General features: G+C 63.1%; 693 protein-coding genes, 6 tRNA genes, 1 other RNA gene and 3 pseudogenes. 307 read left to right on the top strand and 396 right to left on the bottom strand.

The genetic code is table 11. The annotated features are described in order from the left end of the window. The 4 genes and pseudogenes from IC234_RS08485 to IC234_RS08470 form a co-directional block, all read right to left on the bottom strand. Positions 1-372, bottom strand: a pseudogene (locus IC234_RS08485) (hypothetical protein); the annotation flags it as partial. A 151-nt stretch (positions 373-523) separates the two neighbouring features. Beyond that, a complete protein-coding gene (locus IC234_RS08480; RefSeq protein ID WP_190923408.1) occupies positions 524-1,534 on the bottom strand; it encodes a glycosyltransferase family 2 protein in 1,011 nt (336 codons plus the stop codon). Between the two features lie 26 nt (positions 1,535-1,560). Then, a complete protein-coding gene (locus IC234_RS08475; RefSeq protein WP_190923407.1) occupies positions 1,561-2,802 on the bottom strand; it encodes a glycosyltransferase family 61 protein in 1,242 nt (413 codons plus the stop codon). 649 nt (positions 2,803-3,451) lie between these two features. Further along, entirely contained in the window at positions 3,452-4,198 is a 747-nt protein-coding gene (locus tag IC234_RS08470; RefSeq protein WP_190923406.1) for a LuxR C-terminal-related transcriptional regulator, read from the bottom strand. 318 nt (positions 4,199-4,516) lie between these two features. Between IC234_RS08470 and IC234_RS08465 the strand changes: the two genes are divergently transcribed. After that, positions 4,517-5,275: a universal stress protein gene (locus IC234_RS08465; protein ID WP_190923405.1), complete on the top strand. Its 759-nt coding sequence runs from the start codon at positions 4,517-4,519 to the stop codon at positions 5,273-5,275. A 2-nt stretch (positions 5,276-5,277) separates the two neighbouring features. Here the strand turns inward: IC234_RS08465 and IC234_RS08460 are convergent, their stop codons facing one another. From IC234_RS08460 to IC234_RS08440, 5 genes are all read right to left on the bottom strand, one after another. Continuing rightward, the gene (locus tag IC234_RS08460; protein ID WP_190923404.1) at positions 5,278-5,985 is read right to left on the bottom strand and encodes a Crp/Fnr family transcriptional regulator; all 708 of its coding nucleotides are present in this window, start codon (positions 5,983-5,985) and stop codon (positions 5,278-5,280) included. A 74-nt stretch (positions 5,986-6,059) separates the two neighbouring features. Beyond that, positions 6,060-6,293 carry a hypothetical protein gene (locus tag IC234_RS08455; RefSeq protein WP_190923403.1) on the bottom strand — a complete coding sequence of 78 codons (234 nt, stop codon included), beginning with the start codon at positions 6,291-6,293 and terminating at the stop codon, positions 6,060-6,062. 352 nt (positions 6,294-6,645) lie between these two features. Further along, the gene (locus IC234_RS08450; protein ID WP_190923402.1) at positions 6,646-7,116 is read right to left on the bottom strand and encodes a hypothetical protein; all 471 of its coding nucleotides are present in this window, start codon (positions 7,114-7,116) and stop codon (positions 6,646-6,648) included. Positions 7,117-7,505: 389 nt separating this feature from the next. Beyond that, the gene (gene gmd, locus IC234_RS08445) at positions 7,506-8,618 is read right to left on the bottom strand and encodes a GDP-mannose 4,6-dehydratase (protein ID WP_190923401.1); all 1,113 of its coding nucleotides are present in this window, start codon (positions 8,616-8,618) and stop codon (positions 7,506-7,508) included. A gap of 173 nt (positions 8,619-8,791) precedes the next feature. Beyond that, on the bottom strand, positions 8,792-10,471 hold the full coding sequence (locus tag IC234_RS08440; RefSeq protein WP_190923400.1) for a glycoside hydrolase family 43 protein: 1,680 nt from the start codon (positions 10,469-10,471) through the stop codon (positions 8,792-8,794). Between the two features lie 211 nt (positions 10,472-10,682). Here IC234_RS08440 and IC234_RS08435 point away from each other — a divergent pair, with 211 nt between their 5' ends. Next, positions 10,683-11,696 carry a pectinesterase family protein gene (locus IC234_RS08435; protein ID WP_190923399.1) on the top strand — a complete coding sequence of 338 codons (1,014 nt, stop codon included), beginning with the start codon at positions 10,683-10,685 and terminating at the stop codon, positions 11,694-11,696. Between the two features lie 23 nt (positions 11,697-11,719). Here IC234_RS08435 and IC234_RS08430 read toward each other — a convergent pair whose 3' ends face one another. Beyond that, on the bottom strand, positions 11,720-12,709 hold the full coding sequence (locus IC234_RS08430; RefSeq protein WP_190923398.1) for an alpha/beta hydrolase: 990 nt from the start codon (positions 12,707-12,709) through the stop codon (positions 11,720-11,722). A gap of 531 nt (positions 12,710-13,240) precedes the next feature. On the opposite strand from IC234_RS08430, the gene IC234_RS08425 reads away from it, so the two are divergent. The 14 genes from IC234_RS08425 (at position 13,241) to IC234_RS08355 (ending at position 40,808) form a co-directional block, all read left to right on the top strand. Next, positions 13,241-15,952, top strand: a complete 2,712-nt coding sequence (locus IC234_RS08425) for a family 78 glycoside hydrolase catalytic domain (RefSeq protein WP_317173345.1) — start codon at positions 13,241-13,243, stop codon at positions 15,950-15,952. A gap of 4 nt (positions 15,953-15,956) precedes the next feature. Continuing rightward, on the top strand, positions 15,957-17,090 hold the full coding sequence (locus tag IC234_RS08420; protein WP_190923396.1) for a glycoside hydrolase family protein: 1,134 nt from the start codon (positions 15,957-15,959) through the stop codon (positions 17,088-17,090). Between the two features lie 117 nt (positions 17,091-17,207). Next, complete coding sequence (galB, locus tag IC234_RS08415) at positions 17,208-19,634, top strand: beta-galactosidase GalB (RefSeq protein WP_190923395.1); 2,427 nt, start codon at positions 17,208-17,210, stop codon at positions 19,632-19,634. A 147-nt stretch (positions 19,635-19,781) separates the two neighbouring features. After that, positions 19,782-23,087 (top strand): glycoside hydrolase family 2 TIM barrel-domain containing protein, encoded by a 3,306-nt coding sequence (locus IC234_RS08410; RefSeq protein WP_190923394.1) that lies wholly within the window; start codon positions 19,782-19,784, stop codon positions 23,085-23,087. Between the two features lie 172 nt (positions 23,088-23,259). Continuing rightward, positions 23,260-24,417, top strand: coding sequence for an ABC transporter substrate-binding protein (locus IC234_RS08405; RefSeq protein ID WP_190923393.1), 1,158 nt, complete (start codon positions 23,260-23,262; stop codon positions 24,415-24,417). Between the two features lie 125 nt (positions 24,418-24,542). Then, a complete protein-coding gene (locus IC234_RS21755) occupies positions 24,543-26,924 on the top strand; it encodes a CaiB/BaiF CoA transferase family protein (protein WP_223827539.1) in 2,382 nt (793 codons plus the stop codon). Continuing rightward, positions 26,914-28,155, top strand: coding sequence for an extracellular solute-binding protein (locus IC234_RS08390; protein WP_190923392.1), 1,242 nt, complete (start codon positions 26,914-26,916; stop codon positions 28,153-28,155). Before IC234_RS21755 ends, IC234_RS08390 begins: the two co-directional genes overlap by 11 nt. Further along, positions 28,148-29,215: a Gfo/Idh/MocA family protein gene (locus tag IC234_RS08385; protein WP_190923391.1), complete on the top strand. Its 1,068-nt coding sequence runs from the start codon at positions 28,148-28,150 to the stop codon at positions 29,213-29,215. The genes IC234_RS08390 and IC234_RS08385 overlap by 8 nt, the downstream gene beginning before the upstream one ends. A 127-nt stretch (positions 29,216-29,342) precedes the next feature. After that, positions 29,343-29,786 (top strand): MaoC/PaaZ C-terminal domain-containing protein, encoded by a 444-nt coding sequence (locus IC234_RS08380; RefSeq protein WP_190923390.1) that lies wholly within the window; start codon positions 29,343-29,345, stop codon positions 29,784-29,786. 32 nt (positions 29,787-29,818) lie between these two features. Next, complete coding sequence (gene fucP, locus IC234_RS08375) at positions 29,819-31,123, top strand: L-fucose:H+ symporter permease (protein ID WP_190923389.1); 1,305 nt, start codon at positions 29,819-29,821, stop codon at positions 31,121-31,123. Between the two features lie 147 nt (positions 31,124-31,270). Further along, complete coding sequence (locus IC234_RS08370) at positions 31,271-34,762, top strand: glycosyl hydrolase (protein ID WP_223827538.1); 3,492 nt, start codon at positions 31,271-31,273, stop codon at positions 34,760-34,762. A 4-nt stretch (positions 34,763-34,766) separates the two neighbouring features. Next, entirely contained in the window at positions 34,767-36,812 is a 2,046-nt protein-coding gene (locus IC234_RS08365) for an aceric acid hydrolase (protein WP_190923388.1), read from the top strand. Positions 36,813-36,933: 121 nt separating this feature from the next. Further along, entirely contained in the window at positions 36,934-38,370 is a 1,437-nt protein-coding gene (locus IC234_RS08360; protein WP_190923387.1) for a sialate O-acetylesterase, read from the top strand. A 137-nt stretch (positions 38,371-38,507) separates the two neighbouring features. After that, complete coding sequence (locus IC234_RS08355) at positions 38,508-40,808, top strand: DUF5703 domain-containing protein (protein ID WP_190923386.1); 2,301 nt, start codon at positions 38,508-38,510, stop codon at positions 40,806-40,808. Positions 40,809-40,919: 111 nt separating this feature from the next. On the opposite strand, the gene IC234_RS08350 is transcribed toward IC234_RS08355, so the two are convergent. The 22 genes from IC234_RS08350 to IC234_RS08245 all read right to left on the bottom strand — a co-directional run bounded on the left by IC234_RS08350 (position 40,920) and on the right by IC234_RS08245 (position 75,293). After that, a complete protein-coding gene (locus tag IC234_RS08350; RefSeq protein WP_190923385.1) occupies positions 40,920-42,509 on the bottom strand; it encodes a sodium:solute symporter family transporter in 1,590 nt (529 codons plus the stop codon). A gap of 165 nt (positions 42,510-42,674) precedes the next feature. Beyond that, positions 42,675-43,742, bottom strand: a complete 1,068-nt coding sequence (locus tag IC234_RS08345) for a Gfo/Idh/MocA family protein (protein ID WP_190923384.1) — start codon at positions 43,740-43,742, stop codon at positions 42,675-42,677. Between the two features lie 154 nt (positions 43,743-43,896). After that, the gene (locus IC234_RS08340) at positions 43,897-44,730 is read right to left on the bottom strand and encodes an L-rhamnose mutarotase (RefSeq protein ID WP_190923383.1); all 834 of its coding nucleotides are present in this window, start codon (positions 44,728-44,730) and stop codon (positions 43,897-43,899) included. Next, positions 44,727-46,892: an alpha-L-rhamnosidase-related protein gene (locus tag IC234_RS08335; RefSeq protein WP_317173343.1), complete on the bottom strand. Its 2,166-nt coding sequence runs from the start codon at positions 46,890-46,892 to the stop codon at positions 44,727-44,729. Before IC234_RS08335 ends, IC234_RS08340 begins: the two co-directional genes overlap by 4 nt. 168 nt (positions 46,893-47,060) lie before the next feature. Next, positions 47,061-48,947 (bottom strand): right-handed parallel beta-helix repeat-containing protein, encoded by a 1,887-nt coding sequence (locus IC234_RS08330; RefSeq protein ID WP_190923381.1) that lies wholly within the window; start codon positions 48,945-48,947, stop codon positions 47,061-47,063. Positions 48,948-49,071: 124 nt separating this feature from the next. Beyond that, positions 49,072-50,469 carry an alpha/beta hydrolase family protein gene (locus IC234_RS08325; RefSeq protein WP_190923380.1) on the bottom strand — a complete coding sequence of 466 codons (1,398 nt, stop codon included), beginning with the start codon at positions 50,467-50,469 and terminating at the stop codon, positions 49,072-49,074. A 193-nt stretch (positions 50,470-50,662) separates the two neighbouring features. Beyond that, on the bottom strand, positions 50,663-51,793 hold the full coding sequence (locus tag IC234_RS08320; protein WP_190923379.1) for a sialidase family protein: 1,131 nt from the start codon (positions 51,791-51,793) through the stop codon (positions 50,663-50,665). 25 nt (positions 51,794-51,818) lie between these two features. Next, entirely contained in the window at positions 51,819-53,054 is a 1,236-nt protein-coding gene (locus IC234_RS08315) for a glycoside hydrolase family 88/105 protein (protein ID WP_190923378.1), read from the bottom strand. An 81-nt stretch (positions 53,055-53,135) separates the two neighbouring features. Then, a complete protein-coding gene (locus tag IC234_RS08310) occupies positions 53,136-53,474 on the bottom strand; it encodes a hypothetical protein (protein WP_190923377.1) in 339 nt (112 codons plus the stop codon). Between the two features lie 5 nt (positions 53,475-53,479). Next, positions 53,480-56,233: an alpha-L-rhamnosidase gene (locus tag IC234_RS08305; protein WP_190923376.1), complete on the bottom strand. Its 2,754-nt coding sequence runs from the start codon at positions 56,231-56,233 to the stop codon at positions 53,480-53,482. 223 nt (positions 56,234-56,456) lie between these two features. Beyond that, positions 56,457-57,311, bottom strand: a complete 855-nt coding sequence (locus IC234_RS08300) for a hypothetical protein (RefSeq protein ID WP_190923375.1) — start codon at positions 57,309-57,311, stop codon at positions 56,457-56,459. A 331-nt stretch (positions 57,312-57,642) separates the two neighbouring features. Beyond that, on the bottom strand, positions 57,643-58,800 hold the full coding sequence (locus IC234_RS08295) for an acyltransferase family protein (RefSeq protein ID WP_190923374.1): 1,158 nt from the start codon (positions 58,798-58,800) through the stop codon (positions 57,643-57,645). Positions 58,801-58,860: 60 nt separating this feature from the next. Continuing rightward, complete coding sequence (locus IC234_RS08290) at positions 58,861-59,367, bottom strand: hypothetical protein (protein ID WP_190923373.1); 507 nt, start codon at positions 59,365-59,367, stop codon at positions 58,861-58,863. Further along, positions 59,357-59,530: a hypothetical protein gene (locus IC234_RS08285; RefSeq protein WP_190923372.1), complete on the bottom strand. Its 174-nt coding sequence runs from the start codon at positions 59,528-59,530 to the stop codon at positions 59,357-59,359. Before IC234_RS08285 ends, IC234_RS08290 begins: the two co-directional genes overlap by 11 nt. Positions 59,531-59,651: 121 nt before the next feature. Next, on the bottom strand, positions 59,652-62,462 hold the full coding sequence (locus IC234_RS08280) for a glycoside hydrolase family 2 protein (protein ID WP_190923371.1): 2,811 nt from the start codon (positions 62,460-62,462) through the stop codon (positions 59,652-59,654). Between the two features lie 198 nt (positions 62,463-62,660). Continuing rightward, positions 62,661-64,496, bottom strand: coding sequence for a sialidase/neuraminidase family protein (locus IC234_RS08275; RefSeq protein WP_190923370.1), 1,836 nt, complete (start codon positions 64,494-64,496; stop codon positions 62,661-62,663). Between the two features lie 170 nt (positions 64,497-64,666). Beyond that, on the bottom strand, positions 64,667-65,629 hold the full coding sequence (locus IC234_RS08270) for a glycoside hydrolase family 43 protein (RefSeq protein WP_317173342.1): 963 nt from the start codon (positions 65,627-65,629) through the stop codon (positions 64,667-64,669). A 6-nt stretch (positions 65,630-65,635) separates the two neighbouring features. Beyond that, complete coding sequence (locus IC234_RS08265) at positions 65,636-67,027, bottom strand: glycoside hydrolase family 140 protein (RefSeq protein WP_190923369.1); 1,392 nt, start codon at positions 67,025-67,027, stop codon at positions 65,636-65,638. Between the two features lie 126 nt (positions 67,028-67,153). Next, positions 67,154-68,815, bottom strand: a complete 1,662-nt coding sequence (locus IC234_RS08260; protein WP_190923368.1) for a pectate lyase family protein — start codon at positions 68,813-68,815, stop codon at positions 67,154-67,156. Between the two features lie 32 nt (positions 68,816-68,847). Further along, entirely contained in the window at positions 68,848-70,575 is a 1,728-nt protein-coding gene (locus IC234_RS08255) for a RagB/SusD family nutrient uptake outer membrane protein (RefSeq protein ID WP_190923367.1), read from the bottom strand. Positions 70,576-70,589: 14 nt separating this feature from the next. Beyond that, positions 70,590-73,571, bottom strand: coding sequence for a SusC/RagA family TonB-linked outer membrane protein (locus IC234_RS08250; protein WP_190923366.1), 2,982 nt, complete (start codon positions 73,569-73,571; stop codon positions 70,590-70,592). Between the two features lie 60 nt (positions 73,572-73,631). Continuing rightward, positions 73,632-75,293: a fucose isomerase gene (locus IC234_RS08245; protein ID WP_190923365.1), complete on the bottom strand. Its 1,662-nt coding sequence runs from the start codon at positions 75,291-75,293 to the stop codon at positions 73,632-73,634. 501 nt (positions 75,294-75,794) lie between these two features. Between IC234_RS08245 and IC234_RS08240 the strand changes: the two genes are divergently transcribed. Next, entirely contained in the window at positions 75,795-76,691 is an 897-nt protein-coding gene (locus IC234_RS08240) for an AraC family transcriptional regulator (protein ID WP_190923364.1), read from the top strand. 203 nt (positions 76,692-76,894) lie between these two features. Here IC234_RS08240 and IC234_RS08235 read toward each other — a convergent pair whose 3' ends face one another. The 7 genes from IC234_RS08235 to IC234_RS08205 all read right to left on the bottom strand — a co-directional run bounded on the left by IC234_RS08235 (position 76,895) and on the right by IC234_RS08205 (position 92,398). Continuing rightward, a complete protein-coding gene (locus IC234_RS08235; RefSeq protein WP_190923363.1) occupies positions 76,895-77,821 on the bottom strand; it encodes a dihydrodipicolinate synthase family protein in 927 nt (308 codons plus the stop codon). Between the two features lie 64 nt (positions 77,822-77,885). After that, positions 77,886-79,481: a sodium:solute symporter gene (locus IC234_RS08230; RefSeq protein ID WP_190923362.1), complete on the bottom strand. Its 1,596-nt coding sequence runs from the start codon at positions 79,479-79,481 to the stop codon at positions 77,886-77,888. 134 nt (positions 79,482-79,615) lie between these two features. Further along, positions 79,616-83,155 (bottom strand): malectin domain-containing carbohydrate-binding protein, encoded by a 3,540-nt coding sequence (locus IC234_RS08225; protein ID WP_190923361.1) that lies wholly within the window; start codon positions 83,153-83,155, stop codon positions 79,616-79,618. 181 nt (positions 83,156-83,336) lie between these two features. Next, complete coding sequence (locus IC234_RS08220) at positions 83,337-86,126, bottom strand: glycoside hydrolase family 95 protein (protein ID WP_190923360.1); 2,790 nt, start codon at positions 86,124-86,126, stop codon at positions 83,337-83,339. 131 nt (positions 86,127-86,257) lie between these two features. Then, entirely contained in the window at positions 86,258-87,811 is a 1,554-nt protein-coding gene (locus IC234_RS08215; RefSeq protein ID WP_190923359.1) for a glycoside hydrolase family 28 protein, read from the bottom strand. A gap of 116 nt (positions 87,812-87,927) precedes the next feature. Then, entirely contained in the window at positions 87,928-89,472 is a 1,545-nt protein-coding gene (locus IC234_RS08210; protein WP_190923358.1) for an MGH1-like glycoside hydrolase domain-containing protein, read from the bottom strand. A gap of 166 nt (positions 89,473-89,638) precedes the next feature. Beyond that, positions 89,639-92,398: an alpha-d-galacturonidase gene (locus tag IC234_RS08205; protein WP_223827537.1), complete on the bottom strand. Its 2,760-nt coding sequence runs from the start codon at positions 92,396-92,398 to the stop codon at positions 89,639-89,641. A 628-nt stretch (positions 92,399-93,026) separates the two neighbouring features. Between IC234_RS08205 and IC234_RS08200 the strand changes: the two genes are divergently transcribed. From IC234_RS08200 to IC234_RS08095, 22 genes are all read left to right on the top strand, one after another. Further along, positions 93,027-94,658 carry a pectate lyase family protein gene (locus IC234_RS08200; protein ID WP_190923357.1) on the top strand — a complete coding sequence of 544 codons (1,632 nt, stop codon included), beginning with the start codon at positions 93,027-93,029 and terminating at the stop codon, positions 94,656-94,658. Positions 94,659-94,828: 170 nt separating this feature from the next. Further along, a complete protein-coding gene (locus IC234_RS08195; RefSeq protein WP_190923356.1) occupies positions 94,829-97,972 on the top strand; it encodes a DUF6298 domain-containing protein in 3,144 nt (1,047 codons plus the stop codon). A 71-nt stretch (positions 97,973-98,043) separates the two neighbouring features. Continuing rightward, positions 98,044-99,519, top strand: a complete 1,476-nt coding sequence (locus IC234_RS08190; protein ID WP_223827536.1) for a sialate O-acetylesterase — start codon at positions 98,044-98,046, stop codon at positions 99,517-99,519. A gap of 141 nt (positions 99,520-99,660) precedes the next feature. After that, on the top strand, positions 99,661-100,563 hold the full coding sequence (locus tag IC234_RS08185; protein ID WP_190923355.1) for a TIM barrel protein: 903 nt from the start codon (positions 99,661-99,663) through the stop codon (positions 100,561-100,563). A gap of 158 nt (positions 100,564-100,721) precedes the next feature. Continuing rightward, positions 100,722-101,966 (top strand): ribulose-bisphosphate carboxylase large subunit family protein, encoded by a 1,245-nt coding sequence (locus tag IC234_RS08180; RefSeq protein WP_190923354.1) that lies wholly within the window; start codon positions 100,722-100,724, stop codon positions 101,964-101,966. Next, positions 101,963-103,303 carry a four-carbon acid sugar kinase family protein gene (locus tag IC234_RS08175; RefSeq protein WP_190923353.1) on the top strand — a complete coding sequence of 447 codons (1,341 nt, stop codon included), beginning with the start codon at positions 101,963-101,965 and terminating at the stop codon, positions 103,301-103,303. The genes IC234_RS08180 and IC234_RS08175 overlap by 4 nt, the downstream gene beginning before the upstream one ends. Positions 103,304-103,488: 185 nt before the next feature. Next, complete coding sequence (locus IC234_RS08170; protein ID WP_190923352.1) at positions 103,489-104,151, top strand: aspartate/glutamate racemase family protein; 663 nt, start codon at positions 103,489-103,491, stop codon at positions 104,149-104,151. 41 nt (positions 104,152-104,192) lie between these two features. Beyond that, entirely contained in the window at positions 104,193-105,518 is a 1,326-nt protein-coding gene (locus IC234_RS08165; protein WP_190923351.1) for a bile acid:sodium symporter family protein, read from the top strand. A gap of 342 nt (positions 105,519-105,860) precedes the next feature. Further along, on the top strand, positions 105,861-106,493 hold the full coding sequence (locus IC234_RS08160) for a DUF3826 domain-containing protein (RefSeq protein WP_190923350.1): 633 nt from the start codon (positions 105,861-105,863) through the stop codon (positions 106,491-106,493). A 40-nt stretch (positions 106,494-106,533) separates the two neighbouring features. Beyond that, positions 106,534-109,761 carry a SusC/RagA family TonB-linked outer membrane protein gene (locus IC234_RS08155; protein ID WP_190923349.1) on the top strand — a complete coding sequence of 1,076 codons (3,228 nt, stop codon included), beginning with the start codon at positions 106,534-106,536 and terminating at the stop codon, positions 109,759-109,761. A gap of 19 nt (positions 109,762-109,780) precedes the next feature. Then, positions 109,781-111,589, top strand: a complete 1,809-nt coding sequence (locus IC234_RS08150) for a RagB/SusD family nutrient uptake outer membrane protein (RefSeq protein WP_190923348.1) — start codon at positions 109,781-109,783, stop codon at positions 111,587-111,589. 131 nt (positions 111,590-111,720) lie between these two features. Continuing rightward, the gene (locus IC234_RS08145; RefSeq protein ID WP_190923347.1) at positions 111,721-112,485 is read left to right on the top strand and encodes an SDR family NAD(P)-dependent oxidoreductase; all 765 of its coding nucleotides are present in this window, start codon (positions 111,721-111,723) and stop codon (positions 112,483-112,485) included. A 192-nt stretch (positions 112,486-112,677) separates the two neighbouring features. After that, on the top strand, positions 112,678-113,535 hold the full coding sequence (locus tag IC234_RS08140; protein WP_190923346.1) for a fumarylacetoacetate hydrolase family protein: 858 nt from the start codon (positions 112,678-112,680) through the stop codon (positions 113,533-113,535). Then, a complete protein-coding gene (locus IC234_RS08135) occupies positions 113,522-114,358 on the top strand; it encodes an amidohydrolase family protein (RefSeq protein WP_190923345.1) in 837 nt (278 codons plus the stop codon). The genes IC234_RS08140 and IC234_RS08135 overlap by 14 nt, the downstream gene beginning before the upstream one ends. A gap of 36 nt (positions 114,359-114,394) precedes the next feature. Further along, on the top strand, positions 114,395-115,183 hold the full coding sequence (locus tag IC234_RS08130; protein WP_190923344.1) for an L-fucose dehydrogenase: 789 nt from the start codon (positions 114,395-114,397) through the stop codon (positions 115,181-115,183). A 99-nt stretch (positions 115,184-115,282) separates the two neighbouring features. Then, positions 115,283-116,299 (top strand): zinc-binding alcohol dehydrogenase family protein, encoded by a 1,017-nt coding sequence (locus IC234_RS08125; RefSeq protein WP_190923343.1) that lies wholly within the window; start codon positions 115,283-115,285, stop codon positions 116,297-116,299. 266 nt (positions 116,300-116,565) lie between these two features. Continuing rightward, positions 116,566-117,261: a hypothetical protein gene (locus IC234_RS08120; protein ID WP_190923342.1), complete on the top strand. Its 696-nt coding sequence runs from the start codon at positions 116,566-116,568 to the stop codon at positions 117,259-117,261. Positions 117,262-117,299: 38 nt separating this feature from the next. Next, positions 117,300-117,962 (top strand): hypothetical protein, encoded by a 663-nt coding sequence (locus IC234_RS08115; RefSeq protein ID WP_190923341.1) that lies wholly within the window; start codon positions 117,300-117,302, stop codon positions 117,960-117,962. Further along, positions 117,941-118,759, top strand: a complete 819-nt coding sequence (locus IC234_RS08110; RefSeq protein WP_190923340.1) for a sensor histidine kinase — start codon at positions 117,941-117,943, stop codon at positions 118,757-118,759. The genes IC234_RS08115 and IC234_RS08110 overlap by 22 nt, the downstream gene beginning before the upstream one ends. A 70-nt stretch (positions 118,760-118,829) precedes the next feature. Next, positions 118,830-119,495: a response regulator transcription factor gene (locus IC234_RS08105; protein WP_190923339.1), complete on the top strand. Its 666-nt coding sequence runs from the start codon at positions 118,830-118,832 to the stop codon at positions 119,493-119,495. A 392-nt stretch (positions 119,496-119,887) separates the two neighbouring features. Then, on the top strand, positions 119,888-120,430 hold the full coding sequence (locus IC234_RS08100) for a phage tail protein (RefSeq protein ID WP_190923338.1): 543 nt from the start codon (positions 119,888-119,890) through the stop codon (positions 120,428-120,430). Positions 120,431-120,622: 192 nt separating this feature from the next. Then, positions 120,623-127,843 carry an Ig-like domain-containing protein gene (locus tag IC234_RS08095; RefSeq protein ID WP_190923337.1) on the top strand — a complete coding sequence of 2,407 codons (7,221 nt, stop codon included), beginning with the start codon at positions 120,623-120,625 and terminating at the stop codon, positions 127,841-127,843. A gap of 221 nt (positions 127,844-128,064) precedes the next feature. On the opposite strand, the gene IC234_RS08090 is transcribed toward IC234_RS08095, so the two are convergent. The 8 genes from IC234_RS08090 to IC234_RS08055 form a co-directional block, all read right to left on the bottom strand. Then, complete coding sequence (locus IC234_RS08090) at positions 128,065-131,268, bottom strand: fibronectin type III domain-containing protein (protein ID WP_190923336.1); 3,204 nt, start codon at positions 131,266-131,268, stop codon at positions 128,065-128,067. A gap of 443 nt (positions 131,269-131,711) precedes the next feature. Further along, positions 131,712-133,367: a glycoside hydrolase family 28 protein gene (locus IC234_RS08085; protein ID WP_190923335.1), complete on the bottom strand. Its 1,656-nt coding sequence runs from the start codon at positions 133,365-133,367 to the stop codon at positions 131,712-131,714. 95 nt (positions 133,368-133,462) lie between these two features. Further along, positions 133,463-135,604 (bottom strand): hypothetical protein, encoded by a 2,142-nt coding sequence (locus tag IC234_RS08080; protein WP_190923334.1) that lies wholly within the window; start codon positions 135,602-135,604, stop codon positions 133,463-133,465. Between the two features lie 11 nt (positions 135,605-135,615). Continuing rightward, positions 135,616-139,032, bottom strand: coding sequence for a DUF4450 domain-containing protein (locus IC234_RS08075; RefSeq protein WP_317173341.1), 3,417 nt, complete (start codon positions 139,030-139,032; stop codon positions 135,616-135,618). 164 nt (positions 139,033-139,196) lie between these two features. Further along, entirely contained in the window at positions 139,197-142,202 is a 3,006-nt protein-coding gene (locus IC234_RS08070) for a glycoside hydrolase family 2 protein (protein WP_190923332.1), read from the bottom strand. A 171-nt stretch (positions 142,203-142,373) separates the two neighbouring features. Then, a complete protein-coding gene (locus IC234_RS08065) occupies positions 142,374-143,939 on the bottom strand; it encodes a RagB/SusD family nutrient uptake outer membrane protein (protein WP_190923331.1) in 1,566 nt (521 codons plus the stop codon). 153 nt (positions 143,940-144,092) lie between these two features. Continuing rightward, entirely contained in the window at positions 144,093-147,248 is a 3,156-nt protein-coding gene (locus IC234_RS08060) for a SusC/RagA family TonB-linked outer membrane protein (RefSeq protein ID WP_190923330.1), read from the bottom strand. A 452-nt stretch (positions 147,249-147,700) separates the two neighbouring features. Then, positions 147,701-148,777: a glycoside hydrolase family protein gene (locus IC234_RS08055; RefSeq protein ID WP_190923329.1), complete on the bottom strand. Its 1,077-nt coding sequence runs from the start codon at positions 148,775-148,777 to the stop codon at positions 147,701-147,703. 163 nt (positions 148,778-148,940) lie between these two features. On the opposite strand from IC234_RS08055, the gene IC234_RS08050 reads away from it, so the two are divergent. The 3 genes from IC234_RS08050 to IC234_RS08040 all read left to right on the top strand — a co-directional run bounded on the left by IC234_RS08050 (position 148,941) and on the right by IC234_RS08040 (position 152,411). Continuing rightward, complete coding sequence (locus IC234_RS08050; protein ID WP_190923328.1) at positions 148,941-150,269, top strand: rhamnogalacturonan acetylesterase; 1,329 nt, start codon at positions 148,941-148,943, stop codon at positions 150,267-150,269. A 128-nt stretch (positions 150,270-150,397) separates the two neighbouring features. Continuing rightward, positions 150,398-151,339 (top strand): glycoside hydrolase family 43 protein, encoded by a 942-nt coding sequence (locus tag IC234_RS08045; protein WP_190923327.1) that lies wholly within the window; start codon positions 150,398-150,400, stop codon positions 151,337-151,339. A 58-nt stretch (positions 151,340-151,397) separates the two neighbouring features. After that, the gene (locus IC234_RS08040) at positions 151,398-152,411 is read left to right on the top strand and encodes a glycoside hydrolase family protein (RefSeq protein ID WP_190923326.1); all 1,014 of its coding nucleotides are present in this window, start codon (positions 151,398-151,400) and stop codon (positions 152,409-152,411) included. Here the strand turns inward: IC234_RS08040 and IC234_RS08035 are convergent, their stop codons facing one another. From IC234_RS08035 to rhaT, 9 genes are all read right to left on the bottom strand, one after another. Further along, positions 152,412-153,704 (bottom strand): hypothetical protein, encoded by a 1,293-nt coding sequence (locus tag IC234_RS08035; protein WP_190923325.1) that lies wholly within the window; start codon positions 153,702-153,704, stop codon positions 152,412-152,414. A 61-nt stretch (positions 153,705-153,765) separates the two neighbouring features. Continuing rightward, complete coding sequence (locus IC234_RS08030; protein ID WP_190923324.1) at positions 153,766-156,639, bottom strand: glycoside hydrolase family 2 protein; 2,874 nt, start codon at positions 156,637-156,639, stop codon at positions 153,766-153,768. Positions 156,640-156,758: 119 nt separating this feature from the next. Beyond that, complete coding sequence (locus IC234_RS08025) at positions 156,759-158,504, bottom strand: hypothetical protein (protein ID WP_190923323.1); 1,746 nt, start codon at positions 158,502-158,504, stop codon at positions 156,759-156,761. Between the two features lie 92 nt (positions 158,505-158,596). Beyond that, a complete protein-coding gene (locus tag IC234_RS08020) occupies positions 158,597-159,397 on the bottom strand; it encodes a rhamnogalacturonan acetylesterase (RefSeq protein WP_190923322.1) in 801 nt (266 codons plus the stop codon). Positions 159,398-159,463: 66 nt separating this feature from the next. Continuing rightward, a complete protein-coding gene (locus tag IC234_RS08015; RefSeq protein WP_190923321.1) occupies positions 159,464-160,267 on the bottom strand; it encodes a rhamnogalacturonan acetylesterase in 804 nt (267 codons plus the stop codon). 128 nt (positions 160,268-160,395) lie between these two features. Next, positions 160,396-162,357 (bottom strand): rhamnogalacturonan lyase, encoded by a 1,962-nt coding sequence (locus IC234_RS08010; RefSeq protein WP_190923320.1) that lies wholly within the window; start codon positions 162,355-162,357, stop codon positions 160,396-160,398. 176 nt (positions 162,358-162,533) lie between these two features. After that, positions 162,534-164,054: a RagB/SusD family nutrient uptake outer membrane protein gene (locus tag IC234_RS08005; RefSeq protein WP_190923319.1), complete on the bottom strand. Its 1,521-nt coding sequence runs from the start codon at positions 164,052-164,054 to the stop codon at positions 162,534-162,536. A 32-nt stretch (positions 164,055-164,086) separates the two neighbouring features. After that, a complete protein-coding gene (locus tag IC234_RS08000; RefSeq protein ID WP_190923318.1) occupies positions 164,087-167,209 on the bottom strand; it encodes a SusC/RagA family TonB-linked outer membrane protein in 3,123 nt (1,040 codons plus the stop codon). Positions 167,210-167,521: 312 nt separating this feature from the next. After that, the gene (gene rhaT, locus IC234_RS07995; protein ID WP_190923317.1) at positions 167,522-168,610 is read right to left on the bottom strand and encodes an L-rhamnose/proton symporter RhaT; all 1,089 of its coding nucleotides are present in this window, start codon (positions 168,608-168,610) and stop codon (positions 167,522-167,524) included. Between the two features lie 243 nt (positions 168,611-168,853). Here rhaT and IC234_RS07990 point away from each other — a divergent pair, with 243 nt between their 5' ends. From IC234_RS07990 to IC234_RS07960, 7 genes are all read left to right on the top strand, one after another. After that, the gene (locus IC234_RS07990) at positions 168,854-170,962 is read left to right on the top strand and encodes a bifunctional aldolase/short-chain dehydrogenase (RefSeq protein ID WP_190923316.1); all 2,109 of its coding nucleotides are present in this window, start codon (positions 168,854-168,856) and stop codon (positions 170,960-170,962) included. Positions 170,963-171,264: 302 nt separating this feature from the next. Next, entirely contained in the window at positions 171,265-172,275 is a 1,011-nt protein-coding gene (locus IC234_RS07985; RefSeq protein WP_190923315.1) for a GntR family transcriptional regulator, read from the top strand. A gap of 240 nt (positions 172,276-172,515) precedes the next feature. Continuing rightward, the gene (locus tag IC234_RS07980; protein WP_190923314.1) at positions 172,516-173,796 is read left to right on the top strand and encodes a TIM barrel protein; all 1,281 of its coding nucleotides are present in this window, start codon (positions 172,516-172,518) and stop codon (positions 173,794-173,796) included. Next, on the top strand, positions 173,793-175,178 hold the full coding sequence (locus IC234_RS07975) for an FGGY-family carbohydrate kinase (RefSeq protein WP_190923313.1): 1,386 nt from the start codon (positions 173,793-173,795) through the stop codon (positions 175,176-175,178). Before IC234_RS07980 ends, IC234_RS07975 begins: the two co-directional genes overlap by 4 nt. A gap of 163 nt (positions 175,179-175,341) precedes the next feature. Further along, positions 175,342-176,082: a (Fe-S)-binding protein gene (locus tag IC234_RS07970; RefSeq protein WP_190923312.1), complete on the top strand. Its 741-nt coding sequence runs from the start codon at positions 175,342-175,344 to the stop codon at positions 176,080-176,082. Then, a complete protein-coding gene (locus IC234_RS07965; protein WP_190923311.1) occupies positions 176,079-177,476 on the top strand; it encodes a lactate utilization protein B in 1,398 nt (465 codons plus the stop codon). The genes IC234_RS07970 and IC234_RS07965 overlap by 4 nt, the downstream gene beginning before the upstream one ends. Then, the gene (locus IC234_RS07960) at positions 177,473-178,039 is read left to right on the top strand and encodes a LutC/YkgG family protein (protein ID WP_190923310.1); all 567 of its coding nucleotides are present in this window, start codon (positions 177,473-177,475) and stop codon (positions 178,037-178,039) included. Before IC234_RS07965 ends, IC234_RS07960 begins: the two co-directional genes overlap by 4 nt. A gap of 416 nt (positions 178,040-178,455) precedes the next feature. Here the strand turns inward: IC234_RS07960 and rhaM are convergent, their stop codons facing one another. From rhaM to IC234_RS07925, 7 genes are all read right to left on the bottom strand, one after another. Beyond that, positions 178,456-178,770 (bottom strand): L-rhamnose mutarotase, encoded by a 315-nt coding sequence (gene rhaM / locus IC234_RS07955; RefSeq protein WP_190923309.1) that lies wholly within the window; start codon positions 178,768-178,770, stop codon positions 178,456-178,458. 7 nt (positions 178,771-178,777) lie between these two features. Continuing rightward, a complete protein-coding gene (locus tag IC234_RS07950) occupies positions 178,778-181,618 on the bottom strand; it encodes a glycosyl hydrolase (protein ID WP_190923308.1) in 2,841 nt (946 codons plus the stop codon). A gap of 30 nt (positions 181,619-181,648) precedes the next feature. Further along, a complete protein-coding gene (locus IC234_RS07945; RefSeq protein WP_223827535.1) occupies positions 181,649-182,998 on the bottom strand; it encodes a glycoside hydrolase family 88/105 protein in 1,350 nt (449 codons plus the stop codon). A gap of 30 nt (positions 182,999-183,028) precedes the next feature. Beyond that, positions 183,029-184,159 (bottom strand): glycoside hydrolase family 88/105 protein, encoded by a 1,131-nt coding sequence (locus IC234_RS07940; protein WP_190923307.1) that lies wholly within the window; start codon positions 184,157-184,159, stop codon positions 183,029-183,031. 46 nt (positions 184,160-184,205) lie between these two features. Continuing rightward, positions 184,206-185,432, bottom strand: a complete 1,227-nt coding sequence (locus IC234_RS07935) for an oligogalacturonate lyase family protein (RefSeq protein ID WP_190923306.1) — start codon at positions 185,430-185,432, stop codon at positions 184,206-184,208. Positions 185,433-185,459: 27 nt separating this feature from the next. Further along, positions 185,460-186,266: a polysaccharide deacetylase family protein gene (locus tag IC234_RS07930; protein WP_317173340.1), complete on the bottom strand. Its 807-nt coding sequence runs from the start codon at positions 186,264-186,266 to the stop codon at positions 185,460-185,462. Between the two features lie 141 nt (positions 186,267-186,407). Continuing rightward, positions 186,408-187,265: a hypothetical protein gene (locus IC234_RS07925; protein WP_190923305.1), complete on the bottom strand. Its 858-nt coding sequence runs from the start codon at positions 187,263-187,265 to the stop codon at positions 186,408-186,410. A gap of 71 nt (positions 187,266-187,336) precedes the next feature. Here IC234_RS07925 and IC234_RS07920 point away from each other — a divergent pair, with 71 nt between their 5' ends. Beyond that, on the top strand, positions 187,337-187,786 hold the full coding sequence (locus tag IC234_RS07920) for a DUF4174 domain-containing protein (RefSeq protein WP_190923304.1): 450 nt from the start codon (positions 187,337-187,339) through the stop codon (positions 187,784-187,786). Between the two features lie 41 nt (positions 187,787-187,827). On the opposite strand, the gene IC234_RS07915 is transcribed toward IC234_RS07920, so the two are convergent. The 5 genes from IC234_RS07915 to galK all read right to left on the bottom strand — a co-directional run bounded on the left by IC234_RS07915 (position 187,828) and on the right by galK (position 194,085). Then, positions 187,828-189,741, bottom strand: a complete 1,914-nt coding sequence (locus IC234_RS07915; RefSeq protein ID WP_190923303.1) for a DUF294 nucleotidyltransferase-like domain-containing protein — start codon at positions 189,739-189,741, stop codon at positions 187,828-187,830. Between the two features lie 21 nt (positions 189,742-189,762). After that, a complete protein-coding gene (locus IC234_RS07910; protein WP_190923302.1) occupies positions 189,763-190,488 on the bottom strand; it encodes a 3'-5' exonuclease in 726 nt (241 codons plus the stop codon). 77 nt (positions 190,489-190,565) lie between these two features. Then, positions 190,566-191,600 carry a LacI family DNA-binding transcriptional regulator gene (locus IC234_RS07905; protein ID WP_190923301.1) on the bottom strand — a complete coding sequence of 345 codons (1,035 nt, stop codon included), beginning with the start codon at positions 191,598-191,600 and terminating at the stop codon, positions 190,566-190,568. 95 nt (positions 191,601-191,695) lie between these two features. Further along, positions 191,696-192,748, bottom strand: a complete 1,053-nt coding sequence (locus tag IC234_RS07900; RefSeq protein ID WP_190923300.1) for a UDP-glucose--hexose-1-phosphate uridylyltransferase — start codon at positions 192,746-192,748, stop codon at positions 191,696-191,698. Positions 192,749-192,918: 170 nt separating this feature from the next. Next, positions 192,919-194,085, bottom strand: coding sequence for a galactokinase (galK, locus tag IC234_RS07895; protein WP_190923299.1), 1,167 nt, complete (start codon positions 194,083-194,085; stop codon positions 192,919-192,921). Positions 194,086-194,283: 198 nt separating this feature from the next. Between galK and IC234_RS07890 the strand changes: the two genes are divergently transcribed. From IC234_RS07890 to IC234_RS07880, 3 genes are all read left to right on the top strand, one after another. Next, a complete protein-coding gene (locus IC234_RS07890) occupies positions 194,284-196,866 on the top strand; it encodes a cellulase family glycosylhydrolase (protein ID WP_190923298.1) in 2,583 nt (860 codons plus the stop codon). 127 nt (positions 196,867-196,993) lie between these two features. Next, positions 196,994-198,742, top strand: coding sequence for a glycosyl hydrolase 53 family protein (locus IC234_RS07885; protein ID WP_190923297.1), 1,749 nt, complete (start codon positions 196,994-196,996; stop codon positions 198,740-198,742). A 72-nt stretch (positions 198,743-198,814) separates the two neighbouring features. After that, complete coding sequence (locus tag IC234_RS07880; protein WP_190923296.1) at positions 198,815-199,927, top strand: T9SS type A sorting domain-containing protein; 1,113 nt, start codon at positions 198,815-198,817, stop codon at positions 199,925-199,927. A gap of 69 nt (positions 199,928-199,996) precedes the next feature. Here IC234_RS07880 and IC234_RS07875 read toward each other — a convergent pair whose 3' ends face one another. From IC234_RS07875 to IC234_RS07850, 6 genes are all read right to left on the bottom strand, one after another. Beyond that, positions 199,997-200,212, bottom strand: coding sequence for a heavy-metal-associated domain-containing protein (locus IC234_RS07875; RefSeq protein WP_190923295.1), 216 nt, complete (start codon positions 200,210-200,212; stop codon positions 199,997-199,999). Between the two features lie 148 nt (positions 200,213-200,360). Beyond that, on the bottom strand, positions 200,361-200,597 hold the full coding sequence (locus IC234_RS07870; RefSeq protein WP_190923294.1) for a heavy metal-binding domain-containing protein: 237 nt from the start codon (positions 200,595-200,597) through the stop codon (positions 200,361-200,363). A gap of 92 nt (positions 200,598-200,689) precedes the next feature. Next, positions 200,690-201,805 (bottom strand): cytochrome-c peroxidase, encoded by a 1,116-nt coding sequence (locus IC234_RS07865; RefSeq protein ID WP_190923293.1) that lies wholly within the window; start codon positions 201,803-201,805, stop codon positions 200,690-200,692. A gap of 156 nt (positions 201,806-201,961) precedes the next feature. Beyond that, a complete protein-coding gene (locus IC234_RS07860; RefSeq protein ID WP_190923292.1) occupies positions 201,962-204,340 on the bottom strand; it encodes a PAS domain-containing sensor histidine kinase in 2,379 nt (792 codons plus the stop codon). Positions 204,341-204,547: 207 nt separating this feature from the next. Then, positions 204,548-204,949 carry a hypothetical protein gene (locus IC234_RS07855; protein ID WP_190923291.1) on the bottom strand — a complete coding sequence of 134 codons (402 nt, stop codon included), beginning with the start codon at positions 204,947-204,949 and terminating at the stop codon, positions 204,548-204,550. 81 nt (positions 204,950-205,030) lie between these two features. Then, the gene (locus IC234_RS07850; RefSeq protein ID WP_190923290.1) at positions 205,031-205,450 is read right to left on the bottom strand and encodes a hypothetical protein; all 420 of its coding nucleotides are present in this window, start codon (positions 205,448-205,450) and stop codon (positions 205,031-205,033) included. Between the two features lie 349 nt (positions 205,451-205,799). On the opposite strand from IC234_RS07850, the gene IC234_RS07845 reads away from it, so the two are divergent. Then, on the top strand, positions 205,800-205,997 hold the full coding sequence (locus tag IC234_RS07845; RefSeq protein WP_190923289.1) for a hypothetical protein: 198 nt from the start codon (positions 205,800-205,802) through the stop codon (positions 205,995-205,997). A 77-nt stretch (positions 205,998-206,074) separates the two neighbouring features. Beyond that, the gene (locus IC234_RS07840) at positions 206,075-206,281 is read left to right on the top strand and encodes a hypothetical protein (protein WP_190923288.1); all 207 of its coding nucleotides are present in this window, start codon (positions 206,075-206,077) and stop codon (positions 206,279-206,281) included. A gap of 7 nt (positions 206,282-206,288) precedes the next feature. Here IC234_RS07840 and IC234_RS07835 read toward each other — a convergent pair whose 3' ends face one another. Then, positions 206,289-209,342, bottom strand: coding sequence for a CheR family methyltransferase (locus tag IC234_RS07835; protein WP_190923287.1), 3,054 nt, complete (start codon positions 209,340-209,342; stop codon positions 206,289-206,291). Positions 209,343-209,502: 160 nt separating this feature from the next. Here IC234_RS07835 and IC234_RS07830 point away from each other — a divergent pair, with 160 nt between their 5' ends. After that, the gene (locus IC234_RS07830; protein WP_190923286.1) at positions 209,503-210,522 is read left to right on the top strand and encodes a chemotaxis protein CheB; all 1,020 of its coding nucleotides are present in this window, start codon (positions 209,503-209,505) and stop codon (positions 210,520-210,522) included. Between the two features lie 42 nt (positions 210,523-210,564). On the opposite strand, the gene IC234_RS07825 is transcribed toward IC234_RS07830, so the two are convergent. Both IC234_RS07825 and IC234_RS07820 read right to left on the bottom strand, forming a co-directional pair. Continuing rightward, positions 210,565-210,831, bottom strand: a complete 267-nt coding sequence (locus tag IC234_RS07825) for an antitoxin VbhA family protein (protein WP_190923285.1) — start codon at positions 210,829-210,831, stop codon at positions 210,565-210,567. 46 nt (positions 210,832-210,877) lie between these two features. Next, positions 210,878-211,240 carry an STAS domain-containing protein gene (locus IC234_RS07820; RefSeq protein ID WP_190923284.1) on the bottom strand — a complete coding sequence of 121 codons (363 nt, stop codon included), beginning with the start codon at positions 211,238-211,240 and terminating at the stop codon, positions 210,878-210,880. A gap of 352 nt (positions 211,241-211,592) precedes the next feature. On the opposite strand from IC234_RS07820, the gene IC234_RS07815 reads away from it, so the two are divergent. Together IC234_RS07815 and IC234_RS07810 are read left to right on the top strand one after the other, a co-directional pair. Next, a complete protein-coding gene (locus IC234_RS07815) occupies positions 211,593-211,964 on the top strand; it encodes a DoxX family protein (protein ID WP_190923283.1) in 372 nt (123 codons plus the stop codon). A gap of 84 nt (positions 211,965-212,048) precedes the next feature. Beyond that, positions 212,049-213,833 carry an ABC transporter ATP-binding protein gene (locus tag IC234_RS07810; RefSeq protein WP_190923282.1) on the top strand — a complete coding sequence of 595 codons (1,785 nt, stop codon included), beginning with the start codon at positions 212,049-212,051 and terminating at the stop codon, positions 213,831-213,833. Positions 213,834-213,953: 120 nt separating this feature from the next. Here IC234_RS07810 and IC234_RS07805 read toward each other — a convergent pair whose 3' ends face one another. Together IC234_RS07805 and IC234_RS07800 are read right to left on the bottom strand one after the other, a co-directional pair. Next, positions 213,954-214,784, bottom strand: a complete 831-nt coding sequence (locus tag IC234_RS07805; protein WP_190923281.1) for a polyphosphate kinase 2 family protein — start codon at positions 214,782-214,784, stop codon at positions 213,954-213,956. 58 nt (positions 214,785-214,842) lie between these two features. Beyond that, positions 214,843-215,571, bottom strand: coding sequence for a VIT1/CCC1 transporter family protein (locus IC234_RS07800; protein ID WP_190923280.1), 729 nt, complete (start codon positions 215,569-215,571; stop codon positions 214,843-214,845). Between the two features lie 117 nt (positions 215,572-215,688). Here IC234_RS07800 and IC234_RS07795 point away from each other — a divergent pair, with 117 nt between their 5' ends. Then, positions 215,689-216,357, top strand: a complete 669-nt coding sequence (locus tag IC234_RS07795; RefSeq protein WP_190923279.1) for a Dps family protein — start codon at positions 215,689-215,691, stop codon at positions 216,355-216,357. Between the two features lie 85 nt (positions 216,358-216,442). Here IC234_RS07795 and IC234_RS07790 read toward each other — a convergent pair whose 3' ends face one another. Beyond that, positions 216,443-216,907, bottom strand: a complete 465-nt coding sequence (locus tag IC234_RS07790; protein WP_190923278.1) for a low affinity iron permease family protein — start codon at positions 216,905-216,907, stop codon at positions 216,443-216,445. Between the two features lie 197 nt (positions 216,908-217,104). Here IC234_RS07790 and IC234_RS07785 point away from each other — a divergent pair. Continuing rightward, positions 217,105-217,186: transfer RNA gene (locus tag IC234_RS07785), tRNA-Leu, on the top strand. Positions 217,187-217,571: 385 nt separating this feature from the next. Then, the gene (locus IC234_RS07780; RefSeq protein WP_190923277.1) at positions 217,572-218,996 is read left to right on the top strand and encodes a T9SS type A sorting domain-containing protein; all 1,425 of its coding nucleotides are present in this window, start codon (positions 217,572-217,574) and stop codon (positions 218,994-218,996) included. Positions 218,997-219,008: 12 nt separating this feature from the next. Here IC234_RS07780 and IC234_RS07775 read toward each other — a convergent pair whose 3' ends face one another. The 4 genes from IC234_RS07775 to IC234_RS07760 form a co-directional block, all read right to left on the bottom strand. Next, positions 219,009-220,562 carry an NFACT RNA binding domain-containing protein gene (locus tag IC234_RS07775; protein WP_190923276.1) on the bottom strand — a complete coding sequence of 518 codons (1,554 nt, stop codon included), beginning with the start codon at positions 220,560-220,562 and terminating at the stop codon, positions 219,009-219,011. Positions 220,563-220,596: 34 nt separating this feature from the next. Then, entirely contained in the window at positions 220,597-221,364 is a 768-nt protein-coding gene (locus tag IC234_RS07770) for an MBL fold metallo-hydrolase (RefSeq protein ID WP_190923275.1), read from the bottom strand. Between the two features lie 87 nt (positions 221,365-221,451). Continuing rightward, positions 221,452-221,838: a response regulator gene (locus IC234_RS07765; protein ID WP_190923274.1), complete on the bottom strand. Its 387-nt coding sequence runs from the start codon at positions 221,836-221,838 to the stop codon at positions 221,452-221,454. A gap of 55 nt (positions 221,839-221,893) precedes the next feature. Continuing rightward, positions 221,894-225,592, bottom strand: coding sequence for a PAS domain S-box protein (locus tag IC234_RS07760; protein WP_190923273.1), 3,699 nt, complete (start codon positions 225,590-225,592; stop codon positions 221,894-221,896). 126 nt (positions 225,593-225,718) lie between these two features. Here IC234_RS07760 and IC234_RS07755 point away from each other — a divergent pair, with 126 nt between their 5' ends. Then, complete coding sequence (locus tag IC234_RS07755) at positions 225,719-226,894, top strand: glycosyltransferase (RefSeq protein WP_190923272.1); 1,176 nt, start codon at positions 225,719-225,721, stop codon at positions 226,892-226,894. A 37-nt stretch (positions 226,895-226,931) separates the two neighbouring features. Next, the gene (locus tag IC234_RS07750) at positions 226,932-227,648 is read left to right on the top strand and encodes a DUF2927 domain-containing protein (protein ID WP_190923271.1); all 717 of its coding nucleotides are present in this window, start codon (positions 226,932-226,934) and stop codon (positions 227,646-227,648) included. A gap of 161 nt (positions 227,649-227,809) precedes the next feature. On the opposite strand, the gene IC234_RS07745 is transcribed toward IC234_RS07750, so the two are convergent. Next, complete coding sequence (locus IC234_RS07745; protein WP_190923270.1) at positions 227,810-228,175, bottom strand: hypothetical protein; 366 nt, start codon at positions 228,173-228,175, stop codon at positions 227,810-227,812. Between the two features lie 207 nt (positions 228,176-228,382). Between IC234_RS07745 and IC234_RS07740 the strand changes: the two genes are divergently transcribed. Both IC234_RS07740 and miaA read left to right on the top strand, forming a co-directional pair. Next, positions 228,383-230,074: an amidase gene (locus IC234_RS07740; RefSeq protein WP_190923269.1), complete on the top strand. Its 1,692-nt coding sequence runs from the start codon at positions 228,383-228,385 to the stop codon at positions 230,072-230,074. Next, the gene (gene miaA, locus IC234_RS07735) at positions 230,075-230,998 is read left to right on the top strand and encodes a tRNA (adenosine(37)-N6)-dimethylallyltransferase MiaA (protein WP_190923268.1); all 924 of its coding nucleotides are present in this window, start codon (positions 230,075-230,077) and stop codon (positions 230,996-230,998) included. A gap of 86 nt (positions 230,999-231,084) precedes the next feature. On the opposite strand, the gene pfkA is transcribed toward miaA, so the two are convergent. Beyond that, positions 231,085-232,056: a 6-phosphofructokinase gene (gene pfkA / locus IC234_RS07730; protein ID WP_190923267.1), complete on the bottom strand. Its 972-nt coding sequence runs from the start codon at positions 232,054-232,056 to the stop codon at positions 231,085-231,087. A gap of 232 nt (positions 232,057-232,288) precedes the next feature. Between pfkA and IC234_RS07725 the strand changes: the two genes are divergently transcribed. After that, positions 232,289-232,747, top strand: a complete 459-nt coding sequence (locus tag IC234_RS07725) for a tellurite resistance TerB family protein (RefSeq protein ID WP_190923266.1) — start codon at positions 232,289-232,291, stop codon at positions 232,745-232,747. Between the two features lie 104 nt (positions 232,748-232,851). Here IC234_RS07725 and IC234_RS07720 read toward each other — a convergent pair whose 3' ends face one another. From IC234_RS07720 to IC234_RS07705, 4 genes are all read right to left on the bottom strand, one after another. Further along, positions 232,852-234,048, bottom strand: coding sequence for an aspartate aminotransferase family protein (locus IC234_RS07720; protein ID WP_190923443.1), 1,197 nt, complete (start codon positions 234,046-234,048; stop codon positions 232,852-232,854). 245 nt (positions 234,049-234,293) lie between these two features. After that, complete coding sequence (locus IC234_RS07715) at positions 234,294-234,791, bottom strand: hypothetical protein (RefSeq protein WP_190923265.1); 498 nt, start codon at positions 234,789-234,791, stop codon at positions 234,294-234,296. Between the two features lie 15 nt (positions 234,792-234,806). Continuing rightward, positions 234,807-235,262 carry a hypothetical protein gene (locus tag IC234_RS07710; protein ID WP_190923264.1) on the bottom strand — a complete coding sequence of 152 codons (456 nt, stop codon included), beginning with the start codon at positions 235,260-235,262 and terminating at the stop codon, positions 234,807-234,809. A 65-nt stretch (positions 235,263-235,327) separates the two neighbouring features. Continuing rightward, positions 235,328-235,876: an RNA polymerase sigma factor gene (locus IC234_RS07705; RefSeq protein ID WP_190923263.1), complete on the bottom strand. Its 549-nt coding sequence runs from the start codon at positions 235,874-235,876 to the stop codon at positions 235,328-235,330. A 158-nt stretch (positions 235,877-236,034) separates the two neighbouring features. Here IC234_RS07705 and IC234_RS07700 point away from each other — a divergent pair, with 158 nt between their 5' ends. Next, positions 236,035-236,847, top strand: coding sequence for a class I SAM-dependent methyltransferase (locus IC234_RS07700; RefSeq protein WP_190923262.1), 813 nt, complete (start codon positions 236,035-236,037; stop codon positions 236,845-236,847). A 74-nt stretch (positions 236,848-236,921) separates the two neighbouring features. Here IC234_RS07700 and IC234_RS07695 read toward each other — a convergent pair whose 3' ends face one another. The 8 genes from IC234_RS07695 to IC234_RS07660 all read right to left on the bottom strand — a co-directional run bounded on the left by IC234_RS07695 (position 236,922) and on the right by IC234_RS07660 (position 245,075). Then, entirely contained in the window at positions 236,922-237,302 is a 381-nt protein-coding gene (locus IC234_RS07695) for a hypothetical protein (protein ID WP_190923261.1), read from the bottom strand. A 169-nt stretch (positions 237,303-237,471) separates the two neighbouring features. Next, the gene (locus IC234_RS07690) at positions 237,472-238,428 is read right to left on the bottom strand and encodes a transketolase family protein (protein WP_190923260.1); all 957 of its coding nucleotides are present in this window, start codon (positions 238,426-238,428) and stop codon (positions 237,472-237,474) included. 107 nt (positions 238,429-238,535) lie between these two features. Continuing rightward, the gene (locus tag IC234_RS07685) at positions 238,536-238,928 is read right to left on the bottom strand and encodes an endonuclease domain-containing protein (RefSeq protein WP_223827534.1); all 393 of its coding nucleotides are present in this window, start codon (positions 238,926-238,928) and stop codon (positions 238,536-238,538) included. Between the two features lie 75 nt (positions 238,929-239,003). Beyond that, entirely contained in the window at positions 239,004-240,452 is a 1,449-nt protein-coding gene (locus tag IC234_RS07680) for a vWA domain-containing protein (protein WP_190923259.1), read from the bottom strand. A 97-nt stretch (positions 240,453-240,549) separates the two neighbouring features. Beyond that, positions 240,550-241,437, bottom strand: coding sequence for a transketolase (locus tag IC234_RS07675; RefSeq protein ID WP_190923258.1), 888 nt, complete (start codon positions 241,435-241,437; stop codon positions 240,550-240,552). A 212-nt stretch (positions 241,438-241,649) separates the two neighbouring features. Continuing rightward, positions 241,650-242,096 (bottom strand): thioredoxin-dependent thiol peroxidase, encoded by a 447-nt coding sequence (gene bcp, locus IC234_RS07670; RefSeq protein WP_190923257.1) that lies wholly within the window; start codon positions 242,094-242,096, stop codon positions 241,650-241,652. Between the two features lie 231 nt (positions 242,097-242,327). Then, a complete protein-coding gene (locus IC234_RS07665; RefSeq protein WP_223827533.1) occupies positions 242,328-244,328 on the bottom strand; it encodes a M23 family metallopeptidase in 2,001 nt (666 codons plus the stop codon). A gap of 132 nt (positions 244,329-244,460) precedes the next feature. Then, positions 244,461-245,075: a fumarylacetoacetate hydrolase family protein gene (locus tag IC234_RS07660; protein ID WP_190923255.1), complete on the bottom strand. Its 615-nt coding sequence runs from the start codon at positions 245,073-245,075 to the stop codon at positions 244,461-244,463. A 221-nt stretch (positions 245,076-245,296) separates the two neighbouring features. Here IC234_RS07660 and IC234_RS07655 point away from each other — a divergent pair, with 221 nt between their 5' ends. Both IC234_RS07655 and IC234_RS07650 read left to right on the top strand, forming a co-directional pair. Continuing rightward, positions 245,297-246,091, top strand: coding sequence for a M48 family metallopeptidase (locus tag IC234_RS07655; RefSeq protein ID WP_190923254.1), 795 nt, complete (start codon positions 245,297-245,299; stop codon positions 246,089-246,091). 65 nt (positions 246,092-246,156) lie between these two features. Beyond that, the gene (locus IC234_RS07650) at positions 246,157-246,717 is read left to right on the top strand and encodes a hypothetical protein (RefSeq protein WP_190923253.1); all 561 of its coding nucleotides are present in this window, start codon (positions 246,157-246,159) and stop codon (positions 246,715-246,717) included. 137 nt (positions 246,718-246,854) lie between these two features. Here the strand turns inward: IC234_RS07650 and IC234_RS07645 are convergent, their stop codons facing one another. Both IC234_RS07645 and IC234_RS07640 read right to left on the bottom strand, forming a co-directional pair. Further along, complete coding sequence (locus IC234_RS07645; RefSeq protein WP_190923252.1) at positions 246,855-247,559, bottom strand: alpha/beta fold hydrolase; 705 nt, start codon at positions 247,557-247,559, stop codon at positions 246,855-246,857. Further along, positions 247,559-248,956 (bottom strand): UDP-N-acetylmuramate--L-alanine ligase, encoded by a 1,398-nt coding sequence (locus tag IC234_RS07640; protein ID WP_223827532.1) that lies wholly within the window; start codon positions 248,954-248,956, stop codon positions 247,559-247,561. Before IC234_RS07640 ends, IC234_RS07645 begins: the two co-directional genes overlap by 1 nt. Before the next feature lie 199 nt (positions 248,957-249,155). Between IC234_RS07640 and dnaB the strand changes: the two genes are divergently transcribed. Then, entirely contained in the window at positions 249,156-250,769 is a 1,614-nt protein-coding gene (dnaB, locus tag IC234_RS07635) for a replicative DNA helicase (protein ID WP_223827531.1), read from the top strand. A 124-nt stretch (positions 250,770-250,893) separates the two neighbouring features. After that, entirely contained in the window at positions 250,894-251,685 is a 792-nt protein-coding gene (locus tag IC234_RS07630) for a sulfite exporter TauE/SafE family protein (RefSeq protein ID WP_190923250.1), read from the top strand. An 18-nt stretch (positions 251,686-251,703) separates the two neighbouring features. Here IC234_RS07630 and IC234_RS07625 read toward each other — a convergent pair whose 3' ends face one another. From IC234_RS07625 to IC234_RS07595, 7 genes are all read right to left on the bottom strand, one after another. Continuing rightward, positions 251,704-252,963, bottom strand: a complete 1,260-nt coding sequence (locus tag IC234_RS07625) for a PepSY-associated TM helix domain-containing protein (RefSeq protein WP_190923249.1) — start codon at positions 252,961-252,963, stop codon at positions 251,704-251,706. A gap of 20 nt (positions 252,964-252,983) precedes the next feature. After that, complete coding sequence (locus tag IC234_RS07620; protein ID WP_190923248.1) at positions 252,984-255,443, bottom strand: TonB-dependent receptor; 2,460 nt, start codon at positions 255,441-255,443, stop codon at positions 252,984-252,986. A 298-nt stretch (positions 255,444-255,741) separates the two neighbouring features. Beyond that, the gene (locus tag IC234_RS07615) at positions 255,742-258,150 is read right to left on the bottom strand and encodes a TonB-dependent receptor domain-containing protein (protein WP_223827530.1); all 2,409 of its coding nucleotides are present in this window, start codon (positions 258,148-258,150) and stop codon (positions 255,742-255,744) included. A 19-nt stretch (positions 258,151-258,169) separates the two neighbouring features. Then, entirely contained in the window at positions 258,170-259,525 is a 1,356-nt protein-coding gene (locus tag IC234_RS07610; RefSeq protein WP_394354869.1) for an HTTM domain-containing protein, read from the bottom strand. After that, complete coding sequence (locus tag IC234_RS07605) at positions 259,525-260,643, bottom strand: imelysin family protein (RefSeq protein WP_190923246.1); 1,119 nt, start codon at positions 260,641-260,643, stop codon at positions 259,525-259,527. The genes IC234_RS07610 and IC234_RS07605 overlap by 1 nt, the downstream gene beginning before the upstream one ends. A gap of 129 nt (positions 260,644-260,772) precedes the next feature. Then, entirely contained in the window at positions 260,773-261,939 is a 1,167-nt protein-coding gene (locus IC234_RS07600) for a DUF4856 domain-containing protein (protein ID WP_190923245.1), read from the bottom strand. A 140-nt stretch (positions 261,940-262,079) separates the two neighbouring features. Further along, on the bottom strand, positions 262,080-263,150 hold the full coding sequence (locus IC234_RS07595) for an LLM class flavin-dependent oxidoreductase (protein WP_190923244.1): 1,071 nt from the start codon (positions 263,148-263,150) through the stop codon (positions 262,080-262,082). A gap of 135 nt (positions 263,151-263,285) precedes the next feature. Between IC234_RS07595 and IC234_RS07590 the strand changes: the two genes are divergently transcribed. Beyond that, the gene (locus tag IC234_RS07590; RefSeq protein WP_190923243.1) at positions 263,286-263,999 is read left to right on the top strand and encodes a dienelactone hydrolase family protein; all 714 of its coding nucleotides are present in this window, start codon (positions 263,286-263,288) and stop codon (positions 263,997-263,999) included. Between the two features lie 72 nt (positions 264,000-264,071). On the opposite strand, the gene IC234_RS07585 is transcribed toward IC234_RS07590, so the two are convergent. Further along, complete coding sequence (locus IC234_RS07585) at positions 264,072-265,109, bottom strand: bile acid:sodium symporter family protein (protein ID WP_190923242.1); 1,038 nt, start codon at positions 265,107-265,109, stop codon at positions 264,072-264,074. Positions 265,110-265,218: 109 nt separating this feature from the next. Next, entirely contained in the window at positions 265,219-265,740 is a 522-nt protein-coding gene (locus IC234_RS07580; protein WP_190923241.1) for a hypothetical protein, read from the bottom strand. A gap of 189 nt (positions 265,741-265,929) precedes the next feature. On the opposite strand from IC234_RS07580, the gene IC234_RS07575 reads away from it, so the two are divergent. Then, the gene (locus IC234_RS07575) at positions 265,930-266,973 is read left to right on the top strand and encodes an SDR family NAD(P)-dependent oxidoreductase (protein WP_190923240.1); all 1,044 of its coding nucleotides are present in this window, start codon (positions 265,930-265,932) and stop codon (positions 266,971-266,973) included. Between the two features lie 155 nt (positions 266,974-267,128). Here IC234_RS07575 and IC234_RS07570 read toward each other — a convergent pair whose 3' ends face one another. The 4 genes from IC234_RS07570 to IC234_RS07555 form a co-directional block, all read right to left on the bottom strand. Then, a complete protein-coding gene (locus IC234_RS07570; protein WP_190923239.1) occupies positions 267,129-267,368 on the bottom strand; it encodes a hypothetical protein in 240 nt (79 codons plus the stop codon). Positions 267,369-267,687: 319 nt separating this feature from the next. Then, a complete protein-coding gene (locus IC234_RS07565; RefSeq protein ID WP_190923238.1) occupies positions 267,688-268,932 on the bottom strand; it encodes a radical SAM protein in 1,245 nt (414 codons plus the stop codon). Between the two features lie 5 nt (positions 268,933-268,937). Continuing rightward, entirely contained in the window at positions 268,938-270,629 is a 1,692-nt protein-coding gene (locus tag IC234_RS07560; protein WP_190923237.1) for a hypothetical protein, read from the bottom strand. A 181-nt stretch (positions 270,630-270,810) separates the two neighbouring features. After that, positions 270,811-271,344, bottom strand: coding sequence for a hypothetical protein (locus tag IC234_RS07555; RefSeq protein WP_223827529.1), 534 nt, complete (start codon positions 271,342-271,344; stop codon positions 270,811-270,813). Positions 271,345-271,421: 77 nt separating this feature from the next. Here IC234_RS07555 and IC234_RS07550 point away from each other — a divergent pair, with 77 nt between their 5' ends. From IC234_RS07550 to IC234_RS07535, 4 genes are all read left to right on the top strand, one after another. After that, positions 271,422-272,177, top strand: a complete 756-nt coding sequence (locus IC234_RS07550) for a prolipoprotein diacylglyceryl transferase (protein WP_190923235.1) — start codon at positions 271,422-271,424, stop codon at positions 272,175-272,177. A 4-nt stretch (positions 272,178-272,181) separates the two neighbouring features. Continuing rightward, positions 272,182-273,255, top strand: coding sequence for a Shedu anti-phage system protein SduA domain-containing protein (locus IC234_RS07545; RefSeq protein WP_190923234.1), 1,074 nt, complete (start codon positions 272,182-272,184; stop codon positions 273,253-273,255). Positions 273,256-273,265: 10 nt separating this feature from the next. Then, positions 273,266-274,672: a radical SAM protein gene (locus IC234_RS07540; RefSeq protein ID WP_190923233.1), complete on the top strand. Its 1,407-nt coding sequence runs from the start codon at positions 273,266-273,268 to the stop codon at positions 274,670-274,672. Between the two features lie 169 nt (positions 274,673-274,841). Continuing rightward, complete coding sequence (locus IC234_RS07535) at positions 274,842-275,141, top strand: hypothetical protein (RefSeq protein ID WP_190923232.1); 300 nt, start codon at positions 274,842-274,844, stop codon at positions 275,139-275,141. Here the strand turns inward: IC234_RS07535 and mutM are convergent. The 3 genes from mutM to IC234_RS07520 form a co-directional block, all read right to left on the bottom strand. Further along, positions 275,097-275,966: a DNA-formamidopyrimidine glycosylase gene (mutM, locus tag IC234_RS07530; RefSeq protein WP_190923231.1), complete on the bottom strand. Its 870-nt coding sequence runs from the start codon at positions 275,964-275,966 to the stop codon at positions 275,097-275,099. The genes IC234_RS07535 and mutM overlap by 45 nt on opposite strands. Before the next feature lie 117 nt (positions 275,967-276,083). Next, positions 276,084-276,992, bottom strand: a complete 909-nt coding sequence (locus IC234_RS07525; RefSeq protein WP_223827528.1) for a PhzF family phenazine biosynthesis protein — start codon at positions 276,990-276,992, stop codon at positions 276,084-276,086. 114 nt (positions 276,993-277,106) lie between these two features. Further along, entirely contained in the window at positions 277,107-278,075 is a 969-nt protein-coding gene (locus IC234_RS07520; protein ID WP_190923230.1) for a M48 family metalloprotease, read from the bottom strand. Positions 278,076-278,441: 366 nt separating this feature from the next. On the opposite strand from IC234_RS07520, the gene IC234_RS07515 reads away from it, so the two are divergent. From IC234_RS07515 to IC234_RS07505, 3 genes are all read left to right on the top strand, one after another. Beyond that, positions 278,442-278,906 (top strand): hypothetical protein, encoded by a 465-nt coding sequence (locus IC234_RS07515; protein ID WP_190923229.1) that lies wholly within the window; start codon positions 278,442-278,444, stop codon positions 278,904-278,906. 30 nt (positions 278,907-278,936) lie between these two features. Next, positions 278,937-279,452, top strand: a complete 516-nt coding sequence (locus IC234_RS07510; protein WP_190923228.1) for an MOSC domain-containing protein — start codon at positions 278,937-278,939, stop codon at positions 279,450-279,452. Between the two features lie 260 nt (positions 279,453-279,712). Next, a complete protein-coding gene (locus IC234_RS07505; protein WP_190923227.1) occupies positions 279,713-284,020 on the top strand; it encodes a DUF4394 domain-containing protein in 4,308 nt (1,435 codons plus the stop codon). A gap of 218 nt (positions 284,021-284,238) precedes the next feature. On the opposite strand, the gene IC234_RS07500 is transcribed toward IC234_RS07505, so the two are convergent. The 4 genes from IC234_RS07500 to IC234_RS07485 form a co-directional block, all read right to left on the bottom strand. Continuing rightward, a complete protein-coding gene (locus tag IC234_RS07500) occupies positions 284,239-284,397 on the bottom strand; it encodes a hypothetical protein (protein WP_190923226.1) in 159 nt (52 codons plus the stop codon). A 573-nt stretch (positions 284,398-284,970) separates the two neighbouring features. Next, a complete protein-coding gene (locus IC234_RS07495) occupies positions 284,971-286,371 on the bottom strand; it encodes an RtcB family protein (protein WP_190923225.1) in 1,401 nt (466 codons plus the stop codon). A gap of 1,222 nt (positions 286,372-287,593) precedes the next feature. Continuing rightward, entirely contained in the window at positions 287,594-289,120 is a 1,527-nt protein-coding gene (locus IC234_RS07490) for a TROVE domain-containing protein (RefSeq protein WP_190923224.1), read from the bottom strand. A gap of 102 nt (positions 289,121-289,222) precedes the next feature. Further along, a complete protein-coding gene (locus tag IC234_RS07485) occupies positions 289,223-290,398 on the bottom strand; it encodes a PcfJ domain-containing protein (protein WP_190923223.1) in 1,176 nt (391 codons plus the stop codon). A gap of 1,006 nt (positions 290,399-291,404) precedes the next feature. Here IC234_RS07485 and IC234_RS07480 point away from each other — a divergent pair. Both IC234_RS07480 and IC234_RS07475 read left to right on the top strand, forming a co-directional pair. Beyond that, on the top strand, positions 291,405-292,307 hold the full coding sequence (locus IC234_RS07480; protein ID WP_190923222.1) for a histone deacetylase family protein: 903 nt from the start codon (positions 291,405-291,407) through the stop codon (positions 292,305-292,307). 39 nt (positions 292,308-292,346) lie between these two features. Then, on the top strand, positions 292,347-293,363 hold the full coding sequence (locus IC234_RS07475; RefSeq protein WP_190923221.1) for a J domain-containing protein: 1,017 nt from the start codon (positions 292,347-292,349) through the stop codon (positions 293,361-293,363). Between the two features lie 23 nt (positions 293,364-293,386). Here the strand turns inward: IC234_RS07475 and IC234_RS07470 are convergent, their stop codons facing one another. The 5 genes from IC234_RS07470 to IC234_RS07450 all read right to left on the bottom strand — a co-directional run bounded on the left by IC234_RS07470 (position 293,387) and on the right by IC234_RS07450 (position 299,192). After that, positions 293,387-294,019, bottom strand: a complete 633-nt coding sequence (locus IC234_RS07470) for an MOSC domain-containing protein (protein ID WP_190923220.1) — start codon at positions 294,017-294,019, stop codon at positions 293,387-293,389. 111 nt (positions 294,020-294,130) lie between these two features. Next, positions 294,131-295,057 (bottom strand): alpha/beta fold hydrolase, encoded by a 927-nt coding sequence (locus tag IC234_RS07465; RefSeq protein ID WP_190923219.1) that lies wholly within the window; start codon positions 295,055-295,057, stop codon positions 294,131-294,133. A gap of 55 nt (positions 295,058-295,112) precedes the next feature. Then, positions 295,113-295,706, bottom strand: coding sequence for a TetR/AcrR family transcriptional regulator (locus IC234_RS07460; protein WP_190923218.1), 594 nt, complete (start codon positions 295,704-295,706; stop codon positions 295,113-295,115). A gap of 107 nt (positions 295,707-295,813) precedes the next feature. Continuing rightward, the gene (locus IC234_RS07455; protein ID WP_190923217.1) at positions 295,814-298,240 is read right to left on the bottom strand and encodes a T9SS type A sorting domain-containing protein; all 2,427 of its coding nucleotides are present in this window, start codon (positions 298,238-298,240) and stop codon (positions 295,814-295,816) included. A gap of 226 nt (positions 298,241-298,466) precedes the next feature. After that, on the bottom strand, positions 298,467-299,192 hold the full coding sequence (locus IC234_RS07450; protein ID WP_190923216.1) for a PD-(D/E)XK nuclease-like domain-containing protein: 726 nt from the start codon (positions 299,190-299,192) through the stop codon (positions 298,467-298,469). 137 nt (positions 299,193-299,329) lie between these two features. On the opposite strand from IC234_RS07450, the gene IC234_RS07445 reads away from it, so the two are divergent. Beyond that, a complete protein-coding gene (locus tag IC234_RS07445) occupies positions 299,330-299,752 on the top strand; it encodes an EamA family transporter (protein WP_190923215.1) in 423 nt (140 codons plus the stop codon). Position 299,753: 1 nt separating this feature from the next. Here the strand turns inward: IC234_RS07445 and IC234_RS07440 are convergent, their stop codons facing one another. The 4 genes from IC234_RS07440 to argB form a co-directional block, all read right to left on the bottom strand. Then, positions 299,754-301,997 (bottom strand): TonB-dependent receptor, encoded by a 2,244-nt coding sequence (locus IC234_RS07440; RefSeq protein ID WP_190923214.1) that lies wholly within the window; start codon positions 301,995-301,997, stop codon positions 299,754-299,756. Between the two features lie 33 nt (positions 301,998-302,030). Continuing rightward, positions 302,031-303,335 (bottom strand): argininosuccinate lyase, encoded by a 1,305-nt coding sequence (gene argH, locus IC234_RS07435; protein ID WP_190923213.1) that lies wholly within the window; start codon positions 303,333-303,335, stop codon positions 302,031-302,033. 114 nt (positions 303,336-303,449) lie between these two features. Beyond that, positions 303,450-304,517 carry a M20 family metallo-hydrolase gene (locus IC234_RS07430; protein WP_190923212.1) on the bottom strand — a complete coding sequence of 356 codons (1,068 nt, stop codon included), beginning with the start codon at positions 304,515-304,517 and terminating at the stop codon, positions 303,450-303,452. Then, entirely contained in the window at positions 304,505-305,287 is a 783-nt protein-coding gene (gene argB / locus IC234_RS07425; protein WP_190923211.1) for an acetylglutamate kinase, read from the bottom strand. The genes IC234_RS07430 and argB overlap by 13 nt, the downstream gene beginning before the upstream one ends. Before the next feature lie 418 nt (positions 305,288-305,705). Here argB and IC234_RS07420 point away from each other — a divergent pair, with 418 nt between their 5' ends. The 10 genes from IC234_RS07420 to IC234_RS07375 all read left to right on the top strand — a co-directional run bounded on the left by IC234_RS07420 (position 305,706) and on the right by IC234_RS07375 (position 316,989). Next, positions 305,706-306,338, top strand: coding sequence for a GNAT family N-acetyltransferase (locus IC234_RS07420; protein ID WP_190923210.1), 633 nt, complete (start codon positions 305,706-305,708; stop codon positions 306,336-306,338). A 2-nt stretch (positions 306,339-306,340) separates the two neighbouring features. Further along, positions 306,341-307,531, top strand: coding sequence for an argininosuccinate synthase (gene argG / locus IC234_RS07415; protein ID WP_190923209.1), 1,191 nt, complete (start codon positions 306,341-306,343; stop codon positions 307,529-307,531). Beyond that, on the top strand, positions 307,521-308,501 hold the full coding sequence (gene argC / locus IC234_RS07410) for an N-acetyl-gamma-glutamyl-phosphate reductase (RefSeq protein WP_190923208.1): 981 nt from the start codon (positions 307,521-307,523) through the stop codon (positions 308,499-308,501). The genes argG and argC overlap by 11 nt, the downstream gene beginning before the upstream one ends. A gap of 18 nt (positions 308,502-308,519) precedes the next feature. Beyond that, positions 308,520-309,074 (top strand): hypothetical protein, encoded by a 555-nt coding sequence (locus IC234_RS07405; RefSeq protein WP_190923207.1) that lies wholly within the window; start codon positions 308,520-308,522, stop codon positions 309,072-309,074. Between the two features lie 27 nt (positions 309,075-309,101). Then, a complete protein-coding gene (locus IC234_RS07400) occupies positions 309,102-310,265 on the top strand; it encodes an aspartate aminotransferase family protein (RefSeq protein WP_190923438.1) in 1,164 nt (387 codons plus the stop codon). A 62-nt stretch (positions 310,266-310,327) separates the two neighbouring features. Further along, positions 310,328-310,624, top strand: coding sequence for a hypothetical protein (locus tag IC234_RS07395; protein ID WP_190923206.1), 297 nt, complete (start codon positions 310,328-310,330; stop codon positions 310,622-310,624). A gap of 51 nt (positions 310,625-310,675) precedes the next feature. Next, positions 310,676-311,764, top strand: a complete 1,089-nt coding sequence (carA, locus tag IC234_RS07390; protein ID WP_190923205.1) for a glutamine-hydrolyzing carbamoyl-phosphate synthase small subunit — start codon at positions 310,676-310,678, stop codon at positions 311,762-311,764. A 140-nt stretch (positions 311,765-311,904) separates the two neighbouring features. Next, positions 311,905-315,135, top strand: a complete 3,231-nt coding sequence (carB, locus tag IC234_RS07385) for a carbamoyl-phosphate synthase (glutamine-hydrolyzing) large subunit (protein WP_190923204.1) — start codon at positions 311,905-311,907, stop codon at positions 315,133-315,135. Positions 315,136-315,246: 111 nt separating this feature from the next. Then, entirely contained in the window at positions 315,247-315,987 is a 741-nt protein-coding gene (locus tag IC234_RS07380) for a hypothetical protein (RefSeq protein WP_190923203.1), read from the top strand. A 57-nt stretch (positions 315,988-316,044) separates the two neighbouring features. After that, complete coding sequence (locus tag IC234_RS07375) at positions 316,045-316,989, top strand: Rossmann-fold NAD(P)-binding domain-containing protein (protein ID WP_190923202.1); 945 nt, start codon at positions 316,045-316,047, stop codon at positions 316,987-316,989. Between the two features lie 165 nt (positions 316,990-317,154). Here the strand turns inward: IC234_RS07375 and IC234_RS07370 are convergent. Beyond that, a tRNA-Lys gene (locus IC234_RS07370) sits at positions 317,155-317,227 on the bottom strand. A gap of 206 nt (positions 317,228-317,433) precedes the next feature. Here IC234_RS07370 and IC234_RS07365 point away from each other — a divergent pair. The 3 genes from IC234_RS07365 (at position 317,434) to IC234_RS07355 (ending at position 319,718) form a co-directional block, all read left to right on the top strand. Then, complete coding sequence (locus IC234_RS07365; protein ID WP_190923201.1) at positions 317,434-318,069, top strand: hypothetical protein; 636 nt, start codon at positions 317,434-317,436, stop codon at positions 318,067-318,069. A gap of 59 nt (positions 318,070-318,128) precedes the next feature. Next, positions 318,129-318,953, top strand: coding sequence for an MOSC domain-containing protein (locus tag IC234_RS07360; RefSeq protein WP_190923200.1), 825 nt, complete (start codon positions 318,129-318,131; stop codon positions 318,951-318,953). Positions 318,954-319,040: 87 nt separating this feature from the next. Beyond that, positions 319,041-319,718 (top strand): DUF2461 domain-containing protein, encoded by a 678-nt coding sequence (locus IC234_RS07355; protein WP_190923199.1) that lies wholly within the window; start codon positions 319,041-319,043, stop codon positions 319,716-319,718. Positions 319,719-319,857: 139 nt separating this feature from the next. Here the strand turns inward: IC234_RS07355 and IC234_RS07350 are convergent, their stop codons facing one another. Continuing rightward, entirely contained in the window at positions 319,858-320,481 is a 624-nt protein-coding gene (locus tag IC234_RS07350; RefSeq protein ID WP_190923198.1) for a deoxynucleoside kinase, read from the bottom strand. Between the two features lie 126 nt (positions 320,482-320,607). Between IC234_RS07350 and IC234_RS07345 the strand changes: the two genes are divergently transcribed. After that, entirely contained in the window at positions 320,608-321,060 is a 453-nt protein-coding gene (locus IC234_RS07345) for a hypothetical protein (protein WP_190923197.1), read from the top strand. Here IC234_RS07345 and IC234_RS07340 read toward each other — a convergent pair. Continuing rightward, a complete protein-coding gene (locus tag IC234_RS07340) occupies positions 321,057-321,515 on the bottom strand; it encodes a hypothetical protein (RefSeq protein WP_190923196.1) in 459 nt (152 codons plus the stop codon). The two genes, IC234_RS07345 and IC234_RS07340, sit on opposite strands and share 4 nt — an antisense overlap. 113 nt (positions 321,516-321,628) lie before the next feature. Between IC234_RS07340 and IC234_RS07335 the strand changes: the two genes are divergently transcribed. Both IC234_RS07335 and IC234_RS07330 read left to right on the top strand, forming a co-directional pair. Continuing rightward, the gene (locus IC234_RS07335; RefSeq protein ID WP_190923195.1) at positions 321,629-322,156 is read left to right on the top strand and encodes a GNAT family N-acetyltransferase; all 528 of its coding nucleotides are present in this window, start codon (positions 321,629-321,631) and stop codon (positions 322,154-322,156) included. Positions 322,157-322,181: 25 nt separating this feature from the next. Next, a complete protein-coding gene (locus tag IC234_RS07330) occupies positions 322,182-322,412 on the top strand; it encodes a CDGSH iron-sulfur domain-containing protein (protein ID WP_190923194.1) in 231 nt (76 codons plus the stop codon). A gap of 59 nt (positions 322,413-322,471) precedes the next feature. Here IC234_RS07330 and IC234_RS07325 read toward each other — a convergent pair whose 3' ends face one another. The 3 genes from IC234_RS07325 to IC234_RS07315 form a co-directional block, all read right to left on the bottom strand. Further along, a complete protein-coding gene (locus IC234_RS07325; RefSeq protein ID WP_190923193.1) occupies positions 322,472-322,963 on the bottom strand; it encodes a GNAT family N-acetyltransferase in 492 nt (163 codons plus the stop codon). A gap of 30 nt (positions 322,964-322,993) precedes the next feature. Continuing rightward, the gene (locus tag IC234_RS07320; protein WP_190923192.1) at positions 322,994-324,034 is read right to left on the bottom strand and encodes a hypothetical protein; all 1,041 of its coding nucleotides are present in this window, start codon (positions 324,032-324,034) and stop codon (positions 322,994-322,996) included. 139 nt (positions 324,035-324,173) lie between these two features. Next, a complete protein-coding gene (locus tag IC234_RS07315) occupies positions 324,174-324,428 on the bottom strand; it encodes an acyl-CoA-binding protein (RefSeq protein WP_190923191.1) in 255 nt (84 codons plus the stop codon). A gap of 74 nt (positions 324,429-324,502) precedes the next feature. Between IC234_RS07315 and IC234_RS07310 the strand changes: the two genes are divergently transcribed. Both IC234_RS07310 and IC234_RS07305 read left to right on the top strand, forming a co-directional pair. Continuing rightward, positions 324,503-325,801: a metal-dependent hydrolase family protein gene (locus tag IC234_RS07310; RefSeq protein WP_190923190.1), complete on the top strand. Its 1,299-nt coding sequence runs from the start codon at positions 324,503-324,505 to the stop codon at positions 325,799-325,801. Positions 325,802-325,946: 145 nt separating this feature from the next. Beyond that, positions 325,947-326,498 carry a CinA family protein gene (locus tag IC234_RS07305; RefSeq protein ID WP_190923189.1) on the top strand — a complete coding sequence of 184 codons (552 nt, stop codon included), beginning with the start codon at positions 325,947-325,949 and terminating at the stop codon, positions 326,496-326,498. On the opposite strand, the gene IC234_RS07300 is transcribed toward IC234_RS07305, so the two are convergent. Beyond that, a complete protein-coding gene (locus IC234_RS07300; protein ID WP_190923188.1) occupies positions 326,495-327,076 on the bottom strand; it encodes a hypothetical protein in 582 nt (193 codons plus the stop codon). The two genes, IC234_RS07305 and IC234_RS07300, sit on opposite strands and share 4 nt — an antisense overlap. 177 nt (positions 327,077-327,253) lie before the next feature. On the opposite strand from IC234_RS07300, the gene IC234_RS07295 reads away from it, so the two are divergent. Both IC234_RS07295 and IC234_RS07290 read left to right on the top strand, forming a co-directional pair. Then, positions 327,254-328,426, top strand: coding sequence for a zinc dependent phospholipase C family protein (locus IC234_RS07295; RefSeq protein WP_190923187.1), 1,173 nt, complete (start codon positions 327,254-327,256; stop codon positions 328,424-328,426). Positions 328,427-328,581: 155 nt separating this feature from the next. Further along, positions 328,582-329,307 carry a peptidylprolyl isomerase gene (locus IC234_RS07290; RefSeq protein WP_190923186.1) on the top strand — a complete coding sequence of 242 codons (726 nt, stop codon included), beginning with the start codon at positions 328,582-328,584 and terminating at the stop codon, positions 329,305-329,307. Positions 329,308-329,316: 9 nt separating this feature from the next. Here IC234_RS07290 and IC234_RS07285 read toward each other — a convergent pair whose 3' ends face one another. The 3 genes from IC234_RS07285 to IC234_RS07275 all read right to left on the bottom strand — a co-directional run bounded on the left by IC234_RS07285 (position 329,317) and on the right by IC234_RS07275 (position 334,208). Further along, a complete protein-coding gene (locus IC234_RS07285) occupies positions 329,317-329,709 on the bottom strand; it encodes a BLUF domain-containing protein (RefSeq protein WP_190923185.1) in 393 nt (130 codons plus the stop codon). 177 nt (positions 329,710-329,886) lie between these two features. Next, positions 329,887-331,989 (bottom strand): M13 family metallopeptidase, encoded by a 2,103-nt coding sequence (locus tag IC234_RS07280; RefSeq protein WP_190923184.1) that lies wholly within the window; start codon positions 331,987-331,989, stop codon positions 329,887-329,889. 152 nt (positions 331,990-332,141) lie between these two features. After that, complete coding sequence (locus tag IC234_RS07275) at positions 332,142-334,208, bottom strand: M13 family metallopeptidase (RefSeq protein WP_190923183.1); 2,067 nt, start codon at positions 334,206-334,208, stop codon at positions 332,142-332,144. 163 nt (positions 334,209-334,371) lie between these two features. Between IC234_RS07275 and xseA the strand changes: the two genes are divergently transcribed. The 6 genes from xseA (at position 334,372) to IC234_RS07245 (ending at position 338,593) form a co-directional block, all read left to right on the top strand. Further along, on the top strand, positions 334,372-335,745 hold the full coding sequence (gene xseA / locus IC234_RS07270) for an exodeoxyribonuclease VII large subunit (protein WP_190923182.1): 1,374 nt from the start codon (positions 334,372-334,374) through the stop codon (positions 335,743-335,745). A 13-nt stretch (positions 335,746-335,758) separates the two neighbouring features. Next, on the top strand, positions 335,759-336,064 hold the full coding sequence (gene xseB / locus IC234_RS07265; RefSeq protein WP_190923181.1) for an exodeoxyribonuclease VII small subunit: 306 nt from the start codon (positions 335,759-335,761) through the stop codon (positions 336,062-336,064). 99 nt (positions 336,065-336,163) lie between these two features. Next, a complete protein-coding gene (locus tag IC234_RS07260; RefSeq protein WP_190923180.1) occupies positions 336,164-336,475 on the top strand; it encodes a hypothetical protein in 312 nt (103 codons plus the stop codon). A 32-nt stretch (positions 336,476-336,507) separates the two neighbouring features. After that, the gene (locus tag IC234_RS07255; RefSeq protein ID WP_190923179.1) at positions 336,508-337,200 is read left to right on the top strand and encodes a hypothetical protein; all 693 of its coding nucleotides are present in this window, start codon (positions 336,508-336,510) and stop codon (positions 337,198-337,200) included. Between the two features lie 200 nt (positions 337,201-337,400). Further along, entirely contained in the window at positions 337,401-338,183 is a 783-nt protein-coding gene (locus tag IC234_RS07250; protein WP_190923178.1) for a sensor histidine kinase, read from the top strand. Beyond that, a complete protein-coding gene (locus tag IC234_RS07245; RefSeq protein ID WP_190923177.1) occupies positions 338,180-338,593 on the top strand; it encodes a response regulator in 414 nt (137 codons plus the stop codon). Before IC234_RS07250 ends, IC234_RS07245 begins: the two co-directional genes overlap by 4 nt. A gap of 84 nt (positions 338,594-338,677) precedes the next feature. On the opposite strand, the gene IC234_RS07240 is transcribed toward IC234_RS07245, so the two are convergent. After that, positions 338,678-341,329, bottom strand: coding sequence for a TonB-dependent receptor (locus tag IC234_RS07240; protein WP_190923176.1), 2,652 nt, complete (start codon positions 341,327-341,329; stop codon positions 338,678-338,680). 192 nt (positions 341,330-341,521) lie between these two features. On the opposite strand from IC234_RS07240, the gene IC234_RS07235 reads away from it, so the two are divergent. Both IC234_RS07235 and IC234_RS07230 read left to right on the top strand, forming a co-directional pair. Beyond that, a complete protein-coding gene (locus tag IC234_RS07235; RefSeq protein ID WP_190923175.1) occupies positions 341,522-342,970 on the top strand; it encodes a hypothetical protein in 1,449 nt (482 codons plus the stop codon). A gap of 39 nt (positions 342,971-343,009) precedes the next feature. Continuing rightward, positions 343,010-344,488, top strand: coding sequence for a hypothetical protein (locus IC234_RS07230; RefSeq protein WP_190923174.1), 1,479 nt, complete (start codon positions 343,010-343,012; stop codon positions 344,486-344,488). A 1-nt stretch (position 344,489) separates the two neighbouring features. Here the strand turns inward: IC234_RS07230 and IC234_RS07225 are convergent, their stop codons facing one another. After that, complete coding sequence (locus tag IC234_RS07225) at positions 344,490-344,846, bottom strand: MGMT family protein (protein ID WP_190923173.1); 357 nt, start codon at positions 344,844-344,846, stop codon at positions 344,490-344,492. A 181-nt stretch (positions 344,847-345,027) separates the two neighbouring features. Here IC234_RS07225 and IC234_RS07220 point away from each other — a divergent pair, with 181 nt between their 5' ends. From IC234_RS07220 to IC234_RS07210, 3 genes are all read left to right on the top strand, one after another. Further along, a complete protein-coding gene (locus IC234_RS07220) occupies positions 345,028-346,263 on the top strand; it encodes an efflux RND transporter periplasmic adaptor subunit (RefSeq protein ID WP_190923172.1) in 1,236 nt (411 codons plus the stop codon). A gap of 192 nt (positions 346,264-346,455) precedes the next feature. After that, a complete protein-coding gene (locus IC234_RS07215) occupies positions 346,456-349,560 on the top strand; it encodes an efflux RND transporter permease subunit (protein ID WP_190923171.1) in 3,105 nt (1,034 codons plus the stop codon). A 59-nt stretch (positions 349,561-349,619) separates the two neighbouring features. Beyond that, a complete protein-coding gene (locus IC234_RS07210; RefSeq protein ID WP_190923170.1) occupies positions 349,620-351,026 on the top strand; it encodes a TolC family protein in 1,407 nt (468 codons plus the stop codon). Between the two features lie 87 nt (positions 351,027-351,113). Here IC234_RS07210 and IC234_RS07205 read toward each other — a convergent pair whose 3' ends face one another. The 13 genes from IC234_RS07205 to mltG form a co-directional block, all read right to left on the bottom strand. Then, on the bottom strand, positions 351,114-351,992 hold the full coding sequence (locus IC234_RS07205) for a T9SS type A sorting domain-containing protein (protein ID WP_190923169.1): 879 nt from the start codon (positions 351,990-351,992) through the stop codon (positions 351,114-351,116). A 124-nt stretch (positions 351,993-352,116) separates the two neighbouring features. Beyond that, positions 352,117-352,578 (bottom strand): hypothetical protein, encoded by a 462-nt coding sequence (locus IC234_RS07200; protein ID WP_190923168.1) that lies wholly within the window; start codon positions 352,576-352,578, stop codon positions 352,117-352,119. An 89-nt stretch (positions 352,579-352,667) separates the two neighbouring features. Next, entirely contained in the window at positions 352,668-358,079 is a 5,412-nt protein-coding gene (locus IC234_RS07195; protein ID WP_190923167.1) for a beta strand repeat-containing protein, read from the bottom strand. 147 nt (positions 358,080-358,226) lie between these two features. After that, positions 358,227-359,489 carry a zinc dependent phospholipase C family protein gene (locus tag IC234_RS07190; protein ID WP_190923166.1) on the bottom strand — a complete coding sequence of 421 codons (1,263 nt, stop codon included), beginning with the start codon at positions 359,487-359,489 and terminating at the stop codon, positions 358,227-358,229. 71 nt (positions 359,490-359,560) lie between these two features. Beyond that, positions 359,561-360,286, bottom strand: coding sequence for a DUF92 domain-containing protein (locus tag IC234_RS07185; protein ID WP_223827527.1), 726 nt, complete (start codon positions 360,284-360,286; stop codon positions 359,561-359,563). A gap of 17 nt (positions 360,287-360,303) precedes the next feature. Continuing rightward, a complete protein-coding gene (locus tag IC234_RS07180; protein WP_190923165.1) occupies positions 360,304-360,768 on the bottom strand; it encodes a hypothetical protein in 465 nt (154 codons plus the stop codon). 86 nt (positions 360,769-360,854) lie between these two features. After that, the gene (locus IC234_RS07175) at positions 360,855-361,109 is read right to left on the bottom strand and encodes a hypothetical protein (RefSeq protein WP_190923164.1); all 255 of its coding nucleotides are present in this window, start codon (positions 361,107-361,109) and stop codon (positions 360,855-360,857) included. Positions 361,110-361,264: 155 nt separating this feature from the next. Then, positions 361,265-361,349, bottom strand: a tRNA-Ser gene (locus IC234_RS07170). Positions 361,350-361,425: 76 nt separating this feature from the next. After that, a tRNA-Ser gene (locus IC234_RS07165) sits at positions 361,426-361,512 on the bottom strand. Between the two features lie 113 nt (positions 361,513-361,625). Then, positions 361,626-362,606 (bottom strand): YihY/virulence factor BrkB family protein, encoded by a 981-nt coding sequence (locus IC234_RS07160; protein ID WP_190923163.1) that lies wholly within the window; start codon positions 362,604-362,606, stop codon positions 361,626-361,628. 84 nt (positions 362,607-362,690) lie between these two features. Then, on the bottom strand, positions 362,691-363,182 hold the full coding sequence (locus tag IC234_RS07155; protein WP_190923162.1) for an acyl-CoA thioesterase: 492 nt from the start codon (positions 363,180-363,182) through the stop codon (positions 362,691-362,693). Between the two features lie 4 nt (positions 363,183-363,186). Continuing rightward, positions 363,187-363,519: a hypothetical protein gene (locus IC234_RS07150; protein WP_190923161.1), complete on the bottom strand. Its 333-nt coding sequence runs from the start codon at positions 363,517-363,519 to the stop codon at positions 363,187-363,189. Positions 363,520-363,532: 13 nt separating this feature from the next. Beyond that, a complete protein-coding gene (gene mltG / locus IC234_RS07145; protein ID WP_190923160.1) occupies positions 363,533-364,621 on the bottom strand; it encodes an endolytic transglycosylase MltG in 1,089 nt (362 codons plus the stop codon). A gap of 204 nt (positions 364,622-364,825) precedes the next feature. On the opposite strand from mltG, the gene IC234_RS07140 reads away from it, so the two are divergent. Continuing rightward, on the top strand, positions 364,826-365,458 hold the full coding sequence (locus IC234_RS07140) for an L-threonylcarbamoyladenylate synthase (RefSeq protein ID WP_190923159.1): 633 nt from the start codon (positions 364,826-364,828) through the stop codon (positions 365,456-365,458). A 62-nt stretch (positions 365,459-365,520) separates the two neighbouring features. On the opposite strand, the gene IC234_RS07135 is transcribed toward IC234_RS07140, so the two are convergent. Together IC234_RS07135 and IC234_RS07130 are read right to left on the bottom strand one after the other, a co-directional pair. Next, entirely contained in the window at positions 365,521-366,441 is a 921-nt protein-coding gene (locus IC234_RS07135; RefSeq protein ID WP_223827526.1) for a lysophospholipid acyltransferase family protein, read from the bottom strand. Between the two features lie 2 nt (positions 366,442-366,443). Further along, on the bottom strand, positions 366,444-367,313 hold the full coding sequence (locus IC234_RS07130; RefSeq protein WP_190923158.1) for a hypothetical protein: 870 nt from the start codon (positions 367,311-367,313) through the stop codon (positions 366,444-366,446). 104 nt (positions 367,314-367,417) lie between these two features. Between IC234_RS07130 and IC234_RS07125 the strand changes: the two genes are divergently transcribed. The 9 genes from IC234_RS07125 to IC234_RS07085 all read left to right on the top strand — a co-directional run bounded on the left by IC234_RS07125 (position 367,418) and on the right by IC234_RS07085 (position 383,595). Next, a complete protein-coding gene (locus IC234_RS07125; RefSeq protein ID WP_190923157.1) occupies positions 367,418-367,834 on the top strand; it encodes a hypothetical protein in 417 nt (138 codons plus the stop codon). A 151-nt stretch (positions 367,835-367,985) separates the two neighbouring features. Beyond that, positions 367,986-372,401: a CusA/CzcA family heavy metal efflux RND transporter gene (locus IC234_RS07120; protein ID WP_190923156.1), complete on the top strand. Its 4,416-nt coding sequence runs from the start codon at positions 367,986-367,988 to the stop codon at positions 372,399-372,401. Between the two features lie 156 nt (positions 372,402-372,557). Beyond that, positions 372,558-373,742 carry an efflux RND transporter periplasmic adaptor subunit gene (locus tag IC234_RS07115; protein WP_190923155.1) on the top strand — a complete coding sequence of 395 codons (1,185 nt, stop codon included), beginning with the start codon at positions 372,558-372,560 and terminating at the stop codon, positions 373,740-373,742. A gap of 29 nt (positions 373,743-373,771) precedes the next feature. Next, positions 373,772-374,452 (top strand): WbqC family protein, encoded by a 681-nt coding sequence (locus tag IC234_RS07110; RefSeq protein WP_190923154.1) that lies wholly within the window; start codon positions 373,772-373,774, stop codon positions 374,450-374,452. A gap of 179 nt (positions 374,453-374,631) precedes the next feature. Continuing rightward, positions 374,632-377,241, top strand: a complete 2,610-nt coding sequence (locus IC234_RS07105) for an ATP-dependent Clp protease ATP-binding subunit (protein WP_190923153.1) — start codon at positions 374,632-374,634, stop codon at positions 377,239-377,241. Between the two features lie 205 nt (positions 377,242-377,446). Continuing rightward, positions 377,447-379,570: a S9 family peptidase gene (locus IC234_RS07100; RefSeq protein WP_190923152.1), complete on the top strand. Its 2,124-nt coding sequence runs from the start codon at positions 377,447-377,449 to the stop codon at positions 379,568-379,570. 202 nt (positions 379,571-379,772) lie between these two features. Then, the gene (locus tag IC234_RS07095) at positions 379,773-381,341 is read left to right on the top strand and encodes an acyl-CoA carboxylase subunit beta (protein WP_190923151.1); all 1,569 of its coding nucleotides are present in this window, start codon (positions 379,773-379,775) and stop codon (positions 381,339-381,341) included. A 251-nt stretch (positions 381,342-381,592) separates the two neighbouring features. Continuing rightward, positions 381,593-382,663, top strand: a complete 1,071-nt coding sequence (locus tag IC234_RS07090) for a M42 family metallopeptidase (protein ID WP_190923150.1) — start codon at positions 381,593-381,595, stop codon at positions 382,661-382,663. A 116-nt stretch (positions 382,664-382,779) separates the two neighbouring features. Next, positions 382,780-383,595, top strand: a complete 816-nt coding sequence (locus IC234_RS07085) for an ABC transporter substrate-binding protein (protein WP_223827525.1) — start codon at positions 382,780-382,782, stop codon at positions 383,593-383,595. Here IC234_RS07085 and IC234_RS07080 read toward each other — a convergent pair. Beyond that, positions 383,579-384,820 carry a 3-phosphoshikimate 1-carboxyvinyltransferase gene (locus IC234_RS07080; protein ID WP_190923149.1) on the bottom strand — a complete coding sequence of 414 codons (1,242 nt, stop codon included), beginning with the start codon at positions 384,818-384,820 and terminating at the stop codon, positions 383,579-383,581. The two genes, IC234_RS07085 and IC234_RS07080, sit on opposite strands and share 17 nt — an antisense overlap. 82 nt (positions 384,821-384,902) lie before the next feature. Then, positions 384,903-385,949 (bottom strand): 3-dehydroquinate synthase, encoded by a 1,047-nt coding sequence (gene aroB / locus IC234_RS07075; RefSeq protein WP_190923148.1) that lies wholly within the window; start codon positions 385,947-385,949, stop codon positions 384,903-384,905. A gap of 155 nt (positions 385,950-386,104) precedes the next feature. Here aroB and IC234_RS07070 point away from each other — a divergent pair, with 155 nt between their 5' ends. Next, positions 386,105-386,536 carry a hypothetical protein gene (locus IC234_RS07070; protein WP_190923147.1) on the top strand — a complete coding sequence of 144 codons (432 nt, stop codon included), beginning with the start codon at positions 386,105-386,107 and terminating at the stop codon, positions 386,534-386,536. Positions 386,537-386,564: 28 nt separating this feature from the next. Continuing rightward, a complete protein-coding gene (locus IC234_RS07065) occupies positions 386,565-386,993 on the top strand; it encodes a hypothetical protein (protein WP_190923146.1) in 429 nt (142 codons plus the stop codon). 3 nt (positions 386,994-386,996) lie between these two features. On the opposite strand, the gene IC234_RS07060 is transcribed toward IC234_RS07065, so the two are convergent. After that, positions 386,997-388,124 (bottom strand): chorismate mutase, encoded by a 1,128-nt coding sequence (locus tag IC234_RS07060; protein ID WP_190923145.1) that lies wholly within the window; start codon positions 388,122-388,124, stop codon positions 386,997-386,999. 146 nt (positions 388,125-388,270) lie between these two features. Between IC234_RS07060 and IC234_RS07055 the strand changes: the two genes are divergently transcribed. The 6 genes from IC234_RS07055 to lysS all read left to right on the top strand — a co-directional run bounded on the left by IC234_RS07055 (position 388,271) and on the right by lysS (position 396,650). After that, positions 388,271-389,470, top strand: coding sequence for a proline dehydrogenase family protein (locus IC234_RS07055; RefSeq protein WP_190923144.1), 1,200 nt, complete (start codon positions 388,271-388,273; stop codon positions 389,468-389,470). A 214-nt stretch (positions 389,471-389,684) separates the two neighbouring features. Then, a complete protein-coding gene (locus IC234_RS07050) occupies positions 389,685-390,071 on the top strand; it encodes a hypothetical protein (protein ID WP_190923143.1) in 387 nt (128 codons plus the stop codon). 138 nt (positions 390,072-390,209) lie between these two features. Beyond that, positions 390,210-391,076: a hypothetical protein gene (locus IC234_RS22165; RefSeq protein WP_317173339.1), complete on the top strand. Its 867-nt coding sequence runs from the start codon at positions 390,210-390,212 to the stop codon at positions 391,074-391,076. Between the two features lie 234 nt (positions 391,077-391,310). Then, the gene (locus tag IC234_RS07040) at positions 391,311-393,479 is read left to right on the top strand and encodes a carboxy terminal-processing peptidase (RefSeq protein ID WP_190923142.1); all 2,169 of its coding nucleotides are present in this window, start codon (positions 391,311-391,313) and stop codon (positions 393,477-393,479) included. A gap of 267 nt (positions 393,480-393,746) precedes the next feature. Then, positions 393,747-394,835: a hypothetical protein gene (locus tag IC234_RS07035; protein ID WP_223827524.1), complete on the top strand. Its 1,089-nt coding sequence runs from the start codon at positions 393,747-393,749 to the stop codon at positions 394,833-394,835. Between the two features lie 258 nt (positions 394,836-395,093). Further along, on the top strand, positions 395,094-396,650 hold the full coding sequence (lysS, locus tag IC234_RS07030; RefSeq protein ID WP_190923141.1) for a lysine--tRNA ligase: 1,557 nt from the start codon (positions 395,094-395,096) through the stop codon (positions 396,648-396,650). A 315-nt stretch (positions 396,651-396,965) separates the two neighbouring features. Here lysS and IC234_RS07025 read toward each other — a convergent pair whose 3' ends face one another. Both IC234_RS07025 and IC234_RS22160 read right to left on the bottom strand, forming a co-directional pair. After that, positions 396,966-397,307, bottom strand: coding sequence for a YtxH domain-containing protein (locus IC234_RS07025; protein ID WP_190923140.1), 342 nt, complete (start codon positions 397,305-397,307; stop codon positions 396,966-396,968). 182 nt (positions 397,308-397,489) lie between these two features. After that, positions 397,490-397,927, bottom strand: a complete 438-nt coding sequence (locus tag IC234_RS22160) for a CsbD family protein (protein ID WP_190923139.1) — start codon at positions 397,925-397,927, stop codon at positions 397,490-397,492. Positions 397,928-398,170: 243 nt separating this feature from the next. Here IC234_RS22160 and IC234_RS07015 point away from each other — a divergent pair, with 243 nt between their 5' ends. The 5 genes from IC234_RS07015 to IC234_RS06995 all read left to right on the top strand — a co-directional run bounded on the left by IC234_RS07015 (position 398,171) and on the right by IC234_RS06995 (position 401,099). After that, positions 398,171-398,419: a Kazal-type serine protease inhibitor family protein gene (locus IC234_RS07015; protein ID WP_190923138.1), complete on the top strand. Its 249-nt coding sequence runs from the start codon at positions 398,171-398,173 to the stop codon at positions 398,417-398,419. 14 nt (positions 398,420-398,433) lie between these two features. Continuing rightward, positions 398,434-399,375, top strand: a complete 942-nt coding sequence (locus tag IC234_RS07010) for a GNAT family N-acetyltransferase (RefSeq protein ID WP_190923137.1) — start codon at positions 398,434-398,436, stop codon at positions 399,373-399,375. A gap of 83 nt (positions 399,376-399,458) precedes the next feature. Continuing rightward, the gene (locus tag IC234_RS07005; RefSeq protein WP_190923136.1) at positions 399,459-399,830 is read left to right on the top strand and encodes a cupin domain-containing protein; all 372 of its coding nucleotides are present in this window, start codon (positions 399,459-399,461) and stop codon (positions 399,828-399,830) included. A gap of 40 nt (positions 399,831-399,870) precedes the next feature. Next, a complete protein-coding gene (locus IC234_RS07000) occupies positions 399,871-400,728 on the top strand; it encodes a dienelactone hydrolase family protein (protein ID WP_190923135.1) in 858 nt (285 codons plus the stop codon). Positions 400,729-400,781: 53 nt separating this feature from the next. Then, the gene (locus tag IC234_RS06995) at positions 400,782-401,099 is read left to right on the top strand and encodes a hypothetical protein (RefSeq protein ID WP_190923134.1); all 318 of its coding nucleotides are present in this window, start codon (positions 400,782-400,784) and stop codon (positions 401,097-401,099) included. A gap of 125 nt (positions 401,100-401,224) precedes the next feature. On the opposite strand, the gene IC234_RS06990 is transcribed toward IC234_RS06995, so the two are convergent. Then, positions 401,225-402,781 carry a M28 family metallopeptidase gene (locus tag IC234_RS06990; RefSeq protein ID WP_190923133.1) on the bottom strand — a complete coding sequence of 519 codons (1,557 nt, stop codon included), beginning with the start codon at positions 402,779-402,781 and terminating at the stop codon, positions 401,225-401,227. A gap of 325 nt (positions 402,782-403,106) precedes the next feature. Here IC234_RS06990 and IC234_RS06985 point away from each other — a divergent pair, with 325 nt between their 5' ends. Both IC234_RS06985 and IC234_RS06980 read left to right on the top strand, forming a co-directional pair. Then, the gene (locus tag IC234_RS06985) at positions 403,107-403,490 is read left to right on the top strand and encodes a hypothetical protein (RefSeq protein WP_190923132.1); all 384 of its coding nucleotides are present in this window, start codon (positions 403,107-403,109) and stop codon (positions 403,488-403,490) included. 117 nt (positions 403,491-403,607) lie between these two features. Further along, positions 403,608-404,183 (top strand): hypothetical protein, encoded by a 576-nt coding sequence (locus IC234_RS06980; protein ID WP_190923131.1) that lies wholly within the window; start codon positions 403,608-403,610, stop codon positions 404,181-404,183. Positions 404,184-404,269: 86 nt separating this feature from the next. Here the strand turns inward: IC234_RS06980 and uxuA are convergent, their stop codons facing one another. The 8 genes from uxuA to IC234_RS06940 form a co-directional block, all read right to left on the bottom strand. Continuing rightward, positions 404,270-405,439: a mannonate dehydratase gene (gene uxuA / locus IC234_RS06975; RefSeq protein WP_190923130.1), complete on the bottom strand. Its 1,170-nt coding sequence runs from the start codon at positions 405,437-405,439 to the stop codon at positions 404,270-404,272. Between the two features lie 153 nt (positions 405,440-405,592). Then, positions 405,593-406,414: an SDR family oxidoreductase gene (locus IC234_RS06970; protein WP_190923129.1), complete on the bottom strand. Its 822-nt coding sequence runs from the start codon at positions 406,412-406,414 to the stop codon at positions 405,593-405,595. Between the two features lie 101 nt (positions 406,415-406,515). After that, positions 406,516-408,771, bottom strand: coding sequence for a beta-glucosidase BglX (gene bglX / locus IC234_RS06965; RefSeq protein ID WP_190923128.1), 2,256 nt, complete (start codon positions 408,769-408,771; stop codon positions 406,516-406,518). Between the two features lie 217 nt (positions 408,772-408,988). Beyond that, entirely contained in the window at positions 408,989-409,858 is an 870-nt protein-coding gene (locus tag IC234_RS06960) for a sialate O-acetylesterase (protein ID WP_190923127.1), read from the bottom strand. A gap of 137 nt (positions 409,859-409,995) precedes the next feature. Next, the gene (locus IC234_RS06955; RefSeq protein ID WP_190923126.1) at positions 409,996-411,510 is read right to left on the bottom strand and encodes an agarase; all 1,515 of its coding nucleotides are present in this window, start codon (positions 411,508-411,510) and stop codon (positions 409,996-409,998) included. A 32-nt stretch (positions 411,511-411,542) separates the two neighbouring features. Further along, the gene (locus tag IC234_RS06950; RefSeq protein WP_223827523.1) at positions 411,543-413,408 is read right to left on the bottom strand and encodes a glycoside hydrolase family 2 protein; all 1,866 of its coding nucleotides are present in this window, start codon (positions 413,406-413,408) and stop codon (positions 411,543-411,545) included. 113 nt (positions 413,409-413,521) lie between these two features. Then, a complete protein-coding gene (locus tag IC234_RS06945) occupies positions 413,522-415,036 on the bottom strand; it encodes a RagB/SusD family nutrient uptake outer membrane protein (protein ID WP_190923125.1) in 1,515 nt (504 codons plus the stop codon). A 102-nt stretch (positions 415,037-415,138) separates the two neighbouring features. After that, the gene (locus IC234_RS06940; RefSeq protein ID WP_190923124.1) at positions 415,139-418,342 is read right to left on the bottom strand and encodes a SusC/RagA family TonB-linked outer membrane protein; all 3,204 of its coding nucleotides are present in this window, start codon (positions 418,340-418,342) and stop codon (positions 415,139-415,141) included. A 318-nt stretch (positions 418,343-418,660) separates the two neighbouring features. Here IC234_RS06940 and IC234_RS06935 point away from each other — a divergent pair, with 318 nt between their 5' ends. After that, complete coding sequence (locus tag IC234_RS06935) at positions 418,661-419,677, top strand: LacI family DNA-binding transcriptional regulator (protein WP_190923123.1); 1,017 nt, start codon at positions 418,661-418,663, stop codon at positions 419,675-419,677. A 91-nt stretch (positions 419,678-419,768) separates the two neighbouring features. Here the strand turns inward: IC234_RS06935 and IC234_RS06930 are convergent, their stop codons facing one another. The 4 genes from IC234_RS06930 to IC234_RS06915 form a co-directional block, all read right to left on the bottom strand. Continuing rightward, a complete protein-coding gene (locus IC234_RS06930; protein WP_190923122.1) occupies positions 419,769-425,177 on the bottom strand; it encodes a carbohydrate-binding protein in 5,409 nt (1,802 codons plus the stop codon). A gap of 339 nt (positions 425,178-425,516) precedes the next feature. Continuing rightward, entirely contained in the window at positions 425,517-426,146 is a 630-nt protein-coding gene (locus IC234_RS06925) for a class I SAM-dependent methyltransferase (RefSeq protein WP_190923121.1), read from the bottom strand. A gap of 17 nt (positions 426,147-426,163) precedes the next feature. Next, positions 426,164-428,401, bottom strand: a complete 2,238-nt coding sequence (locus tag IC234_RS06920) for a xanthine dehydrogenase family protein molybdopterin-binding subunit (RefSeq protein WP_190923120.1) — start codon at positions 428,399-428,401, stop codon at positions 426,164-426,166. A 154-nt stretch (positions 428,402-428,555) separates the two neighbouring features. Continuing rightward, positions 428,556-429,005 carry a hypothetical protein gene (locus IC234_RS06915; protein WP_190923119.1) on the bottom strand — a complete coding sequence of 150 codons (450 nt, stop codon included), beginning with the start codon at positions 429,003-429,005 and terminating at the stop codon, positions 428,556-428,558. 151 nt (positions 429,006-429,156) lie between these two features. On the opposite strand from IC234_RS06915, the gene IC234_RS06910 reads away from it, so the two are divergent. The 4 genes from IC234_RS06910 (at position 429,157) to IC234_RS06895 (ending at position 433,649) form a co-directional block, all read left to right on the top strand. Further along, positions 429,157-430,968 (top strand): ABC transporter ATP-binding protein, encoded by a 1,812-nt coding sequence (locus IC234_RS06910; protein ID WP_190923118.1) that lies wholly within the window; start codon positions 429,157-429,159, stop codon positions 430,966-430,968. A gap of 344 nt (positions 430,969-431,312) precedes the next feature. Further along, positions 431,313-431,663, top strand: a complete 351-nt coding sequence (locus IC234_RS06905) for an MmcQ/YjbR family DNA-binding protein (protein WP_190923117.1) — start codon at positions 431,313-431,315, stop codon at positions 431,661-431,663. An 85-nt stretch (positions 431,664-431,748) separates the two neighbouring features. Continuing rightward, entirely contained in the window at positions 431,749-432,552 is an 804-nt protein-coding gene (locus IC234_RS06900; protein WP_190923116.1) for an SDR family NAD(P)-dependent oxidoreductase, read from the top strand. A 158-nt stretch (positions 432,553-432,710) separates the two neighbouring features. Beyond that, complete coding sequence (locus tag IC234_RS06895) at positions 432,711-433,649, top strand: D-2-hydroxyacid dehydrogenase (RefSeq protein ID WP_190923115.1); 939 nt, start codon at positions 432,711-432,713, stop codon at positions 433,647-433,649. A gap of 68 nt (positions 433,650-433,717) precedes the next feature. On the opposite strand, the gene IC234_RS06890 is transcribed toward IC234_RS06895, so the two are convergent. Both IC234_RS06890 and IC234_RS06885 read right to left on the bottom strand, forming a co-directional pair. Continuing rightward, positions 433,718-434,677, bottom strand: a complete 960-nt coding sequence (locus IC234_RS06890) for a pectinesterase family protein (protein WP_190923114.1) — start codon at positions 434,675-434,677, stop codon at positions 433,718-433,720. 12 nt (positions 434,678-434,689) lie between these two features. Beyond that, on the bottom strand, positions 434,690-435,637 hold the full coding sequence (locus IC234_RS06885; protein ID WP_190923113.1) for a pectinesterase family protein: 948 nt from the start codon (positions 435,635-435,637) through the stop codon (positions 434,690-434,692). Between the two features lie 164 nt (positions 435,638-435,801). Between IC234_RS06885 and IC234_RS06880 the strand changes: the two genes are divergently transcribed. Further along, positions 435,802-436,716, top strand: a complete 915-nt coding sequence (locus IC234_RS06880) for a carboxypeptidase-like regulatory domain-containing protein (protein WP_190923112.1) — start codon at positions 435,802-435,804, stop codon at positions 436,714-436,716. A gap of 112 nt (positions 436,717-436,828) precedes the next feature. Here the strand turns inward: IC234_RS06880 and IC234_RS06875 are convergent, their stop codons facing one another. The 8 genes from IC234_RS06875 to IC234_RS06840 all read right to left on the bottom strand — a co-directional run bounded on the left by IC234_RS06875 (position 436,829) and on the right by IC234_RS06840 (position 445,226). After that, positions 436,829-437,659, bottom strand: a complete 831-nt coding sequence (locus IC234_RS06875; protein ID WP_190923111.1) for an enoyl-ACP reductase FabI — start codon at positions 437,657-437,659, stop codon at positions 436,829-436,831. Between the two features lie 114 nt (positions 437,660-437,773). Further along, positions 437,774-439,444 (bottom strand): DNA repair protein RecN, encoded by a 1,671-nt coding sequence (recN, locus tag IC234_RS06870; protein WP_190923110.1) that lies wholly within the window; start codon positions 439,442-439,444, stop codon positions 437,774-437,776. A gap of 150 nt (positions 439,445-439,594) precedes the next feature. Beyond that, positions 439,595-440,515: a type IX secretion system protein PorD gene (porD, locus tag IC234_RS06865; protein ID WP_190923109.1), complete on the bottom strand. Its 921-nt coding sequence runs from the start codon at positions 440,513-440,515 to the stop codon at positions 439,595-439,597. Between the two features lie 5 nt (positions 440,516-440,520). After that, entirely contained in the window at positions 440,521-441,171 is a 651-nt protein-coding gene (locus IC234_RS06860; protein ID WP_190923108.1) for a phosphopantothenoylcysteine decarboxylase domain-containing protein, read from the bottom strand. A gap of 122 nt (positions 441,172-441,293) precedes the next feature. Beyond that, positions 441,294-441,890, bottom strand: coding sequence for a flavoprotein (locus tag IC234_RS06855; RefSeq protein WP_190923107.1), 597 nt, complete (start codon positions 441,888-441,890; stop codon positions 441,294-441,296). Between the two features lie 140 nt (positions 441,891-442,030). Further along, entirely contained in the window at positions 442,031-442,378 is a 348-nt protein-coding gene (locus IC234_RS06850) for a DNA-directed RNA polymerase subunit omega (protein ID WP_190923106.1), read from the bottom strand. A gap of 101 nt (positions 442,379-442,479) precedes the next feature. Further along, positions 442,480-443,310, bottom strand: a complete 831-nt coding sequence (locus tag IC234_RS06845) for an outer membrane protein assembly factor BamD (RefSeq protein ID WP_190923105.1) — start codon at positions 443,308-443,310, stop codon at positions 442,480-442,482. Positions 443,311-443,414: 104 nt separating this feature from the next. Further along, a complete protein-coding gene (locus IC234_RS06840) occupies positions 443,415-445,226 on the bottom strand; it encodes an OstA-like protein (RefSeq protein WP_190923104.1) in 1,812 nt (603 codons plus the stop codon). Positions 445,227-445,314: 88 nt separating this feature from the next. On the opposite strand from IC234_RS06840, the gene tilS reads away from it, so the two are divergent. The 3 genes from tilS to IC234_RS06825 all read left to right on the top strand — a co-directional run bounded on the left by tilS (position 445,315) and on the right by IC234_RS06825 (position 448,278). After that, the gene (gene tilS / locus IC234_RS06835; RefSeq protein WP_190923103.1) at positions 445,315-446,646 is read left to right on the top strand and encodes a tRNA lysidine(34) synthetase TilS; all 1,332 of its coding nucleotides are present in this window, start codon (positions 445,315-445,317) and stop codon (positions 446,644-446,646) included. Between the two features lie 163 nt (positions 446,647-446,809). Beyond that, positions 446,810-447,754 (top strand): malate dehydrogenase, encoded by a 945-nt coding sequence (mdh, locus tag IC234_RS06830; protein WP_190923102.1) that lies wholly within the window; start codon positions 446,810-446,812, stop codon positions 447,752-447,754. A gap of 119 nt (positions 447,755-447,873) precedes the next feature. Then, positions 447,874-448,278 (top strand): hypothetical protein, encoded by a 405-nt coding sequence (locus IC234_RS06825; protein WP_190923101.1) that lies wholly within the window; start codon positions 447,874-447,876, stop codon positions 448,276-448,278. A gap of 19 nt (positions 448,279-448,297) precedes the next feature. On the opposite strand, the gene IC234_RS06820 is transcribed toward IC234_RS06825, so the two are convergent. From IC234_RS06820 to mutL, 3 genes are all read right to left on the bottom strand, one after another. Beyond that, positions 448,298-449,206, bottom strand: coding sequence for a rhomboid family protein (locus tag IC234_RS06820; RefSeq protein ID WP_190923100.1), 909 nt, complete (start codon positions 449,204-449,206; stop codon positions 448,298-448,300). Between the two features lie 82 nt (positions 449,207-449,288). Then, the gene (locus tag IC234_RS06815) at positions 449,289-450,083 is read right to left on the bottom strand and encodes a rhomboid family intramembrane serine protease (protein ID WP_190923099.1); all 795 of its coding nucleotides are present in this window, start codon (positions 450,081-450,083) and stop codon (positions 449,289-449,291) included. 41 nt (positions 450,084-450,124) lie between these two features. Then, on the bottom strand, positions 450,125-452,188 hold the full coding sequence (gene mutL / locus IC234_RS06810) for a DNA mismatch repair endonuclease MutL (RefSeq protein WP_190923098.1): 2,064 nt from the start codon (positions 452,186-452,188) through the stop codon (positions 450,125-450,127). A 309-nt stretch (positions 452,189-452,497) separates the two neighbouring features. Here mutL and IC234_RS06805 point away from each other — a divergent pair, with 309 nt between their 5' ends. Continuing rightward, on the top strand, positions 452,498-455,488 hold the full coding sequence (locus IC234_RS06805; RefSeq protein ID WP_223827522.1) for a glycoside hydrolase family 3 N-terminal domain-containing protein: 2,991 nt from the start codon (positions 452,498-452,500) through the stop codon (positions 455,486-455,488). Between the two features lie 114 nt (positions 455,489-455,602). Further along, positions 455,603-456,739: an N-acetyl-alpha-D-glucosaminyl L-malate synthase BshA gene (bshA, locus tag IC234_RS06800; protein WP_190923097.1), complete on the top strand. Its 1,137-nt coding sequence runs from the start codon at positions 455,603-455,605 to the stop codon at positions 456,737-456,739. A gap of 206 nt (positions 456,740-456,945) precedes the next feature. On the opposite strand, the gene IC234_RS06795 is transcribed toward bshA, so the two are convergent. Then, a complete protein-coding gene (locus IC234_RS06795; RefSeq protein ID WP_190923096.1) occupies positions 456,946-457,482 on the bottom strand; it encodes a DUF7935 family protein in 537 nt (178 codons plus the stop codon). A 266-nt stretch (positions 457,483-457,748) separates the two neighbouring features. On the opposite strand from IC234_RS06795, the gene IC234_RS06790 reads away from it, so the two are divergent. From IC234_RS06790 to IC234_RS06780, 3 genes are all read left to right on the top strand, one after another. Then, entirely contained in the window at positions 457,749-458,096 is a 348-nt protein-coding gene (locus IC234_RS06790; RefSeq protein ID WP_046243208.1) for a HesB/IscA family protein, read from the top strand. A 158-nt stretch (positions 458,097-458,254) separates the two neighbouring features. After that, positions 458,255-460,468 carry a penicillin acylase family protein gene (locus IC234_RS06785; RefSeq protein ID WP_190923095.1) on the top strand — a complete coding sequence of 738 codons (2,214 nt, stop codon included), beginning with the start codon at positions 458,255-458,257 and terminating at the stop codon, positions 460,466-460,468. A 41-nt stretch (positions 460,469-460,509) separates the two neighbouring features. After that, a complete protein-coding gene (locus IC234_RS06780; protein WP_190923094.1) occupies positions 460,510-460,692 on the top strand; it encodes a hypothetical protein in 183 nt (60 codons plus the stop codon). Between the two features lie 87 nt (positions 460,693-460,779). Here the strand turns inward: IC234_RS06780 and IC234_RS06775 are convergent, their stop codons facing one another. The 7 genes from IC234_RS06775 to IC234_RS06745 form a co-directional block, all read right to left on the bottom strand. Continuing rightward, positions 460,780-461,286: a cupin domain-containing protein gene (locus tag IC234_RS06775; RefSeq protein ID WP_190923093.1), complete on the bottom strand. Its 507-nt coding sequence runs from the start codon at positions 461,284-461,286 to the stop codon at positions 460,780-460,782. A 43-nt stretch (positions 461,287-461,329) separates the two neighbouring features. Then, the gene (locus IC234_RS06770) at positions 461,330-461,812 is read right to left on the bottom strand and encodes a hypothetical protein (RefSeq protein ID WP_190923092.1); all 483 of its coding nucleotides are present in this window, start codon (positions 461,810-461,812) and stop codon (positions 461,330-461,332) included. A gap of 27 nt (positions 461,813-461,839) precedes the next feature. Beyond that, on the bottom strand, positions 461,840-462,724 hold the full coding sequence (locus IC234_RS06765) for a ChaN family lipoprotein (protein ID WP_190923091.1): 885 nt from the start codon (positions 462,722-462,724) through the stop codon (positions 461,840-461,842). Between the two features lie 146 nt (positions 462,725-462,870). Then, positions 462,871-464,265 carry an ABC transporter permease gene (locus tag IC234_RS06760; protein WP_190923090.1) on the bottom strand — a complete coding sequence of 465 codons (1,395 nt, stop codon included), beginning with the start codon at positions 464,263-464,265 and terminating at the stop codon, positions 462,871-462,873. 24 nt (positions 464,266-464,289) lie between these two features. After that, positions 464,290-465,228 carry an ABC transporter ATP-binding protein gene (locus tag IC234_RS06755; RefSeq protein ID WP_190923089.1) on the bottom strand — a complete coding sequence of 313 codons (939 nt, stop codon included), beginning with the start codon at positions 465,226-465,228 and terminating at the stop codon, positions 464,290-464,292. Between the two features lie 155 nt (positions 465,229-465,383). Further along, the gene (locus tag IC234_RS06750; RefSeq protein ID WP_190923088.1) at positions 465,384-466,019 is read right to left on the bottom strand and encodes a hypothetical protein; all 636 of its coding nucleotides are present in this window, start codon (positions 466,017-466,019) and stop codon (positions 465,384-465,386) included. After that, entirely contained in the window at positions 466,013-466,528 is a 516-nt protein-coding gene (locus IC234_RS06745) for an RNA polymerase sigma factor (RefSeq protein WP_190923087.1), read from the bottom strand. The genes IC234_RS06750 and IC234_RS06745 overlap by 7 nt, the downstream gene beginning before the upstream one ends. Positions 466,529-466,682: 154 nt before the next feature. Here IC234_RS06745 and IC234_RS06740 point away from each other — a divergent pair, with 154 nt between their 5' ends. Beyond that, entirely contained in the window at positions 466,683-466,988 is a 306-nt protein-coding gene (locus tag IC234_RS06740) for a hypothetical protein (RefSeq protein WP_190923086.1), read from the top strand. A gap of 147 nt (positions 466,989-467,135) precedes the next feature. Here IC234_RS06740 and dnaJ read toward each other — a convergent pair whose 3' ends face one another. Further along, complete coding sequence (gene dnaJ / locus IC234_RS06735) at positions 467,136-468,272, bottom strand: molecular chaperone DnaJ (protein WP_190923085.1); 1,137 nt, start codon at positions 468,270-468,272, stop codon at positions 467,136-467,138. Between the two features lie 41 nt (positions 468,273-468,313). Next, positions 468,314-468,892 carry a nucleotide exchange factor GrpE gene (locus IC234_RS06730; protein ID WP_190923084.1) on the bottom strand — a complete coding sequence of 193 codons (579 nt, stop codon included), beginning with the start codon at positions 468,890-468,892 and terminating at the stop codon, positions 468,314-468,316. Between the two features lie 137 nt (positions 468,893-469,029). On the opposite strand from IC234_RS06730, the gene IC234_RS06725 reads away from it, so the two are divergent. Further along, a complete protein-coding gene (locus tag IC234_RS06725; protein WP_190923083.1) occupies positions 469,030-469,587 on the top strand; it encodes a HEAT repeat domain-containing protein in 558 nt (185 codons plus the stop codon). A gap of 13 nt (positions 469,588-469,600) precedes the next feature. Here IC234_RS06725 and obgE read toward each other — a convergent pair whose 3' ends face one another. From obgE to IC234_RS06685, 8 genes are all read right to left on the bottom strand, one after another. Further along, on the bottom strand, positions 469,601-470,665 hold the full coding sequence (obgE, locus tag IC234_RS06720) for a GTPase ObgE (RefSeq protein WP_190923082.1): 1,065 nt from the start codon (positions 470,663-470,665) through the stop codon (positions 469,601-469,603). Between the two features lie 178 nt (positions 470,666-470,843). Next, positions 470,844-471,470 carry an adenylate kinase gene (locus tag IC234_RS06715; protein WP_190923081.1) on the bottom strand — a complete coding sequence of 209 codons (627 nt, stop codon included), beginning with the start codon at positions 471,468-471,470 and terminating at the stop codon, positions 470,844-470,846. Positions 471,471-471,548: 78 nt separating this feature from the next. Next, positions 471,549-472,088 carry a phosphoribosyltransferase gene (locus IC234_RS06710; RefSeq protein ID WP_190923080.1) on the bottom strand — a complete coding sequence of 180 codons (540 nt, stop codon included), beginning with the start codon at positions 472,086-472,088 and terminating at the stop codon, positions 471,549-471,551. A gap of 224 nt (positions 472,089-472,312) precedes the next feature. After that, on the bottom strand, positions 472,313-474,550 hold the full coding sequence (locus IC234_RS06705) for a sodium-translocating pyrophosphatase (protein ID WP_190923079.1): 2,238 nt from the start codon (positions 474,548-474,550) through the stop codon (positions 472,313-472,315). A 236-nt stretch (positions 474,551-474,786) separates the two neighbouring features. Continuing rightward, positions 474,787-476,214 (bottom strand): hypothetical protein, encoded by a 1,428-nt coding sequence (locus IC234_RS06700; RefSeq protein WP_190923078.1) that lies wholly within the window; start codon positions 476,212-476,214, stop codon positions 474,787-474,789. Positions 476,215-476,277: 63 nt separating this feature from the next. After that, positions 476,278-477,024 carry a glycosyltransferase family 2 protein gene (locus IC234_RS06695; protein WP_190923431.1) on the bottom strand — a complete coding sequence of 249 codons (747 nt, stop codon included), beginning with the start codon at positions 477,022-477,024 and terminating at the stop codon, positions 476,278-476,280. Positions 477,025-477,032: 8 nt separating this feature from the next. Next, positions 477,033-478,112 (bottom strand): NAD-dependent epimerase/dehydratase family protein, encoded by a 1,080-nt coding sequence (locus IC234_RS06690; protein ID WP_190923077.1) that lies wholly within the window; start codon positions 478,110-478,112, stop codon positions 477,033-477,035. A 209-nt stretch (positions 478,113-478,321) separates the two neighbouring features. Beyond that, positions 478,322-479,236 (bottom strand): M20/M25/M40 family metallo-hydrolase, encoded by a 915-nt coding sequence (locus IC234_RS06685; protein WP_190923076.1) that lies wholly within the window; start codon positions 479,234-479,236, stop codon positions 478,322-478,324. Between the two features lie 114 nt (positions 479,237-479,350). On the opposite strand from IC234_RS06685, the gene IC234_RS06680 reads away from it, so the two are divergent. Together IC234_RS06680 and IC234_RS06675 are read left to right on the top strand one after the other, a co-directional pair. Beyond that, positions 479,351-480,604: a tetratricopeptide repeat protein gene (locus IC234_RS06680; protein WP_190923075.1), complete on the top strand. Its 1,254-nt coding sequence runs from the start codon at positions 479,351-479,353 to the stop codon at positions 480,602-480,604. A gap of 70 nt (positions 480,605-480,674) precedes the next feature. Next, positions 480,675-481,976 (top strand): hypothetical protein, encoded by a 1,302-nt coding sequence (locus IC234_RS06675; protein ID WP_190923074.1) that lies wholly within the window; start codon positions 480,675-480,677, stop codon positions 481,974-481,976. Here IC234_RS06675 and IC234_RS06670 read toward each other — a convergent pair. From IC234_RS06670 to IC234_RS06565, 22 genes are all read right to left on the bottom strand, one after another. Further along, positions 481,973-482,764: a formyl transferase gene (locus tag IC234_RS06670; protein WP_190923073.1), complete on the bottom strand. Its 792-nt coding sequence runs from the start codon at positions 482,762-482,764 to the stop codon at positions 481,973-481,975. The genes IC234_RS06675 and IC234_RS06670 overlap by 4 nt on opposite strands. Continuing rightward, on the bottom strand, positions 482,761-483,780 hold the full coding sequence (locus IC234_RS06665) for a polysaccharide deacetylase family protein (protein ID WP_190923072.1): 1,020 nt from the start codon (positions 483,778-483,780) through the stop codon (positions 482,761-482,763). Before IC234_RS06665 ends, IC234_RS06670 begins: the two co-directional genes overlap by 4 nt. 62 nt (positions 483,781-483,842) lie before the next feature. Continuing rightward, positions 483,843-485,075 carry a glycosyltransferase gene (locus tag IC234_RS06660; RefSeq protein WP_190923071.1) on the bottom strand — a complete coding sequence of 411 codons (1,233 nt, stop codon included), beginning with the start codon at positions 485,073-485,075 and terminating at the stop codon, positions 483,843-483,845. Between the two features lie 230 nt (positions 485,076-485,305). Continuing rightward, on the bottom strand, positions 485,306-486,496 hold the full coding sequence (locus IC234_RS06655; protein WP_190923070.1) for a glycosyltransferase: 1,191 nt from the start codon (positions 486,494-486,496) through the stop codon (positions 485,306-485,308). A gap of 67 nt (positions 486,497-486,563) precedes the next feature. Then, the gene (locus tag IC234_RS06650; protein WP_190923069.1) at positions 486,564-487,469 is read right to left on the bottom strand and encodes a glycosyltransferase family 2 protein; all 906 of its coding nucleotides are present in this window, start codon (positions 487,467-487,469) and stop codon (positions 486,564-486,566) included. Positions 487,470-487,478: 9 nt separating this feature from the next. After that, on the bottom strand, positions 487,479-488,354 hold the full coding sequence (locus IC234_RS06645) for a hypothetical protein (protein ID WP_190923068.1): 876 nt from the start codon (positions 488,352-488,354) through the stop codon (positions 487,479-487,481). 6 nt (positions 488,355-488,360) lie between these two features. Continuing rightward, positions 488,361-489,491: a glycosyltransferase family 61 protein gene (locus IC234_RS06640; protein WP_190923067.1), complete on the bottom strand. Its 1,131-nt coding sequence runs from the start codon at positions 489,489-489,491 to the stop codon at positions 488,361-488,363. A 3-nt stretch (positions 489,492-489,494) separates the two neighbouring features. Continuing rightward, entirely contained in the window at positions 489,495-490,877 is a 1,383-nt protein-coding gene (locus tag IC234_RS06635; RefSeq protein WP_190923066.1) for an oligosaccharide flippase family protein, read from the bottom strand. Between the two features lie 111 nt (positions 490,878-490,988). Beyond that, positions 490,989-492,113, bottom strand: coding sequence for a GDP-mannose 4,6-dehydratase (gene gmd / locus IC234_RS06630; protein ID WP_190923065.1), 1,125 nt, complete (start codon positions 492,111-492,113; stop codon positions 490,989-490,991). Positions 492,114-492,193: 80 nt separating this feature from the next. Beyond that, a complete protein-coding gene (locus tag IC234_RS06625; protein WP_190923064.1) occupies positions 492,194-493,126 on the bottom strand; it encodes an NAD-dependent epimerase/dehydratase family protein in 933 nt (310 codons plus the stop codon). 296 nt (positions 493,127-493,422) lie between these two features. Beyond that, complete coding sequence (locus IC234_RS06620) at positions 493,423-494,475, bottom strand: Gfo/Idh/MocA family oxidoreductase (RefSeq protein ID WP_190923063.1); 1,053 nt, start codon at positions 494,473-494,475, stop codon at positions 493,423-493,425. Positions 494,476-494,571: 96 nt separating this feature from the next. Next, positions 494,572-495,471 (bottom strand): glycosyltransferase family A protein, encoded by a 900-nt coding sequence (locus tag IC234_RS06615; protein ID WP_190923062.1) that lies wholly within the window; start codon positions 495,469-495,471, stop codon positions 494,572-494,574. A gap of 261 nt (positions 495,472-495,732) precedes the next feature. Next, positions 495,733-497,127, bottom strand: coding sequence for a lipopolysaccharide biosynthesis protein (locus IC234_RS06610; RefSeq protein ID WP_190923061.1), 1,395 nt, complete (start codon positions 497,125-497,127; stop codon positions 495,733-495,735). A gap of 95 nt (positions 497,128-497,222) precedes the next feature. Then, entirely contained in the window at positions 497,223-498,245 is a 1,023-nt protein-coding gene (locus IC234_RS06605; RefSeq protein ID WP_190923060.1) for a glycosyltransferase family 2 protein, read from the bottom strand. Positions 498,246-498,278: 33 nt separating this feature from the next. Further along, entirely contained in the window at positions 498,279-499,223 is a 945-nt protein-coding gene (gene fcl / locus IC234_RS06600; protein WP_190923059.1) for a GDP-L-fucose synthase, read from the bottom strand. 38 nt (positions 499,224-499,261) lie between these two features. Continuing rightward, the gene (locus tag IC234_RS06595; RefSeq protein WP_190923058.1) at positions 499,262-500,248 is read right to left on the bottom strand and encodes a glycosyltransferase family 2 protein; all 987 of its coding nucleotides are present in this window, start codon (positions 500,246-500,248) and stop codon (positions 499,262-499,264) included. Positions 500,249-500,258: 10 nt separating this feature from the next. After that, complete coding sequence (locus tag IC234_RS06590) at positions 500,259-501,257, bottom strand: STELLO glycosyltransferase family protein (RefSeq protein WP_190923057.1); 999 nt, start codon at positions 501,255-501,257, stop codon at positions 500,259-500,261. A 107-nt stretch (positions 501,258-501,364) separates the two neighbouring features. Next, positions 501,365-502,561: a glycosyltransferase gene (locus IC234_RS06585; RefSeq protein WP_190923056.1), complete on the bottom strand. Its 1,197-nt coding sequence runs from the start codon at positions 502,559-502,561 to the stop codon at positions 501,365-501,367. Between the two features lie 25 nt (positions 502,562-502,586). Continuing rightward, on the bottom strand, positions 502,587-503,576 hold the full coding sequence (locus tag IC234_RS06580) for a glycosyltransferase (RefSeq protein WP_190923055.1): 990 nt from the start codon (positions 503,574-503,576) through the stop codon (positions 502,587-502,589). Continuing rightward, positions 503,573-504,187, bottom strand: a complete 615-nt coding sequence (locus IC234_RS06575; protein ID WP_190923054.1) for an acyltransferase — start codon at positions 504,185-504,187, stop codon at positions 503,573-503,575. The genes IC234_RS06580 and IC234_RS06575 overlap by 4 nt, the downstream gene beginning before the upstream one ends. Then, positions 504,180-504,584 (bottom strand): sugar 3,4-ketoisomerase, encoded by a 405-nt coding sequence (locus IC234_RS06570; protein ID WP_190923053.1) that lies wholly within the window; start codon positions 504,582-504,584, stop codon positions 504,180-504,182. Before IC234_RS06570 ends, IC234_RS06575 begins: the two co-directional genes overlap by 8 nt. A 32-nt stretch (positions 504,585-504,616) precedes the next feature. Continuing rightward, positions 504,617-505,723 (bottom strand): DegT/DnrJ/EryC1/StrS family aminotransferase, encoded by a 1,107-nt coding sequence (locus IC234_RS06565; protein WP_190923052.1) that lies wholly within the window; start codon positions 505,721-505,723, stop codon positions 504,617-504,619. A 344-nt stretch (positions 505,724-506,067) separates the two neighbouring features. Here IC234_RS06565 and IC234_RS06560 point away from each other — a divergent pair, with 344 nt between their 5' ends. After that, on the top strand, positions 506,068-507,183 hold the full coding sequence (locus IC234_RS06560) for an acyltransferase family protein (RefSeq protein WP_190923051.1): 1,116 nt from the start codon (positions 506,068-506,070) through the stop codon (positions 507,181-507,183). Between the two features lie 240 nt (positions 507,184-507,423). Beyond that, a complete protein-coding gene (locus IC234_RS06555) occupies positions 507,424-508,872 on the top strand; it encodes an acyltransferase family protein (RefSeq protein WP_223827521.1) in 1,449 nt (482 codons plus the stop codon). 39 nt (positions 508,873-508,911) lie between these two features. Here IC234_RS06555 and IC234_RS06550 read toward each other — a convergent pair whose 3' ends face one another. The 7 genes from IC234_RS06550 to asnB form a co-directional block, all read right to left on the bottom strand. Continuing rightward, positions 508,912-510,867, bottom strand: a complete 1,956-nt coding sequence (locus IC234_RS06550) for a hypothetical protein (RefSeq protein WP_190923049.1) — start codon at positions 510,865-510,867, stop codon at positions 508,912-508,914. A gap of 12 nt (positions 510,868-510,879) precedes the next feature. Continuing rightward, on the bottom strand, positions 510,880-511,836 hold the full coding sequence (locus tag IC234_RS06545) for a glycosyltransferase family 2 protein (RefSeq protein WP_190923048.1): 957 nt from the start codon (positions 511,834-511,836) through the stop codon (positions 510,880-510,882). 71 nt (positions 511,837-511,907) lie between these two features. Continuing rightward, positions 511,908-512,861 carry a hypothetical protein gene (locus IC234_RS06540; RefSeq protein WP_190923047.1) on the bottom strand — a complete coding sequence of 318 codons (954 nt, stop codon included), beginning with the start codon at positions 512,859-512,861 and terminating at the stop codon, positions 511,908-511,910. Beyond that, positions 512,843-513,265, bottom strand: a complete 423-nt coding sequence (locus IC234_RS06535) for a sugar 3,4-ketoisomerase (RefSeq protein ID WP_190923046.1) — start codon at positions 513,263-513,265, stop codon at positions 512,843-512,845. Before IC234_RS06535 ends, IC234_RS06540 begins: the two co-directional genes overlap by 19 nt. Positions 513,266-513,345: 80 nt before the next feature. Then, positions 513,346-514,299, bottom strand: a complete 954-nt coding sequence (locus IC234_RS06530; RefSeq protein ID WP_190923045.1) for a UDP-glucuronic acid decarboxylase family protein — start codon at positions 514,297-514,299, stop codon at positions 513,346-513,348. A 128-nt stretch (positions 514,300-514,427) separates the two neighbouring features. After that, positions 514,428-515,771, bottom strand: coding sequence for a UDP-glucose dehydrogenase family protein (locus IC234_RS06525; RefSeq protein WP_190923044.1), 1,344 nt, complete (start codon positions 515,769-515,771; stop codon positions 514,428-514,430). An 82-nt stretch (positions 515,772-515,853) separates the two neighbouring features. Further along, the gene (asnB, locus tag IC234_RS06520) at positions 515,854-517,761 is read right to left on the bottom strand and encodes an asparagine synthase (glutamine-hydrolyzing) (protein WP_190923043.1); all 1,908 of its coding nucleotides are present in this window, start codon (positions 517,759-517,761) and stop codon (positions 515,854-515,856) included. Between the two features lie 186 nt (positions 517,762-517,947). Here asnB and IC234_RS06515 point away from each other — a divergent pair, with 186 nt between their 5' ends. Both IC234_RS06515 and IC234_RS06510 read left to right on the top strand, forming a co-directional pair. Further along, a complete protein-coding gene (locus IC234_RS06515) occupies positions 517,948-518,439 on the top strand; it encodes an acyl-CoA-binding protein (protein ID WP_190923042.1) in 492 nt (163 codons plus the stop codon). A 191-nt stretch (positions 518,440-518,630) separates the two neighbouring features. Continuing rightward, complete coding sequence (locus IC234_RS06510; protein ID WP_190923041.1) at positions 518,631-520,274, top strand: amidase; 1,644 nt, start codon at positions 518,631-518,633, stop codon at positions 520,272-520,274. A 130-nt stretch (positions 520,275-520,404) separates the two neighbouring features. Here IC234_RS06510 and IC234_RS06505 read toward each other — a convergent pair whose 3' ends face one another. Beyond that, entirely contained in the window at positions 520,405-521,826 is a 1,422-nt protein-coding gene (locus tag IC234_RS06505) for an FAD-binding oxidoreductase (protein WP_190923040.1), read from the bottom strand. A 74-nt stretch (positions 521,827-521,900) separates the two neighbouring features. Between IC234_RS06505 and IC234_RS06500 the strand changes: the two genes are divergently transcribed. The 4 genes from IC234_RS06500 (at position 521,901) to IC234_RS06480 (ending at position 530,010) form a co-directional block, all read left to right on the top strand. Continuing rightward, complete coding sequence (locus IC234_RS06500) at positions 521,901-522,503, top strand: C40 family peptidase (protein WP_317173338.1); 603 nt, start codon at positions 521,901-521,903, stop codon at positions 522,501-522,503. Between the two features lie 163 nt (positions 522,504-522,666). Beyond that, positions 522,667-526,035: a TonB-dependent receptor gene (locus IC234_RS06495; RefSeq protein WP_190923039.1), complete on the top strand. Its 3,369-nt coding sequence runs from the start codon at positions 522,667-522,669 to the stop codon at positions 526,033-526,035. 190 nt (positions 526,036-526,225) lie between these two features. After that, positions 526,226-529,750, top strand: coding sequence for a TonB-dependent receptor (locus IC234_RS06490; RefSeq protein ID WP_190923038.1), 3,525 nt, complete (start codon positions 526,226-526,228; stop codon positions 529,748-529,750). Between the two features lie 186 nt (positions 529,751-529,936). Then, positions 529,937-530,010: transfer RNA gene (locus IC234_RS06480), tRNA-Ala, on the top strand. Between the two features lie 85 nt (positions 530,011-530,095). On the opposite strand, the gene cysK is transcribed toward IC234_RS06480, so the two are convergent. Both cysK and IC234_RS06470 read right to left on the bottom strand, forming a co-directional pair. Further along, on the bottom strand, positions 530,096-531,019 hold the full coding sequence (cysK, locus tag IC234_RS06475) for a cysteine synthase A (RefSeq protein ID WP_190923036.1): 924 nt from the start codon (positions 531,017-531,019) through the stop codon (positions 530,096-530,098). 101 nt (positions 531,020-531,120) lie between these two features. Then, positions 531,121-531,954 (bottom strand): serine O-acetyltransferase, encoded by an 834-nt coding sequence (locus IC234_RS06470; protein WP_317173337.1) that lies wholly within the window; start codon positions 531,952-531,954, stop codon positions 531,121-531,123. A gap of 170 nt (positions 531,955-532,124) precedes the next feature. Here IC234_RS06470 and IC234_RS06465 point away from each other — a divergent pair, with 170 nt between their 5' ends. Continuing rightward, entirely contained in the window at positions 532,125-532,466 is a 342-nt protein-coding gene (locus tag IC234_RS06465) for a cupin domain-containing protein (protein ID WP_190923034.1), read from the top strand. Positions 532,467-532,575: 109 nt separating this feature from the next. Then, the gene (locus tag IC234_RS06460) at positions 532,576-533,556 is read left to right on the top strand and encodes an aldo/keto reductase (RefSeq protein ID WP_190923033.1); all 981 of its coding nucleotides are present in this window, start codon (positions 532,576-532,578) and stop codon (positions 533,554-533,556) included. Positions 533,557-533,601: 45 nt separating this feature from the next. On the opposite strand, the gene IC234_RS06455 is transcribed toward IC234_RS06460, so the two are convergent. The 7 genes from IC234_RS06455 to IC234_RS06425 all read right to left on the bottom strand — a co-directional run bounded on the left by IC234_RS06455 (position 533,602) and on the right by IC234_RS06425 (position 543,623). Further along, positions 533,602-536,820 carry a PAS domain S-box protein gene (locus IC234_RS06455; RefSeq protein WP_190923032.1) on the bottom strand — a complete coding sequence of 1,073 codons (3,219 nt, stop codon included), beginning with the start codon at positions 536,818-536,820 and terminating at the stop codon, positions 533,602-533,604. Positions 536,821-536,944: 124 nt separating this feature from the next. After that, the gene (locus tag IC234_RS06450) at positions 536,945-537,760 is read right to left on the bottom strand and encodes a mechanosensitive ion channel family protein (RefSeq protein ID WP_190923031.1); all 816 of its coding nucleotides are present in this window, start codon (positions 537,758-537,760) and stop codon (positions 536,945-536,947) included. A 35-nt stretch (positions 537,761-537,795) separates the two neighbouring features. Beyond that, positions 537,796-537,933, bottom strand: coding sequence for a hypothetical protein (locus IC234_RS06445; protein ID WP_190923030.1), 138 nt, complete (start codon positions 537,931-537,933; stop codon positions 537,796-537,798). Between the two features lie 35 nt (positions 537,934-537,968). Next, on the bottom strand, positions 537,969-539,993 hold the full coding sequence (locus IC234_RS06440; protein WP_190923029.1) for a peptidylprolyl isomerase: 2,025 nt from the start codon (positions 539,991-539,993) through the stop codon (positions 537,969-537,971). 132 nt (positions 539,994-540,125) lie between these two features. Further along, positions 540,126-541,235 (bottom strand): glycosyltransferase family protein, encoded by a 1,110-nt coding sequence (locus IC234_RS06435; RefSeq protein WP_190923028.1) that lies wholly within the window; start codon positions 541,233-541,235, stop codon positions 540,126-540,128. Between the two features lie 175 nt (positions 541,236-541,410). Beyond that, a complete protein-coding gene (locus IC234_RS06430) occupies positions 541,411-542,982 on the bottom strand; it encodes a T9SS type A sorting domain-containing protein (protein WP_190923027.1) in 1,572 nt (523 codons plus the stop codon). A gap of 146 nt (positions 542,983-543,128) precedes the next feature. Next, a complete protein-coding gene (locus tag IC234_RS06425) occupies positions 543,129-543,623 on the bottom strand; it encodes a redoxin domain-containing protein (protein ID WP_190923026.1) in 495 nt (164 codons plus the stop codon). Positions 543,624-543,813: 190 nt separating this feature from the next. On the opposite strand from IC234_RS06425, the gene IC234_RS06420 reads away from it, so the two are divergent. From IC234_RS06420 to IC234_RS06400, 5 genes are all read left to right on the top strand, one after another. Next, on the top strand, positions 543,814-544,683 hold the full coding sequence (locus IC234_RS06420) for a hypothetical protein (protein WP_190923025.1): 870 nt from the start codon (positions 543,814-543,816) through the stop codon (positions 544,681-544,683). Positions 544,684-544,836: 153 nt separating this feature from the next. Continuing rightward, positions 544,837-545,313, top strand: a complete 477-nt coding sequence (locus IC234_RS06415; RefSeq protein WP_190923024.1) for a nucleoside deaminase — start codon at positions 544,837-544,839, stop codon at positions 545,311-545,313. Between the two features lie 146 nt (positions 545,314-545,459). Beyond that, complete coding sequence (locus tag IC234_RS06410) at positions 545,460-547,004, top strand: FAD binding domain-containing protein (RefSeq protein ID WP_190923023.1); 1,545 nt, start codon at positions 545,460-545,462, stop codon at positions 547,002-547,004. A gap of 179 nt (positions 547,005-547,183) precedes the next feature. Beyond that, a complete protein-coding gene (locus IC234_RS06405) occupies positions 547,184-549,475 on the top strand; it encodes a xanthine dehydrogenase molybdopterin binding subunit (protein WP_190923022.1) in 2,292 nt (763 codons plus the stop codon). Between the two features lie 232 nt (positions 549,476-549,707). Further along, entirely contained in the window at positions 549,708-551,471 is a 1,764-nt protein-coding gene (locus IC234_RS06400; RefSeq protein WP_223827520.1) for an AIPR family protein, read from the top strand. A 102-nt stretch (positions 551,472-551,573) separates the two neighbouring features. Here the strand turns inward: IC234_RS06400 and IC234_RS06395 are convergent, their stop codons facing one another. Continuing rightward, positions 551,574-553,982 (bottom strand): glycoside hydrolase family 3 N-terminal domain-containing protein, encoded by a 2,409-nt coding sequence (locus tag IC234_RS06395; RefSeq protein ID WP_190923020.1) that lies wholly within the window; start codon positions 553,980-553,982, stop codon positions 551,574-551,576. Positions 553,983-554,173: 191 nt separating this feature from the next. On the opposite strand from IC234_RS06395, the gene IC234_RS06390 reads away from it, so the two are divergent. Next, positions 554,174-554,671 (top strand): hypothetical protein, encoded by a 498-nt coding sequence (locus IC234_RS06390; RefSeq protein ID WP_223827519.1) that lies wholly within the window; start codon positions 554,174-554,176, stop codon positions 554,669-554,671. Between the two features lie 138 nt (positions 554,672-554,809). Here the strand turns inward: IC234_RS06390 and IC234_RS06385 are convergent, their stop codons facing one another. From IC234_RS06385 to allB, 7 genes are all read right to left on the bottom strand, one after another. Further along, complete coding sequence (locus IC234_RS06385) at positions 554,810-556,240, bottom strand: DUF6986 family protein (protein ID WP_190923019.1); 1,431 nt, start codon at positions 556,238-556,240, stop codon at positions 554,810-554,812. 147 nt (positions 556,241-556,387) lie between these two features. Continuing rightward, entirely contained in the window at positions 556,388-556,726 is a 339-nt protein-coding gene (gene uraH, locus IC234_RS06380; protein ID WP_190923018.1) for a hydroxyisourate hydrolase, read from the bottom strand. Then, positions 556,723-557,232 carry a 2-oxo-4-hydroxy-4-carboxy-5-ureidoimidazoline decarboxylase gene (gene uraD, locus IC234_RS06375; RefSeq protein ID WP_190923017.1) on the bottom strand — a complete coding sequence of 170 codons (510 nt, stop codon included), beginning with the start codon at positions 557,230-557,232 and terminating at the stop codon, positions 556,723-556,725. Before uraD ends, uraH begins: the two co-directional genes overlap by 4 nt. Next, positions 557,210-557,494, bottom strand: coding sequence for a hypothetical protein (locus IC234_RS06370; RefSeq protein WP_190923016.1), 285 nt, complete (start codon positions 557,492-557,494; stop codon positions 557,210-557,212). The genes uraD and IC234_RS06370 overlap by 23 nt, the downstream gene beginning before the upstream one ends. Positions 557,495-557,567: 73 nt before the next feature. After that, complete coding sequence (allE, locus tag IC234_RS06365) at positions 557,568-558,314, bottom strand: (S)-ureidoglycine aminohydrolase (protein WP_190923015.1); 747 nt, start codon at positions 558,312-558,314, stop codon at positions 557,568-557,570. A gap of 61 nt (positions 558,315-558,375) precedes the next feature. After that, positions 558,376-559,638 (bottom strand): allantoate amidohydrolase, encoded by a 1,263-nt coding sequence (locus IC234_RS06360; RefSeq protein WP_190923014.1) that lies wholly within the window; start codon positions 559,636-559,638, stop codon positions 558,376-558,378. Between the two features lie 4 nt (positions 559,639-559,642). Further along, positions 559,643-560,980 carry an allantoinase AllB gene (gene allB / locus IC234_RS06355; RefSeq protein WP_190923013.1) on the bottom strand — a complete coding sequence of 446 codons (1,338 nt, stop codon included), beginning with the start codon at positions 560,978-560,980 and terminating at the stop codon, positions 559,643-559,645. Between the two features lie 223 nt (positions 560,981-561,203). Here allB and IC234_RS06350 point away from each other — a divergent pair, with 223 nt between their 5' ends. Both IC234_RS06350 and IC234_RS06345 read left to right on the top strand, forming a co-directional pair. After that, the gene (locus IC234_RS06350) at positions 561,204-562,628 is read left to right on the top strand and encodes a urate hydroxylase PuuD (RefSeq protein ID WP_223827518.1); all 1,425 of its coding nucleotides are present in this window, start codon (positions 561,204-561,206) and stop codon (positions 562,626-562,628) included. 3 nt (positions 562,629-562,631) lie between these two features. Beyond that, positions 562,632-563,642, top strand: a complete 1,011-nt coding sequence (locus IC234_RS06345) for an XdhC family protein (protein WP_190923012.1) — start codon at positions 562,632-562,634, stop codon at positions 563,640-563,642. A 209-nt stretch (positions 563,643-563,851) separates the two neighbouring features. On the opposite strand, the gene IC234_RS06340 is transcribed toward IC234_RS06345, so the two are convergent. After that, complete coding sequence (locus IC234_RS06340) at positions 563,852-564,466, bottom strand: DUF4136 domain-containing protein (RefSeq protein WP_190923011.1); 615 nt, start codon at positions 564,464-564,466, stop codon at positions 563,852-563,854. 117 nt (positions 564,467-564,583) lie between these two features. Then, a complete protein-coding gene (locus IC234_RS06335; RefSeq protein WP_190923010.1) occupies positions 564,584-566,467 on the bottom strand; it encodes an ABC transporter ATP-binding protein in 1,884 nt (627 codons plus the stop codon). A 221-nt stretch (positions 566,468-566,688) separates the two neighbouring features. Between IC234_RS06335 and IC234_RS06330 the strand changes: the two genes are divergently transcribed. The 3 genes from IC234_RS06330 to IC234_RS06320 all read left to right on the top strand — a co-directional run bounded on the left by IC234_RS06330 (position 566,689) and on the right by IC234_RS06320 (position 569,703). Continuing rightward, the gene (locus tag IC234_RS06330; RefSeq protein ID WP_190923009.1) at positions 566,689-568,218 is read left to right on the top strand and encodes a T9SS type A sorting domain-containing protein; all 1,530 of its coding nucleotides are present in this window, start codon (positions 566,689-566,691) and stop codon (positions 568,216-568,218) included. Positions 568,219-568,486: 268 nt separating this feature from the next. Continuing rightward, positions 568,487-569,113: a DUF1349 domain-containing protein gene (locus IC234_RS06325; RefSeq protein ID WP_223827517.1), complete on the top strand. Its 627-nt coding sequence runs from the start codon at positions 568,487-568,489 to the stop codon at positions 569,111-569,113. A gap of 11 nt (positions 569,114-569,124) precedes the next feature. Further along, on the top strand, positions 569,125-569,703 hold the full coding sequence (locus IC234_RS06320; protein ID WP_190923008.1) for a sugar O-acetyltransferase: 579 nt from the start codon (positions 569,125-569,127) through the stop codon (positions 569,701-569,703). Positions 569,704-569,964: 261 nt separating this feature from the next. Here the strand turns inward: IC234_RS06320 and IC234_RS06315 are convergent, their stop codons facing one another. Then, positions 569,965-570,243 carry a DUF1294 domain-containing protein gene (locus IC234_RS06315; RefSeq protein ID WP_190923007.1) on the bottom strand — a complete coding sequence of 93 codons (279 nt, stop codon included), beginning with the start codon at positions 570,241-570,243 and terminating at the stop codon, positions 569,965-569,967. A 341-nt stretch (positions 570,244-570,584) separates the two neighbouring features. On the opposite strand from IC234_RS06315, the gene IC234_RS06310 reads away from it, so the two are divergent. Together IC234_RS06310 and IC234_RS06305 are read left to right on the top strand one after the other, a co-directional pair. Beyond that, on the top strand, positions 570,585-570,905 hold the full coding sequence (locus IC234_RS06310) for a hypothetical protein (RefSeq protein WP_190923006.1): 321 nt from the start codon (positions 570,585-570,587) through the stop codon (positions 570,903-570,905). Between the two features lie 145 nt (positions 570,906-571,050). Beyond that, positions 571,051-574,332 (top strand): right-handed parallel beta-helix repeat-containing protein, encoded by a 3,282-nt coding sequence (locus IC234_RS06305; protein ID WP_190923005.1) that lies wholly within the window; start codon positions 571,051-571,053, stop codon positions 574,330-574,332. A 167-nt stretch (positions 574,333-574,499) separates the two neighbouring features. Here the strand turns inward: IC234_RS06305 and IC234_RS06300 are convergent, their stop codons facing one another. After that, entirely contained in the window at positions 574,500-574,766 is a 267-nt protein-coding gene (locus IC234_RS06300; RefSeq protein WP_190923004.1) for a hypothetical protein, read from the bottom strand. Between the two features lie 111 nt (positions 574,767-574,877). Here IC234_RS06300 and IC234_RS06295 point away from each other — a divergent pair, with 111 nt between their 5' ends. The 6 genes from IC234_RS06295 to IC234_RS06270 all read left to right on the top strand — a co-directional run bounded on the left by IC234_RS06295 (position 574,878) and on the right by IC234_RS06270 (position 585,815). After that, complete coding sequence (locus IC234_RS06295; RefSeq protein WP_190923003.1) at positions 574,878-576,113, top strand: MFS transporter; 1,236 nt, start codon at positions 574,878-574,880, stop codon at positions 576,111-576,113. Between the two features lie 121 nt (positions 576,114-576,234). Further along, a complete protein-coding gene (locus IC234_RS06290; RefSeq protein ID WP_190923002.1) occupies positions 576,235-578,172 on the top strand; it encodes a DUF3857 domain-containing protein in 1,938 nt (645 codons plus the stop codon). A gap of 56 nt (positions 578,173-578,228) precedes the next feature. After that, complete coding sequence (locus tag IC234_RS06285; protein ID WP_190923001.1) at positions 578,229-580,289, top strand: DUF3857 domain-containing protein; 2,061 nt, start codon at positions 578,229-578,231, stop codon at positions 580,287-580,289. A gap of 94 nt (positions 580,290-580,383) precedes the next feature. Continuing rightward, positions 580,384-582,435, top strand: coding sequence for a DUF3857 domain-containing protein (locus IC234_RS06280; protein WP_190923000.1), 2,052 nt, complete (start codon positions 580,384-580,386; stop codon positions 582,433-582,435). Between the two features lie 43 nt (positions 582,436-582,478). Next, positions 582,479-584,425, top strand: coding sequence for a DUF3857 domain-containing transglutaminase family protein (locus tag IC234_RS06275; protein WP_190922999.1), 1,947 nt, complete (start codon positions 582,479-582,481; stop codon positions 584,423-584,425). Positions 584,426-584,489: 64 nt separating this feature from the next. Then, on the top strand, positions 584,490-585,815 hold the full coding sequence (locus IC234_RS06270; protein ID WP_190922998.1) for a sialidase family protein: 1,326 nt from the start codon (positions 584,490-584,492) through the stop codon (positions 585,813-585,815). A gap of 35 nt (positions 585,816-585,850) precedes the next feature. On the opposite strand, the gene IC234_RS06265 is transcribed toward IC234_RS06270, so the two are convergent. Beyond that, positions 585,851-587,890 carry a helix-hairpin-helix domain-containing protein gene (locus tag IC234_RS06265; RefSeq protein ID WP_223827516.1) on the bottom strand — a complete coding sequence of 680 codons (2,040 nt, stop codon included), beginning with the start codon at positions 587,888-587,890 and terminating at the stop codon, positions 585,851-585,853. A gap of 233 nt (positions 587,891-588,123) precedes the next feature. Next, positions 588,124-589,047 carry a hypothetical protein gene (locus tag IC234_RS06260; protein WP_190922996.1) on the bottom strand — a complete coding sequence of 308 codons (924 nt, stop codon included), beginning with the start codon at positions 589,045-589,047 and terminating at the stop codon, positions 588,124-588,126. 107 nt (positions 589,048-589,154) lie between these two features. On the opposite strand from IC234_RS06260, the gene IC234_RS06255 reads away from it, so the two are divergent. The 4 genes from IC234_RS06255 to IC234_RS06240 all read left to right on the top strand — a co-directional run bounded on the left by IC234_RS06255 (position 589,155) and on the right by IC234_RS06240 (position 594,737). Next, positions 589,155-589,889 (top strand): M48 family metallopeptidase, encoded by a 735-nt coding sequence (locus IC234_RS06255; protein WP_190922995.1) that lies wholly within the window; start codon positions 589,155-589,157, stop codon positions 589,887-589,889. Positions 589,890-589,983: 94 nt separating this feature from the next. Continuing rightward, positions 589,984-590,205, top strand: coding sequence for a membrane protein insertion efficiency factor YidD (yidD, locus tag IC234_RS06250; RefSeq protein ID WP_190922994.1), 222 nt, complete (start codon positions 589,984-589,986; stop codon positions 590,203-590,205). 46 nt (positions 590,206-590,251) lie between these two features. Continuing rightward, a complete protein-coding gene (locus tag IC234_RS06245; RefSeq protein WP_190922993.1) occupies positions 590,252-591,151 on the top strand; it encodes a hypothetical protein in 900 nt (299 codons plus the stop codon). Between the two features lie 202 nt (positions 591,152-591,353). Next, positions 591,354-594,737: a PAS domain-containing protein gene (locus IC234_RS06240; RefSeq protein WP_190922992.1), complete on the top strand. Its 3,384-nt coding sequence runs from the start codon at positions 591,354-591,356 to the stop codon at positions 594,735-594,737. A gap of 6 nt (positions 594,738-594,743) precedes the next feature. Here IC234_RS06240 and IC234_RS06235 read toward each other — a convergent pair whose 3' ends face one another. The 8 genes from IC234_RS06235 to IC234_RS06200 form a co-directional block, all read right to left on the bottom strand. After that, positions 594,744-595,487, bottom strand: coding sequence for a LytR/AlgR family response regulator transcription factor (locus tag IC234_RS06235; RefSeq protein WP_190922991.1), 744 nt, complete (start codon positions 595,485-595,487; stop codon positions 594,744-594,746). Between the two features lie 187 nt (positions 595,488-595,674). Further along, entirely contained in the window at positions 595,675-596,673 is a 999-nt protein-coding gene (gene lgt / locus IC234_RS06230; protein WP_190922990.1) for a prolipoprotein diacylglyceryl transferase, read from the bottom strand. Positions 596,674-596,786: 113 nt separating this feature from the next. Continuing rightward, positions 596,787-597,065 carry a hypothetical protein gene (locus IC234_RS06225; protein ID WP_190922989.1) on the bottom strand — a complete coding sequence of 93 codons (279 nt, stop codon included), beginning with the start codon at positions 597,063-597,065 and terminating at the stop codon, positions 596,787-596,789. Beyond that, positions 597,058-597,699 (bottom strand): RNA polymerase sigma factor, encoded by a 642-nt coding sequence (locus IC234_RS06220; RefSeq protein WP_190922988.1) that lies wholly within the window; start codon positions 597,697-597,699, stop codon positions 597,058-597,060. The genes IC234_RS06225 and IC234_RS06220 overlap by 8 nt, the downstream gene beginning before the upstream one ends. Before the next feature lie 156 nt (positions 597,700-597,855). Then, entirely contained in the window at positions 597,856-599,769 is a 1,914-nt protein-coding gene (gene nadE, locus IC234_RS06215) for an NAD(+) synthase (protein ID WP_190922987.1), read from the bottom strand. A 100-nt stretch (positions 599,770-599,869) separates the two neighbouring features. After that, a complete protein-coding gene (rnc, locus tag IC234_RS06210; protein ID WP_190922986.1) occupies positions 599,870-600,592 on the bottom strand; it encodes a ribonuclease III in 723 nt (240 codons plus the stop codon). Positions 600,593-600,788: 196 nt separating this feature from the next. Further along, a complete protein-coding gene (fabF, locus tag IC234_RS06205) occupies positions 600,789-602,039 on the bottom strand; it encodes a beta-ketoacyl-ACP synthase II (RefSeq protein ID WP_190922985.1) in 1,251 nt (416 codons plus the stop codon). A gap of 167 nt (positions 602,040-602,206) precedes the next feature. Continuing rightward, positions 602,207-602,443 (bottom strand): acyl carrier protein, encoded by a 237-nt coding sequence (locus tag IC234_RS06200; RefSeq protein WP_019948606.1) that lies wholly within the window; start codon positions 602,441-602,443, stop codon positions 602,207-602,209. Positions 602,444-602,616: 173 nt separating this feature from the next. On the opposite strand from IC234_RS06200, the gene IC234_RS06195 reads away from it, so the two are divergent. Then, positions 602,617-603,045, top strand: a complete 429-nt coding sequence (locus IC234_RS06195) for an IPExxxVDY family protein (RefSeq protein WP_190922984.1) — start codon at positions 602,617-602,619, stop codon at positions 603,043-603,045. A gap of 311 nt (positions 603,046-603,356) precedes the next feature. Then, positions 603,357-604,796, top strand: a complete 1,440-nt coding sequence (gene pyk / locus IC234_RS06190) for a pyruvate kinase (protein ID WP_190922983.1) — start codon at positions 603,357-603,359, stop codon at positions 604,794-604,796. Positions 604,797-604,869: 73 nt separating this feature from the next. Here the strand turns inward: pyk and IC234_RS06185 are convergent, their stop codons facing one another. The 3 genes from IC234_RS06185 to rpsT form a co-directional block, all read right to left on the bottom strand. Next, positions 604,870-606,429 carry a T9SS type A sorting domain-containing protein gene (locus IC234_RS06185; RefSeq protein WP_190922982.1) on the bottom strand — a complete coding sequence of 520 codons (1,560 nt, stop codon included), beginning with the start codon at positions 606,427-606,429 and terminating at the stop codon, positions 604,870-604,872. 33 nt (positions 606,430-606,462) lie between these two features. Then, the gene (locus IC234_RS06180; protein WP_190922981.1) at positions 606,463-608,004 is read right to left on the bottom strand and encodes a T9SS type A sorting domain-containing protein; all 1,542 of its coding nucleotides are present in this window, start codon (positions 608,002-608,004) and stop codon (positions 606,463-606,465) included. Between the two features lie 178 nt (positions 608,005-608,182). Next, the gene (gene rpsT, locus IC234_RS06175; protein WP_190922980.1) at positions 608,183-608,434 is read right to left on the bottom strand and encodes a 30S ribosomal protein S20; all 252 of its coding nucleotides are present in this window, start codon (positions 608,432-608,434) and stop codon (positions 608,183-608,185) included. Between the two features lie 283 nt (positions 608,435-608,717). On the opposite strand from rpsT, the gene IC234_RS06170 reads away from it, so the two are divergent. Then, the gene (locus IC234_RS06170; protein WP_190922979.1) at positions 608,718-609,698 is read left to right on the top strand and encodes a YheT family hydrolase; all 981 of its coding nucleotides are present in this window, start codon (positions 608,718-608,720) and stop codon (positions 609,696-609,698) included. Between the two features lie 113 nt (positions 609,699-609,811). On the opposite strand, the gene rsmG is transcribed toward IC234_RS06170, so the two are convergent. From rsmG to IC234_RS06155, 3 genes are all read right to left on the bottom strand, one after another. Further along, complete coding sequence (gene rsmG, locus IC234_RS06165; protein WP_190922978.1) at positions 609,812-610,429, bottom strand: 16S rRNA (guanine(527)-N(7))-methyltransferase RsmG; 618 nt, start codon at positions 610,427-610,429, stop codon at positions 609,812-609,814. Between the two features lie 133 nt (positions 610,430-610,562). Next, entirely contained in the window at positions 610,563-611,186 is a 624-nt protein-coding gene (locus IC234_RS06160) for an RNA polymerase sigma factor (protein ID WP_190922977.1), read from the bottom strand. Further along, positions 611,177-612,322 (bottom strand): glycosyltransferase, encoded by a 1,146-nt coding sequence (locus IC234_RS06155; protein WP_190922976.1) that lies wholly within the window; start codon positions 612,320-612,322, stop codon positions 611,177-611,179. The genes IC234_RS06160 and IC234_RS06155 overlap by 10 nt, the downstream gene beginning before the upstream one ends. Positions 612,323-612,394: 72 nt before the next feature. Here IC234_RS06155 and tgt point away from each other — a divergent pair, with 72 nt between their 5' ends. The 3 genes from tgt (at position 612,395) to IC234_RS06140 (ending at position 615,780) form a co-directional block, all read left to right on the top strand. After that, positions 612,395-613,525, top strand: coding sequence for a tRNA guanosine(34) transglycosylase Tgt (gene tgt / locus IC234_RS06150; protein ID WP_190922975.1), 1,131 nt, complete (start codon positions 612,395-612,397; stop codon positions 613,523-613,525). Between the two features lie 84 nt (positions 613,526-613,609). Next, positions 613,610-614,689, top strand: a complete 1,080-nt coding sequence (locus tag IC234_RS06145; protein WP_190922974.1) for an LptF/LptG family permease — start codon at positions 613,610-613,612, stop codon at positions 614,687-614,689. A gap of 143 nt (positions 614,690-614,832) precedes the next feature. Beyond that, positions 614,833-615,780, top strand: coding sequence for a DMT family transporter (locus IC234_RS06140; RefSeq protein WP_190922973.1), 948 nt, complete (start codon positions 614,833-614,835; stop codon positions 615,778-615,780). Here IC234_RS06140 and ispE read toward each other — a convergent pair. Next, on the bottom strand, positions 615,777-616,601 hold the full coding sequence (gene ispE / locus IC234_RS06135) for a 4-(cytidine 5'-diphospho)-2-C-methyl-D-erythritol kinase (RefSeq protein ID WP_190922972.1): 825 nt from the start codon (positions 616,599-616,601) through the stop codon (positions 615,777-615,779). The two genes, IC234_RS06140 and ispE, sit on opposite strands and share 4 nt — an antisense overlap. A gap of 47 nt (positions 616,602-616,648) precedes the next feature. Between ispE and IC234_RS06130 the strand changes: the two genes are divergently transcribed. From IC234_RS06130 to IC234_RS06120, 3 genes are all read left to right on the top strand, one after another. Next, the gene (locus IC234_RS06130; protein ID WP_190922971.1) at positions 616,649-617,290 is read left to right on the top strand and encodes a sugar transferase; all 642 of its coding nucleotides are present in this window, start codon (positions 616,649-616,651) and stop codon (positions 617,288-617,290) included. Between the two features lie 10 nt (positions 617,291-617,300). Then, positions 617,301-617,993, top strand: a complete 693-nt coding sequence (locus IC234_RS06125; protein WP_190922970.1) for an acetyltransferase — start codon at positions 617,301-617,303, stop codon at positions 617,991-617,993. Between the two features lie 69 nt (positions 617,994-618,062). Beyond that, a complete protein-coding gene (locus IC234_RS06120; protein ID WP_190922969.1) occupies positions 618,063-619,229 on the top strand; it encodes a DegT/DnrJ/EryC1/StrS family aminotransferase in 1,167 nt (388 codons plus the stop codon). Positions 619,230-619,447: 218 nt separating this feature from the next. Here IC234_RS06120 and IC234_RS06115 read toward each other — a convergent pair whose 3' ends face one another. Beyond that, on the bottom strand, positions 619,448-620,092 hold the full coding sequence (locus IC234_RS06115; protein WP_190922968.1) for a hypothetical protein: 645 nt from the start codon (positions 620,090-620,092) through the stop codon (positions 619,448-619,450). 521 nt (positions 620,093-620,613) lie between these two features. Continuing rightward, entirely contained in the window at positions 620,614-621,312 is a 699-nt protein-coding gene (locus IC234_RS06110; RefSeq protein ID WP_190922967.1) for a hypothetical protein, read from the bottom strand. Positions 621,313-621,464: 152 nt separating this feature from the next. Here IC234_RS06110 and IC234_RS06105 point away from each other — a divergent pair, with 152 nt between their 5' ends. Then, positions 621,465-622,064: a hypothetical protein gene (locus IC234_RS06105; RefSeq protein WP_190922966.1), complete on the top strand. Its 600-nt coding sequence runs from the start codon at positions 621,465-621,467 to the stop codon at positions 622,062-622,064. 90 nt (positions 622,065-622,154) lie between these two features. Here IC234_RS06105 and IC234_RS06100 read toward each other — a convergent pair whose 3' ends face one another. From IC234_RS06100 to atpD, 7 genes are all read right to left on the bottom strand, one after another. Further along, positions 622,155-622,904, bottom strand: coding sequence for a fatty acid desaturase (locus tag IC234_RS06100; protein ID WP_190922965.1), 750 nt, complete (start codon positions 622,902-622,904; stop codon positions 622,155-622,157). A gap of 15 nt (positions 622,905-622,919) precedes the next feature. After that, positions 622,920-623,600, bottom strand: a complete 681-nt coding sequence (locus IC234_RS06095) for a DUF4166 domain-containing protein (protein ID WP_190922964.1) — start codon at positions 623,598-623,600, stop codon at positions 622,920-622,922. A gap of 20 nt (positions 623,601-623,620) precedes the next feature. Continuing rightward, complete coding sequence (locus tag IC234_RS06090) at positions 623,621-624,541, bottom strand: DoxX-like family protein (RefSeq protein ID WP_223827515.1); 921 nt, start codon at positions 624,539-624,541, stop codon at positions 623,621-623,623. A gap of 125 nt (positions 624,542-624,666) precedes the next feature. Further along, a complete protein-coding gene (locus IC234_RS06085) occupies positions 624,667-625,797 on the bottom strand; it encodes a trans-sulfuration enzyme family protein (protein WP_190922962.1) in 1,131 nt (376 codons plus the stop codon). Between the two features lie 48 nt (positions 625,798-625,845). Then, positions 625,846-626,910: an AI-2E family transporter gene (locus tag IC234_RS06080; RefSeq protein WP_190922961.1), complete on the bottom strand. Its 1,065-nt coding sequence runs from the start codon at positions 626,908-626,910 to the stop codon at positions 625,846-625,848. Between the two features lie 126 nt (positions 626,911-627,036). Then, positions 627,037-627,282 carry an ATP synthase F1 subunit epsilon gene (atpC, locus tag IC234_RS06075; RefSeq protein WP_190922960.1) on the bottom strand — a complete coding sequence of 82 codons (246 nt, stop codon included), beginning with the start codon at positions 627,280-627,282 and terminating at the stop codon, positions 627,037-627,039. 101 nt (positions 627,283-627,383) lie between these two features. Continuing rightward, positions 627,384-628,889, bottom strand: a complete 1,506-nt coding sequence (gene atpD, locus IC234_RS06070) for a F0F1 ATP synthase subunit beta (RefSeq protein WP_190922959.1) — start codon at positions 628,887-628,889, stop codon at positions 627,384-627,386. A 275-nt stretch (positions 628,890-629,164) separates the two neighbouring features. On the opposite strand from atpD, the gene IC234_RS06065 reads away from it, so the two are divergent. Together IC234_RS06065 and IC234_RS06060 are read left to right on the top strand one after the other, a co-directional pair. Then, a tRNA-Gln gene (locus IC234_RS06065) sits at positions 629,165-629,237 on the top strand. 147 nt (positions 629,238-629,384) lie between these two features. Next, positions 629,385-630,311 carry a ribose-phosphate pyrophosphokinase gene (locus IC234_RS06060; RefSeq protein WP_190922958.1) on the top strand — a complete coding sequence of 309 codons (927 nt, stop codon included), beginning with the start codon at positions 629,385-629,387 and terminating at the stop codon, positions 630,309-630,311. A gap of 73 nt (positions 630,312-630,384) precedes the next feature. On the opposite strand, the gene IC234_RS06055 is transcribed toward IC234_RS06060, so the two are convergent. Next, entirely contained in the window at positions 630,385-632,286 is a 1,902-nt protein-coding gene (locus IC234_RS06055) for a CocE/NonD family hydrolase (RefSeq protein WP_190922957.1), read from the bottom strand. 195 nt (positions 632,287-632,481) lie between these two features. Here IC234_RS06055 and IC234_RS06050 point away from each other — a divergent pair, with 195 nt between their 5' ends. Continuing rightward, positions 632,482-633,054, top strand: coding sequence for a 50S ribosomal protein L25/general stress protein Ctc (locus IC234_RS06050; RefSeq protein ID WP_190922956.1), 573 nt, complete (start codon positions 632,482-632,484; stop codon positions 633,052-633,054). A gap of 142 nt (positions 633,055-633,196) precedes the next feature. After that, positions 633,197-633,763, top strand: a complete 567-nt coding sequence (gene pth / locus IC234_RS06045; protein ID WP_190922955.1) for an aminoacyl-tRNA hydrolase — start codon at positions 633,197-633,199, stop codon at positions 633,761-633,763. 88 nt (positions 633,764-633,851) lie between these two features. On the opposite strand, the gene metG is transcribed toward pth, so the two are convergent. Continuing rightward, the gene (metG, locus tag IC234_RS06040) at positions 633,852-635,894 is read right to left on the bottom strand and encodes a methionine--tRNA ligase (protein WP_190922954.1); all 2,043 of its coding nucleotides are present in this window, start codon (positions 635,892-635,894) and stop codon (positions 633,852-633,854) included. A gap of 229 nt (positions 635,895-636,123) precedes the next feature. Here metG and IC234_RS06035 point away from each other — a divergent pair, with 229 nt between their 5' ends. Then, positions 636,124-636,786 carry a hypothetical protein gene (locus tag IC234_RS06035; RefSeq protein WP_190922953.1) on the top strand — a complete coding sequence of 221 codons (663 nt, stop codon included), beginning with the start codon at positions 636,124-636,126 and terminating at the stop codon, positions 636,784-636,786. 73 nt (positions 636,787-636,859) lie between these two features. Here IC234_RS06035 and IC234_RS06030 read toward each other — a convergent pair whose 3' ends face one another. From IC234_RS06030 to msrB, 3 genes are all read right to left on the bottom strand, one after another. Then, positions 636,860-637,207: a hypothetical protein gene (locus tag IC234_RS06030; protein ID WP_190922952.1), complete on the bottom strand. Its 348-nt coding sequence runs from the start codon at positions 637,205-637,207 to the stop codon at positions 636,860-636,862. 79 nt (positions 637,208-637,286) lie between these two features. Then, a complete protein-coding gene (locus tag IC234_RS06025; RefSeq protein ID WP_190922951.1) occupies positions 637,287-638,078 on the bottom strand; it encodes a DUF3050 domain-containing protein in 792 nt (263 codons plus the stop codon). Positions 638,079-638,234: 156 nt separating this feature from the next. Continuing rightward, on the bottom strand, positions 638,235-638,789 hold the full coding sequence (gene msrB, locus IC234_RS06020; protein WP_190922950.1) for a peptide-methionine (R)-S-oxide reductase MsrB: 555 nt from the start codon (positions 638,787-638,789) through the stop codon (positions 638,235-638,237). A 229-nt stretch (positions 638,790-639,018) separates the two neighbouring features. Between msrB and typA the strand changes: the two genes are divergently transcribed. Beyond that, positions 639,019-640,830, top strand: coding sequence for a translational GTPase TypA (typA, locus tag IC234_RS06015; protein ID WP_190922949.1), 1,812 nt, complete (start codon positions 639,019-639,021; stop codon positions 640,828-640,830). Between the two features lie 91 nt (positions 640,831-640,921). Continuing rightward, positions 640,922-641,437 (top strand): DUF6630 family protein, encoded by a 516-nt coding sequence (locus tag IC234_RS06010; protein ID WP_190922948.1) that lies wholly within the window; start codon positions 640,922-640,924, stop codon positions 641,435-641,437. A 10-nt stretch (positions 641,438-641,447) separates the two neighbouring features. Here IC234_RS06010 and IC234_RS06005 read toward each other — a convergent pair whose 3' ends face one another. Next, on the bottom strand, positions 641,448-642,269 hold the full coding sequence (locus IC234_RS06005; RefSeq protein ID WP_190922947.1) for a TrmH family RNA methyltransferase: 822 nt from the start codon (positions 642,267-642,269) through the stop codon (positions 641,448-641,450). Positions 642,270-642,351: 82 nt separating this feature from the next. Here IC234_RS06005 and IC234_RS06000 point away from each other — a divergent pair, with 82 nt between their 5' ends. From IC234_RS06000 to IC234_RS05960, 9 genes are all read left to right on the top strand, one after another. After that, positions 642,352-643,842 carry a sensor histidine kinase gene (locus IC234_RS06000; protein WP_190922946.1) on the top strand — a complete coding sequence of 497 codons (1,491 nt, stop codon included), beginning with the start codon at positions 642,352-642,354 and terminating at the stop codon, positions 643,840-643,842. A gap of 89 nt (positions 643,843-643,931) precedes the next feature. Further along, the gene (locus tag IC234_RS05995; RefSeq protein WP_190922945.1) at positions 643,932-644,342 is read left to right on the top strand and encodes a response regulator; all 411 of its coding nucleotides are present in this window, start codon (positions 643,932-643,934) and stop codon (positions 644,340-644,342) included. Between the two features lie 180 nt (positions 644,343-644,522). Further along, the gene (locus IC234_RS05990) at positions 644,523-645,488 is read left to right on the top strand and encodes a hypothetical protein (RefSeq protein WP_190922944.1); all 966 of its coding nucleotides are present in this window, start codon (positions 644,523-644,525) and stop codon (positions 645,486-645,488) included. Positions 645,489-645,609: 121 nt separating this feature from the next. After that, positions 645,610-646,347, top strand: a complete 738-nt coding sequence (locus IC234_RS05985; protein WP_190922943.1) for an endonuclease III domain-containing protein — start codon at positions 645,610-645,612, stop codon at positions 646,345-646,347. A gap of 169 nt (positions 646,348-646,516) precedes the next feature. Next, positions 646,517-646,783, top strand: coding sequence for a DUF167 domain-containing protein (locus tag IC234_RS05980; RefSeq protein WP_190922942.1), 267 nt, complete (start codon positions 646,517-646,519; stop codon positions 646,781-646,783). A gap of 74 nt (positions 646,784-646,857) precedes the next feature. Beyond that, complete coding sequence (locus IC234_RS05975) at positions 646,858-648,216, top strand: ATP-binding protein (RefSeq protein WP_190922941.1); 1,359 nt, start codon at positions 646,858-646,860, stop codon at positions 648,214-648,216. A 43-nt stretch (positions 648,217-648,259) separates the two neighbouring features. After that, positions 648,260-649,327, top strand: coding sequence for a tetratricopeptide repeat protein (locus IC234_RS05970; RefSeq protein ID WP_190922940.1), 1,068 nt, complete (start codon positions 648,260-648,262; stop codon positions 649,325-649,327). Positions 649,328-649,384: 57 nt separating this feature from the next. Then, positions 649,385-650,389 carry a tetratricopeptide repeat protein gene (locus tag IC234_RS05965; protein WP_190922939.1) on the top strand — a complete coding sequence of 335 codons (1,005 nt, stop codon included), beginning with the start codon at positions 649,385-649,387 and terminating at the stop codon, positions 650,387-650,389. A gap of 130 nt (positions 650,390-650,519) precedes the next feature. After that, the gene (locus IC234_RS05960; protein WP_190922938.1) at positions 650,520-651,728 is read left to right on the top strand and encodes a tetratricopeptide repeat protein; all 1,209 of its coding nucleotides are present in this window, start codon (positions 650,520-650,522) and stop codon (positions 651,726-651,728) included. 147 nt (positions 651,729-651,875) lie between these two features. On the opposite strand, the gene IC234_RS05955 is transcribed toward IC234_RS05960, so the two are convergent. From IC234_RS05955 to IC234_RS05940, 4 genes are all read right to left on the bottom strand, one after another. After that, the gene (locus IC234_RS05955) at positions 651,876-653,732 is read right to left on the bottom strand and encodes a polysaccharide deacetylase family protein (protein WP_190922937.1); all 1,857 of its coding nucleotides are present in this window, start codon (positions 653,730-653,732) and stop codon (positions 651,876-651,878) included. A gap of 117 nt (positions 653,733-653,849) precedes the next feature. Next, complete coding sequence (locus tag IC234_RS05950; RefSeq protein ID WP_223827514.1) at positions 653,850-655,052, bottom strand: threonine synthase; 1,203 nt, start codon at positions 655,050-655,052, stop codon at positions 653,850-653,852. 63 nt (positions 655,053-655,115) lie between these two features. Continuing rightward, on the bottom strand, positions 655,116-656,021 hold the full coding sequence (locus IC234_RS05945) for a LysR family transcriptional regulator (protein ID WP_190922936.1): 906 nt from the start codon (positions 656,019-656,021) through the stop codon (positions 655,116-655,118). Positions 656,022-656,082: 61 nt separating this feature from the next. Then, positions 656,083-657,540, bottom strand: a complete 1,458-nt coding sequence (locus IC234_RS05940; RefSeq protein WP_190922935.1) for a L,D-transpeptidase scaffold domain-containing protein — start codon at positions 657,538-657,540, stop codon at positions 656,083-656,085. Positions 657,541-657,774: 234 nt separating this feature from the next. Between IC234_RS05940 and IC234_RS05935 the strand changes: the two genes are divergently transcribed. The 3 genes from IC234_RS05935 (at position 657,775) to IC234_RS05925 (ending at position 665,336) form a co-directional block, all read left to right on the top strand. Further along, a complete protein-coding gene (locus IC234_RS05935) occupies positions 657,775-658,272 on the top strand; it encodes a hypothetical protein (RefSeq protein WP_190922934.1) in 498 nt (165 codons plus the stop codon). Positions 658,273-658,283: 11 nt separating this feature from the next. Next, positions 658,284-659,696, top strand: a complete 1,413-nt coding sequence (locus IC234_RS05930; RefSeq protein ID WP_190922933.1) for a M64 family metallopeptidase — start codon at positions 658,284-658,286, stop codon at positions 659,694-659,696. Between the two features lie 84 nt (positions 659,697-659,780). Next, positions 659,781-665,336: an alpha-2-macroglobulin family protein gene (locus tag IC234_RS05925; protein WP_190922932.1), complete on the top strand. Its 5,556-nt coding sequence runs from the start codon at positions 659,781-659,783 to the stop codon at positions 665,334-665,336. Positions 665,337-665,420: 84 nt separating this feature from the next. Here the strand turns inward: IC234_RS05925 and IC234_RS05920 are convergent, their stop codons facing one another. Continuing rightward, positions 665,421-666,038: a transposase gene (locus IC234_RS05920; protein ID WP_190922931.1), complete on the bottom strand. Its 618-nt coding sequence runs from the start codon at positions 666,036-666,038 to the stop codon at positions 665,421-665,423. Positions 666,039-666,125: 87 nt separating this feature from the next. On the opposite strand from IC234_RS05920, the gene pbpC reads away from it, so the two are divergent. Continuing rightward, a complete protein-coding gene (pbpC, locus tag IC234_RS05915) occupies positions 666,126-668,417 on the top strand; it encodes a penicillin-binding protein 1C (protein WP_223827513.1) in 2,292 nt (763 codons plus the stop codon). 19 nt (positions 668,418-668,436) lie between these two features. On the opposite strand, the gene IC234_RS05910 is transcribed toward pbpC, so the two are convergent. The 4 genes from IC234_RS05910 to IC234_RS05895 all read right to left on the bottom strand — a co-directional run bounded on the left by IC234_RS05910 (position 668,437) and on the right by IC234_RS05895 (position 672,405). Continuing rightward, the gene (locus IC234_RS05910) at positions 668,437-669,309 is read right to left on the bottom strand and encodes an SMP-30/gluconolactonase/LRE family protein (RefSeq protein WP_190922929.1); all 873 of its coding nucleotides are present in this window, start codon (positions 669,307-669,309) and stop codon (positions 668,437-668,439) included. Between the two features lie 6 nt (positions 669,310-669,315). Further along, a complete protein-coding gene (locus IC234_RS05905; protein ID WP_190922928.1) occupies positions 669,316-670,314 on the bottom strand; it encodes a 2-dehydro-3-deoxygalactonokinase in 999 nt (332 codons plus the stop codon). Positions 670,315-670,473: 159 nt separating this feature from the next. Continuing rightward, positions 670,474-671,622 (bottom strand): galactonate dehydratase, encoded by a 1,149-nt coding sequence (gene dgoD, locus IC234_RS05900; protein WP_190922927.1) that lies wholly within the window; start codon positions 671,620-671,622, stop codon positions 670,474-670,476. A 153-nt stretch (positions 671,623-671,775) separates the two neighbouring features. Continuing rightward, positions 671,776-672,405 (bottom strand): bifunctional 4-hydroxy-2-oxoglutarate aldolase/2-dehydro-3-deoxy-phosphogluconate aldolase, encoded by a 630-nt coding sequence (locus tag IC234_RS05895; protein ID WP_190922926.1) that lies wholly within the window; start codon positions 672,403-672,405, stop codon positions 671,776-671,778. Between the two features lie 215 nt (positions 672,406-672,620). Here IC234_RS05895 and IC234_RS05890 point away from each other — a divergent pair, with 215 nt between their 5' ends. The 5 genes from IC234_RS05890 (at position 672,621) to IC234_RS05870 (ending at position 678,458) form a co-directional block, all read left to right on the top strand. After that, positions 672,621-673,934 (top strand): family 1 glycosylhydrolase, encoded by a 1,314-nt coding sequence (locus tag IC234_RS05890; RefSeq protein WP_190922925.1) that lies wholly within the window; start codon positions 672,621-672,623, stop codon positions 673,932-673,934. A gap of 162 nt (positions 673,935-674,096) precedes the next feature. Continuing rightward, positions 674,097-674,840 (top strand): SDR family NAD(P)-dependent oxidoreductase, encoded by a 744-nt coding sequence (locus IC234_RS05885; RefSeq protein WP_190922924.1) that lies wholly within the window; start codon positions 674,097-674,099, stop codon positions 674,838-674,840. Positions 674,841-675,002: 162 nt separating this feature from the next. Continuing rightward, positions 675,003-675,767: a DUF4197 domain-containing protein gene (locus tag IC234_RS05880; protein ID WP_190922923.1), complete on the top strand. Its 765-nt coding sequence runs from the start codon at positions 675,003-675,005 to the stop codon at positions 675,765-675,767. Positions 675,768-675,834: 67 nt separating this feature from the next. Continuing rightward, positions 675,835-676,305: a MaoC family dehydratase gene (locus IC234_RS05875; protein WP_190922922.1), complete on the top strand. Its 471-nt coding sequence runs from the start codon at positions 675,835-675,837 to the stop codon at positions 676,303-676,305. 107 nt (positions 676,306-676,412) lie between these two features. Then, positions 676,413-678,458: a S9 family peptidase gene (locus IC234_RS05870; RefSeq protein WP_190922921.1), complete on the top strand. Its 2,046-nt coding sequence runs from the start codon at positions 676,413-676,415 to the stop codon at positions 678,456-678,458. A gap of 152 nt (positions 678,459-678,610) precedes the next feature. On the opposite strand, the gene IC234_RS05865 is transcribed toward IC234_RS05870, so the two are convergent. After that, positions 678,611-679,003, bottom strand: coding sequence for a DUF779 domain-containing protein (locus IC234_RS05865; protein WP_190922920.1), 393 nt, complete (start codon positions 679,001-679,003; stop codon positions 678,611-678,613). A gap of 97 nt (positions 679,004-679,100) precedes the next feature. Here IC234_RS05865 and IC234_RS05860 point away from each other — a divergent pair, with 97 nt between their 5' ends. Then, complete coding sequence (locus IC234_RS05860; protein WP_190922919.1) at positions 679,101-679,475, top strand: four helix bundle protein; 375 nt, start codon at positions 679,101-679,103, stop codon at positions 679,473-679,475. Positions 679,476-679,537: 62 nt separating this feature from the next. Here the strand turns inward: IC234_RS05860 and IC234_RS05855 are convergent, their stop codons facing one another. Beyond that, positions 679,538-681,067, bottom strand: a complete 1,530-nt coding sequence (locus IC234_RS05855) for an aldehyde dehydrogenase family protein (RefSeq protein ID WP_190922918.1) — start codon at positions 681,065-681,067, stop codon at positions 679,538-679,540. Between the two features lie 162 nt (positions 681,068-681,229). Between IC234_RS05855 and IC234_RS05850 the strand changes: the two genes are divergently transcribed. Both IC234_RS05850 and IC234_RS05845 read left to right on the top strand, forming a co-directional pair. After that, on the top strand, positions 681,230-682,159 hold the full coding sequence (locus tag IC234_RS05850; RefSeq protein ID WP_190922917.1) for an AraC family transcriptional regulator: 930 nt from the start codon (positions 681,230-681,232) through the stop codon (positions 682,157-682,159). A gap of 199 nt (positions 682,160-682,358) precedes the next feature. Further along, positions 682,359-683,036: a hypothetical protein gene (locus IC234_RS05845; protein WP_190922916.1), complete on the top strand. Its 678-nt coding sequence runs from the start codon at positions 682,359-682,361 to the stop codon at positions 683,034-683,036. A 33-nt stretch (positions 683,037-683,069) separates the two neighbouring features. On the opposite strand, the gene IC234_RS05840 is transcribed toward IC234_RS05845, so the two are convergent. Further along, a complete protein-coding gene (locus IC234_RS05840; RefSeq protein ID WP_190922915.1) occupies positions 683,070-683,996 on the bottom strand; it encodes a bestrophin family protein in 927 nt (308 codons plus the stop codon). 168 nt (positions 683,997-684,164) lie between these two features. On the opposite strand from IC234_RS05840, the gene IC234_RS05835 reads away from it, so the two are divergent. After that, complete coding sequence (locus IC234_RS05835) at positions 684,165-685,445, top strand: hypothetical protein (RefSeq protein WP_190922914.1); 1,281 nt, start codon at positions 684,165-684,167, stop codon at positions 685,443-685,445. Here the strand turns inward: IC234_RS05835 and IC234_RS05830 are convergent. After that, positions 685,442-685,960, bottom strand: a complete 519-nt coding sequence (locus IC234_RS05830) for a GreA/GreB family elongation factor (protein ID WP_190922913.1) — start codon at positions 685,958-685,960, stop codon at positions 685,442-685,444. The two genes, IC234_RS05835 and IC234_RS05830, sit on opposite strands and share 4 nt — an antisense overlap. 163 nt (positions 685,961-686,123) lie before the next feature. Between IC234_RS05830 and IC234_RS05825 the strand changes: the two genes are divergently transcribed. Then, the gene (locus IC234_RS05825; protein WP_223827512.1) at positions 686,124-687,359 is read left to right on the top strand and encodes an MFS transporter; all 1,236 of its coding nucleotides are present in this window, start codon (positions 686,124-686,126) and stop codon (positions 687,357-687,359) included. A 24-nt stretch (positions 687,360-687,383) separates the two neighbouring features. Here IC234_RS05825 and IC234_RS05820 read toward each other — a convergent pair whose 3' ends face one another. Beyond that, positions 687,384-689,198, bottom strand: a complete 1,815-nt coding sequence (locus IC234_RS05820) for a sensor histidine kinase (protein ID WP_190922912.1) — start codon at positions 689,196-689,198, stop codon at positions 687,384-687,386. Positions 689,199-689,370: 172 nt separating this feature from the next. Next, entirely contained in the window at positions 689,371-690,132 is a 762-nt protein-coding gene (locus tag IC234_RS05815) for a LytR/AlgR family response regulator transcription factor (RefSeq protein WP_190922911.1), read from the bottom strand. 200 nt (positions 690,133-690,332) lie between these two features. On the opposite strand from IC234_RS05815, the gene IC234_RS05810 reads away from it, so the two are divergent. The 9 genes from IC234_RS05810 to IC234_RS05770 all read left to right on the top strand — a co-directional run bounded on the left by IC234_RS05810 (position 690,333) and on the right by IC234_RS05770 (position 702,391). Then, positions 690,333-691,328 (top strand): hypothetical protein, encoded by a 996-nt coding sequence (locus IC234_RS05810; protein WP_190922910.1) that lies wholly within the window; start codon positions 690,333-690,335, stop codon positions 691,326-691,328. 34 nt (positions 691,329-691,362) lie between these two features. Continuing rightward, entirely contained in the window at positions 691,363-691,626 is a 264-nt protein-coding gene (locus tag IC234_RS05805; RefSeq protein ID WP_190922909.1) for a hypothetical protein, read from the top strand. Between the two features lie 68 nt (positions 691,627-691,694). Then, complete coding sequence (locus IC234_RS05800) at positions 691,695-693,140, top strand: T9SS type A sorting domain-containing protein (RefSeq protein ID WP_190922908.1); 1,446 nt, start codon at positions 691,695-691,697, stop codon at positions 693,138-693,140. 178 nt (positions 693,141-693,318) lie between these two features. Then, entirely contained in the window at positions 693,319-695,271 is a 1,953-nt protein-coding gene (locus IC234_RS05795; RefSeq protein ID WP_190922907.1) for a tetratricopeptide repeat-containing sensor histidine kinase, read from the top strand. A gap of 96 nt (positions 695,272-695,367) precedes the next feature. Further along, positions 695,368-695,994, top strand: coding sequence for a response regulator (locus IC234_RS05790; protein WP_190922906.1), 627 nt, complete (start codon positions 695,368-695,370; stop codon positions 695,992-695,994). 101 nt (positions 695,995-696,095) lie between these two features. Then, positions 696,096-698,051 (top strand): LVIVD repeat-containing protein, encoded by a 1,956-nt coding sequence (locus IC234_RS05785; RefSeq protein WP_190922905.1) that lies wholly within the window; start codon positions 696,096-696,098, stop codon positions 698,049-698,051. A 121-nt stretch (positions 698,052-698,172) separates the two neighbouring features. Further along, the gene (locus tag IC234_RS05780) at positions 698,173-700,470 is read left to right on the top strand and encodes a beta strand repeat-containing protein (RefSeq protein WP_190922904.1); all 2,298 of its coding nucleotides are present in this window, start codon (positions 698,173-698,175) and stop codon (positions 700,468-700,470) included. Positions 700,471-700,515: 45 nt separating this feature from the next. Continuing rightward, the gene (locus tag IC234_RS05775) at positions 700,516-701,973 is read left to right on the top strand and encodes a hypothetical protein (RefSeq protein WP_190922903.1); all 1,458 of its coding nucleotides are present in this window, start codon (positions 700,516-700,518) and stop codon (positions 701,971-701,973) included. Between the two features lie 217 nt (positions 701,974-702,190). Further along, positions 702,191-702,391 (top strand): hypothetical protein, encoded by a 201-nt coding sequence (locus IC234_RS05770; RefSeq protein WP_190922902.1) that lies wholly within the window; start codon positions 702,191-702,193, stop codon positions 702,389-702,391. Positions 702,392-702,441: 50 nt separating this feature from the next. Here the strand turns inward: IC234_RS05770 and IC234_RS05765 are convergent, their stop codons facing one another. The 3 genes from IC234_RS05765 to IC234_RS05755 all read right to left on the bottom strand — a co-directional run bounded on the left by IC234_RS05765 (position 702,442) and on the right by IC234_RS05755 (position 705,084). Next, on the bottom strand, positions 702,442-703,386 hold the full coding sequence (locus tag IC234_RS05765) for a TIGR03915 family putative DNA repair protein (protein ID WP_190922901.1): 945 nt from the start codon (positions 703,384-703,386) through the stop codon (positions 702,442-702,444). A gap of 154 nt (positions 703,387-703,540) precedes the next feature. Next, a complete protein-coding gene (locus tag IC234_RS05760; protein WP_190922900.1) occupies positions 703,541-703,720 on the bottom strand; it encodes a hypothetical protein in 180 nt (59 codons plus the stop codon). Positions 703,721-703,815: 95 nt separating this feature from the next. Further along, positions 703,816-705,084 (bottom strand): putative DNA modification/repair radical SAM protein, encoded by a 1,269-nt coding sequence (locus tag IC234_RS05755; protein WP_190922899.1) that lies wholly within the window; start codon positions 705,082-705,084, stop codon positions 703,816-703,818. A gap of 196 nt (positions 705,085-705,280) precedes the next feature. Between IC234_RS05755 and IC234_RS05750 the strand changes: the two genes are divergently transcribed. Beyond that, entirely contained in the window at positions 705,281-707,242 is a 1,962-nt protein-coding gene (locus IC234_RS05750; RefSeq protein WP_190922898.1) for a BamA/TamA family outer membrane protein, read from the top strand. A 220-nt stretch (positions 707,243-707,462) separates the two neighbouring features. Here IC234_RS05750 and IC234_RS05745 read toward each other — a convergent pair whose 3' ends face one another. Then, positions 707,463-707,960 carry an energy transducer TonB gene (locus tag IC234_RS05745; protein ID WP_223827548.1) on the bottom strand — a complete coding sequence of 166 codons (498 nt, stop codon included), beginning with the start codon at positions 707,958-707,960 and terminating at the stop codon, positions 707,463-707,465. Positions 707,961-708,334: 374 nt separating this feature from the next. Here IC234_RS05745 and IC234_RS05740 point away from each other — a divergent pair, with 374 nt between their 5' ends. The 5 genes from IC234_RS05740 to IC234_RS05720 all read left to right on the top strand — a co-directional run bounded on the left by IC234_RS05740 (position 708,335) and on the right by IC234_RS05720 (position 710,951). After that, on the top strand, positions 708,335-708,673 hold the full coding sequence (locus IC234_RS05740) for an ArsR/SmtB family transcription factor (protein WP_190922896.1): 339 nt from the start codon (positions 708,335-708,337) through the stop codon (positions 708,671-708,673). A gap of 63 nt (positions 708,674-708,736) precedes the next feature. Continuing rightward, complete coding sequence (locus IC234_RS05735; protein ID WP_190922895.1) at positions 708,737-709,195, top strand: DUF6428 family protein; 459 nt, start codon at positions 708,737-708,739, stop codon at positions 709,193-709,195. 31 nt (positions 709,196-709,226) lie between these two features. Next, positions 709,227-709,658, top strand: a complete 432-nt coding sequence (locus tag IC234_RS05730; protein WP_190922894.1) for an arsenate reductase ArsC — start codon at positions 709,227-709,229, stop codon at positions 709,656-709,658. Positions 709,659-709,767: 109 nt separating this feature from the next. After that, entirely contained in the window at positions 709,768-710,280 is a 513-nt protein-coding gene (locus IC234_RS05725) for a GNAT family N-acetyltransferase (protein ID WP_190922893.1), read from the top strand. Continuing rightward, positions 710,280-710,951 carry an MIP/aquaporin family protein gene (locus IC234_RS05720; RefSeq protein ID WP_190922892.1) on the top strand — a complete coding sequence of 224 codons (672 nt, stop codon included), beginning with the start codon at positions 710,280-710,282 and terminating at the stop codon, positions 710,949-710,951. Before IC234_RS05725 ends, IC234_RS05720 begins: the two co-directional genes overlap by 1 nt. Positions 710,952-711,003: 52 nt before the next feature. Here the strand turns inward: IC234_RS05720 and IC234_RS05715 are convergent, their stop codons facing one another. Then, complete coding sequence (locus tag IC234_RS05715) at positions 711,004-711,675, bottom strand: carboxypeptidase-like regulatory domain-containing protein (protein WP_190922891.1); 672 nt, start codon at positions 711,673-711,675, stop codon at positions 711,004-711,006. Positions 711,676-711,844: 169 nt separating this feature from the next. On the opposite strand from IC234_RS05715, the gene IC234_RS05710 reads away from it, so the two are divergent. From IC234_RS05710 to IC234_RS05695, 4 genes are all read left to right on the top strand, one after another. Then, entirely contained in the window at positions 711,845-712,681 is an 837-nt protein-coding gene (locus IC234_RS05710; RefSeq protein ID WP_190922890.1) for a CvfB family protein, read from the top strand. A 229-nt stretch (positions 712,682-712,910) separates the two neighbouring features. Continuing rightward, positions 712,911-713,570, top strand: a complete 660-nt coding sequence (locus IC234_RS05705) for an NAD-dependent epimerase/dehydratase family protein (RefSeq protein WP_190922889.1) — start codon at positions 712,911-712,913, stop codon at positions 713,568-713,570. Between the two features lie 376 nt (positions 713,571-713,946). Then, the gene (locus IC234_RS05700; protein ID WP_190922888.1) at positions 713,947-714,951 is read left to right on the top strand and encodes a hypothetical protein; all 1,005 of its coding nucleotides are present in this window, start codon (positions 713,947-713,949) and stop codon (positions 714,949-714,951) included. Positions 714,952-714,965: 14 nt separating this feature from the next. Beyond that, positions 714,966-723,941 (top strand): T9SS type A sorting domain-containing protein, encoded by an 8,976-nt coding sequence (locus tag IC234_RS05695; RefSeq protein WP_190922887.1) that lies wholly within the window; start codon positions 714,966-714,968, stop codon positions 723,939-723,941. 136 nt (positions 723,942-724,077) lie between these two features. Here IC234_RS05695 and IC234_RS05690 read toward each other — a convergent pair whose 3' ends face one another. Together IC234_RS05690 and IC234_RS05685 are read right to left on the bottom strand one after the other, a co-directional pair. Beyond that, positions 724,078-726,051 carry an NACHT domain-containing protein gene (locus IC234_RS05690; protein WP_190922886.1) on the bottom strand — a complete coding sequence of 658 codons (1,974 nt, stop codon included), beginning with the start codon at positions 726,049-726,051 and terminating at the stop codon, positions 724,078-724,080. 159 nt (positions 726,052-726,210) lie between these two features. Then, positions 726,211-726,918 carry a hypothetical protein gene (locus IC234_RS05685; protein WP_190922885.1) on the bottom strand — a complete coding sequence of 236 codons (708 nt, stop codon included), beginning with the start codon at positions 726,916-726,918 and terminating at the stop codon, positions 726,211-726,213. A gap of 532 nt (positions 726,919-727,450) precedes the next feature. Between IC234_RS05685 and IC234_RS05680 the strand changes: the two genes are divergently transcribed. Further along, positions 727,451-728,404 (top strand): hypothetical protein, encoded by a 954-nt coding sequence (locus tag IC234_RS05680; RefSeq protein ID WP_190922884.1) that lies wholly within the window; start codon positions 727,451-727,453, stop codon positions 728,402-728,404. Between the two features lie 159 nt (positions 728,405-728,563). Here IC234_RS05680 and IC234_RS05675 read toward each other — a convergent pair whose 3' ends face one another. Beyond that, complete coding sequence (locus tag IC234_RS05675; protein WP_190922883.1) at positions 728,564-729,937, bottom strand: hypothetical protein; 1,374 nt, start codon at positions 729,935-729,937, stop codon at positions 728,564-728,566. A gap of 467 nt (positions 729,938-730,404) precedes the next feature. On the opposite strand from IC234_RS05675, the gene IC234_RS05670 reads away from it, so the two are divergent. Further along, on the top strand, positions 730,405-730,614 hold the full coding sequence (locus IC234_RS05670; RefSeq protein WP_190922882.1) for a hypothetical protein: 210 nt from the start codon (positions 730,405-730,407) through the stop codon (positions 730,612-730,614). A 106-nt stretch (positions 730,615-730,720) separates the two neighbouring features. On the opposite strand, the gene IC234_RS05665 is transcribed toward IC234_RS05670, so the two are convergent. Next, positions 730,721-731,959 carry a T9SS type A sorting domain-containing protein gene (locus tag IC234_RS05665; protein WP_190922881.1) on the bottom strand — a complete coding sequence of 413 codons (1,239 nt, stop codon included), beginning with the start codon at positions 731,957-731,959 and terminating at the stop codon, positions 730,721-730,723. Positions 731,960-732,407: 448 nt separating this feature from the next. On the opposite strand from IC234_RS05665, the gene IC234_RS05660 reads away from it, so the two are divergent. From IC234_RS05660 to IC234_RS22240, 3 genes are read left to right on the top strand one after another with little or no spacing between them, the layout of a single operon-like run. Continuing rightward, on the top strand, positions 732,408-732,629 hold the full coding sequence (locus IC234_RS05660) for a hypothetical protein (protein ID WP_190922880.1): 222 nt from the start codon (positions 732,408-732,410) through the stop codon (positions 732,627-732,629). Further along, entirely contained in the window at positions 732,629-732,865 is a 237-nt protein-coding gene (locus IC234_RS21745; RefSeq protein ID WP_223827511.1) for a PIN domain-containing protein, read from the top strand. The genes IC234_RS05660 and IC234_RS21745 overlap by 1 nt, the downstream gene beginning before the upstream one ends. After that, a complete protein-coding gene (locus tag IC234_RS22240) occupies positions 732,783-733,040 on the top strand; it encodes a PIN domain-containing protein (RefSeq protein ID WP_394354870.1) in 258 nt (85 codons plus the stop codon). Before IC234_RS21745 ends, IC234_RS22240 begins: the two co-directional genes overlap by 83 nt. Before the next feature lie 261 nt (positions 733,041-733,301). Here the strand turns inward: IC234_RS22240 and IC234_RS05650 are convergent, their stop codons facing one another. Then, positions 733,302-733,775, bottom strand: coding sequence for a hypothetical protein (locus IC234_RS05650; RefSeq protein ID WP_190922879.1), 474 nt, complete (start codon positions 733,773-733,775; stop codon positions 733,302-733,304). A 331-nt stretch (positions 733,776-734,106) separates the two neighbouring features. Between IC234_RS05650 and IC234_RS05645 the strand changes: the two genes are divergently transcribed. From IC234_RS05645 to IC234_RS05635, 3 genes are all read left to right on the top strand, one after another. After that, the gene (locus IC234_RS05645; protein WP_190922878.1) at positions 734,107-734,970 is read left to right on the top strand and encodes an ETX/MTX2 family pore-forming toxin; all 864 of its coding nucleotides are present in this window, start codon (positions 734,107-734,109) and stop codon (positions 734,968-734,970) included. Positions 734,971-735,215: 245 nt separating this feature from the next. Then, entirely contained in the window at positions 735,216-735,902 is a 687-nt protein-coding gene (locus IC234_RS05640; RefSeq protein ID WP_190922877.1) for a spondin domain-containing protein, read from the top strand. Between the two features lie 111 nt (positions 735,903-736,013). Beyond that, on the top strand, positions 736,014-737,339 hold the full coding sequence (locus IC234_RS05635) for a glycoside hydrolase family 28 protein (protein WP_190922876.1): 1,326 nt from the start codon (positions 736,014-736,016) through the stop codon (positions 737,337-737,339). Between the two features lie 61 nt (positions 737,340-737,400). Here IC234_RS05635 and IC234_RS05630 read toward each other — a convergent pair whose 3' ends face one another. The 4 genes from IC234_RS05630 to IC234_RS05615 form a co-directional block, all read right to left on the bottom strand. Beyond that, positions 737,401-737,751: a DUF3140 domain-containing protein gene (locus IC234_RS05630; protein WP_190922875.1), complete on the bottom strand. Its 351-nt coding sequence runs from the start codon at positions 737,749-737,751 to the stop codon at positions 737,401-737,403. A gap of 92 nt (positions 737,752-737,843) precedes the next feature. Continuing rightward, positions 737,844-738,227 (bottom strand): hypothetical protein, encoded by a 384-nt coding sequence (locus IC234_RS05625; RefSeq protein ID WP_223827510.1) that lies wholly within the window; start codon positions 738,225-738,227, stop codon positions 737,844-737,846. A gap of 155 nt (positions 738,228-738,382) precedes the next feature. Continuing rightward, entirely contained in the window at positions 738,383-738,820 is a 438-nt protein-coding gene (locus IC234_RS05620; RefSeq protein ID WP_190922873.1) for an SRPBCC family protein, read from the bottom strand. 98 nt (positions 738,821-738,918) lie between these two features. Continuing rightward, positions 738,919-739,518 (bottom strand): Crp/Fnr family transcriptional regulator, encoded by a 600-nt coding sequence (locus IC234_RS05615; protein ID WP_223827509.1) that lies wholly within the window; start codon positions 739,516-739,518, stop codon positions 738,919-738,921. 139 nt (positions 739,519-739,657) lie between these two features. Here IC234_RS05615 and IC234_RS05610 point away from each other — a divergent pair, with 139 nt between their 5' ends. The 4 genes from IC234_RS05610 to IC234_RS05595 all read left to right on the top strand — a co-directional run bounded on the left by IC234_RS05610 (position 739,658) and on the right by IC234_RS05595 (position 743,793). Beyond that, positions 739,658-740,305 (top strand): zinc ribbon domain-containing protein, encoded by a 648-nt coding sequence (locus tag IC234_RS05610; RefSeq protein WP_190922872.1) that lies wholly within the window; start codon positions 739,658-739,660, stop codon positions 740,303-740,305. A 3-nt stretch (positions 740,306-740,308) separates the two neighbouring features. Continuing rightward, positions 740,309-740,671: a glyoxalase superfamily protein gene (locus tag IC234_RS05605; protein ID WP_190922871.1), complete on the top strand. Its 363-nt coding sequence runs from the start codon at positions 740,309-740,311 to the stop codon at positions 740,669-740,671. Positions 740,672-740,772: 101 nt separating this feature from the next. Next, on the top strand, positions 740,773-743,340 hold the full coding sequence (locus IC234_RS05600) for a PAS domain-containing protein (RefSeq protein ID WP_190922870.1): 2,568 nt from the start codon (positions 740,773-740,775) through the stop codon (positions 743,338-743,340). Between the two features lie 33 nt (positions 743,341-743,373). Further along, entirely contained in the window at positions 743,374-743,793 is a 420-nt protein-coding gene (locus IC234_RS05595; protein WP_190922869.1) for a response regulator, read from the top strand. Positions 743,794-743,931: 138 nt separating this feature from the next. Here IC234_RS05595 and IC234_RS05590 read toward each other — a convergent pair whose 3' ends face one another. Continuing rightward, positions 743,932-745,182: a serpin family protein gene (locus IC234_RS05590; RefSeq protein WP_190922868.1), complete on the bottom strand. Its 1,251-nt coding sequence runs from the start codon at positions 745,180-745,182 to the stop codon at positions 743,932-743,934. A 619-nt stretch (positions 745,183-745,801) separates the two neighbouring features. Here IC234_RS05590 and IC234_RS05585 point away from each other — a divergent pair. After that, a complete protein-coding gene (locus tag IC234_RS05585; RefSeq protein ID WP_190922867.1) occupies positions 745,802-746,281 on the top strand; it encodes a hypothetical protein in 480 nt (159 codons plus the stop codon). 117 nt (positions 746,282-746,398) lie between these two features. Here IC234_RS05585 and IC234_RS05580 read toward each other — a convergent pair whose 3' ends face one another. Then, complete coding sequence (locus tag IC234_RS05580; RefSeq protein WP_190922866.1) at positions 746,399-747,391, bottom strand: GlxA family transcriptional regulator; 993 nt, start codon at positions 747,389-747,391, stop codon at positions 746,399-746,401. A gap of 144 nt (positions 747,392-747,535) precedes the next feature. Here IC234_RS05580 and IC234_RS05575 point away from each other — a divergent pair, with 144 nt between their 5' ends. From IC234_RS05575 to IC234_RS05540, 8 genes are all read left to right on the top strand, one after another. Next, on the top strand, positions 747,536-747,967 hold the full coding sequence (locus IC234_RS05575) for a DoxX family protein (RefSeq protein ID WP_190922865.1): 432 nt from the start codon (positions 747,536-747,538) through the stop codon (positions 747,965-747,967). Between the two features lie 61 nt (positions 747,968-748,028). Next, the gene (locus tag IC234_RS05570) at positions 748,029-748,454 is read left to right on the top strand and encodes a VOC family protein (RefSeq protein WP_190922864.1); all 426 of its coding nucleotides are present in this window, start codon (positions 748,029-748,031) and stop codon (positions 748,452-748,454) included. Between the two features lie 22 nt (positions 748,455-748,476). Continuing rightward, positions 748,477-749,013, top strand: coding sequence for a dihydrofolate reductase family protein (locus tag IC234_RS05565; protein WP_190922863.1), 537 nt, complete (start codon positions 748,477-748,479; stop codon positions 749,011-749,013). 14 nt (positions 749,014-749,027) lie between these two features. Continuing rightward, positions 749,028-749,405, top strand: coding sequence for a VOC family protein (locus IC234_RS05560; RefSeq protein ID WP_190922862.1), 378 nt, complete (start codon positions 749,028-749,030; stop codon positions 749,403-749,405). Positions 749,406-750,036: 631 nt separating this feature from the next. After that, the gene (locus IC234_RS05555) at positions 750,037-750,669 is read left to right on the top strand and encodes a hypothetical protein (RefSeq protein ID WP_190922861.1); all 633 of its coding nucleotides are present in this window, start codon (positions 750,037-750,039) and stop codon (positions 750,667-750,669) included. A 66-nt stretch (positions 750,670-750,735) separates the two neighbouring features. Continuing rightward, entirely contained in the window at positions 750,736-752,904 is a 2,169-nt protein-coding gene (locus IC234_RS05550) for a flotillin family protein (protein WP_190922860.1), read from the top strand. Between the two features lie 190 nt (positions 752,905-753,094). Continuing rightward, complete coding sequence (locus tag IC234_RS05545; RefSeq protein ID WP_190922859.1) at positions 753,095-757,996, top strand: DNA repair ATPase; 4,902 nt, start codon at positions 753,095-753,097, stop codon at positions 757,994-757,996. A 17-nt stretch (positions 757,997-758,013) separates the two neighbouring features. Beyond that, positions 758,014-758,508, top strand: coding sequence for a hypothetical protein (locus IC234_RS05540; RefSeq protein WP_190922858.1), 495 nt, complete (start codon positions 758,014-758,016; stop codon positions 758,506-758,508). Positions 758,509-758,695: 187 nt separating this feature from the next. Here the strand turns inward: IC234_RS05540 and IC234_RS05535 are convergent, their stop codons facing one another. The 19 genes from IC234_RS05535 to IC234_RS05445 form a co-directional block, all read right to left on the bottom strand. Next, a complete protein-coding gene (locus tag IC234_RS05535; protein ID WP_190922857.1) occupies positions 758,696-759,823 on the bottom strand; it encodes a porin in 1,128 nt (375 codons plus the stop codon). 200 nt (positions 759,824-760,023) lie between these two features. After that, the gene (locus IC234_RS05530) at positions 760,024-760,398 is read right to left on the bottom strand and encodes a cupin domain-containing protein (RefSeq protein WP_190922856.1); all 375 of its coding nucleotides are present in this window, start codon (positions 760,396-760,398) and stop codon (positions 760,024-760,026) included. Positions 760,399-760,420: 22 nt separating this feature from the next. After that, positions 760,421-761,029 (bottom strand): hypothetical protein, encoded by a 609-nt coding sequence (locus IC234_RS05525; protein ID WP_190922855.1) that lies wholly within the window; start codon positions 761,027-761,029, stop codon positions 760,421-760,423. A 65-nt stretch (positions 761,030-761,094) separates the two neighbouring features. Continuing rightward, a complete protein-coding gene (locus IC234_RS05520) occupies positions 761,095-762,285 on the bottom strand; it encodes an MFS transporter (RefSeq protein ID WP_223827508.1) in 1,191 nt (396 codons plus the stop codon). Positions 762,286-762,403: 118 nt separating this feature from the next. Next, positions 762,404-762,688 carry a hypothetical protein gene (locus IC234_RS05515; protein WP_190922854.1) on the bottom strand — a complete coding sequence of 95 codons (285 nt, stop codon included), beginning with the start codon at positions 762,686-762,688 and terminating at the stop codon, positions 762,404-762,406. Between the two features lie 87 nt (positions 762,689-762,775). Beyond that, positions 762,776-763,771 carry a DUF4249 domain-containing protein gene (locus tag IC234_RS05510; protein ID WP_190922853.1) on the bottom strand — a complete coding sequence of 332 codons (996 nt, stop codon included), beginning with the start codon at positions 763,769-763,771 and terminating at the stop codon, positions 762,776-762,778. An 80-nt stretch (positions 763,772-763,851) separates the two neighbouring features. Continuing rightward, complete coding sequence (locus IC234_RS05505; protein WP_223827507.1) at positions 763,852-766,221, bottom strand: TonB-dependent receptor; 2,370 nt, start codon at positions 766,219-766,221, stop codon at positions 763,852-763,854. Between the two features lie 270 nt (positions 766,222-766,491). Then, on the bottom strand, positions 766,492-767,181 hold the full coding sequence (locus IC234_RS05500) for an OmpH family outer membrane protein (RefSeq protein ID WP_190922852.1): 690 nt from the start codon (positions 767,179-767,181) through the stop codon (positions 766,492-766,494). 87 nt (positions 767,182-767,268) lie between these two features. Next, entirely contained in the window at positions 767,269-768,228 is a 960-nt protein-coding gene (locus tag IC234_RS05495) for a succinylglutamate desuccinylase/aspartoacylase family protein (protein WP_190922851.1), read from the bottom strand. Positions 768,229-768,320: 92 nt separating this feature from the next. Then, on the bottom strand, positions 768,321-769,274 hold the full coding sequence (gene rimK, locus IC234_RS05490; RefSeq protein WP_190922850.1) for a 30S ribosomal protein S6--L-glutamate ligase: 954 nt from the start codon (positions 769,272-769,274) through the stop codon (positions 768,321-768,323). 79 nt (positions 769,275-769,353) lie between these two features. After that, positions 769,354-769,836 carry an ATP-dependent zinc protease family protein gene (locus IC234_RS05485; protein WP_190922849.1) on the bottom strand — a complete coding sequence of 161 codons (483 nt, stop codon included), beginning with the start codon at positions 769,834-769,836 and terminating at the stop codon, positions 769,354-769,356. A 230-nt stretch (positions 769,837-770,066) separates the two neighbouring features. Next, a complete protein-coding gene (locus IC234_RS05480; RefSeq protein ID WP_190922848.1) occupies positions 770,067-770,378 on the bottom strand; it encodes a 2TM domain-containing protein in 312 nt (103 codons plus the stop codon). 265 nt (positions 770,379-770,643) lie between these two features. After that, complete coding sequence (locus tag IC234_RS05475; protein WP_190922847.1) at positions 770,644-771,525, bottom strand: 4-hydroxy-3-methylbut-2-enyl diphosphate reductase; 882 nt, start codon at positions 771,523-771,525, stop codon at positions 770,644-770,646. 103 nt (positions 771,526-771,628) lie between these two features. After that, on the bottom strand, positions 771,629-772,321 hold the full coding sequence (cmk, locus tag IC234_RS05470; RefSeq protein ID WP_190922846.1) for a (d)CMP kinase: 693 nt from the start codon (positions 772,319-772,321) through the stop codon (positions 771,629-771,631). Positions 772,322-772,352: 31 nt separating this feature from the next. Then, positions 772,353-772,757: a hypothetical protein gene (locus IC234_RS05465; protein WP_190922845.1), complete on the bottom strand. Its 405-nt coding sequence runs from the start codon at positions 772,755-772,757 to the stop codon at positions 772,353-772,355. Between the two features lie 121 nt (positions 772,758-772,878). Next, complete coding sequence (locus IC234_RS05460; protein WP_190922844.1) at positions 772,879-773,598, bottom strand: hypothetical protein; 720 nt, start codon at positions 773,596-773,598, stop codon at positions 772,879-772,881. Between the two features lie 51 nt (positions 773,599-773,649). Continuing rightward, entirely contained in the window at positions 773,650-774,378 is a 729-nt protein-coding gene (locus IC234_RS05455; protein WP_190922843.1) for a hypothetical protein, read from the bottom strand. A 99-nt stretch (positions 774,379-774,477) separates the two neighbouring features. Further along, positions 774,478-775,221: a hypothetical protein gene (locus IC234_RS05450; RefSeq protein WP_190922842.1), complete on the bottom strand. Its 744-nt coding sequence runs from the start codon at positions 775,219-775,221 to the stop codon at positions 774,478-774,480. Positions 775,222-775,237: 16 nt separating this feature from the next. After that, entirely contained in the window at positions 775,238-775,399 is a 162-nt protein-coding gene (locus IC234_RS05445) for a hypothetical protein (RefSeq protein ID WP_190922841.1), read from the bottom strand. Positions 775,400-775,477: 78 nt separating this feature from the next. On the opposite strand from IC234_RS05445, the gene ade reads away from it, so the two are divergent. Together ade and IC234_RS05435 are read left to right on the top strand one after the other, a co-directional pair. Then, on the top strand, positions 775,478-777,136 hold the full coding sequence (ade, locus tag IC234_RS05440) for an adenine deaminase (RefSeq protein WP_190922840.1): 1,659 nt from the start codon (positions 775,478-775,480) through the stop codon (positions 777,134-777,136). Positions 777,137-777,238: 102 nt separating this feature from the next. Next, positions 777,239-777,748: a hypothetical protein gene (locus IC234_RS05435; protein WP_190922839.1), complete on the top strand. Its 510-nt coding sequence runs from the start codon at positions 777,239-777,241 to the stop codon at positions 777,746-777,748. A gap of 53 nt (positions 777,749-777,801) precedes the next feature. Here IC234_RS05435 and IC234_RS05430 read toward each other — a convergent pair whose 3' ends face one another. Together IC234_RS05430 and IC234_RS05425 are read right to left on the bottom strand one after the other, a co-directional pair. Beyond that, a complete protein-coding gene (locus IC234_RS05430; protein WP_190922838.1) occupies positions 777,802-778,212 on the bottom strand; it encodes a response regulator in 411 nt (136 codons plus the stop codon). 74 nt (positions 778,213-778,286) lie between these two features. Further along, positions 778,287-779,261: pseudogene (locus IC234_RS05425) on the bottom strand (PLP-dependent cysteine synthase family protein); the annotation flags it as partial. Between the two features lie 318 nt (positions 779,262-779,579). On the opposite strand from IC234_RS05425, the gene sucD reads away from it, so the two are divergent. The 3 genes from sucD (at position 779,580) to IC234_RS05410 (ending at position 782,430) form a co-directional block, all read left to right on the top strand. Beyond that, the gene (gene sucD / locus IC234_RS05420) at positions 779,580-780,461 is read left to right on the top strand and encodes a succinate--CoA ligase subunit alpha (protein ID WP_190922836.1); all 882 of its coding nucleotides are present in this window, start codon (positions 779,580-779,582) and stop codon (positions 780,459-780,461) included. Positions 780,462-780,550: 89 nt separating this feature from the next. Next, on the top strand, positions 780,551-781,513 hold the full coding sequence (locus IC234_RS05415) for a glycosyltransferase family 2 protein (protein WP_190922835.1): 963 nt from the start codon (positions 780,551-780,553) through the stop codon (positions 781,511-781,513). 149 nt (positions 781,514-781,662) lie between these two features. After that, positions 781,663-782,430: a hypothetical protein gene (locus IC234_RS05410; RefSeq protein ID WP_190922834.1), complete on the top strand. Its 768-nt coding sequence runs from the start codon at positions 781,663-781,665 to the stop codon at positions 782,428-782,430. 44 nt (positions 782,431-782,474) lie between these two features. Here IC234_RS05410 and IC234_RS05405 read toward each other — a convergent pair whose 3' ends face one another. Together IC234_RS05405 and rffA are read right to left on the bottom strand one after the other, a co-directional pair. Beyond that, complete coding sequence (locus IC234_RS05405; protein ID WP_190922833.1) at positions 782,475-783,884, bottom strand: glycosyltransferase family protein; 1,410 nt, start codon at positions 783,882-783,884, stop codon at positions 782,475-782,477. Between the two features lie 258 nt (positions 783,885-784,142). Further along, the gene (rffA, locus tag IC234_RS05400; protein WP_190922832.1) at positions 784,143-785,342 is read right to left on the bottom strand and encodes a dTDP-4-amino-4,6-dideoxygalactose transaminase; all 1,200 of its coding nucleotides are present in this window, start codon (positions 785,340-785,342) and stop codon (positions 784,143-784,145) included. Between the two features lie 218 nt (positions 785,343-785,560). Between rffA and IC234_RS21740 the strand changes: the two are divergent. Then, a pseudogene (locus IC234_RS21740) lies at positions 785,561-785,650 on the top strand (succinate--CoA ligase subunit alpha); the annotation flags it as partial. A gap of 111 nt (positions 785,651-785,761) precedes the next feature. Continuing rightward, complete coding sequence (locus tag IC234_RS05395; protein WP_223827506.1) at positions 785,762-787,447, top strand: IPT/TIG domain-containing protein; 1,686 nt, start codon at positions 785,762-785,764, stop codon at positions 787,445-787,447. A gap of 55 nt (positions 787,448-787,502) precedes the next feature. Here IC234_RS05395 and IC234_RS05390 read toward each other — a convergent pair whose 3' ends face one another. Then, positions 787,503-788,237 (bottom strand): hypothetical protein, encoded by a 735-nt coding sequence (locus IC234_RS05390; protein ID WP_190922830.1) that lies wholly within the window; start codon positions 788,235-788,237, stop codon positions 787,503-787,505. A 156-nt stretch (positions 788,238-788,393) separates the two neighbouring features. Between IC234_RS05390 and IC234_RS05385 the strand changes: the two genes are divergently transcribed. After that, positions 788,394-789,794 (top strand): mercuric reductase, encoded by a 1,401-nt coding sequence (locus IC234_RS05385; RefSeq protein ID WP_190922829.1) that lies wholly within the window; start codon positions 788,394-788,396, stop codon positions 789,792-789,794. Positions 789,795-789,939: 145 nt separating this feature from the next. Here IC234_RS05385 and IC234_RS05380 read toward each other — a convergent pair whose 3' ends face one another. The 6 genes from IC234_RS05380 to IC234_RS05355 form a co-directional block, all read right to left on the bottom strand. Further along, positions 789,940-790,308, bottom strand: a complete 369-nt coding sequence (locus IC234_RS05380; RefSeq protein ID WP_190922828.1) for a hypothetical protein — start codon at positions 790,306-790,308, stop codon at positions 789,940-789,942. Positions 790,309-790,369: 61 nt separating this feature from the next. After that, positions 790,370-790,576 carry a hypothetical protein gene (locus tag IC234_RS05375; RefSeq protein WP_190922827.1) on the bottom strand — a complete coding sequence of 69 codons (207 nt, stop codon included), beginning with the start codon at positions 790,574-790,576 and terminating at the stop codon, positions 790,370-790,372. 12 nt (positions 790,577-790,588) lie between these two features. Beyond that, positions 790,589-790,882, bottom strand: coding sequence for a type II toxin-antitoxin system HigB family toxin (locus IC234_RS05370; RefSeq protein ID WP_190922826.1), 294 nt, complete (start codon positions 790,880-790,882; stop codon positions 790,589-790,591). Positions 790,883-791,502: 620 nt separating this feature from the next. Beyond that, complete coding sequence (gene icd, locus IC234_RS05365; protein WP_190922825.1) at positions 791,503-792,768, bottom strand: NADP-dependent isocitrate dehydrogenase; 1,266 nt, start codon at positions 792,766-792,768, stop codon at positions 791,503-791,505. Positions 792,769-792,899: 131 nt separating this feature from the next. Continuing rightward, the gene (locus IC234_RS05360; RefSeq protein ID WP_317173334.1) at positions 792,900-795,941 is read right to left on the bottom strand and encodes a M16 family metallopeptidase; all 3,042 of its coding nucleotides are present in this window, start codon (positions 795,939-795,941) and stop codon (positions 792,900-792,902) included. A gap of 229 nt (positions 795,942-796,170) precedes the next feature. Continuing rightward, positions 796,171-798,273, bottom strand: coding sequence for a DNA polymerase III subunit gamma/tau (locus IC234_RS05355; RefSeq protein ID WP_190922824.1), 2,103 nt, complete (start codon positions 798,271-798,273; stop codon positions 796,171-796,173). 293 nt (positions 798,274-798,566) lie between these two features. Here IC234_RS05355 and ssrA point away from each other — a divergent pair. Continuing rightward, positions 798,567-798,938: a transfer-messenger RNA gene (gene ssrA, locus IC234_RS05350) on the top strand. A 55-nt stretch (positions 798,939-798,993) separates the two neighbouring features. Here ssrA and IC234_RS05345 read toward each other — a convergent pair. From IC234_RS05345 to IC234_RS05330, 4 genes are all read right to left on the bottom strand, one after another. After that, positions 798,994-799,653 carry a response regulator gene (locus tag IC234_RS05345; RefSeq protein WP_190922823.1) on the bottom strand — a complete coding sequence of 220 codons (660 nt, stop codon included), beginning with the start codon at positions 799,651-799,653 and terminating at the stop codon, positions 798,994-798,996. Between the two features lie 51 nt (positions 799,654-799,704). Continuing rightward, entirely contained in the window at positions 799,705-802,218 is a 2,514-nt protein-coding gene (locus IC234_RS05340) for a sensor histidine kinase (RefSeq protein ID WP_190922822.1), read from the bottom strand. A 248-nt stretch (positions 802,219-802,466) separates the two neighbouring features. Continuing rightward, on the bottom strand, positions 802,467-802,841 hold the full coding sequence (locus IC234_RS05335; RefSeq protein WP_190922821.1) for a DUF3037 domain-containing protein: 375 nt from the start codon (positions 802,839-802,841) through the stop codon (positions 802,467-802,469). Further along, positions 802,828-803,622 carry a HipA family kinase gene (locus tag IC234_RS05330; RefSeq protein WP_190922820.1) on the bottom strand — a complete coding sequence of 265 codons (795 nt, stop codon included), beginning with the start codon at positions 803,620-803,622 and terminating at the stop codon, positions 802,828-802,830. The genes IC234_RS05335 and IC234_RS05330 overlap by 14 nt, the downstream gene beginning before the upstream one ends. Positions 803,623-803,961: 339 nt before the next feature. On the opposite strand from IC234_RS05330, the gene IC234_RS05325 reads away from it, so the two are divergent. Continuing rightward, complete coding sequence (locus tag IC234_RS05325) at positions 803,962-806,652, top strand: putative Ig domain-containing protein (protein ID WP_190922819.1); 2,691 nt, start codon at positions 803,962-803,964, stop codon at positions 806,650-806,652. A gap of 74 nt (positions 806,653-806,726) precedes the next feature. Here the strand turns inward: IC234_RS05325 and IC234_RS05320 are convergent, their stop codons facing one another. The 5 genes from IC234_RS05320 to IC234_RS05300 form a co-directional block, all read right to left on the bottom strand. Beyond that, a complete protein-coding gene (locus tag IC234_RS05320) occupies positions 806,727-809,291 on the bottom strand; it encodes a DUF5916 domain-containing protein (RefSeq protein ID WP_190922818.1) in 2,565 nt (854 codons plus the stop codon). 288 nt (positions 809,292-809,579) lie between these two features. Continuing rightward, the gene (locus IC234_RS05315; protein ID WP_190922817.1) at positions 809,580-810,317 is read right to left on the bottom strand and encodes a DUF4097 family beta strand repeat-containing protein; all 738 of its coding nucleotides are present in this window, start codon (positions 810,315-810,317) and stop codon (positions 809,580-809,582) included. Positions 810,318-810,436: 119 nt separating this feature from the next. Beyond that, positions 810,437-811,204 (bottom strand): DUF4097 family beta strand repeat-containing protein, encoded by a 768-nt coding sequence (locus IC234_RS05310; protein WP_190922816.1) that lies wholly within the window; start codon positions 811,202-811,204, stop codon positions 810,437-810,439. Between the two features lie 101 nt (positions 811,205-811,305). Further along, positions 811,306-812,139: a zf-HC2 domain-containing protein gene (locus IC234_RS05305; RefSeq protein WP_190922815.1), complete on the bottom strand. Its 834-nt coding sequence runs from the start codon at positions 812,137-812,139 to the stop codon at positions 811,306-811,308. A 2-nt stretch (positions 812,140-812,141) separates the two neighbouring features. Next, positions 812,142-812,696, bottom strand: a complete 555-nt coding sequence (locus IC234_RS05300) for an RNA polymerase sigma factor (protein ID WP_190922814.1) — start codon at positions 812,694-812,696, stop codon at positions 812,142-812,144. Between the two features lie 180 nt (positions 812,697-812,876). On the opposite strand from IC234_RS05300, the gene IC234_RS05295 reads away from it, so the two are divergent. After that, on the top strand, positions 812,877-815,117 hold the full coding sequence (locus IC234_RS05295) for a choice-of-anchor I family protein (RefSeq protein WP_190922813.1): 2,241 nt from the start codon (positions 812,877-812,879) through the stop codon (positions 815,115-815,117). A 139-nt stretch (positions 815,118-815,256) separates the two neighbouring features. Here the strand turns inward: IC234_RS05295 and IC234_RS05290 are convergent, their stop codons facing one another. Genes IC234_RS05290 through IC234_RS05275 form a run of 4 tightly spaced genes read right to left on the bottom strand, consistent with a single transcriptional unit; the run spans position 815,257 to position 818,390 of the window. Continuing rightward, positions 815,257-816,114 (bottom strand): DUF4097 family beta strand repeat-containing protein, encoded by an 858-nt coding sequence (locus tag IC234_RS05290; RefSeq protein WP_190922812.1) that lies wholly within the window; start codon positions 816,112-816,114, stop codon positions 815,257-815,259. A 17-nt stretch (positions 816,115-816,131) separates the two neighbouring features. After that, on the bottom strand, positions 816,132-817,004 hold the full coding sequence (locus IC234_RS05285) for a DUF4097 family beta strand repeat-containing protein (RefSeq protein ID WP_223827504.1): 873 nt from the start codon (positions 817,002-817,004) through the stop codon (positions 816,132-816,134). Continuing rightward, on the bottom strand, positions 816,949-817,857 hold the full coding sequence (locus IC234_RS05280; RefSeq protein ID WP_190922811.1) for a HEAT repeat domain-containing protein: 909 nt from the start codon (positions 817,855-817,857) through the stop codon (positions 816,949-816,951). Before IC234_RS05280 ends, IC234_RS05285 begins: the two co-directional genes overlap by 56 nt. A gap of 8 nt (positions 817,858-817,865) precedes the next feature. Beyond that, on the bottom strand, positions 817,866-818,390 hold the full coding sequence (locus IC234_RS05275; protein ID WP_190923419.1) for an RNA polymerase sigma factor: 525 nt from the start codon (positions 818,388-818,390) through the stop codon (positions 817,866-817,868). A 294-nt stretch (positions 818,391-818,684) separates the two neighbouring features. On the opposite strand from IC234_RS05275, the gene IC234_RS05270 reads away from it, so the two are divergent. Beyond that, complete coding sequence (locus IC234_RS05270) at positions 818,685-819,113, top strand: hypothetical protein (RefSeq protein ID WP_190922810.1); 429 nt, start codon at positions 818,685-818,687, stop codon at positions 819,111-819,113. A 95-nt stretch (positions 819,114-819,208) separates the two neighbouring features. Beyond that, positions 819,209-819,592, top strand: a complete 384-nt coding sequence (locus tag IC234_RS05265; protein ID WP_190922809.1) for a hypothetical protein — start codon at positions 819,209-819,211, stop codon at positions 819,590-819,592. An 84-nt stretch (positions 819,593-819,676) separates the two neighbouring features. Here IC234_RS05265 and IC234_RS05260 read toward each other — a convergent pair whose 3' ends face one another. The 5 genes from IC234_RS05260 to IC234_RS05240 form a co-directional block, all read right to left on the bottom strand. Beyond that, on the bottom strand, positions 819,677-820,033 hold the full coding sequence (locus IC234_RS05260) for a hypothetical protein (protein WP_190922808.1): 357 nt from the start codon (positions 820,031-820,033) through the stop codon (positions 819,677-819,679). Between the two features lie 60 nt (positions 820,034-820,093). Next, positions 820,094-821,095 (bottom strand): UV DNA damage repair endonuclease UvsE, encoded by a 1,002-nt coding sequence (gene uvsE, locus IC234_RS05255; protein WP_190922807.1) that lies wholly within the window; start codon positions 821,093-821,095, stop codon positions 820,094-820,096. Positions 821,096-821,188: 93 nt separating this feature from the next. After that, positions 821,189-821,863, bottom strand: a complete 675-nt coding sequence (locus tag IC234_RS05250) for a carboxypeptidase-like regulatory domain-containing protein (RefSeq protein ID WP_190922806.1) — start codon at positions 821,861-821,863, stop codon at positions 821,189-821,191. A 177-nt stretch (positions 821,864-822,040) separates the two neighbouring features. Beyond that, entirely contained in the window at positions 822,041-822,730 is a 690-nt protein-coding gene (locus tag IC234_RS05245; RefSeq protein WP_190922805.1) for a hypothetical protein, read from the bottom strand. 240 nt (positions 822,731-822,970) lie between these two features. Beyond that, positions 822,971-824,218: a metallophosphoesterase gene (locus IC234_RS05240; RefSeq protein ID WP_190922804.1), complete on the bottom strand. Its 1,248-nt coding sequence runs from the start codon at positions 824,216-824,218 to the stop codon at positions 822,971-822,973. 127 nt (positions 824,219-824,345) lie between these two features. On the opposite strand from IC234_RS05240, the gene radC reads away from it, so the two are divergent. The 4 genes from radC (at position 824,346) to IC234_RS05220 (ending at position 827,414) form a co-directional block, all read left to right on the top strand. Next, the gene (gene radC / locus IC234_RS05235; RefSeq protein ID WP_190922803.1) at positions 824,346-825,080 is read left to right on the top strand and encodes a RadC family protein; all 735 of its coding nucleotides are present in this window, start codon (positions 824,346-824,348) and stop codon (positions 825,078-825,080) included. A 197-nt stretch (positions 825,081-825,277) separates the two neighbouring features. Next, a complete protein-coding gene (locus IC234_RS05230; RefSeq protein WP_190922802.1) occupies positions 825,278-825,694 on the top strand; it encodes a hypothetical protein in 417 nt (138 codons plus the stop codon). A gap of 300 nt (positions 825,695-825,994) precedes the next feature. Further along, positions 825,995-826,423: a DUF4279 domain-containing protein gene (locus tag IC234_RS05225; protein WP_190922801.1), complete on the top strand. Its 429-nt coding sequence runs from the start codon at positions 825,995-825,997 to the stop codon at positions 826,421-826,423. Between the two features lie 214 nt (positions 826,424-826,637). Then, positions 826,638-827,414, top strand: coding sequence for an MBL fold metallo-hydrolase (locus IC234_RS05220; protein WP_190922800.1), 777 nt, complete (start codon positions 826,638-826,640; stop codon positions 827,412-827,414). A gap of 82 nt (positions 827,415-827,496) precedes the next feature. On the opposite strand, the gene IC234_RS05215 is transcribed toward IC234_RS05220, so the two are convergent. Continuing rightward, positions 827,497-829,950 carry a M1 family metallopeptidase gene (locus IC234_RS05215; protein WP_190922799.1) on the bottom strand — a complete coding sequence of 818 codons (2,454 nt, stop codon included), beginning with the start codon at positions 829,948-829,950 and terminating at the stop codon, positions 827,497-827,499. 88 nt (positions 829,951-830,038) lie between these two features. On the opposite strand from IC234_RS05215, the gene IC234_RS05210 reads away from it, so the two are divergent. From IC234_RS05210 to rny, 7 genes are all read left to right on the top strand, one after another. Beyond that, the gene (locus tag IC234_RS05210) at positions 830,039-830,650 is read left to right on the top strand and encodes a DUF1684 domain-containing protein (protein WP_190922798.1); all 612 of its coding nucleotides are present in this window, start codon (positions 830,039-830,041) and stop codon (positions 830,648-830,650) included. A 133-nt stretch (positions 830,651-830,783) separates the two neighbouring features. Then, positions 830,784-833,225 (top strand): phenylalanine--tRNA ligase subunit beta, encoded by a 2,442-nt coding sequence (pheT, locus tag IC234_RS05205; protein ID WP_190922797.1) that lies wholly within the window; start codon positions 830,784-830,786, stop codon positions 833,223-833,225. Positions 833,226-833,451: 226 nt separating this feature from the next. Next, positions 833,452-836,454: a M16 family metallopeptidase gene (locus IC234_RS05200; protein WP_317173333.1), complete on the top strand. Its 3,003-nt coding sequence runs from the start codon at positions 833,452-833,454 to the stop codon at positions 836,452-836,454. Positions 836,455-836,665: 211 nt separating this feature from the next. Beyond that, the gene (locus tag IC234_RS05195) at positions 836,666-838,234 is read left to right on the top strand and encodes a hypothetical protein (RefSeq protein ID WP_190922796.1); all 1,569 of its coding nucleotides are present in this window, start codon (positions 836,666-836,668) and stop codon (positions 838,232-838,234) included. Positions 838,235-838,499: 265 nt separating this feature from the next. Continuing rightward, entirely contained in the window at positions 838,500-838,796 is a 297-nt protein-coding gene (locus IC234_RS05190; protein ID WP_190922795.1) for a hypothetical protein, read from the top strand. A gap of 40 nt (positions 838,797-838,836) precedes the next feature. Further along, positions 838,837-839,130, top strand: coding sequence for a cell division protein ZapA (locus IC234_RS05185; RefSeq protein WP_190922794.1), 294 nt, complete (start codon positions 838,837-838,839; stop codon positions 839,128-839,130). 134 nt (positions 839,131-839,264) lie between these two features. Continuing rightward, positions 839,265-840,953 (top strand): ribonuclease Y, encoded by a 1,689-nt coding sequence (rny, locus tag IC234_RS05180; protein ID WP_190922793.1) that lies wholly within the window; start codon positions 839,265-839,267, stop codon positions 840,951-840,953. Positions 840,954-841,089: 136 nt separating this feature from the next. Here rny and IC234_RS05175 read toward each other — a convergent pair whose 3' ends face one another. Beyond that, the gene (locus IC234_RS05175; protein WP_190922792.1) at positions 841,090-841,863 is read right to left on the bottom strand and encodes a hypothetical protein; all 774 of its coding nucleotides are present in this window, start codon (positions 841,861-841,863) and stop codon (positions 841,090-841,092) included. Positions 841,864-842,278: 415 nt separating this feature from the next. Here IC234_RS05175 and IC234_RS05170 point away from each other — a divergent pair, with 415 nt between their 5' ends. From IC234_RS05170 to IC234_RS05160, 3 genes are all read left to right on the top strand, one after another. Further along, on the top strand, positions 842,279-843,262 hold the full coding sequence (locus IC234_RS05170) for an N-acetylmuramoyl-L-alanine amidase (protein ID WP_190922791.1): 984 nt from the start codon (positions 842,279-842,281) through the stop codon (positions 843,260-843,262). 74 nt (positions 843,263-843,336) lie between these two features. Beyond that, a complete protein-coding gene (locus IC234_RS05165; protein WP_190922790.1) occupies positions 843,337-844,575 on the top strand; it encodes a pyridoxal phosphate-dependent aminotransferase in 1,239 nt (412 codons plus the stop codon). Between the two features lie 25 nt (positions 844,576-844,600). Continuing rightward, positions 844,601-845,263 carry a cytochrome b/b6 domain-containing protein gene (locus IC234_RS05160; protein ID WP_190922789.1) on the top strand — a complete coding sequence of 221 codons (663 nt, stop codon included), beginning with the start codon at positions 844,601-844,603 and terminating at the stop codon, positions 845,261-845,263. 68 nt (positions 845,264-845,331) lie between these two features. Here IC234_RS05160 and IC234_RS05155 read toward each other — a convergent pair whose 3' ends face one another. The 4 genes from IC234_RS05155 to IC234_RS05140 form a co-directional block, all read right to left on the bottom strand. Further along, positions 845,332-846,477, bottom strand: coding sequence for a Gfo/Idh/MocA family protein (locus IC234_RS05155; RefSeq protein ID WP_190922788.1), 1,146 nt, complete (start codon positions 846,475-846,477; stop codon positions 845,332-845,334). Between the two features lie 263 nt (positions 846,478-846,740). After that, complete coding sequence (locus tag IC234_RS05150) at positions 846,741-849,095, bottom strand: M1 family metallopeptidase (RefSeq protein WP_190922787.1); 2,355 nt, start codon at positions 849,093-849,095, stop codon at positions 846,741-846,743. Between the two features lie 123 nt (positions 849,096-849,218). Continuing rightward, entirely contained in the window at positions 849,219-849,812 is a 594-nt protein-coding gene (locus IC234_RS05145; RefSeq protein ID WP_190922786.1) for a HupE/UreJ family protein, read from the bottom strand. A gap of 114 nt (positions 849,813-849,926) precedes the next feature. Then, positions 849,927-854,855 (bottom strand): Ig-like domain-containing protein, encoded by a 4,929-nt coding sequence (locus IC234_RS05140; RefSeq protein WP_190922785.1) that lies wholly within the window; start codon positions 854,853-854,855, stop codon positions 849,927-849,929. Positions 854,856-855,379: 524 nt separating this feature from the next. Here IC234_RS05140 and IC234_RS05135 point away from each other — a divergent pair. Together IC234_RS05135 and IC234_RS05130 are read left to right on the top strand one after the other, a co-directional pair. Beyond that, positions 855,380-855,859 carry a hypothetical protein gene (locus IC234_RS05135; protein WP_190922784.1) on the top strand — a complete coding sequence of 160 codons (480 nt, stop codon included), beginning with the start codon at positions 855,380-855,382 and terminating at the stop codon, positions 855,857-855,859. A gap of 120 nt (positions 855,860-855,979) precedes the next feature. Next, positions 855,980-856,387 (top strand): hypothetical protein, encoded by a 408-nt coding sequence (locus IC234_RS05130; RefSeq protein WP_190922783.1) that lies wholly within the window; start codon positions 855,980-855,982, stop codon positions 856,385-856,387. A gap of 68 nt (positions 856,388-856,455) precedes the next feature. Here IC234_RS05130 and IC234_RS05125 read toward each other — a convergent pair whose 3' ends face one another. Both IC234_RS05125 and clpB read right to left on the bottom strand, forming a co-directional pair. Then, positions 856,456-858,135, bottom strand: a complete 1,680-nt coding sequence (locus IC234_RS05125; protein WP_190922782.1) for a hypothetical protein — start codon at positions 858,133-858,135, stop codon at positions 856,456-856,458. A 268-nt stretch (positions 858,136-858,403) separates the two neighbouring features. After that, on the bottom strand, positions 858,404-861,013 hold the full coding sequence (gene clpB, locus IC234_RS05120; protein ID WP_190922781.1) for an ATP-dependent chaperone ClpB: 2,610 nt from the start codon (positions 861,011-861,013) through the stop codon (positions 858,404-858,406). 200 nt (positions 861,014-861,213) lie between these two features. Here clpB and IC234_RS05115 point away from each other — a divergent pair, with 200 nt between their 5' ends. Next, a complete protein-coding gene (locus IC234_RS05115) occupies positions 861,214-862,119 on the top strand; it encodes a tetratricopeptide repeat protein (protein ID WP_190922780.1) in 906 nt (301 codons plus the stop codon). A 110-nt stretch (positions 862,120-862,229) separates the two neighbouring features. Here the strand turns inward: IC234_RS05115 and IC234_RS05110 are convergent, their stop codons facing one another. The 7 genes from IC234_RS05110 to IC234_RS05080 form a co-directional block, all read right to left on the bottom strand. Further along, entirely contained in the window at positions 862,230-862,490 is a 261-nt protein-coding gene (locus tag IC234_RS05110) for a Txe/YoeB family addiction module toxin (protein WP_190922779.1), read from the bottom strand. Continuing rightward, positions 862,490-862,708 carry a type II toxin-antitoxin system Phd/YefM family antitoxin gene (locus IC234_RS05105; RefSeq protein WP_190923451.1) on the bottom strand — a complete coding sequence of 73 codons (219 nt, stop codon included), beginning with the start codon at positions 862,706-862,708 and terminating at the stop codon, positions 862,490-862,492. The genes IC234_RS05110 and IC234_RS05105 overlap by 1 nt, the downstream gene beginning before the upstream one ends. 100 nt (positions 862,709-862,808) lie before the next feature. Continuing rightward, the gene (locus IC234_RS05100; protein ID WP_190922778.1) at positions 862,809-863,225 is read right to left on the bottom strand and encodes a type II toxin-antitoxin system VapC family toxin; all 417 of its coding nucleotides are present in this window, start codon (positions 863,223-863,225) and stop codon (positions 862,809-862,811) included. Further along, the gene (locus IC234_RS05095; RefSeq protein WP_190922777.1) at positions 863,222-863,464 is read right to left on the bottom strand and encodes a hypothetical protein; all 243 of its coding nucleotides are present in this window, start codon (positions 863,462-863,464) and stop codon (positions 863,222-863,224) included. The genes IC234_RS05100 and IC234_RS05095 overlap by 4 nt, the downstream gene beginning before the upstream one ends. Positions 863,465-863,750: 286 nt before the next feature. Next, a complete protein-coding gene (locus tag IC234_RS05090) occupies positions 863,751-864,593 on the bottom strand; it encodes a hypothetical protein (protein ID WP_190922776.1) in 843 nt (280 codons plus the stop codon). A 613-nt stretch (positions 864,594-865,206) separates the two neighbouring features. Next, positions 865,207-865,983 (bottom strand): NADPH-dependent F420 reductase, encoded by a 777-nt coding sequence (locus IC234_RS05085; protein ID WP_190922775.1) that lies wholly within the window; start codon positions 865,981-865,983, stop codon positions 865,207-865,209. Between the two features lie 167 nt (positions 865,984-866,150). After that, complete coding sequence (locus tag IC234_RS05080; RefSeq protein WP_190922774.1) at positions 866,151-867,665, bottom strand: TonB family protein; 1,515 nt, start codon at positions 867,663-867,665, stop codon at positions 866,151-866,153. A gap of 81 nt (positions 867,666-867,746) precedes the next feature. Here IC234_RS05080 and IC234_RS05075 point away from each other — a divergent pair, with 81 nt between their 5' ends. Beyond that, entirely contained in the window at positions 867,747-868,817 is a 1,071-nt protein-coding gene (locus IC234_RS05075) for a hypothetical protein (protein ID WP_190922773.1), read from the top strand. Positions 868,818-869,030: 213 nt separating this feature from the next. On the opposite strand, the gene IC234_RS05070 is transcribed toward IC234_RS05075, so the two are convergent. Then, a complete protein-coding gene (locus IC234_RS05070; RefSeq protein WP_190922772.1) occupies positions 869,031-869,609 on the bottom strand; it encodes a hypothetical protein in 579 nt (192 codons plus the stop codon). A 455-nt stretch (positions 869,610-870,064) separates the two neighbouring features. Here IC234_RS05070 and IC234_RS05065 point away from each other — a divergent pair, with 455 nt between their 5' ends. Then, positions 870,065-870,739 (top strand): T9SS type A sorting domain-containing protein, encoded by a 675-nt coding sequence (locus IC234_RS05065; RefSeq protein WP_190922771.1) that lies wholly within the window; start codon positions 870,065-870,067, stop codon positions 870,737-870,739. 153 nt (positions 870,740-870,892) lie between these two features. Here the strand turns inward: IC234_RS05065 and IC234_RS22055 are convergent, their stop codons facing one another. Next, a complete protein-coding gene (locus IC234_RS22055; RefSeq protein ID WP_190922770.1) occupies positions 870,893-871,531 on the bottom strand; it encodes a DUF4142 domain-containing protein in 639 nt (212 codons plus the stop codon). 144 nt (positions 871,532-871,675) lie between these two features. After that, entirely contained in the window at positions 871,676-872,596 is a 921-nt protein-coding gene (locus IC234_RS05055) for an NmrA family NAD(P)-binding protein (RefSeq protein ID WP_223827503.1), read from the bottom strand. Between the two features lie 84 nt (positions 872,597-872,680). Here IC234_RS05055 and IC234_RS05050 point away from each other — a divergent pair, with 84 nt between their 5' ends. Together IC234_RS05050 and IC234_RS05045 are read left to right on the top strand one after the other, a co-directional pair. Beyond that, entirely contained in the window at positions 872,681-874,663 is a 1,983-nt protein-coding gene (locus tag IC234_RS05050; RefSeq protein ID WP_190922769.1) for a T9SS type B sorting domain-containing protein, read from the top strand. Positions 874,664-874,708: 45 nt separating this feature from the next. Continuing rightward, positions 874,709-875,626 carry a pirin family protein gene (locus IC234_RS05045; protein ID WP_190922768.1) on the top strand — a complete coding sequence of 306 codons (918 nt, stop codon included), beginning with the start codon at positions 874,709-874,711 and terminating at the stop codon, positions 875,624-875,626. A 79-nt stretch (positions 875,627-875,705) separates the two neighbouring features. On the opposite strand, the gene IC234_RS05040 is transcribed toward IC234_RS05045, so the two are convergent. Continuing rightward, positions 875,706-877,832: a prolyl oligopeptidase family serine peptidase gene (locus IC234_RS05040; RefSeq protein ID WP_190922767.1), complete on the bottom strand. Its 2,127-nt coding sequence runs from the start codon at positions 877,830-877,832 to the stop codon at positions 875,706-875,708. A gap of 148 nt (positions 877,833-877,980) precedes the next feature. Between IC234_RS05040 and IC234_RS05035 the strand changes: the two genes are divergently transcribed. Further along, entirely contained in the window at positions 877,981-879,120 is a 1,140-nt protein-coding gene (locus IC234_RS05035; RefSeq protein WP_190922766.1) for a hypothetical protein, read from the top strand. Between the two features lie 16 nt (positions 879,121-879,136). Here IC234_RS05035 and IC234_RS05030 read toward each other — a convergent pair whose 3' ends face one another. From IC234_RS05030 to IC234_RS05010, 5 genes are all read right to left on the bottom strand, one after another. Then, positions 879,137-880,474, bottom strand: a complete 1,338-nt coding sequence (locus IC234_RS05030; protein ID WP_190922765.1) for a PQQ-dependent sugar dehydrogenase — start codon at positions 880,472-880,474, stop codon at positions 879,137-879,139. Positions 880,475-880,577: 103 nt separating this feature from the next. Further along, on the bottom strand, positions 880,578-880,979 hold the full coding sequence (locus tag IC234_RS05025; protein ID WP_190922764.1) for an NUDIX hydrolase: 402 nt from the start codon (positions 880,977-880,979) through the stop codon (positions 880,578-880,580). A gap of 38 nt (positions 880,980-881,017) precedes the next feature. Next, on the bottom strand, positions 881,018-882,148 hold the full coding sequence (locus IC234_RS05020; RefSeq protein ID WP_190922763.1) for an acyltransferase family protein: 1,131 nt from the start codon (positions 882,146-882,148) through the stop codon (positions 881,018-881,020). Between the two features lie 81 nt (positions 882,149-882,229). Further along, positions 882,230-884,692: a prolyl oligopeptidase family serine peptidase gene (locus tag IC234_RS05015; protein WP_190922762.1), complete on the bottom strand. Its 2,463-nt coding sequence runs from the start codon at positions 884,690-884,692 to the stop codon at positions 882,230-882,232. 319 nt (positions 884,693-885,011) lie between these two features. Further along, positions 885,012-886,091, bottom strand: coding sequence for an NAD(P)-dependent alcohol dehydrogenase (locus IC234_RS05010; RefSeq protein ID WP_190922761.1), 1,080 nt, complete (start codon positions 886,089-886,091; stop codon positions 885,012-885,014). Between the two features lie 223 nt (positions 886,092-886,314). On the opposite strand from IC234_RS05010, the gene IC234_RS05005 reads away from it, so the two are divergent. Both IC234_RS05005 and IC234_RS05000 read left to right on the top strand, forming a co-directional pair. Beyond that, positions 886,315-886,677 carry a winged helix-turn-helix domain-containing protein gene (locus tag IC234_RS05005; protein ID WP_190922760.1) on the top strand — a complete coding sequence of 121 codons (363 nt, stop codon included), beginning with the start codon at positions 886,315-886,317 and terminating at the stop codon, positions 886,675-886,677. Positions 886,678-886,732: 55 nt separating this feature from the next. Then, a complete protein-coding gene (locus IC234_RS05000; protein WP_223827502.1) occupies positions 886,733-889,405 on the top strand; it encodes a TonB-dependent receptor in 2,673 nt (890 codons plus the stop codon). Positions 889,406-889,462: 57 nt separating this feature from the next. Here IC234_RS05000 and IC234_RS04995 read toward each other — a convergent pair whose 3' ends face one another. The 5 genes from IC234_RS04995 to nuoK form a co-directional block, all read right to left on the bottom strand. After that, on the bottom strand, positions 889,463-890,674 hold the full coding sequence (locus IC234_RS04995; protein WP_190922759.1) for a hypothetical protein: 1,212 nt from the start codon (positions 890,672-890,674) through the stop codon (positions 889,463-889,465). Between the two features lie 140 nt (positions 890,675-890,814). After that, positions 890,815-892,341 (bottom strand): OmpA family protein, encoded by a 1,527-nt coding sequence (locus IC234_RS22155; protein WP_317173331.1) that lies wholly within the window; start codon positions 892,339-892,341, stop codon positions 890,815-890,817. A 260-nt stretch (positions 892,342-892,601) separates the two neighbouring features. After that, entirely contained in the window at positions 892,602-892,946 is a 345-nt protein-coding gene (locus IC234_RS04985; RefSeq protein WP_190922757.1) for a hypothetical protein, read from the bottom strand. A 29-nt stretch (positions 892,947-892,975) separates the two neighbouring features. Then, positions 892,976-894,928, bottom strand: coding sequence for an NADH-quinone oxidoreductase subunit L (gene nuoL / locus IC234_RS04980; RefSeq protein ID WP_190922756.1), 1,953 nt, complete (start codon positions 894,926-894,928; stop codon positions 892,976-892,978). 129 nt (positions 894,929-895,057) lie between these two features. Continuing rightward, positions 895,058-895,402 (bottom strand): NADH-quinone oxidoreductase subunit NuoK, encoded by a 345-nt coding sequence (nuoK, locus tag IC234_RS04975; protein ID WP_190922755.1) that lies wholly within the window; start codon positions 895,400-895,402, stop codon positions 895,058-895,060. Positions 895,403-895,440 lie beyond the last annotated feature (38 nt).

The raw sequence follows: 895,440 nt of genomic DNA, 5'->3' as shown, positions 1-895,440 counted from the left end.
GGGCGTGGCCGTGAGCGTGTAGCTGCCCGGCGTGGGAAACCAGGCAAAGTAGTCGCCCGCCACGTCGCTGAACAGCGCATAAGGCGGCACGTTTTCGGTGGCCGTCCAGGCATCCGCGCCGCTGAGCGCAAACGTGACGCTGCCCGCTGGGCTGGTGTCGACATCGGCCCGAATGTTCAGGTTGCGGGTGGGCAGCGTGTTCAAATCCAGCGTCATGCCCGGCGTGAGGGCAAAGATATCCAGGTCGGTGTCGGCGTTCACCAGCACAAAGCCCGTGACCGTGGCGGCCCGGGCGCTCCCGCCGGCAAACAGCAGCGCCGGGCCCCAGCAGGTGCCCAGCAACAAAAGCAGCGTGTAAAGCTTGGTTTTCATGACAATGGCTGATTTAGAAGTAAATAATTCGGTGAATTTTCCTTCAGCGCCCAGCCAACTACACTGCGCTCCCCGGGTGCGGGGCCGCGCGTTCTTCTCTCCTTGGCGCTCGTTGCAAGCCGGTGGTGTTCGCGCACGCGGCGCGCGGTTTTCAGGCCGTGAGTTCCGCTTCGGCGGGCCGCGGCACGGCGGCCGGGCGGGCGGCGCGGGCCAGCGGCCCCGGCCGCGCCGCCCGCGCCTGAATGAGCCGCCGGCTGGCCCAAATGGCCGCCCGGTGCTGCCACACAAAGCGGTAGGCCCGCAGCGAGGCCCGCTCCAGCAGCAGGGCGTAGAGCAAAATGCCCAGCTGCCGGGGCAGCGCCCGCAGCCAGTAGCCGGCCAGCTGCCGGTCGGTGGGGTTCTTGAGCAGCAGCAGCCATTGGTTTTTCACGGCATCGGCCTTGATGGCCCCGCTCAGGCGGCGGCGCAGGCGCCAGTCGGCGGGCCGGAACTGGCGCGGGTGCAGGGCCCGGCACGCGGGCTCAAACACGGTGCGCCAGCCGTAGAGCTGCCCGCGCCAGGCAATGTCCCAGTCTTCCTTGTGGGCAAAAAACCGCTCGTCGAAAAACTGTCCTTCCACCCGCAAGTCATCGATAAACGCCCGGCGGTACAGCGGCAGGGCACCGTCGGCGCCGTCCACGGGACCGGCGGCCAGCGGGGTTTCGTGCAGGTAGCGGCCGTGGTGGCGCAGGCCAAAGCGCCCGTCGGGCAGGCGCACCAGCCCGGCGCTGTCGATGCGCGGCCGCTCGTCGCGGCTTTGCAGCAGCAGGCCGCACACCGTGCCGATGGCCGGGTCGGACTCCAGGGTTTCCAGCGCCCGGGCCAGGTAGTCGGGGGCCATCTCGATGTCGGGGTTCACGAGCAGCACGGCCGCCGATTGGCTGCGGTCGAGGGCGTAATTGTGGCCGCCGCAGAAGCCGGTGTTGCGCGGCAGCGGGTGCAGCCGCACGCGGGCGTCGCGGGCGGCCACGGCGGCCACCCGGGCGCGGGTGTCGTCGGCCGAAGCGTTGTCGACCACCCACACCTCGAAGTCGGGGTAGGTTTGGGCCAGCACCGAAGCCAGGCACGCTTCGATGACTTCGGCGCTGTTCCAGGTCACAATTGAGAGCACCACGTGAGGCATAAGGCAGGAAGTTGGAGGGTGAAGGGTTACACCTTGCCGGCCTGGCGCAGCATGCGGCGCACGGCGTTCAGCAGCTGGCGGGGGTCCACGAACAGGTCGAGGTGGCGGGCGTGGTAGTAGGACGTGCTGCGCTCCGAACTGGGCCGGCACGTGAGCCAGTGGTAAGGCAGGCCCACGCGGTAGGCCGTGTCCATCGACTCGGGCTCGACGAAGGTGTGCGGGTGCAGCTCCAGCACCGGCGTGCCGGGCGTGGCAAACATGAGGTTGGCCATGCCCGCGCCCACCGTGGCCACGATGGCCTCGGCCCCGCTGAACAGCGCCACCTTCTCAATGAACGACAAGTCGCTGAGCATATAGGTCTTGAAGCCCAGCCCGGCCAGTATCTCCTCGGCTTGGGCCTCGTTGAGCACGCGCCGCATGCTGGCGTCGCGCCGGCTGATGTAGACCCGGGCCGCAAACCGCCGCGTGCCGGCCGGCACCGGCAGGTAGGCCTGCTGCAAAAACTGGCGCACCCACGGCGGCGAGTGCCGCCCCCCGGCGCGCACCGGCGAAGTCACCAGCAGGCGCTCGGCCTGCAGGTGCCGGTGGGTGGTCACGTCGATGATGCGCGCATCGGCAATGCCCAGGTGCAGGAGCGAGTCGAGCACGAACTGGTTCTTGCGGTCGTACACCAGAAAATAGTCGATTTCGTCGAACAAGCCCGCCTCGCGCAGCAGGTGCAGGCGCGGCAGCGAGTCGATGAGCCAGTGGTAGTAGTTGCCCATGGCCGCGCCCCCGCCCGAGAGCAGGCTCAGCACCGTGCCCGGCACCCGCACGGGCTCCAGGAAATAGCGCTGGGCGAAGATGTTGTTGGCCTCGGGCGCGGTCAGCGTCCAGCCCAGCCGGTTGTGCTGAAACGACACGTCGCCCACCAGGTAGTTGTCGGGCGCAATCACGGCCACGCTGTCCCAGTTGTCGGCGTAGAGGCGGCCGCCCTGCAGCTCCAGCACGAAGGCTTCGGGCATGGCCTCTTCGGCGCGGGGCTTGCCGTGGGCCGTGCTTTCGTATACCGACACGGCCTTGTAGAACCCTTCCGGGATGACCAGGCGCGAGGTAAAGGCCGGCACCACCGGCCGGTAGCGCACGGCGTCGGTGGTGGCGGCCAGGGCGCGGCTGCTGGCGTGCACGCCCAGGGGGCGGTAGTGGTCGTTGTGGGGCAGCAGCTCGCGCAGCAGGCGGCCGGCACGCCGCTGGGCGCGCCCCAGTATTTCGGGCATGGTCAGGAGCACAGGGAAAGGGGGGTTAAGGTGGGTAGATAAATCCGGAGCCGTCAAGCAGTCTGCCGAATCGTCTCCTGGGCCCCGGAAAGGGGCAATCCGCGCCATCAGGGCTTTGATTACCAATAGCTTGTTCAAATATTAAAGCCGGGGCCGGGGCCTGAAATGAGCAGCCTCACCGGCAAAATTGATATCGCTCATTTACCCAAGGTTGCCCCCCGCCTCACCTTTACCCCACGGCCCGCAGGCACCCCACCACCGGCCCCGGGTGCCGCCCCTCCCGCCATGAAATACCCGCTGTTTGCTTGCCGTTGCGGCTGGGCCGGCTGCACCCAGGGCAGCCGCCGGGGCGGGCGCACACGGGCGAGGCGCCTCCCACCCGCCGCCCGGCCGGGGCCGCGCTTTCGCCTTTGCGGGCGGCGCTTCCGCCGCCGCCCGCGCACCAAGCCCCACCACCGGCGCCCCGCGCCGGCCCCGTAAAGCAGGGCCCCGCCGCCTGCCCCCTCCCTGCGACCCCGCCCCTCCCCCGGCAACGCGCTTTTAGCCCGCCGGGCAGTGCCGCGGCGGCTCCTGCTTTTACCCCAAGCGGCCCCTGCCGAATGCAGGGGCCGCTTTTGTGTGCGCGTGGTATTGAAACGCTGGCGCTGGCGGCCAGTGCCCCCTACGCCAGCAGCTGCACAATGCCGGCATCGAGGTGGGCCAGCCGGCCGCCGTGCGCTTTCATCTTGCGCAGGATGTTGCGGCGGTGCGTTTTGACGGTGAAATAGCTGATGAACAAGCTGTCGGCAATGGCAGCGGTGCTTTCGCCGGCCAGCATGCGCGCCAGAATTTCCTGCTCCCGGATGCTGAGCTCGTCGCCGGTGCGCTCGCGTTCCCCTTTGCGGGTGCGCAGCCAGTGGGCAAAATCGGGGTGGTCGAGGCTGAAGCGGACGTCGAGGGTCGTTTTGTGGCCCGTGATGTCGGTGAAGAGGCTGCCCGTCACGAGCGGGTGCCCCGACTCGGAGTGGGCCAGCACGAAGTTGTGGCGCAGCACCCGCCGGTAGTGGCCGTTGCGGCAGCGCAGCCGGTAGTCGATGCTGAAACAGATGGTGACCGGCGACGGGGAAGCGCCCGCCGGCCCGCCGGCCCCCGGCTGCCCCGTGAGCTGCATAAACTCCATGGCCAGCTCCGAAGCGCGCGTCACGAGCGGCAGGTCGTCGGGGTGAATGGCGTCGTAGAGCAGGGCCAGGCTCATTTCCTGGTGCGGGTAGCCCAGCAGGGCTTCGGCCTGGGGGCTGGCGTAGCAGCAGCGCTGCTGCCACAGGTCGAAGGCCACCAGAAACTGGCTGGACAGCAGGCAGCCGGCCAGCCGCACGGCTTCCGGCGGCGCGGCCGTGTCGGGGGCAATGGTGTCGGCGGCAAGGGCCATGGCAAGTACAGCAGCTAAAACGAACAAACACCTGCGCCGGGCCGGCCCGGCCCGCAGCGCCGTAAAAGTGGCCGCGCGGCCGCCGGGCGCGCATTGACCCGCGTCATTCCGAAAAGTGAGCCCGGTCATGGCGCCGCGGGCCGGGCCTCTGCCCCACTCAGCCCACGAATTGACCAAGCTCATTTACAGCATTATGCCTAGTCATTTTGCTGCGTTAAGCGGCCGTATACTTTTGCCCGCATCCTGCCGCCGCCAGCCCCCCTACCGGCGGGCTGTGCCCGTGGCACCGGCTTTCACTCATCCGTTTCCACCCACCGCATGGATGCCTCCATCGTTATGCTCGGCAGCCCGCCCACCCACGACGCCACGCAGTACGCGGCCTCGCTGGCCCAGCTCCTGGCCGCGCGGCTCTTGCCAGCCACCCTCGCCGAGGGGCCCGCCGGCAGCGCCGCCCCGCCCCGGCTGGCCGTGCACTGCCCAGCCGCTTCGGCCGACGGCCTCCGCCCGCTGCCGGCCTGCGAGGCGTCTTCGGCCTCGGGGGCGCTGCTGGTGCTGCTGCCGCGCCCGCCGGCCGAGCAGCTGGCCCGCCAGGCCCAACGCACGCTGCAGGCCAGCCCCCTCCCGGTGCTGGTGGTGCCCTCGCCCGCCGCGGGGCGCATGCCGCCCCGCCGCATTGCGCTGGCGGCCGAGGGCGAGCCGTTTGTGGTGGCCCAGGGCCTGCGCACCATGCACGCCCTGCTGCTCACGCTGCCCACGCGCCTCACGGTGCTGCACGCGCAGCGGCCCCACGCCCTCTATTCCGGCGCCGATGCCCTACACGCGGTGCAGTCGTGCGGGCTCGCGCTGCGCCACCTCACCATCGACGCCTGCGACGTGCCCGCCCCCGACCCGGCCGCCGGCATTCTGGCGGGCGTGCAGCAGGTGGCCGCCGACCTGCTGGTGGTGCCCGTGCGGGCCCACAACCGGTGGGGTCCCGGCTTTGCCGGCAGCGTCACGGCACGCGTGCTGGCCCAGAGCCCCGTGCCGGTGCTGCTGCTGCCGGTGAACTCGGTGCACGAGGAGCGGCAAGTGGCGTAGCGTTAGTCGTAGAGGGTGGCGATTTCGACCAGCCGCACCGGCGACAGGATGGTGATGGCGCTGCCCCGGGTGGTCAGAATGCCTTCGTTTTTGAACTCGGAGAGCATGCGCGTGGTGGTTTCCTTGGTGGTGCCCATCAGGGCGCCCAGGTCGTCGCGCGAGATGGCCAGGGTGAAGGGCTGCAGGTCGCCTTCGGTGCGGAAGGTGCGCATGAGCAGCAGCAGGGCTTCGGCCAGGCGCTCGCGCACGGGCTTGTAGGCCAGGTGCAGCATGCGGCTTTCGGCTTCGCTCAGCACCGTGGCCAGGAGCTGGATGAGGGCCCCCGAGAAATTGGCGTTGGTGTTCAGCTGCTGAAAAAAGTCCTGCTTTGACACCAGGCACACGGTGCAATCGTCGAGCGCCACCGCCGAGGCCGAGTGCGGCGTGCCCGTGACCAGGCCGCGGTAGCCCAGCGTGTCGCCGCTTTTGGCCAGGCGAATAATCTGCTCCTTGCCGTCGCCGCCGGTTTTGGTGATTTTGATTTTGCCTTCGTGCACGCAGTAGAGGCCCAGCGAGCGGCTGCCTTCCTGAAAAATTACCTGCCCGGCCGAGTACTGGTGGCTGGTTTTGCCCAGCGACATCGTTTCCAGGTCGGCGTCGGAGCAGCAGCGCAGCAGCGAGTTGTGGCGGCTGGGGCAGCTCTGGCATTGCGGAGATACAAATCGGTTCATAATCAAAAGCATAAGAGGTGAAACAACCCGCTTTTTGAAAGCATAACCTAATTGTGCTAACAGAGCCTGCGGGCTCAGGCGGCGTCGTAAAACTCGCGGAATACTTCGGCGCGGGAGAGCTCCCCGTTGAGGTAGCGCTGCAGCAGTTCGTAGTCGCTGGGCAGCACCGCCCGGCCGCCAAACGCGCGGCATAACAGCTTGGTCTCTATTTCGTGCAGGCGCCGGGCGTAGGCCGCGGCTTCCTCCTGCGATTGGTGGGCGGCCGTCAAATCAACTTGTAGCGAGGACCGGAGAAAAGAAAGTGCCATAGCGTGATAGTGGTAAAAATGGAGAATGCGGGCGTGGGCAAGGCAACCGGCTTGGGGGCGAACCAAAGCGCCGCAGTAGCGTGGAATGTGCCGTCGACCGCGGGCAGCCCGAACCCCTATATGATGAAAGTTAAATTTTAGATATCCAAAATGCCATTCAATCTTAGCGAACGAGGCTTTTTGCTATCCGAATGCGCCACGGCAATAGCCGAACATATAGCAAAGTGAATATAATTGCGCCGAGGCTGGCGCCGGCCACGTGCGGCGGCGGCACCGCCTGCAAACAGAAAGGCCCGGCTTGTGCAAGCCGGGCCTTTCTGTTTGCGAACAGTTGGGCTGGGTATGAAACGGCTCAGTGGGAATACACCGAGGTGTAGGTGGAAACGGCGCCGTTCACGGCGGCGTCGGTGAAAGTCAGGCGCAAGCTGGTGGGGCTGAGCTCGGTCACGGCCAGCCGGCGCACTTGGCCGGGCAAGGTCACGATGACGGAGTCGCTGGCGGGGTTGAGCTGCCAGCGGCCCACGAGGGGACTGGCGGCGCCGCCTTTCAGCACCGTGTACACGCCGCCGGCCTGGAACGTAACCGACTGGTCGAGCGTGCCGGGGCTAACGTGCGAGAACAAATCGGCCGTCACGGCTTTGTCGCCGCTCACGGTGTTCACCGTGAGGCCGGTCTGGTGCCAGTCTTGGGCGGCCAGCTGGTCGGAGCGGCTGGCATTGGCGGCCACGGCTTGGGGGGTGGGGGTTTCTTCGAGGTCTTTTTGGCAAGCGGGCAGGCTGCATACGGCGGCTGCCAGGCCCAACATCAGGGGTACTTTCTTCATAAACACGTTTTGGGGGGGTTCAACTTCACGCACTATTGCGTAGTTCTTCTGCACTTTACTCCACTACACTACTACTTCGTCTCCAACTGCTCGCCACGACCCACTACCTGTCGTAGCGCACCTAACTGCAAGGTCAGGCACATGGTTCAGATTATCGAGAAAAAGTCCTATTATTATAATTTTAAAATAAAAAAGTACTGTTTTCAGATACAAATCAAGCGGTTTCGGATAAGCCCGCGGCTCGGGCAGTCCAATTGCGCTGCCGCAGTCCTGCTTCGCCGAACGTGCCGGGCACAAAGCCCAATGCCCCGCAGCCGGCTCAGAGAAAGCCGATTGCGGGGCATGGACGAAACGTGGCGGGCCGGGGCGCGGCCCGGAGCAAGGCGGGGCTACTCGTAGGTTTGGAGCACGGCGTGGCCGCCGGCCTGCAGGTAGGCGTCGCGCTGAAAGAGCAGCACGTCGGCCTGCACCATTTCCTGCACCAGGGCGGCCAGGTCGTAGCGGGGCGCCCAGCCAAGTTGGGTTTTGGCCTTGGAGGGGTCGCCGATGAGGAGTTCCACCTCGGTGGGGCGGAAATACCGCTCGTCGACCTGCACCACTTCCTGGCCCGTGGGCACCTGAAAATCGGGGTGGTGGCAGGCCACCACGATGCCTTTCTCCTCAATGCCCTCGCCGGTGAAGGCCACCTCGATGCCGAGCTCGGCGAAGGCCAAACGCACGAACTCGCGCACGGTGGTGGTGACGCCCGTGGCAATGACGTAGTCGTCGGGCGCGTCTTGCTGGAGCATGCGCCACATGGCCTCCACGTAGTCTTTGGCGTGGCCCCAGTCGCGCTTGGCGTCCAGGTTGCCCAGGGCAATGTTTTCGCGCATGCCCAGCACAATTTGCGCCACGCCGCGCGTGATTTTGCGGGTCACGAAAGTTTCGCCGCGCAGCGGGCTTTCGTGGTTGAACAGGATGCCGTTGCAGGCAAACATGCCGTAGGCTTCGCGGTAGTTCACCGTAATCCAGTAGCCGTAGAGCTTGGCCACGGCGTAGGGCGAGCGGGGGTAGAAGGGCGTGGTTTCACGCTGCGGCACTTCCTGCACCAAGCCATAGAGCTCCGAGGTGCTGGCCTGGTAGATGCGGGTTTTCTTGGCAAGGCCGAGGATGCGCACGGCTTCCAGAATGCGCAGGGTGCCCACGCCGTCCACGTCGGCCACGTACTCGGGCGTGTCGAACGACACCTTCACGTGCGACATGGCGCCGAGGTTGTAAATCTCGTCGGGCTGCACCTGCTGCACAATGCGAATCAGGTTGGTGGAGTCGGTCAGGTCGCCGTAGTGCAGCACCAAGCGCACGTTTTCGTCGTGGGGGTCCTGGTAGAGGTGGTCGATGCGGTCGGTGTTGATGAGCGACGAGCGGCGCTTGATGCCGTGCACCTCGTAGCCCTTGCTGAGCAGCAGTTCGGCCAGATACGCCCCGTCCTGCCCCGTGATTCCGGTAATGATTGCGCGCTTCATAAGCAGAAGATGTTGAAGTGGAACCTGAGAAAAGCCCGTGTTCGGACTGCGCGAAGCCCCCGGCACAATGCCGCTGCTTCGGCAAAGGGGAAAATTAGGCGGGCCCGGTTCTCTTCAAAAATGACGCAGGTCACGGGGCAGCTTGCTCTTGGTCAATTATTTGCACCCGCCGCCTACTCGATGCGGAACCAGTCGATGTCGGCGCTGCCGGCGTCGTTGAACTTGGCCGTGCGCGAGCAGAACAAGCCCACTTTGGCCCCAATCCACTTGCCCTCGCGGGCGGTGAACTCGGCGCCCAGCGGCTGGAAGGTGCGCCCGTCGAAGCTGTAGCTGAACTGGCATTTGGCGCCGGCTTTCACGGCCACGCGCAGGTAGATGGGCTGGGCGGCCTGCGCGGCGGGCACGTCTACGGGGGCGGAGGTCGTTTGGGGCGAAAGCTTGTCGGCGTCCTTGCACACCGTTTGGCTGAGCTGCAGCTTGCCGCCCTGGTTGGCCAGGGAGAGGTAGGCATAATCGAGCCCCATCATCATCAGACCCACTTTTTCGCCTTCCAGGCGGGAGCTGAAGGTGAGCTTGGCGGTGGCCGTGAATGCTTTGGCGGGCAGCTTTTGCAGGAGCAGGTTGGGCACCTGCCAGTAGTTTTTGAAGCCCTCGGGCAGCGGCACCGCATAGAGGCGCAGGCTGCCCTGGGCCGGGTACAGGTAGGCCCAGTAGTCTTGCGGGTTGGCGTGCCACTGCCACTGCCAGCCGAGCTGGCGGCCGCCAAACTCGTCGGAAGTGGGCGGCGTGGCCAGGGGCTGGGCGGGGCTCTTGATGCGGGGCTTGCGGTAGGTGCGCACGGGCTGGCCCTTGCCGTCGCCGTCGGGGTCTTCGCCGATGACGGGCCAGTCGTTTTGCCACCGCATGGGCTGCAGGTGCACCACGCGCCCGTAGGCGCCCTGGTCCTGGAAATGCAGGAACCAGTCTTCGCCGGTGTCGGTATCCACCCACGCGCCCTGGTGCGGGCCGTTGACGGCGGTTTTGCCCTGGTCCATCACAATTTTCTCCTCATACGGCCCGTACACGCTTTTGGAGCGCAGCACCAGCTGCCAGCCGGTGGGCACGCCGCCGGCCGGGGCAAAGAGGTAGTAGTAGCCGTTGCGCTTGTAAAACTTGGGGCCTTCCAGCGTGGGGTGGTTTTTGTGGCCATCAAACACCAGCACGTCGGGGCCGGTGAGGCGCTGGCCGTCGGCGCTCATGGGGCTCACCGCCAGAATGGTTTTGATGCCCGCGCGCGAGCCAGCAAAGCCGTGCACGAGGTAGGCCCGGCCGTCGGCGTCCCACAGCGGGCAGGGGTCTATCCAGCCCTTGGCTTCCTTCACGCACACGGGCTTCGACCAGGGGCCGGCAGGGTTTTTGGCCTTCGTCACGAAAATGCCCAGGTCGGGGTCGGGGTAGTAGATGCAGAACTCCTGGTGGTGGTAGCGAATGGCCGGGGCCCACACGCCGTTGCCGTGCTGGGGCAGGGCGTAGCGGGCCAGCGGCGGCTGCTCGTTGAATACGGCCCCGATAATGGACCAGTTCACGAGGTCCCGGGAGTGCAGAATCTGCAGGCCCGGCACGGCATTGAAGCTCGATGAGGTGAGGTAGAAGTCGCTGCCCACGCGCACCACGTCGGGGTCGGAATAATCGGCGTAGAGCACCGGGTTTTTGTAGGTGCCGTTGCCCAGGTCGGGCACCCACACCTTCGACACGCTGGTGCTCTGGGCCGCTGTTGGGCCCGCCGACAAACCGAGGGCAAGTGCCACCCACAGCGCACGCAAGACCGCAGGCACCGGCCGCGACGCCCCTAACAATTCAACAAATAGCTTCATAGAACAAAGGCAATGGAAAACCCGCCGGCAAACACCGCCAGGCAGGGTAAAGAACGACGGCGTAGCAGACAAGTCCTACCTGTACTTGCCGGTGCGGCCTTGCCAGGAGTGGTTTTTCGGGCAGAAACCATAGGTTCTGCTAAAACTTGTTGGCACCTTTACGGCCCACCCCGTTCACGACCTTTTCCGGGACTTCTCGATTCGTTGCCATATGGTTTTTCGCCCTCTATTACTTGCCAGCGGGCTGTTGCTGGCGTCTTCGGCCCTGCGCGCCCAAGTGACGCCGCCCGCCGCCTCTACCCCACCCCAAGCCAAGAAAGAAACCTTCCTCGTGCCCATTCGCCTGACCGTGGCGGCCGACGGCACCGGCGACTACCGCACCATTCAGGAAGCCGTGCTGGCCGTGCGCGACTTCATGCAGGTGACGGCCACCATCTTCGTCAAAAACGGCACCTACCACGAAAAGCTGCTGATACCAGCGCAGAAAACCAACATTACGCTGCTGGGCGAAAGCGCGGCGGGCACCGTCATCACCTTCGGCGACTATTCCGGCGATGCCGCCAAGCACAGCACCTACACCTCGGCCACGGTACGGGTGGAAGCCAACGACTTCACCGCCGAAAACATCACCTTCGAGAACTCGGCCGGGCGCGTGGGCCAGGCCGTGGCCCTGCACGTGGAAGGCGACCGCGCCACCTTCCGCCGCTGCCGGCTGCTGGGCAACCAGGACACGCTGTTTCTGGCCGTGGAAAACAGCCGGCAGTACTACCAGGACTGCTACATCGAAGGCACCACCGACTTCATTTTCGGGTCCAGCACGGCCGTGTTCGACGGCTGCACCATCCTCAGCAAGACCGATTCCTACATCACGGCCGCCTCTACCTGGCCGCGGCAGGCCTTCGGGCTGGTGTTTTTGAACTGCAAGCTCACGGCCGGCCCCGAAGCCACCAAAGTATTCCTGGGCCGGCCCTGGCGGCCCCACGCCCGCACGGTATTCCTCCATACCGAAATGGGCGCCCACATCCGGCCCGAAGGCTGGGACAACTGGCGCGCCCCCGACAACGAAAAAACGGCCTACTACGCCGAATTCAACTCCACCGGCCCCGGCGCCACGCCCACGGGCCGCGTGAAATGGTCGCGCCAGCTCACGGCCAAAGAAGCCAAGCAGTACACGCTCAGCACCATTTTCGCCGGCAGCACCGGCTGGGTTCCGGCGCGCAAGTAGGCTGGCCCCGCCACGGCGGCGGCCTAGTTGAAAACGCGCTTCAGGAAAGCCGCCGTGTAGTCCAGCGTGGGGTCAAACCACGGGTTAAAGAGCGGAAACGGGTGCGGAGCATCGGGGAAAGCGTGCGTTTCGTGGTAGATGTGGAAGGCATCGAGCTGCCGGCGCATGTCGTCGCGGCCGGCGTGCATGCGCGCCACCGAGCTGTTGAGAAACAGGATAGGCGGCGTTTGGGCCGTGACATGGCTGAGCGCGCCGGCCTGCAGCCACAGCTCCGGCTTCTCGGTTTTGGGCGCGCCAAACCAGTACGTGGCGGCCGAGGTGCCCTTGCGGTCATCGCCCTCGCCCGATTCGGGATGGATGAACGCGAGCGTGCCGTCGACGTCCACGATGGCCTGCACGCGGCTGGAGTAGCGGGTGTGGCAGGCGGTGCCTTCCAGCTGCGGGTCGCCGTTGGTGGTGCCCAGCAGGGCCGCCAGCTGCCCGCCGGCCGAAAAGCCCCACACGGCCACTTTGGCGGTATCTATATGGTAGGCAGTTGCGTTGGCGCGCAGCCACCGAATGGCGGCCTTGAGGTCGTGAACAGCCGCGGGGTAGAGCGCTTCGGTGGAGAGGCGGTACTCGGCCGTGGCCGTGACGTAGCCCCGGGCGGCCAACTGCTGGGCCATGGCCACGTGCTGCGACCGGTCGCCGGAGCGCCACCCGCCCCCGTGAATGAACAGCACCGCCGGGTAGCCGCGCTTGCGCCTGGCTTTGGGATAAAACACGTCCAGCTGCAGCGCCCGGCTGCCCAGGGTGCAATAGGTCTGGTTCAGGCGGGCCTCAATAGTGGCCGGTGCCGCCGGCCTGGCAATGCTGATGCCGGGGTTGGTTTTCAGGGCTTTGGCGAAGGCGCTGTGCACCGTGAACGACGTATCGCGCGGCACCGGTACTTGCTGGGCCATTGCCTGCGTCGCGGGCCAGCCCCCAAGCAGCGCCAGCAGGCTAAGCCGGCCTATTATGCGTCGAACAATCATCGGAAGTAGCAAAGAGAGTTGTAGAAACCTGAGCGTGTGGCGCTCTGCGCCCCTTGCGCCGGAGCGGCCACGGCGGCTCTCCAAAAGTAACGGATGAGAGGCGCCGCCTGCCTACACAGCCGCCGCCGCACAGGCGGTGTTTGGGGCTTGAAGGAAAGTTGGTCGATGGGTTATCTGCGCATCCGGGCTGGTTTAGGAAGGGCACGGAAGCTTGGCACCCTATGCTAAGATGCTACAGAAAGTTGCCAAAGTGTGGGACACGCGGCTGACCGTAAACTCTACATTTGTAAAGAGCCGGCCTGTTTTTTACGATGCATTTATTGCATTGACAATAAACAAATTACGTCGGCGCCATCACACGCAATCATTTTCTTTTAGCTCGCCTGGCAAGCCCCCGGGCCCGAGGCAGCTGGAAGGCCTGGCGCAATGGGCAGTACCAATTTTGTACGTTTTACGCTTTGCCTGGGAGCTGCGCTGCTGAGCGGCAGCGCGGCTTGGGGTAAGCCGTCCGTTTCGCCCCCGGCCCTTCGCGTGGCCAACCTAAAGTGCGAGTACCAGCCCCACCCGCAGGGCGTGCAAACCCGCACGCCAGCCCTGAGCTGGGAGCTGCGCGCCGAACGCCGCAACGTGCGGCAAACGGCCTACCAGATTCTGGTGGCCGACAGCCGCCAAAGCCTCGACCAAAACCGGGGCAACGTCTGGGACTCGGGCCACGTCCCGTCGCCGGCGTCCATTCAGGTGAGCTACGCGGGCGGCGCCCTGCAGCCGGCCAAAACCTACTTCTGGAAAGTGAGAACCTGGGACAACCAAGGCAACGCCTCCGAATGGTCGGCCCCGGCAGGGTGGCAAATGGGTCTGCTAACGCCGCAGGACTGGAAAGGCGCCACCTGGATAGCCTACGACCAACTGCCCGCCGACCGCGTGACCGCGCTGCCCGTTGATGGCAAGAAGGACACCTTCACCGACAACAACGTCCTGCCGCTGCTGCGCAAGCAGTTTGAAGCCAAGAAGCAGCCCACCCAGGCCACACTTTTTATCAGTGGCTTGGGCCAGTTCGAAGCCGTGTTGAACGGTCAGAAAGTGGGCAACCATTTCCTCGACCCGGGCTGGACGAAATACGACCGGCAGGCGCAGTACGTGACATTTGACGTGACCAGCCAGGTAAAAAGCGGCCCCAATGCGCTGGGCGTGATGCTCGGCAACGGCTTCTACTACGTGCCCCCGGTGAAGGAGCGGTACCGCAAGCTCAAGGCCGCTTTTGGCTACCCCAAGCTGATTTGCCGATTGGCCTTGACCTATGCCGACGGCTCGCGGCAGGACGTGGTGAGCGACCCAACCTGGCAAACCGCGGCGGGGCCCGTCACCTTCAGCAGCATCTACGGCGGCGAGGACTACAACGCCGCACTGGAGCAGCCGGGCTGGGCCACCGCCGGGTTCGACGCGCAACAGTGGCGGCCCGTCGTCACCGTGGATGGCCCGGCCGAGCTGCTGGCCCAGCAGCAGGAGCCGCTGCGGGTGTTCGACGCTTTTAAAGCCCAAAGCACCACCCAAGCCCAGCCCGGCAAGTGGGTATACGACTTCGGCCAGAACGCCTCGGGCATCGTGGAGCTGCAGGTGAAGGGCCGCCGCGGCGACACCGTGCGCATTGCGCCCGCCGAGCTGCTGGCCGCCGATAAAACCATCACGCAGAAGAACGTGGGGCGCGGCTTCTACTTCACTTACGTCCTGAAAGGCAACGGCCTCGAAACCTGGCGGCCGCGCTTCACCTACTACGGCTTCCGCTACGCGCAGGTGGAGGGCGGCGTGCCCCAGGGCGAACCCAACCCGCAACACCGGCCCGAAATCATCGGCCTTTCGGCCTTGCACACGCGCAACGCGGCGGCGCAGGTGGGCACGTTTTCGTGCTCCAACGGCCTGTTCAATCAGACCCACAAGCTGATTGACTGGTCCATTAAAAGCAACATCGCCAGCGTATTTACCGACTGCCCGCACCGCGAGAAGCTGGGCTGGCTGGAAGAAACCCACCTCATGGGCGCATCCATGCGCTACGGCTACGACATTGCCACGCTCGGCCGCAAAACCATTGCCGACATGCGCGCTTCGCAAACGGCCGAGGGACTGGTGCCGGAAATCGCGCCCGAATACGTGAAGTTTGAGTGGGGCGGCGACATGTTTCGCGACTCGCCGGAGTGGGGCAGCGCCAGCATCATCCTGCCCTGGTACGTGTACCAATGGTACGGCGACCGGCAGGTGCTGGCCGAGAATTACGAGATGATGCGCCGCTACGTGGCCTACCTCGGCGCCAAGGCGCAGGGCCACATCCTCGCCCAAGGCCTAGGCGACTGGTACGACCTCGGCCCCAAGCCGCCGGGCACCTCGCAGCTCACGCCCATGGGCGTAACCGGCACGGCTACCTACTATTACGACCTGACCATTCTGGCGAAAGTGGCCCGCCTGCTGGGCAAAGCCGACGACGCCGCGGCTTACGAGAAGCTGGGCACCGAAGTAAAAACCGCCTTCAACGCGCGGTTCTTCAATACCCAAACCAAACAATACGCCACCGGCAGCCAGACGGCCAACGCCATGGCCGTGTACATGGGCCTCGTAAGCCCAGCCGACAAAGCCGCGGTAGTCGAGAACATTGTGCAGGACATCCGCGGCCGCGACAACGCCCTGACGGCTGGCGACATCGGCTACCGCTACCTGCTGCGCGTGCTGGAAGAGGCCGGCCGTTCCGACGTCATTTTTGCCATGAACAACCGCGCCGACGTGCCCGGCTACGGCTACCAACTGGCCCACGGCGCCACGTCCCTCACCGAGTCGTGGGCCGCGCTGCCCACCGTGTCGAACAACCACCTCATGCTGGGGCATCTGCAGGAATGGCTGTACGGCGGCTTGGGCGGCATTCGGCCGGCCGAAGGCTCGGTGGCGTTCGATAACATCGACATCCGGCCCGAGCCCGTCGGCGACGTGACCAGTGCCCGCGCCACGCACCGCTCGCCCTACGGCCTGATTGCTACCGACTGGAAAAAGTCTGCCAATTCCTTCGAGTTGACGGTGACCATCCCCGCCAATACCAGCGCCACGATTTACCTGCCCGCACTGCCCCTGGCCAACATCACGGAAAGCCGTCAGCCCATCGACGCGGTGCGCGCACTGACTGTATTGGGCCGCGAGCAGGATAAAGTTCGCCTACGGGTCGGCTCCGGCACTTACCATTTCGTGGTCAGCTCACCCTTGTAATCGCATGAAAATCACCCTTGCCTCGCTTCTGCTAATCACCGGCCTTGGCCAATCGGCGTGGGCGCAAAAAGCGCTGCCCAAAGAAGTGCCCGCCGCTGCGATGCAGCGGGTGTACGAGGAAGTAAAGACCCCTTACAAGTACGGCCTGGTGCTCGTCACCGACGACAACCAGAAGAAGATGGACTGCCCCAGCGTATTCCGCAAAAACGGGCAGTGGTGGATGACCTACATCATCTTCGACGGGCGCGGCTACGAAACCTGGCTGGCCCAGAGCAAGGACCTACTGAAGTGGGAAACGAAAGGCAAAATCTTGTCCTTCACCGACTCGACCGACTGGGACACCAACCAGAAAGCCGGCTACGTGGCCCTGCAAGACCCCAAATGGGGCGGCAGCTACGAGTGGCAGCCCTACGCAGGCAAGTACTGGCTGTCGTACTTCGGCGGCAACTCGCGGGGGTATGAGAAGGGCGTGCTCTCCATCAGCCTGGCTTCTACCGACAAAGACCCCACCACCCTGCCCACCTGGCAGCGCCTGGCCAAGCCCGTGCTGCGCCCCGACGACCAAGACGTGCGCTGGTGGGAAAACCACACCATTTACAAAAGCTCGGTGGTGTGGGACAAGAGCAAGCGCACCGGCCACCCGTTCGTGATGTACTACAACGCCAACGGCGACAGCCTCAACGCCAAGCGCGGGGCCGAGCGCATTGGCATGGCCGTGAGCGACGACATGACGCACTGGACGCGCTACCTGCGCAACCCCGTGCTGAACCACCACACCGGCATCACCGGCGACGCCTACCTACAAAAGATGGACAACGGCCTGTGGACGATGTTCTACTTCGGCGCCTTCTACCCCGGCGTGAAGGGCGCCGTGAACCGCTTTGCCTGCTCCTACGACCTCACCCACTGGACCGACTGGACCGGCGCGAATTTAATTGAGCCCTCCGAGCCTTATGACGAGCTTTTCGCCCACAAGTCCTTCGTGCTGAAACACAAAGGCGTGGTGTACCACTACTACTGCGCCGTGAACAAGGCCGACCAACGCGGCATTGCGGTGGCCACCTCGAAGGACTTGGGTAAGAGCACAGTGGCCTTTATCGCGCCGCCGGTGAAGAAACCGAAAGAAGCCAAAAAATGAACGATGTAGAGACGCGACACTTCGCGTCTCCCGCCAGAACGACGCCGTCAATTTAAACAACCTCAGCAACGCCGAGACGCGAAGTGTCGCGTCTCTACACCCGCCAAATTTCACCTCATGCCCCGCCTGCTCATTCTGCTTCTCTTGCTGCTAAGCGCAACCAATGCGTCTTTCGGCGCGCAGCCGCCAGCGCGGGTGATAGCCAGCTTCAACAAAGGCTGGAAGTTCTACCTCGGCGACGAAGCCAGTGCCAAGGACGCGGCCTTCAACGACAACGCTTGGCGCCAGCTCACGCTGCCGCACGACTGGAGCATCGAAGGCAAATTCGATGAGAAGAACCCCGCCAAGCCCGAGGGCGGCGGCCTGCCCACCGGCATCGGCTGGTACCGGAAAACGTTTACGCTGCCCGGCACGGCCGGGCGCAATGTGTACATCGAGTTCGATGGCGTGTATAAGCGCAGCGAGGTATGGCTGAACGGGCATTCGCTGGGGCAGCGGCCCAACGGTTACATCTCCTTCCGCTACGAGCTGACGCGCTACTTGCAGCCGGCGGGCAAGGCCAACGTGCTGGCCGTGCGGGTCGATAACTCGGCCCAGCCGGATTCGCGCTGGTATACCGGCTCGGGCATTTACCGCAACGTGCGGCTGGTAACCACGCACCCGGTGGCCGTGGATGAGTGGGGCATCTTCGTGAGCACGCCCGCTGTGAGCGCGCAGGCCGCCACGGTGGCCGTGCAAACCCAGCTGCGCAACGCCACCAGCGCCACCAGCGCGCCCCACACGGTGAGCCTGCAAACGGCAGTGCTGGACCAAAGCGGCCGGGAAGTGGCGCGGCAACTAACCAGCGGCGTGAAACTGAGCAGCGCGGCGACTACGGTTTCGCAGAAACTTATCCTGAAGAACCCGCAGCTCTGGTCGGTAGCCAAACCTTATTTGTATCGAGTAAAAACCACGGTATTGGCTGGCCAGGCAATTGAGGACGAGTACGAAACGCCGCTGGGCGTGCGCACCTGCGTTTTCGACGGCCAGCGGGGCTTCCTGCTGAACGGCCAGCCGCTGCGCATCCAGGGCGTGTGCCAGCACCACGACCTGGGCGCGCTGGGTGCGGCCGTGAATGTGCGCGCCATGGAGCGGCAGCTGGAAATCCTGAAGGCGATGGGCTGCAACGCCATCCGCACCGCCCACAACCCGCCCGCGCCGCAGCTGCTGGACTTGTGCGACCGCATGGGCTTTCTGGTGCTGGATGAGGCCTTCGACATGTGGCAGAAAAAGAAGAACGGCCAGGACTACCACCTCGATTTTAAGCAGTGGCACCGGCGCGATTTGGAAGACCAGATTCGGCGCGACCGCAACCACCCGAGCGTGTTTCTGTGGAGCATTGGCAACGAAATCCGGGAGCAGTTCGACAGCACCGGCACGCGCCTGACCCGCGAGCTGACCACCACCGTGAAGCGCCTCGACCCTACCCGCCCCGTTACGTCGGCCCTCACGGAGCAGGAGCCAGCCAAGAACTTCATCAGCCAGGCCGGCGTGCTCGATGTATTGAGCTTCAACTACAAGCACGCCGACTACCCCGAGCTGCCCAAGCGTTTCCCCGGTCAGAAATTCCTGGCTACCGAAATCGCGGCGGCCTACGAAACGCGCGGCCATTACGACCTGCCCTCCGACAGCCTGCGCATCTGGCCCAAAGACGGCAAAACCAAGCTAACCAGCGGCAACGCCGACTTCACCGCTTCCAGCTACGACCACGCCGCGCCCTACTGGGGTGCCACGCACGAAGCCGCCTGGCGCGCCGTTCGTAACAGCCCGTTCATCAGCGGCGCCTTCGTGTGGAGCGGCTTCGACTACATGGGCGAGCCCCTGCCCTACCCCTGGCCGGCGCGCAGCTCCTACTTCGGCGTCATCGACCTGGCCGGATTCCCAAAGGATGCCTACTACCTCTACCAAAGCGAGTGGACGAGCAAGCCCGTGCTGCACCTGCTGCCGCACTGGAACTGGAAACCCGGCCAGACCGTGGACGTGTGGGCCTACTACAGCCAGGCCGATGAGGTAGAGCTGTTTCTGAATGGAAAATCGCTGGGCACGAAAAAGAAAGGTACTGATGACCTGCACGTGCTGTGGCGCGTGCCCTACGCCCCCGGCACCCTGCAGGCCATCTCGCGTCGCGCTGGGAAAACCGTCCTCACCAGCACCGTAAAAACCGCCGGCCCCGCCGCCAAAATTGAGCTTACGGCCGACCGGAGTCAATTGCAGGCTGATGGCAAGGACTTGTCCTTCATCACGGTGCGCGTGCTGGACGCGGCCGGCAATTTGGTACCCGATGCGGCCAACCTGGTGAAGCTTTCGGTGAGCGGGCCGGGGTTCATTGCTGGCGTGGATAACGGATACCAAGCCAGTATGGAGTCATTTAAGGCACCGGAGCGCAAGGCTTACAACGGGATGGCGCTGGCGATTATTCAAACGACGGATAAGGGCGGCACGATTACCCTCAAAGCCATGGCAGAAGGTCTAGCGCCAGGCACGCTGACGCTTACCAGTAATTAATTCAACACCATGCTTTTCCCTCAAATTATTTTACGTGAACGGGTAGAGTGTAGAGACGCGACACTTCGCGTATCGGCGTTGAACGGCCGGAACTGCACAACTCGAACAACATCAGCAACACGGAGACGCGAAGTGTCGCGTCTCTACATGGTTCTAGTTGGCTTTTTTATAACCTTCGCAGCCCACGCCCAGGAAGCCAGCGTGTACTTTTTCCCCGGCGTTTCCAACCCGCCCAAAATCTACGCCGGCCCAGAAGGCGATGCCTGGGAAATCCCCCAAATCACCGAACTGAACCGCGACAAATCCCGGGCCACGGCGTACTCTTTCGTTAGCGAAAAAGACGCGCTACTGGGCAACCGTACCATCTGTTCGCGGGTGATGTCGCTCAACGGCTTGTGGGATTTCAATTTTGCGATAAAGCCCGCCGACGCGCCCAAGGAGTTCTACAAAAGCCGCGTGAGTGGCTGGAAGCAGCTGGCCGTGCCGTCGAACTGGGAGATGAACGGCTACGACCTGCCCATTTACAAGAGCGCCAAGTACCCGTTCCGGCCCGTGAACCCGCCCTTTGTGCCGCAGGATTACAACGGCGTGGGCTCGTACCAGCGCACGTTTACGGTGCCGGCCGGCTGGCAGAATCAGAACGTGACGCTGCACTTCGGGGGCGTCAGCTCGGCGTTTAAGGTGTGGGTGAACGGGAAGTTTCTGGGCTACGGCGAGGACAGCTGCCTGCCGTCGGAGTTCAACGTGACGCCCTACGTGCAGGCCGGCGAAAACGTGGTATCGGTGCAGGTGATGCGCTGGTCGGATGGCAGCTACCTCGAAGACCAGGACCATTGGCGGCTGAGCGGCATCTTCCGCGAGGTAATGCTGCTGGCCGAACCCAAGCTGCGCATCGCCGATTTCCACTGGCAGGCCAAGCTCGATAAGCAGTATAAGGACGCGGTGCTGAGCATCCGCCCGCGCCTCGAAAACCTGACCGGCAACAACGACATTTCCGGCTACCAGGTGAAGGCCCAGCTCTTCGACCAAAGGGGCGCGGCCGTGCTGCCCCAACCCTTGCAGCGCACCGCCGAAAGTATCATCAACGAGCCCTACCCGCGCCTCGACAACGCCAAATTCGGCCTGCTCGAAACCACCGTCCGCAACCCGCTGAAGTGGAGCGACGAGGCCCCCAACCTCTACACACTGGTACTCACGCTGACCGACAAAACCGGCGTGGTACTCGAAGCCAAAAGCTGCCGCGTGGGCTTCCGCAGCATCGAGTTTTCGAAGGACAACGGCAAGCTGCTCATTAACGGCAAGCTCACCTACCTCTACGGCGTGAACCGCCACGACCACCACCCCACCAAGGGCATGGCCGTGAACCGCGACGACATTCGGCAGGACGTGCGCACGCTCAAGCAGTTCAATTTCAACTGCATCCGCACCAGCCACTACCCCAACGACCCGTATTTCTACGACCTTTGCGATGAGTACGGCATTCTGGTCATTGATGAGGCCAACCTCGAAACCCACGGCCTGGGCTCCAAGCTGAGCAACGACCCGGCCTGGACCACCGCCTACCAGGAGCGCAGCATGCGCATGGCCCTGCGCGACAAAAACCACCCCAGCATCATCTTCTGGAGCCTTGGCAACGAGAGCGGCCGCGGCCCGAACCACGCCGCGATGGCCGCCTGGCTGCACGATTTCGACATCACCCGGCCCATCCACTACGAGCCCGCCATGGGCGACCCGCACGTGGAAGGCTACATCGACCCCAACGACCCCAACTACCCCAAAAACCACGCCTACCGCATCCAGACGCCCCGCGACCAGGCCTATGTGGACATGGTGAGCCGCATGTACCCCGGCCTGTTTACCGGTGAGCTGCTGGCCAACCAGCAAAACGGCGACAACCGCCCGATTTTCTTTTGCGAATACGCCCACTCCATGGGCAACGCCACCGGCAACATGAAGGAATTCTGGGACGGTTGGCGGGCCACCAAGCGCGTCATCGGCGGCTGCATCTGGGAGTTTAAGGACCAGGGCCTATTGAAGAAAGATTCCACAGGCACTGCGTTTTACGCCTACGGCGGCGACTTCAAAGAGAAATATTACGACGACTTCACCATCAAAGGCATCGTGGCCTCGGATGGCCGGCCGCACGCGGCCATTTACGAGTGCAAGCGTGTGTACCAGCCCGCCGAATGCATGCTCACCGATGCCGGCCGGGGCTTGATTAAGGTTGAAAACCGCCACGCCAGCAAGTCGCTGGCCGACTACGTCGCGACGCTGGTGGTGCGCGAGGACGGCCGCGTTATTTCGACCAAGCTGCTGCCGCGCCTGCGACTGGCCGCCGGGCGCGATACGGTTATTTCGCTCAAGCCCTACCTGCCCAATATGAAGGCGGGCGCGGAGTATCTGGCCACTATTTCCTTCACTCTGCCCCAGCTTAGCACTTGGGCTCCGGCGGGCCACGAAGTCGCCAGCAACCAGTTTGCCCTAACCGGTTTGGCCGAAGCGCCGAAGCCGGCCAAAACCTCCCCGGTGGTGGCCATTCGGGAAGAGCCCACCTCCTACGTGCTCATTGGCAAGGACTTTCAGGTGAGCATTGCCAAAGCCACCGGCGCGCTCACCTCCTACCGCTACCAGGGCACCGAGCAGCTGGCGGCCCCGCTCCTGCCCCACTTCACCCGCCCCCTCACCGACAACGACCGCCGCGGCTGGAAGGCCGACAAGAAGCTGAAAGAGTGGTTTACGGCCGCGCCCAAGCTGCAAAGCCTGACGCTGGATAAGTCGCAGCCCAGCCGGCCCCGTCTCACCAGCATCTACTCGCTCATCGAGGACAAAACCACCGTGCGCGTGACCTATACCCTGAATGGTGACGGCACCCTGCGCGTAGCCTACGCCCTCACACCCGCCGCCGGCCTGCCCAACATCCCGCGGGTGGGCATGCAAATGGGCATTCGGCAGGCCGATACCCGCATCAGCTACTACGGCCGCGGGCCGCTGGAAAACTACATCGACCGCCGCTACGGCTTCGACGCGGCCATCTACAGCCAGCCGCTCAGCGAGTTTGCCGATTCCTACGTGGTACCCATGGAGTACGCCAACCGCACCGACGTGCGCTGGATGCAGCTCGCGGATAAGCAAAACGCCGGCCTGCTCGTCGTGGCCGACAGCCTGCTGAGCATGAGCGCCTGGCCCTACACCGAGCAGAACATCCAGTCGGCCCGCCACACCAACAAGCTGAAAGACGCCGGCTTCATCACCCTCAACATCGACCTCGCTCAAATGGGCGTCGGCGGCAACACCAGCTGGGACGCCCAGGCCGCCCCAATTGACAAGTACCAGTTGCCGGCCAAGCCCTACCGCTACAGTTTCTACCTGCTGCCCGTGAGCGGAAAAAAGGACGTGAGCAAGCTGGCGAAGAGCATTCGATTTGATAGCCAATTCAAACGCAATGCTCAATAAACAGAACGTCATGCTGAGCGCAGCCGAAGCATCTCTACCGCTTACGTTCGGCTCCCCTCTCCCTTGGGAGAGGGGCCGGGGGTGAGGCGCCAAGTCAGCACGTCAACGAAGCGGTAGAGATGCTTCGACTACGCTCAGCATGACCGTTCTAGCTATTAACAGACCTAAACAAATGCCCACCGAATCCATCCACCTCAAAGGCATCACCTGGAACCACAGCCGCGGCTTCGTGCCAATGGCCGCCACCGCCCAGCGCTTTTCGGAGCTTAATCCCAATGTGCACATCAGTTGGGAGAAACGCTCCCTGCAACAGTTTGCCGATGAGTCGATTCAGCAGCTGGCCGAGCGGTTCGATTTGCTGGTGATTGACCATCCCTGGGCCGGTTTCGCGGCCCGCACCGGCTCCATTTTGCCTTTGGATGAGTACTTGCCGGCCGATTTCCTGGCCGACCAGCAGGCCAACACCGTGGGCCATTCCTTCGAGAGCTACTCTTTCAACGACCACCAGTGGGCCCTGCCCATCGACGCGGCCACGCCCGTGGCCGCCAGCCGCCCCGACCTGCTGGCCCAGCACGGCCTGGCCCTGCCTGAAACCTTCGCCGACCTGCTGGCCCTGGCCGACCGCGGCCTGGTGGCCTTCTCGCTCATTCCCATCGACACGCTGATGAGCTTCTACATGTTCTGCTGCTCGCTGGGCGAAGACCCGTGCCAGCGCGAGGACGAGGTGGTGAGCGAAGCCGTGGGCATCCAGGCGCTCCAGTTGTTCCGCGAACTAGCCAGCAAAGTAGACCCGGCCTGCTTCCACCGCAACCCCATCCAAACCTACGAGGCCATGACGCAGACCGACGCGCTGGCCTACTGCCCCTTCGCCTACGGCTACTCCAACTACGCCCGCCGTGGCTACGCCCGCCGCCTGCTGCACTTCCACGACATGGTCAGCCTCACACCCGGCGCCCCCCGCCTGCGCAGCACCCTGGGCGGCACCGGCCTGGCCATTTCGGTCAAGTGCGCCGAGGTCGAAACCGCCGTGCGCTACGCCGAATTCGTGGCCTCGCCCGCCTGCCAGCAAACGTTGTATTTCGACAACGGCGGGCAGCCGGGCCACCTCACGGCCTGGCAGGATGAGCATGTCAACGCCCAGTCCAGCAACTACTTCACCGATACGCTCCCGGCTTTGCAGCGGGCGTTTCTGCGGCCACGCTACCACGGCCACATGTTCTTCCAGGACCACGCCGGCGAACCCGTGCGCCAGTACCTGATGAACGGCGACGACGAGCGGGCGCTGCTGGGTAAGCTGAACGAATTATATGTGAAATCCAGAACAATGTAGCGTGGACTCTGCGAGTCCGCGCCACGAGCGCAGCGAGTAGCTCGCGCTCGGTTCGTCATAACGTCCATACTCGCTACGCTCGTGGCGCGGACTCGCAGAGTCCACGCTACATCAATCCGCAACCCATGTCCCTCCCCTTATCCGGCCTTTTAATTATCGAGTTCAGCCAGTTTCTGGCCGCGCCTTCCGCGGGCCTACGGCTGGCCGACCTGGGCGCGCGCGTCATCAAAATTGAGCGGCCGGGCACCGGCGAGGCGGGCCGGCAGATTGCCATCAAAAACCTGTTTGTGGAAGGCAGCAGCCTGGTTTTTCACACCATCAACCGCAACAAGGAATCCTACGCGGCCGACCTGAAAAACCCGGACGATTTGGCGAAAGTGAAGCAGCTGCTGACCCGGGCCGACATCATGACCCACAACTTCCGGCCGGGCATCATGGAGAAAATCGGCCTCGACTACGACGCCGTGCGGGCCCTCAACCCGCGCATCGTGTACGGCGTGGTGACGGGCTACGGCCCCACCGGCCCCTGGGCCGCCAAGCCGGGGCAGGATTTGCTGATTCAATCCATGTCGGGTCTCACGTATTTGTCGGGCACGAAGGACGACGGACCGACGCCTTTCGGCATCGCCGTGGCCGACATCATTTGCGGCTCCCATTTCGCGCAGGGGCTGCTGGCGGCCGTGCTCAAGCGCGGCGAAACCGGCCAGAGCGTGCTGGTCGAAGTAAGCCTGCTCGAATCGGTGCTCGACATGCAGTTTGAGCTGCTGACCACCCACCTGAACGACGGCGGTCAGCTGCCCCAGCGCGGCGCGGCGCGCGGCACCGCCCACGCCTACCTCAGCGCGCCCTACGGCATCTACCAAACCCAGGACGGCCACCTGGCCCTCGCCATGGGCAATCTGGATAAGCTCGATACCACCCTGGAAACGGGCATCCTGGCCGACTACCCCACCGCCGGCTCCTGGTTCGACGGCCGCGACGACATCGCTGCCCGCCTCGCGGCCGCCCTCCGCGAAAAACCGACCGCCGCCTGGATAGCCACGCTGGAGCCGCTGGGCATCTGGTGCGCCGAGGTGCTGAACTACCAGCAGGCCACCGCCAGCCCTGGTTATCAGGCGCTGGGCATGCAGCAGCTTGTGACTTTGACTGATGGCCGGCAGTTACCAACCACGCGTTGCCCCATCCGCATTGATGGCGAGAAGCTGTATTCGGCCAAGGCCGCGCCAAAGCCGGGACAGGATACCGAGACCATTAACGAGGAGTTTGGCTTGAACGATTCCCGTTTAGAACCAACGCATAACGCCATGAAGCCGACCACCAACCCTTCAGGAACCCACTTCAATAAACCCCTTGAGAGCCTGCTGGTAGTCGATTTCAGTCAGTTCCTCTCCGGCCCTTCGGCCGCCCTGCGCCTGGCCGACCTCGGCGCGCGCGTCATCAAAATTGAGCGGCCCAAGACGGGCGACATCTGCCGGCACCTCTACACCTCGAACGTCATCATGAACGGCGAGTCGTCGGTGTTTCACGCCATCAACCGCAACAAGGAAAGCTTCGCGGCCGACCTCAAAAACGCCGCCGACCGTGAGCAAGTATGGGAACTGGTGCGCCGCGCCGACGTGGTGATGCACAACTACCGCCCCGGCGTGATGGAGCGCCTGGGCTTCGACTACGCCAGCGTGAAAGTGCAGAACCGCAACGTGGTATACGGCGAAATATCCGGCTACGGCCCCGAAGGCCCCTGGCGCGACAAGCCCGGCCAGGACCTGCTGCTGCAATCCGTATCGGGCCTGACCTGGCTGAGCGGCAACGCCGACGCCGGCCCCGTGCCCATGGGCCTGTCCATCGTGGACATGCTGGCCGGCGCGCACCTGGCGCAGGGCCTGCTGGCCTGCCTGGTGCGCCGGGGCCGCAGCGGCGAGGGCGGCCTGGTGCAGGTGAGCATGCTGGAATCGGCCTTCGATTTTCAGTTCGAAACCCTCACCACTTTCTTCAACGATGGCGGCGCGCTGCCCGAGCGCACCCGGCACAACAACGCCCACGCCTACCTCGGCGCGCCCTACGGCATCTACCAGACCAGCAACGGTTTCCTGGCCCTGGCCATGGGCTCGATTCCGAAGTTGGGCCAGCTGCTGAACTGCCCCGCACTGCTGGCCTACTCCGAACCTGCCCAGGCTTTCACCCAGCGCGACGCCATAAAAGCCACGCTCGCCGAGCACCTGCGCACCGACACGACCGAAGTCTGGCTGGCCATCCTGGAGCCCGCCGACATCTGGTGCGCCAACGTGCTGACCTGGGATAAGCTGCTGGCGCACGAGGGCTTCGCGGCGCTGAACATGGTACAGGAAGTGACGATGGCCGACGGCTACGCCTACCGCACCACCCGCTGCCCCATCCGCCTCGATGGCGAGCTGCTCACCTCATCCAAAGGCTCCCCGCAGCTGGGCCAGGACAACGCGGCCCTGCTGCGCGAAATCATTGACATTCAACCCACTCGCCATGACGCCTGAGTTGCCTCCGTTTCGGATTGCCGTGCGCCAGTTTGGCCCTTTCGAAAGCACCATGGCGAAGCTGTGGGTTAACTTTTGCGAGGAAACCGGCTGCGAACTAGCCGTTGAAATGGTGCCGATGGATTTGCACCAGCTCTACGCCAGCCTGCTCACCAATAAGGGCCTGCAGAATGGCCGCTGGGACGTGGCCCACATCAACACCGACTGGCTGCCCGAAGCCGCCAGCACCGGTGCCCTCGAAGACCTGACGCCCTACATCCGGCAAAATCCCCCAATGGATTTTCCCGCAGGTTGGAGTCCTTCGCTGCTCGGGATGCAGCAGGTTGGCGATGCCGTGATGGGCCTGCCATTTCATGATGGGCCAGAGTGCCTGATTTATCGCAAAGACCTGTTTGAGAGCCCGCAGGAGCAAGCCCGGTTTCGGGAATTACACGGCCGGCCGCTGCAAGTGCCAGAATCTTGGGAGGACTTCCAGACGGTTGCCCGCTTCTTCCAACGGCCGGCCGACAACCTGTTCGGCTTCGTCGCTGCCGGCTTCCCTGATGGCCACAATACGGTGTTCGATTTCTGCCTGCACCTCTGGACGCGCGGCGGCCAGTTGGTGGATGCTCAGGGCCGCGTTTGCATCGACAGCGCCGCGGCGGCTGAAGGCCTCGCGTTCTACCGCCAGCTGCTGCGCGACCAGGCGGCCGTGCACCCACACACCATGCAGTATGAGTCGGTGGCAGCGGGCCAGGCATTTGCGCGGGGCGAAGCGGTCATGATGGTGAACTGGTTCGGCTTTGCGGCCGTGTGCGACGTGGACGCCGCCTGCCCGGTGCGCGGCCGGGTCGACATTGCCCGCATCCCCCACGGCGCAGGTGGGCAGTCGGCTTCCCTGAACGTGTACTGGCTCTACACTATTGGGGCGGGCAGCCGGCACAAGGCCGTAGCGTATGAGTTTCTGCGCTACACCACGCGCCCCGAAAACGACAAGCTGCTGACCTTGGAAGGCGGCATCGGCTGCCGCCTCTCCACCTGGCACGACGCCGAAATCAACGCGCTGGTGCCCTACTACCACAAGCTGGAAATGCTGCACCAGCAGGCCCAAAGTCTCCCGCCCGAAGCCAACTGGGCGCAGATTGCCGGCATCATCGACGAGGTGGTGCTACAAGCCATCAACACCGATGCGCCTGTGGCCGAGTTGCTCGCCGCCGGTCAACAGAAAATTAACGCACTCGACCATGTTTAAGCTGGAAAACACCGAGATTCCCTACCTGCCCGTGCTGCCCCAGCGGCCGCTGCCCATCGTCATCATCGGGGCGGGCGGCATCGTGAACGACGCGCATTTGCCGGCCTACCGCAAGGCCGGTTTTGAGGTGGTGGGCATCACGAACCGCACCCGCGCCCGCGCCGAGAAGCTGGCCGCGGAGTGGGGCATCCCGCAGGTGTACGACTCGGTAGCCGAGGCCGTGGCCCACGCGCCCACCGATGCCGTGTACGACATCACCATCATGCCCGAGCAGTTTGTGGAAACGCTGGAGCAACTGCCCGACGGCGCGGGCGTCTTGATTCAGAAGCCGATGGGCGATTACTTCTGGCAAAGCCAAGAAATCTTGGAAGTCTGCCGCGGCAAAAACCTGGTGGCCGCCATCAACTGCCAGCTGCGGTTTGCACCCTATGTGGCCGCCACCCGCGAGATGCTGCGCCACGGCCTCATCGGCGAGCTGTATGACATGGAAGTGCGCGTGACGCTGGAAACTCCCTGGGAGCTGTTCCCGCACGTGATGGTGCACCCGCGCCTCGAAATTCAGTACCACAGCATCCATTACATCGACCTGATTCGCAGCTTCCTGGGCGAGCCCAACCGCGTACTGGCCAAGACGCTCAAGCACCCGGCCAAGGCGCTGTCGTCATCGCGCTCCACTATTTTATTCGACTACGGCGAGACGATGCACGCCGTCATCAACACCAACCACGACCACTCCTTCGGCCCCGAAAACCAGGAGAGCTTCATCAAGTGGGAAGGCACGAAAGGCGCCATCAAAGCCCGCATGGGCCTGCTGATGAACTACCCCCACGGCGTACCCGACAAGTTCGAATACTGCCTGGTGCGCGAGGGCGAAGCACCGGTCTGGCACACGGTGGCGCTGGAAGGCTCGTGGTTTCCGGATGCCTTCATGGGCACGATGGGCAGTTTGATGCGCTTCAAAAACGGAGAAACCGACGTGCTGCCGACCAGCGTGGAAGACGTGATAAAAACAATGGCCGTGGTGGAAGCGGCCTACGCATCGAGCGACGGAAAACAGTAGCTTGGACGCTGCGAGTCCGAGCGCGAGCGCAGCGAGCATCTGCGCCAGATTCGATTATTCATTCGCGGACGCCAGATGCTCGCTGCGCTCGCGCTCGGACTCGCAGCGTCCAAGCTACATTCTTCTTATGTATTTCAAATCGACCTTTTTCGAAGACTACACCATCGGCGAAAAGCGTGTGACCTTGGGCCGCACCATCACCGAAACCGACTTTGTGGTGCACGCCGGGCACACCGGCGACTTCTTCCCCCACCACCTCGACGCGGAGTGGTGCAAAACTCAGCCTTTTGGCCAGCGCATCGCGCACGGCACCATGATTTTCAGCATCGGCATCGGCCTCACCGCTTCCGAAATAAATCCCGAGGCCTTCTCCAAAGGCTACGACCGGCTGCGCTTCGTCAAGCCCGTTTTCATCGGCAGCACCATCCATTCGGAAGTCACGATTTCGGCCAAGGAAGAAGGCAAAAAGCCGGGCTACGGCACCGTGACCGAGCACGTGGAAGTCATCAACGAGCACGGCGAAGTGGTGCTGGCCTGCGACCATCTGCTGGTGGTGAAACTGCGCGCCTAACTCCTTGAATTAAATCTCTAAAATCCCACCCAATGGCCCTTGCTCCTGCTTCAATTCCGCCACCGGTCGCCACTGGCGGCCCCGTTAGTGCCCGCACTTATCTGCTGCCATTTAGCCTGGTGGTGGGCGTGTTTTTTCTGTGGGGCATGGCGCACAGCCTGGATTCGATTCTGATTCCGCACCTCCAGAAAGCCTGCCAGCTCAACAACCTGCAGTCTACCCTGGTGGATACGTCTGTGTTTCTGGCCTACTTCCTGATGGCCATTCCGGCGGGAATTCTGCTCAAGCGGCTGGGCTACAAATTCACGATTATTCTGGGGCTGCTGGCCTTCGCGGGCGGGGCCTTCCTGTTTGTGCCCGCCGCCGATGCACGCTCCTACGGCCTGTTCCTGACCGCGCTGTTCATCATCGGCTGCGGCCTGACCACGCTCGAAACCGCCGCCAACCCCTACGCCGCCGTGCTCGGCCCGCCCGAATCGGCAACGAGCCGGCTGAACCTGGCGGCCTCGTTTAACGGACTGGCGGTTTTCGTGGCCCCCATCATTGGCGCCAACCTGATTTTGTCGGGCAAAGAATACTCGAAGGCCCAGCTGGCCGCCATGCCCGATGCCATCCGCAGCACCTACCTCAACCACGAAGCCGCAGCCGTGAAGCTGCCCTACATCGTGCTGGGCGGCGTGCTGGTGGCCGTGGCGGTGCTGTTCTTTTTCAGCAAGCTGCCCGAGGTGCGGGCCGCCGAAGCCGAGCCGTCGGAAGGTGGCGGCTTCTTCGCGGTGCTGAAACACCGGCACCTCACCTGGGCCGTGGTGGCGCAGTTTTTCTACGTGGGGGCGCAGGTATGCGTCACGAGCTTCTTCATCCGAATGGCCAAGCAAGGCGCGGGGGTTGATGAGAAAACGGCCGGCTACTACCTGGCCGTGTACGGGCTGCTGTTTATGGTGGGGCGCTTCATTGGCACCGCCTTGCTGAAGTACATCGCCTCGCAGAAGCTGCTGTCGATTTATGCCGTGGTCGCCATGGCGCTGTGCGCGGTGGCCGTGTTCGGCGACGGGGCCTACGTCATCTATGCCCTGGGCGGACTGGGCTTTTTTATGAGCATTATGTTCCCCACCATCTTCGCCCTGGGCATTGCCGGCCTCGGCGACGACACCAAGCCCGGCTCTTCCTGGCTGGTGATGTCCATCGTGGGCGGCGCCATCATGCCGCCGCTCATGGGCACCCTCATCGACCTGCGCGGCGATAACATCCAGATTGGCTACCTCATACCGATGGTTTGCTACCTGGTGATTCTGCTGTTCGGCATGTATGGCTACCGGGTGAAGGGGCGGCTGGTGTAGCTCGTCTGCACAAACCAGCCCGTCATGCTGAGCGCAGTCGAAGCATCTCTACCGCGCAACTAACTCCTGACGTTCGCAACGAAGCGGTAGAGATGCTTCGACTGCGCTCAGCATGACCGCCTAAAGATTCAAATTCAACACGCATTCATGAACCCACGCTTGCTCCCCAAGGCTCTCCTGCTGCTCGCGCTGCCGACGCTCGGCATGCTGCCAGCACCCGTGTGCGCCCAGCAAGCACCCGAACTGGAATCCGTTTTCAAGAATCCGCCCGAGGCGGCGCGGCCGTGGGTATTTTGGTACTGGATGAATGGAGCCGTGACCCCGGCCGCCATCACTGCTGACTTGGAAGCCATGAAGGAGGCTGGCATCGGCGGGGCGTATCTGATGCCGATAAAGGATGTGGAGAACCCGCCAGCCATCTCGCCGCCGGCCCGGCAGCTGTCGCCGCAGTGGTGGGCCATGGTGAAGCATTCCATGCAGGAAGCCGACCGGCTGGGCCTGAAACTGGCCATGCACGTGAGCGACGGCTTCGCGCTAGCCGGCGGACCGTGGATTACGCCGGAGCTGTCGATGCAGCACGTGGTATCGGCCCAAACGCAGGTGACGGGCGGCAAAAAGCTGAGCCTGACGCTGCCCCGGCCGCCCGCGGTGCAGGGCTTCTACCGCGACATTGCCGTGTACGCCTACCCTACGCCCACGGGCAGCAGCGCTTCAACGGCTACTATTAAGCCGGTTATTACCAGCAGCCTTACCGGCGAAAACCTGGAGCTACTGGCGACGCCCGGCAACAAAAAAGGCTTCAAAACCAGCGAGCCGGGCTGGATTCAGTATGCCTTCGACCAACCGTTTATCTGCCGTAGCCTGCGCATCCGCTCCAACGGCTATAACTACCAGGCCAACCGCCTGCTGGTATCCGTGAGCGACGACGGCCGCAGCTTTCGGCCTCTCACGCGCCTGCAACCGCCCCGCAGCGGCTGGCAGGACAGCAGCGCCGTGACCCACGCGCTGCCCGCCACCACAGCCCGGTTTTTCCGCTTCTTGTACGACCCCACCGACTCAGAGCCGGGCGCGGAGGACCTCGACGCGGCGAAGTGGAAGCAGAGCCTGAAAGTGTCGGAAATCCAGCTTTCGGCCGAGGCGCGCATTCACCAGTTCGAGGGCAAAAACGGCGACGTGTGGCGCATGAGTCAGCGCACTACGTCCGCCCAACTGCCCGACGCGCAGTGCGTGCCGCTGGGCAAAGTCATCAACCTCACCGACAAGCTCGACGCCAACGGCCGCCTGACCTGGGCCGCACCGCCCGGCCGCTGGACCATCCTGCGCATGGGCCACACCAGCACCGGCCAAATCAACACCACCGGCGGCGGCGGGCGCGGGCTGGAATGCGACAAGTTCAACCCCGCTGCCGTGAGTTTGCAGTTTGACAAGTGGTTTGGCGAGGCCGTGCGGCAGGGTGGGCCGGAACTGGCGGCGCGGGTGCTCAAAGTCTTCCACGTTGATAGCTGGGAGTGCGGCTCACAGAACTGGTCGGCCAACTTTCCGGCCGAGTTCCGGACGCGGCGCGGCTACGATTTGTTGCCCTACCTGCCGGTGCTGGCGGGCGTGCCCCTGCAAAGCGCCGACGTGTCGGAGCGCGTGCTGTTCGATGTGCGCCAGACCATTGCGGAGCTGGTGAACGACAAATTCTACGTGACGCTGAAGGACCTGGCCCACGCCAAGGGCTGCACGTTTTCGGCCGAGGCCATCGCGCCCACCATGGTGAGCGACGGCCTGCTGCACTACCAGCACGCCGACGTGCCGATGGGCGAATTCTGGCTCCGCAGCCCCACCCACGACAAACCCAACGACATGCTCGACGCCGTGTCGGGCGCCCACATCTACGGCAAAAACATCGTGCAGGCCGAAGCCTTCACCGAGCTAAAACTGGCCTGGGACGAGCACCCCGGCATGCTCAAAGCCTTGCAGGACCGCAACTACGCGCTGGGCATCAACCGCCTGGTGTACCACGTATTCGTGCACAACCCCTGGCTCGACCGCCAGCCGGGCATGACGCTGAGCGGCATCGGCCTGTTCTTCCAGCGCGACCAAACCTGGTGGAAACCCGGCCGCGCCTGGGTCGACTACGCCCGCCGCTGCCAGGCGCTGCTGCAGCTCGGCCGCCCGGTGGTGGATGTGGCCGTGTTCACGGGCGAGGAAACCCCGCGCCGGGCCATTCTGCCCAATCATTTAGTGAATGACCTGCCCGGCATTTTCGGGCCGCAAGTCGTGGCCGCCGAGCAAAAGCGCCTCGCCAACGCGGGCCTGCCTATGCGCGAGCAGCCCGAGAAAGTCTCCGCCTCGGCCAACATGGAAACGGCCGATATGCTGGTGGACCCGCTGCACGGCTACCAGTACGATTCCTTCAACAAGGACGCGCTACTGCGCCTGGCGAAGGTGGAAAACGGCCGCATCGTGCTGCCGGGCGGGGCCAGCTACGGCCTGCTGGTGGTGCCGGGGGCATTGAAAATGAGTCCTGACAGCACCGCTATGTCGCCCGAAGTAGCGCAGCGACTGCGGGAGCTGGTGCAGGCCGGGGCTACGGTTTTGCTCAACCGCCAGCCCAGCCACTCGCCGGAGTTGCGCGGTTTTCCGGATGCTGACAAGACGGTTCGGCAACTGACGGCGGCGCTGAATCAGGCTGATAATTCGCAGGCTTCGGTAGCTGCTACGGCAACTGGTGAAGCGTCCGTTTCGGCCGCCAAGGGCCGGGTGTTGCGTGGGCCTTACCAAGCCGATTCTTTTGATGCGCTGGGCCTGACGCGCGACGTGATGGCCCACACCGCCAAGGGCCAGCGCGCCAACGGCATCGCCTGGACGCACCGTACCAATGCGCAGTTTGACATCTATTTCATCTCCAATCAGCTCGATTCGGCCCGCACCATTGAGTTGAGTCTGCGCGTGGCCGGGCGGCAGCCGGAGCTATGGGACGCGGTGACGGGCGAAACCCGCCCGGCTACCGATTGGAAACTCGAAAACGGTCGCACCCTGCTACCAATTCGCCTGGACCGCAACGGCTCCGTTTTCGTGGTATTTCGGGCGCCGGCCGCGCAGCCAGGCGCCCACGCCGGCCCCAACTGGCGTGAGGTGCAGCCCGTGCAAACGCTCACCGGCGCGTGGCAAGTCCGTTTCGACACGAAGGCAGGCGGGCCAGCCGAGCCCGTCCTCTTCTCCCAACTGACCGATTGGAGCAAAAACGCTGACGCCAGAATCAGCCATTATTCCGGCACCGCCGAATACCGTCAGTCCTTCAAGTGGAAGCCCGCGAAAGGCCCGCAGCAACGCGTTTTCCTCGACTTGGGACAAGTCGACAACCTCGCCGAAGTGCAGCTCAACGGCCAGCCCGTCGGCATTGCCTGGACGGCTCCCTACCGCCTCGACATCACCGAAGCCGTGAAAAAAGGCGCCAACCAGCTCAGCATTCGCGTCACCAACACCTGGGCCAACCGCCTCATCGGCGACCAAGCCCTGCCCGCCGACCAGCGCCAGACGTGGACGCCCGCGCCGTCGCCGGCCACCGGCAAGCCGCTGCTGCCGGCCGGACTTCTGGGACCGGTGATGCTCAGTGTCAGTAAACAAGCCATTCCCACCATTACGAAATAGCTTTATGAACGTGCAACTTAAGAAACTTCGCTTCGGCCTGTTGGCGGTGGCAGCAGCGACCGGCCAGCCCGCTTTTGCTCAGCAAAAGGCCCTCGTCAACACCTCCGCCAGCGCCCACGCCAAGCTCAGCAGCGTGGATATGGGCAGCGTGCAGTGGACCAACGGCTTCTGGGCCGAGCGCTTCGACGTGTGCCAGAAGTCGATGATTCCGACCATGTGGGCGCTCTACCATTCCGACCGCAACCACGCCTACAAGAACTTTGAGATTGCCGCCGGGCTGGAGCAAGGCGCGCACAAGGGCCCGCCCTTCCACGACGGCGACTTCTTCAAATTGCTGGAAGCGCTGTCGGCCACCTATGCGGTAAACCACGACCCCAAGCTGGACCAGCAGCTTGACGAAGCCATTGCCTTGATTGTGAAGGTGCAGCGGCCCGATGGATACCTGAGCACCCAAAGCACCATTGCGGAGCTGAACACCCCCGGGCAGAAGGCGGCATTCAAGAACCGGCTGAATTTTGAAACCTACAACCTCGGCCACCTCATGACGGCCGGCTGCGTGCACTACCGCGCCACGGGCAAAACCACGCTGCTGAACGCGGCGAAGAAAGCCACTGATTACCTGTACAATTTCTACAAAACGGCCTCGCCCGAGCTGGCGCGCAACGCCATCTGCCCGGCGCACTACATGGGCGTAGTGGAAATGTACCGCACCACCCGCGACCCGCGCTACCTGGAGCTGGCCGAGAGCCTCATCAACATCCGCGGGCTGGCGGCCGACATCGGCACCGACGACAACCAGGACCGCCTGCCGTTCCGCCAGATGCAGAAGGCCGGCGGCCACGCCGTGCGGGCCAACTACCTCTTTGCCGGCGCGGCCGACGTGTACGCCGAAACCGGCGACGCCACCCTGCTCACGACCCTCAACAAAATGTGGGACGACGTGACCCAGCACAAAATGTACGTCACCGGTGCCTGCGGGGCCCTTTACGACGGCGTGTCGCCCGACGGCACGGCCTACAAGCCCGACACGGTGCAGAAAATCCACCAGGCCTACGGGCGCGACTACCAGCTGCCCAACCTCACAGCCCACGGCGAAACCTGCGCCAACATCGGCAACGTGCTTTGGAACTGGCGGATGCTGCAAATCACGGGCGACGCCAAGTACGCCGACGTGATGGAAACGGCGCTCTACAACAGCGTGTTATCCGGCATCAGCCTCGATGGGCAACGCTTCCTCTACACCAACCCGCTGGCCTATTCCGCCGACCTGCCGTTTTCGCAGCGCTGGTCGAAGGAGCGGGTCGACTACATCAGCCTCTCCAACTGCTGCCCGCCCAACGTGGTGCGCACCATCGCGGAGGTAAATAACTACATGTATAACACGTCGGACAAAGGCCTGTGGCTGAACCTCTACGGCGGCAATAACTTAAACACCAAGCTCAAAGACGGCTCGCCTCTCAAGCTGACGCAGGAAACGAATTACCCCTGGGATGGCAGCGTAAAAGTGACCCTGCAAACCGCCCCGAAGAAGCCGTTTTCAATGTTTTTCCGGGTGCCCGGCTGGAGCGAAGGCGCGGCGCTGCTCGTGAACGGCCAGCCCGTGGCCGCCACCCTAACGCCCGGCCAATACGCCGAAATCAACCGCCGCTGGAAGGCCGGCGACAAGGTGGAGCTGCAGCTCCCGATGCCCGCGCAGCTGCTGGAAGCCAACGCCCTGGTCGAGGAAACCCGCAACCAGGTGGCCGTGCGGCGCGGCCCGGTGGTCTACTGCCTCGAAGCCCGTGACCTGCCCGTCGGCAAGCCCCTCAGCGGCCTGATTGTGAATGCCAACACCGTTTTCACGCCCCGCCACGCCACCATCGCCGGCTCCGACGTGGTGTGGCTGGAAGGCCAGACCGCCTTCGCCGATAACTCGGCCTGGAAAGGCCAGCTCTACCATCCCCTTTCCCGGGAAAAGCCCGCCACCGTGCCGTTTAAGCTGATTCCGTACTACGCCTGGGGCAACCGGGGCAGCAACGACATGGAGGTGTGGCTGCCAGTGAGCCGGTAATTTTCAGAACGATGTAGAGACGCGACACTTCGCGTCTCGGCGTCCACGCCGTCGTGCCGATTCCGCCCAACGCCGAGACGCGAAGTGTCGCGTCTCTACAATCAATCTGCTAACTCGAAGAATGAAAACCCAGTCCCTTTTTCTCTTCTGTCTCACGCTGTTTTTCCCGCTGCTGAGCCACGCCCAGCTGCGCCTGGCCTCGCTCTTCACCGACAACATGGTGATGCAACAACAGGCCGAGTGCGCCGTGTGGGGCTGGGCCAAAGCCGGCAGCACCATCACCGTGAACCCGAGCTGGGGCAAGCAGAAGTACACCGCCCAGGCCGACGCGGCCGGCAAGTGGCGGCTAAAGGTGAAGACGCTGGCCGCTAGCAGCACGTCTTACGAGTTAACCATCAGCGGCGACGGCCCGGCCATGAAGCTGAAAAACGTATTAGTGGGCGAAGTCTGGCTTTGCGGTGGGCAGTCGAACATGGAGATGCCGATGAAGGGCTTCAAAGGCCAGCCGGTGCTGGGCTCGAACGAGGGCATTCTGCACTCGCGCAACGACCAGCTGCGTCTCTACACCGTGCCCCGCTCGTCCGTCACGGAGCCGCAGGACAACAGCAAGCCGTCGCCCTGGCGCGTGGCCGAGCCCGAGGCCGTGAGCAATTTCAGCGCCACGGCCTACTACTTCGGACGCCTGTTGCAGGAGCAGCTGCGCGTGCCCGTGGGGCTGCTGCATTGCAGCTACAGCGGCTCTTTCATCGAGGCCTGGATGGACGCCGAGAACCTGCGGCAGTTTACCGGGGTGAAGATTCCGGCCAAGGGCGACACTATCAAACTGCAAAGCCGCACGGCCACCACGCTCTACAACGGCATGCTGCATCCCATTGAGGGATACGGCATTAAAGGCGCAATCTGGTACCAGGGCGAATCGAATTACGACCGGCCCGATGAGTACGCGCAGTTGTTTGCCGCCATGGTGAAGCAGTGGCGCACGAAGTGGGGCATGGGCGACTTTCCCTTCTACTACGCCCAAATTGCGCCCTTCGACTACACCCGCACCTCCAAAAACAAGGGAGGCAAGTACAACTCCGCCTTCCTGCGCGACGCCCAGCGCAAGCTGCAGGACCAGGTGCCCAACACCGGTATGGCCGTGCTGCTCGACGTGGGCGAGGAAACCAGCATCCACCCCATGCGCAAGGAGCCCGGCGGCACCCGTCTGGCCCTGCTGGCCCTGGCCCAGACCTACGGCCTGAAAGGCGTTGGCGCCCTGAGCCCCACCTATGAGTCGCTGACGGTGAAGGACAACACGGTGGCGGTGCGCTTCAAGAACTCGCCGATGGGCATGACCACGTTTGGGCAGGAGCTTACCGGCTTCGAAATAGCCGGGGCTGACCAGAAGTGGTACCCGGCCAAAGCCACCATCGCAGGCAGCGTCATCAACGTTTCGGCCGATGCGGTGAAGGCGCCGGTGGCGGTGCGCTATGCGTTTAAGGACTTCACACGGGCTACTTTATTCAGCAATGAAGGGCTGCCGGTATCGTCGTTCCGGACGGATGAGTGGGAGCAATGAGCAAGGCCGCAAGCAAAGATTTGAACGTCATGCTGAGCTGGTCGAAGCATCTCAACCGTGGAGGTAAATCAATTACTCTCGCGGTAGAGATGCTTCGGCAGGCTCAGCATGACGTTCTGCCGTTTCACTCGAAACTGATGCGGCAGGTGCTTCTGCTGTTTCTTGCCATTCTCCCCTGCTTCGCCCACGCCCAAACCGAGCTAGCCACCAACAACATCACCTGGACCACGCCCAGCCGCAACGCCGGCGAATCGATGCCCTGCGGCGGCGGCGACATCGGCCTGAACGTGTGGGCTGAGAATGGCAACGTGCTATTCTACATCGCCCGTAGCGGCACGTTTGATGAGAATAACTCGCTGTTGAAACTCGGCCGCGTGCGCCTGCACCTCACGCCTAACCCGTTCGAGAAAGGCACCTTCAAGCAGCAGCTAACCTTGCAATCTGGCGATGTGACACTGACGGGCACCGGGGGCAAAACAACGGCACAGGTGCACATTTGGGTCGATGTTTTTAACCCCGTGGTGCACGTTGAAATCAGCAGCACTGCCAAGCTCTCTGCCGAAGCCACTTACGAAAGCTGGCGCTTCGCCGACCGCACGCTGAAGGGCAAGGAAAACAACCAGAATTCCTACAAATGGGCCCCGCAGGGCGAGGTCAAAACCCGCCGCGACAGCATCAGTTTCCGCAGCCAGGGCATCGAATTTTTCCATCAGAACCAGTCCCAAACCGTGTTTGACGTGGCAGTAAAGCAGCAGGGGTTGGCGGGCATTAAAGACCGGCTCTACAACCCGCTCAACCAGCTGATTTTTGGCGGCGCAATGCAGGGCTCGAACATGCGACCGGCCGGCACCACCACCGGCCAATACCTCAACACGACCTACCACGGCCGGAAGCTCAAAAGCCGCGCCCCGAGCCGCACGCACGCTTTAGTGGTGGCGCTGCACACGGCCACGGCGCCCAGCGCGCAGCAGTGGCAACAAGGGCTGCAACAGACGCTAACCGCCGCCCGGCAAAACCCTAAAGCCGCCCGCCAGCGCACGGTGGCCTGGTGGCGCGACTACTGGCAGCGCAGCTTCATCTACATTCAGCCGGATAAAGCCTTGGGGAACACCCCGGAATGGCAGGCGGCCCGCAACTACCAGCTCATGCGCTACCTGCTGGGCTGCAATGCCTTCGGCCAGTGGCCCACCAAGTTCAACGGCGGCCTGTTCACCTACGACCCGGTGCTGACGGACTCCACGCTCAAGTTCACGCCTGATTTCCGCAATTGGGGCGGCGGCACCCACACCGCCCAAAACCAGCGTCTCGTGTACTGGCCCATGCTGAAAAGCGGCGACGCGGCACTGATGAAGCCGCAGTTTGATTTTTACCTGCGCCTGCTGCGCAACGCCGAATTGCGCAGCCAAACCTACTGGCAGCACCCCGGCGCCTGCTTCACCGAGCAGCTCGAAAATTTCGGCCTGCCCAACCCCGCCGAATACAACTGGAAGCGCCCCGCCGACTTCGACAAGGGCCTGGAATACAACGCCTGGCTGGAATATGAGTGGGACACGGTGCTGGAATTCTGCCTGATGATGCTGGAAACCGAGCGCTACGCCGGCCACGACGTGGCCGCCTACCTGCCCTTCGTGGAAAGCTGCCTCACCTTCTTCGACGAGCATTACCAGTACTTGGCCCGGCAGCGCGGCGCCAGGGCGCTCGACGGCGCCGGCCATTTGGTGCTCTACCCCGGCTCGGGGGCCGAGACGTACAAGATGGCCTACAATTCTGCCGCCTCCATTGCGGGGCTGCGCACGGTGCTCACGCGCTTGCTGGAGTTGCCGCCGGCCTACGGCACTGCCGCCCAACGTCAGAAATGGAGCGCCATGCTGGGCCGCATCCCAGCCATCAGCTTCCGCGAAATCGGCGGTCACACCCTGTTGGCCCCGGCCAAATCCTGGGAGCGCCTCAACAACACGGAGAGCCCGCAGCTCTACCCGGTTTTTCCGTGGGGCGTCTACGGTGTGGGCAAACCCGGCCTCGACACGGCCCGCAACACGTACTTATACGATGCGGACGTGCAGAAATTCCGCAGCCACGTGGGCTGGAAGCAGCACAACATCTTCGCCGCCCGCCTCGGCCTCATCGCCGAAGCCGCCGAACTGACGGTGAAGAAGCTGCAGGATTCCGGCCGCCGCTTTCCGGCCTTCTGGGGCCCCGGCTACGACTGGGCCCCCGACCACAACTGGGGCGGCTCGGGCATGATTGGCCTGCAGGAAATGCTGCTGCAAACCGACGGGCGAAAGATTATTCTGCTGCCCGCCTGGCCCAGGAATTGGGACGTGCATTTCAAGCTGCACGCGCCTTACCAAACGACGGTGGAGGCCGTAGTAAAGGATGGGAAAGTGCAGGTGCTGAAGGTGTGGCCGGAGGCACGGCGGGCGGATGTGGTGATGTAGAACGTCATGTAGAGACGCGACACTTCGCGTCTCCACGTTGAACGATTGGAACCGCGCGGCATAAATAACATCCGCGACGATTGAGACGCGAAGTGTCGCGTCTCTACAGCCCTAATGCCCGTTGAACACCACGTACAGCCCCACCATCACCACGGCCAGCGCGGCCCACAGCAGCTGCACCCGCCGTGTGGGACGGGCCAGCACCCCGTAGTCCACCGCCTGGCGCCGTGCCTGGCCAGCCGGGTCGGTGAGGGAGAGCAGCACGGCCGCCACAAACAGCACGGCGAAAATGAGGAACGACAGCACCAGGTAGTGCGGCCAGAAGCTGTATTTCGCCGAAGGCAGCACCCACAGATACACCACGCCCACCCCCAGGCTGAACGCCGAACCCAAGGACAAAATCCCGTTCACCGCGCGCTGCGTGGTGCGCCGCCAAAACACCGATAGCAGGAACACCACCGCCAGCGACGGCGCGATGAAGCCGAGCACGGCCTGGAAAATATCGAACAGATTCAGGCCCTTTACGCTGTCGATGGCCAGCGCCACCAGCACGGCAAAGCCGCAGCCGACGAGGATGGTGACGCGGCCCACCGACTTGATTTGCTGGTTGCTGGCGTGGGGGTTGATGTTGCGGGCGTACACATCCATCGTAAACACGGTGCTCAGCGAGTTGAGCGACGAGCTGATGGTGCCCACCAGCACGGCAATGAGCACCACGATGACAAGGCCTTTCATGCCCTCTGGAAAAAGGCTGGTAACCATGGTCATGTAGGCCTCGCTGGGGTCTTTGAGGTGCGGGAATAGAATGAAGCACAAAATGCCGGTGCCGATGAACAGCGGCAGCGACAGGATTTTCAGCCAGCCGATGAAATTCACGCCCAGCTGGCCCTGTTCCAGGTTTTTGGCCCCGAGCACCGACTGCACCATGGCCTGGTCGGTGCAGAAAAATGCTACCGCCGACACCGGGTAGCCCAGCAGGATGGCATACCACGGGTACTTGGGGTCGGAAGCCGGATGCAGCAGGTTCCAGTAATGACCGGGCACGCTGTGGTACACTTTGCTCAGTCCGCCCACTTTCAGCACGCCAATGACGGTGAGCGTGAGCGACACTGCGATGAGCAAAATCATCTGAAAAACGTTGACCTTGGCAATGGCCTTGAGGCCGCCCACGAAGGCGAAAAACCCCGCAAACAGCACCAGCACAATCACCGACTGCCACATGGGAATTCCCAGAATTTGCCGCACCAGAAAGCCGCCCGCAAACAGGCCCAGCGACAGCCACGAAATCAGGATTTTAATCAGCGCGTACCAGGCCAGAATGTTCTGCGTGGAATCGCCGTATTGCCGGCCCATAAAGCCAGGCATGGTGCTCACGTTGGCCGCCAGGTAGCGCGGCGCAAACACCACCGCCAGCAGAAACAAAAACACGAAAGCGTACCACTCAAAATTCACCGCCACGATGCCCGTGCTGTACCCGATGCTGGCAAAAGCCAGCAGCATCGACGGCCCCACATTCGTGCCCCACATATTGAACCCGATGCTGGCCCAGCCCAACGATTTATTGGCCAGAAAGATGGATTCATCGGGCTTGTTGCGCTGTGAGGCGCTGGCCCGAAAGCCGATGACCACGAGGATGACGACATAGGCCACGACAATGGCGTAGTCCCAGGCAGTGAGATGGCCGAGTAGGTTGTTGCCCATGCGGGTAAGGGTGGGTTTGGGGTGGGAATGATTTAAGAGCAGCCTCACGCGGGTCACCTCACCCCCGGCCCCTCTCCCGCGGAGAGGGGAGCCGGACGAAGCAGACGTTCGCGCCGCCGTGGCTCCCCTCTCCGCGGGAGAGGGGCCGGGGGTGAGGTAAAGACGTCAGAGCGAAACGCCGTGCTCCGCCAGCAAGTCGCGCACTTTCACCGGCTGGCCGGTGCTCAGCGAGCGGTCCATGGCCTGCAGCAGCGCGATGGTACCGATGCCCTCTTTCAGGTCCGGGTAAGCTGTGAAATTCTGCTCGATGGAATCGGCGAAATACTCCAGGTAATTCTGGTATTCGCCGGCGTGGTGGCTCTTGCCCTCGAAGCGGAAATAGTGCTTCAGCTTGTGCTCCCAAGTGAAGATTTTTTCCTCGCCAGTTTTGTCGGTGATGGCGTAGCGCAGGTCCATGTAGTCGCCTTGGCTGGCGCCCTCGGTGCCGCGCAGGATGCAGCTCATCTCCGAATCGCGGGTCACGGGCTGCACGGGGCCGGTGTAGCAGCCGCTCACGCGGGCCACGCGGCCATCGGTGCTTTTGAAGATGAAGTGCATGGTGTCCTGGTGCTTGAGGCCGCCTTTGGCGCCGTTGCTGCTGAGCATGCCGTAGCCCATCACCTCCTCAATGTTGGGCAGGTACCAGCGAATAAAATCTACCGGGTGGCTGAGGCCGCCGTAGAGCCATTTGAAGGCGTTTTCCAAGGACCAGCCTTTCTCCAGAAACCAGCGGTGGTCGGCGTGGTAGTAGGCTTCGATGGTGATGAGCTCGCCAATCAGTCCGGCTTCGTAGTCGGCGCGCTGGCGCTTCATGGGCTCGAAAAACCGGGAGCTTTGGCCCACGAAAAGCTTTTTGCCCGAGGTGCGGCTCAGCTCCAGCAGCTCGTTGGCCTTGCTGAGGTCGTCGATAAACGGCTTGGTGCAGACGACGTGCTTGCCGGCCCGTAGGGCCTGGGCCACGTGCTCGGCGTGCAGGTGGTCGGGGGTGTAGATGGCCACGGCGTCGATTTCCGGGTCATCGAGCAGGTCCTGGTACTGCGTGGTGTAGTGCGGGAAGTTGAATTCTTCGGCGCGGTGGCGGCACAGGTCTTCGTTGCGGTCGCAGATGGTTTTGAGCGTCCATTTCGGGCTGTTCAGGGCGGCCGACATGGTGCTGCGGCCTTCGCCGAGGCCCAGAATTCCTAAGGTGAGCATTTTGGGGGTAAGTAGGAGTTTTGAGTTGTCAATAGAATCCAAACCTGGCCGTCATGCTGAGCGCAGTCGAAGCATCTCTACCGGGCAAGTAATTTCTGATGCTCGCAACGAAGCGGTAGAGATGCTTCGACTGCGCTCAGCATGACGGGTGTTTTTATTTCTTTAGCAGCACTTGTTGCTTCAGTGCCACTGCGGGTTTCAGAAACACCCACACCTCGCCCGGTTTGGTACCGGGCAGGCCTTCCTGGTACTGCTTCATCAGCGCGTTCCAGTCGTTCACGCGCGGGTTATTCAGCGAAGTTTTCGGGTTCAATTCATCTAGGCTGGCACCGTGCGGAATGCTGATAACCAGCATCAGCTGCCGCCCCTGCCGAAACACCAGCAGCTGCTGGAAGCTGGCCCGGCAGAAGCCCTGCGCCACTTCCGGCCACTGCTGAAACTGGGTGGCGTGGTGGTTCAGGTACTCCTGCTGCTTTTTCGAATCTTTGACCAGATTCGCCGTCAGGATGATGTTGTCCCATTGCTTGGCGGTGGTTTTATCGGTGCAGTGCTGACGGTCAAATTTGTAAAAGGGCACGGCATAGAGCTTCACCTCACTGCCAGTGTAAACGGCGGCCAGATTCTTCTGCAGCGCCTGAATGCTCGCAGTTTTGCCGTAGGCAATGAGGTGGTTTTGCCAGCGGTATATGCCTGAGGTCGGCACCTTATATTTCCGACAAAGCGCCACCAAATTGCGGGCTGAGACCGGTGCTTTTCCGGGACCGATAATTTCAATCACCGACATCTTTTCACCGGCTTGCGCGAAGGCGGAAATGGCCAGCAACAGCAGCAAAAGCAGTACTAAAAAGCGGCTGCTTCGGCGGATTCTGGCCCGATGTAGAGACGCATCCTTGCGTCTCGTCGTTGAACGGAATCGACCAAACAGCGCGGACAACGAGACGCAACGATGCGTCGCTACATCTACCAGGTTTTCAGGCGAAATGCTCATTTGCTCACGGCCTGATAACTCACCACGTACTCGCGCCCTTTCTCCAGCGTCAGCTCATATTCCCCGCTGCCTTTCGACACGATTTTACCGCCTTTGCAGCTCGGTTTCGACTTGCTTTTGAAACGCAGCGTGCCAGTGCCGCTGGCGCCTTTCACCTTGAGCTGCTTGGGGCTAGCGGCCACCGTAATGTCGCCCTGCGGGGTGGGCACGGTGCCTTCCATCCACTGCAGGCCGCCGAGGTTGGGCACGATTTCGTAGGTGGCGTAGCCGGGAGTGAGCGGTTTTACGCCGAGGTAGTACTTACCGAGCAGGTAAATCGGGCTGGCGCCCCAGGCGTGGCACAAGCTCTTGCCGAAGGGCCGGCCGTACATGGCCAGGTGCTCGGTGCCTTTTTTGGTGGGGTCGTACTCCTCCCAAAACGAGGTAGCGCCTTCGTTCAGCATCCCGCCCCAGTACGACTTCATTTCTTTGAGCACGTACGGCTGCTCACCCATCGCGCACAGGGCTTCCAGCTCGTAGAAGCGCATGTAGGGCGTCGTGATTTTGGGTACCTGCGGGTTCAGCAGCACCGATTTTTTCACCTGCTGCTCCTGCGCGGGGCTTAGGTAGTCGAAGAAGATGGCAAACATGTTGGCGTAGCGCGTCACGTTGTCGGTGGGCTGGCCGTTCCCGCGGCTGTGCACCAGCGCGCCCTTGCCGGCATTCCAGTAGGTGGCGAAGATTTTGGCCTTGAGGTCGGTGGCCAGCTGCTGGTATTTCTGCGCGCCGGCCTGGTCGCCCACCAGATTCGCGCACAAGGCCATGCTTTCGAGGCTGCGGCAAAGCAGCAACTGCTCGAAGCTCACTTCGCCCTTCTTGCTCAGCCCGTCGGCCCAGTCGATAAATACCCAGTCGCCGGCTAGGCCTTCCATCAGGCCGTCCTTGTTGCGGCGGCCGAGGCAGTAGTCCATCAGGCTTTGCATGCGCGGATACAGTTGCTGCACCTGCGCCTTGTCGCCCGTATACTGGTAGGCATCGTACACGCTGATGAACCAGTAGAAACTGTAGTCCATGATGGTGTTGATGTGGCTGGTCACCGGGTCTTTGCCGCGCAGGGCAAACTGTGTGCGGTTCACCGTCGGCGTGTCGAAGTAGAGGTAGTAGTTCATCAAATAGCTCTGGTAGGCGTCGCCCGACCACACCCACCGGTCGCGCTTGATGCCATCGATGAAAAACTCCCGCGTGTTGAGGTGCATGGTGTAGGCCGCCACGTCCCAGATTTTATTCAACTGGTCATCGGAACAGCGGAATTTGCCCCGCTCCGCCACCGGCGCATACTCGTAGAGCAGCGACACCGAATCGAGACTCACACCCGCCTCCGGCCGGATGTTCACGTAGCGAAACGCCTTCGATAAGCTCGTCACCGTGTCGCCTTTCTGCGGCTGGTCCACGGCCAGGAATTCCAGCGTTTCGCAGGTTTCAGTGGCCAACGCTTCCTCCTTCGACTCGCCAAAATACACCGCCACCTGTCCTTTGCCTTTCAAGCCATGCAGCTTGATGTAGCCGAAGGTTTCGCGCCCAAAATCGACCACCATTCCCTGCGGCGTACGCTCCACCCGGGCCGCCCGGCGCGCCTCCGTCGGCAGCTTGAAAGCCGAGGGCAGCGACTCGGGCGCATCGAAGTTCCAGGCGCCCGCTTGCAGCCAGGTCGTGCCCGACTGGTCCGAGGTTTTGCCCGAGGCATCAATCCATTCCTTGTCCTCGTAGGTAACCAGCCACGAGGCATCGGAAGCAATGGTTTTGCCGCGCACGAACACGGCCGGCGGTGTGGCCTGGTTGTATACCTTGATGTTGATGCGGTGCTTGCCGGCCGGCACGGTCAGGCGCGTGGGCGCGCCCAACGGCTTGCCATCGAGCTTCACGTTGTACTGGCCCTCGGCGCGCAGCTCCACTTCTTCGGGCTGCGCGAGGTCGAAGTCCTTGTGGAAATCGATGAGGACGTAGTGGCTGTCCATCCGCCAGAACACCGGGAAGAACGTGCCGCGCTCGGTGCGCCGGTTCTGCATCTGGTTGCCCAGCCAGATTTCGTAGTCGCCGGGGTACCAAATCCAGGTGGCTTTAGGGGCGGCGGTTTGGGCTTGGGCGGAAGCTGCTAGCAGAAACAGGAGCAACGCAGTTGCCACTCGTTGCAAGTATGGTTTTATCATCAGGTGGGTTGATGTGTTTTTTGGTAGTGTGTTGTGCCGAGCGCAGCGAAGCATCTCGCTCGCTTCGTTGGGATACCATTGATTACTGCGGCACGCGAAACGCTTCGCTGCGCTCTGCATGACGTTCTTTCATTCTTTTATTATTCATTTCTGGAGCGAAATTTTTCGCAAATCCTGATACCCCGCCTCCAGCCCCGCCGCTTGCTTGATGGCTTCGCTTACCATTGGCCCGTTGTTTTTCCACACGTTCCCCGGCCCGTTGGCATTGGCCAGGAACTTCTCGGCCGGGCACCAGTTGTCCTGCACCGTTATATTAGACGAGCCTTCGTCGAGGTAGAGGTAGAACCAGTGGTCAGGGTCATGCACGTAAGGGGCGCGGCCAATTTCATCCACACGGTTTTCGCTGATGACTGTGCCCGGTTGGGCCGAAAGCGTGTACACGCCGGCCACGTCGTAGGTGTGCTGGGCGTAGTGATGAATGTAGTTGGCCAGCACGCGGTTGTCGCGCATGGCATTGGTGGTTTTGGTCCAGCCCCAGCCCAGACTGATGCCGGTGTAGGGCACCTGCGCCACCTCGTTGTGCCGAATGGTAGTGCCCCGCACGAAGCCCGCGGCAATGCCCACCGCGCCCCAGTCCTCGTTGCCGCAGTCAGTGACGAGGTTGTTTTCCAGCAACTCGTTGGTGCAGATTTCCCGCTCGTCTTTTGGGTTGTATGGCAGGTGCGTTTCCACGCTCTCGTCGGAGAATTTGCCCAGCTGCACCCCGTTCACAGCCACATCGCGCACGGTGCAGCCGGTGATGACGTCGTCGTGAGTGCCGCTTTGGTAATCCAGCGCTGTCGCGCCCATATGCAGGAACTGACAGCGCTCGAAGCGGGTATGGTGCGCGTTTTGCATCTCCACCCCGGCTGGCGGCCTACCAATCCAGGCTTGGTTTTCGAGGCCGGCTTTGTCGGGCGTGCCGGGCTTGGCCAGCGAGTAGCCATCCAGCAGGTACATGCCGGCCTGCAAGGGCACATGGCCCTGCTCCGAGGGCCGCAGCCAGGTGGTGTAGGCGAACGTCAGCCCTTTGAACTGCACGTAGCCTACCGGCTGGTCGAGGGTGCCGGCTACCCGAATCACCGTTTCCAGAGCCGGCGCTATTACCTGGGCGGTGACCAGGTTTTCGCCAGCGCGGGGCCAGTAATACACCTGCCCGTGCGGCGCGTCATAAAACCATTCGCCGGGCTGGTCGAGCAGTTCGATGGCGTTGGTAAAGTAGAAGGCCGAGCTACCGTTTTTGCCGTTGATGATGGGCCGCGGCCAAGGATGCTCGAACTGGATACGGCTTTCGGGCTCCTGAAACGTCACGCGGGCTTTGTCGCCCTGCACGGCCAAGGATTTCACGCGTAGCACGTTCACGGCCCACATCTGGTGCAGCACCATTTCCAGTTGGCCGGGCTGTTTCACCGAGGCCAGGGCGGCGGTTGGCACCAGCGTTTCCCGCTTATCGGTGTCCCAGGTGAGTAGACGGGGCAGGTTGTCGTTGTTGGGCGTGCGGGCGCGGGTGGCTTTGCGGCCATTCACCCACAGCTGGCGAAAGTTGAGGGCGCGGCCCGATAGCAGCGGCGCGGCGGCCACCCACACCTGCCCCTGCGCGGCAGCTGGCAGACCCGGGATTTTGCCAAGGGCTTTTTGCCAGCCCGTTACCACTACGCCGCCACTGAGTACCGGCTGCTCGCCGGGCGCAGCCTCAATTATGGTGGGGCTCGTGGCGGTACCGGCATCTTCCGGCCGCAGGAAAAGGGGTTCAGTCAGTCGGTATTCCCCACCGCGCACCCAGATGTGCGCGCCGGCTTCTACGGCCGGGTCGTGCAGGCGGCGCAGGTCTCGCACCTGGCGCAGGGCAGCGGCAACGGTAGCTAGCGGCTTCTCGGCAGTACCCGGGTTGCGGTCGGAGCCGGTGGGCGCCACCCAGATGTCGGCAGCGTGAGCTGGTGCGGCACCTAGCAGGCTGAGGGCAAACAGATTTAGAATAAAGGTCCGTGTCATGCCTATCTGGCGTCCGCGAAGCGGAGCGTAGCCGAAGCATCTCTACTGCTTCGTTGAAATCATTGAGATTAGTATTTAGGTAGAGATGCTTAGACTTCGCTCAGCATGACGACCTTTTTTGCATTTACCGGGCAGCTGTTGACTTCGCAAACACCGCCTGCAAGTCCTCGAAGCTGTGCAGCGCATTCGCCGGCAGCCCCTCCCCTTTCGGCCCAAAAACGTGCTGCGCTTCCTCCTTCTCAATGGTCACTTTCGACTCGTCCAGCTTGCCGGTTTTATGCTCAGCGGCCGCCAAATTCAGCCCTAGGTTTTTGGCTAGAAACTCGTACATGGCCTGCCGTTTCGAAGGACCGTAATCGTGCCCCTCCTTGGGCAAATGGGCATTTTGCACAAGGTCGGCTTTGCCGTAGTAACCGTAGATTTTTTGCAGGTATGGAAAAGCGACTTCAGGCGTCTGGGCGGTCCAGTCGCCACCGTCAGTAATGGCGAGTTGGGGGCGCGGGGCGGCCATAGCGGCGATTTCGGCGTTGTTGGTGCCGTTGCCGCAGAGGTGCACGGGCTGGCCGCTTTCGCAGGGGCAGCCGCCGCTATGGTAAGTCGAGAGCATCACCACCGGCACGCTCACTTTGATACGGTCGTCGAGCGCCGTGAGCAGCATGGTTTGGCTGCCGCCACCCGAACCACCGGTGATGGCCACGCGGGTTTTGTCAGCCTCTTTCAAGGACAGTAAATAGTCGAGCGCCCGCTCGCCGTTCAGGGCCTGCACCGTCATCGCGAGGCTGCGGCGGTGGTCTTCGCCCTTGAATTGCAGCAGCGACTCGCCCCAGGCAAACAGGTCGTAGCTGTACACCATCGCGCCCATGCGAGCCAGCGTGGCACAACGCAATTGCGCATCAGCCCGGTAGCGGCCGTCGCCGAAGTGCCCGTCGGGACTAATGATAACCGGGATTTTGCCCTTGGCCTTGGTGGGTTTATAAATCGAGCCGGTCATGTAGTAGCCCGGCAGCGTTTCGATAGCCACGTTCTCCACGGTGTAGCCGTCGAACTGCCGCTTGTTGGTGATAATGGGCTTGCTGGCGGGTTTGGCCGGCATGGGCGACAGCCGCAGTGCCGCCCACATGCAGCTGCGCAGCTCGGCCTTGCGCTTTTCCCAGGTGGCCGCGTCGTGGTACTGGCTGGCTAGCTGCGCCAACTGGGCGGCACCTTCATCGGGCGTTTTGAGGTGGTACTGGAAGGTCTTAAGCTTGTAAGTTTTGTCGCCGGTTTTCGCCGCCTGGTAGTCGAACGGGGCGAGCACGCTACGCAAGGTTTCGTCCACGTCGGGGCGGAAGCGCCACTCGGCGTAGGTCACGTATTTGTCCTTCACCATCGCGGCGTCGGGCCGAATTTTTACTCCGTAGCGCTGCTGAATCTCCTCAAGCACCTGCTGCAATGGCTTTTGGTACTGGTCATCGGAGTTTTGCGCTTGGGCGGCGGCGGTGAGGAACAGGGAACCTAGAAGCAGGCGGAAAAATCTGGACATGGGTGGGAATGCGGTTGGTGTTTTAGGGTGCCGCGCTAACGGGGCGCCTCACCCCCTAGTCCCCTCTCCGAAAAGGAGAGGGGGAACTAGCTTCTAGTTTTAATCTTAGTTCTAGTTAGGAAGTCGTCAGGCTCCCCCTCTCCTTTTCGGAGAGGGGGCCGGGGGGTGAGGCGCCACGTTGAACGAGCCAAGCTCAATCTTTCGTAATCTCCGCCTCACCCACCGGCGCCTTATAGCCTTTCACTGCCGGCCACACGCCGTTTTCAATTTTCACCAGCTTCATCTTTTTCGGGTCGAGCACGGCGTGCTTGATGCGCTGGCGGCGCCAGGTGTACACGAAATGCACCAGCCCGTCTTTGGTCTGAATCACCGAGGGGTACGAGTACTGGCTGATGGGCGAGTCTTCCAGAATGGCCACCGCGTACCACTCTTTGCCATCCTTCGATACGGCCACGTTGAGGGGGGTGCGGGGGCCTTTGGCGAGGGTACCGGGGGGTAGCACGTGGTTGTAGACCAGCAGCTGGCGGCCGTCTTTCAGAGTCACGGCGTCGGTGCCGGAGTTGTTGTTGGGCAGGGTGGTTTTGGCGAGGGGCGACCAGGTTTTGCCTTGGTCCGTGGACCACGTTTCGAGGATGGCGCGGTCGCGGCTGCGGCAGAGGGCTTGCAGGCGACCGTCCTTATAGGTGAGGATGCTGGGCTGAATCGCGCCCTGGGTTGCGCCGTTGGGCACAGGCGCGGTTTTGGTCCAGGTCTGGCCAAAATCCGGCGAAGCCTCAAAGTGCACCAGCCAGCCGCCGCTGCCCTCGGTGCTGGTGGGCGAGAGCAAGGTGCCGTTTTTGAGCAGTACAGGCTTGTTTTTCACCGGCCCGATGTAGCCTTCCGGCAGCGCCTGGGCCGCCGACCACGTCAGGCCGTTGTCTTTGGAAGTGCGCAGCCAGCCCTTCCAGTCCGAGGGCTTTGGGCCGATTTTGTAGAACAGCAGCAGCTCGCCGCCGGGGGCCTGGTAGAGCACCGGGTTCCAGGTGGGGTAGCGCAGGGTTTCGTTTTGGATGCCGTTGGCCACCTCCACGGGGGCGGTCCAGCGGCCGTTTTCCTGGCGGCTCACCCAGATGCCCACGTCGGGGTTGCGCTCCTTGGTGCCGCCAAACCAGGCGGCTACGAGGCCCTTCGGCGTCTCGGCGATGGTGGCGGCGTGGCTCTCGGGGAAGGACGCTTTTTCGAAGATAAATTCGTCGGTGACAATGCCTTGTTTCCACGGCTGCGTTTGGGCTACAGCTGCGTGCCCGAGCACGCCAAGGGACATTAGCAAGAGAGTCTTTTTCATAGCTATTCGTAGCCGGCCGAAGCCGCTATTTATTGAGTTCGAGGCTGGCCAGGATGAACGGCCCTACCCCCTTCAAATCGTTGATTTTGATGCGCTCGCCCACGTAGTATTCGTAGGAGCCGTTGCGCTCGGTGCCGGGGCCGAGGCCGGCTACTTCGCACACTTGCAGCAGGTTGAGCTCACCGTCGGGCTTCACCTCAATGAGCTTGGTCGTGATGCCGTCGAAGCCTTTTTGTGCCACCGGGCGGTACTTCTTATTGAGGTAGCCCTTGTTCACGCCCTTGGCCAGCGTATACACGAACATGCCTGAGGCCGACGCCTCCAGGTAGTTGCCGGGCTGGCCTCCCTTGTCCACCACCTGGTACCAAAGGCCGCTGGCGGGGTCTTGGTATTTCTGAATGGCGACGGCCAGTTGGTCGAGTACCTGCACCAGCTTGGGGCGGTCGGGGTGTTTGGCGGGGAGGTAGTCGAGCACATCCACCAGCGCCATGCCGTACCAGCCGATGGCGCGGCCCCAGAAGTTGGGCGATTGGCCGGTTTGGGGGTTGGCCCAGGCTTGCACGTGCTTCTCGTCCCAGCCGTGGTAGAGCAGGCCGGTTTTGGGGTCGCGCAAGTGCTTTTCGAGCAAGAGCAACTGCTTGGCCGCCTCGTCGAACCCGGCCGGCTCCTTGAAATACGCCGCGTACTGCGCCACAAACGGACTGGCCATGTAGGCCCCGTCGAGCCACATCTGGCTGGGGTATTTCTTCTTGTGCCAGTAGCCGCCGTCAGTGGTTTTGGGCTGTTGCTGAAGCTCCGCATGCAGCTTTTGCAGGGCTACTTTATACTTCTCCTGCTTAGTATCGGTGTAGAGTTGAAACAGGAGCTTGCCTGAGTTGATGTTGTCGAGGCTGTTGTCGAGCGGCTTGTAATCTTTGTTGTGAATCTCGCCCTGGGCATCCACCATCTTGTCACCATACTGCTGCAAGGCGGTGCGCAGGCGCGGGTCGTGGTTCTGGTGCTCCAACGCTTCCAGCGAATGCATCAGCAGCCCCTGGGTGTAGCCCCAGGAGTCACCTAGGTTAGGGTCTTGCAGCCACGGGCTCCGCTTCAACACCGACTGCGCCATGCGCTCCGACCACTTGGTGGTGGCGGGGATTTGCGCGATGGTGGGCGTGGGTGTTTGGGCCTGGGCGGCTGGTGGGCACGCTAGTAGCGTGGCGCCTATTGCTAGGGCCAGGCCGCTTGCTTTTACTCTATTGATAATCTGTTCTTTATTCATGCTTTTTGGCGAAGTCTTAACGCCTGTCATGCTGAGCTTGTCGAAGCATCTCCACCGCTTCGTTGGATTCAATTTGATGCCTTACTTATCGAAGAGATGAGCAGGCAGATACAGTTGAAAATCATCAGCATCTGTGACATCATACCAGCCACTTCGCTCATTTATCTCATACAGTGTCTTTATACCATAGCGGTGCAACAAGAATTTCCACCCTTCATCAAAAACCGATGCTTCAAGTATTTGGCAGTAGTCAAATAAGTGCTCAACCTTCTCCTCAGTATCTAAATCCTCCTCATAGTAGTTCGTACCGTCTGGTTCTGGGTACATTCTCCAAGCAAGTAGATTTCTCATAGGATTACTTTTACAACGAAGCGGTAGAGATGCTTCGGCAAGCTCAGCATGACGTTTCTCTTGCAGCATTGATTCTACTGCTTCGCCACAAACGCATACTCCCCCGACCCAACCTCAAACACCGCCCTACCTCCTTCCATCCGTAAAAACTTCACTCCAGCCGCACCAGAAGCCTTTTTGCCGCCTTCCATCACGTCCTTCGCATCCTTGGCCGGCACATACACCAGCGCCTTAGAATTGCCCGGCACCGTGATGTTCCAGGTGAAGCGCTTCGCATCCCGCGTCCAACTGCTGCGCACCAGGCCGCGCACCGAGTTATAAGACGCCTGCACCGACGTCAGCCCGTCAATGAGCGCGGGTTTCATTTCAAGCTCCTGAAAACCAGGCGCGGCCGATTTGATGCCTGCTAGATTCTCGTAATCCCAGATGATTAAGTCCCCGAGCAGCATCACGTGGTTTTGGGAGTTCATGGCGGGGTCGGCGGTGTTGCCGTTCCAAAGCTCCCAGATGGTGGTGGCGCCGTTGGCGGCCATGTAGCCCCAGCTCGGGTAATCGCGGTTGGTGGCCAGTTGGTAGGCAATGTCGGGGCGGCCCTCGGCGGTGAGGCCGCGCATGAGCCACTGCGTGCCGATGACGCCGGTGCTGATGTGGCCCTTGTTTTCGACCAGGATTTTATCGGCGATGTTCTGGAACACCTTGCCCCGCGCGGCCTCCGGCGTCATGCCGTAGGCCAGGGGTAGCAGGTTGGCCGTTACCGTATTATTAGAATACTGCTGCTGGGCGTTCAGGAACTTCTGGTTGAAGGCGGCCTTGATTTTGGCACCTAGGGCGGCGTATTCCTGCGCATCGGCGGGCTTGCCGAGCACAGTGGCGAAGCGCTGCATCAGCGTCAGCAGGTGGTAGTAGGTGCTCGTGGCGATGACCTCGCCGCTGGTGTTGCGGGCGGGGTCCTGCGAGTGAATCAGCTTCTCCGACTCGGGTGGCACGCACCAGTCGCCGTACTTATCCTTGGTTACGATGTTATTGTCCGTCATGTAGTTGGCGCGCATGTAGGCGAGCCAGCGGCGCATCGAGTCGTAGTGCTTGGCGATGGGCTGGGCGTCGCCGTACTGCGCGTACAGCATATCGGCGATGGTGATGTAGGTGCCGGGCCAGGTCACGTTGTCGCCGTAGTAGCGCCAGAAGGCGGGGGCCACGTCGGGGATGCTGCCGTCGGCTTTTTGGGCCTGGGCGATGTCGTCGAGCCATTTCGCGTACAGCCGCGAATTGTCAAACACGAAGCTCTCGCCATACGCGCCGGTGGTGCGGTCGCCGAGCCAGGGCTGCCGCTCGTTGCGTTGCGGGCAGTCGATGGGCATGCCCTTGTAGTTGCTCCGAATGCCCCAGTAGGCGTTCTTATACACCTGGTTGATAGTGACGTTGGAGGTGGTAAACTCGCCCGTCGTGGCCAAGTCGTCATACACCACACGGCCGTCGAAATCGGCCAGCGTGGGCGTGCCGGGGTAGCCGCTAATTTCGACGTAGCGGAAGCCGTGGTACACAAACGTGGGCTCCCAGGTTTCGCGGGCGCCGCCGCGCAGCGTATACACGTCGGTCACGCGGGCGTCGCGCAGGTTGGCCACGTACAGCTCGCCGGTTTTTTGCAGCGTCTCGGCAAAGCGCAGCGTGATTTTGTCGCCCCGCTTGCCGGTGGCGCGCAGCCGCAGCCAGCCGGCCATGTTCTGGCCCATGTCGAGGATGAACTTGCCGCCCGCCAGCGGCTTGAGGGCCACCGGTTTCAGGGTTTCCATCACCTTCATGTTCTCGTTCATCTGGGCCTCGAAGGCGCCGCCGGGCTCCTGCACCAGCTCGGCTTTGAGCCACTTTTTGGCATCGAAGCCGGCGGTGGCCCAGCCCGGCATTTCCTTGGTGGCGTCGTATTCTTCGCCGTCGTACTCGTTGTTGGCCCGGATGGGACCATCGGCCGTGGCCTGCCAGGTTTCGTCGGTTTTGATGACTTCGTGGCTGCCGTCGGCGTAGGTCACGTCCAGCTGCATCAGCAGCTTGGGGTAGCCGAAGGTCTTGATTTTGTACGGCTTGTAGTGCTGCCGCATGGCGTAGAAGCGGCCGTTGCCCAGCACGGTACCTAGGGCATTGGCGCCGGGCCGCAGCAGCGTGGTCACGTCGAAGGTGTTGTACTTCACGCCCTGGGTGTAGTCGGTGGGGCCGGGCGCCAGCACCTGGTCGCCCACGCGCTGGCCGTTGAGGTACAGCTCGTACAGCCCCAGCCCGATGATGGACGCGGTGGCCTGCGTCACCGGCTTGTCGGCCTTGAACTCCTTGCGGAAATAGCGGGCCGACAGCCGGGCGTGGGTCGATTCATCGTCCCAGGGAAAGGCGCGGTCCAGGCCAATCCAGCGGCCTTTCCAGTCGAGGTAGTTGAGCAGGCCCATGCTCCAGCGGGCGGGCGGGCTCCAGGCGGTTTCGCCCTGGTCGGTCCAGGTGCGCACCTTCCAGTAGCAGCGGGCGCGGCTGCGGAGCGGCGCCCCGGCGTAGGCCACGTGCACCGATTGGCCCGACGCCACCTTGCCCGAGTTCCAGAGGTCGCCTTCGTCGGCGGCCAGCTTGTCGGGGGTCGAGGCCACCAGCACCTGGTAGGCGGTTTGGGTGAGGCCGCGCGCGGCACTGCGCAGCTCCCAGCTCAGGCGCGGGGCGGTGGCGTCGATGCCTTCGGGGTTGGTCAGCAGCTCGCAGCGCAGCCGCTGAAGCTGCACGGCGGCGGGCGGCACAGCCCCCAACGCCGTGAGCGACAAACAAGTAAGCAGAAGAAACAGGAGTCGGGCAGTCATAGTCGGAGCCTCCCCCCTGCGCCCGCCCCAACGTAGAGCAAGCGCTTCGGCCACCGGGCCGGCTGGGGGGTGCGCGGGGCGCAGTTCGGCACCCACATAGTTCGGACTTTTTTGCTTCCCGTTATTCTAGGATGTTAGCACGAATCTGGTCGATTTGTGCATGGTGTGGGGAGGATGGTGGAATAACCGCACCTGATTAATATTTCTTGTAAAGAAACCAAAATCATGTTTGCGAAAGCTTATGAACATCTCCTCTAGCTGCTTTTCCAAGCATTTCCACTATATACGTGTTTAAATTAGGATTATTTATTTTTAAAATTTCACCCTTTATTTTCCTCATATATTTCGGGTAAAAATATTCAAATGGGGTCATCATTGAGTCTAAAGCAAACGCATTACTTTTAAAGCGACCTAAATCTACCAATAGCTGGTAAAATGCATTTACAAGATTGTAACGAGAAGTTGTCGTTATAATATTTTCTCTATTTATCTTATTGGTAATATCTAGACTAAATTCTTCTGAATGCGGAGCCTTGAATGCAAATTCCCATTCTCCATGTTGCACTTTGTTTCTAATTGAAAAATTAGGAGATAAATAGTTTGATATCAAACCGCGCAACTCAAAGTACTGGTCTACTAATTCGTCTCCTAAATTACCTCTTTCATCATTAACGTCAACCGATTGGCAAGTTTCATCAGTCGTGGGCACTATTTCATAAGCAATACAAAAAACTAATTTCAAAGCAGCATGCCATCGCTGGTCAAGAGCAGATTTTCTGATTAAGTATGTCCTTTGAATATCTGTCAAAAGGTTTCTTTCATACAACAATCGTTTTATGCTCTCTTCAGCCCATGAAACTTGAATACCGGAATACATCCGGCTAAGGACCTTTTCAACCTGCCTTGTTTTTATTTTTTCAGGGTTGCTGTCATCAAGCAAATAAATATAGTCGCCTGACTTGTTTTTCACCAAATAATGCTTCTTAATCTGATACTTAAGCTGTTCAAGGCCTATACCAATTAGTTTTGCATTGGAATTATGGTATTGAAAATACTGCTCTATTTCCTGCGCTGTCATGTTAGGAATCAGTAATCTCCCTCAAATATATTATGTTGTATTTTCTTCCGGTTGGGAATCGAACCCAAGTAGATTGTTTCCAATCTAGGACACCAGTCCACGCTTCCTGCGGAAGATTGTTAATGCCATGCAAAGTATGGATATCATACTTTGCACAAGCATCAATTTCTTAAATAGGGCACAATTTTGAGAGCCTTTTTTTTACTGCAATTTAATAGCGTCATTCCGAAACAAACAAATTTTTGCATCTCAATAGCGTTGCCACAAAACCAATCCTCTGATAATTAGCACTAAAAATTCATATTCACACTTATAGACTGTTAGTTTTTCCCTATTTCGCCATAGCCGTGTCTTCCGTTACCCCGATGGTATTTTCACCCAGCAACACATTCTTCCTCAACCACTCCCGCACCGGCTCATCGTAGAACTTCAAGCAAACATACGCCAGTGCCACCGCCGCCAGATAGACCAGCGCCGCCACGGGCAAGCCCTCGCGCAAGGACGCTTTATGGGTAGCGACCCAGGCCGTGTAGGTGTAGATGAGCGGGTAGTGGGTGATGTAAATCGGATACGAAATATCGCCCAGGAAGCGGCACAGCCGCTGGGCCGCGCCCGAGCGCACCGCCCCGCTGGCCCCGAAGAAGATGATAGCGGGGAAGACGAAAATGATGCAGAGCGCATCGTAGAACCCATTTTGCCACAGCTGCGCGGGGCTGCCGACGCGGGGCATGGCCAGCACCGCCACCACCGCCAGGCTGCACCACCAAAAGGCATGATGCACCGGCCGCAGCCGCGCCAGCCGAAACAGCAGCAGCCCCGCAAAAAACGGGTACGCCATGCGGGCGAAGCCGATGTGCAGCTGCTCGGGCTCCAGCGACCAGCCCCCAATGACATCGCCCTGGGGACTGGTGAGGCCCAGGTGCAGCAGCGCCCCCGCCGCCAGCACCACCAAGATGCCCAGCGCCACGTTGGAGAAGCGGCGCACCACCGTCGCGTACAGCACGTTGGCCACGTACTCGAAAAACAGCGACCAGCCCGGCCCGTTGAGCGGAAAGGTTTCGTGCCAGCCCCGCACGTCGAGCGACACCGGCACCGGCACCATCAAGCAGCCGATGAGCATCACGAGCAGCATCTTCCACACCGGCGTCTGGCCAATGATGGGGAACAGCGCCGACGCTTGGAAGTAGTACATCCCCGCCCCTATCGCCATGCCCAGCACCACCAGGGGTTGCAGCCGCACCAGCCGCCGCTTGAAGAAACCGCTCACCGTGAGGCGGCCCCACCGGTCGTCGTAGGCGTAGCCAATCACGAACCCCGACAGCAAAAAGAAGAAATCCACCGCCAGGTAGCCGTGGTTAATCACCTGGTCGAGGTGGCTGGTGGCGTGGGCCTCGCACAGGTGAAAGGCCACCACCATCAGCGCCGCCACGCCCCGCAGGCCGTCGAGGATGGGGTAATGGGGTTTGGTGGGGAGCGGGGAAGGCTGCATGCGGTTGGCAAGATACAGCGGGTCATGCTGAGCGCAGCCGAAGCATATCTACCACATTCGTTAACCTTCCTCGGAAGCGCGGCGGGCTTTCAATTGCGCTATATCTGCCAGGTCCTTCGGCCGGGCATTGGCTGCTTTGTCCGTCAGCAAATCATCGAAGCCGATAAACGGAACATTGACTTCGGCCAAAGCAGCATTCTCTCGATTTGCGAAAGACACTCCGAATCTTAGCGGCGCTTTCAGTTCTGGCAGCAGGTCAAGCGTAAAGTCTTCGAAGACATACCTAAAAAAGGACTTTTTAGGATTTGGCGTTTGCGCTTCCTTGTGCTTCTTGACATCCTGCCCAAGTTCCTCTAGGGCTTTCAGAACCTTGAAGTAATTGCTGTATGTCGGATTATACCAGATATCTAAATCGACTTTATCCGCAACTACGCCATCTGAAGCAATTGAACGCCGGAAATAGCCGTGCAACGCAACTGCAATTCCACCAACAACGAGGTAATCAACACCGTGTTTGTTGAGGACTCTACAAACCGTCAGCAGGGAGCTGATTAGCTTACTGTCCATTAGAACGCTTCGCTTTCTTCTTGGCAGCTAAATCCTGCTGTAAAAGCTTGATAAATTCTTCGAGTTCTGAATACACTCTATCCCGCTCTGCTTCGGTACGTGTATTGGGCTGAACATCCGATTTCAGCGCCTCGAAGCTATTGTACCGGGTCAGCTTTGCCATGACAGAATTCTTTAGCGCAACTCTTGAACTACCAAACCTTGCTTAAAGATAGCAACGAAGCGGTAGAGATGCTTCGACAAGCTCAGCATGACCGTTCTGGCGTAGCAAAGCCGCTCCCCTCCTACCGCTTCCCGACGGCTTTGGTGGCGGCGGGCTTGGCGGTGAAATCGAAGTAGAGCGTGATTTCCTTCGCATACGACGGGTCTTTGCTGTAGTCGTAGTACATGTTGGTTTTGCCCATGGGGCCCATGTTTTCGGCCTTTTGCGACTTGGTGCCGATGGGCGTGATGCCGTGCATGAACGAGAGGTTGCCGCTGGGGAAGGCCGGGGCCGTGTTGTAGGGCTTGGCGGCGAAGCGGGGCGTGAAGAGGCGCAGGTACACATCTTCCTGGTCGCAGACGATGGTGAGGGGCTGGCCGGTGGTTTGGAGCGTGAGCCAGTAGAAGTTGGAGTAGTAGCCCTTGAACTCGGGGTACTGGGGGCTCTGGGTGCCATCGGGCTCGCCGGTGCTGGTGTTGTTGTAGGCCTTGGTCCAGACGCCTAGGTTGGTGCCTTTCATGCGGTCTTTCCAGACGCGGTAGGGGCCGTCGCCGCGCCACTGGATGCCTTTTACTTCCTTTTCGGGGTAGGTGAAGCTGAGGCCGGCCAGGGCAAAATCGTAGTCGCGGGGGAAGTACTTGGCCGTCATCCGCACCCAGCCCGAGGGGTACACCGTCCACTGCAAGGACTGGTAGCGGCTGGCCTTGCCAAACTTGGCGTCGATGACCACGTTGGCGCCATCCTGTTGCTGGGTGAGGCCTTCGAAGGCGGTTTCGCCCTCGGCCAGCACGGGGCCGTTTGTGAGCGGAATGAGGCCCTGGGCGTTGCGCACCTGGCGCAGCAGGCCGGTGCGGCGGCTGAAGGTGCAGGTGACGCCGTTGGCGGTGGCGGTGTAGAGCGAGTCGGTTTCGGTGAGGCGGGCGGTGCCGGGGCCGGTGGTGGGCACCAGCCGCTGGGCCACCTGCGCGGGGTGGGCAATGGGCCAGCTCCAGGTGTAGATTTCGCGGCCGGCGGGGTCGGTGGCCGTGACGTAGAGCACGTCGGCCTGTGCCCAGTCGGCGGGCAGGGGCAGCTTGAGGGGGCCGTACTCGGTGGGCGCGATGCTGGGGGCGGTGATACTGCCGGTGCGGGCGGCGGGCGCGGCGGAGCTGCCGGGCGTGGGCAGCTGGGCGAGCTTCCAGGTGAAGCGGCAGGCGCTGAGGTTGGTGTAGGTGAAGCGGTTTTGGATGCGGAAGGTGCCGTCGAAGGCGGGCGTGATTTCGCGGCGCTCGAAGAACACGGGGCTCCATACTTCTTTGATGGTAAAGTAGCTGCCCTCCTTCTCGCGGTAGGGACCGAGGATGCCGTCGGGGCCGTGGTCGCCGTCGGCGTCGAGGATGCCGCCCTTGTCGGTGCGCACCACGGCGGCATCGGAGAAGTCCCAGAGAAAGCCGCCGGCCGAGAGTGGCTCGCGCCACATCTGCTCCCAGTAGTCTTCGAGGCCCGCGCCGTGGCCACCGTCGTAGAGGCCGTGCAGGAATTCGGTGGGAAACACCACGTTGTGGCCGTGCAGGTGGGTGCCGTTGCCGTAGTCGTAGTTGATGTAGTGCTGGGTATCGGTGCCCCGAAACACCTGCCAGGCGTGTACCACGGGACGTTTTTGCAGGTCCATGCGGTCGAGCACAGGGTCCAGGTCAAAGTTGTGGCCGCCCTCGTTGCCGTTTATCCAGCCGATGATGCTGGGGTGAGTTTCGTCTTTCACCACCATTTCCTCGGTGAGTTTGGTGCCGGTGGGCGTGTTGTAGGCGGCGTGCCAGCCGGCCACTTCATCGAACACGAAGAGACCAAGCGAGTCGCAGGCGGCCAGAAAATGGTCGTCGGGCGGGTAGTGCGACATGCGCACGGCGTTCATGTTCATGTCCTTCATCAGGTTCACGTCGATGATGCTCAGGGCCTTGCTGGTAGTACGGCCCGACGAGGGCCAGAACGAGTGCCGGTTCACACCCTTAAACTTGATTTTCACGCCGTTGACGTAGTAGCCCTCGCGCTCGCGCAGCTCCACGGTGCGGAAGCCGATGGTCTTGCTAACGGTGTGCACCGGCTGCCCGCCCCGCCGCAGCGTGAACGTGACGCGGTAGCGGTTGGGCGTTTCGGGCGTCCAGAGTTGGGGGCTGGGCACGGTGGCTTGGAGCTGCGCGGGGCTGCCCGCCGCCACGGCCGCCCGGAACTCGCCGCCCACTTTTTGCCCACCTAGGGTGTAGAGCTGGCCCACCGCTTCGTCGGCCGCACCGCTAATGGTCACGCTGGCTTTAAAGGAGCCATCGGCCCGCGCATCCACGGCCGCCCGGCTGATGTGAGCCACCGGCAGCGCCTCCAGAAACACCGGCCGGAAGATGCCGCCAAACAGCCAGAAGTCGCCACGCCGCTCGGCGTCGTTCACCGATTCGTTGGCCGAGTGCTTGGCTACGGTGGCTTCGAGCAGGTTGGTTTTGCCGTATTTCAGCAGTTTCGAGATGTCGTAGCGGAAGCGGTAATACGAACCCTGGTGCATGGCCCCAGCCGATTGGCCGTTGATTTTGACTTCAGTATCGGTCATGGCGCCGTCGAACACGATGTTCACGACCTTGCCCTGCCAGTTGGCTGGCACCTTGAACTGGTATTTGTAGAGCCCCTTTTCCTTGCCGCGCGCGGTGTCCTTAGCGTGCCCGTAGTTGTACTTGCCGAAGCCCTGTAGCTCCCAGTTGGACGGCACCGGGATGGTGGTCCACTTGCCCGAGTTGCGGCCGGCGGTGCAGTAAAACTGCCACTTCACGGTGTGGTCTTTGTCGGGGCCGGAGAGCAGCTGGGTTTCGGTGCGCTGCGCGTGGAGCTGGCTCAGCGGGAGAAGCAGGATGGCTAGTAGGTATTTGAGCATATTGTGCGGGCGTGGCGCCTCACCCCCCCGGCCCCCTCTCCTTGGGGAGAGGGGGAGCCACGGCGGCGCAGGCGTAGCGCGGACTTTCGGTCCGCGTGGGGCATTTATTTTTTCAACTTGCGGACTAAAAGTCCGCGCTACAAATCGTCAGGCTCCCCCTCTCCCCAAGGAGAGGGGGCCGGGGGGTGAGGCGCCACGTTAGGGCGTCTTCACATCCCCCGCCGACGTCTTCAACGACTTCAGGTAAAACACCGCCAGAGGCTCCGACGCACCTGCATCCTTCAAGTCATAAGCCTGGTCGGCGGGCGTGTCGGGCGTGGGGAAGTGGCGGGCGGGGCCGGTGCGGAACATCACCCGCTCGAAGGACGCCACCGGGGCGAAGAAGATGAAGGTGCTGGTCTTGCCATTGGCCGTGATGGTGCAGGTGCGGTTGGGGGCGTCGAGAGTCACGCGCAGGTCGAGCGGCTGGCCGGCCTGGTACTTGGTCACGCCCTTGAAGCGGGCGCCGGCTTTGTAGCTGAGCGTACCGGTCGAGTCGAAGGAAAGCTGCACAGCGGGCTGGCCCTTGGCGTCCTGAAACTCGATTTGCAGCAGGCCGTGGTCGTTTTGGCCGGGCACTACCGAGAGCTCGGCCACCAGCTGCTTGCTTTCGGGAATGATGCGCTCGGCCTTGGCATAGTCGAACTTATCGGAGTCTTTGAGCACTAGCGCCTTACTTCCACCGGGCAGCTTGCCGATTTCTACGGGGGCCTGCACGAGGCTGTAGGTGTTCCACTGGTCCAGCTCCTGTCCGGCGGGCAATTGCGCAAAAACCTCGTTGGCGTGGCTGCTGGCGGTGGCGCGCACGGGCACGGGCACCGAGGCCACCCACAAGTCCTCTTTGTTCACGCTGTAGCTCACCCACAGCTTTTTATCGGGCGGCACGCCGTCGCCTTCCTGGATGCCGCGCACGTACTGCGGGCCGTAGCTCTTGTAATTGCCGCCGTAGCGCATGGGCGTGATTTCGCCGTGCACCAGCCACAGGTCGGTGTAGTCGAGGCCGTTTTCGCTGGTCGAAATGGCCAGCGGCCAGCGGAACTCCGAGGGATTGTACACCGTGGCGTAGCGGCCATCGGAGGTGCGCTGGCCCCAGATTTTGGCGTTGCTGTTCACGAAGTGCGGCGCCCGGATAACCGGGTTGGGCCAGGTTTTGCCGCCATCGGGGCTGATGGTGGTGAGGGCGTGCTTCCAGAGGCCCACCACGCGCTGGCCGTCGGGCAAGTGGTAGTAGCTGAAGGCTTTGTAGTCCTTTTTGATGGGAATAAGCGGGTCATCCTTGTCCTGCTCCTCCACCATCTGCTGCATCATCAGCGGGTTGGCCAGGATTTCCTCGCAGGCGGCCACGAAGCCCTTGTCCTTGCTGGTGGTGTAGAAGGGATAGGTCGACTTCGACTTGTCCCAGGTCTTGTTGTTTCGCAGGAAGTAAATTGGGCCAAACTTGCCGCCCGGCAGCACCTCGCGCACCACCCGGCCGATGCCCTGCCCGTCGTTGGGGTCGTCCTTGGCATCGAGGGCCACGCCGTAGTAGCCCAGGGTCAGCAGGCGGTTTTTCTTCGAGGTGTAGAAGCCGATGCGCTGGTGCATCACGGCCACCAGGTTTTTGGCCACCTTGCCGGGCTGGTCGGGCTTGATGAAGCCGTCGGGCACCTGGTAGGGCGGAAAAATGACGGTGGGATTGGTCCAGGTGTAGCCGTCCTTGCTCGTCAGGAGCAGGGTGCGGCCGGGCGGCACGTGCTCGCCCACGGGGTTACTCAGGTATTGATAGTAGAACTGCCCCTGCCAGAAGGCCAGCATGGGCGCGTGGTTGTAGGTCCAGCCCTCGCCGTTGGCCGCGTCGGGGTGCTCGCGGTTGGCGCGCAGCACCTGCCGGGCGTGCGTGCCGATGGCGGGGCGCAGCTGGCCGTGGTGGTAGTCGACGTTACTGAGCGTGGTGCCGGTGTAGCGGATGGTTTCGGCGGGCGTGGTTTGGGCGTGGGCAGTGAGGGTTGCCAGCATCAGCGCGGCCGTCAACCTCACGAGACCCCTCCGGGCCCGGCCCCCTCTCCAAAAAAGAGGGAGAGCCAGACGACAACAGATGTCTACCTGCGTCAGACTCCCCCCTCTTTTTTGGAGAGGGGGGCCGGGGGGGTGAGGTTGACGGCCGCGCCGATATGCAGAGAATTTACTCATGGTTTTCCAGTGGCTGAGGTTGCGCCCGCTGCCCCGGCCGGCGCGGCTTGCAACAGATTCTTGAGCGTCTTGCGGGGCACCGTGAAGATGGTGCCGTGCTTGTGGCCGGCCGGCACGCTGACCTGGGCCGACACGTCGGTAAAGGTGAGGAAGTCGCTGGTTCTGGCCGCGCCGTACTTCTTTTCGCGGTAGGCATCGTAGTACACCAGCCACTGATTGTGCGGCAGCCTGGCTACGCTGGGGCCCTCGGTGAAGTTGGCCGTGAAGGGCGCCGAAACTTTGGGGAACGGCCCGGTGGCGGTGGGCCCGAAGGCCACTTTAATGTCGCGCTCGGGCCGGGTGTTGTCCTTCACCACCAGCACGTAATCATCGACGCCGCGCCGCAGCACTTCCGAATCGATGACGCTGAAACCGGGGTCGAGGTAGAGCTTGGTGGCCGAGAAGGTTTTAAAATCCTTGGTCGTGGTGTAATAGAGGCGGTGGTTATTGTCCTCCTCCTCCTGGCCTTTGGGGAAACGCAGCGGGATGGTGCTGGCCCACACGATGAGGAACTGCTGGGTGGGCGGGTCGAAGAAAATTTCGGGGGCCCACACGTTCACCGTGCTGGGCTCGTGGCTCATCACGTCAATGAAACGCTGCTCCGACCAATGTACCAAATCCTTGGAACTGGCGTAGCCGAAACCCTTGTCGCCCTTCCAGCCGCAGGTCCACACGAGGTGGTAAGTGCCGTCCGGCCCTTGGGTGATGCTGGGGTCGCGCATCAGCTTGCTGGGGCCCACTTGCGGCGTCAGGAAGGACTTGCCCGCGTCCTGCCACTTGTAGCCGTCATAGCTATAGAGGAAATGCAGCCCGTCGGTAGCTGGCTCACGGAACGACGTGAACATGTACGCCTCTTTCGCACAGGAGCTCAGCAGCGCCGCGGCGCTCAATACCAGAAAGGATTTGGTGAGTTTATGCACGGCGCTTTAGCTAACAGAATCCAGAATCAGCACCCAATCGTTGCCGTCCTTCTGCTCGCCGGGCGGGTTGAATTCCTGGGTGCCTTTATTCGGAAAGGTACCGATGGCCGTGGTTTTGCCATCGCGGGGGCTGTACCACGAGGCTTTCACTTTGGCACCGGCGATTTTGCCCAGGTTCACCTTCATATTCCGCCCGTTGTAAGTGTACACAAAGGCGTAGTTTTTCCCCCGCGTAGCGAATTGGCGGTTGTACTTCTCCCCTACTGTGCCGGCAATCAGCGACTGGTCGGGCACGCGCTCGAAGTAGCCAGGCCGCGAGAGCATCAACTGTTTCAAGTATTGCATCTGGGCCGCGCCGGGCGCGTTGATGGCCGACGACCACAGCTCGCTGGAACCATAGGCGCTGCCCTTGTCGAAGCTGCTGTGCATCTGCATCACTGAGTTCTGTCCGTAGGTGTAGCCGAACGCGCCCGCAAACACCGACCAATAGCCATAGCGGCGCACGTCGGCATCGGTCCAGCGGGGCTGAGTGATGTCGTGCAGCCCCTGCGGGATGCCCTCGTAGGAAGGCTCGCCGTCGAGGCTCGGCTTCGTGGGTTTCAGGACGTAGTCGGCTTGCTGGTAGCGCCAGTTGTCCTGGCCGTAGTGGTTGGTTTCGTTTTTCGACGTGTCCTGTTCGTAGCGGCGATGGCCCGACTGGTACATGTTGAAATCCAGCCAGGCGGCGTTGTGAAACCAGTCTGACGACTGCGTGCGGCCACGTGGGTGGTAAGTTTCTAAATGGTTCGGGTCCGCGGCTTTCAGCGTCGCGCCGATGGTGTTCCACACTTTCAGCGAGTCGGAGCCGGCGATGTCGCCGCCGTTGAGCCAGATAATGTTGGGACGGTTTTTATACCGCTCGGCCAGAAACGTAGCATAAGCTTTCGCTTGCGCCTGATTGACTTTGCCGCCCTTCACATTGGTGCCCCACACCGGCACCATGCCCATGTAGAGGCCCTTTTTGGCCGCTAGGTCCACGATGTAGTCGACGTGGTCCCAGTAGTCGTACTGCGCGGCATCGGTGGGCGAGCTGCCGGGCGTGGTGAGGGGCCGGGCCACGTTGGCGTGCGTCAGGGCCGAGTCGCCGTAGACGTTGGCGATGGGCACCTGGTGCAGCACCATCACCTGAATAACGTTGAAGCCTTTTTTGCGGCGGTCTTCGAGGTATGTTTCGGCTTCTTCGCGCTTGAGCTTGCTGAAGAGAAGCCAGCCGGTATCGCCCAGCCAGAAAAACGGCTTGCCGCTGCCCGTCATCAGGTAGCGGCCGTTTGGTGACACTTTGAGCGGACCGGTGGGCTCGGCCGCCGGGAAGGCGGCCAGGGTTAGCAGCAGCGCAGATAAACAGGTCTTTATGGTCATCTAATTGGTATCAAACAACAGGACGGTCATGCTGAGCGCAGTCGAAGCATCTCTACCGTGGGGGTAATCAATTTTAGTGTTGCGGTGGAGATGCTTCGACTGCGCTCAGCATGACCGTTCGTTTTCTTAAGACTTTACCTTGCCAGCATTCGGCCGCACGGTTTGCAGCGGCACCACACTGTTGAGGTATTCCTCGATGTTGGCGTAGCCGTCTTTGTCGCGGTCCTGGGTGGCGTCGGCGGCGTTTTTGGGATTGAGGCCGTGGGCGGTTTCCCACTTGTCGGGCAAGCCGTCGTTGTCGGCGTCGGCGTAGGGCGTGCCTTTGTAGTCGGGGTAGCCGCCCACCTGGGCGGGGTCGGTGATGATGCCGTTTTTGTAAGAATCTTCCGGCAGGCGGCGCTTGATGTAGGGGCTTTTCGGCGTGGGCTGGGCGTTTTTGGCGTAGCTGATTTTGCCGGTGCGCACGTCTTCCACGATGCGGGCATCCACGGCATCGCGCCGGGGCAGGGTGCAACCCACGTTGGCCAGCACATACCGGTAGGCCTCCTGGGCGGGCAGCACGGTGTTCATGCCGGGCAGCGTGAAGGGCTTGTCGGTGCGGATTTCGGCCACGGTTTTCGCCGCGTCGGGCTGGTCTTCCACCTGCACGCCGCCGGCCCAGTTGTCCTGGGTCACTTTGTCGTTGCCGGCCACCACGTTGCCGGCCACGTAGGCCTTGCCAAAGAGGTTCTTCGCGTTCTTGTCGCGGCCCGATTCGGGCTTGAGAATGCGGTAGGCAATGGGCGCATCCTTCGGCGTGATGGGGCCGGGCTTGTAGTAGTTGTTCACGAAGTTGTACTCCGAGTGGTTGTCGCCGCCGTCGGCCGAGCGGTTCCACCAGTTGAACACCACGTTGTTGGCGAAGTTGAAGTCGCCGTACATGCCCACCGAGGGGTTGCGGGCAATGTTGTTGGCCCACAGGTTGCGAGTGAACAGGCTATTGAGCCCGCCGATGGTGCTGCCGAACGCGTGGTTATACGTATCCAGCCCTTCCGAAAAAATGGAGTTCTGAATGGTAACGTTCACCGTGGGCAGCTTGTCGGCCTTGCCGGTTTCGGGGTTGTGGTACACGTGGCGGTAGATGGACATGTTTTCATCCAGGCCCCACGAGGCCGACACGTGGTCGATGATGATGTTGCCCACCGGGTTGCCCCCTAGCCCGTCATCGCGCCGGGCCACGTCCATGGCGCCGCGGCGGAAGCGCAGGTAGCGCACCACCACGTCGTGGGTGTTAATCCAAATCGACTCTCCCGCCACGCAGATGCCGTCGCCGGGCGCCGTCTGGCCGGCAATGGTGACGTAGGGCGCCCGGATGATGATGGGGCTTTGCAGGCGAATGATGCCCGCCACGTTAAACACAATGATGCGGGCGCCGCCCTGCTCCAGGGCTTCGCGCAGGGTGCCGGGGCCGCTGTCGGCCAGGCTTTTCACCACGTACACCTTGCCGCCTTGCCCCCCAAACACGTAGGCTCCGCCGCCCTCGGCGCCTGGAAACGCCAGCCGTTTCGACTGCGGCAGGTCGCTGGGCTTAGCGGCCCAGGGAATGTAGGGCTTGCCGGCCTTGGCTTCGGCCTGAACGATGGACTGGGCCTTCTGCCAGGCTTCTTCCGAGCGTTTTTCGGCTTCGGCCAGAGCCGCATCGGCTTTGGCTTGCACCTCCGGCGGAATGGTGGGGTACTGGGCGCGGGCCGCGGGCGCAGCGCAAGCAGTAGCAAAAAGAGCAGCGAATAGGGCGCGGCGGTGGTTCATTGGGGTTGGTGGTGTTTATGAACGGTCACGGCTTAATAGCCCGGGTTCTGTTTAAATTCGCCCTTGTTGGTCACGGCGTCGATGTCGCTCTGCGGGATGGGGCGCAGCATGTGGAAGTCCTGGATGTTGGGTTTGGCGTCGGGGTTGTAGAGCCGCACGCGGTCGAGGAGCTTGCCGGTGCGTTTCAGGTCGAACCAGCGCACCTGCTCGCCGGCCAGCTCGCGGGCGCGCTCGTCGAGAATGAAGTCGAGCGTGACCTGGCTGGCCGTGATTTGCATGGCGGCGGTGCGGCCCGGCAGGGCGGCGCGGGTGCGAATCTGATTGATGTAGAGGGCCGCCGAATCGAGCTTGTTGAGGCGGAACTGGGCTTCGGCGGCAATGAGGACGATGTCGCCCAGGCGCAGCAGGTTGGCGTCGCGCGCGCTTTCGGTCACGGTGGCCGTGGCGCGCGTGGGGTCGTCGAACTTCTTCAGCGAGGGGTAATGGAACCGGTCTTTGGGCGTGCCGTCGGTGTTGTACATGTCGTCGAGGTCGTACACCCGGTAGCGGTAGCGGCGCGTGAACTGCTGCTGGAAGTTGTCAATCGAGCGCTTGGTGGTGAGCACGGCCGTGTCGCCCAGCGCATACTTGTTCTGACCCGTGAGGCCGGCCAGGCCGGTGGGGTTCTGGGCCACTTCGGCGGCGGTCCATTTCGGGATGGTGGCCGCGTTGTTGCTCAGCCAGGCCTGCTTGAAGGTGGCGGCGTAGCGGGCGTCGTTCTGCTCGTTGAACAGGTCGAGCAGGAAGCGCGTGGGCATGTAGCGCACGTTGGCAAAGCCGTTCAGCACGTCGCGCTGCATGCCGGGCAGCGTGCTGTAGTCCATCAGAAAAAACGTGTGCCCCAGGTTGCTGCCCGCGTTGAAGGCCAGGTTGGTGGAGTAGTTCACGGCCCACAGCACTTCGGTGTTTTTCTGCTTCGCGAAGTCCCACAAGTCCGAATACGGCGCCACCAGGCGCACGCCTTGGGCGGTGTAGTTGCTCACCACGCGCTTGGCCAAGTTGGCGGCGCGCTGGTACTGGCCGCGGGTGAGGTACACCTTGGCGGCAAAGCCTTCGGCGGCGGGCTTGGTGATGCGGCCGTAGTCGGCGGTGGTCACGGGCAGGTTGGCCACGGCAAAATCCACGTCCTGAAAAATCTGGTTGTACACGTCGGCTACCGGGGCGCGGGTGGCGGTGGTCACCACGCCTTCGGTGGGCTCCAGGCGCAGGGGCACGTCGCCGAAGGACTCCGCCAAGTGGTAGTAGTACCAGGCCCGCATGAAGCGCAGCTCGGCCTCCAGCACGGGACGGCGCGCCGGCAGCAGGCCGGCCGTGTTCACGTACTTCAGGGCCTGGTTTACCAGGTTGATGCCGGCGTAACATTGCTGCCAGAGCTGGGCTTTCACCCAGATGTTGTCGGCGTTGAGGCCCTGGTAGGTGGTGAGGGCCGGCTGCGGGCTCACGCCGCTCACCACGGTGCCGCCGTTGTTGGCGGCGTTGGTCCAGATGTCGGTGCCCACTTCGAGCAGCGCGTAGCCGGCTTCCTTGCCGTAGAGGGCGCGGTTGTAGGTGTAGGCGGCGTTCACGGCCGTTTCGAAGCCCTCAGGCGTGGTGAAGACGGCCTCGGCGGTCGAGCCGCTGGGGTTGTATTCTTCGAGCTGGTCTTTGCAGGCCGTGGCGGCCAGCGCCAACGCGGCCAGCGCCAGGGAACGGGTCAGGGAAGGAAGAAAAGTCGTTTTCATGACTGCTGATTCGGTTAGAAGCCCACGTTTAAGCCGAACACGTACACGCGGTTCAGCGGCCGGTCAATCACGCCTTCGCCCTCGGGGTCGAAGTCTTTGAGGTTGCTGAAGGTGTAGAGGTTTTTGCCCGACACGTAGAGGCGGACGTTGTCGATGCGCAGGGCGCTGGTCACGCTTTTGGGCAGGGTGTAGCCCAGGGTCACGTTGCGGATTTTGGCAAACGACGCCTCGCGCTCGGTGAGCGTGGTCACGTAGCTCAGGCTGCGGGTGGCGTTGGGCCGGGGGTACTCGTTGGTGGGGTTTTCGGGGGTCCAGTAGTCCACCACGGCGCCGTTGTTGTTGCCGCTGCGGGTGTACTTGGCGTAGTAGTCGGAGCTAATCCACTGGCCCACGCGGGCCACCAGCAGCACGTTCAGGTCGAAGCCTTTGTAGCGCAGGTCGTTGCTGAGGCCGGCCGTCCACTTCGGCACGCGCGTGCCGATGATGGTACGGTCGGCGGAGGTGATTTTACCGTCCGGCACGCCGTCGGGGCCCGAGAGGTCGGCCACCTTGATGTCGCCGGGAATGGCGCCAAACTTGGCCGCTTCCGTCTCCTCGCCCAGCTGCCAAATGCCGAGTTTTTGGTAGTCGTAGTAAATCTGCGAGGCTTCGCCTTCGATGAGCGAGTTGCGGTAGTCGTCGGCAATGACGTTGCCGTTGGGCAACGACACGATGGTTTCCTTGTTGCGGGCGTAGGTCAGGGTGGTCGACCAGGTGAAGTCCGCCCCGCGGAAGTTTTGCGAAGTCAGCGACACCTCCACGCCGCGGTTGCGGGTTTTGCCGATGTTGCGGTTCACGGTGGTCACGCCCGTGAACAGGGGCAGCGTGTAGGGAAAAATCAGGTCGGTGGTGCGGGCATCGTAGTAGTCGATGCTGCCGCTCAGGCGGTTGTCGAACAGGCCGAAGTCCACGCCGAAGTCGGCCGTGGTGGTCAGCTCCCACTTCAGGCTCTGGTTGCCGATGGTGGGCGAAATGGTGTAGGCCGGCGCGGCCGTGGTTTCGTTGAAGGAAATCTGCGCCAGCGTGAGCGAGTTCTGGGTGCCGTAGGCGTTAATCACGTCATTGCCCGATATGCCGTAGCTGCCGCGCAGCTTCAGCTCGTTCAGCACCTTCTGGTCTTTCAGGAAGTTCTCGTCAATCACGCGCCAGCCCAGGCCCGCCGAGGGGAAAAACGCCCACTTGTTGCCCGGCGCCAGCTTCGAGGAGCCGTCGGAGCGGCCCGTGAGCGTGAGCAGGTACTTGCCCTTGAAGGTGTAGTTGATGCGTTCGGTGAAGGAAATGAGCTTGCTGTCGACCAGGCCGCTGCCGTAGAAGGGGTTTTGGTTGGCGCCGGCCAGGTTGTAGAACGACTGCGAGGGCAACACCTGGTTGGAGCCGCCCAAAAAGCTCGACGTGTTGGTGAACGTCAGGATGCTGCCCACGCCGGTAAGCGTCAGCGAATGGTCGCCGAACTCCTTGCGGTAAGTCAGCACGTTTTCGAAGCTCAGGTTGCGGTTCTGGTTGTTGGTGAGCGAAGCCTGCGAGTTGGCGCCCCGGCCGTCAATCGTGTTTTTGCCATAGAAGCTGCCCGCTTCCGACGTGGCGAAGTTGGCCGCCAGCGTGGACCGAAAATTCAGGCCGCTCAGGGGCGTGAGCTCGAGGTAGGCGGCCGCGGTGATGCGGTTGGTTTTGGTGTTGCGCTGGTAGGCGCCGGGCTGCTCGTCGGCCAGGGGGTTCACCACGGTGCCGCCCAGCGGAAACAGAATCAGGTTGCCGTCGGCGTCGTAGGGCGTGCCCAGCGGGGCGGCCTGCGAGGCCAGGTTGAAGGGGTCGCGCCGGATGTCGTTGTTGAGGTAGGCCAGCTGCGACTGGATGCCCACTTTCATCCATTTGTTCACCGTCTGGTCGATGTTGAGGCGGGCGGTGTAGCGCTTAAAGCGGTCGAGCTTCATCAGCCCCTTTTCGTCGAAATAGCCCGCCGAGAAGTACACCTTGGTGTTTTCGGAGCCGCCGGCCACGCCCAGCTGGTAGTTCTGCTGCAAGCCGTTGCGCAGCAGCAAATCGGGCCAGTTGATGTACTGCTGGTTGTTGATGGCGTCCAGCTGCGCGGCGTTGAACACCTTGCTGTCGTCGGCCGGGCTGTTCCAGGTGCCCACCGCCCGAAAGGCTTCGCGGCGAAACGCCACGTACTGCGGCCCGTCCATGAACTTGCCGTAGCCCGCCACCTGCGTAATGCCGGTGTAGGCGTTGAGCGTGAGCTTGGGCTTGTTGTTCGAGCCGCGCTTGGTGGTGATGATGATGACGCCGTTGGCCCCGCGCGAGCCGTAGATGGCCGTCGACGAGGCATCCTTCAGCACCTCGATGCTTTCCACGTCGTTCGGGTCGATGTCGGAGGCGTTCACGCCCTGCACGCCGTCCACGATGTAGAGCACGTTGTTGGAGCTGCTGGGGTTGCCAATTGAGCGGTTGCCCCGAATGCGCACCGCGGCGCCCTGGCCCGCGTAGCCATTGGCCCGCGTGATGTCGGCGCCCGGAATCTTGCCCTGCAACGCTTCCACCACCGTGGTGGTGGGCAGCTTGGTGACCTCCTCCCCTTTCACCGACACCACCGCGCCCGTGAGGTCGCGCTTTTTCACCGTGCCGTAGCCAATCACCACCACGTCGTCCAGCGCGGCGGCTTCGGGCGAGAGGCGCACTTCCACGCGGGCCTGGTCGGGCTTCACGTTCAGCTCCTGGGCTTTGTAGCTGAGGTAGGAAATCACGAGCGTGACGTCCTGCTTGTCGGGCACCTGCAGCGTGAAGCTGCCGTCGGCGCCGGTGGCGGTGCCCAGCGTAGTGCCCTTCACCACCACCGTCACGCCCGGCAGGGCTTCCGACTTGTCGGCGCTCACCACCTGCCCGGTAAGGGTCCGGTTTTGGGCAAAGGCAGCGTGGCTGATGAAAAGCACCACCGCGAAAACGAACAGTATTTGTTTCATAGCGTGGGAATTTGAGGAGGAGAGTAGGTAGCGTCGGGGGGCGGCACTGGGCCGCGGGCACTAAGCGGGCTCGGCCACGAGGGTGCGCACCACGGCTTTGCTCACGCCCTGCACGTCGCCGCAGAAATGCACTTCCACGCCCAGCTCGGCCAGGGCGGCGGCCTTGATGCGGCAGAGCTGGTGGGCTTTGGCCTCGTAGGGCGCGTAGACCACCTGGATGTGGTTGGCCTTGTGGCGGGCCATCATCTGGTTGCGGCTCACGCCGCGCAGCACCGCGTGCATGATGGGCCACTCCGGGGTGGTGAGCTTCCAGCGGCGCTGGGTTTCGGCGGCGGGCAGGGCCACGGCTTCGCCCACGCCCAGGTCGCAGTGCAGCTTGCCGTCCATCACGTACACGCGGCTCCACACGAGGGAGCCGGGGCGGCTCACACCCTTCACGCTGCCGCCGCCCAGGCGGAAGTACATGGGGGGCTGCCGCTCGCTGCTGGTGCCCTTGTAGCCGTCCACGAAGTGCGCGGGCGGCGCGGCGCCCGAAATCAGAAACACCCACACAAACTCCTCGCCGTCGCCGGTGTCGAAGGCCTGGCCCCAGCGCAGGTCGTGCAGGGTGGTTTCGCCGGGCAGGCCCAGCTCGTTCCAGAGGCGGTAGGTGAGCAGGGCGTCGAGGCCGGCGCACTCGTCCACTTCGTTGAAGTGCGGCAGGGCCTGGCCGGCGTACAGCTCCTCGCCGGTTTCGGCCGAAAAAACGGGCGGCCGGTCGGTGTTGTTGAGCAAGCCCTCGGCCAGGTCGCTGGCCACGGTCAGGTCCTTGAGGCCCTGCTGGTACTGAATGCCGATGGTGTCGCAGCCGAACTCGGCCCCGATGCGCACGGCCGCGATGTACATTTTGCACTGCTCCAGGGTCTGGGCCGGGGTGAGCTGGGTGGCGTCGTGGGTGCCCCAGTTGAACTTCATGCCCCGGGCCAGCAGCCAGTCGAGCACGCCCTGAGCGTCGGCGTCGCTCACGGTGCGCATGGCCGCAAAGAGGGAAGACTGGCTCAGGCGCTCTTTGAACACGCCGGTGGCGTGCAGCAGCTCGTCGGGCACAATGGCGTTGTACATGCCCATGCAGCCCTCGTCAAACACGCCCATGATGGCCTTGTGCTGGCGGAAGCGCTGGCCAAACTCGCGGCCGGTTTCCTCCTCAGCAGCGGGCACGGTGGCGTCGTTGAAGCTGAGCACGTGGCGCTCGTCCTGCTCGATGCGGCCGTAGGCAAGCCAGTTTTTCAGGTTGCTTTCAAAGAATTCGTCGGTAAAGTCTTCGCTCCAGAGCGTGCTGTAGCGCACGCCGGCTTTGGTGAGGCAGCCGTTCAAATTCAGCATGCCCACCAGGCCGGGCCAGGTGCCGCTCCAGTTGGCCACCGTGAGGATGGGGCCCTGGTGGGTGGTGAGGCCGGCCAGCACATGGTGCGAGTACTGCCACACGCTTTCGGCCACGATGAGCGGCTGGCGGGGCTCGAGGGTGCGAAACACGTCCATGCCCATGCGCTGCGAGTCGATGAAGCCGTGCTTTTTCACGGGGTCGTAGGCGTGGGCGCGCTTCACCGTCCAGCCCTGCCGGGCGAGGGCCGCCGTCAGGCTTTTTTCCATGGCTTGCTGGGCGGCCCAGCAGTTTTGGTTGGCGGCGAGGCGCAGGTCGCCGCTGGCGAGTAACAGAACTTCTTTGGTGGGGAAAGTGGCCACGGCGTGCAGAGGCTTTTTGGGTGAACCAGGTCCTGGCGGGCCGCTTCGGCGCGGCCGACTGGGGCAGGAAGTGGCGTCGAAAACAAGCGGAAATACCAGCTAGACAAATTTGCTAGCCCAGCCCCGCGCGGACCTGCCGGTTCTTGCCTACTTAGTGTAGGATGTTAGCATGGGCCCGGCGCAGGGCCCCTTGCGTGATTTTCTGGCCCTCGCTTTTCGCCGCGCCGGCACCTTCCCCAGAATTTGTGCGCTGAATGGCGAGGGCAGGCAAGTACAGGAGAGTTGCCCTGGAAAAGGCAGATAAATTAGTGACTACTTACCAACCAAAGCAGCTTCAGATTATCGGGTTTTGCGCCCGGCAATTGGCAGGATAACATCCTAGAGAAGCTTGCTCACCTGGCGTAAGCACTCCGCCCTCCCGCCCTTCTATCACAAACGTTTTCGTCCCCTCGCCCCGGTAGCCATCTAATTCCCGTCAATTCCCACCATCCCTCTCTTCTCATGAAAGCCCATTTTCACAAAGTTCCGGTAGCTCCCCAGAGTTCGTTCAGCGTGCGGCACGACCAGAAGCCCAACTTCGGCACAGTGTGGCATTACCACCCCGAGCTGGAGCTGCACTACGTCATCAAGGGCGAGGGCGTGCGCCTGATGGGCGACAACATCAGCAACTTCTCCTCGGGCGAGATTGTGCTGCTGGGCGCCAACCTGCCCCACACCTGGCGCTGCAACGAGGAGTATTTCCAGGGCAACCCCGAGAAGGAAGTGGAGGCCATCGTGATTCAGTTCCTGCCCGAGTGCCTGGGCCGCTACCTCTTCGGCCTGCCCGAAGCCTACCTCATTCCCAAGCTGTTCGAGAAGGCCAAAAGCGGCCTGCTCATCACCGGCAAGGCCAAGGCCAAGCTCGCGCCCCTCATGCGCCAGGCCGTGCACGCCACCGACCTCGACCGCATCATCATTTTCCTGTCCATCCTGAAAATCCTCTCCGAAACCTCGGAGGTGAAGACCATTGCTTCGGAGCACCACGCCTTCAAGCAGAGCAACGAGTCGGACGTGCAGCGCATCAACAAGGTGTGCAACTACACGCTGTCGAACTACAAAAAGGAAATCACGCTGGACGAAATTGCCTCCATCAGCAACCTCAGCGTCACCTCGTTCTGCCGCTACTTCAAGCTGATTACCAAGAAGACGTACTACGATTTCCTCATCGAAATCCGCATCAGCCAGGCCTGCCGCCAGCTCATCGAAGACAAGTTGCCGACGGAGGTCATCTGCTTCGAATGCGGCTTCAACAACGTGTCGAATTTCTACCGTCACTTCAAGAAAATCACGAAGATGACGCCGCTGGAGTACAAGAAAAAGTACCTGCACAGCCACAAGGAGCTGGCCATGGCGGCGTAGGGCCGTAGTGTGGCGCCTCCCCCCGGCCCCCTCTCCCAAGGGAGAGGGGGAGCCGAACGTATTTTAATCTCTTAGCTTACACAAAAGGCCCGCTGCAATCGCACAGCGGGTCTTTTTTTTGTTAATTAACGAAGTAATGCCGTGGCTCCCCCTCTCCTTTCGGAGAGGGGGCCGGGGGTGAGGCGCCCCGTCTGAACGACACCCTACGCCACCAGCTCCAGGTTGCGGCTTAGCACGCTGTAGTCGCCGTACAGCGCTTCCACGCCGGCGCGGATGGTGCTGGTGAAATCGCCCACCTTGCGGCGCGTGAACGTGGAAATATCGACGCCGCGCTGCTTGAGCGAATACTTGGCCACCGTGGGGTACACGTCGTGCATCACGCCCATGTTCTTGATGAAGAAATCCTGCACTTCGTCGACTTCAGCGCGCAGGCTGGCGTTGTCGTAGTTGCGGCACAGCCACACAATGAGCTCGGGAAAGAAATTGCCCTGAATGCACGAGAGGCCCGCCGCGCCGGCGCGCAGGCTTTCCACAGCGTGGCCCATGTAGGCGTCGTACAAGCCGAACCGATGGCCTTGGGTGGCCGCCAGCTTGGCTTGAATCTGCTCAATGTCGAGGCAGGTGTCTTTGTGGTACGTCACGCGGCCGGTGCCCACGAACTGCCCCAGCTGCTCGGCCGAGAGCACGCGCTTGTAGGGCTCGGGGCACTCGTAGAAGCCCAGCGGCACGCCGGCCGTCGAGTCCAGCAGGCGGTGGAAACGCTCGTTGAACACTGCGTCGGACTCTTCCTGCCGGGCCAGTAGGCCCGTGATGACGATGACGGCCTCGGTGCCGGCGGCGTACACCTGCTTCACAAAATCGGCCTGCTCGGTGAGGGGGCCGGCAAAGGTGCCGGTGGCCACCACGGGCACCTCGCCGGCGGCCACGTCCACGATGTGGCGGATGCTTTGCAGGCGCTCCTCGGCGCTGAGCTCAAACATCTCGCTCGACAGGCAATTGGCAAACAAACCGGCCGCACCGGCCTTTAAGTACATCTCGGTCAGGCGGGTAAGGGCCGGATAGTCGATTTGCCCATCGCTCTGAAAAGGCATGAGCATGACCGGGATAAATCCCTTCGCTGAATGTTGCATAACCATAAGGGCTTAATGTTCGGGGCCGCAGGCGGGCCGTTCGGGGTAGAAAATGGCGGGCCGGCTAGTGCACGGACTGTTTTACTTCTTCGGGGGCCAGGGCCGGGGCGCGGCGGCTGCGAAAGCGCGTGAGCAGCAGCCCCAGCAGGAAAATGGTGAGCGTGCCCACCACAATCACCATGCTCTGGTGCAGCGGGTTGCGCAGGGCCGCCAGGGACTCGGGCAGCTGGGGCGAGAGCGTGAGCCAGACGATGACCAGCACGCCGATGATGGTGGCCGTGAGGGCTTCGGCGTTGCGCGTTTGCCGGCTGATGATGCCGAGCAGGAACAGGCCCAGCATGCCAGCCGCGAAAATGCCCGACAGCTGCCACCACACGTCGAGCACGCTTTTCACGCCTATCATGGCAATGCCCACGCCCATGCCCAACAGGCCCACCGCCACCGTGCCCACGTGCAGCGCGCGCATGGTTTGCTTCACGTTGAGGTTGGCCTTGAAATACCGCTCGTAGATGTCGACGGTGAACACCGTGGCCGAGGCATTCATGCCCGAGCTGATGGTGCTCATGGCTGCCGAGAGGATGGCCGACACGATGAGGCCCACGAAGCCGGGCGGAATCTTGGTCACCATGAAATGCGGCATCACCTTGTCGCCGTAGTCGGCCGGCTGCAGGACGGCGGCGGCTTGCGTTAGCTGGGCGGCGGTGGCGGTGAGGGGCAGCTTTTCGGCGGCCACTTTCAGCTTCACGGCCTCAATCAGCTCGGGGTGCACCTGGTAGTAGGCAAACAGCGCCGCGCCGATGACGAAGAACAGCAGCGAGGCCGGCACGTAAATCAGCACGCAGAGCCAGATGGACTTGGCGGCCTGCTTGGCCGAGGTGGCCGTGTGGTAGCGCTGCACGTAGTTCTGGTCGACCCCGAAGTTGTTGAGGTTGATGAAGAAGCCGTAGAGCAGCACCACCCAGAAGGTGGACTGGGTGAAATCGGGCGCGAAGCCGCCGAGGCTGAACTTATGCTGCGCCTGCCCAATGGCCACAATATTGGAGAAGCCGCCCGGCATGTTGGTCACAATCAGGTACAGGATGAGCAGCGCCCCGAAGGTTTTCACCACGCCCTGCACCACCTCGGTCCAGATAACAGCCTCGATGCCCCCCAGCACCGTATACACGATGATGCAGCTGCCCGTCACCAGCATTATCATCTCCATCGAAAAGCCCGTGAGGGCCTGCAGCGTGAGGGCAATGCCGAAGAAGATGGAGCCAATGCGAGCCAGCTGCGTGAGCAGGAAGCAGGCCACCGCGTAGGTGCGCGCCCAGCTCCCAAAACGGTGCTCCAGGTGCGTATAGGCCGATATTTCGCCGGTGCTACGGTAGAAGGGCACGAAGTAGCGCGTGGCTACCCAGGCCGCCAGCGGCATCGAAATGCTGAAAACAAAGGCGTTCCAGTTGGTGCCGAAGGCCTTGCCCGGCACGCCCAAAAACGTGTTGCTACTGAGGAAAGTAGCGTAGATGGACATGCCGATGGCCCAGCCCGGAATCAGCCCCGAAGCGCTGGAATACTGCTCGGCGTTCAGGTTTTTACGGGAAAACCAGGCCCCCACGGCAATCATGGCCACCAGATACAGGGCGATGATGACCAGGTCAAGAACTCGCAAATTGCTCATGAGGCCATAATACCGATTTGCCGCGACTTGAACCCAAAACGGGCCCGCCGCCTACTCACAAATTTACCTCGGCCCGAAACCGGCCGGGTATACCATGTTCCCCTCCTATTGTAGCATCTTGACCAGCCGTTTCTCTACTGCACGTCGAGCCCCGAAATGCTCAGGCCCGCGGCATCGGTGGCGGCGAGCCTGATGCGGTAGCTGCCGGCGTTTATCATGCCGCCGGTGGAGGTGGTGAGGTAGTTCCACTTGCCCGGCTTGGAGGGCACCAGCTCTACTTTTTCGGTTTTGAGCACGGTGCCATCGGCCAGGGCCACGGTGAGCGTGCCGGCGAGCGGCCGGGCGAGCTGGTTGGCGTAGCGGAAGGTGAGCGCGTACGTGTCGGCCACGCCCACCTGAATGCTCCATTCCAGAGAGCCGCCGCTGGGCTCTTTGAAGGTGATACTCTCCTTGGTGTTGACCGTTTCCTTCACCATGCCGGACCCGCTGAGGCGGGCGGTGGCGGGCTTGTAACCGGTCACGGCCTTGAGGTCGTAGGCAGGCTCGATGGTGCTGGCGCGGTTCACGGCCACGATGTAGGCGCTACCGTTGGCGCCCAAAGCAACAGTAGCATTGGCCGGGAAGCGCTTGCGGTACAAGTGGAAAGTACTGGTGGCCGGGCCAGCGGTTTCGAGGTCCGTTTTGGTATCCTCGTATTCTTTAAGCCACGCCGGACGGGTTGCCTGCTTCGTATCAAGGCCCACGTACACATCGGCTACGGTGTTGACACTGAACGTGCCGCCAGCAACATTGGGCTTGCTTGGCCCACGCAGCCACTCGGCCCCGTACAGCACGGAGGGCAAGGCACTAAAAGTAGCCGGCGCGTCGCTGAAACTCTGGCTGCCCGTGTCGAGCCAGGTTTGGGTCGACCACTGCGCGGCCTGGGCTGGGTTATTGATTTTCAAGTTTCCGATGACGGGCTGCGGAGCTGGGGCCGGCGGGGCGCTTGCGTCGGCGGTGGCAATAGCAATGGCCGAAATCAGGGCCTGGCCGGAGGCGACATGGGGGAATGAAATGACGAGCTGGCCATCGGTTACGCGGGCCTTAACGGTCTTCTTCAGCGCTTGGTCGTGGCCGGCTTCCTTCCAGATATCAAGGTTTTTAAGAACAGTTTCACCGTTAATGGCCACGTCGAACTGCCGCCAGCCGGTGCAGTCCAGCCCGCCGCCGGTGCCCAGCCAGGGCTCGGTGAAATACAGCTCCACGGTATAGTCGCCGTTGGGTACGGGGAATGCGTAGCGCAGCTTCTCGCGGCCGTAGCGGAAATCCTGGAACAGCGGCCAGTCGCGGGTGCCGCCGATGGGGTCGAATGTGCGGCGCTGGCTGGCGAAGAAGGGCGTGATGCCGGGAAACTCCTGCGTCCACGATTCCGAGCCCCAGGTTGTGGAGTCGGTGCGGGGCTGGTCGGCCTGCCATGCTTGGCCGTGCTGGTCTTGGTAAGCTGGGCCGCCACAGTTCACGCGATAGAGATAATTCAGGCCTGGCTGCGGCTGGGTGAGAGGCTGGGCATCAGCTAAAAACTTATCGAAGTTGGGGGCTTTGGGCAAGTGGTAGAGCACGATGTAGTCCTTCGCCACCGCCTTGCCGGCCACGTAGCCCACGGCGTAGAGCACGTTGTATTTAATATCAGCTCCATCCCATTGAAAATGCGTTCCGATGCCCCCGACGCGGCTTTTTCGGCCCAGCGAAGCGGCGTTCACGTCATTAAAAAGCTCGACTTCATCGCAGTTAGAATAGACGGTAATGCTGTCCCGGCGGCCGGGCGTACGCCAGCGGTCAGGCCAGGTGTGCGAGGCCACGTAAACCATCGGCTCGGTGGTTTTGGGCGCGTAGTTGGCCCGGAACATATAAAACGCATCCGTGGGCTCTTCCCAGGGCGTGAGCAGGCCTTTGTAGTTGACGGGGCCAATGCGGTCGAGTTCGCGCTGGCCTTCGCCGCCCTGCACCCGGCCGGGGTTGTCGTGCGAGGTCAGCAGCCAGAAGAAGTGGCCGGCGGTCTGGTCCTTGGCGGCTTCGGCGAGGCGGACCTTCAACTCCATGAGCTGGGCAAACCGGTCTTCGCTGAAAGGGCCGCTGTTGAAGGCGGGCGGGCCGGACTGGTGCAGGTCGAGGGTGCGCCAGGCGCCGTACTCGCCGATGAGGACCTGGCGGGCCACATCGGCGCCGTATTGGTTGGGGTCGCCGCCGTAGGTGCCGGTCCAGTTCTGGGGCACGTCCCAGTCGGTGCCCTGGCCGCCGTTGCAGGTCGTGATTTTGCGTTCGCGGGAGGCCGTGGGGTCGAGCTGGCGGATGAGGGCGCTGCACTCGCGGGCGAAGTCGGCCGGCAGCGTGCTTTCGTTTTCGAGGCCCCAGAGCACCACCGAGGGAGAGTTGCGGCGCTCCTTCACCCAGTCGGTGAGCAGGGTTTTGAAGTTCTGGCGGAAAGCGGGCGTGTCGTACCACACGTGCGCGGCCAGCTGCGGCCACCAGAGCAGCCCCAGCGAATCCCAGTTGGCCTGATAGCGCAGGTTGTGCGGCTGGTGAGCATCCCGAAAGGCGTTGAAGCCGGTGGCTTTTATCATTTGCACGCGGGTGCGAATCTGCTCCGGCGTGAAGGCGTGGCTCTGGCCCAACAGGTGCTCGTATTCGGCAATTCCGTTGATGAAAACCGGCTTCCCGTTCAGCAGAAACTGCTTCTGCCCGGCCGCCGCGGCCCGCCCAATCGGCCAGCTCACCCAGCGGATGCCGTAGGGCGTTTCCAGCTCATCAAGCAGCTTGCCCTTGGCGCTGATTTTCGTGACCAGTCGATACAAATACGGGTCAGCCAGCGACCACAGGTGCGGCTGCTTCAGCACCGGTAGCTGCTGATGAAGCTGCGTTGCAGTTCCAGCCGCCAGCTTCTGCTTCGTGCTGATTTGGGCCACGCTCCTCCCCTGCCGGTCAAGCAGCTGGCTGCTGATGGTCAGGTTCTGCGCCTGGCCGCCGTAATTCTTTATTTCCGTTTCGACACTCAGCCGGGCCGCCTGGGCAGATACCGTGGAATCGGCCCAGACGTGCACGCCAAACGGCTCCACCCGCACCGGGCTGGTGACAACCAGCGACACCGGCCGGAAAATGCCCATCGGCTGCGAGCCTTCCGAGAAGCCCCGCTCCTCGGAGCAGCCGCCGCACACCCAGGGCAGGTCCTGGATGTTGGCCGGGTGGTCGGCGCGCACGGCCAGCACGTTGGGGCGGCCGGCGGGGCTGAGGGCGGCCGTCACGTCGAGGGTGAAGGTGGTGCGGCCGCCGGCGTGGTAGCCCACCTTTTGGCCATTCAGCCACACGGTGGCGTAGGAGCCTACGCCTTCGAAAAAAAGGAAGCTGCGGGAATCTTTCGCGACGGGCGCCGTGGTGAAGGTTTTGCGGTACCAGGCGTAGCCGTGGCGGTTGCCGTGGCGCTGGCGGCGGTAGCCCTCGTAGGCGTCCCAGTTGTGGGGCACGGCCACGGTTTGCCAGGTTTGGTCGTTGTAATCGGGGCGCTCGAATTCGGGGTAAGCCCGCTGGTTGTGGTCGTCGACGGCGGTGCGCCAGTTGTCCAGCAAGGGCGTGGTGGTGCGGGTTTGGGCGTGAGTTGTTGCTGCAAGCAGCACCGCAAGAAACAAGAGTAGAATTCGCATGCCGTATTGCCGCGGCGCCTCCCCCCCCGGCCCCCTCTCCCAAAGGAGTGGGGGAGCCTGAATTATATGCATAAGTGAGTGCCAGGCATTATTCATTTTCAACTTTTCATTATGCTCCCCCTCTTTTTTGGGAGAGGGGGCCGGGGGGTGAGGCGCCGCGGCAATACGGCAAGGCGTCACGTCAGCGCAGTTCCTCGTTCAACTTATAAATTCCGCCGGCTTTCGTCGAAAATCTCGACTCCTTCCCACCATACCGCACCACACACTCGCGCCCAGCTTCCGACTTGATTTCCACTTCCGACAGCTTGCCTCCGGCCCACTTCAAATCCACCACAAAGCCGCCGCGGGCGCGTAGGCCGCGAACGCTGCCTGTGGCCCAGGCCGTGGGCAGGGCGGGCAGCAAATCGAGCGCGCCAGTCTGGCTTTGCAGCAGCATTTCGGCCATGCCGGCCGCGCCGCCGAAGTTGCCGTCAATCTGAAAGGGCGGGTGGGCGTCGAAGAGGTTTTTATAGACGCCGCCCTGCTCGGGACCGGTGCCGTTTTCGGCAGGCGAGAGCAGGTTTTCAAGGATGCGCAGGGCGTGGTCGCCGTCGCGGAAACGGGCCCACAGGTTCACTTTCCAGGCCAGGCTCCAGCCGGTGCCGCCGTCGCCGCGCTGCGTAAGCGAGGTGCGGGCGGCCTGCAGCAACTTGGGGTCGGCAGGGCTGATTTCGGAGCCCGGGAACACGCCCCACAGGTGCGACACGTGGCGGTGCGTGTCGGCGGGGTCGTCCTTGTCTTCGAGCCACTCCTGCAGCTGGCCGTGCCGGCCGATTTGGTTCGGAGCCAGCTGGCCGGCTTTGGCGGTCAGCTCCCGTTGTAAGTCGACGTCCACGCCCAGCACCTTCGCTGCCTCAGTAGTGGTTTTAAACAGCTCCCGGATAATCTGGTGGTCCATGGTTGGGCCGGCCACCAGCCCGCCGTGCTCCGGCGAATTGGACGGCGTGCTGATGAGCCAGCCAGTGCGCGGGTCCTTCACCAGAAAGCTGGCGTAAAACCGAGCCGCTTCTTTCAGCACGGGGTATTGCTGGCGCAGAAACTCCCGGTTTTGCGTAAACTGGTAATGCTCCCAAATGGGCTGGCACAGCCAGGCCGCGCCCGTCACCCAGATGCCGTGGTTGGCGGCGTTGATGGGCGCGGTGCCGTCCCAGATATCGGTGTTGTGGTGCAACACCCAGCCGGGAGAGTTGTAGTTGGCTTTCGCGGTGGTCTGGCCGGTTTTAGCGAGTTGGTCGATGAAGCTGAACAGCGGCGCGGTGCAGGCCGACAGGTTCAGTACCTCGGCCGGCCAGTAGTTCATTTCCAGGTTGATGTTGGTGGTGTACTTACTGCCCCAGGAGGGCGTCAGCGACTCGTTCCAGAGCCCTTGCAGGTTGGCCGGCGGCCCACCGGCCCGCGAGGACGAAATCAACAAATAGCGCCCAAACTGCAGGTACAACGCCAGCAAGCCGGGGTCGGCCACGGGGCTAAATTTCAGGATGCGTTGGTCGGTTGGCAGTTGCTCGTTAGCAGCATGGCCGAGGTCGATGGCAAATGGATTAAACAGCTGCTGGTAGTCGCGGATGTGCGCGGCTTTCAGGTCGGCGTAGCTTTTAGCGGAGGTCTTATCGAGCGCCTGCTTCGCCAGCTGCTCGGGCTGCCCCGACACATCCTGGTATCTCTTAAAGTTGGTGGCGGCCGTGAGGCTGAACGTGACTTCGTCGGCGTTTTCAATACGCAGCTGGTCGTTGGTTACGGTCACCTTGCCGCCTTTCGCCGTGGCTCGCAGGTAGCTCACGCCGCGCAGCACACCATCGCGCACCTGCACCGCCAGGGCCAGCGTGTGGTCATCGACGCGGTAGATTTTGCGCTTGTCGTGCAAGGTAGCGAAGCGGGCGTTCAGCGTGATTTTGCCTTTAGCCGAAGCCGTCAGGTGACAGAACAGGGCTTGCTGGGGGGCACTCACGAAGTACTCGCGGGCAAACGCCACGCCCCCCTGCCGGTAAGTGGCTTGCGCCACTGCCTGGCTAATGTCCAGCTCGCGGCGGTAGTCCGTCACTGCACTGCTCTGCGGAAAATCCAGCCACAAGTCCCCAAAAGGCTGGTACGAGGCCTGATAGCTCGGGGCCAGCGGCGGGTTGGCGTCCTGCACCCAGTATTGCCAATCGGAACTAAGCGACACGCCGGTTTCGGGGGCGGCATTCTCGGGGTACACCACAAACACCGGCTGCTTTTCCTTCACCCCAATCAGCCCGCCCTTGTCGAAGTAGTTGATAACCTGCAGCACCACCTCGTTGCGCCCGGGTCGGAGCGCGGCGGCCGGCACCCGGTAGCGCCGCTTCTTGCTGATGCCTTCGTCGGTGCCCACCGGCTGGCCGTTCACGTAGGTCACGTCCGCGTCGCGGATGCGGCCCAGGCTCAGCGTGAGGTCTTGGCCGGCCCAGGCGGTGGGCAGGTCGAAAGTGGTTTTGAACCAGACGGCGCCGTCCAAGCCTTCCAGGCCGGCGCTTTCCCAGCCATTGGGCGTCGGGATGGCCAGCAGTTTCCAGCCCGGCTGGGCCAGGGCCTGCGCCACGCTCACGGCCCGTATTTTCTGCAGCCAGGCAGCTTTGTCGGAGTCGTAGGTTTCCTCGTGGTCTTTCAGTCCCATGAAGTGCTGCTCGGCCAGCGCCTCGGCTTCGGCCTGCTTGCCTTCGGCCAGCAGCTGGCGGATTTGCGGCAGATACTGCGCGGCACCGGGCCGGGCATAGGGACGCGGGCGGCCGGTCCAGAGCGTGGCCTCGTTGAACTGGATGCGCTCCTGCCCCACCCCGCCGTACACCATGCCGCCCAGCCGGCCGTTGCCGATGGGCAGCGCGTCGGTCCATTTCGCGGCGGGCTGAGCGTACCACAGCTTCAAGGGCTGCTGGGCGGCGGCGGGGACGGTAAGAAGCAGGAGGAAAAGGCGTATCATCAACAAGCAAGCTATTATAAATCAAAACGTCATGCAGAGCGCAGCGAAGCATCTCGCATGCTTCAACTAATTAGTAGTGGCGGGCAAGATGCTTCGCTGCGCTCTACATGACGTTCTTATTGTCGTTCTGGCTACGGCCCCACCACCCGCTCCGTCACCGCCTCGTCTTGCGACACGGGCGCTTTCACGTACTTGAAATTGTTGTTTTGCAGCACAATGCTGCGGGTTTTGGCGCCCTTGAGCTTGAGGTAGGTTTCGGTACCCGCCGCCGGGAAGGAATTGTAAATGAAAGCATCCTGCACGTCGCTCAGCTCCACCTGCGGGGTGCCGGCCAAGGGCGTGGCGCTGCCCACGCCATCGAGGCGCAGCAGCTGCACGCTTTCGGCGCGCACGGCCGGGCCGATGGTGGTGTTTACCTGCACGTTGTGAAAGGCGATGTTGCGCGCTTCGCGGATGGTGAAGCCCTGTTTGGCGTCGAGGTTCAGGTTGGAAAACGAGACGTTTTCGATGGGCATTTCACTCAGGCCGTTCAGCAGGCCGGCCTGGTTGCCCTCGGCTGTGATGTTGCTGAAATGGATGTTGCGGAAGCGCGGCGTGCGCTCCGAAACCGGCTCGGGCGTGGTTTTGGCGTACTGCATATCGAGCACAATCATCTGGTCGCGGATGTTCTTCATCACGATGTTATCGACCCGAATGTCCTCCACCACGCCGCCCCGGCCCCGGGCCGTTTTGATGCGGATGCCACGGTCAGTGCCATCAAACACGCAGTTCGAAATCACAATTTTCTTCACCCCGCCCGACATCTCGCTCCCAATCACCACGCCGCCGTGCCCGCTGAGCATGGTGCAGTTGGTAATGGTGTAGTTTTCGGCCGGCACGTTCATCTTGCGGCCCGCTGCATCCTTGCCCGATTTGATGGTGATGCAGTCGTCGCCCACGCTGATGTGGCAGTTGGAAATGTGCACGTAGCGGCACGACTCGGGGTTGATGCCGTCGGTATTCGGCGACTTCGGGTTGTTGATGGTGACGCCCGTAATGGTCACGTTCTCACAGAATTCAGGGTTCACCGTCCAGAACGGCGAGTTGCGAATGGTGATGCCCTCAATCAGCACGTTCTTGCAAAACATGGGCTGAATGAACGGCGGCCGCAGAAACGCTCGGTCAATCACGCCGCCCTGCTCGTCGGGCCTGATAATATTGGCATTGAGCCGCCTAAATTCCTGCTGCCACTTCGAATCCTGGCTTTTGCGCGACTGGCCCTCGGCGTAGTCCCACCACTTCTTGCCCTGCCCGTCGATGATGCCCCGGCCGCGAATGGTGATATTTTCGGCCTTGTACGCATAGAACAGCGGCGAAAAGCTGGTCACGTCGATGCCCTCGTAGCGCGAAGCCACCATGGGCAGGTAGTCGTCGAAATTGTCGCTAAAGTAAAGGATGGCGCCCGCGCCTATCTCGATGGTAATGTTGCTTTTGAGGCGAATGGGGCCCGTACGGTAGCGCCCGGCCGGAAAGTACACCGTGCCGCCACCCGCCTTGCTGGCCGCATCGATGGCCTTGGCAATGGCGGCCGTAGACAGCTTCGTGCTGTCGTTTTTCGCGCCGTATTTCAGGACGTTGTAATTGTCCTGGGCGCGGGCCGCCGAGATGGTGAGGAGCAGGAAAAAGGCGGCGAGAAAGTGCTTCATAAGAGTTAATTCGAACGATGTCGAGACGCGACACTTCGCGTCTCGGCGGCTGCGCCATTAGGTCATTCACGGCAGTTGTTCAACGAGAGATGCGAAGTGTCGCGTCTCGACATCGTTCAGCCGGGCAGTTTAGCCGTCACCCGTTTCAATTCGCTGGCGCGGCCGATTTCCTTGCCGTCGGCGAAAACGCGCAGCCCCTGGCCCCGGCCGTATTTCTGGCCAGTTTTGTCCCAAATCACCGAAATCATGCGGCCGTGGTAGCGCACCTGGTCCAGCGCAAACCAGTCCCACTTGCCAGCCGGCACCAGCGGCACCACCTCCACCACGTTATCAGTCCGCGGCTTCAGGCCGACCAGGCCGGTTATCACCAAATCGGCGAAGCCAGAGTGGTTGTAGTAGCTGCTGCGCGGGTTGTCACCTTTCAGCCACTCGCCGTTCTTTTCGTCCTGGTATTCGCCCAGGTAGGGCACGCCGTTTTTCTGGTGCGAGAGGGCGTATTTGCGCAATTCGTCGTAGTACACCTGCGCGCTCATGCCGTCGTGGTGCTTGTAGGCGGTGAGCAGGTTGGCGAGGCCCTTTAGCGTTTGGGTAGTGGCGTAGGGCCACACCGCGCCGTCCCACTCGCAGCCGTGGCCCGAGCCGTGGGTGCGGAACCCTGGCGCGCGCCGCTCGGCCGTGGTCAGGCCCCAGGGTGCTTTGAATCCTTGTTCGTCAGTCAGTTGCTCCCATTGTTTGGCGTACTGCGGCTTGTCGGCGGGCAAGTTGAAGTACCAGGGAATGTAGCCCAACTCCTCCCGCGCCTCGCAGAGGCCGCCCTTCTCGTACTGCACCTTGAAAAAACTGGCCTTGGGGTCCCAGAGGGTCTTTTGCACGTCGGCGCGGAGCTGTTTGGCTTTGGCCGCATACTTGCGTTCGAGGCTGTCGTTTTTGGTCAGCTTGGCCATGGCGGCCAGGGCTTTGGCGTTGCCGTACATGTAGCTATTGATGGTAGGCCGCACGTTCTTTTCCTTGCGCCCGCCGCTGATGGATTCCTCCATCGCATCCTTCACGTCGTATTGCCAGAACAGGCCGCTGGGCAGCTTCCGCTCCTTTTCCCACTGCCGGTAGTCGGCGTTGAGCAGGGGCAGCATCTCCTGCACAAAGACCTGGTTATTGTTCACTTTGTACAGCTCATACACGGCATCGGGCAGCCAGCTGCTGAAGCTGTGCAGCTTGGCATTCACCTGCGGCTGCTTGGCCGTCAGCCAGAAGCGCGTGTACTGGTCGATGTACTGCGGGTCGTGCAGCCAGCGCCCTTCGTTGAGGTGGTGGCCCAGGGCGCTGCTGATGGTATTGTAGGGTCCGGCGTGCTTCATCGGCGTGATGAACTCCGTGAACACGTAGCCGTCGGGCGTCTGCTTGAGGTGCTTGCGGAAGGTCCACCAGCGGTAGTAGTACGTCTCCTGAATAGCCGAATCGGGGCACTCGAACAGCGGCACCTCACGGGCCAGCCAATCGGCCGCCTGGGCATTAGACACTAGGTTGATGACGTCCTCTTTATCCAACGCATTGAAGCGGGCCACGCTGGCGCGCAGGTGCTCCGGCGTGAGCACGGGCTGCTGGGCGATGGCCGGCGCGGCGCTGAGCAGGCTGAGGGACAGGAGCAGGCGGGTGGGTTTCATAAGGAATTCAATTTGCGCAGACGGGGCGCCTCACCCCCCCGGCCCCCTCTCCCAAAGGAGAGGGGGAGCCAGTCTTTTTATCGACTGGCTTCTCTATGATTTCATCAGGCTCCCCCTCTCCTTTGGGAGAGGGGGCCGGGGGGTGAGGCGCCCCGCCAAAACGACCTTACTCAAACAACCAATCAATCTCGCGGCCCGGCGCCACCGCGCTGCCCAGCCCGGCATTATAAGTTGGCACCGGCTGCGTGGCATCCACAAACCCCAGAATGAGGCAGGCTCCGCGGGCCAGATTCAGCGTGTGCGTACCGGCCTTAAAGGAGTAGGCATGCACGTTGACGGGCGGCAGGCCGGGGATGGCCAACGCATTCAAAATCTTGCTTTCGGCCTGGCCGTAATCGTTGGCGCTGGCGTCAATTTCCAGCGTGGGCACGGGCAGATAGCGCGGGCTTTTCTGGTTGAAGAAGCCAACCAGAACCTGCACGGGCTTTTTGGTGGAAAACCGGATTTCCGTGCCCTGCGCCACTTGCTGCGCCTTACTGAAACGGATTCCTTTGAGCCCCGCCAGCTCCGGCGCGAAGGCCGCGAGCCGCGCGGTGGTATCGGCAAAAATTGTTTGGCCGGCGGTTACGGTGTAGGTGCCCGCACTTTTGGTTAGCAGCGTTACGGGAGCGTTGCGTAAGGCCACCAGCTTGGCAGCGGGCGCGACCTTGGCCGTTTTTAATGAGTCGATGTTGTGCTGAAAATCGGCCAATTCCTTTTTGTACACCGGCAGCATCTCGGCCCAGGTCTTGTAGGTTCCATCCACACCGCGCATCGGGATTTTGCGCTGGGCGGTTTGCATACTGTTGGCGTAGAGGTAGGTATTCTTGGTGAGTTCGACCAGCTTCTGCCAGTGCGCCACGCTGCTTTGCAACAAAGGCACGGCAGCGGTCAGGTCCTGCACGTTGTGCGAGTACTTATACTTCAGCACTTGTAAGGCGGCCCGCGCTTTTTCGGCGTAGAAATTCGCCAGCGCATCCTGGCAGTATATGTCGTTTTTAACGCGGGCAAACTCGGCCTGATTCTGCTTGATGGCCGGCGCGGCGCGCTCGATGGCGGCCACGGCTTTTTTGCCGTGTTCCACCACCTCGTTGGCTATCTGCGGCGGGGTTTCGCCCACGTGCTTCCCCCCTTTCGCCTCCTTCTCCGCATACTCGATAATCATCTCGCCCTCCGGCGATTCCGACTCATAAAGCAGCGTAAACAAGCCGTAGCGCTTGGGGTCGATGAGCTGATTCATGAGCATGCCCAAGGTCAGCGTCTGCCGGTTGCCGTCGGTGATGCCGTAGCGGCGCAGCAGCTTGGGCTCGATTTCGCCGGCTTCTTCGTAGGCGGTGAGAATCTGCTGGCCGGCCTGCTCGTCGCAGCCGAACTGCGCGGCCAGCTTTTGGCTCCAGTGCGCGACTTCGGCCGGGCGGGGGCGGTTGGCGCGCCAGGCGTAGCGGGCCCACTCGGCGTACCACAGCCAGTCGCGGTCGACCTGCAGCTGGCGGCCGGCCACGTTGTCGGCGGTGTAGGGCCAGTCCCAGTACGACGACTCCGGGTAGAGGTGCAAGCCGTTGGCGCCGTAGATGTTGTGCATGGCCTGCACCGATTTCTGAATGAAATCGGCCGAGCCGTAGCGGAACGGCTCCAGGTTGGCCAGGATGTGCACGTTCTCGATGTGCACCGAGTTCATGCCGCTCAGTTTGCGGTGCAGTTCGGCCCAGGAGCCGCGCGGGGTGTAAGTCGTGAGCGCCTCGCCGTTGAATTTGGCCTCGGTGTAGAGGTTTTTGTAGAGCGGCAGCGCTTCGGTGATGACGCGGGGCGCGTCGGTGTCGTGGGCGCGCAGCACGATGGGCGGCTGCTCGGTGCTGCCCAGGGCCTTGAGGCCGTCCTGCACGCCGGGAATGATGGTTTTTGTGAACCAGTCCACGTCGTCCTGGCCGGCGCCTTCCATGGCCTCGCCCAGCGCCACCATCAGGCCCACGTGGGGATACTTCTCCACGAAAGCGGCGATGGACTTGCGCGTGTAATCGGCAATGAGCGGCACGATGGGCCGGGCGCGGTCCTGGGTTTTAATGTTGTAGTGCTCGGCGAAGGGCTTGGATACAATGATGTTGTAGAACATCTGAATCACCCAGATGCCGCGCTTGTCGGCCTCCTCGGTCAGGAAGCGGTACATCTCCTCGTTCTTTTTAAAAGTGGCGTCGTCCACTTCCACCGCAAACGGGTAGTCCTTGAGCCGCACCAGCGAGGCAAACGGGTGCCCGTTCCAGAGATAGAGCGAGTTGTACCGGTTGTCAACCATCATGTCGAGATACTTAATCCAGAGCTGCTTATCGTAGAGCCACGGAAACGTCTCGGGCGTGTAGGGGTACTCGTACACGTTGCGACCGGGCAGGTACGTGGGCTTTTGCACGCCGATGCAGGTGCCGCGCAGCACCATTTCGGGCTGGTCGGTGAGGTGCAGGTTGTCGCTGAGCTTGCCCTGGGTTTTGACTTGTTCGGCCAGCTCCAGGCAGCCGTAGAGGGCGCCGGAATTATCGGCTCCGCTGATGAGCAGATTGTCGTCTTTTGCCGACGAAATAGCGAATCCTTCCTTGCTGGGCGCTTTCTCGGTGGTGATGCGCAAGGCCGTGGCTGCCTGTTGTACCAGCGCGTCCTTGGCCTGGCCCACCACAATCAGGCCTTTGGCTTTGGGCAATTTATCGGCCTGCTGAATCTGCACCTGGTAGCCCGCGGTGCGCAGGGCAGCGGCCAGCCGTTCCGCGCCGTATTGCAGACGGGCGTGGGCGGTTTTGGGCAGCAGGATGGTGCGGGTTTGCGCAGTTGGGCGGACTGTAGAGACGCGACACTTTGCGTCTCGGCGTTCGCGCCGTCTGAGGGGAGTCCAGTTGTTGTTCAACGAGGAGACGCGAAGTGTCGCGTCTCTACGGCGTTCTGTTGGCTTCGGCGCGGCATCCGCAGCTACTTGAGCCACGCTCAGCAACAGGCCGGCTATTAAAAAGGCACCGCGAACAAGCGCATTCCAGCGGTTTCGATGCGCTGGTGCTTCGCGGAAGGAAGGAGCAAAATAGACGAATGGCATCAGGTCAAAATTATCGGGCACCCGAGCTGCTTCTGTGTACCATGTTCGCCGGCTCTTGTAGCATGTTGCCATCGCCAAATCAGCCCTGACACAATCGATAACTCTGCCGCGAAGGCAGCCTTTGCGACTGCAGAGGCAGGGCGCGGTGAGGTGTCACGAACGGCTGATTTGTGGGCTACAATCAGCATTGCCCTTGCTCAATCAAAGGCCTGCATAATAGCTAAAGCCTTCTTTTTGTTGTGCTGAACTGAACAATGCCCCTGCCTCATTTGCCACACGAACATTGGCAAGGAGCATAGGGGTGAGTATTTACTCAACACCCCTGGCTGCCTCTGTCGCCGTCTGGGGGGCATGCTAACATCCTACACAGGGTCGAGAAAATGGTATAGGTGCCGGCGGTTTTTACCCTGTTATTTCGCTTCATCTAAACTCCCCACCCCCGCTTATGAACAAACCAGTTGCTTCCCTCTGCGCCCTCGGCCTCTTCTTCTCGACGCAATTCGCGGCCCACGCCCAGTATCCGAAGATTCCGCAGGACGTGCAGAAGGCCAGCGAGGCCATGATGAAGGACGCCTACCGGCAGTCTGAAATTGCCTGGAACAAGGCCTACCCCATCATTCAGAAAGAGCAGCGCGAGGGCAAGCCCTACATTCCGTGGGCGGCCCGGCCCATCGATTTGCCGCAGGCCAGCATCCCGGCGTTTCCGGGCGCGGAGGGCGGCGGGGCCTACACCTACGGCGGGCGCGGCGGGCGCGTGATTGTGGTGACCAGCCTGGCCGACAGCGGCCCCGGCAGCCTGCGCGAGGCCTGCGAGCAGGGCGGCGCGCGCATCGTGGTGTTCAACGTGGCCGGCATCATCCGGCTGAAGACGCCGCTCATGATTCGGGCGCCCTACATCACCATTGAGGGCCAGAGTGCGCCCGGCGACGGCATCTGCGTGGCCGGCGAATCGGTGTGGCTGAACACGCACGACGTGCTGGTGCGCTTCATGCGCTTCCGCCGGGGCGAGACGAACGTGGGCCGGCGCGACGACTCCATCGGCGGCAACCCGATTGGCAACATCATGATTGACCACGTCTCGGCGAGCTGGGGGCTGGACGAGAACATGTCGATGTACCGCCACATGTACAACGACAGCACCGGCATTCCAGAGCAGAAATTGGGCACAGTGAACATCACCATCCAGAACTCCATCTTCTCGGAATCGCTCGATACCTGGAACCACGCCTTCGGCAGCACGCTGGGCGGCGAGAACTGCACCTTCATGCGCAACCTGTGGGCCGACAACGCGGGCCGCAATCCATCAATTGGCTGGAACGGTGTGTTCAACTTCGCCAACAACGTGATGTTCAACTGGGTGCACCGCTCCGTGGACGGCGGCGACTACCGCGCCCTCTACAACATCATCAACAACTACTACAAGCCCGGCCCCTCCACGCCGAAGGACACCAATATCGGCCACCGCATCCTGAAGCCCGAATCGGGCCGCAGCAAGCTGAAGTACCAGGTGTACGGCCGCGCCTACGTGGCCGGCAACATCGTGGAAGGCTTCCCCGACGTCACCAAGGACAACTGGAACGGCGGCGTGCAGGTGGAAGAGCAGCCCAACGCCGGCAAGTACCAGGCCGACATGAAGGTGAATAAACCCCTGCCGATGCCGGAAATCACCATCATTCCGGCTGAGAAAGCCTACGGCTACGTGCTCGACAACGCCGGCGCCACCCTGCCCAAGCGCGACCCCGTGGACACCCGCGTGGTGGAGCAGGTGCGCACCGGCAAAATCGACTACATCAAGAACGTGAAGCTGCCCACCACGCAGTTTGAGCACCGCCGCCTGCCCATTGATTCCTACAAGCAGGGCATCATCACCGACCCGATGCAGGTGGGCGGCTACCCCGACTACAAAGGCAAGCCCTACACCGACTCGGACAAGGACGGCATGCCCGACGACTACGAAAAAAAGAACGGCTTCGACCCCAAGAATGCCGCCGACGCGGCGGCCATCGCCAAAAACGGTTACGCCAACATTGAGAACTACCTCAACGGCCTGGTGGCGCTGAATACGGTGAAGCCCTAACCCATCTTATTGGCCTTCAGAACGTCATGCTGAGCGCAGTCGAAGCATCTCTACTGCAATACTAAAATGAATTGGTTGCGCGGTAGAGATGCTTCGACTGCGCTCAGCATGACGTTCTTCTTTCTTTGGTTTCCTGTCAAGCTGCTCTGAAAACGCCCATTTTCCTCTCTGTGCCCCACCCCACCCGCACCTTTTACCTCCTGCTCCTCTCCGGCTTACTAGCCGCCGGCCCAGCCGCCGCGCAGAAGCCCGCCAAGCCCGTGCCGCCGCCCGGCCCCATCGAGTACAAGGATGGCAAGCTGAGCTACGCGCCGGATTCACTGGGCAACCGGGTGCCGGACTTTTCCTACGCGGGCTACCGCGCGGGCGAGGCGACCATTCCGATGGCGGGTATCAAGGTGACGGTGCCGGTGAAGGCGGGCGATGCCACGGCGCGCATTCAGTCGGCGCTGGACTATGTGGCCGGCTTGCCGTTGGGCAAGGATGGGCTGCGCGGCGCGGTGCTGCTGGAACGCGGCACGTATGAGGTAGCCGGGCGGCTGTTTATTCGCGCCTCGGGCGTGGTGCTGCGCGGCTCCGGCATGGGCGAGGGCGGCACCGTGGTCATCGGCACGGGCGTGAGCCGCGACCACCTGCTGACCGTGGGCGGGCGCAACGACCGCAAGTTTGAAACCGCGCTGGCCACCACCGACAAGTATGTGCCGGTGAATGCGCGCACCATCAAAACTGCCAATGCCAGCACCTTCAAGGTGGGCGACCGGGTGCAGGTGCGGCGGCCCAGCACGGCCGCCTGGGTGCACCGGCTGGGCATGGAAACCTTCGGCGGCGGCCTGTCCTCGCTGGGCTGGAAACCCGGCCAGCGCGACCTCGCCTGGGACCGCCAAGTGGTGGCCGTGGATGCCAATGGTGTCACGCTGGATGCACCCATCACCACGGCCCTCGACCAAACCTACGGCGGCGGCACCGTAGCCCGCTACACCTGGCCGGGCTTGGTTTCGCAGGTGGGCGTAGAGAATCTGCGGTTGGAATCGACCTTCGACGCAGCCAATCCCAAAGATGAAAACCATCGCTGGGTAGCCATTGATATTGAAAATGCCCAAGACGCCTGGGTGCGGCAGGTGGCGTTCCGGCACTTCGCCGGCTCGGCCGTTTTAGCTCAATCAACCACCCGCCGCCTCACGGTGGAAGACTGTATTTCGACCGAGCCGGTGTCGGAAATAGGCAACGAGCGGCGCAATACGTTTTACACCTTGGGCTCGCAAACGCTGTTTCAGCGGCTCTACGCCGAGAATGGCTACCACGATTTTGCCCTGGGCTTCTGCGCGGCCGGCCCCAATGCCTTCGTGCAGTGCGAGGCCGAGCAGGCGCTGAGCTTCAGCGGCGGCGTGGATAGCTGGGCTTCGGGCGTGCTGTTCGACATCATCAAAGAATACGGCCAAGCCCTGCGCTTCGGCAACCGCGAGCAGGACGGGCAGGGAGCAGGATGGGCCGTGGCCAACAGCGTGTTCTGGCAATGCACCGCCGCCCGCGTCGACTGCTACCAGCCACCCACGGCCCAAAACTGGGCATTTGGCACCTGGGCGCAGTTCGGCGGCAATGGCTTCTGGGACCAATCCAACGAAAACATCAACCCGCGCAGCCTCTACTACGCCCAGCTACAGGAGCGACTGGGCGACGGTGTTAAAGCTCGCGCCATCATACTCCCCGTGCCCACCGAGGCCAGCAGCAGCCCCAAAGTGGCCGTGGCCCAGGAGCTCACGCGCCTCTCGATGAACCCCGCGCCTACCGTACTGGAACTGGTGAAAGCGGCGCCCACGCGTCAGCCCATTGCCATCCAAAACTCGGCGCCGAGCATCGACAAGCTGAAGGTAAAAACGGCCCCGGCGCCCACCTACGCAGCCCCACTGCACGTGGCGCAGGGCGTGCTGGTGCGCGGCAACGCCTTGGTGCTGGGCCGCCGCCAGGAGGTGCCGTGGTGGAACGGCAGCGCCCGCCCCTACGGTCTGCTCAATCCCAAGCCGCACATCACGCGCTTCGTGCCGGGCCAGATTGGCCGCGGGCTGACCGATGACTTGGCGGAGCTGACCGACTCGATGCGGGCCCAAAACGTGGTGGCCCTGCATCACAACTACGGCCTGTGGTACGAGCGCCGGCGCGACGACCACGAGCGCATCAAGCGCATGGATGGTGAGGTGTGGGCGCCTTTCTACGAGTTGCCCTTCGCCCGCAGCGGCAAGGATTTGGCCTGGGATGGCCTCAGCCGCTACGACCTCACCAAGTACAACGCCTGGTACTGGAGCCGCCTGCACCAATTCGCCGACCTGGCCGACCAGAAGGGCCTCGTGCTGCTCAACCAGCACTATTTCCAGCACAACATCATCGAGGCCGGCGCGCATTACGCCGATTTCCCCTGGCGCCCGGTGAACAACGTGAACAACACCGGCTTCCCGGAGCCCGCGCCCTACGCCGGCGACAAGCGCATCTTCATGGCCGAGCAGTTTTACGACGTGACCGATGCCACGCGCCGGCCGCTACACCGCGCCTACATCCGCCAGTGCCTCAACAATTTCAAAGGTCAGACCGGCGTCATTCACCTCATCGGAGCCGAATTTACCGGGCCGCTCACCTTCGTGCAGTTCTGGCTCGATACCATCAAGGAGTGGGAAACCGAAACCGGCCAGCACCCCACCATCGCCCTGAGCACCACCAAGGAAGTGCAGGACGCCATCCTAGCCGACGCGGCCCGGGCGAAAGTGGTCGACGTCATCGACATCAACTACTGGCACTACCAGTTCAACGGCCAGGCCTACGCGCCGGCTGGCGGCCAGAACCTAGCCCCGCGCCAGCACGCCCGCCTCACCCCGCCCAAGCGCAGTTCCTTCGAGCAGGTGTATCGGGCCGTGCGCGAGTACCGCCAGCAATTCCCCGACAAAGCCGTGCTCTACTCGGCCGATGGCTACGACGCCTTTGGTTGGGCGGTGCTGCTGGCGGGCGGCTCCATGGCCAGCCTGCCCCGCGTGGCCGATGCCGGTTTTGCCACGGCCATTTCGGAAATGAAGCCAATAGAGCTGCCCGGCAAGCCTGCAGACCAATGGGCGATGAGCGACGGCAAAACCGGGCTGCTGCTGTACCGGGAGGGCCAGTCGCCGGCGCAGGTCGATTTATCGGGGATGAGCGGCACGTTTGCCGTGCGTCGCATCAATCCGAGAACCGGGCAGCTCGCGGGCGCGACGGAAACGGTGAAAGGTGGGAAAACGGTGACGTTGAGTGGCGCGGCGACGGGCGCGGAGGTTATTTGGATTCGGAAGAAATGAGGACAATAGAACCGTGTAGAGACGCGACACTTCGCGTCTCCTCGTTGAACAATCGGAACTGCTCGGCCAGCATGATTCGAGCGTCATCGTTTGACCATCGTCGTTCAACGGCGAGACGCGAAGTGTCGCGTCTCTACATCGTGCTGGCCATTCTCCTGTCAATCCCTGCCCACGCCACCATTACCATCCCGCGCATTCTCGGGCATGATATGGTGCTGCAGTGCGATAAGCCCGTGCCCATCTGGGGCACGGCCGCGCCGGGCGAAGCGGTGACGGTGCAGTTTGCCGGCCAGAAATTCAGTACCAAAGCCGATGCCGCCGGCAAGTGGCAGGTGGTGCTTAAGCCACTGAAAGCTTCGGCAGCGCCGGCGGAGCTGGTCATCAGCGGCAGCAATACCATCCGGCTGCGCAACATTCTGGTAGGTGAAGTCTGGGTGTGTTCGGGCCAGTCAAACATGGAATACACCATGCGCAAAAACAGCAAGGTGACGCGCCCCGACCTGCCCGGCCCCAACCCGGTGGATGAGCTGAATGTGGCCCACAACCCTGCCATCCGCATTTTCTTAGTCAACCGCAAGACCCTGCCCAAGCCCGACACTCTACACCACGACTGGGCCGTGGCTCAGGATTCGGCTCTGCGGTCGTTCTCGGCTGCCGCCTATTTCTTTGCCAAAGAGTTGAACAAGCGCCTCAATGTGCCGGTGGGCATGGTGGCCACGTCGGTGCCCGGCAGCCGCATCGAACCTTGGATTTCGGAAGCCGCTTTTGCCCAAGACCCGGCTTTTGCCGGCAAGAAAGTGGACGGTGACCCAGGCAAATTCTGGGAACCGATGGTGAAGCCGCTGGCGCCGCTGGCGGCGCGCGGCTTCCTCTGGTACCAGGGCGAGAGCAACTGCTTTCTGGCCGAAACCACGACGTACACGCAGAAAATGCGCACGCTCATCAATAGCTGGCGCGCGGCCTGGGGCGACCCCAAAATGCCGTTTTACTACGTATCGCTGGCCCCGTTCAAGTACTCCGACACCCACGACAAAGTGGTGCTCACGCGCGAAACCCTGCCGCTGTTCCGCGAGGCGCAAGCGGCGGTGCTGCAGGTGCCGCACACCGGCATGATTGAAACCACCGATTTGGCTAATACCGAAGGCGGCATTCATCCCGGCTTCAAGTGGGAAATCGGGCGGCGGCTGGCGTTGCTGGCGCTGGCGAATACCTATAAAACGCCCGGCGTAGTGGCCGAAGGCCCGGTTTTCCGCAGCCTGAAAGTAAAGGGTGCGGTGGCCACCGTCTCGTTTGCGTCGGCCGCGCCGCTCATCAGCAAAGACGGCCAGGCGCTGACGGACTTCACCATTGCCGGGACCGACGGCGTGTTTGTGCCCGCACAGGCCCGCATCCTGGGTACGCAGGTGCTGGTGTCGGCGCTGGGCGTGCCGCACCCCACGGCCGTGCGCTTTGGCTGGGACGAAGTGGCGCAGCCCAACCTGTTTTCGGAGGCGGGATTGCCGGCCCGGCCGTTTCGCACCGACCATACGGGGCGCCTCACCCCCTGACCCCCTCTCCTCGGCGAGAGGGGGCACTGGAAATGCCCCCGCAATTCTTTCTGATAATAGACCATCGAACCGTCCTCAAGAACCGGTGCCCCCTCTCCCCGAGGAGAGGGGGTCAGGGGGTGAGGCGAACGCCAGGACAACATGAGCCACCTTCTTTCCCGCCGCGACTTCCTCTCCACCAGCGCCTTGCTCACCGCTGGCCTGCTCCTGCCCGGCTGGGCCATTGCCCTTGCTCACACCAAAAAGAAGCTGACCTACAAAGTGGCGGTGGTGGATTTGATGATTCTGAAACGGCAGAAGCTGGGGTCCCTGCAGCTCACCAAGGACATCGGGGCCGACGGCGTGGAAATTGACATGGGCGGCCTAGGCCAGCGCGAAACCTTCGATAACCAGCTCGCCAAGCCCGAAACCCGCCAGCAGTTCATCGACAAGGCCCGGGAGCTGAACCTGGAAATATGCTCGCTGGCCATGACCGGTTTTTACGCCCAGTCCTTCGCCACGCGCCCCACCTACCAGCGCATGATTCAGGACTGCCTCGACACCATGAAGGCGCTGAACGTGAAGGTGGCTTTTCTGCCGCTGGGTACGCAGGGTGACTTGCGCAAGAACCCCGAGCTGCGCCCGGCCATTGTGGAGCGGCTGAAAGTGGTGGGCGAAATGGCGAAGAAAGCGGGCGTTATCGTCGGCATCGAAACCGCGCTGGATGCCAAAGGCGAAGTGGCTTTGCTGAAAGAAATCGGCTCGAAAAACATCCAGATTTATTTCAATTTCTCGAACCCGCTCAAGGAAGGCCGCGACCTGCACGAGGAACTCAAGATTTTGGGCCGCAAGCGCATCTGCCAGATGCACGCCACCGACGAGGACGGCGTGTGGCTGCAAAACAACACCCGCCTCGATATGAAAAAGGTGAAGCAAACCCTGGCCGACATGGGCTGGGAAGGCTGGTTGGTGATTGAACGCTCGCGCGATGCCGCCGACCCGCGGAATGTGAAGAAGAATTTCGGGGCGAACGCAGCCTATCTGAAGTCGATTTTTCAGAGCTAAACACCTAACGGGCGCCTCACCCCCAGCTCCGGTTCGATTGAAGCGCGAAGCCTCAGAGAGAGAATCCTGACGATTTACGCCAGAAGCCGAACCGGTGCCCCCTCTCCCAAAGGAGAGGGGGTCAGGGGGTGAGGCGTTACGCCAGAACAACACACCGCATGGAACGCATCACCGCCACCTACTACATCGAAACCCCCTTCGACCCGGCCGCTGCCGCCGCCGTGCTGGCGGGCGAACAGTCCTCCGGCACCTTCGTGGCCGTGCCGGGCGAAACGGCCGAGCTCAAGCAGCGCTTCGCCGCCCGCGTGGAATCGGTAGAGATGCTGGAAACGGTTCGGGAGCCGGCCATTCCGGGGGCCACGAGCAGCAGCGGGCTGTATCATCGGGCGCGGGTGCGGGTGTCGTGGTCGGTGGAAAACTTTGGGTACAACCTGCCGCTGCTGGTGTCCACGCTGCAAGGGAATCTGTACGAAATCCGGCAGTTCACGGGATTGAAGCTGATGGACATTGACGTGCCGGCTTCGTACGCGCAGCACTTTGCTGGGCCGGCGTTTGGCGTGGCGGGCTGCCGGGCGCTGACGGGCGTGCAGGGCCGGCCGCTCATCGGCACCATCATCAAGCCCAGCATCGGCCTCACGCCGGAGCAAACGGCCGGGCTGGTGCACACGCTGGCCGAGGCGGGCATCGACTTCGTGAAAGACGACGAGCTGCAGATGGCCGCGGCCAACTCCCCTTTCGAGGCGCGCGTCGATGCCGTGATGGCCGTCATCAACCGCCACGCCGACCGCACCGGCAAGAAGGTGATGTACGCCTTTAACATCAGCGGCGAAATCGACGACATGCTGCGCCGCTACGAGTACGTGGTGCGCGCCGGCGGCACCTGCGCCATGGTGAGCCTCAACAGCGTGGGCCTGGCGGGCACCCGCAAAATCTGCGACCAGCGCGCGTTGGCTATTCACGGGCACCGCAACGGCTGGGGCATGCTCACGCGGCACCCGCTGCTGGGCATCGACTTTCGGGCCTACCAGAAGCTGTGGCGGCTGGCCGGCGTCGACCAGCTGCACGTCAACGGCATTCAGAACAAGTTCTGGGAATCCGACGACAGCGTGGTAGCGTCCATCGAAGCCTGCCAGGCGCCGCTGCTGGGCGGCTACCCGGTGCTGCCGGTGGTGTCGTCGGGCCAGTGGGGCGGGCAGGCGTTCGAAACCTACCGCCGCACCCGCACCACCGATTTGCTCTACATGGCCGGCGGCGGCATCCTGGCCCACCCCATGGGGCCGGCGGCCGGCGTGCAGGCGCTGCAACAAGCCTGGCAGGGCGCGGTAGACGGCCGCAGCCTGGCCGAAACCGCCACGCAGCACCCGGAATTCGCGGCAGCCGTGCAAAAATTCGGCGGCCAATGAACTCGCAGCTTCTCCTTGCCTACTACGGCGACGACTTCACCGGCAGTACCGACGCACTCGAATTCCTGAGCCGGGCCGGGGCGCGCACGGCCTTGTTCATCGAGCCGCCCACGGCCGACCAGCTCGCCGTTTATCCTCATCTGGATGCCATCGGCGTGGCCGGCCTCACCCGCGCCATGCCGCCGGAGGCCATGCAGGCCGTATTGGAGCCGGCTTTTACGCAGTTGCGGGCGCTACGGCCACGGCACGTGCATTATAAAGTGTGCTCCACGTTTGATTCCTCGCCTACCATTGGCAGCATTGGACGGGCCATCGAAGTAGGGCGTAAAATATTTCCCAATGCCTTCGTGCCGCTATTGGTAGCTGCGCCGCTGCTGGGCCGCTACTGCGCCTTCGGCAACTTGTTTGCGCGGCTGGGCATCGGCAGCGCCGGCGGCATCTTCCGCCTCGACCGCCACCCGTCGATGAGCCGCCACCCCACCACGCCCGCCGACGAAAGCGACCTGCGCCTGCACCTCGCCCGCCAAACCACGTTCAAAACCGGCCTGCTCGACCTGCTGCAAATTGCCCGGCCGCTGGCCGAAATGCAGCAAGCAATAGCCGCCCAGGTGCAGCACGGCGCGGAAATCATTCTTTTCGACGCGCTTTACGACGAGCAGCTACCGGGCATCGGCGCGGCCATCGATAGCTGCGCCACCGAAACAGCACCGCTTTTTTCGGTGGGCTCTTCGGGAGTTGAAATGGCCCTGGGGCAATTCTGGGCCGCAAACAACACCTTAACTCCCGTAACGGAATGGCCCGCACCCGGCCGCGCCGCGCCCCTGCTGGTGGTGTCGGGTAGCTGCTCGCCGGTCACGGCCGGGCAGATTGCTTGGGCTAAGGCCAACGGCTTTGCGGAAGTCGTGCTCGATGCGCCTGAGCTGGCGGCGGGCGCTGGTTTGCCGGATACATCGGAGCCCTTTCAGCAGCAAGTTATTGACTATCTTCGGCAAGGGCGCAGCGTCGTCGTTCATACCAACGGCGGAGCGGGCAGCCCAACGCCAAGCCTTTCCGCCGAAGTCCTCGGCACGGCCCTGGGCCTCATGGCCCGCGAAGCCGTGCGGCAAACGGGTGTGCGCCGCGTGGTGGTAGCCGGCGGCGACACCTCCAGCTACGCCGCCCGCGCCATGGGCATCGAGGCAGTAGAAATGATAGCGCCGCTGTACCCCGGCGCGCCGCTGTGCCGCGCCGCCGCGCCCAGCTCACCCTTGCACGGCGTCGAAGTCAATTTTAAAGGCGGCCAGGTGGGCGCGCCGGAATATTTCGGCGTGCTGCTCGAAGGCCGCATGCCTACCTGAATGAGTATCGAACGTCGTGCCGAGCGCAGCCGAAGCAGCTCTACTGCATCGGCTGGCTCGCCTCTCCCCGGGGAGAGGGGCCGGGGGTAAGGCGCCACGCCAGCCCGCCCACGAAGCGGCAGAGCTGCTTCGGCTGCGCTCAGAACGCCCGTTTTTCTATCTTCTGTAACACCTTTCACCCCACCATGCCTCCCAAAACCCTCGCCCTCATCCACACCTCCGCCACGCTGGTGCCCGTGTTTCAGCAACTGTGCGCCGAGCACCTGCCCGGCGTGCAAACCTTCAACATCGTCGACGACAGCCTGGTGCGCACCATCAACCGCGAGGGCGTGCTGACGCCCGCCGTGGCCCGCCGCGTGGTGGGCTACGTGAATTCGGCCGAAGCCGGCGGGGCCGACTATGTGCTGGTCACCTGCTCGTCCATCGGCGCGGCCGTGGAGCAGGCCGCCGGCCTCAGCGGCGTCCCCGTGCTGCGCGTCGACCAGCCCATGGCCGACGAAGCCGTGCGCACCGGCCGGCGCATTGGCGTCATCGCCACGCTGCCCACCACCCTCGGCCCCACTGCTGACCTGGTGCAACGCCGGGCCGCCCGGGCCGGCAAGCCAATTGAGTTAACGTCTGTGCTCTGCGAAGGCGCTTTCGAAGCGCTGATGAGCGGCGACGGCGCCCGCCACGACGCCATCGTGGCCGCTGCGCTGCGGGAGCTGGTTACCCAGGTCGACGTGGTGCTTTTGGCCCAGGCTTCCATGGCCCGGGTGGTCGAGGCCTTGGATGCGGCCGACCGCAGGGTGCCCATTCTGGCCAGTCCCGGCATTGCCATCCGGCACCTGGCCGCTGCGCTGGCGTAACGTCCGGCCTTTCGCTCATTCACCTTTTCTGCGGCCTTCTGATGCATCGTTTTTTTCAGCTTTGTTTGGTTTTCAGCGGCCTTGCCGGGGCGGCGCTGCTGGCGGGCGTGGTTCTGCAAAACGCGGCCATCTGGCAGCCGGCCGCAGTGGCGGCGGCAGTGGGCTTGGCAGTAGGCTTCAAAGCGGTGCCGGCCTTGCGCAGCTATCAGTACACGGCGTGGATAGTGGCGGCCGTGGTGGCCGCCATGATGTACCCAGACGCGTTCAAGCAGTGGGGCGGAGTTGATTTGCGGAATAAATGGCTGATTCTGCTTGTGGTGCAGCTGGTCATGTTCGGCATGGGCATTCAAATGAGTATTCGCGACTTCACGGGGCTGGGCAGCACGGGCAAGGGCGTGCTCATCGGCCTGCTGTGCCACTTCTCGGTGATGCCGCTCATGGGCCTGCTCCTCACCCGGATGTTCCACTTCGAGCCCGAAATTGCGGCCGGCATCATCCTCATCGGCTCCTGCTCCAGCGGCCTGGCCTCGAACGTGATGGTGTACCTGGCCCGGGCCAACATGGTGCTCTCGGTGGTGGTGACGGCCATGGCCACGCTGGCGGCCCCATTTCTCACGCCCCTGTTGTTAAAGCTGCTGGCCGGCACCCTCATCGAGGTGAAGTTTGTGAACATGATGATGGAAATCATCAAAATCGTGCTGGTGCCCATCATGGCCGCGCTCTTGCACGACTACCTCAAAACGGCCCCGGCTTCGGCCCGGCGCGCGGTGGGCCTGCTGGCTGGCGCCGGCGCGCTGTGGCTGGGGGCGCTGCCATTGGGCTTGTGGGCGTTGCTGGCCAACGCCCTGCCCACCCCCGAGCTTCTGCAGGCGCTGGAAATATTCAGCTTCCTTGTGGCGGCGCTGGTGGTGGGCGTGCTCTACCACCAGCTGGCCAGCGCCTTGCAAAGCCTCGACAGCGCAATGCCTTACCTATCCATGTTCGGCATCATCTATTTTACGGCCGTGACCACGGCCGCGGGGCACGACAACCTGCTGCGGGTGGGCTTTTTGCTGTTCTTGGCGTCGGTGCTGCACAACGCGGCGGGGTATTTCTTCGGCTACTGGCTGGGGCGGCTGTTTGGGCTCGACAAGAACTCGGCGCGCACGGTGGCCTTTGAGGTGGGGCTGCAAAACGGCGGCATGGCCTCCGGGCTGGCGGGCAGCATGGGCAAGCTGGGCACCGTGGGCCTGCCCGCCGCCGTGTTCAGCCCGTGGATGAACATTTCGGGCTCCATTCTGGCCAATTACTGGCGCAAGCGGCCGGTAGCCGCGCCCGAGGCCTCCCCCGAAACGCTATATAGAGTGGCGCATGTGCCCGAGGCCTAAGCCGCTTCGATGGGCAATTATACTATATGGCACTAAAATTCCGGGAACGATTGCGTGGCTTTTTCCACCCAATTCGGCACTTTGTGGGGCATGGTTAGGAAGAGGAATTTGGCCTCTGAAATGGCCTTTTTGCCAGCAGAAATACCCTTTCTGCAACTGGGTTTTGGTTGGCTTAATCAAAACTTCATACTCATGATAACATCGTACAATAAGTTAGTTGAAACTTACAGAATTGGCCTAAAAAACACAGATAACTTGCTACCATTCTAGCACTATCTGTGAAACATGAATAATTCAATGCGGGCCCTGTTTTTAACAGGTCTCTTTGCTGCAACCGCCCTCGTGCAAGCATCGGCCCAAGCGCCGGCGCCCGCCGAATCGAAAGAGGCCGCCTACACGCGGACCATCACGGAGCGGGCAGCCAAAATAGTGGCCAAAATTGACGGCCTGAAGGCCAAGGATTCGGTGCAGGTGCGCGACCTCATCGCCGACCAGTACCGCCAGCTCAACGACATCTACGAGCAGCAGAAAACCCGCAAGGCCGCCCTCAAGGCCCAGCCCGCCACCGACGCCACCAAAGCCGAGCTGGCCAAAGTGGACGCCGACACCGAAGCCGCCCTGGCCAAGCTGCACCCGCAGTACCTCAAAAAGCTCAGCCGCCGCCTCACCCCGTCACAGGTGGAGCAGGTGAAGGACGGCATGACCTACGGCGTGCTGCCCATCACGATGACGGCCTACAACGACATGCTGCCCAACCTCACGGCCGAGCAAAAGGCCCAGATGCTGGCCTGGCTCACCGAAGCCCGCGAGCACGCCATGGACGGCGGCACCTCGGAGCAGAAACACGCTTGGTTCGGCAAGTACAAAGGCCGCATCAACAACTACCTCTCGGCTGCTGGCATCGACATGAACCAGGCCGGCAAAGACTGGCAGGCCCGCATCGCGGCCCGCAAAGCCGCCGGCGGCGCTCAATAAGCTTTCTCACCTTTTTCTCAGTTTAACCCACCAAACTGTTATGTCCCAATCGTTACGAGCCCATTTGCCCCTGCCTGCGGGGGCACCCACCCGACTGGCCTGCGCGCTGCTCGTGGGCGGGGCCTTGCTGGGCACCGACCCCGCCCAGGCCGCCGTGGCTGGCCCCCCGGCCAAGACCAAATCGTCCAAAGGCATCACCGTGGGCTTCACCGGCCTGGTGAAGGACTCGAAGGGCAACCCGCTGCCGGGCGTGACGGTGCTCATCAAGGGCACCAAAACCGGCACCAGCTCGGGCCCGGACGGCACCTTCCACTTCAACCTGCCCACCGGCAACGAGACGCTGATTTTCAGCTTCATCGGCTTCAAGAGCCAGGAAATTGCGGTGAACGGCCGCACCTCGCTCGAAGTGAGCCTCGAAGACGACAACGCCGCCCTCGAAGAAGTGGTGGTGGTGGGCTACGGCACCCAGACCAAGGCCAGCCTGACCGGCGCCGTGGCCGTGGTGGATATGCAGAAAATTCAGGATTTGCCGGTGGGCAGCCTCTCTACGGCCCTGGCCGGGCAGCTGCCGGGCGTGGGCGTGAGCGGCGGCACGGGCCGCCCCGGCGACGCCGGCGCCATCACGGTGCGCAACCCCATCATTCTGTCGAAGGACGGCGGCACGCTGCGCCCGCTGTTCGTGATTGACGGCGTGGTGCGCACCGAGGACGACTTCAACGTGCTCGACCAGTCGGAAGTCGAGTCGATTTCCATTCTGAAAGACGCGGCGGCCGCCATTTACGGCGCCCGCGGCGGCCAGGGCGTAGTGCTGCTCACCACGCGGCGCGGCCAGATTGGCGCGCCCAAGTTCAGCTACAGCGGCTCGGTGGGCGCCGCCGACGCCATCATGTTGCCCAAGATGATGAACGGCTACCAGCAGGCCGTGTACCTCAACGACCTCAACACGGCGGCCGGCAAGTCGCCCACCGACGCGTCGATGTACACCCCCGACGAGCTGGACTACTTCAAAAACAACAACACCAACTGGTTGAAAACGGCCTGGCAACCCGCCATTGTGACGCGCCACGCCCTGAACATGAGCGGCGGCTCGGACCGGGTGACCTACTTCGCGGGCCTGTCTTACAACTACCAGAACGCCAACTTCGACAACATCAACTCCAACAAGTGGACCTACCGCGCCAGCACCGACGTGAAGGTGGCCCGCGGCCTGAAGGCCGGCTTGTCGGTGAGCGGCGACTTGTCGAACAAGCGCATGTACTACCTCAAGCAGGGGGGCGAGAACGTGGAAAACGACATGAAGAGCTTGCTCTACACGCCGCAGTTCGCGCCCATCTACGTGAACGGCCTGCCCACGCTGCTCTCGACGAGCAGCAACACCAACACCATCGACGCCTTCAACTTCTTTGAGGTGCAGAAGTCGGACAACTTCACGGCCACCCGCAACACGGGCCTGAACGTGACGGCCAACATCGACTACGAGCTGCCGTTCCTGAAGGGCCTGAAGGCGCGGGTGCTGTACAGCAAGACCATGGACAACTCCTTTGGCAAGCAGTACGGCACGAAGTACAACGTGTACCAGTTCACGATGCTGGGCACCAACAAGCACATTTACGGCGGCGACGTGAGCAAGGTGGTGAGCCTGAACAACGGCGACCGGGTGCGCCTGAACCCCACCTACTTCGACAGCTACCAGCTGAACGGCTACCTGTCGTACGACCGGCAGTTTGGCCAGCACCACGTGTCGGCCATTGCCTTCTTCGAGCAGTCGGAAACCCGCACCGACGGGGTGGCGGCCATGGCCGAGGGCGTCATCATCGGCGGCCTGCCCAACCAGAACTACGCCACCGGCACCCAGACGACCACCGAAACCGAATCGGAATCGGGGACGCTGTCGTACGCCGGCCGCTTCAACTACGACTACGCCGGCAAGTACTTGCTTGAAACCACGCTGCGCTACGACGCCTCCACCAACTTCGCGCCGGAGTACCGCTGGGGCTTGTTCCCGTCGTTCTCGGCCGGCTGGGTGGTGTCGGAAGAGTCGTTCTTCAAGAACAACGTGTCGTTTGTGAACTTCCTGAAGCTGCGCGGCTCGCTGGGCTTCCTGGGCTCCGACGCCACCAAGCCCTACAACTGGCAAACCAACTACGCCCTGCAAACGGGCAAGGGCGCCGTGTTTGGCGGCAACGTGGACCGCCCGCTCATTTTCGCCGCCAACAACGCGCTGGCCAACCGCGCCGCCCGCTGGGACGACGACACCAAGTACAACGCCGGCCTCGACGCCCAGTTCCTGAGCGGCCGCCTCTCGCTGGGCTTCGACTACTTCTACGACCACCGCTACAACATGCTGACGTCCCTCACGGGCTCGGCCCCGCTGCTGATTGGCGCGTCGCTGCCGTCGGAGAACTACTCGTCGGTCGACGGCTTCGGCTACGAAATCTCGGTGGGCTACGGCGACAAAATCACGCAGGACCTATCGTTCCGCCTCAACACCTTCTTCAGCTATAGCGACAACAAGCAGATTCTGGTGGACGTGCCCAGGGGCCAGCTCGGCCAGTGGGACGACCCGACGGGCCAATCGACCGACCAGGGCGTGGTGGGCTACAAGTACTTGGGCATGATGCGCACGCAGCAAGACGTGGACGCCTACCTGAGCGCCCACCCCGGCTACACCGTGCAGGGCCTGCCGCTGAAGCCGGGCATGCTGTACTACGAAGACATCCGCGGCCCCAAGGACGCCAACGGCAACTACACCGCCCCCGACGGCAAAATCACCGACGTGGACCAGACCTTCCTGACGCCCAAGAAAGACAACCACTACGGCATCGGCTTCAACCCCACCATCAGCTACAAGTCGCTCACCATCTCGGCCACCATGGGCATTTCGTGGGGCGGCCAGGCGGTGGTAGAATCGGCGGCCCGCAAGGTGGGCACGGCCACGTCGAACCGCCCCGAGTTCTGGGCCGACCACTGGACGCCCGACAACACCAACGCCGCTTACCCGGCGCCGTACTACGCGGCTTCCTACGACCTGGCTTCGTCGTTCTGGTTCCGGAGCTCGCTGTCGGCCGGCATGCGCAACGCCAACGTGTCGTACACCCTGCCCACCAACCTGACCGGCCGCCTGGGCATGTCGTCGGTGCGCATGTACTTCACGGCCATCAACCCCTTCAACTTCTACAACCCCTACAGCTACAAGGTGTACTCGGGGGCGTACGACGCCTACCCCACCCTGCGGTCGCTGTCGTTCGGTTTGAACATTGGCCTCTAATTCCCACCCCTCCGGTATCATGAAATCGTTTCTGAAATACTCCGCGCTGACCCTGGCCACCGGCGCCGCCCTGGCCCTGGGCAGCTGCGAGAAGGCCCTGGACAAGATAAACCTGGGCGCCACCCCCGGCGACCTGATTTACAACGACTCGACGCTGGCCAACCTGAGCCTGAACTACATCTACGACCAGAACCTGCCGCTGTGGTTTGGCATGGGCGGCATCGGCTTCTCGGCCGTGAACCCCACGGGCCTCTCCGACGAGTCGTATGCCGACAACGCCTACCTGCAGGGCACCGTGCAGCCGAACGACGTGACCGACTTCGGCACCACCCTGGACAAGGGCAACAACTACGGAAAAATCCGGACCATCAACATGTTCATCCGGGACGTGCGGGCCGGCAGCTTGCCGGCGGGCACCAAAAACCGCCTGATTGCCCAGGCGCAGTTTTTCCGGGCCTGGCGCTACTTCGACCTCGTGCGCCTCTACGGCGGCGTGCCGCTGGTGATGAGCCCGCTCAACGGCGTGGGCTCCGAAGCCCGCGACCTCACCTACCTGCCCCGCAACACCACCACCGAAACCTACGCCGCCATCGCGGCCGACCTGGACTCGGCGGCCCGCGCGCTGCCGGGCAAGTGGGCTGCTTCGGCCGACTGGGGCCACATCACCAAAGGCGCCGCGCTGGCCTTCAAAGGCCGCGCGCTGCTCTACGCCGCCAGCCCGCAGTTCAACCCCGGCGACGACCAGGCCCGCTGGCAAGCGGCCTACGACGCCAGCCTGGCCGCTAAAAACACCCTCTCGGCCAGCGGCTACGCCCTGCACGCGTCTTACGACCAGATGTGGTTTCAGGAAGTGAACAACCCCGAGGCCGTGATGATTACCGGCTTCAACACCTCGAGCGGCGACCAGACCAAGAAGAACAACACCTACGACAACGGCACCCGCCCCGCCTACACCGGCACCGGCAGCGGCTCCAACCAGCCCACCTGGGACCTGGTGCAGGCCTACCCCATGCTGGATGGCAAGCGCCCCGGCCAGTCGACGCGCTACGTGTACAGCCAGCAGCTGTTTTACAAAAACCGCGACCCGCGCTTCGACAAAACCATCGCCTACAACGGCTGCGTGTGGCCCCTCAACGGCAACACCAGCTACCGCCTCTGGACCTACTACAAGGGCACGGCCTCGGCCGAGCCCCGCAACCCCAGCACCACCAGCTTCTACACCCGCAAGGCCATCAACCCCACCGTGGACGTGAGCTCGGCGGTGTACGTGGGCACCGACTGGATGGAGATTCGCTACGCCGAAGTGCTACTGAACCTGGCCGAAGCCGCCTGCGGCATCAACGACCTGACCACGGCCTTCGACCAGCTAAAAGCCATTCGCAAGCGCGCCGGCATCGAGGCCGGCACCGACGGCAACTACGGCCTGACCACCGGCATGAGCCGCGCCCAGATGTTCGACGCCATCCTGTATGAGCGCCAGATTGAGTTCGCCTTCGAGGGCAAGCGCTTCTGGGACCTGCGCCGCTGGCGCAAGCTCGAAAGCACGCTCAACGGCAAGCGCCGCCTGGGCCTGACCATCACGCTGACGGCCACGGCCCCGAGCGACTTCGCCACGACCCGCGACGCCCTCGCCGCGGCCCCCGGCGGCTTGGACAACATCTACACCAACTACTTCACCATCGCCACCAAGCAGGTCGACACGAAGTACAACATCGCCTACAAGCCGGAGTACTACTTCTTCGCCATTCCGCAGCAGGCCATCGACAACAACCCCAAGGTGCAGCAGAACAACGGCGTCTGGGGCGGGGCGTTCGACCCGCTGCGCTAAGCAACTGAAGCTGCCGGCCGGCTAGCCTGGCCCGGGGCCGAAGCGCCGCCATTCTTCTGGAGTGGCGGCGCTTTGTATTTGTAGGGGGCAGGCTGTTCTGCCCGCTTTCCTGCTTCAATCTCCTTTCCTGCATGTTTAGTTTATCCGGAAAAACGGCCGTCATCACCGGCGGCGGCAGCGGCATTGGCCGGGCCATTGCGTTGTTGTTTGCCCGCCAGGGCGCCGCCGTCCACATCATTGAGTTGAACGCCGACGCCGGCCAGGACGTGGTGGCCGAAATCCGGCAAGCCGGCTGCACGGCCGCCGTGCACGCCGCCGACGTGAGCCAGCAGGCCGCCGTAGTGGCCGTGTTTCAGGCCATTGGCCGGGTCGATGTGCTGGTGAACAACGCGGGCATTGCCCACGTGGGCACCGTGGAAACCACCTCCGAAGCCGACTTCGACCGCGTGTACCAGGTGAACGTGAAGGGCGCCTACAACTGCCTGTTCGCCGCCGTGCCGCAGATGAAGGCCCAGGGCGGTGGCGCCATCGTGAACATGGCCTCCATTGCCGCTCACGTGGGCCTCACCGACCGCCTGGCCTACTCCATGAGCAAGGGCGCCATTTTCGCCATGACGCTCTCGGTGGCGCGCGACTACCTGGGCAGCAACATTCGCTGCAACAGCATCTCGCCGGCCCGGGTGCACACGCCGTTCGTGGACGGCTTCATCGCCAAAAACTACGCCGGCAAAGAAGCCGAAATCTTCGACAAGCTCTCGAAGAGCCAGCCCATCGGCCGCATGGGCCAGCCCGACGAAGTGGCCGCCCTGGCCCTGTACCTGGCCTCGGACGAGGCCGGCTTCGTGACCGGCTGCGACTACCCGCTCGACGGCGGTTTCATCAAGCTGAACACCTAGCAAGCGCGATACAGGATACTACAGAACAGTCATGCAGCGCGCAGCGAAGCATCTTTACCACGCCACCTAGGCTCCCCCTCTCCTTCGGGAGAGGGGGCCGGGGGGTGAGGCGCCCGCAAGAACGATGCACACGAGATGCTTCGCTCCGCGCTGCATGACTGCCCATTACCAAGCCAATCACCTCCACTCTCCATGAAACTCATCCGCTACGGCCAGCCCGGCCAGGAAAAGCCCGGCGTCATCCTGCATGACCAGCACTACGACGCCTCGGCTTTTGGCCAAGACTACAACGAAGCGTTTTTCGCCACCGACGGCCTCACGCGCCTGGCCCAATTCCTGAAAGAAAACGAAGGAAAGCTGCCACAAATCGGGGCCGGCGAGCGGCTGGGCCCGCCGGTGGCGCGGCCGTCCAAGCTGCTCTGCATCGGGCTGAACTACGCCGACCACGCCCGCGAAACCGGCGCCACCCCGCCCCCCGAGCCGGTGCTGTTCATGAAGTCGACCACGGCCTACGTGGGCCCGAACGACGACCTGGTAATTCCCCGAAACTCGGTGAAAACCGACTGGGAAGTAGAGCTGGCCGTGGTCATCGGCAAGCGCGCTTCCTACGTGGAAGAGGCCGACGCCCACGAGTACATTGCCGGCTACGCCCTGCACAACGACGTGAGCGAGCGGGAGTTTCAGCTGGAGCGCCACGGCACCTGGGACAAGGGCAAAGGCTGCGACACGTTTGCGCCCATCGGCCCCTTCATGGCCACGCCCGAGGAACTGGGCGACATCGACAACCTGCGCCTCTGGCTGAGCGTGAACGGGCAGATGATGCAGGACGGCACCACGGCCAACCTCATTTTCAAGATTCCCTTCCTGATTTCCTACCTCAGCCAGTTCATGACCCTGCTGCCCGGCGACATCATCTCGACGGGCACGCCGGCCGGTGTGGGCCTGGGCATGAAACCGCCCGTGTACCTCAAGCCCGGCGACGTAGTGGAGCTGGGCATAACCGGCCTGGGCACCTCGCGCCAAACCGTGAAAGCGTATGGCCAGAATTGACGCCCACCAGCATTTCTGGCAATTCGACCCCGTGCGCGACGCCTGGATAGGCGACGACATGGCCGTTATCCAACGCGACTTTCTGCCGGCCGACTTAGCGCCCGTTTTGCAACAGCACGGCTTCGATGGCTGCGTGGTGGTGCAGTCGGACCAAGCCGAAGCCGAAAACGAGTTTCAACTGGCCAACGCGGCCGCCCACGACTTCATCAAAGGCGTGGTGGGCTGGGTCGATTTGCAGGCGCCGAATGTTGCCGAGCGGCTGGCATACTACAGCCAGTTTGCCAAGCTGAAGGGCTTCCGCCACGTGCTGCAGGGCGAAGCCGACCGCGCGCTGATGCTGAAGCCGAGCTTCCGGCGCGGCATCGGGGCGCTGGCGGCGCATGGCTTCACCTACGACGTGCTGATTTTCCCCGACCAACTCGGCTTTGCGGCGGAGCTGGCCGCGGCATTTCCCAATCAGCCGTTCGTGGTCGACCATTTGGCCAAGCCGCGCATCAAAGACCAGCTCATCGAGGAATGGGCCCGCGACATCCGGGCCGTGGCCGCGCACGGAAACGTGAGTTGCAAAGTATCGGGTATGGTCACGGAAGCCGACTGGCAGCACTGGCAGCCGGCCGATTTTCAGCCATACCTCGACGTAGTATTTGAAGCTTTCGGGCCCAGCCGGGTGCTGTACGGGTCCGACTGGCCGGTGTGCAACGTGGCCGGCGGCTACGCCCGCGCCTTGGGCATTCTGGAAGCATACATGCAGCCGTTTTCGGCCGCCGAGCAGGCGCAGTTTTGGGGCGACAACGCCGCCGCTTTCTACCAACTGACCCATTAATTGATAACTGCTCACTGTTACTTATTACCTGAAAACATGGATTTGCAGCTGCAGAACAAGGTCATCATCGTCACGGGCGGGGCCAAGGGCATTGGCGAAGGCATCTCGCGCGTGCTGGCCCAGGAGGGCGCCATTCCGGTCATTGTGGGCCGCAACGCAGCCGACAATCAACAGACCGTGGCGGCTATCGAAGCCGCGGGCGGGCAAGCGGGGCAGGTGGCGGCCGAGCTGGCCGAGCCCGACGAATGCGCCCGCGCCGTGCAGGCCGTCGTCGCGCAGTTTGGCCGCATCGACGGGCTGGTGAACAACGCCGGCGTGAACGACGGCGTGGGCCTGGAAACCGGCGACTACGCCGGCTTCATGCAGAGCCTGCACCGCAACGTGGTGCACTACTACCTCATGGCCCACCACGCGCTGCCCGAGCTGAAAAAGTCGCGGGGCGCCATCGTCAACATCACCTCCAAAACCGCCGAAACCGGCCAGGGCCACACCTCGGCCTACGCCGCGGCCAATGGCGGCCGCAACGCCCTCACCCGCGAGTGGGCCGTGGAACTGCTCAAATACGGCATCCGGGTGAACGCCGTGATGGTGGCCGAATGCTGGACGCCCGCCTACGAAACCTGGATTCAGACCCTGCCCAACCCCGAGGAGAAGCTGCGCGAAATCACCAGCAAAATCCCCTTGGGCAACCGCATGACCACCTCCGAAGAGCTGGCCAACACCACGGCCTTCCTGCTCTCCCCGCGCAGCAGCCACACCACCGGCCAGATTCTACACGTCGACGGCGGCTACGTGCACCTCGACCGCGCCCTGGCCAACGCTTAGTCAATGGGGGAATGGGGGAATGGGCGAATGGGCCGAATACGCTCCCCCTGGCTGCGCATTCACTCATTCGCCCGTTCCCCCACTCACCCATTGAACCTCATGAACACCCTCGTTTGCACCGAGCCCGGCCACTTTCATTACGAAAGCCGCCCCGCTCCTCTTCCCGCGCCCGGCCAGGCCCTGATACGCATCCGCCGCGTTGGCATCTGCGGCACCGATTTGCACGCGTTTCAGGGCACGCAGCCCTTTTTTAGCTACCCGCGCGTGCTGGGCCACGAGCTGGCCGGCGAGCTGCTCGACACCGGCGGGGCCGAGGGCTTTGCCGTGGGCGAGGCCGTCACGTTCATTCCCTATTTCAACTGCGGGCACTGCATTGCCTGCCGCCGCGGCCTGCCCAACTGCTGCGCCAGCATCCAAGTGTTTGGCGTGCACGCCGACGGCGGCATGACCGACGTGGTGGCCGTGCCCGCCGACAAGCTGGTGCACGGCGAAGGCCTGAGCTACGACGAGCTGGCCCTGGTGGAGCCGCTGGCCATTGGCGCCCACGGCGTGCGGCGGGCCGCCGTCGAGCCCGGCGAGTTTGTGCTGGTGGTGGGCGCCGGCCCAATCGGGCTGGGCGTGATGGAGTTTGCGCGCATTGCCGGGGCCCGCGTCATTGCCCTCGACGTCAACGCGCAACGCTTGGCCTTTTGCCAGGAAAAGCTGGGCGTGGCCCACACCCTCAACGCGCTGGCCCCCGACGTGGCGGCGCAGCTGGCCGAAATCACCCAAGGCGACATGCCCACCGTGGTAATTGATGCCACGGGCAGCCAGAAGGCCATTCTGGGCGCGTTTTCGTACCTGGCGCACGGCGGGCGCTTCGTGCTGGTGGGCCTGCAGAAGGGCGACATCAGCTTTTCGCACCCCGAATTCCACAAGCGCGAAGCTACGCTCATGAGCAGCCGCAACGCCACCCGGGCCGATTTTGAGCACGTCGTTCATTCCATGAAGCAAGGGCTGGTGCAACCCACCACCTACATCACGCACCGCGTGCAGTTCGAGGCAGTAAAAACCGAGTTTGCGCAATGGCTCGACCCCGCCACCGGCGTCATCAAAGCCATGGTGGAGCTGGGGTAGGCGCCGCCAGCCCAAGCAGTGCAGGAGGCCCCTTTCCCGGCGCTGCCTTCTTCAACCTTGCGTAGCCAAGCCTGGAGCAGGCCGGGGTACCACGTAGAAATACGTGGTTTTTAATCAGCGTACTTCTACGGGTTATTCTCGGCGGAGTACGCTGTTTCTTTGCTCCGCCAAACCGTTGCGGCAGCGCCTCGACAGAAAAGCGTCGCACGCTGGCAAGCCGCGGCGTTGCCGCACTCACTTATTCACTTTCTCACCACACTGCTCACATGCAAAAAAGCACTACCGCCGAAGGCACGCTGGCCCCCGCCCTGTTTGACGAATACGCCGCTGAGTGGCACAGCAAAATCAGCGACGTGGGCAACCCCGACGTGACGAGCTACTTCGCCAATGGGGACAGCGGCCGGCTCACGTACGTGTATTTCTCCATTCAGCGCGTGGCCGAGCTCGTGTCGGCCGTGGGCGTGCAGCACATCAAGGCGCGCTTTGTGCTGATGCCCGACGCCAGCACCGGGCAGTACCGCTTCTCGCTGGTGCTGTTTGCCGCCGATAAGGACGACCGCCAGCTCACGGCCTATTACCTGCCCGACGCCCTCCAGGCCGTGCCGCCCACGGTGGGCGAGCCCCTGCCCGGCAGCCTGGCGGGCCTCTGGCAAGCCGCCTGGGCCGAGGCCACGCTCCTCACGTCGGCCATGTTCACCACCAGCTACGGCGTGCTGAAGGGCTACAACTTCGACCTGAAGGACTTCCTCACGCCGCTCTTCACCAACGGCCAGCCCTACGACAAGCAGCAGGTGAGGGTATGGCTGGGCCTGCACGGCTACACCACCCCCGACGACCAGCCCACGCAAACCTTCGGCCTGATGGTGCGCCGCTTCGACCCCACGCAGGGCGCCGCCGGCCAGCTGCAGGCCGCTGACGACGTCTTCTTCGACCTGTCGACGCCCTGCCCGCCCGTAGACTAACCGTCGGGCCACTCGCTAATCGAAGCATCCTTGTCCTGATGGCAGACTTGCTGCACCTTTCCCTGCAACAGATAATACTTCGGGTTTCGCCCGTGCCCGTGGTGGCGGCGGCGTTCGTCGGGCTGGTGCGCTTCCGCTACCTGCCGCTCAACCTGCGCTACCTGACGGCGCTCATGTGGTTCATTCTGCCGCTGGAGCTGGTGGGCCTGGTGATGATGCTCTACCACCAAAACAACCTGTTTCTGATGCCGGTGTGCGCCATTGGCGAGTTCTGGCTGTTGGCCGTGGTCTACGACAAAACCCTGGCCTCCGCGGCGTTCACGCGCAGCCTGCCCTGGCTGGTGGGCGGCTTTGCGGCCTATGTGCTCTTCGACAGTTTGCACGTGACCGACGGGCTCTGGAAGTTTCGGCCGGGGCAGCAGGTGCTGCAAAGCGTGCTGGTGCTGGGGCTGGTGGGGCTGTATTTCCGCAAGCTGCTGCACGAGCTCCACGTGCAGCAGCTCAAGCGCGAACCCATGTTCTGGGTGTCGGCCGGGCTCACGATTTATTGCCTGGGGTATTTGCAAATTGCGCTTTTCAGCAACTTCTTGCTGCGCTACTCCCACGGCCTGAACATGAACGTGTGGATGGTGCACTCGCTGCTGTTCATCACGCTCTACTGCTGCTACAGCCTGGCCCTATGGCTTCCCCCGAAGAAGTAGCTTTCGGCTCCCTGCTGTTTTGGGGCATCGCCATGATGCTGGTGGCGGCGGGGTGCCTGCTGTTGTTTCTGGTGACCTACCAAAAGCGCCTGCTGCAGCAGCAACTGCGCCTGCGCACCGCCGAAACCCTGCACCAGCAAGCCCTGCTGGCCGCCGTCATCGAGGCCCAGGAGGGCGAGCGGGAGCGCATCGGCCAAGACCTGCACGACGGCATCGGCTCCACGCTGGCCACGGCCAAGCTGCTCGTGAACCGCCTCGGCAGCCAGCCCGGCCCCGCCAACGCGCCCGACCTGCTCACCCTCGTCGAAGAGCTCATGGCCACCGCCGTGCAGGACGCCCGCAGCATTTCGCACAGCCTGTACCCCGCCGTGCTGGCCCGCTTCGGCCTGGCCGAGGCCCTGCAACACCTCGTGGACGTGGCCAACGAAACCGGCACGCTGCGCATCGGCCTTGCGCTGCACTACCCGCGCCCCCTGGCCCTGCGCCAGGAGCTGGCCCTGTACCGCATTTGCCAGGAGCTGGTGCACAACGCCCAGAAACACGCCAAGGGCGCCACCCGCCTCGACGTGGCGCTGCAGCAGCGGGGCGAGCGGCTGGTGCTGACGGTGGAAGACGACGGCTGCGGCCTGCCCGCCCCGGCCGGCGGCAGTCCGGCGCCGGCCGTGGTGGCCGGGGCGGGCCTGCGCAACATCGACGTGCGGGTGCAAATGCTGGGCGCCCGCCTGCACCAACAGGTGCCTGCCGCCGGGGGCACCTGCTTCCGCATCGAACTGCAAACGCCAGAACAACCCAGCTGAATATGCTGATTATTTAGTCGTTACATTCGCCCTCCATCACCCTTTGCCCCACCTTGGCTACCCCATTGGCATGGCTCCTACCCACCCCGTCCACATTGCCCTTCTCGACGACCACCCCCTGTTTCGGCAGGGGCTCCGCTACATCCTTCAGGCCCTGCCCTACGTGGAGGCCGTCACCGAAGCCTCTACCCTGCCCGAACTGCTGGCTTCCTTCGAGCTGCGCCTGCCCGAGGTGCTGCTGCTCGATTTGCAAATGCCGCACATGGACGGCCCGGCCGTGGCCCAGGAGCTGCTGAGCAAGTTTCCCGAGCTGAAAATCGTGGTGCTCTCCATGCATTCGGCCGATAAATTCATTACCCAGATGATGAAGCTGGGCGCCCGCAGCTACCTGCCCAAAGACGCCGGCCCCGAAGAGCTCATCCGGGCCCTGGAAGAGGTGCTCACCACCGGCTACCACTTCACGCCCCGCATCTCGCGGGCGCTGATGCGGGGCGTGCAGCAGCCCACCCGCCAACAACCGGCCAAGCTGCTGGAGCCCGACCACTTCACGCCCCGCGAGGAGGAAGTGCTGCGTCTCATCTGCGAAGGCCACACCGCCGCCGAAATTGCCCGGCACCTGTTCATCAGCAAGCGCACGGTGGAAGGCCACTGGCAGCGGCTGCTGGAAAAAACCGGCACCCGCAACGTGGCAGGCCTCGTGGTATTCGCCGCCAAACACGGCATGCTGGAAGTGTAGCGGGCCGGTGCAGGCATTGCCCGGCTCCGCTAGGCAGTAGTAGAAATACGCGGTTTCCGAAACCACGTATTTCTACGCTATAAACGACCGGGCTGGGCCCTTTCCTTTGCTGGCACAAACAGGGGTTTTGCGCACGCCGCAGCTTCTTTGCCTAGCCCGAAACCGTTGGCAACTACGCCGTTGGACTACCGGCCAACCACCGACTGCGGCCGCCCCTGCGCAAGGCGTTGGCCCGGTGGTTGGCGCCGGGCACCGGCCGCTGCCACGCCTCATGCCCCGGTTGGCCGAGCGCAGGGATAGCCTGCCCGCTTAGCCCAACTGCAACACGCTACTTTCTGGCTCTGGCAGGGTGCCGGGGCTCTTTTTACCCTTTCCCTTTTTTTCTGTTTGTTATGGATGAGTACATCGGTATCGTGAAACTGTTTGCGGGCAACTTCGCGCCCCAGAACTGGGCGTTCTGCAATGGGCAATTGATGTCCATCGCCCAGAACTCGGCGCTCTTTTCCATTCTGGGCACCACCTACGGCGGCGACGGGCAGACGACGTTTGCCCTGCCCAACCTGATGGGCCGCGTGGCCGTGGGCGCCGGCAATGGCGGCGGCCTGCCGCCAGTAATGCCAGGGGAAATAGCCGGCACCGCTTCGGTGACGCTGACGACGGGCAACCTGCCCGCCCACAACCACCAGATGCAGGTTTCGAGCGGCAGCGCCACCACCAACAACCCCGCCAACAACGTGCTGGCCGTTGACAATGGCGTGACGAGCGACGAATCTCCCGTGACCGTGAATACCTATCGGGAAGCCGCCGACCTGGTTCCCGCCAGCCCCAACGCAATTGGCATGGTCGGCAACAGCCAACCGGTTAGCCTGATGCAGCCCTACCTGGGCATGAACTACATCATCTGCCTAAATGGCTTGTACCCGCCTCGTAGCTAAGCGCTTGGTGTAGTGGCAACGCGGTATCACGCTGTTTTCTATTGATGGGGAACGGAGTGGTACCGCGTTGTTATTTATGGTGAATTTATTTAACCATTCCGCTTTGGTTGTTGGGATTTCTGCCTAACTTTTCACTGTGCACGAAGGCATTCGCCGTCCTTTAATCCTTATTTTTTCCTTTCCCAATTTCAAATGAAAACATTCTTACGTACTCTTTTCCAGAGGCTAACCTTGCTGGGCAGCCTTTGCGTCTGGCTGCTGGTGCTGCTGCCGCTTCAGGGCCACGCCCAAGTGTACTACACGCTAAGCGACGGCGCGCCCACGAGCACCACCGACCAGCTGCGTAGCGTGGCGGCCTCTGGCACGGGGGATGTGCTCATCAAGGACAACTTCGTGCAAGCGGCCGGTTCGCTGGTGCTCGACGCGGCCAACAACCGCCTGCTCGTGGCCGACACCCGCCTGAGCCAGTCGACGACGAGCCTGACCAACACCAAGATTGTGGCCGTGAGCCTGGCCCCCGGCAACGCCGTGTCCACCCTCATCACCCCCACCTACATCGCCGGTTCCGCTTCGACGGGGATAGCCGGTATAGAGATTGACCGGGTGAACAATTACCTGTACTACACCCTCAACGACGGGGCCGCCGCGACTGCCACCGACCAACTGCGGCGCGTGAACCTCGACGGCACGGGGGATGTGCTCATCAAGGACAACTTCGTGCAAGTGGCCGGTTCGCTGGTGCTCGACGCGGCCAACAACCGCCTGCTCGTGGCCGACACCCGCCCGAGCCAGTCGACAACGAGCCTGACCAACACCAAGATTGTGGCCGTGAGCCTGGCCCCCGGCAACGCCGTGTCCACCCTCATCACCCCCACCTACATCGCCGGTTCCGCTTCGACGGGGATAGCCGGTATAGAGATTGACCGGGTGAACAATTACCTGTACTACACCCTCAACGACGGGGCCGCCGCGACTGCCACCGACCAACTGCGGCGCGTGAACCTCGACGGCACGGGGGACGTGCTCATCAAGGACAACTTCGTGCAAGCGGCCGGTTCGCTGGTGCTCGACGCGGCCAACAACCGCCTGCTCGTGGCCGACACCCGCCCGAGCCAGTCGACAACGAGCCTGACCAACACCAAGATTGTGGCCGTGAGCCTGGCCCCCGGCAACGCCGTGTCCACCCTCATCACCCCCACCTACATCGCCGGCTCTACTTCGACGGTGGTTAGTGGCTTGGCCTTGCTCGAAGCAGTGCCCCCCACCGTGACAACGGCAACGCCCGGCACCCTGACAAACACCAGCGCGGCGCTGGGCGGCAACGTGACCGCCGACGGTGGCGCAAGCGTGAGCGGCCGGGGCGTGGTGTACAGCAGCACCAACACCACGCCCACCATTGGCGGCAGCGGCGTGACGCAGGCGGCCAACGGCACGGGCACGGGCACGTTTTCGGCCACCACATCGGGGCTGGCGCCCGCCACCACCTACTACGTGCGGGCCTACGCCAGCAACAGCGCGGGCACCAGCTACGGCAGCGTGGTGAGCTTCGGCACCCTGCCCAACGCGCCGGTGATTACCAGCCCGACCAACGGACAGGCATTCGCCAGCAGTACGCCCCTCTACACGGGCACGGCGCAGGCCGGCAGCACCGTCACGGTCTTTGTCGACCTCACGGCCATCGGCACCACCACGGCCACGGGCGGCAATTTTAGCCTGGCCCAGCCTACGGCCCTGGCCGAGGGCAGCCATACGGTGTATGCCCGGGCCACTTTGAACGGCGCGACCAGCGCCAACAGCACCACTTTTAACTTTACAGTAGACACCAACGCGCCCAACACCACCCTCACCGCCACCCCGCCGGCGCTCAGCAACAGTGCCTCGGCCACGTTCACGTTCACCGGCACCGACACGGGCAGCGGCGTGGCGTCTTTTCAGGCCGGCCTCGACGGCGGGGCTTTTGCAACGGCCACCAGCCCGCGCACCTACACGGGCCTGTCCGACGGGTCGCACACGTTCCAGGTGCGGGCCATCGACAACGCGGGCAACGTGGACCCCACACCGGCGGCCTATAGCTGGACCGTGGACACCACTCCTCCGGCGGCGCCGGTGGTGCTGACGCCGGCCAACGGCAGCCAATTGAGCACCACAACGCCCACCTACAGCGGCACGGCCGAACCCGGCACCACCGTCGCGGTGCTGGTGGACGGCAGCTCGGTGGGCACCACCACGGCTTCGGGCGCGGGCACCTGGACCTTCACGCAGCCCACGGCCCTGGCCCAAGGCAGCCACACCGTGAAAGCCCGGGCCAGCGACGCCGTTGGCAACAGCAGCGTCGACAGCAACACCAACACGTTCACGGTGGACACGGCCCGCCCCGCGGTGGTCATCAGCTCGACGAGCGGCGCCAACGGCGGCACGACCGCCACCTCGCCCCTGCAGTTCGCGGTGACGTTCTCGGAAAGCGTGACGGGCTTTGCGGCCGGGGGCGTGAGCGTGGGCAACGGCACGCTCACGGGCTTTGCCGGCAGCGGCTCGACCTACACCTTCAGCGTGACGCCGACCACGGCCGGCACCCCGACCACGGTGAACGTGCCGGCCAACGTGGCCCAGGACGGGGCCGGCAACGGCAACACCGCCGCCGCGCAGTACAGCCTCACCTATACGCCTCCCACGGCCACGGTGGTATCGGTCACGCGCTTGACGCTCTCGCCCACGGCCACGGCCCAGGTGCGCTACCGGGTCGTCTTCTCGGGCCCGGTAACGGGCCTGACCACGGCAAACTTCAACCTAACTACTTCGGTCCTGAGCGGCGCAGCCGTGGCCAGCGTGTCGGGGTCGGGCACTACCTACACGGTGGTGGTGAACACCGGCACCGGCGACGGCGCCCTGACGCTGAACGTGGCCAATTCCACGGGCGTTTCGCCCACCCTCAGCAACGTGCCCTACACGGCGGGCGAAACCTACAGCATCACCAAAAGCTTCGCCGCCGCGCCCACGCTGCGCATTCAGGCGGCGGGCAGCGCCAGCGGCAACGGCGACGTGACGGCCTTCGTGGACGTGGTGCAGGTGCTGCAAAGCGGCACGAGCACCGTCGTGCCCAACGGCTTGCAGAACGGCAGCTTTGAAACCAACAACGTGCCGGCTGCCGGCTTCAAGAAGACGGCCGACGGCGTGGTGGCCGCGCCCTGGAGCTTCACCGGCACGGCCGGCGTGGCGCGCTACGGCAGCGGCTTCGACTCCCAAATTCCGGGCCAGCCCCAGCCCCTGCCGCCCAACGGCGACGCGGTGGCCCTGATACAGAGCGCCGGCGACAACAATGCCAGCCTCTCGCAGAACCTGGCCGTGCCCACGGGCAGCTACCAGGTGAACTTCCAGACGGCCCAGCGCTACTACACCGCGGTCGACCAGCGGCTGAACGTGTTCGTCAACGACGTGTTCGTGGGCAACATCCAGTCCGGCCAAACCCCGGCGTACGGGCCCTTCACTTCGGCTTCGTTCAATGTGTTTGCCCCGGGCCTGACGGCCACCGTGAGCACGACCTCGGCCAGCCCCACCAGCACCGCGCCGATTCCGTTCGCCGTGAGCTTTTCGCAGAGCGTGGGCACGAGCTTTACGGCTGCGGACGTGACGGTGACGGGCGGCACGCTCACCAGCGGCAGCTTTTCGGGCAGCGGCGCGGGTCCCTACACCTTCACCGTGACGCCAGCCGGGTCGGGCACCGTGTCGGTGAGCCTGGCCTCGGGCGTGGCCCTGGACGCTAACAACACCAGTAACTCCACCAGCAACACGGTGAGCGTGCAGTACGCACAGCTCGTGACGGCCGCTCCGGTGGTCCTCGCGCCGGCCAACGGCAGCTTGCTCAGCACCAGCACGCCGGCCTACAGCGGCACGGCCCCGGCCAACAGCACGGTGACGGTGTACGTGGACTTGACGTCCATCGGCACGACCCCGGCCGATGCCACGGGCAACTGGGTCATAACCCAGCCCACGGCCTTGGCGCAGGGTTCGCACACGGTGTACGCCACGGCGCAAACCAACGGCAGCACGGCGAGCGCCAACTCCAACACCAATAATTTTGTCATCGACACGGTACGGCCCACGGTGGCCATCACGAGCTCGGCTGGCGCCAGCGGCGGCACGACGGGCACGTCGCCGATTCCCTTCACGGTGACTTTCTCCGAGAACGTGAGCGGCTTCGTGACCGGCGACATCACCGTGACCAACGGCACCATTTCGAGCTTCTCGGGGGGGAGCGGCATCTCAACGTACACGTTCAGCGTGACGCCGACCACGCCCGGCACCGCCACCACGGTGAACGTGCCGGCCAACGTGGCCCAAGACCAAGCCGGCAACGGCAACACCGCCGCTGCGTCGACGTACTCGCTCACGTTTGTGGCCCCCACCATTGCGGTGGCCCCGGCTACGCTGCCCAACGGCACCGTGGCCGTGGCCTACAGCCAGACGCTGACGGCCTCGGGCGGCACGGGCTCTTATACTTATACCGTCTCGGCCGGTGCCCTGCCCGCGGGCCTGGCCTTGGCTTCCGGCGGCACGCTGGCGGGCACGCCCACGGCCAGCGGCACGTTCACCTTTACCGTGACTGCTACCGACGCCTCGGCGGCCCCCGGCCCGTACAGCGGCACCCGCGTCTACACCCTGACCATCGCCGCCCCGACCATCACCGTAGCACCGGCCACCTTGCCCAACGCTACCGCGGGCTCGCCTTACAGCCAGGTCATTACGGCCTCGGGCGGCACAGCGCCGTACACGTTCGCCGTCTCGGCCGGTGCCCTGCCCGCGGGCCTGGCCTTGGCTGCCGGCGGCACGCTGGCGGGCACACCCACGGCCAGCGGCACGTTTAACTTCACGGTAAGGGCCACCGACGCCACCACCGGCGCGGGCCCCTACAACAGCTCGCGGGCCTACACGCTCGCGGTGGCGGCCCAGCCCGGAACGGCGGCGCCCACGGTGTTGGCGCCGGCCAACGGCGCCCTGACGAACAACCCTACCCCGACTTACTCGGGCACGGCCCCGGCCGGCAGCACGGTCACGGTATACGTCGACCTCACGGCCATTGGCACCACCACGGCTTCGGGTGCGGGCAGCTTTTCCCTGCCCCAGCCCACCTCGCTCAGTGACGGCAGCCACACGGTGTACGCCACGGCGCAGGCCGCCGGCGCAACCGTGAGCGGCAACAGCAACACCAACACGTTCACGGTGGACACGGCCCGCCCCGCGGTGGCCATCAGTTCGACGAGCGGCGCCAACGGCGGCACGACCGCCACCTCGCCCCTGCAGTTCGCGGTGACGTTCTCGGAAAGCGTGACGGGCTTTGCGGCCGGGGGCGTGAGCGTGGGCAACGGCACGCTCACGGGCTTTGCCGGCAGCGGCTCGACCTACACCTTCAGCGTGACGCCGACCACGGCCGGCACCGCCACCACGGTGAACGTGGGCGCCAACGTGGCCCAGGACGGGGCCGGCAACGGCAACACCGCCGCCGCGCAGTACAGCCTCACCTACCTCGCCCCCATCACGGCGACCATCTGGACCGGCAACTTGAGCACCGACTGGTTCACGGCCGGCAACTGGACCGCCGGCGTACCCACCCCCACCGTAGACGCCACCATTCCGACGGTTTCGACCCGGTCGCCGATATTGACCGCCGGCACGGCCACGGCCAAAAACCTGACCATCGGCGCTAGCGCGGGCGTTTTGCACACCGGCGGCACCTTATCGTTGACGGGTAATTTCATCAATAACGGCACCTACACGGGCTTTAACACGACAACCGGCGGCACGGTGGCCCTCACCGGCCCCAGCGCCCAGACCATGGGCGGCAGCAGCCCGCTTCGCTTCTGGAACCTGAGCGTGGGTGCCAGCGGGGCCACGCAGGCCGTGGCCGTCGACATCGCGCGGGTGCTGACCCTCACCGGCAACCTGAGCACCGGCGGGCAGCCGCTCACGCTGCTCTCGTCGGCGCAGGGCGACGCGCTGGTGAACAACGCCGGCGGCGTGGTGAATGGCACGGCCACGGTGCAGCGCTACATCGACCCGAGCCTGAACCCCGGCCTGGGCTACCGCCACTACTCGGCCCCGGTGAGCAACACCACCGTCAACGACTTGGCCACGGCCGGCTTCGCGCCGGTGGTGAACTCGGCCTACAACACCTCGCCCACCCCGGGCCTGGTCACGGGCTTTCCCACCGTGTTTGGCTATGACCAAAGCCGCCTCACGCTGAGCAACAACCTCAGCGCCTTCGACAAGGGCTTCTTCTCGCCCGCCACCCTGAGCGACCCGCTGGCGGTGGGCCGGGGCTACACGGTCAACATCGGGGCCTCGCAGCTGGTGGATTTTGTGGGCACGCTCAACAACGGCGACGTGAACGTGCCGCTGGCCAGCAACCGCGCCAGCTTCCCCGACGGCGGCTGGCAGCTGCTGGGCAACCCCTACCCCGCCCCCATCGACTACTCCACGGTGCCGGCCGGCGACCGGGTGAATCTGGAAGGCGCCATCTACGTGTACAGCAGCACGGCCCAGTACGCAGGCCAGTACCGCAGCTACGTGAACGGCGTGGGCGGCAACCCCGTCATTCCCGCGGGCCAGGGCTTCTTTGCCCGCGTGGCGGCGGGGCAGTCGGCGGGGTCCATCACCTTCCGCAACGCCAACCGCCTCACGGCACCCAGCGGCACCACCTTCCAGCGCGGCACCTCAGAAACCCGGCCGCTGGTGCAGCTGACGCTGCGCGGGGCCACGGGCGTGGCGTCCGACGAGGCGTACGTGTACTTCGAGGCCGGCGCCACGGCTGGCATCGACCCACAATACGACGCCGTGAAGCTGCCCAACACCACCGGCCTGAACCTGGCCTCGGTGGCCGCCGGCACGCAACTCGCCATCAACGGCCTGCCCACCGGCAGCACCACCACCGTGACCGTGCCGCTCGCCGTGGCCGTGCCCGCCCCGGGCACCTACACGCTGCGCGCGGCGCAGGTGCTCAACTTCCCGGCCGGCGCCCAGCCCTTCCTGCGCGATTTGCAGCTGGGCACCCTCACCGACCTGAGCCTGACGCCCGCCTACACCTTCACCCAGAACGCGGCCACCACGACCCCGCGCTTTGAGCTCGTCTTCGGGGCCCAGCCGGTGCTCGGCACGGCGCCGGGCGCACTGGCCGCCCAGGTGGCCTTGTTCCCCAACCCGGCCACGCAACGGGTGTATATTGAACTACCGTCGTCGCTCAGCCGTACAGCCGTAACGGCCGGACTGGTGGACGCCCTAGGCCGCACCGTGCTGACGCAGGCACTGCCCGCCGGCCTGGCCCGGCATACCTTGCCGCTGACCAATCTGGCCACTGGCGTTTATTCGCTGCGCTTACTTACCGAAGCCGGCGTGGTTGTGAAAAGGCTGGTAGTGGAATAACAGCCTCTTTCAATGCATGATAAAAGCCCCGGCTGTGCCAGCAGCCGGGGCTTTTTTTATCTACCCAAACCCGGCAAAAGCAGGTGCTGGCCAAACATCATTGCCCAATGCCACCTGCTTTGCGGCAACCGGTTGGAAGGCTTCGTCAGGGCCGGGCAAACACCCTCCTACCGACAAAAAAAGGGCCGCCCCAGTCGGGGCGGCCTTTGTGCAGCCGAGGCTTATTCCAGCACTACTTTCTGGGTATAGACTTCGGCACCAGCCTGCACACGCAGCGTGTACACGCCGGCGGCCAGGCCGCGGGTGCTGAGCAAGTGCTCGGCCGTGCCCGAGGGCAGGACTTGCGAACGCACCGCCTGGCCCAGGGCGTTGAGCAGCGTGGCCTGGCTGGCGCCGGGAGCGCTCAGGCGCAAGGCCAGTTGGCCGGTGTTGCTGGGGTTGGGGAACACCTGCAGGGCGCTGCTGTTGGTTTGGGCGCGAGCGGCCAGCACGTTGGTAGCGGCAATGGTGAACGCACCGGGCGTGTCGGAGCTGCCGTAGCCGCTCACGGCCACGTAGTAGCGTGTGCCCACCGAGAGGCCGGTCACCGCCACAGGGCCGCTGAAGGCCGTGTTGTTGGCGCTGCTGCCCTGGCAGAATACCTGCGTGAACGGCCCGGCCGAGCAGCTCGGCGACGAATACACGCGCACCGCGCCGGCGGCCGTGCCCGTGATGGTGAAGGTCGAGGTGGTGGCATTGGCCGTGAAGGCAAACCACACGTCTTTGGGCAGCGAGCCGCCCGCGCAGGCCGGCAGCTGAATGCTGGCCTGGGTGCCGGTGGTGGCGCCCACCGTGGTGCCCGACACCGCCGTACTGCCCAGGGCCAGGGCGCCGCAGGGCTCGTCGTTGGCCGGCACGGTGAGGGGCGTGGTGAAGGGGAAAGGACCGGCCAGCGTGCTGCTGCCGTTGAAGCCGCCACAAATCTGCTGCACGTAGAACTGATACGCCGTGGTGGCGCTCAGGCCGGTCAGCGTCGTGGTGTTGGCGGTGAGGCCCGAAACGGTGGTGCCGCCCGTGGCGGGCAGGAAGCCGTTGAGGCCGTAAATCACCGAGTAAGTGCTGCCGGCGGCCAGCGTACCGCTCCAGTTCAGCACGGCCGTGCTGCTGGTGAGGGCACCCGTGCCGAGGCCCGTGGGCGCCGGGCAGTTGGGCACCGGCGAGGCGCAGATGGTGAAGTTGCCGAGCGTGCCCGACGTGCTGTACTCGTTCACGCGGATGTAGTAGGTCGTGCTGGGCGTGAGGTTGCTCAGGTCCAGCACCGGGGCAGCCGTGTTGGAGCCCGTGCCCACGCAGGAAATGTAGGTGAGCGGGCCGGTGCAGGCCGTGCCCGCGTAGGCTCGTACCACGCTGGCCGCGCCGCCCGTCACGGTGATGCGCACCTGCGTGCTGGTGGGGCCGGTGGCCGCCGTGGTGAACTGGAACCACACGTCGCGCGGGGCCGAAATGGAGCCGCAGCCCGTGCCCTGTGCGCCGCCGGCATACACCGTGCTGGGCGTTTGGGTGGCCCCCACCGTGGTGGTCGAAATGGGCGTGCACACGTTGTTGATGGTCAGCACGGTGGCGCCGCAGGGGTCGTCGTTGATTATTTGCGTGGTGAAAGCCACCGGCCCGGCCGTGCCCGAGTTGGCGCCGCCGGCGCAGTTCAGCGTCACGTAAAACTGGTAGGTGGTGCCCGGCGTCAGGCCCGTGATGGTCGTCGAGGGCCCGGTGAGGCCGGTAACGCGGGTGCCGCCCGTGGCGGGGTTGAAGCCAGTGGGGCCGTATACCACGGTGTAGGTGCCGGTGCCGCCCGTGAGCCAGGTCAGCGTGGCGGTGGTAGTTGTGGTGGTGGCCGTGAGGCCGGCCGGCGTGAGGCAGCCCGTGGCCGACTCTAGGATGATGTTATCCAAGCCGATGTCGTTGCTCAGAAAGTCGCCGCGGCCGCGGAAGCGAATCACCGCCGTGGCCGAGGTGCTGCTGATGGGCAGCACCTGCGTCACGAAGCCGGGGCCCGTTACGCCAAAGCCCACCAGGCGGCTGAAGGTGGCGCCGCCGTCGTTGGAAATCTGCACCACCAGCGAGTCGGAGCCCGCCGAGTTGTTGATATCAAAACTCAGGCGCTTGGCGCCGGCCGCGCTCAGGTTCACGTACAAATCGAGCAGGGCCATCACACCTGACTGCGTGTAGCCGCTATGAAAACGCGCCGAGCGCGAACCCTGGCTGGCCACGGGGGTGTAGAGGTAGGAGTTGGGCAACGTCCAGGCCGCGGCGGCGGCGTCATCGTCGCGGCGCCACGAGTTGTTGCCGGTCGCCGGCGAGTTGCGCCACGAGGCGTTGGGCACGTCGCGGGTGTTGCACACATCCAGCCAGGTGCCTTCAAAGCTTTCGATGACGGGCAGCGTGGCGTAGGTGGGCGCCGTGGAGGAAATAGTAACGGGAGTCGAGTTGGCCGATTGCGCGGTGGCGCTGCAGGTCACGCGGGCCCGGTAGAGCGTGGTGGTGGTTTGGCCGGCCACGGTGTAGGTGGCGTTGGTCGCGCCCGTGATATCGGTGTAGGAAGTGCCGCCGTTGGTGGAAGACTGCCATTGGTAGGCAAGGCCGCCATCGGTGGACACGCCGGTGAGCGACACCACAATGCCGGCCGCCGCGCAGGTGTTGGTGGCGGTGGCCACGGCCGTGCCGGCCGTGGGCGCGCTGTTGCACACGGGGTTCACCGACAGGCCCATCACGTTGAGCACGCCGCCGGTGGAGGTTTTATTGAAGGTCACGCTTTGCACCAGCTTGCTGATATTGGCCGGGGCCAGCGTGAACTTGTATTCGTAGAGGCGGGGGTCGGTGGTGTTGTTGGTGATGACGTTGTCGGCGGTGCTGACCCGGCCAATGCCGGCAATGGCCGCCCCCGAGCCACCAAACCAGTCGCCCACCGAAATGGACGAGAAAATCTGGGTGGTGCCGTCGCTGAACGTGACCGTGACGCCCACCGTGCTCACGCCGCTGCCCGACGAGGCCAGCACGTAGAGGTCGCCGGCGGTGCGGGGCGTGGCCAGCGTGAGCGTGCCCGTGGCCGCCGTGGCAATGCGCAGCGAGTTGTTGGCGGTGTAGGAGGCCAGCTGGAAGCTCAGGCCTGGCGTAGCGGCGCTGTTGATGAGGCCCGAAGCCGGCAAGCCCACGGTGGCCGACGCGCCGGCGGGGTTGGTGTAGCCCAGCGCCATGAGGGCGTACGACACGCCATCAAAATCGGCGGTGGTGCGCGTCGCAGCGGCCCCGGAGCCATCGGCCACCACGTCGGCGGTGTAGCCGGTCACGGCCACGGGCACGGGCGCCGCCTGGGCCGCCCCCGCTAAAAAAGCCCCCAAGCCAAGGGCCCGAAGCACTGGCTGGCACGTTCGCGTAAACAGGTTCTTCATAGGAAAAATAACTGGTTAGAATTTTTCCAAATGTAAACGCAAACCCTTCAGGTAATACCCTGATTCAGATGATTTTTAGCCGCTAATTGCCGAATGAATTTCAGGTGAAATTTTGCGCTTTCAATGAAAAATACGCTATTTATTCATTGCAAAATCAAGATGCTGCCGGTTATCAAGCAAAGTTGCTAAGCGAGTCCGCCAAAACTTGTCTTTTTGGCAATTTGAAAAACTGCTCAATCATGCGGAATGACCTAATATTTTTAGGGCAATTGTCCGCAGAACCGCCCTTATGTGTAGAAGTCCCCTCTTTTATCTGACGCATCATCCAGCCAAATCTAGGATTCTGCTCCAGACTCCATAAAAAATGAAGGGCCCTGATTCCGTATTTGGAACAAGCATCCGCCCTCGGCTGGTATCCGACAGGCCCGCTTTATCCCCCACGCTTATTTTCTGGTCATGCTGACGACCTTTTTGCTCACGCCGGCGCCCAGTTCCAGCGCCTGTTTGGCTTTGCTCGCGTCGGTACGGGTCAGGGTTATTTTCTGCGCTTTTTCGGGGCCGGACACGCGCAGCAGCACCGCCGCGCCGGGCGCGTAGCCGATGCCGTCGAGGGTGATGTTGCGGCTGTTGTGTACTTCCATCACCGGGTCGGTTTTGGTGGGCAGCAGGGTCACGTTGGTGAGGTTGATGCGGTCGGCCTCGATGCACACCAGGCCCTGCTCGCTGCGCAGCACCGCGTTGCGGACGCTGATGTCCTGAATGGCCATTTCGGGCAGGCCGCGCACCAGGATGCCGGTTTTGGCGCCGTTGCAGGTCACATCCGAGATGTATATTTTGCGGAATTGGGGCGTGCCTTCGTCCACGGGCTTGGGCGGCGAGGCCGGGCGCTCCTTCGAGCCGGGCACCTGCGGGCTGGGGTCCTTTATCATGTAGTACATGTCGAAGAGCAGGGCCTCGTTGAGAATGTCCTTCATGGTGACGTGGTCGATGAAGATGTTTTCGACCACGCCGCCGCGACCGCGCGTGGTTTTGAAGCGCAGCCCAATGTCGGTGCCAATGAAAGTGAGGTTGGAGGCGTAGATGTTGCGGGCGCCGCCCGACATTTCGGAGCCGATGACGAAGCCGCCGTGGGCCCGATACACCGTGGTGTTGCGGATGAGAAAGTTTTCGGTGGGCACGCCCCGAGCCCGGCCCTGCTCGTTGCGGCCGCTCTTGATGCAAATGCCGTCGTCTCCGGCCGTGAAGGTGCAGCCTTCCACAAGGCCGTTGCGGCACGATTCCAGGTCCAGGGCGTCGGTGTTGGGGCTGTAGGGCGGGTTGATGACCTGCACGTTGCGCACCACCACGTCGTCGCTCAGCAGCGGGTGCACCGTCCAGGCCGGCGAGTTCTGGAACGTGACGCCCTCAATCAGCAGACGCTTGCAGCCATCCAGCACCAGAAAATCGGGCCGCAAGTAGTCCTTGATGTCGGCAAAGTCGTCGATGTTCTGCTTTTCGGGTGTGAGCACACCGGCTTCTTTCACGGTGGTGCCTTTCAGGGCCTGGGCGGTGGGGTACCACCGGTCCTGCTTCTCGTTGAGCATGCCGCCCGAGGCCACCAGCTTTTTCCAGTCGCTTTCCGGGGTGCGGGCCTTTTGCACCATCCACCAGGCCTCGCCGGCCCCGTCGAGGATGCCGCGGCCGGTGATGGCCACGTTTTCGAGGTTTTTGCCATAGATGAGCGGCTGGTTGCGCACGGCGGCCAGGCCCTCCCAGTTGGTTTTGATGAGCTTGTAGTCGGCCATCTTCTCACTGAACTGCACCAGTGCGCCGGTGGCCACGTGCAGGTTCACGTTGCTTTGGAGCTCGATGGGGCCGGTGCGCCACTGGCCGGGCGGCACCAACACTACGCCGCCGCCCTTGGCCGCGCAGGCCGCAATGGCCTGCTGGAAAGCCGCCGTGTTGGTGGTCTGGCCGTCGCCGACGGCTCCGTATCGGGCAATGGAAAAGGTATCGGCACGAAAGGCCGTGGTTTTCACCGGCGGCAAGGCCACGCGGGTCTGGGCCGCGGCGGCATGCGTCAACAAAACGGCGAGGCCGAGGAGAAAGGATTTGGTCATCGTTGGCGGGGTGTGGCGTGGACTCTGCGAGTCCGCGCCTGGCGGGTGGAAAGGGCGCGAAGCCGACGCGGACTCGCAGAGTCCACGCCACAACACTACGGCATTTTTTGCAGGCCTTCCCACTCCACTTTCCAGTTTTTGGGAATGCCGGGGTTGGGTTCTTTGCAGCCGTCGTAGCCGGCGCACATGAGGGCCACGGCCGCGAGCAGGCCGCCGTTGCCGGGCAGGTAGAGCGGCAGGCGGCCTTCCTGGTAGTTGTGGCCGTTGGGCAGGTAGGTGTTCTTCTGCACCTTCATCAGCAGGGCATCCACGGCTTTTTCGGGCAGGCCGAGGCGGGTGGCCGTCATCGACGTCATCGGAAAGTCCCATCCCCAGGTGTCGTTCCAACTCCAGTCGCGCCACACCAGGTCGAAGGTGCGGCGCATGGTGGCGGCGTCCTGCTGGCCGGTGGCGGGCAGCACGCCCAGCGCTGCCAGCACCGAGGGGTGGTCGGTTTTGAATTCGGGGTTGGTGTAGGAATCGGGGGCGCTTTCGGTGGCCAGGTACACGCCGTTGGCTTCGGGCAGCTTGGAGAGTTTGGCCAGCACCTCGTCCCACTTCGCATTGCGCGGCTGGCCCTGGCGCTCACGCCACTTCTGGGCAATGTCGAGGGCCCAATGCCAGTACACCAGCTCGAACGTGGGGTTGAAGGTTTCTTCGGCCTTGAACCGCTCCTGGGCCGGAATCACGCCCTTGCCGAGGATGTACCGGTCTTTTTCCTGCTCATAAAATGGGAACGAGGCCATGAACTCGGCCGTCTGCGCCACCCGCTCCTGGTAGAGCTTCAGCGTGGCCGCGTTGGGATGGGCGCGGTAGGCTTCCTCGGCGAAGTAGATGGTGTGTGGCTGCTGCCACAGCAGAAACGCGCCCACCGATGATGGCCCTTCCTCGCCCCAGGGGTCGGTCATTTTCTGCCAGCGCCAGCCGGCGTAGCCCTGGCGCTGCGCAATGCCCCGGGCCACGGCCTGCACGTCGGGCCGGGCGTACCAGGTGAGGCTGCGTTCCAGAATTTCGGGGCGGCCCCAGAGGGCGAAGTGGGCCGCGTGCCACCAGTGCATTTCGAGGTGCGGGCGGCCGTACCAGCTGTTGAGCAGCAGGCCCGTTTCCTGGGGCGGCTGCGAGCCAGCGTTGTGGATGCGCGTGAGGTATTGCGAGAGCACCACGCGGCGCTCCAGCTCCTTAGCGCGCGGGTCGGGCGTGCCGCCGAAATCGACGGCGCCGCCGCTGTGCCAAAAGGCGGCCCACTGCTGGCGGCTGCTGGCCAGCGTGGTGGCAAACGTGGGCGCCGAGGCATGGGATTTGAGCGGCGTAAACTGGCAGCTGAGCTCCAATGTGGCGCTTTGCCGGCCGGGCGTGAGCACAAATTCGTGGGGCCTCCCCGCGGCCAGCGTGGCCGGCTGGGCCCAGCTCAGGGCCACAAAGTAACGCGTGGTATCGAGCCGATGAGACACCAGCGCGCGGCCGGGCTTCTGCTCCGCAATGGCCGACTGGTGCTGTTCCGGGTGCGAGTAGTCGACTGCCATATCGGCCCACCCGGCCGTGGGGAAGGGAAAGCGCAGGGCCACTTTCAGCCGGCCTGCTTTCAGCAGTTCCGAGCTCACGCGCACCGCCACCGCGTCCTGCCCCTGGTGCCCCACGGTGAGCACGTCTACGGCCGCGCCTTCCACCGTGAAATGGCTCTGGATTTCGCCCGTCCAAGGGTTCAGCACCTGCTCGATGTTTTTGATGTCCCGAACGCCGGCCATCTGGCCGTTTTTCTTCAGCATGACAAAGCCCAGGTTGCCCAGCTGCAGGCGGTGCGGGTTGGCCCGGAAGTAGTCCACGGCCTCTTTGTTGCCGGGCGTTTTCACCTGCACCGCGTAGCTCACGGGGCGGCCGTTGAGGGTATAAGTGCGCAGGCTTTGGTTGAATTTATAGTTCTCCTTGTTCGGAAAACGATGCCAGCCCCACTCTGACTCCGTGCCCAGCGGCAGGCCTTTTTCGTAGTGCTGCGGAAAGGTCTGGAGGCCGGTAAAGTCGGTGGTAAAGGCAAACCGGCCGTTGCCGACCGACAGCGAGTTGAGCGAATCGGTAGTGGTGACCACGACCTTGTGGCGCTCCACCACGGCCTGCCGGTTGATGGGCGCCGACTGCGCGGCGGCCCAGCCCGGCGCGGCCGCCACCAATCCAATTAGGAAAACGCGAAGCGAAATTTTCATAGAAACAGGAATTAATTGCGGGCCAGCGTCACGCTCATCAGCCCGATTACCACGTCGTTGGCCAGGGCCCGCACGGTGAGGCTTTTGAGCTTTTTGGCCGGGTTGAGGGGCAGCTCCAGCACGGTGGCCGCGCCGCCGTCGATGGCGCGGGTGCTGAAGCCTTTGATGCTGGTGTACTGGTTGAAATCCTGGGTGATGAGGCCGGTTTTGAGGTGGATGCGCCAGGGTTTGGGGGCGCCGGTCTGGAAGGCGAAACCGTCGTCGAGCAGGTCCTGCTCGATGGGCCACCAGTTGTCGGGGTTGCGCAGGGGCAGCGTGGCGGTGCTGCCGTCGGTGTAAGTGACGGTGACTTCGCCGTTCACCAGCTGGCTTTGCATGGGGTTGGTGCTGCCGGCCATGAGCAGCACGATGCGACTGGCGCGGCCACGCAGCGGCATGATGGCTTGGCGCGGGTAATTATTCCATTGCGACACGAAAAGAATGTTCCTGATGCCGGGCCCGGGAACGCGCAGCGGCGTGCCGGGCGTGCGGAGCGGCACGCCGCTGGGCAGCCGCACCTCGCCTTTTTCCCCCGCCAACTGACGCAAGCCAGCATCGTCAATGTTGGCCTTCGTGAGCGGGTAGCACCAGTTGCCGATGCCCTGGGTGGGCAACGCCAGCGTGGCCGTGTTGGCGCGCGGCACAAGGTAAGGGCGCTGAAAAATCTGCGTCACTTGGTCGTTGAAGGCGGCGCTGAGGTCGACGGTTTCCCATTTGGCGGCAGCGGTTTCTAAAGCAGCATAAACCGCTTTCGTGGGTCTGGCTATGTTTAGGTTCAATGGCTCCCACCACGTGAGGGCACCTTGCCGGAGCTGCACAAAGGCGGTGCGCGCCCCAGGCTCCCCTCTTACCTGGGCCGTCAGGCCGTGCTCGGTGGTTTTGGGCTGACGCAGCACTTGCTGTGGGTCGAACACCTTGACGATGGTGGCCTTGGGGAAATCAACATTCAGCGACTCACCGGCTGCGTATTGGTCCTTGCTAGTGGCCGCGTCGGGCGCCTCGCCCCGCCACTGAATTTCCACCACGTATTTCGCCGCCACCGCGCTGCTGATTTCAATCACCGGCCGGCCCACGGCCGTGTCCATGGTGCGCCAGGGCGCGGGCTGCCCGTTCACCAGCACGGCTTGCACCTCGGCGGCGCGGGCCTGCACTTGCAGCTGCAGCTTCAGGGGCTTGGCGAAGGCGGGCGTGATGGTGTAGGTGTCGCGCTGATTCTGACGCTTGAACGCAAACGCCACATTGGGCACGGTCAGGGCCGCCTCGTTCCAGGCGGCGGGCAGGCCCGGGCGCACGCGCAGCGTACCGTGCAGGGCATCGGGCACGATGCCGAACAGCCCTTCTACCAATGAGCGGGCGGCTACCCCGATGGGGTCGGCAAAGTCGCGGTACAGCTCGCCGCGGTTGGCGTCGTAAAAGGAAATCTGCTGGAAGTTGCCGGGGCTGCTGCCCAGGTACATGCTTTCGAGCAGGGCGCTTTTCCAAAGCAGGAAAGCTTCTTCCGGGCGGCCGCCCTGCCAGTTGGCCAGCGTGGCGTGCAGGTTTTCGGCCAACGCCACGTTGTTCAGGGACCAGTCGTAGGGCTGCCAGTTGGTGGTTGAAAGCAGGTAGTAGCCGGCCTCGGGCAGGCCGGTGGCGCGCACCGGAATGTGCGGCAATTCGGCATCGACGTAACGGGTGGCCTGATAGGCCTGGAACGCATCGGGCACCTCCGAATCGAGGGCGTGGTAGATGGTCCAAAGTCCGGCGGCCGGGTGCACGGTTTTCAGGCCCAAGGCATCCTGGTATTCGGCATACCAGCCCTGCGCAGGTAGCCACAGCCGGCTTTGCAAGGCCTGGTGGATGCGGGCGGCCTCGTCGCGGTAGGGCGCGGCGTTTTCGCCCAGCAGCCGGGCCAATTCGGCGGTCTGACGGTTGGCGTAGTAGTTATAGGCCGAGCTGTGGGTGACCGCGCCGCCGCTGTACTGCAGCGCATCGGACGCCCAAATGGCGGCGTAGGCGTCGTAGAGGCCGTCGCCGTCGGGGTCGAAGTTGCGCTTCTCCCAGGCCAGGTGGCGCTGCAGCACGGGCCACATCAGCCGGGCGAACGTGAGGTCGCCGGTCCAGCTGAAGTGGCGCAGCAGCTCGTCGATGAACACCAGGTTCATGTCGTAGTGATGCGGCCGAAAATCCCCGCCCGGGTTGCGGCTGATGTAGCCTTCGCTGAACACGGCGGTGCCCAGCTTCTCCAGCTGCCGGGCCAGGTGCAGGGCCGTGTCGGGCGTCACGGGTCCCTTGGGCGGCTTGGTGAGCTGCGACTTGGCGTAGGCGCCAAAGTGCAGTTGGGCGCGGTCGTGCCAGCCCAGCGGGTCGGCGGCGTAAGGTCCGCGCCAGCCGTTGAGGCGCATGCGCCAGGCCACGGCGCCGTGCATGTACGAGGGCGATTCCCAAATGGCATCGGCGGCCACGGCCAGCACCCCGCCCAGGGTGTTGAGGTAGGGGTCGGGCGTGCTGATTTTCACGCGGCCCGCCAGGGCTACCCGGGCCGCTTCGGCGCGGGCAAAAGCGGCCGGGAGGGCCGCATAAGCCGGGGCCGGTTGCGCCTCCTCTTTTTGCACCGCGAAGTATAAATCCTCGCCCCCGCGCACCGGCACCGCTCCGGCCGCTGCTGGCGTAGCCGACGCTTGCGATGCGAAAAGCTGCTGCGGCGTCTCCTGCTGCGCGGCATCGGCCACGTGCGTTTCGGACGTGGGCGGCACCACCCCCAGCAGCGCCTGGGGCGGCGCGGGAACCGCCCCCGATTTGGCAGGCAGGCGGTAGCTGAGCGTAAACGTGTTTTTCTTCAGCGCAAACGTGTTGCCCTGGCAGTACTCCGGCTTGAGGTAAAAGCTCGATTCCGGGTCGGCTCCAATGTCGCCGTCGCGGCTGAATTTTCGGCCCGTGGCGCCGCCAAACGCCCACAACAGCCGCACCCGGCCGGCGGGCACGTTTTCAAACCGCGCCTTCACCACCACGCCTTCGGCCTCGGCCATCGCCAGCACTTCAAGGTGCAGCCGGCCGGCGCCCAGCAGCGGGTCGCTGATGTCGTAGAGCATCAGGCCCGGCCGGTAGCGGGCCGTGATATTTTCGGCCGCAATCAGCCACTTGCTCCGGCCGTTGGCCAGCAGCCCGAACTTCAAATTCCCGCCCATGCCGGGCAGGTAGAGGGCAAAATCGGGCAGGTCACCGGCCTCCACACGAAAGGCCGTGTTGGTGCCGTAGAGGGCGCGGGTGAAGCGGTGTGTGCCGTTCGTTATGACGAAATCCTGGCCCTCGGGACGGTAGCGCAGGGTGCGCGGCTGGTTGTGCCAGAGGGCGGGCGGCGGGGCGGGCTGGGCGTGGGCGGCACAGCTGAGCAGGAGCAACAACGTCACTAACGCCGACCTCACCCCCTGACCCCCTCTCCAAAAAAGAGGGGGCACCGGACTTGCGCAGTATAGAATCGTTTTCACACAACGGTGCCCCCTCTTTTTTGGAGAGGGGGTCAGGGGGTGAGGTTTCCCAACCGCGCAAGTAGCATCGTTGAATTGCATAAATCCTATGGCGCAGGCGTCCCGGCCGGCGTTTCGTACACTTCTACTTCCACCAGCCCCAGCGTGCCGGGCGGGCCAGCCTGGTCGGTGGCGGGGGCCGCTTGGGTCGCTTCCAGCTCGGTGATGTTGAAGGCGTCCTGGGCCTGGGTGGCGCCGGCTAGCTCGATGCGCACCGTCTGGCCCGTGCGGGGCGAAAATACGGCCGTAAAATAACCCAGGCTGCGCTCGGTTTTCCCGCTGAACACCTCCTGCCCGTCTACCAGAATGCGAATAGGATAGGTGCTGTTGCGCCAGCCTGTGAGCTTCATGGCCACCTCGCTGACGGGCGCCGGCCGGGCCAGGCGGTACTCTATCCAGGGCCGGGCGTCGCGGCGGGCCGAAATCCACTCCGACAATTCGTTGTCGTCAACGCTCAACGCGGCGTTGGCGGCGTTGGAATTGGCCGTGACGTCGGCAATAGGTACCGTCAGCCGCGACACGGTGAAGGCTGGCCCGGCCGGCGTGGGCCCGCGCCCCAGTTGCACCGGCAAACCGGCGCCGGGCAGCTGCGGGCTCAGGCCATTTTCTACCAGCACCGGCTGCGATTTCAGGCTGACCGTAGCCGGTTTCAGGCCCTCCGAAGCGGCGGTGATGGTGATGGTACCGGCCTGCGTGGTGCTACGCACCAGCGCCCGGTTCACGCCGCCTTCCACGGGCAGACTCTTGCTCAGAATGTAGTTGCCGGGGCCTTGTGCCAGGCCGCCGCGCCACTCGGCCGGGCCGCTGAGGGTGAAGTTGACTAGGTTCAGGGCCGTTGGGCAGCGGCGCCCCTGGGCATCGACCACTTCCACCTCCACCAGGGCCAGGTCGGCGCCGTCGGCGTGCAGGCCGCGCGGGCCGGTGGTGGGCGTGAGGCGCAGGGCGGCCGGCGGGCCGGCGGTCTGGTGCTCGGCTTCGCTCACTTTTTGGCCAGCGGCGTCGTAGCTCACGGCGCGCAGGGTGCCGGGCTGCCAGGCCACCTTCGGGAAAGTGAACAGAAAGCGGTACTGCGGCTGCCCAAAACCCAGCGACTTGCCGTTGAGGAACAGCTCCACCTTCTCGCCGTTCGATACCACGTCCACGTTTTTCACCGTGCCGGCCGGGTAGTTCCAATGGCCGATGAGGTGGGTGCGGGCGTGCTCGGGCTCCACCCAGCCGTCCCACATCACTTGATGGGCAAAGTATCCGTCTTTGGCAATGCGCAGGGCATCAACCTCGCCGCTGCGGCGGTAGTTTTCCTCGCCGCGGTAGTGGGTGTTGGTGTCGCTGAACACGATGTTGACGCCGCCGGCGCTGCTGCGCGTGCCGGTGCCGGGCCGCTCGTGCCAGTAGTCGTACCAGCGCCGCACGTCCTCGCGGGCCTGCGAGTCCTGGTTGCGGTTGTAATCCGAAGCATCGGCGCCCTTGTAGAGCGGGCCGGCGCCGTCCTTGTGAAAGGGCGGGCTCAGCTCGTCCCAGTACTTGCGCAGGGCCTCGTCGCGCGAGTATTCCATGGCCCACAGCGGCTTGGTGGCGCTTTTGTTGATGTAGAGCATCTCGCCGCCGTACTCGGCCTGCGGAATGTCGAGCATCTCGCGCGAGCCGATGGCGCGGCCGCCGTGCGGGTCGTACTGGTCCCGGATGGCCTTCAGCTCCTGCATGTGCGCGGCGCTGATGCTCTCGTTGCCGCCTTCGTAGAACAGGATGCTGGGGTTGTTGCGGTTGTAGACGATGGCGTCGCGCAGCAGCTCCAGGCGCTGGCCCCAGCGGCGGTCGGCCACGTCTTTTTCGGCGTCGCCGGCGGGCATGGCCTGGGGCAGGCCCACCCGGTCGCAGCTTTCGATGTCCTGTTTCCAGGGCGTCACGTGCATCCAGCGCACCAGGTTGGCGTTGCCGGCCACCATCAGGCCGTTGCTGTAGTCCGAAAGCCAGGCGGGCACGCCCAGGCCCACGGCGGGCCACTCGTTGCTGGTGCGCTGGGCGTAGCCGTGCACCTGCATCACCCGGTTGTTTAGCTTGATGTGGCCGTGGGCAAATTCGGTTTTGCGAAAGCCGGTGCGGGTTTTCACCTCGTCGACAACCTGGCTGTTGACAAGTAATCGGGTCGAAACCGTGTACAAATACCCGTAGCCCCAGCTCCAGAAATGCAGCCCCGCCAGCCGGCCCTGAGCCTGCACCGTCTTCATCTCACCCGGCTGCATGGTGGTTTTGCCGCCTTTGAAAGTGCCCACGGTTTTGCCCGTGCCATCGGTGACCACGGCTTCAAAGGCAAAGGTGCGGGCGGCCGAAAACTCGTTTTTCACCTGCGCCTCGGCCACCACGGTGGCGCGGCCGGCGGCCACGTCGAAATCCTGCGCATACACGTACACGCCGGTGGTGCCCAGCGCCGAGAATAGCGGCAGCGTCTGGTGCAGCGGGCTCGTCACGTGCAGAAACACGTTTTTCGGGATGCCGCCGTAGTTGGCGTTGAAGTTGCGATTGCTCCACTGGAACGTGGTGCCGGTGGCGCGCTCCTTGTAGTCCCAGTCGTTGTCGGTGCGCACGGCCAGCACGTTGTCCTGGGGCGCGGGCTTCAGGTAGGGCGTCAGGTCGAAGCCCACGGCCATTACGCCGTTTTCGTGCAGGCCCAGGCGCTGGCCGTTCAGCCAGAACTCGCCGGCCATGCGCACGCCCTCGAACTCGACAAACACCTTCTGGCCCGCCGCGCCGGCCGGCAGCCGGAAGTGCTTGCGGTACCAGGCCACGCCCGTGCTCACGTCCTTGATGTCTTTGCTGAAGGCCTCGTCCTCGTTCCAGGCGTGGGGCAGCGTCACGGTCTTCCAGGAGGCATCGTCGAAGGCGGCGGCTTCGGCACCGGGCGCCTCCCCCACCCGCACCTGCCAGCCGGGATTGAGGCTGAGCCGGGCGCGCGGCGGGGCCGGGGCGCCGGCCGCGGGCTGCAAGCTGCCGCAGCCCAGCAGCACCAGCGCCAGCCGCCACCACAGGCACACGGAAACAGATGGCCGAAACGTCATGGGGGTGGGAAGGAAAAGTGGAGGAACGCAAATGAAAGCCGGCGGCCCGCGGGTACCCTCCTGTACTGTGGGGTAAGCCGCCGGCTGCCGGCAAGGCCACACGCAACTGCGCCCGGCTTCGGCCCCGCAAAGGACCAAAACCGGGCGCAGGGCCGCCGCTAACGCAGCGGCTTAGTAGCCGTCGTTCTGGGTGTAGAGGCCGGGGGCCGAGCCCAGCTCTACCTGCGGCACGGGTAGCAGCAGCAGGTTGGCCGTGATGGGGCGCACAATCTTGTTGTTCGGCGGCGGGGCGTCTTCGCGGGCGGCCCAGGCGTTCATCGTGGTCAGGGCAAGGCCCGAGCGCATGAGGTCGTTCCAGCGCAGGTTTTCGCCGGCAAACTCGCGGCGGCGCTCCTCCATGAGGGTTTCCAGCGTGAGGGTGGTGAGGGCGGGCAGGCCAGCGCGGGTGCGGATGGGCGTGAGGCGGGCCGCCGCCGTGGCGGGCGTGCCGCCAATGCCGCGCACTTCGCACTCGGCCTTCATCATCAAGATGTCGGTGTAGCGCAGCACGATGTAGTTGGTGCCCCAGTCGGTGCGGCTGGTGCCTTTGCCCGCCGTGTTTAGGTACTTCTTGTAGAAGGGACGCAAGTCGGTGGTGCCGGCGTTGGTGTAGCCCTGCTGAATGGTGGCGGCGCGGCGGGTGTCGGTGGCGGCAAACGACACGTTGTTCAGGTCGTTCGACACGGGCTTGATTTCGACCGAGCCGGCCGAAAACGGCAGGGCCAGGTTGCCGGCGCTGGTCGAGGTGTAGAAAGCGTCCGGCACCACCACGTTCATGAACGACGAGCCCAGCGTGCCCAGGCCGTTGGAGATGTACTGAATGTCGAACAGCACCTCCGAGTTGTTCTCGTTGGTGGGCGAGAAAATGTTGGCGTAGTTGGTTTGCAGCGAGTAGGCCGCCGACTGCGGCGTGCCCGTGCGGTTGATGAGCTCGTCGAGCAACGCGTTGGCTTTGTCGTACTCGTTGCTGTTCAGGCCCGGGCCTTTGATGCCGTAGTCGGGGCCCGACTTGGTGAGGTACATCAGGGCCAGCAGGCCTTTGGCGGCACCGTTGGTGACGCGGCCCACGCCCGAGGTGAGGCCAATGCCGCTGCCCGTGTAGGAGGCCGGCAGCACGCTGATGGCCGCTTTCAGGTCGGCCTCAATCTGGGCGTACACGGCGGCCACGTCGGCGCGCGGAATCTTGGCCACTTCCTGCGGAATGAGCGGCTTGTCAATCACCGGCACCCGGCCAAACTTGCGCACCAAATCCATGTAGGCAAACGCCCGGATGAACCGGGCCTCGCCCTCGTAGCGGGCCCGCAGCGAACCCGTCACGGCCCCATTCTGGGCCAGCTGGTCGAGCATGGTGTTGGCCCGGAAAATGGTGGAAAAGTTCGAGGCCCAGGCATCGGCCACGTAGGGGTTCACCACCAGCAGCGCGGCCGAGAAGTTGTTCACGGGGTCCCAGTCGCGCGAGCCGATGGAGCTCACGGCAAACATGTTGTCGGAGCGCAGCTCCGAGAGAATCACCTCGCGGTCGGGGAAGCCGCGCAGCGAGTTGTACACGGCCGACATGGCCTGGTCGAAATCGGCCGCCGTCTTATAAAAGTCCGGCACCGAGCCGTTCGAAATCGGGGTTTGCTCCAGGTCCTTTTCGCAACCACCCAGGGTCACCAGCGCACAGGCCAGGGAGATGCCGAGAAATATCTTTTTCATGGGAATTTTGAAGAAAGGCTTACTCTTGACCGTCATGCTGAGCGCAGCCGAAGCATCTCGCGTGCAGCAGTAATTACTGTAGTCGCAACGAAGCGGGAGAGATGCTTCGGCTGCGCTCAGCATGACGGCCTTTTCCGCACAGTTCGCAATTAATTAAAAAGTGAGGTTGAGGCCGAGCACGAGGGTTTTGGCCAGCGGCAGTCCGCCGTAGTCCGAGCCCGAGATGAAGGTGCCGGTGTTGCCCGTGTTGAGGGCGTCGGGGTTGAGGCCGCCGTAGTACTTGTCCCAGCCAAACCAGTTTTCGGCCGTCACATACACGCGGGCGCCCTGTGCCACGCGCTTGTTGATGAGCAGGCCCAGGTCGTAGCCCAGCGTGATGGTGCGCACGCGGTAGTAATCGGACGAATACAGCCAGTCGGTGTTGCGGATGAAACCGAAGTTGCCGGTGGCTTTGCCTTTCACGCCGGCGCCGGGGTTCTCGGCCGACATCCACCGGTCGCGGACGCGGCCCAGGGCGTTTTCCTTGTAGCCCACGCTGGTGCGGTCGATGGCGCGGCCCAGCGTCGAGTAGATGGAGCCGCCGTACTGGCCCTGAATCAGGAAGCTCAGGTCGAAGCCTTTGTAGCGCAGCGTGTTGGTGAGGCCGAAAGTGTAGGTCGGGTTGGGGTTGCCCACCACCTGGCGGTCGTTCACGTCAATCTTGCCGTCCTTGTTGTAGTCCTCGTAGCGGGGGTCGCCGGCGGTCTGGTTGCCGAAGCGGGCGGCGCCGCCGTCGATGTCGGCCTGGCTCAGGATGCCGATTTGCTTCACCACGAAGATGCTGTACACGGGCAGGCCCACCTGCAGGATGTTGCTCTCGGTGTCGAGGCCGTTGGGCACGTAGATGGTGGCGTCGCCGGGGCCCAGGTGCACCACTTTGTTCTCGTTGTGACTCAGGTTAAAGGAGGTCGTCCACGAGAAGGCGCCTTCCAGGTTGCGGGTGTTCAGCTCCAGCTCCCAGCCGGTGTTGCGCACCTCGCCGATGTTGTCGAGGTTGGTGCCGAAGCCGGCGGCCGTGAGTACGGGCACGTTCAGCAGCAGGTCGAGGCTGTTCTTGGTGTAGTAGTCGAACGAGGCCGTGATGCGGTTTTTCAGCACGCCGAAGTCGGCGCCGAAATCCACGGTGCGGTTGCGCTCCCATTTCAGGCGCGAGTTGCCCACCTTGTTGGGGGCCTGGCCGGGGGCGATGAGGCCGCCAAAGGTGTAGTTGGTAATGCCCAGCGTGGCAATGCTGGAGTAGTCGCCGATGGAATTGTTGCCGGAGTAGCCCAGGCTGGCGCGCAGCTTCAGGTCGCTCAGGAACCCAACCGACTGCAGGAAAGGCTCCTGCGAGATGCGCCAGCCCGCCGATACGGCCGGGAACACGCCGGCCCGGTCTTCGGAGCCGAAGCGCGACGACGCGTCGCGGCGCACGCTGGCCGACAGCAGGTACTTGCCATCATAAGAATACTGCAGGCGGCCGAACGTCGAGAGCAGCACGTTTTGCGAAGCCGTGGGGCCCGAGGTGGTGATGGCCACGGCGCCGTTGAGGGTACGCACCGTGTTGTTCACGAAGCCGCCCGACGACGAAGCGCTGTTGTTGTCGAGGCGCGAGAAGTTGTAGGAATAGCCGCCCAGCAGCGAGAAATCGTGCTTGCCCAGGGTGCGGCTGTAGGTGGCCGTGTTTTCGTTCACCAGGGTCTGGCGGCGGTAGGTGCTGTACGAGCCGCTGGCCAGCGAGGTGGATAGGTTGCGGGTGGGCGGGGCGTACGAGTTAGAGGTCGACTCGTTGTTGTCGAAGTTCAGCGAGGAGCGCAGGCGCAGGCCGCTCACGGGCTGGTACTCGCCAAACACGGTGCCCAGCGTGCGGTAGTTGCGAGTGTCGCCCTCAAAGTTGTTAATCACGGCAATGGGGCTGGCCGTGCTCACGCCCCAGCGGTAGGCCTCGTTCTTGCCGTAGGCGGTATTCACGCCGGCCGTGTCTTCCACGATGGGCGTTTCGGACAGCAGCTGGTGGAAGCGGTTGTCCTTGCCCTCGATGCCGGGGTCTTTCGAAATAGAATACGTGGGGTTGATGGTGAGGCCGAACTTGAGCTTGTCGTTGGCCTTCACTTCCACGTTGGCGCGGGCCGTGAAGCGCTTATAGCCCAGGCCCAGGGCAAAGCCCTGCTGGTCGTTGTAGTTGCCCGACACGTAGTAGTTCACGTTGTCGGTGGCGCCGGAGGCGCTCACCTGGTAGTTCTGGCTCACGCCCGTGCGGTAGAGCTCGTCCTGCCAGTCGATGTATTTCAGGCCGGGGTGGCCGGGCAGGGCCCAGCGGTCGTCCAGCATCAGGTCGGGGTTCACGTTGTTGCCGGTCAGGCCCAGAATCTGGCGGCGCTGGGCCGTGGTCTGGTCAGCGGTGCGGCCCGTGCCCGATTTCACCCAGTTGTTGTTGATGATTTCGGTGGCGCGCGCGGCCCATTCTTCGCCGCTCAGCAGGTCGAGCTTCTTGGCCGCCCGCGAGCCGCCCACGTAGCTGTTCACGCTGATTTGGGGCTTGCCCGAGCGGCCGCGCTTGGTGGTGATGAGCACCACGCCGTTGGCGGCCCGCGAGCCGTAGATGGCGGCCGCGGCGGCGTCTTTCAGCACCTCAATCTTCTCGATGTCGTTGGGGTTGATGTTGTCGAGCGGGTTGCCGCTGCCGAAGCGGCCGTTGGCGCTGGCGCCCACGTTTTCGAGCGGAAAGCCGTCAATCACATACAGCGGCTCGTTGCCGGCCGAGATGGAACCCGCGCCGCGCACCTGAATGCTGAACGGACGGCCGGGCACGCCCGAGGTCTGCTTCACCTGCACGCCGGCCAGCTGGCCCACCAAGGCCTGGTCGACGCGGGCAATGGGCCGCTCTTCCAGCTTGCGGGCGTCCATGGTGGCAATGGCGCCGGTCACGTCGGCCCGCTTCTGGGTGCCGTAGCCCACCACCACTACCTCGTCGAGGCTCTTGGTGTCGTCGGCCAGCTTCACGTTAAAATCGCCGGGGCCGGAGAAAGCCCGCTCCTGGGTTTGGAAACCGATGAAGCTAAACACCAGGGTGCCGGGCTTCTCGGGTACCGACAGCGAGAACGACCCGTCGGGGTTGCTGGTGGTGCCCAGGGTGGTGCCTTTCACCACCACCGTCACGCCGGGCAGGCCTTCGCCCTTGGGCGAGGTCACCTTGCCGGTGAGCTGCCAGTCGGCCACTAGGCGCCGCGTGGCGGCGGGGTGCGCTGGCGCAGCCGCCACCACCGGCCCCGTGAGCAGAAGCAGTGGCACGCAAGCCGCAAGCCGCAAACGTTGCCAAGAGTAAAAAGTATTCATGATGTGGGAATTGGGTGAGACTTTTAACTTAACTCGAGGGGTGGAGGGCGGAACCTGGGCCAAACTTAGAAGCCTGGTGAGCCCTTACTCTCCTGTAGACTACTGGTTAGGCGCTTGTGGCTACTATATTGTCCGGTTTGTGTACTCGATTTTCCGAAGTGGCCTTTGGCCTGCGGCGCCGGGCAGCGGCTCAGTGGGCGGAGGCGGCTCGGTCCGGGGCCCGCAGTTGCAGCTACGGGCCCCGGCCAGTGCCTGGGGTTTGGGTAGAACCGCAGGGCCTCACTCTACCATTTATGCAAATATTTCTTCTTTCTGCCGCAGTGCCCTCCCGCACCCTCCTGCCCACCCGCCAGGTGTGGCGGGCGGCTTAGAATTTGCTCCGCAGCGCCAACACGGGGCGCGCCGGGCTAGCTCACTCGAAACACGAAGGACGAAGCCGTCATGAACCGGCCCCCCTGCGAGGCACAGAATAGATACTCGGGCTTGCCGTTGCGCAGCAGCAACTGCGGTCGTTCGAGCCGGCCGTAGCGCTTGAGCTTGGGCGGCGCCGGTGGCTCGGCCACGCCGTAGTCGCGGATGGGCAGGAAGGCAATTTTAGGAAACGTCCAGGCCTTGCCGTCTTCCGACTCGAGGAATAGCCCCACTTCCTGGCTGTACACGCCCATATCCCGGGCCAGCAGGCAGAACCGGCCGTGCTGCCGCCACACAAAGGCGTCCTCGAACTGCCGGTTGTGGCCCTGCCCGGAAAAGTCGATGACGGGGTTGCCGGCAAACTTCTCGTAGGTCCCCTGCAGCCGGTCGGCAATGGCGAGGCCGTATTTGCGGTTGCCGCGGATTTCCTGGCCTTTGGCGTCGTCGTACTCCTTGGTGTTCCAAGACTTGTAGTAGAGCCAGTACTTGCCCTCGTGCTTCACAAAGGCGGGGTTGGTGGTGCAGTGGTCGTCCCAGGCGCCGGCGGGGCCGGGCAGCAGCAGGGGCTGGTCGGGGCGCGTCCAGGGGCCATGGAGGGTGGGCGCGGTGGCCAGGCCGATGCGCTTGGTGTCGGTTTTGCCGTTGGCATTGCCCATGAAAAACAGGCAGTACTGGCCGTCTACGAGCTGAATGCTGGGGTTGTGGCAGGTGGTGGCGTCCCAATGGCCGGGGCCGCGCGGGGCCAGCACCACGTTCAGAAAGGTGAACGGGCCCTCGGGCCGGTCGGCCACGGCGTGGCAGATTTCGGAGCCGTTTATCCAGCCGCTCATGCCCTTGCTGGCCACCCAGCGCGAGAAAAAGACGTGCACCTTGCCATCGGGCCCGTAAATGGGCGAGTTGCACCACACGTAGTAGTCGGGCAGCTCCAGGGCCCGGCCCACCGGCTTCAGGTGCCGGCTGAACTTGGAAAAAGCAGCTTTGGGGTAATCAATTAGCCGGCCCGAAAAGCCGGCCAGCGCCCGCGTGAGCGGGGCCAGTACCAGACCGGTAAGAAAGGTGCGACGAGTTGGCATGGGTGGGCGGGGTTGGGAAGCGGTGCAAGAAGGCCGCTGGCGCCGGCCACACCCTCCTGCACTCTGCCGGTTCACGCCGCCCCGGCCATGACAGTGCAGGTAAGCGCCCGCCCGCGGTGCCGGTACTTTTAACCCACCACTGCTTTCCCACCTCCTTCCTTGCATGAAATCATCCTTTTTTGCCGCGGCGGCGGGCGTTTTGCTGGCGGCCTCCGCGGCCGCTCAAACGCCCAAAACCACCTTCAAATTCGACTTCGGCCCCAGCAAAGCCGCCGCCGGCTACCAGCAGGTGCTGCCCACGGCCGCGTATTCGGAGGCTGCCGGCTACGGCTTCGATTTCGGCACGACGGTGACGGGCGTGGACCGCGGCGGCAAAGACGCGCTGAAAGGCGATTTCGTGACCAGCAAGCAGCCTTTTTACTTCTCGGTGAAGCTGCCCGAGGGCAACTACACCGTGACCGTGACGCTGGGCGACGCCAAAGGCCCCAGCAGCACCTTTCTCAAGGCCGAGTCGCGCCGGCTGCTGCTCGAAACCACGGCCACCAAGCCGGGCCAGTTCACCACCCAAACCTTCACGCTCAACGTCAAGAGCCGCCGCATCAACGACACCGAAACAGTGGCCCTCAAGCCGCGCGAGCTGCGCAAGCTGGACTGGGACGACCGCCTCACGCTGGAATTTGACGGGGCAACCCCCTGCCTGGCCGCGCTGGAAATAGCGCCCGCGCCCACGGCAACCACCGTTTTCCTGGCCGGCAACTCCACCGTGGTGAACCAGGACGACGAGCCCTGGGCGGCCTGGGGCCAGATGCTGCCGCGCTTCCTTAAGCCCGGCGTGGCGGTGGCCAACCACGCCGAATCGGGCCTCACGCTGGGCTCCTTTCTGGGCTCGAAGCGCCTGGCCAAGGTGCTGAGCGTGATGAAGCCCGGCGACTACCTGTTCATTGAGTTCGGCCACAACGACCAGAAAGACAAGGGCGAAAACGACGGCGCCTGGAAAGCATATTCTGAGCGGCTGCACCTGTTCGTGCAGGAAGCGCGCAAGAAGGGCGGCATTCCGGTCATCGTCACCTCCACCAGCCGGCGAACCTTTGGGGCCGATGGCAAGATTGAGAATAGCCTCGGCGACTTCCCCGCCGCCGCCCGCAAGGTGGCCGAGGAAGAGAAAGTGGCCCTCATCGACCTCAACGCCATGTCGGCCAAGCTCTACGAAGCCCTGGGCGTGGAGGAATCGAAAAAGGCCCTCGTGCATTACCCGGCCAACACCTACCCCGGCCAAACCGCGCCCTTGGCCGACAACACCCACTTCAACCCCTACGGCGCCTACGAACTGGCCAAATGCGTGGTCGAAGGCATCAAAGCCAACAAGCTGGGCCTGGTGAAATTCCTGAAAAACGACACGCCAACGTTCGACCCGGCCAAGCCCGATGCGCTGGCGGGCTGGGTGTGGCTGGACAGCCCGCGCAGCGAGGTCACGAAGCCGGACGGGAATTAAGCGTAGAGACGCAACATCTTGCGTCTCGTCGTTGAACGACTGAAACCGCGCAAAGCCGCTCGAAATAAACAACATCAGTAACGACGAGACGCAACATCTTGCGTCTCTACCCCGGTCCTGCCAATTTCATGAAATTAATCTCGCTCTTCGTTCTTGCCGCCCTCGGCGCCGGGGCGGCCCAGGCCCAGACGCGGCTCAAGAAAAACGAAGCCCTCGTCTTCTGCTACTTCAAAGGCAACGGGCGGGACGGCCTGCACCTGGCCGGCAGCCGCGACGGCTACACCTGGACCGCCCTGAAGCACGACAGCACCTTCCTGCGCCCCACCGTGAGCAAGGACCGGCTGATGCGCGACCCCTGCATCTTGCGCGGAGCGGACGGGCGGTTTCACATGGTCTGGACGGTGAGCTGGCAGGACAAAGGCATTGGCTACGCCACGTCGAAAGACCTTATTCACTGGAGCGAGCAGCGGTTTCTGCCCGTGATGGCGCACGAGCCCGGCACCCGCAATACCTGGGCCCCGGAAATCAGCTACGACGCCGGCAGCAAGACCTACCTCATCTACTGGGCCAGCACCATCACCGGCCAGTTTCCGGCAACGCAGAGCACGATGGAAAACGGCTACAACCACCGCATCTACGCCACCAGCACGACGGATTTTAAGACCTTTACCCCCACCCGCCTGCTCTACGAGCCCGGCTTCAACGTCATCGACGCCAGCATTCAGTCTGACGGCAAGCGGTTTGTGATGTTTCTGAAAGACGAAACCCGCGAGCCGGTGCAGAAGAACCTGCGCGTGGCCTTTGCCGATAAGCTGGCCGGCCCTTATGGCCCGGCTTCGGCGCCCATCACCGGCAACTATTGGGCCGAGGGCCCCACCGCAGTGAAGCTGGGCGCCGACTGGCTGGTGTATTTCGACAAGTACCGCGAGCACAAGTACGGCGCCGTAAAGTCGACCGATTTGACGCATTGGACCGATGTTTCCGACCAAATCAGGGTGCCGGTAGGCCTGCGCCACGGTACCATTTTCCGGGTTTCGGCCAAGGAGCTGAAGCGGCTGGAGCAACAATAGGAAGCCCATGAATCCGATGACGACTCGAGGCCGGTGCCTTGCCGGAAGCCTGCTGGCAATGGCCCTGACGGTGGCGGCTCCTGGCCAGACCATGGCGCAAAAAGCGGGGGCCAAACCTGCCGCCACGGCCAGGCCCGCCCCCAAGCCCCTTTTCAGCGACCCGGTGTATGACGGCGCGGCCGACCCGGTCATCGTCTGGAATAAGCAGGCCAAGAAGTGGTGGATGTTTTACACCAACCGCCGCGCCACCGACACCACCGCCACCGGCGTGACCTGGGTGCACGGCACCCGCATCGGCATTGCCGAATCGGGCGACGGCGGCACCACCTGGACCTACCGCGACACGGCCAACATCAACTACCGGCCCGACCGCGGCTACACCCACTGGGCGCCCGACATCGTGGAGGACCGGGGCCGCTACCACATGTTCCTGACCTACGTGCCGGGCACCTTCACCGACTGGCAGCACCCGCGCGTCATCGTGCAGCTCACCAGCACCGATTTGCAGAACTGGCAGTACGTACAAACCCTGCCGCTCGTCACCGATAAAGTCATTGACGCCAGCGTGTTCAAGCTGCCCGACGGCACTTGGCGGCTGTGGTACAACAACGAGCGGGACCACAAATCCATCTACTACGCCGACAGCCCTGACCTGCTGCACTGGACCGACCACGGCCAGGCCCTGAACGAGCGCGGCGAAGGCCCCAAAGTATTCCGCTGGCACGAGCAGTACTGGATGATAATCGACCAGTGGAAAGGCATGGCCGTGTACCACTCCACCGACCTGCTGCACTGGACGGCCCAGCCCGAGCGCATTCTCGAACAACCCGGGCAGGGCCGCGACGACCAGGCCATTGGCGGGCACTGCGACGTGGTGGTGAGCAACGGCCGCGCCTTCGTGTTCTACTTCACCCACCCCGGCCGCAGCAAGGCCCGCCCCGCCCCGGCCAACAGCATTGCCGCCAAGCGCAGCGTGGTTCAGGTGGCGGAGCTGGAATTCAACAACGGCCGGCTGACCTGCGACCGGGACAAGCCCACGTTCGTGCAGCTGGTGCCGCCCCGCGGGAAATAGTTACTTGGGCAGCGCGTCGGAGTCGGCGTTGAGGCGGTAGCTTATGGTGAGGGCCAGGCTCCAGGGGTTGTTGGTGTAATTGTAGGTGGTGGGATAGGCGTAGAAATAATCGGGTTCGTACAGGCGGCCGTTGAGCATTAGGGACCAACGGTTGCGGCTGAGGCCCGCTTCTAGGTAGGGCAGCGGCGTGCCGTGGAAAGGGTACACGAATTCGTATACCTCCCCGCCGTATCGGAACTCCGAGGTCGAGCCCCAGAAGCTATTGATTTCGTAGCCGCCACCCACCACCACCTGGGCCCGGGGGCCCATGGGAAAAAATCCCCGCAGCCCGAAGTGAGCTACTATATGCGTGGCGCGCCACTGGTAGCTGCTGACGAGACTGGTGGGCGTAGCCGCCACGGCGGTGGCCTGCGCATTGCCCATCTGGGAAACCTGCAAATCGGTGTGGATGGCTAGGCGCCGCCCTCCTGCCACCACATCGGCGTAGAGGCCGCCGAGGGCGTGGGGCCGGCCGTCGGCGTTGTGGCCGTCGAGCGGGCCGGACGGACCGTCGGTGGTTTTCAGGCGCATGGAATTGTAGCGCACGCCGGCCATCAGGCCCAGGCGCACCGTAACGTGCGGGCGGGCCGCAACGGGCGGCGCTGGAGCTTCCGGTGGGAGCGCCACCCCCGAGCACTGGCGGTTGTAGGCCCGGACGAGACGCTGCAGCCCTTCTTCGGTAAAGGAGGTATTGGACAAGAGGCTTGTCACTGCTTCGCAGTCGCCGAAATACAGCAGGAGTTGGCTTTTGTAGTTGTTGGCGTCGGCAATGCGCTCCCGACCATCTTTGGCAAGCAGGTAGTTGTGCGCGGCCAGCTCCAGGCGGGGTTGGCCGGGCCGCTGCACGAAGTAGTGCCGGGTTTCATTGAGCACAATGCCCAGCAGCGTGGCCGGGCCCTGCACCAGCACGTCGGCCATCACCGAATCGGGCCGCGGGCGGTGCGTGATGCGGTGGCTGAGGTAGGGCAACCGGGTTTCGGCGTCCATGTCGATGGTCAGCAGCTCGTGGCGCAGCAGCCGGCCGCTGGCCAGGCCCAGGCTCCGCAGCTGCTGGCTGGTGTAGGTGACGGGCCGCGCCGTGGCAGTGGGCCGGAAGCGTACGGTTTTAGCCGGCTCTTCCCAGAAAGCGTTTTCTACCTCGCCCCGTAGCGTGTCGCCGCGCTGCAGCACCAGGTAGCCGGGCTCAAAGGTTTGGGAATAGGCCGGATGGGCCCCGCACACCAGCAACAGGGCCCCGAGTAGAAGTTTTCGCATGCAGCAACAAGAAAGGCTGCCCCAATGTAGCAGCCTTTCCTTTCACCTCACAAAAGCCGGTTTAAAACAAGTCGTCCTTCACGGGGGCCACGTAGGGCTGGGGCTTGCTGTCGGACGGCGCCAGGCCGAAGTAGAAGTACAGCGTGCGCCGGATGGGCGCGCCGCTGAAGTGGTTGGTTTCGGAATTGGGCCCTAGGTTTTTGGGGTTGTTGTCGATGTTGAGGCCGAGCTTGGTGCCGATGGGCGGAATGGCGTCGAGGAACGACAAGTCGCCGATGGGCAGGCCCGGCTGGGGCTTCACGCCCGAGAGGCCGTAGAAATTGAAGCGGCGGATGAACAGGTCCTTGTCCGGGCTGGCGATGAGGAACTTGCCTTCCACGGTGTTCATTTCCATCCAGGCAATGTCGGCAAAGTAGCCCTTGAACTCGGGGTAAATCCAGGGCGCGGCGGCGGTTTGGGTGTTGTTGTTGGCGTTTTCCCACACGTTGAGGGTGGTGCCGGCCAGGCGGTTTTTCCAGGCGCGGTACGGGCCCTGGCCGAGCCACTTGGCCCCGATGACGAAGTTTTCGGGGTAGGTGAAGCTAATGCCGGCGAAGGGGTGGTCGCCGGTGAGGGCGTACTCGTATTCCATTCGCAGCCAGCCGTTGGCGAGCATTTTCCAGCGCACGGTTTTGAGGTCGCCGGTGTAGCGGGCTTCCACCACTTCGCCGTCGGGCTCGGTGCGGTGCGTGAGGCCGGCGAAGGCGGCAGTGCCGGCCACCAGCACGGGGCCGTTGGTGAAGGAGAGCTTGTCGCCGTTGTTGCCCTTCACGCCGGTGAGGCGGCCGTTGGTTTTGTTAAACGTGACGGTGATGTTGCTGGCTTTCAGAGTAAGCAAGCTGTCGACGTCGGTGACTTCCACGGCGGCTTTGTCCTTGCTCTGGAGGCTGAGCACGCCGTCGAGCAGGCGGGCGTTGCCGCCGGTTTTCCAGGTCCATTTATACAAGAGGTTCTTCTGCGGGTCGAAGGCCGAGAGCACCAGCGCATCGTAGCTCTGCCAGTCTTTGGGCAGCTCCAGCTTCAGCTTGCCGGTGGCCAGCGGGGCCACGGCGGGGCTTTTGAGGCGGCTTTTCTTTCCGCCGATGCTGCCCGCAAACGGGTCGTTGGGCTTGCGGTAGTTCACCAGCTCCCACTGAAAAAAGCACTGGCTGAGGTTGGTGAAGTGGTAGCGGTTTTCAATGTCCAATGAGCCGTTGAACTTGGCGGGCAGCTCCTTCAGGCCGATTTTGATGGGCGAGAAAATCTCCCGAATGGCGTAGAAGCTCCCCTCCTTCTCGCGGTGCGGGCCCATGAGGCCGTCGGGCGCGTTCACGCCGTTCACGTCGATGATGTTGTGCTGGTCGGTGCGCACTATGCCTTCGTCCACCATGGCCCACAGAAAACCGCCACCCGAGCGCTGGGCCTTCCAGTGCAGCTCCCACATGTCGGCCAAGCCGGCGCCGCCGCCGCCGTCGTCCTGGCTGTGCAGGAATTCGGTGGGCATGTAGATGAGCGAATCGGCCAGGATGTCGCGGGTGCTGTAGTAGTTCTCGTAGTGGTTGCAGTCGATGCCGCTGGCCGCGTTGCCGGGCCGGTGGTGCGGGTGAATGACGGGCCGCTTGGTGAGGTCGTACTGGTAGAAAACGGCGTCCAGCTCCTTGTTGGTGCCGCCCTCGTTGCCGTTGTCCCAGAAGATGATGCTGGGGTGGTTCTGGTCCTTCTCCACCATGGAGCGCACCAGCGGCGTGCCGGCCTTGGTGCTGTAAAATTTCTGCCAGCCGGCCAGCTCGTCGAGCACGTACACGCCCAGCGAGTCGCAGAGGTGCAGGAACTCGGCATCGGGCGGGTAGTGCGACATGCGCACGGCGTTCATGTTCATCTCCTTCAGCAGCTTCACGTCCATCAGGTGGATGCTGTCGTTGAGGGTGCGGCCGGTTTCGGGCCACCAGCTGTGGCGGTTGGTGCCCTTCATTTTCACCTGCGTGCCGTTCACGTAAATGCCCTTGCCGCGCCGCACCTCAATGGTGCGAAAGCCGAAGGGTTCGGTGGTCTGGTACTGCGTTTCCTGGCCGCTGCGCAGGGTGAGGCGGGCGCGGTAGAGGCTGGGGGTTTCGCTGGTCCACTGGCGCGGGGCTTTGACGGTGGTGTTCAGGCGGGCCACAGTGTCGCCGGCGGCCACGCTGGCGCTGGCGGTGCCCACGGTCTGGCCTTTCTGGTCGAGGATGTCGACCTGCAGCTGGGCGGCCTGCTTCACGTTGCGCAGGTTAGCGCGGAGCGTGAAGCTGCCGTTTGCCCGGGCGTCGATGGCCACGTTTTCGGCGTACTGCTGCGGGTAAGACTGCAGGTACACCGGCCGGAAAATCCCGCCAAATACCCAGTAGTCGGCCAGCCGCTCGGCGTTGTTCACGCTGGGCTCGGCCGACATCTTGCTCACTTTCACTTCCAGCAGATTCGCTTCGCCGAACTTGAGCTTGTCGGTGAGGTCGTACTTGAAACGATAAAACGCGCCCTGATGAATGGGCCCGGCCACCTGCCCGTTCACCTTCACCTCCGTGTCGGTCATCGAGCCTTCAAACACGATTTCGACGCGCCGCCCGCGCCAGGCGGCGGGTACGTTGAAGCTGTGTTTATACAGCCCTTGCTCGTCGGCGAAGCGGAAGTTTTTGCCGTAGGTTTTGTAGTCGCGGCCGTAGTTGTAGAGGCCGAAGCCTTCCTGCTCCCAGCACGAGGGCACGGCAATGCGGGTCCAGTAGCCGCTTTTGCGCCCGCCGGTGCAGTAGAAGTCCCACTGCACGGTGCGGCGGTTGTCGCGGCCCGAGAGGTATTGGATTTGGCGCTGGGTAGCGGGCGTTTGGGCGCGGCTGGTTTGAGCGAGCAGCACCAGAATCAGCAGTAGGTATTGAATTGATTTGGGCATTGGAGGGCGATGTAGAGACGCGACACTTCGCGTCTCCTCGTTGCTGATGTTGTTGGGGCGGCGCGGCTCTGGCCGTTCCACGCGGAGACGCGAAGTGTCGCGTCTCTACATTTTCTAAATCAATAATGCGTGTGGTTGACTACGGAATTCCGCAAGTACTCCAGGTCCTTCTTTGAATCCTTGCCGCTGTGCGCGGCACTCCGGCTGCCGAAGACGCTGAGGCGGCCCTGGTTCAGGGTGATGACTTCCTCGGCGCCCTGGCCGGTGAAATCGAACATGTGGAAGACCGTATCGGGGAAATATAGCTCGCCGGTGCCGGCGTCGCTGAGGCGGAATTTGTGCCAGAACAGCCAGGTAGCGCCGTCGCCGCGCCAGTTGCCGCGCACGAAGTCGGGGTTGCCGTTGATGGGGTTGCCGGGCCATTTCTTCACCAGGTTGCCACCGTTGTCGAACCAGTAGAGCTGGCTGGAGAGGCCGGGCTCGTCGGTGCCGCGGGTGCCGTAGGTGCGGCCACCGATGACGACCTGCGGGCCGGCCACGCCCCGCAGGAAGTTGCCCACGGCCAACTGCTGGCTGTGCTCGGCCGTGTTTTGCCAGATGATGTTGCCCGTCATGCCGTCGTAGACGAACACGCCGGTTTCGCTATTGGCGGTGGCAATGTCGAGCCGGCCGTCGCCGTTCAGGTCGCTGAATTTGTAGCTGTCGGCGTGGTCGTGGTTGTCGGGCAGCAGGTCGAAGCGGTTCCAGATTTCCTGGCCGTTGGTATCGAGTAGCAGCGAACCCACCAGCACCTCATCGAGGCCGTCGGCATTGAGGTCGACGGGGTACACGTAGTGGCCGAGGTTGTCTTTGTTGCGGTGCTCGGTGTGCTGCCAGAGTTGCTTGAGGTCGGCGCTATAGGCGGTCACGTGTTGGGTACCGCCCATGTCGGTGTAGGCCACCAGGTCGTTGGCCGGGCCGGCGTGCAGGTGCGCAATGGCCAGCCGGAAATTGTTGTACACGTGCGGCAGGGGCTGGGTTGGCCAGGCGGTTTTGCGCAGGATGTTGCCGGTGCGGCCATCGGCCACCACCAGCCACTCTTTGCCGTCGATAAAGCGCCAGTGCACCACCTCGGCGCGGCCGTTGTGGTCGAAGTCCCAGAGCACGCCGGGCGCTTCAAATTCCGACCGTTCTTTCACGTATTCGGTCGGCGCTTTGTAGGCCCATAGCTCCTTGCCCGCGTTGTTGAACACGTGGGCCGAAAAGTCGGGCTCCAGCACCAGAAAATCGGTTTTGCCGTCGCCGTCCACGTCGCCGAATTTCACGGCACTCGAGGGCGGAATGGTGTATTGCTTCAGCAGTTGCACGTCCTCCGGCAGTTGGTAGGGCCGAATGTCGTCTTCCTTGAGGCTGGCGTTTTTGCTCAGCACCAGCACGTCCACGGCCGCGCCCATGTCGATGCGCGTGAGCTTCACATAGGCCGAGCCGGCGGGCAACTCAAACGTGCCGCCCGGTTGCCAGCTCAGCGGGCCGCGGCCGAAGCTCTCGGCAGTTACCTTGTCGTTGATGGCTACTTTAAAGCCGGTATTTTTCTCGCCCTGGCTGCGCACGTAGAGGGTGTAGCGGCCCGCCTCCGGCACCTGCACCCGAACCTGCAGGTTGGTTTTCGATTTCAGCACCAAGGCCGTGTTGTTGTAAATCCAGGGTACTTTCAGGCTGCCGGCATCGGCGATAACGACGCCCTTGGGGATTTCCTGAATGAAATCGGAAGCCGGAATAATGAGCGTACCGGGCAGCGGCGCGGGCCGGACGGCGAGCGTTTGGGCACATGTATGCAGGCTGCCAACGCAGCAGCACAGCATGGCCACAGCAGCAAGTAATTTCATAGAAGGCGACGAAAAGCCGTAGCGCGGACCCTGCGAGTCCGCGTGATTCAGAATATCCTGTACAGGCGCCGACTCGCCGAGTCCACGCTACATTACTTCTTCAAATACTTGCTCAGCGCCAAGCCCTTCGTGGCCTTGATGCCTTCCGCCACGGTGGCTGCGTTCAGCTGCGCGCCGGCTTCGATGGTGTGGGTGTGGTCTTTGGAGGTGAAGTAGACGGTGCCCACTTTGGCTTCGCCTTCGCGGTCGTATTTGTCGGCCACCAGCCGGTTGAGGTCGATGAAATAGGCGCCGCCTTGTTTGGCAGCTTCGGCGGCCCACTGGGTGTAGCCGGTGGTGGCGCGGTTCACTTTGCCGTCTTTCCAGCCGTTGCGCGGCACCAGCGAGCACACGATGGGCGTGGCACCTTTGGCCTTGGTTTCGGCAATGACTTTCCGCAAATACCAGCCGTAGCTGTGCACCACTTCCGGCTGCTTGGTGAGGGGGTTGTAGATTTCTTGGCTTTCCTCGCCGTTGCTTTTGAGGGTGCCGCGGGCACGGGCGGTGTCGGCCAGCGGGCCGTCGTCGTTGTGCCCAAACTGCATGACGACGAAGTCGCCGGGCTGCAGCTTGTTCTTCACCGCGTCCCAGAGGCCCTTGGTTTGGAACGTGCGGCTGCTGGTGCCGCCCAGCGCGTCGTTTTCGATGCGAATGCGGGTGGTGTCGAAGTGCGCGGGCAGGTAGTTGCCCCAGCCCCAGAGGCCGCCGTCGCCCTTGCCTTTGCCGTTTTTCACCGTCGAGTCGCCGATGAGGTAGAGCGTGGGCTTGCGCTTGGGCGGGCGGGCGGTGAAGGCGGCCAACACCAACGCAAAGACGAGCAGGCCGAAGGTGAAGGTGGTTTTGGTAAATTTCATGGATTGGTATTTCTTATCGTCTGTCATCCTTGTCTGGCGGCCGAGCAGCGAAAGATGACACACGGTTTATTTCTTCAGGTACTTATTCAGCGCCAGCTTCCTGTTGGCCCGGATGCCATCTACCACCGATTCGGCGTTGAGGCGGGCGCCGGCTTCGTTGGTGTGGGTGTGGTCGCCGGGGAAGAATTTCTTCACCTCATCCGGGCCCAGCTTCTCGTATTTCTGGGCCGTGATGTCGTTCAAATCGATGAACGCCACGCCCTCCTGCTGGGCCACTTCCTGGGCCCACTTGCCGAAGTCGTTGCTGGCCCGAATAACTTTGCCCTCCTTCCACTTGTTGCGCGGAATCATGGAGCACACGATGGGCGTGGCCCCTTTGACCTTGGCTTCGCGAATGAATTTGCGCAGGTACCAGCCGTAGGTGTTCACGGTTTCGGGGTGGCCGTCGGGCCACACCAGGGCTTTGGTTTCCTCGCCGGTGCCGCGCAGCACGCCGCGCCGGCCGGCCTTGGTGGTGTCGGGCACGCTGCCTTCGTTGTGGCCAAATTGCATGACGAGGAAGTCGCCGGGCCGGATGGCGTCGATGGTGGTTTTCCAGCGGCCTTCGGTGATGAAGGTGCGGGTGCTGCGGCCGGCCTTGGCGTTGTTGCGCACCCGCAGGCGGGTGGTGTCGAAATGCGCCGCAATGACGTTGCCCCAGCCCGCCTGCGGCCGGTTGGTGTTGTTCACCGTCGAGTCGCCGATGAGGAAAAGGGTGGGCCGCGGGCCGGGCTTGCCAAAGCTGGCCAGCACCAACAGCAGCGCCGCAACGCCGCCGAGCAGCAGGGCCGACGAGGTAGCGCGGCGGGCCACAGAAAGTCGTTTGTTCATAGGGTGGGATTGATGAGGTAGCGCGGGGAAGCCAGCGCAACGCTTCCGTACTCAAAAGTTGGGCCTGTTGCCGCGGGGCGTGTCCTGCACACACCTGTGCCGGGCGCCTGGTCCAACGGTTTCTGGCGCTAGTTCAGGTTGGGCTTCTCCCCTTTCATGCCTTCGCCCAGGAAAAAGCCGGGGTGCGGGGGCTGGTTGTAGCCCACGTTTTCGCGGGCCACGCCGAGGCGGTAGGCACGGTCCTGCATGAGCGTCACGAGGCGGTGCGTGGTCGGGATGGTGGTGCTGAAAATGAGCAGCGCCGAGTTGTCGGCGGTGCGCCACACCACTTCCTCGCGCCAGTCGCCCAGCAGGTCGGCCGAGAGGCAGGGCGTGGCTTTGCTGCCGTTGCACGAGGCGGCGCCGAAATCCTTGCCTTCGAGCAATTTGGTGAGCTGGCCGGCCCGGTAGTCCCACTTCTCCACGCGGGTGTCGTTCAGCAGCTCGCGCAGCAGGTCGCCGTCCCACCACAGGCCAAAGTTGACGGAGCGCGGCGAGGGGCCGATGCGTTCGCCCTGGCAAGTCAGCAGGCCCAGCTCGGGGTTGCTCACCCACAGCTCGGCGCCGGGCTGGCGCGGGTCGATGTCGGCGGCCATGCCGCGGCCCACGTCCTCGCCGGGCAGCTTCGCAATGAGGATTTTGCCGGTGCCGGCGGCGTAGAGGGCCGCGCCGGGGCCGTTTTCGTGGCCGGGCACTTTCTCCTCATTTTCGTGCACGCCCCAGGCTTCGAGGCCGGGCCGGGCGGGGTCGAAATCCGACACGTGGAGGGCGTCGCCGTGGCGCAGGCCGGTGCTGAACAGGCCCGTGCCGTTGTCGTCCACCACCATCGAGCCGTACACGATTTCGTCCCGGCCGTCGCCGTCCACGTCGTTCACGCTCAGGCCGTGATTGCCCATGCCGGAGAAGGGGTTTTGGCCGTCTTTCGAGTCGAACACCCAGCGCGAGGTGAGCTTGCCGCCGCGCCAGTCCCAGGCCGCCAGCACGGTGCGGCCGTAGTAGCCGCGGCACATCACCACGCTGGGTTTGGCACCGTCGAGGTAGGCCACGCAGGCCAGCATGCGGTCCACGCGGTTGCCGTAGCTGTCGTTGCCGCCATTGCCCCCGATGCCGCCCCAGCCGCCCAGCTCGCCGCGGGCCGGCAGGTAGGGCGTGCTGGCCAGGGCCGCGCCGGTCCGGCCGTCGAACACCGTGAAATATTCCGGCCCGGCCAGGATGCGGCCGTATTTGCTGTCGCGCGGGCCGGGCACGCCCGGGCCGCCGTCGGTGGGCACGGTGAGGGTGCGGTAGTCTTTGCCGGCATCGCCAATGGTTTTGCCCGCGCCGTCCACGGTGCCGTCGGCGGTTTTGCAGGCCACTTCGGCGCGGCCGTCGCCGTCGAGGTCGTAGGCCATGAACTGCGTGTAGTGCGCGCCGGCCCGGATGTTTTTGCCCAGATTGATGCGCCACAGCCGGGTGCCGTCCAGCTTGTAAGCATCCAGAATAACGGGGCCGGTGAGGCCGCTGGAGCCGTTGTCGCGGGCGTTGGTGGGCTCCCACTTCAGCACGATTTCGTACTGGCCGTCGCCGTCGAGGTCGGCGGCGCTGGCGTCGTTGGCGGTGTAGGTGTAGGGGCTGGTTTCGGGGCCGCTGCTCACGGTGCCGCCGGGGGGAGGCTGTAGCGGCAGGCGCAGGTAGCCGTCGGCCCAGGCTTTGGCGGTGGCCGAAGGGTCGGGGTCGCTTTTTCCCGCAACAACTGCCCGCACGGTATAGCTGGCCGACTGGCCCTTTACTGCCGTTTCATCAAGGAAGCTGGTGCCGGCCGTGAGGGGTTTCTGGTTCAGCTTTTGCGCGGCAGCCGTACCGGCCTGGCGGTACACGTCGAAGCCCACGGTGGGCGCATCGCCGGCCAGCAGGCGCCAGCTGATGAACACTTTGCCGTCGGGCTGGGCAACGGCCACCACTCCCCTGCCCAGCCGCTCGGGCTGGGCCTGCGGCGCGCCGGGTGGCACCACCGAGGGGCCCGCGCCCAGCAGGACAGACGTCAGCAGCAAAGGCAAAAAGCATGTTTTCATGTGCGAAAGGATGGAAGTGCGACTTGTACTAAAAGTGAACGTCATGCTGAGCGAAGTCGAAGCATCTCTACCGTTCAACCAATCCAATCGACATGATTTACTGGTGCGGCAGAGATGCTTCGACAAGCTCAGCATGACGTTCTTTCTCCTTGTCCTGACGTCAAACCGTCAGGCGCTTAGTTGTAGCCGGGGTTCTGCTGCCAGAAGCCGGGGTTGATGCGCAACTCCAGCAGCGGAATGGGAAAAATCAGGTCGTGGTCGTCGAGCTGGCGGAAGTTGGCGCCGGCGGCGGTGGTGCTGCGCTTGAAGGCCGTCATTACCGAAATGGCGTTGCCGGTGCGCACCAGGTCGTGCCAGCGCTGGCCTTCGGCCACAAACTCATAGCGGCGCTCCTTGAGGATGGCGGCGCGAAAGTTGGCCTGCGACGCGGCCTCGGGCGAGGCGAGGGTGAAGGCCGTCAGGCCCGAGCGGGTCCGAATCTGGTTCACGAGCGGGATGGCCTGCGCGATGTTGCCTTCCTCGGTCAGCACCTCGGCGTACATCAGCACCACGTCTTCGAAGCGAATGATGGGGAAATTGTTGGGGTAGTCGGTGCGGTTTTGCACGCCGGCCACGCCTTTCTCCAAAAACTTGGTGAATTCCGGACGACCGGCCACGATGGCCCCGGAGGCGTTGCGGACCACCGAATCGAGCGTGGCGGCTTTGCGCTTGTCCGCTTTAGGCCAGTTGGCCCCAAACAGGGCGGGCGGCAGCGTGAAGTCGGCAGCAAAGCCGGTGAACGGCGACCAGTTGGTGGGAAACACCTGCCCTTGCTGCCACGGAATGGGGTTGCCCAGGCCCGTGCCGCCCGACTGGAACTGGATTTCGAACACGGCGTACTTGTTGTCGTTGGCCGATTTGAACAGGTCGGCGAAGTTCGCGGCCACCGAGAAAGTGGTGGGGCTGGCCGCGGCGTACACGTCCATCAGCTGCTGCTTGGCCAGGGGCAGGGCGCTGGTCTGGCGCAGCGGGTAGCCGTACATGGTGAGGTACACCTTGCCCAGCAGGGCTTTGGCGGCCCACTTGGTGGCGCGGCCTTTGTCGGCGGCGGCGTAGGAGGCGGGCAGGTTGTCGGCCGCAAACAGCAGGTCGTCGACGATGAACTTGTACACGTCGGCCACGGGGGCGCGCGGCACCTGCTTCGACTCCTCAATGGTCAGGGTCTTGTTCACAATCGGCACGGCTCCGAAGAAGCGCACCAAGTCGAAATAGGCCAGCGCGCGCAGGAACCGGGCCTCGCCCTTGAACTGGGGCACGCGGGCAAAATTGAAGGGCTGAATGCGCTCCTGCAGCACGTTGGAGCGGTACACGATTTCAAACAGGTCGGTCCAGGTAGCCTGCAGCTGCTGGGTTTGCGAGGTGGTGTTGAAATTGCTCACGTCGCTGTAGTCGCGCTGCACCGTGGCGATGTCGGCGGCCACGTTGTCGGAACGGAACTCAGCCAGAAACCAGTATGAGTTTTCGGGCAGGGACAGGGTGCCGTTGTAGATGGCCATCACGCCCTGGTTCACCTGGATTTCGTTTTGGTAAAACCCGTCCACCGTGTTGTTGGCCACGGGCTGGATTTGCAGAATGTCCTCCTTGCAGGAGGTGGCCAGCAGCCCGGCCGTGCCCAGGCCCACGGCGCAGGCCACTTGTTTCAGAAAAGAGATTTTCATCGGAATGAGTCGATTTAAGGGGGTGGGAAGCCTTACAGCGTCAGGTTGAAGCCCAGGGTGTAAGTGCGGGCCTGCGGGTAGCTGCCGTTGTCGAAGCCGCCAAGTTGCAGGGCCTCGGGCGAGAAGCCGCCGGTGTAGTTGTGCCAGATGTAGGCATTTTCGAGGGCCACGTAGAGGCGGGCGCCGTTGTAGAAGCGGGCCTTGGGCAGGGTGTAGCCCAGGGTGATGTTTTTGAGGCGGATGTAGTCGGACTTGTAGAGCCAGCGCGAGTCGAGCAGCGAGCTGTTCTGGGCCGTGATGCTGGGCGTTTTGCCATCACCAGGCTCGGCTTCCGACTTCCAGCGGTTGTTCCAGTTGCTGGCGTGGTTGTAGAGGTAGCCCATGCCGGGGCGGTCGATGCTGCGGCCGATGAGCGAGTAGAGGTAGGCACCCTGCTGGGCGTTCACCAGCACGTTCAGGTCGAAGCCCTTGTAGCGGAAGGTGTTCGTGACGCCGAAGATGTACTTGGGCGTGGGGTTGCCCATGATGGTGCGGTCGGCGTCCGTGATTTTGCCGTCGCCGTTCACGTCGCGGTATTTGATATCGCCCACGCGGGTGTTGCTCAGCTTGGGCTCGTTGTCTACTTCGGCCTGGGTCTGGTACACGCCGATGGCGTCGTAGAGGTAGTAGGAGTTGATGGGCAGGCCCACTTGCAGCAGGCTCACGAAGCCGCCGGGGCTGCTGCCGGTGGGCACCGGCGTGTCATCGTAGTCGAGCTTCTCGACGCGGTTTTTGTTGTAGGAAGCGTTGAAGTTGGTGGTCCACTCAAACGCGCCCACCACGTTGCGCGAGGTCAGGCCTAGTTCCACGCCCTGGTTATACACCTGGCCGATGTTGACGTAGGTGCGGGTGAAGCCGGTGAGCGACGAAAGCGGCACCTGGTAGAGCAGGTCGGTGGTCTGCTTGGTGTAGTAGTCGGCCGTCACTTGCAGGCGGTTGTTCAGCACGCTGAAGTCGAGGCCGTAGTTCCAGCTGGCCGTTTGCTCCCAGCCCAGGTCGCGGTTCTGGAAGCCGATGGGCGCGTAGCCGTTGATGCTGGCGCCGCCCAGCGAGTAGTTGCTCACGCCGAGCAGCGAAAACTGCGAGTCGTTCGGGATGCGGTTGTTGCCGGTCACGCCCCAGCTGGCGCGCGCCTTCAGGTCGCTGATGAAGGTGACGCCCTGCATGAAGTTCTCGCCCGAGATGCGCCAGCCCGCGCTCACGGCCGGGAAGTAGCCAAAGGGCCGGTTGGCGCCGAACTTGGAGGAGCCGTCGCGCCGGATGCTGGCCGACAGCAGGTAGCGCTGCTTGTAGTCGTACTGCGCGCGGGCAAAATACGAGAGCAGGGCTTCCTTGCCGGCCGTGATGTAGCTGCGGTTCACGGTCGAGTTGGCGCGGTCGAAGAGGTACGTTTGGTCGTTGGGCAGCTGGCCGTTTTCCTGCTGCGAGAAGTCCACCTTGGTGCGCTCCACCGAGTAGCCCAGAATGGCGTTCAGGCTGTGGTCGCCAAACGAGCGGGTGTAGTTCAGCACGCTCTGAAACAGGTAGCGCGTGTTGAACGTCTGCGAGTAGCGCGAGGTGCTCAGCGAGCCCGGGGCGGCGCCCACCCAGTCGCGGCTGGCGTTGGTGGGCGTATAAATCTGGTCCTGGAAATAGCCGTTGTCCATGGCGCCCAGCAGCTGCAGCTGGAAGCCTTTGTAGAGGTCCAGGTTCAGGCCCATGTTGGCGTTGAGACGGGTGCGGGTGCCGTTGGCGTCGGTGCGCTCCATCACGGCCACGGGGCTGATGTAGCGGCCCGAGTAGTTGTAGGTAAAGTACGGGTCGGCGCCGGCGTAGATGCCCGCGCCTTTCGGCGACACGGGCGGCATCTGGGCGGCGTTCAGGGCCTGGCCGCCGGTGCCGTCCACGCGGCCCAGGCTGCTCCACTCCATGCTGGGGGCCAGCGTCATAAACAGCTTGATGCCCTTGCGAATCTGCGCGTCGATGTTGGCGCGCAGGGTAGCGCGCTGCAGGTCGCTGCCGAGGATGATGCCGTTCTGGTTCAGAAACGAGCCGTTCACGTTATACGTCACGTTGTCGGTGCCGCCCGACACGCCCACCGTGTACTGCTGCATGATGGCCCGGCGAAAAATGGCTTTTTGCCAGTCGACGTAGTCCAGGCTGTCTTGGCCGTACTGCCACTTGGGGTCGTAGGTGTAGCGGATGACGTTGGTCTGGCTCGGGGGCGTGCCGTTCACGGTGAGGCGCTGCAGGCGGGTGGCGCGCGAGTCCTCGGGCCGGTTCAGGGCGGGGTTCTGGTTCACCCAATCAATGTCGATGCCTTCCTTGCGCATCTGAATCCACTCTTCGGCCGATTGCACCTTCAGCCGGCTTTCGGCCAGCTGCACGCCGGTGTAGCCCGAAAACTGCAGCTTGGCCGCGCCTTTCTTGCCGCGCTTGGTGGTCACGAGCACCACGCCGTTGGAGCCGCGCGAGCCGTAGATGGCCGCCGAGGCTGCGTCCTTCAGCACTTCAATGTTGGCCACGTCGGTGGGGTTGATGCCGCGCAGGTTGTCCACGGGCACGCCGTCTACCACGTACAGCGGGTCGTTGGAGGCGTTGATGGAGGCCGCGCCGCGCACCCGGATTTGCAATTCGGCGCCGGGCTCGCCGGTGGTCGTCTGCACGTACACGCCGGGCATCTGGCCCACCAGCGCGTTCTCGATGCGGTTGACGGGCCGCTCCTCAATTTCCTTGGCGGTGATGCCGGTCACGGCGCCGGTCACGTTGCCGGCCTTCTGGGTGCCGTAGCCCACCACCACTACCTCGTCGAGGCCCTTGGCGTCCACGTCCAGCACGGGGCTGATGGTGGTCTGGCCGTTGATGGCCACTTCCTTGCTGGCGTAGCCCACGAAGCTGAACACCAGCGTGCCGCCTTGTTCGGGCACTTGCAGGGTGTAGGTGCCGTCGGGGCCGGTGCCAGTGCCCACGGTGGTGCCTTTCAGCAGCACCGTCACGCCGGGCAGGGCTTCTTTGGTGTCGGCGGTGGTCACCTTGCCGCTCACGGCTCGGGTAGCGGCGCTCTGGGCCAGTGCGGCCGGGGCATACAGCCCCGCCAGCACCAGCAGCAGGAAGGCCAACCGGTACAGTTTGTTCATAACTATTACTTGTGGGATGGTGGGTTTTGGAAAGGCCATGAGAAAGCCTCGACGGTAAGTAAGGGCTTCCTTAGCTAGGGGTGAAATTAGAGTCACCCAATACCCTCACTTACCTGTGCTCACCTGAATTTGCCAAATTCTGTAGCATCTTTTCATTGTTGCTTCCTATTGGCGGAGCCATTCATCGCACGCCCTCCCCTGCTTGGGCCGGCGGGCCCAAACGCAGTCGTGCCCACCACCGTTCATCAACAGGTGGTGGGCACGACAGAATAATTTTCCGGTGAGAGTAGGCCCTTAAGGGCCGGGCAGTCCTTATTCGGTGGTCTGCACAACGGCCGTTTCCTGCGGTTCGGACTGGTGCGCGGGGTCGCCGAGGTAGTTGCCGTAGCCCACCACCACTGTGGAGAGGACCACCGCAATGATGCCCAGCGTGACCGTGCGCATGGTGGTGCGGTTGGCGCCGCGCCACTCGTGCAGCACTAGCCCCCACATGCTGCTGAAGGCAATGATGAAGGCCATGTGCAGCGTCCAGCCCGAGAAGCGGTAGGCGCCCATTTTGCTGTCGCCCATGCCGTAGAAGAAGAACTGGAAGTACCACGTGGTGCCCGCCAGGGCACAAAACAGGATGTTGCGCAGCGCCGGGTAGCTGGGGTTGAGGTAGTCGGTGTACGTCTTGTTTTTAACGTTGAGGTAGATGCACCAGATGGCGTTGGTGGTGAGGCCGCCGAGCAGGATGATGACCAGAATGGCGTTGTTGACGAACAGCGGGTTGGTGCCGTTTTTGGCGGCCAGCTCGGCAATGGGCTGCCCGGCCGTGAGGCCAAACGAGAAGCAGGCGCTCATGATGCCCGAAAACACGGCCACCAGCAGGCCCTTTTTCAGGTCGAACTCGGCAATGGACTCCTGCTTCTGCTCCTGCGTGAGCGTTTTTTCCTTGAGCAAGCCGGCCCGGCCGCAAATCAGAATGCCCAGCACGCACACGGCCAGCCCCAGCATGATGTAGCGCCCCGAAGCCGAACTCACCAGCTCGCCCATTTTGCCTTCGTAGATGGGCGGCACCAGCGTGCCAAACACCGCGCACAGCCCCAGCGTGACGGCCATGCCCAGGCTCAGGCCCAAATACCGCATGGCCAGCCCAAACGTGAGCCCGCCCGTGCCCCAGAGCAGGCCCCAGAAGTACGCCCAGAAAATGGTGGTGTTATCGGCCTGCTGCAGCACCCCAAGCAGGTTTGGCACGGTGAGGGAGCCCAGCACCCACGGCGCCACCAGCCAGCTCACGATGCCGCCCACCAGCCAGTAGCTTTCCCAGGCCCAGCCGTTGATTTTCTTGTAAGGCAAATAAAAACTGCCGGAGGCGAAGCCGCCCAGCGCATGAAGGATAACTCCCCAGATGACAGCCATAGTACTTTCGGTTTTGGGCAAAGCTGCCCGGTAAGTGAGCACAAACCCTCCTGTGCTCTCCTGACTGCGAAATAACGGCCTCCGCCGCACCCGGCCACGGCGCCCCGGTCCGTCCGTTGGCCGGGCCGTCAAGATTTTTCTGGCTGAGCAGGAGAGTGCAGGATGTTGGTAGCCAGCCCGGCCGGGCACCTTTGCACCAAAGCAACCCAATCCCGATTTCTGTACCGCAACAGAAGCATCATCATGGAAAAAACCCTCACTTTCCAGCACGTGAGTTACCTCTGGGACGAAGCGAAAGCCGCCGAACTGGCCGGCGACGAAGTGGCCCTGTTCCTCTATCGCTCCAACCTGCTGGGCGCCGACCTGCGCCTGACCAACTACGCCGGCGGCAACACCTCCTGCAAAATCACCGAAACCAACCCCGTGACCGGCGAAGCCGCCGAAGTGATGTGGGTGAAGGGCTCGGGCGGCGACATCGGCACCCTCACCAAAGCCGGCTGCGCCAACCTGTACGTAGAGAAGCTGCACCAGCTGAAAAACCGCTACCGCGGGCTGGAGTTTGAGGACGAGATGGTGGGCCTGTTCGAGTACTGCCTCTTCGACCCCAAGTGCGCCACGCCCAGCATCGACACCCCGCTGCACGGCCTGCTGCCCTTCAAGCACATCGACCACCTACACCCCGACGCCCTGATTGCCATCGCGGCCAGCAAGGACGGCGAGCAAATCATGCACGACATCTGGGGCGACAGCATGGGCTGGCTGCCCTGGCAGAAGCCGGGCTTCGACCTGGGCCTGCAGTTGGAGAAGATTGTGGCCGAAAATCCCGGCCTGCGCGGCGTCATCCTCGGCGGCCACGGCCTCTTCACTTGGGGCGACACCAGCTACGATTCCTACATCAACACCCTGGAGGTGATTGAGCAGGCTGCCAAGTACCTGGAGGCCAACTACGGCAAGAAAGGCCCCGTGTTCGGCGGCGTGAAGCGCGCGCAAACCCTCGACGCCGCCGGCCGCCGCGCCGCCGCCGCCGCCGTGATGCCCGTGCTGCGCGGCCTGGCCAGCAGCCAGCGCCGCATGCTGGGCCACTACACCGACGACGCCCGCGTGCTGGAGTTCGTGAACTCGAACGACCTGCCCCGCCTCGCCCAGAAAGGCACCTCCTGCCCCGACCACTTCCTGCGCACCAAAATCCGTCCGCTCGTGCTCGACGCCGACGTGATGCAGGGCGACGCCGCCAGCGTAAAAACCTACCTTGAAAGCCAGTTTGAGGCTTACCGCAAAGACTACGTGGCCTACTACGAGCGCAGCAAGCACGCCAACTCGCCGGCTGTGCGCGACGCCAACCCCGTCATCATCCTGTGGCCCGGCGTGGGCTTGTTCTCCTTCTCGAAAGACAAGCAGACCGCCCGCGTGGCCGCCGAGTTCTACACCAACGCCATCAACGTGATGAAGGGCGCCGAGGCGGTGAGCACCTACCAGGGCCTGCCCGAGCAGGAAGCCTTCAACATCGAGTACTGGCTGCTGGAAGAAGCCAAGCTGCAGCGCATGGCCCCGCCCAAAGCCCTCTCGGGCAAGGTGGCCTACGTGACGGGCGGCACCGGCGGCATCGGCAAAGCCATCTGCGAGGAACTGCTGAAGTTCGGCGCCTGCGTGGTGGCCGTCGACCGCGACCGCCTGGAAGAAACCCAGGCCGACCTGCGCAAGCAATTCGGCAAGGACAGCACCCTCACCGCCCCCATCGAAGTGACCAGCGCCGAGAGCATTGCGGAGTCGCTGCGCGCCGGCGTGCTGCAGTTCGGCGGCGTCGACATCGTGGTGAACTGCGCCGGTTTGTCGATTTCGAAGCCGCTGGCCGATACCACGCAGGCCGACTGGGACATTCTGAACGACGTGCTGGTGAAGGGCCAGTTCCTGGTGAGCCAAGCCGCCGTCACCATCCTGCGCCAGCAGGGCCTGGGCGGCGACATCGTGAACATCGCCAGCAAAAACGGCCTCGTGGCCGGCCCCAACAACGTGGCCTACGGCACGGCCAAAGCGGCTCAGCTGCACATGAGCCGCCTGCTGGCGGCCGAGCTCGGCGGCGACAAAATCCGCGTCAACACCGTGAACCCCGACGCCGTGCTGCGCGGCTCCAAAATCTGGGAAGGCGACTGGGCCGCCGGCCGCGCCAAGGCCTACGGCATCTCGGTCGAAGAGCTACCGGCGCACTACGCCAAGCGCACGCTGCTGGGCGAGGAGCTGCTGTCGGAAGACATTGCCAAGGCCGTGCGCGTGTTCGTGGATGGCTCCCTGAGCAAATCGACCGGCAACGTGCTCAACGTGGACGGCGGCGTGGCCATGGCCTTCGTGCGCTAATGCGGCTGGCTTGGCAGCTTATGTAAATAATTGAGCGTCATGCTGAGCGCAGCCGAAGCATCTCTCCCGCGAGAGTAACGAATTACTTGCGCGGGAGAGATGCTTCGGCTGCGCTCAGCATGACGTTCTTTTTTTGCGAGCTATCTACCGGCTTGCACCGCCGAAAAGGCTACATTTGAGTAACGCCCCGCGTTGCTTTCCTTTTCCAACCTTTCCTTTTGCGCAACTGAATTTCGCCGCCTCCCGCCGGGTTTCCCGGTGGTAAGCGGCCCGAGTTCACCGCCCTTGCCCACCACTCCGGCATGTACCAACTCCAACTTAAGCCCCTCGATAAAACGCCGAAGTACAAGCAGATTGTGCAGTCGGTCATCATGGACATTGAGCGCGGCGTGCTGAAAAACGGCGACCACCTGCCCAGCATCAGCGAGCTGAGCGTGGAGCACTACCTGGCCCGCGACACCGTGGAAAAAGCCTACCGCGAGCTGCGCGAGCGGGGTTTCATCACCTCGGTGCAGGGCAAAGGCTACTACGTGGAAGCCAGCGACACCTCGAAGCTGAAGATTCTGCTGGTGTTCAACAAGCTGAGCTCCTATAAGAAAATCATCTACTACGCCTTCCTCGAAACCCTCGGCGACCGCGCCACCGTCGACCTGCAGATTCACCACTACAACGTGAACCTGTTTCAGGAAATCATTGAGAAGAACCTCGGCAAGTACAACTACTACGTGGTGATGCCGCACTTCACGCTGGATACCGATAAGTCGCTGTCGCGGGCCATTCTCAACACCATTCCCTCGCAGGAACTGGTGCTGCTCGACAAAGACATTCCGGAGCTCACCCACGACTGCCTGCGCGTGTTTCAGGACTTCGACAAGGACATTTTCGGGGCGCTGGAAAACGCCGAGGACCTGCTGGAAAAATACTCGCGCCTGGTGCTGGTGCTGCCCTCCGACGCCAACCACCCCGAGGAATTGCCGTGGGGTTTCCGTTCCTTCTGCCTGATGCGCAACAAGGAATTTTCGGTGGTGGAAAACGCCATGAACGAGGTGGTGCAGGCCGGCACGGCCTACGTCGTCATCCGCGAAACCGACCTGGTGGAGCTGGTGAAGAAAATCCGCCAGACCAGCTACCTGCTGGGCCGCGAAGTGGGCATCATTTCCTTCAACGAAACGCCCCTGAAGGAGCTGCTGAACATGACGGTAATTACCACCGATTTCGAGGCCATGGGCCGCACCGCCGCCACGCTGCTGCTGGAGAAGAAGCGGGTGAAAGTGAAGAACCCGTTCTACACCATCCGGCGCGGGTCGCTGTAGAAGCGCCTCACCCCCGGCCCCTCTCCCAAGGGAGAGGGGAGCCTGAAGATTGACGATTCTGGACGAAAGGTTATGTTCCAGCCGCCATGGCTCCCCTCTCCCTTGGGAGAGGGGCCGGGGGTGAGGCGCCCGACGTCAGGTTTCCGGCACAAAACAGGAGAGCCCAGAACAGTTGCGGCGAAGGGAAACGGGTAATTTGTTGTACCCATCCGACACCAGACTTACTTCTTCAACGGCCTTATGTTCTCTGACCAACGCCTAGCCGAACTCAACCAGCCGCTGCTGGCCGAGCACCACACGCAATTTCAGCACCTCGCCGACTCGCCCCGCCTGCGCCAGGCCGACATCCAGGCCGTGGTGCAAAAGCTGATTGATTTTCAGGTAGCCATTCCGAGCTGGGCGCTGGGCACGGGCGGCACCCGCTTCGGCCGCTTCGCGCTGGGCGGCGAGCCGAGCACGCTGGAACAGAAAATCAGCGACGTGGGCATTCTGCAGGCCCTCAACCGCTCGTCGAACTCCATCTCCCTGCACATTCCCTGGGACATTCCGCAGGACATTCCCGGCCTCAAGCAGCTGCTAAAAGAGCAGGGCCTGGTGATTGACTCGGTAAACTCCAACACATTTCAGGACCAGAAAGACCAAGCCCAGACCTACAAATACGGCTCCCTCAGCAACACCGATAAGGCCGTGCGCGAGCAGGCCATTCAGCACAACATCGACTGCGTGCGCCACGGCCGCGACCTCGACGCCAAAACGCTGACCGTGTGGCTGGCCGACGGCTCCAACTTCCCGGGCCAGCAGCACCTGCGCCGCGCTTTCTCGCGCACCCAGGAGTCGCTGGCGGCCATCTACGAGGCCATGCCTTCGGACTGGACCATGCTGGTGGAGTACAAGCCCTACGAACCCAACTTCTACTCGATGGTGATTCCGGACTGGGGCACCTCGCTGGCCTTGTGCCAGGCGCTGGGCCAGCAGGCGCAGGTGCTCGTGGACCTGGGCCACCACCTGCCCAACACCAACATCGAGCAGATTGTGGGCCGCCTGCGGCAGTTTGGTCGCCTCGGGGGCTTCCACTTCAACGGCTCGATGTACGGCGACGACGACCTGACCACCGGCAGCATCAAGCCTTTCCAGCTGTTCCTGATTTTCAACGAGCTGGTGGACGCCGCCCTCGACCACTCGGTGCCCGCCGAAGCGGTGGCTTACATGATTGACGCCAGCCACAACGTGAAAGACCCGCTCGAAGACCTGCTGCAATCGGTCGAGAACATTCTTTCGGCCTACGCCAAGGCCCTGCTCGTGGACCGCGAGGCCCTGGCCGAAGCACAGGAAGCCAACGACGTGGTGCGCGCCGAAGAAATCCTGCGCGACGCCTTCCTCACCGACGTGCGCCCGCTGGTGTCGGAAGCCTACCTGCGCGCCGGGGGCGCCATCAAGCCCATTGCGGCCTACCGTGCCGCCGGCGTGCGCGAGCAGCTCATCAGCCAGCGCGGCAAGCACAGCGTATCGACCGGGCTATGAAAAAGAACATGAAAAAGTCGGTGTACGCCGTATTCGACATCGGCAAGACCAACAAGAAGCTGATTCTTTTCGACGAGGACCAGCAGATTATTGACGAGGAGCTGCACGTGTGCACCGACGTGCTCGACGACGACGGCTTCGTGTGCGACCACCTGCCCCGCCTCACGGAGTGGGTGCTGGCCCATTGGCGCCAGCTCCGCCAGCACCCGCACTACAGCGTGAAGGGCGTGAATTTCACGGCCTACGGGGCCAGCTTCGTGCACCTCGGCGCCGACGGCGAGCCCGTGCTGCCGCTCTACAACTACCTCAAGCCCATTCCGGCCGAGATTGAGGCGCAGTTTTATGCGCAGCTGGGCCAGTCGAAGGAAGAATTTGCGGCCGATACTTGCTCGCCGCAACTGGGCATGCTGAACTCGGGCCTGCAGCTGTATTGGCTGAAATACGCCAAGCCGGAGCAGTACGCCAAGGTGCACACCTCGCTGCACCTGCCCAACTACCTCTCCTACCTGATTTCGGGCGAGAAATTCAGCGACTACACCTCCGTGGGCTGCCACACCAACCTGTGGGACTACCAGCGCGGCGAGTACCACGAGTGGGTGCGCCGCGAGGGCATCGACGAGAAGCTGGCGCCGCTCACGCGCGACTCCATCGCCTCGGTGGTGGATGGCATCCTGGTGGGCGTGGGCCTGCACGACAGCACTTCGGCGGTGATGCCTTATCTGGCGCAAAACGATGAGCCGTTCGTGCTGGTCTCGACGGGTACCTGGTCGGTCACCATCAACCCGTTCAACAGCCAGCCGCTCACGCCGGAGCTGCTGCGCCGCGACTGCCTCAGCTTCATGACGCCGCGCGGCGAAGCCACCCGCGCCGCCCGCGTGTTCCTGGGCCGCGAGCACGACTTCCAGGTGGAGCGCATTGCCGCGCACTTCCACGTGAAGCCGGACTTTTATCGTTCCATCGTGCTGGCCCGGCCCTACGACGAAACCTCGGCCGACTTCAAGCCCGGCTGCATGGCCGGCACCGGCCCTTTCCCCGACGAGCCAGCCGGCGAGTGGGACCTGAGCGGTTTCCGCACCGCGTCGGATGCCTACCAGCACCTCATGCACGGCTTGATTAACATCCTGCTTGAGTCCATCCATTTGGTGTGGCAAGGCGAGAAAACCATCTTCGTGGACGGTGGTTTTGCCCGCAACCCGCTTTTCATGCAAACGCTGAGCTGGAACTTCCCCAAAGCCGAAATCCGCACATTGGAAGTGCCGCAGGCCACCGCTTTGGGCGCCCTGGTGCACCTGGAGCAGGGCGAGGCGCTGAAGAAAACCCAGCCGCTGTTCACCGATGAGGACGAGATGCCGATGGTGATTGCGCAGAACCGGGCGAGCTAGATTGAATTAACGGCGTAAACGGCCGCCTCACCTCCGGCCCCTCTCCCAAGGGAGAGGGGAGCCTGACGCCCACGCGTAACCGGTGCCCCCTCTCCCTTGGGAGAGGGAGTCAGGGGGTGAGGCGCCACGCCTGCACCCACCCGTACACGCCAGAAAAACCAGAATGAAAGTTGCCCTCTTCGTCCCCTGCTACATCGACCAGTTCTACCCCCAGGTTGGAATTGCGACGCTGCAGCTGCTGGAAAAGCTGGGCGTGCAAGCGCACTTCCCGGCCCAGCAAACCTGCTGCGGCCAGCCGCTGGCCAACAGCGGCTGCGAGCGCGACGCCCTGCCCATCTACAAGCACTTCGTCGACACGTTTCAGGATTACGACTACGTGGTGGCGCCTTCGGGCAGCTGCGTGTACCACGTGCGCAAGCATTTCGACAAGCTCGACCAGACCGCGGAGGTGCAGCACGTGCGCGGCGCGGCCTACGACCTGATTGACTTCATCAGCACCGTGCTGAAAGTGGAAAGCCTGCCCGGTGCCTTCCCGCACAAAGTGGGCCTGCACCTGAGCTGCCACGGCCAGCGCGGCCTGCACCAGGCCAACGAATCGGAAATGACCCCGGTGCGCGACGGCCAGCTCAGCCGCCTGCTGCGCTCCCTGGACGGCATTGAGCTAACTAATCTGAACCGCAACGACGAGTGTTGCGGCTTCGGCGGCACGTTCTGCGTGAGCGAGGCGGGCATCTCGGCCCGCATGGGCCAGGACCGCGTGGCCGACCACGTGCGCAACGGCACACAGGTGCTCACCGGCAGCGACATGTCGTGCCTGATGCACCTGGAAGGCATCGTGCGTCGGGCCAAGATGCCCATCAAGGTGATGCACGCCGCCGAAATCTTAAACGGAGTAACGTCATGAACCACGCCATTCGCGCCGACAAGTTTTTGCTGGATGCTGACCGCACCACCTGGCACGACGAGACCCTGTGGTTTGTGCGCGAGAAGCGCGACAAAGCCGTGTACGCCGTGCCCGAGTTTCAGGAGCTGCGCGAGCTGGCTTCCCAAATCAAGAACCACACCCTGAGCCGACTCGACCTGTATTTGCGGGAATTTGAGGCGGCTGCGCAGGCCAATGGCGTGTTCGTGCACTGGGCCGCTGATGCGGCCGAGCACAACGCCATTATCCTCGACATTATCCGCAAGCAGGGCGCCACGCGCGTCGTGAAAAGCAAGTCGATGCTCACCGAGGAATGCCACCTCAATCCGTATCTGCTACAGAACGGGGTGGAAGTGGTGGACACCGACCTGGGCGAGCGGATTATTCAGTTTCGCGACGAGGCGCCGAGCCACATTGTGCTGCCGGCCATCCACCTCAAAAAGGAGGACGTGGGCGACACCTTCCACACCCACCTCGGCACCACCAAGGGCGAAAGCGACCCGCAGCGCCTGACGGAGGCCGCGCGCCAGCACTTGCGGGCCAAATTTCTGGCGGGCGAAGTGGCCATTTCGGGCGTCAACTTCGCCATTGCCGAAACCGGCGCGGTGGTGGTGTGCACCAACGAAGGCAACGCCGACCTGGGCGTGAACCTGGCCAAGGTGCACATCGCGGCCATGGGCATCGAGAAAATCATCCCGCGCCTGAGCGATTTGGGCGTGTTTACGCGGCTGCTGGCGCGGAGTGCGACCGGCCAGCCCGTCACCACCTACACCTCGCACTTCACCAAGCCGCTGCCGGGCCGCGAGATGCACATCGTCATCGTCGACAACGGCCGCACCCAGCAGCTGGGCCGTCCTGACTTTCGGGCTTCGCTGAAGTGTATTCGCTGCGGCGCCTGCATGAACACCTGCCCGGTGTACCGGCGCAGCGGCGGCCACAGCTACGATTTCACGGTACCCGGCCCCATCGGCGCCATTTTGTCGCCGAACATCGACATGAAAAAGCACGCATCGCTGCCGTTTGCCAGCACGCTGTGCGGCTCCTGCACCGATGTGTGCCCCGTAAAAATCGACATTCACACCCAGCTCTACAAGTGGCGCCAAGTGCTGGGCGAGGCCAACGAGATTCCGGCCTCCAAAAAGTGGGGCATGAAGTTCATGGGCCGGGTGCTGGCCAGCACCCGCGTGTATGGCCTGGGCGGGCAGTTTGCGCGCCGGGCGTTGCGCCTGCTGCCGCACGGCCTCACCCACGCCCCTTCCTTCAACGCCTGGGCCGTGGCCCGCGAGCTGCCCACGCCCCCCAAGTACAGCTTCCGCGAGTGGTACGCCCAGCAGCCCCAGCCTACCTCGCAACCTACCCCCCAGGTACCGGCATGAGTGCATCCCGCGACCGCATTTTAGCCGCCGCCCAGGCCAACAAGCCCGAAGAGCTGCCGCTGCCGACGGTGCCGCTGTTTGGCGGCGACGCCACCGCCGAGCGGTTCACGACGGTGCTGGCCGGCATTGGGGGCACCGTGGTGTGGCTCGACGGCTTGGCCAGCCTCGTGCCCACGCTGCAGAAGCTGTTTCCCGACGCTCAAAACACGGCCTCGCCCCTCTTCCGCGGCACCGTGCCCGTCGATGCGCAGACGCCCACCGGCATCCTGGCCGCCATCGACCTGGCCGTGCTGCCCGGCGAAATCGGGGTAGCGGAGAACGGCGCCATCTGGCTGCCCGAGGCCAACATGCTGCACCGGGCCTTGCCCACCGTCACGCAGCACCTGGCGCTGGTGCTTGACCAGCGCCGCATTGTAGCCACCATGCACCAGGCCTACGCGCTGCTGCCCCACACGGGCGGCTACGGCAAATTCGTGGCGGGGCCTTCCAAAACGGCTGACATCGAGCAGTCGCTCGTGATTGGGGCCCACGGCGCGCGCAGCCTCGTGGTGCTGCTGTATTGAGAACGAAGCAGCGTTTCGACAAAAAAGAAGCGGCCCCCAGTGGAGGCCGCCTCTTCGTCGTTTATTGTTTCACTTAAACTCACTTTGTCCTTTTAAACATTGATGGGGGCGCAGGCATTTTGGCTTTCGCGGGGCCCGTAAGGCGAACCCGGCGGCGACCATCAAGGCGGCTGCCGTGACTGCGACCGGCCTGAAACCCACGGGGCCATTGGGCTGGCAACACTGACATGGCGCGCCGCAGAGACAGATGAAAGAGGACTCCCACCCAATCTTTTACCATCCTGCTGCGCGCCAGTCAGGTTGTAAGTAACTCACCTTACAAAGCTGTCGCCTTGCCCGGCCGAAACCTTCCCGCACCCTCCTGCTATGGGAAAAATCTGGTGAGTGAATACTAACCGCCTTTTGCTGCTGCCCGCTTAGGCCTGGTGAAACACGCGCGCCAGCGGCTGCACCACCGGCGAGTTGTCGGGATTGGTGTCCATCAGGTCGCCCATGTAGGCCCACCAGCGCTGCATGGTTTCGGTGGTCGGCAACAGGTCGGTGGTGTGGCCGGGCACGCGCTTCTGCACCGCAAACAGGGTGCCGCTGGCCGCGTCGAGGTAAATGGAATAATCCCGAATGCCGGCCTCGTGCAGCAGGGCCGTGAGCTCGGGCCAGATTTCGTCGTGGCGGCGCTTGTACTCGGCGGCCACGCCGGGTTTCAGCTTCATGGTGAAGGCTACTTCTTCCATAAAAAAATTATTGAACCGGAGCGCCTACCGACGCCGGCGTGAGGGTGACCGGGCCCAGCAGGCCGGATTCCAGCGGCGCCCACTTCTCGGCGGTGAAGAGGCCGTCGGCGCCGCGGTTTTCCTTGAGCTTGGCGGGCATGTTGGTGTTGTAGAAAATCTTCCAGTCGACGTGGTTGCGGTCCAGGTCGATGATGCGGTTGGCCATCAGGTTGCTCACGGTCACGGTGAGCGTGTTGTTGGCCTTGAGCTGATACTTGGGTAGGTACACTTGGTACACGGGCCCCAGCAGCGTGCCTACCGGCTGGCCGTTGAGCTGCACGCGGGCGCTTTGGGCCACGCGGCCCAGGTCGAGCAGCCAGCCGTCGGCGGTGCCCTGCGGCATGGCGAAAGTGGTGGTGTAGGCGGCCGTGCCCGAAAACTTCTTGCCCGCCTCGCCGGCCAGGGTGGTCCAGGAGGCCAGCTCGCGCACCTGCTGCTTGGCCGGCAGCTCCGGGCCGCCCGAAAGGAAACTCAGCTCCCAGGGCGCAGAGAGCGGCTGGGGCGCGGCCGCCAGGGTCATGTAAGGGTAAGCCGGGCCGGTGGCGGCGCCCTCGTTGGTGTCGAGCAGGCAGGTTTCGCCGGGGGCCAGCTGCACGTAGGCTTCGGCCAGGCCCTGCGTGGTGGTGCGCAGCGAGGCCATGCCGGTTTGCTCGGTCATGGGGTTGTAGAGGGCGGCCGATTTGGCGGCCGTCGCCAGGGGCACCCAGGCGGCCACGGGCTTCTCGCCCCAGTTGGCCAGGAAGTAGGTGTGCCCCCCAGCGTGGCGCCGCCGGATGAACTGCAGGCCTTCGTCGACCAGGGTTTCGCGCTTCACGCCGGCCTGGGCCAGCAGCGTGTTCACGTCGGCGCCCAGCAGCACGCGGCCCTTGCCCACGGTGGCCTGGCGCACGCCGTCCTTGCCGTCTTTGAACTTGAACTGCGCCACGAGCTTCTGAAAATTGACGCGCCGGTTTTCCAGGTTGCCGTAGCCGGGCACGTCGGCCGGGGCTTGGTTTTGCAGCAGGATGGTGGCGCCGTTGGTGGCCAGGCGCAACAGCTGCTCCAGGGTAAGCAACGGCATGAGGTGGGCGTCGGGCACCAGCAGCGTCTGGTAGCTGGTGCCGCCGGTGGCCAGGGCGGCGCCCTCGTTTTTCAGGCCCAGCACCTGCTTGTCGGAAATGAAGTCGTAGCCGTAGCCTTTGGCCAGCAGCAGCTCGCTGGTCGCCTCCACAGGGAGGCCTTTGAAGCCGTGCTCGATGCCGTCGAAGTGCTGCAGCAGCACCTTGCCGGGCCGGGTGTAGGCGTCGGATTGCGGCAAGTACAGCAGCACGTCGTTGTCGGGCTGGCCCGCCTGCAGGAACGATTGGCAGCGGGCGGTGTAGTGGTTCAGCTTGCCGAAATCCGTCCAGAACGGGTTTTGCGGGTTAAACTCCACGGCGGCGTAGAACAGCCAGCCGGGCCACTTGGCCGCCTGCGGGGAATAGGCCGTGCCGTGGTAAAACACGTGGTTGACGCCGCCGAGCAGCATGCGGTCGATGGCCTTTTTCACGTCCGAGAGCTTGCTCAGGAAATGGTCATTCTCCCAGGTCGCCGTCTCGGCCGACGTCAGCGGCTTGCCCGTGACGTGGGCGGCCGACGACGCAAACTTGATGCGCGTGAGGTTCTCCCCTTCCGTTTCGGGTATGTCGGTGGCGGCGTACAAATCCAGAATGTTGGCCGGCGAGCCGTGGGCCTGGTTCCGAATCAGGGCGTCGTGGGTTTTGGCCCAGGCGCCCCAGGTTTTGGTGTAGTTTTCGAGCAGCAGCTCCGAGATGGTTTCGCGGTAGTCGGTGAGCACGCGCTGGTTTTCGTCCTCCGTGGCTTTGCCAAACAGGGCAGGCAGGTGCTGGCGCAAGTCGTAGCCCCGCCGCCGGCTGAATTCCGAGAACATCAGCGGCGTCCAGTTGGCCTCGCCCTGGGCGTCGTCCACCTCGTAGGAGTCGTTAAAAAAGGCGCGAATGGGCTTGACGTTGTGCCCCGCAAAAGCCTTGTCGAAATGCGCCAGGTAATGGTCGGTGGCCGTTTTGGAAAGGTGGTCGATGACGTCGCCCTCGCCGCCGGGGCCGGCGCGCTCCACCTGCTTGCCGTGCCCGCCTTGGAACAGGGCGTACAGCGTCCAGCTGGAGCCGGCCGGGGCCGTCCAAGCTAGCTTGCCCTTGGCGTCGACTTTGCTGGTCAGGTCTTCGGTGGCGCCCTTGTCAGAATAGGCGATGAGGGCTTGCAGCGGGATAAGCTTCTCGTAGCGCACCTGGTCGAGGGCCAGGGTTTGCAGGTTTTTGTTGGTGGCCACGGGGTCCGACAGCTGCTTGAGGTCCACCTTGTGGCCCACGGCGTTGGCAATGGGTTTCTGCAGGAACGTGACCGGCTCGGCCAGGCTGGCGCCGCCTTTCACCTCGAAGGTTTTGTAGGTCACGTATTTGGAGGCGTCGGCCGGCGTCACCCAGGGCCCGCCGAAGGGCCAGCCCGAGGCCTGGGCCATGTCGATGCCCAGGCCCAGGCGGCCCGCTTCGGTGAGGGTGTGCGAGAGCATGTCCATCCACTTCGGCGACAAGAAGTTGATGAACTGACTCTCGGTGCCCTTCACGCCGTAGATGGTCGTGATTTCCATGCCGCCCAGGCCCGCCTTCTGGTACTCGGTGAGCAAGTGCGTGAGGTCGGCTTTGTTCACGGCGCTGCCCTCCCACCACCAGCGCGTCCAGGGCTTGGTTTGCTGGGTGATGGCGGGCCATTTGGGGGCCTGCGCGTGGGCGCCGAGCGAGGCCAGGAGAAGAAGGGCGAGGGAGCGTTTCATGGGGTGGTTGCTGTGGCGGGGCGCCAGTCGTTACTTCAGCTTGTAAACTTCGCTCCCGGCCAGCAGAAAGCAGCCGAGGCCGTAGTCCTCAAAGTCGGGCTTGCTGGTGTAGCTCACGGGCTGGCTGTCTTTGGGTTCCTTGCCGGTGCCCTGCACGTAGCCCAAAAAGCCGTCTTGGTGGATGCAGTCTTTCACCATGCCCTGCCAGGCTTTGGCGATGATGGGCTCGTACTGCTTTTTGTCGAGCAGGCCGTTGTTCAGGCCCCAGGCCATGCCGTAGGTGAAGAGGGCGGTGCCCGTCATTTCCTTGCCGCCAAAGTGCGTGGGGTCGTGCAGGCTCACGTTCCAGAAGCCGTCGGGGCGCTGCAGGGGCGGCAGGGCCTGCATCATGGCCAGGTACATCTGCTCGTATTCGGCGCGGTGGGGGGCGTCTTTGGGCATCACTTCCAGCACGCGCACCATGGCAGCCACCACCCAGCCGTTGCCGCGGCTCCAGTAGCAGTCTTCGCCGTTAGGCTCTTTGTAAGGGGGCACAAAGTCTTTGTCGCGCCACCACAGCTTGTCTTGCGGGTTGTAGAGGCCGTTGCCGCCGTGCTGGGTTTTCGAGAAGTTGTAGACGGCGTACATCTTCTCGTAGTAGGCGTTGTCTTTGGTGATGACAGCCAGCTTGGCAAACACCGGCATGGCCATTTGCAGGGCGTCAATCCAGTTCCAGTCGTCCACTTTGTCGCTGGCCACCATGTTGTCCACGGCGGCTTTGATGTCGTGCAGGCGCTCGGGCTTGGGGTCAATCTGGTAGAGCTCCAGGTAGGTTTGGCCGGCGCACTGGTTGTCGGCGTTGCGGTCGGTCACGCCGTTGCGAATGCCCCATTGGTGCTTCTGGCCCCAGTCCACGGCGTAGTCGTAGTAGCGCTTTTGCTGGTCGGTGCGGTACAGGGCCATCAGGCCTTCATAGTACACGCCGCGCGTCCAGATGTGGCTGGGGCGGGTTTTGTAGGTCACGTATTTGGAGGCGTCGGCCGGCGTCACCCAGGGCCCGCCGAAGGGCCAGCCCGAGGCCTGGGCCATGTCGATGCCCAGGCCCAGGCGGCCCGCTTCGGTGAGGGTGTGCGAGAGCATGTCCATCCACTTCGGCGACAAGAAGTTGATGAACTGACTCTCGGTGCCCTTCACGCCGTAGATGGTCGTGATTTCCATGCCGCCCAGGCCCGCCTTCTGGTACTCGGTGAGCAAGTGCGTGAGGTCGGCTTTGTTCACGGCGCTGCCCTCCCACCACCAGCGCGTCCAGGGCTTGGTTTGCTGGGTGATGGCGGGCCATTTGGGGGCCTGCGCGTGGGCGCCGAGCGAGGCCAGGAGAAGAAGGGCGAGGGAGCGTTTCATGGGGTGGTTGCTGTGGCGGGGCGCCAGTCGTTACTTCAGCTTGTAAACTTCGCTCCCGGCCAGCAGAAAGCAGCCGAGGCCGTAGTCCTCAAAGTCGGGCTTGCTGGTGTAGCTCACGGGCTGGCTGTCTTTGGGTTCCTTGCCGGTGCCCTGCACGTAGCCCAAAAAGCCGTCTTGGTGGATGCAGTCTTTCACCATGCCCTGCCAGGCTTTGGCGATGATGGGCTCGTACTGCTTTTTGTCGAGCAGGCCGTTGTTCAGGCCCCAGGCCATGCCGTAGGTGAAGAGGGCGGTGCCCGTCATTTCCTTGCCGCCAAAGTGCGTGGGGTCGTGCAGGCTCACGTTCCAGAAGCCGTCGGGGCGCTGCAGGGGCGGCAGGGCCTGCATCATGGCCAGGTACATCTGCTCGTATTCGGCGCGGTGGGGGGCGTCTTTGGGCATCACTTCCAGCACGCGCACCATGGCAGCCACCACCCAGCCGTTGCCGCGGCTCCAGTAGCAGTCTTCGCCGTTAGGCTCTTTGTAAGGGGGCACAAAGTCTTTGTCGCGCCACCACAGCTTGTCTTGCGGGTTGTAGAGGCCGTTGCCGCCGTGCTGGGTTTTCGAGAAGTTGTAGACGGCGTACATCTTCTCGTAGTAGGCGTTGTCTTTGGTGATGACAGCCAGCTTGGCAAACACCGGCATGGCCATTTGCAGGGCGTCAATCCAGTTCCAGTCGTCCACTTTGTCGCTGGCCACCATGTTGTCCACGGCGGCTTTGATGTCGTGCAGGCGCTCGGGCTTGGGGTCAATCTGGTAGAGCTCCAGGTAGGTTTGGCCGGCGCACTGGTTGTCGGCGTTGCGGTCGGTCACGCCGTTGCGAATGCCCCATTGGTGCTTCTGGCCCCAGTCCACGGCGTAGTCGTAGTAGCGCTTTTGCTGGTCGGTGCGGTACAGGGCCATCAGGCCTTCATAGTACACGCCGCGCGTCCAGATGTGGCTGGGGCGGGTTTTGTTGGTCACAATTTCCTTGCCCGTGTCCGGCCACTTCGCCATGAAGTAGTCGTTGGTCAGGGTCATGGCCTTGAGCACGGCTTTTTTCTTGGGCAGCTTCTGGGCCGCGGCGGGCAGCGCCAGCAGCAGCGCCGCGCAGAGCAAGGAATGCAGGGTGGTTTTTAGCATAGATGGGGAAATTCTAAAACGTCATCAGATGGCCGGGGCAGCCGCGTTAAATCGCAGCCTTGGCTATTTCCACGGCGTACACCTGCGCCTGGCCCTCAAAATTGGCCCGGAAAATCAGCCATTTGCCATCGGGCGAAAAGTGCACGTTGGGCTCCAGCTTGTAGTCGTGCGTCTTCAGATTGGCCAGCTTCTCGGACCGGAAATGGTCGCCTTCCGGCGTGAACAGGTAAATCCAGTGGCCTTCGGCCGATTTGGCCACGGAGGTGGGGTAGCCGCCGTCGCCGGCAAAGGTCTTTTGGTCGGCCGAGCTGGTGTAGTGCACCGACCATTCGTCGCGGGTGTGGGCGTAGCTTTTCTCCTGGCCCGTTTGCAGGTTGGCGCCCGTCACCGCGAAAGTTTGGCCACGGGGTTTCTGGTGGTCGAACCAGATGGTTTTGCCGTCGGCCCCAAACCACTCATGGCCGGCTATTTCGCGGTCCATCGTGCGCTTGTGCACCAGCTTCACGGCCTTGGTTTTGGTGTCGAGGGTCCAGATGCGGTCCACCTTTTCCCACGGCCCTTCGTGGCAAAACATCAGACAACGCGGGTCGGTGGGCGAAAACTGCACATGGTTCAGCCACGCGTTATCCGTAAACAGCTTGGTGAGCTGGCCGTTGCCGTCGGCGCTCACCATGAAAAGTGTGCGCGGCAGCTTGGCTTCGTAAATGCGGTTAAAAAAGTCGCTTTTGGCCGGGTACTGCCGGTAAATTTCCTTCTCGGCATCGCTGCCCCACGCCCCTCCCAGCTGGCTTTCGTCGGCATTCAGCGTGGTGATGTCGGCCTTGAAATCGGCCGGAAACACAAACACGCGGCGCGTTTTCTTCGAGTCGATGTGCGTGGCGTACACCGTGTCGCCCACCTGGTAGAACACCTCGCGGCGCTTCTTGCCCACTATTTCGCCGTGCACCCGGGCAAAGGGCCGGGTGAGGGCTTCGCTCTGGTGGGTTTTGAGATTGAGCGCATACAGCTGCTTGCCGGCCGGCGAGCTGTGGTAATACACCATTTTGTCGCCGGCCGCGCCCAGGCTTTTCACAAACGGGTTGTTGTGGAAGTAGAAACTCTCGTTGGCGCCGTCGAGGGCCGTGAGGCGCACGATTTTATGGCCGGTGTCGGCGTCAATCCACTCGGCGGCGGGCATGGGCTTTTGCGAGCCCGTGGCCAGCTTGGTTTGGGCCTGGCTGCCGAGGCTCAGCAGCAGGCCGCCCACGAGGGGCAGGTAGCGGTTGGTTTTCATGGGTGGGATTGGGAGGAGAAGGACAGGTTATTTCAGGTTTTCGTAGCGCGGCGGCAGGGTGCGCAGGGCCTCGGGCACGTTCACGTAGCGGGCGAGGTCGCGCAGGGCGATGACCTTGTAGCGGTGGTCGTGCAGGTAAGCCAGGTATTGTTCAAACAAGGTGGGCGGGGTCGTCACCCAGTAGTGGGCCACGTCGGGCACACCGTGCACGGTCAGAATCACGATGCGGCCACCGCGGGCCTGCCGGATGGCGCGCAGCACCTTGGCCGTGTCGGGGCCCGAAATGCTGAAGCTGGGCAGCAAGGTCGGGTGGTCGGTGGCGGGGTCGTAGGCGCGGGCCCCACCGGCGCGGGCAAACAGGTAGCCGCGCTCGGGCAGCAGCGCCGTGGCCGTGGGGTGGGTGTCGTAGCCGGGATAGGCAAACGTAGTGGGCCGGGGAATGCCCCAGGCCCGGCAGCGCGCCTCAATGGAATCGAGCTCGGCGCCCAGCTGCGGCCGGCTCAGCTTGTTCACGTGCTGGTGCGTGAGCGTGTGGCTGGCCACCTCAAACCCCTGCCGGTGCAGCCCCCGAATTTGCGCCCAGCTCATGTATTTGGTCTTGTCAGCGAAGGGCGGCTCCCGGAATTCGCACACGAAAAACGTGCCGCCGAACCTGTATTTCTTCAGCAGCGGGGCCACGTAGGTGGCGTGGCTCACGGCCGCGTCGTCGAAGGTGAGGACGATGAGCTTGTCCGGCACGGGGCGCCGAATGACCTGCGCCGACGCGCGCCCAACGGCCCCCAGCCCCAGCAGGGCCAGCCACACAACCAAACGAAACTCAGCAGACAAGGCCACGGGGCGCGGTGGAAATTGATGAAAGGCCCCGCAAGAACTCGTGGCCACCCGGCGTAACCTTCCTGTACTCTTCGGTGGCGCTGTGAAGCCGCCAACGCAGCCGGCCAGGGCACTGGCTACTGCACTTTGCCCGCATCCTAACTACCGCTGCTGCACCCGATACAAACGCCCTTTCTCATTGCTCAGCAGCAAGGTTGAATCGTTGAGGAACACCAACCCCTCGGCCTGGCCCGTGGTGGGCAGCGCCCGAAAGCGCTTCGGCTCGTCGAACAGGCGCCGGCCCGGCGCATTGGTAAACAGAAACACGCCGCCGTAGGCCAGCAGGGCCACCGTGCGGCCGTCGGGGCTGATGTCGGCGGCGGTGATGGGGCGGTTGAGGCGGAGGCTGTCGCGCAGCACGGCCACGTGGCGGCCGGGGCGGGCCGGCAGCACGTAGTGCTTGGTGTACTGACGCAGGCTGCGGTCTTTGCTGAACAGGTGCAGGCTGTCCTGGTACCAGTAGAAGGCTTCGCAGTCGAAGTTGCGGCGGCCCCGGCGCGGCGGAAACGCGCGCTGGTCGGGGTAGCGGAAGGCAATGGTGTCGACTGCAGGCTGGCCCGCGCGCACGCTCAGGCGGTAAATGGCCAGGTCCCGGCGCTGGTTGCGGTTGTTGCCGAAGTCGCCGAGGTAGAGGCGGCCGGCGGCGTCGCGGGCCAGGTCTTCCCAGTCGGTATTGGGCAGCGGCGCCAGGTTGAGTGTGCGCCGGACAGAACCCGGCAGCGCTACCTCAAAGAGTTCGGCAGGCGTGCCTGCATCGCCGTGGGTCCAGAGCATGGTGGCCGTGTCGGCCCGGGCCAGGCCCGAGCTTTCGCGCACCACGCGGGGCAGGCGGCCGGCGCGGTGCACGGCGTAGCGCGCGCGCTCAAAACGGCCCCGCCCGTGGTTGGCCGGCGCGCCAACCAGCACGGCGTGCACGAAGACCAACACCGGGAAAAAAGCGTCGCGCAGCAGGTAGAGCATAAACAGGGCAAAAATCTTTCGCGTATTCCCGCTGTTACGGATGCCCACCACTTGAGGCTCCTTTCCACCGCATGACCAACCTTCCCCTGCTGTTTCGTTCGGCCACCATCATCGCGCTGGCCGGCCTGCTATTCCCCCTTATGCTGCGTGCCCAAGCGCCCAAGCCAATGTCGCTGCCACAAACCCTGCGCGCAAGCCAGTGGAAAAAGCGCGTGCTGCTGGTAGCGGCGCCCAATGCGCAGCAAGCCGATTTCCGGCAACAACAGGCCCTGCTGGCTTCTCAGCAAGCCGCCCTGGCCGAGCGCGACTTCCTGGTGCTGCCGGTGCTGTATGAGCAGCTTTCGGCCGCCGACACGCAGTTTTTGACGCGCGAAATTGGCATCAAGCCGCCGGCTTTTGCCGTCGTGCTCATCGGCAAAGACGGCGGCGTGAAAGAGCGCAGCAGCCGGCCCATGCAGCCGGAAAACCTCTTCGGCACCGTCGACAAAATGCCCATGCGCCGGCAGGAGATGCGGAAGTAGACGCTGTCATTGCCGCGCTGCGCGCACAATCACGGTCCCTCCTACCCCAACGACTTCGTGAAGCCCACTTTAATCTTGAGCTGGAAGTCCGAAATCACTTTGAAAATCTCCTTCAGCGTCACCTGCTCCACTTTGGTCAGCGTTTTGGGGTCGAGGTAATTGTCGGGCGCCACGTTGTCGCTGATGATTTGGGCGGCCTGCTTTTTCAGGCGCACGCCCATGAGGTAGTAGTAGGACTGCAGCAGCTCCTGGGTTTCGCGCTCCGTGAACACGCCCTCGGCGCGCAGGGCTTCGAGGCGCTCGCCGGTATTGGTGGCAAAAATCCGGTGCCGCAGGGCGTACATGCGCACCAAATCGACGATGGGCGACATGGTGCGCTTGAGGTTGAACACCTGCTGCGTGCCCACGGCAAACGTCCGGATGTTGCGGAAAAACGTGAGCGGCGGCTCGTACTGCAGCGCGTTCACGGCCATGTAGTGGAAAAACCGGTCGCGTGGCTTTTGCAGCTCAGCGGCCAGGAACTCGTGCAGCTCGTCCATGATTTCGGCGTCGCCATAGAGGTAGCGGCAGTCGAACGACGCCGCGAACTGCATTCCCGATTCCGGGTTCGAGTCGGTCATCCACTCCACGTAGTTGCGCTTCCAGTGCGAGAGCGAGTGCGTCCACTTGGGGTTCTTGGCCATGAAGCCGCCCTCGCAGTAGCTGAAGCCGATGGCGTTGAGCTGGTCGCTCACCATCTCGGCAAATTTCAGGAAGTAGGCCCGCACTTCCTCGCGGTGCTCGTTGGCCTTGTCTTCGTAAATAATGGCATTGTCCTGGTCCGTGAGCAGGGTTTGCTCTTTGCGGCCTTCGCTGCCCAGCACCATGTACACGAACTTGGCCGGCGGCGGGCCCAGCTCCGCAATGGCCCCCTCGATGAGCTTGAGGGCAATGGTGTCGGAGACGGTGGTGATGACCTGGTTCACGATTTCGGGCTTCACGCCGCGGTTCAGGAGCTGGTACACCATCTCCGGTACTTGCTCCCAGCGGCGCTTCAACTCGGGCACGGCCACGGCCTGCTTCACGCTCTGAATGAAGATGAACGGCGACTGGTCCTGGTCGTCAGTCAGCAGCTTGTTGCGGCTCAGAAAGCCCACGTACTCGCCGTCGGTTTCCACCAGCAGGTAGCGCGTTTTGGTTCGGAACATCAGCAGGATGGCCTCGTACACGAAGGCCCGCGAGCTGATGCTCACCACCGGCGCGTCCACGATGGTTTCGACCGGCTGCTGGGCATCGAGCAGGCCGGCCACCACCTTGTCGCGCAGGGTGATGTCGGTGACGTAACCGATGATGTGGCCGCCCACGTCGGCGTTGGTGATGAAGTAGCAGCTGGTGCGGGCGGCGGCCATGCGCCGGGCCACTTCGTGGATGGGCGTGTAGGCCGCACACACATCCAGGGGCCGCATCTCCAGCGTCTCGATGCGGCGCGAAAACAGCTGGTCCGACGCCAGGTAGTTCTCGCCGGCGCTGCTGGCGGGCCGCACAAAGTGGGCGTACTCTTCGTTCAGCATGCGCTGCCCGTAGCGCGCCGTGAAGAAGTGAAAGAACTTCTCGTAGGCCTTGCACAGCGCGCGAAACTCGCGCCGGTGCAGGAAATACACGCGGGTGTCTTTTTTGGCTCGCACGGTGCGCAAGGAGCGTTTTTTGTTCAGCAGCACCGAGATGCCACCGTAGCACTCGCCGGCCCGGCTGTGCTCAATCACGCGCTTGTTCTGCTGGCTGTCGTAGAAAAACGTCTCGTACTCGCCTTCCACAATGATGTCGATGCCGCGCAGCTTGGTCACGCCCTGGTAGTAGATGATGGCCTCGCGGGGGTGGCGCACCTCTTGCAGGCCCTCGGCCACTTCGGCCAGCACGTCGTCCGGCAGCAGGTCGAAGGGCTTCACGGTGCGCAGAAAATCGAGTTTTTCGGACATGGTATCGGGAATAATCTTCAATTAGCCAATCAGAAAGAAAGCCAGCAGCAGCAGCGCCACCGTGCCCAGCAGCAGCCACGGCGCCACCCCGATGCGCAGGCGCTTGGGCCGCAGCGGTTGCGCCGGCCGCGGCTCGGGCACGGTCACGGGCTCTTGGCGGGCCACGGTTTCGTCAGTAATCAGCCCTTGGCGGCGCATCTCAAAATAGCAGCGGGCCGTGGCGCGCACGTCGACCAGGGCATCGTGTGCGTTTTCGAGGGGCTCGTGAAAGAGGCGCTGGTACAATTCGCCCAGGCGCAGAAAGCCTTGCGTGGGGTGGCGCACCAGCGGGCTGGTGGCCCGCATGGTGCAGAAGGTGGGCAGGTTCACCAACGGATTTTTGAGGCCGGCCCGGTGAAAGCCCACGCCCATCATATGGAAATCGAGCTGCATGAAATGGGCCACCACCAGCGGCTGGTAGTGCAGCAGGTCGCGGTGCAGGCGCTGCATCACGGCGTGGCGGGGCCGGCCGTTGGCCCGCAAAAAGTCCACGGTGAGGCCGTGCACGCGGCCCGACTCGGGGCTCATGTCGTAGTCGCTGGGCTGGATGTAGTGGTTTTCGGCTTTGATTTCGCGGCCGTCGGGCGTGCACACCACCCAGGCCAGCTGCACGATGTGCGGCCAGTTCTTGCGGTTGGCATAGGGCTTGGTCCAGTCGCGCGGGATGCCCGAAGTTTCGGTGTCGACGAACAGCAGGTAGTCTTTCACGGCGCGGGCGAGCCCCTGAGCGGGCAGCTGACAACAAAAGTCCGGGGAATTCCTTCCCGGTCCTAACCGCTCCCGGCCTACGCGTGCTGCCGCCGGCCCGACGACTCGCGCATCAGCAGGTGGGGCTCCAACACGATTTTGCGGGGCGCCAGGCGGTGGCCGGCCTGCTGCACCATTTCCAGCAGCAGGCGCACGGCGGCGCCGCCCATCTCTTCGCACTGCTGGTCGATGGTGGTGAGCTGCGGCTCGGTGAGCGACGAAAACGTTTCGTTGCCGAAGCCGCCCAGGGCCACGTCGTGCGGCACGCGCAGCCCGTGCTCTTTGAGGGCCTGCAAGGCCCCCACGGCCGTAAAATCGCCGGCCGAGAAGATGGCATCGGGCCGCTCGGGCAGGGCCAGCAGCTGCCGCACGCTCACGGCGCCGTCGGCCAAAGACATGTCTTTCGAGAGCACCACCAAATCCTCTTCCACCGACAGGCCGGCTTCGCGCAGGGCCTGGCAGTAGCCCTCGTACCGGTCTTTGTAGATGTTGAGGTGCTGGGGGCCGCCCAGGTGCGCAATGCGGCGGCGGCCCTGTTGCAGCAGGTGCCGGGTGGCCAGGTAGCCCCCGGCCTGGTCGTCCACCACCACGGCGCTCACTTCGCTGCCGTTGAGAATGCGGTCGAAAAACACCAGCGGCATGTTGCGCTGGCGCACCTTTTCGAAGTGCTTGAAGTCGTGCGTGGTGCGCGCCAACGACACCAGAATGCCATCGACCTGCGCGTTTATCAGCGTTTCCACGTTTTTGGCCTCGTGGGCGTAATCCTCGTTCGACTGGCACAGCATCACGTTGAAGCCGGCCTGGTTGGCCACGGCCTCGATGCCCTTCACCACCAGGGCAAAGAAGTGGCCGTCGATGTTGGGCACGATTACGCCCAGCGTGTTGCTGCGGCCTTTGCGCAGGGCCGCGGCCAGGTGGTTGGGCTGGTAGTTGAGCTGCTCGGCCAGCTCCCACACCCGCGCGCGGGTGGCCTCGCTGATGCGCGAATGCCCGCTCAGCGCCCGCGACACCGTGGAAACGGCGAGGTTCAGCTCTTTCGCAATGTCCGAAATAGAAGCGTGTTTGAGAGCCAACGTAATTGTAATGAAAAAGCGAAAAGTGAGGAGCGAAGAGCAAAAATACGTCTTCGCCGGGCCGGGGCTTTCCCGGCCGTGTTCGTGCAAAAATCTTAGTTACCGGCTTCCTTGTAGTGCACTTCCGAGAGCTCGCGCAGGCGCCCGGCGCTGAACTCGGGCGTGACGTCGCGCTGGGGGTCGCCCAGCATTTCGTAGCCCACCATGAACTTGCGCACCGTGGCCGAGCGCAGCAGCGGCGGGTAGAAATGCATGTGCAAGTGCCACTCGGGGTGTTCCTGCCCGTCGGTGGGCCGCTGGTGCAGGCCGGCCGAGTACGGGAACGAGATGTTGAACAGGTTGTCGTAGCGAATGGTGAGGCGGCGCACGGCGTCGGCCAGGGCGTCGCGCTCTTCGGGCGTGAGCTGGGTGATGTCCTGCACGGCGCGGCGGCTCACAATCAGCGTCTCGTAGGGCCACACGGCCCAGTAGGGCACCAGCACCACGAAATGCTCGTTTTCGAGCACCACCCTCTCCTGCTTTTCCAGCTCAATCTTGAGGTAGTCGCTCAGCAGCGTGCGGCCGTGCTCCTGGAAGTAAGCCAGCTGCTGCACGCCCTCCTGGGCGGGCTCGCCGGGCACGGTGCGCTGGGCCCAAATCTGGCCGTGCGGGTGCGGGTTCGAGCAGCCCATCATCGGGCCCTTGTTCTCGAAAATCTGCACGTAGTTGATGTCGGGCCGCGCGCCCAGCGTCTGGAATTCCTCCACCCACAAGTCGACCACTTTCCGGATGGCCGGCACGGTCATTTGGGGCAGCGTGAGGTCGTGGCGCGGCGAGAAGCAGATGACGCGGCAAATGCCCGATTCGGCCTCGGCGCGCAGCAGGCCGCCTTCGTTCACCCCGCCGGTGGGCACGTCGGCCGTGAGGGCGCCGAAGTCGTTGTTGAAGACGTAGGTCGATTCGTATTTCGGGTTCACCTCGCCGCCCACACGGGCGTTGCCGGGGCACAGGTAGCAGGTGGGGTCGTAGGCCGGGCGCTGGTCCTGCTCGGTTTCTTCCTGCTGGCCCTGCCAGGGGCGCTTGGAGCGGTGCGGCGACACCAGCACCCATTCGCCCGACAGGGCATTAAAGCGGCGGTGCGGGTGTTCGGTGGAATCGAAGGAAGGCATGGGGTTGGCTGTTCTGGCGTGTCGCCTCACCCCCCGGCCCCCTCTCCTCAGGGAGATGGGGAGCCACGGCGGTGTGGGTATTAGTTGTTATTCTTTTCTATCAAGTTGGCTGGCGCCCCCTCTCCCTACGGAGAGGGGGCCGGCCCCGACGGGGTCCCGTGAGGCGCCCGTTAGGCCGACGCCAGCCCCACCCCGTCCACTATCGTCGTCTGGTAGGTTTCCAGCTTCAGACCAAATTTCTCCTGGTAGGCTTTGCTCACGCTGGCGATAAATTCGTCCACTTTATCGGGCGCCACCAGGTTGATGGTGCAGCCGCCGAAGCCGCCGCCCATCATGCGGGCGCCAAACACGCCGGGCGCGGCCTGGGCCGCTTCTACCAGCACGTCGAGTTCGGCGCAGCTCACTTCGTAGTCGTCGCGCAGGCCGGCGTGGCTGCCGTACATTTCCTGGCCGAAGGCGGCCATGTCGCCGGCCAGCAGGTGGCGGCAGGCGGCCTCCACGCGGGCGTTTTCCTGCACCACGTAGGCGCAGCGGCGGTACACGGTGCCGCCCAGCTCGCTGCGGTGGGCGTCGAGCATCTCCATGGTGGCGTCGCGCAGGGTGCTCACCTCGGGGTGCTTCTGCTGCAGCACGCTCACGCCGCGCTCGCACTCCTGGCGGCGGGTGTTGTATTCGGAACTGGCCAGGCTGTGCTTCACGCCCGAGTTGCAGAGCACGATGCGGCAGGCCCGGGTGTCGAAGGGGAAATATTCGTATTGGAGCGAGCGGCAATCGAGGCGCACCACGTGGGCGTCGCGCCCAAACAGGCTGGCAAACTGGTCCATGATGCCGCACATCACGCCGGCGTAGGTGTGCTCGGCCAGCTGCGCAATGCGGGCCAGCTCCATTTTCTCAAAACCGGTTTGCAGCAAGTGATTGAGGGCAAACGCCAAACCGCACTCAATAGCCGCCGACGACGACATGCCCGCGCCCAGCGGCACGGTGCCGGCAAACACGCAGTCGAAGCCCGGCACGTTCACGCCGCGCTGCTGAAACTGCGCCGCCACGCCCAGCAGGTAATTGGCCCAGTGCGTGTCGCTGGGGCTGATTTCGGCGGCGTTGGCCAATTCCAGGGTTTCGTTCAGGTCGTGGGCCACCAGCCGGATTTGCTGGCCTTTGTTCAGCCCCACGGCAAACACGGCCTCCTTGTCGACGGCGGCCGGCAGCACAAAACCGCCGTTGTAATCGGTGTGCTCGCCGATGAGGTTGACGCGGCCAGGGGCCCGCACCAGCAGCGGCGCGTAGCCGAAATGTTGTTGAAAGTCAGCCGCAACGGCCTGAGCAAGTGACGCAGACATGAGGGAACCGGGTGGGGTGAGGGGAAACGGAAAATACTGCTCCTGCGTACGCAAATCGACCAGCCGCGGCCAGCCAGCTGCATTAGAGGCCGAAAGTAACACCTTGGCCGTAGAAACGCGCAAACGTTTGCCGGCACACGCGGTTCCGGTACTTTCGCCGCCCCTCCGACTGGCCTTTTTTCCTCCCCTTCCCGCTCCATGACGCAACGCCGTACGCTGCTGCTCACTTTCCTTTTTTTCCTTGCCGCCTCGTTGCCCACGCTGTCCCAGCCAGCGTCCAAGCAACCTGGGGGCGAGGTATTTGTGGACAAAAACGGCGTGCTGCGCTGGCAAAAGGGCCGGCAGGAAGTGGCGCTGTTTGGCGTGAACTACACCGCGCCCTTCGCTTATTCTTACCGCGCGCTGCAAAAGCTGGGCGTAAACCACGAGCAGGCCATCCGGCAGGACGTGTACCACCTCAGCCGGCTGGGCGTCGACGCCTTCCGGGTGCACGTGTGGGACGTGGAGATCACCGACACCACCGGCAATCTGCTCGAAAACGAGCACCTGCGCCTGCTCGATTTTCTGGTGAACGAGCTCAAGCAGCGCGGCATCCGCATCATCCTCACGCCCATTGCCTACTGGAACAACGGCTACCCCGAGCCGGACACCGGCACCGGCTTTTCCAGCATTTTCTCGAAGAGTGAGGCCTACACCAACCCGCGCGCCATTGCGGCCCAGGAGCGGTATCTGACGCAGTTTCTCAACCACCGAAATCCGTATACCAAAACCCTCAACCGCGAAGACCCCGACATCCTGGCCTTTGAGGTGTGCAACGAGCCGCGCTACCACCAGCCCGAAAGCGAAGTGACCAGCTTCGCCAACCGCATGGCGGCGGCCATTCGGGCCACGGGCTGCCGCAAGCCGGTGTTCTACAACGTGTCGGAAAACCCCGACGTGTACCAGGCCGTGCTCAATGCCAAGGTCGACGGGCTCACCTTTCAGTGGTACCCGCAGGGGCTGGTAGCCAACCACGCGCTGCGCGGCAACTTCCTGCCCTACGTCGACCAGTACCCCATTCCGTACCGCACCGACCCGCGCTTCACCAGCAAGGCCCGGATGGTGTACGAGTTCGAGTCGGCCGACATCATTCAGCCGGTGATGTACCCGTTCATGGCCCGCAGCTTCCGCGAGGCCGGCTTTCAGTGGGCCACGCAGTTTGCCTACGACCCCCTGGCCATTGCCTACGCCAACACCGAGTACCAAACCCACTACCTCAACCTGGCCTACACGCCGGCCAAAGCCATCAGCCTGCTCATCGCCGGCCAGGCCTTTCGGACGGTGAAGCGCGGGCAGAGCTTCGGGCGCTACCCGCAGGATTCGGTATTTGGCGACTTTCTGGTGAGCTACCGGCGGCAGCTGAGCCAGCTGAACACGCCCGAAGCATTCTACTACACCGCCAGCACCGCCGCGGCCCCCAAGCAGCCCGGCAAGTTGCGCCACCTGGCCGGCGTGGGTTCCTCAACAGTGGTGCGCTACGGCGGGCTGGGCGCCTATTTCCTCGACCGCCTGGCGCCCGGCGTGTGGCGCCTGGAGGTGATGCCCGACGCCGTGCCCATCCGCGACCCGTTTGAAAAAGCCTCGCTCAGCAAGCCCGTGACGCAGATTTTGTGGAACGAGCAGCCCCTGCAAGTATCGCTGAGCGACCTGGGAAGCAGCTTCTCCCTCAAAGGGCTGAACGAGGGCAACCCCGCGCAGGCCCAGGCCGCGGAGGGCCGTGTCAGCGTGCGCCCCGGCGTGTACCTGCTGGCCGCCGCGGGCAAGTCGACGGCGACCTACACGGCCAAAACCGCGTTTAACCATCTTCTGCTGGGCGAGTTTGCTGCCCCTGCTCCCAGCGCGCTGGGCGCGCAGGTGCGCCACACGCCGCCGGTGCAGGCCACGGCCGGCCAGCCCTTGCGCCTGAGTGCCACCATCAGCGGCGTGAGCCCCGGCGACAGCGTGCTGCTGGTGGCCCAGCACTACTACGGCCGCACCCGCACGCTGCCCACCACCAGCCCCGCCTACGGCACGGTAGAAGCCACCGTGCCCGCCGACTTGCTCTACCCCGGCCAGCTGCGCTACTGGCTGGTGCTGAAAAAGGGCGCCCAGGCGCTCACCTTTCCCGGTGGCTTCCCCGGCCAGCCCCGCGACTGGGACTACGCCCACGCCGAGCACTGGGAAGTGCCCATTGTGGCGGCGGGCACGCCGCTGCCGCTATTTGTAGCAAGCCGCGACCAGGAGCAGATAGAGGCGCGCGGCGTGGCTAACAACGCCTGGACCGACTACGTGACCACCCCGGCCGGTACGCTGGCGCTGCGCCTGGTGCAGGGCCCGCCCCGCGCCGGCCAGCCCGCCGCCACGGGCCCGGCGGCCAGCCTGCGGGCCTTTTTTGGTGATAAGCTGGCGGGGCGGCAGGCCCATTTGGCCAGCTTCACGGAGGTGGTGGTGCGGGCCTGCAGCAGCCAGCCTGGCGCACGCGCCAAAGTAACCCTCACCACCCGCGATGCCGTGACGTACTCGGCCCCACTGCCGTTGGGCGCCGAGTTGCAGGACGTGCGCCTGCCGCTCAGCGCCTTCCGGCCCGATGCGCTGCTGCTCATGCCCCGCCCCTACCCCGGCTTCAATGCGCTGCAGTACCAGCCGACTACTGTACCGGCTTTCCAGCTTTCGGAAGCAGAAGTGCTGCAGGTGGTGTGGGAGTCGGGAGCGGCAACGGAAGCGCCGGTTCATCTCGACATCGAAACCATCAGCTTGCGATAAAGCCCCGCACAAGGCAACTTTCTTTGCAATAAGTACAATCGTTCGCCTTAAAAATTCGTAAATTCAAATCCCTGTACCCGCCTGTCTCGCTGGGTGGGCTACGCGGCCGCCATTCCCCCTTCCTGACATGACCAAACCCGTACTCCTTTTCCTGCTCCTGACCTTGCTAGCCGTGTTTGGCGGGGGCGGGCCGGCGGCCCAGGCCCAAACGCCGGCGCCCTTTGCCAAGGGGGCCGACATCAGTTGGATTACGGAGATGGAGCGGGCCAATTACCTGTTCTATAACGAGGCGGGTGTGCAGCAGGACTTGTTTCGCTTGCTGCGCGACCACGACATGAACGCCATTCGGCTGCGCGTGTGGGTGAACCCGGCCGGCGGCTGGAACGGCAAAAACGACGTCATCGCCAAAGCCATTCGGGCCCGCAACCTGGGCTTCCGGCTCATGATTGACTTCCACTACAGCGACAGCTGGGCTGACCCCGGCCAGCAAACCAAGCCCGCCGCCTGGGCCGGCCACTCCTTCAGCCAGTTGCTGACCGACGTGTACAACCACACCTACGACGTGCTGGATTCGCTGAAAGACAACAACATCGTGCCCGAATGGGTGCAGGTGGGCAACGAAACCAACGACGGCATGCTGTGGCCCGAGGGCCGGCGCTCCCTCAACCCGCAGAATTTCGCCCAGGTTATTGACCGGGGCTACGCCGCCGTAAAGGCCGTGAACCCCACGAGCAAAGTCATCGTGCACATTGCCAACGGCTTCAATAACGCCTACTTCCGCAACGTGTTCGACGACCTGGTGCTGAAAGGCGCGCGCTTCGACGTCATCGGCATGTCGCACTACCCCACCGACGTGAACTGGCCCACCCTCAACGCCCAGATTCAAACCAACTTGAACGACATGGTGGCCCGCTACCCCGGCAAAGAGGTAATGGTGGTGGAAACCGGCATGCCCGCCAACCGCCCCATCCCCACCCAGCAAATGCTGCTCGACCTGCTGGACAAGGTGCGCGCCGTGCCCGGCGGCAAAGGCCTGGGCGTGCTCTATTGGGAGCCGCAGGCCTACAACTGGATGAACTACGGCCTGGGCATGTGGAGCAGTAGCGGCCGGCCCACGGCGGCGCTCAATGCCTTTCTGAACACCCCGCCCGCCCGCGGCCTCGTCTACAACCCCGGGTTTGAGTACACCGGCGCCACCCAAACCGTGCTGGGCTGGACCACCACCGGCGACGCCGACGCCGACCTGACCCAGTTTTACGGCTACTCCAGCTCCTACCAGCTGGGGCACCAGCGCGCCACGCCCTACCAGGTGCGCACCTCGCAGCTGCTCACCAACCTGCCCAGCGGCACCTACACCCTGCGGGCCTGGGGCCAAAGCAGCGGCGGCCAAACGCAGTGCCAGCTCTACGCCAGCGGCTTTGGCGGCACCGAGCGGGCCACCACCCTGCCCGCCACCGGCAACTGGGAGCGCGTGGAAGTGCCGGGCATCGTGGTCACGAACGGGCAGTGCGAAATCGGGCTGCGCTCCAACGCCCACGCCAACGAAACGGCCAGCCTCGACGACGTGGAGTTTGTGGCCACGGCCGTGTCGGCCACCTCGCCCGCGGCGGCCGTGGCCCGGTCGGTGGCGCAGGTGTACCCCAACCCCGGCACCGGCGCGCGCACCATCCGCTTCGCCCTGGAGCGGGCCGAGACCGTGCAGCTGTCGCTGTTCAGCCTCAGCGGGCAGCTGCTGCGCGTGGTGCAGGCCCCCCGACGCCTGGCGGCCGGCGCGCAAGCCCTGCAGTGGGATGCGCCCGCGCTGGCGGCGGGCACCTACCTGCTGAAAGTCTCGCTCGGCGACCACACGGAGTTTCACAAAATCGTGCAGTTGTGAAAACCAACGCCCGGCCTTCTCGCTTTTTACCTGACCTATGTTCTATTTTTTCACCTTTACACCCAAATTCCCATGAAACCTTTACGTACTCTCCTTGCGATGGGCGCCCTCACGGCGGCCTCGCTCACCGCCAGTGCTCAGTTTACGGTCGACGGCGTGGCTTCGGCAGCTGAAATCGGCACGGGCGTGGGCAAATACCAATTGGCTGGCTCCTACACCGGCACGCACCTCGACCCCGACCGCGGCCTGAAAGCCCTCTACGTGGGCTACACCGCCACCACGCTCAACCTGATGCTGGTGGGCTCGGGCGAGTCGTCCACGGCCGGCGCCTACCGCTCGTTCATTCTGTATTTCAACACCCCCGCGCGGCCGGGTGTGCCGGCCGGCACCCAGCTGCCCGGCGGCCTCGACACGGGCTCGCCGCTGGCTCACCGCCCCACCCTCGACCTGCAGGTGGACTACGGCATCCGGGCCGTGGTGGGGCCTAGCGCCAGCGACGTGTACTTCAGCGCCGTGTCGTACGTGACGGGCACGGGCACGTCGCCCGTGGGCACCGACCCCTACGTGGGCCAGGGCAACAAGAGCGGCACCGTGGTAACGGCCACCACGGCCGTGCTCACCGGCACGCGCTTCGCCTACACCAACACCGTGTCGCTGGCCGCCAACACCACCAATACGGGCGTCGAAGTGGAGATTCCGCTGTCGGTGCTGAACAACGGCAGCACCACGGTGGGCGCCGGCAGCCGCCTCGACTTGTTCGCGGCCTTCACCGACAGCAACGGCAATTTCATCACCGCCGACGTGATTCCGCAGGTGGCGGGCCGCACCACGGCCTTCGGCAGCAACCCCGACTTCACGACCATTGCCGGCACGCAGGCGGTGGCGTTTGCGCTGGGCACGGGCGTGCTGGCCAACCGCAACGCCGTGGCCAGCGGCCTCGACTTCCAGGTGTATCCCAACCCGGCTTCGGCGGCTTCCTCCACGGTGGCCTACACTGTGCCGGCCGGCCGCCAGCCGGTGTCGCTAGCCGTGTACAACGCCCTGGGCCAGCGCGTGCGCTCCCTGGCCGCGGCCGAGCAGAGCGGCGCGCAGCAGTTTCCGCTGGGCAGCCTGCCCGCCGGCGCCTACCTCGTCAAGCTGCAAGTGGGCGACCAGCTCACCAGCCGCAAAGTGGTGGTGCAATAGCCGGGCAGTAAGAACAAAAAAGGGCGCTTCCGATGCGGAAGCGCCCTTTTTTGTTGCCTGCTCCGGCGCTTACTGCGCCAGCGGCTGAATCTCGAACCCGGCGTCCTGCACGGCTTTCACCACCTGGCTGGCGGTGGCCTGCGGGCCGGTCACGGTGAGGATTTTGTCGGGGTTGGCGGTGTCGACCTGCCAGTTGTCGGCGCCTACTTCGCGGTTGAGCGAGGGCGTCACGGCTTTGATGCAGCCGCCGCAGTTGATGGTGGTTTTGAAACGAAGCGTGGACATGATGAAGCAAATTGAAGGTGAACGCCGGCACGAGGCGGCCGGCCGCTGGGGGTATAACCCCATTCAGCGCGTCAAAATTACCCGCTGCCGGCCCGGCCGGGGCATAAAATTGCGGCCAAAACTTGCAGAATCCAGCCAAGCTGCCGGCTTAAGACTTCTTTTCCAGGTCCATGCCGCAGGTGGGGCACTTGCCGGGCTGGCTGCTCTGGCTGCCGGCGCAGCCCATGGGGCACTCGTAGCGGGCTTGGGCGGCCGGAGCCGGGGCGGGCGCGCTGGTGCTGGTAGCGGGCGCGGCAGCGGCGGGCTTCTGCTGCTCGCAGCTGCTCAGCAGCTGCGAGCTGGCCGACAAGCCCAAAAAGAAGATGGCGCGAAGGGAAAAACGCATATGGCAAGCGGTGGCAACACCCGCGGCAGAAGTGCCGGCGGCCGCACCGAACCGCAAATTTACGCACTGCGCCCCGCGCCGGCTCTATGGCCCTAGGGCTTGGCGAAGCGCGGGTCCTTGATGAAGGTAGAATCGGTGAGGGTGCGCAGGAAGGCCACGATTTTGGCTTTCTCGGCCTTGGTCAGGTCGAGGCGGGTGCCGCCCACGGTGTTGCTGGCCACTTGTATCTGCGGGTCGAGGTTGGGGGTACCCAGGGCCACGTGCTCGTTGTAGTGGGCCATTACTGAGTCGAGGGTGGGAAAGCGGCCGTCGTGCATGTAGGGCGCCGTGAGGGCAATGTTGCGCAGCGACGGCACCCGGAACTTGCCGTTATCGGAGGCTTGGCCGGTGATGGCGCCCAGGCCCAAATCCGTCAGCGCAGCGTCGAGGCCGTTGTTGCTGAAGGTGAGGTTGGTTTGCAGCGGGCCGGAGTGGCAGTCGCCGCAGTTGCCGCCCCGAATGCGCTTCAACGGGTCGGGGTGGGTGGTGAAGAGCACTAGGCCCTCCTGCTCGGTGGGCGTGAGGGCGGTGCGGTTGCCGTTCAGAAACTGGTCGTAGCGTGAGTTGCTCGACACCAGCGTGCGCTCAAACTGCGCCAGCGCCTTGAGGGTGTTGGCCTCGGTGATGGTGCTGCTGCCAAAGGCCTTGCGAAACAAGGCCGGGTAGGTGCTGGTGGCCTGCAGCCGCGCCACGCCGGCGCTCAGGCTCTGGTGCATTTCCAACGGGTTTTCGATGGGCAGGCGGGCCTGGGTTTCGAGGCCGGTGGCCGAGCCGTCCCACATCAGCTTGGGCTCCCAGGCCAGGTTGCTCAGGGCCATGGCGCTGCGCCGCGTCTGGCTGCCGTTCACGCCCGCAGAGCGGGCCAGGCCGTCGGTGAAGGCCAGCTCCTGGCGGTGGCAGCTGGCGCAGGCCACCTGGCTGTTCAGCGACAGCGCCTTCTCATAAAACAGCTGGCGGCCCAGGGCCACGCCCTCCTGCGTGAGGGGGTTGTCGGCGGGGTCGGCGGGCCGCGTGGGGAAGTAGCGGGGCACGTCGAGCACGTAGGCGGTGGGTTTCACCACGGGGCCTTCGGGATCCACCAAGTCGGCGTCGTGTTTGCAGCCGGCCAGGCCCAGCAACACGGCGGCGCCCGCCGCCAGCATCCGAAAAGTAAACGTGTGTAACCGCATAAAGCAACGCTAACTGTGTGGCTGGCAAAGCCGAACCATGTGCCTGCAAACGTACAACGGCGCCCGCGAATAGGTTCGCAAACATCGCCCGGCGCCGGGCTTACGTCGCCAAAAGTCTTGGGCCGCTAACGCCGCAAATATCAGTCCGAAAGCACCTCACACGTTCAGCTCGAAGCTGACGATGGTGCCCTGGCCCAACCGCGACTGAATGCTGAGCTCGCCGCCGAGCAGCGCCACCCGGTTGCGCACCCCCGAGAGGCCAATGCCCGCCAGCGGCTGGCTAGCCAGCGTGCTCGGGGCGAAGCCGTGGCCATTGTCTTCCACGCTCACTTCGAGGCGGTGGCCTTCGCGCACCACGTGCACCACCGCCTCGGTGGCGTTGGCGTGCTTCATCACGTTGTTGAGTAGTTCCTGCACCACCCGGTACACCGCAATTTCGACCGGCGCGGCCAGGCGCTGCTCCAGGCCCAGCAGGTGCAGGCGCACGGGCAGGCCGGTGGGCCCCATGCGTTTCACCAGCGCCTCCAGGGCGGTGTGCAGGCCAAAGTCTTCGAGCACGCCGGGGGTGAGCTCGAAGGAAATGGTGCGCGCGGCCCGAATGGCGTCGTCGAGGAGCTTGAGCGAGGCATCGGGCGCCGCGGGCCGGGCGGCCCGGTTTTCCAGGCTGAGCTTGGCGGCGTAGAGGAGCTGGCCCAGGCCGTTGTGCAGGGCCTCGGCAATGCGCTTGCGCTCGGTTTCCTGGGTGGCCAGAATGGCGGCCAGCACCTCCTGCTGCTGGCGCAGGCGCAGCTGGGTGGCTTCTTCGGCCAGGCGGTCGCGCTCGGTCACGTCGCGAATGATGGCCAGCACGCCGCTGGGTTCGGCCTCGCCGTTGGCTTTCAGGGGCACCAGGTAGGCGTCGAAGTGGCCGGGGCGCACGAGCAAGGGCTGAGCCAGGCAGGTCACCCGCTCGCCGGCCAGCGCCCGGCTCACGTCGAGGCAGGCGGTTTCGCTCAAGGAGGGCAGCACGTCGAACAGGGGGCGGCCCAGCACGGCGGCGGCTTCCAGCCCAAAATAGCGGGCCGCCTCGGCGTTCCAGGCCGTGATGCGGGCGTGGCGGTCGAGGGCCAGAATGCCATCGACGGAGTTGTCGAGCAGGCTTTCGGTGAAGTCTTTTTCCCGCCGCAGGGCGTTTTCGGCTTCGCGGCGGGGCGTCACGTCGTGCATGATGCCGATGAGGCGCAGCGGGTGGCCCCGCTCGTCGTGCACCACCTTGCCCAGCGCGGCCACGTAGCGCACCGTGCCGTCGGGCCACACAATGCGGTATTCCAAGTCGAAGGGGCGGTGCTCGGCCAGGGAGCGTTTGAGCCCTACCGCCATTTCAATCAAGTCTTGCGGGTGCACCGCGCCGCGCAGCACCTCAAACGACACCGGCCCGGGGTCGTAGCCCAGCCCGAAGATGGCCTGGGCGCGGGCGTCCCAATGCAGCTGGTGGCCCGCCAGCTCCCACACCCACACGCCGCTCTCGGCCGCGGCCAGGGCCATTTGCAGGCGCTCCTGGCTGAGGCGCAGCTCTTCGCGGGCGGCGCGGGCGGCCGTCACGTCGCGCCACAGAATGTGCACCAGCGGCTGCAGCCCCCCCAGCTCAATCGGCGTGAGCACGGCCTCGACCCAGATTTCCTCGCCCGTTACCCTGGTCATCAGCGCTTCGCAGCGTTGCGAGCCCGTGCGAATGGCCGCCTCGGTGGTTTCGCGAAACAGGTCGATGGTGCGCTGGCCGCCGGGCTGGTGCTCCGGGGCGTGGGCCCAGGCGGGCCGGCCCACCAGCTGCTCTTTGGCGTGCGCACCCAGCAAGCGCAAAGCGGCCGCGTTGCAATCCACAAACTGGTGGCCCTGCAGCAGCACCACGGCGTCGTTGCTGTCGGCAAAGAGCTTGCGAAACCGGGCTTCGCTGGCCGCCAGCTGCTGCGTTGCCGCGCGCCGGGCCGTCACGTCCAGCACGGCCAGGCGGCACTGCAGCTCCTCGGCGCGCTGGGCCCGCAGGCCCTCGAGCTGGGCGTAGAAGGTGCTGCCGTCTTCGCGCTGCAAGGCAAACTCGGCGCTTTGGGTGCTGTCGTTGGCAAACACTTTGGCCAAAAACTGCCCAAACGCCAGGCGCTCGGCCGGCGCCACAAACAGGGCAAAGCGCCGGCCCAACAGCCGCTGGCGCACCGCGCCCAACTGCTGGCTGGCGCACAGGTTGAGCTGTTCCACCGTGCCCCCCTGGCTGAGGGCGAAGTAGCCGATGGGGGCAAAATCGTAGAGGTTGTGGTACTCGGCCCGGGCAGCCTGGGCGTCGGCCTGGGCCAGCAGCAGCTCTTCGTACTGCATTTCGAGCTCAATCTGGTGCACCTGCAACTCCTGCAGCAGCCGCCGCACGTCGTCAGGCGTGTGCTGCTCGGCGGCCTGCGTCACGAGGTAGCGGCGCTGCTCGGCGCGGGCCCGCAAGGCGCGCAGGGCCTCGTGCGGGTCGGCGGGGTTGGTCCACGGAGTCGGAGGGGTATGGTCGGAAGCCATGGCATGCGGGGAGAGAGAACGGAAAAGATACGCAAACCCCGCGCTTACCACATAAAAATGACCATTTTACATCCGCCAGCCCACCTCGTTTACCTAAACCCTATTTCATTTTCCTCGCACGCGCCCAACCAGTTTCGCGCGGGTTTTCCTGGCCGGCGGCTGGCGGCCGTTTCCCTGCCCGCAGCTTGGTGTGCAGCGGGGGCGCCCCTACCCCAGCCGCCCCAGCAGCCAGGCCACGGCGGCGCCCTCGTCGGTAAAGGTGCGCAGGTCGAAGGCGTGGCCCGGGGCGTAGGCAGCTTCCATCACGGCGCGCAGGGTGGGGTCGTCGCGCAGGGTTTCGGCGCGCACGGGCGCCACCAGGAAGGCCACCCGCAGGCGTGCGGGGCTGAGCAGGGCAGCGGCACGGGGCAGCCACTCCCCCGTGACCCAGCGGGCCGACTCCAGCGTAATGATGGGCCGGCGGCGCACGTCGAGCAGCCAGTGCGGGGTGCCCAGGGCCTCGGGGGCCTGCAGCAGCAGGTCGTATTCGGCCTGCGTGGTGGCGGCTTGCGTCAGGCTGAGCCAGCGGGCGGTGAAAAGGTCGAGGTCGGGCCGGTAAGCGAATTCCACGGGATGATAACAAAAAAAGCCAGACGGCCACCACGGCCGGGGGCCAAATCTACGCCACGGCCCGGTGCCGGGCGCCGGCCCTCAAGTGCCGGCGGGCGCCAGCAGCCAGGCCATGGCGGTGGCCTCGTCCTCGAACAGGCGCAGGCGGTAGGCGCCGGGCTGGCGCAGCATTTCTTCCACGCGGGCGTTGAGGGCGGGGGCGGCGCGGCGCAGCACCTCGCGCTGCGGCGGCAGCCAAAAGGCAATGCGCAGGTCGGGCGGCGCCACGCCCATGAGGTGGGGCAACCAGGTGGTTTCCATCCAGTCGGTGAGGCCCACGGGCAGGGCGGGGCGGCGGCGCAGGTCGAGCAGCCAGCGCTGGGCGCCGCAGTAAAGGCCTTCTTTCAGGAGGTCTTCGTAGTCTTGGCGCAGCTGTTCGGGGTCGGGGTCGAAGAGCCAGCGGCCGGTGAGCAAGTCGAGGTCGGGCCGATAATCGAGGTGCAGCGAGGGCGAACCGGGCATGGGGAAGGGCAGAGTGGCAAGGGAAGGGAGCGGCAAGTTATTCGCCGGAGGCATCGGGTGTAGCCCGGTGGCGCGTTTTTTTTGCGTGGCCCGGCAGCGGGCGGCAGCGCAGCTGCCCGGTCCGGCCCGGGGCAGCACGGGCTCGTTTTCGATGAACGCGGAACTACGCGGGAGGTCAACCGACGGCTCCGGTGCCTTTCCGAACAAGGAGCCGGCCTGGCGCGGCGTTTCGCCCGCATTTTGGGTATTTACCACCTTCAATATCCGTATTAGCCCTTTGGCGCGCAAGCAGTCCTCCCCGGAAATTTGCCCTGCGCTTTGGCTCCTTTCCATCCACGGCGTTCTACCAATGCCTCACGACCCTCGTTTCGGCCCCAATGCCCAAACGCCGCAGCAGCGCGCCAACGTGCTACGCCAGCTGCAGCTCACTTACCCCCGACTCACAACCAAAGCCACTCCCTTCGCCCAGCACCTCTACGACCGCTACGTGGCCGGCGAGCTGAGCTGGCCCGACGTGCGCCGCGCCCTCGACGAAGCCGCAACCTAAACGCGGGGCCCTCGTTTGGTAAGCATATCTGCTTATACCAATAAGGCGATTTTCTGCCCTTGCGTGGTTTCCGGCTTATGCGTATTCCTCCCTTCTACTCGCCCCTGCGCGGCATCGCCCTCACCGACGTGTGGCACGACAACGACGAGTGCCCCGTGGCCCGCAGCATTGCCCCGGCCGACCGCGTGCCCGGCACGGGCCAGCCCCGCCCGCGCTGCCCCTACTGCGCCCTGCTCGACCGCCCGGTCACGGCGTTTTCGCCCGCGCATCGGGCCGGCCGGTAGCGGCCCGCTACTCTTCCTGCACCTCGCGCACGCCCAGCAGCAGGGGCCCCGTGCGCGCGCCGTGGCTCATCAGGCTGCGGCCGTAGAGGCGCAACGCGCGCCGCCCGGCCCGCGGGAACTCGGCCGCGAAGGCAAAGTCCTCGAAGGGTGCGCCGGGGTGGGCCAGCGCCTCGTCGAGGCGGCGGCGCAGCACGGGCTGCTGCCACACGCCGCCGTCGAGCTCGCGCAGGGGCTGCCCCTTCACGGCCGCCGCGTCGAGGCCAAAAAGCTCGGCAAACGCGCCGCTGATGGCCAGCACGCACTGCTGGGCGTCGAGCACGAGCAGGGGCTCGCGCATGGTTTCCACAATGCTTTCGGCAAAGCGGGCGCTTTCCTGCAACTGGGCTTCGAGGGTTTTGAGGCCGGTGATGTCAGTGAAGGTGATGACGGCCCCGCTGATGTAGTTGTCGAGGGTGCGGTAGGGCAGGATGCGCATGGCGTACCACTCGCCGCGGGTGGTCTGGATGTTGGCTTCCACGCTCACCAGGCGGTCAAGCACCTGCTGCACGTCGGCGGCCAGGCTTTCGTGGCGCAGCGTGCTGGCAAAGTGCGTGATGGGCCGGCCCACGTCGGCCGGCAGCAGCGAGATGATGCGGTGCACCGGCGGCGTGAAGCGCTTTATCACCATGTCGTTGTCGAGGAAGATGGTGGCAATCTCCGTGGCATCGAGCAGGTTCTTCATGTCGTTGGCGGCCTGGCTCAGCTCCTCGGTTTTGCTCAGGTACTGCATGTTCAGGGTCATCAGCTCCTCGTTCAGGCTCTGCATCTCCTCCTTGTTGGTCATGGCCTCCTCGTTGGTGCTTTGCAGCTCCTCGTTGGCGCTTTGCAGCTCTTCGTTGGTGCTCTTGAGCTCCTCCACGCTGCTTTCCATCTCTTCGATGGTGGTTTGGAGGCGGTGCTTGGTGTATTGCAGCTCCTTTTCCAGGACTTGCAGCTGCGCGTCGTGGCCGGGGTCGGTGGCGAGGCGGGCTTTGCCCAGGCGCACCTTGTGGGGCGTGGGCTGCTCCTCAAACACCACCAGCAGCAGGCCCGCCAGCTGCTCGCTTTCTTCCAGGGGTTTCACCGTGAGGCGCACCAGCTGCACGCCGGTGTCGAGGCGCAGCTTCACGTTGTCGGCCACCACGGGCTCGCGGGTGGCGGCCACCTTGTGCACGGCCGCGCTCAGCTCGTAGTTGAGCTCCTCGCGGGCCATGTCGAAGACGTTCATGCCCGAGAGGCCGGGGGCCGGCTCCAGGTAGCGGCCGGTGCGGCCGTTCACGTACATGATTTCGCCCTTGCCGTTGATGACCACGGCGGGCGGGGTGTAGTGGCGCAGCAGCACGCGCTGCACCAAGGTGGCAAAGGTGCCTTCCTTGCGAACGGAATTCGGGGTCATGGAGCCGGAAGCGGATGCGGGCGCGGAAGGGGCTTGCTGCCGGGCCAGGGTAAAGGGAAACGCCGCGAGGCGCGTGACGGAGGAAGGCGTGTCGGTACGCCGCGAAATCTTCCACTTCACGTCCAGGCTCTGAAACAAGTCCTGGAAGCCGGTGAGGTTTTCGCTGGGCCCCAAAAACAACAGCCCGTTGGGGTTGAGGGCGTAGTGAAACACGGGGATGAGGTTGCGCTGCAGCTCGGCGCTCAGGTAAATGAGCAGGTTGCGGCACACCAGCAGGTCGAGCTTGGTGAAGGGCGCGTCCTTGTTGAGGTCGTGCACGGCAAACACCACCGCGTCGCGCACGTCCTTCTTGATGCGGTAGCCTTCGTCGGTTTTGGTGAAGAAGCGGCGCAGGCGCTCGGGGCTCACGTCGGCCACGATGTTGTCGGGGTACAGCCCGGCCCGGGCAAACTCAATGCCGTCGGGGTTGATGTCGGTGGCGAAGAGCTGAATCTTGAGGTACTTCTGGCGGTCCACGCCGTCGAGGCACTCGAGCAGCGTCATGGCCAGCGAGTAGGCCTCCTCGCCGGTGGAGCAGCCCGGCGCCCACGCGCGCACCACGCTGTCGGCGGGTTTCTGGCGCAGCAGCGGCAGCAGCCGCGCCTTGAGGATATCGTAGGCCTCGCGGTCGCGGAAAAACTTGGTCACCCCAATCAGCAATTCCTTGAACAAGGCCTCTACTTCGGCGGGGTTTTCCTGCAGGTAGCGCACGTAGAGGGTGAACTCCTTAATCTGGTGCGAATTCATGCGCCGCTCGATGCGCCGAAACACCGTGTTGCGCTTGTAGAAAGAAAAGTCGTGCCCGGTCTGGGCCCGAACGAGCAGGAAAATTTTCTGCAGGGCGTGGGCGGGCTTGCTCACGCTTTCGGGCTCGTCGCGGCGGGGGCGTGTGTCAGGATGCCGCACGTATTGCAGCAGCTTGGCCGGCAGCTGCTCGGCGGGCAGCACGTAGTCCACAAACTCGGTGGCCAGCGCCGAGCGCGGCATGGCGTCGTACTCGGCCGTGGCGGGGTCCTGCACCATCACCATCCCAAAGTTTTCCATCACCATCTTCAGGCCCAGGGTGCCGTCGGTGCCCAGGCCCGAGCACACCACGCACACGGCCCGCTCGCGGGCGTCCTTGGCCAGGCTCTGAAAAAAGATGTCGATGGGCAGGCGGCCCGGCGGCTGGGTGGGCGCAAACAGCAGCAGCGTGCCGTGCAGGATGCTCATGTCGCGGTTGGGCGGAATGACGTAGACGTGGTTGGGGCGCACGCGCAGGCCGTCCTCGGCTTCCAGCACCGGCATCGGGGTGAAGCGCTGCAGCACCTGCGGCAACTCCGACGGCTGGTCGGGCAACAGATGTGTCACCACCACGAAGGCCATGCCGCTGTCGGGCGGCATGGCCCGAAAAAATTGCTCGAACGCGGCCAACGACCCCGCCGAGCCGCCGATGCCCACCAGCGGGAACTTGTCGCCCGCGGCTTCGTCGGGGCGGCTGGCTTCGCGCAGCAGCGCGGGCGTGAGCGGCCCGACGCCGTCGCGCGGCAACTCTTCGGGCGGCGTGACAACGATGCCAGGCTCGTCGGTGGAGGGCGTCAGGTCGTTGGGGTTCATCGGGTGGGGCATGGGCAGCAGGACCGGCGGGCCGGCCGAACGGAAAAAACAAATGCGCAACGGGGCCAGAGCCCGTCGGCTGCCTGCAACAAATTTATTGGGGAAACCTGCCACCAACGCCCCACTTGCCCAATTTTGCGTAGTACGCTAGCTCCGTTTTCTTCCCAGCCCCATGCCCGCTCCTTCTCACCTGATTGTAATCGGCACGTCGGCCGGCGGCATGCCGGCACTGGTCCAGCTAGTGGGCCAGCTGCCGGCCACGCTGCCCGCCGCCGTGCTGGTGGTGCAGCACTTTTCCACCGATGCCGACGGTCACCCCTTCATAGAACGACTGGCCCGCCACAGCGCCATGGCCTGCCGCCTGCCCGCCGATGGCGACCCCATTGAGGCCGGCACCCTCTACCTCGCGCCCCCCGGCCGCCACCTGCTGGCCAAAGACGGCAGCACGCCGCACCTGCTCGTGACCAAGGGCCCGCGCGAAAACCACTACCGTCCGGCCGCCGACGCCCTGTTTCGGTCGGCCGCCGTTGCCTTCGGGTCGCGCGTGGTGGGCGTGGTGCTCACCGGCATGCTGCACGACGGCGCCGCCGGCCTCGAATTCATCAAGCGCGGCGGCGGCCTCGCCGTGGTGCAAGACCCCCACGAGGCCGAATACCCCAGCATGCCCGAAACCGCCCTCCGCAACGTGGACGTCGATTACGTGGTGCCGCTGCACATGATGGGTGCGCTGCTGGAAGAGATAACTGCCCGCCCCCTGCCCGAGCGCAAAGCAGAAGTACCCGAAGACCTGAAGCAGGAGGCCGCCATTGCGGAAAGAGTTGTGGGAACCACCGACGAGGTACTGAAAATTGCGCACCCCGTGCCCCTCACCTGCCCCGACTGCGGCGGCAGCTTGTTTGAGGTGAACAACGGCAAGCTGCTCCGCTACCGGTGCCACACCGGGCACGCCTTCACGGCCGATGGCTTGCTGCACAGCGCCCAGCAAACCCTGGAAGAAACCCTTTGGGTGGCCCTGCGCATGATGGAGGAACGCAAAAACCTGCTCAGCAGCATGGCCGCGCGCGGCGCGGGCCCCTACCCGGTGCAGCAGGAAGAACGCATCGAAGAAATCAAAAAGCACATCAACCGCCTGCGCGAGTTCTTGCTGAATGGCAACACGGGCAACGCCCCGAAGGATACGTCCGCAGGCTGAGCGCCGCACGGTTTTCCGGACAGCCAGCCTCCGAAGCGGTGCCTAAATGATGTTGCGCCGGTTTAGAAACTGGCGGTAGCTCTGGTGTTCCTGCGCCATTTGCTCGCGCACCTGGTCAATGGCTTGGGCCAGCGTGATTTCGCCGCGCACGTAGCGTTGCAGCGACGCCACGGTATCGGCGTTGGCCGGGGTACCGGTCAGGGCCTGCATGTCGAGGGTGTTGCGGGCGGAAAGCTGGCGGCGCTGCCAATGGGCGCGCTGGTCGGCCGGCAAGTCGTCCGGAATCGAACCAAAGAAGGTGGGTAACATAGAATATAGTGCAGCTAAAAGGGTTAAGGCGAAGGGAAGCAACCGCTCAGACGGCTTGGCCGTCGCGCGGCCGGGCCGTTTGGCGGGCGGCATCGAGCAGGGTGGGCACCATGCAGGGCGCGGGGCCCAGCTCGCGCCTGAGCAAGTCTTTTTTTACGCGCTCGGACACGTGCACCAGCACCAGCTGGGAGTGCTTTTCTTCGAGCTGGTGGTGAGCGCCCCACAGCAGCCGGGCGGCCTCGTTGGAGAGCGAGTGCAACATGCCACAGTCGACCCACACGGCCGGTTTGCCGCTGCGCTGGGCGCAGTGCAGCGAATGGGCCAGGGCGGCCTCGGGCTCGTCGGCGCGGCTGGGGGCCAGGATGAGTAGGTAGCTGTCGGGCAGCAGTTCGTGATACACAACGGTCATAAAATGGAAAGGGAATAAGGATTTGGCAGCCTGAGAATCGGTAGCGTGGCGCCCGGCACAATATGTTCAGCGAGAGGGTACTACCCCTAGCTTTACAAATTTCGGTAATCCTATATTGTAAAAACAGGGGATAAGTACGGGTTTGTGCCTGCGAAAAATACTGAAACTCAACCTCGGATAAATTCCATTTGACCCATTCCTGGCAGGCCCTGCCCTCTCCCACGTTGCGCTTAAAACATTTCCGCCGGGCCTGCGTCTGCCGCAGGCAGTTGGCCGGAAACCGGTAATTTGGCCATCCACGGCGCGGTGCCCTGCCGCGCGGCTTGTTTCACCCTTTTTTCTTTTTTCATCTATGAGCCCATCGGTACGCAACATCATTGCCTGGATTCTGCAGGCCCTGCTGGCCGCCATGTTCATCTATGGCGGCTTCTCGAAGCTAATGCAGCTCGACGCCACCATGAAAATGTTTGGCAGCTTGGGCTTGCCGGGCTGGTTTGGCGGCTTCATCGGCGGGGCCGAGCTGCTGGGCGGCATCGGGCTGCTGGTGCCGCGCACGGTGCGCCCGGCGGCCCTGGGCCTCATTGTCATCATGCTGGGCGCGGTGTTTATGCACGCCACCAAAATTCCCGGCGGCCTGGCCAACGGCGTGCCGGCCATTGTGGCGCTGGTGCTGCTGGTGGTGGTGCTGGTGCTGCGCAGCCGCCCCGTGCCCCGGGCACTGTAACTGCGCCGCCCTCTTTCCCAAACCATTGCCGCCCGGCCAGGTTGCTTGCCTTCTGGCCGGCCCGGCCGGGCTACTTGTGCTCTCATGAAAATACTCTATAGCTACCTGCGCAACTACTGGCCGCTGCTGGTGCTGGCCCTGGTGCTGGCCGCCGTCAACCAGGTGTTCTCGCTGCTCGACCCATACTTTTTCCGCCAGCTCGTCGACCATTTCACGGCCAAATACCCCGACGTGGCCGGAGTGCGGCTGGTGCAGTTCTGGCCGTTCTTTTGGGAAGCCATTCCCCTCATCGGCATCATGCTGGGCGTGGCCATGGTGTCGCGCATTGCCAAAAACTTTCAGGACTACTACGTCAACGTCATCACCCAGCGCCTGGGGGCCAAAATGTATTCCGACGGCCTGCGCCACTCGCTGGAGCTGCCCTACCAGGTGTTTGAGGACCAGCGCTCGGGCGAAACCCTGGGCAAGCTCCAGAAGGTGCGCATCGACGTGGAAAAGCTCATTCAGAGCTTCGTCAACGTGCTGTTCACGGCCCTGGTGGGCATTGTGTTCGTGATGTGGTACGCCGTCACGGTGTACTGGCCCATTGCGCTGGGCTATTTTCTCACCATTCCGCTGCTGGGCATTCTGAGCTTTTTCCTGAGCAAGCGCATCAAGGTCATTCAGAAAACCATTGTGGCCGAAACCACGGCCCTGGCCGGCTCCACCACCGAAAGCCTGCGCAACATCGAGCTCATCAAGAGCCTGGGCCTGGCCCAGCAGGAAACCGAGCGCCTGAACGCCACCACCGACAAAATCCTGAAGCTGGAGCTGCGCAAGGTGCGCTACCTGCGCTCGCTCAGCTTCGTGCAGGGCACCTTCGTGAACCTGCTGCGCAACATCATCATCCTGCTGCTCTTGTACCTGCGGGTGCAAAACCACATCAGCCTGGGCGAGTTCTTCTCCTTCTTCATCTACTCGTTCTCCATCTTCGGGCCGCTGCAGGAGCTGGGCAACATCATCGGGGTATACCGCGAAACCGAGATTTCGCTGGGCAACTTCCAGACCATCCTCGACACGCCCAAGGACGTGAAGCCCGCGCACCCCAAGTCGGTGGCGCACATCAACGACCTGGCCTTCGAGCACGTCAGCTTCAAGCACCTCACGGCCAAGGGGCCGGCCCTGTCCGACATCTCCTTCAGCACCCGGCTGGGCGAAACCATCGCCTTCGTGGGCCCCTCGGGCTCGGGCAAAACCACGCTGGTGAAGCTGCTGGTGGGCCTCTACCCGCCCCTCTCGGGCCGCATTCTCTACAACGGCATTCCCGGCGCCGAAATCGACCTCGACGAGCTGCGCGAGCAAATCGGGTTCGTGACGCAGGACACGCAGCTCTTCAGCGGCACCATCCGCGAAAACCTGCTTTTTGTGGCCCCGCAGGCCACCGACGAGGAATGCCTGCTGGCCCTGCGCCAGGCCGCGGCCGACTCGCTGCTGGCCCGCGCCCCGCTGGGCCTCGACACCGTGATTGGCGAGGGCGGCGTGAAGGTATCGGGCGGCGAAAAGCAGCGCCTCAGCATTGCGCGGGCACTGCTGCGCAAGCCCACCCTCATGGTGTTCGACGAAGCCACTTCGGCCCTCGACTCCCTCACCGAAGAAGAAATCGGCAAGACGGTGCGGGAGCTCTCGGGCTCGCGCCAGCACATGACCATCCTCATTGCCCACCGCCTCAGCACCATCTTGCACGCCGACCGCATTTTTGTGCTCGAGCGCGGCACCGTGGCCGAGCAGGGCCGCCACGAAGAGTTGCTGGCGCAAAAAGGCCTCTACTACGCCATGTGGCGCCAGCAGATTGGCGAGCGCAAGGAGCCGGCGGCGGTGCTGGCGCGGTAGCCGTGTAGCAGCCCCGGCAAGCATAAAAAAAGCCCCGACCCCATCCGGCGTCGGGGCTTTTTTTTGGCAAATGGCGTCCGAACATACGCGCTTCCAACAACATCACGCTGGGCCGAAGCCTTACACAATTACCTGCTGTTTAGGGTCAAAATCTACCTTCGGCGGCTGGGGGTTCATGGCTTCCAGGGCGGCCACCACTATTTCCGACATGGCCAGGTCGCGGGCCCACTTGTGGTTGGCGGGTATCACAAACCAGGGCGCATCCTTCGAGGAGCAGTGGCGCAGGGCATCCTCGTAGGCCTGCTGGTAGTCGTCCCAGTAGGCGCGCTCCTTCAGGTCGTTGGGGTCGAATTTCCAGTTTTTGGCGGGGTCGTCGAGGCGGGCCTGCAGGCGCTGGGCCTGTTCGTCTTTGGAGATGTGCAGGAAAAACTTGAGCACCACCGTGCCGTTGCGGGTCAGCAGCTGCTCGAAGTGGTTGATGTCATCGTAGCGCTCCTGGCAGGTTTTTGCGTCAATCAGGCCGTGCACGCGGGTAATGAGCACGTCCTCATAGTGCGAGCGGTTGAACACGCCAATGTGCCCGCGCTTGGGCGTTTGCGCGTGAATGCGCCACAAAAAATCGTGCTTAAGCTCCTCCGAGGTGGGCGCCTTGAAGGTGGCCACCTGCACGCCGGCCGGGTTCACGCCCGTGAGCAGGTTCTCGATGGCGCCGTCCTTGCCGCCGGTGTCCATGGCCTGCAGCACAATGAGCAGGCTGCGGCGGTGCTCGGCGTAGAGCAGTTCCTGCAGCTCGCTCAGGCGGCGGCGCAGTTCCAGCAGGCGCGGCGCCACGTCCGATTTATCGTCGGGCCGGTTGGCAAAAGGCGTGATGTCGTCCGGGTCCACGTCGGCCAGGCGAAAAGACTTGCTCTTGACGTAGACGGCGGGGGTTTTGGGAAGCTTAGAATTCATGAAACGGCATTAAAAACACAGAGAAGATGAAGCGGCGGTGGTTCGCAGGGCCGCGCGGCTAGCCGCCCACCGCCCGCGCGATGCCGAACGCCGCGGCGGCTGCCAGCGCGCCCACCACGGCCATTTTGATGGCGCCCGCCACCGGCGGCTGGCCCGTCATGCGGCTTTTGAAGTAGCCAAACACCAGCAGGCACACCAGCGTGATGGCCGCCGACCACGCCAGCCCCTGCGTGGGCGAGCTGGTAAGGAAATAGGCGCTGAGCGGGATGAGGCCGCCCAGCGCATAAGCCAGGCTGATGGTGATGGCGCTTTTGGGCGCCTGTTTGGGGTCGGGCTCTTCGAGGCCCAGCTCGTACTTCATCATGAACTTCACCCACTGCTCGGGGTCGGCGGTGAGCTCGGCCACGGCCTGGCGGCGGGTGGCTTCCGACAGGCCCATGTCGGCCAGCAGCTCGTCGACCTCGGCGCGCTCTTTTTCGGGCACCTCGCGCACTTCGCGGTGTTCGCGGTCCAGCTCGGAGGCGTAGTGCTCCACTTCGGTGCGGCCGGCCAGGTAGCCGCCCAGGCCCATGGCAATGCTGCCGGCCACAATTTCGGCCAGCCCCGCCGTGATGACCAGCCCCGACGAGGCCACGGCCCCGCTCAGGCCCGCGGCCAGCGCAAACGGCACGGTCAGCCCATCGGAGAGGCCGATGACGATGTCCTGCAGCATGGCCGAGCTGGTCATGTGCAATTCGGGGTGCGGGTCTTCGGCCAGCGCGGGGGCCGTGGTACGGGGCTCAGTCATGGAACACGTTTACAAGAAGGCAACCTTAACCCGACGGGGTGCTTTACGTACGCAGAAACAGAATTTTTCGCCGCCGGCCCGTTCCGGTTTTCTTTCACCTCACTCCTTCCCATTCCTATGGCATCCTCCGCCAAAACGGCTGCCCCCAAAGCCGCGGCCGCCAAAAAAGCCCCGGCCGCCCAGGCCAGCGGCCAAAACGCCCGTTCCAACGCCGCCGTCAACATTCAGCCCGTGCTGGGCCAGCAAAACAACGCCCCCGCGCCCACCCAGCGCTACGGCACCGTGAGCCAGCGCCTGCCCATCGGCCTCGACGAAAAAACCCGTCAGGCCAGCGTGACCGGCCTCAACCAGTTGCTGGCCGACACCATCACCCTGCGCGACATGTACAAAAAGCACCACTGGCAGGTGGTGGGCCCCACTTTCTACCAGCTGCACCTGCTCTACGACAAGCACTACGAGGAGCAGTCGACGCTGGTCGACGCCATTGCCGAGCGCATCCAGATTCTGGGCGGCGTGGCCGTGGCCATGGCCCACGACGTAGCCGAGCTTAGCAGCATCCCGCGCGTGCCGCGCGACCGCGAAGAAGCCCCCGTGCAGGTGTCGCGCCTGCTCGACGCCCACCAGCGCCTCCTCAAAAACTGCCACGAATACGCCGACACCGCCGATGAAAACGGCGACGACGGCACCAACGACCTCATCGTGAGCCAGCTCATCCGCACCAACGAGATGCAGGTGTGGTTCGTGTCGGAGCACGTGGTCGACTCGCCCCTGATTCAGGCCAAGTAGCCGCCTAAGCGCGTCCCTGCACGGGGCGGCCGATGGACCGAAGCGCCCGCCCGGCGCAACGGAGCCATCGGCCGCCCTTTTGTCGTTATTGCAGGTGAGCGGCCAGCTTGTCGTTGTGGTTGTCCTGGGCTTCCTCCACGGTGTGGGTCTTGCCCAGGTCGTTGTCTTTTTTGGCCATCTCGGCCAGCGCACAATAAAAGTCGTGCAACAGCCGGATTTCTTCTTCCGAAAAATCCTGCGCGTTGATTAGGCGGTTGCTGGCGCCTTTTTGAGCCGCAATCAGCTCGTTGAGCTTGAGGTGCAGCACCAGCGAATCTTTGTTTTGGGCGCGCTGAATGAGAAACACCATCAAAAAGGTGATGACGGTGGTGCCCGTGTTGATGACCAATTGCCAGGTTTCGGAATAATGAAAAAGCGGCCCCGTGAGGGCCCACACCAGCACCAGCCCAGCCGCTATCACAAACGCCGGCGTCGACCCCGAAAACTCGGTGATGGCGCTGGCCATTCGCCCGAAGAGGGAGGTAGGAGCGGGTTTTTCGGGAAATTTCATGGCGAAAAGAGGTCAAAGGTGAACAAGGGAAGGCGGAAGGCGCCAAATTTCGGCAAGGTAACCTGCTGAACCATGGAAGTTTGGTGAAAAAGCGCGGCAATGTTTGGTAAGTGCGGTTTTCGCCGGCTATCTTTGCACCCGCTTCGCCGCCTCAGCGGAGCCGGTTTCGGCCGAATTGCCCGTTTTAGTTGCCTTTTGCGCACGTGGTGAAACTGGTAGACACGCCATCTTGAGGGGGTGGTGCCTTCGGGTGTGGGAGTTCGAATCTCCCCGCGCGCACGCAAAACAAAAAGCCCGTTCCAAGCAATTGGAACGGGCTTTTTGTTTTAGCTCCGGCCACTGGCCATGGGCAGTAGCCTGTTGCCCCTTACCCGTCGGGGCGGCTCCGAGCGCCTGCCCTACGGCCCAGCCAGCACTACCCAAGACTTGGGTTATTTCAACAATCTGCAGGCTACTGACGAGCAGGCACATTACCTGCTTTATTCTCAAGACTATGCGGGGTTAATAAGCTACCGTTTAGCGGGATGTGATTAACGCGAATTATACAATCACGCAATTTTTAAAATTGCATTTTAAAATTATTATTTGTTATTTATAATAAAATTTAGTAAATTAATAATGATTTAACTACAACAGTTTGCGTACCCTTCTTATCCCTACTACAATGAAAAGAAATGTACTCATTTGCGGCGCGGCGCTGCTTGCCAGCGCCCTTTTTCCGGTGGTGGCCATGGGCCAATGCAGCTACCGGGCCAGCACCGACGGCGGGACCTTTGGCAGCCCGATGACCTATGAAACGCCGGGCGGCACCTGCCCCGACGCCCCCCTTACCAACTCGGCGGCCCAGGTCATCCTCGACCGAAACCTCACCGTGTACATGCCCGGCAACTACGTGGTGGGCAACGGCGGCAACATCGCCGTATCGGATTTTGGCCACCTCGTGGTGACCGGCCACCTGACGGTGGAGTCCGGCGGCAGCATCACCATTGGCCAAAACGGGACGGTGGAAGTAATGCCCGGCGGCAGCCTCGACATCTCCAGCCAGGGCAACGTAGTGCTGCAGCAAGGCGGGGTACTGATGGGCAATTACGACCTGCGCATCGGCGACGGCACCAATGCGCAGAAAGTGACCAACCTGGAAATTCACGACGATAGCCGCGTGGTGGCCGGCCGGGCCACGGTGAACAAAGCCACCATCTACGTGGCGCCCTCGGCCTCTTTCACCACGGGCTGCAACTTAGTGCTCTACAACTCCAACATCGTCGACGATGGCCTGGTAACCATTCAGGGCAACCTCGACCTGTCGCCGGGCGGGTCCAACAACGTGCTTTGCGGCAACGGCACCGTGTCGGTGGCCGGGTGCGTGTTTGGCGGCAACGGCGCCGTCAACCACATTGCGCAAAACTGCGCAGGAAAAATTGCGGTGTGCGCCCAGCGCGCAGCCACCTCCTGCGGCACCGGCCCGGTGGCCGGCACCAACGCCAACGAGCAAGCCTGCGACGAGCTGGTGCCCTCTTGCCCCAAGCCGTTGCCCGTCGAACTGGTGTCGTTCACGGCCGAGCCCACCACCCGCCAGGGCGTGGCGCTGGAGTGGGTCACGGCTTCGGAAAAAAACAGCCAAAGCTTCGTGGTAGAACGCTCTGCCGACGGCCGCAGCTTCCGCGCCAACCGCACCGTGGCGGGTGCCGGCACTACTGCGGCCCGCACGGCCTACCACGTGGTTGACGAGCAGCCCCTGCCCGGCACCAGCTACTACCGCCTGCGCCAAATCGACTTCAATGCCGCCGCGTCGTACTCGCCGGTGCGGGTGGTGAAGCTGGGCCCATCTACCGGCCCGGGCCTGGAGGTGTATCCTGGCAAAAACGCGCAGGAATGGGTGGTGGCCAGCCGCCTGCTCGCCGAACTGCTGGACGCGCACGGCGCCACTGTGCAAGTGTATGACGCGCTGGGCCGGGCGCAAGCCATCGGCTGTACGCCGGCGGCCGAAACCGGCCGCTGGACGCTGGACCTGCACGCGCTGCCCAGCGGGGTGTACGTCGTGCGCCTGCTCACCGGGTCGGGGTCGTATAGCCGGCGCATCGTGCAGTAGGCGCCCACCGCGCTATTCCCGCTCAAACGGGTTGCCGGGCTTGACCAGCACCACCCGCTCGCGCTCCACCACTACCTGCCCGGGCAGGGCGCCTTTGGGCTTGCGCACGTACTTTTTGGGCGTCACGGTCACGGGGCACAGCGTGTCGTGCTGGCGGCGCGAATACCAGCCGGCCAGCTGCGCGGCGTGCTCTATCACGGGTTCGGGCACGGTTTGCCCGGCCCGCTGCCGGATGACAACGTGCGACCCCGTCACGTCTTTGGCGTGCAGCCAGAGGTCGTCCTTATGGGCATATTTCTGGGTGAGCAGGTCGTTGTTGGCGGCATTGCGGCCCACCAGAATGGTGAAGCCCCGGTCTTCAAACACTTTGAACGGCAGTTCCGTGGCGGCTTTGGCCGCCGTGGGCGCGGGGTCGAGGCCGTGCAGCTTACGCCAGGCGCGCAGGCCGCGCAGCTCGGCGAGCTGAGGCTGGGTGTCCAGCTCCTCCAGTCGCTCCATGGCCGTCAGGGCCTCGGCTTCGCGGCGGGCAATGCGCTCGGTGAGCTGGCGCTCTTCAATTTGCTGGTTCTTGCCCTTGCGGTACAGGTTTTCGGCGGTGAGCTGGGGCTTCTCGTTGGGCTTGAGCTTGATGGTCCGGGGCTGGTTGGTGTAGAAGTCCAGCACTTCAATCTGCTCGGCGCGGGCCGGAATGGCGTGCAGGTGCGCCATAATCAGGTCGGCGGTGTGGCGGTAGCCGGCTTCGTGGGCCAGCGCGTGCAGGCGCTGGCGGGCGTGGGCAGCGGCCGTGCTGGCTTCGTCGGCACGGCGCTCCAGCAGTTGGCGCAACTGCTTGGTTTCCATCTCCAGCGCCCGCCGGCCCAGGGCCATGGGCACGAAGCGGCGCAGGGCACCGATGGGGTCGTCGCCGGGCAGCGTTTCGAGGATGTCGCCGAGGGGCAGCAAGCTCAGGCGGGTGCGGCCATCGAGCTGAATGAGGTAATAATGCGCCGGCTTTTCCAACTGCGCCAGCACTTGGTTCACCAGCCGAGACTTGGTTTCGGGCGGCGCCTGGTCATAGCCCTGGGTACGCAGGTAGCGCAGGGGCAAGTCGGCCAGCGGGGGCGGCAGCTTGCCGGCGGCTACGGGTGCGGGGGCGGCTTGCGGCTTCAGGTCGGCGTCGGCCAGCAGCTTCTGCTGAAACAGCTGGGCGGGCGCTTCAGCCGCGGTGCGAAAAATGGCGTTCGGCCGCGGGCCGTAGAGCTTGAACACCAGCCGGGCGCCGCTCCGAAAATTCACTTGCAGCACCCGGTCCTGGGGCCAAGCGGCCACGCCTTCCACTTGCTCCCCCAGCAGGCCCGGAAATAAATCCACCGAATTGGAGCGAGCGCGCTGAAAGGTCTCGGGCAAGGCCAGGGCCGGAAACGTAGCGCCCAGCTGCGCCTTCAGCCAAAACTCCTTGCTGCCGTCCGTGAGGCCAACCACCAGTTCATCCTTTTCCTGCGTGAAACACACGGCCACGCGGCAGCCCCGCAGCCGCTCGGTAAGCGCGGGGGCCAGTTGGCGCAGGAAATAATAGTTGGTGTGCATAAATAAACCGGCAGGAATGTGCCGCGGCGCGTTCCTACACCGTCACTTTCAGCCCATCATACGCCAGCCGAATCCAGTCCGGCAGCTCGGCTTCCACTTCCTGGTGGCGGCCCAGCTGGTGGCTGATGTGCGTGAGAAAGGCCCGCTTGGGCGCGGCCTCTTCCAGCACCGCAATGGCCTGGGCCAGCGTGAAGTGCGAAATGTGCTCCTCGCGCCGCAGGGCGTTGAGCACAATCACGTCGGCGTCGCGGAGCTGGGCGCGGGTTTCGGGCCCGATGTGGTTGGCATCCGTCAGGTAGCAGAAGCCGCCGATGCGGAAACCCAGCACCGGCAGGCGGTGGTGCATGGCCCGCAGGGGCAGCACCGAAACCCCCAGCACGTCAAACGGCGCGTCGTCGCGCTCGATGGGGTGCAGCGTCACGCGCGGCACGCCGGGGTACTTGTTTTCGGCAAAAATGTAGGCAAACTCCTGCTGCAGTTGGCGCAGCACGCGGGGTTCGGCAAAAACCGGCATGTCCGTCTGCTGCCGGAAATTGAAGGCCCGGATGTCGTCGAGGCCGGCGGTGTGGTCTTTGTGCTCGTGCGTGAACAGCAGCGCGTCGAGCCGAGTGACACGGGCGCGCAGCATCTGCTGCCGAAAATCGGGGCCGGAGTCGATGACGAAGCTGCGGCTACCCACTTCCACGTGCACCGACACGCGCAGGCGGTGGTCGCGGTGGTCGAGCGAGCGGCACACCGCGCAGGTGCACCCTATCATGGGCACCCCGGAAGAGGTGCCGGTACCTAAGAACGTTACAACCATCTTAATGAGTGAATGGCTGAATGGCTGAATGAGCGAATGGCCGCGTGCTCATTCACCCATTCAGCCATTCACTCATTCACCAATTGATTAGCCCACGTACTGCTTCACCACGCGCACGAGGGCGTCGAAGTCGAGCGGCTTGGGCAGGTAATCGGTCACGCCGGCCTCGCGGAACTGGTCCATCGAGTAGTTGTTGGCGTTGCCGGTGATGGCGATGATGGGCAATTTATTGATGGCCGGGTCGGCGTGGGCGCGGATTTCGCGGGTGCACTGCATGCCGTCCTTCACCGGGATGTTGATGTCCATCAGCACGCAATCGACCGGAGTGGCTTCGAGTTGCTTGAGGACTTCGCCCCCGTTTTTGGCCAGCACGATTTTGTACTTCTGCAACTCCAGAATCTTACGGGTGAGGTTGAGAATCACCGAGCTGTCCTCAGCAATCAGAATGGTTTTGGATTGGGTATCGACGGACATGAGCGTTAGGGGTTGGATTGGGTTGGGGGTAGAAAAATAGAAGAACGGGCCGAAATCATTCGGCAGGGGTACTGATGGCTCGCTCAACGGCGCCGGGGTATTCGGCTACGAACTGTGCAAAGTAATGTTCCAGAAGTTGAAATCCCGCCGCGCCCTCCTCCATCCGGCCGCCCTTGAGCTGGTGCTCGAGGTAGCGGGCCTGGGCCGCCAGGGCCACGCCGCCCAGCGTGGCGGCCGTGCCTTTGAGCTGGTGCAGCATGGGCAGCAGGTCGCGGAAATTGCCTTCGGCGGCCGTGGGGGCGGCGTCGCGCAGCAGGTCGCCGGCCTCCTGCTCAAACTCCTGGTAGAGGTCGGACGTGAACTCGGTGCCGCCCAGCTCCACCAGCTGCCGCAGGATGGTTTCGTCGAGTGTGGGCTCCTTGGCCACCTCGGGCGCGGGCGTGGGCAAGGGCGGCGGCCCGCCGGCCACCGTAGCCGGCGCGGCCGGCGCATTGGCCAGGGCCGACCCTTCGCCCACGGGGCGGCCGGGGCGCGGGCGCAGCCAGCGGTGCAGCACTTCGTAGAGGTGGCGGCTTTTCACGGGCTTGCCCACGTAGTCGTCGAGGCCCTGGCGCATGAAGCGGCCGGCGTCTTCCTGCATGGAATACGCCGTCATGGCCACCACGGGCGGGCAGCTTTCGCCCAGCAGGCGCCGGATTTCGGCCGTGGCGGCCACGCCGTCCATGTCGGGCATCTGGATGTCCATGAAAATGATGTTGAAGTCGGCCCCGGGGGCCGTCACCATTTCAATGGCTTCGGGGCCGCCGCCGGCCACGCTCACCTGGCAGCCCAGCTTGGTGAGCAGGCGCTGGCCCACTTTCTGGTTGATGGCGTTGTCGTCGACGAGCAGCACGCGCGGCGAAGCTTCAAACGGCTGGAACACGGGCTCGCGCACCTGCGGCGCGGCAGGCAGCTCGCTGCTCACGGCCTCGCGGGCGCTGATGGTGAACCAAAACACCGAGCCTTCGCCCTCGTCCGACAGCACCCCGATTTCGCCGCCCAGCAGTTCGGCCAGTTGCCGGCTGATGCTCAGGCCCAGGCCCGTGCCGCCGTAGGCCTTGCTGGGCGTGGTGTCGAGCTGCGTGAAGTTGGTGAAGAGCAGGCTGGCGTTGTCGTTGGAGATGCCGATGCCCGAGTCCTGCACCGCGAAGCGCAGGGTGTGGTGCTCGCCGTCGGTGCTCACGCTGCTCACCACAATGGCCACGGTGCCCTCGTTGGTGAACTTGATGGCGTTGGCCACCAAGTTGGACAGAATCTGGAGCAGGCGCACCTCGTCCGTTATCACGAAGCGCGGCGTGTGCGGCGTGATGTGGTAGGTGAAGCGAATGTGCTTCTGCTCGGCCCGGTAAATGAACAGGGCCCGGATGCGCTCCATCACGGCCTGCAGCTCGATGGCCGTTTCGTGAATTTGCAGCTTGCCAGCCTGAATTTTCGACAGGTCGAGGATGTCGTTCAAGATGGTGAGCAGCGCGTCGGAGCTCTTGCGCAGGGTGTCCACGTAGTCGAGCTGCTCCTCGGTTTCCACCGTCTGGTCGAGCAGGTCAATCATGCCGATGATGCCGTTCATGGGCGTGCGCAGCTCGTGGCTCATGTTGGCCAGGAACTGCGTTTTGGCTTCCAGGGCGGCTTCGGCCTCGTCCTTGGCCTTGCGCAAGTCGTCCTGCATCTGCCGGATTTCGGTCACGTCGCGGGCAATGCCCTCGGTGCCGAACTGGCCGAGCTCGCCGGTGGCTTCCTCGCCCTCGGGCGGGGTGGCCATGCGGGCGTTCACGAGCACGCTCACCGGGTAGCCGTCCTTGTGCCACATCTGGGTTTCGAAGTTGCGCAAGCCCCCGCTGCGTTCGGCTTCGGCGTTGGCGCGGGCCATGTCGTCGGCGTCCACGAAATAGTTAGTCACCGGTTGACCAATGACTTCTTCGGGCTCGTAGCCCAGCACGTCGCGCACCGAGGGGCTCACGATGGTGAGCAGGCCGTTGCCGTCGGTGCGATAGTAGATGTCCTGAAACGACTCGAAGATGTTGCGAAACTTCTCCTCCTGGGCCTCCAGGGCCAGCTGGGCGCGCTTCTGCTCGGTGATGTCGTGCGCAATGGCCGAGATTTCCTCAAACGAGCCGTCGCCCAGGTAAATGGGGTTCAGGTGAATGTCGGTCCACACGTCGTAGCCGCGGGCGTCGCGCAGGCGCATCTCAAAGCGCTGGGCCTGGCCCTTGGCGGCGGCGTCGTAGTGGCGCACAAAGATGTCGCGTTCGTGCTCGGGCATGTGGGCTAGGTCGGCCTCCCACAGGTTGAGGCCGCGCACGGGATAGGTGCCGTTGCGCCGCAAGAACAGGGCCGCGTAGTTGCGGTTGAAGTTCATGAGGTGGGCGCGGGTGTTCACCGTCCACATCACGTGCGAGCCGCTTTCGAAAATGGCGTTCAGGCGGGCCGTCTGCTTGCCAATCTGCTCCTCGTTGCGCTTGCGCTCGATGGCCAGGGCCACCTGGTTCGAGATGAAGTGCAGCACGTCCAGGTCGCCGGGCGTGTAGGCATCGGCGCGGGTGTAGTCCTGCACGGCCAGCACCCCGATGATGCGGTCGCCGATGCTCAGCGGCGAAGCCAGCATCACCTCGGGCACCAGGCCGTGGGCCGTGACGGTGCCGCTGCGCACCAGCTGCTGAAAGTCGGTGTGCGTGAGGTAGCGGGGTTGGCCGCCGGCAATGATGTACTCTGACACGCCGTTGGAGAACGGCAGCGCGCCCAGCGGCCGGTGCTGCGGGTGCTGGTCGACGTGGTAGGCAAACTGCAACTGCGTGCGGGCGTCGTCGCACAGGGCAATGAACAGGTTGCTGGTTTCGATAATCTTGCTCAGCTCGCGGTGAATGGCGCCGTAAAGACTAGGCAGGTCCTTGGCCGAGATGGCCAGGTTGGCGATGCTGTAGTAGACCTTCTGCAGACGCTCGGCCTTGATGCGGTCGGTGATGTCGTGCAGAATGGCGCGGCTGCTCACCGGCTGGCCTTCCTCGCGCACCACGCTCATGCTCCCGATGAGGTGCACGGGCTTGCCCTGGTTGGTCAGAAACACGGTTTCAACCTTATTCACGGGCTCGCCGTCGTAGAGGTTGCGCAGCTGGTAGAGCAGCTTGGCCTTGTAGTAGGGGTGCACCACGTCGGCTAGGGTGCGGGTGGCCAGCTCGGCGTCGGAATAGCCCAGCTTTTCCTTCCAGGCCTTGTTCACAAACAGGAAGCCGTTGTCGGCGCTCAGGTGCTGCACTAGGTCCTGGGCGTTGTCAAGAAAGTCCTGCAGGTGGGTGCTGTCGCCGGCCAAGGCGGGGCTGGCCAGCAGCTGCTCGTTGGGCACTTCGCCGGCCATCCACATGCCCGTGATGGTGCCGGCCACGTCGCGCGTGAACCCCGTGCGCCAGTGCACCTGCCGGAGCTGCCCGGTGCGCGTGAGCACGGGGCGCTCGGCGTTGGGCGCAAGGGTTTCGTTGGCAATGGTCTCCAGGTAGGCTTGGTGCTGGGCCGCGCGCTCGGCCTGGGGCGTAAACATCTCGTAGCCAATGCGGCCCACTACCTGCTTGCGCGTGTAGCCGGTGAGCGCCAGGAAGGCTTCGTTCACGTCCATGACGGTGCCCACCACGTCGAGCAGCACGTACACTTGCCCCAGTTGGTCGAGCAGCGCTGTCAGCGGCGGCGCCACGGGGCGGGTCGAAGAAGCAGCCGGGAATGAAGCCATACAATAACGCGTCCTGCCTGTTGAATTTCCTGCTAATATAACCACCGCCGTGCCGGGCGGCGGCGTAAATTTGGCCAAAATAAAATAACTAACGCGGCGCTGCCCGGGCGGCGCCAGCTTCTGCTCTTGCCGCCCCCGTCCGCGCCGCGCCTGCTCTTCGCCGTCACCACCGACCTGTGCTTCGACCAGCGCATGCAGCGCATTTGCGGCAGCCTGGCCGCGGCCGGCTACCAGGTGCAGCTCGTGGGCTGGCAGCGGCCGGCCTCGCCCCCGCTCACGCCCCAGCCCTACCAACAGCACCGCCTGCGCGGTTGGTTTCAGAAGGGCAAGCTGTTTTACCTGGAGTACAATCTGCGGCTGCTTTTCTATTTGCTCAGCCAGCGCGCGGCCGCCTGGTGCGCCTGCGACCTGGACACCGCCCTGCCCGTGTGGCTGCGGGCCCGGCTGGGCGGCCAGCCGCTGGTGTACGATGCCCACGAGCTGTTCACGGAAGTGCCCGAGGTGGTGGCCCGGCCGGCGGTGCAGCGCGTGTGGCGCTGGGTGGAAAGCTTCATCGTGCCGCGGGCCCGGCTGGCGTATACCGTGGGCCCGGCGCTGGCCGGGATGTTTAAGCAGCGCTACGGCCGGCCGTTTGCGGTGGTGCGCAACGTGAGCCGGCTGCGCGAGGAAGACGTGTTGCCGCCTGCTCCGGCGGCCGCACCGCCCGGCGGCTACATTCTGTACCAGGGGGCCCTGAACGTGGGCCGCGGCCTCGAAAACCTGCTCGACGCCATGCCCCAGGTGGCGGGCCGGCTGGTGATTTGCGGCGAAGGCGACCTTTCGGCGGCCCTGCGCGCGCGGGCCGCACGCTTGGGCCTGCTGGCGTCGGGCAAAGTGGAGTTTCGCGGCTTCGTGCTGCCCGAGGCACTGCGCGAGGTGACGCGGCACGCGGCCGTGGGCATCATGCTGCTCGAAAACATCGGCCTGAGCTACTACTACTCGCTGGCCAACAAGTTCTTCGACTACGTGCACGCCGGCATCCCGCAGGTGCTCATCGACTTTCCCGAATACCGCGCCCTCAACGACGAATTCGACGTGGCCGAGCTGGTGACGGACTTGGCCCCCACCACCCTGGCCCGGGCCCTCAACCGCCTGCTGCGCGACGAGCCGGCCCGCTACCACTATTTGGCCGAAAACTGCCGCCGCGCCGCCCCGCAGCTCAGCTGGCAGCACGAGGAACGGGCGCTGCGCCGGCTGTGGGGTGGCGTGGTGCCGGTGGCACCTGCCGGGCTGCTACCCAACCGGGAACAACTCCACGCCTAACATGAAAAACGTTCTCCTGCTTGCGGCCATCGGGGCCGTGCTGGTCATCGGCTTCTACGCCCGGCAAACGTGGAGCTGCCATGCATCGCTGACCCCGGCCCAGGCCAAGCGGCTGCGCACGGAGTACAGTCGGGAAGACCTTTCCTACTTTGGGCAAATTGCTTTTGGGAATGATTTGGGCACATTGAGCGAAACCATTCATCGGTGGAACCGGCCGGTTGTGCGCGTTGCAATCATGACGGCCTGCACCGCAGCCGAAAAGCAGGAAGTGCGGCGGGTTTTGGCAGACCTGAACACCATTAGCCGCAGCACCAAGTTCCAACTGCAGCCCGACAAGCCGGACCTGCGCATCTACTTTGCGCCCATTCAGGATATTCCGCAGCTGTTTCGGGGCCACGATGGTAGTGCAAACGGCACCTTTGCTTTTCGCACCACGCCGTGCGGCGAGATTACCAGCGCCACAGTAGCCGTGGCCAATAACTTAACTTTCGAGGGCCATGAGGAAGCCATTATCCGAGAGGAAATAGCACAAAGCATTGGGCTTCCCAAAGACACCAACCGCTACCCCAAAAGCGTTTTTTCCTCCAATCGCCAAATTGTCATCGACCAAGCTTCCGGCGATACCTACCGCCTTTTTGCCACCGAGTTTTTGCCCATTGACCGACGCATAATCAGCATTCTTTACAATTCGGGGATACCGGTCAATACGTCACGGGCTGATTTCACCCGCCACGTGCTTGCGGCGCCAGAGTAGCGGGTGGGCGAAACGCGGGGCCCTGCCCATGGGGCCCCAGCCCAGCGGGCAGCACGAGGCGCGGGAGCTGCGCCGGTTGTGGACGCAAGTGGTGCCGCTGACCGATTAGCCGAGGGCAATTGCCCGACTTCCTGCATTAGCTGTGCCGCATACCTGCACAATCAACTGCTGGCAGATTCAGGACCGGTGCCCGGACCGAGCAATGCCCGGCAGAGGGCGGCGCAGGGCAAGGCCACCGGAAAAACGGCCAGCAGGCCAGCGGCTCGGGGCAAGGCCATGCCCAGCAGGTTTTGCCCGTAGAGCGGCGCGGCATTGAACAAAAAGCTCAGGTCCGTGGTGTGGGCCGTCACGCCGAGCTGGCCCAGCCGCAGGTAGGCTCCCACCACGGGCAGTAGCAGCCCCGCGCTGAGCCAGTACCCGGCGCGAAAATCCCGCCGCGGCGCCCGACGCCACCGGTCGATGCAGCGCAGCAACGCGGCGGCGGTGAGGCCCACCAAGAGCACGAGGGACAGGAGTTGGGGCAACATATAAGGCAGTGGAATAAGCGCTACGAGGGCACGGGAAACGGGGCAGGCCCCTGTTGCGCAAAGAAACGGCCGGACAGCTAATTCAAGATTCACTGGCGCGTGGGTGCCCGGGCCGGCGCCGTGTGGCCTAACTTCGTACGACCGTTTTTGCCACTGCCAGCCGCGGCGCGGCGCTTTTCCGGCGGGCACCTCCCACCCGCATTTCATATGCTAGTCTTGAAAAAACTGACTCCTGCCCTGCTCCTCGGCACGGCCTGTTTTGCCGCCGGCGCCCTGGTGGCGCGGCCCACGGCCCCGGAAGAAATTACGGTGCCCATGCTCCGCGCCGCGCAGCAGCTCATGGGGATAAGCTTTTCCGAGGCCCAGCTCGACTCAACCCGCCGCAACCTGACCGGCTACCGCGAAAGCTATGAGGCCTTGCGCAAGCTGGACATATCCAACAGCGTGGCCCCGGCCGTGGTGTTCGACCCGCGCCCGCTGCGGCTGCGCCAGGCCAGCCTGGTCGCTGCCACCACCACCCCCGGCAAGCTGCCGGAAATGGCCAAGGTGAAACTTCCCGCCACCCGCGACGACCTCGCATTCTACACCGTGCGGCAGCTGGGCGAGCTGCTGCGCACCAAGCAGATTTCGTCTGAGGAGCTGACTACTTTTTTCCTGGCCCGGCTCAAGAAGTACGACCCCAAGCTGCACTGCGTCATCACCCTCACCGAAGAGCTGGCCCTGCAGCAGGCCCGCCAGGCCGACCAGGAAATCAAAGCCGGCAAATACCGCGGGCCGCTGCACGGCATCCCCTACGGCGCCAAGGACTTATTTAGCGCCAAAGGCTACAAAACCACCTGGGGCTCGGTGCCCTACAAAGACCAAACGCTGGACGAGGACGCCGCCGTGGTGGAGCGCCTGCGCGCCGCCGGAGCCGTGCTCTGCGCCAAGCTCACGCTGGGCGAGCTGGCCCAGGGCGACGTCTGGTTTGGCGAGAAGACCCGCACGCCCTGGGACATCACCAAGGGTTCCAGCGGCTCGTCGGCGGGCTCGGCCTCGGCGGTGGCGGCGGGGCTGCTGCCGTTTGCCATTGGCACCGAAACGCTGGGGTCCATCGTGAGCCCCAGCACGGCCTGCGGCATCACCGGCCTGCGCCCCACCTACGGCCGCGTGAGCCGCGCCGGCGCCATGGCCCTGAGCTGGACCATGGACAAAGCCGGCCCGCTGGCCCGCTCGGCCGAGGACTGCGCCATCGTGCTGGCCGCCCTCACCGCCGCGGGCCCCGACGCCCGCGACCCGGCCACCATGCAGGCGCCCAACGCTTTCCGCTACGCCTTCGGTACCAACCTCAAAAAGCTGCGCGTGGGCTACGTGAAAAAGGCATTCGACCAAGACTACCCCACCAAGGCCAACGACCAGGCCAGCCTCGACGTGCTGCGCAAGCTGGGCGTGGAGCTGGTGCCCATCGAAATGCCGGCCATCGCGGCGGGCAGCCTGCGCTTCGTGCTCACGGCCGAAGGCGCGGCGGCGTTCGACGGCCTCACCCGCTCGGGCCGCGACGGCCAGATGGTGCTCCAAAACCGCTTCGCCTGGCCCAACACCTTTCGGTCGTCGCGCTTCATCCCGGCCGTAGAATACCTGCAGGCCCAGCGCGCCCGCAGCCTGCTCATCGAGCAGATGGACGCCCAGCTTAAGGGGCTGGATGCCTACATCACGCCTTCCTTCAGCGCCAGCCTGGTGGTCACCAACCTCACCGGCCACCCCGCCATCGCCCTGCCCAACGGCTTCACGGCCCAGGGCCTGCCCACCACCATCACCTTCATCGGCCAGCTCTACGAAGAAGGCACCCTGCTGGCCCTGGCCAAGGCCTACCAGGACGCCACCGAGTTTGACGAAAAGCATCCCCCTCTGACTTTCTAAATGGCGGACCTGCTTCCCCCTTCCATTCTTGCCCAGCTGGCGCCCACGCCCACCGACCCGCGGCCCGTACTGCTCACCATTGCCGGCCCCACGGCCGTGGGCAAAACCGCCCTGTGCGTGCAGTTGGCCCACCAATTCCGCACCGAAATCGTGTCGGCCGACTCGCGCCAGTTCTTCCGGGAGCTGAGCATTGGCACGGCCAAGCCCACCCCGGAGGAGATGCAGGGCGTGCCTCATCATTTTATCGACAGCCACGGCATCAGCGAGGACTACAGCGCCGGCCGCTTCGCCGCCGACGCCCTGGCCGTGCTCGAAAAGCTATTCCAGCGGCACCCGCTGGTTATCCTCACCGGCGGCTCGGGCCTCTACGTGCAGGCCGTCACCGACGGGCTCGACGAGCTGCCTAGCGTGCCGCCCGAAGTCCGGGCCCAGCTCCACACCGAGCTGGCCGCCCACGGCCTGCCCCACCTCGTGGCCGAACTGGCCCAGACCGACCCCGTGGCCCACGCCCGCATCGACCCGCAAAACCCGCAGCGCGTGGTGCGTGCCCTGGAAATCACGCGCGCCACGGGCCGGCCGTTTTCCAGCTTCCACACCAGCGGCCCGCCGCCCGAGAACCCGCTCTTCCGCAACGTGAAAGTGGCCCTTACCCGCGAGCGCGAGGCGCTTTACCAACGCATCAACCTGCGGGTAGAGCACATGCTGGCCGCCGGCCTGCTGGAGGAAGTGCGCGGCCTCCTCCCCTACCGCCACCACCACGCCCTGCAAACCGTGGGCTACCAGGAAATCTTCGGCTACCTCGACGGCGACTACGACTGGGCCGAGGCCGTGCGCCTGCTGCAGCGCAACACCCGCCGCTACGCCAAGCGCCAGCTTACCTGGCTGCGCCGCGACCCGGCGTATCAGTGGGTAGAATTAGGGTAAGAGGGTATGGGGGTAGGAGGGCAAGAGTTGTCATGTGCGGACATAACTCCTGCCCTCCTACCCCCACCTCTTACCCTAAAAAAAACCTACACGCTCAAAATCTCCACCATCCGCATAAAGCTCTGATTGATGAGCTTCTTCTTGTTGATGGTATCGATGAACGGCGTGTACACCAGCTTCTTGTCGATGATGCCGGCCATGACGTTGCGCATGCCGTTCATCAGGCCTTCCACGGCCGCAATGCCGAGCTGCGAGCCCAGCAGGCGGTCGGCGGCCGTGGGCGAGCCGCCCCGCTGAATGTGGCCAATCACCGTCACGCGGGTATCGAGCTGCGGGATGGCTTCCTTCACGCGGGCGGCCACCTGGGTGGCGTTGCCCTCCTCGTCGCCCTCGGCCACGATGACGATGAACGAAGTTTTGGAGCGGTGCCAGCCGGCCTGCAGGGTTTCCACGGCCACGTCGGTGCTCATCTGGGTTTCCGGAATCATCACGATTTCGGCCCCGCCGCCGATGGCGCACGGAATGGCGATGTAGCCCGAGTCGCGGCCCATCACCTCCACAAAAAAGCACCGGTCGTGCGAGTCGGCCGTGTCCCGGATTTTGTCGATGCACTCCAAAGCGGTGTTCACGGCCGTATCGTAGCCAATGGTGTAGTCGGTGCCGTACAGGTCGTTGTCGATGGTGCCGGGCGCGCCCACGGTGGGGATGCCGAATTCCTCCTCAAAAATCATGGCGCCGGTAAAGGTGCCGTTGCCGCCGATGGCCACCAGGCCTTCGATGCCGTGATTCACCAGCTGGTCGAAGGCCTGCTGCCGGCCTTCCTTTGTCATAAATTTCAGGCTGCGGGCCGATTTCAGGATGGTGCCGCCCTTCTGCACCGTGTTGGAAACCGACGCCGAATCGAGCCGCACAAACTCGCCCTTAATCATGCCGCTATAGCCGCGCATGATGCCATATACCTCAATGCCGTGGTAGGTGGCGGTGCGCACCACGGCCCGGATGGCGGCGTTCATGCCCGGCGAGTCGCCGCCGCTGGTAAATACTGCTATTCTCTTCATCAACTTGTTCTTAAATCATGCGGGCAGGCCAATGGCGCCCAAACCCCGCAAAGTTGGCGAAACGATTGCATATCCGCCGCAGCCTGCCCCAAAATACCCACCGGCGGCGCATCATCTTTTTTTTACCTTTTGCGTAACAATGGCAGAAATCAGCCGGTTTTTTTACTACATTGACTCAACAATCGGCCCGATTGCAGTAAAATCATCTTCCACCTCCTAATTCCCACGTTTTATGTTCGGTTTTTTCGAAAATGAGCAAGCCAAAAAAATTAAAGGCCACCTGCTGAACCTGGCGGCCCTGGCCAAAGCGGATGGCCACATCGACGCGCGGGAGATGAACTTCATCTTGGCCGTGGGCAAGAAGAACGGCCTGAGCCAATCGGAGGTGCAGGCGCTGGTTTCGGGGGCCAAAGGCACGAGCAACGACCTGCCCACCAACGACTCCGAGCGGTTTGACCAGATTTTTGACCTGGTGGACATGATGCTGGCCGACGGCATCGTGGACGAGACGGAGATGGAGTTCTGCATCATGATGGCCGAAAAGCTGGGCTTCCGCAAAGCCATTGTGGGGGTGCTGGTCCGCAAAATCTCGCAGGGCGTGAAAGACGGCCTGCCGCGCGAACGCATCAAAGAGGAAAGCAATTCCTTTTTGAATTACAACGAGTTGCCCCGGCCCACGGTAGTCTTGTAGGCCTATGGCACAAGCTTACTCTTGAGGGGCTGCCCTCCGTTACCGGCCCGCCGCTTTCCGACTTTGTCGGCATTGCGGCGGGCCGGTTTGCGTAGCCGGGCAGCCTAGCTGATGCCCGTGACGTGCGAAATGGCCCGCAGCAAGGCCGCGCAGGCCTCGTCAATCTCGGCGTCGGTGATGATGAGCGGCGGCGCCAGCCGCAGGGAATTGTCGCAAAAGAGAAACCAATCGGTGAGAATGCCTTCGTGCTCCAGCGCATGGTCGATGATGGGCTTGAGCACCGCGAAGGACTCGAACTCCACCGCCATGAGCAGGCCGCAGCCGCGCACCGCCCCGATGGCCGGGTGCCGCAGCTGCCCCCGAAACCGGGCCGCCTTGGCCGCCACGCCTTCGGCCAGCCGCTCGTCCTGAATGACTTGCAGGGTAGCCAGCGCCGCCGCGCAACTCACCGGGTGCCCGCCAAACGTGGTGCAATGCCCCAAAATGGGGTTGGTTTTGAAGCCTGACATGATTTCGGTGCTCGAAATGAACGCCCCGATGGGCATACCGCCGCCCATGCCCTTGGCACACACCAAGATATCGGGCTCGATGGCGAACTGCTCGAAGGCCCACATGCTGCCCGTGCGCCCGTAGCCGCACTGAATTTCGTCCAGAATGAGCAGCGCGCCCACTTCGGTGCAGCGGGCGCGCAGCGCCGGCAAATATTCGGGGCTAGGCACGCGCACGCCGGCCTCGCCCTGCACCGTTTCGATGACCACGGCGGCGGTGCGCTCGGTGATGAAGGCCAGGTCGGCCAGCTCGTTGTGGCGAATGTGGCGCACGTCGGGCAGCAGCGGGCGGAAGCTGTTCTTGAAGCCCTCGGAGCCGGTGATGGACAAGGCGCCGTGCGTGGAGCCGTGGTAGGCGTTGAGGCAGGAAATGAGCTCGGTGCGGCCGGTGTGGCGCTTGGCCAGCTTCAGGGCGCCCTCAATGGCCTCGGTGCCGGAGTTGGTGAAGAACACCGAATCGAGCTGCGCGGGCAGGGTTTGGTGAATGGCCTCGGCGAGCTGGGCGGGCACGGCCTGCACCAGCTCGCCGTACACCATCAGGTGCAGATACTTATCGAGCTGGGCCTGAATGCCGGCCAGCACGCGCGGGTGGCGGTGGCCCACGTTGCTCACGCCGATGCCCGAAATCAGGTCGAGGTAGCGGCGGCCGTCGGGGCCATACATGTAGATGCCTTCGGCCCGCTCAATTTCCAGCAGCAGCGGAAAGTCGGAGGTCTGGGCCTGGTGGCGCAGGAATAATTGGCGGGGTGTCAGAACCACGGATTCTTCGGATTTAAGCGTATAATCGGATTTTGTATATAGCCGTTTGTCATCCTGAGCGCAGCGAAGGACCTCATCACGTCTGAGCCAGATTGGTTATAACGTGATAAGGTCCTTCGCTGCGCTCAGGATGACGAACAACTTTCAAAACCAGCGAAAAATGATTTCGATTATTCCGCAAAAATAAAGAGGCCGCTGCGGGGACAGCGGCCTCTGGGCATAGCTCAGAAAGAAAAGCCTCAGTTAGTGTCGACGGCCGCTTGGCCGCCCGCGCCGGCTACGCGCTTGATGACTTCTTTGGTAAAGTCGCGCTCGGCCTGAAACAATTGGGCCACCTGGCGCAGCGAAATCACCTTCTGAAACTTGTCGAAGTACTCCTTTTCCAGGTTCAGCTCCTGCTGGCGCGTGGCGAAGGCCTGGTTGAACGTGTCGCGAATTTGCTGGTCGGTCATGCCCTCGGTCACGTCGCGGCGCAGCAGGCGGCCGCTGCGGTTGAGCTCGCGGCGGCGGGCCGAAAACTCGTTGTAGAGCGGCCAGAACTTCTGGGCCTGCTCCTGCGTGAGCGAGACGCGGTTGGTGATAAAGGCAATTTTGGCGTTTTCGAGCTGGCCGAGGCGCTGTCCTTTGCGGCCTCCGCCCAGGCCTTGGCCGCCGCCCTGGGCGTGGGCAGCCGGTGCCGCGGCCGCCAGCAAAACAGCGAGGCTAACTAATCGAAGTACAGATGAAATAGCGGACATGATAGGGGAAAGGAATTACAAATACGTCGGGTCTTCCGATGGCTGGTCGTCGAGGGCCTGGACCAGCTCCTCTTCCGACGCGTGCAGGAAGCCTTTGGTGATGTTGGGGTGGGCGGCCGTGAGCACGGCCAGGTCGGAATTCTCGACGCGGGCGCCGCTCGTGAGCAGGTAGCCCACCAGCTCGGTGCGCGGCACGGCGTCGAGCGACGCCACGGCTACGGGGGCTTCCGGGGCTGGCCCGCTCAGGAAAAACGAGGCCGCAAAGCCGCCCAGCACGGCCACCGAAGCCAGGCCGGTGCGCAGGGCCGGCGTGAGCCAGGCCAGCCAGCCGGGCACGGCCGGGCGGGCGTCGGCCCGGGGCAGCCGGGCCATTATCTGGGTCGGAAGCTTATCGAAATAGCCAGCGGGCGGCTCGCTCAGCAGCGGGCGGGGCCGCCGGGGGTGCGCGTCTAGCTTGAAAGTAGGTTTCATGGCAGTTGGATGAAGAACAGGGGGCGGCGTTTAACTCCGCAAGTAAAAATTTGTCTTTTGGCCGATTAATCGTCGGTGCTGCGGGTCACGTATTCTTCCACTTTCTTCACGGCGTGATGGTAGCTGGCTTTCAACGCGCCCACGCTGGTGCCGGTTATTTCGGCCATTTGCTCGTAGGGCATCTCGTCGTAGTAGCGCAGGTTGAACACCAGGCGCTGCTTATCGGGCAAGCGCAGAATGGCTTGCTGCAGCTTCAGCTCGATGGCGTCGCCGGCAATGGCCGGGTCGGCTTCCATCTTGGCGGCCAGCTCGGCGCCCACGTCGGTGAGCGGCAGCAGAAACTTGCGCCGCTTGCTGCTCAGAAAGTTGAGGCACTCGTTGGTGGCAATGCGGTATATCCAGGTGAAGAGGGCCGCGTCTTGCCGGAAATTCTCCAGGTGCTTCCACACCTTCACAAACACGTCCTGGGTAAGGTCGTCGGCGTCGTCGTGGTCAATCACCATCTTGCGCACGTGCCAGTACACCTTGCTCTGGTACTTGCGCACGAGCTGGTTGAACGCCAAGTTGCGCGAAGCCGGGTCTTGAAACTTGAGAAGGATGTCGTGGTCTTCCAAACGGAGAGGCCGGGATGGTGGCGGTAACTAACGCGGGTTGGATGGCCGTTGGGCCGCCAAGTTTAACACCACAGCTCAACAATAGCCCATTCCTTTTTTTATAAATATTTTCAACTATATATTTACATTACTAATCATCAACCGTTCATCCGACTGTAATGAATCCCAATAAAGCCCTGTGGGAGAAAGGCGATTTCACGCAAATCGCCCAAACCATGCGCCAAAGCGGCGACGAACTGGTGGCAAAGCTCGGCATCACCGAAGGCATGCGAGTGATTGACCTGGGCTGCGGCGACGGCACCACGGCCCTGCCCGAAGCGCTGCGCGGGGCCCACGTGCTCGGGATTGACATTGCCCACAACCTGGTGGAGGCCGGCAAACGGCGGGCGGCAGCAGCCGGCCTGGCCAACTGCACCTTTCAGGAAGGCGACGCCTGCCACCTGAGCGACGTGGCCGACCATTCGGCCGACCTGGTGGTCAGCATTTTCGGGGCCATGTTTGCCCCGAAGCCCTTCGACGTGGCCAAAGAAATGGTGCGCGTGACCAAGCCGGGCGGCAAAATTGTGATGGGCAACTGGATACCCGGCGACCCCACGCTCGTGGCCCAGATACTCCGCATCAGCTCGGCTTACACCCCGCCCCCGCCCGAAGGCTTCGTCAGCCCCATGACCTGGGGCGTCGAAAGCAACGTGCTGGAACGCTTCGGCCAGGCCGGCATTCCGCCCCAGCGCATTGCGTGCGACAAGGACACGTTCACCTTCGTGGCTCCTTTCGCACCCAGCGAGTTTGTGCGGCTGTTTCAGAACTTCTACGGCCCGACGATGAATGCCTTTGAAGCGGCCGAGCGCAACGGCAAAGCAGCCGAGTTGGAACGGGAGCTAACGGAACTGTTCATCAGCCAGAACAAGGCCGCCACGCCGGACAGCACGCTAATCCCGGCCGCCTACCTGCGCGTGACCGTGAGCTGCTAGCCCCCGAAGGCACGTGGGCCTGTCGCCACGCCGGAGCGATTTGCAGAGCAGACAGCCCGTCGATGAAAGCGCCGCTATTTGCCGACGTAAGCGCAGGTCCAGCGGTTGTCGGGGATGGTCGGGAAAACCAGGAAAAATTTATCGGGCCGGTCTATTTTTTCGGCTTTCCCTTTGTCGAAATATCCCCCGGCAAACAGCAGGTTGCCGTCCTTGTCGACGCTGAATTTTCCTTTGCTGGGTTTTTCAAAGCCCGAGTAGAAATAGGTGCCGTCGGGGCTGATGGTGAACGAGCCCCGGGGGGTGTACTCAACCATGCCGCCGCGGTATTTACTGGCCGTGCAGCCGTATTTGCCGTATTTGAGGGGCGCTTTGGGTGCAGCCTGCGCCCAACTGCCAGCCGGGGCCAGCGTGAGAAATGCACTGCCAATGGCGGCGAGTAGTAGGCGTTTTTTCATCGCAAAGAAGCGCTGATTGAGTGGTTGCAGGCGCTAATCAACGACATCTTCTATAAATTAAAAAGCGCGTCACTACCCGCAGGTGAAAGCCCGGGTGAGAAATGTGACCAAAAAGCAAAAAGCCCCGCGGCCAATAGACCACGGGGCTTTCCGTAGAACCATTGCTTACCTATTTCCGGCGTTTCATCACCGCTTCTACGGCGGCCACGATGGCGGCTTCGTTGAGCTTGTATTTCTCCATCAGTTGGTCGGGGGTAGCGCTTTCGCCGAAGCTGTCGTTCACGGCCACCATTTCCAGGGGCAGCGGCTCTTCGCGGGCCAGCAGCTGGGCGATGCTGTCGCCGAGGCCGCCGTTCATCTGGTGTTCTTCGGCCGTTACCACGCAGCGCGTTTTGCGCACCGAGGCGAGGATGGCCTCCGCATCGAGCGGCTTGATGGTGTGGATGTTGATGATTTCGGCGTTGATGCCTTTCTCGGCCAGGAGCTTGCCGGCCAGCACGGCCTTCCACACGAGGTGGCCGGTGGCGAAGATGCTCACGTCGGTGCCCTCGTTTAGCATCCAGGCCTTGCCGATTTCAAATTTCTGGTCGGCGGGCGTGAAGTTGGGTACCACGGGGCGGCCGAAGCGCAGGTACACGGGGCCTTCGTGGTCGGCGATGGCGATGGTGGCGGCTTTGGTCTGGTTGTAGTCGCAGGGGTTGATGACGGTCATGCCGGGCAGCATTTTCATCATGCCCAGGTCTTCCAGAATCTGGTGGGTGGCGCCGTCTTCGCCCAACGTGAGGCCGGCGTGGGAGGCGCAGATTTTCACGTTCTTGCCCGAATAGGCAATGCTCTGGCGAATCTGGTCATACACGCGGCCGGTGCTGAAGTTGGCGAAGGTGCCCGTGAAAGGGATTTTGCCGCCAATGGTCATGCCGGCGGCCACGCCCATCATATTGGCCTCGGCAATGCCGACCTGGAAAAACCGGTCGGGGTTTTCCTTCTTGAAGGCGTCCATTTTGAGCGAGCCGGTGAGGTCGGCGCAGAGGGCGACTACGTTGGGGTTGGTTTTGCCCAGCTCGGCTAGGCCCGCGCCGAAGCCGCTGCGGGTGTCTTTCGATTCGGTGTAGGGGAAGTCTTTCATGGGGTTGTAAGGGAGGTTAAGACGGTCAAAACTCCCCTCCTTACCAAGGAGGGGACGTTGTCGCGCCAGCGACAACTGGGGTGGTTGTGGGCGTTGAACGACAACCGTCAACGCCCGCTAAAACAACTTTCAATCGAGTGAAGCACGCTATCCAGCGCCGACCAAATTAGCTTGTTCTCAAACCGGATTACCCGAATGCCCACAGCATTCAGGTATTCGGTCCGCGCCGCATCGTGCAGATTGCCTGACGCAGTGAAATGGCCTGCTCCATCTAGTTCTACCGCAAGCTTTTCCTGCGGGCAATAAAAATCAAGAATAAATTCACCGACGCTATGCTGGCGCCGGAATTTGCGGCCGTTGAGTTGGCTGTTTTTTAAGCGGTTCCACAGCACGGCTTCGGCGGTGGTGAGGTTGTGGCGGAGGTCGCGGCGCTCGTCTTTTTTGTGGGAGAGGTTGTTGAGGATGGTTATGGGGTGTTGTTCTACTTTTGGTTCGTTCAACGCCTACAACCACCCCAGTTTTTGCTTCGCAAAAACGTCCCCTCCTTGGTAAGGAGGGAAGTTTATCGTTCTATTTCATTTTCCAAAAATGGCCACCGACGTCGTTTGCCCGCTCCGGATGGTGAAGTTGCGCACGTCGGTAAACTTGCTAGCGGTGCTGGTGGCCGTGCGGAACACCAAGCGGTAAGCACCGGGCTGCATGGGCAGGTTGATTTTGCTGCTGCCGCCGTAGGGCAAGTCGTAAATCCATGTCTGCGACTCGTCGTCATTCAGTTGGTAGATGCTGCCGTAGCCTTTCAGGTCCGAGGTGATGTTGAGCGTACCGGGCGAGTCGTAGGTGAACGTGTACTCCTGGCCCTGCTTGATGGTGAGGCGGCGTACGGTGCGGGGCAGCGTGAGGGCTTCCACTTCGTAGTTGCCGGCCAGCAGCTTCTGGCGGGTGCCGAAGGTGCCGGCCGTGACGGTAGCTCCGGCCTGACTGCGCACCACTGCCCGGATGGTGCCGTAGGGGTTGGGCGTGAGCGGCGGGTTTTGCAGCCAGAGGGTGCCCTGCGGCGTTTTGAAAGTGAAAACATTGGCCTTGCCGGGCTTGATGGGCAGATTGGCCTGGCGCACGGGCGGCACGGTGTTTATCACGAGGTCGTAGCTCTGCAGGGCGTCGATGTCGAGCACGTCGGGCTTGCCCTGGGCGTCGCGGTAGTGCACGTAGTTGTACTCGGGCTGCTCGGTCACGTTGTTCACGAAGGTCATGTTCACGTTCGTTTCAACGGGCCGGCCGGCGGCGTCGGTCAGGTTGACGGAGACGGTGGTTTTGCTCAGCGTTTGGGCAATGACGTCGTCCATCACCGTGCGGAAGGTTTTCACCTCGGCGGCGTTGTAATACTGGCCCAGGCATTCGAGCTGCTTGCCGAAATCCCGCTCGGCCCCGATGCCGATGACGAAGGGCTTGAGGAAAACGTGCTTGCGCTGCAACGCAATGGAAGCCGCGCAGGGGTCGCGGTTGCACGATTCGAGGCCGTCGGTAATCAGCAGCAGCACGTTGCGCGACGACTTATCCGTCGGGAAGTCGTTGGCCGACTGCTCCAGCGAATACGTGATGGGCGTGTTGCCCTGGGCCTTGAGCGTGGTCAGCTTCTCTTTGATGGCCTTGGCATTGCGGGGCGCAAAGGGCACTTCCAGCTTGGAATCCTGGCAGTTTTTGTCCGCGTTCGGAAACTGGTGGCCGTACACGCGCAGGCCCAGCTCCAGGTTGGGGTAGGCGTTGAGCGAGTCGACCATTTTGCTCAGCATGCGCTTGGCCACGACCCAGCGCGGCTGGCCTTCCCAGGGCGCCATCATCGAGCCCGAGGCATCAAGTAGGAAGAGAATGCGGGTGACTTTAGGCTTCTCGGGCGCGGCGTTCTGGGCCTGGGCGGTGCGGGTGAAGCTTAGGAGCGACAGTAGCGACAGGAGTACCGTTCGGACGTGGCGCCTCACCTCCCGGCCCCCTCTCCCCAGGGAGAGGGGGAGCCAGCCGATTCCCATTGGAAGCAAAACCGGTGTCCCCGAAGAATGCTTGGTCGCATTCTCTTTGGGAGAGGGGGTCAGGGGGTGAGGCGCCACGTCCGAACGGTACCACATGTTAGTAGTCGCCGTCGGTGCCCACTTTCAGCTGGTCGAGGGCTTCGGCCAGCTGCTTGTCATTAGGGGCCACGCCGTGCCACTTGTGGCCGTCCATCATAAAGTCCACGCCGAAGCCCATTTTCGTGTCCATGATGAACATGATGGGGCGGGCTTTGCCGGTGGCGGCCACGCAGTTTTCCAACGTGGGCAGCAGGGCGTCGAAGTGGTTGCCGTCGCCCTCAATCACCTGCCAGCCAAAGGCTTTGAACTTGGCTCCGATGTCGCCCAGGCCCCCAATTTCATCGGTCGAGCCGTCAATCTGCTGGCCGTTGCGGTCCACGATGGCAATCAGGTTGTCGATTTTGTGGTGAGCGGCGTACATGGCGGCCTCCCAGTTCTGGCCCTCTTCCAGCTCGCCGTCGCCCAGCAGCACAAACACGCGCTGCTTGTCGCCGTTCAGCTTTTTGGCCTGGGCGGCGCCGCAGGCCACGCTCAGCCCCTGGCCCAGCGAGCCCGAAGCCACGCGGACGCCCGGCAGGCCCTCGTGCGTGGTGGGGTGGCCTTGCAGGCGCGAGTCGAGCTTGCGGAAGGTGCTCAGCTCGCTCACCGGGAAATAACCGGAGCGCGCCAAGCACGAGTACATGGTGGCCGACGTGTGGCCGTTCGACAGGAAAAACAGGTCCTGGTCCTTGCCGTCCATGTCGAAGGGCTCGGGGTGGTGCTTCATCACCTTGAAGTAGAGCGCCACCAGCAAATCGGTGATGCCGAGCGAGCCACCGGGGTGGCCCGAGTTCACGGCGTGCACCATGCGCACGATGTCGCGACGCACCTGCGTGGCAATTTCCTTGAGTTCCTCGATGGATTTTTCGGGTTGTTCGACGGTTTTGGCGGTGGTGGTATCGGCCATGAGTATGAAAGAAATTGAGTTCAGTGAGGTAAAGGTAGTGAACGGCATACGGGCCGAACAGGCGTTTTTCACAGCTGACCTATTGCAATCGGTCCCGATAGCGGGGCCGCGAAAAAGGTATGGAAGTGCCTCCGGACGGCGGCGATTCGGCGGCGAAAGCGCCCGCATTGGGAAGCGGCCTTGGGCTGCTCAAGCGGCGCCGCCGAAGCGCCCTAGAGCAACTGAGCTGCGTGCGCCTTGGTGTCCACCTTCTTGATAACTTTCTCAACCAGACCGTTTTCGTCAATCAAGAACGTGGTGCGAACGGTGCCCATGTAGGTTTTGCCGTAGTTTTTCTTTTCCTGCCACACGCCGTAGTCCTGCACGATTTTCTTCTCCGTATCAACCAGCAGCGGGAAGGGCAGGTCGTATTTCAGGGCGAATTTCTTGTGAGCCGCCTCGCCGTCGATGCTCACGCCGATGACTTGGATGTTATTGGCTTTGAGTTCCTCCTGGTGGTCGCGCAGGTTGCAGGCCTGGGCGGTGCAGCCAGGCGTGTCGTCTTTGGGGTAAAAGTAGAGGGCCACTTTCTGGCCGCGGAAGTCGTGCAGGCTGACGGTATTGCCGTCCTGGTCCTGGGCGGTAAAATCGGGGGCGGGTTGGCCGGGTTCGAGAAGCATGGCGGTTGGGGTATGAGGTATGGTATTGAGAGGCGAAAGAACGTCAAACTCCCCTCCTTACCAAGGAGGGGACGTTGTCGCGCCAGCGACAACGGGGGTGGTTGTGGGCGTTGAACGGCTCGCGTTTCACTCGTTCGAGTTTCGTTCAACGACTTCAACCACCCCAGTTGCCGCGTCCGCGGCAACATCCCCTCCTCATCTGAGGAGGGGAGTTTATCGTTCAGGCCGCCATTACAAGCTCAGCGGAATCACCCGCTCGTTGCCGGCCTGGTCGGTGAGGCGCAGCTCGGCGGGGCCGTGCAGGCGCGGGCCCAGCGTGTCAGAGGCCACGGTGAAGAGCAGGGCCTTTTTGTGCTCGTAGCGCAGCATCCGGAATTTGCCGCCGATGAGCAATCGGTAGCTGGCTAGGCCCGACATGTCGTCGCCCACCGAAAAAGAGAGCTGCCCGCCCGCGCGCCCAATCAGGCTGCCGCGCGGCGCGGTGGTGTCGCGCAGAATGCGGTAGGAGGCAAACTGGCGGATTTGGGCCGTAATCTGGCCCCGGTCGTCCCATTTGCCGCCCACGTAGGCTTTGCCCCCTTTGGCGGTGGCCGCGTAGATGGCCGTGCGCGCCGGGTCGGTGGGCGGGGTGGCGGGCTTGAGGGTGAGGGTGGCCGTGTGGTAGAGGGGCAGCAGCGGCGAACCCACCGTCCAGAAGCCGCTGCCGGTGGGCTCGGGCTTGAAGCTGGTGCTCAGGTACAAGTTGCCGAACAGCGTTTCGGGCCCGAAAATCAGGTTGAGGTGGGCCGTGGCATAGCTCGTTTCCTTGCCCGAGGGTATCATTACCTGCCGGTCAAATTTCTTCGTGATGGAGCCGAAGCGAATGGAGTCGGGCAGGCCGGCGCGCAGGTCGTAGAGGTACACGTTTTCGCTGTTCTGCGTGTAGCTGGGCCGGATTTCGAGGCGGCGGTTGCCGCGCAGCAGCGTCAGGTTGGCGCCCACCGAGTCGGCGCTGGGGTCGGCCGCTACGGCTTTCAGCAGGTTGCGCGTCACCTCAAAGCGCAGGGCCGGCTTTTTCACGGCCGCCGAGCGGGTTTTGAAGTACTCGGGCTGCTCGCCGCGCACCACCAGGTGCACGGGCGTCTGGTTGTTGTAGGAGTCAGCCAGCGTGATGTCGATGTTGTACACCTTGCCGGCTTCCACGTTCAGGCGGCCCTTGGTGGGGCCGGTGGTGTACATCTGCAGGTCGTTGCCTTCGTCCACCCACAGCTTTTGCAGGGTGCGCCCCTGGGTGTTTTGGTACAGGAAATCCACGAAGTTGCCTACCTGCCGCGTGCCCGTCGGGAACGGCACGGCGTCGATGTTGTGCTGATAGAACGGCTGTCCGTTCACCGTCACGGTCACCCGCTGAATGCCGTTCTTGTTCCAGGCATTGTCGAACCTATCGAAGCCCTGCACCAGCAGGCCCACCGTGCCAAAGGCGCTGATGGTATCGGCCCAGGTGGTGGTGGCACCCGGCGCCGGCTGCAGCTTGGGCACAAACAGCGCCTTGGCAAACACCTTTTTCACCCGCGCCTCTATGCCCAGCGGCTCCAGCGCAAACGCCTGCAGAATGGGCCCCAAATGGTCCTGAATTTCCGGAAAGCCGCCCCACTGCAGGGGGTTGTATTGCCGGTCCTGAGCGTCGCGCACTTCCCAGTGCAGGTGCGGGCCGGCCGAGCCGCCGGTGTTGCCGCTCAGGGCCACCACCTCACCCTTTTTCACCGGAAACCGGTCTTTTTCGAAGAAGGCTTCCAGCTCGTAGCTCTGCTTGTCGTACTGGCGGCGCAGCAGCTCGGCCGCCACCGGTCCCCGAAACTCATTCAAGTGCCCGTACACGGTGGTGAGGCCGTTGGAGTGCGTGATGTAGAGCACGTTGCCGTAGCCAAACGACGACTGCTTCAGCCGCGAGATGTAGCCGTCGGCGGCGGCGTACACGGGCTGGTTCACCCCGCCGCCGGTCTTGATGTCGAGCCCGCCGTGGAAATGGTTGGGCCGCAGCTCGCCCATGCTGCCGGCCAGGAAATTGGGCTTGCCCGGCGCAATGGGAAACATGAAATAGCCGGGGGCCACCGTGGGCCGGCCGGCTCGCAACAGCTCGCTCACGGTGTGGCCGCGCTCGGCGGTGTCGGCTTCCTGCCCCCCTACTCGGCCGGGCTGCCCGGCCAGAAAGGCCAGCGCCATGCCAATTATCAACTTCGCTTTCTTCTTCAAAATCAACTTATGTCAACGGTCGTGCTGAGCGCAGTCGAAGCACCTCGCAGGGGTAATAATCAGTTACCCTGGCACGCGAGATGCTTCGACTGCGCTCAGCACGACGGGCTATATTCAAAACACAACACTTTTCTACCGCACGTTCAGCTCCAGCAGCTTCTCCCCTTCCAGGTAGCCGGTCAGCTGGTCGCCCATCTGTACGGCGGCCACGCCGGCGGGGGTGCCGGTAAAAATCAGGTCGCCCATTTTCAGGGAGATGTATTTCGACACGAAGCTGATGATTTTGGCAAACGGGTGCAGCATCAGGCTCGAATTGCCGGTTTGGCGGGTCTCGCCGTTCACTTCGAGGTGAAAGTTGATGTTGGCCAAATCAGCGAACTCACTCACGGGCTTGAAGGTGGGCGAAATCGGAGCCGACCCGTCGAAGGCCTTGGCCAGCTCCCAGGGCAGGCCCTTTTTCTTGAGTTCGCTCTGCAGGTCGCGGGCCGTGAAGTCGATGCCGAGGCCGATGGCGTCGAAGTACGTATGGGCAAATGGTTCCTCGATGTGGCGGCCGTTTTTGCTCACCCGCAGCACCAGCTCCAGTTCGTGGTGAATGTCTTGCGAGAATTCGGGCAGGAAAAAAGGCTGGCCGCGCTGGAGCAGCGCCGTTTCGGGCTTGAGGAAGATGACGGGCGCGCTGGGCACCTCGTTGTGCAGCTCGGCAATGTGGTCGGCGTAGTTGCGGCCGATGCAAATGATTTTCATGGAAGGAACGGGGGCAACGCGGAAGGAAGTCAAAACTACGCCCCCGGGCGGCCTTGCGACAACCCGGCGGGCGGTTTTTGTGCCGCCCGTCGCGCAGCGGCCACAACATTTACCCGCCCTGCTGCCGTATAGGCCGCAACCGCGGGCGGCGGCCCCCGGCGGGCGCGCCGGCCCACTGAGCCACCGCCCCGCCGGTATTGTTTCCTTCTTTCTCCTGTACCATGCTCAAGAAACTCACCCTCGTTGCCAGCCTGGCCTTCGTGGCCGCCTGCTCCACGGTGCCCATCACGGGCCGCCGCCAGCTCAGCCTCGTGAGCGATACCGAAATCAACACCCTGGCCGCCCAGCAGTACCGCGAGGTCATTGCCAAAGGCCCGCTCTCCACCAACTCGCAGGACGTGGCCCTGGTGCGCCGCGTGGGCCAGCGCATCCAAGGTGCCGTAGAAACCTACTTCCGCCAGCAAAATGCCTCCGACCAGCTGGCCGGCTACCAGTGGGAGTTCAACGTGATTCAGGACAAGCAGGAAAACGCCTGGTGCATGCCCGGCGGCAAGGTGGCCGTCTACACCGGCATTCTGCCCATCACGCAGGACGAAAACGGCCTGGCCGTGGTAATGGCCCACGAAATTGCGCACGCCGTGGCCAAGCACGGCTCCGAGCGCATGAGCCAGGGCCTGGTGCAGCAGCTCGGCGGGCAGGCGCTGTCGGCGGCCCTCTCTACCAACGCCCCGGCCACCCAGCAGCTTGCGCTGCAGGCTTTTGGCGTGGGTTCGCAGATTGGCCTCTTGAAATACGGCCGCAACCAGGAGTCGGAAGCCGACCACCTGGGCCTGATTTTCATGGCCCTGGCCGGGTATAACCCCGACGGCGCCATCACGTTCTGGCAGCGCATGGATGCCCGCGAAAACGCCGCTTCGCCGCCCGAATTCCTCTCCACGCACCCCTCCAACGGCACCCGCATTGCCGACATCCAACGCGAGCTGCCCGAAGCCCGTAAGTACTACACAGCCCGCTAGTGCGTTGTAAGAAAGCCAGAATTATCCGGTGATAATTCTGGCTTTTTCTGCCTTCCTCCCCTGCTATGAAATTGCTTCCTCGTCTACTCGGTTTGGGTTTGTTGGGCCTGCTGCTGGCTTTGGTCACGATGTCGTGCGAAAGCAGCAAGACGGCCACCAACGAATTTGGCAGCCCCAATCGCATCAAAGGCGAGGTAATTGCCAAGCCCGAAAGCCGGCAAATCGTGCACTTCACCGATTCCAGCACCGAGTACAAAACGCCCCGTAGCGAGCTAGCCAAAGCGTTTATCCGCCAGTTCAACGACGGCACCGTAATCGACAAAATCCAGGTGCGCAAGGCCCCCGTCGATGCCGGGACCGTGGCCACGTACTACCTCATCGGCATGGGCCTGCGGTCGGGCACGTTCCGGGCCATGGCCCTGCCCCTCACCAGCGGCGGCGACAACACCTTCTACCTCCGCCCCTCGGCCGAGCGCTACACGCTGAGCAGCACCGGCTGCCCGGCTTGCTTTTTCAATTTCGAAAACGGCCGCATTGTGGGCACCAGCTGCTCCGAAAGCTCCCCCGGCAGCCACTGCGACCTCAAAATTGAGCCCAACAACGAGCTATTTGCCAACGCCCGATGACCACGCGCACCAAATGGCTGCTTCGCGCCGCCCTCACCGCCCTGGCCCTGCTCATCACCACCGACAAAAAGCCTGCTAAAACGCCTCTCACGCCCAAAAAGCCCGCCGACTAGCGGGCTTTTTTGTTGCCCCGGTTTTCAGGAACGCGCCAGGGCAAAATGCCGAATTCGGCTGGCCACGTCGGCGAGGTCGGCCCGCTCAATGGCGTGTGGGGTATTGGGCAGCACGGCGTAGCGCAGCTGCGGCAATTGCTCGGCTAATAGCCGGCTGGCGTCTCCCCTCTCGGGGGTGAGGTCGCCGTCGCCCATCAGCACCTGCACGGGCACGGCAATGGCGGCAAAGTCGGCCGCTGCCAGCGGCGGGGCGGCACCGGCGGCTTCCATCAGGCGGGCCGTGGCGCGCACCACCTCGGCCCAATCGGCCGGGGCGTGTCGCTGGCGCAGCGCCTCCACGAAGGCCGGCACTTTGGCCTGCATCTTTTCCGGGTCGAGGAATCTGGTTTCGGCCGCCGCGCTTTCCGGCGACCAGTCCAGCTTTGTGCCCAGCGTGGTGATGCTGGCAAACCGGGCCGGCTCCTGGCGGGCCGCCAGCAGCGCCGCGTAGCCGCCCATGCTGTAGCCGAACACGTGGGCCGGCACAGTTTCGTGCGCCCGCAGAAAGCCCAGAACTTCCTCAGCAAAATGCGGCAGGGTGAAAGCCTCCGGGCGCACGGCGGCGCCACCGTGGCCAGCGAAAGCGAAGGATTTCACCGTGAAATCAGCCGAGAGCAGCTCGCCCAGCGGCGCCAGCGTGGCCGGGCTGCCCAGGGCACCGTGCAGCAGCAGAAGCGTCGGCCGTGCCATCAGCCCGTGATTTCGGTGGCCAGCGCCGTCAAATCCAGCCCATCAAACGTGCCCGACGACATGAGCAGCAGGTTGGCGTTGGCCCACGGCTGCGCGCGCAGGAAGGCCGCCAGCTCGGCGCTGTCGGTAATCACCCGGATGTCGGGGCGCTGGAAGGCTTCGGCCACGGTAGCGGCGGCCAGCGGCGGCAGGCGCTTGTGCTCCAGCACGTGGGGGTTGAAATACACCACGGCCACGTCGGGGGCGTCGAAGCAGTGCGCGTACTGCGGCAGGAACTCAGGGTTGAGGCTGCTGAAGGTGTGCAGTTCCAGGCAAGCCACCAGGCGTCGCTGCGGAAACTGCTTTTTAAGGGCCGTGGCGGTGGCTTTGAGCTTGCTGGGCGCGTGGGCGAAGTCCTTGTACACCACCGACGTTGCGCCCTCGCGCACCAGCTCCAGGCGCCGCGCCGCGCCGGGGAACGAGGCCACGGCCTTGAAGAAGTCCTTGCCTCTGATGCCCAGCTGCTTGCAGACCTCCTTGGCCGCCGAGATGTTGCGCAGGTTGTGCTCGCCAAACACCTGAATGGGCACTTCCTCGTCTTTCTTGTTGATGAGGAAGGTCTTGCCGTCGCGAATGACGTGCTCGTGCGGGCCGTAGCCGATGTAGGTCACGTCGGGGTTGGTGGGCACGCTCACCAGCTGCACCTGCTCGTCGTCGCGGTCGTAGATGAGCACGCCGGCCTTGGGCGTCATGTCGGCGAAGATGCGGAACTGCTCGCGGTAGATTTCCTCGGTCGGAAACACGTTGATGTGGTCCCAGCTGATGCCCGAAATCACGCCAATGTGGTGCTGGTAGAGGTGAAATTTCGGCCGCCGGTCCACCGGCGACGACAGGTACTCGTCGCCTTCGATGATGATGATGGGCGCGTCGGTGAGCTGCACCATCAAATCGAACCCGGCCAGCTGGGCGCCCACGGCGTAGTCGAATTGCCGGCCGTGGAAGCGCAGCACGTGCAGAATGCAGGCCGTGATGCTGGTTTTGCCGTGCGAGCCACCGATGACGATGCGCTGCTTGTCGCGGCTGGCCTCGTAGATGTACTCGGGGAAGGAATAGACTTTCAGGCCCAGCTCCTGGGCGCGGAGCAGTTCGGGGTTATCGGGGCGGGCGTGCATGCCCACAATCACGGCGTCGAGGTCGGGGGTGATGCGGGCGGCGTCCCAGCCCTCCTGGGCGGGCAGCAGGCCGGCGGCGGCGAGGCGGCCGCGGGCGGGCTCAAAAATTTCGTCGTCGGTGCCCGTCACCTGGGCCCCCTGCCGGTGCAAGGCCAGGGCCAGGTTGTGCATGATGCTCCCGCCCACGGCGATGAGGTGGACGCGCTGCGGCGCAGCGGATTGCGGAAGAAGGGTGTCGGAAGCCAAGCGGAAGGAACAAAAAAAGCTAAGCCGCGAAAGTACAAACGCCCGGCCGCCGGGGCCATTCCATAGCCAAAAGAATCGATTTTTCCACCTGCACATTTTCCCCTCCTTCCGGGTTAGCTTTGTATACAAGGCGTGCCCGCTGTTTTTTTTAATCGAGCCGCCCGTTTTTCCCTTCCCGCTCTAATTCCCATACCAACCGATGCAAGACCGGATGGACGACCGCCTGAAACAATCCGCCGCCCGCGCCAAAGCCGCGCTGGCCAGCCGCGGAACGTCGGGGGTGGTCCCGTTTAACGCCAGCGCCGCTGGCAAGCTGCCGCCCCAGGCCCCCGAGCTCGAAATGGCCGTGCTGGGGGCCCTGATGCTGGAAAAAGATGCCCTCACCTCGGTGATTGACCTGCTCAAGCCCGAGAGCTTTTACAAGGACGCGCACCAGCGCATCTACCGCGCCGTGATTCGGCTGTTCGACAAATCCGAGCCCATCGACCAGCTCACCGTGGTGCACGAGCTGCGCGAAATGGGCGAGCTCGAAGCCTGCGGCGGCCCCTTCTACGTGGCCAACCTCACGCTGAAAGTGAACTCGGCGGCCAACGTGGAATACCACGCCCGCATTATCACCGAAACCGCCATCAAGCGCGAGCTGATTCGGATTTCGAGTGAGATTCAAAAAGACGCCTTCGAGGACACCACCGACGTGTTCAAGCTGCTCGACGACACGGAATCGGCCCTGTTTGAGGTGTCGGAGTCGAACATCCGCAAGAACTTCGACGACATGCGGAGCTTGATGGGCAAGGCCATTAAGGAGCTGGAAGAAAAAAAGAACCAGAGCGACGGCCTCACGGGCGTGCCCACCGGCTTCACGGCGCTAGACCGCGTCACGAGTGGCTGGCAACCGTCTGACTTAGTGATTATTGCAGCCCGACCCGGGATGGGCAAAACGGCGTTCGTAGTCTCGGCCATGCGCAACGCGGCCGTGGATTTCAAGAAAGCGGTGGCCATTTTCTCGCTGGAAATGTCCTCGTTGCAGCTCGTCAACCGTCTGATTTCGGCCGAGGCGGAGCTGGATTCCGAGAAAATCAAGAAAGGCAGCCTCGCCGACCACGAGTGGCAGCAGCTCAACCACAAAATCACGGCCCTCTCGGCCGCCCCGATTTACATTGATGACACGCCCGGCCTGAGCATCCGCGAGCTGCGCACCAAGTGCCGCCGCCTGCGCTCACAGAAGGACGTGCAGATGATTATCGTCGACTACCTGCAGCTGATGAGCGGCAACACCGACGGCCGCGGCGGCAACCGCGAACAGGAAATTGCCAGCATCTCGCGGGCCCTCAAGGGCATTGCCAAGGAGCTGAACGTGCCCGTACTGGCCCTGTCGCAGCTCTCGCGCTCGGTAGAAACCCGTGGCGGCGACAAGAAGCCGCAGCTCAGTGACCTGCGTGAATCGGGCTCCATCGAGCAGGACGCCGACATGGTCATCTTCCTCTACCGCCCCGAATACTACGGCCTCGACCAAGACGCCGAAGGCAACTCGACGCAGGGCGTGGGCGAAGTCATCATTGCCAAGCACCGGAACGGTTCCCTCGAAACGGTGCAGCTCAAGTTCATTGGCAAGTACACCAAGTTTGCCGACCTCGACGGCATGGGCGGCTTCGACCCCAGCGGCTACCAACCCATGGGCCTGCCCGCCAGCAACTTCGACAGCGAGCCCAGCTCCTTCGCGCCGAACACCATTCGCCTGGGCTCAAAGATTAACGAGTCGCCGGTGCCCTTCCCGAAGAGCAACTTCAACGCCCACGAGGACCCGCCGTTCTAGCGCGCAAGGTTGCGCAAAGTAAGAAGAGGTTTCGCGAGGTTCGACCCAACGTCAACTTTGCGAAACCTCTTTTCACTTTGCGCAACCTTGCGCGAATTCTTCTTGCCCCAATTGTTCTGACTTGATGACCATCGAGCTGGTTTACCTGTATTTTTTTGCCGCGCTGGCTGGGTTTATTGATGCGCAGGTGGGCGGCGGCGGGCTGATTCAGCTGCCGGCCATGCTGCTGCTGTTGCCAGGCTCGGTGCCGTACTCCACGGTGCTGGGCACGGGCAAGGTGGCCAGCCTGGCGGGCACGGCAGCGGCGTTGCGGCGCTACCTGGGCGGGCCCGATGCGGTACCGCTGCGCTGGCGCACGGTGGCCATCACGGCGCTGGTAGCGGGTGGCTTTGCGCTGGTGGGGGCGCGGGTGGCCAGCAGCCTGCACAAGGAAGCGGTGCGGCCCTTGGTGCTGCTGCTGCTGACGGCGATGGCCGTGTACACGTTTTGGCGCAAGGACTTCGGCAGCATTCACGCGCCGCGACTGCAGGGCAAGCGCGAAATCATCACGGGCATCGTGCTGGGGTCGGCCATCGGTTTCTACGACGGCTTTTTTGGCCCCGGCACGGGCAGCCTGCTGCTGTTTGCCTTCGTGGGCTTGTTTGGCTACGATTTTCTGGCCGCGTCGGCTTCGGCCAAGTTTGTGAACGTAGCCACCAACATTGCCGGACTCATCTTCTTTATCTCAACCGGGCAGGTGCTTTACAAAGTGGCCGTGCCGATGGCCATTTGCAACATGCTGGGCTCTACGCTGGGGGCACGCATGGCCTTGCGGCGCGGCAGTGGCTTTGTGCGGGTGCTATTCTTGGCGGTGGTGGGAGCGTTTATTCTACGACTGAGCTGGGACACTTTTTCGCCGTATTTTCTGGCGCATTAGGGTTTTCGTCCGTAGGCCTTACGCGGCTTGCAGTTGCGGCTGCTTCTTGCCCTTTTTGCGAATGCGGTTTAGCCACATAATGGTGCCCGTGATGGGAAACGTGGCGCCCAGCAAGGCAATTACGAAGGCCAGGATTTTAGTGGGCAGGCCCCCAATGGCGCCCGTGTGCACCGGCTTGAACAGCCCGCGGATGCGCTGACCCACCGGCCGCTGCGCATACGTCTGCCCGCTGATGACCTGGCCGGAATACTGGTCGAGGTATACTTCGTCGGTGGCATTCTCGGTGATGGCGCCGGGGCGCAACACGGCCACGCGGATGCTACCGGTGGGCTCCTTGGGCAGTTGCAGCGAGTAAGATTCTGCATTGGGCGCCTGCTGGCGGGCCAATGCCAGCACGGCATCGGCGCCCACTTTGGCGGTGGGCCCAGCGGCCGCGGCGGGCACCGCGGATACCGGCGGCTCGGGGCGCTTCAGGGGCGAGTTGGTGACTTTGTTGATGGTTTGGCCCACCCAATCGAAGGACATGCCCACGCCGGTGAGCGCCATTACGAACAGAAAGAGCGAAGCGTAAAAGCCTAGCACGATGTGGAAGTCGTGGTTGAGACGCTTCCAGCCGCTGCCCCACTTCACGGTGAGGCGCGGCGTGAGGGCCTTGCGGGCGACGGGCCACCACAGCACCAGGCCCGTGCCCAGAATGAACAGGAATATCGAGGCACTCACCCCCATCACCAGCTTGCCAATTTTACCGGCTACGAGGCCGCGATGCAACTGCTCCACGGTGTGGAAGAAGTTGTCGCGCGGGTTTATTTCGCCCAGAATGGCGCCCGTGTAGGGATTCACGTAGAGGCGGGGGCCGCCGTCGCCTTTGCCCTTGCCTTTGCCGGGGCCGCCCTCGCCGGGCTTCCCCGCGGCTGGACCAGGGCCCTCGGCGCGGGCGTTGCCCTTGCCGGAGGGGTTGCCTTTGGGGCCGCCTTCCTTGCCGCCGGGGCCGCCAGCCAGGCTCACCTCCACGCTGCGGGCGGGGTCGGCGTATACCTTGAAGCCGCCGATTTTCGCCTTGGGCTTGTAGGCCTGCACGGCGGCCGTGAGCTGGGCCAACGACAGCGCGGGCGTGGTGGCCGGGGCCACGGTGTAGCGCTCCGGGTGCCAGGCCTGCTCCAGCTCTTTTTCAAAAACCAGGATGCTACCCGTAAGGCACACGAACACAATGACCAGCCCCGAAGCCAGGCCCAGATAGAGGTGAATGTTGCGAATGAAGCGTTTGACCGGGCTTTTCATGGCAGGCAAATTACTGCGGATTACAGCTTGTAGCTCAGCGTGGCCGAGAAGTTGCGGGGGGCAATGGGGTTGATGCTGTTGTCGTCGTGCAGGTTGTAGCTCAGCTCATTGAGCAGGTTGGCCATTTTGAAGCGCACCGAAAACCGGTCGTAGGAATACCCCAGCGAGGCATCGAACAGGAAGTAGTTGGGCACCGAAATCAGCTGGAAGGCGTCGCTGCCCGAAGCCCAGGGGCGGCCGGTGCTGGGGTCGAGCAGGCGGGTGTTGCGGCCGCCCACCCGGTCGCCCACGTAGTAGGCCGTGAAGCCGGCGCTCAGGCCGCGCAGGGTGGCGTTGTTGGCAAAAGCATTGGCGAAGCTGTAGAACAGGCTGGCGTTGGCCGTGTGGGCGGGGTTGTAGCGCAGGCGGCTGCCGTTTTCGTAAATGTTGCTCTTGGTGTAGGTGGTGGTGTTGTAGCTGTAGCCGGCAATGAGCGAGATGCCGTTGAGGGGGCGGCTCTGCACGTCTACTTCCACGCCTTGGCTCGTCACTTCGCCGGCCAGCTCCTGCGGGGCGGCCACGCGGCTGGTGGCAAAGCGCGGGTCGGTGGGCAGAATGGCCTGGGCCTGGTTGCTGTTGATGATTCGATAACCCGTCACGTTAGCCGACAAAGCGCCTTTGAAAAGCTCGTTCTTCATGCCCACTTCGTACTGGTCGATGAGCGACGGCGCCAGTGCCCCGCCCTGCTCGTCGAAGCCCGAGTTGGGCGTGAAGGAGTTGGCGTAAGATGCAAACAGCGAAGTGGTTTTGGTGGGCTGATACACCAGGCCCAGGCGCGGCGAAAACGCGTTGTCGTAGCGGCGGTTTTCGGCCACGGTGGCGGCGTTGGTGGCGGGCAGCGCCAGGCCGGGGTAGGTGTACACGTCAGTGGGGGTTTCCTGGTAGCTCCAGCGCAGGCCGGCCAGCACCTTCACGTGGTCGAAGAGGCTGATGAGGTCCTGGGCGTAGAAACCGGCGCGGCGGGTGTTGCCCAGCGTGCGGGTGTTGTAGCGCATGGCGTCGTAGCCGCTCACGGCGCCTTTGGGGCGGCCCAGCGCCCGGCTGGGGTCCAGGATGTTGAGCGAGTCGTAGGCTTGCGCGATGAACGACAGCGCGTTGGCGTTGTACTGGTCGGCGTCGGCGCCCACCAGCACCGTGTGCCCGATGCGGCCCGTGCGCAGGGTGCCGGTCAGGTCGATTTGAGCCAGGTAATAGTTTTCGGCGGTTTGGGTGCGTTGCAGATTGCGCTGCCAGTTGCCGTAGTTGCGGCCGGGCTTGATGACGTTGGCGGTGGGCCGGGCGGCGCTGCGCAACTCGTTATCGTAGCGTTGGAACCCGGCCACGGCCCGCACCTGCCAAGTGTCGTTGAGGCGACTGGTGAGGGTGGCCGTGGCGCTGCTTTGGTTGGTGGCGTTGGTGGCGTCGGCCGTGTTCAGGAAGCGGGTGCGCGAGTCAAAAATCTGGTAGTTGATGGCCCCGATGCCGTAGTCGGGCGTGCGGTTGTCGCGCAGGTAGTCGCCCTCCAGCACGAGGTCCGTCTTGGGCGTAAGTTTGAAAAGCAGCGAGGGGTTGACGTACACCCGGTTGCTCTTCACGCCGTCGCGGAAGCTGTCGCCGCGCTCGTACGTGCCGTTCAGGCGGAAAGCCACTTTCTGGCTCTGGCCCACGGCGCCGTACACGTCAAACTGCGGCTTCACGAAGCCGAAGCTGCCCACGCGCAGCCCCACCGAGCCGCCGCGCTCAAACTGCGGCTTCTTGGTCACTAGGTTCAGGATGCCGCCCGCAGCCACGTTGCCGTACAGAATGGCGGCGCTGCCTTTCAGCACTTCCATGCGCTCCAAGGAGCTTACTTCCGGCATGATGCCGTTGTTGAAGCGCACCCCGTTTTTAAACGTATTGGCGCTGGAGTAGGCAAAGCCGCGGCTGGCAATTTCTTCCTGGGTGCCGCCGGTGGCGCCCATCACGTACACGCCGCTCACGTTGGTCAGCACGTCGCTCAGGCGCAGGGCCTGCTGCTGCTCCAGCACCTCGCGCTCGATGGTGACGGTGCTCTGGGGGTTGTCGAGGGGCGCGATGGGCATTTTGCCCACGCTTGGAGTGCGCTGGTTCAGGCTTTTGGCCCCCCGCACGGTCACTTCCTGCAGCTGCTGCTCGCCGGGAGCCAGCCGCACGGGCTGGGCGGCCACGGTTTGGCCGGCCTTCACTTCCACAGTCACCTCCTGCGGCGTGCAGCCCAGGCACGTCACCGTGAGCACCTGCCAGCCGGCCGGCGCCCGCAGGCGGAACGTGCCATCGGCCGCCGAATTGACGCCCACGGTCGTGCCCTTCACACGCACCGAAACCTGCTCGGCGGCCTGACCATCGGCCAGTTCGATGCGGCCGGTTACTTCCCCCATCCGCTCGTGGCGCTTTACGTGACGACGGTGATTCAGCTCGGACTGCGCCGATGCGGCTAGCGGCAAAAGGCTTCCGGTGAGAAGCAATGAAAATAGAAAGTGACGCATAGCTTATTTGGAATGATTCTAAATACCGTGCAAAGATGCGCGCTTATTTAGAATCATTCCAAATTGATTCATTGCCTCGCCCTTGTTTTCTTATTCCTTGGCTTCTCTCGCAGAAACTCAACAGGCGTAAGCCGCTGGCTGATAAGCAAAAATCCCGGCCGGATAGCCAGGATTTTATTTTTACAATGGCAAGCGCAAACCCAGCCTGAAGCAGCCATGAGGCGTTATCTATCCTCAACAGCTTGGCAGCGCGCCTCTACAGCTTCACCCCCACCGTGAGGAAATAGCTGCGGCCGTCGGAAGGCAGGATGCCCGGGCCCGGGTAGGCCGTGGCGCGGCGGGTGAAGTAGCGCGCGTCGGCCAAGTTGTTGACGCTGGCTTCGAGCTTGAGCCATCGCCGCTCCCACGACAGCGAGGCGTCGAGGACTTGGTAGGCCGGGATGCGGCCGATAACGGCCGAGGCGCCGCTGCTCACGGCGTTGGTGGCGTCGGAATACTGGTCAGATAGATAGAGGAACTGCAGCGAGGCTTTCAGGGGGCCGTAGCCGGCGCGGGTACCGGCCTTAAAGTTCACGTCGGGCACAAACTCCACCCGCTTGCCTTCCACGCCAGCGAGGAAGCTTTGCACGTAGCGGCCCCGAATCAGGGCCACGTTGCTGAACGCGGACAGCTGCCAGCGGCGGGGCTCGGCCGGGGGCGCGGTGGGCCGCAGCAGCTCCACTTCGGCGTACGACTCCACCCCGACGATGAGGGCGCGGCCGGCGTTGAGGCGGTAGCGAAACACGTTGTTGAAACCGTCGAAGTCCTGGATTTCGCCGATGCGGTTGCCGTAGTTGAGGGCAAATACGCTGACGTCGTAGGTGAGCACGCCGGTTTTTTCGCCGCGCACGCCCAAGTCGGCGGAGTAGCCGCGCTCGTCCTGCAGGTTGGGGTCGATGACGGACGAGGGGTTCACAATCTGCATGTCGCTGAACGTGATGGAGCGGTAGTTCTGCGAGATGTTGCCGTAAAATTCCAGCTGTTCGCGGGGCTTGAAGCTGACGCCGAGGCCGCCCAGCACGAAGCCGCGGCTGTTCACGCGGGCCTCGTTCTGCGTGCGGGTTTGGAGGATGTTGCCGGCCAGGTCGCTGTCCACCACGTTCAGCACGCCCTCGGCCCGCGTGCGGATGAATTCGTAGCGCACGCCCGGCGTTACCGACAGCTTGTCGGTGAGGTAGAAGATGTTCTCGGCGAAGAAGGCTACGTTACTGTTCGGGAAACGGTAGTCGGAGCTGTTCTTGGTGCTGGCGAAACGGTCGGCGGCCACAAACCGGAAATCGGCCCCGCGGCCGGCCGGGCCAAACCCCTGCTGGCTGTGGGTGTTGCCGCGGTAGAGGCGCGTGCCGACCAGCAGCACGCCGTCTTTGCCGGCCATCTGGTAGCGGTTGAGGAAGCGGGCCTCCAGGCCGTAGTTGCGGAAATCGCCGTCAATCAGGTCGCGGCCGTTGGCGTCGTTGTCGGGACGGTCGACCTGGTTGGGGCGGTAGCCCAGCGACTGGCGCGAGGCCACAATCCCGAACCCGATGACGTTGACGTTGGCCCGGGCGTTGAGCTTCCAGTCGGCGCTCACGTTGAACAGGTTCCAATCGACGGCAAACCAGTTGCGCTCGCGGTTCGACTGCCGCGGGTTTTGCAAAAACTGCCGGTCGGTGAGGCCGCCGGGCTGCTGGGCCAGGTAGTCCATGTGGGTGACTTGGGCGCCCACGCGCAGGTTTTCGGTGGCCTGGTAGCGCAGGTCGGCGTAAGCGGTTTTGCTGTCGAAGTGTGAGTTCGGGCGCCAGCCGTCGCCGCGCTTGTACTGGGCGTAGGCGTAGTAGCCCAGCTTGCCCACGGTGCCGGCCACGCTGTTGAAGGAGTTGAAAAAGCCGTAGGAGCCCACCGTTTGGCGGGACGTGACGGCGGCTTTGCGGTCGGGGTCGGGCCCGCGCAGCTCGAAGTTGAGCAGGCCGCCAAACTGGGTGCCGTACTGCAGCGAGGCCGCCCCGCGCACCAGCTGAATGCGCTTCACGGCCTCGGTGGGCGGTGTGTAGTAGCTCTCCGGGTAGCCCAGGGCGTCGGCCGAGATGTCGTAGTTGTTCTGCCGCACGTTGAAGTTGGTGGTGCGGTTGGGTTCCAGGCCACGCCCGCCAATGCTCAGCTGCAGGCCGCCGGCGTCGCTCTCCCAGATGTTGAGGCCGGGCACGCGGGCGTACACCTGGCGCGGGTTGTTGGTGGCGAGGTTGGCCACCAAGTTTTCGGGCACGATGACTTCCGACTTTTTGGCCGCGAAAATGGCAGTGCCCTCCACTTCCCGCAGCCGCGTCTGGCCAAAGGTGGTTTGGGGCGCGGCCACCACCACTTCTTTCAGCGTGGTTTGGTCGCGCGGGGTCAACTCCAGGCCGAAGCCGTCGGCGGGCAGGCGCACTTCGAGCTGCAGCGGCAGGTAGCCCAGCGCCGACACCCGCACCTGCTGCGGCCCGGCGGCCAGGCCCGTCACCTCAAAGCGGCCCGCGCTGTCGGTGAGCACCACGCGGCTCAGGCTGGCCACGTACACTTCGGCGCCGACCACGGGCTGGTCGCGGCCAGCTATCTGCACGCGGCCGCGCAGGGTTTCCTGCGCCCAGGCGGCGGGGGCCAGCAGCGCCAAGCCGAACAGTAAAAGAGCCTTATAAACCGGTAATCTCATCATCAAAAGGTAAAATCCAGGGCTTGGGCGCGAAGCTTTCGGCTTGGCGGGCCAGGTCCACGGTGGGGTCGATGTAGGCCTTGCCCAAGCGGCCGTTGAGGCTCACGTAGGCATCGGCGTAAACCTGGGGGCGCTGCACGCCACGCCGGGCGTAGTAGTCGCGCAGGTAGTGGGCAAACTGCAGCATCATGTCGGGCTGGGTGGCCATCATCTTTTCCTGCAGCACGCTCAGGTGGTCCGAATTATTGACGCGGCGGGCGCGGCCGGTGGCCGAGTCCACAACTTTGAACTCGACCTGGCCCATTTTTTCCATCAGCATCACGCGCCAGGAAAACCGGTAGCCTTCCTCGGTCCAGAACAGCTCGCGCGGGTACAGCCAGTAGCGAAACGGCACCAGCAGCTGCGTCAGAAAAAACAGCGCCAGCCCCGTGAGCAACGCCAGCCGCACCCGCGGCCGGTACACCAGCGACCGGGCCGGCCGAACTTCGGCAGCGGGCCGACGCAGGAGCCGGCGCACCCGCGCCAGCAGCCGCTCGTGCCACTCGGCCGGAAAGAAAACCAGCGCCGCCACTATCATCACGTAGGGAAACATGCCGATGGGAAACAGGATGGCCGTGAGCACATGAAACATCACCACCGCCGCGTAGGCGTAGGGCCGGGTGTGGCGGTTGAGCAGGAAAAACGGCACCGTGAGGTCGTACACCGCCCCAAACCAGCTGAACACGTAGGCCGTGGCCGGGTAGTTGAACAGAAACCCCACCAGCGGCAGGTCGTTCTTGGCCGGCAGCCAGATGCGCAGCGGCTGGGCGGCCAGCAGCCAGTCGGAGTTCAGCTTGGCCAGGCCCGCGTACACGTACACGATGCCCACGAGCAGGCGCAGGGCGTCCAGCGTCCAGCGGGGCACGTGGCTGTGCCAGCGGGCGGGGCGGCGCCGGGCATCGAGGGAGCAGTACGCGCCGGCCGGCAGCACCGCCAGCAGCAGCGCCGCCAGACTCACGAAATAGTAGTGGTTGAGGTAGGTGCTCTTGTCCATCAGCTCGATGTAGGTGAAGCTGATAAACAGGCCCACCGCCGCCAGCCGGTAGTGCCAGCCCAGCGCCACCAGCAGCGCGCACAGGCCGCACACCGCAAACAGCCCGTAGGTGTACGGCCCTAACGGCCGGATGAATTCGAGCCCGTAGTACGGGAAGAAAAACCGGGGCTGCAGGTAGAGCTCGGCAATCCAGCCTTTGGCCCAAAAGCGAACGACGCTGGCCAGTATCAGCAGGCCAAAAGCCATGCGGAATACTGCCAGCGGCGCTGCCGGGGTATACGATTGGAAATAACCCGGGCGCACTAGTCGCCGTCGTTGTCGACGTAAGTCACGCTCACGCTCATGGCCGAAGTCATGTCGACTTTGATGAGGCGTACGGCTTTCTGCATCTCGCCGTAGGCCTGCACGGCCGCGGCGGGGCGGGCCTGCATGGTGGCGTACAGGTCGGGCCCCAGCGTGGCCAGCTGCGCGGCCGAGACCACAAACTGGTCGGTGATGAGCTGGGCCAGCGACTGGCCGGTGCGGCTGTCTTTGGCGCCCAGGGCCGTGACGTAGGCCTTCAGCGACGGCTGGCCGCTGCGGCCGTTAAAGGCAGTTTGCACGGCGGCGTGGGCCGTTTGGGCCAGCTGCACCGGCAGGGTGCCGCGGTGGTAATAGGCCTCAATCTTTTCCGGCGCGGCCGTGCCCGACATCACTCCGGCCGGAATCCCAATTTTCCCGGTTCGCAGAAAATGCTCGTAGTAGCGCGAGAAGGCGTTGACCAGCAGCGACAAGGAGCTGCCCGCGTTGGTACCCGTGTTGTTGATGAATGTGGTGCGGTAGGCGCCGTTCCACTGCGTCTGCACACCGGTCATCAGCTGGTCCATCTTGCCCACCACGTCGGTGAGGTAGCGGCGCTGGTTGGCCGAGGCCAAGTACGACTGCACGATGGCGTTGTCGTCGGCAGCCACGCCGTTCAGCAGGAAGTCGAGGGCCGGAAAGCCCTGCTGCGGGATGGCCGTGGCCAGCTCAAAATTGTAGCTACCCGAAGCAATGTTCTGGCGGATGCCGGCCACGTCGGTGGGGTAAATGTTAAAGTGGTTGACCAGCGACACGTCGGCGGCGGGGCCAAACTCAAACATTTCCACTTTTTGCCACTCCACGTAGGCTTCGCGCCAGGCCAAGCGCACGGCCTGCAGGCTGGCCACGGTGGGCGCCGCCGTGAAGGTCGCCGTCTGGCTTTTCAGGGCCGTGAGCTTGGTGCCGGCGCGCTGGTAGCCGGGGCGCACCAGCGTATCGGCCCACTGCGTGAGCAGGGCCTTGCGGTCCAGGTCCGACGTGCCGGTCGAGGCAACGGGCTCCTCAAGCACGTCTTTGCAGCCGGAAATTCCGCCAGCAGCCAACAGCACCGATAAGGAAAAGAGCAGAATCGACTTTTTCATGAGGCAACGTTTAAAAGGCAGGGCACAAAGGGCAGGACACCCCCAGAACCTCGGTTGGGCTCCGCCGGGCGCGCGCCCAACAGAACCCAACTGGAGTGGAAACAACGGATTGGAATTGGTTTCCGAAGCTTAGAGGGAGAATTTGGTGTTGATGGCGGTGATGGCGGCGTCGGCCTGGGCGTTGGTCAGGCTCCAGGCGCCCTGGCTGCCCGAAGTCAGGCCGTTGAGCACGGAATCGGTCCAGGCGGCGTCGGCGCCGGCCTTGGTGCAGAAGCGCAGCGCGTAGATGAAGCCGAGGCCTTCGCCCAAAGCGTGGGCTTTCACGTCGAGGGCAGCAGCCGATTTCCAGCTGGCTAGGTACGACACGGCCGATTTGGCGAGGGTTTTCTCGAGCTCGGTGCGGATGATGTCGGCTTGGGCTTTCAGCGTGGCGTCGTCGTTGTTCACGATGGCCGCGCGCCCTTTCAGGAAGGCCAGGTACACGCCGGGCGAAGCCGAGCCGTTTTTCTCGTTCAGGTAACCGGCCAGGAAACGCTCGCGCGGCGTGATGTTGTAGTCCGTCAGCATGGTGGCGTTGCTAGTGAGGTAGCCGTAGGCCAGGTCCCAGTTGTGCTCCCGCTCCGAATACAGCTTGGTATCCACCACTTTGCTGTTGTTGGCAGCCAGCGAGCTGCTGCTCAGCAGCACGTTGTTAATCTGGTCGAGCAGCAAGGCCCCCAGCAGCGCCTTTTGAATAATCTGGTTCACCTCGAAGCCGCGGCCATCCACCAGGTAGCGGCCCAGGCGGCCGGCATTGCCGGGCGTGGCCACCTGGTTCACCGACTGGCTGGCCGTGGCCAGCTCCACCAGCTTGGTGTCGATGTAGGTGCGCACCGTGGTGGCGTTGGCGTCCGGGAAGGAAGCAGCCGTTTTGTCGCGCAGCTGCACGCCGGCGGCAGCGGCCGTGTTCAGGGCGGCGGAGACAAACGGGGCGTTGGCGCCGGTGTACAGGTTGCGCAGCTTGGCGGCGTCGAGCGTGGCGGGAGTGGCCGGGGCGGCCACGGCCACCGTGGCCATGTAGTTATTCAGCTCCGTGAACATGTCCAGGCGTTGCGCCGACGTGCCCAAATCCACCGTGGCCGCGCCCTTGTCGTCTTTGAACGTGGTGGTATAGGGCGTGGTACCCGTGAGCGTGGCGTAATCCATTTTGGCGCGCAAAGCCGGAGCTGCGGGCGTGACTTCGTCTTTGCTGCAAGAAACCAGGCCCAATCCAACGAGGACAAGAGCGGGAGCGGCGATGCGATTAAAAAGGGACATGGCAGGAAGAGATGAAAATAAGTCGGTGATTAACAGCCGATTTTTTGTCCGACGTTGTTTAGAATCATTCTAAACTTAAACAAAAGTAGCGGCTATTTAGAATCGTTCCAAATTAATCTTCTCTCTTTTTCCGGGCCGGCTCACCAAGCGGCGGTTTCTTGCCCGGCCATTTCCCGGCCCGTTGGGTCGGCTTCCGGCTGCAGGTCGAAGGCTTCGGCCAGCAGCTCATAGGAGCGGCGGCGGTCTTCAAAATCGGCGGTGATGGTGACGGCGGTTAGCTCGTCGACCTCATATTCGGCGGCCAGTTGGATGAATTGGGCGTGCACTTGGTCGGGCGTGCCGCTCACCACGCGGTTGCGGTTGTGCGCCAGGTGCGCCTGGTCTTCGGCCGTGAACTGGTAGGCGCGCACTTCCTCGGCCGAAGGGAACGTGCGGAATTCGCCCCGATTGAAGCGAATGAGCTGCATGTCCATGGCCTTGCGCAGTTCGTTGGCTTTCTCCTCGGTCTCGGCGCAAAGCGTGAACACGGCCATGTTGGCCAGCGGCTGGGCCAGCTCCAGCGAGGGCCGAAACCGCTGGCGGTACTGACGCACGGCCGCCGGGCCGCCGTTGCCATTGATGAACTGGGCAAAGGAAAACGCCATGCCCAGGTGCGCCGCAAACAGGCCACTCTGGCCGCTGGAGCTCAGTATCCAGAGCTCCGGCGCGGTGGGCGACTGCGGAATGGCCATCACCCGCTCGTGAATGGTGTCGGGCACTTTCTCGTCGCGCAGGTAGGCCTGCAGGTCCATCAGCTGCTCCACGAAGTCCTTTTCGTTGAACTGGTTGCTGGGGTTGAGGGCGTAGGCCGTGAGGCGGTCGGCGCCGGGCGCGCGGCCCATGCCCAGGTCGATGCGGCCCGGAAAGAGGCTTTCGAGCATGCGGAAGTTCTCGGCCACTTTCAGGGCGCTGTAGTGCGGCAGCATAATGCCGCCCGAGCCCAAGCGGATGCGCTGGGTGTGGTTGCCGAGGTGGGCCAGCAGCACTTCGGGCGTCGAGCCGGCCAGGGTGTTGGTGTTGTGGTGCTCGCTCACCCAGAAGCGGGTGTAGCCGAGGCGGTCGGCCAGTTGGGCCAGCTCCACGGTTTCGAGCAGGGCCTGGCGGGGCGTGGCACCCGGCCGGATGGGCGACTGGTCGAGGACGTTGAGGCGAATATTGGAGGGAGTGGTCATTTTCAGAAATCAGAAGGAATAAGTATACAGAACCGCGCAAGGGGCCGGCCGGTTCGCGGGCGCTGTGGCTGGCACTGGCATGAACAATTGCCGGCTCGGTTGTTACGCACCCAACCTTTTATCCATTCCTTTCTAATGAGCGACCAGAACAACGTCATCATCCCCGTGGCCGATGGCACCGAAATGCACGCCTACGCGGCGTTTCCGAGCAGTACCGGGCCGGTGCCGGGCATCATTCTCCTGCAGGAAGCCTTCGGCGTGAACCACCACATTCGCAGCGTGGCCGACCGCCTAGCGGCCGCCGGCTACGCCGTAATAGCCCCCGAACTGTTTCACCGCACGGCCGCGCCGGGGCTAGAAATCGCCTATTCCGATTTCAGCACCGTGGCCGCCCCGCACTTTCAGGGCATCACGGTGGAGGGCCTGACGGCTGACCTACAAGCCGCCCACGCTTGGCTCACCGGCCAGGCCCTGGTGATGACCACTAAAATCGGCAGTGTCGGCTTCTGCCTGGGCGGGCGCGTGTCGTTTCTGGCCAACGCCGTGCTGCCGCTGGCGGCCGGCGTGTCGTACTACGGCGGCGGCACCCACTTGCTGAAAGACCGCGCCGCCGAGCTGCACGCGCCGCACCTGTTCTTCTGGGGCGGGCTCGACGCGCACATCAAAAAGGAGCACATCGCTGCCGTTACGGATGCCGTGGATGCCGCCGGCAAGCCCTACATCAACACCGTCATTTCCTACGCCGACCACGGCTTTCACTGCGACGAGCGGCCGAGCTACCACCCGCAAGCCGCAGCTGAGGCTTGGGCTTTGACGCTGGCCTTCTTCAAAGAGAAGCTGGGGGTGTAAGGCTTGGATTTTGTTCTATTAAGATAGAACGTCATGCTGAGCTTGTCGAAGCATGACGTTCTTTTTGTTCGGCTACGCCACAACCCGCTCTGGCTCTGCCACCGCCTGCCGGCCCAGGTACTGCGCCATGCTGCTGGCCAGAATAATCTGCAGCGCATGATACAGCATCAGCGGTAGCAGGATGAGGCCGGTGGCGGCGCTGGCCGGAAAGAGCAGGCTGGCCATCACGCTGCCGTGCACGAGCGACTTTTTCGAGCCGCAGAACACCGCCACCACCTGGTCGGCGCGCGAGAAGCGCAGCGCCCGGCTTAGACCCCAGATGATGCCGAACACCACCAGATAGAGCGCCACCATGCCCACGCCGAGCTTGACGATGTCGGCCATGCGGTAGCGGGTGAAGATGCCTTCGGCAAAGGAATCGCAGAAGGCCGTGAAGACGATGAGCAGGATGGTGACCTGGTCGAAGATGCGCAAGGCGGCTTTGTGCTGGTCGACGAAGGCATGGAAGCGGGAATTGAGCAGCACCCCCGCTCCTACCGGCAGCACCACCTGCCACAGCAGCTGCGTTGCCAGCCCCCACAGCTGGCCGCCGCCCGTGCCGGTGTGCAGCACCAGGCTGGTGAGCAGCGGCGTGAGCAAAATGCCCAACAGGCTGGAAATACTGGCGTTGAAAATGGCCGCCGGCAGGTTGCCGCCGGCAATGCTCACCATCACCACCGACGTGGACACGGTGCTGGGCAGCGCGCACAGAAAAAAGATGCTTTGCCAGAGCAAATCGCCGCCAGCGCTGCCGAAGAAGGGCCTGACGAGCAGCGCCAGCGCCGGAAACAGCGCAAACGTGGCCAGTTGCACCAGCAGGTGCAGGCGCCAGTTGCGCATGCCGGCGCGCAGTTTTTCCACGCTCAGCTTCAGGCCGTAGAAGAAAAACACCAGGGCTACGCCCACGGTGGTAATGGTTTTCCAGGGCACGGGGCTGGCTTTGCTGCCCAGGCCGGGCTGCCAGTAAGCCAGAGCCACTACGCCAATGAGCGCGAGCAGAAACCAATCGAGCCCGGCGCGGGAAAGTAAAGAAGCGAAACGGTTGGGCGTAGTGACAGTGGGGTTGCTCATGCGTTGCATACGCCCGTGAGTGCTTTTCTGGCCGAAACCGAATAGTTGAAGCACAAAAAAGCGTCAGATTTTCCGGGTCCGACGCTTTTTCACGGTTCTAAAAGGAGAGTTATTGGTCGCCGGGGCCACCGCCGAGACCGGGCGGCGGAGTGCCTTGCACGCCCTGCACGTTGGGCACGCCCATTTTCTCTTCGCGCTTGCGCTGGTACTTGGCAAACTGCTGGGGCGTGAGCACGTCTTTTATGGCCGCGAGGCGGGAGCTGCCCACGGTTTCGACCACGCCGGCCAGCTTGCGCGGGTCGGCTTTGTAGCGCAGGCGGGCCGACTCCACGGCGTCGACGCTGCGGCGGTTGATGGCGCGCACTTTCTCGGTTTGCTGGGGCGTGAGGCCGAGGTTCTGCTGCATGTTGGTGGTCAGGCCGTTGCTGATGGCATCGACCTTGGCGGCGTCGGCCACGGGCATGGGCTCTTCGGGGGCCGGGCGGGCGGGCACGGTGGTTTTGGTTTTCACGCTGGCCTGGCCCACCGGCTTCGTCTTGGTTTTGACGGTGGTGGGCCTGGCCGGCGCCTGGGCCAGCACGGCCGGTGCGGCGGCCACCGCCAGCAGCGAGGAGAGCAACAGAACTTTCATAAACAACGGAGGGGGAAACACAATCACAGAAAAAGCGGGTGGCTGCGACGGGGTAAATATCGGCCGAAAACCCCGCTCCTTCAGCCCTTAACGCCCCGCCAACCACGTTTCGTGCCAGACCCCACCGAAAATCGGGCCCGCAGACCTCGTCCGTGCAACCTTTCGAGCCGGTTTGGCATACAACCTTCCATGAAAAACGACAAGCGCACTTCCAAGAACTGGCTGCTGGCCGCCGGCCTCGGCGCGGCGGCCCTGGCCGCCACGATGTGGGGCAACCGCCGCGGCTCCTACGACCTCACCCGGCGCGTCGTGCTCATCACCGGCGGCTCGCGCGGCCTGGGCCTGGTGCTGGCCCGCCAGGCCGTGGCCGAGGGTGCCCGCGTGGCCATTTGCGCCCGCGACGAAGCTGAGCTGGCCCGCGCCCGCCAGGACTTGCTAAACGCCGGCGCCGCCGAAGCCGACGTGCTGACCCTGGCCCGCGACATCACCAACGAGGTGGAAGTGCGCACCATGGTGGCCGAAGTCGAAAACCGCCTCGGCGCCATCGACGTGCTCATCAACAACGCCGGCATTATCCTGGGTGGCCCGCTCGACAACATGGACTCGCGCGATTACGAGGACTCGATGGCCATCCATTTCTGGGCGCCGCTGCACGCCATGCAGGCCGTGCTGCCCAGCATGCGCCGCCGCGGCGAGGGCCGCATCGTCAACATTTCCTCCTTGGGCGGCAAGGTGGCCCTGCCGCACATGGCCCCCTACAGCGCCAGCAAATTTGCCCTGGTGGGCCTGTCCGAAGGGTTTCGGGCCGAGCTGCACCAGCACGGCATTACCGTGACGACGGTGTGCCCCGGCCTGCTGCGCACCGGCAGCCCCGACCACGCCCTTGTGAAGGGTCAGCAGAAGAAGGAGTTTGCTTGGTTCAGCATCGCCGATTCCCTGCCCGGCATCACGATGAGCGCCGAGCAGGCGGCCCGCCAAATCTGGAACGCCTGCCGCCGCGGCGACGGCGAAATCATTCTCTCGCTGCCCGCCAAGCTGCTGGCCGCGTTCCACGGCCTGCTGCCCGGCACCACCACCGACATCCTGAGCTGGCTAAACCGCGCCCTGCCCGCCACCGGCGAAAGCCCCGCCGCCAACGTGCGCCGCACCGGTTTCGAGAGCGAAACCGACCTCACCCGCTCGCCCATCACCACGCTCACCCGCAAAGCGGCGCTGAAAAATAACGAGGTGTAGAGCGTTTTGAGCTAACCCCTTTCCTATAACAACCGGTCATGCTGAGCGCAGCCGAAGCATCTCTCCCGCAGTAGTGAAAATCACTCTTGCAGGAGAGATGCTTCGGCTGCGCTCAGCATGACTGGTTATTGATTACTCGTTAACGTCCCAATTATTTACAGAGTACCGCGGTGTTTGCTGCCCACTTTGGCGCCCGAAATCTTGGTTTGGCGCTTGCTGTGGATGCCCAGGAAGCCGTTGTGGAACAGGCCGTGGTGGCCGTAGCGGCGATAGATGGGGCGGTGGTTGCCGGGCGCAATCTTGCGGTTGGGGTTGCGCTTGGCGGTGGCGGCCGAAGCATCGGCGCTGGCGAACAGGCCCAGCAGAAGGGCCAATACAAAGAGGTTGCGGAGCATCGTGGAATCCAATTAAGAGTGGTAATTCAACTGCTAGGAGCGCACCTCTGCAGCGGGTCGCTTCTGGGTGGTTAACCCCGGCGGCGCCAAAATTATTGCAGCTTCGCTCCCGCCGCTCGACCATTTGGCCGTCTGCGTCGACCAAACCCTGGGCCCAAACCCGTTGTCCACCTCACCTTACTCCACCAAACACCTCTCTGATTACCAATTGGTTTCAACGCCATCATTCTGTTACCGCTTACCCAAACGCGACCCCGACGAAAAAATTTGAAAAAAAGTTGTTCGCCGCCGCTCCTTTGCGCCTCAATGCGGCCCAATCCTACATGCTGGCCTGGGCAAACGGGTGGCAGCCGCGGGTCTTGAGCGAGGCCAACGCTGCATCGAGCGAACCGCCTTTGGAGCTGCACAGGGCGCTGCCGCTTTTCTTCTGGCAGAAGGGGCAGGCGTGCAGGTCGCCGTCGGTGTCGACGTACAGGAACCGGTCGGCGGCGCCGCCGCAGCCCATGCGGCGCTGGTGGTAGCCGTAGTAGTGCACCAGCGGCCAGTCGAGGTAGTCGGGGCCGTAGTTCATTTCCAGGTAAAATTCTTCCAGCAAGGCCACCTGGGCATGGCTCAGGTCCACGGCCTGGCCGGCGTAGTGGCCCACGGCCCGCGGCTCCAGAATCTGAATGAACGTGACGCCCAGCTGCCGGGCCAGGCGGGCGTAGGCCAGGAGGTTGGCCGGGGTGGTAAAGTCCTGCGTGACGCACAGCGAGAGGTTCACCACCAGGCCGGCTTCGTGGGCGTGGGCCGCAGCCTGCACAGCGTTGGCGTAGGCATCGGGCGAGCCGCGGAAGGCGTTGTGCCGGGCCGGCTCGTGGTGGTCGAGGCTGATGCTGACGCCCGTGAAGCCGGCGCGCTTCAGGCTCTGGGCGTTGTCGCGGGTGAAGTTGAAGCCCGAGGTGAACACCCAGAAATCGGTGCCGGGCTGGGCGGCTTCCACCACGGCCACCAGGTCGTTGACGCGCAGCATGGGCTCGCCGCCGCTGAAGAAAATCTGCGTCACGTGCCGGGCCTGAAACTGGGCCACCATGTCCTGAATGTCGGCCCGCGAAAGCACTTCTTTCTCATTGAGCGCATCCCATTCGAAGCAATGCTCACAGGCCAGCGGGCATTTTTTGGTGATGGCCAGAAACACCAGATTCAGCGTGTCGGCGTCGCCGCGGAAAGGTACCAGCCGGTTCACCGTGGAGGCGATGTAGGTGTCGTAGGCCGCGCTGGGCATGCCGGGCGCGAAGTATTCGCGGAAATAGCGGCCGTCGACGCGGGCCACCTTTTTCACCTGCAGCGCGCCGTAGTAAGCACGCTTGAGCTCCTCAATGCGCGTTTTGGCCAGTTGCATGCGGGCCCCCGAGCGCATAAACCGCCAGAGCAGGCGCGCATCGGTGAGGTAAAACAGGGCCGTGGCCCAGGCCCGCTGCAGCCGCGAGGCAATGACGGCGGGCGGCAACGTGGGCGTGACGACCGGCGCCTCGGTGGCAGCGGCGTCGAGAAAGGGCAGGTCGGTGATGAGCGTAGCTTCCATGGGCACTAGCGTTGGGCGATGGCGGGGGCAAATTGCTGACTGGCGCGGCGGTATTCTTCCTTGGAAAATGCCACGAAGCGGCCTGGCTTTTTGAAGGCGTATAGCTCGGTGAGCTGGGGCAGGCCGGTGAACTCGCGCACGTGCTCGTAGTAGCCGCGGGTGTGCAGAAACGCCGTGCGGCGCATACCGGCGGCCGGCGCGGGCAGCCGGGTTTCGTAGGCGAGGTCGACCACGGTGCCGGCGTGCAGTTGCTTGAGGCGCATGGTGTCGGCGGCGCGCAGGGCGGCGCGGGCGTCGTCGCCGCGCTCGGTGCGGGCACTTTGCAGGCGGCAGTTGTCGAGCTGCACGGGCACGTTGGGGCTGCAGTCGAGGGCGGCGTAGTCGACTTCCCAGAACATGAAGCCGCAGGACAATTTCACGCGCACCGTGCCGGTGGCCGAGGCAGGAAAGTCAAGCGGCACCACCACGTCGCGCGCGGCCAGGGGGCCCACCGTCGGAATGGTTTCGGCCAGCTGCCAGCCCTGGCCGGCCTCCACGTACACCTGCAGCGGAATGTGCTGGTCGAGGGCCCACTGCCGGTTGATGGCGGCGGGCTGGGTTTTCTGCTGGGCCGCCCAGCCGTTGTAGGCCGCGCCAAATTTCTCGATAAACCGGCCGTAGAGGTAATCGAGCCACAGCGAGTTCTGGGCGCGTAGCACCAGCTTGCCGTGGCGCGCAGCGGCGGGCTTGGCGAAGGTCAGCACCACTTCGTTGGGGGCGTGGCCGGGCAGGTATTCATTGAACAGCTCCACGCTATGGTCGGCGGCTTGCAGCTGGGCGGTGCAGTCGTGGCCGCCCAGGGTGCGGGCCTGCGTGGCCGGCTGCGGGGCAGTGAGGGTTTGCACCTGCCCGCGCTGGTCGAGCAACACCTGCGTGCCAGCCGGGTGCTGGGCCACCCACAGCTCGGCCAGGTTGGTGTACTGACGCTCCTTGAGCTCGTTGCTGATTTTGAGACGATACTGATTGCCCTCGGGCTGCAGGGCGGGCACCGGCAGGTAGTCGTCGCGCTCGGCCGGGGCGAAAATGGCCCCGCCGTAGGCCTCGCCTTCGAAATGGTAGGTCTGGCCGTCGAAGGCGTACACAAAGGGGCACGAGCTTTTGGTGAGGGCCACAATGACCAGCAGCAACGCAAACACCCCAGCCGTGACGCCCAGCGTACCCAGCACGTAGGAGGCGGTGGTGCGGCCCGAGTCCTTCTCCACCAAATCAATCTGCTTGATGGCCGAAAACGGAATACTCACCTGGTCGCCGGCTCCGGGCTGCGCGTCGTTGACGTACACGTGCACGATGTTCAGCGCTACCTTTTTTTCCTTCGATAAATAGCGCGGTGTTTTGCGGCCGGTTGGCAGCTCGCTGTATTTAGCCAGCGTGCCAGTGGCCGACTCGCGGGTGCCTTCCAGCGCTTCCCCGTTGAAATGGGGCTGCCGCAGCACCCATTCCGTGCTGCCCTGGTGCACCACGAAGGTTTTCGACTGGGCCAGCAGATTCACCGTTTCCTTGTCGGCCGGCTGGGTTTTGGTGCGGTAGTAGTTGCAGCCCGTCACGAGCGGCCCGAAAGCGGCCAGCACCACCCAGGCAACTACAGCAGATACCGTCCGCCGACGAAACAGCCCCAGCAACCCGGGAACGTGAGCTAGAGGTGTAATAAGTTGCTTCATAGCAGGGCACTGGTGGAGTAGAAATTATTTACTCCAATAGTACAAGTGCTGCTACTGCTGTCAATATAAATATGTCGCAGAATTCGACTTTATCAAACCACTTACTTCCTTCTGTAATTATTACAAATCAGTCGTTTAAGCCCATGTTTTTAAGACATTAGATTGCCATCTTTACTCAGCTTCACCGTTTTGGGTGCCTCGTTGCGGTGCTCATGGCCGGCAGCGAGATTTCCTCGCCTGAATCCTCTAAATAGCCTTCTTCATCTTTCAGAAAAAGGTTGACGTGCAACTCCAGCCGCAGCGTAGAATTGCCGGCTGTGCCCTGGCGCAGGGCCTGCCGGAGCCTGGGCAGCAGCTTCGGGTCGCAGGCCAGCGAGTCGGTGAGGCGCAGCACCAGGGGCACGAACAACTCTTTCTGGGGCGGCACCATTAGGTTGCGGCGCCGGGGGCGGTAAAAGTTGCTCCAGTAAAGCCCGTGGAAAAGCAGGGCGCCGCGCACGCTTTCCAGGCGGGCGGCGTCGGGGTCGTTGTTGCGAAGGCCAATGGTGAGGTAGAGCCGCGGCGGGGCGTCGGGCAGCGAGGCCGCTAGGCTGTCGACGCGCACCACCCGCTCGCCGCAGCAAGCCGAGACTTCGTGCCGATTGTTGCACGCGCCCCACACCAACAGGGCCACTATGCCCAGCAGCAGCACGCTGGGGAAAGGCAAACGACGCAAAGCAAACAACCGGGCCACGGGCATAAATACGGCCCTAAAAATAAGCGCCACTGCGAACGGGCATCCATATTTGCGTAATGCATTTTCCCGTCGAGCTAGCCCTGGGCCCCGCGCGCCTGCCCGTGCACCTGCTGTGCGAGGTGCTGGCCTACTCCCTCGGCTACCGCCTCTATACGCACCTGCGCGCCGGCCACGCCGACCGCATCAGCAGCGCGCACCGCCAATGGATTTTTGTGGGCGCGGCCGCCGGGGCGCTGCTCGGCTCGCGCCTGCTGGGCCTGCTCGAACACCCCGAGTTGCTGGCGCACCCGCCCGGCGGCTGGCTCTACTATTTCACCAACAAAACCATCGTGGGCGGCTTTCTGGGCGGCCTCATCGGCGTGGAACTCACCAAAAAGCGCTTAGGCGTGACGGCCAGCAGCGGCGACCTCATGGTGTTTCCCCTCCTGCTGGGCCTGGCCATTGGCCGCCTCGGCTGCTTCTTCAGCGGCCTCGAAGACGGCACCTACGGCACGGCCACTCCCCTGCCCTGGGGCATTGATTTCGGCGACGGCATCCGCCGCCATCCCACCAACCTGTACGAAATCCTGTTTCTGGGGGCGCTGGCACTGCTGCTGTGGCTGCTGGAACGGTGTCGCGAGCCCCTGGCCGATGGGCGGCGGTTTCAGCTGTTTCTGAGCGGCTATTTGCTATTCCGGCTGCTGGTGGAATTCATCAAGCCCACGGCGGCGCTGCCGGGGCTGGGGCTCACGGCCATTCAGTGGGCGTGCGTGGCGGGGCTGGGGTATTATGTTTGGGTGTGGGATAATAGAAAAGCAAATCTTAATGAATAACTTGATGAAAGCCTTAAAAGATAGAGTTCATGATGTTTTAGACGGTCAATGGGATATTAATATATTCCGTAGCTTGTTAAAAGACTTGATTATTGATAATAGTTCTAAATCCATGAATTTGGTTGCTGAGCTAGCTGATAGCGACTATGGTGGCATCACTTTCAAAGGCGACCTTCAAATGACAGCCTGCTTCGCAATAATTAATTGGGGTTCAAATGGAATAGACGAGCTAGTCAGAAACACTATAGTAAATCCATCATACAGAAATATTCTTAATGTAACAAATATTCTCAGTTGCGTTGCATCTGGCCATCTCGAGGAACATCCCTTCCATCGTCAAATTGAACAGGCAAAAATTTTAAAGGTATCCAAAGAAGAATCATCAATTAGAGCTGCAAGAGAAGGCTTGCTTGAATTAATGACTGAAGTAGAAAAAGACGACTTATTTCCCATTGGCATGATGATGGGCATGCAATTCACAATGAATGAAAAAGTCAAGGAAACGTTTTTCGCAGCTATGGTTGCTAGATGGTTTCATTTTGACAAGAGCGGTGTAGAGTCTTTTAAACGCTTAATAGAAGAGAACCACAGTGAACAAACATATCATGAATTTATTGAAAATAACAATTTCTTGTTAGAGCCTTTTTCTGCCAATATATGGTCTAAACCAAGATTTGGAGAAAATCTTGTACCTGATTTTCTTATCAGAGCAATCGACAATACATATACAGTTGTAGAAATCGAAAAACCTACTCAAGCAATAATCACAAAGGCAGGCAACTTATCAGCAGCAGCTACCCATGCGAAAAGACAGGCGCTTGATTTCAGAAGTTGGGCAATTGATAACCATTTATATGCAAAAAATAAGTTTCCTGAAATATGGCGACCGACTTGTCTGGTAATTATTGGCCTTGAAAGCAACTTGACAGAAATACAGAAAGAGCAGTTGAGGAAAGAAAATGAGTCAACCCAGGGGGTTTTAAAAATTGTAGGTTTTGACTGGCTGTACAACAGAGCTAAATCAGTCTTTGACAATATAATAAGCTTTGGATTTAACAGAAGTTTCAAAGTTAAGTAGCTTACTTACCATGCCCGAACGCCCTTACACCTACTACGATTTCACCATCAGCCTGTGCCCGCACTGCCTGCGCCGCATCGAGGCCAAAATCGTCTTTGAGGACGGGAACGTGTACATGCTTAAGCGCTGCCCGGAGCACGGGCGGCAAAAGGTGCGCATTGCTACCGACATTGAGTACTATAAGAGCATCCGCAACTATGTGAAGCCCAGCGAAACACCGCGCCGCTTCAACGCAGCCACGCACTTCGGCTGCCCCTACGACTGCGGCCTGTGCACCGACCACGAGCAGCACAGCTGCCTTACGGTCATCGAGATAACCGACCGCTGCAACCTCACCTGCCCCACCTGCTACGCGGAAAGCAGCCCCACTCACGGGCGGCACCGCACCTTGGAAGAAGTGGAAGCCATGGTGGACCTGGTGGTGGCCAACGAGGGTGAGCCCGACGTGGTGCAGATATCCGGCGGCGAGCCCACGCTGCACCCGCAGTTCTGGGAAATCCTGGACATGTGCAAGCGCAAGCCCATCAAGCACCTGATGGTGAACACCAACGGCGTGCGCCTAGCCAAGGATGAGGCCTTCGTGGCGCGGCTGGCCACCTATGCAGGCGCATTCGAGGTATACCTGCAGTTCGACTCCTTCCGCGAAAACGTGCTGCTGACTATGCGCGGCCGCGACCTGCGCGAGGTGCGCCAAAAAGCCATCGAAAACCTCAACAAATACAACCTCAGCACCACGCTGGTGGTGACGCTGCAGAAGGGCCTGAACGACGACGAGATGGGCGACATCATCGATTACGCCCTGAAGCAGAAATGCATTCGCGGCGTCACGTTTCAGCCCACGCAGGCCGCCGGGCGGCTCGACAATTTCAACCCCGAAACCGACTCGTTTTCGCTCACCGAAGTGCGCCAGGGCATCATCGCCCAAAGCCCGGTGTTCACTGCCGACGACCTGCTGCCCGTGCCCTGCAACCCCGACGCGCTGGCCATGGCCTACGCCCTAAAACTGGACGGCGAAGTCTTCCCCCTCACCCGCTACGTCGACCCCGCCGACTTGCTCACCAACGCCGGCAACACCATTGTGTATGAGCGCGACCCGCGCCTGCGCCAGCACATGCTTAAGCTGTTCAGCACGGCCAATACCGTGGACACGGTGGTGCCCGAAATCAACCAATTGTTATGCTGCCTGCCGCAGGTATCGGCCCCCAATCTGGGCTACGAAAACCTGTTCCGCATCATCATTCTGCAATTCATGGACGCGCATAATTTCGACGTGCGGGCCGTGAAGAAATCCTGCGTGCACATTGTGAGCAAGGACTTGAAAATTATTCCCTTCGAGACGATGAACATCTTCTACCGCGACCAGGAGAAGCTGGCCCGGCTGGAGGAACTACGGGCCGAGCGAATCGGAATTGTATAATGGAACCGCCAAAAAAGAAGGAATCGTTAATGCCCGGTTGTATGCTAGCGCTTACGCTGATAATACTGGTTCTGCTACTGATGGTGCACAATTGCGGCAGCATGCCAGCAATGCATTGATAACTAAAGTCATTCTTTGCTAATTAAACTTCGCTTAGCCCCATGCGCTTATGAACAAGCCCACCTTTGGCAGCATCGTTCGCAACAACCTGCTGATTCTGCTGGCCGCGGCTGTGGTGCTGGGAGCGGCCGCGAACATGGGGGTCGATGCCGGCATTTTCTTGTTCGGCTTTTTTTACCTGGGCCAGGCGCTCTACAACTTGATTCTGGCCTTTGCGCACTTGGGCGGCGGCCCCGAGGATGTGGGCGCCGCGCCCTACTTCGTGAGCATGTTGCTGGTGCTTATTGTGGGGTTCGGGGCGTGCTCAGGCATTTTTATTGTCGCCGGCAGCCTCGGCAACATGCACTGAGGCCGGCGCGGGCTGGCATTTGGGGCAGGTGTAGGTGGCCCGGCCGCCCACGTAGTATTTGTCGATTTTGACGCTTTTGTGGCGCGGGCAGAAAGTGTGGGCGTCGTCGCTGGCGGGCGTGGCCGACGTGTCCCACTCGCGGGCGTGAATGAGAAAGCTGGCCGGAAAATGCCGGTAGTTGGCTTCCTGATTGATGGCCGTATTTAGGACCAGCTGCACGGCATTGTGCAGGGCTTTCCCTTCCTTTTCGGTCAGGGTCGCGCCGATGCGCTCGGGGTGAATTTTGGCCTGAAACAGCACCTCGTCCACTATCCAGTTGCCAAGGCCGGCGGTGATACTCTGGTCGAGCAATAAAGGTTTGAGCAGCGTTTTGCGGCGGCTGAGTTTCTGGTGCAGCTCGGTGGCGGTTATTTCCAGGGCGTCGGGGCCTATTTTCTTGGCCTTTTGGTGGGCGGCGGCGCTGTCGGCCAAGCGGATGCGGCCGAATTTGCGCGGGTCGATGAAAGCCAGGCGCAGGCCGGAATCTTCGAGGTGCAGGGCCACGCGGGTGAAGCGCGGGGCGTCGGGCTCGTCGCGGTAGGCGCCCACGTCGCCGGTCATGCCGAAGTGCAGCACCAGCACGTGGCCGTTGTCGAGCTCCAAAAAGCAGTTTTTGCCCAGGCGGCTGGTGCCCGTGATGGTGCGGCCCACCAGGCCGGCGCGCAGCTGGTCTTCGGGCGTGGCCAGCACGTGCGCATCGTTCACCTGCACGGCGGCAATGGTTTGGCCCACGGCCAGCTCGTCAATAAATCGGCGGTAGGTTTCGACTTCGGGTAATTCGGGCACGGAGAGGGAAAGGCTGAGCGTTTGACATAAACCGGTCATGCTGAGCGGAGCCGAAGCATGACCAACTTTTTCCACTTTGCTAACAGCCCAATCCGGTGCGGAGTTGCACCGCACTCCCTACAAATCCCCGCGCAATCCGCCTTCCAGCATCACTACCCCCGTCCCGCCAATCTGCACCGCTTCAATGGCCTCGCGTGGGCCGCTGATGCGCACCTGCACCGTGCCGGCGCGGCCCAGGTCATGGCCTTGCTCGGCGATAAACTCCGGCGAATGCAAATAGCTGTGGTGCCACAAATACGCCGCCATGCCGCCCGTGGCTGACCCCGTCACGGGGTCTTCCGAAATGTCGGGCGGTGTGCCAAAGTGCCGGGCAAAAGTGTGGCCGGCCGGCGTGGCCCCGCCCAGGCAAAACAAGTGCGGGCTGAAAAAGTCGCTCGCGGCGCGGTAGGCCGCCAGGCCGGCGGCATCGGCCACGTGCGCGCGGCGCAGGGCGGCGTGGTCGCGCAGCAGCACCATGAGCTGCGGCGTGCCCGTGCTCACCGTCTGGATGGGCGCGCCCGGCAGCAGGTCGTCGGGCGTGAGGCCGAAAAGGGGTAGTACAGTTTCGGGTGCGTGAACGGCGCCGAAAACGGGTCGGCGCTGGGTCATCCAGACCATGGGCGGCTGGCCGGCCGCGCCCGGCAGCACATCCACCCGAATGGGCCCACCCGATAATTGCAGGGTGAGCACCAGCGGGGAGCCATCGGCCGGCAGCGCCACCCGGCCCGCGTGCAGCAGCGCCGTCACGGTGGCAATGGTGGGATGGCCGGCCAGCGGAATCTCCTCGGCCGGCGTGAAATAGCGCACCGTGAATTCGGTGCTGCCGGGCGCGGCCCGGTTCACAAACGCCGTTTCCGACTGATTGAACTCGCGGGCCAGGCGCTGGCGCAGGGCGGAGTCGAGGTCGTCGGCGTCGAGCACCACGGCGCAGGGATTGCCGCGCAGGGGCTCGGTGGTAAAGGCATCGACAAGCAGAAACGGGAGCATGTGCAGCAGAACAAGTGGGCGGAATGAAACCGCGAAGGAACGGCAAAGCCGCTGCAAACGAACAATGCCCGCCTGCTTGCGCAAACGGGCATTGTTCAGGTACTCTACAGTGAATTAAGACGGGTCGTGCAGCTTGGCCACGCGCTGGCCGGCTTTGTCGTACACGTCGCCGCGGGCCGTGATGAACAGGCGGCGCTGCTGCATATCGGTGAGCACGTAGGGGAAAGTTTGGCTGGTGGTGCGCGTGATGCGCCCCACTTCTTCGGCGTTGTCCTCGTCGTCTACGCGCACCACTTTCAGGGCGTTGGTGAGGTAGTAGCGGCGGCTGGGGTCATTGCGGAAAGTGAGCTGGCCCACCAGTTTCACGGCGTTGCCGTTGGCCTGGTTGATGGCCACCATTTCACGGGCGTCCTGGTCGGCTTCCTCGGTGGGGAACAGGCGCACGGGCGTGCTGTCATACACGGCGGGGCGCACGGGGGCCTGCGGACGGCTGGCGGCCACCACGGCCGGGGCGGCCGAGGGCGCGGCCGACCGGGCGCTGGCCACAATCTGGCCGTTGGCCCGCTGCCAGCCCTGGCCGATGGCCAGCAGGCGCGGCGCCCGGCCGGGGTGCGTGGCCGAGCCGCCATCGTCGGGCACGGTGGCCATGGCGGCCTGGGCCTGGGCCAGGCTGGCGCCCAGCTTGCGCAGCACAAAGCCCGAGAACTCATCGGCTTCCAACTCATCGGCCGGCTGCGAGCCGCCGGCGCGCAGGGTGTGGCCGTTGAGGTGGTGGCCCATTTCGTGGGCCAGGATGCTGATGCCGGCCCAGTCGGTGTGCCCGGCGCGGTTGATGTCGTTCAGGAAATTGGGGTTGTAGAGCAGAAAACGCTTGCCGTTGTACACCACGGCCGCGGCGTTGTCGACGTCGCGCGTGGCCCGCAGCTCGAAGCGGGCTTTGAGGCCCACGGCGTCGGTGATTTCGCGGATAACGTCGGTGGGCGCCGGGGCCGTTTGGGCCTGCGCGGCAGAAGTAAAACCAATAGGCAGCGCCAGCAGCAGCGGAGCGGCGAGCCGGCGGAAAAAGCGAGGGAGCAAAGCCATAGCGAAAGACGGAAGGTGAATGACTACTGACTAAAACCTAGGCAACTGAAGTGCCAATTACGAGAATCAGGCCAAGAAAAAGGCCCCATTACCGGCACTCAGAACAACTGCGACGCAGCACCGAAAGCAGCCAGGCTACCAGCGCTTTTGTCTAACGGCCGCGCCCGTGCTCACATTGCGGAGGCGCCGGCAAAAAGGCGGGCTCGGCAACCACGGGCGGGGCTGCTGAAATAACGATTTCCGGGAGGTAGCAGTTCAATTAAAAGAGTCGCGCCGGGGCCCGAACGGTTGCGTGCCAGCGCCGGGCTTTGCAACGGCTTGTAGCTTTGCCAGCAGCGCAGGGCCAAGCCCCACCTTACACACAGCATGAACCAAGCCCACCTCCACCTCCTCGTCAACCATTTGCCGATAATGGGCAGCTTGTTTTCGGCCGTGTTGCTGGGCGCGGGCCTAGTGCAGCGCAACGCTTCGCTGATAAAAGCGGGCCTGGTGGCGGTGCTGGCGGCGGGAGTGCTGTGTTTGCCGGCTCAGCTCACGGGTGAGGGGGCAGCGGCCATTGTGCAGGACTTGCCGCGCGTGAGCCGCGCCCTCATCCAAACCCACGCCGGCGCGGCCGAGCTGGGCTTTTGGGTGCTCGAAACGGCGGCGGCGCTGGCCCTGTTTGGCCTGCTCCTGCTCAAGCAGGCTTCGCCGCGCGCGGTGCTGGTGGCGTGGGCGGCGCTGGCGGTGGCCGCCGCTGGCTTCGGCCTGCTGGCGCGGGCCGGCTACCTGGGCGGCCTCATTCGGCACACCGAAATCCGGGAAGGCTTCGGCACGCCCGACGAACTGTAACCCGGCCCCGGCGCCCGCGTACCTCCGCCCATGCCTTTCCCCTTCTTCGGCGACGATAAATCGACCGTGGCCCGCCTGCTGGCCACCCTGCCCCAAACCGGCCGCTTGGAGTGGATTGGCCAGCGTCCGCTGCGGCGCGAGCCCCTGCTTTCGGTGCCCGAAGCCGAGCTCAAAACCGATTCGCACATGCTGGGCGACCACGCCCGCCCCAAGACGGGCGGCAAGCGCCAAGTCACGCTCATTCAGCAGGAACACTTGGCGGCGGTGGCCGGCTACCTGGGCCTGAACGCGCCACTGGACCCCGCCCGCCTGCGCCGCAACCTGGCCGTGAGCGGCCTGAACCTGCTGGCCCTGAAAAACCGCCAGATTCAAATCGGCGACGAAGTCATTCTCGACATTACCGGCGAGTGCCACCCCTGCTCGCGCATGGAGGAAGAGTTGGGCCCCGGCGGCTACAACGCCATGCGCGGCCACGGCGGCCTCACGGCGCACATTGCGCAGGGCGGCACCATTCGGGTGGGCGACGTGGTGCGGGTGCTGAGCTGAACCGGCACTGGGCCCCGAATTGCGAAATCCCAAACGATTTCGGTAAATTCATAATAGCTAACCGGCGGGGTAGTCACGCTGCCAGGCAAGGTGGTGGGGTGTTTTCCGGAACCGGTGAGGTGCCGGCCACTCTGTTGGGCGGCCGGCGCCGGGCATCTTCTTTTACGCGAACCACGTACCTTGGCCAATGGCGTTTTTAGGCCCTGCTGATGCTTGCAATGAGCTTTTTTTTGTTCTTTCCAACCTTTAAATCTTCATACATGACCACAAACTTACCTGCGCTGTCGGCCCTCGGCCGGCAACTTCGCTATTTATGGTGCGCCGCGTTGCTGCTGGGAAGCGTTGCTACCGTTCGGGCCCAAGCGCCGGCCCAGGCTACCACACTTTACGGCCTGGGTACTGCTACGCAGCCTATCGCCCCTAACAGCACCTTGTTCTTCCCGGCGGGGGCGGTCGTTGGCGACCAGGGCCTCATCACTTTTTTCACCGCGAACGCCGGCGGAAATGCCAACCCCGCCGCCTTTCCGGTGAAGATTGCCGGTGTGCTGGGAGGGCAGAAGCTGGTCGGCATCGACTCGCGCCCCCTCACCGGGCAGCTTTACGCCCTGGGCTACGACGCCACCATCGCCTTTGACCCCACCAACGCGGTGAAAAACACGCAGCTCTACACGGTGAACGTGACCACCGGGGTGGTTACGCCGGTTGGGGGGGGCCTGTCGCTGGACCTGGGCCAACCCACCAACCCGCTGTTCATCTTCAACATTAGCTTCGATTTCAATCCCGTAGCGGACCAAATCCGGGTGCTGAGCAGCAACCGTAACAACTACCGCATCAGCCCGGTCGACGGCTCGCTGGTGGCCACCGACATGCCGCTGGCCTACGTTGGCGGCACCCCGGCCACCCCGGGAGTGGTGACGGCGGCTTACACCAATTCCACCATCGGCAGCACCAGCACCACGCTCTACGACCTCGACAAGGCCAACGGCAACATCCTGACCACGCAAGTACCACCGGCCGCTGGCACGCTCACGCGCACCACGCCCACTCTTGTGTTCAACGGCTTTGATAACCTGACCAACTCGCTGGCCCTGGGCCTTGATATTGCGAATAACTCAACGTTGGGCTACCTGATTCAAACGACGGTGGCCAACGGCAGCGGCATTTCGAGCACCAACCTGTTCGACGTGAACCTGCAGACGGGCGTGGTCGACAACAAGCGCACCGTGATTCCCACGGCCCAGTCGGCCGGCTTCAACGTGTTCGACCTGGCCGTGCCCATCGCTGCGCCGGTGTGCGACGCGCCCACCGCCCCCGCATCCAGCGGCGTGACCAGCACCGGGGCCACCATCACGTTTACCCCCAACGCCTTAGCTACCAACTACACGGTAACGGTGACGCCCGCCGGGGGCACCGCCACCACCCAAACCGTGACTTCTTCGCCGGTGACGCTGACGGGCCTCACGCCCAACACGAATTATACGGTGAGCATCGTGAGCAACTGCTTCGCGGGCGCGCTGTCGTCGAGCACCGTAAGCACCACCTTCACCACGCTGGCACCGGTTTGCACCGCGCCCAGCGGTTTGGCCGCTTCGGGCGTTACCAACACCTCGGGCACGGTGACGTTCACGGGTAGCCCTTCGGCCACGAGCTATACGGTGACGACCGCGCCCGCCACCACCACCCAGACGCTGCCGGCCAACGCCACTTCGGTCAGCTTCACGGGCCTCGCGCCCAGCACCACCTACACGGTGAGCATCGTGAGCAACTGCGCCGCGGGCGCCACGGCCGCGCCGGTCACCATCGACTTCACCACGGCCGCGCCCAATCCGGCCCCGGCTATCACCAGCCTCAGCCCGAACTCGGCCACGGCCGGGGGCGCCGGGTTTACGCTCACGGTAACGGGCACGGGCTTCGTGTCGGGCGCCGTGGTCAATTTCAACGGCGGGGCTCGCACCACCGCCTTCGTCTCTGGCACCAGCTTGACGGCCAGCATTCCGGCCTCCGATATCGGCACGGCCGGCACTTACAACGTGACCGTGACCAATCCCGCTCCTGGCGGCGGCACGTCGGCCCCGGCCACTTTCGCCGTAAACAACCCCGCTCCGGCCATCACCAGCTTGTCGCCGGCTTCGGTAACGGCCGGCGCCGCCCCGCAAACGTTGACCGTGACCGGTACCAATTTCGTGAGCGGCGCTTCGCAGGTAACTTTCAACGGCACGGCCCGCACCACCACGTTCGTGTCGGCTACCCAACTCACCATTGGCCTCACCGCCGCCGACCAAGCCACGCCCGGCACCTACAACGTGACGGTGACCACTGCCGGCCCCGGCGGCGGGACATCGGCCCCAGCCACCTTCACCGTGAACGCGGCACCCTGCAATGCCCCCTCGGGCCTGGTAGCCAGCAACGTCACCAGCAACTCGGCTACGGTGAGCTTCACCGGCAGCGGCACGGCCACGGGCTACACCGTGACGACTTCGCCGGCCACCACCACGCAAACGCTGCCGGCCGGCGCTACTTCGGTCAATTTCACGGGCTTGAACCCCAGCACCGCCTACACGGTGAGCATCGTGAGCAACTGCGCTGGCGGGGCCACTTCGAGCGCCGCCACGGTGAGCTTCTCCACCACGGCCGCCCCGCTCACGGACCTCACGGTGAGCACGACGCAACCTGTGCAGGGCAACTACAACAACGTTACCATCACCAGCACGGGCCTGGCCAACCTCACGGGCCCGCTCACGGTGGCCGGCACCCTGACCGTGCAAACGGGCGGCACCCTGGTGCAGAACTGCCAGCCCATTACCGGAACGGGCAGCTTCGTGCTGCAAGCCAATGCTAACCTAGTCATTTGCGACCCGGCGGGCATTGCCGCCACGGGCGCCACCGGCGCCATCCAGGTGTCGGGCACGCGCACCTTCAGCCCCGACGCCAGCTATGGCTATGCCGGCACCGCGGCCCAGGTGACGGGCCCGGGCCTGCCCAGCCGGGTGTTGAACCTGGCCGTTCAGAACGCGGCCGGCCTCACCCTGAGCCAAGCCGTGAGCATCACCCAACGCGTGGTGCTGCAAGCAGGCGACCTCATTACCAACGGCCAAACCCTGACGCTGCTTTCCTCGGCAGCCGGCACGGCCATTGTGGTGAACACCGGCGGCGTGGTGAACGGCGCCGCCACCGTGCAGCGCTACATCGACCCCACCCGCAACGCCGGCCTGGGCTACCGCCACTTCAGCTCGCCGGTGCAAAGCTCTACCGTGGCCGACCTGGCCACCAGCACTTTCACGCCGGTGGTGAACCCGAACTACAACACAGTAGGCAATACCGTGGTGCCTTTCCCCACGGTATTTAGCTACAACGAAACCCGCGTGAACACCAGCGGCGGCGCCGGCTCCACGGACTTTGACAAAGGCTTTATGTCGCCCCCGGCGCTCAACAGCCTGCTCATCGTCTCGCAGGGCTACACGGTGAACATCGGCGCCGGCCAAGTGGTCGACTTCGTGGGCGTGCCCTTCACCGGCACCCTGTCGGTCAACGGCCTCACCCGCGGCACGCAGGCCCAAAGCGGCTGGCACCTGCGCGGCAACCCCTACCCCTCGGCCCTCGACTGGAACTTGGTGGTGAACAACGGCCGCCTCACCAACGTCGACAACACGCTGTATGTCTTCAAGAGCAGCGGCCAGTACACCGGCAGCTACGCCAGCTACGTGAACGGCCAGAGCACCAACGGCGGCACCAACCTGCTGCCCGTGGCCCAGGGCTTTTTCGTGCGCACCAGCACGACCGGGGGCAGCGGCAGCATCAGCTTCACCAATGCCGAGCGCGTGACGAATTACGACACCACGCCCTTCCAGCGCGGCACCGCCGACACCCGTCCGCAGCTGAAACTCAGCCTGAGCAACGCCGCCGTGGCCACGCAGGCCGCCATCTATTTTGAAGCAGGCGCCACCGCCGGCTTCGACCGCGCCTTCGACGCCTACCACCTGCCGGCCCCCAACGGCCTGACTCTGGCCACCGAGGCCAGCGCCGAAGCCCTGGCCATCAACGGCCAGCCCGCCCTCACCGGGGCCGACGTGCTGCTGCCCCTGCAAGTGGCTTCGCTCACGGCCGGCACCTACACCCTGGCCGTCGATAACCTGGCCAACCTGCCCGCCGGCTACCACGCCTACCTGCGCGATGCCCTCAGCGGCACCTACACCGACCTGGCCGCGACGCCCGCACTGAGCCTCTCGCTGGCGCCCAACGCCGCAGCCGGCGGCCGCTACGCCGTGCTCTTCACCACGCAGGCCCGCGTGTTGGCCACGGCGCCCGCCGCGCTGGCCCAGCTGGCCAGCGTGTACCCCAACCCGGCCCACGGCGCGGCCACGCTGCTGCTGCCGGTGGCCCTGCGCGGCACCCAAGCCACGCCGGTGTCGGTGGTCGACAACCTGGGCCGCACGGTGCTCACGCGCACGCTGGCCCCCGGCGCGGCCGAAACGCTGGAGCTGCCCGTGGCCAACCTGGCCGCCGGGGTGTACTCGGTGCAGGCCCGCACCGCCGCCGGCCTGGTGGTGAAACGCCTGGTGGTCGAGTAGCCTCTGCTGCGAAACCATAGGGTTTTCCAACAAAAAGCCCCGACTGCGTGCAGTCGGGGCTTTTTGTTGCCTAATAGTAGGAATACGTTTACTGTCGATAAATGCGCAAGCAAGGCAAAACAGCTGATTTGCAGCTTGTAATAAAAAACCTTCCGCCAGTGGCGGAAGGCTTTCCTAGCTATGAAAACAACTGTCTCCTGTAGAAGACTTGGCAGTATCTACGCCAGATGGCAGGTAATTGGTTTGGCTGGTTGGATTTTATTGTCGTTTAATAGGCTGAAAGGCTGTGGGGCCAGCACATCAAGGGTGCGGCCAATGGCCGGCCCCGCGGGGTAGCCGATTTTGCGAAGGTCGTTGCCGCGAATCTGGTTCGACATGGGCGGAAAGGAGAAAGTAGCAAGCCTGCTGTATGCGGGCCCTGGGGCGATTTCCGGCTTCGGAAGAAATGAAAAAGCCCCGTCAGTAGCAACCGACGGGGCTTTTTTGATGGCTCTGGTGTTTCCTCAGCTTGGCCAGCAGCTGGTGTCCGCACTCCGGGGCAAGAAGCGAAGCAATGCCCACAATACCAAACACGGCCGTTGCGAGTGGCTGCTAAGCCAGCCAGCATGTTTGCTATACGCCTTAAATACGCTGTTTCAGCGCATTCAGTTCGGAAAATGACCACGCGGAAAGTGTCTTTTTCATTACGTGTTGCTAAACAACGCCAGGTTTATTGCTAAGTAGCTTGGGCAGAATCAATTCCATTAGCATGCTTTACAGAGCAGCTCAACTTTTTTGTTGAAAACTGCGCCTACGTTGGCATTCAACAGCGTAGCCAAAAAACAAACAAGGCCGTCGTGCTGAGCGCAGTCGAAGCATCTCTGTTGCTTGGTTGCAGGGACTTGATTACTCCTGCGGTGGAGATGATTCGCTGCGCTCAGCCGGACCGGTTAGGTGAAAAGTGCCGTGGCCTACGCCCCGTCCATCCGCACGATTTTTGGGGTGAACGAGCCCAGCACATCCACCAACTCGCGCTGGCTGGCCATCACGGTGTGGATGTCCTTGTAGGCCATCGGCGCCTCATCAAGCCCGCCCCCGATGAGCTCGATGCCGTGCTCGGCCAGGTGCTTGCGCACGCCCGATTCGGTCAGCTCCGCCTTGGCCCGCGTGCGCGACATGAGCCGCCCGGCGCCGTGCGAGGCCGAAGCCAACGACTCCGCCAATCCCCGGCCGCGCACGATGAAGCCAGGCGCCGTCATCGAGCCGGGGATGATGCCGAGCACGCCTGCGCCGGCCGGCGTGGCGCCTTTGCGGTGCACCACCACCTCGCGGCCATCGGCCAGCCGCTCCTTCCAGGCGAAGTTGTGGTGGTTTTCCACTTTGGCCACGGGCCGCTCGCCCAGGGCTTTGGCCAAGCGCTGGTGAATTTGGGCGTGGCAGGCCGAGGCGTAGTCGCCGGCCAGGTTCATGGCCGCCCAGTACTCCTGGCCGGCTTCGGTGTCGAGGCCGAGCCAGGCGAGGTGCTGGGCTTCGGTGGGCAGTTGGCACACGTCTTTGGCCAGGCGGGTGTAGTGCTCGGCAATGCCGGCGCCCAGGCCCCGCGAGCCGGAGTGCGAGAGCACGCCCAGGTACTGGCCCACCGGCACGCCCAGCTCGTTTTCCGCTTCGGTGATTTCGACAATGCCGAACTCCACGAAGTGGTTGCCGGAACCGGAAGTGCCCACTTGCTCGGCGGCTTTGTCGCGCTTGTTTTTCAGGAAAGGGATTTCCAGAAATTCGTCGCGCTCCAGCACGGCCGAGGCCATGCGCTGCCCCCGCTCCCAGCCCCGGCCGGAGCCGAAACGGGTGTTATTGAGCAACACCGTCCGCAATTCCTGCACGCGTTGCGTGAGGTACTTGGCCGGCAAATCGAACACCGACAAGGCCATGCGGCAGCCGATGTCGACGCCCACGGCGTAGGGAATCACCGCGTTATCCGTCGCCAGGACCCCGCCAATGGGCAAGCCGTAGCCGTGGTGGGCGTCGGGCATGAGGGCGCCGGCCACGGTCACGGGCAGTTTCATGGCCGTTTCCATCTGGTGAATGGCGCTGGGGTCGATGTGCTCGGCGCCGAACGTGGCGTAGGGCTTGCGCTCCACCAGCGCAATGTGCCGCGAGGGCGTCGGCAGCAAGGCCGCCGCGGTGTGGCTCCAGTCGAGGTCGGTGAGGTAGTCTTTGGGATTAGCTAACAGTTGACCCAGCAAGGCAAGCTGGTCGGTTTGGGAGAGTTTTTTGAGGTGCTTGCGCTGCAATTGAGCCAGCGCGAGCCCAATGGCCCGGCCTTCGGGAAACCCGAGGGTGCGAAGGTCGTTGCCGCGTAAAAGAGTGGCCATAACATGGTCGTTGCACGAGGTAGAGACGCGTATTCGCGTCTCGTTCGTTGATGAAAAAAATAGATAAAACGGACCGGGCAACAGGGCGCACCGCCCACATATGTGCTCTACCAACTGAGCTACCGCGGGCCGAAACCCGCGAGCCGGAATCGAACCGGCGACCCCATCGACCTGAACGAAGTATGGCGGTGCTACGGCACCGGCCCATTTTATCAGCTAAAAACCGGAGCGACAGGCGACTTGCGTTGAGCCAAAAGGCGACTTAACAGGTCGAAGGAACGCAAGCCTACGGCATCCGGCTGAGGTGTAGAAACGCGACACTTCGCGTCTCCTCGTTGAACGACTCGCCGGACGATTTCCTGACGACGAGACGCAAAATATTGCGTCTCTACTTCGTTCAATTTCTCAAAATCCCTGCCCGGGGCAACAGGCGCCCGGCCTCCGATATCCTGCTCTAACCAACTGAGCTACGGCGACAGCCTTGCGGCAACTACCGGCGGGACTTGAACCCGCGTCCTGGGCATTAAAAGTGCGAAGTATGGCCGGGCTACGACACCCGGACAGGGATTAGACATGAAGTTTCCGGCGTGGGGCAACAGGCGCCCGGCCAGCTGGTGCGGCCCTACCAATTTGCAGTCGCCCTGCCTGGCGGCAGCACTTCGGGAGTCGAACCCGCGACCGCACCTGAGGTTGGTGCGAAGGAAGGCCCGGCTACGGCACCCACCCGGAAACGTATTTTTTCTCGGCTTCATCCGCCAGTTCAGGGCAACAAGCAGCTGGCGCGTCAGCTGTTGCCGAGGCAACAGCAGGGGATTCGAACCCAATCTCTCTGATTAATAGTCAGATTTCAACCAACGAAGTATCGCCCGCCTACGGCACCTGAACCATGCGGATGCCACCGAGGTGGAACGGGCTGCCGCAGCGGGCGCCCGTTCCGGTCGGCGACTGCCCTGTTGGGCAGCCGTCTTCCTAGTCGTGGAGTCTGTGTTTTAACGTCATGAGCGTGTTTTTTATTCTGCCTTTCGGCAGGTAGTAGATTAAGAGGCTCTCGCTTAGGAAAAAATTATTAGTGAGGGGCTTCGCCACCGTCGTAGAGACGCGTATTCGCGTCTCGTCGTTTGCGCCATTTGGGCGTCGTCCAGGAAATCATCGTTCAATGCCGAGACGCGAATACGCGGCGGCCGGGGGTTCCGCTTTATTGCCCGGCCGTTCAGCGTGGTTGTTACAAGTCGATTTTCTCGATTTCCGAGAGTGCCGAGCCGCCGTTGTCCAGCGCCTGAACCACGTCGAATACTTTGTCGGACCAGCCGGCGATGAGGGCCACGCCCGTTTCGGGGCGCACCTCCAGCGGGGCGGTGCCGTGCCCGGCCAGGTCGAAAAGGTAGAGGCGGGCGCCGGGGGCCACGGTGCGGCGGTACTCGGCCCATTCCTGGGCCAGGGTGCCGCCGTCGCCGGTGCTGTTCCACAGCTGCACGTCGGTGAATACCATCACTTTGTCGACCACTTCCCGGCGCTCGCGCAAGTCGCGCACCACGAGGTAGCCGTTGGTGGAATAGCCCACCTCGCCTTCGCGGCGGTAAAACTCTTCCACGTTGCGGAGCACCGGCCCGCGGGGCAGGCTGATGCGCTTCCACGTGTTGCCGAACATGCCGGTGGTCACGTGCTGGCAGCGGCTTTGCAGCAACATGCCCAGCACGAGGCTCACGTCGTAGAGCAGCACTTTGCTGCGCGCCGAAATGGGCTGCTGCATGGAGCTCGACACGTCGCAGGACACCACCACGCGGGTGTCGGGCCCGAAGCCGCGCAGGTTCACGGCGCTGTGCGCAATGGCCGTTTCCAGGGCCGCCAACACGCCGGCTACGTGGCCGCTTTGCACGGCTTTCACCTCTCGGTAGGCGGCCAGGAAACGGAACGGCAGCTGCTTGCTGCGCGCCACCGCAAACCGGTCGGCGAGGGTATCGCACACCCGCTCCATCGCCGCGGCCGAAACATTGGCTTCGAGGATGTTACGTAGGTTGCGGAGCAAGGCCATGTAGCCCAGCTTGCCGCTCGCAATGAGCGTTTCCCAGGTCTGGCGGATGGCCGCTTGCCGCTCGGCTTCGGTGGTGAAGGCTTGCTGCCCCACCGCCGACAGCTCGGTTTCCCAAGTGTAGGGCGTGGGCAATTCGCCGCGCACCAATTGGTCGAACAAGGCCTGCTGGGCTGTGTCGCGGGCTTTGGGGTGCACCACAAACAAGGCATCGCGCAGGCGCACCGCCCCGGCGCGGTCGTACTTCGCCAGCTGGTAGCCGTCGAAACGATTGAAGCTGAGCGCCAGGCCTTTTTGTAGCTGCTTGGAGACGCGGTTGAGGATTTTGGTGCCGCCGCGGCCGTTGGCCTGGGCGTAATAGGCCAGCAATTCAGTGATTTCGTCGGGGCGCTGCACCACCCGCGCCACCAGGCGGCTCAGGAGGCTGTCGCCGCGGTGCAGGCGGGCCAGCTCCACGCACAGTACCAACGGCACCGAGCGCAAGTGCAGGCTTTCGCGGGCGTATACCGCCAGCTGAGCCACGAACAACGGCTCGTTTTTGGCCACCAATTCACGCAGGCGCGTCAGGCGGGTGTCGGCTTTTTCGTAGAACAGGTCGCTGAGCGCCGCCGTGGCCACGGCCGCATACAGCTCGACCTGGGGCGTGAGCGTGAAGGCGGGCGCGCCCTCGTGGTTGACGGTGGTGGGGGCGCGGTTTCGGGAGAAGAAGTTGAAGCGCATAAGCAACGTGCTAAGAGGGTGGGATTTTAATTTTTGAAGACCAATTTTTGAAGACCCTTGCAAGGGTCAGGCAGTGATGCGCATTGAGCGCATCACAGGCATTTACTCAGTTATGTGAACGTGCCGCGACAGCACCAAGCGGGCTTGGTCGAGCCATTGGTTTATCCAGTCGCGCTCCGCGGCGGTCATCCAGCGGTTGTGCTTGCCGCGCACCTGCACCACTTTGCGGCCGGAATCCACCTCCAAGGTCAGGGCGCGGGCCCCGTCCACCGTTAGGGAGAAGATGCCGCACCGGCCTTGGCGGCACGAATGCAGGTAGGTGGCTACGCAGTGGTGCAGAGCTCGGCCTTCGGCCACGAGCTGGCCGTAGGTAAATAGCTGCTCAATGCGCACCGACCCGGCCACGAAATCAGCCACTGGCAAGCCCGCCCAGCGGTGGTTGACGTCCGGTTCCGCATCGCCCGATTGACGACGCTGCCGGACGTCGGCCTGGTGCCAGCGCTCGGTTTGGGCGAGCACCGAAACCATGCTGCGGCCTTTCAGCGAAAAGCCTGGCTGCGGCGGTTCAGGCCCAATGCCCACGCTACGCTTCTGATGAATCCAGTCGCACACGGGGCCCAAGTGGCGCGGGTCGACCATGGGCGTGGCAATGAAAAAATCCACCACGCCCAGCCAGAAGGCATCGTCGAGCAGCGGTGCTCGGCCCAAACGCGACTCCATCACCACGCCCCACCATTCCAATGCATCGCGGGCGGCGAGTTGGGCATAGCGCAAGGCTTCGCGAAACGTGCAGCCCGCAGGTGCTTCCCGCATGCCGTGCTCCAGCCGTTTGCTGAGTTTCACGGGCAGTCCGGGAAAACTGCGGAGTGAGCGGCCCCAGCCCACATGCAGAGTTAGGTCTGGCAGGTTCACGCCATCTTCCACCAATGCCGTTTGCGTCCAAGTATTTAACAGCCACGCCGGCAGGTTGCCGTATTGGTCAAAGAGGTGCTGCACCAAGCTCACCAGCTGGCGAAAAGCATTGCTGCTTTTCGGCTTCCAGTCGGCGATGTCACGCACCCGTTGCTGGTAGCGTTCGGCCAGCGCTGCCACCGCCGGCCCCAATTCGGGTCGGTGCAACACCGCTACGCGCTTGGTTGCCAGCAGTTGCAGCGCTTTGCGAATGCTGTGCTGCGCTGCCACCGGCCGCCCTAACACACAGGCTGCGTACAAGTGCGACAACTCGGCGTTGACGCCCAAGGCTTCGTACAACTCGCGGGGCGAAGTGAAGGAAAACATAAAATCAACTTGCTTCGACAAGGGCCATTTGCGCCAGTCGATGTGCCGCGCAAGGGCGGCACCGGCCTGCTCCCAGCGGTAAGCTTCCGCAGAAACAGGTTTGTTACGGTTTGCCATAAAGCGGGGGCCTGCCCGCGGGCAGTGCTTAGCTAGAAGGTAAAAAGGAGGCGGGCGCACGCAGTCGGCAGCCCGATTTCTGTCGGTTTCGGGGCCACTCACAGCGGCCCCGGTGTTTATAAGCGGCCACTACTTGCAGTGGCCGCGCCGCCCCAGGCGGAATTAAGACGGAGCTGAATACGTGGAGACGCATGTTGAAAAATCGGATTTACTAAGCGTGAAAAATGGGATGGTGTAGGCAGGTATTTGCGACTAATTAATTAGTCATTTCGCAATCAACTTTTAATTCAATTTGAATTAGACACACCTCTCCTGTTCAAATAAAAACAGCGTTTTATTTGGGCATTAATTACACGAAAAAGCCCGGCTTTTTATGGGCCGGGCTTGTCTGATTTGCGGGGTTTACGCCGAGTCTATCGACGTTTCCAACAAAGAAGAGAAGCACGGCCACACCGATTCCAGCGGCCGCAATCGGGCCGTTTCGAGAACTGCTGGGGCAGGTAACTGGGGCGAATATTGGGCATGGGATGCGTTAGGTAAGCGGTTGATAACCGACTAACAACAAAAAACCCGAGCTTGTGGGCTCGGGCGGTGTCGGGTTTCAGCGGGGGCTGAAATCAGGCAAACGTACCGAGCGGAAGCAGCCGACCGGGCTGCATCTTATCCGAATTGCTGGTGAATAGTTCGTGGCGGTACATGGTTGTTTGCTTTTGGTGCGACAAAGGTTTGCAATTAATTTTTATTGCGCAAATAATTTTCAAAATAATTTGTAAATATTTTTCTCAAACTACAAAAACAGGCGAATTATGCAGAATTTATGCACAGAAAAATTTAACTGATTTAGTGCGGTCAATAAACTTCGCCTACGCATCACGGGTATTATGCCCACATGCCGCGCCTCGCCACTTCCGACCATTACACCCTCGACCTGCCCGCCGGGCACCGCTTCCCCATCGCCAAATACGCCCTGATTCGGGAGCAACTGCTGTGGCAGGGCATTGCGGCGCCGGAGGATTTTTACGAACCCGGGCTGTGCGCCGAGGAAGACGTGCTGCGCGTGCACACCGCCGAGTATTGGCACAAGGTGCGCGACCTGCAGCTGAGCCCCGCCGAAGTGCGCCGCCTGGGCTTGCCGCAAAGCCCGCAGTTGGTGCGCCGCTCGCTGAGCAGCAGCGCGGGCACGCTGCAATCGGCTCTGCACGCCCTGCGCGACGGCGTGGGCCTGAACCTGGCCGGCGGCACCCACCACGCCTTTGCCGACCGGGGCGAAGGGTTTTGCGTGCTCAACGACCAGGCCATCGCCGCCGCGCACCTGCTGGCGCACGGGCTGGCCAAGCAGATTTTGATTGTGGATTTGGACGTGCACCAGGGCGACGGCACGGCGGCCATTTTCCAGCACGAGCCGCGCGTATTCACGTTTTCGATGCACGCCGGGGCCAATTATCCGCTGCGCAAGGAACGTTCTGACTTGGACGTGGCGCTGGAGCTGGGCACCGACGACGCCGGGTATCTGCAGCTGCTGACCACGACGCTGCCGCCGCTGGTGGAGCAAGTACGGCCCGATTTCGTCTTTTACCAGGCTGGCGTCGACGTGCTGGCCACCGACAAGCTGGGCAAGCTGGCCCTGACGCCCGCCGGCTGCCGGCAACGCGACGAATTCGTGCTCGGGTTGTGCCACGCCCGGCGCCTGCCGGTGGCCGTGAGCATGGGCGGCGGCTACTCCGAGCGCCTGGCTGACATCGTGGACGCGCATTGCAACACGTTTCGGGTGGCGTTTGAGCTGTGGCCGTAGGGCGTAATCCCCGCACCCTGCACCGTAATTTTGCTGGCTATGAAAAAAACAGATTCGGTGCACCCCTCCCCCATCACGGTGCCCGTTCGGGTTGCTGAAGCGCCTGCGGGCACCCCGGCCCAGCAGGCGTTTCGACAGGCCATTCTGGACGTGGAAAACCTGCGCGAGCGGTTGCGGGACTTGCGCGCCGAGCAGGCCGAAGCCCGCCGGCGCTACTGGCAGCAGGTAGGCCCGGCGGCCGCAACCGTCGTGGCCGCGCGGCGCAGCCTGTTTCCGCCGCTGGAAGAAGCCCTGCTACTGCGCTACTTCAGCCGCCTGGAGGAGCATCAGATTACGGAACTGATACTCGGCAATGCGCGGGCGCTGGAAGACCGGTTTGGTGAGGACGAGGAGGCTATTATCCGCAAGTATGCACCCAATGTGCGGGGCGCCGCAGCCAATGTCGACGCGGCCGAGCCGAAGCCGGGCCAGGCCAACCCAGAACCGGAATACACCCCCGACCCCACCCTGCCGCCCCACGAGCAAGCCGCGGCGGCGGCCCGCGCCCGCCGCAAAACCAAGGCGCAGCGCAAACAGGAAGAAGCCGCCCAAGCCGACCAGAAGCAGCTCGAATCCAACGCCAAAACCATCTACCGCCAGTTGGCCCGCACCCATCACCCCGACCTGGAGCGCGACCCCGAAAAGCAAGCCGCCCGAACGGCCCAGATGCAGCGCATCACCGAAGCCTACGAGGCCGACGACCTCTACGCGCTGCTGCAGCTGCTGGCCGAATCGGGCCCGGCCGACGCCGAGGCCGACGACGTGCTGGCCCGCTACACCCGCGCCCTGTTGCAGCAGCAAGCCCAGCTAAAGCAGGCCATGAACGAGTTGAAGTACGGCCCCAACGGCTTCGTCACGGGTTCGGGCAAGAAGCAGGAGCTCGAATTGCGCCAGCTCAAGCGCGACCTCCGGGCCGAGGCGGAATACGTGCAGCACGTGGCCCGGCTCATGGGCGAGGCCGAAGGCTTGCGCGACGTGCTGCGCCAGCTAGCGGCCGAAGGCGTGGACGCTATTTAAGCTTTCGCCCTCGCAAGGCGGCATTACCCGGCCGTGAAATGGCGCCGCACCGAGGCCGGCAGATACGGAATGCTGAGCAGCTCCTGCACCGCCGCGGGGCTCTGCAGCACGCCGTAGTACATATCGGTGACGTCTTGAATGGTTACGGCGTACGGCGAGCGGCGGCTGAGCTCAATGGCGTCGCCCGCCTGCACCACGCCCGGCTGCAGCACCTGGAAATAGATGCCGCTGCGGCCGGCGGCCACGAAGCGCGACACCATTTCGGGGTCGTTGAAGCGCAGGTTGAGCTTGTAGCAGGGCTGGCGGGGCTGGGCGGCGCGCAGCACGGCCGTGCCCATCTTAAACTCATCGCCAATGCGCACGTCGCGCTCGAGCAGGCCGGCCGTGGTCAGGTTTTCGCCGAAGGCAGCCGGGCCGACCAGGGCGCCCGGTTGCAATTCGGCTTCCCAATAAGTGTAATGCTCGCTGGCGTAGGCATACACGGCTTTGTCGGGGCCGCCGTGCACGCGCAGGTCGGCCTGCTGGTCGCCGGCCAGGTTGTTTCCTTCCAGCGACACGGGGCCGGCAACGGGTTCCTTGAAAATGGCGGTGGTAATGCCCCGTCCTATCCATTCCAGCGTGCGGGGCCGGCCTACGTTGACAGAAAGAATGCGCATGATGAAACGACCGGAAAATGCAAGCCCAGATGGGGAAAGGAAGCGGAATTCCTTTTCCGCCGCCAAGATATCCAGCATTTCTGAGGTTGCTCGGCGCGCAGGCTTCCGGCCCTACCCGATAAAGGCCACCCCAGCCCGCACCACGGCTTCATCGCGCAGAATGCGGTTGTGGCCAAGGCCTTTGGTGGCGTGCAGCACCGCGCCGGGCCAGGCCGCCGCAATTTGCCGGCCTTCGGCAAAGGGAATGATTTCGTCGTCCTCGTCGTGCAGCACCAGCACTTGCTCGGCGCCTGCCATGGGCCCCGCCACCGCCGCGCCGAAAGAATCGGCGGAGCGTCCGGTGGCCTGCTGCACGTACTGCGCAAACTGCGTCACGAACGCGGCCGGCAGCTGCAAGAAATCAGCAAAGCGCCCGGCCACGGCCCGGGGGCCCACCGGCGCACTCATCAATACCAAACGCGGCAAGGGCGCCCCGCCGGGCAGCCGCACCGGCAGGCCCGCCACCGACGCAGCCCCAAACGAATGCGCCACAATGGCGCGCACCTCCCCCACCGTATCGACCACGGCCTGCACCGCGCCGCCGAAGTCCGTTAGCGTCACCAGCTTGCCAGCCGAGGCACCGTGGGCCGGTCCGTCCAGGGCCACCACGCGGTAGCCGGCCGCCACCAGCGGCTGCACCCAGGCCCGCCAAAAGCTGGCCCGGTGCTCCCAGCCGTGCACCAGCACCACGGCCGGCGCGGCGGCCGGCCCCCACTCGTACACGGCCACGGGGCCGGTGCTGGCGGGCACAGTGCGGCGGCGGGCATCGGCCAGCGCGGGGGCTTCCCAGCCTTTTTCGGGCAGGCGGCGGGGCGTGCAAAACACCTTCCAGGCCGTGCGGAATGCCACCGCCGGCGCCACCGCTGAGAGCACCTTCAGCTGCCAGCGCAGCAGCCGCAGGCCGGCGGGCGGCGAGGGATAACGCACGCGCGGCGCCCGGGCAATGGCTGGTTCTTCGGCCAGGTAGTAGTCGTGAGCGGGCGAGAAGGTGTTGGTCATAGCGCAGGCAAAAAGAGGTGAAGCAAAAGCAGCGGCCCGAGCAGCCGTTCGGGCATTAAGCCAGCAGCTCCAGGCGGAGCTGGCTCACGATGGTGTGGTACGGGGTTTCGTCGTGCACGCGCGCCACCTGCAGGGCGCCGGCCAGCGTGGTGAGCACCTGCACGGCCTTGGCCGACGGGCTGCCCACGAAGCGCAGGGCGCCAGTGGCTTTGCCCACGGCCAGCACCTGGGCCAGCCAGGCCGTCAGCTCGCCGTTGAACGTGCGCAACTCGGCCTGCATGGGCGCCGGCAAGGTCCGAAAATCGGCCGCCAGCGCGCCGAACAGGCACACGCGGCATTCTTGCCGGGCGTGGTTGTCATACACCGCAAACAGCGCTTCGAGCTGCTCGGCAGGCGGCAGGTCGGCCACGCGGGGCAGGTCGCGCCACTTGCGCAGCCGCCGGAGCTGCCGGGCCACAATGGCCGTGCCCAGGTCGTCCTTGCTAGGGTAATGGTAGTGAATGGCCGCCGGCTTCACGCCGAGGGCTTTGGCCAAATGCTGGTAGCTAAACGCATTGAAGCCGCGCTCCAATAACAGGCTTTCGGCCAGGTCGAGGATGCGGGTGCGGGTGTCGGGCGCCAGGGCGGCAGGAGCAGCGGGGGTTGTCATCTGGCCCCAAAGATAGTACTTACTTACTAATTAGTAAGTATTTTGCATTGCGCATAAAAAATCCCTTCTCACGATTGTGAGAAGGGATTTTGCCGCCGATAAAGGCTTTAATTCTTTACCACGCGCACCGTGTAAGTGCCGGCGGCCGTGGGCACCTGCACCAGATAGAGGCCAGCGGGCTGGTCGCTCAAATCGAAGCTGCTGGCACCGGCTTGGCTTGCGGGCACGCGGCGCACCACGGCACCCAGCGTGTTGATTACCACAGCGGGCCCGGCGAGGGGCTGGCCATCGGCGTCGACCAGCGCAAAGCGGCCGGTGCCGGGATTGGGCACCACCGCGGGCATGCCAACCGCTGCCGAGCCGTTCACGGCCACCACTTGCGAGAACGACTCCGTGCCGTCGAGGTCGGTTTGGCGCAGGCGATAGTAGGCCAGGCCGGCCAGCGGATGCTCGTCGGCGAAGCGGTACGCGCGCGGGCCGCTGCTGCTGCCTTGCGCGGCCACGCGGCCCAGCAACTCAAACGTGAGGCCGTTGCGGCTGCGCTCCACGGTGAAGTCGCGGCTGTTGTGCTCGGTGGCCGTGGTCCAGGTGCAGGCCACGGCCGTGCCGGCCCGCTGAGCACCAAAAGCCGTGAGCACCACCGGCAGGGAGCCGTTTGGCAGCGACGACACGGCGAACGGCGAGAAGCTGGTGATGCCCGTGCGCGACACCACGCTCGAATTGGCAACGGTGCCGGCCGAGGCGCCCTGCTGGGCCGTGTACCGGTCCCAGGCCCCGTTCAGGTAGTGGTTGATGTGGGCCAGCGAATTCTGGAAGCCCGTCACCACGTCCACGTCGTTCCATTGCAGCTTGAGGGTGAGGTTGGAGTTGCCGCTCACTTCTTCGCCCACAAACCAGGTCTTTTTCACGTTGCGGTCACGGGCTTCGGTGCCCACCACGCCCACTTCGTTGATGTAGCGCACGTAGGCTTCCGGGGCCACGCGCACGCTGTAGGTGTCTTCCGACTGTGCCTGGGTCTGGCTGAGCAAGGCCGGCGTGTACGACGTGGCCGACGTGCCCACCGGAAACAGCACTTCCACGCCGTCGCTCGACACGGTGCGCTGCAGGCTGCCCTTGCCGTTGGTCACAAAAAAGGTATTAGCCCCGTTGAGGCCGGTCAGGGTAGCGCCTTTAAGCAGCAGCAGGTTGTAATCGGCCAAGCTGAGAATGGACGCGCCAGTGGTGTTGAATGCCAGGCCGGCATTCACCAGCACGTTGCCGGTGAGCAACTTGGGACCGGTGCCCGACAGCTTGAGCGTGCCGTAGCTGGCGCCTTTCACGTTCTGGTTGGTGGTGCCGCCATTCACGTATTCCACGGTGCTGCTGGGGTGCAGCGCGCCCAGGCTCAGGTTGTTGTTCACCTGGTTAATCTGCAGCGTAGAGCCAGCGCCCACGTCTACCGTGCCCTGAATGAGGTCGTTGGCATTCACGTAGAGCGAGGCCGGCGACGACGGGGTGCCCACCACAATTTTCGAATTGGCGCCGCTCACCGTCCAGGTGCCGTTGATGCGGTCGGCGGAGCCCGTGCTGCCCTGCACGTAATAAATGGTGTTGTCGGCCGTGAAATTGGTCGGCGCGGTGCCGGTGCCGTTCACGTTGGTGCCCCAGTTGTTCTTCGAGTCCAGATTTTTGTTGTCGCCGGGCAAGGAATAAAAGATGTTGGTTTGCGGCGTAATAACGATGTCGTCGACGCTCAGGCCGTTGCCGTTGGTAGACGAGTTGAACACGTAGCCGAAACGCACCATGATTTCCTGCCCCGCCAGCAGGTTGATGCCCACCAGCGTAGTTTGCTTCACGCGGCGATTGGTAGCGGCGTTGCCGTTGCGCGGCGCAATGGCCGTGGAGGTGGAGGGTGCCGGCACGCCCAGGTCGGCGATGGGCAGCCAAGTGCCGCTTGTCAGCGAGGTGATGGTGGCCGTGGTAGTCGTAGTCCGCTGGTAGTCTACCGTCACGTTGGCAGCCTGGGTCTGGCTCGAATTGTACCACTGCTCCATCGCATACTGAATTTCCAGGTTCACGATGGTTTTCGTGGACGAGTTCTTCAACCGAATGCCCACGTACCCTTTGCCCGAGCCGGTGGTGGTGCCGGCAATGCCGCCCAAGGCGCGGTCGGTACCGCCGGGAGCCCCGAAATGATACCAGGAAGGCCCATGGGGTGTGCCGTCGGCGTCGACGGTGCCCGCCGCGGTGGCGCCCTCCGTGCCGTCGTCGGGCCCCAGTTTGGCCGACGTGCCGGCTCGCGTGTACGATTCCAACTCCACTCCCGCAAAGGTCCCCGTGTCGAGCACGTATTTGGCATACACGCCCGGCAGCGTCGTATTGCTGCCGAAGGTGGCCTTGGTACCCGCCAGTGCGTCAAAATTCTGCGAGTAGGGTCCCAAGCCGTTGGAAGAAGCGTCGGGGCTGTCTTTAAAGACGTACTGCGCCCGGACCGGCAACGCCGCCAGGCTTATCAGCATTGCCCCAACCAAGCATTGCATAAAAGATTGTTTCATATAAAAGAGCAAGTGGTAAAAGAGAACAAATTATATTATTACGCTATTCCAACTCGAAATTGCGCAACAATATTACAACTCTCTCTGCGAACCAATCACCCAATTATTAAAACCATCTTATTTCACATCAATAAGTTACCATTAAAATTAATTAACATGCAACGCGTGTACACAAAATTTGAAACCAAGAGCGGCCCCTCCACTACAGACTCTAGTTTTACTTATTTCAGGATTCTTCCGCACTCAATCCGAGTGCATCCACGGCGGCCTGCACGGCTTCGGCCCGGTAGGCGGGCGCCGTGGCGGGGGCCTTTAGCAGGCGCAACAGGCGCTGGTATTTCTGGCGCCCCTCGGCCAGCATCTGCTCGCTCACTTCAATGGTGAACACGCCAAACGGCTCCACCTTCTGCACGCCCACCAGTAGGAACCGCTCGGCGCGCAAGGCATCGGTGTAGAAGGCGGCCTGGCGGTCGTAGTCGTAGGCCGAGCACTGCCAGAGAAAATGGTCGGCGTCGCGCGCCATCGTGGTTTTGAAGTCGATGATGGTGAACGGCTGGTCGGCGTGGTCCACGATGAGGTCGGCGCGCAGCTTGCAGAGCGTGTCGGTCTGGGGCTCGGTGAAGAGCACGCTCACTTCGGGCTGGCCCACGGCCAGCAGCTCGTTCAGGCGCGAGTCGAGCTTCACGCCGTCCACCAGCCACCACACCAGCGTGTCGTTGAGGCCGGGCTGGCCGGCCACGTAGTCGTTGGGCTCGAGCAGAGCCGTATGGAAGGCCGTGCCGAAGCTCAGGGCGCCGTCGGCGGCACTGGTTTGCGGGCGCGGCGGGCGCCCGTCGAGGGCATCGCGCAGGCGCGAGAGGTCGGAGTTGGCCACGGCGGGCAGGGCCCGGTAGGTATCGTAGTCGAGGCGCAGCAGGTCGGGCCGGCGGAAAGTAGAATCAGATTCGGGCATAGGTAAAAAGGTAACAGCAAACTCGGCATAATGGCTCCGCCTGGGCTAGTACTAGCCGCGGGGCCCGACGGTTGCGGGCCGTTGTGCGTAGGCTCGGCTACGGGCAGCTCCTTGCCCGCCCTCACGCTGGTTTTCTTATGGCTTCCTGGATTCCTTACGCCCTGTTTTCGGCCCTTTTCGCGGCCCTCACCGCCATTTTTGCCAAAATCGGCATCAAAGGCGTCGACTCTGACCTGGCCACGGCCATTCGCACGGTGGTCATCCTGGTGCTGGCCTGGGGCATTGCCGTGGCGCGCGGGGCCACGGCGGGGCTGCCGGCGCTGTCGGGCCGCACGTGGCTGTTTTTGGTGCTGTCGGGGCTGGCCACGGGGGCGTCGTGGCTGTGCTATTTCCGCGCCCTGAAGCTGGGCCCCGTGAGCCGCGTGGCGCCCGTCGACAAGCTGAGCGTGGCCCTGGCGCTGCTGCTGGCGGTGGCGTTTCTGGGCGAAACCCTTTCGGCCCGCGGCGCGCTGGGCGCGGGGCTCATTTTGGCGGGCACCGTGGTGCTGGCCTGGGCCTGAGCTAGCCTTTCACCCAGCGCCACGTCACCGACAGGTTGATGACGCGGCCCTCCACCGGGGCCCATAGCTCGCTGAACACGGGGTTGCCCAGCGGAGGGCTCACCACCCGCTCGCGCCGCGTCTGGCGGTAGTCGAGCAGGTTTTCGCCGTTCAAGGCCACCGTCCAGGCCTCGGTGTGGTAGCGCAAAATGGCCGCAAACAGCGGGTAGCCGGGCGTGGTGCGGCCGTCGGAGAGGTATTGCTGGCCGGTGTAGGAAGCTTCCACCCCGGCGTTGAAATTCTCGGCAAAATCGACCAGCGCCACGGCGGCAAACTTATGGCGGGCCGACAAGGGCAGTCGCTCGTTCACGGCGTCGTATTGCTGGCGGGCATCGGTAAAGACGTAGCCCAGGTAGAGCTCGGTTTCATCGGCCCGCAGGCGCACGTAGGTTTCCAGGCCGCGCGTCGAGAGCGGGTCGGCAGCATTTTGCCAAGTGAGAAAGTTCTGCCCACTAGGGCCGGCAAAGCCGCTGCCGTTCAGCACCAGCGGGTCGGCCAGCCGCGTGTAGAAAAAGGACTGGTTCACGTTCAGCGTGAGCGGGGTATCGAAGCCGGCGAAGGTGCGCTGGAAATTCACGTCGCCGTTGATGCCGAGCGACGTTTCGGCCCGCACGCCGCGCAGGGGCTGCACCAGCGGGTAGTCGCGCTCATCGAGGCTGTTGATGTAGGGCACGGCCGCACGGTAGCCCAGGCCCCCGTTGAGGCGGGCCGTCACGGCCGGACTGGCCTTGTAGAGCAGGGCCACCCGCGGCAGCAAAAAACCCCCAAACTGGTTGTGGTGGTCGTAGCGCAGCCCGGTTTGCAGGTTGAGGGCCGGCAGCAGGCGCCAGTCGTCTTGCACAAACGCGCCCACCGTGGCGTAGCGGTACGGGCTGCGCAACGGCGTAGCGCTGCGGTTGAACGAGCCCAGCTGCTCGCCGTTGGCGTCGAGGCCGGCCACCACCGTGTGCCGCCCGTAGCCGTGCCGGTAATTGACTTCGGCGAAATACGTGGTCTGGAACGCCGTGAAACTGGCGATTGGCGTGTTTACGTCGCGCACAAAATCGGTGCCCGTGGCCTTCACCGTAAGGGCGCCCCGCGCCACGCTGTCGTTCACATACAGCAGGTCCACGGTGTTGCGCAGGCTGGTGTTGTCCACGTAAAACAGCCGCCCGCTGGCGATGTCGGGGCCGTGCTGCATTACCTGCAGGTCGCCGGCGCGGCGGCTTTCGGCCGTGCCGTTGTAGCCCAGCGCCAGCTGGCTGTGGGCGTTGGGGTAAAAAAACAGGCGCGGGTGCAGGTTGAGGCTGCGGGCCCGGGGCACGTCCACAAACCCGTCGCCGTCCACGTCTTTTTCCTTTTGATTAACAAGGCCCACAAACGCGGTGTAGCCCCAGCGCGCGCCGCGCTTGGCCGCAAAGCCGGTCAGGTCGCTCTCGCGCAGGGTGGTTTGGTTGAGGCTGAAGGCGTAGCTGGGCCGGTCGAGGTTGGGCGTTTTGCTCACCAGATTCACCAGGCCGGCAATGGCGCCGCCCCCGTACAGCGTCGAATTCGAGCCCTTAATCAGTTCCACCTGCCGCAAATCGAGCGGCGGAATGGTGAGCAGGCCAAAGGAGCCCGCAAACCCGCCGTACAGCGGCACGCCGTCGCGCAAAATCTGGGTGTATTGCCCCGGCAGGCCTTGCAGGCGCAGGTCGGCGTTGCCGGTGGTGGGCGACGTAGGCTGAATCTGCGCGCCGGCAAAATCGCCCAGCAGGCCTGCAATGTTGGCGGGTTTGATGCTGCTTTCCTCCTCCAGCTCCTCCAGGCCCAGCACTTCCACGCGCGTGGGCAGGTCTTCGATGCGGGAGTTGGTGCGGGTGGCCGTCACCACCACTTCGTCAATCTCTTCGGCGCTGGGCGCCAGCTGCACCGTGAGCCCGCCACCCGCCGCGGGCACCACTGCCAGCCGCGCCCGAAACCCCAGCGCGCTGATGCGCAGGCGCGTGCCGGGCGCCGGGGCCGGGTCGAGCGTGGCGGTACCCGTCACGTCGGTGGCCGCGCCCACCCCCGTGCCGGGCACCGCCACGCTGGCGCCAATCAGGGGCTCGTGGCGGGCCGAGTCGCGCACCAGCACGCGCAGGCCCTGGCCCCGGCCCGCCAGGGACAGCATCAGCACCAGCAGCACCCCTACCGCACGCCGCAGCATCCGGAGACGGCAAGCCGTCGACGTCATGTTATTCATCATGTCATTCTTAAACAGCGGCGTGAGAAGTCAATTTTACGCACTAAAGAGCCTGCTTTTTTGCTGCCAGCGCTCCACTTTGGCCGCGATTTCTTCCAGGCCCAGGTTGTGAATGCTGCCCAGATGCGTGGTCTGAAATTCGCGGTGCGGCACGTAGCTGCCGTCTTCCACGGCGCGGCCCACCTGCTGGTAGGCATCGCGAAACGGCACCCCGGCAATGATGAGCTGGTTGATGTTTTCCACCGAAAAAATAGCGTCGTATTTCTCCTGCTCAATCACGCCGGGCTTAATCTTGATTTCGGGCAAGGCAAACAGCAAAATATCGAGCAAGTCCGCGAACTGCACCATGGGCCCAAACAGCAATTCTTTCAGGAGCTGAAAGTCGCGGTGGTAGCCGCTGGGCAGGTTGCTGGTGGCCAAGATAATGTCGTTGGGCAGCGCCTGCAGGCGGTTGGCGTGGGCGCGCACCAGCTCAAACACGTCGGGGTTTTTCTTGTGCGGCATGATGCTGGAGCCCGTCGTAAACTCCTTGGGCAGCGTCACAAAACCCAAATCCTGGCTGTTGTACATCACCAGGTCGTAGGCCATTTTGCCCAGCGTGCCCGCCGCCCCGGCAATGGCAAACGCCAGCGTTTTTTCGGTTTTGCCGCGCAGCATCTGCGCGCCCACGGCGCTCACGGCCACGCTGCCGAAGCCCATTTCGCGGGTCGTCATTTCGCGGTCTATCGGAAAGCTGCTGCCAAAGCCCGCTCCCGAGCCCAGCGGATTCTGATCGGCCACAGTATGGGCCGCTTCAAACAGCGCCAAATCCAGCAGCAAATGCTCGGCATACGCCGAAAACCACAGCCCAAAGCTGCTCGGCATGGCCGCCTGAAAGTGCGTGTAGCCCGGCAGCAAATCGGCCTGGTGCGCCTCAGCCTTCTGCACCAGCACGCGCACCAACGCCACAATTTTCGTCGCAATGCGCTCGGTGTAATCCTTCAGAAACAGCTGAATGGCCGTTAGCACCTGGTCGTTGCGCGAGCGGGCCGTGTGTATTTTTTTGCCGGCGTCGCCGTACTTCTCGGTGAGGTAATGTTCGATTTTGGAATGCACGTCTTCAAAATCAGCCTCAATGGTAAACGTGCCCGCGTCTACCTGCGCCAGCAATTCATCCAATCCGGCAATTAATTGCTGCCGCTCTTGGTCAGAAATCAAACCGACTTTGGCCAGCATGTTGGCCTGCGCCTTCGACGCCAGCATATCAAACGGCGCCAGATACATATCCAATTCGCGGTCACGTCCCACCGTAAATTTCTCAATGGTGTCGTTTACCGAAAATCCTTTTTCCCAAATTTTCATGGTTCCTGTCTATTAAATCAGTTCAGAGCGTCATGCTGCGCCGCAATGAGCCGCAGCAGCGCTTTACTTCGCGGATGCTATACGAGCAACGCGAAGTAGTAATTCGCGTTTCACTTAGAAAGTAAAATCCGACAGCAGCGCGATATAATCCCGAATGCCTGCGTCAATTTCACTAAGCAAAATGTATTCGTTGGGTGTATGCGAGCGGGCACTCTCGCCCGGGCCCATTTTAAGGGTTTCAAACGGCATCATCGACTGGTCCGACAGCGTGGGCGAGCCATACATTTGTTTGCCCATGGCCTTTCCCTTTCGAATAAGCGGATGTTGGTCGCTGATGCGGGAAGAATTGAGATGAGTGGAGCGCGGCGTTATTTCCGACTGTACATTTGCCCGAATTATCTCCAGCACTTCTTGGTTGCTGTACAGCTCGTTGGTGCGCACATCGACCACAAACTGACAGCGGTCGGGCACCACGTTGTGCTGCGTGCCGGCGTTAATTTGCGTAACCGTCGTTTTCACCGGCCCCAGCAGCGGCGACACTTTCGGAAACTGATAATTGCGCAGCCACTGGATGTCGCCAAGGGCTTTGTAGAGGGCATTTTCGCCTTCGTTGCGGGCCGCGTGGCCGGTTTTGCCATGCGCGGTGCCGTCGAGCACCAGCAGGCCTTTTTCGGCAATGGCCAGCTGCATGCCGGTGGGCTCTCCTACTATTCCCAGGTCAACTTTCCCAAATTCCGGCAGCACGCTGCGGATGCCATTGGCGCCGGAAATTTCTTCTTCCGCCGTTATTGCGCAAATTAAATTAAACGCATTTGACTTATTCCGGAAATACAGAAACGTAGCGAGCAGACTTACCGCCGCCGCTCCGGCGTCGTTGCTGCCCAAGCCAATTAATTTATCGCCTTCCAGCACCGCCCCAAACGGGTCGTAATTCCAGCCCGCACCGGGCTTCACCGTGTCGTGGTGCGAGTTGAGCAGAATAGTGGGCTTCTGCGCGTCAAAATTCTCCGAGAAAGCCCAAACGTTATGCTGCTGCCGATGCGGCGTTGCGCCGTGCGCAAGCAAAAATGCTTCTATCAGAGCAGCCGTGCCAGATTCTTCCCGCGAAAACGAAGGCGTTTTTATCAGTTGAACCAATAACGCCACAGCAGCATCGCGCAATTCGGTTATTACGTCAGGCATAGTGTGGTATGAAGTGTGTCGTCGATGTAGAGCGCATGCTCAATAATCACTTTTTCCACCCCGAATTGTAGCGCGTCGAATGCGTTTTCTAATTTCGGCAGCATGCCGTCGGCAATCACACCGCTTTCCTTCAGCAATGCATAATCGGCTAGATTAATTTTTGGAATTACCGACGTTTCGTCGGAAATATCCGTCAGCACGCCGCGCTTTTCGAAGCAAAAATGCAGCTCAACTTCGTATTGCTTGCACAAAGCCTTGGCCACCGAGGCCGCAATGGTATCGGCGTTGGTATTTAGCAATTGTCCCTGGCCGTCGTGATTGATGGGGCAGAGCACCGGCGTGAGGCCCAGCGCCAGAAACTGGTGCAGCATGTGGGTATTCACGCTGGCTTCGCTCAAATCGCCCACAAAGCCGTAGTCTATTTCGCGCACCGGACGCTTCACGGCCTGAATAACGTTGCCATCGGCCCCGGTAAGGCCCAATGCGTTGATGCCCAGCTTCTGCAGCGTGGCCACTATTTGCTTGTTGGTTTTGCCCGCGTAAAACATGGTGACCAAATCCAGCGTGGCGGCATCGGTGATGCGGCGGCCGTTTACCATGCGTGGCGCTATGCCCAATTGCCGCAGCATTTCGCTGGCGCCTTTGCCGCCGCCGTGCACCAATATTTTCGGGCCGCTAATGCCGGAAAACAATCGCAGAAATTCCTGCAATTCGGCTTCGTGGTCAATAATGCCGCCGCCTATTTTAAATATTTTTACTACCGAATTCATCAACCCTTCACGTTAGCGTTGGCCCGCGGTGCACGGAGGCCCAGTCAAAAAATAACACAGAAATGTTGCGGGCAAAAGTAGGGCCTTTTACCTTTGCGCCAGATTTGAACCACTTGGTTCTCGGCTTCGTTACAGCGCCGAATCGCCTCATTTTTGCCATGACCCGTTCGGTTTCCTTGTCCACTTTGCCCGCCCCCGCCGCCTGGCCGGGAGTAGCCGGCGTGTGCGAAACCGCTTGCGCATTGGTTCGACGACCCTAGCGGCTTCAACAGCCGCATGTTGGCCCCTTGGCCAGCCCTTTTGAGCCGGGCTAGTATCCGCTCACACTTACAGACAGGTTTGGGCTTTAACAGGAGTTTCCCGTATACAGCGGGTTTCCGGACAGCCGCGTATCTATCCCTAAGTATTTCCTCAATCAATGACAATTCGGGTTGCAACGCCAGCGGACGCACAGTACGCTGAATTATTATGCCAGTGGTACATCGAGTCGGCGAAGACGCGCGGCACGGGCATCGCCAAGCGCGAGCCGGCCTACGTGGCCAAAAAGATGGAAAGCGGCGACGCCATCATCGCCTTCGTCGACGACGAGCTGGCCGGCTTCTGCTACATCGAAACCTTTGACGACAAGACGTTTGTGGTCAACTCGGGCCTGATTGTGAACGCCGAGATTCGCAAGGGCGGCGTGGGCCGGGCCATCAAGCAGGCAGTTTTTGAGCTGTCGCGCACCAAATACCCGCAGGCCAAGATTTTCGGCATCACGACCAGCTTGGCCGTGATGAAAATCAACACCGACCTGGGCTACGAGCCCGTGACCTTCTCGGAGCTCACGAGCAGCGAAGACTTTTGGAAAGGCTGCAAAAGCTGCAAAAACTACGGCATTCTGATGGAGAACGAGCGCAAGATGTGCCTCTGTACCGGCATGCTCTACGATGCGGCCGACAAGCCGCTTGTGCAACTGCAGGTTCCCGATTTCGCCAGCCACCTCACGCCCCCGCTGCCCATCGGCACCGACCCTGCTCCTACTCTTTCTGAAACCGATTCTGCACAGTAAACATGAAGAAAAAAGCCATTCTCGCCTATAGCGGCGGCCTCGACACCTCGTTTTGCGCCGTGTATCTGTCGCGCGAGCTTGATTTGGAAGTGCACACCGTCATCGTCAACTCGGGCGGTTTCACGGCCGAGGAGCTGGCCGCCATCGAGAAGCGCGCCTACGAGCTGGGCTCGGTGAAGCACGAGGTAATTGACGTAACCACGCGCTTCTACCAGGACTGCCTGCGCTACCTGCTGTTTGGCAACGTGTTGAAGAATGATACTTACCCGCTGAGTGTGAGCGCCGAGCGCATGTTCCAGTCGCTGGCCATTGCCGAGTATGCCCGCGCCAACGAGGCCGACTACATCGTGCACGGCAGCACCGGCGCCGGCAATGACCAAGTGCGTTTCGACGTGGCGTTTGCGGTGATTGCGCCCAAAACGGAAATCCTGACGCCCATCCGCGACCTGAAACTGTCGCGCCAAGCCGAAATTGAGTACCTGCAAAAACAGGGCTTCGAGATGAGTTGGGAAAAGGCGAAATACTCCATTAATAAAGGCATCTGGGGCACCAGCGTGGGCGGCGTCGAAACGCTTACCTCGCACGAGGCCCTGCCGGAAAGTGCTTATCCGTCGCAGCTGCAGCGCCAGGATTCGGAGCGCGTGGAAATCACCTTTGAAAAGGGCGAGCCCGTGGCGCTGAACGGCGAAACGCTGGAGCCGGTGGCCCTGATTCAGAAGCTGAACGAGTTGGGCGCGGCCTTCGCCGTGGGCCGCGACATTCACGTGGGCGATACCATTCTGGGCATCAAGGGCCGCGTGGGCTTTGAGGCGCCCGCGCCGCTCATCCTCATCAAAGCGCACCACCTGCTGGAGAAGCACACCAGCACCCGCTGGCAACTGCTGCACAAGGATTACATCGCCAACTGGTACGGCACGCTGCTGCACGAAGCGCAGTACCTCGACCCGGTGATGCGCGACATGGAAGCCTTCCTTGCATCGTCGCAGAAGCACGTGTCGGGCAAGGTGTTCGTGCAGCTCAAGCCCTACCAATTTGACCTGCTCGGGGTAGAGTCGAAATACGACATGATGCAGTCGAAAGTGGCCACCTACGGCGAGGAAAACAACGCCTGGGATTCGCGCGACGCAAAGGGTTTCATCAAGATTTTCGGCAACCAGCTGAAAATTAGCGCCAGCCTGCACGATGAAAATTAAGGCCGGCATTGTGGGCGGCGCCGGCTACACGGCTGGCGAGCTCATCCGCATTTTGCTGCACCACGAGTTCGTGGAACTGGGCGGCATCGTCAGCTCCTCGAACGCGGGCAACCCGGTGTACCAGGTGCACGACGACCTGGTGGGCGAAACCGAACTGGTTTTTGCCTCTGAATTGGCCGGCGACGAGGACGTGGTGTTTTTGTGCCTCGGGCACGGCAACTCCAAAGCATGGCTGCACAAAAACGCCCTGCCCGAAACCACGCACATCATCGACTTGAGCAACGATTTCCGCCTGAATGCAGATGCCGAGTTTGAAGGCCGCGAGTTCGTATATGGCCTGCCGGAGCTGAACAAAAGCCGCATTCAGCAAGCCCAGAGCATTGCCAACCCGGGCTGCTTCGCCACGGCCATCCAGCTGGCGCTGCTGCCACTAGCCCAGGCCGGCAAGCTCACCGACGACATCCACGTCTCGGCCATTACCGGCAGCACCGGCGCGGGCCAGAGCCTGGCGGAAACGGTGCATTTCTCGTGGCGCACCAACAATGTGTCCATCTACAAGCCCTTCACGCACCAGCACCTCGGCGAAATCGGCGAGAGCCTGGCGCAGCTGCAGCCGCAGTCGGAAGCCGAGATTCACTTCATCCCTTACCGCGGCAATTTCTCGCGGGGCATTTTCGCCAGCGTTTACACGCCGTCGGATTTGACGCAGGACGAGGCGCGGGCGCTGTACCGGCAGTTTTACGCCGACGCGCCATTCACCACGGTTTCGGATAAGGAAATTCACCTCAAGCAGGTGGTGAACACCAACAAATGCCTGCTACATGTACAGAAACAAGGCAAGCAATTATTGATTACCTCGGTGATTGATAACCTGGTGAAAGGTGCGTCGGGCCAAGCTGTGCAGAATATGAATTTGATTTTCGGGCTACCGGAAACGACGGGGTTGAAGAGTAAAGCTTCGTTCTTTTAAACTTTAATCCATAAAAGGATGAAGCGCTATCACTTTTATTTAGTACTTCTGGCGGTTTGTGCTGCTACCGCTTGGATTACTAAAGCACATGACCCAATAGATAAAACCAAGTGGGTCAAATACGTTTTGGATAGAAAGTGGGCGTTCACTGCACCTGCAGGAGCAAAAATAAATTCTTTTGGAGAAGCCAGCGATGTTGAAGCGAAAGGCATCGTCACATTAAAGGACGATTTAGTAAAGCTTGAATTTGATAGCGAATACATTAAGCCCGCTAATAACACGACTTGCAGCTTGAAAGCTACTGTTGCTCGTCTTAAGAAACGAATAGACAGAGGAGATTACCGGCATTTTGATACAGGTGAAGTGCGGCACGTTGTCAGAGCCGATTCTATTCATGGCATGGGTGCGCTCATCGTAACTCCTGTAAAAACAGGAATTGGCATTACTTATATAGCTATTACAGACTGTGAAAACGCTGCTGGCTTGAGCATGCTTGGAAAGAACCTTTCTGCAAGTAATCAAGCCATAGTATTAGAGATTTTTAAAGGTATCCACCACGTACCTCTCAAGTAGTAAACATCAGTTTTAAATGCAGCCATGATGGAGCTTTTCAACGTTTATCCCCTCGTCAACATCACGCCCGTGAAGGCGTTGGGCGCGAAGCTGTGGGACGACCAAGGCCAGGAATATCTTGATTTCTACGGCGGCCACGCCGTTATTTCCATCGGCCACAGCCACCCGCACTACGTGCAGCGCCTCACCGAGCAGCTGCAAAACATCGGCTTCTACTCCAACTCGGTGCAGATTCCGATTCAGACGCAGCTGGCGCACAAGCTGGGGCAGGTGTCGGGCTACGACGACTACGCGCTGTTTCTGTGCAACTCGGGGGCCGAGGCCAACGAGAACGCGCTGAAGCTGGCCTCCTTCCACACCGGCAAAACCCGCGTGGTGGCGTTCAAAGGCGCGTTTCACGGGCGCACCTCCGGCGCGGTGGCGGCCACCGATAATCCGAAAATTGTTGCTCCTTTTAACGCCAACCATGCCATCAGCTTCGTCGATTACGACCTGAAGGCGGTGGCCGAAATCCTGCACGGCGGCGATGTGTGCGCGGTGATTATTGAGCCCATTCAGGGCGTGGGCGGCATCATCATGCCTTCCGACGAGTTTTTGCAGGGGTTGTCGCTGCTGTGCGGCGCGCACAACGTGTTGCTCATCGCCGACGAGGTGCAGAGCGGCTACGGCCGCAGTGGCAAATTTTTCGCGCACCAGCACGCCGGCATCCGGCCCGACATCATTTCCGTGGCTAAGGGCATGGGCAACGGCTTCCCCATCGGCGGCATCCTGATTGCGCCCCATCTGAAAGCCACCTATGGCCTGCTGGGCACCACTTTTGGCGGCAACCACCTGGCTTGCGCCGCCGCGCTGGCCGTGCTGGAAGTCATCGAGGCAGAAGCCCTGGTAGCCCATGCCGCCGAGCTGGGCCAGTACCTGCGCCAGGAGCTAGCAGCCAACGCGGGCGCCGAAGAAATCCGCGGCCGCGGCCTGATGGTGGGCATCAAGTACGACTTTCCCATCAAAGACGTGCGCGACAAACTTCTCTCGGAGCACCATATTTTTGTGGGCAATGCGTCTGACCCAACGGTACTTCGCCTGCTGCCGCCCCTGAATATTACCAAAGCTGAGGTCGACCGGTTTCTGGAAGCGCTGTATGCGCTGACGGAGAAAATGGTGGAAGCCATCCCTCAAGCCTCGGCACTCGACTAAATCATCTGCGGCGGAGACGCATCTTTGTGGCTCCATGTTGAATTTGCTTTGACCCCAGGCCGATGAAAGCCTCAACCATTGTCATCATCGTGTGCTGCTTCTTGTCCATCGGGTACGGGCTTTACATAAAATATTTTGCCCAGGTCTACCAGGTGTACCAACGCGTAAATCGAGTGAAAGAAGGCATGACGCGGCAACAGGTTGTTAAGGCCTTGGCTACGCCGGACTCGGTTTACTGGGAGAAGTCGAACGGCGACTCCCTGCTGGTGATGAACTACAAAATTGGGGCAGACTCATCGGCTACCATGCAGGTTCTATTTCGCGGTGACAGCGTGCGGGTAGTAAAATTTCACGAATAGAAAACGGCTGAAACAGGCCGCCGTCAATCCGTCTTTAACTACAACAACACAGTGGAAAACACGAAATTGGTCAAACTAGTCCTCGAAGACGGCACCGAAATTCAAGGTTCCTCCTTCGGCGCATTTACCTCCGCCGCGGGCGAAGTGGTGTTCAGCACGGCCATGACCGGCTACCCCGAAAACCTCACCGACCCGTCCTTCGCCGGCCAGATTCTGGTGCTCACCTACCCCATGGTGGGCAACTACGGCGTGCCCGGCGAGGAGTTGTACGAGTCGATTTCGAAGATTTTCGAGTCGGACAAGATTCACATTGCCGGCCTCGTGGTTAATTACTACTCCGAGGAGCACAGCCACTGGAACGCCGCCAAAAGCCTCGGCGACTGGCTGGCCGAGTACAACATTCCCGGCATTTTCGGCGTCGATACCCGCATGCTCACCAAGAAGCTGCGCGAGAAAGGCGCCATGCTGGGCAAAATCGTGGCCGAAGATGACATTCCGCTGCACGACCCCAACCAGGACAACCTCGTGGCCCAGGTGAGCCAGCCCGAGGTGCAGTACTACGGCAGCGGCCAGCACAAAATCGTGCTGGTGGACTGCGGCACCAAAACCAACATCATCCGCTGCTTCTTGGAGCGCGACGTGGAGCTGATTCGGGTGCCTTGGGACTACGATTTCACCCAAATCGACTACGACGGGCTGTTTCTGAGCAACGGCCCCGGCGACCCCAAGATGTGCGAGGCCACCATCGGCCACCTCCAAACGGCCCTGCAGCAGGACAAGCCCATCTTCGGCATTTGCCTCGGCAACCAGCTCATGAGCCTGGCCGCCGGCGCCGACACCTTCAAGCTGAAATACGGCCACCGCAGCCACAACCAGCCGGTGCTGCTCACGGGCACCAAGCGCAGCTTCATCACCAGCCAAAACCACGGCTTCGCGGTGGACACCGCCACGCTGCCGGCCGAGTGGGAAATGCTCTTTGAAAATTTGAACGACGGCACTTGTGAAGGCATCAAGCACAAGACCAAGCCCTTCTTCTCCACCCAGTTTCACCCCGAAGCCGCTGGCGGACCAGAAGACACCGAATACCTATTTGATGACTTTTTGAAAGCGGTAGAAGAATATAAGGCCACCGCAAACTAGACCGGAAAGCTAGTTTTCTTCCTTGAGAAAGGCGGAAAACTAGCTTTCTAGCTTACGTCCCGCTTTAGCATTTAACATCCAGCTCTCCTCTTGGTGAAGAGTAAGGCCGGGGGAACAACGCCCCGCCAGCACAATACGAAATGAACAAACCCAACAAAGTCCTCATCCTTGGTTCCGGCGCGCTGAAAATCGGCGAGGCCGGCGAGTTCGACTACTCCGGTTCCCAGGCCCTTAAGGCGCTGAAAGAGGAGGGCATTCGCACCATCCTCATCAACCCCAACATCGCCACCGTGCAAACGTCGGACAACATTGCCGACGACGTGTACTTCCTGCCCGTGACGCCCTTCTTCGTGGAGGAAGTCATCAAGAAAGAGCAGCCCGATGGCATTCTGGTGGCCTTTGGCGGCCAAACGGCGCTGAACTGCGCCGTGGCCCTGTTCCGCGCCGGGGTGTTCGAGAAATACAACGTAAAGGTGCTGGGCACGCCCGTGCAGAGCATCATCGACACCGAGGACCGGGACATTTTCAAGGACAAGCTCGACCAGATTGGCGTGCTCACGGCCCGCAGCGTGGCCGTGACGACGATGGAAGACGCCCTGGCGGCGGCCGAGAAAATCGGCTTCCCGATTATCGTGCGGGCGGCGTTTGCGCTGGGCGGCCTGGGCAGCGGCTTCGCCAACAACATGGACGAGCTGCGGGCCCTGGCCCAGAAATCCTTCACCACGTCCGACCAGATTCTGGTGGAAGAATCCTTGAAGGGCTGGAAGGAAGTGGAGTACGAAGTGGTGCGCGACCAGTACGATAACTGCATCACGGTCTGCAACATGGAGAACTTCGACCCCATCGGCATTCACACCGGGGAGAGCATCGTGGTGGCCCCGTCGCAGACGCTGAGCAACCGCGAGTACCACAAGCTGCGCAGCATCGGCATCAAGACCATTCGCCACCTGGGCATCGTGGGCGAGTGCAACATTCAGTACGCCCTCGACCCTGTTTCCGAGGATTACCGCGTGATTGAGGTGAACGCGCGCCTGTCACGCTCCTCGGCGCTGGCCTCGAAGGCCACGGGCTACCCGCTGGCCTTCGTGGCGGCCAAACTGAGTTTGGGCTACTCGTTGTCGGAGCTGAAAAACAGCGTGACGCAGACGACTTCGGCCTTTTTCGAGCCGGCGCTCGACTACGTGGTGGTGAAGCTGCCGCGCTGGGACCTCGGCAAATTCGAGGGCGTGAACCGGCAGATTGGCTCGGCCATGAAGAGCGTGGGAGAGGTGATGGCCATCGGCAAATCCTTCGAGGAAGCCATTCAGAAAGGCCTGCGGATGCTGGACACCGGCAAGCGCGGCTTCGTGGCCAACAAGCCCGAAACCGTGGACAACGCGACGATTGACAAGCTCCTGAGCGAGCCTAACGAGGAGCGCATCTTCGCCATCAACCTGGCCTTTGAGGCTGGCTACACGCTGCAGCAGGTCCACGACCTGACCAGAATCGACCACTGGTTTTTGCAGCGCCTGCTCACCATTTTTGAGCTAGGCAAGAAGCTGGCCGCTGGCCGCAGCAACGGCGTGGACGGCCTGGAAACCCAGCTGCTGCGCGAGGCTAAAAAAGCCGGTTTCTCCGACCAGCAAATTGCCGTAAAGCTGCTGGGCGAAGGCGATGTGAAGGCCGACGAGTTGCTCGTGCGTACCCGCCGCAAGGCCCTGGGCGTGCTGCCGGTCATCAAGCAGATTGACACGCTGGCGGCTGAATTTCCGGCCAAAACCAACTACCTCTACAGCACATACCACGGCACCGAAAACGACCTGGCGCCGGAAACCAACAAATCCATCGTGGTGCTGGGCTCGGGCGTGTACCGCATCGGCTCGTCGGTGGAGTTTGACTGGTGCGGCGTGAACGCCGTGCAAACCGCCGCCGAGGAAGGCTACAAAACCATCATCATCAACTACAACCCCGAAACCGTTTCGACCGATTATGACGTGTCGGACCGGCTGTATTTTGAGGAGTTGAGCTTCGAGCGGGTGATGGACATCCTGGACTTTGAGCAGCCGGAGGGCGTGATTCTCTCCACCGGCGGCCAGATTCCCAACAACCTCGCCACCCGTCTGGCCGAGGCGCAGGCGCCCATTCTGGGCACCGCGCCGGCCCGCATCGACGAGGCCGAAAACCGCCACAAGTTCTCCAGCATCATGGACGAGTTGGGCATTGCGCAGCCTCGCTGGAAGGAGCTAACCTCGCTCGAAGCCATGCACGAGTTTGTGCAGGAAGTGGGCTTCCCCGTGCTCATCCGTCCGAGCTACGTGCTGTCGGGCGCGGCCATGAACGTGGTGTCGAACCCGCAAGAGCTGGAAGCTTTCCTGCAAACGGCCGTGGAAGTGAGCGCCGAATACCCGGTGGTGGTGTCGGAATTCATTCAGGAAGCCAAGGAAATAGAGCTGGATGCCGTGGCCGACCACGGCGACATTGTGAGCTACGCCATCTCGGAGCACGTGGAGTTTGCCGGCGTGCACTCCGGCGACGCCACCATGTACTACCCGCCCCAGCGGGTGTACGTGGGCACCATTCGCAAGCTCAAAATTATTGCCGAAAAGGTGGCCAAGCGCTACCAAATCAGCGGCCCGTTCAACATCCAGTTTCTGGAAAAGAACGGCGCCATTCGCGTGATTGAGTGCAATATCCGGGCCTCGCGCAGCTTCCCGTTCGTGTCCAAAGTGTCGGGCAACAACCTCATCAAAAAGGCCACCCAGGTACTGCTGGGCAAGAAAGTGGCCCGCGACGAAAGCGAGCGGGTCTACGACCTGCCGTTTGTGGGCGTGAAGGCGCCGCAGTTCTCGTTCACTCGACTGCCCGGCGCCGACCCTGTGATGCGCGTCGACATGGTGAGCACCGGCGAAGTAGGCTGCCTAGGCGACACCGCCGAGGAAGCCCTGCTGAAATCGATGCTGAGCGTGGGCTACAAAATCCCGCAGAAATCGGTGCTGATATCCGGCGGCCCCATCAAGTCGAAAGTAACGCTGCTATCAGCAGTCGAGCTGCTGGTGAAAAAGGGCTACACCATTTTCGCCACCCAAGGCACGCACCGCTTTTTCGCCGAAAACGGCATTCCTAGCAGCCTGCTCTACTGGCCCGATGAAATGCAGGAGCCCAATGTGCTGACGTATTTGAAAGAAAAGAAAATCGACCTGGTCATCAACATACCGAAAAACTTGTCGAAAGGCGAGTTGGATAACGACTACAAAATCCGTCGCACGGCTATCGATTTTGGGGTTCCGCTGCTGACCAATGCCCGTCTGGCCAAAGCGTTTATCAAGGCCTTCTGCACCTTGGAGATGAAGGACTTGAAGATTAAGAGCTGGAACGAATATAAGGCGATGTAAGTAGCCCGAGCAAACGGAGAAGAACGTCATGCTGAGCGCAGTCGAAGCATCTCTACCGCTTCGATGCCGTTTAGCATGACGTTCTTTTTGTTTCTCTGTAATTAGAATTCAATGCTTAATTCAACGCGGTTTGCCAATTCATTTATGGCGGCTCTATTCGGCATTAGCTTGATTGCCTGCGATTCGGACAAGTCCTCGCAGCAAGCAGTGGCTAACGCAGGAGAACAAGCAGTTACCAAAGATTCTGTAGTTGCTGCTACACCGGCTACAACACATTTGGATGCTTGTGGAGAACGCATGAAAGGATTTCTGCGCTGGTATCTGAACCTTGTAGATTATGAGAAGCCACACCCTGAAGGGTCAAGTGTGCAATTCAAAATACCCATCACTCCAGAAACCGATTCAGCTTTAGCAGCACGCATAGCGCCAGAGCAGAGAAGCTCAACGAAGTATTATCAAATGGATTGGCGCAGCGTCGAAAGCTATTTGGCAATGCTTGGAAAGTCTGGCTACTTTTCAAAAAGTTATTTGCAGGAAAAGCGTGCATCTCTTCTAAAACGTGGCAAAGCACTGGATGCCGCCAAAATGGAAGATGGGGAGCCAGAAGGATTCGAGGCGGATGAAGTATTCTGGATGATGGAGCTTTACGCAACGTCGGATATTGATAAGCTACGCGCCTATCGAGCATCGAATGCAAAAACCCGCGACGGCATTTATGAATTGCCGGTAGCATTGCCCGGAGATGAAAAATCCAGCTTTATACTTTACACGAAAAAAGAGAATGACCGGTGCGTTATCGACAGCGTAGCTCGCCTATATAACGGAGAGTATTCAAGCGTCGGAAATAAGTAGGATAGTATCTCTCTTTACTCGCGCCTAATGCCCTGTTTATAAATCATTGCACAATTTATGAAAAAATTCACCTCCTTCGCCGATGCCGGCGACTACCACGCCCTCCTCAAGCAAGCCCTGGAAATCAAGGCCAACCCCTACGGCTACCAGCACGTCGGGCGCAATAAAACCGTCGGCCTCATCTTCTTCAACCCCAGCCTGCGTACCCGCCTCAGCTCGGTGAAAGCGGCCTACAACTTGGGCGCGCAAGCTTGGGTGCTAAATGCCGGCGCCGACTCCTGGACGCTGGAAATGGCCGACGGCGCGGTGATGAACGGCGGCACCCAAGAGCACATCAAGGACGCCATTGCGGTGATGAGCCAATACTGCGACGTGCTGGGCGTGCGCACCTTCCCCAGCCTCAAGGACAAGGCCGAGGACTACGGCGAAGTCGTGTTCAACAAGATTCTGCAGTACGCCACCGTGCCCGTCATCAGCCTCGAAAGCGCCACCCTGCACCCGCTGCAGTCGTTCGCCGACCTCATCACCGTGGCCGAGACCAAGCAGAAGAATCGCGTGAAAGTGGTACTCACCTGGGCGCCACACGTGCGCGCCCTGCCCCAGTGCGTGCCCAATTCCTTCTGCGACTGGTTCTCGGAAATCGATTGGGTTGATTTTGTCATCACCCACCCCGAGGGCTACGAGCTGGACCCCAAATTCACCAAAGGCGCCCGCATCGAGTACGACCAGCGCAAGGCGCTGGAAGGCGCCGATTACGTGCAAGCCAAAAACTGGAGCAGCTACCTCCAGTACGGTCAGGTGCTGCAAAACGACCCCGCCTGGATGCTCACCCCCGAGCACATGGCCCTGACCAGCGACGCCAAGTTTCTGCACTGCCTGCCCGTGCGCCGCAACGTGGAAGTGTCCGACGCCGTGCTCGACGCGCCCGGCTCGCTCATCATCCAGGAAGCCGGCAACCGCACCATCTCCATGCAAACCGTGCTACACGAACTGTTGAAGTAGCCGCGGTTGCTCCCGTAATTAAGAAGCCCTGCAGCGAAAGTTTCTGCAGGGCTTTTTTCGTTTGCCTTGTTGTTGGATTGGAGCTACGCGTTCGGGACTTGCTGCAACTGGACCGACCGAAAACGAAAGCGCCCCATCCTGTTTCCAGAATGGGGCGCTTTGCTGTGATCCCGCTGGGATTCGAACCCAGGACCCGTACATTAAAAGTGTACTGCTCTACCAGCTGAGCTACAGAATCGTACTTTGCACCTTGGAAGGGCGTTTCCTTCTTTGGTGGCACAAAAGTACTACCAGCTCCCGAACTACACAACCTTGATTCAAAAAAAAGTATTCTCTTTCGCTCGGCGGCCCCTTTTAATCGGTTTAATCCTCCTGCCGCTCTGGGCATTGGGTGCGAACCCGGCCGCAAAAAAAAATTTGCAGGCTCCAGACCTCAGCCCTGCCGTGAGCCTTCGTCGGGCCGACTCGTTGTTTGCAGCGGGCAGGTTTGAGGCGGCGGCTTCCGGATACCACCATCAGGTGTGGCGGCAGCGGCAGGTATCGCCAGAACTACTGCTGAAACTGGCCTATGCGCAGCAGCAGTTGGGGCACTACCCCGCCGCACTGCTGTACCTGAGCATGGCGCAGGCCCGGCAGCCGCGGGTGCGCACGTGGCGCCAAATGGCCGCCTTAGCGGCCCAACACCGCTTGGTGGGCTACCCAGCCACCTGGCAGCAGGAGCTGCGCGTACAGGCGCACCGCTACTATTACCCCGGGCTGCAGGCACTGCTGGGAGGAGCCATTGTGGGAGCCGTGTGGCTGCTGTGGCGCCGGGCAGGCCGCACTGCCTGGCTGGGCTATGCGGCCTACGTGGCCCTGCTCGCGGCTTACCTACAATGGCTGCGGCCAGCGCCGACGGGGCTGGTGGCCCGTGCGGGGGCGGCCCTGATGGCGGGGCCCAGTGCCGGCGCGGCCTGGCTGAGCACCGCGGCCACCGGCGACCGCCTGCCCGTGCTGGGCCGCCAGGACATCTGGTACCGGGTGGAATGGCAGCGCAAGGTGGCCTTTGTGCGGGCTGCCGACCTGCTGGTGGTGGAATAACCGGCCAGCGCGCGCACAGCCGGTGCCCGGGGATGGCCCGAGGCCGGTACTTTTGTGCCATGTCTGCACCGCTCACCCTCACTGGCCTGTACCTCTACCCCGTTAAGTCCCTCGGCGGCTATGCCGTGGCGGAGGCCGACGTGACCCCGCGCGGGCTGCGCCACGACCGCCGCTGGCTGCTGGTGGACGAGCGCAACCGCTTCATGACGCAGCGACAACAGCCCGATTTGGCGTTGCTGGCCGTGGCGCCCGCCTACAATGGCTTCCTGATTTCGCACCGGCAGCGGCCGGAGCTGCTGCCGCTGTTCATTCCGTTTGAGGCAACGCCTGACCGGACGCTGTTTGTGACCGTGTGGGACGACATTCTGTGGGCCTGGCGCGGCACACCGGAGGCCGATGACTGGTTCACGGAAGCCGTGGGCCGCCCTTGCCGCTTGGTGTACATGTCGGACATGGTGCGCCGCGATGTAGAGCCGGCCCTCAACCCCGAAGGCCAGTTGGTGAGCTTTGCCGACGGCTACCCCTTTCTGCTGCTGGGCGAAGCGGCCCTGGCCGACCTGAATACCCGCCTGCCCCACCCCGTGCCAATGAACCGCTTCCGGCCCAACCTGGTGTTTGGCGGCGGCGCGGCCTACGAGGACGACGAATGGGAGCAGTTCCAAATTGGCGACTTGCCCTTCCGGGCCGTGCGGGGCTGTGGGCGCTGCGTGCTGACGACCATCGACCAAACCACGGCCCAAAAAAGCCCGGTGGGCGACCCGCTACGCACCCTGGCCACTTACCGCCAGGCTGAAAACAGCGCCCTGTTCGGCCAGAACGTGACCGGTCCGGGCCACGGCCGCCTGCGCGTGGGCGATGCCCTGACGATACTCAGCCGCAAATAGCCGGCGCGGGCGTCGCTACAGCCTCCGCTGCAACTCCTGCGCTGGCGGCCGCGTTGTGCTAGGTCCGGCCCTACGCCGGGCTTTTGCATGGAACTGGACTATTTGCTGCATTTTATGGCCGAGCTGGCGGCCAACAACAACACGCCCTGGATGGCCGCCCATCGCCCCGAGTACCAGCGCGCCCGCGCTGCCTGCACGGAGCTGGTGCGACAGGTACTGGCCCGCGTGGCTGCCACCGACCCCGACCTGGCCAACCTTACCACGGGCGACGTGATGTTTCGGCTGCATAAAAACGACCGCGCACACCGCGACCCGGAGCCCTACAAGCGGCGCATGGGCGCCGGCCTCAAGCTGGGCGGTCGGCACGCACCGCGGGCGGGGTATTTCCTGGCCATTCAGCCCGAAGGCAAGAGCTGGCTGGGGGCGGGCACCTTCCACCCCACCCCCGAGATGCTGGCCGCCATTCGGCAGGAAATCCATTACAACGGCGAGGCCTTCCACCGGCTGCGGCAGGCGCCGGAGCTGCTGCGCTACTTCCCCGAGGGGCTGGACACCACCGGCCCGCAGCTGACGCGGCCGCCCCGCGGCTACGCCGCCGACGACCCGGATGTGGCCTGGCTGCGCCTGAAATCTTTCGGCGCGGGCCGGTTTTATACCGATGCCGAGGTACTGGCGCCCGGCTTTGTAGATGAGGTGGTGGCCGCCATTGCGGCAGCGCGGCCACTGGTGGATTTTTTCAACGAAGCACTGCCGGGCGGGCAATAACGTGCTGAATGGGCTAATAAGAACGTCATGCTGAGCGCAGCCGAAGCATCTTTACCGCAGAAGTAATCTGATTACTTCTGCACGCGAGATGCTTCGGCTGCGCTCAGCATGACGTTCTTATTAGCCCATAATCAGCCCGCTAAAACAGGCCGAACAGCGTGGTATTAATCTTGTCGATGATGGTCCCGAGGTCTTCGGGGTTGCGCACGTAGTCGAGTTCGCTCACGTCCACGATGAGGGAGCGGCCGGCGGTGTAGGCACTAATCCACTTCTCGTAATGCTCGTTGAGGCTTTTGAGGTATTCGATGCTGATGCTGTTTTCGTAGTCGCGGCCGCGCTTTTCAATCTGGCTCACGAGCTTGGGCAGGTCGGCGCGCAGGTAGAGCAGCAGGTCGGGCGGCGCCACCAGGTCAATCATTGACTCGAACAGGGCGTAGTAGTTGTTGTAGTCGCGGGTTTCGAGCAGGCCCGACTCGTGCAGGTTGGCCGCAAAGATGTGGGCGTCTTCGTAGATGGTGCGGTCTTGAATGATGCCCCGGCCGGCTTTCTGCAGCTCTTTGATGCGCTGGGTTTGGCGAAAGCGGCCGTTGAGAAAATACACCTGCAAGTGGAACGCCCAGCGGGGCATGTCGTGGTAAAAATCCTTGAGGTAAGGATTGTCGTCCACGTCTTCGAGAAAAACTTCCCAGCGGAAATGCTGGGCCAGTTTGTGGGCCAGCGTGGTTTTACCAGCCCCGATGTTGCCGACGATGGCGATGTGCATGCGCTACGAACGAAAAGACGAGAGAAAAGCAGAACCCCAAAGGTAGCAGCGGGGCTGTACATCACCTTGTCTATTTAACATCGTATATATTTGGAAGTATTGGTGAAATGGTTGTAATTTCCTGCCATGCACTTCCCTACCCCTACCCAACTACTGAGTCTGACGGATGGCCACGGCGCCCCCCTGGCCGAATACTTCTACTACCCCGAGCACGAGCTGCTGTACGTGCGCTGGCACGGGCAGCTCACGGGCGCCGAGCTCATCCGCGGGGTGCAGCAAGGAGCGCAGTGGCGCGACAAACTACATTACTCACTCATTCTCAACGACAAGAGCGACACCGGCGGCGACTGGAGCGACGCCCTGCCCTGGTTGCTCTACGAGTGGCTGCCCCAGGCCCTGAACGCCGGAGTGCGGGCCATGGCCTACCTGTTTTCGCCCGACCGCGAAAACCAGTTTGCCAGCCACGAGTTCATTGCGGCGCTCAAGCCCCACCTCGCCATCGAGCAGTTCGACGATTTGGAAACGGCCATGGCCTGGCTGGTGCAGCAGCGGAACGACCAGCTGGCCCGGCCGGACTAGTCCAGCTTCTCTTTCACGGTGCGGGCGCTGCGCAGGGTGTAGAACTCGCCCTGGAAACTGCGGATGCGCAGGCGCTCTTCGAGGGGCAGGTCGGTGCGCACTTGCTCGTAGCGCTGGTTGAGGCGGGCGAGGACCTGCGCGGCGGCTTCCCACTGCTGGGCGTTCCACTGGCGGCGCTCGTCGCGGGTGGTGGCAATAAACCGCTCGTAGAGGTCGGGCAGTTGGTCGGCCGTGGTTTGGGCCAGGTTCACGTCGGAGTTGAGAAAGTGCTGCTGCACGGGGTCGGAAGCGGGCTGGCGGCGCGCGGCCGCGCGGGCCTGGGCGGGCAGGCTGCTGGTGGGGCGCGAGCCAGTGAGTTCGCCGCGCTTCAACAATTCTTCCTGCGTCGCATTTTGGGCCTGGCCGGCGAGAGGCAGGGCGGCAACGAACAGAAAAAAGAGGGAGGCAGATTTCATGGTGAGGCGAAAAAGGTGGTGCAATGGGCGGTTTTAACGCAAGGAGCGCGCCAACCGTATGAAACGGGCGGCCGGTTTCGGTTTTTTCGCCGCAATTTCGTGTTTTGCCGCTTATGACTTCTGACGCCCAACTCGCGCCGCCGCGCATCGAGCCCGCTACGCTCCAGGACATTCCCACCATCATCGGCCTGGCCGAGGCCACCTGGGAGCCCACCTACCGCTTCATCATCTCGCGCGAGCAGATTGAGTACATGTACCGCGTCATCTACACGCCAGCCTCGCTGAAGCGACAGATGGCCGAGCAGCACCACTCTTTTCTGCTGGCGTATGTGGACGGCGAGCCGGCGGGCTTTGCGTCGTTCAGCCCGCTGCCGGCCGAGGAAGACGGCCACAACGGCTATAAGCTGCACAAGATTTACGTGCTGCCCACCCGCCAGGGCCAGGGCCTGGGCGTGCACCTCATTGAGGCGGTGGAAAACGCCGCCCGCGCCGCCGGCGGCCAGTTCTTGGACCTGAACGTGAACCGCTACAACCCCGCCATCTCCTTCTACGAGCGGCGCGGCTTTGCCCGCCAGCGCGAGGTGGACGTGCCCATCGGGCCCTATTTCATGAACGATTACATCATGCGCAAGACGCTATAATTTACCTTTTTTCAACCAACACACCATGGCCACCAAACTCACCGTCCTTTCCAACGGCTCCCTCCGCGTGGAGGGCGAAGACATCGAACTCGTCGACGCGCAGGGCAACCCCTACGGCCTCGGCGGCCGCCAGCGCATCAGCATCTGCCGCTGCGGGCTGTCCAAGCAGAAGCCCTTCTGCGACGGCTCGCACAAAGGCCATTTCGAGCACGACGCCACGGCGTTTGACCTGCCCGCGCCCAAGCCGGCGGTATAACTACGACGTGTCAATTTTGAGCGGCCCGTGGTGCACCGATTGGTGCACCACGGGCCGCTTCAGGTTAAGGAGTAGGCCACTTCGTCGTTGGCAAGGTTCGCTGTTTGGCGGAAACCCAGCCGCCCAAGCAGCCTGATGGCGGCCGCATTCTGCCGGCCCGTAATGGCCTTCACCTGAGACAGGAGCATGGTGCCCAGCCCAAACCCAATGGCCAGCTTCATGGCCTGGCTCATCAAGCCCTGGCCTCGAAATGCAGGTTTTAACACACAGCCTAGTTCACCAACGCTGTGGGCAAATCCTCGATAATAGCCCACCGTGCCGACGACTTCAGCCGTTGCGCTGCTGACAATGACCCAGTGAATGCCGGTACCAGCGCGGTAGTCGGCGTTAATTTTTTGCTGCATTTGCGCCGCCTCGCCTGGGTTCCGGGCCGGGCGGGCATCGTAGAATGATATTTCGAGTAGACTGCTTGCATCGGCCGGCTCGACTTGCCGCAGCAGCACTGTCCCCGACGTCAACACGGGGAAGGAGTGGAATGGAGGAAGATTCACGACGTAGCAGTTGGGAAAAACAGTTCGCCCCTACCCCGCCGCCGGCCGGGCGCTGGGCCCCAGCGTCAGCCAGAGGTTTTGGCGCACGAGGTCGCCCATCGAGTCGCAGGCGGCGAAGGCCTCGGTGTGGTGGTAGCGGTTGAGTTCGGCCTTGAGTTGCTCCACTTTCTCGAGCGGCGCCAGGTCGTGCTCGCGCATCACGTCGAGCAGGGCCTTGAGGCGGTGGCGCTCGGCGCGGGCGCGGCCGGCCATGAGGGCGCGCTCCTCGGTTTGGTACTGGCGCACGGTTTCGGGCTTGAGAAGCTTGGCGCACATGTCCACCACGGGCGCGTTGTCTTTGAAGGCGCGGGGCAGGTACATGCTGCGGCGGCCCTCGTAGCTCTGCTGGTCGAAGTCGATGGCCCGCACGCGGTACTGCTCGTCTTCGAAGTCGGGCGTCACGGCGATGACGTAGTTGTAGGCGCGCATGTCGCCGAGCAGGCGCACAAAGCAGCGCTCGTTAAACTTCACAAACTCCTTGGCGATGCGCACCTGGTTGAGGTGCGGCTGCGACATGTGGCGATTGATGAAATCGTCGCCGGGAATGCCCACGATGTGTTCCTCTATTAGCGTGTCGCCGCTCACCAGAAAGTTGATGGAATTGGGCGACAGCAGGTGCTCCAGCTCCAGCCCGTAGAGGCGCGAGGCGTCGGCCTGCTTCACGTAGAAATAGTCGTAGTTGTCGTTGAAGCGGTTGACGATGCGCACCCGGAACGGCCGCGAGTTGCCGAACTCGCAGTAGTCGATGCGGTCGGCCACGAGGTGCTGCGTGAACGACATATCTCCCGCCGTTTTCAGCTGCGCGTACACCTCGGTGAGGCCCCGGCTAAGCTCCTGCATTTCGGGGCCTTCGAAGTAGACGGTTTGCCAGAGCGTGTCCTTGCCGGTACGGTCCAGCAGCGGGAAGGAGTTGCTGAAGCGGCGCAGGTCGGCGTAGGCCACGGGCAGGGCCACGTCGCGGTCGTAGTCGCGCAGGTACTCGCGCAGGGCCGGCGTGAGCGGGTACGAAGGCTTTTTGCGGGAAATGTCCATGGCGGGGGGTGTGGGAGATGAAAAAAGAACGTCATGCTAAGCGCTGCCGAAGCATTTCTACCAAGTAAATAAATATTACTACTGTGGCAGAAATGCTTCGGCGGCGCTCAGCATGACGTGCTGATGGTGTGCGTTACGCTTACCCGGCCAGCTCGTTCACCAGCTCCACGTATTGCTGGCGGGCGGCTTCTTTGCTGGTGCCGCGCAGGCCGTTCCAGGCGTCGAATTTGGCAATGGCTTTGAAGTCGAAGCCGCCGGGGCGGTCGCCGCTGATGTCGCCTTCGGTGGCTTGCTTGTAGAGGGCGTAGAGCTGCAGCAGCACCATGTTGGAGGGCTTGCTGGGCAGTTGCTGGGCACGCTGGCTGGCGGCGTCAAATTCTTCTTGCGTGGTCATGGTTGGGGGTTGGTTTGCGGTGGATTTGAAGTGAAGCGTCCGGGTGTACCTTGGCGGCTCATTCACACAAACGTATGACGCGCAATTCTATTCCCGCATTCGCCACGGCCGTTTTTCTGCTGGCCACCGGCCCCGCTTTTGCCCAAAAAACCTACCTGCACTGCGGCAAGCTGCTGGACGTGCGAAGCGGCAAGCTGCTGAGCCAGCAAACGATTGTGGTGGAAAAAGACCGAATTGTGGCCATCCAAAGCGGCTACACCGCGGCCGGCGGCGCGCAGGATAAAATCATCAACCTCGAAAACCGGACCGTGCTGCCCGGCCTCATCGACTGCCACGTGCACCTGGAGTCGGAGTCGAGCCGCAACCAGTTCCGCGAGCAGTTCACCCTCAACCCCGCCGACATTGCCTACCGGGCCCAGGGCTACGCCCTCACCACGCTGCGGGCCGGCTTCACCACCGTGCGCGACTGCGGCGGCTCGGGCGTGAACACCAGCCTGCGCAACGCCGTGGCCCAGGGCCTGGTGCCGGGCCCACGCATCTACTCGGCCGGCATGGCCATTTCGGCCACCGGCGGGCACATGGACGAAACCGACGGCCTCAACCTCGAGCAGATAGAGCACGCCGGCCACCCCGTCAACCTCGCCAACGGCCCCGACCAATGCCGGCAAGCCGTGCGCGAGCAGTTCAAGCGCGGCGCCGACCTCATCAAAATTGCCAGCACCGGCGGCGTGCTCGACCTGAGCAAGGACGGCACCGGCGCCCAATACTCCGAAGAGGAAATCCAGGCCATTGTGCAAACGGCCAAGGACTTGGGCCTGCCCGTGGCCTGCCACGCCCACGGGGCCGAAGGCATCAAGCGGGCCGTGCGGGCCGGCGTGACCAGCATCGACCACGGCTCGCTGATGGACGACGAAGCCATCAAGCTCATGGCCAAAACCAAGACTTGGTACGTGCCCACGCTCATCGCCGGCAAGTCGGTGGCCGACACCACGCGCACACACCCGGGCTATTTCCCGCCCGTCATCGCCGCCAAGGCGCTGAACGTGGGCACCAAGATGCAGGGCACCTTTGCCCGCGCCTACAAGGCCGGCGTGCGCGTGGCCTTTGGCACCGACGCCGGCGTGTACCGCCACGGCCAAAACGCCAAAGAGTTTGGCTACATGACCGAGGCCGGCATGCCGCCCTTGGAAGCCATTCGGGCGGCTACGCTGAACGCCGCTCAGTTAATAGGAGAACCCGCCGACTTGGGCGCGCTGGAAGCCGGCAAATACGCCGACATCGTGGCCGTGGAGGGCGACCCGCTGCAAGACATCGCGGTGCTGACGCGGCCCAAATTTGTGATGAAAGCCGGCGTGACGTACCGCCAGGAATAGCCCGGGCCAGGGCGCGCCCGCGACGGCTACTCAAGCTCGACCTGCCATGTTTTTAGGCCTTAAGCGGCAGGAACAAGTAAGCTCAGCCGCAACCCGGACGGCGACGGCGGGCGTAAGCGGTGGCCAAGCCCCACCTGTTTGCGCCATGAAAAGACCCGACGTCGAAGCCCTCGTTCAGCAGTTTCTCAAACACAAGCTCACCCTGGCCCTGGCCGAAAGCTGCACCTGCGGCCTAGTGGCGGCGCAGCTGGCCCCGGCCACGGGCGTGAGCGAGGTGTTGCTGGGCTCGGTGGTGACGTACCACACCGAGGCCAAGCAGAAGCTGCTGGGCGTGAAAAAGGAAACCCTGGCCACCTACTCGGCCGAAAGCCAGCAAACCACCAACGAAATGGCCCTGGGCCTGCAGAAGCACCTGCCGGCCGCCGACGTGCACGTGGCCGTGACGGGCCTGTGCGGCGACGGCGCCTCGGCCACGCCCGACAAGCCGGTGGGCACCACCTTCGTAACCATACTGCTGGACGGCCACGCCCACGAGTACCGGGCCGAGCTGACCGGGACCGCCGATGAGCTGCGCCAGCAGGCGGCTTCCCTCATCTACGAGAAGCTGATGGCCCTGCTGGAGCGCCGGCAAGTGGCGGCTGTGGCCGCCCAGCCCAGCAGCACCCGCCCGGGCCGAAAGGCCAGCACCGCGGCCTAGCGCCCGCCCGCCTCGCGGTAGAGCGTGGTGATGCGGAAGAGGCCGGTTTTCTTGTCAAAATCGACCAGGCTTTGGCCCAGGCCGAGCTTGCCGAGGGCCGCCACAAACTCGGGGTTGCTGGCGGCGTAGGCTTCGCGCACGTAGCGGGCGGTGAGCGGAAACACCAGCCCCGACAGGCCCCGGCTGAAGAAATACTGCGTGTTGGCCAGCTGGCCGCCCACTTGCCCCGAAGAAGTGGGCTGCGAGTTGCTGGTGTACACGCTGAGGGTGTCGGCGTATTCGAGGCGGTATTCCTGGCCGCGGTAGATGCGGGTGGTGCGGCCCTTGCCCGACACGTAGCCCCACACGCTGTCGGGCGGCAGGGTCAGCTTTACCTTCTGTGAACCGCGGGGCACCACCACCACTACTTCGCCGCGCTTGTTGGGGTAGGTGGCGTCGATGCCGGCGGGCTGGGGCTGGCGCCGGTGGTAATCGGCGCCCGTGCGGTAGGCGCCGGGCGGAATGGTGAATACCTGCGCGCCCACCGGACCAACCAACAACGCCCCCAAAACAACCAAAAACCAGCGAACAAACGGCATAAATAAAAGCAAGACAAGCGGCAACTGCGCCGCTAAAGATACACCGCAGCAAAGGCCTGGGGTTCCCGGCCCGCTCCGGCAAAAACGGCTAAATCCCCGAAGGCCGGCAAATGTCCCGGGCATTGCCGAACTTTGGGCAGGGCCAGTGTGTCCGGTCCTCGCATCTTTCCATTTTTCATGAAAAAAACCATCCTGCCGCTGCTGCTTGCGGCCCTCATGCTTGCCCACGGCACTGCCGGCGCCTGGGGTTTTTTCGGCCACCGCACCATCACGCAGGTGGCGGTATACGAGTTGCCGTCGTCGCTGCAAGCCTTCTATTACCGGCACATGGGCGACCTGGTGCGCCAGAGCACTGCGCCCGACGAGCGCCGCAACGACGACCCCACCGAGGCGCCGAAGCACTACATCGACATGGACCATTACTCCGAAGACAACCCCTTCGGCAAGATGCCCCGGCAATACGACAAGGCGGCGGAAAAATTCAAGCCCGACACGCTCAAAAAGTACGGCACCGTGCCGTGGGTGGTGATGGAGGTGAAGGACAACCTCACCGAGGCCTTCCGCCAGCGCGACACCACGGCCATCATCAAGTATTCGGCCGAGCTGAGCCACTACGTGGGCGACGCCTTCGTGCCGCTGCACACCACCATCAACTACGACGGCCAGCTCACCGACCAGAAGGGCCTGCACAGCCTCTGGGAAAGCCAGCTGCCCGAGCGGTTCATCAACGACTACAAGCTGGTGGGCGAGCCGGCCAAGTACGTGAAAGACCCGCTGGCAGCCATTTGGGAGGTTATTCAGCAGAGCTACGGCTTTCTGGGCGAGACCTTTGACCGGGCCACCAAGATTGAGAAAACGATGAAGCCCGACGTGCGCTTCACGTTCTCGCACCGCTACGGCAAAACCTCGCGCCGCTATTCCGATGCCTTTGCCGATGCTTACGAGAAGGAAGTGGGCGGCATGGTGGACTACCGCCTCAAGGGCGCGCCCACGCTGGTGTCGTCGCTGTGGCTCACGGCCTGGCAAGACGCCGGCAAGCCCGACCTGAACGCGCTGATGACGCCCAGCAAGCCCACCAAGGAAGAAAAGGAAAAGCTCAGCACCGAGCTCTCGGCCTGGAAGAAAAACACCTTGGCCCAGGACCAGTTGCTGCTGGCCCAGCAGAAGGTGAAGAAGGTAGAAACCGCCGACGAAATCAAGTCGGCCAAGGAAATGGCCGAGCCGGCCGCCACCGAAGCACCCGAAGGCGTTCCCGCCTCGGCGCCGGCGCCCACCCCGGCTACCGACAAGGTGAAGGTGAAAACCAAAGGCAAAGACGGCAGCGAAAAAGTGAAGCTGAAGGGCGAGTAGCCCGGGCAAGCCAACGCCGTAGCGGTTGCCTACTGGCAATGGCCCACCTAGCGCCCACCGAAGCGGCGCAGCATTCGCAGAACGTTCTGCGGGCGCTGCGCCGTTTCTGTGGGCGCCAGGTGGGCCGAAAAACCGTCAGCAGCGTATTTTCGGCCATGAACCGCTTCCTTTTTGCCGGCTTGGTGCTGCTCGCCGCCTGCAACCAAACCCCGCCCCCCACCGCCGCGCCCAAAGCCAAGCCCGCCGTGCCCGGCCCCGACCTGGCCACCCTCACCGACAGCACGGCCCCGGCGGCGCTGCTGGCCTACGGCAAGCAATACCCCGGCTCCGAAGTGCTGATAAAGACGCGGCTGGGCAACATCCGGGTGAAGCTGTACGACGACACGCCCATTCACAAGGCCAACTTTCTGCTGCTGGCCCGCAAGGGCGTGTTCGACGAAACCATGTTCAACCGCGTGGTGAAGGATTTTGCCGTGCAGGGCGGCCAGACCTACAACGCCCGCACCATTCGGCTGAAGCGCTACCGCCTGCCGCCCGAGTTCCGGGCCGAGCACTTCCACCGCAAGGGCGCCCTGGGCATGGCCCGCTACGACGACGAGCAGAACCCTGGCCACCTGTCCTCCAATACCGATTTTTACTTTGTGGTGGGCGAAAAAATGGCGCCGTTTCAGTCGCAGGCCATGGCCGGCCGCAAGCTCACGCCCGCCCAACTGCAAGCCTACGCCACGGTGGGCGGCGTGCCTTCGCTCGACGGCAAATACACGGTTTTTGGCGAGGTCATCGAAGGCCAGGACGTGGTGGACAAAATTGCCAACGAGCCCGTGGAGTCGGATAAATGGCCGGTGACGGACATTCCGATGAAGGTGGAAGTGCTGAAGTAGGCCGCGTCGCTACAGCGAGGGCTCTTCGGCCAGAAAGGCTTCAAGCAGCGGCACTAGGTCGGCGGTGTGCTCGGGCAGCGTGGACGGCACAAACTGCGAAAACTGCGCCGGCTCCAAGCTGCGAAAGCCCATCGACCAATCCGAAAACGCCCGGGCCTGCACCGGCCCATCGGCCAGCTTGGTCACGCTGCGGTGGCGGAAGTCGGCCGCGATGGTGTCGTAGAGGGCGTGCACCACCGTGGCTTCGCCCTCCAACACCTGCAGAATGTGGCCTTCGCTGTGCAGCAGCACGCCCGTTACCGCCAAGTGCGCGTTTTTCCGGCGCCAGCCGTCTAGCTGCTGCTGGAGTTCGGTTTCGGAAAGGGCCACACCAGCCGTACTGGTGTAAACAAGTTGGTGCATGGTGGGGGCGCAAGTAAGGAGTGACCAAAACTATGTGTATTCATACGCTCTTGCAACCTCAACCGTAAGGCTCACTTCACCAAATAAAAAGGCCCGCCCCCAGGGGGAGCGGACCTTCTCGTATCAGGCGCGAAAACAGTTCTTCGTGCGCGATTCAGGTACTGCGTTGCAAAGAGCTTACCAGATTTTGGCGCGCACGGCGGCGGGGCGCACCATGGCGTCGCCTTCTTTGCAGCCAAAGGCTTGGTGAAACTCCGGCATGTTCTGCAGCGGGCCGTTGGTGCGGTACTGGCCGGGCGAGTGCGGGTCGGTCTGGATTTGCTGGCGTAAAGCCTCCGGACGCTGATTCGAGCGCCAGATTTGAGCGTAGCCCAGGAAGAAGCGCTGCTGGGGCGTGAAGCCGTCAATCATCTTGCCGGCCTTGGCCTGGGGCGTCTTCATAAATGCCTGGTAGGCAATGGTCAGACCGCCGAGGTCGGCCAGGTTTTCGCCCATGGTCAGGGCCCCGTTCACGTGCACCGAGTCCAGGGGCGTGAAGGCGTCGAACTGCTTGCCCACCACGGCGGCGCGCTGCGTGAATTTCTCGCCATCCTCCTTCGTCCACCAGTCGCGCAGGTTGCCGCTGGCGTCCGACTTGCGGCCCTGGTCGTCGAAGCCGTGGGTCATTTCGTGGCCAATGACGGCGCCGATGCCGCCGTAGTTCACCGCGTCGTCGGCCTTGGGGTCGTAGAAGGGCGGCTGCAGGATGCCGGCCGGGAACACAATCTCGTTCATGCTCGAGTTGTAGTAGGCGTTCACGGTGGGCGGGGTCATGCCCCACTCGCCGCGGTCAATCGGCTTGCCAAACTTGCTCAGGTTCTCCTTCGACGACCATTCGGCCGTGGCAAACAGGTTGTTCAGGGCGCTTTCGCGGCTGATTTTCAGGTCCGAGTAGTCCTTCCACTTGTCGGGGTAACCGATTTTGACGGCGAAGGCATTGAGTTTCTTCAACGCTTCGGCTTTGGTGGCGGCGCTCATCCACTCCGTGGCTTGAATGCGCTCGGCATACGCCTGGCGCAGGTTTTCCACCATCACCTTGGCGCGGGCCTTGGCGGCCGGCGAGAAGGCTTCGTCTACGTACAGTTGGCCGAAAGCTTCGCCCAGGGCGCCGTCGGTGGCGCGCAGGGCGCGCTTCCAGCGGGGCTGCTGTTGCTTGGCGCCGCTCAACACCTGCGAGAACTTAAAGCTCTCGTCGTTATACGCCTTGGGCAGGGCCGAGGTCACGGCCGACACCAGGTGCCAGCGCAGGTACTGCTTCTGGTCGGCAATGGGCTCGTCCTTCAGCATGGTGCTCACTTCCTTCAGGAACTCGGGCTGGCCCACGATGACTTCCTTGGCGGCGCCCAGGCCGCTTTCCTTCAGCACCAGGGGCAGGTCCAGGTTGGGGTAGTCGGCCGCGGCCTGGGCCACGGTCATCTTGTTGTAGTTCTTCTCGCGGTCGCGCAGGTCTACGCGGCTGCGGCTGGCCTTGGCCAGGCGCGTTTCGATGCGCGTGACGGCGGCGGCGTTTTTCTCGGCCGTGGCTTGGTCGTCGCCCAGCATCTTAAACAGGTTCACCTGGTAGGTTTGGTAGGCGGCCCGAATGGCTTTGGAGCGGGGGTCTTCTTTCAGGTAGTAGTCGCGGTCGGGCAGCGAAAGGCCGCCCTGGCCCATGCGCACGGCGTACTGCGTGCTGTTCTTGCTGTCCTGGGTCACGCCGAAGCCGTACCAGCCGGTAGCAAACGACTTGGGGTCGGCCAGGTATTTCTGCATGCCGGCCAGGTCCTGAATGGCGTTGATTTGGGCGAGCTTGGGCTGCAGGTACTTCAGGCCGGCTTTCTCGATGGCCACGCTGTCCATGGCCGCGGCGTAGAAGTCGCCCACTTTCTGCATGTTGGTGCCAGGCTTGGCGGTGCGGTCGGCGGCGGCTTTCTCCAGAATGCGGCGCTCCACGGCCTGGTTGTTATTGGCCAGCTCGTTGAAGGCGCCCCAGCGGGTTTCGGCCGGCGGAATGGGGTTGTTTTTCAACCAGGTGCCCGAGGCGAACTGGAAGAAATCGGTGCACGGCGACACCGAGCGGTCGAGGTTGGCCAGAGAAATGCCGGCGCCGGCTTGGGCCGCACCGCTGGGCACCGTGGTTTTCACCTTGCCCGCGCTGGACTTGGTTTTCACTTTGGTGTTCTGCGCCTGGACCGCGCCAGCTGCCACCCCCAGCACCACGGCGGAAAGGGCCGCGCGCCGCAAAAAAGAAAATTGGGTCATATTGAAAAGATTTGAGCGAAACATTAGGAAGTGCAAGTTACAACGCCCGTTTGGGCCTGAGAAATTCAAAAAAAGAAAAGGAAGAATGAAAGATTAGCAACAGTCGCCAACTCCTTCATTCCTCCTTTTCGCATGCCAATCAAGCGTTCAGCTTACCAGATTTTGGAGCGGTCGGCCTGGGCGCGCATCATCTTGTTGCCGTCTTGGCAGCCGAAGGCTTTGTAAAACTCCGGCATGTTCATGAGCGGGCCGTTGGTGCGGAACTGCGCCGGCGAGTGCGGGTCGACCTGCACCTGCTGACGCAGGAACTCGGGCCGCGCGTTGGTGCGCCAAATCTGGGCGTAGGCCAGGAAGAAGCGCTGCTCCGGCGTGAAGCCGTCGATTTTCTGCTGCGCCTTGGCCTGCGGAGTTTTTTCAAACGCCTGGTAGGCGATGGTGAGGCCGCCGAGGTCGGCCAGGTTTTCGCCCATGGTCAGCTTGCCGTTCACGTGCACCGAGTCCAGCGGCGTGAAGGCATCGTACTGCTTGCCCACCACGGCCGCCTTGGCGTTGAATTTGTCGGCGTCCTCTTTGGTCCACCAGTCCTTCAGGTTGCCTTCGGCGTCGTATTGGCGGCCCTGGTCGTCGAAGCCGTGGGTCATTTCGTGGCCGATGACGGCGCCGATGCCGCCGTAGTTCACCGCGTCGTCGGCCTTGGGGTCGTAGAAGGGCGGCTGCAGGATGCCGGCCGGGAACACAATCTCGTTCATCGGCGGGTTGTAGTAGGCGTTCACCGTGGGCGGGGTCATTTCCCACTCGTTGCGGTCAATCGGCTTGCCGAAGTGCTTGATTTGGTCTTCGTTGGCCCACTCGCGGGCGGCCAGCATGTTTTTCAGGTAGCTCTCGCGCGTGATGGTCAGGCTCGAATAGTCCTTCCACTTGTCGGGGTAGCCGATTTTTACCACGAAGGCATTCAGCTTTTTCAGGGCCTCCTTCTTGGTGGCTTCGCTCATCCAGTCGGTGGCCTTGATGCGCTCGGCGTAGGCCACGCGCAGGTTCTCAATCATCTGCTTGGCACGGGCCTTGGCCGCGGGCGAGAAAGCTTTGTCCACGTAGAGCTGGCCGAAAGCTTCGCCCAGGGCGCGGTCGGTGGCGCCCAGCATGCGCTTCCAGCGGGGCTGCTGCTTTTTGGCGCCGCTCAGCGTTTGCGAAAACTTAAAGTATTCGTCGCCAAACGCCTTGGGCAAGGCCGGCACCACGCTGCTCACCAAGTGGAAGCGCAGGTACTGCTTCTGGTCGGCGATGGGCTCGTCCTTCAGCATGTTGCTCACTTCTTTTAGGAACTCGGGCTGGCCCACGATGACCTCCTTGGCGGCGCCCAGGCCGCTTTCTTTCAGCGTGAGCGGCAAGGCGAGGTTGGGGAAGGCGCCGTCGGCCTGGGCCAGCGTCATCTTATTGTAGTTGGCGTAGGGGTCGCGCAGGTCCACGCGGCTCTTGCTGGCCTTGGCCAGGCGCGTTTCGATGCGCTGTACGGCGGCGGCGTTGGTTTTGGCCGTGGCCTCGTTGTCGCCCAGCATTTTGAAGGTGTTCACGAGGTAGGTCTCGTAAGCCGTGCGGATGCTCTTGGAGCGAGGGTCGTCCTTGAGGTAGTAATCACGGTCGGGCAGCGAGAGGCCGCCTTGGTACATCTGCACCGCGTATTGCGTGCTGATTTTCTGGTCCTGGCCCACGCCCGAGCTGTACCACACGCTGCCCACGTGGGCTTTGGGGTCGGCCAGCAGGCGCTGCATCTCGCCCAGGTCCTTCACGGCCGCGATGCGGTTGAGGTGGGGCTGCAGGTATTTGAGGCCGGCGGCCTCAATGGCGGCCGAGTCCATGGCCGAGGCGTAGTAGTCGCCTACTTTTTGCGCGTTCGAGCCTTTGGGGGCCTTGGCGGCGTTCTTGGCGGCATCGTTGAGGATGGCGCGCAGGGTGGCGTTGTTGTGGTCGGCCAGCTCGTTGAAGGAACCCCAACGCGACTCGGCGGCCGGAATGGGGTTGTTTTTGAGCCAGTTGCCCGACGCGTAGTGGAAGAAATCCTCGCAGGGCTTCACCGAGGGGTCGATGTTGGCGATGTTGACGCCGACGCCTTTTTGCGCCGCAGCGGGTTTGGCGGTTTGGGCCGAAGCGCTGGTGGCCACCAGGCTGCCGAGCCCGAGCACGGCCAGACCAATGCGCCGCGCAACAGAAGTTGAAATCATGAAAAAAGTGTTGGAATGGGAAATGATGCCGTGAAGGTACAGACGGCCCTGCATCCGGAACGCTGCACCGCCGCAGAGAAAAAGCAGCCTGCCGGGCCCGGCACCGCCCAAAACACGCCCCCGTGCCATAGCCCATCCACACCGCCGCCCGTAACTTGCGCCAATGCCGCTCTACAACCGCCGCCCCGAGCTTCCATCCTTGCTGCCGCCGCCCCCGCTGGGACTGGCCGACCTGCTGGCCCGCGTGCGCCAGGCCCTGCAGCAGCAGTTGGCCGACTCCTATTGGGTGGTGGCCGAAGTGGCCGAGCTCACCGCGCCGCGCTTTGCCGGCGCGCACTGCTACCTCACCCTCACCGAACAAACCACCGACGGCCGCGGCACGCCCCTCAAAGCCCAGGCCCGCGCCACTCTCTGGAGCCAGCGCTTCCAACAGATAGCCCCGGCTTTTGAGCGGCACACCGGTCAGCCCCTGCGCCCCGGCCTGAAGCTGCTGCTGCGCGTGCAGGTGCGCTTCCATGAGCAGTACGGCCTCAGCCTTGACGTGCTGGCCATCGACCCGAGCTACACCGTGGGCGAGTTGGCCCTGCAGCGGCTGCGCACCCTGCGCCAGCTGGAAGAAAAAGGCTTGCTGGAACGCCAGAAGCTCCTGGCGCTGCCTTTGGCGCCGCAGCGCTTGGCCGTCATCTCCTCTCCTACCGCGGCCGGCTTTCAGGATTTTGTGCAGCAACTGGACGAAGCGCCCTACGATTTTGCCCTCACGCTGTTCCCGGCCACCATGCAGGGCGACGACGCCCCGGCCAGCATTCGCGCCGCGCTGGCCGGCGTGCGCGCCCGCCGCAGCCAGTTCGACGCCGTGGTCATTATTCGGGGCGGCGGCAGCCGCACCGATTTACTGGCGTTTGACGAATATGGCCTGGCAGCGGCGGTGGGGGCGTTTCCGCTGCCCGTGCTCACGGGCATCGGGCACGAGCGCGACGAAGCCGTGGTGGACCTGGCCGCTCACCGCGCCCTAAAAACACCCACTGCCGTGGCCGCCTTTCTGGTGGAGCGCTTGGCCCGCCTCGAAGCCACTTTGCTGGGCTACGGCGAGCAGGTGGCCGCGCTGGCGCGCCGCCAGCTCAGCCAGCGCCATGCCCGTCTCGACCAGCTCAGCGGGCGCAGCCGCTACGCCGCCCACCGCCAGCTCGATGCTGCCCGCAACGCCTTGCGCGAGCGCGCCCGCCTGGCCACGCTGGGCCCACGCGAGCAGCTGCGCCAATTGGGCCTGGGCTTGGAACGCTACCGGCACCAGTTGCCGCGCGCCGCGCGCCGGCGGCTGGCCCGCGAGCAGCGCGGCCTGCGCCGGCGCGGCCGGGCCCTGCTGAGCCGCTTCATTCGCCACCACCGGCGCCGGCGCGAAGACGTGCTGCGCCGCCGCTTCCGGTTGCAGCTCACCCTGGAGCGCCACCTGCACCGCGCCGAGCTACGGCTGGCCCGCGCGGCGGCGGTGCAGGAATACCTGGCCGGGCCTTCACAGCCCGCTCATTCCCAATCGTAATCATTGCCACCCCATGACGTATCGCGAAGCCATCGAAGAACTGGAAACCATCTTGCGGGCGCTGGAAACAGACGCCGTGGACGTAGACGACCTCACCGCCCGGGTCGAGCGCTCGGCGGAGCTTATCCGGCTGTGCCGGCACAAGCTGCGGCACGCCGAGGCGTCGCTCGACCGCGTGTTTGACACGCTGGACGAAGAAGACGATTCTGATGAATCAGCTGACGAAGAAGAGGTTGACGACGACGACGACCCAGTGTCGGACGATGACGACGACGACGAGCACGACCATTTGCCCGGCGGCCCCGGCCGGGCGTGGTAAAGATTTTTTAATCCAAATATTGTTTGACGTCGCCACCGCCTATATTTGGCCTATCCATCCAACCCAAACTTTTTTTTATTACATTTTTTACTCCCTTTTATGGCATTTGACGGCAACGAAGGCAGTCCCATTACCGAAGCTCGCGCAACCGAGCTAACCAAAAACTACCGCGAAGCAAATCCCGGCCAGGTACAATCGTACTTCTTTGGCCGCAAAATCATCGAAACCCTGCTGGCACAAGGCGGCATGGGTATTCGCATCTACTACGGCCTCGACAACGGCGTGCCGCAGCTGTTGGCCGTGGGGGCCGAAGCCAATGAAAACGACCAGCTTGGCGACGGCTTCATCATCGCCGATGAGGCATCCTGCGGCCCGCCCCACTCCGGCCAAGCCAACTTTCTGAACAGCTAACCCCCTTCTCTTCCGCTCTACCCAGCCCGACAATGACGAAGGAACAGCTTAATGCGGTGAGCATGATGATGATGCATGTCATGCAGGCCAGCATCGTCATACCCATGGCGGTGGTGTGGCTGCGGCGCAAGCATTTTTCGCCGGCGGTGAAGCTGCTCAGCAACTACGTGTACATCTCGGCCTTTTTCGTGGTGACCATTACGGTGCTGTATCCGGCCTACCTGTCCACCAACTGGTGGCTGGTGGCCGGGTTCAACTGTTGCAAGGTGGTTTTGTTCTGGGCAGTATATCGTCAGGTGCTGGATTCGGCGCTGCAGCGTCGGCTGCTTGGCATTGCCGCCGCCCTGATGGTGCTGAGCAGCGCAGGCGTGTATTGGTACGATGGCGCTTTAGGGGTCGCCTACGCCCGCATCACGCAGTGCGCTCTGCTGGCCGCCGTTGCCATGGCGTACTTGGAACAGAACATAAGCCGCACCCCTACGCTACGTCTGTGGCACGACCCGTTGTGGCTGCTCAGCGTGGGGCAGCTGGTATATTCGGCTGGCACGGTCACGGCCTTTAGCCAAGAGTATTTAACCGTCACCATCTACGACCAGACTTGGAAATACATCATTGTGGCCCTGGCTGGTTTGGCTTTCAACTGGTTTCTCACGCTTGCTTTCCTGCGCGCAAAACGGGAATTGCCTTCGCCGGTCCAGCCCAACGCCCAACTGGCTACATACTAATTGACAGGCCGAATAGCGGCTGGCAACGGCGTTGCAACGTCGGATGGCAATCCAAATTGCAGCCCCTGGGCTACGAATTCTGAAGAGCTACATAACACAAGCCTCCTGCAAGCGGCTTTTTTTCTACTTCTTTGTGACACCTGCCCGCCGAGGGCCTTCATGTGAATAGCCTTTTACCGTTGTTTCTCCTCACTCCGACATTGCTCCTGCTCGTGCTAGGGCTGGTGTGGTTTGTGGTACGCTACCAACGGGGACAGCTGCGCCAACAGCAGGAGGTGGCGCAGCTGCAGGAAGCCGCGCAGCAACAAGCCCTGGCCGCGGCGCTGGTGGCCCAGGAAGACGAGCGCCAGCGCATTGCCGGTGAGCTGCACGACGGCGTGGGCACCATTCTGGCGCTGGCCAAGCTGCACTTATTCGCACCGGGCAGCCCGCCCTCGCCCGAAGCCAGCGCCCTCATCGACCAGGCCGTGGCCGAGGTGCGGCGCATTTCGCGCAACCTGCAGCCCGCCACCCTGCAGCAGCTGGGCCTGACGCAGGCCCTGCGGGCGCTGGTGCAGGCCGTGCCCGCCGACCACGGCCCCGAGGTGCGCCTGGAGCAAGACGGCCACCTGGGCCGCCTCATTCCGCCGCACGAGCTCATGGTGTACCGCATTGCCCAGGAGCTGCTCACCAACGGCCTGCTGCACGCCCAGGCGGCGCACATTGTGCTGCGCGTGGGCGCCAGCCCCGGCCTGCTCACCCTCACGTACTCCGACGACGGCCAGGGCTTCGACCTGGCCGCCCTGGAGGAGCTGCCCCCGCCCGGCCCGCACGGCCAGCCGGTGGGCATGGGCCTCATCAACCTGCGCAGCCGGGTGGCCGTGCTGGGCGGCCAGTTGCACTACCAGTCCCAACCCGGCGCGGGCACCCGCGTCGAGGCCATTTTACCCGTTACGCTGCTGCCCGCGGGCACGCCGGCGCCTACTTTCACGCTCAATACATGACCTCACCCTCCGCCTCCTCGGCCACGGCTGTGCCCGTGCGCCTGGCCATCGTCGACGACCACATTCTGTTCCGCAAGGGCCTGCGGGCGCTGCTGAGCGGCTACGCGGGCATCGAAGTGATATGCGAAGCCGGCAACGGCCAGGAGCTCCTGGAGCTGCTCGACCAGGGCAGCCGCCCCAACGTGGTGCTCATGGACATGCAAATGCCCATCCTCGACGGCCTGCAAACCACCCGCCTGCTGCGCACCCAGTTTCCCAACGTGCGCGTGGTCATCATTTCCATGCACGACGACCCTTCGCTGGTGACCACCGTGCTGGCCGAAGGCGCCCACAGCTACCTGGTGAAAAACACTTCGCCGGAAGAAATGCGCAGCGCCGTGCTGGCCGCCGCCGCCGCCGGCAACCGGTAGAACGGCAACTCAACTTTGCCCCCACGCAAAAGCCCCGCCTCCTGATGCAGGAAGCGGGGCTTTTGCGTGGCCTCGGTTGATTAATTACAGCGTAGCCGAGAGGCCGACCGTGAAGGTGCGGCCCCGGTTGTAAAAGGCCTCGAGCAGGCCGGGGTTGCTGTAGTTTACGCCGGAGCGGGCCGGAATGTCGGTGATGTAGAACTCGTTCAGCAGGTTGAGGACGGAGCCTTTCACGCCGAGCTTCAGCTTTTCGCCGAACAGGCGCTTCGGCAGGTCGTAGCCCAGGTGCAGGTCGAGGTTGCGGGAGGTGGGCACCCGGAACGAGTCGAAGCTGTTGGCTTGCTCGCGCAGGGTCAGGGGGTCGAAGCCGGCGTAGTACTTGGTGAAGAGCAGGAACGACGGCCGCACGTAGAGGCCGCTGATGGGCTCGTAGCGCAGGCCCAGCTGGAACTGGTTCTGGGCGGCGTCGCCCACGTGCACGCCGTTGAGGTAGATGGGCAGGTCCAGGTTGTCGCCCACTATCTGGTTGCTCTCGTTCACCTGCGTGAGCAGGCCTTTGCCGGCCCAGCGCCAGTCGCCGAGGCTGATGGCGGCGTTCAGCTGCAGCGAGCGGGTGATTTCCTGGGCCACCGCCAGCTCCACGCCCATGTGACGGGCGTCCACGTTGCGCACGTTGTTGTAGAGCAGGTTGCCGTCGGGGTCGCGGCCGGTGCTGTTGCTGCTCTTGTTGGCCCAGTAGGTGTAGTAGGCGTTCAGGTTCACCTTCAGGCTGGGGTAGTTGATGCCGTAGCCCACTTCCAGGGAGCTGATGCCTTCGTTCTTGACGTCGCGGTAGCGAATGCCCGACGGGTCGTACACCGAGTTGAAGAACGGCACCTTGCTGTTGTAGCCGATGTTGGCAAACAGGTTGTCGTGCTCGGTGAGGTTGTAGTTGGCGCCGGCCTTCACGCTGTAGCCGGTGAAGTCGGCCCAGTCGGTTTCCACAAACTTGTCGCTTTGCTTCAGCTGGAAGTAGTCGATGCGCTTGTAGCGAATCTGGGAAACGGTGCCGCTGAGCACCGCCGACAGCAGCGGGGTTTTGTATTCAAGCTGCGTGTAGCCGCCCAGCCACTGGGTTTTGCCATCGTAGTTGTAGCCAATCTTGTCGCCTTCGCGGAGCAGGGCGTTGGGAGCGGCGTTGCGGTCGGCCGTGGAGGAGGCGTAGGTGCCGCCCAGCAGGTCGCGGATTTCGCGGTAGTGCAGGCCGTAGTAGGTGCGGCCGTCTAGGCCGGCCGAGAGCGTGAGCTGCGGGGTGAGCAGGTAGTCGGCGCCGGTGATGAAGCCGTACCAGCGGTGGCTGTTCACGCTGTTCACCAGGTATTGGGTGGACTGCCGCTCCCCGTTGGCTTTCACGTTGGCGTAGTTGAGGTCGTACACGCGCTGGAAATCCTGCTGTTGGGTGGTGCCATTCACCGGCAGCGTGCCCGACGAGCCCGCCGTGCCGCTGCCGCCGCCCGTGCCGCGCGAGCCGTAAATCACGGTGGCAACGGAGAGTTTCTCGGAGGCGCTCCAAACGTGGTTGAGGCTGATTTGGGGCTTGTGGTAGTAGTTCACCCGCTCGTTCACCACTTCCTCGCCCTGGTACTGGCGTTGCTTGTTGGCATCGAGGGTGTAGCGGTTCAGCACGCCCCAGTTGGGGTTGTAGCGGAAGCCGCGGTCGCCATTGGCGATGGGCGTGGCGCCGAGCTCGGCCGCTTTCTCGTTGGAATACACGCCCACGCGGCTGGCAAACGTGCGCTGGCCGTGGCTCTGGGGCGAGCCCATGCCGGTGAGGGAAAAGCTGTGGTGCCCCACGCGCTTGCTGATGTTGCCGAAATAAGTCCAGGCGTCGTCGAAGGTTTTGTCGACCCAGCCGTCTTGGCTGCGGCGCGAGCCGAACACGGTCACGGCCCAGTCGCCCTTCAGCTGGCCCGAGCTGAGCATGAGCGAGTATTTCTGGTAGTTGTTCGAGCCGGTTTCGACGCGGGCCAGCGCGGCCTTCTTGTCGTCGAAGCCGCGGGTGAGCACGTTGATGGAACCGCCCACCGAAGGCACCGAAATCTTGGCCGCCGAGAGGCCGCGCTGCACCTGCAGGCTCTTGGTGACGTCGCCCAGGTCCCAGTTGCTCCAGAACACGGCGCCGGTTTCCATGTCGTTCACGGGCACGCCGTTGATGAGCACGGCCACGTTGCGCTGGTCGAAGCCGCGCACGTTGATGCGCGAGTCGCCGGTGCCGCCGCCGCCCTGGGTGGCGTACACGCCGGGCGTCTCGTTGAGAATCATCGGCAGGTCGCGGTTGGAGAGGGTTTCGCGCAGCTTCACCTCGTTCACGGCCGAGAAGGCCACCGGCGTGGAGCGCTCCTGGGCCTGGGCCGCCACCACCGTCACTTCTTCCAGGCTCGCGTTGTCGGAGCTCAGGCCGAAGGTGGCCACCACGCTTTGGGTCGTGATTTTGACGGTTTGGGTGGCCGGCTTGTAGCCAATAAAGCTGGCCTGCACGGTGTAGGTGCCGGCGGGCAGGTTCGAAATTTTGTAGCCGCCGTCGGCATCGGCGCCGCTGCCGGTGTTCTGGCCGTTGCCGGTGACCTGCACGGTGGCGCCGGGCAGGGTCTCGCCGGTCACCTTATCCAGTACCCGCCCGCGGATGGAAAACGTGGTTTGCGCCATGGCCGGCAGGGAAAGCAACCCGGCAAAAAGGACAGTAACAAAGTGCTTCATACCAAAAGAAAAGACCCCGGCACAGTCCGGGGACAACAAATATACAGCACAGCCGGGGCCGGCAAGGGCGCCCCGAAGTGAAATGAGGTTATGAAACTGTCAACCAGCCAGGCCACTCCGCGCCTTCCATCGTGGCCTCACAAAGCCGATTTTGCGCTTTTCCGAGCAATTGGGAATCAGTAGCTTTGGCTCATGAATCGTTTGTTGCCTTTCTCTGCCCTGCTGGGCGGACTATTGCTTGCTGCGTTGGCTGGCTACTCCCAGTCGCAGCCCTACCGCTTCACCCTGCAGGCCGAAAAGCTCGACGCGCCGGCCAGCCCCTGGCAGGTGACGCGCGTGCTCGACCTGCGCGCCGACCGCAGCCAGCTGGGCAAGGTGCGCCGGGGCCTCGGCAACGAAACGGCTTCGGCTGACTTCATCCAATCCTTGGCCGCCGAACTGACGCAGTTTCTGCGGGCTCGGCAGCCGGTGCAGGCGGGCGCCCGGCCCGTGCTCGTGCGCGTGTTCACGCTGGCCCTGGCCGAAGACCTGCGCGCCAACTCGGAGCACGCCGAAGCCGAGCTCGTGGCCGATTTTTTGCTGCCCCAGCCCGACAGCACCTTTCAGGTGTTGCTGCGGGTGGGCGAAACCACCCGCCGCGGGGGCCTCGACGTCACGAAGTTTCACCCGGCCAACGTGGCCTTGGTGCTGCAGCAGGGCCTGCGCAAGCTGGCAGCGCTGCCCGCCCCGCCCACGCCCACCGAAACCCTGAGCCGCGCCGATGCGCTGGCCGGCCGCGGTGGCGTGGCCACGCAGCGCTTCGCCATTCAGGGCGCCGCCGAGCCCGCCCGGGGCTTCTACCGCAGCTATCAGGAATTTCTCAGCAATGCGCCCAGCGAACCCGACTACCCCTTTGCCATCACGCACGTGGCGCACACGGGCAAGCGCTGGGCCGGCACCGACGAAATCCAGGTGAACTACCTCGGGACTGACGACGCCCACCCCACCCGCCCCCTGTACACCGGCAACCTGTGGGGATTGAGCGACGGCAAGGAGGTGCTGATTGCCTACCGCAACCGTTTCTACAAGCTGCTGCCCGCGGCCGATGGCCGGAGCTACACCTTCACGGGCCCGCCGGTGTTCGACGAGAAAGCGGCCACCAACGTGGCCGTGGCCGGCGTAATGGGCGGCGCATTGGGGGCCGCCCTGGCCGGCGCGGCCAACGGCACCAACGTGATGGCGCCCTACGAGCTGCACTTGGCTAGCGGCCGCGTGGTGGCCGCCCAAGACGCGGGCCAAACCGACGCCGACGGCTTCGCCACCGCCCCCGACACGGCCAAAATCTACGTGTACCGCCGCCCCGACGCGGCCAAAGACCAAGTGGTGACTTTCAGCGCTTCGGGCCGGCCCGCGGCCGCGCTCCAGGCCCGGCAGTGGACGGCGCTTACCTGGCAAGACCGCCGGCATGAGCTCAAGCTGTGCGTGCAGGTAGGCCAGGGTCCCGAGTCGTGCAAGGCTTTCGTGCCCGATTTCAGCCAGCCCACCTACCTCGAATGCGTGGTGCCGGCCGGGGGCGGCGCGCCTACCCTGCGGCCCGTTCCGGCCAAGGAGGGCTTGTTTGAGCTGCGGCGCATTCAGCGGCTGGCAAAGGCGGCCAGGTAAGCTCACCTGACGTTCGTTTCTACCTTCCTTAAAGTCCTGATGCCAGTGTTATTACGCCTTTCTACCCAAATTGCCGGGGTTGCGCTGGGTCTTTTGCTGACTTGCGCCCTGACCATTCCAGTGGCCGGTCAATCAACAGCTAACCCCAAAGCCAAGCCCTTTTACCTGGACCTGAGCGCGCAGCAAATCAACCTATCCGAACGCAACCTGTATGTGGAGCAGGTGGTTGACGGACGACCAGGTCGCCCACCGCTGGGCTTCATCTACCGAGGATTCGACGAACTGCAAGTGCCCGTGCTCTTCCAGCACAGCCTAGAAGACGAGATGACGGCCTGGCTGCAGCATGTCCTGCCCAGCCGGCCCTCCGACCATGCGGTGATTTTATGCATCCGGCAAATGCGGGTGAGCGAAATGGTGCGCGGGCAAACGCGAAAAGCCATTGCCAGCGCTGAGTTGGTGGCGGACGTGTACGCCCATCTGCCCGATGGCTACCATTTTGTACGCAGCGTGGCCGACCTGGCCAGTCAGGAAGGCATCAGCATTAATTCCAATCATGCTTACCGCATGGCGCTGGCCATGCAACGATGCCTGGAACAAACCGGCAGCATCGACTGGACCCAGGCAGGACGGCGACCGGCTCGGACTCCGGCCCAGCTGACTACCGAAAAATCGCCGGCGCCGGCTCGCGCCGCCATTCTTCGAGCTGCCGTGCCCCGGAGTGGCGTCTACCACAGTTTTGGTCAGTTTCTGGCCAACCGCCCCGATACCACTGCCTTGCTGCGCCTTGATACCTTGGGGGCCAACAACCTATCCAACGTGTTCAACCCGCATACCCCGACGGGCAAATCATCGGAGTGGACCGGCACCACGCTGTTAAGAGGCCAGGCACGGGCTGCTAACGGCGACCGGCTGCCCGCTGATGACGTGTGGGGATTTTCGGACGGGCGCCACGCCTACTTGCGGCAGCTAAATGACTACCGGCTGCTGTCCCGGCAAGGCGATTTTTACACGTTTGTGGGAGCCGCACCGGTGGACGTTTATGCAGCCAAAAAGCAGGCCGCGCAAAACGCGGCGGCCTTGGTGATGGGCGTTGCCCCCTATGCGTTCGGGCCCGTCGGCAATACGGGCCAGCCGGTGGTGTACAGCCTTGATTTACGCACCGGTCAGGCCACGCCCTACTCCGCCTTGGGCCAGGCCCAGCAGCCGGATACAGCCTTTGTGTACGTGTATCGCCCACTGGGCGGGCCGGCTGAGGCGCAACGGGTGCTGCTCAACGACCGAGTAGTGGGCCAGCTGAAGCCCGGCGAATATCTGGAGCTCATCTGGGTGCATCTGGGGCGCCCCATGCGGCTTAGCGTTGGCACGGCGGGTGGCGCGGCAGTGCTGGCTGCCCCAAGCACTGCCACGGCCAATTACTTCAAACTGCTGAGCAGCTCGGCTGCCTCGCCCTGGCAGTGGATGCCCGCCCGCCAGGGCGAGGCCGAGGTGGACGCCCTGGAAAAGCAGCGCAGCCGCTAGCCTACGCCAGCTCGGTGCTGGGGTCCCAGAACAGCTTGGCGAAGTCCACCACCCGGTCTTCCTCCACCCGAATGCCCTCGGCCTCCAGGGCTTCCTGCATGGCGAAGGGCGTGGCGTAGTGCAGGCGGCCGGTGAGGTGGCCCAAGCGGTTGACCACGCGGTGGGCGGGCACGAACTGGTCGGCGGTGTGGGCGGCCATCATGGCATAGCCCACGGTGCGGGCGCCGTGCCGGGCGCCGAGGTAATGCGCAATGGCGCCGTAGGTGCTTACCCGGCCCCGCGGGATGAGGCGGGCCACTTCGTGCACGTCCTGAAAAAAATTGCGCGGCTCGGGCGGGTTTTGGTCGGTGGGCTTCATCGGGGCGAAGGTAGTCTCGGTCTGGGTGTTGGCCCTCTACGTCTAGTTTCAACACCCCGGACGCAACTTTCGGGGTAAAAACCGGACTTTTGCAGTCAGAATTCAATTCCGGATGCCCCAAATTTTGCCCTCTTCGGTTGGGGGCCGAACATCCGCCGGCGCTTGTGCGTTCTTGCCTACTATGCCATTGGAAAACACCACCGTTGCCTCGCCCAAAACCTGGGAAACCACTTCTACTCCTGCTCCCAGCGCCGCCCCACCGCCCGCGCAGCCCGACCCTGAAACGCCGCCCTCCAAGGGCCGCGGCTGGCTGGGCTGGCTGATTGCAGCGCTGCTCATTGGCGCCCTGGTGTTTGTGAAGATGAAGTACTTCCCCAGCAACGCCGCCGGCGACAAGAAAGGCGGCGACAAGGGCGCGGCCGGCAAAGGCGGCCCCGCCGCTGATGGAGCCGGCAAGGGCGGCAAAGGCGGAGGGGGCGGCGGCCCACTCCCCGTGCAGGTTTACGTGGTGAAAGCCACCAACCTCACCGACGAAGTGGCCGCCACGGGCTCGGTGCTGCCCGAAGAATCGGTGGTTATCAAAAGCGAGCTGTCGGGCAAAATCACCAGCCTCAACATCAAGGAGGGCCAGTCGGTGAGCAAGGGCCAGCTGCTGTTCAGCATCAACGCCGACGAGGCCCAGGCGGCCATTCGCAAGCAGGAATACAACATCAAGCTGTTTCGGGACCAGGAGCGCCGCCAGCGCATTCTGCTCGATAAAGAATACATCAGCGCCCAGGAATACGAGCAGTCCAACAACCAGCTGCTCACGGCCCAGGCCGACCTGCAGGCCCTGCGCGCCACGCTGTCGAAGGCCTACGTGCGGGCGCCGTTTGCCGGCGTGCTGGGCCTGACCACCGCCACGGTGGGCACCTACGTGAGCCCCGGCGCCGAAATCACGACGCTCTCGCGGGTGAAGCCCGTGAAGATTGACTTTGCCGTGCCGGGCCGCTTCGCTACCAACGTGAAAGTGGGCGACGTGGTGAGCGTGCTCGACGAAGCCACCAGCAAGAAGTACGACGCCAAGGTCTACGCCATCGACCCGCAGATTGACCCCGTGAGCCGCACCCAGCCCGTGCGCGCCCGCTACGCCAACGCCAACAACGAGCTGCGCCCCGGCGCCTTCGTGCGCGTGAACCTGCAGCTGGGCGAAACCACCTCGGCCCTGCAAGTGCCCACCGAATCGGTGATTCCGGAGGCCAGCGGCTACAGCGTGTACACGGTGAAGCGCAACAAGATGGTGCCGAAGAAGGTGAAAATCGGCATCCGCTCCGACAAGGTGATTCAGATAACCGACGGCCTGGCCGTGGGCGACTCGGTGCTGCGCACCGGCATCCTACAGGTGAAGCCCGGCGACCGAGTGAAAGTGGCGAAGTAAGAACTTTCTCCCCTCCTTGGTAAGGAGGGGACATTTTCACGCAGTGAAAATTGGGGCGGTTGAATCGTTGAACGATGCCCAAACGATGTGGCCGCGAGTCGTACAATGCCAAAACCACCCCCGTTCGAGCCAAGGGCTCGAACATCCCCTCCTTGGTAAGGAGGGGAGCTTTACGTTCTATCAGCAGCAGCTATGAGTCTTTCCTCCACCAGTATCAACCGGCCGGTGCTCGCCATTGTGATGAGCCTGGTCATCATCATCTTCGGGGTCATTGGCTTTCGCTACCTGAGCGTGCGCGAGTACCCGAGCGTGGACCCGCCCATCATTACGGTGCAGGCCACCTACACCGGGGCCTCGGCCGACGTGATGCAGAGCCAGGTGACCGAGCCGCTCGAAGAAGCGCTGAACGGCATTGCGGGCATCAAAAACCTGACCTCGAACAGCCGCGACGGCCGCACCCAGATTACAGTAGAATTCGACCTCGACGCCGACCTGGAAAGTGCTGCCAACGACGTGCGCGACAAGGTATCGGGTGCCCAGGGCCGCTTGCCGCGCGACATCGACCCGCCGGTGGTGAGCAAAGCCAACGCCGACTCGCAGCCCATTGTGATGACCTATCTGAGCAGCAACCAGCGCACCCTGCTGGAGCTGACGGACTACGCCAACAACACGCTCAAGGAGCGCATCCAGACCATTCCGGGCGTGTCGGAAGTGCGCATCTACGGCGAGCGCAAGTACTCCATGCGCCTGTGGCTCGACCCGGTGAAGCTCTCCGCGCTGCGCGTGAGCCCGGTGGAAGTGCAGTCGGCCCTCACCCGCGAAAACGTGGAGCTGCCCAGCGGCGCCGTGCAGGGCGAAGCCACGCAGCTCACGCTGCGCACCATGGGCCGCCTGAGCACGGTGGAGGACTTCAACAACCTGATTATCCGCAAAGACGAGGTGTCGCTCATTCGCCTGTCCGACATCGGCTACGCCGAACTGTACCCCGAAAACGACCAGACCATCTTCAAGGTAAACGGCGTGCCCATGGTGGGCCTGGCCGTGATTCCGCAGCCGGGCTCGAACCAGATTGACATCGCCGCAGAGTTCAACAAGCGCATCAAGCTCTACGCCAAGGACCTGCCCAAGGACCTGGTGCTGAAGCCGGGCTTCGACAACTCGGTGTTCATCCAGAAATCCATCAGCGAGGTAGAGCACACCATCATCGAAGCCTTTGTGCTGGTGGTGATTATCATCTTCCTGTTTTTGCGCGACTGGCGCTCCACCATCATTCCGGTGGTGGCCATTCCGGTGTCGCTGGTGGGTATTTTCTTCGTGATGTACCTGCTCAACTTCTCCATCAACGTGCTCACGCTGCTGGCCATCGTGCTGGCCATTGGCCTGGTGGTCGACGACGCCATTGTGGTGCTGGAGAACATCTACAGCCGCATTGAGGGCGGCGAAGACCCCAAAACGGCGGCCATCAAGGGCTCGGAGGAGATTCTGATGGCCGTGGTGAGCACCACGGTGGTGCTGGCGGCGGTGTTTCTGCCGGTGGTGTTCCTCACGGGCATCACGGGGCGTTTGTTCCGCGAGTTCGGCATTGTGGTGGCGGGCTCGGTGCTGATTTCGGCCTTCGTGTCGCTCACGCTCACGCCCATGATGTGCTCGAAGCTGCTGAAGCGCCAGGAAACGCACAACTGGTTTTACCGCAAAACCGAGCCCTTCTTCGAGAAGATGATTGGGGCTTACCAAGACAGCCTCAAAACCTTCCTGAACAACCGCTGGCTGGCCTGGGTGATGATAGTGGTGACCGGCGGCGGCATTTATTTCTTCATGAAAAGCCTGCCCTCGGAGCTGGCCCCCATCGAAGACCGCAGCCGCATCAGCATCAGCTCGACGGGGCCGGAAGGCGCCTCGTTTGAGTTCATGGACAAGTACATGAACCAAGTCACGAAGCTGGCCATGGACTCGGTGAGCGGCAAGGAGCTGAGCAGCGTGTTTGCCGTGACGTCGCCGGGCTTCGGCGGCGGCTCCAACTCGGGCATTGCCCGCGTGCTGCTGGTGGAAGCCGACGAGCGCGAAAAATCGCAGGACGACATTGCCAAGAAGCTCACGGCCGGCGTGAAGCGCCTGTCGGCGGCCCGCACCTCGGTGAGCCAGGACCAAAGCATTGGCGGCGGTGGCGGCGGCGGGGGTGGCGGCGGCCTGCCGGTGCAGTTTGTGATGCAAAACCAGAGCTTCGACAAGCTGCGCGAGGCCGTGCCCAAGTTCCTGGACCTGGCCCGGCAAGACCCCACCTTCCAGTTTGTGGACGTGAACCTGAAGTTCAACAAGCCCGAGCTGCGCGTGAACATCGACCGCGAGAAAGCCCAAAGCCTAGGCATTTCGGTGCAAAGCATCTCGCAAACGCTGCAGGCCGGCCTGAGCGGGCAGCGCTACGGTTACTTCATCCGCAACGGCAAGCAGTACCAGATTATCGGCCAGGTGGCGCGCGAAGACCGCAACCAGCCGCTGGACGTACGCCTGCTGTCGGTGAAAAACGACAAGGGCGAGCTGGTGCAGCTCGACAACGTGATTCGGCTGGAGGAAAGCAGCACGCCGCCCCAGCTCTACCGTTTCAACCGCTACAACTCGGCCACGTTCTCGGCCTCGCTGGCGCCGGGCAAAACCCTCGGCGACGGCATCGCGGCCATGCGCGCCATTGCCGAGAAGAACCTCGACGACACCTTCACCACCGAGCTGGCCGGCACTTCGCGCGACTTCGAAGAAAGCTCCTCCTCCCTCCTCTTCGCCTTCGGCCTGGCCCTGGTGCTCATTTACCTGGTGCTGGCGGCGCAGTTTGAGAGCTTCCGCGACCCGGTGGTGATTATGATTACGGTGCCGCTGGCCCTCTCGGGCGCCTTGCTCAGCCTGTGGTATTTCAACCAGACGCTCAACTTGTTCTCGCAAATTGGCATCATCATGCTCATTGGCCTGGTGACGAAAAACGGCATCCTCATTGTGGAATTTGCCAACCAGCGCGTGGAGAAGGAAAACGTGGACTACATGACTGGGCTAATTGAAGGCGCCACGGCCCGCTTCCGCCCCATTCTGATGACGTCGCTGTGCGCCATTCTGGGCATTTTGCCCATCGCCATTGCCACCGGGGCGGGCGCGCTCAGCCGCCGGGCCATGGGCATTGGCGTGGTGGGGGGCCTGTTCTTCGCCACGGCGCTCACGCTCTACGTGGTGCCGGTGATGTATTCCTATTTCGCCACGGCCAAGAACCACAAGCCGAAAGTGGCCGAAACCGCCTCCGAGCCGGTAACGGCGTAGGCCAATGCGCGATTCTTCTTCCTGCTAAGGAGGAGAATCAGCTGTTCTGAAATTTCTCCATGAAACGATTACCTCTTTTCTTTCTAGTAGTTGCCCCGCTGCTCGGCCACGCGCAGGTGCCTAAAAACAGCGTGCCGAAAGGCGGCGTGCCCACGTCGCGGCCGCGGCAGCTCACCAAGCCCGCCAGCGTGGCCGAGGCCCCGCCGCTGTCGCTGCAACAGGCCGTGGCCGAGGCGCTGCAGCACAACTTCGGCATCTTGCTGGCGCGGCAGGACGAGGCCATTGCCGAGAACAACGTGACGCGCGGCAACGCCGGGCAGCTGCCCAGCCTGACCGGCAACCTGACCCGCACGTTCAACAACAACAACATCAACCAGAAATTCGGCGAAAACGACCCGCGCATCGTGAACGGGGCCACGTCCAACGCCTTCAACACCAACGTGACGCTGGGCTGGACGGTGTTCGACGGCTTTGGCATGTTCATCGCCTACGACCGGCTGAAAACCCTACGCCAGCAGCAGCAGCAAATCACGCGCGCCACGGTGGAGGAAACCGTGGAAACCGTGACCAACGCCTACTATGACGTGGTGCGCCAGGCCGGCAAAATCACCTCCCTGGAAGCCGCCCTCCGAATTGGTCAGGCGCGCATCGACCTCACCCAGGCGCAGGTAGACGTGGGCGTGGCCGCCAAAGTGGAAGTGCTGACCGCCCGCGTGGACTACAACGCCGACCGCAGCTTGTTTCTGCAGCAGCAGCAGGCCCTTTCGGCCGCCAAAATCCGGCTCAACAACCTGCTGGGCCGCAACACCCGCACCGATTTCGCCCCCAGCGACAGCCTGACCGTGACGCGCGACCTCAACGAAGCCGCCATCACCGAAGGCATCAAAACGCGCAACCCGCGGCTGGCGCAGGCCCGCCTCGGCACCGAGGTGGCCACCTACGACCGCCGGCTGGCCCGCTCGGCCCGCTTTCCGCGCATCGGGCTGGTGTCGGGCTACGGCCTCACGCGCAACATCAACAACGCCGCCTTTGCGGGCACGGTGCTCACGTCCAGCGTGAACCAGGTGCAAGGTCTGAACTACGGCATCACGGCCTCGGTGCCCATTTTCGACGGCTTCAACCTGCGTCGCCAGGAGCAGAACGCCCGCGTGGTGGAAGAGCAAAGCAAAATCAGCCTCGACCAAGTGAGCCTGCAGCTCGACGCCGACGCGGCCACGGCGTTTGCCCAATACCAGAACTTCCTGCAGCTGCTCGACCTCGAAGAAGCCAACATCCAGCTGGCCCGCCAGAACGTGGACATTGCGCTGGAGCGCTACCGCCTGGGCCTGCTCACGCCCCTGGCCCTGCGCGAAGCCCAGCGCACCCAGCTCGACGCCGAAACCCGCCTGCTCGACATTCGCTATTCGGCCAAACAGGCCGAAATTCAGTTGCGCCGCCTCAGCGGCGACTTGGTGCAGGCGCAGTAATAATGTCTGATGCAATGCACCAAAAAAGCCCCGCTTACACAGGCGGGGCTTTTTTGGTGCGTGAGGGGGCAGCTCTGGTTTAGAGTGTTACTCTTTCACAAACCGCTTGGTTTCGCTGCCCGATTTGGTGGTGATTTTGTAGAAGTAGGTGCCGGCGGGCAGGTCGTGCAAATCCAGCTGCTGGGCATGGGCGCCTTTCTCTGCCTGGCTTTCGGTGAAGAGCGGGCGCAGCTTGGTGCCGGTGGCATCGAGCAAATCGACCGAAACGGGGCCAGTTTTCTTCATCTCGTACTCCATTTGGGTGGTGGCCGCGGCCGGATTGGGGTAGAAGCTGGTGGCTCCCAGCGTGGGCTCGGCGGCGGCGGCCGGGGCGTTGGCATCCATCAGCAGGAATTTGGCGGCCCGGAAAAACCGCGGCTGACCGCCATGCCCGCGCCACTCGAAGCGGGCCATGTGCGCTTGCTGCTCGGGCGTGGCGTTTTTGAGGACGATGGCGTGAATATCGGTGTTCCACTTTTCGCGCTGCGGCTGCATTTCTGCGGCCAGCTTCGTCAGGGCGGCGTCATACTTCTGCGCCATTTCGGACACTTTTAGCATGATGTCGCGCATGTCGCGGTGCAGCTGGTGCAGCTGCTGGCGCTGGGCATCGGTTGGCTCGGGGCGCTGGCCGGGAGCAGTGCCAGCGGGGTGCAAGCTCTGGCGCAGGGCCTGGCCTTGGGCCTGCAGCGCCCGGAGCTGGGTGCGATACGTAGCCAGCTGGGCCCGGTCTTCGGCGGCAAGCTGGGATTCCAGCTGCTGGCGCTGCTGGCGTAGCACGGGCTGCACGTTGGCCGCCATATAGGCCTGTACTTCGGCGCGGCCGGGGCCTCCGCCGGGCCGATGCTGGGGCTGAGCAAGGGCCGTCAGGCCAGTAGCCAGCGTGACAAACAACGACAGCCCCAATACTGCGAGTGAGTTTCTTTTCATAGGATTTCGGCTTAAGTGCTGGAATTTCAACGAATACTCCATAGACGCAGGGCGCGCCGCCGGGTTTAAGTTCGGTCCTGTTTTTTTGCCGACCCGAACTCCGCAATATCCGCCAATCCAAGGTTTACAGGCACTCCCGAAACACAATGGGCGGCGTTTGGGCGATGACCGTGCTGCGGCCCGGCGCCGTGTTGCGGTGCAGGTAGAAGTAGCAGGTGAGCGGCCGCTTCAGGCGCGGGTTGGCCCAGATGCGGGCCAGCGGGTATTCCACCGTTAGCGTATCGTGGCGGCTCGATACCGGAATAACGCCCTGCTGGCCGCTGGAAAACGTCATGCCCGGGTCGGTGCTCTGAAACTTGATGGACACCGCAAAGCCGTGCTCCGACTGCTCCTGCCTGGCAATGGTATACACCACTTTGGCTTTAAACACCGATTGCGAGGTGGGCACCGTGCACGGCGGTTGGTTGAGAACCAGCAGCGCGATGCTGCTCGGCGCCGGCCCCTGGCGCGCAGCACCGACGGGCGTTGAGGCCATCAACGCCGCTCCCATCAACGAGCACAGCCAGGCAGTAAGTTGTTTTTTCATAGCCAGCGAGTAGTTCATTACCTAAATAAACAGAAAAAGGCCGGCCCCGCGGCGGGGCCGGCCTTTTTGCCGGGTTGTTAATGAGCGGATTACTCCACCACCACCTTACGCACCACGGGCGTGCCGTCGATGCTCAGGCGCAGCGTGTAGACGCCCGCGGCCAGGCCGCGCACGTCAAACTCCTCGCTGATGCCCTGGCCGGCCGGGGCGCTCAGTTGCTTGCTCAGCACGGTCTGGCCCAGCGCATTCACCAGCGTGGCCGAAACGGCGGCCTTGCTGCTCAGCACTGGCAGCTGCAGACGGAACGACGTCGAGGCCGGGTTCGGGAACAGCTGCGTTTGGGCGGCCAGGGCCTGCGCAGGCGTGGTGGCCAGCACCCCGGCGGCCCGGAACTCCAGCGAGAAGCGGCCCGGAGCCGTGGTAGCGGCCAGCGTGAAGGCGTAGCTGCTGCCCGTGTTCAGAGCCGTGCGCGTGCCGGTGAGGGCGTCAACCAGCGTCACGGTACCGGTGAAGTTGGCCACGTTGGCGGCCTCGAAGCGGTAGCTGCCGGCCTGGGGCACCTGCACCGTGAGCGGCACCAGCACGGCGGCCGTGCCCAATAGCGGCAAACCGTTGATGGCCATTTCCTGGCCATTGGCTACCGAAGCCAGATTGAAACCGCTGGGGTTGGCCAGCTTGGTGGCATCGAAATCCGCGTCGCGCCCGGCGGTGGCGCCGGCTTCAAAGTACACAAAGGCTTCGTCGAGGCCAGTGCTGGCACCGCTCAGCTGCAGGTGTACCTGCGGGCGCACGTCCACGGTGCCGCGGCCAAACGCCGGCTGGGCGGCAAACGTGGTGACGCGGTTGGCGTTGGTCAGGTTCACGGCGCCAGCACTGCCCTGGGCCGCCACCCGCACGAAATAGCCCGACGCCGTGGGAATGAGCGGGGAGCCGCCCAGGCCATTGGCGTAGCTCCGGTAGCTGCCGCCGTACTGGCCGCTGCTCTGGAATACGTACACGGCGGCGTCCATGCCGGGGCGTTGGGCGGGCGTCACGGTGCTCCAATCCAGCGGCGCCGGGTAGGGGTTGCCGAGGAACTGCCAGCCGCCGTCGGTGCTGGTGTAGGCCAGGCCGCCCACGTTCTGCGCACCGTTGTTGAGGGTGCCCACGAAGTCGACCAAAGCCGTGTTGGGCGCGTTCACGGTGTAGCCGCGGTTGGGCGTCATGGGCACGCCGGATGCGGGCACAAACCACCCCTTATCAAACCCGACGTAGTTGGACGTGACGGTGCCCACGCGGCCCTCATCGTAACCAAACACGTTGGGGAAAGGCGTCACAGTACCCGGCGTAGACGAGGTGTTGTAAGCGGTGGTGAAAATGGGCGAGAAGCCGGTCGTGGCCAGGTCGTTCACGGTGGTGTTGCTCACCGGCGCCGAATAGTGGCGGTAGCCAATGGCGTTGGTGCTGTTGATGTAGCGCTGCACCGTGGCCGGGCCGTTCACCACGCTGCCCTGACTGCCGTTGTCGAGCACGGCCGTGCCGGCCGCCGAGGAGAGCAGCGTAAACGCTTGGCCGCTGGTGTTCAGATTGCCCACTTGCAGCGTCACTTGCTGGGCCACGGCCACGGCTTGGCTCAGGCTCAGGCCAGCGGCATTGGTCACGCCGAGGGCCGACACCTGCGCCGGCAACCCGGGGCCCGTCACCTGGGCCACCGTGCCGTTATAGATGTAGGCCGCTGCCGGGCTATAGGTGCGGGTGCCCGACACGCGAATAGCGCCCAAGGCCCCCGTGGTGTAAATGCCGGCCGCGTCGCAAATGGCCAGCCCGCCACCGGCTTGCAGCACGAAGCTGCCTGTGCCGGTGATGAGCTGGCAGTTCTGAATGAGCAAGCCGTTGAGCTGTACCGTGAGGGTGCCAGCCACGGAGAGCGGGCCGCTCACAATGGCGTTGCCACCAGTCGCAATAGTGACGTTGTTATAATTGCCCGCAATAGGCGTGGGCGAAGTAGGCGTGCCGGTGGTCACCGTCAGGTCGGGCAGCGGGGCGGCCGTGGCGTTGCCGCTCAGGTTGATGACGTAGGTGGCTTCGTCGGCGTCGTCGTTGGTCAGCGTCACCGAGCCGGTGCGCGTGCCGGGCGCGGTGGGCCCGAAGACGAAACTGAGCGCCAGCGAGCCGCCCGCCGGGATAACATAGGGCGCCGGGCCACTCGCCGCAACGGAAAAGTCGCCCGACGGCACCACGCTGCTAATGGCCAGCGGCGCCGAACCGGTGTTCAGGACCGTGAAGGCCACGGGGCTGAAGCTGCCCACCGTGGTGCTGGGGAAGCCGCTGAAGGTGCTGCCGCTGGCGTAGCTGGTGCTGGCCTGCTGCACGTCGATTTCCGGCGTCGGCACCGCCGTGCCGTTGCCCGTCAGGTTTACGGTGTAGGCAGCGCCGGTGCTGGCATCCGAAGTGATAACCAAGGTGCCCGTGCGCGTGCCCAGCGCCGTGGGCGTGAAGGTCACGCTCACGGTAGCCGTGCCGCCGGCCGCTACGGTAGTGGGCGTCACGCCGCTCACCGCAAAATTGCCGGTGGTGGCAATGCTGCTGATGGTGAGGGCTCCGGTGCCGCCGTTGGTCAGCGTGAACACCACCGGTGCGCTGGTGGTGGTCAGTGTCTGGTTGCCGAAGGCATACGCCGCGCCATTGCTGGGGTAGGCCGTGCCATTTTGCGTCACGGCCAAGGTGGCCGTGGGCGCGGCCGCGGTGCTGAGCGTGGCCGCCGCCGACGTGGCGCTGGGGCTGCTGAAGCCCGCGTTGCAGGTCGAGGTAGCCGTCACGGAGTAGCTGCTGCCGGCCGTGAGGCCCGTGAGGGTCACGGGTGAGGCGCCCGACGCGGAGATGGAGGCCCCGCCCGCCGTGGGCGTGGCCGTCACGGTGTAGGGCCCCGAGCCGTTCGGGCCGGGGGTCACCGTCACGTCGGCCGTGGTTTGGGTGATATTGGTAAAGGTGGGCGTGCCGGGGGCGCTGCAGGCCACCAGCACGGGGTTGGCCGTCACCGAGAGGTCGTCCACGGCCAGGCCGTCATCGGCGCCGGAGGCATCAGCGTCCAGCCACCGAATAAAGAAGGTAGCGCCGGGGGCAATGGAGAGGCCCGTGATAACACCCGAAACGGCCGTGCGGTTGGCGGCTGCATTACCGTCTTTGGCGCCGGTGGTAGCCGTGTTCGGCGTCACAAAATCAAGGGCATTGAAATCGGTGTACGTGCCGGCGTTGACGCCCGTGGCCGTGGTGCTGTACTGGAAATCGAGCACGTCGTCCCGACCAGCCGCGCCCAGGCGCCACTCCTCGCCGGTGTAGCTGATGCCCAGGCTGGTAATGGTTTGGCCGGTGTTGTTGACGTATTGAGCGCCGAAGCGCGAAGTCACCGAACCGCTAAGCACGGTGCCCAGCGCCCGGTCGGTAGGCACGGCCGTGCTGCCGAAGCTGTAGGTATCTCCGACGTTGGACGAGCCCGTGCCGGCCGAGTAGTTGGTATCGCCGCCGGCTTCAAAGAAGTCGAAGCCCGTGGGCAGGGTGGTTTTGGATGCGGTGCCGGTGGCGGCCAGGGTGTTAAAATCCTCCGTCACGGGCGTGTTCACCGCCGCCAGGCTGATGGGTACCAGCGTGAAGACGCCGGTGGCGGTGAGCGTGCGGGTGCCGCTGGTGCCGCTGGGTGTGGTGACGGCTACCGGATAAGTGGCCGTGGCCGACTGCGCCGGCGGCGTAATGCTGGCCGTGAGCGTGGTTCTGCTCACAAACGTGGTGGCCAGCGTGGCGCCGTTGAAGCTCACCGTGGCGCCGCTCACGAAATTGGTACCCGTGAAGGTGACCGTGGTGGCTTGTCCGGCCACAATGGAAGTAGGATTGATGCCCGTGAGCGTGGGCGCCGGCAGCGGGTTCACCGTGAAGGTGGCCGCGGCCGAGGCCCCGCCGCCCGGCGTGGGGTTGGTCACCACCACGTTATACGTGCCGTCGGTGGCCACGTCGCTGGCCAGGATGGCGGCCGTGAGCTGCGTGCCCGATACAAACGTGGTGGCCCGGTCAACGCCGTTGAAGCTCACCACCGCGCCGCTCACAAAGCCGCTGCCGTTCACCGTGAGCGTAAAGGCGCCATCGCCGGCCGTGGCCGTGGCCGGCGCCAGGCTGCTGATGGCCGGCGTGGGGTTCAGCCCCTCCCCTTGCAGGGCAATGGTGTAAGTGCTTTCGTCCTGGTCGTTGCTCGTCACCACGAGCGAGCCCGTGCGGGTGCCCGCCGCCGTGGGCGCAAACACCACGTTCACCGTCACGGAGCCATTGGCGGGCACGGTTGCCGGCGTAGTCACGCCCGAAACCGAAAAGTCGCCTGTGGCAGTGATGCTGCTGATGCTCAAAGCATCGGTGGTGCTGAGGTTTTGGATGGTGAAGGCCACCGCGGCGCTGGATGCCCCCGTGGCCGTATTGGCAAAGCCGCTGTAGGTGCTGCCCGTGAGGAAGGTAACGCCCGCTTGTTGCAGGTTGATTTCGGGGTTGGCCGTGGAGGCCTGCCCCTGCCCGCTCAGGTTGATGATGTAGGTCCCCTCGTCGGCGTCGCTGTTGGTGATGGTGAGCGTGCCGGTGCGCGTGCCGGCAGCCGTGGGCGCAAAGCTGACGCTGAACGTGGCCGAGCCGCCCGCCGCTACGATAGTGGGGGCACCACTCACCGAAAAATCGCCGGTGGCCGCAATGCTGCTCACGGTCAAGGCCGTGCCGCCGCTATTTTCAATGGTGAACGTTTTGGTATCGGCGCTGCCCACGGTGGTGCTGGCAAAACCGCTGTAGGTGCTGCCCGTGAGGTAGGTCACGGCGCCATCGGTCACGTTGATTTCGGCCGGAGTAGCGCACGGGCTGGCTGTGGTGACCGAGTTGCGCGGCGCGGCGGCGGCCAGCGCAAAGTCCGCGCTGTTGTTGTTGGTATCGGTGCAGCCGCCGGCCGCCCGGAAAATGGCTTGCTGGTTGGTGATGCTGGTGGCGGGAAACGGGCTGGTTTCCGAGGCATTGGCCGCCGTGCCATAGCCCAAAAAGTCTACCACGTTGGTGCCGGTGGGGGCTCCGGCAGCGTAGGTTACGGTGGTGGCGTTGTTGGCCAGCGCAATTTTGCCCGCCGTTGCGCTCAGGTTCAGGCCGCCGGCGCCCGTCACGTCCGACGTGATAGCCGCGCCCACCGTGGTACTGGCGGCGCCCACGCGCACCAACAGGTACTTGCCCGAAGCAATGCTCACAGTTGCCCCAAAGGTTACAATCGAGTTGAAAGTACCTGTACTCGAAGCATATTGCAACGACCAACCACTCAGCGACTGCGGGCTCGCGCCGCGGTTGAACAGTTCGACGTAGTCGGAATTATACGTGGCGCTCGCATTACCGCCCGCCCCGTACACTTGGCTGATGACGACCTGGGCCCGCCCCGTCAGGGGCAGCAGCAAGGCCAACGCATACAACAGTTTCAGCCAGCGAGCCGGCCGATGATACGTAAGGAGTTTGCTCATATGAAGAAAAGAAAAGTGAGAAATAGAGTACGCACCAAAACCATGAAGCCTGTTTCCGACGTCTGACCACGCCCCGCCCGACGCACGCCAAACTTGCATCTAAAGTAGGATATGTTAGACATATCGCCCAGGTCCGTAACGATTCCTTTACTTCAGGGCCCGTAGCTGCTCCAACGCTTCCTGGGTTTGCTTCTGCTTGCTGGCCTCTTTCTCTTCTTCCGATAGCGGCTTTTTGGGCGCAGTGCCGTAGAACGCCAAGATGTTTTGACGGGCCACCGGGTTCAGGTTCTCAAACTTCTTGTTGGCCAGCTTGCGCACCCATTCGCCGTAGGTCTCATCGGCCAAGCCGTATTCGCCGGCGTGGGTGGGGTGGCCGGTGTCGAAATCGATGTTGGCCAGCGTGAGGGGGGCGGCGGCCGTATCGGCGGGCTGGCGGGCAATGTCGGAGCAATACTTCGCCATCACCGAGCGGAAGCTGCCGCGAAATATCTTCTCGGCCTCCGGCGTGGGCAGCTTGAAAGCAAACGGCTTGAGCGGCCCGATTTTGGGCAGCACGCGAATGAAGTAAGAAATGATGCGCGCCCCGAAACCCGGCCGCTGGTAGTCGTTGCCGTACTCTTTGCGGAAGGCCTTGGGGTGGTTGCGCTGCATGTAGTCGCGCCGCCGGGCGCCGGGGCTCAGCTTCAGAATGTCTTTGCGCTTGTAGTGCCACGCGGCCCGCGCCGCCTGCGGAATGAGCTGGCTCACGGCAAAGCGGAAGCTGGCAATGCTCAGGTCCACGTTCACGATGACCTGGCCCAGCTCCAGGCCATACGTTTTCAAAAAGGCCCGCTCCAAGGCCGATTTGCTCACCTGAAAACCAATTTTTTGGTGGTAATCCTGGCTGTGGTACTTGCCGCTGGCCAGCTGCACCACGTCAAAGGAAAACTCCAGCTGCCCGTGCTGCACCTTGCCTTGCTCGTAGGTCACCACGTCGCCGTATTTAGCCTTCAGGTCGGGGTACACCATGGGCACGGCGCGGTTGGTGCCTTCGGAGTGGCCGTTGCGGTCGGCCGCGTAGTGGGCCAGGGCCCCCAGGGCAAAGGCGTAATCGTTGCGGTCCTCGGCTTCCAGCAGCAGGTTGCGCACGAAGTCGCCCGAGCGCACGTAGTGCGTCAGGTTGGTGAACAGCGCCGAGCCAAACGGGTAGTAGCCCATGTCCTGAATGATGGCCCCGCCATAGGCATAGGCCTTTGCATCAATCAATTGCTCCGGGGTGGAAGTCGGGTAACGCTTCAGAATGGCCGGCACCAGGCATCGTTCCCAGGTCGAATCAATGTTGGCCTCGTGGGTGAGCACGGCGTAGGCGGCCGCGGGACGCGCAGAAAAAGCCAGCCCCAGGACTAGCAGCAAAAGAATAAAGCGAGGCATGGACAAAGGCTAAGCACAACGTTAGGTGCCTGCAACGACAAACGGGCCCGCGCCGTTGTCAGCAGCCCTGCTCAGGCGCTTGCCAGCCACCACAGCCCGGCCGCCACCAGCGCCCCCACCAGCGTGTTGAGCAAGTTCACCGCGTTGTTGGTCAGCAGCCCCCGGCGCTCCAGCGTGGCCCCCAGCACCGAGTCGGCCAGGTTGCCAGCCGTGCCGGCCACCAGCAGCCAGCCAAACCACGGCCCCCAGCCGCGGACTAGGCAATACGCTCCGGCAATCACCGCGCTGCCCGCCAAGCCCAGCAGCGTGCCTTCCAGGCTCACCACCCCGTTTTCGCCCCTCATATCGGGCCGAAACGTGAGGATGTTGTAATACCGCCGCCCATACACATTGCCCAGCTCCGACGACAGCGTATCGGCGGTGGCGGCCGCGAAGCTGCCGGCTAGCATCAGCTGGCCCAGCGGCGCGAAGGCCGGAAACGCGCCGCTCAGCAGGCCCAGCCCGCCCGCCACCCCGGCGTTGGCCAGCACCTGCCCGGCCGTGCGGCGGCCTTTGTTGTCCTCGGCCAGGCCTAGGCGGCGCTTATCGGCCACGCGCCAGCTCGAAGCCGCCGTGCCCAGCCCGAAAAAGAGCCCCAGCAGCCCCAGCCCCACAAAGCCCGCGCCCCAGTAGATGGCTAGGCCCACGGCCCCGCCCAGCCACACGCCCGCGGCCGTCAGCTTGCCGGCCCGGGCCGCGTAGCCCATGCCCAACGCCAGAAAAAGTGCCACCAGGGCCAGTTGCCACGCCTGCGTCATGTATACAGCGTAGCCGCTTACAGCAGGCCCGGCAGCCCTTTCACGTTTAGCCGCGCAAATTTTTGCACCCGCGCAAACCGCGCCGTGGTTTCGGCCAACTCCTCGTCGCTGGGCAAAGAAGTGGGCACTTCGGTGTGCAGGCGCGCAAACACGGTGGCGGCAATGTCCATGTAGCCGAGCAGCAGCAGGTACAGCTGCTTTTTCTCGTCTTCGGCGTAGCCCTTCTGCCGTATGGCCTTCGTCAGGGTATCGAGTTGGGTGGTTTCGTCGGTGAACAGGTCGCGCAGGGCCCGCCGATGCTGCCCGTACAGGTCCAGTTCTTCGGCCGTGGCCGCCGAGGCAGCAAACGGAAACGTCCCGGCGGTAAAGGCCACGGCCCCGGCAAAAGCGGCTTCGGCCTCGTACACGGTGGCCAGGTGCTTTTGCAGGCTGGTCCACAGCCCCGTCCGGGCTTTGTCGAAGGCAGAAAGGTCGTTACTCATGTGGGGAAAGCAATTAAAACAGTGAATCAACAAAAAGAGGCGCTTCTTCTGCAAGAAGCGCCTCTTTTCAACGAAGTAGCCGGTGCTTAGGCGTTTTTCTTCGGCCGGCCGGGCTTTTTGGCGCCGCCTTCGCCGGGGGCTTTGGGCGTGCGGGGCTTGCGGGTGCGCGGCGTCGACACGTAGCCGTCGGCCAGTACGGCTTCCATCTCGCCCAGCGACGCCTGCAGGGCGCCCAGGGCGGCGGTCACCTTGCGCAGGGCGCGCTTCAGGTCGGCTTTTACCGCGTCGGCTTGTTGCGCCGATTCTACGACTTTCTGGAATTCATCAAAGTTTAAGGCCATATGCAGCAAATAATGAAGTGTGGCCAAAGATAGAATGTCATCGATATACTTGCACCGCCCGGCAGGTGGGCCACCGCCCACGCCGCCGGCGCCAGCCCGGTTGAATGAAAAAGCAAAAACCCCGTTTCCGGCCTGGAAACGGGGTTTTTGTTGCGTAGAGAGCGAGGGATTCGAACCCCCGGAGGTTTAACCCTCAACGGTTTTCAAGACCGCCGCAATCGACCACTCTGCCAGCTCTCTGGGTCAATTGTGTAGCGCGCAGTGGTATGCGTGAGCAACAAAAAAGGCTTTTTCCAGCGCAGAAAAAGCCTTTTCGTAGAGAAGGGGGGATTCGAACCCCCGATACCGTTGCCGGTATAACGGTTTTCGAAACCGTCGCATTCGACCACTCTGCCACCTCTCTATACAGGCCCCCGAGTGATTGGGGAGTGCAAAAGTAGAAAGGAATGCGGAATGAAAAACGAGGAGGGAAGAAAAATTTTCACACTTTTTTCTATTCCGTTCAGAATCAATTCCTCATTCTGCGTTCCGCATTCTCATCTGCTCGCGCATCATCTGCCGGCGCCGGCCGGTGATGGCGTCCATGCTCACGTTCACCTCAAAGCCGATGATGAGCGTCATGCACACAAACTCGAGCCACACCATAAAGCCCACCAGCGCCCCGATGGAGCCGTAAAAGGTGTTGTAGGAATTGAAGATGCGCACGTAGAGCGTGAACAGAAACGACACCAGAAAGATGAGCAGCGTGGCCACCACGGCCCCGGCCGAGAGCAGCGGCCACTTGTCGTGCACGGGCGGCACGAAGTAGTAAATCACGCAGGTGGTGCTCAAAAACAGGCCCACCAGCGAGCCGTAGCGAATGAGCGTGAGCACCAAATCGGTGAACCGCTCGGGCACGATTTCATAGAATACCAGCCCGTCAATCAGGTAGGTGCCGAAGAAAATGCCGGTGATGGCCAACACCAATATCAGCGACAGCACAAAGGTGAGCGCCGTGGCAATCATGCGCTTGCGTAAGTAGCTGCGGTGCTTAAACCACGGGTACTTCTTCTCGAAGGCGTCGAGCAGCGCCATGATGCCGTTGGAGCTGAGCACCAGCGCCGTGCCGAAACCGAAGGACAGCAAACCGCCGTGCGGAATGTTTACGATGTCCTCGATGGTGGAGGCGGTAGCCGCATACAGCTCGCGCGGCATGAAGTCGGCCAGGAACTGGAGGATGTCCACGTTCAGATTCGGCACGGGGATGTACGGAATGAGCGTGAACAGGAAGATGATGGTCGGAAACAGGGCCACCGTGAGGTTGAAGGCCATGTAGGCAGCGCGCTTTTCCAACGAGTCGAGCCGCAACTCGTGCAGGATGCGGTCGAGAATGTCGTAGACCGAGGCCTGGCCGCCGGGCAGCCGCAGCCGCTTCAGGCCCACAATGACCCGCCGGTAGGTGCGCTGGCGGCGCACATCGGGGAAGCGGGCACGGCGGATAGCGGCGGGGGCTTTCAAGGGGCAGTTAACAGTTATCAGTGAACAATTAACAATATCAGCTGCAAAAAGCGCTTTGCTAACGGTTAACGGTTCGCAGCTTTTCTACTTCCGGAACGCGGCCGGCGCCGGCGCATCGGGCAAAATGGCGCTGGGCTTGGGCAGCACCGGGCTGTCCAGGTCGTCTTCGCTAAAATACGGCGCTAGCTGCTGCTGGATGCCCTCGGGAATGGGCACGGGCCGGCCGGTGGTGGTTTTCACAAACACCATGAGTGTGTGGCCTTCGGTGAGCAGCTCCTGGGCTTCGTTATAAATCTCATACTCAAACAATACCCGCGTGCCCTCCGGCGGCTGGCGCAGCAGCAGGCGCACCGTGAGCAGGTCGTCGTAGCGCGCGGGGCGGCGGAAGCGGGTGCGCAACTCCCCTACCGGCATGCCCACGCCATCAGCCTCCAGTTCCTTGTAGCTGATGCCGAGCTTGCGAAACGCCTCGGTGCGGGCCACTTCAAAATAGGCCGCGTAGTTGCCGTGGTAGACGTAGCCCATCTGGTCGGTTTCGGCGTAGCGCACGCGGATTTGAATGTCGGAAATGTACATGGGTTTATATTTCTTCGGTGGAATTCAGGTCGTAGAGCGTAACCAAATCCAACAGGTAATGGCCAATTATCTTCACCAAATACAAATCGATGACTACCACCAAAAAAGCATTTTCATCATCGGCAGAAACCGATACATGTATGTACTGACCTGATGGGCTCTGATAGACATAGCGGACTATCCCGTCCAATAACCTGAAGCCTTCTAAATCCGATTCTGGTACTGCTTCAACGTACAGCCAAATATCCAGAACAGGCTCCGCGGTTTGCGACACATCCAGCATAGGTGCTGCGAATGTTTCTTGATATTCTTCGTAGCTCAGCTTGTGTGTTTGCATAAAACCATGCCGGTTATTTAATCCCCGCCCGGTTCAGCGCGGCCTGGTAGCGGCGGGCATTGGCAATGTGCTCGGTCTCGTTGGTAGCGAAGGCGTGGTAGCCGCTGAAATCTTCTTTGGCGCAGAAATACAGGTAGTTGTTGCTTTCCGGCTTCAGCACCGCGTCGATGCTGGCGATGCTGGGCAGGTTGATGGGGCCGGGCGGCAGGCCGGCGTACTTATAGGTATTGTAGGGCGAGTCTTTTTGCAGGTGTACGTTGAGCACGCGCTTGATGGTGAAGTCGCGGTTGGCATACACCACGGTGGGGTCGGCCTGCAGCTTCATGCCGCGTTTGAGGCGGTTGAGGTATACGCCGGCAATGCGAGGCCGCTCGTCGGCGTGCTGCTGCTGCTCGGCTTCCACAATGCTGGCCAGGGTGCTCACCTGGGCGCGGGTCAGCTTGAGCTTTTCGCGCTGGGCGTCGCGCTCGGGCGTCCAGAACTGCTCGTAGGCGGTTTTCAGGCGCTGCATCAGGCGCTTGGCCGAGGTGTTCCAGTACGTGTCGTAGGTGTTGGGGATGAACATGGTGAGCACCGTGGTGGTGTCAAAACCCAGGCTTTTGGTGTAGGCGGGGTCGCGCAGCAGCGAGTCGAGGCGCGCGGCGGGCACGTCGACCTGGCTGGCCAGCTTGGCCACCAGCTCGTTGCGCAGGCGCACCGTGTTGAAGGTGAGCTTCACCGGCGACTGCGAGCCGCTTTTGAGCACGTTAATGAGCTGGCGGTTGGTGAAGCCGTCTTTCAGCTCGTAGTTGCCGGGCTTCACGGCGCCGGGCTTGTCGTATTTCATGAGCCGGGCCACGAAGTGCAGCGAGAGCTTGTCGACCACGGCTCCGGTCTTATCAACGGCATTCAGGGCCGTCTTCCAGTCGGCGCCGCGCGGTATCACCACGTAGGTGGGCTTGCCCTTGGTTTCGATGTTGGCGGTGAAAAACACCTGGTAGAAATAGTAGGAAAAGCACACCAGCGCCAGCGTGAACACGATGCTGACGACGCCCCAGCGCCGGCGGCGCTTCAGGGCTTGGTTGCGGTAGTCGAGGGCCGTCTTTTTGGCAGGCTGGGACATGGGAATGGCGAAGAAAAGCGAGGGAGCGGCGCCAAAAGTACGAAGCCCGGCAACCCGGACGCGCGGGCCGTGCGTAGTTGGTTCGTTCCGGCCGGGCGTAGTACCTTGCCCGCCCCTTCGGCTTGGCCGGCCCCGCGCCGCCGCCGGGGGCTGTTCATCGCCGGCTGCGGCTGGCCTTCACGCCTTCAATCCCCACCACACCCCATGCCCGCCACTCTTCTTCGCATTCACCCCGAAAATCCGCCGCAAAACCGTATTCAGCAAGCCGTTGAGGTACTGCGCAAAGGGGGAGTCATTATTTACCCCACCGATACCGTGTACGGCATCGGCTGCGACGTAACCAATGCCAAAGCCGTGGAGCGCGTGTGCCGCATCAAAGGCATTCACCCCGACAAGGCCAACCTGAGCTTCATCTGCTACGACCTGTCGCACATCTCCGACTACGCCCACGGCATCACCACGGCCACCTACAAAGTCATCAAGAAAGCCCTGCCCGGCCCGTTCACCTTCCTGTTCGAGGCCAGCGCCAACGCCCCCCGCTTCGGCGGCGTGAAGCGCAAAACCGTCGGCATCCGCGTGCCCGACAACCAGATTATCCGCCAGCTAGTGAAGGAGCTCGGCAACCCCATCGTGAGCACCTCGGTGCGCGAAAGCGAGGAAACCCTGGAAGAATACGTGACCGACCCGGACCTGATTTACGAGAAGTACCGCCTGCTCGTGGACCTCGTCATCGACGGCGGCTTCGGCGGCAACACCCCCAGCACCATCGTCGACTGCGTGAACGACGAGTTTGAAATCGTGCGCGAAGGCGCCGGGGACATTGAGCAGTACTTGTAGAAACCGTTTGCAGCCCATGAAATGAAAAAGGCCGTTCTGCTAGCAGAACGGCCTTTTTCATTTCATGGGCTGCGCTTGTGCTTCCACCGCCGGTGCGTCCACAAATACTGCTCGGGCGAGGCGCGCATGTCCTTTTCCAGTTGCCGGGCAAAGGCTTCCGTGACCGGAAAGGTGCCCGCCGGGGCGTTGGCTGCCTCCCTCCCATCGGGCAGCTCCGTGAACGTGACTTCGTAGTACCCCCGCCGCACCCGCCGGATGCCCACGTAGAGCACCGCGCAGTCGAGCTGCACGGCCAGCCGGTCGGCGCTGGTGTAGAAGCTAGTGTCTTGGTTCAAGAAAGTGGTCCAATAGGGCCGGTCCTCCGGGCCGGCGGCCTGGTCGGTCAGCAGGCTCAGGGTGTGCCCTTGGCCCTTGTGAGCCACCAGGTACCGGAGCGTGGCGAGCATGGGCACGGCATCGGCCCCCAGGCGGGTGCGCAGGCGCCGCATGAAATCCTCGAAAAACAAGTTGTTGAGCGGCTTGTACACGCCCGCCGCCCGGCCCGGAAACTCTAGCGCGGCGCCGCTCAGTATCCATTCCCAGTTGCCCATGTGCGAGCCCAGCGACAGCACCAGGCGCTTGTCGGCGAAGTGGCGCGTCATCAGCTCGGGGTTCACGAAGCGCATGCGCTGGGCCAGCTCGGCGGGCGAGATGGCGGCCAGCTTCAAAATCTCTACCACCACCTGCGAGAAGTGGCGGTAGAACGCCTTGCCGGTGCGCTCAATTTCGGCCGGGCTTTGCTCCGGAAACGAGTTGCGCAGGTTGTCCGTCACCACGCGCCAGCGGTAGCGCACCACGTAGGCCAGCAGGAAATAAATGCCCTCGGCCAGCCCGTAGAGCACGGCCAGCGGCAGGTGCGCCAGGCCCAGCAGCAGCCAGCGCAGCGGCTCGAAGTACCAGGCATAGGGCCGGCCGGTGCCGGAAAGCGCGCCTTTGGTCGCCATGCTTAGCGGGGCACTGCTGCGCCCCCGGGCGCAAATTCGGCCGAGGCCCGCTGGCCAATGGCGCGGTGGCCGGCCAGCAATTTCTTGTTGCCGGGCCCGCCGTACACTTCAATGAAGAGCGTGAAGGGCCCGTCGGGCAGCGGCCCCAGCGGCATTTGCCCCGCGATGGTGGTGGGGCGGCCCGACTGCGGGGTGAGCGAGGCGTCGGCGTCGGCGGCCGAGCCGTCGGGCGTGGTGAGGTGGTAGTGCACGCGCAGGGGCTGGCCCTGGGGCGCGTTGTGCAGCTCCGTGTAGAAGAAGATGTTGTCGGCGCCGCGGCCGTAGGTGCCGCCCGGCGCGCGGGTGAGGCGGTAGCCGCCGCGGGCAAAGTTGTCGTCGCCGCCGCTCTTGGCGGCCGGGCGGGCCAGCAGCACCACGTCGCTCAGGAAAGGTCCGGCGGGCGCTTCCAGCACCAAGGGCTTTTCGACGGTGGTTTCGCCGTTGGCGCTGCGGTACTGGTCTTTCACGGTGCCGCGCAGGGTGTACTTGCCGTCGGGCAGGTAGATGCGCTTCAGAAAGCTCTGCGGGTTTTTGATGGCGATGGTGGTGTCGTTGAGCACCGGCGGCTTCAGCGTCACCACCTCGTGGTAGGCGGAAGTGCCGTCGGCCTTCAGCACGTCGAGCGTGACGGTGGCGGCCGACTGAAACGAGCGGGGCGCCCGCTGCCGGTACGTCAGCGGCTGCGTGGGCACGGTCACGTAGATTTCGACTTCGGCGCCCTTCTGCACCTTGTCAATATTGCGGAAACGGGCCACGTCGAGCAGCAGCTGCGGCGGGCCGGCCTGGGCCGCCAGCGCGGCCATGCCAATGAGGAACGTGAGGAGAAAGCGCATGGGGCAAAAGTACGGCGGGGGAAAAGGACGCATTAGCAGGTGCAGGCGGCAGCAGTGCAGGCCTCCTACAAACATTTACCGTGCCCAAGCGTTAATTTCGCGCTATGCGCTCCACCCTCGCCTTCTTTCTGGGAATACTGATGCTGCTGGGCAGCTTCATTCCGGAGAATGACCTGGGCGAGCTGGCCAAGCTGCCAGAGCTGGTGAAGCACTACGAATACCACCACTCCGCAGCCGGCGGCGGGCTGAGCTTCAGCGAGTTCATTGCCGAGCACTACGGCGCGGGCACCAAGCATTACGCGGGCTGCACGCTCTCGCCCCGCCACCAGCAAGACCACCACAACCTGCCCCTGCGCTGTCACCACGGCTGCGTACAGCTCAGCTTCGTGGTAACGCCCGTGACGCGGTTGGTGCAGGTGGCACGGCCCGAAACGGCCGCTGCACGGGCCTACCGCGCTGCCACCGCGCCGCGCTATGCCTTCAGCCTCAGCGCCTCGCTGGGTCAGCCGCCCCGAGCCTAGCCCGCTTGCGCCCCCGGACGCAGTGTGCCCGCGCCTGACCAGGCCCCGGCCCCCAAATTCCGGCCCCTCCCCTCTCTTATTGGAATGTTAGCGCCTTCCCCGGGCTGGCTGTTTCGCCGCGTTCGGGCCGGGCCATAGCGCACCGTATCGCATGATTTCGGCAATTATTAATTTCAGCATCCGCAACAAGATACTGGTGGCGCTGATGCTGGCCGGGCTGCTGGCCTGGGGCATTTTTTCGGCCGCCAGCCTGCCGCTCGACGCCATTCCGGACGTCACCAACAACCAGGTTCAGGTCATCACCCAAAGCCCCGCGCTGGCGGCGCAGGAGGTGGAGCAGCTCATCACCGTGCCGCTCGAATTGCAGCTGCGCACCATCCCAGGCGTCACCGAAATCCGGTCGATTTCCCGCTTCGGACTGTCGGTGATTACCGTGGTGTTTGAGGAAGACGTGGACACCTACCACACCCGCCAGCTGGTGGCCGAGAAACTCAAGGTAGCCGAAGCCGACCTTGGCCAGGGCCTGGGGGCGCCGGGCATGGCGCCCATCACCACCGGCCTGGGCGAGATTTACCAGTACACCATCAAAGTAGACAAGGGCTACGAGAAGCGGTACGGCCTGGCCGAGCTGCGCGAAATCCAGGACTGGCTCGTGAAGCGGCGACTAGCCGGCGTGAACGGCGTGGTGGACGTGAGCAGCTTCGGCGGCTACGTGCGGGAGTACGAGGTGAGCGTGGACCCCACCCGCCTGGCCGGCGCGGGCGTGAGCATGGCCGAACTCTACGAGGCCCTGCAAGCCAACAACGGTAACGCCGGCGGCAGCTACCTGGAGCGCGGCCCACGCGCGTTTTTCATCCGGGGCGAGGGCCGGGCCACGTCGTTGCAGGACATCGGCAACATCGTGGTGAAGCCCGTGGCCCGGCCCGGCCAGGGCGGCGCGCCGCTGCTGGTGCGCGACATCGCGGCCGTGCGCTTCGGCCACGCCGTGCGCTACGGCGCCATGAACCGCGACGGCCAGGGCGAAACCGTGGGCGGCGTGGTGCTCATGCTCAAAGGCGCCAGCTCCGAGGCCACCATTAAAAACGTGAAGGCCCGGGTGGCCGAAATCCAGCAAACGCTGCCCAAAGGCCTCGTCATCGAGCCCTTCCTCGACCGTACCAAGCTGGTGGACAAGGCCATTCATACCGTGGTCAAAAACCTGATTGAGGGCGGCATCATCGTGGTGGTGGTGGTGCTATTGCTGCTCGGCAACCTGCGGGCCGGGCTGGTGGTGGCGGGCATGATTCCGCTGTGCATGCTCTTCGCCCTGGGCATGATGAAGACCTTTGGCGTATCGGCCAACCTCATGAGCCTGGGCGCGTTGGACTTTGGCCTCATCGTGGACGGGGCCGTGATTATTGTGGAGGCCGTCATTGCCCACCTGCTGCACGAGCGCCTCAAAGCCGCCCACGAAACCATGGACGACATCACGGAGGGCGTCACCAACCGGCTCATGAAATCGGCCCTGTTCGGCCAGCTCATCATCCTGATTGTGTACCTGCCCATCCTCTCGCTCACCGGCGTGGAGGGCAAGATGTTCCGGCCCATGGCCCTCACGGTGAGCTTCGCCATTCTGGGCGCCATGCTCATGTGCCTGACGTACGTGCCGGCCGTCACGGCCTGGGCGTTGAAGAAAACCATCAGCGAAAAGCCCAACCTGGCCGACCGCATTGTGGGCTTTCTGCACCGCGGTTACGACCCGATTATTCGGGCGGCGCTGGGGATGCGCTGGCTGGTGGTGGGCGTGGCCGTGGGGCTGCTGGCGCTGGGCGGCTTCGTGTTTTCGCGCTTGGGCGGCGAGTTTATTCCGCAGCTCGACGAGGGCGACTTTGCCATGAACGTGACCCTGGCGCCCGGCTCGTCGCTCCATGAGAGCATCCTGATAACGGGCCGGATTCAGCGCATTCTCAAAAGCCAGTTTCCGGAAGTGCTGCAGGTGGTGGGCAAAATCGGCACCTCCGAAATCCCCACCGACCCCATGTCGCTCGAAGACGGCGACATCATGATTATCCTGAAAGACCATGCCGACTGGACCAGCGCCAGTACCCGCGAGGAGCTGGCCAACAAGATGCAAAAGGCCCTGGCCGGCGTGCCCGGCGTGAGCTTGGAGTTTCAGCAGCCCATCCAGATGCGCTTCAACGAGCTGATTTCGGGGGTGAAGTCGGACGTGTCGGTGAAGATTTACGGCGACGACCTCGACCTGCTCAAGGCCAAGGCCGACGAGGCCGCCGCCATTATTCGCCCGCTGCAGGGCGTGGGCGACATCAAAGTGGAACAGATTATCGGCCTGCCGCAGCTGCGCGTGATGTATGACCGCGCCAAGCTGGCCCAGTACGGCCTGCGCGTGATGGACCTCAACACGCTGCTGCAAACCGCCTTCGCCGGCCAAACCACCGGCCAGGTGTACGAAGGCGAGCGCCGCTTCGACCTCGTGCTGCGCCTCGACTCGCTGCACCGCCGCGGCCCCGACGACCTCAACCAGCTGCTGGTGTCGCTGCCCGACGGCGGCCAGATTCCGCTGAGCGAAGTGGCCACCGTGGCCCTGAAACCCGCTCCGGCCCAGATTTCGCGCGACGACGCCCGCCGCCGCGTCAACATCGGCGTGAACGTGCGCGGCCGCGACGTGCAAAGCCTCGTGCAGGACATCCAGGGCAGGCTAAAAACCGGCCTGCGCCTGCCGCCCGGCTACAGCATCGTATACGGCGGCCAGTTCGAAAACCTGAACCACGCCAAAGACCGGCTGGCCATTGCCGTACCCGTGTCGTTGGTGTTGATTTTCATGCTGCTGTTCCTGGCCTTTCGCTCGGTGAAGGAAGCCTTGCTGATTTTCACGGGCATTCCGCTGGCGGCCATTGGCGGCGTGCTGGCACTGGGGCTGCGCGGGATGCCGTTCAGCATTTCGGCCGGCGTGGGCTTTATCGCGCTGTTTGGCGTGGCGGTTCTGAATGGCATTGTACTGGTTGCCAGCTTGAACGAGCTGGCCACGGCCGGCGTGAAGAAAATTCGCGAACGGGTGCTGCGCGCTACCGAGGAGCGGTTCCGGCCGGTGCTGCTCACGGCCTCGGTGGCCTCGTTGGGCTTCTTGCCGATGGCCTTGTCGAATTCAGCCGGCGCGGAGGTGCAGAAGCCGCTGGCCACCGTCGTCATCGGCGGGCTGATAACGGCCACGCTGCTCACGCTGGTGGTGCTGCCGGTGCTCTACACCTTCTTCGTGGATGACGACGAGCCCAGCCCCGAAGCAGCGGCCGAAGCCGCGCACGAAGCCCAAGTGGCCGCCGAAACGGGCGGTGCATCCGGTGTGCCGGCGGCAGTGCTGCTGTTACTGGGCGGGCTGTTGCTGGTGCCGGCCGCCAGCCGCGCCCAGGCCACAAAAGCTCCCACCAATGCGCCACTCAGCATTTCGCAGGCGCTGAGCACCGGCCTTGCGCAAAGCCCGCTGGTGCAGTCGGCCACGTTGCAGGCCCAGCAGCAGGCGGCCTTGGCCCGCAGCGCCTACGACCTGCCCCGCCTGACCGTCGACTACCAATACGGCCAGATTCAGGGCACGCTCAACGACCAGACTTTCAACATCCTGCAGCAGTCGGCCTTTCCTACCGTGTATGGCGCGCAGCGCCAGGTACTGCAAACCACGGCCGAGGCCGGCGCCATCCGGGCCCGCGCCCAGCGTCGCGAGCTGGCCCGCAGCATCCGTTCGGGCTACTATAATCTACTGGTGACCTACCGCCTCGCGGCCCTGCTGCGCCGGCAGGACAGCCTGTACCAGCGTGCTGCCCGGGCCGCCCGCATCCGCTACCAGGTGGGCGAAACCAACCGCCTGGAGCAGGTTTCGGCCGAGGCGCGGGCCCGCGAGCTGCAAAACCGCCTCGCCACCCTGCGCTCCGAGCTGCTGGTGCAACGCCGCCAGCTGGGCCTGCTGCTGGGCCAGCCCGGGCTGGCCAGCATCGACACCACCGCCAGCCCCCGCGCCGTGCTACTGCCCGCCGACACAGCCGCTTTCACGCCCACCACCAACCCCACGCTGGCCCTCTACCAGCAGCAGCTCACCCTCAGCCAGCAGCAAACCAAGCTCGAAAAGCTGCGCCGCCTGCCCGACCTCCGGGCCGGCTATTTCACCCAAACCATCAACCACGAAAAAGGCTTCAACGTGGCTCAGGCTGGCATTGCGGTGCCGCTGCTCGGCGGCGCGCAACGCGCCCGCATCGCCGCCGCCAAAATAGGTGAGGAAGCGGCTCAGGTGCAGCTCAACTACGCCAATACGCAGTTTGGCACCCAGCTCAGCACGTTGCGCCAGCAGCTGGCCCGCGCCCAGGCTTCGCTCCTTTACTATGAGAACTACGCCCTGCCGCAAGCCCGCCTTATCCTCGACACGGCCGAAAAAAGCCGCCGCGCCGGCGACATCGAGTACGTGGAATACGTGGTAAATACCCAGCCCGCCTGGCAAATCCAGGAAGCTTATTTCGAGCAGCTGCGGCAATACAACGAGCTGGTGGCCAGTATTCAGGCCCTGACCGGGACCGATGCTCAATAAGCAGTGAACAAAAAACAACACGTCATGCTCATCTGGCGTCCGCGAAGCCGAAGCATCTCTACCGCGCAAGTAATCGGCATTGTACCAACGAAGCGGCAGAGATGCTTCGACTACGCTCAGCATGACCGGCCCAACAAAACCAAGAAATATATTCCCATGAAACTCCTGCCCTACCTCGCCCTCTTCCCCTGCCTCGTTGCCTGCGGCAGCAAAACCGAAACCACCGCCGAAAAGCCCGCCGCGCCCCCGCCCCGCGCGCCCAACGAAGTCTTCCTCTCCAAAGCCCAGCTGCAGGCCGCCGGCATCGAGCTCGGCACGTTCACCCGCCGCGACCTGGGCACCGAAGTGCAGGCCACCGGCCAGATTGACGTGCCGCCGAACCACAAAGTATCCATCACGGCCATCATGGGCGGCTACGTGCAGCAGCTCCCGGTGCTGCCCGGCCAGCACGTGTCGCGCGGCAGCGTGCTCGCCACCCTGCGCAACCCCGACTACCTCAAGCTGCAGCAGGACTACCTCCAAAGCAAAGCCCGCATTGTGTTCCTGCAGCAAGAAACGGCCCGCCAGCAAGTCCTCAACGACGAGGACGTGGGCGCGCGCCGCAAGCTTCAGCAAGCCACTTCCGAGCTGCGCACCGAGCAGGCCGCGGCCGGCAGCCTCGCCGCCCAGCTCCGCCTCATCGGCCTCGTGCCCGAGCGCATCAGCGCCAGCAGCATCAAGCCCAGCGTGCCGCTCATTGCGCCCATTGGCGGCTACGTGAAGGCCGTGCTAGTCAACCCTGGCCAGTTCGTGAATCCGCAGGACGTCCTCATCGAGCTGGTCGACCGCTCCGACCTGCACCTGGAGTTAAAAGTGTTCGAGCGCGATATCGCCAAGGTGAAAGTGGGCCAGGACATTCTGTTCCGCGCGCCCGCTCAGGGGGCCAGCGCCCGCCCGCTGCCGGCCACCGTTTTCCTCGTCGGCAAAGCCTTCGATGACGACGGACGCACCGTAAGCGTGCACGCCCACCTGCACGACAGCGGCCCCGATGCCGCTGCCACCGCGGCCCTGCTGCCCGGCCAATACGTCAGTGCCCGCATCCTCACCGGCCGCACGCCCCAGCGCACCCTGCCCGAAGACGCCCTCGTGCCCGGCGGCGACATCAGCTACGCCTATTATCAGGTAAAGTCCGACGCCAAAGGCAGCACCTTCCGGCGCTTCAGCCTCCGCCCCGGCGCCACCGACCAGGGCCAGGTAGCCGTGCGCCCGCTGGATAAGCTGAGCGACACCACGCATCTGGTCGTGAAGGGTGCCTACTTCCTCGACGCCGAGCGCAGTAAAGGCCAGGGCGGAGACGAGTAGAGGCGCATATTTGCGTTTCTACACTGCCCATGATTCTCCTCACCGAACTGCACTACTTCCCGCCGGCCGCGCTTTTCGCCGCGCTGCAGCGCGCCGACGGCCTGCTCCTCGAAGCCCACGAGCATTACCGCAAGCAAACCTACCGCAACCGCTGCCTCATCCGCACGGCGCAGGGCGTGCAGCCGCTCACGGTGCCGGTTATTGATGGAAACCGGGCCGAAAAAGTGAGTGTTTCTGAAATTGAAATCGACTACCGCCAGAACTGGATTCACCGGCACTCGCGCACCTTGCAAACGGCCTACGGCAATAGTCCGTATTTTGAATATTATGCCGACTACCTGCACGATATTTACGTACGTAAGCCTATCTTGCTTTTCGACCTCAACCTGCAATTCCTGCGCTTATTGTTGCGCTGCTTTCGACTGACCCTGCCCATCCACCTCACCGCCGAATACCACGCCTACCACTCCACGCAACCTTCTTTCGAGAATGTTGGTCTTCTAGCTAGCCCGTCCGCCGCCGCCATCGTGGACCGACGCGACTGGCTGACACCCAAAACGGCCTCCCGCGAGCCCGAACCTGACAGACCGGCAGCCCATACCCTGGTGAGGCCCTATCCGCAGGTGTTTGGCCCAGGTTTTGAGCCGGGCCTGAGTGTGCTGGACCTCTTGTTTTCGCAGGGTCCGGCCGCCGGCGGATTTTTACTGTAAAGTTGTGGCGAAAAGCAGCAACCTGTAAATTTCCTCCGACGTTAGATTAAAAGCCTGCGGGCCGCAACCGGTCCGAACCTTCGCCCGAACCAGCTTGTTTTCAAGCTACATCGGCCCAACCCGTTATTCGAGTTATTGCCCGACGCGGGGCTGTCTGATTTTTCACTACGTTTATTGGCATGGAAGCTAAATTCTCAAACCGCGTCAAAGAGGTTATTTCCCTGAGCCGGGAGGAAGCCATCCGTCTCGGTCACGACTATATCGGTACCGAACACCTGCTCCTGGGCATGATTCGCGAAGCCGAAGGCACGGCCCTCGGGCTGCTGCGCAAGTTGGGCGTGAGCATCGACGAGCTCAAGTTTTCGCTCGAGCAGGCCACCCGCAACACCGCCACCCAGGGCACCAGCATCACCGGCTCGATTCCGCTCACCAAGCAGACCGAAAAGGTGCTGAAAATAACCTACTTGGAGGCCAAAATCTTCAAGTCCGAAATCATTGGCACCGAACACCTCCTGTTGTCTATCCTGCGGGACGAAGACAACATATCTTCCCAAATTCTTTCCAAGTTTAACGTGAACTACGAAACTGTGCGCGACTCGCTGGATTACCACGGCAATGCCGGCGCTGCCCCGCAAAACCGTACGCCCGATACCGACGACGACGACAACGACAAACTGTTTGGCTCGTCGGGCCCCGGCGGCCGCGGCAGTTCGGGCAGCTCGACGGCCAAAAAGCCGGGCGAAAAATCGCGCACCCCGGTGCTCGACAACTTCGGCCGCGACCTCACCAAGCTGGCCGAGGAAGACAAGCTCGACCCCATCGTGGGCCGCGAAAAAGAAATTGAGCGCGTGGCCCAAATCCTGAGCCGCCGCAAGAAAAATAACCCCATCCTCATCGGTGAGCCCGGCGTAGGCAAAACCGCCATCGCCGAAGGCCTCGCCCTGCGCATCATCCAGAAAAAGGTGAGCCGCGTGCTCTTCAACAAGCGCGTCGTGACCCTGGACTTGGCTTCGCTGGTGGCCGGCACCAAGTACCGCGGCCAGTTTGAGGAGCGCATGAAGGCCGTGATGAACGAGCTGGAGAAGTCGCCCGACGTGATTCTGTTCATCGACGAGCTGCACACCATTGTGGGCGCCGGCGGTGCTTCGGGCTCGCTCGATGCTTCGAACATGTTCAAGCCGGCTTTGGCCCGCGGCGAGATTCAATGCATCGGCGCCACCACGCTGGACGAGTACCGTCAGTACATCGAGAAAGATGGCGCCCTGGCCCGTCGTTTCCAGATGGTGATGGTGGACCCCACTACGCCCGAGGAGACCATCGAAATCCTGCACAACATCAAGGACAAGTATCAGGACCACCACCACGTGGTGTACACCGACAAGGCCATTGAGCAGTGCGTGATGCTGAGCGACCGGTACATGTCGGACCGTTTCCTGCCGGACAAGGCCATCGACATCCTCGACGAAGCCGGTGCCCGCGTGCACATCAATAACATCGTGGTGCCCGAGGACATTCTCTCGCTCGAAGAGCAGATTGAGAACATCAAAGGCGAGAAAAACCGCGTGGTGAAATCGCAGAAATACGAGGAAGCCGCCAAGCTCCGCGACACCGAGAAGAAGCTGCTGGACCAACTCGAAGGCGCCAAAAAGAGCTGGGAAGAGGAAACCAAGAAGAAGCGCTACACGGTGAAAGAGGAAAACGTGGCCGAGGTAATCGCCATGATGACCGGCATCCCCGTTTCGCGCGTGGCCCAGAACGAAAGCCAGAAACTCCTCAACATGAACGAGGAGTTGCAAGGCAAAGTAATTGGCCAGGACAAAGCCATCAAGCAGCTGGTGAAAGCCATTCAGCGCACCCGCGTGGGCCTGAAAGACCCCAAGAAGCCCATCGGCTCGTTCGTATTCCTCGGCCCGACGGGTGTAGGTAAGACGGAGCTGGCCAAGGTGCTGGCCACCTACCTCTTCGACAAAGAAGATGCGCTGGTGCGCGTCGATATGTCGGAGTACATGGAGAAATTCAGCGTGTCGCGCCTGGTGGGCGCGCCTCCCGGCTACGTGGGTTACGAAGAGGGCGGCCAGCTGACGGAGAAAATCCGCCGCAAGCCGTACTCGGTTATCCTGCTCGACGAGATTGAGAAGGCGCACCCGGACGTGTACAACCTGCTCCTGCAAGTGTTGGACGACGGCATCCTAACCGACGGCCTCGGCCGCAAGGTGGACTTCCGGAACACCATCATCATCATGACCTCGAACATCGGGGCGCGTGACCTGCAGGACTTCGGCGCCGGCATTGGCTTCGGCACGAAAGCCCGCCAGGAAAACATGGACGAGATTACGAAGGGCACCATCACCAACGCCCTGAAAAAGACCTTCTCGCCTGAGTTCCTGAACCGCTTGGATGACGTCATCGTCTTCAACTCGCTGGAGAAAAAGGACATCCACAAAATCATCGACATCAGCCTCAGCAAGCTCCTCTCGCGGGTGCAGGCCCTGGGCTACCGTGTTGAGCTGACGGAAGCCGCTAAAGACTTCGTGGCTGACAAAGGCTACGACCCCAAGTACGGTGCCCGTCCGTTGAACCGCGCCATCCAGAAGTACATAGAAGACCCGATTGCGGAGGAAATCCTCAAGGCCCAGGTGGTGCACGGCGACGTGATTACTGCCGACTACACCGAAGGCGCCGAGGAACTGACCTTCTCGGTGAGCAAGAGCGACGAGGCCCAAAACCTCGCCAGCGACGAGCGCCCGGCCGAAACGCCGGAAGCTCCCGATGCTGACACAAAGAAGTAATCTGTCATTAGATTGCGCTTAAAGGCTGGCTTCCGCAGGGAGGCCAGCCTTTTTCGTTTTGCTGCCTGCGCTACCGCTAACGGCCCTACTATATAGATGGAGTATATTTTATAACTTATCCATTAACTTACGCCGCCAATTCTCACCTCAGTGTTGATTATAAACATTTTGATATTTTTCTAGTATGAAATTCCTTAGAAAAGCCATGTTGACTGGCGCAGGCGCGGCCCTGGCCGGAAGTGCTGTGGGGCAGGGTGCTCCGGTAGCGCCCATCAAGCCCAAGGTGTTTACCGATTTCGGCATCACCCGCACCGATAACTACTACTGGCTGAACCAGCCCAGCGACCCGGCGGTGCTGAAGTACCTAAATGCCGAAAACGCCTACTACGACCAGCAAATGGCCGGCACCAAGGAAACCCAGAAAAAGCTGGCCCAGGAAATCAAAAACCGCATCAAGCAGGAAGACTCCTCCGAACCTTATCGAGACAACGATTACTACTATTACACGCGCTACGAATTTGCGTCGGAATATCCCGTCTATTGCCGCAAGAAAGGCAGCCTGATAGCCACCGAGGAAGTGTTGTTGAACGGCGACGAGATGGGTACCGGCCGGCCGTATTTCCAGATTGGCGACTGGGCCGTGAGCGACAACAACCAGTTGCTAGCTTTCTCGGTCGACACCGTGAGCCGCCGGCTGTACACGCTGCGGTTCAAGAACCTGGCCACCGGCAAGGACTATCCCGAGCGCATTCACAACACCAGCGGCGAAGCGGTGTGGGCCGCCGACAACAAGACCGTGTTCTACGTGCGCAAGGATGTGAAAACGCTGCTGCCCTACCAAGTGTACCGCCACACGCTGGGCACCGACCCCAAGACGGACTCCTTCGTGTACGAAGAGAAGGACAACACTTTCAACGTGTCCATCAACCGCTCGAAGTCGCGGAAATACATTGGCATTGACCTCAACAGCTCGCTGTCGTCGGAGTACCGCTACCTGGAAGCCAACGCGCCCACGGCCCAGCCCAAGGTGTTTCAAAAGCGCGAGCCTGACCACCTGTACCAAGTAGAGCACCTGGGCGACAAGTTCTACGTGCGCACCAACTGGCAGGCGCCCAACTACCGCCTGATGATGACGCCCGTGGCCACCACCGCCAAAGCTGCGTGGACCGACGCGCTGCCCCGCAACCCCGTCATCTTCCTCGACAATTTCGAGGTGTTCAAAGAATACTTGGTGTTGAATGAGCGAAAGGGCGGCCTGCGCCAGCTGCGCGTGGTGAGCCTCAAAGACAAACAGGAGCACTACATCCCCTTCGATGAAGCGGCCTATACCGCCACCGTTGGCGTGAACCGCGAGATTGACACGCCGCTGCTGCGCTACAATTACACCTCGCTCACCACGCCGCCGTCCATTTACGAGTACGACATGAGCACGCGCACCGGCACGCTGCTGAAAGAGCAATCGGTGCTGGGCAACTACAATAAGTTCGACTACGTGACGGAGCGGGTGTTTGTGAAGTCGCGCGATAACAAGTTCATTCCCATGTCCATCGTGTACAAGAAGGGCACGAAGCTGGACGGGAGCGCGCCGCTGCTGCAGTACGCCTACGGTTCCTACGGCTTCTCGCAGGACCCCACTTTCAGCGCCGCCCGGCTGAGCTTGCTGAACCGCGGCTTTGTGTACGCGCTGTGCAACATTCGGGGCGGCCAGGAAATGGGCCGGCAGTGGTTTGAAGACGGCCGCATGGCGCACAAAATCAACAGTTTTAATGATTTCATTGACTGCTCCGAATACCTCACCAAGCCGCGCGAGGTGCAGGTGGGCGCCACCAAGCTGAAGCAGCAACTCACCTCGCCCGCCACGCTGTTTGCCATGGGCGGCAGCGCCGGCGGCCTGCTCATGGGTGCCGTGGTGAACATGCGGCCCGACCTCTACAAGGGCGTCATTGCCGCCGTGCCGTTCGTGGATGTGGTCACGACGATGTCGGACCCCAGCATTCCGCTCACCACCAGCGAGTACGACCAGTGGGGCAACCCGGCCAACGAGGAGGAGTTCAAGTACATGCTGTCGTACTCGCCCTACGACAACGTGAAGAAGCAGGCGTATCCGAATATGCTCGTCACCACCGGCCTGCACGACTCGCAAGTGCAGTACTATGAGCCCGCCAAGTGGGTGGCGAAACTACGCGCCCAGAAAACCGACAAGAACCTGCTCTTGCTACACACCGACATGGCCGCGGGCCACGGCGGCGCCTCGGGCCGCTTCAAGTCCATTGACGACACGGCGCGGCAGTACGCCTTCATGCTGATGCTATTGGGCAAGAACCTGTAGACCAGTCGACAGTCAGAAAAAGAACGTCCTGCTGAGCTGGCCGAAGCATCTCTACCGTGTCAATCAATTTTAGTATTGCGGTAGAAATGCTTCGACGCCGCTCGGCAGGACGTTCTTTTATTAAGCGCCGTAATCTACCCGTAACCTACCTTTGGTATCCCATTCCCGCGCACCCTTCCCACCCGCGCGCTTAGCCTCACTCATGCCCGACCCGCACGCCCACGCCCACCTCTCGAAAACCGAACTGCTGGCCCGCAAAAACGAAGAAGCCCTGCTTGGCGGCGGCCAGGCCCGCCTCGACGCCCAACACAAAAAAGGCAAGCTCAGCGCCCGCGAACGGATTGACTTGCTGCTGGACGAAGGCTCTTTTGAGGAGATTGGCAAGTTTGTGATGCACCGCTCCAAGGATTTCGGGCTCGATAAAGAATATTACCTCGGCGACGGTGTGGTGACCGGCTACGGCACCGTAAACGGCCGCTTGGTGTACGTTTTCTCGCAGGATTTCACGGTGTTTGGCGGTTCGCTGAGCGAAACGCACGCCGAGAAAATCGTCAAAATCATGGACCTGGCCATGAAAAACGGCGCGCCCGTCATCGGCCTCAACGACTCGGGCGGTGCCCGCATTCAGGAAGGCGTGGTAAGCCTGGGCGGCTATGCCGACATCTTTTACAAGAACACCCTCGCCTCGGGCGTGGTGCCGCAGCTCTCGGCCATCATGGGGCCGTGCGCGGGCGGCGCCGTGTACTCGCCGGCCATCACCGACTTCATCCTGATGGTGGAAAACACGAGCTACATGTTCGTGACCGGCCCCAACGTGGTGAAAACCGTGACCCACGAAAACGTGACCAGTGAAGAGCTGGGCGGCGCCAGCACCCACTCGGCCAAGAGCGGCGTCACGCACTTCAGCTGCGCCAATGAGGTGGTGTGCATCAACCACCTCAAGCAGTTGCTAAGCTACATGCCGCAGAACTGCGAAGAAACCGCCCCCGCCCAGCCCTACGAAGCCGCCGGCGACGAAAGCCGCCCCGTGCTCGACGGCATTGTGCCCGAAAACGCCAACCAGCCCTACGACATCCGCGAGGTGATTGAAGGCATCATCGACGAAGGCTCTTTCCTCGAAGTGCACCAGAACTTCGCCGAAAATATTGTAGTCGGTTTTGCTCGCCTGGCGGGCCGCAGCATCGGCATTGTGGGCAACCAGCCGGCCGTGCTGGCCGGCGTGCTCGATATCAACGCCAGCACGAAGGCGGCCCGCTTCGTGCGCTTCTGCGACTCGTTCAACATCCCGCTGCTGGTGCTGGAAGACGTGCCCGGCTTCCTGCCCGGCACCGACCAGGAGTGGCGCGGCATCATCACCAACGGCGCCAAGCTGCTCTACGCTTTCTGCGAGGCCACCGTGCCGCGCATCACCGTCATCACCCGCAAGGCCTACGGCGGGGCATATGACGTGATGAACTCCAAGCACATCGGAGCCGACATGAACTACGCCTGGCCCACCGCCGAAATCGCGGTGATGGGCGCCAAAGGCGCGGCCGAAATCATTTTCAAACGCGAAATAGCCGCTGCCGAAGACCCCGAAGCCAAGCTGCAGGAAAAGGTGGACGAGTACCAAGAAAAATTTGCCACGCCCTACCGCGCCGCCCACCGCGGCTTCGTAGATGAAGTCATCTTGCCGTCGCAAACGCGTCAGAAATTGATTCGCGCCTTCAAGATGTTGGAAAACAAAGTGGACACCATGCCGCGCAAAAAGCACGGCAATATTCCCTTGTAGCGCATGTATCCTATCGGCTGGTTTGCAATTGGACTGCTGCTTCTATGCACTGGCTTAGTAGCAAGGTGTAAGATTGGCCGTTTTTTCGTTGGGTTACTGGGTGTGTTTTTTTCGGAAGGCTCATTTGGCGGGTTTGAGGGCACGGACAAGAAGCCTCATAGTCCAAGCAATTATTTTCTTGTATTAAGTGCTACGTGCTTTTTGGTAGCGCTTATTGTTACAGTTCTTTCTTAAAATTAACATCACTACCGATGCGTCCCGAATCCTTCGAGTTTCTCGAAAAATATCTCAACAACCCCTCGCCCACCGGCTTCGAAAAAGAAGGCCAGAAATTGTGGCTAGAATACGTCAAGCCGTTTATCGACGAATATTTTGTCGACACCTACGGTACCGTGGTGGGCGTGATTAACCCCGAGGCAAAATACAAAGTCGTCATCGAAGCGCACGCCGATGAAATTTCTTATTTCGTCAATTACATCACCAAAGAAGGTTACCTCTACCTGCGCCGCAACGGCGGCTCCGACCCCTTGGTGGCGCCCAGCAAGCGCGTCAATATTTTCGGCGAGAAAGGCATTGTGAAGGGCATTTTCGGCTGGCCGGCCATTCACGTGCGCAAGGTGGAGCAGGACAAGGCGCCCACCATCGAAACCGTGTTTCTGGACTGCGGCGCGAGCAGCGCCGACGAAGTGGCCGAAATGGGCATTCACGTGGGCTCGGTGGTGACGTTTGAGGACGAATTCACGGTGCTCAACGACAAGTTTTACGTGGGCCGCGCGCTCGACAACCGCGTGGGCGGCTTTATGATTGCCGAGGTGGCCCGCATGCTGAAGGAGAACGACAAAAAGCTGCCCTTTGGCCTCTACATCGTGAATGCGGTGCAGGAGGAAATTGGCCTGCGCGGCGCCGAAATGGTGGCCCACCGCATCAACCCCGACGTGGCCATCATTACCGATGTGACGCACGACAGCCAGTCGCCGATGTATGAGAAAAAGACGGCCGGTGATATTTCCTGCGGCAAAGGCCCGGTCATTACCTACGGTCCGGCCGTGCAAAACAACCTGCGCGACCTCATCATCGAGACGGCCAAACAAGCGGAAATTCCTTTCCAGCGTGCCGCCGCCACCCGCGCCACCGGCACCGACACCGATGCCTTTGCCTATTCCGGTTCCGGCGTAGCCTCAGCTCTGATTTCGCTGCCGCTTAAATACATGCACACCACCGTGGAAACCGTGCACAAGGACGACGTGGAAAGCGTGACGCGCCTGATTTACGAGACACTGCTGCGCATCGAGGACGGGCACGATTTCCGGTATTTTAACTAAACAGGACGCTAGCTAAATCTGTCATCCTGAGCGCAGCGAAGGACCTTCTTACGATTGAGCAAATTGCTGCGACGTAAGAAGGTCCTTCGCTGCGCTCAGGATGACAGATTTTTTATATGGAACTACCCAAAATTTCTGCACTTCCGCTCAACGTCACCGACCAGATGGGCCGGCGCGTGGCGGTGCCGTTTCCGCCGCGCCGCATCGTGTCGCTGGTGCCGTCGCAAACGGAACTGCTGTTTGATTTGGGCGTGGGCGACAAGGTGGTAGGCGTCACCAAATTCTGCATTCACCCGGCCGAGGCGCGCACGCAGGCAACGGTAATTGGCGGCACCAAGAATGTTGATTTTGAAAAAATAGCCGCTCTGAAACCCGATTTAATTATTGGCAATAAGGAAGAGAATTATCAGACCGGCATCGAGCAATTAGCTGCTAATTATCCGGTGTGGCTGAGCGACATCAGCAACCTGCCGGAAGCGCTGGACATGATTCGCCGCGTCGGCTTCATCGCGGGCGCCAAGGAAAAAGCCGATGCGCTGGCAGCGGAGATAGAAGCTTCTTTTGCAACTCTGGAAACTGCAGCTACTGCTGTTACAAACCAGCCCGTTTCCGTCGCCTATTTCATTTGGCGCAAGCCGTACATGGTGGCCGCAACCGGCACGTTCATCGATGACCTGCTGCGCCGGGCCGGCTTTGCCAACGCGTTTGCGGCCCAAAGCCGCTACCCGGAAATAAGCGCCGACCAATTAGCCCAAGCTGCTCCGCAGCGGATTTTCCTTTCCTCTGAACCTTATCCATTTGGAGAGAAGCATCTCGCCGAATTTCAGGCAATTTGCCCAGCTGCAAAAATTGCTATTATCGACGGCGAATTATTCAGCTGGTACGGCAGCCGACTGCGACAATCGGCGGCGTATTTCAGTCAGCTTCGCTAATTGCAAAGCCGCTTTTCGCCAGTTCTTTCCAGAATTGCGGGTACGATTTTTTAACTACCGTGGGCGCCTCGATGGTGAGCGGGCCGCGCAGGGCCAGCGGGGCAAAGGCCATGGCCATGCGGTGGTCGTGGTAAGTGGCTACGGACTGGCCGTTGACCGCAAACCCGTTGGACTCGGTCCGGAACCGGCCTTCGCCCAGGTCGCGCAAGTCGCCGCCGAATTTGGCCAGCTCGGCTTGCAGGGCCGCGATGCGGTCGGTTTCCTTGATGCGCAGGCTTTCCAGGCCGGTCATCTCAACCGGCTGGTTGAGGGCGGCGGCCACCACGGCAACGGTCTGGGCCAGGTCGGGGCAGTCGGTAAAATCCAGCGTCAGCGGCTCCGTGCTGGCCGCGGCGGGCTGCTGCTGCAAGTGCACCGCATCGGCCAGAAAAGTGGTTTTCACGCCGAAATGCGTCATCATCTTCGCAATGGTCTGGTCGCCCTGCAAAGACTCCCGGCGCAGCCAGGGCAGGGTGATTTCGGAGCCGGCCGGAGCTAGCGCCACCATGGCGTACCAGTAGCTGGCAGCCGACCAATCCGATTCCACGGAGTAGTCGGTGGACTGGTAGGGCTGGGGCAGCACGGTTAGGGCATTGCCCTCGGCCGAATAGCGGGCGCCAAACCGTTGCATGAGCGCGGCCGTCATGTCGATGTAGGGCCTGGAGCCGACGTGGCCCGTCAGCTCCAGGCGCAGGCCGCCGGGCAGGTAGGGCCCCACCATCAGCAGCGCGGAAATGTACTGGCTGCTGATGTCGCCGCGTACGGCCAGCCGGGTGGGTGCGCCATCGGATTTCGCACTGAAGCCTTCGATTTGCAGCGGCGGGTAGCCTTCCTGGTTTTCATATGAAATGCTGGCGCCGGCCTGGCGCAGGGCGTCCACCAGCACGCCAATGGGGCGCTCCTGCATGCGTGCCGTGCCCGTGAGGCGGCCGCGCCAGTTGGTCACGCTCAGATAGGCCGTGAGGAAGCGCATGACGGTGCCGGCGTCTTCGGCGCTGAGCTCGGAACTGCCCGGCGCGGCGGCCAGCAGGCGCTGCATGAGCTGCGTGTCGTGCGCGTCAGAAAGGTTGCCGATGGTGCCCCCGCCCGCCAACGCTTGCAGGATGAGGGCGCGGTTGGCTTCGCTCTTGGAAGCCGGAGGGTGGGCGGTGCCGCGCAGCGGGCCGCCGGGCCAGGATAAGTGCATGGGCAAATGGCGCATGCTGCGGCTTGCGCTCTTTAAAAATTCAACAATGGGAGGGGCGCAAGCGAAAGCGTGCGCGGCGGCGCTACGACTGCAACCGGTGATAGTACCGCAGCGACTCGGCAATTTCATTCACCGTCACGGGCTGGTCGAATACGCCGTGCCCGATGCCGTTGAGCATGGTGCAATTGATGGTGGCGCCCGTGTTTTTCTTGTCCTGCAGGGCAAATTCGGCAATGGCCGCCGTTTCCATTAGCACAAAGGAAAGCTTGTCGAACACCGAGAACACAAAGGTTTCGATTTTGTCGAGCTCCTCGGCGCTCAGCAGGCCGCGCTGCACCGAGAGCCAGCTTTCGCAGACGATGCCCGCCGCCACGGCCTCGCCGTGCAGGGCTTCGCGGCCGGGCTGTAGCAGCAGGTAGCTTTCGATGGCGTGGCCCACGGTGTGGCCGAAGTTGAGCAGCTTGCGCGGGCCGCTTTCGAGCGGGTCCTGGGCCACGATGCGCTGTTTGAGCGCCACCGACTCTTGGATGATGCCGGTCCAGTCGTCGGTGAGCCAGCCCAGGCGTCGATTGAGGTCGAAAGCGTTGACGTCGGCAATGAGCCAGTGCTTGATGACTTCGGCGTAGCCGGATTTGAGCTGGCGCGGGTCGAGGGTTTGCAGAAACCGCGGCTCGATGAACACGGCGGCTGGCGCCTGGAACACGCCCAGCTGGTTTTTGTAGCCCTGAAAGTCGACGCCGGTTTTGCCGCCCACGCTGGCGTCTACCTGCGCGAGCAGCGTGGTGGGCAACTGCACAAAGCGGATGCCGCGCTTGTAGAGCGCCGCCGCGAAGCCCCCCAAATCCGTGACCACGCCGCCGCCCAGGTTCACCAGCACGGCGTGGCGGTCGGCGCGCTGCTCGGTGAGCTGGCTCCACACCGTTTCGCAGCTGCTCAAGGTTTTGTATTCTTCGCCAGCCGGGATTTCGATGAGGCAATAGTTGGCCGGCAGGTGCGGCTCGAGCAGCGGCAGGCACTGCCGCGCCGTGTTGCCGTCGACCAGCACAAACACCCGGCTTACGGCCGGCCGGTACAGAAATTCGGCCAAAGCCGGCAGGGCCTCGGGCCCAATGATGACGGAACTATCCATGGGGCAAAAGTCAGGATAAATTTTTCAGGGAATTCGCTGGGGCGAGAGCAACCATTTGGCGGTGGGGTCGGTCAGAGGGACAACGGCAGGCCCCGGCCCTCTTCTCGATGGCCCTACTGCTCGCGGCATTTCTCACTTTCTTTCTGCTTTCTGCTATGAAACGACTCGCTCACGCCTGCCTCCCGGCGCTGCTGCTGGCGGCTGGTGTGCTCGCCGGGTGCTCCAAAGGCGCGGTATCGCCCGAAGACGCCCAGGCCAACTCGCTGGTGGGCCACTGGGAGCTCACCCAAACCGACGGCGGCCTGTCGGGCAAAGTCACGCCCGCCAACCCGGCCCGACGGGAGGAAATCATCTTCACCACCGATAAGCAGGCCACTTTCCTGCTCAACGGCGCCGTGACCGCCGCCACCCCTTATTCGCTGTTTCAGGCTAATTCCTACGTCAACCGCCGGCCCCAGACCTTCCTGAGCTACGGCGCCCGCACCGGCAGCGAAAAGGAGTTCATCGAACGCGTGTCGGCCACCGAGCTGGTCATCGTGGAAGACTACGCCGACGGCCTCGGTTATTACTACAAACGCCGCCCCTAGCGCCAAGTGGCGCCCAGTTGCTTTCGTCATGAAATTCTCCTTTTGCCTTCGCCTGTTTTGGGCAGCGCTGATGGGCTTGGGCCTGCTGAGCTGCGACACTTTCGACGACGCTGCGCCCGAGGCCGTGGGCACCGGCCTGCCCGGCACTTGGCAACTTGTGAAGCTGGAGTGCGAATGCCTGCCCGGCGTGCCCCCCGAAACCGCCGAATTCACCGACAGCACTTTTGCGGTGTACAGCAACGGCCAGCTCACGGCGCGGGGTTCCTACACCGCCGTGCCCGGCATCATCACCTGTGGCACCACCAACAATTCGACGCCCGGCCTGCGCTTTACCGAGAAGCTGACCACGCCTTTTTTCCGGCACGACGCCCAGGTGACGGCGCAGGGCAATACGCTGGTGCTCGATTACGGCCTGCCCTGCGATTATCCCCGCAAAACCTACCGGCGCCTCCGCTAGCCGCTACAGGCCCGGCCCGTGGTGCTGCACGCCGTCTACCTGTGGGCGGCCGTTGAGCACCTCGGTTTGCTTGCGAATGCTCTCAATGTGAATGAGTTTGTAGAGCTCGGCCACAAACTTCTCGTTCACGTTGAGCTTGCGGGCCCACTCCTGCCGGGTGCTGAAAATTTCCTGCCAACGGTCGATTTGCAGGATTTTGACGTCGTTTTCCTTTTTGTATTCGGCCAGCTCCTCCACCAGGGCCATGCGGCGGGCCAGGGCTTCCACAATCTCGCGGTCGGCCACGTCCATCTTGTGGCGCAGGTCTTCGGCCTTGTTGAGGTATTCGGCGTTGTTGGAGGAGCGGTAGCGGTACTTCAGCTCGCTCAGGATTTCGCCCAGCCGCGCGGGCGTCACCTGCTGCTCGGCATCGCTGAGGGCGTGGTCGGGGTCAGGGTGGGTTTCGATGATGAGGCCGTCGTAATCGAGGTCGAGGGCTTTTTGGGCAATGGGCAGTAGCAGGTCGCGCCGCCCACCAATGTGGCTGGGGTCGCAGATGAGCGGAATGTGCGGGAAGCGCGTTTTCAGCTCAATGGGCAAAATCCAGGTGGGCGCGTTGCGGTAGCGGCTGGGCGCAAACGTGCTGAACCCCCGGTGAATGGCCGCCAAATCGGTGATGCCGGCCCGCTCCATGCGTTCCAGGGCGCCGGCCCAGAGGGCCACGTCGGGGTTCACGGGGTTTTTCACCATCACGGGCACGCCGGTGCCGGCCAGGGCGTCGGCCAGTTCTTGCACCGCGAAGGGGTTCACGGTGGTGCGCGCGCCCACCCAGAGCACGTCGATGCCGTGGGCTAGGGCTTCTTCCACGTGGCGGGGCGTGGCCACCTCGATGGCGGTGGGAATGCCGGTTTCGGCCTTCACGCGCTGCAGCCAGGGCAGCGCCACCGCTCCCATGCCCTCGAAGGAGCCCGGCCGGGTGCGCGGCTTCCAGATGCCGGCCCGAAACAGGTCGATGTTGCCGAGTGCTTTGAGGCCGTGAGCGGTGGCAAGCACCTGCTCTTCGGTTTCGGCCGAGCACGGCCCGGCAATGAGAATGGGCTGGCCCTTGTGAGCCAACAGTCGGGTGAAGAACGTATTAGAGTCGGAGGGCATCAGAACAGGGCCAGATGAAGGAAATTTGTGGCCAGACGCCGCAAATTCCAACAAACGTAACTCGTTTCTCCCGAACGTTGTTTACCGGCTACCTTCGTCCACTGGCTCCCCGCTGCCCCAATTCCCACCGATTTATTTCCCGCCCCATGTCGCCCGACGCCCCTACCCAAGCCCCGCCGATTTCCTTCGATGACACCCGCGTGGCGTTTGCTTCCAAGTCCGACGCCCAGCTGCGCAAAGTCTACGCCCTGTTTGCGGCCATGAACAACGGCAGCCTGGTGAAAACCGGCAGCGGCCTCATGAAAACGGCCTTGAAGTGGGGCCTGCCCGGCACGAAATTCCTCATCAAGCACAGCATTTTTGAGCAGTTCTGCGGCGGCGAAACCATCGCCGAGTGCCGCCCCGTCACGGCCGAGCTGGGCAAATACAACATCGGCACCATCCTCGACTACTCGGTGGAAGGCGAAGGCAGCGACGCCAGCTACGACCACACCCGCGACGAAATCCTGGCCACCATCGACGAGGCGCACCGCTCCAAGCACATTCCCTTCTCGGTGTTTAAAGTAACCGGCGTGGCCAACGTGGCCATTCTGGAGAAAATCCAGGCCGGCAAGCTGCTCACGGCCGCGGAAGAGGCCGCCCACGCCCGCGCCGTGGCCCGTGTGGACGCCCTGTGCGCCCGTGCCCACCAGCACGGCGTGCGCATCTTCGTCGACGCCGAGGAAAGCTGGTTCCAGCACACCATCGACCTGCTGGCCTACGACATGATGGCCAAGTACAACCGCGAAACGGCCATCGTCTGGAACACCTACCAGCTCTACCGCCACGACCGCCTCGACGCCCTCAAAGCCGCCCACGACGTGGCCGCCGAAGCCGGCTACTACATCGGGGCCAAGCTGGTGCGCGGCGCCTACATGGAAAAAGAAGCCCGCGTGGCCAAGCAGCGCGGCTATCAAAACCCCATCAACCCCACCAAAAACGCCACCGACGCGCTCTACGACGAGTCGTTGCGCTATTGCATCGAGCACATCGACCGCATCAGCATTTGCGCCGGTACGCACAACGAGGCCAGCTCCCTGTTGCTTACCCAACTCATGCAGCAGGCCGGCCTGGCACCCAACGACCCGCGCGTGTGGTTTGCCCAGCTCTACGGCATGAGCGACAACCTCACGTACAACCTAGCCAACGCCGGCTACAACACCGCCAAGTACTTGCCCTACGGCCCGGTAGCCGCCGTGATGCCCTACCTGCTGCGGCGGGCCGATGAGAACACCGCCATCGCGGGCCAGAGCAGCCGCGAGTTTCTGCTCATTCAGAAAGAAATTCGGCGGCGGCGCGGTCAATAAATTCGGCGGCAAAAAGTCGGCATTCGCCGGCCAGATGGGCGCTTGTCGGAGCCGTTGGGCGATTGCGCAGCATTTTCGGAACGATTGTGGTACGGGCCGACCCCGCGGGGCCAAAAATTAGCACCTGCAAGCACTGCTATATGTAGTGCCGGGCAGCTAAAATTCGCTAATTTTCAGCCCCCAAAACGGTTTTTTGTTCATTCAAAGCCCTATCATGATTGGTCGCATTCGCACGTATTTGATTCGCTATTCCCGGCTGCAAACCGGTACCGTAAGCTACCTCACGTTGGTGCAGGAAGCCGAATTGGGGTTAAATCTTGACATTTCTCACGAAAAATCTCGGCTCAATGAAATGCTGGCCGAAATCTCGGCCACGGAGCACGAAGAAGGCCGCCCGCCGCTGAGCTGCCTGGTGAAGGTGCAAGGCTCTAAGGGCCAAGGCGACAACTTCTACAAACTCTGCGAGAAGATGGGCATGGGCGAGTGGCGCAGCCTGAAACAGGACGAGGATTTTCTGAAAAATCTCATCAAAGAATGCCGGGATTTTTGGCGCAACGAAGCCAATTTTCAGCAGTTTGCCCGGAGCTCGGCTGACGACTAAAAAAACACAGTTGCTGGACTAAGGAGAGAAAAGTTGGAAAACTAGCGGGATGTAACCTCTACCACGGTGGCCCCGTTAAGAGCCTCAACTAGCCGGGTAGGCTGGTTTTCTTTTCCACATTTTCAATTCCTTCCTAGCATGAACACCAACGATTCGAATAACCCGCAGAATACCGGTACTGGCGCAGGCTCTAACTACGGCACCCAAAACACGGGCACCGGCATGGGCAACAGCACTGGCCTGAGCAACGAAGGCACCAGCTACAACGCCGGCACCGGCGTAACGTCCGGTACGGGCACGTCGAGCACTTCGGGCGCCTCGCTGGGCAACGTAAATAACGCCACCGACGGCGACGACTTCAGCGCCACCCAAAAAGGTGCCGCCGCCGCTGGCACCGCCGGCGCCGTAGTAGGCCGCGCCATCGACGGCGTGCAGAATACCGCCGACCATGCCGCTCATGCCGTGACCGGCCAGCCCTACGATTCGAGCCCCAGCACGAACCTGACCGGCATGTTCCGCGACCGCAGCAGCGCCGAGAAGGCCTATCAGTCGCTCTCGTCGCGTGGCTACGGCAAAGACGACGTGAACCTGCTGATGTCGGACGAAACTCGTAAGACCCACTTCGGTGAAGACACCGCCCACACCGACCTCGGCGACAAAGCCATGGAAGGCGCTGGCGTGGGTTCGGCCATCGGCGGCACGGCCGGCGCCATCATCGGCGCCATCGCGGCCATCGGTACTTCGGTAGCCCTGCCCGGTCTGGGCCTCATCATTGCCGGCCCGCTGGCCGCTGCGCTGGCCGGTGCCGGTGCCGGTGGCCTCACGGGTGGCCTGGTAGGCGCCCTGGTGGGCTCGGGCATCCCCGAGGAGCACGCGGCTGAGTACGAGCAAGGCGTGAAGAACGGCGGCATTGTGATGGGCGTGAAGCCCCGCAACGACGAAGACGCCCGTTACTTCGAAGAGGAGTTCCGTCGCCACAACGGCGACAAGATTTACAAGTACTAAGTACGTCGCAGGTTCCGGCCTGCTCGTCCTGAAAAAAGCCTTTCCCGTCTGGGAAAGGCTTTTTTGTTGCAACCTTCAGCCGACAGGCCTAGTTCTTATACTGTGCGCAGTCGGCCTTACCGCGGGCGGGCACTTATTTCACCCGCCAGGGCGTTTTCAACGTACACTTTACGGCCCCCACGCGCCTAGTGCCGGCTGTATATTTGAATTTCAACTTCGTTTTATTTTCCGCAAATGTCTTCCCCCCGCTTGAAAGTCGGGCTGTACGCCTTTTTGGTCGCGGCCGTGTTTGTTCTGGCATCCTACCGGTTGTTCCGCCGGGCCGACTCGGCAGTGCCGAGCAAGGACCAAGTGCTTATTGGCCTCATGCTGAGCGGGCTGAATTCGCAGCATTACCAGCCTGAGAAAATTGACGACGCGTTTTCCAAGCGCGTGTTTGACCTGTACCTGAAGCACCTCGACAACCGCAAGCAGTTTTTGCTGGCGAGTGACGTGGACCAGCTGCGTCGCTACCAGACCCAGATTGACGACGAGGTGAAGCGCGGCACACACGAGTTTCTGGACCTGAGCACCAAGCTCATGACCGACCGCACCAAGGAAATGCAGGCCCTGTACCGCGAGTTGCTGGCCAAGCCCTTCGATTTCACGGTAGACGAAACCCTGCAAACCGATTTCGACAAGGCGGCTTTCCCCGCCGACAAAGCTGCCCAGCGCGAGCTGTGGCGCAAGCTGCTGAAGTACGAAACCCTGAGCCGCGTTTCGGAAATGATGGACGCCCAGGAAAAGGCCAAAGAAGCCAAGCCCACCGGGGCCACTGCCGCCCCCAGCGCCGCCAATACCGAAGCCCCCACCGCCGCCGAGCCCGTGCGTACCCCCGCCCAAATGGAGGCCGAAGCCCGCAAGCGCGTGCTGAAGTCCTACGACGAGCAGTTTGAGGACATGGCCGACATCGACGCCAACGAGCGCATTGCGGAGTACGCCAACACCATCGCCAACACCTACGACCCGCACACCGAGTACTTTGCCCCCAAAGCCAAGGAAGATTTCGACTACGAAATGACCGGCCGCTTCGAGGGCATCGGGGCCACGTTGCGCGAAAAAGACGGCTTGATTTACGTAGATGAAATCATCCCCGGCTCGGCCTCGGCCCGGCAGGGCGACCTGAAGAAGGGCGACGCCCTGCTGCGCGTGGCCCAGGGCGCTGCCGAGCCGGTCAGCATCGAAGGCTGGCGCACGGCGAAAGCGGTGACGTTGATTCGGGGCAAAAAAGGCTCGGAAGTGCGCCTCACGGTGCGCAAGCCCGATGGCAGCACCAAGATTATTCCCATCATCCGCGACGTGGTGGTGGTTGACGAGAAGTACGCCCAGTCGTCGGTTATCACCGACAAGGGCCAGAAAATTGGCTACCTCCGCCTGCCCGGCTTCTATGCCGACTTCAACGACAACGGCGGCCGCAGCTCGTCTGACGACGTGAAGAAGGAGCTGGCCAAGCTCAACGCCGAAGGCGTGAAGGGCGTGATTATGGACCTGCGCTTCAACGGCGGCGGCTCTTTGGGCGATGCGGTGTCGATGGCCGGCCTCTTCATGGAAAGCGGCCCCATGGTGCAGGTGCGCGACGGCCAGGGCCGCACCCAGGTGCTGACCGACAACGACCCACGCGTGCAGTACAGCGGCCCGCTCGTGATTCTGGTGAACAAGTACAGCGCTTCGGCGTCGGAGATTTTGGCCGCGGCCATTCAGGACTACAAGCGCGGCGTGATTATGGGCTCGACCAGCACCTATGGCAAGGGCACCGTGCAGCGCATCTTCGACCTCGACGAAGCCCTGCCGGCCGAACTGAACAGCGTGAAGCCCATCGGCTCGCTCAAACTGACCACCCAGAAGTTTTACCGCGTGAACGGCGGCTCGACCCAGTTCAAGGGCGTGGTGTCGGACATTGTGGTGCCCGACCTCTACTCCTACCTCGACCAGGGCGAGAAAGAGTCGGACTACCCGCTGAAGTGGGACGAGATTCAGCCCGCCCGCTACCGCTCTTGGAACGAGGCCCCCAACCTGGAGAAGCTGCGCGCCAACAGCAAAGCCCGCGTGGCCACCAACCCCAGCTTTAAGGTGATGGACGACATGGTGAAGAGCATGCGCAAGCGCAAAGACGAAAGCGTGGTGTCGCTCAAGCTGAGCGCCTTCCGTGCCGAGCAGCAGGAATCGAAGCTGATTTCGGACCGTTACGAGGCCGCCCAGAAAACCACCACGGCCCTCGCCTTCTCGCCCCTGGCTGCCGACATTCGGGCCGTGGGCGGCGACACCGTGAAGGTGAACCGCGCCGCCCGCTTCACCAAAGGCCTGAAGAAGGACATCACCATCGGCGAAGCCGTGGCGGTGATTCAGGATGAGATTAAGCAATAGCCATTGGCAACTGCACGCTAGCCGTCTGCCAATCAGGTGCTAGCTTAGTCGCAGCAAAAGCCCCTGTACCTCGCGGTGCAGGGGCTTTTTTTGGCACCTTTTTGGCATGACAACTAAATTAGCAAACAGGTTGACAAATGCTTGCTTCAACAAATTTTTACTATTGAATTCAAGTCATTGATTTACAATGACAATGTACGGTATTAAATTTGACAAAAAAGTTAGTAATTAGGCAACTAAAAACCCACCGAAAGCTGTTTACCTGACATGAAGACTACAGAGGAAACCCGCATCATTCCGCTCAACCCGCAGGTCGACGCGCCTGCCGATGAGCTTCAGCAAAAGCTAGCCGATGAAAACTGGCGCAAATCAATCCCAGCGCAGGTTTTCCTCAACTACTTCTTTGCCATCAACTATCATATTCAGGAGAACGATGACGTGCTCGGCGGCCTCCAGAACCTGCCCTTCTTCCGCAGCCACACGGCCGAGCTGAACGATGCCGACGTGGCCGCACTCACCAAGCTGCTGCACACCAGTTGGAGCACGGAGTACGCCCTGCGGGCCACCGCCGAACTGGGCGACGAGAACTTCCTGCGCAACGCCCTGCACTGGACGTTCCCGCAGGCGTACCACGCCATCCTGTCGGGCCTGCAGGCATTCCTGTACACCACCGGGGTGCGCTCGAACAACGGCCAGCTCATCCGCCGCGAGGTGGGCCGCTTGGTGGTGAAGAATGCGTACCCGCGCCCGGTGTCGTTTTACGCCGCTGGCGCGTATGGCGACTTCAGCATTCACCGCCTGCCGCTGGCTGGCTACAAGGCCGGGCTGCACATTGCCAGCAAGGAGATTGACGCGCAGGCCCAGATTGGCCAGATGCTGCGCACCACGCGCAAGATGAAGGCGCAGTGGACCCGCCAGCAGGTGCAGGCCAACCCCAACACGGCCATTCGCAGCCAGAAGACGGGGCGCCCGCTCGATAAGTGGACGGCAGCGCACTGGCAGCAGATTACGTGGCGCCTGGGCTACACTACCATCTTCGATTTGCTAGGCCGCCTGCGCATCTCGGAAAGCACCCGCGAGATTGAGCGCTACGTGGAGGCTGACATCGACTTCCGCCTGTTTCATAGCTCTTTGCTGAACATCGTGAGCTACCTCAACGGCGTGCACGAGACGTACGTGGCCAAGGCCTTGGGCCTGGAGCGCTACCGCGAGCTGGTGGCCGAGCTACCGGTGCATTTGCAGTCGGGCTTCGTGCAGGAGCGGTTGCGCACCCGCGTCGAGCCGGTGCTAGCCCCCACGCCGCCCACGGCCCCTGCCATTGCCGCCGAAGGCCAGCAGTTCCGCATGGCTGCTTAATGTCTGAACCACGGATTGGCTTCGCCGACCTTCGGTTCGTGCGGATTTTTCGGATTCCACGGATTTTGTGAACGGAAATATCATGGCAAAGCCGCTCCGGTTTCGGAGCGGCTTTTTTCGTGCCGTACTTTTGTGGTTCACTTTAAGCACCACATCCACACTTGCCCAGGCAAGCAACTGATTATTCGGTTACATCAATCGTCCACAAAATCCGTGGAATCCGAAAAATCCGCATGAATCCGTGGTTCAGAAAATCATATGCAGCACCTCAGCGAACAGGAATTACAGCGCCGCCACAAACTCGAAGAACTGGAAAAGCTGGGCATTGAAGCGTACCCGTCGGAGCTGTTCGACGTGACGTTTTACGCCAAGGAAATTCACGACAACTACCACCCCGAGCTGAACAACTTCCAGGAGGTGGCGCTGGCGGGCCGGCTGATGTCGTCGCGCGTGATGGGCAAGGCCTCGTTTGCGGAATTGATGGACACGTCGGGCCGCATTCAGCTGTACGTGAACCGCGACGAAATCTGCCCCGGCGAGGACAAGGAGCTATACAACACTGTGTTCAAAAAGCTGCTCGATTTGGGCGACTTCATCGGGGTGAAAGGCCGCGTGTTCAAAACGCAGGTGGGCGAAACGTCTATTCACGTCACGGAGCTGAAGCTGCTGGCCAAGGCGCTGCGCCCGCTGCCGGTGGTGAAGGAAAAGGTGGACGAAGCCACCGGCGAGAAGGTGACCTACGACGCCTTCACCGACCCCGAGCAGCGCTACCGCCAGCGCTACGTGGACCTGGTGGTGAACCCGCAGGTGCGCGACACCTTCATCAAGCGCACGCAGCTGGTGCAGTCGATGCGCAATTTCCTGAACGACAAAGGCTACCTGGAGGTGGAAACCCCGATTCTGCAGCCGCTGTACGGCGGCGCGGCGGCGCGGCCCTTCACCACGCACCACAACACGCTGGACATGACGCTGTACCTGCGCATCGCCAACGAGCTGTATCTCAAGCGCCTGATTGTGGGCGGCTTCGATGGCGTGTACGAGTTCAGCAAGGACTTCCGCAACGAAGGCATGTCGCGCTTCCATAACCCCGAGTTCACCCAGATGGAGCTCTACGTGGCCTACAAAGACTACGCCTGGATGATGGACCTGGTGGAAGAAATGGTGGAGCGCGTGGCCATGGCCCTGCACGGCCAGACGGAGGTGAAAGTAGGCGAGAACGTCATCAATTTCCAGCGTCCGTGGCAGCGTTACACCATGTTCGAGGCCATTGAGAAATACACGGGCGTGGCCATTGGCGAGATGGACGAAGCCGCCCTGCGCGAAGCCGCCGCCAAACTGAACGTGCACCTCGACCCCAGCATGGGCAAGGCCAAAATCATCGACGAGATTTTCGGCGAGCACGTGGAGCCCAAGCTGATTCAGCCCACGTTCATCACCGACTACCCGGTGGAAATGTCGCCGCTGGCCAAGAAGCATCGCGACCGGCCCGGCATGGTGGAGCGGTTCGAAGCCATCTGCAACGGCAAGGAAATCTGCAACGCTTTCTCTGAGCTCAACGACCCCATCGACCAGCGCAAGCGCTTTGAGGACCAGTTGGAGCTGGGCAAGCGCGGCGACACCGAGGCCATGGTGCTCGACGAGGACTTTCTACGCGCCCTGGAATACGGCATGCCGCCCACGGCCGGCCTGGGCATCGGCATCGACCGCCTGAGCATGATTATGACCAACTCGCACTCCATTCAGGACGTGCTGTTTTTCCCGCAGATGAAGCCGGAGAACGTGCAGAAGGAGAAGCCCGAAGCCGAGGAGAAATAAAGGCCCTGCACGGCCTGTAGTCGTAACGGTTAAAAAATCGAAAAGCCCCACACGAAATGTCGTGCGGGGCTTTTCTTTTTTACAACCTTCTTACCCTTCAAACCGCTGTTTCTGTCAGAAGCTTGCGATGGATACGTCTGATTTTGCTACTGAACTTTTTGACCTAATTCAGCAGAAGCTCCTACGACCGGCAATTTTACTGACAATACGTTTCGGCCTTCTTTCAAGTCGGTTGTGAGGGATTTTACGGAGCCGCAGGGACCAGGTTACAAGAATGGCAAAAATGCCAAAATTATGTTTCTCCCCGGCAGGGTGCTACCCGCGCGGCTGGTGGCGGGCGTCGTCGAAACCGTCGTAGTCGGCATCGGCCTGCGCAAAGTCTCCCCCGGCGTCAAGGCTTTGCAGGAGGCGGTCGGCGGCTTGCTTGTCTTCGCTCAGGCTGGCGTCGGGGTTGGTGGAGCCCGAGGCCTGGCCCTGGGCCTTCGCCAAGGTGTCTTTAAAGAATTTGCTCAGGTCGCCGCCCCACTTGGTGGCCGAGCGTTTGAGGTGGGAGCGGGCGTCGTCGCCGGTTTCGGGGGCCAGCAGCAGGCCCGCCACGATGCCGGCCGTGGCGCCGGCCAGCAGCGAGAGAATGACTTTGCCTTTGTCGTCTTTCATGGGAATGCAGATTTGTAGTAAGAAGTAATGAGCAGCAGGCAGCACGAAGGCAGAATCATCTCCCTTCTCAATACCTGCTATTCACTACCACTCAACGGCAAATCCCGCCGACTTGTTGGGGCAGCAAAAAGCCCCGCACCTGACGGCGCGGGGCTTGTGCTTGCCTAACGCGGAGCGTCGGCTTACAGGTCGTTCAGCATTTTGGTGATTTCGGCTTTGCCTTTGCCGAGCTTCTCCTGCAGGCGGCCTACGAGCTGGTCGCCCTGGCCTTCGGCGTAGGTCAGGTCTTCGTCGGTGAGCTGGGCGTACTGGGCCTTCAGCTTGCCTTTGGCCTCGTCCCAGTTGCCTTTCATTTTGAGGCTGCTGCCGGGCAGGGTCACGCCGAGGTCTTCGAGCTTGCCGGCGTATTCTTTGAATTTTGCTTCGAGGTCGGCGCCCAGCTTCGAGGCTTGCTCGCCGAGCTGGCCGCTGTATTTGGAGGCAACGCCTTTCCAGTTTTCGCGCGTAGCCGAGCCTTTATCGGGGGCCAGCAGCATACCGGCGATGATGCCAGCGCCGGCACCGGCGAGGGCGGCCAAAAGTACTTTACCGGCGTTGTTGTCTTCTTCGTGGTACGACATGGTAATGGGTAATGAAGGGTGATGAAGTGAAAGTAGGCCAGGGGAAACGCGGAACCGAACACAAAACCAAATATTTTGTTTTAGCCCCGCGATTGGTCTGGCTGCCTATACGAAGGCCAACGTCAGGGGTTGAGCTTGGCAATAAATTTTCCGCAACGCCACGGCCGGAAAGTGCCCCTAAGCCCCGGGCGTGCCTGGTTCCGCCCGGGGCGGCGTAGATTCGCCCTTCTGCTGCCCGGCCCCATGAGAAAGCTCCTGCCCCTATATCTTGCCCTGCTGCTGGCCCCGGCCTGCCGCCGCAACGCGGCGCCCGCTGCCGCCGCGTCCGACTGCATCGACCCGGCCAAAGTAAACCCCGGCGGCATTTGCACCATGGAATACAACCCCGTGTGCGGCTGCGACGGCAACACCTACGCCAACGCCTGCGTGGCCGGCAACGCCGGCGTGCGCTCCTTCACCAAAGGCCCCTGCCCGGAAGCCCAGCCCAAATAACCCGTTCCCCGCCGTTGACCTCTGCCCAAGCCCGCTACCGCGACTTCTGCCGCACCGCGCCCGACGTGCCGGTGTTTGCGCAGCCGTGGTACCTGGACGCGTGCCGCGAAGGTGGCGCCTGGGACGTGGTGCTGGCCGAAGAAAACGGCCGTGTAGTGGCCGCCCTGCCCTATTTTTTTAAGCAAAAGGGGCCTTTCCGCCACGCCACCATGCCGCCGTTTGTGAAGTGGCTGGGGCCGTACCTGCTGCCCGAGTTTCGAGGGGTGCTCAAGAAGGAGCATGTGCTGCTGGAAGAACTCATCAGGCAGCTGCCCCCGCTGGCGGCTTTCAAGCAGAACTTTTACCCCACCAGCACCAACTGGCTGCCCTTTTACTGGCAGAAATTCCGCCAAACCACCTACTACACCTACCGCCTCCATGACGTGCACAACCTGGCGCAGGTGGAGGCCGGCCTCAACCGCAACATCCGGCGCAACCTGCAGAAGGCCCGGGAGCAGGTGCGGGTGGTGCACGACCTGGGCCCCGAGCGGTTTTACGAGGTCAACAAAATGAGCTTCGCCCGGCAGGGGCTGCCCATGCCCTACTCCTGGACGCAGTTTGAGCGGCACGATGCGGCGCTGGCGGCCAACGGCGCCCGGCAGCTGTTCTTCGCCGTGGATGCGCAGGAGCGCATTCACTCGGCGGCGTACCTCATCTGGGACCAGCAGGCAGCCTATTACCATCTTTCGGGCGATGACCCGGCCCTGCGCGACAGCGGCGCCGGCATCCTGCTGATTTGGGAGACCATTCGCTACGCCAGCGAGGTGCTGGGGCTGGCCTGCTTCGACTTCGAGGGCAGCATGCTGCCGGCGGTAGAGCGCATTCGGGTGCAGTTTGGGGCGGTGCAGACGCCGTATTTCTTTGTGTGGAAATACAACTCGCGGCTTTTTGAACTGTTGGAACGCGTGAAGCCGTAGAGAGACAATAATTTTAAGAACGGTCATGCTGGGCGCGGTCGAAGCATGACCGTTCTATCTGAAAACCTTATTCTGTTCTTCCAATGTCCGAAAAACGCTACGTTCTGAACCACTCCCCTTTCATCGTGCCCACCACCGACGGCAAGCTCATCGAAGAGCACGTGGGCGGGGCCAGCACCGGCACCACGGCCTACAGCCTGGCGCACATGGTGGCGCCGCCGCACTGGAGCGAACCGCACCAGACGCCCACTTTCGATGAAATCACGATTGTGGTGCGGGGCAGGAAGCGGTTTGAAATCGACGGCGACGTGGTGGAACTGCAGGCCGGGCAGGCGCTGCTGATTAAGGGTGGGGCGCGGGTGCGCTACTCCAACCCGTTTGAGGAAGAGTGCGAGTATTGGTCCATCTGCGTGCCGGCGTTCAGCCCCGACACCGTGAACCGCGAGGCGGAATAACCGCGGCCGTATTCTTCGCGCAATCAGTACATTTAGCCTCATGGACCAACGCATCATCGACCTTTTTGACGAATACACCCACGCCCCGCTGTCCCGCAAGGATTTCATGGAGCGGCTGGTGAAACTGGCCGGCGGCACGGCCCTGGCGTTTTCGGCCCTCTCGGTGCTGGAGCCCGGCTACGCGGCCGCCGCCACGGTAGCGCCGGCCGCCGACGACCTCGAGACCGAAGACGTGAGCTGGCCCGGCGACGGCGCCACCGTGCGCGGCTACCTGGTGCACCCCAAAGGCAAGAAAAAGCGCGGCGCGGTGGTCGTCATCCACGAAAACCGCGGCCTCACGCCCCACATCAAGGACGTGACGCGGCGCGTGGCGCAGGCCGGCTACCTGGCCTTGGGCGTAGACGCGCTGAGCGTGGTGGGCGGCACGCCGGCCGATGAGGACGAGGGCCGGAAGCTCATCGGGCAGCTCGACCCGCTGAAAAACCTGAACAACTACCTCGCCGCCCTCACGTATCTGCGCGCCCGGCCCGACTGCAACGGCCGCACCGGCGCCGTGGGCTTCTGCTGGGGCGGCGGCCTGGTGAACCAATTGGCCGTGCACGACCCCAAGCTCGATGCCGGCGTGGCCTACTACGGCGCCCAGCCCAAGGCCGAAGACGTGCCCAAGATTAAGGCCAGCATGCTGCTGCACTACGGCGGGCTCGACCAGCGCATCAACGCCGGCATTCCGGCCTACGAGGCGGCCCTGAAAGCGGCCGGCACCACGTACGAGCTGTACGTGTACGAGGGCGCCAACCACGCCTTCAACAACGACACCTCGCCGGCCCGCTACAACGCCGAAGTAGCCAAACTGGCCTGGGACCGCACCTTGAAACTATTCAAGGAAAAACTGGGCTAGCCGGGCAACCGCGCCGTTTTTAGCGGCATCTTTGCGGTATCGTCCCGGTATTGATGTCGCGTAAGAAGCTACCTCTTCTCTTAGTTGCGCTGGCGTGCAAAGTCAGCAGCAGCATGGCCCAAAGCCAGCCGACCCCGGCCCGGCAACCGGCCCCCGACCCTGACTATCAGGAACTGACGGTGCCCGTGCCGCGCGCCGTGTCCTTGGTCACGGACGTGGCGGCGGCGCTGTTTTCGCGCAACCCCGAGGGCAAGAACAAGGTGCAAGACATTGTGGACCGCCGCCGCAAACGCTCCGAGACGGGCGACCAGAGCCTAAAAGTCAGCATTCCGAAAAACGGACTGACGCGCACGCTGGGGCTGGTGGAGTAGAGCGCTACCGTAGCGCCTCCCCCCCCAGCCCCCTCTCCTAAGGGAGAGGGAGCGCCAGCCGACTGCTTGCGTTAGGCCCCCCTCCCCCTTGGGAGAGGGGCCGGGGGTGAGGCGCCCGCTTGTCTCTACTGCGGCTTCGCCGCCGCTGGCAGCGGCTTGCGGGGCAGCTTCTGGTCGCGCATGGCGGCGTCGTACACAAAGCTGGCCACTACCACGGAAGCCTGCTTGAGGTCGTCGGCGATGAGGCGGTCGTAGGTGTCCTGGTTGGTGTGGTGGGTGACGGGGAAGTAATCGAGGCCGTCTTGGATGAACTGGAAGCCGGGCAGGCCCACGGCGTCGAAGGCGATGTGGTCGGTGCTGCCGGTGTTGCGCAGGGTCACGGTGCTGGCGTCGAGGTCGGCGAAGGGCGCCAGCCACTGCTGGAAAATGGGCGCCACGGCCTCGTTGCCCTGGGCGTAGATGCCGCGGATTTTGCCGCCGCCGTTGTCCAGGTTGAAGTAGGCCGCCAATTTCTCGTGTTCGGGCTTGAGCTGCATGGTGGCGGGGTCGGCAAAGTGGTTTTTCACGTAGCCGCGCGAGCCGTGCAGGCCTTCCTCTTCCTCGCCCCAGAGGGCAATGCGGATGGTGCGGCGCGGCTTCAGGCCCGTGGCTTTGAGGATGCGCACGGCTTCCATCATCACGGCGCAGCCGGCGGCGTTGTCGGTGGCGCCGGTGGCGGCGTGCCAGGAGTCGAGGTGGCCGCCGAGCATGACGACTTCGGATTTCAGCTTTTTGTCGGTGCCGGGGATTTCGGCCACCACGTTGTAGCCCTTCAAATCCTGGGTTTGGAACCGGGTTTTGGTTTCCATCTCCACTTCCACGGGCACGCCGGCTTCTACCAGCCGAATGAGGCGCAGCTGGTCTTCGGGAGCAGTTTCGATTTCGGGCAGCGCGGGTTTTGCATCGGCGGCGTAGGGCGCGCCGTTGCTGGTGTTGAAGGTGCCATAGATGCCGCCGCGGGCGCTGAGCACGCCGGCCGCGCCTTCGGCTACCAGCATATCGGCTACGGCGGTGCGCAGGGCGGCCATGGCTTTGCGGCTGGCCAGCATGGCAGCATCGGGGGCGGTGCGAGCCGGCGCGGTGGACGGCTCGGTCATCTTTTTCAAATCTTCGTCGGAATAGCGCCGGATGGCGCCTTCGGTGGCGGGCTTGAGGGGCGCGGCCACGCTCATCACCACGATTTTGTCGCGTAGCTGGCCTTTGTACTGGGCTAGGTCGGCCTCGGTGGCGGCTTTCATCACCACCACTTGCTTGCGCACGGGACCGGGCGTACTGGGCGTCCAGGCCTTCGGAATGCCCACCAGGGCGTGGTAGTAGGGCGCCGTCATGGCCACGTACGACTTCTCAATGTCCCAGCCGCGGCCGAAGTCGCCCCAGGCTTCGATGTTGGCGTTCGTGAGGCCGTACTTGGCCAGTTGGGCCTTGGTCCACTCGTTGGCGCGCTTCAGGCCGTCGGAATTGGCCAGGCGCGGGCCGTTCACGTCGGTGAGGTAGAAGGCCGTTTCCATCACCTTGGAGCGGTTCATGCCTTCGTCGCGGATTTTGGCCAGTGCCACCGCATCGAGCTTTTCGGTGGTTTGGGCAATGGCGGGCGCCAGGTTGGCCAGCAGACCGGCCAGGGTCAGGAGCGCAAGTTTATTCATTGAATGAGCGGTAAGGAGGTTTTTCCGTCTCTAAGGTAGGCAAAACCGAGGGGGCGTCGCAGCCCATGAAAGCTTTTCAAGCGCCATAAAACGCCTTTTGGCACGAAATGCCGCGACGGTATCGGCGGTTCGGTCTGGCAATTCGGCCGCTTGGTCGGCGCCCGGCGCCTGCCCGTCCAGCCTGGCTTTTTTGGCCGCTTTTCGGCCGGTCGTTTGCAAATACCCTGGCAGAACGAGTCGATTCACAACCTCCGGCGCCCGCTGCCTGCAGCACACGAGCCCAGCCTTTTCAATCCCCACTCCTCACCTTCTTCACTCAGAAATCATGAAAGCCTCCTTGTTTTCCCTCCTCGCCGCCGCTGCCCTGTTCACGTCGTCGGCCGCCTTTGCCGCCGAAGGTCCTTTCGACCACCGCTACGACGACCGCAACAGCAAAGACTTCAACTACGGCTACGACCGCAACCACCGCGTGACCGCCGCCGAGAGAGCCCGCTGGGAAGCCGCCCACCGCAACGACCGCCGCGACGATGACCACTTCGACCGCAACCAGAACTATGGCTACGACCGCAACCACCGCGTAACGGCCCAGGAACGGGCCCGCTGGGAAGCCCAGCAGCGCGCCCAGCGCGAAGCCCAAATCCGGGCGCAGCGCGAAGCCCAGGAACGCGCCCGCTGGGAGGCTGCCCACCGCCAGTACGGCCGCCGCTAGTTCGTCGCCAAGCCAACTCCGCCGTCAAAGTCCCGTTCTAAGCTTTGGAACGGGGCTTTTTCGCGGTCATTCCATCAGCTCCGTTTTTTTCAATTTCTCACCCTCATTTTCTCTTCCATGAAAAAGTACCTGTTGCCTCTGTTCGCCGCGTGCGCCTTCACCGTGGGCACCGCCGCCGCGCAAACCACCTCCCCCGACGCCGCTGGCATGCAGGGCCCGGGCCGCGGCTACGGCCGCATGCAAGGCTCGCCCGAAGAAATGGCCAAGCGCCAGACCGAGCGCATGACCCAGGAGCTGGGCCTCAGCTCCGACCAGGCCGCCAAAGTGCAGCAAATCATGATGGCCCGCGGCCAGGAAATGCAGTCGATGCGCGGCCAGATGGCGGGCGGCGACCGCGAAGCCATGCGCACCCAAATGCAGGCCATGCGCACCAAGTACGACGCCCAGTTTAAGGAAGTGCTGACCGCCGACCAGTACACCAAATACACCGCCATGGAAGCCGACCGCATGAGCCGCGGCGGGCGTGGCATGGGTGGCCCCGGCATGGGCGGCCCCGACGGCGCCGGCATCGACAAGATGAAGGCCAAAACCGACGATGGCGACAAAATCAAAGCCAAAGAAGACAAGCTGAAAATCAAGGAAGCCAAAGCCAAGGCCAAAGCCGACAAGGTGAAAGTGAAAACCGACAAGTAAGCCTTCGCGCAGCCCTCAAACAAAAAGCCCCGCTCAGCTGAGCGGGGCTTTTTTGTGCCCATGGGCGGCCGGGATGTTGTTCGGGCCTAGGCGTCCAGCCCGCGGCTGATACCCAATTCGAGGCCCCGCAGCTCGGCCAGGCCGCGCAGGCGGCCGATGGCCGAGTAGCCCGGGTTGGTTTTCTTCTTGAGGTCGTCGAGCATCTGGTGGCCGTGGTCGGGGCGCATGGGCAGGCGCACGCCGCGCCGGCGCATGGCCAGCACCAGCTCGCGCATCACGGCGTACATGTCCACGTCGCCTTCCAGGTGGTTGGCTTCGTAGAAATTGCCGTCGGCGTCGCGCTGGGTGCTGCGCAGGTGGATGAAATGAATGCGCTCGGCAAACTGATGCACCATGGCGGGTAGGTCATTATCAGCCCGCACGCCAAAGGAGCCGGTGCAGAAGCACAGCCCGTTGGCGGGCGAGGGCACAGCGGCGGCCAGGGCGGCTACATCGGCTGCAGTACTCACCACGCGCGGCAGGCCCAGAATGGGGTACGGCGGGTCGTCGGGGTGAATGGCCAGGTTGATGCCCACCTCCTCGGCCACCGGCACAATTTCCTGCAGAAACAGAATCAAATGCTCGCGCAGGCAGGCCGCGTCGATGCCCTGGTAGGCATCAAGCGCCTGCTGAAACTGGGCCAGCGTGAAGCTTTCTTCGCTGCCCGGCAGGCCGGCAATGATGTTGCGCTGCAGCAACTGCTTTTCGTCGTCGCTCATGGCGGCCAGGCGGGCGTCGGCCCGGGCCAGCTCCTCGGCGGTGTAGTCCTGGGCGGCGTTTTGCCGCTTCAACAGCAGCGCATCGAAGGCCACGAAGGCGGCTTTTTCGAAGCGCAGGGCCCGGGAGCCGTCTTCCACCTCGTAGGCCAGGTCGGTGCGCGTCCAGTCCAGCACGGGCATGAAATTATACGTCACCGTGAAGATGCCGCAAGCCGCCAGGTTGCGCAGGCTCTGCTGGTAGTTGGCGATGTAGCGCAGGAAGTCGCCGGTGCGGGTTTTGATGTTTTCGTGCACGGGCACGCTTTCCACCACGCTCCACGCGAGGCCGGCGGCGGCCACTTCGGCCTGGCGCTTGGTGATTTCTTCCACGGACCAGACCTGGCCGTTGGGCACGTGGTGCAGGGCCGTCACCACGTCGGTGGCGCCGGCCTGGCGGATGTCGGCCAGGCTCACGGGGTCATTGGGGCCGTACCAGCGCCAGCTTTGAATGATGGGCATTTTATGGCAGGAGTTGTAGAGACGCAATATGTTGCGTCTCGTCGTTGCTGATGTTGTTATGATTGCGCGGCTACGATTTTGCAGGCGGCGCGGTGCCGGACGTTCAACGGCGAGACGCAATAAGTTGCGTCTCTACATTGTTCCGCGGTCCAATTATACCCCGCTGAAGGCATTGAAGCCACCATCTACCACCACCGTTTCGCCGTTCACGAAGCGGGAGGCGTTGCTGAGCAGGTAAATGAGCGTGCCGGTTAGCTCTTCGGGCTCGCCGAAGCGCTGGAAGGGCGTGTGGTCGATGAACTTGCGGGCACGGTCGGTGTGCGAGCCGTCGGCGGCCACCAGCAGGCTGCGGTTTTGCTCGGTGAGAAACACGCCGGGCGCAATGGCATTCATGCGGATGCCGCCGCCGTAGCGCTGGCCCAGCTCGTTGGCCATCCAGCGGGTGTAGCCCTCGATGGCCGTTTTGGCCAGGGTGTAGCCCATCACGCGGGTGAGCGGGCGCTGGGCCGTGAGCGAGGAAATGTTGACGATGGAGCCCGTGCCCTGCCCCGCCATCACGCGGCCAAACACGGTGGTCGGAATCACGGTGCCGAACAGGTTCAAATCGACGGCGCGGCGGGTGTCTTCAATGCCCACGTCGAACAGGTTCTGGTCGGGGCCCACGGTGGCGCCGGGCATGTTGCCGCCCGCCGCGTTCACCAGCCCGTCGATGCGGCCCCAGGCAGTCATGATTTTGTCGCAGGCGGCGCGCATCTGGGCCGGGTCGAGCACGTCGCCGAGCACCACCAGCGCTTCGCCGCCAATGGCCCGAATGGCCTCGGCCCGCGCCTGGGCCCGCGCGGCGTTGCGGCCCAGAATGGCCACTTTGGCACCCGCCTCGGCCACGGCCAGCGACATGGAAGCGCCCAGCACCCCGGTGGCCCCGGTGATGACGACGACTTTATCGGCTAATGAAAATTGGTTGGGCGTTGGCATAAGGTTGTGGGGTGCGGGGCTTGCCCCCGCCCGTCGTGGAAAGGAATTGGGATAGAAATGAGATGGGCGGCGCGGCCGTTTGGGCGGGGCAAGCCCGGCCGCTACTGCAGTTCCACCGTGCCTTCGAGCCGGATGTCGTCGGAGGCGCTGCCCACCATCAGATTGAAAGTGCCGGGCTCGGCGGCCCACTGCAGCTGGTTGTTGTAGAAAGCCAGCTTGTTCGGGTCGAGGGTGAAGGTGATGGTTTGGCTTTTGCCGGGCTTGAGGCTGATTTTGCGGAAATCCTTCAGCTCCTTGAGCGGGCGCACCACCGAGGCCACGGGGTCGCGGAGGTAGAGTTGGGCCACTTCCTCGCCGGTCACTTTGCCAGTGTTGGTGAGCGTGAAGCTGACCTGCACCGACTCGCCGGCTTTGAGCTGCGGGCGGCTGATTTTGAGGTCGGAGTACTTGAAGGTGGTGTAGCTCAGGCCGTGGCCGAAGGCGTAGCGCGGCGTGCTGGGCGCGTCGATGTAGGCCGATTTGTAGCGAATGTCGCCCGGCTTGGTGACGGGGCGGCCGGTGTTGTACTGCTGGTTGTAGGCAATGGGAATCTGGCCCACGTTGCGGGGGAAGGTGATGGGCAGCTTGCCCGCGGGGTTGTAGTAGCCGTAGAGCACGTCGGCCAGGGCCAGGCCGCCTTCCGAGCCGGGCCACCAGGCGTAGAGAATGGCATCGGCCTGCTCGGCAATGGCGTCAAAAATGAGCGGACGCCCGCCAAACACCACCACGGCCACCGGCTTGCCCGTGGCCTTCAGGGCTTTGAATAGTTCTTCCTGCACGCCGGGCAGGTGGATGTCGGTGCGCGACTTGGCCTCGCCGCTCATGTCCCAGGCTTCGCCCACGGCCAGCACCACGAGGTCGGCGTTGCGGGCCGTGGCCACGGCCTGCTCGAAGCCGGCGCGGCTGTCGCCGGTCACCGCACAGCCCTTGGCGTACAGCACCTCGGTGGCTTTGCCGGCGCGCTGGCGCAGGCCGTCGTAGAGCGAGGTGATGCGCGTGGTGTCGGTGTCCACGGTCCAGCTGCCGTTGAGGTCGCGCTTAGCCTTGGCCACGGGGCCAATGAGGGCAATGCGGCGCAGCTGCTTGGTGAGGGGCAGCGTGGCGCGCTCGTTTTTCAGCAGCACCAGCGACTTTTTGGCCATCTGGCGGGCGGCGGCGCGGTTTTGCGGGTCGGCCAGCACTTGCTGCTCGCGCTTCTCATCCGAGAAGCGGTAAGGGTCGTCGAACAGGCCCAGCTCAAATTTCTTGCGCAGAATGCGGCGCACGGCGTCGTCCACCACTTCCATTTTCACCTTGCCGCTCTGCACCAGCTGGGCCAGGTTCTGGCTGTACACGTCGGCTTCCATGTCCATATCGGAACCCGCCGTGATGGCTTTTTGGGCTGCATCCTTCTTGTCAGCGGCGTAGCCCCAGGTCACCAGCTCGCCGATGGAGCCCCAGTCGCTCACCACGAAGCCGGGGTACTGCCACTGGCCTTTCAGGACGTCGCGCTGCAGGTAGCTGCTGCCGGTGGCCGGCACGCCGTTCAGGGTGTTGAAGGAGTTCATGAACGTGGCCACGCCGGCATCGGCGGCGGCCTTGAAGGGCGGCAGGTAGGTTTCCCAGAGCTGCTGGGGGCTGAGGTCCACGGCGTTGTAGTCGCGCCCGCCGATGGCGGCCCCGTAGGCGGCGAAGTGCTTGGCGCAGGCCATCACGGCATCGGTGCCGCCCAGCTTTTCGCCCTGAAAACCCAGCACGCGGGCTTTGGCAATCTGGGAGCCGAGGTAGGTGTCTTCACCAGCGCCTTCCATCACGCGGCCCCAGCGCGGGTCGCGGCCCACGTCAACCATGGGCGCAAACGTCCAGTGAATGCCCGAAGCAGCCGCCTCGCGGGCGGCCACGTGCGCGCCCAGCCGAATGGCGTCGAGGTCCCAGGAAGCGGCCTCGCCCAGCGGAATCGGGAAGGTGGTCTGGTAGCCGTGGATGACGTCGAGGCTGAAAAGCAGCGGGATTTTGAGGCGCGACTTCAGCGCTTCGGCCTGAATTTCGCGCGTGTCCTTCACCCCTTTCACGTTCAGCATGGAGCCCACTTTGCCGCTGCTGATGCTGCTGAGCAGGGTGCTTTTGCGGTCGCTGGCCGGGCCAGTTACTTCTCGGCCGGAATACTGGTTGAGCTGGCCCACTTTCTCTTCCAGGGTCATCTGGGCCAGCAGCGCCGTCACGCGCTGGTCGATGCTGGCATTGGCGGAAGGCGCGGGCGCGGCGGTCTGGGCCAGGGAGGCGGCGCCGGGCAGCAGCAGGCCCAGCACCAGAAGCGGCTTGGTAAGCAAACGAGTCATTCGGAAAGCGGAAAAAAGCCACCGGAGCGGCCGGAAAAAAGTGCGAATACTGGCGGCCACCGGCCATAGCTCCCCCGCCCGAGGCTTCCGTTGTACGTTCCCACCATCACCAGGAAGCAGCGGGTAAACCGGCAGAGCTATGTTGAAATGGGTGTTTCGGGCCGGCGGCCGCCAGCTATACGCAATGCCCTGGCGGGCAGAGAAGAGAGGGGGTTGGTTAGTTTTTGCGGGAAGGGTGGCGGTGCAAGGCCTGCATGGCGGCCGCGTAGCGCCGGCCCAGCAGCCGGGCCGACGCCGCGTTGAAATGCGTGTGGTCGCCGATGTCGGCCGTGCCTTCGGCGCCGATGTAGGCGTAGTTAGCAACCTGAGCTGCTAGTGCCGCCACGGCCTGGTTGACGCGCCGGGCGGCTTCGTTCGGGTGCGGCTGGCCGTCGGGGCCGGCTTTGTTTATCTGAAAAGCGGGCAGCTGCCCGGCCACGAAGGGCACGCCGGGCGCCCGCAGGTCGGCGCGCAGCTGCGCAATCAGCGCCTGGAGCTTCTGCTCGTACGCGGCGCTTTTTTCGGGGGTGCTGTCGGTTTCGCCCTGGTGCCAGATGATGCCGGCCAGCGTGCCCGTGCGCAGGGCCGTGCGGGCGCGGGCCAGGGCATCGTCGTAGGGATGGGTTTTGGTGCCTTCGAAGTAGGCGCCGGGCACCCAGGCGTCGATGCCGGAGCCGCCCACCGCGCACGGAATCAAACCAATGGTGAGGCCGGGGTCCTGCGCCGCCATCAGCCGGCCGAAGCTCAGACCCGGCCCCACGCCGGCAATGGCCTTATCGAAGTGAAGGGGGTCCTGGGCCACTTCCCACTGCCCGGCCGGGTTCAGCCGCAGCACGCGCGCGTTGGGCACGGTGTCCTCGGCTTCTACCAGGCCGCGCCCGGCCATGTTCGACTGGCCGATGAGCAGGTAGAGGCGGAACTTCTCCTTTCTAGCAGGCGGCGTTGCGGCTTGGCGCAGGCGCGGCTTCAGGGCTTGCGCGCGCAGCCCGGTCGTTGGCAGCAGGGCCACGAGCAGGAAGTATAGCAGAGGCAAGCGGCAGGAATTCATGGAACGGAGTAGAGACGCAATATTTTGCGTCTTGTCGTTGCTGATGTTGTTTAGGGAGCGCGAGTCTGGGGGTCGGAGCGGTTCCAGTCGTTCAACGAAGAGACGCAACATGTTGCGTCTCTACCTCGGTTTGGCAATTATTGCGGCTGGCGCTGGTCGAAGAAATCGGCCAGGTGGTACATCTGCTGGTTGAGCTCGCGCATCTTGTCCAGCAGCGGCGGGTAGGGCTCCAGGTAGTTGTCCACGATGCCCTTGTTGGCGTTGGTGTTCGAGGGCTCGGCGCCCACCAGGGTGGGGTCGTTGTCCTGGTACTTGAACCAGTGCCAGCCCACGCAATTCTTCGATTCGAGCAGGCCCAGCGTGAAATTCTGGTAAAACTGGCCGCGGTCGGCCTGGGTCTTCACCACCCAGCCGGCGCCGGCGGTGTTGGCCAGGCCGGGGGCATCCTCCCCTTTCACGTACCATTCCGTCACCATGAAGGGCTTGCCGGCGAAAAGCTCCCAGTCGCGCACCCAGGTTTTTTCGGGCGTCCAGTTGTTGTAATAATTGATGCTCACCACGTCGAGGTACTTGCCGGCCACTTTCATCAGCTCGGGGTAGTAGCGCTGGGCGCCGTGGAAGCGGCAGCCGAGGTACATGTGGTTGGGGTCGTACTTTTTCATGGCCGTGGCCACGATGCTGAAGTAGCGGTCGGCGGCGTAGGCCAGGAAGTCCTGGCGGTTCTGGTCGGTAATGGTTTCGAGGGTGATGTTGCGCTCGTCGGCCCACTTTTTGGCGGCTTGGTAGCCGGGCTCGGTGGTGGGCAGCTTGAGGTAGCCGTCGAGATTTTTGCGCAGCAGCGGCATCTCGTTGTCGGAGAAATAGCCGAAGAGGTTTTTGTCCTTCTTGTTGCTGGCCAGGTATTTGGCGCGCTCTTCCACGTACTCCTGAAAGCCGGGGTCGAAGGTAAAAATCACGTCGTTGGGGTAGCCTTTGTGGCCGGGCTGCACGTAGGTGCCGCCGCGCTTGCTGCCGTAGCCGCTCATCAGGTCCAGGTTGATGGTGTAGGCCAGCGGCTGGTCGGCCTTCTGGTTTTCGGCCTGAATCTCCTTGGTGGCCGACCACGCCCCCGCCCCATTAAAGCCATTGGCAAACAGAAATTTGCGGGTGGCCGTCATCCAGCCGGCGCGGTCGGTGTACTTATCGGCCAGGGCCTTTTTGGTGCGCTCCGAGCTGCCGGGCTGCACGTCGTTCGGGGCGTTGTGCAGGAAGTAGTAGCCGTCGGGGTCCACGGCCCACCAGCGGCCGTCCACCTTCTTCACGTAGAAGAAGCCGGTGGCCTTGGTCTTCTTGTCGAGGCGCCCGCCGTACTTGTCCAGCTTCACGGTGGCGGGCTTGAAGCCCTGCAGCGTGGCCACGGTGCGCGTGGGGTAATTCTTGTACTCCGTAAAGCCCGCCTTGCCGTCGACGGTGGAGTTGTTGATGGTTTTTTTGGCGGCCACGCGCAGGGTGTATTCGGCGCTGTCGCGGGAGGCGGTTTGGGCGTGGGCAGTGTAGCTGAACAGGCAAAAACCAGCAGCTAGAATCTGCTTAGATGGCAGACGATGTAGAGACGCATATTTGCGTCTCGTCGTTGAACTATCGCCGTCGATTGTGCGGACGACGAGACGCAAATATGCGTCTCTACGAGTGGCGGACTCAAACATCATTTTCCGTCGTATTTAGTTGCCATCTGCCGGTAGTAATCCTGCAGCACATAAAACGCTTTCTTCTTCACGCCAGTGCTCGAAATCAGCCCCTTGCGGTTGAAGCCGTTCTGATACACCGGGTGCTGGCGGCGGGTGGCACGGAAGTCGGCCAGAATCCAGGGCGTCATGCCGCGCAGGCCCTTGATGGTACTCAGCATCTTGAGCTGGTTCACGTAGAGCGCCTCCTGGTACTCCTCGCTCCAGCGGGTTTCGGCATCGCCGTGGTAGCCGGCCAGCGCATCGCCGCCAAACTCGCTGATGACCACCGGCTTGTTGTACTTGATGTCGAAGGTGTACTTCGTGATTTCGCTCGGGCTGCCGCCCCAGTACCAGCCGGCGTACTCGTTGAAGCTGGTCAGGTCCAGCGACTCGCCCAAAGCATCGTCCACGTGCACCACGTTGTCGGGGGTGCGGTGCAGCTCCAGCGCGGCCGCAATCAGGCGGGTGTCGTCGAGGGAGCGGGCTTTGGTCACCAGGCTGGTCATGAATTTCAGGCGCGGGTCGCCCAGCGGCGTTTCGTTGCCCACGCTCCACACCACCACGCTGGCGCGGTTTTTCCCCATCGAAATCAGGTCCGAAAGCTGGGCTTCGGCGTTTTGGTAGGTGGCGGGATTTTCCCAGGCAATGGTCCAGTACACGGGCACTTCGGCCCACACCAGCAGGCCCATCTCGTCGGCCAGCTTCAGCATGGCTTCGTTGTGCGGGTAGTGGGCCAGGCGCACGTAGTTGCAGCCCAGCTCCTTGGCCCAGGTGAGCAGCATGCGCAGGTCGCCCTCGCCGCGGGCGCGGCCCGGAATCAGCGGGTTTTCGTCGTGCATCGAAATGCCGCGCATGAAGATGGACTTGCCGTTGAGCAGAATGTCCTGGCCCTTGGTCTGAATGGTGCGGAAGCCGATGTTGTCGGTCACGGCGTCGGCGCCGCTGCTCAGCCTCACCGCATACAGCTTGGGGCTTTGTGGCGACCATAGCTTCAGCTTCTTAGCCGGCAGACTGAAGGTGGCGCGGCCGTCGGCATCGGTCTTCAAGGTTTGCTTAATGCCCGCTTCGGCAATGTTCAGCGTCACGGCCTGGTTGGCCTTGGCGGGGCCGTCGAGCTGCACGTAGCCGGCCAGCCGGGTGGGGTCGTTTTTGGCCAGCTGCACCTTGTAGTCCACCACGAAGGTTTCGGGCGCTTCGGCCACGAAGACGTCGCGCGTGATGCCGCCGTAGTTCCACCAGTCGGTGTTGATGGTCGGGACTTCCTCGGCGTGGCGGGTGTTGTCGGCCTTCACCACCACGAAGTTGTCGCCGGTGGCATTCAGCTGGCTGGTGATGTCGTACTGAATGGGCGTGAAGCCGCCCTTGTGCATGCCCAGCTTCTTGCCGTTGAGGTAGATGTGCGCCTCGTAGTTGATGGCCCCGAAGTACAGGAAGTAGCGCTTGCCGGCCGCGGGCTTCAGGCTGAAGCTCTTCTTGTACCAGATGGTGCCTTCGTAGTACAGCAGCTTGGGGTCCTGCGAGTTCCAGTCGCCGGGCACCATCAGGCCCGCCGATTGGTCGAAGTCGTACTCAATCAGCTCCGGCTCCTGCCTGGAGCTGGGCTTGGCATTGTCGTAGTAGCCGCCTTTGCCGGTTTTCGACTGGTCGAACGCCATGCGGCGGTAGTCGTAGAAGCCGTTTTCGTAGGGGTCGATGATGTAGTTCCAGCGGCCGTTGAGGCTGAGCACTTGGCGGCCCGGCGCGTGCTGAATGAGGGTCTGGGCCGGGGCCGCCGGGGCGGCAGCGAAACCGGCAGCGCACAGCAGCGCCGCCAGCAGCCGCTTCATCGGGGAAAGAAAGGTCATGGGCAAGGAAGGAAGTGGGAAGGCAGAAAAAATGGCGAGTGGATGAGGCGACAGCCCCGGCCCTTGCAGAGGCCATTGGGGACTGTCGCGGACTCATCGCCTCACCATTTTGCCTAGTTGTAGCCCGGGTTCTGGGTCAGAATCGGGTTGGTTTGGATTTCCTGCACCGGCAGGGGGAAAAGCAGGTCGTTCGGGTCGATGCGGACCGCGGAGTTGTAGCGGGCAAAGAAGGCGTTCATCACCGGAATGGCACGGTCGGTGCGCACCAGGTCGAACCAGCGGTGGCCTTCGAAGTTGAGCTCCAGGCGGCGCTCCAATTCGATGCGGTCGCGCAGGGCGGTTTGGCTGATGGTGGCCGGCAGGTCGACGGTGGCGTTGGCCGTGGCCACGGGCAACCCGCGCGAGCGGCGGATGACCTGGTTGATGGCCGCCAGGGCGGCGGCGTTGGGGCCGGTGGCCTCGTTCACGGCCTCGGCGTACATGAGCAGCACGTCGGCTTGGCGCAGCACTATCCAGTCGTTTTCGGCGTCGGTGGCCGCGGTGGGGGTGTCGATGTACTTGCGGGTGTAGTAGCCCAGCGTGGCCGCCGAGCCCGTAGGCAGCACGTACGACGTGGCGGCGCGCACGTCGGAGGCGCCGCTGGCCGTGAAGGCGGCAATCAGGTCGTTGTCCACGGTGTTGAACTGCTGGCCGGTAAAGGCCGCGCCCAGCAGGGCCGTCGACTGCGTGGTGCCGTAGGCGGGCATAAACCACGTGGTGAAGGCGCTGCCCAGGCCCAGCGTGCCCTTGGTGTAGCGCGCCGCGAAAATGATTTCGCTGTTCATCTCGTTGGTGGTGGCGAAGATGTTGGCGTAGGTGGCCTGCAGGGCGTAGGTGGTGCCGGTAGCTAGCGGCTGCAGCTTGTCGGCGGCGGCCTGATATTTCTTCTGCGTCAGCAGCACTTTGCCAAACAGCGCCGTGGCGGCGCCCTTGGTGGCGCGGCCCAGGTTGGTGGTGCCGGTGTAGGTCACGGGCAGGTTTTTTTCGGCAAAGTCGAGGTCCTGCTCAATCTGGGCATACACCTCGGCCACCGGCCGGCGGCCAAAGGCGTAGGCGTCCTGAATGGCTTGCAACTCCTGCGTCACCAGCGGAATGTCGCCCCAAATGCGCACGGCGTTGAAATACGTCAGGGCCCGCAGGAAGCGCACCTCGCCGTAGTAGCGGTTGCGGGTGGCATCGGTGAGCTTCACGGCGCCGGCGCGGCTGAGGATGAGGTTGCAGCGCGCAATGGTGCGGTACGTCGAGAGCCAGTAGCTCTGGATGTGCTGGTTGTCGCTGAAGAGCGTGAAGTCGTTGAACTCGTTCAGGCGCTCGCCCGAGGTCACGGTGTAGCTGTTGTCCGACGGAATTTCGGCGAAGATGAACCAGCCGCGGCTGCCGCCGGCCCGGCCGTAGAGGTCCTGCAGCGACGAGTACGCCGCCGTCACGCCGGTGAGGATGCTCAGCGAGTCCTTGTAGCTCTCCGTGGTGGGCACGCGTGTGGGGTCGTTCAGCTCGATGAAGTCCTTCTGGCACGAGGTGGTGCCCAGCACGCCCAGCCCCAGCACCGTGGCCACGGCCGCGCCCGAGAAAAATTGATTGAAAGTCATGGTGGGAATTAATTAATAATTATTAGTTGCTGGTTGTCAGTTGTTAGCAGGCTGCAATTGTCGCTTTACACTGACAACTGACAACCAGCAACTGACAACCAACTAGAAGCCGACCTGCAGGCCCAGCGTGACGGTGCGGTTCATGGGGTAAGAACCCTGGTCGACGCCGTAGGTGGGGTTGGTGGTGTTGCCGTAGTTGTTGGCTTCGGGGTTGTAGCCCACGTACTTGGTGAAGGTGTACAGGTTCTGCACCGAGGTGTAGATGCCGGCGGTTTGCAGGCCGGCTTTCTTGGCCCAGCCCACGGGCAGGTTGTAGCGCAAGGTCACGTTGCGGATGCGCAGGAACGAGCCGTCCTGAATGAAGTAGGAGTTGAACTGGGTGCGCAGCGAGGTGGCGGTGGTGGCAAAGGGGGTTTTGCCGTCGCCGGGGTTGTCGGGGCTGCGCCAGCGGTCCACCAGCTGCACGCGGCCGTTGGTCTGGCCGGGGGCGTTGAATGTGTACCGGTCGCCGGCGTACAGCACGTCGTTGCCCTGCGAGCCCTGCAGCGTGATGGCCAGCGACAGGTCCTTGTAGCCAAACGTGTTTTGCAGGCCGTAGGTGAAGTCGGGGAAGGGGTTGCCGATGACGCCGATGTCGAGCGAGTTAATCTGGCCATCGCCGTTCACGTCCTTGAACTTGAAGTCGCCCGGCTGCACGGCCAAGGTGCTGCCCGTCCACTTGGGGCTGCCGTCCACGTCGGCCTTGTCGCGGTAAATGCCTTCCTGCTGGTAGCCGTAGAACACGCCCAGCGGCTGGCCCGGCACCACCCGAATGGAGCTGGTGTAGCCAAACACGGCGTCGAAGGTGATTTGCTCATTGGCGCCCGCCAGGGCAATTACTTGGTTGCGGTTCATCGAGACGTTGAGGGCCGTGTTCCAGGTGAAGGGGCCGTTCACGATGTTGGCCGTGTTGAGCTGGAATTCCAGGCCACGGTTGCGCACCTCGCCCACGTTGGCCAGGGCCCGCGACGAGTAGCCCAGAATGGCCGGGATGTTGCGGTTAAGCAGCAGGTCGGTGGTGTTGCGCTGGTAGGCGGCCACGGTCAGGTAGATGCGGTCGCGGAACAGGCCGAAGTCGAAGCCGGCGTCAAACTGGGTGTTGGTTTCCCAGCCCAGGTTGCGCAGGGCCAGGCCGTTGGGCGCAAAGCCGTAGTTGCGCACGCCGTTGCCGTTGCCAAACACGTAGTTGGCGGCCGTTTGGTAGCTCTGGTAGTTGTAGTCGCCGATGTTGTTGTTGCCCGTCACGCCGTAGGAGGCGCGGAACTTCAGCTCCGAAATGGCCGGAATGCCCTTGATGAAGGTTTCCTCGCCGGCGCGCCAAGCCAGGGCCACCGAGGGGAAGGTGGCGTAGCGGTTGTCGGGGCCGAAGCGCGAGGAGCCGTCGGTGCGCAGCGCGGCCGTCAGGATGTAGCGTTCCTTGAAGGAGTAATCGACGCGGCCGAAGAGAGAAACCAGCGAGTTGGCCGAGTAGTTGGTTTGGCCGAAGAGCTGGCCGGCGGCCGTGGCGTACTCGATGTCGGGCGTGGTGTAGGTGCCGGTCTGGCCCAGCACGGTGCTGCCCTCGTTCTGGTTGTACTGGGCCGAGTAGCCGGCCAGCAGGGTCACGTCGTGGTCGGCGCCCAGCTTGCGGTTGTAGGTGGCCGTGTTTTCCCACACCCAGTTCAGGTTGGTGTTGTTGACCTGCCGGGCGTCGATGTTGTTGAGGATGGGGTTCGAGAGGTTGGCGCTGGCGTTGTTCACGGTGCTCAGCGTGGCCGGCACGTAGATGGCGCGGCGGTTGTTTATCAGCTCGGCCCCGAAGTTGGTGCGCAGGTTCAGGCCCTTGAGGATTTCAAAATCCAGGAAGGCCGAGCCCAGGCCGCGCACCGAGCTGGTGCGGTCCTTATACAGGTCGATGGTGGCCACGGGGTTGAGCAGGTCGCCGGGCGTGGTCACGCCCGAGCCCGAGTTGCGAATGGCGCCGTAGTCGCCGTTGGCCAGGTACACCGGGATGACGGGCGGCAGAATCAGGGCCGCCGTCACGATGGCCGTTTCGCCGCCGGGGCCGCCGCCCGAGATGTTGCCGCCGTTGTAGCTGCCCGAAATCGGCTTCACGTCGGTGCGCGAGAAGTTGGGGGCCAGGCTCAGGCCCAGCTTCAGCTTGGGGCTCAGCTGCGCGTCGTAGTTGGCGCGCAGGGCGAAGCGGTCGAAGCCGGTGTTCTTCACCACGCCCTTCTGGTTGAAGTAGCTGCCCGAAATGTAGAAGCGCGACGAATTGGTGCCGCCCATGGCCGACAGCTGGTACTGCTGCTGCGTGCCGGTGCCAAAAATCTCGTTCTGCCAGTCAGTGTTCGGCAGCTCGGGCGCGCCGGGCGCCAGCTGGGCCGGCAGGGCGCGGTTGCCGTTTCGGAAAGATTCGCGCAAGTAGTCCAGGTACTGCTCCCGGTCCATCAGGTCCACCTTTTTGGCCACCTGCACCACGCCGGCGTTGGCCGTGAAGTTGAAGCGGGTTTTGCCGTCGTTGCGGCCGCGCTTGGTGGTCACAATCACGATGCCGTTGCCGCCGCGCGAGCCGTAGATGGCGCAGGCCGCCGCATCTTTCAGAATCTGAATGCTCTGAATGTCGCCGGGCGGAATCTGGTTGTAGCTGTCGGCGCTGTTGAGCGGGTAGCCGTCCACCACGTACAGCGGCGAGTTGCCGGCCGAAATCGAGCCCAGGCCGCGCACGCGAATCACCGCGCCCTGGCCGGGCTCGCCCGAGGGCTCCGTAATCTGGGCGCCGGCCACCAGGCCCACCAGCGCTTCGGAGGGCGACGACACCGGAATCAGCTCCACCTGCTTGGCCGAAATCGAGGAAATGGACGTGGCCAGCAGCTTCTTCTCCTGCACGCCGTAGCCCACCACCACCACTTCTTCCAGCGCCTTCGAGTCGGGCGCCAGCGTGGCGTTGATGGAGGTGCGGCCGTTCACGCTGGCTTCTTCGCTCAGGTAGCCCACGAAGGTGAAAACCAGCGTGGCGTTGTCGGGCGCTTTGATGGTGTAGCGGCCTTCCACGTCGGTCTGGGTGCCGTTGGTGGTGCCCTTCACGATGACGTTGACGCCGGGCAGGCCCGCGCCCTTCTCGTCCAGCACGCGGCCGGTGATGGTGATGTCGGCCTTCACCCCCCGGGCGGGTGCGGGCGCAGCGGCCAGGGCCAGGGTGGGGGCACTCAGCCCCAGGCTCAGCGCGGGCAGCAGCACCAGGGGCCGCAGGTAGCGCCGAAAATCGGGTCGTATAATTTCCGTCATGGTGGTGGGGTGGGTTTGGTGACGATGGGAGGGCCGCGGCGGGCGGTAGCAGAGCCGCGCGGGCAGAGTAGAAAGTGGCCGAAAGCCAACAGCAAGCGCGGTCAGTGAAGACTTACCCAACCGATTGCCCTGCGAAGTACTGGGTTCTTCCCACCGATTGCAGCTAGTGGACAGGTCTTTATTTACGCAAACGTTTTCGGTAGCTGCGCCCAGAATGGCGGTTTTCCGGGGCCCAACCGTTAGGTTTGTGTATTGCGGCTTTGCCACTTGTTGTAGAAAATTGTCACTTCTTTTCTTCCGTCTTCCCCCGTTCCTGCCATGACGCCCGTGAACCTGAAGTCGCTGGCCGAGCAACTCAACATGTCTATCGCCACGGTTTCCAGAGCCTTGCGCGACAGCCACGAGGTTTCTGAAGCCACCAAAGCGCGCGTGCGGGCCCTGGCCACGGCCCTCAACTACGAGCCCAACGCCTACGCCAGCAGCCTACGCCGCAACCTGAGCAAGACCATCGGGGTGGTGATTCCGAAAGTGGCCAACCACTTTTTTGCCCTGGCCATCAACGGCATCGAGGAAGCCGCCCGCCAGAGCGGCTACCACGTCCTCATCTACCTCACCCACGACGACTACGCCCGCGAAGTGTCCATTGTGCAGCACCTCAAGGGCGGGCGCATCGACGGCCTGCTCATGTCGGTGGCCAGCGGCACCGAAGACTTTGCCCATATCAAAAGCCTGCAGGAAACCAACCTGCCCATCGTGTTTTTCGACCGCGTGTGCGCCGAAGTGCCCACCGCCAAAGTGACCACCAACGACTACGAAAGCGGCTACCGCGCCACCGAACACCTCATTCAGGCCGGCTGCCAGCACATTGCCCACCTGCTCATCTCCAACAACCTGTCCATCGGCCAGTTCCGGCAGCAGGGCTACCTCGACGCCCTGCAGGCCCACGGCCGCGCCCACGCCCCCGACCTGGTGCTGCCCGGCGTGATGGACAACGAGCAGAACGTGGTGCTCATTCGCGAGCTGCTGCAACGTCGGCCCGACATCGACGGCATCTTTGCCTCGGTCGAGCGGCTGGCCATCAGCACCTACCACGTGTGCCGCGAGCTGGGCCGCCGCATTCCCGACGACATCAAAATCATCGGCTTTTCCAACCTGGAAGCCGCCTCGCTGCTCGCCCCTCCCCTCTCCACCATCACGCAGCCGGCCTACGACATCGGCCGCGAAGCCGCTAAAATCCTGCTGCGCGCCGTGGAAAAAAAGAAGCCCGTGCTGCCCAGCCAAAGCCTAGTGCTGGAGTCGACGCTGTTTGAGCGCGACTCCACGGCCCGCCGCTAAGCCGGCACCGGTCAGGTCACCTGAAAAAAGGCCCGTTCCTGCGCAGGAGCGGGCCTTTTTTCAGGTGACCTGACCGGCCTTACTAAGCGCGCTATTCCAGCACCACGCGCTTGGTCAGCAGTTGGGTGTCGGCCTGCAGACGCAGCGAGTACACGCCGGCGGCCAGGCCGGCGGTGCGGAACTCGGCGCTGGCCCCGGCCGCATTCAGCCCAATGGTGCGCACGAGCACCGCCTGGCCCAGTGCGTTGAACAAGGTGGCCCGCACCTCGCGCTGGCCCGCCAGCGGCGGCAGCAGCACCGTGAAGCTGGTGCGGGCCGGGTTCGGGTACACGCTCACGGCATCGGCGGCCAACTCGGCTTTAGAAGCCGTAACCGTGGCCGCGCCGAACGCCAGGCTGAAGCGCCCGTTGGCCGCGCCCGCCGCCAGCGCCACGGAGTAGCTGCCGCCGGCCACCAGCAGCTGCTGGGTTCCCGTCAGGGCATCGCGCAGGTACACGCGGGCCGAGCCAAAATTGCTCAAATCGGCCACCGCGAAGGCGTAGGTACCGGCCTGCGGCACGCGCACGCTGAGCGGCACCACCACTTCGGCCGCACCCAGCAGCGCCAGCCCGTTGATGGCCAGCGGCGTGCTGCCGGCCAGGGCGGCCAGGTCCAGCCCGGCCGGATTGGGCAGCTTGGTGGCGTCAAATTCGGCATCGACGCCGGCTGTGGCGCCTTGCTCGAAGTACACGTAGGCATCGTCCTGCAAGCCGGCGCCGCTCAGGGCGAGGCGCAGCAGCGGGCGGGCATCCACGGTGCCGCGGCCGAAGGCCGGCTGCGGGCCGAAGGCGGTGACGCGGTTGGCGTTGGTCAGGTTCACGGCGCCGGGCGTGCCGGGGGCCAACACGCGGGCGAAATAGCCCGAGCCAGCCACAATCAGCGGGGAGGCGCCCACGCCATTGGCGTAGCTGCGGTAGGTGCCGGCGTATTGGCCGGTGCTCTGGTACACGTACATGGCGGCGTCCATGCCGGGGCGCTGGGCGGGCGTCACGGTGCTCCAGTCCAGCGGCGCCGGGTACGGGTTGCCGAGCAGCTGCCAGCCGGCATCGGCATCCGTGCCGCGGCTGAGGGCGCCGGAGGTCTGCGCGGCATTGTTGAACGTGCCCGTGAAGGCCACGGGCTGGGCCGAGGCGGGCGCATTCACGCTGTAGCCGCGGCTGGGCTGCATAAGGTCGGCGCCGCTGCCGGGCGAGAACCAGCCTTTGTCGAAGGCTCCGAGGTTGGAGGCCGCGGTGGCAATGCGGCTTTCATCGTAGCCAAACACCGTGGGGAAGGGCACCACGGCGCCGGGCGTGCCGCTGGTGTTGTAGCCGGTGTTAAAGGTGGGCGCGAAGCCCAGCGTGCCCACACTGCTGAGGGGCGCGCCGGCCACCGGCGAGCTGTAGTGGCGGTAGGCCGGCCCGGTCACGGTGCTGGTGATGGCGCGTTGCATGGTGCCGGCGCCGGTCACCACGCCGCCGGTGTTGTCGAGCAGGGCCGTGCCGGCCGCCGTCGACAGCAGCGTGAAGGCCTGGCCGCCAGTGGCGAGGTTGCCGCTTTGCAAGCGGGCCACCTGGGCCACGCTCAGCGGCTGGCTCAGGGCGAGGGTGCGGTCGGTGCTCAGGGCGGCCGTGTTGTTCACGGTGAGGCTGCGCACGGTGGCGGGCAGGCCGGCGCCGGTTACTTGCGGTGCGATGCCGTTGTAGGTGTACACGGCATCGGCGGAGAACGAGCGCGGGCCGGTGAGCTGGATGGCGCCCGTGGCCCCGGTGGCGGCAATGCCGGCCGGGTCGCAGATGTGCAGCTCGGCGCCGGCCTGCAGCTCGAAGCTGCCCGCGCCGCCCAGCACTGCGCAGTTGGTGATGAGCCGTCCGCCCGTGAGCACCCGCACCGAGGTGGCCACCGTGGTGCCCAGCTGCAGCGTGAGCGTGCCGCCGCTCTGCACCGTGATGCTGTTGTAGCTGCCGCCGGCGCCCATGCTCTGGCCGTTCAGCACCACCAAATCGGGGCCAATGAGAGCGTTGCGCAGGGACTGGATGTAGGTGATGTTGGGCGTGCCGAAGCCGAAGCCCCAGTTGAGAGCAGTGCTGCCCGAGGCGTTGGCTTTGCCCGTGCCGTTGTAGTCGGCCAGGGTCTGGGTCGGGTTCAGGGGGTAGACAAATTTGCTCGGGCTGCCGCCGTTGTCCAGGTCCGGCGCGGCCATCTTGTAGCCCACTATGGCCTGGTAGTTGGCCGTGACGACGCCGCCGGCCCCGGCAATGGCCCCGCGGGTGGCAAACGCGTGGAGAGAGCCCGCGAGGCCCGCCGCGCCCGAACCGGCCGCTTTCACCATCACCATGTCGTACTGCGTGATGTTGAAGACGTTGCCGCCGCCCACGTTGCTGAGGTAGGTGGTGTTGCCGAGCAGCAGGTCCACGGTGTAATCCGAAGCGTCAGTGTCCTGCACGTAGCCGGCAGGGCCGGCCAGCTGGCGCAGCACCACGGTGGTGCCGCTGCGCACATCGGCCCAGAAGGCGGTGTTGGTGAACTGGTACTTGCCGCCGGTGTCGGCCGTGCCGTTGGTTTCGAAATCCTTCACAATCATCCCGCGCATGTCCACGTGGTCCTGCACCACCAGCAGCTCCACGGCGTCGAGGTTGCCGGTGCCGTCGTTCGAGCCGTTGTAGATGCGGTTCACCACCACGGGCGGGGCCGGATTGGCCAGCCCGCGCAGAGTCAGAATGTAGCTGATGTTGTTGGCCCCGAAGCCGTCGCCCCAGTTGCGGCTGGCGCTGCTCGACGCGGCCACGGCCGTGCCGTTGTAGTCGGCCGTGCTCTGGGCCGGGTTAGTGGGGTATAGGAACGAGCCCGCCGGCAGCGTGGTGCTATACGTGAGCTTGGGCCCGGCCACGGCGGTGTAGAAGGCCGACACCGGGCTGCCGCCGTTGTTGCTGGCCAGGGCGTGCACGGCGTTGTCGGTGCCGGTGGGGGCGCCGGTTTTCAGCAGCACCATGTCGGTGCCCGTGATGTTGAAATTCTGGCCGGCGCTGCCCAGTGCGTCGAGGTAGGTGGTGTTTTCCAGGAAGAGGTCGAGCTTGAAATCGGCCGGGTTCAGGTCTTCTGCGTAGCCCGCCACGTCCGACACCAGGCGGCGCAGCACGATGGTGGTGCCAATGCGCAGGTCCTTCCACAAAGCGTTGTCCTTGAACTGAAACTTGCCGCCGTTGTCGGTGGTGAGGTTGCTCTCGAAGTCCTTCACAATCAGCCCGCGGATGTCGAGGTGGTCCTTCACCACCAGCAGCTCCACGGCGTCTTTGCTGCCGTCGAACACGGAAGCGGCCTCGTTGTAGGTGCGGTTCACCACAATGCCCGTCATGGGCTGCTCCTCGAAGGTGAGCTTGGAGAAATTGAGACTGGCGCTCACGATGTCGAACTTGAGCGTGGCATTGGGGTCGGCTGCCAGATACACGTTATTGATAACCAGGTCCTGGTAGTTGCCAAAGCCCCCGGTGGCCGGCACGGCCACCACGCCCGTTCGGTCCACGTCGTTCACCGACAGCCGCAGCGAGCCCGTGGAGGTGGCCCCCGTCGATACCCGCACGGTGACTTTGTAGAGGCCGCTGCGCAGGATGTTGACGGAGTATTTCAGCCACTCGCCGCTGGCCGAGTAACCCACGTTGCCGTAGCCGGCGTCGCCGTTTTCGGTGTCCACGGCTTCATTGGGGCGGGGCACGGTGGGGTCCACGGCCGCCCCGCGGTTGGCCACGTCCGAGTCGTTATACGCCGCGCCCTGGCCGCCGAAATCGTATTCCACGGCCTTCACCACGCCCGGAATCACGGCCGGCGTACCGTTGTAAGGGGTTCGCACGCAGGCGCTCACCTGCACGTAGGCCGGCTTGCTCAGCACGATGGTCGTGTCGGGGTTCACCAGCGTCAAGGTCACGTCTTTGGGGCCGGTGGTGGCGTAGGTCACGGCAAAGGGGCCTTTGCCGCTGGCCGTGGCCGGCGTGGCGCCCGCGCCGAAGTTCCAGTCCAGGGTGGTGTAGCCGCCCAGCACGGCGGCCGTGTATGTCACGGCTTCGGGCGCGATGCAGCTGAAGGTTTTATCGGCCGAAAACGCCAGTTGCGTGTAGCTCTGGTTGGAACCGAGATAGGTAGGCGGCAACGTCTGCTGGGCGTGCTGCAGCGAGTAGATGATTTTGCGCGTGAGCTGGCCCTGGGCATTGAACAGCAGCACCAGCGTCGACTGCGCGTAGAGCCGGTTCGAGTACGCGGTGTTGATGCCCGCCGGCACGTTGACCTTAAGCGCGCTGGCGCCCGCAATGGCCGTGTTGTCGAGCTGCACCGTGAAATCGTAGTCGTCCACGTCGCTTTCGTTCAGCAGCATCACGGCCGTGGTACCGTTGTCGGTGCTGCTGAGCACTTTCACCAGGGCCTGGTTGTCGGTGGCGTTGAGGTTGGTGCCGTGCAGGTTTTCCGACACCAGCATCTCGTGCCAGAAGGCCGAGCGAGGCTTGAACGTGGCCGCCGTGCCGCCGTCGATGTAGCCCAAGTCGCCGGCGCCGCGGGCACCGCTGCCCTCGTGTATGGACCAGGGCTGCATCGACACGGCTTCGTACTTCATGCCCACGCCAAACACCTCGGCCCAAAACTGCCCGTTCAGGAACGAGTGCACGCCCACGCCTTCCACGGTGTTGTTACCGGGGTTGGCGTAGTCCACGTTGAACTCGGTGAGGGCCCAGCGCAGGGCGTTGGCGCCGGTGCGGTTGTTTTTGGCGTTCGCGGCGGCCATCAGGCCCAGCAGATTCACCACGTTGTTGGTCAGGTTGGTGGTGCCGCCTATTACGCCAGCCCGGGTCTGGGTGCCGTTGAAGGGGTAGGTGTGGAAGGAAATGACGTCGACGTAGTAGCGCCCGTTGGCGTCGGTGCCGGTGATGTCGTTGGCGCCGCCCACCAGCGCGGGGAAGTAGCCCCCGCCGTAAGACGCATTTTCGGGGCCCACGATGAGGATGCTGGGGTCCACGGCCTTCATGGCCGAAGCAAAGGATTTGATGTACGCCTCCACGCCCGCAATGCTCACCGGGTTAGGCTGCGACGCCAGGTCGGGCTCGTTGCCGATAATCCAGTACTTGATGTTGCGCCCCATCGTGATGTTGACGTGCTGCACCACCTGCGCGGCTTGCGCCGCCGTGAAGCGCCCGCGGCCCTCCGACACCTGCACCATGGGCTCGGCCCCGATGCGGCGAATGGAGTCAATCAGGGCAATGTATTGGGCGTTGGTGACCAGGTTGGAGTTCACCCCGTTGCCGCCGATGCGTACCATGCGCACCTTCGACTGCTTCACCAAGGGCCACAATTTATCGAGCTGCCCGTTGAACACCTGCGTGCCCAGCGCCGTGGGCAGCCAGGCGTTTTGGCCCGCCAGGTAGGGCGAAATGGTTTGGCCGGAGGCTGCGCGCAGCACGAGCCAGCTCAGCGCGAAAAGGGATAGCAGTCGCTTCATAAACAGGGTGGGAGTTGGGGTGAAAAGCAGCGCAGGGGCCGGCAGTTACGGGCGCGGCCGGCACGGGAATTCCGGGGCCCGCGCGGCGGGCCAGTTCGGCGGGGCCAGGGCCCGTTCCCAGGGTAGTTTCCGCTACGGTGCGTGGCCGTGCAGAGGGGCCGGATGCAGCAGTAGCGCGATTAAAGGTATTGGCATCCCAAACCGGAAAGCAAGGAAACTCACCGATTTATCTATGAAAACGTTTGCGGAAAAATACCGCAACGCCCCTCCCCTGCTTACCGAACAAAAGGCCCCTCAATGCTGTGCAAGCAGGTTTTTACGAGGCATTTCTCCACCGGCTCAGGCTTTTTTCTGAAACAGAAAGCTGATGATGCGTGGCACGCCGCGGCAGTCATCCGCGTCGAAAAACTCGCGCAGCTCAACGCACTGCAGGCCGTGGGCCAGCGCGGCGGCCAGGTAGTCGGATAGGTGGTGCGTGTGGCATTCCACCGTCACCTCGGTGCCATCGGCCAAGTAACGGGCCTTGCTGCCCAGGTACTGCTTGAAGGGGTGCAGCTCGCCCACGTACAGCAGGCCGCTGGGCCTGAGCGCGCGGCCGCACTGCTGAAACACGGCGCTTAGGTCCGGGATGTGCTCCAGCATGAGGCTGCACGTCACGAGGTCGACGGCGGGCGGCGCCCAGCGCCACGGCTGCGTCACGTCGGCGGGCTGAAAGCGCACGTTGGCGCTGGCCAGTTTGGCCTGGGCGCGGGCCAGCATCTCGGCCGAAAAATCCACGGCCGTGACCTGCGCGGCTTTGGCGGCCAGCCACTCGGTGTTCTTGCCCGTGCCGCAGCCCAGCTCGATTACTTCCGAAAACGGCACCTCGGCCAGCAGCTGCCGGATGGCCACGGCTTCCAGGTCGCGGGTTCGGTTGGCGACCGTGTCGTACGTGTCGGCCCAGGCGTTGTAAGCGGTTTGCACGTTCATGGCCAAAAATAAACCCGTCAGGCCCCTTTGGGGGCCGGCAGCAGCTTGTCGGGGGTGATGGGCAGCTCGCGCACGCGCTTGCCGGTGGCGTGGCACACCGCGTTGGCCACCGCGGCGCTGAAGCCCACCAGGCCGATTTCGCCCAAGCCTTTGGCGCCCATGGGGTCGAGCAGCGGGTCGGGCTCGTTGATGAATTCGACTTCGATGCTGGGAATGTCGGCGTTCACGGGCACGTGGTAGTCGGCCAGGTCGTGGTTCACCACGCGGCCGTAGCGGTGGTCGAGGCGGGCCTCCTCCATCAGGGCCAGCCCAATGCCCCACACCACCGAACCCAGCACCTGGCTGCGGGCCGTTTTGGCGTTCAGCACCCGCCCCGCGTCCACCACCGACACCACCCGGCTCACGCGCACCTCGCCGGTGAGCGGGTGCACCTGCACTTCCACGAAATTGGCGCAAAACGATTTGCCGGAATACTGCTCCATTTCCGGCGCCTTCTCGGCTTTCTGGGTCACCTTCAGCGCCGGCAGCCCATGCTGCTTCAGCACCTCGCCGAAGCTCAGGCGACGGTTTTTCTTGGTTGAGACAACGAAGCCGTTTTCCGCCGTCAACTCCTCGGGTTTTACCTTGCCCAAGGCGTTGCCGGGCACGCTTAGCGCCAGGTCCAGCAGCTGCTTTTTCAGCGCCGCGCACACCTCGTGCACCGCCGAGCCCACCGACGTGGCCGTGTGCGAGCCGGCCTGCAGCGGCGCTTCCGGGTAGGCCGCGTCGCCCAGGTCGAAGCGAATGTTGGCCGCGGGCACGCCGCTGGCATCGGCCGCAATCTGGGTCATGATGGTGGCGGTGCCGGGCCCCGTGTCGGCGGTGGCGCTTTGGATGACGAGGGAGCCGTCGGGCTGCAGGCGGGCGTGTGCCGTGGCGGGGCTGCGCTCGGCTTTGTAGATGCCCGTGCTCATGCCCCAGCCCACCAGCCACTCGCCGTGGCGCAAGGTGCGCGGCGCCAGCGGGCGCTTGGCCCAGCCGAAGAGCGCCGCGCCGCGCTCGTAGCATTGGCGCAGGTGCTTGCTGCTCCAGGGCTTGTCGTTTTCGGGGTCGCGGTCGGCGTAGTTTTTCAGGCGCAGGGCCAGCGGGTCCAGGTTCAGGGCCACGGCCAGCTCGTCCATCGCCGATTCGAGGGCGAAAGAGCCGCTGGTTTCGCCGGGGCCGCGCGTCCAGGCGGGCGTGCTCAGGTCGAGCGGCACGAGGCGGTAGTTGGTGTCGAGGTTGGGGGTGCGGTAGGCCGATTTGGTGGGGTGCACGATGCGCTCGGCAAACTGCTCGTGGCGCGAGGTGTTGCCGTAGGCCCGGTGCGTGATGCCCACCAGCGTGCCGTCGGGCGTGGCGCCCAGCCCTATTTTCTGCATCGACAGCGGCCGGTAGCCCACCAGGTTGAACTCGTGCTCGCGCCGGTTCATCAGCTTCACCGGCCGGCCCACCTGCTTCGCCCCGAGAATGGCCGCCACTTCCGGCGGCCAGATGCGCGACGAGCCCCCAAACGCCCCGCCCACAAACTGCGAATGCACCCGCACGCTCTCGGCCGGCAGCTGAAACATGCGCATTAGGTCCTGTTGGGCCAGTTTGGGGCCCTGCGTCTTGGTGTACACCGTCAGCTTGTCGCCTTCCCACAGCGCAATCACGGCGTGCATCTCCAGGGGGTTGTGCACCTGCATGGGCGTGCGGTATTCGGCCTCGATGTGCACCGGGGCAGTTTTGTAGGCGTCGGGCTGGCCGCGCAGGTGGTCTTTTTCCTTCTTTGGGGCCTCGTTTTTGCTGAGGCTCGCGGCCAGGTTGGTCTGGTGCGGGGCCGCGTCGTACTCCACGCACACCAGCGAGGCCGCGTAGCGGGCCTGCTCCAGCGTTTCGGCCACGGTCAGCGCCACGGGCTGGTTGCTGAAATGCACCTGGTCGTCGTAGAACACTTTGATTTCCTGCCCTTCCACCCGCGGGTTGTTGCTGGCTTTGGCGTCCTGGTAGCCGGGCACGTTGGGCGCGTTCAGGTGCGAGACGATGCTGAGCACGCCGGGCGCTTTTTCGGCCGCGGCCACGTCGAGCCGCTTGATGCGGCCGCGGGCAATGGCGCTGCACACCAGCACGCCGTGCACGCAGTCCTTCACTGCGTGCTCGGCAGCGTAGCGGGCCTGGCCGGTTACTTTCAGGCGGCCGTCCACGCGGTTCAGCGGCTCGCCGGTGCTGGGCGTCGGGAGAATGGTTTTTTCCATGGCAGTCAGGCAGAAGAGGCCCTGACTTTACGGCGAGGAAAGGTGGGCGTTTCACCAATAAAGCACTCCCGGGGCTCAGCTGTGGTTTCCATCCTGCTGGCGCGGCTTTCGTGCAGCGTACCCGCGCCAGAGCGAGGGCCTGGTCGCAGCGGACCTAAGGCCGGCCGCGCAACCAATGCTGGGCGTTTTCGAGCGAGTCGAATAAGTGGATGTGCAGCAGGTCGCCGATGCGGACCTGCAAGTCTTCGATGGCCAGTTGCCCAAAAATATCGGGCGAAAGCACCTGGGCAAAGTAGCGCAGCCCGGCGCTCACAATGAGCGGCGTCCACACCTGCTCAATCCAGTCGTTGGCGGCCGAAAAGTCGCCCACCAGGTCGCGGTGGTCATTCAGCAGCTTCGGGCAGGGTTCCTGGCGCAGCATATCAACGTAAGTCAGGCCCCCGTCCATGACCGAGCCCAGCGTTTGCCGGCCGTACCACCGAGCGTGTATCCAGTTCTCGGCGCGGTTGCGCTCTACGGTGAGGTACACGCTGCCGTCGCCCCGCGTCAGGGATGTCATTGACTGTGAGGACTGGGCTGAAGTAGTGGCGGAGGTAGCATCCATGGTGCAAAGATGGGAGCGGGCTCGTCAATGAGGAGAAGCCGGATGGCCGCGTGTATACGGAAGCCCAACGCACTTTGGTAGTCGACAAACCACCAAAACAACCCCACCCCCGCCCCCCTCGTCTAACCGGCTCCACTCCTTCCTCGATTAGATGAGTCTCTGGCAAATCATTACACGCCTGCTGCCCTTCGTGCGGCCCTACCGGCCGCTGGTCATTGCCACGCTGCTGCTCACGCTGGTGGGCTCGCTGGCCGCGCAGGTCAACCCCTTTGTGCTGCGCTACATCGTCGACAACGTGCAGGGCCTGCTCGACCGGCACGAGGCGCTGGCCGCCGGCTGGCCCATGCTGGCCTGGGTGAGCGGCATCTTGCTGGGCAAGGAGGTCATCAACACCTTCATCACCTTCGGACAGAAATACTACGGCGAGAAAATCCGCATCAACGTGTCGAGCACGTTGTCGCAGACGGCCGTGGGCCGGATTCTGAGCTACGAGCTGGGCTTTTTCTCCGACGAGGGCAACCAGACCGGCAAGCTCCAGACCCGCATCGACCGCGGCGTGGAGAGCCTCATGAAGCTGGTGCAAAACTTCTTCATCGACATCCTGCCGCTGTTTGCCAACGCCATTGTGGCCTTGGTGGTGATGTTCGTGGCCAACAAATGGGTGGGAACGGTGGCGCTGGCCATCCTGCCGGTGTATTTCTGGCTGAGCTTCCGGCAGGCCGACCGGCTGCAAGGCGTGCGCCGCGGCCTGCAAAAGCTGCGCGAGGAGAAAAACCACGGCCTCATCAGCATCATCGACTCGATTGTGGTCATCAAAAGCTTCGTGCGCGAAGCCTTTGAGGCCAACAAGCAGGCCGACACCCAGCAAAAGCTGGTGAACGCCCAGCTGGTGACGCGCAAAACCAACTTCCGCTACGACGGCCTCAAAACCTTCGTCGAGCAGATTGGCGTGGTCGTCATCATCGTCCTCACCGCCTACCTTGTGCTCGACCGCCAGATTTCCATTGGCGCCATCATGTTCCACATCTTGCTCTTCAACAACGTGTCGGCGCCCATCCGGCAGCTCCACCGCATCTACGACGAGATGAACGAGGCCCTCACCTACTCCGAAGGCTTCTTCGCCATCCTCGACGCCGACGCGGCCATCGAAGAAACCGGCCCCCTGCAGCCGGCCGACGTGCGCGGCACCTTCGAAATCTGCAACGTCGATTTCACCTACCCCAGCGGCACCCAGGCCCTGCACGACGTCTGCCTCACCATCGAGGAAGGCAAAACCACCGCCCTCGTCGGCCTCAGCGGCGCCGGCAAAAGCACCATCATCAACCTGCTCTGCAAGTTCTACGCCCCCGACTCCGGCAAAATGCTGCTCGACGGCCGCCCCCTGGCCGACTACGATACCCACGCCCTGCGCCAGCGCATCGGCCTGGTCCTCCAGAAAAACCACATTTTCAAGGGCACCATCGAAGAAAACATCCGCTACGGCGACTTCACCTCCACCCAGGCCCAAATCGAAGCCGCCGCCAAGCAAGCATACCTACACGACCAGATTCTGGACCTGCCCCGCCAGTACCAGTCCGATGCCCAGCAGCTCAGCGGCGGCCAGCAGCAGCGCATCGCCATCGCCCGGCTTTTCCTTAAAAACCCGCCCATCATCTTCCTCGACGAGCCCACCGCCAGCCTCGACGCCATCGCCACCGAGCAAATCAAAAACTCGCTCGACGCCATCAAGCAGGGCCGCACGGTGGTCATCATCTCCCACAGCCTCGCCCAAATCGTGGATTCGGACTGCATCCACGTCATGAAAAAAGGCCGCCTCGTGGAAAGCGGCACCCACGACGAACTCTACGCCCGCCACGGCACTTACCGCGAAATTTTTGACGCATCCGCCCGGAGTTTAAATATTGAGAAACTGGCGAAGACGATGGCCGATGACGGGGACGAGGTGCTGGATACGGCTTCGTGATAGGGTATTTGTTAGCTTTGAGTGAGGTTGTAATAAGTGCCTCTTATAATGGAATCGAGCAAACGAAATAGAAAGCACATCAGCGGCTCAGTTCTCATTATAATTGGGAGTTTAATGGCTGTTAATCCATACTTCTGGCTTTTTGCAATTCCAATAATATTACTCGGGCAAAGTTTGCTCTGGTCTTCTGAATTAGACGCCCGCTCAAAGACCCTATTAAGTGTATTACCAGTGCTTATACCTGTGGGCATCTGGGCTTCAATTATAATTTCAAGTCAATTTTAGTTTAAATTATCTCATCCGTTTAATCTGATACTTCAGCGATTTGCTCGGCTAATTATTTTATGACCATCGAAGACCTGCAAGCCCTTTGCCTGCGCCTGCCCGGCACCACCGAGGACCTGAAATGGGGCGTGCACCTGTGCTTCAGCGTGGGCGGCAAAATGTACCTCGGCACCTCACCCGATGAAGTCCCGTCAACCGCCTCTTTCATCGCCCCGCCCGAGGAACTGGAAACCCTGCTCGAAAGCCCCGGCTTCAGCCCCAACAAGCACCTGGGCCGCTACGGCTGGGTCACGATTGACAACATTGCCCGCCTCGGCCCCGCGCAGTGGGAGCGCTACCTCCGGCACTCCTACCGCACCGTGCGGGCCAAGCTGCCGCGCAAGGCGCAGCAGCAATTAGAGGCTCTGTAGCCACGCCGCGGCACTTCCGGCGGTAACCTCTGCCAAACCGGACTCGTTAGGAAACACTCCTTTCCTCCTAACCTTTCCACATTTTATGGCAACCCAAACCGCCCTCATCACCGGCGCCAGCAGCGGCATTGGCCGCGAGCTGGCCACCTGCTTCGCGCAAGACAAATTCAACCTCGTGCTCGTGGCCCTCGAGCCCGACTTGCTCAACCAGGCCGCCTCGGAGCTGCGCCAGCAATTCGGCGTCGAAGTCACGACCATCGCCAAAGACCTGTTCAAGCGCGACGCACCGTTTGAGGTGTACAACGAAATCAAGCAGAAAGGCCTGCAGATTGACGTGCTGGTGAACGACGCCGGCCAGGGCCAATACGGCACCTTCGACACCACCGACATCAACCGGGAGCTGGACATCATTCAGCTCAACATTGGCGCCTACGTGGTGTTTGCCAAGCTCTACCTGCAGGAATTCAAGGCCCGCAACGAGGGCAAAATCCTGTTTGTGGGCAGCATTGCCGGCGAGCTGCCTGGGCCGCTGCAGGCCGTGTACCACGGCACCAAGGCGTTTGTGAACTCCTTTGTCGAATCCATCCAGGAAGAAAACAAGGACTCGAACGTGACCATCACCAACCTGCTGCCCGGCATCACGAAGACGGATTTCTTCAACAAAGCCCACATGACGCAGGCCAAAAACGTGGCCGAAGGCCAGGGCATGGAGCCCGCCGAAGTGGCCAAAGAAGGCTACAAAGCCCTGATGAACGGCGAAAGCCGCATCATTGCCGGCGTGATGAACAACGTGCAGGTGGGCTTCAGCAAAGTGATGCCCGACCCGCTGGTGGCCGCCCAGGTGCACCAGCAAAGCGCGCCCGTAGACGGCGACGAAAGCGCCCGCTAGCCGCGTTCTGGAGCCGGTTGACTTGTAACGCGGACCACCGAGCCCGCGCTACGAGTCGACCGGCTTCATGAAACGTACGCCATTTGCTCAGCAACTTTGCCGGCCCGCTCACGTTTTGGGCGTTCCCCCAATTTTGCCGCGTCTTGCGCGGCTCCTGCATGCGTCTTTTTGTTTTTTCTCCGCTGAGTGCTTCGGCGCGCGGGCACCTGCAACGGTTGGCCCCCTCCGACCTGGAAATCATTTTCTGCAACGACCTGCCCACCGAGCAGCAGTTTCCGGCTTTTCAGGAAGCTGACTTGCTGATGGGCAACCCGCCACCGGCCTGGTTTGCGGCCGGGGCCCCGCCCCAGCTGCAGTTCTGGCAAATCGACTCGGCCGGGTTCGAGCGCTACCGGCAGGTGCAGCTGTCCATTCCGGTGGCCAACATGGGCGACTTCTTTGCCTGGCCCTGCGCCGAAACCATGGTGGGCGGCCTGCTGGCCCTCTACCGCCACCTGCCGGAGCTGGCCGTGCTGCAAGCGCAGCGGAAATGGGTGGGCGGCGCTTTTGTGCGCAACCGCGCCGGCCTGCTGCGCGGCAAGCGCGTGGTGGTGCTGGGCGCCGGCGCCATTGGCGTGGCCGTGCGCCAGCAGCTCAGCGGCTTCGAGTGCCAGGTGCAGCTGCTGGCCCGCACCGACCCCTCGGCCCAGTTGCACACCAAGGAAGAGTTGCAAGCGGTGCTGCCCGATACCGACATCGTCATCAACACCCTGCCCGGCAGCGCCGTGGGCTTTTTCTCGGCCGAGTTGATTGAGGCCATGCGCCCGGGCAGCATCTACGCCAGCGTGGGCCGCGGCAACACCACCGACGAGCCCGCCCTGTTGCGCCTGCTGCAAGCCGGCTACCTCGGCGGCGCCGTGCTCGACGTGACGGCCATCGAGCCCCTGCCCGCCGACAACCCGCTCTGGCACTTGCCCAACGTGCTGCTCACCCAGCACACCGGCGGCGGACAGGCCCTCGAAGACGAAAGCAAAGTCGACGTATTGCTCGAAAACCTGCAGCGGCTGCGCACCAGCCAGCCTCTGGTGAATTTGGTGGAGCTGAGCAAGGGGTATTGAGTAGAAGCAAAAGAACAGAACGTCATGCTTCATTGTGCGCTGCATGACGTTCTTTTTTCATTACCCAACTACCGCACCGGCACCCACGGCGCACCAGCCGCGAAAATGGCTTTGAGCGTGTACTGCTTGGCCTCTGCCGCGGTGAGCTGGTGCGACCACGCCACCCGCGCTTTCGGGTTAGCGCCCGGGCCGGTCGATTTGTACTCGGCGAAATAGGCCGTCTTTTCGTTTTCGGGGTTTTTCCAGTTGTCCCAGGCGGTGGGCGTAATGTGGGCGCCCATGGCGGTGTTGAGGTACACCACCTTGGCATTAGGGCGCCAGGGCCGGCCCAGGTTCACCTTTTTGGCCAACGCGGTGTCGGCGGTCAGCTTGCACTTCATGAACACGAAGCCAAACGCCTGCCCGGCCGGCGTGGACGCCGCCGTGATAAACGAGTTTTTCTTGCTCCTGATGGTGCAATGGTCGAACACGGCCGTGCTGGCGCCGAAAATAAAGTCGGTGGTGCCTTCGATGTAGCAGTCCTTGAAGTACTGGCGGGTGCCGCCCGTGGCCAGCAGCAGCACGTCTTGGTTGCCCACCATGCGGCAGCGGCGGAAGGTGGCCCGGTCGCCTTCCACGTGCAGGGCCACGGCCTGGCCGGCGGTGTAGCCCGCGTCGTTCGCGAAGGTCAAGTTTTCGGCCGCGAAGTCGGGCGCCTGCACCAGCACCGAGTGCGAGGTTTGGGTGTTGTGCCCGGCCGCGTCGCCCGTGTGGTCGTTGAACGTGATGACGGTGGTCGCCGCGTCGTCGCCCACCAGCCGCAGGTGGGTTTTGGCGGCGGGCACCACCAGCTTTTCGCGGTAGGTGCCCTTCTTGATGCGGATGGTGACGGTAGTCGGCGACTGGTTGGGCGCCGCGTCTACGGCTTCCTGCACGGTGCGGTAGGTGCCGGTGCCATCTTGCGCCACGGTGATGGGGCCGGTTTTGGGAGAGGTTTGGGCGTGTGCGGAGCAGGTGAGCAGCGCGGCGGCCAGGGTCAGCAATTTCATTTGGGGTGTAGGTTATTTGGCTTCGGGGTTCCAGCCGTGCAGCACGGTGTCGCGGGTGTAGAGCCGAGCCTCGGCCTCGGTGAGCTGGTGCGACCACGGCGCGCGCTTGTCGGGCGCCGCGCCGGGGCCGCGGCTTTGGTACTCGGCGTAGTAGGCCGTTTTCTTGTTCGATTCTTTATCCCACGCGTCCCAGCCGGCTGGCCGAATCACGGCGCTCAGCTCGCAGTTGAGGTACACGGTTTTGGCGTAGGGCCGCCAGGGCCGGCCCAGCCCGAAGCTGCCCGCGGGCGCGTCGCCCCCTATGCGGCAGCGGCTGAACACGTAGCCAAACCGGGCCGTGTCGGGCGTAGAAGCCGCCGTAACGAAGCCGCCCTTCTTGCAGAAAATCTCGCAGTCCTCGAACCATGCCGTGCTGGAGCCGAAGATGAAATCCACCGTGCCTTCGATGTAGCAACCCTTGTAAAACTGCCGGCTGCCGCGCCCATACGTGTACAGCGTGTCCTGAAAGCCCAGAAAGCGGCAGTTCACAAACGACGCTTTGTCGCTATCAACCCACATGGCCACGGCCTGCCCCACCGGCCCCGACGAGTTCTGAAACGTCAGGTTCTCGGCCGAAAAGTCGCCGCCGTAGATGTAGCAGCTCGCCGAGCCCGACGTGCCTTTGTCTTCGCCGAAGATGTTTTTCTTCTGGTTGTAGTCGTCGTAGGTCAGAATGGTGCGGTCCCGGTCTTCGCCAATGAGGTGAACGAATTGCTTGGAGCCGGCCAGAATCAGCTTCTCCTTGTAAATGCCTTTTTTGATTAAAATGGTGGTGACTTTCTTCCGGAAGTCGGGCACGGCGTTGAAGGCCTCCTGCACCGTGCGGAACCGGCCGGAGCCGTCCTGGGCCACCACAAAATCATAGCCGAACGCCCGGCCCAGCGAAAGGCTGCTCAGCAGCAACAACAGGAAATACCTCATGGAAATGCGGAAGTTGGAGCCGCAAACCTAGCAGGCGCCGCGCCCGAAACCGCCGGTTTTTTGCGCAATCGTTGCCGGCCGAACGCGGCGTTTTCTTCTTCCCCGGTGTGCAATTGGGTTGTGGGCTGCATCAAAAAGATGTTTCACTACCTCAAGCTGCCTTTATGCGATTACTCCTACTGCTCTGCGCCTGCCTGTTTTCTTCCGCAGCCTTTGCCCAAGCCACCGTTTCCGGCCGCGTGGTGGACGCCAAATCTGATGAAGGACTACCCGGCGTGACTGTGCTCCAAAGCGGTACCGCCAACGGTGTGTCGTCCGATGTGCACGGCTACTTTTCGTTCACGGTGCCCAACCAGCCCGACAGCGTGGCGCTTACCGTTTCCTCAATCGGCTACCTCACCCAGCGGCTGCGCGTAGCCGCGGGCAGCAATTCTATCATTAGGCTGGTGGTCGACCCGAAGCCTTTACCCGTCTGCCGTTTCGGGCCGCCTCGTGCTGAAGTCGGCGTGTTCAGCGGCATGCACTACGCGCCTTTCGGCGGCACCTTGAGGCTCTATGGTCCCCGGCTGTTCCGGCAGCCGCTCGCGCCATCCGTCAGCTACCAAACCAACTTTGCCCGCAACCACGCCCTCCACCTTGGCCTCGGCCTGCCGGCCATCCACCGCTTTCACTCGCTCAATATCACCGAAACGCTGGACTACCAGCGGCTACGAGCCCCCGGCGCCAACACCGCCTTCGACAGCTACACGGCCACGCTGGGCCTCAACGCCGGCTTCATCGGAGGCAGGCGCCTGCCCACGTTTCTGCTAGGAGCCGGCTATGCCGAGTGGCGCTCAATCCAAGACGAAGTGGCCGCCCAACGTTCGGGCTACGGCTACACGGCCGGCCTGCAATTCAACGCCCTGCCTGAGCCATTCAACGTGTACGTGAGTGCCCAGGCCACCCGCTGGCCCGACGCCTGGCAGTGGCAAGGCCGCCTGCTGCACGGCCTCCCGCACAATCTGCAAGCCGGCGTGGCACTGAACCAGCTGCGCAGCTACACCGAAGTTTCGCTGTTGCTGAACCGCTTATTCTATTAAAACCAGCACGGTGTAGAGACGCAAAATATTGCGTCTCTACACCGTGCTCACAATTCCGCCAACAAAAAAGCCCGACCAACCGGTCGGGCTTTCCTTTTTCAACCGGTCAACCCTACTCCTGCATGCCCGACACTTTGGTCAGCACGTCCACAATCTCGGCCGAGATGCCGGTGGTGCTGAAGCCGCCGTCGTGCATCAGGTTCTGCATGGTTACGTAGCGGGTCAGGTCCGAGAAGAGCGAGATGCAGTAGTCGGCGCAGGCTTCGGCCGGGGCGTTGCCCAGCGGCGACATCATGTCGGCGAAGTTGTAGAAGGCGTCGAAGCCCGTGATGCCGGTGCCGGCCGTGGTTTTGGTGGGCGACTGCGACACCGTGTTTACGCGCACTTTCTTGAGCTTGCCCAGGCGCTGGCCGTAGCTGCGGGCAATGCTTTCGAGCATGGCTTTGGCCTGCGTCATGTCGGTGTAGTCGAGGAAGGCACGCTGGGCGGCAATGTAGCTCAGGGCCACCACCGAGCCCCACTCGTTGAAGGCGTCCTGGCGCTCGGCCACGGCCAGCATCTTGTGCAGCGACATGGCCGACACGTCGAGGGTCTGCTGAAAGAATTTGTAGTCCAGCTCGCCGTAGTGCTTCTTCTTGCGGATGTTGGCGCTCATGCCAATGCTGTGCAGCACGAAGTCAATCTTGCCGCCCAGCTTCTCCTGCGCGCCCGAAAACAGCGCCTCCAGCTCTTCCGTGGAGGTAGCATCGGCCGGAATGATGGGCGCGTTGCACTCCTCGCTCAGCTTGTTGATTTCGCCCATGCGCATGGCCAGCGGCGCGTTGGTGAGCACAAAGCGCGCCCCTTCGGCGTGCGCCCGCTGGGCCACTTTCCAGGCAATGGACTGGTCGTTGAGCGCGCCGGAAATGATGCCGACTTTGCCGGCGAGGAGGTTGTTAGCCATGATTTTTAAGGGTAAGAAAGTATGCAGGTAGGAGGGTACGAGGGGCCACAGGCCGCCAAACCCGGCGCAAGTTAGCTATTCCTTCCTACCCTCCTACCCCCATGCCCTCCTACTCTAGCTCACCGTTTCGCCCCGCAGCGCCAGCAGCTCGCGGGCGCTCTGGAAGGCGTTTTCGCTGGGTTTGGCGCCCGCAATCATGTGCGCGATTTCCTTGATGCGGTCCTCCTGGTTCAGCTCGCGGATGCGGCTCACCGTGCGGTCGGCGCGGTCTTCCTTGTACACGAAGTAGTGCACGTCGCCGGCCGCGGCCATTTGCGGCAGGTGCGAAATGGCCACCAATTGGTGCTTTTGGGCCATCTGCTGCATCATGCGGCCCACCTTCACGGCAATCTCGCCGCTGATGCCGGTGTCAATTTCGTCGAACACTATCGTCGGCAAGGCCGTCTTGTCGGCCAGCATGTACTTGATGCACAGCATCAGGCGCGAGAATTCCCCGCCCGACGCGGCCTTGCTTAAGGTCTGGGGCTGGGCGCCTTTGTTGGCCGTGAAGAGGATGTTCACCACGTCGATGCCGCTGGCCGTGGGCGCGCCCACCGAGTTCTGCACCACAATGCGGGCGTGCGGCATGCCGAGGTCGGCCAGCAGCAGGCCCAGCTGCTTTTCAAAGTTGGGGAACGACTTGCGGCGGCTTTCCGACAGCTTGGCGCCTTGCTTGGTCACGGCCGCCAGGGCCGCGTCCGAGTCCTTGCGCAGGCGGTTGATTTCCTTGTCCAGATTCAGTACCGAGCTCACTTTCTGGCGCAGCTCGTCGCGCACGGTGATGAGGGCGGGCAGGTCGCGGGCCTGGTGCTTGCGCTGCAGCGTGTAGAGCACGTTGAGGCGGTCCTGCAGCTCCTCGGCGCGGGCGGGGTCGCCTTCGGTGCGGCGCTCGGCCACTTCCACTTCGTCGGCAATGTCGTGTAGCTCGATTAGGCAGCTTTCCAGGCGCTCGCGCAGCTCCTTGAAGTTGTCGGCGTAGCTGGCCACCTGCCCCAGCAGCACCGAGGCCTCCTTCATGGTGCCGGTGGCGCAGCTTTCGCTGTCGCGCAGGCCGTGCAGCGCCTGGCTCAGCTTGTACTTGATTTCCTCGGCGTGCTCCAGCTGCTTCACCTCCTGCTCCAAGGCCTCCTGGTCCTCGTTGTCGAGGCGGGCCTCTTCCAGCTCATTCAGCAGAAAGCTATTGTAGTCCAGCTCCTTGCTGGCCTGCGCCGCCTGGCTTTCCAGCGTATTGAGGTCGGCTTCCAGCTTGCGATAGGTCCGGAAGGCGTTGCTGTACTGCGTGCGTTGCGGCACCAGCCCGGCAAATAAGTCCAGCAAATTGAGCTGAAACACGGCATCGCCCAGCAGCAGCGTGTCGTGCTGCGAGTGAATGTCCATGAGGTTGGCGCCGATTTTCCGCAGGGCGTCCAGCGTCACGGGCGTGTCGTTCACGAAGGCGCGCGACTTGCCGTTGGGGCTGATTTCGCGCCGCAGAATGCAGTGCGTGTCGTAGTCCAAATCTTCGGCGTCGAAGATGTCCTGCAGCTGGTAGTTGGCAATGTCAAACTGCCCTTCAATCACGCATTTGCGCTCGGTGTCGAACAGCATGCGCGAGTCGGCGCGGTTGCCCAGCAGCAGGCCAATGGCGCCCAGCATGATGGATTTGCCGGCGCCGGTTTCGCCCGTAATAATGTTCAGCAGCGGGGACGGACGCAGCTCCAGCTGCTCAATCAGCGCGTAATTTTTAATTCGTAAATCGACAAGCATAACTTTTGTAAAGTCGTCTGATAGCGAGTTGTCCGCCACGCTGAGCTTGTCGAAGCATTTTTCTCACATTAGTAAATGAATTACTTGCTGCGAAAGAGATGCTTCGACAAGCTCAGCATGACCGTTCTTTCTGGTTCTAATTCCAGGTTATTACTTCAACACAGTTTGGTATTTGGCCGAATTGCCGGGGTCGACTTCGGTAAGCATGGCCACCAGCTGCTGCTTCTGCGACTGGTCCGGGCTGGTGCGGAAGACGTTGGCAATTTCCTCGGCCTTGGCATCAAAAAAAGCCCGAAAAATCAGCGAGCCCGGCCGCGTGATGGCGGCTTTCTGAATGCCGGTGAGGGCGGTCATCATCGAGGCGCGGGCCTCTTCCGGCTTTTCAATGAAGATGTCCATGCCCAGACGGTAGTAATTGTAGAGGCCGGTGCGCACGGCTTCAAATTGCGGGTCGGTTAGGTTGTCGAGCAGGAAGTGGCGCTCGCGCGAACCCGTGCCGCGCCACCCTTCGTCGGGCTCGTTGGTGCTGGTCTGGTTGGCCGAGTAGTTCACGATGTTGCGGGCCAGCTCGTAGTACGGCGTGCCCCCGAGCTTGCCAAACGTGTCGCGGTCGATGCCGATGACCAGGTAGGCGTAGTAGCTCAGCAGCGACGACAGGTTGGAGTCGAAGCTATTGGGCGAGAAGCGCAGCGACATCTGCGGCGAGTAGTTGAAATTGAAACTCTTGTCGTTGATGCTGATGACGTTGGTTTCATAGCCCGTGCCGTACACCGGCCGCGTCGACACCAGGCGCATGATGCAGTTGTAAGTGCCGTTCTGCGGGATGGTGGTGATGCCGATGAACATGCGCAGGCGAATGCGCTCGGCGTCGCGGTAGGTCTGGGTGGTCCAGGCGCGGTTGTTGAGAAACTCGCGAATGTCCTTCTGCATGCTCGTGACGATGGTGGGGTCCGAAATGGTCACGTTTTCGGTGGTCACCGTCACTTCGGCCAGCAGCTCCTGGGCGCGGGCCACGGGGCCGGCCAGCAGCAAAACAAGTATCGGCAGGGCCGCGAGGAGTTTTCGCAACATGGTTTTCAATGGGTGGCGGCCCGGCGGGCCAAAATCAGGCTTACCAGTCCGCGGGCCACATCGGCTTTGGACTGCAACTCAAAATTAACGATTTGGCCGGCGGCGTCCAGCACAGTCACCTTATTGGTGTCGTGGCCGAAACCCGCGCCCGCGTCGCGCAGCGAATTCAGCACCACGAGGTCGAAGTTCTTGCGCTGCAGCTTGCCCTGGGCATGGGCCAGCTCGTTCGTAGTCTCCAACGCAAAACCGACCGCAAATTGTTCAGCCCGCTTGCGCTGACCGAGCGTGGCGGCAATGTCCACGTTTTTGACCAACTCCAGCGTAAGCGTGTCGCCCGATTTCTTAATCTTTTCGGCCGCCACGTGGGCCGGGCGGTAGTCGGCCACCGCCGCGGCAAAGACCCAAACATCGGCCGTTTCAGCGGCCGCCGCGGCCGCCTCAAACATCTCGGCCGCCGTTTCCACCCGCACCGTGCGGATGCGCGGGCTGGCCGGGTCCGCTAGCTGGCTGGGGCCGCTAACCAAGGTTACTTCGGCGCCCTCGGCCGCAAAAGCTTCGGCCAGCGCGTAACCCATCTTGCCGGTAGAGCGGTTGCCGAGGAAGCGGACGGGGTCGAGGGGCTCGTAGGTGGGCCCGGCGGTGATAAGGACGCGCATTTTTTTTAGGGATGAAAAAGCTCCCAAAGAACGTCATGCCGAGCCCAGCGAAGCATCTCTCCTGCTAAGAGGATTCATTTACTATTGCGGTAGAGATGCCTCGGCTGCGCTCAGCATGACGTTCACGAAGTTGCTTCGCCGCCAAAAAACCGCTCCAGCTCCGTCATCATTTCTTCCGGCTCCAGCATACGGCCGTGGCCGCTGAGGCCGCTGGCCAGCTCGCCGCTGGGCGAGTCGAAGACGTGGTTGCCGAAGCTGCGCAGGCGGGCCAGGTTCTGCGTCACGGCCGGGTGCGCGTACATGTCCAGGTCCATGGCCGGGGCTAAAAATACCGGGCAACGGGCCGACAAATACACCGCGCACAGCAAATTGGGGCACAAGCCATTGGCTAGCTGGCCGATGGTATTGGCGCTGGCCGGCGCAATCAGCAGGGCGTCGGCCCACAGGCCCAGTTCCACGTGGTTGTGCCACTCCCCGGCCGCAGCATCACGCAAAAAGCCCGTCAGAACGGGCTTTTTCGAGAGCGTGCCCAGCGTGAGGGGCGTCACGAAAGCGGCAGCCGCTTCGGTGAGGATGACCTGCACTTCGGCCCCGGCCTTCACGAGCAGGCGGGTGAGCGGCGCGGCTTTGTAGGCCGCGATGCTGCCGCTCACGCCCAGCAGAATGCGGCGGCCGCGGAGGGGGCTGGCTGATTGGGTGCTGGTTGTTTGTTCGGGCATGAAGCTAGAAACTGGTAAACAAAGAACGTCATGCTGAGCGCAGCCGAAGCATCTCTACCGAGGAAGTAATTCGTTACTCTCGCGGTAGAGATGCTTCGGCTGCGCTCAGCATGACGTTCGTATTAGCGAACCCGGCGGCCTTAGAACAGCTCGCGGGGAATCGGCACCTCTTCCGGCTCGGGCGTGGTGTAGGCAATTTTGCCCTGCAGAAACTCCTCGATGGCCAAGCTGGTGGGCTTGGGCATGCGCTCGTACTGCTTCGACACCTCGATTTGCTCGCGGTTTTCGAACACTTCCTCCAGGTTGTCAACCGTGGAAGCAAACTCGGCCAACCGGTCGTTCAACTCTTCTTTCAGCTTCACCGACAGTTGGTTGGCGCGCTTCGAAATCACGGCGATGGCCTCGTACACATTGCCATTGTCGCCGGTGATGTCGGCGATGTTGCGCGTCACGATGGAGCTCGACGGGGTGTTGGGATTGGGTTTCATGGGCATGGAGTATAGTTATCAGTTGCTGGTTGTCAGTTGTCAGGCTGTGCAGCTGGCAAGTCCGGGACTAACAACTGACAACCAGCAACTGACAACTAAAATTAGTTGGATGCCGCGGCTGGCGTCGCCTTCAGCCGGGAGATTTGGGCCTGGCTGACGTCGTACATGTCCTGCGCGGCTTTCAGGTTCTTGCTCTTGGGATAGGCGTCGAGGAACTGCTGGTAGAAGCTCACCGCCTCCAAATAACGCTCGCGCTGCTTGGATTCGATGCTTTCCTGGGCCCAGGCGTATTGGGCGCTGAGGCGCAGGAAGGCAGCCTGCTCGGCGTAGGCCGAGGCGGGGTACTGTTGCTGAAAATTGGTGAGGGCCACCACCGCCGCTTGGTTGTAGCGGAGCTGGTAGTACAGCCGGGCGCTTTCAAAGGCTTTGTTTTCCAGCTTCTTCTGCAGCTCCTGCGACATGTTCTCGGTCTCACCCTTGAACTTGCTGTCGGGGTAGCGGTTCAGAAAATCCTGAATCGACTCCAACGCCGACACTGTGTTGGTTTGGTCGAGCTCGTAGCCGGGCGAGTCCAGAAACAACGACCGAGCGTTCAGGAAAGTGGCTTCTTCGGCGTACTCCGAGTTGGGATACGTGTCGATGAACTGTTTGAAATAGAACGCACTCAGCACGTAGTTGCGCTGCTTGAAGTTGGTATTGGCGAAGTAGAACTGGGCCTTTTCGGCCTCGGGGCGGCCTTTCAGCAGCGGAATGAGGTCTTCGAGCAGCGTGCCGGCCCGGAAATAGTCGCCTTTGTCGTAGTACTGCACGGCGGCTTCGTACTTCTTATTGACGTCGGTGCTTTTCAGCAATTTTTGGTAGCCGCTGGCGCAGGAGCCCAACAAGAGCGTGCTAACGAGCAGAAACAGAACCGTGAGGCGGGAAATCGGCATAAGGGGTGCAAAGGTAACGATTTGAGCCGGCGAAGGCAAACGCGGCGCCAACTCCGGCTGGCCCGCCCGCAGCAAGAGTGCAGGGCGGGGGCCAAAGGTTGCAGCTAGCGCCGCACGGTGGGCGCCGCCAGCGGGGCTTTGGCCGGCGCGCCGCTGGCGTTGGGTTTGGCTGCGGGCGCGGCTTTAGGTGGGGTTGCGGGCTTGGGGCTCGCGGGTTTGGGCGTTATTTTTCGGGGTGTGGGCTTGGCGGCCGGGCGGCGCTTGGTGGGCGTGGCCTTTTTCTTAACCGGCTTGCGTTTTTTGGGTCGGTCGTCGAACTGTTTGCCCAACACCTGGCGCCGGGTGGGGCGTTCCGCGGCGCGCCACTTGTAGCCTTTCAGGCGCTCGTCGTCGGGCTTGAGCTCGTGCGGCGGGATGAACTTGGCCTCGGGGTTCGAGAGAACGGTGATTTTGTTGAGTTTGCTTTCCAGAAACAGCAGCCGCATGTTGGCCGACAGCACGCGGTTCATGCCGGTGGTGGCGGTGTCGTTATCCAGGGCGTAGAAGATGCTTTCGGCGTTGCCCAGCACGTCCACGCGGCGCAGCTGGTTGTCGCGGAAGTAGGCCATCATGCTGCGGCCCTTGGTCTGGTTAAAGTTCAGGAGCGTGTCCTGGCTCACGGCGAAGGCGTTGCCGTAGAGGCGCATCTCGTCCACCTTGCCGCGCTTCGAGCGAATTTGCATGGAGTCCGACGTGAGCTGGTTTTTGGCCTGCCACAGCACCGGGTCCTGGTTCAGGTAGATGATGCTGTCCTGCCGGTCGTAGGTCAGCGAGTCGCAGATGCCCTGCAGGTTGCCGCGGAATATCTGCACCTTGGGGTAGGCGTAGAGCACCGTGCGCGTGGTGGTTTGGCCGGGCCGCGCCTCGATGCTGATGAGCGTATCGGCGGCCATGTACAGGGTGTCTTTCTGGCTGCCGATGTTGCGCACCACGGGCCGGCCGCCGTAGAGCTTGGTGCGGCCCAGGCCGCGCCAGTACTTGCCTTGGTCGCCGCGCAGGGTCAGGTTGTCTTTCTTGGAGATGAGCGAGACGTGGCCTTTGGCTACGCCATACTGCTTGGTTTCGTCATACACCAGCTGGTCGCCGCCCAGCAGGTAGTTGGGCGTGTCGATTTTGGCGTTTTTCTTGAAGTTGGAAACCCGCGTGATGGTGTTGTAGGTGCCGCCCTCAGCATAGAGGTTGCCCTGCTTGCCCTTGATGCGGGTGGGGCCGTTGAAGTAGGCAATTTTGCTGACCGTGTTGTAGCGCAGCGTGTCGTTGTTCAGCTCCGAGTCGGGCGTTACGAGATGCACGTTGCGCTTAAATACGAACACCTTGCTGTTCGTATCATAGAAGCCCTGCTCGCTGTCGAGGGTGTTCTGCGGGTCGGTGAGGTGGCCGGTTTGGGTATAGGAGGCCGTTTTGCGGTTCAGGTCGTAGTCGAGAGCCGGCGTGGTCAGGGTCATGCGGGTGTCGCGCATCACCACGTTGCCGGTCATGCGAGCCGTGCGCTTGGTGCCGTCATAAAAGCCACGGTCGCCGGTGATGGTCATGGTGTCGCTTTGCACCACGCGCACGTTGCTGAAGGCCTCCACCTGGTTGGTTTCGGTGTATTGGTAGGCCGAGTCGCAATACAGAAACACGTCGTCCTGCTGAAAACTGACGTTGCCCAGCAGCTTGCGGATTTTCACGCCATTGAAGATGCCGCCCACCAGCTGGCCGGTGGTCAGGAGCTTGATGGGCGAGCCTTTGGTGCCCGGACGCGGCGTGCCGGCGGCAGGGGCCGGCGCGGTGGTGACCGGCACGGGCGTGCCGGTGCCCGGCGCGGTGGGGCGCTGCGCCTGCCCCAGCAGCGGCAACAGAATCAGCAGAAGAAAAAAGACGCGCGAGAAGAACATTCGGGGGGCAAAGGTACGGACGGGGCCCGCGCTAACGGCCATCTTTGCGTGGTAGTGTCCGCGGGTCAGCCGGGCACTCGCTTTGTTTATGCTCGATACCGTTCGCCGCTTCATTGAGGAGCACCAGCTGTTTTCCATCGACAACGACCCCATCCTCGTGGCCGTCAGCGGCGGGTTGGATTCGGTGGTTTTATTAGACATTCTGCACCGGCTGCGGGTTCAGGTGGCCGTGGCGCACTGCCACTTCGGGCTGCGCGGCGAAGACGCCGACGCCGACGAGCAGTTTGTGCGCAAGCTGGCCAAGCAGTACGGCCTCCCCTACTTCGCCGAGTTTTTTCAGACCAAAGTCTTTGCCGAGCAGGAAGGCATTTCGACCCAGATGGCCGCCCGTCTGCTGCGCTACCGCTGGTTTGAGCAGGTGCGCCAGACCCAGGGCCTGGCCTACGTGGCCACCGCCCACCACCAGCGCGACCAGGCCGAAACCATGATTCTGAACCTCACGCACGGCACCGGCCTGGCCGGCCTGCACGGCATTCAGGTGAAAAACGGCCACGTGGTGCGCCCGCTGCTGGGCGTGGGCCGCGACGACCTGCACGACTACCTGGTGGAGCGCGGCCTGCGCTGGCGCGAAGACGACAGCAACGACAGCCCCGTGTACCAGCGCAACCTGCTGCGCCACGAGGTGCTGCCCGTGCTGCGCGAAATCAACCCCAACCTCGACGAAACCATGGCCAGCACCGCCGAGCGCGTGGGCGGGGCCGAAGAAATCGTGCGCCGCTACGTGGCTGACACCGCCGCCCAGGCCCGCCGCGACGAAGCCGAAGTGACCTACCTCAACATTGCCACGCTGCAAAAAACGGCCGCCACCGCGCTGGTGCTGCACGAAATGTTGCGCCCGTTCGGCTTTTCCTGGTTGGTGGCGAAGGACATTGTGGCGGCTTTCCCGGGCGAGTCGGGTCGGCGCTTCGATTCGCCCACGCACCGGCTGGTGAAGGACCGGGAGAATCTGGTCATCACGCCGCGGCGCACCTCGCAGTTTGGCACGTTTCAGCTGGCGGCGGGCCAAACCGACCTGCTGGCCGACGGCATGCGCCTGAAAGCCGAGCTGCACGACGACGCCCGGCACTTCATCATCCCGCGTTCTAAGAGCACGGCGGCGCTCGATGCCGACAAGCTCAAATTCCCGCTCACGCTGCGCAAGTGGCAGGAAGGCGACTGGTTTATGCCGCTGGGCATGAAGGGCAAAAAACTGCTCAGCGACTTCCTTATCGACCAGAAGGTGCCGCTCAACCTGAAAGACGACGTGCGCGTGCTGACCTCGGCCGACGGCAAAATCTGCTGGGTGGTGGGCTGGCGCGTCGACGACCGGTTCAAGGTGGAAGACAGCTCCGAGCGGGTACTGACGGTTCAGCGCATGTAGAGACGCGTATTCGCGTCTCGCCGTTGAACGATGATGCCCTTACGCCTGCCAACGACGCGAACACCGAGACGCGAATACGCGTCTCTACATGCCTTTTGGTTGTGCCTTCCTTCGCGGGGAGGTACTTTTACCCGCGAAACTCCAACCCCCCAATTCTTTTCCTATGAAAGTTACCGTAGTCGGAGCCGGCAACGTGGGCGCAACCTGCGCCGATGTGCTCGCCACCCGTGAAATTGCCAACGAAATTGTACTGGTCGACATCAAGGAAGGCATCGCCGAAGGCAAAGCACTCGATATCTGGCAGAAATCGCCGATTATCGGCTACGACTCGCGCACCGTGGGCGTGACCAACGACTACGCCCGCACGGCCGGTTCCGACGTGGTGGTGATTACTTCGGGCCTGCCCCGCAAGCCCGGCATGAGCCGCGACGACCTGATTGGCATCAACGCCGGCATCGTGAAATCGGTGACCGAGCAGGTGGTGGCCCACTCCCCCAACGCCATCATCATCGTGGTGAGCAACCCGCTCGACGTGATGACCTACCAGGCCCACCTCACTGCCAAGCTGCCCCGCGAAAAGGTGTTTGGCATGGCCGGCATCCTCGACACGGCCCGCTACCGCGCCTTCCTGGCCGAGGCCCTGAACGTGAGCCCCAAAGACATTCAGGCCGTGCTGATGGGCGGCCACGGCGACACCATGGTGCCCCTGCCCCGCTACACCACCGTGGGCGGCATCCCCGTTACCGAACTGATTTCCAAAGAGAAGCTCGACGCCATTGTGCAGCGCACCGCCGTGGGCGGCGGCGAGCTGGTGAAGCTGATGGGCACTTCGGCCTGGTACGCACCCGGCGCGGCAGCGGCCCAAATGGTGGAAGCCATCGTGCGCGACCAGCGCCGCGTGTTCCCCGTGTGCCTGGAGCTGCAAGGCGAGTACGGCATCAACGGCGTGTACCTCGGCGCCCCGGTTATTCTGGGCAAAAACGGCGTGGAGCGCGTGATTGAGCTGCAGCTGAACGACGAGGAAAAGCAATTGCTCGAAACCTCGCGCGGCCACGTGAAAGAGGTAATGGACGCCCTCGACAAAATGAGCAGCGCCCAGCCGGCGTAATCAGTGCGACTCGGTGATAAAAGGCCAGCGCTGAAAAGCGCTGGCCTTTTTTATTCGTCACCCTGGCTGGCATTCTATGAGTACCTTGCCCTATTCTCATTCACTCCGCCGGTTGTACCATGAAACAAGAGCTCACCAATTCGTTCGATAAGGTATACCTGACCATCGAATTGGATGAGGCCAACGGCTGGATTTACAACAACTGGACCGGCGTGCTGCCCACCGAAACGGTGATTCGCGGCTGCCAGGCCACCATCGATTTCCTGCGCGGCAACCCCTGCCCCCAAATGCTGAACGACAACCGCGGAGTCATCGGCTCCTGGAGTTCGGCCAACGACTGGATTGCTCAAAACTGGGTGCCGCAGGTGCTGCGGCTGGGTCTCAAGCGCTTTGCCCACGTGGTGTCGCCCGGCATTTTCGGGCAAGCCTCGGCCGAGGAAATGGTGACGCGCGTGGGCACCCAATTTGAAATGCGCCTTTTTCAGGACATTGAAATGGCCAAAAGCTGGCTGCGCTCGGCATAACCAGCCTTCTGCGTCCTCATTACTGCTGGCTGGCGCGGAAGAGCTTTTGCTTTTCTTCCTTACTCAGGCTTTCGTAGCCGGAGCGCGAAATCTTGTCCAAAATGGTGTCGATTTCGTCTTGCAGGGGCTGGCCGGCGGGGGCAGGCTTCTTGGCGCCGCTGGCCGAGGCAGCGGCCACGGGCTCGGCGCGGCGCGGGGTGCTCACGCGCATGGCGGGCTGGCGGTGGGTGAGGTTGCTGAAGAAGTTGCCCACGGCCTGCACGGGGCGGCCCAGGTCGCGGCCGGCCTGCAGCTGCTTGATAAACACAAAACCGAGCAGGGCGCCGCCCAGGTGGGCAATTTCGCCGCCGGGGTTGCCGCCGTTCACGCCGGCCAGGGAAATGAGCACCACCACGGCCGCAATCCACTTAATCTTGACCGGGCCGATGAGAATCAGCATGAACGTGTAATCGGGCAGCAGCGTAGCGCCGGCCACGATGATGGCCGTAACGGCCGCCGACGCGCCCACCATGGGCGTGCCCACCCCGTCCTGAAACGCGGGCACGAAGTTGTAGGTGAGCAGAAACACCGCGGCCCCGGCCAGCGCGCCCAGGATGTAGATGCTCACCAGGCGCCGGTCGCCCAGGTATTCGCGCACCAGTTGCCCGAACCAGTAGAGGTTGAGCATGTTGAAGAGGATGTGAAAAAACTCCTCGTGCGTAAACGCATAGGTCAGGATGGTCCACGGGTGCCGGATGAGCACGGGAAAAGCCGAGGATATCTGAAACTGGCTGATGACGAGCGGGTAATACCCAATGGCGCTGCTGAACTTCAGGATGAACTTCAGCAGGATGAGGCCCGCAAACACCAGCACGTTCAGCCAGATGAGCTGGATGAGGGCGTTGTCGCGGCGGTTGAAAGCGGTACGGATATCTTGAACGATGCTCATGGCACGGGTCCGGGATTAAACAGATGCAACGAAATTTGCGCGCAGTTGGTGGCAATGCGCGGACGGATTTTTCGACCAGCTCTTAATAAAACCGCTCCCGGCCGCCTTCCCAGTACTTCACCACGAAGAAGCCGATGAGCAGGCCGCCGAGGTGGGCAAAGTGGGCCACGTTGTCGCCGGGCACGCGGTGCACGCCCTGGTAGAGCTCAATCAGGGTGTACCCAAACGCCAAGTACTTGGCCGCCACCGGAAACGGGAACGGAAAAATGAACAGCTTAGTGTTTGGAAACAAGTAGGCAAACGCGAAAATGAGGCCGAACAGCGCGCCCGAAGCGCCCAGCATGCCGCCAAATTTCGAGTTGCGGGTTTCTTCCACGGCGCCGTCCACGGCGTCGGTGGCGGCTTTGATGTATTCCTGGTTTTGCGGGTTGCGCTCCAGGGCGTGGGCCAGGGTTTGGTAGCCGGTGGCTTCCGGGAAATACGAGCTGAAGAAACGGTCGAAATCGGGGCCGTTCGGCGACTGGTGAAACTCCTGCCGGGCCTGTTCCATGCGGTAGCCTTCGTAGCCGCGCACGCCTTCGTAGAGCAGGCCCGCGCCCACGCCGCAAATCAGCCAGAAGGTGAGGAAGCGCGACGCCCCCCAGCGCTGTTCCAGCAGCGGCCCAAACACCATCAGCCCCAGCATGTTGGAAAACAAGTGCCCCCAGCCGGCGTGCAGAAACATGTACGTAAAGAACTGCCACGGAAAGAAGTACGGCGAACCGATGGGATACAGGCTGCCGATTTGGGTGAGGAGCGGCAGCAGGTTCATTTGGGCCAGCAGAAACGCGACGTTCACAATCAAGAGGTTGCGAACGGTGGGGGTGATGTTGAACATGCAGGGAGGATAGGGCGCCGCGCAAGCCGCGCGGCCGGGGCTTACTTACGGAAAAAATCGGCCAGTTGCTGCCCGTCGAGCAGCACCAGGGTTTTGCGCCCGTCGGGGGTGTAGCCGGGGGTTTGGCAGGCAAAAAGGCGGTCGGCTAGGGCGTTGAGCTCGGCTTCGGGCAGGCGGGTGGCGGCGGTGCTGGCGGCCACCCGCCGGGCCAGGGCGCGCGCCAGGCCCTCGCTTTGGTCGAGCTTAAGCGGGCCGGCGGCCGTGCGGAACTGCTCAATCAGGCTTTCTAGCAGCTCCTTTTCATTTTGGGGCGGCATGCCGGCCGGAATGGCCTCCACGGCAATGGTGTTGGGCCCGAACTCCACGAAGATGAAGCCCAGCGCGTGCAGCGGCTCGGTGAGCTCGCGCAGCACGGCAAAGTCGGCGGGCGAAAACGTGACCGTGCGGGGGAAGAGCAGCGTTTGCGACGTGCCCACGGCCCGGCCCAGCTCCTGCCGGTACTGCTCGTAGAGAATCCGCTCGCGGGCCGCTTCCTGGTCAATCAGCAGCACGCCCGACTTCACCGGCACCAGCACGTAGCGCTGCTGCACCTGCAGGGCCCGGCTGCCCGGGCCGCCTTCGCGCGCCGGCGTGGCGGTACTGGCTTCGGGCGCCGCAAACGCCAGGGAAAAGTCGGTGGGGGCCGGCGCGGCCGGCGCAACGGGCTCGGCCGGAAAGTCGGCTTCGAAACTGCGCACCACGGGGTTGTCGGCCCCCACGGCCTGGTCGTCGCGCACGGGCTGGCCCAGCTCGCGGTAAAATGCTTCCAGCTCGCGCCGGGCCTGCTCGGTGGGGCGGGGCGGCAGGCCGCGCTCGTAGCCGTCGCGCCGCACCTCGGGCGAAAAGTTGGAGAAGCCCGAGCTGTTGGCCGAGGGGCCGCGGGTAGCGGCCGCGGCCGCCGCGGCCAGGGCATCGGGGCGGTAGGCGTCGTGGCTGGCGGCGGCGCGGGCCGCGGGCGTGGCGGCGGGCAGGTGGTCGTGGGCCGTGACGGGCGCCTCGCCGGTGCCTTTGCCGGCCCGCAATGGCCGGATGGGCGCAAAATTCACGTCGCCGTCGAAGTCCAGCGACGGCGCGATGTTGTGGATGCCCAGGCTTTGCTTCACGGCGGCGCGCACCACGGCGTAGACGGTTTTCTCGTCCTCGAACTTTATTTCCGTCTTCGTGGGGTGCACGTTGATGTCGATGGCCTTAGGGTCGAGTTCCAGAAACAGCACGTAGAACGGGTGCGTGTCGCGGGCCAGCAGGCCTTCGTAGGCCGCCAGCACGGCGTGGTTGAGGTAGGCAGAGCGGATGAAGCGGTTGTTGACGAAGAAAAACTGGTCGCCCCGGCTTTTCTTGCTCGACTCAGGCTTGCCCACGAAGCCGCGCACCGAGATGGAATGCGTCACTTCCTCGCAAGCCGCCAACTGCTCCTTATAGCCATTGCCCAGCAAGGCCACAATGCGCTGGCTGAGCTTGCCGGCCGGCAAGCCAAACACTTCCAGGTCGTTCTGATAGAGCGAGAAGGCAATCTGCGGGTTGGCCAGCGCCACGTGCTGAAACTCGTCGAGGATGTGCCGCATCTCCACGGCGTTGCTCTTGAGAAAGTTGCGCCGGGCGGGCACGTTGAAAAACAGGTTTTTGACGGAGATGCTGGTGCCGTCGGGGCAGGCGGTGGGCTGCTGGCTGGTCACCTGCGAGCCCTCCACCAGCAGCAGGGTGCCGGTGTCGTGCTCACGCTGCTTGGTGCGGATTTCGACCTGGGCCACGGCCGCGATGCTGGCCAGGGCCTCGCCCCGGAAGCCCAGCGTGCGGATTTTGAACAGGTCTTCGGTCGAGCGGATTTTGCTGGTGGCGTGGCGCTCCAGGCTCATGCGGGCGTCGGTGGGGCTCATGCCGGCGCCGTTGTCGACGACCTGGACGAGCTGCTTGCCGGCTTCTTTCACAATGAGTTGCACCTGGGTGGCGCCGGCGTCGACGGCGTTTTCCAGCAGCTCCTTCACCACCGAAGCGGGGCGCTGCACCACTTCGCCGGCCGCAATTTGGTTGGCGAGGTACTCGGGAAGCAGGTGGATAATATCGGGCATTTCGAAAGTCAGATGGCGGGTAGAGAGAAAAGAGCGCAGCTGCGCTAACGGGCACGCAGACAAGCGAAAACGTACCCGGCAATAACCGGAAACTGAACACGTTGTAAACCCTCGACGGGGTTTTCTGCGTACCTTCGCGGCTAAATAGCGGAGTTCCAGCTTGAAATTTTCTGGCAGTGCCAGCAGGTTTTCAAGCCGCAACCGGCTTCGTTTGGAACCTCCAAACCCGGCCGGCGGGTTCCGCTGCTACCCACGACAAAAGTACGGCCCCCGCGGCCCGTTTGCCTCTTGAATCAACCCAATCACTCCATGGGGCTCCTGCGCATCCCTCTTCAGCTGAGCCTGGCCGCTTTGCTGCTGGCCGCGGGCCTTCTGCTGTCGTTTTCGGAAGTAAAAAAGCTGCCCGCCGACCCGCTGCCGGCGTCGCCCAAGGAGATGGCCTGGGTCGACAGCGTGTTCAACTCGCTCACGCCCGAGCAGCGCCTGGGCCAGCTCTTCATGGTAGCCGCCTACTCCAACAAGGACCGCAGCCACGTGGAGCGCATCGAGCGCCTGGTGCGCAACCAATACATCGGCGGGGTGATGTTTTTGCAGGGTGGCCCCAAGCGCCAGGCCTTGATGACCAACCGCTTGCAGGCCGCCGCCAAGGTACCCCTGCTCATTGCCATGGACGCCGAATGGGGCCTCGACATGCGCCTCGACTCCTCGGCCCACTACGCCAAGCAAATGACGCTGGGCGCCATGGACGACCCCAAGCTGGTGTACCAAATGGGCCGCGACATTGCCCGCAAGATGCGCGCCCTGGGCGTGCACATCGACTTCGCGCCGGTGATTGACGTGAACTCCAACCCCGGCAACCCCGTCATCGGCAACCGCTCGTTTGGCGAAGACCAGAACCGGGTGGGCGCGCTGGGCATTCAGTACATCAAGGGTTTGCAGGAAAATGGCATCATGGCCGTGGCCAAGCACTTCCCCGGCCATGGCGACACCGACACCGACTCGCACGTGTCGCTGCCGGTCATCAACACCGACCTGGCCCGGCTGCAAAAAGTCGACTTGGTGCCGTTTCAGCAGTCGTTTGAGGCGGGCGTGATGGGCGTGATGGTGGCCCACCTCTACATGCCGCTCTTCGACACCACCAACGCCAAAACCACCACGCTGTCGCGGGCCCTGGTGACGGACCTGCTCAAGGACAAGATGGGCTTTAAGGGCCTGGTTTTCACCGACGCGCTCAACATGAAGAGCGTGAGCAAGCTCTACAAAGACGGCGAGCTGGACGCCATGGCCCTGGCCGCCGGCAACGACGTGTTGCTGTTTTCGGAAGACGTGCCGGCCGCGCTCAAGCGCATTCAGGAGGCAGCGGCCAATGGCGCCTTGAAACAGGAAGATTTGGACCTGCGCATCAAAAAGATTTTGCGCGCTAAGTACTGGGCCGGCCTGGCCAACTACAAACCGGCGCGCCTCACCACGCTGCGCGACAGCCTGAACCAACCCTACACCAAAGTACTGGCGCAGAATATTTTTGAGCACGCGGTGACGGTGGTGAAGAACGACGACAAGCTCCTCCCCTTCCAACGCCTCGACACGCTGCGCATTGCGGCTATCACCATCGGCACGCAGGCCGAAGGGCCGTATGCCACCATTTTCAACAAGTACCAGCCCGGCCCGGTGTACGCCGTGCCCGACCGCTACGCCCCGGACAGCACCTTTGCCCGCATTGCCAGCCGCCTCACGGGCTACAACGTGGTGGTGGTGAGCCTGCACGCCATGAACAACACGCCCAGCCACAGCTACGGCATCGGCGACGGAGCGCTGAAATTCATCAAGCAGCTCGAAGCCAACAAGGGTTTCAAAACCGTGGTGGTGGCCATGGGCAACGCCTACTCCCTGAAGTTTCTGGAAGACGCCCGCACGCTGGTGTGCGGCTACGAAGACCACTACGCCGCGCAGCTGGTGGTGCCGCAGGTGCTGTTTGGCGCGCTGCCGGCCCGCGGCAAACTGCCCGTCACGGTGTCGCCCACCATGAAGGTTACGACCGGCCTTGCCACCCCCGACCTGCACCGCCTGCGCTACGCGGCGCCCGAAAGCCAGGGCCTGAGCTCCCGCGTGCTGGCCCAGATTGACAACATTGCCCTCGAAAGCCAGACCTACGCCGCCGCCCCCGGCTGCCAGGTGCTGGTGGCCAAAAACGGCACGGTGGTGTTCGACCAGAGCTACGGCTACTGCACCTACGACCAGTCTCAGCCCGTGACCAGCAGCACCTTGTACGACTTGGCCTCGGTGACGAAAGTGGCCGGCACGCTGCAGGCCGTAATGTACCTCAAGGACCAGGGCAAGCTCAGCATCGAAGAAAAAGTGGCCACCTACCTGCCCGAGCTGGCCCGCACCAACAAGCGCGACATGACCGTGCGCGACGTGCTGCTGCACCAGGCCGGTCTCAAACCGGGCATCCCGACCTGGGAGCGCACCATGCGCGACGGCCAGCTCAAGCCCACGTTCTACGCCAGCATCCGCTCCGACGACTTCCCCAACGAAGTGGCGCCTGGCGAGTACAGCACCAAGGCCGCCGACGACTCGGTGTGGGCCTGGACCATGCGCTCGGGCCTGTTGCCCAAGGTGAAAGGGAAGTATCCCACGGAGTACTCGGACCTGAGCTTCATCGTGATGAAACGGGTGTGCGAGAAGATTCTAAAGCAGCCCATTGAGAACTTCCTGCAGGACAACTTCTACCGGCCGCTGGGCCTGGGCAGCATGACGTATAATCCGTTGCAGCGCTTCCCCAAAAGTTGCATCGCGCCCACCGAAAAGGATACCTATTACCGCCGCGAGCAGCTGCAGGGCACCGTGCACGACCAAACCGCGGCCTTAGTGGGCGGCGTGGGCGGCCACGCCGGCCTCTTCGCCACCGCCAACGACCTGGCCGTGCTTATGCAGATGAACCTGCAAAACGGCAACTACGGCGGCGTGCGCTACTTCCAGAACCCGGTGGTTTCGGAGTTCGCCCGGCCCCAAAACGGCGGCCGCCGCGGCCTGGGCTGGGACCACGGCGACCCCAGCAAGCCCGAAGGCCCCACCAGCAACCTCTCGCCGGCCAGCACCTTCGGCCACACCGGCTTCACGGGCACCTGCGTGTGGATGGACCCGGACAACAACATCCTCTACGTCTTCCTCTCCAACCGCGTGTACCCCGACGCCGGCAACAACAAGCTGCGCCAGTACAACATCCGCACCCGGATTCATGAGGTGATTTACAAGTCGTTGGCGGCGGGCACGAAGGTGGTGGCCGACAGCGGCCGTTAACCGCAACGATTCGAGCGGAATGTTGTATTTGCACACGGTTTAGCGTGCGCATTAACATCTCGGTCCTTTTCCGGTTAGGCAAAACGCGAAGCTCATTTTCGCGTTAGCTTCTCTATGAACATCGGCATCGTTTGTTATCCCACGTTTGGCGGCTCGGGCGTGGTGGCCACGGAACTGGGCAAGGCCCTGGCCCAGCGCGGCCACCGCGTGCACTTCATCACCTACAGCCAGCCGGTGCGGCTCGACTTCTTCAACGAGAACCTCTTCTACCACGAGGTGTATGTGCCGGCCTATCCGCTGTTCCAGTTCCCGCCCTACGAGCTGGCCCTGACCAGCAAGATGGTCGACATCGTGCAAAACGAAAAGCTCGACGTGCTGCACGTGCACTACGCCATTCCGCACGCTTCGGCGGCCTACATGGCCAAGCAGATTCTGCGTTCACGCGGCATCAACATTCCGGTCGTCACCACGCTGCACGGCACCGACATCACGCTGGTGGGCAAGGATTCCAGCTTCGAGCCGGTGGTCACGTTCAGCATCAACCAGAGCGACGGCGTAACGTCGGTTTCTGATGACTTGCGGCGCGAAACCTACCAGTACTTTGCGGTTGAGAAAGACATCACCGTCATCCCCAACTTCATTGACCTGCACCGCTTCCGCAAGCAGGAAAAAAGCCATTTCCGGGCCGCCATCGCGCCCGAAGGCGAGAAGCTGCTCATTCACACCAGCAACTTCCGCACCGTGAAGCGGGTGGAAGACGTGCTGCGCATCTTTGTGGGCGTGCGGGAGCAGATTCCGGCCAAGCTGCTGCTGGTGGGCGACGGCCCCGACCGCAACCGCATGGAAAAGCTGGCCCGCGACCTCGACGTGCACCGCGACCTGCGCTTCTTGGGCAAGCTCGAAGCCGTGGAGGAAGTGCTCAGCGTGGGCGACTTGTTCCTGATGCCGTCGGAAAACGAAAGCTTCGGCCTCGCCGCGCTCGAAGCCATGGCCTGCGAAGTGCCCGTGGTGAGCACCAATGCCGGCGGCATACCCGAGCTGAACGTGCACGGCGTGACGGGCATGATTAGCGACATCGGCGACGTGCCCGACATGGTGAAAAACGCCCTCTACGTGCTCGACGACGAAAACCTGCCGCGCTTCAAAGCCGCTGCCCGCGCCCGGGCCGAGGAGTTTGCCGTGGAGAACATCGTGCCGCGCTATGAGGAGTGCTACCAACGAGCCATTGAGGCCGTGAGCGCAGCGGTATAGAATCCTACCGGTCATTGCGAGGGCGCAGCCCGTGGCAAACGAAGTTCAGCGTAGCTAATCCTTTCTCTCTGCGCGACCAGCCTTGAGATGCGCTAACCCAATCAAAAAGCCCCGGCACTGCATAGTGCCGGGGCTTTTCACATTAAAAGGCTGGTTGCTGCGACCAGGACGGATTGCTTCGCTGCGCTCGCAATGACAGCTGATTCCTAAAACAAGCTCGCCGCCTCGTTCTTCACCACCGCAATGGCTTGGGCAGTGGGCTCGGCGCCGTCCATCATCAGGCCTTCCAGAATGCGCTTGGCCAGCTCGGTGCCACGGGCCTGAGCGGGATTCTGGATGCCGTGGAAGGCGCGGTTTACCATGGTGAGCACGTTTTCTTTGGCTTCCTTCACCAGCGTCCAGGCGTCGGCCGAGATGTAGAGCTGCTGCGAGAGGTTGTGCTCGTACTCGGCCCGGATTTCCTGCTGCAGCAGGCGGTGAAACTCCGGCGCGGTGGAACCGGCGCTGCTCAAGCGCACCAGAATATTGTTGGGCGAAATGCGCTCCAGAAACAGGATGGCGCGCTCGTAGGCCTGCAGGCGCAGGGGCAGCGTGGTTTTATTGCTTTCGAGCCGCAGCTCGATGAGGCGGCGCTGCTGCTCTTTTTCCAGAAACTCTTTGAACAGGAAATAAATGGCCCCGGCCACGATTAGCGCGGGCAGAATGATTTTGAGCAGGTCGTAGAAATAGGTGGTCGAATCCATTAGTTAAGTTGTCAGATTTACTGAACGTCATGCCGGGCGCCGCGTAGCATCACGCGTGCTTTAGCTAACTAGTTACCCCACGCGCAATGCTGCGCGGCGCCCGGCATGACCGGTTTGGTTAAACGCGCGCCGCAAGGCGCTATTGCGCAAACTTACGCCGTGAACCGCCGGCCCCCAACTGCTGTTTACCCCCCGAAACAACCGCGCACAACCCACGACCGGCTGCCGTATCTTTGCTATCCATCTCTCTTTAAATCGACTTTCACATGGCTGCTGTTGCCACCCTCGCCCCCATTAGCCTCACCGACCGCGCCCTGGTCGAAGTGAAAAACATCATTCAGGAAAAGAACGTCCCGGCCGACTACGGCCTGCGCATTGGTGTGCAGGGCGGCGGCTGCTCGGGCATGAGCTACCTGCTGGGTTTCGACAAAGCCAAAGACGCCGACGAGACCTACGACCTCGACGGCCTCAAGCTCATCATGGATAAGAAGCACGCCATGTACGTGCTGGGCATGGAAGTCGACTTCCAGGACGGCCTCAACGCCCGCGGCTTCGTCTTCAACAACCCCCAGGCCAAGAGCACCTGCGGCTGCGGCTCGTCGTTTTCGGCGTAAGCATTTATCATCGTCTGTCATCCTGAGCGCAGCGAAGGACCCTATCAAGCCTGAACAAGTCGTTCAAACGTGAGAAGGTCCTTCGCTGCGCTCAGGATGACAGCAGAGTCAAAAAGCCCCGGCCCACCAGCCGGGGCTTTTTCGTTTACTTTCGTGCCATGCGCTTTTTCTCCGTTCGCTATTTCTTAGTACTGCCGGCATTGCTGGCCGGCGCCGCCGCCCAGGCCCAGAAATTCACGGCCCCGGAGCTGGCCCGCTGGAAGCAGCAGGCCCAGCAGGTGAGCATCACGCGCGACACCTGGGGCGTGCCGCACATCTATGGCAAAACCGACGCCGACGCGGTGTTTGGCCTGCTGTATACGCAGTGCGAGGACGATTTTGAGCGCGTAGAGGCTAACTATCTCGATGCCATTGGTCGCCAGGCCGAAGTGGACGGCGAAGCGGCGCTCTACCACGACTTGCGGGCCCGCTTGTTCATGGACAGCACCCAGGCCCTGGCCATTTACCGCAAGAGCCCGCCCGAGATGAAGAAGCTGCTCGACGCCTTCGCGGCGGGCACCAACTACTACCTTGCCACCCACCCCACCGTGCGGCCCAAGCTGCTGCGCCGCTTCCAGCCCTGGATGCCGCTCATGTTCAGCGAGGGCAGCATTGGGGGCAACATCAGCGTGGTGAGCATGGAGCGGCTAAAGGCCTTTTACAGCCAGAAGAAATCCAGCCCGTGGATAGACACCGACTTCGAGAAGAAGGACCGGGAGCCCACCGGCTCCAACGGTTTCGCCATTGCGCCCGCTAAAACGGCCAACGGCCACGCCCTGCTGCTCATCAACCCGCACACCTCGTTTTACTTCCGCTCTGAGGTGCAGATGGTGAGCCAGCAGGGCCTGAATGCCTACGGCGCCGTGACCTGGGGCCAGTTTTTTGTGTACCAGGGCTTTAATGAGCACTGCGGCTGGATGCACACTTCCAGCCAAGCCGACTCGATGGACGAATACCTGGAAGCCATTGAGAAGAAGAACGGGGCGTTTTTCTACAAATACGGCGGCAAACTGCGGCCCGTGCAGGTAGAGAAAGTGTCGTTGCCGTACCGCGACGGCGACCGGATGCTGCGCAAAGAATTCACCATTTACCGCACGCACCACGGCCCCATCGTGGGCCAGAAAACCGACCAGCAATGGGTGGCCGTGCGCATGATGAACGAGCCGCTGGCGGCCTTGCAGCAGTCGTATCTGCGCACCAAAGCCACGGGCTACACCAGTTTTCAGGAAGTAATGAAGCTGAACGGCAACGCGTCCAACAACACGGTTTTTGCCGACAGCAAGGGCAGCATTGCCTATTGGCACGGCAATTTTATGCCCCGTCGCGACGCCAAATTTGACTGGAGCCAGCCCGTGGACGGCAGCAACCCCGCCACCGAGTGGAAGGGCTTCCACGGCGTGAACGAGCTGGTGCAGGTGCACAACCCCGCCAGCGGCTTCATTCAGAACTGCAACTCTACGCCCTACACCGTGTCGGGCCCCGGCAGCAGCCCGGTGGCGGCTAAGTATCCGAAATACATGGCGCCCGATGCCGAAAACTACCGTGGCCTCAACGCCGTGCGCGTGCTCAGCCGCAAAGCCGTATTCAGCCTCGACACGTTGATTGCCGCCGCCGACGACCCGCACCTCACCGCCTTCGACGACATGCTGCCGCCGCTGCTCACGGCCTACCAGCCCACCTCGGCCGAAAAGGCCGCGGCCCCGGCCCTCGACGAGGCCGTGCAGGTGCTGCGCGCCTGGAACCACAACTACAGCAAAACCTCGGTGGCCCAAACCGTGGCCATCTATTGGGCCGAGCGGCTGCTGGCCAAGGCCCGCGCCCGGGTGCCCGCCGCCCAGCCGCAACTCGACTACATCAGCTTCACCAAGTTTGCCCTGGCCGACACCAGTCCGGCCGAAAAAGTGGCTGCCCTCACCGAAGCCCTCGACGACCTGACCCGCGACTTTGGCACCTGGAAAATGCCCTGGGGCGACGTCAACCGCTTCCAGCGCCTCACCGGCAAGGTGCAGGAAACGTACGACGACCAGCAGACCAGCCTGCCGGTGGCGTTTACGTCGTCGGCCTGGGGCTCGCTGGCCGCGTTTGGGGCGCGCACCTACCCCGGCACCAAAAAGCGCTACGGCAACGTGGGCAACAGCTTCGTGGCGGTGGTGGAGTTCGGGCCGCGCATCACGGCGCGCTCCGTGGTGACGGGGGGCCAGAGCAGCCGGCCGGGCACGCCGCATTTCACCGACCAGGCCGATTTGTACGCCAACGGCCGCTTCAAAGAAGTGCGCTTCTACCCCGAAGACGTAAAGGCCCACACGGAGAAAACTTACCATCCAGGCGAGTAGTCGCTTCCGCTCTATTATTTCTCACTTCACTCGCTCAGCCCATGGACATTAAATATCTCTCCGATGACAAAGGAAAAATAACCGGCGTCTTCATCCCCATCGAAGAATGGGAGCGCCTGCAAAAGCAGTACAACATCACCGAAGAGGCCCCGGCCGACTCGGGCGCCAAGCTCCAGCAGTCGCTGGCCGACGCGCTGAAAAAAGCGAAGCCCAGCGAAGAATAGCCAAGCGGCGCCTCCAAAAAACGCGACTTGCACTGTACAAAAAAAGTCCGGCGGTGCCGGGCTTTTCGTATTTCTTCTCCCCGCAGACTAGCGGCCGAAGTCGTCCTGCACGCGCACGATGTCGTCCTCGTCCGAAGGATTGGCGGCGTCGGTGTGCTGCCAGATTTCGGCCAGCACGCCCCAGTCTTTCAGGCCTACCAGGCGGTGGCGCTCGCCCTGCTTCAGCACAATGCGCTCGCCCACCTGATGGGTTTTCACCTCGCCCTGCTCGTCGGTGTCGCTGGTGGCCACGCCCACCGGGCCCTGCACCACCTGCCAGATTTCGGCACGGCGGTGGTGGTACTGCCAGCTCAGACGCTGGTGCGGCGCCACTACCAGCACCTTGGGGCTCAGCTTGCCCGCAATGCGCAGGTTATCAACCGACAGGCCATTGAAATAGGTATCGGCAAATTGCTGCGCCTGGTCTTCGTCAATCACGAAAAAACCACCCCAGGGGCGCGTGGGGTCTTCCTTGGCAATGGTGAAGCCCTGCTGCTGCAGTTGGGCGGCTATTTGCTGGAAAAGGGCTTGTTTTTCGGTGTTGGGGTCCTGCATGGATTCGCCTTAAGGTCAATTTGCCTGAAATAGGGGCTGCAAGTTACGGTCTTCCGATTTGTTGAAACGGCTGGTTGAGCCGTTGCATTTGCCTTGGCACGCGCTTGGCGAGGTAGCTTGCCAGAGCCATTGCATCTCGGCCTTCTTTCAGGGTATCGAGGGGGAAAACCAATCGGCGGCGTCCGGTGCGCACCACCAGGATGTCCGTCACTCTCAGCGCCTGCCAGATGGCAGCAATCCCGATGGCGCCGGGAATGAGGGGCGTTACCAAGGTTTCGACGTAAAAATGACCACGCCCGTACAACAGAAACATCAACAGCCGATTGGCGGTGAAAACTGAAAAACCGAGGCAGAGCAGGCCCACCACCAGCAGCACGACCCAGTTTTGCACCGATTTGCCTCTGGTAACATTGGCCTCGCGCAATTCCGAGTACCCAATGTGTTCAAACGCAAACCGACTGCGCAGCCGGTGCAGGCCTTGCTCGTCAAGACCAAATTCAGGGGTTTCGAAGGCGTATTGGCTCATAAAGCATGAGGGTGGCGCGACTCGGAATTAGTAGGTCTTACTAGCGTCGGCCGGCACCACCACCACGTAATCGGCCACATTCAGCTGCTCCTTTTCCAGCGTCTGCAGCTGCTCCTGCGTCACCACGCTCAGGGTGCGCACGCGCAGCTTGGGCGCGTATTGGCGCAGGTAGGCCACAATGCCGTCGTGGTGGTCGGAATGGTAGCTGCCGTTGAAGTGCAGCAGGGTTTGGCCGGGCTGGCGGCTGGCGGCTATGAAATGGGCCATGGTGGCGTCCTTCAAAGCCTGGGCCTGAATGATGTTCTGGGCCCCGCCGCCGTGGGCGCTGCCCGCGCCGCCAAACATGGCCGCCATGTTTTTGTAGCCGGGCAGGTCGTAGTCCACCTTCAGCGGCAGTGGCGCCAGCAGGGCGCGGTCGGTAGCGGGCAGGTTATCGAGGGCCGTGAGGCTGCGCTGGGCCACTACCCGGGCGAAGGGCCGCGGGGCATTGGTGCCGATAACAGGAATCTTCTTGTCGCGGACAAACTGCAGCAGCGGGCGGTAGTCGGTGCCGTAGTTGGGCCACGGGCGGGCCAGGCGCTCGAAGGTCGTATCGGCCAGCATGCCGACGGCGTATTGCGCCACCAGCGGCTGTACGTCGCGCTCAAACATCTCCATACCCAGCACCAGTTGGCCGGGCTTCTTCAGCTTCAGCAGGTCTTTGGCCACCTGCAGTTCCAGCCAGTGGGCCAGGGCATCGTTGTGCTGCTCGCCGAAGAGCACCACGTCGGCTTGGGCCAGCTCGGCCAGCATCTGGTCGTAGTCGGCTGCCTGGCCGGTGGCGGTGAAAAGGCGGTAGGCCGGCCGGTCGCCCACGAAGCTGGCGAGGCCGATGAGAAGCAACAGGAAGCTAGTGAGGCGAAGGAATCGCATGGAATGAGCGGGTGTGATTATAAAAGAACGTCATGCTGGGCTTGTCGAAGCATCTCTACCGCAGCAGTAATTGGTTACTCTCCGCGGTAGAGATGCTTCGACAAGCCCAGCATGACGTTCAAAGTTCGTCAGGCAAGCCTGATTGTTTACCCTTTATAGAACATCCACTTGCCTAGCTCTTTATACGTCACCTTCTTGCCGTACATCAGCACGCCCACGCGGTAGATGCGGGCCGCCACCCACACCGTGCCAATAAAGCCCAGGATGAGCAGGAAAATGGACAAGGCCAGCTGCCACATCGGCACGCCAAACGGCAGGCGAATGACCATGGCAATGGGCGAGGTAAACGGTATCATCGACATCCAGAAAGCCACCGGTCCGTCGGGGTTGCGCAGAATGACCGACACGCCCACGATGTAGCTCAGGATGAGCGGCATGGTGATGGGAAACATGAACTGCTGGGTATCGGTCTGGTCGTCGACGGCCGCGCCCACCGCCCCAAACAGCGCGCCGTAGAGCAGATAGCCGCCCAGGAAGTAGATGATGAAACCGAACAGGATGGTGCCGATGGGCAAGTTGCCGAGCGTGGCGAAAATGTTCATCCGTTTGCCGGGGTCCATGTTTTTGGTGGAGCTGTCCACGCCCTTGTCGAACCGCTCGCCGGCGCTTTGCGGCTCGTCGGCAGTCGTTGCGGCCGCTCCTGGCGCATCGGGAGCAGGGCTGGCCGCCACTTCGGTTTTGGGCTTGTCCGTCTTCGTCACCATCGGCAGCAGCACCGAGCTAACCCCGAACGACAACAGGCCCCACATCAGGAACTGCGTGAGGCCCACGGCGGCAATGCCCACAATCTTGCCCATCATCAGGTCAAACGGCTTCACCGACGACAGCATCACTTCCATGATGCGGCTCGACTTCTCCTCCCCCACACCGCGCATAATCTGCACGCCGTAGATGAAAATGAACAGGTAAATGGCCAGCGCCAGCGCATACGCCGTGCCCGACGTGGCCAGGGCGTTGCTGTCGGCTTCCTTGCCGGTCTCGTCGAGGCTGATGGCCTGCAGGTCCACCTTCGAGCGCAGGCGGTCGAGCTGGTCCTGCGAGAGGCCCGACTTCTGCATTTTCAATTCCGAAAACGCCTTGTTGAGGGCATTTTCCACGGCCAGCTGCTTTTTCAGGCTGATGTTGCCCTTGCCGAAGAACTGCACGCCCTGGGGCTTCTCCACGTCGAGGCCAGCGGGCAGGTACACTAGGCCGTCGTGCTTGGCTTTCTGGAAGCCCTTTTTGGCGTCGGCCAGCGTGCCGGTGGCGGTTTCGAAGCGCAGCTGCGGCGTGCTTACCAAGTGGCTGGCCACGTTCAGGCCGGAATCGTCGCGCACTTCCACCACGTCGGTGGTGTCGTTGTCGGAGCTGGCAATTTTGGCGATGAACACGCCGAAGCCTGCCAGCAGCAGCGGCACGGCCAGCGTGAGGATGATAAAGGCCCGTTTGCGTACCCGGGTGAGGTATTCGCGTTGGGCAACGAGTAGAAATTTAGAAGCCATGATGAATGGGTTTCGCGGTGAGGATTAAACGGTTTCTTCGACCAGCGTTTCGGGCATGGTTTCGCGCACGCGCCGGATGAAAATCTCGTTGATGCTCGGAATTTTTTCGCGGAAGGCTTCCACTTCCACCGCCCCGATGAGGTAGCGCAGCAGGTCGTTGGGCCGCACGCCGGCGTGCAGCTGCACCCGGGCATAGAAATGGCCGTTTTCGCGCTCCTTTTGCTCCACCACTTCAAAGTCGGGGTGCACCACGATGAGCTTGCCTTTGCCTTCTACCTCGTAGGTGTTGGTTTTGAACTGGTCGCGAATCACGCCAACGGGCCCGTCCAGCACCTTGCGCGAGCGGTTTATCAGGGCAATGTTGTCGCACATTTCCTCCACCGATTCCATGCGGTGCGTGGAGAAAATGATGGTGGCGCCCTGCTTGCGCAGCTCCAAAATCTCGTCCTTAATCAGGTTGGCGTTGATGGGGTCGAAGCCCGAGAAGGGCTCGTCCAGAATAATCAGGCTGGGCTCGTGCAGCACCGTGGCAATGAACTGCACCTTCTGCTGCATGCCCTTGCTGAGGTCTTCCACGTTTTTGCTGGCCCATTCTTTTATCTCAAACCGATTGAGCCAGTGCTTGATGCGCGCCGTGGCGTCGGAGCGGCTCAGGCCGCGCAATTGGGCCAGATAGAGCAGCTGCTCGCCCACTTTCATCTTTTTGTAGAGGCCGCGCTCCTCGGGCAGGTAGCCGATTTGGGCGATGTGGCTCGGGTTCAGCCGCTCGCCCCGGAACCGGATTTCGCCTTCGTCGGCGCCCGTAATCTGGGTGATGATGCGGATGAGCGAGGTTTTGCCCGCGCCGTTGGGCCCGAGCAGGCCGAAAATGCTACCCTCCGGGATGGCGAGGCTCACCCCGTTGAGGGCGACGTGGTTGGCGTAGGCCTTGCGCACGTCGATGGCTTCCAGAATTGGTTTCACAGAAAAAAAGAGTTGGTTGGCGGGTTAAATGTAGAAGAATGTCGCTGAGCAAATGTATAAAGCCCGGCCCTCACGCCCCAGCCGACGGTCCACAAACGGCTGCCAAACGCCCCCGAACGGGGAAAAAGCCGGATGAGCCGGAGCCGGCGACACGGCTAGCGCGAACCCACCGGCTCGGCCAGCTCGCGCAGGTTGGCTTCGAGGCGGTCGAGGTGCTGGCCGTAGAGGCGCTGCAGGTAGCGCTTCGTCAAGCTGGCCACGGGTAGATACAGCAGCGCGGGCAATACCACCACCAGGCCCAGCACCAGCGCCAAGCCAAAGCCGGACGTCAGCCCGATTTCGCGCTTCGAGGTCGATACCACCATCAGCAAATTCAGCAGCCCGCCCACCGGCAGCATGGCCAGCGTGAAGCGGTAGTAGAAGCGAATGAGCGCCCGCAGGCCGCTGTCGAGGCGCAGCAGGTGGGCACGCAGGTCGCCGGCCGGGTCATCCATGCGGAGCAGCAGGTGCAATTTTCGGAACAGGTACACGATGCACACGGCCCCGATGGCGGCCAGCACCCCACCGGCCACTCGCAGCCAAAGCACCTGCGCCAGCCCAGCCAGGGCCAGCGCCCCCCCGAGTATCACGAAGTTTGCCCACAGCTCCCACCGGGCGCTCCGGCGCAACTTGCCAATGATGCCATCGGATTGCTGGGCCAACAGGCGCGTTAGGGCCGCTGCATCGAGCGGGGCGGGCACGTCGGCCGCGGGCTGCTGCCACTGGCGGCGGAGTTCATCGAGTTCTAGCATCGGGCGGCGGGGACTAGGAGGGCGCGGAGTTTTTCCTGCACGCGGTGCATTTTCACGCGCACGTTGTTTTGGGTAATGCCCAGAATGTCGGCCATTTCCTCATAGGGCCGGTCTTCGAGGTACAAGAGGATGAAAGCCTTGTCGACTTCCGACAGCCGGCCGATGGCCTGGTAGAGCAGGGCGCGGTCGTCGGCATCGAAGCCCGTTTCCGGAGCCTGGGCCACGGCCAGGGCCTCGGCGTCCAGTTCCGTGGGAGCCGGGCGGCGGGTGCGCTGGCGCAGGTTCGAGATGGCCACGTTCAGCGCAATGCGGTAGAGCCAGGTGCTGAGCTTGGCGTTGGGCTGGGGCACGTAGCGCGGCCACGCCCGCCACAGCTGCAGCACCATTTCCTGGAACAGGTCCTGCCGGTCGTCGGCGTCCTGACAGTAGAGGCGGGCCACGCGCCGCAGCAGCGGCTGGTACTCGTGCAGCGCGGCAACAAAATCAGCAGACGGGGTGGCAGCGGCCATGCGGAGGGTAAGAGTTTCGGAAAATGAATCGGCGGTACCGACCGGACATTACAGGCTTTCTCCAAAAAATTATTTGCAAGAAAATGGCCGGCACCTGTAATGCCTGCCACCGACGCGCGATGAATGCCCTGACAAAGAACTCACTCCCTGCGCCATGAAAAAGCTCAATGTGGCCATCGGACTCATTTTCGGCATCATCAGCCTCGGCTGGCTGCTGGCCCACAACTGGCTGGCCGCCGCTGCCTGCGGCACGCTGGCCCTCGGTTTTGGCTTCTCCGACCTTGCCTACGCCCCGGCTCTGACCACCGCCGTGGCCGCCGCTCCGGCGCTGCCCGGCTGGCGGCGCTACGGCTCCATGCTGCTGGTAGGGGTTGCCATCCTGCTCTTCGGCTACCAAATCGGCCAAGACCTGCGCGGCGCCGTGCACAGCCGCCCAGCCGAAAGCACCACGCCCCGCTAAGCAGTTATTTGCACGAGCACGCAGTCCGTCCACGGATGCAGAGACGCCTAATTGCGTCTTGCCGTTGGCACGACGTATCGGCACAAAAAAAGCCCGCGCCGGTAATCCGACGCGGGCTTTCCATTCTGGGATTGCCTCCCACTAACACTACGCGAAGTACTCCTTCACCTTCTCGAAAAAGCCCTTTTCGTTCTTGCCGGGGTGCGGCGTGAAGTTGTCGGAGTCGCGCAGCTTCTCCAGCAGCTCGCGCTCCTGGTTGCTCACGTTTTTTGGCGTCCACACGTTCAGGTGAATGAGCTGGTCTCCGCGGCCGTAGCCGTTGATGTCCTTGATGCCCTTGCCGCGCAGGCGCAGGATTTTGCCGGGCTGGGTGCCGGGGTCCACCTTGATTTTCACCTTGCCTTCGATGGTGGGCACTTCCAGGTTGGCGCCCAGGGCGGCATCCACGAACGAGATGTACTGCTCGAACATGATGTTGTTGCCGTCGCGCTTCAGGAACTCGTGCGGCTCCTCCTCAATCTGGATGAGCAGGTCGCCGGGCACGCCGCCGCGCTCGGGGAAGTTGCCCTTGCCGTTCATGCTCAGCTGCATGTCGTTGGCCACGCCGGCGGGGATGTTGATGGGAATCACTTCCTCGTGCAGCTGGCGGCCTTCGCCTTTGCACACGTCGCAGGTGGCCACAATGGTTTTGCCCTCGCCGTTGCAGGTGGGGCAGGTGCTGCTGCTCACCATCTGGCCCAGCATGGTGTTCACCACGCGCTTGGTCTGGCCCTGGCCCTGGCAGGTGGGGCAGGTTTTGAGGTCGGTGCCGTTTTTGGCGCCGGTGCCGCTGCAGGGCTGGCAGGCCACGTAGCGCTTCACCTTGATTTTCTTCTCGACGCCGTTGGCGATTTCTTCCAGGTCCAGCTTCAGCTTGATGCGCAGGTTCGAGCCCTTCTTCTGGCGCCGGCCGCCGCCCTGGCGTCCGCCCCCGAAGAAACCCTCAAAACCGCCGCCGCCGAAGATGTCGCCGAACTGCGAGAAGATGTCCTCCATGTTGGGGCCGCCGCCGTTGCCGCCCACGCCCTGGTGGCCGTACCGGTCGTAGCGCGCCCGCTTGTTGGCGTCGCTGAGCACCTCGTAGGCCTCGGCGGCTTCTTTGAACTTGTCTTCGGCCGTCGGGTCGTCGGGGTTTTTGTCGGGGTGGTACTTAATGGCCATTTTGCGGTAGGCCGACTTAATTACGTCGCCCTCCGCGTTTTTGGCGATGCCCAATACTTCGTAATAATCGCGCTTGGTAGCCATCGTTTTCTAAAATTTATTCTTAGGCAGAATGCACAAAGGTACTACTGCCCAAGCACCACTTTGGCGTGGCGAATTACTTTGTCACCTAAATAGTAGCCTTGCTCCACCACGTCCACGATTTTGCCTTTCAGGTCGTCGCTGGGCGCGGGAATCTGGGTGATGGCCTCGTGCAGTTCGGCATCGAAGTCGCCGCCCTTGGCTTCCATGGCGGTCAAACCCTTTTGCTGCAGCGTTTTGTTCAGTTTGTTCTGAATAATGTCGATGCTCTCGCGCACAGCGCCGGCGTCTTCGGTGGCGGCCGTGGCGTTGCGGGCGCGCTCGAAGTCGTCGAGCACGGGCAGCAGGGCCGTCATCAGCTCCTGATTGGCGGTTTTGAACAGTTCAATCCGCTCCTTGGTGGTGCGGCGCTTGTAGTTCTCAAACTCGGCGGCCAGGCGCAGGTACTTGTCTTTGAGGTCGGCCAGCTCGGCATCGGTGCGGGTGCCTTCGGGCGCGGGGGCGCCGGTAGCCGTCATGTCGGGGTCGGTGGTGCCGCCGTCCACATCGGTCATTTCGCCAGCTACGTGGTTGGGGTCGGCGGTCAGGTTGTCGTCCTGGGGCAGGGTGGTTTCGTCAGCCATTTTGGGGAATATTCGTCGGAAAGGGTTTTTCACGGGCTTAGCCGGTTAGTCACGTGGCGGGCGCAAGGAGTGGGCCAAAGGGGCGCGGGCTGCCATAGTGGCACAGCTTTCAGTACATTTACTCAAAGCCTTTTGCAATGAGAATCCTAACTAAAGAACAGCAGAAACTGATTATTGAATTCATTGATGCCGACATACTTGCCGACAAGTTAGAGCAAGCACTAGGTCCTGTTCCGTTTGATACTCCCAACTTGCTCATTACATTAATGGAAAGTGCCATTGCTTCGGGAAAAGCTAAGGAAGCTGATGCAGCAATTGGAATTGCTAATGGCTTAAAAAACGATAGAGGTTTTGGTAAACGGGCCGTTCCATCTTTACTAGCACTGCTGGAAATGGACGGCCATTATAATCATGAAGGAATTATCGGCATCCTGCAACGTATTAAAGATGCTCGCGCAGTTGAAGGGATTTATAAAGCCTCCCTACTCTACCATTCATATCTAGCATATGATGACACCTCCGGCTTAGCACGGAAATGCACTTGGGCATTGGCAGACATTGGAAACGAAGAAGCGTATGAGAAACTGAAGCTCCTCGCAGCTAATCCCAATGCTCATGTTGCTGGCTACGCACAGAAAAGACTTGATTCACGGGAGAAAGAGCAGGGCCGCAAGGCGTTTCATTTTCTCCCATGAATCTACCAGTGCGCTAGGAAGGCCATTCTTCGTCGCCTTCCTCTTCGCCAAGTCCCTGGCGTTTAGTGGGGGCAGCGTTACGGCGGATTTCTTCCAGCGCCTTCCAAATCATGTCCTTCAGCGGCATGATGTTCTTGTTCGTGAGGCTGGAAATGAAGATGGATGGTACCTCCTCCGGAAGTGTAGCGCGGATTTCGGCTTCTAACTCCTCGTCTATCATGTCGGACTTGGTGATGGCCAGCAGGCGCTGCTTTTCCAGCAGTTCGGGGTTGAACTGCTCCAGCTCGTTCACCAGCACCTGGTATTCGGCGGCGATGTCGGGGCTGTCGCAGCTTATCATAAAGAGCAGCATGGAGTTGCGCTCGATGTGGCGCAGGAAGCGGGTGCCAAGGCCCTTGCCCTCGGCCGCGCCCTCGATGATGCCGGGAATGTCGGCCATCACGAAGGATTTGTAGTCGCGGTAGGCCACCACGCCCAGGTTGGGCACCAGGGTGGTGAAGGCGTAGTCGGCAATTTTGGGCTTGGCCGCGCTCACCACCGAGAGCAGCGTGCTCTTGCCCGCGTTCGGGAAGCCCACAAGGCCCACGTCGGCCAGCAGCTTCAGCTCCAAGATGACGACGGCTTCCACGGCGGGCTCGCCGGGCTGGGCGTACTCGGGCGCTTGGTTGATGGAATTTTTGAAATGGTCGTTGCCCCAGCCACCGCGCCCGCCCGGCACCAAAATGGCGCGCTGGCCGTGCTCCGTGATTTCGAGCATCGTTTCTTGGGTTTCGGCATTGCGGGCCACCGTGCCCAGCGGCACTTGCAGCACCACGTCGTCGCCCTGGGCGCCGGAGCGCAGGTTTTCGCCCCCGCCCTCGCCGTCTTTGGCGAAGACGTGCTTTTGGTACTGCAAGTGCAGCAGCGTCCAGAGCTGCGAGTTGCCTTCGAGGATGATGTGGCCGCCGCGGCCGCCGTCGCCGCCGTCGGGGCCGCCGTTGGGCAGGCCCTTGGCCCGGAAGTAGTGGCGCGAGCCCGCGCCGCCTTTGCCCGAGCGGCAGATAAGTTTGACGTAATCGATGAAGTTATTGGAAGCCACGGAAATTGGGAATGGATTGTAAACGAACTGTCACCCTGAGCGCAGCAAAGGACCCTACCAGGTTTGAAATAAGGGCTGAACAAGCGTTCTGGCCGGTTTTTCTAACGTGATAAGGTCCTTCGCTGCGCTCAGGATGACAGTCGGGTTGAAAGCTGACGGTCGTGTTAAAAACGTAAAGTTACGCCTTCACCTCGCTTGTGGCCTGAGCCGGGCTTTCGGGCACGGCGGGCTGGTGCTGGTCGATGATGGCGCAAATCTGGCCGAAGATGCTGTCGATGGCGCCGATGCCGTTGAGGGAGTGGAATTTTTTCTGGGCGGCGTAGTAGCCGGCCACCTGGGCGGTTTCGGTGTTGTACACCGTCACGCGGCGGCGGATTTTGCTTTCGTCCTGGTCGTCGGGGCGGCCGCTGGTTTTGCCGCGCTCCAGCAGACGGGTCACCAACTCTTCCTCGGCCACTTCCAGCGCAATCATGCAGTTGATGCCGCTGTCGTGCTGCTGCATCAGCTGGTCGAGGCGCTCGGCTTGGGGCACGGTGCGCGGAAACCCGTCGAAGATGAAGCCGCCGGCGGTGGCCTTGTGGGCTTGCAGCGCCGAGTCAATCATGCCGATGACCACCTCATCGGGCACCAGCAGGCCTTCGTCCATCAGCTTTTTGGCCTGCAGGCCGAGCTCCGTGCCCTGGGCAATCTGGGCGCGCAGCAAATCGCCGGTGCTCAGGTGCACAAGGTTGTACTTGGTGATGAGTTTCTGGCTTTGGGTTCCTTTGCCGGCACCGGGAGGGCCAAACAGCACAATATTCAGCATGTGGGTAATGAAGCGTTTTCGCTAAGGGAAGGGTGAGGTGGTTTGGGCAAGTTAATCAATCGGCGCCAAAAGCGTGGGCTACACGGCCACGTACACATCGGGCAGGTTGCGGCCCAGGCCGTCGTAATCCAGCCCGTAGCCCACCACAAAATCGTTGGGAATCTCGCGCGCCACGTAGCGTACGGTGAGTTCGTGCCGCAGGCTGGCCGGCTTGAAAAAAAGCGCCGCGATTTCGACCGACGCCGGGCCTTTGGCCAGCAGCGTGGGCAGCAGGTGGTGCATGGTGGTGCCCGTGTCCACGATGTCTTCCACGATAATCAGGTCGCGGCCCTGCACTTCCTCGCGCAGGCCCAGAATTTCCTGCACCAGGCCGCTGCTCTCGGTGCCCTCGTAGGAGGCCACCCGAATGAAGACGATTTCGCACTCGCCGGTGTACTTCTTCAGCAAGTCGGAGGCAAACATGAAGCCGCCCGTGAGCACCACCACAAACAGGGGCTGCCGGCCGGCGTACTCGGCGCTGAGGCGGGCCGCCAGCTCCGTCACGGCTTCATCCAGTTGGGCCGCCGACAGGTAGGGGCGAAAAGCTTTGTTGTGGATGGTAATCTGGGAATGGCCCATGCGGCGCATGAAGGACTGATGAGGCAACAAAGCTACTATCGGAAGCACGGATTCGCGCCGACTTATCGGATTCGGCGGATTTTGTGGACGTTACCGCACTCCCTGATTGGGGTTCAAAATGGAGCAAGTGCATAAAAAAGGCTGCTCACAGGAGCAGCCTTTTTGTACATCACCCACATAATCCGTGGAATCCGAAAAATCCGCACGAATCCGTGGTGCAGGCATTATTTCACCTCGCCCATGGCGGTGAAAATGACGCGGAAAGCGGCCGGGGCCAGTACTTCGGCGTAGCGCACGTGCGGGCGGGCGGCCACTTCGGTGTGGTTTTCCAGTTGCACCGGGGCCATGCCGCGCTCGCCGCCTTTCTCGGCGATGTGGGGCGCAATCACCAAGGACACGATGCTCATGAGCTTGATGAGGATGTTCATGCTCGGGCCGGAGGTGTCCTTGAAGGGGTCGCCCACGGTGTCGCCGGTCACGGAGGCCTTGTGGGCGTCGGAGCCTTTGTACTCCATCTTGCCGTTCACCATCACGCCTTTTTCGAAGGACTTCTTGGCGTTGTCCCAGGCGCCGCCGGCGTTGCTCTGGAACATGGCCATCAGCACGCCGCTCACCGTGACGCCAGCCAGCAGGCCGCCCAGCACGTGCGGGCCAAACAGGAAGCCCACGATGATGGGCGAGAGCAGGGCAATGGCGCCCGGCAAAATCATTTCGCGAATGGCCGCTTGGGTCGAGATAGCCACGCACTTCTCATACTCCGGCCGGCCCGTGCCTTCCATGATGCCCGGAATCTCGCGGAACTGCCGCCGCACTTCCTGCACCATGGCCATGGCCGCGCGGCCCACGGCCGCAATGGCGAGGGCTGAGAAGATGAACGGAATCATGGCCCCCACGAAGAGGCCGGCCAGCACTTCGGCGTTCGAAATGTCGATGGTGTCGATATGGGCCGTGCCCATGAAGGCGGCAAACAGGGCCAGCGACGTGAGGGCGGCCGAGGCAATGGCGAAGCCTTTGCCGGTGGCGGCGGTGGTGTTACCCACGGCGTCGAGGATGTCGGTGCGCTCGCGCACTTCCTTGGGCAGCTCGCTCATTTCGGCGATGCCGCCAGCGTTGTCGGCAATGGGGCCGAAGGCGTCGATGGCCAGTTGCATGGCCGTGGTGGCCATCATGCCGGCGGCGGCAATGGCCACGCCGTAGAGGCCGGCGGCTTTAAAGCTGAGCACAATGCCCGCGGCCAGCACCAGAATGGGCAGTACCGTCGACTCCATACCCACGGCCAGGCCGCCGATGACGGTGGTGGCGTGGCCGGTGCTGCTTTGCTGCACAATGCTGTTCACCGGGCGCTTGCCCATGGCGGTATAGTACTCGGTGATGATGCTCATCAGCGTGCCCACAACCAGGCCCACTACCACCGCATAAAACACGTGCATGGCGTCGAAGCTGATGCCGCGGATGGTGAACGTGCCCGAGGGCAGAATCCACATGATGAGGAAATAGGAAGCCACGGCCGAGACAATCACCGAAACGTAGTTGCCCAGGTTGAGGGCGGCCTGCACGTTGCCACCTTCTTTCACCCGCACGCAGAGAATGCCGATGAGCGAGGCGATGATGCCCATGCCGGCAATGGCCATGGGCAGGAAAATGGGCGACAGGCCGCCGAACTGGTCGCCGGTTACCGTCACTTCGCGGCCCAGCACCATGGTGGCCAGAATAGTGGCCACATAGGAACCAAACAAGTCGGCGCCCATGCCGGCCACGTCGCCCACGTTGTCGCCCACGTTATCGGCGATGGTGGCGGGATTGCGGGGGTCGTCCTCAGGGATGCCGGCTTCTACCTTGCCCACGAGGTCGGCGCCTACGTCAGCGGCCTTGGTGTAGATGCCGCCGCCCACGCGGGCAAACAGGGCAATGCTTTCGGCCCCGAGCGAGAAGCCGGTGAGGACTTCGAGGGCTTTTTCCATTTCCTGCCCGTTGGCCAGGCCGCTGGGCACGAACATTTTATAAAACACGATAAACAGCGAGCCCAGGCCCAGCACGGCCAGGCCGGCCACGCCCATGCCCATCACCGAGCCGCCCGAAAACGACACGTTCAGGGCGCCGCTGAGGCTGGTTTTGGCCGCTTGGGCGGTGCGCACGTTGGCCTTGGTGGCAATCTTCATCCCGATGAAGCCGGCCAGGGCCGAAAACACCGCACCAATGATGAAGGCAATGACAATGACCGGGCTCGAATTGCCGCTGGTGCTGCCCAGGTAAAACAGAAAGGCCCCGGCAATCAAGCCAAAGAGGGCCAGCACTTTGTATTCAGCTTTGAGGAAGGCGATGGCCCCATCGGCGATGTAGCCGGCAATGGTGGTCATGCGCGCATCGCCCGCGTCTTGTCGGGACACCCAGCCCGCACGGAGCCACGTATAGAGCAGCGCGAAAATGCCCAGAGCGGGCACTGCGTAAAGGTAATTCGTCATAAACGGCGAAAAAGGGTGATGGTGAAGAATGAATGTTGTTGGGTAGGGATGCGAGCAAAGGTATACGGCCGCCTTTACAATTCCTGCATCAAAACCCGCTAACGCCTTAGCGTTCTGGCAATGTCGCGTTTGCCCGCTATCATGCCCCGCAAGTTGCCATCGGGCGCTACGGCGCGCCCGTCATCGTTCACTTCCCTTTTTCGCCTTCGTTTCTTCGTTTTGTAGTTCCTGACTGCTTACGCCGGCATAAGCGCCTGAGTGCCGCCCTGGGTTCGGCGCGTTAGCCACGCCCCTACTGCCAGCGCGATGCTCAGCAGAAGCCAGGGCCGCACGGGCACCGTGTAGCGCGCCTGAATGGCAAACGGCAGGTGAATGAGCCCGAAATACACCACCAACGCCAACGACAGCCGCCAGGTGGGCGCGCACGCCATCCGGCGCCGGCTCAGCAGCACCCACCCGATGCTGGCCACGGCCAGCAGAAAGGTGAAGCCGCTCACGAGCGTGGGGTACAGCACTTTGATTTTGGCCACGGGGCTGGTGGCCGCGCGCCAGGCCGGGCGCTGCACGCCCGTCACCCACAGGCGCACCAGCGTGTAAAGACGCGTTTTGAAATAGTAGCCGGGCTCCCGCAGAATGTCGGCCACGTTGGCTTTCATCAGCAGCTGTTCGCGCTTGATGGTGTAGGCCGAGCTGTAGGTGGGAAACAGGAAGCCGTAGTCGGGCCAGGCCGGCGGGATGTAGTGGTACATCTGGGCGGCGTAGCGGCGGTCCACGTCGGTGAGCAGCGGCTTGGTTTGGGCGTCGATGACGTCCCACTCGCGGTTGAAGGCGGCAATGTGGTTTTTCACGTCAGCGGTGTCGGTGAAGGACACCACTTCGTCGCCCATCTGGTTGCCCCAGTAGCGCCCTTCGTGGTAGCCGGGCATGCGCAGGGCCCAAAAGCCAATCTGCATCACCCCGGCGCCGCCTTCCAGCGAAGTCGTCTTGAACACGCCGTGGTGGCGCAGGTTCCAGAGGCCGTAGGGCAGCATGGTGGCCCCGAAAACGAGCAGCAGCGCCGCAGCCTGCACCCAGGAAAAGCCCTGACGCCGCGTTTGCCAGAAATCGAGCAGCAGCTGAATGACCGGCACGAACACAAACACCGGCCGCAGCTGGAACACCACGCCCGCCACCAGCGCCAGCGTCAGCGTCCGTTTCCACGAAGGGGCCCAGGTGATGGCCACCACGCCATAAAGCGCAATCATAAACGCCACCAGCACTTCGGGGTAGATGTAGGCCGCCAGGTAGGCCAGCTGAATGTTGGGCAGCAGCAGCAGCAAAAACAGGTTGCGCACCAGCCACGTGTGGTTGGCGCCTTCGCAGTGCTTTATCAGCCGCAACACGAGGGCAATGGTGCCGATGTAGAGCCCGGTCTGGAACAGCCGGATGCCGGTTTCGTGCAGGCCAATGCTTTTCAGCAGCAGCAAAAACACCGGGTAGCCGGGGTTGCGAAACGTGTCCGGAATGTAATCGGGCAGAAAATACCAGGCCGAGTACCGCCCGTGCAGCATGCCCTCGGCCAAGCCCATGTAGGAGCTGCGGTCGTCGGGGGTGATGGCGTGCAGCGACGCCACTGCCAGCACCAGGGTGACGAGGAGGTTGAGCCCCGCTAACACCCGAAACAAACGAGCGCTGGACAGCCATGCCATCCAACGCTCTGCCTTGTAAACTATACCCATTTGCTGGTTTTAAGCGGTAACTTTTGTCTTATGAAAATCGCCCCGAGAGAAGTGTTTTTCGATGAGGCAGTACATCATGATGAAGAAGTAGCGCGAGCCCATCTCCTTGATTTTGAGCTTGCTCTCGCCGTACTTGCGGTTGGTCCAGGAGTTGGGCACCACGGCGTAGGAGTAGCCCCGGACGATGGCCTTGAGCGGCAGTTCGAGGGTGAGGTTGAAGTGGGGGGAGAGGAAGGGCTTGAGCCCGTCCATGGTGTGGCGGCGGTAGAGCTTGAAGGCGTTGGTGCAGTCGTTGTACTTGAGCCGAAACAGCGTTTTGACGAGGGCGTTGGCCACGCGGTTGAGCGTCTTTTTGTGGGCCGGGTAGTCCACCACCCGGCCCCCCTTTATCCAGCGCGAGCCGAAGACGCAGTCGTAGCCGCCGGCCTGCATGGTGCGGTAGTAGCGCACCAGGTCGGCCGGGTCGTCGCTGAGGTCGGCCATCATCACGGCCACGCACTCGCCCGTGTAGCGCTCGAGGCCGTAGCGCACGGCGTAGCCGAAGCCGTTGGGCCCGGGGTTGGTGTAGTAGGTCAGCGCCGGGATTTCCCGCGCCAGGGCTTCGAGCGCGCCCAGGGTGTTGTCCTTCGAGTTGTCGTTGGTGACGACGATTTCGTGGTCGATGCCTTCGGCCACCAGCGCCGCGTGCAGCGTGCGCAGCGTCTCGCCGATGCTCTCTTCCTCGTTGTAGGCCGGAATGACGACGCTCAGCTTCATGCCGTCGCTCATGCCGTGGGGGCGGGCTGGCGCTGGCGCAGCTCGTTGAAAATCTGCGTCAGCGTGGCGGTGAGGCCGTACTCGAACTGCCAGCCCGGGTAGTGCTGCTGGAAGCGGCGCACGTCGGACACGTACCAGATGTGGTCGCCGATGCGGTTCTGCTCCGAATAGGAATACGACATCGTGTTGCCCGTGATGGTTTCGCACAGGGCAATGGCCTCCTGCATCGAGCAGTTGGCGAAGCGGCCCCCGCCGGCGTTGTACACCTCGCCGCCGGTGCGCGGCTGCTGGTAGAAGTGCCAGAACATGTTCACCAGGTCGTGGGAGTGGATGTTGTCGCGCACCTGCTTGCCCTTGTAGCCGAAAACGGTGTAGTGGTCGCCGGTGAGGGCGCACTTCATCAAATACGACAAAAAGCCGTGCAGCTGCGCCCCGGAGTGGCGCGGCCCCGTGAGGCAGCCGCCGCGGAAGACGGCCGTCTTCATGCCGAAGTACCGGCCGTACTCCTGCACCAGCACGTCGGCCGCCACCTTCGAGGCCCCGAACAAAGAGTGCGTGGTGTGGTCGATGCTCATGCGCTCGTCGATGCCGTGCTGGAAATACGGGTGCGCTTCGTCGATTTCCCAACGGGTTTCGAGCTCGACCAGCGGCAGGGCGTTGGGCGTGTCGCCGTACACCTTGTTGGTGGAGGTGAAGATGAAGACCGCGTCGGGGCAATGGCGGCGGGTCATCTCCAGCAGGTTGAGCGTGCCGTTGGCGTTGACGGTGAAGTCGGTGAAGGGCTCGCGCGCGGCCCAGTCGTGGCTGGGCTGGGCGGCCGTGTGCACCACGAGCGCAACGTCGGTGGCGTATTCCTGAAAAATGGCTTCGAGCGCGGCCTGGTCGCGGATGTCGGCCGCGTGGTGGCGGTAGTTGGCGAACGTGTTCTGCAGGCGGGCGCGGTTCCAGTCGGTGCTGGCCTGCTCGCCGAAGAAATAGCTCCGCATATTGTTGTCGATGCCGACCACCAGGTCAAACTTGTCGGCGAAGAACTCCACCGCTTCCGAGCCTATCAGGCCCCCGGCCCCCGTGATGAGTGCGATTTTCATAGAATAGCGTACTGGGCTTCAGGCCCTTATTTGAGGAACAATATGAAAGGTGGCGGGCGAAGGCGCGTAAGCAAACCAGCAGCCGTTGTAATGCCCGGGGCGAACAAAAAGGCAGCGAGCCCACCGGTCTACGGTGCAAATTTCGGAGGTAATGCCCGATAACCCACCCTGCTTTTGAGAAATAGCAGGATAAATAGGCACATCCCGGGTTATAACTCCCGCATCAGCACCTGATACAGCGCCAGCATGCTGGCAATGTCGCGCTTGTCGACCAGCTCATCGGGCGAGTGCACGTGGTCTTCGGGCGCCCCCACAAAACACCAGTCCCAGGGCGCGGCCGCGTGCTGCAGCTCCTTGGCATCGGAGCCGCCGCTGCCTTCTACTTCGAGCTGGTGCGGAACGCCCGACGCAGTGGCGATGGCCCGAATGCGGTCGACGTAGGCCCGGCGCGGAATGAGGGAGTCGCGTAGCGAAATGGCGCAGCCCTGGCCGGCGTGCACGCCTTCGGTCACCCAGGTGATGTCGGAAATCAGGGCCTGGCGCACGCCGTAGGTTTCGTAGATGAATTTAGCCAGGTAGGCCACCGAACCGCCGCCGTGCTCTTCCCAGCAGGAAAAGGCCACAATGCCGTGCTCCAGGGTTTCGCACAGGCGCAGGGCGTTCCACACGCCGAGGCGGTTGTCGAGGTAGCAGCTCTGGACGGTGGTGTCGGTTTCGCGAAAGTCGCAGTAGAACGTGAGCTCGGTGCCGCGGTCAATGTCGCGGTGGAACGCATAGCCCAGTTCCCCGGTTTCGTCATCTATTGTTAGTGTGCAATCTATCTGTCCTTGCGAATCCTCCCCTACCAGGCGGTAGCCGGCCTCGGCCTGCGGCCCGCCGATGCGCACCAGCTGCCGGCCGTAGCGCACGGTGAACCCGATGCTGTCCATGTGGGCAAACACGGCCGTGCGCGGCTGCCCAAACACCAGCACGATGCAGTCCTGAAACCGGTCGTCGGCGATGACTTGGGGCTGGTGCCGCCAAGTGCCCTGGTGCTGGCGCACGTAGTCGAGCACAAAGCGGGTAAGGGCCGATTCGTTGCCGGAAGGTGCCTGAATGCGGCAAAGGGAGCGCAACAATTGCATAAGCAGGGGAATTGTCGCCCAAAGCTAGGCCAAAGTCCGTACTTTAGCAGGCCCGTTTCCTTTGGTCTGCTTTTCGCCGGGCCGCGGCGCCGGTCCGCTTTCTACTCGCTTTCTATGCTGCGCTCGCTGTTTTGTATCTGCCTGGGGCTGCTCTTCGCGCCGCTGCTGGCCAGTGCTCAGAAGCCCGATACAATTCGCACCCCTCCGCCCATCAAAACGGTGGCCCTCGACACGGTGGGCGTGCTTCCCTCGGCCATCGACACCAAGGGCTGGCTGCTGCTCGACAAGGACATCCAGCTCGAGCTCGACGGCGCGGTGCACAACATCTACAATTTCAAGTACGACCGGGCCGAGAAGCAGTTCCGCTCCCTGCGGCGGCGCTACCCCAACCACCCCATGCCGTACTTTCTGCTGGGGCTGAGCACGTGGTGGAAAATCATGCCCACCAACTTCCAGACCAACCAGTACGACAAGACCTTCTTCGCCTACATGGACACGGCCGTGACCAAGGCCCAGAAGCTCTACGACGCCGACAACAACAACTACGAAGCCAGCTTCTTCCTCTCGGCCGCTTACGGCTTCGACGCCCGCCTGCACGCCGAGCGCCACGATTGGCGCAAAGCCACCGTGGGTGCCCGCCGCTCACTCAATTTTCTCAAAAAGAGCCAGGAAGCCAACGGCCTGAGCCCCGAGTTTCAGTTTGGGCAGGCACTGTTCAACTACTACGCCGTCTGGATTCCGGACAACTACCCGCTGCTGAAACCCGTGCTGCTGTTCTTCCCGAAGGGCGACAAAAAGCTGGGCATGCAACAGCTCCGCAGCGTGGCCAACAACGGCTTTTACACCGCCACCGAGGCGCGCGTTTTTCTCATGCGCATCCTCAAAAACGAGGAAAACAACGCCGAAGAAGCCATGCCCGTGGCGCGCTACCTGGCCACCACCTTCCCCGACAACGGCTATTTCCAGCGCTTCTACGCCCTGCTGGCCTACGACCAAGGCGAGTTTGCCGACTGCGAGCGGGTGAGCCGCGAAATCCTGGACAAAATCAACAAGGGCATGCCCGGCTACGAAGGCATCAGCGGGCGCTACGCCAGCTACTTCCTGGGCTACCTGATGCAGAACCGCTACCGCGACCTGGCCAAGGCCAAGGACTACTACCAGCGGTGCATCGTGTTTGCCGAAAGCACCGGCGACACTTCCGGCGGGTTTTATTTGTTCGCCAACGTGAACCTGGCCCGGCTGGCCGTGCGCGACAAAGACACGGCCGCCGCCAAGCGCTACTACGCCGTCATTGCCGACAAAGCCGACCGCAAGTCGGAGCAGTACAAGGAGGCCAAAGCGTGGCTGAAAAAGAACGGAAAGGCCTGATATGCTTAGTTTACAAGACTTATTCCTTACGCCAATATTTCTGGCTTTCTTCTATTTGATAGCCTACGGGGTGCGGGATAAATTTTCCAACGCCTACACGCGTCGTTATTTCATTCCCGCCCTTACGCTCAAGTTCATCGGGGGCATTGCGCTGGGGTTGATTTACGAATACTACTACGGCGGGGGCGACACGACGGGTTACTGGCGGCACGCCTCGTACATCCAGAATGCTTTCCACGATTCTTTCCAGGCGGGCCTGAAGCTAATGCTGACCAGCGGCGGCGCCTACGACCCGCAAACGGCGAAGTATACCACCGCCATGTACTGGTACCAGCCGGGCTCTTCGGAGTACCTCATTGTTCGAATCACGGCGTTCTTCGGCCTGTTTTGTGGCAATACCTACACCGTCATTGCCCTGTTCTTTGCTTTTATCAGCTTCAGCGGGGTGTGGGCGATGTATCTCACCTTCATCAAAATCCGGCCCCAGTTATATAAGGAATTGGCCACGGCTACGCTGTTTGTGCCCTCGGTATTTTTCTGGGGGTCGGGGCTCATGAAAGACTCCCTATGCATTGGGGCACTGGGCTGGGTCTTTTACTGCTTTTACAAAGGCGCCATTCAGAAGCGCAGCATCCTGTTTTGCGCCGTGATGGGCTTTTTCTTCGCCTACTTCATCGTGTTGGTGAAGGTGTATATCCTGCTGTGCTTCCTGCCAGCGGCGCTGCTGTGGGTATTCAACGAAAACAGCTCGCGCATCAAGAGCCCGTTGCTGCGCATCATAGCCAAGCCCTTTTTCCTGAGTATCGGCGCGGGTCTGGCCTTTTTCGCCGCCACCAACCTCACCAAAGGCGACGACCGTTACGACGTGGAGGTAATTGGCCAGCGCAGCAAAATCGTGTCCGAATACCTGTACGAAACGAGTGTCCGGCAAAACGGCTCGGCCTACACCTTGGGCGAGCAGGATGGTACGCTCGGCGGCATGATGAAGCTGGTGCCGCAGGCCATTGTGGTGTCGCTGTACCGCCCTTTTTTGTGGGAGGTAAAAAACCCCGTCATGCTGCTTTCGGCGGTGGAAGCGCTGGTGTTTTTGATTTTCACCCTGCGCATCATCATCCGCTCGGGGTTCTTCAAGACGATGTCGCTCATCATCAGCACGCCGTCGCTCACGCTGTGCTTTCTGTTCGCCCTGGCGTTTTCGGCCACGGTGGGCATCGTGTCGAATAACTTCGGTACGCTGGTGCGCTACAAAATCCCGATGATGCCGTTTTACCTGGCCGGGCTGTACATCACCCAAAGCATGAGCGTGCCGCGTCGACAGACAGCCGCCACAGCCCAGCGCCAGCAGGCCGGCGGACGCCTGGTGCCCGCCTAGCGCACGCCGGTGCGGCGCCGGTTGGCCCAATACTCGCTTAGCGTGGGGTGCGACCACAGCCGCGAAGTGCCCTCGGGCGCGGGCCGCAACTGGATGTTGCCGCGCAAGGCGGCCCGCACGGCCTCTTTCAGCAAGGGCATGCCGGCGATGAGCTGGTGCAGCGGATAAGTGGCAAAATTGTCTTCGGGACCGGGCTGAATGAGGGCCTGCGCGATGATGCCGCCGGTGTCGATGCCGGCATCGACCAGGTGCACCGACACGCCACAGTGGGCCGCGTCGTTGTTGGCCAGGGCCCAGTAGCCGCCGTGCACGCCGCGGTACAGCGGCGTGATGCCGGCGTGGGTGTTCAGAAACGGGCAGGGCACGCTGGTGAGCACGCGCTTGGCGATGATGCGCGTGCCGTTTACCACCACCACGTCGGGGTTCAGGGCTTGGAGCTGGGCGATGCAGGCCGGGTCGTTCACCGAGGGCACCCGGATGGTGCGGTCCTCGGGCAAGGGCTGGGCGTTGAGCTGGTGGGCTTGCTTGAGCGCCGTCAGGCGTGGCTGCGAGGCGCGGCCCAGCGGCCCGGCCACGGCCAGCTTAAAGGCAATTTGGCCCAGCACGGTGGCCCAGCCCAGCTTTTCGGCCCGGCGCTTGAGCAGCTGCTTTTGGCTCACGGGCGTTTCGACGATGATGCGATGCACCCCAAACTCAGCATCCAGCGCGTGAAACAGGATGTTGGTGGACTCGCCGGGGCCGGCCAGCATCACGATTTTCTTACCGGCAAATTCTGGGGCAACGCTCATGCGGCGGGGGAATTAGAATACGATGAAAGACGGTCGGCCACTTCGCCCATGCTCAGGCTCTCGAAACCGTAGCGGGCCTGCAGGCGGCGGAAATGCTGGGCAATGCGGCGCAGTACGGCCATGTTTTCGGCCAGGTTCACGCCAAAATTATGCGGGTGCCACCACAGGTGGAACACTTCGCCGTGCTTGGCTGCGTGCTCCATGCCCGCCAGAATGCGGCGCAGGCGCAAGCCCTCCAGTGCCTTGAGCCGCCCCGACCACGGCCGCAGGAAGCGGCTGGCGGGCACATTGTAGGGAAAGCTGCGGGCCATGTCGGCCCAGCGCGCCGTGTGCTGGCCTGAGAGGTTGACGTAGGCGTCGAGCAGCCGCGCGCCGCGCTTGTACAGCGCCTGCTGCTCCTCGCTGCGCTCCTTGTATATCCACGACTGCTCGTTGCCGCGGTAGCTGCTGATGCCCGCCGCGCGGCAGGTTTCGAGGTACTGGGCGTTGTACTGGTTGCGCGGAAACACCAGGCTGCGCAAGGCCATGCCCTGCTCCGCCCCTACCCGCACGGCGGTTTCGATGTCGTGCCGAAAACTCTCCACCGTTTGGCCGCGCTCCAGGCAGTAATAGTGGCAGAAGGTATGCGAGGCCATTTCTTGCCCCGGCGTAGCCCGAATCTGGTTGATGAGCGAACGGCCGAAATGGTAGGGGTCGTGGGCTTCGTCCTCCCCCACTTGGTCGAGCACGAGGTAAGGCGAGAGGTTGGGGTCGGCGTATTCGGGGCGCACCGCGGGCAGGTGGGCCAGCATTTCCGCTTTGGTTTCAAAGAACAGCAGGCCCACCGTGGCCCAGGTCACGTGCAGGCCGAACTCGGCAAACAGCGCCAGCATGGCCGGAATGGCTTGGCGCACGCCCAACAGGTTGGCGCCGTACTGGGCCAGCGTCTGTTGGTCGCGCACGCCCCAGTTGATTTCAAAATCGAGGGAAATGACCAGGGCACCGGGTATGGCCGCGGCGGAAGGTGAAATAGACATGCTTTTATTGAAAGAAAAATAGAAGCTTCCCGGCCAGGTACGCGGGCCGGGAAGCCCCGGCGCTACCCCACAGCCAACTCGAGGGTTTTGCCCACGGGCAGCAACTGCGCGTAGGCCTCGCGGGCGCGGTTGATGCTGCGGTGCCGCACGGCCAGCCCGCGGATGCGCGTCCGATAATCGGGCTCGCGCAACAGTGCGTCGAGCCGCGTCAGGGCCGCGGGCACGCTGCCGGGCTGGCTCAGGTCGAACACGGCCCCGCCGCCTTCGGCTTCCATGATGGCCGAGTCGTCGCCCACGCCGGTGGTCACCAGCACGGGCAGGCCGCTGGCCCAATATTCCCCGATTTTAATGGCCGAGCAAAACAGCCGGCAAGGCGCCGGCCGAATGGGCGCAAACGCAAAATCGGCGGCTGAGAGGTAGTCCGGCACCTCGTTGTGCGGCGCTTTGGTCACAAACACGCGGTCGGGGCCCAGCCCCACGGCAGCCAGCTTGCGGCGCACGTTGGCTTCGGCATTGGGCGTGAGGATGATGAGCCGAAAGCCGGGGCCAAAGTGGTCGGCAGCGGAGCGAAACAGGTCGAAGGCTTCCTGGTCGTAATAGATGTCGCCGAACTTGCCCACGTAAATGCCCACCAGCGCTTCAGGCGCGGTGTAGCCCAGCCGCTGGCGCACCCGCTGCCCCGCCTCCGCGTTGGGCGCGAAAGCCTCGGCGTTGACCGAGCACGGCACCGTAACGATGCGCTCGGCCCGCACGCCTTCTTTGATGAGCTGTTGCCGGTAGTTTTCGGCTACGGGCATCAGGCCCAGCGCCAGCTGTTTCTGGCGCTTTTCCCAGTGCCGCTGGAACAGGTAGCGAGGGTCGTAGGCGCGCCACACGCCCGATTCGAGCATGTAGTCGGCGTGCGGCTCGAAGGACTCCACATAGAAGGGCATCTTCGTCTTCTGCCACACCAGGTAGGCCAGCGCGCCAGCCGGGGCGCCGCGCGCCAGAATAAAATCGGGCTTAAACTCCTTTACCTGCCGCACCAGCTCGCCCGGGAAGCGGGTGAAATCTTCGATTTTATTAAGGATAACGTTGCGTCCGGGCCGGGAACGCAGGGGCTCAAACGTGATTTTGGCAGGGGCGAAACCGGGGTCAAACGTCAGCTCGGCCTGCGCATCGGCGCCGCGCTCCACCGTCACGAGCCGAATGGCCGACACGTTTTCCCGCTCCTGCAGCAGGCGCAGGTGCGGGAAAACGGTGGACGACGTAAGGCCGTCGTTCAGGCCCCAATAACTCAAAAACAGTATTCGCATAAAGGTGAATGGCTCAACAAGCGCAGAAACGGGCTGGAATCCGCAGCTTTTTTCCGGCACGCCATTCCGCTGTTTGGCGGAGAAGCGCCCAGTTTTCGGTCACCCTGACGACGCAGGCCAAGCAACTCGGCGACGTTGTCCTGTTTGCGTCGGAGCAACAGCACAAAGGTAGTAGACCTTAATTTGTCGGTGAGAGCATGCCAATGCTAGATTCCCGGTCCTGCACCGGTTCAGCCAAAAAATTGCTGATAGGCCTCGCGGGCCCGCTCAGGCGAGCGATGACGCACTGCCAACGCGGTGGCATCGGCCCGGTGGTTGGTTTGTTGCAGAAGCCCTTCAATCCGCACCAATGCCGCTTTTACACTCTCAGGCTGGGTTAAATCAAACGTAGCGCCACCGCCCTCCCGCTCCACGATGCCGCTGTCGTCGCCTACGCCTTCGGCCAGCAAAATGGGCAAGCCGCTGGCCCAGTATTCGCCCACTTTGATGGGTGAAAGGCCCGGCGTGGGCCGGGAAAGCAGAAAAGCAAAATCTGCCGCAGCTAGATAGTCAGGCACTTCGGCATGCGGCGCCCGCTTCACCAGGCAATGCGCCGGGTTGAGGCCGGCGGCCGCCAGCCGGGCCTCTACCCCGGCGGCCGGGTGGGCCGTGAGCACAATGAGCCGGAACGCAGCCCCAAAGTGCGCGGCTGCCTGTGCAAAAATGTCGAAAGCTTCGTCTTCGTAATAAATGCCGCCGAATTTTCCCACATAAATGCCCACCACTGCATCGTTGCCATATTCCAAGGCCTGGCGCTGCCGCACCCGCCGGGCCGCGTCGAACCCGAAAGTGGCCATGTTCACCGAGCAAGGCACCGTTACAAGCTGTCGGGCCGGCACCCCTTCGGCAATAAGCAGGCGACGGTGCGCTTCGGCTACCGGCATAAGGCCCAACGCATTCTTTTTCTGCTGCTGCTCCATGTATACCTGCACCAGATAGCGCGGGTCATAGGGTTTCCACACGCCACCGTTGCGCATGTATTCGGCATGGGGCTCAAACGATTCAACGTAAAACGGCAGCCCACAACGGCGCGCCGCCAAGTACGCCAACGCCCCGGCCGGGGCGCCGCGAGCCAATAGCACGGTGCTGCCTTCCGCTTTGGCCAAAGCGGCCAATTCGCGCGGAAAACGAACGAAGTCATCTACTTTATTGAGCAACAATATTTTGTGCTCGCGCGAAAGCAATGGCCGAAAGCTAATCTTCGTGTTGGGAAACGGCAGGCGAAGGGTTAAATCGGCTTGCGTTTCGACGCCCCGTTCCACCGTCGTCAGCGTGATGTGTTCCACGTCATCCCGCTCTTGTAACAAGCGCAGGTGCGGGAAGATGGTCGAAATGGTGAGCGGCTCGTGCAGGCTCCAGTAACCAATAAAAAGTATTCGCACAAAAATAAAAGCAGGTGAACAACGATGCTACCCCTAACGTAAAAACGCGCGGGCCGGCTGCGTTGGCTTAGCTCCGCAATTTTTTTAACCGCTCAATCATGCCCACGCCCACGAGGGAGCGAGCCACCAAGGCGAGTCCCTGGCTCAGCGAAAGCCCCGGCCAAGCCTGCCGGGCGTAGCGCAAGGCCGGGGCGCGGTGCCCATCGGCGTAAGCGTGAATGGCGCACAGGTAATACACGCGCCCGAGCAGGCGGCGCCGCTGCTCGGGGCTAAGGGTCAGGTGCTGCTGCATCCATGCCCCGGCCAGTTCCAGGCGCCGAATGAGGCCGGCGTTGTCGGCCCGCATCGAACGGGTGTCGTGGTCGTTCATGGTCACGGTCAGGGCGTCGAGCAACAGCACCGTGTCGTGTTGAGTGTTTTGCAACAAAAACAGCCAGTCTTCCACGGCCGCGTAGCGGCGGTCTTCCTCGAAGAGAAACAAGCCAGGGTTCAGGCGCCGGGCTGCGAAATTGCAGGCCAGCATGTTGCCGTCGATGAACGTGTCAAACCCGTAGTGGCCCGCTGGCACGGTGGCTACGGGGCTGGGGTGCCGGCGGCCGTCGCGGGCAAAATCGTAACGGGTAGCCACGAAGTTAGGCGACGTAGGCGCTGCCTGAATACCGGCGCGGAGCGTGCGCAAGTGGTTAGGGTGCAGCAAGTCGTCGGAGTCCAGAAACAACACGTATTCGCCCCGAGCCCGCGCCACGCCGTAGTTGCGGGCGGCGCCGCGCTCGGCGTTGGGTTTGGGGAAGTAGTGCAGGCGCGGGTCAGTATAAGCTTGCACCACCGCCGCCGTGTTGTCGGTGCTGCCATCGTCCACTACCAGCACTTCAAACTCCGAAAAATCCTGAGCAAGCACCGAGTCGAGCGTCGCGCCGATGAAAGCGGCGCGGTTGTAGGTCGGAATAACGACGCTGAAATACGGATTGGTCATGACGCGGAATTAGGGCAGCAGCTTGAACCGCGTTTTCAGGTAATACAGCTCCAACGGACTGGAAAACACTTGCTTGTCGATTATTTCCATGAGCGATGGGTGGCGGTCGTACTGGTGCACAATGTTGGCGCGGTGGCCCTGGCCGTCGAGCAGGTAGCCTTGCGCATCGTGCTTGAACGCGTGCTCGTGCCCCACGGTAAGGATGGGCGAGTTGTCGTTGTAGAGCTGGCGCACGGGCTTTAGCGCGCCGGCGTGCAGCAGGGCATTGTGCACGGCCTGGTCGGCGCAGGCATACGCATCCTTCAGCCCCAGAATGGCGGTGAGCAGGGTGTGCAGGTAGCGCTTCACTTCCGGCAACGGGCCCAGCGTGGTGCCGGCGCAACTCACGATGTGCTCGGCCAATTCGTTCAGCTTTTCTTGGCCGTAGCCGGCCAGTATCCAAGCCGAATTATAAGTGCAGGACCCGATGATTTTCTCCCGGCTTTCCATGGCCACGTACAGCGCCTGCTCAATGGTAAAGTCGAAGGGCTCCTTTTGAAACACCACGTCGCGCACATCGGTCAGCAGCACGTTGCCGAACTCGTTTTCGTGCTTGAGGATGTAGTCGTAGTACAGGAAATGCCGGAAGTTGTAAATGTGGATGGGGTCCGGCAATTGCTTGAAATTGTCGGGGTGCGGGTTGCTGATGTAGGGGAATTCGGGCTTGTAGGAAATGGTTTCCACGCCCATGCTCTGCAGCTTGCTGATGGTGTGCGCCCCGGTATTGGGCCCCACAAACAGGCACATCTTACCCTTGAACCCACTTTTATACAAGGATTTAAAAAAGCGCGACAGGTGGAAAAAATTATAATTGTCGCTGATGCTAAGAATCAGGTTCGGCTTCATACGGAATCAAACGGATGGAAACAAACTGGCAAACACTTCCTGCAGGGCAGCATACTCCACCACTACGTCGGAGTCGTTGGCCTGCCAATTATCGCCGGTGCTCGCGGCCTGGCAGGGCACGCAGTAGTAGCTCAATTGCAAGGAGTTGGCCAGGTAATAATAACAGGGGTTGAATACCGCCTCGTGGGTGCTGTTGTTCATCAGCTCCACCACGGCGGCGGCGGGCCGCAGAAAAAGCATGTTGGTGAGGTTGGCGCCGTGCACGCCCACCAGCACGGTGGTTTCGGTCATCAGGCGCACCTGCTCGGCAAAGCTGAGCTCCTCAAAGTACACCGTCTCGAACCCGTACTGCCGCAGCAGGGGCTCGATGGCGGTTTCGTTGAGGAGCCGGCGCAAGCGCTGCCGGCTCCGCGACACGTACACGCGCCGCTCGCCAGCAAAGCCCTTGAGGTGCAACGCTTCTATCACCCGGTCGCGCGCGGCCAGGCTCAGGGCCCCGTCCTGGAAGCCCGACGGCGCCGGGTAATCGGGCATGGCCAGCTCGGGCACGTTGGCCACGGTTTCGGGCGGCAAGGGCAGCAGGCGCTCAAACCCAAACATGGCCGCGGTCTGGCGCACGTAGGCCGGAACGGGCTCGAATAGCAGCAGCGGGCAGCCGGGGTGGGTGCGTTGCAGCAGCAGCAGGCGCGGCAGGGTGTCCACCATCCAGTGGTAATAGTTGCCCGCGGCCCAGGGCCCGTGCACCAGGCCCACCACCTCCGGGGTAGTCACGTCCTGATGGCGGCCCATCCACTGCCGCAGCAGAAACGTGCCGTTGAATTCGGGCGGCAGGCGGGGCGTGGCCCACACGCTGGGCAAAAACAGCCGGAACTGCTGAAAAACCACCCCGTGCCACGACACCACCGCATTGCGCAGCCGATGCACGCGCCGCTCGGCCAGGGCAATGCCGTGCCCAAATAAGGCCCGAAAGCTGGCGGGCAACTGGTCGGCGTTGCGCGGCAGCGGCACCGGCTGGGCTGGCACCGCGGGCAGGAGCACGGGGCCGTCGGCCACCGTCCAGGGGCCACGCAGCCCACCCAGCACCTGAATGCCGCGGTCCGACACCTGTTTCACCAGCCGGTAGATGCGTGCCTTCATTTCCTAGGCCATGAAATGATGAATGCCTTCGCGCCCCGCGTAGAGCAACGCCAGCAGGCCCGCGAAATACGCCACCTGCTCGATGGCAATGCGCCAGGAACGCACGCCCATGGTGGCCAGCAGCACGTAGGAGTTCAGCGCCGTCAGCACCAAGCTTACCGCGCTGTAAGCCCCCACTGCGTAGAGGAAGCCGTGGCTCTGAACCACAAAATAGACGGCTGAAAACCGCGCCACCAGCAGCACGATATTAAAAATCAAGTCGTACAGCTGCTTGTGCACAATGGTATACACCGACACGAAGATGTAGTAGTTGATGCGGAAAGCGTAGTAGCCGGCCAGCAGGCAGGCCACCACCCCGGCCGTTTGCCACTGGGCACCAAAAACGGTGGGAAAAATGAGGTCGCCCAGCACGGCCGCGCCCGCAAAGGGAATGGCCAAGCCAAGGAATATTTTCCGGAAGTAGCCCGCGCAAAACTTCCCCAACTGGTCTACGCCGCCCTCGTGGTAGGCCTGCACCGAGTCGCGCATCACCACCGGCGACAAGGCCCCGCCCAGCAGCGAAACCGGCAGCTCCAGCATGCTGGAGGCAAACGCAAACGAGCCCACCTCGGCCGAAGTGCTGAATTTTTTAAACAGCAGAATGGGCAGCTGCGACGACACGATGTTCAGGTAAGTGGAGGGCAATACCTGAACGGGGAAGCGCCGGAAGAAATAAGCCGTTTTCCACAAGCGCCGGAACGGGACCGGGACCGTCAGCAGCCGGGTGATGCGCAAGGGCAGGCGCACCAGCACCACCCCTACCGCCACGAGGCGGTTGAGCATGTCGCCCAAAATGAAGCCGATGGGCGAAGGCCCAAACCACAGCGCGTGCGCAATGGTGTAGCCCTTGCCCGACAGGTTGGCGCTGACGTCGGACACGGCGCGCACGGAGTACTTATTCTCGCGAATGCATAAGGACTGCAAACACGACGAGAGCACCGACACCACCAGCAGAAAGGGTATCCAGTACACCATGTTCCCGATGCTGTGAATATCGAAGAACGACAGAATGCTGTCTTCGAACAGCCACAGCAGCCCCAGAAAACTCACCGAAACCAGCGTGCTCAGCCACAGCGTGAGCTGGGCCAGGGCCGCAAACCGGTCGTTGCGTTTGGGCAGTAGCAGCGCGCCCAAGTAGTTGAGGCTCGACACGATGGACAAGTTGCCCAGCAGGATGCTGAACACCGCGTACTCGCCGTAGTCGGTGGGCCGGTACAGGCGCGAAATCACCGGCGAGAGCAGCATGCCCGCCGCCGTGATGGCCGCCGACCCCGAGAAACCAATCACCGCTTTGCGAAAAACGGGGTTGCTGAAAAACCCCGTTATTTTGGCAAAGGGAGAAGACACTGTAGGCATCAGATAAGGAATTGCCGGATGGCGCCGGGCAAATGAGAGCCGGCCGCGGGAAAGGACTGCGCCGATTCCGCGGCCGGCTCGTGTGCCGGGGTGCCGGCGGGTTTACTGGTGCTGCTCGTGCTGGTAGTTCACCTTGTGGCCGCCTTTCAGCAGGTAGGCGTCGCGCTTGAACAGTTCCACGTCGGCCTGCACCATGTCTTGCACCAGGGCGGCCAGGTCGTACTTGGGCTCCCAGCCCAGCTTGGCCTTGCACTTGGCCGGGTCGCCGATGAGCAGTTCCACTTCCGTGGGGCGGAAGTAAGTGGGGTCGACGCGGCACACGATGCTGCCCACGCGGGCCTGGTACTCGGGCATGGAGCACGACACCACGCGGCCCACTTCGTTCACGCCCTCGCCCTCAAAGGCCACTTCCACGCCCACTTCGGCAAAAGCCAAGCGCACAAACTCGCGCACGGTGGTGGTGACTCCCGTGGCAATCACGAAGTCTTCGGGCTCGTCCTGCTGCAGGATGCGCCACATGGCTTCCACGTAGTCTTTGGCGTGGCCCCAGTCGCGCTTGGCGTCCAGGTTGCCCAGGGCAATGTTTTCGCGCATGCCCAGCACAATTTGCGCCACGCCGCGCGTGATTTTGCGGGTCACGAAAGTTTCGCCGCGCAGCGGGCTTTCGTGGTTGAACAGGATGCCGTTGCAGGCAAACATGCCGTAGGCTTCGCGGTAGTTCACCGTAATCCAGTAGCCGTAGAGCTTGGCCACGGCGTAGGGCGAGCGGGGGTAGAAGGGCGTGGTTTCGCTCTGGGGCACCTGCTGCACCAGCCCGTAGAGTTCCGAGGTGCTGGCCTGATAAATCTTGGTTTTCTTGGTGAGGCCCAGCAGGCGCACGGCTTCCAGAATGCGCAGCGTGCCCACGCCGTCCACGTCGGCCACGTATTCCGGGGCATCAAACGACACCTTCACGTGCGACATGGCGCCGAGGTTGTAAATCTCGTCGGGCTGCACTTCCTGAATGATGCGAATCAAGTTGGTCGAATCCGACAGGTCGCCAAAGTGGTTGGTGAAGTTCGGGTTTTTATTACCGTCCTCGTCGTTGATGAGGTGGTCGATGCGGTCGGTGTTGAAGAGCGACGAACGACGCTTCACGCCGTGCACGTGGTAGCCTTTATCGAGCAAGAATTCGCTTAGGTAGGCACCGTCCTGACCCGTGATGCCGGTAATTAGAGCAACTTTCATAAGGAAAGAGTAAGTAAGTCTGAGGGCTACGCCTCAGTCAATTAGAGATACAAATGTAGCGAGGGGGCACTGTCGCGGGACTAATACGGATAAACCGACTCATAGTAGCGCACGGTGGCTTCAATGCCTTCGGTAAAGTCGGTAAACTGGAAGTCCGGAAACACTTGCCGGAACTTGTGGTCGTCCATGATTTTCTTCGGGGCGCCGTCGGGCATGCTCGTGTCCCACACCAGCTGGCCGGCGTAGTTGAACTTGTCCTGAATGATGCCGATGAGTTCTCGCATGCTCAGGCCGCTATTCTGGGCCAAGTTGGTGGGCTGCTCCAGGCCGGGGCGGTCGGGGTTTTGCAACACCTCCCACACCAAACGGGCAAAATCGGGAGCAAACAGCCATTCGCGGACGGCCACGCCCGTGCCCCACACCGTGAGTTCGGGCTGGCGGGTACGCTCGGCTTTCACGAACTTGGAGACGAGGGCGTTCAGGGCGTGCGCCTTGTTGGGGTCGGTCGAGTCGTAGGGCCCGTACATGTTGGGCGTCAGCAGATGAATGCTGCGTACGCCGTATTGCATCTGGAAGCTCTCGGCGGTGGTCCACAGAAAGCGGCGGCTGGAGCCGTAGCTGAGCACCGACCGGTGCAGGTGCCCGTCCCACCATTCGGCTTCGCGGTACACCAGCGCCTCGGCCGGATAGGCGCAGTTGGCAATGGGGTTGATGACGATGGCACCGGGGCATTCCTGGGCAATGGCCTCGTACATGGCCAGAATCATGCGGGTGTTGTCGGCCACCACCGTAGCGGCCATGCTGGTCACGTAGTGCAGGCTGCCCACGTGGGCGGCACAGTTCACAATGTGGGTGGGCTGGTGCTGGCGTAGGAAAGCGGCCGTGGCCACGGGGTCGCGCAGGTCGAGGCCGCCACGCAGCGAAGTACCCACCACTTCCACGTCGTGCCGGGCCAGCTCGTCGGTTACGTTTTGCCCAGCAAAACCAGTATTACCAAATATTACTACTTTCATACTTAAAATTCAGCCTCTTTCGGGTAAGCAAAGCGCATGCGTCTTTGCCAAGACAAGCCACGCCGGTGCAACGTCGGCGCTTGATTTTGGCATTCTGGGTGGATAAAAGAGGTTGGTGCGCGTGCCTGCTCCGACAGCAGGCGTGAATAACTTCCTGCTGCACTTTTCGTGCAAATGGAATGCAAAGGTAATGGTCAGTTGCCAAAAGCTTTTGCGCAGCTGGCCACCTAGCCGGGTTCGGTCACGCAGGTTAGGCCTTGCCCTAAATCAGACAAGCTGGCCTCACGCGCCCGGCGCTATTCGGCGAAGGGCACCGGCCGCTGCTCGCGGCTGCTCTGCTGCGCCAGCTCCAGTATGCGGATGACGTTGCGCGCTTCCCGGGGCTTCACCAGCAGCTCAGCGCCTTCGCGGACGGCAGCGTAGAGGTTGCGGTAGAAGAGGCCGTAGTCGCCGGGCTCGCTCTTCACCACGGCCGTCAGGTCGAGGCCGGCGTGGGCGGTGGTCAGGCTGCCCCAGTAGGCTTCGGGCTCGCGGCCCCAGCCGGGGGTTTCGGTGGGCGAGGCGCCGCTGCGCAGGGCGTCCTCCTGAATGTCGCGCCCGCGCTTGATGAACGAGCCCTGCTCGCCCAGCACCGTGAACTGCGGAAAGGCATCGCCGGCCAGCATGCTGCCTTTGAGGGTCACTTTTAGGTCGGGGTAACGCAGGCTGAGGTCGAAGCTGTCGATGGCAGCGCCGTGGCGGCGCTGCACGCGCAGGTCGGCCGCTACGGCCTGGGGGTAGCCAAAGAGCTGCACCGCCTGGTCGATGAGGTGGGCGCCCATGTCGTAGAGAATGCCGCTGCCGGGCACGTCCTCTTCCTTCCACGAGCCCGCCAGAATGCCGGGCCGGTAACGGTCGAAATGCGCTTCGTACTCCACCACGCGGCCAAGCAGGCCGCTGCTCATTACCTGGCGCACGGTGCGGAAGTCACTGGTCAGGCGGCGGTTGTGGTACACGGTGAGCAGGCGCTGCTGCTCCTGGGCCAGCGTTATCAGCTCATCGGCTTCGGCAGCGTTCAGGGTGAAAGGCTTGTCGACCACCACGTGCTTGCCCGCGCGCAGGGCCGCCCGCGCCAGGTCGGCATGCCGATGGTTGGGAGCGGCTATTATCACCAGCTCAATGGCCTCGTCGGCCAGCACTTCTTCGGCGCTGTCCACGCGCACGGCGTCGCCGGGCAGCGGCGCCGCGCGGCGGGTGCTCACTTTGCGCAGCCGGAACTGAGGCAGCGCAGTCAGGAACGGCGCGTGGTAAATGCGGCCCGCGTTTCCGTAGCCTATCAGCCCAACGGCAATGGGAAGTACTTCGCTCATAACTATTTGTGTAGCTGCCGCGTCTTGGCGAGGCAGCCTATTGGCGTGGCGCCTCCCTTACCAAGGAGCGTGCCACAGGTCGGCGGTACTGTTGGGCTAGCGCGTAAACTTCTCGGTCTTCTTGGGGTCGAACGACTGGTACAGGGTGGCGCGGTGCTGGGCGTAGGTGGTGGCAAAATCCTGCTGGGCAAAGTTTTCGGCTTTAATGGCCGACGACTTGCGGTGCAGCAGGCCGTATACTCGCTGCTTCACCAAGTTGATGACCCGCTGGCGTTTGAGTTCGGAAACCGGCCGGCCTGTGGCAATTTCCCGGTATTTGTCGTTGATGCCCTCTTCGATGTTCTTTATTTTCAGAAATTTCAACGTGTTGCTATCCTCGTTGATGATGCGCACGAACACGGGCTGCTGGTACCACACCACCTGCAGCGGCAAACACATGATGCGGTAAGTATATTCGTTGTCGACGAAGCGGCTGAGGCTGTGCGTGAGGCCAATGAGCGGCAACGACGAGCGCCGCAGCATTAGGCCGGGTCCGTAAAAGCCAAAGGGCTCCTTCGACTGCTTCCACTTGGCAAAGTGCGTATTGTGCTCAATTAGCTCCAGCGCCTGACCGGTGTAGTTGTCGAAGCCGTCAGCGCCGATAACGTCCACGTCCGGGTTGGCCAGCATGAACTCCTTGCACTCCCGAATGGCCGGGTAGCAAAACACGTCATCGTCGTTTATCCATTTGAGCAGCGTGCCGCGGCAAGCGAGCAGGGCCCGGTTCACGCCGTGGGCCTCGCCCTTGTCGGGCGCCGACATGAAGCCCTGAATGCGGCCGGCGTCATACTGCTCCTGCAGCCACTGGGCGGTACCATCCTTGCTTCCCCCGTCCGACACCACAATTTCCTCGTCGGGCTGCCGGTTCTCTATCAGGTCCGTCAGCGCAATCTTGAGGTAGGACAGTTTATTGAAAGTGGTGATGTAATAGGAAAGGTTGATGGTTGATGGCTCCATAAAGCAAAAAAGAGAACGGCTGATGCGAAAAGTGGTGGCGTTGCCCGGCAACGGGAAGCCATAAATACGAAAACAAACGAAAAGGCGCCTTATGGGCCATGGGAGGGCTTTGCGGCCAGCCACAGGCCCTAGGCTCAGGCAGTTGCCACGCGGCTTTGGCCCGGCAGCACCTGCAAAGGTACGCCTGCTCCTCCCCCAAAGCCGCTTTTGCAGGCCATAGAAACTTGCCGTGCGGCGGCCGCGCCCCTGGGCCTGCGGCCGCTATGCCTTCAAAAACACAGATTCTATCCCAATTCGTAGCCCTTTCAGCAGCAGCAGCGTGGCGCCGAGCAACAGAATGGTTCGCAGCGCAATGCGCACCACGGGCAGGCCCAACAGGTGCAAAATGTGCATGTCGATGAGAAAGATGCACGCCAGGCTGCCCACCCCGAACAGTAGCAGCGCCAGGTCCACGTTGTGCAGGTATACGCCCACGGCCAGCCCGGCAGCGCGCGTCACGAGCAGCAGCAGGTTGGTGAGCAGCAGGTAGCGCTGCTTGCCTAGCACCGTGTAGAGGTTGCCAGTGGCCTGCGATGTAAGCTTGAAAATATAGTAGTAGCCCAGGTAACCGGTGAACACCCCGGCCATTTCCCAGCGCGCCCCGAAGGCGAACTTAAACATCCAGTCGCCGAACACGGTGATGAGCCCCAGCGGCACAATGCCGACGTAAAGCAACTTGTTGTAAATGTTGAGCGTGAGTTCGCGCAGGCGGGGCAGGTCGGTGTGGAATAGCTCCGAAGCTTTCTGGTAAAACACCGGCGCAATGGCCGAGCCCGTGAGCCCTACCGGAATTTCCAGCAGCGTGACCGAAAACGAGTATAGCCCCACCACCGTGGCGCCAAACCCGCTGGTGAGAAAGAAAATGGGCAGCTGCGCCGACAGCGTGTTGACGTAAGTACCCGGCAACGTGTACAGCGGGAACTCCCGAAAGTCATGGGCTGCCTTCCGCACGCGCGCCCAGGAAAACGTGCGCCGCAATTCACCCCACTCGCGGTGAACCCCGCTGCGCAGCAGGGCCACGAAGGTGGTGAGCTTGCTGAAGGCATCGCCCACCACCAAACCGCCTGGGTGGCCGTGCGTGACCAGACCGCAGCCAATGGTGAAGGCCCGGCCCACCACCGTCGTCACCACGTCGACCCCGGCCCGGGTACGAAACTCTTTGGTGCGCGTATACCAGGAGCTCAGCAGCAGCGACAGATTGTAGAACAGCAGCAGCACAGGCAGCAGGTAGAACCACCCGCCCAGGGCCTGCACGTCGAGCCACGCCGTTATCCAGGGGCCAAACATCAGCATCACCAAGCTAAGCAGAACAAACGAGCCCACGGACAGCACCCCCGACAGCTGCATCAGCGACAGGGCGTCTTCCTTGGTTTTGGGCAGCGGCACGGCGCTCTGGTAGGTGAGCGTGGTGAGCAGCGTCAGGTTGCTCACCGCCGCGTTGAGCACCGCCATTTGCCCGTACGCCGCCGGGGGGTAGATGCGCGTCATGATGGGCGTGAGCAAGAAGCCCAACGCCGTGACGGCCGCCGACCCCGAAAACGTGACGAAGAAGTTCTGAGCGAAAGAGCCTTTCTGACGCAAGGGCTGCGTCAGGTCGAGCAGGCGCTGTTTTAACATGAGAATAGTAAAAAGCCGGGGATATTACGCCAACGGGCCCACCGCACGGTCATGACGCAGTTGTTAGGCCTCGGCCGGCACGCCGGAAGCGCCGGCTACTCCACGACACAGCCCAGGCGGCGGTACTGGCCTTTGAATTCCTCCGTCCAGCGCAGCCACTCGGCGTAGGTGGCGCGGTCGTTGGCCGCGGCATCGAGCAATGGGCGAAGGTATTCCGGCGCAAAATCCTGCGGGAAATCATGCATAGCGTCTAAGTCGCCACGCAGCCAGGCTTCGTTCAGGAGATAGTTCAGCACAAAGGGGTCCAGCCGCACGCCAGCGAAAACGTTGGTGGCCGAAGTGATGAACGACGTGCGGGTGAGCTCCTGCCGGGTTTTGGCAAAGCGGCCGCCCGTGCGCCGCCACCACGAATGCGCCCGCCGCAGTTGCTCGGCCTCGTCAACCTGGACCTGACCCATTGGCCAGAGGTGTAGCCAGTATTCCTTCTTGAAAAAGGCCGAAGCCACCGCGTACAAGGCGTACAGCGGCAATTGGTACTCCATATCGGTCTTGCAAAACCGAAGCAGACGGGCGTGATACAGCACCGAGCGCACGCGAAAGCGGTTCAGGAACACCGTTTGGGTAGATAGCGGGATGGCAGGCACCATTTCTTCCAGCTCCGCCGCACCCGCGGAGGGCAGGTTGACTCGGCGGCCGCCATTGAGGCGCTCGTTGCCCAGCCAGCTCAGCTTCACCATGTCTAGGCGCTGGGCCTGCATTTGCTGTGCAAACGCCGCCAGGTCCAGGGGGCCGGTTATCCAGATATCGTCTTCAATCAGCAGAAAAATGTCCGAACACGCCCGAATCTGTTCTACCCAAAAATCAAACGGAATTACTTTTTGGTCGAAGGGGGCACCGCCTTCGACGTGCCGGCGCAAGGCCGTCACTTTATCAGGGTAGCGCGGCGAGCAGAATATTTGCACCGCCGGATATTGCGCCCGAATGCGGTCCAGGTATTCCGGTGGGGTACCGTCGTCGAGCACCCGCAGCGTGAAGTCGCCCGTGACGTAGCGGTAGATGCTGCGCAAGCAACGGTCGAGGTAGTACGGCCGGTTGAATGATTTGATGACGATGTCCATATCCGCGTAAGGAGCCGAGCCGGGGGGCGGGTTTTACCGGATAACGGCCGCCTCCGGGCGCGCGGCATACTCTTCGTACACAGCCCGCAACCCTTCGGCCAGCCCAATCTGGTAGTGCCAGCCCAGGCCGGCCAGCTTGCTCACGTCCATGAGCTTGCGCGGGGTGCCGTCGGGCATGGATGCGTCGAAGCGCAGGGCGCCGGTGTAGCCCACGGTGCGGGCCACCAGTTCGGCCAGCTCGCGGATGCTCAGGTCTTCGCCGGTGCCCACGTTCACCAGCTCGGCCCCGCTGTAGTTGTGCAGCAGGTGGAGGCAGGCATCGGCCAGGTCGTCGACATGCAGGAACTCGCGGCGCGGGTTGCCCGAGCCCCACACCTGCACTTCGGGCGCGTTGGCTTCCTTGGCCTCGTGAAACTTGCGAATGAGCGCCGGCAGCACGTGCGAGTTGTTCAGGTCGTAGTTGTCGTTGGGCCCGTACAGGTTGGTGGGCATCACCGAGATAAAGTCGCAGCCGTATTGCGCGCGGTAGGTTTCGCAGAGCTTGATGCCCGTGATTTTGGCCACGGCGTAGGGCTCATTGGTTTGCTCCAGGGGGCCGGTCAGCAGGGCGTCTTCGCGCAGCGGCTGGGGCGCCAGCTTGGGGTACACGCACGACGAGCCCAGCATCAGCAGCTTCTTGACGCCGTGCAGGTGGCTCTGGTGCACCACGTTGGCCTCAATCATGAGGTTATCGTACAGGAATTCGGCCCGGTACACGTTGTTGGCGTGAATGCCCCCCACCTTGGCGGCGGCCAGCACCACAACCTCCGGCTTCTCTTCTTCAAAAAAGCGGGCCACGGCGGCCTGGTTGCGCAGGTCGAGCTCGCTCGAAGTCCGCGTGACTAAGTTCTGGTAGCCGGCCTTGGTCAGGCGACGCACCATGGCCGAGCCAACCATGCCACGGTGACCCGCCACGTAGATTTTCGCGTTTTTTTCCATGCTAGTCATAGCGTTATTCGTAGATTTCAAAAGCTCAATTAATTGCTGGGGGCACTGGCCGAAGTTTCCTTCCACCAGTCCAGGTCCACGGCCGTTGCCGGGTCGGGCCGCATGGCGTTAAGCAAACCAGTTGGAACCAGCTTCTTCAGCATTGGGTTCACGCTGGCGCCCAAAATCATGCGGCGGGTGCGGGGGCTGTAGCTCAACAGGCCGGGCAGCTTGCGGAAGGCAATGGGCCGCGCCGCGCTCATGTCGCGCTTGCCGGTCCAGTTGATTTCCCAGTAGGTGTAGAGGTTGCGGCGCTCTTCGTCGCTGAGGCGGAACTTCTGGCCGTAGCGGGGCTCCTGCTCACACAGCTCCACCATTTTCACCAGGTTGGGGTACCATTTGTCGCTGGTGGTGGTGCGCTGGTCGGGGTGCAGCTGGTACACGGCCAGCATGTCGGAGATGTAGCGGCCCGGCGCCAGGTGCGCCACGCGGTACCACTGGTCGATGTCGGCGCACATGTCCACTTCGCGGCGCATGCCGCCGGTTTCCTCAAAGAACTTGCGCTTGACGAAGGTGGCATGCTGCGGCGGCACATTCTCGAACAGAATGGAGTGCGGCGTAATGTCGCCCACGGGGCTGCTGCTGCTCACCACGTTGCCCTGCAGGTCGATGGCGTATTCGCCGCCCGAAATGAAGCTGGCCTCGGGGTAGTGCTGAAACGCCGCCGCCATGGCCCGGAACGCACCGGGCAGGTAGTAGTCGTCGGAGCTCTGAATGGCCAGAATTTCGCCGGTGGCGCGGGCCACGCCCTTGGTCACGGCGTCGACGAAGCCCTTGTCGCGCGCCGACCACCAGATGAGCCGGTCGCCGTACTTTTTCAGCACGTCCACGGTTTCATCGGTCGAGCCGCCGTCCGACACGATGACCTCCACGGTGCCCGGGTAGTCCTGCTTGAAGATGCTGAGCAGGGTGCGGTCGATGAACCGGCCCTGGTTCCAAGACGGAATAACAATGGAAAGGGATGGAAACTCCTGCATCGGAACCAGCTTACTTCGTCAGGGCCGCCACGTCGGCCAGCCACAACTCCAACAATTCAATCTCCTGGGCCGACACGATGTTTTCGGTGGCCAGCTCGGCGTAGGCGCGGCGCAGGTTTTCGCTCACGGTATTGGCCGGGTCGATGGCGCGCTTCACGGCCGCAATCACGCGGTTGGGATGCAGGTAGCAGGGAATCTCCGACTCAAAATCCTTCACGTAGTCGTGCGGGTTGCGCTCCTGCAGCACCGTGGCTTCGGTGAAGCCCAGGCGGTAGCCGTGCGCCCACATGATGGGCTGGGCCACCAGGCCGCGCAGGATGTCGGTGAAGCGGAACGTGACGTAAGCCGGCAGGTAGAGCAGCGGAAATAGCTCCTGGCGCACGGCCGTGTTCTGCGAGTTGAAGGGGCAGAGCGTGCCTTCGGGCAGCACGATGGGGGCGCGCTTGTCGAAGAAAATTTCGGTGTTGTCCACCAGGCGGTAGATGGCGTCCACGTCCGGGTCGGAGTCAGCCAGGCCCTGCCAGAAACCGATTTTGGCGGTTTCGGCGGTCAGGTCGGCCTCCTTCAGGTTGTGGTCGGTGTTCAAAATCAGGTCCAGCGGGTAGCCGCGGGGCCAGATGTGGTGGCTGGTGAAGTTCTTATAGATGTTGACGAAGCCCTTATCGGCCGGGGCCGTGTCGAACTGTCCCTCAAATGCCGGAAACACCCAACCGTCGTAGGGAATGTTGTCGTCGTCGGTGTCGACGATGACCGTGGCGCCCGCCTTGATGGCGTGCAGGTAGCCTATCATCTTGCGGCCGTAGTGGTTGAACGGCAGCTTTTCGCTCATGCGGAAGCCCTGAGCCTCCTGGTCGGCCACGGACAGGTAGTGCACGCCATCGGCCTGCCAGTCGGCGGGCGATTTCTTGTCGCCGGCCACCACGAGCTGGTACTCGGGCATGGCCGCAATCTTGGTCACGGCCTTGGTGGGCGCGAAAATGGAGGTAATAACTACGTGGGTCTTCGACATAAAAAAGCAACGAAAAGAAGCCCTCAACCGCCATTCAGGAGGCCGGTGAGTTGGGGTGTAAGTTCGGCAAAGGTAAGGCAGGCGGGTCCGTTGGCCGCCGGCTGGGCTCATAAAGCCATGCGGTCGAGCAGGGCAGCGAAGCTGGCGGCGTAGGCCGGACGGGTGTGATGAGCAGCCGCAAACGCTTGGACTTCAGCCGAGCGGCGCGCCAATTCGGCCTCGGGCCACCCCAACATGGTGCGCACGTGCTCGCGGATGGCGGCGATGATGGCATCGGGCTCCTGGCTGGGTATTTCGAAGCCCAGGTGGGCGGCCCGCACCGTGGCGGTTTGGGTCACGATGGGAATCAGGCCAAAGTGCAGCAGCTGGGCCACCGCCCCTCCCCCACCCTCCGAGGCGCTGGGGTACACGGCGCCGATGCAATTATTTGCCAGCTTGGCGAAGGCCGGCTTGCCCACGTCTACCCAACCCAGGTAGTGCAGGTTGGCATGCGTTTCGAGCAACGGCTTGAGCCACTGCCAGAGGCGCGGCTCCCGCTCGATGCCGCCGGCAATGTACAGGTGGGCGTCGGGGAGCGTGCGAAAGGCTTCCACCGCCAAGTCCAAGCCCTTGAGCACGGCGCCGCCGCTACCCAGCCACAAAAAATTGGCGCGAGCCGCGGGCACGTTTTTGGGCTCGTGCGGCGGCACGGCGGCTACGGAAATGTCGAGCTGGTGCCGTTGGGGACGGGCGCTGTAGAGCTGGCCCTGAAACGGCGTGCCCAGCAGCGTGATGTAGTCGGCGTATTCGTCGGAAAAGCTGATGCGGGTCTGGCGCTCGGGCCGCACCCAAATGCCGGTGCGGTCCCGAAACGCTTTGATGCGCGTCATCTCGGCCAGGTTTTGAAAGGCCCAGTGGTTTTCGGTGCAGTAAAACACTTTTTTGACCGGCAGTTCCGGGGGGCACTCGGCCAGTCGGTCGCTTTGCACAAAAGCGGCGGCGTAGCGCGGCCAGTCGATGGGCTCTGGGCAAAACACGTCGTAGAAATCCACCACGTAGCCGCGCTCGTTCAGCTGCCGCACCATCTCGGCAATTTCCCAGTACATGGAATGCTCGTTGAGCATGGGCGCGCTTTCCAGCTTGTTGGCCACGTAATACGGCATGGCGTGGATGACGTAGACCACCAGCGCGCGCGGCGCCGCTGGCCCCAGCTTGCCCAGGCCAATGTCGCGGATGGACCCGCCGCCGGGCGGCACAAAAAGACGGTCGGCCGTTTGGCGCAAAGCCTCGGCGAGGCGAAAACGAATACCGCGAACAGTGGGCATAATTTAGTGAGGTGCCATGGTATGGTTAGTGAGCGGCGGCGGCATCCGGGCCGGCCTGGCCCGTCAGGCGCTTAAGCACACCAAACGCAGCGGCCACGGTGGCGGCGGGCACGCCCAGCCGGGCCGCCAGCAGCAGGGCCAGGCCGCGGGTGTGCCGGTGCTGCTGCCAGCTGCGGCGCAGCCACTTCACGCTGTCGGGGCTGCCCAGCAGGTAAAGCTGCTCGGAGAACTCGCGCAGGTGGCGGGCAATAATAGCGTCACCTTCGGGGCTCACGCCCAAGTGCTTTTGCAGCAGCCGCAGGTTGGTTTCAATAATCTGCGCGCGGCGCTTGTGCAGGGCCGAAGCGCCATGAATGCGGTAATGGCACGTTATTTCGGGCTGGTACAGAAAATCGTATTCGCGCGCAATGCGCAGCCACATGTCCCAATCCTCGTAGGCCAAGTCTTCGTCAAAATGGCCTACTTTATCGAAGCATTCGCGGCGGATGAGCACGGTCATAGCGCCGAGGAAATTGGTTTTGAGCATTTCCAGCCAGATATCGCCCGAGAAAGGTCGAATCTGACCCGTGTCGTACACCGAGGGCACAATTACTTTGCCGGCGGGGTCAATTTTGCTCACGTCACTGTATACCACTCCAACCCGACCAGGTGCTGCTTCCAGCAAGGCCACCTGAGCGGTAAGCTTGTCCGGCAGGAATAAGTCATCGGACCCAATGATAGAAATGTATTTGCCCTGCGCAGCATCCAGAAAACGGTTGAACGTGTGGCATACGCCTCGGTTGGGGCTGTTTACCAACAGTTTCCCGTTTACTTCCGGATGGGTTTTTAACCAATCGGTTATCAGTTCAGCCGAGTTGTCCTTGGACGCGTCATCGACCACCACCAGTTCCCAGTGCGGGTAGGTTTGCGCCCGGATGCTTTCGAGCGTATCGATGATATAGGCCGCGTTGTTGAACGAAGCAACCCCAATGCTAACCAAAGGCCCGGCGCCCGGTGCCGCAGCAGCCGGGCTCATAAAGCAGCCTCGGCGTTGGGAGCGGGTGTCAGGCCCGCCGCGGTTTCTTGGTAATGCGCCCCGGTGGCAGGCGAGTGCCACCGGCCGGGCTGGCCGGGAACGGGCTGCAATTTGTCGCCCTGCTCGTCTACCCAGCCGTGCTGGCGGGCCGGGTTGCCGTATACCAACGCGTAGGCGGGCACATCGCGGGTCACTACGGCGCCAATTCCGGTGAGGGCGTAGCGGCCGATGGTGACGCCAGCCAGAATGGTGGAGTTAGCGCCCAGCGAAGCCCCGGCCTGCACCACCGTGGGCAACAGGGCGTAGGCCGCATTTTTGCTGCGCGGGCGCACGTCGTTGGTGAATACCACGTTGGGCCCCACGAATACGTTGTCCTCCAACACAATGCCATCCCATAGGTAGACGCCGCACTTCAGCGTGACGTCGTTGCCAATGGTGACCTTGTTTTCGACAAAGCAATGGTCGCAGATGTTGCAGCCGGTGCCAATGGTTGCGCCTGGCAGGACATGGGCAAAAGCCCAGATGCGGCTACCCGCCCCAATGGCTTGGCTTTCGACCAAAGCCTGCGGGTGGCAGTAATATTGACGCTCGGTGGGGGAAGACTCAGACATTAGCGGCCAAAGCTTTGAATTCGTCGTACTCACGGATATAGTCTTCTTCGCTGTACTCCTTTGAAGCCAGGCACATCAGCACCGCGTTGTGCGAAAACTTGATGGTACGCCAGTACAAACGGGGTATGTAAAGGCCGAGGTTGGGCGAGTCAAGGACAAACGTCTCGGACTTCCCGTCGAGGCCTTCCAGCACAAACTCGATGCGGCCGCTGGTGGCAAAAATCAGTTGCTCCAAGTCGTGGTGGGCGTGGTGACCCCGAATCACAGAATCGGGGGTGTAATACGTCCAATACACCCGCTGCACGGCAAAGGGCAGGGTGCTGTTTTCACCCACTGTAATGTAGCCTAGGGCAGGAGAACCTATTTTAGAGAATTCAATCAGATGAGGAACCGACATGGGAAGGGTATAGCGTGAAAGAGCGGCAGAGGTTATCTGCCGAAGAAACCGCGCACGGCGGTGGCCACGGTCGCCACGTGCTCCTCTGTCATGCCGGGCCACATGGGCAAGCTCAGGCTGGTAGCGGCGAGTTCCTCGGCGATTGGGTAGGTGCCGACCGGGATGTTGAGGTGGGCATACGCCTGCTGGCGGTGCGGCGGCACGGGGTAGTGAATGAGCGTACCGATGCCGGCCGCCGTGAGGTGGGCCTGCAGCGCGTCGCGCTGGCCGGTGCGCACCACGTAAAGGTGATAGACGTGGGTGGCGCCTTCGGCCACGGCCGGCAACTGGAGCCCACCGATGCCGGCGAGGTGCTGGTTGTAGAGGGCGGCCACGGCCTGGCGCTGGGCCGTCCAAGTGGGCAGGTGCGGCAGCTTCACGCGCAGGGCTGCCGCCTGCAGTTCGTCGAGGCGGGAATTGTGGCCCACCACTTCGTTGTAGTACTTCTGCTGCGAGCCGTAGTTGCGCAGGGTGCGAATTTTGGTGGCTAAGGCTTCGTCGTTGGTGGTCACGGCGCCGGCGTCGCCGAGGGCGCCCAGGTTTTTGCCGGGATAAAAGCTGGTGCCGTTCACCTGCCCGAAGCTGCCCGTGATGCCGCCTTGCCAAGTGGCGCCTTGGGACTGGGCGTTGTCTTCCACCACCCACAAACCGTGGCGCTGCGCGATGTCCATGATGGGGCCCATCTCGCAGGCCTGGCCGTAGAGATGCACCGGCATGATGCCCTTGGTGCGCGGCGTGATGGCGGCCTCCAGGCGGGCGGGGTCGAGGTTGTAGGTGTAAGGGCTAGGCTCGACGGGTACCGGCACGCCGCCCACGAAGGAAATGGCCAGCCAGGTAGCAATGTAGGTGTTGCTGGGCACGATGACTTCATCGCCGGGCTGCACGCCCAGTGCTTCCAGCGCCAGGTGCAGCGCGTCGAGGCCGTTGGCCACGCCCACCGTATGGGCCACGCGGTTGAAGGCACTGTATTCGGCTTCAAAAGCCTTCACCTGCTCACCCAGGACGTACCATTGTTTGTCATACACATCGGCCAAGGCGGCCAGCATTTCCGTACGGATGGGGTCGTGCTGGGGGGAAAAGGAGAGAAATGGAACGGTCATGAACAGGGCAGGGAGAGCAAAACGGTGAGCCGCAAAGATAACAGGGCCATTCCGCCCGTGGCAGCATCAACGGCAGCATCTCCCGGCCTTCTTCTTTCCAGCGCTCCTACTTCCTTTTTGTCAGTCGCTATCGGGATGGATTCCCCAGGCTTACTTTTGTGGTATTTTGCCACGCCGCTGCTATTCCTGAGCCGTCCCATGCTTTCATCACACCTTAGCGGCGGCCTTCCTATAAAAGGAAAAGCGGTTTCATACCTAGGCGCGGAAGTTTTTTCGCAAAAGAGTGCTGTGAAATAAACGCCACCTCTTCAATATTATTTGCCATTTAAGAAGAAACCATTGTTATGAAAGCACTCGACGGACTAACGGGATTGCGCTTTCTGGCGGCGTTTTATGTGTTTGTATTTCACATTCATTTGCGGCTGCCTTTGTCATTTCTACCAGCGCCCGCAGAAACCATTGTCAGCATGGGAGCTTTAGGCGTCAACATATTTTTTGTCCTTTCGGGCTTCATCCTGACATATGCCCATCTAAAAGACTTTCCTGCGTCTGAATTACCAACCGCTACATACTACAAGAGCTTCATGTTGAAACGAATGGCTCGAATTTACCCGGCTTACCTAGTTGGGTTAGTGCTTTGTTTGGCGGTTAGTATTGGGTTGAATCATTATCCTGCTCCTTTCCCACTTGTCGTGGCACTAGACCTGACCATGATTCAGTCTTATTTTCCATCTTTGGCAATGCTGTGGTACGGCGGCGGGGCATGGTCAGTATCGACCGAATTCTTTTTCTATTTGCTATTTCCCTTCCTATTGCCGTTGCTTTTGAAAGTATCAGGAACCAATTTACGGTACATTCTAGTGGCCGTGGTGGTGGCTAGCAGCCTGCCTGGGCTTTACTACGCGCTACACGAGCACACCGTGCGGTTTCAAACCACATATGCCTTTCCTCCCAGCCGGCTGCCAGAATTTATTGCTGGCGTCATCCTCGGTTTACTTGTACTTCGACACAATTTTCGTGTATCAGAACGAGTAACCCTTGGACTGATAATTTTTGCGGCGTTGTACTTAGCTAAATTCGGCGCCCGAGCGCCCGGTTATACGGTACACAATTTTGTGGCTCTACCCGCAATTATGGCTCTCATTTGTGTGCTGGCGCAAGAAGACAAATCTTTACTTTTCAGATGGGTAGGTTCAAAGCCAATGCAATACCTTGGCCGAATAAGTTTCAGCTTTTACATCATGCAACTACCTATTTTGGTGTTGCTGGAGGGCCTTATGCTCAGCAAATTCGTGGTAGCATCTGATTTATATCTGGCAATTCCGATTCTGGCCATAAACCTCGTTTTGGCAGCAGTGCTTTACGAAGGAGTTGAAAAAAGAGCCCACAAATTTTTATCAAGCAGGATAGCGAAGCTGTATAATATAAAAGCTTTACAGCCAGTAAAAAACCTTGTTTAATCAATCGCTACTTCAGGCATTAATTATCTGGGTATTCAGGTACTTAAAAATGGCTTACTAGTCCAATTGTGCTACGCTGTAAAGCGAATCATAATTGGTGTTGCCGTAATTATTTTTCAAGCCAAGGCACCCGCGATTTCAGCACGTACAGCACTTCTCCAGAAGGGGTATCCCGGTAGCTGGCCCGCACCAACGGCCGCAGGGAAGCAGGCAGCACGGCCCGGCGCGAGGCGCAGATGAATGCCAGTTGCGCCCGGCGCACCAGCGCCAGCCAGTGCTATATCCAGTGCTCATTTAGACCCTCGTTTCTACGCTTGCCTTTGCAACGGTGTCGGAATTCTCGGGGTTACTTTTGTGGTCTTTAGCCCGTCCCTGTTATCCCAAAGCTCCATCATGAATTCATCCAATATCGACCTTACGCAGGCGCCCGAGCTACGGTCAGTTGCTCCAAAACCCGCAAAAACGTTCGATTTTAAGTTGGAGGGCTTGCGTGGGCTAGCCGCCCTCACGGTGGTGTTGGGGCACACCGTGGTAATTCGGCAGACTCTTGACCCGCATTACCAGCCTTCGGGCGTGTTTGCTTTTCAGGCACCAGGCCACCTGAGTGTGCTGATTTTCTTTATCTTATCGGGATACGTCATTGGCCTCACCAACCAGCGCCCGCTGCAGCGGAACGGCATTGGCCCGTATCTAAAAAAACGACTGGTTCGCATATACCCCATCTATCTAGTGAGCATGTTGTTGGCGTTGGCCATCAGTCAGGCCGTTCCCGCATCAGTGGCGGCCGCCAACCTCACGTTCACGCAGGTGCTGCTTGCGCCGGTGCTTTCGGCCAATGCTCCCAGCTGGTCGCTGCACTACGAAATCCTGTTCTACCTGCTGTTCATTCCGGTCTCTTACTTCCGCATGTCGCCGGTGCTGGTTTGCCTTGGCAGTTTTTTGGCCGGGCTTGCGGTGCTGCTATTGGCCAACTGGCCGGGGGCGCCGTTGCTCACTTCGTATTTGTTTGGGTTCAGCTTCTGGACGCTGGGCTTGGTGCTGGTCAATATTTCGCGGCACGGTGCGGCGCACTACACCAGCCTGCAGCTGCTTAGCGCTTTCCTGTTGTTTTTTAGCCTGGAAGAGACCAACCAGCTGCAAACCGTTTACCTGAAAGTGACGCAAGCGCTGCCCGGCTTGCGCTGGTCGTTTTCCGAATCTGTGCCGTGGGTGGAGCGGGCCATTGCCTTGGTCGATTTCACGTACCTGCCCTATTGCGTGCTGGTGTTGCTGATATTCACCAATCGGTCTTTTCCCTACCAGAAATGGCTTACGTATTTACTGTACCTGCTGCCCGCTTATTCGCTGGTGTACCTGTACCACAACCGCGCCGATGCAGTGCACTTTCAGCATTACCTCATTCCGGTTTGCTCGTACTTGCTCAGCGTGCTCTTGCTGGTGCTGAGCCGCTCTAATGTTCTGGAGGGTCCGGCCGACTGGCTATTGGCCCAGACAATCAAATTGGGGGCTCTATCCTACGGCCTATACATCATCCACTACCCCATTCTCAAAATCTTTGGCCTGATTGAGCCTTTTTCTGGCCACTGGTACACCTTCTTGGTGCGTTTTATAGCCTTTATGGCGCTGAGCTTGCTGGCAGCGGCACTGTTGGAGAAGCGGTTTCAACCCTGGGCACGCCGTTTCTTCTAGCAGAACCGCTCTACCTTAACGCCGTGGTAGCAACCTAGTTCATTGCGCTTTCCGCCCACCGTCAGTATTCAGCACGTACAGCACTTCTCCAGAAGTAGAATCCCGGTAGCTGGCCCGCACCAACGGCCGCAGGGAAGCAGGCAGCACGGCCCGGCGCGAGGCGCAGATGAATGCCAGCCGCGCCCGGCGCACCAGCGCCAGCGGCAGGCTGTCGGCGCACACGGGGTGCCCTTTTAGGCGTTGCAGCTCGGCCAGCCGGTACAGGGTGGTGTTGCGCTGCGCCACCACGGCCTCCAAGGCTCCCTGGGCGTAGCGTGGGTCGGTGCTCAGGCTATCGGGCACCAGGGCCGAGAGGGAAAGCAGCTGATAGTCGTTTTTAAAATTAGAGACGTAGGTGCCCGCCGTGTACGAGTCGGCCCACAGCATGTAGGCATTCTCGTAGTCGGCATCGGCCAGCAGGTAGCCGCCGCGGTTGGGCAGCGCCCGCAAAACCGGCCCCACCTGTTCGAGGAACCGGCGGGAGAAGCGGCCGTTGCCGGTGGTATCGGTGCGGGCATTCAGCAAAGCCAGGGCCGCCAAGCCGGCCACCGCCAGCAGGGGGCGCGCCACGCGGGAGGCCTGCACGGCGCGGCCTATCCCCACCGCAACGATGGCCGCCGACAGCGGCAGCACGGGGTTGGAAAAAAACTGAAACGCGTCGAGAAAATGATGACCGATGGCGCGCATCAGGGCAGCTCCCAGTACGGTCATTACGGCCCAGACCAACAGGGGCAGGTCGGCGAGCAGGGTTGCCCGCGTGACATTTCGCCACCCCAGTCCTGCTACCAGCGCAGCGTAGCCAACGAAGTACAGCACGTAGATGAGCAGGGCCCCAATAGCAATGTTGAAGACCAGCCGCGCTTCGCCAGCCGGCGGAATGATGGCGGCCAGCGCAACTTCCTGCCCCGAGCCCGGCAGCTGCACGGTGCGGGAACTCAACAGGTAAAAAATACCCAAATACAACGCCACGCCCGCAGTGGGCGCCACCACGGCCACGGCTTCCCGTAGCGAAGCTTTTCGGGTGGCCCACAAGTATGCGGCCACGCCTACCACGCCTATGCCAATGGCCGGAGCCGTTGATATAAAAGCCAGCGGCACGGCGGCCACAGCCAGCCCCGCGGCCCGGTACCGGTGCCGCAACAGCAGCAATACGCCCAGCAGCTCAAACAAATAAATGGACGCTAGCTTGGGATGCAACACCAGCGGCAAATGCGCAATCAGCGAGCCGTCGAGTATGACCCGGTACTGCAGCAAGTAGGGCCAGCAGGTACCCGTGACGGTGAGCGTGGCCAGGCCCAGCACCACCGCCCAGCGGGGCCGCAGCCCGCAGTGCGCGTAGATGGCGGCAAAGCCCACCCCGCACATGGTAAGCAGCACGGTGGCCACGCTCACAAAATACACCCACACGGAAGGCAAGCCCGTGAGGCGCACGGTCAGGGCATTGAGCCAGATGCCGAAATAGTGGTAGGGCTGCGCCGTCTGAAACTGCGGGTACAGCATCTCCAACGAATTGGTTTCGATGCCCAAGTGGTTGAGTGGCAGCGTGAGGCGGCTGTAGTACACATAGTCCTGAAACGGGGTTTGCAAAAACGGCGAGCCCGGCTCGTATACCAGCAGAAACTGGCTGGCAAACGCCACCCCGGCCATGGCCAGCACCCAGGCCAGCTGGCGAGCGGTGCCAAAGTCGGGCCTGGGCACGGCGCCTACTGGGGCTCGCAGGGCGTAGAGTACTCCCAGCAGCAGCAGCAGTACCGGCAGCAGGGTGGTGGCACCCCGCGTCTGCCAGATGGCATAGGAGGCCGTGAGCAGCACCGTCCCGCTGAGCAGCCGCAGAAAGCAATTCCAGAAAAATTCTTCGGCGACGGGCCGCAGCCAGCGTAGCAACCCCGAACCCGTGCCGTAGCACAGGCACAGGGTTCCCAACGCCACCACCAGCAACCGTAGGCCTAGTTCCACTGCCACTGCGCGCTAGTGGCCACCCAGCTCTGTGCCAGGCAGCTCATACACGTCGCGCACCACGTAGAGCGGGCGTTGGCGGGCGGCATCGAGGCCGCGCCACACGTATTCGCCTATCACGCCGAGGGCCACCATCTGGAAAGCCGACACCACGAGCAGCACCACCATGAGCGTGGTCCAGCCGGCCGGCTCACTGGGATGCAGAAACTTCAGGGCAATGACGTAGAGCCCGTAAATGAGGGCGACGAGCCCCAGCCCCAGCCCCAGCACCGAGATAGCGCGAATGGGCACGAAGGAAAACGCCATCAGGGAATCGATGAGCAGTTTTATCTTCTTGGAAAGCGTCCAGCGCGACTTGCCAATCTGGCGCTTGCGCCGCGTGTAGGGAATGTTGACGTAGGCAAACCCCAGCCACACCATGAGGTAGAACACGTTGGAGTTGCGCTCGTGCAGCTTCAGCACCTCAGTGGCTACCTGCCGGTCAAAAAACACGAAGTCGAAGCCGCCGTCGGGGATGTTGCGCAGGGCCAGCTTCTTCATCAGCCAGTGAAACGTTTTGGCCAGGGTTTGCGACAAACCGGTTTCTTCCCGGTCCTGCCGGTTGCCGATAACCAGTTTGAAGCCCTGTTGCCAATGGCTATACATGCGGGCCATCAGTTCGGGCGGGTCCTGCAAATCGGCGGTGATGACGGCCAGGCAGTCGCCGGTGGCGTGGGCCATGCCGGCCACAATGGCATTATAAGAGCCCACGTTGCCGGCCAGGTCCACCACGCGGATGCGGCCCGGAAATTCCGCCTGGGCCCGGCGCAGGGCCCCGAGCGTGTCATCGCCGGAGCCATCGTTCACGAAAACGTACTCAAACGTGACTTCGGGCGGAAAATTGACCTCGTTGGCCACCAGCTCGCGCGACGTAACCGGGATATTCTCCTCGTTGAAGTAGCAGGGAATAATAACGGAAAGTTTGGGCATAGCAGAAGAGAGGCGAAGAGCGCAAATACGCCGGGCTGAAAAGCAAAGGCTGCAGCACGGAAAGGCCAAAGTTAATGGCTATTGCACGCCAATACGTGGCTAGTTGCGCCGAGCCGGAAGCCCAGCTTCTCGACCGTCCGAAATACAGCGTGGTTAGTGGCCTGGGTGGTCATCAGCACGGCTTCGTGGCCCAGGGCCTGGGCCCGACGCAGGGTTTCGGCCGTGAGGCGCAGGTGCCAGCCCCGGTTGGCTGGCCCCACGGCCGTGAGCAGCACCCGCGACAGCCGGGTGCCGAGGGCCTCAGCGTCGTGCGCTAGGTCGCTGATGGCCAGAAATGAATCGATGGGCAGGCCGGGCTCGTCGGGCACCAGCACGGTGGTGGCCAAGCCAGCACTCACGGTGTTTTCGGCGTAGCGGGCGAGGTAGGCATCGGCTCGTTCAAGGCCAAACCACGGGTCGGCGTGAAATCGGTCGTAGGGGTTGCGGGCCGTAGCGGCAATCCCGCCAACGTGCGCGGCGTCCCCTACTCCGGCCCCGCGCACCGGAAAGGCTGGAAATTGAAAGTTGGCCAGCTCGCTGCGGTAAAACGTGAGCCGGGTTTCGACCAGGCGCCACCCAGCGCCGGTAAGAGCCTGAAACAAACGTACGTCCTCGGCTGGCACGATGCTGAACGCATAAAAAGCCGGGTGCCGCGCTGCCAGATGCTCGCGCAAACCAACGGCCGCCTGGGTAAGTACCGCGGGCAAGGCTTCCGGGCCAAACAGGCCCGTGAACAACCGCAGCATGGGCGTGCCAAAGTACGCCGAATCCCAAGGCAGCGCCTGCCACAGCCAGCGCACGTCTGTGCTGCCGGGGGCGCTATAGGTTTCCTCCCCTGGCTGCCGACCCCAGCGAGCCGCGGCCCCGGTGCCAAACAACTCCTGCTGCCGCTTGGCGGGCAAGTGCCGCAGGAAATAGTAGGGCGAATAAAAGGCGAGGTCGGCCGCCCGCGCACCCACCAGCCCGGCTACGCTTTCGGCGCCCATGTCTGGCGGAAGGTGTCGTAGTCCCGAATGTAGTCGTCTTCGCGGTAGGGCTGCGAGGCCAGCGCCAGCTGCACCGCCGTGTGCGAATACTGCATGGTATGCCACGCGCAGGGCGGGATGTAAAGCCCCACGTAGGGGTCTTCGAGCCGGTGAATCTGGATATCGCCGTCGGCCAGCTCCGTCGTGACGATGATGCGGCCGGCCACCGCAATGAGCACCTGTTCGGTGCGGTGGTGCGCGTGGCGGCCCCGCACGATGCTTTCGGGGGTATAGTACGTCCAGAACACGCGCTGCACGGCAAAGGGCAGCGAGTCTTGTACGTTTTCGCCCACCGAGATGTACCCAATGCCCGGGTCGCCAAGCTTGGGGAAATGAATGAGATGCGGAGCGGGATAATCGGCCATAAAAACAAAAGTGGGGGATGAAAACGAAAAAAGAGCAGCTGGCTATGCCAACTGCTCTTTTTCGCCTTAGCGCGAAAGCTTTATTTCACGTGCTCCTTGAAATACTCCAGGGTGCGGCGCAGGCCTTCGGCGCGGTCCACCTTGGGCTCCCAGCCCAGGATTTCCTTGGCCTTGGTGATGTCCGGGCGGCGCTTCATGGGGTCGTTCTCGGGCAGGGCCTGGTAGGTCGGCTTGAACTCGACGCCGGTGAGGCGCGCGATTTCCTCGCCGAACTCCTTGATGGTGATTTCCGACGGGTTGCCGATGTTCACGGGCAAGTGGTAATCACTCAGCAGCAGGCGGTAAATGCCCTCCACGAGGTCGTCGACGTAGCAGAACGAGCGGGTCTGCGAGCCGTCGCCGAACACCGTCAGATTCTCGCCGCGCAGGGCCTGCGAGAGGAACGCCGGCAACACGCGGCCGTCGTCCAAGCGCATGCGCGGGCCGTAGGTGTTGAAGATGCGGATGATGCGCGTCTCCAAGCCGTGGTGGTTGTGGTAAGCCATGGTGATGGCCTCTTGGAAGCGCTTGGCTTCGTCGTAGCAGCCGCGCGGGCCCACGGGGTTCACGTTGCCGAAGTACTCCTCCACCTGGGGATGAATTTCGGGGTCGCCGTATACTTCCGAGGTGCTGGCAATCAGCATGCGGGCACCTTTCACGCGGGCCAGGCCCAGCAGGTTGTGCGTGCCGAGCGAGCCCACTTTCAGGGTCTGAATCGGAATTTTGAGGTAATCAATCGGCGAGGCCGGCGAGGCGAAGTGCAGGATGTAGTCCAGCTTGCCGGGCACGAACACGAACTTGCTCACGTCGGCCTGGTGGAATTCAAAATCGGGCCGCCCGAACAGGTGCTCAATGTTCTGGAGCGAACCCGTCACCAGGTTGTCCATGGCGATGACGTGGTAGCCTTCTTTCAGGAACCGGTCGCACAGGTGGGAGCCCAGAAAACCGGCGCCGCCGGTAATCAGAACGCGTTTTTTTTCGTTGGTATCAGTCATAGTATGTGATTAGGGCGTCATGCTGAGCGCAGTCGAAGCATCTCTACTGCGCGGGTGAATGATTGCTACTGCGGTAGAGATGCTTCGACTGCGCTCAGCATGACGTTCTATTTTATTGCAATGAAAACCTACGCCTTCACCGGCTCCTGGTGGTCGGTTTTCACGCCGATGCAGTGGTAGGCGAAGCCCAGGGCTTTCAGTTCGCTGGCTTCGTAGATGTTGCGCCCGTCGAAAATGACTTTCTGCTTCATCAGGCGCGACACCACGTCGAAGTTGGGCGAGCGGAAGTCGGGCCACTCGGTCACCACCAGCAGGGCGTCGGCGTCGATGAGGGCCGCAAATTCGTCCTTGGCGTAGGTAATGCTGTCGCCAATCATGTGCTGCGCCTCGGGCATGGCCACGGGGTCGTAGGCCGTCACGGTGCAGCCAGCGGCCAGCAGCTTCTCAATGATGACCAGCGAGGGAGCCTCGCGCATGTCATCGGTTTTGGGCTTGAAGGACAGGCCCCACAGGGCGATTTTCAGGCCCTTGAGGTTGCCACCGAAGTGACGGCTCACTTTGTTGAAGAGCACCGATTTCTGGTCCTCGTTCACGCTTTCCACGGCTTTGAGCACCTGCATCTGGTAGCCGTTTTCCTCGGCCGTTTTGATGAGCGCCTTCACGTCTTTGGGGAAGCAGGAGCCGCCGTAGCCGATGCCGGGGTAAATGAACTTGGTGCCAATGCGGGCGTCGGAGCCGATGCCCTGGCGCACCTTGTTCACGTCGGCGCCCATGATTTCACACAGGTTGGCCACGTCATTCATGAAGCTGATTTTGGTGGCCAGCATTGAGTTGGCAGCGTATTTCGTCATCTCCGCCGACGGAATGTCCATGAAGATGATGGGGTGGCCGTTCAGCAGGAAGGGCTTGTAGAGGCGACGCATCACCTCCTCGGCACGCTCCGACGACACGCCCACCACAATGCGGTCGGGCTTAAGGAAGTCGTCGATGGCGGCGCCTTCTTTCAGGAACTCGGGGTTGGAGGCCACGTCGAACTCGATGGTTTCGCCGCGCTTCTCGAGGGCTTTCTCAATTTCGGCGCGCACCTTGGCGGCCGTGCCCACGGGCACCGTGCTCTTGGTCACGATGACGCCGTAGCTGTTCATGTTCTCACCAATACTGCGGGCCACGGCCAGCACGTATTTCAAGTCGGCCGAGCCGTCTTCGCCGGGAGGCGTGCCCACGGCGATGAACGCCACGTCGCAATCCTTGATGGCTTCGCCGATGTTGGTGGAAAAGTGCAGACGGCCTTTTTCCACGTTGCGGCTCACCATTTCTTCGAGGCCGGGCTCGTAAATCGGCAAGATGCCTTTGTGCAGGTTGTCAATTTTCTTCTGGTCGATGTCGATGCACGTCACGTCGATGCCGACTTCGGCAAAGCACGTTCCGGTCACCAGGCCTACGTAGCCAGTGCCTACAATTGCGATTTTCATATAAAAAGGGTTGTGAGAAATTTCATTTTGGCCGCGCAAAGTTAGGGCAAGGGGCCGTTGGTTGCGCGTAGCAGGTGGCTAATTAGCTGGCCATGTACTGCTTCCACCACGTCTGGAACACGATGAGGCCCCAGATACGCGCGTGAACGTCACCGGGGTTGCGCGAAAACAGCTGCGCCTTCAGGTCGCGGATGGCCTGCACGTCGAAGATGCCCTGCGCCTCGATGAACTCGTCGCGCAGCAGGTCGTTTTCGATGAGGCCGCGGAGCTCGCCACGCATCCACTTCAGCAAGGGCACCTCGAAGCCGTGCTTGGGCCGGTCGTAGAGCTCGGCGGGCAGCTCGGAGCGGAAGGCGTCCTGCACAATTTTCTTTTTCATCGTGGCGTCCACCTTGCTGCTCACGGGCAGCGAGAAGGCGAAGTTGACGACCTTATAATCGAGGAACGGGGTGCGCACTTCCAGGGAGTTGGCCATGCTCATCAGGTCCACTTTCGTGAGCATGTCGTAGGGCAGCACCAGCTTCATGTCGGTGAGCAGCACCTCGTTGAGGTCGCCGTCGGAGTGCAGGTCTTCCAGAATGTCCTTGCGGCGCTTGGCGGCGGCTTTCTTGCCCACCTTACGGCGGCTGTCGGCGCTGAGCAGGCGGCGGGCGTCTTCGGGCGAGGCGAAGCTGGCCCAGTCCCAGTACCGGTCTTTCACGCCGGCCGTCATGCCGCGCGAGAAGCGCTGCAGCTGCCGGATGCGGTTGCCAAAGAAGCTGTTGCGCGACTTGGGCAGCGCGTCCCACACAAAGCCCAGGGCCGTCACGGCTTCGGCCTTCACGCCGCCCTGCCGCACTTTGAATTCGCCCATGTGCTTGTTGTAGCCGCCAAACATCTCGTCGGCGCCGTCGCCGCTCAGGGCCACGGTCACTTTTTGGCGGGTGCGCTGGCTGAGGATGTACACGGCCAGGGCCGAGGAGTCGGCAAACGGCTCATCGAGGTACGACAGCATGTCGTGGATGTGCTCGTAGAGGTCGTTGTTGGTGAGCGAGAACACCGTGTGGTTGGTGTTGTGCCGGGCCGCCACGAGGTTGGCGTACTTGGTTTCGTCGAAGAAAGGCTCGTCTTTGAAACCGATGCTGAACGTGTTGAGGTGGGGCGTGTGGCGGGCGGCCAGGGCCGTGATGACGCTGGAGTCGATGCCGCCGCTAAGGAAGGCCCCCAGCGGCACGTCGGCCACGAGGCGGCGCTGCACGGCGCCGTCCATCAGCTCGACCAGCTTCTTCTGCTGCTGCTCGTAGCTGAGCTTGGTTTTGGCGACTTTCTTGGGGTCGTAGGGGATTTTATACCAAGCCTTGCCCACCATTTTCCCGTCCTTGATGTAGAGGTAGTGGCCGGGCAGCAGCTTCTTCACGCCCTTGAAAATGCTGGCCGGGCCGGGAATGTAGTTGAGCTGCAGGTACTGGCTCAGGGCCACGTAGTCGAGCTTGCGGGGCACGCCCAGCGCCATCATCGACTTCATTTCCGAGGCGAAGAACAGCTTGTCCTCGTCGCGGTAAATCAGCAGCGGCTTCACGCCAAACCGGTCGCGGGCAATGAACAGGGAGTTTTCTTCCTTGTCGAAGATGGCCAGGCCGAAAAAGCCGTTCAGCTTCTTGATGAAGCTGCGGCCCTCAGTGATATAAAGCTGAAGAATGACTTCCGTATCGGTCTGCGAATGAAACACGCAGCCGCGCTTGATGAGCTTTTCGCGCAGCTCGCGGAAGTTGAAAATCTCGCCGTTAAATACGATGGTATAGCGGCCGGCGGCGTCGCTCATGGGCTGGTTGCCGTCGGCCGAGAGGTCGAGAATGGCCAGGCGCCGAAAGCCCAGTCCGCACTGGTCGTACACAAAATGGCCCTCCGAATCAGGACCGCGGCGAATGATGGCGTCGGTCGACGCCTGCAGGTTGGCCAAAGACTGGCGACCCGTTTCGGTAAAGGCAAATACTCCGGTTATTCCGCACATAGTAGCGCGCAAAAGTACGACCCGGCAACCTAAAGGTTGGTGCCGGGGTATTACGAATAAGGGAATCGCCTCAATTCCCCCTGACCGGCGCCGGGTTATGCGGCGCTGCGGTCACGCTTCCCAGTGGGGTTTCGCTCAGCCCCTGCCCTTCTGCCTACCGTTTCACCTTCCCATCTTTTCTTTCCCATGAACCTCAACGAGCAATTTCAAGCCGCCGCCCAGCAAGTCAACAACCTGCCCGATAACGTGGCGGCCCAGCACATGACCGAGCTTTACGGCCTCTACAAGCAAGCCACCGAAGGCGACGTAAACATGAAGCCCGACGAAGTAGACCCCAACGCCGCCGACCAGGCCAACGGCCCCGCCGGCCTCTCGCAGGCCCAGTGGGACTCCTGGAACCAGTTTAAAGGCGTGCCCCAGGACGAAGCCAAGCAGCGCTACGTGGCCCGCGCCACGGAAATTGCCGGCAGCACCTCCGACACGCCCACCAACGCAGTGCCGACCGATGCCGCCACCAACGCCCCCGCCGGGCGCCCCAACGCCGACACCGACAACACCACCAGCTCGCGCCAGCCCGACCACGGCCCCGGCCAAAGCACCCAGGGCGGCTTGCGCGGCGACATCACGGCCGGCGCTCCCTACGGCGGCGAAGACAAGCTGAAAGGCGAACAGGAATAACGCCGCGTCGGCTACTCAGTCAGCAACGCAAACGAGAAGCGTCAGAAGGCAATCCCGAGCGTGGGGCTGCCTTCTGACGCTTCTCGTTTGCATTGTTGACCGAGGGCTGAGGGCAAGGTCACGCAGAGTTGGTTTCAACTGTATCATTGCCCTCCGGAGCAGCCCCGCTCCTGCTTAGCCTCCCAGCCTCTATGGACCGTCGCCTGTTTTTGCACCAAAGCACCCGCGTGGCCCTCACGGCCGCCCTGCTGCCCCCCGTGGCCTGCCAAACCACTACTGATAAGAAAATGACTGCTGAGGCGGCCGAAGCCGCCGGCCCACCTTCGGCCGATGCCGCGCCCTTCGCCCTGCACGAAGCCACCGTGGCCGACCTGCAGGACCGCATGGCGAAGGGCACCGAAACCGCCCGTAGCCTGAGCGAGAAGTACCTGGAGCGCATCAAGGCCCTGAACGAGGCCGGGCCCATGCTGCGGGCCGTCATCGAGGCCAACCCCGACGCACTGAAAATTGCCGACGGGCTGGACCAGGAGCGCAAAGCCGGCAAGCTGCGCGGGCCGCTGCACGGCATCCCGGTGCTGATTAAGGACAACATCGACAGCGGCGACCAGATGATGACCACCGCCGGCGCGCTGGCCCTACACGGGCACAAGGCCAGGCAGGATGCCTTCATTGTGCAGAAGCTGCGGGCTGCTGGCGCCGTGCTCCTGGGCAAAACCAACCTGAGTGAATGGGCCAACTTCCGCTCCTCGCACTCGGTGAGCGGCTGGAGCAGCCGGGGCCAGCAGAGCCGCAACCCGTACGTGCTCGACCGCAGCACCAGCGGCAGCAGCTCAGGCTCGGGCGCGGCCGTGGCGGCCAACCTGTGCGCCATTGCCATCGGGACCGAAACCGACGGGTCGGTGGTGTCGCCGTCGTCGTGCAACGGGCTGGTGGGGCTCAAGCCCACGGTGGGGTTGCTGAGCCGTAGCGGCATCATTCCCATTTCGAGCACCCAGGACACGGCCGGGCCCATGGCGCGCACCGTGCGCGACGCGGCCCTGCTGCTGGCCGCCCTGCAAGGCCCCGACCCAGCCGACCCGGCCCGGCTGCCCCTGCCGGCCGCCCTTGCTGCCGATTATACGCCTTTCCTCAAAGCCGATGCGCTGAAAGGCCAGCGGCTGGGCGTGGAAAAAGCCCACCTCAACGGCCCGCCCGCCGTGGCCAAGCTGCTGAAAGCCGCTGTAGAAGCCCTGAAAGCCCAGGGCGCCACCGTGGTGGAAATCGAGTTGAATAAACTGGTGAATCCGCTCGGAGAAGCCGAATTCGACGTGCTGCTCTACGAATTCAAGGACGGGGTGAATAAGTACCTGGCCGGCGCCGGGGCGTCGGTAAAAAACCTGGCCGACGTCATTGCCTACAACAACGCCCACGCCGCCGAGGCCATGCCCATCTTCGGCCAGGAAACCCTTATTCGGGCCGAAGCCACCGACGGCCTGGGCAACGCCAAATACAAAGCCGCCGTGCAGAAAAGCGTAAGCGGCGCCCGCCAGGCCATCGATTCCCTGCTGAAAGCCAATCAGCTCGCAGCCATCGTGGGCGTAACCACGGGCCCGGCCTGGTGCATCGATTGGGTGAACGGCGACTACTCCACGGGGGTGGATTTTTCCTCGCCGGCGGCCATGGCGGGCTACCCGCACCTCACCGTGCCCATGGGGCAGGTACGCGGGCTGCCGGTGGGGCTGTCGTTCGTGGGCTCCGCGTATCAGGAGGGCAAACTATTGGGGCTGGGCTACGCCTACGAGCAGGCCACGCACCACCGCGCGGCACCGAAGTTTTTGCCGACGGTGCAGGCGTGACCTCACCCCCTGACCCCCTCTCCAAAAAAGAGGGGGCACCGGTTCGTGAAGTCGATGCTTTATTCAGTCGTCAGGAGTACGGCCGGTGCCCCCTCTTTTTTGGAGAGGGGGTCAGGGGGTGAGGTCTCCGTTAGAAAATCTTACCCGGATTCAAAATACCATTCGGGTCGAACACCTTTTTGATGCCGCGCATCAACTCCAGATTGGCTTCTTTCAGGGCAATGCCGATGTAGCCTTTCTGCACCAGACCGATGCCGTGCTCGCCCGAGATGGTGCCGCCCAGCTTCACGCAGAGCTCAAAAATTTCGGAGATGGGCTGGCGCAGGCCCACGTTCCACATCTCGTCGTCAAGGTCGCCGCGAATGATGTTGACGTGCAGGTTACCGTCGCCGGCGTGGCCGTAGCACACGCTTTTGAAGCCGTAGCGGGCGCCGATTTCCTTCACGCCCTTCAGCAGCGTGGGCAGCTCGGCGCGGGGCACCACGGTGTCTTCTTCCTTGTATACGGAGTTGTAGCGGACGGAATTGCCGATGTTGCGGCGGATTTTCCAGAGCTCGTCTTTCTGCGTGGCGTTGTCGGCGAGCAGGATTTCGCCCACGTCGTACTTCTCGAGCACACCGTACACCTGCTCCGCCTCCTTATAAAGTTGGTCCAGGTCCTGGCCATCGAGCTCGATGAGCAGGTGAGCTTTAATGTCTTCGGGCAGGGTGAGCGGAATTTTCAAATAATCGGACGACCAGGCAATGGCCTCGCGCTCCATAAACTCCATGCCCGAGGGGATGATGCCCGCCCGAAACACGGCCGACACGGCATCGGCGGCCTCTTCTTCCTTGCGGAAGGGCACCAGCATGAGGATGTTCTGCTGCGGGAAAGGCAGCAGGCGAAACACCACTTTGGTGATGATGCCCAGGGTGCCCTCGGAGCCCACCATGAGCTGGGTGAGGTTGTAGCCGGTGGAATTTTTGAGGGTGTTGGCGGCCGTCCAGATGACGTCGCCGGTGGGTAGCACCACCTGCAGGTTGAGCACGTAGTCTTTGGTGGTGCCGTATTTCACGGCTTTGGGGCCGCCGCTGCTGTGGGCCAGGTTGCCGCCCAGGGAGCAGCTGCCTTTGCTGGCCGGGTCGGGTGGGTAGAACAGGCCCACTTCCTTCACCGCGTTCTGAAACGCCTCGTTCACCACGCCCGGCTCCACGGTGGCCTGCAGGTTGCGCTCGTCGATTTGCAGGATTTTATTGAGCCGCTCGGTGCTCAGCACCACGCCGTGGTGGATGGGCAGCGCCCCGCCGCTGAGACCGGTGCCGGCGCCGCGCGGCGTGACGGGAATGCGGTGCTCGTGGCACAGGCGCATAATCTGGCCGATTTCCTCGGCCGTGCCGGGACGCAGCACCACGTCGGGCGCAAAGTGAAAGTCCTCGGTGTGGTCGCGGCCGTAGTCGGCGTAGGCATCGGCGGTGGCGGCGGCTTCGGCGCGCTGGGCCGTGAGCACGTGCGCGGGGCCAACGATGGCCTCGAAGGCCACTAATAATTCGGGGGTAAGGGCGTTGAAAGGCATGAGCGGTTAAACTGAACAGGCCGCGCAAACTATCTTTGCGGCCAATGAGGAGGGCGACAACGAAGATACTACCGGTGCTGCTGCTGACTTTGCTCGGGCTGGCCAGCTGCCACCGCAAGCTCAACTACCGCGACGGCCAGTACCGCTCGGCCCGCGAAATGGTCCGGCTGAAAAAAGGCGGCCGCGCCGCGCCCACCCGCCCCGGCAGCAAGGTGAAAGTGGTGAGCGCCACGCCCAGCGGCGGCAAAAACAAGGTGGTGAAGCGCCCGGCCCGCATGGGCAGCGCCACCGGCACGCTGGCCTCGGTGATTGAGGCGGCCCGTTCTTACCAGGGCACCCCCTACCTCTACGGCGGCACCACGCGCCTGGGCCTCGACTGCTCGGGGCTGCTGCAATTGTCGTTTGGCGCGGCCGGCGTCAGCATCCCGCGCTCGTCAAACGAGCAGGCCGTATGGGGCGACCCCATCAAGAGCACCGACCTGCAGCCCGGCGATTTGGTGTTTTTCGGCGCCTCGCCCGGTAGCCGCGCCATCACCCACGTGGGGCTGGTCACTGTGTCCGACGAAGAAGGCGTGGATTTCATCCATGCCTCGACCTCGCTGGGGGTGGTGGAGAACAGCCTAGAGTCCGATTATTACCTCAGCCGGTTTATTCGCGCGGTGCGGCCTCGTTTGTAATATTCCGCCGCTACCTTTGCGGAGCTAACGCTTCGATGTGCCCTGCCGGGTTAATGGTAAAACTCCCATAATATTGGCTCTTTCGCCCCGGCGTTACCTTTGCATTGCCTGCTGCACTCACCTGTATTTTACTTATCCCACTGTTTCACCAACTCTTTTTTGTATGAATAATTCACGTTTACGCCATTTTTTCCTGGTGGCGTTGATGCTCCTCACGGCTCACTTGGGCTGGAGTCAGGGGGCCACTACCGCGGCCATGAGCGGGGTGGTTTCCGACAAAGACGGCGCAGGCCTGCCCGGTGCCACGGTTATCGCAGTACACACTCCTACGAATACGCAGTACGTGGCCCCCACCAACTCGGATGGCCGCTTCAACATTCAAGGCATGCGCGTGGGCGGCCCCTACACGGTGAAAATCACTTTTGTGGGCTACCAAGACGTAAACCGGGGCGACATCTTCCTGGCCCTGGGCCAGAACCTGCGCCTAGACGTGGCCCTCACCACCTCGACCACTGAACTGACCGAGGTGACCGTGAGCGGCCGCCGCGACCCGGTTATCAACGCCGGCCGCACCGGTGCCGAAACCAACATCAGCCGCGAGCAAATCACGCGTCTGCCCACCCTGAGCCGCTCGCTCAACGACTTCACCCGCCTCACGCCGCAGGCGGGCGGCGGCGGCAGCTCGTCGTTTGGCGGCGCCAACAACCGCTACAACAACATCACCATCGACGGCGCCGTGAACAACGACGTGTTCGGTTTGGCGGGTTCGGGCACGCCCGGCGGCCAAGCCAACACCAACCCCATCGCCCTCGACGCCATCGACCAGATTCAGGTAGTGCTGGCGCCTTACGACGTGACCCTCGGCAACTTCACCGGCGCCGGCGTGAACGCCATCACCCGCTCGGGTACCAACGACCTGTCGGCTTCGGTTTACGGTTTCGGCCGCAACCAGAACACCATTGGCAAGAGCGTGACCGAGCCCCGTGTGAAAGCTGACCAGTTTTCGAACTATACCACCGGTTTCCGCGTGGGCGGCGCCGTGGTGAAAGACAAGGTGTTCTTCTTCCTGAACGGCGAAATTGCCCGCGTAAATACGCCCCTCGCCTTCGTGCCCGGCACCGGCGACTCGCGCGTGACCACGGCCGACCTTGACCGCATCCGCAAGGCTTCGCTGACGGCCGTGTACCCTGCTGGTCACCCGCGCGCAGGCCAACTCATCTATGGCGGCTACGACCCCGGCACCTACGGCAACGAGTTGACGCGCCGCACCGAAAGCAACAAGATTTTTGCTCGTCTGGACTTCAACATTTCGGAAAACACCACCCTGACGCTGCGCCACAACTTCGTTAAAGCGTTCGATGACAACATTACACGTGCCGCCAACAACGTGCGTTTCAGCAACAATGCCTACAAATTCAACAACTTGACCAACAGCACGGTTGCCGAATTGAACTCGCGTTTCTCGGGTGGCTTCTCCAACAAGCTCATCCTAACCTACACGGCCATCCGCGACTCGCGCGACGTGCTGGGTGCGCCCGGTCCGGCATACCAGATTGTGGACAACGGCAATACCTACAACTTGGGCCAAGAGCGTAGCTCTGTGGCCAACCAGCTTGACCAAGACATTGTGGAGGTCACCGATAACCTGACCAAAGCTTTCGGCAAGCACACCATCACCATTGGCACGCACAACGAGTTCTTTAAGTTCCGCAACTTGTTCTTGAACAACGGCGCCGGCTATTACATCTTCGGCGCCACCGACTCCATCCGTGCAGTGCCTGCTACTGCCACCACTAACGCTATAGCCCGCGTTCCAGCCTATTCAGGCATTGAGAACTTTGAGCGAGGCCGCGCTACTCGCATTCAGGCCAGCTACCCCACGGCAGACAACGGCGAAGCCAGATTCAAGGCTGCCCAACTCGGCTTTTATGTGCAAGACGAGTACACCCCCATCGAAAATCTGCGACTGACCTACGGCCTGCGCGTCGACGTGCCGCTATTCATCGACAAGCCGGGCAACAACACGGCGTTCAACACTTTCGTGAACGGTGCCAACCCAGGCTTCAACACCGACTACAAAACAACCAATACACCCAACGGCCAGTTGCTGTTCTCGCCCCGTTTGGGTTTCAACTGGGACGTAGACAACAACGCCAAAATACAGTTGCGTGGTGGTACCGGTATCTTCTCCGGCCGCGTGCCCTTCGTGTGGATTTCGAACAGTTACACCAACAGCGGTATCATTCAGGGCTCGGTGGACCAGACCGGCACGGCCGCCATTCCCTTCACCCCCGCGGCCGGCGGCAACCCGGCGGTGCTGGGCACGGCGTCCTCGCCCGTTCTACGAGATATCAAACTGACATCTAGCGAAATTGCCACGGGCTATAGCTCGGTGCCAACCAGCCAAATCAACTTGGTGCGCAACGACTTCAAGCTCCCGCAGGTGTGGCGCTCAAACCTAGCCGTTGATTTCCGCCTCCCCGGCGATGTAGTGGCTACCTTAGAGGGCATTTACTCCAAGACCATCAACGACATCTACTACAAAGACATCAACCTGACCGACCCGGTGGGACGCCTCGCTGGCCCCGACCAGCGCCCCATATACGGCGCTTCTTCTGCCGCTCGCCGCATCGACCAGCGCTACACCAACGTGTACTTGCTCGACAACACCAGCAAGGGCTACCGCTACAACGCCACCTTCCAATTGCAGAAGCGCTTCAACAACGGCTTGAACGCTACCGCCGCCTACACCTACGGCGAATCGAAAGAAGTGAACAGCGGCTCGAGCAGCACCGCTTCGTCGAACTACCAGTTCAACCAGATTCAGTACGACCCGAACAACCCCGAGTTGGGCTACTCGCGCAACGACCAACGCCATCGCGTCATCGGCAGCGCCGGCTACACCTTCCGCTACGCCAACGACAAGCTGGCCACCGGCATCACCCTGTTCTACGAAGGCCTCTCGGGCCAGCCCCTGACCTACATCTACGGCCAGAATTCTGACCTGAACCGCGACGGCAACACCGGCAACGACCTGCTCTACATTCCCCGCAACGTGCGCGATATCAACGAAATCAACTTGCAAAAGTCGCCCTCAGTAAACGGTGTGGCTGACCCCCGCACGATTACCGAGATTCAAGACCAATTGGATGCTTTCATCGAGAACGACCCCTACCTGCGCACGCACCGCGGCCAGGTAGCCGAGCGCTTCGCCGCGCGTCTGCCTTGGACTCATCAAATCGACCTTCGCGTGGCCCAGGATTTTAACTTCATGGCCGGCGGCAAGAAAAACAGCATCCAAGTGACCTTCGATATTCAGAATGTGGGCAACCTGCTCAACAACGACTGGGGCCGCCAGTACACCGTGGCCAACAACGCCACCGAATTGCTGCGCGTGAACAGCACGGCCCCCGGCGCGCAGCCGACTTTCTCTTTCCCCTCGACGTTCGCCATCACCAACCGTCCTTACGACTTTGCGCCTTTCTTCTCGCGGTGGCAGGGCCAGCTGGGCGTGCGTTACAGCTTCAACTAATACATCAGCTGTGTAAGCAATTCCAAAAAAGAGGCAGGGCATTATCCCTGCCTCTTTTTTTGCCCTGTTATGTAATTGTTAAGCGGCGTATTTCCGCTTTACCCAAATGGGCTTTCTTTTTCTTAAATTGGGAGAGCGCACGGGGCGCCTCAGTCCTACTCTTTGACATAGTTTCACCAAACTCTTTTGTATGAAGAAGTTGTCTATATACACCCTATTTGCGGTGGTTCTGCTACTCCTCACGGCCCAACAGGGCTGGAGCCAAGGCGCTACCACCGCCGCCATGAGCGGCCTCATCGCCGACACCAAGGGCCAAGGCCTGCCCGGCGCCACGGTGATAGCCACCCACACGCCCACCAACACGCAGTATGTGGCGCCCACCAACGCCGACGGCCGCTTCAACATCCAGAATATGCGCGTGGGCGGCCCCTACACCGTGAAAGTCACGTTTGTGGGCTACAAAGACCTGGTGCGCGACGGCTTGTACCTGACGCTGGGCCAGAACCTGCGCTTCGACCAGCAATTGAGCGACAGCAACACCGAGCTGAGCGAGGTGACCGTGAGCGGCCGCCGCGACCCCATCATGAACGCCGACCACACCGGCGCCCAAACCACGGTGCAGCGCGAGCAGATTGAGCGCCTGCCCACCATCAGCCGCTCGTTCGACGACTTCACGCGCCTCACGCCCCAGGCCAACGGCCAGAGCTTCGGCGGCCGCAACTCGGGCTACAACAACATCACCATCGACGGCGCCATTTTCAACAATTCGTTTGGCCTGTCTTCCACGGTAGGCGGGCAAGCCAACGCCCAGCCCATCTCGCTCGACGCCATCGACCAGATTCAGGTGAGCATTGCGCCCTACGACGTGCGCCAGGGCTCCTTCACCGGGGCCGGCATCAACGCCGTGACCCGCAGCGGCACCAACAAGTTCAGCGGCTCGCTCTACGGCTTCTACCGCAACCAGAACCTGGTGGGCAACAAAGTGGGCGACTTCAAGCAGGACTACCCCAACTTCAACCTGAAGAACTTCGGTTTCCGCTTGGGCGGTCCCATCATCAAAGACAAGCTGTTCTTCTTCGTCAACGGGGAACAGGAAACACGCGTCGACCCGCCCACGGGCAACTACATCGCCAACCGCGACGGCGTGGCCGCCCCCGGCGCCAACTCCACCACCTCGGCCGCCACGGCGCGCGACCTCTCCATTCTGCGCAATTTCCTGGTGTCGAACTACGGCTACAATCCCGGCGATTTTGAGAACTACAACCTGCGCACCTTCAGCCGCAAGGCCACGGCCAAAATCGACTGGAACATCAGCGCCAACCACCGCCTGAGCGTGAAGTACAACTACCTGCAGTCGTACCGCGACGTGCCCCCGAGCGGCTCCGGCGCGCTGGGGCCGTCGAACATCGGCCGCTCGCAGTCGCAGTTCGGCCTGCCGTTCTTCTCGTCGTACTACACCATCAACAACAACCTCAACTCGGTGATTGCCGAATTGAACAGCACCTTCACCAGCCGCTTCGCCAACAACCTGACGGCCGGCTATTCGGCCTTCCGCGACTTCCGCGAAAGCCCCGGCGGGGGCTCGTTTCCGCTGGTCGACATCGGCACGGCCACGGCCCGCACGGCGGCCGGCGGCAGCATCAACGCCGCCAACAGCTACACCTCGTTTGGCTACGAGCCGTTCTCGGCCTTCAACGTGCTGAACTCGGACGTGTACCAGATTGGCGACAACTTCACCATCTTCATGGGCAAGCACAACGTGACGGTGGGCACCTACAACGAGTTCTACAAGTTCACCAACGGCTTCTCGCCCAACTACTACGGCGCCTACGCCTTCAACGGGCTCGACGATTTCTACGCCGCCGCCCGCACGGCTTCGGCCCCGCTCGGCTACACCCGCGACGCCTCCGGCAACCCCGTGGCCAACACCACCGGCACGCTGGCCTACCCGCAGCGCTACCAGCTCTCCTACTCGGCCCTGCCCGATGGCTCGTTTCCCTTCGCCGTGACCAAGGCGGCCCAGTTCGGCCTCTACGCCCAAGACGAGTGGAGCCCCCGCAGCAACCTGAAAGTGACCATCGGCCTGCGCGGCGACCTGCCGGTGATTTACTCCGACATTGCCCGCAACCAAAACGCGGCCAACCTCACCTTCCGCGACGGCGTGAAGGTGGAAACCGACAAGCTGCCCACCCGCAGCATCCTGCTCTCGCCCCGCGTGGGCTTCAACTGGGACGTGAACGACGACCGCAAAACCCAGCTGCGCGGCGGCACGGGCATTTTCACGGGCCGCATCCCCTTCGTGTGGCTGTCGAACCAGGCCGGCAACAACGGCGTGCAGTTTGGCTCGTTTTCGCGCTCTGGCGCCGACGTGGCCACGGCCGGCAACTACTTCTCGCCCGACGTGAACGCCTACCGCCCCAACGGCGCCGCGGCCAACACCCAGTACAACCTGGCCGTGACGGCCCGCGACTTTAAATTCCCGCAGGTGTGGCGCACCAACCTGGCCCTCGACCAGGACCTCGGCGCCGGCATCATTGCCACGCTCGAAGCCCTGTACACCAAGGACCTGAACGCGGTGTACTTCCAGAACGTGAACCTGCCGCAGCCCGTGGGCCAAGCCAACGGCCCCGACAACCGCCCCATCTTCTACCGCTTCGGCACCATCAACACCACCGGGCCCAACGCCGGCCTCTACACCACGGCTTCGGTGGGCTCCGGCGCCAGCGCCCAGCCCAGCCTCATTGCCACCAACCGCATTTACAACGGCCAGGGCGGCGTATCGGCGGCCAACCCCGTCATCACCGACGCCATTCTGATGAAGAACACCAACAAGGGGTATTCGTACTCCGTGACCGGGCAGCTGCAGAAGTCGTTCAGCAACGGCCTCTACGCCAGCGTGGCCTACACCTACACCGACGCCCGCTCGGTGAACGACGGCGGCACCATTGCCCAAACCAACTGGCGCGACCGCCCCGTATCGGGCGACCCCAACGCCGACGTGCTGAGCTATTCCAACTTCCTGCAGCAGCACCGCGTCATTGCCTCGGTGTCGTACAAGCGTGAGTACATCAACCACTTGGCCACCACGCTCTCGCTGTTTTACGAAGCTGCGCCAGCCGGCCGCTTCTCCTACACCTACGCCGGCGACATGAACGGCGACGGCTCGGGCGGCTCGGGCAACGACCTGATGTACATCCCGCGCAACCAGTCCGAAATTGCCCTGCGCGACATTCCCCTCAACGCGGCGCAGGGTGGCGGCATCTACTCGGCCGCCGACCAGTGGAACGACCTGGACAAGTACATCAGCCAGGACGCCTACCTCAGCAAGCACCGCGGCGAGTACGCCGAGCGCAACGGCGCCGTGCGCCCCTGGCAAAACCGCCTCGACGTGCGCCTGCTGCAAGACATCTTCACCAACATCGGCGAGAGCCGCAACACCCTGCAGCTGAGCATCGACGTGTTCAACATCGGCAACCTGCTCAACAGCAGCTGGGGCACTTTCCGCACGCCCAACGTGACCAACCCGCTCACCTTTGTGGGCTACGACGCGCAGGGCCGCCCCAACTTTAACTTCCCCTACCTCACCAACCCGGTGCGCAACGCCGACAACACGGTGACGCCCGGCGTGAAACTCACCGATACCTTCCGCAGCGACACCGGCGGCCTGGGCTCGCGCTGGCAGGCGCAGGTGGGCATCCGCTACATCTTCAACTAGGCCATTAAGCCCGGTTTGACCCGGAAAGCGGGCAGGAAGCTTTTCCTGCCCGCTTTTTTTGTGGCTGATTGTTTGAGGCTTGCGGATTTTGGCAGAAAAAAGTACGCCGTGGCCTTGCCAAACCGGCGGCGGGCCGTACTTTTGTCGAACCAAAGCGCAATAGGCACCGCGGTAATCAACAATTCTGGGGGATTAGCTCAGCTGGCTAGAGCGCTTGCATGGCATGCAAGAGGTCATCGGTTCGACTCCGATATTCTCCACAGAAGTGAATAAAAAAGCCCGACCGGGAAACCGGTCGGGCTTTTTGTTTGGCCTGCCCCAAGCGGCGTTTCGGGGCAGGTGGCTTTACACAAACAGGCCTTCCACCGACAGGTACCGCTCGCCGGTGTCGTAGCAGAAGGTGAGCACGCGGCTGCCCTCGGGCATGTGGGGCAGCTTCTTGGCAATGGCCGCCAGCGACGCCCCCGACGACACGCCCACGAACAGGCCTTCCTCGCGGGCGGCGCGGCGCGTCATCTCGTAGGCCTCTTGCTGCGATACCTGAATGGCGCCGTCCAGCACGTTCACGTGCAGGTTGTCGGGGATGAAGCCCGCACCGATGCCCTGAATGGGGTGCGGCCCCGGTGCGCCCCCGCTGATGACGGGCGAGGCCTCGGGCTCCACGGCAAAAGTTTTCATGCCGGGAAAGTGGGGCTTGAGCACTTCGGTCACGGCCGAGATGTGGCCGCCGGTGCCCACGCCCGTGATGTGAAAGTCGAAGCCTTCGGGCGCGTCGCGCAGAATTTCCTGGGCCGTGGTTTCGGCGTGGATTTTGGGGTTGGCGGGGTTGGAAAACTGCATGGGCAGCCAGGCGCCGGGCGTATTGGCCACAATTTCCTGGGCTTTCTCGATGGCGCCCTTCATGCCTTTCTCGCGGGGCGTGAGTTCCAGGTTGGCGCCGTAGGCGGCCATGAGGCGGCGGCGCTCAATGCTCATGCTCTCGGGCATCACGAGGGTGAGCTTGTAGCCCTTCACGGCGGCCACCAGGGCCAGGCCCACGCCGGTGTTGCCAGAGGTGGGTTCCACAATCAGGCTGTCTTTGGTAAGCAGGCCGTCGCGCTCGGCTTGCTCAATCATGCTCAGGGCAATGCGGTCCTTGATGGAGCCACCGGGGTTGGCCCGCTCCAGCTTCACCCACACCTCCACATCGGGGCGAACCTGGGCAAACAAACGGTTGAGGCGCACCAGCGGCGTGTTGCCGATGGTGTCGAGAATGGTATTGGCTTTCATTTTGACGATGGATGAATGGTTGAATGGGCGAATGGCTGAATGAGCAAATGGCTTCTCGGGAATTCATTCACCCGTTCAGCCATTCGCCCATTCACCTATTTTCAAATCGAAAACACCAGCTCCGCCGCGGGGTCTACGGAACGGGAAATGTTGATGTGGGCGCGGTGATACACGCGCGAGTGCGAGGGTACGCTCTCGGTCAGCCACACGTTGCCGCCCACAATGCTGTGCGCGCCCACCACCGTGCTGCCGCCCAGAATGGTAGCGCCCGCATAAATCACCACGTGGTCTTCGATGGTGGGGTGGCGCTTGGTGCCCTGCAAGCCTTTGGTCACGCTCAGGGCGCCCAGGGTCACGCCCTGGTATATCTGCACGTTGGCCCCGATGACAGCGGTTTCGCCAATGACGAGCCCCGTGCCGTGGTCGATGCAGAAGGCAGCGCCGATTTGGGCGCCCGGGTGAATGTCGACGCCGGTGCACTGATGGGCGTGCTCGCTGAGCAGGCGCGGCAGGCGCGGCAGCCCGCGCTGGTGCAGGGCGTGCGCGATGCGGTACATGGCCGTGGCATAAAAGCCGGGGTACGAGCCGATGATTTCGGCCAGGCCCTGGGCGGCGGGGTCGCTGGCCAAGATGGCGCTGGCGTCGCGCAGCAGGGCCGCGCGCAGGGCCGGCAGCTGGGCCGTGAACTCGTCGGCCAATGCGGCGGCCGGGGCCGGCAGGTGGGGCACCTTGGCCAGCAGCACGGCCAGCTCGGACCGGAAATGGTAGAGCTCGGCGGCCACTACGTCGGCGTTGGGCAGGGGGCGCTCGGCGCGCTGCGGGAAGAGCAGGGCCAGCAAGCCGTCGGCGAGGGCGCAGAAGGCGGCACCGGGCAGGGCATCGGGCACCGAGGCGTGGGCCAGGGCCAGCTCGGCAGCAAAAGAATCGGGAAGCACGGGCACTGAAAAAGGAGGGTAAGAACCGGGGGGATTAACCGCGCGGCCCAACGAAGGTTTGTGGCAGCCCGCAGCAACGGCGAGGGGATTTTGGCCGTTAGCGCACAGGCAGCCGCCCCGAAGGGCAGCCGGCCAAAAGATACTTCCTCCCTTTCTTAATCCAACACCTTATGGCTGACACCACCATCATCAAAGTCGATTCCAAGCACTCGCCCAAAGGCGCTGATGGCGAAAAATACCTCGCCTCGGGCAAGCAAGTGGCCATGCGCATGTGGGAAAACGAGCAGCCCGGCGAGCCCAAGGCCTCGGCCTCGCGTCCTTACGAAACCGTGGGCTACGTGCTCAGCGGCCGGGCAGAATTCCATTTGGCCGGCCAAATGGTGCTGCTCGAACCCGGCAACTCCTGGGTAGTGCCCAAAGATGCCGAGCACACCTACAAGATTCTGGAAGCCTTCACGGCCGTGGAAGCGACTTCGCCCCCGGCGCAGGTGCACGGCCGCGAAGAGAAATAGAAGTGTGCATGCAAAGGCCCGCCGTGTCGCGGCGGCGCCCGACACGGCGGGCCTTTGACATGACCGTTTTGCCACTACCCGAACGCCCTCCCCTACCCTGTTGACTACCATGCAAACACGCGAACTCGGCCGTACCGGCCAGCAGGTTTCGGCCCTCGGCCTGGGCTGCATGTCGATGGCTTCTGACTATGCCTATGGCCCCAGCGACGAGCGCGAGGCCATTGCCACGCTGCACCGCGCCTTGGAACTGGGCGTCACGTTCTGGGACACGGCCGACGTGTACGGGTTTGGCGCCAACGAGGAACTGCTGAGCAAGGCGCTTGCCACGCATCGCCAGGAAGTGTTTTTGGCTACCAAGTTTGGCTTTGTGGCCGATGGGGCGGGCGGCGCCAAAGTCGACGTGCGCCCCGAGCGCATAGCCGCCGCCTGCGATGCCAGCCTCCGGCGCCTGGGCGTCGACACCATCGACCTGTATTACGCCCACCGCATCGACCCGGCAGTGCCCGTGGAGGAAATGGTAGGGGCCATGGCCGCGCTGGTGCAGGCCGGCAAAGTGCGCTTTCTGGGTTTGTCGGAAGCCTCGGCAGCCTCGCTGCGGCGAGCGGCGGCCACGCATCCCGTTGCGGCGCTGCAGTCGGAATATTCCATTTTCACCCGCGACGTGGAAGCGGAAATCCTGCCTACCTGTCGCGAGCTGGGCATCGGCGTGGTGCCGTTTTCGCCGCTGGGCCGCGGCCTGCTCACCGACCCCGGCCCGCAACTGGCCGAAAAAGACATGCGCCGCGCCCTGCCCCGCTTCGGCGCGGAAGTGGGCGACGCCAATGCGCCGCTGGTGGCCGGCCTGCGCCAACTAGCTGCCGAAAAAGGCATTAGCACGGCGCAGCTGGCGTTGGCCTGGCTGCTGGCGCAGGACGACAGCATCGTGCCCATTCCGGGCACCAAGCGCCGGAAGTATCTGGAAGACAACGCGGCCGCCATTGCGGTGACGTTGACGCCCGAGGAACGGAAGTGGCTGGCGGCCCTGCTGGCGGCGCACCCGGTGGTAGGCGCCCGCTACGGCGAAGGCGCCCTCAAGCTGGTGAATAATTAGCAACGAACGGCAAGCGAATGAGCGAGCAATGACGCGTAAAAACCATTATGCGTCGTCACGCGCTGGGTGCGAGTCTGTGGGCTCATCACTCATTGCAAAAGGCCCGGCTACCCAGTCGTACACCATTTTCACCAGCTCGGCTTCCTGGAATGGTTTGGTGAGGTAGTCGTTCATGCCCGCGGCGAGGCACTTGCTGCGTTCGCCCTTAATGGCGTTGGCCGTGAGCGCAATGATGGGCGTGCGCAGGCCCAGCTCCTGCCGAATAATGGCCGTGGCCTCGTAGCCGTTCATGACCGGCATCTGCACGTCCATCAGCATGAGGTCGAAGCATTGCTGGCGGGCGAGGTCCACGGCTACCTGGCCATTGCTGGCCTCGGTCACGTCCAGCTCGGCGTTGGCGAGGAAAATACCGGCCAGCATGCGGTTGAAGGCGTTGTCTTCGACCAGCAGCACGCGCTTGCCGCGCAGGTCCTGCGGCGGGCCGGCCGCGTCGGCGGTGGGCTTGCGGGGCACGTCGTGCTCGTTGCCCACGGGCAGACGCAGCGTGAAGTGGCTCACGGTGCCGTGGTCTTTTCGGCTCTCGATGCGCAGCTCGCCGCCCAGTAGCTCCACCAGCTTTTTGCTGATGCCCAGCCCCAGGCCGGTCCCCCCAAACCGGCGCGATACCGACGAGTCTTCCTGGCTAAAGTCGTTGAACACCTGGGCCAAGTAATCTGCGTCGATGCCAATGCCCGTGTCCCGCACCGTGAATTCGACCACGGCCTCGCCCGCGGCGGTGGTTTCGAGCAGGGCGCACGACACGTGCACGGCGCCTCGCTCGGTAAATTTCACGGAATTGCCGGCCAGGTTGAGCAGCACCTGGGTGATGCGGTAGGGGTCGCCGAGCAGCACCTCGGGCATGGCAGGGTCGCAGCTGGTCACGAAGCTCAGGCCTTTTTCTTCGGCCTTGTATTGCAGCGTTTTCTCTACCTGCGCGCACACGCGGCACACGCTGAAGCCGATATGCTCGACGGCCATGCGTCCGGCCTCGATTTTAGACAGGTCGAGGATGTCGTTGATGATGACCAGCAGGTTTTCGGCCGAGGCCGTGATGGCGTGCAGGTAGCTGGCCTGCGGGGCGCTGAGGGCGGTTTTGGCCAGCAGCTGGCTCATGCCCAGAATGGCGTTCATGGGCGTGCGGATTTCGTGGCTCATGTTAGCCAGAAAATCCTGCTTGGCCCGCGAGCTGATTTCGGCCACCGCTTTGGCCTCGCGCAGACTGGCTTCTAGCTGTTTCTGCGGCGTCACGTCGAGGTAGATGCCGATGGAGCCCACCAGCCGTTGGTCGTCGTCGTAGAGCGGGGCCCCGCTCACCAGCAGCCACTTTAGCTCACCGCTTTTGGTCGTCACGGCAATTTCGTAGGAATCGGCAATGCCGCGCTGGCGTACTGCTAGCTTGCTTTCCACGAGTTCCAGGCTCTCGCCGCTGAGCAGCAGCGGCGAGAGCTTGCGGCCCTCCAGCTCGTCGGTGCAGAAGCCGGTCATCTCGCAAAAGCTCTGATTGGCGTAGAGAAGGTGGTCGTCCAAATCGGCCTCTACCAAGCCCAGCGACATGTTTTCGATGATGCCGCGGTACTTTTCCTCCCGGCGCTTGAGGTCGGCTTCGGCGCGGCTGCGGGCTGTGATGTCCTCAAATTTCCAGAGGTGGCCGATGTAGCGGTCCTGGTCGAAAATGGGGGCAAAGTCGCGCTGCAGAATGCGGCCGTCGCGCAGGGCCAGCACGTCGCCCACCGCGGGCTTGCGGCGCAGCAGCAGGGCCGTGATGCGGGCCACGTAGCGGTTGGGGTGCTGCAGGGCGCCCCGCAGCCCCTCGGCCAGCCAGGCCCCCTCGCGCCCCACCAGCTGCTCCGGGGTGAGGGGCACGTCGAGCAAGCGGCAAAAGGCCTCGTTGGTGAACACGATGCGGCGCTGCTCGTCCTCAAGCACCACGCCTTCGGGGAAGTTGGCAATGACGGTGGTCAAGCGGCGGTTGGAGGCGTCGAGGGCTTCGCGCGCCTGCTTCAGCTCCGAAATATCGGTGTGCATGCCCGTGAACATGAGCGCCTTGCCATCGGGGGCGCGCATCGTGACCAGGCCGCGGCTCAGCACCCATTTGTAGCTGCCGTCTTTGCAGCGCATCCGCAGCTCGGCGCTCATCAGGGGCGAGTCGCCGCGCAAGTGGGTGGCGATGTTTCGCAGCACGTCTTCCAGGTCGGCGGGGTGCACGCGCGAGTGCCAGCTGCGGTAGTCGTTGGGAAACTCGGCTTCGCTGTAGCCCAACATGGCGCGGTAGTCGGCCGAATAAAAGACGGCCCCCGTGCGCAGGTCGTGCTCCCAGTAGCCGTCGCCGAAGCCTTCCACGGCCAGGCGCCAGCGCAGGTCGCTTTCGCGCAGGGCGGTCTGGGCTTGCTTCAGGTCCGTGATGTCCTGCAGAATGCCGCTGTACGTGATGCCACCCGCGTCGCGCGCCGTGGCCACCGAACTGCCCCGGAACCAGCGCAAGGGCTGTCCCGGCGCCACCACGCGCCCCTCAAAAAACCACGGCGTGCCGTCGCGGTTGGCCCGCCGAATGGATTCCAGCATCGGCTCCAGGTCCTCGGGGTGCACGTAGTGCAGCACCCGGCCCACGTCGTGGGAAGGCACGCCGAACAACTCGCACAGCTTGGGGCTCACGTAGCGGAAGTGGCCCGCGCCGTCGGTCTTCTCGCGCCACTCGTACAGCACGCCGGGCACGTTCTCGGCCAGTGCCCGAAACCTTACGTCGCTCTCGGCCAGGCTGGATTGGGCGTTTTTCCAGTCCGTGATGTCTTCGAGCAGGCCGGCCATCACCACCTCGCCCCGCTCGTTGTGCAGGGGCTGCGCCCGCACCCGAATCCAGCGGTCGGGGAAGCCGGGGTTGCGCACTTCGTACTGAAACGGCACCTGCTGCTGGAGGCCGTCTTCGATGTACTTCAGCGTTTGCGCGTTCGTGAGGCCGGGCCGCAGAAAGGTGCGCGGGTGCAGCCCCAGCACCTGGTGCGGCAGCAGGCCGCAGAGGGCCGTAAATCCTTTGTTTACCCACGTCACCGAGCAGTGGGCATCGGTGAGCATCACGGCCGTGTAGAGCTCCTGCATCAGCAGCAACTGCTCCTGGCTGGGCCAAGCCGGCGGCGGGCCGGGGGCGGGCCGCTGGGCCAGGGCCGCGCGCAAGATGGCGTTCTCGGCTTGCTGCTGGGCCAATGCGTGTTCTAGCTCCGCGTGCGTCATGGGCCTGTGGCTTTGCTCGTCCCGGTCGACGGCGTGGGCGCTTCGGCGCTGGTCAGCGCGGCGAAGCCCCGGGGTGGTGGTATTACGCTGAATGCGACAAGGGTGTGCGTATCTGCCCGGTGGCTTAGCTAGGCAGGGTGCGCACGTAGCTGTGCTGCACCGGCACGGGGCTGCCAACGCCCTGCTGGGCCAGCCCGCGCTGCAGTTGCTCGATGAGCCGGGCCTGGGCGGGGCCGTTGTGGCCGGCGGCGGTGTAGGCCCGGAAGGCCACCGTCATGCCGCCGGGCTTGAGGGCCGTGACGGCCACCTGCGGGGCGGGCGCGGCCAGCACCTGCTCGTCGGCCTGCATCAGCGGAATGGCCCAGCCGCGCAGGTCGTCGAGGTTGGTGGCGTTGTCGAGGTCGGCCACAATCTCTACCAGGGCCTTGTTCTGGGCCGTTTTGTTCACGATGACGTTGTTGGACGTGGCACCGTTGGGCAGGATGATGGTGTCGCCCTGCGGCGTGACGAGGATGGTGTTGAAAATCTGAATTTCCCGCACCTCGCCCGACTTGCCCTGCGACTCAATGGTGTCGCCCACCACGTAGGGCTTGAAAATGAGGATGAGCACCCCGCCCGCGAAGTTGGCCAGCGTGCCCTGCAGGGCCAGGCCCACCGCCAGGCCCGCGGCCCCCAATATGGCCACAAACGACGTGGTTTCGAAGCCCACCATGCCGGCCACCGTAATGAGCAGCAGCACCTTGAGCACGATGTTGACCAAACTGGTCAGAAACGAAGCCAGCGACACGTCCAGCCGCGTGGTGGCCGCCGCAATCAGCCGGCTGGCCCAGCCGATGAGCCACCAGCCCACCACCAGCGCCACCCCGGCCATGAACACGCGGGGCAGGTAGAGCATAACCAGGGTTTGGAGCTGCTGGGCGTACGTAGCAACTTGATTCATAGCAAAAAGAAAGGAAAGGAACGTAGAAAGCCGCGCTACTCGTGCGCTTGGTGGGCGTCAATTTCGCGAATAATCTTGCGCGTGTGCCGTAGCACGCCGTGGTAGCGGCCGATACTATGGTGAATGGCCGGGTCCCAGTTCAGGTAGTTATACATCAGGTCGGCCTGCATCACGTAAAAGTAAAAGCCAATTGCTTTTGGCCCCGCCCCTACTTCACGGTCACCAGCTCCACGCCCAGAATCTGGTCGCCGATGTCGAGCTTGTGCACCACGTCCAGCCCGCCCACCACCTGCGCAAATATGGGGTAGCGGCCGTCGAGGTGCGGCGTGGGCGTGTGGGTGATAAAGAACTGGCAGCTTTCGGTGTCCTTGCCGGCCGAGGCCAGCCCCACGCTGCCTTCCTGGTAGTGCAGGTCGCCAAATTCGGAGCGCAGGTTGTAGGGCGCGCTGCCGTTGCCGTCGCCGCGCGGGTCGCCGCCCTGGGCCACGAAATTGGGCACCACGCGGTGGAAGTACAGCTTGTCGTAGAAATGCTCGTTGAGCAGCGCCACGAAGCTGGCCACTGCGCCAGGCGCCTCGTTGGGCTTCAGCTCCAGCAGAATAATGCCTTTGCTGGTGCGCAGCCGCACCTGCTGGCCCAGCGGCACGGCCTGCACCACGGCCCAGTCGATGGGGTGTTGGGCGGCCGTGGCAAGGGGCGACGGCGTGGGCGCTGCCTTTTTTTCGAGCTTATCCAAGGCCTGCTGCAAACCCTGCCAGGCCTCAATTTCGCGGGGCAGACGCAGCTTGGCCTGGGCCTGGCGCAGGGCGGCGAGGTCGGCGGCCTGGGGTTCGGGAAAGAGTTTGGCGTCGGCGTAGGCTTCGGCGGCGGTGCCGAGCTGGGCCACGTCGCCGCCAGCCAGAGCCTGGCGCATGGCGGCGGCAAAATCGGCCTGTTTGGCCACCGGGAAATCAGGATTGCGGCGCATGGCCAGCAGCGCCGCCGTCGCGGCCCCGGCCACTACGGGCACCTGCTGCGGCGCAAACGCCTGAATCCGAACGAAGTCAAACGCCGCCGGGTCCTCCCCCATCGCCTGAATCAGGAAAGAGCCTTCGTACATGTCGGCCGCGCTGTTGAAGCGCTTCTGCAGCGTCTCGACCAGGCTGGGCCGGGCCGCCGGGCTGGCGTGGCGCACAGCCGCTTGCAGCAGGGCCGCCCGCACCCGCGGCGAGGCCTGCTTGTTGCCATCGGCCAGCGCGGCCAGGGCCGCGCCCGACTCGCCTTTGGCGTGGGCCAGCAGCCACTCGGCCGCCGTGAGGGCCACGGCGGGCTGGTCGCGGTTCAGGGCCGTGAAGACGGCTTTGCGGCTGGCCGGGTAGTTTTCCTGGTCGAACGGCAAGGCACGAATGGCGCTCAGCCGCACGCGGTAATCCGCGTCCTTAGTGGCGAGGCGGGTCAGGGTGGCGGCCGCGCCGCCTGCGCCTTTCCGGCCCAATGCATCGGCGGGCACCGGAATGGCGGCAATTTTGCCCAAAGTGGTGGCAACAGACGCCCGCACGGCATACGACCGGTCTTTCTGTGCAAGGCGCAACAAGGTCGTTTCGCCCTGCTTTTTCAGCTCGGCATCGAGCCCGCGGGTGCGCGAGAGGCCCACGGCAGCCAGCACCCGCGCCCGGGTTGGCAATTTGGGGGTATTCAGCAAGGCAACGGTTTGACGAATGCTTTCCGGTGAACCGATGCCGCGCAGCGCGGCCCGGCTCAGGCCATACGCCAGGGCAGCCACCCGGGCAGTATCGTTTCGGGTTTCGACGCGCCACAACTGGGGCAAGCTGTGCCGCGTGACGGTGCGGCCCAGCGCCTCGTGCACGTAGCGGCGCACCACGGGGTCGTCCTCTGCCTGCACGCGCACGCGCAGGGGCTCCACGGCGGCGCTGTCGCCGATTTGGCCCAGGGCATACGCGGCGGCGCAGCGCACGCTGAGGTCGGCATCGCGCAGCAGCAGCAGCAGGCCGGGCACGGCGGCCGGCGCCTGCACCGAGGCAAACGCCAGGGCAGCCTCACGGCGGTAGGTAGGGTTAGAATCGGCCAGGGAGGGTAGCAGCGCGGCGGTGTTGCGCTCGTCCTGCGCCGTGCCAATTTGCCGAATGGTGGCGTCGTGGTACTTATTGGCGAGGCCGGCGCTGGGCCGGGGCGTGCGAACGCAGCCGGCCAGCAACAGCAGCAACGGCCAGAATCGTGAGGAGCGGTGGGGCATGCGGTAAATGTAGCGCGAACGATGTAGAGACGCATACTTGCGTCTCGCCGTTGAACAATGACATTTGAACGACACCCACACGGCGCGGCCACCGAGACGCAAGTATGCGTCTCTACACTATCCAAGCAATGCCTACTCTCCGCCCCACGAGGCTTCCTGCGCCGCGGGCTCGGCCGGCAGGTGGCGGCTGCCGATTTCCTTTAGCTCCTCGTCGAGGCGCGCAAACAGCACCTCGTTGCCCTCCTGCTGGTAGCCGGACAGGGCTTTTTCAAAATTGGCCAGGCCGTAGAGGAAAGCGCGCAGGTTGTCGGCCGTGATGGCCTCAAAATGGCGGCCGTAGCCCATTTTTTCCACTTCGGCCGCGTTCAGCCACTGCTCAAACTGCGCCGGAATGGGAATGGCGCAAATGGGTTTGTGCAGAAACACGGCTTCCGAAATCAGCGAGAAGCCGCCGTTGGTGACCACGGCGCGGGCACTGGCCAGGTCGGCAATGAAACCGGCTTCGGAAAAGGCGCAGAGCTGCACGTTGCCATAGCTTTCCTGCTTGTTGAAGCCGTAGACGCGAAACTCCTGGTCGGGCAGCTGCTGGAGCAGGGGCACCAGGTTTTGCTGCGTGGTGGCCGACTGGTACACCAGCACGTGCCCGCCTTTCGAAGGCTTGGCGGCCAGGATTTCGGGCCGGATGATGGGCGGCACCAGCGTGGTGCGCTCCTTCTGCAGGGGCAGGTCGAAGAAGGTGGTGACGAAGTAGTGGCGGCTGTGCGGCAGCTTGGCCCGCACAATGCTTTTGGCCAGGTTGAAGTTGCCGCGCTCGGCTTTGGGCACCGCCACGTTCAGCTTGGCCCGACTGATAATCTGCATGTTGTCGATGCTGACCACGGGCAGCCGGTGCATCTTGGCAAATAGGTAGGTGAAGGACTCAAAGTCCGACACCACCACCTCGGGCTCAAAGTCACAGAGCAGCTCGCGGTACTTCGCGAAGTTGATGCGCAGGTCTTCCGGCGCGGTGCGCAGCGTGAGCGCGGCCGTGCGCAGCTTGCTCACGGCCAGCCCCTTGTAGGCCAAGTGAAAACCTCGGATTTCGTGCACCCGGCCCGGGAAGGCAGCGGCCAGCATTTTGTAGGCGCGGCTGCTGCTCACCACGCACACCTGGTGGCCCTGCGCCAGCAGATGGCCGATGACGACTTTGCTGCGGGTGGCGTGGCCCAGGCCCTCGCCGGGCACTCCGTATAAGATGTTCATGGGGCAAAGATGGGCAGGTCTGCGCAGACGTGGCGCCTCGCCCTACGGCCCCTCTCCCAAAGGAGAGGGGGAGCCGCACGGCACAGGACCCACACTATTTCCAAACAAAAAGTCATCGACTGGCACCCCTCTCCTTTGGAGAGGGGCCGGGGGTGAGGCGTCCGCCAGCATGTATTTACTTCACCACCAGCTTCTCGTTCCGCGTGCCTTCGTTCGATTCCAGCTTCACGAAATAGATGCCGGCGGCCACGCCCTCCAGCGGCAGCGGGAGTTGCTGCGGGCCGGCCGGGTAGGCCTTCTCGCGGGCCAGCGTGCGCACCACGCGGCCGGTGGCATCGACCAGCGCCACGCTGACGGGCCCGGGCTTGGCCAGCTGGAAACTGATGGCCGCCCCGCCGCTGCTGGCCGGGTTCGGAAACACGGCCATTTGCACGGTGCCGGGGGTGGTGGCCACGCCGGGCAGGCTGCTGAGCACGATGCTTTCGTCGCCGGGCTGGTAGGGCAGCAGCTCAAAATAGGTGAGCAGCATCTCGGCGGTGGTGCTTTCGCCCCAGGTCACTTGCTGGGGCGGGTTGTTGGGGTTGCGCGGGTTGTTGGCGGTGTTGTCGTAGGTGGCTTCGGCCATCAGGCGCGAGCCGAAGGGGATGCGCTGCAAGCCGGTGAAGCGGTAGGTGCCCTGCCAACGGAAGTCCCAATCGTTAATTTTCACCAGCCGAATGGTGTCGCCGTTGGGCTTCACGGCCCACACCTTCCAGCTTTTGCTGAGCAGGTGGGCGTGCGGCGACACGCTGAGCACCGTGACGTCGGCGGGCACCGTGAGCTGGGCGCGGAAGGTTTTGGTCTGGTTGGCCGGAATCACAAACGGTCCGTTGGTGAGCACGCTGGGCGAAATAGCCGGCAGCGTTTGCACGAAGCGCGTGACGGGCTGGCGGGCAAAGAAAATATTGACCACCGACGAGTCCTTCTGCGTCACGAAGTTTGGGCCGTAGTGAATCTGGAGCAGCAGCGAAGCGCGGCGGTACAGCTTCTTGCCCATGCCCGTGGGGTAAAAGCGCGCCTGCATGCCCGGCACCCAGGCGCCGAACACCTCTTCCACGGGGCTGAAGCCGAAGCCCCCGAAGCGGGTGTAGCCGTAGCCGGGGTCGGCGGCGTCGAGGGCCTGGGCCTGCTGGGTGGTGTCCATGCCGATGATGACGTGGTGCACGATGCGCTTGTTGCCGGCCCGAAACTCGATGGCGGCGATGTTGCGGTCGGCGGGCAGGTTCACGGGCAGCACGAAAATGCGGTACATGTCCTGGCCGTTGCCCTGATGCGTGAAGGCCTGGCGCATGGGCACCACCAGGTCGGGCGTGCCCAGCTGCGAGCCGCTGGGGAACGTGGGCACGGGCGGCGTCTGGGCGGCGTTGCCCTGCGGCATGCCATTGTCGACCCAGTCCCGAATCTGCTGGATTTCGGTGGTGGTGAGGGTGTTTTCGTCGAGGTAGTGCCGGTAGTTGGCGTCGGGCTTCCACGGCGGCATGTACTTGGTGCCCGTCACGTATTTAATGGTCTGGGCGTGGCTGGCCACCTCGGCGTAGGTGGTGAGCGGAAACGGGGCCACCTCGCCCGTGCGGTGGCAGGGCGTGCAATGCTGGTACACCAGCGGGGCAATGTGCTGGCTGAACGTGACCTGCGCGCCGGTTTGGGCCTGGGCGCGGGGCGCCGCCAGCAGAGCGGTTAAGCAAAGAAGGGAGAAAAGGTGTTTCATGAATAATAATTAAAACGTCATGCTGAGCGCAGCCGAAGCATCTCTACTGCGCAAGTAATTCAGAGTTAGTCCTGCGGGAGAGATGCTTCGGCTACGCTCAGCATGACGACTTTTTTTTGCAGATAGGGCAAGCTCTAACCTCAAATTTACTCAATAAAACAACCCACCGGCTCGGTGCGCGGCACGGCCACGGGCCGGCCGGCCACCACATCGGCTAGGGCGTCGGCCAGCTCGTGGCGGCGCGTCACGGGGCGGTGCTGGCCCAGGGCGGCGTAGGCGTCGTTCAGGCGGCCGCGGTAGAGGGCGGTGCGGCCATCGGGCCCCAGCACCACGGCCTCCGGGGTCACGCGGGCCTGCAGCTGCCGGGTGAGCCGGTGGCCAGGGTCGGCTTGCAGCGGGAAAGGCAGCTGGTAGGTTTTGGCGAAGGCGGCCAGGGCAGCCGGCGTGGCGTCGGCCGCCGGAAACACGCCCACAAACCGCACGCCCTGCGCCGCGTATTGGCCGTGCAGCTCGCGCAAGGGCAGCGTGGCCGCCTGGCTGATGGGGCAGGTATCGGCCAGAAAAACGTAGACCGTGGCCCGCGGCGCAGGCCCCGAAACCAACAGCGTTAAATAACTGACCAGCAAGTACAGCAGCGGCATACGCGAAGATACAACAGCTGGCGTTGGGCCGAAGCGTTGGAAAGACACCGCCGCCCGGCGCTGGGTTCCGGCGTTTTCGGCCTGATTTTCGTTTTTGCCCCGTTCTCCTTATTCTTCCCTTATGAAAATCTCTTTCTCTTGTGTTGCCTCGTGGCGCTCGGCGGGTCTGTTCGCTGCTTCAGCCTTGCTCTTGGCTACTTCCTGCACCGCGCCGCGCGCCATTGTGGCCACCGGCAAAGTCACGCCCCAGGGCGAGTTCCGGGTGGGCTACAACCAGGGCTTCAACGTGGCCACGGCCTCGCTCAGCAAAGCGGGCGCCGCCGTGAAGGAAGCCGCCAGCCAGGCCCTGACCCAGCAAAAGGTGGACTACACCGACGCCACCACCCAACTGCAGGCCGCCGCCCTGGCCTACGTGCTCGACCCGGTGCAGCCCACCGCCGACCTGAACTTCCGCTACGGCATCGTGCCGCGCCTCGACGCGGGCTACAAGTACGCCTTCGGCTCGCACGTCTTCGACACCCAGTACCAGTTTCTGGGCCCCACCGGCACGCCCGAAGACCCCGGCGCCGGCGCCACCACCGGCACCACCTACGGCAGCATCGGCCTGCAGTTTGCCACCCAGCGCGCCAAGCTGCCGGGGCTGTCCTTCTTGTCCGACATCAACTCGCTGCTGAATTTCCGGGCCACGCGCTACGACCTGCTTATCCCGCTCACGTTCAGCAATTCCTTCGGACCCGAGGAGGAAATCGGGGCCATCAGCTACGGCCTGGTGTATGCCCACAGCTGGGTGAGCTACGGCTTCGCCCCCACCAAGCTGTTCAACGGCTCGGTGCAGGTGCCCGAGCTCACGCTGCAGAAGCGCGATTTTTCGTCGTTCGGCGGGTTTGTGAACCTGAAGCTGGGCTACCGCTACTTCTACGTCATCCCGGCGGTGTCGCTGTTCTACCAGAACTACGGCAACTACGCCCTGCTAAACGGCCAAAGCACCTCGCTGAGCGGCGTGACGGTGGTGCCTTCGCTGGGCTTCCAGCTGCGGCTGCCCAATTTGTTTAAGCAGTAAGCACGTTGCGGGCGCGGGAGGCGGTTTGCCATGCGCGGTCGGACCGTGGCCGGCGGCTGAGCGGGCAACAAAGAATGTCACGCGCAGTGGCGTTCTTTGTTGCCCGTTTTTCGGAATCGTTTCCGGAAAACGCTTTTTCACGTCTCCCCACCTATGGAAGCTCCCAACCCCGAATTCATGCGCGAAGCCATTCGCCTTTCCATCGAAAAAATGCAGGCCGGTTTTGGCGGGCCCTTCGGGGCCGTGGTGGTGAAAGATGGCCACATCATTGCCCGCGGCTTCAACCAGGTCACCACCACCCACGACCCCACCTGCCACGCCGAAGTCGACGCCATCCGCAAGGCCTGCAAAGAACTGGGCACCTTCCAGCTCGACGGCTGCGACCTTTACACCAGCTGCGAGCCCTGCCCCATGTGCCTCGGGGCCATCTACTGGGCCCGCCCGCGCCGGGTGTTTTACGGCAACACCAAGGCCGATGCCGCTGCCATTGGCTTCGACGACCAGTTCATCTACGAAGAACTGGACCGGCCCATGGAAAACCGTAAATTGCCCATGACGCAGCTGCTGCGCGACGAGGCCCTGGCCGGTTTCCGCGCCTGGACGGAACTGGAAGGCAAAACGGAGTATTAGGGTAAATCGCCTGTCATCCTGAGCGCAGCGAAGGACCTTATCACGTTTGCGCCACCTGATTACTGCAAATTGTTCTGGCGTGAGAAGGTCCTTCGCTGCGCTCAGGATGACAGACGGATAACAGACGGCACAATCACCAAGCTATTATGATTGAATTTCTCCTCAACGACCAGCCCATTCGCACCAGCGAGGCCCCGGCCAGCGCCCTGCTCGATTTCGTGCGCTACCACGAGCAGCTCAAGGGCACCAAAATCGGCTGCCGCGAGGGCGACTGCGGCGCCTGCACCGTGCTGGTGGGCGAGCTAAGCGCCGACGGCCAGATGGTGAACTACCAAAGCATGACCAGCTGCCTCACGCCGCTGGGCAACGCCCACGGCAAACACATCGTGACGGTGGAAGGCATCAACGCGGCCGGCTCGCAACTCACCCCCGTGCAAAAGGCCATTGTGGATGAAGGCGGCTCACAATGCGGCTTCTGCACGGTGGGCTTCGTGATGTCGCTCACCGGCCACAGCCTGAGCAGCCAGCCCGCCACTAAGAAAAGCACGATTGCGGCCATCGATGGCAACATCTGCCGCTGCACGGGCTATAAGTCGCTAGAGCGCGCCGCCGCCCGGCTCACCGCCGAGTTGGAACAGCGCCCAGCCGAAAACGCACTGGCCTGGCTCAGCGATAAGCAATTCGTGCCCGGCTACTTCGCTGACATCCCGGCCAAGCTCGCCAAGCTGCGCCTCAATGAAGCCCAGACAACGGAAGCTTCTTCAGCGGCTATAGCAGCTTCTGCTACCGTTCACGCCAACGGCGGCAGCCAGGTGTCGACCTCGCCCAACGGCCACGCCCAGAACCAGAACGACCACGGCCATTCACCCATTCGCCAATTCACTCATTCACTCATTGGAGGGGGTACCGACCTACTCGTTCAGCGCCTAGAAGAGCTGCGCGAACAGCCCGGCGTGCGCTTGATTTTCGACCAGCCCGGCCGGCGCGGCATCCGCCACGAAACCACGGGCCGCGTGGTGCTGGGTGCGGCCACCACGGCCAGCCAGCTGCTCGAATCGGACCTGCTGCGCGGCCTGCTGCCCAACCTGCCGCAGTACCTGAAGCTGGTAAGTAGCACGCCCATCCGCAACATGGGCACGGTGGCCGGCAACTTCATCAACGGCTCGCCAATTGGTGACCTCACCATAATGTTCCTGGCCCTGGGCGCGTCCATCACGCTGCTCGGCACGGCCGGCACCACCCGCGAGCTGGCCCTGCCCGACCTCTACCTCGGCTACAAAAAACTGGCGAAAGCCGCCGACGAGCAGGTTATCGAAATCAGCTTCCCCGCCCCTCTGGCCGGCGACTTTTTCCACTTCGAGAAAGTATCCAAACGCACCCACCTCGACATTGCCAGCGTGAATTCCGCCGCCTGGCTGCGGGTCGAAAATGGCATTATCCAGGCGGCCCGCGTTTCGGCGGGCGGCGTGGGGCCGGTGCCGCTGCTGCTGGCCCGCACCAGCGCTTTCCTACAAGGCCGCGAGCTGACCGCCGAAACCGTGACCGCTGCCAACGAGGTGATGCAGGCCGAAATCAGCCCAATTTCGGACGTGCGCGGCACCACCGACTACAAGCGACTATTGTTGCGTCAGTTATTGTGGGCGCATTTCCTGGAGTTTGCGCCGGAGCTGGCGGTAGATGAATTGATTTAAATTTAAGCGTCTCCTGACGTCAACCTCACCCCCTGACCCCCTCTCCCAAAGAGAGGGGGCACCGGACTTGCTCCTGCGAATTCGGTCTGAAGTCGTCCTCACAGACCGGTGCCCCCTCTCTTTGGGAGAGGGGGTCAAGGGGTGAGGTTGACGCGGAGGGCGACTTGCAAGCTAAACCCATGAACCACCTCGACCCCAACCGCCACGTGCGCGGCGAATCACAGTACCTCGACGACGTACCCGTGCAGCAGGGCACCCTGTACGGGGCTGTGTTTGAAAGCCCGCTGGCCCACGGCGTGCTCCGCAGCCTCGATTTTAGCGCCGCGCTGGCCGCGCCGGGCGTGGTGCGCGTGCTCACGGCCCAGGACATTCCCGGCCAGAACCAGATTGGCGGTATCGTGGCCGATGAGCCGCTGCTGGCCGAGGGGCACGTGCATTTCCGGGGGCAGCCGGTGGCGCTGGTGCTGGCCCGCACCGAGGCGCAGGCCCACGCCGCCCTCAAGCTCATCAAGGTCGAAATCGACCCGCTGCCCGTCATTACCGACCCGCGGGTGGCGGCTGCGCAGGGTGAGTTGATTGTACCGCCGCGCACCTTCCGCCTCGGCGATTCGGCGGCGGCCTGGGCTACTTGTGCGCACGTGTTCGAGGGCGTGGCTGAGAACGGCGGGCAGGAGCATTTATACATCGAAACGCAGGGCGCCTACGCCTTCCCCACCGAGATGGGCGGGGTGCGGATGATTTCCTCGACGCAGGGGCCGACGGCCGTGCAGCGCCACACAGCCGTGGTGCTGGGCCTGGGTATGCACCAGGTGGAAGTGGACGTGACGCGCCTCGGGGGCGGTTTCGGCGGCAAGGAAGACCAGGCCACGCCCTGGGGGGCGCTGGCCGCGCTGGGCGCCTTCATCACCAAGAAGCCGGTGAAGCTGGTGCTCGACCGTATGGCCGACATGCGCATGACCGGCAAGCGCCACCCCTACTCGTCCGATTTCAAAATCGGCTTCGATAAGGACCTGAAAATCGTGGCCTACGAAGTCACCTTCTACCAGAACGCCGGGGCCGCCGCCGACCTGTCGCCGGCCGTGATGGAGCGCACGCTCTTCCACGCCACCAACGCCTATTTCGTGCCCAACGTGACGGCCACGGCCTTTTCGTGCCGCACCAACCTGCCGCCCAACACGGCCTTCCGGGGCTTCGGCGGGCCGCAGGGCATGTTCGTGATAGAGTCGGCCCTGGCCAAGGCGGCCGAGGAGCTGGGCCTGCCCACCTACGAGCTGCAGCGGCGCAACCTGCTGCGCGAGGGCGACCTGTTCTCGTACCGGCAGGCGGCCGAAATGTGCCACGCCGAGCAGGCCTGGGACACGGCCGCCCGCGAGTTCGACCTGGCCGGCATGCGGGCCGAAGTCGAGCAGTTCAACCAAACCAATAAGCTGAAGAAGAAGGGCTTCGCGGTGATGCCCATCTGCTTCGGCATCTCGTTCACCAAAACGCCCATGAACCAGACGCGGGCGCTGGTGCACATCTACTCCGACGGGTCGGTGGGCATCAGCACGGGCGCGGTGGAAATGGGCCAGGGCGTGAACACGAAAATCGCGCAGGTGGCGGCCCGCACGCTGGGCATTTCGATTTCGCGCATCAAAATCGAAACCACCAACACCACGCGCGTCGCCAACACCTCCCCCAGCGCCGCCAGCGCCACCGCCGACCTCAACGGCAAGGCCACCGAAATGGCCTGCGCCGCCCTGCGCAAGCGCCTGCTCGAGCACGCCAGCACCGAGTACACGCTCAACTACGAGGGCCTCGAAATCCACGACGAGCAGGTGCTGGCCGCCGGCGTGCCCGCCGATACCAACTGGGAGAAGCTGGTGTCGTCGGCGTTCTGGAAGCGCGTGGCCCTCACCGAAAACGCCCACTACGCCACCCCCGACCTGCATTTCGACGCCACCGTGAACCAGGGCCACCCCTTCGCCTACCACGTGTACGGCACGGCCCTCACCAGCGTGACGGTGGACTGCCTGCGCGGCACCTACACCGTGGATGCCCTGCGCATTGCCCACGATTTCGGCCAGAGCTTCAACGAAGTCATCGACCGGGGCCAGATTGAGGGCGGCGCAGTGCAGGGCATCGGCTGGATGACGATGGAGGAAGTGGCCTACAACGACGAAGGCCACCTGCTCAGCAACTCGCTCAACAGCTACAAAATCCCCGACATCTACGCCGCGCCCAAGGTGCTCGATGTGCATTTCCTCGACACGCCGGGCCACCCCAAAGCCATCCTGCGCTCCAAGGCCGTGGGCGAGCCGCCGCTCATGTACGGCATCGGCACCTACTTCGCCCTGCGCGACGCGGTGCGGGCCTTCCAAGGCCACACGGCCCTCCCCTTCTCCGCGCCGATGACGCCGGAAAAGGTGCTGGTGAGCTTGTACCCGGAGTTTGTGGGGGTGAGTGAAACGGGTGCGGTGGCGCGGGCTTAGCGCGGTGTGGATTGTGGGGTTTGAGCGTGTACTACGACGAATAACAGCACAAGCGTCAGCGAAGGCTTTTTTTGAAGCATCGTAAAAGAATGAATCACAAAAACCTTTACATGCAATATTCAATTACCTATTAATAAAAGGCATTTGAATATTATGTGTATGTTTGAGTGAAGGTTCCATAATTAAAATCCAGAAGATAATAATGAGCAAATACGCAACACTTCTCAATATATTGGATAAAGTATGTCAAGAGGCACCTATCACTTTTAAAAAATATCACCCGCCTGTAGAAGATACAGAAAAGGTAAATCAAGCTAGAGCGAGGGCATTCATACACTTATATTTAAAGGTAAGCTTTGGATTGCTTGACTTTATTGAGAGAGAGAACTACTTGACTGATGACACCTTCGACGGGGGAATTGACGGATACTATATAGACGCAGATTCGAAAACGATATATCTTATTCAATCTAAATTCAGAACATCTGAATCGAATTTCAATTCAAAAGAGATAGAGCTAATGGAAATATTAGCAATGGATATTTCAAGAATACTTGATGGCGAAAACCAAGATGAGAAAGGCAATGAATACAACGGAAAGATAAAACAAATGATAAAGAAACTGTCTCTTATAAAAGACATTTCAAGATACAGATATGAGGTTGTCATATTAGCCAATCTAAGTAAAGTATCAAATAGTAATCTAAAAAAGTTAACTGATGGCTATCCTGCTCAAGTTTTTGATTTCGAAAAAAGTTATAACCAGCTTGTATATCCTGTAGTTTCGGGGACATATTTCAATGCCACAGATTTACATATTTCCCTAGACTTAAGTAATAAAAATTCAGGCTCAAAGATTAGCTATGCTGTCGAAACGGAATACAGCAAGTGTGAAATAACAGTTTTATTCGTACCTACTGTTGAAGTAGCAAAATTAATGCAAAAATATAAAAATTCTATTTTAAAATTCAATCCACGAAGCTACCTTGAATTCACAGGAAGAAAGGTGAATAATTCTATCAGGGAATCAATCGTAGGAAAGAAAACAAATGAATTTGCTTTATACAACAATGGCATAACCATGCTATCCGATGAAAGCAATATTAATGAGAAAATTGGCCAAAAAAACAAAGCACAACTTACTGTCACAAATCCTCAAATTATAAATGGTGGGCAAACATCTTTTACTTTAAGCAGAATTCTTGATGAATTCCAAAATGAAGAAAGTATTTTTGAGAACAAGGAAGTTCTGCTTAAAATAATAACGTTCACTAATGAAGATACTACACCTACTAGCGAAGCAAATAAGCTGGAACTAATTGAAGCCATTTCACAAGCAACAAATCAACAAACCACTGTCACAAACGCTGATAAAGTTGCAAATAGCAAGAGCAATATTGAGTTGCAGTCTATTCTATTTAATAGATACGGCATATTTTATGAAAGAAAGCTAGGTGAATTTGCAGATGGAATCGCAGAGGGCTATATAAACGAAAAGGGAATTTTAGAAAGAAACTTATTCTACAAAATTCTTTATGCGACTCAAGGAAGAATTGAAGATGCAAAGCAGAAAAGACTTTTTCAGAAAGGAGCGTTTGACACTTCTAGCCTTAATGCAAAAGTGCTTGATAAATTTTATTTTGGATACTTGAGTTTTATTGAACTAACTAAAGATTTAACTATAATAAACTTGCGCAACAGCCAATTATTTTCTAAAATATATGCATCAGTGCTAATAGGCAGTATTTATGACACTGACTTATCTATCAAAAACTCTCCAAAATCCATACTCACTTTAACTAAGCATTGGAATTCTTTCGAGGGTCACATTTCTACAAAACCAGAAAACTCACGCTTTAGCAGCATAATTATTGACAAAAAGACGTCACAAGAAACTTTGACATTCAATTATGCGAACTACTTTTCAAAAGGAGATTTCAAAAATGATGTCATCGGCTATTTTACCGCTATAGTTCAAAATAGCCAAGAAATTTGATTTTTTGCTGAACTCAAAAGAGGCTGAAGCTCCCGTAGCTTCAGCCTCTTTCTGTTTCTGCCGCAGCTCAGGGCTTGGGGGAAGGAGTTGGGCAGCGCTGAGCTACTCCGCCTTACTCACGAACGTCTGCTTCGCCCGAATATCCGTCGAGGAGCTGCCCACCAGCACTTCGAATTCGCCGGGCTCGACTACCCAGTTCATGTTGCGGTCGAGCAGCGCCAAATCGTCGGGGCGGAGGGTGAAGTGGATGGTTTTTTTCTCGCCGGGGGCCAGGCTCACGCGCTCGAAGCCGCGCAGCTGGCTGTCGTAGGTGATGACGGTGCTGAGCTTGTCGCGCAGGTAGAGCTGGACTACTTCGTCGCCTTTTACCGGGCCGGTGTTGGCCACGTCCACTGCTATTTCGATGGGGGCTTTGGGGGCGGCTTCGCGGGGCGTTACCTGGAGGTTGGAATAGGCGAAGGTGGTGTAGCTCAGGCCGAAGCCGAAGGGATAGAGGGGGCCGTTGGTGGCGGTTTTGCCGCCGCCGTTGGGGTCGCCGCCGATGGGCTGGTCGGCCTGGGAGGCGGGCTTGAAGGGGAAGTTGAACTCAATCTGGCCGGTGCTTTTGGGGAAGGTCATGGTGAGCTTGCCGCCGGGGTTATAGTCGCCAAACAGCGCCTCGGCGATGGCCGTGCCGCCCGACGGGCCCGGGAACCATGCCTCCAGAATGGCCGGCACCTGGCGCGCCGCCCAGTTGATAGTGAGCGGCTGGCCGTTGATGAGCACCAGCACCACGGGCTTGCCGGTGGCGTGCAGGGCCTCCAGCAGCTGTTGCTGGCGGCCGGGCAGCTCGAGCGAGGTGCGCGAGAGGCTTTCGCCCACGGTTTTGTCGTCCTCGCCCAGCACGGCCACGATGACATCGGCGGCCTGGGCTTTGGCCACGGCGTCGGCGATGCCCTGCTGCTCGGGGGCGCTCAGGGGCGTGGGCACCAGCTCGGTATCGGGCCAGCCGGGGCACACCACGTCGCAACCCTTGGCGTACTGCACCGTGAGGCCGGGGCCGGCCGCCGCTTGCAGGCCCTTGAGCACGGTGGTCACGGGGTTGTTCGAGGGGCCGTAGCGGCTGATGGCGGGGTCGGGGTTATCGGCCAGCGGGCCCACTACGAGCAGGTTTTTCAGCTGGCTTTTTTGCAGGGGCAGGCGGGCGTTTTCGTTTTTCAGCAGGACGAGTGATTCGCGGTTGGCTTGCAGAGCGAAGGCCTCATCGGTGGGCGTGTGCACGGTTTTGTCGGCCTGTTTGGGGTCGGGCACGTAGGGCTGGTCGAAGAGGCCGAGGCGGAATTTCACGCGCAGCACCTCGCGCACCCGCGCATCGACGGTGGCCTGGGCCAGGCGGCCGGTTTTCACCAACTCGCGCACGTTGTTGATGTAGGTGGCGGGGGTGTAGAAGTTGGTCCACACGTTCAGGCCGGCCTCCACAGCCTGGCGGGTGCCGTCGAGGAAATCGGGCGCGACGTGGTGCTTCTCGGAGATGAATTCCACCGCCCGGCTGTCGGACACCACGTAGCCATCGAAGCCGTATTGCTGGCGCAGCAGTTCCGTGAGGAAGTAGTGGCTGCCGGTGATGGGCACGCCGTCCCAGTCGTTGTAGCTGCTCATCACGCCCAGCGGGTGGGCCTCCTGAATGACGCGGCGAAACGGGTAGAGGAACAGCTGGTGCAGCTCGCGGGGCGCGACGTGCGGGTCGGTGCGGGCGTTGCCGTCGCGCCCGCCCTTGGGCACGCTGTACACGGCGAAATGCTTGAGCGTGGCGGCCACGCCCTGGCCCTGCACGCCGAGGACCATTTGCTTGCCCAGCTCCGCGATGAGGAAGGGGTCTTCGCCGTAGCACTCCACCACGCGGCCCCAGCGCGGGTCGCGGGCGGGGTCCAGGATGGGCACGTACACGTTGGTGTAGCCCAGGGCTTTGGCCTCGCGGCCCACGGTTTCGCCGGCGCGGCGCACCAGGGCCTTGTCCCAGGTGCTGCCGATGCCGATGGGGGCCGGCAAGGGCGTGGCGCGGTCGTGGTTCAGCCCGTGGATGCCCTCGTTGGTGAAATCGACGGGGATGCCCAGTCGGGTTTCCTCCACAAACCAACGCTGCACGTTGTTGATGCCCACCGCGTGCTGGCTGAACGGGAAGGTGTATTTACTGGCGGCCTTGGGGGTGTTGCGCACGCCGTTCAGCTCCTCGTCGATGTTGGCGATACCGTCCTTCCAGACTTCATTTTTCCAGCCGGGCGTGGGCATTTCGTCCTTCAGCACCCGCCCGAAACCGTAGAGCGTGGCCATCTGGCAGGTTTTTTCGTCCAGGGTCATCTGGGCCAGCAGGTCGTCGACGCGCTTTTCCAACGGCTGAGTCACGTCCTCGTACACATCGCGCCGGCCGTTTTTGTTGAAGTCGACCCAGCCTTTGTGGTAGAGGTTTTTCTGGGCGTGCGCCGTGGTGGTAAGCAGGCAGCTCAGGGCCAGCAGCAGGGATTTTTGATTCATGAAAAGGACGGTCGGGTGGGATTTGGGGAAGTCGGAAACGCCCGTAAACTTCCCGCCGGAATGGCCCGAAACCAACGCTTATCTACGCAAACGTTTACAAGTGCGCTCGCCGTTTTCTTTCGCCGCACCTATGACGCCGGAAAGGGTTTTCGTACTTTTGCACCCCGATTTTTACGAACCCCCTCCCCTACTTGCAACTTACCCGTTCCATTCCCCTCGGCACCCACGTCCAGGGCTTTCTGATTTACGCCGCCGGCGACACCGCCGCCGCGCTGTTGCTGCAGCAGTTTAGCTGGCTGCGGCTGCTGGGCATGGCCCTGGTGGGCGGCCTGCTCTACTCCACGGAGGTGCCGGCCTACTTCCGCTGGCTCGACGCCCGGGTGCCCACCCGCCCCGACGGCAGCCAGCTACGCAAAACCGGCCGCGCGGCCCTCACCCTGCTCTACTTCAACCCGCTCTGGATTGCCCGGCACTACGTGTTTCTGGGCGTGTTCGGGGGCGCCGCCGAAACGGTTTCGCTGGCCCTGTTGCCCGTCGCCGGCCGCTCTTTCCTGCTAAATGCTCCGGTTTCGCTGGCGGCCAACTACTACATTCAGAACCGCGTGGCCACCGGCCGGCGCTTCATGGCCAGCGCCGTGTTCTCGGGCATCATGGCCGTGTCGTACGCTCTCAGCGCCGCCTGGCTGTAGCACGGAGGGGCTGTTTGCCGCTTCGCTTTCCACCGCTTCAAAAACCAACAAAAAAGCCCCGTTGCTGAATGCATCGAGGCTTTTTTGTTGGAATCCGTCAGGCTCCCCTCCCCTGTGGAGAGGGGCCGGGGGTGAGGTTTAACGTCTGCGCCGCCCTTCCAGAATGCGGAAGAACGAGCGGGTTTGCACCTCTTCCAGCGTGAGGCCGGTGGCGAGGATTTCCTCTTCCGAAATCGCGCCGCAGTTCAGGGCTTTGAGGAAGAAGTTGAGCAGGCCCTGGCCGGTGGCGGCATCGTCGAAAATGTCGCCGGTAAGGGTGGAAATGGCGGCGCGCTCCACGAAGGTTTTCAGGCGATGCACGGCATCGGCGTAGCTGCTCAGGAAGAAGTTGTAAGTGGCGGCGTAGCGCATCGGCAACTGGGCGGGGTTGAGGTCCCAGCCCTGGTACATGCCGTTGATGAGCGAGTGCGTGGTGTGGTGGTAGGCCTGGCGCCAGGCGTTGTGCACCGATTCCTGGTTTTCGCGCAGCTGGGCGTAGCTCAGGTTTTCGCCGCGGTGCGGGCCGATGGGCATCACGTTGGTGGCGCCATCCGAGAGGAAAATGCCGGTGCCGCCCAACGCTACTTTGGTCATGTGGTGGGCGAAGTCGCACACCGGGTGGGCCATGGTCTGGTACTTGGCCGTGATGCCGCAGGAGGCGGTGTAGTCGTAAGTGCCGAAGTGGGCCGCAATGCAGCGCCCCTCGCTGGCCCGGATGATGCGCATGAGCGGGTTGCGGCCCTCCTCGTCCATCACAATCTGGGTGGCCTCCACCATGGTTTCCATTTTGAGCGTGCCGGGGGCCAGGCCGTTGGCCTGCTCCAGCAGCTCAAACAGGCGCACCATCGTCGTCATCTGCTCCGGGATGGTCACTTTGGGCAGCATCACCACGAAGTTGTCGGGCAGCTTGCCGCCGGTTTCTTCCAGCAGGGTGGTCAGGAAAATGTCGAGCGTGCGCACGCCGCGCTGCTTCAAATCTTCGGTGAAGGGCTTGATGCGGATGCCAATAAAGGGCGAGAGCGTGCCCTGCTGCATGCCCTTGGCCACTTCTTGGGCGGCGCGCACGGCGGTTTCGTCCTCCTCGGCATCGGGCCGGTTGCCGAATCCGTCCTCGAAATCGACGCGGAAGTCTTCCACGGCTTCGCGCTGCAGCTTCTGCACAATCTTGTTGTAGACCGAGTACGCCAGCCAGGCGGGCTCCTGCTTGCGCTCATCGGCCGTCATGGCATCCAGCTTGGCCGTCAGTTCGTGGATGTCTTTTTCCAGAACGGGCAGGTGCTCGTGGTTTTTGAGCTGCAGCACGCGGGCCAGCTCCACGAAGTTGGGCGCGTAGGTCTGCAGGTTGTTGAGGGCGATGTCGCCCATGCGCTTGCAGGTATCGGCCTTGAAGAGGTTAGCGCCGCCGTACACGGTGTGCACGGGCTGGCGGTCGGGCTTGTCGCCGGGGTATACCTGCTGGAAATGGCGGTTGGCCACGCCCAACTCGTCGAGCAGAGCAGTTTTGGCGGAATCTGGTAAGCTGAGTTTCATGGTGGGAATTAAAGGATGTAGAGACGCAATATTTTGCGTCTCGTCGTTGCTGATGTTGTTTAGTTGGCGCGGCTCTGACCGTTCTAATAGCGTCGTTCAACGTCACCGTTCAACGACGAGACGCAAGATATTGCGTCTCTACACCGTTCAGGACCCACGGTAGGTAGAATACCCGAACGGATTCAGCAGCAGCGGCACGTGGTAATGCTCGGTGGTGGCCACATCGAAAATGATTTCCACGAAGGGATAAAAATTTGCCGTGTTGTCCTGCGCGAAATATTCCTGGGTGTAAAATTTCATTTTATAAATCCCCAATTCCAACTGCTTTTCCCGGGGCAATAAATCGGCAATTCGGCCGTCCGCATTCGTGACGCCGCGCGCTATTTCCTGCCAGTTATCGCCGGCCTGCTGCAGCAGCGCAATGGTCACATTAGCGGCGGGCTTGCCCTTGGTGGTATCGAGAATATGCGTAGTAATCTGGCTCATGCGGCAAGTAGTTTTTTGAGGCGAATGCGGGTAATTTTGTCCTGCTCGCCGGCGGCAATTAGAATTTCGTTTTCAGGAGAATTTGGCATGCGGGCTTGCAGCAAGGCCAGCATTTCATCGGCCGTTTTCCCCGTAGCGCACACGATGAAAATGTAGCCGAATTTCTGCTCATATTCCGCGTTGCCCGCCGCTAATGCCTCCAGTGTGGCTTGGGAAGCCTGTTTTACGGAAGCTTGCTCGCCTTCGGCCCATTGGCTAGTGCTGGCGAATTTTTCGCGCAGGGCAGCCACGTCGCCGCCTATTTTGGAGTGGTGAGTGAAGGCTTCGCGCCAGTCGGCTTCGCTGAGTTTATTCCACTGGTTTGTTGCCTCGTGCAGCAGCGTTTCGGCGTCAGCAATCGGAAATAAGGCCACCATATTTTCCACCCACGCTGTGGAGCCGCAGCATTTCTGCAGGGCTTCGGCGAGGGTGGGTTTTGGAAGGTTATTTAATTCGGTCAGAGTCATTCGTTATTTCTTTTTCACGCAATTCTGGGTGAGCAATTAGGCGCGACATGAATTCTATGGTCCCTTTGGCTCGGCGTGCTTTTTCAGCAAATGCAATGCCTGCAATCACTCCGGCTGCTACAGTCACCGCAGCTAGTATAATTCCCCATGTGCCTTTAATGATTAACCAGATAGCAGCACCCACAATTATGCCAATAAGAGCAGGAGATATAAATATCTGCAACCATGCTAACACCGAAAGTAACCGCTCAATCAACTTCATAGGTGTAGAAATTACTTGCGCGGTAGAGATGCTTCGGCTGCGCTCAGCATGACGGGCAAAAGCCCACTGGTTATTACAGCACGGTTGGAAAGCGGTTGACGTTCTTGTAGTAGATGTACACCGACGGCTCCTGGCCCATGGCCGTGGCCCACTGCTGGCAATAGGGTGCCATCCAGATGGAATCACCTTTTTTTACCGGGTACCAGCACTGGTCGAGCATGTAAATGGCCTGGCCTTCGAGGTACATCAGGCCGTGCTCCATGATGTGGGTTTCCACCATTGGCAGGTTGCCGCCGAGGCCGTAAGTGAAGATGTTCACGGCCATGTCGAAGCCCGGCTCGTTCGGCAGCAATTCCTGGATGCGCAGGGTCTCGTCGTTCATGTAGACGGGTGCTTTGCTGTAGTCCCGCTCACCCCAAAACACGCCCGGCGTGGCGTAGCCCGCGAGCGGCTCGTACACTTTGTGGAAAGTGAGCAGCTGCGTACCGGCTTCGGGCTGACTAAAATCGTAGCGCTGGCCGACGGGCACGTACACGTACTCGCCCGTTTTCAGCGGGCGGGTTTCGCCGCCCACCGTGGCTGTGCAGCTGCCCTGCACCACGTAGAAGAAAATCTGCGAGGCCTCGGTCTGGCCCTGCACGCGGCCGGCCTCGGTGAGGGTGATGAGCGTTTGGCAGAGGCGGGCGCCCATCTGCTCGTTGATGATGACGTTGGTGGTGCAGCCGGTCCAGCCGGGCACGTTGCTGTTGATGTAGCCGTCGGGGGCAATGATGGCGTGGTTGCGCTTCACAACTGAGCGCGTCAGGGCGGACATTTCCATGGCTGGAATTCGTAATTAAAATGAAGAATTAAAATTTGTTTCTGAAGAATCTCAGGCCACATCAGCCCATTTTTAATTCTTCATTTTTAATTATTAATTCAGAAATAAACCGGTCGGCCACGGCCACGGCGGCGGCCAAATCGGGCAGTTCCACATCTTCCAACGGGTTGTGACTGATGCCTTGGTAGCAGCGAATAAACAGCATGGTGGCCGGGGCCACGAAGGAAATGGGCACGGCGTCGTGGCCAGCGCCGCTCACCAGCGGAATGGTTTCGTGGCCGCTGTCGGCAATGGCCTGGGCCAGCAGCGCGTTCAGGCCGGCGTCGCAGGTTACGGGGGCCGTTTGCTGCACCGGTTTCCAGTTCAGCGCCACGTTGCGGTGGCCGGCCACGGTCTCGGCGTGGCTGCGGAGGTAGTCGTAGGCCTGGGCCAGTTGCTGCTCGTCGGGGCTGCGCAGGTCGAGGCTGCAGGTCACTTCGCCGGGAATCACGTTGCTGGCCGCGTGGCTGATGGCCAACTTGCCCACCGTGGCCACCAGCCCGCGGCCGTGCACCTGGGCAAACTGCTCGGCGGTGAGCACAAACTCGGCGGCGGCGCACAAGGCGTCCTGGCGCATGTTCATGGGCACGGTGCCGGCGTGGCCGGCCATGCCCCGGAAAGTCAATTCCACGCGCTGCTGGCCGGCAATGGCCGTTACCAGCGCCACGGGCACGTTGCGTTCCCACAGCACCGGGCCTTGCTCGATGTGCATCTCGAAATAGCCCAGCCAGTCGGCGGCCGGAATGGCGTCCGTTGCAAGTTGGGTCGCTTCGGCGCCCATGGTTTCCAGGGCCTGGGCCAGCGTGATGCCGGCCGCGTCGGGGCGCGCGAACCAGGCGGGCTCGAAGGAGCCGGCCACCACTTTGCTGCCCAGGTAGGTGGTGTGAAAGCGCACGCCTTCCTCGTCGCTGAAGGCAATCAGCTCGATGTGAAACGGCAGCTCAGCTTTTTGAGCAATGAGGTTTTCCAGCAAATCGAGGCCCATGAGCACGCCCAGCGGCCCGTCGAACTTGCCGGCGTTCACCACCGTGTCGATGTGCGAGGCCAGCACGAAGGTTTTGGCGGCGGGGTTTGGGCTTTCCAGCCGGGCGCGCAGGTTGCCGATGCCGTCGAGGCGGGTGGGCAGGCCGGCGGCCTGCATCCAGCCTTGCACCAAGGCGCGGCCCTGCAGGAAAGCGGGCGTGCCAAAGGTGCGCGTCACGCCGTCGGCGTCCTCGCTGATGGCGGCCAATTGCTGAATGCGCTGCATGATGCGCTCCGCGCGCGCTAAGTATTCCTGCTGCATCCAGCTACCGGGTTAAAAAGTTGCCGTGGTTGAGGCGAAGGGCGTTGGGGCGCTGGTAAACTTGTTCACCGCCCAGGAAAGTTAATTCCACCACGCCCGCCAATTCCTGGCAAATGTAAGGCGACACTTTGTGTTTGTGCCGAATGAGGTCCGCGGTGACTTCAAACGTCTTTTCGGGGTCCAGCACCAACAAATCGGCGTCGAAACCCACGGCAATTTTGCCTTTGTGCTGGTGTTGGCCAGCCAGCTTGGCCGGGTTTTCACTCAGCCATTTTGCCAGGTCGTTCAGGCTGGCGCCGCGCTGCCGGGCGGCCGTCCAGAGCACGGGCAGGGCAAATTGCAGCGAGGCAATGCCGCCCCAGGCGGTGGTAAAGTCGCCGCTATCCATCTGCTTTAAATCGGGCGGCGCGGGCGAGTGGTCGGTGGCCACAAAGTCAATAACACCGCGCTGCAGCGCGGCCCACAGCTGGTCGTTATTGGCCTTCTCGCGAATGGGCGGCGCGCATTTGAACTGCGTCTGGCCGTCCCGGATGTCCTCGGCGTTGAAATAGAGGTAGTGCTGGCCGGTTTCCACGGTTAAGGGCAGGCCCCGGGCTTTGGCAGCGGCAATGGGCGCAATGGAATTGGCCGACGACAGGTGCACGATGTGCACCCAGCAGCCGGTTTCTTCACACAGGCGAATCATCATCGCAATGGCCTCGTCTTCCCACTTTTTGGGGCGCGAAGCCAGGTAGTTTGGGTACGAGCGGTGGTCATTTTTTTTCCACTCGTCGTTGTCCTCCGATAACTCGCAGTGCACCAACAACGGCAGCTTGTGCCGCGCCAGAATCGGCATCACGCGCCGCAAATCCTCCTCCGTGGCGTTCGGAAAATCATCAATGCCGGAGTGCGTCAGAAAAGCTTTGAAGCCGAGCACCCCGGCCGCAATCAACGGCTCTATCTCGGCCGCGTTGCCCGGCACCACGCCGCCCCAGAAGCCCACGTTGCAGTGCAGCTGCCCCTGGGTGGCGGCGCGCTTGATTTCCAGATTGGCCACCGAGGTGGTGACGGGCGCCGAGTTGAGCGGCATGTCGACCAGCGAGGTGAGGCCGCCGGCCAGCGCGGCGCGGGTGGCCGTGTCGAAGCCCTCCCAGTCGGTGCGGCCGGGCTCGTTGATGTGCACGTGCGGGTCGATGACGCCGGGCAGCACGGCGTGGGTGCCCACGTCGAGGAGTTCGGCGCCGGCCACGTCAGCATCGTGCGGGAGGAGGGCGCTGATGCGGCCGTTTTCGAGGAGAAGGGTGGCGGCGCGCTCGCCGTCGGGCATGACGACGCGCTGGCTGCGCAAAGCGAGGGTTGACATGAAGGAGAAGTTTGGCGCTAAATTGGGGGCTTTTTCCCGGTTTAATTAATTTGGACGACGGGCAAGCGGCCAACGCCATTCAGCCCGTCATGCAGAGCGCAGCGAAGCATCTCGCGTGCCGCAACTAAACCAAACAGCTGAGTCACCCTTGCACGCGAGATGCTTCGCTGCGCTCTGCATGACGGCAGATTATTCTCTGCTTTCGCGCGCCACTGCTCCCCACATGCTCCAATACGTTACCCTCCTTTTCCTGATACTGGCGTTTCTGCTGCTGCTCGGCGTCATCTACGCCTTGCAGCGCGTGGCCAATACCCGGCCCGACGGCGGGGCGGTGGGCGACAGCGGCTTCACACTCGAAGGCTATTCGTATGCGCTGATGCTGCTGGCCGTCATCGCCGGGGTGGGCATTTGCTACGTGCTGGCGCGCGACTCGCCCTGGTCGGGCCACATCATGGAGTGGCTCAACATTGTGGTGCGCCTCATGCACATCACCTTCGGCATCGCCTGGATTGGCGCCTCGTTCTACTTTGTGTTCCTCGAAAACGCCCTCAACCGCACCGACAACGTGCGCGAGGAGCTGGCCGGCAACCTTTGGGCCGTGCACGGCGGTGGGTTTTATTACCTGGAGAAGTACAAGACTGCGCCCAAGCAAATCCCCAAAAGCCTGCACTGGTTTAAGTACGAGGCGTATTTCACCTGGCTCTCGGGGTTCAGCCTGCTGTTTGTGGTGTACTACTTCAACGCCAGCTCCATGCTGATTGACCCGCGCGTGCTCGACATCTCGCCGCTGGCGGGCGTGGGCATTGGCGTGGGCTCGTTTGTGGCGGCCTGGCTGATTTACGACGGGCTGTGCCGCACGGCCTTCGTGCGCAGCCCGTGGTTTAAAGTCGTGGGCTTTCTGCTGGCCACGGGGTTTGCGTTTTTCTACGCGCAAGTGTTCAGCGCGCGGGCGGCTTACATCCACTTCGGCGCCATGCTGGGCACGCTCATGGTGGGCAACGTTTTCTTCACCATCATTCCGGCCCAGAAGGCCATGGTACGGGCCGCCACCGAAGGCACGCCCCTCGACCCCACGCTGGGCAAGAATGCCCTGGCCCGCTCGCTGCACAACAACTACTTCACCCTGCCGGTGCTGTTCGTGATGGTCAGCAACCACTTTCCCAGCACCTTCGGGCACTCGTATCCGTGGGCCATTCTGGCGGCCATCACGCTGGGCACCGCCGGCGTGAAGCACTGGCTGAACCTGCGCGAAAAGCACCAAACCGATACCGCCGTGTGGGTGCTGCCGGCCGCCGTGGGCGTGCTGCTGGGCGTGGTGTTTGTGACGGCCCCGCCGGCTCAAACCGGCGCGGGCGTGGCCGGCGCGGCCTCGGCCTGCGCTCAGGAAATTCCGATGAGCCAGGTAAGCCTGATTGTGCAAAAGCGCTGCATTCAGTGCCACTCCTCCCACCCCACCGACGACGTATTCAAGTCGCCACCCAACGGCGTGGTGTACGACACGCCGGAGGACATCATTCGTCTGAAAGACAAAATCATGCAGCGCGTGGTGGTGACCAAAACCATGCCCCAGAACAACAAAACCCAGATTACGCAGGAGGAGCGCGACCTCATTGCCTGCTGGATTAACCAGGGCGCCAAAAACCAATAACGCATGCCCGCCACTCCCCGCGACCTGCCCGTTTGGACCCTGGCAGCGGCCAGCCTGCGGGCCGGCACGCCGGTGGCGCTGCTGTGCGTGGTGCGCAGCGAGGGCAGCAGCCCCGGCCGCCAGGGCTTCAAGATGGCCGTGACGCCCGACGAAGTAGCCGGTTCCATCGGCGGGGGCATCATGGAGCACAAGTGGGTGGAGCTGGCCCGCCAGCGTCTGCGCGAAGCCGACGCCGCGCCGCTGCTGCGCCCCCAGATTCACCGCCGCGAAGCGCCCACCGACCGCTCCGGCATGATGTGCTCGGGCGAGCAGGAGGTGTTACTCTGGCCGCTGGCGGTGGCTGACTTAGCCACGGTTGAGGCGATTGCAAGGCATCTGCAAACCAGCAGTCCGGGCTCACTCAGCATCGGCCCAACGGCGGGCCTACAGCTGCACCCGGCCGAAACGCCTCTCGCCACAGCCGCCGCCGAAACCACCGAAACGCCTTTCTACGCCTTCCAGCCGGGCCTGGAGTGGCTCTACCGCGAGCGGCTGGGCTTTCGCGACCAGCTTACCATTGTGGGCGGCGGACACGTCAGCTTGGCGCTGTCGCGGGTGCTGGCCGCGCTCGACTTTGAGCTGACCGTAATCGACGACCGCCTCGACCTGCCCACGCTGGAAGCCAACGACGCCGCCCACCACCGCATTCTGGTCGACTACGAAAACGTGGCGGCTGAAATTCCCGCCGGCACGCACCGCTACGTGGTGGTGATGACCGTGGGTTACCGCACCGACGCCGTGGTGCTGCGCCAGCTGCTGGGCCGCTCCTTCCGCTACCTGGGGGTGATGGGCAGCGTGGCCAAAGTGGCCGAGCTGCGCCGCGGGCTGCAGGAAGCCGGTTTTTCGGCGCAGGAAATAGCACGGCTGCGCGGGCCCATCGGCTTGCCCATCGGCAGCCAGACGCCGGAGGAAATTGCCATCAGCATCGCGGCCGAGCTGATTCAGGTGCGGCGGGAAGCAGCGCAGAAGCCATGACCCTATGGCGCGTTAGCCCGGACGCGTGCAGTCGCCTGTCATTGCGAGCGGAGCGCGCAGCGAAGCATGACGTTCACGCGTAAAACAAAAAGCCCCGACACTGCGCAGTGCCGGGGCTTTTCAGAGTAGAAGGCTGGTCGCACAGAGAGAAAGGATTGCCGCGCTGCGCTCGCAACGACAGGCGCTCCCTTGCGCCACCGGGCAATTCCCTAGCGGTCGGCGTCGCTGGCGCCGCTGGGGCTGATGTTGCCGTTGGCGAATTCTTCGGTGAAGACGCGGTAGCGGTCCAGAATGGAGCGCACGGAGCGTTTGAGCACGATTTCGCCCATGGGGCCTTCGGGTACGGTCACGCCCGAGGCGTAGCCGTTCCAGACGGCGCGGTTGGTTTTTACGTCGATGAGGGTCACGAGCAGGGTGCCTTCGGCCAGCAGCAGGCGCACGGGCTGGTAGCCCTGGCGCTCTTCGCGGGGCGTGTCGTCGTCTTCCTCGATGTTGCGCTTAATCCACTGGCTGAGGTCTTCCTGCTGGAAGCCGTGGAAGTTCATGTCGCCCTCGTACACCCGGAAGTTCACCAGCATGTCGGGGCGGCGGCGGGCCAGCTTGTAGCCCTGGGCCAAAAAGCGCTGCTGGATGGCCTCGCGCAGCGACTGCCCCAGGCGGCTGCTGTCGGAAGTGAGGCCGGTGCCGGTCACGAAATCGTAGGTGCGGTAGCGGCGGAAATTGCCGCGGTAGCTGTAGTCGGAATCTACCCGCGCTTCGCGGGTGGTCATGCAGCCGGATAAGGCCAATGCGACGAGGATAACAAGCGTAATGGTGGGTTTCATGCGAAGGACGTACGGCTGGTTAAAGTGATTACCAATGTACGAAACCTAAGGCACTTAGCGTTGGCCGCCGGCCCGAAAAATTCTGCGGTTTGTAATTTTTCGGGCCTATTCGCGGCGCTAGCGGTAGCCCGCGGCTTGCAGCGCAAACAACTCGGCGTAGCGCCCGCCCTTGGCCAGCAGCTCCTCGTGCGAGCCAATCTCCACGAACTGGCCGTTTTCGATGACCAGGATGCGGTCGGCCATGCGGACGGTGCTGAAGCGGTGGCTGATGAGGACAGCGGTTTTGCCCTGCGTGAGCTCCTTGAAGCGCTGGAAGACTTCGTATTCGGCGCGGGCGTCGAGTGCCGCTGTTGGTTCATCGAGGATGAGGAGTTGGGCGTCGCGCATGTAGGCGCGGCCGAGGGCGATTTTCTGCCACTCGCCGCCGCTCAGGTCCACGCCACCGTTGAAGCGGCGGCCAATCATCTGGTCGTAGCCGCCGGGGAGCTTGGCGATGACGGTGTCGGCGAGGCTTTGCTGGGCGGCGGTTTCGATGCGGGGCTGGTTGTGGCGCTCCTCGATGCGACCTACAGCCACATTTTGCCCAGCGGGAAGCTGGAAACGCACAAAATCCTGGAAGATGACGCCGATTTCGCGGCGCAGCTCGACGGGGTCATACTCACGCAAATCGTACCCGTCGAGCAGGATGCGGCCCTCTGTGGGGTCGTAGAGGCGGGCCAGGAGCTTGACGAGGGTGGTTTTGCCGGCGCCGTTTTCGCCCACGAGGGCCAGCTTTTCGCCGGCTTGCAGCGTGAAGCTCAAGTTCCGAATGGCCCATTTTGTACCATTCTTGTACTGGAAGCCGACGTTTTCAAACTGAAAACCCTGCTGAATGGGCCGAGGAAAGGGAATGGGCCGCTCGCCGTAGAGCGGCTGCATGACAATGCGCGGCCGCAGCGCAAAGAAGTCGAAGAAATCCTGGAGATACAAGGCGCCGTCGGCCACGGAGCTGAAGCGGCTGAGGATGCCTTCGAGCAGGGCGCGCAGGCGGGCGAAGGAGCCGGCCAGGAAGGTGAGCTGGCCGAGCGAGATGCTGCCGGCGGCAGTGCGGGCGATGATGTAGACGTAGGCGCCGTAGTAGCCGGCGGCGCCGATGGCGGCGAAGAACGTGCCCCAGCCGGCGCGGCGCAGCACGAGGGATTTGTTTTGGCGGTAGAAGTCGTCGGAGAGGGTGCGGAAGCGGGTGATGAAGAAATCGGAGAGGCCGAAAATCTTGACTTCCTTGGCGGTTTCGTCGGAGGCGCCGGTTTGGCGGAGGTAGTCGAGCTCGCGGCGTTCGGGCGTCCAGGAGTGCGAGAGGGAATAGCTGCGCTCGTTGAAGTGCGACTCGCCGAGGAAGGCGGGCACTACGGCCAGCAGCAGCAGCCCCAGCAGCCAGGGCTGGAAGGCGACGAGGCCGCCGGCGAGCAGCACGAGGGTGATGAAATCCTGGCCCTGGCTGAGCACCTGGCTCATGAGCACGGTGCGGGAGAGGGTTTGGCGGCGGGCGCGCTCGAGCTTGTCGTAGAAGGTGCTGTCTTCGAACTGGTCGAGGTCGAGGCGGGCGGCGTGCTCCATGAGGCGGATGGAGGACTGGTTGGCGAAGAGGTCGCCGAGCAGCGAGTCGAGCAGGGCCACGCCGCGGCCCAGGGCATCGGCGAGCAGCACGAGGCCGAATTCGAGGCCCACAAGGGTGAGCACGGGCGTGAGCTGGCGGGCGGCGGCGGGCAGCTTGGTGAGGGCCACCACGTCGTCGATAATCAGGCGGCCGACGTAGAGCGTGGCCAGCGGCAGAAACGCCCGCAGCAGGCGCAGCCCGAGGTTGGCGGAGGCCAGCGCGGGGCTGGTGGCCCAGATGAGCTTCAGGAAGGCGGGCAGGTGGCGCAGGGCCGATACCCGCTCGCGCACGCTCACGGCGGGCTTTTCGGGGCCGCGCCCCGCGTTGGGGTTCTTGGCGGAGATGGATTTCAGGAAGTCAAACATGGCCCGGGCGTGGGCAAGGTTGGGGCCGGGTTTGGGGGGCGGCCGTTTTGGCAGGGGGTGGGGCGGGCTCACTAGGGTAGCTTGATGGCCGCTTGGTTTTGAGGCACTGCTGATAGTACATCAAAAGGAGGGTATAGATAGTCAATGATTTATTCGCTTTGAAGGGCCGTTTTATTATAGCTTGCGGGCACGAGACACAGACTAAGCCAGTAGCCGATAACATGCAACATTTTATGCAACACCGCTACTTTTCAATTGGGCAATGGGCCTTCCGAGGCGCGTTGATGCTGGCGCTGAGCGGACGGGTGCAGGGAGCTGCGGGGCAAAGTTTTGGCCCGCCCACGACCTACCCCATCGGCTCGGTGCTGAACGTCCAAGGGCTGGCGCTGGGCGACCTGAACGGGGACGGCCGGCTCGACATTGTGCTTGCCTACCCGCGTCCCGGGGGCGGGACCACCGGCTACGTCGGCGTGCTGCTAGGGCAAGCCGGCGGCGGCTTCGGCCCCGGGGCCACGTACCTGGCAGGCCCGGCGGGTTACTTCATCACGGGCCCGGTTCTGGCCGACGTGGACCGGGACGGGCGGTTGGACGTGGCCCTGGCTGACTACGGGGGCAACGCCGTGCTGGTGCTGCCGGGGCTGCCGGGCGGGCTCCTCGGCCCCGCGCGGGCCTGGCCCATGGGCTCGGGCACCTCGCCCTACACCGTGGCCGCGGGCGATGTGAACGGCGACGGCCGCGTGGACTTGGTGGCCGCCCACTACACCAACGAAGGACTGGGCGTGTTGCTCGGACAGGCCGGCGGTGGGTATGCCCCCGTGGCGGCGTATGCCACCGGCATCAACAGCCACCCGTGCGGGGCGTCGCTGGGCGACGTGAACGGCGACGGCCGGGTGGACCTGGTCTGCGCCACGTCCCACGCCAGCATTGGCCAGTCCCGGGAGGGGGCCATTGACGTTCTGCTGGGATTGCCGGGTGGCGGGTTTGGCCCGCCGACGACCTACCCGACGGGCCGGGGCAGTTCCCCCATCCACGCCGTGCTGGGCGACCTGAACGGGGACGGCCGGCTCGACGTGGTCACCTCGCTTTATAGCCCCCTGCCCGGACCGCCCCCGCTGGGGGTGGTAGACGCCGGCGCGGTCGGCGTGTTGCTCGGGCAGGCGGGGGGCGGGTTTGCCCCGGTCCAGACGTACCACGCCGGCACGGGCGGATGGTCGCGCACCTTGGCGCTGGCGGACGTGGACGGCGACGGCCGACTCGACGTGGCGACGGCCCACGCCGGCACCGGGGGCGGCGCGAATACCGTCAAAATCATGCGCGGGCTGGCCGGCGGCACGTTGGCGCCCCCCGTGGTCTTTCCCTTGGGAACCAGCGTGCCCCAGGGGGTGGCGGCGGGCGATGTGGACGGGGACGGCCGGGTGGACCTGGTGGTGGCCAATTCCCTGTTTGACGTGACCGTGCTGCGCAACACCGGCACGTTTGCGCCTTTGGCCGTCGGCGGGGCGCGTGCCGCTGCGGTCTTGAGCGTGGCCCCTAACCCCGCCAGCAATGGCTTTGCCGTGCGGCTGCCGGCCGATTTGGGCTCGGGCCCCGTGCGTGCCGAACTGGTCAACGCCCTGGGCCAAGTGGTGCGCCGGCCGGAGGTGGACGGAACCCGGCGATGGGTCGACGTCAGCGGGTTGCCCCCGGGCGTGTACACGCTCCGTCTGCCCATGGGCGGTGCGACGCGGACAGCCCGTGTGATTTTGCAATAACACTGCCGGGCCGTTTTGTGTGCTGTAGTTCAGGAAAAGGGTGGTTTTTTTGAAAGGTAAAGACGTTCAAATTACTCCCTGAAATAAGGCTCTGGCTGACGCGTCTGCAAAGGGTTCTCATTTATCCAACAGAGTAGCTCCAGCAGCCCTCGCCCCGCCAGCGGCGGGGGCTTCTGGCGGTTCCGGCTACTGGCTACCTTGGCCTCGTAAGCGGCTCGTCACCTGTCCCGCTTCTGCTCATGTTCATTCTTTTTTCCCGCTTCCTTTGATGAAATTCCTTCCACTTTTGGCAGCCGCCTATCTGGCCGCCCCCGCTGCGATGGCCCAATCCTTTACCACCATGCACTGGCTGCACGCGCCGGCCAAAATCACCAGCACCCCCACCACGCTCCAGGTGCAGGTGCAGGGCGGCACCGACTTCTGGCGCGTGACCCACTACGGCTTCATCCGCGACAACGGCCACTTCTTCTACCAGGAGCAGCCGGGCGATTTTATTGCCAAGGTGAAGGTGGTGGGCCAGTACAAGGACCTCTATGACCAGGCCGGGCTCATGATTCGGCTCGACGAGAAGAACTGGATTAAGACGGGCATCGAGTACGTGAAGGGGGTGCAGAACGTGAGCGCCGTGGTGACCCGCGAGGTATCGGACTGGTCGGTGGTGCCCCGGCAGGACAGCCCGGCCGCCATGTGGCTGACGCTGCTGCGCAAGGGCGACTACGTGGAAATCCAGTATTCCTTCGACAACCAGGACTTCAAGATGCTGCGCCTGGCCTACTTCCCGCCCACGCCCGGCCGGAAGGTGCAAATCGGCGTGATGTGCGCCGCCCCCGATGGCAAAGGCTTCCCCGTCGAGTTCACGGACTTCTCCGTGACGCCCCTCGCCGCCGCCAAATAACGCCCGCCGCGATGCCCACCGAAAAAGAGAAGATGCTCGCCGGCGAGCTGTATGATGCCCAGGACCCGCAGCTGCTGGCCGAGCGCCTGCGCACCCAGGGCCTCCTGCAATCCCTGAACGCGGCCCCCGCCGAGCAGCCCGCCGAGCGCGCCCGCCTGCTGCGCGCCCTGCTGCCCCACGCGGGCCCGGCGCCGGACGTGACGCCGCCCTTCTACTGCGACTACGGCACCAACATCACGATGGGCGACCAGGTGTTTTTCAACTTCAACTGCACCATTCTCGACGTGGCGGCCGTGACCATCGGCAGCCGCACCCTGTTTGGGCCGGGCGTGCAGGTGTACACCGCCACCCACCCGCTCGACTACCAGGAGCGGGCCCGCGGGCTGGAATACGCGAAACCCATCCGCATCGGCGCCGACGTGTGGGTGGGCGGCGGGGCCATTATCTGCCCCGGCGTCAGCATCGGCGACCGAACCGTGATTGGGGCGGGCAGCGTGGTGACCAAAGATATTCCGGCCGATGTGCTGGCCGCCGGCAATCCCTGCCGGGTCCTGCGCGTGCTTCGGCCATCCCCTGTGCCGGGTAACTAGGCTCGGGAAAGGGCAGGTTTTTTTGAAGGGTAAATACGCTCCAATTATTGCCTGAAGAAAGGATTCCCGCCAGCGCACGGCTGCGAGAGGGCCCCATTCAATGGAGTAGCTTCAGCAGCCCCCGCAGCGGATGAGGCTGAGGCTTTTTCGTACCCCCGACCCACCGGAAGTCGTTACCGGCCCCAACTTTGGCACTAAAGATTCCACCAATACAGGCGCCGCTGCCGGGCCGGGCCACCCGCAGGCAGACACCTGACGCGGCTACAACGGCGCCGGCAAATAAGGCCACGCGAAATAGAGCGCCGCGCCTTGCAGCAGCGTCAGCCCCAGGGTAACGCCCCAGAAGGCGGCCTTGCGGTTTTTGTGGTGCAGCAGCCAGATGGCGGCCCACGCGCCGGGGGCCGCGCCGGGCAGCGTGGCGAGGTGCAGCGTGTTTTCGGCAATGCGCCGCTGGGCCCGTTGGGCTTTGCGCTTATCGAGGGCGAAGAGCAGGAAGCACAGCAGATTGAAAAACAAGAGGCAGCTCAGGAGGATGGTCATGGGGCGGGCGTAAGAACGGGGGCGGGAAATGGGATGCCAGCGGTGAGGCAGCCGCAGATGGCATCGGGGGGCCGCAAGTTAGGGCGTTGCGCCAAGCGCAAAGGCGGGCATCTGCTCGCAGCTGCAGCTCTGCAGCGGCTGGAGCGGCGGCGTGTCACGGCCTGCGGGCAGCTCCGGCCTTCGCCACAATGTTGCACAGTACCGCCCGGATTGTGGAAAACGAAAATTTTATTTCGATTAAGCCCGACCGTAGGGGCAGCTTGGTACAATTATGTGATAGCAGCCCTGCATCCTGCCACGCAGGGCGTTGTAGTTCACGCTTTTTGCCCAGCTTTTATGCCATGTGTCCTCCCCTCTCGTGCTGCCACCAGCGGCTAACGCAGCCGCTGCCCACGCAACTATACCACCTCACGCGCCTGCGGCTGGCCCACGCCGAAACCGACGAATTGCTGCCCGACCAGCACGCCCTGGTGCAGCGGCGCCTGGAGCAGCTTCGGGACCGGGTGCAGCACGCGGTGCAATGCCGCTGCCGGGTATCGGCCGCCCGCGCCGTGGAGCTCACCGAGTGCCTGGTGGCCCAGTTGCTGCGCGCAGAGTGCTGCCGGCGGTCGCTGCGCCGGGCCGTGACGCTGGGCGAGGCCCTGGGCCCGGTGCTGGACTAAGGCGATGGGGCGGCCGCTGGCCGGGGCTTTTTTCAGGGGGCCGCAGTGGCCAAGGGGCGGGCGCGGCGGCCCATGACGGTGCAGGAAGGTGCTGAAAAAGAGGGCGCGTAGGTTCGTCGCCTCAACTTTTCCCATCCTACGCACTATGGCAAACCGTTACTTACTGGTCTTGCTGCTGGCCCTGAGCTTTGGCCCGGCATTTTCCGCAAAATACTACGTGGCCCCCACCGGCAACGACACGAACAGCGGCACCATTCTCCAGCCCTTTCTCAGCATTCAGCGGGCCCAGGTGGCCGTGGCGCCCGGCGACACGGTGTGGGTGCGCGGCGGCACGTACCTGATGCAGAGCTCCCAGATAGCGAACTACGTGAGCCCGTATGCCTACGTGACGCAACTGAGCAAGAGCGGCTCGGCCGCGGCGGGCCGCATCAACTACTGGGCCTACCCCGGCGAGCGGCCTGTTTTCAACTACGCCAACATCGACCCCAACGTGGGCGTTAGCAACGCCAACGTCACCTTTGCGGCGCCCTATCGCATCAGCGCGTTTGAGATAACGGGCTCCTACATCCACCTGCGGGGGCTGGAAGTGGTGGGCGTGCGGGTGCCGCTGGTGCCCACCAACACCAACACGCAGTCCATCTGCTTCTCGCAGAGCGGGGCGGGCGGCAACAACATTTACGAGCGCCTGAGCATGCACGACGGGCAGGCCATCGGCTTTTACCTGAGCCGGGGCGGCAACACCTTGGTGCTCAATTGCGATGCCTACCGCAACAACGACAACGTGAACACCTCGAACTCCACCGGCGCCGCCAACGGCGGCAACGTGGACGGCTTCGGCTCGCACCCCAACAACGCCAACTACACGGGCATCGTGTTTCGGGGCTGCCGCGCCTGGCAAAACAGCGACGACGGCTACGACTGCATCTCGGCCTTCGCCGCCACCACGTTTGAGAACTGCTGGGCCTTCTACAACGGCTACACCCAGAACTTCGTGAGCCGCGGCGACGGCAACGGCTTCAAGGCGGGCGGCTACGGCACCTCCACCTCGTTTCCGGCCGTGGTGCCCAACAACACCGTGCAGCTGTGCCTCTCGGTGCGCAACAAGTCGAACGGCTTCTACTCGAACCACCACCAAGCGGGCAGCTACTGGTACAACAACACGGCCTACCACAACGCCACCAACTACAACATGGTGAACCGCAAGGACAAAACCGCCAGCGGCTACCTGGTGGACGTGCCCGGCTACGGCCACGTGCTGCGCAACAACATCAGCTACCGGGGCCGCTCGGCCAACAATCCCGACACCATTAGCATTAGCCGCTCGGCCAGCACCTTCGACCACAACGCCCTCGGAGCGGGCGTGACGGCGGCCGACTTCCTCAGCCTCGACACCACCCAGCTGCGGGCGCCGCGCCAAGCCGACGGCGCCCTGCCCGTCATCAGCACCCTGCGGCTGGCGCCGGGCAGCGGCCTCGTCGATGCCGGCGTGAGCGTGGGCCTGCCCTACCTCGGCGCAGCCCCCGACCTGGGCGCCTTCGAGGCCGCCGCCCTCAGCACCTGGACGGGCGCGGTGAGCACCGACTGGTTTGACGCCGCCAACTGGACCGCGGGCGTGCCCACGGCCACGGCCGATGCCCTCGTTCCCGTGGCGCCGCGCTACCCGCTCATTGGCGCGGGCGCGGCCACAGCCGAAAACCTGACCCTCGCCGCGGGGGCGGCGCTCGGCCAGACCGGGGGCACGCTCAGCCTCACCGGCGACCTGACCAACAACGGCACCTTCACGGCCACCGCGGGCACGCTGGCCACCAGCGGCACGGCCAACCAGTTGCTCGGCGGCGCCAGCGCCGGCGCATACCGGAGCCTCACCGTGGGGGCGGGCGGGGCCACCTTGGGCACGGCGGCTAGCATTCAGGGCGTGCTCACACTGGTGGGCAACCTCAGCACCAACGGCAAAACGCTCACGCTGCTCTCGGCCGTGAGCGGCGGCGTGGCCGCCGACGCGCTGGTGGTGAACAGCGGCGGCGCGGTGCTGGGCGCGGCCACGGTGCAGCGCGCCATCGACCCCGGCCAGAACGCCGGCGCCGGCTACCGCCATTTCAGCTCGCCGGTGCAAAGCACCACCGTGGCCGACCTAGCCACCGCGGCCTTCGCGCCCGTGGTGAACCCGGCCTACAACACGGCCGCGGCCCCCGCCAGCGTGACGTCTTTCCCGACGGTATTCGGCTACGACGACAGCCGCCTGGCGCTGACCAACGCACTAAGTGACTTCGACAAAGGCTTTTTCTCGCCCGCCGCCCTCAGCGACCCGCTGGCCGTGGGCCGGGGCTACGCCGTGAACATCGGCGCCTCGCAGCTGGTCGACTTCGTGGGCACCCTCACCAACGGCGACCTGCCCCTGGCCCTGACCAGCGCCCGCGCCCGCTACGCCGATGGCGGCTGGCAGCTGCTCGGCAACCCCTACCCGGCCCCGCTCGACTACTCGCTGGTGGCCACGGCCGACCGCGCCGGGCTGGAAAGCGCTGTGTACGTGTACGGCAGCACGGCCCAGTACGCGGGCCAGTACCGCAGCTACGTGAACGGCGTGGGCAACCCGGTGCTGCCCGTGGGCCAGGCCTTCTTCGCCCGCGTGGCCGCCGGCCAAAGCACGGCCAGCCTGACGTTCCGCAACGGCCAGCGCCTGACTGCTCCCAATGGCACCACCTTCCAGCGCGGCGCGGCCGAAACCCGCCCCCTGGTGCAGCTCAGCCTGCAGGGCGTGGCCAGCCCGCTCACCGATGAGGCGACGGTGTACTTCGAGGCGGGCGCCACCAGCAGCTTCGATGCCGCCTACGACGCCGCCAAGCTGCCCAACCCCTCGGGCCTGAACCTCGCCACGGCCCTCGCCGGCACCCCGCGGCTCAGCATCGACGGCCAACCCGCGCTGGGCACCGGCCCGCGCGTGCTGCCGCTGGCCGTGGCCGTGCCCACGGCGGGCGCCTACACCCTCTCCGCCAGCCAGCTGCTGAACCTGTCCAACGTGCCCGTGTACCTGCGCGACCGGCAGCTCGGCACCCTCACCGACCTGCACCAGCAGCCCGCCTACCGCTTCACGGCGGCCACTGCCGGGGCCCTCAGCCCCGCGCGCTTCGAGCTGGTGCTGGGGGCACAGCAGGCGCTGGGCACTGCCCCGGCCGCATTGGCCGGCCAGGTAGCCCTCTACCCCAACCCCGCCCGCACCCAGGCCGTGTTGGAGCTGCCCTTGGGCCTGAGCCGCCAGCCCGGGACCGCCGCCCTGGTCGACGCCCTGGGCCGGGTGGTGCGCCAGCAGGCGTTGCCGGCCGGCCAGGCCGCGCACGCGCTGCTGCTCACGGGCCTTGCCCCGGGCGTGTATGCCCTGCACCTGCGCACCGAGGCCGGCACGGTGGTGAAAATGCTGGTGATGGAATAAGCAAGTTGTATTAAAATAAAACCCCGCAGCCGGCCTGGCTGCGGGGTTTTTGTTTGCCCCAAATGCTGTCGGGCACGGCCCCAATGCCCAATGCTGACCGGCCCGAAAAAGCAAAGCCCCGGCTGCTGAGTGCAACCGGGGCTTACAATCATCTACCCAGCAAAAAGCTAGTTAAGCCACACGCGCTCGATGATTTCGAAGCGGTGCGGCGCAAAGGCATTGTAGTAGGGAGCTTCGCCCTGAAAGCTGAGCACGTGCACAAGGTCGGTGCCTTCGGCCTTGCCCTCGGTGACGCGCACGGCGTAGACCTGTCCCTTCACGGGCCAGTCGCCCACGTGCCGGGCGGGGCGATTCTCGTCGTCGACGCAGATGGCGTAGTCGATGAACGGCGCGGTGGTGGTGGCTTCGGCGAAGGTGTGGTTGGCGACTTCCATGGGCATAATTGTAAAGGCTGGCCAATATACACAGCCCCCGGCCACATGGTTCCGGCTCGCACGTTCTCTGGCCGCGCGGGTGAGCGCGCCTGCCGACCTTTGCGGCTTCCTATGGCCCCTTCCGCACCCCGCACCTACTCCGTCGGCTTCTGGCTGATGTGTTTGTCGTCCTTCCTGTTTTTTGCCAGCTTCAACCTGCTGCTGCCCGAGCTGCCCGAGCACCTCTCGCGGCTGGGCGGCGCCGAGTACAAAGGCTTCATCATTTCGCTGTTTACGCTCACGGCGGCCATTTCGCGGCCGTTTTCGGGCAAGCTGGCCGACACCGTGGGCCGCATTCCGGTGATGGTGTTTGGCTCGCTGGTGTGCTTTGTGTGCGGTTTTTTCTATCCCTGGGCGCTCACCGTGTCGGGGTTTCTCACGCTGCGGCTGCTGCACGGGTTCAGCACGGGCTTCAAGCCCACCGGCACGGCCGCCTACGTGGCCGACATCGTGCCCGTGGCCCGGCGCGGCGAGGCCATGGGCCTGCTGGGCGTGACGGGGGCCCTGGGCATGGCCTTCGGGCCGGCCTTCGGCTCGTGGGTGGCCGAGACGTTCTCGCTCAACGCCATGTTTTACTGCTCCAGCGGGGCGGCGCTGCTCTCGGTGCTGGTGCAGGGCACCCTCACCGAAACCCTGCCCCGGGCCCAGCGGCGGCGCTTCAGCCTGGGTTTGCTGCGCCTGAAATGGGCCGAAGTGCTGGAGCCGCGCGTGCTGGCGCCCTCGCTGGTCACGGCGCTGTGCCTGTTTCCCTACGGCGCGGTGCTCACCGTCATTCCCGACCAAAGCCGGCTGCTGGGGCTGGCCGGTTCTACCAAGGGGCTGTTCTACATCTGCTACACGGCGGCCTCGCTGGCGGTGCGGCTGGTGGCGGGCAAGTCGTCGGACACCTACGGGCGGGTGCCGGTGCTGCGCTGGTCGGCAGGCATCCTGGCCGCGGGGCTGGCGCTGCTGGTGTGGTGCCCGTCGGTGCCGGTGTTTCTGGCCGGGGCCGTGGTGTTTGGGCTGGGCACTGGCCTGAACTCGCCCACGCTCTACGCCTGGACCATCGACCTGAGCCACCCCGAGCACCGCGGCCGCGGCGTGGCCACCATGTACATCGCCCTCGAAATCGGCATCGGGCTGGGCGCGCTCTTGGCGGGCTGGATTTTTGCCAATCAAGCCGCGCAGTTGCCCTACGTGCACGGCCTTAGCCTGCTGTGCGTGCTGGCGGCCATTGGCTACCTGCTAAGCGTGAAAAGCACCGGTCCGGTGAGCCACGAAAATGCCTCGGAAGCGCGGCCGGAACCCTCGCCCGAAGAGGTGGTGTAGCGGCCCAAAAAGAAAGATGAATAGTTGGTGAAATTCAGATAGATTCTTCTATTTTTAGGGTTTCAAAGACTGTCTACCCCTTTCTTTTTAATTGATGCCGGCTTCTTTTCTGCTTCGCAGCATGCGACGGCTGCTACCGCTACTGCTCGTGCAGGCGTTGGCCCGGCACCCGGCGCTGGCCCAGCCCGAACCCGTCAAGTTTGGCCACATCGATAGCCAACTGCTGACGGCCGCGCCCTTCGTGGCCGACAGCGCCGCCGAGGCGGTGGTGCTGTGCGACTACGGCACCGCCAGCATCCCCAACGGCGGCGAAGTGCGCTTCGACCGGATAACGCGCATCAAGATTTTGAAAAAGTCCGGCCTGGACTGGGGCAACTTTGAAGCCCTGCTGCGGCACGACCAGCCCGGCCATGCCGAGCGCCTGACCAACGTGCAGGGCTTCACTTACAACTTGGTGAATGGCAAAGTGGAGCAAATGCCCCTGCAGGCGACCACGGGCGTGTTGCTGAAGAAGTCGGAGCTCTACTCGCTGCAGCGGTTTGCGCTGCCCCACGTGCGGGTGGGCTCGGTGGTTGAGTTTCGCTACACGCTGTATTCCAACTACCTGTCTAATTTCCGGGGCTGGGACTTTCAGCGCAGCATTCCGGTGCGCTGGAGCGAGTACCGGGCGGCGTTCCCGCACCAGTTCAATTACAAAATCCTGCTCCAAACCAAGCAGGCCCTGGCCGTGGACGAGCACGCCGGCGCCGAAGCCCTGGTGTCTACGCACCGCTGGGCCATGCGCGACGTGCCGCCCCTGCGCGCCGAACCTTTCATGACCACCACGGCGGACTACGTGGATAAAGTCTTTTTTGAGCTGGCCAGCTACGGCGGCACCGACGTGGCCCGCTCGTGGGAGAAAATTGACGAGTTTCTGCTCCACGACTGGGAGCTCGGCCAGCAGCTCGACCACTTCAATTTTCTGAAAGACGACCTAGCCCGGCTGCCGCCCCCCACCCCCGACAACACCCTGCAGCGCCTGGCCGCCGTGCGCGCCCTAGTGGTGCAGGCCGTGAAATGCACCGGCGAGTTCAGCATGCGCACCTCGACGCCGCTGCGCAAAATCTACCAGCAAACCCACCAGGGCAACACCGCCGAAGTCAATTTCTTGCTGGTGGCGGCCCTGCGCGGGGCGGGCTTCGCGGCCAACCCCGTGCTGCTGAGCACCCGCGCCCACGGCCGCGTGCGGGCCACCATGCCCGAGCTCGGCCAGTTCAACTACGTGGCGGCTCACGTGCCGCTGCCCGACGGCCAGGCACTGGTGCTCGACGCCACCGACCCGCTGCTGCCCTACGACATGCTGCCCGAACGCTGCCTCAACCAGCAGGGCCGCGTGATAGGCGGCAGCGCCGCGGCCTCGCGCTGGGTGGAGCTCAAGCCCCGCCACCGCCGCACCCACCTGCAGCAGGTGCAACTGCGCCTGGCGCCCGACGGCGCCCTCAGCGGGCAGGTGCACGAGGAGTTTGGCGGCTACGCGGGGGCCCAGCAGCGGGCCAGCCTGCAGGCCGCCGGCGACAAGAAATTTGCGGCCGACGTGGCCAAGTTCCTGCCCGGGTGGACGGTGACCGGCTTTGCCCTGACCAACCGCGACAGCGTGCACATGCCGCTGGCGCTGGACTACGCCGTGGCCCAGTTTGCCCCGGCCAGCGCCCCCGTCGGCACCATCTACTTGAGCCCGCTGCAGTACTTCGGGCCCGAGCGCAATCCATTTCGGGCCGAGACGCGGCAGTTTCCGGTCGATTTTGGCTACGTCCGCGAAGAAACCATTGTGGTCAACCTCACGCTGCCGGCGGGCTACGCGCTGGCCGAGACGCCCAAATCGAAAGCCCTGGACTTGCCCGACAACGGCGGCCGCTTTGTGTGCAGCACCACGGCCACCGGCGCCGCCGTGCAGCTCACCAGCCGGCTGCTGCTGCGCAAGCCCATCTACTCGGCCGCCGAGTACGCCACCCTGCGCGAGCTCTACCGCCAGCTGCTGGAAAAGCAGGCGGAGCGGCTCGTGGTCAAAAAGCTAGGCTGAGCCGCGACAACTTCATTCACCCGCCCATTCATCTGCGCCTATTTCTCCATTTTTACATGAACAATCTGCTCTCATGCAGCGCCTTGCGGTGGCTGCTGCCCGTGCTGGCGCTGTTGTGCAGCGGGCCGGCCCACGCGCAGCCCGAACCCATTAAGTTTGGCCAGGTCGACAAGCCGGACCTGACGGCCGCGCCCTTTGCCAGGGACAGCGCCGAAGCCGTGGTGCTGTGCGACTACGGCCGCTCGCGCATGGAAGGCAAGGGCGCCGGCCTGCAAGTGGTGTTCGAGCGCATCACGCGCATCAAAATCCTCCAGAAAGCCGGGTTCGAACACGCCACCGTCGAAATTCCGCTGTACCACCGCGACGGGGAACAGGAAAAGCTTTCGGCGCTGCGCGGCTACACGTACAACTTGGTCAACGGCGCCATCGAGAAAACCAAGCTCGACGCCACGGGCGCGTTTGTGGAAAAGCGCACCCCCACCACCGACATCCAGAAGTTTACGCTGCCCAACGTGCGCGAAGGCTCCGTGATTGAGTACGCCTACACGCTGCGTTCCGATTTTCTGTTCAACTTCCAGGACTGGTCGTTTCAGCAGGCCATTCCGGTGCGCTGGAGCGAGTACCGCGTCAGCATTCCGACGTTTTACAAGTACAAAATCATTTACCAGGGCAGCCAGGCGTTCGACGTAAACCTGGCCCGCTTCGGCACCGTGGGCCTGAGCCTCGACGACAAAGTGCCGACCGGAGCGGGCCTGAGCGCGGGCACCAGCACCGGCACGCTGAGCGTAACCGCCTCCACCGAAGAGCACCAGTGGGTGCGCAAAAATGTGCCCGCCTTCCGCCCCGAGCCTTACATGACCACGGCCCGCGACTACGTGGACCGGCTCGACTTTGAGCTCACCGGCGAGCAGTGGTCCGAAAACAACTACCACGACCTCACCGGTACCTGGCCCAAAATCAACTCGCTCCTGCTGGCCGACGAAGACTTTGGGGGCCGCCTCAACCACGCGGGCCCGCTCAAGGACCAGGTGACGGGCCTCGCCGCCCGCTACCCGGCCGTGGTGGACCGCGCCGCGGCCGTGCGCCAGACCGTGATGGCCGCCCTGCGCTACGACGGCCACGACTGGTACCGGGCCCAGACGCCGCTGCGCAAAGCCCTGGACGCGCACCGCGGCAGCGCCGCCGACGTGAACCTGCTGCTCATCGCGGCCCTGCGCGAGGCGGGCATCGACGCGCACCCGCTGCTGCTCAGCACCCGCGACCACGGCCGCATCAGCAAGGAATTTCCGATGCTGGACCGCTTCAACTACGTGGTGGCCCTGGTTCCGCTGGACGACGGCAAGGACCTACTGGTAGACGCCACCGAGCCCGTGCTCCCCTGCGGCACACTGCCCGAGCGCTGCCTCAACTCGGTGGGCCGCTTGGTGCTCCCGAAGGACGGTGAGGGCCGCTGGATTGACCTCACGCCCACCCAGCGCCAGGTACGTTTTCAGCAGGTGGCCCTCACCCTCGATGCCCAGGGCGGCTTGCAGGGCAAGGTGCACGACGAGCGCGGCGGCTACGCCGGGGCCCAGGCCCGGACCGAGCTCGCCAGCCTCGGCGAAAAGAAATACTTGGCGGGGCTGCTGCAGCGCCACGATTCCTGGACCGTGCCCAAGCTGACGGTGGGCCAAGCCGAGGCCGTGGAAAAGCCCCTCACGCTGGACTACGAGTTCACCCAGCCGCCGGCCGGCAACGCCACGGCGGGCACCTTCTACCTAAGCCCGCTGAGCGAGTTCGGGCCCGGCCAAAACCCGTTTCGGCATCAGGACCGCGCGTTTCCCATCGACTTTGGCATGATGCAGGAAGAAACCCTGCTGGTGACCCTGACGCTGCCGGCCGGCTACGAAGTGGCCAGCCTGCCCAAACCCGCCGTGGTCGAATTGCCGGACCAGGGCGGCCGTTTCATCTACAACGTGGCGGCCGTATCGCCGGGCGTGGTGCAGCTCACCAGCCGCCTCAACCTGCGCAAGCCCGTGTATGCGGCCGGCGAATACGCCAACCTGCGCGAGCTCTACGGCCAGCTGATGGCCCGCCAGGGCGAGAAGCTCATCATTCAAAAGAAATCCGGCGGATAAGACGCAGCGGCCCGAACAGCGCCCAACATTTTTGCCACGCATAATCTGCCTTACAACCCCTTACACCAACCATCCACTCTTATTTAGTTTTCGCATGAAACAAACCTTACTGTCTGCGGCGGCCCTCGGGGCCGTGCTGCTAAGCGCGTTCGGGGCGCAGGCCCAGAACGCCCCCATCAAATACGGCAAGCCCGACCCGGCCGACTTCACGGCGGCGGCCTTTGTGAAGGACAGCGCGGCCGCCGCCGTGGTGCTGTGCGACTTCGGCACCACCCGTTTCGAATACGTCAACAACGACTTTCAGCTGCAGTCGGAGCGCGTGACGCGCATCAAGATTCTGAAGAAAGCCGGCTTTGATGCCGCCACGGTGGAAATCCCCCTCTACCACCACGACACGCGCCAGGAAAAGATAACCGGCCTGCGCGGCACCACCTACAACCTGGTGAACGGCAAGATGGTACCCACTAAGCTTGACGTGGGCACCTCCTTCACCGAGGAACGCACGCCCAACGTGCGCATCCGGAAATTTACCCTGCCCGACGTGCGCGAAGGCTCCGTGATTGAGTACAACTACACGGTGACGTCGGACTTCTTTTTCAATTTTCAGGACTGGACGTTCCAACACGAAATTCCGGTGCGCGTGAGCGAGTTCCGGGCCTCGATTCCGGAATACTTCCACTACAAGATGCTGGTGCAGGGCTACCACGCCCTCGACGAGCAAACCCAGTCTGAATCGACGGGCCAGTACTCCATTCGCTCGGGCGGCTCCGATGTGGGGGGTGGCTTGAGCACCAGCCGCCAAGGTCCCAGCACCGACGTGGTGACGAGCCGCGTGACCAACTACCGCTGGGCCATGAAAAACGTGCCGGCCTTCCGCGACGAGCCTTTCATGACCACCTCGGACGACTACGTGGACCGCATCACCTTTCAGCTGGCCGGCTTGCAGTTTCCCAACTCTGCCTACCAGAACGTGGCCGGCACCTGGCCCAAGATTGACATGGAGCTGCTGAACGACGAGAACTTCGGCCTGCAGATGAACCGCGGCAACTTCCTGCGCGAGCAGGTGAAGCCGCTGGCCGCCAAGTACCCCGAGCTACCGGCCCGCGCCGCCGCCGTGCGCCAGTTGGTGATGGCCGCCGTGCGCTACGACGGCACCAACCGCTACTCCACCACGGGCTCGCTGCGCAAAGCCTACGACGCGCACCGCGGCAGCTCGGCCGACGTGAACCTGCTGCTCATTGCCGCCCTGCGCGACGCCGGCGTGGAGGCCCACCCGCTGCTGTTGAGCACCCGCGACCACGGCCGCGTGAACGAGTCGCAGCCCATGCTGGACCGCTTCAACTACGTGGTGGCCCTGGTGCCGCTGGCCGACGGCAAAGACCTGCTGGTGGACGCTACCGAGCCGCTGCTGCCCTGCGGCGTGCTGCCCGAGCGCTGCCTCAACCAGAGCGGCCGCCTCATCATGCCCAAGTCGGAAAACGGGCGCTGGGTGAGCCTCGTGCCCAGCCAGCGCTACGTGCACTACCAGCAGGTGGCCCTCACCCTCGACGACAAGGGCGGCCTCAGCGGCAAGGTGCACGAGGAGCACGCGGGCTACGCCGGCGCCCAGGCCCGCGCCGAACTGGCCAACCTCGGCGAGAAAAAGTACCTGAGCGAAATGGCGCGCCCGCACGCCGGCTGGACGGTGCCCAAATTTGCCGTGGCCGAGCGCGACAACGTGGAGAAGCCCCTGGCCCTCGACTACGAGTTCAGCCAGCCGGCCGACGACAACACCCCCGCCGGCACGCTCTACCTGAGCCCGCTGCGCGACTTCATCAGCGACCAGAACCCCTTCCGCCACGACGACCGACTGTTCCCCGTCGACTTCGGCGCGCCCAAAGACGACACCCAGACCATCACCCTGACGCTGCCCGCCGGCTACGAGCTGGCCGAAATGCCCAAGCCGGCCGTGGTGGAGCTGCCCGAGCAGGGCGGCCGCTTCCTCTACAGCGTGGCCGCCGTGAGCCCGGGCGTGGTGCAGCTCACCAGCCGCCTCACGCTGCGCAAGCCCGTGTACGCCGCCGCAGAGTACGTGCAGCTGCGCGAGTTCTACCGCATCATGCTGGAAAAGCAGGCCGAAAAGCTGGTTATCAAGAAGAAGGCATAGCCCGCCGCTGCCAGTTTATTTTAATGCCCTGGATTTTCTCCCCGTGAAAGCATTCATTTCCCTGCTGGCGGCCTTGCCCCTGACCAGCTTCTTGCTGCACCCGGCCGCTCCGGCCCCCAAGTACGCGGTGGCCGACATTCCTGCCGCGCTGCGCGAAGGCGCCCACGCCGTGCTGCGCGCCGACGACGAAGTGATAACGGTGAAAAGCGCCGGCCGCCTGGTGCACACCGTACACCGCGTGGTGACGGTGCTCGACGCGGCCGGCGACGACCAGGGCCGTCAAATGGTGAGCTACGACGCACTGCGAACCCTGAGCTACCTGCGCGGCGCCGTGTACGACGCCGACGGCCGCCTGCTGCACCAACTACGGCCCGCCGAGATTCACGACCAGGGCATGGGCGACGCCGGCGGCAGCTTCATGACCGACGTGCGCGTGCGCTACGCCGACCTGCGCCAGCCCCAAACGCCCTACACGGTGGAGTTTGAGTACGAAATCGTGTCCGACAACACCCTGTTCTACCCCGACTGGCAGCCGCAGGAAGTGGAGGGCGGCGCCGTGCAGTCGGCCACGCTGCGCGTGCTGACGCCCGCGGCGCTGCCGCTACGCTACCAGGAGCGGCAGCTGCCGGCGGGCAGCAAGGTGGTGCACACCAGCACTAGCGGCCAGGAAACCTACTTGTGGCAGCTGGCCAACCTGCCCGCCGTGGAAGAGGAAGAAGACGCCCCGCCCCTCTCCTACACCACGCCCGCCGTGGTGCTGGCCCCCGGCACCTTCGAGGTGCAGGGCCACAAGGGCAGCGCCGCCACCTGGCAGGGCCTGGGCCAGTGGAGCTACGCCCTCAACGCCGGCCGCGACCAGCTGCCGCCCGCCACCGTGGCCAAAGTGCAGGCCTTGGTAAAAGACGCCCCCGACGCCCGCACCAAAGCCCAGCGCATCTACGAAATGCTGCAGGGCAGCACCCGCTACATTTCGGTGCAGCTGGGCCTGGGCGGCTGGCAGACGTTTCCGGCCAGTTCGGTGGCCACCAACGGCTACGGCGACTGCAAAGCCCTGAGCAACTACACCACGGCCCTGCTGGCCGCCGCCGGCGTGCCGGCCTACGTGGCCCTGGTGGGCGCCGGCGCCGACCAGCCCGACCTGCGCGCCGACTTTCCCAGCTCGCAGTTCAACCACGCCATTGTGTGCGTGCCGCTGGCCCAGGCCGGCCGGCCCGACACGCTGTGGCTGGAATGCACCAGCCAGACCGAGGCGTTTGGCTACATGGGCAGCTTCACGGGCAACCGCCACGCGCTGCTCGTGACGCCCGACGGCGGCAAGCTGGTGGCCACCCCGCGCTACGGCGCCGCCGAAAACCGCCTCACGCGCCGCGTCGACCTGACCCTGGACGCCACGGGCGGCGTTACGGCCACGGCCCGCACCCTGCGCACCGGCCAGGAGCAGGACGGCTACGCCCAGCTCATGCACCAGATGGGCCCGGTGGAGCAGAAGAAATACGTCACCGACCGCCTCAAGCTGCCCACCTTCACCCTCACCAAATTCAACCTGGCCGCCGCTCCCGCCAAGGCCGCGCCCGGCATTGTCGAGACGCTGGGCTTGTCGTTGCCGGGCTTTGCCGCGCCCAGCGGCAAGCGCGTGTTCATCAATCCCAACCTGCTGAGCCGCCTGCCCGCCCTGCCCGCCCAGGTAGGCGAGCGCCACACGCCCGTGTGGCTCACCGACGCCTGCCTGCACGCCGACACGGTGCGCCTGCACCTGCCCGCCGGCTTCCGGCCCGAAACCCTGCCCGCCCCGGTGCAGCTCAGCACGCCCTACGGCGTGTATTCGAGCCAGTACCAGAACCTGCCCGACGGTAGCGTGCAGTACATCCGCCGCTTGGAGCTGAAGCGCGGCCAGCTGCCGGCCTCGGCCTACAGCGGCTACATCGATTTCCGCCGCAAAATCAGCGCCGCCGACAAAGTACAGGTAGTGCTGCTGAAAACGGAGAGCTAGGCCGGTTTACAACTTCTATTTTCTAGCCGTTTGCTGGCCTCGCCACTGTACTTCTTCCAATTCGATGTTTTATTCCCGCATTGTTGCGTCCTCCTGTAAGTGGGCGGTAGCCATTGGGCTCCTGGCCGCCGCTGGCTGCGGCAAAGACAAACCCGAGCCGCCGCCCACTCAACCGGCCAATAAAACCATCACGATAAGCGTGGTGCGTGGCAACAACCAGCGCGACACCGTGGGACACATCTTGCGCGATACCGTTGTTGTAAAAGTGCTACGGGGCAGCCAACCCGCGGCGGGGTACGAGGTACGATTCGACAAGCCGACGTGCAATATCGAGCCAAGCGTATTGTCGCAGGTAAATACCAATGCCAAGGGCTTGGCCTACTACCGTTGGCGGCTGAGCGGCGACGCCGGCCCGCAGACCCTAACGGCGCGCGCCATCGACTCGGTGGGGGTTGCCCAGGCTACGATAGCGGCGACAGTCACGGCCGTACAACCCCTCTCGGGCTGGCATCCGGCAGCGTGCTTGCCGCAGGGCATTAATGCGTTGTGCCAGCTTCCCAACGGCCGGGTACTGGCGGGGCTGAGCTACAACGAGTACCTCTATTACTCCGATGATGAGGGCCGGACTTGGCAACGGCAAGCTACCTTTCCAGGACCGGGTACTATTTCCGTCATTAAGGCCACTCCGCAGGGCGAAATATTCGTGGCCACCGGCGCGACCAACGCCCAAGGCGGCCTCTACTACTCTGCCGATAATGGGCAGACCTGGCAAAACCGCACCGCCGGCATCAGCGACCCGCGCATGTTCCAGGACATTTCGTACACCGCTAGCGGTAAACTCTTTGTAAGCACGTACTTCGGCGGGCTGTCGGTATCCACCGACAAAGGGATAACCTGGCGAATAGCCAACGGCGGCCTTTCTACTTCCGACCGGTTTCGCGACGTAACCGAACTGGCCAACGGCGACTTGCTGGTGGTGAATACCGGCAGCTACCTCTACAAGTCAACCAATGGCGGGCTCAACTGGAACCGCACCAGCAACAACCCGCTGTACAGCGTCTATAACCTGCTGGCCGATGCCAATGGCGACCTGTACGCAAGCGTAGACCAATGCACAGGCGACCTATATAAATCGACGAACGGTGGCGCCAGTTGGCAAAAAATATACACCGCGCCTCCCGTGCCTTCCTCTTGCCTGAAGATAACCAACCTCAGCAAAATCGGCAACGCGCTCTACTTTCTGGTGGTGGGCATCGGCATTGTTAAGACGATTGACTTTGCCACCTACACGTACTTTCGGCGGCGGCCCCGCGGGTTTGTCTTCATTCCTACGCGCAACCACACCCTGCTGTTGGAAGATACCGGCGAGTTGCTCTACCACCTTAACTGAGGTGTTCCCAACGCGCCGGCGCCCTCAGCTGTTGCTTAAAACTTCACCCGCAGCTGCGCCTTCACCTCATTCCTGAGCTGGCCCTGAATGGTTTCCAGCCCGCTGCCGATGGTGTCTTGGTGGCGGTAGCGGGTTTCGGCGTAGCGCAGCCAGAGCGTGAGGGAGCGGTTGAGGCGGATTTCGGCGATGCCGTAGATGCGGGTGCCCTGGCCGTAGAGGGGCGGAATGGACACGGCCAGCAGCACGTCCTGCTCATACACGTACTGGCGGGTGTCGTAGTCGTCGGCGTCGAAAAGCGAGTAGCGGGCCGTGAGCTTGAGGCTGCGGTTGAGCTGGTAGCTCACGTCCTGGGCCAGGGCGTAGCCGCTGCGCCAGGCCAGGTTGGTGTCGTCGCGCAGGCGGGAGGTTTGCAGGCGGGTGCGCAGGCTGAGCGCGGTGCTGATGTCGGTGTTGTAGTACACCAGCAGGCTTTGGCGGAGCTGCTCGCCGGGCAGGGGCAACACGCGGTTGGCGGCCAGCGCGGTGAGGTCGGCGGTGGCCAGGTCGCGGGGCTTGAGGCGCTGGCGGGCCTGCACGTAGAGCAGGCTGGTTTTGGTGGGCGAATAGGCCACGCGAATGAGGGCGTCGTGGCCGTCGGTGGGGGCGCTGGCCCGGTAGCGCAGCCACGGAAAGCGGTACTGGTCGTAGTAGGCCGAGATTTCCCACTGCGCAATGGGCCGCACTTTCAGGCCAATGTACACGCCGGTTTCGTTGATGTTGCGGGTGTTTTCGCTGAAAGCGTTGCCGTAGAGGGTATGGAAGTTCGGGTCGTAGTGCCGCACCAGCAGGGCCGCGTCCACGGTGGGGCCCAGGCTGGCCAGCAGGCCGTTCACGGTGCCCAGGCCGCCGCCGGTGCTGCGCGCCGTTTCGCCAAACAGCAGGAAATTGCGGTACACGTAGCTGTAGTTGATGCTCAGGGCCAGGTTTTCTTTGCCGCTGAACTCGAAGCGGTTGTACACTTCCGGCCGCTTGAGGATGGCCGTGCCGTAGTGCGTGAACACGCCCGTGGCCCCGATGGCCAGGTTGCCGTTGCGGCTGGTGTAGCCCACGTTGCCGCCCCCAATGCTTTCCTCCAGCTGGTGGCGGTTGGCCAGCTCCGACGCCGTGCGGTGGAAGCCCGTGTAGAGCAGCCCCGACGTAAACTCGTCGAACTGCGCCAGCGAGTCGACGCTCTGCTGCAGGTTGGCGTCCACGTTTTTGCGCGACACAAAGGCCGTGGCCTGCACCGTGGGCGCCACCTGCACCGTGGCCGCCCCGCCCCGAAAAAACGTGTTTTCGAGCAGCGACGAATACGCCCGCACGCCCACCGACGAGCGCCGCAGCGTGGTAATCGTCTCGGCGCCCTTGCCCACGCCCAGGCCCGACGACAGCAGCAGGCCCTGCCCAAACTGCAGCTGGTAGTCGCCCAGCGCCAGGGTTTTCAGCCGGCCCTGCTCCTGAATCACGAAATGCGCCGACACGTAATCGGCTCCATACTGCCCGTTGTATGGGCTCCACACCAGCCGCTCGCCGGCGTCCTTTTCCATCGAAAAGCCCAGGCTGAAGTCTTTGGTGTGGCTCACGCGGTAGCGAATGAGCATTTTATCGGGCGAGCCAAGGTAGCGCGTCGTCTCCTTGCCCTGGTATAGGGTGGGCGGCGTGTAGCCCTGCCGCTCGGGCAGCACCCGCTCGTAGCGCAGATACAGGGCGTTGTTGTCTTCCCTGATAATGCGCTGCCACAGCGTGCCGCGGCTGGCGTTGGCGTTGCTGCTGAGCACGCTCACGAAGGGCAAAATGCGGCCGATGGTGCGCAGGTCGTAGCCCTCAATGCTTTGTAGCTCATACACGCTCAGCAGGTCGCCGTTCACTTCGCGGTGGCGCAGCAGCGTGGTTATTTGGTTTTCGTTGAGCAGCAGCAGGCCCCGCAGCTCTTCGCGAGTGGCCGTGTTGAGGTTGATGGGCGTTTGGTAGTACTGCAGCAGCGTTTCGTACAGGTCTTCGTACGGCACCTCGTCCGACTGAATTTCGGCAAACAGCTCCTGCGTCAGGCGGTCCAAATCCGGCGGCCGGCGCACGTAGTCCTGCGCTTGCAGCGGATTAGTAATTAGTAGTTGAGCATTAATAATTAAAAACAGCGCCACTGCTGCCCCACGCTTTAGGGCAGTAGTGGCATTCGTACACCGTTCAATGCCAAGACGTAACAGTTGCGCAAAACGAAGGCAACGCAATAGAGTAGTCGTTTTTCTCATCCTCAATTTTTAATTACTAATTCCTCATTACTAATTAAAAATCACCGCCCCCACGACTTGCTCACGCTCAGGTGCTGGCTGAAGCCCAGGGCTTGCTGGAACGCCGCCGCGTAGTCAATCTGAAACGCCCCGGCCGCCACGCCAATGCCGGCGCTGGCCTGCTCGGTGAGCGTGGCCAGGCCCAGCCGGGCGGCCAGCACCGGCACGGGCCGGTACTCCAGGCCCGCCTTGAAATTGGCGGCGCGCTCCACGTCTTTTTCGGTTTCCACCAGCAGCACTACCTGGGAACTGGGGCGGTAAGCCAGACCGGCCTTGAGCACGGTGGGCACCCGCTCATCCTGGTAGCTGGCCAGCTTGGTTTGGCTGAGGTTGTAGAGCGAGGCGCCGAAGGTGAGGCGGTTGGGCAGGACCTCAATCTGCCCGCCCAGGGTGCCCAGCACCACGCGTCGGCTGCCCAGGCCTTCGATGCTCACTTGCAGCATGTCGACCCGTGCGCCCAGGCTGATTTGGCCGAAACGGTAGCCGTAGCCGGCCCCCACGCGGGTTTCATTATACAGCGTGCCGCCAAAGCGCTGGGCCTCGAAGCCCACCACGCCGTGCCGGGCCCAGGTGCGCGCCGCGGGCACCACGGCCTGGGGCGCGGCCGAGCCGTCGGTGGGCGCCGTGGCGCCGGATTCGTGGCCCAGCGGCAGCGCCACGGCCAGCGCACCCACGTTGAGGGCCGCGCTGAAATAGCGGTTTTCGGCGTAGAAGCCCACCGTGGGCCGCTGCATCTCGCCGAGGCCGGCCACGTTGTTGCCCATGCTCCACACCTCGCCGCTCAGGGCCACCGAGGCGTTGCTGAGGCCGGCGGCGCGGGCGCCGCGCACGCCCGGCCCGTTGCCCTGCGCCGCGGCCGCGTGCCCGGCAAAGCAGAGCCCAAAGAATCCAATAATTGAAAGATACCGGGGTAAACAGTGTTGCATGACGGGAAGGTAGCACGGCGCGGCCGATTGGGCGGGCTTGGTTTCGAAATTATTTTCGCGGCCAAATCGGTTATGCAACCCGGCGCCCCTGCCGAACTTGCCACCGTATGCCCCGCTCCTTCTCCGCCGCGCCCCGCCGCGAAACGCTGCTTTACCGCAATCACTCCCTGCACTACACCCTGGTTTTTCGCTCCCGGCGCACCATCGGCTTCGCCGTGCGGCCCGATGGCAGCGTGCACATCAGCGCCCCCGCCGGCACCTCGCCCGAGTGGGTGGCCCAGCAGGTGCTCCGCAAAGCCGACTGGATTCTCAAACACCAGGAGACCTTTGCCGCCCGCCCGGCGCCCGCGCCCGGCCGCCGGTACGAAGCGGGCAGCCAGCATCACTACCAGGGCCAGCCCTACACTCTGCGCTTTGCCGAGGCCGCCCGCCCCCGCGTGGCCGTCGAAGCCGACGAATTGATACTCAGCGCGCCCGCCCCGCTCACCCCAGCCCAGGCCGAAGCCCTGCTGCACGCCTGGTACGCCCGCCAGGCCGGGCCGCTCTTTGCCGAGTCGCTGGCCCGGGTATGGCCCCGCTTCGCCGAGTTCAACCTCACCCGCCCCACGCTGTGGGTGCGCCAAATGCGCACGCGCTGGGGCAGCTGCACGCCGCGCACGGCCCGCATTCGCCTCAGCCCCGAGCTGGTGCGCGCCCGCCCCGAATGCCTCGACTACGTGCTGCTGCACGAGTGCTGCCACCTGCTGGTGGGCGACCATTCCCCGGCCTTCTACGACCTGCAAACCCGCCTGCTGCCCGATTGGAAGCGGTGGAAAGCAGAACTAAATGCGTTACCCAAGTAGCCGAGAGCAGTCAGTAGTGAGAAGTGAGTAGCAAGACTCCGCTCTCTTTTCGTTGCTCATTGCTCACTTCTCTTTACTCACAACTCACTGCTACATGTCCCGCCTTTTCCGTGCGCTTTTCCTGGGCGTGGTGTGGTTTTACCGCCACTTCATTTCGCCGCTCACGCCGGCCAGCTGCCGCTACACGCCCACCTGCTCGGCGTATGCGGCCGAGGCCATTGGCAAGTACGGGCCGTGGCGGGGCGGGCGCCTGGCGCTGCGGCGCATTGCCAGCTGCCACCCTTGGGGCGGCCACGGCTACGACCCCGTACCCTAGCCGGGGCCCTGCGTATAGGAGGAGTTCACCGTTTGACTGTTGTTCGATGCGTTTCATTCCCCTCCTGCCGGCCGCGCTGGCTGTTTTGCTCACCACCTCTTGCTCGCAGGCCCAATCCGAAAAGTCCGGTAAAACCAAAACCGAAAACGGCACGCCCAAAGGCGGCGACCGCCGCAAAGACAAAAACGCCGCCGCCGAAGTCCCCGGCCTGCGCAAAGTGGGCTCGCTGAAAGGCGTGGTGCCCGAAAGCTCGGGCCTGGCCCCGGCCCCCACCGCTGGCAACTACTTCAGCTTCGGCGACGACGGCAACCGCCCCATTCTCTACGAAATATCCGGCACCGGCCAAGGAGTGCGCACCCTCGACGTGCCCGCCGACAACATCGACTGGGAAAGCCTCAGCCGCGACGGCCAGGGCAACTACTACATCGGCGACTGCGGCAACAACGAAAGCTCGCGCCGCGACCTGCGCATCCTCAAGTTTCGGCCCGACGCGCCCGCCAAGGTGGGCACCATCGCCTTCAGCTACCCCGACCAGGACGAGTTTCCGCCCAAGAAAAAGCAACGCAACTTCGACTGCGAAGCCAGCCTCTGGCACAACGGCCAGGTGTGGCTTTTCACCAAAGACCGGGGCCGGTCCAGCACCAGCACCGTGTACTCGGTGCCCGACCAGCCCGGCGAGTACACGGCGAAAAAAGTGGCGTCGCTGGCCATTCCCGGCGAAGTAACCGACGCCGCCCTGCGCCCCGACGGCCGCCGCTTGGTGCTGCTGGGCCGCGGCGAGCTCTTCATCCTCGACGGCAGCTCCTGGGCCGACATCCTCAAGGCCACGCCCCGCCAAGTGGCCCTCACCGGCGCCGGCCAAACCGAAGGCGCTGTGTTTAAAGACAGTAACACCTTGCTCATCAGCACCGAGCAGGGCGGGCTGTTTGAATACACGCTGCCCTAAGCCGTGGCCGGCGGCACAGCCGAAGATTGTGAAGATGCCGCCGGGCGCGAGCGTTGCGGCGTTTCCGGGGCCCGGGTTCCGCCCAGCAAAGTCCGGGCTTCGGCCAGCGAAAGCTTCCCTTGGCCCTGAATGATGCTTTTTTCCGAACTGCCTGTTCCAATATTGGCGTTTAGCTGGCCCGGTTACCTAATTCGCTTTTTTCTTGACGCCCCTCCCCCTCTCTTCTCCCGACGCCTCGGCCCATCAACTGGCCGTGTTGCTTGAATTGCTGCCGGAGGGCGTGGCCCTGGTTGGGGCCGATGGTCGAATTGAAGCCCTCAACCGCCGCTTTTTTGCCCTCTGCGGCCTGCCCGATGCCCCGGCCGACTGGCTGGGCCGGCCCGCCGCCGACCTACGGGCCCGCGTGCTTATCCAAGTGCTATCGCCGGCCGAAGCGGCTGCCCGCGGGCCTCTCCTACCGGTGGCAGGCAACGACCCAAGCGGCGAGGTGCTCCCCCTGCGCACCGGCCGCATCCTGGCCTACGAAACGGTGCCGGCGCCAGCGGGCGTGGGCCACCCCGGCCAGGCACTGCTGTGCCTGCGCGACGTGACCCAGCAGCACCAACTGGCCGTCGACATGGAGTCGCTGGCCCGCATTCCGCACCAAAACCCCAACCCCATGCTGCGCCTGGCTGCCTCCGGCCGCGGCATCTATGCCAACGCCCGTGCCCTGAGCCTGGCCCGCAGCCTGGCACGCCCCGAGCGCGCCCAGCTGCAGCGCCGGCTGCGCGCGTTGGCGGCGCAGGCGCTGGCCGCAGCCGTTCCCACCGTGCAGCACGCCGACCTGGCCGTGGGCCAGCAGTTTTTCACGGTGAACGTGGTGCCCTTCGCCGCCGAGGGCTACGTGAACCTCTACTTCACCGAAACCACGGCCCGCGTGCACGCCAAAGCCCAGCTGCGCGAGCAGCAGGAGTTTTACGAAAGCATCCTCAACGAGCTGCCGGCCGAGATTTTTGTGGTCGACTCCGGCTACCGCTACCGCTACGTGAACCCGGCCGCCGTGCCCGACGCCGAAACCCGCGCCTGGATGCTGGGCCGCACCAACGCCGAATACATTGCCCGCCGCGGCCAGCCCACCACCGTGGCCGAGCAGCGCCAGGCCCGGCTGCAGGCCGTGCTCGACGCCCGCCAGCGCCACGAGTGGGTCGAAACCCTGGGCGGCAGCCACGTGCTGCGTCGCCTGCAGCCCGTACCCGAAGCCGGCGACGCCGTGCGCCTGGTCATCGGCTACGGCCTCGACGTGACCGAGCAGGAAACCACCCGCCGGCAGCTGCGCGAGCAGCAGGAATTCATTCAGGGCATTCTGGATGCCAGCCCCAGCGTGATTTACGTGCGCGACGCCCAGCAGCGCATTCTGTTTGAAAACGCGGCCATGCAGGACGTGCGCGCGGGGTCGCGCCACCTCTCGGGCGAAGCCCTCGACCCCAACGGCCTCGAAGCCCGCGAGATGGCCCGGCTGGCCGCCAACGACCGCGCCGTGCTGGAAAGCGGCCGTGAGCTGATGGTGGAAGAATCACTGACCCAGGCCGACGGCACGGTGCGCGTGTTTCAAACCATCAAGCGGCCCTTGGTGCGGCCCGATGGCACGGTGCACGTGCTGGGCGTGAGCACCGACATCACGGCCCTGAAGCAAACCCAGCGCACGTTGGAGCGCAGCGAAAAGCAGTATCGCGACCTGATGACCTACGCCCAGGCGCTGATTTGCACCCACACCCTCGACGGCACGGTGCTCACGGCCAACCCGGCGCTCGGCGAACTGCTGAACTGTTCCGTCGACGAGCTCATCGGCAGCAACGTGGCCGACGTGATGCCCCCCGAAGACCACGCCCCCTACGCCGACTACCTGCACCGCATTGCCCACGAGCACCAGGCCTCGGGGGTGCAGCGGGTGCGCCCACGCGGCGGCCATGGCGAGCTGCGCTACCTGCTCTACCGCAATTTCTTGGTGAGCGAGCCGGGCCAGGCGCCCTACGTCATCGCCCACTCGCACGACATCACCGAGCGCATTCGGGCCGAGCAGGAAATGAAGCGCGCCAAAGAGGCGGCCGAATCGGCCTCGCGGGCCAAGGAAAACTTCCTGGCCAACATGAGCCACGAAATTCGCACGCCCCTGAACGGCGTGCTGGGCATGGCCCGGCAGCTGGGCAAAACCCGCCTCGACCCGCACCAGCAGGAATTGCTGCGCGTCATCAACACCTCGGGTCAGCATCTGCTCGGCGTCATCAACGACGTGCTGGACATGGCCAAGATATCGGCCGGCAAGCTCGATTTTGAGCAGGTGGCCTTCAACCTGGGCGAGTCCGTGGCCCAGGCCCTGCACTCTTGCCGGCTGCAGGCCCAGGAAAAAGGGCTGGCCTTTCGCAGCGCGTTTGGGCCGGGCGAGTTTCCGCCGGCCTGGGTGGTGGGCGACCCCTACCGCATCAACCAAATCCTGCTCAATCTGGTCAGCAACGCCATCAAGTTCACCAAGCAGGGCAACGTGACGGTGGTCGGGCAGCAGTTGGCCGAAACCGCGACGCACCTCACCGTGGAGTTCCGCGTCATCGACACGGGCATCGGCATTCCGGCCGACCGCCAGGCCCAGATGTTCGACGGCTTCACCCAGGCTTATGCAGACACCACGCGTCACTTTGGCGGCACGGGCCTGGGCCTGAGCATCAGCCGGGCGCTGGTGGAACAGCTGGGCGGCCAGCTCACGGTGCAGAGCGAAGTGAACCAGGGCAGCACCTTTGCCTTCGTGCTCACGCTGCCCACCGCCCCCGCCCCGGCCGCCGAAGACGGCCCGGCGCGCGCCTTCCGCAACACGGGCGCGCTGGTGGGCCTGCGGGCGCTGCTGGTGGAAGACAACGAAATCAACCGCGAGGTGGCCCGCTTCATGCTCGAAGAATGGGGCGTGGTGCTGGAAGAAGCCGTGGATGGCGAGGAGGGCTTGCGCCTGCTCACGCAGCACGACTACGACGTGGTGCTGATGGACATTCAGATGCCCGGCCTCAGCGGCGTGGAAGTGACCCAGGCCGTGCGCCTGCTGCCCGACCCCGTGCGGGCGCAGGTGCCCATTCTGGCCCTCACGGCCAACGCTTTCCGCGAAGACAACGAACGCTACCGCGCCGCCGGCATGAACGACTGCCTGGCCAAGCCCTTCGAAGAGGCCGACCTCTATACCAAGCTCGAAGCCCTGCGCGGCACCACCCGCAGCACCGCCCCCTACAACCTGACCAAGCTGCGCACCATGGCCCACGGCCGCGACGCGTTTGTGACCAAAATCATTCGCTCGTTTCTGGCCAACACCCCGGCCAGCCTGGCCCAGTTGCAGACCGCTGCCGCCGAGGGCCACTGGGAGCGGGTGGCCGAAATCACCCACCACATCAAGCCCAGCCTGGAAATGATAGGCGTGACCGGCATCACCGACCTGGTGGCGGTGCTCGAAAAAGCGCCGCGGCCCATGCAGTCGGCCACAGAGCGGCCCGCCCTGACCACGCAGCTGGTGGCGCTGGTGGAGCGGGCCCTGGCCGCCGTGCCCACCGAGCTGCCCGAGCAGGCCGCTTAGCGAAGCCTAGAAGTCGCGAAGCTGGCGCTGAAAACCCTCCTGGTAGGACTTGCCCACTGGCACCTCGTGGCGGGCGAACTGCACCATGTGGTCTTCCACCGCCTCAATGCGGCGCATGTTAACGATGTAGGACCGGTGCACCCGGGCAAACTGCTGCACGGGCAGGCGCTCCTCGAGGCGGCGCAGGGTGCTGTAGACGATGAGCTTCTGCTTGTCGAGTACCAGCACGCAGTAGTCCGACAGGGCCTCCACGTAGAGGATGTCGCTCAGATTGATGCGCATCAGCTTCTTGTTCACCTTCACGAACAGGTGCTGGACCGGCGCGCCCGGGACCGTTTCGACGGGCAAGCGGTGGTCGGCCGCGGCGGGTGGGGCCTCGCGGCGCTGCACCACGCGCTGCACCGCCTGCAGAAAGCGCGGCAGCTCCACGGGCTTCACCAGGTAGTCGGACACGCTCAAGTCGAAGGCGTCGACGGCATAGTCGCGGTGCGAGGTCACGAGGATGATGTCGGGCGGCGGCACGGGGAGGATGCGCACCAGTTCAAGGCCCGAGAGCTCGGGCATCTCAATGTCGAGAAACAGCACATCGGCCCGGCCGCCCCCGGTGAAAAACGCGAGGCAGTCGACGGCGTTGGCAAACGAAGCGGTGAGGCGTAAGTGGGGCGACAGCTCGATGAGGTGTTCCAGGTTGAAACGGTTCATCTCGTTGTCGTCGACAACCAGGCAGGTCAGGGGAGCAGCAGGATTCATGCAGGCAAGGAAAGGTCCTGGCCCACGCGGCCCCGCTGCGGGGCGAACGGCGGTGAACCCGGATTGCAGGCAAGCTATGCCCGCACCGCGGCCGTGCCTCCTGCTTTTCGTTTAACCCGACAGGTCAAGCGTTTAACTGGCCTGGTGCCCTGACGAACGAAAAGCGTTTCTGCGCTGCTTGCCCGGCCTAGCGGGCAGTGGGCGGCAGCGCGGCGGCCTCCTTCGCCTCCAAATCGCGCGGGGCGTAGCCGTACGGGTTCTTGGGGTCTTTGCCGGCGCGCCACAGCACCCAGATGCCAATGAGGATGAGCGGAATGCTCAGCAGCTGGCCCTGGTTGAGCAGGCGGCCGTTTTCAAAATCGACCTGGTTTTCCTTCAGGAATTCGCCCAAAAACCGTTGCGTGAACAGCAGCACCACAAACAGCCCAAACAGCTGCCCGCGCGGCGTGCGTTCCTTGGTGCGGTTCCACATGGAGTAGAGCAAGGCCAGCAGGAAAATGCAGAACAGGGCCTCGTAAATCTGGGTGGGGTGGCGCGGCACGGCCATGGGCGAGTCGGGCGCCACGGCCGTGCCCTCGGGCAGCAGGCGGTAGCTGGTGGTGCCGTCCTGGAAGCGCACCGGCTCGGCGGCTACCTGCACGGCGCCGGCGGGCAGCGGCCGCGTCACGGGGAGCAGGTGTTCGGCATCGCGCGGAAACACGAAGCCCCAGGGCGCCGTGGTGGGCTTGCCCACAATTTCGGAGTTCATCAAATTGCCGGTGCGGATGCAGGCACCGCCCAGCGCTACCACAATCACAATGCGGTCGAGCACCCACAGGTAGTCGAACTTGTTGTTGCGGGCAAACAGCCAGCAGGCCAGCAAGATGCCAAGGGTGGCGCCGTGGCTGGCCAGCCCGCCCTGCCAGATTTTGAACACCACCATGGGGTCGGCCTTCAGCGCCTCAAAATCATAGAACAGCATGTGCCCCAGCCGTGCGCCCACAATGGTGCCGATGAGCATGTAAATGGTAATCACGTCGACCCACTGCGGCGACACCCGCTCGGAGCGGTAAATGTGCGTGAGCACAAACGTGCCCACCACGAAGGGCAGCATGAAAAACAGCCCGTACCAGCGCAGCGTGACCGGCCCCAGGTGGGCGATGATGGGGTTGACGTTCCAGAAAACAGCGGCGAGGAAAGGCGACATGCGCAACGAAAATGAATAGTGGTTTCAAAGGTAGTCAGGCCCCGGCATGCGGCTGCGCCGATGCGGGGTGTGGCTTGGCGGCCGGGTGGAGGGCGCCCCCGCCCGCGCAGCCATCAGGGTGCGGGGTGGCTGGCGGCGCCAGGCACCGGGCCGGTTGAGCTCAGGGCCTTGTCGTCGCCGCTGAGGGCCAGCACCAGGGCGCCGAGTAGCACGGCGTAGGCTGGCCGGCGCAACCAGCCGAACGGAACCGCGCGGGCGGGCGGGCCGGCCAGCCGGGCCATCACCCGGCCATAGAAGAACGGGCGGGGCCGGGGCCGGGGCTGGTCGCGCAGCTGGCGCATCAAATCTTGCCACTCCTCGTCGGAAAGCGGCCGAAGGGCTGATTTAGACATGGCGAAAAGGCGGTGATAGGTGTTTGCGCAGGGTTTGGCGGGCTCGGAACAGCAACGACTCCACAGCCGGCACGCTCGTGCTGAGCACTGCCGCAATTTCCTCGTAGCTCAGCTCCTGCTCGTGGCGCAGGGTGAAGGCCACTTGCTGCTGCGGCGGCAGGCGGGCCACGTGTTCGAGTAGGAGTCGCAGCTGCTGCTGGTCTTCGAGCAGCGCCAGCGGGTGGGCATGGTCGGGCTTTTCGTGCAGCACGGCATTGTCGAAGCCCAGCAGGCTGGTGAAGTAGGCGAAGCGCTTCTGGGCCCGCGCTTTCCGCAAGCTCTTTAGGGCCCGCGACGTGGCCAGCCGGTAGAGCCAGGTGCTGAGCGACGCCTCGCCCCGAAAGCGCGCCACGGTCTGGTACACTTCCACGAATACTTCCTGGGCCACGTCTTCGGCTTCTTCCGGCGAGCGCAACAGGGCCAGCACCGTGCGGTAAATGCGGTCTTGGTAGCGCTCCACCAGGGTCCGAAAAGCAGTTTCACTGCCTTGCTGCAGCTGCAGCACCAGCGCGGCCTCCGCCTCGGCCGCAAGGCTGAGCGGGCACGGGGCGGCCGGTGGGTCGTCGGTCAGCAGCAAGGGAAGCGAGTACGCCACAGAGGAAAACTAAAACGCCGGTGAAGATGTGCCCGGCAGTGGTCGAGCAGGACTTACATTGCCTTAGGCCCCATCTGCCGGGCAAACTTGCGCGCGTGCCGGCATTTTTCTTTCCGCCGCCAGTGCCGCGGGCACCTTGCGTCAGCCCGCCCGGTGCTACAAGCCCGCCAGCTCCTCGGCAAACCCACCGCTGAGGATGGGGAAGCGCAGCCAGGAGCGCGGGTCCACGTTGTAGTCGTCTAAGTGGAAGCTGGGGGCGTAGCGCTCACGCTTCCACTGGTTGCGGCTCCAGAGGTTGTAGAAGCGGCGCACGTAGGTTTTCAGCTGCTCCTCGTCGAAGCCCGTGCCCTCCCCTTCCAGCATGGCCAGCACCTGCCGGGGGCTGAGGCGGTCGTAGAAGGCCAGCCGCTCGATGCGATTGAGCAGCGTGTAGGGCATGAGGTCGCGCTCGTCGGTTTGCTTGTCCTCCAAGGGGCGCAGCTCGGCGGTGGGCTGCAGGGCATTCACGTGGCGCAGGGCTGTGTAGCCTAGCTCGGTTTCGGCCCAGCGCAGCCATTTTTTCACGAAATCCTTGTCGACGCCCGCAATGGGCGAGATGCTGCCAGCCGTGTCGCCGTCCATGGTGCAATAGCCCACGCTGGCTTCGGAGCGGTTGGATGTGGTGATGAGCAGGCAGTTCTGCACGTTGGCCAGCAACCAAATGGCCGGGGCCCGCACCCGCGCCTGAATGTTTTGCAGGGCCAGGTCGTCGGTTTTCCAGGTCAGCTCCCGGCCCAGCGCCTGCTGGATTTTGCCCACATAGCCGGTCACCTCCTCGTCGATGGTCCAGTTATGAAAACGGGCGCCCAGGCTATCGGCCAGCTCCTTGGCTGAGTTGAACGTATCGTCGGAAGAATTGACGGTGCCCTGGTAAGCACAAGTCAGCAGCTGCTGCACCAGTTGCTGGTTGGTGCCCAAGGCCCTTTCCGGCGCAGGCTGTTCCACCACCTGCGTGGCTTTGCCGCCGGCGCCCTCCTGCTTCACCACCTCATCACCTTTTGGGAAGCAGCCGCTGCGGCGCTTGAACTCGTCAAGGCCCAGCTCCTCCACGCCCAGGCGCACCATTTCGGCCACGCCCACGGCGCAGAAGCAGGAGTCGGCCCCGCCGCTCAGGCTCAGCACGAAGCCGCGGCTGCGGGCCTTGCGCAGGTAGTCGAACAGGGCCAGGCTCATGGCCTGGTTGAGCTCCTTGTACTCGTCGGGCGTGGGCAGCGGCACGATTTCTTCGGCCGGTGCCTGCTCGGCCGCAAAATCCACGTCCACCCACTCCAAATCCACTTCCTTGAAGCTCAGCAGCTGGTTGCGCTTCAGCAAATGGCCGTTGCGCGCCACCAGGATTTCGCCGTCGAAAATGATGCGGCCGGCCTCGTTGCCCAGCAAATTGGCGTAGAGGTAGGTGCAGTTGAACGTGCGCGAGGCCTTCATCACCAGCTGGTAGCGCACGTCGGTTTTGCTCATGGCAAAGTGGCTGGCCGAGGGGTTCACTATCAAATCCACCTTGCCCATGAGGCGGCAGGCGGGCCGCACGTTGTCGGGCCGCCAGGCGTCTTCGCATATCTCGAAGCCGAAGCGTACGCCCTCGTGCTCGAAGGTGAGGTCGCCCAACGGCCAGGTTTCGCCCTCGCAGGTCACGGTGGTCTGCTCACCCGCCGGCCAGGGCACGAAGAAGCGCGTCTCGTAGTGCACCCCGTCGTTGGCCAGAAACTGCTTGGCCGCGAAGCCCAGAATCTGGCCGTCGCGCAGCACCGCGGCCGTGTTGTAGGTGCGGTGCTGCAGGCGCACCGGCAGGCCCACCACCACGCAGATGCCCTGCGTCCACTCCCGCACCTGTTGCAGGTGCGTCAGCGCGGCCTCGGGCATCCAGTCGCTCAGAAACAAGTCTTCGCAGGCGTAGCCGGTTAGGCACAGCTCGGGCAGGCACAGCAGCTGCACGCCGCCTTCTTTGGCCAGCTCAATGGCCGTTCTGATGTTGCGAAGGTTGTTTTCCCAGTCGATGGGAATCTGGTTGAGGGCGGCGCCGGCAATTTTCATAAGACACGTAAAGCGTTTAGCAAGCAACTGCCTTCGCGCAACTCAGGTTACGTGCGAGTTGCAAAACGAACGCAAATATGCCCTTCTGCCCCCGGTTTCTTTAGACGCCCAGCTCCGTCAGCGCGCGCTCGGCCGCCAACTGCTCCGCCTGCTTTTTACTCAGGCCCATGCCGGTGGCAATGATTTCTTCGTCCAGCAGCACGCTGGCCGTAAACTCCATCGCGCCGCCGGGCCGGGCCTCGCCGCTGATGTCGTAGCGCAGGGTTTTGCCCTGGCGCTGGGCCCACTCCACCAGCTTGCTCTTGAAGTTGGCCGTGGTGGTGGTGAGGGTGTGCACGTCCACGAAGCCCTTCACCAGGCGCGTGAGCACAAACTTGCGGGCGGCCTTATAGCCCAAATCCAGGTACACGGCGCCCACCAGCGCCTCCAGCGCGTTGCCGTTCACCGAGCGTGAGCGGGCGGCGCGGCCCTGCGCGGCGTCCAGCTGCACCAGCTTGTCGAGGCCCAGCTTCAGGGCGATGCCGTTCAGGCTTTCGCGGTTCACGATGCGGGAGCGCACTTCCGTCAGGAAGCCTTCCTGCTCGTAAGGGTATTTCTTAAACAGGTATTCGGCTACCACCGTGCCCAGCACGGCGTCGCCGAGGAACTCCAGGCGCTCGTTGGTCTGGTGGCGGCCGATGCTGGGCTGCTGCCGCACCGCCGAGGAGTGCGTGAACGCCAGCCGGTACAGCTTGGCGTTCTTGGGCGTCTGCCCCGTGACGGTTGCCACGGCCTGCCGAAAGGCTTTATCGGAAGCAAAAAAGCGGGAAACGAAGCCGAGCAAAGGGAAAGAAAAATTAAGATTCTGGTAGAGAAATTTGGCCAGAAAAACCGGCCAAAAAAGAACGTCATGCTGAGCGATGCCGACGCATCTCCACCGCAATACTAACTCAATCGAAAGGATTAGTTACGCGGCAGAGATGCGTCGGCATCGCTCAGCATGACGTTCTGAGTACCGTTCATGTAAGAAAACGGAGCGCCTACAGCTTGCGGAAAATCACCGACGTGTTGTGGCCGCCAAACCCGAAGGTGTTGCTCATGGCCACCCGCACGTCGCGCTCTTGCGCCACGTTCGGCGTGAAGTTCAGCGCTTGGTTGATTTCCGGGTCGGGCGTGTGCAGGTTGATGGTGGGGGGCACCACGCCGTGCTGCATGGCCAGCAGGCAAGCCACGGCCTCCACGCCGCCGGCCCCGCCCAGCAGGTGGCCGGTCATGCTCTTGGTCGAGGAGATGTTCAGCTTTTCGGCGTGCTCGCCAAATACCTGCTCAATGGCTTTGATTTCGGCCCCGTCGCCCAGCGGCGTGCTGGTGCCGTGGGTGTTGATGTAGTCCACTTCGGCGGCCGTGATGCCGGCGTCGCGCAGGGCGTTCTGCATCACGAGCACCACGCCGCTGCCCGTGGGGTCGGGCGCGGTGATGTGGTAGGCGTCCGACGACATGCCGCCGCCAATCAGTTCGGCGTACATTTTGGCACCGCGGGCCTTGGCGTGCTCGTACTCTTCGAGCACCAGCGCGCCGGCGCCTTCGCCCAGCACGAAGCCGTCGCGGTCCTTGTCATAAGGCCGCGAGGCCGAAGCCGGGTCGTCGTTGCGCTCGCTCATGGCCTTGAGGGCATTGAAGCCGCCCACGCCCGATTCGGTGATGGCCGCTTCGGAGCCGCCCGTAATCATCACGTCGGCCAGGCCGAGGCGGATGTTGTTGAAAGCCGCGATGATGGAATCGTTCGACGAGGCGCAGGCCGACGTCGTCACGAAATTCGGCCCCCGGAAGCCGTTTTTGATGCTGATGTTGCCCGACGCAGAGTCGGCAATCATGCGCGGTATGAAGAAGGGCGAGTAGCGCGGTGTGCCGTCGCCCCGCTCAAACTGGAAGCATTCTTCCTGCAAGGACTTCAGGCCGCCGATGCCGGAGCCCCAAATCACGCCCACGCGGTCCTTGTTCACGCCGCTTTCCAGCAGGCCCGAGTCGGCGATGGCCTCGTCGGCGGCAATCACGCCAAACTGCGTGAACAGGTCCATTTTGCGGCCCTCTTTGCGGTCGAAGTAGGCGTCCGGATTGTAATCCTTCACCTCGCAGGCAAAGCGGGTTTTGAACTTGCTGGGGTCGAAGCGGGTGATGGTGGCCGCGCCGCTGGCGCCCGCGCGCAGGCCTTCCCAGTAAGCGGGGGCGGTGTTGCCCAGGGGCGTGATGGCCCCGAGGCCGGTAACGACAACCCGTCGGATGGACGTCATACAGAGCAAGCGCCACTGGCGCGAATGATGAAGCGGGATAAAACAGCAAAACCGGCCGGCGGCTAGCCGGCCGGTATGCGCAGAACAGGGGTCACGCCGAACGAAACGAGGAACCGGGGTAAAGGCTACAACTCAAATTGCTCGCAATGCTGGACGGTGACGAAATACTACTTGGCGTGCTCTTCGAGGTAGCTAATGGCTTGGCCCACGGTGCCGATGTTCTCGGCCTGGTCGTCGGGGATGCTCACGTTGAACTCCTTTTCGAACTCCATGATGAGCTCAACGGTATCCAGCGAGTCAGCACCCAGGTCGTTGGTGAAGCTTGCTTCGGGGGTAACCTCCGAGGCTTCAACGCCCAGTTTATCAATAATAATGGCCTTTACTTTTTCTGCGATTTCAGACATTTCCGTGGGGGTTTAAGGAAAACTACGGCACAAAGTAACGAGAGATTTTCCAATGAACCCACGGCCGCGCTTTTCAAATAGGGGTACAACATTATGGCGGCGCGGCTGGCAACCGCCCCGCGCAGGCCGTAGCTTTGCCCTGCCCGCCCGCGGGTGCCCTTTTTGCGGCTGCCATGAAAACCTTCACCCTCGACGTTGACTACGAGTGCGACTTTGCCCTGTTTGGGCTGGTGAGCAGCACCCGCGACTACACCCTGGCCTGGACGCTGAACCGCGCCCTGCGCCTGCGCCTGGTGAAGCAGCCCGAGCTGCTGCTGAACCTGCTCAGCCGCGGCCGGCTCGTGTTCACGCACTACCTGCACGCCACCGAGGCCCTCACCTTCCGGCTGCTGCGCAACCGCTCGGTGGCACCCTCTACGCTCAAAAAGCCCTTTCTGGCGCCCGACATTAAGGAATACGACTACCTGCTGGCCGTCACCAACGGCACCGGGCCGCTGGCCGACCACGAATTGATGGAGCAGCTGGCCGCCCTCGACGCCGTGCAGTACGTGTGTCAGTTTGACCCCAACACGCTCAAGTACAAGGAGAACTTGATTCTGTGAGTTTGGGCCGTCCTGGCCCGCAGCTGCCTGGCTTGTTTAACCGGCAAAGCCTGATAAACGGCATGTGATGAGCAGCCCGGGCGTTGGTCAAAATAGGGACCTTTCCGTATCGGTATCGACATCTTGCCGACAAATGCCCCGCTGGCAATAGGCATTTCAATTTAATTAAACGACTTTTGCCCTGCTGAGCCCTTCCAAACCGGGGCCTGCTTCTTTCAGCGCCTGCTACTTCAGCCGATGTACTGTGGGCAACCTGTCCCCTCCTTTTTTCAGGTGGGGAGTTTTTTTGTACCGACATTTTCGCACTTCGCATGGATAACCATCCTGTTTTCAACAAAACCAAAATCGTGGCCACCGTGGGCCCGGCTTCCAATACCTACGAGCGCCTCGGCATCCTCATCCGCGAGGGCGTGGATGTGTTTCGCCTCAATTTTTCGCACGGCTCCTACGAAGACCACCTGAGCGTAATCAACACCGTGCGCCGCCTGAACAAGGACATGCGCACTTCCGTGGGCTTGCTGCAGGACTTGCAGGGCCCCAAGATTCGCCTGGGCGAAGTAGAAGGCGGCGGCGTCGAAATCAAGGCCGGCGACAAGCTGAAGCTGGTGTGCGGCGAGAAGGAAATCAGCACGGCCACGCGCCTGAGCACCATCTACATGGGCCTGGCCCGCGACGTGAAGGCCGGCGACATGATTCTGATTGACGACGGCAAGATTGAGCTGAAAGTGCTGGCCACCGACCGCGAAACTGAAGTGGACGTGGAAGTGGTGTACGGCGGCCTGGTGAAGCCCCGCAAAGGCATCAACCTGCCCGACTCGGAAGTTTCGGCCCCGAGCATGACGGAGAAGGACATTGAAGACCTGCAGTTTGGCCTGCTGCACGACGTGGACTGGGTGGCGCTGAGCTTTGCCCGCAAAGCCGACGACATTCGCTTCATCAAAAAAATCATTGCCGAAGCCGGCAAAACCACCCGCGTGGTGGCCAAGATTGAAACGCCGGACGGCCTGCGCAACATCGACGAAATCATCGCCATCACCGATGCCGTGATGGTGGCCCGCGGCGACCTCGGCGTGGAGGTGAAGATGGAGGAGGTGCCCATGGCCCAGAAAATGATTATCGCCAAGTGCAACGCGGCCGGCAAGCCCGTCATCGTGGCCACCCAAATGATGGAATCGATGATTACGGCCCCCCGCCCCACCCGCGCCGAAACCAGCGACGTGGCCAACGCCGTGCTCGACGGCGCCGACGCCGTGATGCTCTCCGCCGAAACCGCCGTGGGCGCCTACCCGGCCGAGGTCATCCGCTCGATGGTGGGCACCATCCTGAGCGTGGAAAGCCGCAGCCCGCAGCTCTTCCACAAGTGGTGGCCCATCGACCCGAACGGCCCCAACTTCATGGCCGACAGCGTACTCTCTGCTTCCTGCCACCTGGCCAAAAACACGGGCTCGAAGGCCATCACGGGCATGACGCACCACGGCTACACGGCCTTCCAGCTGGCCAAATACCGCCCGAAGGCGAACATCTTTATTTTCACCGACAACCGCAACCTGCTCACGGCGCTGAGCCTAGTGTGGGGCGTGCGCAGCTTCTACTACGACCGCCTCATCAGCACCGACAGCACCATCACGGACATCCGCTACGTCCTCACCACCACCGGCCACCTCGAAGCCGGCGACGTGTTCATCAACACCGGCTCCATGCCCATCCAGGACAAGGGCAAAGCCAACATGGTGAAAGTGAGCGTGGCCTAAACCCGCGCTGCCAAACGCAAAAAAGCTCCCGTTGCATGAGCAGCGGGGGCTTTTTTATGGGCAAACCCAAGGCTTACTCGTGGGTGAGCTTCCAGGTGGCGGTGGCGCCAGGGCCGCTCAGGTGCAACAGGTAGAGGCCGGCGGGCCGCCCGGCCAGCGGCACGGCCACGGCGGTTTGGCCCGCGGGCACGGGCGCGCTCCACACGGTGCGGCCCAGGGCATCGGTCAAGCGCAAGTGCTGGCCGGCGCGGGCGGGCTGATTCAAGGTAAGCGTAGCGGCGTCGGTAGCCGGGTTGGGGTGCAGCGTGGCTACGGAAGCAGCTTCGGCAGCACGCGTGGGCAGCAGGCTGGCGAAGTTGATAAAGGAGCCGCACACCAGGGGCGTGCCCGTGCTGCGGCGGTAATACACCATGCTGGTTTCGCCGGTGGACACGTCGCCCAGTCCCGGCGCGCCCCCAAACGACTGCTGCCACGCGAATAAGTCCATGCCCAGCGAGTAGGTAGGCGGCGTGGTTGGGCCGCCCGTGCTGTTGACGTACACCCGGGTGTAGGGCAAGTAGTTCCCACTGCTCAAGCAGTCGTTGGCGAAATTGGGCATAATGCCCACGCCCATCAGTTGCCCTTGGCGAAAGGTGAAAACGGGGTCCGGCTTGTATTCGCCGGCTAGCAATGCCAGGGCCGGAAATTGCGGCGAGGCCCCTGTGACGAGCGAAACCGCCATCCGGCGCGTTTGCACCGGCCCAATGGTGACCGATGCCGGAATTCCGCCGCACATAGACCAGCCAAAATTCTCGGAACGCGTCTGTTCGCGGTAAGTAAAAACCAAGCTGTCGGCCCTCTGCTGCCGCGTCAGGATGCGGCGCAGGGTATAAGCATTGGAACAGAAGATGCCGCTTAGGTAGTTGAATGGCTCCCAGTAGTAGCCCATTTCATCGCCGGGCTGCATGGTAAAGAGGGCCAGTGGGCTATACGCCGATTGCAGCAGCGGTGCCGGCAGGGCGGCCATCAGCGGCGCGCTGGTCGGCGTGCCGGTGGCGGCCGCCCCCAGCCACGGCGTGGCTTCTACCAACCCGTGGGTACGGGAGAGCGTGAATGCCACCACCGGCGGCCCGGCGGTGGACGTGCCGTTGCGCAGTTCGATGGTCACCACCGAATCCGGCGTTCCCGCCAGTATAGGGAGCTGGCTTCGGGCCTGCACAATGGCCGTCATCAACGGCGAAGTGCTGGCCACCCACGTTTGCCCCACGCCTGCCCGCGGGTAGATGCGAAGCGCCGTCGCGTTTTGCACGTTGTTTTGGGCGTCGCTTTCCAGTATGTAAAATCCCTGCCCGGGCGTCCAGCGCATGCGCGCACCGAACAGGTTGTTGCGGCTCTTCGCAAATGTGCCCGCGCCGGAAGAGCCAGCCATTCGCCGCATCAATCGGTTGAACGCATATACCGAGTCGCCGGCCGGGGTGGCATAGGCTGAATCGACCCGCAACGTGTGCGTGACGTTGGTGCTGTTGCGTAGCGCGTAGCTGTAAATCATTCCTGGCCGAAATGGCCGCCAAGCCTGCTGAGCATGCACGCCGAAGCCCATGAAAAGGAGCAGCGCCGCCAGCAGCGGCCGCCCCCAAGGGTAGATATGTTTCATAGTAAACCAGCAGCGGTTAGGTAGCAAATAGGCTTATTCGTGGATGAGCTTCCAGGTTGTTGAGAAGCCAGAGCCATTCAAGCTGAGCAGGTAGAAGCCCGCGGGCCGCCCGGAAAGGGGCACCGTTGCCATCGTCTGGCCAGCGGCCACGGGCGCAGTCCACACGGTGCGGCTCAGCGCATCGGTCAGGCGCAACTGCTGGCCGGCGCGGGCGGGCTGGGCCAGCGTGAGCGTGGCTGCATCGGGAGCGGGGTTGGGATACAGCGTGGCCACTGTTGCGGCCTGCGCGGCGCGGGCGGGCAGCAGGCCCGTAAAACTACCGGCCGAGCCACACGTGTAAACCAAACCACTCGGCAGGGTGCGCCGGATGTAGCGCAACCCGAGGTCATACGTCGCCACGTCGCCTACACCGCTGGGGCCGGGAGCCGAAGGGTCGGCAACGGCAAAAGTTTGCTGCCAACCTTGCGAGTCCAGTCCGGGCCGATATTGCCCGGAAACTGCTCCCAGCTGGTTGAGAAACACCCGTTGATACCGAATCTGCAGCGGCACCTGGCACAAGCCGCTCGCGGGCATGCCCATAAGCACTCTTCCCATCACCAGCGGCGCACTCGGGCCCGCATAGGCGGGGCCGTATTCGCCAGCGAGGAGCGGCAGCGCCGCAAATTGCGGCGACTTGCCCGTGCGCAACGAAAAAGCCCAGCGCTTCGACACCACCGGGTCCGTGAAAGGCCCCACGGGGCCGCTGCACTCGGGCATGCCGTACCGCTGCCCCCGGCGCTGCTCCTGCAGCAGAAAAATTAGGCTGTCAGAGGTCAGTTGCCGCGCCGTGATGCGCCGCAGCACCACGCCCTCTTCACAGGGAGAGAACCCAAAATAAAAAGGCTGCCATGCATACCCCAACTCGTCACCGGGCGCCAGGCCAAACAGCGTGGTGGGATAGTAAGGCGACTGCGCCAGCGTTTGCGGCACCTGCGCAGCCCGCCACTGCGCCGTGCCGCTGCCCAGCGCCAACCACTGCGGCCCCTCCAGCAGGCCAAAACGCCGGCTTATCCGCAGCACCGGCCCCGTGCTCAGGGTGATGGTGGCCACCGTGTCGGGCTGGCCGTTCACCGTTTGTGGGCCGCGGCTGCTCAGCGTGGCCATCACGGCAGCGCCGCTGGCCAGCCACGTGCTGCCCACGGCGGCCCGCGGGAGCAGGCGCAGCGCGGCGCCGGCTTGCGCCGTGCCCTCGGTCAGGGTTTCCAGCACATACTCCGAGGACCCCGGGTGCCACACCAGTCGCTGTCCGAAAAGATTGTTACGGCTTTTGCGGAATATAGACGCGCCGTTGTCCGGCACTTTACCCGTCACGTCGCGCATCACGCGGTTGAAGGCCCAGGCCGAGTCCCCGGCGGCCGTTACATAAGCCGAATCAAGCTTTAGGGTGTAGGCTGTGCCCGTGGTCGCGACCGGACTAAAGGTGTAAATCAACCCCGGCCGAAACGGGCGCCACGCCTGCTGCGCCTGCGCGCCAAATCCAATAAAAACCAACAACGCGGCCAGCAGCGGCCGCGCCAACGGGTAAAGGTGTTTCATACTCAGGGTAGCTTGACGTGGAACAGTGCCCGTAAGGTACGCCACCTGAGCATTTTACCAAGCGTACGACCCGGCCAAACGCAAGAAGCCCCGCTCGTTGCCGAGCGGGGCTTCTGTGATGAGCGCGAGACCAGGCCTTGGGGCGGCGCAGCCTGGCCTCGCTAAACTCGTAGTCGCACTAGAGCGCGTTAACGAGCTTTGTCAGCTTGCTTTTGTTGTTAGCAGCTTTGTTCTTGTGGATGATGTTCTTCTTGGCCAAACGGTCCAGCATCGACGTCACCTTTTTCAGCAGCTCCTGGGCAACCGTTTTGTCGGTGGCTTCGCGCAGGCGCTTGATGGCCGTGCGGGTGGATTTGTGCTGGTAACGGTTCAACACGCGCTTGGCTTCGTTGCTGCGGATGCGTTTGAGGGCCGACTTATGGTTTGCCATGAGCAGGAAATATAGGGGAGCGTTATGCTTGAGTTCTGTGTTTGGGAGGGCAAAGGTACAAAGCCCCCCGACAAATTCAAACCATCCGGCCAAAAATCTTGAGTGAAAGCTTATTCGAAGTTGCCGACTGCAGACCAAAATCAGGTTTTAAACTGTTTCTACTCATATCCGCTTCGCCTTGGTGCCCCTAAATTAGTATGCATGCCGATGAAGTGAGAACTTTACGTTCCATTCCATCCAGCGCGCTGTTTATCCTCTTTCAATTTATCCACTTATCCGCGCCATGCCCCTCGTTGCTGAGTCTCGCTATCAGCCGCCGTTCTATCTATTCAACGGCCACCTGCAAACCATCGTGCCCAGCCTGTGGCGCACCGTGCCCGACGTGGCGTACCAGCGCGAACGCCTGGAATTGCCCGACGGCGACTTCCTGAACCTGGACTGGAGCCGCCTGCCCGAAATGCGCCCCACCGACGGCCTCGCCATCGTGTCGCACGGCCTAGAGGGCGACGCGTCGCGGCCTTACGTGCGCGGCATGGTGCGCGCCCTCAACCGCGCCGGCCTCGACGCGCTGGCTTGGAACTACCGCAGCTGCGGCGGCGAAATGAACCGCCTGCTCCGCTCCTACCACCTCGGCGACACCGACGACCTGGATGCCGTGCTGCGCCACGCCCTGGCCAGCGGGCGCTACCGGCGGGCCTACCTGTTGGGCTTCTCGGCCGGCGGCAACGTCACCTTGAAATACCTGGGCGAGGACGCTGGCCGCGTGCCCGCCCAGGTGCAGCGGGCGGCCGTGTTCTCGGTGCCCACCGATTTGCGGGCCAGCTCCATCCACATTGGCCGGCCCCAAAACCAGGTGTACATGCGCCGCTTCCTGAAATCGCTGCGCCAGAAAATTCGCGACAAGGCCGCCCTGATGCCGGGCGAGGTAGACCTGGAGGGCTTGGAGTCGCTGCGCAATTTTCCGCAGTTCGACGACAAATACACCGCGCCCATGCACGGCTTCGACTCGGCCGATGCCTACTACCAGCACGCCAGCTCTGGCCGCTACCTGAGCGGCATCCGGGTGCCCACGCTACTGGTGAATGCCCAGAACGACCCGTTTCTGCCGGCTTCGTGCTTCCCTAGGGAGGTGGCCGAGCAGTCGCCCTACGTATTTCTGGAAACGCCTCCGGACGGCGGACACGTGGGCTTTGCGGAGAGCAACGGCGAGTATTATTCCGAACGTCGCGCGGTGGAGTTTCTCACGGCGGAGGTGCCGGCGTAACAATTAAGCCCTGTCACTCACATCTGGCGTCCGCGCAGCGAAGGCAGTTCTCACGTTGAAAGTCCACCTGTGAAAAGGCCCTTCGCTGCACCTAGGACGATAGATGGGTCCCCTTATTTCGCAGGCACGAAAACGACCTTCTTCGTTTCGAAAAACTCTTCCTCGAAAAAGCTGCTCAAATCCGTGATTTTGGCTTTCAGGCCGGATTCGGCAATTTCTTCGGTCAGGTCGCCGCCTTTCAAATAATAAAGGCCGGCGCCGGGCACGCCCTGGGGCTTGAAGCGGTGGGCAATCCAGGGGTGGAAGGTGGCGAGGCGGGCCACGGCGCGGCTCACCACGTAGTCGTATTTGGTGCGGAGCTGCTCGGCGCGGGTTTGCTCGGCCGTCACGTTGTGCAGGCCCAAAGCGGCCGCCATGAACTGCACGGCCCGGATTTTCTTGCCGATGCTGTCGACGAGGTGAAAATGCACGTCCGGGAACATGATGGCCAGCGGCAGGCCGGGCAGGCCGCCGCCGGTGCCCACGTCGAGCACGGCGCTGCCTTTGGGAAACTGAATGACTTTGGCAATGCCCAGCGAGTGCAGCACGTGGCGCTCCACGAAATTGTCCATGTCGGTGCGCGACACGAGGTTGATGGCTTCGTTGGTGGCCCGAAACTCGGTTTCAAGCTGCTGAAATAGCTGAAGCTGCTGGGGCGTGAGCGCGGGGAAGTAGTGCGGCAAAAGATTCATGGGTGCAAAGGTGCACGGTTTGGGGGTTTTGCCACGACACGAAACGGTCATGCTCATCTGGCGTCCTTTTTTTATCGTTCAATACCACAACCCAACAAAAAAGCCCCGACTCGCATCGGGGCTTTTTCACAACTTAAATAATCTGCTTGGTGTGCTTCACCATGTCATAGAGCAGCTCGCGGGCGCGGTGCAGCTGGGCTTTCACGGTGCCGAGCGGGGCTTTGAGCTCGGTGGCAATTTCTTCGTAACTGAGCTCGTCGAAATAGCGCAGGCTCACGAGGCGCTGGTATTTGTCGGGCAGGCGGGCCACGACGTGGCGCATGATTTCGATTTTCTGGTTGCGCACGGCGTGCTCGGCCGGGTTCAGGTCGTTGTCGCGGAAATCGATGGTGATTTCGTCGCCGTTGTCGACCTTGATGGCCGAGTCAATCGACATGGTTTTGATTTTATTCTTGCGAATAAAATCAATGCAGTTATTGGTGGCAATGCGGAACAGCCAGGTGCTGAAAGCATATTCCGGGTTGAATTTGTGCAGGTTGCGAAACGCTTTGGCGAAGGCTTCGATGGTGAGGTCTTCGGCGTCGTCCTGGTTGCGCACCATCTTGAGCACCACGTGGTACACGGGCTTCTTGTAGATGTGCATCAGCTCGGCATACGCCTTTTCATCGCCGTTGTCCACCGCGGCCCGAATCAACTTGAAGTCGTGCTTGGCTTTGGCGGAAAACTGCTTTTGAATATCTTGATTGTTTACTTCCATCGAAGGGTGCGGTTGAGGAATAGCGAGATTCCCAGGGCAAGGTATTGGAAAAAATAAACCACGTCGAGCACGGGTAGCAACCCGACGATTACGGGCTGGCCCAGGCGGCTACTCAAACGGGCATACACCGCACCCATGAACAAAGTTCGGAGGGCGTATACCACCGCCAAAGGTACCCAATTGTTTGAAGAAAATGCTAGCGCGACCGTAGCGAAGTAGAACAACACGTTTGCCGCCACGAACGTGCCAATGCGCAACCGGTCGGCCAGGCGGTAGGCCCGGCCGGCCGACAAATGCCGCCGTTTCTGGTGCCACCACGCGCGCCAGGTGGCCGCGGGCTCGCTCAGGGTGTGGGCGCTGGGGTCGGCCACCACGGTGATGCGCTGGCCGTAGCGCACGGCGTCCTGCACCAGCAGGTCGTCGTCGCCGGAGAGCAGGCGCATATGCGAGGCAAAGCCTTTGGTGGCGTTGAAGCAGGCCCGCGTGTAGGCCAGGTTGCGGCCCACGCCCATGTAGGGCCAGCCGCGCCAGGCAAAGCTGAGGTACTGCGCGGCGGTGAGCAGCGTTTCGTAGCGAATGAGGTGGTTGAGAAAGCCGGGGGCCGCGGCGTAGGCCGAAAACCCGAGCACCACGTCGGCCCCGCTGCCGTGCGCAAAGCCGCGCTGCATGAGGCGCAGCCACTGGTTGGTGGCCGGAATGCAGTCGGCGTCGATGAACAGCAGGCGGGCGTAGCGGGTGGTTTTGACGCCCAGGGTGAGGGCGTATTTCTTGGGGGCGAAGCCGCGGGGCGTGCGGGCCACGCTCACGAGGCGCACTTTCTCGTGGTAATACTGGGCCAGCTGCTGGGCATATAAGTACGTGTCGTCGTCGCTGCGGTCGTCGATGAGCACAATTTCGAAGCCGGCCGGGTAATCTTGCTGCAAGAGCAGGGGCAGCAGGCGGCGCAGGTTGTCGAGCTCGTTGTGGGCGCACACCACGATGGAAACCGGCTCGGCATCCGGCCCGGGCGCGTCGGCCGGGGCCTCGGCGGGGCGGCTGGCAAACGGCCAGAAGAAATACCCGGCGTACATGAGCTGCACCACTCCGCACGCCACGAGCAGCCAGAAAAACGGGGAAGTGGGTATGGGTATCTGCAACGGAACGACGGGCGTGAAGGGGCCGGCAAAAGTACGGGACGCCGGGCGGCTGGGCTACCTTTGTGGTTGCTTATGACTTTTGACCTTCTCGCCCAAGACCCGGGCACCAAAGCCCGCGCCGGCCGCCTCGAAACCGCCCACGGCACCATCGAAACGCCCATCTTTATGCCCGTGGGCACGGCCGGCACCGTGAAAGCGGTGTCGCAAAGCACGCTCAAGGAAGACATCAACGCCCAGATTATTCTCGGCAACACCTACCACCTCTACCTGCGGCCGGGGCTCGACGTGCTGCGCGCGGCCGGCGGCCTGCACCGGTTCAACGGCTGGGACCGGCCCATTCTGACCGACTCGGGCGGCTACCAGGTGTATTCGCTGAGCAACACCCGGAAGATTAAGGAAGAGGGCGTGAAATTCCGCTCGCACGTGGACGGCAGCCAGCATTTGTTCTCGCCGGAGGGCGTGATGGACATTCAGCGCGTCATCGGGGCCGACATCATCATGGCGTTTGACGAGTGCACACCCTGGCCCTGCGAGTACGACTACGCCGCCCGCTCCCTCGACATGACGCACCGCTGGCTCCGGCGCTGTATCCAGCGCTTCGACAGCACCGAAGGGCTTTACGGCTACGAGCAGAACCTTTTCCCCATTGTGCAGGGCAGCACCTTCCGGGATTTGCGCATCAAGTCGGCCGAGTTCATTGCCGAGCAGGGCCGGGCCGGCAACGCCATTGGCGGGCTGAGCGTGGGCGAGCCCGCCGAGCTGATGTACGAAATGACCGAGCTGGTGTGCGACATCCTGCCCAAAGACAAGCCGCGCTACCTCATGGGCGTGGGCACGCCGGCCAACATCCTGGAAAACATTGCCCTGGGCGTCGACATGTTCGACTGCGTGATGCCGACCCGCAACGCCCGCAACGGCATGCTGTTCACCACGCAGGGCATCGTGAACATCACCAACAAGAAGTGGGAAACCGACTTCTCGCCCCTCGACCCCGAACTTGGCGGGCACGCCAGCACGTTCTATAGCCGCTCCTACGTGCGGCACCTGTTCCAGTGCAAGGAAATGCTGGGCCCGCAAATTGCTTCGGCCCACAACCTGGCCTTCTACCTGTGGCTGGTGAAGGAAGCCCGCAAGGAAATCCTGGCCGGCACGTTTGGCCCCTGGAAAGACCGCATGGTGAAACAGGTAATGACGCGTTTATAAAAGCAGTTAACAATTAACAGTGAGCCGTTATCCGTTACGTTCTGCATTGCTCACTGTTCACTGCCAACTGTTCACTGACTTAAAATGAACATCCTCGATAAATACATCATCAAGAAGTTTCTGGCCGCGTTTTTCTTCTCGGTGGTGATACTCGTGTCGGTGATTTGCGTGATTGATTTCACCGAAAAAAACGATGACTTTATCCAGCACAATTTGTCGATGGGGAAAATCATTTTCGGCTATTACATCTACCTGTTTCCGTATTTCGCCAACCTGCTTTCGCCCATCACCATTTTCATCGCCGTGGTGTTTGTGACGGCGCAGCTGGCGGCGCGCACCGAGATTGTGGCCATTCTGGCCAGCGGCGTCAGCTTCAAGCGGCTGATGCTGCCCTACGCCATGGGCGGGGCGGTGGTGGGGCTGCTCATTTTTGGGCTTATTGGCTGGGTGCTGCCCATCGGCAACAAGTCGCGGGTGGCGTTTGAGCGGGCGTATATCAAGCTGCCATTTCGGTTTCAGGGGCGCAACGTGCACATTAAGATTGGGCCGAAAAGCTACGTGTACATGGAGAGCTACGACAACACGAGCAACGTGGGCTTTCATTTTGCCCTCGAAACCGTGGACGGCACCGTGCTGCGCCGCCGCCTGACGGCCGATGCCATCAACTGGGATTCGACCAAGCACATGTGGCACTTGTCGCCGCAGCTGGTGCGCACCTTCCGCGGGCCGCAGGACGAAACCCTGCAAACCCTGCCTGCCCGCGACACCACCATGAACCTGCGCACCGAGGACTTCGCCAGCAACTACAAGCTGGCCGAAACCCTTACCCTGCCGCAGCTCAACGCCTACATCAAAGACAAAATAGAGCGCGGCGCCGACGACACCCAGCTCTACATGAGCGAGAAATACGAGCGGTATGCCTACCCGTTTTCCATCATCATCCTGACGCTGATTGGCGTGACGTTGAGCGCCCGAAAATCCAGGGCCGGCGTGGGCGGGCAGATTGCGCTGGGGTTCGTGCTGGCCTTCATATTCATCATTTTCGTGATGCTGAGCCGCAACCTGGCCCAGGTGGGCAGCCTCTCGCCGCTGGTGGCGGCCTGGGTTCCCAGCACGGTGTTCAGCGTCATCGGGCTGGCGCTGTACCGGTTTGTGCCGAAGTAGTATCTGGCGCAAGCAGGCAAGGTGTTGGGCGGTCATGCAAAGCGCAGCGAAGCATCTCGCGTGCCACCGCTAATTCGGTTGATTGTTGCTCCGAGCGAGATGCTTCGCTGCGCTCTGCATGACGTTCTGTTTGCTTACCTTCTATGCTTCGCGACTACCTCAAGCTCCATTTCATTGTGCTCCTGTGGGGCTTCACGGCCATACTGGGCAAGCTCATTGCGCTGCCGTCGGTGGAGCTGGTGTTTTGGCGCACGCTGCTGGCGGCCACGGGGCTAGCCGTGCTGTTGGGCGCGCGGCGCATGCCCTGGCGCATTCCGGCGGGGCAGGTGGTGCGCCTGCTGGCGGTGGGCGCGCTGGTGGCCACGCACTGGATTACCTTTTTTCTGGCGGCCCGGCTGTCGTCGGTGAGCGTGTGCCTGGCGGGCCTGGCCACGCTGGCCTTGTGGACCTCGCTATTGGAGCCACTGCTGCTCTGGCGTCGGGTGCGCGGCTACGAGGTAGGACTGGGGCTCATCACCATGGTGGGCTTGTACCTGGTAAGCCAGGCCGAACTCGACCAGCTGCTGGGCCTGGGTGTTGCGGTGTTGTCGGCGGGCTTGTCGGCGCTATTTAGCGTGCTGAACTCGAAGCTGATAAAGCAGCACCCGCCGCTGCGGCTCACGTTTTATGAGATGCTGGGGGCCTGCCTGAGCATTGCGGTGTTCTTTCCCATCTACAGCCGTTTTTTTACGGAAGGCAAGGGCCTGCAGCTGGCCTGGCACGGCCAAGACTGGCTGTGGCTGGGCCTGCTGGCGGGCGTGTGCACGGTGTATGCTTTCTCCACCTCGGTGGAGTTGATGAAGCGCCTCTCCCCATTCGCCGTGAACCTGACCATCAACCTCGAGCCGGTGTACGGCATTGCCATGGCGGCGGGCATCTACTGGCTGCACACCAAGGGCCTGCTGCACGCCCCGCAGTTCAACGGGGAGCGCATGAGCACGGGCTTCTACGTGGGCACGTTGCTCATCGTGCTCAGCGTGCTCATCCACCCGCTGGTGGCGCGGCTGATGAAGGACAAAGAGCCGGATTTGGAGCCGGCCATGCCAGTTTAGAGCACGCCCTGCCACACAGTATACTCGGCCGGCCACGCCATCGGCGCGGGCTGCGCGCCTGCGGGCCACAGCCCGTACACCGCCGAGCCCGAGCCCGATAGGCTGGCGTACGTAGCGCCGGCCTCGTAAAGCCGCTGCTTGATGTCGGCCAGGGCCGGGTACGTTGGCGCCAGGGCCGTTTCAAAATCATTGCTGACGGTGTCGCGCCAGGTGCTCATTGGCTGCGCCAGGGCTTCGCGCAGCGGAAATTTCGGCGCCTGCGGCACAATGCGGGCGTACGCCTCGGCCGTGCCAATGTGCAGCCCCGGGTACACCACCACGCACGTCAGGCCGGACAGGCTGAGGTCAATTTCCTCGAAAATGTCGCCTTTCTCCACGGCCAGCACGGGCTGGTTGCGAATGAAGAATGCGCAGTCGGAGCCCAGCCGACGGGCGTAGCTTTCCAGGGCTTCGGGCATGAGTGCCAGGTTAAACAGCTCGTTGGTGGCCTTCAGGGCGAACGCGGCATCGGCCGAGCCGCCGCCCAGGCCGGCCCCGATGGGCACCACCTTGTGCAGGTAGAGCTGCGCGGGCGGCAGCTGCGGAAAATCGGCCTGCAACAGTTCGTAGGCCCGCACGCAGAGGTTGGTGGCCGGGTCGCCGGGAATGGGGCGGCCGGTGAGCGTGATGCTGGTGGGCTGGCCCGGCGCGGCCGGCAGGATTTCCAGCGCATCGGTCCAGGGCAGCGGTACAAACACCGATTCGAGGCGGTGGAAGCCATCGGGCCGGCGCTGGGTGACGTAGAGGCCGAGGTTGAGCTTGGCGTTGGGGAAAACGAGCATGAGGACAGCGCAAGCCAAAGCCTGCGACGCAAAGTTACTTTTGCGCTGTGCCCACTCCCGATTCTTTTTACGCCCGCCACGGCAAGCGCTGGCTCGACGTAGCCATTGCCTTGCCGCTGCTACTGCTGACGCTGCCGCTGCTGCTGGGCGGGGCCGCCGTGGCCGCGGCCCAAAACCGGGGGCGCTGGCTGTTGCGGCAGGTGCGGCCGGGCTGGCACGGGCGCCTGTTCACACTCTACAAGCTCCAGACCATGACCGACGCGCGCGACGCCACCGGCCAGCTGCTGCCCGATGCCGCGCGCCTGCCCGCCACGGGCCGCTGGCTGCGCGCTACTTCGCTCGATGAGCTGCCCCAGCTCTGGAACATCCTGCGCGGCGACCTCAGCCTGGTGGGCCCGCGCCCGCTGCTGCCCGAGTACTTGCCCCTCTACACGCCCACCCAGGCCCGCCGCCACGAGGCGCGACCCGGCCTCACGGGCTGGGCGCAGGTGAACGGCCGCAATGCCATCAGTTGGGAAGAAAAATTTGCCTTCGACGTGTGGTACGTCGACAACCTGTCGTGGCGGCTGGACCTGACCATTTTGTGGCGCACGGGCGGGCGCGTGCTGCGCGGCAGCGGCGTGGCCACGCCGGGCCAGGCCACTACCCTGGCCTTCCGGGGCACGCCCCCGCCCCCGGTTTCCCCGTAGATAGCCCCCTATGACCACCTTGTTTTTCTCAGACTACGAAGCCGGCGAAACCGGCGCCCCCCTCGTCATATTCGGAGCCGGCGGGCTGGGCCGTGAAGTGCTGTTGCTGATTCGGCAGCTCAACGCCTCGCACCCCACCTGGGACGTGCGGGGCTTCTACGACGACGTGGCACCGGCAACGCCCACCCTGGCCGGCCTCCCCTACCTGGGCACCAGCGCCGACCTCAACGCCACCGCCGAGCCGTTGGCCGTGGCCGTGGCCGTGGGCAGCTCGGCCAGCCGGGCCGCCGTGGTAAGCCGCCTTAGCTCTCCCCACCTGTCGTTTCCGGCGTTGGTGCACCCGCAAGTGGTGCTGGGCCCCGAGCAGCGCATTGCGCTGGGCGAGGGCTGCCTCGTGCAACAAGGCTGCATCCTGACCTGCGACATTTCGCTGGGCCGCTTCGTGCTGCTCAACCTGGGCTGCACCGTGGGCCACGACGCCGTGCTGGAAGATTTTTGCTCCCTGATGCCGCACGCCAACGTGAGCGGCGCCGCCCGGCTGGCCGCTGGCTGCTACCTGGGCACCAACGCCACGGTGATTCAGGGCGTGCGCGTGGGAGAGGGCAGCATAGTGGGAGCCGGGGCCGTGGTGGTGCGCGACCTGCCGCCCCACGTGACGGCCGTGGGCGTGCCGGCGCGGGCCCTCAAGGTGGAAGATAAATAACCTGCTGGAACCAGAATGCCATGCCGGCCGCGCCTACCATGACGTTCTTTGCAACCCTTAAGCAACAGCATGCGCAGCCAAGACTACGACCGCCTTTACCTTTCCCCGCCCCACCTCGGCCGGCACGAGCTGAACTACGTGCACAAGGCCATTGAAGACAACTGGGTGGCGCCGGCCGGGCCCAACCTGGCGGGGTTTGAGGCCGACATCTGCGCGGCCGTGGGCGTACCCTACTGCGTGGCGCTGAGCTCGGGCACGGCCGCCATTCACCTGGGGCTGATTTTGCTGGGCGTGGGGCCGGGCGATGAGGTGCTGTGCCCCTCGTTCACCTTCGTGGCCACGGCCAACCCCGTGGTGTACCTGGGGGCTACCCCGGTGTTTGTCGACAGCGAGCCCGACACCTGGAACCTGTGCCCGGAGCGCCTGCGCGAGGCCATTGTGGACCGCATCAGCAAAGGCAAAAAGCCCAAGGCGCTCATCGTGGTGCACCTCTACGGTATGCCGGCCAAGCTGCCCGAAATTCTGGCGGTGGCCAAAGAATTCGACATCCCCATTCTGGAAGACGCCGCCGAAGCGCTGGGCTCTGAGTGGCAGCAGCAGCCGCTGGGTGGCTTCGGGCGGGTGGGCGTGTTTTCCTTCAATGGCAACAAGATTCTGACCACCAGCGGCGGCGGCGCCCTCGTCACCTACGACCGCGCGCTGGCCGAGAAGGCCCGCTTTCTCGCCACCCAGGCCAAGGACGACGCGCCTCATTACCAGCACTCCCAAACCGGCTACAATTACCGCCTCAGCAACATTCTGGCGGGCATTGGCCGCGGCCAGATGGAGTTGCTGGAGGAGCGGGTGAAGCGCCGCCGCCAGATTTTCGACTGGTACCGCGAGCACCTCTCCCGCCTGCCCGGCATCACGGTGGCCCTGGCGCCGGAGCCAGCCGGCAGCCGCTCCAACCGCTGGCTCACCACCCTTCTGGTGAACCCCGCCGACCCGGACGCCGACGCGCCCGCCCGCCCCGTCACGCCCGAAACCCTGCGCCTGCACCTGGAAACGCGCAACATCGAGAGCCGGCCGCTGTGGAAGCCCCTGCACCTGCAGCCGATCTTTGCCAGCGCGCCCGTGTACGGCGGCGCCGTGTGCGCCGACCTCTTTGCCCGCGGCCTGTGCCTGCCCAGCGGCACGGCCATGGGCGAAGGCGAGCTGCGCCGGGTGAAGGAAGCGCTGACCGAGGCGCTGGGGTAGCCGCTGATACCGTCGGCTAACCCTCCTTTGAGGAAGCGTAGGCGGTTGTTGGCTGGAGTTTACGAAACTCATCCCTACCAGCCATTTCGTAAACCGTGAATCGTAGACGGGTTTCGTAAACTTGGTTTGCGCTACAGGGGCCAGTTGGCCAAGAGATATAGAGCTAGTTCTTTTCGTTCACGGAAAGGAGCCTTTAAATAACCGTTAAGGCCCCTGCTTTACGGGTGGAGCGCAAGGGCCATCCAGACAATCCACCCCAGCACCCCGACCGTCGTGATTTTTTGCAGCAGCGGTAAAAACCAGAGGGCGTACCCGGTGTAGTAGATGACATTGTTGGCGGCAATCAGCACGGCGCAGGCCGCTCCCCACCCCAACAGGAAACGGGCCCGCCGCTGGTGCAACCCCCAAAAGGTGGCCAGCAACGTAACCAAGCCCAAGACGCTGGCAATCGTCGTGGCCACGTCATGATAGGCCGTGGCCAAAAATCCAGCGGTCAGCAGGGCCAGCGTGCCCGTCCCGCGAACTAAGGCCGCGCCGCGGGGACCGAAGAGCAACCAAGCGGGCAGTTGCCACCAAAACAGGCCCAAGGAAAGGCATAAGACGCCCATTGCGGCCAGGGCAACGGCTCGCGCCGCGTTGGGGGCGCCGTTCAGGGCGCGTTCGTTGAGCAGGTTGCACCAATAGTTGTGCAGCCAGCTAAAGCCCGGGGCCGCGGGGTCGGCCGGGGAACCGCCGGGGTAGCGTTGCGCGGCCAAGACATACAACGCGGCAAATACCCCGATGCCGACCACCGGCACCAAGTACAGGCGCCGGGCAAGGGCCCCGGGGGCAACCGCGAACAAGGACTGGGTGAACGTTTTCATAATGGCTCTAAATGTATCACCCCGCGGCAGGACCGCCGCCCTCGTTGTGCGGAACGGGAAACGAAAAGCCCAAGCCCGTGTTCGCCACCGACGTCATGACAAAGGGAACAGCACCCGATTTGCCTCCGGTCCAGATTCGGTTCAGCCAAAGGGTCTATTTTCTATTCCGCCTTTTCTGTAAGAAGTAACGCGTGCGGTGCCTTCTTACTCGCTACGAATGCCACGAGTCGCCCGGATGCGCAGCCATACGCCACCAGGTTTCAGCGGCAACACGCACTGCCACCACCCGCAGTGCCCGGCCGGTACTCGCGGCGGGCTTCAGGAGTTGCCGAAGGGCCGCACGAGTACTTGCAAAGCATTTCCCGATTTTCCAGAACCGGGCAACGAGGACTCGCGGGGCATTTCCGGTGTTTCGGAACCGGGCCGCGCGCCCTCGTTGCCCGCTTCCGGCAACGCCAAAGGCCCCCGCGAGTCCTCGCGGAGGCCTTGCGAATGGACCGGCAGCGGCCGGTGAGCTCGCGCTAGGGCTGGACGGGCGAGGGACCGGCCGCGGCTTTCTTTTTGGCCTTGGGCAGCTTGGCCGCCGAGAAATCGAAGAAGCTGTACACCTTCTCGGCGTCGTCGTACTTGAGTTCCAGCTGGGCCTTGAAGCGGCGCTGGGCGCGGGCAATGGCGGCGCGGTCGTCGGCCAGCTCCAGGCGGGCGTCGGCGATGGTGGCGGCCCGGGCGTCGCGGGCGGCATCGGCGGCGACCAGGGCGGCGTACCGGGCCTGGGCGCCGGCGGCCACCTCGGCGGGCAAGGCGGCTTGCTGGGCCCGGTACAGGGCCACGAGGGCCTGCGACGCGGTGAACAGCTCGGGCTGGGCCAGCTCGGCCAGCCGGCTCTTGCCAAACTTCTTGAAGTCGGCGTAGACGGGCAGCTTGCGGAGCTTGGGCGTGACGTGGTCCTTCATGGCGTCGTCCACGAACAGCAGCCACTCGGCGCGGGCCTGGCGGAAGGCGTCGGTGCCCCCGGCCGTGGGCTGGTTGCGGTCGGTCAGGTTTTCGTCGAAGCCGGCAATGGCGGTTTCCAGCTCGGCCAGCAGCGGGGCAAACGCGGCGCCGAGGGCGGCCTCGCGGCCGGCCCGCAGGGCGTATTCGGCCTGGGCCTTGTAGGCGGGCCGCGCCATGCGCAAGGCCAGGAAGGGGTTGTCAAAATAGGTAGAGTACGCGCCTTGCATGGGGGAAGAAAAAAGAGAAAACGGTAGACCGCGGAAGTGGTCACGCGCTGACTATCAGCGGCGGCGTAAGAGTAGCGCTTTTTTGTTTACCAACCTAGCGCACACCGTAGCACGGTGTTTGCCGTTAAAGGGGCATCCATCTTTTTATTTCCATGAAAAACCTTCGCCTTTTCGCGGCCCTCCTGCTGGCCCTGCCGCTGGCCGCCGCCGCCCAGACCACGCCCACCAAAACCACCACCACGCCGGCCCCGGCCAGCACTCCCGCCACGGTGCCCCCCGGCATGCAGCCCCAAACCGAAGTAACCGAAGACCTGGACCCGGCCACCGGCAAAGTCATTCGGCGCACCACGCGCACCATTTACGTGCCGGCGGGCACCGCCGCGCCGTCGTCCACGACCACCAAAACCACCACGTCCAGCCCCACCACGGCCGACGTGCCCGCTGGGCCGGCCACCGATGCCCAGGTAACCACGTTCCTGCGCAAGAAAACCACGGTTTCCACCCTCACCACCACCGGCCTGCTTGACGCCTACAGCCGCTTCATGGACCGCGTGCACAGCGACCGTTCGGGCTGGAACGCCGCCGACTGGGCCAACGCCTCGGCCGTGCTCAGCCGCCTCAACGGGCGCTACGAGCAGCTCCGGGGCAGCTTTTCGTTCGATGACAAGGTGAACATTCGTGCGCAGCAGGCCGAGTACCAGGCCCTGCGCACCGGCCGCCAAATTTCCGAGCAAGTGTCGGACAAGCTGTAAGAAAACGCCGCAACGCCTCCGTGGCTTATTGCCGAATGGCTATTTACCTAAAAGGCCCCTGTGTACGCACAGGGGCCTTTTTTATTTTCCTTAGTGGTGGTGGTGCTCCTCCTCGGGCGGCGGGGGCAGCTCGGCCGCGGCGCGGTAGAGCAGGGCCGTGGGCACGCGCGGGTAGTGGTGGTGCAGGTGATGAAAGGCAAACGAGGCCGTGATGGGCGTCCAGGCCTGGGCCAGGGCCGCGGCCGTGCGCGCTGCCGGGTTGCGCGACGACACGTGGTGCGGCACGTACGACGCCCAGATGGGCATCGTCGCGCTCATCACAAACGCCACGCCCCAGTACACCAGCCCCACCAGCGAGCCCGTGGCCCAGTACAGGACCACAAAAGCCAGCAGCAACGCCAGCGTCAGCCCGGTTTCGATGAGCTGAATGCGGCGCGTATTCGGAGCAATGCGCAACGACTCGCGGCGCAGCATGAGCGTGTGCCAGGGCCCTTGCCACAGCACCCGCGAGAAGCTCCAAGTGGCCGGCGCGCCTTCGGGGTCGGCTTCGGTGAGGCAGCGGCCGTGGTGGCGCAGGTGCGTCACCTGCAAGCCGTGGCCGCTTTTGAGGATGAGCAGCCCGGCCAGGGTCAGCACTCGCTCGTTGGCGGGCTTGGGCAGGCCCAGGGAATTGTGCATGGCGTCGTGCATCATCACAAAAGCGGCCAGGCACACCACGGCGGCCAGCGGCACGGCCAGCCACCACCAGCCGGCCAGCGCGCAGCCCACGTACAGGGCCAGCAGCACCCAGGGCCGAGCCAGTTCCACGCGCCGCTGGGCAGGAGTGAGTTCGAGTTTCATGGAATTGAATGAAGTTTATTCCCGGGCTTCGTACCGCAGGGGCAAGGCATGCGCCGGAATGTGTTCCGGGGCCACGCTGCGCCAGGTAGCATGAAACGAACCCGTATAGCCAAACAGCTTGCCCAGCACCGGGTTGCGCACCACCACCTCAATGCGGTAGCAGCCGGCGGCATCGTCGTACCACTCTTCCACATCGGCCAGCGCCGCCAGCACGCCGGGCAACCGGAAGGCCACCCATCCTTCGCGGAAGCGCTGCGCGCCCGAGCGCAGCCGCAGCCCGCCCCGCTCGGTCACGGCCATGTCAATGTCCACGGCCACGTGTTGGTGGGTGCCCAGGTAGTCCACAATCGACTGGCGGGCGGCGCTGCGAATCATCGTTGCGTCGAAGCACCGGGTGTGCTCCGGGAAATGAAAGCGCCGAATCCAGGTCACGGTTTCGCGGCCCAAGGGGTCTTGGTACGCGTAGTTTTCGATGCGAAACGGCACATTATGCCCCGTCTCGGGGAAGGTGATGTGGCGCGCCAGGCCCGCTCGCAAAAACGGCTGCGTGAAAAACGGCCCGTGCCACACCCGTTCCATCACGCCCTCGCCCACAAACGCGCGATGGTCGCCGCTGCTAAAGCCCAGCCGCTCCTGAATGCGCGGGTGCAGCTTCTCAAAATCGGCGCCCAGCTGCTGCTGATAGATGGAAGACATGGCAGGAAACGTAGTGAATGTTAAGCAGTGGCTACGGGAGCTTCCCGCGGCACGCTCGCGGCAGTGCGCTGGCCTTCGGGCGGCCGGCGCAGGCACCGCGTGGCGCTGGGCACCAGCTCCGTCGGAATCAGCAGCGCCACCGCGGCCAGCGCCACCAGTGCCAGGTTCAGGGTGAGCGGGTTGAAAGGCGCCACAAATACGGCCGGCTGGCTGAATAGCGCCCCCGCGCCCAGTACCACCAGCCCCAGCATGTGCAGCCAGTACACCGGCCCCAGTCGCTGCAACGGCAGCACCCAAAACAGCAACCCGAACAAGATTTCGCCCACGCCCACCGCCGAGGCCACGCTGTGCGCCGCGCCCGCCGAAAAGCCTGCGCCCTGCAGAATGCTCAACTCGCCCGTGTCCGGGCACAGCAGCTTGGGCACCACGCCCTGATACATCCACACAAAACCCAGCGTAAACCGCACCAGGGCCATTATCAGCGCCAAGGCCCGCGACACGGCCGGCCGCTGCCCCTGCTCCAGCCACAGCCGCAGGCTGTCGAAGCTCCAGGCAGTGGCCCAACCGATGAGCGGCCGAAACACCAGCCGGTCGAGCCACTCCCCCACCGCGCCAAAGCGCGTCTGGTAGTCATAGCGCGTAAAAAACCGCAGGCCGTCCTCCGTTGGCACGTACTTCCAGAAGCCCGCGCCCTCCCGAATCAGCGACACCTTTTCATCGGACCAAAATTTGAGCACCGAGGTCCGTTCTCCGTTCTTTTCCTTCGTGCCGAGGCTTTCGCCGCAGCCGGCCACGCCCAGCCCAAACCCAATGCGCGTGGTGTACAGAAACTGCTGCGGCTCGGCCTCCGACGGGCGCGGCAGGTACTCAATTTCGGTGAAGCGCAGGTCCCACTGCTGGTGCAGCTCGGGCTGCTGGGTGTGCGCCCAGAGCTGCTCCATGGAGCAGCGAATCCGAGCTTCTACGTAAATCGACGGCCTCTTCATTTGTTATATTGAAGGTAGGCAGGAAGTGCCGGGCACCCAAGCGTTTCGGGCACCAGCGGCGGAATAAAACGCGTGAATTTTTACTCTAATGCCTGGGCCAGGTCGGCCAGCAGCTCTTCCACGGGCTCGATGCCCACGCTCAGGCGCACCAGCCCCACGGTAATGCCCAGCTCGGCCCGCTGCGCCTCGGTCAGGGCCCGGTGCGAGGTGGTGAGCGGGTGCGAGCACGACGAGTCCACGCCCGCCAGCGAAGGCGCGAACGGAAACCGCTGGCTGCGCTGCATGAAGCGGTTTATCACCGCCGCGTCGTCGGCCAGCCGAAACGACATCATGCCGCCAAACCGGCCACCGCCCTGGGCCAGCGCCAGCGCGTGCTGCGGGTGCGTGGGCAGCCCCGGGTAATACACCGCCTCCACGGCCGGGTGCTCGTCCAGAAACTCGGCCACCAGCCAGGCATTTTCGCTGTGGGCCGCCATGCGCAGGCGCAGGGTTTTGAGACCGCGCACGCTCAGCCAGCTTTCCATGGGGCTCAGGGTGAGGCCGTACACCGTACCAATTTGGCGCAGGCGGGCGGCGTCCTCCGTCGTGCGGGCCACCACGGCCCCGGCCGTCACGTCGGAGTGGCCGGCCAGGTATTTGGTCACGCTGTGCATCACCAGGTCGGCGCCATAGGCCAGCGGCTTGGTGAGTACGGGCGAGGCAAACGTGTTGTCGACCACCAGCTTCAGCCCGTGCGCGTGGCATTCGGTGGCAACGCGGGCCACGTCCACCACGCGCAGCAGCGGGTTGCTCATGGTTTCGCAGAGCAGCAGCCGGGTAGCCAGCGTCACGTGGGTCTTCAGGTCGTACAGCTCCTCAAACGGCACGTAGCTCACCGTGATGCCCAGCCGCGCCAGTTCCAGGTTCAGCAGCGCCGCCGAGCCGCCGTAGATGTCGGCCGCGCACAGCACGTGGTCGCCGGCCCGGCAATACGTCATCAAGGCCGCGAAAATGGCGGCCATGCCCGAGCCCGTGGCCACCGCCCCGGCGCCGCCCTCCCAGCGGCTCACGGCCTCGGCCAGTTCGTCGGAGTTGGGGTTGCCGTTGCGCGAGTACATGTAGCGGCTCTGCGGGTCGTCGATGTACTCCTGGATGGCGTTCAAATCCTCAAACTTGAAAACCGAGGTTTGGTAGATGGGGGTGACTTTGGGATGAATAGTCGAAAGGTCCATGGGTGGGATGAGAGGCGTTAGGCCGCAAAGGTCGGCACAACCCCGGCTTTACACTTCCCCCGCCGCGGCCTTGTTCGTGGCCCGGTTTTCGCGCCGAAACACCTCCATCAGCACCAGGAAGTACGACACCAGCAGCGGCCCCACCACCAGCCCTATCAGCCCAAAAATCTCCACGCCCAGCACCAGTCCCACCAGCGTCACCAGCGGGTGAATGTCGCCCATGCGCTTAGCCAGCACGATGCGCAGCAGGTTGTCGACGTTGATAATGACGACGAAGCCCACCAGCAGAATGCCGATGGCCTGCCCGTTGTGCCCCTGCGAAAACTGATATAGCGCCGCCGGCCCCCACACCAGCGGCGTGCCCAGCACCGGCAAAAACGCCATAAAAAAGGCCACCACGCCCCAAAACAGCGCATCGGGCACGCCAAATATCCACAGCGTAAGGCCCGTCAGAATGCTTTGCACCAGCGCCACCACCACCTGCCCCAGCACGTTGGCGTTCACGTTGTTTTTCAGCGACTCGCCCAGCTCCTTCAGCGTCTCGTTGCGGAACGGCAGGTAGCGGTGCAGGCCCAGCAGAAAGTAGGTTTCCTGCATAAACATGTAGTACATCGTGAACAGCATCAGGCCCACGATGACCAGAAAGTTGAGCGCGCTGCTCGCCAGCGTGGGCAGCCAGCCACTCACCTTGGCCCCGCCCTGCAGCAGCACCTGCCGCACGTTGAACTGCTCAGCTATCTTGAAGCCGATGGCCCGTTCCACCTTGTGCACCACTTCCAGAATCTGCTCCGGGTTCTGCGCAAACTGTATCAACCGGTCAAGCAGCAGCGAGCTCAGGGCGTAGAACGGAATCACGAGCACCACCACCGTCACCAGCAGCAGCAGGATGGTGACCAGCCGGCGGTTCCAGCGCCGCTTGTGCACCAGCGCCACCCACCACGGCCGAAACACCACAAACAGAATGCCCGCCGCCAGGAAAGCCGTGAGGTACTGCGCCAGCCCAACCACCATCAGGCCCGCCAGGCCCAGCAGCGAGGCCACCAGCAACACGTAGCGCTGGCGGTGGGTGTAAATGTTCTCGACGGCAATAAAGGGTTCAGAGGGTTTGTGCATAGCGGCGCAATTACGTCAGCATAGAATATTGCCTATACGCGTCAGCCAGAGTTTGGCCGCCACGCCGCACAAAAAAAGCCGTTTCTGCGGTGCAGAAACGGCTTTTGGTACCTCAACGGCTGGTAATTACGCCATGGCGCCTTCGGCGAGCACAATCACGCTATTGCGCAGCACCTCCACCACGCCGCCTTCGATGCGGATGGCTTCGCGGCCGGCCGGGCCGGTCAGTGTCACCTGGCCGGCTTTGAGGGCGGCAATCAGCGGGGCGTGATTGTTCAGCACTTCAAACAAGCCATCCGCACCCGGAAACTGGGCCGACGTCACTTCGCCTTCGAAAACCTTGCGGTCGGGGGTGATGATTTCTAAATGCATGTTTATTTGTCAGTTGTTCGTTGTCAGTTGTTAGGCTTCAGCAGCTCGTTGCCGTTGTTAGAATGAGCTAACAACCGACAACGAGCAACTGACAACTAAAACTACTTGGCTTCGGCAATCAGGCGCTCGCCCTTGGCCACGGCATCCTCAATGGTGCCCACCAGGTTGAAAGCCGCCTCGGGCAGGTGGTCGTACTTGCCGTCGATGATTTCGTTGAAGCCTTTGATGGTGTCTTTGATGTCAACCAGCACGCCGGCCAGGCCGGTGAACTGCTCGGCCACGAAGAAGGGTTGCGACAGGAAGCGCTGCACGCGCCGGGCGCGGTTCACCACCTGCTTGTCTTCCTCGGAGAGTTCGTCCATGCCCAGGATGGCGATGATGTCCTGCAGTTCCTTGTAGCGCTGCAGAATCTCCTTCACGCGCTGGGCGGTGTTGTAGTGCTCGTTGCCGATTACGTCGGCCGACAGGATGCGCGAGGTCGAGTCCAGCGGGTCCACAGCCGGGTAGATGCCCAGCTCGGCAATTTTGCGGCTCAGTACCGTGGTGGCGTCCAAGTGGGCAAAGGTGTTGGCCGGGGCCGGGTCGGTCAAGTCATCGGCAGGCACGTACACGGCCTGCACCGAAGTGATGGAACCGCGCTTGGTGGAGGTGATGCGCTCCTGCATGGCACCCATTTCAGTGGCCAGCGTGGGCTGGTAGCCTACAGCCGAAGGCATACGGCCCAGCAGAGCCGATACTTCCGAACCCGCCTGCGTGAAGCGGAAAATGTTGTCGATGAAGAACAGGATGTCGCGGCCGGCACCGGTGCCGTCGCCGTCGCGGAAGCTCTCGGCAATGGTCAGACCCGACAGGGCCACGCGGGCGCGGGCTCCGGGGGGCTCGTTCATCTGGCCGAACACCAGGGTAGCCTGCGACTTCAGCAGTTCGTTCTGGTCCACCTTGCTCAGGTCCCAGCCGCCCTCTTCCATCGAGTGCTTGAAGGCCTCGCCGTAGAGAATGATGTTCGATTCGATGAATTCGCGCAGCAAGTCGTTGCCTTCGCGGGTACGCTCGCCCACGCCGGCAAACACCGACAGGCCTTCGTAGGCCTTGGCCACGTTGTTCACCAGCTCCATGATGAGCACGGTCTTGCCCACGCCGGCGCCGCCGAACAGGCCAATCTTACCGCCCTTCACATAAGGGGCCAGCAAGTCGATAACCTTGATGCCGGTGTAGAGGATTTCCGACGACGTAGCGAGGTCCTCGAACGCCGGGGGCAGGCGGTGAATGGGCAGCGCGCCGTCCGATTTCGGCTGGGGAATGCCGTCGATGGCCTGGCCGATAACGTTGAACAGGCGGCCTTTCACGGCGTCGCCGGTCGGCATCGACATCGGGGCGCCCAGGTCGCGCACTTCGGCGCCGCGGGTCAGGCCTTCGGTCGAGTCCATGGCAATGGTCCGCACCCGGTCCTCGCCCAAGTGCTGCTGGCATTCCAGAATTACCACTTGGCCGTTGTCTTTCGTGACTTCGAGGGCGTCGAGGATATTGGGCAGCTTCGTGTTTTCACCCGTGAAGCTCACGTCCACAACAGGCCCGATAACCTGGGTGATTTTGCCGGTATTGGCCATTTGGTTGTATTTATGATGAAGTTATGCAGTTTTTCAGGCCGCAAAATTACGGCAGAAGCGCGGCTTTTCCAACCCCACCGCCCAGGAAGCTGCGCCCGTGGGCCCACGCCTACAGCCGGGCTGGACAAGTGAAAATCAGGCAATCATGAGTTTTTAGGGGCATTCAGCGGGCCGCTGCTGATTTTTTCTTCAGATTTTTTTTGCTCTAACCCTTGCCCGAAATTTTTCCAGTAGTACATTTGCACTCCCAAACGGCACGTAGCCGGCTGGGAAATTGTCCGATGGTGTAACCGGCAACACGCTTGATTTTGATTCAAGAAAGTCCAGGTTCGAGCCCTGGTCGGACAACGACACCGCTCGCATAGCAACTGAAAGGCGCTGGCTTCTCCCCTGTCGGAGAGGCCGGCGCCTTTCTCTTTTTCCCTCAGGCTGCCGGCGGCGCCCTCGCTGCCCGCTGCCTTTCGCGCATCATCCCCCCTCTCAGCACCTTCCCCTATGAAACAGGTCAAAATATTCGCCGGCAGTGCTTCCCAGGTCCTGGCCGAAAATATTGCTGCCGCTTACGGCACCACCCTCGGCGACCTCACCCTGCAGCGCTTCGCCGACACCGAGATGGGTCCCAGCTTCAACGAGAGCGTGCGGGGCTGCGAAGTGTTCCTGGTACAAAGCACGCCCCCGCCCGCCGAGCACCTCATGGAGCTCATGCTGATGGTAGACGCTGCCAAGCGCGCTTCGGCCCACAAAGTCAACATCCTGATGCCGTACATGGGCTACGCCCGGCAAGACCGCAAAGACAAGCCCCGCGTAAGCATCGGCGCCAAGGTGGTGGCCAACATCATCCAGAGCGTGGGCACCGACCGCCTGATGACCTGCGACCTGCACGCCGGCCAGATTCAGGGCTTCTTCGACATCCCGGTAGACCACCTCGACGGGGCCACCGTCACGGCGCCCTACATCAAGTCGCTCAACCTCGAAAACCTGATTTTCGCCTCGCCCGACGTGGGCGGCGTGGTGCGCACCCGGGCCTTCGCCAAGAAATTTGGGGCTGAAATTGTGGTCTGTGACAAGATGCGTCTGCGCGCCAACGAAATCGCCTCGATGCAGGTGATTGGCGACGTGAAGGGCATGGACGTGGTGTTCGTCGACGACATGGTGGACACGGCCGGCACCATCTGCAAAGCCGCCGAGCTGGTGATGGAGCGCGGCGCCAAATCGGTGCGCGCCGTGGTGACGCACCCGCTGCTGAGCGGCCCGGCCCACGACCGCATCCGCAACAGCGTGCTCACCGAGCTGATTACGACCGACACCATTCCGTTGCGCCAGGAAAACGACAAGATTCATGTCATCACGCTGGCCCCGCTGTTTGCCGCCGCCATCCGCAACGTGGTGACGCACGAGAGCATCAGCTCGCTGTTTGTGTAAACAATTGCTTTTCAAAAAGCCAAAAGGCCGCTCAACCAGTAGTTGAGCGGCCTTTTGCATGCATTCTGCAACGCTACGGGTTCACTGTTGCCTTCGGCAGCACTTCCACGTCGAGGTAGCTCTCGCCGAATACGCTGTGGGTGGCCTTCACGTAGTCGCTTTCGTTGGCCTTGTAGGGGTTCTCCACGAAGGTTTGCGGGTTGCGGGCAATGAACGGAAACCATGTGCTCTGCACCTGCACCATGATGCGGTGGCCCTTCTTGAAGGTGTGCAGCACGTCCTGCAACCGGAAATCGACGTCTGTTTTTTGGTTGGGCACCATGGCTTCGGGCTTCTCGAAGCTGTGGCGGAAGCGGGCGGGCATCACCTCGGAGCGCACCATTTGCTGGTAGTTGCTCAGGATGATGCTTTTGTTGGGCATGTAGTCGTGGTTGGGCTCGTCGGGCGGGTACACGTCGATGAGCTTCACCACCCAATCGGCGTCGGTGCCGGAAGTGGCCACCTTGAGCTTGGCCATGATTTCGCCGCCCAGCGTCACGTCGTCGGTCAGCACGTCGGTTTGGTACACCAGCACGTCGGGGCGGCGACCGGCGAAGCGCTGGTCCTCGCTCATGTAGTTGAAGGGCGTGAAGCCCATGGTGGTGCTCAGGTCTTCGGTGTAGGGCACGGGCTTCAGCGGGTCGCTCACGAAGGTTTGGGTGCCGGGCGTGGCGGCGGGCTCGCGCTCGAGCTTGCCGCTGGCGCTCAGGTACAGCTTCTGGTGGGTGGCGGCGGGCGTGGGCCACTGCGCGAAGGTTTCCCACTGCTTCTTGCCGGTGTCGAAGAGGTAGGCTTCGGGCAGGCCGGTGTTTTTATCGCCCGAGCCCTTCAGGAAGTGGGCAAAGAATTTGGCCTCGATGTTGCGCTGGTAGAAGGTGGCGATGCTGTCGCCGAAATACACGTTGCTGTGCAGGGTATGGCCGGTTTCGCGCGACCAGCGGCCGTGGCCGAAGGGGCCCATCACTAGGGTGTTGTAGGTGCCGGGGCTTTTCTTCTCGATGGTTTTGTAGATGGTGAGCGGGCCGCGCAGGTCTTCGGCGTCGAACCAGCCGCCCACGGTCATCACGGCGGGCTTGATGCCGGCGGTGTAGTGCGCCGGCAGCGCACGTTTCTGCCAGAACTCGTCGTAGTTGGGGTGGTTGACGGTTTCCTGCCAGAAGAAATTGTTGGCGTAGTACTTATCGGCGTTCTTGAGCGGGCCGAGGTCCAGCAGAAACTGGTAGCCGTCTCGGGTGCCCGCCTTTATCATTTGGGCATCGTACCACGATTTGCTGGTCGTGTCCTGCTTCTGCACCCCAAACACCGGGTAGGTGTAGATGTAGGACTCCAGGAACGCGCCGTTGTGGTGAAAATCATCGAAGAAAAAGTCCGAAACCGGGGCCTGGGGCGACGACGCCTTCAGGGCCGGGTGGTTGGACAGAATGCCCGAAGCCGTGTAGAAACCGGGGTACGAGATGCCCCACTGCCCTACCCGGCCGTTGTTGTGGGCCACCTTTTTCACCAGCCAGTCCACCGTGTCGTAAGTATCGGTGGTTTCGTCCACGTCCTTTTTGCTCTTTTTTTTATCGAGCACGGGCGTCATGTTGGTCCAGGTGCCCTGGCTTTTCCAGCGGCCGCGCACGTCCTGGTAAGCGAAGATGTAGCCCTCCTTCATCATGGTTTCGGAGGGGCCGAGGCGCGCCGGGTACTTGCCGGGGCCGTAGGGCGCCACGCTGTAGCAGGTGCGCTGCATCATGATGGGGTATTTCTTACCGGCCGCGGCATCCTTGGGCGTATAAATGGCCGTGAACAGCTTCACGCCGTCGCGCATGGTCACGTACACTTCCTGTTTGGTGTAGTGGTCCTGCGCATAGGCACTGGCCGGCGGCACGGGCGTTTGGGCCAGCAGGGGCGTTGCGCTGAGCAGGCAGGCGCCAAGAAAGAAGCAGTTGGTCATGAGTTGGGAATAAGAATGAGGATGAATGGGCGGGGCCCAGGGCACCGGCCCTCCCGCTGCCCCTGCCGGCGCGCTGCCGGGCACAATGTGGCGGCGGGGCTAGCAAATCTAGCAGATGCTCCTTACCTTTGCGGCCCGTTTTGGACTGATTTTCAGTTCAACCCGGCTTTCCTCATTTTTTAACGAACCACTTTTATGAAAAGCCTCGAGATTGTAGGGTTTAAAAGAGCGAATCTCGGTAAAACGGACGCCAAGGCATTGCGCCTCGACGCCCAAGTACCGTGCGTGTTGTATGGCGGCAAAGACACCGTGCACTTCTCCGTGCCCGCTATCCTGTTCCGCGAGTTGTTGTACACGCCGGAGGCTCACATCGTGGACCTGAACGTGGAAGGCACCCTGTACCGCGCCATCGTGCAGGACGCCCAGTTCCACCCCGTGAACGAAATGCTCCTCCACGTTGACTTCCTCGAGCTGGAAGACGGCAAAGAGGTGAAAATGGACATCCCCGTGAAGTACGTGGGCGTGTCGCCGGGCGTGCTGGCCGGCGGCAAGCTGGTGAGCAAGCTGCGCAAAGTGAAAGTGCGCGCTACCGCCGACAACCTCCCCGACTACGTGGAAGTGAACATCAGCAGCCTCGAGCTCGGCAAGTCCATCAAAGTGGGCGCCGTGGAGCCTAAGAACTACACCATCCTGACCAACGCCGCTGCTCCGATTGCGACCATCGCCATCCCGCGTGCGCTGAAAGGCGAAATGGCTGCCAACAAGTAATTCTGCACCACGGGTTCGATAGGTTTTTTGGCTTGTCGAATTTCGCGGACGAATTAGTGCATACTCAAAAAGCCGCTCCAATTTTGGGGCGGCTTTTTAGTTGCGGTGCCCGGTGCACTGCCTCATTGTTTGAATTAACGTTATGAAGTTTTTGGTTCTCTGCTTGGGCAACATCGGCCCCGAATACGCCGACACGCGCCACAACATCGGTTTTATGGTGGCTGATTTCCTGGCGGCCAAATTCGATGCGCCCCGCTTCGAAATCGGTCGCCACGCCTTCACCACCGAAATCAAGCACAAGGGCCACACTTACACCCTGGTGAAGCCCACCACCTACATGAACCTGAGCGGCAAAGCCGCGGCGCACTGGCTGGCCACGCTGAAAATTCCCGTCGAAAACATGGTGGTCGTGACCGATGACTTGGCCCTCCCTTTCGGCAAGCTGCGCCTGAAAGGCCAGGGCTCGGCCGGCGGCCACAACGGCCTGAAAGACATTCAGGCCACATTGGGCACCGATGTCTACGCCCGCCTGCGTTTCGGCGTCGACGCTAATTTTCCGAAAGGCCGGCAGGTTGATTATGTATTGAACCCGTTTTCAGCCGATGAATTAATCGAGTTGCCGACCCGCATCGAGAAAGCCGCCGATGCCGTGCTGGCATTCGGCTCCATGGGCCTGGAGCGCGCCATGAACGTGGTGAATGTGAAGTAGCAAATTCGCCTTGTAAAAACATTCGCTTTGTAAAAAAGAAAGGCCGACCGCAGTACTGCGGTCGGCCTTTCTTTTTGTAACGTGTTTCTTACGCTACCCCGCTGCCGTTGCGCACGGGCGTGCCGGGCTGCATCAGGGCGAGGGTACCGTCGGCATTTTCGGCCATCAGCAGCATGCCCTGGCTTTTGATGCCTTTGATTTCGCGTGGGGCCAGGTTGAGCAATACTTGTACTTGCTGGCCCACCAGCGCCTCGGGAATAAAATATTCGGCGATGCCGCTCACGATGGTGCGCTGCTCCAGGCCCACGTCGACGGTGAGCTTCAGCAGCTTTTTGGTTTTAGCTACTTTCTCGGCGGCCACGATGGTGCCCACGCGCAAATCCATCGCGCCAAAATCATCGAAAGTCACATCCGATTTAGCGGGCGTGACGGGCGTGTTGGCCAACTGATTTTCCTTTTTGGTATCCAGCAGTTTTTGCACCTGATTCTCCACCACAGCGTCTTCAATTTTGGCGAACAGCAAGGCTGCTTCGCGCAATTGATGACCGGCTTTCAACGCATCACGGCGGCCGGCGCTGGCCCAGTTACCCAACTCGAAATCAAGCATATCAACCAGCTTCTGCGCCGATTCGGGCAGGAAGGGCTCCAGCACCGGGGCCAGGGCCGCAGCAATTTGCAGCGCCACGTGCAGCACCGTGCCCGTGCGCGCCGCATCGGTTTTAATCAGGTGCCAGGGCTGCGTTTCGGCCAGGTATTTATTACCCAGACGCGCCAGGTTCAATACCTCCGCCAAGGCGTCGCGGAAACGGTAATTTTCAATCAACTCCCCGATTTTGGCGGGAAATTCGGCCAACTGCCCGAATGCCTCCTCGTCGATGGGTTGCAGCTCGCCTAATTCCGGCACTTTGCCTTCAAAGAATTTGTGCGTGAGCACGGCGGCACGATTCACAAAATTGCCGAGCGTGGCCACCAATTCGTTGTTATTCCGCGCCTGAAAATCTTTCCAGGTAAAATCGTTGTCTTTCGTTTCGGGCGCGTTGGCGCACAGCACGTAGCGCAACACGTCGGCCTGGCCGGGGAAGTCGGCCAGATACTCGTGCAGCCACACCGCCCAGTTGCGCGAGGTGCTGATTTTGTCGCCTTCCAGGTTCAGAAATTCATTGGCGGGCACATTGTCCGGCAGGATGTAATCGCCGTGCGCTTTCAGCATTACCGGAAAAATAATGCAGTGGAAAACGATGTTATCCTTGCCAATGAAATGCACCAGTTTGGAATCCTTGTCTTTCCAATAGGTCTCCCACTCATTGGGGAATGCTTCCTTAGTAGCCGAGATGTAGCCAATGGGCGCATCAAACCATACATACAGCACTTTACCTTCGGCGCCGGGCACCGGCACGGGCACGCCCCAATCCAAATCGCGCGTCACGGCGCGGGGGTGCAGCCCTTGGTCAATCCAGGATTTGCACTGGCCGTACACGTTGGTTTTCCAGTCGTTTTTGTGGCCGTCAATTATCCATTCGCGCAGCCAGGACTCGTACTGGTCGAGGGGCAAAAACCAGTGCTTGGTGTCGCGCAACACGGGGTGCGCGCCGCTGAGCATGCTGCGCGGATTAATTAATTCCGTCGGGCTGAGCGAGGTGCCGCAACGCTCGCACTGGTCGCCGTAGGCGTTTTCGTTGCCGCAATTGGGGCAGGTGCCCACGATGTAGCGGTCGGCCAGAAATTGTTGGGCGGCCTCGTCGAAATACTGCTGCGTAGTTTGCTCGATGAATTTGCCTTCGCGGTTGAGCTTGGTAAAAAAACCGCTCGAAACTTCGGCGTGCGTGGCCGACGACGTGCGCGAATACACGTCGAACGACACGTTGAATTCCTTGAACGAATCGCGAATTAGGGCGTGGTATTTATCCACCACTTGCTGGGGCGTCACGCCTTCTTTTTGGGCGCGAATGGTGATGGGCACGCCGTGTTCGTCGGAGCCGCAAATGAATTTCACGTCGCGTCCCGCCGAGCGCAGGTAGCGCACATAAATATCGGCCGGTAAATAAACGCCGGCCAGGTGGCCAATGTGCACCGGGCCATTGGCATAAGGCAACGCAGCCGTGACGGTGTAGCGTTTAGGAAGTGAAGACATACGTAAACTGAAAAATAAAGCAACTCAATGAATTTGCAGTTAAAACGCCCGCAAACAATTGGCGCAAAAAGAAAGAAACATTAAAAACTGCTGATTTTAAATCAACTTAAAACCAACGAAACCGTTTGACAAGCAATTCATTTTACATTTGACCGCGTCGTGTACACATCGACGCACAATTAAGCGCTTCTCCTCTGCCTTTCTTTACCTTCATCAACCATTTTTTCACATGAAAAAACCTGCTTCTCCGACTCAAACGGAAAAACGCGCGAAACGCACGCCGGAAGAAAAAGCGGCCCGCAAATCGGCAAAAAATGCCGGACGCGCAAAGTCCGAACTGGACGATGACCGGGCCGGCCGCAAGGCCAGCCAGAAAAAATCGCTCAAATCGGCCGCCAAGCAATTGCAGAAAGAGTTGAACAACCGCATGAGTGAGGTGGTGACTCGCATCCGCAAAGAAACGAAAGCTAAGCTGAAGGAAGTAGTGAAGGAAGCCACGCGCCGCCTCGACGTGGATACGGAACGCATGTTTGAAGAAGCCCTGCACACCATTGTGCGGCACTATGATTCGGTGGCTGGCACCGGCGGCAACGCGGGCACTGCCAACGGCGCGGCGGCCAACGACGGCAAGAACCGCAGTAAAAAAAGCCAAACCCTGAACAAGGACGGCTCTCCGCGCAAGCCCCGCGCCACGCGCCCCGACGGCGGCACTGCCGGCGACGCCGATACTGCCCCGGCGGCTCCCACTGCCACTGCGCGCGGCCGCAAGCCAGCGGCCGCCACCGGTGCCCGCCGCGGCCCCAAGCCGCGCGCGCAGGCCAGCGCCGCGCCGGAAGCCAACGGCGTGATGAACTCGGCCGACAGCCCCAGCACTGGCGAAGTCAGCGCGTAGCACGGCTGAAAGTTCAGCAAACAAAAGCCCGCTTCTGGTACCAGAAGCGGGCTTTTGTGTATGGGCGCCGGGGCTACGGGCGGCGCACCGTGTCGAGCGGTGCGGGGTAGTTGAGGCGCTGGATGCGGGTTTCGGGCGAGGTGGTGTTGGCGTCGTTGGTATTTACGCTTTCGATACGCTTCTGGCGGTTGATGTCGGCGGCCTGCTCGCCGAGGCGCACACGGTTGGGCGTGGCGTCGGGCACGGCCGAGCTGGTGCCCGCCCCGTTGCCATTGTAGATGGCGCGGCGGTCGGCGTCGGAATTCACCTGCGTAGGAGCAGCGGTTTCGGCCGTTTGCTCGGTAGCCGTGCAGCTCGCCAGAGCCACCGCTAGGCTGGCGGCCGCACCCAGGCGCAGGCCCATCATTTTACAGTTCAACATGGCCAGCGCCGGTATAGCGCAGCCAGGGGCGGCTGCAGGCTTCAAACGCAGCGCCGGGCCGGCTGGTTCGGAAGTGGCCCTACGCCAGCGCAGGGCGGGTTTTTCCTAGCTTCACGCCGTCCCAGAGGGCCATGCGCGCTTCCAGACAGCGCACCACCACCTGCTGGGCCTCCAGCCAGCGCTCGGGGTCGTCGGCGCACAGCTCGCGCACCATTTGCCGGGCCAGCGGGGCGTGCACGTCCTCGTCGAGCTCGATGTGGCGGTTGAGGTAGTAGGTGAACGTGTCGAGCTGGCCGGGAAAACGGGTGCTCAGGTCGTCCACCAATTGGCGGAACATGTCCGGAATCAAGTCTTCGCGGCCGAAGGTGAAGGCCGCGGCCACCGCGTGGGGCCGGCCCACGCGAATGATGTTGAACGTAGTGAGCACAAATTCGCGCACCGACTCTGGGACGCGCGCCGCTTCCAGGGCCCGCTCCACGGTATCGCCGGCCGCTACGGCGGCCACCAGGCGGCGAATGGGGCCCGTGTCGGCGCCACACTCATCCATGGCGCGCACGTAGAGCTCAAAATGGCTGGTGGCATGGCCCGCCGGGTCCACGTCAGACTCTTCTTCGAGCACAATCTCATTGATGAGGCGCCGCATGGCAGAGTTGGCGGTGGGCACCCAGGGCACCTGCACGCAGGTCAGGCCGCCCTGCAAGGCCTTAAGCAGCGACATAAAGTCCCACACCGCAAACACGTGGTGCTCCATGAAGCGCCGCAAGTCGGCCATGGACTGAATGCTCCGGTAGAGGCTGTTATTGAGCAGCAGGCGGCGCGTAGGCGCAATTTCCTGCTGTAGAAATTCGATGGGGTCAGAGGTAGCTTCCATAGCAAGAGAAGAATAATTGTAATTTTTCTCAGAGAGACATTCTTGCAACAGCATGCCCACGAGGGTGAGCTGTCTATTCATCAACGAAAAAGGCCCTGCGAGTGGTTCTCGCAGGGCCGGCACTTTGTGAATTTTCCTAGAATATTGCAGTCAAGTCTACTTTTTCTTCTCAAAAACCAGAGCATTGCCGTCCATGCAGTAGCGCTGGCCGGTGGGCTTGGGGCCGTCGTCGAACACGTGGCCGAGGTGGCCGCCGCACTTGGCGCACACAATTTCGTCGCGGCTCATGCCGAAGGTGTTGTCGGAAGCCACTTTCACGCTATTGTCGGTGGCCGGGGCGTAGAAGCTGGGCCAGCCGGTGCCCGACTCAAACTTGGTATCGGAGGTAAAAAGCAGGTTGTGGTCGGCGGCGCAGTAGTAGCTGCCGGCGGCGTGGTTGTCGTGGTATTTGCCGGTAAAGGCGCGCTCGGTGCCCTTTTCGCGCAGGATGTAGTACTGGTCGGGCGTGAGCAATTTTTTCCACTCGGCCTCGGTGTGCCGCACCGGAAATTCGTTGGGCTTGCCGGTCACGGGCTTGGGCTGAAAGTAGGTTTTGCCGGCCGCCGCGCGAGCCGGCGCGGGCGTGTTGGCGGCCACGTCGGCGCGCTTCTGCGAGCAGGCGGTGTCGAGCGTGAACAGGGAAACGAGCAGGAGCAACAAGGAAAAGCGCATGAGCAGGAATGGGCTGGGGTGAGGGGAAGTCAACATACGGCACGGCGCCGGGGTTCGGACTGCGGGATAGACGAAAACCAGGCGGGAACCTTACGGTAAGGCTAAGCCATTTAAGGCGACGCGCTTGGCAATGCGGCCGGCGGCCGATGCGGGCCGGTTGTTAAACATTGATTACCACAAGGCTTTGCGCCATTTTTTCCGTACCTTTGCACCCGCAAAACCAACCCATATGGCCCAGAATATCCGGAACATTGCCATCATCGCTCACGTTGACCACGGCAAGACCACCCTGGTGGATAAGATTATCCACGCATCTAAAATTTTCGACGCCCACCAGCAGTTCGACGACCTCATCCTCGACAACAACGACCTGGAGCGCGAGCGCGGCATCACCATCGTTTCGAAGAACGTGTCGGTGCGCTATAAAGACGTTAAAATCAACATCATCGACACCCCTGGTCACGCCGACTTCGGCGGCGAGGTAGAGCGTGTGTTGAAGCTGGCCGACGGCGTACTGCTGCTCGTGGACGCCTTCGAAGGCGCCATGCCGCAGACGCGTTTCGTGCTGGGCAAAGCCATCGATTTGGGCCTGAAGCCCATTGTGGTGGTGAACAAAGTGGACAAGGAAAACTGCCGCCCCGACGAAGTGCACGAGCAGGTGTTCGACCTGATGTTCAACCTCGGCGCCTCGGAAGACCAGCTTGATTTCGTGACCCTGTACGGCTCGTCGAAGCAGGGCTGGATGAGCACCGACTGGAAAGTAAAAACCGACAACATCACCCCGCTGCTCGACGCGGTGCTGGCCTCGATTCCGCCGGCGCCGACCCTGGAAGGCACGCCCCAGATGCAGATTACCTCGCTCGACTACTCGTCGTTCGTGGGGCGTATCGCCATCGGCCGCGTGCACCGCGGCACCCTGCGCGAGGGCGCCAACATGAGCCTGATGAAGGCCGACGGCAGCATCAAGAAGGTAAAAATTCGCGAGCTGCACGTGTTTGAAGGCCTGGGCCGCAACAAGGTGAGCGAAGTGAACAGCGGCGAAATCTGCGCCGTTTCGGGCATCGAAGGCTTCGACATTGGCGACACCCTCGCCGACTTCGAAAATCCGGAGGCCCTGGAGCGCATCAGCATCGACGAGCCGACGATGAACATGCTCTTCACCATCAACAACTCGCCGTTCTTCGGCAAAGAGGGCAAGTTTGTGACCTCGCGCCACCTGCGCGACCGTCTGTTCAAGGAAACCGAGAAAAACCTGGCGCTGCGCGTGCAGGTGACGGACAAGGAAGACACCTTCCTCGTGTTCGGCCGCGGCATTCTGCACTTGTCGGTGCTCATCGAAACGATGCGCCGCGAGGGCTACGAGCTGCAAGTGGGCCAGCCGCAGGTAATCTTCAAGGAAGATGACAACGGCAAGCGCCTGGAGCCGGTGGAATTGCTGGTGGTGGACGTGCCCGAGGAAACCGCCGGCAAGGTGATTGAGCTGGTGAGCATGCGCAAAGGCGAAATGACCATCATGGAGCCCAAAGGCGACCTGCAGCACCTGGAGTTCACCATTCCGTCGCGCGGCCTCATCGGCCTGCGCAACAACGTGCTGACCGCCACCGGCGGCGAGGCCATCATGAACCACCGCTTCGTGGATTATGAGGAGTACAAAGGCCCCATCCCCGGCCGCATCGCGGGCTCGCTGATTTCGCTGGAAACCGGCCCCGGCACCGCCTACACCATCGACAAGATGCAGGACCGCGGCTCGTTCTTCGTGGACCCGGGCGAGGAAGTGTACGCCGGCCAGGTAATTGGCGAGCACACCCGCCCCAACGACCTGACCATCAACATTCAGAAGGGCAAGAAGCTGACCAACATGCGGGCTTCGGGCTCCGACGACAACGCCAAGATTGTGCCCAAGCGCCAGTTTTCGCTGGAAGAAGCCATGGAATACATCCAGAAGGATGAGTACCTGGAAGTGACGCCGAAGTCGATTCGCATGCGCAAGATTCTGCTCGACGAAAACGAGCGCCTGCGCTACGCTAAGACGGCTGAATAATTGCTCTCCCGCAATTGCACCAGAAAAGGGCGCGGCTTCGGTCGCGCCCTTTTTCTTTACCCCCGTTTAGCTTTTGAAGCAACTCCCCGTTATGAACCAAGAGACCTTACAGCACTTCGTGCAACTCTTCACCCTCGATGACGCCGCCGCTACCCAGCGGGTGAGCGCCCGACTGGCGCTCGTGCTGCAAAACCCGGCCGCCTACCACGCCCAGTTTGCGGAAGAATTGGCTGAGCGCGGCATCGTGGTGGCGCTGCCCGAGCCGGAACTGCGCGCCGTGGCGTTGATTGACGCCTTGCTGGCCGAAGAACTTGTGTGGGAAAGCGACTGGCAGGACCCCGCCGCCGACTTGGTGTACGGCCTGAACGAAACCCTGACGCAGCAGCGCCGGGCCATGCGGGTGAGCGAACCGGCGCCGGGCCGAACCGCGGTGACCGGCCCCGACGCGCTGGACATCCTGCAGGACCTGCTGGAGCCTCTGGGGCTGGCGCTGGTGCTGCTGACGCTGGATGCCGACTCTTATGCCCTGACCGTGGTGGCCGATGCGCAGGCCGAGGAGACCCGCCAGCTGGCAAGGGAGCTGGGGGTTGATGTGACGGTTTATTAACCCCTCTCCCCTACCCGCGCTGGCGGATGGCCTCGAACGTGAGCACGGCCGTGGCCACGCTCACGTTGAGCGAGTCGATGCGGCCCATCATGGGGATGATGACGGTTTCGTCGCAGGCGGTGCGCAGTTGCGGGGTCAGGCCATCGGCTTCGGTACCCATAACGAGGGCCGTGGGGCCGCGAAAGTCGTATTGGGTGTAGGGCTTGGCTTCCGGCGCCAGGGCGGCGGCGTGGGTGCGGATGCCTTTCTCTTTCAGGAAAGCCAGGATATCGGCCACGGGCGCGGCCACGGTGGGCACCGTGAACACGCAGCCAATGCTGGCCCGGATGACGTTGGGGTTGAACAAGTCGGTGCGCGGGTCGCCGATGAGCACGGCGTCGACGGGGGCGGCGTCGGCGGTGCGGAGGATGGCGCCAAGGTTGCCGGGCTTCTCCACAGCTTCGAGCACGATGACGAGCGGGTTGGCGGGCAGGCGCAGGTCGGCGAGGGTGCGGGCGGGCGTTTTCAGCACGGCCAGCAGGCCGTCGGAGCCTTCGCGGTAGGCTACTTTTTCAAATACCGGTCGGGTCACCTCAAACCACTCGGGGGCGTCCCGCTTGCCCGAAAACAGTTTTTGCAGGTCACCCAAGCCCGTTTCACCGGCCAGCTCGGGGCAGGTGTAGATGGTGGCCACGGCCACGCCGGCCTCTACGGCGATGGTCAATTCGCGCAGGCCTTCCACCAGGGTGAGGCCCAGGGCGCGGCGTTCGGCCGATTTCTGCTGCAGCTTGAGCAGCTGCTTGATGCGGGGATTCTGGGGGCTGCTGAGGCGGTCGGACGGGGCAAAAGGCATGGGCGCAAAGATACCCGGCCGCGCGCCGGCCCCAACCTTCGCGGCAGCGCGGGCGTAGGGGCGCCCAGAACCTTCGCTGCCAATGAAATCGAAAATTGACCCCAAAATCATCATCGGCCTGGCCCTGGCCGTGGGCGTGCTGCTGCTCACGGCCGCGGCCTCGTTCTGGAGCATTCGGGGCCTGAAAGTGCAAACCGAGCGCGTGGAACACACCTACCAGGTGCTGCAGGAAGCCGAAACCATCACGGCCGTGCTCAAGGACGCGCAAGCCGGCACCCGCGGCTACCTGCTCACGGGCGACACGGCCTACCTGCGCCCCTACAGCATTGCGACGGGCGAGCTGCCCACGGCCCTGGAGCGGGTGCGGGCCCTCACCGTCGACAACTCGGAGCAGCGCGCCCGCCTCGACTCGCTGCAGGCGCTGGTGGAGCAGGAATTTCACATCCTGCGGCCGCTTACTGAAATCAAGAAGTCCATGAGCCAGTCGGCCATGCAAACCTTGCTCGACACCGACCGCCAGACTTTGCGCCAGGTGCGCTCGCTGTACGCCCGCATCAAGGGCAGCGAACTGGCCTTGCTGGCCCAGCGCAGCGAGCTGCAGGACATTTTTGAAACGGCCACGCCCATCGTGGTGCTGGTGTCGGCGGTGCTGGCAGTGCTGATTGTGGTGTGGCTGGTGTTGAAAATCGTGCGCGAGCTGGCCGACAACCGCCGACTGCAAGGCGAACTGGCCGCCATCAACGCCGAAGTGGCCCGGCGCATTGCCCAGATTCGGGTGCTGGCCGAGCAGGTGGTGCAGGGCGACTACACCGTCAAAATCACCGATTCGGCCGAGGACAACCTTGGCGGCCTAGCGGCGTCGCTCAACCGCATGACCCAGACCCTAGACGAAAGCTTCAGCGCCCTGGAAAAGCGCAACCAGGAGCTCGACCAGTTCGCCTACGTGGCCTCGCACGATTTGAAAGCGCCGCTGCGGGGCGTGACCACCATCGTGAAGTGGATAGAGGACGAGCTGGCGGCCGAACTGTCGCCCCAGCTCCGCACCTACCTCGACCAAATGAAAGGGCGCCTCAGCCGCCTGGAAGACCTGATAAACGGCCTGCTGGCCTACGCCCGCGTGGGCCGCGTGGCGCAACCCCCGGCCCCCGTCGACGTGGCCGAGCTGCTACAGGAAGTAGCCGAGCTGGTGGTGCCGCCCGATTTCACGCTGCGCGTGGGGCCCGACATGCCCACGCTGGTGACCGACCGGCTGGGCCTGCAGCAGGTGTTCACCAACCTGCTCTCGAACGCCGTGAAATACCACCACCGCGGGGCCGGGCGGCTGGAAGTGACTTGCCACGACATTGGCCGCTGCTACGAGTTTCGGGTGCAAGACGACGGGCCGGGCATTGCGCCGGAATATCACCAGAAAATTTTCCTGCTGTTTCAGACCCTGCGCGACCGGCACACGGCCGAAAGCACCGGCATCGGACTGAGCATTGTGCGCAAAATCATCGACGAGCACAAGGGCACTATCCGGGTCGAATCGGCGCCGGGCCAGGGGGCCGGGTTTATTTTTACCTGGCCGAAGTAAATTCCTGAGCGCGGGAACCCCTGGAGCCCGATTGTGCTTGTGCAGGTCCGGCGTTGCGTGGCCGGTTCCCCTTCTATTTTTTGTAGCGTATGCGTTCTGTTTTACTCGTCGAAGACGACATTTTTGATACCATGACGGCGGAGAAGTCCTTCGCCAAATTCAACGTGCCGCACCGGCTGCACACGGCCTTCAACGGCGAAGAAGCCCTCGACCTGCTGCTGGGCCGCAACGGCAGCGAGGCCCTGCGCCCGCTGCCCGAAGTCATTTTGCTCGACCTGAACATGCCGCGCATGAACGGCATCGAGTTCCTGACCGAGCTGCGCGCCAACCCCGAGTTTCAGCACATTCCGGTGTTCATCACCACCACCTCGAGCATGGACGTGGACCGCGTGAACACCGAAAGCTTGGGCATCAGCGGCTACATTCTCAAGCCGCTGGACTTTGAAACCGGCACCGACCTGTCCGACAGTTTGAGCCTGCTGGAGAAGCTGTTGAACTAGGCTGGCGGGCAGCGGGCCATTCACGCAAACTTCACGGCCGGCAGACGGAATTTGTGGCGGCCCGTGAGAGTTTGCGCAGGGGCACGGGTTGTGCGCGGCCGGCCCGTGGGTTCTGTTGGCACATATTTGCCGGGCGTTGCTACCTTGTTCGGTCTCGTGGCCATTAGCGCTGTTCATCTTATGAGAATTCCCGTTTTTTACCTCGCTCTGCTTGGGACGCTGCTGGCAGCACCGGCCGCCCGCGCCCAAGACGACGGCCCGCGCCAGCTGGGCGCGCCGCCTTCCCTGCCCGCTCCGGCCAAGCCCCGCGTGGCCCCGGCCCCGCGCCAGCTCGAAAGCGTGCCCGTGGCCCCGCCCGATACCACCCGCCGCGCCACCGTGACGGCCCCGCTGCCCGCGCCCATGCCCGCACCGGTGTACGCGCCCACGCCGGCCGGCCAGCTGCCCGGCACCAACACGCGCCCGCCCCGCTTCCAGGTGGGCCTGAAGAACGGCTTGGTGTACAGCGCCAACGATGTAGAAACCAAGACGCCGCTGTTTGGCCGCTCCTACCTGCTGCTGGACGGGCAGCGCAAGTTTGAGCTGGCCGAGGTCGGGTTTTACGAAGACGAAACCGGGCACTACGTGCGCACCAACCTGCCGGGCTCGTCGCGCGAGACGACCCTGCGGCGCGAGAAAACCGGCCGCATCAGCCTGTATTCCATCACCACTACGCAGTACAACTCGGGGCCGGGCGGCTTTGGCTACCCCGGCTACGGCTACGGCGGCTATGGCTATGGCGGTTTCGGGGGCTACCCTTACGGCGGCTACCGCACCGTGAAAACCGAGTATTTCTCGAAAGACAACGGCCCCATTCAAAACCTGACCAGCCGCAACCTGATGCTGGCCACCACCGACAACGCCGGGGCCCAGCAGCTGCTGGCCGATGCCCAGCGCTACCAGCGGGCCACCGTGGGCGCCTACGTGGTGGGCGGCGGCCTGCTCATCTACGGCTTGGTGCAGTCGGTGCGCCCCACCGACGCCGGGCGCAGCATTTCGCCGCTGGTGTACGCGGCCATTCCGGTGCTCATCGTACCCATTGTGCTGCAAAGCAAGCAGGCCAACAACCAGCGCCAGGCCATTGCGCTGTATAACGCGGGGCGCTAAAGAGAATAAGCCATACGGCGGAGGCCCACAGAACCGGCTTAGCCGTGCTTCTGTGGGCCTCCGTCATGTTGTGTTGTATTGGTCGCATAACCCCAACCCACATAGCACGCGTAGGCAGCAGATGAAAACCGCTTCCACGGCCGACGCTCTGACTACCGATTTTACTGCCCGCCAAGCCAAGGCCTTGCTGGTGCACGAACGGCTCTGCGCCGAGTACGGCGCCCCGTTTCGCTTTTTCAGCACCAAAGACCCGCTGAGCGAGCTGGTGAGCGCGCTGCTCTCACACCGCACTAAAAACGCCGACTCGCACCGCGCCTACCAGGAGCTGCGAGCTACGTTCCCGACCTGGGAGGCCGTGCGCGACGCGCCCACCGAGGCAGTGCAACACGCCATCCGGGCCTGCACCTGGCCCGAGCAGAAAGCGCCCCGCATCCAGGCCGTGCTGCGCGAAATCAGCCAGCGCTGCGGCACCGATGCGCCCTGCTCGCTGGATTTTCTGGCCGACATGCCCATCCCGGAGGCCCGGGCTTGGCTGGAAAGCATCAGCGGCGTGGGGCCGAAAACCAGCGCCGCTACCCTTCTCTTCAGCTCGCTGCGCATCCCGGCCATGCCCGTCGACAGCCACCACCACCGCGTGGCCCAGCGCCTGGGCCTGATTGGGCCTAAGGTGGGCGAAGGCCCGGCCCACAAGCTGCTGGAGGCGCTGCTGCCGCCCGGCTGGGACGCCCAGCAGGTGTACGACCACCACGAAGCGCTCATGTTTCATGGGCAGAAGTGCTGCTATTTCAGCGGGCCGGCCTGCGGCCGCTGCGTGGTGCTCGACCAGTGCCCGTTTGGCCAGGCGCGGGTTGGGGGATAGTGGTGAGGTGGTAAGTAAAAAAGAACGTCATACTGAGCGCAGCCGAAGCATCTCGCGTGCAGCAGTAAACCAATTTCATTGAGTTACTACCACACGCGAGATGCTTCGACTGCGCTCAGCATGACGTTCTTTATTTCGTTAAACCATTACCCCGCCAACTCGCCAACCCATGATTCTGCACCTGCGCGCCAAGCCCAATGCCCGGCAAAACCAGCTGCTGCGCGCCGCTGATGGCAGCCTGACCGTGCGCCTGCAAGCGCCGCCCCAGGAAGGCCAGGCCAACGCGGTATTGCTGGCGTTTCTGGCCGCCACGTTTGGCGTGCCTAAAAGCCGCGTGACGCTGCTGAGCGGCCACACGGCCCCGTTTAAGAAAGTGGAAATTGAAGGTATGAGCGAGGAAGAAGCGGAACGGGTGCTGGCGCAGCTGCCCGCCTGAGGACTTGGGAAGGTGTGGCAGCCGGCGGCCGGTGCTAACTTCCGGCTCGATTTTCCCAGCCCTTGCCCACCACTATGTCTGCCGACCTACAGCCGCTGCTCGACGCCCTGCAATTTTCGCCCGATAACCTGCCCCTGCGCCAGCACCTGGCCCGCCAGCTCAACGCCGCTGGCCGCCATCAGGAGGCCGAAACCCTGTGCCGCGACGGCCTGCGCCAGCACCCCACCGACGACGCTTTGCGCCTGAGCCTGGCCGAGGCCTATTTTGCCAGCAACAAGCATTCGGCCGCTTTCGTGGTAGTAGAGGAACTGCTGGACAAGCACGCCGACAATGCCGCTGCCCACCTGCTACACGCCCGCCTGCTGCTGGCCGCCGGCCAGCCCGCCGAAGCCCGCGAGGCCTACGCCCACGCACTGGAAATCAACCCCGGCCTGGCCGACCGCGACCTCGGCCAGGCCCTGGAAGCCGCCGCGCCCGCCCGCCGCGTGCCCGCCAGCGGCTACAGCCCCGCGCCCGCTCCCGACGCGGACGAACCGAGCCCTCAGGACAAGCTTCTGGGCCTGGAACGGCCGAAAATTAACTTCGCCGACGTTGGCGGCATGGAGGCGGTGAAGGACGAAATCCGCCTCAAAATCATTCATCCGCTGCAATTCCCGGACTTGTACAAGGCCTACGGCAAGGCCAGCGGCGGCGGGCTGCTGCTCTACGGCCCGCCCGGCTGCGGCAAAACCCACCTAGCCCGCGCCACGGCGGGCGAAGTGCAGGCCAGCTTCATCAGTGTGGGCATTGCCGACATTCTGGACATGTGGCTGGGCAACTCCGAGAAAAACCTGCACCAGCTGTTCGAGCTGGCCCGTAGCCAGGCGCCGTGCGTGCTGTTTTTCGACGAAGTGGACGCCCTGGCCGCCAACCGCCACGACCTGCGCCAGAGCGCGGGCCGCACCGTCATCAACCAGTTTCTGGAAGAGCTGGACGGGGCCACGCGCTCCAACGAGGGCGTGCTCATCATGGCCGCGACCAATGCGCCATGGCACCTCGACCCCGCCTTCCGCCGCCCCGGCCGCTTCGACCGCATCACGCTGGTGACGCCGCCCGACGAGCCGGCCCGCGCCGCCATCCTCGACATCCTGCTGCGCGGCAAGCCGCTGGCGCCCGGCGTGAACACCACGGCCGTGGCCGCCCGCACCGCCGGCCTCAGCGGCGCCGACCTGATGGCGCTGGTAGACGGCGCCGTGGACGTGTGCCTGCGCGCCTCCATGCGCAGCGGCCGCCCCCTGCCCATCGAGCAAAGTCATCTGCTCGACGCCGCCAAGCTGGTGAAGCCCAGCACCAAGGAGTGGTTTGCCACGGCCCGCAACTACGCGCTGTACTCCAACGAAGGCGGGCTGTACGACGACATTCTGGTGTATTTGGGGGTGAAGAAGCCGGGGTAATGTAATAGTCCGGACTGGCCCGGCTGCCAACGACGATTTCGACATGAACACCCCGTCCAAAAAACGACTCAGTGCGCGGTTGCCCGGCATGCAGCGCATTTGGCTGCTGCTAAAGCTCAACCGGCCGCGGCTGGCCATGGAGCTGGCCCAAGTGCGCCTGGCCAGCCAACCCACCGACCTTGGTGCCCGGCTAGCCTTGGTCGACGCGCTGCTCTTGGACGGACAGGCTATGCGGGCACTGGACCAGGCTAAAACCGCCGTAGGTCAGGCTCCCGAAAACGCCGACAGCCATTTTGCGCTGGCGCGGGTGCACGGGCAGCTCGGCAACCTGCATACGGCTGCCCAAGGCATGCGCGAAGTGCTGCGGCTCAATCCTTATGAGGCCGATTTTTTCGCGTTTCAAGCTCAGGTGCAATTCCTCATTCAGGCATATGCCAACGCGGTGGCAGCGGCCGAATCCGGGCTTTCATTGCACCCGCGGCACGGCGAATGCCTGTTGTGGCTGATGCGGGCGGCGGAGCAACAAGGCCATCTGCCCATCGCCGACGCAGCCCGGGAGCGTTTGCTGGCGGTGGCCCCGAACAGTGGCCTCGTACACCGCGCAATAGGCCAGCTTCTGCTGCGTCGGGGCGAGGCCACTCTTGCCGCCACCCACCTCGCCCAGGCCTTGGCCTTGGAGCCCACGCAAGCCGCCAGCTTGGTGCCCCTGCTCCGGCAGGCGCGGCGGTGGGAAAGCTGGCCGCCGGAGCTACTGCGCCTGGGCGATTACGGACGCGCCCCCTACCTGGCAGGCTGGTCTGCTGTTCCGAGCTTTTTTGTCCGCGTTGTTTGCGCGCCGGTGGCCTGGTACTACATGACCGTAGCCAATGCCAAAACCAAGCAAGACCCGTTGTTTCAGCGTGAGCCCGGCCCGCCTGCTCCCGCTATCGGAACCAAGGAGGACCTGGATGTTCTGGCAAGCGCGACGACAGCCTCGCCAGGTAAATGGCTGGCTTTTGTGGGCTTCATTGGCCTGCTGGGCTGGATTTCGGTAGCATGGAAGCTCCCGCCTGCTGGGGTCGCAATCATCGCCTTTTTTCTGGGCCGCAGCCTGCTGCGACAACACCGCTAACTTTCTGGCTTGCCGCCTGCCCTTTCCGTGCACCCTACTCCGCAAAGCCTCCCTTCGTTGGCTAGCATCTGGCAGCTGCTGGAGCTGCACCGGCCCGCCCTGGCCGAAACAGCCGCACGGCAGCGCCTGGCCGCCGACCCCGCCGACTGGCCCACCCTGCTGGCCCTAACCGAAGCCCTCCGGCAGCAGCAGCGCCTGGAAGAAGCTGCGTACACTGCCACCACGGCCATTCAGGCGGAGCCCAACGCCCATGAGGCGCACTTTGCGCTGGCGCAGGCATTGGGCATGCAGGGAAAGCTGCGCCGAGCCGACATTTCCCTCCGCCAGGCCCTGCGCCTGAGCCACCGGGAGCCTCGCTACCACGCGTTTCGGGCCCAGCTTTTTTATTTACAGCGCAGCTACAACGCGGCCATCAGTTGCGCCGAAGACGGCCTGCAGCTGGCGCCCGAACACGCCGACTGCCTGCTCTGGCGTGCCTTAGCTCAGGAATGCCTCGACCAACCGGCCGCGGCCGACGATGACTTCCAGCGCCTGCTGCGCGTGGCCCCGGAAAGCGACCTGGTACACGCCCGCCTGGGCCGGGTGCTGTTCAACCGCTACCAGCCCGCTGCCGCCGACCGCCATCTTACCGAAGCGCTGCGCCAAAACCCCGCCCTGGCGGCCGAGCTGGTGCCGCTGTTGCGGGAAGCCCGCCGCCAGCAGTTGTGGCCCGAGTGGCTCTTGCGCAGCGAGCGCCAAGGCGCCGAACGCCGCGCCCTGGGCCTCGACCCTGGCCTGGGCATGCTCTTCCACCGGATTAGGGGCACGGGCGCGGTAACGCGGGCGTGGTGGCGCACAAGGCGCGCCCCCTTGTTCCGCCACCCCCTTCCGCCAAACCCGCATAGCCGCTGGCGCTGGCGACTAAAAGTGTGGGGCGTGGTGCTGGCTATTATCGGCGGCGTCATCGGACTGACCGCACTCAGCGTGCAGCTGGGTTTGCCGGCGATGACGGGTATCATGGTTGGGTCCGGCTTGCTGGCCATTGCGCGCTACCTGAACGAGCAACGCGACGACGACGACTAAAAACCAGAGTTTCCGGAGGCTTGGTTGCGGCGTGGCGCGTGGCCCCACTGCCCAAGGCAGGCTATATTCGACTCAGCTTGCTGACCGGCCCCGGCACTCCGCCGCGCGGGCACCCTACCCTTCTACTCGTTTGGAAAACGCTACCGACTACCTCCCCCGCGTGCAATTGCTGCTGAGCCAGCACCGGCACGCCCACGCCGCCCAGGAGCTGCGCCGCCAACTGGCGCAGGACCCGCACGACCCGGTGGCCCACGCCCTACTGGCCGTGTGCCTGCTGGAGCAGGAGCAGCTAGCCGAAGCGCAGTCCGAAGCCGAGTTGGCCATTCACCTTGCGCCCGAATACGACTTCGCGTTCTACGCCCTGGCCCTGATTGAGAACCGCCGACACCGGTCCGAGGAGGCCCTAGCCGCCATCAACGACGCTCTGGCCCTCGACCCCAACGACGCCGACTACTACCACCTACTGGGCCAGCTGCGCCTGCAAAGCGGCCAGTGGCAGGCCGCCCTGCAAGCCGCCCAAACCGGCCTCGGCCTCGACGCCGAGCACGCGGGCCTACACGGCCTGCACGCCCGCGCCCTGGCCCGCCAGGGCCGCCCCGACGAAGCCGGCACCGCCGCCCGCTCGGCCCTGAGCTATGCGGCCAGTAGCAGCACCACCCAGGCCCAGGCCGGCTGGGTGGCCCTCGAAACCAACCGCCCCAAAGAAGCCCTGGAGCACTTCCGCGAAGCCCTACGCCTCGACCCCGAATCAGACTTTGCCCGCGAGGGCCTGGTGGAGGCGCTGAAGGCCCGCTACTGGGTGTACCGCACGTTCATGCGGTTTGTGTACTGGTCGGGCACGCTGAGCGAGGGCGCACGGCGCGGCTTGTTTCTGGGCGCCTGGGTGGTGGTGCGCTTTGTGCGGGTGCTGCTGCCGGTGTACCTGCTGTTTGTGTTCCTGAGTTGGTTCGCCGACGTCATTTTTGAGAGCCTGCTGCGCGTGAGTGCCTACGGCCGGCTGGCCCTGAGCGAGCGGCAGACGCGGCACTCCAACCAGTTTCTGGGTTTGCTGGCGGTGGCGGCGGGCGCACTGGCCGGGCGGCTGGCGGCGCCAACCGTACCGGGCACCAGCACGCTGGGCATGGTGGCGCTGGGGCTGCTGTTTCCGCTGGCGGGCACCTGGCGGCTGCCGGCGGGCACACTGGCCTGGCAACGCTCTCGCTGGGCTGGCTTAGGGCTGGCCGCGGTGGGCGTGCTAGGCGTGGCGCTGGAAGTACTGGGCCTGGGCGGCGACGGCGTGGCGTTCGGCGCCTTTCTCATTGGTACGCTGGCCTACACATGGGTTTTTGCCCTGCGGTAGTGGCCGGGGGCAGGGGGCTGTTGAACGACGTAGGGGCGGGGCTTGCCCCCGCCCGGTTATTAAACAGAATCGTTGAACGGAATCGTTGAATCGGTTCTGCCGACCGGGCGGGGGCAAGCCCCGCCCCTACGTCGTTCAAATGAAACATTACTTGCCGCGTTTCCAGCGGTAGTATTTGCGGTACCAGGCCGACGTTTTTTTGAACAGGCTGCTGGTCGACTCGTTCGGGAACATGTTGATGCGGAACACCTGCATGCGGTCGTCTTCAATGGTGAGCCCGCCGGTGTCGGTGGCTACGCCCAGGGCGAAACCGGCGGCGCGCACCGTTTCTTTCACGGGCTCATTGAGGTCGCCGTAGGGATAGGCGAAGCTCACGACGCTGGTGTGCAGGGCGGTTTCCAGGGCGGCTTTGCTACGCGCTATCTCCTGCGCAGCTTCGGGCAGCGGCAGCGTGGTAAGGCGGGGGTGCGACATGGTGTGCGCCCCGATTTCCCAGCCCGCGGCCACGAAGGCCTCTTTTTGCGCCCGGTCCATGATGTCGGAGCGCGGCTCGGTGGGGTCGGCGGCCAGGTCCCATTGGTTATAGCGCACGTCGAAGTCGCCGAGCAGATAGAGCACGCCGCGGTAGCCGTACTGCTGCATGAGGGGCAGCAGGTTGGTGTAGTTGTCCGTGTAGCCGTCGTCGAAGGTGAGGACGATGGGGCGGGCCGGAAACTCGCTCAGCGGCCGCTCGCCGGCGGCAAAGCTGAGGTAGTCGGCGAAGGTGATGGGCGTGAGCTTACGGGCCTTGAAATAAGCCAAGTGCTTCGCAAAGTTGTCTTTGGTGACGTAAATCTGGTGTTTGGTGGCCAGCGGCGCGTCCGGAATTTTGTGGTACATCAGCACCGGGATGAAGGCCGGAACGGCTTTGCGCATACGGGCCACCTGATAGATTTCGAGCACCCGAGCCGACACGGTGGGCAGGTCGTAATGCGCCCGCACCTGCTGCTGCAGGGCGGCTGTCACGGGCTGCGGCGCCTGCAGGTAGCCCCACGCCGCGGCCAGCACCGCCGAAAAATCTACCGCCGACGGTGCCTGCCGGGCCGAGATGTCGCCAAAGTTGGAAGCCGCGGCCGCGCCGAACGTGGCTTCAGTCACTAGGCCCTCGAAGGTGGCTTCGCCCAGGGCCAGCACCGCCCGGCCCGCGCCCAGCGCCTCTATGGCCACCCGGCCCGCCCCGATGACCAGCGTAGTGCGCGCCAGCCAGCCGGGCACGTCGCGGGTGAACCCAACAACTTCCACCCGCTCACCAAACTCGGCCTGCAGCTGCGCCAGGGCTGTTTTTCCGGCTTCGGGCAGGTGCTCCAGCTCGCCGCCGATGAGCGCCACGCGCAGCGCCGGCAGCTCGCGCAGCAGCACCGGAAACACCTGCTGCAGCAGGGCCGCTGCCCGCTCGCCCTTGCCGCCGTTGAAGCGCCCGATGAATGCGATTCTCAGCTCGGAGGGAGGACCCGTGGCCGATGAAACCGCCACGCCAGGCGCCTTTTCATTTCCAAACGCCACCCCGTTGGGGATTTCCACGATTTTAGCCGCAGCCATTTTCACTTCGGCCACCAGGTGTTCCCGCAGGTTGCCGCAAATGGCAATGACTTTGTCGCCGTAGATGTCGAAAAGCGAAGTGGAGGCGTGCAAGTGCTGGCGGCCGTGCACGGTGCTCACCAGCGGCACTTTCAGGCCGCGCAGAGCCAGGTGGCTCACCCAGCTGGCCGCCCGCGAGTGGGCGTGCACTACCTGGATGTCTTCGGCCTGAATGAGCCGGCGGATAAGCCGGGCATTGCGCAGGCGCTGGCCGTAGCGGCGGTTGCTGATGGGCGCCGGCACCAGCGTGGCGCCCGTGGGCAGCTGGGCGGCGTCCGATACCAGCCAGACGCGGTGCCCCTGGGCACGGTGCGCTTCGGCCAGCTGCACGGCATAGGCCACGGAGCCCGCAAAAAACTCAGCCGAAAGAACGTGGAGAATGCGCATGGCGCAAAGGTATTGCCAGGCTGCGGGTAGCCCGGCAATACCTTTGCGCCAACTCCGAACAGGGCATGGTCATGCTTTGCTGCGCGCTGCATGACGTTCTTCGCTCAATGCGGGCCGCTAGTTGAATGCCCGGCCGGCCACGTTGTCCATGTATTTCTGGCCGTTGCCGGTGTTCAGGAGCAGCACGGTTTCGTCGGGGTGCAGCCAGCCGGTGCCGAGCAGCTTGCGGGCGGCCATCCACACGGCCGCGCCTTCGGGCGCCACGAAAAGGCCTTCCTGCTGGCCCAGGTCGCGCATGCCGGCCAGCATGTCTTCTTCGCTGATGCTCACCACCGTGCCGTTCGATTCGCGCAGCACGCGCAGCATCATGGCCTCGCCCAGGGGGTGCGGCACGGCCAAGCCGTTGGCCAGCGTGGGGCTGCCGTGGTAGGCGTGGCAGTTGGCCTGCCGGCCGGCGTAGGTTTCGAGCAGGGGGCAGCAGTTTTTGGCTTGCACGGCCACCATGCGCGGCAGGCGGGTTTCGGGCGCGAGCCAGCCCAGAGCCTTCATTTCCTGAAACGCTTTCCAGATGCCGATGAGGCCGGTGCCGCCGCCGGCGGGGTACAGCAGCACGTCGGGCAGGCTCCAGTTGAGCTGCTCGGCAATTTCGTAGCCCATGGTTTTCTTGCCTTCGAGGCGGTAAGGCTCTTTCAGGGTCGAAATGTCGAGCAGGGCACCGTCGGCGTTGCGCTGGCGCACCCGGGCGCCGCAGTCGCTGATGAGGCCGTCGACCAGCTCCACCTCGGCCCCGTACCAGTAGCATTCTTCCTTGAAGGCCTGGGGCGTGTGGCGGGGCATCACTACCACGGCCTTGAGGCCGGCGCGGGCACAGTAGGCGGCCATGGCCACTCCGGCGTTGCCGGCCGTGGGGATGATGCAGCCGTCCACGCCCAGCTCTTTGGCCTTGGACACGGCCATGCTCAGGCCGCGCGCCTTAAACGAACCGGTGGGATTTTGGCCCTCGTCCTTCAGCAGAAGCGAGGACAGCTCGTGGCGCGCGGCCAAGCGCGGCAAGCGCAGCAGGGGGGTGAAGCCCTCGCCCAGGGTCACCTTGTGGTCGGGGTTGAGCAGGGGCAGCAGGGCGCCGTAGCGCCACATCGAAGGGTCGGCCCGGTCGATGATGTCGCGGCCCAGCGGCTCAAACAAGTCGTAATCGGCCACCAGGGGCACGTTGCAGCAGGCCGACACGCGCTGCAATTCAAACGCCGAGTAAGCAGCGCCACACGCCGAGCAATGCAGGGTGCTAAGGCGGGAAGGAGATTCGAGGGCCACCATTTTCATGGGGCAAAGTACGGGAGTGGCCCGGCCGGGGTATGCCTTTTTGGGATGGGCTTTTGGAATAGCCTATGCCTTCCCGGAATAATAGCGCTTAGTAAAAAGGAGGAAGTCCCGGTACGGCGCGTTGTTCTCAGTGCCTTTGCGCTGGATGAAATTGAACTCCCGCTTGAGCGGAAAGTTATTGATTTTCACTTCCGAAAACTCGCCCGAAGCCAACTCCTTCAGCACGGCCTGGCGGGGCAGGAAGGCCAGGCAGTTGTCGACGCGCACGAAGTTTTTGAGGGCTTCGGTGCCGCCCAGGCGCACGCGCACCGGCAGCGCGGCCAGCTTGATGCGGTGCTGCGCCAGGGCTTCTTCCAGCACGGCCAGGGTGCCGGAGCCGGCCTCGCGCAGGGCCAGCGGCGTGCTGAGCAGGTCGTGCACTTCGAGGATGCGGTGCTCGAGCGGGTTGTTGGCGGCGCACACGGCCACCACGTCGTCGGTGAGCAGGGGCGTGTACGTCACGTGGCTCACCTTGTGAATGCCTTCGATGATGCCCAACTCAATTTCGTGGTCGAGCAGGGCCCGCAGAATGTTGTCGGAATTGCGGTTTTTGAGGCTGAGCTGGCGGTTGGGGTGCAGGCGCAGGTAGGCCGACACCACCGGCGGCAGCACATACAGCGAAATGGTGGTGCTGGCCCCGATGAGCAAATGCATGCTGGGCGCAAAGTCGGTGCTCAGCGCGCTCATTTCCTGGTGCAGCTCCTGCTGCAGCTGCTTGGCCTGCAGCAATTTCTGGTAGAGCTTGAGGCCGGCCGGGGTGAGCTGAATGCTGCTGCCCAGGCGCTCAAACAGGCCGGTTTTGTAGTGCTCCTCCAGCGCCTTCACCTGCTTGCTCACCGCCGACTGGCTGATGAACAAGGTCTGGCTGGCCTTGGTGAAGCTGAGGCGCTGGGCCACTTCGAGAAAAACTTCGTGCGGATGGGAGAGCATAAGGGAACGAAGCTAACGGGTGCGAGAGACATGGCCCCGGGCCACCCCAGTAAACTCGTCTTCAACGCCCAAAAAGTTGCCGCCGCAGGGCCTCGTCCTGCTGGTACACGTCGGGGTAGAAGCGCAGGCGGCCCGCCACCACCGCGCAGGTGGCGTAGCGCACGTGCAGCGGCATTGCGCGCGGGGCCGTGATGCGGCGCGGCACGGGCGCAGCGGCCAGCGCGGCCTCGGTGGGCAGGGTGGCCCGCAGGCTGTCGGCGTCGCGCAGCAGGTAGGCCGCCAGCTGCAGCGGGTGCTCCATGCGAATGCAGCCGTGGCCCAGCGCGCGGTAGGGCCGCTTGAAGTCGTGCGCGTCGTAGGTGGCGTGCAGGTAAACCTGGTAGGGATTCGGAAAGCGAAAAATGACCGACCCCAGGGCGTTGCCCGGCCCCGAACGCTGCCGAATGGTGTAGCGAAACCGCTTCTTGTTCACGTCCCACCAGTCCACGGCCGTGGCGTCTACGGGCTGGCCCTGCGCGTCATAAATCAGGAACCGGTGCCGCGCGGCATAACGCGGGCTGTGGCGCAGGCGGGGCAAAATCTCTTCCGTGGCAATGCTGTAGGGCACGCGCCACTCGGGCGCCAGCGTGAACACCCGCAAGCGGCTGCTGAACGTGGGCGTGGGGCTTTCGGGCTTGCCGATGACGAGGCGGTGGGTTTGCAGCACGCTGTCGCGGTGCACCACTTCCAGGGTGTAGGCCGGCAGGTTGACCAGCACGTAGCCGGTATCGGCAATGGGCTGCCAGCGCCAGCGCTCCAGCGTGAGGGCCAGTTGCTGGGCGCGCCTGATGCGGGCCGAGTCGCGCCCCCAGGGCTGCCGGCGCCAGTGGGCCAGCGCCTGCTGCAGCTGCCGGTACTCGCGGTGCGCGGGCTGGCAGCGCAGCAGGACGGGCACAAAATCGGGCGCGGCGAGGGCCCGGGCTAGCCAGGCCGCCGGCACAAACGCCGAATCGGCGGCTTCGAGCGGCGACGGCGTGAACTCGCGCAGCTGGCCCCGGCGCAGGTGGCGCGCAAAGCGCAGCAGGCCGTCGGTGAGCAGCACTTCGAGGCGCGCCTGCAGGGCGGCGCGGCGGGCTGCAGGCACGGGGGAATTCAGCGCCGAAGCCAGCGCCTGCAGCGCGGGGCCGTGGTAATTCACCGGCTGCAAGCCGTAGTCCTCGGCGCCGAGCAGCAGGGCCACGGCGGCTTGCCCCTGGGCGTTGAGGCGGGAGGCTTCGCACCAGGCCGGGGCGCCGGCCCGCCGCTGGTAGAAGTCGCGCGTGCCGCGCAAGTCGTGCCACTGCAGAAGGCGGTGGCCGGGCGTGGCTACAGTGTCGAGCAACAAGGCCTCAATGCGGTCGGCCAACGAGTCGGACGCCGCGCGGCTACTGCTGCCTCCGGCCGGTGGCCGGGCAGGTGCAACGGGCGCGACCGGCCGGGCTGGGCCGGCGGTTACCAACGTCAGCAACAAGGCCAACAGCAAGTAACCTAGTCGTCGCATAAGCACTCGGAGTAAGGGGGGGTTTTCACCATAGAAGCCCTGCGGATTGAAGCGGAAAGCGGCGCGTTTATATTCAATTTATACAATATTTGTAATAGAATCAATACCGGAGCAGTACACACGGTGCACAAACCAGCTTCAACGCGCCAAAAGCGCCCTGGCCCCGATAAGGCATTGCCCGCGAGCCCGCGCAAATAAGCCAACTGACTATTATTTAAAGTCTATATTTACACCATGCGCCCTTTGTTCTGCATGATTGGCTGTGGCCTGCTGCTGGCCGGCTTTCTGGGATGCGCCCGGCGGCCGGCGGCGGCATATCAGCCGGTGGCGGCGGAAGCAAGCGTCCCCGCCCCGCAGCTGCTGTTTCTGAGCTGCCGCCTCACGGCTGCCCCGGCCGGCACCCAGGTGCAGGTGCTGCAGGCCCAGGCCGTGCCCGGCGACCTGAAAGCGCCGGACCCCGACGCCGACGTGCCCAACAACGTGCGCGTGTCGCAGCTCAACGGCCAGGGCCAGCCGCTGGCGCAGGTGCGGGTGGCGCACCCCTTGCGGCGCAGCGTGGAGCACGTGGCCGACGACCAGCGCACCTTTCAGCGCAGCGAGGTGGTGGTGCCCACGGCCGAGCTATTTGTGCGCCTGGCCCTGCGGCCCACCGCCACCGCCATCCGCCTCGAAGAAGTGGTGGACGGCAAAACCAACCTGCTCACCGAAATCCCCATTCCTCGCAAATCCTAAGCGCCTGCCCCATGAAGAAACTCGCTACCCTTTTGCTGCTGGTGCTGCTTGGTGCCGGCCTAACCTCCCCGCTGGCCGCCCAGACTTTCCCGGTGGATACGTTGATAAAAACCGGCCCGCTCACGAAGCGCATCAACCTGGTTTTCGTGCCCGATGGCTACCAGGCCAGCGAGATGCCGCTGTTTCTGAGCCGGGTGAACCAAGTGCTGACCAGCTTCTTCGGGCAAACGCCTTTTCAGGAGTATCGGCCGTATTTCAACGCCTTTGCCATCAAAGTGCCGTCGATGCAGAGCGGCAGCACGCACCCGCGCACGGCGCCCGATTGCGCCAGCACGCCGGCCTTCACGGCCAGTACTTATTTCAACAGCACGTTTGACTACGCGGGCATTCACCGCCTGCTGGTGCCGCAGGCCAATGCCGCCATTGGCACGGTGCTGGCCAGTAGTTTCCCGCGCTACGACCAGGTGTTTGTGCTGGTGAACCACGCCGAATACGGCGGCTCGGGCGGCACCTGGGCCACGGCTTCGGCCAACGCCAGCGCCACCGAAATCATGGTGCACGAAATCGGCCACTCGTTCGCCGGCCTGTCGGATGAGTACTGGGCCGGGCCGCAGTACGCCCGCGAAACGGCCAACATGACCCAAACCACCTCCCCCACCACCGTGCGCTGGGCCCCGTGGATGGGCTTCAACGGCATCGGCATCATCTCGCACTCCACCGACCCCAGTTGGAAGAAGCCCCACGCCGGCTGCAAAATGCAATACCTGGGCCCCAATTACCCGTTTTGCGCAGTGTGCCGCGAGGCGTTCGTGGAGAAAATTCACACCCTGGTTTCGCCGCTGCAGGCGTATTCCCCCACCGCGCTTAACATCAACGCGCCCACCCAGAACCTGGCGTTTGCGCTGACGCTGCTCCAGCCCTTGCCCAACACCCTGAAAGTGACCTGGACGCTGGACGGCACCGCCATCGGGGCCCGCAACGCCACCACGGCCAACGTGGCCCTGAGCCAGCTGCCCGTGGGCAGCCACGTGGTGCGCGCCACCGTGACGGACACCACCGCCCTCACCCGCCGCAGCACCCACGCCGCCCAGCACACCTACACCGTGAACTGGTTTATCAACCGCACCGCTACGGCCGTGCGCATGGCCTCGGCCACGGCCGAGTACGAGGTGGAAACTTACCCCAACCCGGTGGGCGACCTGCTGAACCTGAACTACACCCTGCCGCGCACGGCGCCGGTGGTGCTCACCCTGCACGACGCCGCCGGCCGCACCATCAAAACGCTGCGCTATAACCGCCAAGCGCCCGGCCGCTACCAGTACCAGCTGCGCCCCGAAGACCTGGGCGTGCGGGCCGCCGGCACCTATACGTTGCTGATAAATGTAGACGGCGTGCTGATTTCGCGGCAGCTCATAAAAGAATAAAGGACGGGGGGCGTTGAGGGCTTACTTATTCCGACCGTTCTGCTACCTTCCGGCCGGAATTTACCCCCTTTCCTCCCCCACCCCATGTTGGCCCGTTTCCGCCTTTTGCCACTGCTGCTGTTGCTGTTGGCCGCTTCGTCGTGCTCCAAAAAATCGGCCCAGGAGCAGGCCGCGCAGGAGCAAACCGACGGGGAGGAAATCGACCCTTACGCCAACATCACCTTCACCTTCGACAAGGAGGTGGTCGACGCCGGCAAACTCAACCAGTGGGACACCACGCAGTTCGTGCAGTTTTCGCCGGCCGTGCGGGGCCGTTTTAAGTGGACGAGTGCCAATGAGCTCACGTTTTCGCCGCTGAGCCCGTTTCGGCCCAGCACGGTGTTCAAGGCGGCGCTGGTTTCGGAAAACTTGCCCAGCGGCAAGCAGGAGCTGGCGTTGAACCGCCGGGCCTTCCACACGCCGTACTTGAAAATGGCCGACCCGCAGGTGTTCTACGGCGCCTCGAAGCGGGCGGCGGGCACGGCCGAGTTGGCGGCCAACCTCGTGTTCAACTACCCCGTGCGGCCCGCCGACCTGCGCCCGCGCCTGCGCATCACGCAGGACGGCAAGCCGGTGGCGGTGGAAATCAGCACCGCCGAGCCGGACGCCACGCTGGGCGTCACCTTCAAGCAGGAAGTGCGGACGGGCACGCCGCTGCAAATCGACATTGCCCCCGGCCTGAAACCGGCCGGCGGCACCATAGCCACCACGGCCCCCCTCACGGCCCAGGCCGACGTGCCCGACCAGCAAACCCTGGAAGTGCGCGAGCTGACCGGCTCCCTGCTCAACGGCCAGCCCGTGGTGACGGTGCTCACCAACCAGCCCGTGGCCGCGCCCGACATCGAGCCCAACCTGACGGTATCGCCCAAAGTGGCTTTTTCAGTCGAAACCGTGGAAAGCGGCTTCGTGCTTAAGGGCGGGTTTGAGGTGGGAAAATCTTACCAGATAACGCTGGCGCCGGGCACGCGCGGCACCCTGGGCGGCGTGCTGAATGAGAAATACAGCCAGGCCGTGTCGTTTGAGGCGGAGCGGCCGAGCCTGGATTTTTCGACCGGCGACAAGGCCATGTACCTCGACGCGCTGGGCGCCCGCAACCTGGGCTTGCGTATCAACCAGGTGCAGAAGGTAAAGGTGACCATCGCCAAAGTCTACGCCAACAACATCCAGCAACTGCTGCGCGGCGAAAAGCAGTACGGCTACCCCGAGTACGACGAGGACGAGCCCCGCGAATCCAACACCGACGAGGAGGGCAACTACATCGACCGCAGCTTCCGCTACTACGACACCGAAAACATCGGCAACGTGATTTCGGAGCGCACCATTTCAGTGGACGGGTTGCCCAAGGAAGGGGGATTGCGCCTGCTGAATCTGGACCTGAAAGCGCTGGAGTTTCAGGGCGCAATGAAGGGCTTGTACGTCATTCGGGTGCAGGACACCGAGCGGCAGTGGCTGCAAGTGAGCAAGCTGGTGGCCGTGACGGATATCGGCCTAATTGTGAAGCAGGGCGCCACCGGCGGCACGGTGGTATTTGCGAATTCCATTCGGACGGCCGAGCCGTTGAGCGGCGTCACGGTAAACCTCGTGAGCTCGAATAACCAGGTGATTGGCACGACGACCACGGACAAGGCTGGCGTGGCGCAGTTCGACTCGGCGGCCAGCATGAAGCGCTTCCAGCTGGGCATGATTACGGCGGTGAAGGACGCCGACTTTTCGTTTCTGGACTTGACCAAAAGCCGGGTCGAAACCTCGCGCTACGAAGTGGGCGGACTGACCTCGAACGCGGCGCATTACCAGGCTTTTTTGTACGGCGACCGGGACCTGTACCGGCCCGGCGACACGGTGCGGACGAACACCGTTATTCGCACCGAGGACTGGAAGGTGCCGCCCACCGGCCTGCCCGTGAAAATCCGGCTGCTGCTACCCAGTGGCAAGGAATACAGCAGCTTACGGCAGAAGCTGAGCGCGGCGGGCAGCTTCGAGAGCAGCTTCATTTTGCCGCCCACGGTGATGACTGGCCTCTACACCTTGGAGGTGCTGACCGGCAACGACGTGCTGCTGACCTCGCGCCAAATCAGCGTAGAAGAATTCATTCCGGACCGCATGAAAGTGACCGTGACGGCCGCCCCCACCGTGCTGCGGCCGGGCCAGAATGTGACGGCCAGCATCACGGCCGTAAACCTGTTTGGCCCACCGGCGGCCGACCGCAAGTTTGAGGTCGAATTCTCGCTCAAGCAGAAGTCCTTCGCGCCCAAGGCTTACCCCAATTACAGCTTCACCATCAACAGCGGCGAAAAGCGCCGCACCCTGAGCGAAGACGGCGAGGAAACCAGCGAAAGCGCCCTCACCTCGCGCTTCGAGAAAACCGTGCGCGAGGGCACCACCGACGCCGCCGGCCGCGGCACCGCCACCTACACCGTGCCCGATTTCCGCGACCTCGGCACGCTGGAAGGCGTGGCCTTCGCCACGGTGTTCGACGAAACCGGCCGGCCCGTGAACCGCCTCGCCACCTTCGACGTGCAGACGCAGGCCACCATGTTCGGCATCGGGAGTTTGCCCGAGCTCATCGGCACGCGGCGCGCCCTCACGGTGAAGCTGCTGGCCCTCACGCCGGCCGGCAAGCCCACCACGGCCCAGGCCGAAGTGAAGGTGGTGCGCAAGCTCTGGGAAACCGTGCTGGAGCGCCAGGGCGGCCGCTACGTCTACAATTCGCAGCAGCGCGAGCAAACCATTCTGAGCCAGACCCGCGCCGTGGGGGCCGAAACCAGCTTCAGCTTCACCCCCATCTACTCCGGCGAATACGAGGTGCGGGTGAGCCGGCCGGGCGCCACGAGCTACGTCACGCAGTCGTTTTACGCCTACGGCTACGGCGACACGCAGGCCAATTCCTTCGAGGTGAGCAACGAGGGCGCGGTGAGCATCGAGGCCGACAAAGCCAAGTACGCCCCCGGCGAAACCGCCAAGCTGCTGCTGAAAGCGCCCTTCGCCGGCCGCATTCTGGTGACGGTGGAGCGGGCCAACGTGCTCGACCATTTCTACGTGAGCACCGACGGCAAGGCGGCCGAAGTGAAAATCCCCATCAAGGCCGACCACGTGCCCAACGTGTACATCACCGCCACGGCCGTGCGCGCCCACGACGGCCGCGACCGCCTGCCCCTCACCGTGGCCCGCGGCTTCCTGCCCCTGACCGTGGAAAAAGCCGATTCGCGGCTGCCGGTGACCATTGCCGCACCCGCCGCCAGCCGCTCCCAGACCTGGCAAACGGTGGAAATCACCACCGCGCCCCGCGCCCAGCTCACCTTGGCCGTGGTGGACGAGGGCATTCTCCAGCTCAAAAACTACCAGACGCCCGACCCGCACGCCTACTTCTACCAGAAACGGGCATTGGAAGTATCGGCCTTCGACGTGTACCCCTTCCTGCTGCCCGAGCTGGGCACCAGCAGCAGCGGCGGCGACGCCGCCGACCTGCGACGCCGCACCAACCCCGTGCCCAACCGCCGCGTGAAACTGGTCTCGAAATGGAGCGGCGTCCTCACCGCTGACGGCGACGGCAAAGTGCGCTACCGGGTACGCGTGCCGCAGTTCAGCGGGGCGCTCCGCATCATGGCCGTGGCTTACAAAGACGATGCCTTCGGCTCGGCCGAATTCACGATGAAGGTGGCCGACCCGGTGGTAATTTCCACGGCGCTGCCACGGTTTGCTAGTCCTGGAGATACTGTGATAGCAACAGTTACTTATACCAACACAACTAATAAACCGATTAGAGGACTAGAGTTCTTGGCATTCGGCGATGAGAAGTCTAAGGTTAAACCCAACGTCAATTATAAATGCCCTGATTGTTCCGAAAGCAATTCATATGAAAGGGTGCTACAGCCAAATGCTGAGCTCCAACTTCCATTTACCATGGTTGTAGGACAGGGAATCGGTACAACGCCGATTCGAGCAGTTTTTTCACCTGACCTCAGCCGTGAAAACGGTGGCTTTAAAAACAATTTCACCGAAACCATTGACCTCCCAATTCGCCCCGCCGCCTCGCTCGAAAAGCGCACCGGCAGCGGCGTGCTGGCCGGCGGGGCCACGCTCCCGCTCAACCTGAAAACCGATTTCCTGCCCACCTCGCTCAGCAGTCGGCTGGTGGTGAGCCGCTCGCCGCTCACGGAGTTCAGCAAGGATTTGCGCTATCTGCTGCAATACCCCTACGGCTGCCTGGAGCAAACCGTGTCGGCTGCCTTCCCGCAGCTGTACTACGCCGATTTGGCGGCCACTTTGCAGCAGAAAACCGGCGCCGCAGCTAAGTCCCAGCGCTACAACCCGAACTACCACGTCCAGGAAGCCATCCGCAAAATTGAGAGCATGCAGCTCTACAACGGCAGCCTGAGCTACTGGCCGGCCGGCGACTACGACAACTGGTGGGCCACCGCCTACGCCGCTCATTTCCTGCAGGAAGCCCAGCAGGCCGGCTTCGCGGTGAATAAATCCGTCCTCGATAAGGTGCTGAAATACCTCGCCTTCCGCCTCAAAAAGCGCGAAACCGAGCCCTACCAGTACTTCGACGTCAGCAACATTGCCCGCGAGCGCACGATTGCCAGCAAGGAAATCGCCTACTCGCTCTACGTGCTGTCCCTGGCCGGCCGCCAAGACCCCGTGGCCCTGAGCTACTACCGCGCCAACCGCCCCCTGCTCACCGAAGACTCCCGGTTCCTGCTCGCCTGCACCCAGAGCCTGCTCGGCAATCAGCGCGCCTTCCGCGAGCTGCTGCCCACCAAGTTCGGCAGCGAGCGGGCCGCCAAGCGCGCCCTCGACGGCTCGTTTTACTCCCCCATCCGCGACCTGGGCCTCATGCTCAACGCCCTCGTCAGCACCGACCCCAACAACCCGCAAATCCCCGGCATGGCCCGCCAGCTCAGCCGCCAAATGAAAGCCGCCTACTGGCTCAACACCCAGGAAAGCGCCTTCGCCCTGCTGGCCCTGGGCAAAATAGCTCACCAAAACGCCCGCAGCACCGCCACCGCCGCGTTCACCATCGACGGCAAGCCAGCCGGCAGCTTCACCGGCAAAGACCTGACGCTGCGCAACGTAGCCAACCGCAACGTGAGCATCCGCAACGCTGGCCGCGGCAGCCTCTACTACTTCTGGGAAACCGAGGGCATCTCGGCCAGCGGCCAGGTGAAGGAGGAGGATTCCTACCTGAAAGTGCGCCGCCAGTTCCTCACCCGCGACGGCGCCCCGCTCGGCGCCCCCGCCTTCCGCCAGAACGATTTGGTGGTGGTGAAGCTCACCCTGGAAGCCGGCGACGGCGCCGGGGTGATTAAAAACGTGGCCATTACCGACCTGCTGCCCGCCGGCCTCGAAATCGAAAACCCGCGCATCGGCGCCCTGCGCGAGCTGAATTGGGCCAAAGACGCCAGCACGCCCGATTACCTAGATGTGCGCGACGACCGAATCAATCTATTCGCCACGGCCACGACCACGCCGCAGCATTTCTACTACCTCTGCCGCGCCGTGAGCAAAGGCACTTTCAAGCTGGGGCCGGTGAATGCGGATGCGATGTATAACGCGGAGTATCACAGCTACAACGGGGCCGGCGTGGTGCGGGTGCGGTAGAGACGCATATTTGCGTCTCGTCGTTGAACGAACGCGCAATGGTGCGTCACCAGTCGTTCAACGACGAGACGCAAATATGCGTCTCTACCGAAAGAGGCCGTCTTCGGCGTATTGCTCGTGTTTCCAGCGGGCTGGATTGTTGGCGATGTACTGCTGAATCTTCCATAATTCTGCATCATTGCGCACCACCCGGTCATGGTAGCGGCTTTGCCAGTTAAATTCCAACCCTTGCTGCTTCGCTAAAGCACTTACGCCCGCTTTGAATCCGCGGATAACGGCTGCCAGATTCTCGCGTTGTGGCCCAAAAGTATTTTGATAATTCAGCGCAGGCCGCTTTTCATCTGCTTTATCAAAAAGCAGAAGCCCATGTACATGGTCGGGCATCACGACGAAGGAATCAAGCCTCACAAACGGAAAGCGAACGGGGATTTGAAGCCAGCATTCCCACGCAATTCGAGCTTGCGCAGTTGATGCCAGCTCAGCCTCTTCCCAATTGCCGGTTGGCAGAATAATTTCTCCAAAATATCTCGCCCGATTCAGGGTGCAAATAGTCACGAAATACGCCCCATTTTGACTGTAATCATAACCCGCCCAGCGGGCCGAAGCAATGCGAAAACGGTCATTGAATTTATCGCCCTCCATGCGTGGTTGCAGAGACGCATATTTGCGTCTCGTCGTTGAACAGTCGTAGGTAAAATGCAAGCAGCAATGAATTGGCAACGGTTGACGAACACCTTTTCGGGTCGTTCAACGACGAGACGCAAATATGCGTCTCTACTCGTTCTGCCGTTGCTCGCTTTTCTGCTCGACCGCCTGTTTCCGCTGCCGCCCGCGCCGCGCTACTCGCCCATCGTGCTGGCCGCCGATGGCAGCGTGCTCCACGCCTTTCTGAACCCCACCCAGAAATGGCGCATGAAAACCGAGCTGGCCGAGATAACTCCCGCACTGCAACAGGCCATTATCAATAAAGAGGACCGGTATTTCCGCTACCATTTCGGGGTGAATCCGCTGGCTATTCTGCAAGCCGCCGGGCGCAATATTTTCAGGAACGGCCGCACCACTGGGGCCAGCACCATCACCATGCAGGTGGCCCGGCTGCTGGAACCCAAGGAGCGTACCTTCGGCAACAAGCTGCTGGAAATGCTGCGCGCCATGCAGCTGGAAGCCCACTACAGCAAGGCCGAAATCCTGCAGCTCTACCTGAACCTGGTGCCCTACGGCGGCAATATCGAGGGGGTGAAGTCGGCCGCGCTACTCTACTTCCAGCAGCCGCCCGACTACCTCTCCCTGGCTCAGACGGTAACGCTGGCCATTATCCCAAACCAGCCGCGCGTGCTGGTGCTGGGCAAAAACAACGCCCTCATCCTGGCCGAGCGCAACCGCTGGCTGCGGCAGTTCCAGCGGCAGCACTTGTTTCCGGACCAGGACATTGCCGATGCCTTGGCCGAGCCGCTGGACGTGCAGCGCCACGCGGCGCCCACGCTGGCCCCGCACCTGGCGCGGCGCCTGGTTACGCAGTTTCCCACGCAGCCCATCATCCGTTCCACGCTGCGCCGCAGCCCCCAGGCCAAGGCCGAGGACCTGACCCGCAACTACGTGCGCCGCTTGCGCGAGCTGGGCATTTCGCAGGCCTCCGTGCTGGTGGTGAACAACCGCACCCGCGCCGTGGAAGCCTACGTGGGCTCGGCCGATTTTCAGGATGCCGCCAGCGCCGGGCAGGTAGATGGCGTGCGCGCCGTGCGCTCGCCGGGCAGCACGCTCAAGCCCTTCCTCTACGCCCTAGCCGTGGACCGCGGCATCGTGACGCCCAAGCTGAAGCTGCCCGACGTGCCCACCAATTTCAGCGGCTTTCGGCCCGAGAATTTTGATAAAAGCTGCGCCGGCGAAGTGACCGTGGAGCGGGCCCTAACTTACTCGCTCAACATTCCCGCCGTGCGCGTGCTGGCTGAGGTGGGCGTGCCGGTTTTCACCAATAAGCTGCGTGAAGCGGGTTTTAAAACTGTGGCGAAAGCGGCGCCGCGGCTAGGCCTGAGCACGGTGCTGGGCGGCTGCGGGGCCACGCTGGAAGAGCTGACGGGGCTGTACGCCGCGCTGGCCGATGGCGGGCGGTACCGGGCCCTGCAACTAAGGGCGTCAGGCTCCCTCGCTCCGACGGAGCGGGGGCCGGCGGGTGAGGCGCCTGGTCGTGCTGCCCTGTTCTCACCCGCCGCCGCCTTCCTCATCACCGACATTCTGGCCCAGCGCACCCGCCCCGACCTGCCCATGGGCTACCAAAACAGCCGCCACCTGCCCAAAATTGCCTGGAAAACCGGCACCAGCTACGGCCGCCGCGACGCCTGGAGCATCGGCTACAACCAGGACTACACCATTGGCGTGTGGGTGGGCAATTTCAGCGGCCAGGGCAGCCCCGCCCTCACTGGGGCCGATATTGCTTCGCCCCTGCTTTTTGACCTGTTCAACCTCCTTGCTTACAACTCGCCCAACAACTGGGCGGTGCCGCCCGCCACGCTCGACTTCCGGCTGGTGTGCGCCGAAACCGGCCTCGTGCCCGGCGCGCACTGCCCCAACCAGCTCATCGACTATTACCTGCCCGGCACCTCCTCGGCCCGGCACTGCGAGCACCAGAAAGAAGCGTTGATTTCGGGTGATGCCACCGTTTCGTACTGCCGGGCCTGCGTGCCGGCGGCGGGTTTCAAACGGCAACTGTTTCCCAACCCGTTGCCCGAGGTGCTGGCGTTTCGGGAAGCACAGGGATTGCCGTCCTCGCGCCTGCCTCCGCACAATCCGGCCTGCCAGCTGGTGCGCGGCAACGAAGCCGCTGGCGCGGCCTTGGCCATCACCTCGCCCCTGGCCCACGCCGAATACGTGCTGAACCGCGGCGAAAAGCAGCAAATGCTGCTGAGCTGCGCGGCGGGCAGCGAGGTGCACCAGGTGTTCTGGTACGTGAACGACCGGTTCCTTCGGGCCGCATCGGCTACCGAGCGGGTGTTTTTCCGCCCACCCAGCGGCACCGTGAAAATCTCCTGCGCCGACGACCACGGCCGCAACGTGGACATTGAATTGCAGGTGGCCGAGATGTAGCGCAGACTTTTAGTTCGCCCTACTCTCCGCCAAAGAAATACGCCGGCACACCCGCCACACCCGGCCTGGCAGCAAACACATTGCCGCTCAGGGGGCACTGCTGCAGCTGCTGCGGCGTGAGGCCCGCCCGCGCCGTGGTGATGTAGAGCGTTTTCAGCTCGGGCCCGCCAAAGGCGCAGGACGAGGTGAACGGCGCGGGCACCTGCACGGACTGGAGCAGGGCGCCGGTTTCGGGGTCGTAGCGGTGCACTCGGCCGGCGCCCCACAGAGCCACCCACAGCTTGCCCTCGGCGTCGATGGTCATGCCGTCGGGGCTGCCGCTGCCTTCGGGGATGCGGATGATGACGCGCGGGGCGGCAATGGCGCCGGTGGCGGGGTCGTAGGCGAAGGCCCGCACGGCGCGGGTGGCCGTGTCGATGTAGTACATCGTGCGCTGGTCCAAGGACCAAGCCAGACCGTTGGAATTGGTGACGTGGCGCAGCATGACGTGGGTGCTGCCGTCGGGGTCGAAGCGGTAGAGGGCACCGGCGTGGGCGCGGCCCTGCAGGTCGAACGTGCCCACCCAAAACCGGCCCGCGGGGTCGCATTTGCCGTCGTTGAAGCGCAGGTACTCGTCGGTGAGGGGGTCGGCCAGGCGGGTGAGCTGGCCAGTGTCGAGGTCGATTTCGTGAATGCCTGACTGCAGGGCCACCAGCGCGTGGCCGTTGCGCATGGACACGACGGTGCCGATGCGTTTGCCGGTGGGGTAGCGCCGGTCTTCGCCCGTGGCGGGGTCGAACACGTGCAGGGCCCGCCCTTCGATGTCGACCCAGTACAGCCGCGCCGTTTCCGGGTTCCAGAGGGCGCCTTCGCCCAGCTTGGCCTGCGCCGGCAGGATGGATTCGGCTTGCATGACGGGCTATTTTTCGGGGTGAGCGAGCAAATGCAGGTGGTGTTGAAGAACGGCAAATTGGCCGTTCAGGGTTACTTCCTCGGCGGTTTTGGTGCGCACGGGGCACCGGCCGGCAATGCCCAGCGCCTGCAGCGCCGCCCGGTATAGCTCGACCAGCACGAGCTCGCCCGCCAGCGTGATGCCGGCCGGGATGTTCGCCTGCAGCTCGTTGCACTCGCTACCGATGAGCAGGCCGCTCAGGTAGAAATAATTTTTCGCCTTGCTGGCTTTGTGGAATAAATCATTGGTGCGCACCAGAAAAGCGTTGTGCAGCAGGTTGGCGGTCTGGCTGGCGCGCACGCCGTGCTCGAACCACCTCCGGTTGTCGCCATCCGCCAGCTTGCCGCCTTCTACCACCGACGCTGACAGGATGCTTTTGGTGGAAAGCAGGGAGAAGAACTCGCCCGTCATGTAGGTTTTCAGGGCTACGGCCTGGCCCTGCTGCACCAGCACGTGCTTGGCGTGGGTGCCCGGATGCAGAAACAGCTGCAACTCGGCCGAGTGCTCAAATTGGCAGCCCACCAGCTGCACCTCCTCGCCGCGCATCACGTCATCGGCGCTTTTCACGCCGGAAATGAGCACCACGACATGCTTGAAATCCGGAGTGGCTTCCAGAATTTTAACCGCTAAATCGGCCCCATCAGTGGCAAACGGCAGCGGCTTGTAGGGCACCTCCAGCATGCCCACGGTGGAGGATGCCATGCCCGAAATCACCAACGGCACACCATCCAGCGAAGTTTTCACGGCTTCTTCCAGCTTTTTCAAGTGGGTTTGGACGATGGCCAGATAGAACGCCACGCGCTGCTCGGCGGGCTGCCCGGCCTGTTTCCAGAGCTCCGCCGTGGCGGCATTGCCTTCCTTGGAGCTTTCCTCAGCCAGCACTTTCAGCGTCTCGCGCTCCACGAGGCGCAGACGGAACGAGGAGGTGCCCCAGTCGCAGCTGAGGAAGGTGGTGGTTGGGTCCATATTCTGACGGGCGCCTCACCCCCCGGCCCCCTCTCCCAAAGGAGAAGGGGAGCCAAGGCAGCGCGGACGCAGTTAACTAACAATTCTGAAGTATTCAACTGACTCCCCCTCTCCCTTTGGAGAGGGGGCCGGGGGGTGAGGCGAAACGTTGAGCGCCCGTTACCACTCCGCCACGCTGCCGTCCACGTTGCGCCACACGGGGTTGTGCCAATTATGGCCGATGGCGGCGCGACTGATGAGGTATTCTTCGTTAATCTCAATGCCCAGGCCAGGCCCTTCCGGAATGTTGCAATAGCCGTTTTCGTACTCAAATACCTTCGCGTCGACCAGATAGTCCAGCAAGTCGTTTTCCTTGTTGTAGTGAATGCCCAGGCTTTGCTCCTGAATAAACGCGTTGTGACACGTGGCATCTACCTGCAGGCAGGCGGCCAGCGCAATGGGCCCCAGCGGGCAGTGCGGCGCCGCCGCCACGTCGAAGGCCTCGGCCATGCTGATGATTTTCTTGCACTCGGTGATGCCGCCGGCGTGCGAGAGGTCGGGCTGGATGATGTCGACGTAGCCATCAATCAGGAGCTGCTTGAAATCCCAGCGCGAAAACATGCGCTCGCCGGTGGCAATGGGGATGTTGCTGTGCCGGGCTATCTCGCGCAGGGCCTCGCTGTTTTGGGGCAGCACGGGCTCCTCGATGAACATGGGGTGGAAGGGCTCCAGCTCCTTGGCCAGCACCTTGGCCATGGGCTTGTGCACCCGCCCATGGAAGTCGATGCCGATGCCCAGGGCCGGGCCGCCGGCCTCGCGCACGGCGGCCACGCGGGCCAGCACTTCGTCGATTTTGACGTGCGAGTCGACGTAGTTCATTTCGTCGGTGCCGTTCATTTTCACGGCGGTGAAGCCTTTGGCCACCATGCCGGCGGCGGCCAGGCCCACGTCGTGGGGCCGGTCGCCGCCAATCCAGGAATACACGCGCATGGTGTCGCGGGCCCGGCCACCCAGCAGCTGGTGAATGGGCGCGTTGTGGTACTTGCCCTTGATGTCCCACAGGGCTTGGTCGATGCCGGCAATGGCCGACATCAGGATGGGCCCGCCGCGGTAGAAGCCGCCGCGGTACATCACCTGCCAATGGTCTTCGGTGTTGAGCGGGTTTTTGCCGATGAGGTTTTCCATCAGCTCCGCCACGGCGGTGGCCACGGTGGCGGCCTTGCCCTCAATCACGGGTTCGCCCCAGCCCACGAGGCCGGCGTCGGTTTCGATTTTGAGAAACAGCCAGCGCGGCGGCACCTGGAAGAGGGTAAAACGGGTGATTTTCATGAGCGGATTAAAGACGGATAAATCAGAACGTCAGGCTGAGCTTGTCGAAGCATCTCTCCCGCTTCGTTGCAGCGGTGTTGCTTGCTACTGCGGTAGAGATGCTTCGACAAGCTCAGCCTGACCGTTTCTCTAGCACCATTACCCCCATTGGTATCACCCCGCCACGGCCGCCACAAACGCCCGCGCCTTTGCAGTGAGCTGCGCCAGGTACTCATCGGTCACGGCCTGCCGGGTGTCGACCAGGGAGCTGCCCAGGCCGAAGGCTTTCGCGCCGACATCGGCAAAGCCCTTGATGTTGTCGAGCGAGACGCCGCCGGTGGGCATGAGCGGAATGTGCGGCAGCGGGCCGGCAATGTCTTTGAAATAGCCAGCCCCGCCGGCCCCGGCCGGAAACACTTTGATGATGTCGCCGCCGTACTCGTAGGCTTTCAGAATCTCCGTGGCGGTGTAGGCGCCGGGGATGCTGACGGCGCCGTAGCGCTTGGTCATGCGGATGGTTTTCTTGCTGAGCGTGGGCGAAATGATGAACCGGGCGCCGGCCAGTAGGGCGGCGCGGGCCGATTCGGGGTCGAGCACGGTGCCGGCGCCCACGAGCAGTTGCCCTTCCATCGCGCCCGAAATTTCCTCAATGGAAGCCAGCGCGCCGGGCGAGTTCAGCGTCACTTCCATCATGCGGACGCCGCCGGCGTGCACGGCCCGGGCGATTTTGAGCAGGTCGGCGGGCTGGGCACCGCGCACGATGGCGACGACTTTATGTTCGAAAATGTGGGCCAGTGGATTCATAGCGGCGGGAAAAGCGGTGTAGGCTTCTGCCAACGTAGAAGCATGAATTCAGGTTAAGTTCATTTCCGAGCCCGAGTATTGGGCGGGCGCCGGCCGACGACCGACCCACTGGTTTCAACACAACACGCGGCGACGGATTGGAGTAAGCCACCCAACCAGCGGGTTACCGTTCAACTTCCTGCCCCCACCCCCTCCTACCCTCTTGCACTAAAACCATGGGCCCTCAGTTCCTTTTCGCCACCGGCATCGAAAACAGCAACCCCACCATCCAAAACGGCAAGCTGCGCGTGGATGAGCTGGAAAAATGCAGGCATTACGAGTTTTGGCAGAAGGATTTTGATTTGGTGCAGGAATTGGGCATCAATTTCCTGCGCTACGGGCCGCCCATTCACACCACCTTTCTGGGGCCGGGCAAGTACGACTGGAGCTTTGCCGACGTGACCTTTCAGGACCTGCTGCGGCGCAACATCGCGCCCATTGTGGACCTGTGCCACTTCGGCGTGCCCGATTGGATTGGCAACTTTCAGAACCCCGAGTTTCCGGAGCTGTTTGCGCAGTACGCCAAGGCTTTTGCGCAGCGCTTTCCGTGGGTGCAGCTCTACACGCCGGTGAACGAGATGTACATCTGCGCGCAGTTTTCGGCCCGCTACGGCTGGTGGAACGAGCAGCTGACCGGCGACCGGCCCTTCGTGACGGCCCTCAAGTACATCGTGAAGGCCAACGTGCTGGCCATGCAGGCCATTCTGGAAGTGCGCCCCGACGCCATTTTCATTCAGAGCGAGTCGTCGGAATACTTCCACGCCGAAAACCCGGCCGCCATCAAGCCCGCCGAAACCATGAACGCCGAGCGGTTTCTGTCGCTCGACCTCAACTACGGCAAGCGGGTGAACTCCAGCATGTACGAGTTTTTGCTCGACAACGGCATGACCCGCGAAGAGTACCACTTCTTCCTCGACACCAAGATGAAGCGGCACTGCATCATGGGCAACGACTACTACTACACCAACGAGCACCGGGTGTCGGCCGACGGCAGCACCCGCGCTTCGGGCGAGATATTCGGCTACCACGTCATCACCTCGCAGTACCACGACCGCTACCGCCTGCCCGTGATGCACACCGAAACCAACATCTGGCAGGGCCCGCACGGCGACGAGGCCGTGAACTGGCTCTGGAAAGAGTGGGCCAACGTGCTGCGCGTGCGCAACGACGGCGTGCCCATGGTGGGCTTCACCTGGTACTCCCTCACCGACCAGGTGGACTGGGACACGGCCCTGCGCGAAGACAACGGCCGCATGAACCCCGTGGGCCTCTACGACCTCGACCGCAACATCCGCCCCGTGGGCACGGCCTACAAGCAGCTCATTGAGGATTGGCGGCAGGTGCTGCCTTCCCAAAGCGTGTGCCTGCAGGTGCCCATTGTGATGCCCAAGGAAAGCAATGAGCAGTGGGCCCGCGAACAAAAACAGGACGTGAAAGAAGCCACCGCCGACAAGTCGGCCACGGCCGCGAATGCCACGCCGGAGTCGTAGGCGCGGGCGCCTCACCCCCCGGCCCCCTCTCCTCAGGGAGAGGGGGAGCCTGGCGATTCCGGCAGGAGCAAAACTGGTTCCCCCTCTCCCTGGGGAGAGGGGGTCAGGGGGTAAGGCGCCCGGCCGCGCCGCCCCAACAATGATTCAACCCCTTCCCAACCTATGGAAACCCGCTTTACCGATAAAGTAGTCCTCATCACCGGCGGTGCCAGCGGCATCGGCCTGGCCGTGTGCAAGCGCCTGGCGGCCGAAGGCGCCCGCATCGTCATTGCCGATTACAACCAGGCCAACCTCGACGCCGCCGTGCCGGAGGTGAAAGCCGCCGGCGCCCCCGATGTGTGGGGCAGCCTGTGCAACGTGGCCGTGGAAGCCCAGGTAGAAGCCACCGTGGCCGGCACACTGGAGAAATTTGGCCGCCTCGATGTGGTGGTCAACAACGCCGGCCTCATGCAATTCAAGCCCTTGGAAGAGCTGACCGGCGACGACTGGACGCGCATCCTGAACGTGGACCTGCTGGGGGCTTTTTTCTTCACCAAGCAGGCCTTTCTGCACATGAAGCCGGGCGGCAACATCGTGAACGTGGCCAGCATCCACGCCGTGGAAACCAGCCCGCTGGTGGCGCCCTACGCGGCCGCCAAAGCAGCCATGCTGTCGCTCACCCGCTCGTCGAGCCTGGAAGGCAAGCCCAAGGGCATCCGCACCAACGTCATCCTGCCGGGGGCCATCGACACGCCCATGCTGTGGGACAACCCCAACGTTAAATCCGGCGTCGAAATCATCGACAAGGCCGACGTGGGCCGGCCCGAAGACGTGGCCGCCACCATCGCCTACCTGGCTTCCGACGACGCGGCGTTTGTGCAGGGTGCCGAAGTGCGGGTGGACGGCGGCCGGCTCAGCCGGCTGTAGCCGATTGGTCGATTTTTTTGGGCTCTCTGCCCGGGCTTTGGGCGGGATTGGCGATGCGGCACGGGCCTTGCAAAGGCAAACGACAGTCGCCGACAGCGACTCCGGTTCGTGGGAATCGACGCTGTTTTGCGGTTTATGCGTGTTCTCTTGCTGCTCTTCGCCATGAAAAAAATCATTCTCTCCGCGCTGTTCCTGGTGCTGGCCACGGGCCTGGGGGCTTCGGCCCAGGTGTTTAAGCTGCCCACCATCAAGGGCATCAATCTGCCGAACATCCTCAAAGCCCCCGCTGGGGGCGCCAGCACCGCCGGCGCCAACGGCCTCAGCAGCGCCGATGCTGCCAACGGCCTCAAGGAAGCCTTGCTGCAAGGCATCGGCAAGGGCGCCGACCAGGCGTCGCAGCCCGATGGCTTCTACCTCAACCGCCTCATTCGCATTCCTTTTCCGCCCGATGCCCAGCGCGTGGCCACCACGCTGCGCAGCATCGGCCTGGGCAGCCAGGTCGATAAATTTGAGCTGAGCCTGAACCGTGGCGCCGAAGACGCGGCCCGCAGCGCCAAGCCCATTTTCATCTCGGCCATCAAAAGCCTCACGTTTTCGGACGTCTGGAACATCCTGACCGGCCAGAAGGACGCGGCCACCCAGTTTTTGAAGCGCACCACCTCCACGCAGCTGGTGACGGCTTTTTCGCCCATCATGCAGAAAAGCCTCGACCAGGTGGGCGCCACCCGCTACTACACCCAGCTGGCCACCACCTACAACCAGTTGCCGCTGGTGCAGAAGGTGCAGCCCGACCTGACCCAGTACGCCACCGGCAAGGCCGTGGATGGCCTCTTCACGCTCATCGCCCAGGAGGAGGCCAACATCCGCGAAAACCCGGTGGCCCGCACCACCGAGCTGCTGCGCCGCGTGTTTGGCGGCCGGAGCTAAGACGGATTGCCTGACTTGATTGGTGGCGTATGTTTGCGGCCTTTCCCGCAACCGTACGCCACTTATTATGTCAAAAATTACCATTCGCAGCTTAGCCGAGCTGGAGGCCTGCGTGGGCCAGGAACTGGGCGTATCCGAACTCCACACCATCACGCAGGAGCAGATTAATCAGTTTGCCGCCGCCACGCTCGATTTTCAGTGGATTCACACCGACGCGGCGCGGGCCGAAACCGAGTCGCCGTTCAAGGCCACCATTGCGCACGGCTACCTCACGGTTTCGCTGCTGCCCTACCTGTGGCAGCAGATTGTGGCCATCGAGAACCTGAAAATGCAGGTGAACTACGAAATCGAGAACCTGCGCTTCAACCAGGCCGTGACCGTGAACAGCCAGGTGCGCCTGCGCGCCACCTTGGTGTCGGTGGCCAACCTGCGCGGCATTGCCAAGGCCCGCGTGGGCGTGACGCTGGAGATAGAAGGCCAGAAAAAGCCCGCCTACACGGGCGTGGTCACGTTCCTGTACCATTTCCAGGAAATATAGAATTACCAACCGCTTTCGAAGCTACTGAAAACGCCCGGGCTGCTCTTGCTGCCCGGGCGTTTTTGTTTACATTCGGCCCACACATTCACCCTTTTTTCTGCTTACTTATGAGACGAATACTTTTTGGCCTGGGCCTGCTCATGGCCCTGGCAGCCCCACACGCCGGCACGGCGCAATCGGCCAAGGCCAGCGCCCAGCCGCCACTCATCGACCGCGAATTGCTCTTTGGCGACCCTGAGATATCGGGCGCGCAGCTCTCGCCCGATGGCAAGTTCCTGTCGTTCATCCGGCCCTACAACGGCACCCGCAACATCTGGGTGAAAGGCCTGAACGAGCCCTTCGACAAGGCCCGGCCCATGACCAACGACCAGGCCCGCCCCGTGCGCAGCTACTTCTGGAGCCGCGACGGCAAATACCTGCTCTACAGCCAGGACAAGGCCGGCGACGAAAACTTCAACATCTACGCCGTGAACCCGGCCGAGGCCCTGCCCGCCGGCCAGCCCGTGCCCACCGCCCGCGACCTGACGGGCCTCAAGGGCGTGCGCGTGCAGCTGCTCAACGCGCCCCTCTCCGACCCCAACAGCTTGTACATCGGCCTGAATGACCGCGACAAGGCCTGGCACGACCTCTACAAGCTGAACCTGACCACCGGCGAAAAAACCCTGGTGCGCCAAAACACCGACCGCATCGGGGCCTGGGAATTCGACTGGAACGACCAGCTGCGGCTGGCCTCGCGCTCGAACCCCGACGGCAGCACCGAGTGGCTGCGCGTGGAGGGCGACAAAATGGTGCCCTTCTACAAAACGAGCATCGACGAGCAAAGCGCCGCCATCGCCTTTGCCAAAGACAACCAGCACGTGTACATGGCCACCAACATGGGCGCTGGACGCGACCTGGCCGAAATTGTGCTGATGGACCCCGCCACCGGCAAGGAGACGCCCTACCAGGCCGACCCGCTGAAGCGCGTGGACGTGGGCAACCTGGCCGTGTCGGAAAAAACCCACGAGCCGATTTTTGTGAGCTTTGAGGACGACCGGCTGCGCCGCGTGTGGAAGGACAAGGCGTTTGAGGCCGACTTCAAGACCATCAGCAGCAAGCTGCCGGGGCTCGACGTGTACCCCGCCTCCAACACCGCCGACGAGCGGCTCTGGCTGCTAGCGGCCAGCTCGGCCACGCAGCCCACGGTGGCGTATTTGTTTGACCGCCAGACCAAACAGCTCACCAAGCAATACGAAACGCGGCCCAAGCTGAAAGCCGCGGACTTGTCGGACATGAAAGTGGTGCGCTACAAATCGTCGGATGGCCTGGAGATTCCGGCCTACCTGACCTTGCCGAAGGGCCTGACGGCGAAAAACCTGCCGGTCATCATTCTGCCCCACGGCGGCCCCTGGGCCCGCGACAGCTACGGCTTCAACGCCATGCACCAGTTCCTGGCCAACCGCGGCTACGCCGTGCTCTCGCCCAACTTCCGGGCCAGCACCGGCTACGGCAAGAAATTCCTGAACGCCGGCAACGGCGAGTGGGGCCGCAAAATGCAGGACGACCTGACCTGGGGCGTGAAATACCTCGTGGCCCAGGGCATTGCCGACCCCAAGCGCGTGGGCATCATGGGTGGCTCGTATGGCGGCTACGCCACGCTGGCCGGCGTGGCCTTCACGCCCGACGTGTACAACGCCGCCGTGGCCATCGTGGCCCCTTCCAACCTCACCACCTTGCTCAACGCCATTCCGCCCTACTGGGAAGCCGGCCGCAAGCAGATGTACGCCCGCATGGCCGACCCTGGCACGCCGGAAGGCCGCGCCGCCCTGGCCCGCATGTCGCCCCTGACCTCGGCCGATAAAATCAAAACCCCGCTCATGGTGGTGCAGGGCGCCAACGACCCGCGCGTGAACAAGGCCGAGGCCGACCAGATAGTGGTGGCCCTGCGCGACCGCAACTACCCCGTGCAGTACCTGCTGGCCCCCGACGAGGGCCACGGCTTTGCCCGCCCCGTCAACAACATGGCCATGTTTGCGGCTTCCGAAAAGTTTCTGGCCGGCCAGCTCAAGGGCCGCTACCAGGAGAGCATGAGCCCGGCCGTGGCCAAGCGCCTGCAGGAAATCACCGTGGACCCGAAAACCGTGCAGCTGGTGACGACGACGAACGTGAAGTAGCCGCGTTGAATGGCAACAAAAAAGCCCTGCCGATATCGGCAGGGCTTTTTTGTTGCCATTTGTAGATACGCATATTTGCGTCTCGTCGTTGAACGAAATAGTCTGACGAAGCTAGCGCGAGTTGTTCAACGACGAGACGCAAATATGCGTCTCTACACCTCTTCCGGCACTTCGTCGCCGGCGTATACGGGCTCCATGTCCTTTTCTTCTTCCTCGGTGAACAGCCGGGAGCGGATGAGAAACCGCACGCCCAACGGAATTTCCAGCGAAAAGCTGGCGCCGCGGCCCTTCACCACGTCTACCGTGAGCTGGGTGTGCTGCCAGTAGGCAAACTGGCTGGCGCTCATAAAGAAGTCGCAGCCGTGAATGCGGCCCAACCACACGTCGTTGCTGCCCACCCGAAACTCGCCCTTGGCGAAGCACATGGGCGAGGAGCCGTCGCAGCACCCACCGCTTTGGTGGAACATGAGCGGGCCGTGCTCGTCGCGGAGCAGGTCGATGGTGGCTTCGGCGGCGGGGGTAACGAGGACGCGGGGCGTGGGCATTTCTAGCAATGGGTGAATGAGTGAATGGCTGAATGGGTGAATGAATTGTATGTTCAGCCTCCTTTTAATTACGACACATGAATTTTAATTACGACACATGGATTCCTCTACCAAGGTAGGCTTTATCAACGCGTTCAGGCAACGCACCAAGACAGCAGCGCTACGTGTTATCAAGCTCTATCAGAGTCTGCCGCAGACTGGCGAAGCACAAGTGGTAGGAAAGCAATTGCTGCGGTCGGCTACTTCGGTGGCCGCAAATTATCGGGCCGTGTGCCGGGCCCGCTCCGCTAAGGAACAATACGCGAAACTGTGCGTTTGCGTCGAGGAAGCGGATGAAAGCCAGTTATGGCTTGAAATCCTGAGGGAGGCGGACATTGTGCCGGTGGATAAGCTGGCTGGGTTGGAGCACGAATACTTAGAAATTGTTTCCGTACTGGAAAAAGCCCGCAATACACACAAGGGCAAAGAATAAATGGCTGAATGGGCGAATGAAAAACCATTCACCCATTCAGCCATTCACTCATTCACCCATTGCTAGAAGAAGCCCAGTTTCTGCTGGCTGTAGCTGATGAGCATGTTCTTGTTCTGGCGGTAGTGGCCCAGCATCATCTTGTGGTTTTCGCGGCCGAAGCCGGAGGCTTTGTAGCCACCGAAGGGCGCCCCGGCGGGGTAGTCGTGGTAGCAGTTCACCCACACGCGGCCGGCCTGAATGGCGCGGGGCACTTCGTACAGTTCGTGGGCGTCGCGCGTCCACACGCCGGCGCCGAGGCCGTAGAGCGTGTCGTTGGCAATTTCAATGGCCTCTTCCGTGGTTTTGAAGGTTGTCACGGACACCACCGGGCCGAAGATTTCCTCCTGGAAGATGCGCATTTTGTTGTGGCCCCGGAACATGGTGGGCTGGATGTAGTAGCCCTCGGCCAGCGCGCCGTCTTCTTGGCTGTAAGCCTCGCCGCCCACCAGCACCTCGGCCCCTTCGGCCTTGCCAATTTCGAGGTAGCTCAGGATTTTCTCAAACTGGTCGTTGCTCGCCTGGGCGCCCATCATTGTTTCCATATCGAGCGGGTTGCCCAGCTTGATGGCCTTCACGCGCTCAATGACACGGGCAATGAACTCGTCGTAAATGTCTTCGTGCACGAGCATGCGCGAGGGGCAGGTGCAGATTTCGCCCTGGTTGAGGGCAAACATCACGGCCCCTTCGATGGCCTTGTCGAGGAAGTCGTCGTCGGCGTCCATCACCGATTTGAAGAAGATGTTAGGCGACTTGCCGCCCAGTTCCATCGTCACCGGAATCAGGTTTTCGGCGGCGTACTGCATGATGAGGCGGCCGGTGGTCGTCTCGCCCGTGAAGCTGGCCTTGGCAATGCGCGGCGACGAGGCCAGCGGCTTGCCGGCTTCCAGCCCGAAGCCGTTCACCACGTTGATGACGCCGGCCGGCACCAGGTCCTGAATCAGCTCCATCAGCACCATGATGCTGGCGGGGGTTTGCTCGGCGGGCTTCATCACCACAGTGCAGCCGGCGGCCAGCGCGGGCGCCAGCTTCCAGGTGGCCATGAGGAGCGGGAAGTTCCAGGGAATAATCTGGCCGATGACGCCCAGCGGCTCGTTGATGTTCATCGACACGGTGCTGCTGTTCAGCTCGGTCACGTTGCCTTCCTCGGCCCGAATCACGCTGGCGAAGTAGCGGAAGTGGTCGATGACCAGGGGCATGTCGGCATAGGTCGTTTCGCGGATGGGCTTGCCGTTTTCCACGCACTCCACGGCGGCGAGGTGGGCCAGGTTTTCCTCGATGCGGTTGGCAATTTTGTTGAGGATGTTGCTACGCTCGGTGGCCGAGGTTTTGCCCCAGGTCTTGAAGGCTTCGTGGGCAGCGTCTAGGGCCAGCTCGATATCTTCCTTCGAACTGCGGGCCACTTTGGTAAACGCCTTGCCGTCGATGGGCGACGGGTTTTCGAAGTACTGGCCTTTCACCGGGGGCACCCACTTACCGCCGATGAAGTTGTCGTAGTGAGACTTAAATTGGGGGCGGGCCACCACGGTGGTGGGTTGTTCGAGGGTTTCAGCCATGGCTTGTGATGGGAATTAGGGTGAAATAGAAACGGTGTAAAGGTCTCTTTTCCCTGGCCCGGCGGGTTGTGGTATTGTCGCAAAGAGTGCTAAAATTGTCGCAACTTGTGCCACCATCCCGATGTTGAGAGTGGGTACTCCCTCACCACAGCTGCTGTCGCCATGACCTCCCGCGTCCATTTGCCTGCTGCCGTTGCCCCCCTGGCCCTCGAACGCCTGCATTCCCTGGTCGAAAACCGAACGGTATATGCCCTGGAAGGCTTCGAGCTGAACGTGTTCGAGACCCACCACGCCGCTCACCGGGTGCCCCTGCGCCTCGACGGGCTGGCCCTGACCACCATGCTGCGCGGCAAGAAGGTGATGCACCTGCCCGGCCGCGCCGCGTTCGACTATTTGCCCGGCGAGAGCGTGGTGGTGGAGAAGGACGAGCTGATGGAAATTGACTTCCCCGAGGCCTGCCTGTGCCAGCCCACCCAGTGCCTGGCCGTGGCCATTGCGCCCGATACCATTCGCCACACCGTGGACCTGCTGAATGAGCGTTATCCCAGGGCCGAAGTGCACCAGCCCTGGAAGATAGAGGGCCCCGACTACGCCCACCTCACCAACACGCCCGAGCTGACCGATACGCTGGGCCGCCTGGTGGCCGTGTCGCGCACTTCCGACATCAACAAGGACGTGCTGGCCGGCTTTACCCTGCAGGAGCTGCTGGTGCGCCTGATGCAGACCCAGGCCCGCCAGCTCATCTTCCACGACTACGCCCGTTACCTCACCACGCACCGCTTTGCGGCCGTGGTCGACTACATCAAGCAGCACCTAGCCGAAAACCTGAGCATTGACAAGCTCAGCGCGCTGGCGTGCATGAGCAAGGCCACGTTCTTCCGGGTGTTCAAGCGCGAGTTCGGCCTCACGCCGGTCGAGTACATCATTCGGGAGCGGCTGGGCGAGGCCAAGCGCCTGCTGCGCCACCCCCTGACCAGCGTGGCCGACGTGTGCCTGCGGGTGGGTTTCAACAACCTGTCCTACTTCCAGGCGCTGTTCAAGAAGTACGAAGGCATGACGCCCGGCACGTACAAGCGGCAGCTGGTGGCATAAGGCCGGGCGAACTGCGACGCCCTTGCCGAACAAGCAAAACCCCTGTTATTATTCCGAAATTTGCCGGTGGCTTATCGACGAAGCGGGCGTGGGTGCGCCCGCCGTAGCCCGCCGCAGCGCCCGCGTGCAACACCTCCGCACGGCTCCGCATCTTTAGCATAAATTCCGGCCTTGTATGCGTCATTTTGCGCTTGTTGTATTGCTGCTTAGCCTTGGCCTCGGGCTGTTGGGATGCGCCCGGCGCAGCTTCGAGGGCCAGGCCCTGGCCCCGGCCGCGCTGGCCGCGCACCGCACGGTGGCCATTTTGCCTTTTGCCGTGCAGCTGGAGCGGCTGCGCGACGTGGTGGCGCACGCCGGCGTGTGGGCCCGGGACAGCGCCGCCCGCCCGCTGGGCAGCACCCTCGAAAACGGCTTGCTGGCCGAGCGCCGCCAGATGGGCTACCAGCTGCAGGCCGCCCTCCAAGCCGAGTTTATGCGCCAGCAAGCGGAGCGCCCCGCCACGTGCACCTTTCAGAACCCGGCCGAAACCAACCAACGCCTGGCCCGCGCCGGCATTACCTACGAGAACCTGCCCACCCGCTCGATGGCCGAGTTGCGCGCTGCCCTCGGCGTAGATGCCGTGCTGGCGGGCCAAACCACCATGCATCAACTGCTGCCCGGCGGCGTGAGCATCGCCGTGTTTGTGCTCAGCAACGGCGCCAACCCCATGGCCGACAACACCGTGCAGACCGCCCTTGACATCTACGACACCCAAACCGGCCAGCTGGTGTGGCGCTTCGACCACGAGCTGCGCGGCAAGCCCAGCACCAGCGCGGTGGCGCTGGCCAAAGCCCTGGTGCGCGACATGAAGGGCGAGGTGCCGTACCTGAAAAAGTAGCGCGGCTGCGCCACGCGCAAAGGCCGGAACTTGCTAAAATACCACGCTGTAGGGCACGTCAGCCAGGGTGCGCACGTCTTCGTGCAGCTCCACGCCCAGGATTTCGTGCACGTTGGCCCGAATGCGGTTGGAAATCTGGGTGAGCGGCAGGTCGTTGCTGTCTTTGCCGAAAGGGTCCTCGATTTCGTCGCCAATCATTTCCACGCCCAGCAGCGCGTAGGCCCCCAGCATGGTGATGGGCACCGTGAGCCACTCGTAGGTATCGAGCAGGTTGAAGGGCATGGTGAGGATGAACACCGTGACAAAGCCCTTGATGAAGTAGCTGTAGGAAAACGGGATGGGCGTGGCCTTGATGCGCTCGCAGGCGCCGGCCACGTCGAGCAGGGCTTCGTGGTGGCGCTGCAGCGTGATGAGGTGGTTGGGCAGCAGCACTTCCTCGCGCAACAGGCGCTCGAACGCCTCCTGCAGCAGCGCCGACAGGCGCGAGGGCACGTGCTGCACCTGCTGCAGGCGTTCCACGAAGCCGGCGTCGGCTTCTTCGAGCTTCTCGAAGCGCACGCCCTGGCGCAGGTGCCCGTCGAGGGCGATGGGAAAGTTGGAGAGCAGGCGGGCCAGGTAGGTGCGGTTGGCGTGGTCGTTGGCGGGCAGGCGGGCGTGCAGCAGCACGGCCAGGTTGCGGCAGTTGTTCACGAGCTGGCCCCAGAGGCGGCGGCCTTCATAAAACCGGTCGTAGGCCGTGTTGGTGCGGAAAGCCAGCAGCAGGCTGAGCATGATGCCCAGGAACGAGAAAAATTCTTTGTCGACGGCCAGGTTGAGCTTGTCGTATTTCACCACCAGCCCCGTGACCACGGCGGCGTAGAGGCCCACCCAGAGCACGCGCTTCAGCAGCAGGCGGATGATGTCGGAGGCGCGCAGGTGGCGCAGGGCTTCTACCCAGTCGGTCGATTTGTAAACAATCATGCAGTAAAAAAGCGGTGGCTCCGCCCGGCGCAAGTTAGCAGCCGGGCCGGGAGCGCCCCGGTACGAAACAGCTTTCACTGCCTTTACGGACGGGCCCGGCCTTAGCGTTGCAATCACATTGCGCAAATGCAATACTTTAGCAGCCAAACCGCCCTTTCCAACTTGTTTATGCAGGCAACGCTCTCGCCTTCTGCTTCCCGCTGGCCGCTGTGGCGCAAGTGGCTCTTCTGCTTCTCGTGCATCTACCTGCTGCTGTTCATTTCGCCGCTCACCTGGCTGGCCAGCGTGCCGGGCCTGGGTGAGGTGGCCGGGGCCTACGGCGCGGCCGAAGGCTGGCTGGTGAACCTGGGCAACCGCCACCTCTTCCACGTGAAAGACGTGCTGGTGCCCCTCAACGGCAGCGGCGACACGTCCTACGGCTACGCGCAGCTGTGCTTTTTCGCTTTGGCGGGCGTGGTGGGCGCCACCCTGTGGGTGCTGCTCGACCGCCGCCGGCCCAGCTACGACACGGGCTACCGCTGGCTGCTGGTGCTGGTGCGCTACTTCGTGGCCCTCAACGCCCTGGGCTACGGCATCCTCAAGCTGTTTGCCCTGCAAATGGTGCCGCCCACGCTCAGCGCGCTGGCCACCCCGCTGGGCGACTTCCTGCCCATGCGCTTTTCGTGGTACTTCATCGGCTATTCCAAGCCCTACCAGGTGTTTTCCGGGGCGGCGGAGGTGGCGGCGGGCGTGCTGCTGCTGTGGCGGCGCACCAGCACGCTGGGGGCCTTTGTGGCCGCCAGCGTGTTTCTGAACGTGATGATGCTGAACCTGTGCTACGATATTCCGGTGAAGATTTTCTCCATTCACCTGTTCGTGCTCAGCGTGTTTTTGCTGCTGGGCGATGCCGGGCGGCTGCTCAATTTTTTTATTCTCAACCGCCCCACGCCGCCGGCGCCCGAGGCGGCACCGCTGCCTTGGCGCTGGCGCGTGGCCCAACTCACCCTCAAAGCGGTATTCATTGGCCTGTTTGCCTTGTTGCCGCTTTACCAATACGCGCAGGGCAGTGCCACGGCCAGCGCCCCGGCCAAAGGCCGGCTCGCCACTGGGTTCTTTGAGGTGGAGCGGTTTGAGGCCAACGTGCCCGACAGCCTGCGCTGGAAGGACGTGGTTTTTGAAGCCAACACGTCGGGGAGCGTGGGCTCGCCCGACACCCTGCTGCGGCAGCGCTACCGCCGTGGCTACTTCGCCTACACCATCGATTCGGCCAGCCGCACCATCGCCTTCAAGAAAATGGCTTCGGACTCGCTGCCCCTCTTCACCCTGCGCTACGCCCAGCCCGACAGCAACCACTTGGTGCTGCGCGGCCGCATGCGCAACGATTCGGTGCTCATTGCCCTGCGGCGCCAGCGCCGCCACTTCCAGCTGGCCGAGCGGCAGTTTCATTGGCTCTCGGAAGCCAACCGCTAGGCGTAGGCGATGGCCGTGACCTCCACCACTTCCTCCTGCGGGCCCAGCTTCAGCGTCACCGGTTTCCCCAGCTTGGCGCCCTGCACGGCCCGGGCAATGGGCGCCACAAAGGCCACTTTGCCCAGCGCAATGTCGGCTTCATCAACGCCCACGATGGTGAAAGTGCGCTCGAACCCCACCTTGCCGCCGCGCACGGTGCGCAGCGTGACGGTGGCCCCAAAGCGCACTTCCCGGGCCGGCTGGCCGGCGGGGTCCACCACTTTGGCGCTGCCCAGGCGCTCGGTGAGCAGGGCAATGCGGCCGTTGTAGAGCGAAAGCTGGTGGGTGCGGTCGGTGTCGTTGTCGCGGTTGGCTTCGGCTTGGGCGCGCTCGGCTTCGAGGGCCGCGAGCTCGGCGCGCAACGCTTCCAGCCCGTGGGGCGTGACGTAGTTGGGCGTGCCCGGCGGCAGCGCCGCGCGGGGCGGAATGATGGGCGGCGTCTGCGCGTCGTCTTCCTTGACAAAACCTCGGCTCATGCCCGGTTGAACGCAGCGGCGCAACCGGAGTTGCCGGCCCGTGGGGCCGGCAGGTGTGGTGGCTGGCGCCGGGGTCGAATGGCGGTGGGGTGCAACCATCGGGCGCGTTGGGCGGTTGGAGGAGTCTTGTGCCTTCGCGGGCCCCGGCCCGTGCCTTCCTTCCATGTCCAACTCCGCAATCGAAAACCGACCCCTCCCTCCGGCCCTGCCGGCCCCGGAGGCCCCCGCCCCGCCCGCCGAAACGCCGCCGCTCAGCAACGCCCTGGTGTGGCTCATGGCCGTGACCTGCGGCCTGGTGGTGGCCAACATCTACTACAACCAACCCCTGCTGGCCGCCATCGGCCGCACCTTTCACAAAACCGACAGCGGGGCCAGCCTGGCGGCCACTGCCACCCAGATTGGCTACACGCTGGGCATGCTGCTGGTGGTGCCGCTGGGCGACATGCTGGAGCGCAAGCGCCTGATGCTGTTCATGCTGCTGGGGGCGGCCGGCGCCATGGCGGCGGCGGCGTTTGCGCCCTCGTTTGCCCTGCTGGCGGCGGCCAGCGTGCTCATCGGGCTGCTGTCGGCGGTGCCGCAGCTGCTGGTGCCCATGGCCGCCCACCTGGCCCCCGAGGCCGAGCGGGGCCGCGTGGTGGGCCGCGTGATGAGCGGCCTGCTCATCGGCATTTTGCTCTCGCGCACCGTGAGTGGCTACGTGGGGCTGCACCTGGGCTGGCGGGCCATGTTCGAAATCGGGGCCGGGCTGATGGTGCTGCTGGTGGCCCTGCTGGCTTGGCAGCTGCCCCAGGACCGGCCCAGCTTCACGGGCTCGTATGCTTCGCTGATGAAGTCCCTGGGCACGCTGGTGCGCGAGCAGCCGGCGCTGCGGCGGGCCACGCTGGTGGGCGCATTTTTGTTTGCGGCCTTCAGCGTGTTCTGGACCACGCTGGCGTTTTACCTCGAAGGCCCCCGCTTCCACTACGGCTCCGACGTGGCCGGCTTCTTTGGGCTGATTGGGGCATTTGGAGCCCTAGCCGCCCCGCTGGCCGGTAAAACGGCCGACACCCGCGGGCCGGACTATACCATTGGGCTGGGCATTGCGCTGGCGCTGGGGGCCTATGCCATTTTGGGCCTGGGCGGCGGCTGGGTGGCCGGGCTGGTGGTGGGCGTCATCCTGCTCGACGTGGGCGTGCAAGCCACGCACATCTCCAACCAATCCCTGATTTTCTCGCTGGTGCCCGAGGCCCGCAGCCGCCTCAACACCGTGTACATGACCGGCTACTTTACGGGCGGCTCGCTGGGCTCCGTGCTCGGCGGGCTGGCCTGGACGCACGGCGGCTGGCCTGGCGTGTGCCTGCTGGGCGCTGGCCTGGCCGGTTCGGCGTGGCTGATAAGCCGGTACTACGCGCGGAAGTAGCGCCGCCCCCGGACTGGGGCGCCTTCACCCTACCAGCACCGCGGCGGCCGGCACCCACAGCCGGAAGCAAGCGCCGGGCTCGTTGCTCATGGTCATCTCGCCGCCGATTTGCTGGCTGAGGGCCCCGATGAGCTGGGTGCCGAAGGAATTGCCGGTGTCGTAGCCGGGCGGCCGGCCGGGGCCGTTGTCTTCCACTTCCAAGAGCAGGCCGCCGGCGGGGCTGCCCAGGTACACGCGCAGCAGCGGGCGCGCCACCCGGGCGTAGGCGTGTTTGAGGGCGTTGGTCACCAGCTCGTTCAGGATGAGGCCCAGGGGCACGGCGCGGTCCACGTCCAGGGCCGGCAGGTCGAGCTCCAGCACCAAGTCGAACCGGTCTTCGTCGAAGCCATAAGCCGCCAGCAGGTTTTCGACCAGCGTGGCGAGGTAGGGCCGCATGTCGACGCTCACCACCTGCTCGGTCTGGTACAGGCCTTGGTGAATCAGGCCCATGGCTTCCACTCGCTGGCGGCCTTCGCGCACGGCGCGGGCGGCCACGGGGTCGGCCAGGCTGCCCGACTGCAGGTTGAGCAAGCTGCTCACGATGGCCAAGTTGTTTTTCACGCGGTGGTGCAGCTCGCGCAGCAGCAGCGTGAGGCGCGCGGCCTGCTCCTGAATGCGGGCGTTGTTTTCCACCACGGTTTGGTTGGTGGCGCGCAGCTGGGCGTTGGCCCGCCGCTGGGCCCGGTACTGCCAGGCGCCAAACGCCAGCAGGCCCGCCAGCACCGACAGGCCCACCCCCAGGGCCAGCAGCACTTTCTGCTTCCGGGCGTTGGCCAGGGCCAGGCTGGCAATGCGGGCCTGCTGCTTTTCGAGCCGGTAGGCGGCTTCGATGCGGGTCACGGCCCGGGTTTTTTCCAGGCGGTTGGTGTTGTTATCCAAGAGGCGGCGCTCCTCCATCAGGTCGGTGGCTTCGCGGTAGCGGCCGGCGTCGCGGTAGGCAAAGCAGGCCGCTTCGAGCGAGTTGCTGAGCCGGTGCGGGTCGCCGATGGCGCGGCCAAGGGCCAGGCAGGTATCGGCAGCGGCCACGGCTTGGGCGTGCCGGCCCTGCAGGCGGTAGGCCCAGCTGAGCTGGCGGTAGGCATGCTCCAAGCCGTTGCGGTTGTGCTGGGCGCGGTGCTGCACCAGCGCCCGCCGGAAATAGCCAATGGCCGGCGGGTAGTTGCGGTCGTAGTCCATCAGCAGCTGCCCGTAGTTGGCATACACCACGCCCAGCGACGAGGGCACCGGCCGGTGCTGCAGTTCCACGCGCATGGCTTCCTGGTAGCAGGCGCGGGCCGAGTCGGGCAAGTTCAGGTCGCGGTAAATGATGCCTTGCGTCGTCAGGGCCGACACCATCACGGCCGGGTACGGGCCGCTGCGGGCCAGCGCCAGGGCCTGCCGGGCCTGCTCCAGGCCCTTGCGCGTGAGCAACTCCACTCCCTGGGCGTCGCCCATGCGCTTGTAGGTTTGAGCGTTGAGGTTGAGCACCCAGGCCACGCCGTCGGCCCGGTGCTGGGCCTCGAACAAGGCCTGGGCCCGCCGGGCGTAGTAGAAACTGGAATCGAACTCGCTGGCGTTGCGCAGGGCCGTGCCCAGTTGCAGGCAGCTCTGGGCCACGCCGTAGGGGAAATGCAGCCGCTGGCTGGCGCGCAGCAGCTGCCGGTTCAGGGCCAGCGCCGAGTCGTTGTTGCGCGCCAGCAGCCGCCAACCCTCGCCCAGCCGGGCGCGCACCTGGGCCGTGTCGGTGGGCGCGGGCAGCCCCTGCCCGGCCACCGGCAGGCGGGTAAACAAGGCAAGGACGAGCAACAACCGGCGAAGCATGGCCACGGGAAAATACAGCGGCGCCGAACCATTGGGCCGCCTCGGGGCCGGCAAAAGCCACCCCGCAACGAAAGTACAGGCCCTCATAATTCAGGTGGCCAGAAATGGTGCCAACGCCCCGGCCCGGCCAGTGAACGACGCCATTTGGTAAGCCACCGCCGCCAGCCCGGCCCTACCGAAACTGAAACTGCTTCAAAAACGCCTCGCGGTACTGCCGGCCCAGCGGCACGGCCTGGCCGGCCACGGTGGCTTCGGTATCGGAAAAGCTCTCCACGCGCTGGATGTTGACCGCAAACGAGCGGTGCACCCGCACGAGTTGGGCAAAGTGCAGCCGCTCCAGCACGGCGCCCAGGGTCAGGCGCAGGGCGTATTTGCGGGTGGGCGTGACGAGGGTGGTGTAGGTGTTGTCGGCCTCCAGCAACAGGATATCGGCCAGCGGAATGCGCACGAACTGATTATTGTCCTTGATGAACACGTGGCCTTCGAGCTGCAGGATGGTGTCGCGGGTGAGGGCGTCGGCGCTGGCGGCCGGCTCGGGCGGGGCAGGCGCCGCGGGCCGGGCAATGGCGTGCAAGGCCAGCGCCAGGGCCGCCCGCAGGCTGGCCGCCGACACGGGCTTGGGCAAATACGCCGCCGGCGCGGTTGTCAGGGCCGCGTCGAGGGTGGGCTGGTCGGCCAGGGCGGTGAGGTAGATGAGCGGCACGGGGCGCACGGCCAGCAGGCGCCGGGCGGTTTCGATGCCGTCCCAGGGGCCTTGCAGGTGGATGTCGCAGAGCACGCCGTCGACGGGGTGCTGGGCGAAGAGCTCCAGCGCCCGCGGGCCACTCGCCGCGATGCCCACCACGCCGTAGCCTTCGGCTTGCAGGGTGGCGCGCAGGTCGAGGGCCAGCACGGCTTCGTCTTCGATGATGAGGAGTTGGAGGGGAGCAGGCATCCGGCGGGCGGCCCGCAACGGGCAGGCTCCGAAAGTTAAGCACGCGCCCCGGCTCACATACCACGGGCCGGCCGTTCGCATACCACGGGAGGGCGTCTGCTACTTTTTATTGGCAGGGGCCGGCCGCTAGGGGAGCTTTGGATGACCGAACCCTACTGGCTACCGGCTCAAACCCTTGACTCCACCTTTCTGCATACTGTATGAAAACACCGCTAATCCTACTTGCCGGGCTGCCCCACGCTACCATCCGCCGGGCCAGATTCTTGGTCGCCGCGCTGGGCCTGGCCACGGCCGCCCAGGCCCAGAACGTGGGCATCAACACGACCACGCCCGACCGGCCCCTGACCGTGCAGGGCACGGGCACAAACAGCGAACTGCTTTCGCTACGCAACACCGCCGGCGCGCCCCGCTTCCACGTCAATCTACTTAATAACGGCTTGAACTTGGCCGAAACCGGGAGCGCCAATGCCAGCCTCTTCATTCAGCCGGGCGGCAAGGTGGGCCTCGGCACCAGCACCCCACGGGGCAGCCTCGACGTTGCCAACGGCGACACCTATTTGGTGGCCAATCCTAACAACGGCACCAGCCAAAACCTGTACCTGCCCGGTCACATTTTCTTGGCTCCCTACAACGGCACCAGCGGCACGGCCTACCTGCAGGCCCGCGTGCCCAACATGACCAGCACCACCAGCATTGGCCTGACCTTGCGCACCACAAACGCGGGCATCATGACCGATGCCGTGCAGATTGCTTCCAACGGCAACGTGGCTTTGGCCAACAACCTACGCGTGGCTACTACCCTAAATGTGACCGGCGACGCGACCCTGGCTAACAATGCGACCGTGGGCAACAACCTGCGCGTGTCCAAGAACCTGCGCGTGGTCGGCGACGCGACCGTAAGCAATAACTTGGATGTGGCCGGTAGCGTGGGCGTAGGCTTCATTACAGTGAACAACACCGCTTCGGTGCGAGGCAATACCCACGGCGAATGGCGCATTACATGCCCTGCTGGCACCCAGGTGCTGAGCGGCGGCGGCGGCCACCGCGACTACAATAGAGCCCAGCGGGACATTGTGCTCAACTACTCGGGCCCCGACCCCGCCTCGCCTACCACCGGCTGGATGCTGCGGTTCACTAACACGTCGGGCAGCAACCGCGCGGTGATGATTTACTGCAACTGTGCCCGCATCCGCTAGGGCGGAGGGCCCCAACCTTTTTCTGCTTTTCGACATGATACGTTCGCACGCTTTTCTTTCTTTTTTGGCCGCGGTCTTGGCGCTGGGCACGCCCGCTGCGGCCCAAGCCCAAACCGGGGGCGTGGGCATTGGCACCACGGCCCCCCACGCCATTGGGTGGCCTGAGGACACGGTGCTGATTCTGGGCAATCTCGACCCACAAAACATTTCGGTGGCGTACGCTTATGGCATCGTCACACTGGCCACTAGTGGCTTTCGCAATTTTATTTATGTGGCGGGTGGCTGGCGTTTGCAGTAGCCTGGCCGTCGCTTTTCCACGATTGTTTTTTTAAGGTCATGACGCAGAACTTCGCTTCCCTCGCACTCTTGGCAACATTGCTGCTGGTTTCTGCCGCTGGCAATGCCCAAACCCTCACCAACGACGGGGCCACCCTCACGGTGCAGTCGGGCGCCACGCTCTACGTGAGCGGCGGCCTGCTGCACAAAGCCGGCAGCGCCCTCGCCAACGACGGCACCGTGCAGCTCACCGGCGACTTCACCAACACCGCCCCGGCGGCCAGCCTGAGCGGCGCGGGCCTGCTTCGCTTCAGCGGCGCCCAAGACCAGACCCTGACCTCGCCGGCCGGCACCGCGCTGGCCAACCTCGAAGTGGCCAACACCGGCGCCGCGGGCGCCAACCGCCTCCTGCTGCCCGCCGACCTGAGCGTGACCGGCCAACTCGCCCTCACCGCCGGCCTGCTGCGCACCGCCCCGGCCGCCACCCTCACCCTGCCCGACGGCGCCACCCTGCTGGGCGAGCAAACGGGCCGCTACGTGCAGGGCAACCTGCGGGCCGTGCGCGCCGCCGTGAGCGGCACCGCGCCCGTGGCCTTTTCCAACGGCGTCACCCTCACCCCCAACGGCCAGAGCCTGGGCACCGTCACCGTCACGCGCACCGCCGGCCTGCAAACGGCCGGGCTGAGCTTTGGCCAGAACCTGGCCGGCACCAACAAAGGCATTGACCGGGTGTGGACCGTGGCCGCCACCGGCACGCCAACGGCGGCCGTCACGGCCTCGTTTAGCTGGCTGCCCGACGACGACAACGGCTTCGTGCCCGGTACCAGTGCCCAGCTCTGGCGGGCAGCCTCGGCGGCCGGGCCTTGGAGCAAAGAGGGCGCGCCCGGCAGCGCCGCCACCCGCAGCTTTGCGGCCGACGTTACGGAGTTCGGCGCCTTCACCGTCAGCAACGTTTCGGCCCCGCTGCCCGTGGAGTTGGCGCGCTTCACGGCCGAGCCGCTGGGCGACGACGCACTGCTGCGCTGGACCACGGCCTCGGAGAAAAACAACGACCATTTTGAGGTGGAAGCCAGCGCCGACGGCCGCGCTTTCCGCCGCATCGGCACCGTGGCCGGGCACGGCAGCACCACGCAGCCCGTTGACTATCAATTCACCGACAAGGCCATTGCCCGCTACGCCGCCGACCCCGTGTATTACCGCCTGCGCCAAGTGGACAAGGATGGCACGGCCAGCTACTCGCCGGTGCGCCAGGTGCGCGTGGCCGCACCGCTGGGCCTGTCCGCCGAAGCCTGGCCGCAGCCCTTCGGCCCGGGGGGCACCACCCTCACCCTCACCCTGCGCACGGCTTCGGCGGGCCCGGCCGCGCTCATCGTGCACGATGCCCTGGGCCGCCTCGTGCTCAGCCGCACCCTCAGCTTGCTCGCGGGCAGCACCGAGCTGCCGCTGGCCGAGCTTGGACCGCTGGCCACCGGCGTGTACGTGCTGCGCCTCAACCAAGGCGCCCAACACGCGCAGCTGAAGCTCGTGCGGGAATAGGCCCGCAGGCGGAAAGAAGGAGGGCGACGGTTATTTTTCGAAAAAATCGTCGCCTTCCTAGCACCACCGTTTCTGCATGCCGTTTCGTTTACGCCATTGGCCTCGTTTTCAACTTGTTTTTTCGGGGCTGATGCTGCAGGCGCTGCTGCCATTGGCGGCACGGGCGCAAGTCGCTTCCTTGCCGCCCGTTCCCGACAGCCTGCGCGCGGCCCTGAAGGCCACGCCGGCTGCCGGGGCGGCCCGGGCCGCCGTCCTGCTGCGCATCGCCGATGCTTACTGGGAACCGTTTGATTCGGCCGGCGTGGTGCAGTACGCGGAGGAAGCCGAACGCGTGGCTCGCCGGGCGCGCCAGCCGGTGCTGGCCGGCCGCGCCCTGGACCTGCGCGGCAACTACTACCGCGAAGCCGGCGACGTGTCCCGCGCCCTGGCCCTGCTGCAGCAGGCCGGCTCGCTGCTACGCACCGCACCAAGCGCCGTGCAGGCCAACTACCGCTACCATTTGGGGATGGCGCACGGCGACTTGAACCAGCCGGCCCAGGCGTTTCAATTGTACCGCGAAGCCTACCAGCTGGCGGGCACGGATGCCGATTTGTGGGCTGAAATTCTGAACTCGCGGGGCATCTTGTTTGCGCGGCAAAACCGGCTCGACTCGGCCGCCGTCAATCTATTTCGGGCCGTGCGCCTGCACCACCGCCGCGGCAACCGGGGCTCGGAAGCCGCCGCCCTGGGCAATTTGGCGCTGATTTATGCGCAGCAAAAGCGCTGGGCCGAAGCCGCCGCCTACACCCGGCAGGGCAAGGCCCTGGAAACCGCCTTGCGCGACACCGTGGCCCTGGCCACGTCGTGGCTCAACCTGGGCACCGTGCTGCTGAACCGCGACAGCGCCCGCGCCGCGCTCCCCTGCCTGCGGCTGGCCTTGCACCTGCAGCAGCGCGTCCACCTCACCGGCGCCGCGCCCATCACCTGGAACACGCTGGCCAAAGCCTACGAACACCTGAACCGGCCCGATTCGGCCCGCTACTACTTTGCCAAAGTGCTGGCTCAGCGCCGGCGCATCGGCCGGCCCGCCGAGCTGAGCGTGGCCCTGAAAAGCCTGGCCGGCTTTTACCTGCGCCAGGGCCAGTGGCCACAGGCCGAAAGCTACGCCCGCCAGGTGCTGGCCCTGCCCCGGCAGGCCCTGGAATCGAACCAGGTACTGGACGCGCTGGACGTGCTGCGCCAAGTGGCCGCGCACCGCCGCGACTTTGCCGCCGCCTACGCCTGGCAAACCCGCGCCCAGACCCTGCGCGACTCCCTGCGCGCCCTGGCCGACACCCGCATTACCGAAGAGCAGCGCGCCCGCTACGAAACCGACCGCGCCGAGGCCCGCGTGCGCGAACTCACCCAGCGCCAGCAGGTGACCGAGCTGCGCAGCCAGCGCCAACTGCTGGGCGCCGGGCTGGCGGCCGTGCTGCTGCTGGCGCTGGGGGCGGTGGCCCTGCAGGAATACCGCCGCCGGCAGCTGCGCCGCGAGCTGGCCCTGCGCACGCGCCTCTCCGCCGATTTGCACGACGAAGTGGGCGCCCTGCTCACCCAGATTTCCATGCAAACCGATTTGCTCGAAGCCGGCGTGCACGCCCCGGCCCAGCAGCAGGCCCAGCTGCGCGAAGTGGCCGCCACCAGCCGGCGGGCCGCCACCCAGCTGCAGGACGTGGTGTGGAGCTTCGACGCCCGCAACGACGCCGTGGGCAGCCTGCTCGACCGCCTGCGCGACCACGCCTACGAGGTGCTGCAATACGGCGACGCCACCATCACCTTCGCCCCCGATGCCGCCAGCGAAACCACGGTGCTGCCCGTGGAAACCCGCCGCGCCCTCTACCTCATTTTCAAGGAAGCCCTCGCCAACATTCAAAAGCACGCCCCGCCGGCTGCGCACATTCAGGTGGCGCTGCGCACCGCGGGCCAGCGCCTCACCCTGGCCATTGCCGACGACGGCCCGCCTTCCGCCACTGGCTCCGGGCGCGCCTCGGGCCACGGCCTGCGCAACATGCAAGCCCGCGCCGAGGCCGTGGGCGGCGCCTGCCGCACGGGCTTCGGGGCGGTGCCGGGCCAGCCGGGCTTTGGCGTGCTGGTGGAAGTGCCGGTGAGCTAGTTGCCAGCCGCCAGCACGTCATGCAGCGCGCTAACCCCACCCCTCCCCCATCAAGATGTACTAGCGGCGCCTCGGGCCGGCCGGTACTTTTGTGCCATGCCCGTTTCGCTTGCCATTATTGAAGACGTGCCCGCCGTGCGGCAGGCCCTGCACACCTACCTCTGCGCCCAGCCCGAGTTCGACTGCGTGCTGGCCGTGGGCTCAGTGGAAGACTTTTTGGCGCAGGTTAAGACGCTGGCGGCCCCGCCCCGGCTGGTGCTGTCCGACATCGGCCTGCCCGGCAAGTCGGGCATTGAGGGCGTGGGGCTCATTCGGGCCCAGTTGCCGGGCACCGATGTGGTGCTGCTGACCACCCCGCCCGGCAACCCGGAGTGGATATTCCAGGGCCTGTGCGCGGGCGCGGTGGGCTATTTTTTGAAAAACACGCCGCTGGCCGACCTCAAGGCCGGACTGATTTCGGTAGCCGAGGGGGGCAGCAGCATGAGCCCGGCGGTGGCCCGGCAGGTGGTGAAGTTCTTTCAGCCGGCCGCCGCGCCCGAGCAGCCCCTCACCCCGCGCGAGCAACAGGTGGTGCAGGCCATTGAAGAAGGCCTGAGCTACAAGCTCATTGCAGCCCGGCTGGGCATTGGCCTCGATACCGTGCGCGGCCACATCAAGAGCATCTACGGCAAGCTGCACATCAACTCCAAGGGCGAATTGCTGGCGCGCAACCGGCGCTGGTAGTGCCCGCCCCCCATCAAGATGTACTTGCGCGGCTTGGGCGGGCCCGGGAAATTTGCTGTCGCCTGCGGCGTGGTGCCGGAGGCCGTTTTCTGGCTGATTTGATGAAAAACTACTATTCGCTGCTCTTGGTAGCCTTTGCCCTGGCAGCTCCCGGGGTGGCCGTGGCCCAGAATGTGGGCGTCGGCACCACTGCCCCCACCCAGAAGCTGGACGTGAACGGCAGCCTGCGCGTGCGCGGCCTGAGCGGCGAGGGCGCGCGCCTGCCCCAGGTGCTGCCCGACGGCACCCTGGGCCTGCTCGACAACGCCGACTCCAGCCCCACCGGCACCGCCCCCAACCAGCTCGGCAGCGCCGCTACCGGCCAGGGGCCCGTGGCGGTGGCCGTGAACGGCGCCACCGCCTACGTGGTGAACAACGGCAACAACACGCTGCAAACCTTCGACGTGAGCAACCCGGCCAATCCGGTGCTGCTGAACGGCACCGGCCCGGGCACGGGTGGCGGCGGCCTAAACGGGGGCACTGCCGGTACGCTCATCGGCGCAGGCCCCAGCGGGGTGGCCGTGCGCGGCACCACCGCCTACGTGGTCAACGCCGACGACGACATCCTGCAGGTATTCAACGTGGGCAACCCCGCGCAGCCCACGCTGCTGAACGGGGCCGCGCGCGATGCGGGCACCCGCACGGGCAGCTCCCCCAGCGCCGTGGCCGTGAGCGGCACCTACGTCTACGTGCTGAACAATGGCGGCAACACGCTGCAAATATTTGACGTGAGCAACCCGGCCAGCCCCACGTTGGTCAACAATGCCTCGCCGATGGGCACGCGCACCGACATCCGGCCCGCCGCCCTGGCCGTGAGCGGCAGTACGGTGTATGTGGTGAACAACAGCAGCAACACCTTGCAAGTATTTGACGTGAGCAACCCGGCGGCTCCGCGCCTGCTCAACCCCGCCACGGCTGGCGGCACCACCGGCGGCACGGCCACCGGCAACACCCCCAGGGGTGTGGCCGTGAGCGGCAGCACGGTGTATGTGGTGAACGATGGCGGCCGAACCCTCCAGGCCTTCGACGTGAGCAACCCGGCGGCCCCGCGCCTGCTCAACCCCGCCACGGCCGGCGGCACCACCGGCGGCACCGCCACCGGCAACCGCCCGGCCGGCATCGCCCTCAACGGGTCGCGCGCTTACGTGGTGAATTCGTTTTCTTCCACGCTGCAGGCCTTCGACGTGAGCAACCCGGCTGCGCCGTTTCTGCTCAACCCCACCACGGCGGGTGGCACCACCGGCGGCACCGCCACCGGCCAGGAGCCCCGGGCCGTGGCCGTGAGCGGCACCACGGCATTCGTGGTGAACTACGCTGCCAACACGCTGCAAACCTTTCGCATCAACTCCCTGCGCGCGTTGGGCTTGCTGGCCGACGGCAGCCTGGCCGTGGCCGACGACATCATTACCCTGCCCGGCGACAACCTGGGCAGCCACACGGCCACCCGCCCCCTCAACCTCAACGGCTTTGCGCTCACCAGCAGCGCCGGCCCCGTCACCCTGACCGCCGACCTGTCGTTGGGGGCCCGCCTGCTGCGCGGCACCTCGGCCGTGAACCTGGGCAGCAACCTCAACCTGGGCACCAACCAGCTGGTGGGCAACGGCGGCAGCCAGGGCCTGAGCATCGACAACGCCGGCAACGCCGGCCTCGGCACCGGCACGCCCAACGCCAAGCTCGACGTGAACGGCTACCTGCGCGTGGCCGGCGCCAGCGACGCCCCCACCGCGGGCACGGTGCCGAGCGTGGCGTTTCTGAAACTGACGGCCACCATGCCCACCACGGCCGGCACCCAAATCGTTCTCGACCACGGCCTGACCGTGAGCAAAATCCTGGGCCTGCAAGTGCTGGTAGATTGCGGCAACGGCAATCATTCGCCGCCGAGCTTCACAGACAATGCCGGTGAGCTGTACTATGCTTACTTCAATAACGGCCGGGTGGTGCTGCGGGCCGGGGCCGGCAGCACCTCGACCTCGGTGCTGGGCAAAACGGCGCGCATCCTCATCACTTACGAGCAGTAGCCAAAGCGGCCGTTTCGGCAGCTGTATTCAACCTTTCTTGTCTTTCGAATTTCGAACTCCCGGTACCTTTGCCGTTGGCGTCGGCGCGTGGCCGGGGCTCTTTCTCATCTCATTTTCTGCTATGCGCAAACGCTACTCTTCCCGCCGCTTCCCCCGTAAATCCGCCTGGCTGTTGGCCGCTTTGGGCCTGGGTGCCGCGCCGGCCTTTGCCCAAAACGGCGTAGGCATCAACACCACGGCGCCCTCGCCCAACGGCCTCACCATCAAAGGCGGCGGGGCCAATTCGGAACTGCTTTTTTTTCGCAACAACACTGACGCGCCCAAGTGGCACTGGAACCTGCTAGGCGGTGGCCTGAACTTGTCGGAAACCGACGTGGCCGACTACCGCCTGTTCCTGAAACCCGGCGGCCGCGTGGGCATTAGCACCAACAACCCGGTGTCGCTGCTGTCCAACACCAGCCAGAACATCATCGACGCGCGCGGCTACGGCATCAACCCCGGCTCGCTGACCTGGGCGTTTAACGACCAGGGCTACGCGGCGTCTTTTTTCAATGCCAATAACGGCGTGGGCGGCCCGGGTGGTTTCGGGGGCCTGGCCGTGAAAATTGCGGCCATCGACCCCGCCTCCGCCGCGCTCGACGTGAGCCAGGGCGCGGTGGTGGGAACCCCCGGCACCTCCCTGCTGCGGGTGGCCGCCACCGGCTTGGTGGGCATTCAGAACTACGACGCGCAGCAGCTGCTGCACTTGGGCAACAACGCCTACGCCAAGCCGGTTTTTCTGCGTCTGAGCACCGGCAACGGCGCGGCCCAGCGCGTGTGGGACCTGGGCGTGCCCGTGGACCCGGCCAACGCGGGCGATGCCACCGGGGAATACTACGACTTTGCCCTGCGCGACGCCAGCGCCAACGCCACCCGCCTGCTGGTGGAGTGGAACTCCGGCAACGTGGGCGTGGGCACCAGCGCGCCGGGCTACCGGCTCGACGTGGCGGGCGACATCAACGGCTCGGGCCTGCTGCGCCTGGCCGGCCAGCCCATGCTGTACGGCCGCGGCAACAACGTGTACCTGGGCAGCCTGATGTACGCCGCCACGGCCCCCACGGGCATCAACAACACCTTTGTGGGGGCGAACGTCGGCAACCAGCTCACCTCCGGCATCAACAACACCGTGGTGGGCTTTGCCGCGGGCGATGCCATCACCTCGGGCCAGAGCAACGCATTGATGGGCGTGCAGGCCGGCGGCAGCCTCACCACCGGCACCGACAACGTGTTCATCGGCCACGACCCCGGCCTGGGCAGCACCGTCGGCGGCAACAACGTCGGCATTGGCACCCAGGCCCTGTACAACAGCAACGGCAGCGAAAACGTGGGCCTGGGCACCAACGCGGGCACCTCGGCCACCACCGGCAGCTACAACACCTTCGTGGGCAGCGCCGCCAACCTCACCAACGGCGCCACGCAGCGCAGCCGCGCCACCGCCCTCGGCTACAACGCCCGCGTGGACAAGGACGACGCCGTGGTGCTCGGCGACCCTTTCAACACGGCCGTGGCCGTGGGCATTGGCACCGACGCGCCCAGCGCCACCCTCGACGTGGCCGGCACCACCAGCACCGTGCGCCTGCGCGGGCTCACGGGCAGCAACACTCGCCTCGTCACGGTGGCCGCCAACGGCACGCTGGGGACCCAGGCCGTCCCCGACGGCACTAATTTCATTCAAAACCAAACGGCAGCCGACCAAACCGGCGGCTTCCGCGTCGGCGGCAACGGCTACGTGGGCGGCCGGCTGGGGGTGGGCACCACGGCGCCTTTTTCGCAGTTGGCCAACACCAGCCAGAACATCGTGGGCTCCGACCTGCAGGGCGGCAACCCCGGCTCGCTGGCCTGGGCCGCCAACCAGGCCGGCTTCGTGGCCATGGTGCACAACGCCGGCACCGGCAGCTTCCGCAACGGCCTGGCCGTGAGCGTGGCCGGCACCGACGCCGACGCTTCGGCGCTGGATGTGAGCAGCGGGGCCGCGCAAACCGTGGCGGGCACCACGTTGCTGTCGGTGCGGGCCAACGGCCGGGTGGGCGTGGGCACCAACACCCCCGACGCCAAGCTCGACGTGGAAGCCGGCGCCGGCAACCTGGCCCTGAAAGTGACCAGCGGCACGGCCGTGTACAGCACGGCCAGCGCCACCGTCAGCGCCTCGAACAGCACCCTCAACCCCACGGCCATGGTGCATTACTACACCACCAACAGCTCCAACGCCGCCAACGGCACCGTGACGCTGGGCACCGGCACCGAAGGCCAGGGGCTGTTGCTCGGCAACTTCGACGCGCAAAACCTGTCGGTGACGTACGCCACCGGCACCGCTACGGTAAACGCCAACACCATTGCGCACTTTGTTTATCTTAGTAGCGGCTGGCGGCTGCTGCAATAGCTGCGGCCTCCCGTTGTCTTCATTCACGCTTGCATCTTTAAGGTTATGAAGCAGAACTATTCTCTCGCCACGCTGGCGGCGGTGCTGCTCGCCGCCCCGGGTTTTGCCCAAACCCTCACCAACGACGGGGCCACCATCACGGTGCAAAGCACCGGCGTGCTCTACGTGGAGGGCACGGTGCTGAACAAAGCCGGCAGCGCCCTCACCAACGCCGGCACCGTGCAGCTCACCGGCGACCTCACCAACCAGGGCACGCTGGCGTCGGGCGGTAAGCTGCTGTTTTCGGGCAGCACCAACCAAACCTTCACGCCCGGCACCGCCACCGTGGCCACGCTGGTGCTGAACAACACCGGCGCCACCGGCCAGCGCACCCTCGGCCTGCCCGCCGACCTCACCATCGGGACTTCCCTGCAGCTGCAAAGCGGCCTGGTGCGCACCGCCCCCGCCGCCACCATCACCCTGCCCGACGGCGCTACGCTCAGCGGCGAAGGCCCGGGCCAGTACGTGCAGGGCAATTTGCGCATCATCCGGGCGGCGGGCAGTGGCGTGTTGGATTTCGGCCATGGCACTACCCTCGACCGTACGGGCCTGGGTCAGGTAAGCATCACGCGCACGGCCGGCCTACTGACGGACAACCTGAGCCGCGGCGTCAACTTTACCAACGCCAGCCTCAAAGGCATCGACCGCATCTGGACCGTGGAAACGGCCGTGGCCCCCGCCGCGCCGGTGGAGGTGGTGCTGCAGTGGCTGGCCGACGACGACAACGGCCTCACGTCCTTCGCCAGCGCCCAGGCCTGGCGCGCCGATGTGGGGTCGGCGCTCTGGGGGCCGGCCAGCCCCCAGCGGGCGGCCACCGTGAGCGGCAGCACGCGCAGCTTTTCCTTCAGCACCGCCGCGCTGGGCCGCCTCACCGTGAGCAATGCCGCCAACCCGCTGCCCGTGGAGCTGTCCGCCTTCACCGCCGAGCACGCGGGCGACTACGACGGCCTGCTGCGCTGGACCACCGCCTCGGAGAAAAACAACGACCATTTCGACGTGGAAGCCAGCGCCGACGGCCTCGTGTTCCGGCGCATCGGCACCGTGAAGGGGCACGGCAGCACCGCCCAGCCGCAGAGCTACCAGCTTCTCGACAAAGACCTGGCCCGCTACGCCGCCGACGTGGTGTACTACCGCCTGCGCCAGGTCGACACCGACGGCTCGGCCGCCTTCTCGCCCATGCGCTCGCTGAAAGTAGCGGCCCCGCTGGGCCTGGCAGCCACGGCGGCGCCCAATCCGTTTGGGGACCACGGCACGGCCCTGAGCGTGCGCACGGCCACTGCCGGCCCGGCCACCCTGCAGCTTTTCGACGCCCTGGGCCGCGTGCTGCTGCGCCGCGTGCTCGACTTGCCGGCCGGTTTCACCCCCGTGGCGCTGCCCGAGCTGGGCGAGCTGGCCACCGGCCCCTACGTGCTGCGCCTGGTGCAAGGCACCCACCAAGTGGGCTTGAAAGTGGTGCGCGAATAAGCCCGCAAATCACACGTTTCGTACGCACGCTCTTCGGGCGGGTGTCGGCATATTGTCCGGCATCCGCCCGACTTGCTTTAGGAGGACTTCTGCGTGTCCCATTACGTGGTTTACCTACGTAAGAAATAAGTACAATCTGCTCAAACCTCCGCTTAAATACGTAACAATCGGGCGTCAAAAGGGCCGACCTTTGCCCCTGTACTTCTTTCGCACCCTTATGAAAACGCCTGATTCACTGCAAGCTGAGCCATCGGCTTCGGTGCTGGCTACCGCGCAAGGCCGTCAGCGGTTGGTGATGACGGCCCTGCGCCTTACGGAAAATACTGCCCTCGCCCCGCAAGCGTACGAACGTGCCCTCCTCGACCGCTTTGTGGCCGGCGAGCTCACCATCGACGAAGTGCTGCAGCACCTCGGGTGAGCCCGCGGCACGGGTGCGCGCAGGCCTTGCCCGCGCCCGCACGGGCCGCGTCACTCTTCTGGCTGGGGAGCGGCCGGCAGCCGCAGGGTGCCGTCTGTGGGCGGCCGCTTGTTGGCGATGGGCTGGAAACGCGTTTCGCGCGGCTGCTTTTCGCTGAGGTATTTCCAGTAGCGCAGGGGCATGTGGCGGCGGTGCAGCTTCAGGTTTTTGCGCTCCGGGATGTTAACATGGTCGAAATACGCTTGCCACAGCACCTTAAACAGCGGCTCGCGCTCATCGAGCACGGTGGCCGAGAGGCCTGTGCTGCGGGGAGCCGTAGCCGTTTCAAACTGCACCACATCGGTGCGCGTGAGGTCGTAGTAGAGGCCGTAGTGGCGGCGGCGGTCGTATATCAGCCAGCGCTGGTCGGCGTAGCGCGTGGTGAAGTGCGCGGCAATGAGCGGCAACACGTCCATGTCGGGCTCGATGGTGGCGTGAAACAACTCGTCGGTGGTTTTCTCGAAGCGCACGAAGGCTTCCATGCGATGCTTTTCGCGGAACATCTGCTGGGCCAGGCGCTGCACACGGCGCACGTCGGCGTTGGCGTAGTTCTCGGCAATGTCCTGCGGGGAGCGCAGGGCCAGGTCCACGTACCGGAACACCAACATTTCCCGGTCCGCATCTTCGCTCAGAAACACGTGGTAGAGGCGCGTGCGGGCTTCGGCGTCCATGGTGTTCAGCAGGCCCTCCCACACCCGGGCAGCCAGGGTTTCGCTGGTTTCGACGGGCGCAGGTGCGGCAAACAACCCGCCCTGCACGGCAGCTTCGGGCTGAATGCTGTTGGGCGCGGCTTTGCTGTCGTACACGGTGAACAGCACCGTGAGCAGGCCCTCAAACGTGCCGTCGTAGGTGTAGTCGCGCGTCGGGCCCGTGAAAGCGGGCACGGGGCGGCGCACGGCCTTGCCGGCTGGCGCGGGAGCAGCCGGCGGCCGGCGAAGGGGGCGAATGTTGGCCATGAGCTGTTGTCGAACTGGAGTTGCTGCTCGGCGAAATTGGGCGCTTTGGCCGCGTGGCGCCACGCCGCACACGGCCGCGAGCAGACGTCCGCCCCGATTTGGGTGTGGCTTGGGCACCGCCCCGCGGCAAGGAAATAACCGCTGCGGGGCCCGGCTAGGCCGCCTGCTGCTGGCCTTCGCCCAGTTGGGCCTGGTGGCGGGCGCGGGCCTCGTCGTGCATCTGGCGCACCAGGGGCATGAGCTCGCTGAGGCGGCACACGCAGGAAAGGCGGGCCACTTTATCCGACGACTGCGTGGGGCGGAAAGGCTGGTTTTGGCGGTGAATGACTTTCATGACAGAGAAAAAGATGTCGTGTTGCACGCCGCCCAAGCTGCTTTTCGACAGCGAAGGGAGGCCGTTGGAAAATGGAGCGTCGTGGTGCATAGCTGCTAAGAAGCCTGAGCGAACAGGTCGAGTTGTTGGGTGACGAGGGCCGAGCGCACCGAGCCGGCGCCGAACAGAATCTGGCGGCGCACCTGCTGCTCGCTCAGCTCGCCGATGATGGGCTGGTGCTCGCCCTCGCAGGTGAGGAAGTATTTGGCCCGCTTGAGCACCACGCCCAGCTGGCGCAGGGTTTCCATGTTCAGCTTGGCAAAGCGGCGGGCGGCCACAATGCGCTTGGCCGAGCGGGCGCCCACGCCGGGAATGCGCAGTATCATCTCAAACTCGGCCGTGTTCACGTCCACCGGAAACACGTGGCGGTTGCGCAGGGCCCAGGCCAGCTTGGGGTCGATTTCGAGGTCGAGGTGCGGGTGGGCGGGGTCCAGGATTTCGTCGGCCTGGAAGCCGTAGAAGCGCATCAGCCAGTCGGTCTGGTACAGGCGGTGCTCCCGGATGACGGGCGGCTGCGTCACCTGCGGCAGGCGGGCGTCGTCGGTCACGGGGATATAGCCGGAGTAGTACACGCGCTTCAGGCCGTAGCCCTGGTAGAGCGAGTCGGTGAGCTTGATGATTTGCAGGTCCGTCTCGGCGCTGGCGCCCACGATGAGCTGCGTCGTCTGGCCGGCGGTGGCGAAGTTGGGCACTTTCTTGAACAGCGCCTTCTCCTCTTTATTCTGAATAATACCGTCCCGAATCTGGCTCATCGGCGTCAGAATCTCCTGGTAGTTCTTCTCGGGCGCCAGCTGCGTGAGGGCCAGCTCCGAAGGCAGCTCGATGTTCACGCTGAGGCGGTCGGCGTACAGGCCGGCTTCCTGAATCAGCTCCTCCGAGGCGCCGGGAATGGTCTTGACGTGGATGTAGCCGTTGAACTTGTGCTCGGTGCGCAGCTTCTTCACGATGCGCACGAGGCGTTCCATGGTGTAGTCGGGGCTGGAGAAAATGCCGGAACTCAAAAACAGCCCTTCGATGTAGTTGCGGCGGTAGAAGTTGATGGTGAGGTCCACCACTTCGTCGACGGTGAAGGCGGCGCGCTTCACGTCGTTGGAGCGGCGCGACACGCAGTAGGCGCAGTCGAAAATGCAGTGGTTGGTGAGCAGAATTTTGAGCAGGCTCACGCAGCGGCCGTCCTCGGTGTAGCTGTGGCAAATGCCCATGCCTTCGGCGTTGCCCAGGCCTTTGTTCTCGTTTTTGCGCTTGGCGCCGCTGCTGCTGCACGAAGCATCGTACTTCGCGGCATCGGCTAATATGCTTAGTTTCTCTTGAATGCGCTCGTTCATGAGGAAGGGCTGGCTTTCGGGCTTAAAAGTAATACTCAGTGGCCAAACAGGCAATATCTCTTAAGCTAATTTTTTTGGGAATAGTTTCTTTTTTCTGGAAAATATATCTCGGCCATTGCGCGGACTTTTAGCAAGAATGGCCCGGCCGGCCAACGGGCCCGGCTCCTTTTCGTATTTTGCAGCGTTGCGCCCCATTATGAGCTTTCGCGGTTGGTTGTTTTGCCTTGTTGTGGTGCTGGCCGGGGCCGCCCGGCCCGCGGCGGGGCAGACGTTTGACCCGCGCTCGGCCGTGCCGCCCGATTCGCTCAAAGCCAGCGACGAAATCCTGCCGCACCGCCCCGACTCCCTGCGCCGGCGCTTCGACCAGGAGCGCATCATCAACCGCCTCAAGGCGTACTCCCGCCGCAAAACCATCGTGGGCAAGGCCCTCTCTGGCCTACTCAACTTCACCCAGCGCCAGGAAGAGCAGGCCGGCCTCGACGCCGTGCTGCTGAACCGGCAGTTCGACCAGCACAATTTCAAAGTCGTGCGCCGCGTCGAGATTACCACCCTCGACGCCTTCGGCTACAGCCTCAGCGACTCGACCAAGGTGCCGCGCAGCTTTTGGGAAAAGTCGGGCAATGCCCTGCACCTGAAAACCTCGCGCTCGCGCATCCGGCAGGTGCTGCTGTTTCGGCCGGGCCAGCCCCTGGAGCCCCAGGCCCTGGCCGAGTCGGAACGCCTGCTGCGCCAGACGCCCGAAATCCTGGACGCCCGCGTGCTGGTGAACGAAACCAGCAGCACCCGCGACAGCGTCGACATCCGCGTCATCACCACCGACGTGTTCAGCATCACGGCCGGGCTGCAGGTGGGTTCGGCCACGGCCGGCATCGTCACCTTCGGCGACCAGAATTTTCTGGGCCAGGGCCACCAGCTCGAAAACGCCTACGAGTACGGCCGCGGCCTGAGCACCGACAACGGCGAGACCCCGCAGCAATGGTCGTACGTGGGCAGCTACACCGCGCCGTTTCGCAACTTCGTGTACGGGCAAGCGCGCTACCGCAACGAGAACAACTACCGCTCGGGCGGCGTCACGCTCAAGCGCGACTTCTACTCGCCCAGCGCCCGCTACGCCGGCGCCATCACCTTCGACAGCTACTCGCAGGACGTGGCCCTGGTGGCTCCCCCGCCCGGCCAGCCCTACGTGTATTACCCGCTCAAATCTCTGGTGCAGGATGCCTGGGTGGGCCGCGCCCTGCGCCTGCGCTCCTACGACCTGGGCTACGAAAACCCGGGCCGCGTGATTGTGGCCGGCCGCCTCATTCGCACCGATTTCAGCGCCGTGCCCCGGCCCGACCCCGGCACCGGCGTGCCCACCCCCGACTACCACGACGGCACCCTGCTGCTGGGCACGGTGGGCTACTCCGTGCGCCGCTACTACAAAGACCGGTACCTGTTCGGCTTTGGCCGCACCGAAGACGTGCCGGCGGGCACCCTGCTCAGCCTCACGGCCGGCTACGACGTGAACCGCGTGGTGCCGCGCCGCTATTTGGCTGCCCGTATCGCCGCGGGGGGTTTCAACACCCGCAGCGGCTACCTCTACGGCGCCGTCGACATCGGCGCCTTTCAGCGCCTCGACCAAAACCGCCAGTGGGAACAGGGCGTGCTGTCCACGGAGCTCACCTCCTTCACGCGCCTCTACCACCTGGGCGACTGGCAGTACCGGCACTTCCTCAGCAGCCGGGGCACCATTGGCATCAACCGGCGGCCCGGCGACATTCTGCAGGGCATCACCAACGACCGGGGCCTGCGGGGCTTTTCGCCGGCCACGCCCATTCTGGCCACCAGCCGCTTCGTGGTGAATTACGAAACCACGTTGTTTACGCCGCTCTCGCTGCTGGGCTTCCGGCTGGCCGGCCTGGCCTTTGCCGACGCCGCCTGGGTGAGCGAGCAGCCGCGCGGGGGCTCGCCTTTTGGCCGGGCGCCCTACACGGGCTTTGGGCTGGGCATGCGCTTCCGCAACGAGTTTACGGCCCTGCGCACCTTCCAAATCCTGATTGGCTACTACCCGCGCGGCCTCACGGCGGCCAACGGCGTGCGCCTGTTCGAGTCGGCCCGCGAAACGGTTACGTTCAACGACTTTGGCCTGGGCGCGCCGGGCACGGCCCCGTACCAGTAGGCCGCGCCGCCAGCAAAAAGCCCCGGCCTATGCAGGACCGGGGCTTTTTCCATAAGCTAGCATATATAAAGCACTCGTTAAAACTCGGATAGAATATAGGGCAGCAGGATAAGGTGGCGGTTGTGAGTAGCGCGGCTCACAACCGCCCTTCGAATAGGTAGCAATGCGCTGGTATTGGGTATTGCAGTAGGTAAACGTGCGGGGCAGAGCCGTAGCGGAACTAGCGGTCGGCCGAGAAGGCAATGGGAATGGTGCAGGCCACGCGCACGGGCTGGCCGTTTACGCGGGCGGGCTCCCAGGGCGGCATCAGCCACACCAGGCGCAGGGCCTCGTCGTTGAGGCCATTGCCGGGGCCGCTGATGACGTGGGCATCGGTCACTTTGCCCTGGGCGCTGAGGATGAAATTGACGTACACCTTGCCCGAGATGCGGCGCTGCAGCGCCACCTGCGGGTAGCGGATGGACTTGGCGAGGTAGGCCGCGAAGGCTTTGTCGCCGCCCACGAACTGGGGCCGCACTTCGGGGTTGATGAACACCGAATCGGGGCTGAAAGCGGGCGCGGACACCACGGCCTTGAGCACGGCCGGCAGAGGCGGGGCCACGGAAACAGTGGCAGGACCGGTTTGCAGCGAGGCCGTGGCCCCGGCCTGTGCGTGGCCCTGGCCCGTGGCCAGCAGCCCAATCAGGCTTGCGAGTGAGAGGTAGCGTAGAGAATGCATCACAAGCAAAGGGGTAAGAGGTAAGTAATGGCGGAACCTGGGCTTCCGCTTGCCAGCACTAACGGATTAAAGATACAATATGTTTTACTAAAATTGTCTTTTCGGCATAAAAATAATTTCAAAAGCCAAAAGTACAATAAGCAATGATAAATGCACTATTAAACAGACAAAACACAGATTAATTGCCTTCACTGCCATTTATTGGCCTTATTAACACGACAAAGGTATGCGTTTTTGGCACTCTGCAAATATGGTCAGTGTTAAGTTTAGTGAAAATATAATTTAACTATTTCAAGATTATTCAGAATAGACTCGCGAAGCAGAAAAAGAGCATAACTTTGCAATCGTAAATCGACGATAAACAAGCATCCAGCATGGCCACGCACAAGCGACAAGCGTTTACGGACCAGGAACAGGAACTGGCGCAGGTAGCTAAGGCTCTGGGGCATCCGGCGCGGGTGGCCATTGTGCGCCTGCTGGCGCAGCGGCGGGCCTGCGTGTGCGGCGAGCTGGTGCTGGAACTGCCGCTCTCGCAAAGCACCGTGTCGCAGCACCTCAAGGAGCTGAAAGCCGCCGGCCTGGTGCAGGGCGATGTGGACGGCCCGCGGGTGTGCTACTGCCTCTCGCCCACCGGCTGGGCCCGGGCCCGCCACCTGCTGGGCGCCCTGCTGGCCGAGCTGCCCGCGCCGCCCGAAGCCCACTGCGCCTGCTGAAAAGCATCTTCGCTCTTTCCCTTTGCTCCTACTTTCCCACTTCCCCTTTCCCCCAACAATGCCATGAATATTTCCGAGATGAAGCAGGCCCTGGCAAACGCAACGGCCGTGAAGTTCCGGCTGCCGGACGGCACCCACCTGCCGGCCCATTTCCACGTGACGGAACTGGGGCTGGTGAACAAGCATTTCATCGACTGCGGCGGCGTGGAGCGGCGCGAAACCGTGGCCAATTTCCAGCTGTGGGAAGCCGGCGACTACGACCACCGGCTGGCGCCGCAGAAGTTTCTGCACATCCTGCAGCTCTCGGAGCGCATTCTGGGCAGCGAGGACCTGGCCATTGAGGTGGAGTACCAGCAGGCCACCATCGGCAAGTTCGGACTGGAGTTCGACGGCACCGACTTCGTGCTGACGCCAAAGCACACGGCCTGTCTGGCGCAGGATGCCTGCGGCATTCCGGCCGAGCTGCTGGCCCTGCCTCAGCTCCAAACCGCCGGCTGCACGCCGGGCGGCGGGTGCTGCTAATTCCGGCTCTGCTACTATAATCCATTCATTCATGCCTGATAAGAAAAACGTGCTGGTGCTGTGCACCGGCAACTCCTGCCGCAGCCAGCTGCTGCACGGCTACCTCGAACAGCTGCTGGGCGAGCGCGCCGCCGTGTACAGCGCCGGCGTGGAAGTGCACGGCCTGAACCCGCGCGCCGTGCGCGTGATGGCCGAAGACGGCGTGGACATCTCGGCCCACACCAGCAACCACGTGGACGAGTACGCCCACGTGCCCTTCGACTACGTGCTGACCGTGTGCGACCACGCCAACGAAGTGTGCCCGGTGTTCCCGTCGTCGGCCCGCAAACTGCACCACAATTTCCCCGACCCCGCCAAGGCCACCGGCAGCGAGGCGGAAATCATGGCGCAGTTTCGGGCCGTGCGCGAGCAGGTGAAGGCCTATGCCCACGACTTCGTGCGGGCGCAGTTTCAAACCGCCTAGCGGGCCAGTAACCGTTTCTTAACGCGGCTTCCGCAATCCGGAGTGCCATTTCGGGCCGCAGGGGCTACCTTGAAGCCGGATTATATCCGTGGCTTTTTCACTCAACCGCATGAGCATTCTTCCAATGACTGCCGCGCACTGGCCGGCCGTGTGCGCCATCTACGCCGAAGGCCTGGCCACCGGCAACGCCACGTTCACCACCGCCCCCCCCACCTGGGAGGCCTGGGACGCCAGCCACCTGGCCGCCTGCCGGCTGGTGGTGGCCGCCGATGGTGCGCCGGAGCAATTGCTAGGCTGGGCGGCCCTCTCGCCCGTGTCGAGCCGCTGCGTGTACGGCGGTGTGGCCGAGGTGAGCGTGTATATAGCGGAGGCCGCGCGCGGGCAGGGCGTGGGCCGGGCCCTGCTGGCCGCGCTGGTGCAAGAATCGGAAAAACAAGGCCTGTGGACCTTGCAGGCGGGCATTTTTCCCGAAAACGAAGCCAGCGTGCGCCTGCACGAGGCCGCCGGCTTCCGGGTGGTGGGCCGCCGCGAGCGGATTGGCCAGCTGCACGGGCAGTGGCGCGACACCCTGCTGCTGGAGCGCCGCAGCGCCACGGTGGGCGCCGCCCACACCCCGGCCTGATGCAGCCGGTAACCCTTCGTCGCTGCCTGCTGGCCGAAGCGCTGGGCACGGCCGTGCTGTTGATTTTTGGGACGGGCGCGGCCGTGGTAAACGAGCAAACCCACGCCCTGGGCCACGGCGGCGTGGCCGCCGCCTTCGGGCTGGTGGTGTTCATCCTCATTCAGAGCCTGGGCGACACCAGCGGCGCCCACGTGAACCCGGCCGTGACCATCGGCTTCTGGGCCATGGGGCGGTTTCCGGGGCGGCGGGTGCTACCTTATATAGGTGCGCAGCTGGCCGGGGCGGCCCTGGGCAGCGCCATGGTGAAACTCGTTGCCAGCGAAGGCTCCAACTTGGGCGCCACGCTGCCCGCGCATGGCGCCTGGCAGGCGCTGGGCATCGAGGCGTTTCTGACCTTCTGGCTGATGCTGGTGATTCTGCGCGTCACGGCCGGCTCGAAGGAGGCGGGGATGCTGGCGGGGCTGGCCATCAGCGCCACGGTGGCACTGGAGGCGCTGGTGGCCGGCCCGCTCACGGGCGCGAGCATGAACCCGGCGCGGTCCTTCTCCCCCGCCCTGCTCAGCGGCAACTGGACCGATTGGTGGGTGTATGTGCTGGGGCCGGTGGCCGGCGCGCTGCTGGCCGTGGCGGTGGACCGGTTATTTCCGGCCGGGGCGCCGGAAACCCGATGACGTGGCAGGCGCGAGCCGTTACCGCGCAAAGTCAAGCAACGGCCCGGCCTGGCTAAAGAGCTTTTTCAAGGATGATTTTTTCAGCGCCCTGACGAAGCACCAGTTGCGAGGAGGTTTGCCTCACCACCTTGAATTCCAGCCGACTACCAGCGTCGTATAGCCGGCCCGCTGAGGGCTGTAAACTCACTTGATAAGCTGTGCTGGAGGGAGGCGCGTCTTGCTGCAAGGGTTGGTAGCCGATGCTGCTCACGCTCAGCGTGCACGGGTACCAGGCCCGGGGCAGCAGCACCTCTGCCCAGCCTGCCGAATCGGTCTGCACCTGGGCTTTGGGGTGGCCCTGCTGGTCGCGCACCACCACGCTGACGCCCGCGGCCGGCTGCAGCACGTCCCAGGCATCGGCCTGGCGCACGGCAAAAGTCAGCCGCACCGAATCGGAGGCGGTGGGCAGGGAGTGGAGCCGGACCGTGGACGCCCGCACGAGCGGTTGGCCGTTGAAGATGAGTTCGAGGGTGTGGCCTTGGCGCTGGTAGGTGCCAGCCCCATTTTTACCCGATGCGAGGTCGTCGCTGCTCATGTCGTATTCGAATGCCTGGCCCGGCAGCAGACGCAGGTGCTTCGCCGTCCAGAGCACCACGCCGGGACCATGCGTTTCGCGGTAGTCGCCCAGCGCCAACTCGCGCGAGCCCGCGCACGCTGTGCAGCCCAGCGCCAGCAATGCAATCAATCGGTAAAGCAGGGGCAGGGGCATCGGCAAATAAGGCAGCGGTTGTCGGGCCAAGATAAGGGCCTAGGCCCGGCTGGGGCCGTATAATGACCCGATACTGGGCGCGCCGGTGGCTTGCGCGCCCATTTTCCTCCCGACCTTTGCTCCTTCACTCCCAACCCCACACCCCATGGCCAGCCTCCTCCTCGGCGATTACAACGACCTCGAAGTAGCCCGCGAAACCAGCATCGGCCTCTACCTCACCTCCGACGACGGCGACCTGCTGCTGCCCGAAAAGTACGTGGAGGCCGGCACCCGCGTGGGCGACATCGTGCGCGTGTTTGTGTACCGCGACTCCGAAGACCGCCTCATTGCCACCAACCTGCGCCCCCTGGCGCTGGTCGACAGCTTCGCGGCCCTCACCGTGAAGGACCACGGCCCGGCCGGCGCCTTTCTGGACTGGGGCCTGGAAAAGGACCTGCTGCTGCCCTACCGCAACCAGCGCCGCGACCTGCGCGTGGGCGAGCGGGTGCTGGTGTACGTGTACCTCGACGAAGAAAGCGACCGGCTGGTGGCCTCGGCCAAGTGGAAGCAATTCCTAAAAAATACCCCCTTCCCCGGCGAGCCCGGCGACGAGGTGCGCCTGCTGGTGGCCGACGAAACCGAGCTGGGCTACCCCGTCATCGTGAACGGCACGCACCAGGGGCTGCTGTTTCACAACGAGGTGTTCCGGCCGCTGCGGCTGGGCGAGCAGCTGCCCGGCTTCCTGCGCCAAATCCGGCCCGACGGCAAGCTCGACGTGCGCCTGCAAAAGGAAGGCTACGGCGAAGTGGAATCGGCCACCGACACGCTGCTCAAGGCCCTCAAGGCCGCGCCGGGCGGGCGCCTGCCGCTGGGCGACAAGAGCCTGGCCGAGGACGTGTACCGCCGCGTGGGCATGAGCAAAAAAGTGTTCAAGAAAGCACTGGGGGCGCTGTTTCGGCAAGGGTTGGTGACGCTGGAGCCGGAAGCGACGGTGTTGAAGTAGGCCGCCTTTTCTTATTGCGAGCGGAGCAAAATCGTCCTTCTTCCTTCGGCGCAGCACATTCCTTTCAACCAGACGCTTTTTCCGGCGTATGGTATTCGGCCCTGTGCTGCGACATGCCGAATGCGGGTGCAGCAACAGGCTTCATCACATCAGGGGGCTGGTCGCTGAGAACAGGACGGATTGCTTCGCTCCGCTCGCACTGACAGGGCCGCTTGGCACACCATCCGCTATGCAAAAAACCGCTTTACTCGCCGGGGCCACGGGCCTCATTGGTTCGCAGCTGCTGCCGTTGCTTCTGGCTTCGGGCCGATACGCCAAGGTGATAGTGGTGGGGCGCAAGGCCGTGCCCACCATTCACCCCAAGCTGGTGCAGGTGACGACGGAGCTCGACCAACTGGAAGAGGTTCGCCTCAAGCTAATTGCCGACGACGTGTACTGCTGCCTGGGCACCACCATGGCGCAGGCCGGCTCGAAGGAAGCGTTTTACAAGGTTGACTACTTGTATGTGGTGCGGCTGGCGGCCGTGGCCGCGGCCAACTTCGCCTCGCAGTTTATGGTGGTGAGCAGCATGGGGGCCGACGCCGAAAGCCGCATCTACTACAGCCGGGTGAAGGGCGAGATGGAAGCCGCCGTGCGGCAAACGCCGTTTCGGGCCATTCACATTTTCCGGCCCTCGCTGCTGCTGGGCGAGCGCGCCCGGCCCCGCCTGGGCGAGCGCATCGGGGCGGTGGTGCTGCGCCTGCTGCGCCCGCTGCTGCGCGGCCCGCTGCTGAAGTACCGCCCCGTGACGGGGGCCACCGTGGCCGCCGCCATGCTGCGCGCCGCCGAGGAAGACGGCGGCGGCGTGCGCGTGCACGAGTCCGACGAACTGGCCGCCAGCACGAAATAGCGACGCGCAGTCGCGCCTCGGCGTCCGCGCCGCTAGAGTTGCGCTCGGGCGTCTGCTTTCAACAAGGCGACGCGTAGTTGCGTCTCTACAGTTTATCCGGCCCCGCGGGGCGGCTGCTCCCGATGCGTCGGCGAGGGCCGCGCCGCGGGGCCGGCGGCGTTTTGGGGAAACTGATGGGACGTGTGCAGAGGACGCCGGCATCCGTGCTGGCACGGAGGAAAAGCGGACGAAAAATCCGTGCCAGCACGGATATAAATATTTTACTATATATACAAACTTTACCTTTCTAAGCAGTGGTCTGGCGACTGTCTGCCTCCGGGCAGGTGCCGTTGTGCTGCTCAGTCATTTACGCTCACATCCAATTTTTTCTTCTTTTATGAAAAACCTCTCCGCTTCCCTCCTCTTCGTGTTGCTGGCGCTGGCCGGCCAGCTGGCTTCGGCCCAAACCATTCGCCGGGTGAACAACACCGGCGTGACGGGCACCAACATTTACGTTGATTTGACGGCGGCCCAGACGGCGGCGGCTAACGGCGACATCATTCAGGTGGAGCCCTCTACCACGCCGTACCCGGCTTTCACCTGCACCAAGCAGCTCACCATTGTGGGGCCGGGGTATTTCCTGGGCGAAAACCAGCCCCCGGCGCTGCAGGCCAACACCATCAACGCCATTATTTCCACCATCACCTTCAACCCCGGCAGCGCGGGCACCACGGTGGCGGGGCTGGAGTCGAACACGACGTGGTACATCAACGCCAACAACATCACCGTGCAGCGCTGCCGGCTCTCGGGCTACATCTACCTGGCGTATGGCTCGAACACGTCCGGCGCGGTGATTCGCCAGAACTACTTCTACGGCGTGCAGGAATCGAGCGTGAGCACCAACTCACTCATCACTAACAACATCATGTACGCGGCTAGCACCAACATTACGGCCGTGGGCGCGTCGGGCGAGTTCAGCAACAATACCTGCATCGGCTCGTCGGTGAGCCTGAACAACTTCACGGTGCGTAACAACTACTTCAACAGCACCTTCACGCCCACGGCCAACACCAACTGGGACTACAACATGTTTACGGCCGCCACCATTGCCACCATTGGCACGAAGGGCGCTAACAACGTCGTTAACGTGCCGCTGGCGTCGGTGTTTGTGCTGGCGCCCACCGCGCCCGGCCAGTTCGACGCCTGGTACAAGCTGAAAACCGGCACCAACCCCGCCGTGGGCGCCGGGCAGGGCGGCGTCGACATCGGGGCCACGGGCAGCGCCACCGGCTACGGCTACCGCTTTGGCGGGCTGCCGGCCATCCCGTCCATCTACCAGCTGAACCAGGCCGTGACCGGCAACTCGCTGAACGTGACGCTGGGCACGCGCTCCAATAACTAAGCGGCGCCCGGTTTATGCAACGCTATTACGACTTCCGGCCCACGCGGAGCGACGGGCCGGGGCATGGCTGGCTGCTGCCGCTGGCGCTGCTGCTCCTGCTGCTGATAGGCAGTGCGGTGCGCAGCTACGGCCAGGCCACCATTGCCCGCGCCGAATACTTCGTGGACGCCGACCCCGGCATCGGGGCGGCCACGGCCATTGCGCTGCCGCCCACGCCGGCCAGCGACTTGCCGGCCCTCTCGGCCACGGTGCCGCTGGGCAGCCTGAGTGCCGGCTTCCACCAGTTGGGCGTGCGCAGCCAGGACGCCAACGGGCAGTGGAGCCTGACCAGCCGGCGCACGTTTTACTACGAGCCGACCGCGCTGAACGCCCTGGCCAACATCAATAAGGTGGAATACTTTATCGACGCCGACCCCGGTCCCGGCGCGGGCACCGACGTGCCCGTGACGGCCGGGGTCGACATCAGCGGCGTGGCCTTCAACGTGAACCTGAGCAGCCTGAGCGCGGGCTTCCACCAGTTGGGGGTGCGCTCGCGCGACGCCAACGGGCAGTGGAGCCTGACGAATCGCCGGACTTTTTATTACGAGCCGGCCGCCCTCAACGCCCTGCCCAACATCACGAAGGTGGAGTATTTCATCGACACCGACCCCGGCTTTGCGGCGGCGGTAGACGTGCCCGTGACGGCCGGGGTCGACGTGAGCGGCGTGGCGTTCAACGTGAACATCAGCAGCCTGAGCGCGGGCTTCCACCAGCTGGTCGTGCGCAGCCAGGACGCCAACGGGCAATGGAGCCTCACCAACCGGCGCACGTTCTACTATGAGCCGGCCGCGCTGAACGCCCTGGCCAACGTGACCAAGGTGGAATATTTTATCGACGCCGAGCCGGGCTTCGGCAACGGCATCGATGTGCCGGTGACGGCGGCCACCGACTTGAGCGGCGTGGCCTTTGCCGTGAACCTGAGCAGCCTGAGCAGCGGCTTTCACGCCCTGAGCGTGCGCTCGCGCGACGCCACCGGCAAGTGGAGCCTGACCAACGTGCGCAGCTTTTACTACGAGCCGGTGCTGGCCGTGGCGCCGAACATCAACAAAATCGAGTATTATTTCGATAACGACCCCGGCTTTGGCTCGGCCACCGACGTGCCGGTGCCCACGCCCGCCCAGGATTTGGCCAACTTCAGCTTCGCGGCCGATGCCAGCGCCCTGGCCGACGGCACCCACCGCATCTTCTTCCGCTCGCGCGATGCCACCGGCAAGTGGAGCCTGGTGAGCAGCCGCAGCTTCGTGAAAAACGGCTGCGCCAGCTCGACCAACCTCACGGCCGGGCTGCCCACGAGTAGCTACGGCTCGGGCGGCTCGGTGGGCAACCCGCCGGAGCTGGCGTTTAACGCCGAGCCGGCCACGCCCAGCACGAGCAATTCGGTGTACGTGTACAACGGCGCCCTGATTCAGGCCGACCTGGGCAGCGCCCAGAGCATCAGCCAGGTGCAACTGAAGTTTACCAACTCGGCCACGCCCACCAACTTCACGCTCCAGATTCAGACGGCCGCCAGCACGGCCGGCCCCTTCACGACGGTGGACACTTACACGGCCACCTTCAACGCCAACGGCGTGTACCCGGTGGTGCGCACGCTGGCCACGCCCGCCACCAACGCGCGGGTGCTGCGCCTCGTGTTCCAAAGCACCGGCGGCAACTACACCATCGTGACCGGCGTGGGCGCCTACTACTTCAACTGCGCCAGCCCGAGCATCACCAGCTTCACGCCCACGGGCGGGGCCGCGGGCACGGTGGTGACGCTGGTGGGCACCAACCTGAGCGGGGCCACGGCCGTCACGTTTAACGGCGTGCCGGCCGTGGTGAGCACCATCACGAACAATACGAGCACGGGCCTGACGGTGACGGCCCCGGTGGGCGGCACCACCGGCCCCATCTGCGTGACCACGCCGGCCGGCACGGCCTGCTCGGCGGGCAGCTTCGCTTACCCGCCGGCCATTGCCACGGGGGCGGTTTCGGCCACGGCGTTTTGTAGCAGCACGCTCATTCAGGTGCCGTTCTCGACCAACGTGGCCAGCTACGGCGCGGGCAACGTGTTCAACTTCCAGCTCTCCGACGCCAACGGCGTGTTTACGGCCGGCTCGCGGCTGTACGGCACGCTCATCAGCCAGAACGCCAGCGGCGGCATTCTGCGCGACTCGGTGGCGTTTCGCACGCCGGCCGGGTCCGGCTACCGGGTGCGCGTGGTGGCTTCCAATCCCAGCATCATCGGCACGGACAACGGCACGAACCTGACCGTTTACCCCACGCCGGCGGCCACGGCCACCGCCAACTCGCCGGTGGTGTTCAATGGCACCATTCAGCTGGCGGCGCAGCCTTTGGGGCAAAGCAGCTACAGCTGGTACGTGAACTACGCCAGCGGCGGCACGGCCTTCGTGGGCTCGGGCCAGACGCTGAACCTGGCCAACGCTCAAAACACGCAGAGCGGCCTGTACTATGTGTACATCGGCAACGCCAGCGGCTGCCAGGACTCGGCCAGCGTGCGGGTATTGGTGCAGCCGAACACGGTGCCGGTGCTGGCCATGAGCCAGTTTGGCTTTAATGGCTGCGCGGGCGCCACGTTCAACGTCGGCTTTTCGGTGACGGGCAATAACTTCTTAAGCGGCAACACGATTTCGGCCCAACTCTCGAACGCCAGCGGCTCGTTTGCGGCGCCCACGGTGATTGGGTCGGCGGCCTTCACGGGCCAGGGCGGCGGGGCCATTTCGGCCACCATCCCGACCAACACGCCTTCGGGCACGGGCTACCGCATCCGGCTGGTGGGCTCCAGCCCGGCCGTGACCAGCAACGACAACGGCTCCAACCTGAGCATCACGACCCAGCCCACGGCCACGCCGAGCAGCAACTCGCCGGTGGCCTTCAACGGCACCATTCAGCTCACGGCCCAGACCGTGGCGGGCGCGACGTACTTCTGGACCGGCCCCGGCTTCTCGTCGACCCAGCAAAACCCCACCATTGCCAACGCCACGCTCAGCAACGGCGGCACCTACACCCTTTACGTGACGGTGAACGGCTGCCAGAGCCCCGGCACGGCCACCACGGTGGTGGTAAATCCGTCGGCACAGCCCATTCTGGCCATCTCGCAGTTTAATGGCAGTTTGTGCCCCGGCACAGGATTGAACATTGGATTCTCGGTGACGGGCAACGTGTTTGCCAGCGGCAATACCATCACGGCGCAACTGTCGGATGCCAGCGGCTCGTTTGCCGCGCCGGTGGCCATTGGCTCGGCGGCCTTCACCGGGCAGGGCAGCGGCTCAATTGCGGCCACGATACCGCAAGGCACGCCGGCCGGCAGCGGCTACCGCATTCGCCTCATTGGCTCGAACCCGGGCGTGACCAGCACCACTGACAACGGCTCGAACCTGACGGTGCCCACTACGCTGGTGGCCACGGCCAGCAGCAACTCGCCCATCGCCTCGGGCGGCACCTTGCAGCTGAATGCTGGCCCCAACGGCGCGGCCACTTACCAGTGGTATGTGAACTACACCAGCGGCGGCACCAGTTTCATCAGCAACCAGCAGAACCCGACGTTTAATAACCTGACCACGGCTTCGTCGGGCTTCTACTATGTGTTTGTGACGCAGGGCGGCTGCACCGATTCGGCCAGCGTGCGCGTGCTGGTGAACCCGCCGGTGACCACGACTTTGGCGCTGGGCACCTTCTCCGGGCAGTTCTGCGCCGGCAATAATTACGCGGTGAACTACACCGTGTCTGGCGCGGGCCTGAGCAGCGGCAGCCTCACGGCGCAGCTGTCGGACGCCAGCGGCTCGTTTGCGGCGCCGGTGGTGCTGACCACCATCAACTTTAGCGGCACCGGCAGCGGCAGCCTGGGCTTCACGCTGCCAGCCAGCACCTCGGACGGCACCGGCTACCGCATCCGGCTGGTGAGCACCGGCCCGGCCCTGACCAGCGCCGACAACGGCGCGAACCTGACCATCTCGAACCTGACCAACGTAGTGGCCGGCTCCAACTCGCCGGTGGCCGCGGGCGCGCTGATTCAGTTCAGCAGCAGCGGGGTGCCGGCCGGCGCCACCATTGCCTGGACCGGCCCGAACAGCTTCAGCAGCACCCAGCCTAACCCCAGCATCCCGAGCGCCAACGCGGCCAACGCGGGCACCTACAGCTTCACGGCCAGCATCAATGGCTGCTCGGTGACGCGGCAGGTGCAGGTGGTGGTGGGCGCGCCGGTGCTGGCCCTCAGCACGGGCACGGTGAGCGGCTCGCTCTGCCCGGGCTCGCCCATTTCGGTGCCGTACACCGTGACGACGGGCAGCGTGAACGGCGGCAACACCTTCACGGTGCAGCTTTCCAACGCCGCCGGCTCGTTCAGCTCGCCGGTACTTATCGGCTCCTTGAGCAGCAGCGCGGCCAGCGGCACCATTGCGGCCGTCATCCCCGCTAGCACCCCGGCTGGCAGCGGCTACCGGGTGCGCGTGGTGGCCGACAGCCCGGCCGCCGTGGGCGCCGACAACGGCGCCAACCTGACCGTGGGCGCGCTCACCTTCGCCTGGACGGGCGGCGTGAGCACCGACTGGTTTGATGGCCGCAACTGGAGCTGCGGGCAGGTGCCCACCGCCACCAGCGCGGTCACGATTCCCAGCGGCGGCAGCTTCTACCCGGTTGTCACCGGCAGCACGGCGGCACTGGCGTTAAACCTGACCATTGCCAACGGCGCGACCTTCACCAACAACGGGATTTTCAACCTGTACGGCAACGTGACGGTGAACGGCACGGTGCTGGCCAGCAGCACTTCCAGCTGGTACTTCACGGGCGGGATTACGCAGTTCATCTACGGCACCAACCCCCTGCAGGTGGGCAACGTGTACATCACCGCGGGCTCGACCCTGACGATGAACAACGTGCTGAACGTGTACGCCAACTGGTACAACTTTGGCACCTTCGTGGGCGGCGCGGCTTACAACGTGTACTTCAACGGCACGGGCACGACGCAGGTGATTGGCGGTACTTCGGTAACGACTTTCTACAACGCCTACGTGAACAATGGCGCGGTGGTGAACCTGGGCTTGAACACCGTGTTCCTGAACAATTTCGTGGTGAACGGCACCTTCTCGGCCGTGACGTACGGCGTGGTGTTCGGCGGCACGGTGGCCCAGACCATCGGTGGCACCGGCAGCAGCACGTATTACACCGTCACCGTCAACAATCCGGTAGGCGTAACGCTGGTGAGCAACATCACGGTGCTCGGCGACTGGATAAACAACGGCCTGTTCTCGGGCGGTACGTACTCGGTGATTTTCGCCGGCACGGCGGCCCAGATTATCGGCGGCACGCAGGTGACGAACTTCTACAACGTCACCTTCAACAACCTGATTTCGGTGACGCTGCACCAGAATATCTACGTGCTGGGCGGCTTCGTGAACACGGGCGTGTTCTACGGCTGGTACCTGAGCGGCGGCAGCACCCTGGGCTACTTCGTGCGCTTCGGCGGCACGGCGGCGCAGGTGATTAACGCCAACGCCACGACCTACTTCTACCACTTCTACGCCGACAACGCGGCGGGCGTGAGTTTGGCCACCAACATCTACATCGCCGGCAACTACTACCTGTACTCGGGCAGCTTCAACCCAGGCACCTACACGGTGTACTTCAACGGCACCGAAGGCCCCGGCGTGGTGCAGACGGTGGGCGGCTACGCGGCGCTCAGCTTCTACGGCTGGAATGTGGCGAGCACCTCCTACGTGCGGCTGCTGCAGAACGTGACCTTGCTGGGTGGCTTCGCCAACCTGGGCACGTTCTACGGCTACAACCTGGTGGGCGGCGTGTACACGGGCTACACCTTCACCTTCGGCGGCAGCGGGGCGCAAGGCCTCACGGGCGGCGGGGTGTACGAGTTCTGGCACGTGACCTGGAACAACCTGGCGGGCATCACGCTCAACCAGAACATCAGCGTATGGGGCAACTGGCTGAACAACGGCGGCTTCCTGGCCAACGGCTACTTGGTCAATTTCATCGGCAACGTGGCCCAAACCATAGCCGGTTCGGTACTTACCACGTTCCACCACGTCACCATCAGCAACCCGGTTTCGGTGAGTTTGCTGCAGGCCGTGACGGTGCTCGGCAACTGGGCCGGCGCGGGCGTGTTCCTCGGCAATGGCTATCTGGTGTACTTCAACGGCTCGGCCGCCCAAACCATCGCGGCGGGGCTGAATACGCGCTTCTTCGACCTGCGCTTCAACAACCCAACCAGCGTCACGCTGCTCTCGAACGTCTTCCTGACCGGCAGCTGGACCAACAACGGCGGCTTTCTGGCCAATGGCAAGCTGGTGACGTTTGGCGGCAATGTGCTCCAGCTCATTGGCGGCTCGGTGACCACGGTGTTCCACCACTTCACCATTGCCACGGGCGCCAGCGTGCGGCAGGATTTGGGCATCACGCTGCTCGGCGACTGGACCAACAACGGCAGTTTCCTGGCCAATAGCCTGCTGGTGTACTTCAACGGCACTGACCTGCAAACCATCGCCGGCACGGCCCTGACCACCTTCTACGACGTGACCTTCAACAACGCGGTGAACGTGAGCCTGGGCCAGAACATCGACGTGACCCGCCACTTCGTGAACCAGGGCGGCTACTGCGGCTGCGGCTTCCGCACCCGCTTCAACGGCACGGTGGCCCAGAGCATCACCTGCACCTCGGGCCGCACGCACTTCCACGATATCACCTTTGCCAACGCGGCCGGTGTGACGCTGCTCGACGGCATCTACGTGAGCGGGCTGTGGGTGAACAACGGCGGCTACCTGGCCAACAGCCAGACGGTGATTTTCGACGGCACGGCCCTGCAAACCATCGGCGGCACGGTCCTGACGGCCTTCTACAACGTGGGCATCACCAACGCGGTGGACGTGCAATTGCTGCGCGACATCACCGTGGCCGGCTTCTGGAACAACACCGGCCTCTTCCACGGCCAGGGCTTCGGCGTCAGCTTCAACGGCGCGGCGCTGCAAACCATCACGACCACCGGCGCCACGGCCCGCAGCTACTTCCACCACATCACCTGGGCCAACCTGGTGGGCTGCGTGCTGGCCGGCGACATCTACGTGGCCGGCAACTGGCTCTGCAACGGGCCCTTCAACCCGGCCACCTACACGGTGTACTTCAACGGCACGGTGGCCCAGAGCTGCGGCGGCACCCAGCAACTCCGCTTCTTCGGCCTGAATTGCGCCAACCCCGCCGGCGTGACCTACAACGGCCCGGTGTACCTGCTCGGCAACTTCGTGAACACCGGCCTGGTGAACTGCGGCGCCTTCGGCTGGTACTGCATCGGCACCGGCCCGCAGACCATCGGCGGCATCAGCGCCACGCCCACGCGCTTCTACGACCTGTTCATTCAGAACGGCAGCGGCGTGACGGCCACCGACAACTGGTTCCTGACCCATATGCTGACCCTGACCACCGGCAACCTGGCCTCCAACGGCCACCTCACCCTCACGAGCAACGCCAGCGGCACCGCCATGGTGGTGAACCCCGTGGGCGGCGGCGTGGTGACGGGCGTTTCGACCATGGAGCGCTTCATCACGGGCCTGAGCGGGGCACCCGGCTACCGCCACTACTCCTCGCCCATGAAGCGCAGCGCGGCCGGCATCAGCACCACCGTGCAGGAGTTTGCCGACGACCTGCCGGTGCTTGAGCTGAACCCGGCATACAACACGGCCGGCAACACGGCCACGCCGTTCCCGACCTTCTTCCAGTACGACGAAACCCGCCTCACCGCCTCCAAACCCGGTTTCGACGACGGCTGGATGGTGCCCACCGCCACCCAGGACCTGCTGCCCCTGCGCGGCTACACTGCCCAAACCCTGCCCACCACCACGGTGGACATTTCGGGCCTGCTGCAAACCGGCAACGTGAGCTACGTCCTGGGCCGCGGCAGCCTGGCCAACTCGGGCTGGCACCTGCTCGGCAACCCCTACCCCGCGCCCATGGACTGGGACGTGGCCCGCAGCACCACCGGCATGCTCAGCGGCGTGGCCGATGCCCTCTACGTGTTCGAGCCCAGCGGCCAGTACACGGGCACCTACAAAGCCTACGTGAACGGCCTCGGCCAGAACGGCGGCACCAAGGACCTGGCCGCCATGCAGGGCTTCTTCGTGCGGGCCACCGCCCCCACGGCCAGCGTGAGCCTCACCAACGCCGTGCGCGCCACCAGCTACCTCTCCCCCACCTTCAACCGCCAGCAACTGACAACTGACAACAAACAACTAACAACCAACACCCAAAAACCAGTCCTCCGCCTCGAAGCCCGCAACCTGGCCACCGCCACCGCCGATGAAACGGTGGTGTACTTCGAGCCCGGCGCGGCCCTCGGCTTCTCGGCCCGGCACGATGCCTACAAGGTGCAGCTCAACGGCAACGGCCGCCCCAGCCTCTGGAGCCAGGCCGGCACCGAGAGCTTCGCCATCAACGGCCTGCCCGACCTGGCCACGGCCTCCGTCATTCCGCTCGGGGTGCGCGTGAGCCAGGACGGCGCCCACGAGCTGACCCTTACGGCGCTCGCCGATGCGCCCGCCGGCACCCAGGTGTGGCTCGAAGACCGGGTGCTGAACCGCCGCCAGAACCTGGCCGCCAGCCCCACCTACGCCTTCACGATGCTGGCCACCTACACCGGCCAGCGCTTCTACCTCAACTTCGTGGCCGCCTCGCCGCTGGCCGTGACCACCGGCAAGCTGGAAGCCCGCACCGCCCTCTACCCCAATCCCACCACCGGCCGCACCACCCTGGAGCTGGCCGGCCTGCGCGAGCAGGGCCCGGTGCAGGTAGAAGTAGTGAACGTGCTGGGCCAGACGGTGCGCCAGCTCAGCACGCGCCCCAAGCAGGGTTTCCTCTCCGAAACCATCGACCTCAACGGCCTGGCCACGGGCGTGTACACCGTCCGCATCCACGCCCAGGAAGGCACGGTGGTGAAACGCCTGGTGAAGGAGTAGGTGCCGTAGCCTGAGCAACAAAAAGCCTCGCCAGTGTCTGGCGAGGCTTTTTTGTGTGGTCACTTGTAAAGTTCAGGAAATATATTTTGGGCTATGATTTTAGCCAAAAATTAACCACCCTTAAATATTGATTAACTCATAATATACCACTCATCAAGAAGTCATCCGACTGTTCTTCGTTTATTTCCTTGGCAATAGCTTTCAACGCTACATTAGCTTTTACTTCATCCACGAATAAACCTCTACTCGAGAAGCTATTTATCAACAGGTTTATGTCTATTTCCTTAAAATAATCATCACAAGTTTCAGCACAAAGCACATAAAACTTACCCCATTCGAGGTTTAGAAACTTATAATCAGATGTGGGTTCAGGGCCCAAATCGCCTTGTTTCTTAGCAATTTTATAACGCCTTATAAACCCAAGTTTCTTAGAAGCGAGCAGGTTTATTATTACATTATCAGACCTGTGACCAGATAAAATTTTAAGAGAGTCATATTTCTCTTCGTTCTCATGAAACACAGACAAACTACCGTAGATATCATCATCCCCTCGTTTTTTTCTCCAAGAGTTTATCTCAGAAAATACCTTATCAGAATTAATCCTAATAAATACATACTTTGAGGTTAGTAATACAGCAGCAGAAACCGGGTCTATATCTGGCCATATCTTCCTCAAATCTTCCAAACCAGCCAAATAGTCTTGTAAAAATGTATTAATTACGTATTTTCTAAAAGAACTTGGGTCTATACTATGGTATATGTCAAGGGTATTCATATACCTATATCCCTTAGCACGAGTAATGGCTGATAATATTTTTCCTTGCTTGGATTTCGAATCTGTAAAAATGAAGCTGGCAGCAAAATACTCTTGAATTGATTTATGCGCCCACTTAATGTATAGCCCATCTTGCACAAAAAGCGGAACTTTAGTCAGAATATCTTTCAAAAAATCTGAAGGGCTAAATTTAAGGTCTATGCAGAAATCTTTAGCTTCTTTGATGATAGCCACAAGTTCATCCTTGCTAAATTCCACCTTATTGAGGCCCATAGAACGATATCCAATAAACCTTAATATTCTGTGAAAGTCATCAATTTCCAATTTGGAATATTTATTTCTAGTGTAAGATTCCCCTTTTGTTAAATCATGCCGTTCAAAGAAAGCATCATACACTTGCCTATAGAATAAATGTTTTTTTAATGGAATAGTATGTTTATGCTCAAACGCTGCAAACAGAAGAGAAACTAGTAATGGATTCTTTAAAAACTCATCGATATTAGAGTTTTCCTTTTCCTTCAGTTTCTTTATCAATAACGCTGAAACCTCGCCGCGTGAATCATAATTTTGCAGCAACAAGTAAGCCTCCGGTTTACGCAAGGCTCTAATTTTAAACTTTACAAAATCTCCAAATGCTGTCAAAGCATCTTCAGGCCGAGATGTCAAAAGGAAATAGTTCTTACGTGCTTTATCTATAAAATCCCTAATATTAGCAACAACATCCCTTCTATCTTCATGCTCAATTTCATCAAAACCGTCAAGCATGAAAACAAATCCTCCTTTGCTAATCAACTCCAGAACAAAACCCTCGTCCGTCTTTTCGTTAATCATTGATAACTGACGAAAAATCTCATCCATTACGGTTGAATCTTTCTTTAATCGCCGCAGCTCAATCAATAATGGAACGCCTATTTGTTGCTCAACAGCAGCTAAGAACAAACGTTTGGACAAGGTTGACTTCCCCATACCAGCCGTATCAATTATAAGCACTTTTTTATGAAATGGAATAAAGTCTTTTTCAAAAGAATCAATAATATGCTTCTCTTCCTTACTTACCTTATCATCAGCATTATTTACAACTTCTAAAGGCACGTAAATATCTTTTAGCTGGCGTTTCTGATTACCTAGCACCAAAATATTAGGTGTTGAATATTTATCATAAGAATCAATTAAATATTGCTCAAAATGATTTTCAAAAGCATGCTCTGTCATCTGGATAGACACACCTTTTCTCTTCGCAAGTCGTTTAATATTTGGCGTAATAAATTCATCCACTATTGCTTTGACAAAAGGGGCTGCTATTGAGGCAATATCTTTGGCTTGAGTCAGGTCCATATTGTATGGGGTTGTGTTAAGTATTACCATTCCTCATCTGTTAGCCTGAGGTCGAGCTAATGCAAGTAAGCACAAAAAGTATCGGCATCTAGGTATACACCGTAAGCCACCAAAAAAGCCCCGCCAGCAACTGGCGGGGCTTTTCGTTTCGCTCGCAGCTTAGGCGGGCCTCTTTGCGTCGGGGTCGTCTTGGGGGCCGCCCCCGCCGAGGACGATGAGCTTGGTGTAGCCCTGGAAGCGCAGCCACACCTCGTGCTTGGTGGGCGAGTTTTCGTAGGCCTTGAGCTGCGTGCGCATTTCCTTGATGAGGTTGGCGTTGCGCCGCAGCAGGGCGATGAGGGTTTTGCGGTCGGTGGCGCCGGCCACCACGGCCGTGCGCTGGCCGGCCTGCTTCTTCTCGAAGCGGGCCAGCTGCCGGGCGGTTTCGGCCAGGTCGTCGGCCGTGAACTCGCGCTTGGCCAGCTGGGCGGCCAGGGGCTGGGCCTCCTTCAGCAGCGCGGTTACCAGGGTGGCGAAGGTGGCATCGCCGGCCGCCGCCAGGTCGGAGCGGGAGGTGCGCACGCGGCCGGCCAGGTCCTCGTCGGTGTTGCTCTTGCTGGCGGCGTAGCCTTGCAGGGCGGCGGCCAGGCGGGGCGCCAGGGCCCGGAGCTGGGCTTTGGCGCTGGCCTTTTGCTGGGTGGCGGTGGCGCTGTCGTCGCCCATCACGGCGTCTTCCAGCAGGCGGGCTTTGGCCAGGTTGGCGGCGTGCTCGTCCCGCAGGGGAGCCATGTCGTCTTCCAGGGGTTGGTAGAGGGCCTGGTCGGCTTGCAGGCCGGCGGCGGTGGCGGTGTCGCGCCGCAGTTGGGCGTCGAGCTTGTTGTTGTCCATACCGCTGAGCGTTAGGGGTAGAAGTATTTCCAAACGTAGCAAATATTTCGGTATTGCCGGGCCTGTATTTACGCCCCACCCGCCGCTCCTTCCTTCCCGATACGCGCCAACCGCTTCCGGCCCCTCGCCAACCGCTTCCGGCCCCTCGCCAACCGTTTCCGGATGCTCGCCAACCGCTTCCGGATGCCCGCCAACCGCTTCCGGACGCCCGCCAACCGTTTCTGGATGCTCGCCAACCGCTTCGGGACCACAAACCTTCGCTCCAGACGCCCGCCAACCGCTTCGGGACAAGAAACCTTCGTTCAGGACCACAAACCTTGAGTCCGGACCACAAACCTTGCTTCGGGACCACAAACCTTCCCGCCGCAGCACAAACCTTCCCGCCGCAGCCCGCCCGCTGGCGTCGGAAGGGTTCTGCTTGTAACTGGCGGAGCGTGCCGCCGTGGCTCCCCGCGCCGCCGGGGCCGGGGCGAGGTGCCTGGGCGGCGCGCGGCCAGCGGTTCTTTTGCCCTTCTTCTTGTTTCTTGGCACCATGAAACGGCTTCTACTCGCCGGCCTGCTGGCCGCCAGCGCCCCGGCCCTCGCCCAAACCCGCCCCCCTCAGCCCAACCCCGACAGCCTGCGCGTGGTGTGGGCCGACGTCGACCACTTCTGGACCGCCTTCGACCACCTGGCCGCCGCCCGCAGCACCGCCGACAGCCTGGCCGTCATCGAGCGCGACTACCTGGCCCCCGCCACCCCCGGCCTGCGCGCCTACGCCGAGGCCGCCAACGCCAAGGCCCCCGATTTCCTGCGCGCCCTGCGCACGCACCGGCGCTACCTCGCGGCCATCCGGCCCGCCACCCAGGCCATTGCCAGCCAGCGGCCGGCCATTGGGCAGGCGGCGCGGGCGCTCAAAAAGGCCTACCCCGGCGCGGTGTTTCCCGACATCTACTTCGCCGTGGGCAAGTTTGAGGTGGGCGGCTCGCCCCTGAACGGGCTGCTCTACGTGGGCGCCGAGCTGAAATGCGCCACCCCCACCCCGCCCCTGGCCGAGCTGCGGCCCGACCTGCGCGGCGGGGTGTCGCCGCTCAGCGCCATCAGCACGGTGTGCGTGCACGAAATCATTCACGGCCAGCAGCGCCCCGGCCAGGCCCGCACCAACCTCGCCCTCGCCCTCCTGGAAGGGGCCGCCGAGTACGTGGCCTACCGCCTCACCGGCCGCCTGGGCGCCGCCGAGGCCGTGGCCTACGGCCGCCAGCACGAAGCCGCCGTGCGCCAGCAGTTTGCCCGCGCCGCCGAGCAGCCCGCCGAAGCCCGCTGGTTTCTGGCCACCGCCGACGCCGCCACCGGGCAGCCCGGCGCCCTGGGCTACTTCATCGGCTTCCGCATCTGCGAAGCCTACTACACCCAGGCCCGCGACAAAAAAGCCGCCCTGGAAGCCCTCATTGCCCTCTCCGACCGGCCCGGCCTGCTGGCCCAGGGCCGCCAGTACCTGGCCCGCTAGCGCCGCAGACACCGGCTAGTAAAAAGGCGGTCATGCTGAGCTTGTCGAAGCAGCTCTACCGCTTCGCTGAACGGCCCAGGCGAAGCGGTAGAGCTGCTTCGACAAGCTCAGCATGACGTGCAAGTGAGCTGCCGAAGCCTTGGGCCTTCCCCCTCGCCTCTACCGGATGCGGGCGCAGTTGCAGTACACCCGAATGGCCCGCCCGCTGCCGCTGCTGTTGCTCACGCGCAGCAGCCACGTAGAGCTGGGCGCGTTGGGGTCCGGGGAGCTGAAGTTGACGGTGATGTCCTGCTGGGCGCTGTTGAAGTCGCGGTGGCCCCCGCCCCCGCTCACGAGGGTGGTGCCGGCGGGGCAGCTGGCGGTAAACTGGCCGTAGCTGTTGCCGTTGAGCGTGTAATCCGTGTAACTCGTGGTCAGGCCCAGGTCCAGGGTGCCGGCGAAGCGGGCGTCGCCGCTGGCGCTCAGCGCCAGGGCCTCCACGAGGTTGCCGGCGTTGGTGGTGCGCAGGTTCAGGCCGATGCTGGTGCCGGCCCCGGGGCTGGGCACGCGGGCCTGCACGTAGGCCGTGCCGCTGCCGCCGCTGTAGGGGGCCAGGTAGAGGTGGCCGGGCAGGTACACGCTTTGGCTGCTGCCGTTGTTGGGGTCGTCCACGAGGTAGGCGTCGCCGCCGCCGTTCACGTCGAGCTTGCCCCGCGGCGCGTCGGGGCCGATGCCCACGTTGCCGGTGTTGCTGATGCGCAGGCCCACGCTGCCGCCGTTGCCCACCAGGAAGTAGGGGCCGAGGTCGAAGTTGGCGTTGGCCTTGGGGTTTTGCCAGGTGCCGTAGCCCACGCCGTCGGACATGAGCACCTTGCCCGCGCCCTGGCTGCCGTCCACGATGCGGATGACCCCACCCGAGCCCACGAAGCCGGGGTGCTGGGCCAGCCCCACCCAGCGGAAGGGCCCGCCGGGTTTGCCCGCCGAAAAGATGCCGCCCCAGCCGTCGGCGCGGTAGGCGTTGCCCCACACGGCGTAGTCGATGTCCTGGCCATAAGGCCCCCGGCCGAACCCGGAAAGCATGGCCCGGCTGAAGAGGCGGTTGGATTTGCTGCGCGTCAGCAGGGCCGCGCTGGGGTCTTGCACGTTGGCGCTGAGCTCCACCTGGGCCGTCGAGTCGCCCAGCGACAAGGTAGCCGCCCCGGTTAGGCGCTGGCTGTTCAGGTTGAGGGTTTGGGTGGCGGTGTGGTTGCCCAGGTTGTCGCCGCTGGTGCTGGCGTTGGGAATGCTGGTCCAGGCCCCGCCGAAGTAGTACCAGAAGCCCGGTTGGGTGCCGTCGGTCTGGAACACCATCAAGCCCACGGGCGGGTTGCTGATGGCGGTGCGCTGGGCCGCCGTCAGGCGTGGCACCAGCAGGCCCTTGTCCGTGGCCGAGATGTCGAGGGCCGCCTTCGGGTCGGGGGTGGTGGTGCCAATGCCCACCGATTGGGCCGTGGCGGCCAGCGGCAGGCTGAGCAGGGTCGGCAGCAGCCAGCTCCAGGCGTAGTTTTTCTTCATAGTGGTAAAAGCGTGGATATTGGACACAAGAACTGAAGCAAGGACTTCAATGGCCAACCAAAAATACAAGGCATTCCCATTTTTGCCCTAACGCGGTATGTGAACAACCGCAGCCGGTAAGTCGGCGGGCCCACACGGAGTGTGGCTGCGCCGGTAGCGGGCCCGGAAGCGGCTTTCACGGCACCCAAAGCCCCGCCAACTGCCGGCGGGGCTTTTCGTTTTGCTCGCGGCTTAGGCGCCTGGCGGCGCGGCGGGGGCATCGGCCGCCCGGCCTCCGCCCAGAACGAGGAGCCGGGGGTAGCCTTGGAAGCGCAGCCACACCGCGGGCTGGGTAGGCGAGTTCTCCCATGGCATTTTCTATCTTTGAACAGCACCCAGCCACCTCCCCGAACTCCCCCGCTGCCCGGCCCGTTTTCATTGAAACGCTTTGCCACCGCGCCTTATTCGCCGACTAACGACTCATTCTCATGGCCGAGCTCCGCAAAAAGGCTTCTACCGTAGCAAAACGAACAACTACCGCCATTTCTCCGCGCACTGCGCCGAAAGCGACGCGCAAAGACACCCCAGCCTTTTCGCACACGGTATTTGCCAGCGAAGCCGAATACAACCAATCCGTAGCCAGCGTGGTGGCCCGCATCCAGAACGGCCAAGCCCCCATGCGCCAGCCGGACGAATAAGCCCCGTAGCACGCACCACAAAAAAGCCTCGCCAGACACTGGCGAGGCTTTTTTGTGGTGCGTGCTAATCACGTTCAGAAAACTTCTGACTAAACAGCATTTAATGTTAATTAGGCCTCCTCATTAATTGATGAGTTTGTGCGAGTTGCCCATCTAATTTCAGTTGCGCTACATAGACTCCTTCACTGAGTGTTGTGGGCAAGGCTACAGCAGTCCCCTTCTGGCCTGCTAATCCGGAAAGTTCTCGAGTAAATACCGTGCGGCCCACCGCATCGACTATTACTAACTCAATACGCTGGGCGGCTGTGTTAGGTACATCTATTGATAATGACGTTGAGAAAGGATTGGGGTACACTTCCCATGCACGAGTTGCTGCCGTGCTCCGATTGCCCAACGTAACCGCGCTACGTTTGAGCACGGTGCCTCCGTCTCCTGCTATCCAAGTGCTATTAGCAATAGCTGCATTGCCCACAGACGTGATGCAATTCAGGTTTTCAAATGTGTTGGTGGCTTCGCGGCGCCAGGTTACCCCCCGGTCGGTTGTCGCAAAAACGGTTCCGAAATCCCCAGCAATAAATCCCACATCTGAATCCAAGAAGCGCACATCGTTGAGGTTGACGGTTGTCCCGAGGTTCAGAGGAATCCACGTTACACCACCATCAACCGTGCGCAGCGCCGTGCCCCCGTTGCCAACGATGTAGCCTCGGGTTGGAGAATCGAAGAAAATACCATTGAGTTGAGCCGAAGTGGTGCTATTGAGTGCTTGCCAAGTAAATAGGTTGCCCGATACATTTTTGCGCACCGTGCCATTGTCACCCGCCACGAAGCAATCAATGGGCGTAGGGCAATCACAATCGCGCAACGTTTGTTGCGTTCCGCTAGGGACTATCTGCCACGGGAACCCTCCGGTCGTGCTGTAGCGCAACGTCCCGGCGCCTCCCACTTGCAGGGCAATGTTGGGCGTGCGGAACGTCATGTTGTTATAGGAGCCGTAGTCTTGCAGATTAAACAGGCCACCGCTGTTCATGCTTAAGTAACTAGCGGTGGGTTGGGTCTGGCTGGGGGTTTCCCAGATGACGAGCACGCTCGTGGCGTCGGCCATTGCCACGGACCGCAGGCGGTTGAGCAACCCGGAAGTGGTGAAGTTCGGCAGCAAGGTCCAGGTGGCCCCGCCGTCTCGGGTACGGTACAGACTGCCGGCAGACCCACAGGTGTAGCCGGTGTTCGCGTTATAGAAACTGATGGAGGAAAGCGACTGTCCTCCTGGGCCGATGTTGGTCCATTGAGCAGTTGCGCTTTCGCTAGTTATTCCAACTAGAGCGAGTAGTAATAGCTGTTTTATCATAAAAAGGAAGGTTTGCATCAAAACTAAAGCATTGTATTAATGTAGCTGTTTGGGAAAGAAGCAAAAATGGGCAGGTAGTAACCTGACGTGCATTCCTCCTGTGACGGCTTATATCCTTTGAGCTTGATTCAGTGACACAGTGATAGTATAAAATTATAGTATTATCACACTTGTTAACGAACGAAACGCCCCACAAAAAAAGCCCCACCAGACAGCAACTGGCGGGGCTTTTCGTTTCGCTCGCGGCTTAGGCGGCCAGCTTCGCGGCGGGGTCATTTTTGGAGCCGCCGCCGAGGACGGTGAACTTGGTATAGCCTTGGAAACGCAGCCACACCTCGTGTTTGGTGGGCGAGTTTTCGTAGGCCGTTTTCTATCTTTGAACAGCACCTAGCCACCTGCCCAAGAACTTCCTAGTTGCCCAAGCCGTTTTCACCGAAACGCTTTTCCCATGTCGTTCCAATCCACCGCCCCTGCTACACCGCTGAATGAGCTTCAAATCAGCCTGCTTCGGCTGTTTGGCCACGGCATGACCGATGCCCAGGTACTGGAGTTGAAGCGGGTGCTGGTGCGCCACTATTCGGCCCGGTTGCAGCAGGAAGCCACCCGCGCCAGCGACGAGCGGGGCTACACTCCCGATGATTTCGACCGCTTGCTCCATCAGGCGTCCTGATGCGCCGGGTCGTCGTCGACACCAACTGCCTGCTGGCGTCCATCTCCCCGCGCAGCCCCTACTACCGGCTTTACCGGTTATTCGAAGCCGAGGCGTTTGAATGGGTGGTCAGCAACGAAATTCTGACCGAATACGAGGAACAGCTAACCAAGCATTACTCGGCCGCCACCGCCAACTTGGTACTTACCATTCTCATGGTGGCCCCCAATACGCATTTTCAGGAAGCCTATCTATAACTGGCAACTCATCACGGCCGATGGCGACGACAATAAGTTCGTGGACGTAGCCATTGCTGCCGGCGCCGAATTTCTCGTCACCAACGACCGTCATTTTCAGGTGTTGCAGGCCATCGAATTTCCTTTGGTACCAGTGATATCATTAGCAGGGTTCCTAGACGTGTTTTGGCCTTAGCCCTGCGCGTCTACGTCTGTGAAGGCACTACGACGGCGAAGCCCCAGATGAAGAAGGGAGCGCCCACCGCTTACCCACCCAAAAAGCCCCGCCAGCAACTGGCGGGGCTTTGCGTTTCGCTCGCGGCTTAGGCGGCCAGCTTCGCGGCGGGGTCGTCTTTGGAGCCGCCCCCGCCGAGGACGATGAGCTTGGGGGTAGCGAAACGGGCCGGGAGCCGTGGGCAGGAAAGCGTAGCCGCTTGCTTTTCGGCCGCGCGGCGCCTCAGCGCACGTTTATGAACTCGCCTTCGATGGCCACCCGGGGGCCGCTCAGCTGGTCGGTGGCGGGGCCGCTAAACGAGCCGCGCCAGCCGCCGTTCCACTGGGCCAGGGTGCCGCGCGGGCTGATGCCCCACCCGAGCTGGATGGTCGGGTTGCGGTAGCGAATGGACACCACGCCGTAGTTGCTGTCGGGCCGGCCGGCGCTTTTGAGAAAGGCCACCAGCACGTAGGCGCCGCTCGAAGCCCGGGACGAATCGCCGGCCTCCACGTTGAGCACGTCGAAGGGGCGCGTGGGCGGGGCGGCGGGCTGATAGCTCACCCGGGCCTCTTCCTCGAAAGTTTGCCCGTTGATTTGGTAGCGGAGGATACTCCGGTTGTCGCCGGCGGCGGGCACGGGAAGGCTCGGCTTTTCATCGGCGCCGCAGCCGGCCAGCAGCGCACAGCCGCCGAGCAGGAGTAAGAAGGAGTAGTGCATAAGCTCGCTAGGATGCCCGGTGATGCCCCGGCGCGCTCCACAGGAGGTGGAGTAGGAAACCGGTGGTATTTCCAGCACAAGGTAACCTTCTTATCTGAACATTATTTCACGAAATGCTCCGACAGCAGTAGGCCGGGCTTTCCGAGCCTGCGCGGCCTGGGCGCCCTGCTTCGGGGCGGGGCCGGTGGGGCCACCCGCCGCCCGGCAGGTAGAATTACCCCATTTTCAAAAGTGGGTATTTCTACGTTAATCACCTCTGTATATCAGCAATTTACTTTGCCATATCGAAAGACAATTACCTAATTTCTCACCTTTCTACACAGCACAGCGCATGAACTCCCTACAGCAAATCACCGACGCCTGGGGCAACTGGTATTCGAGCCAGCACGGCACGAGCTGCCGGTTTACGGCCAGCACCAACTACGGCAGCCAGAGCTTCCTCGACAACTACCACCAGTACCAGACCAACGTGCAGGTGCAGGACATTGTGTACACCAGCAACACCCCGCCGGTGGGAGGCTCGGAAGTGGCCTACCAACTGTGGTACGACAACGGCACGAGCGTGCAGCAGCAAAACACCTTCCAGGAAACCCAAACCTCGCAGCAGTCCTTCACCTGGTCCATCACCGAGTCGCTGTCGGTGGGCATTGAGATATCGGCCACCGAAGGCGTGCCGGCCGTGGCCTCCAGCTCGCAGAAAGTCACCGTCACCCTGGGGCTGTCGTCCACCCAGGGCCAGACCAAGACCAACACGCAGACCTGGAGCGTGAACTCGCCCATCAACGTGCCGGCGAACAGCTCGGTGAAGGCCGACATGGTGATTTCGACGCAGAGCTACGACGTCAATTTCACGCAAGCGGTGCTGCTGCAGGGCAGCGTGGCCATCTGGAACAACGACAAGGTGAACGGCCACTGGCTGTGGTTCATCCCCATTCAGTCCGTGTTTCAGGACTGCCTCGACCACAACATCATCGACACCTCGGGCTACTCCATCGTGTCGGGCGGCGTCACGACGCAGGCCACCGGCGTGTTCCAGGGCAGCCAGGGCGTCAGCGTGGGCGTCACGGCCAAGCAATACCCCCTGCGCAGCTCGGCCGCCAGCGCTAAGGCCGCGGCCCCGCAGGCGCTGGAGCCGGTGGCCGACGCTTCGATGAGCCCCATCCTGGCCGTAGCCGCCGAAGGCGTGGAAGCTTAACCCTGCCCCTTGCCTAAAAAAACGGCCCGGAAACCCTGCGTTTCCGGGCCGTTTTGCGTGGTACCGGCATTGGGGAAAAGGCCGCAGAAAGCCGGCGGCTGCGGCGGTGGCGGGAAGGTTGACGGTCCGGGGGCATTTCTACCAGCCCCGGCTGCTCTGCCATAAAAACCGTTGAACCTGTAAGGGCAGTACATAGCCAGCGTCTGGCCCGGCAGATACCCCGGGCTCTTTATTCTTTTTGTGCCATGCCTCGTTCGCTCCATCGCCTTTCGCTGCTGTTTGCCGTCGGGCTGGCCGCCTGCTCCACAGCCCCTGACACCGAGGAAACATTGCCCGCGCCGGCAATAGGGTCAGCTCTTTATCGCGTCACATTCGAGGCCACCTGGAGCGCCGGCACCCACGCCAACTTTCCGGCCGGGGCGCACTTTTCGAATGTTATCGGGGCTTCGCACCGGGCCGATGCGCTGTTGTTCCGGTCGGGCCAACCGGCCAGTCTCGGCATCAAAAACATGGCCGAGCGCGGCAACAACACGGCGCTACGGGCCGAGATAAACGCCCTGCAAAGCAGTGGGGCCGCGTTTCGGCTGCTGGAAGCGCCTTACTTCAACTCTCCGGGCAGCGTTTCCGACACCATTCGCCTCGACGCTGCCCACCCGCGCCTGAGCCTGGTGACGATGATAGCGCCCAGCCCGGACTGGTTTGTGGCCCTCGAAGACGAAAACCTGCTCGACGCCACCGGCCAGTGGGCCACGCAGCGCCACCTGCCCGCCCGCGCCTACGACGCCGGCACCGACAGCGGCCCCACCTTCACCGCGCCCGACCAGCCCACGCTGCCGGCCGGCGTGGTGACACCCTTGCGGCTAGCCCCCGCCCAGGGCCCCGCGCCCGATGGCCCGCCCCTGGGCACCTGGCACCTGGAGCGCCTCAACTAACCCGAGCCGGCGCGGGTACCTGGCGCCGGCGGGGCGGCGGGCGGGTAACTACAGAACAGTGCGGCCGCGGCCGGGTCGCTTCTTTGCGCCGTTCAACCCATTTCCCGCCCCATGAAACTTCTCCTTGCGCCGCTGGCGGCCTGTCTGGCGGCTTTTTCGCTGCACGCCCCCGCGCCCCCGAAAACGCCTGCTGGCCCCAAAGACTACGTCATCACGCAATATGGAGCCGGCACCGACAGCACCAAGCTCAGCACCCAAGCCATTCAGCAGGTCATCGACAAGGCCAGCGCGGCTGGCGGCGGCACCGTGGTGGTGCCCAAGGGCGTGTTTTTGAGCGGCGCCCTGTTTTTCAAGCCCAATACCCACCTGCGCCTGCAGGCCGGCGCCAAGCTGAAGGGCTCCGATAACATTGCCGACTACCCCTTAGTGCCCTCGCGCATGGAAGGCCAGAAGCTGGACTACTACGCCGCCCTGGTGAACGCCAAGCAAGTGAACGGCTTCACCATCAGCGGGCCCGGCACCATCGACGGCAACGGATTGAAGTTCTGGAAGCGGTTCTGGTTTTACCGCGACTCGATGCAGAAGCTGGGCAAGTACGCCACCAACCTGGAGGTGCACCGCCCGCGCCTAGTGTTCATCTGGGGCTCCAACAACGTGACCATCAAAAACGTGAAGCTGCACAACGCCGGCTTCTGGACCACCCACCTCTACCAGTCCAACAACGTGCTCATCGACGGCTGCGACATCCGCTCGCCGTTCCGGCCGGTGAAGGCGCCCAGCACCGACGCCATCGACATCGACGTGTGCCGCAAGGTGACCGTGCGCAACTGCTACATCTCCGTCAACGACGACGGCATCGCCATCAAGGGCGGCAAAGGCCCCACCGCCCAGAAGCTGCCCGAAAACGGCCCCATCGAAGACGTGCTGATTGAGAACTGCACTTTTGGCGAAGTGCACGCGGCCCTCACCTGCGGCAGCGAGTGCATTCACGCCAACCGCATCACCATGCGCAACTGCCGCATGGACAACGAGCGGCCCGTGCTGCTCTTCAAAATGCGCCCCGACACCTACCAGGTCTACGAAAACATCACCGTCGACGGCATCACGGGCAAGTGCGGCACCATCGTCACGCTCTCGCCCTGGACGCAGTTTTTCAACATGGCCGGCAGCACCGAAAAGCCCTTCGGCACCATCCGCAACATCACCGTGGCCAACGTGAAAGTGAAGTGCAAGCAGTTTGCGGTCCTGAACGGCAACCCCACCGACAAGGTGAGCAACATCGCCTTCAAAAACGTGACCGCCACCGCCGACCAGGCCGCCTTCCCCAACAAGTACGCCGACGTGAAATTCGACAACGTGACTCTCAACGGCGCTGCCCTGAAAACCGGCGCCGCGGGCACGGCCGCCCCAGCCGCCACGCCGCTCAAGCCAGATTGACGCCGGCTCCCTGAAACGACCTAAAAAAAGCCCCATCCGTGCTGGATGGGGCTTTTTTGGTTTACTTCTTCAGCGGGTCGTGGCCCCAGTTCATAAGGGAGTAACGCCAGCGCGAAGTTTCGATGTCTTTTTTGTCGTGCGGGCCCTGGACCGAGTGCCGGGCCACGTAGCTGTGCACCTTGTGCATGTGGGCTTCGTCGGCGGGCGTGAGGTCGGCCTTCTTCTTGTGCAGAATGTCAACAATGTGCTCGCCGGAGTGGCGGCCAATGCTGGTGCCATCGCCGCTGTCTTGGCCCACCGACTTGGATTCGTCGGTTTTCAGCCATTTTTCCAGCTCGCTGGCGGTCATGTTCACGTCTTGCTTGAAGGTGGCGTAAATGTCGCCGGCGTCGGGGGTGTGGGAGGTAGCCATGTGGAAGAGGAAAGGTGGAACAGCTTGTTCTCGATGTACTCCCAACGCAGTCGTTGAGTTGCGCCCTTCATCCCGTCTTCCTACCGCCCCTCTCACCACCCGCCGGGCGAGGGTGTGCCGCAACGCATCACGGGGTACTCCAGGCAGGTGATGGTGGCCTCCACGTCGGCGATGTCGCCGGCCGGCAGCGTAGCCCCGCGGGTGTAGCCAATGCGTAGGGTAGCGCCATTGGCCTGCTGCGGCAGGTAAGCCTCCCACAGCGGGCCGCGGGGGCGCAGCCGGGTGCCGTCGGCCAGCACTAGCGTGGTGTGCTCGGTGGGGCACATCAGGGTGTTGCCCAGGCACAGGCGCACCGTGGCGGTGGTGCCGCAGGGCGCTTCGGGGGCCACATCGGCTTTTTCGGTGCAGCCGGCCAGGCCGCTGGCTGCGCTCAGGCCAGCCAGCAGGCCCAGCGAAAACAGGTACTTCACTCGCATAAAAAAGAAAAAAGAGGTGAGGCGCGGGCGAGGCCAGCCGGCTCCTCCCGTTCGAAGCCCTGACCGGCGGGGCCGCGGCGAGGTTGCGCGGCCAGCCCGATTCTTTGGAAGGCGGCGGTTGCCAGCCCATCCGGCCGGCTTGCACCGGCGTGGCCCTACTTCTCGGCTTCGGCCTTCAGCCGGGCCAGCCACTGCTGCGTACCCTGGGCGAGGCCGCGGGTGAGGGGGCCTTTCAGCAAGCGGGCCAGCAGGCCCTCCATGGTTTCGTCCACGGTTACCTCGGTGCCGCCGGGCACGGCTTTCAGCGTCCAGTTGTGGATGGCAAACGTGCCCAGGGAGTGGCCGGTCCAGCCAAACTCGGCGGCCGGCGCCACCGTGTGCAGCTCCGAGCGAATGCCCACGCCGCTGGATTTCCAGCTGAACGGGGTGCCCACCTGTAGGGGGCCGCGCAGGTGGGGCCGCTTGATGTCGGGCTGCCAGGCGGCCCAGCCGTCGATGTGGGTGAGCACGGCCCACACCCGGGCCGGAGCGGCGTTGATGACGAGGCGTTGCCGGGTTTGGACCGGCGCGCTGGGGTTGGTAAGAACGTTCATGGCGCTGAGGGATTGGGAGGTGAATGACTGGCTCAAAATTCCTCCCGCCGGCCCCTGGCCCACGATAACAAAAGATAAGAAAACCAACCGCCCCGCGGCTACCGGCCCTTGGCCACGCGGTTGCGAATGCGGCTCAGGCTCACCGGCGTGATGCCGAGGTAGTTGGCGATGTAGTGCTGGGGCACGCGTTCCAGTATTTTTTTCCGGGGGCCGGTCAGCAAGTCGCGGTAGCGCTCCTCGGGGCTGAGCAGCAGCAGGCTCACCATGCGGTCTTCGAGGCCCAGGCCGAGGTATTCGGCCACCAGCCGCCCAAATTTCTGCCAGGCCGGGCGCTGCTCAAACAGCGCCGCCAGCACCGCGTAGGGAAAGCAAAGCAGGCGGGCGTCGCTCAGGGCCTCGATGGTGAGCAGGGAGGGACGGCCGCTGATGCAGCTGCCATAGGCACTCATCAGGTGGTTTTCGAAGTAGAAATAGGTGGTGCGCTCCTCCCCGTCTTTAGTGTAAAACTGCCGGAACATGCCGTCCAGCACAAACGCTACTTCGCCGGCCACGCGTCCTTCCTGCGCAAACAACTCGTGCTTTTTCAGGCGCCGCAGCTGCAGGTGCGGCGCCAGCAGGCCCCAGTCGTCGTCGCTCAGGGCCACAAACCGGGCCATGTGCAGGCGCAGCAACTCGGCAACGGGTGGGGCAGTGGGCATGGCGCAACGGGGCAAAAGCAGGCCGTAATGATACTGAACGCGCCGCGATACAGCCGCCGGGGCGCCAAGCGAAGCTAGCCACCGCTCCAACTCCATGGCTCTCCCTACTTTTGCCCGTGCCACCTTTCCACCTTCTGCTATGAGCACCCTGATTCAGTTCGTTGCCAACTACGACGACCTTTCGACCGACAAAGGCTTCCAGTTCAAGTTTCACTGCGACCGGTGCCACAACGGCTACATGTCGCGGTTTCAGCCCAACGCCATCGGCATTGCGGGGAGCCTGCTGCAGGCGGCCGGCAGCCTGTTTGGCGGGCTTGGCGGGGCCGAGAATGCCGCATACCACATTCAGCGCGCGGTGGGCGGCAAGGCCCACGACGCGGCCCTCGAAACGGCCGTGGCCGAGGGCAAGCAGCAGTTCAAGCAGTGCACCCGCTGCGGCCACTGGGTGTGCCCCGATGCCTGCTGGAACCACAGCGCCGGCCTCTGCGAAACCTGCGCCCCCGACGAGCAGGAGGAGCTGCGCGCCCACCAGGCCCAGGCCGCCCAGGAGCAGATTCGCCAAAAAACCCGCGCCCAGGACTACACCCAGCACCTCGACTTTCTGAACCGCGACGCCCTGCTGCAGTGCCCCAATTGCCAGGCCAAGCTCTCGGCCGACCAAAAATTTTGCGGCAGCTGCGGCACGCCCAACCCCGCCGCCAACACCCAGGCCCGCCACTGCACCGGCTGCGGCGAAGCCCTGAAACCCGAGCAAAAGTTTTGCGCCGAGTGCGGCACCAAAAATTAGGCTATGGCCACCGTTAAGCCCATTCTCCGCATTTTTGATTACGACAAAGCCCTGGAGTTTTACCTCAACTGGCTGGGCTTTCGCATCGATTGGGAACACCGGCCGGCGGGCAGCCCGGCCTACCTGCAGGTGACGCGCGCTGACATCACGCTGCACCTTTCCGAGCACCACGGCGACGCCTCGCCCGGAGCGCGGGTGTTTATCGACGATTTTGAGCACCTGGCCTCCTTCCACAAGCAGCTGCTGGCCCAGCCCTACAAGTACAACCGCCCCAGCCTGGAAACGCCGTTCTACGACCCTACGGCCCTGGAAATGACGGTGGTCGACCCGTTCAGCAACCGCCTCATTTTTGTGGAGCGAGGCTAATCCCCGGCGCAAACACCGCCGCACTGCCCGCCGTTGCGTAAGCCCCTATTCTACCCTGCCGCCGACTCACCCTGCCGGAGCATTGCCGGCTTTGCCACGCCATGATGCCAGACCTGCCCCCGTCCGCGCTGCCGCCCGGCCTCCCCCCTGCGGAAGACCTGCTGCGCGTGCTGCTCGACATTTCGACGAGCGGCGTGCTGCTGCTGCGGCCGCTCTACGATGCCGCCGGTTCCGGCACCATCGTCGACCTGGCCGTGGTGCACATCAACGCCACCGCCCAGCGCCTGCTGCGGGTGCCCTCGGGCTCGGCCGAGTCGTTTCTGGGGCTGTACCCCACGGCCGAAGTCGCCGGCGTGTTTCAGTTCTACCGCGACGCCTTTCTCTCGGGGCAGCTGGCGCGCCGCCAAAACAACTACCAGCACGACGGCCTCGACGGCTACTACGTGCTGGTGGCCCAGCGCCTGGGCGAGGTGCTGGTGGTGAGCTTCGAAGACACCAGCGCCCAGCTGCGCACTTCTGCCGAGCAGGAGCTGCGCGCCAGCCAGGCCCGCGAGTTGGAGGCCCGCGCCGCGGCCGAGCGCGAGCGCAACATGCTGCAGGCGGTGCTCATGCAGGCGCCGGTGGCCTTTGCGCTGTTTCAGGGGCCGGAGCTGCGCATCACGGCGGCCAACCCGGAGGTGTGCACCATCTGGCAACGCTCGCCGGAGCAACTGCTTGGCCAGCCCCTGCTCGACGCCTTGCCCGAGCTGCGCGGCCAAGGCTTCGACGAGCTGCTGCGCCAGGTGATGACCACGCGGGAGCCGGTGACGGGCCGCGAAACCCCGGCCCAGCTCCTGCGCGACGGGCAGGTGCAAACCACGTACTATGATTTTGTGTACCAGCCGCTGCTGGGGCCGCGCGGCGAGGTGCTGGGCGTGGTCGACATTGCCGTGGAAATCACGGAGCAGGTGCGCGCCCGCCAGCGCGTGCAGGAGCTGAACGAGGAGCTGGCCGCCATCAACGAGGAGCTGCGGGCCAGCAACGACGAGTTTTTGACGTCCAACACCGAGCTGGCCCGGTCGCAGCAGGCCCTCTTCGACCTCAACCAGGAGCTGGAGGCCCGCGTGGCCGCGCGCACCCGCGAGGTGCAGCAGCAGCAAGCCCTGCTGCGCCAGATTCTGGAGCAAGTGCCGGCTTCCATTGCCACGCTCGCAGGCCCGGACCACCGCTATACTTTCTTCAACCAGCCGTACCAGCAGCTTTCGGGCGACCGGACCCAGTTGGGGCTCACCGTGGCGCAGGCGTTTCCGGAGGTAGTGTCGCAGGGCTTCGTGGCCCTGCTCGACCAGGTGTATGCCACGGGGCAGCCGTTTGTGGGCAAGGAGATGGCCGCCGAGCTGTTCAATCCGGCCACCGGGCGCACGAAGCAGGTTTACGTCGATTTCGTGTACCAACCGCTGCACGACGAACGGGGGCGCACCACCGGCATCCTGGCTTTTATCGTCGATTCGACCGATAAGATGCGCGCCCGCCAGGCCACCGAAGACACGGCCCAGCGCCTGCGCCTGCTCACCGATGCCCTGCCCGTGCTCATTGCCTACGTCGACCGCGAGCGGCGCTACCAGTTCACCAACCACGCCTACCGCACCTGGTTCAACCGCGACCCGGCCCTGCTGCTGGGCCGGCCCGTGCGGGAGGTGGTGGGCGAGGAGGCATATGCCGCCACCGAAGCCTACATGACCCGCGCCCTGGCCGGCGAGCGCCTTTCTTTCGAGGCCCGGATGCCTTACCGCAAAGACTTCGTGCGGCACATCCGCACCGACTACATCCCCGACGTGCACCGCGGCGAAGTGCTGGGCTTTTACTCCCTGGTGACGGACGTGACCGAGCAGGTGCAGGCCCATCAGCAGGTGCAGGAGCTGAACGAGGAGCTGGCCGCCATCAACGAAGAAATGCTGGCCGCCAACGACGAGCTGCGCGACACCAACGACCGCCTCAGCCACGCCAACGTGGACCTCGACACCTTCGTGTACACGGCCTCGCACGACTTGCGCGCGCCCATTGCCAACATCGAAGGCCTGCTGCTGGCCCTGGAAGAGCAGCTGCCCGCCCCCGTGCGGCACGACGCCGACGTGACCCACCTGCTCAGCCTCATGCACGCGTCGGTGGCCCGCTTCCAGCGCACGCTGGTGCACCTCACCGACGTGAGCAAGCTGCAGCTGGCCCACGCCGAGCCCGCCGAAGCCGTGGACCTGGCCGCCCTGGCCGAAGCCGTGCGCCAGGACCTGGCCCCCGCCCTGGCCGCCACCGGCGGCCAGCTCCGCGTGGACGTGAGCGCCTGCCCCACCGTGCGCTTCTCGCCCAAAAACCTGCGCAGCATTCTCTACAACCTGCTCTCCAACGCCGTGAAGTACCACCGCCCCGGCCACCCGCCGGAAGTGACGCTGCACGCCACCTGCCCCAACGGCCAGGTGCTGCTGGAAGTGCAGGACAACGGCCTGGGCCTCAGCGACGAGGAGCAAGCCAAGCTGTTTGTGATGTTTCGGCGCCTGCACACCCACGTGCCGGGCACCGGCGTGGGCCTCTACATGGTGAAGCGCATGGCCGAAAACGCCGGCGGCACCGTGCGCGTGCACAGCCAGCCCGGCCAGGGCTCCACGTTCACGGTGGTGCTGCCCAATTTGGCCTGAACCCAGCCGCGTGCCCTTGCGTAGTTGGGAGCTATGCCCACCCTTTCCAGCGTGCTGCTGGTCGATGACGACGCGACCAATAACTTCCTCAACGAACGCCTGCTTAAGCGCCACGACGTGGCCGAGCGCATTCTGGTGGCCGAAAACGGACAGCAGGCGCTGGCCGTGTTGCAGCAGTCGGGCGCCGGGCCGCAGCCCCACTATCCCTCCCTCATTCTGCTCGACATCCAGATGCCGGTGATGAATGGCATTGAGTTTTTGGAGGCGTTTCAGCGGCTGCCGCCGGCCCAGCGCCACGCCACCACCGTGGTAGTCCTCACCACCTCCATGGACGCGCGCGACCTCACCCGCCTCGACGGCCTGCCCGCGGCCGGCCGCATCAACAAACCCCTGACCCAGGAAAAACTAGACACCGTGCTGCGGCTGCACTTCCAGCGCCAGCGCGCCTGCTGATAGTCACTTGCCAAGCCGTAAAAAAGCCCCGCCAGCTAATGGCGGGGCTTTTTTACGGCTCATGATGCCCTATGCTGCATATTAAACCACAAGCCGCTGCATGGTGGCTTCAGCAAACGCGCGTGGGCAGCGCGGCGTCTAGGGATTCGTCATCTGCCCCATAAACAGGATGCTGCCCGTCGATTTTTCGCGGATGAGAAACAGGAAAGGCCGGTCCACAAACGTGGGCTGGGGCAAAGAAGTCACCACAATTCCTACCGAGGTAACGGCCGCCGCCTCGGTGCCGTCTTCGTTCACGTCGAGAAACGTTTTGTGCTTCACTTCGCTGATGGCCAGGCCGCTGGAGCCACCGGCCAGCATGCGGCCAAAGTTGGCCTGGCCCGAGAAGGCCACGCCCATGCCCAGCTGCGTGAGCATGGCGTTGAGCTTCTGCTCGTAGGCCAGCTGGAACTTGGGCAGCCGCAGTTCCAGGCCGGTCGAGTCGGTGGCGGCCAGCCAGGCGTTAAGTTGGGAGTTGGTGAGGCGGCCGGCTACGCTGGCCAGCGTGTTCTGGCCCTGCGGCACCACGAGCGTCATGCTAAAGCGCCGGTTGCCATAAGGCAGGTCCACCACCAGCTGCTGGGCGTCGCGGTAGCGGCGGTAGCGGCCGGTGGTCAGGCTCATGAAGCTCTTGGTGGCCGAGGTGCCGTTTTCGTAGAAAAAAGACCCGGGGCGCGTGTTTTGCGGGTCGAAGCGGTACGTCCAGGCGCCTTTAAAGTAGAGCGCGTTGATGAGGTACATCACGTCGTTGGGGTTGGTGCCGTTGAGGATGCTGGTAATCTTGCCCTGGGTCTGGGTGTTCACCCAATTGTTGATGAGGGCGGTGGTGGCCGGCACCCCGAAGGCCACGGGCTGCACCGTGGCCCCAAAATACTGCTGGTTGGTTTGCACAAACGGCGCCTGTAGCTGGTACTGCTGCCCCACCCAAATGGAGTTGCCGGTGGTGAAAGTAACCTTGGGGTCGAGCCCGCCCAGCAGCGCAAACAGACTTTGGAAGGCCTCGTTGATTTGCAGGTCGGTGAGCGGCTGGAAGCCCAGCGTTTGCTTCATGGCGGCCTTGGTGGAGCCGTCGGCCCCGTTGTAGGCCATGGTGAGGGCCGCCGAAATGCTCAAGGGCGAGATGCAAATGTTGTCGGCCGGCGTGGCGGCGCGCAACGCGCCAAACGCCTGGAAGGCGAAATCGTTGGCGCTGGTCACGGTGTTGCGCTCGGCACCGGTGAGTGGCCGCACGGGCATAGCCTCGGGCGCGGCTGGGTTGGGCGCAGCCACATCATGCTTCTGACAGGACGAAAACAGCAGGCCCCCGGCCAGCAGGCCCAGCAGGGCCGTTTTTGCAGAAAATGTTGACATAATGCAGTAGGGTAAAGTGGCAAACCAATTCGGGGCCGGGCGCGGCCGCCTTCCGGGTTTCTGACCGGCAACACCGTCGCCCGGTTGCACGGCGGCCAGCGGACGGCGGCGGAGCCCGCGCTATTCTGCTCCTAAACAGCAGGCTAGGCGCTCGCCACAATCATTTTAACTCCTGAATATTTTTTTTCTGACGGGCTGTAACGTTTGCCACTTGCGGCGGTATCCACTTTTGAAAGCGCCCTCCTCCCCTCGTTTTGCACCGCTCGGCCCACCTCGCACGCTCCTCAGGCAACCTTTTTCTTTCGTTCGCATCTTCTGTACAGTAGCGCCCTACCGATGGCCTGCCAGTTCGGCCACCCTGCTGCAGTTACCCTAAGAACGCCCAGCCGCCACAGCAACCAAAATTATTTCAAAAATTTTGTCGCTGATAATCAATCAGTAAAGGAAGTAAAATCACAATTTTCGCACATCCATGGTAACAGTACCTTGCTTTACAAAGTACCTACCATACATTTGTACTGTTCGTCGCCCAGTACTGTAGCACACGCCACTCTTCTCCGCCTGCCGCCCCGCCTTTTTTCTGCAAAAAATTCACCCTCACCTTTTTTCTGTAAGTATCATGAACCGTTTCCTCTCCCTCCGCCCCGCCCAGCAACTGACTGGCGCCACCACCTCCACCCGCGCTCAGCGCCTGGCTTCGGCCTCGATGTTGCGGGCCCTGCTCTTGGGCGGCCTGGCCGTATTGGGCACCGCCGGCACGGCCCTGGCCCAAGACGGCCCCGCCGTGAAAGCCAAGCAAGCCGACGCGCAGTGCCTGTCCTTCACCGTCGAAAATCCCAAGCTCGAAAAAGTGCGCATGGACGTGCTGTGCCTCACGCACAACACCTTCCTGATGAGCGAAGTAAACCGCCAGGCCTCCTACGGCAGCAAGCTCAACTTTGCCGGCGTGCCGGCCGGTAAGTATGCCGTGCTGCTGCGCGTGGGCCGCGAGCGGTACCGCTACAACGTGCAGGTGCAAAAAGGCCCGCAAACCACCATCTCGGTGCCCGAACTGACGCCCGCCCAAGCCCCGGCAGCCATTGCCTCGGTGACCCGCTAACCGCCCCAGCCAGAGCGGTGGGCCTGGCGACGAGGCCCACCGCTACATGACTCGGCCCCCGATGGACGCCCGTGCCCCGCACGGCGCCACCGGGGGCCGAGTCGTTTTGGTGCCCGCCTAGGCCGCCGCGGCCAAGGGGCGCTTGCGGCTGTACCGGTCGCGGTACGCCACCGGCGACACGCCCGTGATGCGCTTAAACAGCGTGCGAAACGCCTTGGTGTCGGTGTAGCCCACCGAATACATGACCTCGCTCACGTTGTCCTGCGACGATTCGAGGCTCATTTTGGCGGCTTCAATCTTCACGCGCTGCACGTATTCGGCCACGGCGTTGCCGGTGGCTTTGCGGAAGCGCCGCTCAAAGTTGCGACGGCTCAGGCAGCACAGCGCGGCCAGGTCGTCGATGGTAATTTTGCCGGCCAGGTTCTTTTCTATGAACTCCTGGGCCTTTTTGATGGGCTCGTCGTCGTGCCCCTTCTGGCCCTGGAAAATGACAAACGGCGACTGGCTCTGGCGCCCGATGTCAATCTGAAACACCTTGGCGCAGCACACGGCCACGTCGCGGCTCACGTGCTTTTCGATGAGGTAGAGCACCAGGTTGAGGTAGGAATAGGCCCCGCCGCTGCTGTACAGGCCCTGCTCGTCGGTGATGACCTGTTCGGGTACGAGGTGCACCCGCGGGTACATGGCCGCGAACTGCGGGGCGCCGAGCCAGTGCGTCGCGCACTTTTTGCCGTCCATCAGGCCCGTGGCGGCCAGAATAAACGCGCCCAGGCACAGGCTGGCCACTTCGGCCCCGGCGCGGTGCTGGCGCACTATCCAGGGCAGAAACTCTTGGTTGAGCGCCACGGCCTCGGCCAGGTCGCCGTGCGGGGCGGGAATGAGGATGAGGTCGGTGCTGAAGTCTTCGTCGAGCAGGCGGTCGGCGCGCAGCGTGAACAGGCCGCGGTTGAAGGCCTTGTGCCGGGTGAGGCCCACCAGCTCCACCGCGAAAGCGGGCGGCTGGCCCATGCTGGCCAGCAGGTCGTTTACCTGGCACAGCACCTTGTGCGGCCCCTCAATGCTGCCCACCACGGCCTCGCCGGCGGGCACCAATATGGATACGTGCTTCATGGCCCAAATGTAGGCACAAGCCTGGCGCATTCGGCCCCCTATTTGGGCGCGATTCCCCCCTGTGGCATGTCAGCTTTGCTAATACCTTTGCTAAATCAGTTAGGAATACTAAAACAACTTTCTTCACCCCCAAAACCTCTTGTTATGAAACCCCGCACCACCGCCCGCCTCTACTGGGGCCTCACCATTCTTTTCTGCCTGATGATGCTGGCCGACGGCGTCGCCGGCTTGCTGCACGAGCAAAACGGCGTGGTCGCCATGAAGCAGCTTGGCTATCCCGTCTACATCATGGACATCACCGGCGCGGCCAAAATTCTGGGCGCGCTGGCCCTGCTCCAAAATAAGTACCGCGCACTGAAGGAATGGGCCTACGCCGGCTTTGCCATCGACTTTGTGGGCGCGGGCGCCTCGGTGCTGTTTGCGGGCATGGGCGTGGCGGCCGCTGTTCCGGCTGCGGTGATGCTGGCCGTGCTGCTCGGTATGTATTTCCTGTGGAAGCAGTATCTGGCCGGCCGGGCGCGGCTGGCCGCGGCCGCCGCACCAGCCGAGGCGGCCAGCCCGGCCTATGCCATTTAGCCTTTGCCGGGCTTTTCAACCGCTCATCTTTTCCTTTCACCTCTTCCCCCCTGCCACGCTCATGGCCTCGTTAAACCCCCATCTCGCATTTCCCAACGGCACGTGCCGCGAAGCCCTCACTTTCTATCACAGCTGCCTTGGCGGCGAGCTCAACCTGATGCGCGTCGGCGATACGGCCATGGCCGGGCACCTGCCCGCCGAAGCCCAGGACCAGATTATGCACGGCTCCCTCACCGCTGGCCCGCTCGTGCTCATGGCCTGCGACGCCTTGGATACGCGCCGCCCGTTTGCGCCCGGCAACAACATTGCCATGTGCCTGAACTGCGACAGCGAGGCGGAACTCAACGCCCTGTTCGCCAAGCTCGGCGAGGGCGGCACCGTCGTCGACCCGCTGGCAGATATGTTCTGGGGCGGTAAGTTCGGGACGCTCATCGACCGGTTCGGCACGGAGTGGATGTTCAATTTGTGGAACTGCTCCGGCGAGTAGCCGCCTCCCTTACCAACATTCTATGTGCAAAGTAGTTGCTGCCGAATACCTCACCCTGGACGGGGTGATGGAAAACCCGGCCTGGACCCAACCGTACTTCAACGACGAGCTGGGCGAGTTTCAGGGCGAGCTCATGCAGGCCGCCGATGCCCTGCTGCTGGGCCGCGTGACCTACGAGGCCTTCGCCGGGGCCTGGCCCAACATGCCCGACGCCCCCGGCGCCGACCTCATGAACCGCCTGCCCAAGCACGTGGCCTCGCGCACGCTCCAAACCGCCGAGTGGAACGCCGAAATCATTCGGGGTGACGTGGCCGCGGCCGTGGCCAAACTGAAAGAGGAGCCCGGCCAGAACCTGTTGATTTACGGGAGCGGGCAGCTGGCGGAATACCTGCGCCAGCACCAGTTGATTGATACCTACCGCCTCATGGTGTTCCCGCTGGTGCGGGGCACCGGCAAGCGCCTGTTCACCGCCGAAATCGGCTCGGACTTCACGCTAAAATCGTCGCACACCACCCGCACCGGCGTGCTCGTCCTCACCTACGAACGGGCCACGGCCTGACATCTCCCACCTCGATGAACCTTAAACTAGAGCTCATTCCCGTGCCCGTCGCCGACATCGACCGCGCCAAGCACTTCTACGCCGAGCAAGTGGGCTTCCGGCTCGACCACGACGTGCGGCCGGGTGGCCCGGTGCGCGTGGTGCAGCTCACGCCGCCCGGCTCGGCCTGTTCCGTGGTGCTGGCCGAGGGCTTGGCGGGCATTGCCATGGCGCCCGGCTCGCTGCGGGGCCTGCACCTGGTGGTCGATAGCATTGAAGAGGCCCGCGCCGCGCTGGCCGGCCGCGGCGTGGCCATGGGCGCCATTCAGGACCTGGGCGGCATCAAATATTCCGGGTTTCAAGACCCCGACGGCAATACCTGGACGCTGCAGGAAATTAGCGGGCAACGGTAGCGAGGCCATCATCGAAGCTGCCTGCCTCCGGGGCAGGCAGCTTCGCAAAGCAGGGACAGCACACCGTATGAAAAGCCGGGGAGAAGCATGGTATTGCTTCGCCCCGGCTTTCTGCTTTTGAAGGATAATCGTTTTAGCTACAGCCCCTTGTTCACATCGCAAGTTCTTCTGCTTTACCCTCTAGCTCGGGCCATTCGTTCATCGAACAGGGCCGGTGTGACCTCCAACAGGACTTCAAAAAAAGACCTACACGGATTGGCAGTGGCGAAGGCCGTAACCCTCTGGGCCCGCAACGAGAGCTTCCGCGCCGAAACAGCCAATCACAAAACCAGCCGGAAGAGGCCAAGGCCGCGCGCGCCGCCACCGACTACCCTAAGTTGAGCACTCCGCTGCCCAAATGGGACAGCGCGTGCCTGCCCTCAAGTCTGCCATTCGTGAGAAAACGAGCTGAAAGCCTCAAAGCCCGCGCGACGGTGAGCATCGCCCTCCACAAGCAAATGACGCCGGCAAACGAGGGAAGAATTCAACGCATTAAAAACAAATACTTGGCTACGGCGACCAGACCAAACGGGCCAGACCGGCGTTGGAATCGGCCGAATACTCCTACCTTTAAGCTGCCCTGTATACGCCCATGACCGAACTTTTACAAGCCGCCGTCTCTCCGCCTAATCTGGTCGCCACGGGGCTGCTGGTTTTTGTGTTGCTCTACTGGCTCACGGTGATAGTGGGTTTGCTCGACATGAAAACGGTGGACCTCGATTTGGACGTGGATGACCCCGGCGATTTTCACCCCGAAGCGGCCAATAGCAGCTGGTTCAATGGCGCCCTGGCCTTTTTCAACCTGGGCCGCATCCCGCTGATGGTGTTCCTCAGCTTCGTGTTTTTGCCGCTGTGGGCGGGCAGCATACTGGTCAATCACTACACCGGAAACACTTCCTGGCTGTTAGGAGTGGGCTTCTTGCTGCCCTTGTTCGTCGGCAGTTTGTTTGTGGCCAAGGTTCTCACCCTGCCTTTCGTGAAGCTATTCACGGCGCTGGAAAAGGACCACGACTCCGACGTGGTGGTCATTGGCAAGGTGTGTACCGTGCTGCTGCCGGCCACTTCCAGCCACTTGGGCCAGGCCTCGGTGCGCATCGACGGGGCCCCGCTCATGCTGAACGTGCGCAGCACCGGCACGCCGCTGACGAAGGGCGACACCGGCTTGGTCATCGACTTCGACGCAACGCGGCGCTGCTACGTGGTCGAACCTTACCAAGTGCAGTAACCTGGCTTTCCCCTACAACCATTTCAACGCACCCATCACCTACCTTATTCCACCACTCCTACTCCCATGCTAGCTTCCCTTTCCTGGGCCGTTCTGATTATCGTCGGCCTGTTTCTCCTTGGCTTTTTGGCGGTCATCGCCAAGATGTACAAGAAAGCCGTGCAGGGCGAGGCCCTGCTGCGCACCGGCATGGGCGATGCCAAGGTTTCGTTCTCGGGCATCATCGTGGTGCCCATTCTCCACAAACTGGAGGTGATGGATATTAAGCTGAAAACCATCGTCATTTCGCGGGCCGGCTCCGAAGGGCTGGTGTGCAAAGACAACCTGCGGGCCGACGTGAAAGTGAATTTCTTCATCCGCGTCAATAAAACGCACGACGACGTGGTGAACGTGGCCCAAAGCATCGGCGCGCACCGCGCCTCCGACCCGCTGGCGCTGGAAAGCTTGTTCGACGCCAAGTTTTCCGAAGCCCTGAAAACGGTGGGCAAGCATTTCGATTTCATCGAACTCTATAACTCCCGCGAACAGTTCAAGCAGGAGATTCTGCGCATCATCGGCACTGATTTGAACGGGTACGTGCTGGATGACTGCGCCATTGATTACCTGGAGCAAACCCCGCTGACCTCGCTGAACCAGGACAACATTCTCGACGCGGAAGGCATCAAGAAAATTATTGCCCTGACGTCGGAACAGAAAATTCAGGCCAATCAAATTCAGCGCGACCAGCAGAAAACCATCAAGAAGCAGGACGTGGAAGCGCAGGAAACCATTCTGCAGCTCGAAAAGCAACTGGCCGAAAACCAGGAAAAGCAGTACCGCGAAATTGCCAACATCAAGGCCCGCGAAGCCGCCGAAACCGAAAAGGTGCGCCAGGAGGAGCGCATGAAGGGCGAGAAAGCCCGCATCATGGCCGACGAGGAAATCAAGATTTCGGAGCAAAACCGCGACCGGCAAATTTTGGTGGCCGAGCGCAACAAGCAGCGCACCGACGCCGTGGAAACCGAGCGCGTGGAGCAGGCCCGCTCCTTGGAAATCAACGAGCGGGAGCGCATCGTGGCCCTGGCCCAGATTGAAAAGGAAAAAGCCCTGGAAGAAGAGCGCAAGAACATTCAGGGCATCATTCGGGAGCGCATTACGGTGGAGAAAGCCACGGTAATTGAAGAGGAGCGCATCAAGGACACCCGCGCCCAGGCCCAGGCCGACCGCGAAAAACTGGTGGCCGTGACCAAAGCCCGGCAGGAAACCGAGCAGTCGACCATCGCCCTGGTGGGCACGGCCGAGATGGAAAAGCAAGCCGCCGAGTTCCGCGCCAAGCAAGCCCTCATTGATGCCGAAGCCGAGAAAGCCGCGGCCGAGCACCGCTCACAGGCCGTGCGCATCATGGCCGAAGCCGAGGCCAGCAAAGCCAGCGCCGTGGGCCTGGCCGAAGCCCAGGTGATGCAAGCCAAGGCCGCCGCCCGCCAGAAGGAAGGCGAGTCGGAGGCCAACGTAATGCAGCTCACGGCCACGGCCGAAGCCCAATCCATTCAGGTGCGGGCCACGGCCCAGGCCGAAGCCGACGAAAAGTTGGGCGTGGTAGCCGCCAAAGTAAACCTGGAGAAAGGCCTGGCCGAAGCCAGCGTCATCGAAGCCAAAGCCGACGCCGACCAGAAGCGCGGCTTGGCCGAAGTGACCGTGAACGAGCAGCGCTTCGCGGTGGAAGCCAAGGGCATCGAAGCCAAGGCCGACGCCATGAAAAAGCTCGACGGCGTGGGCAAAGACCACGAAGAGTTCAAGCTGCGCCTCGACAAGGACAAGGCCGTGGAATTGGCCCAAATCAACATTCAGAAAGACATTGCCGGTGCCCAGGCCGGGGTCATTTCGGAAGCCCTCAAATCGGCCAAAATCGACATAGTGGGCGGCGAAACCATGTTCTTCGACCAGATTATCGGCTCCATTACCAAGGGCAAAATGGTGGACCGCGCCGTGCACAACTCCGAAGTACTGGGCACGGTGAAAGACGCTTTTTTTGGCCACGATGGCGGGGGAGACTTCAAAACCAACCTGCGCCGCTTCGTGGACCAGTTCGGCCTTAATAGCGAGGACATGAAGAACCTGAGCGTCTCGGCGCTGCTGCTGCAAATGATGAACAAGGCCGGCGACGAGGCGACGCGCAACACCATCACGCAGCTGACGAGCACGGCCAAGGCCTTGGGCATTGGCGACAAGCCGGTGAAAACGCTGAATTTGGCGTAAGCTGAATCAGCACAAAAGCAGCCCGTCATGCGCATCTGGCATCCGCTTGTCGAAGCATCTTTACTGCGAAGAGTAACCAGATTTACTATTGCGGTAGAGATGCTTCGGCTGCGCTCAGCGTGACACGTTTTTTTGGCCATTCTTCCTGGCCCATCCCCACAACTTCCCGCATTGCCCTGGCACCCCTGCTATGGAACCAACTACCGCGTCCTCGCCGGACGTCAAATTAGAAGGCGGCACCTACGAAATCCTGCGCAACCGCTTGCAAAAAGGCGGGGCCGAATTGAAGACGCGCATCGACAAGCTGAACGCCGAGCGCAAGACTGTTTTCGGGGCCATCGACACCAAGCTGATTGGAACGGGCCGCATCAGCACGGAGCACAATTGCGTGCCGTGGGACATGGTGCCGGTGGGCCACCGTTTTCTCTTCGGTTTCAACGTCGTCATCGGGCTGAAAACGGAGGTGGAATTATCCGATGTTTTCGGGGCCTATTCCTACGCCAATCATGAGTTTACCCCGCTCCCGTTAGACTTAATTTCCAACGCCCAATTCGCGGAGGAATTTCGGAATTTATACCGCTACTATAAGAACACGCAATTTGTCAAATTCGCGGTGCTCGGCAGCCATTTGTTTATGGTGTTTCGGGTGGGCAAAAGCGCCAACGACATCAAGACGTTTAAGTGGCTGCTGCAGGGCGATGCGCTCACGTACATCGACAACCGCAGCGACCACGAATACGTGTTTCCACCGCAGCACGAATTTGCCTGGAAGCGCACCACGCGCGACATGCAGCGCTCGGGCAAACACCCGCACATTAGCATCGAGGACAAGGTTTTTGTTGAAACCATCCACGGCGACCTCACCATCAAGGTGGAAAACAACACAACTACCGGGCGCGGCATCTACGCCGAACCGGTGCTCGACAAAGACCAGACGCTGGATGATTCGGAAATTTATTACGCGGTAGTTGGCAATATCATTCTGCTGAAAATCCGGCCGTATCAGGAGCAGGATTACCGGTATTTACTGTATAATTCCAAGCTGCAAACTGCCCAGCGACTGGATGCGCTGGCCGAGGCTTGCGTGTTATTGCCGGACAACCAGGGCCTGATTTTTCCGCACGGATTTTACCTGCAAACCGGCGAGGGCAAGCTGTTTGAGAAGGGGTTGCGCGACATGCTGTTTGAGAAGCGAATTGTGTCGCCGAACGGGGAGGATTTTCTGTACGTTTTTTACAATAAGGACAACGGCGTCTACCTGCTGCTTTCCTACAACATCATCGCGCAGCGGGTCGACAACCCCATCAGCTGCCACGGCTACGCGCTGTTTGAGAACGGCGAGCTGTGCTACTTCCGCAAAGACGACGAACCCAAGAAGCACCACGCGGTGCAGATTTGGCAGACGCCCTATGTCGCGCCCGATTTTGAGCTGCCCGTCACTTCCGGCTCCTACCTCTACAAGCTAGGCAACAAGGAGATAGTGCGCGCCATGGCCGAAGCGCAGGAAGTGCTGACGCTGCTGGGCAAAGACGACAGCTACGCCGGCCTCTACCTGGATTTAATTCGCCTCACGGGCACGCTCACCGACACGTATCACTGGCTGCGCGAGCCGGCCGCCCAGGCGCTGGCCGAGCCGTTGCGCGACATTCAGCAGGCGGCCAACGCGGCCGTGGAAGAGTTCGACAAGGTGCTGAGCATCCGCAAAAGCACGGGGGCCGAAACCCAGCGCGTGCTGGCCAAAGCCGACGAGCTAATCGGCCGCATCAAGCGCACCACGGCCACCGACGTGAACGAATACGTGCAGCTGCTGGCCGAATTGCGCACCGTGCGCGGCGAGGTCATTTCCCTCAAAGAGCTGCGCTACGTGGAGCTGCCCACCGTGGAAAAAGCCGCCGCCGAGCTGGAACAAACCAGCAAGGACGTGGCCGGCCAAACGGTGGAATTCCTGCTGAAAGATGACGCGCTGAAGCCCTACACCGTGCGCGTGCAGGCCATCGCTGAGGCCATCGAACAGGTGCAGAAAGTGGCCGAAGCCAACGAGCAGGAAAAGCAGGCCAGTGCGGTATCGGGCGAGCTGGAACTGCTGATTGAAGTGGTGAGCAACCTGCCGATGGAAGACCCCACGCAGACCACGCGCATCATCGACAACATCTCGACCATTTACGCCAGCTTCAACCAGATTCGGGCGGCGCTGAAGCGGCGCCGACAGGCCCTGGCCGGCACCGAAGCGCAGGCTGAATTTACGGCTCAAATCAAGCTGCTCGACCAGGCGTTGGTGAATTACCTCGACCTGTGCGACGCGCCCGCCAAGTGCGACGAATACAGCACCAAGCTCATGGTGCAGCTCGAAGAGCTGGAAGGCAAATTCCCGGACTTCGACCAGTTCCTAAGCCAGCTGGCGGGCAAGCGCGAGGAAGTATCGGAGGCGTTTGAGTCGCGCAAGGTGAGCCTGGTGGAGGCCCGCAACCAGCGCGCCTCGGCCCTGCTGCAATCGGCGGAGCGCATCCTGAAAGCGGTGCAAAACCGGCTCGGGCGCTTTGAAACCGTGGCCGACATCAACGGGTATTTCGCCTCCGACATGATGGTGGAAAAGGTGCGCCAGACCGTGCAGGACCTCCTCACCCTCGGCGACCCCGTGAAGGCCGACGACATCCAGAGCCGCCTCAAAACGGTGAAGGAAGATGCCGTGCGCCAGCTCAAGGACCGCGCCGAGTTGTTCACTGATGGGGGCCAGGCCCTGAAATTCGGTCCCTACACCTTCACCGTGAACACCCAGCCGCTGGAGCTGACGGCCGTGCTGCGCGACGGCGACCTGCACTACCACCTCACCGGCACCAACTTCTTTCAGAAAATAACCGACCCCGCCGTGCTGGCCGCCCGCGCTGTGTGGGACCAAACCGTGGTGTCGGAAAACGCCGACGTGTACCGCGCCGAGTACCTGGCTTGGCTGCTGTTGCAAGCGGCCCAGCACCCTGCGCCCGCCCAGGATGGCCTGCCTGCGGTGCTCTCGTTGGCCGAGCTGTCGCACCTCACCGTGGCCGAGCTGACCGCCCACATGCAGCAGTTTATGGCCCCGCGCTACGCCGAGGGCTACCTCAAAGGCGTGCACGACCACGACGCGGCCCTGCTGCTCGAAGCCTTGGTACGCCTGGCTCGCACCGCCGATTTGCTGCGCTACTCCACCCAGACCCGGGCCGCGGCGGCGCTCTACTGGCACGGCTTCACGGGGCGCAAGAAAAAGGCCGCCTGGCAACACCAGCTGCAAGGCATCGGCGTGCTGCTGCAGGTTTTTCCCGACTCGCGGGAGTTCGACAATCTGAAAGGCGAGTTGCAGCTGGCCATCGAGGAGTTTGCAACGGGCACGGGCTTGTTTTCGCCGGCGCACCTGGCGGAAGCGGGCGACTATTTATTCTTTGAGTTAACCCGCGGCGAAACCTTCGTCATTGCCGCCGAGGCGGCGGAATTGCATCAACTGTTTCGGCAGTCGCTGAAGGAGCGGAATGCTACGGAGCAATACGAGGCTTCGGTGGCGCTGCTGGCCGACCAGCCGGCGGCGCAATTTCAACTGGTGCGGCAATGGCTGCAGTCGTTTTTACACCAGTTGCCCGCAGGCCATTTGTCCGAATTCCGCGATGAGTGCGCGGTGTTGCTGCTCACTTCGTTCGACGCCGCCCGCATCGTTCGCACGCCCTTGCGCGAGACGCTGACGGGCCTGCAAGGCTCGCACGCCCGCATTCACGAGCGGAATTATCAGCTGTATTTTCCGGAGTTCCGGCGGCGCCTGCACCACTACGCCACCACGGTGGTGCCGCTGTTTGAGGCTTTCGCGATGCTGAAAAAAGAACTGGCGGCTCGCTTCGCCGAGGAATTGCGGCTGGCGGAGTTTCGGCCCCGGGTTCTGTCCTCTTTCGTGCGCAACAAGCTGATTGACGAGGTATACCTGCCGCTCATTGGGGCCAACCTGGCCAAGCAAATCGGTACGGCGGGGGCCGACAAACGCACCGACCTCATGGGCCTGTTGCTGCTGGTGTCGCCGCCCGGCTACGGCAAAACCACGCTCATGGAGTACGTGGCCAACCGCCTGGGGCTGATTTTCATGAAAATCAACGGCCCCGCCATTGGCCACGCCGTGACCAGCGTGGACCCCGCCCAGGCGCCCAACTCCGGCGCCCGCGAGGAACTACTGAAGCTAAACCTGGCCTTCGAGATGGGCGACAACGTGATGATTTATCTTGATGATATTCAGCACTGCAACCCCGAGTTTCTGCAGAAGTTTATCTCCCTGTGCGACGCCCAGCGCAAGATTGAGGGCGTGTACCAGGGCCGCGCCCGCACCTACGACTTCCGCGGGCGCAAGGTGGCCGTGGTAATGGCCGGCAACCCCTATACCGAATCGGGCGAGCAGTTCCGCATCCCCGACATGCTGGCCAACCGCGCCGACATCTACAACCTCGGCGACATCATCGGCGACACGGCGGCCACCTTCCTGCTCAGCTACCTCGAAAACGCGCTGGTGGCCAACCCCGTCCTCAGCCGCCTTGCCGCCAAAAGCCAGGCCGACGTGTACCCGCTCATCAAGCTGGCCGAAACCGGCGACAGCGCCGGCCTCTCCTTCGAAGCCAACCACTCGCCCGAGGAAATCAACGAGTACGTGGCCGTGCTGCAAAAGCTGCTGCGCATCCGCGACGTGGTGGCCCGCGTGAACGAGGAGTACATCCGCTCGGCCGCCCAGGCCAATGAGTACCGCACCGAGCCGCCTTTCAAGCTGCAGGGCTCCTACCGCAACATGGCCAAGCTGGCCGAAAAAGTGCGCCCCGTGATGAACGACGAGGAAGTGCGCGCCCTGCTGGCCACCCACTACGACAACGAAGCCCAAACCCTCACCAGCGGCACCGAAGCCAACCTGCTCAAACTTCGCGAGCTGCTGGGCTGGCTGCAGGATTCGGAAGCGGAGCGTTGGCAGCAAATCAAAGCCACCTTTGTGCGCAACCTGCGCACCAGCAGCGGCGGGCAGCTGCAAAGCGTGCTCACGCAGCTGGAGAATATTGCCGGCGGGCTGGGCGGAATTCGGCAGGTACTGGAAAAGGGATAGCACAAGCGAGTCAACGCATGAAACCAGTTGAGGTCATACTGGCAAAACGGGCACACCTAGCAAGGCTGGCTAACCAACAAGGAGCAGCCGGAGAGGCCCGCATGCTGGCCGATATGGACAATTGGGTCCCGCGGCCTCGTGGCAAGGGACTGCAAATTCTATTGGCTGCTCTGCGTGAGACAGGAATCACTATAAAGGCAAGCAGCTTCGACGCCATAGAATTACCAGACGGTCAAGAAGTGGATTTTAATAATCCGGATTCGGTGCGGGATGCCTTGCCTAAAATGGTTTTTATTGAAATAAAAACCGCTAATCAGCACCGCGTGAAAGATGATTTTTCTGGATTCTTCTTCGCGCTAACGGAAAGTGAGATAAGCGCTGCTGAAGTATTAAAATCACGTCATCGCGTCGCACTGCGCAACAATCTCACCGGCGAGGTGCTGATTACATCCATTCCGGAAATTCTTGCACGTGCCAAATCTTCTAGCTGGCAGCTATCAGTCCAGCTCTAATAGTTATTGAGGAGGTGAGTGCTTTAGCCAAACTCATGCTCCCTGATAGCTCCTGATATAGGAGTTTCAGCTTTGTCATTACTTGTTTTGCGCAGGTGTTGGAAGTTCAGCGCGGTTTTGCTAGGACACCAGTCGTTCGATGGCAAAGGCGCAATACGTTGGTTCCCCTACCCTTCTTCGCCCTTTTTTAGAATGAAATGGCCAGGCTGGTGGTCAGGTTGCCGTAGCTTTGGTTACTCGGGTTGTCGGGGCGGGCAAACAGGCCGTTTACGCCGTTCAGGTAGCGCCCTTCCGCCCGTAGCACTACGTTGGGAGCGGGCGCGTAGTCGAGATTGAGCGAGCCCCCGGCCACGCGGAAATCAGCATCGGTAGCTTCGGGCTTGATGCTTTGAATCAGCACGCCGCGCTCGGCGTAGTAGTACTCGCCGCGCAGCGTGCCCGAGAGTTTTTCGGCCAGCCGGTACTTCACGAAGGCGGCTCCCGAGTGCCAGGTATCGTAGCCGGGCGCCGCGCTCTGCTGCTTGCCCACGTCGAACACCAGCGCCAGGTTCAGCCGCTCGGCCGGGGCATAGGTCACGTAGAAGTCGTGAAAATAGCGACGGGCCACGGGCGCGCCGTCGGGCTGTTCGTTGCCATAAAACGTGCTGCTGTTGACCACCACCTTCGCCGAGGGTTTCCACTGCAGCTGGGTGCCGAGGGCTTTGGCTTGGTTGGTTTCGCGGATGTTCTGCCAGCCGTTCAGCACCACGCCGGTCAGGGTGAGCTTGGGGCTGAATTCGTAGCTGAAGCGCACACCGGACTCATAATAAGGCGAATTCTCGGCCATGATGGAGCGCGTCAGCGTCCAGTTATCCTTCGAGATGGCCGACTCAAACCCAATGTGCGAGCCGAAGATGCCCGCGTCGAGCCACGCGTTAGCGAAGGGCCGAAAGCCGGCGTAGGCTTCGTACACGTGCCGCAACACCACGTCCTCATTGGCGTAGTTGGCGCTCACGTAGGTGCCGGCGTGCAGGCCCAGCGCGCCGCGCACCTTGCCATCGTCGTAGCGCACCCCAAGCAGCGCCTGGTTGATGGCAAACTCGTTTTGACGGTTGTGCGAGTACAGAAAAAACTGCCGCTCATTGCCGTTGGCGTACTTGATGTCGTAGCCGTAGTAGGCATCTACAAAGCCGTAGGTGGTCAGCGGATTGGGAGCGACCTCTGCCGGAGCTGCGGCGGGTGCAGCCACCGGGCCGGGGCCGGTTGCGGGCGGGGTCTGGCCCAGGGCCATGGTAGTGGCAAAAGACGCCAGACCAGATAATAGAGCGTTTCTCATGAAATACGGCCGCAACAAGGCAGCCACGGGGCAAAAAATAAGCCGCGCTACCTCGTGCAGCGCGGCCTGTTTAATCGGTGAGGTGATGGATTCATTACAGCTGAGCCTGCAAACGTCGTGGCACCCCAGACTGGGTTTGGAGGGTGGCAGCGCTTGCTGAATATGTTTGTCAGGCCCCAAAGGCGGCTTGGGCGCACGGCTTAGCCCCGGCGCAGCCCCATGCGCTCCACGGTTTCGCCTTCAAAATCGAACTCGATGAGAATGGCCGGCTCGTCGCCCACCACCCAGCCGTCGTGGCCGGGCGCGATGGCCACGGCCTGCGGTGCCACAAATTCTTCCACGGCTCCGTCGGCGTACTGAATGCTAATCTGGCCGCTGGCCAGGAAGCCCACGTGCGCGTGCATGCACAGTGGCGTGCCCACAATGTCCTTTAGGTGTTGAGACCAGCGGAAGCCCGCCGGGTACACAATGCGTTTCACGCGGGCGTTGCCGGTGGGCACCACGTCAACTTGCACGCCGCCGACTTCGCGGCGCGTGGCGCCCTTTATCGGGCCGAGCAGGGAGGAAGTATTCATGCCCTAACGTACTACTTATTATTCACTTCTGCGCAGTGGCCACCACCCGGGTGTTGGCGGGCAGCGGAACTTCGCGGGAGGTTTCGAAGGTGCCGGGCTCGGGGGCCGTTTCGTCCACTTTGCGCTGCACCACGCGCAGGCGGTGGCCGTCCACGGGCAGCACGGCCAGGTCTTGGCTGATGCCGGTAGCGGCCGAGTAGCTACGGAAACCCAGCAGCATGCCGCTGGGGAAGTTAGCCGCCTTGGCCTTGGCGGCGTCCACCACGTCGGGCTTGCCCACAAATTTGCCCAGGTCGATGTCGAGGGGCAGGCGGCCCTGCAGCACGAGGTGGGCGCGGGTGCGCGGGTGCGCGGGGTCGTCGGGGTCGGGGCTGGGCGTGAAGCGGAAGGAGGCTTTCATTGTTTCGGCTTCGGCCAGCTGAGGCGCGGCGGCTTTGGGCGGGGCCACCGTGCCATCGGCGGGCGGGGCGGCAGCGCTGGCGGCGGCCGAGTCGGCCCGGGCGGTGGCGGCGGGCGTGGCCGCCGTTTCGGGCGCAGCGGCGGTGGGGGCCGACGACACGGGGGCCGTCTGGTTGCAGCCGGCGCCCAGCAGCGCCAGCGCTGTACCCACAAACAAGGTGTAACGGTTCATGAAAAACAGCTTGCCCCGGCCAACCGGCTGGCTCGGGAAAGCAAGATTAAGCAAAACGCAGCGCATCAGCGCACTTCCGGCGCGGGCGGCCGGCGCGTGGCCAGCAGCCCCAGCAGCGGCCCGGGCGCCAGTAGCCAGAACCAATAACGCGCCTCCAGTTGCGGATGCAGCGCCGCAAACGCCTGCAGGCTCACGATGGTGAGCGCAAACCCCAGGCAGGTAACCAGCGTGAGGGCGGTGCCCTTGGTGGCGGCCGGCGCCTCCTGCGCTACTAAGGCCGAAAACTGCGGCGAATCGGCCACCACGGCCATGCCCCACAGGCCCATGGCACCGCCAAAAGCCCACAATGGCAGCCCAAGCAGCAGCGGGCTCAGCAGGCAGCACGCGCCCGATACGGCCAGTGCCAGCCGCGCCGTGCGGCGGCTGCCGATGCGCTGGGCCAGATAGCCGCCGCCCACGCACGCGGGCGCCCCCACCGCAATGATGGCAAACGCCCAGCCCGGCCCCAGCGGCCCGCCCGCCGGGTGCCGCTGCGCATACGCCGCCAGCCACAGCGGCAAGAAGGCCCAAAACGTATAGAGCTCCCACATGTGCCCGAAATAGCCCATCGCCGCCGCCCGAAACGGCTTGTCCTGAAACACCTGCCAGACGGCGCCCGCCTGCAGCCGGGCGCCCGCCCGACGAAACGGCCCATCGGGCACGCGCCAGCGCAGCAGCAGCCCGCCCGCCAGGGCCAGCCCCGAGGTAACCAGCACTACGCCGCGCCAGTCTTCGCCCGCCGCCAGCAGCCGCAGCAGGTGCGGCAGGGCCGTGCCCAGCACCAGCGCCCCCACCAGGTAGCCCAGGGCGCGCCCCAGCCCGCCTTCGAAATAGTCGGCCGCTATTTTCATGCCCACGGGGTAGATGCCGGCCAGAAAAAACCCCACCGCAAAACGCAGCGCTAGCAGCGTGGCCCCGGTCAGATTGGGCAGCAGCAGGCCCGCATTGGCCAGGCTACCGGCCACGGCGCACCACCAAAACAGTTGGGAGGGCGACATGCGGTCGGCCAGGGCCAGCAACGAGAACACCAGCGTGCCCATAATGAACCCGAACTGCACCGCCGACACCACCGTGCTCAGCGCCGTGTCGGCGAGGTGAGCGTCGTGCAGCAGGCCCGGCAGCACGGCATTGCCGGCAAACCAGAGCGAAGTGCAGGCAAACTGTGCGGCCACCACCAGCGGCAGCACCCAGCCAGCCGGCGGAGGCGTCGTTTTCAACTCAAGAAATGCGTGGGTGGGAACAAGGCGCTAAACTTACGCACAGCGCCGCGCCCCCACTGGCCGCCAACAAAAAGCCCCGCCGTATCGGGCGGGGCCTTGTGCAACTGCACCTATACTACCAGCGGCGGCCGTACCCACGGCCACGGTAGTAATAGGGCCGTGGCGCTACGTATATCGGTCGCGGGGCCACGTACACGGGCCGCGGGGCGTAGTAAACCGGGGCCGGCGGCACGGCATACACCACCGCCGGACGGGGCGGGTAGTAGCGCGGACCGTAGTAGGCCCGGGGCGGCGGATAATACCCACCGCCAATGGTGACGGAAACCTGGGCGCTGGCCGCGTGGCTGCTCAGCAGCAACAAGCAGAGGCCAAAAGCGAGAAACAAGGATTGGGGTCGCATGAGGCATTGCGCCGGGGCGCACGGTTAGGGTTGAAACTCAATTTACGCCCCTTCGACCACAATACCTGCGCCGGGTTTAACGGCGCATTACGGCAGCGGTATGCGGAACGTGGCCTCGGTGGCCCCGCCGAAGATGCCGTAGCCGTTGCGCACGTTGGAAGCCAGCGGCGCGGGCTCGGCAAAGGGGTTGCCGTCGCTGTCGTAGTAGCGGCGGCGCGAGAGGTAGAAATTGTAGGCGTCGGCCGTGATGCTGCTCACGTGCACCTCGATGAATCCTGGCTGGGGGCAGCGCGGGCCGAAGGGAAAGCAGCTGGTGTAGAAGCGCACGTCGGAAGAAAGGGCAATGCGCTGGCCGTTCACGTCGGTATCGGCAAAGGGGTAAATGCTGTATTGCTGCTGCGGGCTCGAGAGCTCAAACTGCCCGATGCTGCCGGCGGTGTTGCTCTGGCTGTCGTAGTCCACTTCGATGGCCGACCAGTTGCCGGGGTTGCCCTGCTTGTCGAGCAGCCGCGCAAAGGCCAGGTAGTAGTTGGGGGTGGCGGGGTCGTCGCGCAGCACCAAGCTCAGCCGGCCCGTGTACTCGCCCGAAGTAGGGCCGGCCGTGGTACGGGGTGTGTAGGTGCCGCTTTCCACCACCGGCGCCGCGGGCAGCGTGAGGGTGCTTTCGGCCGTTTCAAAGCCCGGCAGGGTGGCGCGTAGCGTGTAGGCCTTCCCTACCTGCGGCCGGAAACCCAGCACCGGCTTGTAGTAGCCGGGAGGGCCCAGAAAAAAGCCCGACTGCGGGTCGGTGCCCGAGGGCCGGGGGCGGTAGCGCTCCACCACCTGGCCGGCGGCGTCGCGCAGGTCCACGGTGGCATCGGTGCGGCCCTCTAGCTGGCGGGTGTCGAAGGCGCTCTGGCTGTTGCTGATGTAGAGCTGCCGCCCCCGGTACAGGTCCAGAAACGACGAGTCCTGTGGGTTGGGGCCCAGCACAAACGACAGCGCCACGCGCGGCGTGTGCGGCGGCTCGGGCAGGTCCACGGTGGTTTCGCAGCTGCTGAGGGCGGCGAGAAGAAGGAAGACCGGAAAGGAGAGGTTTTTCATAGTTGGCTGGCCCACCTTAGAACCGTCATGCTTCGACTGCGCTCAGCATGACGGCCTTCGGGAGCACTCAAATCGAAACGTTAAAACCGGAACGTCTTGCTGAACGACGGCAAAATGGGAAACAGCGACACCTGGCGGTAGCTCAGCTTATCGCTGCCTTGGCCGCGGCCCAAGTAGATGAAATAGGGATTTTTGCGGTTGTAGGCATTGTACACGCTGAAGCTGTTCACCACCTCGCCCCAGCGCTTTTTCTTGGTGTGGCTCAGGTCGAGGTCGAGGCGATGGTAGGCGGCCATGCGGTAGCTGTTGCGGGTGCCGTAGTCCTCAAACGTAGGTCCCGAATCGGGCCCAAGCGAATAACGGCCCTGCGAAAGCGTGACGGCCTGCCCCGTGCCGTACACAAACGTGCCCGACAGCGTGAGCGTGGGGCTGAACTCGTGGATGACCACCAGCTTGAAATCGTGCCGCCGGTCGTACTTGTAGGGGTAGGTCAGGCCCTGGTTCAGCTCCGCGAAGCGGCGGTTGCTCCAGGCCAGGGTGTAGCCTATCCAACCAGTGGTTTTGCCGGTTTTCTTTTGCAAAAACACCTCGCCGCCATACGCCCAGCCCTGGCCGCTCGTGATTTTGGCCTCGTAGTTGTCGTCGGTGGTGCCCACAAAGTCGGCGCCCTCGCGGAACTCAATCAGGTTCTGCATGGGCTTATAATAGGTCTCGAAGCTCAGCTCGAAGTCTTCGCCCTTGAAGCGCAGGTTGCGGGCCGCGCCCAGGCTGAACTGCTGCGCTTTTTGGGGCTGTGTTTTGGCCGTGGCGGGCACCCACAGGTCGGTGGGCAGGCCGATGCCGCTGTTGGTGAGCAGGTGCACGTACTGCGTGGTGCGGGCGTAGGCGCCTTTCAGAGCCCAGTCTTCGGTGAGCAGAAAGCGGGCGGCCAGGCGCGGCTCCACGCTGGGGTACAGCTTTTTTTCCACCAAAAACGAGTTCAGGCGCAGGCCCACGTTCACCTTCAGGCGGTCGGTGAGCTTCACGTCGTCTTCGGCGTAGAGGCTGGCTTCGTCGGCGCCGATGCGGCGGCCGGTGGCCTGGTTCTGGGCCGGGTCGACGCTGCCTTCGCTTTGCAGGGCGCCGGGCCGGAACTGGTGCCGGATGTACTGCCCGCCGAAGCGGATGTAGTGGTTGGGGTTGGGCACGTAGTCGAAATCGACCTTCGCGCTCACGTCCTGAATGTTGGAGAGGTAATTCAGGCTGAATTTTTCGGTGCTCGTTTGCCCGCTGCCGTTGGTGTAGCGTTCCTCCTGGGTCGAGCCCACGTCGAACTGGTAGCGCGTGAAGGTGAGATGGCTGTTCATGAACAGCCGGTCGTTCACCACGTGGTTCCAGCGCAGGGCCACAATGCGGTTGCCCCAGCCCAGGGCGCTTTTCTGCTTGTAGTAGTCGCCGTTGTCGCGCTTGCTCTCGTCGTTGGCGTAAAACTCGTCGTAGCCCATGTAGCCGCTCAGGTAGAGGCGGTCGCGGGCGCCCAGCTTCCAGTTCAGCTTGCCGTTGAGGTCGTAGAAATAGTAGCCGGCCACCAGCCCATTGCCCTGCGCCATGATGAGCGGCCGGGCCAGGATGTCGATGTAGGTGCGGCGGGCCGAGAAAATAAACGAGGCGGTGTCCTTCTTGATGGGCCCTTCCAGCGTGAAGCGCGAGGCAATGAGCCCGATGGCGCCCTCGCCGTGCAGCTTCTCCATGTTGCCTTCCTTCATCGTGATGTCGACCACCGACGACAGGCGCCCGCCGTAGCGCGCCGGAAACCCGCCCTTTATCAGCTCCACGTTCTTAATGGCGTCGGCGTTGAACACCGAAAAGAAGCCGAACAGGTGCGAGGCGTTGTAGATGGGCGTGCCGTCAAGCAGCATCAGGTTCTGGTCGGGCGAGCCGCCGCGCACGTAGAGGCCGCTGCTGCCCTCGCCGCCCGCCTGCACGCCGGGCAGCAGTTGCAGCACCTTCAGCACGTCGGTTTCGCCAAACAGGGCGGGCAGCAGCTTAATCTGGGCCACCGGCACGTTGATGGTGCCCATGCGCGTGCTTTCGGCCACTTTTTCCTCCTTGCTGCCCACCACTTCCACGCCCGCCAGCTCCGCCGACGACGGCTTCAGCCGGAAATCGTGGGTGAAGCTGCGGTCGGCTTTTTGGGCCAGCCGCAGCCGCTCGTAGCCCAGCGCCGACACCAGCAGCCGCACCGAATCGGGAGAGGCCGCCAGCGTAAGGGAGTAGAAGCCGAACGTGTTGGTGGTGGTGCCCTGGCCGGTGGCGGGGTGCACCACGGCCACGCCGGGCAGGCTCTCGCCGGTGGCGCCGTCGCGCACGTACCCACTGATGGTGAAGCGGTTGGTTTGCTGCGCGTGGGCGGTAGCGGCTCCCAGCAGCGCCGCGCTACTCAGCGCGGCCATGCGGAAAAGTGACTTCATGCAGAAGGAAAGGTGGAAGGAACCAGGGGCAATATCCTGGTGAGAGCCTCAACGGCAAGCCCCGGGATTTATTGGAGAGCGGGTTTGGGCGCGTGGGGTTGCCTCCGGCATTCGAAAAAACAACAAAAAAAGAACGTCATGCGGAGCGCAGCCGAAGCATCTCGCGTGGAGTCACTAATCCTGTCGATTGAATTACTACCCCACGCGAGATGCTTCGGCTGCGCTCCGCATGACGTGCTGAAACTTCGCTGGCGATGCAGCTGCTACCGCTTACTTCTTGCGGTATTCCGCGTTCAGGTAGGCCAGCACCGGCTCGGTGATGTCGAGGTCTTTCTGGCCGTAGGCGATGGTGCCGCTGGGGGCCGCAATCAGGATGAGCTTGTAGCCGTGCGACTTGCCGTAGGCCTGCACCTTCTTGTTCACGCTTTCGAGCACGGTTTGGGTCAGCTTGGCTTCTTCTTCCTGGGCCTGGGCCTGGATGCGCTGCTGGGCCTGGCCCGACTCCTGCTGCTGGGCCTGCAGCTTCTGCTCGGTGGCGGCGCGCTGCTCGGCGGTGAGGGTGGGCGCCTGTTTCTGGTAGGCCTCCACGGCCGAGCGGAAGTTGGCAATCAGCTTCTGATTCTGGTTTTCCCAGCCGCGGGCTTTGGCTTCAAACGCGCGACGGGCGTCCTTCATGCCCTGGTAGCCGTCCAGCATCTTGCCCGACTCCACGTACACGATTTTGCCGTCGTTGCTGGCAGCCGGGGCCGGCGTTTCGGCAGCGGCCACGGTGGAGGCAGCTTCGGCTGGCGCTGCGGCCGTGGTGTCGGCGGTGTTGAGCTCCGGCGAGGCCAGCACGGCCGTCGACTTATCGGTGGCAATGGCCGGGGCCACCGGCTTTTGGTTGAAATGCAGGAAATACAAACCGGCCACGGCCAGGGCCAGCACGATGTTAATGGTGAGCTGAATCGGGTTTTTCATTGAAATGCACAGGTGAGGAAAAAACAAAAGTAAGGCGGAAGGCTGGGCTTAGTGGAGGAATCGGCCGTTATCCGCGCACTGCCTCCCCTACTCCGGCACGGCAATATGCAGCAGGGCATCGCCTTGGTTCACCACGGGCATATGGTTCAGACCAATGACGTAGCCGCTGAGCGGCGACTCCAGCCGCACCGACTGCTGGCCGTAGGGGTCGGCCACGGAGCCGTAAATCTGGCCTTTCTCCACAAACTGGCCATTCTCGACGTGCGACCGGAACAGGCCGGCAAAGCGGGCCCGCAGCCACGTGTGCCGCCGGCACACAATGCCGGGCCGCGCCGGGGCCGGGGCTTCGGGCCCAATGCCCAGGTGGTGCATCACGCGCAGCGTGCCCGCCAGCGCCTCCTCAATGCCAGGCTCGTCGAGCCGCAGGCTCTCGCCGGTTTCGTACACAATAACGCGCTTGCCCAGCCCGTGCGCCGCCTCACGCAGCGAGCCCGCCCGCAGGGCCGCGTGCAGCGTAAACGGCGCCGCAAACGCCGCCGCCAGCGCGTCCACCTCGGGGTCGACGCCGAGCAGGCCGCGCACTTGCGGGTAGTTGGCCCGCGCCGCGCCGCCCGTATGAAAATCGATGCCGTAATCAATCAGGGGCATGATTTCGCGCATGAAGCGGTGGGCCACGCGCCCGGCCAAGGACCCGCGAGGAAACCCCGGAAACGAGCGGTTCACGTCCTTGCCGTCGGGCACGTCGCGGCTGAAATTCAGAAACCCGTAGATGTTGAGGATGGGGATGGCGATGATGCTGCCCCGCAGCGGCTGCAGCAGCTCGCGCCGCACCAGCCGCCGAATGGTTTCGATGCCGTTCACCTCGTCGCCGTGCATGCCGGCCATGAGCAGCAGCGTGGGCCCGGGCTCCACGGCCCGAAACACGTGCACCGGCACGTCAATCACCGTGCCCGAGGGCAGCCGCGAAATGACCAAGCGCGTGAGCACCTGCTCGCCGGGATGAATGGTGAGGCCGTTGAGGTGGAAGGAAGTGGCGGGCGCGGGCATAAGCGTAAAGGACGGTCGGGGGGCTAACGGAACGAAAACGAACGTCATGCAGCGCGCAGCGCAGCATGACGTTTTTACTCCCAGGCAGCCGCCTACTTCCCGCTGGGCACGTCCGACTGCGCATCTACGGCCTGGCTGGCACCTTTTTTTGCTTTGGGCTTGGCTTTTTTCTTGCTGGCCAGCGCGGTGGTGTAGTCGATGATGCGGCCGGCAATGTCCTGCTTGGTGGCTTTCTCGATGCCTTCCAGGCCCGGCGAGGAGTTGACTTCGAGCACCAGCGGGCCGCGCTTGCTCTGCAGCATGTCGACGCCCGCAATGCCCAGGCCCAGGGCCTTGGTGGCCAGCAGCGCCGCCGCCTTTTCGGCGCGCGTGAGCTTGACGAGCGTGCCCGAGCCGCCGCGGTGCAGATTGGAGCGAAACTCGCCCTCCTTGCCCTGGCGCTTCATGGCGCCCACCACTTCGCCGTCGACCACGAAAGCGCGCAGGTCGGCGCCCTTGCTTTCGGCAATGAACTCCTGCACAATGATGCGGGCCTTGAGGTTGTGAAACGCCTCAATCACCGACTGCGCGGCTTTGGCCGACTCGGCCAGCACCACGCCCAGGCCCTGGGTGCCTTCCAGCAGCTTGATGATGACCGGAGCACCGCCCACCTGCTCTATCATCGCGGGCACGTCTTCGGAGAAGTTGGTGAAGGCCGTTTTGGGCATGCCCACGCCGGCGCGGCTCAGAATCTGCATCGAGCGGAGCTTGTCGCGCGAGCGCACAATGGCCTGGCTGTCGATGGCGGTGCGCACCTTCATCATCTCAAACTGGCGCACCACGGCCGTGCCGTAAAACGTGACCGACGCGCCAATGCGCGGAATGATGGCGTCGAAGCCGGCAAGCCGCGCGCCCTGGTAAATGATGCCGGGCGTGCCCTTTTCCAGCACAATGTTGCACTGCAAGTGGTCGATGACCACGGCTTCGTGGCCCTGGGCGGCCGCGGCCTCCACCAGCCGCTTGGTGGAATAAGAGTTGGGCTCACGCGAGAGAATGGCCAGTTTCATCGTGGAGTGAAGAGAAGGCGGAAGGAACAGAAGGGAAATGGCACAACAAAAACGCGGCGCATTCGGCCCGCAAAACTACTCAGGGACGGGCGCGGCGCGCGGCCGCATGGGCCAGGGCTTTGTAGGAAAGGTTGCGCTTGGCCACGTCGACCACGAAGCGGCCCTGCCGCAACAGGCTGCGGCCCAGCAGCACCGGGTACTTCATGTCGGAGCGGTCGGAAAGCGAAAATTCGGCGTCAAATTCTTCGCCGTACAGCTGCACCGTGGCCCGAATAACGTAGCGCTCCTGCACCTCGCCGTTGGAAGAGCGGATGTCGCGCAAGGTAAAATCGGCAAAGGTGAGCGGGCGGCCGTTGGCGTCGGCGTGGTCGGGGTCGAGCAGGCGCACCACCAGCACCGGCCGCTGCTGCGCGTCGGTTTCGATGTGGATGTCGGTGCAGTGAATGGCGCTGGTGTAGGCACCGGTGTCCACCTTGGCCTCCACGCCGCCCAGGGCGAAGGCGGGAAAGTCGATGAGCTCGCGGCGGCCGAGCAAGCGCTTGGGAGGGCGAGGGCGGTTCATGGTGGTGAAGATAGGGCCGGCCGCCGCTTATCGGGCCTGGGCCGGCGCCCAAACCAATGGCATGGAAAGCAGTCCGGCCTCGGCCGGAGAACTTTCAAATCAATTGAAGCGCGCTCCGACCGGGGCCGAAACGTCCTCGCATCAATCTGAAAGCCCTCCGACCTCGGCCGGACCGGGTTCAATTCTCTTTTGCAGAAGAAAGGATTGGGGGCTGTATCCTAAGCCGTTGCTTAGCGGTATTTATCAAGGGGGTCGGCGACGCCCCGCTCACGTGCTAGGCGCTCGTACTCGCGCTGGGTGCGCTGCTCACGGCTCAGGCCGCCGTAGCCGTAGGCGGCCAAGCCGCTCAGCAGCACCCCAACTCCCCAGAAAGCAGTGCTCCAGATGGGCCAGGGAATTTCGCCGGTGTGATGGCGGTCCGTCAGGGCCCAAATGGCCCAGAGCAAAGCGTTCACCCACAGGTAGGTGAAGAGGTGCGATTGAAACTTGGCCCGGGACTTTGCTTTCTGCCACAGGTAAGGGTCGCGTTGCAGGGGTTCCATGAGCTTGAGGGGTTGGGGTTGGTTGGAATTGATGGTCAAAGATGGCCTTTCGGCCCGGGGCCGCGCCACTTCCCGTTGCCGAAGCGTCGAAGGCCGTAGCTGAGGCAGCATTTGCGGCTGCCGAAGCGTACGAGTTGAATCGCGCCTGGGCGCCCGGCATTACACCCAACTGTCCAACATAAAAACGTCCTGCCGGGCTAAGCCCGACAGGACGTTCGATGCTTTTTGCGGTCCGCGTGCTCTGCACGGCGATAAATCCGGCGGCTTACGCCAGCTCGCCCACGCCTTCCACCCGCTCGGCCACTTGTTGCATCAGCCACAGCGGGGTGCTGGTGGCGCCGCAAATGCCCACCGACTGCGCGCCGGCCAGCCACTCGTCGTTCACCTCCGTCTCGTTTTCAATGAAGTAGCTGCGCGGGTTCACGGCGTTCACCACCGAAAACAGGGCCTTGCCGTTGGAGCTTTTACGGCCGCTCACGAAGAGCACCACGTCGTATTCGGTGGCAAACTTGGCCAGGGCGGGCTCGCGGTTGCTCACCTGCCGGCAAATGCTGTCGTTGGCGTCGAAGCTGTCCAATTGGCCGCCGGCGGCCGCGATGCGGGCCTCCATCAGGGCCTTCATCTTGTAGAAGCCGGCCGTGCTTTTGGTGGTTTGGCTGAACAGCGTGACGGGGCGCGCGAAGTCAATCTGGTCCAGGTCGGCCTCGTTCATCACGATGATGGCGCGGTTGCCGGTCTGGCCCGTGAGGCCGGCCACTTCGGCGTGGCCCGGCTGGCCGTAAATCACAATCTGGCCGTTTTGGCGCTGGCTCAGGTCGAAGGCGTGCTTCACGCGGTTTTGCAGCTTGAGCACCACCGGGCAGCTGGCGTCAATCAGCTCTAGGTTGTTTTCGAGGGCCAGCTGGTAGGTTTCCGGCGGTTCGCCGTGGGCCCGGATGAGGACTTTGGTGTCGTGCAATTCGGCCAGCTGCTCGCGGTCGATGATGCGCAGGCCCAGCTGGTGCAGGCGCTCCACCTCCATGCGGTTGTGCACGATATCGCCCAGACAGTAGAGGTGGTGGCCCTGTGCCAATTCGTCTTCGGCCATTTGAATGGCGAATTCGACGCCAAAGCAGTAGCCGGAATTTTTATCAATCGTGACCTTCATGCTGGGAGTTTAACACCGCGCGGCGGCAAGGGGTTCGCCGGGGCAAAGGTACGGATTAGCCGGGCGGCAAGGCACACAAATTGCCCATGCCTTTAATCCGAATTTAATCCCAGCCCGCGGCGAACAACGCCGACGACACCCTATCCAGCACAAAATCGACCTGCTCGGTGATGGTGATGTGCGTGGTATCGAGCAGCACGGCGTCGGGGGCGCGGCGCAGGGGGCTTTCGGCGCGGGTCGAGTCGAGGTGGTCGCGCTTGCGCAGGTTCTCGATGATGTCGTCGAGGGGCACGATTTCACCCTTTTCGGCCAGCTCTTCCTGGCGGCGCCGAGCGCGCAGCTCCACTTCGGCGGTCATGAAGATTTTCACCTCCGCGTCCGGAAAAACGGTGGTGCCGATGTCGCGGCCGTCCATAACCACGCCGCGCTTGCGGCCCATTTGCTGCTGCTGGGCCACCATGGCGTGCCGCACCATCGGGATGACCGACACCTCGCTCACCGAGTTGGAGATGCGCATCTGGCGGATGTCGTCTTCGCGGTTGGCACCGTTGAGGAACAGCTCGTTGCGGCCCGTGCGGCGGTTGCGCCGGAAACTGATGTGGATGTTGCGCAGCGCTGCCTCAATACCGGGCAGGTCGTCGAAGGCAATGCGGTTTTCGAGCAGGTACAGCGTCACGGCGCGGTACATGGCGCCGGTGTCGACGTAGGCGTAGTGGAGCAGCTGGGCCACGGCCTTGGCGGTGGTGCTTTTGCCACAGGAAGAGTAGCCGTCAATGGCGATAACGAGTTGTTTCATAACGACGCGGGCGGCCATTGGCCCCGCAAGATTACGAAATCCAACCCTTACGAACCGGCACCGGGGCTTTCAGACGGGCCGGCACCGAGGCAAAAAAAGCGGCTACCGACGCGCTTTCTCCCTCATTCAGTTGGGAATTGACCAGTTGGAAGGGGTTGAAAAAAAATCTTCCGGCCATGCCCACGCCGGTGCTGCCGTCCTTGCCCGTGCCCCATTCGCCGTGGTATACCCGCACCAGGCACTGCCCCAAAAAGCAGCCCAGCGCCATCACCACGCCCTCGCGCTCGGCGGCGGGCAGCACGCCCCGCTGCGCCGTGATGAAATGGTCGAGGTGGGCCACGGCCTCGGCGTCGAAGGCCGGCAGGTTGAGTTGCTGGCGCACCTGCTCGGCGGCCAGTTCAATGGATTCGAGGGGCGTAGGGCTGGATTCAGGCATAGCAATGACGTGGGTACGGGTAACGAAAGCGGCCGGAGTCAGTCGGCTAGTCCGCAAAGTAACACGCCCGCCGCCCCGGGGGTTGTCGGCGCCACGGGCCTGGCCCGGCTTGGGGAAGCGCTTAGTTGCGTCCGGCCTTCTTATCGGCGATGTACTCGTTGAGCAGCGTCGGCAGCTTGTCGGTGGTCAGGGAGCCCCATTTAACTTTCTTGCTCAGCCGCGCGTCGTCGGCAATCAACGGCTCGACAATGGCCCGCAGGTTGCTGCCCGACTTAGTGAGGCTCAGCCATTGTGGGCTGTCGTCGCGCTTGAGTATCCACGCTTTGGTCATCTCGTACTCAGTGGCGTCAGACCTATAAGTATTTCCGGCAAAGCCGTTGGGGGTGGCCACGGCGCCGTAGTGCACGGCATCTTCGCGCTTCATGGTGCCCCTGAACTGGTAGAGCGCTAGCCCCGCCCCCACCGCGCCCACCCGCACGAAGGCAATGCGGTACTCCTGCTCGTCGGCCCCCACCATTACCTTGAAGTCTTTCAGCACTACGAAGGAGTCCTGCGCCATCACGAAGCTACTGACTTCTACCGGCGTGTACACTTTAGGGGCGCCGGGCGTCACGGCCACCACCTTGTTATAGTCAAGATAGGCCAGCGGCGCGCTCACCGTGCTGCCGTCGCGCAGATGAATGCGGCCGGGCACGGTCTTAGGCAGCTTGCGCGGCAGTTCGGCGGCGGGCTTGCCAAACTGGTAGGTGTTCTTTTTCTGGCCCCAGGCATTGGTTTGGGCCTGCACAACCGGCGAGGCAAAGGCGCCGGCCAGCAGCAGGGCAAAAAAGGTCTTGGTCATGGTTTGCTGCGGGGCCGGTTAGGCCAGTGGACACTTGCTTGGGAGAAATGGTCAGGACTTGGCTTTGGCGGTTTTGCGGGCCACGTATTGGCTGAGCAGGGCGGGCACGTCTTCGCGGCGCAGGCTGCCCCAGCGCACCGAGGCCGCCAGCACTTGGTCGTCGGCCACCAAAGGCTCAAGTACCTCGCGCAGGTTGCGGGCGCCGGAGGGCAGCGTGAGCCAGCGGGGGTTGCCGTCGCGGCGCAGCAGCCAGGCCGTGGTCATCACGAAGGTTTCCTGGCGGCCACCGTACACCGGAATGGCCGTGTTGCCGGCGGCCATGTGCAGGGCCAGGCCGGCACCCACCAAGGCTAAATTGCCGCCGCTCACCTGCTGGCGCGACATCGTGCCCCGAAACTCGTAGAGCTCCAGCCCGGCGCCGGCCGCGCACACCCGCATGAAGCTGCTGCTGTAGTGCTCGGCGTCGCGCACGAGGGTGACGTAAAAATCGCGCAGCACCGTGAACGAGTCGGTGCCCATCACGAAGCTGCTCACCTCGTCGGGCGAGTAGGTTTTTTCGGCGCCGTCGGGTCCGAGGGCTTTGAGAACGTCGCCGTCTTCTAGCCGCAGCTGGGCGGGCAGCAGGCGGCCATCGGTGAGGTGCAGCCGACCGGGCTGCAGCGGCGGCAGCTTCTTTTTCTTGCCTTGAGCCCAGGCGGGCGTAGTCAGGGCAAGGCCGATGAGCAGGAATAGCGTTAGTCCCGCCCGGAACCCGGGCAGAATACGAGTAGAAAAAGCCATAATTGCCGGCAAACGTGGAAGGATGAGCGGGCAATAATAGTGGTTCTGACCGAATTATGGCCGGCCTTTCCATTGGCCCTCACGAGCCCATGCCCGACGTCATTTCCCGGTTTTAGCCGCCGTGTATTGCGCCAGCAGCTCCACCATCTTCTCGGGAGTGAAGGCCGAGGGAAACAGCCGGCGAATTTTCTTGCTGAGCTCGGGCTGGTCGGCCGTGAGGGCTTGCAGCAAGTCGTGGGCCTCTTTGGATTGAGGTTGCAGCGTTTGCAGCTCCGGATGGGCAGGGGTGCGGAGCAGGAGCACCGTCATCACCTTCTCTTCATAGGTGCCCGTCTTTTTTTGGAGCAGGGCGCCGCCGGCAACACCGGCTACGCCGTAGCTCATGCCGGTGCCAACGCTACTGAGCATCATTGCCTGCGAACTCGGTGCGGCTTTGTACACGTCCATGGTGCCCTGCAGACCATACAGCTCCAGCCCGCCCGCGGCTTGGTGCACCCGCACCATGGCACAAGGGTATTGCGTCAGCACGCCGTTCACCACCACGTCGAACTTGCGCAGCACGGCGAACGAATCGGCCCCAATCACAAAATTTTGCACCTGCACGGCCCCAAAGCGTTGCGGCTCTACTGCACCATCCGCCTTCACCAGCAACTCGTTGTCGCTGACTAGGCACAGGCTACCGGCGTGCGAAACCCCATCGGCCAGCCGGTAGTGGCCCGGCCTGAATACCCGGGGCTCGGGCTTGGCACCGGCCGCCAGGGTGTGCAGGAGGCCCAGCGCCCCGCAAAAGGCACCGCACAGAAAGAACCGCCCAAGGCGCCAGGAAAGTAGGTGTCCGCTCATGGGCGCAAAATAGCGCCTAGTGCCCGCACGGGCACGGCACGCTCTTGCCGCGGCTGTGGTGCTTGTACCAGCTGGTTTTTTTCTGCTGCGAGGTGCGGCGGGCGCAGCCGCTCAACAGGCTGCCGCCCAGCACGAGCACCGTCATCACCAGCACCAGCCACGACCAGGATTTTTTCATAGCCAACTTATTTTATCTCAAAGTTAAGGTTCTTTGCGGCCCCGCCCACCGGCCGTCGTTTTTATCTCCCGCTCGCGCATGACCCCGTCTTTTTCCCTCACCGCCAACGTCGTTGACGTTTTCGCTCGTTCCATTCAGCCCGCCATTGTTTCGGTCGAAGACGGCCGCATCGTGGCCATTTCCCCCACCGACGAGGCCACGCCCGACCCGGCCCTGCCCTACGTGCTGCCCGGCTTCGTCGACGCCCACGTGCACGTGGAAAGCTCCCTGCTGGTGCCCACCGAGTTTGCGCGCCTGGCCGTGACGCACGGCACGGTGGCCACCGTCTCGGACCCGCACGAAATCGGCAACGTGCTGGGCGTGGCCGGCGTGGAGTTTATGCTCGAAAACGCCAGCCATTCGCCGTTCAAGTTCTGCTTTGGGGCACCGAGCTGCGTGCCGGCCACGCCGTTTGAAACGGCCGGGGCCGAAATCACGGCCCATGACATTGCCCGGCTGTTTGAAAACCCCAAGATTGGCTACCTGGCCGAAATGATGAACTGGCCCGGCGTGCTGCACCGCGACGCCGACGTGATGCAGAAAATTGCCATTGCCCAGGCCGCCGGCCGGCCCGTGGACGGCCACGCCCCCGGCCTGCGCGCCGACGACGCGGCCCACTACGCCAGCGCCGGTATCAGCACCGACCACGAGTGCTTCACCGCCGAAGAAGCCCGCGACAAGCTGGCCGTGGGCATGAAAGTGCTCATCCGCGAGGGCTCGGCGGCGCGCAACTTCGACGCCCTCATCGAGCTCATGCCCGAGCATTACGCCAACCTCATGTTCTGCTCCGACGACAAGCACCCCGACACGCTGGTGCTGGGCCACATCAACCAGCTGGTGCAGCGGGCCGTGGCCCTGGGGCACGACGTGTTTCAGGTGCTGCGCGTGGCCTGCATCAACCCCGTGAAGCACTACAACCTGCCCGTGGGCCTGCTGGGCGAAGGCGACCCAGCGGACTTTATTGTGGTGAAAGACCTGCGCGATTTCGAGGTGCTGCAAACCTACCTCAACGGCGAGCTGGTGGCCGAAAATGGCCAGTCGCGGCTGCCGGCCGCACCCATTGCGGTGGTTAATAACTTCCACGCCGGGCCCGTGGCTGCGGCCGATTTCCAGCTGCCGGCCCCGGCATCGGCCCAGCCCACCGCGCGCGTCATCCAATGCTTCGACGGCCAGCTCATCACGGCGCGCGTCGACCTGCCCGCGGCAATCGCAGACGGCCTGGTGGTGCCCAACGTGGCCGAAGACGTGCTCAAGCTGGCCATCATCAACCGCTACCAGCCCGGCGTGGCGCCCGCCGTGGCGTTCATTCGCGGCTTTGGGCTGCAGCACGGCGCGCTGGCCAGCAGCGTGGGCCACGACTCGCATAACATCACCGCCGTGGGCTGCGACGACGCCAGCCTGGCCCGCGCCGTAAACTTGGTCATCGGAGCCAAAGGCGGCCTGGCCGCCGTGGGCGCCGACGGCCGCGAAATCCTGGTGCCGCTGCCCGTGGCCGGCCTCATGTCGGACCAGGCCGGCACCTCGGTGGCCGCGGCCTACGCCGCCGTCGACGCCCTGGCCAAGGAGCTGGGCTCGCCGCTGGGCGCACCGTTCATGACGCTCTCGTTCATGGCGCTGCTGGTCATTCCCAGCCTGAAGCTGAGCGACAAAGGCCTGTTCGACGGCCAGCAGTTCACGTTCGTGGACGCGGTAGAGTAGAGACGCATATTTGCGTCTCGTCGTTGAACGATGTACGTCCCCGGTTCTGGTTGTTCAACGACGAGACGCAAATATGCGTCTCTACTCCACATGCCCTTATTTATGAATTCATCGCGCCTTATTTACGGCCTCGCCAGCGGCTGGCTGCTTGTGGCGCTGGCCCAGCCGGCCGCCGCGCAGAAGTACCGCACCGCCGCCGGCCTGCGCAGCGGCGGGGGCAGCTACGGCCTCACCGTGCAGCAGTTGGTGCTGCCCAAAACCACGCTCGAAGGGCTGGGCATGCTCTCCGAGCGCGAGCGCAGCGCCACGGTGCTGGCCGAGCGGCACTTCGGCATCCTCGGGCCCAGCCTCAACTATTACCTGGGCGGCGGCGGGCACTTTGGCACCCACAAAGACGACGGCCACTTCTGGGGCTTCGACGGCCTGATTGGGGCCGAGTACAAGCTGCCGTTTGGCCGCATCGTGCTTTCCTTCGATTTCAAGCCCACCGTCGAGTTCAACTCCGCCGACTGGAACCGCTTTACCACGGCCTTTTCCGTGCGCTACATCATCCTCAAGCAAAAGAAATCGGGCATTTTTCAGGACCTCATCGACAAGGTGAAGGGCAACTAAAAAGCCCCGACTCGGGCAGAGTCGGGGCTTTTTTAGGAGGGTAAACGGGAGGCTTACTGAAAGCGCTTTTCCAGCAGCTTCAGCATCTTTTCTTCGGTGAGGGGCTTGGTGAGGTACTCCACGTTGGGGTACTTGGCCACGCGGGCGGTATCGGCGCCGTGCATGGAGGTGGTGAGCACGGCCATCACCGTTTTGTCCTGCACGGGCTGGGGCAGGGCATTGTACAGCTCCAGAAACTCGAAGCCCGACACGCCGGGCATCTTCAGGTCCACAAACACCAGGTCGGGGGCAGGCGTCGAGTTGCCGTCCTGGGCGCTGCCCCACAGCTGCTCGAAAGCCTCATCGGCCCGCGAGAAAGTGCTCACGTGGTCGGCTACGGCTAGGCGGCCCAACAAGCGGTTGTTGAGAAAGCTGGTCGTTTCGTTGTCGTCAACGAGTACAATGTGGTTCAAATTAGCAGACATGGATAATAGAGTTATTTCTGGCTTCCACGAAGATACCGCACAGGAACGGCCCCGGCAATGGCCCAGCTCGGTTAGAGCCAGCCTTGGGCGCGCATCCAGTCGTCGTTGTAAATCTTGCCCAGGTACCGGGTGCCGTGGTCGGGCAGCAAAATGACCATCGTGTCTTCTTCTTTGAGGTGTTCGCGGGCGTACTCCAGGGCGCCGTGCACCGCCGAGCCGCAGCTCCAACCCACAAACAGGCCTTCTTCTTTGGCCAGCCGGCGGGTCATGAGTGCAGCGTCCTGGTCGGTTACTTTCAGAAACAGGTCAATCACGTCAAAGTTGACATTCTTGGGCAAAATATCTTCGCCGATGCCCTCGGTTTTGTAGGGGTAAATCTCGTTTTCGTCGAAGATGCCCGTCTCCTTGTACTTCTTGAACACCGAGCCGTAGGTGTCGAGCCCCAGCGTGAAGACGTTGGGGTTCTGCTCTTTCAGGTACTTGCTCACGCCACAGATGGTGCCGCCCGTGCCCACGCCGGCGGCCCAGTGCGTGATTTTGCCCTCGGTGCCGTTCCAGATTTCGGGGCCCGTGTGGTCGTAGTGGGCGGCGGTGTTCGAGAGGTTGTCATACTGGTTGGGGTAGAACGAGTTGGGCGTTTCCTGGTTGAGGCGGCGGGCCACGGAGTAGTAGCTGCGCGGGTCGTCGGGGGCCACGTCGACGGGGCACACCACCACTTCGGCGCCCACGGCGCGCAGGATGTCCTGCTTCTCCTTGCTCTGCTTGTCGCTCATCACGAAAATGGTTTTGTAGCCTTTCGCGATGGCGGCCAGGGCCAGGCCCATGCCGGTGTTGCCGCTGGTGCCCTCGATGATGGTGCCGCCCGGCGTGATGATGCCGGCCTTTTCGGCGTCCTCAATCATGCGGATGGCCATGCGGTCCTTCACCGAGTTGCCGGGGTTGAAGTACTCCACTTTGGCCAGCACCGTGCCCTTGATGCCGTCGGTGACTTTGTTGAGCTTAACGAGCGGAGTATGGCCAACGGCCTCGATGACGTGGTTGAAATACATTGAAACTAGGTGGGTGGGGATGGGTTGAAGTGAGGGTGCAAAGGTAAGGATTGTGACGGCGGGGCGGGGTTCTTTCCGTCGTCATGCGGCGATGCCGGTTGCACTGAGCGCAGCGAAAGCCCTACTCGCGGAAGAACGGCGGGCAGCATTTCGGGCGGCGCAGGCGTGAAAAGGTCGTTCGCTGCGCTCAGGATGACAGGCGGTTGGTTATTGACATCAAGCGCCTTGCCCTAGCCCCAAAAAGCCCTACTTTTGCACCACCGTTGCCCGTCCGGGCCACCCTCCCACCACCATCAAATTTCCCAAAAACACCTCCGAATGAGCGTTCTGGTCAATAAAAATTCCAAGGTTATCGTGCAGGGCTTCACCGGCTCCGAGGGTTCGTTCCACGCCCAGCAGATGATGGACTACGGCACCAACGTGGTGGGCGGCGTGACGCCCGGCAAAGGCGGCTCCGAGCACCTGGGCCGTCCCGTGTTCAACACCGTGGCCGAGGCCGTGGAGAAGGCCGGCGCCGACACCAGCATCATCTTCGTGCCCCCGGCTTTCGCCGCCGACGCCATCATGGAAGCCGCCGACGCCGGCATCAAGGTGATTATCACCATCACCGAAGGCATCCCGACCAAGGACATGATTGCCGTGAAGCAGTACCTCTCCGAGCGCCCCGAGGTGACGATGGTGGGCCCGAACTGCCCCGGCGTGATGACCGCCGGCGAGTGCAAAGTGGGCATCATGCCCGGTTTTATCTTCTCGAAAGGCAAAATCGGCATCGTGTCCAAGTCGGGCACGCTGACCTATGAGGCCGTGGACCAGCTCACCAAAGCCGGCTTGGGCCAGACCACGGCCATCGGCATCGGCGGCGACCCCATCATCGGCACCACCACCAAGCAAGCCGTGGAAATGCTGATGAACGACCCCGAAACCGAAGGCATCGTGATGATTGGCGAAATCGGCGGCGGCATGGAAGCCGAAGCGGCGCGCTGGATTAAGGAAACCGGCAACAAGAAGCCCGTGGTGGGCTTCATCGCCGGCCAGACGGCCCCTCCCGGCCGCCGCATGGGCCACGCCGGCGCCATCGTAGGCGGTGCCGACGACACCGCTGCCGCCAAGATGGCCATCATGCGCGAGTGCGGCATCCACGTGGTGGATTCGCCGGCCGAGATTGGCGACACCATGCTGCGCGTGCTGGGTAATAAATAAGGCAGCTTTAAACCAAATTAAAGTAAAAAAGGAAAGCTCCTGCATCTGCCGGAGCTTTCCTTTTTTGCTATTGTCGTAGTTCCTAGCTTATGATGAGTGACCCCGTAGAAAAAAAGCCACCATCATTTTCCGTGGTCATTCCAGTCTACGGTTGTGCGGAAGCCCTACCGGAACTACACCGTCAGCTAACGGCAGCGCTGGGAGAGGTTGCGAATGACTACCAAATTATTCTAGTAAATGACAACAGCCCCGACGCGAGTTGGGCCTTGATTGAGGAGTTGGCCAACACCGACGCCCACTTGCTGGGCCTGAACCTGAGCCGCAACTTTGGGCAGCATGCGGCCATTACAGCGGGCCTCGACCGGGCGACGGGCGAATGGGTGGTGGTGATGGACTGCGACTTGCAGGACGTACCCGCCGAGATTCCTAACTTATATGCGCACGCCCGTCAGCACGGGCTGGATGTCGTTTTTGGCCGCCGGGTCAATCGGCAGGATGCCGCCAGCAAGCAGTGGCTGGGCCGCTCGTTTTACCGGCTGTTGGCCTGGCTTGGGGGCCCGGTGAGTGACCCTACCACGGGAAATTTCGGGATTTTTCATCAGCGAGTGGTGGCCGCGCTGCGGCAGGTACGCGAACCCACGCGGGCTTTTCCGCTGCAGGTCCGCTGGCTCGGTTTTCGGCAGGGCACTCTGGATGTGCAGCACGCCGCGCGGGCGCATGGCAAGAGCAGCTACCGCGTGGGCCAACTGGTACGCATGGCCTCTACATTGGTACTTGCTTATAGCGACAAGCCGTTGCGGCTGCTGGTGAAGCTAGGGACCATGATTGTGGCCGGGGCACTGGTGGCGGCGGCCTGGTTGGCGGGGCGAGCCCTGCTAGGCCAGCCGGGTCTTTTGCTGGAGGGGCTGCTGGTCAGCGTCTGGCTTCTCGGGGGCTTGGGTTTAGCGGCTCTTGGCCTCGTTGGCCTGTATGTATCCCGGGTTTTCGAAGGCGTAAAAAATCGGCCTTTGTACGTCGTACGCAATGAGATACACGCCCCGGGAAATAGGTGATGCCCTCTGCTATTGGGTGTTTAGGAGATGTATACTATTCTGATTTTTCTTGTTTTCATAGCAGCAAAAGGTAAATAAATGCTTCGAATTGACGCAGTTATTCACCGGTCAACGCACGTTTCACTCATTGCTTCCCTTACCATTCACTCATGAATATAGCCTACAGCCCACTGGAAAGCACACGCTTCAACCTGCGTATTCTGCGGGGCACAGCCTCGGAACTAGCTCCCGAAACGCTGTTGCACACAATTGCGGAGGAGCGTGTCGACGTAGCAATTCTGCGCATACCGACCAGCAAGCAGCACAAAATAGCCCAGTTGAGCGCGCTGCTTCCTTATCCGCTGGTGATGGCCGATACGGTGCTCACCTTCAAGTGCGATATGCGCACCTCGCCGCCTCAGCCGCTGCGTAACCCGCGGCTGGTGGTGCGCCGGGCCACCGCCGACGACCAACCGGCGTTGGAAGAATTGGTGGAAGCAATATTTGCGAATTATCACACGCACTACAATAGCAACCCGCTTTTCGACCCGAAACTTGTGCTGGCGGGCTATCAAGAGTGGGCGCTCAGTTTTCTGCATTCCACCACCCCGGACAAAGCCTGCTTCTTGTTTTACCTAGACAACCGCGCTGTTGCTCTTACCACTATTGCGTTGCACGAAAAATACGGAGACGGCATGCTGATGGGCGCGCGGCCGGGCACCACCAGTCCCGGCCTGGGCGGCGACTTGGTGCGCCATATCAAACAGTATACGCTGAGCCATGGGCGCAAATGGGTTCACGGCACCACCCAGGTGCAGAACCACGGCGTGCAGCGCATGCTAATACAGGAAGGCTTTTTGCCAGCTGAGTCGCACTACACCATCCACATCAACTCGCTCCTTAGCCAAGGCAATCAGCCTCTTATTACTGGCATATAGCAAGGATATCTGCGCAGGCGGCCACCCGCAAACAGCTCCGTTGCTTAAGCAACGCCCTCGCCAACCTGGCGGTTCCGGGTGCCCTGTGGCCGCGGGCGCAGCCAGTTGGCCACGCCCCCCAGCATAAGCGCAGCGGGCACCAGCAGCAGGGCATCGGCCTGTAGAAGGTACCGCATTTCCAGCTTCCGCACCAGCACGCACATAAACAAGTACATAAACCCAACGAAAAAAGCCACCGGCCACGTACCCCGCTGCCGGTGGTAGCGTAGCAGACCGGCAAAGCCCAGCACCACCAGTAGGCTGCGCCACGCAAATAAGCCGCGCGTGAGCAGCGCCTTGGCTATTCTTGTCCCCGGCTGCTCGTTTTTAGTGGCTTTGGTGGCTTTGAAGAAGGCCTTGGCCAGGTTTTGTGCGGGCACCCCCAACCAGTAGCGGACGGGGTGGCGGGCCACGTAGCTGGCCTTGAGCCGGACAAAAGTTGCCTCGATTTCAGCGTCGCAGCGCTGCTGCCAGGCTTTGGCCTCGGCGGCTCCGCCGGGGGCGATGTGGGGCGGACGGATTTGGCGGTACGCGAAGCTCGAACCACAATCGTGGGCCAATTGGGCGGCGCGGTGGGCCTGCCGGGCTTCCTGCGCCGTAGCAAACACTTCGGCCGGAAATGCCACGTTGCGCGAAGTGGCTACTGCATCCAGCCAGGTTTCCTCGTCGGGGCTCCAGCACAGCACCCAGTTGCGAAAGGAAACTATGTCCACATTTAAGTTGGCATAGCCGGCCGTGAGGGGCTTGAGCAGGACAAGCCGATGCGCCACCGCGTAATTGCGCACCGGCCACAGCACGTAAAGCACCCCAAACGTACCGCACACCAGCAGGAGTGCGGCAACCCGGCCCCTCCCTGCTACGCTGGCTGGGGCCGGCCAGCTCGCCAGCAAGTAGGCGCAGGTGACGGGCAGTAGCACGCCCAGGTATTCGCGCACATAGAAAGCAGCGGCCACCCACAAACCCAGCCCCACAAAATACCCGGTAGTGCGGGCCGGCCGCAGCAGCCATCCCAGCCATGCCAAAGTCAGAAAAGTGGCCATCGTTTCGGTGCCGACGATGGGTACCCAGACGATGGTGAACGGGTAGGTAGCGTAGAGCAGGCCCCCGGCATACGGCACCCACGCCCCCAGCCCCGCGGCCGGTCCCAAAAGCATCACCAGCCGCCGCACGCTACCAAACACGAGCAGCGCCGAGCAGCTGTCGAACACGGCCTGCGTGCAGGCTACTGCCAGCCCGGCCCAGGCCCGGCCAGCCAGCAGGTAGTGAACTCCATAAAACAACGGATAGCCCGGCAAGCGCCCAAAAGCGGCGTCGGGCTGCTGCAAATCAAACGTATACCGGCCCAGGTGCCACCAGTTGCGAAACGCCCAGATAAATGATTTCGAGTCGCCGTTAAAAAAAATTTCGCTCTGCACAACCCCGTAATAGAGCCGCGCCCCCCATCCGATGAACAGCAGCCGGAGCAACAGCCCGAGACAAAAAATAAAAACCAGCTTTCGGTCCTTCAGCAGTGTGCGCATACCATCGTGGCGCTAAGATTCAATCACATAATGGCCAACCGGGCCACCCATAGCCGGCGTGCGCCGGCTATGGGTGGCCCGGTTGGCTTGGGTATTTTCTGGCGTTGTCCAGCCGGGTACTGCTCACCTTTTCTGGCTTGGCCCCTCCGGTGCTCACCCCGCAACCGGCAGAGCCGCAGCAACACGACGCGCTTGGTGCCTGACGAGTGGCAGTTGTTGGCTCCAATAAAACTGGCTGATGACATCAATCACGCGTTGCTGTTCAGAATCGCTCAACTCGTAGTACAGCGGCAGGCGCAGCAAACAATCGGTGTAATGGTCGGCCCAGGGCAGGGGCCGGCCATCGTGGCGCGTGGCATAGAAAGGACTGCGGTGCAGCGAGAGGTAGTGGAAAGCCGGAGTAATATTCGCCTGCTTCAGCGTGCTAATCAGGGCGGTGCGCTCCTTCAGACTGCGACACACCACATAAAATATGTGGCCGTTGTTAGTGGCGTAGGCCGGGATGTTGGGCAAGCCTATTCCCTGCTGGCGCAGCGGTTCCAACCCGGCTTCGTATCGCTTCCAAATGGCTTGACGCCGGGCCTGAATGGTTTCCATCTGTTCAAGCTGTGCCCACAGCACGGCCGCCAAGATGTCGGAAGGCAGAAAGGACGACCCGACATCCACCCAATTGTACTTATCGACTTCGCCCCGGAAGAAGGCCGAACGATTGGTGCCTTTTTCCCAAATAACCTCCGCCCGCTTCACAAAGCGCGGGGCGTTGATGGCCAACATGCCCCCTTCGCCCGCAATTATGTTCTTTGTTTCGTGAAACGAAAACGCAGCCAACTCGCCGAGCGAGCCCAGCGGACGGCCTTTGTAATAAGAATCGATGGCCTGGGCGGCGTCTTCGACCACGGTCAGCCCGTGGCGGCTGGCCACGGCCCGAATGGCGTCCATGTCGCAGGCGATGCCCGCATAGTGCACGGGCACGATGGCCCGGGTGCGGGGCGTAATCAGGCCCTCCAGGCTCGTTGCGTCCAAGTTGGGATTGAAGGCGGTGCTGTCGGCGAAGACAATTTTGGCGCCTCGTAACATGAACGCATTGGGCGTTGAAACGAACGTGTAGGAGGGCACAATTACTTCATCACCCGGCTGCAGGTCCAGCAGGAGCGCTGCCATTTCCAGCGCAGAGGTGCATGAGGTAGTTAGTAATGATTTTTGAAAACCAAATTTTTGCTCGAAAAAAGTATGGCATTTGTGGGTAAACAGGCCATCTCCCGAGACTTTGCCCGAACGAATAGATTGCTGCATATACTGCAATTCCTCCCCCGTTAAATATGGTTTATTGAACGGAATAGTATTGAATTTCATCAAATGGAATGCTAGTTGAATTATATTACGGAAAGGATGAATAGCAAATGTACTGCACAAATAATCTGAGCAGTATGTCTTAAGTCCTTTATTCGCGGCTCTTTTTTTTGATGTCGCTTCGACCAAAAAAAGGTCAATTTCTATTTAAAATATATTTTTATCTATGAATTTGTCATGATAACCATGTAGCCTAAGCCAGCCAAAACTTACTACCTGAAGCCACCAAAATGGCCATCATGCGCGAGTGCGGCATCCACGTGGTGGATTCGCCCGCCGAGATTGGTGACACGATGCTGCGCGTGTTGGGCGGCAAGTGGCCTCGTTCTGCCTTTATCAATTTGATTCTTAAAAAAGCTCCGACCCTTGCGGCCGGAGCTTTTTTATTAACTTTCACTCAACATTTCTATATCCGGAAGCTTATGCGTCAATTGTTTACACATTTTTTTTTGGTACTGGTGCTGCTCGTCGCCAGCCCGGGGGCCCGGGGGCAAACGCTGACGGCGGCGCCAACCAGTCTGGGCGGCTTTACCACAGCGGTGGGCACGCCATCGGCCCAGCAGGCGGTGACGGTGAACGGCAGCGGCCTAACTGGCAACGTGACAGCAACCGCGTCCGCGGGGTTTGAGGTGTCGTGGACGTCTGGTTTTAGCTTTGGTCCATCCATCGTGCTAACCCAAGCCGGCGGCCGATTTGTCAACATTCCGCTGTACGTGCGTATGACCGGCGCCGTGCTGGGCCCGGTGAATGGAACTGTAAGCATCACCAGCCTGGGGGCGCCCACCCAAAATATTGCCGTATCCGGCACGGTGACCACCGCTCCCACACCCAATCCGGCCAGTATCTTGAATAGCATCGCGCCTACTTCCGGGCTTAGTGGTACCCTGGTTGTCGTTAATTTTTACGGCAGTGGGTTTGTACCGGGCGCCACGGTTAGCATGCAAGCCGGCTCCGTCAGCATCACCGCCACCTATGTTTCTTCCACGCAGCTAACCGCAGTGGTTGCGCTTCCGAGCGTGTCGGCCCCGGTGACTACCTATTTCAACGCGAGCAACCCGCCGCCCGGTGGTGGGGGCAGCACCATGGGAGGAATGAAATTTTTCACCATCAACCCCGGCCCGCCCACCATCACGGGCTTCACGCCCACGAGCGGACCGGTTGGCACCAGCGTCACCATCAACGGCACCAACCTTGCGCCTGACAGCTTCGGCTCCAGCATTTTTTTCAATGGCGCGCAAGCTGCGCCTTTCCCCAGGGTGCCGAATCCGACGGAGATTTACGCGGTGGTGCCTGCTGGCGCTACTACTGGGCTCATTAGCGTGACGAACCCGAACGGAGCCGCCGTAAGCGCCGTGCCGTTCACCGTAACGGCAGCGCCACCCGCTTTTTTTGAGGACTTTGAAACCGGTACCAAAACCGCTTACGCACCAGCCTCGGTGCAGTTGCAAAGCGGCGGCTGGACCCTAGGCGAAGCCCTGATTGGCACTACCAGCGGAGCCGATAAATTCAACGGCCTCAAATCGGCGCGGCTGCGCGGGGGCGGGTTTGTGGAGATGGACGTGGACAAGCCCAACGGCGCGGGCGTGGTCACGGTGAGCGCGGCGGGCTACGCCACCGAGACCGGGGCTTCTTTTGTACCCGAAATCTCGACCGACGGCGGCGTCACTTTCACTAGTCTGCTGGGCACGGCGCCTCCGCCTACTCTTACCAATACCCTCACACCCTACTCTTTCACAGCCAACCGAACGGGCAACGTGCGCCTGCGCTTTAGCAGCACCAACACCGCTGGCGCCACCAACCCTCGCATCAACATTGATGACATCGGCATGACCGATTACCGCGTGGGCACCGCTGCACAGGCGGGCCAGCAACTGCCGGAGCTGCGCGTATTTCCCAATCCGGCGCAGGACCGAGTGGCGGTGCTGGGCACCGGTAGCGGCCCGGTTCGGTGCAGCTTATATGACTTGACCGGAAGGCGGCTGTTGCCTCCGGTCCTTTTACCGGCCGACGGAATGCTAGCACTGCCTCCAGGTTTGCCGGTTGGCCTCTACCTGCTGCAAGTAGAAACGCTGGCCGGCCGACACACCTTAAGGGTGGCCACTCAGTAAGCAGGCGCAGGCCGTCGGCTGGTTGTTGCGGAAGGGAGCCATCGCGGCGCGCAGGCTATTCTTCCAACGTGGTGTTCTTGTCTAGGTTAATCACAATACCCACCTGAAACACTGAATTGGCGGCTTTCAGGTACTTGTTGTTGCGGAAGCCGAAAATCTGGCCGCTGATGAGCTGCAGCTGCACGGGGCCGGCAATCTGGGTGCGCGTGAAGGTGATGGGCTCGAAGAAGACGTTGTTTTCGCCGGGTGCGGGCAGGCCGTCGATGCGGAAGTTGTTGAGCTGCATGTAGCTCATGCGCAGCGCCGCGCCGTAGGTGAGCGGGAAGTCGCGGTTGAAGAGGTGGATGTTGTCGCGCTTCTTGCGGGCGTAGTTTACCTGGGCAAATATTTTGGACAAGCTGCCGTCGAGGGTGCGGGTGGTGAGTTGGGCCTCGTTGCGCTCCACGCGCCGGGTGGCGCCGCCGCCGCCGCCCACGTACACTTCCAGCACACGCTTGTCGGGCAGGCGGGTGAAGTAGCCCAGGCTGGCTTCGCCGAAGTCGATGTCTTCGGTCTTGTCGGACTTTTTGCGGTGCAGCGACGAGAACGTGCCCGCCACGGCCAGGTGGTTGGTAAGGCCGTAGGCGCCCTGCAGGGCGTAGTTAGTGTGCTGGTTGGTGCTCACGGCTCCGTAAAACTCGCCCTGGTGCGTGAGCATGGGCGCGTGCGGCGGCGGCGGGAAATACAGGGAGGCGCAGCCCGTGAGTCCCGTTAGAACCAGAAAAAGAACAACGCGCAGCAAGTGCTTCATACGGGCAAACAAAGAGGAAAAAAGACGTCAGACAACGCCTGATACGGCAAGTTCGTGTTTCTGCCGGACTTCGCGGCGCTTTTCTACCGTCGTGCTCAGTCGCGCGGGCACGCCCTAGCGTATGTAAGCCCAACCATTCCCTTACCGCACCACCCCATGCCCGCCATTTCATTCGATGCCATTATTATCGGGGCCGGCCAGGCCGGCACGCCCCTCGCCTACGCCCTGGCCGAAGCCGGCCGCCGCGTGGCCATGGTGGAAAGCGACTTCCTGGGCGGCTCCTGCATCAACTACGGCTGCGCGCCCACCAAGGCCTTGCTGGCCTCGGCCCAACGCGCCCACCACGTGCGCACGGCCGGCGCGCTGGGCATCAAGGCGCCCGAGCCGGAAGTCGATTTCCCAGCCGTGATTGAGCGCATGCACCGCCTGCGCCAGAACTCGCGCGACAGCCTGCACCGCAAGCTCACCGAAGACCGCGACGGCATCACGCTCGTTCGCGGAAGGGCCCGGTTCACGGCGCCGCACAGCCTGCACATTGCCTTGGTGGGCGGCGGCGAACAGCAGCTCACCGCGCCGCTTGTCTTCATCAACACCGGCACCACAGCCGCCGTGCCCGACCTCGACGGCCTGGCCGACAGCGGCTACCTCACCAGCGACTCGCTGCTGCTGGGCCTCACGGAGCAGCCCGAGCACCTGCTCATCATGGGCGGCAGCTACATCGGCGTCGAGTTCAGCCAGATGTTTCGGCGGCTGGGCACCCGCGTCACCATCGTCGACACGAAACCGCGGCTGATGTCGCGCGAAGACCCCGACGTGAGCCATCCGCTGGAACAATGCCTCGCCGACGCGGGTGTGGAGCTGGTGCTGAGCGCCAAAGCCCGCCGCGTGGCCCGCGCCGCCGACGGCCGCATCACCCTCACCGTGGACACCAAGGACGGCGAGCGCCGCCTGCACGGCAGCCACCTGCTGGTGGCCGTGGGCCGCGAGCCGAACACGAAAGACCTGGGCCTGGAGCACACCGCCATCACGCTGAACAAGAAGGGCTACATTGAAGTCAACGAGCACCTCCAAACCGGCACGCGCGGCGTGTATGCGCTGGGCGACGTGAAAGGCGGCCCGCAGTTCACCCACATCAGCTACGACGACTACCGCATTGTACGCGACGCACTGCTACACGGCAGCCAGCGCACCACTGCGCATCGCCCCCTCCCCTACGTGGTGTTCACCGAGCCGCAGCTGGGCCGCATCGGCCTCTCAAAAAACCAGGCCAGGGAACAGGGCATTGCTTACCGCGTAAGCCGGCTGCCGGCCCGCACCATCGGCCGGGCCCAGCAGACGGGCGAAACCGACGGCTTCGTGGAAGTGCTGGTGGGCGACGACGACCGCCTGCTGGGCGCGGCCGTGTTTTGCGAGCAGGGCGGCGAAATCATGACCATGTTCCAACTGGCCATGGCCGGCAAGCTGCGCTACCAGGAATTGCAGAACATGATTCTGGCCCACCCCACTTGGGGCGAAATCCTGAACAACGCCTTCCAGCGCCTGAAGCCGGGCGAGTAATGCTGGTATGGGGGAATACTAAAACGTCATGCTGAGCGCAGGCGAAGCATCTCTACCGCGCAACCCAATCCAATCGATAGGATTTACTGCTGCGGTAGAGATGCTTCGCCTGCGCTCAGCATGACCGTTCAGTACCCCAGTCCAATCAGGCGAGCTGCTTTTCCTCCAAAAACTCGCGCACTGAAGCCGAGTCGTTCAGCACCTTCAGCACCACGAGGTGCAGCAGGGTGGTGAGGCTGTAACCCAGCCACGGGCCTCCCCATTTCCAGGAAGTGAACAGAATGAGAGCACCAAACAAAAACTGGAGTCCGTTCACAAACAGGGCGAGGCTGCGCGCGTGCTTCCACCGCCCGAACAGCAGCACTATTATTAGCCAATTCATGGTTTGACCGTGGCCCACGTGGCCGGTTTCGCTCACAAACCACAGCTTGAAGTGCTCTGGCAGCCAATCAGCCAGCAGCATGCAGATGGATACGAGGACGAGGAGGTGGAAGCCGCGACCGTTGATATTCACAAGGAACTTGTTGCTGACGGATTTGAGAATCTCCTGTTTCGGCGGGCTTGGTGGTCGTTTGCTAAACCTCGAATTCCTTCGGATTTCGCGTGCGCTGCTCGTAATAATAAATTAGCGCCGCTAATACCTCCACCTCGTCTCGCACGTCTTGAATGGGCGAATCGAACGCATTCGCAGCAAGCAGCTCGTCCAAGCGGCGATGGGCCTGTGCCAGTTCAGCATCGGAGTGAATGGGCGAGACGGTGGTGATGGTTTGGATAGCTAGCATAATGAAATATACTTAAACGGTGGCAACATCAAGCTGGTCGTAGGCGCTGTGCGGGCCGATAAACCGGATAAAAACCGTTCTGACTCGGTAGATAATCAGAACAACCAAGCGGTATCTGTTGCCGCTGATGTTGAATACGACCCGGTCGTTGGCCACCAGGGACGCATTGGGGTAAACGGATTTTAATTCGTTCGGCGTTCCCCAATCAGCTTGCTCAACTGTGGTTATCCACTGGCTTAGGCTGGCCCGCGCATCCGGATAAGCAGCGATGAAATCCCGGAGTGGCTGGAGCTTGATGATGACCATTGAGAGCAGGAAACAGGTTTTTCTACACTATGCTTCGGGCGGCGAAAGTGCCGGGGGTTGCGACTGATACTTGCTATCAAGCTCCAACCCATAACCTCATTGCTAATGTGCTGCGCGTATGCCAGTAATTTTGAGAATCCAGCGTATTATTTCCTAATCATTCTCTCTGAAATAAAACCAACGGCAGAGGCGCTGTCGCCATATCCCCACGACATGCGCTGAACGAAAGCGCCACTGTCACGGAATGTTTTCACATACAGCTCATCTTGTTGTTTAACTATCGAATCCCCTTTTCTTAAGTACTGTTTACATGCAATTGGAATTCTAGGATATAGTCTCTTGCCTATAACCAGAAGAATCGGAGTGCCTTTATCGTATTTGTATATGGTATCTATTACGCCCGCAATCTTTAGTTCCAAATAGTCTCTCCCGCTGATTAAAGGCGGAAAACTTACCTCCTGCTGTCGCTGCTTCAAGAGAAAGCATAGTGCCATAAGCCCCGCGATGTTGCAGAGAATTATTTTCGCTGTTCTACTCATTACAGTTTAAACCAAAACCCCCGCGCCAGCCTTGCAGCCGACGCGGGGGTTTCTGTTGGTGCTTAGGCAGCAGCCAAGCTACTACATATTCTTGATAATCTCCTGGGCGAATTCGCTCGTTTTCAACAGCGTGGCGCCTTCCATCTGGCGTTCGAAATCATAGGTCACGCGCTTGCTGGCGATGGCGGCTTCGAGGCCTTTGTTGATGAGGGCAGCGGCTTCTTTCCAGCCCATGTAGTCGAGCATCATCACGCCCGAGAGGATAACCGAGCCGGGATTCACCTTGTCTTGGTTGGCGTACTTGGGCGCCGTGCCGTGGGTGGCTTCGAAGATGGCGTGGCCGGTGAGGTAGTTGATGTTGGCGCCCGGCGCGATGCCGATGCCGCCCACGATGGCGGCCAGCGCGTCGGAGATGTAGTCGCCGTTCAGGTTCAGGGTGGCCACTACCGAGTACTCGGCGGGGCGCAGCAGAATCTGCTGCAGGAAAGCATCGGCGATGCTGTCCTTGATGATGAGCTTGCCCTGCTCCTGGGCTTGCTTCTGCAGGGCATCGGCTACCTGCACGCCCTGCTTGGCCACGATTTTATCGTACTGGGCCCAGGTAAACACCTTGGCGCCGAATTCTTTCTCGGCCAGCTCGTAGCCCCAGGTCTTGAAGGCGCCCTCGGTGAACTTCATGATGTTGCCCTTGTGCACCAGCGTCACGCTGGGCAGCTTGTTATCGAGGGCGTACTTAATGGCGGCGCGCACGAGGCGCTCGGTGCCTTCCTTGCTCACCGGCTTGATGCCGAACGAGGACGTTTCGGGGAAGCGAATCTTCTTCACGCCCATCTCGTCCACCAGGAATTCCAGCATTTTCTGGGCCTGGGGCGTGCCGTTCATGTACTCGATGCCAGCGTAGATGTCTTCGGTGTTTTCGCGGAAGATGACCATGTCGGTCAGCTCCGGGTGGCGCACCGGCGAGGGCACGCCGTCGTAGTAGCGCACGGGGCGCACGCAGGCATACAGGTCGAGCTCTTGGCGCAGGGCCACGTTCAGCGAGCGGATGCCGCCGCCCACGGGCGTGGTCAGGGGGCCTTTGATGCCCACGAGGTAGTCGCGGAAAGCGTCGAGGGTTTCGTTGGGCAGCCAGTTGTTGGTTTGCTTGTACGCTTTCTCCCCGGCCAGCACTTCTTTCCACACCAGCTGCTTTTTGCCGCCGTAGGCTTTTTCCACTGCGGCGTCGAACACCAGCTTGGAGGCGCGCCAGATGTCCGGACCCGTACCGTCGCCCTCGATGAAGGGAATGGTGGGTTTGTCCGGAACCGTCAGCTTGCCGTTTTTAATGGTGATTTTTTGCTCTGCCATGTGGGTAATTTGTTGTCAGTTGTTAGTTGTCCGTCGTCAGGTTTTGGTGGTAGAAGTCGTCGATTGCCGGGCTGTGGGGGCCCCGTGGCCATCAGCCTGACAACTGACAACCAACAACTGACAACTGGGTGTTAGTAACCGAAAATCTCCTTCAGCGTGAGCTGCTGCACCTGGCCGTACTTGGCCAGCTCCTTGAAATTCAGCCGGTCTTTGGAGCCAATAACAAGGATGACTTGGTTTTGTCCTTTAATCTTGGCCTGCTGAAACTTCTGCAATTCGCCGAAAGTCATTTTCTGGGTGCTGGCGTACACGTCGCGGCGCAGGTCGTAGTCGAGGCCGAGGCGCTTGGCGCGCTCGTAGCTCATCAGTATGTTGCCCTTGGTGATGCGCTCGGTGCTGATGCTGTTGCGGATGGCGTTTTTGGCGATTTCGAGGTTGGCTTCGGCCACGGGCATGTCGGTGAGCAACGCCTCCATGCCGGCCATGGCCTCGGGCAGCTTGTCGCTCTGGGTGCCGATGTAGCTCAGGTTGTAGTTGGAGCGGCCCAGCTTGTCGGCGTTCGAGTAGCCGGAGTAGGCCGAGTAGGCCAGCGCCTTGCTCTCGCGCAAATCCTGAAACACGATGCTGCCCATGCCGCCGCCGAAATACTCGTTGTAGAGCGCCACCGTGGGCGCCAGGTCCTTGCTGTACAGGTCGCCCTTGGTCAGGAACAGGATTTCGGCCTGCACCATGTTGTAATCCACCCAATAGACCTTTTTGTCCTTCAGGGGCTGCTCGGCGAAGTCCTTGGCCGCCGGGGCAGGCAGGAGCTTGGCGGGGGTTTTATGCTCGGCCAGAACGACGCTCCGAATGTCATGCTTCGGAATGGGAGTGAGTTCGTTCGTACCAGGCTTTAAATGACCGCTGAGTTCTTTAATACCTTGAAAAGCCCGCGGCCCATAGTACAGCACCCGATGCTGATATGAGGTCAGCTTCTGCACCAGACTCGTGAGCTGCTCCGGCTTCAGCGCCTTCAGCTCTTTCTCGCTCAGGATGTTGGTGAAGGGATTTTTCGGGCCGTACTTCACGTAGTTCACCATCGCCTGATTCAGAATCACGCGCTTTTCGAGCTTGGCATCCTGGCGCTGCTTGAGGATGCCGGCCACCATGTTTTTGAGGGCAGCGGCATCGGGCTTGGGCGCGTGCAGCAGCTGCTCAAACAGCTTCAGCGCAGGCTCCAGGTTGGCGTCGAGGCCGTTGAGGGTGACGAAGGTGCGGTCGGCGCCGCTGTTCACGCTAAACGAGCAGCCCAGCTTGTAGAACTCCTGCTGCAGCTGCGCGGCCGAGTACTGGCCGGCGCCGAGGTATTGCAGGTAGTCGGCGGCCAAGCTCCAGCGCGGGTCCTGGTTGTTGCCCAGGTCGAACACGTAGTACAGATTGAACAGGCCGTTCTCAGCGTTGTGCGTGTAGTACAGCGGCAGGCCGGGCTTGATTTCGGTTTCCTGAATGTCCTTTTTGTAGTCGACGAACACGGGAGTCAGCTCGGTGCTCGGCAGGGCCGTGAGCTGCTTGTAGTAGGCCGAGGCCGCGTCGCGGTTGGCCGGCACGGGCGTGATGGCGGGCTTCACCACCTTCACCTTGTTGGGGTCGGTGCCGGTACGCTTGAACACGGTCACGTAGTTCTGGCCGTACTGGTCGTTGGCAAACTTCACGATGTCGGCCTTGGTGAGCTTGCCGAAATCTTCCTGCTGCTGCAGGTAGTCTTTCCAGCCGATGCGCTCGATAAAGGCCTCGTACATGGCGCTGGCGCGGGCCTCGTTGCTTTCGTAGCTCTTGGTGCGCTCCAGCTTTTCGTTGTTGATGATGGCCGGAATCAGCCAATCAGGAAAGTTGCCGGCTTTCACCTTGGCCAGCTCGCCCAGCAGCAGCGCCTTCACGTCCTCCAGCTTCTGCCCCTGGCGCGGCGTGCCGTAAATGACGTGCGTGGAATAGTCGTCGTTCAGGTCGGTGAACGAGGCGGCTTGCAGCACTTTCTGCTGCTGGTTCAGGTCGAGGTCGATGAGGCCGGCCTGGCCATTGGTCAATATTTTGTCGAGCATGCGCAGACGCACGCCGTCCTTCGTGGCCTTGCCCGGCAGGCGGAAGCCCAGCATCACGTTCTCCGACTGCGGGCCCAGCACTTCCTTGGTGATGGGCGCCGTAATGGGCGCTTCTACCGGTGCATTGAAGGCCGGAACCGGCTTGCTCGGCATGGCGCCGAAATATTTATCAATCAGCCGAATGGTCTGGTCAAAATCCAGGTCACCGCTCAGGCACAGCGCCACGTTATTGGGCACGTAGTACTGGCCGAAATACTTCTTAATCTCCGTGATGGACGGGTTTTGCAGGTGCTCAATCGTGCCGATGGTCGTCTGCGTGCCGTAGGGGTGCGTGGGGTAGAGCGCGCCGTTCAGCGCCTCAAACTCCTTGTTGAAGTCGGAGTCAAGCCCGCGGTTTTTCTCCTCGTACACGGCCTCCAGCTCGGTGTGAAACAGGCGCGGCACCATCTCGCGCAGGCGCTCGGCCTGAATGGCGGCCCACTTCTCCAGCTGGTTACTGGGAATGTCTTCCTGGTACACCGTTTCCTCGTTCGAGGTGTGGGCGTTGGAGCCTTTCGCGCCGATGGCGCCCATCACCTTGTCGTACTCATTCGGCACGGCGTATTTGGCGGCCACGCCCGAAATCGAGTCAATCTGGTGGTAGGTGCGCTTGCGGGCGGCGGGGTCGTTGCGCTGGCCGCGGTATACCTCATACAGCGCCTCAATCTTTTCGAGCTCGACTTTTTCCTTGGCCCAGTCCTGCGTGCCCAGCTGCGAAGTGCCCTTGAACACCATGTGCTCGAGGTAGTGCGCGAGGCCGGTGGCGGTGGCCGGGTCGTTTTTAGAGCCGGCGCGCACGGCCAGGTAGGTCTGAATGCGCGGGGCGTCTTTGTAGTCGGAAAGGTATACCGTCAGGCCGTTATCGAGGTGGTAGATGCGCACGCCCAGCGGGTCGCCGGGCACCGATTCGTAGCGGTATTCTTTGGGGGCGACCGGGGTGGAAGCAGGCGCAGCAGTAGCAACCGGCGCGGTCGTAACTGGCTTGCTTGATTGGCACTGCGTAGCAAGACCCAGCGCTGCCAGGGCAGGAATCAGCAGCAAAAAGTTGTTTTTCACGAAAGACGTAAGCGGGTACCTGGGGGATTCAAAAAACAAAGGTAGCTGGCTGATAGGGGAATACAAAACGAATTTTCGTCTTATCTTGGCAGATTATTCCGGCCAAAACCCCGGCGCAGTCTGCGCAAGGCAATTCTCCCCAAACGTTTGCGGAAAAACAACGCCCAGAATGGCCCCGCCGGAAGCTACAATGCGCTCCAGAAGTGCTGTCTCTACCGCTCAGGCTGCGTTAAAAGTCGGCTTCCAGGCCCAGACGTTGCTTGGCCTCGCGCAAGGCCGGAAACCGCTCGGCCAGGTACTCAAACTTGTCCGACGCCGTGTAGAGCTTGCGGGCCGTGGGCGCGGCCGTGTTTACCACGGGCAGCACGTTGAGGCGCGGGTTGCCGGTGCGGCGGCGCAGCTCGGCCAGGAATTCTACCCGCATTTCGTTGAACTGGTCAACCTGAATGGGGTTGTCGACGGCCAGCTCGATGCTGTGCTCGGCGTCGGCCACCACGGGCCGGTTCAGCACCCAGAACTCGCTCATGCGGTCCTGGGCCTTCCGCTCCTCGGCCAGTTCCTTCCACACGCGTTGCAGCACGGCGGGGTCGGTGGCGGCAACGGGCCCGCTGTGCTGGGGCTCAGCCAAGGCCGCCGCATCTTTGGCGGCCTGGCTGGCGGCGGCAGCGTTGCGGCTACTCAGGTCCTTCAGACTCGGAATTTTGCTGGCCAAGCTGGGAATTTTGGCGAAGGCGGCCTGGGGCGTGGGGCGCGGCGCGGGCTCTACCCCTTCAAAGCTGGGCACGCCGATTTCAACGTGCGGCAGCGTGTCGCGCATCTGGTGGCGCTCGGTGATGGCGGCCGCGGGCTCGTCCTCGATGCTGGGCGTGTCGTGCAGTTCCTCCACTCCGTTTTCGACGGGCAGCGGCTCAGGGCCGTCGGCGGGGGCCGGGCCGGTGGCTACGGGCGCCCCGGCGGGCATGGGCAATGGCGCGGGCGCCGCCGGGCGCGGAGCCGCGGCATAGGGCGCGGGCACCGACTCGGTGGCGTAGGCCGCCGGCGCGGCGTAAGAAGCCGTGGGCGCCGGGGCGGCCGAAACTGGCGGGGCTTGCGGCGCGGGCTGCGCGTAGCCGTTGCTAGCCGGAGCCATCGGGGCAACGTCTCCCCCATCGTTCAGGCCACTAGTTTTTTTTTTAGCCTCGCCGTTATCTGACGATGACTTTTGGTTGGCGGGGGACAGCTCGCGCACAAACTGCACGGCTCCGTTGAGGTAGGCCAGTTTCATGAGGGCTAGCTCGACGTGCAGGCGCTGGTTTTTGGCCTGCTTAAACTCCCGGTCGCACTGGCTGATGAGGTTGAGGGCCGAGAGCAGAAAGGCCAGCGGCGCGGCCTGCGCCTGCTGCACGTACTTCAGCCGGATGCCTTCGGACACTTCCAGCAGCTGCACGGTCACGGCGTCTTTGCACACCAGCAGGCCGCGCAGGTGCTCGGCGGTGCCCACCACGAAGTTGTGCAGGTCGAAGCCGTTCTGCATCACCTCATCGAGCAGCAGCAGGGCGGCCGACAGGTTTTCGGTGAGCAGGCTGTCGACGAGGCGGAAGTAGTAGTCGTAATCGAGGATGTGCAGGTTTTGCACCACCTCTTTGTAAGTGAGGTTGTTGCCGCCGAAAGTCACCATCTGGTCGAACATTGACAGCGCGTCGCGCAGGCCGCCGTCGGCCTTCTGGGCCAGCAGGTGCAGGGCGTCGTCTTCGGCCGATACGCCTTCCTGGGTGGCCACGTAGCGCAGGTGCCCGCGCATGTCCTCGACGCGAATGCGGCTGAAATCGAAAATCTGGCAGCGCGACAGAATGGTGGGAATAATCTTGTGGCGCTCGGTAGTGGCGAGGATGAAAATGGCGTAGCTCGGCGGCTCCTCCAGCGTCTTCAGAAAGGCGTTGAAGGCCGCGTTTGAGAGCATGTGCACCTCGTCGATGATGTATATTTTGTACTTGCCGGCCTGCGGGGCGTAGCGCACTTGCTCCACCAACGAGCGGATGTCCTCCACCGAGTTATTGGACGCCGCATCGAGCTCGTGCACGTTGAAGGAGGCGTTTTCCTGAAAGGCCACGCAGGAGGCGCAGGTGCCGCAGGCTTCGGTTTCGGCCGTGAGGTTGGTGCAGTTTATCGTCTTGGCCAGGATACGGGCGCAGGTGGTTTTGCCCACGCCCCGCGGGCCGCAAAACAGGAACGCCTGGGCCAGGTGCTGGCTCTGAATGGCATTCTGCAGCGTGGTGGTGACGTGCTGCTGCCCCACCACGCTGCGAAACGTGGAAGGACGGTACTTGCGGGCCGAAACGACGAAATTATCCATAAGTTCTGTCTACAAAGTTACCCAGAAATGGGCGGCTTTGGAAGCGGTTTGGCCCCGTCTGTCATCCTGCGCGCAGCGATGGACCTTATCACGCTGGCACAGTTTGCAGTAGAAATCAAACCCTGTTTTATAGAGAACAGACGGGTTACTGCGCATCGTTCAGCCGTGATAAGGTCCTTCGCTGCGCTCAGGATGACAGGCGTGACAAGGAAACCTTCCCGCCTCCCCTGGCGTTTCTCGCATAACCGCGTACCTTCGCGGCCCGCTGCGGCGGAACTCGTTCTTTACCATTTGGGGATGACCGGAATTGACAGCTTGCGCAAATTGCGGGTAAGCGTGCCAGGAGTTGATGGAAGCTCTCCTGTCAAAAAATCTATCGAAAAACAACCGGCGACTATTCGTACGCCATGGCTGCCTAGTTTAGAATTAGGTAACGTCATCGTTCCGCCTGGGTAAGTTTCTACACCTGGGAGTTCGGAGCGTCGTAAGTAGAAAATAGCCTTCGCAGAGCTGTGATGCGGGGGCGAAACTCCACTGCAGCTAAGGGAAACTCAAGGGCCTGACTGACGCCTGAGGTTCTTCGAAAATTCAAGTCTGGATACGCACGTAGAAAGCACGCCAATTTCCTTGTCTGGACCAGGGTTCGAATCCCTGCATCTCCACTTTAAACCCCGTTTGCGAGTAGCAGGCGGGGTTTTTCGGTTTTTGGCACGGCCCCGCTTACGCTGCGGGCGAGGGCTTCAGCAGCCCATTTTGCGCGGCAAACTTGATGAGGGCGGCCGTGTTTTTGGTTTGGGTTTTGGCGATGATGTTCTGGCGGTGGGTTTCGACGGTGCGCTTGCTGGCGAAGAGCTTGTCGGCAATTTCGCCGTTGGTAAGGCCGTCGGCAATGCACTGCAGCACTTCCAGTTCGCGGGCCGTAAGGGGCTCGGTGATGGCCCCGACGGGTTTCCCGGACCGGGTGCTCGTCACCTTGTGGAGCATGGCCAGGCCAATTTCGGTGGAGAGAAAGCGACGCCCAGCGGCCACGGCGTGCAGGGCCGCCACAATCTCGGAGGTATCGGCGTTTTTGAGCACGTAGCCGTTGGCGCCGGCTTCAAAAGCCTGCACCACGTTGTGCTCGTGGGCCAGCATGGACAAAACGAGGATGGCTAGGCCCGGAAACCGGACGCGCAGGCGCTCGGCCGTGGCCACACCGTCGAGCACGGGCATGCTCAGGTCGAGCAGCACCACGTCGGCGGGCGTGGTGGGGAGTCGGTCAAGCAACTCCTGGCCATGCGCGGCTTCGCCCACCACCTGCAGGCCCGGCTGGGCGGCCAGCACCGCGCGTAGGCCGCTGCGCACCAGGGCATGGTCGTCCACTACAATAATGCGAATCATAACCGGGTACACCTACGAAATAAGCAGATTAACTACCTATTAATAAATACTTTATTTGACCGAACCTCTCAGCGCGGTGCTGGGAATGCGAATGCTGACCTGCGTGCCGTGGCCCGGTGCTGAGACAATGGCCAGGCGGCCGTCGAGGAGGCGCACCCGGTCGCGCAGGGCTTTGAGGCCGCTGCTATTCGGGCGCGGCAGGTCGGGGTCGAAGCCGCGGCCGTTGTCGGCGGCCTGCAGCAGCAGAAAGCCGTCGCGCTCGGCCAACTGCAGCGAGGCCTCGGTGGCGCCAGCGTGCCGCACAATGTTGTTGGCCAGCTCCTGGGCCATGCGGAACAGGGCCAGGCCCAGGGCAGGCGGCACCTCGGGGAAGCTTCCGGCCACGCAGATGAAATGCGGCCCGCCCGGTGTGCTGAAGCGCTGGCAGATGTCGCGCACGCTGGCCACCAGGCCGAAGTCTTCGAGGATGGTGGGAATGAGCTGGTGCGAGAGCGAGCGGGTTTGCTGAATGGCGGTTTTGAGCAGCTGCACCGTCTGGCGCTTGCCGTCGGCGAAGGCGGCGGGCCCGGCGGCTACCGACAGCTGGTCGAGCCGCAGCTGGGCGGCGTAGAGGAGCTGGCCCAGGCCGTTGTGCAGGCTTTCGGCAATGCGGCGGCGCTCGGTTTCCTGGGCTTCGAGCACGGCATTGGCCAGCTGCTGCTGCTGCACCAGCTGCAGTCGGAGCAGCTCGGCGGTGGCCTGCTGGCGGGCCGTGATGTCTTGCCAGGTCACCACCAGGCCGTCGCCGAGGGGCGCGGCCGCCACGTGAAACCACGCCTCGGTGCCGTTGTGCGGGTAGGGCACCTCAAAATCGACGGGCTGCTGCTGCTCGGCGGCCTGGCGCAGGCGTTCAAACACGCCGCTGGGGCCCATGCCGGGCTCTTCTTCCAGCAAGCGGCGGCCCACCACGTCGTGCCGCTGCAGCAGGCGCTGGGCGGCGTCGTTGGTGAGCACCCATTCAAAATCGACGAGCTGCCCTTTGGCATCGCGCACGCCCTTCATCACTTCAAAGCTGGCCAGGCTGGCGTTGAACACCGTGTGCAACAGCTCCTGGCCTTCGCGCAGGGACTGCTCCAGCTGCTTGCGGGCCGTGATGTCGAGCGACGCCGATATCAGGCCGTCGTCGAGGCGCGTGTACTGCACGTCGAACCAGCGCCCGCCCTGGCCAAAGTCGTGGTACACCTCCAGGCGCTGGGGCCGGCCCGTTTCGATGACCGCGCGCATGATTTCCCACACCGGCATTTCGCGCAGGCCGGGCAGCTGGGCGCTTACCAGCTCGTGGACGGGCACGGGCGTGGCAATGGCTTGGGTCAGGGACTGGTTGACGGCGGCCGAACGCAAATCGACCAGCTGGCCCGCGCCGTCGCGCACGGCGTGGAAGTAGCCCAGCTGCACGGGCACGGCCTCAAACAGGGCGTTCAGCTGGGCGTGCGCCTCCTGCAGGGCCAGGTCGGCTTTTTTGCGCCCGCCGATGTCCTCCACCGTTACCAGCAGCCCGTCGTGAAACGGCACCACCGTGTACCGGAACCAGGAGTCGACGCCGTCGCCGCGGTAGCAGTCCTCAAAATCGAGCGGTTGGCCCGTGCGCGCCACGCTGGCGTAGTGCTCAAACAGGCCCGACGCCACCGTGTGGGGCCAGTCGACGAGGCAGCGGGTACCGGCCACACGGCGGCCGGCCATGGCATCGGCGGCGGCGTTGGTGAGCACAAAATCGAAGTCGACGATGTCGCCGGCCTCGTTCCGCACGTTGCGCAACATTTGAATGGCCAGCGAGGAACTGTCGAAAATGGCCGCCAGCAGGTCGCGACTGGTGCGCAGCTCGGCTTCGACACGCTTGAGCTCGGTCACGTTGTGCGCCAGGGCCAGCACGCTTTGCACCTGGCCGTTGTGCACTTCGGGCACCAGCAGCGAGTGAAAAAAGACCGTGCCCTTTGGCATGGTATATTGGCCGTAATGCTCTTCGGGCTGGCCCGTGGCAAACACGCGCCGCAGCTTGGCCATGTAGGGTTCGCTTTGCTCAAGCGGCGCCCCCATCTCGGCCATCGTGCAGCCCAACAGCTCGGCCAGGGGGCGGCTGGCTTCGGCCGCCATGGCGGGGTTGCCGTAGAGCAGGCGCAGGTCGGGGCCCCAGCGCACCACGGCGTCGGGGGTGTGGTCGGCCAGGGCGCGGTACTGCTGGTGCTGCTGCACGCGCAGGCTCACGTCCTGCCAGTACACCAGCACCTCGTCGGGGCCCGACACGGTGGTCATTTCAATCCAGCGCCCGGCGTGGGGCAGGTAGTATTCCCCGCGCACGGGCTCGGCCCCGCTCAGCGCGGCGAGCAGGTCCTGGCGCAGGGCGTCGGGGAAGTCGGCGGGCAAGGCCTGTGCGAGGGGCTGGCCCTGCAAGGCTTCGGAGGCGCGGCCCAGGAGTTCTGCCGCCTGGGGGTTGGCAAGCCGGAGCAGGCCGTCGTGCCCCAGCACCAGCACGGCCCAAGGCATGGCGTGCACTATCCGCTGGCAGAGCGAATCGGCGGCGGACGGCACAGAAGCAGCGGAAGGAATGGCGTTCATTGCGGACGGGCCCACTACCGTTCTTACTCAACGACCCGGTGGTTGCCCGCAGCGCCTTTCGGCCCGGCCACCCAGCGGCCGGGGCGGCAGCAGGGACAGTGGTCAGCACGAAAGTAACGGATTTGTGGAAGCCACCACAGGGCGCGCTCGCCCTGCCGAAGCATAAGCTTAACCGTAGCCAAAAGGGCAAGCCACGCGCTCAGGCAGCTGCTGTTCTTCGCTCAGAGCACCAACTGTTCCAGCAGCCGCGCCAGGGTCTGGCCGGCATCGGCGCACAGGCCGGGATGCACAGGCGACGTTTGCACGATGGTGCTGCGCATGGCCGTGAGCCAGCGAAACCGCTCGGCCAGGGGCAACTGGCCAATGGTACCACCAGTGGCCCGGCCCTGGCAAATGCGTTCGAAGGCGTGCAGACGCGCCGCTACCTCGTCCAGGTCGAGGCCGGGGGCGAAGGCGCGCAGGCGGGCTTCGGGCACGGCGCAGCGCACCTGCAGAAAGCCCTGGGCCCGGCACAGCAGCACCACGCCCACGTTCATGAACTCTTCGCGCTCCACGCGGGGCACCACGCGCAGCACGGCGTACTCATATAAGTGCATGGCGGGCGGCTTGGGCTTCCTGAACAAATGTTTCTGAGGCCGCCAGGCGGGCTTCGAGAAAGCGCACGTAGTCGGCGCGCTGCGTGGCGGCGGGGGCGTCGCCGTTGGTGAGCCACTCGTCGGGCACCAGCGCCACAACGGCGCGCAGCACCTCGGGCGTGAGGCGGGCGCGGCCTTCGGCGTCGGCCGCCGGCAGCTCGCTGGCCTGGGGCAGCAGCACATGGTCCTTCACCTGCGGAAAGGGGCGCGGGCGCGGCGCGGCCCACTCGGGGCCGGCGTGATGGGCGTAGAGGGCGGCCCCGTGGTCGATGAGCCACAGCTCCTTGTGCCACATCAGCATGTTGGTGTTGCGGGGCGTGCGGTCCACGTTCAGCGTCAGGCAGTCGAGCCACACAATCTGGGAGGCCAGGCGGGCGTCGACGGTGGTCACCAGCGCATCGAAGGTGATGGCGCCGGAGAGGTAGTGCAGGGCCAGGTTGCGGCCGGTGCTGGCGCGCAGCAGGTCCTGAATTTCCTCGTCGGGCTCGGTGCGGCCAAAGGCTTCGCTCAGCTCGCAGAACACGAGTTCGGGCACGCGCAGGCCCAGGGCCCGGGCCAGTTCGCCCACTATCAGTTCGGCGATGAGGGCCTTCACGCCCTGCCCCGCGCCCCGAAATTTCACCACGTACAGGAAGCCGTCGTCGGCTTCGACCAGGGCGGGCAGGGAGCCGCCCTCGCGGAGCGGGGTCACGTAGCGCGTCACGGCCACGGTGCGGAGTTCGGGGGCGAAGGGGGCCGACATACAGCGGGAAAAGAAAGGCCCGGCAAAGGTCGGACAATTCGGGAAGTTTTGGCTGGCCCCTGAGCAACCGTGTCTCGCCTGTTAGGCCTCAACCCAAAATATGACAAAAACCAGCGCCTGGATATTTGTTCTAAGAATCATAAAGGAATATATCATATTCATTTGCTTAGCGCATAAATTTTAATACATTTGAATTATCACCTTCAATAATTAACATATTAGCACATGGACAAGAATTTGATATGAAAATTCCAATCAATCATTTTTAATAAAATTATACTTCTCAAGCCTTTCTTCTTTTTAAATTCATATTTCTCACTCATTTCAATTTTTAGCCATATGAAACATTTTGACTTTGCCGGAAACAAGTTGAATTTCCTTTCGTGGGGTCCGGGCCGGTGGTCGCGGTGGACGGGCTGGCGCGTGCTGCTGCTGTGCCTGCTGTTTGGGATGGGCGCGGCCAGCCCGGCGCGGGCCACGCACTTCCGCTACGGCTCGCTCACGTGGCGCACCGTGGCCTCCGACCCGGCCAAGCTGACCGTAGAGTTTCGGGTGAGCCAGGCGTGGCGCCGCAGCTTCGGGGGCCTCAACGCCAGCGTGGGCGCGTCGGTGGTGACCGGCAATCTGGAATTTGGCGACGGCACCAACGGCATCATCAACCTGGGCGTGACGTCGGTGGACGTGGCGGGCGACAGCTTCTACGGCGAGGCCATCATCACGCACACGTACGCCACGGCGGGCGATTTCCGGGCGTATTATACGGACTGCTGCCGCCTGAGCACCCTCTCCAACAACGCCAACGGGGTGATGTACGTGAGCACGCTGGTGAACGCGGGCTCCGGCAACAACTCGCCCGTGAGCACGCTGGTGCCGGTGGTGAACGTGGCCTCGAGCCCGACGGCGGCCACCTTCCTACTGCCCGCCAGCGACCCCGACGGCGACGCGCTGACCTTCTCGATGGCCTCCGCGGCCGACTTCAACAACAACCCTTTTGCCAATGCCCCGGGCATGAGCGTGAACGCCACGTCGGGCCTGGTTTCTTTCAGCACGGCGGGCCTCACGGTGGGGCAGATGTTCAACGCCGTGGTTAAGGTGAGCGACGGGCGCACGAGCGTTCTGGTCGACTTCCTGGTGAAAGTGACGGGCACCGCCAACCCGCCGGTGTTCGACTACAGCCTCACGCCGCCCAATGCCTACGTGTACCGCGTGGCGCCGGGCCAGGCCGTGGCGTTTGGCGTGCGCGCCACCGACAGCGACCCCAACGACGTGGTGAACCTGCTGGCCTACGGCGTGCCGCCGGGCGCCACCGCCACGCCCGCGCTGCCGCTGGACGGCAACCCCGTGCAAACGGCTTTTGCCTGGACGCCCACGGCCGCCAACCTGGGCACCACCGTCATCAGCTTCGTGGCCCAGGACCTGGCCGGCGGGCAGGCCACGACCTCGGTAACCATTGAAGTGACTTTGCGGCCCCGCTTCGACGTGCCGCCCACGCCCGCCCACAACAGCGTGGTGCAGGTGACGCCGGGCACGGCCCTGCGCTACACCATTCAGGCTTCCGACCCCGACGCCACCGACCGGGTGAGCCTGGCCAGCGTGACGGGCCTGCCGGCCGGGGCCGGCTTTGGCGCCGCCCTGCCTACGGCGGCCGCCAACCCCGTGAGCACGCAACTGAGCTGGACGCCGGCCGTGGCCAACTGGGGCCCGCACGCCGCCACCTTTGTGGCCCGCGACTCGCACGGCGAGCAGGCCACGCACACGCTCAACTTCCTGATTAACTCGGCCCCGGCCTTCACCTCGCAGCCCGGCAACCTGGCGCTGACGGTGGGCCAGTCGTTTGTGTACACCATCACGACCACCGACCCCGACCTGCCCTACGGCGACCGCCTCGACGTGCTGGCCACTACCCTGCCCTCCTGGCTGCGCTTCGTGAACAACGGCAACGGCACGGCCACCCTTAGCGGCACGGCCACGCGCGCCGGCACCTACCCCGTGACGCTGGACGCCGAAGACATTTACCACCACGGCAACAGCTACGGCCGCGTGATGCAGGCCTTCACCATCAACGTGGTGGGCTGCTCGGTGGCCGCCACCGCTACGGCCACCACCCCCACCTGCGCGGGCGCGGCCAACGGCAGCATCGCGCTGGCCGTGACCGGGGCCGCGGCCCCCGCCACCTACGCCTGGACGGGCCCCAACGGCTTCCGGGCCGCGACGCAGAACCTGAGCGGCCTTGCCGCCGGCACCTACGCCGTGACCGTGACCGGCGCCAACGGCTGCACCGCCACGGCCCAGGCCACCCTCGCGCAGCCCGCGCCCGCCGCGGCACCCGCCATCGCGGTGAGCATAGTGGGGGCCGTGCCGGTGAGAAGCCTGCCGAACACCATTTTCCTGGGCTACGGCCCCCAAACGGCCACCCTCACCGCCACGGGCGGCACCAGCTACCGCTGGAGCCCCGCTGCCGGCCTGAGCGACCCCACCAGCCCGAGCCCCGTGTTTGCGCCCAGCAGCGCGGGCCAGTACGTGTACACCGTGACGGCCACCAACGCCAGCGGCTGCACGGCCTCGGCTTCGGTGACGCTGAACGTGGTGGAGGCCCGCTGCGGCAACAACGCCAACAACCCCAAGGTGCTGGTGTGCCACAACGGCCACGAAATCTGCATCTCGCCCAACGCCGTGCCCGCCCACATCGGCCCCGGCTCGACGCACAACGACCTGCTGGGCAGCTGCAGTGGCAGCGGTAGCGGCTCCATCCCGGCGCCCGCGCTGCCCGACGTGGTGCTCACGGCCTTCCCCAACCCGGTGGCCACCAGCACGACGGTGAATTTCCAGGCGCCGGTGTCGGGCGTGGCCTCGGTGCGCGTCTTCAACCAGATGGGCGTGCAGGTGGCTACCCTGTTTGAGGGCCCGGCCGTGGGCGGCCGCGAGTACCAGCTGGAAGTAGACGCCAGCCGCTGGCCCGCCGGCCTCTACCTCTGCCAGTACGTGGGCGGCGGGCAAACCAGCACCCAGCGCCTGATGGTGAATAAGTAACCGTCCTTCGCCCGCAAGCAAAAGGCCCCCTGAAGCACTTCAGGGGGCCTTTTTTTTATGCAACGCAAAGCGGGCTACCGGGCGCTCAGGGTGCGGCGCAGGGTGAGGTAGTCGAGGTAATAGAGCACCTTGACGGACACCGAGTTGTTGTGCGGCGTGTTGATGGTGTTGTTGAAGTTATCGAAATACAGCGGCGTGGCCTGTTCGGCCTGCAGGAAGGTGGAGCCGGCGTTTTTCCAGACGATGCTGACCTGCGAGCCCGGCGCAAACCACCACGAGTACACGGCGTCGACGTTGAAGGCGTTGTAGGTGTTGTCGCGGTTGCGGCGGTAGTCCACCGGCTTTTCGTCGCCGTTGTCGCCCAGGGCCGCGAAGTCGCGGTAGTGCACGTTGCTGGTGTAGTGCCGCAGGCGCAGCGTGAACGACATCCGGTTGGTGAAGGTGTAGGCCGTCGACACCACGTTGGAAACGGTGGCTACGTCGCGCCGGCCCAGAATCACCTGGCCCAGGAAGGGCTGGTCGAGGGCTTCGGCGCCGTCCATGCCGCCGTTCACGTAGCCGATTTGGTTGCGGTACAGGCTCCAGTCGATGCTGTAGCGGAAGGTGAGGTGGTCGTTCACGCGGTAGCGCGGGTAGAGGCCGAAGCTGTAGCCCGTGCGGCGGGCCCGGCGCAGGCGCTCATCCAGGTTGTAGTGCTGCACTCCAAAATTCCAGCCGTAGGCGAATTTCTTGCGGCCGTCCGAGTTCTCAAACACCACCAGGCGGGCGTTGCCGGGCACGCGCACGTATTTGGAGCCCAGCGGGCTCACGCGCGGCTCGTAGAAGTCGTGCGTCACGGGGTCGAGGTTGAAATCGAACCCGAACTGGTTGAAGCTCTTGGTGAAGGTGGTGTTGGCGCCGAGGTAGTAGCCGAACGCCTGGTACAAGGTGGGCTTGTAGAGAAACGACTGGTTGATTTCGCTGAAAACCGAGAAGTTGTTCACCTTCCAGAACGGCTTGTAGATGCGGTAGGCCGCACCCATGCCCTGGGAGATGTTGTTGTTGCCGAACAGAATGCCCAGGTCGTTGGGGTTGTAGGTGTTCGACTCGATGCCGTGGTTTAGGTACCAGGTGAAGTTGCCCGAGATTTTGCTCACCCCCACCTGGTACTTGTAGCCGTCGCGGTCGGCCACTTCCTCGTTGCGGCCAAACACCTGGCCGCGGCGGTTGGAGTACACCACGCGGCCATCCACGGCGTAGGAATTGGCCTTGTTGGCGAAGCGAAACAGGCCGCCGGTCACGTTGGCGTCGTAGGTGGCGCCAGCTCGGGTCACGTTGGTGTTGATGAGCGAGACGTAGGAGTTGTTTTTGAGGCTCTGGTCCAGCACCACGATGTTGTAGTTGGCAAACGGCTGCGTGAGCACCTGGCGCTCCTCGCCCGTCTCGCGGTTGCGCAGGGTGGCGTACACATCGTTGCTCAGGGCGTTGAACACGCCGATGCCCAGCCCCTTACCGGTGCGCCCCGACACCTTGGTGGCATTGAGCAGCGGCGTCTCCGAGGGGTTGCGCACGATGCGCTCGGTGGCGCCGGCTTTCACGTCGTAGAAGCCTACGGGCGTGGCCCCTACCCTTCTGGAATAAAACAAGTTGCCTTTGTTGAACAGCTCGGTACCTTCGGTAAAAAACGGCCGGTTCTCGTTGAATTGCACCTCAAAAGGCGAGAGGTTGAGCACCTGGTTGTCGCTCTGCACTTGCCCGAAGTCGGGCACCAGGGTGGCATCGAGCGTGAAGCTTTCGTTGATGCCCCACTTGAGGTCGGCGCCGCCGTTGAAGCTGGTGGTGGTGCGCTTGGTGCCTTCGGCGTTCAGCGGGTTGTGGTTGACGTAGGTGCTCACGTAGGGCGTGAGCGAGAGGCGCAGCGGCGGCTTGAGGTCGCGCAGGCCGGTGAGCAGGCCCCATTGGTTCACGAAGCCGCTCACCTGCGGCTTCACCTCGGTCCAGAAAAACTTCTGGCGCGTCACGCGCCGCTGGCGCCCAAAATTCAGGCCCCACATCTGCTCCGGGGCACTGCTGAAGCGAATGGCCGAATACGGAATGCGCAGCTCGGCCACCCAGTCGTTGCCGCGCAGGGCGGTGCGCGAGTCCCACACGGCGTTCCAGTTGCCGTCTTCGCCGTTGGTGGGCGACATACGGGCGTCGAGCTGCACGCCGCCGGAAGAGACGATGAATTCGTAGCCGTTGAGGTGGTCGTTGTACGTGTCGAAAAACACCCCGAACCAGTCCGAATTGCCGAGGTTGTCGCGGGCGCTGAGTTCGCGCAGCACCGAATCGGGCGAGACGTCGTGCATCACGGCGCCCACGTAAATGGCCGCGTCGTCGTAGAGCACGCGCACTTCGGTGGGGTACTTTTCCCGCCCGCCCGGCTTGGGTTCGTATTCGTAGAATTGGGTGGCAATGGGCGCGGTCTGCCACACGGCCTCGTCGAGCAGGCCGTCGAGCTTGAGCGCCTCCGTGATGCGCACGGCCTGCAGCTGGCGCTTGGGCGCCGCCGTGGCGGAGGAAGCCGGTGCGGCGGCCGGGCCTTGGGCCCGGGCCGCCGGCCAGGAAAGAGCCAGCAAAGCCAGCAGAAAGAACGAGCGCAGCGAAAAGGTGGGGTACATAGGACGGAAGGAAAAGCAGGCAAAAAGGAGCATTCGGCGACCGTGGAGTTGCTTGTGCAGCGAAAAAACAACGGCGCGGGACGGGCTTTGCGAGCTGTTTTCACTCACCAAAAACCACTTCGAAGCCACTACCACCGGCACGCCAGCTTGCAGACCAGCGCCCTCGTGTTGCCCCGCGCCCGTTGCTTTAGGCCATCAGCACAATCATCTGATTATCAAGCATATTTCTCCACACGAGAAAACCAACCCGGTCTTCTTGTGCGCGGAAACTCCCGTTGTGTAGAATGGTTACTTCCGCTTGCGGAAATACACGTCGTTGCTGATGGATTCGAGCTTGACGAGTGGGCCGCTGCCCTTCAGCGTGCCGCGCACCTGGTAGCCCACGATGGAGTTTTTGCGGGGCGCCGAGGAAAAGGCGATGTCTTGGTCGGTGTATACCTCGCCGGTGATGGTTTTTAGGGCCAGCTCGGCGCCCTGGGTGGCGGGCCAGGCCACGTCCACAAAACCGCTCAGCGACTTGGCCTCGATGGGCCCGGTGAGGCCCGCAATGTCGATGTTGCCGCTGAGGGTGCTCACGCGCAGGCTCACGCCGGCCGGCACCGTGATGTCGTATTCAATCACGGCGCATACCTGGCCGTAGCTCTCGCCGTCGCGGGCCTTGCCATCGCTGCGGTAGGTGTAGGTGTCGCCGTAGTACGAGCCGCCGGTGGGGCAGTCGCCGGGCTGGGCCTTGCGCAGCATCTCCTTATCAAACTCCGACGTCACTTTCACTTCGTCGCCGCTTTGCTCGGTGCCGAGCAGCAGGGCGTCGTTGAGGCGGTTCTGGTTGATGCTCACCGAAGCTTTCAGCGTCATTTTGCCGCTGGCGCCCGCCCGAATGCGGATGCTGCTGCCCTGCTTCAGGTTGAGGTACAGGCGCTGGCCTTTGGCCAGGTCCACGCTTTTTTCGATGATTTTCTGGGCGGACGCGGTGTGGGTGCCGGCCACGGCCAGCAACGTGAGGAGAAGGAACAGGAAGCGGCGCATGGTGATGGTTTTTTGCAGAAGTGGAAGGTGGAGAGTTGAAGTACAGCTGTCGCCGTGTATGCGTCATGCAGCGCGCAGCGAAACATGACCGGGTTTCAGGGTTCGGCTCGAGCCGGACGCTACTTGGCTTTGCGGACGAAAATGTCGCCGCTCACCGTCTTGAGCGACACCGAGTTGCCGCCGCCATTGATGGTACCGTCCACCACCTGGCCGCCGATGTGCTGCATGTTGTCGCCCTTGCTGCCCATGCTCAGGTCGAAATCGGTGTACACTTCGCCCGACACCGAGCGCAGGTGCAGCGTGGATTTGGTGTTGGCGGGCATGCTCACGTCCACGTCGCCGCTCACCGTCGAGATGGAGCTGGGGCCCTGGCGCATGGGCGCAAACCGCACCTGAATGTCGCCGCTCACGGTGTTGGCCACCACGGGGCCGGTCACGTTGGAGAGCTTGATGTCGCCGTTTTTCACGTTCAGTTCCAGGTCGCCGGCCATGTCGCGCACCGTCACGTCGCCGCCGTTCCAGTTGGTTTGGGTGTACTGCACGCTCACGCCCTTGGGCACCTGAATCACGTAGTTGGCGTCCTTGCGCGACGCCCGCACAACGCGCACCGTGTTGTCGGTCTGCGTCACCGAAAGGCCGATTTTGGTGTTGTCGACGGCCGAGTTGTAGATGGGGCGCAGGCCTTCGGCGCGCTTGGGAGCTTCTTCGTAGCCGTTGCCTTTTATCACCAGCTCGTCGCCGCTGATGCCTTCCACGGTGATGTCGCTGCCCTGCATTTCGAGCACGACTTTGCGGTCTTTGCCGCCGATTTTGGTTTTGTATTCCTGGGCGTTGGCCGCCTGGACCGTCAGAGCGCCCGTCAGAGCGAGGAGGATGAACTTGTTCATATAGAGGAAAAAATTAAGCAAGTGAGGTCTTAGCGCGGCGCCGACGAGCGGCGCCGCGTGCAGAAAAAAGGGGGCGGAGAAAGAGAGAAAAACGAGGGGGTCTATATCAATTTGCCAATGCCGGCTTCGGCCTGGGCCCGCACCACGGGCAAGGCATCGGGGCGCTTGGAAAGCTTTTCGAGCTGGGGCACGGCGCGGCGCACGCGCATGGCCACCACCATGTCAATCAGCGTAATCTGCACGTTGGGGTCGGTTTGAATGGCCAGCGAATGCACCAGGCCTTCGCGCACCTGCGGGTCTTCGCGCAGGCGATACAGGGCCTCGCAAGCGGCCAGGCGCACGTTGGGGTTGGCGTCGAAGTTGAGGGTGTTGAGCAGCACCTGCACCGTGGGGTCGCCGGGCTCGGTTTGCTTGCTGGTGTTGGTCACCAGCTGAATCCGGTCGCTGGCCGAGGCCTGGCGCATGGACTGGGCCAGCTCCACCGGGGCCGGCTTGTTGCTGTTGGCCGCCACGCCGTTGTCGGCGCCGCGGCCGTTCCAGCTCAGGTTGCGGCCCAGCAGCACGCCGGCGGCGATAAGCACGATGCTGGCGGCCACGCGCATCCAGTTGTTGGCCAGCGCGGTGGGCCACATCGACACCACCTTGGCTACGGGCTGCGTGGGGGCTGCTACCGGGGCGTCGGGTGTCAGCAGCTGCTTTTGCTGCTCCAGCATGGCCATAAAATTGGCGCGCAGGGCGGTGCGGGGCACTTCGGGCATGGCCGCGTCGAGGTCGTCGGTGAGGGCGCGGAGCTGGGTTACTTGCAGCTGGCAGGCGGGGCAGGCGGCCAGGTGCGCGGCCACGCGGTCGGCCTCGGCGGCGGGCAGGCTACGCTCGACGTAGGCCGGCAGCAGCGCTTCGAGCTCGTGGCAGGCAGATAATTCGGGCGTTTTCATGATTAATTGGCGAAATAGATTTTGCGCAACGCCTGCAGGGCGCGGTGGGCTTTCACCCGGGCCGCCTCGGCGGTGCAGCCCAGCAGCTGGCCGATTTCCTCGTAGCCGAACCCCTGAAAGCGGTTCAGCACCAGGATTTCGCGCTGCGGGGTGGGCAGCAGGTTCAAGGCTTCGTGCAGGTCGTCGTGATGGTTGGCCACGCGCATTTGCGAGAAGGCCGCGCCGCGCAGGGCGCCGGTGCGCTCCACGTCTTCCACGTCGGCATCGGCGGCGCGCAGCTTTTGTTGGCGCTGCCAGTGGTCGGCGTGCACGTTGCGGGCCATCTGGTACACCCAGGCCTTGAAGGGCTGGCTGGGCTGGTAGCTGCTGCGGTATTTAAGAATGCGCTCGAACACGGTTTGGGTAAGGTCTTCGCTGGTTTCGCGGTCGTTGGTGAGGCGGGTGAGGTAGTTGAACAAGGGCGCGTGGTAGCGCTCGAACAAGGGCACGAGTTGGTCCAGGTCGTCGGCGCGCACGGCCGCCATCAGTTCTTCGTCGCTCGTGCTCGTGGAGGTCACGGGTGGGGTATTGGAGGTGAGTTGAAAGGAGTACCGGGACTTGGCCCATTCGTTACAAGGTGCCCAAAAAAATTTAGGCACAAGCCTTCCGCACGGCCGCCGCAATTCGGTAACTCGCTTGTAATGTTGAGGTAATGAGGCGCCGATAGTTTTGGCTGACTATTCACTCAGCCTGCTTTCATGCTTTCACACTCCTACGCCTCACGTTTTCTGGCAGCCTCTGCTCTCGCCCTTGCGCTAGCTCATACCGCCCAGGCGCAAACCGTGCCCGACCTGGGCTTTACCGGTGCCGCCACGCCGCTCATCGTGGCCGAAGGCGCGGGCACGGTATCCATTCCGCTTAGCCTGCGCAACCCGAACGCCACGGCCAGCACGGTGCAAGCGGTGCTGGCGCCGCTGGGCACGGCCACGGCGGGGGCCGATTTCACGTTTGCTAGCCCCCAAACCGTCACGTTTGCGCCGGGCAGCACCACGGCCACGCTCACGCTGCCCCTGCTCGACGACGCCACGGCCGAAGCCACCGAGTACTTCACGGTGCGCCTCCAAAACCCCAGCAACGCCACGCTCACGGCCGGCGCCACGGAGTTTCTGGTCTACCTCAAAGACAACGACACCCAAGCGCCTGCCCGCACCAACACGCTACGCCTCAACCTGCTGGGCAGCTACCAAAACGGCACGGCCTTCAGCGGCAGCACCCAAATCAACTCGGCCGAAATTGTGGCCCACGACCCCAGCACGCAGCGCCTGTACGTGGCCAACTCGGTGGGCGGCAAGCTCGACATCCTGAATTTCGCCACGCCGGGCATGCTCACGCCGGTGGCCTCCATCAACATCCTGCCGTATGGCAACATCAACTCGGTGGCCGTGCGCAACGGGCTGGTGGCCTGCGCCATCGAGAACACGGCGCCGCAGCAAAACGGCAGCATCGTGTTTTTTGACCAAAATGGCACGTTCATCAAGCAGGTGACCGTGGGCGCCATGCCCGACATGATAACCTTCTCGCCCGACGGCCACTACGTCATCACGGCCAACGAAGGTGAGCCCAATGCCGCGTACACCCTCGACCCGCTGGGTTCGGTATCGGTGGTGGACATGACCGGCGGCATCGCGGCCGTCACGCAGGCCCGCGTCACCACCCTGGACTTTAGCGCCTACAACACGCAGGCCGCCACGTTGCGGGCAGCCGGCATTCGCATCTACGGCGGGCCGGCGAGCGCGCCCAGCAGCGTGGCGCAGGACTTCGAGCCCGAGTACGTGGCCGTGTCGGCCAACTCGCAGACGGCCTACATCGGCTTGCAGGAAAACAACGCCATTGCCACGCTCGACCTGGCCACGCTGCAGTTCACCAGCCTGCGCTCGGTGGGCTACCAGGACTACACCCAGCCCGGTTTCAGCTTCGATGCCTCGGACCAGGCCGCGGACATTTTGATGGCCAACTGGCCGGTGCGCGGCATGCGCCAGCCCGACGCCCTGGCCTCGTTTGAGTTGCCGGCCAGCCTGGGCGGCGGCCGCTACCTCATCACGGCCAACGAGGGCGACTCGCGCGAGTACACCGGCCTGAACGAAATCAACCGCCTCGGCGATGCCGCCTACGTGCTCGACCCCACCGCCTTCCCACAGGCCGCAGTGCTGAAAAACAGCAGCGCCCTGGGCCGCCTCAACGTGACCAACAAACTGGGCGACACCGACGGCGACGGCGACTTCGACCAGATTTATGCCTTGGGCGGCCGCTCGTTCAGCATTCTGAATGCCAGCACCGGCGCGCTGGTGCACGACAGCGGCGACCTGTTGGAGCGCGTGACCAGCACCGATGCCGCCTTCGGCAGCCTCTTCAACGCCAGCAACACCACCGGCACGCCCACCCGGAAAAACCGCTCCGACGACAAAGGCCCCGAGCCCGAGGGCGTGACCATTGGCACGATTCGCGACACCACCTATGCCTTCGTGAGCATGGAGCGCGTGGGCGGCGTGGTGGTGCTGAACGTGAACGACCCCGCCAACCCGCGCGTGGTGCAGTACCTCAACAACCGCAGCCTGACCGCCGGCACCGGCGACCTGGGCCCCGAAGGCATCGTCTTCGTTTCGGCCGCCAACAGCCCCACCGGCGCCCCGCTCCTGCTGCTGGCCAACGAAATCAGCAGCACCGTGGCCGTGTACCAGGTTGGCCTGCGCGGCGTGGTCACGAGCGCCAAAAACGGCGCCCCGGCCCCCGAAGCGCTGCACTGCTTTCCCAACCCTGCCGCGCCCGGCGCCGCCGTGCGCCTGAGCCGCCCCGTGGCCGGCGCCTTGCTCGATGGCCTGGGCCGCGCCGTGCGCCAGCTGCCCACCGCCACCGACCACCTGGACGTGCGCGGCCTAGCCGCCGGCCTCTACGTGCTGCGCGCCACCGACGGCGCCACTACCCGCGTGGTGGTGCGGTAAGACGTTAGAATAGAAAACCAAGAGGCCGTCATGCTGAGCGAAGTCGAAGCATCTCGCGTGCAGTAGTAACTAGCTACTTGCGCGGTAGAGATGCTGCGACTGCGCTCAGCATGACGGCCTTTTAAGCAATACGCCGCCCTTACTTCACTTTCCGCAGGTAGATGTTGCCGTTGAAGGTTTTCATCATCACTTCGGCGCCGCCGCCGTTGATTTTGCCGTAGGTCCAGTCGTCGGTGCTGAGGCGGGTGAGGCCGCCTTGCGAAGTGCGCGTCACTTTGGGGGTCGACTTGTCGACGGCCACGTCGAAGTCGCTGTACACTTCGCCGCGCTCCGATTTCATTTTCAGCGCGGCCTTGGCATTGGCGGGGAAGGTCACGTCTACCTTACCGTTGAGGGTGGAGAAGGCCATGGGCGCACCGTTGGTCACGCTTTTGAAGGTGGCCGTGAGGTTGCCGTTCACCGTGTTGGCCACGGCTGAGCCCGACACGTTGGTGAGCTGAATGGCGCCGTTCACGTTGGAGACTTCCAGCTGGCCGTTCACGTTCTCGACCAGGATGTCGCCGTTATTCACAGTGCTGAGTTGCAGCGAGAAATTCTGCGGCACCTTGATGGTGAGGTCGACGGGGTAGGCGTGCGACTGCGTGGAAATCTCCACGTGGTTGTTCTTTTCCTCGGCGGTCAGGTTCAGGCCGTTTGCCGACGAGAGGCGCTTCATGCCGCCGGGCGGCGTGGGCGGCTCGGGGGTGCGGCGGCTTTTGGCCGGGCGGGCGCTGGCGTCAATCACCACGTCTTTGCCGCCGTAGCCGGTCACGTGGATGAAGCCGTTCACGAGGCCCACTTCCAGGGTACCGGGCTTGCCGGGCGAGGTCAGGGCCACGGTCAGGGTTTCCTTGGCGTCGTCCTGCGCCCGGCTGGCCAGGGCGCTGCCGACGAGCAGGAAGGCCAGCGCGAGCCGACGCGCAATTTGCACGGGGGATAGTTGGAGGGAAATAGTCATTGCGAGGGGTGGATTAGCTAGTTTTTGGAGACGGTGACGTCGCCGTTGAGGGTTTCGAATCGGAAATCGGGGCCGCCTTTGCCAATGCGCACGGCGGTGTCTTTGGTGAGTTTGTACACGGTACCGCCGCCTTTGCCTTCCTTGTTTTTGGTGACTTGCACAGGCAGGATTTCGGCGTCGGTGAAATCGGTGTAGAACTCGCCGTGCATGCTTTTGAAGTGCAGGTTGGCGCCCAGGCTGGCGGGGTATTTCACCCGGATTTTGCCGTTGATGGTGTGGTAGGACGAGGCCCCGGCCGGGTTGGCGGCGTAGGTGGCGTCCACGTTGCCGTTCACGGTGTGGGCCCGGGTGGTGCCCCGCACGTTGGTGAGGGTGATGGGGCCGTTCACGTTGTTCACGTGCAAGAGGCCGGTTACGTCCTTCACTTCCATCGAGCCGTTGTTGACGGTGCTCACGTGCAGGTTCATGGCGTAGGGCACCTTCACCACAAAATCGAACTCGTAGCGGTAGTCAATGTCGCGGTGGTTCCAATTGCCGCGGTTGTCGTGGGGGCGCGAGTCGTAGGGCCCGGCCAGGTACACCACCACGCTGTCGCCGTGCTGGGTGAAGCCCAGCTGGGCTTCTTTCTTGCCCTGCTCCAGCGTGGCCGCGTCGTCGGCCCGAATGGTTTTGGTGGCTTCTACCAGCACTTTGTTGCCGGCGTAGCCCTCCACCCGCACCGAGCCGAAGATGTTGTACAAGGCCAGCGTGCTCTTGCCGGCGTCGGCTATGGAGGCGAATTCTTTGCTGATTTTTTCGGTGGATTCTTTGCTCTGGGCCCAGCAGGCGCTGGTGCTAGACAGCACGAGTAAGAGGCTGCTCAGGCTGCGGCGAAACGAGGGTTTGGTCATGGCGGGGAGTGGATTGGGGCGCGGCGGGCCGGCCGGTTGTGAGGGTTTGGATGCTTTCCTGGATTTTGCTTTTCACCGATTCGTCGAGGTTGGGCTGCTTCAGCAGCTCGCGCATCTGCTGCACCGAGCGGCGCTCCTGCAGCTTCACCATCACGTCGGCCAGGGCGGTTTGCACCAGCGGCGAGTCCTGGCGGGCCAGCGCGTGCACCAGGCCTTCGCGCACCTGCGGGTCTTCGGCCAGCGGCGCCAGGGCTTCCAGCGTGGCGAGGCGCACGTTCACGTTGGGGTCGGTGTTGAGGGTGCTGAGCAGGGCGTTCACCACTTTGGCGGTGGGCTCGTCGAGCTGCTTGGTGTAGCCCACGGCCCGCAGCCGCTCCGTGGCCGAAGGATTCTGGATGAGCGAGAGCAGCATCACCTGCTTCATGTGGGTCACTTCGTTGGCGAGGGCGGCAATCTGCTGCTGGTCGTCGGTGGCCGGCGGCTGGCGGTTCAGCCAATACCCGCCAATGAGGCCCACCCCTACCAGGCACAGGCTGTACACGGCCCGCAGAATGGGCCGCGGCACGTCCAGGTGCAGCCACCACTGCCACAGGCCTTTCAGGGAGTAGTCAGGCGTGGCCTTCACTTCTTCTTTGAAGGAAGCCAGCATGGCATAGAACTCGGGGCGTACGCTGGGGCCGGGCTCCGGCACGGGCACCTGCCCTAGGCTCTGCCACAGGCGCTGGGTGGCTTGCAGCTCCTCGCGGCACTCGGCGCACTCGGCCAGGTGGGCCGTGAGGGCGGCTTGCTCGGGCTCGGTAAGCTGGCAGCTCAGGTAGTCGACCAACTGGTCTTTTACGTGGTCACAGTTCATATAGCGGGTTAATTTTCGATGCGGAGGTAGGTGCTTTTCAACTCGTGCATGGCGCGGTGCACGCGCACTTTCACGGCGCCTTCGGTGGTGCCCAGCACCTGGGCAATCTCGCCGTACTTCATTTCCTGGAAGCGGCTCAGCACCAGCACTTCGCGGTGGTCGGGGCTGAGCTGGGCCAAAGCTTGATGCAGCACGGCCACTTCCTGGGCGCGCTCCAGTCCGGCGTCGGCGGGGCTGCCGCCGCCCAGGTGCTCGGCCACGTCGGCCACGTCGGCGTGGTGCTTGGCGTGGCGGTTTTTCTTCACGTGGTCGGCCAGCACGTTGCGGGCCAGGTGGTACATCCAGGTGCGGAACTCGCCCTCGCCGGTGAAGGTGTGGCGGTACTTCAGCATGCGGTAGAACACGTTCTGCACCAGGTCTTCGCTGGTCGTGGAGCTGCCCAGCATGTGGTAGAGAAAACCGAACAACGGCCGGTGGTAGCGCTCAAAGAGCAGACCCATGCGGTCCACGTCGCCGGCTTTCACCCGCAGCATTAAGGCATTGTCCGATAGCGAGTCCACGCAGTTACGATGAGGTGTTTGGGGTATTTGCTTGTGGACACCGCCGTGCCCGGCGAAGGTTACCGGAAAATGGGGAGTTTTTTTATTCCCACTCCGCTCACCTCGGGCCCTGGCGATGTTATGCATTGACAATCAACAACAAGCGCGTTGAATAATAGCTAATTCGGTGAATATTAAGATGCCTGATTCGCAACCCTGCCCCGGTTCCCGTCCGTAAAGCCCCGTCCACAACGCTCCCTTCCTTTCCACATTTCCAACTCGTTTATCATGAAAACCACCAAAATCCTTCTCGCCCTGTTGCTGACCACCGGCCTGAGCACCGCCGCCTTCGCCCAAACCACGTCGGGCACCATGGGCAGCACCACCGGTAGCACCGGCAGCACCACCGGCAACATGGGCACCACCAGCGGCAGCACCATGGGCACCACCTCCGGTACCATGGGCACCACTTCCGGTACCATGGGCACTACCTCGGGCACCATGGGCACCACCAGCGGCACCACGTCGGGCACCTACGGCACCACCTCGGGCAGCACCACCGGCAGCACGGGCAGCACCACCGGCAACATGGGAACCACCAGCGGCAGCACCATGGGCACCACTTCCGGCAGCACGTCGGGCAGCAGCACCTCGGGCCGCATGAAGTCGAAAGACAAGGCTTCGAAGGGCAAGATGAAAACCTCGACGCCCCGCTAGCAACTTTTTGTTGTTCAGCGCCGTAAGGCTTCAAGAAGACCGGCTGTTTCACCCGAAGCAGCCGGTTTTTTAGTGTCCCTCCTTTCCCCTCCCCCATGAAACCGTTTCTCCTTCTGGCCGGCCTGCTGCTGGCCGCCTCGGCGCAGGCCCAAACCGTGCCCTTCGACCCCACCGCGCCCGTGCGCGGCGGTAGCCAGGGCCAAACCACCATTCCGCCCGTGAACCCGGCGCTCAACCAAAGCACCATCCAGGGCCCGCCCGACATGCAGCGCACGCCCACCAACCGCGACGCCCAGCAGAGCCGTCCGCTCGACAACACGGGCGGGACCCTGCTGCCCGCCGCCACGCCCGAGCTTTCGCCCACGGCCGTGCCCGACGTGCGCGAGCAGCCGCTCATTCGCGACGACAAGCCCCGCCAGTCCAACGAAGTGGTGCCCAGCCGCTCGCGCCGCAGCCACAGCAGCAACGTGCCGCGCTAACCCGACACCCCACATCCAGCACGAAAAAGCCCTGCTCAATACAATGAGCAGGGCTTTTTTGGTGTTACGAGCGGCCAGGGCCGCTTATTTCTTTTTGCTTTTTTCGGCGTGGGCCAGCAAGTCGCTGCCATGCTTGCGCAGCAAGTCGGCCAGCTCCAGCAGGGGCTTTTTCACGTCGGCCGCGGCGTTGGCGCTGAGCTGGCTGGTTTGGTTGCCCAGCATGGTGAGCGAGTTGCCGATGGCCGTGGCACTCAGGGCGCCGCTGGTGAGCAGCGATTGCAGGTTGCCGATTTCGCGGGCAATGTCCTGCAGGCCGGGCTCGCCGCTTTGCAGGAAGGTTTGCTGCCAGGTTTCGGTGTTGTCCATGGCCGAGCCCAGGGGCAGGCTGGTGAGGCCGTTTTTGAGGGCGCTGACGGTGGCGAGAAGTTGGTCGGAGGGCATTGGACTGATGGATTGATTTGGGAATGTGCTGATGTGCTGAAAAAGGGTTGGACCAGCGGGCTATAACTCTTCGCTTTTGACCTTTGCGTCCTTTTTCGCCCGTTTGGCTTTGGCGGGCGCGTTCGGGTCGGGGGGCAGGGTCAGGGGCGGGCTGGGAATATTGGGGGCGGGGGCACTCAGCTCGAGCTCGCGCAGGATGGCCACGGCGCGCAGGGCGCTGGCTTCCTTGTTTTTGATTTCGAGCATCATGTCGAAATCAAGGCCGTGCAGGTCGGCCAGGAAGCCCCGGAACAGGTCGTCCACCAAGTCGTCGGTGTGCTTGCCTTTGCGTTCGCCCAGCGCCTGCGAGCTGTAATCCATCATGGGCACGCCGTCGGCGGTGGGGTGCCAGGTGGCCGCGGCCAGACGCAGGGCCTCGGGCATGGGCTCGCCGTGGTTGAGGCACTCGTGGTGAAAATTGTCGAACAGAATGGGCACGCCGGTGAGCTCGTGCAGGTACAGGCAGTCGCGCAGCGAATACAGCCGGTCGTCGTTTTCCACCACCACGCGGGCCTTCACGGCGGCGGGCAGCGTGGCGTGCACCTGGGCAAACCGCTGGATGGCCAGCTCCCGCTCGCCGTACAGCCCGCCCACGTGAATCTGCAGCTTGGCCGTGCCGTCCAGGCCCATCAGGTCCAGCATCGAGCCCTGGTACACCAGTTCCTGAATGCTGCGCTGCACAATGCCGGCGCTGGGCGAGTTCAGCACCACAAACTGGTCGGGGTGAAAGCTCACCCGCAGGTCGTGGGCCTTGATGTAGTCGCCGATGGCCCGGAAGTCGGCCGCGAAGTGGGTTTGCCAGGGAAAGGTGTTGATTTCGTGCGAGCCGAAGGGCACAATGCCCGAACCCATCCGAAAGAAAAGCAGGCCCTGGGCCACGTTCCATTCCAGCATGCGGCGCAGGCAGGCCAGGTTGACCGTCACGGCCGCCACCAGCCGCTCCTCGCTGTAGGAGGCCAGCCGGAAAGTGTTGGCGGCGCTGCAGTCCATCGCCTCGTTCACGCAGGGATACCCAATTTTCATACTTGGGCTTACGGGTAAAATCAGTTAGCAGTTATCAGTGAACCGGGAGCAAATTCCTCTTTGGCACACGGTTCACTGCTCACTGCTTTTGCCCTACGGCTCGTAGCCGCGGTTGTCCTTGAAGGCCTTGTTGTACTCGGCGCGGGCCTTGCGGAGCTTCTCGGCTTTCAGCTCGGCTTCAATTTCTTCCATCTTGCGCCGCTGTTTGCCCTCGCGCGAAAACTGGTCGTAAATCAGGCTCACCGGGCTTTGGATGGTGGGCACCGGCGCCTTGGGCGCGGCAGAGTCGACGGCGAAGAGGGGCTTGGGCTTCGGCGGGCGCTTCACGGCGCTGGTCACGGGCGGCTTGGGGCGCTTGATGTTGCGCAGGGCCCGGTTGATGACGGCGCGGTCGGCGCGGTCGCTCACCACTTGCACCTCGCCCAGCTGCACGCTGTCGCGCTTCAGTTGAATGCGCACCACCAGCTGCGACAGCCCGGTGCCGCCCATGGCCATGCGCTGGGTTTTGAAGCCCAGGGCCCGAAACAGCACCGTGTCGGTGGGCAGCACGTCGAGGCCGAAGTTGCCGGCGGCATCCGTCACCACGCCGCGGCGGGTGCGCTGCACCTGCACGGTGGCGCCCGGCACGGGCAGGCGCGAGCCGGCTTCGGCCACGCTGCCGCTCAGGCGCACGGTGTTGGGGGCCTGCGCGCGGGCGCCCAGCGCCAGCAGCCACAGCACCGCCAGCAGGGCCAGCCGCTGGCTCCACGGCGGCCAAACGACACGCACACAAGGCACTACTTCAATTACCATCAACAGAATACGCACAACGCTACCACAAAGTAGCAACTCAATGAGCCAAAAAAAGCCCGCGCCGTTGCAGGCGCGGGCTTTTCAGCGACGGTTCGGCCGATTGCATCGACCAAACCCGTGCTTTCCGGTTTTGGTGCCACGGGCACCGGCGGGCTACTTGATTTTGGTTTTGCCGCCGTCTTCGGGCTTGGCTTTGACGGTGCCGTCGTCGCCGTCCACCTTCATTTTGTTGCCCTGGGCGTCTTTGATTTTGATGTCGCCGTCGGCTTTCACCTTCATTTTGCCGCCATCGGCCGACATGGTGCCGGCGCTGGCGTCGGAGCTCATGCTGCCGTCCGTGGTGGTGGTGGTCGACGAAGAGCTCATGTCCGAGCTCATGTCCGACGAGTTGGACATGGCCGAATCGTCGGCGTTTTCCATTTCGTAGTACGTGTTGCGGCTCGATTCGTAGGCCTGGTACTGCGTGGGGTCAACAAATACCGTTTTGAACTCAGCGTCGGTTTCAGCCATCGACTGGCGCATGGCCGCGGCCATGCCGGTGGTGTCGGAGGCGTACTGGGTGCGCATGTCGTTCATTTTCTTGTACCGGTTCACGTACACGGTGCGAATTTTAGTCTTCGTGGCCTCATCCGTGATTTTCATGTCGGCCACCATTTTGTCGGCAATGCGCTGGGCACGGGCCTCAATCTGGGCGTCCGTCATCGGGCCCGTGGTGGTCGAAGTGGTGGTGGTCGTGGTGGTGCCGTCGCCGGCGGCCACGGTGGTGTCGGTGGTCTTTTCCTGCGAGCAGGAAGCCAGCGAAAGGGCAGCAGCGCCCGCGAGAATCAAGAGGGAATTTTTCATGAGAAGGGAATAAAAGGACAACCGTAATGGGTTTGGGGGCGCTTTACGGCAATGGCCTGGCAGATGTTTCCTTCTCGCTATAGATAGGTATGCAAGCACGTCATGCGGAGCGGGGCAAAGCATCCTTTCGCCGCTGCACGATTCGTTGAAACGGCAGAAGATGCTTCGCTGCGCTCAGCACGACAATCGGCCAGACGCTTCGACTACGCGCAGCATGTAGCCTGCTTTTGCCAGCCTTCCCTACGCCCGACGCAGCTCAAACACCGTGATTTCGGGCAGGAAGCCCACGCGGCCGGGGTAGCCCAAAAAGCCCAGGCCCACGTTCACGTACAGCTTCTGGCGGCCCTGCTCGTAGAGGCCGGCCCACTGCTTGTAGGCATACTGCACGGGGCTCCACTTCAGAAACGGCAGGTTTAGGCCGAACTGCATGCCGTGGGTGTGGCCGCTGAGGGTGAGGTCGATGTCGGGGTAGTTGAGGATGTGGCTTTCCCAGTACGACGGGTCGTGCGAGAGCAGAATTTTGAAGGGCGCGTCGCCGCTGGCGGCGTGGGCCTTGGGCAGGTTGCCGTAGGTGGTGAAATTGAGGTGCGAGCTGCTGTTCTGAATGCCCACCACGGCAATTTTGTCGCCGCCGCGCTCGATGAAGTGGGTGGTGTCGTTGAGCAGCGTCCAACCAATTTTGGCGTGGTTCTGCATCAGGCGCTCCAGGTTCTGGCGCCATAAGGCGCGGTCGTCGCGGAATTCGGCCACGTAGTCGCCGTAGTCGTGGTTGCCGAGGCTGGAGAAAATGGGCAGGTCGGATTTGATTTTCGACAAGGCCGGAATGTGCGGCTCCACTTCTTCGGCGCGGTTGTTCACCAGGTCGCCGGTCATCAGGATGAGGTCGGCGCCCTGGCGGTTTATCATGGCCACGGCCCGCTCCAAGGGCTCGGTGGAGTTGAAGCTGCCGGTGTGCAGGTCCGAAATCTGCAGCACCTTGAAGCCGTCGAAGGCCGGCGGCAGGTTGGGGTATTTCAGCGTCACGCGGCGCACGGTGTAATCCGTTGCGCCCTTGGCCATGCCCCACAGCAGGCCAACGAAGGGAATGGCGCCCAGCCCCAGCGCCAGCTTGGCCAGAAATTCGCTGCGCGGCATGGCGTTGCCCGCCTCCCCCCCGGCCGGCTGCGTGGCCGAGCTCAGGGCCCAGCGGCCCAGCCGCACCAGGTCTTCGAGCAGCAGCGGAATGAGCATGACCATCTTGGCAGCCAGCAACAGCAGCGGCAGGCTCATGAGGTAGCTTTTGAGGACGGTGTTGCCGGTTTGGCGCGTGCTGCCGGCCCAGATGGCCAGCCACCACACCCCGCCCGTGAGCACCCAATAGCCTATCGACGCCCAGCGCCGCACGCCCGGCGAGGCGTGCTGCACCACCGTGTGCACCGCCTGATACCCATACCACTCAGCCAATACCACCCAGCCCAACACCAACCACAACACAAACGGATTTCGCATATTCTAACAACAGAGCGGAGAAAGCACCCGCTGCATAACGCAGCGGCGGCGCCCAAGTTTAAACGCGGCCCGCAGGCTTTTGCTTTACATTTAACAGACATTTTACCTTCTGCCACCTCCGCGCTGCATGGAACCACTTGACCCTCTGCCTTCTGCCGCCCCCTCCTACCCCACTCCCCCGGCCTCGGGCATCAAGAGTTGGGCCGAGGACGACCGGCCCCGCGAAAAGCTGCTGAGCAAGGGCCGCGCCGCCCTTTCCGACGCCGAGCTGCTGGCCATCCTCATCGGCTCGGGCACCACCAAGCTCACGGCCGTGGATGTGGGCAAGCTCATGCTGCAGGGCGTGGGCCACGACCTCAACGCCCTGGCCCGCGAAAGCGTGAAGCAGCTCTGCCGCCACCCCGGCATCGGCGAGGCCAAGGCCATCACGGTGGTGGCCGCCCTGGAGCTGGGCCGCCGCCGCAAAGAGGCCGACGCCGCGCCGCGCAACACCATCACCTGCTCGCGCGACATCTACAACCTCATGCGCCCGCACCTGCTCGACCTGCCGCACGAGGAGTTCTGGGTTATCCTGCTGAACCGGGCCAACGTGGTGATGCGCAAAACCGCCATCAGCCGCGGCGGCGTGGCCGGCACCGTGGCCGACCCCAAGATGATTTTCAAGGAGGCGCTGGAGCAGTTGGCCAGCAGCATCATTCTGGTGCACAACCACCCCAGCGGCAACCGCAACCCCAGCGGCGCCGACATTCAGCTCACCAAAAAGCTGAAAGAAGCCGGCAATTTCCTGGATTTGCCCATTCTGGACCACCTCATTTTTGCCGAGCAGGGGTATTACAGCTTCGCGGATGAGGGGATTTTGTAGTTGTGAATAGCTAGGCCACCGTTTTGATGAACGTGTATTGCGCGACACGCTATTGGTTGCCAAGCATACCTTGTGTCCGTACTATGCACCGCTCTGCTTCCGTAACCAGCTTTTCTTGGTCCCGCCCCCTTTTTTACGGCGGCTTATCGGTCGCCTGCTTGTTGCGACTGCTCGCTCCACGGAGCGTATCCTCAGATATGATAGCCTTTACGCTCGGCGCCTTGCTTGTGACGCTCGTCGCCGGGTTCCGGCTTGCCGTTCGCTATGCCCGACGACGCTCACTGGGCCAGGCATTAGGATACGGCGTGGATGGGCTACTGGCCTTTGGGCTGTATTTTGTAGCCTCGTCGTCGCTCGCAGAGGCCGGCGATACCGTGGATTTTTTCCTGCGCCGGCCGCGCTTGGAATTCCTCCTCCACAACGGGTCTTCGATAGAAAAGGGGGCGTGGCTTGATTCGACGACGTTCCTATGCCTGACCGGGGGGCAAGCCGGCAGCACTTGCTGGGGGTACGCCCACTCCACCACGGGCGAGAAACCACAGTGGGTTGGCAACTATACCTACTGGCACCACATGGACGGGCGGTGGTATCGGTGGGTTAGAAACGACTGGTAACGCAGATGAGGTCCAAAAAGGCCCCGCCGCTGGCGCGCGTCTGCGACGCGTTGCCTGATGGGGTCGAGCCTCTGGTTCAGGTGAGCGCCGTTTCAACGGCATTGGTTGTTCACCTGCGAGCCACAGGCTCGGTGCCAGTCGGCACGCGTCGCAGACGCGCGCCAGCAGCTGAAGGACTATGACACACCGACATTTACGATAAAGCCCTACAGGGGCACTTTCTTTCAAGTACCCCACCTTTCGCTACCCTGACTGTTTTTACAAACCTGTCGATTCCCCTACCCTGTGCAGGGCCTTATTATGAAAAACGAAATCGACCTGCGCCTGTGCTTCTGGGAAATTGAGGGTCTGCCCCCCGAGGCAATCACCGAAATGCTAGGCGTTGCACCCACCAAGGTGATGCGCCAAGGGGAGCCGCGGGGGCCCAAAGGCACGCGCGTGTGGCCCTACAACGGCTGGGTGTGGGAAGCCAGCGCCGACAAATCGGTTTCCTTTGAAGACCAATGCACCGCCGTGCTTGACCTGCTAGAGGCCCACCGCGACGCCGTGAAGAGCTTTTGCCACCGCTGCACGCCCGAGCTTTCCTGCGCCTTATGGGTATACGTCGACAACGGCGAAAGCACGCCCTCAGTCCATCTAAACACCCGCTACCACGCCCTGGCCAGCGAATTCAACCTCCGCTTTGACCTGGACCTCTATTGCATGCCCGACGGAGAAGCACAGGCGTGAGCCCATTTCCGAACCTCGATTCTCTTCAGTCACCTCATTTTTTTCACAAAGAGCCATTGTAATAAGAACACTCCGGGTGGGCAGTGCCTTCCTTCGTCTGAACTTGTGCGGAGCAATCGGGTTATGGTCACACTTTTTCGGCAGCAGTTCCTCCCAAAAGGCACGGCCACCGGAAAAATTTGACCACACTTCTCACTCAATCCACAAAAGACCGATGAAACTTACCCTCCTTCTGGCGGCCACGCTGGCAGCCTTCACCGCGCAGGCCCAGACGGCCGCCCCCGCGGCGCGCGCCGCCGCCGACCAGATTGCCACTAAAAAAGGCCCCCTCACGGTGCAGCCCATCACGCACGGCAGCGTGGTGCTGACCTGGGGCGGCAAAACCATTTACGTGGACCCCTACGGCGGGGCCGCCGCCTACACCGGCCTGGCCGCGCCCGATGTGGTGTTCATCACCGACATTCACCCCGACCACCTCGACCCCAAAACGCTGGCCGGCCTCTCCCTGGGCAAAGCCCTGATGGTGGTGCCTCCGGCGGTGGCCGAAAAGCTGCCGGCCGAGTACAAAAAGCAGGTGCGCGTGCTGCGCAACGGCCAGAAGCTCGACACGCTGGGCATGAGCGTGGCGGCCATTCCGATGTATAACCTGCCCGAGGCCGCCGACGCGCCGCACACCAAAGGCCGCGGCAACGGCTACGTGCTGGGGCTGGGCGGCAAAAACGTGTACCTGTCCGGCGACACCGAAGACATCCCCGAAATGCGCGCCCTCAAGAACATCGACGTGGCGTTTGTGTGCATGAACCTGCCCTACACCATGGACGTGAACCAGGCCGCCCAGGGCGTGCTGGCCTTCAAGCCCGCCATTGTGTACCCCTACCACTACCGCGGCCAGAACGGCCTGAGCGACGTGGCCAGCTTCAAGAAGCAGGTGAACGCCGCCGACAAGAAAATTGATGTGCGCCTGCGCAACTGGTACCCCGCGGCCCAGTAGTAGCGCCTGCAAAAACGCAAAACCGTCCTGCTGAGCAACTGGCTCGGCAGGACGGTTTTGTGTTTTTGCAGGCGCGCGGCGGCTACTTCGCGGCGTCGATGGCCGCGGCGGCCTGGTCTACCAGGCCGGCCACCAGCGCCGCGGTGGGCCGGCCGGCGTGCCGCTGCTGCACCCCGCGCAGCAGGCCCACAATGCGGCCGGCGTCGACATAGCGCTTGAATTCCACCGTCAGGTCCCGGATGCGGGCGATGCCTTCCGCAAGCGCCGTGGGGTCGTCGAGGCGGCCCAGCATTTCGCTCAGGCCGGCAAACATCTGGAACCGGCCGTTGGGGTCGGCGGCATCGTATTTAGCGCGCACCAGCGGCCACTGCGCCGTGCTGCCCGCCTGGCCATACACCAGCACCATGGCCCCGGTGAGCGGGCCCTTGTTGTCGGCCTCGAACGCCGTGGCGCGGGCCAGCGCCTGGGCCGGGCTCAGCGGCAGCAGCGCTTCCAGGGCCGCGGCCTGCACCCGGTACGAGCGGCTGCTCAGCGCTTTGCTAAAAAGGGGCGCGTAGCTTTTCTGCTTCAGCCCGCCCAGCGCCGCGAGGGCGGCGGCCTGCGCCTGCGGCGCGGCATCGGTGGCGGCCAGCTTCTCCAGCAGCGGTGTGGCGGCTTTGCGGAGGGCGGGGTTTCGAAGGTCGAGCACTTCCACGGCCATCTCGCGCAGGGCGGGCGATTTATCGGCCAGGCCGGCCAGCAGTATTTGCCGGGCCACGGGGTCGGCGGGCTGGGCCTGGGCGGCGCGCAGGGCTTCGCGGCGGTCGAGGTAGCGGGCGGCGTGGCGCTGCTGGTAGGCAAACTCGGCCAGCGGCTTGTGGTCGTCCTTCTGCCACACCAACACTTTTTCGGCGTCCACGTTCACCAGCTCGGGCTTGGCCGCAAGCGGCATGGTGAAGGTTTGGGTGGCCTCGGTCAGGGTCACGGGCTGGTGCTGCACCTTGCCGCCCACGTAGTAGGCGATGGTGAAAGGCAGGCGAAACGGCTGGCCGGCCTGGGTCTGCTTCACGGTCACGGACTGCACTTTCCGGGCCGCGTCCCAGGCGTAGTCAATCGTCACCACCGGATGCACCGCCCCGAAATACCATTGGTTGAAAAACCAGTTCAAATCCTGGCCCGAGGCTTCTTCCAGGGCCAGGCGCAGCTGGTGGGCCTCGCCGGTGCCGAAGGCGTTTTGCGTGAGGTAGCGCTTCAACCCCCGGAAAAAAACCTCTTCGCCGAGGTAGGCCCGCAGCATGTTCAGGATGTTGCCGCCCTTCTGGTAAATCACGGCGTCGAAGAGGTCGTCCTTGGCGGCGTAGCGCGGGCGCACCACCGGCAGCAGGAAGTTGGCCGGGGCGCGGAAGTAGGTGCGCAGGCTGAGGTCGGCCTGCTGGGCGGCGGCGTCGGGGCCGTACTCGTGCTCGGCCCAGAGGATTTCGCTGAAGTTGGCAAACGACTCGTTCACCGTCAGCTGGCCCCAGCTTTCGGCCGTCACGTAGTCGCCAAACCAGTGGTGAAACAGTTCGTGGGCAATTTCGCGCTCCACCAGCGCGTAGGGCCAGTCCAGCTGCTCGCGGGCCGAGCCCTGGGCGTGCTCGCCAAACAGCGAGGCCGTGGTGTTTTCCATGGCGCCGGCCACGAAGTCGCGCCCCACCACCTGGCTGTACTTGTTCCAAGGGAAGTCCACCCCCAGCCGCTGCGAGAAATATTCCAGCATGCGCGGCGTCTTGCCAAAAATGGCCCGGGCCTGGGCGGCGTACTGCGGCTCCAGGTAATAATTGACCTCCTTGCCGCGCCACGTGTCCTTCGTGATGCGAAAGTCGCCCACGGCCATCATGAAGAGGTAGGGCGCGTGGGGCTCGTCCATCTTCCAGGTATCGGTGCGCAGGCCGGGGGCGGTGGCCTCCTGCTTCACCAGCCGGCCGTTGCTGAGCGTGACGTACTTGGCGGGCACGGTCATCGAGATTTCCTGGGTGGTTTTTTGGTTGGGCTCGTCGATGGTCGGGAACCAGGCCGAGTTGGCGTCGGGCTCGCCCTGCGTCCAGATTTGCACCGGCTTGCCGGCCACGGCGCTGTCGGGGTTGATAAAATACAGGCCCTTGGCCCCGCGAATGGCGCTGCCGGCTTTGTCCTTCAGCTCGTCGGGCTTGGCCGTGTATTCTAGGTACACGGTGTAGGGCTGGCCGGCGGGCACCGGCTCCTTCAGGTGAATGAGGAGCTGTCGTTGGTTGTATTCGTACTTCAGGCTCGACTGCGCAGTGCCCTGCACCAGCGCCACGGTGGCGATGTCCATGCCCTTGGCATCGAGGCGTAGCGAGTCGGTAGCGGCGGCGTGGGGCTTGAGCGTGACCCACGCGCGGCCCAGCAGGTGGCGCTTGGGGTAATCGAACTCCACGGCAAGCCGGGTGTGCACCAAGTCGTTTATTTGTGGAGCGGCCGGGCGGTAGGGCGCGGGCTGCTGGGCGAAGGCCGGCGCGGCGGCCAGCAGAAAGAAGAGAATTCGTAGTGGTTGCATAAGGCAGAACAGGAGGGCCGAAGGTAGCGCGGCTACCTGATGCCGCCGGGCCCCGGCCGGTTGGCTGCCGTTGTTGAAAATGTCAAGCATGTTTAAAAAAATAGCCCTGGCGGCCGCCATCATCGGCATTATCCTCTACTCGATGAATGGCAGCAAGCCCGACGCCGGCGCGTATGCCGCCCGGCTGCGCAAAGCCCGCGCCGAGAAAAACCGCGCCTTCCGCCAGTCGCCCACCTCGCCGCTGGACTCCGCGCAACGGGCCGCCTTCGACAGCCTCAAGTACTACCCCGCCGATTTAACCCTGGTACTTGACGCCGCCCTCACGCGCAACGCCACCCCCGATACCGCCCTCATCCAGATGAGCGACAACCGCGCCGAGAAATACCTGCGCTGGGGCCAGGCCAAGTTTCGGGTCGACAACCAGGTTCAGCAGCTCGCGCTTTATCGCAAAGCCGACGGCAAAGATTCCACGCTGTTCATCCCCTTCACCGACGCCACCAACGGCCGCGAAACCTACGGCGGCGGCCGCTATCTCGATGCCCCGCTGCCGGAGCCTGACGCCGCGGAAATCCAGCTGGATTTCAACCAGGCCTACAACCCGTACTGCGCCTACAACAACGCGTACAGCTGCCCCGTGCCGCCGGCCGAGAATCGGCTGCGCGTGCCCATTGCGGCCGGCGAGAAGTCGTTTCACGAGTAACAACGGCACCCGAGTAGCGCAGCCCAGCCTTGCCCGCGCAACCGATTCACGTTTACGGAGCTTCACGGTGCGCCGTACCTTTGCCACGTCGTCAGCGGCCTGACAACTGACAACTAGCAACGGACAACTCATCATGCGCATTTCCCTCGACTGGCTTAAAACCCTCATTCCGACCGATAAACCTGCCGCCGAGATTGGCGCCTTGCTCACCGGCTCGGGCCTGGAAGTGGAGAGCATGGAGGAGCTGGAAAGCATCCCCGGCGGCCTGCGCGGCGTGGTGCTGGGCACGGTGCTCACCTGCGAGCGCCACCCCGACGCCGACAAGCTCAGCCTAACCACCGTGGACGTGGGCGACGGCACCGTGCGCCAAATCGTGTGCGGCGCCCCCAACGTGGCCGCCGGCCAGCGCGTGGTGGTGGCCCTCGAAGGCGCCGAGCTGCACCCCGCCCAGGGCGAGCCCTTCAAAATCAAGAAAAGTAAAATCCGCGGTGCGGCCTCGGAAGGCATGATTTGCGCCGAGGACGAAATCGGTCTGGGCCAGTCGCACGCCGGCATCATGGTGCTTGACACCGACCTGCCCAACGGCACGCCCGCCGCCGAGTATTTCGGCCTGGGCTCCGACACGGTGTACGAAATCGGCCTCACGCCCAACCGCGCCGATGCCGCCTCGCACTACGGCGTGGCCCGCGAGCTGCGCGCCCTGCTGCAGCAGCCCTGCCACTTGCCCGACGTGAGCGCCTTCGCGGCGCCGGAGTCGGCAGCAAACAATGTCAGCGTGGCGATTGAAGACGTGGAAGCGGCCCCGCGTTACGCCGGTCTGCTGCTCGAAAACGTCCAGGTAGGCCCCTCGCCGGAGTGGCTGCAGCGCCGCCTGCGCAGCATCGGCCTGAGCCCCATCAACAACGTGGTGGACGTGACCAACTTCGTGCTGCACGAGCTGGGCCAGCCCCTGCACGCCTTCGACGCCGACCAGATTACCGGCAACCGCATCCGGGTGAAGCGCGCCGAAGCCGGCGAGAAATTCGTGACCCTGGACGGCGTGGAGCGCAGCCTGAAAGCCGAGGATTTGGTTATTGCCGATGCCGATGGCGCGCCGATGGCGCTGGCCGGCGTGTTCGGCGGCCAGACCTCAGGGGTGAGCAACGCCACCACCCGCGTGTTCCTGGAAAGCGCCTACTTCGGCCCCGCCGCCGTGCGCCGCTCCTCCCAGACGCACCAATTGAAAACCGACGCCTCGTTCCGCTTCGAGCGCGGCACCGACCCCAACATGGTGCCCGTGGCGTTGCAGCGGGCGGCGCTGCTGCTCCAGGAAGTGGCCGGCGCGACCATCGCCGCGCCCGTGGTAGACGAGTACCCGGCGCCTGTGCAGCCGGCCACCGTGCGCCTGCGCCTGCCCCGCGTGGAACGGCTGGTGGGCCAGTACATCGCGCCCGAGCGCATCCGTCAGATTCTGACCGACCTCGACATTGACATCGACATCACCGAGGAAAACCTCGACCAAGGCGACCAGGCCACTTGGCTGCTCACCGTGCCACCGCACAAGGTGGACGTGACCCGCGAGGCCGACGTGATTGAGGAAATTCTGCGCATCCACGGCTACAACAACGTGGCGTTGCGGCCCAACAACTCCGCTTCCTTCTTGGCCCGCTTCCCGAACCCCGACCCGGAAGTGACGCGGGTGAAAATTGCCTCGCTGCTCAGCGGCCAGGGCTTTTCGGAGATTCTGACCAACTCGCTCACCAACTCGCAGTACTTCGAAAAAGAAGGCGAGACGGAGGCGTCGCTGGTGCGCATTCTGAACTACAACAGCATCGACCTGAACGTGATGCGGCCGACGCTGCTGCACTCGGGGCTGGAAATCATTCGGCACAACCTCAACCGCCGCCAGCGCGACCTGAAGCTGTACGAATTCGGCAAAGTGTACGCGCAGAACGAGAACGGCAAGTACCAGGAAAAGAACAAGCTGGTGCTGTACCTGACCGGCAACGCCACGGCCGAAACCTGGCAGCACAAGTCGGATAAAGCGGCGTTCCACGACCTGGCGGGCGCGGTGCAGCAGGTGCTGGCGGCGCTGGGCTTCGGCGGGGCGGCCTCGCAGCCGGTGCAGCACGCCTACCTGGCCGGCGGCCTCGCGCTGCTGGTGCACAACCAGCCCGTGGCCCAGCTCGGCGCCGTGTCGGCTTCGGTATTGAAAAAGATGGACGTGAGCCAGCCGGTGTGGTACGCCGAGCTGGATTGGGACGCCCTGAGCAAGAAATACAAGCCCACGCTCACGGCCCGCGAGCTGCCCAAGTTCCCCGAGGTGCGCCGCGACCTGAGCCTGGTGGTGGATGCGTCGGTGACGTTCGACCAGCTCCAACAGATTGCCCGGAAGACGGAGAAAAAGCTGCTACACTCCATCAACGTGTTCGACGTGTACGCCGGCGAGAACCTCGGCGCGGGCAAGAAGTCCTACTCGGTGAGCTTCACGCTGCAGGATTTCACCCAAACGCTCAGCGAGCAAGCCATCGACCAGGTGATGCAGCGGCTCATTCAGCAGTTTGAGAAGCAGGCCGGAGCCGTGATTCGGCGCTAATACCCGCCCCCCGCTCCGCCGAGCAGAGGCGCCACCATTCCCGGCTACCGGGAAAGGTGGCGCCTCTGCTGCTTCAGATGTTGCTGCAAACTTGTAATCGTTAGGCCGTATTTCCGATGCAGTCGTTGTGCGACAGCTGATGTTGCTGCCGCATGTGCGACGGCGTTGCTAAGTTGCGGTCTGATTTCAACAATTTTTTCATAAATCACCACCTTTTTTTGCAAGGATGAACCTAAAACTATTGTCTACTCTGAGCTTGGCGCTGGCCACTACCGCCGGCTTTGCCCAGCAAAAACCCGCCAGCAAAGCCGCCAAGGCCCCTACCGCCAAAACAGCGCTAATGACCACGCCCGGCGGCACCAAGCTGGTGGAGAAAGTGACCAAGCAGCCCGGCCAGCTCGTCATTCCCTACGAGAAGTACGTGCTGCCCAACGGGCTGACGCTCATCGTGAGCGAAGACCACTCCGACCCACTGGTGCATGTAGACGTGACCTACCACGTGGGCTCGGCCCGCGAGCAGATTGGCAAGTCGGGCTTCGCGCACTTCTTCGAGCACATGATGTTTCAGGGCTCAGACCACGTGGGCGACCAGCAGCACTTCAAGCTGGTGACGGCCGCTGGCGGCTCTCTGAACGGTTCGACCACCGAGGACCGCACCAACTATTACGAAACCCTGCCCAGCAACCAACTCGAAACCGGGCTGTGGCTGGAGGCCGACCGGATGGGCTTTCTGCTAGATGCGGTGAGCCAGAAGAAGTTTGAGATTCAACGCTCCACGGTGAAAAACGAGCGAGGCCAGCGCGTAGACAATGCTCCGTACGGACAGGCCAGCGAAATTATCAGCCGCACGCTTTACCCCTACGGCCACCCCTATTCCTGGTCAGTCATCGGTTCGTTGGAAGACCTAGACCGTTCGAACGTGGACGACTTGAAGAATTTTTTCCTGCGCTGGTACGGCCCCAACAACGCCACCCTGACCGTGGGCGGCGACGTGCAGGCCGCCCAGGTGGTGAAGCTGGTGGAGAAGTATTTCGGCAGCATCAAACGCGGGCCGGCCGTGGCCAAGGCCAAGTACCCCGCTCCCGTGCTCGCCACCGACCGCTACGTGAGCTACGCCGACAACATCCGGTTCCCGATGCTGCAAATGGTGTTTCCGACGGTACCCGAAGGACATCCTGACAACCTGCCGCTGACCGCCCTGGCGCAGATTCTGGGCCAAGGCAAGAACTCGCTGCTCTACAAAAACCTGGTGAAAAACCAGAAGGCGGTGGTGGCCCTATCCTACCAGCAAGGCTCAGAGCTGGGCGGCCAGTTCAATTTCGTGGCTCGCTCGTTTCCCGGCAAGGGGCTCGACAGCTTGGAGGCCACCATGCGCAGCACCATGGCCGAGTTTGAGAAGCGAGGCGTGAGCGACCAAGACTTGCAGCGCTTCAAGGCCCAAACCGAAGCCCAGGTGGTGAACGGCTTGGCCAGCGTGAGCGGCAAAGTGAGCCAGCTGGCCGCCAACCAAACCTACTTCGGCAACCCTAACTACCTCACCGTCGAAACCAGAGAGCTCAAGGCCCTGACCAAAGCCGATGTGCAGCGCGCGTACGACAAATACCTGAAAGGCAAGCACGCCGTCATCCTGAGCGTCATTCCCAAATCGGGCGGCGTAGCGGCGGCCAAGCCCGATAACTTCACCCCCGACAAGGCGGGCTACGTGGCGCCGAAAGACGAGTATGCTGGATTGAAATACGTGAAGCCCACCGACAATTTCGACCGCAGCAAGCAGCCCGCTTCGGGTGGCAACCCGGTGGTGAAAGTGCCGGCGCTGTACCAGGAAACCTTGGCCAACGGCCTGAAAATAGTGGGCACGCGCAACACCGAGATTCCGGCCGTGACCATGCGCCTCACCCTGCGCGGCGGCCATCGCCTGGAACAGGGCATGCCCGAGAAAGCAGGCATTGCCCAACTCACGGCCAGCTTGCTGAACGAAGGCTCGGAGAAGTACAGCAGCGAGCAGTTTTCGGCCGCGCTCGACAAGCTGGGTTCGCGCATCAGCGCCACCGCTGGCGACAACGAAACCACTGTAAACGTGCAGAGCCTTACCGCCAACCTGCCCGCCACGATGGCCTTGCTGGAGCAGCGCCTGCTGCACCCCCGCTTCGATGCCCAGGACTTTGCCCGCCTAAAGAAGCAGCAACTGGAAGCCATCGGCAACTTTGCCACCCAGCCGGGCGTGATTGCCGACCTCACCTACAACAAGCTCCTGTACGGTAGCAGCAACATCGCTGGCACGTCGGTGTTCGGCACCACCGCCTCGGTGAGCAGCCTCACGCTCGACGATGTGAAGGACTTCTACAACAAATACTACGTGCCCAACGTGAGCTACCTCGTGGTGGTGGGCGACGTGGACCAGAAAACACTGAATTCGCAACTAGGCTTCCTGAAGAATTGGGCGAAGAAGGACGTGACCATTCCGGCCGACGTGGCCAGTGTGCAGCCCGACAAAACCACCATCTATTTCGTGAACAAGCCCGGCGCGGCCCAGTCCGAAATCCGGGTTGGCTACCTCACCGACATGAAGTTTGACGCCACCGGCCCTTACTACCGCGCCGGCTTGGCCAACTTCCTGCTCGGCGGCGCCTTCAACTCGCGCATCAACCTGAACCTGCGCGAGAACAAGGGCTACACCTACGGCGCCAACTCGGGCTTCCGGGGCACGCGCTACGCCGGCCCCTTCACGGCCCAGGCCGGCGTGCGCGCCGATGCCACGGCCGCGTCGGTGAAGGAATTCATGAGCGAGATTCGGAACTACCAAAACGGCATTTCCGACGAGGAGCTGGCCTTCTTGCAAACCTCGGTGGGCCAGAGCGATGCCCTGAAGTACGAAACCGGCCAGCAGAAAGCCGGCTTCCTCTCGCGCCTGGTGGAGTACGACCTCGACCCGACCTACGTGAACCAGCAAACCGAAATCCTGAAAGGCCTGAAGAAGGAGGAAGTGCAGGCCATTGCCAAGCAGTACCTGCCGGCCGATAAGATGTACATCGTGGTGGTGGGCGACGACAAGCAGTTGCCCGCGCTGCAAGCCCTGGGCTACCCCGTGGTGCAGCTCGACTTGGAAGGCAAACCCGCGGCCGCCGCGGCCCCGGTGGCTGCGCCAACGGCGCCCGTCGTGGACGACAAAATGAAAGAGAAGACTGAAGACGGCAAGCTGAAGGTGAAGACCAAGAAAGCCAAAAGCTAGCCCGTTCGGCTACACTTCAAAGCCTGGAACGTCGTGCTGAGCAGAACGAAAAACATTCGTTTTGTTTGGCACGACGTTTTCGTTTGCCCCTTTTGTCGGCAGGCGCAGGTGTTTCTACGCCATTTGTAAATCAAGTATTTATACTTGATTACAGCAACTGAATAAGGCAGAGCTTTGGCCCATCCATTCGCTCACCTTTTTACCCGCTTCCATGAAAAAGGCATACCTTCTACCAACCCTGCTCGGCGCCTGTTTGTGGCTGGCCAGCTGCTCGTCCAACACTTCCAACACCGAAACCGAGACGACGACCAGCGCCCCGGCCGCCGCCCCCGGCGACACGGCCCGCGACAAGCTGGCGGCCCGGCCCGGGCCCAACGTGCAGGCCGTGACGCTGCCCAACCCGGGCATTCCCGGCTTTACCTTTCCGGAAGACAGCAGCGTCATCAACGGCTGGATTCGGAACCGCGACGCCGCCCAAATCAGCCGCCACGGCTGGGGTATCTGGACGGCCCTGTCCTTGCCAACGCCCCAACGCCTCAACGGCGACACCCTGCGCGTGTACGAAACCTGGCCCACCAAAGACGAGGTGGACGCCGCCCAGCAGGCTGCTCCCAAAGCCAACCTGCGGGCCCTGCTGCTGCAGCGCCCCACGCCCCGCCGCCGGCTGAACCGGCCCCGCCAGCTGTTCCGCGACCCGGACTTCCGCAAGGGGCTGAAGGCCCGGGCCAAAGTGGCCAGCGCCCACGCCATGACCGCCGACTCGCAGGAAGACGTATTCGAATCGGTGAGCTACGACCCGGTGGCGGCCTCCTTCATCGTGCAGAACAAGCTGTTTTGGGCCTCGACGCTGCAGGGCCTGATAGACAAAGGCCAGGGCGACATTCCGCAGCTGCCCCGCGAAGCCATTGCCATCAAGCCCGTGTACGAGGTGGTGCCCGGCGGCAAGCGCGGCCGTGGCCTGTACCAGATGAAGGTGTGGACCGGCACCACCAGCGCCCGCATCCCCTTCGGCCAGGAAAAATGGTCGAGCTGCGTGTACGTCGACACCGCCAACGGCGGCAAGGGCCAGGGACAAGTGAGCCCGGGCTGTGCCCCCGCCACCCCGGCCACCACCTACAACCTGCGCGACTTCGTGCACTTCAAGCTCACGGCAGCCGAAGCCGCGGCCATGAACGCCGAACTCGACCCCGGCACGCCGCCCGTGGCCTACGCCGGCGACTACGCCATTCTGGTGGCCATGCACATCACCACCAAAGAAATCAAGCGCTGGACCTGGCAAACCATGTGGTGGGCGCCCAACCCCGACCGTGCCCCGCTGCCCAGCACCCCCGGCGTGGTGGCCCAGCGCCCGGCCCAGCTCGTGGGGGCGCCGCGCCACTACGCCATGGCCATCTCCTACCAGATGATTGACCCAGTGCAGCCCTTTGCCGGCGGCCAAAGCGTGGGCCAGTCCATCTACGTGTTCAACCCCTACCTGGAAGCCGGTTTCGGGCCGGGCACGTTCAGCAACAGCGCCCACCTGCGGGAGCCCTCCCGGGTGGTCACCAACGGCTTGGTGGTTGTCAACGACGTGGGCGTGCGCACCAACTGCATGAGCTGCCACGCCGAGGCCAGCTTCACGCCCTTCGCGGCCATCACGTCCAAAAAGATGCTCCCGCTCGGTTACCTCGGCGATACTTATGTGGACATGGGCAGCCCCAAATTCAAAGGCCGCCTGCGGACTGATTTCCTGTGGTCGATTGCCGACATGGCCTCCGCGCCACCGGATTCGCTGAAGTAGCCGCGCCGAAGGGTGGCTTGCCGCTCGATTGAACGTCATGCGGCGCTTGCCGAAGTACCTCTACCGCGAGAGTAAATCAATTACTTGCGCGGGGGAGATGCTTCGGCAAGCGCCGCATGACGTTCGGCTTTTGCGACTGACGGACCGTTGCGCCTGCTCTGCTCTCAAAGGCAAACCTCTCTGAGGCACAAGCCGCGAGCAAGTGCCGGGTAAAGCGTAGCTTTCGGCCCGCCGCTTTATCTTCACCCAAAAATTAATCCCGACCGTGGCCTCCTCCCAACAACTTGCGCAACTCGACCGCCTGGAGCGGCAGATTACCACCTTAGTGGCTGCCTATCAGGAACTGCGCGAGGAGCTGGCCGACGCCAACACCACCATTCAGCAGCTGCGCGCCGACGTGCGCGAGAAGGACCGGCAGCTCAAGGAGCGACAAAACCAGGAAAATATTGTTAAACTTGTACACACCATAGCTGGGGAACCCACCCACGCCAACGAACTTAAACTGCGCCTCAACGAATACATCCGCGAACTGGACAAGTGTCTTGCCTATTTGAGAGACTAACCCGACTGAACCCCTCACCCTGAGCCCTAATCATCGCTGTATGAGCGAGCTAGCCATCAAAATTCGTATTGCTGACCGGGACTATCCCATGCGCGTGGACGTGCAGGACGAGGAACGGCTGCGCCTGGCCGGACGGCTGCTGGGCGACAAGCTGCGCGAATTTCGGGAAGGCTACGGCATTCAGGACAAGCAGGACTTGCTGGCCATGGTCGCCCTGGCCACCATGGCCGACCAATTGAAAGTGAGCAAGGAAAAGGATGGCACCGATGCGGCGCTGACCGAACGGCTCGCTCGTTTCGACGAGCTGCTATCAGGCGTGGTGCTGGCGGGCTAAGCGTAGCCCCGCCCGGCACCCACACACTCGTTGGCCCGGTTGGGCGGCGCGGCAATCGGCCGCTTCCGCTTAGCCCGGGCACTTCTGTTCTACCTGGTTATGGTTTTTTCACCCACCCCAAAAACCATAATTCCATGTCACCCATCATATTGTACTGTATACTGACCGCGGTGGTCGCCCTTGTGGCGGGCATCGTGGTGGGTAGACAGCTGGCCGGCAAAGCCCGGCTGGACCACGAGGGCGAGGCGCAAGCCCGTGCTCAGCAAATCCTCCGCGAGGCCGAGGAGAAAGGCAACCGCCTTCGCGACGAGAAAATCAAGCAGGCCGACGAGCGCCTGGAGCAGTCGAAGAACAAGTTCAAGACGCTGCGCAACGAGTTTGACACCGAAAGCCGCCGCCTCAAGCAGGCCCTCGACCAAGAACTGACCGAACGCCGCCAGGGCGTGGTGGAGCAAGAGCAAAGCATCAAGCTGCTCACCGAAACCACCCAGCGCCAGCTGGAGCAGCTGCAGAAGAAAGAAGCCGACCTGGAGCGCCAGCGCGAAAAGAACCAGACCGATACCCAGCAGCTGCGCGACAAGCTCGAAGCCCAGGCCGAAAAGCGCCGCATCGACCACGAAGAGGCCATGGCCGAGCTAGAAGCCCGGCAGCGCGAGGCCGACGAGCAGCTGCACACCGTGCAGCGCCAGCTCGAAACCATCGCCAACCTGACCGCCGCCGAAGCCCGCGAGCAGCTGGTGGAAAGCCTGAAAAACGAGGCCCAGATTCAGGCCAGCTCCTACATCAAGGACACCGTGGCCCAGGCCAAGCTCACGGCCACCAAAGATGCCAAGAAGATTGTGCTGGAAACCATTCAGCGCACCGCTTCGGAGCACGCCATCGAGAACTGCGTGTCGATTTTCAACATTGAAAGCGACGACGTGAAGGGCAAAATCATCGGCCGCGAGGGCCGCAACATCCGCGCGCTGGAAGCCGCCACGGGCGTCGAAATCATCGTGGACGACACGCCGGAGGCCATCATCATCTCGGGTTTTGACCCGGTGCGCCGCGAAATTGCCCGCCTCTCCTTGCACTTGCTGGTGAAGGACGGCCGCATTCACCCGGCCCGCGTGGAGGAGATTGTGGCCAAAACCCGCAAGAACATTGAGGAAGAAATCGTCGAAATCGGCGAGAAAACCATCATCGACCTCGGCATCCACGGCCTGCACCCGGAGCTGATTAAGATGGTGGGCCGGATGCGTTTCCGCTCCTCCTACGGCCAGAACCTGCTGCAGCACAGCCGCGAAGTGGCCAACCTCTGCGCCACCATGGCCGCCGAGATGGGCCTCGACGTGAAGAAAGCCAAGCGCGCTGGCCTGCTCCACGACATCGGCAAGGTGAGCACCGAGGAGCCCGAGCTGCCCCACGCCATTCTGGGCATGGAGATGGCCAAGAAGTGGAAAGAGCACCCCGACGTGGTGAATGCCATCGGGGCTCACCACGACGAGATTGAGATGACGGCCATGATTTCGCCGCTCGTGCAGGCCTGTGACGCCATTTCGGGCTCGCGCCCCGGCGCCCGCCGCGAGATGATGGAAAGCTACATCAAGCGCCTCAAGCAGCTCGAAGAAACGGCCAACGGCTTCAAGGGCGTGAACCAATGCTTCGCCATTCAGGCCGGCCGCGAGCTGCGCGTGATGGTGGACGCCGAGAACGTGACCGACGAGCGCGCCGCCGAGCTGAGCTTCGAGATTTCGCAAAAAATCGAGAAGGAAATGCAGTACCCCGGCCAGATTAAAATCACCGTGATTCGGGAGATGCGCGCCGTGGCGTATGCCAAGTAAGCTGTAGCGCAGGTTTTGGCTTGCAGCTGCTGCAATGAAAACGCCCCCGCGACTTGTGTTGCGGGGGCGTTTTTTGGTTGAATAGCTTGGGATAGGAGCCACGACAGCTTCCCGACCAGCCAGCACGGCTATCGGTTCAATTCGCGGTTGCGGTTGATGCCCGCGGCTTGCTTAACTGAAACCGGTATTGGGCCTGCACCCCCACATAGCTAAAGCGAGTGGCCACGGTATTTTCGTAGTACACCGGGTCGATGGTGCGGCCTTGTTCCCAGACCACTGTCCGCAGCTCGAAGCGCTGCAAATCGCGGAGCCCGATGCTCGCCAACGCTTGCACCGCCACAAAGTGCCGGGCACTTAACGCCCATTCATGGCCCACGCCGGCCCGTAGCCCCACCCGGTACGGATTACCCCCATTAACGCGCAACGAGCCGACAATCCCCGGCCCACTCAGCTGAGTGGGGTCGGAACCGCTGAAAGAGAAACCTGAAATGCCGAGTATCGACCCGATGTACACCATGTCCAGCCCGACGCTCGTAAACCAAAGCCGGTTGGGATGTGCCAGTTTATAGTAATGCTGCCGGGCGACCAAGGCGAATTCAAGAGCATCTTGTCTAGTGGAGGCAACATTGGCGTAGTCGCCACGATTCCCACGGTAGTCGCGCTGCGTTTTGAACGCAAGTCCATAGGATGTCAGGGCAACGGTGGCCTGCAAGGCAGCCCTAGGCGACAGGCTAACCGCCGTGCCCACCCCCCACCCCCGATGCATTTGGGGAACCAAGCTCAGGCGGGAACTCACCAACGCATCATCGGCAAAACGGGCTTGCATGCCGTGGGCCTGCCCGGCCAGTAGCAGGGAGAACGAGCGTTGGGCGGAAGCACGGCCCGGTAAGGCCGCGAGGAGCAAAAACACAAGGCACCTATTGTAACGTGAGCGCGTGTTCATTGGCATTGCTTACCGTCTATTCGGATAACTATCGGCACATGAGCAAAACGTTGATTATAAAGCTGCATAATACGTTGCCAATTATAAGCAATTGTAAATTAACAGGGCACTAACAAGCCCGTAGCCTTTTCGAATGAATTAACACAATTGAACTAATGGCTTGGTCGCATAGCCCAATTGCTACGTGCTAGGGTTGCGCTATATAGTGCCGCGCTCCGATTAAAACCATTATAGCCCAAGAAATGCGCGCCGTAGCGTATGCCAAATAGCGTGTAGCGAGCCTTAGCTTGCGCGCCAGTTTGAAACCTCAGAAGCCTCCGTGATGAAAGTTGCGGGGGCTTTTTCGTGGAACGTGGGCCTCGGGCGCCGTAATTTCACCGCAATGAAAATTCGTTTGACCGCCAGTGCCGTGCAGCTACTGGCTGCGGCAGCGCTGGCCGCCTGCGCCGCCCAGCGCAACCCCTACGCCGCCACCAACAAATCCTACAAAGCGCAGGTGAAGGCCTACGCCAAGGCTCTGCGCGCCACGCCCGTGCCCACGCCCGGCGCCGACAGCCTGCTGCAGGGCGCCTACTGGGTGGGCACCACCAATTTTAACCTGCGCAAGCCCAACTATGTCATCATTCACCACACAGCGCAGGACTCCACGGCCCAGACGCTCAAGACGTTTACGCTGCCGCGCACGCAGGTGAGCGCGCACTACGTTATTGGGCGCGACGGGCGGGTGTTTCACATGCTGAACGACTACCTGCGCGCTTGGCACGGCGGCGCGGCCAAGTGGGGCAACACCACCGACATCAACTCGTCGTCCATCGGCATTGAGCTGGATAACAACGGCACCGAGCCGTTTTCGGAGCCGCAGATTGCCAGCTTGTTGCGCGTGTTGACGGGCTTGAAGCGGACTTACGGCATTCCCACGGCCAACTTTGTGGGCCACGCCGACATTGCGCCGACGCGCAAAAACGACCCCAGCGCCTTATTCCCCTGGAAGCGCCTGGCCGACAACGGCTTCGGCCTGTGGTACGACCCCGGCCCGCTGCCCAGCCCGTTTGGGGCCGACAGCGCGGCCGCCCTGGCCAGCCGCCTGCTTATTCCAACCCAGCCCACGCCCGACGACGCAGCCCCCGCGCCCCTCCCGCCCCTGCCCACCGACACGAGCAAAGTCGACGCCCAGCTGGCCCGCCTCAATGGGCCCATCACCACGTTCAACCCGCGCGAGGCGTTGCGCATCATTGGCTACGACACCAAGGACCTGGCGGCGGCCATTCGGGCGTTCAAGCTGCATTTCATTCAGCAAAACGTGGGCGGGCCGCTCACCGAGGCCGACAACCGCATTCTCTATAATCTGTATAAGAAGTGCTTGTAAGCGGCCGGGGGCCGCTATATTTAGCCAATACTGCGCTGCGGCGGCCGCGGCCGCCCGGGGCTTAAATTGATTGTATGCCAGATGTTTCCCAGCGCGGGCAGGCCATGCCCGTCTCGCCGTTTCGCAAGCTGCTGCCCTATGCCGAAGCCGCCCGCCAACAGGGCAAGATTGTATACCCGCTGAACATTGGCCAGCCCGACGTGCTTACGCCGCCCGAAATGCTGGAGGCCGTGCGCACCGCCGACATCACCGTGCTGGGCTACGCGCCCGGCGCGGGCACCGAGAGCTACCGCCGCAAGCTCGAAACCTACTATCAGCGCGCTGGCATTCCGGCTCGGTTCGAGGATATTATGGTGACCACGGCGGGCAGCGAGGCCATCCACTTCGCCCTGCTCTCTTGCCTCAATCCCGGCGATGAAATCATCATTGCCGAGCCTTTCTACGGCACCTACACGGCTTTCGCCATTGCGGCGGGGGTAAATATCGTGGCCGTCACGGCTCACATCGAAGACGGCTTTGCGCTGCCGCCGCTGGCCGATTTTGAGGCTGTGATTACGGAGCGCACCCGCGCCATCCTCGTCTGCAACCCCAGCAACCCCACCGGCTACGTGTACCGGCGCGACGAGTTGGAAGCCCTACTGGGCCTTTGCCAGCGGCACAACTTGTTTCTTATTTCCGACGAAGCCTACCGCGAATACTGCTACGACGGTGCCCGGGCCACCAGCGCCCTGAGCCTGCCCGGCGGCGAGCAGCACGTGGTGATGGTGGACACCATCTCGAAGCGCTACAGCGCCTGCGGGGCCCGCGTGGGCGCGCTCGTCACGCGCAACGCCGACTTGTGGCAGGCGGCCTTCCACTTCGGCCAGATGCGGGTGTGCCCGCCGGTGCTGGAGATGCTGGCCGCCGAAGCCGCCGCCGACCTGCCCGCCTCATACTTCGACGGCACCCGCGCCGAGTACCAGGACCGGCGCGACCTCACGGTGGGCCGCCTGCGCGCCATGCCCGGCGTGACCTGCCCCGTGCCGGGCGGCGCCTTCTACGTGGTGGCCCGCCTGCCTGTGGACGATGCCCAGAAGTTTGGCCAGTGGCTTTTGGAAGAGTTCACCTACCACAACCAAACGCTGATGCTTTCGCCGGCCAACGGCTTCTACCACACGCCGGGCCTGGGCCGGCAGGAAGTGCGCCTGGCCTACGTCATCAACCTGACCGATTTGGCGGCGGCCCTCGACTGCCTGGCCCAGGCGCTGCTCGAATACCCCGGCCGCACCGAACCAGTGCCCGCCGCCTTCGTAGAAGCTGCCACCACCTCTTGACTTTTTAATCTCTTTTTAATTTCAGATGGATACCCGCATTGTGCCTGCCGTCGAAGTACCCACCAAAGATTACCGCGGCACGCTGCGGTTTTGGCACTGGGCCAATGCGCTGCTTATCAGCCTGCAGCTGATGACCATTCTGTTTCAGAAGGTGATTGTGAAAGCCAAAACGGCGGTGCCGGAGCTGCAGTCGTCGGGCAAGGACGTGTCGGTGCCGCAGGCACGCGAGCTGGCCCACATCATCAGCGAACGAATCTGGGCCTGGCATATCTACTTCGGCTGGACGCTGGTGGCACTGTGGGTGTTTCGATTGGGCTTGCAGCTCACGGGCCCCTCGGAACTGCGCTTTTCGGCCCGACTGATGGAAATCCTGCGCCGCTACCGCCTAGCCCCGCCGGCCGACAAAAGCAAAGCCGGTAAAATCCTGTTTGCCAAAACCACCTACGCCTTGTTCTACCTGTTTATTACCATCATGGTGGTCACGGGCCTGATTCTCATTTTTGAGGACGTGTCGTGGCTGCGCGGCATCCATCACCTGGCCGAGGAAACGCACAACGTGACGATGTACCTCATCATCGGCTTCATTCTGATTCACGTGGTGGGGGTGGTATGGGCCGAAATGAAAGAGGACCACGGGCTGATTTCGCGCATGGTGGGCGGCGAGGCCCCGAAGGGGCAACAAGGCTAGGAAGTCAGCAGGGTCGTCATGCAGCGCGCAGCGAAGCATGACCGGCTGGTTTCCGTTGCTTCAATAGCTTAGCGGCTGTTGGTTTTATCCAGCACGGCCACCACGTCTTTGGTTGATACTTTCTGACCCGTTTCGGCGGCGCGGTAGATGGCGGAGAGTAGCTGAATGTCGCGCAGGCCCATCTCGCCGGGCACGCGGGTTGGCTTGTTATGGAGGATGCAGTCGGCGAAATCGTCCATCTGGCGGGCCTGTTGCGGCACGTTGGGCAGATTCATGGGGCCTCGGCTGGTGCGGCCTTCGATGCCGTCGTAGTAGAAGGCGGGCTGCAGTTCCAGCCAGCCGTTGGCGGCTTCGGCGCGCAGGCGGCTGCTCAGGTTCTGGCCGTAGCTGGTGCGGCAGTCGGCCACGGCACCGTCGGCGAACTGCATTTGCCAGTTCAGCCCCTCCTCCACTTCCTTGAAGAGCGTGGGGTTGGTTTTGGGCTCGAACTTGGCCGTGACGGACACCGGCAGCTGGCCTTTGGTATAAATGACGCCCTGCACGCAGTAGATGCCCATGTCCATCAGCGGGCCCCCGCCGGCCAGTCGCTTGCTCACCCGCCACGGCGTGTCGTTGTTGAAGCGAAAACCGTTGTCGGCGGCCAGGTGGGTGATGCGACCAAAGGCCTGCGACTGGCCCAGACGCATTATTTCCTGATGGTGCGGCTCGAAATGCAGCCGGTAGCCGATGCTGAATTTCTTGCCGGCCTTTTGCATGGCGGCTATCATGCGCCGGCAGTCTTCGGCCGATGTCGCCATGGGCTTCTCGCAAATAACGTGCTTGCCGGCCCGGGCGGCCCGCTCCACGTACTCGGCGTGCAAGCCCACCGGCAGTACCACGTACACGATGTCGATGGCCGGGTTATCGGCAATGCGGTCGAAGGTTTGGTAGTTGTAGATGTTGGCGTCGGGCAGATTGTACTGCTGCTTCCACTGCGCGGCTTTGGCGGGCGTGCCGGTCACGATGCCGGCCAGCCGGCACAGCTTGGTTTGCTGCAGCGCGGGCGCCAACTGGCCGGTGCTGTACTTGCCCAGGCCCACCAGCGCCACGCCCAGCGGCTTGGCCGCCGGCCGCGCCAGCACTGAAGTACCTACTAGCGAGGCCCCTACTCCCAACGACAACGTGCGGATAAACTCGCGGCGGGAAGCGGCGGAAATGCGGTCAAACTCATTCATGGCGGCAGGTTTTGGGTTCACTCCAAAGTACCTGATTCACGGACTCATGGTTGCGGCCTTTGCTGTACCGCGGGCGTAGTTTGTCTATCATTGCGCGCGCAGCGCGGCAATCCTTCCAGTTCTCAGCACCCCACTTTGAGAGGTGACAAACCCAACAAAAAAGCCCCGACACTATACGGTGTCGGGGCTTTTTCACATTAGAAAGCTAGTCGCTGAGAACAGACGGATTGGTTCGCTGCGCTCGCAATGACAGCTGGTCCGCTCTATTGGCCGCTGCCCACGGGCTTTTGTTCCAGCTTCTGCATGGGGCTGGTGGTGCGGCTGGTTTGCTGCTGCATGGGGTTCGCAGGGGCCTGGAACTGCTGCTGGAACAGCTCGAAGCGCGAGGCGGCGGGCTGGCGCGGGAAGGCGTTGTTGCTCACATCCGTGTCGGCCGTTTGCTGGAAGGGGTCGATGACGAAGCTGATGACCGGCTTTTTCGTCACGATGACCTTCGTGACCTGAGCGTTGTTTTTGCGCCAGATTTCGGCCGGAATGGTCTGGATTTCCTGCGAGTTGTCGGCGTAAGTCATCTGCAGCACCACCGGCATCACGAGGCCGCCCACGTTGCGCAGGCTCAGCTCGTAGAAGTTCTGGGTGTCGCCGAGGCGCTGCTTTTGCTCGTCGGTGAGGGTGCCCAGGTAGGCGGTGTAGCGCTGCTGGTCGGCGGGCGTCACGGCCAAGGGGTCGTAGCTGTTGTAGAAATCCTTCAGCTCGGGCTTCTCGTCCACCAGCGTCTGCTTGATGTCGGTGGCGTTGCGCTGGGCCGTGATGGACTGCGGCGCGGCGGCCTTCAGCTGCTGCAGGCGGGCGTTTTCCACCTGCGGGTTTTTGGTGCTCACGTTGTAGGCCTTCACCGATTCGAGGCTGATGTCGGTGTGGTCGATGGTGTAGAACCAGCCGCGCCAGAACCAGTCCAGGTCCACCGCCGAGGCGTCTTCCATGGTGCGGAAGAAGTCGGCCGGCGTGGGGTGCTTGTAGGCCCAGCGCTGGGCGTAGGTCTTGAAGGCGTAGTCGAACAGCTCGCGGCCCATCACCGTTTCGCGCAGGATGTTGAGTGCCGTGGCGGGCTTGCCGTAGGCGTTGTTGCCGAACTGCAGCGCCGACTCCGAGTTAATCATAATCGGGGTTTGCAGGGTCTTATCCGTGGCCATGTAGGCCGTGATGTTGCGGGGCTCGCCGCGGCGGCTGGGGTAGTTGCGCTCCCACTCCTGCTCGGTCAGGAACTGCACGAAGGAGTTCAGGCCCTCATCCATCCAGGTCCACTGCCGCTCGTCGGAGTTCACAATCATCGGGAAGAAGTTGTGGCCCACTTCGTGGATAATCACCGAAATCATTCCGTATTTCCGCTCGGCCGAGTAGGTGCCGTCCTTCTCGGGCCGGCCGCCGTTGAAGCAAATCATGGGGTACTCCATGCCGCCAATGGCCCCGTGCACCGAAATGGCGACCGGGTAGGCGTAGGGAATGGTGAATTTCGAGTAGGTTTTGATGGTGTGGGCCACCACCTGCGTCGAGTACTGGCCCCACAGCGGGTTGCCTTCTTTGGGGTAGTAGCTCATGCACAGCACGGGCTTGCCGCTCTGCGTTATTTGCATGGCGTCCCAGATGAATTTGCGCGAGCTGCACCAGGCAAAGTCGCGCACGTTTTTGGCCACGTAGGTCCAGGTTTTGGTGCCAGTGGCGCGGCTGCCTTCGGCTTTCGTGGCCTCGTCCTGGGTCACGATGAGCACGGGCTTCTTGGCATTTTTGGCCTCGGCCATGCGCTTCAGCTGCGCGGCGCTCATCACCTGGGCGGCGTTTTGCAAGGTGCCGGTGGCGCCCACCACGTGGTCGGCCGGCGCGGTGATGCTCACCTTGTAGTCGCCGAAGGGCAGCGTGAATTCGCCGTTGCCGAGGAACTGCTTGTGCTGCCAGCCCTGGTTGTCGGAGTACACGGCCATGCGGGGGTAGAACTGGGCCATCTCGTAGAGGTAGTTCTTATCGGCCGGGAAGTACTCGTAGCCGCAGCGGCCGCCCTTGGTGGCGTCGTTGATGTTGTAGTGCCACTTCACGTTGAACGACACCGACTGGCGCGGCTGCAGCGGCGTGGGCAGGTCCACGCGCATCATGGTGTGGTTCGTGACGGTGTGCAGGGCCTTGCCGTCCTTGCTGGTCACGCTCTCAATACGGAAACCGCCGTCAAAGTCGTCCACCAGCCCTTCGAGGGTTTGGAAGGTCACCTTGTCGCTCAGCGAATTCACCTCGGTGGCCGTCGTCATCGAGTTTTTGTCCCAGATGTTCTGGTCGAGCTGCACCCAGAGGTAAGGCAGCGCATCGGGCGAGAGGTTGGTGTAGGTGATGGTTTCGCGGCCGGTGAGGGCCTGCTTGGCGTCGTCGAGGGTGACTTTGATGTCGTAGTCGGCGCGCTGCTGCCAGTAGTCGGGGCCGGGGGCGCCGCTGGCGGTGCGGTAGCTATTGGGGGTCGGCAGCATCGTTTCGAGCTGCGCGAATTTGTCGGTGCCGGAGTTGGTGGTTTGCGCAGCGGCGGGCAGCAAGCCCGTCAGCGCCAGCCCCAAGCCAGCAAATAGAAAACGACGCATAGAGAACATGAAAATGAGAAAACCGAAAGGAATAACGGCCGAGACCGGTAAGGTCTGCGAATTTACGACAGGGTTGCGCCCCAACCTCGCAATTTTGGCCAATGCATTGCTGGCTACCGGGCGCTAGGGCCACAGCTGCTGCACCAGCAGCACCGTGGCAATGCCCAGCGCCGCGCCGCTGGTGGTGAGCAGCCAGTCGCGCCGGGCCACGCGCAGGCTGCCCAGCAGCACCGCCCCCAGCAGCAGGATGACGCTCACAATCAGAACCTGACCCATTTCCACGCCCACGTTAAAGGCAAACAATTCCTCCACCGGCCGGCTGTTGGCCCCAAGTAAGGCCCGCAGGTAGCTCGAAAACCCCAGCCCGTGCACCAACCCAAAAACCAGGGCCAACACGTTGGGCACGGCAGCAAATACGGGTGTCCGCCGCGTAATGAGCCGGCCGGCGCCGCGCATGTTGAGCAAAGCCGTGACCATGATGGTAACCGGAATCAGCGCCTCAATCACGGCCGGACTGAAGTTCACCACGCCCAGCGTGGCCAGCGCCAGCGTGAGCGAGTGCCCCACCGTGAAACTCGTGACCAGGGCCAGCACCCGCCGCCAGTCGTTCAGCACGTAGGGCGCGCACAGCGCCAGCAAGAACGTGAGGTGGTCGGCCGCGCGCGGCGTGCAAATGTGCAGGAAGCCGAGCTGCAGGTAAGTCTGAAAAACGGACATACTGCAAAGCTACGGAACGGCAAAAGACCCGCGCAGCAGGTCAATACGTCTCATCCAGAAGCAAAAAAGCCCTGGCCAGCGTTGGCCAGGGCTTTTTAAAGCACTGAAGGGAGGCTATTGCTTCACCACGCGGCGCGTGTCGAGGCCGCCCTCCGTTTTCACGCGGAGGATGTACACGCCCGACGCCAACTGCGTCAGGTCGAGGGCTTGCATGGCGGTGCCGGTCGAGGCCGGCACGGCGGCCGCGAACACCACCTGGCCCAGCGCATTCAGCACGGTCAGTTCCGAGGCGTGGCGGTAGCCGGTCAGTTCCACGGTGAGGCGGCCGTCGTGCGTGGGGTTCGGGTACACGCTCAGCGAAGTGCCGGCCAGCGGCTTCACGCTAGAAGTAACCACCAGGGCAGCGGAGGGCAGCGAGACGCAGCCGTTGGCGTTGGTGGTGGTCACGGTGTAGGCGCCGAGCTGGGCCGGGGTGCCGGTGAGCACCAACGTCTGGCCCGTGGCGCCGGCGACGGCCGTGGTGGTCGTGCCGACGGTCAGGTACCACTGGTTGCCCGTGGCCGCGCTCGAAGTGAGCGTGGTCGTGGTGCCGTTGTAAGTGGCCGTGATGGTCGGCGTGGCCGGCCGCGGGTTCACCGTGACGGTGACGGTGGCCGTGGCCGAGCAGCCCCCGGCGTTGGTGGCCGTCAGCGTATACGTTTGGGTAATGGGCGCACCGGTCGTGTTAGGCAGCGTCACGGTGGGCTGCGCAACGGTAGCGCTGCTCAGGCCCGTGGCCGGGCTCCAAGCATAGGTAGTGCCGGCCAAGGCCGCCGTACCGAGCGTAGCTGTAGCTCCGCCGCAGATGGTCACGGCCGGGCCCGCGTTGGCAATGGCCGCCGGAGCCACGGTCACGGTAGCCGTGGCCGTAACGGCCACACAGCCACCAGCCGCGGCCACCGTATTGGTCACGGTGTAAGTGCCAGGCGTCGAAGAAGCCAGCGTAATGGCGCCCGTGGTGGCATTAAGCGTCAGGCCCGTAGTCGAGGTGAACGTGCCAGCGGTGGCGCCCGCAGCCAGGGAAACGGTTGGGTTGGTGGTGCCGCTCACGCAGAACGTGGGCGTGCCCGTGCCGTAGCTGAACGTGGCCACCGGGGCCGCCGTCACCGTCACCGATGCCGTGGCCGACGAGGGGCAGGTGCCGCCCACGCTATACGTCACGGTGTAAGTGCCGGGCGTTGAAGACGAAAGCGTGATGGCGCCCGTGGTGGCGTTGATGGTCAAGCCCGTGGTCGAAGAGAACGTCCCGCCGGCCGTACCCGTCACCGTCGCAACGGGATTGGTGGTACCGCTCACGCAGTAGGTAGCGGCCGGATACGTGAACGTCGCCGTGGTAGCCGGATTCACCGTCACGGTGGTAGCCGCTGAGGTAGCCGAGCAGCCATTTCCGTTGGTTACGACTACCGTGTACGAGCCCGCGGCCGTGGCCGTGAAGGTATTGGTAGCCGAAGCCGCCCCCAGGCTGGTGGTGCCGTTGAGGAACTGATACGTGTTGCCCGTGCCGGCCGGGGCCGTGAGCACCACCGAACCGCCCGCGCAGAACGTCGTCGGCGTGGTGGCAGTCAACGTAGCCGTGGGGGCGGCGTTGATGGTCACGCTGGTGGTGGCCGTGGCCGCTGCACAGCCGCCCGCGGCCGCAATGGTGTTGGTCACGGTATAGGTGCCGGCCGTGGAGGTAGCCAAGTTGATGGCGCCCGTGGTGACATCGATAGTCAGGCCGGTGGTGGAAGAGAACGTACCGCCGCTGGCGCCCGTGGCAAAGACGGGGGCGGGAGTGGCCGTGCCACCGGCGCAGTACGAGTTATTGGCGTACGAAAAAGTAGCCACCGGCGCGCTCGACACCGTGACAGTGGCCGTGGCCGACGAGGGGCAGCTACCGCCCACCGCGTAGGTCACCGTGTAAGTTCCCAGCGTGCTGGCGCTCAGGTTGATTACCCCGGTAGTAGCATTGATGCTCAGGCCGGTAGTCGAGGAGAACGTGCCGCCGGCAGTGCCCGAAATGCTGGGCGTGGGATTGGTACCGCTCTGGCAAAAGGTTGAGCCCGTGTAAGCAAACGTCGCCGTGGTAGCCGGGTTCACCGTCACGGTGGTAGCCGCTGAGGTAGCCGAGCAGCCATTTCCGTTGGTTACGACTACCGTGTACGAGCCCGCAGCCGTGGCCGTGAAGGTATTGGTAGCCGAAGCCGCCCCGAGGCTAGTGGTGCCATTAAAGAATTGATACGTATTACCGGTGCCGGCCGGGGCCGTCAGCACCACCGAACCGCCCGCGCAGAACGTCGTCGGCGTGGTCGTGGCCAGCGTGGCCGTGGGCGCCGGGTTTACAGTCACCGTTACGGGGGCCGAGAACACCGTGCGGTTGTCCGCCGTCAGAATAACGGCGCGGAAGGTAGTAGTAGCCGTCAGGTTGGTGAAGGCCAGGGTGGCGCCGGTGTTGGTGCCGGGCACGTCCACGAAGCCCGCGCCGCTGTCGGCCTGGTACTTCACCACGGTGCCCACGTTGTTGGCCAGCGTGAGGGTGCCTGCGTTGGTACCCGCGCACACGGCGGGCACTGAAGAAGCCAGCGTGCCACCTTCGGTGTTGGCCAGCACGAAAAAGTCGTTGCCGGGCGTCAGGGGCAGGGTCGAAACCAGGCCGGTGGTGGGCGTAGTGGCCGCCGCGCCGCCAATGGAGGCATAAGCGCCGGCCGCCGTGGGGGCCTGCGCCACCACCGCCGTAGCAGCGTTGCCTACCACGTCATCGGCCCCGTAGCTCAGCTGCACCGTGGCGGTGGCGGGCAGGTTGGCAGTGTTTTCGAGGCGCACGTAGCGCGTGGGGTTCAGGTTGGTGACAGGCGAAACGCCCGTGCCGCCGGTGGCCCCGTTGATGACCGTGGCGGTGAACGTCTGGTCGGCCGCGGTGGTAATGCCCGACACCAGCACCGGACGGAAACCGGCCGCGTCGCCCACGGCAAACAGGCGCGATACCGCGGTTGCACTGTTCACGGTGACGCCAAACGGCCCTTTCACGTAAGCCGTGGCCGAGCCCGCCGGCATCACCGTGGTGGCGCTGCCGCTGATGAGCCGGTTGCCAGCCGAAGTCGTTACAATACCCGCAAGCAGGCTAATCGAACTGGATGACGCCGATGGCCCCACCACGGTCAGGTCGCCGCCAGCCACCGTGATGCCCTGCGGATTGTTGAAATCTGCGTAGTAGAGAATGCGCGAAGCCGGCACCTCCACGCCCGTGGTGCGAGCGGCCAGCTCGGGGTTGTAAATCAAATACAGCCCGCTGGTCGACACGTCGAAAGTGGGAGCCACGTCAAAGTTGCCAGCCGAAGAGGTGGGGTTGGTCAGACCAAAAGAGATAACGGCCAGCGCCGTCGTGCTGCTCTGCACCGTCAGGTTGTTGGAGCTGATGACATTGCCGCGGAACATGGCCACGTTGCGCGTGGTGATGGGCATGCCCACCGTTACACCCGTGCTGCTGTTCTGAAAGGTGATTTGCAGTAAGGGGCTGGTCACCGTGCCCGTGCCGCTGATGCTTTGGGCCGTTGTGCCTTGGAAGTAGAGGCGGCTGCCGGTGGCCGTGCCGGTCAGGGTGCCGTTGTTGGTGATGGTAGCGCCTAGCTGCAGCAAAATGGCGCCATTCAGGTTCAGCGTGGTGCCGGGGTTAATCAGTACTGTGCCAAAGGGGTTGGTCTGGCCGGCGAGCAGCACGCTCTTGGGGTTCGTGGTGTTGTCGATGGTCAGGTTGGGCAGGTTGCCCCGCATCCGGAAATCGAAGTTGGTGGCCGTGGCAGTCGTGCCCGCGTTCACGGTGCCGCCGGTGTAGGCGTAGGTACCCGCCACGTAGTAGTCGAGCGGCGTGGTGGCCGTGCTGCGCTGCACCAGGTTGATGGTGCCGCCCGAAATGGTGGTGGTGCCGTTCACACCGAACGAGGGAGTGGCCGACGTGTTGCCTACGGTGCTCACGTTGATGGTGCCGGCACTCAAGGTGAAAGTCATGGTGCCCGTTACAGAGGAGGCGCCCGTGAAATTGGTGAAGCGCCCCACCGTGGTAAGCGTGCCGCCTTCCATGGTGTACACGGCGTTGGCGCCGAAGGTGATGGAATTGCCGATGCTGCTGCCCACGTTAAAAGTACCGGCCGTAATCCGCAACAAGCCGTTCACCGTGGGCGAGCCCGTTTGGGCGGCCACCGTGAAGTTGGGGTTGTTCAGCCAGAAGCCGCCGGTGGCCGGAATGAAGTAGGCCGCCGCGTTGATGAAAACGCGGTTGTTAAACGTGCCGGTGCCCGAAATCTTCAAGGTTCCGGTCATGTCGTCCACTGTGTTGGTGGTGATGCGCGTGGAGAGGAAGCCGGTGGTCGTGGTGGCGCTGCCCTGCACTGTAAACGTAGGCAGAGTCATCTCCACCACGTCGGCCCGCACCGATTTGGCCAGCGAAACGGTTTGCAGGTCGGTGGTACCCGTGCCCGAGAAGGTGGCGTTGCCGGCGCCGGTGAAGCGCAGGTCGGAGCCAATGGTGCTGCTGGTACTTAGGTCCAGGATACCGTTGTTGGTCACGTTGCCGGCCACTTGCAGCACGTAGGCCGTGGTGGTCGAGGTCAGCAGCGAGCCCGTGGCGGCTACCGTGAGCGAGGCCACCGAAGCGGCCACGTCCAGCGTCACGGTAGCACCCGCCACGATGGTTACGTCGTCGGTGGCCGCCGGCACCACGCCGCCCACCCAGGTGGCCGGGGCGCTCCAGTTGCCGCCCGCAGCGGTAGAACTAATGGCGGCCAAGCCTTTGTGGGCCGCTGTGCTTTTGGCAGGCATCAGCACTGGGCCCACAGCCGCCGACACAGGCCGGGGCACTTGCACTTCGGCCGCTGGCCGCAACATGGCGCGGTCCTGCGCATGAGCGCCCAGCGTGCACAAGCCAAGCGCCGCAACGAGCAGCGGCCGGCACATCCGGACAGCTCCGGCGGCGGGGCGTTGAATAAATGAACCGACTGAGGTGCCGGCCGACAGTAGATGCTGCTTCATGAGAAAGGGAAAAATTGAGGAAATAGGAGGAACAAACGATTGCGGGAATCCAGCGAAATGGACAAGTGGCGAAAAATGGTGGACAGCAGTAATGACAAGAGATGCCTCAAGAAGCGGATGCCACGGCACCCGGTGTCTGTGTTTCAGATTAATACACTATCGAGGCAAGTGCAGGGTAAAGATGGTGGATGCCTGAAGCTTTATTGCCGTGGCGGACAAATTATTTTTCCGCTATTCCCGACGCCAGAAAACCAGGCTTTTTCTGACGTTGCTGGGGTAGTTTGAACGGATAAAGCGCCTGCCTGCAGGAAAGCATCTTAAACTAAAAAGTTGAATTTATCAGACTTTACAAATTGCTTGCAACAATCTTGAAAAATAAGCTTATTGCATTAAAAACGCCAATTTATGTAGATTTTACCTGCTTAAAACCTGACTTTACATCATGAGGGCAAACATTTGGCAGCGGGGAAAATGCCCTCTTACTTCGTCCCATCATTCAACCAACCCATTTCACCCCCGCTGCCATGTTTCGCCACACGCTGCTCCTCGTCCTGCTTGCCGGTTCTGCATCGGCCCAAACCCTCGCCCCCGCTGCCGCTCCCGCCGACACGGCCCTGACCACGGCGGCTGCTCCGGCAGGCCGCACGGCCGCCGACACGGTGCGCGCCCTCCACCGCCTATTTGCCAAGCGCCGCAAAGTGGGCGGCATCCTCACCATGGGCGCCGTGGCCGCCGATGTGGTGGCCGCCGGCGCCTCGGCCGCCGCCGAAGGCCGCCCCACCAGTTCCGGGGGGGCCTATGGCCTGGGCGTGGGCAGCTTCAACCTGGGGTTTGGCGGGTTTGCCTTTATCTATGGCGTGGTGGCGGCGCCCGTGATGGGCGTGGGCATTCAGCAGCTCATCGCCTACGGCCCCAAGCGCGAAGCCAAAATTGTGGCTCAATACGAAACCAATCGCCATTTACCGGCCAAAATTCGCCGGCAGCTGCGCCGCTACCTGCGGTAGCGAAGGGCGCCAGAGGCCGCGGCGGCGCCGACCGCAGCCGACGTCAGCCCCCGCCGTGTAGCTTTGTTGGGAAAACTGTCCTATTTCCAACCAGCTACAAAATCGGCGCAAACGACGTCCATGAAAAAACTTCTACTCAGCGCTGGCCTTGTACTGAGCCTCGGCATTAGCGCCCACTCCCAGCAGCCGGCCGGCCCCGAAACCATGCGTACGCACGCCGACACGGTGCAGGCCCTGCACAACCTCTTCCGCAAGCACCGCACCGGCGGCGTCGTATGGACGGGCATCGGCGCGGCCGTGGCCGGGCGCGTGGCCATAGCCAGCGCCTCCGGCGACAGTGGCGGCAATGGCGGCGGCACTGCGGTGGGCATTGGCGTGCTGGGCGGCGTACCGGCCGCCATTGGCGTGGGCAAGCTCCTGCGCTTCAGCGGCAGCCGCGAGGCGGCGGCCATTGCCGCGTACGACGCCGGCAAGCCCCTGCCCCGCTACGTGCGGCAGCGGCTGGCGACAAAGTATTTCAGCCGGTAATAGCGCCGGCAACCTCAACGAAGGGCCCCGCTGGCAGTTGCCAGCGGGGCCGTTGTGTTGGAGTGGCTTTAGAAAATTCTTATCCCTTCACCTTCAAAGACGTTGGCGCAGTCTTCCAGCTTAGGTGATATTGAGGTAAAATACTGAGTAGCCGCTTTAAGGTCGGTTAAGTAGTACAGCCTGTTTTTTTCGGCGTTGTACACCATCAACTTTGGGCTGTAAGGATATAAGCATTGCGGACCACTGTACACGAAAGTACTTACGCCCTGTGCGTTATACGTCATGCGCCGGGTTCTGACATCGGCTTTAACGGTGTCTTTGTAATGCATTGAAAGTGCGCCGCTCAAATCCCAGTCGCAATCGAACACGGGCACTGGACCCGTGTATGGACACTGCCCATCGAGGAGGACGGTGCTGCCGTGGTCGAGCCTGGGCACGATGGCGTAAATTTTTTCAAGCACCGCCCGCTGCTGCACATAGGACTGTGAGTAAAAATGTGATATCGTGCAATTGATGATGTACCCACTGCAAGCCACCCCCGCCAGCACCAGGCTGAAAGCAACGCGTCTGAGCTTTGTCGATTTAATAAGTGCACACAACAGCCCGGTACCGCCAACAAAACAAATGGCCACGCCAATTGCCGCCGCTACTGTGATTCTATTGGATATGCCAGCCGCCGAAATCTGGAAATTCGAGGTTACCAGAAATGCCGCATAACCGCCAAAATAGACTATTACCCCGACCCCTATAACTTTCAGCCAGTCAATCGATTTGATGGTGACTGCACTTATTTTAAGTAGATAATAAAAGATGGCCGCAAAGAGTATTGCTCCGATGACAAATAAGCGCGGGCTGTTGTAGTCTCTCACAATTTTCCAGACGATGACCGGCTGCTTCACGCCATACGTCCAGAAATCGTTTACAAGGGCGGCTCTGAACACCTGGGCCATGTGCCCGAAATAAGAGTCAGTGAAGCCGCCCGTTCTTTCCGACAGCAGAAATTTATACGCGATGCTCGCCACAAGCAGCAAACCGTTGCAGAAGAGCAAAGCACTGAGTGGGCTGCTGCTCGAGTCGCCACGCAAAGCCTCTTGTCGGGCCTGAATGCGGTATAATATATAAAAATTAACGATAAAAATTGGCAGGGCGACTTCATACGCCAGCGCACAGACCAGCACGCTGAAGCCACTGATAGCCAGCCATACATTCCAACGCCTGGCATTTTCTGCGGCCCTTATGTACCGCAGGCCGGCGTACAAGTTCAACAAGAGAAACACAATGCTGATGTTGGCGCAGTAGCTGGCCAGCCAAAAGCGTGTGGTAGAGTAATGAGGTAGCATTGCATAGACCAAAGGCAACGCAACTGCGACAGCGCGGGGCACTTTCAGACGCATCAGCGTCAAGTAAAACAGGAGCGTGCCCGCAATAAGAATCAGGGCATTGGAGATGTGATACCCCAGTGGGTCATCGCCAAAAAGCCAATATAAAACTGCAAAATCAAGCCATTGCACGGGCCTGACAATGAACCCGTTATTGTGAAAAGCATAATATATGATGGTAGCTAGGCCCTGGCCTTTTGCGCCGGCAATTGTGCTCAACACCCACCAATCATCGCTGTAAAAGCCCAGGCTTTGCACAAAATAACCCTGCAGCGCAACCACCATTACGGCTAAGAATATCAGGTCGGCTGTCTTCCTCCTTCTGTCAGTGGCTTCGAGGCTTGCCTTTACAGAAATGGTTTCACTCACGACCATAGTGCAGGGTGCTTTCTACCTACTGAGTGAAATGCACTACACAATTATAATACTTTATTAGTAAATTTTTGCATTTATTTATAATTTAATTATTAAATAATGTCCTATTGTGCCATTATCTCGCTCAATACACAGTTCAGCCATCACCACCCAATCAAATGGCCATTGCCAAAGCAGCAAAAAACGTTGTCACCACAAACACTGAAAGCCCCGCCAGCACGACGCCGACGGGGCTTCCCATTTACAAAACCGACGCAACTAATTACACCGCTGGCATTTCCACGTTCTCGAATTTCACCGCGCCGTCTTCCAGCACGGCTTCGACCACGGCGTCTTTGCTCACGCGGCCGGAGAGGATGTCCTTCGACAGCTCGTTCAGAATCACGCGCTGGAGCACGCGCTTGAGGGGCCGCGCGCCGAACTGCGGGTCGAAGCCCTGCTCGCCGAGGAAGTCGAGCACCTCGTCGGTGGCTTCGAGGCTGATGCCGGCCTCGGCCAGGCGCTGCTGGATTTGCTTGAACTGGATGTCGACAATGCGGCGGATTTCCTTGCGCTTGAGCGGCTGGAACATCACGATTTCGTCGATGCGATTCAGGAACTCGGGGCGCATGTGCTGCTTGAGGCGCTCGACGACTTCCTCGCGGGTGCGGTCCACCACTTCGTCGTGGTTGTACTCGTTCAGCTCCTTGAAGTTCTTTTGGATGATGTCGGCGCCAGTGTTGGAGGTCATGATGATGATGGTGTTCTTGAAGTTCGCCACCCGACCTTTGTTGTCGGTGAGGCGGCCATCGTCGAGCACTTGCAGCAGGATGTTGAACACGTCGGGGTGAGCCTTCTCGATTTCATCGAGCAGGATGACCGAGTAGGGCTTGCGGCGCACGGCCTCGGTGAGCTGGCCGCCTTCGTCGTAGCCCACGTAGCCGGGAGGCGCCCCGATGAGGCGCGACACGGCGTGGCGCTCTTGGTACTCGCTCATGTCGATGCGCACCATGGCGTTTTCGTCGTTGAACAGGTACTCGGCCAGGGCCTTGGCCAGCTCGGTTTTGCCCACGCCGGTGGTGCCCAGGAAGATGAACGAGCCGATGGGCCGCTTGGGGTCTTGCAAGCCGGCGCGGGAGCGGCGCACGGCGTCGGAGATGGCCGCGATGGCCTCCGATTGGCCGGCTACGCGCTTGCCCAGCTCGGCTTCGAGGTTCAGCAGCTTCTCGCGGTCCGACTGCAGCATTTTGCTCACCGGGATGCCGGTCCACTTGGCCACCACTTCGGCAATGTCCTCGGCGGTCACGACTTCCTGCAGCATCGAGCCGCCGTCTTTGTTGGCGTTGGCTTGGTCCTGCAGCTCTTTCAGCTTGTTTTCGGCTTCCTGAATTTTGCCGTAGCGCAGCTCGGCCACGCGGCCGTAGTCGCCCTGGCGCTCGGCCTGCTCGGCTTCCACCTTGAAGCGTTCGATGGCTTCTTTCTGCTCCTGAATGCCGGTGAGGACGCCTTTTTCGCTTTCCCAGCGGGCTTTCAGGCTGTCGCGCTTCTCGCCGAGCTCGGCCAGCTCCTTGCTGAGCACGGTTTCGCGGTCCTTGTTGTCTTCGCGGCGGATGGCCTCGCGCTCAATTTCGAGCTGCATGATGCGGCGCTGCACCTCGTCGAGCTCCACGGGCATGGAGTTCAGCTCGATGCGGAGCTTGGCGGCGGCTTCGTCCATGAGGTCGATGGCCTTGTCGGGCAGGAACCGGTCGGTGATGTAGCGCGAGCTCAGCTCGACGGCCGCAATCACGGCGTCGTCGGTGATGCGCACGCCGTGGTGCAGCTCGTATTTCTCCTTGATGCCGCGCATGATGCTGATGGCGTCTTCCTGCGAGGGCTCATCCACCATCACGGCCTGGAAACGGCGCTCCAGGGCCTTGTCCTTTTCGATGTACTTCTGGTATTCCTTGAGCGTGGTGGCCCCGATGGCGTGCAGCTCGCCGCGCGCCAGGGCGGGCTTGAGCAGGTTGGCGGCGTCCATGGCGCCTTCGCCCCCGCCGCCGGCCCCGATGAGGGTGTGCATCTCGTCGATGAAGAGCACAATCTGGCCGTCGGAGTCGGTCACTTCCTTGATGACGGCCTTGAGGCGCTCCTCAAACTCGCCCTTGTACTTGGCCCCGGCCACGAGCAGGCCCATGTCGAGGCTCATGATGGTTTTGTCGCGCAGGTTCTCGGGCACGTCGCCGGCCACGATGCGCTGGGCCAGGCCCTCCACGATGGCGGTTTTGCCCACGCCGGGCTCGCCGAGCAGCACGGGGTTGTTTTTGGTGCGGCGCGAGAGGATTTGCAGCACGCGGCGGATTTCCTCGTCGCGGCCAATCACGGGGTCCATCTTGCCGGTGCGCACCTGCTCGTTGAGGTTGCGGGCGTAGCGGTTCAGGCTCTGGTACTGGTCTTCGGCGCTCGGACTGGTGACCTTGCGGCCCCCGCGCAGCTCCTTGATGGCGGCTTTGAGGTCTTTCTCGTTGAAGCCGGTGTCTTTGAGCAGCGTGGCCACGGCATCCTTGCCGCCGAGGATGCCGAGCAGCAGGTGCTCGACGGACACGAACTCGTCGCCCATGTCCTTCATGGCGGCGTTGGCGCGCTGCACGGCGGCGGCGGCCTCGTTGGCGAAGTAGGGCGAGCCGCCGCTCACTTTCGGGTAAGCGGCCACAATGGCGTCGAGCCGCGGGGTGAGGATGTTGAGGTTCGCCCCGAGCTTGCTGGCGAGAAACGAGAAGACGCTCTCGTCGCTCTGGAAGAGGCCCTTCAGCAGGTGGCCCGTTTCGACGGCCTGCTGCTGGTTGCCCCCGGCGATTTCGGTGGCCTTCTGCACGGCCTCCTGTGCCTTGATGGTGAAGTTTTTAAAGTCCATGTTGCTTAGTCTCTAAGTGGGTACTTCGGGTTAGGGAGTTTGTACGAGGGGACTAGCAAACGGGGTGCGAGAGTGGGTTTTCGGACTTTTTGACCACAACGCAAGCCAGAATATGGCCCAAATTGGACAATTTGCCATAATTTTAGCCCAAGTGCTTCCCATTCTCAGCCATTTTGGTATGGCATTTTCGTTCTCCGCACATGGGCTTTTTCAATAAGCTAATCTCTACCGGCTCTTCCCTGTTTACGAAAGACACTCCGGATTATTCGTACGGCTTAATCAAAAAGCTCGGCGTTGTTACAATGCTTCAGACTGAACGCTGGAAGGAGTTTGAAAGCACTATTCTTTCTCTCGGCAGCGAAGATTTAACTCGTCTGCTAGATGGAATTTGTCTAACAGACAAATACGAAGTGACGCTCAGAAATTATTTTACAAGCGTAAAATCAGAAGTAAAAGAGTTGGTTGCAGGCTCTTACTACCTCTTCCTTGCTTGGGACCGCCGGGGCACCAATGTTGGAGCGTCCTTAACTGGCGAGCAAATCGACGGGTTCACTTATTATTTGGGAGAAGCGAATCGAAATTTCTCGGAACATTTCAGCACGCCAATTTTAGAGGCGGAATCATTCGCTCGATTGGTACGTGTCTACATGGGCTTCAGCGATACCGAAGCTGCTCAATCAGCTTTTGCGAATGCAGTGCATTTAGTGCCTGACCATTTACTGGCTCACCTAAATTACTTCAAGGTAACGTCGCCCAAGTGGTTAGGAGATTTGGAAACTATGCAAAAATTTGTGACTCATATTCAGCATAATTCTCTTAAAAACTTATTGCAGCTGATGTTTCTTGTAGAAGCTTACAGTGACATATTCTCTAATAATTCAGTAAAGGATAAAGCGGTTTTACAAAAGCAACACGGAGAATTTATTGCTGATATATTAGCTATAACGGTGGCACCAACAGATGATTCTCTATTATCCATTTACACCCGTAATTATTTAGCTTGTCTTTACCGAATCCTAGGGCACGAAAAAGAAGAGTCCGGGCTTAAAAAGCAATTGGAAGGCCGTCGCACGAATTATCCTTGGGCTTATTTCGGCTGGAATTAGTCGCTGTATTTCCGTCACTTCCATACTACACGCCCCGACACTAGACAGCTACTGTAGCAACTCCCGTTTCTTCAGCGGCGGGGGCGGCGGGCGGGGCTTGGGTGGGGTGTCTACTTCTCGTAGTGGAAGCGGCAGGCGGCAATAAACAGGGTTTCGCCCTGCACCTGATACACCAAGCGGTGCTCGTGATTGATGCGCCGCGACCAGAAGCCGCGTAACTCATTTTTCAACGCCTCCGGCTTGCCCGTGCCTTTGTGGGGCGTGCGAGTGCATTCTTTGATGAGGTCATTGATTTTGTGCAGAATGTCGCGGTCGGTTTCCTGCCAATACAGGTAATGCGCCCACGCTTTTTGGGAGAAGCTGACCAGCATTAGCTCAGCTCTTTCATCGGCACCGTCTGGCCCTGCCGAATTTGCTCAATGGACTCCAGCAATTCGCGGGCATTGGCGGGGTTGCTCAACAAGTACTCCGTTTCGTCCTGCGGCTTGGCTTTCGTGCGGGCCGGCGTGGCTTTCACGAACGGCAGGCTCTGCAGCAGCTCCATCATAAAAGCCGCTTTGTTATCGGGGACTTCCAGCGTGATTTTCATACCATCCAAAACTACGAAGATTCCACTTAGTTCCTGGCGCCTGCCTCAGCTACCCTAGAAGCGCCTGTTTCGCTCAGCAGCGGGGGCAGCGGGCGGGGGATTATGGATTGTCAATCCAGTTTTCCTGCACCAAGCCGGAAATGTCGGCAAAGTGGCGGGTGTTGCGCGTGACAAGGGTGAGGCCGTGCCGGATGGCGGTACAGCCTATCATCAGGTCGAAGTCATCGACGGGGCGTCCGGCGCGACGCAGGCGGGTTTTCTCGGCGGCGTAGTGCTCGAAGCAGTCCGCAATGGGCAAAATGTGGCCTTCAAAGGCGGCACGCAGCCCATTTAGCGCCAGCCGGTTGGCGGCCTGCTTGGTTGGGGCACTATTGGCCACGCCGTACAGCATTTCGGCGATGGTCAACTCGCTAATAAAGCAATTATCGAAGCCAATGCTGTCCAGCTTTTCGACAATACCGTATTCGTTTTTGGTGAAATGAATGCAGATGTTGGTGTCCAACAAATAGTAGCTCATAGCTCTACGTCGCGGTCGCGGAAATGCCGCGATTCCATCAGCATCTTATTGATTTCATCCCCGCTTTCGTCGGACTGCCAGGAACCTGCCAGCGCCAAAAAGCGCCGCCGCCGCTCTTCCTCGGAAACGGTGGTAACCGGAGGCGAAGCCGTGGCCTTCACCCCTAGCCGCTGCGCCAGACTCAGCAGCAAGTGCAGGTCGGCATCATTGGTTGGCTCTAAAACGAGGGTGGTAGTCATAGTGGGCAGATGCTGAATGACGAAGTGAAACAATGCTGCTTCTAAGGCTAAGTTACGCAGAAGCCCGTGTTTCTTCAGCGGCGGGGGCAGCGGGCGGGGAAAACGAACACTTGGGCTTTATCGCAGCACGGCCGGCCGATGGGCCGAGCCCGGCAACCACCAGCACAAAGCCCCGGCCTGCTGCAACAGCAACAGAACGGGGCTTTTTTCCGGGTAGCGGGCTTTGGCAGATGCGTGCGCCGGCACTGCCCGTTTCACGGGTGGCCCGGGTGGCTTCTGCGCCGCATTAGCGGGCCAGGCGGTACACCAAGTTGTTCAGGGAAATACGGTATTGCTCGGGGCTGTCGTCGTAGCTGATGGTGTAGCTCGTGGGGTAATAGCCCGCCCGCTCCACGTATTGCGGCGGCCGGATGGGGATGGGGTTGAAACTGGTCTGGTTGTTCAGCGAGGTCAGGTAATCCAGCGTGAACATGGGCTCCAGGAAGGTGATGTGCCCCTGGTAGCTGCCGTAGATGAACGTTTTGCTGAACACGCCGCCGTTGAACTCCGGCGCCAGCACGTCCACGGAGTGCGCGCCCATGTTGGGCACCAGGCCGGGGCCCATCTGGTAGGCCACCGGCAAGTAGCCCGGCGCCGGAAACAGGTCGAACACCGGCGCGCCGTTCACCACTGGGGCCAGAAAAGGAATGGTGGCCTGGAAAGCTTCCGTTATCATGTAGAAGTGCAGGTCGAAGTGGGGCAGGGTGTAGATGTTGTTGGGCTCGTGGCCGTTGGGATTCCATCCGATTTCAATGTGGTCGAAAGGCGGCACCGCCACCTGCTGCGGCAGCCGGAAGGTGTGCTCGGTGGGCGCCGTGCCCTGCGCCGCCACCGACCTGGCCGATATGTCGACCCCCATCGCCGTGGGCGTCCCGGCGGCGTTCACCGTCACCCAGGCCCGGCCCACCCCCTGGCCCAGCGGCACGGCCGGGCCGTAGAAGGTTTTCTCGGTTTTGGCCGCGCTTTCCGAGCGGGTGCTCAGGTCGGGCTGCACTTCCTCCCGCTGCGAGCAGGCCGGAACAACCAAGGCAATGCCGGCAAGCAGCAGGCCTTTGGTAAGTAAGCTGGCGAAAGAATGGAGTTGTTTCATAATGAAGGATGAAGCTATGGGTTTGCAGATGGCGGTGTTGTGGTTGGCGCACTGGCTTGCGGCCCTGGCCGCTGCGTGAGCTGATGGACCGGGTACCAAGCGGCTCCGGGCCCTGCAGCAGGCGCCTGAACTTGTATTCAGAAAAGGCAGGGCATGTGGCTTCGGTAGCTACCAAGCGCGAGAGCGAAACACGGAGCCAACTGCGGTACCGGTCCCGCAATGGCCTACACCGCCCTGGCCGGAAGGCGGTACGCAGAGAGCCAGAATCAAGCACGGGCGCACTACCCCAGGCAGCCGCCGCATTCATATTATATACAATATTAAATATATTTAAACGCATTTGCAAGCATCCGGCCACATTCCTCCCCTTGCGCCAGCGGCCGAAACAGCACCTTTTCGCCGTATTGCAGCAGTAGCAAGCCTTCTCGCAGCCAAAAAACACGAGAGCTAAACAGAGGCGGCCAGCATGCCTGGCAGCAACGTTGGCTCCGCGCACAACAAGGCCTACCCTGCCCAGACTTTCGGCTTTCTCTGTCTTGAACAAAGCCCAAAAAAAAGAGCCTCGGCTATTGCCGGGGCTCTTTTTTGGGTAATCACAACAACTTGCGGACGGCTACTTCAGCTTTACGCCTTGCGCTTCCATTTGCTTTTCGGCGGCGTTGTGGTTGGCCAAGAACTGGGCGTGCTGCTCGGGCGTGCGCTGGGTGCCCAGGCTGGCCAGGTGCTCGCGCAGCTTGTCGGCGGGCAAGTCGGCGCCGTAGGACGGGGTGCCCGGCTGCTGGCGCCACGACTCGTGCAGGGTGCCGTCGTCCACGGCGTCGAAGCCCAGCTCTTCCACCAGGGCCATTACCTTCTGCTTGGCGGCGGCATCGTCGCCGGCCACGGGCAAGGAAATGCGGCCGGGCGTGCCGGCGGGCACGCCCTTGTTCTGCAGGTGGTCGGCGTAAATGTTGTTGAACACCTTCATCACGGGGCGGCCCAGGTGCTGCTGCACCCACTCGCTCTCGGTAAGGTCGCCGGTTTCGAGCTCCGGAATCTGGCCGTCGCGCAGCATGGGGTAGTAGTTGCTGGTGTCGATGACGGGCACGTCGGCCGGCACGCCCTCGAACAAGTTCTTGGGCAGGTCGGGGATGTTTTTCAGCGGGATGGTGACCACAATGAGGTCGGCGCCCTTGGCCGCTTCTTCGGCCGTGACGGGGGTGGCGCCGGTTTTCTGGGCCACGTCGCCCAGGGTTTCGGGGCCGCGGGAGTTGGCAATTTTAACGGAGTGGCCGAGGCTGGTGAGGCGCACGGCCAGGGCGCTGCCGATGTGGCCGGCGCCGATGATTCCAATGTTCATAACAGTAAGCTGAGCGGGTGATGGATGAGCTGCTTGTTGGCAAAGCGGCATGCGCTAAGACCACCCACCCGGCCAGATTGTTTTGCCCAGGCCCCACGGGCTGCCCCAGACGGGGCCCGGATGGCGCGGCTGCACGCCGGCTCGGGCAGCGCCGGTTTCTTCGGCCAGGCTGGCGCCTTGGCCCGGTTTGGCGACGGACGCAGGCCATCGGCTCTCCCCTACTTCTTTTTGACGGGACTGGCAGCTGGTTTTTTGACCGGCGCGGGAGCCGCAGCCGAAACTGAGCTGGGCGTGAAAGGTACGTCGACGCGCATCTGGATGGGAACGGGGCGGCCGTTTTGCTGGGCGGGCGTGCAGGGGCAAATCTGCGCAAGGGCGTCGAGCACGGCTTGGTCGCAGCTGGTGCATAGGCCCCGCGTGATGCGCGGCTTGCGCACCAGCCCGTCGGCGTCGATGATGTACTCAGCCGACACGGTGCCGTTGATGTTTTCGCGCTTCACGGCCTCGGGGTAGCGCACGGCCTGCTGAATGCTGGGCCCGTAGACGGGGCTGCCGTCCAGAAAGGTGGGCATGCTTTCGGCGTAAGAATACACTTTGTCGCCGTCCACGAAGGGTTTGTTGGGGTCGGGCAGCGGCATCGGAATGTCGACGAACTGCCGGGTGGCCACGGGCTGGTCGGCGTTGTCGCGGGCGGGGGCCCAGGCGGGGAAGGCATTCACCAGGCGCAGGGCTTCGGCGTCGCAGCTGGTGCACAGGTGCGTTTTCAACTCGGCGCCTTCCACTTTGCCCGAAGGGCGCACAATGAACTCGACGCGCACGCGGCCCTGCAGCTTCTCGGTGGCCACCACGGCCGGTACCCGCAGGTTGCGCTTGAGGTAGTCGTACACGCCGGGCGCGGGGAAGGTGGCGTGCAGGCCGCGGGGGTCGGCGGGGTACACGTGGTTGGGCGAGATGAGCTGCAGGGGCAGCGCCAGGTTCACGGGCACGGGCTGGCCCCCTTGCTGGCCGGGCACCAGGCGCGGCAGCTTGCGCACGGCCGCCAGCACGGCCTCGTCGCAGGCCGGGCAGAGGCCGGTCACAATTTTGGGGTCGCGCACGTTGCCCTTGGCATCTACCACGAAGGTGACCTGGACCGGTCCCTCCGACTTGGCGTCGCGCACCTCGGCCGGAAACACCAGGTTTTTCATCACGGCGGCCTGCAGCGTGGTTTTCTCGTTGGGGGCCGGCAGGGTGGGCATCTGCTCCACGTAGCTGTATACGCGGGCGCCGTCGAGGGTGGCCGGGGCGGAGGCCCCCGAGGCCGGCGGGAACGTGGCGGGCACGGTGAAGCTCACCGACACGGCCCGGCCGTTTTGCTTGCCGGGGATGAAGCGCGGCAGCTGGCTCACGGCCGCAACGGTGGCTTCGTCGCAGCCGGCCCCGATGCCCTTCACAACCTTGATGCTCTTGACGCCGCCGGTGGGCGTGACCGTGAACGAGACGAACACGCGGCCGGTCACGTTGTCGCGGCGGGCCTGCTCGGGGTACACCAGCCGCTCCTGAATGGCGGCCACAATGGCCTGGTTGCCGCCGTTGCCGGGCAGCGTCGGCATCTGCTCCACGTAGGTGTACACCTTTTCTTCTTCGGCCTCGCCCTGCGCGGCCGAGGGCCGGGCCAGCGCCAGCAGCACCAGTAGAAAAGCAAAGAACGGGGCCGCGAGGGCCGAAAAAGCATGGCGTAGGCGTGGTTTCATGCTGCAAGTTAGGGGGCAACGCCGCGGCCGGGCCGTCCGGTATCTTTGCCGGAGCCTCCCATTTGTTTGCCCCGCCTCGCCATGAAAACGTCTTTTCTCGCCCTCACGCTGCTAACCGGGGTGCTGATGGGAGCCGGCGCACCGCTCGACGATAGGGCCGAAACGGCCGATACTGACCTCGTGTACGGCGTGCCGCGGGCCGAGCTGTTTCGCAAACACGGCGTGAAGGAGCTATTTGTGGAAAGCGAGTCGTCAGACCAGGGCCGGGCCACCACTGCCCGCCACCTCAACGAGTACCAACTCTTCGACCGCAACGGCCGGGCAGTGCAGCAGGAACGAGCGTCGGAGCGGGTGCTCTCCTACCGCAACGACTGGGAATACAATGCTAAGGGCCAGGCCGTGGCGGGCACTTCTTACCACCTCATCGGCTCGCGCCGCGACACCGGCCGTGCCGACCTGGCCTGGCTGCCCACCGAGCACACCCGCTACGTGGCCGAGGGCACCGAACCCGCCGGCAAAACCCGCTGGAACGCCGAAACCGGCCTGTGGGAGCCCGTCACCCGCCTGCGCACCTGGACCAGCCACGACACCACCTACGTCGAAACCCGCGACGCCCAAGGCACCGTCACGGAGCTGGAGCGGCAGTTTGCCGTGGGGCCGGGCAAAAACACGCAGCGCACCGACAACCTCACTTTTACCAACGGCCGGCCCCGCGAGCCCAAGTTCCAGTACTACCGCCTCGAGAAGAAGCGCGTGGTCGAATCCGGGGAGGTCACCTTCGAGAAGGAAATCCAGGAATACGTGGAGAAGCACCCCGAAACGCTCGGCTACGTGCTGGGCGGCTCCAAGTACGGCTTTCATGCCCTCACCTACCACGTGGCTGGCCTCAAGCCCGGCACGCTCAAGCCCGATTTCAAGCTGCTCTACAACCGCAAAGGCCAGCTCCTGCTCGCCACCGGCTACGGCGTGCGCACGGCCTACCAGCGCGATGCCGCCGGCCGCGCCATCTCCAGCTCGCAGGGCCGGGAAGAGGGCCGCGATGGCACCATCAGCACCTACGCCTACCGCCCCGACGGCCTGCTGGCGCGCGAAACCATCAGCCGCACCGATGGCGCCACCGAAACCCGCTACTATCGATACCGCTTCTTCTAAAACCGCTGCCCACCAGTTGGCGGGGTTTGGCGCCGGGGGCCTGGTCAAGCGGCTGGCCTCTTTGGTGCAAACCCCGACGGCAGAAAGCCCGCCGCCAGGGCCACCCGGCAAAACACCGCGAACTACCGCAGCCGGCGGTTGTGCCGGGCCTGGGCATGACGGCGGTCTAGGAGGGTAGTCAGGTTCATGGCCTTGCGTGGGCGCTGCGGAAACTTATGCCAGGTGCCGGGGCGAGCCAGTGCCCGAAACGTGGGCGGCGCGCTGGAACAGCCAGCCCGACAAGGCCCATATGGCGGCAAAAGCTCCGTTGGCCACCAGCACGTTTGCCAAGTGCACCGAGGGCTCGGCGGCCGCGCCGGTAGGCTTCCAGACAAACAGCGCAATGAGGGTGACCAGCACGTAGGCCAGCGCGGCCCCGAACATGGCCCGCGACATGCCTTGCGGCCGAAACCTCGCCGCAAGGGCCCCGACCAGCGCCACCGCAAGCACGCTCACGTACAGGAGGTTGGCCGGGTTGTCTTCGCTGCCCACCAGGCCCACGGCCAGGTTGGCCCACACCAGCAGCAAGCCGGCGGCTACCGCCACAGCGGCGGCCAACCGGTAGGTGGTGCTGGTGGCCTGGCGCGCCACCAGCACAAACAGGCTGCCCGCGCCGAACAGCAGGCCACCGGCCACCACAAAATCAAACCAAGTCCACTGCACTTCGGCGCTGAACTGCATGGCCACAACGGGAACGAGCAGCAGAGCAGCCGTAGCCAGGGCCACAAAAAGGAAGCTTTTGGAAAGAGACATGCTGGTATGGATGAAGGGTGAAAAAAGATGGGTGAATGGCCGGTGGCGCCCTCAGTCTGCCCCTGCCCCGCCGGGTGCCGGCTAACGACCAGTGCGGCGTAAATGAGTGCAACACAAAAGTATTAAAAAGAACTTTGCATTTCAAAGAACAAGATTCAAATAGTGGTTTTCATTTGAAAAATGATGCCGCCGTAAAGCAGCGGCGCTGCTGTAGGAACGATGGTGGCCAGGTAGGCGATTGGCCCTGAAAAAAGAGCATAGGCGGAGACTGGCCGGGGCCAAAAGCCGGTTTTGCCCGACGCCAAAAACCGCCAAAAACCGTGGCATTGCGCAAACGTTAGCGCAAACGTGCTGAATTACACGACTATAAAATTTTTCTAAACGTCATACACTGAATTATAAGACGTTGTAGCTTTGAAACATAAATTCCTACTCAACCCTTAATCCCAATACGCATGCAAAATTTTACTCTTAAAGCCACGCTGTTTTTTGCATTCCTGCTCTCGGCCTCGCTGAGCAAGGCGCAAACCACCATCACGACGGTGGGCATCATCGGCTCGGCTACGCCCCGCACGGCCACCAACACGACGGGCTGGGACGCCTCGACGCCCATGACCCGCACCGTGGCCGGCGGCAACGACTGGACCGTTACGCTGCAACTGACGGCCGCTACGGGCTCGAACGAAGTGAAATTCCGGGCCAACGACGCCTGGACCATCAACTGGGGCGCCGCCGCCTTTCCCTCGGGCACCGGCGTGCAGGACGGCCCCAACATCGTCATCCCCACCGCCGGCCGCTACCTGGTGCGCTTCAACAGCCAGACCGGGGCTTACTCGTTTTCGATAGTAACGGCGGCCAAAACCAGCAACGATTTCGTGCTGCGCATGGCCCTGGCCCCCAACCCCGCCCGCGGCAACGTGAGCGTGGTGTACGACCTGGCCAAAGCCACCACCGCCTCGGTGAAGGTGCTGAACCTGGTGGGCCAAACGGTGCGCCAGCTGGCGCCGGTGCAGCAGGGCGTAGGCTCGCAGCAGCAGGAGCTGGCCCTGCAGGGCTTGGCCGCTGGCATCTACCTGGTGCAGCTGCAAACCGCCGACCAAGTGCAAACGACCCGCTTGGTGGTCGAATAGGCTTCGGCAACACTACCGGCCAACGCCGCGAACCTGGGCTCTGCGCCCGGTTCGCGGCGTTTTTTTTTGTGCCCGGCCGCCACAAAAAAGCCCCGGCCCGTGCAACTGCACGAACCGGGGCTTTGGCTTTTCCCACATCGGGGAGTTGTGAGCCTAGTTCGCCTTTTTCTCCAGGCTGTTGGCCATGTCATAGTGCGAGCGCAGCAAGGGCAGCGTTTTGGTGGCAAAGGCTTGCACGTTGGGCGATTCGGCGGCTTTGCTCTTCACCTCAAACATGGCCACGTCCATCTGGTGGGCCTTTGCCATGAGGTCCATGTACGTTTCGTCGAAACTTTTGCCCGACTTGTTCAGCAGGCGGTCGGCCATGGCTTGGTGCACGGGCAGCATGGTGTCGGGCATTTTCACGCCCAGCGGCGCGGCCACGGCCTTGAGCTCTTGGCTGGACTGGTTGTGCTGGCTCACCATCATCTGGGCGTACTTGCGCACGTCGGCGCTGGTGGCCTTCTGCGAGGCCATCTGGCCGGCCCTGATTTCGAGCATGTCGCTGCTGGCGGCATTCGTCAGGAATGCGGCGTCCTGCATGGTGGCAAAGGTGTTCACGAAGGCCGTGGCGTCGGCGCTGGGGTCGGTGGCAGCGGTGCCGGTGCTGGCATCCGGGACGGTGGCGGCACCGGGTTGGGCGTCGGCGGCGCTGCTGGTGGCCGTTTCGGAAGTGCCGCTGGTGCTGGTGCTGCTGCACGCCGCGCTCAGGGCAAGCACGCCGGCCAGTAGAAATGCGGGAATTGCTTTCATCGTTTTCATCGAAGTTGGGGTGAGGGTGATTGGCTATATACGACAAGTAGCAAGCCGAGGGATACTGATTTCAGCATTTACCAGCTGTCTCCCCTTTTCCAATGCCCTACGGATGAATCTATTCCAACCGGCCTCCGCTTATTTCTACGCGTGGCGCGCGGCCAGCACCTCCCGCACCGATGTCCAGTGAATGTCCGGGTAGCGGGCGTTGTCCAAGTGGGCAAACGTGGGCCGGCCCGAAAACATGTTGTGCATGTACTGCATGCCCTGCCAGGCCGGAAAGACCTCCTCCGGGGCCGGCGCCAGCGTGCGCGCCACACGGATGAGGGCGCCCAACACCCACAGGCCGCCGGCCCGCAGCAGCTTGTATGGCCGGCCGGTGGCCTCGGTGGCGGCGCGCTGCAGCCCGCGGGCGCTGGCCACCTCGCCGGCCACGCGCAGGTAGCGCGGCGTACTGGGGTCGAGGGCCGCGGCGGCCGTGTATTCGGCGGTGTTGTCAATGGTGGTGAAGTCAAGCGGCTGGTCGGCGTCGCCGTAATACAGCACCCGGCCGAGGCCGAACAGCACCACTGGCGCCTGCCCGGTGAGCAAGTCCGTGAACATGCCGTTGAGGACGGACGTGGCCTGAATGGGGGCTTGGTCGAGGCGCTGGTTGAACTCGCGGCGCAGGTCGAGGTTGCGGTTGCTGCCTTCCGGCAGTTTGGTGTAGTCGATGCAGAAATCCGACGGAATGAAGCGCGGCACGCCCGCCGCCACGGCCGCGTCGAGCAGGCGCTTCTGGCCGTCCACAATCACCTCGCGCAGCCCCGAGAGGGCCGACACCACGCAGGCCGCGCCCGCGCAGGCCGTGGTGAGGGCCGTCACGCTGCCAAAATCAACTTCCAACACCTCCGCGCCCAGGTCGCGCAGCACGGTGGCTTCGGGCTTGAGATTGCCGGGACGGACCAGTGCCCGCACTGCGGCACCGCGGCGGAGCAGCGCCTGCGCAATGCGAAAACCTAGGTCGCCGGTGGCGCCGGCCAGCACCACGGGGCCGGCGTTAGAGGAAGAGGAAGAAGTTGTCAAATGGAACGGACTGAAAGTGTTTGAAAATTAACCATTAGCTTGGGATATGGTTAGCTTTTAACCGTACTGCCCTTTCCAACCGCTATGTCAAACTTTTCCATACGCAGTATTGCGGGTGTGCTGTTGTGGCTGCTGAGCGTCCTGCCGGCCGCTGCCACCCACTTGGTAGGTGGCGAGCTGAGCTACAAATATTTGGATGCGAACGGCTCCCGAGAAACCCCCTACCGCTACCAGATTACCGCCCGCATCTACCTGAATGCCTCCACGTCGAACCTGGGGGCTACCAGCACCATCGGGGTGAGCTCGCGCGCCGCGGGCATGCCGGTGCTCACCCAGCAATCTGTGGGCTACACCAGCATGACAAGCATCTCGCCGCCCGCGGTGCCGGGCTGCCCCGTGCAGGTGCCCGAGGTGGTGCTGGGCATTTACACCGTCGTCGTGGAGCTGCCGCTGGTGAGTGAGGGCTACCAGGCCTTTTATGCGGCCTCGGCCCGAAACGCCGGCATCACGAACATTCAGAATCCGACGCAGCAGTCCATGTCGCTGACGGTGGACATGACGCCGCCGGCTATTCCCAACACCTCCCCCGTTTTCTCCACCACGGCCCTGAATGTCATTTGCGTGGGCGACACCAATGCCCTGCTCAACAACGCCTACGATGCCGACGGCGACCGGCTGAGCTACGCCTTTGTGGCGCCCAACAGCAACGGCCTGGGCTCTTCCATTGCGTACGCGCCGGGCTACAGCGCGGCCCGGCCGTTTGGCAGCAACGGCTACGCGGCGCTGGACGCGCGCACCGGGCTGGCGCGCTACGTGAGCCAGCGCCAGGGTGTGTTCCTGCTGGCCATCGACGTGTCCGAATACCGGGTCGTGAATGGCCAGGAAATGCTGCTGAGCACGGTTCGCCGCGATATTCAAATTGCCGCCCGCGTCTGTTCGGTCGCACCCAATCAAGCTCCGGCATTTAGTGCGGCCAGCCTGGCGCAGCAGGATTTCACCGTGCGCGAAGGCCAGCGCCTCGACTTCAACATCACCGCCACCGACCCCGACCTGCAGCCCCTCGTGATGACGGTGCGCAGCGTGCTGCTGGACGGCGCCGGCCCCATCGATGCGACCGTGAACGGCCAGCCCGGCGCAGGCGTGCCCGGCAGCATCAACAGCGCGGTCGACGTCACGGGTACCGGCACCGTAACGGCCGCGTTCCACCTGACGGCCGGCTGCGGGCAGGCCCGGCCCGCGCCCTACGATGTGCTGGTCACGGTTTCGGACCAGGTGTGCGGCAGCAAAAGCATCGCCGGCGTGTTCCGCATCACCGTGGTGGGCGATGCCCCGCTGACCCGCGTGCGGGGCGACTCGGTGCGCTGCGTGCAGAGCACCGGCACGTACACCGCGTTCGGGCCAGCGTTTGGCCAGTACCGCTGGACGGTGCGCGGCGGCGAGGTTCTGGGGCCCGCCACCGGCCGCACCGTGCAGGTGACCTGGACCACGAGCGGCCCGGGCACCGTGGCGGCCCAGGGCATTGCCCCGGGCGGCTGCCCCACGGTGGCGGCTACGCAGGCCGTTACGGTAGTGCCCGGCCCAATTATAAAGGGCCCAAACGTGTACTGCCGGGCCACTAATAGCGGCCTACACTACACCGTGGACGGCCCGGCCGCGGCCTACCAGTGGAGCATCGACGAGGGCACCATCGTGAGCGGGCAGGGCACCAACAGCGTGGTGGTGGACGTGGTGAAAGGCGCCAGCACAACCCTGCGGGTGGAAGCCCCGAACTCCACCCAGTGCCGAACCGGCGCCCTGCGCATCAGCCCCGACAGCCGGTGCCTGGCCTTCTACAACGTCATCACCCCCAACGGCGACGGACAGAACGACCGGTTTGTGATTGAGAACATCGAGCAGTACCCCAACGCCACGCTCACCATCTTCAACCGCTGGGGCCGCCCGATTTACCAGTCAACGAACTACCGCAATACCTACGACGGCGAAAACAATGTACCCGGCGTGTATTACTACTTCTGCCAACTGCCCGATGGTACCCGCTACAAGGGCTGGTTTGAGCTGGTGCGATGAGCTGCCACGGCGCGATATTGCTTCTAATTTAACTGCTGCATTGCCATGCTCGACCTTGTAGTTGATGCCCGCCCGGCCGCCCTGGCGCCGGGGTTCGACGTGAAACGCATCCTTCCCTACCGGCTGCGGCGCATGCTGGGCCCGTTCATTTTCATGGACCACGCCGGGCCGGTGGACGTGGCGCCCACGCAAATGGCCAGCCTCGACGTGCTGCCGCACCCGCACATCGGCCTGAGCACGGTGAGCTACCTGTTTGGCGGGCAGGTCACGCACCGCGACAGCCTGGGCGTGCAGCAAATCATCCGGCCCGGCGAAGTGAACTGGATGACGGCCGGCTCCGGCATTGCCCATTCGGAGCGGTTTGAGGACCCGGCCGCGCTGGCTGGCGGCGCCCTCGAAATGATACAAACCTGGGTGGCCCTGCCCGAAGCCGACGAAGAGCAGGCCCCCACCTTCGCCAACTACCAGCCCCAGGAGCTGCCCATCTTCACCGACACCGGCGTGTGGATGCGCCTGATTGCGGGCGACGCCTTCGGGCTGAAAAACGACGTTAAGACGCATTCGCCGCTGTTTTACCTGCACGTGGTGCTGCAGGCGGGTGCCCGCTTCGGCTTGCCGCGCGGCTACCCCGAACGCGGCGCCTACGTGGCCAAGGGCCGCGTGGAAGTAGCCGGCCGCGTGTACTCGGCGGGCCAGCTGCTGGTTTTCACGCCGGGGCAAGACCCGGTGCTGCTGGCCCGCGAGCCCAGCACGCTGATGCTGCTGGGCGGCGAGCCGCTGGGCGAGCGGTTCATCTGGTGGAATTTTGTGTCGTCGCGCCGCGAGCGCATCGAGCAGGCTAAGGCCGACTGGCAGGCCGGCCGCATTGCCCTCCCGCCCAACGACAACGCCGAGTTTGTGCCGCTGCCGCAGGACAAAAGCCGCCCCGCGGGCTCGTCACCGGCCCCGCAGGCCCTTTCCTGAACCGAGCCACTCGACCACAAAAAAAGGTCACGCCATCGGGCGTGACCTTTTTTGTTAAGCGGCCCCGTCGGGCGGCCGGCTAGTTGTTCTGGTAGGGCGTCACGCCCATGTTCTGGAACATGAACGACCATTTGTCGGTCTGCTCCCCGATGACCTGGGCCGTGGAGCGGCCCGCGCCGTGGCCGGCTTTGGTTTCGATGCGGATGAGCACGGGGGCGTCGCCCTTCTGGGTTTCCTGCAGGCGCGAGGCGAATTTGAAGGAGTGGGCGGGCACCACCCGGTCGTCGTGGTCGGCGGTGGTCACCATGGTGGCGGGGTAGCTGGCGGGCTTCAGGGCGTGGTAGGGCGAGTACTTATAGAGGTACTCAAACATTTCCTTGGAGTCCTGGGCCGTGCCGTAGTCGTAGGCCCAGCCGGCGCCGGCCGTGAACTGGTTGTAGCGCAGCATGTCCATCACGCCCACGGCCGGGAAAGCCACTTTGGCCAGGTCGGGGCGCTGGGCCATGGTGGCGCCCACCAGCAGGCCGCCGTTCGAGCCGCCCGAGAGGGCCAAGTGGTCGGTGTCGGTGTACTTGTTGGCTTTCAGGTACTCGGCGGCGGCAATGAAGTCGTCGAACACGTTCTGCTTCTGCAGCTTGGTGCCGGCCAGGTGCCACTTCTCGCCGTATTCGCCGCCGCCCCGGATGTTGGGCACGGCGTAGATGCCGCCGTTTTCGAGCAGCACAATGTTGGAGGTGCTAAAGGCCGGCGTCACGCTGCTGTTGAAGCCGCCGTAGGCATAAAGCAGCGTGGGGTTTTTGCCGTTCAGCACCAAGCCTTTTTTGTAGGTGATAATCATCGGCACACGGGTGCCGTCCTTGGAGTTGTAAAACACTTGCTTCGACTCGTATTTGCTGGGGTCGAACTGCACGCCGGCCTTCTTGAACACCGTCGATTTGCCGGTGGCGATGTCGTACTTGAAAATGGTGGGCGGGTAGATGTAGGACGTGAACGTGTAATACGTTTCCTTCTCGTCCTTCTTGCCGCCAAAGCCGCCGGCCGAGCCCACCGAGGGCAGGGCAATGGTGCGCTCCTTCTTGCCGCTCATGTCGTATTGCTCGATGAGCGAGGTGGCGTCTTTCAGGTAGTTGGCGAAGAGCTTGCCGCCCACCGAACTCACGTGCAGCACGTTTTGGGTTTCCGGAATCAGGTTTTTCCAGTTGGCGGGCTTGGGGTTGGCGGCGTCCACGGTCACCACGCGGTTGTTGGGCGCGCCCAGGTCGGTGAAGAGGTAGAGCTTGCTGCCCACGTTGTCGATGACGTCGACGTTGTTCTTCTCGTTGTCGACCACCTGCACAATGGGGCTGTTGGGCTTGCTCAGGTCCTGGATGTAGAGTTCGTTGCCGGTGGTGGTGTTGGCGCCCGAAATCACGAGGAAGCGCTGGTCTTCCGTCACGCTGCCGCCGATGTAGCGACGCGGCGTTTTCTCGCCGCCGAAAATCAGCTTATCGGTGCTCTGCGGGGTGCCCAGTTTGTGGTAGTACAGCTTGTGAATCTGGGTTTTGCCGGCCAGCTGGCTGCCGGCCTTGGGCTTGTCGTAGGAGCTGTAGTAGAAGCCGTCGTTGCCCTTCCAGGCCAGGCCCGAGAACTTCACGTCCTTCAGCGTATCGCCCACAATGGCCTTGGTGTCGGTGCGCAGCACGATGACCTTGCGCCAGTCGGAGCCGCCTTCCGAAATCTGGTAGGCGGCCAGGCTGCCGTCTTTGGTGAAGCTCAGGCCGGCCAACGAGGTGGTGCCATCCTTCGAGAAAGTGTTGGGGTCGAGAAAGACTTCGGGCTTGCCCTCGCTGCCCACTTGGCGGTACACCACCGACTGGCTTTGCAGGCCGCTGTTTTTGGAGAAGTACGTGTACTTGCCCTCCTTATAGGGCGCGCCGTACTTCTCGTAGTTCCACAGCGTTTCGAGACGCTTGCGCACGGTTTCGCGGAACGGAATCTGGGCCAGGTAGTTCTGCGTCACCTTGTTCTCGTCCTGCACCCAGCTTTTGGTGTCGGGCGCCTGGTCGTTTTCAAGCCAGCGGAAGGGGTCGGCCACCTTGGTGCCGAAGTAGGTGGTCACGGTGTCCACCTTCTTCGTCTGCGGGTACGGCAGGGTTTTGATGGGCGCTTGGGCCTGAGCGGCGGTGCTCAGCAGCAGGGCAGCCAGGGCAGCGTAGTTGCGTTTCATGGATGGGCGTTGAGTGAATAATGCGGGTAAATTAACACACAGCGGGCGCCGATAGGGCCATCCGGGCACGTAGCCGGCGGCGGGCGTTACTTTGTTGCTTCATCTGCCTAAATGCCGTCCCATGCGCGTTGGTTTCGTTGTTGCCGGAATGTTGCTGCTGGCCAGCTGCGACCAAAACACCGCCAGCCGGCAGGAAACGGCCACGCGTGCGCCCCGGCACGCCCCGGCCGATGTTTTACCCCCCGCTCCCCTGGTCGCCCCAGACACGGCCCTGCCCTACCGCCTGCTGCCCGGCTTCGGCGATTCGGTGCAGGCGCCGCCGCTGGTGCGCATCGGCACCGAGGATTTCCGGGTGCTGGCCACGGCCCGCACCGACAGCGCCCGGCCGCTGCGCTACGTGCCGCCGCCCCAGCCCGGCACCGACCCCAACGACTCAACCCAAAACAGCATCGGCAGAGGCTTCGAGGGCGTGTACACCTTCCGGCTGCTTCAGGCCAACGGCCAGCCCCGTTTTGTGCGCCAGCTCAAGAAATCCGATTTCAAGGCCCTTATCAGCGAAGCCCTGGCGGTGGAAAGCGAGGTGACCGCGCCTTCCTTCGCGGGCTACCTACCCGCGTTCAATGCGCTGGCGTTTGAAATCAGCTTTTACCCGCCCGAAAGCGACGCCGGCGGGCAGGCCCTGGTGCTGCTGGACGCCGCCACGGGCCGCGTGCGGCACAAAAGCCTCGCCCGCTGGACCGACGGCTGCAACTCGCTCCTGGCGCTCTCGGCCAATGGCCGCACCCTGCTCAGCAGCACCGAGCTGCTACAAGCCAACGGCCACGTCACTTCGCTCGAAAAGCCGGGCCGCACCATTCTGGGCACGCTGCTCATCAACGACCAAACAGCGCTGGTGGAGTACGGGCCCGGCTACGACCGGCGCGGCCAAGACGTGCCCCTGCGCGGCCCCAACGCCACGCTGCTCGACGCCAGCGGCCGCGTGCTCAAAACCTTCACCCTCGAAAGCATCGAGGCCGGCTTGGGCTCCCAGATACTGGCCCGCTACCTCGCCCAAACGCACGCCTACTACCTATTCGACGAGACCCACCGCCAGCTGGCCGTGATACCGCGCGACCAGCCCACCCAGCTCCAGCTGCTAAAGCTGCGGCAGATGGCTCCCTTCCGGGCCCCGCAGCGCCCCACCGAGGTCAAAATTGTTTTTGAGACGGAAACGGGTGCGCACGCGGCGTTCTACCTCGACACGGTGAGCAAGCAGTTTCGGTATACCCTACGCAAGCCGGCGTATTGAGCGGCGTTTTGCGCCGCTATTTAGCGCTCACCCGCCAGAGTTTGTCGGCGGCGTCGTCGGCCACCAGCAGGGAGCCGTCGGGCAGGGTGGCCACGCCCACGGGGCGGCCGTAGGCCTCTTTCGAGTCGCCACCGGCCAGGAAACCGGTCAGGAAATCTTCGGGCGGGCCGCTGGGCTTGCCGTTGGCAAATGGCACAAACACCACTTTGTAGCCCGAGTACTGCGAGCGGTTCCAAGAGCCATGCTCGCCGATGAAGGCGCCGTTGCGGTACTTGGCTGGGAAGGCGTCTTTGTCATAAAAAGCCAGGCCGAGCGCGGCCACGTGGGCGCCCAGGGGCACGTCGGGCACCAGGGATTTTTGCACCAAATCGGGCCGCTCGTTTTTGCGGCGCGGCTCTTCGTTCTGGCCGTAGTAGGCGTAAGGCCAGCCGTAGAAACCGCCTTCCTTCACGCTGGTGAAATAGTCGGGCACCAGCTCGTCGCCCAGCTCGTCGCGCTCGTTCACCACCGTCCAGAGGGCGCCGGTGCCGGGCTGCCACTGCAGGCCAATGGGGTTGCGCAGGCCGCTGGCGTACACTTTCTCGTCGGTGCCGTCGGGGTTGATTTGCAGAATGTTGGCCCGGCGCACCTCCTCGGCGGTGCCGTGCTCCTGCACGTTGCTGCTCGAGCCCACGGTCACGTAAATTTTGGCGCCGTCGGGGCTGGCCAGCAGGTTGCGGGTCCAGTGGTTGTTGTAGCCGCCCTTGGGCAAGTCCAGGATGCGCTGGCCTGAGCCCGTGATGTTGGTGGCGCCCGACTGGTAGGGAAAGCGCAGCACGCCGTCGGTATTGGCCACGTAGAAATTATTGCCCAGAATGAGCATGCCGAAGGGCTGGCTGAGGCCGGCCAAGAAGGTGGTGCGCAGGTCGGGGCGGCCGTCGTGGTTGGTATCGCGCAGCAGCGTGATGCGGTTGGCGCTGCGGTCGCGCAAGGAGCGGGACTTGTCCAGCTTGAGCTCGGCGGCCACTTTCTTGGTTATGGTCATCGGGACGGTGCTGGCCTCGGCCACCAGCACGTCGCCGTTGGGCGCCACGTACAACCAGCGCGGGCTGTCGAACTGGCCCGCGTACTCGGCCACGGCGAAGCCAGCCGGCGCGGTGGGCGTGCGGCCAGCGGGCCAGGGCACAATTTCCACGCGGTGGCTCACCGATTTGGTGGCGTAGGGCGCCGGCAGGTGCACCGCTTCGGCGGCGGGCGTTTGCACGGTTTGGGCCGGCGTGTTGGCCTGGGCTTCCTGCTTTTCTTCTTTGCTGGGGCCGCCGCAGGCAGCCAGCAGGGCCAGGCCCGCCAGGAGTAGAGGGTGAGTGTTGCGCATCGGGGAAGGAGTAAGCACCCGCAGCCAAGGAATCTCGGCCGCTCGGGAGTGCTTTTTTACTTTGCCTCCGCAAATTGGTTGCCGCGCCCCCGCGCTGGCCGGCCTACTCCGCCAGCAGCCCGCGGCCCCGCAGCCAGTCGAAGATGAGCTGGTCGACGGCCGACACTTCGGCGCGGTGGCGGTAGGTCAGCCAGCGCACTTCTTCGATTTCAGCCGCCGGCTGCAGCGCGCCGGCGTAGCGGGCGTAGTAGCAGGCCATGCGCACCTGCACGTCGGGCGCGTGGCCGTGGGCGGGCGCCTCCCAGGTACCGGCGTATTCGAGGGTAGCCGGGTCGAGGTCTACGGTCAGCTCTTCTTTGATTTCGCGCAGCAGCGTTTGCTGGTCGGTTTCGCCGGCTTCGCGCTTGCCGCCGGGGAAGTAGCACCGGTCATTGCCGCGGCTGCGGGTGCTCAGGACCTGGCCCTCGCGCAGGTGCAGCCAGGCTATTTTGTCAATCAGAAGCATAAATGGAGCGGCAGGGGTTGATGAATGCTTGACCGGCCTCAACGGACCAATGCCGGCGCCGCTGGCGCCGGGCGGCCCAGCGCACGCCGTAGCCAGTGGTTGAGGGGCTCCTCAATCAGCCAGTACAACGCCATGGACAAGCCGTACAGCGCCAGAACCGTGAGGAAGCTGCTGCCCAGCCAGCGGTGCACCAGTTCCTGCACCGCGCCCATGTGAATGAGGTAGAAAGCGTAGGAGCTCTTGCCCAGCAGCACCAGCGGACGTGAGCTCAGCCACCGGCTGAGCCAGGTATTTTCCTGCACCAGCCCCCACAGCAGCGGCCCGATGCCCAGCAGCGGCAGCAGCACGTTGTTGAGGAACATGCCCGCCGGCCGCAGCACGCCAAACGCGCCAATTTGTGGGCCGTGCAGCAGGCTCAAGGCGCCCAGGCACAGCAGCACGCCCATTGCGCCCACGTAAGTCAGCCAGCCCGGCGCCCAAGGGCCGGCGCCCCGCCGCAGCCACCACGCCAGCCCCACGCCCACAAAAAACTCCACCGCCCGGCCCGGGTAGGTGAACTGAAACAGGAAATCGAAAGACCCAAACAAGCCGTGCCACGGGTGCAGCCGGCACAGCAGCACCAAGCCAATGCCCACTGCCACCAGCGCCAGCGGCAACACCCACAGCCACCGGGCGTTGCGCCGGATAAGCAAGAACGCCAGCGGGGCCGAGAGGTAAAACATTTCCTCTACCGTGAGCGACCAGCCCTGCCCGATGCCGGTGTACACGTACTGCTCAAACAGGCCCCGCAGGAAGGTGATGTTGAGCAGGTATTCGCCCAGAAAAACCGGTTTCCCCTGCCAGCGCAGCAGCGCAAAGGTGAGCGTGGTGAGCAGGAAATACAGCGGGTAGATGCGGGCAAAGCGGTTGGCGAAGTAGCGGCGCAGCGCCACCGGCTGCCCCAAGTAGCGGTAGCCGATGAGGAAGCCGCTGAGCACGAAGAAAACCGTGACGCCGATGTGCGTTTCGGCCGCCAGGCTGTGCAGACGCCAGCCAAACCGCTCCGGGGCAAAGGGGTTGAAATGATGCAGCAGCACCAGTCCGGCGGCCACGGCCCGCAAGCCTGTCAGGGCCGGGAAATAGTCGCGCCGGGCGCCGTCGGGCCGGGCGGCGGTTGGGGAAGTTTGCATGAATGAGGTACCTGCACAAAAATAGACCGTCATGCTGCGCGCAGCATGACGGTCTGATTCAATCAGGCTAGTGAGTTGGCCTTAGTTGGCCTGCGGCGGGTTGGGCGCCTTCACGTACTTGTCCAGCCAAGTGTTCATTTCCCAGAGCATGTGGAGCAGGTTTTCGCGGGCGGCGTAGCCATGGGCTTCGGCGGGCAGCACCACGTAGCGGGCGGTGGCGCCCTGGCCTTTCAGGGCGGCGTAGTACCGCTCGCTCTGGATGGGGAAGGTGCCGGAGTTGTTGTCGGCCTCGCCGTGGATGAGCAGAATGGGCGTCTTGATTTTGTCGGCGTAGTTGAACGGCGACATGGCGTTGTACACCTCCGGCGCCTGCCAGAACGTGCGCTCCTCGCCCTGGAAGCCGAAGGGCGTGAGCGTGCGGTTGTAGGCGCCGCTGCGCGCAATGCCGGCCTTGAACAGGTTGGAGTGCGACAACAGGTTGGCCGTCATAAAGGCGCCGTAGCTGTGGCCCATCACGCCCACTTTGGTGGGGTCGACCACGCCCAGACGGGCGCCCTCGTCGATGGCGGCTTTGGCACTGCTCACCAGTTGCTCGGTGTAGGTGTCGTTGGGCTCCTTGCTGCCCTCGCCCACTATCGGAATGCTGGCGTTGGCCAGCACAGCGTAGCCCTGCGTCACCCAGTACACGGGCGAGGCCCAGCTCAGGCGCGTGAAGGTGTAGGGCGAGCCGCTCACCTGCCCGGCGTTGCTCTTGTCCTTGAATTCCACCGGGTAAGCCTCCATGAGGGTGGGCAGCGGGCCGTCGGTTTTCTTATAATTCTGGGGCAGGTACAGGTCGGCGGTGAGGTCTACGCCGTCGGCGCGCTTGTAGTGCAACACCTGCTTCTGGAAGCTGCCGCCGAAGGCCGCGTAGGGGTTCGCAAATTTGGTGACGGCCGTGAGCTTGTCCTTTTTGGTGGCGTCGCGCAGGTAGTAGTTCGGGTTTTGGGTCAGTGACTCGCGGCGGGTGAGCAGCGTGCGCTTCTTGCCGCTGGCATCGAGGATGGCCACCGGAATTTCGTATACCGGCGCTTCAGAGCGCCACCAGCGGGTGATTTTCTTCGACGCCAAATCCAGCTCATCCACGAAGGGCCGGTCGCCTTCGGGCGAGGCGCCCTGGCCCAGCAGGTAGATGCTCTGGCCGCTGGGGCCGCCGGTCAGCAGCACGAATTTGCCCTGGGCGTTGCGGTGCTCGTAGGGCGTGCCGGGGTTCTTGTAGGTGTCCTGCTCCGAGCCGTCGAACAGCACGCGGAGCGAGCCGACGGGCGCGCTGGGATTTAGCTGCCAGGTGGTTTGGTGGCGGTCGGCCCAGCGGTAGCCGTCGGCCAGGGCCAGCTTATCGTTACCCCAGGTGAGGCCCGCGAAGCGCATAGGCAGCGCCACCAGCTCCTGCGCCGGCCCGGCGAAGGGCGCCGCGAGGGTGTACACTTTGTCGCGGATGTCGGCTTTCACTTTGGGGTCGCCGCCGTCCTGGGCTTCGGCGTAGGCAATGGTGGCGGGCACGTCGGCGCGCCAGGCGTGGTTGCGCGGGCCGGTGGGCACGGCATCGAAGTTGGTGGGCACGTTGTCGGCCAGCGGCAGGTCGGCCACGGTTTTCACCACGGCGCCGCTGCCCAGGTCGAGCACGTCGATACGCTGCGGGAAGCTGCTGATGGGCAACAAATAGGAATACGGCCGGTGGCGGGTGCGCACCAGCACAAACTGTCCGCTGGGCGAAGGCGAGGCCGTCTGGATGACGCCGGGCTGGCCCAAAGGCTGGGCTGCGCCGTCGGCCAGGCTCACCTTCATCAGCTGCGAAGTGGCGTAGTAGTCGAACAGCCGCTCGTCGGCGGGGTTTTTCAGCAAGTCCTGGTAGGTGCGGGCGCCGGACTTCTTGCCCCCGCCGCTTTCCTGCACGGCCGGGCCGGTGGGCGCGGTATCGGCCGAAGGGGCGGTACCGCGGCCGGCGGGCACGGTGCGGGCCAGCAGCGTTTTGCTGTCCGATACCCATTCAAAGGAGTTGCCGAAAGCGTCGTTGAGCGGCGCGGCCAGCAGACGGCGCGCGGTAGCGCTGGCCACGTCGAGCACCCACAGCTCCACTTTGCCGTCGGCGCCGGAGCCGGGCGTGGTGAGGGCGAAGGCCATAGTCCGGTTGTCGGGCGACCAGCTGGGGCTGCTGATGCGGGCTTGGGCCGGCAGGCCTTTCACGTCGATTTCGGCCCCGTTGGGCAGCTTTTTTAGCTTGATGCCCACCGCGTAGCTCACCCGGCTGGGGCCGTTGGTGCGCGGGTTGAAGCGCAGGCCAGCCAGGCGCAGCTCGGGCTGGGCCAGCTCGGCCACGGTGGGGAAGTCCTGCACCTGCAGCAGGGCCATGGTCTGGCCGTCGGAGGCCAGGCTCAGGCGCGGCGTGGGCGGCGCCAGCAGCAGGTCCTGAATGGCTTTGGGCGGGGTTTTGTATTGAAAATCCTGGGCCTGAGACACGGCGGCAGCGAGCAGTAAGGTGGCGGAAAGCAGGAGTTTCTTCATACGCACGAATGAAAAAGGAATGGCGGGCGGCAACGCTGCCGCCTGCGAAAGGTAGCACTTGCGGCCCTGAGTCGCCCACCCGCCGGTCGGCGCAGAGCGCTGATGCAGATTGTCGCACCGTCCGACCTTTTTTGGCCCTCGTAGCCGCGGAATTGAAGGCGGCCGAAACGTGCGCGAAGCGGACCGGTATTTCAACAGCGGCATCGGCACCGTGGGCGGAAAAAAAACACGCCAAGTAGGGCCATTCCCCAAAAAAACGTCCTGCAAAGCGACATACTGGCATCGCTCTGCAGGACGGTTGGTGACGCGCCGGGGGGGCCTATTCTTTCTCCTTCAGCGAAGCCATGTCGATGACGTAGCGGAAGCGCACTTCCTCGTCCATCATTTTATCGAAGGCCTTGTTGATGTCCTGCATGGGTATCATTTCCACTTCGGGCAGAATGTTGTGCTCGGCGCAGAAATCCAGCACCTCCTGCGTTTCGGCAATGCCGCCGATGACGGAGCCGGCCACCGAGCGCCGGTGCATGGCCACTTCCTGGTTGTTGAGCGGCGCCTTGTAGGGCCCCAGCAGGCCCACCGTCGTGATGACGCCGTTGCGCTTGGCCAGCTTCACGTAGTCGTTCACCTCGAAGGCGTCGGGGATGGTGATGAGAATAAAGTCGAACTTCAGCTCGTGGGCCTCCATGGCCTTCGAGTCCGACGAAATCAGGACTTCGTGGGCGCCGAGCTTTTCGGCGTCGGCCTGCTTTTCCTTGTCGCGCGTGATGGCCGTGACCGTGGCGCCCAGTGCCCGCGCCAGCTGCACGCCCATGTGGCCCAGCCCGCCGATGCCCACAATGGCCACGCTGCTGCCCGGGCCCACGTTCCAGTATTTGAGCGGCGAATAGGTGGTGATGCCGGCGCACAGAATGGGCGCCGCGGCCTTCACGTCGAGCGCGTCGGGGATGCGCAGCACGAAGGATTCCTTCACCGTGATGTTGGTCGAATATCCGCCGAAGGTGTTGAAATCCTTGTTCTGCGGCTTCATGTAGCCGTTGTAGGTGGCCGTCCAGCTCACGGGGCCTTCGCAGTAGTTTTCCTCTTTTTCGCGGCAGGCCGGGCAGGTGCCGCAGGAGTCTATCATGCAGCCCACGCCCACGAGGTCGCCCACCCGGAACTTGGTCACGGCGCTGCCGGCTTCCACCACGCGGCCCACGATTTCGTGGCCCGGCACGCAGGGGTAAATGGTGTTGTGCCAGTCGTTTTTTACCTGGTGCAGGTCGGAGTGGCACACGCCGCAGTAGAGGATGTCGATGTGCACTTCGTCGGCCTTGGGGGCCTGGCGCTCAATCTCCATCTCGGAGAGGCCGTTGAAAATGGAATTGCTGGCGCCGTACGCTTTGGTTTTGAAAACTTCCATGAAACTGTAGGAAAAGGATGGTTGGGAAGAAGAAAAGGCCGGGCGAGGCCCATTAGTACCAACGGCCACCGCGGGCCGCGGTTGGCGCCTACGGCTTATAAAATTCTGACCATTGCCTTTCCTTATGCCAGCAAGTGCCGCTACCGCCCGCCGCTTGCGAGGCTACCGATGCAGCTGGGCGCCAGGCGGCATGTAGCAGGGTTGCCGGCCGCATCTTTGCGCCATGAAAACGCTGCTGCTGCCTGCCAAAACCTACCGCCTCAACGGCCGCCTGTGGGTGGAATCCGAAGACGGACGCTTCCTCGGCATCGGCCGGCTCGAACTGCTGGAGCACATCGCCGCGCTGGGCTCCATCTCGAAGGCCGCGCAGGCCATGGGCATGTCGTATAAGCGCGCCTGGGACCTGGTGAGCTCTATGAATGCGCAGGCCAGTACCCCGCTGGTGGGCACCCAAACCGGCGGCCCCAAGGGCGGCGGCGCGGTCGTCACCGAAGCCGGCCAAGCGGCCATTGCCGAATTCCGGGCGCTGCAGGACCGTTTTCAGGAATTCATGGCCGCCGAAACAAAGCGCGTGCAGGAGCGTTAGCAGGCAGCGAGGCGTTATATCTTCGCCAACATAACGCCGCTTCGCTCCTGCCCATTTGACACGTATTCCTACTCCTGCTCTGCTTCGCTCTCGCCTCCCGGCCGTTTCGCTGGCCTTGCTGAGCAGCGCGCAACTGGCCCACGCCCAGGCCGCCGCCCCCGCCGACACCACGCGCAAAAAGCTGAGCCTGGAGGAAGTGGTGGTGTCGGCATCCCGAGTCGAGGAGAGCTTTCTGCAGTCGCCCGTGACGGTGGAAAAGCTCAGTGCCCGGGCCTTGCGGCTCACGCCCGCGCCGTCGTTTTTCGACGCCATCGAGCACCTGAAGGGCGTGCAGGTCATCACGCCCAGCCTAGGCTTCAAGGTGATAAACGCCCGGGGCTTCGTCAACACCACCAACGTGCGCTTCGCCCAGCTCGTGGACGGCATCGACAACCAGGCGCCGCACATCGGCGGGCCCATCGGCAACGTGCTCGGGCCCAGCGACCTCGACATCGAGCAGGTGGAAGTGGTGCCGGGCACGGCCTCGGCCCTCTACGGCCTGAACGCCATCAACGGGCTGGCCAATTTCAGCACCCGCAACCCCTTCCGCTCCGCGGGGCTGAGCGGGCAGCAGAAGGTGGGTATCAACCACCTCGGCGACGCCGCCACCGGCGCGCGGGCGTATTCGGAAACCAGCCTGCGCTACGCCCGGGTGCTGGTGGCCGACAAGCTGGCCTTTAAAGTGAACGGCACGCTGCTGCGCGGCTACGACTGGGTGGCCCACGACCCCACCGACCTCAACCCGGCCGGCAACGCCAGCGTGGGCCTGCTGGGCGCCGACAACCCCGCCCGCGACCCGGTGAACAGCTACGGCAACGAGTCGTCGGACCGCAGCAACTTCGCCCTGCTCAGCTCGCCCGACCCGCAAAGCACCAAAACCTACCAAGTGGCCCGCACCGGCTACGACGAGCAGGCCCTGGTCGACTACACCCTGCGCACCCTCAAGGCCGACGCGGCGCTGCACTACCGGCCGAAACCCGCCACCGAGCTGAGCTACACCTACCGCGTGGCCGGCTTCGACAACGTGTACCAGCGCTCGAACCGCTTCCGGCTGCAGGGCTACGTGCTGCAACAGCACGCCCTGCAGCTGCTCACGCCGGTGGTGCAGGCGCGGGCCTACCTCACGCAGGAAAACACCGGCCGCAGCTACAACCTGCGCTCGATGGGCGAAAACCTGGACCGCAACTTCAAGCCCGACGACCAGTGGAAGCGCGACTTTACGGCCGCCTGGAACGCCGCCGTGCGGGCCGGCCAGCCGGTGGTTCAGGCCCAGGCCGTGGCCCGCGCCGCCGCCGACGCCGGCCGCTACCAGCCCGGCACGGCCTTGTTTGGGCAGAAGCTGGGCGAGCTGCAGGATATTAACAACTGGGACGTGGGCGCGGCCCTGCGCGTGCGCGCCGCCCTGGCCCACGCCGAGGCTCAGGTGAACCTGGCCGAAGCCCTGCGGCGCGGCGGCCGCGCCTTTCCCGCCCGCCTCGACCTGCTGGCTGGCGCCGACCACCGCACCTACGTGGTGGTGCCCGACGGCAATTATTTCATCAATCCCAACCCCGGCAAAGACCCGCTCGCCGACAACCTCACCTACGCCAAAACGGGCGGCTTTGTGCAAGCCGGCGGCCGCCTGCTGGCCGAAAAGCTGCGCCTGACGGCTACCTTGCGCGCCGACAAAAACGACTACTTCGACGTGAAATTCAACCCGCGCTTCACGGCGGTTTTTTCGCCCACGCAGCGGCAGAATTTCCGGCTGAGCTACCAGACGGGCTACCGTTTTCCGAGCTTGTTCGAGGGGTTTTCGAACGTGAACAGCGGGCAGGTGAAGCGTATCGGCGGGCTGCGGGTAATGTCGGACGGGGTGTTCGAGAACAGCTACCTGCGTAGCAGCATCGATGCGTTTACCAAGGCCGTGACTGATGCCGCTAATGCCAATGCCTCGACCACGCTCACGCCGGCGCAGAAAACCCAGCTGGCCGTGGAGCAGCACAGGAATTTGCTGGTGAAAAACCCCTACACCTACCTCCGGCCCGAGCACATTCGCTCGCTGGAGCTGGGCTATAAAGCGGCGCTGGGCCCCGGCGGGCGGCTGCTGGCCGATGTTGACTTTTACTACAACTCCTACCGCGACTTCATTGCCCAGGTGGAAGCCTACGTGCCCCAAACCAGCAGCGGCGCCCCCCTCGTGAGCGCCGACCTCAGCGCCGTGGCCACCGCCCTCAACACCCGCGCCGGGCAGGCCCGCTACCGCCTCTGGACCAATTCCCAAACCCAGGTGTACAACTACGGCGGCTCATTGGGCCTGCGCTACGAGCTGCCCGGCGGCTACCTGGCCGGCGCCAACACCACCTACACCTGCCTCGACCGCACCGCCACCAGCGACGGCCTCGAAGACGGCTTCAACACGCCACGTTGGGCCTACAACCTGAGTCTGGCCAACGAAAACGCCTACCACAACGTCGGCTTCGGCCTGAATTACCGCTGGCAGCAGGGCTACTACTCGCAGACCTTTTTGGTGAACGGCGAAGTGGCCGCCTACCACACCCTCGATGCTCAGCTCAGCTACGCCGCGCCGGCGGCCGGCCTGCGCTTCAAGCTCGGGGCCAGCAACGTGCTCAATCAGTACTACGTGTCGTACCTGGGCGGGCCCAGCGTGGGCGGGCTGTACTACCTGTCCATGACGTACGCGCTGCCTTAAACAGCCCTTTGAGACACCACAAGCCCAGCAGCCCAACTGCCGATTCCCGGACGGCAGCTATCCACGGCTGGCGGTGGCCGCCGGAATGATGACGATGTAGTCGTACCCCAGGATAATGTTTTCCAGCAGCTGGTTAGCCACCTCCAGCTTGTCGCGCAGCAGGGCCCGGCGGGCCGGGCGCAGGTCGAACACCTGCCACCCGGGGCCGGTGGCAAGGTCAGCAAAGGGCTTGATGAAAGGCTCTTTGGTGAGGTCGAACGGCACCACGTTCTTGCTGGGGTCGTCGGGGTTGAAGCCGCCCACCTGGGTGCCCTGCTTGCCCATCACCAGCAGGTGCAGCGACTTGGCGTCCTGCGCGTCGGCCAGGTTCAGGGCCAGGTTGCCCACGTCGGTGATGCCGGCCCAGGGGCTCAGCGCCCGCGCCGTGTGGCTGGCCCCGAACTTGAAGAGCAGCTTGGGCAGCGGCTGGCCCGGCTGCGGCGCCAGCGGCCGCAGGGCCTCCAGTAGGTTGCGCTTCATAAGGTTGACACGGGCTTGGTGATTGCCCATGCCCTTCACCTGGTTGCGGTAGATGCGCGAGCTGAGCAGGTAGTCTTGCACCATGCGGCGCACCTCCGGGCTTTCGGCGCGCGTGAGGGTTTCCAGGCTGTCGAGGGCCGACTGGCGCTGGCCCAGCATGCTGTAGGCCTGGCCACCGCTGCGAAACTGAGCGTTGTCGTGCCGCTGGTAGGCCGTGCTTTGCTGCTGCAGGTACGCCCGCGCCGGCTTGCTTTTCACCAGCCCGGCCAGCTGCTCATAAAAGCGGCCCGGCGTGAAAATTCCCACCTGCTCGATGCCGATGAACTGCGTTTGCTGCGTCCGCAGCTGCCGGGCCAGCTCATACTCCTCGTTCCAGCTAAAAAACGACAGCGCCCCGGGGCTGGCCTTCAGGTAAGCCGTCGGAAAGCCCGGCTCGGCCGTGAGGCGGGTGAGCGTGCGGGCCTGGTAGCGGTCAATTTCGGTGATGAAAGCCGCCGGCTGCAGCACGCGCGCCACCGCTTGCGTGAACTGCGGAATTTGGGCCATGCCGTGGTCTTCGCCCACCAGCACCAGTTGGCTTTCGGCAATGCTCGCGCGCAGCTTGTCCCAGCCCGTGCCGGCCAGCTGCGCGCCCGTGGCGGTCAGGGGGTAGGCGTTGGTCCGCAGCAGGCGGGTGAGCGTCGTGTCTTGCGCACGGGCCGGCGCCAGCAGGCCGCAGAAGAAGCCCAGCATGAGAAAGCGAGTTTTCATCATGGCAAAGTAGATGAGAAAGAAAGCTCGTCCGTTGCTCATGCTGCGCCCTTGCCATCGAAACCGTTCAGTACTAGCCACAAAAAAAGCCCGCTCAGGTTGAGCGGGCTTTTTGCGGGCACGAGCCTGTGGGCCGAAGCCTACTTGCGCCGGGCCGGGGCCTTGCGGGCCGGAGCCTTCTTGGCCGGCGCTTTCTTCACCGGAGCGGCTTTCACCGGCTCGGGGGTGATGGTCGGGGCCGGGCCGTACTTCACTTCGGCGGCGTTGGGGTCGCCGGTGAGGTAGAGGTCGAACTCGACGCGGCGGTTCAGGGCCTGGCCGATTTTGGTGGCATTGGTGGCAATCGGCTTGGTTTCGCCGAAGCCGTGCGACACAATGCGGTCGGCGGGCACGCCCTGGCTCAGCATGTAGGCGCGGGCCGAAGCAGCGCGGGCATCCGAGAGACGCAGGTTGTAGTTGTCATCGCCCTTGCTGTCGGTGTGGCCGGCAATGCTCAGGGTGTAGTCCGGGTACTCGGTCATGATGGCGGCCAGGTCTTTCAGCGTCGGATAAGAGCTGGGCAGCAGCACAGCTTTGTCGAACTCGAAGTTGATGTACTTCGTGGCCTCCTGCAGGCGCTTCTTGGTTTCGGCTTTCACCTCGGGGCAGCCTTTGTTGCTGGCCGGACCGGGGCGGTTGGGGCAGCGGTCCTGGTAGTCGGGCACGCCGTCGCCGTCTTTATCCAGCGGGCAGCCGTTGGCATCTACCTGCACACCGGCCGGGGTGCCGGGGCACTTGTCGTTCTGGTCAATCACGCCGTCGTTGTCGGCGTCGGGGCAGCCTTTCAGCTCGGCCTTGCCGGGAGTGTCGGGGCAGGCGTCGTCGGCGTCGGTCACGCCGTCACCGTCGCGGTCGGGGCAGCCCTGCAGGGCGGCCAGGCCTTTCACGTCGGGGCACTTGTCTTGGTAGTCGGGCACGCCGTCGCCGTCTTTATCCAGCGGGCAGCCGTTGGGGTCCACGGCCACGCCGGCGGGCGTGCCGGGGCACTTGTCTTTCTTGTCCGAAACGCCGTCTTTGTCTTCGTCCTTGGCCTGGCCCAGGGCCACGGTGATGCCCGCCTGGTGCAGCAGGAACCGGTCGTAGAGCTTGTCGTCGGGGCTGCCGTAGAGGTTATCCACGCGCTCGGTGAAGGGGTAGTGCTGGCTCGTGGTCAGGTCCAGCGACACCACGTCGCTGAGCCGCACCCGGATGCCGGCCAAACCGAACACCTCGGGGCGCCGAATCTGGTTAAAAAAGGTCTGCCCGTTGGCGCGGCCTTCGCTATTCGACAGGAAAAAGCCGCCGCCGCCCATCAGGTAGGGCTGGATGCGGGCTTCTTCCTTGAGGATTTTGCCGTTGTTCATCTTGAGCTTAAAGCCCAAATCCACCATACCAATACGGGCCTCGAAGTTGTCGCCGGCGCGCACCTCGCTGCTGAACTTGTAGGTTTCGTAGTAGCCCAGCACGGCCACGTCCCACGAGGGCGAGAGGTAGCGCGTGATGGCTCCGCCGCCGCCCACTTCGAGGTCGGGCTCGGAACGGTCCCAGAAATCGGTGCCCATGTTGCCACGGTATTGCAACAGGCCCACGTTGGCGCTAATGGCCGTTTTTCTATCTGGCGTCTGGGCTTGGGCACGAGGAGACGCCATGCCAAGCAAGGCGCCGCCCATGGCCAACCCACGCAGGAGGTTAGTTGTTGAGAACATAATTTTTAGGTGTGGGAATAGATGAGTAAATCCACGCCAAGCCTTCCGGCCTGCATAGACGCTCTGCTATACCCTTCCTTCCTAAAAAAGTTGTTCCCTCAATTCTTGGCCTCCTCGCCGCTCCGGCACAGGCGCCTAGCCCTCAGCCCCATTAGCCCAGGCAATGTCGAACCAAAGACAGTGGCTTTTGCCACGCCAGCGGCCTACTTCACCCGCGAGAACTTCGCTTCCCGCTGGCCGCCGGTTATCAGCAACTGGTCGGTTTCGGGCAGGTACTTCACGGGCACTTTCTTCACCCCGTTGTCAATCATGATGCTCTCAACGTTGGGGTCGTACGTGCCCACAAGGTCGTTGATGCCCTCGTGAATGTAGAAAGTATCGCCCGTGCGCTTGATGCGGGTGTGGGTTTGCGCGTTGGTGTCCGCGCTTTTCCACTCGCCCACAAAGTTGTCGCGCATGTCAGCCTCCACCTTGGGTTTTTGGGGGCCGCAGGCACCTACAAGCCCAATCAGCAAAACCGCCAATAGCCGACCAACCAACGTTTTCATACTGCAGTGGTGTTGAAGAATGTGCTGGCCTACAACCGGCCGAAGTTCAGGCCCAGAATGAGCACGATGCCGATAACCATCAGGATGAGGTAGGTTTCTACGGCGCCGGTTTGCACGTAGCGCAGCAGGGCCCCGCCCCCGTTCACGGCGCGGCCGAAAAAGCCCACCACCGGGTCGATGATGCCATTTTCCACAAACTTGTACAGGCCCGTCGACAGCCACATGACCGGCCGCGTGAACAGGGCGTTGTACAGCTCATCGATGTAGTACTTGTGGTACACCAGGCTTTCGGGGGCCGAGCGCTGGGCCTCGTCTTCGGCGGGGCGGGTGGCGCGGGCCACGTACATCACGTAGGCCAGGATGATGCCCAGCACGCCAGCGGCCACCGACAGGCCCATGAGCATGAGTTCCGTGTTGTGGTCGGGCTCGGCCGAAAAGACTTCCGGCATCAGGCGCTGCGAGTAAGTGAAGATGGGCGCCAGATACTCGGCCAGGTAATGATGACCGCCTGTGAACATGGGCGCGCCCATGAAGCCACCCACGGCGGCCAGCACCGCCAGAATGATGAGCGGCAGCGTCATCGAAGCCGGCGACTCGTGCAAGTGGTGCTTCTGCTCCTCCGTGCCGCGGAATTCGCCGAAGAAGGCCAGGAACAGCAGGCGGAACATGTAGAACGCCGTCAGGAAAGCGGTGAGCAAGCCCATGGCCCACAGTACTTTGTTGTGCTCGAAGGCATGCGCCAGGATTTCATCCTTGGAGAAGAAGCCCGAGAACGGCGGAATGCCCGAGATGGCTAGGCAGCCGATGAGGAACGTGAGAAAGGTGATGGGCAGCGCCTTGCGCAGGCCGCCCATGCGGCGCAGGTCCTGCTCGTTGCTCATGGCGTGAATCACGGAGCCGGCCCCGAGGAACATCAGCGCCTTGAAGAAGGCGTGCGTGAGGACGTGGAACAGGGCCGTGGAGTAGCCCATCACGCCCAGTGCCAGGAACATATAGCCCAGCTGCGACACGGTGGAGTAAGCCAGCACTTTCTTGATGTCGTTCTGCGCCAGGCCAATGGTGGCGGCAAAAAGCGCCGTAGCCGCGCCCACGATGGCCACAACCTGCAGCGTATCGGGCGAGAGCGTGAACAACACGTTGGCGCGCAGCACCATGTAGATGCCCGCCGTCACCATGGTAGCTGCGTGGATGAGAGCCGAAACCGGCGTGGGGCCGGCCATGGCGTCGGGCAGCCAGGTGTAGAGCGGCAGCTGGGCCGACTTGCCCATGGCGCCCACAAACAGCAGTAGCGTGATGGCCGTGCAGATGCCCACGCCATAGGTGCCAAACTGGCCCAGCGAGGCCTTCTGGAACACCTCGGCGTATTGCACCGAGTTGAAAGTGAGGTAAATCAGGAAGATGCCGAGCAGGAAGCCCAGGTCACCGATGCGGTTGATGATGAAGGCTTTCTTGGCAGCGTTGTTGTAGCTGGTGTTCTTGTTCCAGAAACCGATGAGTAGGTAGGAACACAGCCCTACGCCTTCCCAGCCGATGAACAGGATAACGAAGTTGGCGCCCATCACCAGCAGCAGCATGCTGAAAATGAACAGATTCAAAAAGCTAAAGAACTTGCCCACGTTCTCGTCGTGGTGCATGTAGCCGATGCTGTAGACGTGAATGAGAAAGCCCACGCCCGTCACGAGTAGCAGCATTATCAGGCTAAGCTGGTCAATCTGGTACTGGAAGGGAATCTGCAACGAGCCCACCGAAATCCAGTCAAACAGCTGCACCGTGTACTGATACTGGAAGTTCAGGAACAGCATCACCGAAATCAGGAACGAACCCAGCACGGTGGCGCTGCCAATGAGCCCGGCCACGGTGCCAGACAGCTTCCGGTTCAGCAGGCCGTTAATCAGAAAACCCACGAAGGGCAGCAGCGGAATGAGAACGTAGAGAAACGTGGAGTACGGGGCGTTGGCGCCGGGGAGAACGGTTTCTTGCATGGGACTAATCGTTGTCATGCTGACGAAGGAAGCATCCTATTACGTCAGCTTTCAGCAGTATTTTCCCAAGCGGCGCAGGTGTGCTAAGGTCCTTCGCTGCGCTCAGGATGACAGACTTTTATTGCAGCACTACCACTTCAACCGGCTCAAAAGATTGACGTCGGTGGTCTGGAAGTTGCGGTAAATCATGACGATGATGCCCAGGCCTACCGAGACCTCGGCGGCGGCCACGGCCATGATGAAGAACACGAAAATCTGCCCGTTGGGGTCGGCGCGGTAAGCCGAGAAAGCCGTCAGCAGGATGTTCACGGCATTGAGCATCAGCTCGACACACATGAAAATGATGATGGCGTTACGCCGCACCAGCACCCCCGTGACGCCGATGGCAAACAAGGCCGAGGCAAAAAACACGTAGTACTGCAGCGGAACGGTCCGAATGACTTCGGGGATGGTCTGGGAAACGGTTGGGTCCATACTCACAAGTAGCGGCGAAAAGGCAGTGCAGCCGGCCG

The sequence above is a fragment of the Hymenobacter armeniacus genome, assembly GCF_014699055.1.
Taxonomy (GTDB): Bacteria; Bacteroidota; Bacteroidia; order Cytophagales; family Hymenobacteraceae; genus Hymenobacter; species Hymenobacter armeniacus.
This window is presented reverse-complemented; position numbering and strand designations above follow the sequence as displayed.

Coding starts and splice junctions, on each gene's coding strand:
- IC234_RS08480 (WP_190923408.1), bottom strand. CDS start 1,534: ATGCCTCACGTGGTGCTCTCAATTGTGACCTGGAACAGCGCCGAAGTC.
- IC234_RS08470 (WP_190923406.1), bottom strand. CDS start 4,198: ATGGCCCTTGCCGCCGACACCATTGCCCCCGACACGGCCGCGCCGCCG.
- IC234_RS08465 (WP_190923405.1), top strand. CDS start 4,517: ATGGATGCCTCCATCGTTATGCTCGGCAGCCCGCCCACCCACGACGCC.
- IC234_RS08460 (WP_190923404.1), bottom strand. CDS start 5,985: ATGAACCGATTTGTATCTCCGCAATGCCAGAGCTGCCCCAGCCGCCAC.
- IC234_RS08455 (WP_190923403.1), bottom strand. CDS start 6,293: ATGGCACTTTCTTTTCTCCGGTCCTCGCTACAAGTTGATTTGACGGCC.
- IC234_RS08450 (WP_190923402.1), bottom strand. CDS start 7,116: ATGAAGAAAGTACCCCTGATGTTGGGCCTGGCAGCCGCCGTATGCAGC.
- gmd (WP_190923401.1), bottom strand. CDS start 8,618: ATGAAGCGCGCAATCATTACCGGAATCACGGGGCAGGACGGGGCGTAT.
- IC234_RS08440 (WP_190923400.1), bottom strand. CDS start 10,471: ATGAAGCTATTTGTTGAATTGTTAGGGGCGTCGCGGCCGGTGCCTGCG.
- IC234_RS08435 (WP_190923399.1), top strand. CDS start 10,683: ATGGTTTTTCGCCCTCTATTACTTGCCAGCGGGCTGTTGCTGGCGTCT.
- IC234_RS08430 (WP_190923398.1), bottom strand. CDS start 12,709: ATGATTGTTCGACGCATAATAGGCCGGCTTAGCCTGCTGGCGCTGCTT.
- IC234_RS08420 (WP_190923396.1), top strand. CDS start 15,957: ATGAAAATCACCCTTGCCTCGCTTCTGCTAATCACCGGCCTTGGCCAA.
- galB (WP_190923395.1), top strand. CDS start 17,208: ATGCCCCGCCTGCTCATTCTGCTTCTCTTGCTGCTAAGCGCAACCAAT.
- IC234_RS08410 (WP_190923394.1), top strand. CDS start 19,782: ATGGTTCTAGTTGGCTTTTTTATAACCTTCGCAGCCCACGCCCAGGAA.
- IC234_RS08405 (WP_190923393.1), top strand. CDS start 23,260: ATGCCCACCGAATCCATCCACCTCAAAGGCATCACCTGGAACCACAGC.
- IC234_RS21755 (WP_223827539.1), top strand. CDS start 24,543: ATGTCCCTCCCCTTATCCGGCCTTTTAATTATCGAGTTCAGCCAGTTT.
- IC234_RS08390 (WP_190923392.1), top strand. CDS start 26,914: ATGACGCCTGAGTTGCCTCCGTTTCGGATTGCCGTGCGCCAGTTTGGC.
- IC234_RS08385 (WP_190923391.1), top strand. CDS start 28,148: ATGTTTAAGCTGGAAAACACCGAGATTCCCTACCTGCCCGTGCTGCCC.
- IC234_RS08380 (WP_190923390.1), top strand. CDS start 29,343: ATGTATTTCAAATCGACCTTTTTCGAAGACTACACCATCGGCGAAAAG.
- fucP (WP_190923389.1), top strand. CDS start 29,819: ATGGCCCTTGCTCCTGCTTCAATTCCGCCACCGGTCGCCACTGGCGGC.
- IC234_RS08370 (WP_223827538.1), top strand. CDS start 31,271: ATGAACCCACGCTTGCTCCCCAAGGCTCTCCTGCTGCTCGCGCTGCCG.
- IC234_RS08365 (WP_190923388.1), top strand. CDS start 34,767: ATGAACGTGCAACTTAAGAAACTTCGCTTCGGCCTGTTGGCGGTGGCA.
- IC234_RS08360 (WP_190923387.1), top strand. CDS start 36,934: ATGAAAACCCAGTCCCTTTTTCTCTTCTGTCTCACGCTGTTTTTCCCG.
- IC234_RS08355 (WP_190923386.1), top strand. CDS start 38,508: ATGCGGCAGGTGCTTCTGCTGTTTCTTGCCATTCTCCCCTGCTTCGCC.
- IC234_RS08350 (WP_190923385.1), bottom strand. CDS start 42,509: ATGGGCAACAACCTACTCGGCCATCTCACTGCCTGGGACTACGCCATT.
- IC234_RS08345 (WP_190923384.1), bottom strand. CDS start 43,742: ATGCTCACCTTAGGAATTCTGGGCCTCGGCGAAGGCCGCAGCACCATG.
- IC234_RS08340 (WP_190923383.1), bottom strand. CDS start 44,730: ATGAGCATTTCGCCTGAAAACCTGGTAGATGTAGCGACGCATCGTTGC.
- IC234_RS08330 (WP_190923381.1), bottom strand. CDS start 48,947: ATGACACGGACCTTTATTCTAAATCTGTTTGCCCTCAGCCTGCTAGGT.
- IC234_RS08325 (WP_190923380.1), bottom strand. CDS start 50,469: ATGTCCAGATTTTTCCGCCTGCTTCTAGGTTCCCTGTTCCTCACCGCC.
- IC234_RS08320 (WP_190923379.1), bottom strand. CDS start 51,793: ATGAAAAAGACTCTCTTGCTAATGTCCCTTGGCGTGCTCGGGCACGCA.
- IC234_RS08315 (WP_190923378.1), bottom strand. CDS start 53,054: ATGAATAAAGAACAGATTATCAATAGAGTAAAAGCAAGCGGCCTGGCC.
- IC234_RS08310 (WP_190923377.1), bottom strand. CDS start 53,474: ATGCTGCAAGAGAAACGTCATGCTGAGCTTGCCGAAGCATCTCTACCG.
- IC234_RS08305 (WP_190923376.1), bottom strand. CDS start 56,233: ATGACTGCCCGACTCCTGTTTCTTCTGCTTACTTGTTTGTCGCTCACG.
- IC234_RS08300 (WP_190923375.1), bottom strand. CDS start 57,311: ATGACAGCGCAGGAAATAGAGCAGTATTTTCAATACCATAATTCCAAT.
- IC234_RS08295 (WP_190923374.1), bottom strand. CDS start 58,800: ATGCAGCCTTCCCCGCTCCCCACCAAACCCCATTACCCCATCCTCGAC.
- IC234_RS08290 (WP_190923373.1), bottom strand. CDS start 59,367: ATGGACAGTAAGCTAATCAGCTCCCTGCTGACGGTTTGTAGAGTCCTC.
- IC234_RS08285 (WP_190923372.1), bottom strand. CDS start 59,530: ATGGCAAAGCTGACCCGGTACAATAGCTTCGAGGCGCTGAAATCGGAT.
- IC234_RS08280 (WP_190923371.1), bottom strand. CDS start 62,462: ATGCTCAAATACCTACTAGCCATCCTGCTTCTCCCGCTGAGCCAGCTC.
- IC234_RS08275 (WP_190923370.1), bottom strand. CDS start 64,496: ATGCTGGCAACCCTCACTGCCCACGCCCAAACCACGCCCGCCGAAACC.
- IC234_RS08265 (WP_190923369.1), bottom strand. CDS start 67,027: ATGACCATAAAGACCTGTTTATCTGCGCTGCTGCTAACCCTGGCCGCC.
- IC234_RS08260 (WP_190923368.1), bottom strand. CDS start 68,815: ATGAACCACCGCCGCGCCCTATTCGCTGCTCTTTTTGCTACTGCTTGC.
- IC234_RS08255 (WP_190923367.1), bottom strand. CDS start 70,575: ATGAAAACGACTTTTCTTCCTTCCCTGACCCGTTCCCTGGCGCTGGCC.
- IC234_RS08250 (WP_190923366.1), bottom strand. CDS start 73,571: ATGAAACAAATACTGTTCGTTTTCGCGGTGGTGCTTTTCATCAGCCAC.
- IC234_RS08240 (WP_190923364.1), top strand. CDS start 75,795: ATGAAAGCCCATTTTCACAAAGTTCCGGTAGCTCCCCAGAGTTCGTTC.
- IC234_RS08235 (WP_190923363.1), bottom strand. CDS start 77,821: ATGCAACATTCAGCGAAGGGATTTATCCCGGTCATGCTCATGCCTTTT.
- IC234_RS08230 (WP_190923362.1), bottom strand. CDS start 79,481: ATGAGCAATTTGCGAGTTCTTGACCTGGTCATCATCGCCCTGTATCTG.
- IC234_RS08225 (WP_190923361.1), bottom strand. CDS start 83,155: ATGCGAATTCTACTCTTGTTTCTTGCGGTGCTGCTTGCAGCAACAACT.
- IC234_RS08220 (WP_190923360.1), bottom strand. CDS start 86,126: ATGATACGCCTTTTCCTCCTGCTTCTTACCGTCCCCGCCGCCGCCCAG.
- IC234_RS08215 (WP_190923359.1), bottom strand. CDS start 87,811: ATGAAGCACTTTCTCGCCGCCTTTTTCCTGCTCCTCACCATCTCGGCG.
- IC234_RS08210 (WP_190923358.1), bottom strand. CDS start 89,472: ATGAAACCCACCCGCCTGCTCCTGTCCCTCAGCCTGCTCAGCGCCGCG.
- IC234_RS08200 (WP_190923357.1), top strand. CDS start 93,027: ATGAACAAACCAGTTGCTTCCCTCTGCGCCCTCGGCCTCTTCTTCTCG.
- IC234_RS08190 (WP_223827536.1), top strand. CDS start 98,044: ATGATTCGAGCGTCATCGTTTGACCATCGTCGTTCAACGGCGAGACGC.
- IC234_RS08185 (WP_190923355.1), top strand. CDS start 99,661: ATGAGCCACCTTCTTTCCCGCCGCGACTTCCTCTCCACCAGCGCCTTG.
- IC234_RS08180 (WP_190923354.1), top strand. CDS start 100,722: ATGGAACGCATCACCGCCACCTACTACATCGAAACCCCCTTCGACCCG.
- IC234_RS08175 (WP_190923353.1), top strand. CDS start 101,963: ATGAACTCGCAGCTTCTCCTTGCCTACTACGGCGACGACTTCACCGGC.
- IC234_RS08170 (WP_190923352.1), top strand. CDS start 103,489: ATGCCTCCCAAAACCCTCGCCCTCATCCACACCTCCGCCACGCTGGTG.
- IC234_RS08165 (WP_190923351.1), top strand. CDS start 104,193: ATGCATCGTTTTTTTCAGCTTTGTTTGGTTTTCAGCGGCCTTGCCGGG.
- IC234_RS08155 (WP_190923349.1), top strand. CDS start 106,534: ATGTCCCAATCGTTACGAGCCCATTTGCCCCTGCCTGCGGGGGCACCC.
- IC234_RS08150 (WP_190923348.1), top strand. CDS start 109,781: ATGAAATCGTTTCTGAAATACTCCGCGCTGACCCTGGCCACCGGCGCC.
- IC234_RS08145 (WP_190923347.1), top strand. CDS start 111,721: ATGTTTAGTTTATCCGGAAAAACGGCCGTCATCACCGGCGGCGGCAGC.
- IC234_RS08140 (WP_190923346.1), top strand. CDS start 112,678: ATGAAACTCATCCGCTACGGCCAGCCCGGCCAGGAAAAGCCCGGCGTC.
- IC234_RS08135 (WP_190923345.1), top strand. CDS start 113,522: ATGGCCAGAATTGACGCCCACCAGCATTTCTGGCAATTCGACCCCGTG.
- IC234_RS08130 (WP_190923344.1), top strand. CDS start 114,395: ATGGATTTGCAGCTGCAGAACAAGGTCATCATCGTCACGGGCGGGGCC.
- IC234_RS08125 (WP_190923343.1), top strand. CDS start 115,283: ATGAACACCCTCGTTTGCACCGAGCCCGGCCACTTTCATTACGAAAGC.
- IC234_RS08120 (WP_190923342.1), top strand. CDS start 116,566: ATGCAAAAAAGCACTACCGCCGAAGGCACGCTGGCCCCCGCCCTGTTT.
- IC234_RS08115 (WP_190923341.1), top strand. CDS start 117,300: ATGGCAGACTTGCTGCACCTTTCCCTGCAACAGATAATACTTCGGGTT.
- IC234_RS08110 (WP_190923340.1), top strand. CDS start 117,941: ATGGCTTCCCCCGAAGAAGTAGCTTTCGGCTCCCTGCTGTTTTGGGGC.
- IC234_RS08105 (WP_190923339.1), top strand. CDS start 118,830: ATGGCTCCTACCCACCCCGTCCACATTGCCCTTCTCGACGACCACCCC.
- IC234_RS08100 (WP_190923338.1), top strand. CDS start 119,888: ATGGATGAGTACATCGGTATCGTGAAACTGTTTGCGGGCAACTTCGCG.
- IC234_RS08095 (WP_190923337.1), top strand. CDS start 120,623: ATGAAAACATTCTTACGTACTCTTTTCCAGAGGCTAACCTTGCTGGGC.
- IC234_RS08090 (WP_190923336.1), bottom strand. CDS start 131,268: ATGAAGAACCTGTTTACGCGAACGTGCCAGCCAGTGCTTCGGGCCCTT.
- IC234_RS08085 (WP_190923335.1), bottom strand. CDS start 133,367: ATGACCAAATCCTTTCTCCTCGGCCTCGCCGTTTTGTTGACGCATGCC.
- IC234_RS08080 (WP_190923334.1), bottom strand. CDS start 135,604: ATGAAAATTTCGCTTCGCGTTTTCCTAATTGGATTGGTGGCGGCCGCG.
- IC234_RS08070 (WP_190923332.1), bottom strand. CDS start 142,202: ATGACGTTTCGGCCATCTGTTTCCGTGTGCCTGTGGTGGCGGCTGGCG.
- IC234_RS08065 (WP_190923331.1), bottom strand. CDS start 143,939: ATGAAAAAGATATTTCTCGGCATCTCCCTGGCCTGTGCGCTGGTGACC.
- IC234_RS08055 (WP_190923329.1), bottom strand. CDS start 148,777: ATGCCAACTCGTCGCACCTTTCTTACCGGTCTGGTACTGGCCCCGCTC.
- IC234_RS08050 (WP_190923328.1), top strand. CDS start 148,941: ATGAAATCATCCTTTTTTGCCGCGGCGGCGGGCGTTTTGCTGGCGGCC.
- IC234_RS08045 (WP_190923327.1), top strand. CDS start 150,398: ATGAAATTAATCTCGCTCTTCGTTCTTGCCGCCCTCGGCGCCGGGGCG.
- IC234_RS08040 (WP_190923326.1), top strand. CDS start 151,398: ATGGCCCTGACGGTGGCGGCTCCTGGCCAGACCATGGCGCAAAAAGCG.
- IC234_RS08035 (WP_190923325.1), bottom strand. CDS start 153,704: ATGCGAAAACTTCTACTCGGGGCCCTGTTGCTGGTGTGCGGGGCCCAT.
- IC234_RS08030 (WP_190923324.1), bottom strand. CDS start 156,639: ATGCCCAAATCAATTCAATACCTACTGCTGATTCTGGTGCTGCTCGCT.
- IC234_RS08025 (WP_190923323.1), bottom strand. CDS start 158,504: ATGAAATTACTTGCTGCTGTGGCCATGCTGTGCTGCTGCGTTGGCAGC.
- IC234_RS08020 (WP_190923322.1), bottom strand. CDS start 159,397: ATGAAATTTACCAAAACCACCTTCACCTTCGGCCTGCTCGTCTTTGCG.
- IC234_RS08015 (WP_190923321.1), bottom strand. CDS start 160,267: ATGAACAAACGACTTTCTGTGGCCCGCCGCGCTACCTCGTCGGCCCTG.
- IC234_RS08010 (WP_190923320.1), bottom strand. CDS start 162,357: ATGAAAACATGCTTTTTGCCTTTGCTGCTGACGTCTGTCCTGCTGGGC.
- IC234_RS08005 (WP_190923319.1), bottom strand. CDS start 164,054: ATGAAAATCTCTTTTCTGAAACAAGTGGCCTGCGCCGTGGGCCTGGGC.
- IC234_RS08000 (WP_190923318.1), bottom strand. CDS start 167,209: ATGAACAAACTGTACCGGTTGGCCTTCCTGCTGCTGGTGCTGGCGGGG.
- rhaT (WP_190923317.1), bottom strand. CDS start 168,610: ATGGCTGTCATCTGGGGAGTTATCCTTCATGCGCTGGGCGGCTTCGCC.
- IC234_RS07990 (WP_190923316.1), top strand. CDS start 168,854: ATGGAAAAAACCCTCACTTTCCAGCACGTGAGTTACCTCTGGGACGAA.
- IC234_RS07985 (WP_190923315.1), top strand. CDS start 171,265: ATGTACCAACTCCAACTTAAGCCCCTCGATAAAACGCCGAAGTACAAG.
- IC234_RS07980 (WP_190923314.1), top strand. CDS start 172,516: ATGTTCTCTGACCAACGCCTAGCCGAACTCAACCAGCCGCTGCTGGCC.
- IC234_RS07975 (WP_190923313.1), top strand. CDS start 173,793: ATGAAAAAGAACATGAAAAAGTCGGTGTACGCCGTATTCGACATCGGC.
- IC234_RS07970 (WP_190923312.1), top strand. CDS start 175,342: ATGAAAGTTGCCCTCTTCGTCCCCTGCTACATCGACCAGTTCTACCCC.
- IC234_RS07965 (WP_190923311.1), top strand. CDS start 176,079: ATGAACCACGCCATTCGCGCCGACAAGTTTTTGCTGGATGCTGACCGC.
- IC234_RS07960 (WP_190923310.1), top strand. CDS start 177,473: ATGAGTGCATCCCGCGACCGCATTTTAGCCGCCGCCCAGGCCAACAAG.
- rhaM (WP_190923309.1), bottom strand. CDS start 178,770: ATGGAAGAAGTAGCCTTCACCATGAAGCTGAAACCCGGCGTGGCCGCC.
- IC234_RS07950 (WP_190923308.1), bottom strand. CDS start 181,618: ATGAAACGCTCCCTCGCCCTTCTTCTCCTGGCCTCGCTCGGCGCCCAC.
- IC234_RS07945 (WP_223827535.1), bottom strand. CDS start 182,998: ATGAAACGCTCCCTCGCCCTTCTTCTCCTGGCCTCGCTCGGCGCCCAC.
- IC234_RS07940 (WP_190923307.1), bottom strand. CDS start 184,159: ATGCTAAAAACCACCCTGCATTCCTTGCTCTGCGCGGCGCTGCTGCTG.
- IC234_RS07935 (WP_190923306.1), bottom strand. CDS start 185,432: ATGAAAACCAACCGCTACCTGCCCCTCGTGGGCGGCCTGCTGCTGAGC.
- IC234_RS07925 (WP_190923305.1), bottom strand. CDS start 187,265: ATGCTCTACCTGCTGCGCGACGCTTTTTTCCCGGTGTTGGTCTTCGTG.
- IC234_RS07920 (WP_190923304.1), top strand. CDS start 187,337: ATGACCAACCTTCCCCTGCTGTTTCGTTCGGCCACCATCATCGCGCTG.
- IC234_RS07915 (WP_190923303.1), bottom strand. CDS start 189,741: ATGTCCGAAAAACTCGATTTTCTGCGCACCGTGAAGCCCTTCGACCTG.
- IC234_RS07900 (WP_190923300.1), bottom strand. CDS start 192,748: ATGCCTTCCTTCGATTCCACCGAACACCCGCACCGCCGCTTTAATGCC.
- galK (WP_190923299.1), bottom strand. CDS start 194,085: ATGTCTGCGTCACTTGCTCAGGCCGTTGCGGCTGACTTTCAACAACAT.
- IC234_RS07890 (WP_190923298.1), top strand. CDS start 194,284: ATGACGCAACGCCGTACGCTGCTGCTCACTTTCCTTTTTTTCCTTGCC.
- IC234_RS07885 (WP_190923297.1), top strand. CDS start 196,994: ATGACCAAACCCGTACTCCTTTTCCTGCTCCTGACCTTGCTAGCCGTG.
- IC234_RS07880 (WP_190923296.1), top strand. CDS start 198,815: ATGAAACCTTTACGTACTCTCCTTGCGATGGGCGCCCTCACGGCGGCC.
- IC234_RS07875 (WP_190923295.1), bottom strand. CDS start 200,212: ATGTCCACGCTTCGTTTCAAAACCACCATCAACTGCGGCGGCTGCATC.
- IC234_RS07870 (WP_190923294.1), bottom strand. CDS start 200,597: ATGCGTTTTTCCCTTCGCGCCATCTTCTTTTTGGGCTTGTCGGCCAGC.
- IC234_RS07865 (WP_190923293.1), bottom strand. CDS start 201,805: ATGCGGTTACACACGTTTACTTTTCGGATGCTGGCGGCGGGCGCCGCC.
- IC234_RS07860 (WP_190923292.1), bottom strand. CDS start 204,340: ATGGCTTCCGACCATACCCCTCCGACTCCGTGGACCAACCCCGCCGAC.
- IC234_RS07850 (WP_190923290.1), bottom strand. CDS start 205,450: ATGCCCGGTTCGCCCTCGCTGCACCTCGATTATCGGCCCGACCTCGAC.
- IC234_RS07845 (WP_190923289.1), top strand. CDS start 205,800: ATGCCTCACGACCCTCGTTTCGGCCCCAATGCCCAAACGCCGCAGCAG.
- IC234_RS07840 (WP_190923288.1), top strand. CDS start 206,075: ATGCGTATTCCTCCCTTCTACTCGCCCCTGCGCGGCATCGCCCTCACC.
- IC234_RS07835 (WP_190923287.1), bottom strand. CDS start 209,342: ATGCCCCACCCGATGAACCCCAACGACCTGACGCCCTCCACCGACGAG.
- IC234_RS07830 (WP_190923286.1), top strand. CDS start 209,503: ATGCCCGCTCCTTCTCACCTGATTGTAATCGGCACGTCGGCCGGCGGC.
- IC234_RS07825 (WP_190923285.1), bottom strand. CDS start 210,831: ATGTTACCCACCTTCTTTGGTTCGATTCCGGACGACTTGCCGGCCGAC.
- IC234_RS07820 (WP_190923284.1), bottom strand. CDS start 211,240: ATGACCGTTGTGTATCACGAACTGCTGCCCGACAGCTACCTACTCATC.
- IC234_RS07815 (WP_190923283.1), top strand. CDS start 211,593: ATGAGCCCATCGGTACGCAACATCATTGCCTGGATTCTGCAGGCCCTG.
- IC234_RS07810 (WP_190923282.1), top strand. CDS start 212,049: ATGAAAATACTCTATAGCTACCTGCGCAACTACTGGCCGCTGCTGGTG.
- IC234_RS07805 (WP_190923281.1), bottom strand. CDS start 214,784: ATGAATTCTAAGCTTCCCAAAACCCCCGCCGTCTACGTCAAGAGCAAG.
- IC234_RS07800 (WP_190923280.1), bottom strand. CDS start 215,571: ATGACTGAGCCCCGTACCACGGCCCCCGCGCTGGCCGAAGACCCGCAC.
- IC234_RS07795 (WP_190923279.1), top strand. CDS start 215,689: ATGGCATCCTCCGCCAAAACGGCTGCCCCCAAAGCCGCGGCCGCCAAA.
- IC234_RS07790 (WP_190923278.1), bottom strand. CDS start 216,907: ATGAAATTTCCCGAAAAACCCGCTCCTACCTCCCTCTTCGGGCGAATG.
- IC234_RS07780 (WP_190923277.1), top strand. CDS start 217,572: ATGAAAAGAAATGTACTCATTTGCGGCGCGGCGCTGCTTGCCAGCGCC.
- IC234_RS07775 (WP_190923276.1), bottom strand. CDS start 220,562: ATGCACACCAACTATTATTTCCTGCGCCAACTGGCCCCCGCGCTTACC.
- IC234_RS07770 (WP_190923275.1), bottom strand. CDS start 221,364: ATGGTTGTAACGTTCTTAGGTACCGGCACCTCTTCCGGGGTGCCCATG.
- IC234_RS07765 (WP_190923274.1), bottom strand. CDS start 221,838: ATGTCCGTCGATACCCAATCCAAAACCATTCTGATTGCTGAGGACAGC.
- IC234_RS07760 (WP_190923273.1), bottom strand. CDS start 225,592: ATGGCTTCATTCCCGGCTGCTTCTTCGACCCGCCCCGTGGCGCCGCCG.
- IC234_RS07745 (WP_190923270.1), bottom strand. CDS start 228,175: ATGTTGCCCCAACTCCTGTCCCTCGTGCTCTTGGTGGGCCTCACCGCC.
- IC234_RS07740 (WP_190923269.1), top strand. CDS start 228,383: ATGCTAGTCTTGAAAAAACTGACTCCTGCCCTGCTCCTCGGCACGGCC.
- miaA (WP_190923268.1), top strand. CDS start 230,075: ATGGCGGACCTGCTTCCCCCTTCCATTCTTGCCCAGCTGGCGCCCACG.
- pfkA (WP_190923267.1), bottom strand. CDS start 232,056: ATGAAGAGAATAGCAGTATTTACCAGCGGCGGCGACTCGCCGGGCATG.
- IC234_RS07725 (WP_190923266.1), top strand. CDS start 232,289: ATGTTCGGTTTTTTCGAAAATGAGCAAGCCAAAAAAATTAAAGGCCAC.
- IC234_RS07715 (WP_190923265.1), bottom strand. CDS start 234,791: ATGTCCGCTATTTCATCTGTACTTCGATTAGTTAGCCTCGCTGTTTTG.
- IC234_RS07710 (WP_190923264.1), bottom strand. CDS start 235,262: ATGAAACCTACTTTCAAGCTAGACGCGCACCCCCGGCGGCCCCGCCCG.
- IC234_RS07700 (WP_190923262.1), top strand. CDS start 236,035: ATGAATCCCAATAAAGCCCTGTGGGAGAAAGGCGATTTCACGCAAATC.
- IC234_RS07695 (WP_190923261.1), bottom strand. CDS start 237,302: ATGAAAAAACGCCTACTACTCGCCGCCATTGGCAGTGCATTTCTCACG.
- IC234_RS07690 (WP_190923260.1), bottom strand. CDS start 238,428: ATGAAAGACTTCCCCTACACCGAATCGAAAGACACCCGCAGCGGCTTC.
- IC234_RS07680 (WP_190923259.1), bottom strand. CDS start 240,452: ATGGGAATCGGCTGGCTCCCCCTCTCCCTGGGGAGAGGGGGCCGGGAG.
- IC234_RS07675 (WP_190923258.1), bottom strand. CDS start 241,437: ATGGCCGATACCACCACCGCCAAAACCGTCGAACAACCCGAAAAATCC.
- bcp (WP_190923257.1), bottom strand. CDS start 242,096: ATGCTTCTCGAACCCGGCCAACCCGCCCCCGATTTTACCGCCCAGGAC.
- IC234_RS07660 (WP_190923255.1), bottom strand. CDS start 245,075: ATGAAAATCATTTGCATCGGCCGCAACTACGCCGACCACATTGCCGAG.
- IC234_RS07655 (WP_190923254.1), top strand. CDS start 245,297: ATGCTCAAGAAACTCACCCTCGTTGCCAGCCTGGCCTTCGTGGCCGCC.
- IC234_RS07650 (WP_190923253.1), top strand. CDS start 246,157: ATGAAATTGCTTCCTCGTCTACTCGGTTTGGGTTTGTTGGGCCTGCTG.
- IC234_RS07645 (WP_190923252.1), bottom strand. CDS start 247,559: ATGGCACGGCCGACGCTTCTGCTGCTGCACGGTGCCCTGGGCAGCCCG.
- dnaB (WP_223827531.1), top strand. CDS start 249,156: ATGCAAGACCGGATGGACGACCGCCTGAAACAATCCGCCGCCCGCGCC.
- IC234_RS07630 (WP_190923250.1), top strand. CDS start 250,894: ATGACCATCGAGCTGGTTTACCTGTATTTTTTTGCCGCGCTGGCTGGG.
- IC234_RS07625 (WP_190923249.1), bottom strand. CDS start 252,963: ATGAAAAGCCCGGTCAAACGCTTCATTCGCAACATTCACCTCTATCTG.
- IC234_RS07605 (WP_190923246.1), bottom strand. CDS start 260,643: ATGAAAAAGTCGATTCTGCTCTTTTCCTTATCGGTGCTGTTGGCTGCT.
- IC234_RS07600 (WP_190923245.1), bottom strand. CDS start 261,939: ATGTCCCTTTTTAATCGCATCGCCGCTCCCGCTCTTGTCCTCGTTGGA.
- IC234_RS07595 (WP_190923244.1), bottom strand. CDS start 263,150: ATGACCACTCCCTCCAATATTCGCCTCAACGTCCTCGACCAGTCGCCC.
- IC234_RS07590 (WP_190923243.1), top strand. CDS start 263,286: ATGAGCGACCAGAACAACGTCATCATCCCCGTGGCCGATGGCACCGAA.
- IC234_RS07585 (WP_190923242.1), bottom strand. CDS start 265,109: ATGAGCAACCCCACTGTCACTACGCCCAACCGTTTCGCTTCTTTACTT.
- IC234_RS07580 (WP_190923241.1), bottom strand. CDS start 265,740: ATGAAAGTTCTGTTGCTCTCCTCGCTGCTGGCGGTGGCCGCCGCACCG.
- IC234_RS07575 (WP_190923240.1), top strand. CDS start 265,930: ATGAAAAACGACAAGCGCACTTCCAAGAACTGGCTGCTGGCCGCCGGC.
- IC234_RS07570 (WP_190923239.1), bottom strand. CDS start 267,368: ATGCTCCGCAACCTCTTTGTATTGGCCCTTCTGCTGGGCCTGTTCGCC.
- IC234_RS07565 (WP_190923238.1), bottom strand. CDS start 268,932: ATGGAAGCTACGCTCATCACCGACCTGCCCTTTCTCGACGCCGCTGCC.
- IC234_RS07560 (WP_190923237.1), bottom strand. CDS start 270,629: ATGAAGCAACTTATTACACCTCTAGCTCACGTTCCCGGGTTGCTGGGG.
- IC234_RS07550 (WP_190923235.1), top strand. CDS start 271,422: ATGCATTTTCCCGTCGAGCTAGCCCTGGGCCCCGCGCGCCTGCCCGTG.
- IC234_RS07545 (WP_190923234.1), top strand. CDS start 272,182: ATGAAAGCCTTAAAAGATAGAGTTCATGATGTTTTAGACGGTCAATGG.
- IC234_RS07540 (WP_190923233.1), top strand. CDS start 273,266: ATGCCCGAACGCCCTTACACCTACTACGATTTCACCATCAGCCTGTGC.
- IC234_RS07535 (WP_190923232.1), top strand. CDS start 274,842: ATGAACAAGCCCACCTTTGGCAGCATCGTTCGCAACAACCTGCTGATT.
- IC234_RS07525 (WP_223827528.1), bottom strand. CDS start 276,992: ATGCTCCCGTTTCTGCTTGTCGATGCCTTTACCACCGAGCCCCTGCGC.
- IC234_RS07520 (WP_190923230.1), bottom strand. CDS start 278,075: ATGGCTTTGCTCCCTCGCTTTTTCCGCCGGCTCGCCGCTCCGCTGCTG.
- IC234_RS07515 (WP_190923229.1), top strand. CDS start 278,442: ATGAACCAAGCCCACCTCCACCTCCTCGTCAACCATTTGCCGATAATG.
- IC234_RS07510 (WP_190923228.1), top strand. CDS start 278,937: ATGCCTTTCCCCTTCTTCGGCGACGATAAATCGACCGTGGCCCGCCTG.
- IC234_RS07505 (WP_190923227.1), top strand. CDS start 279,713: ATGACCACAAACTTACCTGCGCTGTCGGCCCTCGGCCGGCAACTTCGC.
- IC234_RS07500 (WP_190923226.1), bottom strand. CDS start 284,397: ATGTCGAACCAGATTCGCGGCAACGACCTTCGCAAAATCGGCTACCCC.
- IC234_RS07495 (WP_190923225.1), bottom strand. CDS start 286,371: ATGGCCACTCTTTTACGCGGCAACGACCTTCGCACCCTCGGGTTTCCC.
- IC234_RS07490 (WP_190923224.1), bottom strand. CDS start 289,120: ATGCGCTTCAACTTCTTCTCCCGAAACCGCGCCCCCACCACCGTCAAC.
- IC234_RS07485 (WP_190923223.1), bottom strand. CDS start 290,398: ATGTTTTCCTTCACTTCGCCCCGCGAGTTGTACGAAGCCTTGGGCGTC.
- IC234_RS07480 (WP_190923222.1), top strand. CDS start 291,405: ATGCCGCGCCTCGCCACTTCCGACCATTACACCCTCGACCTGCCCGCC.
- IC234_RS07475 (WP_190923221.1), top strand. CDS start 292,347: ATGAAAAAAACAGATTCGGTGCACCCCTCCCCCATCACGGTGCCCGTT.
- IC234_RS07470 (WP_190923220.1), bottom strand. CDS start 294,019: ATGCGCATTCTTTCTGTCAACGTAGGCCGGCCCCGCACGCTGGAATGG.
- IC234_RS07465 (WP_190923219.1), bottom strand. CDS start 295,057: ATGACCAACACCTTCTCGCCCGCTCACGACTACTACCTGGCCGAAGAA.
- IC234_RS07460 (WP_190923218.1), bottom strand. CDS start 295,706: ATGACAACCCCCGCTGCTCCTGCCGCCCTGGCGCCCGACACCCGCACC.
- IC234_RS07455 (WP_190923217.1), bottom strand. CDS start 298,240: ATGAAACAATCTTTTATGCAATGCTTGGTTGGGGCAATGCTGATAAGC.
- IC234_RS07450 (WP_190923216.1), bottom strand. CDS start 299,192: ATGCCCGAATCTGATTCTACTTTCCGCCGGCCCGACCTGCTGCGCCTC.
- IC234_RS07445 (WP_190923215.1), top strand. CDS start 299,330: ATGGCTTCCTGGATTCCTTACGCCCTGTTTTCGGCCCTTTTCGCGGCC.
- IC234_RS07440 (WP_190923214.1), bottom strand. CDS start 301,997: ATGATGAATAACATGACGTCGACGGCTTGCCGTCTCCGGATGCTGCGG.
- argH (WP_190923213.1), bottom strand. CDS start 303,335: ATGAAAATTTGGGAAAAAGGATTTTCGGTAAACGACACCATTGAGAAA.
- IC234_RS07430 (WP_190923212.1), bottom strand. CDS start 304,517: ATGCCTGACGTAATAACCGAATTGCGCGATGCTGCTGTGGCGTTATTG.
- argB (WP_190923211.1), bottom strand. CDS start 305,287: ATGAATTCGGTAGTAAAAATATTTAAAATAGGCGGCGGCATTATTGAC.
- IC234_RS07420 (WP_190923210.1), top strand. CDS start 305,706: ATGACAATTCGGGTTGCAACGCCAGCGGACGCACAGTACGCTGAATTA.
- argG (WP_190923209.1), top strand. CDS start 306,341: ATGAAGAAAAAAGCCATTCTCGCCTATAGCGGCGGCCTCGACACCTCG.
- argC (WP_190923208.1), top strand. CDS start 307,521: ATGAAAATTAAGGCCGGCATTGTGGGCGGCGCCGGCTACACGGCTGGC.
- IC234_RS07405 (WP_190923207.1), top strand. CDS start 308,520: ATGAAGCGCTATCACTTTTATTTAGTACTTCTGGCGGTTTGTGCTGCT.
- IC234_RS07400 (WP_190923438.1), top strand. CDS start 309,102: ATGGAGCTTTTCAACGTTTATCCCCTCGTCAACATCACGCCCGTGAAG.
- IC234_RS07395 (WP_190923206.1), top strand. CDS start 310,328: ATGAAAGCCTCAACCATTGTCATCATCGTGTGCTGCTTCTTGTCCATC.
- carB (WP_190923204.1), top strand. CDS start 311,905: ATGAACAAACCCAACAAAGTCCTCATCCTTGGTTCCGGCGCGCTGAAA.
- IC234_RS07380 (WP_190923203.1), top strand. CDS start 315,247: ATGCTTAATTCAACGCGGTTTGCCAATTCATTTATGGCGGCTCTATTC.
- IC234_RS07375 (WP_190923202.1), top strand. CDS start 316,045: ATGAAAAAATTCACCTCCTTCGCCGATGCCGGCGACTACCACGCCCTC.
- IC234_RS07360 (WP_190923200.1), top strand. CDS start 318,129: ATGTCTGCACCGCTCACCCTCACTGGCCTGTACCTCTACCCCGTTAAG.
- IC234_RS07355 (WP_190923199.1), top strand. CDS start 319,041: ATGGAACTGGACTATTTGCTGCATTTTATGGCCGAGCTGGCGGCCAAC.
- IC234_RS07350 (WP_190923198.1), bottom strand. CDS start 320,481: ATGCACATCGCCATCGTCGGCAACATCGGGGCTGGTAAAACCACGCTG.
- IC234_RS07345 (WP_190923197.1), top strand. CDS start 320,608: ATGCACTTCCCTACCCCTACCCAACTACTGAGTCTGACGGATGGCCAC.
- IC234_RS07340 (WP_190923196.1), bottom strand. CDS start 321,515: ATGAAATCTGCCTCCCTCTTTTTTCTGTTCGTTGCCGCCCTGCCTCTC.
- IC234_RS07335 (WP_190923195.1), top strand. CDS start 321,629: ATGACTTCTGACGCCCAACTCGCGCCGCCGCGCATCGAGCCCGCTACG.
- IC234_RS07330 (WP_190923194.1), top strand. CDS start 322,182: ATGGCCACCAAACTCACCGTCCTTTCCAACGGCTCCCTCCGCGTGGAG.
- IC234_RS07320 (WP_190923192.1), bottom strand. CDS start 324,034: ATGGACATTTCCCGCAAAAAGCCTTCGTACCCGCTCACGCCGGCCCTG.
- IC234_RS07315 (WP_190923191.1), bottom strand. CDS start 324,428: ATGACCACGCAAGAAGAATTTGACGCCGCCAGCCAGCGTGCCCAGCAA.
- IC234_RS07310 (WP_190923190.1), top strand. CDS start 324,503: ATGACGCGCAATTCTATTCCCGCATTCGCCACGGCCGTTTTTCTGCTG.
- IC234_RS07305 (WP_190923189.1), top strand. CDS start 325,947: ATGAAAAGACCCGACGTCGAAGCCCTCGTTCAGCAGTTTCTCAAACAC.
- IC234_RS07300 (WP_190923188.1), bottom strand. CDS start 327,076: ATGCCGTTTGTTCGCTGGTTTTTGGTTGTTTTGGGGGCGTTGTTGGTT.
- IC234_RS07295 (WP_190923187.1), top strand. CDS start 327,254: ATGAAAAAAACCATCCTGCCGCTGCTGCTTGCGGCCCTCATGCTTGCC.
- IC234_RS07290 (WP_190923186.1), top strand. CDS start 328,582: ATGAACCGCTTCCTTTTTGCCGGCTTGGTGCTGCTCGCCGCCTGCAAC.
- IC234_RS07285 (WP_190923185.1), bottom strand. CDS start 329,709: ATGCACCAACTTGTTTACACCAGTACGGCTGGTGTGGCCCTTTCCGAA.
- IC234_RS07280 (WP_190923184.1), bottom strand. CDS start 331,989: ATGACCCAATTTTCTTTTTTGCGGCGCGCGGCCCTTTCCGCCGTGGTG.
- IC234_RS07275 (WP_190923183.1), bottom strand. CDS start 334,208: ATGATTTCAACTTCTGTTGCGCGGCGCATTGGTCTGGCCGTGCTCGGG.
- xseA (WP_190923182.1), top strand. CDS start 334,372: ATGCCGCTCTACAACCGCCGCCCCGAGCTTCCATCCTTGCTGCCGCCG.
- xseB (WP_190923181.1), top strand. CDS start 335,759: ATGACGTATCGCGAAGCCATCGAAGAACTGGAAACCATCTTGCGGGCG.
- IC234_RS07260 (WP_190923180.1), top strand. CDS start 336,164: ATGGCATTTGACGGCAACGAAGGCAGTCCCATTACCGAAGCTCGCGCA.
- IC234_RS07255 (WP_190923179.1), top strand. CDS start 336,508: ATGACGAAGGAACAGCTTAATGCGGTGAGCATGATGATGATGCATGTC.
- IC234_RS07245 (WP_190923177.1), top strand. CDS start 338,180: ATGACCTCACCCTCCGCCTCCTCGGCCACGGCTGTGCCCGTGCGCCTG.
- IC234_RS07240 (WP_190923176.1), bottom strand. CDS start 341,329: ATGAAGCACTTTGTTACTGTCCTTTTTGCCGGGTTGCTTTCCCTGCCG.
- IC234_RS07235 (WP_190923175.1), top strand. CDS start 341,522: ATGAATCGTTTGTTGCCTTTCTCTGCCCTGCTGGGCGGACTATTGCTT.
- IC234_RS07230 (WP_190923174.1), top strand. CDS start 343,010: ATGCCAGTGTTATTACGCCTTTCTACCCAAATTGCCGGGGTTGCGCTG.
- IC234_RS07225 (WP_190923173.1), bottom strand. CDS start 344,846: ATGAAGCCCACCGACCAAAACCCGCCCGAGCCGCGCAATTTTTTTCAG.
- IC234_RS07220 (WP_190923172.1), top strand. CDS start 345,028: ATGCCATTGGAAAACACCACCGTTGCCTCGCCCAAAACCTGGGAAACC.
- IC234_RS07215 (WP_190923171.1), top strand. CDS start 346,456: ATGAGTCTTTCCTCCACCAGTATCAACCGGCCGGTGCTCGCCATTGTG.
- IC234_RS07210 (WP_190923170.1), top strand. CDS start 349,620: ATGAAACGATTACCTCTTTTCTTTCTAGTAGTTGCCCCGCTGCTCGGC.
- IC234_RS07205 (WP_190923169.1), bottom strand. CDS start 351,992: ATGAAAAGAAACTCACTCGCAGTATTGGGGCTGTCGTTGTTTGTCACG.
- IC234_RS07200 (WP_190923168.1), bottom strand. CDS start 352,578: ATGAAAAAACAACTTACTGCCTGGCTGTGCTCGTTGATGGGAGCGGCG.
- IC234_RS07195 (WP_190923167.1), bottom strand. CDS start 358,079: ATGAGCAAACTCCTTACGTATCATCGGCCGGCTCGCTGGCTGAAACTG.
- IC234_RS07190 (WP_190923166.1), bottom strand. CDS start 359,489: ATGCCTCGCTTTATTCTTTTGCTGCTAGTCCTGGGGCTGGCTTTTTCT.
- IC234_RS07185 (WP_223827527.1), bottom strand. CDS start 360,286: ATGACGCAGGCGTGGCAACTGGCCCTGGTGGCACTTTTTCTGGCGTTG.
- IC234_RS07180 (WP_190923165.1), bottom strand. CDS start 360,768: ATGAGTAACGACCTTTCTGCCTTCGACAAAGCCCGGACGGGGCTGTGG.
- IC234_RS07175 (WP_190923164.1), bottom strand. CDS start 361,109: ATGGCCTTAAACTTTGATGAATTCCAGAAAGTCGTAGAATCGGCGCAA.
- IC234_RS07155 (WP_190923162.1), bottom strand. CDS start 363,182: ATGTACATTTCCGACATTCAAATCCGCGTGCGCTACGCCGAAACCGAC.
- IC234_RS07150 (WP_190923161.1), bottom strand. CDS start 363,519: ATGCAAACACACAAGCTGAGCTACGAAGAATATCAAGAAACATTCGCA.
- mltG (WP_190923160.1), bottom strand. CDS start 364,621: ATGTCCCAGCCTGCCAAAAAGACGGCCCTCGACTACCGCAACCAAGCC.
- IC234_RS07140 (WP_190923159.1), top strand. CDS start 364,826: ATGCCCGCCACTCTTCTTCGCATTCACCCCGAAAATCCGCCGCAAAAC.
- IC234_RS07135 (WP_223827526.1), bottom strand. CDS start 366,441: ATGGCGACCAAAGGCGCGCTTTCCGGCACCGGCCGGCCCTATGCCTGG.
- IC234_RS07130 (WP_190923158.1), bottom strand. CDS start 367,313: ATGCGCTTTCTCCTCACGTTCCTCATTGGCATGGCCGCGCTGGCGGCC.
- IC234_RS07125 (WP_190923157.1), top strand. CDS start 367,418: ATGCGCTCCACCCTCGCCTTCTTTCTGGGAATACTGATGCTGCTGGGC.
- IC234_RS07120 (WP_190923156.1), top strand. CDS start 367,986: ATGATTTCGGCAATTATTAATTTCAGCATCCGCAACAAGATACTGGTG.
- IC234_RS07115 (WP_190923155.1), top strand. CDS start 372,558: ATGAAACTCCTGCCCTACCTCGCCCTCTTCCCCTGCCTCGTTGCCTGC.
- IC234_RS07110 (WP_190923154.1), top strand. CDS start 373,772: ATGATTCTCCTCACCGAACTGCACTACTTCCCGCCGGCCGCGCTTTTC.
- IC234_RS07105 (WP_190923153.1), top strand. CDS start 374,632: ATGGAAGCTAAATTCTCAAACCGCGTCAAAGAGGTTATTTCCCTGAGC.
- IC234_RS07100 (WP_190923152.1), top strand. CDS start 377,447: ATGTTGACTGGCGCAGGCGCGGCCCTGGCCGGAAGTGCTGTGGGGCAG.
- IC234_RS07095 (WP_190923151.1), top strand. CDS start 379,773: ATGCCCGACCCGCACGCCCACGCCCACCTCTCGAAAACCGAACTGCTG.
- IC234_RS07090 (WP_190923150.1), top strand. CDS start 381,593: ATGCGTCCCGAATCCTTCGAGTTTCTCGAAAAATATCTCAACAACCCC.
- IC234_RS07085 (WP_223827525.1), top strand. CDS start 382,780: ATGGAACTACCCAAAATTTCTGCACTTCCGCTCAACGTCACCGACCAG.
- IC234_RS07080 (WP_190923149.1), bottom strand. CDS start 384,820: ATGCACTTATCCTGGCCCGGCGGCCCGCTGCGCGGCACCGCCCACCCT.
- aroB (WP_190923148.1), bottom strand. CDS start 385,949: ATGGATAGTTCCGTCATCATTGGGCCCGAGGCCCTGCCGGCTTTGGCC.
- IC234_RS07070 (WP_190923147.1), top strand. CDS start 386,105: ATGAAACGACTCGCTCACGCCTGCCTCCCGGCGCTGCTGCTGGCGGCT.
- IC234_RS07065 (WP_190923146.1), top strand. CDS start 386,565: ATGAAATTCTCCTTTTGCCTTCGCCTGTTTTGGGCAGCGCTGATGGGC.
- IC234_RS07060 (WP_190923145.1), bottom strand. CDS start 388,124: ATGCCCTCCGACTCTAATACGTTCTTCACCCGACTGTTGGCTCACAAG.
- IC234_RS07055 (WP_190923144.1), top strand. CDS start 388,271: ATGTCGCCCGACGCCCCTACCCAAGCCCCGCCGATTTCCTTCGATGAC.
- IC234_RS07050 (WP_190923143.1), top strand. CDS start 389,685: ATGATTGGTCGCATTCGCACGTATTTGATTCGCTATTCCCGGCTGCAA.
- IC234_RS22165 (WP_317173339.1), top strand. CDS start 390,210: ATGAACACCAACGATTCGAATAACCCGCAGAATACCGGTACTGGCGCA.
- IC234_RS07040 (WP_190923142.1), top strand. CDS start 391,311: ATGTCTTCCCCCCGCTTGAAAGTCGGGCTGTACGCCTTTTTGGTCGCG.
- IC234_RS07035 (WP_223827524.1), top strand. CDS start 393,747: ATGAAGACTACAGAGGAAACCCGCATCATTCCGCTCAACCCGCAGGTC.
- lysS (WP_190923141.1), top strand. CDS start 395,094: ATGCAGCACCTCAGCGAACAGGAATTACAGCGCCGCCACAAACTCGAA.
- IC234_RS07025 (WP_190923140.1), bottom strand. CDS start 397,307: ATGAAAGACGACAAAGGCAAAGTCATTCTCTCGCTGCTGGCCGGCGCC.
- IC234_RS22160 (WP_190923139.1), bottom strand. CDS start 397,927: ATGTCGTACCACGAAGAAGACAACAACGCCGGTAAAGTACTTTTGGCC.
- IC234_RS07015 (WP_190923138.1), top strand. CDS start 398,171: ATGAGAAAGCTCCTGCCCCTATATCTTGCCCTGCTGCTGGCCCCGGCC.
- IC234_RS07005 (WP_190923136.1), top strand. CDS start 399,459: ATGTCCGAAAAACGCTACGTTCTGAACCACTCCCCTTTCATCGTGCCC.
- IC234_RS07000 (WP_190923135.1), top strand. CDS start 399,871: ATGGACCAACGCATCATCGACCTTTTTGACGAATACACCCACGCCCCG.
- IC234_RS06995 (WP_190923134.1), top strand. CDS start 400,782: ATGTCGCGTAAGAAGCTACCTCTTCTCTTAGTTGCGCTGGCGTGCAAA.
- IC234_RS06990 (WP_190923133.1), bottom strand. CDS start 402,781: ATGAATAAACTTGCGCTCCTGACCCTGGCCGGTCTGCTGGCCAACCTG.
- IC234_RS06985 (WP_190923132.1), top strand. CDS start 403,107: ATGAAAGCCTCCTTGTTTTCCCTCCTCGCCGCCGCTGCCCTGTTCACG.
- IC234_RS06980 (WP_190923131.1), top strand. CDS start 403,608: ATGAAAAAGTACCTGTTGCCTCTGTTCGCCGCGTGCGCCTTCACCGTG.
- uxuA (WP_190923130.1), bottom strand. CDS start 405,439: ATGCCCATCATTCAAAGCTGGCGCTGGTACGGCCCCAATGACCCCGTG.
- IC234_RS06970 (WP_190923129.1), bottom strand. CDS start 406,414: ATGCCAACGCCCAACCAATTTTCATTAGCCGATAAAGTCGTCGTCATC.
- bglX (WP_190923128.1), bottom strand. CDS start 408,771: ATGACTCGTTTGCTTACCAAGCCGCTTCTGGTGCTGGGCCTGCTGCTG.
- IC234_RS06960 (WP_190923127.1), bottom strand. CDS start 409,858: ATGAATTCCTGCCGCTTGCCTCTGCTATACTTCCTGCTCGTGGCCCTG.
- IC234_RS06950 (WP_223827523.1), bottom strand. CDS start 413,408: ATGACCTTTCTTTCCCCGATGAAGCGGCTGCTGGCGGCGCTGCTGTGC.
- IC234_RS06945 (WP_190923125.1), bottom strand. CDS start 415,036: ATGACTTTCAATCAATTTTTCTCGGGCGCGGCCGTGGCCACGGTGCTG.
- IC234_RS06940 (WP_190923124.1), bottom strand. CDS start 418,342: ATGACGGAAATTATACGACCCGATTTTCGGCGCTACCTGCGGCCCCTG.
- IC234_RS06935 (WP_190923123.1), top strand. CDS start 418,661: ATGACGCCCGTGAACCTGAAGTCGCTGGCCGAGCAACTCAACATGTCT.
- IC234_RS06930 (WP_190923122.1), bottom strand. CDS start 425,177: ATGAAGCGACTGCTATCCCTTTTCGCGCTGAGCTGGCTCGTGCTGCGC.
- IC234_RS06925 (WP_190923121.1), bottom strand. CDS start 426,146: ATGAACGTGCAAACCGCTTACAACGCCTGGGCCGACACGTACGACACG.
- IC234_RS06920 (WP_190923120.1), bottom strand. CDS start 428,401: ATGGAAAAAACCATTCTCCCGACGCCCAGCACCGGCGAGCCGCTGAAC.
- IC234_RS06915 (WP_190923119.1), bottom strand. CDS start 429,005: ATGGATGCTACCTCCGCCACTACTTCAGCCCAGTCCTCACAGTCAATG.
- IC234_RS06910 (WP_190923118.1), top strand. CDS start 429,157: ATGAGTCTCTGGCAAATCATTACACGCCTGCTGCCCTTCGTGCGGCCC.
- IC234_RS06905 (WP_190923117.1), top strand. CDS start 431,313: ATGACCATCGAAGACCTGCAAGCCCTTTGCCTGCGCCTGCCCGGCACC.
- IC234_RS06900 (WP_190923116.1), top strand. CDS start 431,749: ATGGCAACCCAAACCGCCCTCATCACCGGCGCCAGCAGCGGCATTGGC.
- IC234_RS06895 (WP_190923115.1), top strand. CDS start 432,711: ATGCGTCTTTTTGTTTTTTCTCCGCTGAGTGCTTCGGCGCGCGGGCAC.
- IC234_RS06890 (WP_190923114.1), bottom strand. CDS start 434,677: ATGAAATTGCTGACCCTGGCCGCCGCGCTGCTCACCTGCTCCGCACAC.
- IC234_RS06885 (WP_190923113.1), bottom strand. CDS start 435,637: ATGAGGTATTTCCTGTTGTTGCTGCTGAGCAGCCTTTCGCTGGGCCGG.
- IC234_RS06880 (WP_190923112.1), top strand. CDS start 435,802: ATGCGATTACTCCTACTGCTCTGCGCCTGCCTGTTTTCTTCCGCAGCC.
- IC234_RS06875 (WP_190923111.1), bottom strand. CDS start 437,659: ATGGCTAACAACCTCCTCGCCGGCAAAGTCGGCATCATTTCCGGCGCG.
- recN (WP_190923110.1), bottom strand. CDS start 439,444: ATGCTTGTCGATTTACGAATTAAAAATTACGCGCTGATTGAGCAGCTG.
- porD (WP_190923109.1), bottom strand. CDS start 440,515: ATGTTGCGAAAACTCCTCGCGGCCCTGCCGATACTTGTTTTGCTGCTG.
- IC234_RS06860 (WP_190923108.1), bottom strand. CDS start 441,171: ATGCGCGTCCTTATCACCGCCGGGCCCACCTACGAGCCCCTCGACCCC.
- IC234_RS06855 (WP_190923107.1), bottom strand. CDS start 441,890: ATGCCCGAACAAACAACCAGCACCCAATCAGCCAGCCCCCTCCGCGGC.
- IC234_RS06850 (WP_190923106.1), bottom strand. CDS start 442,378: ATGAAACCCAATCCCAACACCCCGTCGAGCTCCATCGTGACGCGCAAC.
- IC234_RS06845 (WP_190923105.1), bottom strand. CDS start 443,310: ATGCCGATTTCCCGCCTCACGGTTCTGTTTCTGCTCGTTAGCACGCTC.
- IC234_RS06840 (WP_190923104.1), bottom strand. CDS start 445,226: ATGTTCTTCTCGCGCGTCTTTTTTCTTCTGCTGATTCTGTTGCCGCTG.
- tilS (WP_190923103.1), top strand. CDS start 445,315: ATGCTCGATACCGTTCGCCGCTTCATTGAGGAGCACCAGCTGTTTTCC.
- mdh (WP_190923102.1), top strand. CDS start 446,810: ATGAAAGTTACCGTAGTCGGAGCCGGCAACGTGGGCGCAACCTGCGCC.
- IC234_RS06825 (WP_190923101.1), top strand. CDS start 447,874: ATGAAACAAGAGCTCACCAATTCGTTCGATAAGGTATACCTGACCATC.
- IC234_RS06820 (WP_190923100.1), bottom strand. CDS start 449,206: ATGAGCATCGTTCAAGATATCCGTACCGCTTTCAACCGCCGCGACAAC.
- IC234_RS06815 (WP_190923099.1), bottom strand. CDS start 450,083: ATGTTCAACATCACCCCCACCGTTCGCAACCTCTTGATTGTGAACGTC.
- mutL (WP_190923098.1), bottom strand. CDS start 452,188: ATGCCCGATATTATCCACCTGCTTCCCGAGTACCTCGCCAACCAAATT.
- IC234_RS06805 (WP_223827522.1), top strand. CDS start 452,498: ATGGGGCTCCTGCGCATCCCTCTTCAGCTGAGCCTGGCCGCTTTGCTG.
- bshA (WP_190923097.1), top strand. CDS start 455,603: ATGAACATCGGCATCGTTTGTTATCCCACGTTTGGCGGCTCGGGCGTG.
- IC234_RS06795 (WP_190923096.1), bottom strand. CDS start 457,482: ATGGATTCGACCACCTATTTCTACGACCTGCTCAAAATCATTCTGCCC.
- IC234_RS06790 (WP_046243208.1), top strand. CDS start 457,749: ATGGCTGCTGTTGCCACCCTCGCCCCCATTAGCCTCACCGACCGCGCC.
- IC234_RS06785 (WP_190923095.1), top strand. CDS start 458,255: ATGCGCTTTTTCTCCGTTCGCTATTTCTTAGTACTGCCGGCATTGCTG.
- IC234_RS06780 (WP_190923094.1), top strand. CDS start 460,510: ATGGACATTAAATATCTCTCCGATGACAAAGGAAAAATAACCGGCGTC.
- IC234_RS06775 (WP_190923093.1), bottom strand. CDS start 461,286: ATGCAGGACCCCAACACCGAAAAACAAGCCCTTTTCCAGCAAATAGCC.
- IC234_RS06770 (WP_190923092.1), bottom strand. CDS start 461,812: ATGAGCCAATACGCCTTCGAAACCCCTGAATTTGGTCTTGACGAGCAA.
- IC234_RS06765 (WP_190923091.1), bottom strand. CDS start 462,724: ATGCGATTCCTTCGCCTCACTAGCTTCCTGTTGCTTCTCATCGGCCTC.
- IC234_RS06760 (WP_190923090.1), bottom strand. CDS start 464,265: ATGGCTTCTAAATTTCTACTCGTTGCCCAACGCGAATACCTCACCCGG.
- IC234_RS06750 (WP_190923088.1), bottom strand. CDS start 466,019: ATGCTAGAACTCGATGAACTCCGCCGCCAGTGGCAGCAGCCCGCGGCC.
- IC234_RS06745 (WP_190923087.1), bottom strand. CDS start 466,528: ATGGCCGCTGCCACCCCGTCTGCTGATTTTGTTGCCGCGCTGCACGAG.
- IC234_RS06740 (WP_190923086.1), top strand. CDS start 466,683: ATGAAAAAGCTCAATGTGGCCATCGGACTCATTTTCGGCATCATCAGC.
- dnaJ (WP_190923085.1), bottom strand. CDS start 468,272: ATGGCTACCAAGCGCGATTATTACGAAGTATTGGGCATCGCCAAAAAC.
- IC234_RS06730 (WP_190923084.1), bottom strand. CDS start 468,892: ATGGCTGACGAAACCACCCTGCCCCAGGACGACAACCTGACCGCCGAC.
- IC234_RS06725 (WP_190923083.1), top strand. CDS start 469,030: ATGAGAATCCTAACTAAAGAACAGCAGAAACTGATTATTGAATTCATT.
- IC234_RS06715 (WP_190923081.1), bottom strand. CDS start 471,470: ATGCTGAATATTGTGCTGTTTGGCCCTCCCGGTGCCGGCAAAGGAACC.
- IC234_RS06710 (WP_190923080.1), bottom strand. CDS start 472,088: ATGGGCCATTCCCAGATTACCATCCACAACAAAGCTTTTCGCCCCTAC.
- IC234_RS06705 (WP_190923079.1), bottom strand. CDS start 474,550: ATGACGAATTACCTTTACGCAGTGCCCGCTCTGGGCATTTTCGCGCTG.
- IC234_RS06695 (WP_190923431.1), bottom strand. CDS start 477,024: ATGAAGCTGAGCGTCGTCATTCCGGCCTACAACGAGGAAGAGAGCATC.
- IC234_RS06690 (WP_190923077.1), bottom strand. CDS start 478,112: ATGAAAATCGCACTCATCACGGGGGCCGGGGGCCTGATAGGCTCGGAA.
- IC234_RS06685 (WP_190923076.1), bottom strand. CDS start 479,236: ATGCAATTGTTGCGCTCCCTTTGCCGCATTCAGGCACCTTCCGGCAAC.
- IC234_RS06680 (WP_190923075.1), top strand. CDS start 479,351: ATGCTGCGCTCGCTGTTTTGTATCTGCCTGGGGCTGCTCTTCGCGCCG.
- IC234_RS06670 (WP_190923073.1), bottom strand. CDS start 482,764: ATGAGCGTTGCCCCAGAATTTGCCGGTAAGAAAATCGTGATGCTGGCC.
- IC234_RS06665 (WP_190923072.1), bottom strand. CDS start 483,780: ATGTCTATTTCACCTTCCGCCGCGGCCATACCCGGTGCCCTGGTCATT.
- IC234_RS06660 (WP_190923071.1), bottom strand. CDS start 485,075: ATGCGAATACTGTTTTTGAGTTATTGGGGCCTGAACGACGGCCTTACG.
- IC234_RS06650 (WP_190923069.1), bottom strand. CDS start 487,469: ATGACCAATCCGTATTTCAGCGTCGTTATTCCGACCTACAACCGCGCC.
- IC234_RS06645 (WP_190923068.1), bottom strand. CDS start 488,354: ATGAAGCCGAACCTGATTCTTAGCATCAGCGACAATTATAATTTTTTC.
- IC234_RS06640 (WP_190923067.1), bottom strand. CDS start 489,491: ATGAAGGCACGCATCTACCGGCTGGTGAAACAGGTGTCGGACCGCGGC.
- gmd (WP_190923065.1), bottom strand. CDS start 492,113: ATGAAAGTTGCTCTAATTACCGGCATCACGGGTCAGGACGGTGCCTAC.
- IC234_RS06625 (WP_190923064.1), bottom strand. CDS start 493,126: ATGAAAGTAGTAATATTTGGTAATACTGGTTTTGCTGGGCAAAACGTA.
- IC234_RS06620 (WP_190923063.1), bottom strand. CDS start 494,475: ATGAGCGAAGTACTTCCCATTGCCGTTGGGCTGATAGGCTACGGAAAC.
- IC234_RS06615 (WP_190923062.1), bottom strand. CDS start 495,471: ATGGAGCCATCAACCATCAACCTTTCCTATTACATCACCACTTTCAAT.
- IC234_RS06610 (WP_190923061.1), bottom strand. CDS start 497,127: ATGTTAAAACAGCGCCTGCTCGACCTGACGCAGCCCTTGCGTCAGAAA.
- IC234_RS06605 (WP_190923060.1), bottom strand. CDS start 498,245: ATGGACATCGTCATCAAATCATTCAACCGGCCGTACTACCTCGACCGT.
- fcl (WP_190923059.1), bottom strand. CDS start 499,223: ATGGAAAAAAACGCGAAAATCTACGTGGCGGGTCACCGTGGCATGGTT.
- IC234_RS06595 (WP_190923058.1), bottom strand. CDS start 500,248: ATGCAGGAGTTTCCATCCCTTTCCATTGTTATTCCGTCTTGGAACCAG.
- IC234_RS06590 (WP_190923057.1), bottom strand. CDS start 501,257: ATGTCGAAGACCCACGTAGTTATTACCTCCATTTTCGCGCCCACCAAG.
- IC234_RS06585 (WP_190923056.1), bottom strand. CDS start 502,561: ATGCCCACTGTTCGCGGTATTCGTTTTCGCCTCGCCGAGGCTTTGCGC.
- IC234_RS06580 (WP_190923055.1), bottom strand. CDS start 503,576: ATGAGCCCGGCTGCTGCGGCACCGGGCGCCGGGCCTTTGGTTAGCATT.
- IC234_RS06575 (WP_190923054.1), bottom strand. CDS start 504,187: ATGTCTGAGTCTTCCCCCACCGAGCGTCAATATTACTGCCACCCGCAG.
- IC234_RS06570 (WP_190923053.1), bottom strand. CDS start 504,584: ATGTCGGTTCCTCATCTGATTGAATTCTCTAAAATAGGTTCTCCTGCC.
- IC234_RS06565 (WP_190923052.1), bottom strand. CDS start 505,723: ATGACCGTTCCATTTCTCTCCTTTTCCCCCCAGCACGACCCCATCCGT.
- IC234_RS06560 (WP_190923051.1), top strand. CDS start 506,068: ATGAAAGCACTCGACGGACTAACGGGATTGCGCTTTCTGGCGGCGTTT.
- IC234_RS06555 (WP_223827521.1), top strand. CDS start 507,424: ATGCCAGTTGCGCCCGGCGCACCAGCGCCAGCCAGTGCTATATCCAGT.
- IC234_RS06545 (WP_190923048.1), bottom strand. CDS start 511,836: ATGCCCAAACTTTCCGTTATTATTCCCTGCTACTTCAACGAGGAGAAT.
- IC234_RS06540 (WP_190923047.1), bottom strand. CDS start 512,861: ATGGGCGCCGAAAGCGTAGCCGGGCTGGTGGGTGCGCGGGCGGCCGAC.
- IC234_RS06535 (WP_190923046.1), bottom strand. CDS start 513,265: ATGGCCGATTATCCCGCTCCGCATCTCATTCATTTCCCCAAGCTTGGC.
- IC234_RS06530 (WP_190923045.1), bottom strand. CDS start 514,299: ATGACTGATACCAACGAAAAAAAACGCGTTCTGATTACCGGCGGCGCC.
- IC234_RS06525 (WP_190923044.1), bottom strand. CDS start 515,771: ATGAAAATCGCAATTGTAGGCACTGGCTACGTAGGCCTGGTGACCGGA.
- asnB (WP_190923043.1), bottom strand. CDS start 517,761: ATGTGCGGAATAACCGGAGTATTTGCCTTTACCGAAACGGGTCGCCAG.
- IC234_RS06515 (WP_190923042.1), top strand. CDS start 517,948: ATGAACCTCAACGAGCAATTTCAAGCCGCCGCCCAGCAAGTCAACAAC.
- IC234_RS06510 (WP_190923041.1), top strand. CDS start 518,631: ATGGACCGTCGCCTGTTTTTGCACCAAAGCACCCGCGTGGCCCTCACG.
- IC234_RS06505 (WP_190923040.1), bottom strand. CDS start 521,826: ATGCCTTTCAACGCCCTTACCCCCGAATTATTAGTGGCCTTCGAGGCC.
- IC234_RS06495 (WP_190923039.1), top strand. CDS start 522,667: ATGAATAATTCACGTTTACGCCATTTTTTCCTGGTGGCGTTGATGCTC.
- IC234_RS06490 (WP_190923038.1), top strand. CDS start 526,226: ATGAAGAAGTTGTCTATATACACCCTATTTGCGGTGGTTCTGCTACTC.
- cysK (WP_190923036.1), bottom strand. CDS start 531,019: ATGAAAGCCAATACCATTCTCGACACCATCGGCAACACGCCGCTGGTG.
- IC234_RS06465 (WP_190923034.1), top strand. CDS start 532,125: ATGGCTGACACCACCATCATCAAAGTCGATTCCAAGCACTCGCCCAAA.
- IC234_RS06460 (WP_190923033.1), top strand. CDS start 532,576: ATGCAAACACGCGAACTCGGCCGTACCGGCCAGCAGGTTTCGGCCCTC.
- IC234_RS06455 (WP_190923032.1), bottom strand. CDS start 536,820: ATGACGCACGCGGAGCTAGAACACGCATTGGCCCAGCAGCAAGCCGAG.
- IC234_RS06450 (WP_190923031.1), bottom strand. CDS start 537,760: ATGAATCAAGTTGCTACGTACGCCCAGCAGCTCCAAACCCTGGTTATG.
- IC234_RS06440 (WP_190923029.1), bottom strand. CDS start 539,993: ATGCCCCACCGCTCCTCACGATTCTGGCCGTTGCTGCTGTTGCTGGCC.
- IC234_RS06435 (WP_190923028.1), bottom strand. CDS start 541,235: ATGAACATCTTATACGGAGTGCCCGGCGAGGGCCTGGGCCACGCCACC.
- IC234_RS06430 (WP_190923027.1), bottom strand. CDS start 542,982: ATGAAACACCTTTTCTCCCTTCTTTGCTTAACCGCTCTGCTGGCGGCG.
- IC234_RS06425 (WP_190923026.1), bottom strand. CDS start 543,623: ATGCCGCTGCTGTACTTGCTGGTCAGTTATTTAACGCTGTTGGTTTCG.
- IC234_RS06415 (WP_190923024.1), top strand. CDS start 544,837: ATGGAAGCTCCCAACCCCGAATTCATGCGCGAAGCCATTCGCCTTTCC.
- IC234_RS06410 (WP_190923023.1), top strand. CDS start 545,460: ATGATTGAATTTCTCCTCAACGACCAGCCCATTCGCACCAGCGAGGCC.
- IC234_RS06405 (WP_190923022.1), top strand. CDS start 547,184: ATGAACCACCTCGACCCCAACCGCCACGTGCGCGGCGAATCACAGTAC.
- IC234_RS06395 (WP_190923020.1), bottom strand. CDS start 553,982: ATGAATCAAAAATCCCTGCTGCTGGCCCTGAGCTGCCTGCTTACCACC.
- IC234_RS06385 (WP_190923019.1), bottom strand. CDS start 556,240: ATGAAACTCAGCTTACCAGATTCCGCCAAAACTGCTCTGCTCGACGAG.
- uraH (WP_190923018.1), bottom strand. CDS start 556,726: ATGAGCCAGATTACTACGCATATTCTCGATACCACCAAGGGCAAGCCC.
- uraD (WP_190923017.1), bottom strand. CDS start 557,232: ATGACTCTGACCGAATTAAATAACCTTCCAAAACCCACCCTCGCCGAA.
- IC234_RS06370 (WP_190923016.1), bottom strand. CDS start 557,494: ATGAAGTTGATTGAGCGGTTACTTTCGGTGTTAGCATGGTTGCAGATA.
- allE (WP_190923015.1), bottom strand. CDS start 558,314: ATGGAAATGTCCGCCCTGACGCGCTCAGTTGTGAAGCGCAACCACGCC.
- IC234_RS06360 (WP_190923014.1), bottom strand. CDS start 559,638: ATGCAGCAGGAATACTTAGCGCGCGCGGAGCGCATCATGCAGCGCATT.
- allB (WP_190923013.1), bottom strand. CDS start 560,980: ATGTCAACCCTCGCTTTGCGCAGCCAGCGCGTCGTCATGCCCGACGGC.
- IC234_RS06350 (WP_223827518.1), top strand. CDS start 561,204: ATGCTCCAATACGTTACCCTCCTTTTCCTGATACTGGCGTTTCTGCTG.
- IC234_RS06345 (WP_190923012.1), top strand. CDS start 562,632: ATGCCCGCCACTCCCCGCGACCTGCCCGTTTGGACCCTGGCAGCGGCC.
- IC234_RS06340 (WP_190923011.1), bottom strand. CDS start 564,466: ATGAAACCCACCATTACGCTTGTTATCCTCGTCGCATTGGCCTTATCC.
- IC234_RS06335 (WP_190923010.1), bottom strand. CDS start 566,467: ATGTTTGACTTCCTGAAATCCATCTCCGCCAAGAACCCCAACGCGGGG.
- IC234_RS06330 (WP_190923009.1), top strand. CDS start 566,689: ATGCAACATTTTATGCAACACCGCTACTTTTCAATTGGGCAATGGGCC.
- IC234_RS06325 (WP_223827517.1), top strand. CDS start 568,487: ATGAAATTCCTTCCACTTTTGGCAGCCGCCTATCTGGCCGCCCCCGCT.
- IC234_RS06320 (WP_190923008.1), top strand. CDS start 569,125: ATGCCCACCGAAAAAGAGAAGATGCTCGCCGGCGAGCTGTATGATGCC.
- IC234_RS06315 (WP_190923007.1), bottom strand. CDS start 570,243: ATGACCATCCTCCTGAGCTGCCTCTTGTTTTTCAATCTGCTGTGCTTC.
- IC234_RS06310 (WP_190923006.1), top strand. CDS start 570,585: ATGTGTCCTCCCCTCTCGTGCTGCCACCAGCGGCTAACGCAGCCGCTG.
- IC234_RS06305 (WP_190923005.1), top strand. CDS start 571,051: ATGGCAAACCGTTACTTACTGGTCTTGCTGCTGGCCCTGAGCTTTGGC.
- IC234_RS06300 (WP_190923004.1), bottom strand. CDS start 574,766: ATGGAAGTCGCCAACCACACCTTCGCCGAAGCCACCACCACCGCGCCG.
- IC234_RS06295 (WP_190923003.1), top strand. CDS start 574,878: ATGGCCCCTTCCGCACCCCGCACCTACTCCGTCGGCTTCTGGCTGATG.
- IC234_RS06290 (WP_190923002.1), top strand. CDS start 576,235: ATGCGACGGCTGCTACCGCTACTGCTCGTGCAGGCGTTGGCCCGGCAC.
- IC234_RS06285 (WP_190923001.1), top strand. CDS start 578,229: ATGAACAATCTGCTCTCATGCAGCGCCTTGCGGTGGCTGCTGCCCGTG.
- IC234_RS06280 (WP_190923000.1), top strand. CDS start 580,384: ATGAAACAAACCTTACTGTCTGCGGCGGCCCTCGGGGCCGTGCTGCTA.
- IC234_RS06270 (WP_190922998.1), top strand. CDS start 584,490: ATGTTTTATTCCCGCATTGTTGCGTCCTCCTGTAAGTGGGCGGTAGCC.
- IC234_RS06260 (WP_190922996.1), bottom strand. CDS start 589,047: ATGCAACACTGTTTACCCCGGTATCTTTCAATTATTGGATTCTTTGGG.
- IC234_RS06255 (WP_190922995.1), top strand. CDS start 589,155: ATGCCCCGCTCCTTCTCCGCCGCGCCCCGCCGCGAAACGCTGCTTTAC.
- yidD (WP_190922994.1), top strand. CDS start 589,984: ATGTCCCGCCTTTTCCGTGCGCTTTTCCTGGGCGTGGTGTGGTTTTAC.
- IC234_RS06245 (WP_190922993.1), top strand. CDS start 590,252: ATGCGTTTCATTCCCCTCCTGCCGGCCGCGCTGGCTGTTTTGCTCACC.
- IC234_RS06235 (WP_190922991.1), bottom strand. CDS start 595,487: ATGAATCCTGCTGCTCCCCTGACCTGCCTGGTTGTCGACGACAACGAG.
- lgt (WP_190922990.1), bottom strand. CDS start 596,673: ATGTCGCCTTTCCTCGCCGCTGTTTTCTGGAACGTCAACCCCATCATC.
- IC234_RS06225 (WP_190922989.1), bottom strand. CDS start 597,065: ATGTCTAAATCAGCCCTTCGGCCGCTTTCCGACGAGGAGTGGCAAGAT.
- nadE (WP_190922987.1), bottom strand. CDS start 599,769: ATGAAAATTGCCGGCGCCGCCCTCAACCAGATTCCCATCGACTGGGAA.
- fabF (WP_190922985.1), bottom strand. CDS start 602,039: ATGACGTCCATCCGACGGGTTGTCGTTACCGGCCTCGGGGCCATCACG.
- IC234_RS06200 (WP_019948606.1), bottom strand. CDS start 602,443: ATGTCTGAAATCGCAGAAAAAGTAAAGGCCATTATTATTGATAAACTG.
- IC234_RS06195 (WP_190922984.1), top strand. CDS start 602,617: ATGAAAACCTTCACCCTCGACGTTGACTACGAGTGCGACTTTGCCCTG.
- pyk (WP_190922983.1), top strand. CDS start 603,357: ATGGATAACCATCCTGTTTTCAACAAAACCAAAATCGTGGCCACCGTG.
- IC234_RS06185 (WP_190922982.1), bottom strand. CDS start 606,429: ATGAAACATATCTACCCTTGGGGGCGGCCGCTGCTGGCGGCGCTGCTC.
- IC234_RS06180 (WP_190922981.1), bottom strand. CDS start 608,004: ATGAAACACCTTTACCCGTTGGCGCGGCCGCTGCTGGCCGCGTTGTTG.
- rpsT (WP_190922980.1), bottom strand. CDS start 608,434: ATGGCAAACCATAAGTCGGCCCTCAAACGCATCCGCAGCAACGAAGCC.
- IC234_RS06170 (WP_190922979.1), top strand. CDS start 608,718: ATGCCCCTCGTTGCTGAGTCTCGCTATCAGCCGCCGTTCTATCTATTC.
- rsmG (WP_190922978.1), bottom strand. CDS start 610,429: ATGAATCTTTTGCCGCACTACTTCCCCGCGCTCACGCCCCAGCAGCTT.
- IC234_RS06160 (WP_190922977.1), bottom strand. CDS start 611,186: ATGGAAGTAAACAATCAAGATATTCAAAAGCAGTTTTCCGCCAAAGCC.
- tgt (WP_190922975.1), top strand. CDS start 612,395: ATGACTTTTGACCTTCTCGCCCAAGACCCGGGCACCAAAGCCCGCGCC.
- IC234_RS06145 (WP_190922974.1), top strand. CDS start 613,610: ATGAACATCCTCGATAAATACATCATCAAGAAGTTTCTGGCCGCGTTT.
- IC234_RS06140 (WP_190922973.1), top strand. CDS start 614,833: ATGCTTCGCGACTACCTCAAGCTCCATTTCATTGTGCTCCTGTGGGGC.
- ispE (WP_190922972.1), bottom strand. CDS start 616,601: ATGCTCGTTTTCCCCAACGCCAAGCTCAACCTCGGCCTCTACGTCACC.
- IC234_RS06125 (WP_190922970.1), top strand. CDS start 617,301: ATGACCACCTTGTTTTTCTCAGACTACGAAGCCGGCGAAACCGGCGCC.
- IC234_RS06120 (WP_190922969.1), top strand. CDS start 618,063: ATGCGCAGCCAAGACTACGACCGCCTTTACCTTTCCCCGCCCCACCTC.
- IC234_RS06115 (WP_190922968.1), bottom strand. CDS start 620,092: ATGAAAACGTTCACCCAGTCCTTGTTCGCGGTTGCCCCCGGGGCCCTT.
- IC234_RS06110 (WP_190922967.1), bottom strand. CDS start 621,312: ATGCAAGGCGCGTACTCTACCTATTTTGACAACCCCTTCCTGGCCTTG.
- IC234_RS06105 (WP_190922966.1), top strand. CDS start 621,465: ATGAAAAACCTTCGCCTTTTCGCGGCCCTCCTGCTGGCCCTGCCGCTG.
- IC234_RS06100 (WP_190922965.1), bottom strand. CDS start 622,904: ATGAAACTCGAACTCACTCCTGCCCAGCGGCGCGTGGAACTGGCTCGG.
- IC234_RS06095 (WP_190922964.1), bottom strand. CDS start 623,600: ATGTCTTCCATCTATCAGCAGCAGCTGGGCGCCGATTTTGAGAAGCTG.
- IC234_RS06090 (WP_223827515.1), bottom strand. CDS start 624,541: ATGGAGCAGCTCTGGGCGCACACCCAGCAGCCCGAGCTGCACCAGCAG.
- IC234_RS06085 (WP_190922962.1), bottom strand. CDS start 625,797: ATGGACCTTTCGACTATTCATCCCAAAGTCACCCCCATCTACCAAACC.
- IC234_RS06080 (WP_190922961.1), bottom strand. CDS start 626,910: ATGCACAAACCCTCTGAACCCTTTATTGCCGTCGAGAACATTTACACC.
- atpC (WP_190922960.1), bottom strand. CDS start 627,282: ATGCATTTAGAAATCATCACCCCCGACCGCAAGGTTTTCGAAGGCGAA.
- atpD (WP_190922959.1), bottom strand. CDS start 628,889: ATGGCCAATACCGGCAAAATCACCCAGGTTATCGGGCCTGTTGTGGAC.
- IC234_RS06060 (WP_190922958.1), top strand. CDS start 629,385: ATGAAACAGGTCAAAATATTCGCCGGCAGTGCTTCCCAGGTCCTGGCC.
- IC234_RS06055 (WP_190922957.1), bottom strand. CDS start 632,286: ATGACCAACTGCTTCTTTCTTGGCGCCTGCCTGCTCAGCGCAACGCCC.
- IC234_RS06050 (WP_190922956.1), top strand. CDS start 632,482: ATGAAAAGCCTCGAGATTGTAGGGTTTAAAAGAGCGAATCTCGGTAAA.
- pth (WP_190922955.1), top strand. CDS start 633,197: ATGAAGTTTTTGGTTCTCTGCTTGGGCAACATCGGCCCCGAATACGCC.
- metG (WP_190922954.1), bottom strand. CDS start 635,894: ATGTCTTCACTTCCTAAACGCTACACCGTCACGGCTGCGTTGCCTTAT.
- IC234_RS06035 (WP_190922953.1), top strand. CDS start 636,124: ATGAAAAAACCTGCTTCTCCGACTCAAACGGAAAAACGCGCGAAACGC.
- IC234_RS06030 (WP_190922952.1), bottom strand. CDS start 637,207: ATGTTGAACTGTAAAATGATGGGCCTGCGCCTGGGTGCGGCCGCCAGC.
- IC234_RS06025 (WP_190922951.1), bottom strand. CDS start 638,078: ATGGAAGCTACCTCTGACCCCATCGAATTTCTACAGCAGGAAATTGCG.
- msrB (WP_190922950.1), bottom strand. CDS start 638,789: ATGCGCTTTTCCTTGTTGCTCCTGCTCGTTTCCCTGTTCACGCTCGAC.
- typA (WP_190922949.1), top strand. CDS start 639,019: ATGGCCCAGAATATCCGGAACATTGCCATCATCGCTCACGTTGACCAC.
- IC234_RS06010 (WP_190922948.1), top strand. CDS start 640,922: ATGAACCAAGAGACCTTACAGCACTTCGTGCAACTCTTCACCCTCGAT.
- IC234_RS06005 (WP_190922947.1), bottom strand. CDS start 642,269: ATGCCTTTTGCCCCGTCCGACCGCCTCAGCAGCCCCCAGAATCCCCGC.
- IC234_RS06000 (WP_190922946.1), top strand. CDS start 642,352: ATGAAATCGAAAATTGACCCCAAAATCATCATCGGCCTGGCCCTGGCC.
- IC234_RS05995 (WP_190922945.1), top strand. CDS start 643,932: ATGCGTTCTGTTTTACTCGTCGAAGACGACATTTTTGATACCATGACG.
- IC234_RS05990 (WP_190922944.1), top strand. CDS start 644,523: ATGAGAATTCCCGTTTTTTACCTCGCTCTGCTTGGGACGCTGCTGGCA.
- IC234_RS05985 (WP_190922943.1), top strand. CDS start 645,610: ATGAAAACCGCTTCCACGGCCGACGCTCTGACTACCGATTTTACTGCC.
- IC234_RS05980 (WP_190922942.1), top strand. CDS start 646,517: ATGATTCTGCACCTGCGCGCCAAGCCCAATGCCCGGCAAAACCAGCTG.
- IC234_RS05975 (WP_190922941.1), top strand. CDS start 646,858: ATGTCTGCCGACCTACAGCCGCTGCTCGACGCCCTGCAATTTTCGCCC.
- IC234_RS05970 (WP_190922940.1), top strand. CDS start 648,260: ATGAACACCCCGTCCAAAAAACGACTCAGTGCGCGGTTGCCCGGCATG.
- IC234_RS05955 (WP_190922937.1), bottom strand. CDS start 653,732: ATGCGCATTCTCCACGTTCTTTCGGCTGAGTTTTTTGCGGGCTCCGTG.
- IC234_RS05950 (WP_223827514.1), bottom strand. CDS start 655,052: ATGAAAATGGTGGCCCTCGAATCTCCTTCCCGCCTTAGCACCCTGCAT.
- IC234_RS05945 (WP_190922936.1), bottom strand. CDS start 656,021: ATGCTCTCCCATCCGCACGAAGTTTTTCTCGAAGTGGCCCAGCGCCTC.
- IC234_RS05940 (WP_190922935.1), bottom strand. CDS start 657,540: ATGCGACGACTAGGTTACTTGCTGTTGGCCTTGTTGCTGACGTTGGTA.
- IC234_RS05935 (WP_190922934.1), top strand. CDS start 657,775: ATGCGCCCTTTGTTCTGCATGATTGGCTGTGGCCTGCTGCTGGCCGGC.
- IC234_RS05930 (WP_190922933.1), top strand. CDS start 658,284: ATGAAGAAACTCGCTACCCTTTTGCTGCTGGTGCTGCTTGGTGCCGGC.
- IC234_RS05925 (WP_190922932.1), top strand. CDS start 659,781: ATGTTGGCCCGTTTCCGCCTTTTGCCACTGCTGCTGTTGCTGTTGGCC.
- IC234_RS05910 (WP_190922929.1), bottom strand. CDS start 669,309: ATGCAAGCCGAATCCATCCTGCCGGCGCAGGCCAAGCTGGGCGAAGGC.
- IC234_RS05905 (WP_190922928.1), bottom strand. CDS start 670,314: ATGGACCCAACCACCACCTTCCTCAGCTGCGACTGGGGCACCTCCTCG.
- dgoD (WP_190922927.1), bottom strand. CDS start 671,622: ATGAAAATCACCCGTTTTACCCTCTTCCAGGTGCCGCCGCGCTGGCTG.
- IC234_RS05895 (WP_190922926.1), bottom strand. CDS start 672,405: ATGAATCCACTGGCCCACATTTTCGAACATAAAGTCGTCGCCATCGTG.
- IC234_RS05890 (WP_190922925.1), top strand. CDS start 672,621: ATGGGCCCTCAGTTCCTTTTCGCCACCGGCATCGAAAACAGCAACCCC.
- IC234_RS05885 (WP_190922924.1), top strand. CDS start 674,097: ATGGAAACCCGCTTTACCGATAAAGTAGTCCTCATCACCGGCGGTGCC.
- IC234_RS05880 (WP_190922923.1), top strand. CDS start 675,003: ATGAAAAAAATCATTCTCTCCGCGCTGTTCCTGGTGCTGGCCACGGGC.
- IC234_RS05875 (WP_190922922.1), top strand. CDS start 675,835: ATGTCAAAAATTACCATTCGCAGCTTAGCCGAGCTGGAGGCCTGCGTG.
- IC234_RS05870 (WP_190922921.1), top strand. CDS start 676,413: ATGAGACGAATACTTTTTGGCCTGGGCCTGCTCATGGCCCTGGCAGCC.
- IC234_RS05865 (WP_190922920.1), bottom strand. CDS start 679,003: ATGCCCACGCCCCGCGTCCTCGTTACCCCCGCCGCCGAAGCCACCATC.
- IC234_RS05860 (WP_190922919.1), top strand. CDS start 679,101: ATGGATTCCTCTACCAAGGTAGGCTTTATCAACGCGTTCAGGCAACGC.
- IC234_RS05855 (WP_190922918.1), bottom strand. CDS start 681,067: ATGGCTGAAACCCTCGAACAACCCACCACCGTGGTGGCCCGCCCCCAA.
- IC234_RS05850 (WP_190922917.1), top strand. CDS start 681,230: ATGACCTCCCGCGTCCATTTGCCTGCTGCCGTTGCCCCCCTGGCCCTC.
- IC234_RS05840 (WP_190922915.1), bottom strand. CDS start 683,996: ATGATTGTTTACAAATCGACCGACTGGGTAGAAGCCCTGCGCCACCTG.
- IC234_RS05835 (WP_190922914.1), top strand. CDS start 684,165: ATGCAGGCAACGCTCTCGCCTTCTGCTTCCCGCTGGCCGCTGTGGCGC.
- IC234_RS05830 (WP_190922913.1), bottom strand. CDS start 685,960: ATGAGCCGAGGTTTTGTCAAGGAAGACGACGCGCAGACGCCGCCCATC.
- IC234_RS05825 (WP_223827512.1), top strand. CDS start 686,124: ATGTCCAACTCCGCAATCGAAAACCGACCCCTCCCTCCGGCCCTGCCG.
- IC234_RS05820 (WP_190922912.1), bottom strand. CDS start 689,198: ATGCTTCGCCGGTTGTTGCTCGTCCTTGCCTTGTTTACCCGCCTGCCG.
- IC234_RS05815 (WP_190922911.1), bottom strand. CDS start 690,132: ATGCCTGCTCCCCTCCAACTCCTCATCATCGAAGACGAAGCCGTGCTG.
- IC234_RS05810 (WP_190922910.1), top strand. CDS start 690,333: ATGAAAACACCGCTAATCCTACTTGCCGGGCTGCCCCACGCTACCATC.
- IC234_RS05805 (WP_190922909.1), top strand. CDS start 691,363: ATGATACGTTCGCACGCTTTTCTTTCTTTTTTGGCCGCGGTCTTGGCG.
- IC234_RS05790 (WP_190922906.1), top strand. CDS start 695,368: ATGCCCGTTTCGCTTGCCATTATTGAAGACGTGCCCGCCGTGCGGCAG.
- IC234_RS05785 (WP_190922905.1), top strand. CDS start 696,096: ATGAAAAACTACTATTCGCTGCTCTTGGTAGCCTTTGCCCTGGCAGCT.
- IC234_RS05780 (WP_190922904.1), top strand. CDS start 698,173: ATGCGCAAACGCTACTCTTCCCGCCGCTTCCCCCGTAAATCCGCCTGG.
- IC234_RS05775 (WP_190922903.1), top strand. CDS start 700,516: ATGAAGCAGAACTATTCTCTCGCCACGCTGGCGGCGGTGCTGCTCGCC.
- IC234_RS05770 (WP_190922902.1), top strand. CDS start 702,191: ATGAAAACGCCTGATTCACTGCAAGCTGAGCCATCGGCTTCGGTGCTG.
- IC234_RS05765 (WP_190922901.1), bottom strand. CDS start 703,386: ATGGCCAACATTCGCCCCCTTCGCCGGCCGCCGGCTGCTCCCGCGCCA.
- IC234_RS05760 (WP_190922900.1), bottom strand. CDS start 703,720: ATGAAAGTCATTCACCGCCAAAACCAGCCTTTCCGCCCCACGCAGTCG.
- IC234_RS05755 (WP_190922899.1), bottom strand. CDS start 705,084: ATGAACGAGCGCATTCAAGAGAAACTAAGCATATTAGCCGATGCCGCG.
- IC234_RS05750 (WP_190922898.1), top strand. CDS start 705,281: ATGAGCTTTCGCGGTTGGTTGTTTTGCCTTGTTGTGGTGCTGGCCGGG.
- IC234_RS05745 (WP_223827548.1), bottom strand. CDS start 707,960: ATGCATTCTCTACGCTACCTCTCACTCGCAAGCCTGATTGGGCTGCTG.
- IC234_RS05740 (WP_190922896.1), top strand. CDS start 708,335: ATGGCCACGCACAAGCGACAAGCGTTTACGGACCAGGAACAGGAACTG.
- IC234_RS05735 (WP_190922895.1), top strand. CDS start 708,737: ATGAATATTTCCGAGATGAAGCAGGCCCTGGCAAACGCAACGGCCGTG.
- IC234_RS05730 (WP_190922894.1), top strand. CDS start 709,227: ATGCCTGATAAGAAAAACGTGCTGGTGCTGTGCACCGGCAACTCCTGC.
- IC234_RS05725 (WP_190922893.1), top strand. CDS start 709,768: ATGAGCATTCTTCCAATGACTGCCGCGCACTGGCCGGCCGTGTGCGCC.
- IC234_RS05720 (WP_190922892.1), top strand. CDS start 710,280: ATGCAGCCGGTAACCCTTCGTCGCTGCCTGCTGGCCGAAGCGCTGGGC.
- IC234_RS05710 (WP_190922890.1), top strand. CDS start 711,845: ATGGCCAGCCTCCTCCTCGGCGATTACAACGACCTCGAAGTAGCCCGC.
- IC234_RS05705 (WP_190922889.1), top strand. CDS start 712,911: ATGCAAAAAACCGCTTTACTCGCCGGGGCCACGGGCCTCATTGGTTCG.
- IC234_RS05700 (WP_190922888.1), top strand. CDS start 713,947: ATGAAAAACCTCTCCGCTTCCCTCCTCTTCGTGTTGCTGGCGCTGGCC.
- IC234_RS05695 (WP_190922887.1), top strand. CDS start 714,966: ATGCAACGCTATTACGACTTCCGGCCCACGCGGAGCGACGGGCCGGGG.
- IC234_RS05690 (WP_190922886.1), bottom strand. CDS start 726,051: ATGGACCTGACTCAAGCCAAAGATATTGCCTCAATAGCAGCCCCTTTT.
- IC234_RS05685 (WP_190922885.1), bottom strand. CDS start 726,918: ATGGACAACAACAAGCTCGACGCCCAACTGCGGCGCGACACCGCCACC.
- IC234_RS05680 (WP_190922884.1), top strand. CDS start 727,451: ATGAAACGGCTTCTACTCGCCGGCCTGCTGGCCGCCAGCGCCCCGGCC.
- IC234_RS05675 (WP_190922883.1), bottom strand. CDS start 729,937: ATGAAGAAAAACTACGCCTGGAGCTGGCTGCTGCCGACCCTGCTCAGC.
- IC234_RS05670 (WP_190922882.1), top strand. CDS start 730,405: ATGGCCGAGCTCCGCAAAAAGGCTTCTACCGTAGCAAAACGAACAACT.
- IC234_RS05665 (WP_190922881.1), bottom strand. CDS start 731,959: ATGATAAAACAGCTATTACTACTCGCTCTAGTTGGAATAACTAGCGAA.
- IC234_RS05660 (WP_190922880.1), top strand. CDS start 732,408: ATGTCGTTCCAATCCACCGCCCCTGCTACACCGCTGAATGAGCTTCAA.
- IC234_RS21745 (WP_223827511.1), top strand. CDS start 732,629: ATGCGCCGGGTCGTCGTCGACACCAACTGCCTGCTGGCGTCCATCTCC.
- IC234_RS05650 (WP_190922879.1), bottom strand. CDS start 733,775: ATGCACTACTCCTTCTTACTCCTGCTCGGCGGCTGTGCGCTGCTGGCC.
- IC234_RS05645 (WP_190922878.1), top strand. CDS start 734,107: ATGAACTCCCTACAGCAAATCACCGACGCCTGGGGCAACTGGTATTCG.
- IC234_RS05640 (WP_190922877.1), top strand. CDS start 735,216: ATGCCTCGTTCGCTCCATCGCCTTTCGCTGCTGTTTGCCGTCGGGCTG.
- IC234_RS05635 (WP_190922876.1), top strand. CDS start 736,014: ATGAAACTTCTCCTTGCGCCGCTGGCGGCCTGTCTGGCGGCTTTTTCG.
- IC234_RS05630 (WP_190922875.1), bottom strand. CDS start 737,751: ATGGCTACCTCCCACACCCCCGACGCCGGCGACATTTACGCCACCTTC.
- IC234_RS05625 (WP_223827510.1), bottom strand. CDS start 738,227: ATGCGAGTGAAGTACCTGTTTTCGCTGGGCCTGCTGGCTGGCCTGAGC.
- IC234_RS05620 (WP_190922873.1), bottom strand. CDS start 738,820: ATGAACGTTCTTACCAACCCCAGCGCGCCGGTCCAAACCCGGCAACGC.
- IC234_RS05615 (WP_223827509.1), bottom strand. CDS start 739,518: ATGCCCACTGCCCCACCCGTTGCCGAGTTGCTGCGCCTGCACATGGCC.
- IC234_RS05610 (WP_190922872.1), top strand. CDS start 739,658: ATGAGCACCCTGATTCAGTTCGTTGCCAACTACGACGACCTTTCGACC.
- IC234_RS05605 (WP_190922871.1), top strand. CDS start 740,309: ATGGCCACCGTTAAGCCCATTCTCCGCATTTTTGATTACGACAAAGCC.
- IC234_RS05600 (WP_190922870.1), top strand. CDS start 740,773: ATGATGCCAGACCTGCCCCCGTCCGCGCTGCCGCCCGGCCTCCCCCCT.
- IC234_RS05595 (WP_190922869.1), top strand. CDS start 743,374: ATGCCCACCCTTTCCAGCGTGCTGCTGGTCGATGACGACGCGACCAAT.
- IC234_RS05590 (WP_190922868.1), bottom strand. CDS start 745,182: ATGTCAACATTTTCTGCAAAAACGGCCCTGCTGGGCCTGCTGGCCGGG.
- IC234_RS05585 (WP_190922867.1), top strand. CDS start 745,802: ATGAACCGTTTCCTCTCCCTCCGCCCCGCCCAGCAACTGACTGGCGCC.
- IC234_RS05580 (WP_190922866.1), bottom strand. CDS start 747,391: ATGAAGCACGTATCCATATTGGTGCCCGCCGGCGAGGCCGTGGTGGGC.
- IC234_RS05575 (WP_190922865.1), top strand. CDS start 747,536: ATGAAACCCCGCACCACCGCCCGCCTCTACTGGGGCCTCACCATTCTT.
- IC234_RS05570 (WP_190922864.1), top strand. CDS start 748,029: ATGGCCTCGTTAAACCCCCATCTCGCATTTCCCAACGGCACGTGCCGC.
- IC234_RS05565 (WP_190922863.1), top strand. CDS start 748,477: ATGTGCAAAGTAGTTGCTGCCGAATACCTCACCCTGGACGGGGTGATG.
- IC234_RS05560 (WP_190922862.1), top strand. CDS start 749,028: ATGAACCTTAAACTAGAGCTCATTCCCGTGCCCGTCGCCGACATCGAC.
- IC234_RS05555 (WP_190922861.1), top strand. CDS start 750,037: ATGACCGAACTTTTACAAGCCGCCGTCTCTCCGCCTAATCTGGTCGCC.
- IC234_RS05550 (WP_190922860.1), top strand. CDS start 750,736: ATGCTAGCTTCCCTTTCCTGGGCCGTTCTGATTATCGTCGGCCTGTTT.
- IC234_RS05545 (WP_190922859.1), top strand. CDS start 753,095: ATGGAACCAACTACCGCGTCCTCGCCGGACGTCAAATTAGAAGGCGGC.
- IC234_RS05540 (WP_190922858.1), top strand. CDS start 758,014: ATGAAACCAGTTGAGGTCATACTGGCAAAACGGGCACACCTAGCAAGG.
- IC234_RS05535 (WP_190922857.1), bottom strand. CDS start 759,823: ATGAGAAACGCTCTATTATCTGGTCTGGCGTCTTTTGCCACTACCATG.
- IC234_RS05530 (WP_190922856.1), bottom strand. CDS start 760,398: ATGAATACTTCCTCCCTGCTCGGCCCGATAAAGGGCGCCACGCGCCGC.
- IC234_RS05525 (WP_190922855.1), bottom strand. CDS start 761,029: ATGAACCGTTACACCTTGTTTGTGGGTACAGCGCTGGCGCTGCTGGGC.
- IC234_RS05515 (WP_190922854.1), bottom strand. CDS start 762,688: ATGCGACCCCAATCCTTGTTTCTCGCTTTTGGCCTCTGCTTGTTGCTG.
- IC234_RS05510 (WP_190922853.1), bottom strand. CDS start 763,771: ATGAAAAACCTCTCCTTTCCGGTCTTCCTTCTTCTCGCCGCCCTCAGC.
- IC234_RS05505 (WP_223827507.1), bottom strand. CDS start 766,221: ATGAAGTCACTTTTCCGCATGGCCGCGCTGAGTAGCGCGGCGCTGCTG.
- IC234_RS05500 (WP_190922852.1), bottom strand. CDS start 767,181: ATGAAAAACCCGATTCAGCTCACCATTAACATCGTGCTGGCCCTGGCC.
- IC234_RS05495 (WP_190922851.1), bottom strand. CDS start 768,228: ATGCCCGCGCCCGCCACTTCCTTCCACCTCAACGGCCTCACCATTCAT.
- rimK (WP_190922850.1), bottom strand. CDS start 769,274: ATGAAACTGGCCATTCTCTCGCGTGAGCCCAACTCTTATTCCACCAAG.
- IC234_RS05485 (WP_190922849.1), bottom strand. CDS start 769,836: ATGAACCGCCCTCGCCCTCCCAAGCGCTTGCTCGGCCGCCGCGAGCTC.
- IC234_RS05480 (WP_190922848.1), bottom strand. CDS start 770,378: ATGGAACCCCTGCAACGCGACCCTTACCTGTGGCAGAAAGCAAAGTCC.
- IC234_RS05475 (WP_190922847.1), bottom strand. CDS start 771,525: ATGAAGGTCACGATTGATAAAAATTCCGGCTACTGCTTTGGCGTCGAA.
- cmk (WP_190922846.1), bottom strand. CDS start 772,321: ATGAAACAACTCGTTATCGCCATTGACGGCTACTCTTCCTGTGGCAAA.
- IC234_RS05465 (WP_190922845.1), bottom strand. CDS start 772,757: ATGCCTGAATCCAGCCCTACGCCCCTCGAATCCATTGAACTGGCCGCC.
- IC234_RS05460 (WP_190922844.1), bottom strand. CDS start 773,598: ATGACCAAGACCTTTTTTGCCCTGCTGCTGGCCGGCGCCTTTGCCTCG.
- IC234_RS05455 (WP_190922843.1), bottom strand. CDS start 774,378: ATGGCTTTTTCTACTCGTATTCTGCCCGGGTTCCGGGCGGGACTAACG.
- IC234_RS05450 (WP_190922842.1), bottom strand. CDS start 775,221: ATGAGCGGACACCTACTTTCCTGGCGCCTTGGGCGGTTCTTTCTGTGC.
- IC234_RS05445 (WP_190922841.1), bottom strand. CDS start 775,399: ATGAAAAAATCCTGGTCGTGGCTGGTGCTGGTGATGACGGTGCTCGTG.
- ade (WP_190922840.1), top strand. CDS start 775,478: ATGACCCCGTCTTTTTCCCTCACCGCCAACGTCGTTGACGTTTTCGCT.
- IC234_RS05435 (WP_190922839.1), top strand. CDS start 777,239: ATGAATTCATCGCGCCTTATTTACGGCCTCGCCAGCGGCTGGCTGCTT.
- IC234_RS05430 (WP_190922838.1), bottom strand. CDS start 778,212: ATGTCTGCTAATTTGAACCACATTGTACTCGTTGACGACAACGAAACG.
- sucD (WP_190922836.1), top strand. CDS start 779,580: ATGAGCGTTCTGGTCAATAAAAATTCCAAGGTTATCGTGCAGGGCTTC.
- IC234_RS05415 (WP_190922835.1), top strand. CDS start 780,551: ATGATGAGTGACCCCGTAGAAAAAAAGCCACCATCATTTTCCGTGGTC.
- IC234_RS05410 (WP_190922834.1), top strand. CDS start 781,663: ATGAATATAGCCTACAGCCCACTGGAAAGCACACGCTTCAACCTGCGT.
- rffA (WP_190922832.1), bottom strand. CDS start 785,342: ATGAAATTCAATACTATTCCGTTCAATAAACCATATTTAACGGGGGAG.
- IC234_RS05395 (WP_223827506.1), top strand. CDS start 785,762: ATGCGTCAATTGTTTACACATTTTTTTTTGGTACTGGTGCTGCTCGTC.
- IC234_RS05390 (WP_190922830.1), bottom strand. CDS start 788,237: ATGAAGCACTTGCTGCGCGTTGTTCTTTTTCTGGTTCTAACGGGACTC.
- IC234_RS05385 (WP_190922829.1), top strand. CDS start 788,394: ATGCCCGCCATTTCATTCGATGCCATTATTATCGGGGCCGGCCAGGCC.
- IC234_RS05375 (WP_190922827.1), bottom strand. CDS start 790,576: ATGCTAGCTATCCAAACCATCACCACCGTCTCGCCCATTCACTCCGAT.
- IC234_RS05370 (WP_190922826.1), bottom strand. CDS start 790,882: ATGGTCATCATCAAGCTCCAGCCACTCCGGGATTTCATCGCTGCTTAT.
- icd (WP_190922825.1), bottom strand. CDS start 792,768: ATGGCAGAGCAAAAAATCACCATTAAAAACGGCAAGCTGACGGTTCCG.
- IC234_RS05355 (WP_190922824.1), bottom strand. CDS start 798,273: ATGGATAATTTCGTCGTTTCGGCCCGCAAGTACCGTCCTTCCACGTTT.
- IC234_RS05345 (WP_190922823.1), bottom strand. CDS start 799,653: ATGATTCGCATTATTGTAGTGGACGACCATGCCCTGGTGCGCAGCGGC.
- IC234_RS05335 (WP_190922821.1), bottom strand. CDS start 802,841: ATGCACTTATATGAGTACGCCGTGCTGCGCGTGGTGCCCCGCGTGGAG.
- IC234_RS05330 (WP_190922820.1), bottom strand. CDS start 803,622: ATGTCGGCCCCCTTCGCCCCCGAACTCCGCACCGTGGCCGTGACGCGC.
- IC234_RS05325 (WP_190922819.1), top strand. CDS start 803,962: ATGAAACATTTTGACTTTGCCGGAAACAAGTTGAATTTCCTTTCGTGG.
- IC234_RS05320 (WP_190922818.1), bottom strand. CDS start 809,291: ATGTACCCCACCTTTTCGCTGCGCTCGTTCTTTCTGCTGGCTTTGCTG.
- IC234_RS05315 (WP_190922817.1), bottom strand. CDS start 810,317: ATGCGCCGCTTCCTGTTCCTTCTCCTCACGTTGCTGGCCGTGGCCGGC.
- IC234_RS05310 (WP_190922816.1), bottom strand. CDS start 811,204: ATGAACAAGTTCATCCTCCTCGCTCTGACGGGCGCTCTGACGGTCCAG.
- IC234_RS05305 (WP_190922815.1), bottom strand. CDS start 812,139: ATGAAAACGCCCGAATTATCTGCCTGCCACGAGCTCGAAGCGCTGCTG.
- IC234_RS05295 (WP_190922813.1), top strand. CDS start 812,877: ATGCTTTCACACTCCTACGCCTCACGTTTTCTGGCAGCCTCTGCTCTC.
- IC234_RS05290 (WP_190922812.1), bottom strand. CDS start 816,114: ATGACTATTTCCCTCCAACTATCCCCCGTGCAAATTGCGCGTCGGCTC.
- IC234_RS05285 (WP_223827504.1), bottom strand. CDS start 817,004: ATGACCAAACCCTCGTTTCGCCGCAGCCTGAGCAGCCTCTTACTCGTG.
- IC234_RS05280 (WP_190922811.1), bottom strand. CDS start 817,857: ATGAACTGTGACCACGTAAAAGACCAGTTGGTCGACTACCTGAGCTGC.
- IC234_RS05275 (WP_190923419.1), bottom strand. CDS start 818,390: ATGCTGCGGGTGAAAGCCGGCGACGTGGACCGCATGGGTCTGCTCTTT.
- IC234_RS05270 (WP_190922810.1), top strand. CDS start 818,685: ATGAAAACCACCAAAATCCTTCTCGCCCTGTTGCTGACCACCGGCCTG.
- IC234_RS05265 (WP_190922809.1), top strand. CDS start 819,209: ATGAAACCGTTTCTCCTTCTGGCCGGCCTGCTGCTGGCCGCCTCGGCG.
- IC234_RS05260 (WP_190922808.1), bottom strand. CDS start 820,033: ATGCCCTCCGACCAACTTCTCGCCACCGTCAGCGCCCTCAAAAACGGC.
- uvsE (WP_190922807.1), bottom strand. CDS start 821,095: ATGAAAATTGGGTATCCCTGCGTGAACGAGGCGATGGACTGCAGCGCC.
- IC234_RS05245 (WP_190922805.1), bottom strand. CDS start 822,730: ATGAAAAATTCCCTCTTGATTCTCGCGGGCGCTGCTGCCCTTTCGCTG.
- IC234_RS05240 (WP_190922804.1), bottom strand. CDS start 824,218: ATGCGAAATCCGTTTGTGTTGTGGTTGGTGTTGGGCTGGGTGGTATTG.
- radC (WP_190922803.1), top strand. CDS start 824,346: ATGGAACCACTTGACCCTCTGCCTTCTGCCGCCCCCTCCTACCCCACT.
- IC234_RS05230 (WP_190922802.1), top strand. CDS start 825,278: ATGATAGCCTTTACGCTCGGCGCCTTGCTTGTGACGCTCGTCGCCGGG.
- IC234_RS05225 (WP_190922801.1), top strand. CDS start 825,995: ATGAAAAACGAAATCGACCTGCGCCTGTGCTTCTGGGAAATTGAGGGT.
- IC234_RS05220 (WP_190922800.1), top strand. CDS start 826,638: ATGAAACTTACCCTCCTTCTGGCGGCCACGCTGGCAGCCTTCACCGCG.
- IC234_RS05215 (WP_190922799.1), bottom strand. CDS start 829,950: ATGCAACCACTACGAATTCTCTTCTTTCTGCTGGCCGCCGCGCCGGCC.
- IC234_RS05210 (WP_190922798.1), top strand. CDS start 830,039: ATGTTTAAAAAAATAGCCCTGGCGGCCGCCATCATCGGCATTATCCTC.
- pheT (WP_190922797.1), top strand. CDS start 830,784: ATGCGCATTTCCCTCGACTGGCTTAAAACCCTCATTCCGACCGATAAA.
- IC234_RS05200 (WP_317173333.1), top strand. CDS start 833,452: ATGAACCTAAAACTATTGTCTACTCTGAGCTTGGCGCTGGCCACTACC.
- IC234_RS05195 (WP_190922796.1), top strand. CDS start 836,666: ATGAAAAAGGCATACCTTCTACCAACCCTGCTCGGCGCCTGTTTGTGG.
- IC234_RS05185 (WP_190922794.1), top strand. CDS start 838,837: ATGAGCGAGCTAGCCATCAAAATTCGTATTGCTGACCGGGACTATCCC.
- rny (WP_190922793.1), top strand. CDS start 839,265: ATGTCACCCATCATATTGTACTGTATACTGACCGCGGTGGTCGCCCTT.
- IC234_RS05170 (WP_190922791.1), top strand. CDS start 842,279: ATGAAAATTCGTTTGACCGCCAGTGCCGTGCAGCTACTGGCTGCGGCA.
- IC234_RS05165 (WP_190922790.1), top strand. CDS start 843,337: ATGCCAGATGTTTCCCAGCGCGGGCAGGCCATGCCCGTCTCGCCGTTT.
- IC234_RS05160 (WP_190922789.1), top strand. CDS start 844,601: ATGGATACCCGCATTGTGCCTGCCGTCGAAGTACCCACCAAAGATTAC.
- IC234_RS05155 (WP_190922788.1), bottom strand. CDS start 846,477: ATGAATGAGTTTGACCGCATTTCCGCCGCTTCCCGCCGCGAGTTTATC.
- IC234_RS05150 (WP_190922787.1), bottom strand. CDS start 849,095: ATGCGTCGTTTTCTATTTGCTGGCTTGGGGCTGGCGCTGACGGGCTTG.
- IC234_RS05145 (WP_190922786.1), bottom strand. CDS start 849,812: ATGTCCGTTTTTCAGACTTACCTGCAGCTCGGCTTCCTGCACATTTGC.
- IC234_RS05140 (WP_190922785.1), bottom strand. CDS start 854,855: ATGAAGCAGCATCTACTGTCGGCCGGCACCTCAGTCGGTTCATTTATT.
- IC234_RS05135 (WP_190922784.1), top strand. CDS start 855,380: ATGTTTCGCCACACGCTGCTCCTCGTCCTGCTTGCCGGTTCTGCATCG.
- IC234_RS05130 (WP_190922783.1), top strand. CDS start 855,980: ATGAAAAAACTTCTACTCAGCGCTGGCCTTGTACTGAGCCTCGGCATT.
- clpB (WP_190922781.1), bottom strand. CDS start 861,013: ATGGACTTTAAAAACTTCACCATCAAGGCACAGGAGGCCGTGCAGAAG.
- IC234_RS05115 (WP_190922780.1), top strand. CDS start 861,214: ATGGGCTTTTTCAATAAGCTAATCTCTACCGGCTCTTCCCTGTTTACG.
- IC234_RS05110 (WP_190922779.1), bottom strand. CDS start 862,490: ATGCTGGTCAGCTTCTCCCAAAAAGCGTGGGCGCATTACCTGTATTGG.
- IC234_RS05105 (WP_190923451.1), bottom strand. CDS start 862,708: ATGAAAATCACGCTGGAAGTCCCCGATAACAAAGCGGCTTTTATGATG.
- IC234_RS05100 (WP_190922778.1), bottom strand. CDS start 863,225: ATGAGCTACTATTTGTTGGACACCAACATCTGCATTCATTTCACCAAA.
- IC234_RS05095 (WP_190922777.1), bottom strand. CDS start 863,464: ATGACTACCACCCTCGTTTTAGAGCCAACCAATGATGCCGACCTGCAC.
- IC234_RS05090 (WP_190922776.1), bottom strand. CDS start 864,593: ATGAAACAACTCCATTCTTTCGCCAGCTTACTTACCAAAGGCCTGCTG.
- IC234_RS05085 (WP_190922775.1), bottom strand. CDS start 865,983: ATGCCGCTTTGCCAACAAGCAGCTCATCCATCACCCGCTCAGCTTACT.
- IC234_RS05080 (WP_190922774.1), bottom strand. CDS start 867,665: ATGAAACCACGCCTACGCCATGCTTTTTCGGCCCTCGCGGCCCCGTTC.
- IC234_RS05075 (WP_190922773.1), top strand. CDS start 867,747: ATGAAAACGTCTTTTCTCGCCCTCACGCTGCTAACCGGGGTGCTGATG.
- IC234_RS05070 (WP_190922772.1), bottom strand. CDS start 869,609: ATGTCTCTTTCCAAAAGCTTCCTTTTTGTGGCCCTGGCTACGGCTGCT.
- IC234_RS05065 (WP_190922771.1), top strand. CDS start 870,065: ATGCAAAATTTTACTCTTAAAGCCACGCTGTTTTTTGCATTCCTGCTC.
- IC234_RS22055 (WP_190922770.1), bottom strand. CDS start 871,531: ATGAAAGCAATTCCCGCATTTCTACTGGCCGGCGTGCTTGCCCTGAGC.
- IC234_RS05050 (WP_190922769.1), top strand. CDS start 872,681: ATGTCAAACTTTTCCATACGCAGTATTGCGGGTGTGCTGTTGTGGCTG.
- IC234_RS05045 (WP_190922768.1), top strand. CDS start 874,709: ATGCTCGACCTTGTAGTTGATGCCCGCCCGGCCGCCCTGGCGCCGGGG.
- IC234_RS05040 (WP_190922767.1), bottom strand. CDS start 877,832: ATGAAACGCAACTACGCTGCCCTGGCTGCCCTGCTGCTGAGCACCGCC.
- IC234_RS05035 (WP_190922766.1), top strand. CDS start 877,981: ATGTTGCTGCTGGCCAGCTGCGACCAAAACACCGCCAGCCGGCAGGAA.
- IC234_RS05030 (WP_190922765.1), bottom strand. CDS start 880,474: ATGCGCAACACTCACCCTCTACTCCTGGCGGGCCTGGCCCTGCTGGCT.
- IC234_RS05025 (WP_190922764.1), bottom strand. CDS start 880,979: ATGCTTCTGATTGACAAAATAGCCTGGCTGCACCTGCGCGAGGGCCAG.
- IC234_RS05020 (WP_190922763.1), bottom strand. CDS start 882,148: ATGCAAACTTCCCCAACCGCCGCCCGGCCCGACGGCGCCCGGCGCGAC.
- IC234_RS05015 (WP_190922762.1), bottom strand. CDS start 884,692: ATGAAGAAACTCCTGCTTTCCGCCACCTTACTGCTCGCTGCCGCCGTG.
- IC234_RS05010 (WP_190922761.1), bottom strand. CDS start 886,091: ATGGAAGTTTTCAAAACCAAAGCGTACGGCGCCAGCAATTCCATTTTC.
- IC234_RS05005 (WP_190922760.1), top strand. CDS start 886,315: ATGAAAACGCTGCTGCTGCCTGCCAAAACCTACCGCCTCAACGGCCGC.
- IC234_RS04995 (WP_190922759.1), bottom strand. CDS start 890,674: ATGAAAACTCGCTTTCTCATGCTGGGCTTCTTCTGCGGCCTGCTGGCG.
- IC234_RS22155 (WP_317173331.1), bottom strand. CDS start 892,341: ATGGCGTCTCCTCGTGCCCAAGCCCAGACGCCAGATAGAAAAACGGCC.
- IC234_RS04985 (WP_190922757.1), bottom strand. CDS start 892,946: ATGAAAACGTTGGTTGGTCGGCTATTGGCGGTTTTGCTGATTGGGCTT.
- nuoL (WP_190922756.1), bottom strand. CDS start 894,928: ATGCAAGAAACCGTTCTCCCCGGCGCCAACGCCCCGTACTCCACGTTT.
- nuoK (WP_190922755.1), bottom strand. CDS start 895,402: ATGGACCCAACCGTTTCCCAGACCATCCCCGAAGTCATTCGGACCGTT.